The sequence below is a fragment of the Arthrobacter tumbae genome, assembly GCF_016907495.1.
Classification (GTDB): domain Bacteria; phylum Actinomycetota; class Actinomycetes; order Actinomycetales; family Micrococcaceae; genus Arthrobacter_D; species Arthrobacter_D tumbae.
The window spans coordinates 2,280,178-3,202,923 of sequence record NZ_JAFBCC010000001.1 but is presented as its reverse complement, the minus strand read 5'-3'; the positions used below and the strand labels follow the sequence as shown (position 1 = coordinate 3,202,923).

General features: G+C 64.2%; 824 protein-coding genes, 7 tRNA genes, 6 rRNA genes, 5 pseudogenes and 3 riboswitches (2 of these 845 cut by a window edge). Of the genes and pseudogenes, 305 read left to right on the top strand and 537 right to left on the bottom strand.

All coding sequences use genetic code 11. The features are described 5' to 3' along the window. From JOD47_RS15140 to dinB, 22 genes are all read right to left on the bottom strand, one after another. Positions 1–254, bottom strand: the beginning of a protein-coding gene (locus JOD47_RS15140) for an RluA family pseudouridine synthase (RefSeq protein WP_204535513.1). 682 nt of this gene lie to the left of the window's left edge; the window shows 254 of its 936 coding nt (coding positions 1–254); the start codon lies at positions 252–254; the stop codon falls past the left edge of the window. Continuing rightward, entirely contained in the window at positions 238–840 is a 603-nt protein-coding gene (gene lspA / locus JOD47_RS15135; protein WP_204535511.1) for a signal peptidase II, read from the bottom strand. Before lspA ends, JOD47_RS15140 begins: the two co-directional genes overlap by 17 nt. Before the next feature lie 121 nt (positions 841–961). Beyond that, positions 962–1,618: a DivIVA domain-containing protein gene (locus tag JOD47_RS15130; protein ID WP_204535509.1), complete on the bottom strand. Its 657-nt coding sequence runs from the start codon at positions 1,616–1,618 to the stop codon at positions 962–964. Between the two features lie 151 nt (positions 1,619–1,769). After that, positions 1,770–2,063: a YggT family protein gene (locus tag JOD47_RS15125; protein WP_204535507.1), complete on the bottom strand. Its 294-nt coding sequence runs from the start codon at positions 2,061–2,063 to the stop codon at positions 1,770–1,772. Between the two features lie 57 nt (positions 2,064–2,120). Next, positions 2,121–2,636: a cell division protein SepF gene (locus tag JOD47_RS15120; protein WP_204535505.1), complete on the bottom strand. Its 516-nt coding sequence runs from the start codon at positions 2,634–2,636 to the stop codon at positions 2,121–2,123. A gap of 112 nt (positions 2,637–2,748) precedes the next feature. Beyond that, positions 2,749–3,498: a YggS family pyridoxal phosphate-dependent enzyme gene (locus tag JOD47_RS15115; RefSeq protein WP_204535503.1), complete on the bottom strand. Its 750-nt coding sequence runs from the start codon at positions 3,496–3,498 to the stop codon at positions 2,749–2,751. Next, positions 3,491–4,219, bottom strand: a complete 729-nt coding sequence (locus tag JOD47_RS15110; protein WP_204535501.1) for a purine nucleoside phosphorylase YfiH/LACC1 family protein — start codon at positions 4,217–4,219, stop codon at positions 3,491–3,493. Before JOD47_RS15110 ends, JOD47_RS15115 begins: the two co-directional genes overlap by 8 nt. Before the next feature lie 3 nt (positions 4,220–4,222). Beyond that, the gene (gene ftsZ / locus JOD47_RS15105) at positions 4,223–5,422 is read right to left on the bottom strand and encodes a cell division protein FtsZ (RefSeq protein ID WP_204535499.1); all 1,200 of its coding nucleotides are present in this window, start codon (positions 5,420–5,422) and stop codon (positions 4,223–4,225) included. Between the two features lie 180 nt (positions 5,423–5,602). Then, the gene (locus JOD47_RS17595; protein ID WP_204535497.1) at positions 5,603–6,505 is read right to left on the bottom strand and encodes a cell division protein FtsQ/DivIB; all 903 of its coding nucleotides are present in this window, start codon (positions 6,503–6,505) and stop codon (positions 5,603–5,605) included. Further along, positions 6,502–7,905 carry a UDP-N-acetylmuramate--L-alanine ligase gene (murC, locus tag JOD47_RS15095; protein ID WP_204535495.1) on the bottom strand — a complete coding sequence of 468 codons (1,404 nt, stop codon included), beginning with the start codon at positions 7,903–7,905 and terminating at the stop codon, positions 6,502–6,504. Before murC ends, JOD47_RS17595 begins: the two co-directional genes overlap by 4 nt. Then, entirely contained in the window at positions 7,902–9,017 is a 1,116-nt protein-coding gene (murG, locus tag JOD47_RS15090) for an undecaprenyldiphospho-muramoylpentapeptide beta-N-acetylglucosaminyltransferase (protein WP_204535493.1), read from the bottom strand. Before murG ends, murC begins: the two co-directional genes overlap by 4 nt. Positions 9,018–9,034: 17 nt before the next feature. Next, positions 9,035–10,408, bottom strand: coding sequence for a putative lipid II flippase FtsW (ftsW, locus tag JOD47_RS15085; RefSeq protein ID WP_204535491.1), 1,374 nt, complete (start codon positions 10,406–10,408; stop codon positions 9,035–9,037). Beyond that, entirely contained in the window at positions 10,408–11,988 is a 1,581-nt protein-coding gene (gene murD, locus JOD47_RS15080; RefSeq protein ID WP_204535490.1) for a UDP-N-acetylmuramoyl-L-alanine--D-glutamate ligase, read from the bottom strand. Before murD ends, ftsW begins: the two co-directional genes overlap by 1 nt. Beyond that, the gene (gene mraY, locus JOD47_RS15075; protein WP_204535488.1) at positions 11,970–13,073 is read right to left on the bottom strand and encodes a phospho-N-acetylmuramoyl-pentapeptide-transferase; all 1,104 of its coding nucleotides are present in this window, start codon (positions 13,071–13,073) and stop codon (positions 11,970–11,972) included. Before mraY ends, murD begins: the two co-directional genes overlap by 19 nt. Next, on the bottom strand, positions 13,070–14,593 hold the full coding sequence (locus tag JOD47_RS15070) for a UDP-N-acetylmuramoyl-tripeptide--D-alanyl-D-alanine ligase (RefSeq protein WP_204535486.1): 1,524 nt from the start codon (positions 14,591–14,593) through the stop codon (positions 13,070–13,072). Before JOD47_RS15070 ends, mraY begins: the two co-directional genes overlap by 4 nt. Before the next feature lie 6 nt (positions 14,594–14,599). Next, positions 14,600–16,201: a UDP-N-acetylmuramoyl-L-alanyl-D-glutamate--2,6-diaminopimelate ligase gene (locus JOD47_RS15065; protein ID WP_204536787.1), complete on the bottom strand. Its 1,602-nt coding sequence runs from the start codon at positions 16,199–16,201 to the stop codon at positions 14,600–14,602. A gap of 50 nt (positions 16,202–16,251) precedes the next feature. Continuing rightward, positions 16,252–18,042 carry a peptidoglycan D,D-transpeptidase FtsI family protein gene (locus JOD47_RS15060; RefSeq protein WP_307836327.1) on the bottom strand — a complete coding sequence of 597 codons (1,791 nt, stop codon included), beginning with the start codon at positions 18,040–18,042 and terminating at the stop codon, positions 16,252–16,254. 35 nt (positions 18,043–18,077) lie between these two features. After that, entirely contained in the window at positions 18,078–18,725 is a 648-nt protein-coding gene (gene ftsL, locus JOD47_RS15055) for a cell division protein FtsL (protein ID WP_239548126.1), read from the bottom strand. Next, positions 18,722–19,714: a 16S rRNA (cytosine(1402)-N(4))-methyltransferase RsmH gene (gene rsmH / locus JOD47_RS15050; RefSeq protein ID WP_204535483.1), complete on the bottom strand. Its 993-nt coding sequence runs from the start codon at positions 19,712–19,714 to the stop codon at positions 18,722–18,724. Before rsmH ends, ftsL begins: the two co-directional genes overlap by 4 nt. A gap of 221 nt (positions 19,715–19,935) precedes the next feature. Next, a complete protein-coding gene (gene mraZ / locus JOD47_RS15045) occupies positions 19,936–20,367 on the bottom strand; it encodes a division/cell wall cluster transcriptional repressor MraZ (RefSeq protein WP_204535481.1) in 432 nt (143 codons plus the stop codon). Positions 20,368–20,648: 281 nt separating this feature from the next. Next, on the bottom strand, positions 20,649–21,026 hold the full coding sequence (locus tag JOD47_RS15040) for an SCO2097 family morphological protein (protein WP_204535479.1): 378 nt from the start codon (positions 21,024–21,026) through the stop codon (positions 20,649–20,651). Positions 21,027–21,242: 216 nt separating this feature from the next. Then, entirely contained in the window at positions 21,243–22,481 is a 1,239-nt protein-coding gene (gene dinB, locus JOD47_RS15035) for a DNA polymerase IV (protein ID WP_204535477.1), read from the bottom strand. Between the two features lie 92 nt (positions 22,482–22,573). Here dinB and JOD47_RS15030 point away from each other — a divergent pair, with 92 nt between their 5' ends. After that, positions 22,574–23,683: a polyprenyl synthetase family protein gene (locus JOD47_RS15030; protein ID WP_204535475.1), complete on the top strand. Its 1,110-nt coding sequence runs from the start codon at positions 22,574–22,576 to the stop codon at positions 23,681–23,683. A 9-nt stretch (positions 23,684–23,692) separates the two neighbouring features. On the opposite strand, the gene JOD47_RS15025 is transcribed toward JOD47_RS15030, so the two are convergent. After that, complete coding sequence (locus JOD47_RS15025) at positions 23,693–24,046, bottom strand: Rv2175c family DNA-binding protein (protein WP_204535473.1); 354 nt, start codon at positions 24,044–24,046, stop codon at positions 23,693–23,695. A gap of 270 nt (positions 24,047–24,316) precedes the next feature. Between JOD47_RS15025 and JOD47_RS15020 the strand changes: the two genes are divergently transcribed. Together JOD47_RS15020 and pknB are read left to right on the top strand one after the other, a co-directional pair. Then, entirely contained in the window at positions 24,317–25,894 is a 1,578-nt protein-coding gene (locus JOD47_RS15020; protein WP_204535471.1) for a lytic transglycosylase domain-containing protein, read from the top strand. Between the two features lie 92 nt (positions 25,895–25,986). After that, positions 25,987–28,092 carry a Stk1 family PASTA domain-containing Ser/Thr kinase gene (gene pknB / locus JOD47_RS15015; protein WP_204535469.1) on the top strand — a complete coding sequence of 702 codons (2,106 nt, stop codon included), beginning with the start codon at positions 25,987–25,989 and terminating at the stop codon, positions 28,090–28,092. A gap of 32 nt (positions 28,093–28,124) precedes the next feature. On the opposite strand, the gene JOD47_RS15010 is transcribed toward pknB, so the two are convergent. Together JOD47_RS15010 and JOD47_RS15005 are read right to left on the bottom strand one after the other, a co-directional pair. After that, positions 28,125–29,495 carry a class II 3-deoxy-7-phosphoheptulonate synthase gene (locus JOD47_RS15010; protein WP_204535467.1) on the bottom strand — a complete coding sequence of 457 codons (1,371 nt, stop codon included), beginning with the start codon at positions 29,493–29,495 and terminating at the stop codon, positions 28,125–28,127. Positions 29,496–29,561: 66 nt separating this feature from the next. Next, positions 29,562–30,518 (bottom strand): lysophospholipid acyltransferase family protein, encoded by a 957-nt coding sequence (locus JOD47_RS15005; protein WP_204535465.1) that lies wholly within the window; start codon positions 30,516–30,518, stop codon positions 29,562–29,564. A gap of 151 nt (positions 30,519–30,669) precedes the next feature. Between JOD47_RS15005 and JOD47_RS15000 the strand changes: the two genes are divergently transcribed. Next, on the top strand, positions 30,670–31,434 hold the full coding sequence (locus tag JOD47_RS15000) for an alpha/beta hydrolase (protein ID WP_204535464.1): 765 nt from the start codon (positions 30,670–30,672) through the stop codon (positions 31,432–31,434). Further along, positions 31,431–31,889, top strand: coding sequence for a hypothetical protein (locus JOD47_RS14995; RefSeq protein WP_204535462.1), 459 nt, complete (start codon positions 31,431–31,433; stop codon positions 31,887–31,889). Before JOD47_RS15000 ends, JOD47_RS14995 begins: the two co-directional genes overlap by 4 nt. A gap of 15 nt (positions 31,890–31,904) precedes the next feature. Here the strand turns inward: JOD47_RS14995 and JOD47_RS14990 are convergent, their stop codons facing one another. Next, positions 31,905–33,035, bottom strand: coding sequence for an ROK family glucokinase (locus JOD47_RS14990; protein WP_204536782.1), 1,131 nt, complete (start codon positions 33,033–33,035; stop codon positions 31,905–31,907). A 156-nt stretch (positions 33,036–33,191) separates the two neighbouring features. Between JOD47_RS14990 and JOD47_RS14985 the strand changes: the two genes are divergently transcribed. After that, on the top strand, positions 33,192–35,009 hold the full coding sequence (locus tag JOD47_RS14985; RefSeq protein WP_204535460.1) for an AMP-dependent synthetase/ligase: 1,818 nt from the start codon (positions 33,192–33,194) through the stop codon (positions 35,007–35,009). 6 nt (positions 35,010–35,015) lie between these two features. On the opposite strand, the gene JOD47_RS14980 is transcribed toward JOD47_RS14985, so the two are convergent. From JOD47_RS14980 to JOD47_RS14970, 3 genes are all read right to left on the bottom strand, one after another. Further along, complete coding sequence (locus tag JOD47_RS14980; RefSeq protein ID WP_204535458.1) at positions 35,016–36,428, bottom strand: mycothione reductase; 1,413 nt, start codon at positions 36,426–36,428, stop codon at positions 35,016–35,018. Positions 36,429–36,431: 3 nt separating this feature from the next. Then, the gene (locus JOD47_RS14975) at positions 36,432–37,880 is read right to left on the bottom strand and encodes a MinD/ParA family ATP-binding protein (RefSeq protein WP_239548124.1); all 1,449 of its coding nucleotides are present in this window, start codon (positions 37,878–37,880) and stop codon (positions 36,432–36,434) included. A gap of 75 nt (positions 37,881–37,955) precedes the next feature. Further along, positions 37,956–41,369 carry a pyruvate carboxylase gene (locus JOD47_RS14970; RefSeq protein ID WP_204535456.1) on the bottom strand — a complete coding sequence of 1,138 codons (3,414 nt, stop codon included), beginning with the start codon at positions 41,367–41,369 and terminating at the stop codon, positions 37,956–37,958. Positions 41,370–41,597: 228 nt separating this feature from the next. Between JOD47_RS14970 and JOD47_RS14965 the strand changes: the two genes are divergently transcribed. Then, complete coding sequence (locus tag JOD47_RS14965; protein WP_204535454.1) at positions 41,598–42,425, top strand: ParA family protein; 828 nt, start codon at positions 41,598–41,600, stop codon at positions 42,423–42,425. 230 nt (positions 42,426–42,655) lie between these two features. Here JOD47_RS14965 and JOD47_RS14960 read toward each other — a convergent pair whose 3' ends face one another. The 5 genes from JOD47_RS14960 to gcvH all read right to left on the bottom strand — a co-directional run bounded on the left by JOD47_RS14960 (position 42,656) and on the right by gcvH (position 45,646). Continuing rightward, positions 42,656–43,249, bottom strand: coding sequence for a MerR family transcriptional regulator (locus JOD47_RS14960; protein WP_204535452.1), 594 nt, complete (start codon positions 43,247–43,249; stop codon positions 42,656–42,658). Positions 43,250–43,430: 181 nt separating this feature from the next. Further along, the gene (locus JOD47_RS14955; RefSeq protein ID WP_204535450.1) at positions 43,431–43,940 is read right to left on the bottom strand and encodes a bifunctional nuclease family protein; all 510 of its coding nucleotides are present in this window, start codon (positions 43,938–43,940) and stop codon (positions 43,431–43,433) included. A gap of 9 nt (positions 43,941–43,949) precedes the next feature. Continuing rightward, positions 43,950–44,699: a transcriptional regulator FtsR gene (gene ftsR / locus JOD47_RS14950; RefSeq protein WP_204535448.1), complete on the bottom strand. Its 750-nt coding sequence runs from the start codon at positions 44,697–44,699 to the stop codon at positions 43,950–43,952. Positions 44,700–44,707: 8 nt separating this feature from the next. After that, on the bottom strand, positions 44,708–45,184 hold the full coding sequence (locus tag JOD47_RS14945) for an FHA domain-containing protein (RefSeq protein WP_204535446.1): 477 nt from the start codon (positions 45,182–45,184) through the stop codon (positions 44,708–44,710). Between the two features lie 75 nt (positions 45,185–45,259). Then, positions 45,260–45,646 carry a glycine cleavage system protein GcvH gene (gene gcvH / locus JOD47_RS14940; RefSeq protein WP_204535444.1) on the bottom strand — a complete coding sequence of 129 codons (387 nt, stop codon included), beginning with the start codon at positions 45,644–45,646 and terminating at the stop codon, positions 45,260–45,262. Between the two features lie 214 nt (positions 45,647–45,860). On the opposite strand from gcvH, the gene JOD47_RS14935 reads away from it, so the two are divergent. Further along, positions 45,861–46,910 (top strand): ATP-dependent DNA ligase, encoded by a 1,050-nt coding sequence (locus JOD47_RS14935; RefSeq protein WP_204535442.1) that lies wholly within the window; start codon positions 45,861–45,863, stop codon positions 46,908–46,910. A gap of 186 nt (positions 46,911–47,096) precedes the next feature. Here the strand turns inward: JOD47_RS14935 and JOD47_RS17720 are convergent, their stop codons facing one another. After that, positions 47,097–47,219 carry a hypothetical protein gene (locus JOD47_RS17720; RefSeq protein ID WP_275577886.1) on the bottom strand — a complete coding sequence of 41 codons (123 nt, stop codon included), beginning with the start codon at positions 47,217–47,219 and terminating at the stop codon, positions 47,097–47,099. Between JOD47_RS17720 and JOD47_RS14930 the strand changes: the two genes are divergently transcribed. After that, positions 47,212–47,658, top strand: a complete 447-nt coding sequence (locus JOD47_RS14930; RefSeq protein ID WP_204535440.1) for a DUF6318 family protein — start codon at positions 47,212–47,214, stop codon at positions 47,656–47,658. The two genes, JOD47_RS17720 and JOD47_RS14930, sit on opposite strands and share 8 nt — an antisense overlap. Before the next feature lie 242 nt (positions 47,659–47,900). Next, complete coding sequence (locus tag JOD47_RS14925; RefSeq protein WP_204535438.1) at positions 47,901–48,641, top strand: hypothetical protein; 741 nt, start codon at positions 47,901–47,903, stop codon at positions 48,639–48,641. Between the two features lie 6 nt (positions 48,642–48,647). Here the strand turns inward: JOD47_RS14925 and ligD are convergent, their stop codons facing one another. Both ligD and JOD47_RS14915 read right to left on the bottom strand, forming a co-directional pair. Next, positions 48,648–49,670 (bottom strand): non-homologous end-joining DNA ligase, encoded by a 1,023-nt coding sequence (gene ligD, locus JOD47_RS14920; RefSeq protein WP_204535436.1) that lies wholly within the window; start codon positions 49,668–49,670, stop codon positions 48,648–48,650. 57 nt (positions 49,671–49,727) lie between these two features. After that, entirely contained in the window at positions 49,728–50,567 is an 840-nt protein-coding gene (locus JOD47_RS14915; protein ID WP_204535434.1) for a siderophore-interacting protein, read from the bottom strand. Positions 50,568–50,684: 117 nt separating this feature from the next. Between JOD47_RS14915 and JOD47_RS14910 the strand changes: the two genes are divergently transcribed. Further along, positions 50,685–51,713: an ion channel gene (locus JOD47_RS14910; protein ID WP_204535432.1), complete on the top strand. Its 1,029-nt coding sequence runs from the start codon at positions 50,685–50,687 to the stop codon at positions 51,711–51,713. 79 nt (positions 51,714–51,792) lie between these two features. Here JOD47_RS14910 and JOD47_RS14905 read toward each other — a convergent pair. The 9 genes from JOD47_RS14905 to JOD47_RS14865 all read right to left on the bottom strand — a co-directional run bounded on the left by JOD47_RS14905 (position 51,793) and on the right by JOD47_RS14865 (position 60,666). Beyond that, positions 51,793–51,866: transfer RNA gene (locus JOD47_RS14905), tRNA-Pro, on the bottom strand. 87 nt (positions 51,867–51,953) lie between these two features. Then, positions 51,954–53,486 (bottom strand): ribosome biogenesis GTPase Der, encoded by a 1,533-nt coding sequence (der, locus tag JOD47_RS14900; RefSeq protein ID WP_204535430.1) that lies wholly within the window; start codon positions 53,484–53,486, stop codon positions 51,954–51,956. A gap of 18 nt (positions 53,487–53,504) precedes the next feature. Then, positions 53,505–54,203: a (d)CMP kinase gene (gene cmk / locus JOD47_RS14895; RefSeq protein WP_307836323.1), complete on the bottom strand. Its 699-nt coding sequence runs from the start codon at positions 54,201–54,203 to the stop codon at positions 53,505–53,507. A gap of 44 nt (positions 54,204–54,247) precedes the next feature. Continuing rightward, positions 54,248–55,360, bottom strand: coding sequence for a prephenate dehydrogenase (locus JOD47_RS14890; protein WP_204535426.1), 1,113 nt, complete (start codon positions 55,358–55,360; stop codon positions 54,248–54,250). Positions 55,361–55,363: 3 nt separating this feature from the next. Next, positions 55,364–56,506, bottom strand: coding sequence for a pseudouridine synthase (locus JOD47_RS14885; protein ID WP_204535424.1), 1,143 nt, complete (start codon positions 56,504–56,506; stop codon positions 55,364–55,366). Between the two features lie 23 nt (positions 56,507–56,529). After that, positions 56,530–57,189, bottom strand: coding sequence for an SMC-Scp complex subunit ScpB (gene scpB / locus JOD47_RS14880; protein WP_307836322.1), 660 nt, complete (start codon positions 57,187–57,189; stop codon positions 56,530–56,532). Then, positions 57,173–58,090, bottom strand: a complete 918-nt coding sequence (locus JOD47_RS14875; RefSeq protein ID WP_204535420.1) for a segregation and condensation protein A — start codon at positions 58,088–58,090, stop codon at positions 57,173–57,175. The genes scpB and JOD47_RS14875 overlap by 17 nt, the downstream gene beginning before the upstream one ends. Positions 58,091–58,105: 15 nt before the next feature. After that, the gene (locus tag JOD47_RS14870) at positions 58,106–58,993 is read right to left on the bottom strand and encodes a ParA family protein (RefSeq protein ID WP_204535418.1); all 888 of its coding nucleotides are present in this window, start codon (positions 58,991–58,993) and stop codon (positions 58,106–58,108) included. Positions 58,994–59,235: 242 nt separating this feature from the next. Then, entirely contained in the window at positions 59,236–60,666 is a 1,431-nt protein-coding gene (locus JOD47_RS14865) for a cation:dicarboxylate symporter family transporter (protein ID WP_204535416.1), read from the bottom strand. 172 nt (positions 60,667–60,838) lie between these two features. On the opposite strand from JOD47_RS14865, the gene JOD47_RS14860 reads away from it, so the two are divergent. The 7 genes from JOD47_RS14860 to JOD47_RS14830 all read left to right on the top strand — a co-directional run bounded on the left by JOD47_RS14860 (position 60,839) and on the right by JOD47_RS14830 (position 68,402). Then, positions 60,839–62,482 carry a sensor histidine kinase gene (locus tag JOD47_RS14860; protein WP_204535414.1) on the top strand — a complete coding sequence of 548 codons (1,644 nt, stop codon included), beginning with the start codon at positions 60,839–60,841 and terminating at the stop codon, positions 62,480–62,482. After that, the gene (locus JOD47_RS14855) at positions 62,475–63,191 is read left to right on the top strand and encodes a response regulator (protein ID WP_307836321.1); all 717 of its coding nucleotides are present in this window, start codon (positions 62,475–62,477) and stop codon (positions 63,189–63,191) included. The genes JOD47_RS14860 and JOD47_RS14855 overlap by 8 nt, the downstream gene beginning before the upstream one ends. A gap of 139 nt (positions 63,192–63,330) precedes the next feature. Further along, positions 63,331–64,008 (top strand): GntR family transcriptional regulator, encoded by a 678-nt coding sequence (locus JOD47_RS14850; protein WP_204535412.1) that lies wholly within the window; start codon positions 63,331–63,333, stop codon positions 64,006–64,008. Next, entirely contained in the window at positions 64,001–65,518 is a 1,518-nt protein-coding gene (locus JOD47_RS14845; protein ID WP_204535410.1) for an MmgE/PrpD family protein, read from the top strand. Before JOD47_RS14850 ends, JOD47_RS14845 begins: the two co-directional genes overlap by 8 nt. Then, positions 65,519–66,424: a methylisocitrate lyase gene (prpB, locus tag JOD47_RS14840; protein ID WP_204535408.1), complete on the top strand. Its 906-nt coding sequence runs from the start codon at positions 65,519–65,521 to the stop codon at positions 66,422–66,424. Between the two features lie 46 nt (positions 66,425–66,470). Further along, positions 66,471–67,610, top strand: coding sequence for a bifunctional 2-methylcitrate synthase/citrate synthase (locus JOD47_RS14835; RefSeq protein ID WP_204535406.1), 1,140 nt, complete (start codon positions 66,471–66,473; stop codon positions 67,608–67,610). Between the two features lie 75 nt (positions 67,611–67,685). After that, a complete protein-coding gene (locus JOD47_RS14830) occupies positions 67,686–68,402 on the top strand; it encodes an alpha/beta fold hydrolase (protein ID WP_204535404.1) in 717 nt (238 codons plus the stop codon). Here JOD47_RS14830 and JOD47_RS14825 read toward each other — a convergent pair. Continuing rightward, positions 68,399–68,875 carry an NUDIX domain-containing protein gene (locus tag JOD47_RS14825; protein ID WP_204535402.1) on the bottom strand — a complete coding sequence of 159 codons (477 nt, stop codon included), beginning with the start codon at positions 68,873–68,875 and terminating at the stop codon, positions 68,399–68,401. The two genes, JOD47_RS14830 and JOD47_RS14825, sit on opposite strands and share 4 nt — an antisense overlap. Before the next feature lie 11 nt (positions 68,876–68,886). After that, positions 68,887–69,618 (bottom strand): ion transporter, encoded by a 732-nt coding sequence (locus JOD47_RS14820; RefSeq protein WP_307836319.1) that lies wholly within the window; start codon positions 69,616–69,618, stop codon positions 68,887–68,889. Positions 69,619–69,698: 80 nt separating this feature from the next. Between JOD47_RS14820 and JOD47_RS14815 the strand changes: the two genes are divergently transcribed. Continuing rightward, on the top strand, positions 69,699–70,580 hold the full coding sequence (locus JOD47_RS14815) for a potassium channel family protein (RefSeq protein WP_204535400.1): 882 nt from the start codon (positions 69,699–69,701) through the stop codon (positions 70,578–70,580). A gap of 73 nt (positions 70,581–70,653) precedes the next feature. On the opposite strand, the gene JOD47_RS14810 is transcribed toward JOD47_RS14815, so the two are convergent. The 17 genes from JOD47_RS14810 to JOD47_RS14730 all read right to left on the bottom strand — a co-directional run bounded on the left by JOD47_RS14810 (position 70,654) and on the right by JOD47_RS14730 (position 92,816). Then, on the bottom strand, positions 70,654–72,051 hold the full coding sequence (locus tag JOD47_RS14810; RefSeq protein WP_204535398.1) for a hypothetical protein: 1,398 nt from the start codon (positions 72,049–72,051) through the stop codon (positions 70,654–70,656). Between the two features lies 1 nt (position 72,052). Then, positions 72,053–72,559: an RNA polymerase sigma factor gene (locus tag JOD47_RS14805; protein WP_307836317.1), complete on the bottom strand. Its 507-nt coding sequence runs from the start codon at positions 72,557–72,559 to the stop codon at positions 72,053–72,055. A gap of 88 nt (positions 72,560–72,647) precedes the next feature. Further along, the gene (gene xerD, locus JOD47_RS14800; protein WP_204535394.1) at positions 72,648–73,631 is read right to left on the bottom strand and encodes a site-specific tyrosine recombinase XerD; all 984 of its coding nucleotides are present in this window, start codon (positions 73,629–73,631) and stop codon (positions 72,648–72,650) included. Between the two features lie 2 nt (positions 73,632–73,633). Further along, positions 73,634–74,317: an NUDIX domain-containing protein gene (locus JOD47_RS14795; protein WP_204535392.1), complete on the bottom strand. Its 684-nt coding sequence runs from the start codon at positions 74,315–74,317 to the stop codon at positions 73,634–73,636. A gap of 2 nt (positions 74,318–74,319) precedes the next feature. Then, positions 74,320–76,023, bottom strand: a complete 1,704-nt coding sequence (pyrG, locus tag JOD47_RS14790; RefSeq protein WP_307836316.1) for a CTP synthase — start codon at positions 76,021–76,023, stop codon at positions 74,320–74,322. Next, complete coding sequence (gene recN, locus JOD47_RS14785; protein WP_204535388.1) at positions 76,020–77,741, bottom strand: DNA repair protein RecN; 1,722 nt, start codon at positions 77,739–77,741, stop codon at positions 76,020–76,022. The genes pyrG and recN overlap by 4 nt, the downstream gene beginning before the upstream one ends. Next, positions 77,738–78,664, bottom strand: a complete 927-nt coding sequence (locus JOD47_RS14780; protein ID WP_204535386.1) for an NAD kinase — start codon at positions 78,662–78,664, stop codon at positions 77,738–77,740. The genes recN and JOD47_RS14780 overlap by 4 nt, the downstream gene beginning before the upstream one ends. Positions 78,665–78,694: 30 nt before the next feature. Then, positions 78,695–79,525, bottom strand: a complete 831-nt coding sequence (locus tag JOD47_RS14775; RefSeq protein WP_204535384.1) for a TlyA family RNA methyltransferase — start codon at positions 79,523–79,525, stop codon at positions 78,695–78,697. Between the two features lie 2 nt (positions 79,526–79,527). Next, positions 79,528–79,743: a hypothetical protein gene (locus JOD47_RS14770; protein WP_204535382.1), complete on the bottom strand. Its 216-nt coding sequence runs from the start codon at positions 79,741–79,743 to the stop codon at positions 79,528–79,530. Between the two features lie 9 nt (positions 79,744–79,752). After that, positions 79,753–80,766, bottom strand: a complete 1,014-nt coding sequence (locus JOD47_RS14765) for an HAD-IIA family hydrolase (protein WP_307836315.1) — start codon at positions 80,764–80,766, stop codon at positions 79,753–79,755. Beyond that, entirely contained in the window at positions 80,753–82,363 is a 1,611-nt protein-coding gene (locus JOD47_RS17590) for a hypothetical protein (protein WP_239548121.1), read from the bottom strand. The genes JOD47_RS14765 and JOD47_RS17590 overlap by 14 nt, the downstream gene beginning before the upstream one ends. 189 nt (positions 82,364–82,552) lie before the next feature. Beyond that, positions 82,553–82,669: ribosomal RNA gene (gene rrf / locus JOD47_RS14755) — 5S ribosomal RNA — on the bottom strand. A 155-nt stretch (positions 82,670–82,824) separates the two neighbouring features. Then, a 23S ribosomal RNA gene (locus JOD47_RS14750) occupies positions 82,825–85,974 on the bottom strand. A gap of 507 nt (positions 85,975–86,481) precedes the next feature. Continuing rightward, positions 86,482–88,004, bottom strand: a 16S ribosomal RNA gene (locus JOD47_RS14745). Together the 16S, 23S and 5S rRNA genes form the textbook arrangement of a ribosomal RNA operon. Before the next feature lie 471 nt (positions 88,005–88,475). Continuing rightward, entirely contained in the window at positions 88,476–89,798 is a 1,323-nt protein-coding gene (tyrS, locus tag JOD47_RS14740) for a tyrosine--tRNA ligase (RefSeq protein WP_307836314.1), read from the bottom strand. A 12-nt stretch (positions 89,799–89,810) separates the two neighbouring features. Next, complete coding sequence (locus JOD47_RS14735; RefSeq protein ID WP_204535378.1) at positions 89,811–92,063, bottom strand: HelD family protein; 2,253 nt, start codon at positions 92,061–92,063, stop codon at positions 89,811–89,813. A gap of 36 nt (positions 92,064–92,099) precedes the next feature. Then, the gene (locus JOD47_RS14730) at positions 92,100–92,816 is read right to left on the bottom strand and encodes a DNA-3-methyladenine glycosylase (RefSeq protein WP_204535376.1); all 717 of its coding nucleotides are present in this window, start codon (positions 92,814–92,816) and stop codon (positions 92,100–92,102) included. 93 nt (positions 92,817–92,909) lie between these two features. Between JOD47_RS14730 and JOD47_RS14725 the strand changes: the two genes are divergently transcribed. Both JOD47_RS14725 and JOD47_RS14720 read left to right on the top strand, forming a co-directional pair. Further along, positions 92,910–94,415, top strand: coding sequence for an AlkA N-terminal domain-containing protein (locus tag JOD47_RS14725; protein ID WP_204535374.1), 1,506 nt, complete (start codon positions 92,910–92,912; stop codon positions 94,413–94,415). Continuing rightward, on the top strand, positions 94,412–94,942 hold the full coding sequence (locus JOD47_RS14720; protein WP_204535372.1) for a methylated-DNA--[protein]-cysteine S-methyltransferase: 531 nt from the start codon (positions 94,412–94,414) through the stop codon (positions 94,940–94,942). Before JOD47_RS14725 ends, JOD47_RS14720 begins: the two co-directional genes overlap by 4 nt. Here the strand turns inward: JOD47_RS14720 and JOD47_RS14715 are convergent. From JOD47_RS14715 to argC, 10 genes are all read right to left on the bottom strand, one after another. Further along, entirely contained in the window at positions 94,909–95,775 is an 867-nt protein-coding gene (locus JOD47_RS14715) for an SRPBCC domain-containing protein (protein ID WP_204535370.1), read from the bottom strand. The genes JOD47_RS14720 and JOD47_RS14715 overlap by 34 nt on opposite strands. A 138-nt stretch (positions 95,776–95,913) precedes the next feature. Further along, positions 95,914–96,681: a maleylpyruvate isomerase family mycothiol-dependent enzyme gene (locus JOD47_RS14710; RefSeq protein ID WP_307836313.1), complete on the bottom strand. Its 768-nt coding sequence runs from the start codon at positions 96,679–96,681 to the stop codon at positions 95,914–95,916. A 93-nt stretch (positions 96,682–96,774) separates the two neighbouring features. Then, positions 96,775–98,211, bottom strand: coding sequence for an argininosuccinate lyase (argH, locus tag JOD47_RS14705; protein ID WP_204535365.1), 1,437 nt, complete (start codon positions 98,209–98,211; stop codon positions 96,775–96,777). A gap of 3 nt (positions 98,212–98,214) precedes the next feature. Then, positions 98,215–99,417, bottom strand: a complete 1,203-nt coding sequence (locus tag JOD47_RS14700) for an argininosuccinate synthase (protein ID WP_204535363.1) — start codon at positions 99,415–99,417, stop codon at positions 98,215–98,217. 59 nt (positions 99,418–99,476) lie between these two features. Beyond that, complete coding sequence (locus tag JOD47_RS14695) at positions 99,477–100,025, bottom strand: arginine repressor (protein WP_204536776.1); 549 nt, start codon at positions 100,023–100,025, stop codon at positions 99,477–99,479. A 5-nt stretch (positions 100,026–100,030) separates the two neighbouring features. Continuing rightward, on the bottom strand, positions 100,031–100,978 hold the full coding sequence (argF, locus tag JOD47_RS14690) for an ornithine carbamoyltransferase (RefSeq protein WP_204535361.1): 948 nt from the start codon (positions 100,976–100,978) through the stop codon (positions 100,031–100,033). Then, positions 100,975–102,252, bottom strand: a complete 1,278-nt coding sequence (locus JOD47_RS14685; protein ID WP_204535359.1) for an acetylornithine transaminase — start codon at positions 102,250–102,252, stop codon at positions 100,975–100,977. Before JOD47_RS14685 ends, argF begins: the two co-directional genes overlap by 4 nt. Then, complete coding sequence (gene argB / locus JOD47_RS14680) at positions 102,249–103,160, bottom strand: acetylglutamate kinase (protein ID WP_204535357.1); 912 nt, start codon at positions 103,158–103,160, stop codon at positions 102,249–102,251. Before argB ends, JOD47_RS14685 begins: the two co-directional genes overlap by 4 nt. 38 nt (positions 103,161–103,198) lie before the next feature. After that, positions 103,199–104,368 (bottom strand): bifunctional glutamate N-acetyltransferase/amino-acid acetyltransferase ArgJ, encoded by a 1,170-nt coding sequence (gene argJ / locus JOD47_RS14675; RefSeq protein WP_204535355.1) that lies wholly within the window; start codon positions 104,366–104,368, stop codon positions 103,199–103,201. Then, the gene (gene argC / locus JOD47_RS14670; protein WP_204535353.1) at positions 104,365–105,396 is read right to left on the bottom strand and encodes an N-acetyl-gamma-glutamyl-phosphate reductase; all 1,032 of its coding nucleotides are present in this window, start codon (positions 105,394–105,396) and stop codon (positions 104,365–104,367) included. The genes argJ and argC overlap by 4 nt, the downstream gene beginning before the upstream one ends. Positions 105,397–105,528: 132 nt before the next feature. On the opposite strand from argC, the gene JOD47_RS14665 reads away from it, so the two are divergent. Further along, positions 105,529–106,494: a quinone oxidoreductase family protein gene (locus JOD47_RS14665; protein WP_204535351.1), complete on the top strand. Its 966-nt coding sequence runs from the start codon at positions 105,529–105,531 to the stop codon at positions 106,492–106,494. A gap of 73 nt (positions 106,495–106,567) precedes the next feature. On the opposite strand, the gene pheT is transcribed toward JOD47_RS14665, so the two are convergent. Beyond that, positions 106,568–109,105, bottom strand: a complete 2,538-nt coding sequence (gene pheT / locus JOD47_RS14660; protein WP_204535349.1) for a phenylalanine--tRNA ligase subunit beta — start codon at positions 109,103–109,105, stop codon at positions 106,568–106,570. Positions 109,106–109,107: 2 nt separating this feature from the next. Beyond that, positions 109,108–110,208: a phenylalanine--tRNA ligase subunit alpha gene (gene pheS, locus JOD47_RS14655; protein WP_239548120.1), complete on the bottom strand. Its 1,101-nt coding sequence runs from the start codon at positions 110,206–110,208 to the stop codon at positions 109,108–109,110. Positions 110,209–110,315: 107 nt separating this feature from the next. On the opposite strand from pheS, the pseudogene JOD47_RS17825 reads away from it, so the two are divergent. Then, positions 110,316–110,618, top strand: a pseudogene (locus JOD47_RS17825) (hypothetical protein); the annotation flags it as partial. 178 nt (positions 110,619–110,796) lie between these two features. Here JOD47_RS17825 and pcp read toward each other — a convergent pair. Further along, positions 110,797–111,438 carry a pyroglutamyl-peptidase I gene (gene pcp / locus JOD47_RS14645; RefSeq protein WP_204535347.1) on the bottom strand — a complete coding sequence of 214 codons (642 nt, stop codon included), beginning with the start codon at positions 111,436–111,438 and terminating at the stop codon, positions 110,797–110,799. Positions 111,439–111,499: 61 nt separating this feature from the next. On the opposite strand from pcp, the gene JOD47_RS14640 reads away from it, so the two are divergent. Beyond that, the gene (locus JOD47_RS14640) at positions 111,500–112,558 is read left to right on the top strand and encodes an Rv2578c family radical SAM protein (RefSeq protein WP_204535345.1); all 1,059 of its coding nucleotides are present in this window, start codon (positions 111,500–111,502) and stop codon (positions 112,556–112,558) included. Positions 112,559–112,579: 21 nt separating this feature from the next. On the opposite strand, the gene JOD47_RS14635 is transcribed toward JOD47_RS14640, so the two are convergent. Together JOD47_RS14635 and JOD47_RS14630 are read right to left on the bottom strand one after the other, a co-directional pair. Then, complete coding sequence (locus tag JOD47_RS14635) at positions 112,580–113,029, bottom strand: (deoxy)nucleoside triphosphate pyrophosphohydrolase (protein WP_204535343.1); 450 nt, start codon at positions 113,027–113,029, stop codon at positions 112,580–112,582. Between the two features lie 30 nt (positions 113,030–113,059). Continuing rightward, positions 113,060–114,622, bottom strand: a complete 1,563-nt coding sequence (locus tag JOD47_RS14630; RefSeq protein ID WP_239548119.1) for an FG-GAP-like repeat-containing protein — start codon at positions 114,620–114,622, stop codon at positions 113,060–113,062. Positions 114,623–114,915: 293 nt separating this feature from the next. On the opposite strand from JOD47_RS14630, the gene JOD47_RS14625 reads away from it, so the two are divergent. Next, on the top strand, positions 114,916–116,145 hold the full coding sequence (locus JOD47_RS14625) for an MFS transporter (protein ID WP_204536773.1): 1,230 nt from the start codon (positions 114,916–114,918) through the stop codon (positions 116,143–116,145). Positions 116,146–116,184: 39 nt separating this feature from the next. Here JOD47_RS14625 and JOD47_RS14620 read toward each other — a convergent pair whose 3' ends face one another. From JOD47_RS14620 to infC, 4 genes are all read right to left on the bottom strand, one after another. Further along, positions 116,185–117,087, bottom strand: a complete 903-nt coding sequence (locus JOD47_RS14620) for a TrmH family RNA methyltransferase (RefSeq protein WP_204535339.1) — start codon at positions 117,085–117,087, stop codon at positions 116,185–116,187. A gap of 41 nt (positions 117,088–117,128) precedes the next feature. Next, positions 117,129–117,512 (bottom strand): 50S ribosomal protein L20, encoded by a 384-nt coding sequence (gene rplT, locus JOD47_RS14615; protein WP_204535337.1) that lies wholly within the window; start codon positions 117,510–117,512, stop codon positions 117,129–117,131. 91 nt (positions 117,513–117,603) lie between these two features. After that, on the bottom strand, positions 117,604–117,798 hold the full coding sequence (gene rpmI / locus JOD47_RS14610; RefSeq protein ID WP_026545492.1) for a 50S ribosomal protein L35: 195 nt from the start codon (positions 117,796–117,798) through the stop codon (positions 117,604–117,606). Between the two features lie 111 nt (positions 117,799–117,909). Beyond that, complete coding sequence (gene infC / locus JOD47_RS14605; RefSeq protein ID WP_239548118.1) at positions 117,910–119,106, bottom strand: translation initiation factor IF-3; 1,197 nt, start codon at positions 119,104–119,106, stop codon at positions 117,910–117,912. A gap of 171 nt (positions 119,107–119,277) precedes the next feature. Between infC and JOD47_RS14600 the strand changes: the two genes are divergently transcribed. Next, positions 119,278–119,688 (top strand): DUF1844 domain-containing protein, encoded by a 411-nt coding sequence (locus tag JOD47_RS14600; RefSeq protein WP_204535335.1) that lies wholly within the window; start codon positions 119,278–119,280, stop codon positions 119,686–119,688. A 29-nt stretch (positions 119,689–119,717) separates the two neighbouring features. Here JOD47_RS14600 and JOD47_RS14595 read toward each other — a convergent pair whose 3' ends face one another. From JOD47_RS14595 to JOD47_RS14560, 8 genes are all read right to left on the bottom strand, one after another. Beyond that, on the bottom strand, positions 119,718–121,025 hold the full coding sequence (locus tag JOD47_RS14595; protein ID WP_204535333.1) for an MFS transporter: 1,308 nt from the start codon (positions 121,023–121,025) through the stop codon (positions 119,718–119,720). 39 nt (positions 121,026–121,064) lie between these two features. Further along, positions 121,065–121,931 carry an SseB family protein gene (locus tag JOD47_RS14590; RefSeq protein WP_204535331.1) on the bottom strand — a complete coding sequence of 289 codons (867 nt, stop codon included), beginning with the start codon at positions 121,929–121,931 and terminating at the stop codon, positions 121,065–121,067. Positions 121,932–121,933: 2 nt separating this feature from the next. Further along, the gene (gene priA, locus JOD47_RS14585; protein WP_204535329.1) at positions 121,934–122,686 is read right to left on the bottom strand and encodes a bifunctional 1-(5-phosphoribosyl)-5-((5-phosphoribosylamino)methylideneamino)imidazole-4-carboxamide isomerase/phosphoribosylanthranilate isomerase PriA; all 753 of its coding nucleotides are present in this window, start codon (positions 122,684–122,686) and stop codon (positions 121,934–121,936) included. Between the two features lie 43 nt (positions 122,687–122,729). Further along, positions 122,730–122,885 carry a CG2302 family histidine operon protein gene (locus JOD47_RS14580; protein ID WP_504739224.1) on the bottom strand — a complete coding sequence of 52 codons (156 nt, stop codon included), beginning with the start codon at positions 122,883–122,885 and terminating at the stop codon, positions 122,730–122,732. 3 nt (positions 122,886–122,888) lie between these two features. Continuing rightward, positions 122,889–123,527, bottom strand: coding sequence for an imidazole glycerol phosphate synthase subunit HisH (gene hisH, locus JOD47_RS14575; RefSeq protein ID WP_204535327.1), 639 nt, complete (start codon positions 123,525–123,527; stop codon positions 122,889–122,891). Further along, a complete protein-coding gene (gene hisB, locus JOD47_RS14570; protein ID WP_204535325.1) occupies positions 123,524–124,141 on the bottom strand; it encodes an imidazoleglycerol-phosphate dehydratase HisB in 618 nt (205 codons plus the stop codon). The genes hisH and hisB overlap by 4 nt, the downstream gene beginning before the upstream one ends. Before the next feature lie 67 nt (positions 124,142–124,208). Continuing rightward, positions 124,209–125,318, bottom strand: coding sequence for a histidinol-phosphate transaminase (locus tag JOD47_RS14565; RefSeq protein WP_204535323.1), 1,110 nt, complete (start codon positions 125,316–125,318; stop codon positions 124,209–124,211). A gap of 106 nt (positions 125,319–125,424) precedes the next feature. Next, positions 125,425–125,814 (bottom strand): LysM peptidoglycan-binding domain-containing protein, encoded by a 390-nt coding sequence (locus JOD47_RS14560; RefSeq protein WP_204535321.1) that lies wholly within the window; start codon positions 125,812–125,814, stop codon positions 125,425–125,427. Between the two features lie 289 nt (positions 125,815–126,103). Between JOD47_RS14560 and lexA the strand changes: the two genes are divergently transcribed. Next, complete coding sequence (gene lexA, locus JOD47_RS14555; protein ID WP_204536770.1) at positions 126,104–126,829, top strand: transcriptional repressor LexA; 726 nt, start codon at positions 126,104–126,106, stop codon at positions 126,827–126,829. Between the two features lie 19 nt (positions 126,830–126,848). Here the strand turns inward: lexA and JOD47_RS14550 are convergent, their stop codons facing one another. Together JOD47_RS14550 and hflX are read right to left on the bottom strand one after the other, a co-directional pair. Further along, the gene (locus JOD47_RS14550) at positions 126,849–128,870 is read right to left on the bottom strand and encodes an ATP-dependent DNA helicase (RefSeq protein WP_204535319.1); all 2,022 of its coding nucleotides are present in this window, start codon (positions 128,868–128,870) and stop codon (positions 126,849–126,851) included. Beyond that, positions 128,863–130,428 (bottom strand): GTPase HflX, encoded by a 1,566-nt coding sequence (gene hflX / locus JOD47_RS14545; RefSeq protein WP_204535317.1) that lies wholly within the window; start codon positions 130,426–130,428, stop codon positions 128,863–128,865. The genes JOD47_RS14550 and hflX overlap by 8 nt, the downstream gene beginning before the upstream one ends. Before the next feature lie 139 nt (positions 130,429–130,567). Here hflX and JOD47_RS14540 point away from each other — a divergent pair, with 139 nt between their 5' ends. Continuing rightward, positions 130,568–131,188 (top strand): class I SAM-dependent methyltransferase, encoded by a 621-nt coding sequence (locus JOD47_RS14540; RefSeq protein WP_204535315.1) that lies wholly within the window; start codon positions 130,568–130,570, stop codon positions 131,186–131,188. Positions 131,189–131,192: 4 nt separating this feature from the next. Here JOD47_RS14540 and dapF read toward each other — a convergent pair whose 3' ends face one another. The 6 genes from dapF to JOD47_RS14510 form a co-directional block, all read right to left on the bottom strand. Continuing rightward, the gene (gene dapF / locus JOD47_RS14535; RefSeq protein ID WP_204535313.1) at positions 131,193–132,134 is read right to left on the bottom strand and encodes a diaminopimelate epimerase; all 942 of its coding nucleotides are present in this window, start codon (positions 132,132–132,134) and stop codon (positions 131,193–131,195) included. A 5-nt stretch (positions 132,135–132,139) separates the two neighbouring features. After that, the gene (gene miaA, locus JOD47_RS14530) at positions 132,140–133,072 is read right to left on the bottom strand and encodes a tRNA (adenosine(37)-N6)-dimethylallyltransferase MiaA (RefSeq protein WP_204535311.1); all 933 of its coding nucleotides are present in this window, start codon (positions 133,070–133,072) and stop codon (positions 132,140–132,142) included. Position 133,073: 1 nt separating this feature from the next. After that, positions 133,074–134,615, bottom strand: a complete 1,542-nt coding sequence (gene miaB / locus JOD47_RS14525; RefSeq protein ID WP_204535309.1) for a tRNA (N6-isopentenyl adenosine(37)-C2)-methylthiotransferase MiaB — start codon at positions 134,613–134,615, stop codon at positions 133,074–133,076. 74 nt (positions 134,616–134,689) lie between these two features. Beyond that, positions 134,690–135,286, bottom strand: a complete 597-nt coding sequence (locus JOD47_RS14520) for a regulatory protein RecX (RefSeq protein WP_239548116.1) — start codon at positions 135,284–135,286, stop codon at positions 134,690–134,692. Between the two features lie 6 nt (positions 135,287–135,292). Next, on the bottom strand, positions 135,293–136,354 hold the full coding sequence (gene recA, locus JOD47_RS14515) for a recombinase RecA (RefSeq protein ID WP_204536766.1): 1,062 nt from the start codon (positions 136,352–136,354) through the stop codon (positions 135,293–135,295). A gap of 219 nt (positions 136,355–136,573) precedes the next feature. Then, complete coding sequence (locus JOD47_RS14510) at positions 136,574–136,792, bottom strand: DUF3046 domain-containing protein (RefSeq protein WP_204535307.1); 219 nt, start codon at positions 136,790–136,792, stop codon at positions 136,574–136,576. 41 nt (positions 136,793–136,833) lie between these two features. Here JOD47_RS14510 and JOD47_RS14505 point away from each other — a divergent pair, with 41 nt between their 5' ends. After that, a complete protein-coding gene (locus tag JOD47_RS14505) occupies positions 136,834–137,307 on the top strand; it encodes a MarR family winged helix-turn-helix transcriptional regulator (RefSeq protein WP_204535305.1) in 474 nt (157 codons plus the stop codon). 63 nt (positions 137,308–137,370) lie between these two features. On the opposite strand, the gene JOD47_RS14500 is transcribed toward JOD47_RS14505, so the two are convergent. The 6 genes from JOD47_RS14500 to dapA form a co-directional block, all read right to left on the bottom strand. Next, complete coding sequence (locus JOD47_RS14500) at positions 137,371–137,811, bottom strand: helix-turn-helix domain-containing protein (protein WP_239548115.1); 441 nt, start codon at positions 137,809–137,811, stop codon at positions 137,371–137,373. A 95-nt stretch (positions 137,812–137,906) separates the two neighbouring features. Further along, entirely contained in the window at positions 137,907–138,440 is a 534-nt protein-coding gene (locus JOD47_RS14495; protein ID WP_204535303.1) for a CinA family protein, read from the bottom strand. Continuing rightward, positions 138,437–139,027: a CDP-diacylglycerol--glycerol-3-phosphate 3-phosphatidyltransferase gene (gene pgsA, locus JOD47_RS14490; protein WP_204535301.1), complete on the bottom strand. Its 591-nt coding sequence runs from the start codon at positions 139,025–139,027 to the stop codon at positions 138,437–138,439. Before pgsA ends, JOD47_RS14495 begins: the two co-directional genes overlap by 4 nt. A 9-nt stretch (positions 139,028–139,036) precedes the next feature. Further along, the gene (locus JOD47_RS14485; protein WP_204535298.1) at positions 139,037–141,862 is read right to left on the bottom strand and encodes an FtsK/SpoIIIE family DNA translocase; all 2,826 of its coding nucleotides are present in this window, start codon (positions 141,860–141,862) and stop codon (positions 139,037–139,039) included. A 51-nt stretch (positions 141,863–141,913) separates the two neighbouring features. Then, entirely contained in the window at positions 141,914–143,605 is a 1,692-nt protein-coding gene (locus JOD47_RS14480) for a ribonuclease J (protein WP_204535296.1), read from the bottom strand. Between the two features lie 18 nt (positions 143,606–143,623). Continuing rightward, positions 143,624–144,547 carry a 4-hydroxy-tetrahydrodipicolinate synthase gene (gene dapA, locus JOD47_RS14475; protein WP_204535294.1) on the bottom strand — a complete coding sequence of 308 codons (924 nt, stop codon included), beginning with the start codon at positions 144,545–144,547 and terminating at the stop codon, positions 143,624–143,626. A gap of 43 nt (positions 144,548–144,590) precedes the next feature. Between dapA and JOD47_RS14470 the strand changes: the two genes are divergently transcribed. After that, on the top strand, positions 144,591–145,772 hold the full coding sequence (locus JOD47_RS14470) for a heparan-alpha-glucosaminide N-acetyltransferase domain-containing protein (RefSeq protein WP_204535292.1): 1,182 nt from the start codon (positions 144,591–144,593) through the stop codon (positions 145,770–145,772). Here the strand turns inward: JOD47_RS14470 and JOD47_RS14465 are convergent, their stop codons facing one another. Genes JOD47_RS14465 through JOD47_RS14440 form a run of 6 tightly spaced genes read right to left on the bottom strand, consistent with a single transcriptional unit; the run spans position 145,773 to position 149,710 of the window. Then, positions 145,773–146,237 carry a hypothetical protein gene (locus tag JOD47_RS14465; RefSeq protein WP_307836309.1) on the bottom strand — a complete coding sequence of 155 codons (465 nt, stop codon included), beginning with the start codon at positions 146,235–146,237 and terminating at the stop codon, positions 145,773–145,775. Between the two features lie 8 nt (positions 146,238–146,245). Then, entirely contained in the window at positions 146,246–147,004 is a 759-nt protein-coding gene (gene dapB / locus JOD47_RS14460; RefSeq protein ID WP_204535288.1) for a 4-hydroxy-tetrahydrodipicolinate reductase, read from the bottom strand. A 16-nt stretch (positions 147,005–147,020) separates the two neighbouring features. Next, complete coding sequence (locus JOD47_RS14455; RefSeq protein ID WP_204535286.1) at positions 147,021–147,452, bottom strand: molybdenum cofactor biosynthesis protein MoaE; 432 nt, start codon at positions 147,450–147,452, stop codon at positions 147,021–147,023. After that, positions 147,442–147,924: a MogA/MoaB family molybdenum cofactor biosynthesis protein gene (locus tag JOD47_RS14450; RefSeq protein ID WP_204535284.1), complete on the bottom strand. Its 483-nt coding sequence runs from the start codon at positions 147,922–147,924 to the stop codon at positions 147,442–147,444. Before JOD47_RS14450 ends, JOD47_RS14455 begins: the two co-directional genes overlap by 11 nt. After that, positions 147,921–148,400, bottom strand: coding sequence for a cyclic pyranopterin monophosphate synthase MoaC (moaC, locus tag JOD47_RS14445; RefSeq protein WP_204535281.1), 480 nt, complete (start codon positions 148,398–148,400; stop codon positions 147,921–147,923). The genes JOD47_RS14450 and moaC overlap by 4 nt, the downstream gene beginning before the upstream one ends. Next, entirely contained in the window at positions 148,397–149,710 is a 1,314-nt protein-coding gene (locus JOD47_RS14440; RefSeq protein WP_204535280.1) for a molybdopterin molybdotransferase MoeA, read from the bottom strand. Before JOD47_RS14440 ends, moaC begins: the two co-directional genes overlap by 4 nt. Positions 149,711–149,856: 146 nt before the next feature. On the opposite strand from JOD47_RS14440, the gene moaA reads away from it, so the two are divergent. Beyond that, positions 149,857–150,927, top strand: coding sequence for a GTP 3',8-cyclase MoaA (gene moaA, locus JOD47_RS14435; protein WP_204535278.1), 1,071 nt, complete (start codon positions 149,857–149,859; stop codon positions 150,925–150,927). Between the two features lies 1 nt (position 150,928). Further along, complete coding sequence (locus JOD47_RS14430; protein ID WP_204535276.1) at positions 150,929–151,180, top strand: MoaD/ThiS family protein; 252 nt, start codon at positions 150,929–150,931, stop codon at positions 151,178–151,180. Between the two features lie 23 nt (positions 151,181–151,203). Here the strand turns inward: JOD47_RS14430 and JOD47_RS14425 are convergent, their stop codons facing one another. From JOD47_RS14425 to JOD47_RS14410, 4 genes are all read right to left on the bottom strand, one after another. Next, positions 151,204–152,571, bottom strand: coding sequence for a M16 family metallopeptidase (locus JOD47_RS14425; protein WP_372432825.1), 1,368 nt, complete (start codon positions 152,569–152,571; stop codon positions 151,204–151,206). Positions 152,572–152,673: 102 nt separating this feature from the next. Beyond that, entirely contained in the window at positions 152,674–154,947 is a 2,274-nt protein-coding gene (locus tag JOD47_RS14420; RefSeq protein ID WP_204536762.1) for a polyribonucleotide nucleotidyltransferase, read from the bottom strand. Between the two features lie 294 nt (positions 154,948–155,241). After that, positions 155,242–155,511 carry a 30S ribosomal protein S15 gene (gene rpsO / locus JOD47_RS14415; RefSeq protein WP_056548475.1) on the bottom strand — a complete coding sequence of 90 codons (270 nt, stop codon included), beginning with the start codon at positions 155,509–155,511 and terminating at the stop codon, positions 155,242–155,244. A 115-nt stretch (positions 155,512–155,626) separates the two neighbouring features. Continuing rightward, positions 155,627–156,619: a bifunctional riboflavin kinase/FAD synthetase gene (locus JOD47_RS14410; protein ID WP_204535274.1), complete on the bottom strand. Its 993-nt coding sequence runs from the start codon at positions 156,617–156,619 to the stop codon at positions 155,627–155,629. Positions 156,620–156,877: 258 nt separating this feature from the next. Between JOD47_RS14410 and JOD47_RS14405 the strand changes: the two genes are divergently transcribed. Further along, positions 156,878–158,791, top strand: coding sequence for a hypothetical protein (locus tag JOD47_RS14405; protein ID WP_204535272.1), 1,914 nt, complete (start codon positions 156,878–156,880; stop codon positions 158,789–158,791). On the opposite strand, the gene JOD47_RS14400 is transcribed toward JOD47_RS14405, so the two are convergent. The 4 genes from JOD47_RS14400 to truB form a co-directional block, all read right to left on the bottom strand. Next, a complete protein-coding gene (locus JOD47_RS14400; protein ID WP_204535270.1) occupies positions 158,788–159,411 on the bottom strand; it encodes a DUF4345 domain-containing protein in 624 nt (207 codons plus the stop codon). The genes JOD47_RS14405 and JOD47_RS14400 overlap by 4 nt on opposite strands. 111 nt (positions 159,412–159,522) lie before the next feature. Next, on the bottom strand, positions 159,523–159,948 hold the full coding sequence (locus tag JOD47_RS14395; RefSeq protein ID WP_204535268.1) for a hypothetical protein: 426 nt from the start codon (positions 159,946–159,948) through the stop codon (positions 159,523–159,525). Further along, positions 159,945–160,319: a hypothetical protein gene (locus tag JOD47_RS14390; protein ID WP_204535266.1), complete on the bottom strand. Its 375-nt coding sequence runs from the start codon at positions 160,317–160,319 to the stop codon at positions 159,945–159,947. Before JOD47_RS14390 ends, JOD47_RS14395 begins: the two co-directional genes overlap by 4 nt. Next, positions 160,319–161,260, bottom strand: coding sequence for a tRNA pseudouridine(55) synthase TruB (truB, locus tag JOD47_RS14385; protein WP_204535264.1), 942 nt, complete (start codon positions 161,258–161,260; stop codon positions 160,319–160,321). The genes JOD47_RS14390 and truB overlap by 1 nt, the downstream gene beginning before the upstream one ends. Before the next feature lie 54 nt (positions 161,261–161,314). Between truB and JOD47_RS14380 the strand changes: the two genes are divergently transcribed. Continuing rightward, on the top strand, positions 161,315–162,451 hold the full coding sequence (locus tag JOD47_RS14380) for a pyridoxal phosphate-dependent aminotransferase (RefSeq protein WP_204535262.1): 1,137 nt from the start codon (positions 161,315–161,317) through the stop codon (positions 162,449–162,451). A gap of 19 nt (positions 162,452–162,470) precedes the next feature. Here JOD47_RS14380 and rbfA read toward each other — a convergent pair whose 3' ends face one another. From rbfA to rimP, 5 genes are all read right to left on the bottom strand, one after another. Further along, positions 162,471–162,920 carry a 30S ribosome-binding factor RbfA gene (gene rbfA / locus JOD47_RS14375; RefSeq protein ID WP_204535260.1) on the bottom strand — a complete coding sequence of 150 codons (450 nt, stop codon included), beginning with the start codon at positions 162,918–162,920 and terminating at the stop codon, positions 162,471–162,473. Between the two features lie 118 nt (positions 162,921–163,038). After that, a complete protein-coding gene (gene infB, locus JOD47_RS14370) occupies positions 163,039–165,930 on the bottom strand; it encodes a translation initiation factor IF-2 (RefSeq protein ID WP_204535258.1) in 2,892 nt (963 codons plus the stop codon). A 205-nt stretch (positions 165,931–166,135) separates the two neighbouring features. Next, positions 166,136–166,414, bottom strand: coding sequence for a YlxR family protein (locus JOD47_RS14365; RefSeq protein WP_204535256.1), 279 nt, complete (start codon positions 166,412–166,414; stop codon positions 166,136–166,138). A gap of 73 nt (positions 166,415–166,487) precedes the next feature. Next, positions 166,488–167,459: a transcription termination factor NusA gene (nusA, locus tag JOD47_RS14360; RefSeq protein WP_204535254.1), complete on the bottom strand. Its 972-nt coding sequence runs from the start codon at positions 167,457–167,459 to the stop codon at positions 166,488–166,490. Between the two features lie 30 nt (positions 167,460–167,489). Further along, positions 167,490–168,107, bottom strand: a complete 618-nt coding sequence (rimP, locus tag JOD47_RS14355; protein ID WP_204535252.1) for a ribosome maturation factor RimP — start codon at positions 168,105–168,107, stop codon at positions 167,490–167,492. A 104-nt stretch (positions 168,108–168,211) separates the two neighbouring features. Between rimP and JOD47_RS17820 the strand changes: the two genes are divergently transcribed. Together JOD47_RS17820 and JOD47_RS14345 are read left to right on the top strand one after the other, a co-directional pair. Continuing rightward, positions 168,212–169,288, top strand: coding sequence for a DUF4439 domain-containing protein (locus tag JOD47_RS17820; RefSeq protein WP_204535250.1), 1,077 nt, complete (start codon positions 168,212–168,214; stop codon positions 169,286–169,288). Between the two features lie 9 nt (positions 169,289–169,297). Next, positions 169,298–170,302, top strand: a complete 1,005-nt coding sequence (locus tag JOD47_RS14345) for an aminoglycoside phosphotransferase family protein (RefSeq protein WP_204535248.1) — start codon at positions 169,298–169,300, stop codon at positions 170,300–170,302. Positions 170,303–170,365: 63 nt separating this feature from the next. Here JOD47_RS14345 and JOD47_RS14340 read toward each other — a convergent pair whose 3' ends face one another. From JOD47_RS14340 to JOD47_RS14265, 16 genes are all read right to left on the bottom strand, one after another. After that, positions 170,366–172,165 carry a proline--tRNA ligase gene (locus JOD47_RS14340; protein WP_204535246.1) on the bottom strand — a complete coding sequence of 600 codons (1,800 nt, stop codon included), beginning with the start codon at positions 172,163–172,165 and terminating at the stop codon, positions 170,366–170,368. A gap of 110 nt (positions 172,166–172,275) precedes the next feature. Next, a complete protein-coding gene (locus JOD47_RS14335) occupies positions 172,276–173,058 on the bottom strand; it encodes a hypothetical protein (RefSeq protein ID WP_204535244.1) in 783 nt (260 codons plus the stop codon). A 53-nt stretch (positions 173,059–173,111) separates the two neighbouring features. Further along, positions 173,112–173,891: a GNAT family N-acetyltransferase gene (locus tag JOD47_RS14330; RefSeq protein ID WP_307836307.1), complete on the bottom strand. Its 780-nt coding sequence runs from the start codon at positions 173,889–173,891 to the stop codon at positions 173,112–173,114. Between the two features lie 67 nt (positions 173,892–173,958). Then, the gene (gene ispG / locus JOD47_RS14325; protein WP_204535240.1) at positions 173,959–175,125 is read right to left on the bottom strand and encodes a flavodoxin-dependent (E)-4-hydroxy-3-methylbut-2-enyl-diphosphate synthase; all 1,167 of its coding nucleotides are present in this window, start codon (positions 175,123–175,125) and stop codon (positions 173,959–173,961) included. Between the two features lie 66 nt (positions 175,126–175,191). Next, positions 175,192–175,488, bottom strand: coding sequence for a YciI family protein (locus JOD47_RS14320; RefSeq protein WP_204535238.1), 297 nt, complete (start codon positions 175,486–175,488; stop codon positions 175,192–175,194). 17 nt (positions 175,489–175,505) lie between these two features. Next, positions 175,506–175,937, bottom strand: a complete 432-nt coding sequence (locus JOD47_RS14315; protein ID WP_204535236.1) for a hypothetical protein — start codon at positions 175,935–175,937, stop codon at positions 175,506–175,508. Continuing rightward, entirely contained in the window at positions 175,937–176,557 is a 621-nt protein-coding gene (locus JOD47_RS14310; protein WP_204535235.1) for a MarR family transcriptional regulator, read from the bottom strand. The genes JOD47_RS14315 and JOD47_RS14310 overlap by 1 nt, the downstream gene beginning before the upstream one ends. A gap of 64 nt (positions 176,558–176,621) precedes the next feature. After that, entirely contained in the window at positions 176,622–177,971 is a 1,350-nt protein-coding gene (locus JOD47_RS14305) for a M50 family metallopeptidase (protein WP_204535233.1), read from the bottom strand. Between the two features lie 27 nt (positions 177,972–177,998). Then, entirely contained in the window at positions 177,999–179,219 is a 1,221-nt protein-coding gene (gene dxr, locus JOD47_RS14300; protein WP_204535231.1) for a 1-deoxy-D-xylulose-5-phosphate reductoisomerase, read from the bottom strand. A 124-nt stretch (positions 179,220–179,343) separates the two neighbouring features. After that, positions 179,344–180,159 carry an HpcH/HpaI aldolase/citrate lyase family protein gene (locus JOD47_RS14295; RefSeq protein ID WP_204535229.1) on the bottom strand — a complete coding sequence of 272 codons (816 nt, stop codon included), beginning with the start codon at positions 180,157–180,159 and terminating at the stop codon, positions 179,344–179,346. Continuing rightward, a complete protein-coding gene (locus JOD47_RS14290; RefSeq protein ID WP_204535227.1) occupies positions 180,152–180,667 on the bottom strand; it encodes a MaoC family dehydratase in 516 nt (171 codons plus the stop codon). Before JOD47_RS14290 ends, JOD47_RS14295 begins: the two co-directional genes overlap by 8 nt. Continuing rightward, positions 180,657–181,313, bottom strand: coding sequence for a CoA transferase subunit B (locus JOD47_RS14285; protein ID WP_204535225.1), 657 nt, complete (start codon positions 181,311–181,313; stop codon positions 180,657–180,659). Before JOD47_RS14285 ends, JOD47_RS14290 begins: the two co-directional genes overlap by 11 nt. Positions 181,314–181,315: 2 nt before the next feature. Further along, positions 181,316–182,110, bottom strand: a complete 795-nt coding sequence (locus tag JOD47_RS14280; protein ID WP_204535223.1) for a CoA transferase subunit A — start codon at positions 182,108–182,110, stop codon at positions 181,316–181,318. Between the two features lie 49 nt (positions 182,111–182,159). Further along, complete coding sequence (locus JOD47_RS14275; protein WP_204536760.1) at positions 182,160–183,323, bottom strand: acyl-CoA dehydrogenase family protein; 1,164 nt, start codon at positions 183,321–183,323, stop codon at positions 182,160–182,162. Further along, positions 183,317–185,398, bottom strand: a complete 2,082-nt coding sequence (locus tag JOD47_RS14270) for an acetyl/propionyl/methylcrotonyl-CoA carboxylase subunit alpha (RefSeq protein WP_204535221.1) — start codon at positions 185,396–185,398, stop codon at positions 183,317–183,319. The genes JOD47_RS14275 and JOD47_RS14270 overlap by 7 nt, the downstream gene beginning before the upstream one ends. A 5-nt stretch (positions 185,399–185,403) precedes the next feature. Continuing rightward, on the bottom strand, positions 185,404–187,008 hold the full coding sequence (locus tag JOD47_RS14265) for a carboxyl transferase domain-containing protein (protein ID WP_204535219.1): 1,605 nt from the start codon (positions 187,006–187,008) through the stop codon (positions 185,404–185,406). A 177-nt stretch (positions 187,009–187,185) separates the two neighbouring features. Between JOD47_RS14265 and JOD47_RS14260 the strand changes: the two genes are divergently transcribed. Both JOD47_RS14260 and JOD47_RS14255 read left to right on the top strand, forming a co-directional pair. Next, entirely contained in the window at positions 187,186–187,800 is a 615-nt protein-coding gene (locus JOD47_RS14260) for an SACE_7040 family transcriptional regulator (RefSeq protein WP_204535217.1), read from the top strand. Between the two features lie 109 nt (positions 187,801–187,909). Continuing rightward, on the top strand, positions 187,910–188,377 hold the full coding sequence (locus JOD47_RS14255; protein ID WP_204535215.1) for a GNAT family N-acetyltransferase: 468 nt from the start codon (positions 187,910–187,912) through the stop codon (positions 188,375–188,377). Positions 188,378–188,414: 37 nt separating this feature from the next. Here JOD47_RS14255 and JOD47_RS14250 read toward each other — a convergent pair whose 3' ends face one another. The 3 genes from JOD47_RS14250 to pdhA are packed head-to-tail and all read right to left on the bottom strand — an operon-like array spanning position 188,415 to position 192,015. Continuing rightward, entirely contained in the window at positions 188,415–189,845 is a 1,431-nt protein-coding gene (locus JOD47_RS14250) for a dihydrolipoamide acetyltransferase family protein (RefSeq protein ID WP_204535213.1), read from the bottom strand. An 8-nt stretch (positions 189,846–189,853) separates the two neighbouring features. Further along, positions 189,854–190,870 (bottom strand): alpha-ketoacid dehydrogenase subunit beta, encoded by a 1,017-nt coding sequence (locus tag JOD47_RS14245; protein WP_204535211.1) that lies wholly within the window; start codon positions 190,868–190,870, stop codon positions 189,854–189,856. Continuing rightward, complete coding sequence (gene pdhA / locus JOD47_RS14240) at positions 190,870–192,015, bottom strand: pyruvate dehydrogenase (acetyl-transferring) E1 component subunit alpha (protein WP_204535209.1); 1,146 nt, start codon at positions 192,013–192,015, stop codon at positions 190,870–190,872. The genes JOD47_RS14245 and pdhA overlap by 1 nt, the downstream gene beginning before the upstream one ends. A 214-nt stretch (positions 192,016–192,229) precedes the next feature. Here pdhA and JOD47_RS14235 point away from each other — a divergent pair, with 214 nt between their 5' ends. The 3 genes from JOD47_RS14235 (at position 192,230) to JOD47_RS14225 (ending at position 193,886) form a co-directional block, all read left to right on the top strand. Beyond that, on the top strand, positions 192,230–192,700 hold the full coding sequence (locus JOD47_RS14235; protein ID WP_204535207.1) for an Lrp/AsnC family transcriptional regulator: 471 nt from the start codon (positions 192,230–192,232) through the stop codon (positions 192,698–192,700). A gap of 108 nt (positions 192,701–192,808) precedes the next feature. Beyond that, positions 192,809–193,228 carry a DUF4383 domain-containing protein gene (locus tag JOD47_RS14230; protein WP_204535205.1) on the top strand — a complete coding sequence of 140 codons (420 nt, stop codon included), beginning with the start codon at positions 192,809–192,811 and terminating at the stop codon, positions 193,226–193,228. A gap of 46 nt (positions 193,229–193,274) precedes the next feature. Beyond that, on the top strand, positions 193,275–193,886 hold the full coding sequence (locus JOD47_RS14225) for a hypothetical protein (RefSeq protein ID WP_204535203.1): 612 nt from the start codon (positions 193,275–193,277) through the stop codon (positions 193,884–193,886). A gap of 91 nt (positions 193,887–193,977) precedes the next feature. Here the strand turns inward: JOD47_RS14225 and JOD47_RS14220 are convergent, their stop codons facing one another. Both JOD47_RS14220 and JOD47_RS14215 read right to left on the bottom strand, forming a co-directional pair. Continuing rightward, the gene (locus tag JOD47_RS14220) at positions 193,978–195,597 is read right to left on the bottom strand and encodes a monocarboxylic acid transporter (RefSeq protein WP_204535201.1); all 1,620 of its coding nucleotides are present in this window, start codon (positions 195,595–195,597) and stop codon (positions 193,978–193,980) included. After that, the gene (locus tag JOD47_RS14215) at positions 195,594–195,977 is read right to left on the bottom strand and encodes a DUF485 domain-containing protein (protein ID WP_204535199.1); all 384 of its coding nucleotides are present in this window, start codon (positions 195,975–195,977) and stop codon (positions 195,594–195,596) included. Before JOD47_RS14215 ends, JOD47_RS14220 begins: the two co-directional genes overlap by 4 nt. A gap of 239 nt (positions 195,978–196,216) precedes the next feature. On the opposite strand from JOD47_RS14215, the gene JOD47_RS14210 reads away from it, so the two are divergent. Genes JOD47_RS14210 through JOD47_RS14195 form a run of 4 tightly spaced genes read left to right on the top strand, consistent with a single transcriptional unit; the run spans position 196,217 to position 200,046 of the window. Further along, positions 196,217–197,410 (top strand): sensor histidine kinase, encoded by a 1,194-nt coding sequence (locus JOD47_RS14210; RefSeq protein WP_204535197.1) that lies wholly within the window; start codon positions 196,217–196,219, stop codon positions 197,408–197,410. 59 nt (positions 197,411–197,469) lie between these two features. Continuing rightward, positions 197,470–198,189 carry a LytR/AlgR family response regulator transcription factor gene (locus tag JOD47_RS14205; protein WP_204535195.1) on the top strand — a complete coding sequence of 240 codons (720 nt, stop codon included), beginning with the start codon at positions 197,470–197,472 and terminating at the stop codon, positions 198,187–198,189. A gap of 4 nt (positions 198,190–198,193) precedes the next feature. After that, positions 198,194–198,574, top strand: a complete 381-nt coding sequence (locus tag JOD47_RS14200) for a DUF485 domain-containing protein (protein ID WP_204535192.1) — start codon at positions 198,194–198,196, stop codon at positions 198,572–198,574. A gap of 11 nt (positions 198,575–198,585) precedes the next feature. Next, positions 198,586–200,046, top strand: coding sequence for a sodium/solute symporter (locus JOD47_RS14195; protein WP_204536758.1), 1,461 nt, complete (start codon positions 198,586–198,588; stop codon positions 200,044–200,046). 21 nt (positions 200,047–200,067) lie between these two features. On the opposite strand, the gene JOD47_RS14190 is transcribed toward JOD47_RS14195, so the two are convergent. The 6 genes from JOD47_RS14190 to rpsB form a co-directional block, all read right to left on the bottom strand. Beyond that, complete coding sequence (locus JOD47_RS14190) at positions 200,068–200,670, bottom strand: DivIVA domain-containing protein (protein WP_372432824.1); 603 nt, start codon at positions 200,668–200,670, stop codon at positions 200,068–200,070. Between the two features lie 48 nt (positions 200,671–200,718). Beyond that, positions 200,719–201,573 (bottom strand): phosphatidate cytidylyltransferase, encoded by an 855-nt coding sequence (locus tag JOD47_RS14185; RefSeq protein WP_239548645.1) that lies wholly within the window; start codon positions 201,571–201,573, stop codon positions 200,719–200,721. A gap of 155 nt (positions 201,574–201,728) precedes the next feature. Then, complete coding sequence (gene frr / locus JOD47_RS14180; RefSeq protein ID WP_204535188.1) at positions 201,729–202,286, bottom strand: ribosome recycling factor; 558 nt, start codon at positions 202,284–202,286, stop codon at positions 201,729–201,731. 108 nt (positions 202,287–202,394) lie between these two features. After that, positions 202,395–203,132, bottom strand: a complete 738-nt coding sequence (pyrH, locus tag JOD47_RS14175) for a UMP kinase (RefSeq protein WP_204535186.1) — start codon at positions 203,130–203,132, stop codon at positions 202,395–202,397. Positions 203,133–203,328: 196 nt separating this feature from the next. Beyond that, entirely contained in the window at positions 203,329–204,165 is an 837-nt protein-coding gene (tsf, locus tag JOD47_RS14170; protein ID WP_204535184.1) for a translation elongation factor Ts, read from the bottom strand. 114 nt (positions 204,166–204,279) lie between these two features. Continuing rightward, on the bottom strand, positions 204,280–205,227 hold the full coding sequence (gene rpsB, locus JOD47_RS14165; RefSeq protein WP_204535182.1) for a 30S ribosomal protein S2: 948 nt from the start codon (positions 205,225–205,227) through the stop codon (positions 204,280–204,282). A 439-nt stretch (positions 205,228–205,666) separates the two neighbouring features. Between rpsB and JOD47_RS14160 the strand changes: the two genes are divergently transcribed. Then, positions 205,667–206,179 (top strand): murein hydrolase activator EnvC family protein, encoded by a 513-nt coding sequence (locus JOD47_RS14160; protein ID WP_372432823.1) that lies wholly within the window; start codon positions 205,667–205,669, stop codon positions 206,177–206,179. 14 nt (positions 206,180–206,193) lie between these two features. On the opposite strand, the gene JOD47_RS14155 is transcribed toward JOD47_RS14160, so the two are convergent. From JOD47_RS14155 to JOD47_RS14125, 7 genes are all read right to left on the bottom strand, one after another. Next, positions 206,194–207,384, bottom strand: a complete 1,191-nt coding sequence (locus tag JOD47_RS14155; protein WP_204535180.1) for an acyl-CoA dehydrogenase family protein — start codon at positions 207,382–207,384, stop codon at positions 206,194–206,196. A 168-nt stretch (positions 207,385–207,552) separates the two neighbouring features. Beyond that, positions 207,553–207,626 (bottom strand) — tRNA-Ile (locus JOD47_RS14150). A 63-nt stretch (positions 207,627–207,689) separates the two neighbouring features. After that, a complete protein-coding gene (locus tag JOD47_RS14145; protein ID WP_307836305.1) occupies positions 207,690–208,886 on the bottom strand; it encodes a glycosyltransferase in 1,197 nt (398 codons plus the stop codon). A gap of 43 nt (positions 208,887–208,929) precedes the next feature. Beyond that, positions 208,930–209,820, bottom strand: a complete 891-nt coding sequence (locus JOD47_RS14140) for a DMT family transporter (RefSeq protein ID WP_204535176.1) — start codon at positions 209,818–209,820, stop codon at positions 208,930–208,932. A gap of 13 nt (positions 209,821–209,833) precedes the next feature. Further along, positions 209,834–210,442: a CDP-alcohol phosphatidyltransferase family protein gene (locus tag JOD47_RS14135; RefSeq protein WP_307836304.1), complete on the bottom strand. Its 609-nt coding sequence runs from the start codon at positions 210,440–210,442 to the stop codon at positions 209,834–209,836. A gap of 72 nt (positions 210,443–210,514) precedes the next feature. Then, positions 210,515–211,354: a phage holin family protein gene (locus JOD47_RS14130; RefSeq protein ID WP_204535174.1), complete on the bottom strand. Its 840-nt coding sequence runs from the start codon at positions 211,352–211,354 to the stop codon at positions 210,515–210,517. Positions 211,355–211,444: 90 nt separating this feature from the next. Beyond that, positions 211,445–212,884 carry a sugar porter family MFS transporter gene (locus JOD47_RS14125; RefSeq protein WP_307836303.1) on the bottom strand — a complete coding sequence of 480 codons (1,440 nt, stop codon included), beginning with the start codon at positions 212,882–212,884 and terminating at the stop codon, positions 211,445–211,447. A 253-nt stretch (positions 212,885–213,137) separates the two neighbouring features. Between JOD47_RS14125 and JOD47_RS14120 the strand changes: the two genes are divergently transcribed. Continuing rightward, positions 213,138–214,361: a multidrug effflux MFS transporter gene (locus JOD47_RS14120; RefSeq protein WP_204535170.1), complete on the top strand. Its 1,224-nt coding sequence runs from the start codon at positions 213,138–213,140 to the stop codon at positions 214,359–214,361. Positions 214,362–214,396: 35 nt separating this feature from the next. Here JOD47_RS14120 and JOD47_RS14115 read toward each other — a convergent pair whose 3' ends face one another. The 6 genes from JOD47_RS14115 to JOD47_RS14090 form a co-directional block, all read right to left on the bottom strand. Then, positions 214,397–215,875, bottom strand: a complete 1,479-nt coding sequence (locus JOD47_RS14115) for an SDR family oxidoreductase (RefSeq protein WP_204535168.1) — start codon at positions 215,873–215,875, stop codon at positions 214,397–214,399. Positions 215,876–215,967: 92 nt separating this feature from the next. Then, positions 215,968–216,040: transfer RNA gene (locus JOD47_RS14110), tRNA-Asn, on the bottom strand. 55 nt (positions 216,041–216,095) lie between these two features. Beyond that, entirely contained in the window at positions 216,096–218,042 is a 1,947-nt protein-coding gene (gene dnaG / locus JOD47_RS14105; RefSeq protein ID WP_204535166.1) for a DNA primase, read from the bottom strand. Positions 218,043–218,127: 85 nt separating this feature from the next. After that, positions 218,128–219,408: a deoxyguanosinetriphosphate triphosphohydrolase gene (locus JOD47_RS14100; protein ID WP_204535164.1), complete on the bottom strand. Its 1,281-nt coding sequence runs from the start codon at positions 219,406–219,408 to the stop codon at positions 218,128–218,130. 28 nt (positions 219,409–219,436) lie between these two features. After that, positions 219,437–220,615, bottom strand: a complete 1,179-nt coding sequence (gene dusB, locus JOD47_RS14095; protein ID WP_204535162.1) for a tRNA dihydrouridine synthase DusB — start codon at positions 220,613–220,615, stop codon at positions 219,437–219,439. 37 nt (positions 220,616–220,652) lie between these two features. Continuing rightward, positions 220,653–222,056, bottom strand: coding sequence for a YibE/F family protein (locus tag JOD47_RS14090; RefSeq protein WP_372432822.1), 1,404 nt, complete (start codon positions 222,054–222,056; stop codon positions 220,653–220,655). Between the two features lie 153 nt (positions 222,057–222,209). Between JOD47_RS14090 and JOD47_RS14085 the strand changes: the two genes are divergently transcribed. After that, entirely contained in the window at positions 222,210–222,965 is a 756-nt protein-coding gene (locus tag JOD47_RS14085) for an alpha/beta hydrolase (RefSeq protein WP_204535160.1), read from the top strand. An 89-nt stretch (positions 222,966–223,054) separates the two neighbouring features. After that, complete coding sequence (locus JOD47_RS14080; RefSeq protein ID WP_307836302.1) at positions 223,055–223,825, top strand: lysophospholipid acyltransferase family protein; 771 nt, start codon at positions 223,055–223,057, stop codon at positions 223,823–223,825. Positions 223,826–223,855: 30 nt separating this feature from the next. Here JOD47_RS14080 and JOD47_RS14075 read toward each other — a convergent pair whose 3' ends face one another. Both JOD47_RS14075 and JOD47_RS14070 read right to left on the bottom strand, forming a co-directional pair. Beyond that, on the bottom strand, positions 223,856–224,773 hold the full coding sequence (locus JOD47_RS14075; protein ID WP_204535156.1) for a GNAT family N-acetyltransferase: 918 nt from the start codon (positions 224,771–224,773) through the stop codon (positions 223,856–223,858). After that, positions 224,774–226,165, bottom strand: coding sequence for a glycine--tRNA ligase (locus JOD47_RS14070; protein ID WP_204536750.1), 1,392 nt, complete (start codon positions 226,163–226,165; stop codon positions 224,774–224,776). It lies immediately after the preceding gene. 227 nt (positions 226,166–226,392) lie between these two features. Between JOD47_RS14070 and JOD47_RS14065 the strand changes: the two genes are divergently transcribed. Then, positions 226,393–226,824, top strand: coding sequence for a universal stress protein (locus JOD47_RS14065; protein WP_204535154.1), 432 nt, complete (start codon positions 226,393–226,395; stop codon positions 226,822–226,824). Here the strand turns inward: JOD47_RS14065 and JOD47_RS14060 are convergent, their stop codons facing one another. Then, positions 226,825–227,001, bottom strand: coding sequence for a hypothetical protein (locus JOD47_RS14060; protein WP_204535152.1), 177 nt, complete (start codon positions 226,999–227,001; stop codon positions 226,825–226,827). A 218-nt stretch (positions 227,002–227,219) separates the two neighbouring features. On the opposite strand from JOD47_RS14060, the gene JOD47_RS14055 reads away from it, so the two are divergent. Continuing rightward, the gene (locus tag JOD47_RS14055) at positions 227,220–228,845 is read left to right on the top strand and encodes a M28 family peptidase (RefSeq protein WP_204535150.1); all 1,626 of its coding nucleotides are present in this window, start codon (positions 227,220–227,222) and stop codon (positions 228,843–228,845) included. A gap of 75 nt (positions 228,846–228,920) precedes the next feature. Here the strand turns inward: JOD47_RS14055 and JOD47_RS14050 are convergent, their stop codons facing one another. After that, complete coding sequence (locus JOD47_RS14050; protein WP_204535148.1) at positions 228,921–229,886, bottom strand: DMT family transporter; 966 nt, start codon at positions 229,884–229,886, stop codon at positions 228,921–228,923. Between the two features lie 77 nt (positions 229,887–229,963). Between JOD47_RS14050 and JOD47_RS14045 the strand changes: the two genes are divergently transcribed. After that, positions 229,964–230,203, top strand: coding sequence for an RNA-binding S4 domain-containing protein (locus tag JOD47_RS14045; RefSeq protein WP_204535145.1), 240 nt, complete (start codon positions 229,964–229,966; stop codon positions 230,201–230,203). Between the two features lie 376 nt (positions 230,204–230,579). Here JOD47_RS14045 and JOD47_RS14040 read toward each other — a convergent pair whose 3' ends face one another. From JOD47_RS14040 to metX, 4 genes are all read right to left on the bottom strand, one after another. Continuing rightward, positions 230,580–231,332: an alpha/beta hydrolase gene (locus JOD47_RS14040; RefSeq protein WP_204535143.1), complete on the bottom strand. Its 753-nt coding sequence runs from the start codon at positions 231,330–231,332 to the stop codon at positions 230,580–230,582. Positions 231,333–231,423: 91 nt separating this feature from the next. Further along, positions 231,424–233,118 carry an HNH endonuclease signature motif containing protein gene (locus tag JOD47_RS14035; RefSeq protein ID WP_204535141.1) on the bottom strand — a complete coding sequence of 565 codons (1,695 nt, stop codon included), beginning with the start codon at positions 233,116–233,118 and terminating at the stop codon, positions 231,424–231,426. A gap of 147 nt (positions 233,119–233,265) precedes the next feature. Beyond that, positions 233,266–233,982 carry a VOC family protein gene (locus JOD47_RS14030; protein ID WP_204535139.1) on the bottom strand — a complete coding sequence of 239 codons (717 nt, stop codon included), beginning with the start codon at positions 233,980–233,982 and terminating at the stop codon, positions 233,266–233,268. Between the two features lie 87 nt (positions 233,983–234,069). After that, positions 234,070–235,269, bottom strand: coding sequence for a homoserine O-acetyltransferase MetX (gene metX, locus JOD47_RS14025; protein ID WP_204535137.1), 1,200 nt, complete (start codon positions 235,267–235,269; stop codon positions 234,070–234,072). A gap of 17 nt (positions 235,270–235,286) precedes the next feature. Beyond that, a riboswitch (SAM riboswitch) is annotated at positions 235,287–235,419 on the bottom strand. 371 nt (positions 235,420–235,790) lie between these two features. Here metX and JOD47_RS14020 point away from each other — a divergent pair. Continuing rightward, positions 235,791–236,432, top strand: coding sequence for a VOC family protein (locus JOD47_RS14020; RefSeq protein ID WP_204535135.1), 642 nt, complete (start codon positions 235,791–235,793; stop codon positions 236,430–236,432). Between the two features lie 92 nt (positions 236,433–236,524). Here JOD47_RS14020 and JOD47_RS14015 read toward each other — a convergent pair whose 3' ends face one another. The 4 genes from JOD47_RS14015 to JOD47_RS14000 form a co-directional block, all read right to left on the bottom strand. Further along, positions 236,525–237,313 carry a CPBP family intramembrane glutamic endopeptidase gene (locus JOD47_RS14015; protein WP_204535133.1) on the bottom strand — a complete coding sequence of 263 codons (789 nt, stop codon included), beginning with the start codon at positions 237,311–237,313 and terminating at the stop codon, positions 236,525–236,527. Positions 237,314–237,433: 120 nt separating this feature from the next. Beyond that, positions 237,434–238,648 (bottom strand): imidazolonepropionase, encoded by a 1,215-nt coding sequence (gene hutI, locus JOD47_RS14010; RefSeq protein WP_204535131.1) that lies wholly within the window; start codon positions 238,646–238,648, stop codon positions 237,434–237,436. After that, positions 238,645–240,138: an amidohydrolase family protein gene (locus tag JOD47_RS14005; RefSeq protein WP_204535129.1), complete on the bottom strand. Its 1,494-nt coding sequence runs from the start codon at positions 240,136–240,138 to the stop codon at positions 238,645–238,647. Before JOD47_RS14005 ends, hutI begins: the two co-directional genes overlap by 4 nt. Continuing rightward, positions 240,135–241,361, bottom strand: coding sequence for an allantoate amidohydrolase (locus JOD47_RS14000; protein ID WP_204535127.1), 1,227 nt, complete (start codon positions 241,359–241,361; stop codon positions 240,135–240,137). The genes JOD47_RS14005 and JOD47_RS14000 overlap by 4 nt, the downstream gene beginning before the upstream one ends. Positions 241,362–241,482: 121 nt before the next feature. On the opposite strand from JOD47_RS14000, the gene JOD47_RS13995 reads away from it, so the two are divergent. Continuing rightward, positions 241,483–241,860, top strand: coding sequence for a VOC family protein (locus JOD47_RS13995; protein ID WP_204535125.1), 378 nt, complete (start codon positions 241,483–241,485; stop codon positions 241,858–241,860). A 22-nt stretch (positions 241,861–241,882) separates the two neighbouring features. On the opposite strand, the gene hutU is transcribed toward JOD47_RS13995, so the two are convergent. Both hutU and JOD47_RS13985 read right to left on the bottom strand, forming a co-directional pair. Next, positions 241,883–243,562 (bottom strand): urocanate hydratase, encoded by a 1,680-nt coding sequence (gene hutU / locus JOD47_RS13990; RefSeq protein ID WP_204535123.1) that lies wholly within the window; start codon positions 243,560–243,562, stop codon positions 241,883–241,885. Next, positions 243,559–244,260, bottom strand: coding sequence for an IclR family transcriptional regulator (locus JOD47_RS13985; RefSeq protein ID WP_204535121.1), 702 nt, complete (start codon positions 244,258–244,260; stop codon positions 243,559–243,561). The genes hutU and JOD47_RS13985 overlap by 4 nt, the downstream gene beginning before the upstream one ends. 104 nt (positions 244,261–244,364) lie before the next feature. Between JOD47_RS13985 and hutH the strand changes: the two genes are divergently transcribed. Further along, a complete protein-coding gene (gene hutH / locus JOD47_RS13980; protein WP_204535119.1) occupies positions 244,365–245,951 on the top strand; it encodes a histidine ammonia-lyase in 1,587 nt (528 codons plus the stop codon). Positions 245,952–246,055: 104 nt separating this feature from the next. Here the strand turns inward: hutH and JOD47_RS13975 are convergent, their stop codons facing one another. The 11 genes from JOD47_RS13975 to JOD47_RS13925 all read right to left on the bottom strand — a co-directional run bounded on the left by JOD47_RS13975 (position 246,056) and on the right by JOD47_RS13925 (position 256,150). After that, a complete protein-coding gene (locus JOD47_RS13975; RefSeq protein WP_204535117.1) occupies positions 246,056–246,598 on the bottom strand; it encodes an AMIN-like domain-containing (lipo)protein in 543 nt (180 codons plus the stop codon). Between the two features lie 229 nt (positions 246,599–246,827). Next, positions 246,828–248,006 (bottom strand): cation:proton antiporter, encoded by a 1,179-nt coding sequence (locus tag JOD47_RS13970; RefSeq protein ID WP_204535115.1) that lies wholly within the window; start codon positions 248,004–248,006, stop codon positions 246,828–246,830. A gap of 7 nt (positions 248,007–248,013) precedes the next feature. Next, a complete protein-coding gene (locus JOD47_RS13965) occupies positions 248,014–248,496 on the bottom strand; it encodes a cation:proton antiporter regulatory subunit (protein WP_204535113.1) in 483 nt (160 codons plus the stop codon). A 50-nt stretch (positions 248,497–248,546) separates the two neighbouring features. Next, entirely contained in the window at positions 248,547–249,653 is a 1,107-nt protein-coding gene (locus JOD47_RS13960) for an NAD(P)/FAD-dependent oxidoreductase (RefSeq protein WP_204535112.1), read from the bottom strand. A gap of 25 nt (positions 249,654–249,678) precedes the next feature. Then, entirely contained in the window at positions 249,679–250,416 is a 738-nt protein-coding gene (locus JOD47_RS13955) for a protein phosphatase 2C domain-containing protein (protein ID WP_204535110.1), read from the bottom strand. Next, positions 250,413–251,339, bottom strand: a complete 927-nt coding sequence (locus JOD47_RS13950; RefSeq protein WP_204535108.1) for an aminoglycoside phosphotransferase family protein — start codon at positions 251,337–251,339, stop codon at positions 250,413–250,415. The genes JOD47_RS13955 and JOD47_RS13950 overlap by 4 nt, the downstream gene beginning before the upstream one ends. A 194-nt stretch (positions 251,340–251,533) precedes the next feature. Continuing rightward, the gene (gatB, locus tag JOD47_RS13945; RefSeq protein WP_204535106.1) at positions 251,534–253,048 is read right to left on the bottom strand and encodes an Asp-tRNA(Asn)/Glu-tRNA(Gln) amidotransferase subunit GatB; all 1,515 of its coding nucleotides are present in this window, start codon (positions 253,046–253,048) and stop codon (positions 251,534–251,536) included. Beyond that, positions 253,049–254,548 (bottom strand): Asp-tRNA(Asn)/Glu-tRNA(Gln) amidotransferase subunit GatA, encoded by a 1,500-nt coding sequence (gene gatA, locus JOD47_RS13940; protein ID WP_204535103.1) that lies wholly within the window; start codon positions 254,546–254,548, stop codon positions 253,049–253,051. Positions 254,549–254,550: 2 nt separating this feature from the next. Then, entirely contained in the window at positions 254,551–254,847 is a 297-nt protein-coding gene (gene gatC / locus JOD47_RS13935; protein ID WP_056548619.1) for an Asp-tRNA(Asn)/Glu-tRNA(Gln) amidotransferase subunit GatC, read from the bottom strand. 51 nt (positions 254,848–254,898) lie between these two features. After that, complete coding sequence (locus tag JOD47_RS13930; protein WP_204535101.1) at positions 254,899–255,426, bottom strand: GNAT family N-acetyltransferase; 528 nt, start codon at positions 255,424–255,426, stop codon at positions 254,899–254,901. 91 nt (positions 255,427–255,517) lie between these two features. After that, a complete protein-coding gene (locus JOD47_RS13925) occupies positions 255,518–256,150 on the bottom strand; it encodes a maleylpyruvate isomerase family mycothiol-dependent enzyme (RefSeq protein ID WP_204535099.1) in 633 nt (210 codons plus the stop codon). A gap of 105 nt (positions 256,151–256,255) precedes the next feature. On the opposite strand from JOD47_RS13925, the gene JOD47_RS13920 reads away from it, so the two are divergent. Together JOD47_RS13920 and JOD47_RS13915 are read left to right on the top strand one after the other, a co-directional pair. Then, positions 256,256–257,923, top strand: a complete 1,668-nt coding sequence (locus JOD47_RS13920; RefSeq protein WP_204535097.1) for an HNH endonuclease signature motif containing protein — start codon at positions 256,256–256,258, stop codon at positions 257,921–257,923. Between the two features lie 177 nt (positions 257,924–258,100). After that, positions 258,101–258,556 carry an ASCH domain-containing protein gene (locus JOD47_RS13915; protein WP_204536748.1) on the top strand — a complete coding sequence of 152 codons (456 nt, stop codon included), beginning with the start codon at positions 258,101–258,103 and terminating at the stop codon, positions 258,554–258,556. Between the two features lie 81 nt (positions 258,557–258,637). Here the strand turns inward: JOD47_RS13915 and JOD47_RS13910 are convergent, their stop codons facing one another. From JOD47_RS13910 to JOD47_RS13815, 20 genes are all read right to left on the bottom strand, one after another. Then, on the bottom strand, positions 258,638–259,129 hold the full coding sequence (locus tag JOD47_RS13910; RefSeq protein ID WP_204535095.1) for a GNAT family N-acetyltransferase: 492 nt from the start codon (positions 259,127–259,129) through the stop codon (positions 258,638–258,640). 91 nt (positions 259,130–259,220) lie between these two features. Further along, the gene (locus JOD47_RS17815; RefSeq protein WP_204535092.1) at positions 259,221–259,682 is read right to left on the bottom strand and encodes a DUF2087 domain-containing protein; all 462 of its coding nucleotides are present in this window, start codon (positions 259,680–259,682) and stop codon (positions 259,221–259,223) included. Further along, positions 259,679–260,515, bottom strand: coding sequence for an inositol monophosphatase family protein (locus tag JOD47_RS13900; RefSeq protein WP_204535090.1), 837 nt, complete (start codon positions 260,513–260,515; stop codon positions 259,679–259,681). The genes JOD47_RS17815 and JOD47_RS13900 overlap by 4 nt, the downstream gene beginning before the upstream one ends. Further along, positions 260,512–262,668 (bottom strand): NAD-dependent DNA ligase LigA, encoded by a 2,157-nt coding sequence (gene ligA, locus JOD47_RS13895; protein ID WP_239548619.1) that lies wholly within the window; start codon positions 262,666–262,668, stop codon positions 260,512–260,514. Before ligA ends, JOD47_RS13900 begins: the two co-directional genes overlap by 4 nt. Before the next feature lie 229 nt (positions 262,669–262,897). Beyond that, positions 262,898–263,167, bottom strand: a complete 270-nt coding sequence (locus JOD47_RS13890) for a WXG100 family type VII secretion target (protein ID WP_026544706.1) — start codon at positions 263,165–263,167, stop codon at positions 262,898–262,900. A gap of 206 nt (positions 263,168–263,373) precedes the next feature. Then, on the bottom strand, positions 263,374–267,813 hold the full coding sequence (locus JOD47_RS13885) for a type VII secretion EssC family protein (protein ID WP_204535088.1): 4,440 nt from the start codon (positions 267,811–267,813) through the stop codon (positions 263,374–263,376). Between the two features lie 56 nt (positions 267,814–267,869). Then, positions 267,870–268,577 carry a flagellar basal body rod protein FlgC gene (locus JOD47_RS13880; RefSeq protein WP_056548635.1) on the bottom strand — a complete coding sequence of 236 codons (708 nt, stop codon included), beginning with the start codon at positions 268,575–268,577 and terminating at the stop codon, positions 267,870–267,872. 16 nt (positions 268,578–268,593) lie between these two features. Beyond that, positions 268,594–270,246, bottom strand: coding sequence for a serine/threonine-protein kinase (locus JOD47_RS13875; RefSeq protein WP_204535086.1), 1,653 nt, complete (start codon positions 270,244–270,246; stop codon positions 268,594–268,596). Next, positions 270,243–271,982, bottom strand: coding sequence for a hypothetical protein (locus JOD47_RS13870; RefSeq protein ID WP_204535084.1), 1,740 nt, complete (start codon positions 271,980–271,982; stop codon positions 270,243–270,245). The genes JOD47_RS13875 and JOD47_RS13870 overlap by 4 nt, the downstream gene beginning before the upstream one ends. Further along, on the bottom strand, positions 271,979–272,860 hold the full coding sequence (locus JOD47_RS13865; RefSeq protein WP_204535082.1) for a PP2C family protein-serine/threonine phosphatase: 882 nt from the start codon (positions 272,858–272,860) through the stop codon (positions 271,979–271,981). Before JOD47_RS13865 ends, JOD47_RS13870 begins: the two co-directional genes overlap by 4 nt. Continuing rightward, positions 272,857–273,939 carry an RDD family protein gene (locus JOD47_RS13860; protein ID WP_204535080.1) on the bottom strand — a complete coding sequence of 361 codons (1,083 nt, stop codon included), beginning with the start codon at positions 273,937–273,939 and terminating at the stop codon, positions 272,857–272,859. The genes JOD47_RS13865 and JOD47_RS13860 overlap by 4 nt, the downstream gene beginning before the upstream one ends. 182 nt (positions 273,940–274,121) lie before the next feature. Further along, a complete protein-coding gene (locus JOD47_RS13855; protein WP_204535078.1) occupies positions 274,122–276,557 on the bottom strand; it encodes a transglutaminase TgpA family protein in 2,436 nt (811 codons plus the stop codon). Further along, positions 276,554–277,942 carry a DUF58 domain-containing protein gene (locus tag JOD47_RS13850; protein ID WP_204535076.1) on the bottom strand — a complete coding sequence of 463 codons (1,389 nt, stop codon included), beginning with the start codon at positions 277,940–277,942 and terminating at the stop codon, positions 276,554–276,556. Before JOD47_RS13850 ends, JOD47_RS13855 begins: the two co-directional genes overlap by 4 nt. Before the next feature lie 6 nt (positions 277,943–277,948). After that, positions 277,949–278,920 carry an AAA family ATPase gene (locus JOD47_RS13845; RefSeq protein WP_204535074.1) on the bottom strand — a complete coding sequence of 324 codons (972 nt, stop codon included), beginning with the start codon at positions 278,918–278,920 and terminating at the stop codon, positions 277,949–277,951. A 73-nt stretch (positions 278,921–278,993) separates the two neighbouring features. Next, a complete protein-coding gene (locus JOD47_RS13840) occupies positions 278,994–285,110 on the bottom strand; it encodes an Ig-like domain-containing protein (RefSeq protein ID WP_204535072.1) in 6,117 nt (2,038 codons plus the stop codon). Positions 285,111–285,244: 134 nt separating this feature from the next. Beyond that, positions 285,245–291,373: an Ig-like domain-containing protein gene (locus JOD47_RS13835; RefSeq protein ID WP_204535070.1), complete on the bottom strand. Its 6,129-nt coding sequence runs from the start codon at positions 291,371–291,373 to the stop codon at positions 285,245–285,247. Between the two features lie 158 nt (positions 291,374–291,531). Further along, positions 291,532–292,614, bottom strand: coding sequence for an adenylate/guanylate cyclase domain-containing protein (locus JOD47_RS13830; protein ID WP_239548613.1), 1,083 nt, complete (start codon positions 292,612–292,614; stop codon positions 291,532–291,534). A 55-nt stretch (positions 292,615–292,669) separates the two neighbouring features. Then, positions 292,670–293,278: a PH domain-containing protein gene (locus JOD47_RS13825; RefSeq protein WP_204535066.1), complete on the bottom strand. Its 609-nt coding sequence runs from the start codon at positions 293,276–293,278 to the stop codon at positions 292,670–292,672. A gap of 41 nt (positions 293,279–293,319) precedes the next feature. Further along, the gene (locus JOD47_RS13820) at positions 293,320–294,204 is read right to left on the bottom strand and encodes a biotin--[acetyl-CoA-carboxylase] ligase (protein ID WP_204535063.1); all 885 of its coding nucleotides are present in this window, start codon (positions 294,202–294,204) and stop codon (positions 293,320–293,322) included. A 22-nt stretch (positions 294,205–294,226) separates the two neighbouring features. Continuing rightward, complete coding sequence (locus JOD47_RS13815; RefSeq protein WP_239548111.1) at positions 294,227–295,075, bottom strand: SDR family oxidoreductase; 849 nt, start codon at positions 295,073–295,075, stop codon at positions 294,227–294,229. 231 nt (positions 295,076–295,306) lie between these two features. On the opposite strand from JOD47_RS13815, the gene JOD47_RS13810 reads away from it, so the two are divergent. The 4 genes from JOD47_RS13810 (at position 295,307) to JOD47_RS13795 (ending at position 298,080) form a co-directional block, all read left to right on the top strand. Continuing rightward, positions 295,307–296,950, top strand: a complete 1,644-nt coding sequence (locus JOD47_RS13810) for an acyl-CoA carboxylase subunit beta (RefSeq protein ID WP_204535059.1) — start codon at positions 295,307–295,309, stop codon at positions 296,948–296,950. Then, positions 296,947–297,177: an acyl-CoA carboxylase subunit epsilon gene (locus JOD47_RS13805; RefSeq protein WP_307836295.1), complete on the top strand. Its 231-nt coding sequence runs from the start codon at positions 296,947–296,949 to the stop codon at positions 297,175–297,177. Before JOD47_RS13810 ends, JOD47_RS13805 begins: the two co-directional genes overlap by 4 nt. Positions 297,178–297,290: 113 nt before the next feature. Continuing rightward, entirely contained in the window at positions 297,291–297,734 is a 444-nt protein-coding gene (locus JOD47_RS13800; RefSeq protein WP_204535057.1) for a pyridoxamine 5'-phosphate oxidase family protein, read from the top strand. A 13-nt stretch (positions 297,735–297,747) separates the two neighbouring features. Then, positions 297,748–298,080 carry a cupin domain-containing protein gene (locus tag JOD47_RS13795; RefSeq protein WP_204535055.1) on the top strand — a complete coding sequence of 111 codons (333 nt, stop codon included), beginning with the start codon at positions 297,748–297,750 and terminating at the stop codon, positions 298,078–298,080. Between the two features lie 21 nt (positions 298,081–298,101). On the opposite strand, the gene JOD47_RS13790 is transcribed toward JOD47_RS13795, so the two are convergent. Further along, positions 298,102–299,367 (bottom strand): serpin family protein, encoded by a 1,266-nt coding sequence (locus JOD47_RS13790; RefSeq protein ID WP_204535053.1) that lies wholly within the window; start codon positions 299,365–299,367, stop codon positions 298,102–298,104. A gap of 246 nt (positions 299,368–299,613) precedes the next feature. Here JOD47_RS13790 and JOD47_RS13785 point away from each other — a divergent pair, with 246 nt between their 5' ends. After that, complete coding sequence (locus JOD47_RS13785; protein WP_204536742.1) at positions 299,614–301,236, top strand: DUF885 domain-containing protein; 1,623 nt, start codon at positions 299,614–299,616, stop codon at positions 301,234–301,236. An 89-nt stretch (positions 301,237–301,325) separates the two neighbouring features. Here JOD47_RS13785 and JOD47_RS13780 read toward each other — a convergent pair whose 3' ends face one another. Next, positions 301,326–302,093, bottom strand: a complete 768-nt coding sequence (locus JOD47_RS13780) for a hypothetical protein (RefSeq protein WP_204535051.1) — start codon at positions 302,091–302,093, stop codon at positions 301,326–301,328. Continuing rightward, on the bottom strand, positions 302,090–302,623 hold the full coding sequence (locus tag JOD47_RS13775; protein WP_204535049.1) for a sigma-70 family RNA polymerase sigma factor: 534 nt from the start codon (positions 302,621–302,623) through the stop codon (positions 302,090–302,092). Before JOD47_RS13775 ends, JOD47_RS13780 begins: the two co-directional genes overlap by 4 nt. A 171-nt stretch (positions 302,624–302,794) precedes the next feature. On the opposite strand from JOD47_RS13775, the gene JOD47_RS13770 reads away from it, so the two are divergent. The 3 genes from JOD47_RS13770 to JOD47_RS13760 all read left to right on the top strand — a co-directional run bounded on the left by JOD47_RS13770 (position 302,795) and on the right by JOD47_RS13760 (position 306,172). Further along, positions 302,795–303,505, top strand: coding sequence for a CHRD domain-containing protein (locus JOD47_RS13770; protein WP_204535047.1), 711 nt, complete (start codon positions 302,795–302,797; stop codon positions 303,503–303,505). A gap of 109 nt (positions 303,506–303,614) precedes the next feature. Continuing rightward, positions 303,615–304,244: a Maf family protein gene (locus JOD47_RS13765; RefSeq protein ID WP_204535045.1), complete on the top strand. Its 630-nt coding sequence runs from the start codon at positions 303,615–303,617 to the stop codon at positions 304,242–304,244. A 116-nt stretch (positions 304,245–304,360) separates the two neighbouring features. Next, a complete protein-coding gene (locus JOD47_RS13760) occupies positions 304,361–306,172 on the top strand; it encodes an acetyl/propionyl/methylcrotonyl-CoA carboxylase subunit alpha (RefSeq protein ID WP_204535043.1) in 1,812 nt (603 codons plus the stop codon). Positions 306,173–306,249: 77 nt separating this feature from the next. On the opposite strand, the gene JOD47_RS13755 is transcribed toward JOD47_RS13760, so the two are convergent. Continuing rightward, the gene (locus JOD47_RS13755; protein WP_204535041.1) at positions 306,250–306,981 is read right to left on the bottom strand and encodes an NADPH-dependent F420 reductase; all 732 of its coding nucleotides are present in this window, start codon (positions 306,979–306,981) and stop codon (positions 306,250–306,252) included. Between the two features lie 281 nt (positions 306,982–307,262). Between JOD47_RS13755 and JOD47_RS13750 the strand changes: the two genes are divergently transcribed. After that, positions 307,263–308,816 (top strand): DHA2 family efflux MFS transporter permease subunit, encoded by a 1,554-nt coding sequence (locus JOD47_RS13750; RefSeq protein WP_307836293.1) that lies wholly within the window; start codon positions 307,263–307,265, stop codon positions 308,814–308,816. A gap of 76 nt (positions 308,817–308,892) precedes the next feature. On the opposite strand, the gene JOD47_RS13745 is transcribed toward JOD47_RS13750, so the two are convergent. Further along, positions 308,893–309,282: a MerR family transcriptional regulator gene (locus tag JOD47_RS13745; RefSeq protein ID WP_204535038.1), complete on the bottom strand. Its 390-nt coding sequence runs from the start codon at positions 309,280–309,282 to the stop codon at positions 308,893–308,895. A gap of 159 nt (positions 309,283–309,441) precedes the next feature. Here JOD47_RS13745 and JOD47_RS13740 point away from each other — a divergent pair, with 159 nt between their 5' ends. Next, positions 309,442–310,776, top strand: coding sequence for an NtaA/DmoA family FMN-dependent monooxygenase (locus tag JOD47_RS13740; protein WP_204535036.1), 1,335 nt, complete (start codon positions 309,442–309,444; stop codon positions 310,774–310,776). Further along, positions 310,773–311,336, top strand: coding sequence for a flavin reductase family protein (locus JOD47_RS13735; protein WP_204535034.1), 564 nt, complete (start codon positions 310,773–310,775; stop codon positions 311,334–311,336). Before JOD47_RS13740 ends, JOD47_RS13735 begins: the two co-directional genes overlap by 4 nt. 93 nt (positions 311,337–311,429) lie before the next feature. On the opposite strand, the gene JOD47_RS13730 is transcribed toward JOD47_RS13735, so the two are convergent. The 3 genes from JOD47_RS13730 to JOD47_RS13720 all read right to left on the bottom strand — a co-directional run bounded on the left by JOD47_RS13730 (position 311,430) and on the right by JOD47_RS13720 (position 315,080). Next, positions 311,430–312,176: a hypothetical protein gene (locus JOD47_RS13730; RefSeq protein ID WP_204535032.1), complete on the bottom strand. Its 747-nt coding sequence runs from the start codon at positions 312,174–312,176 to the stop codon at positions 311,430–311,432. Further along, positions 312,173–313,522, bottom strand: a complete 1,350-nt coding sequence (locus JOD47_RS13725) for a serine/threonine-protein kinase (RefSeq protein WP_204535030.1) — start codon at positions 313,520–313,522, stop codon at positions 312,173–312,175. The genes JOD47_RS13730 and JOD47_RS13725 overlap by 4 nt, the downstream gene beginning before the upstream one ends. Before the next feature lie 145 nt (positions 313,523–313,667). Continuing rightward, positions 313,668–315,080: an MFS transporter gene (locus tag JOD47_RS13720; protein ID WP_204535028.1), complete on the bottom strand. Its 1,413-nt coding sequence runs from the start codon at positions 315,078–315,080 to the stop codon at positions 313,668–313,670. Positions 315,081–315,319: 239 nt separating this feature from the next. On the opposite strand from JOD47_RS13720, the gene JOD47_RS13715 reads away from it, so the two are divergent. The 3 genes from JOD47_RS13715 (at position 315,320) to JOD47_RS13705 (ending at position 320,473) form a co-directional block, all read left to right on the top strand. Next, positions 315,320–316,714 carry an MFS transporter gene (locus tag JOD47_RS13715; protein WP_204535026.1) on the top strand — a complete coding sequence of 465 codons (1,395 nt, stop codon included), beginning with the start codon at positions 315,320–315,322 and terminating at the stop codon, positions 316,712–316,714. Positions 316,715–316,775: 61 nt separating this feature from the next. Further along, complete coding sequence (locus JOD47_RS13710; RefSeq protein WP_372432820.1) at positions 316,776–318,884, top strand: molybdopterin oxidoreductase family protein; 2,109 nt, start codon at positions 316,776–316,778, stop codon at positions 318,882–318,884. Beyond that, positions 318,881–320,473 carry an FAD-dependent oxidoreductase gene (locus tag JOD47_RS13705; protein ID WP_204535022.1) on the top strand — a complete coding sequence of 531 codons (1,593 nt, stop codon included), beginning with the start codon at positions 318,881–318,883 and terminating at the stop codon, positions 320,471–320,473. The genes JOD47_RS13710 and JOD47_RS13705 overlap by 4 nt, the downstream gene beginning before the upstream one ends. Before the next feature lie 122 nt (positions 320,474–320,595). On the opposite strand, the gene JOD47_RS17810 is transcribed toward JOD47_RS13705, so the two are convergent. Beyond that, positions 320,596–321,420, bottom strand: a complete 825-nt coding sequence (locus JOD47_RS17810; protein WP_204535020.1) for a DUF559 domain-containing protein — start codon at positions 321,418–321,420, stop codon at positions 320,596–320,598. A gap of 233 nt (positions 321,421–321,653) precedes the next feature. Further along, a complete protein-coding gene (locus tag JOD47_RS13695) occupies positions 321,654–323,051 on the bottom strand; it encodes an NAD(P)H-quinone dehydrogenase (RefSeq protein WP_204535018.1) in 1,398 nt (465 codons plus the stop codon). A gap of 161 nt (positions 323,052–323,212) precedes the next feature. Here JOD47_RS13695 and JOD47_RS13690 point away from each other — a divergent pair, with 161 nt between their 5' ends. Both JOD47_RS13690 and JOD47_RS13685 read left to right on the top strand, forming a co-directional pair. Next, on the top strand, positions 323,213–324,025 hold the full coding sequence (locus tag JOD47_RS13690) for a purine-nucleoside phosphorylase (RefSeq protein WP_204535016.1): 813 nt from the start codon (positions 323,213–323,215) through the stop codon (positions 324,023–324,025). A 1-nt stretch (position 324,026) separates the two neighbouring features. Beyond that, positions 324,027–325,742, top strand: a complete 1,716-nt coding sequence (locus JOD47_RS13685) for a phospho-sugar mutase (protein WP_204535014.1) — start codon at positions 324,027–324,029, stop codon at positions 325,740–325,742. An 85-nt stretch (positions 325,743–325,827) separates the two neighbouring features. Here the strand turns inward: JOD47_RS13685 and nirD are convergent, their stop codons facing one another. Beyond that, positions 325,828–326,196, bottom strand: coding sequence for a nitrite reductase small subunit NirD (gene nirD / locus JOD47_RS13680; RefSeq protein WP_204535012.1), 369 nt, complete (start codon positions 326,194–326,196; stop codon positions 325,828–325,830). A gap of 283 nt (positions 326,197–326,479) precedes the next feature. On the opposite strand from nirD, the gene nirB reads away from it, so the two are divergent. From nirB to JOD47_RS13665, 3 genes are read left to right on the top strand one after another with little or no spacing between them, the layout of a single operon-like run. Then, positions 326,480–329,137 (top strand): nitrite reductase large subunit NirB, encoded by a 2,658-nt coding sequence (gene nirB / locus JOD47_RS13675; protein WP_204535010.1) that lies wholly within the window; start codon positions 326,480–326,482, stop codon positions 329,135–329,137. Then, the gene (gene cobA / locus JOD47_RS13670) at positions 329,134–330,195 is read left to right on the top strand and encodes a uroporphyrinogen-III C-methyltransferase (protein WP_204535008.1); all 1,062 of its coding nucleotides are present in this window, start codon (positions 329,134–329,136) and stop codon (positions 330,193–330,195) included. Before nirB ends, cobA begins: the two co-directional genes overlap by 4 nt. Beyond that, positions 330,192–331,334 carry a uroporphyrinogen-III synthase gene (locus JOD47_RS13665; RefSeq protein WP_204535006.1) on the top strand — a complete coding sequence of 381 codons (1,143 nt, stop codon included), beginning with the start codon at positions 330,192–330,194 and terminating at the stop codon, positions 331,332–331,334. Before cobA ends, JOD47_RS13665 begins: the two co-directional genes overlap by 4 nt. A gap of 68 nt (positions 331,335–331,402) precedes the next feature. On the opposite strand, the gene JOD47_RS13660 is transcribed toward JOD47_RS13665, so the two are convergent. Beyond that, positions 331,403–332,278, bottom strand: a complete 876-nt coding sequence (locus tag JOD47_RS13660; RefSeq protein WP_204535004.1) for a LysR family transcriptional regulator ArgP — start codon at positions 332,276–332,278, stop codon at positions 331,403–331,405. Between the two features lie 70 nt (positions 332,279–332,348). Between JOD47_RS13660 and JOD47_RS13655 the strand changes: the two genes are divergently transcribed. The 5 genes from JOD47_RS13655 (at position 332,349) to JOD47_RS13635 (ending at position 335,955) form a co-directional block, all read left to right on the top strand. Further along, a complete protein-coding gene (locus JOD47_RS13655) occupies positions 332,349–332,945 on the top strand; it encodes a LysE/ArgO family amino acid transporter (protein WP_204536738.1) in 597 nt (198 codons plus the stop codon). A 115-nt stretch (positions 332,946–333,060) separates the two neighbouring features. Beyond that, a complete protein-coding gene (locus JOD47_RS13650) occupies positions 333,061–333,333 on the top strand; it encodes a hypothetical protein (RefSeq protein WP_204535003.1) in 273 nt (90 codons plus the stop codon). Positions 333,334–333,520: 187 nt separating this feature from the next. Then, a complete protein-coding gene (locus JOD47_RS13645) occupies positions 333,521–334,351 on the top strand; it encodes an amino acid ABC transporter substrate-binding protein (RefSeq protein ID WP_204535001.1) in 831 nt (276 codons plus the stop codon). A gap of 163 nt (positions 334,352–334,514) precedes the next feature. Further along, the gene (locus tag JOD47_RS13640; protein ID WP_204534999.1) at positions 334,515–335,180 is read left to right on the top strand and encodes an amino acid ABC transporter permease; all 666 of its coding nucleotides are present in this window, start codon (positions 334,515–334,517) and stop codon (positions 335,178–335,180) included. Then, entirely contained in the window at positions 335,167–335,955 is a 789-nt protein-coding gene (locus JOD47_RS13635; protein WP_239548109.1) for an amino acid ABC transporter ATP-binding protein, read from the top strand. The genes JOD47_RS13640 and JOD47_RS13635 overlap by 14 nt, the downstream gene beginning before the upstream one ends. Before the next feature lie 16 nt (positions 335,956–335,971). On the opposite strand, the gene JOD47_RS13630 is transcribed toward JOD47_RS13635, so the two are convergent. The 3 genes from JOD47_RS13630 to JOD47_RS13620 all read right to left on the bottom strand — a co-directional run bounded on the left by JOD47_RS13630 (position 335,972) and on the right by JOD47_RS13620 (position 338,645). Continuing rightward, positions 335,972–336,907 (bottom strand): DUF4389 domain-containing protein, encoded by a 936-nt coding sequence (locus JOD47_RS13630; protein ID WP_204534997.1) that lies wholly within the window; start codon positions 336,905–336,907, stop codon positions 335,972–335,974. A gap of 97 nt (positions 336,908–337,004) precedes the next feature. After that, the gene (locus JOD47_RS13625; RefSeq protein ID WP_204534995.1) at positions 337,005–337,493 is read right to left on the bottom strand and encodes a DUF6326 family protein; all 489 of its coding nucleotides are present in this window, start codon (positions 337,491–337,493) and stop codon (positions 337,005–337,007) included. 96 nt (positions 337,494–337,589) lie between these two features. Further along, complete coding sequence (locus tag JOD47_RS13620) at positions 337,590–338,645, bottom strand: NAD(P)-dependent alcohol dehydrogenase (protein WP_204534993.1); 1,056 nt, start codon at positions 338,643–338,645, stop codon at positions 337,590–337,592. A gap of 124 nt (positions 338,646–338,769) precedes the next feature. On the opposite strand from JOD47_RS13620, the gene JOD47_RS13615 reads away from it, so the two are divergent. Next, on the top strand, positions 338,770–339,444 hold the full coding sequence (locus JOD47_RS13615; RefSeq protein WP_204534991.1) for a TetR/AcrR family transcriptional regulator: 675 nt from the start codon (positions 338,770–338,772) through the stop codon (positions 339,442–339,444). On the opposite strand, the gene JOD47_RS13610 is transcribed toward JOD47_RS13615, so the two are convergent. The 8 genes from JOD47_RS13610 to mfd form a co-directional block, all read right to left on the bottom strand. Further along, positions 339,441–339,794, bottom strand: a complete 354-nt coding sequence (locus tag JOD47_RS13610; RefSeq protein WP_204534975.1) for a YciI family protein — start codon at positions 339,792–339,794, stop codon at positions 339,441–339,443. The genes JOD47_RS13615 and JOD47_RS13610 overlap by 4 nt on opposite strands. Positions 339,795–340,003: 209 nt before the next feature. Continuing rightward, a complete protein-coding gene (locus JOD47_RS13605; RefSeq protein WP_204534973.1) occupies positions 340,004–340,885 on the bottom strand; it encodes an aldehyde dehydrogenase family protein in 882 nt (293 codons plus the stop codon). After that, positions 340,882–342,339, bottom strand: a complete 1,458-nt coding sequence (locus JOD47_RS13600) for an aldehyde dehydrogenase family protein (protein ID WP_204534972.1) — start codon at positions 342,337–342,339, stop codon at positions 340,882–340,884. The genes JOD47_RS13605 and JOD47_RS13600 overlap by 4 nt, the downstream gene beginning before the upstream one ends. 10 nt (positions 342,340–342,349) lie before the next feature. Next, complete coding sequence (gene deoC, locus JOD47_RS13595; RefSeq protein WP_204534970.1) at positions 342,350–343,366, bottom strand: deoxyribose-phosphate aldolase; 1,017 nt, start codon at positions 343,364–343,366, stop codon at positions 342,350–342,352. Positions 343,367–343,562: 196 nt separating this feature from the next. Next, positions 343,563–344,153, bottom strand: coding sequence for a hypothetical protein (locus tag JOD47_RS13590; protein WP_204534969.1), 591 nt, complete (start codon positions 344,151–344,153; stop codon positions 343,563–343,565). 51 nt (positions 344,154–344,204) lie between these two features. Next, positions 344,205–346,256, bottom strand: a complete 2,052-nt coding sequence (locus JOD47_RS13585) for a beta strand repeat-containing protein (RefSeq protein WP_204534968.1) — start codon at positions 346,254–346,256, stop codon at positions 344,205–344,207. A gap of 150 nt (positions 346,257–346,406) precedes the next feature. Then, positions 346,407–346,880: a hypothetical protein gene (locus JOD47_RS13580; RefSeq protein WP_204534967.1), complete on the bottom strand. Its 474-nt coding sequence runs from the start codon at positions 346,878–346,880 to the stop codon at positions 346,407–346,409. Between the two features lie 252 nt (positions 346,881–347,132). Beyond that, positions 347,133–350,750 (bottom strand): transcription-repair coupling factor, encoded by a 3,618-nt coding sequence (mfd, locus tag JOD47_RS13575; protein ID WP_204534966.1) that lies wholly within the window; start codon positions 350,748–350,750, stop codon positions 347,133–347,135. 169 nt (positions 350,751–350,919) lie between these two features. Here mfd and JOD47_RS13570 point away from each other — a divergent pair, with 169 nt between their 5' ends. The 3 genes from JOD47_RS13570 to JOD47_RS13560 are packed head-to-tail and all read left to right on the top strand — an operon-like array spanning position 350,920 to position 352,551. Next, positions 350,920–351,774, top strand: coding sequence for a hypothetical protein (locus tag JOD47_RS13570; protein WP_204534965.1), 855 nt, complete (start codon positions 350,920–350,922; stop codon positions 351,772–351,774). A 58-nt stretch (positions 351,775–351,832) separates the two neighbouring features. Further along, positions 351,833–352,330, top strand: a complete 498-nt coding sequence (locus tag JOD47_RS13565) for a DUF2505 domain-containing protein (protein ID WP_204534964.1) — start codon at positions 351,833–351,835, stop codon at positions 352,328–352,330. After that, positions 352,330–352,551: an SCO4848 family membrane protein gene (locus JOD47_RS13560; RefSeq protein ID WP_204534963.1), complete on the top strand. Its 222-nt coding sequence runs from the start codon at positions 352,330–352,332 to the stop codon at positions 352,549–352,551. The genes JOD47_RS13565 and JOD47_RS13560 overlap by 1 nt, the downstream gene beginning before the upstream one ends. Before the next feature lie 175 nt (positions 352,552–352,726). Here JOD47_RS13560 and JOD47_RS13555 read toward each other — a convergent pair whose 3' ends face one another. Continuing rightward, complete coding sequence (locus JOD47_RS13555) at positions 352,727–354,076, bottom strand: APC family permease (protein WP_204534961.1); 1,350 nt, start codon at positions 354,074–354,076, stop codon at positions 352,727–352,729. Positions 354,077–354,323: 247 nt separating this feature from the next. On the opposite strand from JOD47_RS13555, the gene nhaA (JOD47_RS13550) reads away from it, so the two are divergent. Beyond that, positions 354,324–355,670 carry a Na+/H+ antiporter NhaA gene (nhaA, locus tag JOD47_RS13550; protein WP_204534959.1) on the top strand — a complete coding sequence of 449 codons (1,347 nt, stop codon included), beginning with the start codon at positions 354,324–354,326 and terminating at the stop codon, positions 355,668–355,670. 49 nt (positions 355,671–355,719) lie between these two features. On the opposite strand, the gene sufU is transcribed toward nhaA (JOD47_RS13550), so the two are convergent. The 11 genes from sufU to JOD47_RS13495 all read right to left on the bottom strand — a co-directional run bounded on the left by sufU (position 355,720) and on the right by JOD47_RS13495 (position 369,173). Beyond that, positions 355,720–356,196 carry a Fe-S cluster assembly sulfur transfer protein SufU gene (gene sufU / locus JOD47_RS13545; protein WP_204534957.1) on the bottom strand — a complete coding sequence of 159 codons (477 nt, stop codon included), beginning with the start codon at positions 356,194–356,196 and terminating at the stop codon, positions 355,720–355,722. Further along, positions 356,193–357,494: a cysteine desulfurase gene (locus JOD47_RS13540; RefSeq protein WP_204534956.1), complete on the bottom strand. Its 1,302-nt coding sequence runs from the start codon at positions 357,492–357,494 to the stop codon at positions 356,193–356,195. The genes sufU and JOD47_RS13540 overlap by 4 nt, the downstream gene beginning before the upstream one ends. Positions 357,495–357,572: 78 nt before the next feature. After that, on the bottom strand, positions 357,573–358,271 hold the full coding sequence (locus JOD47_RS13535) for a cation efflux transmembrane domain-containing protein (protein ID WP_204534955.1): 699 nt from the start codon (positions 358,269–358,271) through the stop codon (positions 357,573–357,575). Further along, a complete protein-coding gene (locus JOD47_RS13530) occupies positions 358,271–359,167 on the bottom strand; it encodes a F510_1955 family glycosylhydrolase (RefSeq protein ID WP_307836291.1) in 897 nt (298 codons plus the stop codon). Before JOD47_RS13530 ends, JOD47_RS13535 begins: the two co-directional genes overlap by 1 nt. A gap of 290 nt (positions 359,168–359,457) precedes the next feature. Beyond that, positions 359,458–362,157 carry a LuxR C-terminal-related transcriptional regulator gene (locus JOD47_RS13525; RefSeq protein ID WP_204534954.1) on the bottom strand — a complete coding sequence of 900 codons (2,700 nt, stop codon included), beginning with the start codon at positions 362,155–362,157 and terminating at the stop codon, positions 359,458–359,460. A gap of 7 nt (positions 362,158–362,164) precedes the next feature. Next, positions 362,165–364,792: a helix-turn-helix transcriptional regulator gene (locus tag JOD47_RS13520; protein ID WP_204534953.1), complete on the bottom strand. Its 2,628-nt coding sequence runs from the start codon at positions 364,790–364,792 to the stop codon at positions 362,165–362,167. A gap of 349 nt (positions 364,793–365,141) precedes the next feature. Continuing rightward, positions 365,142–365,729, bottom strand: coding sequence for an aminoacyl-tRNA hydrolase (gene pth, locus JOD47_RS13515; RefSeq protein WP_372432819.1), 588 nt, complete (start codon positions 365,727–365,729; stop codon positions 365,142–365,144). A gap of 10 nt (positions 365,730–365,739) precedes the next feature. Next, positions 365,740–366,384 (bottom strand): 50S ribosomal protein L25/general stress protein Ctc, encoded by a 645-nt coding sequence (locus JOD47_RS13510; protein ID WP_204534950.1) that lies wholly within the window; start codon positions 366,382–366,384, stop codon positions 365,740–365,742. 212 nt (positions 366,385–366,596) lie between these two features. Further along, positions 366,597–367,577, bottom strand: a complete 981-nt coding sequence (locus JOD47_RS13505; protein ID WP_204534948.1) for a ribose-phosphate diphosphokinase — start codon at positions 367,575–367,577, stop codon at positions 366,597–366,599. Next, on the bottom strand, positions 367,574–369,055 hold the full coding sequence (gene glmU, locus JOD47_RS13500; protein WP_307836290.1) for a bifunctional UDP-N-acetylglucosamine diphosphorylase/glucosamine-1-phosphate N-acetyltransferase GlmU: 1,482 nt from the start codon (positions 369,053–369,055) through the stop codon (positions 367,574–367,576). Before glmU ends, JOD47_RS13505 begins: the two co-directional genes overlap by 4 nt. A gap of 46 nt (positions 369,056–369,101) precedes the next feature. After that, positions 369,102–369,173 (bottom strand) — tRNA-Gln (locus tag JOD47_RS13495). A 440-nt stretch (positions 369,174–369,613) separates the two neighbouring features. On the opposite strand from JOD47_RS13495, the gene JOD47_RS13490 reads away from it, so the two are divergent. The 6 genes from JOD47_RS13490 to JOD47_RS13465 all read left to right on the top strand — a co-directional run bounded on the left by JOD47_RS13490 (position 369,614) and on the right by JOD47_RS13465 (position 380,956). Further along, on the top strand, positions 369,614–374,698 hold the full coding sequence (locus JOD47_RS13490; protein ID WP_204534946.1) for a peroxidase family protein: 5,085 nt from the start codon (positions 369,614–369,616) through the stop codon (positions 374,696–374,698). A gap of 218 nt (positions 374,699–374,916) precedes the next feature. Continuing rightward, positions 374,917–375,570: a CatB-related O-acetyltransferase gene (locus JOD47_RS17930; RefSeq protein WP_307836289.1), complete on the top strand. Its 654-nt coding sequence runs from the start codon at positions 374,917–374,919 to the stop codon at positions 375,568–375,570. Continuing rightward, positions 375,567–377,081, top strand: coding sequence for a hypothetical protein (locus JOD47_RS13480; protein WP_204534944.1), 1,515 nt, complete (start codon positions 375,567–375,569; stop codon positions 377,079–377,081). Before JOD47_RS17930 ends, JOD47_RS13480 begins: the two co-directional genes overlap by 4 nt. A gap of 41 nt (positions 377,082–377,122) precedes the next feature. Further along, on the top strand, positions 377,123–378,241 hold the full coding sequence (gene wecB, locus JOD47_RS13475) for a non-hydrolyzing UDP-N-acetylglucosamine 2-epimerase (RefSeq protein ID WP_204534942.1): 1,119 nt from the start codon (positions 377,123–377,125) through the stop codon (positions 378,239–378,241). Between the two features lie 13 nt (positions 378,242–378,254). Further along, entirely contained in the window at positions 378,255–379,511 is a 1,257-nt protein-coding gene (locus tag JOD47_RS13470) for a nucleotide sugar dehydrogenase (RefSeq protein WP_204534941.1), read from the top strand. A 455-nt stretch (positions 379,512–379,966) separates the two neighbouring features. Beyond that, on the top strand, positions 379,967–380,956 hold the full coding sequence (locus tag JOD47_RS13465; RefSeq protein ID WP_204534940.1) for a glycosyltransferase family protein: 990 nt from the start codon (positions 379,967–379,969) through the stop codon (positions 380,954–380,956). A gap of 37 nt (positions 380,957–380,993) precedes the next feature. On the opposite strand, the gene JOD47_RS13460 is transcribed toward JOD47_RS13465, so the two are convergent. After that, positions 380,994–383,873 carry an FkbM family methyltransferase gene (locus JOD47_RS13460; protein WP_204534939.1) on the bottom strand — a complete coding sequence of 960 codons (2,880 nt, stop codon included), beginning with the start codon at positions 383,871–383,873 and terminating at the stop codon, positions 380,994–380,996. Between the two features lie 167 nt (positions 383,874–384,040). On the opposite strand from JOD47_RS13460, the gene JOD47_RS13455 reads away from it, so the two are divergent. Beyond that, positions 384,041–384,490 carry a hypothetical protein gene (locus JOD47_RS13455; protein ID WP_204534938.1) on the top strand — a complete coding sequence of 150 codons (450 nt, stop codon included), beginning with the start codon at positions 384,041–384,043 and terminating at the stop codon, positions 384,488–384,490. 10 nt (positions 384,491–384,500) lie between these two features. Here the strand turns inward: JOD47_RS13455 and wecC are convergent, their stop codons facing one another. The 18 genes from wecC to JOD47_RS17715 all read right to left on the bottom strand — a co-directional run bounded on the left by wecC (position 384,501) and on the right by JOD47_RS17715 (position 403,180). Further along, on the bottom strand, positions 384,501–385,775 hold the full coding sequence (gene wecC / locus JOD47_RS13450) for a UDP-N-acetyl-D-mannosamine dehydrogenase (RefSeq protein WP_204534937.1): 1,275 nt from the start codon (positions 385,773–385,775) through the stop codon (positions 384,501–384,503). An 8-nt stretch (positions 385,776–385,783) separates the two neighbouring features. Continuing rightward, positions 385,784–387,703, bottom strand: coding sequence for a glycosyltransferase family protein (locus JOD47_RS13445; protein ID WP_204534936.1), 1,920 nt, complete (start codon positions 387,701–387,703; stop codon positions 385,784–385,786). Beyond that, positions 387,700–388,587, bottom strand: coding sequence for an ABC transporter ATP-binding protein (locus tag JOD47_RS13440; protein ID WP_239548107.1), 888 nt, complete (start codon positions 388,585–388,587; stop codon positions 387,700–387,702). Before JOD47_RS13440 ends, JOD47_RS13445 begins: the two co-directional genes overlap by 4 nt. Continuing rightward, positions 388,574–389,467 (bottom strand): ABC transporter permease, encoded by an 894-nt coding sequence (locus JOD47_RS13435; RefSeq protein WP_239548106.1) that lies wholly within the window; start codon positions 389,465–389,467, stop codon positions 388,574–388,576. The genes JOD47_RS13440 and JOD47_RS13435 overlap by 14 nt, the downstream gene beginning before the upstream one ends. Then, a complete protein-coding gene (locus JOD47_RS13430) occupies positions 389,467–391,191 on the bottom strand; it encodes a glycosyltransferase family 4 protein (RefSeq protein ID WP_204534934.1) in 1,725 nt (574 codons plus the stop codon). The genes JOD47_RS13435 and JOD47_RS13430 overlap by 1 nt, the downstream gene beginning before the upstream one ends. A 2-nt stretch (positions 391,192–391,193) precedes the next feature. Beyond that, positions 391,194–392,396 (bottom strand): glycosyltransferase family 4 protein, encoded by a 1,203-nt coding sequence (locus JOD47_RS13425; RefSeq protein WP_204534932.1) that lies wholly within the window; start codon positions 392,394–392,396, stop codon positions 391,194–391,196. A 148-nt stretch (positions 392,397–392,544) separates the two neighbouring features. Further along, positions 392,545–393,264 (bottom strand): hypothetical protein, encoded by a 720-nt coding sequence (locus tag JOD47_RS13420; RefSeq protein WP_204534930.1) that lies wholly within the window; start codon positions 393,262–393,264, stop codon positions 392,545–392,547. Between the two features lie 320 nt (positions 393,265–393,584). Further along, positions 393,585–393,818 (bottom strand): hypothetical protein, encoded by a 234-nt coding sequence (locus JOD47_RS13415; RefSeq protein WP_204534928.1) that lies wholly within the window; start codon positions 393,816–393,818, stop codon positions 393,585–393,587. A gap of 11 nt (positions 393,819–393,829) precedes the next feature. Continuing rightward, on the bottom strand, positions 393,830–395,659 hold the full coding sequence (locus JOD47_RS13410; protein ID WP_204534927.1) for an ABC-F family ATP-binding cassette domain-containing protein: 1,830 nt from the start codon (positions 395,657–395,659) through the stop codon (positions 393,830–393,832). A gap of 55 nt (positions 395,660–395,714) precedes the next feature. Then, on the bottom strand, positions 395,715–396,662 hold the full coding sequence (locus JOD47_RS13405) for a 4-(cytidine 5'-diphospho)-2-C-methyl-D-erythritol kinase (protein WP_239548105.1): 948 nt from the start codon (positions 396,660–396,662) through the stop codon (positions 395,715–395,717). 103 nt (positions 396,663–396,765) lie between these two features. Further along, entirely contained in the window at positions 396,766–396,921 is a 156-nt protein-coding gene (locus tag JOD47_RS13400) for a hypothetical protein (RefSeq protein ID WP_204534925.1), read from the bottom strand. 142 nt (positions 396,922–397,063) lie between these two features. Continuing rightward, complete coding sequence (locus JOD47_RS13395; protein WP_204534924.1) at positions 397,064–399,961, bottom strand: putative bifunctional diguanylate cyclase/phosphodiesterase; 2,898 nt, start codon at positions 399,959–399,961, stop codon at positions 397,064–397,066. Between the two features lie 182 nt (positions 399,962–400,143). After that, on the bottom strand, positions 400,144–400,524 hold the full coding sequence (locus JOD47_RS13390) for a type II toxin-antitoxin system Phd/YefM family antitoxin (RefSeq protein ID WP_307836286.1): 381 nt from the start codon (positions 400,522–400,524) through the stop codon (positions 400,144–400,146). A 142-nt stretch (positions 400,525–400,666) separates the two neighbouring features. Then, positions 400,667–401,386, bottom strand: coding sequence for a hypothetical protein (locus JOD47_RS13385; protein ID WP_204534922.1), 720 nt, complete (start codon positions 401,384–401,386; stop codon positions 400,667–400,669). 169 nt (positions 401,387–401,555) lie between these two features. After that, positions 401,556–402,008 carry a hypothetical protein gene (locus JOD47_RS13380; protein WP_204534921.1) on the bottom strand — a complete coding sequence of 151 codons (453 nt, stop codon included), beginning with the start codon at positions 402,006–402,008 and terminating at the stop codon, positions 401,556–401,558. A gap of 90 nt (positions 402,009–402,098) precedes the next feature. Further along, positions 402,099–402,566, bottom strand: a complete 468-nt coding sequence (locus JOD47_RS13375; protein ID WP_204534919.1) for a hypothetical protein — start codon at positions 402,564–402,566, stop codon at positions 402,099–402,101. 257 nt (positions 402,567–402,823) lie between these two features. Next, the gene (locus JOD47_RS13370; protein WP_204534917.1) at positions 402,824–402,994 is read right to left on the bottom strand and encodes a hypothetical protein; all 171 of its coding nucleotides are present in this window, start codon (positions 402,992–402,994) and stop codon (positions 402,824–402,826) included. Between the two features lie 57 nt (positions 402,995–403,051). Next, complete coding sequence (locus JOD47_RS17715) at positions 403,052–403,180, bottom strand: hypothetical protein (protein WP_275577885.1); 129 nt, start codon at positions 403,178–403,180, stop codon at positions 403,052–403,054. Positions 403,181–403,262: 82 nt separating this feature from the next. Here JOD47_RS17715 and JOD47_RS13365 point away from each other — a divergent pair, with 82 nt between their 5' ends. Next, complete coding sequence (locus JOD47_RS13365) at positions 403,263–404,162, top strand: SRPBCC family protein (protein ID WP_204534915.1); 900 nt, start codon at positions 403,263–403,265, stop codon at positions 404,160–404,162. Between the two features lie 61 nt (positions 404,163–404,223). Here the strand turns inward: JOD47_RS13365 and JOD47_RS13360 are convergent, their stop codons facing one another. From JOD47_RS13360 to JOD47_RS13345, 4 genes are all read right to left on the bottom strand, one after another. After that, the gene (locus JOD47_RS13360) at positions 404,224–404,691 is read right to left on the bottom strand and encodes a DUF2975 domain-containing protein (protein WP_204534913.1); all 468 of its coding nucleotides are present in this window, start codon (positions 404,689–404,691) and stop codon (positions 404,224–404,226) included. A gap of 161 nt (positions 404,692–404,852) precedes the next feature. Next, positions 404,853–405,731, bottom strand: coding sequence for a 16S rRNA (adenine(1518)-N(6)/adenine(1519)-N(6))-dimethyltransferase RsmA (rsmA, locus tag JOD47_RS13355; RefSeq protein ID WP_204534911.1), 879 nt, complete (start codon positions 405,729–405,731; stop codon positions 404,853–404,855). Between the two features lie 124 nt (positions 405,732–405,855). After that, positions 405,856–407,100, bottom strand: coding sequence for a resuscitation-promoting factor (locus tag JOD47_RS17710; protein ID WP_307836283.1), 1,245 nt, complete (start codon positions 407,098–407,100; stop codon positions 405,856–405,858). 340 nt (positions 407,101–407,440) lie between these two features. Beyond that, entirely contained in the window at positions 407,441–409,048 is a 1,608-nt protein-coding gene (locus JOD47_RS13345) for a peptide chain release factor 3 (RefSeq protein WP_204534909.1), read from the bottom strand. A 176-nt stretch (positions 409,049–409,224) separates the two neighbouring features. On the opposite strand from JOD47_RS13345, the gene JOD47_RS13340 reads away from it, so the two are divergent. Beyond that, on the top strand, positions 409,225–410,736 hold the full coding sequence (locus JOD47_RS13340; protein ID WP_204534907.1) for a SulP family inorganic anion transporter: 1,512 nt from the start codon (positions 409,225–409,227) through the stop codon (positions 410,734–410,736). A 121-nt stretch (positions 410,737–410,857) separates the two neighbouring features. Next, positions 410,858–412,270, top strand: a complete 1,413-nt coding sequence (nhaA, locus tag JOD47_RS13335; protein WP_204534905.1) for a Na+/H+ antiporter NhaA — start codon at positions 410,858–410,860, stop codon at positions 412,268–412,270. Positions 412,271–412,279: 9 nt separating this feature from the next. Here nhaA (JOD47_RS13335) and JOD47_RS13330 read toward each other — a convergent pair whose 3' ends face one another. Further along, positions 412,280–413,215 (bottom strand): TatD family hydrolase, encoded by a 936-nt coding sequence (locus JOD47_RS13330; RefSeq protein ID WP_204534903.1) that lies wholly within the window; start codon positions 413,213–413,215, stop codon positions 412,280–412,282. A gap of 188 nt (positions 413,216–413,403) precedes the next feature. Between JOD47_RS13330 and JOD47_RS13325 the strand changes: the two genes are divergently transcribed. The 3 genes from JOD47_RS13325 to JOD47_RS13315 are packed head-to-tail and all read left to right on the top strand — an operon-like array spanning position 413,404 to position 418,350. Further along, a complete protein-coding gene (locus tag JOD47_RS13325) occupies positions 413,404–414,465 on the top strand; it encodes an AAA family ATPase (protein ID WP_204534901.1) in 1,062 nt (353 codons plus the stop codon). A gap of 4 nt (positions 414,466–414,469) precedes the next feature. Further along, on the top strand, positions 414,470–415,975 hold the full coding sequence (locus tag JOD47_RS13320) for a DUF58 domain-containing protein (RefSeq protein WP_204534899.1): 1,506 nt from the start codon (positions 414,470–414,472) through the stop codon (positions 415,973–415,975). Beyond that, a complete protein-coding gene (locus JOD47_RS13315; RefSeq protein ID WP_204534897.1) occupies positions 415,972–418,350 on the top strand; it encodes a transglutaminase TgpA family protein in 2,379 nt (792 codons plus the stop codon). Before JOD47_RS13320 ends, JOD47_RS13315 begins: the two co-directional genes overlap by 4 nt. A gap of 125 nt (positions 418,351–418,475) precedes the next feature. On the opposite strand, the gene JOD47_RS13310 is transcribed toward JOD47_RS13315, so the two are convergent. Together JOD47_RS13310 and rsmI are read right to left on the bottom strand one after the other, a co-directional pair. Continuing rightward, a complete protein-coding gene (locus JOD47_RS13310) occupies positions 418,476–419,957 on the bottom strand; it encodes an NAD-dependent succinate-semialdehyde dehydrogenase (RefSeq protein WP_204534895.1) in 1,482 nt (493 codons plus the stop codon). A gap of 158 nt (positions 419,958–420,115) precedes the next feature. Continuing rightward, on the bottom strand, positions 420,116–420,997 hold the full coding sequence (gene rsmI, locus JOD47_RS13305; protein ID WP_275577938.1) for a 16S rRNA (cytidine(1402)-2'-O)-methyltransferase: 882 nt from the start codon (positions 420,995–420,997) through the stop codon (positions 420,116–420,118). Positions 420,998–421,245: 248 nt separating this feature from the next. Here rsmI and JOD47_RS13300 point away from each other — a divergent pair, with 248 nt between their 5' ends. Both JOD47_RS13300 and JOD47_RS13295 read left to right on the top strand, forming a co-directional pair. Then, positions 421,246–422,718, top strand: a complete 1,473-nt coding sequence (locus JOD47_RS13300; protein WP_204536725.1) for a dolichyl-phosphate-mannose--protein mannosyltransferase — start codon at positions 421,246–421,248, stop codon at positions 422,716–422,718. A gap of 86 nt (positions 422,719–422,804) precedes the next feature. Next, positions 422,805–424,685 (top strand): AMP-dependent synthetase/ligase, encoded by a 1,881-nt coding sequence (locus tag JOD47_RS13295; protein WP_204534891.1) that lies wholly within the window; start codon positions 422,805–422,807, stop codon positions 424,683–424,685. Between the two features lie 131 nt (positions 424,686–424,816). Here the strand turns inward: JOD47_RS13295 and JOD47_RS13290 are convergent, their stop codons facing one another. Further along, a complete protein-coding gene (locus tag JOD47_RS13290; RefSeq protein ID WP_307836282.1) occupies positions 424,817–426,391 on the bottom strand; it encodes a lipoprotein intramolecular transacylase Lit in 1,575 nt (524 codons plus the stop codon). 536 nt (positions 426,392–426,927) lie between these two features. Between JOD47_RS13290 and JOD47_RS13285 the strand changes: the two genes are divergently transcribed. Further along, entirely contained in the window at positions 426,928–428,391 is a 1,464-nt protein-coding gene (locus JOD47_RS13285; protein WP_204534889.1) for an HNH endonuclease signature motif containing protein, read from the top strand. 262 nt (positions 428,392–428,653) lie between these two features. Here the strand turns inward: JOD47_RS13285 and JOD47_RS13280 are convergent, their stop codons facing one another. Continuing rightward, positions 428,654–429,646, bottom strand: a complete 993-nt coding sequence (locus tag JOD47_RS13280) for a stage II sporulation protein M (RefSeq protein ID WP_204534887.1) — start codon at positions 429,644–429,646, stop codon at positions 428,654–428,656. Between the two features lie 73 nt (positions 429,647–429,719). On the opposite strand from JOD47_RS13280, the gene JOD47_RS13275 reads away from it, so the two are divergent. Continuing rightward, complete coding sequence (locus JOD47_RS13275) at positions 429,720–430,523, top strand: RDD family protein (RefSeq protein ID WP_204534886.1); 804 nt, start codon at positions 429,720–429,722, stop codon at positions 430,521–430,523. A gap of 48 nt (positions 430,524–430,571) precedes the next feature. Here JOD47_RS13275 and JOD47_RS13270 read toward each other — a convergent pair whose 3' ends face one another. The 3 genes from JOD47_RS13270 to JOD47_RS13260 all read right to left on the bottom strand — a co-directional run bounded on the left by JOD47_RS13270 (position 430,572) and on the right by JOD47_RS13260 (position 434,241). Next, the gene (locus tag JOD47_RS13270) at positions 430,572–431,840 is read right to left on the bottom strand and encodes a L,D-transpeptidase (protein WP_204534884.1); all 1,269 of its coding nucleotides are present in this window, start codon (positions 431,838–431,840) and stop codon (positions 430,572–430,574) included. 148 nt (positions 431,841–431,988) lie between these two features. Beyond that, on the bottom strand, positions 431,989–433,467 hold the full coding sequence (ahcY, locus tag JOD47_RS13265; RefSeq protein WP_204534883.1) for an adenosylhomocysteinase: 1,479 nt from the start codon (positions 433,465–433,467) through the stop codon (positions 431,989–431,991). A 390-nt stretch (positions 433,468–433,857) separates the two neighbouring features. Continuing rightward, the gene (locus tag JOD47_RS13260; RefSeq protein WP_204534881.1) at positions 433,858–434,241 is read right to left on the bottom strand and encodes a DUF3499 domain-containing protein; all 384 of its coding nucleotides are present in this window, start codon (positions 434,239–434,241) and stop codon (positions 433,858–433,860) included. A gap of 67 nt (positions 434,242–434,308) precedes the next feature. On the opposite strand from JOD47_RS13260, the gene JOD47_RS13255 reads away from it, so the two are divergent. Continuing rightward, complete coding sequence (locus tag JOD47_RS13255; RefSeq protein ID WP_204534879.1) at positions 434,309–434,797, top strand: metallopeptidase family protein; 489 nt, start codon at positions 434,309–434,311, stop codon at positions 434,795–434,797. 30 nt (positions 434,798–434,827) lie between these two features. Here JOD47_RS13255 and JOD47_RS13250 read toward each other — a convergent pair whose 3' ends face one another. From JOD47_RS13250 to JOD47_RS17705, 3 genes are read right to left on the bottom strand one after another with little or no spacing between them, the layout of a single operon-like run. After that, positions 434,828–436,468, bottom strand: a complete 1,641-nt coding sequence (locus tag JOD47_RS13250; protein WP_204534878.1) for a DUF5719 family protein — start codon at positions 436,466–436,468, stop codon at positions 434,828–434,830. 2 nt (positions 436,469–436,470) lie between these two features. Beyond that, positions 436,471–439,977, bottom strand: coding sequence for a glycosyltransferase family 2 protein (locus JOD47_RS13245; RefSeq protein ID WP_204536721.1), 3,507 nt, complete (start codon positions 439,975–439,977; stop codon positions 436,471–436,473). Further along, positions 439,977–440,525 carry a WhiB family transcriptional regulator gene (locus JOD47_RS17705; protein ID WP_275577884.1) on the bottom strand — a complete coding sequence of 183 codons (549 nt, stop codon included), beginning with the start codon at positions 440,523–440,525 and terminating at the stop codon, positions 439,977–439,979. Before JOD47_RS17705 ends, JOD47_RS13245 begins: the two co-directional genes overlap by 1 nt. A 266-nt stretch (positions 440,526–440,791) precedes the next feature. Here JOD47_RS17705 and JOD47_RS13235 point away from each other — a divergent pair, with 266 nt between their 5' ends. Continuing rightward, positions 440,792–441,559, top strand: a complete 768-nt coding sequence (locus JOD47_RS13235; protein WP_204534876.1) for a TIGR03089 family protein — start codon at positions 440,792–440,794, stop codon at positions 441,557–441,559. Here JOD47_RS13235 and JOD47_RS13230 read toward each other — a convergent pair. After that, positions 441,537–442,208 carry a GtrA family protein gene (locus JOD47_RS13230; RefSeq protein WP_204534875.1) on the bottom strand — a complete coding sequence of 224 codons (672 nt, stop codon included), beginning with the start codon at positions 442,206–442,208 and terminating at the stop codon, positions 441,537–441,539. The two genes, JOD47_RS13235 and JOD47_RS13230, sit on opposite strands and share 23 nt — an antisense overlap. A 274-nt stretch (positions 442,209–442,482) precedes the next feature. Between JOD47_RS13230 and JOD47_RS13225 the strand changes: the two genes are divergently transcribed. Genes JOD47_RS13225 through manA form a run of 4 tightly spaced genes read left to right on the top strand, consistent with a single transcriptional unit; the run spans position 442,483 to position 447,183 of the window. After that, a complete protein-coding gene (locus tag JOD47_RS13225; protein WP_204534873.1) occupies positions 442,483–443,655 on the top strand; it encodes a 5-(carboxyamino)imidazole ribonucleotide synthase in 1,173 nt (390 codons plus the stop codon). Positions 443,656–443,690: 35 nt separating this feature from the next. Further along, entirely contained in the window at positions 443,691–444,203 is a 513-nt protein-coding gene (gene purE / locus JOD47_RS13220) for a 5-(carboxyamino)imidazole ribonucleotide mutase (protein WP_204536719.1), read from the top strand. Continuing rightward, entirely contained in the window at positions 444,200–445,807 is a 1,608-nt protein-coding gene (locus tag JOD47_RS13215; protein WP_204534871.1) for an LCP family protein, read from the top strand. The genes purE and JOD47_RS13215 overlap by 4 nt, the downstream gene beginning before the upstream one ends. Positions 445,808–445,824: 17 nt before the next feature. Continuing rightward, a complete protein-coding gene (gene manA, locus JOD47_RS13210; RefSeq protein WP_204534869.1) occupies positions 445,825–447,183 on the top strand; it encodes a mannose-6-phosphate isomerase, class I in 1,359 nt (452 codons plus the stop codon). Here the strand turns inward: manA and JOD47_RS13205 are convergent. The 3 genes from JOD47_RS13205 to glpX form a co-directional block, all read right to left on the bottom strand. Beyond that, positions 447,128–448,264: a lipid II:glycine glycyltransferase FemX gene (locus tag JOD47_RS13205; RefSeq protein ID WP_204534868.1), complete on the bottom strand. Its 1,137-nt coding sequence runs from the start codon at positions 448,262–448,264 to the stop codon at positions 447,128–447,130. The two genes, manA and JOD47_RS13205, sit on opposite strands and share 56 nt — an antisense overlap. 200 nt (positions 448,265–448,464) lie before the next feature. Next, the gene (locus tag JOD47_RS13200) at positions 448,465–449,421 is read right to left on the bottom strand and encodes a hypothetical protein (RefSeq protein ID WP_204534866.1); all 957 of its coding nucleotides are present in this window, start codon (positions 449,419–449,421) and stop codon (positions 448,465–448,467) included. Positions 449,422–449,691: 270 nt separating this feature from the next. Continuing rightward, entirely contained in the window at positions 449,692–450,729 is a 1,038-nt protein-coding gene (gene glpX / locus JOD47_RS13195; RefSeq protein ID WP_204534864.1) for a class II fructose-bisphosphatase, read from the bottom strand. 104 nt (positions 450,730–450,833) lie between these two features. Here glpX and JOD47_RS13190 point away from each other — a divergent pair, with 104 nt between their 5' ends. Genes JOD47_RS13190 through JOD47_RS13180 form a run of 3 tightly spaced genes read left to right on the top strand, consistent with a single transcriptional unit; the run spans position 450,834 to position 453,560 of the window. After that, positions 450,834–451,421 carry a DUF4245 domain-containing protein gene (locus JOD47_RS13190; protein WP_204534863.1) on the top strand — a complete coding sequence of 196 codons (588 nt, stop codon included), beginning with the start codon at positions 450,834–450,836 and terminating at the stop codon, positions 451,419–451,421. 60 nt (positions 451,422–451,481) lie between these two features. Further along, the gene (locus JOD47_RS13185; RefSeq protein ID WP_204534862.1) at positions 451,482–452,096 is read left to right on the top strand and encodes a carbonic anhydrase; all 615 of its coding nucleotides are present in this window, start codon (positions 451,482–451,484) and stop codon (positions 452,094–452,096) included. Between the two features lie 36 nt (positions 452,097–452,132). Further along, complete coding sequence (locus JOD47_RS13180; RefSeq protein ID WP_204534861.1) at positions 452,133–453,560, top strand: class II fumarate hydratase; 1,428 nt, start codon at positions 452,133–452,135, stop codon at positions 453,558–453,560. A 159-nt stretch (positions 453,561–453,719) separates the two neighbouring features. Here the strand turns inward: JOD47_RS13180 and JOD47_RS17700 are convergent, their stop codons facing one another. Further along, the gene (locus JOD47_RS17700; protein ID WP_275577883.1) at positions 453,720–459,200 is read right to left on the bottom strand and encodes a rhamnogalacturonan lyase family protein; all 5,481 of its coding nucleotides are present in this window, start codon (positions 459,198–459,200) and stop codon (positions 453,720–453,722) included. 235 nt (positions 459,201–459,435) lie between these two features. On the opposite strand from JOD47_RS17700, the gene JOD47_RS13170 reads away from it, so the two are divergent. Together JOD47_RS13170 and JOD47_RS13165 are read left to right on the top strand one after the other, a co-directional pair. After that, entirely contained in the window at positions 459,436–460,047 is a 612-nt protein-coding gene (locus tag JOD47_RS13170; RefSeq protein ID WP_204534860.1) for a TetR/AcrR family transcriptional regulator, read from the top strand. A gap of 61 nt (positions 460,048–460,108) precedes the next feature. Then, the gene (locus tag JOD47_RS13165; protein ID WP_204534859.1) at positions 460,109–461,752 is read left to right on the top strand and encodes an MDR family MFS transporter; all 1,644 of its coding nucleotides are present in this window, start codon (positions 460,109–460,111) and stop codon (positions 461,750–461,752) included. Here the strand turns inward: JOD47_RS13165 and JOD47_RS13160 are convergent. Together JOD47_RS13160 and JOD47_RS13155 are read right to left on the bottom strand one after the other, a co-directional pair. Beyond that, positions 461,719–462,189 (bottom strand): NUDIX hydrolase, encoded by a 471-nt coding sequence (locus JOD47_RS13160; RefSeq protein ID WP_204534858.1) that lies wholly within the window; start codon positions 462,187–462,189, stop codon positions 461,719–461,721. The genes JOD47_RS13165 and JOD47_RS13160 overlap by 34 nt on opposite strands. 5 nt (positions 462,190–462,194) lie before the next feature. Continuing rightward, the gene (locus tag JOD47_RS13155) at positions 462,195–462,698 is read right to left on the bottom strand and encodes a prepilin peptidase (protein WP_204536716.1); all 504 of its coding nucleotides are present in this window, start codon (positions 462,696–462,698) and stop codon (positions 462,195–462,197) included. Between the two features lie 59 nt (positions 462,699–462,757). Between JOD47_RS13155 and JOD47_RS13150 the strand changes: the two genes are divergently transcribed. Continuing rightward, positions 462,758–463,501, top strand: coding sequence for a hypothetical protein (locus JOD47_RS13150; RefSeq protein WP_204534857.1), 744 nt, complete (start codon positions 462,758–462,760; stop codon positions 463,499–463,501). 19 nt (positions 463,502–463,520) lie between these two features. Here JOD47_RS13150 and phoH2 read toward each other — a convergent pair whose 3' ends face one another. Both phoH2 and JOD47_RS13140 read right to left on the bottom strand, forming a co-directional pair. Then, positions 463,521–464,792, bottom strand: coding sequence for an RNA 5'-3' helicase PhoH2 (phoH2, locus tag JOD47_RS13145; protein WP_204536714.1), 1,272 nt, complete (start codon positions 464,790–464,792; stop codon positions 463,521–463,523). Positions 464,793–465,188: 396 nt separating this feature from the next. Beyond that, the gene (locus JOD47_RS13140; RefSeq protein WP_307836406.1) at positions 465,189–465,950 is read right to left on the bottom strand and encodes an isoprenyl transferase; all 762 of its coding nucleotides are present in this window, start codon (positions 465,948–465,950) and stop codon (positions 465,189–465,191) included. Between the two features lie 134 nt (positions 465,951–466,084). Here JOD47_RS13140 and trhA point away from each other — a divergent pair, with 134 nt between their 5' ends. Beyond that, on the top strand, positions 466,085–466,834 hold the full coding sequence (gene trhA / locus JOD47_RS13135) for a PAQR family membrane homeostasis protein TrhA (protein ID WP_204534856.1): 750 nt from the start codon (positions 466,085–466,087) through the stop codon (positions 466,832–466,834). Between the two features lie 41 nt (positions 466,835–466,875). Here trhA and JOD47_RS13130 read toward each other — a convergent pair whose 3' ends face one another. Together JOD47_RS13130 and mca are read right to left on the bottom strand one after the other, a co-directional pair. Beyond that, complete coding sequence (locus tag JOD47_RS13130; RefSeq protein WP_204534854.1) at positions 466,876–467,217, bottom strand: hypothetical protein; 342 nt, start codon at positions 467,215–467,217, stop codon at positions 466,876–466,878. Positions 467,218–467,280: 63 nt separating this feature from the next. After that, a complete protein-coding gene (gene mca, locus JOD47_RS13125; protein WP_204536711.1) occupies positions 467,281–468,198 on the bottom strand; it encodes a mycothiol conjugate amidase Mca in 918 nt (305 codons plus the stop codon). A 127-nt stretch (positions 468,199–468,325) separates the two neighbouring features. On the opposite strand from mca, the gene JOD47_RS13120 reads away from it, so the two are divergent. Both JOD47_RS13120 and greA read left to right on the top strand, forming a co-directional pair. After that, positions 468,326–468,772: a DUF4307 domain-containing protein gene (locus JOD47_RS13120; protein WP_204534853.1), complete on the top strand. Its 447-nt coding sequence runs from the start codon at positions 468,326–468,328 to the stop codon at positions 468,770–468,772. Between the two features lie 217 nt (positions 468,773–468,989). Continuing rightward, positions 468,990–469,484, top strand: a complete 495-nt coding sequence (gene greA / locus JOD47_RS13115) for a transcription elongation factor GreA (RefSeq protein WP_204536710.1) — start codon at positions 468,990–468,992, stop codon at positions 469,482–469,484. An 18-nt stretch (positions 469,485–469,502) separates the two neighbouring features. Here greA and JOD47_RS13110 read toward each other — a convergent pair whose 3' ends face one another. The 3 genes from JOD47_RS13110 to JOD47_RS13100 are packed head-to-tail and all read right to left on the bottom strand — an operon-like array spanning position 469,503 to position 472,595. Next, on the bottom strand, positions 469,503–470,108 hold the full coding sequence (locus JOD47_RS13110) for a rhomboid family intramembrane serine protease (protein WP_204534852.1): 606 nt from the start codon (positions 470,106–470,108) through the stop codon (positions 469,503–469,505). A 1-nt stretch (position 470,109) separates the two neighbouring features. Then, positions 470,110–471,306: a threonine ammonia-lyase gene (gene ilvA / locus JOD47_RS13105; RefSeq protein WP_239548570.1), complete on the bottom strand. Its 1,197-nt coding sequence runs from the start codon at positions 471,304–471,306 to the stop codon at positions 470,110–470,112. Between the two features lie 56 nt (positions 471,307–471,362). Further along, a complete protein-coding gene (locus tag JOD47_RS13100; RefSeq protein WP_204534850.1) occupies positions 471,363–472,595 on the bottom strand; it encodes an AI-2E family transporter in 1,233 nt (410 codons plus the stop codon). A gap of 111 nt (positions 472,596–472,706) precedes the next feature. On the opposite strand from JOD47_RS13100, the gene JOD47_RS13095 reads away from it, so the two are divergent. From JOD47_RS13095 to galK, 3 genes are read left to right on the top strand one after another with little or no spacing between them, the layout of a single operon-like run. After that, positions 472,707–473,492 carry a DeoR/GlpR family DNA-binding transcription regulator gene (locus JOD47_RS13095; RefSeq protein ID WP_204534849.1) on the top strand — a complete coding sequence of 262 codons (786 nt, stop codon included), beginning with the start codon at positions 472,707–472,709 and terminating at the stop codon, positions 473,490–473,492. After that, positions 473,489–474,625 carry a galactose-1-phosphate uridylyltransferase gene (gene galT / locus JOD47_RS13090; protein ID WP_204534848.1) on the top strand — a complete coding sequence of 379 codons (1,137 nt, stop codon included), beginning with the start codon at positions 473,489–473,491 and terminating at the stop codon, positions 474,623–474,625. Before JOD47_RS13095 ends, galT begins: the two co-directional genes overlap by 4 nt. Continuing rightward, positions 474,622–475,764, top strand: a complete 1,143-nt coding sequence (gene galK, locus JOD47_RS13085; RefSeq protein ID WP_204534846.1) for a galactokinase — start codon at positions 474,622–474,624, stop codon at positions 475,762–475,764. Before galT ends, galK begins: the two co-directional genes overlap by 4 nt. A gap of 98 nt (positions 475,765–475,862) precedes the next feature. Here galK and JOD47_RS13080 read toward each other — a convergent pair whose 3' ends face one another. Beyond that, on the bottom strand, positions 475,863–476,741 hold the full coding sequence (locus JOD47_RS13080) for a Bax inhibitor-1/YccA family protein (RefSeq protein WP_204536708.1): 879 nt from the start codon (positions 476,739–476,741) through the stop codon (positions 475,863–475,865). 153 nt (positions 476,742–476,894) lie between these two features. Here JOD47_RS13080 and JOD47_RS13075 point away from each other — a divergent pair, with 153 nt between their 5' ends. The 5 genes from JOD47_RS13075 to JOD47_RS13055 all read left to right on the top strand — a co-directional run bounded on the left by JOD47_RS13075 (position 476,895) and on the right by JOD47_RS13055 (position 481,645). Beyond that, a complete protein-coding gene (locus tag JOD47_RS13075) occupies positions 476,895–477,227 on the top strand; it encodes a GroES family chaperonin (protein ID WP_204536706.1) in 333 nt (110 codons plus the stop codon). Positions 477,228–477,511: 284 nt separating this feature from the next. Continuing rightward, a complete protein-coding gene (locus JOD47_RS13070; protein ID WP_204536704.1) occupies positions 477,512–478,789 on the top strand; it encodes a branched-chain amino acid ABC transporter permease in 1,278 nt (425 codons plus the stop codon). An 11-nt stretch (positions 478,790–478,800) separates the two neighbouring features. After that, positions 478,801–479,784, top strand: coding sequence for a branched-chain amino acid ABC transporter permease (locus tag JOD47_RS13065; protein WP_204534844.1), 984 nt, complete (start codon positions 478,801–478,803; stop codon positions 479,782–479,784). A gap of 98 nt (positions 479,785–479,882) precedes the next feature. Beyond that, positions 479,883–480,863: an ABC transporter ATP-binding protein gene (locus JOD47_RS13060; RefSeq protein ID WP_239548568.1), complete on the top strand. Its 981-nt coding sequence runs from the start codon at positions 479,883–479,885 to the stop codon at positions 480,861–480,863. 50 nt (positions 480,864–480,913) lie between these two features. Further along, positions 480,914–481,645 (top strand): ABC transporter ATP-binding protein, encoded by a 732-nt coding sequence (locus tag JOD47_RS13055; RefSeq protein ID WP_204536702.1) that lies wholly within the window; start codon positions 480,914–480,916, stop codon positions 481,643–481,645. Positions 481,646–481,857: 212 nt separating this feature from the next. Here JOD47_RS13055 and JOD47_RS13050 read toward each other — a convergent pair whose 3' ends face one another. Next, positions 481,858–483,255, bottom strand: a complete 1,398-nt coding sequence (locus JOD47_RS13050; RefSeq protein WP_204534841.1) for an ABC transporter substrate-binding protein — start codon at positions 483,253–483,255, stop codon at positions 481,858–481,860. Positions 483,256–483,500: 245 nt separating this feature from the next. Between JOD47_RS13050 and JOD47_RS13045 the strand changes: the two genes are divergently transcribed. Next, positions 483,501–483,573 (top strand) — tRNA-Leu (locus JOD47_RS13045). A gap of 20 nt (positions 483,574–483,593) precedes the next feature. Here the strand turns inward: JOD47_RS13045 and JOD47_RS13040 are convergent. The 20 genes from JOD47_RS13040 to JOD47_RS12945 form a co-directional block, all read right to left on the bottom strand. Then, positions 483,594–483,872: a CHY zinc finger protein gene (locus tag JOD47_RS13040; protein ID WP_204534839.1), complete on the bottom strand. Its 279-nt coding sequence runs from the start codon at positions 483,870–483,872 to the stop codon at positions 483,594–483,596. 38 nt (positions 483,873–483,910) lie between these two features. Beyond that, a complete protein-coding gene (locus JOD47_RS13035; protein ID WP_204534838.1) occupies positions 483,911–484,426 on the bottom strand; it encodes a GNAT family N-acetyltransferase in 516 nt (171 codons plus the stop codon). Between the two features lie 73 nt (positions 484,427–484,499). Continuing rightward, entirely contained in the window at positions 484,500–485,936 is a 1,437-nt protein-coding gene (locus tag JOD47_RS13030; protein ID WP_204534837.1) for an NAD(P)/FAD-dependent oxidoreductase, read from the bottom strand. A 34-nt stretch (positions 485,937–485,970) separates the two neighbouring features. Then, a complete protein-coding gene (locus tag JOD47_RS13025) occupies positions 485,971–487,506 on the bottom strand; it encodes a S8 family serine peptidase (protein WP_204534836.1) in 1,536 nt (511 codons plus the stop codon). Next, on the bottom strand, positions 487,503–488,456 hold the full coding sequence (locus JOD47_RS13020) for a Ppx/GppA phosphatase family protein (RefSeq protein WP_204534835.1): 954 nt from the start codon (positions 488,454–488,456) through the stop codon (positions 487,503–487,505). Before JOD47_RS13020 ends, JOD47_RS13025 begins: the two co-directional genes overlap by 4 nt. 1 nt (position 488,457) lies before the next feature. After that, positions 488,458–489,108 (bottom strand): DUF501 domain-containing protein, encoded by a 651-nt coding sequence (locus JOD47_RS13015; RefSeq protein WP_307836281.1) that lies wholly within the window; start codon positions 489,106–489,108, stop codon positions 488,458–488,460. Between the two features lie 55 nt (positions 489,109–489,163). Beyond that, positions 489,164–489,868: an FtsB family cell division protein gene (locus JOD47_RS13010; protein WP_204534833.1), complete on the bottom strand. Its 705-nt coding sequence runs from the start codon at positions 489,866–489,868 to the stop codon at positions 489,164–489,166. A gap of 99 nt (positions 489,869–489,967) precedes the next feature. Then, positions 489,968–491,248 carry a phosphopyruvate hydratase gene (eno, locus tag JOD47_RS13005; RefSeq protein WP_204534831.1) on the bottom strand — a complete coding sequence of 427 codons (1,281 nt, stop codon included), beginning with the start codon at positions 491,246–491,248 and terminating at the stop codon, positions 489,968–489,970. A gap of 146 nt (positions 491,249–491,394) precedes the next feature. Then, a complete protein-coding gene (locus JOD47_RS13000; RefSeq protein ID WP_239548103.1) occupies positions 491,395–492,099 on the bottom strand; it encodes a MazG nucleotide pyrophosphohydrolase domain-containing protein in 705 nt (234 codons plus the stop codon). Then, positions 492,096–493,238 carry an adenosine deaminase gene (locus JOD47_RS12995; protein ID WP_204534830.1) on the bottom strand — a complete coding sequence of 381 codons (1,143 nt, stop codon included), beginning with the start codon at positions 493,236–493,238 and terminating at the stop codon, positions 492,096–492,098. Before JOD47_RS12995 ends, JOD47_RS13000 begins: the two co-directional genes overlap by 4 nt. After that, a complete protein-coding gene (locus JOD47_RS12990) occupies positions 493,235–493,954 on the bottom strand; it encodes a DedA family protein (RefSeq protein ID WP_204534829.1) in 720 nt (239 codons plus the stop codon). Before JOD47_RS12990 ends, JOD47_RS12995 begins: the two co-directional genes overlap by 4 nt. Before the next feature lie 280 nt (positions 493,955–494,234). After that, positions 494,235–495,521 carry a thymidine phosphorylase gene (locus JOD47_RS12985; protein ID WP_204534828.1) on the bottom strand — a complete coding sequence of 429 codons (1,287 nt, stop codon included), beginning with the start codon at positions 495,519–495,521 and terminating at the stop codon, positions 494,235–494,237. Beyond that, positions 495,518–496,027 carry a cytidine deaminase gene (locus tag JOD47_RS12980; RefSeq protein ID WP_204536698.1) on the bottom strand — a complete coding sequence of 170 codons (510 nt, stop codon included), beginning with the start codon at positions 496,025–496,027 and terminating at the stop codon, positions 495,518–495,520. The genes JOD47_RS12985 and JOD47_RS12980 overlap by 4 nt, the downstream gene beginning before the upstream one ends. A gap of 13 nt (positions 496,028–496,040) precedes the next feature. Beyond that, positions 496,041–497,324 carry an ABC transporter permease gene (locus tag JOD47_RS12975; RefSeq protein ID WP_204534827.1) on the bottom strand — a complete coding sequence of 428 codons (1,284 nt, stop codon included), beginning with the start codon at positions 497,322–497,324 and terminating at the stop codon, positions 496,041–496,043. Next, positions 497,321–498,631, bottom strand: a complete 1,311-nt coding sequence (locus JOD47_RS12970) for an ABC transporter permease (RefSeq protein ID WP_204534826.1) — start codon at positions 498,629–498,631, stop codon at positions 497,321–497,323. The genes JOD47_RS12975 and JOD47_RS12970 overlap by 4 nt, the downstream gene beginning before the upstream one ends. Beyond that, on the bottom strand, positions 498,628–500,178 hold the full coding sequence (locus JOD47_RS12965; RefSeq protein WP_204534825.1) for an ABC transporter ATP-binding protein: 1,551 nt from the start codon (positions 500,176–500,178) through the stop codon (positions 498,628–498,630). Before JOD47_RS12965 ends, JOD47_RS12970 begins: the two co-directional genes overlap by 4 nt. A 169-nt stretch (positions 500,179–500,347) precedes the next feature. After that, on the bottom strand, positions 500,348–501,421 hold the full coding sequence (locus tag JOD47_RS12960) for a BMP family lipoprotein (RefSeq protein WP_204536697.1): 1,074 nt from the start codon (positions 501,419–501,421) through the stop codon (positions 500,348–500,350). A 271-nt stretch (positions 501,422–501,692) separates the two neighbouring features. Continuing rightward, on the bottom strand, positions 501,693–502,739 hold the full coding sequence (locus JOD47_RS12955; protein ID WP_307836280.1) for an LLM class flavin-dependent oxidoreductase: 1,047 nt from the start codon (positions 502,737–502,739) through the stop codon (positions 501,693–501,695). A gap of 63 nt (positions 502,740–502,802) precedes the next feature. Next, a complete protein-coding gene (locus JOD47_RS12950; RefSeq protein WP_204536695.1) occupies positions 502,803–503,948 on the bottom strand; it encodes an amidohydrolase in 1,146 nt (381 codons plus the stop codon). 153 nt (positions 503,949–504,101) lie between these two features. Beyond that, on the bottom strand, positions 504,102–505,223 hold the full coding sequence (locus JOD47_RS12945; RefSeq protein WP_204534822.1) for a mannose-1-phosphate guanylyltransferase: 1,122 nt from the start codon (positions 505,221–505,223) through the stop codon (positions 504,102–504,104). A 203-nt stretch (positions 505,224–505,426) separates the two neighbouring features. Here JOD47_RS12945 and sdhC point away from each other — a divergent pair, with 203 nt between their 5' ends. From sdhC to JOD47_RS12925, 4 genes are all read left to right on the top strand, one after another. Beyond that, a complete protein-coding gene (gene sdhC, locus JOD47_RS12940; RefSeq protein ID WP_204534820.1) occupies positions 505,427–505,807 on the top strand; it encodes a succinate dehydrogenase, cytochrome b556 subunit in 381 nt (126 codons plus the stop codon). A gap of 3 nt (positions 505,808–505,810) precedes the next feature. After that, positions 505,811–506,278 (top strand): succinate dehydrogenase hydrophobic membrane anchor subunit, encoded by a 468-nt coding sequence (locus JOD47_RS12935; protein ID WP_204534818.1) that lies wholly within the window; start codon positions 505,811–505,813, stop codon positions 506,276–506,278. A gap of 74 nt (positions 506,279–506,352) precedes the next feature. Then, positions 506,353–508,131, top strand: coding sequence for a succinate dehydrogenase flavoprotein subunit (sdhA, locus tag JOD47_RS12930; RefSeq protein WP_204534816.1), 1,779 nt, complete (start codon positions 506,353–506,355; stop codon positions 508,129–508,131). Next, positions 508,131–508,919, top strand: a complete 789-nt coding sequence (locus JOD47_RS12925) for a succinate dehydrogenase iron-sulfur subunit (protein WP_204534814.1) — start codon at positions 508,131–508,133, stop codon at positions 508,917–508,919. The genes sdhA and JOD47_RS12925 overlap by 1 nt, the downstream gene beginning before the upstream one ends. Before the next feature lie 139 nt (positions 508,920–509,058). Here the strand turns inward: JOD47_RS12925 and JOD47_RS12920 are convergent, their stop codons facing one another. Genes JOD47_RS12920 through JOD47_RS12900 form a run of 5 tightly spaced genes read right to left on the bottom strand, consistent with a single transcriptional unit; the run spans position 509,059 to position 513,132 of the window. Further along, on the bottom strand, positions 509,059–510,093 hold the full coding sequence (locus tag JOD47_RS12920; RefSeq protein WP_204534812.1) for a YihY/virulence factor BrkB family protein: 1,035 nt from the start codon (positions 510,091–510,093) through the stop codon (positions 509,059–509,061). Positions 510,094–510,115: 22 nt separating this feature from the next. Beyond that, on the bottom strand, positions 510,116–510,721 hold the full coding sequence (locus JOD47_RS12915) for a 2'-5' RNA ligase family protein (RefSeq protein ID WP_204534811.1): 606 nt from the start codon (positions 510,719–510,721) through the stop codon (positions 510,116–510,118). A gap of 4 nt (positions 510,722–510,725) precedes the next feature. Next, the gene (trpS, locus tag JOD47_RS12910; RefSeq protein ID WP_204534809.1) at positions 510,726–511,766 is read right to left on the bottom strand and encodes a tryptophan--tRNA ligase; all 1,041 of its coding nucleotides are present in this window, start codon (positions 511,764–511,766) and stop codon (positions 510,726–510,728) included. Between the two features lies 1 nt (position 511,767). Next, positions 511,768–512,619, bottom strand: coding sequence for an exodeoxyribonuclease III (locus tag JOD47_RS12905; protein WP_307836279.1), 852 nt, complete (start codon positions 512,617–512,619; stop codon positions 511,768–511,770). Positions 512,620–512,640: 21 nt separating this feature from the next. Further along, positions 512,641–513,132: a hypothetical protein gene (locus tag JOD47_RS12900; RefSeq protein WP_204536694.1), complete on the bottom strand. Its 492-nt coding sequence runs from the start codon at positions 513,130–513,132 to the stop codon at positions 512,641–512,643. Positions 513,133–513,321: 189 nt separating this feature from the next. Here JOD47_RS12900 and JOD47_RS12895 point away from each other — a divergent pair, with 189 nt between their 5' ends. Then, entirely contained in the window at positions 513,322–514,095 is a 774-nt protein-coding gene (locus tag JOD47_RS12895; protein ID WP_204534808.1) for a hypothetical protein, read from the top strand. Between the two features lie 17 nt (positions 514,096–514,112). Further along, complete coding sequence (locus JOD47_RS12890) at positions 514,113–514,793, top strand: class F sortase (protein ID WP_204534807.1); 681 nt, start codon at positions 514,113–514,115, stop codon at positions 514,791–514,793. A 29-nt stretch (positions 514,794–514,822) separates the two neighbouring features. Here the strand turns inward: JOD47_RS12890 and JOD47_RS12885 are convergent, their stop codons facing one another. The 7 genes from JOD47_RS12885 to glyA form a co-directional block, all read right to left on the bottom strand. Continuing rightward, complete coding sequence (locus JOD47_RS12885) at positions 514,823–515,182, bottom strand: VOC family protein (protein ID WP_204534806.1); 360 nt, start codon at positions 515,180–515,182, stop codon at positions 514,823–514,825. Between the two features lie 69 nt (positions 515,183–515,251). Next, on the bottom strand, positions 515,252–516,076 hold the full coding sequence (locus JOD47_RS12880) for an ABC transporter permease (protein WP_307836405.1): 825 nt from the start codon (positions 516,074–516,076) through the stop codon (positions 515,252–515,254). Between the two features lie 5 nt (positions 516,077–516,081). After that, positions 516,082–516,885: an ABC transporter permease gene (locus tag JOD47_RS12875; RefSeq protein ID WP_204536690.1), complete on the bottom strand. Its 804-nt coding sequence runs from the start codon at positions 516,883–516,885 to the stop codon at positions 516,082–516,084. A gap of 37 nt (positions 516,886–516,922) precedes the next feature. Continuing rightward, complete coding sequence (locus JOD47_RS12870; RefSeq protein ID WP_307836278.1) at positions 516,923–517,864, bottom strand: ABC transporter ATP-binding protein; 942 nt, start codon at positions 517,862–517,864, stop codon at positions 516,923–516,925. 72 nt (positions 517,865–517,936) lie between these two features. Beyond that, positions 517,937–518,818, bottom strand: a complete 882-nt coding sequence (locus JOD47_RS12865; protein WP_204534804.1) for a bifunctional methylenetetrahydrofolate dehydrogenase/methenyltetrahydrofolate cyclohydrolase — start codon at positions 518,816–518,818, stop codon at positions 517,937–517,939. Beyond that, the gene (locus JOD47_RS12860) at positions 518,819–518,983 is read right to left on the bottom strand and encodes a hypothetical protein (RefSeq protein ID WP_204534803.1); all 165 of its coding nucleotides are present in this window, start codon (positions 518,981–518,983) and stop codon (positions 518,819–518,821) included. It abuts the gene before it with no gap. Further along, positions 518,977–520,284 carry a serine hydroxymethyltransferase gene (gene glyA / locus JOD47_RS12855; RefSeq protein ID WP_307836277.1) on the bottom strand — a complete coding sequence of 436 codons (1,308 nt, stop codon included), beginning with the start codon at positions 520,282–520,284 and terminating at the stop codon, positions 518,977–518,979. The genes JOD47_RS12860 and glyA overlap by 7 nt, the downstream gene beginning before the upstream one ends. A 203-nt stretch (positions 520,285–520,487) precedes the next feature. On the opposite strand from glyA, the gene purU reads away from it, so the two are divergent. Further along, positions 520,488–521,369 carry a formyltetrahydrofolate deformylase gene (gene purU / locus JOD47_RS12850; protein ID WP_204534801.1) on the top strand — a complete coding sequence of 294 codons (882 nt, stop codon included), beginning with the start codon at positions 520,488–520,490 and terminating at the stop codon, positions 521,367–521,369. A gap of 18 nt (positions 521,370–521,387) precedes the next feature. Beyond that, positions 521,388–521,552, top strand: a pseudogene (locus JOD47_RS12845) (DUF1737 domain-containing protein); the annotation flags it as partial. A gap of 193 nt (positions 521,553–521,745) precedes the next feature. Here JOD47_RS12845 and JOD47_RS12840 read toward each other — a convergent pair. After that, positions 521,746–522,708, bottom strand: a complete 963-nt coding sequence (locus JOD47_RS12840) for a type IV toxin-antitoxin system AbiEi family antitoxin domain-containing protein (protein ID WP_204534798.1) — start codon at positions 522,706–522,708, stop codon at positions 521,746–521,748. 454 nt (positions 522,709–523,162) lie between these two features. Between JOD47_RS12840 and JOD47_RS12835 the strand changes: the two genes are divergently transcribed. The 8 genes from JOD47_RS12835 to JOD47_RS12800 all read left to right on the top strand — a co-directional run bounded on the left by JOD47_RS12835 (position 523,163) and on the right by JOD47_RS12800 (position 532,132). Continuing rightward, positions 523,163–523,684 carry a gamma carbonic anhydrase family protein gene (locus tag JOD47_RS12835; protein WP_204534796.1) on the top strand — a complete coding sequence of 174 codons (522 nt, stop codon included), beginning with the start codon at positions 523,163–523,165 and terminating at the stop codon, positions 523,682–523,684. A gap of 32 nt (positions 523,685–523,716) precedes the next feature. Beyond that, on the top strand, positions 523,717–524,925 hold the full coding sequence (locus tag JOD47_RS12830) for an ROK family transcriptional regulator (RefSeq protein WP_204534795.1): 1,209 nt from the start codon (positions 523,717–523,719) through the stop codon (positions 524,923–524,925). Between the two features lie 154 nt (positions 524,926–525,079). Then, on the top strand, positions 525,080–526,594 hold the full coding sequence (gene mmsA / locus JOD47_RS12825) for a multiple monosaccharide ABC transporter ATP-binding protein (RefSeq protein ID WP_204534794.1): 1,515 nt from the start codon (positions 525,080–525,082) through the stop codon (positions 526,592–526,594). A gap of 19 nt (positions 526,595–526,613) precedes the next feature. Further along, on the top strand, positions 526,614–527,885 hold the full coding sequence (gene mmsB / locus JOD47_RS12820; protein ID WP_204534793.1) for a multiple monosaccharide ABC transporter permease: 1,272 nt from the start codon (positions 526,614–526,616) through the stop codon (positions 527,883–527,885). A gap of 42 nt (positions 527,886–527,927) precedes the next feature. Further along, positions 527,928–529,010: a substrate-binding domain-containing protein gene (locus JOD47_RS12815; RefSeq protein WP_204534792.1), complete on the top strand. Its 1,083-nt coding sequence runs from the start codon at positions 527,928–527,930 to the stop codon at positions 529,008–529,010. A 102-nt stretch (positions 529,011–529,112) separates the two neighbouring features. After that, on the top strand, positions 529,113–529,784 hold the full coding sequence (locus JOD47_RS12810) for a winged helix-turn-helix domain-containing protein (protein WP_204534791.1): 672 nt from the start codon (positions 529,113–529,115) through the stop codon (positions 529,782–529,784). After that, a complete protein-coding gene (locus JOD47_RS12805; RefSeq protein ID WP_204534790.1) occupies positions 529,781–531,016 on the top strand; it encodes an MFS transporter in 1,236 nt (411 codons plus the stop codon). The genes JOD47_RS12810 and JOD47_RS12805 overlap by 4 nt, the downstream gene beginning before the upstream one ends. Positions 531,017–531,055: 39 nt before the next feature. Beyond that, positions 531,056–532,132, top strand: coding sequence for a Gfo/Idh/MocA family protein (locus JOD47_RS12800; protein WP_204534788.1), 1,077 nt, complete (start codon positions 531,056–531,058; stop codon positions 532,130–532,132). A gap of 83 nt (positions 532,133–532,215) precedes the next feature. Here JOD47_RS12800 and JOD47_RS12795 read toward each other — a convergent pair whose 3' ends face one another. The 5 genes from JOD47_RS12795 to purH form a co-directional block, all read right to left on the bottom strand. After that, positions 532,216–533,208 carry a bile acid:sodium symporter family protein gene (locus JOD47_RS12795; RefSeq protein WP_204534787.1) on the bottom strand — a complete coding sequence of 331 codons (993 nt, stop codon included), beginning with the start codon at positions 533,206–533,208 and terminating at the stop codon, positions 532,216–532,218. A gap of 126 nt (positions 533,209–533,334) precedes the next feature. Further along, positions 533,335–536,571 carry a beta strand repeat-containing protein gene (locus JOD47_RS17545; protein WP_239548100.1) on the bottom strand — a complete coding sequence of 1,079 codons (3,237 nt, stop codon included), beginning with the start codon at positions 536,569–536,571 and terminating at the stop codon, positions 533,335–533,337. 89 nt (positions 536,572–536,660) lie between these two features. Beyond that, on the bottom strand, positions 536,661–537,875 hold the full coding sequence (locus tag JOD47_RS12785) for a hypothetical protein (RefSeq protein WP_204534786.1): 1,215 nt from the start codon (positions 537,873–537,875) through the stop codon (positions 536,661–536,663). A gap of 171 nt (positions 537,876–538,046) precedes the next feature. Further along, positions 538,047–540,266: an NADP-dependent isocitrate dehydrogenase gene (locus JOD47_RS12780; RefSeq protein WP_204534785.1), complete on the bottom strand. Its 2,220-nt coding sequence runs from the start codon at positions 540,264–540,266 to the stop codon at positions 538,047–538,049. 71 nt (positions 540,267–540,337) lie between these two features. Continuing rightward, positions 540,338–541,954 (bottom strand): bifunctional phosphoribosylaminoimidazolecarboxamide formyltransferase/IMP cyclohydrolase, encoded by a 1,617-nt coding sequence (gene purH, locus JOD47_RS12775; protein ID WP_204534784.1) that lies wholly within the window; start codon positions 541,952–541,954, stop codon positions 540,338–540,340. A gap of 335 nt (positions 541,955–542,289) precedes the next feature. On the opposite strand from purH, the gene JOD47_RS12770 reads away from it, so the two are divergent. The 5 genes from JOD47_RS12770 to JOD47_RS12750 all read left to right on the top strand — a co-directional run bounded on the left by JOD47_RS12770 (position 542,290) and on the right by JOD47_RS12750 (position 549,383). Beyond that, positions 542,290–542,901, top strand: a complete 612-nt coding sequence (locus JOD47_RS12770; protein WP_204534783.1) for a DUF2238 domain-containing protein — start codon at positions 542,290–542,292, stop codon at positions 542,899–542,901. A 12-nt stretch (positions 542,902–542,913) separates the two neighbouring features. Continuing rightward, positions 542,914–544,125: a phosphatase PAP2 family protein gene (locus JOD47_RS17800; protein WP_204534782.1), complete on the top strand. Its 1,212-nt coding sequence runs from the start codon at positions 542,914–542,916 to the stop codon at positions 544,123–544,125. Then, positions 544,122–545,165: an alpha/beta fold hydrolase gene (locus JOD47_RS12760; protein ID WP_204534781.1), complete on the top strand. Its 1,044-nt coding sequence runs from the start codon at positions 544,122–544,124 to the stop codon at positions 545,163–545,165. Before JOD47_RS17800 ends, JOD47_RS12760 begins: the two co-directional genes overlap by 4 nt. An 88-nt stretch (positions 545,166–545,253) precedes the next feature. Beyond that, positions 545,254–546,603, top strand: a complete 1,350-nt coding sequence (locus tag JOD47_RS12755; protein WP_204534780.1) for an MFS transporter — start codon at positions 545,254–545,256, stop codon at positions 546,601–546,603. 62 nt (positions 546,604–546,665) lie between these two features. Further along, positions 546,666–549,383, top strand: coding sequence for an alpha-amylase family glycosyl hydrolase (locus JOD47_RS12750; RefSeq protein WP_204534779.1), 2,718 nt, complete (start codon positions 546,666–546,668; stop codon positions 549,381–549,383). Between the two features lie 112 nt (positions 549,384–549,495). Here the strand turns inward: JOD47_RS12750 and purN are convergent, their stop codons facing one another. Next, positions 549,496–550,068 carry a phosphoribosylglycinamide formyltransferase gene (gene purN, locus JOD47_RS12745; protein WP_204534778.1) on the bottom strand — a complete coding sequence of 191 codons (573 nt, stop codon included), beginning with the start codon at positions 550,066–550,068 and terminating at the stop codon, positions 549,496–549,498. Positions 550,069–550,129: 61 nt separating this feature from the next. Between purN and JOD47_RS12740 the strand changes: the two genes are divergently transcribed. Together JOD47_RS12740 and JOD47_RS12735 are read left to right on the top strand one after the other, a co-directional pair. Beyond that, positions 550,130–550,612: a hypothetical protein gene (locus JOD47_RS12740; RefSeq protein WP_204534777.1), complete on the top strand. Its 483-nt coding sequence runs from the start codon at positions 550,130–550,132 to the stop codon at positions 550,610–550,612. Beyond that, a complete protein-coding gene (locus JOD47_RS12735) occupies positions 550,597–551,034 on the top strand; it encodes an SRPBCC family protein (RefSeq protein WP_204534776.1) in 438 nt (145 codons plus the stop codon). Before JOD47_RS12740 ends, JOD47_RS12735 begins: the two co-directional genes overlap by 16 nt. 25 nt (positions 551,035–551,059) lie before the next feature. Here the strand turns inward: JOD47_RS12735 and JOD47_RS12730 are convergent, their stop codons facing one another. Together JOD47_RS12730 and JOD47_RS12725 are read right to left on the bottom strand one after the other, a co-directional pair. After that, entirely contained in the window at positions 551,060–552,316 is a 1,257-nt protein-coding gene (locus JOD47_RS12730; RefSeq protein ID WP_204534775.1) for a cell division protein PerM, read from the bottom strand. Between the two features lie 89 nt (positions 552,317–552,405). After that, a complete protein-coding gene (locus JOD47_RS12725) occupies positions 552,406–553,158 on the bottom strand; it encodes a sulfite exporter TauE/SafE family protein (RefSeq protein WP_204534774.1) in 753 nt (250 codons plus the stop codon). Between the two features lie 40 nt (positions 553,159–553,198). Here JOD47_RS12725 and JOD47_RS12720 point away from each other — a divergent pair, with 40 nt between their 5' ends. The 3 genes from JOD47_RS12720 (at position 553,199) to JOD47_RS12710 (ending at position 556,015) form a co-directional block, all read left to right on the top strand. Beyond that, a complete protein-coding gene (locus JOD47_RS12720; protein ID WP_204534773.1) occupies positions 553,199–553,843 on the top strand; it encodes a DUF1684 domain-containing protein in 645 nt (214 codons plus the stop codon). Positions 553,844–553,930: 87 nt separating this feature from the next. Next, positions 553,931–555,112, top strand: a complete 1,182-nt coding sequence (locus JOD47_RS12715) for a glycosyltransferase family 4 protein (RefSeq protein ID WP_204534771.1) — start codon at positions 553,931–553,933, stop codon at positions 555,110–555,112. A 72-nt stretch (positions 555,113–555,184) separates the two neighbouring features. Next, on the top strand, positions 555,185–556,015 hold the full coding sequence (locus JOD47_RS12710; RefSeq protein ID WP_204534769.1) for an MSMEG_6728 family protein: 831 nt from the start codon (positions 555,185–555,187) through the stop codon (positions 556,013–556,015). Here the strand turns inward: JOD47_RS12710 and JOD47_RS12705 are convergent. Both JOD47_RS12705 and JOD47_RS12700 read right to left on the bottom strand, forming a co-directional pair. Then, complete coding sequence (locus JOD47_RS12705; RefSeq protein ID WP_307836276.1) at positions 556,012–556,722, bottom strand: PIG-L deacetylase family protein; 711 nt, start codon at positions 556,720–556,722, stop codon at positions 556,012–556,014. The two genes, JOD47_RS12710 and JOD47_RS12705, sit on opposite strands and share 4 nt — an antisense overlap. After that, a complete protein-coding gene (locus tag JOD47_RS12700) occupies positions 556,719–557,249 on the bottom strand; it encodes a ferritin (RefSeq protein WP_204534767.1) in 531 nt (176 codons plus the stop codon). Before JOD47_RS12700 ends, JOD47_RS12705 begins: the two co-directional genes overlap by 4 nt. Before the next feature lie 352 nt (positions 557,250–557,601). Here JOD47_RS12700 and JOD47_RS12695 point away from each other — a divergent pair, with 352 nt between their 5' ends. Then, entirely contained in the window at positions 557,602–559,017 is a 1,416-nt protein-coding gene (locus JOD47_RS12695) for a stealth family protein (RefSeq protein WP_372432849.1), read from the top strand. Between the two features lie 33 nt (positions 559,018–559,050). Here JOD47_RS12695 and JOD47_RS12690 read toward each other — a convergent pair whose 3' ends face one another. The 7 genes from JOD47_RS12690 to JOD47_RS12660 form a co-directional block, all read right to left on the bottom strand. Next, positions 559,051–559,962, bottom strand: coding sequence for a phosphodiesterase (locus JOD47_RS12690; protein WP_239548099.1), 912 nt, complete (start codon positions 559,960–559,962; stop codon positions 559,051–559,053). Between the two features lie 234 nt (positions 559,963–560,196). Further along, positions 560,197–562,320 carry a hypothetical protein gene (locus JOD47_RS12685; protein ID WP_204534763.1) on the bottom strand — a complete coding sequence of 708 codons (2,124 nt, stop codon included), beginning with the start codon at positions 562,318–562,320 and terminating at the stop codon, positions 560,197–560,199. Beyond that, positions 562,317–563,420: a glycoside hydrolase family 130 protein gene (locus tag JOD47_RS12680; protein ID WP_204534761.1), complete on the bottom strand. Its 1,104-nt coding sequence runs from the start codon at positions 563,418–563,420 to the stop codon at positions 562,317–562,319. Before JOD47_RS12680 ends, JOD47_RS12685 begins: the two co-directional genes overlap by 4 nt. A 5-nt stretch (positions 563,421–563,425) precedes the next feature. Next, complete coding sequence (locus tag JOD47_RS12675) at positions 563,426–564,181, bottom strand: carbohydrate ABC transporter permease (RefSeq protein ID WP_372432848.1); 756 nt, start codon at positions 564,179–564,181, stop codon at positions 563,426–563,428. A gap of 175 nt (positions 564,182–564,356) precedes the next feature. Next, positions 564,357–565,307, bottom strand: a complete 951-nt coding sequence (locus JOD47_RS12670) for a carbohydrate ABC transporter permease (RefSeq protein ID WP_204534759.1) — start codon at positions 565,305–565,307, stop codon at positions 564,357–564,359. A 13-nt stretch (positions 565,308–565,320) separates the two neighbouring features. Beyond that, positions 565,321–566,616 carry an extracellular solute-binding protein gene (locus JOD47_RS12665; RefSeq protein WP_204534757.1) on the bottom strand — a complete coding sequence of 432 codons (1,296 nt, stop codon included), beginning with the start codon at positions 566,614–566,616 and terminating at the stop codon, positions 565,321–565,323. Positions 566,617–566,656: 40 nt separating this feature from the next. Beyond that, on the bottom strand, positions 566,657–567,673 hold the full coding sequence (locus JOD47_RS12660; protein ID WP_204534755.1) for a LacI family DNA-binding transcriptional regulator: 1,017 nt from the start codon (positions 567,671–567,673) through the stop codon (positions 566,657–566,659). Between the two features lie 248 nt (positions 567,674–567,921). Between JOD47_RS12660 and JOD47_RS12655 the strand changes: the two genes are divergently transcribed. Then, positions 567,922–568,668: a M50 family metallopeptidase gene (locus JOD47_RS12655; RefSeq protein WP_204534753.1), complete on the top strand. Its 747-nt coding sequence runs from the start codon at positions 567,922–567,924 to the stop codon at positions 568,666–568,668. On the opposite strand, the gene JOD47_RS12650 is transcribed toward JOD47_RS12655, so the two are convergent. The 4 genes from JOD47_RS12650 to JOD47_RS12635 are packed head-to-tail and all read right to left on the bottom strand — an operon-like array spanning position 568,665 to position 572,357. Then, complete coding sequence (locus JOD47_RS12650; protein ID WP_204534751.1) at positions 568,665–569,690, bottom strand: glycine betaine ABC transporter substrate-binding protein; 1,026 nt, start codon at positions 569,688–569,690, stop codon at positions 568,665–568,667. The genes JOD47_RS12655 and JOD47_RS12650 overlap by 4 nt on opposite strands. Further along, entirely contained in the window at positions 569,691–570,452 is a 762-nt protein-coding gene (locus tag JOD47_RS12645) for an ABC transporter permease (protein WP_372432847.1), read from the bottom strand. It abuts the gene before it with no gap. 38 nt (positions 570,453–570,490) lie between these two features. Beyond that, positions 570,491–571,780: an ATP-binding cassette domain-containing protein gene (locus JOD47_RS12640; RefSeq protein WP_204534749.1), complete on the bottom strand. Its 1,290-nt coding sequence runs from the start codon at positions 571,778–571,780 to the stop codon at positions 570,491–570,493. Further along, positions 571,773–572,357: an ABC transporter permease gene (locus JOD47_RS12635; RefSeq protein WP_239548097.1), complete on the bottom strand. Its 585-nt coding sequence runs from the start codon at positions 572,355–572,357 to the stop codon at positions 571,773–571,775. Before JOD47_RS12635 ends, JOD47_RS12640 begins: the two co-directional genes overlap by 8 nt. A gap of 260 nt (positions 572,358–572,617) precedes the next feature. Between JOD47_RS12635 and JOD47_RS12630 the strand changes: the two genes are divergently transcribed. Then, complete coding sequence (locus JOD47_RS12630; protein ID WP_204534745.1) at positions 572,618–573,025, top strand: DoxX family membrane protein; 408 nt, start codon at positions 572,618–572,620, stop codon at positions 573,023–573,025. Positions 573,026–573,076: 51 nt separating this feature from the next. Continuing rightward, positions 573,077–574,891, top strand: a complete 1,815-nt coding sequence (gene glsA / locus JOD47_RS12625) for a glutaminase A (RefSeq protein ID WP_204534743.1) — start codon at positions 573,077–573,079, stop codon at positions 574,889–574,891. Between the two features lie 71 nt (positions 574,892–574,962). Here the strand turns inward: glsA and JOD47_RS12620 are convergent, their stop codons facing one another. After that, positions 574,963–576,786, bottom strand: a complete 1,824-nt coding sequence (locus tag JOD47_RS12620) for an HNH endonuclease signature motif containing protein (RefSeq protein ID WP_204534741.1) — start codon at positions 576,784–576,786, stop codon at positions 574,963–574,965. Between the two features lie 145 nt (positions 576,787–576,931). Here JOD47_RS12620 and JOD47_RS12615 point away from each other — a divergent pair, with 145 nt between their 5' ends. Continuing rightward, complete coding sequence (locus tag JOD47_RS12615) at positions 576,932–577,441, top strand: ATP-binding protein (RefSeq protein WP_204534739.1); 510 nt, start codon at positions 576,932–576,934, stop codon at positions 577,439–577,441. Between the two features lie 92 nt (positions 577,442–577,533). Here the strand turns inward: JOD47_RS12615 and JOD47_RS12610 are convergent, their stop codons facing one another. The 3 genes from JOD47_RS12610 to JOD47_RS12600 are packed head-to-tail and all read right to left on the bottom strand — an operon-like array spanning position 577,534 to position 580,054. Then, the gene (locus JOD47_RS12610) at positions 577,534–577,959 is read right to left on the bottom strand and encodes a VOC family protein (protein ID WP_204534738.1); all 426 of its coding nucleotides are present in this window, start codon (positions 577,957–577,959) and stop codon (positions 577,534–577,536) included. A 41-nt stretch (positions 577,960–578,000) separates the two neighbouring features. After that, positions 578,001–578,549 carry a GNAT family N-acetyltransferase gene (locus JOD47_RS12605; RefSeq protein WP_204534737.1) on the bottom strand — a complete coding sequence of 183 codons (549 nt, stop codon included), beginning with the start codon at positions 578,547–578,549 and terminating at the stop codon, positions 578,001–578,003. A gap of 26 nt (positions 578,550–578,575) precedes the next feature. Beyond that, positions 578,576–580,054 carry an MDR family MFS transporter gene (locus JOD47_RS12600; RefSeq protein WP_307836403.1) on the bottom strand — a complete coding sequence of 493 codons (1,479 nt, stop codon included), beginning with the start codon at positions 580,052–580,054 and terminating at the stop codon, positions 578,576–578,578. Between the two features lie 500 nt (positions 580,055–580,554). Here JOD47_RS12600 and JOD47_RS12595 point away from each other — a divergent pair, with 500 nt between their 5' ends. The 4 genes from JOD47_RS12595 to JOD47_RS12580 all read left to right on the top strand — a co-directional run bounded on the left by JOD47_RS12595 (position 580,555) and on the right by JOD47_RS12580 (position 583,231). Next, on the top strand, positions 580,555–580,782 hold the full coding sequence (locus tag JOD47_RS12595) for a hypothetical protein (RefSeq protein WP_204534736.1): 228 nt from the start codon (positions 580,555–580,557) through the stop codon (positions 580,780–580,782). A gap of 121 nt (positions 580,783–580,903) precedes the next feature. Next, a complete protein-coding gene (locus JOD47_RS12590) occupies positions 580,904–581,791 on the top strand; it encodes a transposase (RefSeq protein ID WP_204534735.1) in 888 nt (295 codons plus the stop codon). Positions 581,792–582,078: 287 nt separating this feature from the next. Then, positions 582,079–582,579, top strand: a complete 501-nt coding sequence (locus tag JOD47_RS12585) for a hypothetical protein (RefSeq protein ID WP_204534734.1) — start codon at positions 582,079–582,081, stop codon at positions 582,577–582,579. 70 nt (positions 582,580–582,649) lie between these two features. Beyond that, entirely contained in the window at positions 582,650–583,231 is a 582-nt protein-coding gene (locus JOD47_RS12580; RefSeq protein WP_204534733.1) for a hypothetical protein, read from the top strand. Between the two features lie 2 nt (positions 583,232–583,233). Here JOD47_RS12580 and JOD47_RS12575 read toward each other — a convergent pair whose 3' ends face one another. Both JOD47_RS12575 and JOD47_RS12570 read right to left on the bottom strand, forming a co-directional pair. Further along, complete coding sequence (locus tag JOD47_RS12575) at positions 583,234–584,337, bottom strand: S1C family serine protease (protein ID WP_307836275.1); 1,104 nt, start codon at positions 584,335–584,337, stop codon at positions 583,234–583,236. A 77-nt stretch (positions 584,338–584,414) separates the two neighbouring features. Next, positions 584,415–584,936, bottom strand: a complete 522-nt coding sequence (locus JOD47_RS12570) for a metallophosphoesterase family protein (RefSeq protein WP_204534730.1) — start codon at positions 584,934–584,936, stop codon at positions 584,415–584,417. A 55-nt stretch (positions 584,937–584,991) separates the two neighbouring features. Between JOD47_RS12570 and JOD47_RS12565 the strand changes: the two genes are divergently transcribed. The 7 genes from JOD47_RS12565 (at position 584,992) to JOD47_RS12535 (ending at position 591,252) form a co-directional block, all read left to right on the top strand. Next, on the top strand, positions 584,992–585,837 hold the full coding sequence (locus tag JOD47_RS12565) for an SDR family oxidoreductase (RefSeq protein ID WP_204534729.1): 846 nt from the start codon (positions 584,992–584,994) through the stop codon (positions 585,835–585,837). A 161-nt stretch (positions 585,838–585,998) separates the two neighbouring features. Further along, entirely contained in the window at positions 585,999–586,799 is an 801-nt protein-coding gene (locus JOD47_RS12560; protein WP_204534728.1) for a mechanosensitive ion channel family protein, read from the top strand. A 45-nt stretch (positions 586,800–586,844) separates the two neighbouring features. Then, on the top strand, positions 586,845–587,045 hold the full coding sequence (locus JOD47_RS12555) for a hypothetical protein (RefSeq protein ID WP_204534727.1): 201 nt from the start codon (positions 586,845–586,847) through the stop codon (positions 587,043–587,045). Positions 587,046–587,263: 218 nt separating this feature from the next. Continuing rightward, positions 587,264–588,556 (top strand): serine/threonine-protein kinase, encoded by a 1,293-nt coding sequence (locus tag JOD47_RS12550; RefSeq protein WP_204534726.1) that lies wholly within the window; start codon positions 587,264–587,266, stop codon positions 588,554–588,556. Beyond that, on the top strand, positions 588,553–589,074 hold the full coding sequence (locus JOD47_RS12545) for a hypothetical protein (protein ID WP_204534725.1): 522 nt from the start codon (positions 588,553–588,555) through the stop codon (positions 589,072–589,074). Before JOD47_RS12550 ends, JOD47_RS12545 begins: the two co-directional genes overlap by 4 nt. A gap of 1 nt (position 589,075) precedes the next feature. Continuing rightward, positions 589,076–589,714, top strand: coding sequence for an MBL fold metallo-hydrolase (locus tag JOD47_RS12540; RefSeq protein ID WP_204534723.1), 639 nt, complete (start codon positions 589,076–589,078; stop codon positions 589,712–589,714). 98 nt (positions 589,715–589,812) lie between these two features. Then, on the top strand, positions 589,813–591,252 hold the full coding sequence (locus tag JOD47_RS12535) for an APC family permease (RefSeq protein WP_204534721.1): 1,440 nt from the start codon (positions 589,813–589,815) through the stop codon (positions 591,250–591,252). A gap of 60 nt (positions 591,253–591,312) precedes the next feature. Here the strand turns inward: JOD47_RS12535 and JOD47_RS12530 are convergent, their stop codons facing one another. The 4 genes from JOD47_RS12530 to JOD47_RS12515 are packed head-to-tail and all read right to left on the bottom strand — an operon-like array spanning position 591,313 to position 596,159. After that, a complete protein-coding gene (locus JOD47_RS12530) occupies positions 591,313–592,953 on the bottom strand; it encodes a glycoside hydrolase family 13 protein (RefSeq protein WP_204534719.1) in 1,641 nt (546 codons plus the stop codon). 59 nt (positions 592,954–593,012) lie between these two features. Then, the gene (locus JOD47_RS12525; RefSeq protein WP_204534717.1) at positions 593,013–593,837 is read right to left on the bottom strand and encodes a carbohydrate ABC transporter permease; all 825 of its coding nucleotides are present in this window, start codon (positions 593,835–593,837) and stop codon (positions 593,013–593,015) included. Positions 593,838–593,841: 4 nt separating this feature from the next. Further along, positions 593,842–594,789, bottom strand: coding sequence for a carbohydrate ABC transporter permease (locus JOD47_RS12520; RefSeq protein WP_204534715.1), 948 nt, complete (start codon positions 594,787–594,789; stop codon positions 593,842–593,844). Further along, positions 594,786–596,159, bottom strand: coding sequence for an ABC transporter substrate-binding protein (locus JOD47_RS12515; RefSeq protein ID WP_204534713.1), 1,374 nt, complete (start codon positions 596,157–596,159; stop codon positions 594,786–594,788). Before JOD47_RS12515 ends, JOD47_RS12520 begins: the two co-directional genes overlap by 4 nt. Positions 596,160–596,378: 219 nt before the next feature. On the opposite strand from JOD47_RS12515, the gene JOD47_RS12510 reads away from it, so the two are divergent. The 3 genes from JOD47_RS12510 (at position 596,379) to JOD47_RS12500 (ending at position 599,673) form a co-directional block, all read left to right on the top strand. After that, on the top strand, positions 596,379–597,416 hold the full coding sequence (locus tag JOD47_RS12510; RefSeq protein WP_204534711.1) for a LacI family DNA-binding transcriptional regulator: 1,038 nt from the start codon (positions 596,379–596,381) through the stop codon (positions 597,414–597,416). Between the two features lie 121 nt (positions 597,417–597,537). Continuing rightward, complete coding sequence (locus tag JOD47_RS12505) at positions 597,538–598,797, top strand: phospholipase D-like domain-containing protein (RefSeq protein WP_239548096.1); 1,260 nt, start codon at positions 597,538–597,540, stop codon at positions 598,795–598,797. 33 nt (positions 598,798–598,830) lie between these two features. Continuing rightward, positions 598,831–599,673 (top strand): sigma-70 family RNA polymerase sigma factor, encoded by an 843-nt coding sequence (locus tag JOD47_RS12500; protein ID WP_204534709.1) that lies wholly within the window; start codon positions 598,831–598,833, stop codon positions 599,671–599,673. A 16-nt stretch (positions 599,674–599,689) separates the two neighbouring features. Here JOD47_RS12500 and JOD47_RS12495 read toward each other — a convergent pair whose 3' ends face one another. After that, complete coding sequence (locus JOD47_RS12495; RefSeq protein WP_204534707.1) at positions 599,690–599,926, bottom strand: DUF1059 domain-containing protein; 237 nt, start codon at positions 599,924–599,926, stop codon at positions 599,690–599,692. A gap of 200 nt (positions 599,927–600,126) precedes the next feature. Here JOD47_RS12495 and JOD47_RS12490 point away from each other — a divergent pair, with 200 nt between their 5' ends. Next, positions 600,127–601,506, top strand: coding sequence for a short-chain fatty acid transporter (locus JOD47_RS12490; RefSeq protein WP_204534705.1), 1,380 nt, complete (start codon positions 600,127–600,129; stop codon positions 601,504–601,506). Positions 601,507–601,520: 14 nt separating this feature from the next. On the opposite strand, the gene JOD47_RS12485 is transcribed toward JOD47_RS12490, so the two are convergent. From JOD47_RS12485 to JOD47_RS12460, 6 genes are read right to left on the bottom strand one after another with little or no spacing between them, the layout of a single operon-like run. Beyond that, a complete protein-coding gene (locus tag JOD47_RS12485) occupies positions 601,521–602,261 on the bottom strand; it encodes a GntR family transcriptional regulator (protein ID WP_239548095.1) in 741 nt (246 codons plus the stop codon). After that, a complete protein-coding gene (locus JOD47_RS12480; protein ID WP_204534703.1) occupies positions 602,227–603,867 on the bottom strand; it encodes a dipeptide ABC transporter ATP-binding protein in 1,641 nt (546 codons plus the stop codon). The genes JOD47_RS12485 and JOD47_RS12480 overlap by 35 nt, the downstream gene beginning before the upstream one ends. Then, a complete protein-coding gene (locus JOD47_RS12475; protein WP_204534701.1) occupies positions 603,851–605,662 on the bottom strand; it encodes a gamma-glutamyltransferase family protein in 1,812 nt (603 codons plus the stop codon). Before JOD47_RS12475 ends, JOD47_RS12480 begins: the two co-directional genes overlap by 17 nt. Before the next feature lie 10 nt (positions 605,663–605,672). Beyond that, on the bottom strand, positions 605,673–606,572 hold the full coding sequence (locus JOD47_RS12470) for an ABC transporter permease (protein ID WP_239548094.1): 900 nt from the start codon (positions 606,570–606,572) through the stop codon (positions 605,673–605,675). Then, positions 606,572–607,525 carry an ABC transporter permease gene (locus JOD47_RS12465; RefSeq protein WP_204534699.1) on the bottom strand — a complete coding sequence of 318 codons (954 nt, stop codon included), beginning with the start codon at positions 607,523–607,525 and terminating at the stop codon, positions 606,572–606,574. Before JOD47_RS12465 ends, JOD47_RS12470 begins: the two co-directional genes overlap by 1 nt. Before the next feature lie 3 nt (positions 607,526–607,528). Further along, positions 607,529–609,187 (bottom strand): ABC transporter substrate-binding protein, encoded by a 1,659-nt coding sequence (locus JOD47_RS12460; protein ID WP_204534697.1) that lies wholly within the window; start codon positions 609,185–609,187, stop codon positions 607,529–607,531. Positions 609,188–609,346: 159 nt separating this feature from the next. Between JOD47_RS12460 and JOD47_RS12455 the strand changes: the two genes are divergently transcribed. Continuing rightward, a complete protein-coding gene (locus JOD47_RS12455; RefSeq protein WP_204534695.1) occupies positions 609,347–610,066 on the top strand; it encodes a YoaK family protein in 720 nt (239 codons plus the stop codon). On the opposite strand, the gene JOD47_RS12450 is transcribed toward JOD47_RS12455, so the two are convergent. Further along, positions 610,063–610,800 carry a GAF and ANTAR domain-containing protein gene (locus tag JOD47_RS12450; protein ID WP_307836274.1) on the bottom strand — a complete coding sequence of 246 codons (738 nt, stop codon included), beginning with the start codon at positions 610,798–610,800 and terminating at the stop codon, positions 610,063–610,065. The genes JOD47_RS12455 and JOD47_RS12450 overlap by 4 nt on opposite strands. Before the next feature lie 129 nt (positions 610,801–610,929). Between JOD47_RS12450 and JOD47_RS12445 the strand changes: the two genes are divergently transcribed. Both JOD47_RS12445 and JOD47_RS12440 read left to right on the top strand, forming a co-directional pair. Beyond that, positions 610,930–611,169: a hypothetical protein gene (locus tag JOD47_RS12445; RefSeq protein WP_204534690.1), complete on the top strand. Its 240-nt coding sequence runs from the start codon at positions 610,930–610,932 to the stop codon at positions 611,167–611,169. A gap of 3 nt (positions 611,170–611,172) precedes the next feature. After that, positions 611,173–611,460 (top strand): GNAT family N-acetyltransferase, encoded by a 288-nt coding sequence (locus JOD47_RS12440; protein WP_307836273.1) that lies wholly within the window; start codon positions 611,173–611,175, stop codon positions 611,458–611,460. Positions 611,461–611,464: 4 nt separating this feature from the next. Here JOD47_RS12440 and JOD47_RS12435 read toward each other — a convergent pair whose 3' ends face one another. From JOD47_RS12435 to JOD47_RS12420, 4 genes are all read right to left on the bottom strand, one after another. Then, positions 611,465–612,040, bottom strand: coding sequence for a DnaJ family domain-containing protein (locus tag JOD47_RS12435; RefSeq protein ID WP_204536668.1), 576 nt, complete (start codon positions 612,038–612,040; stop codon positions 611,465–611,467). 124 nt (positions 612,041–612,164) lie between these two features. Further along, positions 612,165–613,178, bottom strand: a complete 1,014-nt coding sequence (locus tag JOD47_RS12430) for a GTP pyrophosphokinase (protein WP_204534688.1) — start codon at positions 613,176–613,178, stop codon at positions 612,165–612,167. 60 nt (positions 613,179–613,238) lie between these two features. Further along, positions 613,239–614,483, bottom strand: coding sequence for a plasmid pRiA4b ORF-3 family protein (locus JOD47_RS12425; RefSeq protein ID WP_204534686.1), 1,245 nt, complete (start codon positions 614,481–614,483; stop codon positions 613,239–613,241). A 221-nt stretch (positions 614,484–614,704) separates the two neighbouring features. Beyond that, positions 614,705–616,003, bottom strand: a complete 1,299-nt coding sequence (locus JOD47_RS12420; RefSeq protein ID WP_204534684.1) for a GmrSD restriction endonuclease domain-containing protein — start codon at positions 616,001–616,003, stop codon at positions 614,705–614,707. Positions 616,004–616,244: 241 nt separating this feature from the next. On the opposite strand from JOD47_RS12420, the gene JOD47_RS12415 reads away from it, so the two are divergent. The 4 genes from JOD47_RS12415 (at position 616,245) to JOD47_RS12400 (ending at position 619,149) form a co-directional block, all read left to right on the top strand. Next, positions 616,245–616,682: an excalibur calcium-binding domain-containing protein gene (locus tag JOD47_RS12415; protein ID WP_204534682.1), complete on the top strand. Its 438-nt coding sequence runs from the start codon at positions 616,245–616,247 to the stop codon at positions 616,680–616,682. Between the two features lie 49 nt (positions 616,683–616,731). Further along, positions 616,732–617,487: a class F sortase gene (locus tag JOD47_RS12410; protein ID WP_204534681.1), complete on the top strand. Its 756-nt coding sequence runs from the start codon at positions 616,732–616,734 to the stop codon at positions 617,485–617,487. 311 nt (positions 617,488–617,798) lie between these two features. Next, positions 617,799–618,449, top strand: coding sequence for an NADPH-dependent F420 reductase (locus JOD47_RS12405; RefSeq protein ID WP_204536666.1), 651 nt, complete (start codon positions 617,799–617,801; stop codon positions 618,447–618,449). A gap of 43 nt (positions 618,450–618,492) precedes the next feature. Continuing rightward, positions 618,493–619,149 carry an NAD(P)H-binding protein gene (locus tag JOD47_RS12400; protein ID WP_204534680.1) on the top strand — a complete coding sequence of 219 codons (657 nt, stop codon included), beginning with the start codon at positions 618,493–618,495 and terminating at the stop codon, positions 619,147–619,149. 17 nt (positions 619,150–619,166) lie between these two features. On the opposite strand, the gene JOD47_RS12395 is transcribed toward JOD47_RS12400, so the two are convergent. Then, the gene (locus JOD47_RS12395) at positions 619,167–620,423 is read right to left on the bottom strand and encodes an MFS transporter (protein ID WP_204534679.1); all 1,257 of its coding nucleotides are present in this window, start codon (positions 620,421–620,423) and stop codon (positions 619,167–619,169) included. An 88-nt stretch (positions 620,424–620,511) separates the two neighbouring features. Here JOD47_RS12395 and JOD47_RS12390 point away from each other — a divergent pair, with 88 nt between their 5' ends. The 4 genes from JOD47_RS12390 to JOD47_RS12375 all read left to right on the top strand — a co-directional run bounded on the left by JOD47_RS12390 (position 620,512) and on the right by JOD47_RS12375 (position 622,870). Continuing rightward, positions 620,512–620,979 carry a hypothetical protein gene (locus JOD47_RS12390; RefSeq protein ID WP_204534678.1) on the top strand — a complete coding sequence of 156 codons (468 nt, stop codon included), beginning with the start codon at positions 620,512–620,514 and terminating at the stop codon, positions 620,977–620,979. Positions 620,980–620,989: 10 nt separating this feature from the next. Further along, on the top strand, positions 620,990–621,244 hold the full coding sequence (locus JOD47_RS12385) for a DUF3072 domain-containing protein (RefSeq protein WP_204534677.1): 255 nt from the start codon (positions 620,990–620,992) through the stop codon (positions 621,242–621,244). 36 nt (positions 621,245–621,280) lie between these two features. Further along, on the top strand, positions 621,281–621,559 hold the full coding sequence (locus tag JOD47_RS12380) for a putative quinol monooxygenase (protein ID WP_204534676.1): 279 nt from the start codon (positions 621,281–621,283) through the stop codon (positions 621,557–621,559). 246 nt (positions 621,560–621,805) lie between these two features. Beyond that, positions 621,806–622,870, top strand: a complete 1,065-nt coding sequence (locus JOD47_RS12375; RefSeq protein ID WP_204534674.1) for a TerC family protein — start codon at positions 621,806–621,808, stop codon at positions 622,868–622,870. Between the two features lie 118 nt (positions 622,871–622,988). On the opposite strand, the gene JOD47_RS12370 is transcribed toward JOD47_RS12375, so the two are convergent. The 9 genes from JOD47_RS12370 to JOD47_RS12330 form a co-directional block, all read right to left on the bottom strand. Next, positions 622,989–623,735: a triose-phosphate isomerase family protein gene (locus JOD47_RS12370; protein ID WP_239548093.1), complete on the bottom strand. Its 747-nt coding sequence runs from the start codon at positions 623,733–623,735 to the stop codon at positions 622,989–622,991. Next, positions 623,728–624,738, bottom strand: a complete 1,011-nt coding sequence (locus JOD47_RS12365; RefSeq protein WP_204534672.1) for a 4-hydroxythreonine-4-phosphate dehydrogenase PdxA — start codon at positions 624,736–624,738, stop codon at positions 623,728–623,730. Before JOD47_RS12365 ends, JOD47_RS12370 begins: the two co-directional genes overlap by 8 nt. A gap of 5 nt (positions 624,739–624,743) precedes the next feature. Beyond that, positions 624,744–625,205: a ribose-5-phosphate isomerase gene (locus JOD47_RS12360; protein WP_204534670.1), complete on the bottom strand. Its 462-nt coding sequence runs from the start codon at positions 625,203–625,205 to the stop codon at positions 624,744–624,746. Beyond that, complete coding sequence (locus tag JOD47_RS12355) at positions 625,202–626,935, bottom strand: dihydroxyacetone kinase family protein (protein WP_204534668.1); 1,734 nt, start codon at positions 626,933–626,935, stop codon at positions 625,202–625,204. Before JOD47_RS12355 ends, JOD47_RS12360 begins: the two co-directional genes overlap by 4 nt. Further along, positions 626,932–627,924 carry a sugar phosphate isomerase/epimerase family protein gene (locus JOD47_RS12350; RefSeq protein ID WP_204534666.1) on the bottom strand — a complete coding sequence of 331 codons (993 nt, stop codon included), beginning with the start codon at positions 627,922–627,924 and terminating at the stop codon, positions 626,932–626,934. The genes JOD47_RS12355 and JOD47_RS12350 overlap by 4 nt, the downstream gene beginning before the upstream one ends. After that, positions 627,917–629,422, bottom strand: coding sequence for a tripartite tricarboxylate transporter permease (locus JOD47_RS12345; protein WP_204534664.1), 1,506 nt, complete (start codon positions 629,420–629,422; stop codon positions 627,917–627,919). Before JOD47_RS12345 ends, JOD47_RS12350 begins: the two co-directional genes overlap by 8 nt. A 10-nt stretch (positions 629,423–629,432) precedes the next feature. After that, complete coding sequence (locus tag JOD47_RS12340) at positions 629,433–629,984, bottom strand: tripartite tricarboxylate transporter TctB family protein (protein ID WP_204534662.1); 552 nt, start codon at positions 629,982–629,984, stop codon at positions 629,433–629,435. Continuing rightward, positions 629,984–630,958: a tripartite tricarboxylate transporter substrate binding protein gene (locus tag JOD47_RS12335; RefSeq protein WP_204534660.1), complete on the bottom strand. Its 975-nt coding sequence runs from the start codon at positions 630,956–630,958 to the stop codon at positions 629,984–629,986. The genes JOD47_RS12340 and JOD47_RS12335 overlap by 1 nt, the downstream gene beginning before the upstream one ends. 190 nt (positions 630,959–631,148) lie before the next feature. Further along, positions 631,149–631,853 (bottom strand): GntR family transcriptional regulator, encoded by a 705-nt coding sequence (locus JOD47_RS12330; RefSeq protein ID WP_204534657.1) that lies wholly within the window; start codon positions 631,851–631,853, stop codon positions 631,149–631,151. Positions 631,854–631,942: 89 nt separating this feature from the next. Here JOD47_RS12330 and JOD47_RS12325 point away from each other — a divergent pair, with 89 nt between their 5' ends. Beyond that, positions 631,943–633,127 (top strand): MFS transporter, encoded by a 1,185-nt coding sequence (locus JOD47_RS12325; RefSeq protein WP_204534655.1) that lies wholly within the window; start codon positions 631,943–631,945, stop codon positions 633,125–633,127. Positions 633,128–633,202: 75 nt separating this feature from the next. Here JOD47_RS12325 and JOD47_RS12320 read toward each other — a convergent pair. The 6 genes and pseudogenes from JOD47_RS12320 to JOD47_RS12295 all read right to left on the bottom strand — a co-directional run bounded on the left by JOD47_RS12320 (position 633,203) and on the right by JOD47_RS12295 (position 641,841). Beyond that, a pseudogene (locus JOD47_RS12320) lies at positions 633,203–634,638 on the bottom strand (GH1 family beta-glucosidase). A gap of 32 nt (positions 634,639–634,670) precedes the next feature. Continuing rightward, positions 634,671–637,070 carry a glycosyl hydrolase family 95 catalytic domain-containing protein gene (locus tag JOD47_RS12315; RefSeq protein WP_204534653.1) on the bottom strand — a complete coding sequence of 800 codons (2,400 nt, stop codon included), beginning with the start codon at positions 637,068–637,070 and terminating at the stop codon, positions 634,671–634,673. Positions 637,071–637,075: 5 nt separating this feature from the next. Then, positions 637,076–639,094: a beta-galactosidase gene (locus JOD47_RS12310; protein WP_204534651.1), complete on the bottom strand. Its 2,019-nt coding sequence runs from the start codon at positions 639,092–639,094 to the stop codon at positions 637,076–637,078. 231 nt (positions 639,095–639,325) lie between these two features. Then, positions 639,326–640,333 (bottom strand): threonine ammonia-lyase, encoded by a 1,008-nt coding sequence (locus tag JOD47_RS12305; protein ID WP_204534649.1) that lies wholly within the window; start codon positions 640,331–640,333, stop codon positions 639,326–639,328. A 44-nt stretch (positions 640,334–640,377) separates the two neighbouring features. Next, positions 640,378–641,226, bottom strand: coding sequence for an AEC family transporter (locus JOD47_RS12300; RefSeq protein ID WP_204534647.1), 849 nt, complete (start codon positions 641,224–641,226; stop codon positions 640,378–640,380). A gap of 162 nt (positions 641,227–641,388) precedes the next feature. Further along, positions 641,389–641,841: a DoxX family protein gene (locus JOD47_RS12295; protein WP_204534645.1), complete on the bottom strand. Its 453-nt coding sequence runs from the start codon at positions 641,839–641,841 to the stop codon at positions 641,389–641,391. 121 nt (positions 641,842–641,962) lie between these two features. Between JOD47_RS12295 and JOD47_RS12290 the strand changes: the two genes are divergently transcribed. Next, positions 641,963–643,111 (top strand): hypothetical protein, encoded by a 1,149-nt coding sequence (locus JOD47_RS12290; protein WP_204534643.1) that lies wholly within the window; start codon positions 641,963–641,965, stop codon positions 643,109–643,111. 107 nt (positions 643,112–643,218) lie between these two features. On the opposite strand, the gene JOD47_RS12285 is transcribed toward JOD47_RS12290, so the two are convergent. Then, on the bottom strand, positions 643,219–644,736 hold the full coding sequence (locus tag JOD47_RS12285) for a GntP family permease (protein WP_204534642.1): 1,518 nt from the start codon (positions 644,734–644,736) through the stop codon (positions 643,219–643,221). A 202-nt stretch (positions 644,737–644,938) separates the two neighbouring features. On the opposite strand from JOD47_RS12285, the gene JOD47_RS12280 reads away from it, so the two are divergent. Together JOD47_RS12280 and JOD47_RS12275 are read left to right on the top strand one after the other, a co-directional pair. Next, positions 644,939–645,661, top strand: a complete 723-nt coding sequence (locus JOD47_RS12280) for a FadR/GntR family transcriptional regulator (RefSeq protein ID WP_204534640.1) — start codon at positions 644,939–644,941, stop codon at positions 645,659–645,661. Continuing rightward, positions 645,658–646,434 carry an SDR family NAD(P)-dependent oxidoreductase gene (locus JOD47_RS12275; RefSeq protein ID WP_204534638.1) on the top strand — a complete coding sequence of 259 codons (777 nt, stop codon included), beginning with the start codon at positions 645,658–645,660 and terminating at the stop codon, positions 646,432–646,434. The genes JOD47_RS12280 and JOD47_RS12275 overlap by 4 nt, the downstream gene beginning before the upstream one ends. Before the next feature lie 157 nt (positions 646,435–646,591). Here the strand turns inward: JOD47_RS12275 and JOD47_RS12270 are convergent, their stop codons facing one another. Next, positions 646,592–647,071, bottom strand: a complete 480-nt coding sequence (locus JOD47_RS12270; RefSeq protein ID WP_204534636.1) for a MarR family winged helix-turn-helix transcriptional regulator — start codon at positions 647,069–647,071, stop codon at positions 646,592–646,594. Positions 647,072–647,161: 90 nt separating this feature from the next. On the opposite strand from JOD47_RS12270, the gene JOD47_RS12265 reads away from it, so the two are divergent. Both JOD47_RS12265 and JOD47_RS12260 read left to right on the top strand, forming a co-directional pair. Further along, positions 647,162–647,737 (top strand): NADPH-dependent F420 reductase, encoded by a 576-nt coding sequence (locus JOD47_RS12265; RefSeq protein ID WP_204534634.1) that lies wholly within the window; start codon positions 647,162–647,164, stop codon positions 647,735–647,737. A 92-nt stretch (positions 647,738–647,829) separates the two neighbouring features. After that, positions 647,830–648,264, top strand: a complete 435-nt coding sequence (locus tag JOD47_RS12260; protein ID WP_204534632.1) for a DoxX family protein — start codon at positions 647,830–647,832, stop codon at positions 648,262–648,264. An 88-nt stretch (positions 648,265–648,352) separates the two neighbouring features. On the opposite strand, the gene JOD47_RS12255 is transcribed toward JOD47_RS12260, so the two are convergent. Together JOD47_RS12255 and JOD47_RS12250 are read right to left on the bottom strand one after the other, a co-directional pair. Further along, a complete protein-coding gene (locus JOD47_RS12255; RefSeq protein ID WP_204534630.1) occupies positions 648,353–649,051 on the bottom strand; it encodes an LmeA family phospholipid-binding protein in 699 nt (232 codons plus the stop codon). A 47-nt stretch (positions 649,052–649,098) separates the two neighbouring features. Then, entirely contained in the window at positions 649,099–649,467 is a 369-nt protein-coding gene (locus JOD47_RS12250; RefSeq protein ID WP_204534629.1) for a serine/threonine protein phosphatase, read from the bottom strand. Between the two features lie 116 nt (positions 649,468–649,583). On the opposite strand from JOD47_RS12250, the gene JOD47_RS12245 reads away from it, so the two are divergent. From JOD47_RS12245 to JOD47_RS12230, 4 genes are read left to right on the top strand one after another with little or no spacing between them, the layout of a single operon-like run. Next, complete coding sequence (locus JOD47_RS12245; RefSeq protein ID WP_204534628.1) at positions 649,584–650,342, top strand: LamB/YcsF family protein; 759 nt, start codon at positions 649,584–649,586, stop codon at positions 650,340–650,342. 23 nt (positions 650,343–650,365) lie between these two features. Beyond that, complete coding sequence (locus JOD47_RS12240) at positions 650,366–652,135, top strand: 5-oxoprolinase subunit B/C family protein (RefSeq protein ID WP_204534627.1); 1,770 nt, start codon at positions 650,366–650,368, stop codon at positions 652,133–652,135. Then, positions 652,132–653,871, top strand: a complete 1,740-nt coding sequence (locus JOD47_RS12235) for an acetyl/propionyl/methylcrotonyl-CoA carboxylase subunit alpha (protein ID WP_204534626.1) — start codon at positions 652,132–652,134, stop codon at positions 653,869–653,871. The genes JOD47_RS12240 and JOD47_RS12235 overlap by 4 nt, the downstream gene beginning before the upstream one ends. A 2-nt stretch (positions 653,872–653,873) precedes the next feature. Next, positions 653,874–654,542, top strand: coding sequence for a GntR family transcriptional regulator (locus JOD47_RS12230; RefSeq protein ID WP_204534625.1), 669 nt, complete (start codon positions 653,874–653,876; stop codon positions 654,540–654,542). 83 nt (positions 654,543–654,625) lie between these two features. Here the strand turns inward: JOD47_RS12230 and JOD47_RS12225 are convergent, their stop codons facing one another. Next, positions 654,626–655,411 carry a putative hydro-lyase gene (locus JOD47_RS12225; protein ID WP_204534624.1) on the bottom strand — a complete coding sequence of 262 codons (786 nt, stop codon included), beginning with the start codon at positions 655,409–655,411 and terminating at the stop codon, positions 654,626–654,628. Next, complete coding sequence (locus JOD47_RS12220; RefSeq protein WP_204534623.1) at positions 655,408–656,628, bottom strand: NRAMP family divalent metal transporter; 1,221 nt, start codon at positions 656,626–656,628, stop codon at positions 655,408–655,410. Before JOD47_RS12220 ends, JOD47_RS12225 begins: the two co-directional genes overlap by 4 nt. Positions 656,629–656,876: 248 nt before the next feature. Here JOD47_RS12220 and JOD47_RS12215 point away from each other — a divergent pair, with 248 nt between their 5' ends. The 10 genes from JOD47_RS12215 to JOD47_RS12170 all read left to right on the top strand — a co-directional run bounded on the left by JOD47_RS12215 (position 656,877) and on the right by JOD47_RS12170 (position 669,561). Next, the gene (locus JOD47_RS12215; protein ID WP_204534621.1) at positions 656,877–657,311 is read left to right on the top strand and encodes a DoxX family protein; all 435 of its coding nucleotides are present in this window, start codon (positions 656,877–656,879) and stop codon (positions 657,309–657,311) included. 45 nt (positions 657,312–657,356) lie between these two features. Then, a complete protein-coding gene (locus JOD47_RS12210) occupies positions 657,357–658,994 on the top strand; it encodes an ABC-F family ATP-binding cassette domain-containing protein (protein ID WP_204534620.1) in 1,638 nt (545 codons plus the stop codon). 140 nt (positions 658,995–659,134) lie between these two features. Continuing rightward, positions 659,135–660,412 carry an SAM-dependent methyltransferase gene (locus tag JOD47_RS12205; RefSeq protein WP_204534619.1) on the top strand — a complete coding sequence of 426 codons (1,278 nt, stop codon included), beginning with the start codon at positions 659,135–659,137 and terminating at the stop codon, positions 660,410–660,412. A 23-nt stretch (positions 660,413–660,435) separates the two neighbouring features. Next, positions 660,436–661,680 (top strand): metal-dependent hydrolase family protein, encoded by a 1,245-nt coding sequence (locus tag JOD47_RS12200; protein WP_204534617.1) that lies wholly within the window; start codon positions 660,436–660,438, stop codon positions 661,678–661,680. Positions 661,681–661,777: 97 nt separating this feature from the next. Further along, entirely contained in the window at positions 661,778–663,229 is a 1,452-nt protein-coding gene (locus JOD47_RS12195; RefSeq protein ID WP_204534616.1) for a DUF3375 domain-containing protein, read from the top strand. Beyond that, on the top strand, positions 663,226–664,005 hold the full coding sequence (locus JOD47_RS12190) for a DUF4194 domain-containing protein (protein WP_204534615.1): 780 nt from the start codon (positions 663,226–663,228) through the stop codon (positions 664,003–664,005). The genes JOD47_RS12195 and JOD47_RS12190 overlap by 4 nt, the downstream gene beginning before the upstream one ends. Continuing rightward, a complete protein-coding gene (locus JOD47_RS12185) occupies positions 664,002–667,403 on the top strand; it encodes an ATP-binding protein (RefSeq protein ID WP_204534614.1) in 3,402 nt (1,133 codons plus the stop codon). The genes JOD47_RS12190 and JOD47_RS12185 overlap by 4 nt, the downstream gene beginning before the upstream one ends. Positions 667,404–667,425: 22 nt before the next feature. Further along, complete coding sequence (locus tag JOD47_RS12180) at positions 667,426–668,610, top strand: Wadjet anti-phage system protein JetD domain-containing protein (RefSeq protein ID WP_204534613.1); 1,185 nt, start codon at positions 667,426–667,428, stop codon at positions 668,608–668,610. A 388-nt stretch (positions 668,611–668,998) separates the two neighbouring features. After that, the gene (locus tag JOD47_RS12175) at positions 668,999–669,295 is read left to right on the top strand and encodes a type II toxin-antitoxin system Phd/YefM family antitoxin (protein ID WP_204534612.1); all 297 of its coding nucleotides are present in this window, start codon (positions 668,999–669,001) and stop codon (positions 669,293–669,295) included. A gap of 17 nt (positions 669,296–669,312) precedes the next feature. Continuing rightward, complete coding sequence (locus tag JOD47_RS12170; RefSeq protein ID WP_204534611.1) at positions 669,313–669,561, top strand: antitoxin MazE family protein; 249 nt, start codon at positions 669,313–669,315, stop codon at positions 669,559–669,561. Positions 669,562–669,671: 110 nt separating this feature from the next. On the opposite strand, the gene JOD47_RS12165 is transcribed toward JOD47_RS12170, so the two are convergent. After that, positions 669,672–671,474, bottom strand: coding sequence for a bifunctional metallophosphatase/5'-nucleotidase (locus JOD47_RS12165; protein WP_204534609.1), 1,803 nt, complete (start codon positions 671,472–671,474; stop codon positions 669,672–669,674). Positions 671,475–671,633: 159 nt separating this feature from the next. Between JOD47_RS12165 and JOD47_RS12160 the strand changes: the two genes are divergently transcribed. Next, positions 671,634–671,936 carry a hypothetical protein gene (locus JOD47_RS12160; protein WP_204534607.1) on the top strand — a complete coding sequence of 101 codons (303 nt, stop codon included), beginning with the start codon at positions 671,634–671,636 and terminating at the stop codon, positions 671,934–671,936. Between the two features lie 12 nt (positions 671,937–671,948). Here the strand turns inward: JOD47_RS12160 and JOD47_RS12155 are convergent, their stop codons facing one another. From JOD47_RS12155 to JOD47_RS12145, 3 genes are all read right to left on the bottom strand, one after another. Further along, on the bottom strand, positions 671,949–673,691 hold the full coding sequence (locus tag JOD47_RS12155) for a hypothetical protein (RefSeq protein ID WP_204534605.1): 1,743 nt from the start codon (positions 673,689–673,691) through the stop codon (positions 671,949–671,951). Next, positions 673,688–673,948 carry an AbrB/MazE/SpoVT family DNA-binding domain-containing protein gene (locus JOD47_RS12150; RefSeq protein WP_204534603.1) on the bottom strand — a complete coding sequence of 87 codons (261 nt, stop codon included), beginning with the start codon at positions 673,946–673,948 and terminating at the stop codon, positions 673,688–673,690. The genes JOD47_RS12155 and JOD47_RS12150 overlap by 4 nt, the downstream gene beginning before the upstream one ends. A 65-nt stretch (positions 673,949–674,013) precedes the next feature. After that, positions 674,014–675,708 carry a ribonuclease J gene (locus JOD47_RS12145; RefSeq protein WP_372432813.1) on the bottom strand — a complete coding sequence of 565 codons (1,695 nt, stop codon included), beginning with the start codon at positions 675,706–675,708 and terminating at the stop codon, positions 674,014–674,016. 238 nt (positions 675,709–675,946) lie between these two features. On the opposite strand from JOD47_RS12145, the gene JOD47_RS12140 reads away from it, so the two are divergent. From JOD47_RS12140 to JOD47_RS12125, 4 genes are all read left to right on the top strand, one after another. After that, positions 675,947–677,122 carry an MFS transporter gene (locus tag JOD47_RS12140; protein ID WP_204534602.1) on the top strand — a complete coding sequence of 392 codons (1,176 nt, stop codon included), beginning with the start codon at positions 675,947–675,949 and terminating at the stop codon, positions 677,120–677,122. A 144-nt stretch (positions 677,123–677,266) separates the two neighbouring features. Continuing rightward, positions 677,267–678,295 carry a Bug family tripartite tricarboxylate transporter substrate binding protein gene (locus JOD47_RS12135; RefSeq protein WP_204534601.1) on the top strand — a complete coding sequence of 343 codons (1,029 nt, stop codon included), beginning with the start codon at positions 677,267–677,269 and terminating at the stop codon, positions 678,293–678,295. After that, positions 678,295–678,867: a tripartite tricarboxylate transporter TctB family protein gene (locus JOD47_RS12130; protein WP_204534600.1), complete on the top strand. Its 573-nt coding sequence runs from the start codon at positions 678,295–678,297 to the stop codon at positions 678,865–678,867. Before JOD47_RS12135 ends, JOD47_RS12130 begins: the two co-directional genes overlap by 1 nt. Positions 678,868–678,870: 3 nt before the next feature. Then, on the top strand, positions 678,871–680,382 hold the full coding sequence (locus tag JOD47_RS12125) for a tripartite tricarboxylate transporter permease (RefSeq protein WP_204534599.1): 1,512 nt from the start codon (positions 678,871–678,873) through the stop codon (positions 680,380–680,382). A 35-nt stretch (positions 680,383–680,417) separates the two neighbouring features. Here JOD47_RS12125 and JOD47_RS12120 read toward each other — a convergent pair whose 3' ends face one another. The 4 genes from JOD47_RS12120 to JOD47_RS12105 form a co-directional block, all read right to left on the bottom strand. Continuing rightward, a complete protein-coding gene (locus tag JOD47_RS12120) occupies positions 680,418–680,786 on the bottom strand; it encodes a DoxX family protein (protein WP_204534598.1) in 369 nt (122 codons plus the stop codon). Positions 680,787–680,869: 83 nt separating this feature from the next. Next, entirely contained in the window at positions 680,870–682,024 is a 1,155-nt protein-coding gene (locus JOD47_RS12115; protein WP_204534597.1) for a Fic family protein, read from the bottom strand. Between the two features lie 126 nt (positions 682,025–682,150). Continuing rightward, positions 682,151–683,173 (bottom strand): 1-aminocyclopropane-1-carboxylate deaminase, encoded by a 1,023-nt coding sequence (locus JOD47_RS12110; protein ID WP_204534596.1) that lies wholly within the window; start codon positions 683,171–683,173, stop codon positions 682,151–682,153. A 153-nt stretch (positions 683,174–683,326) separates the two neighbouring features. After that, the gene (locus JOD47_RS12105) at positions 683,327–684,796 is read right to left on the bottom strand and encodes a DHA2 family efflux MFS transporter permease subunit (protein WP_204534594.1); all 1,470 of its coding nucleotides are present in this window, start codon (positions 684,794–684,796) and stop codon (positions 683,327–683,329) included. 102 nt (positions 684,797–684,898) lie between these two features. Here JOD47_RS12105 and JOD47_RS12100 point away from each other — a divergent pair, with 102 nt between their 5' ends. The 3 genes from JOD47_RS12100 (at position 684,899) to JOD47_RS12090 (ending at position 688,313) form a co-directional block, all read left to right on the top strand. Beyond that, entirely contained in the window at positions 684,899–685,507 is a 609-nt protein-coding gene (locus JOD47_RS12100; protein ID WP_204534593.1) for a TetR family transcriptional regulator, read from the top strand. A 146-nt stretch (positions 685,508–685,653) separates the two neighbouring features. Beyond that, positions 685,654–686,892, top strand: coding sequence for an AGE family epimerase/isomerase (locus JOD47_RS12095; RefSeq protein ID WP_204534592.1), 1,239 nt, complete (start codon positions 685,654–685,656; stop codon positions 686,890–686,892). After that, complete coding sequence (locus JOD47_RS12090; RefSeq protein ID WP_239548092.1) at positions 686,892–688,313, top strand: phosphomannomutase/phosphoglucomutase; 1,422 nt, start codon at positions 686,892–686,894, stop codon at positions 688,311–688,313. Before JOD47_RS12095 ends, JOD47_RS12090 begins: the two co-directional genes overlap by 1 nt. 39 nt (positions 688,314–688,352) lie before the next feature. On the opposite strand, the gene JOD47_RS12085 is transcribed toward JOD47_RS12090, so the two are convergent. The 7 genes from JOD47_RS12085 to JOD47_RS12055 form a co-directional block, all read right to left on the bottom strand. Continuing rightward, the gene (locus tag JOD47_RS12085) at positions 688,353–689,096 is read right to left on the bottom strand and encodes a sulfite exporter TauE/SafE family protein (RefSeq protein WP_204534590.1); all 744 of its coding nucleotides are present in this window, start codon (positions 689,094–689,096) and stop codon (positions 688,353–688,355) included. Then, positions 689,096–690,535 carry an NAD-dependent succinate-semialdehyde dehydrogenase gene (locus JOD47_RS12080; RefSeq protein ID WP_204534589.1) on the bottom strand — a complete coding sequence of 480 codons (1,440 nt, stop codon included), beginning with the start codon at positions 690,533–690,535 and terminating at the stop codon, positions 689,096–689,098. The genes JOD47_RS12085 and JOD47_RS12080 overlap by 1 nt, the downstream gene beginning before the upstream one ends. Positions 690,536–690,594: 59 nt before the next feature. Beyond that, on the bottom strand, positions 690,595–691,410 hold the full coding sequence (locus tag JOD47_RS12075; protein WP_204534588.1) for a carbohydrate ABC transporter permease: 816 nt from the start codon (positions 691,408–691,410) through the stop codon (positions 690,595–690,597). A gap of 4 nt (positions 691,411–691,414) precedes the next feature. After that, positions 691,415–692,380 carry a carbohydrate ABC transporter permease gene (locus JOD47_RS12070; RefSeq protein WP_204534585.1) on the bottom strand — a complete coding sequence of 322 codons (966 nt, stop codon included), beginning with the start codon at positions 692,378–692,380 and terminating at the stop codon, positions 691,415–691,417. Continuing rightward, a complete protein-coding gene (locus JOD47_RS12065; protein WP_204534583.1) occupies positions 692,377–693,663 on the bottom strand; it encodes an ABC transporter substrate-binding protein in 1,287 nt (428 codons plus the stop codon). Before JOD47_RS12065 ends, JOD47_RS12070 begins: the two co-directional genes overlap by 4 nt. A 66-nt stretch (positions 693,664–693,729) precedes the next feature. Beyond that, positions 693,730–694,614: an aldolase gene (locus JOD47_RS12060; RefSeq protein ID WP_204534582.1), complete on the bottom strand. Its 885-nt coding sequence runs from the start codon at positions 694,612–694,614 to the stop codon at positions 693,730–693,732. 16 nt (positions 694,615–694,630) lie between these two features. Beyond that, positions 694,631–695,530, bottom strand: a complete 900-nt coding sequence (locus JOD47_RS12055) for a carbohydrate kinase family protein (RefSeq protein ID WP_204534580.1) — start codon at positions 695,528–695,530, stop codon at positions 694,631–694,633. A 133-nt stretch (positions 695,531–695,663) separates the two neighbouring features. Here JOD47_RS12055 and JOD47_RS12050 point away from each other — a divergent pair, with 133 nt between their 5' ends. From JOD47_RS12050 to JOD47_RS12040, 3 genes are all read left to right on the top strand, one after another. Beyond that, positions 695,664–696,803, top strand: a complete 1,140-nt coding sequence (locus JOD47_RS12050; RefSeq protein ID WP_204534578.1) for a Gfo/Idh/MocA family protein — start codon at positions 695,664–695,666, stop codon at positions 696,801–696,803. A 71-nt stretch (positions 696,804–696,874) separates the two neighbouring features. After that, positions 696,875–697,657 carry a DeoR/GlpR family DNA-binding transcription regulator gene (locus JOD47_RS12045; RefSeq protein ID WP_204534576.1) on the top strand — a complete coding sequence of 261 codons (783 nt, stop codon included), beginning with the start codon at positions 696,875–696,877 and terminating at the stop codon, positions 697,655–697,657. After that, a complete protein-coding gene (locus JOD47_RS12040; protein ID WP_204534574.1) occupies positions 697,654–698,592 on the top strand; it encodes a 2-hydroxyacid dehydrogenase in 939 nt (312 codons plus the stop codon). Before JOD47_RS12045 ends, JOD47_RS12040 begins: the two co-directional genes overlap by 4 nt. Here JOD47_RS12040 and JOD47_RS12035 read toward each other — a convergent pair. The 6 genes and pseudogenes from JOD47_RS12035 to JOD47_RS12010 all read right to left on the bottom strand — a co-directional run. Next, positions 698,582–698,938, bottom strand: a pseudogene (locus tag JOD47_RS12035) (PALP domain-containing protein); the annotation flags it as partial. The gene JOD47_RS12040 and the pseudogene JOD47_RS12035 overlap by 11 nt on opposite strands. 99 nt (positions 698,939–699,037) lie before the next feature. Further along, positions 699,038–700,210 carry a hypothetical protein gene (locus tag JOD47_RS12030; protein WP_204534572.1) on the bottom strand — a complete coding sequence of 391 codons (1,173 nt, stop codon included), beginning with the start codon at positions 700,208–700,210 and terminating at the stop codon, positions 699,038–699,040. Then, entirely contained in the window at positions 700,207–700,728 is a 522-nt protein-coding gene (locus JOD47_RS12025) for a DUF4365 domain-containing protein (RefSeq protein WP_204534570.1), read from the bottom strand. The genes JOD47_RS12030 and JOD47_RS12025 overlap by 4 nt, the downstream gene beginning before the upstream one ends. Before the next feature lie 143 nt (positions 700,729–700,871). Continuing rightward, the gene (locus JOD47_RS12020) at positions 700,872–702,278 is read right to left on the bottom strand and encodes a hypothetical protein (RefSeq protein ID WP_204534568.1); all 1,407 of its coding nucleotides are present in this window, start codon (positions 702,276–702,278) and stop codon (positions 700,872–700,874) included. Continuing rightward, a complete protein-coding gene (locus JOD47_RS12015; RefSeq protein ID WP_239548090.1) occupies positions 702,275–703,444 on the bottom strand; it encodes a hypothetical protein in 1,170 nt (389 codons plus the stop codon). The genes JOD47_RS12020 and JOD47_RS12015 overlap by 4 nt, the downstream gene beginning before the upstream one ends. 415 nt (positions 703,445–703,859) lie before the next feature. Beyond that, positions 703,860–705,380: an SNIPE associated domain-containing protein gene (locus JOD47_RS12010; RefSeq protein ID WP_204534566.1), complete on the bottom strand. Its 1,521-nt coding sequence runs from the start codon at positions 705,378–705,380 to the stop codon at positions 703,860–703,862. Between the two features lie 212 nt (positions 705,381–705,592). Here JOD47_RS12010 and JOD47_RS12005 point away from each other — a divergent pair, with 212 nt between their 5' ends. Next, the gene (locus JOD47_RS12005; RefSeq protein WP_204534565.1) at positions 705,593–706,504 is read left to right on the top strand and encodes an HNH endonuclease signature motif containing protein; all 912 of its coding nucleotides are present in this window, start codon (positions 705,593–705,595) and stop codon (positions 706,502–706,504) included. Positions 706,505–706,653: 149 nt separating this feature from the next. Further along, positions 706,654–707,145 carry an SRPBCC family protein gene (locus JOD47_RS12000; protein WP_204534564.1) on the top strand — a complete coding sequence of 164 codons (492 nt, stop codon included), beginning with the start codon at positions 706,654–706,656 and terminating at the stop codon, positions 707,143–707,145. A 117-nt stretch (positions 707,146–707,262) separates the two neighbouring features. On the opposite strand, the gene JOD47_RS11995 is transcribed toward JOD47_RS12000, so the two are convergent. Continuing rightward, on the bottom strand, positions 707,263–708,084 hold the full coding sequence (locus JOD47_RS11995; RefSeq protein WP_204536882.1) for a hypothetical protein: 822 nt from the start codon (positions 708,082–708,084) through the stop codon (positions 707,263–707,265). 568 nt (positions 708,085–708,652) lie between these two features. Here JOD47_RS11995 and JOD47_RS11990 point away from each other — a divergent pair. Both JOD47_RS11990 and JOD47_RS11985 read left to right on the top strand, forming a co-directional pair. After that, positions 708,653–709,033, top strand: a complete 381-nt coding sequence (locus JOD47_RS11990; RefSeq protein WP_204536661.1) for a LexA family protein — start codon at positions 708,653–708,655, stop codon at positions 709,031–709,033. Between the two features lie 50 nt (positions 709,034–709,083). Beyond that, positions 709,084–710,382: a Y-family DNA polymerase gene (locus tag JOD47_RS11985; RefSeq protein WP_204534563.1), complete on the top strand. Its 1,299-nt coding sequence runs from the start codon at positions 709,084–709,086 to the stop codon at positions 710,380–710,382. A gap of 345 nt (positions 710,383–710,727) precedes the next feature. Here the strand turns inward: JOD47_RS11985 and JOD47_RS11980 are convergent, their stop codons facing one another. From JOD47_RS11980 to JOD47_RS11965, 4 genes are all read right to left on the bottom strand, one after another. Then, positions 710,728–710,970: a helix-turn-helix domain-containing protein gene (locus JOD47_RS11980; RefSeq protein ID WP_204534562.1), complete on the bottom strand. Its 243-nt coding sequence runs from the start codon at positions 710,968–710,970 to the stop codon at positions 710,728–710,730. A gap of 36 nt (positions 710,971–711,006) precedes the next feature. Further along, on the bottom strand, positions 711,007–711,225 hold the full coding sequence (locus tag JOD47_RS17795; RefSeq protein WP_307836271.1) for a ParB family protein: 219 nt from the start codon (positions 711,223–711,225) through the stop codon (positions 711,007–711,009). A 170-nt stretch (positions 711,226–711,395) separates the two neighbouring features. Then, positions 711,396–712,055 carry a helicase associated domain-containing protein gene (locus JOD47_RS17690; protein ID WP_275577932.1) on the bottom strand — a complete coding sequence of 220 codons (660 nt, stop codon included), beginning with the start codon at positions 712,053–712,055 and terminating at the stop codon, positions 711,396–711,398. 200 nt (positions 712,056–712,255) lie between these two features. Further along, positions 712,256–715,369, bottom strand: coding sequence for a DEAD/DEAH box helicase (locus JOD47_RS11965; RefSeq protein WP_204536659.1), 3,114 nt, complete (start codon positions 715,367–715,369; stop codon positions 712,256–712,258). 128 nt (positions 715,370–715,497) lie between these two features. On the opposite strand from JOD47_RS11965, the gene JOD47_RS11960 reads away from it, so the two are divergent. After that, positions 715,498–715,968 (top strand): hypothetical protein, encoded by a 471-nt coding sequence (locus tag JOD47_RS11960; protein WP_204534558.1) that lies wholly within the window; start codon positions 715,498–715,500, stop codon positions 715,966–715,968. Between the two features lie 412 nt (positions 715,969–716,380). On the opposite strand, the gene JOD47_RS11955 is transcribed toward JOD47_RS11960, so the two are convergent. Further along, positions 716,381–717,322 carry a Gfo/Idh/MocA family protein gene (locus tag JOD47_RS11955; protein WP_307836270.1) on the bottom strand — a complete coding sequence of 314 codons (942 nt, stop codon included), beginning with the start codon at positions 717,320–717,322 and terminating at the stop codon, positions 716,381–716,383. Further along, positions 717,319–718,098 (bottom strand): ThuA domain-containing protein, encoded by a 780-nt coding sequence (locus JOD47_RS11950; RefSeq protein WP_204534556.1) that lies wholly within the window; start codon positions 718,096–718,098, stop codon positions 717,319–717,321. The genes JOD47_RS11955 and JOD47_RS11950 overlap by 4 nt, the downstream gene beginning before the upstream one ends. A 255-nt stretch (positions 718,099–718,353) precedes the next feature. On the opposite strand from JOD47_RS11950, the gene JOD47_RS11945 reads away from it, so the two are divergent. From JOD47_RS11945 to JOD47_RS11925, 5 genes are read left to right on the top strand one after another with little or no spacing between them, the layout of a single operon-like run. Beyond that, positions 718,354–719,982, top strand: a complete 1,629-nt coding sequence (locus JOD47_RS11945) for a Ycf46 family AAA ATPase (RefSeq protein ID WP_204534555.1) — start codon at positions 718,354–718,356, stop codon at positions 719,980–719,982. Between the two features lie 12 nt (positions 719,983–719,994). Beyond that, a complete protein-coding gene (locus tag JOD47_RS11940; protein ID WP_204534554.1) occupies positions 719,995–720,420 on the top strand; it encodes a hypothetical protein in 426 nt (141 codons plus the stop codon). Beyond that, positions 720,417–720,641, top strand: coding sequence for a DUF2997 domain-containing protein (locus tag JOD47_RS17910; protein WP_204534553.1), 225 nt, complete (start codon positions 720,417–720,419; stop codon positions 720,639–720,641). Before JOD47_RS11940 ends, JOD47_RS17910 begins: the two co-directional genes overlap by 4 nt. Then, positions 720,638–721,381, top strand: coding sequence for a ComEA family DNA-binding protein (locus tag JOD47_RS11930; RefSeq protein WP_204534552.1), 744 nt, complete (start codon positions 720,638–720,640; stop codon positions 721,379–721,381). Before JOD47_RS17910 ends, JOD47_RS11930 begins: the two co-directional genes overlap by 4 nt. Further along, complete coding sequence (locus JOD47_RS11925; RefSeq protein WP_204534551.1) at positions 721,378–721,986, top strand: 4Fe-4S single cluster domain-containing protein; 609 nt, start codon at positions 721,378–721,380, stop codon at positions 721,984–721,986. Before JOD47_RS11930 ends, JOD47_RS11925 begins: the two co-directional genes overlap by 4 nt. A gap of 121 nt (positions 721,987–722,107) precedes the next feature. Here JOD47_RS11925 and ulaA read toward each other — a convergent pair whose 3' ends face one another. From ulaA to JOD47_RS11905, 4 genes are all read right to left on the bottom strand, one after another. After that, positions 722,108–723,661, bottom strand: a complete 1,554-nt coding sequence (gene ulaA / locus JOD47_RS11920) for a PTS ascorbate transporter subunit IIC (protein WP_204534550.1) — start codon at positions 723,659–723,661, stop codon at positions 722,108–722,110. Between the two features lie 38 nt (positions 723,662–723,699). Beyond that, positions 723,700–723,972, bottom strand: a complete 273-nt coding sequence (locus JOD47_RS11915; RefSeq protein WP_204534549.1) for a PTS sugar transporter subunit IIB — start codon at positions 723,970–723,972, stop codon at positions 723,700–723,702. 34 nt (positions 723,973–724,006) lie between these two features. Next, on the bottom strand, positions 724,007–724,462 hold the full coding sequence (locus tag JOD47_RS11910; RefSeq protein ID WP_204534547.1) for a PTS sugar transporter subunit IIA: 456 nt from the start codon (positions 724,460–724,462) through the stop codon (positions 724,007–724,009). A 121-nt stretch (positions 724,463–724,583) separates the two neighbouring features. Further along, positions 724,584–725,714: an ROK family protein gene (locus JOD47_RS11905; RefSeq protein ID WP_307836401.1), complete on the bottom strand. Its 1,131-nt coding sequence runs from the start codon at positions 725,712–725,714 to the stop codon at positions 724,584–724,586. A gap of 112 nt (positions 725,715–725,826) precedes the next feature. On the opposite strand from JOD47_RS11905, the gene JOD47_RS11900 reads away from it, so the two are divergent. Then, positions 725,827–727,848, top strand: coding sequence for a transketolase family protein (locus JOD47_RS11900; RefSeq protein WP_204534545.1), 2,022 nt, complete (start codon positions 725,827–725,829; stop codon positions 727,846–727,848). Positions 727,849–727,917: 69 nt separating this feature from the next. Here the strand turns inward: JOD47_RS11900 and JOD47_RS11895 are convergent, their stop codons facing one another. Further along, entirely contained in the window at positions 727,918–729,186 is a 1,269-nt protein-coding gene (locus JOD47_RS11895; protein WP_204534544.1) for a metal-dependent hydrolase family protein, read from the bottom strand. A gap of 96 nt (positions 729,187–729,282) precedes the next feature. Between JOD47_RS11895 and JOD47_RS11890 the strand changes: the two genes are divergently transcribed. After that, the gene (locus JOD47_RS11890) at positions 729,283–730,131 is read left to right on the top strand and encodes a MurR/RpiR family transcriptional regulator (protein WP_204534543.1); all 849 of its coding nucleotides are present in this window, start codon (positions 729,283–729,285) and stop codon (positions 730,129–730,131) included. A gap of 152 nt (positions 730,132–730,283) precedes the next feature. Beyond that, positions 730,284–731,729 (top strand): sodium:solute symporter family protein, encoded by a 1,446-nt coding sequence (locus tag JOD47_RS11885; protein WP_204534542.1) that lies wholly within the window; start codon positions 730,284–730,286, stop codon positions 731,727–731,729. Positions 731,730–731,963: 234 nt separating this feature from the next. Here JOD47_RS11885 and JOD47_RS11880 read toward each other — a convergent pair whose 3' ends face one another. Next, a complete protein-coding gene (locus tag JOD47_RS11880; RefSeq protein WP_204534541.1) occupies positions 731,964–732,887 on the bottom strand; it encodes an acetamidase/formamidase family protein in 924 nt (307 codons plus the stop codon). A 156-nt stretch (positions 732,888–733,043) separates the two neighbouring features. On the opposite strand from JOD47_RS11880, the gene JOD47_RS11875 reads away from it, so the two are divergent. Next, complete coding sequence (locus JOD47_RS11875; RefSeq protein ID WP_204534540.1) at positions 733,044–733,199, top strand: type II toxin-antitoxin system Phd/YefM family antitoxin; 156 nt, start codon at positions 733,044–733,046, stop codon at positions 733,197–733,199. A 5-nt stretch (positions 733,200–733,204) separates the two neighbouring features. Here the strand turns inward: JOD47_RS11875 and JOD47_RS11870 are convergent, their stop codons facing one another. Then, on the bottom strand, positions 733,205–733,843 hold the full coding sequence (locus tag JOD47_RS11870) for a TetR/AcrR family transcriptional regulator (RefSeq protein WP_204534539.1): 639 nt from the start codon (positions 733,841–733,843) through the stop codon (positions 733,205–733,207). 54 nt (positions 733,844–733,897) lie between these two features. On the opposite strand from JOD47_RS11870, the gene JOD47_RS11865 reads away from it, so the two are divergent. Next, positions 733,898–734,344, top strand: coding sequence for a nuclear transport factor 2 family protein (locus JOD47_RS11865; RefSeq protein ID WP_204534537.1), 447 nt, complete (start codon positions 733,898–733,900; stop codon positions 734,342–734,344). A gap of 15 nt (positions 734,345–734,359) precedes the next feature. Continuing rightward, positions 734,360–735,223 carry an SDR family oxidoreductase gene (locus JOD47_RS11860; protein WP_204534535.1) on the top strand — a complete coding sequence of 288 codons (864 nt, stop codon included), beginning with the start codon at positions 734,360–734,362 and terminating at the stop codon, positions 735,221–735,223. A gap of 17 nt (positions 735,224–735,240) precedes the next feature. Here the strand turns inward: JOD47_RS11860 and JOD47_RS11855 are convergent, their stop codons facing one another. The 4 genes from JOD47_RS11855 to JOD47_RS11840 all read right to left on the bottom strand — a co-directional run bounded on the left by JOD47_RS11855 (position 735,241) and on the right by JOD47_RS11840 (position 740,679). Next, a complete protein-coding gene (locus JOD47_RS11855; protein ID WP_204534533.1) occupies positions 735,241–735,795 on the bottom strand; it encodes a hypothetical protein in 555 nt (184 codons plus the stop codon). A gap of 60 nt (positions 735,796–735,855) precedes the next feature. Further along, entirely contained in the window at positions 735,856–737,064 is a 1,209-nt protein-coding gene (locus JOD47_RS11850; protein WP_204534531.1) for a type II toxin-antitoxin system HipA family toxin, read from the bottom strand. Beyond that, on the bottom strand, positions 737,061–737,327 hold the full coding sequence (locus tag JOD47_RS11845) for a type II toxin-antitoxin system Y4mF family antitoxin (RefSeq protein WP_204534529.1): 267 nt from the start codon (positions 737,325–737,327) through the stop codon (positions 737,061–737,063). Before JOD47_RS11845 ends, JOD47_RS11850 begins: the two co-directional genes overlap by 4 nt. Before the next feature lie 226 nt (positions 737,328–737,553). After that, positions 737,554–740,679, bottom strand: coding sequence for a DEAD/DEAH box helicase (locus tag JOD47_RS11840; protein ID WP_204534527.1), 3,126 nt, complete (start codon positions 740,677–740,679; stop codon positions 737,554–737,556). A 184-nt stretch (positions 740,680–740,863) separates the two neighbouring features. Here JOD47_RS11840 and JOD47_RS11835 point away from each other — a divergent pair, with 184 nt between their 5' ends. From JOD47_RS11835 to JOD47_RS11825, 3 genes are all read left to right on the top strand, one after another. After that, a complete protein-coding gene (locus JOD47_RS11835) occupies positions 740,864–741,220 on the top strand; it encodes a hypothetical protein (RefSeq protein WP_204534525.1) in 357 nt (118 codons plus the stop codon). 80 nt (positions 741,221–741,300) lie between these two features. Beyond that, positions 741,301–742,083, top strand: a complete 783-nt coding sequence (locus JOD47_RS11830) for an alpha/beta fold hydrolase (protein WP_204534523.1) — start codon at positions 741,301–741,303, stop codon at positions 742,081–742,083. A gap of 484 nt (positions 742,084–742,567) precedes the next feature. Further along, a complete protein-coding gene (locus tag JOD47_RS11825) occupies positions 742,568–744,142 on the top strand; it encodes an HNH endonuclease signature motif containing protein (protein ID WP_204534522.1) in 1,575 nt (524 codons plus the stop codon). A 110-nt stretch (positions 744,143–744,252) separates the two neighbouring features. On the opposite strand, the gene JOD47_RS11820 is transcribed toward JOD47_RS11825, so the two are convergent. Together JOD47_RS11820 and JOD47_RS11815 are read right to left on the bottom strand one after the other, a co-directional pair. Continuing rightward, positions 744,253–744,480 (bottom strand): TetR/AcrR family transcriptional regulator C-terminal domain-containing protein, encoded by a 228-nt coding sequence (locus JOD47_RS11820; protein ID WP_204534521.1) that lies wholly within the window; start codon positions 744,478–744,480, stop codon positions 744,253–744,255. A 45-nt stretch (positions 744,481–744,525) separates the two neighbouring features. Next, positions 744,526–745,875, bottom strand: a complete 1,350-nt coding sequence (locus JOD47_RS11815) for an MFS transporter (protein ID WP_239548087.1) — start codon at positions 745,873–745,875, stop codon at positions 744,526–744,528. Between the two features lie 288 nt (positions 745,876–746,163). Between JOD47_RS11815 and JOD47_RS11810 the strand changes: the two genes are divergently transcribed. Beyond that, positions 746,164–747,429, top strand: a complete 1,266-nt coding sequence (locus tag JOD47_RS11810) for a multidrug effflux MFS transporter (protein WP_204534520.1) — start codon at positions 746,164–746,166, stop codon at positions 747,427–747,429. A 30-nt stretch (positions 747,430–747,459) separates the two neighbouring features. On the opposite strand, the gene JOD47_RS11805 is transcribed toward JOD47_RS11810, so the two are convergent. After that, complete coding sequence (locus tag JOD47_RS11805; RefSeq protein ID WP_204534519.1) at positions 747,460–747,822, bottom strand: hypothetical protein; 363 nt, start codon at positions 747,820–747,822, stop codon at positions 747,460–747,462. A gap of 112 nt (positions 747,823–747,934) precedes the next feature. Between JOD47_RS11805 and JOD47_RS11800 the strand changes: the two genes are divergently transcribed. From JOD47_RS11800 to JOD47_RS11765, 8 genes are all read left to right on the top strand, one after another. After that, positions 747,935–748,636 carry an HAD family hydrolase gene (locus JOD47_RS11800; RefSeq protein ID WP_204534518.1) on the top strand — a complete coding sequence of 234 codons (702 nt, stop codon included), beginning with the start codon at positions 747,935–747,937 and terminating at the stop codon, positions 748,634–748,636. Next, positions 748,633–749,394, top strand: a complete 762-nt coding sequence (locus JOD47_RS11795) for a maleylpyruvate isomerase family mycothiol-dependent enzyme (RefSeq protein ID WP_204534516.1) — start codon at positions 748,633–748,635, stop codon at positions 749,392–749,394. Before JOD47_RS11800 ends, JOD47_RS11795 begins: the two co-directional genes overlap by 4 nt. Positions 749,395–749,414: 20 nt before the next feature. Then, the gene (locus JOD47_RS11790; RefSeq protein WP_204534514.1) at positions 749,415–750,527 is read left to right on the top strand and encodes an alcohol dehydrogenase catalytic domain-containing protein; all 1,113 of its coding nucleotides are present in this window, start codon (positions 749,415–749,417) and stop codon (positions 750,525–750,527) included. Positions 750,528–750,582: 55 nt separating this feature from the next. Then, positions 750,583–751,296, top strand: a complete 714-nt coding sequence (locus JOD47_RS11785; RefSeq protein WP_204536656.1) for an endonuclease/exonuclease/phosphatase family protein — start codon at positions 750,583–750,585, stop codon at positions 751,294–751,296. A 51-nt stretch (positions 751,297–751,347) separates the two neighbouring features. After that, positions 751,348–754,890 carry a TM0106 family RecB-like putative nuclease gene (locus tag JOD47_RS11780; RefSeq protein WP_204534512.1) on the top strand — a complete coding sequence of 1,181 codons (3,543 nt, stop codon included), beginning with the start codon at positions 751,348–751,350 and terminating at the stop codon, positions 754,888–754,890. Positions 754,891–754,893: 3 nt separating this feature from the next. Beyond that, on the top strand, positions 754,894–756,597 hold the full coding sequence (locus JOD47_RS11775) for a nuclease-related domain-containing DEAD/DEAH box helicase (RefSeq protein WP_204534510.1): 1,704 nt from the start codon (positions 754,894–754,896) through the stop codon (positions 756,595–756,597). Positions 756,598–756,752: 155 nt separating this feature from the next. Further along, positions 756,753–758,297: a polysaccharide pyruvyl transferase family protein gene (locus JOD47_RS11770; RefSeq protein ID WP_204534509.1), complete on the top strand. Its 1,545-nt coding sequence runs from the start codon at positions 756,753–756,755 to the stop codon at positions 758,295–758,297. 6 nt (positions 758,298–758,303) lie between these two features. After that, the gene (locus JOD47_RS11765) at positions 758,304–759,269 is read left to right on the top strand and encodes a glycosyltransferase family 2 protein (RefSeq protein ID WP_204534507.1); all 966 of its coding nucleotides are present in this window, start codon (positions 758,304–758,306) and stop codon (positions 759,267–759,269) included. A gap of 121 nt (positions 759,270–759,390) precedes the next feature. On the opposite strand, the gene JOD47_RS11760 is transcribed toward JOD47_RS11765, so the two are convergent. Beyond that, on the bottom strand, positions 759,391–760,041 hold the full coding sequence (locus JOD47_RS11760; RefSeq protein WP_204534505.1) for an SDR family oxidoreductase: 651 nt from the start codon (positions 760,039–760,041) through the stop codon (positions 759,391–759,393). A 200-nt stretch (positions 760,042–760,241) separates the two neighbouring features. Between JOD47_RS11760 and JOD47_RS11755 the strand changes: the two genes are divergently transcribed. Both JOD47_RS11755 and JOD47_RS11750 read left to right on the top strand, forming a co-directional pair. Next, positions 760,242–761,285 (top strand): matrixin family metalloprotease, encoded by a 1,044-nt coding sequence (locus tag JOD47_RS11755; RefSeq protein WP_204534503.1) that lies wholly within the window; start codon positions 760,242–760,244, stop codon positions 761,283–761,285. A 131-nt stretch (positions 761,286–761,416) separates the two neighbouring features. Next, positions 761,417–762,073 carry a class I SAM-dependent methyltransferase gene (locus JOD47_RS11750; RefSeq protein ID WP_204534500.1) on the top strand — a complete coding sequence of 219 codons (657 nt, stop codon included), beginning with the start codon at positions 761,417–761,419 and terminating at the stop codon, positions 762,071–762,073. 41 nt (positions 762,074–762,114) lie between these two features. On the opposite strand, the gene JOD47_RS11745 is transcribed toward JOD47_RS11750, so the two are convergent. The 5 genes from JOD47_RS11745 to aztB all read right to left on the bottom strand — a co-directional run bounded on the left by JOD47_RS11745 (position 762,115) and on the right by aztB (position 767,676). Next, positions 762,115–763,089, bottom strand: coding sequence for a CopD family protein (locus JOD47_RS11745; RefSeq protein ID WP_307836399.1), 975 nt, complete (start codon positions 763,087–763,089; stop codon positions 762,115–762,117). 249 nt (positions 763,090–763,338) lie between these two features. Beyond that, complete coding sequence (gene aztD, locus JOD47_RS11740; protein WP_204534496.1) at positions 763,339–764,580, bottom strand: zinc metallochaperone AztD; 1,242 nt, start codon at positions 764,578–764,580, stop codon at positions 763,339–763,341. Between the two features lie 87 nt (positions 764,581–764,667). Then, positions 764,668–765,609, bottom strand: coding sequence for a zinc ABC transporter substrate-binding protein AztC (gene aztC, locus JOD47_RS11735; RefSeq protein ID WP_204534494.1), 942 nt, complete (start codon positions 765,607–765,609; stop codon positions 764,668–764,670). Then, complete coding sequence (locus tag JOD47_RS11730) at positions 765,606–766,823, bottom strand: PQQ-binding-like beta-propeller repeat protein (RefSeq protein ID WP_204534493.1); 1,218 nt, start codon at positions 766,821–766,823, stop codon at positions 765,606–765,608. Before JOD47_RS11730 ends, aztC begins: the two co-directional genes overlap by 4 nt. Beyond that, the gene (aztB, locus tag JOD47_RS11725; RefSeq protein WP_204534492.1) at positions 766,810–767,676 is read right to left on the bottom strand and encodes a zinc ABC transporter permease AztB; all 867 of its coding nucleotides are present in this window, start codon (positions 767,674–767,676) and stop codon (positions 766,810–766,812) included. The genes JOD47_RS11730 and aztB overlap by 14 nt, the downstream gene beginning before the upstream one ends. Positions 767,677–767,728: 52 nt before the next feature. On the opposite strand from aztB, the gene aztA reads away from it, so the two are divergent. The 3 genes from aztA (at position 767,729) to JOD47_RS11710 (ending at position 770,564) form a co-directional block, all read left to right on the top strand. Beyond that, positions 767,729–768,400, top strand: coding sequence for a zinc ABC transporter ATP-binding protein AztA (gene aztA / locus JOD47_RS11720; protein ID WP_204534491.1), 672 nt, complete (start codon positions 767,729–767,731; stop codon positions 768,398–768,400). Next, complete coding sequence (locus tag JOD47_RS11715; RefSeq protein WP_204534490.1) at positions 768,397–768,933, top strand: GNAT family N-acetyltransferase; 537 nt, start codon at positions 768,397–768,399, stop codon at positions 768,931–768,933. Before aztA ends, JOD47_RS11715 begins: the two co-directional genes overlap by 4 nt. Before the next feature lie 98 nt (positions 768,934–769,031). After that, entirely contained in the window at positions 769,032–770,564 is a 1,533-nt protein-coding gene (locus JOD47_RS11710; RefSeq protein WP_239548086.1) for an HNH endonuclease signature motif containing protein, read from the top strand. A gap of 163 nt (positions 770,565–770,727) precedes the next feature. Here JOD47_RS11710 and JOD47_RS11705 read toward each other — a convergent pair whose 3' ends face one another. Both JOD47_RS11705 and JOD47_RS11700 read right to left on the bottom strand, forming a co-directional pair. Further along, on the bottom strand, positions 770,728–771,978 hold the full coding sequence (locus JOD47_RS11705; protein WP_239548085.1) for an NAD(P)/FAD-dependent oxidoreductase: 1,251 nt from the start codon (positions 771,976–771,978) through the stop codon (positions 770,728–770,730). Positions 771,979–772,430: 452 nt separating this feature from the next. Further along, on the bottom strand, positions 772,431–773,009 hold the full coding sequence (locus tag JOD47_RS11700) for a helix-turn-helix domain-containing protein (protein WP_204534488.1): 579 nt from the start codon (positions 773,007–773,009) through the stop codon (positions 772,431–772,433). A gap of 66 nt (positions 773,010–773,075) precedes the next feature. Here JOD47_RS11700 and JOD47_RS11695 point away from each other — a divergent pair, with 66 nt between their 5' ends. After that, positions 773,076–774,158 carry an NAD(P)/FAD-dependent oxidoreductase gene (locus JOD47_RS11695; RefSeq protein WP_204534486.1) on the top strand — a complete coding sequence of 361 codons (1,083 nt, stop codon included), beginning with the start codon at positions 773,076–773,078 and terminating at the stop codon, positions 774,156–774,158. After that, entirely contained in the window at positions 774,158–774,880 is a 723-nt protein-coding gene (locus JOD47_RS11690; RefSeq protein WP_204534484.1) for a class I SAM-dependent methyltransferase, read from the top strand. The genes JOD47_RS11695 and JOD47_RS11690 overlap by 1 nt, the downstream gene beginning before the upstream one ends. A 102-nt stretch (positions 774,881–774,982) precedes the next feature. Here JOD47_RS11690 and JOD47_RS11685 read toward each other — a convergent pair whose 3' ends face one another. From JOD47_RS11685 to JOD47_RS11655, 7 genes are all read right to left on the bottom strand, one after another. After that, on the bottom strand, positions 774,983–775,417 hold the full coding sequence (locus JOD47_RS11685) for an SRPBCC family protein (RefSeq protein WP_204534482.1): 435 nt from the start codon (positions 775,415–775,417) through the stop codon (positions 774,983–774,985). A 32-nt stretch (positions 775,418–775,449) separates the two neighbouring features. Continuing rightward, positions 775,450–776,667: an NAD(P)/FAD-dependent oxidoreductase gene (locus JOD47_RS11680; RefSeq protein WP_204534480.1), complete on the bottom strand. Its 1,218-nt coding sequence runs from the start codon at positions 776,665–776,667 to the stop codon at positions 775,450–775,452. Further along, positions 776,651–776,995: a putative quinol monooxygenase gene (locus tag JOD47_RS11675; protein WP_204534478.1), complete on the bottom strand. Its 345-nt coding sequence runs from the start codon at positions 776,993–776,995 to the stop codon at positions 776,651–776,653. Before JOD47_RS11675 ends, JOD47_RS11680 begins: the two co-directional genes overlap by 17 nt. Positions 776,996–777,073: 78 nt before the next feature. Further along, complete coding sequence (locus JOD47_RS11670; RefSeq protein WP_204534476.1) at positions 777,074–777,979, bottom strand: nuclease-related domain-containing protein; 906 nt, start codon at positions 777,977–777,979, stop codon at positions 777,074–777,076. Positions 777,980–778,153: 174 nt separating this feature from the next. Then, complete coding sequence (locus JOD47_RS11665) at positions 778,154–778,828, bottom strand: haloacid dehalogenase type II (RefSeq protein ID WP_204534474.1); 675 nt, start codon at positions 778,826–778,828, stop codon at positions 778,154–778,156. A 135-nt stretch (positions 778,829–778,963) separates the two neighbouring features. Then, positions 778,964–780,172: a glycerophosphodiester phosphodiesterase family protein gene (locus JOD47_RS11660; protein WP_204534472.1), complete on the bottom strand. Its 1,209-nt coding sequence runs from the start codon at positions 780,170–780,172 to the stop codon at positions 778,964–778,966. A gap of 120 nt (positions 780,173–780,292) precedes the next feature. Next, positions 780,293–781,027, bottom strand: a complete 735-nt coding sequence (locus JOD47_RS11655; RefSeq protein WP_204534470.1) for a glutamine amidotransferase — start codon at positions 781,025–781,027, stop codon at positions 780,293–780,295. A gap of 135 nt (positions 781,028–781,162) precedes the next feature. On the opposite strand from JOD47_RS11655, the gene JOD47_RS11650 reads away from it, so the two are divergent. From JOD47_RS11650 to JOD47_RS17790, 4 genes are all read left to right on the top strand, one after another. Further along, positions 781,163–781,702, top strand: a complete 540-nt coding sequence (locus tag JOD47_RS11650) for a hypothetical protein (protein ID WP_204534469.1) — start codon at positions 781,163–781,165, stop codon at positions 781,700–781,702. Positions 781,703–781,879: 177 nt separating this feature from the next. Further along, the gene (locus tag JOD47_RS11645) at positions 781,880–782,719 is read left to right on the top strand and encodes a glucose 1-dehydrogenase (RefSeq protein ID WP_204534468.1); all 840 of its coding nucleotides are present in this window, start codon (positions 781,880–781,882) and stop codon (positions 782,717–782,719) included. Between the two features lie 90 nt (positions 782,720–782,809). After that, entirely contained in the window at positions 782,810–783,874 is a 1,065-nt protein-coding gene (locus JOD47_RS11640; protein ID WP_204534467.1) for a spore photoproduct lyase family protein, read from the top strand. 89 nt (positions 783,875–783,963) lie between these two features. After that, positions 783,964–784,107 (top strand): hypothetical protein, encoded by a 144-nt coding sequence (locus JOD47_RS17790; RefSeq protein WP_204534466.1) that lies wholly within the window; start codon positions 783,964–783,966, stop codon positions 784,105–784,107. A 65-nt stretch (positions 784,108–784,172) separates the two neighbouring features. Here the strand turns inward: JOD47_RS17790 and JOD47_RS11630 are convergent, their stop codons facing one another. Beyond that, positions 784,173–784,424 carry a hypothetical protein gene (locus tag JOD47_RS11630; protein WP_204534465.1) on the bottom strand — a complete coding sequence of 84 codons (252 nt, stop codon included), beginning with the start codon at positions 784,422–784,424 and terminating at the stop codon, positions 784,173–784,175. Positions 784,425–784,693: 269 nt separating this feature from the next. Here JOD47_RS11630 and JOD47_RS11625 point away from each other — a divergent pair, with 269 nt between their 5' ends. The 3 genes from JOD47_RS11625 (at position 784,694) to JOD47_RS11615 (ending at position 787,636) form a co-directional block, all read left to right on the top strand. Continuing rightward, the gene (locus JOD47_RS11625) at positions 784,694–785,203 is read left to right on the top strand and encodes a MarR family winged helix-turn-helix transcriptional regulator (RefSeq protein ID WP_239548084.1); all 510 of its coding nucleotides are present in this window, start codon (positions 784,694–784,696) and stop codon (positions 785,201–785,203) included. Positions 785,204–785,303: 100 nt separating this feature from the next. Continuing rightward, positions 785,304–785,819 carry a MarR family winged helix-turn-helix transcriptional regulator gene (locus JOD47_RS11620; RefSeq protein WP_204534463.1) on the top strand — a complete coding sequence of 172 codons (516 nt, stop codon included), beginning with the start codon at positions 785,304–785,306 and terminating at the stop codon, positions 785,817–785,819. Positions 785,820–786,301: 482 nt separating this feature from the next. Continuing rightward, positions 786,302–787,636, top strand: a complete 1,335-nt coding sequence (locus JOD47_RS11615; RefSeq protein WP_204534461.1) for a DUF2254 domain-containing protein — start codon at positions 786,302–786,304, stop codon at positions 787,634–787,636. Between the two features lie 47 nt (positions 787,637–787,683). On the opposite strand, the gene JOD47_RS11610 is transcribed toward JOD47_RS11615, so the two are convergent. Together JOD47_RS11610 and JOD47_RS17785 are read right to left on the bottom strand one after the other, a co-directional pair. Further along, a complete protein-coding gene (locus JOD47_RS11610; protein ID WP_204534459.1) occupies positions 787,684–788,142 on the bottom strand; it encodes a DUF3817 domain-containing protein in 459 nt (152 codons plus the stop codon). A gap of 37 nt (positions 788,143–788,179) precedes the next feature. After that, on the bottom strand, positions 788,180–789,106 hold the full coding sequence (locus JOD47_RS17785) for an EamA family transporter (protein WP_204534457.1): 927 nt from the start codon (positions 789,104–789,106) through the stop codon (positions 788,180–788,182). A 46-nt stretch (positions 789,107–789,152) separates the two neighbouring features. Between JOD47_RS17785 and JOD47_RS11600 the strand changes: the two genes are divergently transcribed. Further along, positions 789,153–789,641 (top strand): MarR family winged helix-turn-helix transcriptional regulator, encoded by a 489-nt coding sequence (locus JOD47_RS11600; protein ID WP_204534456.1) that lies wholly within the window; start codon positions 789,153–789,155, stop codon positions 789,639–789,641. Here the strand turns inward: JOD47_RS11600 and JOD47_RS11595 are convergent. After that, the gene (locus JOD47_RS11595; protein ID WP_204534454.1) at positions 789,638–790,165 is read right to left on the bottom strand and encodes a DUF488 domain-containing protein; all 528 of its coding nucleotides are present in this window, start codon (positions 790,163–790,165) and stop codon (positions 789,638–789,640) included. The genes JOD47_RS11600 and JOD47_RS11595 overlap by 4 nt on opposite strands. A gap of 38 nt (positions 790,166–790,203) precedes the next feature. Between JOD47_RS11595 and JOD47_RS11590 the strand changes: the two genes are divergently transcribed. Beyond that, positions 790,204–793,452 (top strand): DEAD/DEAH box helicase, encoded by a 3,249-nt coding sequence (locus tag JOD47_RS11590; protein WP_204534452.1) that lies wholly within the window; start codon positions 790,204–790,206, stop codon positions 793,450–793,452. Positions 793,453–793,493: 41 nt separating this feature from the next. Here JOD47_RS11590 and JOD47_RS11585 read toward each other — a convergent pair whose 3' ends face one another. Further along, positions 793,494–796,109 (bottom strand): excinuclease ABC subunit UvrA, encoded by a 2,616-nt coding sequence (locus JOD47_RS11585; protein WP_239548516.1) that lies wholly within the window; start codon positions 796,107–796,109, stop codon positions 793,494–793,496. 142 nt (positions 796,110–796,251) lie between these two features. Between JOD47_RS11585 and JOD47_RS11580 the strand changes: the two genes are divergently transcribed. Beyond that, a complete protein-coding gene (locus tag JOD47_RS11580; protein WP_204534448.1) occupies positions 796,252–796,554 on the top strand; it encodes a DUF4193 domain-containing protein in 303 nt (100 codons plus the stop codon). A gap of 80 nt (positions 796,555–796,634) precedes the next feature. Here JOD47_RS11580 and JOD47_RS11575 read toward each other — a convergent pair whose 3' ends face one another. From JOD47_RS11575 to JOD47_RS11545, 7 genes are all read right to left on the bottom strand, one after another. Next, a complete protein-coding gene (locus JOD47_RS11575) occupies positions 796,635–798,083 on the bottom strand; it encodes an ABC transporter ATP-binding protein (RefSeq protein WP_204534446.1) in 1,449 nt (482 codons plus the stop codon). Then, positions 798,080–798,835, bottom strand: a complete 756-nt coding sequence (locus tag JOD47_RS11570; protein WP_204534444.1) for an energy-coupling factor transporter transmembrane component T — start codon at positions 798,833–798,835, stop codon at positions 798,080–798,082. The genes JOD47_RS11575 and JOD47_RS11570 overlap by 4 nt, the downstream gene beginning before the upstream one ends. A 3-nt stretch (positions 798,836–798,838) precedes the next feature. Beyond that, positions 798,839–799,696, bottom strand: coding sequence for an ECF transporter S component (locus JOD47_RS11565; protein ID WP_239548083.1), 858 nt, complete (start codon positions 799,694–799,696; stop codon positions 798,839–798,841). A 186-nt stretch (positions 799,697–799,882) separates the two neighbouring features. After that, on the bottom strand, positions 799,883–800,944 hold the full coding sequence (locus JOD47_RS11560; RefSeq protein ID WP_204534443.1) for a nucleoside hydrolase: 1,062 nt from the start codon (positions 800,942–800,944) through the stop codon (positions 799,883–799,885). A gap of 94 nt (positions 800,945–801,038) precedes the next feature. Beyond that, on the bottom strand, positions 801,039–801,296 hold the full coding sequence (locus JOD47_RS11555; protein WP_204534441.1) for a YegP family protein: 258 nt from the start codon (positions 801,294–801,296) through the stop codon (positions 801,039–801,041). Between the two features lie 63 nt (positions 801,297–801,359). Continuing rightward, positions 801,360–801,653 carry a DUF503 domain-containing protein gene (locus JOD47_RS11550; RefSeq protein ID WP_204534439.1) on the bottom strand — a complete coding sequence of 98 codons (294 nt, stop codon included), beginning with the start codon at positions 801,651–801,653 and terminating at the stop codon, positions 801,360–801,362. A gap of 6 nt (positions 801,654–801,659) precedes the next feature. Next, positions 801,660–802,418, bottom strand: a complete 759-nt coding sequence (locus JOD47_RS11545) for an SDR family NAD(P)-dependent oxidoreductase (protein ID WP_204534437.1) — start codon at positions 802,416–802,418, stop codon at positions 801,660–801,662. Between the two features lie 150 nt (positions 802,419–802,568). Here JOD47_RS11545 and JOD47_RS11540 point away from each other — a divergent pair, with 150 nt between their 5' ends. Together JOD47_RS11540 and fdhA are read left to right on the top strand one after the other, a co-directional pair. Next, the gene (locus JOD47_RS11540; RefSeq protein ID WP_204534435.1) at positions 802,569–803,027 is read left to right on the top strand and encodes a DUF4383 domain-containing protein; all 459 of its coding nucleotides are present in this window, start codon (positions 802,569–802,571) and stop codon (positions 803,025–803,027) included. Positions 803,028–803,231: 204 nt separating this feature from the next. Next, positions 803,232–804,449 (top strand): formaldehyde dehydrogenase, glutathione-independent, encoded by a 1,218-nt coding sequence (gene fdhA, locus JOD47_RS11535; protein WP_204534433.1) that lies wholly within the window; start codon positions 803,232–803,234, stop codon positions 804,447–804,449. A 77-nt stretch (positions 804,450–804,526) separates the two neighbouring features. Here the strand turns inward: fdhA and JOD47_RS11530 are convergent, their stop codons facing one another. Next, a complete protein-coding gene (locus JOD47_RS11530) occupies positions 804,527–804,994 on the bottom strand; it encodes an acyl-CoA thioesterase (RefSeq protein ID WP_204534431.1) in 468 nt (155 codons plus the stop codon). A 323-nt stretch (positions 804,995–805,317) separates the two neighbouring features. Between JOD47_RS11530 and JOD47_RS11525 the strand changes: the two genes are divergently transcribed. Then, positions 805,318–806,025 (top strand): LysM peptidoglycan-binding domain-containing protein, encoded by a 708-nt coding sequence (locus tag JOD47_RS11525; protein ID WP_204534429.1) that lies wholly within the window; start codon positions 805,318–805,320, stop codon positions 806,023–806,025. A gap of 362 nt (positions 806,026–806,387) precedes the next feature. Here the strand turns inward: JOD47_RS11525 and JOD47_RS11520 are convergent, their stop codons facing one another. The 3 genes from JOD47_RS11520 to JOD47_RS11510 form a co-directional block, all read right to left on the bottom strand. Further along, positions 806,388–808,862: a Tex family protein gene (locus tag JOD47_RS11520; protein WP_204534427.1), complete on the bottom strand. Its 2,475-nt coding sequence runs from the start codon at positions 808,860–808,862 to the stop codon at positions 806,388–806,390. A gap of 54 nt (positions 808,863–808,916) precedes the next feature. After that, on the bottom strand, positions 808,917–809,561 hold the full coding sequence (locus JOD47_RS11515; RefSeq protein ID WP_204534425.1) for a hypothetical protein: 645 nt from the start codon (positions 809,559–809,561) through the stop codon (positions 808,917–808,919). A gap of 64 nt (positions 809,562–809,625) precedes the next feature. After that, positions 809,626–810,699, bottom strand: coding sequence for a hypothetical protein (locus tag JOD47_RS11510; RefSeq protein WP_204534423.1), 1,074 nt, complete (start codon positions 810,697–810,699; stop codon positions 809,626–809,628). Positions 810,700–810,816: 117 nt separating this feature from the next. Here JOD47_RS11510 and JOD47_RS11505 point away from each other — a divergent pair, with 117 nt between their 5' ends. From JOD47_RS11505 to JOD47_RS11495, 3 genes are read left to right on the top strand one after another with little or no spacing between them, the layout of a single operon-like run. Beyond that, entirely contained in the window at positions 810,817–811,959 is a 1,143-nt protein-coding gene (locus JOD47_RS11505; RefSeq protein WP_204534421.1) for a type III polyketide synthase, read from the top strand. Continuing rightward, positions 811,960–812,646 (top strand): class I SAM-dependent methyltransferase, encoded by a 687-nt coding sequence (locus tag JOD47_RS11500; protein ID WP_204534419.1) that lies wholly within the window; start codon positions 811,960–811,962, stop codon positions 812,644–812,646. Then, positions 812,639–813,760 (top strand): FAD-dependent oxidoreductase, encoded by a 1,122-nt coding sequence (locus JOD47_RS11495; RefSeq protein ID WP_204534417.1) that lies wholly within the window; start codon positions 812,639–812,641, stop codon positions 813,758–813,760. The genes JOD47_RS11500 and JOD47_RS11495 overlap by 8 nt, the downstream gene beginning before the upstream one ends. A 17-nt stretch (positions 813,761–813,777) precedes the next feature. Here the strand turns inward: JOD47_RS11495 and JOD47_RS11490 are convergent, their stop codons facing one another. The 6 genes from JOD47_RS11490 to arfA form a co-directional block, all read right to left on the bottom strand. Further along, the gene (locus JOD47_RS11490) at positions 813,778–814,866 is read right to left on the bottom strand and encodes an NAD(P)/FAD-dependent oxidoreductase (protein ID WP_204534415.1); all 1,089 of its coding nucleotides are present in this window, start codon (positions 814,864–814,866) and stop codon (positions 813,778–813,780) included. A gap of 151 nt (positions 814,867–815,017) precedes the next feature. Continuing rightward, the gene (locus tag JOD47_RS11485; protein ID WP_204534413.1) at positions 815,018–815,644 is read right to left on the bottom strand and encodes an FMN reductase; all 627 of its coding nucleotides are present in this window, start codon (positions 815,642–815,644) and stop codon (positions 815,018–815,020) included. Positions 815,645–815,718: 74 nt separating this feature from the next. After that, the gene (locus tag JOD47_RS11480) at positions 815,719–815,922 is read right to left on the bottom strand and encodes a hypervirulence associated TUDOR domain-containing protein (RefSeq protein ID WP_056550188.1); all 204 of its coding nucleotides are present in this window, start codon (positions 815,920–815,922) and stop codon (positions 815,719–815,721) included. Positions 815,923–816,030: 108 nt separating this feature from the next. Further along, positions 816,031–816,924 (bottom strand): hypothetical protein, encoded by an 894-nt coding sequence (locus JOD47_RS11475; RefSeq protein WP_204534411.1) that lies wholly within the window; start codon positions 816,922–816,924, stop codon positions 816,031–816,033. Between the two features lie 132 nt (positions 816,925–817,056). After that, positions 817,057–817,131 (bottom strand): hypothetical protein, encoded by a 75-nt coding sequence (locus JOD47_RS17905; RefSeq protein WP_372432846.1) that lies wholly within the window; start codon positions 817,129–817,131, stop codon positions 817,057–817,059. A gap of 45 nt (positions 817,132–817,176) precedes the next feature. After that, entirely contained in the window at positions 817,177–818,679 is a 1,503-nt protein-coding gene (arfA, locus tag JOD47_RS11470) for an arabinosylfuranosidase ArfA (RefSeq protein WP_204536649.1), read from the bottom strand. Positions 818,680–819,045: 366 nt separating this feature from the next. Between arfA and JOD47_RS11465 the strand changes: the two genes are divergently transcribed. Beyond that, a complete protein-coding gene (locus JOD47_RS11465) occupies positions 819,046–820,053 on the top strand; it encodes a LacI family DNA-binding transcriptional regulator (protein ID WP_204534409.1) in 1,008 nt (335 codons plus the stop codon). Positions 820,054–820,080: 27 nt separating this feature from the next. Here the strand turns inward: JOD47_RS11465 and JOD47_RS11460 are convergent, their stop codons facing one another. From JOD47_RS11460 to speB, 3 genes are read right to left on the bottom strand one after another with little or no spacing between them, the layout of a single operon-like run. After that, complete coding sequence (locus JOD47_RS11460) at positions 820,081–821,088, bottom strand: nitronate monooxygenase (RefSeq protein ID WP_307836268.1); 1,008 nt, start codon at positions 821,086–821,088, stop codon at positions 820,081–820,083. Between the two features lie 39 nt (positions 821,089–821,127). Then, the gene (locus tag JOD47_RS11455) at positions 821,128–822,810 is read right to left on the bottom strand and encodes a thiamine pyrophosphate-binding protein (RefSeq protein WP_204534407.1); all 1,683 of its coding nucleotides are present in this window, start codon (positions 822,808–822,810) and stop codon (positions 821,128–821,130) included. Further along, positions 822,810–823,793, bottom strand: a complete 984-nt coding sequence (speB, locus tag JOD47_RS11450; RefSeq protein ID WP_204534405.1) for an agmatinase — start codon at positions 823,791–823,793, stop codon at positions 822,810–822,812. Before speB ends, JOD47_RS11455 begins: the two co-directional genes overlap by 1 nt. A gap of 146 nt (positions 823,794–823,939) precedes the next feature. On the opposite strand from speB, the gene JOD47_RS11445 reads away from it, so the two are divergent. Next, positions 823,940–824,344, top strand: coding sequence for a DUF1801 domain-containing protein (locus JOD47_RS11445; protein WP_204534404.1), 405 nt, complete (start codon positions 823,940–823,942; stop codon positions 824,342–824,344). On the opposite strand, the gene JOD47_RS11440 is transcribed toward JOD47_RS11445, so the two are convergent. Then, positions 824,341–824,748: a VOC family protein gene (locus tag JOD47_RS11440; RefSeq protein ID WP_204534402.1), complete on the bottom strand. Its 408-nt coding sequence runs from the start codon at positions 824,746–824,748 to the stop codon at positions 824,341–824,343. The two genes, JOD47_RS11445 and JOD47_RS11440, sit on opposite strands and share 4 nt — an antisense overlap. A 160-nt stretch (positions 824,749–824,908) precedes the next feature. Here JOD47_RS11440 and JOD47_RS11435 point away from each other — a divergent pair, with 160 nt between their 5' ends. Next, a complete protein-coding gene (locus tag JOD47_RS11435) occupies positions 824,909–825,865 on the top strand; it encodes a carbohydrate ABC transporter permease (protein ID WP_204534400.1) in 957 nt (318 codons plus the stop codon). 11 nt (positions 825,866–825,876) lie between these two features. Further along, positions 825,877–826,809: a carbohydrate ABC transporter permease gene (locus tag JOD47_RS11430; protein ID WP_307836267.1), complete on the top strand. Its 933-nt coding sequence runs from the start codon at positions 825,877–825,879 to the stop codon at positions 826,807–826,809. A 70-nt stretch (positions 826,810–826,879) separates the two neighbouring features. Here JOD47_RS11430 and JOD47_RS11425 read toward each other — a convergent pair whose 3' ends face one another. Together JOD47_RS11425 and JOD47_RS11420 are read right to left on the bottom strand one after the other, a co-directional pair. Then, positions 826,880–828,259, bottom strand: a complete 1,380-nt coding sequence (locus tag JOD47_RS11425) for an extracellular solute-binding protein (RefSeq protein ID WP_204534396.1) — start codon at positions 828,257–828,259, stop codon at positions 826,880–826,882. A gap of 87 nt (positions 828,260–828,346) precedes the next feature. Beyond that, on the bottom strand, positions 828,347–828,925 hold the full coding sequence (locus JOD47_RS11420) for a helix-turn-helix domain-containing protein (RefSeq protein WP_204534394.1): 579 nt from the start codon (positions 828,923–828,925) through the stop codon (positions 828,347–828,349). 142 nt (positions 828,926–829,067) lie between these two features. On the opposite strand from JOD47_RS11420, the gene JOD47_RS11415 reads away from it, so the two are divergent. Further along, positions 829,068–830,600 (top strand): sodium:solute symporter family protein, encoded by a 1,533-nt coding sequence (locus tag JOD47_RS11415; protein WP_204534392.1) that lies wholly within the window; start codon positions 829,068–829,070, stop codon positions 830,598–830,600. A 90-nt stretch (positions 830,601–830,690) separates the two neighbouring features. Here the strand turns inward: JOD47_RS11415 and JOD47_RS11410 are convergent, their stop codons facing one another. Continuing rightward, entirely contained in the window at positions 830,691–831,842 is a 1,152-nt protein-coding gene (locus tag JOD47_RS11410; RefSeq protein ID WP_204534391.1) for an AI-2E family transporter, read from the bottom strand. A 276-nt stretch (positions 831,843–832,118) separates the two neighbouring features. Between JOD47_RS11410 and JOD47_RS11405 the strand changes: the two genes are divergently transcribed. Then, positions 832,119–833,213 (top strand): VIT1/CCC1 transporter family protein, encoded by a 1,095-nt coding sequence (locus JOD47_RS11405; RefSeq protein WP_204534390.1) that lies wholly within the window; start codon positions 832,119–832,121, stop codon positions 833,211–833,213. On the opposite strand, the gene JOD47_RS11400 is transcribed toward JOD47_RS11405, so the two are convergent. After that, a complete protein-coding gene (locus JOD47_RS11400) occupies positions 833,174–833,857 on the bottom strand; it encodes a Pr6Pr family membrane protein (RefSeq protein WP_204534389.1) in 684 nt (227 codons plus the stop codon). The two genes, JOD47_RS11405 and JOD47_RS11400, sit on opposite strands and share 40 nt — an antisense overlap. Positions 833,858–833,882: 25 nt before the next feature. Next, positions 833,883–834,905, bottom strand: coding sequence for a DUF808 domain-containing protein (locus tag JOD47_RS11395; RefSeq protein ID WP_204534388.1), 1,023 nt, complete (start codon positions 834,903–834,905; stop codon positions 833,883–833,885). Positions 834,906–835,066: 161 nt separating this feature from the next. Here JOD47_RS11395 and JOD47_RS11390 point away from each other — a divergent pair, with 161 nt between their 5' ends. Both JOD47_RS11390 and JOD47_RS11385 read left to right on the top strand, forming a co-directional pair. Beyond that, positions 835,067–835,804, top strand: coding sequence for a class I SAM-dependent methyltransferase (locus JOD47_RS11390; protein ID WP_204534387.1), 738 nt, complete (start codon positions 835,067–835,069; stop codon positions 835,802–835,804). Between the two features lie 155 nt (positions 835,805–835,959). After that, complete coding sequence (locus JOD47_RS11385) at positions 835,960–837,489, top strand: LTA synthase family protein (protein WP_204534385.1); 1,530 nt, start codon at positions 835,960–835,962, stop codon at positions 837,487–837,489. Between the two features lie 7 nt (positions 837,490–837,496). On the opposite strand, the pseudogene JOD47_RS11380 reads toward JOD47_RS11385, so the two are convergent. From JOD47_RS11380 to JOD47_RS11325, 12 genes and pseudogenes are all read right to left on the bottom strand, one after another. After that, positions 837,497–837,688: pseudogene (locus tag JOD47_RS11380) on the bottom strand (VOC family protein); the annotation flags it as partial. A gap of 35 nt (positions 837,689–837,723) precedes the next feature. Then, entirely contained in the window at positions 837,724–838,272 is a 549-nt protein-coding gene (locus JOD47_RS11375) for a GNAT family N-acetyltransferase (RefSeq protein WP_239548082.1), read from the bottom strand. Between the two features lie 7 nt (positions 838,273–838,279). Beyond that, positions 838,280–839,332 (bottom strand): S66 family peptidase, encoded by a 1,053-nt coding sequence (locus JOD47_RS11370; protein ID WP_239548081.1) that lies wholly within the window; start codon positions 839,330–839,332, stop codon positions 838,280–838,282. Positions 839,333–839,377: 45 nt separating this feature from the next. Beyond that, positions 839,378–840,244 (bottom strand): glycosyltransferase family A protein, encoded by an 867-nt coding sequence (locus JOD47_RS11365; protein ID WP_204534383.1) that lies wholly within the window; start codon positions 840,242–840,244, stop codon positions 839,378–839,380. Continuing rightward, the gene (rfaE2, locus tag JOD47_RS11360; RefSeq protein WP_204534381.1) at positions 840,241–841,734 is read right to left on the bottom strand and encodes a D-glycero-beta-D-manno-heptose 1-phosphate adenylyltransferase; all 1,494 of its coding nucleotides are present in this window, start codon (positions 841,732–841,734) and stop codon (positions 840,241–840,243) included. Before rfaE2 ends, JOD47_RS11365 begins: the two co-directional genes overlap by 4 nt. Beyond that, a complete protein-coding gene (locus tag JOD47_RS11355; protein ID WP_204534379.1) occupies positions 841,731–843,149 on the bottom strand; it encodes an aldehyde dehydrogenase family protein in 1,419 nt (472 codons plus the stop codon). Before JOD47_RS11355 ends, rfaE2 begins: the two co-directional genes overlap by 4 nt. A 143-nt stretch (positions 843,150–843,292) precedes the next feature. Further along, entirely contained in the window at positions 843,293–844,306 is a 1,014-nt protein-coding gene (locus JOD47_RS11350) for an ArsA family ATPase (RefSeq protein ID WP_204534377.1), read from the bottom strand. Then, positions 844,297–844,581, bottom strand: a complete 285-nt coding sequence (locus tag JOD47_RS11345; protein WP_307836266.1) for a cory-CC-star protein — start codon at positions 844,579–844,581, stop codon at positions 844,297–844,299. Before JOD47_RS11345 ends, JOD47_RS11350 begins: the two co-directional genes overlap by 10 nt. A 2-nt stretch (positions 844,582–844,583) precedes the next feature. Beyond that, entirely contained in the window at positions 844,584–846,287 is a 1,704-nt protein-coding gene (locus tag JOD47_RS11340; RefSeq protein ID WP_204534375.1) for a carbon starvation CstA family protein, read from the bottom strand. Between the two features lie 119 nt (positions 846,288–846,406). Continuing rightward, positions 846,407–846,634: a hypothetical protein gene (locus JOD47_RS11335; RefSeq protein WP_204534373.1), complete on the bottom strand. Its 228-nt coding sequence runs from the start codon at positions 846,632–846,634 to the stop codon at positions 846,407–846,409. 18 nt (positions 846,635–846,652) lie between these two features. After that, positions 846,653–846,997 (bottom strand): DUF8129 domain-containing protein, encoded by a 345-nt coding sequence (locus tag JOD47_RS11330; RefSeq protein ID WP_204534371.1) that lies wholly within the window; start codon positions 846,995–846,997, stop codon positions 846,653–846,655. 6 nt (positions 846,998–847,003) lie between these two features. Beyond that, entirely contained in the window at positions 847,004–847,213 is a 210-nt protein-coding gene (locus JOD47_RS11325; protein ID WP_204534369.1) for a hypothetical protein, read from the bottom strand. Between the two features lie 166 nt (positions 847,214–847,379). On the opposite strand from JOD47_RS11325, the gene JOD47_RS11320 reads away from it, so the two are divergent. Next, a complete protein-coding gene (locus JOD47_RS11320) occupies positions 847,380–847,580 on the top strand; it encodes a YegP family protein (RefSeq protein WP_204534367.1) in 201 nt (66 codons plus the stop codon). A gap of 21 nt (positions 847,581–847,601) precedes the next feature. Next, positions 847,602–848,771, top strand: a complete 1,170-nt coding sequence (locus JOD47_RS11315) for a glycosyltransferase family 9 protein (RefSeq protein ID WP_204534365.1) — start codon at positions 847,602–847,604, stop codon at positions 848,769–848,771. Here JOD47_RS11315 and JOD47_RS11310 read toward each other — a convergent pair. From JOD47_RS11310 to JOD47_RS11280, 7 genes are all read right to left on the bottom strand, one after another. Continuing rightward, positions 848,737–849,450, bottom strand: coding sequence for an SDR family oxidoreductase (locus tag JOD47_RS11310; protein WP_204534363.1), 714 nt, complete (start codon positions 849,448–849,450; stop codon positions 848,737–848,739). The genes JOD47_RS11315 and JOD47_RS11310 overlap by 35 nt on opposite strands. A 27-nt stretch (positions 849,451–849,477) precedes the next feature. After that, positions 849,478–850,878, bottom strand: a complete 1,401-nt coding sequence (locus JOD47_RS11305) for a PfkB family carbohydrate kinase (protein ID WP_204534361.1) — start codon at positions 850,876–850,878, stop codon at positions 849,478–849,480. After that, entirely contained in the window at positions 850,875–851,447 is a 573-nt protein-coding gene (locus JOD47_RS11300) for a D-sedoheptulose-7-phosphate isomerase (protein ID WP_204536640.1), read from the bottom strand. Before JOD47_RS11300 ends, JOD47_RS11305 begins: the two co-directional genes overlap by 4 nt. 110 nt (positions 851,448–851,557) lie before the next feature. Beyond that, positions 851,558–852,874 carry a glycosyltransferase gene (locus JOD47_RS11295; protein WP_204534359.1) on the bottom strand — a complete coding sequence of 439 codons (1,317 nt, stop codon included), beginning with the start codon at positions 852,872–852,874 and terminating at the stop codon, positions 851,558–851,560. Further along, the gene (locus JOD47_RS11290) at positions 852,871–853,872 is read right to left on the bottom strand and encodes a glycosyltransferase (RefSeq protein WP_204534357.1); all 1,002 of its coding nucleotides are present in this window, start codon (positions 853,870–853,872) and stop codon (positions 852,871–852,873) included. Before JOD47_RS11290 ends, JOD47_RS11295 begins: the two co-directional genes overlap by 4 nt. Beyond that, on the bottom strand, positions 853,869–854,930 hold the full coding sequence (locus JOD47_RS11285; protein WP_204534355.1) for a glycosyltransferase family 9 protein: 1,062 nt from the start codon (positions 854,928–854,930) through the stop codon (positions 853,869–853,871). Before JOD47_RS11285 ends, JOD47_RS11290 begins: the two co-directional genes overlap by 4 nt. After that, the gene (locus tag JOD47_RS11280; RefSeq protein WP_204534353.1) at positions 854,927–855,451 is read right to left on the bottom strand and encodes a D-glycero-alpha-D-manno-heptose-1,7-bisphosphate 7-phosphatase; all 525 of its coding nucleotides are present in this window, start codon (positions 855,449–855,451) and stop codon (positions 854,927–854,929) included. The genes JOD47_RS11285 and JOD47_RS11280 overlap by 4 nt, the downstream gene beginning before the upstream one ends. A 119-nt stretch (positions 855,452–855,570) precedes the next feature. Here JOD47_RS11280 and JOD47_RS11275 point away from each other — a divergent pair, with 119 nt between their 5' ends. After that, positions 855,571–856,536, top strand: coding sequence for a glycosyltransferase family 9 protein (locus JOD47_RS11275; protein WP_204534351.1), 966 nt, complete (start codon positions 855,571–855,573; stop codon positions 856,534–856,536). A 6-nt stretch (positions 856,537–856,542) separates the two neighbouring features. Here JOD47_RS11275 and JOD47_RS11270 read toward each other — a convergent pair whose 3' ends face one another. The 9 genes from JOD47_RS11270 to JOD47_RS11230 form a co-directional block, all read right to left on the bottom strand. Further along, entirely contained in the window at positions 856,543–857,364 is an 822-nt protein-coding gene (locus JOD47_RS11270) for a sigma-70 family RNA polymerase sigma factor (RefSeq protein WP_204534349.1), read from the bottom strand. A gap of 147 nt (positions 857,365–857,511) precedes the next feature. Next, on the bottom strand, positions 857,512–857,961 hold the full coding sequence (locus JOD47_RS11265; RefSeq protein ID WP_204534348.1) for an SRPBCC family protein: 450 nt from the start codon (positions 857,959–857,961) through the stop codon (positions 857,512–857,514). Between the two features lie 49 nt (positions 857,962–858,010). Then, positions 858,011–859,579 (bottom strand): MDR family MFS transporter, encoded by a 1,569-nt coding sequence (locus JOD47_RS11260; protein ID WP_204534346.1) that lies wholly within the window; start codon positions 859,577–859,579, stop codon positions 858,011–858,013. Next, the gene (locus tag JOD47_RS11255; RefSeq protein ID WP_204534344.1) at positions 859,576–860,199 is read right to left on the bottom strand and encodes a TetR/AcrR family transcriptional regulator; all 624 of its coding nucleotides are present in this window, start codon (positions 860,197–860,199) and stop codon (positions 859,576–859,578) included. Before JOD47_RS11255 ends, JOD47_RS11260 begins: the two co-directional genes overlap by 4 nt. Positions 860,200–860,371: 172 nt before the next feature. Continuing rightward, the gene (gene sucD, locus JOD47_RS11250; RefSeq protein ID WP_204534342.1) at positions 860,372–861,274 is read right to left on the bottom strand and encodes a succinate--CoA ligase subunit alpha; all 903 of its coding nucleotides are present in this window, start codon (positions 861,272–861,274) and stop codon (positions 860,372–860,374) included. A 32-nt stretch (positions 861,275–861,306) separates the two neighbouring features. Next, positions 861,307–862,476, bottom strand: a complete 1,170-nt coding sequence (gene sucC / locus JOD47_RS11245) for an ADP-forming succinate--CoA ligase subunit beta (protein ID WP_204534340.1) — start codon at positions 862,474–862,476, stop codon at positions 861,307–861,309. A 154-nt stretch (positions 862,477–862,630) separates the two neighbouring features. Further along, positions 862,631–863,299, bottom strand: coding sequence for a hypothetical protein (locus JOD47_RS11240; RefSeq protein WP_204534338.1), 669 nt, complete (start codon positions 863,297–863,299; stop codon positions 862,631–862,633). A 29-nt stretch (positions 863,300–863,328) separates the two neighbouring features. Then, entirely contained in the window at positions 863,329–865,773 is a 2,445-nt protein-coding gene (pcrA, locus tag JOD47_RS11235) for a DNA helicase PcrA (RefSeq protein ID WP_204534336.1), read from the bottom strand. Positions 865,774–865,951: 178 nt separating this feature from the next. After that, a complete protein-coding gene (locus JOD47_RS11230) occupies positions 865,952–867,496 on the bottom strand; it encodes an alanine/glycine:cation symporter family protein (protein WP_239548079.1) in 1,545 nt (514 codons plus the stop codon). Positions 867,497–867,656: 160 nt separating this feature from the next. Here JOD47_RS11230 and JOD47_RS11225 point away from each other — a divergent pair, with 160 nt between their 5' ends. The 6 genes from JOD47_RS11225 to yczE all read left to right on the top strand — a co-directional run bounded on the left by JOD47_RS11225 (position 867,657) and on the right by yczE (position 871,776). Further along, complete coding sequence (locus tag JOD47_RS11225) at positions 867,657–868,253, top strand: hypothetical protein (protein WP_204534332.1); 597 nt, start codon at positions 867,657–867,659, stop codon at positions 868,251–868,253. Between the two features lie 52 nt (positions 868,254–868,305). After that, a tRNA-Arg gene (locus tag JOD47_RS11220) sits at positions 868,306–868,379 on the top strand. An 84-nt stretch (positions 868,380–868,463) separates the two neighbouring features. After that, positions 868,464–869,213 (top strand): hypothetical protein, encoded by a 750-nt coding sequence (locus JOD47_RS11215; protein WP_204534330.1) that lies wholly within the window; start codon positions 868,464–868,466, stop codon positions 869,211–869,213. Beyond that, positions 869,210–870,682, top strand: coding sequence for a PGAP1-like alpha/beta domain-containing protein (locus JOD47_RS11210; RefSeq protein WP_204534328.1), 1,473 nt, complete (start codon positions 869,210–869,212; stop codon positions 870,680–870,682). Before JOD47_RS11215 ends, JOD47_RS11210 begins: the two co-directional genes overlap by 4 nt. Continuing rightward, positions 870,679–871,059 carry a hypothetical protein gene (locus tag JOD47_RS11205; RefSeq protein ID WP_204534326.1) on the top strand — a complete coding sequence of 127 codons (381 nt, stop codon included), beginning with the start codon at positions 870,679–870,681 and terminating at the stop codon, positions 871,057–871,059. The genes JOD47_RS11210 and JOD47_RS11205 overlap by 4 nt, the downstream gene beginning before the upstream one ends. 75 nt (positions 871,060–871,134) lie before the next feature. Next, complete coding sequence (gene yczE, locus JOD47_RS11200) at positions 871,135–871,776, top strand: membrane protein YczE (RefSeq protein WP_204534324.1); 642 nt, start codon at positions 871,135–871,137, stop codon at positions 871,774–871,776. 48 nt (positions 871,777–871,824) lie between these two features. Here the strand turns inward: yczE and JOD47_RS11195 are convergent, their stop codons facing one another. From JOD47_RS11195 to fdhD, 3 genes are read right to left on the bottom strand one after another with little or no spacing between them, the layout of a single operon-like run. Next, positions 871,825–873,744 (bottom strand): ABC transporter ATP-binding protein, encoded by a 1,920-nt coding sequence (locus JOD47_RS11195; protein ID WP_204534322.1) that lies wholly within the window; start codon positions 873,742–873,744, stop codon positions 871,825–871,827. A gap of 28 nt (positions 873,745–873,772) precedes the next feature. Next, a complete protein-coding gene (locus JOD47_RS11190) occupies positions 873,773–874,858 on the bottom strand; it encodes an LLM class flavin-dependent oxidoreductase (protein WP_239548078.1) in 1,086 nt (361 codons plus the stop codon). A gap of 17 nt (positions 874,859–874,875) precedes the next feature. Then, the gene (fdhD, locus tag JOD47_RS11185) at positions 874,876–875,718 is read right to left on the bottom strand and encodes a formate dehydrogenase accessory sulfurtransferase FdhD (protein WP_204534320.1); all 843 of its coding nucleotides are present in this window, start codon (positions 875,716–875,718) and stop codon (positions 874,876–874,878) included. 153 nt (positions 875,719–875,871) lie between these two features. Between fdhD and JOD47_RS11180 the strand changes: the two genes are divergently transcribed. Continuing rightward, positions 875,872–878,235, top strand: coding sequence for an FdhF/YdeP family oxidoreductase (locus tag JOD47_RS11180; protein ID WP_204534318.1), 2,364 nt, complete (start codon positions 875,872–875,874; stop codon positions 878,233–878,235). A 41-nt stretch (positions 878,236–878,276) separates the two neighbouring features. Here JOD47_RS11180 and JOD47_RS11175 read toward each other — a convergent pair whose 3' ends face one another. From JOD47_RS11175 to JOD47_RS11145, 8 genes are all read right to left on the bottom strand, one after another. After that, complete coding sequence (locus JOD47_RS11175) at positions 878,277–879,530, bottom strand: molybdopterin molybdotransferase MoeA (RefSeq protein ID WP_204534316.1); 1,254 nt, start codon at positions 879,528–879,530, stop codon at positions 878,277–878,279. Next, positions 879,527–879,811 (bottom strand): DUF6457 domain-containing protein, encoded by a 285-nt coding sequence (locus tag JOD47_RS17525; RefSeq protein WP_239548077.1) that lies wholly within the window; start codon positions 879,809–879,811, stop codon positions 879,527–879,529. The genes JOD47_RS11175 and JOD47_RS17525 overlap by 4 nt, the downstream gene beginning before the upstream one ends. Before the next feature lie 13 nt (positions 879,812–879,824). Further along, positions 879,825–880,448 carry a molybdenum cofactor guanylyltransferase gene (gene mobA, locus JOD47_RS11170; RefSeq protein ID WP_307836265.1) on the bottom strand — a complete coding sequence of 208 codons (624 nt, stop codon included), beginning with the start codon at positions 880,446–880,448 and terminating at the stop codon, positions 879,825–879,827. Then, positions 880,445–880,945, bottom strand: coding sequence for an HNH endonuclease (locus JOD47_RS11165; protein WP_204534314.1), 501 nt, complete (start codon positions 880,943–880,945; stop codon positions 880,445–880,447). The genes mobA and JOD47_RS11165 overlap by 4 nt, the downstream gene beginning before the upstream one ends. A 183-nt stretch (positions 880,946–881,128) precedes the next feature. Then, entirely contained in the window at positions 881,129–881,995 is an 867-nt protein-coding gene (locus tag JOD47_RS11160; RefSeq protein WP_204534312.1) for an NlpC/P60 family protein, read from the bottom strand. 27 nt (positions 881,996–882,022) lie between these two features. After that, a complete protein-coding gene (locus JOD47_RS11155; RefSeq protein ID WP_204534310.1) occupies positions 882,023–882,835 on the bottom strand; it encodes an NlpC/P60 family protein in 813 nt (270 codons plus the stop codon). A 5-nt stretch (positions 882,836–882,840) separates the two neighbouring features. Continuing rightward, a riboswitch (cyclic di-AMP (ydaO/yuaA leader) is annotated at positions 882,841–883,000 on the bottom strand. Positions 883,001–883,146: 146 nt separating this feature from the next. After that, entirely contained in the window at positions 883,147–884,019 is an 873-nt protein-coding gene (locus tag JOD47_RS11150; RefSeq protein WP_204534308.1) for a M23 family metallopeptidase, read from the bottom strand. 4 nt (positions 884,020–884,023) lie between these two features. Continuing rightward, positions 884,024–884,216: riboswitch (cyclic di-AMP (ydaO/yuaA leader) on the bottom strand. Between the two features lie 117 nt (positions 884,217–884,333). After that, complete coding sequence (locus JOD47_RS11145; protein ID WP_204534306.1) at positions 884,334–885,038, bottom strand: iron-dependent transcriptional repressor DtxR; 705 nt, start codon at positions 885,036–885,038, stop codon at positions 884,334–884,336. A 236-nt stretch (positions 885,039–885,274) separates the two neighbouring features. Between JOD47_RS11145 and serC the strand changes: the two genes are divergently transcribed. Then, positions 885,275–886,402, top strand: a complete 1,128-nt coding sequence (gene serC, locus JOD47_RS11140; RefSeq protein ID WP_204534304.1) for a phosphoserine transaminase — start codon at positions 885,275–885,277, stop codon at positions 886,400–886,402. On the opposite strand, the gene JOD47_RS11135 is transcribed toward serC, so the two are convergent. Genes JOD47_RS11135 through JOD47_RS11125 form a run of 3 tightly spaced genes read right to left on the bottom strand, consistent with a single transcriptional unit; the run spans position 886,399 to position 888,671 of the window. After that, positions 886,399–887,685, bottom strand: coding sequence for an MFS transporter (locus JOD47_RS11135; protein WP_204534302.1), 1,287 nt, complete (start codon positions 887,683–887,685; stop codon positions 886,399–886,401). The genes serC and JOD47_RS11135 overlap by 4 nt on opposite strands. A 33-nt stretch (positions 887,686–887,718) precedes the next feature. Continuing rightward, entirely contained in the window at positions 887,719–888,282 is a 564-nt protein-coding gene (locus JOD47_RS11130) for a DUF3027 domain-containing protein (RefSeq protein ID WP_204534300.1), read from the bottom strand. A 5-nt stretch (positions 888,283–888,287) separates the two neighbouring features. Next, complete coding sequence (locus JOD47_RS11125; RefSeq protein WP_204534298.1) at positions 888,288–888,671, bottom strand: cold-shock protein; 384 nt, start codon at positions 888,669–888,671, stop codon at positions 888,288–888,290. Positions 888,672–888,852: 181 nt separating this feature from the next. Between JOD47_RS11125 and JOD47_RS11120 the strand changes: the two genes are divergently transcribed. The 6 genes from JOD47_RS11120 (at position 888,853) to JOD47_RS11095 (ending at position 895,900) form a co-directional block, all read left to right on the top strand. Then, a complete protein-coding gene (locus JOD47_RS11120; protein WP_204534296.1) occupies positions 888,853–889,119 on the top strand; it encodes a hypothetical protein in 267 nt (88 codons plus the stop codon). Positions 889,120–889,200: 81 nt separating this feature from the next. Next, the gene (locus JOD47_RS11115) at positions 889,201–891,585 is read left to right on the top strand and encodes a helicase-associated domain-containing protein (protein WP_204534294.1); all 2,385 of its coding nucleotides are present in this window, start codon (positions 889,201–889,203) and stop codon (positions 891,583–891,585) included. Then, positions 891,578–893,221 (top strand): DNA repair helicase XPB, encoded by a 1,644-nt coding sequence (locus tag JOD47_RS11110; protein WP_204534292.1) that lies wholly within the window; start codon positions 891,578–891,580, stop codon positions 893,219–893,221. The genes JOD47_RS11115 and JOD47_RS11110 overlap by 8 nt, the downstream gene beginning before the upstream one ends. A gap of 63 nt (positions 893,222–893,284) precedes the next feature. Next, complete coding sequence (locus JOD47_RS11105; RefSeq protein WP_204534290.1) at positions 893,285–893,995, top strand: response regulator transcription factor; 711 nt, start codon at positions 893,285–893,287, stop codon at positions 893,993–893,995. A 20-nt stretch (positions 893,996–894,015) separates the two neighbouring features. Beyond that, the gene (locus JOD47_RS11100) at positions 894,016–895,461 is read left to right on the top strand and encodes a sensor histidine kinase (RefSeq protein ID WP_307836264.1); all 1,446 of its coding nucleotides are present in this window, start codon (positions 894,016–894,018) and stop codon (positions 895,459–895,461) included. A gap of 148 nt (positions 895,462–895,609) precedes the next feature. Continuing rightward, complete coding sequence (locus JOD47_RS11095) at positions 895,610–895,900, top strand: WXG100 family type VII secretion target (RefSeq protein WP_056549995.1); 291 nt, start codon at positions 895,610–895,612, stop codon at positions 895,898–895,900. Positions 895,901–896,072: 172 nt separating this feature from the next. On the opposite strand, the gene groL is transcribed toward JOD47_RS11095, so the two are convergent. The 4 genes from groL to JOD47_RS11075 form a co-directional block, all read right to left on the bottom strand. Continuing rightward, a complete protein-coding gene (gene groL, locus JOD47_RS11090; protein WP_204534288.1) occupies positions 896,073–897,707 on the bottom strand; it encodes a chaperonin GroEL in 1,635 nt (544 codons plus the stop codon). Between the two features lie 297 nt (positions 897,708–898,004). Then, positions 898,005–898,211 (bottom strand): cold-shock protein, encoded by a 207-nt coding sequence (locus JOD47_RS11085; RefSeq protein WP_204534286.1) that lies wholly within the window; start codon positions 898,209–898,211, stop codon positions 898,005–898,007. 126 nt (positions 898,212–898,337) lie between these two features. Next, complete coding sequence (locus JOD47_RS11080) at positions 898,338–899,033, bottom strand: LytR C-terminal domain-containing protein (protein WP_204534284.1); 696 nt, start codon at positions 899,031–899,033, stop codon at positions 898,338–898,340. Between the two features lie 36 nt (positions 899,034–899,069). Continuing rightward, a complete protein-coding gene (locus JOD47_RS11075) occupies positions 899,070–899,330 on the bottom strand; it encodes a DUF3263 domain-containing protein (RefSeq protein WP_372432845.1) in 261 nt (86 codons plus the stop codon). 174 nt (positions 899,331–899,504) lie between these two features. Here JOD47_RS11075 and JOD47_RS11070 point away from each other — a divergent pair, with 174 nt between their 5' ends. After that, on the top strand, positions 899,505–900,245 hold the full coding sequence (locus JOD47_RS11070; protein ID WP_204534280.1) for a uracil-DNA glycosylase: 741 nt from the start codon (positions 899,505–899,507) through the stop codon (positions 900,243–900,245). Positions 900,246–900,255: 10 nt separating this feature from the next. Here the strand turns inward: JOD47_RS11070 and JOD47_RS11065 are convergent, their stop codons facing one another. Continuing rightward, entirely contained in the window at positions 900,256–901,869 is a 1,614-nt protein-coding gene (locus tag JOD47_RS11065) for a threonine/serine exporter family protein (protein WP_307836263.1), read from the bottom strand. A gap of 53 nt (positions 901,870–901,922) precedes the next feature. Next, complete coding sequence (locus JOD47_RS11060) at positions 901,923–902,996, bottom strand: lipid II:glycine glycyltransferase FemX (RefSeq protein WP_204534278.1); 1,074 nt, start codon at positions 902,994–902,996, stop codon at positions 901,923–901,925. Between the two features lie 121 nt (positions 902,997–903,117). Here JOD47_RS11060 and JOD47_RS11055 point away from each other — a divergent pair, with 121 nt between their 5' ends. From JOD47_RS11055 to JOD47_RS11015, 9 genes are all read left to right on the top strand, one after another. Then, positions 903,118–904,122 (top strand): aldo/keto reductase family protein, encoded by a 1,005-nt coding sequence (locus tag JOD47_RS11055; protein ID WP_204534276.1) that lies wholly within the window; start codon positions 903,118–903,120, stop codon positions 904,120–904,122. Next, entirely contained in the window at positions 904,119–904,967 is an 849-nt protein-coding gene (locus JOD47_RS11050) for an NAD-dependent epimerase/dehydratase family protein (RefSeq protein WP_204534274.1), read from the top strand. The genes JOD47_RS11055 and JOD47_RS11050 overlap by 4 nt, the downstream gene beginning before the upstream one ends. Before the next feature lie 124 nt (positions 904,968–905,091). Continuing rightward, positions 905,092–905,511 (top strand): hypothetical protein, encoded by a 420-nt coding sequence (locus tag JOD47_RS11045; protein ID WP_204534272.1) that lies wholly within the window; start codon positions 905,092–905,094, stop codon positions 905,509–905,511. Between the two features lie 41 nt (positions 905,512–905,552). Continuing rightward, positions 905,553–905,894: a hypothetical protein gene (locus JOD47_RS11040; protein ID WP_204534270.1), complete on the top strand. Its 342-nt coding sequence runs from the start codon at positions 905,553–905,555 to the stop codon at positions 905,892–905,894. 76 nt (positions 905,895–905,970) lie between these two features. After that, complete coding sequence (locus tag JOD47_RS11035; protein WP_204534268.1) at positions 905,971–906,417, top strand: hypothetical protein; 447 nt, start codon at positions 905,971–905,973, stop codon at positions 906,415–906,417. Further along, the gene (locus JOD47_RS11030; protein WP_204534266.1) at positions 906,414–907,019 is read left to right on the top strand and encodes a hypothetical protein; all 606 of its coding nucleotides are present in this window, start codon (positions 906,414–906,416) and stop codon (positions 907,017–907,019) included. The genes JOD47_RS11035 and JOD47_RS11030 overlap by 4 nt, the downstream gene beginning before the upstream one ends. A gap of 63 nt (positions 907,020–907,082) precedes the next feature. Next, complete coding sequence (locus tag JOD47_RS11025) at positions 907,083–907,394, top strand: hypothetical protein (RefSeq protein ID WP_204534264.1); 312 nt, start codon at positions 907,083–907,085, stop codon at positions 907,392–907,394. Between the two features lie 116 nt (positions 907,395–907,510). After that, positions 907,511–908,110 carry a uracil-DNA glycosylase family protein gene (locus tag JOD47_RS11020; protein WP_204534262.1) on the top strand — a complete coding sequence of 200 codons (600 nt, stop codon included), beginning with the start codon at positions 907,511–907,513 and terminating at the stop codon, positions 908,108–908,110. A gap of 402 nt (positions 908,111–908,512) precedes the next feature. After that, positions 908,513–909,463, top strand: a complete 951-nt coding sequence (locus JOD47_RS11015) for an HNH endonuclease (protein WP_204534260.1) — start codon at positions 908,513–908,515, stop codon at positions 909,461–909,463. A 43-nt stretch (positions 909,464–909,506) separates the two neighbouring features. Here the strand turns inward: JOD47_RS11015 and JOD47_RS11010 are convergent. Together JOD47_RS11010 and JOD47_RS11005 are read right to left on the bottom strand one after the other, a co-directional pair. Next, positions 909,507–909,583: transfer RNA gene (locus tag JOD47_RS11010), tRNA-Thr, on the bottom strand. A gap of 109 nt (positions 909,584–909,692) precedes the next feature. Then, positions 909,693–910,553, bottom strand: coding sequence for a DsbA family protein (locus JOD47_RS11005; protein WP_204534258.1), 861 nt, complete (start codon positions 910,551–910,553; stop codon positions 909,693–909,695). 122 nt (positions 910,554–910,675) lie between these two features. Between JOD47_RS11005 and otsA the strand changes: the two genes are divergently transcribed. From otsA to JOD47_RS10985, 4 genes are all read left to right on the top strand, one after another. Continuing rightward, on the top strand, positions 910,676–912,121 hold the full coding sequence (gene otsA / locus JOD47_RS11000) for an alpha,alpha-trehalose-phosphate synthase (UDP-forming) (protein ID WP_204534256.1): 1,446 nt from the start codon (positions 910,676–910,678) through the stop codon (positions 912,119–912,121). Further along, complete coding sequence (otsB, locus tag JOD47_RS10995; RefSeq protein ID WP_239548076.1) at positions 912,114–912,896, top strand: trehalose-phosphatase; 783 nt, start codon at positions 912,114–912,116, stop codon at positions 912,894–912,896. The genes otsA and otsB overlap by 8 nt, the downstream gene beginning before the upstream one ends. 138 nt (positions 912,897–913,034) lie before the next feature. Next, on the top strand, positions 913,035–914,123 hold the full coding sequence (locus JOD47_RS10990; protein WP_204534247.1) for an ABC transporter ATP-binding protein: 1,089 nt from the start codon (positions 913,035–913,037) through the stop codon (positions 914,121–914,123). A gap of 110 nt (positions 914,124–914,233) precedes the next feature. Beyond that, on the top strand, positions 914,234–915,592 hold the full coding sequence (locus JOD47_RS10985) for a DUF4032 domain-containing protein (RefSeq protein WP_204534245.1): 1,359 nt from the start codon (positions 914,234–914,236) through the stop codon (positions 915,590–915,592). 104 nt (positions 915,593–915,696) lie between these two features. Here JOD47_RS10985 and JOD47_RS10980 read toward each other — a convergent pair whose 3' ends face one another. The 6 genes from JOD47_RS10980 to JOD47_RS10955 all read right to left on the bottom strand — a co-directional run. After that, on the bottom strand, positions 915,697–916,248 hold the full coding sequence (locus JOD47_RS10980) for a DUF4190 domain-containing protein (protein WP_204534244.1): 552 nt from the start codon (positions 916,246–916,248) through the stop codon (positions 915,697–915,699). A gap of 124 nt (positions 916,249–916,372) precedes the next feature. After that, positions 916,373–917,773: an FAD-binding oxidoreductase gene (locus JOD47_RS10975; RefSeq protein ID WP_372432804.1), complete on the bottom strand. Its 1,401-nt coding sequence runs from the start codon at positions 917,771–917,773 to the stop codon at positions 916,373–916,375. Beyond that, on the bottom strand, positions 917,770–918,252 hold the full coding sequence (locus JOD47_RS10970) for an SRPBCC family protein (protein ID WP_204534242.1): 483 nt from the start codon (positions 918,250–918,252) through the stop codon (positions 917,770–917,772). Before JOD47_RS10970 ends, JOD47_RS10975 begins: the two co-directional genes overlap by 4 nt. An 82-nt stretch (positions 918,253–918,334) precedes the next feature. Further along, positions 918,335–918,451, bottom strand: a 5S ribosomal RNA gene (gene rrf / locus JOD47_RS10965). Between the two features lie 156 nt (positions 918,452–918,607). Further along, positions 918,608–921,757, bottom strand: a 23S ribosomal RNA gene (locus JOD47_RS10960). A gap of 507 nt (positions 921,758–922,264) precedes the next feature. After that, a 16S ribosomal RNA gene (locus tag JOD47_RS10955) occupies positions 922,265–922,746 on the bottom strand (it continues 1,041 nt past the right edge of the window).

The window sequence follows — 922,746 nt, the reverse complement described above, 5'->3', positions numbered from 1 at the left end:
ATGCCCATCCCGTCAACCGGCTCGGCCACAATCCGCAGCGGATCGGTCTTTTCCGGAACGACGACGGTGAGCAGCCCACCAGGGACGGCGCGGGTCGACTTCTGCACGGTTGTACCATCCATGGTGACGTATCCGCCGCTGCACCATCCCGCTGCAATCGAACGGGAGGCTCCGGTCAAAGCGGCCAACACGGCATCGATCCGCTGGCCTTCAGCCGACTGCGGAATGTCAAAAGTACTACTGGCGTTCGTCATCGGCCACCCCGGTATTGTCCGCATCCTCCCGCTCTTCGTTGCTGCGCAGTCCGTCCATACCGATACCGCGCAGTGTCAGCAGGCAAATGAGAATGACTCCGCTGACCACGGCGATGTCGGCGATGTTGAAGATCGCGAAATTCGGCAGGGCGATGAAGTCGACGACATGCCCCTGCCCGAAGGTGGGTTCGCGGACCAGGCGGTCTGTGAGGTTCCCGACGGCACCGCCCAGCACCAGTCCCAGCGCAACAGCCCAGCCTTTTGAGGCTACCTTGCCGATCTGTGTGATGATCGCGATGGAAACGAGGGCCTGGATGATGGTGAATACCCAGGTGATCTCCGTTCCGATGGAGAAAGCCGCCCCGGAATTGCGAATGAAATGCCAACTCAGCACGGGCGGCAGTACCTCAGTGATCTGACCCTCCACCATGGTGGACACCACCCAGATCTTGGTGAGCTGATCGATGATATAGGCGACCAGTGCAAATGCAACCAGAAGCAGCGCGTAGCGTGCTCCGATGCGTTTGCCGTGCTTGCGATGCGACCGGCCGGAATCGGGGCCTGAGGCGGAAGGATGCTCGGTCATGGTGCTTTCAGTTGTACGCGCCGAAAGGGCGGCAATGGACGCTTAGCTCTCCATCCAGAGTACGGCAGAGGCCAGCCGCCGGATAAACCTGCGACTGGCCTCGTGAGCTTTGATTTCAGCTTTAGGCGTCTGCCGTTTCCGATGCAACGGAACCGCGGGAATCAAGGTCGCGGAGCTGACCTTCAATATATGCCTTGAGGCGGGAGCGGTAGTCACGCTCGAAGCTGCGGAGCTGCTCGACCTTGCGCTCGAGGACTGCCTTCTGCTGTTCGAGTGCGCCGAGCACCTTACGGCTCTTCTCCTGGGCGTCATTGACGAGTCCGCTGGCTTCGATCTGGGCTTCGGCGATGATCTTGTCGCGCTGCTCAACGCCGGCGTTGACGTACTCGTCGTGAAGCTTCTGCGCCATGGCAAGGACGCCCGCGGCGGACTCTGCAGTGCCGCCCTGCTGGACGGGCGCTGCCGCGGCGACCGGCTGAGGCGCCGGGCGCTCCTCGGCCTTTGGCGCTTCCACCTTGGGCTCCTCGGGCTTCTCTTCCTCGCGGACCTCTTCGGTAGTGGTGCTGGCGGCCACTGGAGCGGGGACAGCGGAGTTCTGTGCCGTGCCCGTGGGAACTTCCGAAAGCTGGCGGCGAAGGTCGTCGTTTTCCTGGTTCAGGCGACGCAGTTCGACGACGATCTCGTCGAGGAAGTCATCCACCTCGTCCTGGTCATAGCCTTCCCGGAATTTGGTGGGCTGGAACCGCTTGTTGACAACATCTTCTGGCGTCAGGGCCATCTGGTCACCTCATATGGATTTAGTCGAAGCCGCCTGTCGAGCAGACCTGACAACATTACCGAATTGTGGACGTGCTTGTGGAGGTAAATCTCCTGCTTCACACCAATATGTGATTCAGCGTATATCTTTTAGGTCTCGAAAACTAACCGGATCAGGCCATTGCCAAAGAACCCGCGACGGCCTTGAGGATAGTAGCCCCCAGGAACACCACGATGAACGCCAGGTCAAGCGACACGCCACCCAACCGGAGCGGCGGGATGAGCCGGCGGAATAACCGGATAGGCGGATCTGTCACTGCATACACCATGGATGCGAGAACCAACGCCAGCCTTCTGGGTCGCCAATTGCGGGCAAACATTTGAACGGCGTCATAAACAATACGAATGATTAGCGCGAGCTGGAACAGCATCAGCACCAGGTAGATCAGGGCGAAGACCAAGCTCACGTGTCAGTCACAGTCCTCTGGCATGAACGGAATAGTTACGAGTACCAGTAAACAGTGTCAGCTTTGATTGAAGAAACTCGCCTGACCGTCGCTGGTCTTCTGGTCTTCGCCGAGGACCTCGATGTAGGAGGGCGACAGGAGGAATACCTTGTTGGTGACGCGTTCGATCGAGCCATGGAGGCCGAAGACGAGGCCGGCCGAGAAATCAACCAGCCGTTTGGCGTCACCTTCGCCCATGTCCGTGACGTTCATGATGACAGGAATGCCGTCGCGGAAGCTTTCTCCGATGATCTTCGCGTCATTGTAGGAGCGCGGGTGCACCGTGGTGATCTGACGAAGCGATGAAGCGTCCTCGCGTGCCGACTGTGCTCGCTTGATGGGCGTGACCGGGGCGCGGTACTCCTCCGGAGCCGCCTTCGCTACCGGCGCGGCTTCGACATGGCGCTCGTCACGGTCGTAGTCCACGGAGTAGTCCTCGTTCCTGCTGTGAGATGTCTTTGGCTCGGGCTCGTAGTGCTCGTCACCGTCGGCGAGCCCAAGGTAAATCATTGTCTTGCGCAGTGCGCCAGCCATGGTTGCTCCTGTCAGTCCTTCGTCCTGCATCCGTCATGCAGGAGGTAAAGCAAGGTGTGATTCAACACCGCCCAGGCACCTCCTGAGATTCCCCGCGGTTACAGCGTTGACGCTACCCCACAGGAGGGCGGGCACCGAGGACATCTGAACCGACGCGCAGGTGTGTCGCACCGGCCGCGATCGCATGCTCAAGGTCGCCGCTCATCCCCGCGGAGATGCTGTTTGCCGCAGGGTAGCGGGATACGAGCTCGGAAGAAATGTCAGCCAGCCGGTTGAAGGCGTCGCGCGGGTCCCCGCCAAGCGGCGCAACGGCCATCACTCCCGCCAGATGCAGATGGCCGGCGTCGTGGATTCTCGCGGCGACCTCAAGCGCGTGGGAAGGCTGCGCTCCCCCGCGACCGGCGTCTTCGGCTGACAGGTTGACCTGGACGAAACAGTCCAGCAGCGCAGGACGGTTGCCCGTACTTTCTTCCTTGACCAGATCGGAATGTTCGGAGTGTCGTGCCATCGCCTTTTCCAGCGCAATCGCCAGTGAATTGCGGTCGACAGAGTGTACGGAGTGTGCGTAGCTGACAACTGATCGCACCTTATTGCTCTGCAGTTGGCCGATAAAGTGCCAGCGCAGTTCCGAGTCCGGGATTTCCCGCGCTTTGGCAGCAGCTTCCTGATCGCGGTTCTCGCCGACGTCCCGAACCCCGAGCTTAGAAAGCAGCACCACGTCCCCCGGTGGGAAGAACTTGGTCACCACAATGAGGTTCGGCCGGTCCGTGCGGCCGCATGCCGCCATCGCGTCATCAATACGTTTGTTGACGCGCCGAAGATTGGCCTCCAGTTCAGCGTGCCTTCCCATCGAATCAGGCATCCGGCCACACCAATCCGGCCAGTCGCCCCGCCGGCCGGCCCTGCCCAACGGCGCGATGGGAGAAGAGGCGTTCGTTCTCGAGCGTGCATGGATTGCCGTCCGCGCCAAGATCCTGCACGGAGACGGCAAGCGTCTCGAGTTGGCCCCGAACGCCCGCGGGGAGGTTGAGCGCAGGAGTCCCCCAGCGTGTAGTGCCATGGGTCAGCGGCACGGTCCCGGCGACCTCCTCACGCATGGCCTCCGGCACCTCGTAGCACTGGCCGCACACGGATGGCCCGATCCACGCTGAAATGGATTCAGCCCCGCGCCGACGCATTGCGCCGACCGTTCGCCCAGCAATGTTCCCTTCGACGCCTTTTCGGCCGGCGTGGATGACCGCCGTCATGGGCTCATTCCGAGCAGTGGATCCGACGAGCACGACAGGAACGCAGTCCGCCACCAGGACGGCGAGTGTGTCCGTACCGGTCAAGCTCAAAAGGGCATCAGCGTCGGGTACGGTGCGTGTGCCTGTGCCTGTCCCTGCCTCTGCCAGGACGGTCGAGTGGGTCTGGTTCATGAAATGGAGTGAATCCGGACCAATTCCCAACTCAACCTCCAGCGCGTGCCTGGAACGAACGGCGGCATCCGGGTTGCCCCCGACGTGCGGAGCGAGGTTCCCCGCGCCACGATCAGTGAAGGCAACCCGGATGCCGGGCGCTACAAGCGATGTCCAGAAGAACACCGGCTACTTCAGGAAATCGGGAACGTCCAGGTCATCGGAGCGTCCGGTCGAGTAGCCAGGCTCGACGACTGCGGGCAGGTCGACATCGAACCCGGCGTCGCCCGGGACATCGTTGCCGCGTCCGTTGGATGAGTGCTGCGACCACGAACCGTAGCCCGCTCCTGCGGCAACGGTCTGCGGTGCCGGCGCGGACTCGCGTCCGATAGCGGGAGCTGATGCCGGCTTTGCAGCGGGGGCCGCTGGTTGCGAGGTGGCATCCACCTGATCGAAACCTGCGGCAATGACCGTAACCCGTGCCTCGTCACCGAGTGCGTCGTCGATCACGGCACCGAAGATGATGTTCGCCTCCGGGTGCGCAACTTCCTGCACCAGGCGCGCAGCCTCGTTGATCTCGAACAGTCCGAGGTCCGAACCGCCCTGAATGGATAGCAGAACGCCGTGGGCACCGTCGATGGAAGCTTCCAGGAGCGGCGAGGCGATGGCCAGTTCTGCTGCCTTGACCGCGCGATCCTCGCCGCGGGCGGAGCCGATACCCATGAGAGCCGAACCCGCGCCCTGCATGACCGACTTCACGTCCGCGAAGTCGAGGTTGATCAGGCCAGGTGTGGTGATGAGATCCGTAATGCCCTGGACACCCGAGAGCAGCACCTGATCCGCCGAGCGGAACGCGTCCAGCATGGACACATTGCGGTCGCTGATGGACAGGAGGCGGTCGTTGGGAATAACGATCAGGGTGTCGACCTCATCCCGGAGCGTGTCGATACCGGTCTCCGCCTGGTTGGAACGGCGGCGGCCCTCGAATGTGAACGGCCGAGTCACCACGCCGATAGTCAGCGCACCAAGGGAACGGGCGATCCTTGCGACGACAGGTGCGCCACCGGTACCAGTACCGCCGCCTTCACCTGCTGTCACGAACACCATGTCCGCTCCGCGGATGACTTCCTCGATCTCCTCAGCGTGATCCTCGGCCGCTTTACGACCCACTTCCGGATCAGCTCCGGCGCCCAGCCCACGGGTGAGTTCGCGTCCGACGTCGAGCTTCACATCGGCATCGCTCATGAGTAGTGCCTGCGCGTCGGTGTTGATGGCGATGAATTCCACGCCGCGCAAGCCCACCTCGATCATTCGGTTGACGGCGTTCACGCCACCGCCGCCGATGCCGACGACCTTGATGACGGCCAAGTAATTCTGCGGTGCTGCCACGTCCTGTGTCCCTTGTTCGATCTGTGCGCTGGTTGGGTTTGTGGGCTGGAGGTTCCAACCTTCAACTTGGCTAACATTCACCTTCAGGTTGAAAGTTAATGTTATGTCAAGTAGTTTCTTATTGAGACGCTAGGTGCCCGGACACCGGCATGCAATGACCACTCCCGCGTGTCGGAAAACTCATCGGGTTACTGGCCGCGACGGGGTGCTCACGTCGTAGACGCTGACCGGTGGATCCTGCTCCGGAAGAGTCAGCAGCGTCGCGATGACCCGGGCCTTCGCCGCGTTCTCTTCGGCACTCCCCCAGAAGATCGTCTTCCCGTCCGTCAGCTTCAGTTCGACGGAGTCGATTGACTTTGCAGACGCGTGGACAAGGCGCTCCCGGATGGCTGTCGGCAGGGCGGCCAGGACATCGGCGATCGACGAGAAGACAGCGCTGTTGACAGCGTTCGTACCCCCGTCGATGAGCGGCAAGGCAACGGATTGCCTGTCCGCGACTGTGGTGAGCTGCCGGCCCTCGGAGTCAATGAGGATGTACTCACCGCCGCTTTCCAGGATGGCGACAGGCGTGCGCTCCATGACAGTCACGCTCAGGGTGTAAGGCGGTGCCGCGGCCACGGCGATGTCCTCGATCGGAGCGAACCCGTCGAGCAGTGCACGGACGTCGTCGTCGCCGATCTGCGTCAGCGACGTTCCCACGAGGGGTTCCAGCGCCGCAGCGATCGCGTCCTCCGGTACCAAGCGGTTCCCCTGCACTTCGAGCGTGCGCACGGCAAGCGCCGGTGAGAACACCAGGTAGGCGATCACACCGGCGACGATCAGCACGGCTGAGATGATGCCCGCCAGCCACCACCTTCTGCGCCGGCGGCCGGGAGGTTCCGGGAAGGCAATGACCGTGCCGTCGTCGTCCTCGCGGTTCAGCAGGGCAACGGGCGCTTCAAGCGATGCGGATATTGTGCCTGCCCGCGTACTGCCGGACTGCGGAGGGTGCACCTGCTTCTCGGCGGTGATGGTCTCATTTCCCGGCGCACGCGCGCCCTGCTTCGCTGACCTGCCCGGTTTGCGCGGAGGACGTGTTGTCACTGCGGACGCCCCTTCCCTGCGAGGAGGTCGACCAGCAGCGGACCAAAGCGGGTAACGTCACCCGCCCCGACAGTCAGGATGATGTCACCGCTCTGCGCCGAAAGGACGAGCTCCCGCAGGGCTTCGTCCGCGTCGGGCGCGTACCCTCCAGTAACGGTGAGCCGGTCGCTGATGAGCCGGCTCGTCACGCCCTCCATCGGGTCTTCCCGTGCGGCATAGATGTCAAGCACGCGCACCGTATCAGCCAGTGAGAGGGCACCGGCGAACTCCTCGGCAAACTCCTGCGTACGGGAAAACAGGTGCGGCTGGAACAGGACGTGCACGCGATGGCCTCCCGCGACGGTCCGGGCAGCGCCCAGCGCTGCCGCCACTTCCGTGGGGTGATGGGCGTAGTCATCGAAGACGCGCACGCCGTCTGCTTCACCCTTCGCTTCGAAACGCCTGGCAGCACCGGAGAAGGAGGCAAGGCCCGCGGCGGCAGCAGCCGGATCCACGCCGAGCTCCAGTCCCACGCTGAACGCCGCTGCTGCGTTCAGGACGTTGTGCCGCCCGGGCACCCCGAGCTGGAGTTCCTGTTGGCTGTCGAGTCCGTCGATCGAGAAAGAGAGGACACTGTTCGACGTGCTGCCCAACGCACGGGTGTTGCTGATCCGAACGTCTGCGCCCGGGTTGTAGCCATAAGTCCGGACCCGGCGTGAACCGGTGGTTCGCGCAGCTAGGGCGGCAGCGCCGTCGTCGTCGTGGCAGGCCACCAACACGCCGTCGTCCGCGGGCAGCAGCGCAGCGAACCGGTCGAAGGACTCGTACACCGCCGCGGCGGATCCATAGTGGTCCAGGTGGTCAGCCTCGACGTTGGTGACAACGCCGAGGTGAGGGCGATAGTTGAGGAACGAGCCGTCCGACTCGTCCGCCTCGGCCACGAAGACTTCTCCGTCAGCCCACTCAGCGTTGACGCCGAGCGCCGCAACGTCCCCGCCGATGGCAAACGATGGACTGGTGCCGGCCGCCTGCAGCATGACGGTGATCATTGCGGTGGTCGTGGTCTTGCCATGGGTTCCTGCTACAGCAACCACTTTCCGTCCGTCCATCGCGGCGGCAAGTGCCTCCGAGCGGTGCAGCACGCGCAGTCCGCGTGCTGTCGCCTCCATGAGCTCAGGGTTGGTGCTTCGGATGGCGCTGGACACCACCACGGTGTCCGCGCCGCTCACATGTGCTCCATCGTGGCCTACATGCACCGTCGCGCCCAGGGCAGCGAGGGCCTGCAGACCGCGTGAGTCAGCGGCATCAGACCCGGACACCGCTACGGACCGGCCGAGGAGGACACGCGCCACAGCAGACATGCCCGCTCCGCCGAGTCCGATGAAATGGACCCGGCCCAGATCTTCGACAACCGTGCTCATGAGCGGCCTCCCGCGGCTTCGATAATCAGCTTCGCCATGCGCGTGTCGGCGTCGCGCACGCCGAGCGGCGCGGCGGCAGCGGACATGTTTTCGAGACGCTCACGGTCCTGCACGAGCGGCAGGGCTTCGGTGAGCAGCCAGTCCGCCGTGAGCCGCGCGTCATCAATCATGAGCGCACCGCCAACCCCGACAAGCTCGGCCGCATTGCGCCGCTGCTCCCCGTTGCCGTGCGGCAGAGGGACAAAGACAGCCGGGAGGCCGACCGCCGCAACCTCGCTGACGGTTGCCGCGCCGGCACGCGCCAGCAGCAGGTCTGCCGCCGCATAGACGTTCTCCATGCCGTCGACATACTCGACCTGCCGGTAGCCCCCGGCGGCAAGAAGCGCGCCGTCGGGGCCGGTAACCTGCTTGCCGCGTCCGGTGATGTGAAGCACCTGCACCGGCACCGAGCCGTCGGCTAGAGTCGGCGCTGCTTCAGCTACCGCCCGGTTGATGCTCGCGGCGCCGGAGGATCCGCCGGTCACGATGAGCGTTGCACGATCCGGATCCAGCCCAAGGCCGGCCCGCGCATCCCGTCGGGCGGCCGCCCGGTCCAGAGTGGAAATCTCCCGTCGCATCGGCATGCCCACCCATTCCTCGCCCGGCAGTCCGGTGCCGCGGAATGCCACCGCCACGCTCCGTGCACTACGGGCTCCCAGCCGATTGGCCAGCCCGGGGCGGGCGTTCGCCTCATGGATAACCACGGGGATGCGTCGAATCCACGCCGCCACATAAAGCGGAGTGGACACATACCCGCCAACCCCGACGACGACGTCGGCCTGTGCCGCGTCGATAATCTTCAGTGCCTGCCGCACGGCGCGGACCAGCCGGACCGGCAGCTTCAGCAGGTCGACAGACGGGCGGCGGGGCATAGGAACCCGTTCGATGGTTTCCAGCCGGAAACCGGCTGCAGGAACCAGCCGGGTCTCCATTCCGGCAGCCGTTCCGACGGCCACCACACGGGCGTCCGGGCGGGCCTCGATCAGAGCACGCGCAATGGCGAGCAGCGGGCTGATGTGCCCGGCAGTTCCCCCGCCGGCGAGTACGACCGACAGGGCAGCGGATTCAGTCAATGGGTTCTCTTGATCTTTCACTTGGCGCTTGCAGAAGTCTGGTCGGAGCCGACGGCCGGTCCGGCGGTGCGAGGCACGGCGGGCGGCATCCGCCGCGCAAAGGCGAGGAGCACCCCGACGGCGGCAAGCGTGAACGTCAGGGCCGAACCGCCGTAGGAGATGAACGGCAGCGGCACACCGATCACCGGAAGAACCCCCGTCACCATGCCGATGTTCACAAAGGCCTGGCCGATCAGCCAGACGAGAATGGAGCCCATGAGGATACGCACGAAGGGGTCGGTGTAGCGGCGGGCCACACGAAGGGTCGCCACGGCGAGGATTCCGAACAGCGCGATCACCACGAGGGTACCGATCAACCCGAATTCTTCACCGATGATGGCGAAGATGAAGTCATTGTGCGCTTCAGGGATCCAGTTCCACTTTTGCCGACTCTGGCCTATTCCCACCCCCCACCAGCCCCCGGACGCCAGTGCAAAGAGTCCCTGGTTTGTTTGGAAGCAGGGGTCGGTCGCGCTCTCGCAGTTCAATCTGAGCCAGGCCTGTATGCGGGTACTTCGGGTGCTGTTGAGGAGAATGGCACCAAAAGCGCCGGCAATTCCTAGGAGGCCGACCAGAGTGAACAGCTTGATCGGCGCGCCTGCGAAGAACAGAGCGGCGGCCATGATCATGCCGAGGATGATGGCCGTACCCAGGTCGCCGCCCAGCATGACGAGCAGGAGGATGACTCCGCCGAGCGGCGCCACTGGTATCAGCGCGTGCTTCCAGTCCCGGATGAGGCCGCGTTTGCGTTCCAGGACAGTGGCACACCACAGCGCGAGTGCGAGCTTCGCGGGTTCGGAAGGCTGCAGGGACTGATTACCGATCCGGATCCAGTTCTGGTTCCCGTTGATGTTCTCGCCGATGAGGAGCACCAGCACGAGCAGGACAATGGCCACGCCGAGCCCCGGCCAGGCAAGGAACTTGAAGATCCGTGGTCCCAGCCTGGACAGGATGAGCATCAGCACCACACCCAGCACCGCGTACATGCTCTGCTTGAAAAAGAAGTCGAAGACGATCGCGCCCTCATCAGTGGGCTCGACCGTCGATGCTGCGTTGGCAATCGACTCAACGGACGACGCCGACAGCACCATCATGAGCCCGATAGCCGTCAGCGCCAGTGTGGCGCCAAGAATCATGTAGTAGCTGGAGCCGCTCGTCTGCCGGTCCGACCCCTCGAGGAAGCGCCACAGGCGCACGAATGCTCCGAGGACGCCCTTGCGGTCCGGACGCTCTGCCCCGGCATCGACCGGAGGGCTTTGAGGGCCTTTCACCCGTGACGAGCCTGTGCTGCCGCTGGAGGGTTGCCGCGCCGCCGGCTTCCGGCGCGGATGCCGGGTGGGCGTGCTGACCATTACAACTCCTTAGCGGTGAATCCCTGCCCCTCCACAATCCCGCGAACCGCCTCGATAAAGGCGGCGCCACGGTGGGCGTAGGAAGGGAACTGGTCCATCGACGCTGCTGCCGGCGCCATGAGAACAGTGTCGCCGTCCACGGCGATACGCAGCGCTTCGGCGACTGCCGCGCGCATGGCCTGGACGCCGTCTGAACTCGAGTGCTGGGACGGCAACTCGTCCCTACCAGTGTGACCCGCGGCCAGGTCGATCACCGGAACATCCGGCGCGTGTCGGCTGAGAGCGGCAGCAAGGTCCGAGCTGTCGCGGCCGATAAGGACAGCCGCTTTGAAGCGTGCCGAATTCTCCCGGACCAGGTCGTTGTAGTCCACGCCCTTGGAAAGTCCACCTGCAATCCAGACGACGCTGGAGAAGGAGGACAGGGCCGCGTGCGCCGCGTGCGGATTGGTTGCCTTGGAATCGTTGATCCAGAGCACGCCGTCCCGTGCCGTAACCAGCTCTATCCGGTGCCCGGAAGGCTGGTAGTTACGGACGCCTTCCCGCACCGCGGCCGTCGGGACCCCCGCTGCCCGCACCAGGGCGGCCGCCGCCAGGGCGTTGGCGACGAGGTGACGGGGAACCACTTCCCCGAGGTCCGTCACGGACGCCAGTTCCGCGGCTGAGTCCTTTCGCTGTTCGATATATGCACGGTCCACCAGCAGACCATCCACAACCCCCAGCATGCTGATGGCAGGAGTGTTGGTGGTGAAGCCGATCGCACGGCAGCCTTCCTGGACGTCGGCTTCTTCCACCATCCGCTCGGTGGCCAGGTCTTCGGCGTTGTAGACGCAGGCAACGCGTGTGTTCTCGTAGATCCTTGCCTTGGCCGCGCGGTAGGCCTCGAACCCTCCGTGCCAGTCCACGTGGTCTTCGGCGAGATTGAGGCAGACACTCGCGAGCGGAGCGAGGCTGGTACTCCAGTGCAGCTGAAAACTGGAGAGCTCGACAGCGACGACATCATAGCCCTGGGGATCCCGGATGGCGTCGAGCAACGGGATGCCGACATTTCCGGCGGCGATGGCGCGAAGACCCGCCGCACGGAGCATCGACTCCGCCAACATGACCGTGGTTGTCTTGCCATTGGTTCCGGTGATGGCCAGCCATTCGGCCGTGGGTCTGCCCTCACGGACGCGCACGCGCCAGGCGAGTTCGACATCGCCCCATACCGGGACGCCGGCAGCGGCGGCAGCGGCAAGCAGCGGCTGGTCCGGACGCCAACCGGGAGAAGTCACCACCAGCTCGGGCAATTCGCCATCCACGGGCGGGAGTGCAGCAGCGGCCTCGGGCCCGAGCTGGACATCCACTGCCCCGACGATACGGAGAGTGTCTGCCTTCGCCCGGTTCTCTTCCGAATCCGTGGCGTCGCACACCACAACCCGCGCACCGAGTTCGATCAGAGTGTCGGCGGCAGAGAAGCCGGACAGGCCGATCCCCGTCACCACTACCCGTAGTCCTGTCCAGTCGGCGTCCCATGACGTCAGGTCTTCGAGGCGTCCAGGGTTCTCTTTTGCACCCGCACTGATCACAGAAGTACAACCCATTCCGCATAGAAGATACCAAGCGCAACAGCCACGAACAGCCCGGCAAGGATCCAGAAGCGCACGACCACCGTAACCTCCTGCCACCCCTTCAGCTCGAAGTGATGCTGGAGTGGTGCCATTTTGAAGACCCGCTTGCCTCCGGACAGTTTGAAGAAGCCCACCTGGATGATCACCGACAGCGTGATCATGACGAACAGACCCGCCATGATCACCAGGAGAAGCTGTGTACGGGAGAGAATAGCGAAGCCGGCAATTGCTCCGCCGATGGCCAGCGAACCGGTGTCACCCATGAAGATTTTGGCCGGTGAGGTGTTCCACCAGAGGAATCCAACCAGAGCCCCGCACATAGCACCGGCGATCAGCGCGAGGTCCAGGGGATCGCGTACCTCATAACAGATGTTGGTCGGAACATCTGGTGATGCGCACCTCTGGTTGAACTGCCAGATACCCATCAGCATGTAGGCGCCGAAGACAAAGACCGACGCACCGGTGGCCAGGCCGTCCAGGCCGTCCGCCAAATTTACACCGTTCGTGGCGGCCGTGATGATGAGATTGGACCACAGGACAAAAAGGATTGCACCAAGAATCGATCCGGCGAAGGTCAGGTCGAAGGCCGTATCCCTGACGAAAGAAATTGCAGTCGACGCCGGGGTGCGGCCGTTTCCATCCGGGAAATTCAGGGCCAGCACGGCGAACAGGACGCCCACCAGGGTTTGCCCGATGATCTTCGCCGGTGCGCTGAGCCCCAGGCTGCGCTGCTTCGAAATCTTTATGTAGTCGTCGAAGAAGCCGACCACTCCCATGCCGACGGTGACCATGAGCAGCAGAAGACCGGACACGGTCGGACCGTCCGACCCACCCGCCGCCATCATGATCAGGTGCGTGGCGAAGTAGGCAAGGACAACAGATCCGACGATGACAGCGCCGCCCATGGTAGGCGTGCCGCGCTTTGTGTGGTGGGCAGTTGGACCATCGTCGCGGATGAACTGGCCGTAGCTCTTGCGTACAAGAAGCCTGATGAAAAGAGGCGTTCCCACCAGCGCGAGGAGGAGCGCAGACGCGGAGGCAATCAACAGCGCAATCACAGCGAGGGCCCCCCTTGGTTCTTTGGACCGGGTCCATTCGATTCAGCCCGTGATCCCGGGGCTGCTTCGGGCACTGCCGACGACTCGTCTGACGCTAATGCTAGCCGATCGCCCAGATGGCGGAGCCCGGCGCCATTCGAGGATTTAACGAGGACGAGGTCACCCGGCTGCAGCTCTCGATCGAGAACTTCCTCAGCCTGGGCGACATCTTCTACGAAGATCGCTTCATCTCCCCATGATCCTTCCAGCACTGCTCCGGTGTGGAGCGCCTTGGCGCCGGTTCCGACAACCAGCAATTTGGAAATATTGAGTCGGACAACCACCCTGCCGAGTGCATCATGGGCAGTGATGGAATCCTCGCCCAGCTCGAGCATCTCCCCGAGCACGGCCCAGGTGCGCCGGCCGCGTCCCAGCTCGGCGAGCGTTGCAAGCGCCGCGCGCATTGATTCCGGGTTGGCGTTGTAGGCGTCATTGATCACCGTCACGCCGTCCGGCCTGTCGGTGCGCTCCATGCGCCACCGGCTGACCGCCCGCGCAGTGCAGAGTCCGGATGCGATCCGCTCCCCCGGAATTCCGAGGACGCAGGCAACGGAGGCCGCCGCCAGAAGGTTTGCGACATGATGCCGCCCGATCAGCAGCGGCCGCACCTCTCGGCGAGAGCCGTCCGGGAGGAGCAGCGTGAAACATGGATTGCCTTCGACGGAGAGCGTTACGTTCTCAGCCCGGACGACGCTGCCGCCCGCGCGGTCGAAGGTGGAGTCCTCGGTGAAGAGAACGGTTTGCGCCTGTGTCTGATCGGCCATCGCCAGTACCCGCCGGTCATCACCGTTGAGGATGGCCACACCACCTGACCCGAGAGACCGTGGAAGTTCCCCCTTGGCCGTCGCAATCATGTCGACGCCGCCGAACTCGCCGGCGTGCGCGGATCCGACGCACAGGACTATCCCGATGTCAGGCTGCACCATGGACGCTAGGTACTCGATGTGCCCGACGCCCGTCGCGCCCATCTCGATCACCAGGTAGCGGGTGCCGTACTCGGCGGAGAAAACGGTCAGCGGAACCCCGATCTCGCCGTTGTACGAGCCGATGGGGGAAACGGTGGTGCCCTCCTCGCGGAGCAGCTGCGCCAGTACGTCCTTTGTGGTGGTTTTGCCGGCGGAACCAGTGATGCCGATGACGGTCAGCGGCGAGTGCGCGCGGAGGCGGCGTACCACCTCCCCGGCGAGCCGGCCCATTGCTTCCACAGCATCAGGCACCACAACAGCGGGGAAATCGGTGCCGTCGTCGTCAGTAATCACCCGCTCGACAAGGGCAAGGACTGCGCCGTTGGCGAAGGCACTGGAGACGAAGTGATGACCGTCTGTGGCCTCGCCCGGCTTGGCGATGAAGAGGCCACCCGGGCGGCTCTCGCGAGAGTCCGTGGTAGCTGAGTGGGCCACCAGGGAGGGTGTCTCCTGAGCCGACGGGGAGAGCGTTCCGCCGGTGACTGCCGCGATGTCGGCTGCGCTGAGTTCAATCATGACGATCTAGGACTCTATCCTGTTGCCGGAAGGCGCAGAGAATCCGTGCCGTGTCAATGCGGCCCTCAGCTCGACCCGGTCATCGAGCGGAAGGTTCACCCCCTTGACCTCCTGCCAGACCTCGTGGCCGCGCCCGGCGACGAGGACCACATCGCCTTCCCGGGCGAGGGCCACCGCCCGGTCAATAGCCTGGGCACGCGGGGAAATCTCGATGATCTCGCATGCAAGGTTCTCGCTGTCCCGTGCAGCACGGGCACCCTTCAGCACGTCCGACCGGATGCCTGCCGCATCCTCGTCATGGGGATCATCATCGGTGACGATCACGACGTCGGCCCGCCGGGCTGCCGTGGCGCCCATGATCGGGCGCTTGGACACGTCCCTCTGCCCGGTCGCGCCGAAGATGACGATGACACGGGAGCCGGCGTCCGGCACGCGCACCGAGTCGAGCGTCAGGGCCAGCGCGTCGGGGTTATGGGCGAAGTCGACGATGGCGGCGGGACGCTCACCGACCAGCTGCATGCGGCCGGGAACCTGGGTCGTGAACGGATCGTGCGCGTCCGCGGCACGCTGCAGGGCGTCGACCTCGACACCCGTTGCCAGGACCATCACCGCAGCCAGTGCGGCGTTGGCTACGTTGAAGGTACCGGGAAGGCCACAGTGAAGCCGCAACTGCTCGCCCTGCGGACCAGTGAGGGTGAAGGTGTGCCCAAGGCCGGTGCGCTGCACCTGTGAGACGCTCCAGTCCGCCTGCGACGTACCCGTCACGGACACAGTGAGCGTAGTGACGCCGGCTTCGTCGGCGATGCGGCGACCCCAGGAATCGTCAACCAGGACAACAGCGCGCTGTGTTCGATGTGGCCGGAACAGGGCGGCCTTCGCGGCGAAGTACTCCTCCATGCTTCCGTGGAGATCCAAATGGTCCTGGGTCAGATTGGTGAAGCCGGCCACGTCGAACCTCACTCCATCGACACGACGGTACTCGATGGAGTGCGAGGAGACCTCCATGGCGGCAGCTTCGATCCCCCGCTCCCTCATCAGCGCCAGGATGCCGTGCACCTGGGGTGACTCAGGGGTGGTCAAAATAGACGGAATGACCGTCTCGCCGGCCCGGATCTCGATCGTTCCGATCAGCCCGGTACTCCTGCCCAGCGCCGACTCCAGTGCAGTGAGGAAGTAGGTCGTGGTGGTCTTCCCGTTGGTGCCGGTCACCCCATAGAGAACGGGACGGCTGCCGGGAGGCTGGCTATCAAATACGACGGCGGCAAGGGGCCCCACGTAATCCCGCACCGGCGTTGCCCGGTACAGCGGAACAGATGAGTCTCCCAGCGCCGACAGAGCGACAACCACACCCGGATCGTCCGTGAGCACCGCCGCGGCTCCGGCGGCGACCGCCTGTGCTGCGAAATCCGCCCCGTGGCGGCCGGTGCCCGGAAGTGCAATGTACAGGTCGCCGGCGCGGACATCTCGCGAGTCAATCGTGACGCCCGTAATGGAGGCGGGGACACCGCCGTCGTTATCTGTGGCTACCCGCTGCACAGGGGCCAGCTCCGCTGGGAGCCCGGCGAGCACCTCATCCATGGTGCGCGCAACGACCATGTCCGGCCGCATGCGCGCGGTGGACTCTTCATTTGTGGACACGTGGGGCCTGCTTACGAGGTTCAGTACACGACCGGGTAAGTCTCGGGCTTACCGGTCGAGGGCGGGACGTTGTTCGAATTCAGAACATACTTCATGACCTTCTGGAAGGACTCCCCCGGAACCAGATAGTACAGGTCCCCCTGCGGCCGCTGGAGGGTCACGACGACGATGTACTGCGGGTCCTCCATGGGAGCCATCCCGGCGTAGGAGAGAGTGTAGCCGTCATAGCCGCCCTGCGGACTGGGCGCTTCAGCGGTACCCGTTTTGGAACCCACCCGGTACTCCTCGAGTGCTCCCGAAGCGCCGGACCCTTCCACCGTGACGGTTTCCAGCATGGTGTGAAGCTCATCCGCCGTGTCTTCCGACACCACCCTGGTTCCCTCTGCCTGAGGAACAGCGTGCTCCGTGCCGTCGGCATCGATGTAAGCGTCGATGAGGCGCGGCTGCAGGCGGACGCCGTCATTGGCGACGGCCTGGTACACCATGGCGGTATGCAGAGCAGTCTGTGCGAGTCCCTGACCGAAGAGGACGGTGTACTGCTGGCGTTCATCCCAGGTGTCGGGGGTCGGCAGGATGCCTGACGTCTCACCGTTGAGGCCCACGTTGAGCGGTTCGCCGATGCCGAACTTCCGCAGCCAGTCATAACGCTGCTGGTTGCTCAGCTGCTCACCGATCATGACCGTCCCGGTATTCATCGACTTGGCGAAGATGCCCGCCGCTGTGCGCTTCTCCGTCCCGTGCTCGAACGCGTCCTTGAAGGTCTGGCCGTCTACCGTATAGGTGGGCGGTGTTTCGAACCTGCTGGTCGGTTCGATGATACCCTCCTCAAGCGCCGCGGCCATGGTGATCAGCTTGGTCGTAGAGCCCGGCTCAAACGACGCGGTGACGGACAGGGGCTTCCAGAACTCGGGATCAGTCGCCGCATAGTCATTGGGGTCCGGAGTGGTTGACTCGGCCATCGCCTTGATGGCACCCGTCTTGGCCTCCACGACAACGATGTTGCCCCATTCGGCGTTGTAGTCCTCGACCTGCGCGGCGATGGTCTGCTGCGCAAAGTACTGGAGGTCCTGGTCGATGGTCAGGCGCACGGATTGACCGTCCTGTGCGGGTACGTCCTCGTTGGTTGCGTACGGTATGCGGATGCCGTCGCCCCCGATTTCGAAGGTGCGGCTGCCCGGTGTCCCGGTCAGCTGTTCTTCCTGCGTGAGTTCGATTCCGCTCAGGGCCCGTCCGTCGCCGCTCATGAACCCAAGGATTGAGCCTGCAACTGCTCCCGACGGGTAGGTACGCAGTGTCGTGGGATCGGCATAGACTCCCGGCATTCCGACGGCGAGCACCTGGTTTCTGACCTCGGGCGTCACCGAACGCGCTACGAAGGCGAACGAGGCGTCTCCCAGGATGGAAGATTTGAGCGTCCCCGCGTCCTGCCCGAGGATTGCGGAGAGCTCCTCGAAACCCTGCTCCATGGGAATGTCTTCAATGCGCTCATCCGTCTCCGGGTTGTACCGGTCAAACGTTTCACCACCGCTGAGCCTCTGGTCAACCACGATGTCGAAGCGCTGCACGGTGTGCGCCAGCTCGTTGCCCTCGTCGTCCAGGACGCTGCCCCTGAGCGCAGGCACCTGCTGGGTGACGAGCCGCTTGTTCAACCCGACCTGTGCCATTCCGCCGAGGTCGAGGCCCTGGACCTGGAAGAGGCGGACACCAAGGACCAGCAGCAGAATCAGGACGAACGCTAGCCCGACCCGGAGCCTCGCGGCTCCGAGCGCTACCCGTAATGTTTCATGCTTGGGATTGTCGGCTGGTGCCACCGTGGTTCCTCGCTGCGTTGGTGTACTGCGGTCTCTTACTGTCCGGGCGCGGCCTGGGCCGGTGCGGGTATTGTCCCGTCGCCGGCGGGCGCAACCGGAGCGTCGGCCGGGGCGGCGGGCTCCACCGGCTCACTCGGAGCGGCAGGCGCTTCGACCTGGCTGGGCACGTTCACAGCGGGTGCGGGTACAAGAACTGGCGGTGCATCCGACTCCTTGGCTGGCTCCGGGCTTCCGGTAACTGCCACCGAATTTACATCAATGGTTCCGAATGTCGGGGAGGCAACCATGTCGAGTTCGTGCGCCGCTGTTGCGAGATTCTGGGGTGCCCTGAGGTTCTCCAACTGCTGCGTGAGTGCCTGGTTCCGCTCGGCCAGTGCTACTTCCTCGCCGCGCAGCGAGACCAGCTTGTACTGGCTGCTCGAGACGGAGATGTTCAGCATGAGAACCACTACCAGGGCTGCAATCAGCGCGACCATGGAAAACACAGCGAAGGGGACCCGCCCCCGTGTGGGTGCGGCGGGGACCACCGAAAGGGGGGTCCGGCGTCGTTCCCTTCCCGGTTGCGTGCCGGGACTGGACACTGCCGGGTGCTGCAGCGCGCGGGCGGTGTTTCCGGCTACTGCGCCGGCCGTCGCGTGAGCGCTGTGACGCACAGACGGCCTTTGCTGCACTGATTGGCTCATCTCGCGTTCCTGTCTGTTGTGCTGGATCTGGTGCGTTCCACTGCCCTGAGTTTCGCCGAAGCGGCTCGCGGGTTGTCGGCGATCTCCTGGTCGGTAGGAGCCTCCGTACCCTTTGTGAGTGTCCTGAGGTAGGGCTTGTGCTCCTCGAGCTCCACGGGGAATCCGACGGGCGCGGACGAGCGTGTTCCCGCGGTGAACGCAGCTTTCACGATCTTGTCCTCGAGGGAGTGGTAGGACATCACGACCACCCTTCCCTGCACGCCCGTCGATCCGAGCGCGGCCGGAATTGCGCGTGTCAGTACTGAGAGCTCTTCATTGACCTCGATACGCAGTGCCTGAAAGGTACGTTTCGCGGGATGGCCGCCGGTCCTGGCAGCTCCGGCGGGTACAACCGCGCGGATTGCGTCAACCAGCTCACCGGTCGTGGCGAATGGCCTGGCTTGCCGTGTCGAGACGATTCCTGACGCTATCCGTCCTGCAAACTTCTCCTCGCCCCAGGTACGGATGATTCGGCGCAGTTCATCCTCGGAGTAGGTGTTGACGACGTCCGCGGCGCTCTGCCCGGCGCTCGTATCCATCCTCATGTCGAGGGGGGCGTCGTAGGAGTAGGCGAATCCGCGGTCGCGCTCGTCCAGTTGAAGGGACGAGACGCCGAGGTCGAAGAGCACGCCGTGAACCTGGCCGATACCGAGGTCCTCGAGGACAGAAGGGATTTGGTCGTAGACCGCATGCACGAGGTCAGTACGGTTCTGATGCGGTGCCAGCCGCTCTCCGGCAAGCCGCAGTGCCTGACGATCGCGGTCTATTCCCACGAGATGAAGCCCACTGAACCGCTGGAGCAGCGCCTCGGAGTGACCCCCCATGCCGAGGGTCGCATCAACGACGACGGCTCCCTCACCGGCAGCTTCGATTGCGGGAGCGAGGAGGTTGATGCATCGATCCAGCAGAACGGGGGTATGCCGTTCCTGGGTGGGACGCTCCTCCCCCATACGCCCGCTCCTTCCTGCTGTTTCGTTCCGGCTGCCGCCTGCGTGAATCGGTTGCCGTGGTTCTTCAATCAGATCCCCATCCGCTCCGGGCTTCCGTCTGCCTGGCTCCGGGGAAGGTGATCCAGGTAGTCGGCCGCTGGGCGGCTGGAGGTCTCATCGAAGATCCTCGGGCAACTCCGTCTTGCTGTACTGCTCTGTTTCTCGTAGCTTTGCAGCGACCGTCAGATGATTCCCGGCAGTGCATCTTCGTCAGTTTCAGAGAAGGCGGTTTCCTTCTCTTCGAGATAGTCGTTCCAGGCGGTTGCATCCCAGATCTCGGCGCGGTTTCCTGCGCCAATCACTGCAAGCTCCCGGTCCAGCCCGGCATAGGTACGCAGTATTGACGGGATGGTGACCCTGCCCTGCTTGTCCGGCACCTCATCCGAGGCGCCCGATAGAAATACCCGGATGTAGTCCCTTGACTGACGTGATGAGATCGGCGCCTCACGCATCTGCTCATGGACCTTCCCGAACTCCCGCTGGCTGAAAACGTAAATGCAGCGCTCCTGCCCTCGAGTCAAAACCAAGCCGTCGCTCAGCTCATCGCGGAACTTCGCCGGAAGGATCAACCGACCCTTCTCGTCCAACCGCGGCGAGTGTGTTCCGAGGAACATTCGTCACCGCCGATCCGCCCCGAGAGCCAAGCGCTACCACTACGCTCCTATGACCTCCACTTTACTCCACAATCCTCCCCCGTCAATCATCCGACGCGTGTTTCGCGACTCGCTGGTCGGAAAAACCCCCCCAATAAGGCGGTGTTGGCGTGTGGTGCAGAGTGGAGGGAAATCGCGGCCAACAGGACTTGTGGATCTGACGCACCGCACCACGTCACGTTTAAATGCCACAGGGCCAGCCTTTCGGCTGACCCTGTGGGGGAAAGTGGAGGAAGTGGGGCTTACGGTTGATCCCGTTTGCGCTCGTCCCACTTTTCTTCGAGACTGCTCAGGAAACTGCCGCGCGGAGAACTGGAGGCCTTTGCTGACCTGCCCGCACCGGGCGCCGCGCCGTCCAGCTTGGACCTCGTGGTGGCGTAGTAGACGCCGGCACCCATGATGAGGAAACCCGCCACTCCTACCGGAATGAACTGATTCCAAATGCCCAGAAGCAGGACCGCCAGGCCGGCGACGGTCACAAGCGATCCAAGCACGATGCGGCGAGTGGACATCGAGCGACCGGTGTTCGACGCCATGGAGTGGGCAAACTTGGGATCGTCGGCATGAAGCTGTTGTTCCAACTGGTCAAGCAGCCGCTGCTCGTGTTCCGAGAGTGCCATCACTGCCTCCTTGCTACTTATACCGAATCCCTCAAACCCAACAACGAGTTCAGCCGTGAACTGGTTCCCGGCCGCTGCGGCCGCGATGCGCGGCAGCATGCTGATCTGAGTGGGTCAACGCCTAATTGATCCCTACTGCTAAGGATAGTTTGCATTCACGCGAAGGGAAAGCCACGGTCAGCGGCCGGCCGGCCACCGCTCGCCGGTTTCCCAGCGTCACGGCTGCCCATTCGGAGGGCGCCCGTTCCTTGTATCGGACGGAGACTTCAGCAGCCGCGCGGGGAGGACCATCGAAGCTCCGAATTTACCGTTCACTTTGTCGAGGGCCTGCTCTGCGAGGCGCCAATTGTCATCCTGGCGGTCAATGGTCAGCTGGTGGGAACTGCCTGCGGCACCTTCGAGCCGCTCCGCCCGGATCCCGATGAGCCGAACGCTCAGCGGACGCGCACCCAACGATTCGAGGAGCTGACACGCCGCCGAATACAGCGCGTGAGCGCTGTCAGCCGGTTCGGGGAGGCGTCGTGACCGGGTCAGGGTGGAGAAGTCGGCGTAGCGAAGCTTCAGCGACACCCCTCCCGTCTGCAGCCCTGCGGAACGAAGACGGGTGGCCGTGCGATGCGCAAGGCGAAGCAGTTCCGCTCGAAGGAGGTCGTCGTCGTCGACATCTGTTGCAAAGGTTTCCTCGGCACCGATGCTCTTTTCCTGCCTGCTCACGGTCACCGGACGGGGGTCCTTCCCCCAGGCGAGCCGGTGGACGTGAGCACCGGTGGCCCCGAGAGTCCGCTGCAGAACCGATACGGGAGTACGGGCGACATCCTCGACGGTCCGGATCCCCAACCGCGCAAGCACCTCCTGGGTTTTCGCACCCACGCCCCAGAGTGCCGAAACCGGAAGGGTGTGGAGATACTCCACTGTTCGTGCTGCCGGAATCAAAAGCAGACCGTCTGGCTTTGCGCGCGTGGAAGCGATCTTTGCAACAAACTTGGTGGAGGCGATACCCACGCTGGCAGTTATTCCAAGCTCCCGGTGGATCGTTGTCCGGATCAACTCGCCGATCGTCCTGGGCGACCCCAGTCTGCGGATGGATCCGGCAATGTCGAGGAAAGCCTCATCGACACTCAACTGTTCGACCATCGGCGTGACGGCACCGAAAATTTCCATGATGGACGCCGACACCTCGGCATAGAGGTGGTGATGCGGTTCGAGGACAACGGCGTGAGGACAGAGCCGCATGGCGTTGGCCATGGGCATAGCGGACCGCACCCCGAACCTCCGTGCTTCATAGGAGGCCGACAGCACTACCGACCGGCCTGACGGGGATCCGGCAATGACGGCCTTCCCCTGCAGCTCAGGGCGTGAAAGCAACTCCACCGAGACATAAAAGGCGTCCATGTCAACGTGGAGGATTGTGCAATCCGCGTCCTCGATTCCCGCGAGGTCGGAACGGACGGGCATGCAATCCATCCTACTGCCGTGTGCTCCCGGAGCCGTTGGGCGGACGCGCCGGGAGCCAGCTTCCTCCCACAGCCAGCACCTAGACTTGGCCTATGACTGACGGTATCCCTGCTCTTTCCACGCCCATGCAGGACGAGCAGCATCGCTTCAGGAAGTCGCTTACCGAAGCTACCTCCCGCTTCCTCTCAGCGCAGCGATCCATCCTTGAGACGGTGTCGACCGACAGCACAGTCCTTGTCGATGCGATAGAGCGGCTGGCGGCCGGCGGCAAAAAGATGCGTCCGCTGCTGTGCTACTGGGGCTGGCGAGGCGCGGGCGGGGCAGCGGATGACGCCGGCGTCGTCATTGCGGGTATGTCGCTGGAACTGTTTCAGGCCGCCGCCCTCGTCCATGACGACATCATCGACCGATCGGACCTCAGGCGCGGAGCCCCCAGCGTGCACAAGCAATTCGAGCGCCGTCATGACGACGGCGGCTGGCACCTGGATGGGGAACATTTCGGAACCGGAGCCGCGATTCTTGCGGGTGACCTGTGCCTGTCCCTCAGCGAGGAAGCATTCGCTTCGATCGCCGCGGCGCCGGACCGGGTCGCGTCTGCCCGCGCGATCTTCAACAGAATGCGCACGGAAGTCATGGCCGGCCAGTATCTGGACCTCCTGGAGGAAGCGATCGGGCCGGATCGGCAGCCGGAAGTTGCGGCTCAGCGGGCGCTCAGCATCGTGCGCTTCAAGTCCGCCAAATACTCCACGGAGCACCCGCTGTGCATTGGCGGCGCTCTCGCGGGAGCACCGCCGTCGTTGCTTGCCGGCTACTCCGACTTCGCACTCCCCCTCGGAGAGGCGTTCCAGCTCCGAGACGACCTCCTGGGGGTCTATGGGGACCCCGCGCTTACCGGCAAGCCCGCCGGTGATGACCTGCGGGAGGGAAAGCGAACGGTACTGATTGCCAAGGCGCTGCATGCCGGCACTGCAGATCAAGCCCTGGCCCTCAACTCCGGTCTTGGCCGCGAGGGCCTGGGGCAGGACGAAATTTTGCACCTGCAGCGCATTATCGATGCAACAGGTGCCCGTGATGAGGTCGAAGCGCTGATAGCTGAACGCGCCCACACGAGCCACAAAGCACTGGAGGCGCTCCCCCTGGATCCGTTATGCAGGGACGCGCTCTCCGTTCTTGCGGAAGCCGCTATTACCCGGGTTGCCTGAAGACGGCGGCTACCACGCCATGGATTGCGCACGTCGACGGATCTCGGTCTTGCGCCCCGCCTTCAGCGCGTCCACGGGCCTGCCGGGCAGGGACTCGTCTTCCGTGAAGAGCCAACGAATGATCTCTTCATCCGAGAACCCCGAGTCGCCAAGGACAACGACTGTTCCCTTGAGGCTGTCGAGGACGTGCCCGTCAGCGATGAATTCTGCGGGCACCGACCGGATTCCGCGATCAGTGACGCGTATCGATACCAGCGCCCGTTCGTTGATGAGTCCATGGACCTTGGTAATGGACAGATCGAGCGCTTCCGCGACATCGGGAAGGGTGAGCCAGTTGCCCACGAGGTTCTCCAGTGTATTCACGCCCTTAAGCGTGCCATGCCCTGCTGCCTCAACTCCACTCGGCAGCCGTCCTTCCGGTCAAGTCACCGACACGCCAAAACTGCGCAAATACTGAGACTTTATGAACTGTTGTGGTAAGTGGCTCATGGTGTAGATTCACATAAGTCACACGAGTAACAGTAACAACTTGTGTATCAACTGCACCATGGGGTTCGGGGATCACGGCGGCATCGGCTGGCGCTCCTTGCCCTGCCACGCGGGCCAGCCCGCCATCACAGATGAGGACAGACCATGACCGCCCAGCGCCCGTCATCGCCGCTGAACGTGCCAGCCGCCTGCACCACGCCTTTCAGGAACCGCGGAATAGGGATCGCAGTATCCTCTGCGGCGATACCCGCCGTCGTTCTTTCCTCGCTTGCACTTGCGGCACCCGCGGCCGCCGCACCGGCGCCGGGCCATACCGCCTACCAGCCGTTGAAGACCATGCCGGCTGCTGCAGGTCCGGTTTCCGCGATGATCCCCGCAGCCCTGGTGGCAACGCAGGTACCGCGGATCGCTCCCATGCAGAGCAGCCCCACAACCTACGTAGTCCGTGCGGGAGACACCATCAGCGGCATCGCAATCCGCCACGGGTTGAGCATGCACACAGTCCTCAAGGCGAACGGGCTGAAGGTCAACTCCATCATCCACCCGGGCCAGAAGATCAAGCTGTCGGGTTCATCGGGATCTGCTGCTCCCGCAAAGCAGGCTGCTCCCGCCAAACAGCAATCCTCCGCAACGTACACCGTGAAGTCCGGAGATACGCTGGGCGCAATTGCAGCCCGCCACGGCATCAGCCTCCCGTCCGTCCTGAAGGCAAACGGGTTGTCGATGACCTCAATCATCCATCCCGGCCAGAAGATCAAGCTCTCAGGCTCATCGACAGCTTCCGCGCCGGCGCCAGAAGCTGCAGCGCCCAAGCCGGCAGCCTCGGCTTCCGGAGCAGCGTATGTCGTGAAGCCAGGCGACACCCTGGGCGCAATCGCTGCGCGCCACAATGTGAGTCTGGGTTCTGTGCTCTCGGCAAACGGGCTCTCCATGAACTCGGTCATCCACCCGGGCCAGAAGATCAAGCTGGGCGGCGGATCAAGCGTGGCTGTACAGACGAGCCCGAAGCCCGCGGCGCCAAAGCCCGCCGCACCGAAGCCGTCCGGCCCAACGACCAGCGGTACTTACTCCATCAAGGCGGGCGATACACTCGGTGCCATCGCCGCCAGGCATGGAGTCAGCCTCAGCGCGCTGCTGTCCGCCAACAAGCTGAGCGCGACCACCATCATCCACCCGGGCAAGAAGCTCACGATCCCCGGCGGCTCGAAGGCTGCGCCGGAGCAGAAGCCCGCCGACCTCGTTCCGTCGACCTTCCTCCACTACACCTACCCGGATGCAGTGGTGGCGGAAGCCAACAAGAACAAGCACACACTGAACGGCCTGCCGGTTCCCTCGCAGGCCCAGATGAAAGCGATCGTCGCGGACACTGCACGGAAGATGGGCGTGGATCCGAGTCTGGCGCTCGCCTTCTCCTACCAGGAGTCGGGGTTCAATCAGCGGGCTGTCTCACCGGCAAACGCCATCGGTGCCATGCAGGTCATCCCGATGTCCGGCGGGTGGGCCTCCGACCTCGTCGGCCGGAAGCTGAATCTGCTGGATCCCTACGACAATGCGACTGCAGGCGTGGCGATCATCAAGGCGCTTATCCGTACCAGCCCGAACCTGGATACGGCTATCGCGTCCTACTACCAGGGCCAGTATTCAGTGAAAACCCACGGCATGTTCGCTGACACCAAGAACTACGTGGCTGCGATCAAGGCGCACCAGAAGAACTTCCGGTAGACCTTCCCACCGGCTGTGCTCCTACAGCGGCCGACACCCCACCGACCTGTGTTGGTGCGGGCGTCGGCCGCTGTTTCACTTAGTATCGAAGGGTGCGGGAGCGGCCGAAGGACTCACTGGTGGACACCGTTGTGGACGGGCGCTACCACGTCCGTTCGCGGCTTGCGAGCGGCGGGATGTCGACGGTCTATCTTGCCACCGACGAACGCCTGGAACGCGACGTTGCACTGAAGGTTCTCTACCCGCACCTCGCCGAGGACGAGCGCTTCCTTGAACGGTTCGAGCGCGAGGCCAAGTCCGCGGCCAGGCTTTCGCACCCACATGTAGTGGGGGTGCTGGATCAGGGTGTGGAGGACGGACCGGAGCGCAGCATCGCCTACCTGGTGATGGAGTACGTTCCGGGAAAAACTCTCCGGGACCTCCTCATCGAACGCGGACGACTCACACCCCGCCAGGCCCTCGCGGTCCTTGACCCGGTAGTTGAGGGGCTGGGTGCGGCACATGATGCCGGGCTCATCCACCGGGATGTCAAGCCGGAGAACGTACTGCTGGCCGAACGCGGCGGCATCAAGATTGCAGATTTCGGGCTTGCCCGCGCGGTCTCGGCAGCAACCCACACCGGAACGCTTGTGGGTACCGCGGCCTACTTCCCACCGGAGCTGGTAACAGGCGGCGCCGCGGACGCTCGCAGCGACATCTATTCAGCCGGCATCGTGCTGTTCGAACTCCTCACGGGCAGGCAGCCGTATTCCGGTGAAGCGCCTATCCAGGTCGCATTTCAGCACGTTAACTCTCGGGTTCCCGCACCCTCCACGATCGTGCCCGGACTGGCTGAGGACCTCGACGAACTGGTGCTGTGGTGCACCGCGGTCGATCCGGAGGAACGCCCTATCGACGGCAATGCCCTCCTCGGCGAACTGCGACACATCCGCACCACCCTGAGGGACGAAGAGCTTGATCTCGGCAGCGACCACCGACCCGTCTCCGCGCCGCGAGGGGAAGACGCAGGAGCATCTGACCGTGCCGAACGCACGGAAGTCATCGGCGCAGCCTACTCCCCCACGGAGGTAGTGGGATCGCATCCGCACCCCACAGAAGTCTTCGGCGCTACGGACTCTCCGACAACAGTGCTGGGGAATGGCTCCCACCCGACCACCGTTCTTGGCTCCACCCCGGTTGCGCGATCAGCGCCGGAGCGGCAACCCGACCCAGCCACTCGCGAGAAGATTGCCGCCAGGGACTTCAAGGCCTACCGGAAAGAGCAGGCAAGAGCTGTACAGCGCCCGGCAAAGTCCCTCCGGCCGGGCAATGCCCGCCGCAGGAACGCCTTACTGATCCTCCTGCTCGCAGTCCTCGCAGCGCTGGCCGCAGTGGCCGGCTGGTTCTTCGGTGTGGGCCCGGGTGCGCTGGTGGCCGTTCCGGATGTGTCCAGCCGATCCGTGAGCGCTGCACAGGCCTTGCTCACTCAAGCCGGACTGTCATCGAGCGCAGAGCAGTCTTATTCCGATTCAGTCGCGGAGGGCCTTGTGATCACCAGTGATCCGCAGGCCTCCACCACGGTCAGGCCCTGGGAAGAGATTCAACTCCTGGTGTCGCTGGGGCCCGAACTTTTCGCGATTCCCGAGGTTGCCGGTCTCGCCGAGGCAACAGCGGCGGCTACGCTGGTAGCCGCCGGTTTTGAGGTCGGAGAAGTGACACCCCAGTTCAGCGACACCGTCAGCGATGGTGTGGTGATTGCGACCACTCCGGCAGCAGGCGAAGACGTTCCCGCGGCTACGCCCGTGAGCCTGACGGTCTCGCAGGGACCGGAGCCGGTCGCAGTTCCTTCCGTTGTAGGTCTGCCGGAGGAAGAGGCGCTCAACATCCTGGAGGACGCCGGCCTGAGTCCGGTGATCGCAGCTGCGCCGGTCAACGACCTCGACGTACCGGCGGGCTCCGTCCTTGCCCAGAGCCCGGCTGAAGGGCAGCTGCGTCCCGGCGAAACAGTCACGCTGACCCTCTCCGACGGACCGCGGATCATTCCCGTCCCAGATGTATTTTCCGACCCTGAGGCAGAAGCCATCGCCACCCTGGAAGAGGCTGGATTCACCGTTGAAGTGAACTACGCCTTCGGCCGCTCTGTGCTCGGCCTCGTAGCCGGGCAGGACCTCACGGGCGAGCATCCGGAAGGATCAACGGTCACCATCACCGTGACGTGAGAACGAAGCGCCGGCGGAGGTAGCTGCCGCGGTCAGCGTCGGGACAACGCCCCAGCGACGAGGAAAGCCATCTCAAGGGACTGCATGTGGTTCAGGCGTGGATCACACACGGACTCATAACGGTCGAGGAACGCTTCCTGATCGATCGGGTCCGCTCCTCCGAGGCACTCAGCGACGTCGTCACCGGTCATTTCAACGTGAAGGCCGCCGGGGAAGGTGCCGAGTTCGTTGTGCACCTCGAAGAATCCGCGCACCTCATCCATGACATCATCGAAATTGCGGGTCTTGTACCCGTTGGGGGAAGTGACGGTGTTGCCGTGCATCGGATCAGTGACCCAGAGGACCTTGGCGCCGGAATCAGTCACCTTCGACACAAGGTTGGGCAGCTTCTCGCGGATATTCGTCGCGCCCATGCGGGTGATGAACGTGAGGCGGCCCGGTTCCCTGTTGGGATCCAGCTTGTCGATGAGTGCCAAAGCATCATCAGGCGACGTACCGGGGCCGAGCTTCACCCCGATGGGGTTGCGGACGCGTGACAGGAAATCAATGTGAGCGCCGTCGATATCCCTCGTTCGCTCGCCGATCCACAGGAAGTGCGCCGATGTGTCATAGGGCAGCCCTGTGCGCGAGTCGGTGCGGGTCAACGCGCGCTCGTACTCGAGCAGCAGCGCCTCGTGGCTGGCGAAGAATTCGACGCGGGTCAAGGCATCGAAGTCGGCGCCGCAGGCTTCCATGAAGCGGACGGCGCGGTCAATCTCGCGCGCCAGCGATTCGTAGCGCGAGTGGGCCGGGTTGGCTGTGAAGCCCTTGTTCCAGTGATGGACGAGACGCAGGTCAGCGAAGCCACCCTGGGTGAAGGCGCGGATCAGATTGAGCGTCGATGCGGAGGTGTGGTACGCCCTCACCATTCGGGACGCGTCATGTCCCCGGCTCTCCGGCGTGAAGTCATACCCGTTCACCATGTCCCCGCGGTATGCGGGCAGTGTCACGCCTTCGCGGGTTTCATCATTCGATGAACGCGGCTTTGCGAACTGTCCGGCCATGCGCCCCATCTTGATGACAGGGAGCGAGGCGCCGTAGGTGAGAACTACGGCCATCTGGAGGATGGTCTTCACACGGGCGCTGATTCTGTCCGCGGTGGCACCCTCAAATGTTTCCGCGCAATCGCCTCCCTGCAGGAGGAACGCCTTGCCCTGGGCAGCGGCAGCGAGCCGCTCGCGCAGCACATCCACCTCGCCCGCGAACACAAGCGGCGGCAGCGTGGAAAGCTCTTCAAGGGAAGACCGGTGAACCGTGGAGTCCTGCCAGCTGGGCTGCTGGGAAATCGCCAGCTCCCGCCATGAATCCAGCCCATGGTCGGGTACTGCTGAATGGGATGCGGAGGTCACGGTTGTTTCGGTCACCGCTTAAGCCTAATGGCTATACCGGACGACGGCGGACTCCCTTGTCATGCGGCGGCGCACGTCCCGTCACATAGCCCGACTGCTGGAATCGCCCTCGTGCCTGGTCCTGGATCGCCGCGGGGCGGCAGGAGGATCCGGCGTCTCATCGGCGGCCTCGCCGGGCTCACGTCCGATCGTCCGCACTTCACCGGGCAGTGGGCCTTCAGTGCTCGGCGGCAAGGCGGTGTCCGACGACGGCTGAACCGCGTCTGCCGGAGCGGAGCCTTCCAGCCGAACGGCGGCCTGGCGGGACGGATCCGCAACCCGCTCGGCTTTTTTGCCGGTCTTCTTGCCCGCCGTCTTCGCGCCGGCAAGGCGCTCCTTGACGCTGCTGGCGTAGACGTCGACATACTCCTGGCCGGAAAGCCGCATGAGCGCATACATGATTTCATCGGTCACCGAGCGTTGGATGAAGCGGTCCTCGCCCATCCCTGCGTAGCGCCGGAAGTCCATCGGCTCCCCCACGATGATGCCCACGCGGCGAATATTCGGGATCCGCCTTCCGATGGGCTGCACCTTGTCCGTACCGATCATGGCGACCGGTATGACCGGTACCCCGGTGGCGAGGATAAGCTTCGCGACGCCGGTCTTTCCGCGGTACAGCCTGCCGTCCGGGCTACGCGTCCCCTCAGGATAGATTCCCAGTAACGCACCGGAGTTGAGTATTTCTTCCCCAGCCGACAGCGACGTAGCGGAAGCAGCGCCCCCGGACCGGTCCATCGGCAGCTGGTTCGTCAGCCGGAAAAAAGCAGCGGTCAGCTTTCCTTTCAAACCCCTACCCGTGAAGTACTCGGATTTGGCGAGAAACACCACCGGTCGCGGCACCGCAAGTGGGAGGAAGATCGAATCCGAAAAGGACAGGTGGTTACTCACAATGACAGCTGCACCGGTTGCCGGAATGTTGTCCAGGCCCTTGACCCATGGCCTGAACAGGAGATTCACAAGTGGACCAATAAAGATCCTCTTCATGATCCAGTAGAACACTCTGCCAGCCTTCCTGCGTGGATGTTCCGATTATCTGGAAACAGGCAAAACCATGCCTTCCGCAAACGGGTTCTTGGAACACTACTCTACGGGCGGACGGTGTGCGGGACGTCACTGGCAGTCCACGGAACGCGGTGACACCATTGGAATCATGACGGCCGACCCCACTCTCGCAGCATTCTCCTCGAACGGTTCAGGCAGTAAGGCGCGCATCGGGGTTCTCCTCAGCCACGGCTTCACCGGCTCGCCGGCGAGCATGGTCGAATGGGCCCGGTACCTGGCTGATCAGGGCTTTGCGGTGCGGCTCCCGTTGCTTGCAGGTCACGGCACCACCTGGCAGGAGCTCGCGAGGACGCCCTGGCAGCGCTGGTACGAGGGAATCGATACCGCATACCGGGATCTGGTTCGCACTACGGACGCGGTGGTTGTGGCAGGGCTGTCGATGGGTGGTGCCCTCGCTCTCCGGCTGGCGGCACTGGAACCTGTGGCCGGCGTCGTCGTCGTCAATCCCGGTCTCACCATCGGTGATCCGCGCGCCCGCTACGCCGGCGTACTGAAGTATCTGCTCCGGTCGGTCCCCTCGATCGGCAATGACATCCGAAAGGAGGGCATGGACGAGCGGGCGTATCCCCGCACGCCGGTCGCTGCAGTCCACCAGCTCGCGCAGCTCTTCCGTGATACCACCGACCGGCTCCCCCAGATCACCGCGCCCACGCTGGTCTTCCGGTCCAACGTGGACAGGATTGTCCCGGAAAGCAGTCTGGAAGTTCTGCAGCGGCGCATTGGGAGCGCACACTTGGAGGTAATACGGTTGGAGAACAGCTACCACGTGGCCACCATGGACCACGACCAGGAGCTCATCTTCGAGCGCTCCGCAGCATTCATCGAGCACGTGACGGCAGGTACCACCGCATGAGTCCCCGAGCACAGGACCCTAACGAGTCCACTGACGACGCCGTCTGGCAGGACCTCGTCGCACGGTTGGAAGAATCCCCCGGCAGTGAACTTCCCGAGCGGCAGGCATCAGGACCTGCACCTACCGCCGAGGAGCGCGTTCGAGCGATCTTCGACAACCAACCTGCGCCGGCCCCGCCCGGTCCGCGGGATTACGCGGCGGTCGAAGACGAGGATGACGGCACGTACCAGCCGCCCGAACCTCCGGCCCTGGGCGTGGGAGAACCCCTCGTGGTGCTGGCCTGGCTGTGCGCGGTCGGCGGTCCGATCACGCTCATGCTGATCGCGATGTTCTGGCGGTCGGCCCCCACCACCCTGATGCTGGGAATCGTCGCGATCTTCATTGCGAGCGTGACGTTCCTGATTTTCCGCCTTCCGAAGACCCGCGATTACGACGACGACGGCGCGGAGGTCTAGCCCGCCACCGGCCGCTCAGCGCCGCTCACTGAAACGGCCCGACGGCGCGGTTCCGTAGGCCCTGCCCAGCAGTGGGCGGTATCTGATCCGCGAGAGGTCCGCGGCTCCGACGAGCCCGGCATCCGGGCCGAGCGCCGCTGAGGTGATTGTCGCCGCCGGCCGGAATCCGCGCCCGGTCAGGTTGCGTTCGAAGGCGCGCCGCGCGGGATCAATGAGGAGTTGCCCCGCAGCACCGAGTCCGCCACCGATGACAAACGTCCCCGGGTCCAGGGCGGCACCGAGGTTCGCGAGGCCCAGACCAAGCCACTGGCCGACGTCGTCAATCAACTCCCGGCACACCGGATCGCCCCGAAGCGCCAGGTGGGTGACCACTGCGCCGGTGATCGCGTCGATGTCGCCGTTCACCTCCTGCAGCAGCGTTTGCGCCACGGGCGAATTGGCGTACGCAAGCTCGCGGGCTTCCCTGCCCAGCGCATTACCCGAGGCGTACTGCTCCCAGCAGCCACGGTTCCCGCACTCGCAGCGATGCCCGTTGGGCACGATGATCTGGTGGCCGAACTCCCCCGCCACGCCGTGGCGTCCGCGCTCAAGCACACCGCCCATGATCATAGCGCCGCCTATGCCGGTGCCCAGCGTGATGAGAACGAGCCGTGGTTCCCCGCGACCGGCACCGAAACGCCACTCGGCCCAGGCCGCGGCGTCGGCGTCATTCAGCACGGTGACGCGCCGCCGCAGCGCTTTCTCCAGGTTGGCCCTCAACGGTTCGTTGCGCCAGGCAAGGTGGGGACTGAACAGGACCGTCCCGTTGTCGAGGTCCATCCACCCTGCGGCGCCGATCCCGACCGACCGGATGCGGCGACCACGTCCCAGCTCCTGCACCAGGTCCACGATGACCCTTTCCACGGCGCGCGGGTCCTGGCCGGGTGTTTCCCTGCGTGCGGAGGCAACGATGGTGCCGTAGGGATCGACGACGCCGGCTGCGACCTTGGTCCCGCCGATGTCAATGCCGATGGCAAGTCCGCGTGCACGCAGCGGCCGCGCCGCGTAACGGGAATCCGCGGCCAGCGGCGATCTCGGGGATTGGCGGCTGCCGCTACCGAAGCGGTTTCCGCCTGCCGCGGGGCGCTCTTCTGGTTCCGCCTGCATGGGTACCGGCCTCTCGCCGTCGTTCTGGGACTGCGCCACGTTGATGACTGCGGCTCACCGTTACCGTTTTGTACATTACTGGAGAGTAAGAGCTCCCGGGAAAAGCTATAGGCTAGGGCCACTCACAGGATGTGATGAAGATCAAAGGAGATTCCCGTGCGCGAATTCAGCGTTCCGGTCAAGGTGAAGGTCCCTCGGGACAACAACACTACGCACCTCGTGGTGAAGCAGGCGGAAAAACCCAGCAATCCTGCCCTTTTTGCCACCAAGGATGCCGCAGGGCAATGGTCCGATATCCGCGCAACGGACTTCCTTTCCGACGTTCGCAGAATTGCCAAGGGCCTGATGGCGTCCGGGGTGGAAGCGGGCGACCGCGTCGCGATCATGGCGCGCACCCGGTATGAGTGGGCTTTGGTCGATTTCTCCGTCTGGTTCGCGGGCGCTGTTTCCGTACCTGTGTACGAGACTTCCTCTCCGTCGCAGGTTGCGTGGATCCTAGGTGATTCCGGTGCTGTCGCTGCCTTCGTTGAGTCGGGCCGCCACGAGAATGTGGTGCGTCAGGCAGTCGCTTCGGAGAGCCTGGAGGGGTTCCGCGACGTCTGGCAGTTCGACGGCGGCGGGCTCGACACCCTGCGGACGGCCGGCACGGGCATTGACGATGCGGCGCTTGAGGAACGGCGCCTGATCGCAGGCCTGGACGATATAGCGACCATCATTTACACGTCCGGGACAACCGGAAAGCCCAAGGGGTGCGAACTGACGCACGGCAACTTTGTCGAGCTGTCCGAGAACGCGGCGGCGGCCCTGCCCGAGGTTGCACATGAGGGCGCACAGACCATCATGTTCCTGCCCCTCGCGCACGTCTTCGCCCGGTTCATCTCCGTGCTTTGCGTCGCCGCCGGCGCCACTGTTGCGCATACGCCGGACATCAAGAACCTGCTTCCGGACCTGCAGAGCTATAAGCCGACCTTCATCCTGGCCGTCCCGCGCGTGTTCGAGAAGGTCTACAACAACTCCATGCTGAAGGCAGAGGACAACGGCAAGGGCAAGATCTTCCATGCCGGCGTCGACGTCGCAATCGCCTGGTCGAAAGCCGATCAGGCAGGCAAGGTGGGCCTCGGCCTGAAGGTCAAGCACGCCATCTTCGACAAGCTGCTCTACGGCAAAATCCGGACCGCGATGGGCGGCAGGGTCCAGCACGCTGTGTCCGGCGGCGCGCCCCTGGGTGACCGGCTCGGCCACTTCTTCCACGGCATCGGGCTGATGGTGCTTGAAGGGTACGGGCTGACCGAAACCACGGCACCCATCTCGGTCAGCACGCCGCAGAAGATCAAGATAGGGACGGTGGGTGCGCCGCTGCCGGGCAACGCGGTCAGGATCGCGGACGACGGCGAAATCCTCGCCAAGGGCGTCTGCGTCCTGAAAGGCTACTTCAAGCGTCCCGATCTCACGGAGGAAGCCTTCACCGACGGCTGGTTCCACACTGGCGACATCGGGCAGCTCGACGAGGACGGCTTCCTGAGTATCACAGGACGCAAGAAGGAAATCATCGTGACGGCCAGCGGCAAGAACGTCGTCCCGGCGCAGCTGGAGGACACTATCCGCGCCAACGCGCTCGTGTCCCAGTGTGTGGTCGTGGGAGACCAGCGGCCGTTCATCTCAGCTCTGATCACCCTCGACGAAGAGGCTCTGCCCGGATGGCTTGAGCGTCATGACCTTCCCGCGGGCACCACCATGGCTGAAGCGGCGCATCATTCCGCGGTCCGGGCGGAGATCCAGGCGCTGGTCGATTCGGCAAATGAGTCGGTCAGCCAGGCGGAAGCCATCAAGGTGTTCCGCATTGTTGAGCAGGACTTCACGGAGGCAAGCGGTCATCTCACGCCGTCGATGAAGATCAAGCGCGCACAGGTGCTCAAGGACTACTCCACGGTGGTTGAGGAGATCTACGTACAGCAGCGCATGCAGCAGGCCTAGGTGCTCTCAGGTGGAGGGCGCCTTGAGCGAAAGCAGGGCGTTCTCCACCACCTCGGTAAGCGCAGGATGAATCCAGTACTGGCCGCGGGCCACGGTGAACGCATCCATGCCGAAGTGCATTGCCTGAATGATCGGCTGGATCAGGTTCGAGGCTTCATGACCCATGATGTGTGCGCCGAGGATGATGCCGCTGTCTTCCTCCGCGATCACCTTCACGATTCCTGTGGTGTCCTCCATTGCCCAGCCGTAGGCGGTCGATCCGTACTGCTGAACCGCCACCGCAACGCGTGAACCCGTTCGTTCCGCGCGTTCCAGAGCCTGCTCTTCGGTAAGCCCCACCGTCGCAATCTGTGGCCTGGTGAACACGGCCGCCGGCACATAACGGTGATCGCTGGCATGCAGGGCCTCCGGGTGAAGCAGATTGTGGGAGACCACCCGCGCTTCATGGTTGGCCACGTGCTTCAGCTGGAAGGGGCTTGAGATGTCCCCGAGAGCCCAGACTCCGTAGACGGGCGCGCCGTCCCTGAGCACCCGCTGGAACGCGTCAACCGCGACCCTGCCGTCTTCGGTCACGTCGAAACCAACTCCCGATGCACCCACCCGGTCACTGTTCGGCGTGCGTCCGGTCGCGACAAGCACGACGTCGGCCTCCACGCTGAGCCCGGTTCCATCCGGACCCGTCAGCGCAGCGGTGACCGATCCGTCTGCGTTGCTGTCCACCCCGATCACCTGGCGTTCGGTAAGGACCTTCCACTGAACCAGTGCATTTTCGGTGAAGCGTTCGGAGACGGTGTCGTCGAGGGACCGCAGCATCTGTCCTGACCGCACCGCGAGGGTGACTTCGGTGCCGAGGGAGGAGAAGATGTGCGCGAACTCCGCTGCAATGTACCCGCCGCCGATGATCAGCATGCGCCGTGGCTGTTCTTCCAGCCGCATGACAGTGTCAGAGGTGTGGACCTGCGGCAGGTCCAGTCCGGGGATATCCGGAATCACTGCCCGGGAGCCCGCTGCAATGACCACCTGGTCGGCTGTGATTTCCGCGCCGGCCTGTGTCGTCAGAGTGCGGTCGCCAGTGAAACGGACGTCTTCCTCGTATAGGTCCACATGCTGCAGTTCATCCGCGCGGTACACACGCCCCGCCTCGGAGAAACTGTCGATGCGGGTGAAGATCCGGTCCCGCAGGTCTGCCCAGCGTGTACCGGTGTGCTGCAGGTCGACGCCGAGGCGGCCGGCGTCGTCGGCTGCGCGGGCAAGCTCCGCCGGGTAGACAAGCATCTTGGTGGGGATGCAGCCCACATTCAGGCAGGTTCCGCCGAACGTGCCGCCCTCGATAATCGCGATCTTTTTGTCATCCCACTCGGGCGTGATGATGGTGTTGCCGGAGCCGGAACCGATGATCGCGAGGTCGTAGTGGGTCACGGATCAGTGCAGCTGATCTACGACAAGAGCGGCGAGCTCAACCACTGCGTCCCTGGTGCGGGGCTGCAGTTTGGAGAGCTCAACGCGGGAGCCCTCCGCGAGATGACGGTCATACGGGATGCGTACCACAGTGCTGACACGGGAACGGAAGTGTTCCTCGATCTCGTTGACGTTGACCTCGGTGCGGTTTCCGGAGGACAGGTTGACCACGACAATAGCCTTGGCCACCAGGTCATGGCGGCCGTGCGCTTCCAGCCAGGAGAGCGTCTCCGACGCAAGGCGCGCCTCGTCGACACTGCCGCCCGAAACGAGCACGACGGCATCGGCCTTCTCCAGGGTGCCCTTCATGACCGAGTGCACCATACCGGTGCCGGAGTCGGTCAGGACGATCGAGTAGTAGCGCCCGAGGATGTCCGTCACGGCGCGGTAATCAGCGTCATCGAAAGCTTGGGCGACGGCCGGATCGGTGTCCGAGGCGAGGACGTGCAGGCGTGAACCGTCGCGTGCGACGTAGCTGGACAGCTGTGCGAAGGAATCCACCATGAACCGGTTCTGCACCAGCTGGCGGGCGGTGAACTCCGCTTTGCCCGGCGACCGGTCGGAGAGAGTGCCGCGGTCCGGGTTGGCGTCCATGGCGATGATCCGGTCCTCACGGATGTCTGCCAGAGCCATTCCAAGCAGGGTGGTCACTGTTGTCTTCCCGACGCCGCCCTTGCGGGAGAGCACGGGGACATACCGGGTCCGCTCCCCCAACCGGACGCTCACCCGGTGCTCAAGCGCACGCCGGATGCGCACGGCATCGGAATCGCCGAGGTTCAGGTAGCCGAAGGTCGCCCTGTACAGCCAGTGCCGCCACCCGCTGACCGGAGCGCGCTGCTGCGACGTCAACAGCCTGTCCGCCGTCAACGACGACGCCGGCTCCGGGCCCTGTTCCTTGTTCCGCCGGGCGCTCCGGTCAGGAACCGCAGGGGCGGCTGCCTGAGGCGCTTCCGATACTTCGCCGCTCAGACCAGCCGACGGCATCCAGCCTGTCGACTCCTCATCGTCGGCGAGCCGGATGTCGCTGTCGGCCAGGGTGAGATCAGCAGAATCGGTGGGGTGCTGTCCCGGGCGCTGCCCGGGACTGGCGGGCGTCGTTAAGATGTGCGGGAGGCGATCCGGCAACGGTGCCTGGACCACTGCAGGACCGGCCGGGTCAGAGCCGCCTGACACTGCGGCGTCGCCTTCGGAGCTCAGCGTGTACTCCCCGGTAGCGTCCGGCGCTGTGTCCTCCGCCTCAGCGGCCTCCGCCTGCTCATCCGGTTCTGCCTGCGCATCCGGCTCTGCCTGGCGGACGTTATCAGCGAACGCCTCAACGGAGGCTTGGTCCTCGGTGATGACCGCCTCTCCCGGCTGCTGCGGCACCCCGCCCTGGTTCGTGGACCGCTCTGCCGGCTTCTTCTCGTTCGCCATGATTCCTCACGCTCGCATAACGCCCACAGCAGGAGGCTGCAGGTGGATTCTGCATCACCTTAGCGCAGGCGGGCCTCAGGAGGGGTCGATGACCAGGAGGAGGTCGCCGCCCTGTACCTGTTCGATGGCGCTGATGGCCAGTCGTTTGACGGTTCCGCCGACGGTGGTGGTGATGCCTGCTTCCATCTTCATTGCTTCAATGGTTGCGATGGTGTCTCCGGCCTGGACGGTGTCTCCCTCGGCGACGCTGAGGGTCACTGCTCCGGCGAACGGGGCGGCGACGTGCCCGGGCTGGGCAGGGTCGGCTTTCTCCGCGGCCTTGACGTCGCTGTGCACGCTCCGGTCACGTACGACAACGGGCCGCATCTGCCCGTTGAGCGTGCACATGACGGTGCGCATACCCTTCTCATCGGCGTCGGAGACCGCCTCGAGGGTAGCGATGAGCCGCACACCCTTCTCGAGTTCGATGACGTGCTCGCCGCCCTGCTGCAGCCCGTAGAGGTAATCGCGGGTGTCCAGGACGGACACGTCACCGAAAGTTTCGCGAGTGCTCTGGAAGTCCTTGGTGGGACCGGCGAACAGCAACCGGTTCAGCGTGGTCCGGCGGGTCGCCGAGTCCCCCTCCAGGGCTTGCTGGTCTTCGGCGGCCAGGTCGGCGTCGCGTACCTTGACGGTGCGCCCCTGTAGGGCCTTGGTGCGGAACGGTTCAGGCCAGCCTCCGGGCGGGTCGCCGAGTTCACCGCTGAGGAACCCGATCACAGAATCCGGGATGTCATAGCTTTGCGGGTTTTCCTCGAACGCTGCAGGGTCCACGTTGGAGCCGACGAGTTGCAGGGCAAGATCGCCCACGACCTTCGAGGACGGGGTGACCTTCACCAGCCGGCCGAGCATCCGGTCCGCTGCCGTGTACATGTCCTCGACGGCCTCGAAGCGTTCGCCGAGCCCGAGTGCGATGGCCTGCTGGCGGAGGTTGGAGAGCTGACCGCCCGGGATCTCGTGGCGGTAGACCCGGCCTGTAGGCCCGGGCAGCCCGGACTCGAACGGTGCGTACACCCGCCGCACTGCTTCCCAGTACGGTTCGAGGGAGCTTACTGCCTCCAGCGACATGCCGGTGTCCCGTTCGGTGTGCGCGAGGGCTGCGACCAGCGCGGAGGCCGAGGGCTGGCTGGTGGTGCCTGCCAGCGACGCACTGGCAACGTCCACGGCGTCGACACCGGCGTTGGAAGCCGCCAGCAGGGTGGCGAGCTGGCCTCCCGCGGTGTCATGGGTGTGCAGGTGGACCGGCAGGTCGAACCGCTCCCGCAGCGCGGTGACGAGCTTCGCCGCCGCGGCCGGGCGCAGCAGCCCGGCCATGTCCTTGATTGCGAGGATGTGCGCTCCGGCGTCCACGATGCGCTGCGCGAGGTCGAGGTAGTAGTCCAGGGTGTAAAGCTTTTCCTCCGGATCGAGCATGTCCGAGGTGTAGCACAGGGCTACCTCGGCGACGGCGGTTCCGGTATCCCGGACCGCGCGGATCGCAGGTTCCATCTGCGAAACATCGTTCAGGGCGTCGAAGATCCGGAAGATATCGATACCCGTCGCAGCGGCTTCCTGCACAAACGCTTCGGTGACCGCTTCCGGGTACGGGGTATAACCAACGGTGTTGCGGCCGCGCAGAAGCATCTGCAGACACACGTTGGGCATCTCGGCGCGCAGGGTTGCGAGCCGCTCCCACGGGTCCTCGCCCAGGAACCGCAGCGCGACATCGTAGGTAGCTCCGCCCCACGCCTCGACCGAGAACAGTTCCGGCATTTTCGCTGACACGGCCTTACCAGCAGCGGCCAGGTCACGGGTACGAACACGGGTTGCCAGCAGAGACTGGTGCGCATCGCGGAAGGTGGTGTCGGTGACAGCCAACGCCGTCTGGGCGCGCAGCTCCGCCGCGAAACCCTCCGGACCCAGCTCCTGGAGCCGCTGACGGCTTCCCGGACGCTGCGCCGTGTCCTGCTCCGACTCGCTGAGTTCGGGTAGTTTCTCGGCTGGGTCAAGCTCCACGGTGAGTTCCCCGTTGGGCTTGTTCACCGTGACATCAGCCAACCAGTTCAGCAGCTTCGTGCCACGGTCAGCGGACACCCGTGCCGTCAACAGCTCCGGACGCTCATCAATGAACGAGGTGGCGATGTTACCGGCAATGAAGTCCGGATCCTCCAGCACCGCCTGCAGGAACGAAATGTTCGTCGACACCCCGCGCACCCGGAACTCCGCCAACGCGCGGCGTGCCCGGCGGACCGCGGATTCATAATCCCGGCCGCGGCAGGTGAGCTTGACCAGCATCGAGTCGAAGTGCGGGCTGATCTCAGCACCCGCATACACGGTGCCGCCGTCCAGGCGCACGCCCGCTCCGCCGGCGGACCGGTACGCGGTGATCTTCCCGACGTCGGGGCGGAACCCGTTCGCCGGATCCTCAGTGGTAATCCGGGACTGCAGGGCAGCGCCCCGCAACCGCACGGAATCCTGCGACAGGCCAAGATCAGCGAGCGTCTCCCCCGCAGCAATCCGCAGCTGGGACTGGACCAGGTCCACGTCGGTGACTTCCTCCGTCACCGTGTGCTCCACCTGGATCCGCGGATTCATCTCGATGAAGACGTGCTGCCCGGCGCGTTCACCGACAGTGTCCACGAGGAATTCCACCGTGCCCGCGTTCACGTAATTCAAGGCCTTCGCGAAGGCAACCGCGTCACGGTACAGCGCCTGCCGGATGTTCTCATCCAGATTCGGTGCCGGTGCGATCTCGATGACCTTCTGATGCCGGCGCTGCAGCGAACAATCCCGCTCGAACAGGTGCATCACGTTGCCTTCAGCGTCAGCGAGGATCTGAACCTCGATATGCCGTGGACGCAGCACAGCCTGCTCAAGGAACATCGTGGGATCGCCGAACGCGGAATCCGCCTCACGCATCGCCGCCTCAAGTGCTTCGCGCAGATCCTCGCGCTTATCCACCCGGCGCATACCCCGGCCACCGCCGCCGGCAACCGCCTTGGCGAAGATCGGGAAACCGATCTCATCCGCCGCCGCGACCAGCTCCTCAAGATCAGCCGAAGGTTGGGAGGACTTCAGGACCGGGATACCAGCCTGACGTGCCGCTTCCAGCGCACGGACCTTGTTTCCAGCCAGTTCCAGCACGTCCGCGGGCGGACCGACAAAGGTGATACCAGCCTCGGCCGCTGCCCGTGCGAGGTTCGGGTTCTCGGACAGGAAGCCATAACCCGGATAAATAGCATCGCAGCCAGCTTCCTTTGCTACCCGGACAATTTCATCCACATCCAGATATGCGCGGACCGGGTGGCCTTCCTCACCGATCAGGTACGCCTCGTCCGCCTTCTGCCGGTGAATCGAATTCCGGTCCTCCTGCGGGAAAACCGCCACCGTCTTCGCGCCGGTTTCAAAACCCGCCCTCATCGCACGAATGGCGATCTCGCCACGATTAGCTACCAGAATCTTCGAGAACATTGCTCTCCTGCGCTCTTGCGGGTTCGATGGAACGACAACTTAGCGTCCCCAGCCTACATTTGGTCTTTCTGGTCACAGTAATTTGCGTTCATGAGCCGGTAACTTCTTGTCGCGCCCCACCGTGGAGCCGGGTTCGTTCGATCTATCGGTCCACCTATGATGAATAGGTGTGCGGGGACGATAAACCCTGCCATCTGGGCATCTCAACGTTAGGTATTGGTTCAACAAGTGCAAGTAGTGAGCATCAGCAGCCTCAAAGGTGGGGTCGGCAAGACCTCGGTCACCCTGGGACTGGCATCCGCGGCGATGTCCGCCGGGATTCCCACACTTGTTGTTGATCTCGATCCGCATGCGGACGCCACCACAGGACTGGGTGTGCAGGCCAATGACCAGATTGATATCGGCCGCCTGCTGAAAAATGCACGGCGGGGAGATCTCGCGGCGAATGTGGTACCAAGCGGCTGGGTGAATAACGCGGTGAAGCGCGGCTCCAGCACGACGGCTCCCGTCCTCGATGTCGCGATCGGTTCTGCATATTCCGGCATCTACGACCGCCCCGACCTCGGCAAGCGTGACCTGCGCCGGTTGTCGATGCTGCTGGAACGGGTTGAGGGTTACCGCCTTGTCCTGATTGACTGCCCACCGTCACTGAACGGACTGACGCGCATGGCCTGGACCGCGAGCAACCGGGTTCTGCTTGTTGCCGAGCCCGGTCTGTTCTCGGTCGCCGGCACTGAACGGACCATGCGCGCGATCGAACTTTTCAAGAACGAGTTTGCGCCGAACCTCGCACCCGCAGGGATTGTGGCCAACCGGGTGCGCACCGGTTCCAATGAGCACACGTTCCGGTTGAACGAGATGAAGCAGATGTTCGGTGACCTGCTGCTCAGCCCCACCATTGCAGAGCAGGCGAACTGGCAGCAGATTCAGGGCGCTGCGCATGCGGTGCACCACTGGCCGGGTGAATCGGCCAAGCAGGCCGCCGGATACTTTGATGATTTGCTGCGCGCCCTGCTCGATTCCGGCCGTATGCGCAATCGGGTGGCGCGCCGCTAAGGCTCGTCATTCGGGCGAGGGCTGCACACCGGACCACGGCGTGAGCAGACCGGACCACGGCGTGAGCAAACCGGTCGAGTGAGAGCGGAATACTGCTCACCGATCTCCAGTTTGGTCCCAGCCTTGTCCAGATTGCTCCAACAGACGGCGGGCGCATCCAGCGCTCGGCCCGATCCTGACGCATGGCACAAAACGCCCCGCTCGAGGCGGGGCATAATGCTTGCTCCTGGTCAGCTGATCTTGCGGGCTTCCCGTCGCTTGCTCAATTCGTCATCCGGGAAATTCCGATCGGAGGCGTGCTCGCTGGGTAGCGCTGCGAGGCTGCCTTCCACTTCCCTCCATACACGCCCGACGGCGATGCCGAAGACTCCCTGCCCGCCCTGGACAAGGTCAATCACCTCGTCAGCAGACGTGCATTCATACACGCTGGCGCCGTCACTCATCAAAGTGATCTGCGCAAGATCTTCGACTCCGCGCTCCCGCAGGTGCTCAACGGCGCTGCGAATCTGCTGCAGCGAGACGCCAGTGTCCAGCAGGCGTTTGACGACCTTGAGCACGAGGATGTCGCGGAAACCGTAGAGACGCTGGGACCCGGAGCCCTTGGCGCCCCGAACGGCCGGTTCAACAAGTCCGGTGCGTGCCCAGTAATCGAGTTGGCGGTAGGTGATGCCTGCGGCTTTGCAGGCTGTAGGTCCGCGGTAACCCGCGTCCTCATCAAGCACAGGAAGGTCTTCGGTGAAGAGTAGGCCCTGTGCGCTGGCAGGTATCGCAGTACCTGTAGCGGCCGCGTTGGCACCCGTACCGGCGTCGCCTTTCGGACTCACGTGTTGCCTCCTCGTTCTGGTTCCCGGGGGGAAGTGGCGCAAGCCGAGGTCCACAGGGGTCTATTGAGTGTCTGCCCTGAGTTTACAGCTAGTGCAATGGGAACTGTATGCTTCGACGTTAGATCCCCGGGTGGCCGAGGTCAAAGATGCCGCTCATACAATCCAAGCGTGTCGTTTTGGGTTACTTCTCAAAGTCTTCAGGCTCGACGTCGGCCAGGAACTCGCGGAACTGCTTCAACTCACGCTCAGCGTTAGCCTGACCTTCCGGGGAGGCGGCCTCGGCGTCGTCGTCATCTGCTTCTGCAATCTCCACCCCGGTGTCCTCCATGACCTGTGGAGCGCAGTAGATGGGGCACGGTACGCGCAGTGCGATAGCGATGGCGTCCGAGGCGCGGGAACTCACTGTAATGCCGTCCGTGAACACCACCTCAGCGTGGAAAACCGTGTCCTCCACCCGAACTATCCGAACCTCGGTGACCGTGTGATTGAGGGCGGCGACGATGCTGACCAGGAGGTCGTGGGTCATGGGACGCGGCGGGATGATGCCCTGCTGGACGAAGGCGATTGCACTGGCCTCCGGCGCCCCGATCCAAATGGGGATGTGGCGGGTGCCTGCCGCTTCCTTGAGCAGGACCAGGGGCTGATTGGACGGTAGCTCGATGCGAACGCCCACAACATCCATCTCGATCATGTCTGCCTCCTAGTTTTCCATCCGTGCAATCTGGCCCTGGACGAGGGCGCTATGGAGGTTGAGGCAAAGCTCGCTGATCTCACGAGCTGTTTCTGCCGCCCTGGCCTTGGAAGCGACGTCACGGCGGGAGGCGACCGGGGCGACGACGCGCTCAACAAGACCCAGTTCACGGTCTGCTGCTGCACGAAAGGGACGAAGGTGGCGTGGTTCGATCCCGTGTGACTCCAGCTGCACACAAGCACGGGTGATCTTCAGTGCGTGTTCATCGAAGCGGCCCTCAACCTCGGCGATGAGGCCGAACGCCATGAGGTCCCGAACCAGTTCGGGGCGTGCGCCGGCCTCCGCGGCGAGGGTTTCCCGCGTAAGACGCCGGGCGTGTGATCCGAGCTCGCGGGCGAGCTGCTCCGACACCATCCGCGGCGCGAGGGTGAGGCCGCCGGGCAGGTTGTCGGGACGTTCTCCCCGGTCCACTGCGTCGAGGTAGTCCTTGATGACCTTGAGCGGCAGGTACTGATCGCGTTGGAGGGCCAGGACAAAACGCAGGCGCTCGACGTCGACAGGCGTGTATTTCCGGTAGCCCGCCCGGGTGCGCTGGGGGGTGATCAGCCCTTTTTCCTCAAGGAACCGGATCTTGGATGCGCTGATCTGCGGGAAGTCCCCGGCCAGCTCGGTGAGGACCTCCCCGATATTCAGTACGTTCCCGCTGACGCGCTCCGGGGCTACACCCACGGGTCGCCGGGACGGCTGGGAGGAGGGCATCGAGGTCCCTAGACCTGACCCTGCGGCTGCGACACGCTCCCGGCAGCATAGAAGGTGAGACGGAACTTGCCGATTTGCACTTCGTGACCATTGCGCAGCACAACGGTGTCCACGCGGTCATTGTTGACATAGGTGCCGTTGAGGCTGCGGGAGTCGACAACCCGGAAGCCCCCGGATTCACGGTGGAATTCAGCATGCTTGCGGGAAACCGTTACGTCATCCAGGAAGATGTCGGCGTTGGGGTGGCGCCCAACTGTGGTGACGTCTTCATCCAGCAGGAAACGCGCACCGGCATTTGGCCCGGTATGTGCGATCAACAGCGCTGATCCGGCCGGGAGTGCTGCAACGGCCGCGAGTTCCTCGTGGGTCAGCCGCGGCTCCACGGACGCGGAGGTCTGCGGCGGCAGTCCGATGGTGGTGGTTTCAGGCGAAGGCACATGCGATCCCGAAGCGTCCTGCGCGGCTGCGTTGTTCTCGCCTACCATTGAAAATTCCTTCCCCAAAACACATGGCCAACCGGTTACCCGGCTGGCCACCATCTGTTTGCCTAGCCGGTGACTCTAGCCTACCTGCTGTGAGTATTCCGACGAACTGAGAAGCTCCTTGACCACTGAGTTGTCCTCAACCTTGATCTCAAGCAGCCAGCCATCGCCGTACGGATCGGTGTTGATCAGGGCAGGATCGCCGTCGAGCGCTTCGTTGCGGTTGACGACCTCGCCCGTGAGCGGCGCGTAGATGTCGCTGACGCTCTTGGTGGATTCGACTTCACCGATGACGTCGGACGAGCCCACTTTCGAGCCGGCCTCCGGCATCTGAACATAGACGACGTCGCCGAGCGCATCCTGGGCGAAGTCGGTGATGCCTACACGGACAACGCCATCGTTGTCGGGGGCTGTAACCCACTCGTGTTCGGCGGTGTAGTAAAGGTCTTCGGGAATGTTGCTCATTGTCGGCCTTTCGTGGGCACCGGACGGAAGATTCCTGGCATGCGGTGAATAAGCGGCGGCCCCTTATCTTCCGATCCGGGGCCTTAGGAACGAGTATAGGCACAGTGGCCCTGCCCAGTGTGACCCCTTTCAAAAGGTTCAGTTCCAGCCGCGCCCGAGCTGTATGTACGCAGCGTCCATGGAAATTCAAGTCTCGATGAGACAGGATCAACCCATGACTGACCTGCCCTTTCCGATTCAGCCGATGCTCGCCAAAGCCGTGGACGCCGTGCCGGAACCCGACAGCGTTTCCGGCGGCTTGAGCTATGAACCGAAGTGGGACGGCTTCCGAGCGGTTATCCGCATCGAAGACGGAGAGTGTGAAATCGGCAGCCGTGGGTCCAAGACTCTCACCCGGTACTTTCCCGAACTCGTGGAGGCACTGCTTGAGAACCTTCCCGAGCGGTGCGTGGTCGATGGAGAAATTGTTGTCCGCCGCGGTGAACCGGGAGCTGAACGCCTCGACTGGGAAGCTCTGTCGCAGCGCATCCACCCGGCCGACAGCAGGGTGCGCCTGCTCGCGAAGGAGACACCAGCGTCGTTCATTGCCTTCGATCTGCTCGGTCTCGACGAACATAACCTGCTGGAAGTTCCGTTTGCCGAGCGCCGGAAAGCGCTGGAGGGAATCGCTGAGACGTTCTCGGAGCCGGTGCACCTTTCACAGGTGACCGGCGACGTCGAACTCGCGCGACGCTGGCTCGTAGAGTTCGAGGGCGCAGGCCTGGACGGCGTGGTCGCCAAGCCGCTGACCGCCGGCTACGAGCCGAATAAACGCCGCATGCTCAAGGTCAAGCACAAGCGCACTGCCGATGCCGTCGTGCTCGGTTACCGCGTACACAAGAGCGGTCAGGGTGTTGGTTCGCTTCTTTTGGGACTGTACGACGACGGCGGTGAGTTGCGTAATGTGGGCGGCGCCTCCGCATTCTCCGACAAGCGGCGGTTGGAACTGATCGACGAGCTTGAGCCCGATGTCCTACGTGACGAGGACGGCGAGGTTGTTCGCGGGGAGACGGACCGGAGCCGGTTCGCCTCCGCGAAGGACGTCTCATACGTCCGCTTACACCCGCGGCGGGTAATGGAGGTGCGGTACGACCAGATGGAAGGCGACAGGTTCCGGCACACGGTGCAGTTTGAGCGGTGGCGCCCGGACCGGGAGGCGCGGTCCTGTACGTTCGAGCAGCTCGAAATTCCGGCGGCCTACGACCTGAGCGAGGTACTCGCCTAGCTTCGTTACCCCGGATTGTGGATAACTACAGGGTTGCCAACCGACTCTGGTTAGGATGGTTGGCGGCCCACAAAATCACATGTTCGGGGAATTCATGGCTCAGTCTCGCGTGGCGAACGCCCTTGCCGGCGCCACCCTTTCAGTACTTGTTCTCACCGGGTGCACCGGCGGTGACCCCGGCGCGGCTCAAACGCCGTCCGAGGCTCCGTCGGCGTCAGCTGCTGCTACGGCGTCAGAATCGCCTTCAGCGACGCCGACTCCGACGCCTACACCGTCCCCTGCTTCCGCAGCTGGGCCCGCCGTGAACATTCCGGTTCCCGAGAAGCCGGCTCTAGCCGACGAAAATTCAGTGGAGGGGCTGGAGGCGTTCACGACGTGGTGGTTTGAGCTGCTGAACTATGCATACGCGACAAACGATCTCGAGCCGTTGAAAGCGGTAACGGATCCGGAGTGTGGAACCTGTAGCAACATAACGGGTTCCATCGGCGAAGCATTCGCAAAAGACGGCTGGGTCGTCGGTAACGAGATTCAAGTCGAAAATTTCGACAGCGAGTTTGAGCAGAACGTTCACGGGTCTGTGTCCTCCTTCATCACAATCACTCAACAGTCCGCTACGTACTATGCGTCCGACGGAACGTTGCTCAACGAAACACCCGGCTTCACCGATCCAGACCTGAATGAACTCATTGCTTTTTACGAGAACCGTGCTTGGCGCCTTCTCGATGTCGGCGCCGTGAACGTGGATTGAAACTGATGTTGAGCTGCGTTGAGACAGTGTCCTCTGCGAGGTTTCGAGGAGTCGGAATATCAGCGTTGATAGCCTTCCTTGCCGTTGCACCCGGACCGGGTCTGACCCCGCCTGAGGAACCTGTCGACGCAGGGTGGGGGCCCGGCAAGGTGGTCGTTGAAAACGGTGATCCGGCGCCAGCGCAGAGTCCCCCCGGACCTTCGGCAGGCGAAGCGGACGGCTCCAACGGTGGATCGAACGCTTTGGCTGAATCGGCTGGCATCACCTACACCTACGAGCGGGTTTGTCTTCAAAACGTGGGCAATAATCTTGACCCCGCGGTCTGCGTGGACCTCAACGCGCAGTGTGATGCTGAGCCGGACGGCGCATTAGTCGAGTGGATTGCCATCGACAGCTCCACTACCCCGCCTACGGAAACCCCCACAGGCGACAGGTCCTGCCTCTACCCCGGCTCCCCTGCGCCGGAACCGCCAAATGGCGGCGAGGTGGCGGAACCTGCGGTCGTCATTACTCTCGAGGACTTCCAGAGTCAGCCGATCATCGCCGCTGCCGTGGTTTCAGAGCCGAACAACTTTGGCCTACTGGGCGGACACAACAACTTCTGGGCGGACGTTGAGGAACAGGAGTTCACCTTCGAAACCCTCGGCGACCAGGTGCGCATCCGTGCGTGGCCAGTGGCTTACGACTGGAACTACGGCGACGGCACTACCCGGACCACTCAAACGGCAGGGAACGCCGTTACGGAGTCAGACTGGCTCCTGGTGGAAACGCCCACCAGCCATGTCTACAGCGCGACCGGCGACTACAATCTCGTCCTCAGCACCCGCTTCAACGGTGACTATTCGGTCAATGACGGGCCCTGGATTCCTATCGCGGGACAAGCTGCAGTCCAATCGGAGCCGCATCTCATCAGTGTCTGGCGCTCGGATAACCGGCTGGTGGACGGCACCTGCGCAGAGAACCCGTCAGCGTGGGGATGCTAGAGGGACCTACTTGTCCTTCTTCGCCCGGCTCGGCTGAACCCTGGGTGGCTCCCCCGGCATCTTCGGGTAGTCGGGAGGAAACGGCAGCTCCCCGAGACCGGAATCCAAATCGCGCTGCCACCACTCGAGCAGCGTATCGATGGTGCCGGGTTTCTCATGGAAGTCGGCCCACGGATCACCGACCGTACGCAACCGATCCGGCACGGTCAGAATCGTGAAGTCTTTCGGATGAACCTTCTCAAGTTCGTCCCACGTGATGGGGCAGGAAACAGGCGCATGTGAAAGCGCACGAGGACTGTACGCGCCTGCGATAGTGCGATCCCGGTTCGCCTGATTGAAGTCGACGAACACCCGTTCTCCACGCTCTTCCTTCCACCAGGACGTGGTCACCTGCTCAGGCATACGCCGCTCAAGCTCACGCGCAGCAGCAATCACCGCATGCCGTACGTCGAGGAACTCCCGGACCGGCTCGATCGGCGCGTACACGTGAATTCCCCTATTACCGGACGTTTTCAGGAAGGCGTTGAGTCCGGCCTCCTGAAGCACCTTCCGCAGCTCAATTGCAGCAGGTACGGCGTCGTCGAAATCAGTACCGGGTTGAGGATCCAGGTCGATGCGCAACTGGTCAGGGTTGTCCGAATTATCGGCGCGGGACGGCCAGGGGTGAAACACAACGGTGTTCATCTGGGCTGCCCACACCGCTGCCGCCGGCTCGTCAATCACCAGCTGCGGGTGAGACCGCGCACTCGGATACTCGACCTTCACGGACCGGATGTAGTCCGGTGCACCCTTCGGCGGATTTTTCGAAAAGAATTGGTCGCCGTCGATGTTGTCACCAAAACGCTGCAGCGCAAGCGGCCGGTCGCCGTTGGCCGTAATAAAAGCCTCACCCACGTCAATGAGGTACTTGGCCAGGTCAAGCTTCGTCAACCCGAGTGCCGGCCACATGACGCGGCTGGGACTCGAAATACGAACCTCGCGGGTGCCGTGCGGCCCATCAACGGATAAGACTGTCGCCTCGGATGCCATGCGTCCAACATACTCTGCGGGACCACGGACATCCCCGGTGCGGCACGCCGCCCAGGGTCAAGCCGGGAGAATCACGCCGATCGGCTCACGCTTCTCAGCCTGGAACCTGTCTTCGGTACGCCCGGCAGCCCAGTATCCGGACAGGGAGAGCTGGTTCTTGGACAGTCCGCGCTCTTTCAAGAACACGTCCCGCAGCGCCTTCATGGATTCCCGCTCGCCGTGCGCAAAGACCTGCACTCGGCCGGCCGGCCACTCATAACCCGCTACCGCAGCGGCAAGTAACGATGCCGTCGTGTCATCGCGCGCCTCACGGTGAACCCAAACGACCTCTACACCCGACGGTTTGGTGAGCTCGATGACGTCGTCGTGTCCGCGGCACTCGAGGAAAGCTACTCCGGCCGCCTCCGCCGGCAGGTACTCAAGAGCAGCAGCAATGGCGGGCAGCGCCGATGCATCACCCACGAAAAGGTGCCAATCGGCGGTCGCGTCAGGAGCGTAGGCTCCATTGGGCCCCATCAATGCAATCCGGTCTCCCTGCTTTGCGCGGGCAGCCCAGGGCCCGGCCAGGCCCTCGTCGCCATGTACGACGAAATCTATGTCGATGGTTCGGTCCACCGAATCGACCCGCCGGACAGTGTACGTGCGAGTGACCGGCACATCGTCAGGCGGAAGCTGTTCACGAAGCGCAACGAGATCGTACGGCGGTTCGAGACCGAGTTCCGGCTTGGCAAACAGCATCTTGACGTAGCTGTCGGTGACGTCCTTGGGTCGAAACTGTTCGAAGGCAGGTCCGCCGAGCGTCACCCGCACCATGTGCGGGGTCACCCACGAAGTCCCTAAGACATCGAAGACAAGTTGAGGACGGGCAGGCTTGGCTCTCGGCGAAGGTGCATCCATACCCCCAATTTCTCACGCCCGGACAATTTCCATGGAATCTTCATGGCCTCAAGGCCCGCCGGGCCCAAGGGCGTAGGGTCAGAGAGTGATTCTCCATCCCCAGGAAGGAACGCCGGGTTGCCGTTTGTACTCTCCCGCTTGATCCGCCGACTCGGCCGCTCCCGCATCTGGGTGGCGCCGACGCTCATTATCCTTACAGTGTTCCTGACCAGTTGGCCGCTCATGGCATGGGCAGAGCCGACCAGCAACACCATCACCTCACCCGAGAATTACTGGTGGTGGTTCATGGTCACGGCTTCCACTGTCGGCTACGGCGATTTCTTTCCCACCACAATCGGCGGCCACCTCGTCGGCGTGTACGTCATCATCGGCGGCATTGTCACGCTGACCACGCTCTTCACCCGCATCGCAACCGCGATCGAAAACGCGAAAGGACGGCGCATGAAGGGTCAGCTGGACCTCGATATGTCGGACCACCTGGTGATTGTCGGCTACACGCCCGGCCGCACCGAACGGCTGGTGCAGGAAATACTGTCAGACAGCGCTGACCCCGTGGCGCTATGCACGTGGGATGACGTGCTTGAGAACCCCATGGCGGAGCACTCGAATCTCGGCTTCGTCCGAGGCGACCTCGCCGAAGAAGGCGTGCTGAAGCGTGCAGGGATCCACCGCGCCAGGCGCATTCTCATCGACGCCCGGGACGATAACGAAGCGCTGGCTGTCACCGTGGCCGTCACGCACGTGAATCCCGACGCGCATATCGTCGTCACCTTGCGGGATATGAGCCGCGCGAGCAATTTCTCCTATGTCGACGACGATGTCCGCTGCGTTCAGTGGCACTCACCGCGTCTTGCTATTGAAGAGCTTCAGGATCCGGGCATAGCGGTTGTCTACGCGGACCTGATGTCCCATGGAGGAAGGAATACCTACAGCACCGCACTGCCTGACACGCTGTCGACTATGAGATTCGGCGAAGTACAGGAAGCGTTGGGGCGAACATTCACCACCACGGTACTTGCAGTCCAGCACGAAGGAACCGTCATCAACCCGGAGTGGCACGCGCCGCTGCCTGCAGGCGCAGTTCTCTACTACGTGGGAGAACGAAGGCTTTCGGTGCAGGAAATCACGGGAGCTTTGGCCACGTAGCGCTAAGCGACAGCTACGCCAGCGGCACGTTCCGGACACAAAAAGGCCCCGGAAACGACGAGTTTCCGGGGCTGATCTGTCGGGATGACAGGATTTGAACCTGCGACCCCCTGACCCCCAGTCAGGTGCGCTACCAAGCTGCGCCACATCCCGATCGGCGCGGACATACCGTCCGAACCACCTGAAGAATCCTATCCTATCGACGCCCTGACCGGCGAACCGGTACAGGGCCTGCGGTGGCTACTTCTTGCGCCCGCGCTTCTCGCGAACCCTCATCGAAACCTCGATCGGGGTCCCCTCGAAGCCGAACGTCTCACGCAGCCGGCGTGTGATGAACCGGCGGTACCCAGGATCGAGGAACCCGGTCGTGAAGAGAACAAAACGCGGTGGACGCGATGACGCCTGCGTACCGAACAGGATGCGCGGCTGCTTTCCGCCGCGCACCGGGTGCGGGTGGGCTGCAACGAGCTCGCCGAGGAACGCGTTCAGCTTGCCGGTGGGAATGCGCTTGTCCCAGGACTCCAGCGCAAGATCAAGCGCGGGTACGAGACGGTCCTTGTGCCAACCGGTCATCGCGGAAAGGTTGACGCGCGGCGCCCATTCGACGTGCGCCAGGTCCTGCTCGATCTCGCGCTCCAGGTAGCGGCGGCGTTCGTCGTCGAGCAGGTCCCATTTGTTGAACGCGAGAACCAGCGCACGGCCGGATTCAATCGTCAGATTCAGGATGCGCACATCCTGCTCGCTCAGTACTTCATCAACGGCGAGGAGGACGACGGCGACCTCCGCCTTCTCCAGCGCGGACTGCGTCCGCAGCGAGGCATAGAAATCGGCGCCCTGCGCCATGTGCTGGCGCCGGCGGATGCCTGCGGTATCGACAAACCGCCACACGCGGCCGCCGAGTTCGATCATCTCGTCCACCGGGTCACGGGTGGTACCGGCCAACGGGTCAACGACAACCCGCTCGGTACCCGCCAATTTGTTCAGCAGCGAGGACTTACCGACGTTCGGGCGCCCGATCAGCGCAACGCGCCGCGGGCCGCCGGACCGCTCAAGTCCCCCGTGCTCGGAAAACTCCGGCATGATCTTGACGGCCTTGTCCAGCATGTCCGCCGTACCGCGCCCGTGCAGCGCCGACACGGGCATCGGCTCGCCGAAACCGAGCGACCACAGAGCTGCGGCGTCGGCCTCGTTCTGGATGTCGTCGACCTTGTTCGCGACCAGGATGACCGGCCTCTTCTTGCGCCGCAGCATCTTCACGATTGCCTCGTCGGTCGCGGTCGCGCCGACCGTTGCATCGACAACGAGCAGCACGGCATCGGCGAGGTCGACGGCGGCCTCAGCCTGGTCGGCGACGCGAGCGTGGATACCGCGCGCATCGTGTTCCCAGCCACCGGTGTCCACCAGTGTGAAGCCGGTGCCGTTCCAGGTGGCCGAGTACATGACGCGGTCACGAGTGACGCCCGGGGTGTCTTCCACGACAGCCTCACGGCGCCCGAGAATGCGATTGACCAGAGTGGACTTGCCCACGTTGGGACGGCCGACGATCGCGAGGACAGGATCCAGTCGGACTGGGGCGTCGTCGTCGTAATCGCCCAACTCCTGCGCGAGGAGGGCTGCGTCCTCCTCATCCAGCTCATAATCCTCCAGACCGGCGCGCAGGGATTCTGCACGACGCTCAGCCTCCGCGTCATCCAGGGCATGGATGTGTTCGGTCACGGAGTCCTCGCCTGTGGGCTCGTACTCTTCCTCAAGTCCGGTCTGGTTCTCGCTCATATTTCGCGATCCTTCGTTTTATTGGTGGGCGACGGTGCGAACGACGTCGAGCACCGCTGTCACTGTCTGCTCAAAGTCCAGGTCCGATGAGTCAACGGTAACCACACCGTTTGCGGCCTGCTGAAAATTCACCACTGAGGAATCCTTTGCGTCACGCGCCAGGACCTGCTGCTTCAGCTGCTCCGCGGTCTGGGTGCCGCCGAGCTGGTCCCCGCGCCGCCGCAGCCGCGCCTCTTCGCTTGCGGTCAGGAGGATACGGACCTCCGCGTCAGGGGCGACGACGGTGGTGATGTCCCTGCCTTCCGCCACGATGCGGTGGTGGGAGTCGGCGATGATCTGGCGCTGCCGGCGAATCAGTTCACTGCGCGCACCGAGCGTGGTGGCAACGGCGCTGACGGCCTGGGAAACCCGCGGTTCCCGGATGGCGTCCGTGACGTCGATTCCGCTGATCATGACGAACTCGGTGTCCGGCTGGGTACTGATGGACAGGTCGAGTTCGCGGGAGGCTCGTTCCACTGCACCGGCATCGGAGAAATCCACGCCTTTTTCCAGGCAGTTGAGCGTGACCGCGCGGTACATGGCGCCCGTGTCGAGGTACGCCGCGTGAAGCCGCCGGGCAGCTTCCCGGCTGACGCTGGACTTGCCCGATCCGGACGGACCATCGATGGCCACCACGAGTGACTTGCCCAATCGGAAGTGCGCCAAAGTCGAAGACACTACGGGAGAGACTAAGGAAGAATCTGGGGAAGACACTGAGCCGGTCACTGGACCACCTTCCATCCGCGGTTCGTAAGAAAATCGGTCAGCTCGTGCCGTTTGCCGGGCAGCACCGAGACCTCGGCCATGCCCACCTGCCGCTCCGGTGAGTGCTCCAGCCGGAGGTCCTCAAGGTTGATTCCGGTCTCCCCGATGTCGGTGAGCAACCGGGCAATCTGCCCCGGAACGTCATCCACCAGCACGGTAAGCCGGGCGAAGGCTTCCGGCGGGGTGCCGTGCTTGCCTGGAATGCGGGCCTGACCGATGTTTCCCTCGGCCATCAGCTGTGCCATATCCAGGCGGGCGCCCTCTGCCACCGGATTCTCGAGCGTACCGATGAGCCGGTTCAGGTCCTCGCGAACCCCGTAGAGAATCTCCACCAGCCGGCCGGCATTCGCCGACAGGATCTGAACCCACAGTCGGGGGTCACTCGCGGCGATTCGCGTCACGTCCCGCAGCCCGTTTCCGGCGAGGGACAGCGCGTGGGCCGGGGTATCCTGCAGCCTGCTCGCGAGCAGGGACGACAAGACCTGCGGCAGGTGGGAAATAACCGCAACTGACTGGTCGTGTTCCTCGGCGGACATCCGCGACACGACTGCCCCCAGGTCGATTGCCAGCGCCTCGGCCGTGCGTACCGCTTCCGGGGCACTGCGTTGCGACGCGCAGATCACCCACGGCATGGAAGTGAACAGCTCAGCGCGGGCCGCCACAGGCCCGGATTTCTCACGCCCCGCCATCGGGTGGGTGCCCACATAGCGCAGGAGGGCGTCGTCGTCGGCTGCTTCCGTTACCGACTTCAGCACCGCGTCCTTGACGCTTGCAATGTCGACGACGACGGCGGCCGGATACGCTGCCAGCGCATCAGTCACGAGCGCACCGGTGACGTCCGGCGGGGCGGCAACAACCACGAGTTCCGGCGCGAACGCTGCATCAGCCGGCTCAAGCGGCCGGCCGGCTCCAATGTCCTGCGCCACGGCTTGGGTGGACGGGGAGATGTCCGACAGCACGACGTCGATCCCCCGCGCCCGCAGACCGAGCCCGATGCTGGTGCCGAGCAAACCCGTGCCGACGATCAGCACCGGCCCCGACAGGTGTGTGCCGCCGTTTGTTACGGTCATCGGCTACATCTCCACAGCGGCCAGGAGGTGCCCAACTTCCTGACGGCCGAGAACGCGGATGCTGCCCTGGCGCTGGTCGCCGACGCGGATGGGACCGAACTGGGTTCGGACCAGGCGCTCGACGGGGTGCCCGATGGCATCGAACAAGCGGCGCACCACGCGGTTGCGGCCGGAGTGGATAACGACCTCCACGAGCACATGCCCGGGAGTGGAATCGACGAGCCTGAAGGAATCGACCCGGGCGATGCCGTCCTCCAGCTCAATGCCCTCCTTCATCTGGGCGCCGATCCCGTGGGCCATCGGTCCGCGGACCTGCACCAGGTAGGTCTTGGGCACCTCAAAGGACGGATGCGTCAGGCGGTTGGTGAGTTCGCCGTCGTTGGTCAGCAGCAGCAGGCCTTCGGTTGCGACATCGAGGCGGCCGATATGGAAGAGACGCTCACCCTTGCGGTTCTTCAGGAAATCGCTGATGCAGGGGCGGCCTTCCGGGTCTTCCATGGTGGAGACGACACCCTTGGGCTTGTTGAAGGCGTAGTACATCATGGTCTCGTTGAGCTGAAGACGGAGGCCATCGACGTGGATCGCTGCGGTCGATGCATCGACGCGCACACCGAGGTCGGTCACGATGGTGCCGTCCACCTCAACGCGGCCGTCGCGGATCATGTCCTCGCACACCCGGCGGGAGGCGACGCCTGCGGATGCCATGATCTTCTGCAGGCGGACGCCGTCGGGATTGTGCACGTCGAGCCGGTCGACCGGCGGAGCCTTCGGGCGGCGGGGGCGGTGTACTGCGCCGAGGTTGCGGCCGAACCGCTCCTTGCCGAATGGCGCTGACCCGGCAGACGCACCGCGCTGACCGCTGCGCGCTGCTTTCGGAGCGCCCTTGCCTGCGCCTGCACTCTTGGACGCGCCGGCACCCTTGTAGCCGTCCGCGCTCTTGGACGCGCCGGCACCCTTGGGTGCGCGGGCTCCCTTGTAACCGCCTGCACTCTTGGAAGCGCCGGTGCTTTTGGGGCCGTCGTATCCCCTGCCTGCGCGCGCGGGCTTCGCGTCACCGGCGTCCCTGGCGGGCTTACCCGCGGAATCGGAGGCAGGGTTACGGCCGTCGCGGTTCCTTCCGGATCCGGAGCGGGGCGCCTGTGTCATTGAAAGTCCTTAGCTGTTGTACGTCAGTACGTGGTGTGATCGAAGTCCTGCAGGTTTTCCAGTCCGGGCAGGTGCGGAGAGAGCTTGGGCAGGTCGGCGACGGTGCCGATGCCCAATCTTTCCAGAAAAAGCGGCGTTGTTCCGTAGAGCACCGCGCCGGTCTCCGGATCGGTAGCCACATCGGCGGCAAGTCCACGCTGAACAAGGGTGCGGACCACCGAGTCCACATTCACCCCGCGGATTGCCGACACCCGCGAGCGTGATACCGGCTGCCGGTAAGCGATGACGGCGAGGGTTTCCAGAGCTGCCTGCGAAAGCCGCGCGCTCTGTCCGTCGAGAACAAACCGTCCGACGACGGCAGCGAACTCGCTGCGCGTGTAGAACCGCCACCCGCCGGCGACATTTCGGAGCTCGATACCCCGACGCCGCGCTGGTCCGGGTTCCGGGCCCTGACCAGTATAGCCGTCATACTCGGTCATCAATTCCGCAAGTGCTTCCTGCACCTGGTGCACGGGAACTTCGAGCGCTGTGGCCAATTGCAGCTCGGTCACGGGTTCCTCAACGACAAGGAGCACGGCCTCGACGGCGGCCGGCACTCCCCCGGGCAAGGACGCGACGTCGGTCACAGGCTCTCCTTCCGGCTCTGCACGAGCGCCTTCAGGGATTTCAGTTCGCTCGCTCACGGACTCCTCCTCCTGCTGCGTTCTCATCCGCAACCGACGGAACGTCCTGATCGTATTCCTCACTGATGCGCTCCGCCGACCAGTCCCGCTCCCCCGCCGACCACCGGACGGTCAGCTCCCCCAGCGGCACAGCCTGATCCATGGTGATGACCATGTCCCGGAACATTTCCAGCAGGGCCAGAAAACGGGCGACGACGACGACCAGTGAGTCCGCGTCTGCGGTGAGCTGCCGGAAGGACAGGACTCCCTGCTCCCGCAGGCGGTGCCCGATGATGTCGGCCTGCTCGCGGACGCTGACGGCCGGAGCGTGCAGGTGGCCGATTCCAACCTCCGTGGGCGCCGGCTCGCGGGGCTCCAGCGCTTTCGCGGCTATCGCTGCAAAGTCCGACGGCGACATCCGCCAGGTGAGCTCCGGCATCATCGCTGCGATCTGTGGTTCAAGCGCTACCTCACGAGGGAACCGTCCGGCCTCTTCAACGAGGCGCGTTCCCAATTGCCTCGCGATTTCCTTGAATGCCTTGTACTGCAACAGTCGAGCGAAGAGAAGGTCGCGGGCCTCGAGCAGAGCGATATCTTCCTCGTCCTCGACCTCCCCCGATGGCAACAAGCGGGCCGCCTTGAGGTCCAGGAGGGTAGCGGCGATGACAAGGAACTCGCTCGCTTCGTCCAGTGAAAAGCTGTCGCCGGCGGCGCTGAAAGCCCGGATGTAGCCGATGAACTCGTCCGTGACCTTTGCGAGGGCAATCTCTGTGATGTTCAGCTCATGCTTGGAAATGAGGCTCAGCAACAGGTCAAACGGCCCATTGAAGTTCTCGAGCCGGACTTCGAACCGCCCAGCCTTCTCCGGCTCCGGCAGTGCGAGGGGGGCGCCGTCGTCGTCGTCGTTAGCGTCCTGCGCCATCAGGCGGGGTGCCTGCTAGGGCGCTCCGCCGCGGGAGATGAGCTCCCGGGCGAGGTTGCGGTAGGCATCCGCTCCGGAGTGGTTGCCGGCGTACGTGGTGATCGGCTCAGCGGCGACGGTGGCGTCCGCGAACTTGATGGTGCGCTTGATGACTGTCTCGAAGACCTTGTCTCCGAAGGCTTCCACGAGACGCGCGATGACTTCGCGGCTGTGGAGGGTCCGCGCGTCATACATGGTTGCGAGGACGCCATCCACCTGCAGGCGCGGATTGAGGCGGTCCTGGACCTTCTCGATGGTTTCGACCAGCAGCGCAACGGCGCGCAGCGCGAAGAATTCGCAGATCAGCGGAATGATGACGCCGTGCGCCGCGGTCAGCGCGTTGACCGTCAGGAGACCGAGCGAGGGCTGGCAGTCGATGAGGATGACGTCATAGTTGTCTTCGACCTTGCGGAGGGCGCGGTCCAGGACCTGCTCGCGGGCGACCTCGTTGACCAGCTGCACTTCTGCGGCGGAGAGGTCGATGTTTGCCGGCAGGAGGTCGATGTTCTCGACGCCGGTGTGCTGGATGGCGTCCTCGATGTTGACCTTGCGGTCCATGAGGACGTTGTAGACGGTGACGTCGAGCTCATGCGGATTGGTTCCGAGGCCCGCCGACAGCGCACCCTGCGGATCGAAGTCGACGAGGAGGACGCGGCGGCCTGCCTCGGCGAGCGCGGCGCCCAGGTTGATGGTGGACGTTGTCTTGCCGACACCACCCTTCTGGTTCACCATGGCGATGACGCGGGCGGGGCCGTGGGAGGCCAGCACCGGCGGCTCGGGAAATTCGGTGACCGGACGTCCGGTGGGGCCAATCTCTGAGTCGGTTGCGTCCTTCAGAGTTGTGGAACCCTGTTCGCTACTCACGTATCTATCCACGCTTCCGTCTAGTGCTTGTCCAGTAACAAGTTACTGCTCGCTTGCTTCCCCACGTTACAACCGCTCCCCCTTGGAGCCGTGGAAATGCGACACACGCCGTGCGCGAGCCTTGAGTCTCAAGTTGAGGTTCAAGCTTGAGGGTTCCGGTTGGCGTTCGGCGCACTGAAACAGCAGGACACGCCCCTTATGAGTCTGCCAAAGGGGCGTGTCCTGCGAATTCAACGAGGGGATCAGCGGTTGGCGCCGACCCTGTCCTCTTCGCGACGGTCGGAGATGTGAGACTCCGCGATGTCGGTCTTGGTCTCTGCTCCGTCCTCGGCGGTGTCCGCTTTGGCATCTTCGAAGTGACCGGCAGTCATGGTCGCCTCGTCGAAGGGCAGGCGGCCGGCGAGCACTTCGTCCACCTGGTCGCGCTCAATCTCCCTGGTCCAGGTGCCGATCAGAACGGTGGCAACGGCGTTGCCGGTGAAGTTGGTCAGCGCGCGTGCCTCGGACATGAAGCGGTCGATGCCGACGATCAGGCCGACGCCGTCCACGAGGTCGGGGCGGTGCGACTGGAGACCGCCTGCCAGGGTGGCCAGGCCGGCGCCGGTGACGCCTGCAGCACCCTTCGAAGCAATGATCATGAAGACCAGCAGGGAGATCTGTTCGCCGAGCGCAAGCGGGGTACCGAGGGCGGACGCAACGAACAGCGACGCCATGGTCAGGTAGATTGCGGTGCCGTCAAGGTTGAAGGAGTAGCCGGTGGGGACCGTGACGCCGACAACCGGCTTGGAGACACCCAGGTGCTCCATCTTCGCGATCAGGCGGGGCAGCGCTGCTTCCGAGGATGAAGTCGAGAAGATGAGCAGGTACTCGCGCCCCAGGTACTTCATCAGCTTGAAGATGTTGATGCCGGTGACGATCTTGAGGAGGCCGCCGAGGACAACAACGATGAAGATGATGCAGGTGACGTAGAACGCGGCCATCAGGGTGAACATGCTCACGATGGCCTGGACACCGGTTTCACCGACGACGGCGGCGATGGCACCGAATGCGCCGATCGGCGCGAGCCACATGATCATGATGAGGATGCGGAAGACCAGCGCCTGGATGTGGCCGATGCCGCGCAGGATCGGTTTGCCGGCCGTTCCCATCTTCTGGAGGGCGAAACCGACCAGCAGGGCGACGAACAGCGTCTGGAGGATGCTGGTGCCGGTCAGCGAGGACAGCAGGGTGTCCGGAATGATGCCGAGCAGGAAGTCAGCGGTTCCTTCAGCTTCCGTGCTCTCCGTCTCATAGGTAGCGCCGGAAATGTCCAGGCCCTCACCGGGCTGGACGATATTTCCGACCACCAGGCCGATGCCCAGCGCGAACGTGGACATCAGCATGAAGTACCCGAGGGCCAGACCGCCGACTTTGCCGACAGTTGCCGCCTTCGCGATGGACCCGATGCCCAGCACGATCGTGCAGAAGATGATCGGGGCGATCATCATCTTGATCAGACCGATGAAGGCGGTGCCGATGGGCTTGAGGGATTTGGCCACCTCGGGTGCAGCGAGGCCAAGGATTGCGCCGGCAATCACGGCGACGATGACGGCAATGTAGAGAAAGTGGGTCTTGTCCACTCTCTTGCGGGGCTTGTCGACCGAAGCGGCAGACTGTGCAGGCATCTTCGCCATGTACGTTTACTCCTTATGCTGGTAGGCGGCCCAATGGCCGGTTCATTACCATCGTGGGCGCTAGAGTGATGCCGGTCACCATTGCGTTCATACTGTTCGCCGGTCCGTGAACCACAAGGGGCAGCTGCCCGAAGATCGGGGCGTCGTCGCAGGTGAGAGGAGCGTGAACCGAGTGAGGAACTGGAGCCTGGCACGTCAGTTTTTCATCGGCCAACTCGTCTTCGTCCTCGCGCTGACCACCACCATTTCCTGGGTCCTTTATCTTGATGCGGAGGACAACACCTTCGACTCCGCATCTGCGCGCATGCTCGCAGTCGCCACGACGTTCGCCAATGACCCCTTCGTGCTTGAAGCAGTGCAGTCACCGGATCCCCCGGAGCTCCTGCAGCCCTACGCGGCAGAGGTGATGGATGAGCTCGGCGTCGATTTTGTGACCATCATGGACACCGACCGCACCCGCTACACCCACCGCAACACCAGTGAAATCGGTGGCCAGTACATCGGATCGATCGACCAGGCGCTTGGCGGAGACCCTCACGTCGAGTTGTTCACCGGGACACTGGGTCCATCAGTCCGTGCGATTGTCCCGGTCACTACTCCGGACGACGCCGTCACCGCCCTGGTCTCGGCCGGCGTCACCGTGGACACCGTGTCCATTGCGCGCAATGCGCAGTTGCCGCTCGTCTGGCTTATCGCGACGGGTGCGCTCACTGCCGGAACGATCGTGTCCCTGGTGTTGAGCCGCCACCTCCGCCGGGCAACACTCGGCCTAGGCACCGAACAGCTCGCCCGCATGTTTGTTTTCTACGATTCAGTACTGCACTCGGTGCGCGACGGGGTGGTGCTGACCAATCTCTCCGGCGATCTGGTGCTCTACAACGACCAGGCCGCAGCGCTGCTCAACCTGGAGCCATCGGCTCCGGGCGAGCCCAGGCCGGCATCCGGCGTCGGCCTCTCTCCCTCCATCCGCGAGCTGCTGGCCAGCGGTCGCCGCGCGGTCGACGAAATCCATGTCACCGATGACCGCGTCCTGGTGGTCAACCAGGAGCCGGCCGTCCCGGCGTCTGGGACGAAGCCCCTGGGAACGGTGACCACCATCCGGGACCACACCGAGCTCGAGGCCCTCTCGGATGAAGTCCAGACCATGCGGACGCTGACCGAAGCGCTCCGGGCGCAAACCCATGAGCACGCCAACCGGCTGCACACCATCGTGTCCCTGATCGAACTTGACCGCCGCACCGAGGCCCTTGAGTTCGCGACCCGGGATCTTCAGCAGTCGCAACAGCTCACCGATGAGGTGGTGGCGGCCATCGACGAACCATTCATCACCGCGCTGCTGGTCGGCAAGGCGGCGCAGGCCAATGAGCGCGGGCTGCGCCTGGACATCGATGTTGCAGGCACCCTCGAAACCTGCGGCATGGATCCAAGGGACCTCGTCACGATCATCGGCAACCTGCTGGACAACGCGTTCGACGCCGCGGCCTCCTCCGCGGACCGGTCCGTCTCGCTGTCGATTTACACAGCGGGCGACGACGCAGGTTTTGTCGGCATCGAGGTCGGCGACAGCGGACCCGGACTGAGTGACGCGCAGCTCGGCACGATCTTCACGCTGGGCTCCAGCTCAAAGGGCGCGGCAGGAACACGGGGTCTCGGGTTGGCACTGGTTCGGCAGGCTGTGCACCGGCTCGGCGGCACCATTGAGGTCACCAACGACGGCGGCGCCCTCTTCACGGTCCACCTCCCGGCCGGACCGTCCGCACTGGAAGGCGCAGACCCGGCCGGCCTGCGAGCGCACGGGGAGGGTCCCCGTGGCTGACCGGCCTGGCACTCAGCCCATCCGGGTACTGGTGGTGGAGGACGATCCCATCGCGGCGGAGGCTCACGCGCTGTATGTGAAGCGCCTCGAAGGGTTTGACCTTGCCGGTATCGCCGGCACCGGATCCGAGGCGCTCTCGATGCTGCGCCGGCAATCCGGGGCGGGAGGCGCCGTCGTCGATCTGGTGCTGCTCGATATGAACCTGCCCGACCTCCATGGTCTCGACATCATCCGCAGGATCCGCGGTTCGGGCAGCGGCGTGGACGTTATCGCCATCACCGCGGTACGGGAGCTGGGCGTAGTGCGCTCGGCCATCTCAGCTGGAATCGTGCAGTATCTCATCAAGCCCTTCACCTACTCGGCGTTCAGCGAGAAGCTCGGCAACTACCGGCTGTTCCGCGAAAATCTGCACGCGCAGGCCTCCTCCACCACACAATCTGAAGTGGACAACGCGTTCGCAGCGCTGCGTCCGCCGTCGCAGGGTGCCCTGCCGAAGGGGCTGTCCGAGGAGACACTGCGCGCCGTCGTTTCCTTCCTGTCGGCTGCGCCCGCGCCGGTGTCTGCAGTGGAAGTCGCGTCCTCGCTGGAACTGTCCCGGGTGACCGCGCGGCGCTACCTGGAGCATCTCGCCGACAGCGGCTCGGCCCGCCGGATGCCCCGGTACGGCACGCGTGGCCGGCCTGAACTCGAGTACACCTGGAACCGCTGAATACCCAGGTCCGTCAACCTCGGCCGAGTACCGCCGTCGTCGTTTGTGTATACAAAGCACGCCTTAAAGAAGCGATACGTTGCCCCGTTCGTCTTTCCTGTATACATTGGAGCGGTGGGACGAGCGGTGGAGCAGGCAGATGCGGGCCAGTGACCGCGCCTATCAGGCTTTGCGCGCTGACATCATCGAATGGCGGCTGGGGCCGGGCACCGTACTCGGGGAAGTCGAACAGTCAGCCCGGCTCGGTGTCTCCCGCACACCACTGCGTGAGGCACTTTCGCGGCTGACCGCCGAAGGACTGACGGCTCCGCATCCGGGACGCGGCGTCATCGTCAGCGAGGTGTCGCTGGAGAAGATCACCGGGCTGTTCGACGTCCGCATCTCCCTGGACTGCACGGCTGCCGCCCTCGCTGCAACGCATGCGGACCAACGGACCTTCCGCGAACTGACCCGCCGGTTCGAATCGGCGTCTTCGCTGATACAGGAGTCCGACGGCGGACGCCAGGAGTACTACGGGCTGGTCGCCGAACTCGACGCAGCAATCGACGCAGCCGCCGCGAATCCGTACCTCCTTCAGGCTCAGCGGCAATTGCGCACCCACCTGAGCCGCGTTCGCCGGCTGGCCCAGGACGACGTTGCACGCCTGACGGCGTCGGCCTCCGAACATGCGCAGATCGCCCGGTCCATTGCCCAGGCCAACGCTGACCTGGCCGTGGCCTCGACCAAAGTCCATCTTCACAACAGCCTGCAGTACCTGCTGGCCGCCCGAACAGACAGCACCGCGAAAACCGTCCGAGAGGAAATACCCCATGGTTGAGCTACACCCCGTCCGAGTGCACCGCAGCGAGGAAAACCTGCCCCGAAGCGGCCAATTGGCCTGGAAGATCGCCGAAGTGGCCGTCGATCCTGTCGGAGTCGACGACGACGTGACCGACATGGTGATCAACCGCATCATCGACAACGCCTCCGTGGCCGTCGCGTCCCTCTCCCGCGCGCCGATCGAAGCCGCCCGGGCACAGGCACTGAGCCATCCGGTCTCCGTCAACGGACGCGGAGCAACGGTCTTCGGGATCGACGGTAAGTCCTCGCCTGAGTGGGCTGCCTGGGCCAACGGGGTCGCCGTACGCGAACTCGACTATCACGACACCTTCCTCGCCGCGGATTACTCGCACCCGGGAGATAACATCCCGCCGATCCTCGCGGTCGCGCAGCACACAGGGGCAACCGGTGCCGACCTCCTGCGTGGCATCGCCACCGGCTACGAGATCCAGGTGGACCTGGTGAAGGCGATCTGCCTGCACAAGCACAAGATCGACCACGTTGCGCATCTCGGTCCGTCCGCGGCGGCCGGGATCGGCACCCTCCTCGGCCTCGACGTCGAGACGATCTTCCAGTCGGTCGGGCAGGCGCTGCATACAACGACGGCAACCCGCCAGTCACGCAAGGGAGAGATTTCGACGTGGAAGGCCCACGCACCGGCCTTCGCCGGCAAGATGGCCGTGGAAGCCGTGGACCGGGCCATGCGCGGGCAGACCTCCCCCACACCAATTTACGAGGGCGAGGACGGCGTGATCGCGTGGATGCTCGACGGCCCCGACGCCCGCTATGAGGTTCCGCTGCCCGTCCCCGGTGAATCGAAGCGCGCCATCCTGGACACGTACACCAAGGAGCACTCGGCCGAGTACCAGGCACAGGCATGGATTGACCTGGCGCGCCGGCTTCACGCCGCACACCCCGACGTCACCGATCCTGAAAAGGTCGAGTCCGTCCGGATTCACACCTCGCACCACACCCATTACGTGATCGGCTCGGGTGCCAATGACCCGCAGAAGTACGATCCCACGGCTTCCCGTGAGACCCTCGATCACTCGATCCCGTACATCTTCACGGTCGCACTGCAGGACGGACGCTGGCACCACATCGACTCCTACACGCCGGAACGCGCTTCGCGCCCCGACACCGTCGAGCTCTGGCACAAAGTCACCACGGTGGAGGATGCCGAATGGACCCGGCGCTATCACTCCCTGGACATCAGCGAGAAGGCGTTCGGCGGCAGGGTGGGAATCACTCTCACTGACGGAACCGTCATCACGGACGAGATTGCCGTCGCTGATGCCCACCCGCTGGGTGCCCGCCCCTTCGCACGCGAGCAGTACATCGCCAAACTACGCACCCTCGCCGACGGAGTTGTGGAGGACTCGGAAGTTGAACGTTTCCTCGAAGCGGTCCAGCGGCTCCCCCTCCTCGCGTCCGGCGAGCTTGACCAGCTGAACCTGACTGCCGCCGTCGGCGTCCTTCCGACAGAAGCACCGAAAGGACTGTTCTAAATGCTGTATTCCTCCATCACACCGGAGAAGAAGCGCGAGGCGCTGCGCGCCGGTTTGGCCTCAGGCCGCATCCAGCAGTTCCCCGGAGCCTTCAACCCGCTTTCCGCACGCCTGATAGAGGACAAGGGGTTCGACGGCGTCTATATCTCCGGAGCCGTCCTCGCCAACGACCTCGGCTTGCCCGATATCGGACTCACCACCCTGACCGAAGTTGCCACACGCGCCGGCCAGATGGCCCGCATGACTGACCTCCCTGCGCTGGTGGACGCGGACACCGGTTTTGGCGAACCGATGAACGTCGCGAGGACGGTGCAGGAGCTGGAGAACGCCGGCCTGGCCGGCTGCCACATCGAGGATCAGTTCAATCCGAAGCGGTGCGGCCATCTGGACGGCAAGAACGTTGTGGACACTGACACTGCCGCCAAGCGCATCCGCGCTGCTGCCGACGGTCGCCGCGATCCCAACTTCCTCGTGATGGCGAGGACTGATATCCGCGGCACCGACACGCTGCAGGCAGCCCAGGATCGGGCAAAGGCCCTCGTTGACGCCGGCGCGGACGCCATCTTCCCGGAGGCAATGCGCGACTTGTCCGAGTTTGAGGCCATCCGTCACGCCGTCGATGTGCCGATCCTGGCGAATATGACCGAGTTCGGAAAGAGCGAGCTCTTCTCGATCGCAGACCTCGAATCCGTGGGCGTCAACATGGTGATCTACCCAGTGACACTGCTGCGTAGTGCGATTGGGGCGGCGGAGCGTACGCTGGAAACGATCAAAGCCGACGGCACCCAGCAGGGCGCTGTTACTTCCATGCAGACCCGCACCAGACTCTACGAGCTCGTCGACTACGAAGCGTATAACCAGTTCGACACCTCGGTGTTCAACTTCCAGGTTCCCGGCGGACGCTGAGCCGAACCCGGCACACCCACATTTCCACAGACGAAGGAGTCAAGGCATGACCGAACCCCAGATCTACAAGGGCCTCGCCGGCGTCACCGCGGACACCACGGCAATCTCGAAGGTGAACCCGGAAACCAATTCGCTGCTTTACCAGGGGTACCCGGTTCAGGAGCTCGCGGCCGCAGTGAACTTCGAGGACGTCGCCTGGCTGCTGTGGCACGGTGAGCTTCCGACCGAATCGGAAGCCCGTGACTTCCGGACGGCGGAACGCTCATCCCGTGCGCTGGCGGACAACGTGAAGGCCGCCATCGATCTGCTGCCGCTCAGCTGCCACCCGATGGACGTCAGCCGCACCGCTGTGTCGGTCATTGGAGCGAACCACCCGAAGGCGGAGGATTCGTCGCGCGAGGCTGAACTGGAGAAAGCGGTGGAGCTGTTCGCTGCCTTTCCCGCCGTCGTCGCCTATGACCAGCGGCGCCGCCACGGGCTCGAGCCGCTAGAACCCCGCGATGATCTGGACTACTCCGCCAACTTCCTGTGGATGACCTTCGGTGAAGAGGCGGCGCCGGAAGTCGTCGAGGCCTTTAACACCTCGATGATCCTGTACGCAGAGCACTCCTTCAATGCATCGACCTTCACCGCCCGTGTCATCACCTCCACCTTGGCCGACCTTCACTCCGCGGTCACCGGAGCTATCGGGGCGCTCAAGGGATCATTGCACGGCGGCGCCAACGAGGCCGTTATGCATACCTTCGAGGAGATCGGTATCCGCGAGGAGGAGACCGCCGAGGAGGCGGCAACTCGTGCCAGGGCGTGGATGGACGATGCCCTCGCCCAGAAGAAAAAGATCATGGGCTTCGGACACCGCGTGTACAAGAACGGTGATTCCCGGGTGCCCACCATGAAAGCGGCCCTCGATGGCATGATCAAGCACTATGGGCGACCGGAGATCCTCGGTTTGTACGAGGGCCTCGAAACGGCCATGCAGGAGGCCAAGGGCATCAAGCCGAACCTCGACTACCCGGGCGGTCCGGTCTACCACCTCATGGGATTCGACACCGAGATGTTCACCCCGCTCTTCATCGCCGCCCGGATCACCGGGTGGACTGCGCACGTCATGGAGCAGCGCGCGGCGAATTCGCTGATCCGGCCGCTGGCCGCGTACAACGGGCCGGAGGAACGCCACCTCTCCTAACCCGCGGACCGAATCTGTCCGCAATTGCGGTCCCATCCATTCACCGCACAGTGCTGGACGGGTAGGGTTCCGGACATGGATATCATCCTGGTTCCCGGTTTTTGGTTGGACGCGTCTTCGTGGTCTGACGTTACGCCGCCGCTCACCGCGGCGGGTCATCGTATTCATCCGCTGACGCTTCCAGGATTGGAAGCTGTGGATGCACCGCGCGCGGGCATCGGCCTGCGAACCCATATCGACGCCGTCGTCTCCGTTGTGGATGCTGTGGAAGGTCCGGTTGTCCTTGTGGGACACTCCGGCGGTGGGGCGATCATCCACGGCGTCGCAGACGCTCGCCCGGAACGCACAGCACGGGCCATTTTTGTGGACAGCGGCCCGCTCGGAGAGGGCGGTGTCATCAACGACGAACTGCCGGTGGAGGGTGACGGGATTCCGCTGCCGCCCTGGGAGCTTTTTGATGAGGAAGACCTCGTGGATCTGGACGAGGACCTGCGGGCCGATTTCCGCCGCCGGGCAATTCCCCAGCCTCAGGGTGTCGCCTCAGAACCGCAGGAGTTGGGCAATGAGCGGCGCTACAACGTGCCGGCCACGATCATTGCGTGCGAGTTCCCCTCTGCCCAGCTGCAGGAGTGGGTTGCGCAGGGCCATCCCTACGTGGCGGAGCTCAGCCGGATGAAGGACGTGGAGTACGTCGACCTGCCAACCGGACACTGGCCGCAGTTCACGCGGCCACAAGAGCTCGCGGAAGTGATTCTGGCTGCGGTGGACGGCCCGCGGCCTGCCGGGGGCTAAGCGAAGTCCGCCGCCCGCACCGTTTCGTTGTCGGTGTTGAGAGTAACGGTGACGTTCAGCGGCTGGCTACGCAGTACGTGACCGATCCAGTGCCTGGCGTCCTCCCACATGCCTTCCCAGGGCACCTGCGCAACCGGGTACCAGCAGGGGTCGATCTCATCTGTGAGGGCCGGCTCACCGATGAAGCGGTCGGCTGTGAAGACCACTGCATCCATGTCGAGTGCGGGGTTGGCCGGAAAACGCCATCGGACCGGGCCGAGCTCAAGGAGATCCGCCACCTCAACCACGATGCCGGATTCTTCCTGAACCTCCCGGGCGGCGGCTTCTGCCGCAGTTTCTCCGTGTTCAAGGCCGCCGCCAAGGGCGACGATCCGGCCGGTTCCGAATCCGGAGCGCTTCAGTCCGAGGAGCACTTCGCGGCCGGCATCCGTGTGCCGGAACAGGAAACAGAGCGCAACTCGGCGGGGGGTCATGCGAGCCAAGTTTAGTCGTGGCCGCTCGCTGGGTTGATCTCGCCGTCCGGTGTGGTCTGCCGCCGGTCGTCCTCGCGAAGGAAGAATGCGCCCAGCGAGCCGGCGAGCGTAGCGAAGACACCAATGGAATAGACAGCGAGCACAACCTGCATGACGCGGGCAAAGCCGGTGTGCGGCGTGATTCCGCTGCCGGTGATGGTGGCCATTGCGGTTTCGAAGAGCGCCTCGCCGTAATTCGTGTGGGTTCCGGTCGCATAGAACAGTTGGCTCGTCGCCAGAATGACGACGGCGGTCACGGCTGCCATCCAGCCGATCCGGCTGGAGAGCAGCTTTCCAGCCGAGCGCGAACCCCGGATGCCTGCGGAGAGGATTCCGCCGACCCGTGCCACCCGCGTCAGCCGCAGCAGGCGCACCGCCTGCAGCGCACGGAAGAACCGGAGGAATGGCACCAGCAGGAAGATCACCTGCCACCAGTTCTTCTTCCAGAACGCCTTGCTGAACCCGGCGATGTACGCACGCAGAATGAATTCGGCGACGAACACTGCCCAGAAGACCCAGCCCGCGATGCTGAGTGCGAACACCAGTGTCGGGTTGGTTGCGAGGAGCTGGCCCAGGACCACGAAGAGGAAGACCAGCCCGAGCACGCCCATCGGACGATCGAGGCGGCGGGCGAGCATTTCGGCGGCGGTCAGGCTGTCCCCTGGAGTGGGCGATTCGGAGGAGGGAAGCTGAGAGTCGTTCACCTCGCCCATCTTTCCACGCGATCATGCTGAACCGGTTAGACTGCTCCGACCCGACGAACCCGACGAGTCAGGAGACCGTAGTGCTGTGGCTGCTGTCTGTCCTCGGCGTTCTGGTGATCCTGCTTGGACTGGTCGAGGTGTTTCATACGCTTCTTCACCCCAGCGGTCGTGGACGCCTCAGCAGATTGTGTGTGGCGGCCGTCTGGAGGATCATGCGGCGTCTGGGAGACCGGGGCGCCTCGATTGCCGGGCCGCTCGCGCTCGTCTGTGTGATCCTCTTTTGGGCTGCCCTGCAGGCAATCGGCTGGGCACTGCTGCTGTATCCGCATGTGCCGCACGGGTTTGCCTACTCTCCGGGCCTTGATCCAGCCCGTTACGGCGACGCCGCTGAGGCCCTATACATTTCCATGGTTACCCTGACGACGTTGGGATACGGAGATGTCATCGCAACAGATCCCCTGATTCGACTGTTGGCTCCCCTGGAGGCGCTGACCGGCTTCGCCCTGCTGACGGCCGCGGTTTCCTGGTTCATGCAGATCTACCCGGCGCTGGGCAAGCGCCGTGCGCTGGCGATCCGGCTCTCGCTGCTCCAGAAAGCGGATTATGCTACCCGGCTGGAGCAGTTGGATGCTGCCGCAGTCACCAACACGCTGGAGACACTCGTTGCCGATCTCGTGCAGATTCGGGTTGACCTCACCCAGACCTCGGAGTCCTACTACTTCTGGGAAGCTAACGGAGATCTTTCGCTCCCGGCCTCGCTGTCCTACGCGGTGGACCTCGCTGACCAGGCGAGCCGTTCTGCTCAGCCGACACTGCAGACGGCCGGCGCCCTCCTGAATGATGCGCTCGATTCGCTTGCGGCTTTCCTCAAGGACGAGTTCAAGCACGACGGCGAATCCACACAGGACATCTTCCGTTCGTATGCCGGTGACCACCGGTATCCGTACCGCGGGAGTTCATGAAACGGATGAAACCTCGTGTGCTGTATCCGGCATACAGCACACGAGGCCTCAAGGGCTGCAGGGTAGACAGCCGCTAGCCGGTGATTTCCAGTGACTGTGCGATCGCGAGCATCTCCTCGAACTCAGCCGATTCCACATACGCCTGTGCCTGTTCGAGGTTCGCGTGGTTATGAAGCGAACCAAGGCTATCCGGCCCGATCATGAGGGCTGACGCCATCGAGAATAATCCCATTTCGGGGGTGCTGATGACGTTGTACAGCATGCAGTAGTTGCCACTTGCCGGCTCGGTCGCAAGGACCAGCGCTGCAGAGCCATACACTCCATCTGCTGTCTCGATGACCCGGTAGACGAACTTGGTGTCGAGTGCCGTCCCGCTGGGGAGCTGCAGGGTTACGGGTGTCGACGAGATCTCTGTGATCGGCACCGGATCCCCGCTGCACGCTCCTCCGATGCCGCTCTCAAAGGTCCGCGTGATCGTCATCACGGGATCGCCGTCCGCATTGGTGACGCCTACTTCCCTGACCGGGCTCACAGCCGCGCCCATGGTTGACCAGCCCTCAGGGAGCTCGAACTTCACGGCCATGTCAGACTGCACGATCTCACGAAGGGCTCCTGCCTGGGATGCACCGGGCCCATCCCCCACCAGCTCCGGGCGAAGCTCCACCGGGATGCCCGCGTCGATAAACTGCTGGTCCATCACCTCTTGAGGGGTACTGCCTTCTACGACGGGGAGGAATTCCCACTTCGTGAGCGCGCTGTAGCCCGCAGTTTCGACCCGCCACTGGCCGTCGGCCCGTCGGGCGACGTAGTACCAGACGTTGCCGCCGTCCTGTGGGTTGGCTTCAAAGCCCGCGTCCGTCAACTCCATGGTCATCCAGTCATCGGTGCACCCGACGACTTCGTAGGAGCCCGGATCAGCCGCGAAGGGGGTCAGACTCATGAAGTCGCTGCCCTGTTCCACGATCCGGTCGACATCCTGCACCCGACAGCCCTCGTCCGCCGGAGGACCTGTCGGCACCGCGCTGGGCTCGGCACTCGGCTCGACACTTGGTTCGGCGGTTGGTTCCGCTGACGGCGACGGATCAGCGGTTGCTTCCTGGGTCGGTTCGACCGATGGTGCGGGGTCGGTGGTTCCCGCCGGCAGCGGTGAATCGGCACCCAGTGAACCGCCGACGACGACGGCGCCCGCCACCACTGCCGCGGCGGCGGCACCGGCGAGAATCATTGCCGTCCTGCGACGGCGACGCAACGGGACGACGACCGGCCGGTCATCGTTGAAGGCGTCGCTCCCGTCGTTCTCAGTCTCACGGGCGGCGCTTTCGCTGTCTATGCGTTCGGTGTTCATGGTGGCTCCGGATTCCTGCTGGCCACTCTCGGTCGGGAAAGCGATGACTTCAGTGGGTGAATCGGAGGATTCCCGTTCGGCGCGCACGGGGTCGAGGCCCCGGATCAGGTTCTCTATGCGGTCCATTTCAGGCTCCTTCTTCTGCCATGAGGGCGGCAGGCATCATCTGTGCGAATGCGGCGCGGGCGCGGTGCAGGCGCACCTTGGCGGCGGAGGGACTACAGCCCAGCACCTCGCTGATCTCTGTGGTGGACAGATCATCCCAATAGGCGAGAAGGAGGATTTCGCGTTCCTTCTCCCTGAGCCGCAGCAATGAGTCGGCAACCGCCTGCTGCCCGGCTCCGTGTCCGGCACGGGCGGCAATGACAATCGACTCCCGTACCCGCTCCATGAGGTGCTCGGCCCGTTCCCGGCGGCGGTATTCGTTGCCTATGACGTTGCGGGCGACGGTAAGAAGCCACGCCGGCGTGACGTCTGAGGCTTGCGGGTTCCGCTGCCAGGCAATCCGGAACACGTCGTTGGTCAGTTCCTCTGATGCTTCCCGGCTGCTGACCCGACGGTGAATGAAGGAAAACACGCGGTCGCGGTGTTCCCTGTGTAGCGCCGCGTACACGTCGTCGTATCGCTGCAACACTGTCCCCCCTGGTGTATGTGTCCTGTCCATACCCCTTTAGTTTCCGGCATGGGGGAAGGAGTTACAGGCACTGCGCATCAAGTGTCTTTTAAAGAGCGCGGGGGTGGGCTGCAGCATAAATTTCGCGCAGTGTGTCAGCGGTGACAAGCGTGTACACCTGGGTTGTGGTGACGGAGGCATGTCCCAAAAGTTCCTGGACCACCCGAACGTCGGCGCCGCCCTGAAGCAGGTGGGTAGCAAAGGAGTGCCGAAGGGTGTGGGGTGACACATCTCCGGCCACTTTGGCGCGCTCTGCAGCGGCTCTGAGGATGGTCCACGCGCTTTGCCTGCTCAGCCGCCCGCCGCGCAGATTGAGGAAGAGTGCAGGAGCACTGTTCCGCTCGGATGCGTTGGCGGACAGTGCCGGACGTGCGCGCACCAGATAGGACTCGATAGCCCGCGCAGCGTAGGAACCGAGAGGAACGAGCCGCTCCTTGGACCCTTTGCCGAACAGGCGGACGACGGCGGGACCGTCCAGGCCGGCATCGACCGACACGTCATCGACGTCCAGGCCCACGGCCTCGCTGATGCGTGCCCCTGTGGAGTACAGGAATTCCAGCAGCGCCCGGTCACGCAGGCCCCCCGGAGTGGAAGTGTCCACGGATTCGAGGATCCGGGTGACGTCGTCGACTGAAATTGCCTTCGGAAGCCGCTGGCCGGCGGTGGGCGGGTGTACATCCTCGGCGGGATCCGCCGTCGTCGTTCCTTCGAGTGCGAGGAAACGGTGAAGGCCGCGGACGGCGACCACGGTGCGGGCTGCGGAGCGGGGGCTCAACGCCGCCTGTCCGTCCTCCCCGGTGGCCAGCCCCTGCGCGAACGCGGAGACCTGCTGCCGCGTGACGGTGTCCATCGACTCGATGCCCGCCGCTGTGAGGAACCGGTGGTATCTCAGCAGGTCGCGGCGATAGGCCGCAAGGGTGTTGGTGGAAAGGCCCCGCTCCACCAGCATGTGCTGGAGGTACTCACTCATGAGCCGGCCGGGTCCGGTGGCCTGGAGCTCGTCCTGTACGGTTGCCTGCCTACCCTCGACCATGGTCAGTCCTGCAGGACAGGGCCCAGGGGCCACGTTCCGTGCTGGCTATGGTGCTCCGGCCAGGGAGCGTCTGCGGGGCGAAGGGACCGGTACCCCGACGTTTTCGCGGCCGCTGCTGCAAGCACGGCTGCCGCGGCGGAAGGGCTGTGGATCCGCCCCTCGAGTACTGCCTGTACTGCGTCCGGCAGAGGTACCCAGGCGAGCTCGATCTCGGCTTCCTCGTGGGTACGGGTGTGCCGTTCATCACGCGGCACTTCTTTGATGCCCTGGGCAAGATAGATGCGCAGGGCTTCGCTCGAGGATCCGGGGGAAAGGAACAGATCGGACAGGACGTGCCAGGTGCTCGCCGTGACGTCCGCTTCCTCAGCCAGTTCCCGTGCTGCGGCGACGGCGAAGTCCTCACCGTCGATGTCGAGGAGACCGGCAGGAATTTCCCACAGGTCCATCCGGACCGGGTGACGGTACTGGCGAAGCAGCAGGACCCGATCGGCGTCATCCATGGCGAGGATGGCCACCGCGCCCGGGTGCTGGATGTACTCGCGGGTGATCGGCTCGCCGTCGTCGTCCAGGCGGAAGGTCTCGCTGACCACGTCCCAGATTTTGCCGGAAAAAGCCGTGGTGGAGTTCAGCAACCGGCGCGGACTCTGCCGGTCAGCTACCGCTCCGTCCTGCGGCTCGGCTCCCATGGCTAGGCCTTGACGCCCCGGCGTGCGAGGGCGGCCTTGACCAGCCCTGCGAACAGCGGATGCGGGCGGGTGGGGCGAGAACTCAATTCAGGGTGGGCCTGGGTGGAGACGTAGTACGGATGCGTCGAAGCGGGCAGTTCCACGAACTCGACCAGCTTGCCGTCCGTGGTGGTACCGGACACAACCAGGCCGGCGGCTTCGAGCTTCTCCCGGTACTCGTTGTTCACTTCGTAGCGGTGGCGGTGGCGCTCGCTCACCTCGGTGCGGCCGTACGTCTTTGCGATCACGGACCCCTCCTTGAGAGACGCGTCCCACAGGCCGAGCCGCATGGTGCCGCCCATGTCGCCCTCACCGGCAACGATTTCAAGCTGCTCGGCCATGGTGGCGATGACCGGGAAGTCGGTGTCGGGTTCAAACTCGGTGGATGAAGCACCCAACAGGCCCACAACGTTGCGGGCATATTCGATCACCATGCACTGGAGGCCGAGGCAGAGACCCAGCGTGGGCACCTTGTTCTCACGGGCGTAGCGCAGGGCACCGAGCTTGCCCTCGAGTCCCCGGATTCCGAAGCCGCCGGGCACGCAGATGGCGTCAGCACCCTCCAGAGCCTTTGCCGCACCGTCCGGGGTAGCGCAATCGTCCGAGGGAACCCAGCGGATCTGCACCTTGGCCTTGTTCGCGAAGCCGCCGGCACGCAGCGCTTCAGTCACGGAGAGGTAGGCATCCGGAAGGTCGATGTACTTTCCGACCAGCGCGATCTCCACATGGTGCTTCGGGTGGTGAACGGCGTCGAGCAACTTGTTCCACTTGGTCCAGTTGACATCCTTGAACTTCAGGTCGAGCGCCTGGACGATGTAGGCGTCGAGTCCCTGGGCGTGAAGCGTCTTGGGGATGTCGTAGATGCTCGGCGCATCCGCTGCGTTGATCACTGCATCGACATCTACGTCGCACATGCGGCCGATCTTCTCGCGCATGGCATCCGGGACCTCGCGGTCGGAACGGATGACGATGGCGTCCGGTTGGATACCGATTGAGCGCAGCATGGCCACTGAGTGCTGGGTGGGCTTGGTCTTCAGCTCCTGGGAGGGGCCGATGTAGGGCACAAGCGACACGTGGACGAAGAACACGTTGTTGCGGCCGATGTCCTGGCGCACCTGGCGCGCTGACTCAAGGAAAGGCTGGGACTCGATGTCACCGACCGTGCCGCCGATCTCGGTGATGATGACGTCGGGTGCCTTGCGGGATCCTGTGGGCTCAGCGGGCAGGCGCATGCGGCGCTTGATTTCATCGGTGATGTGCGGAATGACCTGCACGGTGTCACCGAGGTATTCGCCGCGGCGTTCCTTGGCGATGACCTCGGAGTACACCTGCCCGGTGGTGACGTTGGCTGACCCGTCGAGGCTCTCATCGAGGAAGCGCTCATAGTGGCCGATGTCGAGGTCCGTCTCCGCGCCGTCGTCGGTCACGAAGACCTCGCCATGCTGGAACGGATTCATGGTGCCGGGATCAACGTTGAGGTACGGATCCAGCTTCTGCATGGTTACTGACAGGCCACGTGCCCGCAGCAGGTGCCCGAGGCTGGAAGCCGTCAGTCCCTTGCCGAGAGAAGACGCCACACCACCTGTGACGAAGATGTGCTTGGTAGTCTTAGCGGACTTCTGGAACCGGGAGATTGTTTGCTGCACCACGGAGTTCGACCCTATCACCTGGCGGCTGTCCGCGCTGCATCAAGGAGGAGTTCCTCGGCGTGTGCCTGGGCACTGGCCGACTCCTCCTGACCCGCCAGCATTCGCGCGAGTTCCCGCACCCGTTCCGACTCCGGAAGGACCTCGACGTCGCTGGCGGTGAAACCGCCGTCTGCTGCCCTGCTCTTCGTTACGCGGATATGGTGCGACGCGAACGCTGCCACCTGCGGCAGGTGGGTGACCACCACTACCTGCACGTGCTGGGCCAGCATGGCGAGGCGGCGTCCGATTTCGACGGCGGCCTTGCCGCCGACTCCCGCGTCGACCTCATCGAAGACGAAGGTCGGTACGGGGTCCACGGCAGCGAGAACCACCTCGATCGCCAGCATGACCCGCGACAGCTCACCGCCCGAGGCGCCCTTGCCCAGCGGGCGTGGGGCCGACCCGGCGTGCGGCTGGAGGGAGAAGGAAACCTCGTCGGAGCCCAGCGGTCCAGGTGTTCCGCCCGAGGAAACATCGATGATGAGCAGGGCATCAGGCATGGCAAGGGCGGAGAGTTCGTTACTCACCCGTGCTGACAGGTCTTCGGCAGCCACCCGGCGCAGCCGGCCAAGGACCTCCGCCTCAGCGGCCAGGCTGTTCTCCAGCGCGGCGGCTTCCTGGTGCAGGCCCTCGATCCGGTCTGAGTCGCCGCTGATCTCATCGAGCCGGTCCCGGCTGGTGGCCGCCCAGTCAAGCACCTCGCTGATGGACGGGGCGTACTTGCGAATGAGGACGTTGAGGTCTGCACGGCGCGCTTCAACCTCGGCCAGCCGCTCGGGCCCTTCCGAGTCAAGGGATGCCGCGTAACCGGCCAGCTCCGTGGAGATGTCCGACAGGATGTAGCCGACCTCGGCGAGCCGTTCAGCCAGTGATGCGAGATCAGCGTCATGCGCTCCGACCGCTTCCAGCTGGCGCTTCGCCGCATCGACCAGGGTGGTGGCGTCGCCTGATTCGGGAAACTCGCCCGACACCAGCGCCTGGTGCGCGGCGGCGGCCGCGGTGCGAAGCTCCTCGACGTTGCCGAGCTTCATTGCTTCCGCTTTCAGCGCCTCGTCCTCATGGGCCTGCGGGTCAACGGCGTCGATCTCCTCAAGTGCCGCCTGGAGCGACTCCGCCTCCCGCAGCCGGTCGCGCTCCGCGCTGCGCAACGCCTCGAGGCTCGCGCTCACCTCGCGCCAGCGCCGGTATGTCGCCTGGTAGGCAGTCAGGGCGGCAGCCAGCTCCGGGCCGCCGAACTTGTCCAGCGCTTCGCGTTGAGCCGCCGGGCTGCGCAACCGGAGCTGGTCCGACTGTCCATGGACGACGACCAGCTTCTCCCCCACCTCGGCCAGGACGCCGGCGGGAGCTGATCTTCCACCGACGTAAGCACGGCTGCGGCCGTCACTGTTGACCGTGCGGGCGAGGATCAGGCCGGCGCCGCCGTCGTCGTCTGTCTCCAGCTCGCCTCCCGCTTCCACAGCGCGCTGCGCGGCAGCGCCCGCCGGGTCCACGCGAAGCACTGCCTCAGCGGACGCGTTCTTCGCGCCAAGGCGCACAGCGCCGGCATCGGACCGCGCGCCCATCAGCAGGTTCAGCGCAGACAGAACCATCGTCTTGCCCGCGCCGGTTTCGCCTGTGACAACACTGAACCCGGCACCGAGGGAGAGCGTCGCGTCGGCGATCACTCCCAGGTCGCGGATCCGGATTTCCTCGATCATCGGGCGGGCCCTGCGTCGTGGGTGACCGGGCCGCGCCAACCCTGCGTGGGCAGCTCGAACTTGCGGACGAGCCGTTCGGAGAAGGGTGTTTGATGCGTGCGCGCAAGCCGGACCGGGATGTCCGACCGGGTTGCCTCGACCCGGGCGCCGGGCGGCAGATCGACTGTCCGGCGGCCGTCGCACCAGAGCACGCCGGACGCGTCCGTCCGGGTCAGGAGTTCCACCGCGAGCAGCGACGTCGGAGCGACCACGAGTGGCTTGGCGAAGAGCGCGTGCGCACTGATGGGAGCCACCAGGAGGGCCTCCACCTCCGGCCAGACAACCGGTCCGCCAGAGGAGAAAGCGTAAGCGGTGGAGCCGGTGGGGGTAGCCAGGACGACGCCGTCGCAGCCGAAGGAACTGACCGGGCGGCCATCGACTTCGAGCACCACCTCGATCATGCGTTCACGGTTTGCCTTCTCGATCGCTGCCTCATTGAGCGCCCAGGTCTGCGCGGTCAGCTGGTCACCGCGCCATACCTGCACATCGATGGCCATGCGTTCCTCGACGGTGTAATCCTTGTCAACGACCCAGCGGACCGCTTCAGCGAGATCCGCCCGCTCACTTTCGGCGAGGAAACCGACATGGCCGAGATTGACGCCGAGCAGCGGAACGTCTGTCCCGCGGACCAGTTCAGCGGCGCGAAGGATGGTTCCGTCTCCGCCGAGCACCATGCCGAGCTCGATATCCTCGAGACCCACATCAGCCCCGAGCGCCTCGGTGGGCGCGGCCAGCGTGCCGTACTCCGCCTGGATGTCGCGCAGCTCCTCGGCGCGCATAACGGGAGTCAGCCCGGACGCATGGAGGCGCGTACAGGCCTCCTGGGCAGCCGCCATTGCATCATGCCGGCCGGTGTGGGCGAGTACCAGTATGCGTCTAGTCATCACGCTCCGTTGTATCAGGTGGGGACGGCTTCACGCATCGCCTCTGGTGCCGAAGGCAGCGCTGCCGCGCACAATGTCTTGCGCCAGCAGATCTGCGTCCCTATCGATCCTAGGCACCATCGTGCCCGAAGGCACCTTCATCCACAGGAAGAACTCGACATTTCCGTTCTGACCCGCAAGTGGGCTACGCGCGACGCCCTCAACATCAAGGCCCACCTTGAGTGCGGAACGAACCACACCGACGACGGCGCCGCGCCGCTGCTCCTCATCCGTCACCACTCCGGTACGGCTGAGTGCGCTCCTGCCGACTTCGAACTGCGGTTTGACCATGAGCACCAGGTCCCCGCCGCTCCGGGTCGCGTGCGCGAGCGGTGCCATCACGAGGGTCAGCGAGATGAAGGAAAGGTCCGCAACTGTCAGGTCCACCAGACCGCCGATCTGCTCCGCGTCGAGGAACCGGACATTGAGCCCCTCGTGAACGAGCACCCGCGGATCGTTCCGCAGCTGATCGACCAGCTGCCCGTGACCGACGTCCACTGCCACCACTGTGGCGGCGCCACGGCGAAGCAGCACGTCGGTGAAGCCGCCGGTGGACGCTCCCGCGTCGAGGCAGCGCGCGCCCTGAACCCCGACGCTGGTGAAGGCATTCAGCGCGCCGTCGAGCTTGTGTGCGGCACGGCTCGGATAATCAGGGACGCCGCTGTCGGTGACGAACAACTCATCATCCTCCGAGACAGACGACGAGGCCTTCGCCAGGACCGACCCGGAGCGAAGTACTCTGCCTTCCGCAATGAGTTGTGCCGCATGGGACCGTGAGCGCGCCAGTCCGCGGGCCACCAGCACCTGGTCCAGCCGGGCCACGCTCAGCCGTGCTCCGTGTTGAGCTCAGCGAGCAGCTCGTCGTGCAGCTGTTCGTAAGCCGTGTGCTGGTCAGTCTCGGCCAGCTCCGGTATGGAGGTGAGCGTGTGCAGGACACCGTCTACCGAGGCATCGCCCGTGGCTGAAACCGCTGGAAATTCTGACGGATCGCTGTCGGGCGGTGTGCGTTGCCCAGCGGGATGCGGTTCAGTGGCTCCCACGATGGCTCCTCACCCCTGCGTGTCCTCTTCTCTGAATTCCAGTCCGGGCAGTGTGGCGGTGTCCTGCAGCGGGCAGGCGGCCCACCATGCAGCGCACGCTGCGCGCCAGGCGTCGAGATCCTCGCGCCCACCGCCCATTATGACGACGCCGTCCCCAACCGTCGCTGACGACTCACCGCAGGTGAAGATACCGTCCTGCTCGGTGATGTCAGGATAGGGGTGGTGGAGCTGGTCGAGATCCGCAAAAAGGTACGTTGGGCGCTGCCCGGTGACGGCGGCCAACGCGTTCGCTGCCGTGTCCACTCCGGTAAGCACCAGCGCCGTGGCCATACCGGCACGGTTTCCGCCGAGAATGTCCGTGTCAAGGCGATCCCCGACGACAAGCGCTTCCTCGACACCGAGATGAGCCGCCGCCGTCGTGAACAGTTGGGCTTCAGGCTTACCCGCAACGATCGGGCTTCTTCCGGTGGCCGCGCTCACCGCGGCGACGAGCGTGCCGTTGCCGGGTGCTATCCCGCGTGCCTGCGGGATGGACATGTCCGTGTTCGTGGCGACCCACAGCGCACCGCCGGCAACGGCGAACGAAGCCTCGGCGAGGTCTTTCCATCCGAGCGAAGGCTCGAAGCCCTGAATGACTGCGTCGGGAACCGGGTCTGCCGTAGTGACCGGGACAAGGCCCTGATCCGCTACATGCTGTGCAAGGACCGCGCTACCGGTGACCAGTACTGTTGCTCCCTGCGGAACCTGTCCGGCCAAAAGTTCGGCACCCGCCAACGCTGACCCGAAGACCTGCTCAGCGGTGGCAGGGGCGCCCAGCTCGCGAAGATGTGCTGCCACCTCCGCCGAGGATCGGGAAGCGTTATTGGTGATGTAGGCGAGGGCGACACCAAGGTCTCCAAGCTTCTCCAACGCTTCGGTGGCACCGGGAATCGCCGCCGGACCGGCGTAGACGACGCCGTCCAGATCAGCGAGCACGGCACCGTATCGGCGTGCCAGGGGCGCACCGGCCTCACTCACTGTCACGCTGCTCCTCACCGTTATTAAGCTCTTCGCTGTCCGATGCATCCTCTGTGGGCGCTGAACTGACGCTCTGGACTGTTCCCCTTGCTGCCGAGTAGTCCAGGTCGGCACCCTCTTCGTCACCGACGAGGTCGATGATGTCGGGATCCTCGAAGGCTCCGACGCCGAGAGCGTTTTCCGCGATCTCCGCCTGACGGTGCCAGGACGCCGCCTCTTCCCTCCGGCCGACGGCCGCGAGAGCGTCCGCATAGGCGCGGAACAGGCGCGGGCTGTAGCTGAAGGCGCGGTTCTTGGTCAACTGCGGGATTTCGAGCGCGGCAACGGCGGCGTCGAGCTGGCCGAGGTCAGTCCGCGCGCCGGATACCACCATGGCCAACTCAACTTTGCCTGCTGCGTCAAGGGAGGAAGCATCCTCGGACCGGGCAAGATCGAGGGCGCGGTCCGGGCGGCCGAGTCCCCGTTCGCAGTCGGCCATTACCGGAAGGTGGACGTTCGATCCGTTGATTCGACGGTAGGTCCGGAATTCGCGCAGAGCTTCCCCGTAGTGACCGGCAGCGTATGCGGTGAGACCGACCGCTTCACGGACAACCGCGAGACGGCCGCCACGGCGGCTCGCCGCGAGAGCATGTTGGAACGCAAGCTCCGGCTCGTCGTCGATAAGGCGTCCGGCCATGACGAGATGCTTTGCTACCCAGAGCGCGCTTCGCTCCTCCAGGTTGCGGATTTCCGCGCGGGTGATCTTGTCCAGTTCACTTCCGGTGACGTCTTCATCGATCTCCGGGGAACGTTCACGATCCGGCCGGTTGGCGCTGCGGAGATCCCGGGCGTTATGCGGGCGCTCGAACGGAGCGTCGTCCGGTCCTGTTTCCCTGGGCGTCCGCTCGGGACGCCGCCCGTACTCTGCTTCCCGGCGATCCCCTCCCCGCGGTGCATCACCGTAGGTACGGCTCGGACGACGGTCGTCGCCGAAGCTGCGGCGTTGTCCGCGGTCACCGCCGCGGGAAGATCCATCCCGGCCGGAAGAGCTTCCCGGACGTGACTCCTTCCCACCCGAGTAGCCGCCGCTTCCGCCCTCACGATAGGAGCGGCGTTCGGTGCCCGCTTCACGCGACCTGTTGTCCCCGCCGGTAGGCCGGTCCCAACGCCGTGGCCCGTCGCCGGTGTTCCGGGAGTCCTGATCGCGGCTGGGTCGGCGCTCACCGCGCTGTCCGTCGCGGTCCTGCCAGTTGGTACGGCGGCCGGAGTCCGCTCCGCGGCCTGCACCGCCGGTGTCCTTGCGGGGGCCGCGCTCGTTGCGATCGTCGCGTCCACGCTGGCCACCACCCTCACGAGAGAAACCGCCCTCACGACGCTGGCCACCACCTTCACGGGTTGGCCGGCCGGACCCACCATCGGAGCGGTTCTGGACATAGCGCGGACCGTCGCCGGATTCAGGCTTGCGGCGATCTCCGCTACCGGCGCCCCGAGGCGCGGAGAAACCCCGCCGAGGCCCTTCACCCGAATCATTGCTGCGGCGGTCTGCACCGCGACGCTCTTCGCCAGTCTTACTATCCTCGCGACGGTTTTCTTCGCGGTCGCGGAAAGGTTCCCGGTCAGCCATGGCAGCACAATTCCTCTCGTCATGAGCTGACCTGACCCTGCGCCGGACGCTCTCGCTGTTGATCTATGTGTGAAGTGTCGGATTCTCAGCCTCCGATCCTCCCATTGTAGGCAAGAGCCGGCAGGCGCAAACGAATCGTTAAATGACTGAGGCTCCGACAATATTGTCGGAGCCTCAGTGCTAAGTGTTGTCCGGCGGTGTCCTACTCTCCCACACTCTCTCGGGTGCAGTACCATCGGCGCTGTGGGTCTTAGCTTCCGGGTTCGGAATGGGACCGGGCGTTTCCCCCACGCTATGACCGCCGTAACCCTGTGACCCGACCCCGCGCACCTGGTGTTGCTGTGGTGTGTGGGTGGGAAAACTTGTGTGGTTACAACTGTGGTATGTAGTTGTGTTGTGTTCCCTGGTGGGTTGTTGGTTGGGAACCGCATAGTGGACGCGTAGCATAAAAGTGTTTTGTGTGTATCAAGTTATCGGCGTATTAGTACCGGTCAGCTTCACGAGTCGTTAGTCCTCGCTTCCACATCCGGCCTATCAACCCAGTGGTCTGGCTGGGGGCCTCTCACACCAAATGGTGTATGGAAATCTCATCTTGAAGCAGGCTTCCCGCTTAGATGCTTTCAGCGGTTATCCCATCCGAACGTAGCTAATCAGCGGTGCACTTGGCAGTACAACTGACACACCAGAGGTTCGTCCGTCCCGGTCCTCTCGTACTAAGGACAGCCCTTCTCAAATTTCCTACGCGCGCAGCGGATAGGGACCGAACTGTCTCACGACGTTCTAAACCCAGCTCGCGTACCGCTTTAATGGGCGAACAGCCCAACCCTTGGGACCTACTCCAGCCCCAGGATGCGACGAGCCGACATCGAGGTGCCAAACCATGCCGTCGATATGGACTCTTGGGCAAGATCAGCCTGTTATCCCCGAGGTACCTTTTATCCGTTGAGCGACGGCCATTCCACAATGTACCGCCGGATCACTAGTCCCGACTTTCGTCCCTGCTTGAGATGTCTCTCTCACAGTCAAGCTCCCTTGTGCACTTACACTCGACACCTGATTGCCAACCAGGCTGAGGGAACCTTTGGGCGCCTCCGTTACTTTTTAGGAGGCAACCGCCCCAGTTAAACTACCCATCAGGCACTGTCCCTGACCCGGATTACGGGCCGAAGTTAGATATCCAGAGTGACCAGAGTGGTATTTCAACGATGACTCCACCTGAACTGGCGTCCAAGCTTCACAGTCTCCCACCTATCCTACACAAGCCACACCGAACACCAATACCAAACTATAGTGAAGGTCTCGGGGTCTTTCCGTCCTGCTGCGCGTAACGAGCATCTTTACTCGTAGTGCAATTTCGCCGAGTTTATGGTTGAGACAGCGGGGAAGTCGTTACTCCATTCGTGCAGGTCGGAACTTACCCGACAAGGAATTTCGCTACCTTAGGATGGTTATAGTTACCACCGCCGTTTACTGGGGCTTAAATTCCCAGCTTCGCCCGTAAGGGCTAACCGGTCCTCTTAACCTTCCAGCACCGGGCAGGAGTCAGTCCGTATACATCGTCTTGCGACTTCGCACGGACCTGTGTTTTTAGTAAACAGTCGCTTCCCCCTGGTCTCTGCGGCCCCGATCCGCCTCCCCACAGCAAGTGTGGTTCACGGTTGGGGCCCCCCTTCTCCCGAAGTTACGGGGGCATTTTGCCGAGTTCCTTAACCATAATTCTCTCGATCGCCTTAGTATTCTCTACCTGATCACCTGTGTCGGTTTGGGGTACGGGCAGTTGGAACCTCACGCCGATGCTTTTCTAGGCAGCATAGGATCATCGGATCCCCACCAAAAAGCGGGGCCCATCGGGTCTCAGAGACGGTATCCAAACCAGGACCACGGATTTGCCTATGGTCCCTCCTACATCCTTAGACCGGGACAACCATCGCCCGGCCCGACTACCTTCCTGCGTCACACCTGTTAATACGCTTACCTCCCAAGATCAGGTCCCACGCTCCCCACCAACACTGGGTCCGAAGACCACGGGAAGGTGGTTTGGGTGGTTAGTATCCCTTGTTCAGTATGGGCGGTTCTTCACCGGTACGGGAATATCAACCCGTTGTCCATCGACTACGCCTGTCGGCCTCGCCTTAGGTCCCGACTTACCCAGGGCAGATTAGCTTGACCCTGGAACCCTTGATCATTCGGCGGACGGGTTTCTCACCCGTCTTTCGCTACTCATGCCTGCATTCTCACTCGTGTAGGCTCCACCGCTGGTTTACACCGCGACTTCACTGCCCACACGACGCTCCCCTACCACTCCAAACGCCTGAACTCAGGAGAACAAGTCTCCGGCTTGGCTAACATTTGAAATCCACAACTTCGGCGGTGTACTTGAGCCCCGCTACATTGTCGGCGCGGAATCACTTGACCAGTGAGCTATTACGCACTCTTTCAAGGATGGCTGCTTCTAAGCCAACCTCCTGGTTGTCTGAGCAACTCCACATCCTTTCCCACTTAGCACACGCTTAGGGGCCTTAGTTGGTGGTCTGGGCTGTTTCCCTCTCGACTATGAAGCTTATCCCCCACAGTCTCACTGCTGCGCTCTCACTTACCGGCATTCGGAGTTTGGCTGACGTCAGTAACCTTGTAGGGCCCATCGGCCATCCAGTAGCTCTACCTCCGGCAAGAAACACGCAACGCTGCACCTAAATGCATTTCGGGGAGAACCAGCTATCACGAAGTTTGATTGGCCTTTCACCCCTACCCACAGCTCATCCCCTCCATTTTCAACTGAAGTGGGTTCGGTCCTCCACGACGTCTTACCGTCGCTTCAACCTGGCCATGGGTAGATCACTTCGCTTCGGGTCTAGATCACGCCACTCACTCGCCCTATTCAGACTCGCTTTCGCTACGGCTACCCCACACGGGTTAACCTCGCGACGTAACACTAACTCGCAGGCTCATTCTTCAAAAGGCACGCTGTCACCAAAACAAGTCTGGCTCCAACGGATTGTAGGCACACGGTTTCAGGTACTATTTCACTCCCCTCCCGGGGTACTTTTCACCTTTCCCTCACGGTACTGGTCCGCTATCGGTCATCAGGGAGTATTTAGGCTTACCAGGTGGTCCTGGCAGATTCGCACGGGATTTCTCGGGCCCCGTACTACTTGGGATACTCTCCAAGCGGCAGCACGCATTACAGCTACGGGACTCTCACCCACTCCGGTCGGGCCTTCAAACCCGTTCACCTATACGCCTGCACTCACTTCACCAGTCCGGCAGAACTGATACGGAAAGTCCCGCAACCCCAGAGATGCAACGCCCGCCGGCTATCACACACCACTGGTTTAGCCTCATCCGCGTTCGCTCGCCACTACTAACGGAATCACTATTGTTTTCTCTTCCTGTGGGTACTGAGATGTTTCACTTCCCCACGTTCCCCCCACGCACCCTATGTGTTCAGGTACGGGTCACCCAGTCACTCGCGCGCTGAGCGGGGTTTCCCCATTCGGACATCCTGGGATCAAAGTTCGGTTATCAACTCCCCCAGGCTTATCGCAGATTCCCACGTCCTTCTTCGGCTCCTGATGCCAAGGCATCCACCGTGTGCCCTTAAAAACTTGACGATCACACACAACCACCACACCACCCCCCAAAGGAAGCAGTACGACAAACGATTGCGTGCATACACAAAATTTAAGATGCTCGCGTCCACTATGCAGTTCTCAAACAACAACCCCAGTCAACACACCACCCACACCCCACAACCCCAAACAAACAGGATCAAGACGTGAGCAGACATGCCCAGGAAAACCAGAAACCCCAACAACCCACACCCCCAAAAGGATGCAGACTCCTGTTGCCTCAGGACCCAACAGTGTGCCACACAATGAAACCACCACCACCAACCACGCCTTTCCCAAACCCACACCCCCCACACCAACCCCCACACAGGGGACCAGCAGAAGGACACAAGCCCGTACTCAACACGACCAGCACCAGCAGCCATCAATTCGTTGATATTCCACCCATGAGCACCCACCGCAGAACAAACGCCTGCGCAATGGGCATACTCCTGACAACCCCCACACCCCACACAACGTGGAACACGGACAGTTGTAGGCGCTCCTTAGAAAGGAGGTGATCCAGCCGCACCTTCCGGTACGGCTACCTTGTTACGACTTAGTCCCAATCGCCGGTCCCACCTTCGACGGCTCCCCCCCAAAAGGGTTAGGCCACCGGCTTCGGGTGTTACCAACTTTCGTGACTTGACGGGCGGTGTGTACAAGGCCCGGGAACGTATTCACCGCAGCGTTGCTGATCTGCGATTACTAGCGACTCCGACTTCATGAGGTCGAGTTGCAGACCTCAATCCGAACTGAGACCGGCTTTTTGGGATTAGCTCCACCTCACAGCATCGCAACCCTTTGTACCGGCCATTGTAGCATGCGTGAAGCCCAAGACATAAGGGGCATGATGATTTGACGTCGTCCCCACCTTCCTCCGAGTTGACCCCGGCAGTCTCCCATGAGTCCCCGGCATAACCCGCTGGCAACATGGAACGAGGGTTGCGCTCGTTGCGGGACTTAACCCAACATCTCACGACACGAGCTGACGACAACCATGCACCACCTGTAAACCGGCCACAAGTGGCCGACACATCTCTGCGCCGTTCCGGTTCATGTCAAGCCTTGGTAAGGTTCTTCGCGTTGCATCGAATTAATCCGCATGCTCCGCCGCTTGTGCGGGCCCCCGTCAATTCCTTTGAGTTTTAGCCTTGCGGCCGTACTCCCCAGGCGGGGCACTTAATGCGTTAGCTACGGCGCGGAAAACGTGGAATGTCCCCCACACCTAGTGCCCAACGTTTACGGCATGGACTACCAGGGTATCTAATCCTGTTCGCTCCCCATGCTTTCGCTCCTCAGCGTCAGTTAATGCCCAGAGACCTGCCTTCGCCATCGGTGTTCCTCCTGATATCTGCGCATTTCACCGCTACACCAGGAATTCCAGTCTCCCCTACATCACTCAAGTCTGCCCGTACCCACCGCAGATCCGGGGTTAAGCCCCGGACTTTCACGGCAGACGCGACAAACCGCCTACGAGCTCTTTACGCCCAATAATTCCGGATAACGCTTGCGCCCTACGTATTACCGCGGCTGCTGGCACGTAGTTAGCCGGCGCTTCTTCTGCAGGTACCGTCACTTTCGCTTCTTCCCTACTGAAAGAGGTTTACAACCCGAAGGCCTTCATCCCTCACGCGGCGTCGCTGCATCAGGCTTGCGCCCATTGTGCAATATTCCCCACTGCTGCCTCCCGTAGGAGTCTGGGCCGTGTCTCAGTCCCAGTGTGGCCGTCCACCCTCTCAGGCCGGCTACCCGTCGTCGCCTTGGTAGGCCATTACCCCACCAACAAGCTGATAGGCCGCGAGTCCATCCAAAACCACAAAAGCTTTCCACCAACCACCATGCGATGGAAGGTCGTATCCAGTATTAGACCCAGTTTCCCAGGCTTATCCCAGAGTCAAGGGCAGGTTACTCACGTGTTACTCACCCGTTCGCCACTAATCCCCCCAGCAAGCTAGGGATCATCGTTCGACTTGCATGTGTTAAGCACGCCGCCAGCGTTCATCCTGAGCCAGGATCAAACTCTCCGTAAAAAACTACGAACACAACACGAACCCCCCGGAAAAAGAGAAACCCATGCTGCACAAAATTCGAAACCAGCCAAAAAACCAGCCACCCCACGAGGTGAGATGACCAGCAAATCAACCAATCAAAAAACAATCGGTATCAACAAACATGGCACACTATTGAGTTCTCAAACAACAGAAGCAATTCACATACTCTGCAAAGTTTTTATTTACATTTCCGTGCTGCTGTGTTCCTAAATCTATTTCATCCGAATTGTTTCTGTCAAATCGGCTTATTTGCCGGAATTCGACCAAACAATTCGAATCCGCCCACCACAAACTAACTGGTTTTGAGCTTGTGCGCTCAGCGCACGCCCGAACCATTTCGTTTTAGGAGGGGGTTTGTCACCACTCAGCGGCGGCGACTCAGAAAACATTACACGGGCTTCCGATCCCGTGCAAATCGCCCCCGGGCCGGCCGTGCCGCTACCTGAAAATCTAGCCGACTTCGACCGTCGCCAGCGTGCGCTTGCCTCGTCGGAGCAGAAGGAAGCGACCGTGCAGGAGCTGGTGCGCCCCCACGGTTGTGTCGGGATCGGACACCTTTTCGTTGTTCACATAGGCGCCGCCTTCAGCCACAGTGCGGCGGGCAGCAGAGTTGCTCGGCGCCAGGCCGCTCGCAACCAGGAGGTCAATGATGCCCAAACCGCCGCCGTCGACCTTTGCGGACGGCAGCTCGGCGGTGGCAGCGCGCAGGGTAGTTTCATCCAGCTCGGTCAGGTCACCCTGTCCGAACAGCGCGGCGGAGGCAGCAATCACCTTGTTCGTTGCCTCAACGCTGTGAACCAGTGAAGTGACGTCGAAGGCAAGCGCGCGCTGCGCCTCACGCAGGTGCGGCCGGTCGGCCACGGATTCCGCCAGGTGGTCGATGTCCGCACGGCTGCGGAAGGTGAAAATCTTCAAGCGGTCCAAGACATCCGCATCCGAAGTGTTCAACCAGAACTGGTACATCGCGTACGGAGTTGTCATGTTCGCATCCAGCCAGACGGCATTGCCCTCGCTCTTGCCGAACTTGGTGCCATCCGAGTTCGTGATCAGGGGTGTCCCGATTGCGTGGACGCTTTTACCCTCAACCTTTCGGATGAGTTCCGTGCCACTGGTCAGGTTGCCCCACTGATCGGACCCGCCGGTCTGCAGCACGCACTGGTGGTCGCGGAAAAGATGCAGGTAATCCATGCCCTGCAGCACCTGGTAGCTGAACTCGGCGTAACTGATGCCTTCCTCGGAGTGAAGGCGCTTGGCAACTGTTTCCTTCTTGATCATGGTGCCGACCCGGAAGTGCTTGCCGACCTCGCGCAGGAAATCGATGGCGCTCATGGGCGCGGTCCAGTCAAGGTTATTGACCATCCGGGCGGCGTTGTCGCCGTCGAAACTCAGGAACCGCTGCACCTGGCCCTGAAGGTAACCGACCCACTCGGCAACGGTCTCCTTGGTGTTCATGGTGCGCTCCGCCGAGGGCCGCGGGTCCCCCACCAATCCCGTGGAACCGCCGACCAGCCCGATCGGTCGATGCCCGGCGAGCTGGAGCCTGCGCATGGTCAGCAACTGGACGAGGTTGCCCAGGTGCAGGCTTGGTGCCGTCGGATCGAAGCCGCAGTAGTACGTGATCGGTGCCCCGGCGAGAAGTTTCTCAAGCTCCGCCTCATCGGTGGAGACATGGATCAGCCCGCGCCACTTCAACTCCTGCCAGAGGTTCTCGAAGGAGCCGTCGTTTTGCTGCTGGTTCACGGTCGCGTGCGCCGCTTCGCTGGATTGTTGCACTGCTTCAAAATATCAGCCCTCAATGCCCTCAGGAATTTCTCCCGTCGAGATGAGGCGGAGACGCTGCGTCGGCCTGGTCATTGCGACATACAGATCCCCGACCCGGACCGCTTCCTGCCGCAGCATCTCGGCCGGTTCCAGGACCACCACGCCGTCGAATTCCAGGCCTTTTGCCTCCCGCGGGGTGGTGACCACGATGTCCTGGCCAAGCCCGCCCGCACCCCTGCCGACCCGGTTGCCGTACACCCCCCTGACGGCGGCCCGCATCTGCTCAACGATCCGCGCCGGTGCAATGACGGCAAGGAGACCTTCGGCGATGGCATCAAGTTCCTCCGGCAAGGCAGACAGGAGCGCCGGTTCGAGCTTCGGAACCCGGTCAATCACCGGATCCCACCGCCCCTCGCGGACCGCCTTCGGGGCAGACACCACGAGGCCCGCCGCGTTAGCCATCCGTACTGCGGCTTCGGCAATCTGCGCCGGCGTGCGGTAGTTGACCGTCAGCTCCTCAAGCTGCCACCGCTCCCCCGCGAACGGCTCGAGCGCCTGCTGCCAGGAGTGGGAACCGGCGATGGAGCTGGTTTGCGCGATGTCACCGACGATCGTAAAGGACTTGAGGGGGCATTTGCGCATGAGCAGCCTCCACTGCATCGGAGAAAGCTCCTGCGCTTCATCGACCACGATGTGCCCGTACGCCCACGTGCGGTCACCGGACGCGCGCTCGGCAGCCGTCAGCCTCGATTCGGCAACCGTATTGTGCTCCGCGAGTTCCTCTGCACTGAGCATCCCGTCAATGCCGGCATCCTCCAGTGTGCCGCTGACGTTCTCCAGGGCACGTTCGGCGTTGGCGAGGTCCCGGCGCCGCTCCTGTTCCCGCTCCGCCGCGTTGCGTCCGGCGGACGGGTCAAGCTCGCCGAGCAGTTCCGCGGCCTCATCGAGCAGCGGGACGTCCGCCTCCGTCCACGGCGCGTCTTCGGTGCGGTAGAGCAGTTGCCGCTCGGCGTCGCTCAGGTGGGGTGCGGCCGCTTCAAGCTGGGCCGGTTTGGCGAAAAGGTCCCGCAGGAGCTTCTCCGGCGTCATGGGCATCCAGGCGAGATTGAGCGCGATCCGCACATCGCGCGACGTCCGCACGTCCTCGGTGAGATAGGAGCGGTCTGCAGTGTTACCAGCCCCCGACGATTCCTCGAGCTGCTCAGTCAGCTGCTCTGTGAGCTCACGCAACATGATCTTCACGAACGTCGTACGTGCCTCATTGTGCGGTTTCCCTGTAGCGCGGGCGCGGTCCCGGGCGCGGCGGACCTGCCGTGGGGTGAGGATCAGGATGGTGCCCTCGACGTTGAGCCTCCGGTTCTCGGCCGGTAGCCGCTGCCGGTTGGCGACCGCCTGCTTCATCACGCCGGCCATGTCCAGCCTGCCCTTGAGCTCTGCCGTCTCTTCCGACGGCTCCTGGACGGCCTGAATGCCCGGCATCAGGCTGCCGATACTTGCCATCACGACGCCGGTTTCACCCAGCGAGGGCAGCACCCGCTCGATGTACTTCATGAACGCGCTTGTGGGCCCGACCAGCAGTACCCCGGCCGACTTCAACCGCTCCCGGTGCGTGTAGAGCAGGTAGGCGGCCCGGTGCAGCGCGACGGCTGTCTTGCCGGTGCCGGGACCGCCCTGTACGACGACGACGCCGGGCAGCGGCGCGCGGATCACGCGGTCCTGCTCGGACTGAATGGTGCCCACGATGTCCGACATCTGGCCGGTGCGCCGGGAATTGAGCGCTGCCAGCAGCGCCCCCTCCCCCTGTAGCGAGTCAGCGTCGGTGAGCATCGACGCGTCGAGGACATCATCCTCCACAGCAACGACGTCCCGTTTGGAAAGGATCAGGTGGCGACGGCGGCGGACGCCCATCCGTTCGAAAGCCGTGGCCTGGTAGAAGGTGCCCGCTTCCGGAGCCCGCCAGTCAACCATGAGCTGCTGCAGGTCCTCGGTGGACAGACCGATGCGGCCGATGTAGCGTTCCTCGCCGCTGTCCAGATCGAGACGCCCGAACACCAACCGGTCATCCACCGCGTTCAGTTGGGCGAGGCGGTCCTCGTACATGGTGGCGAACGCATCGCGCTCGGACCGGTTCTGATGCGAGCCGGCGGATATTGTCCGGCGCACCTGATCGAGCTGGCGCTGCTTTTCGGCGCGCAGTTCATCAAGCCGTTGATACAGGCCGGCCACATAGCCTCGCTCGTGGTCCAGCTCGTTCCGGGCTACTGACATTTCATGCATTGCGCGTTTCCCTCTCGCCAAGGCGGACCGTCAATTCTATCCCCCTTCGGTGCGAATTTCCGTTCCGCCGCTGCGCACGCTGCCGGATGTTTCGCGGGAAGCGGTTCCACGTGCGGGATCTGCCGCTCTCCGTGCGCCGCGGGGTTTGGCGGCCGGCCGGTACACGGAGACACTTGTTTCACCGGCCAGCCAGTAGCGCCAGGGGTAGGCAGGTGATCCGCCGGGTCCACTCACGCCGACGCGCGGGCCCGTCTGCAGGCGCAGGGGATCTGCAGGATGGTCCGGCAAAGCGAGCCGGAGCCGGTCAGAGAAAACATCCGTGCCGTCCAGCTCCCGGTCGATGCCGAGAGCCTGCGCCAGGCGCGCCGGACCGCGCGCAAGGTCCCGGTCCAGGCGGGGATTGCCCCGGCGGCGCCGGGCCGTGTGCACTCCCCCGACGATCTCCCCTGCCCGCAGCAGCAGTCCGGTGGCATTGCCTGGCCACCCGCAGACCACGTTGGCGCAATAGTGCATGCCATAGGTGAAGTACACATACAGGTGCCCCGCCGCACCGAACATTGTCGCGTTACGGGCCGTCTGTCCGCGATAGGCATGGGAGCCCGGGTCCTCCGACCCCATATAGACTTCCACCTCGGTGATGCGCACCGTGACCGGCTCCGCGCCGTCGTCGTGCGTCAGGTGTGCTCCAAGCAGGAGCGGTGCAACCTCGATGGCCGGATGCGCAAGCCGGGTGCGCTGGAGTGCTGGATCCACGAAAAGACCGTATCAAGACGCGGCGGGCGCACTGTGCACGGTCGTGTCCGATTTCCGCCAGCAGCACACCGGTCCGCCTGCGAGGATAGACTCATGGACTTCTGGCAGCGGTACCGGGCGATCGAATCGCGGGACACCCGGTTTGACGGGCAGTTCGTCACCGCCGTGGCGACGACGAAGATTTACTGCCGCCCGTCCTGCCCGGCGCGAACCCCGAAACCTGCCAATGTCAGCTTCTACCCCACCTCCGCGGCGGCACACGAGGCCGGATACCGCGCCTGCAAGCGGTGCCTGCCGGAAGCGGTACCCGGTACGCCGGCGTGGAACCTGCGCTCGGATACCGCTGCGCGGGCGATGAGGCTGATTTCCGACGGCGAGATCGACCGCGTCGGCGTTCCGGGTCTGGCGCTGCGGCTCGGCTACTCAACCCGCCAGCTTGGCCGGATCCTCCACCACGAACTGGGTGCCGGCCCACTCGCGCTGGCCCGCGCCTCCCGGGCACAAACAGCGCGGACGTTGCTCACCGCCACCGACCTGGCGCTCTCCGACGTTGCCTTCGCCTCCGGGTTCAACAGCATCCGCCAGTTCAACGAGACGGTGCAGGAGGTCTACGACCTCTCCCCCTCACAGCTGCGGCACCGCAGCCGTACCCTTTCCCATGCATCGACGGCGGCCGACTCCCCGACGTCCCTCAGCCTGACGCTGCCCGCGCGCATGCCGTACGACGACGGCACCTTTTCCTTCCTGCGCGCCCGCGCCATCGACGGGATCGAGCAGGGCGACGCGGCGAGCTATGCCCGCCTGCTCCGCCTTCCCGGAGGTGAGGGCTGGTTCAGGGCCGAACCTGGGCAACGCGGACTTGACGTCTCCGTCACGGTGGAGCAATTGAAGGACCTGCCCGTCCTGCTGTCCCGCATCCGCCGGCTGTTCGATCTGGACGCTGATCCCGCAGCCATCGACGCTGTCCTCTCGGCGGATCCGGCCATGGAAGCCCGGGTGCAGCACTACCCGGGGATCCGCCTGCCAGGTGCCGTGGATTCGCAGGAGATCCTGATTCGCGCCATGATCGGGCAACAGATCACCGTAGCGGCCGCCACCGGCATCCTGAACACTCTCAGCGTGCTGGGCGAGCCGTCAAGGCTCGGCCGTCCCGGTCATACCCGGCTGTTCCCCACCGCCGCTGCCTTGGCGGATGGGGCCGGCCCGCTGCTGAAGGGACCGGCGCGCCGTCGGTCGAGTCTGCTGGCGGTCTCAGCGGCCCTTGCCGACGGTAGCCTCAACATCGGTGTGGCGGACACACCCGGTGAACTGGCGGAGAAGCTCCTGCCGCTGCCGGGAATCGGGCCGTGGACCGTCCGCTACGCCGCCATGCGGGTACTGGGCGCAACGGATATCCACCTCGACAACGACGCCGCTGTCCGCGCCGGCTTCGCCCGGCTTTCCGGACGCCCCGCCGACGCCCGGGAAACAGCAGCCTGGTCCGAGCAGTTCAGTCCCTGGCGTTCCTACGCCACCATGCACCTCTGGCGTCTGGCTTCCAGTAAACCGCTCCAGAGGCGTGCATCAACCGGCACTCCGAGAAAGGCCCTGGCATCATGACGACCCAGACCACCACTGTCTCCACTCCGGACGGGCCGTTCACGGTCGTGGAACGGGACGGTGCAGTCCTTGCCTCCGGCTGGACCGCTGAGCTATCCGACGTGACCGGCCAGATCCACCCGACGCTGAGGGTGGAACCTGTTCACTTTGTACGCAGTCTCCCGTTCATCACGGACGCCGTGTCTGCCTATTACGACGGCGATCTCGCCGCCATCGAAGCGGTCCCCGTGCAGCAGTTGTCAGGACCGTTCCGTAACCATGCCTGGGACGTGCTGCGCACTGTCGCCCCCGGCAGGCCGGTGACCTATTCGGAGTATGCTCGCCTGGTCGGCCGGCCCGCCGCCATCCGCGCCGCAGCCGGAGCCTGTGCCTACAACGCTGCTGCGCTTTTTGTTCCGTGCCACCGCGTAATCCGGACGGACGGAAGCCTTGGAGGGTTCCGATGGGGTGTTGCCGTCAAGACAAGCCTGCTGGCCCGCGAGAAGGCGGCCGCTCAGTCCGCTGACCCGGTGAGCGTCGCGCGGTAGAAATCTTCAAGCGCGTGCATCTTGCGCATGCTCGTATGCGGCTGGTCGCCGCCCACCGAGACCGCAACAGCATCCAGATGGGCGTGCCACTGCGCCAGCAGGGAGGGTGCCTCGTCCGGGTCTTCCAGGACGTGCCGAACGGCCACCCGGGTAACGCCGCCGTCGGCGGTGAAATCGACTTCAGCCTGCTCGACCCTCGGCTGTTGTTCGGGATCCGCAGTGATTGCATCCTTCACGAGCGGCAAGGTGGAAGGGAGGCGACGGTCGAAATGGACCATGGTGACGCCGTCGTACGTTTCCAGCCAGCCCATCGTGTTGGAGAGGTTGAACTCTTCGGCATAGGCGTCCCGCAGTGCCGCCCAATCAACACCTGGTGCCGGCTCCCGGCCGGCGGCGACGTCCTCCAGCGCGGCAAGGATCTGTTGCCAGCCCGCGGCTCCCTCGGTCAGGAAGTCCGGTGTTTCCGAACGCGCCCGCAATTGCAGCAGGGCGCCGCCGTCGCACTCCAGCACGCGCCATTCAAGAATCGATTCGAGACCCAGCGCATCATCCCAGGTGATCTGGAGACTCGTGGGCGGATTGAGCTGAAGCACAGTGCCCGTGGTGGCTCCGCCGCCCATGTCCAGCGAGTATTCCTTGCCCAGTTCCCAGTTGCCGGCCAGCTCTCCCAGCCACAGGCGCACCTTGTCCGGGTTCGTCAGCAGGTTCCAGATGTACGAGCGCGGATAGTCGAACTGCCGGTCGAAGGCCAGCACGTAGCCGTCGCTGAGCCGCTCGATGCGCCCACGCGGCACCACGGGATGGGCCGCTGATCGATCAACATCCGACGTCATGGCGTCTGCCTTTGCTCGTCCTGCACCTGCGGTATTCCTGTTCGGGTGGTTCCCAACTTAGCGCAGTGCAGGGCGGCTGATAAGGGCTGCCCGGCACGGATCAGGATCTTTCAGAAGCCGCGGCGAGCAGCGCGGCGGTCAGCCTCGCGGCGCCATGGCCGACGGCCAGGGCAGGAGCTCGGGGAGGTCGACGCCGTCCGCCGCGGCGGTCGCGTTCAACCCGCCCAACGGCTGCCGCCCGGCCAGCCAGGCGGCGATGTCCTGGAGGAGGCCGGTGACGACGACGGTGCGCGCCGGAGTTCCCGAACCGCTGAGGAGGGTGCGCGGCTGCTCGCCCAGCGGCTGGAGCTTGATTGCCGTCCCTGCGGGAATGCGTGCTTCAAGGAATTCGAAGAGGTAGTGGCAGAAGGCGTTGTCCCAGTCGAGGGAGGTGCGCCGGAGGCCGAGGTCGGAGGCGTGAATGACCAGTTCCCGCCAGAGCGCGAGCGCACCGTCGCGAACGGTGCCGTCCCGGTAGGAGATGCGGGTGGTCCACTCGCTGCCGGTCACTCCGGCGAAGACCGCCACGGCGGTGCTGACGGCGTCGGTCAGGCTGTGAAGCTGCTCTTCTGTGGCGCGCTGTGCCCGCCGCTCGATGTCCCGGTTGCGACCGTCAGACCCGTCGTCATAGAAGTCGACGGTTTCACCGCGGGCGGCGTATTCGAGCTGACGCGTCATGGCCCGGCACACGCCCTCGACGTGTGCCAGGACGAAGCCGCGGCTCCAGCCGGGAAGGACCGACGGCGCCGCGAGGGCATCGTCGTCGAGCCCGGCTGCTGTTGCCAGCAGCTCCCGGCCGGCGTCGGCAAGCCGTTCCGGAAGATTCCGGGGATCGTTCTGGAGTGCTTCCTGCTGCGACGTGTTCACGGGCATCCTCGGGATTGGGATCGGGCGGCTTGTCCCGAGAATACCCGCAACCCCTCGCGTGCTGTTGCTGTTCTGTTCTGTTCTGTTCCTGGACTACGCCAGCGCCGACCGTGCGTCCGCCACCTGCGCCGCCAGTGCCTCCAGCTGGCGGCGCACCGCGGCCGGGGCGGTTCCACCCTGTGCGTCGCGGCTGTTCAGCGACCCTTCGACGGTCAGCACGTCGCGGACGCCCGGGGTGAGGTGAGCGGAAATACCGGCGTAGTCCCCGTCGGTCAGGTCCCACAGTTCAACGCCGCGGCTTTCAGCCAGTCTGACCGCTTCACCGGAAAGCTCGTGCGCTTCCCGGAACGGCACACCCTGGCGGACCAGCCATTCAGCCACGTCTGTGGCGAGGGCGAATCCGAGCGGAGCAAGCGAGGCCATCCGCCCGGTGTGGAACGTGAGCGTCGCGATCATGCCCGAGACTGCGGGGAGGAGGACCTCAAGGGTATCGACGGCGTCGAATACCGGCTCCTTGTCCTCCTGTAGATCCCGGTTGTACGCAAGCGGCAGTCCCTTCAGTGTGGCGAGCAGACCGGTCAGTTTGCCGATGAGCCGGCCGGCCTTGCCTCGGGCAAGTTCTGCGACATCGGGATTCTTTTTCTGCGGCATGATCGAAGAGCCGGTGGAGAAGGAGTCATGCAGCGTGACGAAGGAGAACTCCTTGGTTGCCCAGATGATGACCTCTTCACTGATGCGTGAGAGGTCCACGCCGATCATTGAGGCCACCCAGGCGAACTCCGCGTACACGTCCCGCGCGGCAGTGCCGTCGATCGAATTGTGCGTCGCCGAATCGAACCCCAGCTCGGCAGCGACCGCCTCGGGGTCGAGGCCCAGCGAGGATCCGGCGAGCGCACCCGAGCCGTAGGGCGAGACCGCTGCCCGGCGGTCCCAGTCCTGGAGCCGCTGCACGTCGCGCAAGAGCGCCCAGGCGTGGGCGAGCAGATGATGGCTCAGGAGCACGGGCTGTGCGTGCTGCAGGTGGGTCCGGCCGGGCATCGGCACCTCGAGGTGCTCCTGCGCCTGCCCCACCAGCGCGTCAATGGTGGCAAGGACGCCGCCGGCGATGATGCGGGCATGCTCGCGCAGGTACATCCGTCCGAGTGTTGCTACCTGGTCGTTCCGGGAGCGGCCGGCACGGAGCTTGCCGCCAAGGGCCGGGCCCGCCCGCTCGATCAGGCCCCGCTCCAACGAGCCGTGCACGTCCTCGTCGGAATCCGCCGGCATGTAGGCGCCGGTGCGGACGTCGTCGTCGAGCGTGTCCAGGGCGGCCAGCATGCCGGTCAGCTCCCCGTCATCGAGCAGGCCGGCACGGTGCAGCACACGGGCGTGCGCGCGTGAACCGGCGATGTCATGGCGGGCAAGCCGCCAATCGAAATGCGTTGACTTGCTCAGTGCCGCGAGGGCGTCCGCAGGGCCGCCGGAAAACCGGCCGCCCCACAGGGAGCCCTCATTGGTGCCGTGGGTATTCGTGCCGTGAACGTCGGCCATGAATCAGCTTCCTGCGCGCTGATCGCGGCCGGAGGCCACCTTGGAGGACAGGCCGAAGATTTCGATGAAGCCTCGGGCCATCGACTGGTCGAAGGTGTCTCCCGTGTCGTAGGTGGCCAGGTTGAAGTCGTAGAGACCGACGTCGGAGCGGCGCCCGGTGACGGTTGCGCGCCCGCCGTGCAGCTCCATCCGGACATCCCCGGAGACGTAGCGCTGGGTGTCATCGATGAAGGTTTCGAGCGAGCGCTTCAGCGGGGAGAACCACTGGCCGTCATACACCAGCTCGGTCCAGCGCTGGTCGACGGTCTTCTTGAACCGCGCCTGCTCGCGCTCAACGGTGACGTTCTCGAGTTCCCGGTGGGCGGTGATGAGTGCCATGGCTCCGGGCGCCTCGTAGATTTCGCGGCTCTTGATACCCACCAGGCGGTCCTCGACGATGTCGATCCGGCCTACGCCCTGGGCGCCGGCGCGGCGGTTCAGTTCCTCGATGGCCTGCAGCGGGGTGACGGCGTGCCCGTCGATCGCCACCGGGATGCCTTCGCGGAAGGAGATGACCACTTCATCGGCCGCCGGTGAGAACTCGGGGGAATCGGTGTAGTCGTAGACGTCCTTGGTGGGCCCGTTCCAGATGTCTTCGAGGAAGCCTGTCTCGACGGCACGTCCCCAGACGTTCTGGTCGATCGAGAACGGGTTCTTCTTGGTGGTCTCGATCGGCAGCCCCTTCTCTTCGGCGAAGGCGATGGCCTTGTCGCGGGTCAGGGCGAGGTCGCGGACGGGCGCGATGCACTTCAGATCCGGGCCCAGGGTCTGGATGCCGACCTCGAAGCGGACCTGGTCGTTGCCCTTGCCGGTGCAGCCGTGGGCAACGGTGGAGGCACCGAACTCACGCGCCGCGGCGACGAGGTGCTTCACGATCACCGGCCGGGAAATGGCCGAGACCAGCGGATACGAGTCCATGTAGAGCGCGTTAGCTCGCAGGGTGGGCATGCAGTACTCGTTCGCGAACTCATCACGTGCGTCCGCCACGTAGGCTTCGACAGCGCCGCAACCCAGTGCACGCTGGCGGATGGTCTCGAGCGATTCACCGCCCTGTCCGACGTCGACGGCGACAGCCACCACTTCCGCTCCGGTTGCTTCGGCGATCCAGCCGATGGCCACGGACGTATCCAGTCCGCCTGAGTAGGCGAGGACAATGCGTTCAGTCACTTGGGTAGCTCCTCTTGTGTGTTGTGGGTTGGTTCGGTGGTGTTCAGAAAATCGGGTATTCAGGACGCTTCGTGTGCGAACTGCAGGAACCGGGCGGCCACCTCGGCGCCGCCGGCAGGATCACGAGTGACCAGCAGGATGGTGTCGTCTCCGGCGATCGTACCGAGCACGGACGGCATGACCGAATGGTCGATGGCCAGCGCCAGGAAGTTCGCGGCTCCCGGCGGCGTACGCAGGACCACCAGGTTCCCCGACGCCTCAGCCGTCACCAAAAGCTCTCCACACAGCCGGGATAACCTGCTGTCCAGGATTTCCTGCGTGACGCCGCTCTGCGGGGCACGCCCGCCGCCCTCGCCGGGAACGGCATAAACCAACGCGCCGTCCTTGCCGCGGACGCGCACGGCTCCCAGCTCGACAAGGTCACGCGACAGCGTCGCCTGGGCCACCTGGAGACCGTCATCCGCCAGCAATTCCGCCAGTTCAGACTGGGACCTTACCGACTGCGCGGTCAGCAGGGCGGTGATCCGGGCCTGGCGGGCGATCTTCGTGGTTGGCTGAACAGGAGGCTGACCAGTCGGTTGGGCAACGGCTTGCCGCGGTGCCGGCACGGTGGTCACGAGCGCTCCATGAGCCAGACCATCAGCGCCTTCTGCGCGTGCAGCCGGTTCTCCGCCTCGTCCCAGACAACGGACCGCGGCCCGTCGATGACGCCGGCGGAAATCTCGTAGCCGCGGTAGGCAGGCAGGCAGTGGAGGACGACGGCGTCGGCCGCCGCCTGCGCCAGCAGCGCCTCATCGACGGCGTACGGACGGAACAGCTCGAACCTCGCGGTCTTGGCGGCGTCGTCCTCGATCTCCTGGCCCATCGACACCCAGGTGTCCGTCGCAAGGACGTCAGCTCCCGCTGCTGCCTCCGCGGCGTTCGTGGTGATGAGCACCGAGCCGCCGGTCTCCGCGGCGCGCTTGTTCGCGGCGTCGACAATGCGCTGTTCCGGCAGGTAGCCCTCGGGACCCGCGATGCGCACATGCATGCCGGCGGTGACTCCGGCGAGCAGGTAGGAGTTCGCCATGTTGTTGGCCGCATCACCGAAGTACGCGAGCGTCAGGCCCGCCAGCGCACCCTTGTGTTCACGGACGGTCAGCAGGTCGGCGAGCAACTGGCAGGGGTGGTAGTCATCGGAGAGGGCGTTGATGACGGGCACGGACGAGGACGCCGCCATCTCCTCGAGCCCGGCCTGCGCATAGGTGCGCCAGACGATGGTGGAAACCATCCGCTCCAGGACCCTGGCCGTGTCGGAAATCGATTCCTTGTGACCGAGCTGCGATTCGCCCGCGCCGATGATGAGCGGCACCCCGCCGAGGTCCGCGATACCGGTGGCGAAGGACACGCGGGTCCGGGTGGAGGTCTTGTCGAAGATCACCGCGACGGTCTTGCGTCCCGAGCCGTCACCCGCATAGGTGGAGTTCGAGTAACGGGCCTTCTTCAGTTCAAGCGCGAGATCGAGAACCTCATTTTGTTCAGCCTGGGTGAGGTCGGTGTCGAGCAGGAAGTGGCGGGTCATTCGGAAGCCTCCGTTGTCTTGGCTGCGTTGTTGCTGTTGCGTGCCGTCTCGAGGACCGACGGCAGCGCATCGAGAAAACTCTGCGCCTGCGTGCGGGTCAGTATCAGCGGCGGCGCGAGCCGGAGTGTGTGCGGCGTGGGCGCGTTGATGATGAATCCCTGGCCAAGGGCCTCCGTCACGGCGTCGGAGGCGTAGTCGCCGTCGAGGTCGAAGCCGATCAGCAGGCCCTCCCCACGGACCTCTCCGACCCCGCTCACACCGGCAAGGTTGCTGCGAAGGTAGCTGCCGACGTCGTCCGCGTTCTGCAGCACCGCGCCTGCTTCGAGTGCGTGCAGCGTGGCCAGCGCAGCGGCCGTCGCGACCGGATTGCCGCCGAACGTCGTCCCGTGCTGGCCCGGCGTGAGCAGAGCGGACACCTCGCTGCCGAACGACACCAGGGCACCGATGGGGAAACCGCCGCCCAATCCCTTGGCCAGGGTCATGGCGTCGGGCGTGATGCCGCTGGCCTGGTGCGCAAACCAGCGCCCAGTGCGGCCAACGCCGGTCTGCACCTCGTCCAGGATCAGGAGAGCTCCGACCTTCGTGGTCAGCTCGCGTGCCCTGCGCAGGTAGTCGATACTGAGCGGGCGCACGCCCGCTTCACCCTGGATGGGCTCAAGGACGACGGCGGCAACTGACTCATCGAGCGCTGCCTCCAGCGCAGCAATGTCATTGAACGGCAGATGCTCGACGCCGCCGGGCAGCGGTTCGAACGGCTCACGGTAGGCCCGCTTCGCGGTCAACGCGAGGGCGCCCATGGTGCGGCCGTGGAAGCCGCCTTCAAGCGCAAGAATGCGCTTACGTCCACCGTCGCTATTGCGGCGGGCAAGCTTGAACGCCGCCTCGACGGCCTCTGTGCCGGAGTTAGCGAAGAACACCTTCGACCCCTCGCCGGCACCGGCCAGGGACAGAAGCTTCTCGGCCAGCGCCACCTGGGTGGGGCTGGTGAAGAAGTTCGACACGTGACCGAGTGTGGCCAGCTGGGAGGAGATCACCGATGTGACGAAGGGGTGGGCGTGCCCCAGCGCGTTCACGGCGATTCCGCCGAGGAGGTCGAGGTACTGCTTGCCGTCGGCGTCCCAGACATGGCAGCCCGCTCCACGCACCAGGACGCGCTGCGGCGTGCCGAAAACCCCGAGAACGGCGTTCGAATAACGCTGCAGCCACTCTTTCCCCTGTGCAGGACCGACGAGCGCCGCTGCCGATGCGGGTTCCAGGGCGGCTTCCTCTGTCACAGTGCTCCCTCCTCGTCCGGCACTACCTGTGTTCCTATTCCGGCGGCCGTGAAAATTTCAAGCAGCATCGAGTGCGGCAGCCGTCCGTCGACGATGTGCGCCCGCTCCACTCCCCCGTCGACGGCCTTGAGGCAGGCGGTCATCTTGGGAATCATTCCCGACTCGAGTTCGGGCAGGAGACCGCGCAGATCGGCAGCCGTCAGTGAGGAAATGAGGCTGGTGCGGTCCGGCCAGTTGGAGTAGAGACCTTCGACGTCGGTAAGGATGACGAGCTTCGACGCACCGAGCGCTTCGGCGAGTGCTGCGGCGGCGGTGTCGGCATTGACGTTGAGGACCTGTCCCGTTCCGCTGCCCGTGGAGTCGATCTCCGGTGCCACCGTGGAGATGACCGGGATGCGGCCTGCTTCGAGGATGTCGAGGATTGCGGCCGGGTTGACTCCGACCACTTCACCGACCAGCCCGAGGTCCACTTCCTCGCCGTCAACCACGGTGCCGGTGCGGACGGCCCGGAGCAGGCCCCCATCCTCACCGGAGAGACCAACGGCATAGGGTCCGTGGGAGTTGATGAGGCCGACCAGTTCCCGGCTCACCTGGCCGGTCAGCACCATGCGGACAACGTCCATGGCTTCCGGGGTGGTGACGCGCAGGCCGCCCTTGAACTCGGAAGTGATTCCAAGCCGGTCCAGCATCCCGTTGATCTGCGGGCCCCCGCCGTGCACCACGACGGGGCGCACCCCGGCGTGGTGAAGGAACACGATGTCCTCGGCGAAGGCGCGGCGCAATTCATCATTGACCATGGCGTTGCCGCCGTACTTGATGACCATGGTGGTGCCGGCGAACCGCTGGATCCAGGGCAGCGCCTCGATCAGGGTTGCGGCCTTGTCCTGGGCGGCGTTGAGAGTATTCAAGAGTGTTTCAGTGTCCTTCGACTCAGCGTCTTTGGGATTCAGCTCGAGTAGGCCGAGTTCTCGTGCACGTAGTCGTGCGTGAGGTCATTGGTCCAGATGGTCGCCGATTCGGAGCCGGCATTGAGGTTGATCTCGACGGTGACCAGGCGCGCGCTCAGGTCGACCAGTTCCCGCGGTTCGCCGATACCGCCGTCGCGGCAGATCTGTACCCCGTTGATCGCCACATCGAGGCGATCGGGCTCGAAGGCGGCGTCGGTGGTGCCGACGGCCGCCAGGACCCTGCCCCAGTTCGGGTCGTTGCCGAAAATGGCGGTCTTGAAGAGGTTGGACCGGGCGACGGCCCGCCCGGCGGTCTCGGCGTCTTCCTCAGTGGCAGCGTTGATGGTCCGGATCGCGATGGTGTGGCTCGCGCCCTCGGCGTCCTCAATGAGCTGGTGAGCCAGTGAAGAGCAGACTCCGGTGAGGGCTTCGGCGAACTGGGCCGGATCCGGCCGGACGCCGCTCGCGCCAGAGGCAAGCAGCACCACGGTGTCGTTGGTCGACATGCAGCCGTCCGAGTCAGCGCGGTCGAAGGTCACGCGGGTGGCGGCACGCAGCGCGGTGTCGAGGACCGCAGCGTCCAGGACGGCGTCAGTGGTGAGGACAACCAGCATGGTGGCCAGGCCCGGCGCCAGCATTCCCGCACCCTTCGCCATGCCGCCGATGGAGTAGCCCTCACTCGGCTCGTCCTGTGTGGCGGGGTAGGTTGCGGTCTTGGGCACCGAGTCAGTGGTCATGATTGCCTCGGCGGCAGCCCGTCCGCCGCCGTCGGACAGCAGCGCGGCCGCCTCGCTGACGCCGGGCAGCAGCTTCTCCATGGGCAGCTGTTCTCCGATGAGCCCGGTGGAACAGACGAAGACGTCGGTGGCCGAGACGCCGAGTGCCTCCGCCGCGAACTCCGCGGTGCGGTGCGTGTTCTGGAAGCCCTGCGGCCCGGTGCAGGCGTTGGCGCCGCCGGAATTGAGCACGACGGCATCCACCCGCCCGTCCGAGACCACCTGGCGTGACCAGTGAACGGGCGCAGCCGCGACCCGGTTGGAGGTAAAGACCGCCGCTGCGTGGTGGTGCGGACCATCATTGAGAACGACGGCGACATCCCGTGCGCCGGTCGACTTCAGTCCTGCCGCCACGCCTGCTGCGCGGAATCCCTGCGGTTCGGTAATGCTCACGGTGCAACTCCTGATCCGGTGAGGCCCGTGGTCTCCGGCAGGCCGAGGGCGATGTTCATGGACTGCACCGCGCCGCCGGCAGTCCCCTTGGTCAGGTTGTCGATGGCACAGCTGATGATGACCCGGCCGGCGTGCTCGTCGAAAGCCAGCTGGAGCTGTGCAAAGTTGGACCCGAGAACGGATTTGGTGGCGGGCCACTGACCGGTTGGCAACAGCGTGACGAAGGGTTCGTCGTCGTACGCGGTTTCCCACGCCTCACGCAGCTGCTCTGCGGTGGTACCGGGCGTGACACGCGCCGTCGCCGTCGTCAGGATGCCGCGTGACATCGGAGCGAGGGTCGGTGTGAAGGAGACCGTGACCGGAGTGCCGGCAGCCCAGGCCAGCCCCTGCTCTACCTCCGGGGTGTGCCGGTGGCTGCCGCCGACTCCGTAGGGGCTCATCCCGCCCATCATTTCCGAGCCGAGCAGGTGCGGTTTCAGCGCCTTGCCGGCGCCGGAGGCACCGGAAGCAGACACGATGACGACGTCGTCCGGCTGCAGTAGTCCCGCAGCGAATCCCGGCGTGAGCGCAAGGAGTGCACTGGTCGGGTAGCAACCGGGGACGGCGATGCGGCGGGCGTTCCGCAGCGCGTCGCGGGCACCGGGCAGCTCCGGAAGTCCATAGGGCCAGGTGCCGGCATGCTCGGAGCCGTAGAAGCGGTGCCAGGCATCGGCGTCTTCGAGCCGGTGGTCAGCTCCGGCGTCGATGACCAGCACCTCCGACGGCAGTTGTGCGGCCACCTCGGCGCTGGCGCCGTGGGGCAGGGCGAGGAAGACGACGTCATGTCCGGTGAGGTTGTCGGCATTCGTTTCCTCGATGATGCGGTCAGCGAGGGAGTGCAGGTGCGGCTGCACTTCGCCCAGCCTGCTGCCGGCGCTGCTGTGCGCCGTGATCGCGCCTATCCTCACCCCGGGATGCGCGGAGAGTAGGCGCAGAACTTCGCCTCCGGCATAGCCGCTTGCTCCGGATACCGCCACGGAAATACTCATGCACGCCATCGTACAGCAAAGCTATTCACTGTGGCACATAGTTATGCAACGGAATTTCTTACAACTGGAATGCTCTGATGTTGAGACCAGTTGCATCGAAGTGAGAGCACACCGACGAGAGGGAGAACTGACATGCCGATTGCCATTTCCGCTGAGCGCGCCGGAGGACCCGAGGTCCTCAAACCTGTGTCCATCGAGCGGCCTGCGCCGTCCGGTTCCCAACTGCTGGTCAGGGTCGCGGCGGTCGGAGTGAACTTCATTGAAACGTACCAGCGTGCCGGGATCTATGCGGTTGAGTATCCGTTCATTCCGGGCGGCGAAGCGGCCGGTGAGGTCATCGGGATGGGGCCGGACGCTCACGGGTTCGCGGTCGGCGACCGGGTGGCGTTTGCCGAGGGTTCCCGGTCCTACGCCGAGTACACCCTCGTTGACGCGGACAGGGCGCTGCCGGTGCCCGACGGCGTTGACCTCGAGACCGCCGCGGCGCTTCCGCTTCAGGGAATGACGGCACACTACCTGGTCAACTCCACGTATCCGGTGCAGGCCGGGGAAACCGTGCTGACCCACGCTGGGGCCGGCGGAACGGGCCTCCTGCTGACCCAATTGCTCAAGGCCAAGGGCGCCCGGGTCATCACAACCGTCTCGACCGAGGAGAAGGAAGCGCTGGCGCGGGGGGCGGGAGCCGACGTCGTACTTCGCTACGAAGGCTTCCAGGAGCAGGTACGGGAGCTGACAGACGGCGTGGGCGTGGACGTGGTCTATGACGGAGTGGGCAAGGCGACCTTCGACGGATCGCTGGAGTCACTGCGCGTACGCGGGATGCTGGTGCTGTTCGGCGCGGCGTCCGGGCCGGTCCCCGACTTCAACCTGCAGCGGCTGAACGGCTCCGGTTCGCTGTATGTCACGCGGCCGAGCCTCGCGTTCTACCTGCGGTCCGCCCAGGAGCGGCGCTGGCGCTCGGGTGAGGTCTTCGGCGCGGTTGCTGACGGTTCGCTGACCGTTCGGGTCGGCGCACGGTATCCCCTGGCTGACGCTGCGCAGGCGCACGAGGACCTCCAGGCGCGCAGGACGACCGGCAAGATTCTCCTCGTGCCCTGACCCGCGTTGATTTGTCAGGACACACCCCTTTTGGCGGTTCAGAAGGGGTGTCCTGCACACTCAACGCGGGGGTTCAGCGCTGGACGGCCCCGTGTCGCTCTGCTGCAAGGTGGACCGCCTGATCGCGGGCGGCGCTCGCTTCATCGGCGGTCAGAGTGCGGTCGATCGCGCGGAAGCGAAGACCGAAGGCGAGTGACTTCTTGCCTTCCCCGATCCCCTGTCCTGAGTACACGTCGAACAGGTGGACTTCCTCCAGCAGTTCCCCGGCCCCTTCGCGCAACGTGGCAAGCAGATCATCGGCCGGCAGATCGGCGTCCACCACAAGGGCCACGTCCTGCGTGGTGGCTGGGAAGGTGGAGAGATGCCGGGCCACAATGACGTCCGGGGCGGCGTCGAACAGCAGGTCCGCGTTGATCTCCAGTGCAACCGTGCGCGGCGGCAGGTCCTGTGCGGCGACCAGCTTCGGGTGCAGTTCTCCCGCGTAGCCGAGCACCTCACCGCTGCGCAGGCTGATGCGTGCGGTGCGTCCGGGGTGGAAGGCCCGGTGCTCACCCTGTTCGACGACGAGGTCGACGCCGACAACGTCTGCCATCAACCGGACGGTGTCCAGGGCGTCTGCCCAGTCCCAGGCACGCGGAGTGTGGCCGGCTGCGGCCGGTGAGTCCTTGCCCAGGAACACGGCTGCGATGGTCAGCGGCTGCAGCGGAAGGCCGTTGTACAGCGTCTCCAGAGTCCCGTCGTCGGGCAGGGCGCCGAGCGGCGGGATGGTTGCGGAGCCGAGGGTCTCCTGCGGAAGGAACACCAGCCCCGCCTCGAAGAGCGCAAGGTCGCGGAAGCCGCGGGAGGAGTTCCGCTTGGCCACCTCGATCAATCCGGGCAGGATGGAACGCCGCAGGTAGCCGAATTCGGCACTCAACGGGTTGGCCAGCTTGACGGCGGGCCCTGTTCCCTCCGCTGCACCAAACGTGTCGTTGGCCTCCGTTGAAACGAAGGGGTAGGACAGCACTTCGGTCAGCCCCGCACCGGCGAGCGCAGCCAGAACGCGGCGCCGCTGCTGCTGCGTGCGTGTGAGGCCGCGCCCGGGAGGAGCGACCGGCAGTCGCGACGGAATCTGGTCGTAGCCGACCAGCCGGGCGATTTCCTCGGCGAGGTCGTCCTTGATGGCCAGGTCCTGACGCCAGCTGGGGGCGGTAACCTGCCAGCCGCCGTCGTGATCTGTGACGTCCGCGCCGAGGTCGGTAAGTGCACCGACCACCTGTTCCGGCGCGAAGTCCATGCCGATCCGTTCCGAGGCATAGCCGGCCGGCAGGTCGATCAGGATGGGCTGCGGCGCGGTTCCGACGTCGGTGATCGACGCGTCCGCGGTGCCGCCGGCTAGCCTCACGAGCAGATCCACGACGCGCTGGGCCGCGACATCGGCAACGTGCCAATCAACACCCCGCTCGAAGCGCTTGGATGCCTCGGAGGGCAGCCTGTGACGGCGGCGTGCCCGTGCGATCGACACCTCGTCGAAGTGTGCGGACTCCACCAGGACGTCCGTGGTGGTGTCCGAGACCTCCGTGGCCGCTCCGCCCATGACGCCGGCGATGCCGATGGCGCCGGACGCATCAGTGATGAGGAGGTCCTCAGGGTGCAGCTCGCGCTTGCGGTCATCGAGGGTCACGATGGTTTCGCCGGCGTTTGCCCGGCGCACCACGATGTCACCGGTGAGCCTGGCGACGTCGTAACAGTGCGTGGGCTGGCCGAGCTCCAGCATCACGTAGTTGGAGATGTCGACCGGCAGCGAGATGGAACGGATTCCGGCCAGACGCAGCCGTGAGACCATCCACTGAGGCGTGGGCCGGGTGGCATCCACGCCGCGGACGACCCTTGCGACGAAACGGTCGCAGCCGGCGTCCCCATAGATGGGCGCCCGATCCTCCAGCCGCACCGGGTAACCTGCGCCGTCCGCCGGATCGACGACGACGGCGGCAGCCGGGTCGGTGAACGCCGACCCTGTGGCGTGGGCGTACTCCCGCGCAATCCCCCGGATCGAGAAGCAGTAGCTGCGGTCGGGGGTCACATTGATCTCGGCCGCCTGGTCGTACAGACCGAGCAGTTCCATGGCATCCGATCCCACCTCCGGATCCAGCCCGAGAGTGGACAGCACGAGGATGCCGTCGTGGTCCTCGCCGATACCGAGTTCGCGGACTGAGGCGATCATCCCGGCGGACACGTGGCCGTAGGTCTTGCGCGCGGCGATGCGGAAATCGCCGGGAAGCACCGCGCCGGGAAGGGTGACCACCACCTTGTCGCCCTCGACGAAGTTATGCGCCCCGCAGACGATTCCCTGCAGGCCGGACGGATCGATGCCGTCCGCGGTCAGGGTCTGCTCAGCACCCTCCGGCACGACGCGGACCTGGCACCAGTTGATGGTCTTGCCGTTGGTCTGCGGCTCTTTCACGACGGAGAGCACCTGGCCCACGACGATCGGTCCGGAAAGGGTGTCGGTGGGACGGTGGACGGCCTCTTCCTCCAGGCCGACCTTGACCAGTTCGGCCATGACGTCTTCGGCGGTTGCCTCGCCGGGAACCTGGGCGTACTCACGCAGCCAGGACAGTGGAATTCGCACGGTTAGATCTCCATCCCGAAGTGCTCGCTGAAACGTACGTCGCCCTCAATCATGTCCCGCATATCGCCGACCTCGTTGCGGAACATGAGGGTGCGCTCGATGCCCATGCCGAACGCGAACCCCGAGTACACCTCAGGGTCGATCCCGGCTGCACGGAGCACGTTGGGGTGCACCATGCCGCAGCCGCCCCACTCGATCCACTGGGGGCCGCCCTTGGCACCCGGGTGCCAGATATCCAGCTCGGCCGAGGGCTCGGTGAAAGGAAAGTAATTGGGACGCAGGCGGATGCCGGCGTCGTCGCCGAACATGAGCCGGGCGAAGTGTTCCAGCGTTCCGCGCAGGTCTGCCATGCTCAGGCCCTTGTCGATGGCCAGGCCCTCGAACTGGTGGAACACGGGGGTGTGGGTGGCGTCCAGTTCATCCGTGCGGAACACCTTCCCGGGGCACAGTACGTAAATCGGGACGTCGCGCTCGAGCATGGCACGCACCTGCACCGGCGAGGTGTGGGTGCGCATCACCAGGTGCGCCTCAGGCGGCTCGACGAAGAAGGTGTCCTGCATTTCACGCGCGGGATGATCGGGCTTGAAATTCAACGCGTCGAAGTTGAACCACTCGGATTCAACCTCGGGCCCCTCGGCTATTTCCCAGCCCATGCCGACAAAAATGTCGCTGACCCGCTCCTGCAGGATGGACAGCGGATGCCTGGCACCTGCACGACGACGGCGCGGAGCAGCGGTCACGTCGACGGCCTCCTCCACGAGAATGCGGGCGTCGCGCTCCGCTTCCAGCTCGGTTGCCCGGGCGGCGAGCGCCTGGTTGATGCGTCCGCGGGCGGGACCGATGTTCTTTCCGGCGGCGGCCTTCTGGTCCTTGGCGAGCGAACCGATCTGCCGGTTCGCGAGGCTCATCGGCGATTTCTCGCCCGTATGGGCGAGCCTTACCGATTTAAGCTCGTCGAGGTTCCCTGCGGCGGCGATCTCGCTGAGCGCGCGGTCAACCGCGGCTGCGATCGCTTCAGCGTCCAGGGGATCCGGGGCGGCGACGGCGGTGGGCACAGCCGCGTGCCCCGCTTGGAGGTCCGCGGGTGGAGTGGGTTCAGACATGAGTGTGCTTTACCTTGGTGTCGTGATCGCGATGGGTGCCGGCGGCGCTGTCGATCCAGCATTCCAGCGGCCCTGCCAGTCTAGAGGACCATTGGCGGGTGGCCCGAATGCCCCCGGCCATGGCCGGGCACCAACTGCAACATATCCATAGACTTGAGCACATGGATCGCCGCGACCGCCTGCGCTCGGCACTCAACTGGATGAACGGTTCGACGCTGCTCGGCCTGGCCGCCGCGAAGTTGGTGGGCTGCGAGCTTCGGTCCGCTCCCCGCGGCCTCATCTTCGCTCACCGCTACTCTCCCAGTCTGCCGAAAGCGTCGGCGTTCACCCTGGGCAACGTGGTTCTGTTCCGGGCAGGCCCGGAAGAGGTGGACAGAAGACCGCGGCTCGTGGCACATGAAGCTCGCCACTGCACGCAGTACGCGCTGTGCCTCGGGCTGCCGTTCCTGCCGGCCTACTTCGTTGCCGCGGGGGTGTCGTGGCTCCTCACGGGTGATCCGGCGTCGCGCAATGTCTTCGAACGCGGGGCAGGTCTCCAGGAGGGCGGCTACGTGGAGCGGCCGCTGCGCGCGGCGCTGAGTCGGTATGTCAATGCTCAGCGCCGGCCGCAATCCTCAGGTCCGCCCCGGCGTCGGCGCTTGTCCGCGCGATCACCACAAGCGCACGCGCCATCTCCCCGATCGACATTCCGGAAGCGCCGTGGGCCCGGGCCTGGCCGGTCGAAAAGGGCACATGGATGAAGCCGCCGCGTGCGTCACCGTTCCCATCGGCCAGCAAGTCCATCAGCCCGTAAAACACGTGGTTGCAGACATACGTCCCGGCCGTCTGGGAGACGGCTGCCGGCAGGTCCGCCTCCGTCAACGCCTGCAGGCTCCGCTTGAGCGGAAGGGTGCTGAAGTACGCCGCCGGTCCGCCGTCGCGCACAGGATCATCCACCGGCTGGTTGCCGGCGTTGTCCGGAATACGGGCATCATCGACGTTGATCGCGACGCGTTCGAGCGAGACTTCCGCTCGCCCTCCTGCCTGTCCCACGCACAGCACCAGCTGCGGCTGATGAGCACTGACGGCATCAGCCAGCACATCGATGCTCGCGCCGAAGACGCAGGGCAACTCGACCGCAACCGCGGCCACGCCCTCGTCCGCCAGGATGGCTGCAGCCTGCCGCGCCGCCTCCCAGGAGGGATTGACGGTCTCGCCGCCGAAGGGCTCAAAGCCGGTAAGCAGGATCATCCCACCAGACTAGCCGCATGGCCGTCCTCAATTTGATGGGAAGATGTGTTCTAATCGGAGCATGCGATGGGATGCGCAAAAAATGACGACGACGACGGCCTCCTCCGGCGAGCCGGAGCCGCTGGTGCCGCTCGCCGGGCTCGTGAGGTCCGTTCGAACCCCCGAGTTCGCGGGCATCACCTTCCACGAGGTGCTGGCCAAGTCCGCCCTCAACCGCGTTCCGGAAAGCTCTGGGATGCCCTTCTCGTGGACCGTCAATCCCTACCGTGGGTGTTCGCATGCGTGCGTGTACTGCTTCGCCCGCAAGACCCACAGCTACCTCAACCTGGACACGGGGCTCGATTTCGACTCGCAGGTGGTGGTCAAGACCAACGTCGGCGACGTGCTCCGGCGCGAGGTGAACAAAGCCTCCTGGAATCGGGACCACGTGGCGATGGGCACCAATACCGACCCCTATCAGCGGGCCGAAGGACGGTACCGGTTGATGCCGGGCATCATCCGCGCGCTCGCCGACAGCGGCACGCCCTTCTCCATCCTCACCAAGGGGACACTGCTCAGTCGGGACATTCCGCTGCTCAAGGAAGCAGGCACGCAGGTCAGCCTCGGCATGGGGATCTCGCTTGCGGTGCTCGATCCTGAGCTTGCCCACGCAGTGGAACCGGGAACTCCAACCCCGCGCGCACGCCTTGATCTCATCACCCGGTTGCGGGACGCAGGGTTGCCCTGCGGCGTCATGGCCATGCCCATCCTGCCGTGGCTGACCGACAGCGACGATGCGCTGGACGCGTTGTTCGCAGCCCTAGCAGCAGCAGGTGCCACGGGCGTGTCGGCCGGAGCACTGCACCTGCGCCCGGGCGCCCGTGAGTGGTACATGGAGTGGCTGGCCTCAACGCACCCCTCGCTGGTCGGGCGCTACCGGCGGCTCTATGGAGGCGGCACCTATGCCTCCGCTGAGTACCGCTCCTGGCTCTCGAAACGCGTGCAGGTGCACCGGCGTCGTCATGGGTTGTCTGCCGGAGCACGCTTCTTCCGGGAGGAAGCGGGAGCAGGTGGGCACGCGCCGTCGTCGTCGGGTCTGCCGGCGAAAGGGGTGCCGGTAGCCGAGCCCACGCTCTTCTGAGCCCGGCTTCCTGTTCTGCTGCTAGGTCAGGTCCTCCACCGGAACCACCGTGTCCAGCAGCGCATCGACGATGGGACGGTCCGCCGGAATCCACGGAAGATCCTTGAGCTCGGCGGTGTCCCGGAGGTTGACCCAGCGAAGTTCGTCGTGGTCCTGCAGCGCGGCCGGTACGCCTGCGGTGATGACCGCCAGCCACACCCTCATGACTGCTGAGTCGTTCAGGGGCCAGCCGTCGGGATCAGGGCCGATGAGTTCAGCCCCGACCTGCACGTCCACGCCCAACTCCTCGCGCACTTCACGCTGAACCGCCTCCAGATCGTCCTCGTCCGGTTCAACCTTGCCGCCCGGGAACTCCCACTGGCCGGCGAACTGCTCGGGAGCGCTCCTGCGGGCTGTGAGCAGCTTGGACGGCGCAGTGAGCGAATCCACAATGGCGGCGCCGACAACGTGTGTGCGCTGGGTATCGGTCATCCAGCCAGTCTAGGGGCGAAAAACAACGGCTCAGAAGATCACGTTGATTCCGTTCCAGCCGGAGCCCAGCGGACTCCTGGGAAGCCATCCGGACCGGCCGTTACCTGGGTACAGCCAAAGAGCGCCACTCCGGTCGCGGGCGGCGACGTCGACTGTGCGGTCACCGTTGAGGTCGCCCGAGCCCACGATCGCGGTCATGGAGTTCCAGCCGCTCCCCACACGGACGCGCGGCAGCCAGCCACCGGAACCGTTCCCCGGGTACAGCCACAGGATGCCCGTGGCGTCGCGTGCGAGGACGTCACTGGTCCGGTCACCGTTGAAATCGCCCGGCGTGATGATTGCGGTCATGGAGTTCCACCCGCTCCCCACACGGACCCGCGGCAGCCAGCCGCCGGAACCGTTCCCCGGGTACAGCCATAACGCGCCCGTCGCCCGTTCCCGTGCCAGCAGGTCCACGCGCTGATCGCCGTTGAAATCCCCGGGTGCGGAGATGCTGTTGAATGCGTTCCAGCCGCTCCCCACACGGATGCGCGGCAACCACCCGCCGGCGCCGTTCCCGCGGTAAAGCCACAGCGCTCCCGTAGCTGTCTCTCGTGCGATGACATCTGCGGGACCGTCGCCATTGAAGTCGCCGAGCGTTTCCAGTGCGTTGAAGATGCCCCAGCCCGTACCGATCCGGACTCCCGGATTGAGGCGCCCAGCGCCGTTTCCCGCATACAGTCTCAGCTCGCCGGTCGCACCGACGCGCGCCACGATGTCATTGCGCCAGTCCCCGTTGAATTCGGCCGTGGAGCCGGTCAGCGTGGAGGCCGGAATGCGCAGCGCGGTGAAGTTGTACGGTTCACACGTGCGGTCATAATCGCGGACATCGTCATACCACTGGGAGATGTAGACACGGCCGGCTGAGAAGCTGGGCTGGAAGCACCGGTCGAGTGCTTCGGTTGGATAGTCCAGTCTGCCCGCAGTGGCCCAGACCGGCACGCCCGTCAATCGCCACGGGCCCACGATCTCCTGCCAGCCGGCGCTGTAGGAGTAGAAACCATACGCAAAGCCTGCATCACGCAATCCGCGCATGAGCCCTTCAATGACATACCTGTTGTTCTGCCGTTGTGCGGTGGTGGCAGCCGGCCAGGGTTGGGCCGGGCGGGGTTCGACGTCGATCCACACCACCGGCGGCCGGAATCCGATCCGGTTGAGGCTCTGGACAGCTACGCGGGCCTCGGAGTAGCCGACGTTGGAGAGACGGCCGGCGTGGGTAGTGGACGACCACGGCCCCTGCCCGCCGTAGGTGGTGAGCTGGGCCGCCGTCGGGTAGGTGGCCATGGCGTAGCCGTGGGCCGGCTTGGCGTTGGTGCGCGCCCAGGCTACCTGGTCCGCGAGGCAGGGGTTCTCGGTGAAGGCGAGCCCGCGGGTCAGGCCGATAATCACGAACTGGGACGCCGGCGGCGGAAGAGGCAGCCCGAAGCCGCCCTGCGCCGTCGGGCACTGTGGCCAGGAAACATCATGGCCGAACAGGGGCGCCGCGTGCGCCGCGGGAAGAGTGGCTCCCAGCATGCCCAGGATGAGACTGAACGTCAGGAGGCAGGTGGTCATGATCCGGTGGACAGCGGAGGGCGGCGCAGGCGACCTGCCGTTATGCGCTCTCCGAGACGAATGTCGAGACGTATCGGGAGAAATTACTGGTTCGGGGGATGATCCATCCATGGCTCCGCGCTCCTCGTGCCGGTCCAATCTTAGAGCTGTTGCCGGCAGCAAGCACCGCCCGGTACGGGATCGTTTTGGTATCGAAACGGTCTCGGACCCGTAAAGTGGATAGTGAAAGAAAATCCTGCTCAACGATGCGCGGCCAGGAAACCGGCGCCCGACAGGCGCTTCCCGTCGTCGAAATGAGTCCCGTGTCTGCACCGTCCACCCAGCGACCAACGCACACCCTTGTCCTGGCGATTCTCGCCCTGGCCGTGGGCGGTTTCGGGATCGGCACCACCGAGTTCGCCATCATGGGGCTGCTGCCCGATATGGCGGCCGATCTCGGAGTCGATATCCCAGCCGGCGGGCACGTCATCTCTGCCTACGCGCTCGGCGTCGTCGTCGGTGCTCCCCTGCTCTCGACGCTCGGTGCGCGGCTTCCGCACAAGCGGGTGGCTCTGGCACTGATGGCGCTGTTCACGGTAGGGAACCTTTCCTCCTACATTGCCGACGACTACGGGTGGCTCCTGGTTTCCCGGTTCATCTCCGGGCTGCCCCACGGCGCCTTCTTCGGAGTAGCGGCAGTCATCGCCGCATCACTGTCCTCACCGACTCGGCGTGCCCACGCTGTTGCCATGGTGATGATGGGACTGAGTGTGGCCAACGTTGTGGGAGTTCCCTTTGCCACCTGGCTCGGGCAGCAGTTCGGGTGGCGGACCATGTTCATCCTCGTGGGGTTCATCGGCATCCTCACGCTGGCCCTGATCACCCGCTTCGTGCCCCATCAGGACGTGCGCGAAGGCGCGAGCATCACCCGGGAGCTGGGGGCCCTGAAACGGGGACAGGTCTGGATGACGCTGCTCATCGGTACGGTCGGTTTCGGTGGATTCTTCGCGGTCTACACCTATATTGCGCCCACGATGACCGAGGTCGCCGGTGTCCCTGAAACTGTGCTGCCGATCGTCGTCGCGCTCTATGGACTGGGCATGGTCGCCGGGAACATCGTGGGCGGCCGGCTCGCCGATATCTCCGTCCTGGGAACCATCTACTGGGTCATGGGCAGCATCTCGGTTTGCCTGCTCCTTTTCGCCCTGGCGGTGCAGTGGGCGCCGACGGCCCTGCTGTTCGTCTTCCTCGTCGGAGCCATCGGATCGTCGCTGATCCCCTCACTGCAGGTACGCCTGATGGATGTTTCCCCCGACGCGCCGTCGCTGGCATCATCCATGAACCATGCCGCGCTCAACACGGCCAACGCGTTGGGCGCGTTCCTTGGTGGTGCGGTGATTGCCCTGGGGTGGGGCTACACGGCACCGGCACTCGTCGGTGCCGTACTTGCGGCCTTCGGGCTGGGCGTCGCGTTGATCAGCGGCCGGATGGACCGCGCCGCCTCGGCTCCGGCGACACCGGCTCTGACCGCTGCATCCCGCTGAGCGGGTGCATCCCGCTGAGCAGGCTGGGAGGCACCCAGCCTAGCCGCGCTGCGCCCTGGCGGACGCATACAGGCAGACAGTAGCTGCGGTACCGACATTCAGGCTCTCTGCGCTGCCGTAGATCGGCACAGACACCCGGTAGCCGGCGAGATCCAGCACTTCCGGTGCCAGCCCCTGCGCCTCGTTGCCGAAGAGCCAGGCTGTGGGAGCTTCCAGTAGCGGCTTCCGTGCGTCCTGACTAGTCTCACCCAGGAGCGACGGCGCCAGCCGCCTGGCCGCACTCGCGTCCTGAAGCTCGTCCAGGTTCCAGTCGCCGTAACCGTCAGCCGCCAACACGCTGACGGAACGGTCGGCGAGCGCCGTCAGCACATCCCGGGTATCCACGCCGACCACCACGGGCAGATGAAAGAGCGAACCTACAGTCGACCGGACGGTCTTAGGGTTGTAAACGTCAACGCTTCCGCTGGTGAAGATCACAGCGTCAGCGCCGGCGGAGTCGGCGGCGCGGAGGATAGTTCCTGCGTTTCCGGGATCCCTGACCTCGACCAGGACGGCGATCAGCTGCGGACTGCGCTCGAGCACTGCCGACAGCGACGAGTCGATGAACCGGCAGACTGCTACGGCACCCTGCGGCGTGACGGTTGAGCTCATCGCTGCAAGCACCTCGGCCGTCACCATCCGCGGGCGCACCCCTGCTCCGAACTCCGGGTAGCGCTCAAGCGTCTCAGCGGTCAGATAGACATCCTCGACCACGCCGGTCTCCCCGGCCACGCGGCGCGCCTCATGGAGACGCAACGCTTCGCGAACCGCCTGCGGCCCCTCAGCGAGGAAGGATTCCTGCCGTAGACGCGCCGAACGCCCCGCAAGCTTCGCTACGTCCCGGACCCGATCTGCTCGGGGGTTGGTCAGTAGCTGCGCCTGGGGGCGTTCGGATGTGTTCATGGATTGCTCAACCGGCTCACGGAACCGGCTGGGTGTGCTGCCTAGGCCCGGACCGGCGCAGAGGTGTCGGACGGCAGTGCGTCCTTCGCGATCTTCACGAGCGCCGCGAACGCGTTGGCGTCAGTCACGGCAAGGTCTGCGAGCATACGGCGGTCAACCTCGATACCGGCGGCCTTCAGGCCCTGGATGAGGCGGTTGTACGTGAGGCCGTTGGCGCGGGATGCGGCGTTGATGCGCTGGATCCAGAGCCGGCGGAAGTCGCCCTTGCGCTTGCGGCGATCGCCGTAGCTGTAGACGAACGAGTGGAGCAGCTGCTCCTTTGCCTTGCGGTACAGGCGCGAGCGCTGACCACGGTAGCCTTTGGCGCGCTCAAGAATAACCCGACGCTTCTTGTGGGCATTGACTGCCCGCTTCACACGTGCCACGTGCGTACTCCTTAGATAGATCGTCCGAACTCGATGTCCCTTGCCGGCATACAGCCGTCCTCAAGGGTGTCCGGAAGTGATAGGGGGTGTGTTAGACGCCGAGCATTTTCTTGATGACCTTGGTGTCAGCCTTGGACACGATCTGGTCGCTGGCCAGACGGCGCGTCAGCGTGGAGGGCTTGTGCTCCAGGTAGTGACGGCGGTTGGCCTGCTGGCGCTTGAGCTTTCCGCTGCCGGTCAGCTTGAAGCGCTTTTTGGCGCCACTGTGGGTCTTCATCTTCGGCATGGAAACCGATCTCCTTTGGTTTCCGCCGGCACTTTGCCGGCGGCTCTTGCGATCTCCGCAGCGAACTGCGGTGCTTATGTGTTGCCTCGCTGCCTGGTGGGCAGCCGACTCCTAGTTGGAGCCGGAGGGCTTCGATCGGCTTGGCGTCCCCTTGGCCGGGGAAGCCTTGCCGGTTGGTTTTGGTGTAGCCGCCGCAGGCCGGGGCTTCGGCGCTGCCGCAGGTTTGGGTGCTGCAGCGGGCTTCGGCGTCACAGCAGCAGCGGCAGGCTTCGGCGCTGCTGCCTTCGGTGCAGCCTGCTTCGGTGCAGCTTCCTTCGGAGCGGCAGCCTTCGGGGCAGCTTCCTTCGGAGCGGCCTGCTTCGGAGCGGCAGCCTTCGGAGCGGCTTCCTTCGGGGCAGCAGCTTCCGGCTTGGCCTCGGCTGCCGGCTTCTCATCGGCCGCCTTCGGCGCTGCCGCGACAGGCGCATCAGTAGCAGGCGCTGCTGCGGCCGCAGGTGCTGGACTCTCAGCAACAGGAGCCTCAGATGCTGTGGCTGATCCGGCCGAACGCAGTTCCTCGGGAAGCAGGTCTCCGATGCTCTGCGTCATCGGTGCCTGGCCCGAGGTGTCGATTTTGTCCTTCGGCGAGTCATTCGCAGCCTTTGACTCGGCGCGCTGGGCAGCACGACGTGCTTCAGCCTTTGCCTCGGCCTTGTTCTTCACCGGACCGATGACCATCACCATGTTGCGGCCATCGATGCGCGGTGTGGACTCAACCACTCCGACCTCGGCGACGTCCTCGGCGAAGCGCTGCAGAAGGCGAATTCCCATCTCCGGGCGCTGCTGTTCACGGCCGCGGAACTGGATCATGGCCTTGACCTTGTCTCCCGCACCGAGGAAGCGGATGGCGTGGCCTCGCTTGGTCTCGTAGTCGTGGGTATCGATCTTCAGGCGGAAACGAATTTCCTTCAGCACGGTGTTGGTCTGGTTCTTGCGCGCTTCACGTGCCTTCACCGCGGCTTCATACTTGTACTTACCAAAATCCATGAGCTTGGCAACGGGAGGCTTTGCCTGAGGTGCCACCTCAACAAGATCAAGGTCGGACTCAGCGGCGAGTCGGAGGGCGTCTTCGATGCGGACGATTCCAACCTGTTCGCCGGCAGGGCCTACCAACCGCACCTCTGGGACGCGGATACGATCATTGATTCTTGGCTCGCTAATGTGCTGCTCCTGATGTCCGTTGGAAAACTGAACCGCCTGCAAATAGAGAAGGCCCCCAATTGCATGCGCAATCGAAGGCCTCGGCATCAGTGCATCAACGGCACTCATCAAGAGAAGCCTGCGCACCGACCTGAACCCGGCTGCCTGTGGCTACCTGTTGGGCAACGGCGGCAATCGCGGGTGGGAGAGGACTCCGCTTGCATACTGGTGATCTTTTTCATGCCGTTCCCGGTCACAAAAAATAACGACCCCCAGTTGGTCTATGACAAGCTTACCAGCATGAGCACAGCAGACAGTAATTCCGACGCCGCACGCCACACCTTCCAGACGCCGGAGGAAACGCGGGCCGCGTCCGGCAGCGCACACAGTCCCGTTCGGGACATCGCGGAAGTCGCCGCCGTCGAGGTAATCACGACGTCGGCAGTCCACCTGATGAGCGCAGCTGCCGTCAAGTGCGGACTGGCTGAGGGCTCTGACGCCGAGACATACAAGGACCTCGACGAGGCACGGAAGCTGATCACTGCACTTGCAGGCTTCATCACCGCCGCAGCTCCGGAAATCGGGAGCCAACATGCCGGTCCGTTGCGCGACGGGCTGAGGTCGCTGCAGCTCGCTTTCCGGGAGGCCTCGCTCATCCCTGACGCTCCAGGCCAGGGACCGGGCGAGAAGTTCACCGGCCCCGTCAACTGACCTGCCGTTCGCCCACCCGATCTGACAGATCAGGTGGAGCGCCGCCGTCGTCGTACCTGTTGTGCTCCCAGGCACGCCAGGCTGAGGGCGGCGGCAGCTGCGCCAACCGCAAAGAACCCGCCCCACGGGCCCACCGAGTCGATCATCACCCCTGCCAGTGGCGCGCCCAGTGCCACGCCGCACGTGAGCGCTGAGCCGTACCAGCCCATGGCTTCTCCCCTGCGTTCCTCGGCGACCAGGTGGGCAATCCGCTCGGATGCCGCTGAAAGGACCGGAGCGCACAGCAGCCCCGGCGCAATCGAGAACAGTGCGAGCACCACCGTGCTGTCCGCGAAGCCCATCGGGATGGTGAGCACGCTCATCAGCAGCAGCAGCACCAGGGGCGAGAGCGGTCGGTGCATGGCACCGTACACGAGCCCGCCCACAACTGACGCCGAGCACCAGGCGAGAAAGACCCAGCCCAGCTCGAACGCCCGCTGGTCGTCTTCGAGTACGGCGATGATGCCGACATCGGTGCCGGCAAGGACAAGGCCTGCCCCCGCAGCCACGATCATGACCACTGCCACCGGAAGGGTGAGCCACGCGAAACTGTGGGCCACCCGCGCCCGGGCCATCGCCGTACGAGCCGGTCGTGCTCCAGGAACGAGTTCCGCCGACGCTTCAGTGACGTGGGCCGGCGCAGATGCCACCAGCACTTCCACGGCCGCTGCATCGTCCTGAGCTGCGGACAGCCTAGCGGCGACGGCTCCCGGCTGGGTGCTGCGTGTCGGCGGGTTGAACCACATGAGGAACAGCCCGGCTACAGCGGTGGAGAATCCCACGACAGTCAGTCCCAGCACGGTGGACACCTGCGTTGCGAGCACCGCACCCAGCGCCGGTCCACCCATGAAGATCACCTCGGTAGCCACTGCGTCGAGGGTGAAAGCTGTTCGGCGCGAATCCCCGCTCACCAGCACCCCGAGGGACTGCCGGACCACGGAGAACACGGGAAGGGTGAACAGGCCCCCGATGAGGGCGGCGAGCAGCAGCCACTCATACGACAGGTGGGGCGCAACCGACCAAATGACGGCCTCGGCGATCACCGACGGAATCAGCGCAGCCCGCAGGCCCGCTGTATCGACGCGCCGGCCGCGCCATGGTGCACCGACAGCGATACCGATGGTCAGCACCGCAGCTACCGCGCCTGCCTCGGCATACCCCCGCTCCAGCGTTTGCACCACGTGCAGGGTGAGCAGCACTCCTGCGGCGGAGTGGGGAAAGCGGGCGATCATGCCCACGATCAGCAATCGGCGGACCGGGACAATCCTGAGCAGCTCCCGGTAAACGGCAAAGTTCAACGTTCTTCATCTTTCACGCGGGCCCAACCGCGTGAAGGATCAGCGCGTGAGCCGGATTTCGAGCGAGTCCACCCGCTCGACAAACTCCTGCAGGTTCTGGAGGCGGTCCTGGAACGCCGCCGTCGTGGAGCGGACGTCCTCCGGTGAGAGACCACCCTCAAGTACGAGGGTCAGGCGCAGCTCTGGACCGGCGCCGCCGCCGCCCACCACTTTACCGTCAGCGGTGCGGCTTGAAATTCCTCCCCCGGGAGTGATGTCGACCCTGCGAATGCTTCCGCCGGGAGCGAGTGCCTTCTGCACGAGGCGGGCCAGGTCCGGATCAGCGTACGACGGCGACCACTGCCCTTGTTGCGCCAGCGCCCAGAGAGCGGGGCGGCGTACGACGAACGTCACTTCAGCGCCCGGATCGACGACCATGAGTTCGGCCTGCTCTGACACCGCGGCCAGGGCCGCGCGGGCGGCAAAAACCGCAACGGGCCTGGCCTCCGGATGCCATCCCCGGAGGTGTGCCGTAGACGTGAAGACCGGGAGCGCACTCCGCCCGTCCGGCGCCTTGATGGTGACAAGCGCCATGTCGGCCTCCTTGTCACCTTCATGGTGCCGGTGCCCCTGACCTGCGGTCCCGTCAGCAACAGCATCCGGGCCCCCGAGTTGGGCGATGATGGGCACGAAAACGCGGGTGTCCGCCAGCACCCGCATCACTGCGGCCTCATCGGCGGCGCCGTTCACCAGGGCCTGCAGGGCAGCGGCGTAAGCCGACGGGACTGCGCCGTCGTCCTTGTCGAAGGCATGCAGCGGGTTCCCGTCACCGGAGAGATCCCTCCCCTCCCAGGCGCGGCCGGCCGAGTCAGCGACGTTGCCGCTGAGCGCCGCCTGGATGTGGGCGGGAAGCCTTCGCTCCGCCATGCCTAGCGCTCCGGGAGCCCCGCGACGTCGAGCGCCTGCGGCAGTGTGAATGCGCCCGCGTAGAGGGCCTTCCCGACGATGGCGCCTTCCAGTCCATCGGGAACCAGTTGCCGGAGCGCGGCAAGGTCGTCCAGGCTCGAAATGCCGCCCGACGCCACCACCGGTCGCTCGGTCTTCTCAAGCACTTCGCGCAGGAGTTGCAGGTTGGGCCCCCGAAGCGTCCCGTCCTTGGTCACGTCAGTCACCACGTAACGTGCACAGCCTGCATCATCGAGGCGGGCAAGCACCTCCCAGAGGTCACCGCCCTCCTCTGTCCAGCCACGGGCTGCCAGCGTAGTTCCACGAACGTCAAGGCCGACGGCGACGGCGTCGCCGTAGCGGGCGATCGCACTGGCGGTCCAGACGGGATTCTCCAGGGCCGCGGTACCCAGATTCACCCGTTCCGCGCCGAGCTCGAGCGCCTGATCCAGGGAGGCGTCATCTCTGATCCCGCCGGAGAGCTCCACCTTGATACTGAGTTCCTTGACGACGCGGGCGAGCAGGTCGCGGTTCGATCCCCGGCCAAAGGCCGCGTCCAGGTCAACGAGGTGGACCCATTCGGCGCCGTCGTTCTGCCACTGAAGGGCGGCATCCAGCGGGTCGCCGTAACTGGTTTCGCTGCCGGCGGCTCCCTGAACCAGCCGGACGGCCTGGCCGTCGGCCACGTCAACCGCGGGGAGCAGTTCGAGGATGGGCGATTCGGTGAAGGGGCTCATTCGCTTCCTTTGTTCAGGTAGGGGTGCCGGCACAGCTGGACGGCTAGGGGGTCAGGGTGAGCAGGTACGCGGCGAGCAGCGCCAGGACGGCGAGAACGCCGAAGCTGACGGTAAGCGTGCGGGGCATCTGCTGTCGGTGGAACGAAACGACGCCGCCGATCAGCAGTCCCGCCAGTCCCATGAGAATCAGGCTCCACATGGATCAGCTGAGACTGCTGGTCCAGTTACGCAGCAGCCGCGCTCCCGCGTCGCCGGATTTTTCGGGGTGGAACTGCGTGGCGGAGAGCGGGCCGTTCTCCACCGCGGCAATGAAGGGGCCGCCGTGGGTGGACCAGGTGACGAGCGGTGGCCGCATGGCGGGCTGGGTGACGTCGAAATTCCACTCCTGCACTCCATACGAGTGGACGAAGTAGAAACGCTCATCCGTAATGCCCTCGAAAAGAACCGACCCTGCCGGGGCGTCGACGGTGTTCCAGCCCATGTGCGGCACAACGTCCGCCTTGAGCCGCTCAACTGTGCCGGGCCACTCCCCCATGCCCTGGGTGCGTACGCCGTGTTCGACGCCCTCCTCAAACAGGATCTGCAGCCCGACGCAGATTCCGAGGACCGGACGGCCGCCGGCAACACGACGGCCGATCATGCGCAGCGCATCAACGTCCTTCAAGCCCTGCATGACGGCAGCAAAAGCCCCAACCCCGGGCACCACGAGCCCGTCGGCGTTGAGGACATCATCAGCTGCCGAACTCAATGTGACAACAGCGCCGACGTGTTCCAGCGCCCGGACCGCCGAACGGATGTTCCCGGAACCATAATCGAGCACCGTCACTTTCGGCGCGCTCATAGTGCTCCCTTGGTGGACGGGATGCCGGTGACCCGCGGGTCCGGCTCCACTGCGGCGCGCAGGGCGCGGGCGAAAGCCTTGAACTGGGCCTCGACGATGTGGTGCGGGTCTCGACCGCCGAGGACCGTCATGTGCAGGCAGATCTGGGCGTGCAGGGTGATCGCCTCGAAGACGTGGCGCGTCAGGGACCCCGTGAAGTGTCCGCCGATGAGGTGGTACTCCTGACCCGCGGGTTCACCTGAGTGGACCAGATAGGGACGCCCGGAAATATCCACGACGGCGTTTGCGAGAGCTTCGTCCAGCGGCACGGTCGCCTCACCGAACCTGCGGATGCCTGCCTTGTCGCCAAGAGCTTCGCGCAGTACCTCGCCGAGGGTGATTGCGACGTCCTCCACCGTGTGGTGGACATCGATGTGGGTGTCTCCCGTGGCTCTGACGGTGAGATCGATCAACGAGTGTTTTGCCAGGGCCGTCAGCATGTGGTCGTAGAACGGCACGGACGTGCTGATCTCTGAGCGGCCGGCGCCGTCCAGATCGACTTCGACGAACACCGACGACTCACTCGTGGTCCGCTCCCGTCGGGCAGCGCGATTGGCGGTAGCTTCCGCGGTCATGGATGGTCCTTACGGTTGTTTCGGCAACGAGACGGGCGGCGGGCCCGCATGTGCATCCCGGTCCAGTTTAGGAGACGCGTGGCCGGATCAGAGATTCCAGGGTTTCGAGGAAGGTAGTGGTCTCGTCCTGTGTACCGGCGGTGACCCGGAGGTGCCCCGGTATCCCGACGTCCCGAATGAGCACGCCGGCATCAAGGAGACCCTGCCAGACGGCGTGCGGATTCTCGAGTCCCCCGAACAGCACGAAGTTGGAGTCCGAAGGTGCCACCGGGCAGCCCATCTCCGTCAGTCCGGACACAATGCGGTCTCGCTGCCGCTTGATCTCATCCACGTTGGCGAGCAGCTTCGCTGAGTGGGTCAGCGCCGCTATGGCCGTGGCTTGCGTGATTGCCGACAGATGGTAAGGGAGACGCACGAGCCGGAGGGCGTCGGCGACTTCCGGCGCTGCGGCGAGGTACCCGATGCGGGCGCCGGCCAGCGCGAAGGCTTTGCTCATAGTGCGCGAGACAATGAGCCGCTCCCTTCCAGGGAGGAGCTCCAGCGCACTGGGAGTACCCGCGTGGGAGAACTCCCCATACGCCTCATCCACGATCACGATTGCCTGCGCCGCTTCGCCTGCTTCGTAGACTTCGGCGACGATTTCCAGGGAGAGCGCTGTTCCCGTCGGGTTGTTCGGGCTGCACAGGAACACGATGTTTGCGCCCGTGGCGGCCACCTCACCGGCGGTGATCCGGGCGTCGAGGTCGAAGTCGCCCTGCCTCGAGCCCGTCAGGTATTCAGTACCGGTGGCCCCTGCGAGCAGCGGATACATCGAGTAGGTAGGCGGAAAACCGAGAGCAGTCCGGCCTGGCCCGCCGAAGGCGAGGAGGATGTGCTGCAATACCTCGTTTGATCCATTCGCCGCCCAGATGTTGTCCGCCGTGAGTCCGTGTCCCAGATACGTGGCGAGATGTTCGCGAAGCACGGTGAACTCACGGTCCGGATACCGATTCAGCCCGGCCACTGCTCCCTGCACGGCTTCAACGATTGCGCTGCGGACGTCTTCCGGAACACCATGGGTGTTTTCGTTGACGTTCAGCAGAATGGGGACGTCAATCTGAGGCGCACCGTATGGTCGGAGACCGCGCAAATTGTCGCGGATCGGCAGTCGGTCGAGGCGTTCCAGCGGATCGGTCACCATCAGAGTTTAACGCCGCCCGATCCCCTACAAAGAATTCCACTGGCACTGGGCGAACTATTACAGCCAGTCAAGCCAAGCGTTGCGCGGCGCGAGCGCAGCGCGCTTAGGGGTTGCCCACAGGAATATGGAGCGTCTGCCCGGCCTGTACAGTCGACGAGCCCAGGGCATTCAGTTCCACGATGTCCTCAACAACGGCACGCGGGTCCCGTTCCGGGGCGTACTCCGCGGCGAGAGCCCAGAGCGTCTCCCCAGACGTGACGCTGACCCGGATGGTGTCCGTGACGCCACTTACGGTTTCCGCTGCCTGCGCCTGGGAGGTGAAGAACGAAGCGATGATCAGCAGTGCGGCGGCGAGCACCGCGAGCGGCAACGCCAACAGAACAACCCACCCGCGGCGCGTGAGGTGAATGCGGGATACCGTGCCTCGCGTGGAATCTGTGCGGTCCTCCGGGAGGAGTTTGGTAGCTGATCCTGCAGTATGGAGCGTCGACATGGCGTCCACCTTTCTCGTTGTTGGATCTCCCACGGCTTTTTTCGAAGCTGTGTTCTATTCCTCTGCCTTTATTATTAGCACCTGTAAACTAATATTGTCGAGACTCGCTCGAACAAATGTTTGAAAAGACGTTCCGTCTCCCTTAGCGTTGCTGGCAAGGGTGACGGTCCGGCCGCTTCGAAAACCAGCTCATCACCCACCACTGACAAAAATGGTTGGCGAGCCGGCAGTCCGGGTCCCGCCGGAGGAAGGGATGCATCTCGTGGCAGAACTCAGTGCGGCACAGGACATGGCAGCGGTGCCTTCGTCAGACGTGAAGCGTGGACGCGGACGGCCGCGCGGCAGGGCCATACCAAAGGGAATGACAGCGCGGCAGACAAAGATCCTTGAGACGATCCAGCGCAGCGTGGCAGCACATGGCTACCCGCCGTCGATGCGTGAGATCGGTGACACCGTGGGGCTTGCGAGCCTGTCCAGCGTTACTCATCAGCTCTCGCAGCTGGAACGCATGGGTTACATCCGCCGCGATCCAAAGCGTCCCAGGGCCATGGAAATCCTGCTTCCACTCACACTTGGAGACAACGCGCCGCGCGTGATGCCGTCTTCTGCCGACGAGGAACCGACTCGGGCTTCGGCCGTCGACGCGGCAATGGTTCCCCTGGTCGGACGCATTGCGGCCGGAGGTCCCATCCTGGCGGATCAGGTTGTTGAGGACGTCATGCCACTGCCTCGGCAGCTCGTCGGACACGGTGAGCTCTTCATGTTGCGCGTCTCCGGCGACTCCATGATTGATGCCGCGATCTGCGACGGGGACTGGGTAGTGGTCCGTAAGCAGAGCAACGCCGAGAACGGCGATGTGGTGGCAGCACTCCTGGATGATGAGGCCACGGTGAAGACCTTCCGCCAGCGTGACGGTCACACCTGGCTCCTGCCGCAGAACACCAATTATGAGCCGATACTTGGCGACCACGCCACCATCATGGGCAAGGTTGTCTCTGTGATGCGCGCCCTCTGAACGGGCTTACGGCGTGGTGCTAGGCAGGCTGAGTCGCCGCAAGCCGGGAGAGGACTCCGAGCGCCGTTGAACGGTCCGTTGTGGACCAAAAGGGCGGCAGCGCAGCCCTGAGGAACCCGCCGTAGCCGGCGGTTGCCAGCCGGGAGTCCAGGACGGCCACCATACCCCTATCATCGTGGGCGCGAATGAGGCGGCCCGCTCCCTGCGCAAGACGGACGGCAGCGTGAGTAGCGGACACACTCATGAATCCGTTGCCCCCGGCCTTCGCCACAGCTCGGGTTCGCGCGGTCATCAGCGGATCGTCCGGCCGGGGAAACGGTATGCGGTCAATGGTGACCAGCCGGCAGGCGATGCCCGGCACATCAACACCCTGCCACAGCGACATCGTGCCGAACAGGCAGGTGTCCGGTTCCTCCGAGAACTGTTTCACCAGCGCAGACATGGAGGACTCGCCCTGGCAGAGAATCTCGACGTCGACCCGCTCCCGCAGTGCGTCAGCAGTATCCTCCGCCGCACGCCGCGAGGAGAACAGCCCCAACGCTCCTCCGCGTGAGGCCTTGATGAGCGCTTCCAACTCATCCATTTGTTCCTCGGACGTTCCGCGGCCTGGTTTCGGCAGGTTTTTGGCGACGTACAGGACACCCTGGCGGGGATAGTCAAACGGACTGCCAACGTCGACGCCCGTCCATGACGGCGCTCCTTCGCCGGTCAAACCGAGGGAGCCGGCAACCGGCCCGAACTCCGAGCCGATTGCGAGCGTAGCGGACGTCAGCACAACCGTGTGGTCCTCGAACAACCCGCGCCTCAGGCGCCCAGCCACCGACAGCGGCGCAATGCTGATTGTGGCAGGCGAGGAGTCATCAGCCGCGGAATACCCGGATCCTGGTGTGAAGGTACTTGGCCGGCTCGCCCAGAGCACTTCCCCCGCACCCCCTGCTGAAACCATGCGTTCGGACATTTCCAGCAGCACCAACAATCGCGAGCGGGCCATCTGCCGCCCGCCGTCTGCTGGCTGCGAGGACCCGTCGGAACTCGATTCAGACAGAGCCAGGCGGCACGATTCCCTCAGTTGCACCAGCGCGAGCTCCTGCAGCTCGTCGAGTCCACCAGCCATCAGACCGGTGGGCTGGGCGTCGAATGCGTTTTCAAAGGCGTCCTGCGCGGCCGCCAGCGTGTCGGTGTTGGATCCGAGATGGCGTCTCGCAGCCGAGGCCGCAGCGCCGATCAGTGCTCCCGAAAGTTGCCCGGACACCGCAGACGTCACGCGGTCGTGCAGCTCGTGTGCCTCGTCGATGACCACTACATCGTGCTCCGGAAGCACCGCCAGCCCCTCGAAAGCGTTGATCGCCAGCAGCGCATGGTTGGTAATGACGATGTCCGCCTTCCCTGCCCTCTCCCGTGCACGCTCGCTGAAGCATTCCTCAGCGACGGGACACTTTTGCGCACCGAGACACTCCATACTGGAAACCGACACCTGACGCCAGGCCCGATCGCTGACACCGGGAAGGAGCTCATCCCGATCCCCGGTCTCCGTTTCTTCCGCCCACTCCCGCAACCGCACGATCTCCCGTCCAAGCGGGGTGGACGGCCCTGCCATAGGATGCGGCGCGGCGGTGTCGCCGTCAAGGGCAAAGAGGGCTCCCGAATCGTCCTCGTCGGGGAAACCGCCTGCGGTCTTGTGCCGGCAGACATAATTCCCCCGGCCTTTCAGCAGAGCGACATTGACCGGCCGGGGCAGTGAGCCGCGCAGCGTCTCGAGGAGCCGCGGCAGGTCACGATTGACGATCTGCGCCTGAAGGGCAAGAGTGGCCGTCGAAACAATCGAGGTCGTGTCACCCTTCACAGCATGCGCGATGAGCGGAAGCAGATATGCCAGTGACTTCCCGGTTCCGGTGCCCGCCTGGACAAGAAGGTGCGTTCCGCTGTCGATCGCCTCGTCGACCTGGCGAACCATTTCATGCTGCCCGCTGCGCTGCTGTCCACCCATCGCCTCGACGACATCGTCAAGCAAACGAAGGGGGCTGATGCTTCCTTCAGCCATGCGTGACGAACGGCTCCAGTTCTGCCGCCAGACCTTCCCGGACCATCACATCGACCTGCGTGCCGTCCTCCACATGCTCCAGACGAAGGATCTCCGCATCCGGCTGATGCAGGCGGCTCACGACGTCGCCCCGCTGGTAGGGCACAAGCAGCGTCAGTTTCACGCTTGGACGCGGGATGGACTGGCTGATCAGCTCCATCAACTCCTCCATCCCCTGACCGGTGCGGGCTGACACGATCGCATGACGGGGTTCCCGCTGCCTGAGGCGCTCAAGCACAAATGGATCCGCTGCATCCGCCTTGTTCAGGACGACGATCTCCGGCACCTTGCGCGCGTCGACCTCCGTCAGGACGTCGCGAACCGCTGCGATCTGCCCCTCGGGATCCGGGTGGGACGCGTCAACGACATGGAGAATGAGGTCCGCATCAGCAACTTCCTCAAGCGTCGAACGGAACGCCTCGACGAGCTGGGTGGGGAGGGACCGGACAAACCCGACGGTGTCGGCGAGCGTGAACTCGAGTCCGTCAGGCGTCTGTGCCCGACGGATGGTTGGGTCCAGGGTGGCGAAGAGCGCGTTCTCCACCAGCACACCGGCATCAGTCAGTCGATTGAGGAGAGAGGACTTTCCAGCGTTCGTGTACCCGGCGATTGCAACTGATGGAACCTCATGACGACGACGGTTGGCCCGTTTGGTCTCGCGTGCGGGCTTCATGCCGGCAATTTCACGGCGCAGCTTGGCCATCCGCGTGCGGATCTTCCGCCTGTCCAGTTCGATCTTGGTTTCACCTGGCCCGCGTGAACCCATGCCTGCACCGGCGCCGCCAACCTGGCCACCAGCCTGCCGGGACATCGAATCGCCCCAGCCACGCAGGCGCGGAAGGAGGTACTCAAGCTGCGCGAGCTCGACTTGTGCCTTGCCTTCGCGGGACTTCGCGTGTTGGGCGAAGATGTCCAGGATGAGCGCCGTCCGGTCGATGACCTTGACCTTGACGATGTCCTCAAGCCCGCGGCGCTGGGACGGGGCCAGTTCGCTGTCAACGACAACGGTGTCCGCACCCGTTGCCATCACGATATTCTTGAGCTCCTCCGCTTTACCTGCCCCAAGGAACGTTCCCGGATCCGGCTTCAGACGCCGCTGGATGATTCCGTCAAGCACTTCCGATCCCGCTGTCTCAGCGAGGGCCGCAAGTTCGCGCAGCGAGTTCTCAGCCTCATCCACCGTGCCTTCGCCCCAGATGCCGGCCAGCACGACCCGCTCCAGACGAAGTTGCCGATACTCGACTTCCGTGACGTCTTCGAGTTCGGTGGACAGCCCGGCCACCCGCCGGAGTGCGCGCCGCTCCTCACGATCCTGTTGTTCGCCGTCGTAGCCTGTGTGCTCTTCGTCGAGATCAGACAGCGCCTGTGCGCGGTCACCAGGACCGCTGCCGAAACGCCGTGGGGATCCGTTTGATGAGGAGGCAGGGTCTTTGGCAAGTATCCGGTCAATGACAGCCTGAATATCATCCGGACCCATTTCCGGCTCGGGCGTTGCCGACGCTCCGTTACGTGTGGTCATACTCTCCCTTGGTAATAGTCTTCCCATGGTAGTCCGTTGCCCCCGCGGCGTGGGGAAGATTCTCTCAGCGCGAAGAGCTGCATGAAGGAGCGCCTCCGCGGCCGCGCGGGCGCCGCCGGGACCACTAGGCTGGAACATTATGGATTCGCAGCACTACTTCAGCGGCGCCCCGTCCGGCCCCGACCGCCGCCGGCAGCTCCGCACAATCCTCGCGGGTCAGGAGCGGGAACTTGTCACTTCGGGCGGCATCTTCAGTCCCGACGGCATCGACAAAGGCACAGCGATCCTGCTGTCCGCGGTGCCTCCCGCCACCGGCTCCAATCTGCTCGATATCGGATCCGGCTGGGGGCCGCTTGCCCTGACCATGGCCCTTCAGGCACCGCAAGCGCGGGTCGTCGCGATCGATGTGAACGAGCGCTCACTGGAGCTGACGAGGGAAAACGCCCGCAGGCTGGACCTGGCCAACGTAGCGGCCATGCTGCCCGACGACGTCAACCCTGACGTGTCCTTCGACACGATCTGGTCCAATCCACCCATTCGGATCGGTAAGGAGGCGCTCCACGAACTCCTCCTGCGCTGGCTCCCGCGCCTCGCTCACGGCGGAACCGCTTGGCTGGTGGTGCAGAAGAACCTTGGTGCTGATTCGCTGCAGCGCTGGCTTGCCGCGGAGCTGCCTCCAGACTACGACGTCGGCCGCACGACGACGGCGAAGTCATTCCGCATCCTGCGGATTGCGCGACAGCACCCGAAAGCGCTCTGAAAACTCAGCTGAACGTACCGCGCGCCACGAGCACAGCGGGACCGCTGAGATGCACATGCTCGGCCCCCTCTGCACTGATAGCGAAGCGGACGCCGACGATGCCCCCGGGCACTGTGACGCTCCAGACGTCGGGTGCGTCCGCTCCCGCCCAGTAGCGGGTGGCGACTGCGGCGGCGCAGGCGCCGGTGCCGCAGGAGAGGGTTTCTCCTACCCCCCGTTCGTGGACGCGCATGCTCAGCTGTCCAACGCCGTCATGCATGAGTGGATCGTGCGGGACGACGAATTCCACGTTGGTTCCGTGTGGCGGCACCGGATCCACAGAAGGGGCGTCGAACAGCCGCGTGGCCCGAAGTTCTGCGATTTCGGCGAGGGCAACGACTGTGTGAGGGTTGCCCATGCTGATCGACAGGCCCGGCCTCGCGACCTGCAGCCCGTCGGCCTCCACCAGCGAGTCAGTTGCACGCGCGGCGGCGGCTTTCGGGTAGATGAACTCCCAGGGCCCCATGTCCACCGAGTACCCGTCGGCCGACCTCTCCACCCACTTGACGCCGCCGCGGCTACCGATGGCGATCGAGGTGCCCTCTCCCAACTCAATCAGACCGGATTCGATGAGGAAGTGAACGAAGACGCGGACGCCGTTGCCGCACATTTCCGATACCGAGCCGTCGCCATTGCGGTAATCCATGAACCACTGGGCTTCAGGGGTGTGTTCGAGCAGCGCCCGCCCTTCGGGAAGGAACGACGACGGCACGGCACGGATCATTCCGTCGGCGCCGATACCCCGGTGGCGGTCGCAGGCGGCAACGACATCCGCTGCGGTAAGGTCCACCGAGCCGTTCGGGTCTGCCAGCAGGATGAAGTCGTTGCCGGTACCGTGCCCCTTGGTGAAAGAGAGTCCCGAAAGTCCCGGGCGGGCGGCCGATGCTGAATGAGTGTGTGATGTCACGCTACCTAGGATAGGGGGCGCGCACTGCAGACGACGCCCAGTGCCTTTGCGAGGAGCTGCGGATCGTGCCACTGGAGCCCGTGAATTCGCTCATCGGCACGGAACCACGTCAGCTGCCGACGCGCGAATCGGCGTGTAGCGGCAATGGTGTCCTCAGCTGCCTCTGCTGTCGGCCAGATACCGTCGAGCACCCGCAGGAACTGGTTGTATCCCAGGGCGCGTGATGCCGTCCGACCGCTTCGCAGCCCGTGGTCATCAAGCCTGCGAACCTCGTCCAGCAGCCCCCGCTCCACCATGGCGTGCACCCGATCGGCCAGCCTGTCCTTGAGGACGTCCCGATCGACCTGTAGCCCGATCTGGACGGCAGGCTGGTGATAGACGCGGTGCGGCATAAATGAACTGAATGGCCGGCCCGTGATCCGGTGCACCTCAAGGGCACGGATAACCCGGCGCTCATCCCCAAGCCGTTCCGCTGACGCAGGGTCGACAGCGGCAAGCCGCTCACGCAGTGCCGGGAGCCCGAACTTCGATTTCTCAGCCTCGAGACCGGCTCGCACAGCGGCGTCCGTCGGCGGAAATTCAAGTTCATCGAGAGCGGCGCGGATGTATAGGCCGGAACCTCCGACGAGAATGGGTACATTGCCCCGCGCACGCACCTGTGCCATCACCTCGCGGCTGTGCTGCTGATAACGGGCGACGCTCGCTTCCTCACGTACATCGAGGATGTCCAGCAGGTGGTGGGGAATACCTCTGCGCTCATCGACGGATAGCTTCGCTGTGCCGATGTCCATCCCGCGGTAGAACTGCATGGCGTCGGCGTTGATGATCTCGCCGCCGAGCGCCTCGGCCAACGCGATGCCCAACTCGGACTTACCTGATCCGGTGGGCCCGACGACGGCGATGACCGGCGTTGTTGGCCCAGCATCAGTCCGGCTCACCTCAGCTGCGGCGGACAGGAAGCGAGGGCATGCCGAGCGCGACGCCCTTGCCTGCGGCACCGGTGGCGCCGGGCGCGGGCACTCCGCACGATTCAGCCTGCGATCGGTCCCAGGCATCGCCCGCGCGTGAGCGCCGGAGGTGGTAGTCCGAGGCCGACGGATCGGCGACCAGGTGAAACGCGGCAGCTCCGGTGATGGTCACCGTGACGAGGTCTCCGGGCCGCGGCGTGTCTGCGCCTTCCGGTACGGAGAAATGCACGAGCCGCTGGTCGCGCGCCCGGCCGCTCAGTCGATGGGTCTCGTGGTCCTTGCGGCCCTGATGTGCGGTGACGAGCACTTCCACCTGCCGTCCGACCTGCGCCGCGTTCTCTTCGCGGCAGATGCGGTCCTGCAGTGCAGTGAGACGCTCATACCGCTCCTGCACCACGGCCTTGGGAAGCTGGTCGGGCAGGTCCGCGGCTGGTGTGCCTGGCCGTTTGGAGTACTGGAACGTGAATGCTGTGGCGAATCGTGCCTGCTCCACGACCCGAAGCGTCTCCTGGAAGTCCTCTTCGGTTTCTCCGGGGAAGCCGACGATGATGTCGGTGGAAATCGACGCATGCGGCATCCGCGAGCGAACCCGGTCGAGAATACCGAGGAACTTTTCGGACCGGTAGGACCGCCGCATGGCCTTCAGGATGCGGTCCGAGCCGGACTGCAGCGGCATGTGCAGCTGCGGAGCAACGTTCGGGGTCTCTGCCATCGCATCAATGACATCGTCAGTGAAGGCCGCCGGGTGGGGGCTCGTGAACCGGACCCTTTCCAGACCGTCGATGCTTCCGCAGGAGCGCAGGAGTTTCGCGAACGCGCCGCGGTCTCCGAACTCGACGCCGTAGGAGTTGACGTTCTGGCCGAGCAGTGTGACTTCAATTGCTCCGTCCGCCACGAGTACCTCGATCTCGGCGAGGATGTCGCCGGGGCGCCTGTCCTTTTCCTTGCCGCGCAGCGCAGGAACGATGCAGAAGGTACAGGTGTTGTTGCAGCCCACGGAGATCGATACCCAGCCCGAGTACACGGCATCACGCTTGGTCGGCAGCGTGGACGGGAACACGTCCAGGGATTCGAGGATCTCAAGCTGCGCTTCCTCGTTGTGACGTGCCCGCTCAAGCAGCGCGGGCAAGGCTCCAATGTTGTGTGTGCCGAAGACAGCGTCCACCCATGGCGCCTTGCGGAGGATGGTCTCACGGTCCTTCTGGGCGAGGCATCCCCCGACCGCGATCTGCATTCCCGGCCGCGACTGCTTGACGGACGCTAGTTGACCAAGATTTCCGTACAGCTTGTTGTCCGCGTTCTCACGAACAGCGCAGGTATTGAAGACGACGACGTCGGCCTCCTCTCCACCGGCGGTCACGTATCCGGCGGCCTCGAGAAGCCCCGAGATCCGTTCGGAATCGTGGACGTTCATCTGGCAGCCGAACGTGCGCACCTCATAGCTACGCTGCGGGGCGGAGGCATACTCTGACGGCTGTGCTGACGGGGAGGGGTAGGCAACTGTGGAACTCACCCGTTAAGGGTACGGCCCGCCGCGCTCAGCCCCAATCCGACCGGCTACCGCCGCGCAGGAGCGGGCGGTTGCCTCTACTCCTGGCGGTCCAGAACGTCCTTGACTATGGAAAATGCGAGGGACGGCGCGTAGCCCTTGCGTCCGAGCATCGCCACAAGCCGGCGCACCTGCTTGTCACGGGATGCGCGGTCAGCAGGATCGGCAAGGGGCCTCACCTTCCGTTGCACAAGGTCCTCCGCTGCAGAGCGCTCATCCTCATCTGTGCGCTGAAGCAGCGCGTCCTCGGCCAGCTCTCCGGTGATGCCTTTGTCAGCAAGCTCGCGTTTGATGGCCGACCGCGCGAGCGATCTGGTTTGTGCCCGACTCCGCACATACATGCGGGCAAACTCGGCGTCATCGATCAGTTGAACTTCTTCGTAGCGATCCAGGATGTCAGCCGCCACCTCCTCTGAGACACCCCGCTCACGAAGCTTGGTGTTGAGCTGGTGCCGGCTGCGCGGGGCCATGGAGAGCTGGCGCAGAACGATGGAGCGTGCCACCTCATGGGGATCGGCCTCGGGCGTGAGGTCAGCGGGCGATCCTGGCGTGGGAGCCCGAGGACTGCTCTTCCGTGCTGAACGCCGGGCGCCGCGCTGCGGTGCTGCACCCGGCATTCCGGAGAATCCGTTCATGGACCGCTAGCGGCCCTCGCCGCCGACTGCCTTCAGCTTGGGACCATCCTGCTCCGGCTCCGCTTCCACCGCACCTCCGACGCCCAGCTTCAGCCGAATTTTCTGCTCGAGCTCATCCGCCAGGTCCGGGTTATCGAGCAGGAACTTGCGGGCGTTCTCCTTGCCCTGTCCCAACTGGTCTCCGTCATAGGTGAACCATGCTCCGGATTTCTTCACGAGACCGTTCTCCACTCCAACATCGATCAGCCCGCCCTCGCGGGAGATCCCGAAGCCGTAGAGAATGTCGAACTCCGCCTGCTTGAACGGCGGAGCCATCTTGTTCTTGACGATCTTGGCCCTGGTACGGTTACCGACCGGGTTGGTGCCTTCCTTGAGCGTTTCAATGCGACGCACGTCGATACGCACCGATGCGTAGAACTTCAGCGCCTTGCCGCCTGTGGTGGTTTCAGGGCTGCCGAAGAATACACCGATCTTCTCGCGAAGCTGGTTGATGAAGATGGCGGTTGTCTTGGTCTGGCTCAGACGGCCGGTGATCTTGCGCAGCGCCTGGCTCATCAACCGAGCCTGCAGCCCCACATGGCTGTCACCCATTTCACCCTCGATCTCGGCGCGAGGAACGAGGGCGGCAACGGAGTCGATCACGACGATGTCAATGGAACCCGAGCCCACAAGCATGTCCATGATCTCCAGCGCCTGCTCACCCGTGTCCGGCTGGGAGACCAGTAGAGCGTCAGTGTCCACGCCAAGCCTCTTGGCGTACTCGGGATCCAGCGCGTGCTCGGCGTCGATGAACGCAGCGATGCCGCCGTTGCGCTGGGCATTGGCCACAGCGTGCAGGGCGACGGTGGTTTTACCCGACGATTCCGGCCCATAGATTTCCACTACCCGGCCTCGCGGCAGACCACCTATGCCGAGCGCTGCGTCGAGCGCGATCGAACTGGTGGAAATGGTCTCAATAGGAGCGCGGACCTCGTCCCCAAGGCGCATGACGGAGCCCTTGCCGTATTGCTTGTCAATCTGTGCCAGTGCGGCTTCGAGAGCCTTTTCACGATCGGCTGGTACGGCCATCATTCACCTCGGTTTACTCATGGCCCCCAGGGCCTGTTTTTCTCTTCCCCTTGACCGTAGCGTCCCCCTCCGACAATTTGCCCGGCAGGGCATCCGATGTGGACATCACACCTGATCCGGCGGAACTGTGGAGGACGAGTGGCGTGGGAATGTTCTGGGTCCAGCATAGTCCCGGTCCGAACACATATTCGATTGATTCACCCGGCGTGTTCGAGCCGGCTATCGGGGTTTCACGTCGCGTCCGAGCCTTCGGTGCTCGGGCACGTCCTGCATGTCGCAGACCGCCAGCCAGACGGCCCTCGGGTCAGCGCCCGCCTGCAGGGCCGCGGCCGGGGTGCGGTCGCCGAGTCCGGACAGATGCAGTGTTTGGGCCAGCGTCCTTGAGTAGGCCGGCCCGAATTCATCGTCCATGAACCGCCAGAAATCACTCGTGCGCATGCTGCATCCTCCTTCTTCAGATAAACCCTAGAATGAAACGCATGACTGTTGACCGCCAGGAACCCGAAGCTTCCGTCGATGCTGCCGTTCAGGCGTTGGAACAACAACTCAGTATGCTGTGGCGGCGTGCTCGGTCAAACTCCTACAAGGTGGCGCGGCGGGTCCACCCGGACATGGAGCCGGCCGCCTACGGACTGCTGGTCATCCTACAGCGGGAGGGCTCCATGCGCCTGACCGACCTGGCCGCCAGCATCGGTGTCGGCAAGCCCTCCGTCAGCCGCCAGATCGCCATGCTCGAACACCTGGGCCTGGTGCAGAAAACCGCAGATCCGCTGGATGGCCGCGCCCAGTCGATCAGCCTCACCGCGGACGGATTGACGCAGCTGTCCACAGCACAGGAAGCCCGCAAGGAGGCCTTCCATCAGCTGATGGAGGATTGGAGCCTTTCGGACCTCACGACGCTCGGGGATCTCATTTCCCAGCTGAACCAGACTTACACAAGAGACAACTGGTAGTAGACATGAAAGAGGCCCGCCGCATTGGGCGAGCCTCCCTGTACAAGGTGAGTTGAACCGTTGTCAGTTCTTGGTGACTGCCAGTCCCCTGCTGAAACCGCCGGTGAAATCTTCCGGCATGTCCCCGCCGAACTGCTGGGCGAACTCCTGCGGAACGGTGTCTGGAACAGCAACCCCTTCGGCTTCTGCCAGCCGGTCGCTGACCTCCCGGAGCATGATCGACAGCGGTACATCGAGTGCAGAGCAGATAGAGGACAGCAGCTCCGAGGACGCTTCCTTCTGGCCCCGTTCCACCTCGCTGAGGTAACCGAGGGAGACCCTTGCGCTGTGGGAAACTTCCCTGAGCGTGCGGCCCTGGCGCTGGCGGACGTCACGGAGGACGTCTCCGATCTCGTGGCGTAAAACGACCATCTTGCGCTCCTTCGGCTTACGTTGCGGGTCTTCTGCCAACCCCACATCCCGCCAACGGATAACACCGTTCACGGATACGGGTTGCTTTACCATGTGTATCGCCTAACTCCCTTGTGCTGGCCGCTCTCGCCGCCGTCTGCTTTTAAGCCTAGCCCGTCTTGCTTCTCCGCGCTGGACACTATTGATAACTATTGCGGAACTCCGTTTGTTCCCGCGGGCTCGAGCTCAAGCGCCTCCGTGAGCAGCATCACCGCAGCCGCACATGTTGCCTCCCGGATCTGGCCCCTGCTTCCGTGGAAGCGATATTCCCGGACCGTGCTGATGAATGCCGACACCACGCCGATGAAGACAGTGCCCACCTCTTTCCCTTCATGCGCTTCCGGTCCTGCCACACCGGTGGTGGACACGCCGATATCGGCGCCACAGCCGTTCCTGGCACCCATGGCCATCTGCCTCGCTACCTCCGCGTCGACGGCGCCCACACGCTCCAGAAGTTCTGGTTCAACACCGAGCAGGGCTGCCTTCACGTCCCGGTGATAGGACACGACGCCGCCGCGCAGCACGGTCGAAGCCCCCGGAACCGAGGCGAGGGCGGCTGCAACCATCCCGGCGGTCAATGATTCTCCCGTGGCGATGGTGAGCCCGCGCGCCTGCGCGAGGAGCACAGCCCGCTCGGGCGCGGACCCGCCGAACCCGCCTGACGTCCCAGCGCCGGAAGTCACAGTGCGGAGTTACGCGCCGAGCGCCGCAGACGGACAGCCTGCATCACATAGTCCGCCCCGGTCACCACGGTGATGGCCAGGGCAGCCATCATGACGACGACGGCGGGCCACCACGCCCAGTCGCCGAGCGCCGGCACCAGCAGGTAGAGGAAGATAGCCAGCGTTTGAACGACGGTCTTCAGCTTGCCACCACGAGAGGCGGGCATGACTCCATAACGGATGACTGCGAACCTGAGCAGGGTGATCCCGAGCTCGCGGACAAGGATGACGATGGTCACCCACCACCAAAGCTCCCCCAGCGCGGACAGGAGAATCAGAGCGGAACCGATGAGCAGCTTGTCCGCGATCGGGTCCGCAATCTTCCCGAAGTTTGTGATGAGGCCGCGGCTGCGTGCGAGGTCGCCGTCGAGCTTGTCCGTGTAGATTGCCACCGCGAACGTGGCTACCGCGAGCCAGCGGTAAAGCCCGCCGTCGCCGGAATCGGCCAGCAGGAACCAGACGAAGAACGGTACCAGCAGGATTCTCACGACCGTCAGCACATTCGCGACGTTCAGGACTGGTACCGCTCCAGCGTCAGAATTACTCACGGCTCAAGGCTACCTGCCTGTCAGCTCCCAGGCGTCTTCGGTGCCGTCTTCGTCGTTGTCGTTGTAATCCACGGCTTGCGGACGCGTTTCCAGGTCCTCCGCGACCAGGTCCGCGGGACCGCCCGGCTGGTAGCGCGGCTGATCCGTGTCCGGCGCTGCGGCCGGCGCAGGTGCGTCATCGCCCCGCATCGCGGCGAGAACCGGACCGAGGTCATCGGGCTTTACGAGGACGTCGCGCGCCTTGGATCCTTCGGATGGGCCGACCACTCCCCTGGACTCCAGCAGGTCCATCAGGCGTCCGGCCTTCGCGAAACCCACGCGGAGCTTGCGCTGAAGCATCGACGTCGAACCGAACTGCGTCGTCACAACAAGCTCCGTCGCCTGCAGCAGGACCTCGAGATCATCCCCGATGTCGTCGTCGATCTGCTTCTTCGGTGCTTCCACCGCCACGTCATCGCGATAGACGGCTTTCAACTGTTCCTTGACGTGTTCCACCACGCGGTGGATCTCCGACTCGGTCACCCAGGCACCCTGGACACGCATGGGCTTCGACGCACCCATGGGCAGGAAGAGTGCGTCGCCCTGCCCGATCAGTTTCTCGGCGCCCGGCTGGTCGAGGACCACCCGGGAGTCAGTCACGGACGACGTCGCGAATGCCATGCGGGACGGCACGTTGGCTTTGATCAGGCCGGTCACGACGTCCACCGACGGCCGCTGGGTAGCGAGCACCAGGTGGATGCCCGCTGCCCGGGCCAGCTGGGTGATCCGGACGATTGAGTCCTCGACGTCACGCGGGGCGACCATCATCAGGTCCGCCAGCTCGTCGACCATCACCAGCAGGTACGGGTACGGCCGCACCACGCGCTTGGAGTCCGGCGGCGGCACAACCTTGCCGTTACGGACCGCCTTATTGAAGTCGTCGATGTGCTTGTAGCCGTAGTTGGCGAGGTCGTCGTAGCGGGTGTCCATCTCACGGACTACCCATTGCAGCGCTTCCGCTGCCTTTTTGGCGTTGGTGATGATCGGCGTGATCAGGTGCGGGACGCCCTCGTAGGCGGTGAGTTCCACCCGCTTGGGGTCGATCATGATCATGCGGACCTCATCCGGGGTGGCCCGCATGAGGATGGACGTGATCATCGAGTTCACGAAGGAGGACTTACCAGCACCGGTGGCACCCGCGACGAGCAGGTGAGGCATCTTGGCGAGATTCGCGACCACGAATCCGCCCTCGACGTCCTTGCCGACGCCCATGACCATCGGGTGGTCCGTCTTGCGGGCATTGCCGGACCGGAGGACGTCACCCAGTGAGACAGTCTCGCGGTCTGTGTTCGGAATCTCGATGCCGATGGCGGACTTGCCCGGAATCGGCGACAGGATGCGCACGTCCGAGCTGGCGACTGCGTAGGAGATGTTCTTGGACAGCGCCGTCACACGCTCCACCTTGGTGCCCGACGCCAGTTCGATCTCGTAGCGCGTCACCGTCGGTCCGCGTGAGAACCCGGTGACCTTTGCATCCACGTTGAACTGCTCAAGGGTGTGGGTGAGGGCGGCAACGACCGCGTCGTTGGCCTCCGATCGTTCCTTGGGCGGAGTCCCTGGCGGCAGGTAATCCGAGGGCGGCAGCGTGTACGTCACGTCGCCGGCGAGGGAAAGCTGCTCGGTGCGCTGCGGGATCGGTGTGGTGGGAGCCTGGGGCTGAACCGGATTGGACGGGACCGGGGCGGGCTGGGCGGCCGGCGCGCTCGCCGCCGGAAGTACGGACATGGCTTCGGTTGCAGGTTCTGCCTCCCCCAGCCCGTGATTGCGCTTGATCTTCTCGGTGGCGAGCTCCTGCTGGGTGGGTCGGCGCACACCCGGGGGAACGGACGGCGATGAGGCAGTGTCGCCGTCGTCGTCGAGCACTGCGCGTTCGAAGGCTTCATCGCCCACGTAGCCGTCCAGGTCATCATCCTGGTCCGAGTTCTTCTTCCCGAACAGGCGGGACTTCTTCCTGGGTTTGGTCGCCGCGCGTTCGCGGTCGGACAGGTAGCTCTGATCGTGATCGTCGCCGTCCGCGCTGCCCTCATGCAGGTCCTGTCCCATGAGGTGTTCGTAGAGCTGGCGCAGCCGTGACGGAATGTGGCGGAACGGAGTGGCCGTGACGATGAGGATGCTCACGAACACCAGGAAGGTGAGTACCGCGGCAACAGGCCAGACAGAGAGGATCGCAGCGGCGGGTCCGGCAACCAGGCAACCGATGACACCGCCGGCCTGCCACAGCGCGTTCAGTCCCGCGGCGAGCTCGGGCTGCCCGCCCACCAGGTGGGCGATGCCCGCGCCCGCGAACGTCAGAACGGTGAGCCCGATGCCGATCCGGTTGTTGGCACGCGGGTTCTCCGGGTACCGGAAGAGCCGTACTGCGCCAATCAGCAGGACAAAGGGCAGCAGCAGCGCCATCCAGCCCACTGAGCCTCCCGCAACGGCATGCACGACGCCGGCAACCGGCCCGGGCAGCGCCCACCACTCAACGGTGGCAATGGCCGCCGCGCACAGGAAGAGAAAAAAACCCGTGCCGTCCCTTCGAAGGTCCTTCTGCGGCTGCACATCGTGACCGAACTTCCGGATGGCGCCCGCGACAAGATGGGCCAGGCCCATCCAGAAACCACGGACGGCCCGCAACGGCAGTGGCAGCTTCTCTTCCGCTGCCGGCAGCGGTTGGGTCTTGCTTGTGCCTCGCGCAGTTGAGCCGCGCGCGGCCGCCGAGGTGCTGCCGGAGCGCGGCTGCTGGGAACCTCGCGGCTTCGGAGCCCGCGGCTGTGAACCTCGCGGCGCTGTGGGGGAAGTACGAGTCGCCATACCCGCTACGGTACCGGACCGCACCCGGAGTTCCCGGGATTAGCGCGCCCGTCAGGCTTCAAGCACAACCGGAATGATCATCGGGCGGCGCCGGTAGCGACGGTTGACCCAGGTCCCCACAACCCGGCGAACGACCTGCTGCAGCTGATGCGCCGTATGATCCTTGTTGCTCATGACCGCTTCTGCCAGTGCGCTGCTGATCTTCGGCTTGATGTCATCGAACACAGAGTCATCTTCGGCGAAGCCGCGCGCGTGGATGTCCGGGCCGGAAACGATCGTCCCCGTGCTGCGGTTGACCACCGTGATGATCGAGATGAAGCCTTCCTCACCGAGGATGCGCCGGTCCTTCAGATCGGCGTCGGTGATCTCGCCGATGCTGGAGCCGTCCACATAGACGTAACCGCACTCGACTGCGCCGACGATCCGGGCGACGCCGCCCGAGAGGTCCACCACGGAGCCGTCGTCGGTCTGGAGGACGTTTTCCACCGGGACACCGGTCTGGATGGCGAGCTTCCCGTTGGCGATAAGGTGCCGGGTTTCACCGTGGACGGGCATGACGTTCTTCGGCTTGAGGATGTTGTAGCAGTAGAGCAGTTCACCGGCAGCCGCGTGACCGGACACGTGCACCCGGGCATTGCCCTTGTGGATGACATCGGCACCCAGCTTGAGGAGCCCGTTGATGACCCGGAAGACGGCATTCTCGTTGCCGGGGATGAGCGAGGAGGCAAGGATGACCGTGTCCCCCTTGCCGACGGTGATCTGATGGTCCCCGTTGGCCATGCGTGAAAGCGCAGCCATCGGCTCGCCCTGTGATCCCGTGGACATCAGGACCACCCGGTCGTCGGGAAGGTTGTCCACGTTCTTGACGTCGACCAGGATTCCGTCAGGTACGCGCAGGTATCCCAGCTTGGCGGCGATCGTCATGTTGCGCACCATGGAGCGGCCTGCGAAGCAGACGAACCGGCCGTGGGCCGCCGCGGCGTCGAGCACCTGCTGCACGCGGTGGATGTGTGAGGAGAAGGATGCGACGATGACACGCTTGCTCACCTGGCCGAAGAGCCGGTCCAGCTCCGGACCGATCTCACGCTCAGCGGTGGTGAAACCGGGAACATCGGCGTTGGTGGAGTCAACCATGAACAGGTCGACGCCCTCTTCTCCCAGCCGTGAGAAGGCGCGCAGGTCGGTGATACGGCCGTCAAGCGGCAACTGGTCCATCTTGAAATCGCCCGTGTGCAGCACAGTGCCGGCCTCGGTGCGGATGAAGACGGCAAGCGCGTCAGGGATGGAGTGGTTGACCGCGATGAACTCGCATTCAAAGGGCCCGAACTGCTCGATCTGGCCTTCGGCGACGGTGAGCGTGAACGGCTTGATCCGGTGTTCCTGGAGCTTCGCCTCAATCAACGCAAGCGTCAGCTGGGAACCGATCAGCGGAATGTCGTTCTTGAGGCGCAGGAGGTACGGCACTGCACCGATGTGATCCTCGTGTCCGTGAGTGAGCACCAGGCCCACGATGTCATCCAGGCGATCCTCGATGTAGGAGAAATCGGGCAAGATCAGGTCGACGCCGGGCTGGGTCTCCTCGGGGAACAGAACTCCGCAGTCCACGATCAGCAGCTTCCCGCTGATTTCGAAGACGGCCATGTTACGGCCGATCTCACCGAGGCCGCCCAGCGGAACCACCCTGAGCGTTCCCTCGGCGAGCGGTGGAGGCGGAACGAGTGCGCTTCCTGCGACTTCTGTCATGGGTCGGCCTTCCGGATGCTAGCGGGTTGAGCCCGCGGAAAAGTCCCAACCCGCCTCGGCGAGGTGAGTGAGTACCGGTTCCATCTCGACGGCGGTGGGCTCGACCAGCGGCAGCCTCACCACGGAGTTGGCCAGCACACCTTGCATCCGCAGGATCTGCTTGGCGGAGACCGCGCCCGGGATATGCGTCATGACGGCGCGCACAACGGGGTCCAGGTCGAAATGGATCTTCCGTGCCGTGGCTAGGTCACCAGCGGCCAGTGCGTCCACGAGGGACCGGAACTGCACCGTGGCAACGTGGGCGCTGACGCTGACGACGCCGACGGCGCCGGCTGCCATCCACGGCAGCGTCAGTCCGTCGTCGCCGGCGTAGACGTCCAGGGCAGTGTTGGCAAGCACGCGGGTCACCGCTGCGTAGTCTGCCTTCGCATCTTTCAGCGCGAGGATCTTCGGATTGTCGGCCAGACGGATCATGGTCTCCGTGCTGATGGGGATTCCAGCCCGGCCCGGAATGTCGTAAATCATGATCGGCAGGTCCGACGCGCCGGCAACGGCATCGAAATGCGCCAGTACGCCCGCCTGGGTGGGCTTGTTGTAGTACGGGGTCACAACCAGCTGCGCGTCTGCGCCGGCGCGCTGCGCGCGCTGAGCCATCTCGACGGAGTGCGAGGTGTGGTTGGTACCGGTACCGGCAATCACTTTCGCGCGGCCACCGACAGCCTCCGCGACCACCCGAAACAGGTCTTCCTTTTCCTGATCCTCCAGGGTGGAGGTTTCACCCGTAGTCCCCGATACGACGAGGCCGTCGCACCCATCCTCGACCAGGCGGACAGCCAGCGCCGCCGTAGCATCAAAGTCCACTGCGCCGTCAGCGGTGAACGGTGTCACCATCGCGGTGACGAGGGAGCCGAATGGGAGCGGGCGAATGTCGGAGGCAGCCATGGATCAAACTTACCCGCTGCGGCAGGCGTGAGAACATTCCATCATGGCCATCACACAAACCCCGGGCCGGCTCAGCGGCATTGACGCGGCCAGGGGCATCGCCCTCTTCGGCATGATGTCCACCCACGTTTTTCCGCTCTATGTGGAGGGGACCTCGGAGGCATCGTGGATAGGTGCAACTTTCTCCGGGCGATCCTCGGCCCTGTTCGCGCTCGTCGCAGGAATCGGGCTGGCGTTGCTCAGCGGCGGCAGCAGGATGCACGACCGCGCCGGTATCTCCCGAGACCGGCGCGGGATTGCGGCCCGAGCGGTCGTGATCTCGATGGTGGGACTGATGCTGGGGGGGCTCGAAACCAATATCGCAGTGATCCTCTTCCATTACGGCATCCTGTTCCTGATGGCGCTGCCGTTCATCGGGATGCCGTTGCGCAGGCTCTGCTGGTGGGCGGCCGGGTGGACGCTATTGTCCCCGGTCGCGGCTTTTCTCCTGCGTCCCTGGGTTGGAACCAACATCAATCCCTCCGACCTCGACGGCAACCCTGCGCTTGAGCATTTCGTCCAGCCCGTGACCCTGCTCGCGGACATCCTCGTGACCGGCTACTACCCGGCGCTCCAGTGGCTGAGCTACCTGCTACTGGGCATGCTGATCGGTCGGCTGAACCTGAGGTCATTCGGTGTGCAGGCCGGACTGCTTGTTGCGGGCGTCGGGCTCGCGGGACTGTCAAAGTTCGTCAGCGCTTCCCTGCTGGGACCGCTGGGCGGGCTGGCCGTGCTGCTCGAAACTCCCCAGGGCCGGCGTTACGACATTGAAGCCATGCTGCCGGTGAGCCTCACCGGCATCGACCAGACCGGAACCTGGTGGTGGTTGGCGGTCAGCGCCCCGCATTCCGGGACGCCGCTCGATCTGATGCATACCGCCGGAACGGCCGCAGCCGTCGTCGGGCTGTGCCTTCTGGTAACCAGGCGGCTGCAGTGGCTGCTTCTGCCGCTCTCGGCTCCCGGCGCCATGACACTGACCCTGTATTCACTGCATATCTGGATCATGAGCATTGTCGACCAGCAGGAGGTCCCGCTGGATCCGGCGCCGGTGTACTGGGCCCAGGCCGCTGTATTCATCGCGGTCGGGCTGTTGCTGCGGAAACTGGGCGCTCGCGGTCCGCTGGAGTATGTGGCAGCCGGAGCCAGCGACGTGGCCCGGTCGGCGGGCGCTGTCCGGAACCGTTAGTCAGTCCGGCCTGCCGCGAAACAGCTTCGCCGCATGCCGCATGCTGCGGCGCGCACGGGTGCGGTCCCCGGCGGCGTCGTACGCGCAAGACAGCCGAAACCAGGAACGCCAGTCGCCCGGATTTGTCTCCGCGTCCGCCTGGTAGGCCGGGAACTGGGCGTCCGCTGCCTCACGGACAATCCGGCCGGCCGGTGTCCGGGGGAGGTCATCAACGGGCAATCCTCCCTCTGTGTGCAGCGCAGATGCCATCCGCTCGGTCTGGGCGCCGAACGAAAGTTCACGAATCAGCGCCCACGCTCCGATCAGCGGAAGCAGGAGGTACGCAACCCCGAGGGCTTTGGCCACCGGTTCCGGGTCTGTCAACAGAATGACGCTCCGCTGCAGCGCCACAATCAGCCAAAACGCAAGCAGTACAGTGACGAAAACCACGCCTGTTTTGACGCGGTGTTGCTTCAGGAAGTTCACGGCACGCCTCACGCCTGCAGGTCCAGGTAGCCGTCCAGTCCAACCGTCAAGCCGGGATGGGAACCCACTTCCCGGACTCCGAGGAGAACGCCGGGCATGAAGGACTCACGGTGGAACGAGTCATGACGGATTGTCAGCTGCTCTCCGATCCCGCCGAACAGTACCTCCTGGTGCGCCACCAGACCTCGGAGCCGTACGGAGTGAACCCGGACGCCATCAATATTGCAGCCACGCGCGCCGTCCCTGGACGAACGGGTGGCGTCAGGGCTGGCAGCAAGTCCGGCTTCGGCGCGGGCTTTGGCGATGAGCGCCGCTGTTCGCTCAGCGGTGCCGGACGGGGCGTCCACCTTGTCCGGGTGATGCAGTTCGATCACCTCGACCGACTCGAAATACTTCGCTGCCCGTGCGGCGAAAGCTGTCGCCAGCACGGATCCGAGGGCAAAGTTGGGCGCGATGAGCACACCCACCTGCGGGTTGTGCCCCAGCAGATCCTGAAGCCGGCCGAGCCGCTCCGGGTCCCAGCCGGTAGTGCCCACAACCGCGTGGATTCCATGTTCGACGGCGAAGGCAACGTTCTGCTCGGTGCTGTCCGGAACGGTGAGGTCAACCACAACCCGGGCTCCGGCCGCCACCAGCTCCTCAAGCCGGTCATTCCTGCCAAGCGCCGCTACAAGCTGCAGATCACCGGCGGCATCGATGACCTTCACGGCCTCGGATCCCATCCGTCCGGACGCGCCGAGCACGGCAACAGGAACAGGTTGTGTCATGAATTCAAGAATAGTGTCAGCCATCCGCTCCGACCCATTCGACGTCGCCGTCCGCGAAGAACTGCTCCTTCCAGATCGGCGCTCGTTCCTTGACGGTATCGACCAGCTCGGTGCAGGCGGCAAAGGCTTCTCCGCGGTGGCCGGAGGCAACGGCAGCGACCAGGGCCGGATCCCCGATCTCCAGCGGACCGGTGCGGTGCGCCACCCAGATGCGTACGCCGTCGTACTTCCCGGCGACCTCCGTGGCGATCTCGGCAATCACGCTGCCTGCGGAAGGGTGGGCACTGTAGCCCAGCCGGTCAACCTGCCGCCCGCCGTCGTGATTGCGCACCACGCCGCCGAAACCGACGACGGCACCGCAGTCAGCGGAACCGACGACGGCCAGGGCATGGTTCAGGTCGAGCGGCTGGTCGGAGACTCCTGCGTGGAGAACGGTGCTAGTGCTCATGACTTCCCTCCAGTTGTGCACAGATGTGATCGAGGATGGGTTCCAGAACGTCCAGGCCGTCCTGCACGGCTTTCGGTGAACCCGGAAGGTTGATCAGGAATGTGCTCTCCGCGACGCCCGCGTGACCGCGGCTCAACGCCGCCATGGGTGTCTTCGCAGCGCCGGCCCGGCGTACTGCTTCCATGATCCCGGGCAGGGACCGGGTAAGGAAGGGATCGGTGAGCTCGGGGGTGACATCATCGGCGCTGAGTCCGGTGCCTCCGCTGGTGATGAGCACCGAAGGTTTCCCGGCGAGGCACGTCGTCAGCGCGTCGCGTACGGCATCACCGTCCGGAACCACTTCGGCCCGCTGCACGGCATAGCCTTTCGCGACCAGCCACCGCTGGATCAGGGGCCCGCACTCGTCCTGGTAGACGCCCGCCGCCGCGCGGGTCGACGCGATGATCAGCGCCGCGGTCCGTTGCTTGCTCATGCGACCCAGTCCCCGCTCTTGCCGCCTGATTTCGCCAGCACCTTGATATCCGTGACGACTGCGTGCTTGTCCACGGCCTTGATCATGTCGTACAGCGTGAGGGCAGCAACTGATGCCGCGGTCAGCGCCTCCATCTCCACGCCGGTCACCGAGGTGGTCTTCACCGTTGCCTGAATGACGACGGCGCCACCCTCCGGCGTGAAATCAATCGTCACCTTGCTCAACGGCAGCGGATGGCACAACGGGATCAGTGCCGACGTCTGTTTTGCCGCCATAATCCCCGCTACCCGGGCTACAGCGAGTGCATCGCCCTTCGGAAGATCGCCGTCGGCAATGAGCGCAAGCACGCGCGGCGTTGTCCGCAGGATGCTCTGCGCGGTCGCCTGGCGGGCGGTTACCGCCTTCTCGGAAACATCGACCATGTGCGCCGAACCGTCCTCACGGACGTGGGTGAGCCGGGAGTCAGGTGTGGTCATGTCAGCGCCTCTCTATTGGGGTTGCTGGGATGAAGCGGTTGGGTGCCTCCGCGGAGTTCGCCCAGCAGCCACACGGCGACCGGCGTTCCCGCCTCCACCGTTCCCGTACCGGCCGGCAGGTGTACAAGCGCGTTCGATGCCGCGAGGGCGTGCAGCAGGTGGGAGCCCGGCCCGCCAAGCAGCGTGACGTCGCCGATCCCCTCCCCCTGACCTGACCGGTCCGTGTAGATGCCGCGACGGACCTGGTGCTTGGCTTCGGGTGACTGGACGTCCTCGGTGAGCCGTGCCGGCAGGCAGACACGGTTCCCGGGGATCCCCGTCACCGTGCCTAGCGCCGGGCGGAGAAACATTTCGAAGGAGACCAGGGCGCTCACCGGGTTGCCGGGGAATCCAAGGAACGGCACCCCGTTGATGGTGCCGATCGCCTGCGGTCCGCCCGGCTGCATCGCCACCGAAAGGAACTCCACGCTGCTGTCAGCCAGGGCCTGCTTCACGACCTCATAGGCGCCCTGGCTGATTCCTCCGGTGCTCAGGATGAGATTGACCGGCCGGCCGATGTTCTCGAGAGCGCCCCGCAGCTCCTCCGGGTTGTCAGCCACCACGCTGTGCCGCTGCACCTGCGCGCCCGCTTCCTCCAGCGCCGTCGTCAGCAGTGTGGTGTTGGCATCGAAGATGCGGCCGGGCGCCAGCTCCGTTCCGGGTTCCTGAACCTCGTCTCCGGTGCTGAGCAGAAGGACAAGGAAACGCGGGCGCACCGGCACCGTCGCCAGCCCACAGGCCGCGGCCAGTCCGAGCTGGGAGGGCCCCAGCAGGGTGCCGGCTTCGAGGGCAACGCTCCCCGCTTCCAGGTCACTGCCGGCACGACGGATGAATGAGCCTTCCTGGGCCACCGGCAACTCGACGGTGAGGGCCGGCTCCCCGCGGTACTGTCCGGCAGTGGGAAACTGCGGGGGCACCGCCTTCTCTATGGGCACGACGGCGGCTGCACCTTCCGGAATCATGGCTCCCGTCATGATGGGAGCCGCGTGACCCGGCTCCAGGGCAGCGGGCTCGGCACCAGCCGGCACCGGGGGCGCGACCGCGAGATGAAGCGGCCCGATGCCGGCGAGATCATCGCCGTGAACCGCGTAGCCGTCCATCTGGGAGTTGTCGAACGTAGGCAGGTTCACCGGGGACAGGACGTCCCCGGCGAGCACCCGGCCACGCGCAGCTTCCAGCGACAGTGTTTCCGGCGCCCCCTCGGCGAAGGCGCTGCTATAGCGCAGCAGCCCGAGTACGGCCTGCTGGTGTTCTTCTACTGATCGTGTCATTACGCCCCGTTGTATCAACCCGCCCTGACATTTGTGGTGCGGCATCAAGAGCCGCAGCTATCAGCCTAGCCGCGTGAGCGTGCAGGATGCGCCCGGAATGTGGACCGCTGATGGAGGCACCGGAACGAAGGGCGTAACCTCGGACTATGGGAATCCCACTCGGCACACCGCGCATAGGCGCGCCGGCACCTGTTGACGGGCTGCTCGACTCCTACGGCCGCCGGGCCACGGACATGCGGCTCTCGCTGACGGACAAGTGCAATCTTCGCTGTACCTACTGCATGCCCGCCGAAGGGCTTGAATGGCTGCAGAAGGATCAGGTGCTCTCCCGCGGGGAGATCGTTCGGCTCGTAGGCATCGGCGTGAATCTCCTGGGAATACGCGAACTGCGTCTGACAGGGGGCGAGCCGCTTGTGCGGGCTGACCTGCTCGACATCATCACGGAAATCCGGGCCAATCACCCGGACCTACCCATATCGCTGACCACCAACGCACTCGGCCTGGACAAAAAGGCCCAGCGGCTGAAGGACGCAGGCCTGACCCGCATCAATGTCTCCATGGACTCGCTCCACCCTGACACCTTCGCGCAGCTGACGCGGCGCCCCTTCCTTGACCGGGTCCTCCGGGGCATTGAAGCGGCAGCCGCCGTCGGGCTTGGCCTCGTGAAGATCAATGCCGTGCTGATGCGGGGCATCAACGATCATGAGGCGCCGGATCTGCTGGAATGGGCCGTGTCCCGCGGCTTCGAGCTGCGGTTCATCGAGCAGATGCCCCTCGATGCAGATCACGGCTGGACCCGCGAGGGGATGATTACCGCATCGGAAATGCGTGAGCGGCTCAGCGAGCGGTTCCTGCTCACTCCCGATCCGCGCAACCGTGACGGTGCCCCGGCTGAACGGTGGGAGGTTCGCAGGCCGGATGAGCCCGACGTCGTCCTTGGCACCGTCGGCATCATTGCCTCCGTCACGGAGCCGTTCTGCGCCGATTGCAGGCGTACCCGCGTTACTGCCGAGGGCAAGATCATGAGCTGCCTCTTCTCCCGGGAGGAGACGGACCTGAGGGACCTGCTCCGGTCAGACGCCGACGACGCCGCGATTGCACTGCGCTGGCAGGAGGCTATGTGGGCCAAGCCCAAGGCGCACGGCATGGACCATACGGGACTCGGCGCTGCGGATTTCGTACAGCCTGACCGCTCCATGAGCGCGATCGGCGGCTGAGGTGCTGGTTCGATACTTCGGCGCGGCACAGGCTGCCGCGGGCGTCCCTGAAGAGCGCCTCGAGCTGGACGGCGTCGCGCTGGAAGAGGTTCTCGGAAAGATTCGGGCGCTCCACCCGGACGGCCAACCGTCCATGGCGCGTGTGCTCGATCGAAGCAGCTTCCTGCTCAATGAGGTGGCCCTGCGCGACCGGAGCGGGCCCATCCGGCACAGTGATGTGCTCGATATCCTGCCGCCGTTCGCCGGCGGCTAGGGCGGCAGGATATCGGGCCGGAATTACAGTCCCAGCTCGGCTTCGCTGTCGAACGGCCCGACGACCGTGATGGTGCGCGGCGCCTCCGCCAGCTCACGGGCAAGGTGCTGCACCTGCGCGGCAGTCACGGCCCTCACCCGCTCAAGCGTCAAATCCAGCCCAAGGAACTCGCCGCTGACCAGCTCTGCGCGGCCGAGCCTGGACATCCGTGAACCGCTGTCCTCGAGGGACAGGACCATTCCGCCGGAGAGCTGTCCCACGGCGCGCCGCAGTTCCTCATCGCTCACCGGCTCGGCAGCCAGGCGCTCCAGCTCTGCACTGAGCAGGCCGATGACCTGGCCTGTTTTGGCCGGGCTGCATCCTGCGTACATGGCGAAGTAGCCGGCGTCCGCATACGACGCCGCGAAGGAGTAGGTCGAATAGGCGAGCCCACGCCTCTCGCGGATCTCCTGGAACAGCCGGGAGGACATGCCTCCGCCGAGCACCGCGTTGAGTACGCTCATCACAAACCGCCGGTCATCAGTGGCAGTCAGCGCCGGGCAACCGACCAGGACGTTGGCCTGTTCGACGGCGCGGCGGATGACCTGCACTCCCCCGGATTCGTTGAGGACGGCCCGAACCGGCGCACGCCTCGGCACCGGTGCCGCGTCGTCCGCAAGTTCCCACCCGGCCCGCTGCAGGGCCTGAACGACGAGCGAGCAGACGACTTCGTGGTCAAGCCCTCCCGCGGCGGTGACCACGAGCTCCTCCGGGCGGTAGTAGCGGCGATAGTGCTGCAGCACTGATTCCCGCGCGATCGCCTTGATAGCTTCCGGCGTGCCGCCGATGGGGCGGCCGAGGGGATGAGAGCCAAGGACGGCTTCCACGAACTTCTCGTGTGCGACGTCGGAGGGATCATCGCTGTCCATTGCAATCTCTTCCAGGATGACGTGCCGCTCCTGCTCGAGTTCCTCGGGGTCGATGACGGCCGAGGTCACCATGTCGGCGATGACGTCGATCGCCATGGGCAGGTCGGTGTCAAGGACCCTCGCGTAGTAGCAGGTGTTTTCCTTCGCCGTCGCAGCGTTGGATTCTCCGCCGACCTCGTCGAAGGCCGCTGCGATATCGAGCGCTGTCCGGCGCTCGGTCCCCTTGAAGAGCAGGTGCTCAAGGAAGTGCGTGGACCCGTGCTCGCCCTCCGCCTCGTCCCGGGATCCCACTCCCACCCAGAAACCGATGCTTGCCGAGCGCTGGCCCGGCATAGCCTCGGTGAGCACGCGCACGCCTCCCGGCAGGACGGAGCGACGGACCACTGCTCCTCCGGATGTCCCCGCAACGAGCATGGACCTGCTGTCCGGTCCGCTCGGCGTCAGCGGCAGCAGCACGCCGGTGCCCTGTCCTGTTTCAGTCATTCATTCTCCTCAACGCCAGCGGCTCCGCGGCGAACATCAGTTTCGCCGCGGAGCCGCCGGTTTGTTCATTCGAGCGTGAGCCCAACAGTTGGTTGTTGGCGCCTAGTTGTCGTCGTCGCCCTCAGCGGCATCCTGCGCATGCGCGCGGGGAGCGTCGTCTGAAGCGGCTTCGCCGGCTTCCTCTGCAACAACGGGCGAGAGGGAGAGCTTTCCGCGGTCATCGATCTTGGTGATCTCGACCTGGACTTTCTGGCCCACGGAAACCACGTCGTCGACGTTGTCCACCCGCTTGCCGCCGGCCAGCTTGCGCAGCTCCGAGATATGGAGCAGGCCGTCCTTGCCCGGTGTCAGCGAGACGAATGCACCGAAGGTGGTGGTCTTGACGACCGTGCCCACGTAGCGCTCGCCGATTTCCGGAACCTGCGGGTTGGCAATGGCATTCACGGCTGCCCGTGCTGCCTCGGCCGACTCGCCGTTCGTGGCGCCAATCAGCACCGTGCCGTCATCTTCGATCGAGATGTCAGCGCCGGTGTCTTCCTGGATCTGGTTGATCATCTTCCCCTTGGGGCCGATGACCTCGCCGATCTTGTCGACAGGAATCTTCACCGAGATGATGCGGGGAGCGAACTCGGAGAGCTCATCCGGCGTGTCGATTGCTGCCTCAAGCACACCGAGGATGTGCAGGCGGGCTTCGCGTGCCTGCTTCAGCGCTGCGGCGAGCACCGATGCGGGGATCCCGTCCAGCTTGGTGTCCAGCTGGATGGCAGTGACGAATTCCGAAGTGCCGGCAACCTTGAAGTCCATGTCGCCGAAAGCATCTTCAGCACCCAGGATGTCGGTCAGCGCAGCGTAGCGGGTCTGACCGTCAACCTCATCGGACACCAGGCCCATGGCGATGCCGGCAACCGGAGCCTTCAGCGGCACACCGGCATTGAGCAGGGAAAGCGTCGAAGCGCAGACCGAACCCATCGAGGTGGAGCCGTTGGAGCTGAGGGCCTCGGAGACCTGGCGGATGGCGTACGGGAATTCCTCGCGGCTGGGAAGCACCGGGACGAGTGCACGCTCGGCAAGTGCGCCGTGGCCGATTTCGCGGCGCTTCGGCGATCCGACGCGTCCGGTCTCACCCGTGGAATACGGCGGGAAGTTGTAGTTGTGCATGTAGCGCTTGCGCGTTACCGGCGACAGCGAGTCGATCTGCTGTTCCATCTTGAGCATGTTCAGCGTGGTGACACCCATGATCTGGGTCTCGCCGCGCTCGAAAATGGCCGAACCGTGAACACGCGGGAGGACCTCGACCTCGGCGGTGAGCTTGCGGATGTCGCTCAGGCCACGGCCGTCGATACGCACCTGGTCGCGAAGGATCCGCTGGCGCACAACCTTCTTGGTGAGGGAGTTGAAGGCACCGGCGATTTCCTTCTCGCGGCCTTCGAACTGGCCGGCGAGGGACTCGATGGTCTCCGTACGGTAGCTGTTCGCTGCGGTTTCGCGCTCCTGCTTGTCAGCGATCGTGAAGATCTCGGCCAGGCGTGAGCCTGCCGAGCTTTCGACGGCTGCGAAGACGTCGTCCTCGTAGTCCTTGAACACGGGGAACTCGACGGTTGGCTTTGCAGCCCGGCCCGCGAGGTCTGCCTGGGCTTCGCACAGTGCGCGGATGAAGGGCTTCGCGGCCTCGAGACCGTCGGCGACAACCTCCTCGGTGGGTGCGGTAGCGCCGTCGTCCTTGATGAGTGACCACGAATTGTCGGTGGCTTCAGCCTCGACCATCATGATGGCGACGTCATCGCCGACAACCCGGCCTGCTACGACCATGTCGAAGACGGAGTTCTGGAGCTCGGAGTGCTTCGGGAAGGCGATCCACTGGTCTTCACCGGAACCGTCGGACACGAGCGCAACGCGCACGCCGCCGATCGGCCCGGAGAACGGCAGACCCGAAAGCTGCGTGGACATGGAAGCCGCGTTGATTGCGACGACGTCATAGCGCACGTCCGGGTTGATGGCCAGCACGGTGACGACGATCTGGACCTCGTTGCGCAGACCCTTGACGAAAGCGGGACGCAGCGGGCGGTCCATCAGGCGGCAGGCGAGGATCGCTTCGGTGGACGGGCGGCCTTCACGGCGGAAGAACGAGCCCGGGATGCGGCCGGCAGCGTACATACGCTCCTCGACGTCCACGGTCAGCGGGAAGAAATCGAAACCTTCACGCGGGGACTTTCCGGCAGTAGTGGCCGAGAGGAGCGCAGTTTCTTCGTCAATGTAGACCATGGCAGCGCCTGCGGCCTGCTGGGCGACGCGCCCGGTTTCGAAGCGAACAGTGCGCTGGCCAAACCGCCCATTGTCAATGACGGCTTCGGCGAACTGGATTTCGGGACCCTCCAAGAGAGTCACCTCCGTTTCTTTGGTGGCGGAGGCAGGCGGCGTTTTGCTGGTCAACGCCGTTAGGACGGGTTGTGGCACCCGGTCTTCGATCGAGGTCCACGGGAAGACCACCACACGATGGTTTCCCGGAGACCACTACCGAGGACCGCGAATGCCTGCGTGTCCGCCTGACTCCTGGTTATGAACTTGGTACTGCTGTGCACCCTTTGTGAGTGCGGCACTTCGTGGGCGCTGTAAGGCCCGCAAAGTTGAAGGCGGCCCCTTCCCGAAGGAAGGCGCCGCCTCACAGTCTAACTAACGGCGCAGGCCGAGGCGCTCGATGAGCGTACGGTAGCGCGTGATGTCGGTGTCGCGCAGGTAATCCAGCAGACGACGACGGCGACCCACCAGCAGCAGCAGGCCACGACGGGTGTGGTGGTCATGCTTGTGCATCTTGAGGTGTTCGGTCAGGTCGAGAATGCGGCGGGAAAGCATTGCAATCTGCACCTCGGGCGAACCGGTGTCACCCTCGGAAGTTGCGTACTGCTTGATGATTTCCTGCTTCAGAGCGGCGTCAAGTGCCACAAATAACTCCTATGAGTTGTACCGTGAACAAAGTAGATGCCGGTTCCCCTCGCAAGCGAGCGGAGCTCCGGCGGTGGCCCAGCAACCACGGACTGCAGCAGGACCGCACTCAACTTTACCCGTACGTGCGCTGTTCTGTCGAAAGCACGGTGCGGGTCTGGTTGACGTCCAGCCGCATCTGTTCGATCAGCGCTTCCGGCCCGCGGTAGGCGACCATTCCGCGCAGGCGTCGGACAAATTCCACGATGACGGTCTGCCCGTACAGATCGAAGACATCGATGTCCTCCTGCGGGCGGTCGATGACGTGGGCCTCGACCTGCCTGCTGACTCCCTTGAACGTCGGATTGGAGCCGACGGAGATCGCGGCGGGCCAGCGGACCTGACTGCTGTCAATGAGCCAGCCGGCGTAGATGCCGTCTGCCGGAATGAAGCCGGTTGAGTCCGGCGACAGGTTTGCCGTCGGAAACCCCAGCGCCCGCCCGCGTGCCGCGCCGTGAACAACAACGCCGCGCATGCGGTGGGGCCTGCCCAGGATGCGGGCGGCAGTGGTGACATTGCCGTCTACCAGCGCCTCACGCACCCAGGTCGATGAGCAGCGGCGCTCCCCGGCTGCCGCCGTCGTGCTCTGCAGGCTCGAGCCATAGTCATCGATGACAAGGACATCAAAACCCAGTTGCCCGCCCAGTGTCCGCATGGTGGAGAGGTCACCGGAATTACCGCGTCCGAACCGCACATCGTGACCAATGACGACCGCCTTGGCACGCAGTCCGTCAACCAGGACGGATTGGACGAACTCCTCGGGGGTGAGCGCGGCAAGCTCGAGGGTGTAGTGCATCATCAGCAGGCCATCGATGCCGGTGTCAGCGAGGGTTTCCACCCTGTCCTGCAGTCCCATGATGAGCTCCGGAGCACTTTCCGGGCGGTGGACCTGTGCGGGATGCGGCTCGAAGGAAATGACGACGGCAGCGGCATCCCGTTCCCGGGCGGCGGAAACAAGCTGCCCAAGCACGCTCTGGTGGCCACGGTGCACTCCGTCGAAGTTGCCGATGGTGATGACTGCGGGACCGAAACCTTCCGGCACGTCGGCCAGGTCTCTCCAGTAGAACACGCATCTCCCTCTAGCGGTTGGACGGGCAGCAGGAGCCCTTCGTCGTTCCTTTCATTATGGCCGATGGTTGCGGCCGGTTCCGACGTCGGACCAGAGCGACTGTCGCTGTTCCTCCACATCACCCTCCCGTCGGGCGACTTACTCACATTTTGGGCCTCCGCCGGTTTCCCGCCGTCGGTAGACACCAGTGTTGGTTCCTGTGGGCTGGTCCCGCCGACTTCGGCGCCGCCCCTGAACCCTGCGACCTGGAGGACTTCAATGCAACTCTTCTACACTCTTTTTCGGCGCCCGCGCTTCTTGCGTACGGGTGGTTTCGGACTACTCGTCGCGGTGCTGCTGCTGGTTCCGCAGGTGCAGCCTTCGCAGGCTGCGCCGGTCGGGTCGGGCTGGTCGCGTGCTGCCGGCATACATGCGGCCGAGCATTTCGTGGGGCAGTACAAGGATGCCCGCGGTCAGGTGGCTTACTGCACCGACTTCGAACGGCTCTCCCCGGAAAACTCCGGCACGTACGGCGACGGCCAATCGGGTGGCTTCGTGCGCAGCGACGGGAGCGCCCTCAGCACGGCCGAGAATGCGGCGCTGTCCTACTTGCTGCACCGGTGGGGCGCCACGGCCGATGATGCCACGGCGGCCTCCGTGCAGTTGGCTGTCTGGGCGCTCACCTCGCCCGGGATGTCCTGGGACTCTCCGGGCATGAACGACATTCTGCAGGCCGAACAACTTCCGGCTGGGGTCGTCGAACAGGCGCGCTCGATGACCCGTGCTGCCTTCAGTGAAAACGGGCCCTACACAGTGAAGATCCAGCTCGAGCCGGCGGACGCGGAAGGGAATGTTTCTACGGTCGTCAGTGTGGTGGGAGCCAATGGGGAGCCCGCCGCGGGATTGGCCGCCGCCGCGGAGCTGACAGGACCGTTCGCGGTGGTGGACGGGGCGCCGTCCACCTGGACAAGCAGCGACGAACCTCAGCGACTCAGCCTGCGCAGGACCGGGCTGGGGAGCGGATCCATCACGGTAACCGTCCCCCGGACTCCCGCGGCCGGAGTGCAGTGGCTGGTGCCTTCCAGCAACAAGGTCCAGCGGCTGCTGCTTGCCGCCGTCGTTGAGCCGCGCGATGCCGCCGCGGCGATCGCCGACCTCCCCTCCTTCCAGCCGGCCGTCGAGACGAGGACCTCCGCCGCACGCACGGAGGCGGGCAGTGCCGTTCACGATGTCCTGACGGTCAGCAGCGCACCAATCGCGCAGGACGATTCGGATGTACCGGGTCCCTGGCTGGCAGTGCCCGGCGGCGGCACGCCGGTATCGGTCGAGGTGGTCTCTACGCTGTGGGGACCACTGGATGCCGAACCCGTCCTTCAGGAGGACGTACCGGCGGAAACTCCGAATGTCGGCACCGTTACCACGCGGGTGGCCGGACCGGGAACCTACACCACCGCCGAGCTCGTCGTTCCCTCGCCCGGGTGGTATGTCTGGACGGAGTCAATCGCCGCTGAAAGCACGCTTCCGGTGGAGGCAGCCCCCTATGTCCTCGGCTGGCAGGGACAGTTCGGGATAGCGGCGGAGACAACCTTTGTTCCCTTCACGCCGGGTATCCGGACGCAGCTGTCGGCCAACCATGCGCTCGTGGGCGATCAGGTCACCGATGCAGTGATTGGAGAGGGATTCGGCCCACCTGCAGCGGAGTCAGGCGGCACGGTCAGGTTGGCGATGTACGGTCCCCTTACCGAGCTGCCCTCACCTACCGCTGAGATTCCTGCAGATGTACCGTTGCACTCGGAGACCACCGTGCCCGCGGTGAACGGCCGCCAGTCCAGTGAACCGTTTGCTGCCTTCACGCGGCCGGGCTGCTATACCGTCGTGGCGACCTATGCCGGCGACGGGCACACGAATCCATTCACCTCCGCTTTTGGCGAGCCATCTGAAACGGTGTGCGTTGATGCGCCTGCGCCCACGAACTCTCCTGAACCTGAGGCGAGACAAGCCCCGGCCCCTCCGGCTGCTGACGACGGTCCCGCTGCGCGGGCTGTTCCGCCGCACCGTCCGGAACTGGCTCAAACAGGGGTTCGCGCCGAGGTTGCGGCCGGAGCGGCACTGGTATTGCTTGGAGTGGGCCTTGCCTGCCTGCACCAGGGCGGAGCGTCCGGGCGCAGGCTCAGGCGCGGCACCCTGCCCTAGGGGCGGGCAGCGTACTCGCGCCGCAGCTCGCTGGTCTTCGCGATGTATCCGTGCCAGACCAGCAGCGCGGCGGGGAAGGCCAGCTCGACAACCATAAGGATGATCAGGAGAAAGTGCGGAGTTCCGGAAAATGCCCAGGAGAGGACCCGTCCAATGCCGCCGATGAACACCATGAGGCAAACCAGCCACAGCATATTCGCCCACTGGAATTTGATGGCAATGGTCACGAATGCGGCCCCCACGCCGACCATCATTGCGGCGAAGAACCGGAACTGGTTTTCGAGCGTCGGGTTCACTGCACCGTCGCCGGTTTCCGGTAGTCCGGCCGTACCGGTAATCAGGTAGTACCCTCCAAAGCCGGCAATAACGAGTCCAACGAGCACCACTACCGTCCGGAAGACACTCCAGTCGCTCCCGGTCTTGGCCGATTTCGCTGCGTCCTTCTTCGACGTCTTCGCCGTGGTCCCACCCGAAGCGGACTGCTTCGCGGCGGGTCGGCCGGAAGCGGACGCCGGTTCTGCCGAGCTGCTCGTGCCGGCCGCGCCCGCTGTGCCCCGTCCTGCGTCTGCGGAAGAACTGCGACGATCCGGCTGCGGGTTATCAGGGGTGTTGCTGTTCATGGTTTTCCCTCTATGGTCGATGGTTCGGCCGGGCAAGATGGTTGATGGTTCGGCCGGGCAAGGCCTGCAGAATTCATCCTCTCACTACGGACACTCCGCGCCCTGCAGGCCTCAGGTGGTTGCCGTTCGGTGGCGGTACAGCCACCATAGGCCCAGCACAGGCAGAATCAGCGGAACGAATCCGTAACCCTTGCCATAGCCCGACCACACCGTGTCCGCAGGAAAGAGGACCGGGTCAACGATGCTGAGCGTTCCTACAGTGAGTACCCCAACCAGTTCGAGTCCCACGGCAGCGACGGACAGGCGGTACCAGCGCCGCCCCGAGCGGCTCAGGGACACCGTCGCAAAGACATAGACGAGGGCAGCAAGTGCCGTCAATGCATAGGCCAGCGGAGCCTCGGAGAACTTGGTTGCGATCTGGAAGGCCGCGCGCGCCGTGGCCGCCAGTGCGAAAACCCCGTACACGGCGATCAGCAGCCGGCCGGGCCCCCGGCTTAGCGTCCCTGCAGATGCAGCCGGCTTACCGTGCAGATTCATGCCGGCACCGCTCCATCCCATATCTGTTCCATCCGGTACAACATCACAAAAATGGTGAGGCCCACCGCACCGAGGACCAGGTTGCTCCAGCGGGAGCGCTCAAGAATCGCCCACCAGAAGGCGCCCACCGGAACCAGCAGCGCCGTGAGCAGATAACCCCAGAACTCCCACACCTCACCGGTGACAGGCTCCCCGCCTGCCTGCCGCACGATCCCCACTCCCGCGTACACCAGAAGGAATAATTCCACGGCCGCCACAGCGAGGATGGTCACGTCGTTGGGCGGTTGTCTGATGACGGCAGCACCAACGCAGATCAAGGTTGAGACCAGGCACACCACGGTGCCGGCAATAAAAACACCGTCGACGATCATCAGCTGCCGGCCCCTCCCGGCGCGAAAACCAGAGCTGGTTTTGCCTCACGACCGCGATCCTCGAGGAGCGCGATCAGCGCTCCATCAGGGGCAAAGGCAGCTACGGGGCGCTGGGCGTGGGCGTCAACGCCGTGCGAACCGGCAGCATCACCGCCCGCACTTGCGCTGATGCGCCGTCCATGCGATAGGTCCAGCGCCTCGGCGAAGCTCAACTCGCGCACGGGAAACAGCGCACGGGCGGCTTCGTCAATGCCGAGGAGCCGGAAATCCCGTGCCAGTTCCTCCAGCGTGGACGCCTGGGCCAGCGTATAAGGGCCCACTTCAGTGCGGCGCAGGACTGTCAGATGGCCCCCTACGCCGAGGGCTGCGCCCAGGTCCCTCGCCAGCGCACGGATGTAGGTTCCGGAACTGCAGCTGACCGTCACAGCGAGGTCCTGAACCGCTCCGCCGTTTTCGGGGCGGATGTCGGCGACGTCGAAGCTGTGCACGGTGACTGGCCGTGGCTGCAGCACGACGTCCTCACCCGACCGTACCCGTTTGTAGGCACGTTCCCCGTTCACCTTGATGGCGCTGACGCTGCTGGGCACCTGGCTGATGGAACCGGTCAGATCTTCAACCGCCGCACGAATAGCGGCGGCTGGGACTGCACCGGCGGGAGATTCGGCTGTCACGTCTCCCTCGGCGTCGTCAGTGACAGTCGACTGCCCCAGACGGATGGTGGCGGTATAGGTCTTCGAGGTGCCGACGATATAGGTCAGAAGGCGGGTGGCCCGATTGATCCCTACTACAAGCACGCCGGTGGCCATCGGGTCGAGGGTACCTGCGTGTCCCACTTTGCGGGTGCCGGCAAGCCGACGCATCCTGCCCACCACGTCATGGCTGGTCCAGCCCTGCGGCTTGTCCACTATCACTAGTCCTGAGTGGACCTGCCCCGAATTCACGCCTCCCAGTATAGGTGTCAGTCGCGAGCCGACCCTCACCGCTACGATTCCCCTATGCCGTCCATCGCAGCGCACATCGAGCAACTCCCGTCCAACCAGATCCGGGAGATCACACAGGCCGCGTGGGCTACGCCCAACGCGATTGTGCTCAGCATCGGCGAACCGGCGTTTCCCGTTCCGCGCCACATCCTGGACGCAGGGATTGCTGCGCTGGATCGCGACGAGACCAATTACACACCGAACGAAGGCATCGCGCCTTTGCGGCGGAGCTTCGCAGAGTGGTTCGGCGACCGGAACCGCATCGAGGTCGATCCCGCCCGGGTCTACGTGACTGCAGGCGCGCAGCAGGGCCTGCACCTGGCCATGAGCATGCTGCTTGACGCGGGCGACGAGGTGCTGATGCCCAATCCGGGATACCCGACCTTCACCATGACCGCGCAACTGGTTCATGCCCGTCCGGTCAGCTACCCGCTCCACCCAGAGAATAAGTTCCAGCCGAGAATCAGCGACCTTGAGGAGCTTGTGGGGTCGCGCACCCGCCTCCTGGTGCTGAACTCGCCGTCGAACCCGCTCGGAGCAGTCTTCAGCGAGGAACTCACCAGCGACCTCGTGGACTTCGCCGAACGCCACGATCTCTGGATTCTCTCGGATGAATGCTATGAAGCGTTCACCTACGGTGTACCCCACGTGAGCCCTGCACGCTTCGACGCGACGCGGGTGCTGACTTCGCTCACCCTCTCAAAGACATTCGGGCTTACCGGTCTGCGCATCGGTGCACTTGTGCTGCCGGCGGGGCTCGGTTCTGAATTCAATGCTGTGATGGAGTCGATCGTGTCCTGTGTCGGAGCCTCGCCACAGTACGCGGCAGTTGCCGCGCTCACAGGTCCCACGGACTACGTCGAAACTGCAGCGCACCACTACCGTTCAAACAGGGATGCAGCAACCGCAGTTCTGTCTTCGCTCAACATCCCGTACCTCGAAGCACAGGGAGCCTTCTACCTATGGGCTGATGTCTCTCACGCCACAGGCGGCGATGTGCGGACCTGGGTCCGCTCATTCCTCGCGGAGCAGGGGGTCGCCGTCGCGCCCGGAACGGCCTTCGGCTCCCAGGGCGAGGGCTGGATCCGGATTGCGCTCTGCACAGACAGGGAAAGCCTGCTCACCGGAGTGAACAGGCTTCCCAAACGCTGAAGCGGGCGGCAGGCGAAGATTAGCGGGAGACTTCGTCCCCTTCTTCGTCCTCTTCCGGCTTGCGGTAAGGATCGGCATCGCCCGCGAAAGCGGCCTTCCTTGCGAGTTCGGCCACCTCGGCGTCCCGTTCCTTGGCAGTCCGGAGCAGTTCCTCCAAATGGCTTGCGTTGACCGGAATCTCGTCCGGCACGAACTCCAGCGTGGGTGTCAGTCGTGCGGTGATATTCCGGCCCACCTCGGAACGGAGCACGCCCCTTGCCGACTCGAGCGCCTTGTGAACTGCTGCCTGCTCTTCGGACTCACCGAACACTGTGTAGTAAATGGTGGCATGCTGCAGATCATTGGTGACACGGGCGTCAGTAACGGTGACCGATTCCAGCCGCGGGTCCTTGACCCGGCGGCGAAGGGCCTCGGCAACAATGACCTTGATGCGCTGTGCCAGCCGTGCAGCGCGTGCGGCGTCTGCCATGACTTCTCCTTACTTCCTCCCCCAGGGGAGCTGCAACGACGCTCGACGGCTCATGCGTCGAGCGCCGGTATGGGCGCAGGTGGGGCCGCTGCAGGCAGCGGCCCCACCTGATACGGGACTAGACCCGCGGCTTCTCACGCATCTCGTAGGTCTCGATGGTGTCGCCTTCCCTGATGTCGTTGAACGACCCAAGGCCGATGCCGCACTCGAAGTCCGTGCGGACCTCGGTTGCGTCGTCCTTGAAGCGGCGGAGCGTGTCGACGCTGAGGTTGTCGCCAACCACTACTCCGTCGCGGATCAGACGTGCCTTCGAGTTCCTGCGGATAATACCGGAACGGACAATCGAACCGGCGATGTTGCCGAACTTGGAAGACCGGAAGACCTCGCGGATTTCCGCGGTACCGAGCTGTGCTTCCTCGTACTCCGGCTTGAGCATGCCCTTGAGTGCAAGCTCGATGTCATCGATTGCTGCGTAGATGACGGAGTAGAAGCGCAGGTCCACGCCTTCGCGGTCGGCCAGATCGGCGACACGTTCGGCCGGCTTGACGTTGAACCCGATGATGATCGCGTTGTCCACCGTTGCCAGGTTGACGTCGTTCTGCGTGATCGCACCGACACCGCGGTGGATGACGCGCAGTGCGACTCCCTCGCCGACGTCGATCTTGAGCAGCGAGTCCTCGAGCGCCTCGACGGCACCGGAGACGTCGCCCTTGAGGATGAGGTTGAGGGTATCAACCTTGCCCTCGGCCACGGCCTGGTCGAAGTCTTCCAGGCTGACGCGCTTGCGACGCTTGGCCAGCGCCGCGTTGCGGTCCGCTGCCTCACGCTTTTCGGCGATTTGGCGACCTGTGCGCTCGTCGGGGGTGACGAGGAAGGTATCGCCTGCACGGGGAACCGTGGACAGACCCAGCACCTGCACCGGACGGGACGGACCCGCCTCGGTGACGTTGTCTCCGTCTTCGTTGAACATCGCGCGGACACGGCCGTGGGCAATACCCGCGACGATGGTGTCTCCGACCGTCAGCGTTCCGGACTGGACCAGCACGGTGGCAACCGCACCGCGGCCCTTGTCGAGGTTGGCTTCAATCGCGATTCCGCGGGCGTCCTTGTTCGGGTTTGCACGCATGTCGAGTGCGGCGTCAGCGGTGAGCAGAACCGCTTCGAGCAGCTCCTCGATCCCTTCGCCGCGCAGCGCCGAGACGTGTACAAACATGGTGTCGCCGCCGTACTCTTCGGGAACCAGTCCGTACTCGGTGAGCTGACCCTTGACCTTGTCCGGGTTGGCGCCCTCCTTGTCGATCTTGTTCACCGCCACGACTACCGGCACACCGGCCGCCTGGGCGTGGTTCAGCGCCTCAACGGTCTGCGGCATGACGCCGTCATCCGCGGCCACCACAAGTACAGCGATGTCGGTGACCTTCGCACCGCGGGCACGCATGGCCGTGAACGCCTCGTGGCCCGGGGTGTCGATGAAGGTGATGGGACGGTTGTCGCCCTCGTGCTCGTGGTCAATCTGGTATGCACCGATGTGCTGGGTGATGCCGCCGTGTTCGCCTGCAACGACGTTCGACTTGCGGATCGCATCCAGCAGACGGGTTTTACCGTGGTCGACGTGGCCCATGACGGTCACGACCGGAGGACGTGCCTCAAGCTGCTCGTCACCCTCGGCGTCGAGTTCGGCATCCAGGTCGATGTCGAAGTTCTCGAGCAGCTCCCGCTCCTCGTCCTCCGGTGAGACAACCTGGATCTTGTAGCCGAGCTCGCCACCCAGTACCTCGAAGGTCGCTTCATCCAGTGACTGTGTTGCCGTAGCCATCTCTCCGAGGTGGAACAGCACGGTGACCAGCGCTGCGGCGTTCGCATCAATCTTCTCGGCGAAGTCGGTGATCGATGATCCGCGACGCAGCCGGACAACAGTGTTGCCGTCGCCGCGGGGAACGCTGACGCCGCCAAGCGAGGGAGCTGACATCTGCTCAAGCTCTTGCCGCTTTGCCCGCTTCGACTTGCGCTGCTTGCCGCGACCGGCTCCACCCTTGCCGAAGGCACCGGCAGTGCCGCCGCGACCGCGGCCGCCCTTGCCGAAACCGCCGCCGGCCGGAGCTCCACCACCGGCACCGGGGGCTCCCCCGGGGCCGCGCCGAGGTCCAGCGCCTGCACCGGCAGCTCCGCCGCGACCGGGCGCGGCAGGACGCTCGGTACGGTTGGGCATCATGCCCGGAGTCGGACGGGCACCACCGGCACCGCCGGGACGCGGGGCACCCGGGCGAGGTGCACCCGGACGGGGTGCGCCGGGGCGCGGACCACCTGCACCAGCGGCAGGACGGGGCCCGCCCGCACCAGCTGCGGGACGGGGGCTGCGCTCATCATCGCGGCGCCCTCCCGGACGGGGCATGCCCTGGGAAGGCGCGAACGGGTTGTTGCCCGGACGCGGACCACCCGCACGGTCGCCGTCTCCACGGCCGGACCGCGGCATGCCCTGGGATGTCGCAAAGGGGTTGTTGCCCGGACGCGGACCACCGGCACGGTCGCTGCCTGGACGGGCAGCTCCCGGGCGTGCTGAGGTCGGTCGTGCGGCTGCAGGCTTCGGCCCCGGCTTGCTGTCGGTGCCGGAGTCGCTGCTGGGAGCAGCGTCCGTGCCTGCAGGGGTCTCTGTCTCTGCTTTGGGTGTCTCCGGCGCCTGGAATGCGGGCGCTGCCGGAGCCTGCTCGCGGGGAGCGGCCGGGGCCGGGGCTGCCGGCTTTTCCGGGGCAGGGGCCGGCTTCTCCGGGGCCGCGGGAGCTGGACCTGGCGTTGCCGCCTTGGGGGTGGGTTGGGACCCACGTGCCGACGCCGGAGCCTTGGCTGCCGCCGGGGCATCGGGGAAAGCGCCGCGAAGTTTCTTCACGACGGGCGCTTCAATGGTTGAGGATGCCGACCGGACGAATTCGCCCAGTTCCTGCAGCTTTGCTACTGCATCCTTCGAAGTAATTCCGAGCTCTTTGGCGAGCTCGTGTACGCGGACCTTGGCCACATTTCTCCTGTCTCGGTCCGCACCGAGTCAGGAGCGAACCGTCTAATTCCTACTGCAGACCCCAGCCACCGGAGCAGCTGACGCGCTGATTGCAGAGCTCAACAGATTGTTCATCGTTGGGCACTCATCGCTGGGTACTCATCGGGTTTCCATCAGTTTTCTGACCCGCTTTCAGGGAGGACGGTGTACGTGCAGGGAACCTCCATCAGGAGATGCCCTGGAGTGTGCGCAGCCATTGCTCAACACCTCGCGTGTCAACTATGCCCCGAAAGGCGCGATTGAACGCTTTGCGTTTGAGCGCAAGCTCCACACAGGACGGTCGGGGGTGCAACCAGGCACCCCTGCCCACTAGCTGACGGCGGTGATCCACCTCGGCGGCGTTGACGCCGCCGCGGTTGACCGCTGACCATCGAACCAGATTGGCTTGGTCATCACGGCTTCGGCAACCGATACAGGTTCGTACCGGTTGGTGGCGTAACGACATAAGCCCTGTCCATTCTAGCGCCAAGCGCGTCGATATGACGCATCGGCGGTTTGCTGAGGCGAGCCCCGGTGCTTCAGGCGCCGGCCGCGTCGGAAGCGATATCGATCCGCCATCCTGTCAGCTTCGCCGCAAGCCGCGCGTTCTGGCCTTCCTTGCCGATGGCGAGTGACAGCTGGTAGTCCGGCACAACCACCCGGGCGCTGCGGGTCTTTTCGTCGGTGATGGTCACAGATGACACCCTCGACGGCGAAAGCGAACTGGCAATGAAGGTGGCCGGATCTTCGCTGAAGTCAACGATGTCGATCTTTTCGTCGTTGAGCTCGTTCATCACGGCGCGCACGCGTGATCCCATCTCTCCAATACAGGCGCCCTTTGCGTTCACTCCGGGAACATGCGCTTTCACCGCGATCTTGGTGCGGTGGCCGGCTTCCCGCGCCAAAGCCACAATCTCAACGCTCTTGTCTGCGATTTCCGGTACTTCGAGCTCGAACAGTTTCCGAACGAGGCCGGGGTGCGACCGGGAGAGCGTGATGGACGGCCCCTTCATCCCGCGATGGACATCAATGACGAATGCCCGCAGGCGGGTACCGTGAAGGTATTTCTCACCGGGTACCTGCTCCGGCGGCGGAAGCAAGGCCTCCACCGAGCCCAGGTTCACCTGGATCATGTGGGGATTGTTGCCCTGCTGGATGAGACCGGCCACCAGCTCGCCTTCCTTGCCGCGGAACTCACCGAGGATGTTGTCGTCCTCGGCATCACGCAGCCGCTGCAGGATGATCTGGCGCGCTGTGCTCGCCGCGATCCGGCCGAACCCGGTAGGTGTGTCGTCATACTCACCCATGGCCACGCCGTCGTCGTCGACCTCGGTAGCCCAGATGGTCACATGGCCTGTCCGCCGATCCACTTCTGCCCGGGCAATCTCCTGCGCTCCGGGCGTCTTGTGATAGGCGACGAGGAGTGCCTGCTCGATCGTGGGGATCAGCAGTTCCAGGGGGATCTCGCGTTCCCGTTCCAGTAGCCGCAGAGCGCTCATATCTATATCCATTGGGGCCTCCTCAGCAACCAGCGGTCGTAATCAGTCATTGTCGCCGCCGGATTCCTCGGCATCAGCGTGGGCGAATTCGACCTGGACAGTACCCTTGCGGATTTTGTCGTAGGGAATTGCCCGGTCTTCCCTGAACTTCGGTTTGGTGCCCTTTTTGACCGCCATCAGCGGTTTCAGGGTCACCGACGTCTCATCAGCATCAATCAGACGGCCTTCCAGCACCTCGCCGTCAGCCAGCTTTACATCAACCAGCCTGCCGATGTTCCTCCGCCAGTGGCGCGGCTGGGTAAGCGGCCTGGATACCCCGGGCGAGGAAACCTCCAGGTTGTAGGGCCGTCCGTCATCTCCCGGATCATCGTCGAGGGCGCTTGAGACGCTCTGCGACACCTCGGAGACAGTGTCAAGACTCACACCATCGAGGCCGTCATCCGGCAGGTCCACAACCACATGGAGCGTCCGGTGGCTTCCCACGATGCGCACTTCCACGTCTTCCAGGAGGAGATTATGCTTCTCCACTGTGGGGCGCAGGAACTCAATGAGCCGTGCGGCCTCAGCCGCCGCATCCAGGTGCGCAGCAGCCGTGTTCCGGCGGGGTGCGGAGGTGTTTTGCTTTGCAGCAGTGTTCTGCTTGCCGGATTTACCCGCCATTGCCGCCTCCCGCTCGATGATCTTGTAGCTACTACCCTAACGACTTTATGACAGGTCAGTGAATGGCACACGGAACGGTCTTCCGCATGGCATGATGATCGGTTGTGACGCACTCGAAGGACCGTTCCGCCTCCACCGGCAGCGGCTTCAAGGCAGCACTGAGGCGCGTTGTCCGTACGGTAGTCCTGCTGTTGGTCCTTCTCCTCGTGGCTACCATCGGGCTCGTGATCGGCACAGGATCGCCGGAGGCTGAGCCGAGCGCTGCCGAACTGGCTCTCAGCGAGGGGTCCGATGCGGCTCAGATCCTCGCGGAAACCGCCGCGTTCCTCGAAGATACCGCAGCGCCTGCCGGGCCGGACTACGCGGCGCTGGCCAGGACGCTCCGGCTGCACTCGATTGCCCTCCGGCCCGTGGGCACCGCCACCGGGACCTCCCCTCCCGCCTTCCCGGCGGCTGCATCATCTCCGCCTGCATCGCCGTCCGCATCGCCTGCTGCCCCAACGCCGACCGACCTTCTGGTTGGCCTCACAGACTCCTACACTCATGCCTTCGAAGCAGCAGCGGTGGTCGATGCCGGGCCGGCACGGGTACTGGCGTCGGCTGCGACTGCCCAGTGGCTGCAGAGCCGTGTGCTGGCTGAGAGCCTGGGGAAGGAGTTGCCCCCGATTCCAGTTGCGGAGGTAGCGTACGACGACGGCGGCACCTCCAACTGCCCTCCGGAGACAACACTCAAGGCAGACATCGGCCTGGACGGTGCCAGGACAGCCGTGCTCGCTGAACAGCGCGCCGCCTACGCCTATGAAGTGGTGGCAGCGCGTTCCCCCGACCCCGTGGATCTCCTGGAGCAGATGGCGCAACACGAGGGTGCAGCCGCCGTGGGATCGGCCATCCTCGCCCGCTACTGCGTCGCTGAACCACTGCCCGCTGCAGCGTATGCGCTCGATGAGAGCTTCCTGTCTGATCCGGCTGCCGCACTGCAGGAGCTGGAGGAGTCGCTGGCTGGCCTTTATGCCGATCTGGTGGGCGTCAGCGCGCCGGGCCCGGCGCGGGAGTGGGCAATGCGGCAGCTGGCTGCAACCGCCCAGCACCTCAGCAGTTCAGGAGGCTCCGACTCCGGCAGCAGCGCGTTCCCGGGCATCGACCCAGGCGAGTACCCGCGGCTCCGGGATGCCGGCAGCTAGCCTTGTCGGATGGACGCACGCAACATTGAGCTCCCGCGCACCCTGGCGCGCAAAGCGCTGAACTTGCCGGGAGGCAGGGCCTGGGTGGACGGCTGGGCCGGCATCGCGAACCGCTACCTCGAGCAGTGGGACCTGGTTCTGGAGCTGGAACCGGGGGCAGAGCCGTGGAGCGGGCACTGCGCCGTCGTGCTTCCGGTGGCCTGCGCCGACGGACGGCCGGCCGTCCTCAAGATCACCGTGCCACATTCCGAAGCGGTTCCTGAACCGGATGCGCTTGCCCTGTGGGGCGGAAGCGGCGCCGTCGAACTCCTGGACAGTGCGCCCCACGATTTCGTCCTGCTCCTTGAGCGGCTGGACGGGGACTCTTCCCTGGCTGAGCTGCCGCTGGCCGAAACCACCGATATCTGGGGGGCGATCATGCGCCGGCTATCGATCGCTCCGGCTGGTGCGGCCGATTCGGACCCCCGTTGGTTCGCCCTTCCCTCCGTTGCGGAGCAGGCCGAACAGTGGACGGACACGCTGCCGCTGGAGTGGGAGACCCTCGGGCGTCCCTTCGACCGCTGGCTGTTGGAGTATGCGCTTGAGGTGTGCCAGCTGCACGGCGCAGTCGGCCGACGCCGTGATCACGATGTGCTGGTTCATTCCGACCTCCACTACCTGAACGTCCTGCCGGTCCATGAACTCCCCCGGCGGTTCCTGGCGATTGACCCGAAACCGCTCCTGGGAGATGCGGAGTTTGCTGTGGCGCCGATGCTCTGGAACCGGATCAGCGAGCTCAGTGCGGCTGATCCTGCAAGCCATCTGCGCGACCGCTGCACGGATTTGGCACTCGCGGCGGGTCTGGATCCAATGCTGGCCCGCGACTGGTCGGTGGTCCGGGAGGTCGAGAACGCGCTGGGTTACCTGAGGGAAGGCCAGTCCGACGACGCCGACCGCTCGCTCTGGGTGGCGAGCAACCTGCTGCGCAAACCGCTGGCGAACCTGCCGCCCGCTGCCCGGCTGGCTGCGCCCTGACCGGCGTCAGCGGATACTCTTCGTCCCGAAATTATCGACGGGCAGATATAGTCGACGAGCGCCTCAGGCGCTGATCACCGCATGCAGATGATCGACGACGTCGGCAACAGCCACGTTCTCGCTTGTGCCGGAGCGGCGGTCCTTCACCTCGATGTGGCCTTCGGCCAGTCCGCGTCCCACGACGACGATGGTTGGAACACCGATCAGCTCTGCATCGCCGAACTTCACGCCCGGCGAGACCTTCGGCCGATCATCGAATAGGACGCTCAGTCCCCTGGCTTCGAGCTCGCCGGCAAGCTGCTCTGCCGCCGCGAACACCTCATCGCCCTTACCCGTTGCGACCAGGTGGACGTCGGCGGGCGCCACGTTCCGCGGCCAGATGATGCCCTTGTCATCGCGGTTTGATTCCACCAGCGCGGCCACTGCCCGGGTGACCCCGACCCCATAGGAACCCATGGTGACCGTGGTCAGTTTGCCGTTCTGGTCCAGGACCTTGAGATGGAGCGCCTCAGCATACTTCCGCCCGAGCTGGAAGATGTGGCCCATCTCGATACCGCGCTGGGTTCGGAGCGGGCCGGAGCCGTCGGGAGCTTCATCCCCGACGCGCACTTCGACGGACTCAATCACTCCGTCCCAGGTGAAGTCCCTGCCGGCAACGAGCCCGAAGACGTGCTTCCCGCGGACGTTGGCACCGGTAACCCAGGTGGTGCCGGATACAACGCGCGGGTCTACCAGGAATGTCAGGCCGGTGGAGCTCTTCGACCCAAGCACCGCCGCGTCAAGGCTCAGGCCCGGGCCTATGTAGCCCTTGACGAGCCCCGGATGCTTCTTGAGGTCCTCATCGGTTGCCGCCTCGACCGTCACCTCTCCGCTGGCGGACAGGTGCAGACCGATATTGGCTTCGATCCGCTTGAGGTCCACGCTGCGGTCGCCCGGCACACCAACCACAACGAGCCGGCGCTCACCGGTAGGCAGGACTACCGCCAGCACTACATTCTTCAGCGTGTCCGCGGCAGACCATGGACGTTCCTGCCGCGGCAGTGCGGCGTTGGCGTGGTCCACCAGCGTGTCGATCGTCGGAGTGTCAGGTGTATCCCGCACTTCCGCCGGTTGCGCGTTCGAGTAGTCCACCTCGGAGGGCACGACGGTGGTGACGGCCTCGACGTTCGCCGCGTACCCGCCGTCGGACACTACAAAGGTGTCCTCACCGATCTCGGAAGGGTGCAGGAACTCCTCGCTCCTGGAGCCCCCCATGGCGCCGGCCGTGGCGGCGACCGGGATCACGTCGAGTCCAAGCCGGGAGAAGATACGAAGGTAGGCTTCCCGGTGCAGCTCGTAGCTGTGTTCGAGACCGGCGTCGTCGATGTCGAAGGAGTAGGAGTCCTTCATGATGAATTCGCGGCCACGCAGAAGCCCTGCCCGCGGACGTGCTTCATCGCGGTATTTTGTCTGGATCTGGTACAGGCTGAGCGGAAGGTCCTTGTAGGAGTTGTACAGGTCCTTGACCAGCAGGGTGAACATCTCCTCGTGGGTGGGCGCCAGGAGGTAGTCCGCATCCTTGCGGTCCTTCAGGCGGAAGATGCCTTCGCCGTACTCGGTCCAGCGGTTGGTGGCCTCGTACGGCTCCTTGGGGAGTAGCGCCGGGAAGTGGACCTCCTGCGCACCGATCGCGTCCATCTCCTCGCGGATGACGGACTCCACCCTCGCGAGTACTTTCAGGCCGAGCGGCAGCCAGCTGTATATGCCGGGAGCGGCGCGGCGGATATAGCCTGCACGCAGCAGCAGACGATGACTTGCCACCTCAGCTTCGGCGGGATCTTCGCGCAGCGTGCGCAGGAAAAGAGTGGAGAGTCGAAGGACCACGCTTGGAATCCGTTTCTTTGGCACTTTCTGCCGCGGTTCGAGCGAACGTGGCGGCAGCAACAACACCTACCAATCTAACCGGTCCGGCGGGTTCCGGGTGACACGGTGTTTCAGGGTGCGCGGAGCTCAGCCACCACGAGATTCGTCAGGCGTTCGGCGCGGGCCACATCAGCTGCCGGATCAGTTGAGCCGCCCACCAGGACGTCGACGACGGTGCCGCCCACAGCGGCGCGCACCGTCAGAGATTCCTGGATAGTTCCGGGAACCTGCGCGGTGGTGCGAAGGGCCAGGTCCTGATCCGCAGCGGTCTCAACCTCGATTTCCGCGACGGTGGTTCTGATCTCCTGGCTGGATACCTCCATGGTGAATTCCGAGCATGCGTTCAACTGGTTCCGGCTGGCCCGAATCTGCGCGCCGGCTGCCCCCTCCGAGGTCAGGCCGGAGAGACTGACAGTGTCGGGCTGCAGCGAAGATTCCCCCGCGAACGTCATCGCTGCGCGGCTGGCCTCGGCGGAGAGGCCTTCCGGGCTGGACTCCGCATACACGTTGCATTCCTCGGGAGTCACCGCGATGTCTTCTGCCCGACGGGCGCCCTCCTCCTCAAGGGCACGAAGCTCGCCGTCAGCAATGATCTGCGCATTGAGTGACTCCGCCTCGTTGACCGCCGCAAGCACCGCCTCGAGTTGTTCTGCGCTCAACCGGGAGCCGCTGCCGGGAGTGGAAGAAGGGGTTGCCGCCGGCTCGGATGTGGCCGGAGTCTGCGTCCCGGCTGCCGAGGGTTCTGCAGGCGCCGCAGTCTGGGTCTGCCGTTCCGGCGGATGTTCATCCGGCGGATCGGCGCTGCAGCCCGCCAACGCGAGAACACAGGCGAATCCGCCGGCAATGCGGGCCACTCGCCTCATTGTTGACCTTTCACGACGTCGGGAAGAGACGGACACGAGACGGCTCAGAAGAGCACCGTCGCAAACTCACCCGTCCGGGTAAAACCGACGGTCCGGTAGAGCGCCAGGGCTCGTGTGTTGAACGAGTTCACGTAGAGACTGACAACGGGCGCAAGCTTCAGCGCTTCGTTCACAACCGCCGACATATAGCCTGCGCTCAGCCCCTCCCCGCGGTAGGCGGGATTGATCCAGACACCCTGAACCTGGGCAGTGGCGGCCGAAACCGTGCCCAGTTCCGCCTTGAAGATCACCTGACCGTCGTCGTCGAAATCCACCAGGGAGTGCCGCCGTCGAATGAGGCTGGCCACGCGCCGCCGATAGTGCTCCTCGCCCCCGACATATGGGGAATAACCAACTTCTTCTTCGAACATGGCGGCGCACGCGGGCAGGATCTTTTCCAACTCCGACGGTTTGGTATACCGGAGGGTGGATGTCGGAGGCACCGTCGACGGCTCCCGGATTTCAAGCAGAGGCTGCTCGGACCGGACGTCGAACGGCTCGGCGCTGTAGGCACTCAAGGTGGACCAGAGGCCCATGACGGAAGCCGCGGGGCCAAAAATGGAGGAAAACCGGCGCCCGCTCTCGCCGAGGACGGTCCCCAGGGCGGCGGCGTCGCTTCCCGCCATCCCGATCGGAACAAGATTCACTCCGGTCCAGCACGCGGAAATCAGGCGTGCGTTGGAGAAAGTGCCGATCACTTCTCCCCCGGACGACGACGGCGCGGCCGTTCCTGCTGCCTCCAGATGCGCGGCCATGAAGACATTGGCCGTGCTGTCCGCGTTCACGAGTTGCCAGAGATCGCAGGTATCTTTCCCGCCCAGGGTGCGAAAGGCAACTCCGCTTGGGGCGGACTTACCGGACGGAAACCACGGGGCTACCCGAGCCAGCAGTTTCGCCATCGGTTTCGCCCATCTCTTCTGCAATCCTCATCGCTTCTTCAATGAGTGTCTCAACAATCTGGTCCTCAGGAACAGTCTTGATAACTTCTCCCTTGACGAATATCTGTCCCTTACCGTTTCCGGAGGCAACGCCGAGGTCAGCTTCACGTGCTTCGCCTGGACCGTTCACCACGCAACCCATGACCGCGACCCGCAAGGGGACCTCCATACCCTCGAGGCCGGCGGTCACCTCCTCTGCGAGGGAGTAGACATCCACCTGGGCGCGTCCACAGGACGGGCAGGAGACAATATCCAGCTTGCGCGGGCGCAGGTTCAGCGACTGCAGGATCTGGTTGCCGACCTTGATTTCTTCAACCGGAGGCGCTGAGAGCGAGACCCGGATCGTGTCACCGATTCCCTTGGAGAGCAGCGCTCCGAACGCTGTAGCCGACTTGATGGTGCCCTGGAAGGCAGGCCCGGCTTCAGTTACGCCAAGGTGCAGCGGCCAGTCGCCGCGCTCGGCGAGCAACTCATAGGCGCGCACCATCACCACAGGATCATTGTGCTTGACCGAGATCTTGAAATCGTGGAAATCGTGTTCCTCGAACAGGGAGGCTTCCCAGACGGCCGATTCCACGAGCGCTTCAGGAGTTGCCTTGCCGTACTTCTCCAACAGGCGAGGGTCAAGCGAGCCGGCATTCACTCCGATCCGGATGGACGTTCCGGCAGCCTTGGCGGCTCTCGCGATTTCCTTTACCTGGTCATCGAACTTCCGGATATTGCCGGGATTGACACGGACAGCTGCACACCCGGCGTCGATAGCCGCAAAAACGTACTTCGGCTGGAAGTGAATATCCGCGATAACCGGGATCTGCGACTTCCTGGCGATGATGGGCAGCGCTTCGGCGTCATCCGCAGTAGGGCAGGCCACCCGGACGATGTCGCAGCCGGACGCCGTCAGCTCAGCGATCTGCTGAAGGGTGGCGTTGATGTCCGTGGTGGGGGTTGTGGTCATGGACTGCACGCTGACAGGCGAGTCCGAGCCCACCCCCACGGAACCCACCTTGATCTGGCGGGTCTTCCGCCGCGATGCCAGTGTTGGCGGCGGTGCGGCAGGCATTCCGAGGTTGACCGAGGTCAAAGTATCCTCCAGGGATAGATTCGTGGCTGGATGTCGATGAATTTATTACTGATCGCTACCGACCAGTCAGCGATCCGCATGCTCGGCGAGAACGCCGATCACTGGGTTCCACTGCGTTGTCTTGACGGCGGAGATGACACCTGCAGCGGCAAAGGGATCCTGCTTCAGCAGATCGTTGAGCTGGGCTTCGCCGTCCGCGACGAAGAGCAGCAGCGCTCCCGCGTTGTCTACGAAGGGTCCGGATGCAAGGACGTTTCCCTGGCTGACCAGCTGGTTCAGCCACTCCCGGTGCGCGGGCCGGTACTCATCCCGGCTGGCTGCGGATTCGGCGCCATACACGTACTCGACTGCGAAAACACTCATGGCTCCACCCTACGTGATCAGAGCAGGTAGGCAGCTGTGAGTCCCGCGACAGCGCAGGCCCACAACAGCGACGTCAGCGTCCCGATGATGAACCGTTCGGCGGCCGCGGGGGTTTCCTTCAGCTCCGCGTAACGCCCCAGTCCCTTGATGGCGACGACGTAGGCAATGGCAACCGGTTCGTTCAGCAGAATTGCGAGCGCCACCGACGTGCGCTCCAGGATGCCGATCACCAGCCCGCCGCGGAGCACACCCGGTGTGTCCGGAGCGGCCTCCTCGATCGGGGCTTCCTGTTCCCCGTCGGCAACCGGTACCGCCTCTGCATCGGAAATCGGAGCATGAAGGGTTTTCTGGTCATCAACCGCGCGCGCCAGGCGCAGGACAGCGAGCGTGATTGGCGATCCCAGAGCGCCTGCGACGAGCAGGGCCAATGAGCCCCAAAGAATCTCCATCAGTGTCTGTCCCCGTCTGCCGGTTTTCCAGCATTGTCATCCGCCAGCTGCAACAATACTGCGGCGGCGGGACGGGCAGCCCACTCTTCGATCCAGGCTGACCGGAAGACTGCCTTGCTGACCGCCTGCGGACTGATGTCCAGCGTGCGGGCCACCGCCGACTGGCTTCCTCGCTGCTGCGGTTCGAGGAGGTCCAGGATGCGCCACTCCGCATCGGTCCGGTGCATGACGAACCGTCCAATGAGTGAGAGCACTCCTTCGGCGTCAGCGGCGCCGTCTGTACCCTCCACGGCAAGGGGTGCGCGGTCCCCTGTCTTTTTTGCCCGCTCGACGGCGGCTCTCGCAGCCACGAAGGCACTCCCCCTTCCCTCGCGCGGGGTCACGGGCAGCGGAAGCTCCACTGTGCCGATGCCGATGCCGACATACCACCCACCGGCCCGCAGGCAGCGCAGCGCCGCTTCAATCACGTCTTCGCCGGTTGCCAGGACGCCCTGGATCTCATCTCCTACCGACCGCTCGAACGGGACCGCGGTCGGGACGCCACCCAGGTGGCGGAGCAGGGTAGGAACGCGATCGGGCTCGTTGGTGCTGTTCCGCTGATCGATCGTCAGAACGTACATGTTTCGACTCTAAGAGGTTGACTTACAAAATTCAACCTATTTGAGATGAATTCTCAAATTCAACCTACCCGAAGAGATCGACGGGCTTCACGATATCGGCGTATATGAGAAGCGCACCCATCCCCATGAGGAGAATCGCGACCGCGTAGGTGACCGGCAGCAGCTTCGCCATATCGAACGGTCCCGGGTCCGGATGTTTGAAGAGTTTCGCCACGCCGCGCCGCAGCCCCTCCCACAGGGCGCCGGCTACGTGGCCGCCGTCGAGCGGCAGGAGGGGGATCAGGTTGAACACGAACAGTGCGAGGTTGACGCCCCCCACCAGGCCGACCAGGGTCGCTGCACGGGCTTCGAACGGAATTTCCTCCATTGCGGAGACCTCCCCCGCAATCCGTCCTACGCCCACCACACTGATGGGGCCCTCGGGGTCGCGCGGCGCATCGGAGAACGCGGCTTCGGCCACCTGCGCCACCCGTTGAGGCAGATTGAGCACGACGCCGGTCACGCGGACCAGGCTGTCGCCCACCGCGGGCAGAACCTCCGTGGCCGGTTGCGGCACGAGTTCCTGCTGGGACCCGACGCCGATGAAACCGACTTCCTGCATGACCGGCGTGCCGTCGTCGTTCAGCATCGCCCTGCCGTCGACGTCGGGGACGGGACGCTCGGTGAGCAGCGGTTCAATGGCTGCGTTGATGGTCTCGCCATCGCGTACATAGGTGATCGGGACTTCCTGACCGGCGGCATCCCGGATCCAGGAGGAGAGTTCACTCCAACTCGTCACGTCCCGTCCGTCGAAGGCAACGATGCGGTCCCCCGGCTGGAGTCCGGCCTCAAACGCGGGAGCTGCCGGATCCGCAGGGCCGCAATCCGTCTGCCCTGTCTCCTGCTGCTGATCGGCCGCAACCACACACTGGTAGACCTCAGAGACCGTGGTGGTTGCCTGCGCGGATCCGAACCCCATGATGAGGACGGCGAACATGACGATGCCGATCAGCAGGTTCATCAGCGGCCCGCCGAGCATGATCACGATGCGCTTCCAGATGGGGAGCTTGTAGAACACTCTCTTCTCGTCACCCGGCTGAAGCTGTTCGGCCGCCGCCTGGCGGGCATCTGCAGCCAACTGCTGAAACATGCCGGTGCTGGACTGGCGGACTGTTGCACCGCCGTCGGCCTTGTTCGCCGGAGGAAACATGCCGACCATCGAGACATACCCGCCCAGCGGGAGGGCCTTGACGCCGTATTCGGTTTCGCCCTTGCGGCGGGAGAAGATGGTGGGACCGAAGCCGATCATGTACTGCGTGACCCGCACCCGGAATAGTTTCGCGGGCACCAGGTGGCCCACCTCGTGCAGCGCAATGGAGACCGCGATACCGACGGCCACAAAAAGCACGCCGGCTATGAACAGCACAATGGTCACTCGTCAGTTCCTTCTCGGTGGTAAATCTCAGTCCTGGAAGCCACAACGAATCCGCGCGCTGCGTCGTGCCCAGGTTTCGGCGTCGAGCACTGACTGGAGGGTGAGATGCGCTTCGCTGGTGTGGTCTTCGACGACGGCGCGCACGGTGTCAACGATATCCGTAAAGCCGATCCGGCCGCTATGGAACGCCGTGACTGCCTCTTCGTTCGCTGCGTTGTAGACCGCCATGAACGTTCCGCCGCGTGCCGCTGCGTCCTTCGCGAGCGCGACGGCGGGGAACGCCTCCTCATCCAGCGGTTCAAACGTCCAGGAGGTGGCCGTGGTCCAGTCGCACGCCGAGGCAGCACCGCGTACTCGGCGCGGCCACCCGATACCGAGGGCGATGGGGAGACGCATATCGGGCGGGGAAGCCTGGGCGATGGTGGAGCCGTCGATGAACTCCACCATTGAATGCACCACGGACTGGGGATGCACGACGACGTCGATCCGGTCCAGCGGTACATCGAACAGCAGGTGCGCCTCGATCACTTCGAGTGCCTTGTTCACCATCGTGGCCGAGTTGGTGGTGACCATCAAGCCCATGTCCCAGGTGGGGTGGGCGAGTGCTTCCGCAGGGGTGACCGATTCCATCTCAGACCGGGACCGACCACGAAACGGGCCGCCGGATGCAGTGAGGACCAGACGCTGGACCTCGTCGGCGGTTCCCGAGCGCAGTGCCTGGGCAATGGCGGAGTGCTCTGAATCGACCGGAACGATCTGCCCCGGACGTGCGGCGTCACGCACCAGTTGACCGCCGGCGATGAGCGATTCCTTGTTGGCGAGCGCCAGCAGATGACCCTGCTTCAGCGCCGCGAGCGTGGGTGCCAGGCCTATCGAACCGGTGATGGCATTGAGAACGACGTCGGCGTCCGGCCGGGCGGCGAGGCCGGCGGATGCGTCGGGACCAGTGAGCAGTTCCGGCCGGTACCCGGCCTTGCCGGCCCTGCGCGCGGCGTCCGAGATTGCGGCGTCCAGTTCCTCCTCGGATCCGGCTGCCACGGCCACCGCCGGAGCATCGGCCTTCACCGCCTGTTCAGCGAGCAGCGCCAGATTCGATCCGCCGGCGGAGAGACCCGCGACCGCGAACAGGTGCGGAGACTGCGCGATGACGTCGAGTGCCTGGGTGCCGATCGAACCGGTGGATCCAAGAATGATGATGCGGCGCGGCGAAGACTGCGAGGGGTCGGACCGGGAAGGGAGGAACTCCATGTCCCCAGTATCCCGCACTGCTCCTGGCTCAGTTGGCGCGCCCTACTTCAATGCGTTGAGATGGCACGACACACCCCTTTTGGCGGGCTATTCGGGGCGTGTCCTGCGAATTCAACGCGAAGGTTCAGCTTGTGTGCCCCGCGCGCCGCAGGGTCTGCTCGGCATGCCGCAGGATGGGTCCGTCAACCATGGTGCCGCGGAAGGTGAACACTCCACCCTCGTGCTGCGCCGCTGCGAGCACGTCGCGCGCGAACTGTTCCTCGTCAGCCGAGGGCCGATAGGCCTCCCGAATAATGTTCACCTGGCTCGGGTGGATGCAGGCCTTCATACCGAAACCCGAGGCGACGGCGTCGCGCGCCTCCGCGGCAAGCCCGTCCGCGTCCGGGATGTTGACATAGACCGAATCCACTGCCTGCTTTCCAGCGGCGGCCGCCGCCAGGAGCACAAAGGAGCGGGCATGCATCGCGATGTCGCGGTAACCGCCGTCGTCCTTGCGGCTCCCGGTCCCGCCCAATGAGGCAACCAGATCCTCAGCTCCCCACATGAGGGCGACGACGTTCGGTTCCTCGGCAAGCTCAGTTGCCTTCAGCACTCCGCACGCCGTCTCGCAGAGCGCGACAACACTGAAGCCGTTCAGCGACCACAGATCCTCAGCACCTTCAGCCTTGGCCAGCATGACCGTGCGGTACTGGGTGCCGCGAAGCGCCTGCAGGTCCAGCGCGAACTCGTGACTTTGGGCGGGATTCACCCGCACGATGGTCCTCGCCGGATCAAGTGCGCTTGAGATCAGGGCTTCGCGGGCTGCTGCCTTGCTCTCGGGAGCAACCGCGTCTTCGAGATCAAGAATGACGGCGTCGGCGCGCTCAGCGGCCTTGCTGTACCGCTCGGGACGGTCGGCCGGGCAAAAGAGCAGTGCCGGCCCCATGCTGAAATCAGTCATGAACGCGCTCCCCCACTCCATGCGCGACCGCTGTCCACATGAGTACAGTGCGGGTAGCGAGCGCCACGACCTCGCCGTCCTGGTTGCGTCCGGTGTGCTTCATGGTCACCAATCCCTGGCCGGGACGTGACTTCGAAGGCCGTTTCTCGATTATTTCCGTCTCGGTGTACAGGGTGTCGCCATGGAAAACAGGCTTGGGAAAGGAGATGTCCGTCAGTCCCAACTGCGCCACGATTGTCCCCTGGGTGAGCTGGGTGACTGACTGCCCGACGACGGTAGCCAGAGTCAGCATTGAATTCACCAGGCGCTGGCCGAAGGGCTGATCCCCGCTCCACGCGGCATCAAGATGCAGCGCCTGCGTGTTCATGGTCATGGTGGTGAACAGGATGTTGTCCGCTTCGGTGAGCGTCCTGCCCGGGCGGTGCGCGTACACGACCCTCGTCTGCAGTTCGTCATAGTAGAGGCCGCGCTGCACGATGGTGGCCGACGTATGTTCCTTACCGCTCATCAAGCACAACCTCCAGCGGAGCACCGGTGGCCGCGATCACGTCATCCACGCTGACCCCGGGAGCGGTCTCGCGAAGGATCAGGGTGCCTCCGTTACGCCCGGAATCCACATCAATCACCGCGAGGTCGGTGATAATACGGTCCACGCATCCCTTGCCGGTCAGCGGCAGCGAGCACCGCTCGACGATTTTCGGGTTGGAGTTGCGGTCAACGTGCTCCATCATGACGATCAGCCGCTTCGCACCGAACACCAGGTCCATGGCACCGCCCATGCCCTTGACCATCTTGCCCGGGATCATCCAGTTGGCCAGGTCACCGTTGGCGGCGACTTCCATGGCTCCGAGGACGGCGACGTCGACATGTCCGCCGCGCACCATGCCGAAGGAGGAAGCGGAGTCGAAGAAGGCCGCGCCATCGTTGACAGTTGCAGTTTCTTTGCCGGCGTTGATCAGGTCCGGGTCCAGCTGGTCTTCCGTGGGGTACGGACCGACGCCGAGGATTCCGTTTTCCGAGTGGAGTACCACTTCCACGCCTGCAGGAATGTAGTTGGGAATGAGCGTGGGCATGCCGATGCCCAGGTTCACGTACTGCCCGTTCTCCAGCTCCTGCGCTACCCGTGCGGCCAGTTCGTTTCGTGTCAGGGCCATGGTTAGAGCTCCTTCGCCTGGCTGGAGGTCATTTCCGGACTGGAGGTACTCAGGGAAACTGTCCGCTTCTCGATGCGCTTCTCGGGGTCCGGCGCATGTACCACCCGCTGCACGAAGATGCCGGGAATGTGTACGTGCTCCGGATCGAGCTCGCCCGGCTCAACCAGTTCCTCCACCTCGGCGATGGTGATACGGCCCGCCTGCGCGCAGAGCGGGTTGAAATTCATGGCCGTCGCGTGGAACACAAGATTTCCGTGACGGTCGCCTTTCCACGCATGCACGAGGGCGAAGTCAGGATTTACCGACTCCTCGAGCACGTAGTCCTGACCGGCGAACTCCCGCACTTCCTTGGGGGACGATGCAATGGCGATGTTGCCGGCGTCGTCGTATTTCTGCGGCAGTCCACCCTCACTCACCTGTGTGCCCACCCCGGCCGTGGTGTAGAAAGCGGGGATGCCGGCCCCGCCGGCCCGCAGCTTTTCCGCCAGCGTTCCCTGCGGCGTCAGTTCAACCTCAAGCTCGCCGGAAAGGTACTGGCGGGCGAACTCCTTGTTCTCGCCGACATAGGAGCTGATCGTGCGCCGGATCCGGTGGTCATCGAGGAGCCGTCCGAGGCCCCAGCCGTCAACACCGCAGTTATTGCTGATGGTTTCGAGTTCCCTGGTTCCCTGCTGGTGCAGCGCATCGATCAGCGCTACGGGAATGCCGCAGAGTCCGAAACCGCCCACGGCCAGGGACGCGCCGTCAGGAATGTCGGCTACGGCCTCGGCTGCTGAGGCGACGACTTTGTCTATCACTGCTTCTCCCTTACTCGTTTCAACCGGCGCGGGTGGCCGATTGCTTGGCTCAGAGCCCCAGTTCGCGGGCGATGAGCATCAACTGCACCTCGGTGGTTCCCTCTCCGACCTCGAGGATCTTTGAGTCACGATAGTGGCGGGACACCGTGAACTCGTTCATGAACCCGTAGCCGCCGAAGATCTGGGTGGCGTCGCGGGCGTTGTCCATCGCGGCCTCGCCTGCGACCAGCTTAGCGATGGACGCCTGGGTCTTGAACGGCTTGCCGGCGAGCATGCGTGCCGCGGCGTCGTAGTACGCGAGCCGGGCGGTGTGGGCGCGTGCCTGCATCCGCGCGATCTTGAACTGGATCGACTGATAGCTGCCGATGTTGGCGCCGAAGGCCTGGCGTTCCTTGGCGTAGCGGATGGATTCCTCTACACAGCCCTGGGCGGCCCCCGTCGCGAGCGCAGCGATGGCGATGCGGCCCTCGTCGAGGATCTGGAGGAAGTTGGCGTAACCGCGTCCCCGCGTTCCGAGCAGGTTCGTTTCCGGGACGCGGACGTCCTTCAGGGTCAGCGGGTGGGTGTCCGACGCGTTCCAGCCCACCTTGTTGTACGCCTTCTCCGCCGTGAAGCCGGGCGTGTCGGTCGGCACGAGGATGGTGGAGATCTCCTTTTTCACGGAGCCGTCCTCCCGTGTGGTGGTATCCGTGACGGCGGTGACCGTAACCAGCCGGGTGATATCGGTTCCGGAGTTGGTGATGAACTCCTTGCTGCCGTTGATGACCCACTCGCCGTCAACCAGCTTCGCGTTGGTCTTGGTGCCGGAAGCGTCAGAGCCGGCCTCGGACTCGGTCAGGCCGAATCCGGCGAGCGCTTCACCGCTGATGAGCTGGGGCAGCCACTGCTGCTTCTGTTCCTCGGTGCCGAACCGGTAGATCGGCATGGCGCCCAGCGATACGCCCGCCTCAAGGGTGATCGCCACCGACTGGTCGACCCGCGCCAGCTGCTCGAGGGCCAGGCACAACGCGAAGTAGTCGCCGTCCATGCCGCCGTACTGCTCCGGGAACGGGAGCCCAAACAGTCCCATCTCGCCCATCTGGGCGATGACCGCATAGGGGAAGCTGTGCTCTTCATCGTGCTTCGCGGATACCGGCGCTACGACCTGGTCGGCGAACTCCCGGACGGTATCTACCAGGTCCTGGTATTCCTCGCTCAGTTCAAAGTTCATGATGGGGACTCTTCCTGTTCGGTGGGGACTGTTTCGGCGGCAGGATCTTCTGGCTCGCCGGACGGTAGGGGGTGGATGCGGGCAACGACCTGGTTGGCTGTTACCAGGTCACCGGGGCTGAGGGTGATGGCGACGGTGCCGGCGACGGTGGCGGTGAGCTGGTGTTCCATCTTCATTGCTTCGACGCTCGCGAGCACCTGCCCTTCCTCAACGGAATCGCCGTCGGCGACATTCACTGTGATCACGGTGCCGGGCATCGGCGAGCGCACTTCCGGGTCAGCTGCACCCTCGGTTCGAGCGATCGAAGCCAGCTGCGTCTGGAGGACCTCCTCGCGGCTCAGCATCCGGACGGGCTGGGACCAACCGGTATCCGTCAGCCAGAGTGTGGAGCCGTTCGGAGCGAATCGGGTGTCCAGCGTGACACCGTCGACGACGGCGCGGCCCGTCCCGCGGCCCTCCGCGGCTGGAAGCCAGTCAACCTGGTGGGGGTTGTCATCGATCGTGATCACGCTCCGCGCACCATCGCGAGTCATGAACACGGTCCGCGGCGAAGTGTTCCCGATCTGGAGCTGAACGGGCGTTGCCGCATGTACCCCGCCGATACGCCAACCGTCCCTTGAGTGCCACGGCGAGGCTGGGTCGGCACCCGTGGAAAGCCCGGCCAGGACGACGGCGGCCGCAGCGATCTCTGCGTCGCTCGCCGTCCGGAAGGCGAGAGTCGGAAGCTTCCGCTCGATCATGGTGGTGTCGAGCCTGCCGGCGCGGACGTCGTCGTCGTTGATGAGCAGGCGGAGGTACTCCACGTTGGTGCGCAGGCCGGCTACCCGCGTCTGCGCGAGCGCCTGGTCCAGCCGGTCCAGCGCCTCTGAGCGGGACGGCGCCCACGCAATGACCTTCGAGAGCATCGGGTCGTAGGTGGGAGAGATTTCCAGTCCCGGCAGCAGCGCGCTGTCAACACGGATACCCTCTCCGTGCGGCTCGGACAGGTCGACGACGGTTCCCGCCGAGGGCAGGAAGCCGGCCTCCGCGTCTTCCGCATACACGCGCGCTTCCACTGCGTGGCCGGTGAGGACGACGTCGCTTTGGGCCAGCGTCAGCTTCTCACCGGCGGCGATACGCACCTGCCACTCAACGAGGTCCACGCCTGTCACCATCTCGGTGACCGGATGCTCAACCTGGAGCCGGGTATTCATCTCCATGAAGAAGAACTCATCCGGCGCGTCGTCGGACACCAGGAACTCAACGGTCCCTGCCCCGACGTAGTCGACGCTGCGGGCCGCATTGCACGCGGCCTCACCGATCCGCGCGCGGGTCGCTTCGTCAAGGAGCGCCGAGGGAGCTTCCTCGATGACCTTCTGGTGCCGCCGCTGCAGGGAGCATTCCCGCTCCCCCAGGTGAATGACGTTGCCGTAGGAATCCGCGAGCACCTGCACCTCGATGTGCCGCGGTGTGCGGATGAGTCGCTCAAGGAACAGCGTGTCATCACCGAAAGCGGACGCGGCAACGCGCCGTGCCGTCTTGAGGCTCTCCGCGAGATCCTCAGCGCGTTCCACGGCGTGCATGCCTTTGCCGCCGCCGCCAGCCGAGGGCTTGATGAGCAGCGGGTAGCCCACCTCGCCGGCGGCTTCGATGAGGTCCTCATCGCTCAGCCCCGACTCCGCGATGCCGGGGACCACGGGCACATCGAATCCGCTGACATGGTTCTTGGACCGGATCTTGTCGCCCATGACATTGAGGGCATGCACCCGCGGGCCGATGAACACGATGCCGGCGTCCTCAAGCGCGCGGGCAAAGGCCTGGTTCTCGCTCAGGAACCCGTACCCGGGATGCACGGCCTCCGCGCCGGTCGCCCGGCAAGCCGCGATGATCGCGTCGCTGTTGAGGTAGCTCAAGGAAGCGGCAGCCGGGCCGATCCGCACTGCCTGGTCAGCCTCGAGCACGTGGCGGGCACCGGCGTCGGCATCGCTGTAGACGGCGACTGACCGGATACCGAGCGCGCGCAGCGTCCGGATGACCCGGCAGGCGATCTCACCGCGGTTGGCTACGAGAACGGCGGGGAAGAGGGCTCTGTTTTTCATCGAACTCACATCCTGAAGAGGCCGAAGGAGGTCTCCGGCAGCGGCGCGTTGGCGCAGACATCGAGGGCGAGACCCAGGACCCGGCGGGTATCGGCTGGATCGATGATCCCGTCGTCCCAGAGCCGCGCGGTGGAGTAGTAGGGACTCCCCTGTGCCTCATACTGCTCACGGATCGGAGCCTTGAACGCCTCCTCATCCTCGGCGCTCCACTCTTCACCGCGTGCCTCAAGCTGGTCCCGCTTCACCGTGCTCAGCACGGAAGACGCCTGGTTGCCGCCCATCACGGAGATGCGGCTGGCCGGCCACATCCAGAGAAAACGGGGCGAGTAGGCGCGCCCGCACATCGAATAGTTACCTGCACCGAAGGAACCGCCGACGACGACGGTCAGCTTGGGCACGCGGCACGTCGCCACCGCGGTGACCATCTTCGCGCCGTGCTTGGCGATGCCGCCGGCTTCATAGTCGAGGCCCACCATGAAACCCGAGAGGTTCTGCAGGAAGATCAACGGGATGCCGCGCTGGTCGCACAGTTCGATGAAGTGGGCGCCTTTGAGCGCCGATTCGCCGAAGAGCACGCCGTTGTTGGCAACGATGCCCACCCGGTGGCCGTGGAGTGTGGCGAAACCCGTGATGAGGGTAGTGCCGTAGTCCTTCTTGAACTCGTGGAACCGGCTGCCGTCCACGATGCGCGCGATGATCTCCCTTGCGTCATAGGACGCATTCACATCAACCGGCACGGCCCCGTACAGGCTCTCCAGATCCACGGCGGGTTCTTCTGGAGCGTTGGTACTCCAGGCCTGCTCCGGCACGGGCAGGGTCGAGACGATATCCCGAACGATCTCCAGGGCGTGCTGGTCGTTCTCCGCGAGATGGTCGACGACGCCGGACGTCTTTGCGTGCACGTCGCCGCCGCCGAGCTCTTCGGCCGTGACAATCTCACCAATGGCGGCCTTCACCAGCGGCGGGCCTCCAAGGAAGATGGTCCCCTGGTTCCGGACGATGACTGTCTCGTCGCTCATCGCAGGCACATAGGCGCCGCCCGCTGTGCACGAGCCCATCACCGCCGCGATCTGTGGAATCTTCCGGGCGGACATGGTGGCCTGGTTGTAGAAGATCCTGCCGAAGTGCTCCCGGTCGGGGAATACCTCATCCTGTCGGGGCAGAAACGCTCCGCCGGAGTCCACCAGGTACACGCAGGGCAGGTTGTTCTCCAGCGCGATTTCCTGGGCGCGAAGGTGCTTCTTGACCGTCATCGGGTAGTAGGTGCCGCCCTTGACGGTCGCGTCATTGGAAATGACGAGCACGTGACGGCCGTGCACCAGACCGACGCCCGCGATGACGCCCGCTCCGGGGCTCTCGTCGTTGTACATTCCATTGGCTGCCAGCGGCGCGATCTCCAGGAAAGGACTGCCCGGATCCAGCAGGTGGTCGATGCGGTCCCGTGGCAGCAGCTTCCCGCGGCTGACGTGGCGTTCGCGGGAGCGCTCGGGGCCGCCGAGGGCAGAGTCAGCGAGCCGGTCCCGCAGCTCGGCAGCGAGTGCGCGCTGGCCGGCATCGTTCTGCCGGAACGCTTCAGCGTTCGGGTCCAGTCGCGAGGCCAGGGTCTCCATTGACGTCCTTTCGGCCGGCGCGCGATGATTCAGGCTTCGCACGAAACGACCACTCAGTTAGCAGGGATTAACTCAAATTTAGGTTAGTAGCTATTAACCGAACTGTCCACCAGAATGGAAGAATCCCCTCCGCAGTAATCCTCCACTGAAGTATTCCTCCACTGATGAAAGACAGGCATGGACGCCCCAGCTCCCACCCGGATGACCGGCCGCAGCCTCGCCAAGGCTTCCCGGCGCGCGGCGCTGCTCGACGCGGCCGCGCAGCTTTTCGCCGAGCGCGGCTACAACGGAGTGTCCATCGAGGATCTGGGTGCAGCAGCCGGCGTCAGCGGACCGGCGGTTTACCGGCACTTCAGCGGAAAGCCCGCAGTCCTCGCGGCTCTCCTGGCCGGCGTGAGCCAGGACCTGCTGGAGGGCAGCCGTGCCGTTGTTGCTGAATCCCCCGGCCCGGACCAGGCGCTCCGGGGACTGATCGAGTTTCAGGTGGACTTTGCACTCCGTAATGCGAACGTCATCCGGGTCCAGGACAGGGACCTCAGCTCGCTGGCTGACGAGGACCAGGAAACCGTGCGTTCCCTGCAGCGCACCTATGTAGAGGTATGGGTGGATGCCCTTGCCGCTCTCGCCCGGGAAACGGACAGGACCCACCTGCGCCGCAAGGCCCATGCCGCCTTCGGGCTCATCAACTCCACCCCGCACTCCACCCACCGTCGCCGAAGCAGCAAGGACACCGCGGATCTGCGCCAGCTGCTTGAGGAGATGGCATGGGCAGCGCTCAGCGTGGAGGCGTGAGTGCACACACGGCACCACGCTCCGCGTCCTAGTACGCTGATGAATAGAGCACCTCGTGTGCACCCGAACTTCGCAAAACCATCCCGTTCCGCCTACCGGAAAGTCTCCAGTGATCACGCTACGCGCCGTTGAATCCACCGACCTGGACGAGTTCTTCTCACACCAGCTCGACCCCAGCGCCAACCACATGGCCGCCTTCAGTGCCAAGAACCCCTCGGACAGGGGAGTCTTCGACCTCCACTGGCAAAACATTCTCAATGACCCCACCGTGACGGTCCGCACCATCGTGGCTGACGACGCCGTGGTGGGAAGCATCCTCGCCTACCGCGACGCCGACATCCCCGAGATCAGTTACTGGATCGACAAGGCGCGCTGGGGCCAGGGAATTACGACGGCGGCAGTCGGCCTCTTCCTCGAAGAGTTCAGTGAGCGCCCGCTCCGGGCACGAGCGGTCGCGGACAACACCAACTCGATCCGCATCCTCGAGCGTTACGGCTTCACCCAGGTCGGCGAGACCCAGGGCTTCGCCAACGCTCGCGGCGCAGTGGTCAGGGAGCTCGTCCTCGAGCTTCGCTAACGACCCCAAAGACGGAAGGGTGGACAGGCGAGGCCCGTCAGACCATCGTGAGCACCATGCCCGGGTCGGACAGGATGGTGCCGATATCCGCGAGGAAGCGTGAGCCCTGTTCGCCGTCCACCAGGCGGTGGTCGAAGGACAGGCTGAGGGTCATAACCTGCCGCAGGGCAATCTCATCCTGGTACTCCCACGGCATCTTCCGCACCGACCCCATGGCAAGGATCGCGGCTTCCCCCGGGTTGAGGATCGGCGTCCCCGCATCGATGCCGAACACCCCGACATTGGTGATGGAAATCGTTCCGCCGGAGAGATCCGCGGGACTGGTCTTGCCTGCGCGGGCCGTTTCCGTCAGCCCCTTGAGCGCATCAGCCAACTCGCGGAGTCCCAGGGTGTGAGCATCCCTGATATTCGGGACCATCAGACCCCGCGGAGTCGCCGCTGCAATGCCCAGATTCACGTAGTGGTGCTGCACAATCTCCTGCGCGGCCTCATCCCACCGGGAATTGAGCGTGGGATTACGGTCCAGCGCAATGCACAGCGCCTTGGCCACCAGCACCAGCGGCGTGATGCGAACATCCGCGAACGCCCTGCTCGACTTCAACCGTGCCAGCAGGTCCATGGAGGCCGTGACGTCCACGGTCAGGAACTCGGTGACGTGCGGCGCGGTGAAGGCGCTGGCAACCATGGCCGCGGCGGTGTGCTTCCGCACGCCCTTGATCGGTGTGCGCGTCTCCCGCTCACCATTCATGGGCGACGCCGGCGCCCCGCCTGCCGCTGCTGGCTGCACTTCACGATTCAGTCCCTGCTGCCCGGATCCACCCTGCGCGGATTTCTGCTGTACAGCGAGCACGTCCTCGCGGGTGATAAGGCCCTGTGGGCCGCTGCCGTTCAGCGCAGTGAGGTCGACGCCGAGATCACGTGCAAGCTTGCGTACCGGCGGCGTTGACCGCGGACGCTCCAGCTGCGCCTCCGCCGGAACGGAAGGCTGCGATGCCTCGGGCACTGCAGGAGGAGCAACGGGTTCCTCGGCGCGGACAGGCGCAGCAGGCTCGACGGTTGCGGCAGGCTCTGCCGTCCCGCCGCTGCGCCGGGCCCGCCGCGCGGGCCGCCCCGTCTTCTCGACAGCCGCGCCGTACCCCACGAGGTTGGGCTCCCGCTTGGCCGGCGGCGCGTCGTCGTCGGCTTTGTCCGCTGAGGTGTCCGGAGAATCGCTGGAAGGTCCGCCGGAACCCGGCACGTCGAAGGACACGATCGGCGAGCCGACCTCCACCACCGTTCCGGGCTGCTCGTGCAGCTTCGCCACAACGCCGGCATACGGCGAGGGCAGTTCCACGACCGCTTTGGCGGTTTCTACGTCGGCGATGACCTGGTTCAACTCCACCGTGTCGCCGACTGCTACATGCCAGGCGACGATCTCCGATTCAGTCAGGCCTTCGCCGAGGTCAGGCAGTCGGAATTCCTTAATCACCGGTGACACTATCCTTCCAGTCCGCTGCGGGAGCTAAGGGAGTTGGACCGGCCCAGCGCACGGTCAACCCCATCGAGTATCCGGTCCAGATCCGGCAGATGATGGAACTCAAGCTTGGAGTAGGGATACGGGATGTCGAACCCCGTCACGCGGACCGGTGCGTGCTCCAAATGGTAGAAGCAGCGCTCGGTGATGCTGGCCGCGATCTCGGCGCCGAGGCCGCCCGACTGGGCAGCTTCATGCGTGATGACCAGGCGGCCGGTCTTCCGCACCGACTTCTCCACGGTGGCGAAATCAATCGGGGCAAGGGACCGCAGGTCAATCACCTCAACGGAGACGCCGTCGTCGGACGCTGCAATGGCGGCATCGCGCGCCGTCGGCACCAGCGGCCCGTAGGTGACCAACGTGACGTCGCTGCCCTCGGTGACCACGCGCGCATCACTCATGCTCGTGGCGTTCAGGTCCACGGCCTCGTCCACCTCACCCTTCACGTGGTAGCGGCGCTTCGGTTCGAAGTACAGGACAGGATCATCGCTGGCAATGGCCTGCTGGATCATCACAAAAGCATCCTGCGGGTTGGAGACGCTCACAACCCGCAGCCCGGACGTATGGGTGAAATACGCTTCCGGAGACTCCGAGTGGTGTTCCGGGGACCCGATACCGCCGCCGAACGGCACACGGATGGTCAGCGGCACCTTGACCGCACCCTGGGTCCGGTAGTGGAGCTTGGCAACCTGGCACACGATCTGGTCGAACGCCGGATAGATGAAGCCGTCGAACTGGATCTCGACGACGGGACGGTAGCCGCGGTACGCCAGGCCGACTGCCGTGCCCAGGATGCCGGACTCGGCGAGCGGCGTATCGAGGACGCGGTGGGACCCGAAGTCCTTCTGCAGACCGTCGGTGATGCGGAAGACGCCGCCCAGCTTCCCGATGTCCTCGCCCATGAGGACAACCTTCGGATCGTCTTCCATCGCCCTGCGAAGGCCTGCATTGATGGCACGGCCGAATGTCATGGTGGACATCAGCGGTTCGCCTCCTTGGAGAGGTTGGACGCAGCACTGTCAGCGTCAGCGGAATCAAAGTAGGTCAGATACTGCTCGTAGTGGTCCTGCTGGCGATCGAGCCACGAGTTCGGCTCGCTGTAGACGTGTTTGAAGACATCGAGGATCTGCGGCTCCGGCATGGAGATGCAGCCCTCGCGCAGCCGGGCAGCGACGTCGTCGGCTGTGGCCTTGACCGCGTCGCTTACCTCCGCAGACAGCAGGCCGCGTGCATCCAGGAGGGCTGCCAGGCGGGCGATCGGATCCTTGGCGGCCCAGTCCTCGAGCTCGTTTGCGTCACGGTAGCGGGTGGGGTCATCGGCAGTGGTGTGGGGGCCCATCCGGTAGGTCACTGCCTCGATGAAGGTGGGGCCGCCGCCGGTCCGGGCGCGATCGAGCGCCTCACGGGTAACGGCGAGGCACGCGAGCACATCGTTGCCGTCAACACGGACGGAGGGGATACCGAATCCGGGTGCGCGGTGCGCGATGGGCACGTGTGCCTGCAGCCGGACCGGTTCGGAGATGGCCCACTGGTTGTTCTGGCAGAAGAAGATGACGGGAGCCTGGTAGCTGGCGGCAAAGACCATGGCCTCGTTTACATCGCCCTGGCTCGTGGCGCCGTCTCCAAAATAGGTGACTGCAACGGAGTCCGCACCGTCCGCCAGAACGCCCATGGCGTATCCGGTGGCGTGCAGGGTCTGCGCTCCAATGATGACCTGCGGCGGAGCCATGTTGATGGCGTAAGGATCCCAGCCGGAAGAGGCGTTGCCCCGCCAGACCCGCAGGAGGTCAGTGAGGTCCACGCCGCGGCAGTAGGCAACGCCGTTCTCGCGGTAACTGGAGAAGACGAAGTCATCCTCGCGCAGGGCGCGGCCGGAGCCGATCTGCGCCGCTTCCTGCCCCAGCAACGGCGGCCAGAGCGCAAGCTCACCCTGACGCTGGAGAGCCGTTGCTTCGGCGTCGATCCGGCGAATGACGATCATGTCCTCGTACAGGGCCTGCAGACCGGCGTCGTCGACGTCGGAAACCCAGCGGTCATACGCGGCGTTGCTTCGGCGTTCGCCGTTGGGCGCGATGAGCTGGACCAGCTCATCCTGCGTGGCGTCCGCATCGTTGTTCAGAGGCACGTTCACTCATCCTTCTCTTACCGGCTTCGGCGTTTTGTACACCGGCCAACCGCAGCCTCCGGCACCGGGCCGTGGGTGTTCGGCGGGCCGAGGGCACCGTTGCCCGAGGTTTAGTGTGACGATACTCACGCAAGCCACTGAGCACAACCGAACACGGAATTCCTGAGCATTGTGCTCGATTTGCCGCCCCCGGCTCGTGCTACCGTTGCGCACTATGCAGCCCCTTGATGCCACCGACACGCGGCTCCTTCTCGCGCTGGCGCGGGACTCCCGGCGGACCGTCGTCGCCCTCGCCCAGAAGCTGGGGCTCTCGCGTAACACCGTCCAGGCCCGGATGACCCGGCTGGAGAAGAATGCGACGTTCCTGTCCTTCGAACGGCGCATCAATCCGGCTGCCCTCGGCTACCCGCTCACCGCGTTCATCAATGTCCATGTGGACCAGCGGAAACTCGGCTCCATCACCGGCCAACTGGCCGGTATCCCCGAAGTACTCGAGGCCCATGGGCTGACGGGACAGGCGGACATTCTGGTCCGCGTGGTGTCAGTGGATGCCGAAGACCTCTTCCGGATCAACGGGAAGATCCTGGCCTGCGACGGAGTGGAACGCTGTGACACCTCCCTCGCCATGCACGAGTTGATCCCCTACCGCATGGAGCCCCTGCTGGAGCGCGGTTCCGGGGAGTAGCCGCTGCTGTTCCTTCCAGAAAACATCGGAACCATCCAAAGCAGGAACGGATCCGAATGGTGTGCAGAGCTCCACCAGGGAGCGCACATCACACGAAAGGCAACACCCATGGGAACCTCCCCCAACCGGCTACTCGCAACCGTCTTCGGAGCCGTCTACCTGCTCGTCGGAATCCTCGGCTTCTTCGTCACCGCCGGAGTCGGCTTCTTCGCGACCGAGGGCAACACGCTCATCATTTTTGAAGTCAACCCGCTCCACAACATCATTCACCTGGCCATCGGCGCAGCACTGCTGCTTGGCGGCCTCAACTCGGTGAGCGCCGCCAAGGGCGTCAACACCACTGTGGGTGCGGTCTACCTCCTGGTGGGCATCCTCGGGCTCTTCCTGGTCGGCAGCTCGCTGAACATCATCGCCCTCAACGGTGCCGACAACGTTCTGCACCTCGCGAGCGCCGTCCTCCTGCTGGGCGTAGGCCTGTCACAGGACAAGAACGTGCGCACCTCCAGCACCCACGCGCGCACCGCGTAGTCCGGACGTCGTTTCCATGAACAGTGCTGCGGTTGAAGAGCGGGTCATGCCTGCTCTTCAATCCCGCGCCGGCGCGGAGCAGGGCACCACGGGTGAACTGCTCCGCCTGCTGGCCGGATTCACTGCCCTCGGTTCCGGCCTGACGTTCTTCGCCCTCGCGGCCGACGCCCTGCTGGCATCCGGCGGCATTCTGAACGTTGTGCTCGGAGTGCTCACCGGGCTGTGGGCGGCTGCACTGACCTTGTGGGGAATCCTTGCGCTGCGTGGTTTGTCCGGCCGGAGCCGCGGTTCTGCATTGCTGGCAGCAGCGGTGCCTGCCGTTCTTCCCGGTGCCGCCGCCGTCGTGCTGGGGGTTCTTGCGTGGGGAGCGCTGCTGGCGCCGGCCGGGAGCAGGAGTTTCAACCTCACGCTTGCCTCCGCGCTGGTGCTCGTTCTCCTGCAGCTCGGTTGCCATGGCGCCCTGCGCAGGCGGGCGGGCCGTTCAGAGGCCGGCACACGCCTCTCCCCCGGCAGGCTCCTCACCGGACTTTTCCTCTCTGCCGTGCTGGTCGCCGGAATTACGACGCCGGGACTCGCCGCATCGACGGCCGGTGACAATGCAGTGCCGCACGGGGAGCACGGCGTGGCCCCCTTACCGGCGGAGCATCCCGATCACTGAATGGGTGCGACACTGAACGTACGAGGTTCTCGAACACGACAGAAGGGGCCGGAATCAACTTGATTCCGGCCCCTTCTGTCTGTAGTTGGGACTAGTGGTTGGTCGCCTTCTCCGCGCCTACACCCGTGAGCGAGCGGACCTCCATCTCCGCCTGCTTCTGCGCATCCTCCGTCCGCCTGGCCAGCACTGTACCGAGCCAGCCGAGGAAGAACGCCAGCGGAATCGAGACGATCCCGGGGTTACTGAGCGGGAACCAGGAGAAATCAGCCGTCTGGATCATCGACTTCTCCCCACCGGAGACCACCGGCGAGAACGCGATCAGGATGATCGCGGTCAGCAGGCCGCCGTACATGCTCCACAGCGCGCCCTGGGTGTTGAACTTCTTCCAGAACAGCGAGTAGATGATGGTCGGCAGGTTGGCGCTCGCTGCCACAGCGAAGGCCAGCGCAACGAGGAACGCAACATTCTGCCCCTGCGCGCCGATGCCGCCGACAATCGACAGCACACCGATGACGACGACGGTGCGGCGCGCTACCTTCACCTCACCATCCGGGTCCACCTTGCCGCGGCGCACAACGTTCGCGTAGATGTCATGGGCGAAGGAAGCAGCGGCCGTGATGGTCAGTCCCGCAACCACCGCGAGGATGGTGGCGAACGCCACCGCGGAGATGATTCCCAGCAGGAACGGGCCGCCGAGTTCGAACGCCAGAAGCGGTGCGGCAGAGTTGACGCCGCCGGGTGCATTGTTGATGCGGTCGGCGCCGATGAGGGCTCCAGCGCCGTAGCCGAGAATCAGGGTGAACAGGTAGAACGCTCCGATGAGCCAGATGGCCCACACCACCGAGCGGCGCGCTTCCTTGGCCGTGGGCACGGTGTAGAAGCGCATGAGGACGTGCGGCAGGGCAGCGGTTCCCAGGACGAGCGCCAGGGCCAGGGACACGAAGTCCAGGCGGGTGGTGCCGGACGCGCCGTACTGCAGTCCCGGGCCGGTGATGTCAGGGTTTCCGGACGTCTCGATCGCGGCGCCGAGCAGCGTCGAAAGGTTGAAGTCGTGGAGGGCGAGCACCCAGATGGTCATCACGAAGGCGCCGGCGATGAGCAGGCAGGCCTTGATGATCTGGACCCAGGTGGTGCCCTTCATGCCGCCGATCAATACGTACAGGATCATGAGCGCGCCGACAACAGTGATGACGAGGGACTGCCCCAGCCGGTCGTCGATGCCCAGGAGCAGGGACACCAGGGCACCCGCTCCGGCCATCTGGGCCAGGAGGTAGAAGAAGCAGACAGCGAGTGTGGTGATGGCCGCTGCGATGCGCACCGGCCGCTGCTGCAGCCGGAAGGACAGAACGTCCGCCATGGTGAACTTGCCGGTGTTGCGGAGCAGTTCCGCCACGAGAAGGAGCGCAACGAGCCAGGCGACCAGGAAGCCGATCGAGTACAGGAAGCCGTCATACCCGTTGATCGCGATAGCCCCGACGATACCGAGGAAGGACGCGGCGGACAGGTAGTCGCCGGCTATCGCCGTACCGTTCTGCGGGCCGGTGAAGGAGCGTCCGGCAGCATAGTAGTCCGCGGCCGTCTTGTTGTTGCGGCTGGCGCGCAGCACGATCACCAGGGTGATTGCCACGAAAATGCCGAAAATGGTGATGTTCAGCCAGGGCTCGCCGACCTGCGTCGTCTCAACGGTCTGCAGCGGCAGGTACTGCCTCATTTGGTTCCTCCCTCTGGGGCGTTGAATACCTCAGGTGCGGCGTCTTCGAGATCGTTGCGCAGTTCCTCGGCGATGGGGTCGAGTCTCCTGTTGGCGTAGCTGACGTACCACATGGTGATGCCGAAGGTGCTGACGAACTGCAGCAACCCGAGGATCAGGCCGATGTTGATGTTCCCCCAGACGGGTGTGGACATGAACTCGTGCGCGTAATCGGCAAGCAGCACGTACAGGAAGTACCACAGCAGGAATGCTGCTGCCATGGGAAAGACGAAGCTGCGGTGGCGCTTCCTCAGTTCCTGGAACTCCGGCCGCTGCTGGACTTCCGTGAAGTCCACGGACGCCGACGGCGGTGCGCCGGGTGTGGATGGGTCGTGACCCATTGATACCTCCTCGTTAGGTGCTCCCACGCAGGCTCGGTACCGCACTGGACGGCAGGGAACGAGGGAGTGTGACTCCCATCACTGTTGGCCACAAGGCGTGCGGATGCCAGCACCCTGCGGGGGCACATCGCCCAACGGGCATCGGCCTGCGATAAACGGCGCCCTACTGCGCCGAGCGGTTCAGGAACACTGCGCCGGGCGGTTCAGGTCCTGGCCGGGTTCGCGGCTACTGTTGATCCATGCTGAGCCCCGCCGTCGACGCCGCGCTGGTCGGCGCCGTCGTCATCATCACCCTTGCGGTGGTGGCGGTCCTGGGATTCAGGTTCTCCCGTTCTTACCGCGACCTCGGTTCCGACGCCGACCGCGCCACCTACGCGACGCTGCACACCGTAGCCCTGGCCTCTGAACACCTGCGTACCGGCCTGACGCCCGGCGGCGCATCGAAAGCTGCACGGCACCTGCGCGGCCTGCTGCGCAGCCAGGCCCTGCTGGTGACGGACCTGAACGGCGTCCTGGCCTGGGATGGCACCTCAGCCGAGCCGGCTGAGGTGATGACCGTTGCACAGGAGGTCCTCGCCAGTGGGCGGACGCAGATCTTCAAGAGGTTCCGGCTGGAGCCGGTGACCGGAGGAGAGGAAGACCTTGCCGAGGCCGTTCTGGCACCGATCCGGGTCAATGGCCGCGTGGTCGGAACGGTGGGAGCCTTCGCACCCGCTGTCAGCGCAGGGCTGGTCCGTGCAACAAACGAGGTCGGAGCCTGGGTGGCCACCCAGGTGGAGCTGGCCGAGCTGGACTCCTCGCGCACCCAGCTCATGGAAGCCGAAGTCCGCGCGCTGCGGGCACAGATCAGCCCGCACTTCATCTACAACTCGCTGAACGCCATCGCCTCCTTCATCAACACGGACCCGGAGCGGGCGCGGGAGCTCGTGGTCGAGTTCGCCGACTTCACCCGCTACTCGTTCCGCCGCCACGGCGACTTCACCACCGTGGCGGAGGAGCTCCGGTCCATCGACCGCTACCTATTGCTGGAGCGGGCACGTTTCGGTGACCGGCTCAGGGTCAGCCTCCAGATCGGGCCGGAGGTGCTCAGCACCGTCATCCCCTTCCTCAGCCTGCAGCCGCTGGTGGAGAACGCCGTCCGCCACGGCCTCGACTCGAAGGACGGGACAGGCAACATCACCATCACAGCGCACGACGCCGGCGCCTACGCGGTGGTCACGGTCGAGGACGACGGTGTGGGGATGGATCCCGATCGCCTGCGCGCCGTGCTTGCCGGGCACGTGGACGGGGTCCACGTGGGGCTGCGGAACGTCGATTCGAGGCTGCGGCAGGTGTACGGCGACGCCCATGGGCTCATCATCGACACCGCACCGGGCGCCGGAACCCTGATCACGTTGCGGGTTCCTAAATCCCAGCCTGCTCACCAGACCTGAGCAATGCCCTGCGCCCGGTTGCGGACGCGGGGGCCGGATCGACCGCGTAATCTGGGAGCATGGTCAACGCGGTCATCGTGGACGATGAACTCCCGGCACTCGCCGAACTCGGCTTCCTGCTCGCCAAGGACGCCCGCATCGACGCTATCCATCAGGCATCCAGCGGTGCCGAGGCTCTTCGAATCCTGCAAAGCCACCCGATAGATGCACTCTTCCTCGACATCCACATGCCATCCCTCTCCGGCCTGGACATCGCACGGGTTATTTCGCGCTTCAGCCGGCCTCCCGCCGTCGTCTTCGTCACGGCGGACGAGGACCGGGCGCTGGAGGCGTTTGAACTGCGCGCGGTGGACTACCTGCTCAAGCCGGTCCGCACCGAAAGGCTCACCGAGTCCGTCCGGCGGATCTGCGAGCTGATGGAGGACGGCGCCGCCGCACCGGACGTCATCACGGTGGATCAGGGCGGCATCAGCAGGATGATCCGGCGCGACGAGATCCGCTATGTACAGGCCCAGGGCGACTACGCCCGGCTGCACACGGCGGAGGCGAGCTACCTCATCCGCATTCCGCTCAATGACCTTGAACGGCAGTGGGCGGACGCCGGTTTCCTGCGCACGCACCGCTCCTACCTCGTGGCCATGGACCAGGTGACCCAGGTCAAGCTCGGGGCGGGCAAGGCCAGCGTGCTCGTAGGCGACGCGGAACTACCCGTCAGCCGGCGGCACCTGTCCCAGATCCGCGGCAAGCTTGAAGCCACCCGCCTGAGGCCGGGACAGTAACCGCGTGCCAGAGCCCGAAGAGCGCCCGCTCCGGGTGAGGGTCACCGCGCCGCACTCTGCTGCCGGGCCCGCCGGAACCTATCCCGTCTCGCGGGAGATGGCTGAACAGTCCGACGTCGGCGAGCTGTTTGTGCGCTCCCTCATTCGATCCCAGCTGCGCCTCGCCGTGGTGGTCGCCGCCGGCTTCCTCGTCATCCTGGTGGGCATCCCCATCCTGTTCAGCATCTTTCCGGCCGTCACTACGTGGACCATCGCGACAGTCCCCGCCCCCTGGCTCCTGCTCGGTCTGGGCATCTACCCGCTGGTTATCGGGTGTGCCGTCCTCTATGTGCGGAGCGCCGGGCGCATTGAGCAGCGCTTCCGGGACCTGGTGGACGACCGGTGACCTTCCCTGAGCTGAATCCAGTGGTCGGCTACGTGTCGCTGGTGATCGTGGCGGTCTCCACCGTCCTGATCGGTATCTACGGACTTCGGATCTCCCGGACCACCGGTGACTTCTACGTGGCCTCGCGCACGGTCCGCCCCTGGTGGAACGCCTCGGCGATCGGCGGCGAATACCTCTCGGCGGCCAGCTTCCTCGGTGTCGCCGGCCTGATCCTGCTCTCGGGCGTGGACGCTCTGTGGTTCCCCATCGGCTATACGGCCGGCTACCTCATGCTCCTATTGTTCGTGGCCGCTCCCCTGCGGCGCTCCGGTGCGTACACCATCCCTGACTTCGCCGAAGCCCGCCTTGAGTCCCGGAATGTCCGCCGGGTGACGAGCCTCCTCGTCATCGCGGTCGGCTGGCTCTACATCGTGCCGCAGCTGCACGGCGCCGCCCTCACCGTGCGGATCACCACGGGACTGCCGTCGTGGGTGGGCTCGGTCGCCGTCGTCGTGGTTGTCTGCCTGAGTGTGGTCACCGGCGGGATGCGCTCCATCACGTTTGTCCAGGCCTTCCAGTACTGGCTGAAGCTGACTGCGCTGGCCGTCCCTATTGTCTTCATCCTGGTTCACCTGACCGGCTCCGGTGAATCGATCACCAACGACGGTGCCGTCTTTGCACCGGAACTGAACACCACCGCCGATGCAACCCTGTACCAGAACATCTCCCTGGTCATCGCCCTGCTGTTCGGCACCCTCGGACTGCCCCATGTGCTGGTGCGCTTCTACACGAACCCGGACGGCGCCTCCGCGCGCCGGACAACCCTCCTGGTGCTCGGGCTGCTCTCAGTGTTCTACCTGTTTCCCACGCTGTACGGACTGCTGGGCAGGATCCACACCCCGGACCTGGCTGTCCGGGGAGCGGCCGATGCCACCGTCCTGCTGCTCCCGAGCCGCATTTTCGACGGCGTCGGCGGAGACATCCTCTCGGCCTTCGTCACGGCCGGAGCGTTCGCGGCGTTCCTGTCCACCACCAGCGGTCTCGTGGTCTCGCTGGCCGGCGTGGTGAGCCAGGACTTCTTCCGGGCCAGCGTGTCCGGGTTCCGGTGGGCGGCGATTGTCTCGGCGCTCATACCGCTGGGGTTTGCCCTGTTGACGGACACCCTTGCCCTGGCCGGCAGCGTGAGCATGGTCTTTGCCTTCACGGCTTCCACCATCTGCCCGCTGCTGGTGCTCGGCATCTGGTGGCGGGGGCTCACGGACGCGGGAGCAATAGCGGGCATGGTCTCAGGCGCCGTTCTGTGCGGCGGATCGATCCTGGTGGCTGCCGGCCTGGGGATAGACCAGGCGCCGCAGTGGCTTCAGTGGCCCGCGCTCTGGACGGTGCCTGCCGCGTTCACGGTCACCATCTCGGTGTCGCGGCTGACAGCCGGCCGGCGGCCGTTGAACACATCACGAGTCCTCGCGCGGCTGCATACGCCTGAGGCTTTGTGAAGGTGTGGGCAGGTCCCGCAGCTAGTCGATAGCCGCCATGAGTTCAACCACGCGGTCGAGGAATGCGTCCACCTGGGTCTCCTCGTAGCCGTCCTGGCCGAGAGCTTCACGGAATACCGCCCTGCGGACCACGTCTACGCTGAGCGGCATGTCTTTCTCGAAGTACCCGAGCAGCTCGTTGCAGAGGGCATCCACGTCATCGATGTCGTAGCTGGTTGTGCCCTTCCGGGAGGGACGCCGGAACCGCTCCCCCGGCGGCCGGTGCAGCCTGCTCCGAAGGACGGCGGACGTGCGCCCGATCCGCATGAGCCAGGCCTGTTCGCCGTTCGACGCGATCAGGGTGTCCCGCTCCCGCTGCGCGAAGACGTCTTCAAGCCGGTCGAGGGCGGCATCGACCGCCCGCGGCTCATACCCGCCCCGGGCAGGATCGAAGGCTGTGGTGCGCACCTCGGAACTGGTCACGGGTTCTCCGTCTGTGCCGTCGGAGTTGTAGAAGGTGCGTGCACGGGTCAGGAACCTGTCGACCTGCTTTGCCTTATAGCCGAATTCGCGGCGGCCGACACGGGCGAACGGCGAACTGCCGTTGCGTGCTCCATCCATAGTTGTGCGTTTCTCTTTCATCATCGAAACTTCTCCACCGCGTCGCGCCTCGCAACGCGCCGTCGTCAGGTTCTATAGGGTCCCGGGTACCAATGTAACGGACAGCAGGAACGCCACCGGCGAAGCAAAAACAATCGAGTCGAGCCGGTCCATCACACCACCGTGTCCGGGGAGGATGCTACTCATGTCCTTGACTCCGAGCTCGCGCTTGATCATCGACTCGGCGAGGTCTCCGGCGGTAGCTGCGGCAACCACTGCAACCGCGAGGCAGATACCGACCCACCAGGGCCTGTCCAGCAGGAAAACCACCGCGAGGACGCCGACCACCATTGCTCCGCCGATGGACCCGCCGAAGCCTTCCCAGGATTTCTTCGGGCTGATCCGGGGTGCCATTGCATGCTTGCCGAAGAAAGCGCCGACCAGGTAGCCGAAGGTGTCATTGGCAACCACGAGCAGCAGCAGCGTTGCCACCTTGATCGGACCCGAGGGCTCCTGCAGCAGCAGCATCGCGAAACTGAGGAGGAACGGCACCCAGAGGAGGACGAACGTTCCTGCCATGATGCTTCGCGCGGCGTCGGGTGCAGGGTCCAGGCAGCGCCACAGCGCCACCGCGGTCACTGAGACCACCGTCGCAAACGCCAGCGCTTCAGGACCACCGAGGTAAGCGGCGAATGGCAGCGCCACGCCGGCAGCCAATACCGGTACGGTGGGGACCTTGATCTGGCGGACCTCCAGCGCCCTGCCGACTTCCCAGACGCCGACGACGCCGATCATCGTGGTGAGTGCCACGAAGGCCAGGGGCAGGAACAGCATTCCCACCAACAGCGAAACCAGAAGCGCCAGGCCGACCCCGATAGCCGCAGGGAGGTTCCGCCCCGCACGTGAGGGCTCGCCGGACTTGGCACGCGGCGGGCGGCGCTTGAACATGCCTCCGGTCTGGGGTGCACCCTCGCGCAGTGCACGTCTGCCGGGCACCACACCGGGGGCCGGCGGACCGGCCGGCGCCTGTGGTGCAGCATCAGCGGGTGCGGCATCAGCGTCAGGCGTGCGGCCAGCCTCTCTGGAAGGCTGGGAGTCGCTCATCAGACTTCGAGCAGCTCGGTTTCCTTGCGCTTGAGCATGTCGTCGATCGTGTCGGTGTGGGACTTCGTCCGTGCGTCGAGGTCCTTCTCGGCGCGGGCGCCGTCGTCCTCGCCGGCGTCGCCGTCCTTCACGGCCTTGTCGATGCCGTCCTTGGCTTTGCGGCGGATGTTCCGGATCTGGATCTTGGCGTCTTCCGCTTTGCCGCGCACCAGCTTGACGTATTCTTTGCGCCGTTCCTCGGTCAGTTCGGGAAGGACCACGCGGATGACGTTGCCGTCATTGGACGGGTTGGCGCCAAGGTCCGAGTCACGCAGGGCCTTCTCGATCTCGGAGAGAGCGGAGCGGTCGAACGGCGTGATGAGCAGCGTGCGCGCTTCCGGATTCTGAAAGGACGCCAACTGCTGCAGCGGTGTCGGCGAGCCGTAGTAGTTCACGATGACCTTCGAAAACAGGGACGGGTTGGCACGGCCGGTGCGTATGGTCGCGAAGTCTTCTTTCGCGGCCTCGACTGCCTTGTCCATGCGGTCGGTTGCCTCTGACATGGTCTCTTCGATCACGATTGCTCCTTTGGTTCGAAATCCGCTGCTTCTAAGCGTCCGATTCAGTTGATAATCCTAGTTCACAGCCGGGCTCCTGCTGGGACTTCTCCGACCGCTGCGCGGCGCTCAGGCTGTGACGACCGTGCCTATCCGCTCACCCATGATCGCGCTGGTGACGTTGCCCTCGCCCTCCATGCCGAAGACCACCATGGAAAGGTTGTTGTCCTTGCACATGGTCATGGCCGTCTGGTCCATCACGCGGATGTCCTGCCGCAGCGCGTCATCATAAGACAGGGCATCAAGCTTCTGCGCGCTCGGGTCCTTGCGCGGGTCAGCTGTGTAGACACCGTCCACGCCGCTCTTGGCCATCAGGACGACGTCGGCTCGGACTTCCAGCGCACGCTGGGCGGCCACTGTATCGGTGGAGAAATAGGGCAGGCCCGCGCCTGCGCCGAAGATGACGACCCTGCTCTTCTCCAGGTGGCGGATCGCCCGGCGGGGAATGTAGGCCTCAGCGACCTGGCCCATGGTTATTGCACTCTGCACCCGGGTTTCAACGCCGGCCTGCTCCAGGAAATCCTGCAGCGCAAGGCAGTTCATGACGGTTCCGAGCATGCCCATGTAGTCTGCACGCGAGCGGTCCATCCCGCTCTGCGAGAGCTCGGCACCACGGAAGAAGTTGCCTCCGCCCACCACAATGGCGACTTCTACTTCGCCGATTGTCGCGGCAATCTGCTTGGCTATACCGCGCACCATGTCAGGGTCCACACCGAGCTTGCCGCCGCCGAAGACCTCTCCGGAGAGCTTCAACAGCACGCGCCGCCTCGGTGATCCGCTGTGACCGGCCTTGTCGTATTTCTCCATGATGCCTCCCGGGCAGTCGTACGTGCGTGTCAGGGTGTGAGTTCCATGTGGGTGTCAGCGCGTCAGCAGTGGAACTGATGTCCGGCTTGGTAAGTCTTACAGGTTTCCGGCGCCTCTACTCACCGGACATGACGGAGGGGCGGCCACCGTGGCGACCGCCCCTCCATCATCTCAAACTAAAACCGGCCCGGAAGGGTCAGGCACCCACCCGGAAACGAGCGAACTTCTTCGGCTCCACTCCGGCTTCCTTCAGTACCTGTGCCACTGACTTCTTGGCATCCTTGGCGAACGCCTGGTCAACCAGCACGCCCTCCTTGAAGAAGCCGGTCAGGCGACCTTCGACGATCTTGGTGAGGGCGGCCTCGGGCTTGCCTTCGGCACGTGCGGTCTCATCCGCGATACGACGTTCGGTCTCGACCAGCTCTGCCGGTACGTCCTCACGGGTGAGGTACGTCGGCGAGTAGGCGGCAATGTGGACGGCGACGTCATGCGCAGCCTCAGCCGCGCCGTCTCCGCTGCCTTCAACGGCGAAGAGCACGCCCACCTGTGCAGGGAGGTCCTTGGACGTCTTGTGCAGGTAGGCATCGACGATGGCGCCCTCGACGCGTGCAACGCGACGGATGTCGACCTTCTCACCGAGCAGCGCGCCGGCTTCAATGACATGCTCGGATACGGGCTTGCCGTCAAGCGTATGGGCAAGCAGCGACTCAACGTCGGACGCGCCGGATTCGAAGGCCGCAGCGAGCACCTTGTCGGCGAACCCGATGAAGGGGCCGGCCTTGGCGACGAAGTCGGTTTCGCAGTTGACCTCGACCATGACGCCGACGTTGCCTTCGACTCTTGCGGCCACCAGGCCTTCAGCTGTCGAACGGCCTTCGCGCTTGGTGGCGCCCTTCAGGCCCTTGATGCGGATGAGCTCCATGGCCTTGTCGGCATCGCCGTTGGCCTCGTCGAGAGCCTTCTTCACGTCCATCATTCCGGCGCCGGTCCGCTCGCGGAGAGCCTTGATGTCAGCGGCAGTGTAGTTTGCCATTTGAACTCCTCAGATGTGGTTTTCTCGTCAAGTTTTGAGTGAAAGTTCTCCGGATCCTTCTCCGGCACAAGCGAAAGGGTGCGGGCTTTGACGTCCCGCACCCTGTCGATGAAACTACTTGCTTTCGCCGTTCGCGGCTTCCTCAGCAGGAACGTCGGCTGCGGGGGCTTCCTCAGCGGGAGCTTCTGCTACGGGAGCCTCAGCTACGGGCGCTTCCTCAGCGGGAGCCTCAGCTGCTGCCGGTGCTTCCTCAGCCGGTGCTTCTGCGGCGGGGGCACTCTCTGCAGGTGCGGCGCTACCCTCAAGCAGCTCACGCTCCCACTCGGCGAGCGGCTCTTCTGCTGCGGCAGTGTCATTGCCGGAGGCCCTGTTGTTGCGGGCGATGAGACCCTCGGCAACGGCGTCCGCGACGACGCGGGTCAGCAGGTTGACTGCGCGGATGGCGTCGTCGTTACCCGGAATCGGGAAGTCGACTTCATCAGGATCGCAGTTGGTGTCGAGGATGGCGACAACCGGGATGTTGAGCTTCTTCGCCTCGTCGATTGCGAGGTGTTCCTTCTTGGTGTCGACAACCCACACGATGGACGGAGCCTTCGTGAGGTTGCGGATGCCGCCCAGGTTGGTTTCAAGCTTGGTCAGCTCGCGGCGCAGCAGGAGAAGTTCCTTCTTGGTGTGGCCGGAACCGGCGACATCCTCGAAGTTGATCTCCTCGAGTTCCTTCATGCGCTGGATGCGCTTGGATACCGTCTGGAAGTTGGTGAGCATGCCGCCGAGCCAACGCTGGTTGACGTACGGCTGACCAACACGGGTTGCCTGCTCGGCAATTGCTTCCTGTGCCTGCTTCTTGGTTCCGACGAACAGTACGGTGCCGCCGTGGGCGACGGTGGCCTTGATGAACTCGTAGGCGCGGTCGATGTAGGACAGCGACTGCTGGAGGTCAATGATGTAGATTCCGTTGCGCTCCGTGAAGATAAAGCGCTTCATCTTCGGGTTCCAGCGACGGGTCTGGTGGCCGAAGTGGACGCCGCTGTCGAGCAGCTGGCGCATGGTAACGACTGGCATGCCGTTCCTTTCGTTGGGCAGCACAGGCGTTGCTGTGTTCTGCCGGTTTTGACGGTTGATATCCCGCGGACGATGCGGGGTCCTGGTGCCCGTCAGCTGTGTGGCTCACTTCTCCAACCGGATTTCTCCGGACCGCTGGAGCAGTGTTCCCAGGCATACGCTCACCGATGAAATCTGACAGTGAGCTGGCCTGCGAATCAGGGACACGCGTAGTCAGTTCCCGACACCCAACGAACCACAACAGCTTTTATGGCACGACGGGATACGGAGAACTGCTTCGTCAAGTGTACTACAGCTGCCGGTTGCCAGGGACTGACCTGGACCGGCGTTCCTTCACCAGCGCGCTACTTCACCTGCACAGCGCATCGGTTTCGCTGAACCTGTCCACATAAGGATCACGACGCCGGGTCTGCACTGCCTACCAGTTCACAGTGGGTGGGTGGCTACCTTCGCGAATCCGCTCCGGTCCCTGACGGGCATCGCCGTCACCATCGGGCTGCTGCTCTCCCCCGGGACGGCACCTGGTCTCTCAAACCCGGAAACTCCCTGGGACTGGCCGCTCAGCGGGGCGCCTTCAGTACTACGGCACTTCGACCGGCCGCCGGAACCCTGGATGGCGGGGCACCGCGGCGTTGACCTCAGTGCGTCTGACGGTGCAGTGCTCAGCCCGGCGGAGGGCATGGTGGTGTTCGTCGGCACCGTGGTGGACCGGCCGGTGCTGACCATCGACCATGGCGGAGGGCTACTGTCCAGCTTCGAACCGGTCACAGCCTCGGTTGCGGAGGGAGATAGGGTAACGGCAGGGCAGGAGGTAGGCCGTATCAGCTCTGAACCCCACTGCCCTTCCCTGTGCGTGCACTGGGGTGTGCGGGAGGGCGGGGAGTACGTCAATCCGCTTCCGTTCGTCTCGGACCGGCGGCCGTCCGTCCTGTTGCCGCTGGCCGATCCTTAGGGTGATGAGGTGGCTTAGACGAACGCAGCGATTCCCGTGATCGCCCGACCGGTGACCAGCGAGTTGATCTCGTACGTGCCCTCATAGGAATAGACGGCTTCGGCATCGGCAAAGATTTTGGCCATCTCGTAGTCGGTGACTATGCCGTTTCCGCCGAAAATGCTGCGGCCCAGGGCGACCGTTTCCCGCATTCGGGCAGTAGTGAACGCCTTGGCGAGGGCGGACTGCTCATCCCGCGCGCCGCCGTCGTCGGCCAATTGCGCAAGGCGCACCATCATGCCCAGGGAACTGACGGTATTTCCCAGCATCTCGACCAGCTGCTGCTGAATGAGCTGGAAGGATGCCAGCGGGCGGCCAAACTGCTGGCGTTCCACGGCATACCGCCGGGCAACATCGAAGGCTGCCAGCTGTTGCCCTACAGCCTGCCATGCCACCGACAAGCGCGTGATGCGCAGGACCTTGTTGGTGTCCTTGAAACTGTTGGCACCGGCGAGCCGGTAGTCGTCGCTGATCTGGAGGCCGTCGAGCACAATGTCGGCGTTCTCGACGGTGCGCAGGGCGGTCTTGTTTTCGATCTTGGTGGCCTTGTAACCGGGCAGCGAGGTGTCAACCATGAACCCCTTGACCTGGTTGTCCGCGACATCGCGGGCAAAGATGACCACCCAGTCGGAGAAGGTCGCGTTCCCGATCCAGCGTTTTGCGCCGTTGAGGACCCATCCGTCGCCGTTGCGCTCAGCGGTTGTACGCGTGCCGCCGGCGACATCGGAACCGCCGAGCGGCTCCGTGAGGCCGAAGGCCCCGATCTTCTTCATGGCATAGATGTCGGGAAGCCATTCCGCCTGCTGGTCCGGCGAGGCGAGCGTCTCGATGGAGCCGGTGAACAGGCCGTCGTGGACACCCATGAACGTTGCAATGGAGGTGTCGGCCCTGGTGAATTCAGCATGCAGCAGGCCAGCGAAGAGATTGGAGTACCCCAACCGTTTCACCGGAGACACAATGTCCAGCTCAGCGATCCGCGGGATCAGTTCGGTGGGAAAAGCTCCGACGTTCCACCAGTGCGCTGCGTGCGGCCGGATTTCCGCGGCCAACCATTCCCTGACTTCAAGGAGCCGGGTACGCTCTTTCGGGTCGAGCAGCTGCTCGAAGAAGTAGAAGTCGCCGTCGGCGTACGGCAGGTTATCAGCGTCGATTGCGGGTGCACCCATGAAACGTTCCTCACCATCAGTTCCACCGGCGTTTACCTGCGCCGGCGCTGTCCACACCCTTGCGGCGCGGATCACCTCGGCCTATGTTACCCGCGAGTAACTTCTCGTGCCACCCAGGCAGCAGATGCAAAAACCCCGGCCCTTCCGGACCGGGGTTCTTTGCATGTGTAGGGCTGCTGGGGCTTGAACCCAGGACAAACGGATTATGAGTCCGCTGCTCTAACCAGCTGAGCTACAGCCCCGCAACGCCGACGACGCGTCGGCGCAGTCCATTGTAGCCACGACGGTGGCGGTGTATCTGGCAGCTAGACAGTTTCGGTGTCGTGAAACCTGCCGAAATAAAGATCCTCGAACGTGGACAGCGTCGCTTCGATGCTGTGTTTTTCAACCAGGGAGCGGCTCATCTTCCCCATCCGCTCCCGCTCAGCCTCCGGCATGGAGATGATTTCCGTGAGCCGGCGGCCCAGTTCAGCGCTGTCATGGGGAGTGAACAAATAGCCGTTCGCGCCGTCTTCCACCAGGTGCGGCAGAGCCATGGCGTTGGCCAGCAGCACCGGGGTGGAGGCGGACATCGCCTCGAGCGTAACCAGTGACTGCAGTTCGGCCGTACCCGGCTGGCAGAAAACAGTGGCCCGCAGGTACGCCTGGCGGAGTTCCTCATCATCGATGAGCCCGTGGAACGTGACGCGCTCCTGAAGCCCCAGTTTCTTGACTTGAGCCTGCAGGGCGGGCTTCACTTCTCCCCCGCCAACGATCTCCAAGTGCAGGTCCAGTTCGCTGGGGGTCTTCGCGACTGCATCAATGAGCACGTCCACGTGCTTCTCCTCGGCAAGGCGCCCCACGAACAGGACGACCGGGTAACCGGGACGCTCCACCTGCTCGCCGGGCCTGGCTTCATACGCTGCGGCGTCGATGCCGTTCGACAGCGGGAGCACCTTGCGCAGGAACGCATGCTGGTGCATTGCCTTGGCCGCAAGGGGGGTCGGCGTGGTGACAACGTCAGCCTTCCCCATGACCTTGCCCATGTCGCGCCAGGAATTCTTCGCAACGATGTTCTTGAACCACTGTGGGAAGGGCAGGAAGGGGTTCAGGTTCTCCGGCATGAAGTGGTTGGTCGCGACCACGCGGATACCGCGTTTCACAGCTTCATACAGGGCGTATTCGCCCACCATGTAGTGGCACTGGATGTGGACGACGTCGGGCTTCACCCGGTCGAAGAGCATCCTGATCTCGCGCTTGATTTCCCACGGCAGGCAGATGCGCCAGTATTCGTGGGTGGGAACCGCGTGTGAGCGGAGGCGGTGCACCGTCCAATCCCCGTCCGGCTCGGTGAAGCTTCTGCCGTTGATCGTATTCGGAGCCAGCACATGAACGTTGTGGCCGCGGGCCTTCATCCCCTTGGCCAGGCGGTAGCCGAACATGGAGGCACCGTTGACGTGCGGCGGGTAGGTGTCCGCAGCGATAAGGATGGTCAGCGGCGCATCTGCTGCCGTATCGGTCACGAAGTAGTCCTCGGGTTGGCAACGGTGGAAGAAGTTACGGGCGTTACCGCCGTCGTGCTTCTTTCTGGCGCTTGACCACATCCGGGTGGTGGCGCGACAGTGCTATCACTCCAACAATAGCAACGATGGCGGCCGCTCCCATGGCAATTGCTATCACCGATTCAACGTTCGGCTGGAGTTCACCCAGCACCGCTATTCCGACGGCAATTCCCACTATGGGGTCAATCACGGTAAGGCCGGCAATCACGAGGTCGGGCGGGCCGGTGGCATAAGCGCTCTGGACGAACCACGAGCCCAGTCCCGCGGCCGCGATGATCGCAATCACGCTGTAGACCGGGACGTTGAGGAAGAACCGGCCGTTTGGATCGAGCAGGTGCGTCGCGATGATCTTGGTCAGCACGGCAACGAAGCCGAAGAGGACGCCTGCGCCGAGGATGTAGGCGAAGGCGCTGAGCCTGCGCTTGAAGACGACGGCGAGCGTGCCGAACAGTGCGACGGCGATGCTCAGCAGCAGGACAGCGGTCAGTTCCTGGTCCGGAAGAACAACGTTGTCCTTCCGCGTGACATTGAGGGCCAGCAGCACGAACAGCGCGCTGCCCGCCACGCAGGCGGAGATTGCGACGACGGTGGGACGGTTGATGCGCACGCCCTGGTCCCTGGAGTTCACGATGGTGGTGATGACCAGCGCGATGGCGCCGATCGGCTGCACAACGGTGAGGCTGGCCAGGCTGAGGGCGATGACGTTGCACACAATCCCGGCCCCGAGCAGGATCAGGCCGAGGATCCAGCGCGGGTTGCGCAACAAACGAACGAACCCCGTCGAATTGAGGGACAGTCCGCCGGTGTTCGAACGTACTGCACTGCCCTGGCGCTGGGCGCCGACAGCAAGGAAGCAGGCGCCGAGCAGCGCCAGGAGTACTGCTACCCAGGCCATGCGCCCGCTTTCGTCATGCGGAGCGCTCCAGGCGGTACACACGGTGGGACGCGGTGAAGTAGCCGTAGAACGCAATGAGATGGCCGATGCAGCCGAGGATCAGCAGCACATTGGCGGTGACCTCAAGCCACATCTGGTCGAAGCCATCCACACGCTGCAGGAGCAGGAGGGGGGACCCCACCAACAGCAGTGCGGTCCTGATCTTGCCGATGGTCGAAACGGGCAGACGTAACCGTCCGCGAAAGAGAATCAGGACGTTGGTGATCAGGACTGCATCCGGAATCACGATGGCCCACACGAGCCAGATGGGCGCGACTCCATCCACCACGAAGGTCACGGCAACCACAATCAGCGCGGTCCGGTCCGCCACGGGATCGAGCCACTTACCGACCGAGGAGACCTGGCCGAACCTGCGGGCGATGTAGCCGTCGATCCAGTCAGTTGATCCGAGCAGCACGAGGGTGATGACAGCGGCGGCATACTCCTGCCGGACAATGAACATCACGAACAGCGGGACCCCCAGGAACCGGACAACGGTGATGATGTTCGGTACGGTCCAGAACGTGTCCAATTCGGCAGCGGCCTGCCCAGGCTTTCCCCCGGCGCCAATAAGTCTGATCACTGTTCCTCCGCTCCCATTATGCAGGCAGCGGCGCTCGAAGCGGCTGACGCAGCGTCCGAGCGACGTGCAACGCTACTTGGCGACGAGGCGTCGCACCATGACAGCGATTGCAGCGGCAGAAGCAGCAACGACGCTGAGCGGCTTCCAGCGGTCAGCGAGCGTCTGGTTGTGGCGTGCAGGCGTATGCGACGCCGAAGCATGGTCCACCCCCGTTGATCCGCTGCGGGTGCGCTGCGCCTCCCGGGCATGGACTGCCGAGGACTTGGCCTGGGCGGCGGCGGTGCGCGCCCGTGACGTGGTGCGGTTGACCTGGGACTTGAAGTCCAGGCCGCGGCCGAGATCATCCCTGGTCTCTGCAATGTGGTCGCGGCGGCGCCCCGAGCGGCTGCGGAGCTCAGCGTACGACGGCGCAGGCGGCTTGGACTCTCCGGTTTCCTTGTGCTTGGGCTTCTTTTCTTCCTTGGGCTTCTTGACGTCGAGCGTCGCCGGGTTGAACCTGCGCCCTTCCTTGAGCACACCGATGTCATACTTGACGCCGCGGATGGCGTCTTCGGGCAGGAGCGGCAGCGCCTTCTTGAAGCGGGTGAGGCCCATCAGCCCTGCAATGGCGGCGATGATGAGGAACAGTGCAGCAAAGCAGAGCGCGGCCAGCCAGGGCGGCATGACCGTAGCGAGGCCCATGATCGCCGCAACGATAAGGGCTACGACAAGGAAAGCCACGAACAATAACGCCACGACGAAGAACGCCGCAGCGATGCCGGCCGTGATGCCCTTCTGTTTGAGCTGTTCGCGGGCAAGCGAGACTTCGTCGCCCAACTGGCGCGGGGTCAGCCGCAGCAGCAATCTGATCAAGCCGATCACCGACGGCGTGCCGCCGGCCCGGTTCACCCTCGTGCTGGTCGAGCTGTCCATATGCCCTGCTCCCATCCATTCAATCCTGCATCTGTTCCCAAAATTACCACCGACGCATACTTCTCGCCCGTGCGCGTGCCGAACACCGCCTCAGCGGGCGGGCAATTCGTCCCGGTCCTCGAGTTCGCGGCCTGCATACTCCTCAAGCTGGGTCTTCACGAACCAGAAGGAAACAACGGCAAAAGCCGTGAACACCGCGTACATGATCCAGACGCCGAGGTTCTCGCTGACCCAGGGGAACGCGAGGGTGACGATGAAGTTGAAGATCCAGTTCACCATCGTGGCCACGCCCAGGGCGATCGAGCGCACCTTGTTCGGGAACATCTCGCCCAGCGTTACCCACATGACCGGCCCCCAGGTCGCCGCGAAGAAAATGACGAACAGGTTTGCGCCGACCAGGGCCGCTGGTCCCCACAAACCGGGCAGGGAGACGTCTGCTCCGCTGCCTGTTGCCTGCGCAAAGGACACCGTTGCGGCGAGGAGGCCCACGAACATGCCTGCGGAACCCACGAGCAGCAGCTTGCGGCGGCCGATCCTGTCGACGAAAAAGATGGCCACGAAGGTCATCGCAACGTTGATGATCGACGTGATCACCGACGTCGTGAATGAATCGCTCTCACTGAACCCGACCGACTGCCACAGCGTGGTGGAGTAGTAGAAGATGGCGTTGATGCCGACCAGCTGCTGCAGGGCGGCGATGGTCATTCCCACCCAGAGGATGGGCTGCAGGCCAAGCATCGATCCGCGGAGGTCACGCAGCGTCGTCTTGTCCTCCATCCGGAGGGTCGAACGGATCTGGGTCAGTTTGGCGGCGGTGTCACGAATGCCCGTCACGCGGGAAAGCACGTGTGCCGCTTCTGCATCGCGGCCGCCGCGAATCAGGTAGTGGGGCGATTCCGGAATGGTCAGCGCCAGCACTCCGTAGATGATTGCCGGTACGACGCCGACCAGCAGCATCCAGCGCCAGGCCGGCAGTCCCCACCACAGTTCACCGGTGGCTCCGCCTGCCAGGTCGGCGAGCCATGCGTCGGACAGAAGGGCGGCGAAGATACCGACGGTGATGGCCAGCTGCTGGATGGACGCGAGACCGCCACGCCACTTCGCGGGAGCGATTTCGGCGATGTAGCCGGGCGCGATGACGGAAGCGACTCCGATAGCGACGCCGCCGATGAGTCGCCAGAGCATCAGATCCCACTCGCTGAATGCGAAACCGGAACCTACCGAGTTGACCAGGAAGAGGATCGCTGCGCCGAACATCACCCGTTTGCGGCCGAGCCGGTCCGCCAGTTCACCGGCAAACCAGGCGCCGGCGGCACAGCCGAGGAGGGTGATCGCGACAGTGAACCCCAGGACGGCTTCTCCCAGGCTGAAATCCTCCTGGATGGCTTCGACCGCGCCGTTGATTACTGCAGTGTCGAAGCCGAACAGGAGGCCGCCGACAGCGGCAGCGACACTGACGCCGATGACCTTCCCCATGTGCGGCTGTGGCGCATCTGTCGGCGTACTTCTGTCGCTATCGCTGGCGTTCACGTCTTCTCTCCTGACCTCTCGGCTACCCTGTGGACCTCTGAGCTGCATTTCACCCTACGACAATCCAAAGCCTACTGAGCAATGGCCGGCACCCTTGATGTCGGGGCGTCTTCCGCAGGGCTACCCGGGGCCCTAAGATGGTTGTTGATTCGTTCCGGCAACCACCTCGCTGCCTCGGCCGGCTCTTCCCACCTTTCGTCTGCAGCGCCGCAGTGCGACTCCCCCGCATCCGCAAACGCCAGATAGGTATCTGTTGAGCACCATCACGCACCCCGGCGACGCCCTCACCCGACGCCAGAAGCTGATCTACGTTTTCATTCTTGGCACCCTGACCGCCCTCGGCCCGTTCACCATCGACCTTTACTTGCCCGCGTTTCCGGCCCTGCAGGATGATCTCGGCGTCACTGAAGCGGCGGTACAGCTCACCCTGACCGGTACGATCGTGGGATTCGCCGCGGGCCAGCTGATCGTGGGCCCGCTGAGTGACAAGGTGGGCCGGCGGCTTCCGCTGATCCTGGCCACCAGCCTGCACGTCATCGCCTCGCTCGGCGCCGCGCTGTCCACGGAGATCGGCATGCTCATGGTCTTCCGTGTGCTGCAGGGCATGGGAGCTGCAGGAGGTGGTGTGGTGGCCATGGCGATGATCCGGGACCTCTTCAGCGGCTATCCGCTGGTTCGCATGCTTTCCTACATGGCGCTGGTGAACGGCATGGCCCCAATTTTTGCGCCGGTCATCGGGTCCCAGCTGCTAGTGGTGATGCCCTGGCCCGGAATCTTCTGGTTCCTCGCCGCCTACGGATTCCTGGTGATCCTTGCCGTCTCATTCTTCATCATCGAAACCCTGCCTGCGGAGCGGCGGAAGGCATCGTCTTCCACGGCGCTTCAGCGATACCGCGCGGTACTGACCGACCGGGTCTTCATCGGCATCCTCCTGGTGGGCGGCATGAACTTCTCGGGCCTGTTCTCCTACCTGTCGGCCTCGCCGTTCCTGTTTCAGGACGTGTACGGGCTCGATCCCCAGCAGTACGGATTGCTCTTCGCCGTGAACTCGCTCGGTATTGTGGCGGCTGTCCAGATCAGCGCACGCGTTGTCCGGAGGGTAGGTCCGCAGTGGATCATCGCCTGCTCCACCGCAGCAATGCTTGCGATGGCGATCCTGATGATCCTCTTCGACTATCTGGGCTTCGGATTCTGGGGTACAGCGGTTCCGCTCTGGTTCTACATCTCCGCTGCCGGTTTCACTTTCCCCTGCGTCCAGGTGCTCGCGCTGGCCAACCATGGCGCGCAGGCGGGAACCGCAGCGTCGCTGCTCGGAGCCACGACCTTCGGCCTGGCAGGGATCATCTCGCCGATCGTGGGGGTCCTCGGGATCGCTTCGGCCACACCCATGGCAGTGGTGATGGCCTGCTGTATTGCCCTCGGGATTGTGTTCCTCTGGACGATTGTCCGGCCGAGGACCGTACCCTCGATCAACTAGTCCCTCCGCTTCAGCGACGGCACCGGCAGCAGGCTCTACGCGTCCTGCCCTGCCCGTTCGGCAGTGCGTGTGATGTTGCGCGCCATGGCAGCGAACACCACGCCGTGGAACGGCAGCACGCCGAGCCAGTAGAGCCGGCCGGCCAGGCCGCGGGGAAAGAAAATGGCGCGCTGGCGGTATTCGCTCACGCCGCCGTCGGGCACTACTGTCAGCTCCAGCCAGGCGCGTCCGGGAAGTTTCATCTCCGCGCGTAGGCGGAGCTTCTCTCCGCGCACCAGCTCTTCGACCCGCCAGAAGTCCAGTGCCTCTCCTGCCATCAGCTCCGACGAGTGCCGGCGACCGCGGCGCAGGCCGACGCCGCCGGCAACCTTGTCCAGCCAGCCGCGGGCAGCCCAGGCGACCGGCCAGGAATACCAGCCGTTCTCCCCGCCGATGCCTTCGATCACCTTCCAGACCGCGGGGGCCGGTGCGCTGGAGCGGAAGGTGCGCTCGTCCTTATAGACCGTGTGACCGGCCCACTGAGGGTCGGAGGGAAGCGGGTCCGCAACCGCGTCGCGCTGTGACGCTCCGGCCCAACTCGTTTCCACCTCACCGGCGCTCATTTTGTTCAAGGCGAGGTCGACGGCGGCGCGATAGTCGGTAAGCCCACCTTCCGGCTGCGGCACATACTCGTGGATGTCCGCTTCGGCGGTGACGGCGTCGTGCTGGAGGGATTCAATCAGCGGCATCGCCATGGCCCGCGGGATGGGGGTGACGAGATTCACCCAGTGGCCCGCAAGACGCGGAGTGAGAACCGGCAGCGCGAGGACCGTTCGACCAGGCAGACCGGCGGCTTCCGCATAGCGTTTCATCATGTCCGCATAGGTCAGTACGTCGCCCGAACCGATGTCGAAGGTTCGATTGAGCCCTTCCGGGAGGTCCAGTGCGCCGAGGAGATAGTGGATGACGTCGCGCACGGAAATGGGCTCGATGCGGTTCAGTACCCACTTTGGCGCAGGCATGACCGGCAGCACATCGGCCAGATGCCTGATCATCTCGAATGACGCGGAGCCGGATCCGATGACGACGCCGGCCTGGAAAGCGACGGTGGGAACACCTGAGGCCAGGAGCGCTTCACCCACAGCCACGCGCGAGCGCATATGGGTTGAGAGCTTCACACCCTGCGGGTGGAGGCCGCCGAGGTAGACGATGCGTTTGACGGAAGCCTGTGCGGCAGCCTTGGCGACGGTCGATGCGATCTGCGCTTCCCGCTCCTCGAACCCGCGGCCGGATCCCATGGAGTGCACGAGGTAGTAAAGCGTTGATACGCCCTCGCTTGCACGGTTCATGGTTTCGGCGTCCTGGAGATCACCTTCGACCACCTCGACCTGCGCCGCCCACGGCACGTCCCGCAGCTTCTGGGGCGACCGCACGACCACGCGGACCCGCCGTCCGTCTTCCACCAGCCGGGAGACGAGACGGCCTCCGATATATCCGGTGGCGCCCGTTACAAGAACAAGATCATCATTCTGCATGGGCTCAGACTACGCGGCGAATCTGAATGGTAACCCGACGGTGAACGAGAAAGGCTCCTGACCAGCGAAACTGCAGGTCAGGAGCCTATTTGCTCCCCCGACTGGACTTGAACCAGTAACCCTTCGATTAACAGTCGAATGCTCTGCCAATTGAGCTACGGGGGAAAGCAGCAGAAACAACTTTACATAGGAAATGCGGCTAAGTGAAATTGGCCCATTGCTAGTCCGAGCGCAGGGCGCGACGCTCCATTTCGAGCTCCATCAGCTCCCGGTTCAGCTGCTGGAAGAGGGATGGATCGGCCGCCGGATCGAGCCTCTGCAGCGCGCTCAGCTTCTCTGCCTTCAGGCGGGTGATGCGCAGCTCCGAGAGCCTGTTGAGGATGTCCCGGCAGTACGCGGCCACCCCCTCTCCATCCGTAGCCGGCAGCGGCGTCACAGCGAGTTCGCTCACATAACCGCGCAGCATGTCGGGAACCTCCTGGCGCACCCGTTCCACCCAGTTCGACGCCGAGCCCGCCCCGTCCCGTCCAACGGTTCCCGCAGCACGCACGGCATCGTGCAGCGCGGCGTAGGCGGGCACAGAAAACCGGGAATCAGAAAAACGCTCCCACTGGTTTTCATCAACCAGCTGCGGATACTGGAGGACCACCTCGAGCGCCTCGCGCTCCATGCGCGCGACAGGATCGCGCGGATCGGGACGTCGGAACTGCGGCGCCTCTTCAGCCGGTTCAGGTCCGCTGCCACCCTGCCCGCCCTGTCGGCTCTGCGGGTTCTGTGCACCCTGCTGCCCATTTTGCGCCGGGCTGGTTGCCGGCTGCGTTCCCCGCTTCGCCGCGGCAGTCACCGCGCGCGCAACCTGATCCTCCCCGACAAACTGCATGCCGAGCCACCGGGACAGCTCCCGGGTGTAGACGGACCTCAGGGACACATCGCGGATGTTCGCCACGATGGGCGCCGCGTGCCGGAGCGCTTTTGTCTGGCCCTCGCCGGTGGAGAGATCGAACTGGTCGAAGGACGCCTTGATGGCGAATTCGAACAGCGGGCGCCGGGTGCTGATGAGGTCCTGAACCGCCTGGTCCCCTGCGGTTTGCCGGAGCTCGCAGGGGTCGGCGCCGTCAGCACCGACCGCCACGTAAGTCTGCGCATTGAACCGCTGGTCTTCCTCGAAGGCGCGCAGCGCCGCCTTCTGCCCGGCTGCGTCGCCATCAAAGGTGAAGATGACCTCCCCGCCTGTGCCGTCGTCGGACAGGAGCCGCCGTGCGATCTTGATGTGGTCCGCTCCGAAGGCCGTGCCGCAGGTGGCCACGGCGGTGCCCACTCCGGCCAGATGGCACGCCATGACGTCGGTGTAGCCCTCCACAACCACAAGCTGGCGGGACTTCGCGATGTCCCGTTTGGCGAGATCGATTCCGTAGAGCACCTGCGACTTCTTGTACAGGGTGGTCTCCGGGGTGTTCAGATACTTCGGCCCGGGGTCGTCCTCATACAGCTTGCGTGCTCCGAATCCCACGGTGTGCCCGGTAATATCCCGGATGGGCCACATCAGCCTGCCCCGGAAGCGGTCGTAGAGCCTTCCCGAGTTGTTCGACGAGACACTGAACATGCCCGTCAGCTTCAGCTCGTCCAGAGTAAACCCGCGGCCCGTCAGGGAACTGAGCAGCCCGTCCCACCCCTGGGGTGCGTACCCGACGCCGAAGTGCTCAGCGGCGGCACGGTCGAAGCCACGCTCCTGCAGGAACGCGCGGCCTGTCGCCGCCTCGGGAGTCAGCAGCTGGTCACGGTAAAACTCCGCAGCAATCTTGTGGGCATCGAGGAGGCGCTGACGCTTCCCTGAGTCCTCGCGCCGGGGGCCCGTTCCGCCGTCCTCGTAGCGCAGCTCGAATGAGATCCGCGCGGCCAGCTTCTCCACCGTCTCCGCGAAGGACGTGTGATCCATCTTCTGCACGAAGGAGATGACATCGCCGCCTTCACCGCACCCGAAACAGTGATAGGAGCCCATATGCGGCCGGACGTGGAACGACGGCGACCGCTCATCATGGAAGGGACAGAGCCCTTTCCAGGAGCCCACGCCGGCGGACTTCAGGGTGACGTAACCGTCCACCACTTCCTTGATGTCGGTGCGCTGGCGAACCTCATCGATGTCTTCACGCTTGATGAGTCCGGCCATGCCATCCAGTCTAGTGTCGGGTCTTCGGTCTACGCCGTCCGGTAGCCCGGCCCTGTGAATACCGCTATCCGGCCTGTGAATACCGCTACCAGAGCGCGGGAACCGGGCCGACAACCCTCTCGTGCAGGGTGAGGGCGGAAGCGTCCGTGAGGGAGGCCACCTGGTCGATCACCACGCGGAGGCGGGCGTCGTCGTCGTCGGCCTGGCGCCAATCGGAGGCGAACATCGGCTCCAGGTAGCGGTCTCCTGCTGCAGCCATCTGCTGCACCAGGGAGGACAGCACCTCGCGCTGCCGCTCATAGATGGGCTGGCGGTGGACGCTCGTCATCACGTAAGTGGTTGCAAGTCCCTTCATCACCGCGATCTCGGTGACGGTGTCTTCAGGAACCACCATCTCGGCGGCGTACCGGGTAAGCGGGTCGTTGCCGTAAATGCCGCGGGTGGTTTCCAGGGCGCTGAAGCAGAAGCGCCCGATGAGCTGGCTGGTCATGTCCTTCAGCGCCGCCATCGCTTTGCGGCTGCCGTCAGCCTCCCGGACCCAGACGTCGGTCGCCTCCAGTCGCGCGAGCGCGGCGTCGACGGCGGCCGGATCGGAGTGCGGCAGGTACCACTGCTGCGTGTATCCGACAACGCGGGCGCGGTGGTCGGGGTTGTCCATCCACTTGAGCTGGAAGTGCCCGGCCACGATGGCGTCTTCAACGTCGTGGACCGAGTAGGAGATGTCATCGGCCAGGTCCATCACCTGCGCTTCAAGGCAGGACCGGCCGGCCGGTGCTCCCTGCCGCAGCCAGGTGAAGACGGGGAGATCATCCTCATAGGCGCCGAACTTCGAGGTGCGGTGTCCATGGATGACCGGGGCGTCCACAGCAGTCCACGGATACTTGCAGGCGGCGTCGAGGCTGGCGCGGGTGAGGTTGAGCCCGGCCGGCTCGCCGTCGGCGCGGATGACTTTCGGCTCAAGCCGGGTCAGCAGCCGGAGTGTCTGCGCGTTGCCCTCGAACCCGCCGATGGAGTGCGCCAGGTCATTGAGGGTGGCTTCACCGTTGTGTCCGAACGGCGGATGTCCGAGGTCGTGGGAGAGGCAGGCCGCGTCGACGATGTCCGGGTCGCAGCCGAGGGAGCGTCCCAGCTCCCGCCCGACCTGCGCAACTTCGAGGCTGTGAGTCAACCGGGTCCGTACGAAGTCGTCCGTGTCGGGGGCGACAACCTGCGTCTTCGCGCCGAGCCGTCTCAGCGCCGAGGAGTGGAGCACGCGTGCGCGGTCACGCTCGAAGTGCGTACGGTGGAGGCTCTTGGGCGCTTCATCCACCCAACGCTGCATGTCAGCATCCGTGTAGCCCGGCGTAACCGGTGCCGCGTTGCCCATGGGGTGATTCTGCACGTGCTCCCCTGCCCTATCCACCGGATATATCGACTTCCGCTGCGGCGATGTCCGCCTGCTGTTCGGGGTTCAGTTGGCGGGCATCGAGCCACTTGTCCGGCAGCGCTGTGCGCTTGGGTGACCCGGCACGCCCGCGGGGGCCTTCGGCGTCGGTACCGGGATACGGGGACGTGCGGTCCAGCTGGTCGAGCAGGCCGCGCAGAACCTCGAGCGTGGGTACAGCAGCGAGCGCCGCGCGCAGCTCTCCGCCCACCACATAGCCCTTGAAGTACCAGGCCATGTGCTTGCGGATGTCGCGCAGCGCCATCATCTCGTTGCCGAAGGTGTCCACCAGCAGTTCCGCATGCCGGTACACCGTGTCCGCAACCTCTCCGAGACCGGGCTGGTGCCGCTCGTCCTTGCCCTCGAAAGCGTTCATGAGGTCACCGAACAGCCATGGCCTGCCCTGGCAGCCGCGGCCTATGACGACGCCGTCAACACCGGTCTGCTGAACCATGCGGATGGCGTCCTCCGCACTCCAGATATCACCGTTGCCCAGTACTGGAATATCAGGGAGGGCCTCGCGCAGCTCGGCGATGGCGTTCCAGTCGGCCTTGCCGGAGTAGAACTGCGAGGCAGTGCGTCCGTGCAGCGCGACGGCGGCCACACCGGCGTCGCGGGCAATCTTCCCTGCTTCGCGGAAGGTCAGGTGATCCTCGTCGATGCCTTTGCGCATTTTGATGGTCAGCGGGATGTTTCCCCGCCCAGCTTCCCGGACGGCCGTCTGGACGATACCGGTAAAGAGGTCGAGCTTCCACGGAAGCGCCGCTCCACCGCCCTTACGGGTGACCTTCGGGACCGGGCAGCCGAAGTTCAGGTCGATGTGGTCCGCACGGTCTTCCTCCACGAGGATGCGGACGGCGGCGCCGACGGTCTTGGGATCCACACCGTACAGCTGGACGGAGCGCACCAATTCATCCTCGTCGTGGGAGATGATGCGCAGGGATTCCGGATTGCGTTCGACGAGGGCGCGGGACGTCACCATCTCAGACACGTAGAGGCCGCCGCCGTACTCGCGGCACAGCCGACGGAATGCCGTATTGGTGATGCCGGCCATGGGAGCGAGAACCACGGGGGTAGGAACGGTTATCCCGCCCAGGCGCAGCGGCGGAAGGTCGAGTCGCGTGGGGGTGGTTGTTGGTGCAATGCTCACCCAACCATTGTCGCAAGACAGGGCAAATCGAGGGGCATCAGCCCTGCCTCTGCCCGCGCAACTCCCGGCGGCTCGGCAGCGTGCCCGCCGGAACCTGCCCGGCGTGTGCTTCCGCGGCTTGTGAGTCCCGCACCTCCTCGGCGGCGAGCGCGGCAGGGGTGAGTGCGTCGTCGTGCTGGGTTGTGGAACTGGCTGGTCCGGTCCCCTGACCGACCGCCTTGACCACCAGCACGGCAACCAGCGTGGTGACCGGAATGGCGAGAACCAGCCCGATCGAGCCGACCAGGGTACGAACCACCTCCTCGACAAGCTCACCACTTGTCAGGGCGGTGACCAGCGAACTGTCCTGCAGCGACACCAGGATCAGCAGCGGAAGGGCCGCACCGGCGTACGCAAAAGCAATGGTGTAGACCGTGGAAGCAATATGGTCCCGGCCAATCCGCATGGCGCCTGCAAACAGCCGCCGGGTGGACGTTCCAGGCGCCAGCTCGTAGAGCTCCCAGACCGCCGAGGACTGCGTGATGGTCACATCGTTGAGCACACCGAGCCCCGAGATGATCAGTCCGCAGAGGATGATTCCGGAGAGCGAGACCTCCGGCGCTGCAGTGATCAGGGTAGTTGAACTGTCATTGCCTACTCCGGTGAGATTCGCGGTGCCCGTGGCCCATGCTGCCAGCAGCACGGTGATCGCGAGCCCGAAGATCGTCCCGAGCAGCGCCGTCGAGGTTCGGGCCGAGAATCCGTGCGCAAAGTAGAGGACGCCGAACATGATGACCACCGAGCCCACCAACCCGAGCAGCAGCGGCGGCTTGCCCTCGACCAGCCCCGGCAGCATGAACTGTGCCAGAACAAAGAGCGCGCCGACCAGCCCGATGATCGCCCGCAGCCCGCGCCACCGGGCAACAGAGACAACGACGACGGCGTACAGCACCGCGAGCGCTGCCACCGGGAGGGTGCGCACGAAATCCACGAAAATGTACGGAGTGCCTGCGCCGCTGATGACTCCCTCGAGATTGAGGTAACGGATGGAATCGCCCGGTTCCAGCTGTCCGGAACGGGCGATTTCGGGGTTGAGCTCCACCGGAACGGCGGAGCCGCCGGCGTCAGGCTGCGTGTAGGCGACCAGGCACTGCTGCGCCTCACCGCCGGCGTCGACGGTTGGCTGGGAGGACGGGCAGTCCTCCAGGACAACACGCTGGACCGTGCCCACATCCATCGAGGTGCCGGGCGCGGTGGCGAGCGGATCGGCAACCGTGATGCCGGACCGGTCGGCGCTTGGCCACAGCATCATCAGTGCCACGAGCGTGATGACGCCAAGCGGAACGAGAATCGCTGCGAGGAGAAAATTTGCCCGTCGGCGCGTTCTTGCCAGGGCAGCGTCCTGCTCAGGGTTGAGTTCAGGAGCGGCCCCGTCCGAAGGATGGATATGGCTGTGGCCCACTCATCGTCCCTTGCTGTCGGTGTACTACTGGCAGGATGGAAACCGGCGTTCTCCTGCGTGATCCCCCGAGGATTCTACGCAGAGGGCGGGCCGGGGGCCGGGAGGCAGCGCACGGCCTGAGTAAAATCCGGATCAGAACTGAATGGAAGGTGCATGGTGAAGGAACGGTTCAGTGAAGCCGAGCAGGATCCGGCCGGTTCGATGGCGCACGCGCCGGAAGTGACGGTCCGGCCGGCGGCCGGCGCTGTCCGCGGCGTTGTGCTGGTGCTGCACGGTGGGCGCTCGAACAGCTTCGAGCCGGTGCGGTCACGGCACCTGAGTCCGGCACGGATGATCCCATTTGCCCGTCTGCTGCATTCCTGGGGGTCTCCAGCCGGCCTTGAGACCTGGAGCCTGCGAAACCGGGTGCGCGGCTGGAACGGCGAGCATATGTCTGCGCTGCACGATGCAAGGTGGGCGCTGAAGCAGATCCGCGAACGTCACCCCGGCAAGCCTGTCTACCTGTTGGGCCACTCGATGGGCGGCCTGACAGCCCTGTGCGCGGCGGATGATCCGCAGGTCCGGGCCGTCGTGGCGCTGGCACCGTGGCTGGACAGCACAACGCCGCTGCAGCAGGTGGCGGGGCGGAGTGTGCTCATTATCCATGGCGCCGCCGACCGCTGGACGTCGCCGCGGCAGTCGCTGAGATATGCGCAGCGGATTCAGCACATTGCCGACGACGTCCGGTACGTCACCCTGGCCGGTGCAGGACACTTCATGTTCACCAAGCTTCCGGTGTGGCACGAACTCAGTGCGTCCTACCTGCTGACAAGCTTTTCCCGCGACACCGGCGCACCGGTGGACGCGAAGTACCTCCGACGCGCTGCGGATCTGCTCGCCGAAACCTCGCCGCTCGGCGTCACGCTGTGAACCTGTTATCCCCTTACCCCCGTTCGAGGCGGGGCGCCTGAGCGATGGCGTGGGTTCCGAGGCAAAGTGTCAGGTTCTACCGTCTCCTGGTGCACAGCGGGCTGCTGCTCCGGTGGATCTTCCGGATGCGCGTTGTGGTCAGCGGTGCATTCAATCTGCCTCCCGGACACGCAGGCACGGGGGTGTCACGAGCACCCGCGCCCGGAGAGGGAGCGGTGTTCGCCGTCACCCATTTCGGATACCTTGACTTTGCGTTTGCCGAGCTTGTGCTGTGGAAGCACACCCGCGCCCAACTGAAGTTCCTGATCACCAAGGCTGCGGCGTCGCACTGGTTTGCAGGGCCGGCCATTGCCGCCTGCGGGCACGTGATCGTCGACCGCAGCGCAGGCGCCGCCGCCTACGAGGGTGCGCTTGAGAAGCTCCGCGCCGGCGAGTACATCGCCATCCTTCCCGAGGCCGGTGTGAGCCGAAGCTTCACGGTGCGCGAGCTCAAGACGGGCGCGGTACGGCTTGCCGCCGAAGCCGACGTGCCACTCATTCCCGTTTCGGTCTGGGGAGCGCACCGGCTGATGACCCGGGGGCACGCGTTCTCTCTCCGGCGGGCCTGGCGTGCACCGATCCGCGTGCACATCAGCGAACCGATCAGGCATACCCAGGACGCTGACATAGCCCTCGAAACGGAACAGCTGCAGGCCGAGCTGCAGGACGGCATTGATCGCGGGATCGTCGATTTTCCGCTGGTGCCGCCACCGGGCGCATGGTGGCAGCCTGCCCATCTCGGCGGGGGCGCGCTGACCGAGGCCGAGCGTGCTGCAGCGGATGCCCGGGACGCCGCTGCCGGTCGCTACCGCCGCGGGTGACCTTGGGGCGGGCGCAGGCTGGGCTCGAAGTCAGTCGCTGACAACCCGCGTTTCCGCCACGACCCTTGCGGCACCGGTGGCAAGCAGCGGATCCAGCACCTCAACCAGTGCGGTCATGGAGTCATCGACCTCCACCTGCACCGGGTACTGATACACCAGCATCGCGAGCAGCGACGCGACGGCAGCGCTCTGCTCGCTGGGCCGCAGCGTGGTGTCATACCCGATGAGCACGTCAGCCGGGGCATCCGTCCGACTCTGTGTGTAGCTCAATGCGAAGGCCGCAATGACACCGCCGGCGCTCTTGGGCTTGTCCCGCAGGACCACCGCGCCGCCGGCACCCGCCGTGTCAGCGAGCAGGAACTGCTGCGCCTGGCCCAGCGTCATGTCCGCCGGGTCCCACGCATGAACCGCGTTGTACCAATCGGTCACCGCCCTGGTGAGCTCAACTGAGCCGGTGGCCGCTTCCTCGAGCTGGGGGCCGTCGTCGTCGTCGAAATTCGGTACGGCAAGCGCGCCGGGAGCAACTTCAATAATTCGCGAGCGCTGGATCTCCCGAAAGCCTGCCGCCGCTGCGAAGGCAGCGCCGTCAGATCCGGGCACCACCTTTGCACGCAGTCTGGAGACGCCCGACGGCGATGAGCCGGCTTCGTGGCGGAGCATCCCCAGGAGCGTGGCGGCAATACCCGATCCCCGGTGGGCCTGGCTGACTTCAACGTAGGCCCACAGCCGCTGATCGTGCAGCTTCGGCTCAAAGACATAAGCGGCCGCGACCGGCACGGCCACACCGTCCATCGAATCTTCTGCGACGATGCAGCGCAGCCACGGGGAATCCGACGACGGCCGGAACAGTGCCCGGGACTGCTCCGCCTGCGGATTCGGCGGGCCTCCCCACACCTGCAGGAGTTCGAGGTCGTCGCCGTCGTGCCAGGGGCGGTACTGAATTGCCACTTACGCGCCCACCAACCGCTGCGCCAGATAGCCCTCTACCTTGTCGAAGGAAACCCGTTCCTGTGCCATGGTGTCGCGTTCACGGATGGTGACCGCCTGGTCTTCGAGCGTGTCGAAGTCCACGGTGATGCAGAACGGCGTGCCGATCTCATCCTGGCGGCGGTAGCGGCGGCCAATCGCGCCGGCGTCGTCGAAGTCGATGTTCCAGCTCTTCCGCAGCTGAGCACCCAGATCCTTCGCCTTCGGCGAGAGGTCCTCGTTGCGGCTGAGCGGAAGCACGGCTGCCTTCACCGGGGCCAACCGCGGATCGAGCTTGAGGACGGTGCGCTTGTCCACGCCGCCCTTCGCGTTGGGTGCTTCGTCCTCTGCGTAGGAGTCCACGAGGAACGCCATGAAGGAGCGGGTCAGCCCGGCGGCAGGCTCGATGACGTAGGGGGTGAACCGCTCGTTGGTGGCCTGGTTGAAGTAGCTCAGCTCGGTGCCGGAGTGCTTCGAGTGCGTGGAGAGATCAAAGTCGGTGCGGTTGGCGACGCCCTCAAGCTCACCCCACTCGGAGCCGGAGAATCCGAAGCGGTACTCGATGTCCGTGGTGCCCTTGGAGTAATGGCTCAGCTTCTCCTGCGGGTGGACGAAGAGGCGCAGGTTGTCCGGGTTGATGCCCAGGCCCGTGTACCAGTCGAACCGTTCCTTGATCCAGTATTCGTGCCACTTCTCATCGGTACCCGGCTCGACGAAGAACTCCATCTCCATCTGCTCGAACTCGCGGGTGCGGAAGATGAAGTTTCCGGGCGTGATCTCGTTGCGGAAGCTCTTGCCGATCTGGCCGATGCCGAACGGCGGTTTCTTCCGGGACGTGGTCAGCACATTGTTGAAGTTCACGAAGATGCCCTGCGCGGTCTCGGGCCGCAGGTAGTGCATGCCTTCCTCGTTGGCAACAGGTCCGAGGAAGGTTTTCAGCAGGCCGGAGAACTCCTGTGGTTCCGTCCACTGGCCGCGGGTACCGCAGTTGGCGCAGGCGATGTCCGCCAGGCCGTTTTCCGCGGGCCGGCCCTTCTTCTCCTCGTACTCTTCCTCAAGGTGGTCAGCCCGGTAGCGTTTGTGGCAGGAGAGGCACTCGACCAGGGGGTCTGAGAACACCTCGACATGGCCGGATGCTTCCCATACCTGGCGGGGAAGGATGACCGAGGAGTCCAGGCCGACGACGTCCTCGCGTCCACGGACCATGGACTGCCACCACTGGCGCTTGATGTTTTCCTTCAGCTCGGCGCCGAGGGGACCGTAGTCCCACGCGGACCGGGAACCGCCGTAGATTTCACCGGCCTGGAAGACGAAGCCACGCCGCTTGGCGAGGGAAATGATTGGGTCCAGGGCGGAAACCTGCTTGGCCACGATGAATGCCATCCTCTACATGTTTGGACAGGCCGCTGGGTGCGGTCGTCGATGTGCCGTGCGGAACGGGCCAGCAGACGGAATCAAACGCGAACTGCGGTGCCGCACCGGGCGGGCGAAGGTACCACCTTAGCCTACCGAAACGCGCCTGCCCGCTTGCTGGCGCTAAGGTCATTGCTGAAGGTCCGGCGCGGGAACCGCCCGGGATTCACCGTTCAAGGAGGAACAGCATGGCAGGGAATGTAGTTGTCGGAGTCGATGGCAGCGAAACCGCTTACAAGGCGGCATCACGGGCGGCGGCGCTCGCACAGGGGCTGGGAACCGAACTGGTCGTATTGAGCGCGCATATCACCGGCAACACGGAGATCGTCAAGATCGGCAGTGAAACCTGGGTGTTGGACGACGCCGAGCGTGCGCTGGAGATGGCAGAAAAGGTTGCAGCCAAATTGCGCGGAGAGCACCCGGGGCTGACGGTCCGCACTGCGGCAGGTCGGGGCAAACCCCAGGATGTCCTGATGGAGGAGGCTGAGCGTTCCGGCGCTCAGCTGCTTGTGGTCGGCAATGTGGGGATCAAAGGTTTGGGCAGGGTGCTGGGAAGCGTCGCCTGGAGCGTTGTACACAACGCACCCTGCGACGTCCTCGTAGTGAAAACTGCTTCCTGACTACCGCCGGTTGAGGATGCTGCGGATCATTCCGCCGACTCCGCCTGAGCCGGTTCTGCCGGTTCCGCCCCTGCCCGTCGCCATTCCCCCGGTCCGCGGGGTACGCCTGGTTGTTCCGGCGCCTCCCCTGCCACCAGACCGGCCGGCAATACTTCTGATGATGTTGCTCAGTCCCATGAGAATCTCCTCTGCGTAGAACTATTCACCCGTTCCGGGATCTCCGACCCTACGCGCCTCGACAGCGGTTTTCTACCGGCGATCCACCTGCCGGTCAGGCCCCTTGACGCGGTGGGAGAACTGTCCATAGATTGAACGCACCCCTGTGGCGTGATCCGCGTCACAGGGGTTTGAGTGTCTGCAATCGTAGGCACGCCTTTGCGACAGAAGGAACAACGGTGATCCCAAACGCTCTACTTAAGCGCGCCCATTTTGGGCGAGCATCACTTGCATTCGCTGGTGGACTTGCACTCGTTGCCTCGGGAGGACTGGCGGCCACCGCCGGACCAACCCACGAGAACAGCAACAACAACACGTCAGAAAAACTCCGCTCCGCCGTTTCGGTTGATCGGGTGGTCGGTCATCTCGACGCCCTGGACGCGATAGCCGATGCCAATGGCGGCACCAGGGCATCCGGAACCCAGGGGTATGACGACTCGGTGGCGTACGTGGTCGGGAAGCTCCAGGCTGCCGGGTACTCCCCCGTTGTGCAGGAATTCACCTTTCCGTACTTCCAGCAGCTGAGCCCCTCGGTTCTCACCCAGACCAGCCCTGATTCACAGGTCTACGCCGCGGATTCCTTCGCGACCATGACCTACTCGGGAGCGGGAAACGCAGTGGGCACGATCACCACTGTCGACACCACGGGCACTGTCAGCGCTACCAATACCAGCGGGTGTGAAGCCGCGGACTTCGACGGTTTCGCAGCCGGATCGATTGCGCTGGTTCAGCGGGGCAGTTGTCCTTTCGCGCAGAAGGCCAGCAACGCAGAAGCAGCCGGGGCCACCGCCGTCGTCATCTTCAACACCGGACTGGCCGGCAGCACCGGTCCCATCAACGGGACCCTCGGGGCTCCGGGGATCGGAATTCCGGTCCTGGGAGCGAGCTACGACGTGGGCGTCGGCCTGATCGGCGAGAACGTCACGGGCACGGTGGTGGTGGACACGATCTCCGAGAACCGGCCGACCTACAACGTGCTTGCGGAAACCGCGTCCGGCGACGCCGACAATGTGGTGATGGTGGGCGCCCACCTCGACAGTGTGGTGGCCGGTGCGGGCATCAATGACAACGGCACAGGTAGCGCTGCAATCCTCGCAGTCGCAGAGTCGATGCAGAAGGTCAAGACTGCCAATAAGGTCCGCTTTGCCTGGTGGGGTGCAGAGGAACAGGGACTCCTCGGCGCGGAGCACTACGTCGCAGACCTCGCGGCATCGGGCGAACTGGACAGGGTCGGGCTGTACCTGAACTTCGACATGATCGGCTCCTCGAACTTTGGCCGTTTCGTGTACGACGGTGACAACTCGGCTTTCCCGGTGGGTCCTGGCGCAGCTGAGGGGCCTGAGGGGTCCGGCCAGATCGAGCAGGACTTCCACGACTACTTCGCAGCAGAGGGACTGCCCTCAGGCGAAACAGCGTTCAGTGGCCGTAGTGATTACGGACCCTTCATTGCAGAGGGCATTCCCGCAGGCGGGCTCTTCACCGGGGCCGAAGGCATCAAGACCGAGGAGCAGGCAGCGCTGTTCGGTGGCGTCGCAGGCGCACCCTACGATGCCTGCTACCACGCGGAATGTGATGACCTGAGCAACGTCAGCGTTGAGTCGCTGGACCAGATGAGCGACGCGATTGCGCACCTGACCCTCACCTACGCCATGAACACAACGGCGGTGAACGGCGTTGGAGACAACGTGAAGGGCAACTTCAAGCAGAAGGGCGGCTTCGAAGGCAACCCGCTGGGCGGCGGCACCGAAAGCGGCGGCGGTCTCCACCCGGAGCACGACCACGATCACGAGCTGGCCGACCGGTAACATCCGAGGCTAGCCAAGGGCGGGTCGGGACCACTTCATTCAGGTGGTTCCGGCCCGCCTCTTCTTTGCGCGCGATCAGCGTCGCATCAGACGCCGGTCCCACGGCAGCGTGGTCAGGATGATGGCGCCCAGGGCCAGAATCGGCCCTGCCACGGTGGCGAAGACGACGACGGTGCCCGGCGTTGGAAGGGCAAGGTCCAGTGCCAGCGAACCCAGCAGTTGGCCGGCGATCATTCCAAGGCCGGTGAGCAGCACGCCGAGGGATCGCACCAGGAGGGCGCCGATACCGATGAAGATGCACCCCATCGGTCCGCCCAGGTAATACCACCACTCGTCCGGCAGCGCTTCGGGCGGTCCAGCGACGATCAGCTTCACCAGCCAGGCGACGAGGAGCACAACCGATCCGGCGATGAAGTTCATCAGCGTCGCGGTGATGGGTGTGCCGTACTGGACGGCGGCGGTTCCGTTCATGGCCTGCTGGAAGCTCACCAGGATACCGGCCGTGATGGGAAGCAGGAGCGGCAGGATGAGTGCCGCCGTCGTCCCTGTTCCGCCGAGGCGCGGCGAGACGGCCCAGATGACTGCTGCCACCGTGAGCAGCACGCCGATCACCCGCATGCCTGTGATCGCGCGCCGCCCGCCGGGTCCGATCCCCAGCCTGTCCACGGCCAGTCCGCTCAGCGTCTGGCCCATGACGGCGGCAACTGTGAAGAGTGCAACTCCCAGGACTGAGATGGTGAGTGCCTGCGAGAAGACGAATAACGCGCCGATGGTCCCTGCGGCCAGATAGATGCGGGGGAACCGCCGTTCGCGCACCGCCGGGATCAGTTGCCCGAGCCCTGCCCGTCCACGTGGCAGCAGCAGCGAAATCAGGATCATCAGGACCAGGCCGGTACCGAAGCTGATGAGCGCGGCTGCAAGTCCGTCGTCGAGCGTTTGTCCCAGCGCGCCGTTGATCCTGCTCTGAAGTGGAATGGCTACGCCGGAGGCTATTGCCAATGGAAGGCCGACGACGGCGGGAAGATGGCGGGCGTGAGACACCCGTTAAACCCTAGGGCACTGCTGTGAACGTAGCGCTCATCTCCGGCGGACATGATGTGACCGGGCATGATGTAACTATGAGCAGAAACGATGAGACCGGCGCCGACACTGAAGTGCCTATCCGCGATTCGATGATCCGGCTGGGCCAGTTGATCAAGCTTGCCAACCTCGCCGAGGACGGTGTGGAGGCCAAGGAAATGATCGAAAATGGCTTGGTGAAAGTCAACGGTGAGATCGAGGATCGCCGGGGACGCCAGCTTCACCCCGGCGATTCCGTAACGGTGAACGGCGTCACCGTGACAGTGGTGCAGGGGTAAGCCCGGCGGCTCGTGCCTCTGGCGATAGCGGTCCTGCCAATTGACAGCGGTTAACCTCTATCATTCGGCGCAGCTGATATCTCGGGCTTCCGGCTTCCGCCAACCCGGCCCGGCCCGCAACCGGCGTCGAGAATGCGTGCATTTCGGGGAGCCATTGCGTCAATGCACCGTGCTTCCCCGTGCATGTCCGCGCCCTCGGAAATGAGCTGCTCGAAACGCCGGATGTAGGCTGCTGACCTGTTGGGGTCCGCACGTTTTCCCGCGTCCCAGAGCGTTTCTTTATTCACACGCGGGAGTCTGACCCGCGGACGTGCGGCTGCATCGGGCAGACCGCCGATGTGGTCCCGCCCCAGAGATTCCGTCACGGTGAACGGCGTTACCGTGACAGTGGTTTCCGGCTGACACCAGGAACGACCATCTGCAGAAATTCCCGGACGTGTCCCAGTTCCTGTGCGTTGATGCTGTGGTACATGCCCGCGTAGAGCACCTTCGTCATCTTGGTGTGCCGGTTCAGCCAGCCGTGGGTGAACTCGATCCGGTCGGCAGGGATGACCGGGTCTTCCTGGTCACGGCCCCAGAAGAACGGCACGGGGTTCGTCTCGAGTGCGCTGTCGTGGAAGAACGTGCTGCCGTCGGTCGGCACAACAAAGCCGGAAAGCCCGACGACGGCCGCATAGTCCGTGGGGCGGGCACGCAGCATGGAGCTCGCGACCGCCATCCCCATCGAGAAGCCGAGCAGGGTGACGCTCGAGTGGGGCTGCTTGATTGAGTCGACCCAGTCAAGAACGTCCTGGACGGCAGCAGTCACCTTGTCGACCGAGTAGGCGGCATCCTGCATCAAGGGGAACCAGGTGAAACCTGCTCCCATGGCTACCGGAGCACGGACAGATGCCACGGTGAACTCGTCGGGCAGAAAGTCGAGAATGCCCATGAGGTCTTCCTCGTTGGCCATGTGCCCGTGCAGCAGTACCAGAAGAGGCGAGCCTTGGCGCTCGCCCTCAGGCTTCGACCAGACAACAGTCGGTGCAGTGCTGGGCTGGGTTGTGCCTGTACCTGTTCCTGGGCCGGACTGGGAGCCGGAGGCAGGGGAAGGCGCAGCAGAGCCGTCAGTCGAGGAGAAATTTGTCATTGCTCCATAGTGGCACGGCGGAACCCGCTCCTGTTGTCCCCCTTCCCGGAGGGGACCTACGTCCTTCCCCTCCCTTTCCTTTCCCTCCTGGCTAAAAGGGTGGTGGTGGTTCGGGTGGGATGGTGTAGGTTTTCCCGCCGGGTGAGGTGACGTGGTGGTTTCCGTTGTCGTCTGTGCCGGCGGGCCAGATGCCTTCGGTTTTGAGCATGTGGTGGAGTTCGCACCGGGGCCCGAGGTTTTCCAGCGACGTTTGTCCGCCGTGTGCCCACGGGGTGATGTGGTCGATTTCGCAGGACCACGACGACCGGTTACACCCCGGATGAATACACGTCGGATTGGTGATCCGCACCCAGTCCTGCAAGTGCTTCGGCGGCCGGTATCTGTCCCTGCCGACACTGAGCACCGCCCCCGTCTCGGGGTGGACGAGGATCCGGGTGAAACTCGGTGCGTGTCCGGCGAGGTTCCGGGCCGTTTCCGGATCGATGGGACCATATCCTTCCAACAGGCCGCTCTCACAACCCGCAACGTCCGGGACGGCGACATTCGGGGCGGTGACCGGTCCGGCAGCGGCTCCAGCGGCGGTGCTGGTTGCCGTGGTGTCTTCGGGTTTCTTCTGCCAGTCGGTGCGTGAGTGGCCCAGGAGAGTCATCACCGGCACGGTGACAAACACCGTGGCTCCAATCCCACGGAAACCGGTACCCCGTTTCGGGTCCCCAGTGCAGGTGTGGGTCAGCACGTCAGCGAACACATCTGCACGCAACTGCGCCAAAGTACGGGACTCGTCCGGGCCCTGCAACGACCGGGCCGCGGCGTCCACCCGGTTGAAAATACCGTGCGCCTGCTCCGCGGGAAGATACGCGTTCAACCAGGCCATACCGTCCTGCTCCGCCTGCACCAGAACCTCCCGATCCCTCACCGCCCGGACCTTACGCACAGTGATCGATTCCGGGTGCAGTTCCTCCCGCAACCGCCGACACCGCCGAGTCAACTTCGGACGGGTCAACCCGCCAGCGCTTCCCAACACCGTCTCCTCGAACCCGGCAACCGCCCCCGCCGGGATACACCCCGACTCATCCACAATCACCTGCGCCTGCACAGCACTGATCCGGCCCGTATCAAGGGCCTCCCACGTCGCCGGGAGATCCTCCGTCAGCCGTAACGCATCACCGAGTAACCGCGACGCCGTCCTCCCCGGCACCCGCAACAACGGCGCGATCTCCTGCACCGCCACCATAAACGAAAACCCTGCATCCACCCGACCCGCCACCGCCGCACGAGCGGCAACACCCGCAGCATGGCCAAGAACATCAGCACCCGGCGCCCCGGAAGCACCAGCACCAGCTTCGGCGGCTTCGGCGGCAGCTGCTTCCGTGCGCCGGATCTCAGCGGCACGGACCCCAGTGTCATAAATCTCCGAAAGGTGGACCTGATGAAACACCTCAGCGGTCAGCGACGCCTGCCGGGCAGCGACCCACGCCCCCAACCGGTCAGCCACCCGCAACAAATCCAACGTCTCAGCCAAACCACGGCCCTGCCCACCCAACGCCGCCTCCCGGGCGTGCGGCGACGTCCCCTCCTCCAACCGGTACACCAACCCCACCGGGGAAGCATCCTCAATACGCGCCCGGGCATGATCATCAACACCGGAATCATCCAACTCCGACGCCTCACCAAAAACGGCCTGCTCCAACAGGTCGTCAGGCCACGTCGCATCCGCCTGAGCATAGCCATCCTCAAGACTCACCCGAAAGGTGTCCTCAAGCGACTCACCAACCCCAATTCCCATACAAAACAGTCAATCACCCACCACCGACATTCTCGGATTGAACCTACTGCCGGGACCAAAGTGTGCCATCGGCGCCCACTCTCAAAGGATCGGCGGTAATCGCAATAGAACGCCTCCGTCCTGAACCTGCATTACTGCACCGGTCCATCACGAACCCGCCGGCAGCACGCACAGCTCGTTGCCCGACGGGTCGCTGAAGATCCTCCACGGCAGTTCACCCCAGTCCGGCCGGATCTCGCTACCGCCGCGCTCGGCGATGCCCGTCGCAATTTCATCGAAAGAATCTCCAGCCTCAAGCCGGACGTCGAGATGCATCCGGTTCTTCTCCTGACCTTTCGGCTCCGGTTCAGGACACAGCTCAAAAAGGGGGCCACGCATTGATGGATGGCGCAGGATTCGTGGCGCCCCGTCCACCTGTGTCCACCCCGTCAGCCAGGACCAGAACGCCGCATCCCTGTCCGGGTCGGAGGAATCGAGAGGCAGCGACGCGATAGGTCCGGATTCCGAATACACCGCCCTGTCATCCATCACGCAACATGGATTGCCCTCCGGATCAGCAAGCACCACCCAGGGAACAGTTCCCTGTCCTATGTCGAGGTGTCGTGCCCCCAGCCCGATTAACCGGTCGACCTCCTCTTTTTGGCGGCTGCCGCCCGGAAGGTCAAGGTGAAGCCGCGGGGGAAGATGTGACGCATCCGGCACGCGCTGGAAGCACAGATCCAGCACCGGTCCACCCTCGATGGTGAGCCGGGTTTCGAAGCCGTCTAATTCGTCTGTGAGCCGCTCACCGCCGACGACAGCCTCCCAGAACCGGCCGAGCCGCTGTGGGTCAACTGCATCGAAGACAAGGTTCTCCAGGTACATGGTCCTCACCGTAGGCCAGCCGATAGCGACCGCTCAAGGAAGCGCCCCGCCTGGCGCGGGAGAAAGCCCGCCGGGCTCCAAGCCGCGCTAGCCGGCGCGCAACCGCGACTCTGAGGCGGTCTCCTGGACACCGCCGTCGTCGGTGTTGCTTGGAACGTTGCTATAAAACGCTGCCACCAGCGCGGGCTCGAGCTGCGCGATCTCCGTGAGGAACGCATCATGGCCGATGGGTGAGGCAATGGTGTGGACGGCAACGTTCCCGGGTAGCGCGGACGCCAGTTCAGCGGACTGACGCGGCCAGTAGAGGCGGTCGGAATCCACAGCGGCGATAAAGAACTCGGCCGTGGTGTCAGCGAGCGCAGAGCTGAGACTGCCACGGTCACGGGCAACGTCGTGGCTCATCAACGCTTCGGTGAGGATGACGTAGCTGTTGGCATCGAACCGGCGGACCAGCTTTTCCGCCTGATGATCCAGGTAGCTCTCCACCTGGTACCGGCCGCGCCCGCCCGGCACCGCAGAACCGAATGGCTCCTCCACACCTTGCGCTGCCCGGCCGAACCGGTGCACGAGTTCAGCCTCCGAACGGTACGTGATGTGCGCGATGCGCCGGGCAAGGCCCAGCCCATCCTCGGGACCGGCGCTTCCGTAGTAGTCGCCCCCGGTGAACCGCGGATCGAGGCGGATGGCCTGCACCTGCGTCTGCGCGAAGGCGATCTGCTCCGCCGTGCTCGCCGCCCCGCACGCAATGACAGCGCACCGCTGCACCCGCCGGGGATAAGTGACGGCCCACTCCAGCGCCCGCGCGCCTCCCATCGACCCGCCCAGCACCGAGTGCCAGGAGGAAATGCCGAGCAGGTCTGCGAGCAGGGCCTCGGCGCGGACGGAATCGCGGATGGTGACAAAGGGGAACCGTGAACCCCACGGCAGCCCATTTGGGTCAAGCGATGCCGGCCCCGTGGACCCGTAACAGCCGCCCAGCATATTGATGGACACCACAAAGTAGCGGTCCGTGTCGATTGTCCTGCCCGGACCCACCAGCCCGTCCCACCAACCATCCTCGGCGGACTCACCGCGCGCTACATGCGAACTGCCGGTGAGCGCGTGCTCGATGAGCACCGCGTTGGAGGCATCGGCATTGAGCGTGCCCCATGTCTCGTAGGCAAGGACGACGTCAGGCAGATTCCCGCCCGTTTCCAGCGCCAGCGGGCCGATCCGGAGCCGCTGCACGACGACGCCGTCAACAATCTCCGCTTCCGGCTGCGGAACCGCTGTGGTGATGCCTGTCAAAACCCTGCCGCCTTACTGAATCGCGCTTGCTCCTGCACACTGCGTGCAGGGCCTGGTCGTCACCCGGGGCACCCCGCCGCGAGGGAGGGTTGCCGGACAGCAAGCCGGGGCTGATGGCGGGCAGAACCCGCCGCACTGTCACTCGTTACCTCGTTCAAGCAAACCCGACCAGCCCGGGTGAGAGCAACTATTGTGACGTGCGGTGAAAGTCGGCCGGCGCTCACGAGGGCGGGCGGCGAAACGATGACCCGGCGCCCGAAGGCCGGCGCTCACGATGGCCGGCACCGCCAAAGATGCTTGAGTGGGGCCGCTCTCGTCTATGGGAAAACGGTCGGCCCCACTCAAGGGGGAGGCCCAGTGGGCGTCCCGGGCAGGAAGCTCCGGCGGTCTCGGAACCGGGCTACCTGTCAGAAGCAACTATCCGGCTCTGACCTTGGGTTTTGCTTGTGGCACCCGCCACCTGAATGTGACTTAGGTAACCCTTAGTCGAGGCGTCCATCACAAAGTGCCAAAATGGGGCCATGCGCCTGGATCATGTGTCTTATGCCTGCGAACCCGACGGTCTGACTGCTACTGCGGAACGGATTGCCGACGCCCTCGGTGTTGAATTCGTCAAGGGTGGAGTACACCCGCGGTTTGGTACCCGCAACATGATTGTCCCGTTGGTCAATGGCCAGTACCTCGAGGTCGTCGAAGTCCTCGACCATCCCGCATCGGACAAGGCTCCGTTCGGCCAGGCTGTGCGGGCACGGTCCGAGGCAGGCGGCGGCTGGATGGGCTGGTGTGTTGCCGTTGATGACCTCGCACCGTTCGAGGATCGCCTTGGCCGCAGTGCCGTTCCCGGGAACCGCAAGTTCCCCGACGGGCAGGAGCTGACCTGGCAGCAGATCGGCATCAAGGGCCTCATCGCTGACCCCCAGGTCCCCTACATGATTCGCTGGGACGACGGCACGGAATCCCTTCACCCGTCCCACGCTCGGGCCGCGTCAGCGCGCCTCAGCGCACTGACCATCGCCGGGTCCGCTGAACGCGTCACGGAATGGCTCGGCACTCCCGTCAGCCACCCCCTGGATGACGTCGACGTCGAGTGGATCGCTCCCAACGGCACGCCCGGCATCATGTCAGTAGCGTTCGAAACGCCGAAGGGTGCAGTCCGGATCTAGTGCGGGACTTTCGCGGGACTGGTTCGCAGGCTCCCGAAACCGGTCGCAGCGCTAGGTCCCGATGCGGCTAGCTCACGACGCCGATCGCGGCGCTAGTTCCCAATGCCGATGGCCGGGCCGAAGATCGCGAAGCCCACAAAGCCGGCAATATCGAGCAGCGCGTGGGCTATGACCAGCGGCATCACCCGCTTGGTACGCGTGTAGGCGTAGCCGAAGATAAGGCCCATGATTACGTTGCCGATGAACGGGCCGATCCCCTGGTACAGGTGGTAGCTCCCGCGCAGGAGCGCCGAAACCACAATGATCACCGGAACCGACCAGCCCAGTTCCCGGAGCCGCTCAAAAAGGTAGCCCACCACAATCACCTCTTCGAGCACCGCATGGCGGACGGCCGAAAGCACCAGTACCGGCAGCGTCCACCAGTAGGTGTCAAGCGCCGTCGGGATGATCGCAGTGGTGAGTCCCAACGCCCGGCCTGCGGCGTACACCCCTAGTGTTCCCACACCGATCACCGCGGCGAGCCCCACACCCAGGCCAAAGTCGACCTTCGGCTTGCTGAAGGTGAAGCCGATGCGGCGGAACGCCGACTTACCCGGCTCGGTGAGCAGGAAGAGCACAAGCACCACGGGAACCAGCGCAAAAAAGATGTTCAGCAATTGGTAGGTGAGGTCGAAGTACTGCCGGTCGTCCAGAACCGGATTGAGCCGGGTGGTCTGGGCGGACAGGGGCGCGCGGGTCAGCTTGTCGATCAGCTCCACCACGGCGTAGACCCCAGCCTGGCCCAGGGACAGGCCAAGGACAATCAGGATCTCCGCTTTGAGGCGTTTCCTGCCGGCGGTTGACGACAACGACGACGGCTGGCTGGTTTTGGCGGTTGGCATGCCTTCATGGTGCCGTACGCTTCGGTGCTTGCCAAAGCGTACAAAAACGGTTCCCCGGGTAGTTTTTGTCGCCTACTTGCTGTTCCGAGCATCGTAAAACAGCAGCTAGGCGACAAAAACTCAACGGACCCGCTGGCCGTCGCGCCACACGGCATGCGTCAGGTGCATCCCCGGACGGTAGGCGAGATGGGTCGCTGACGGTGCGTCCAGCAGCTGCAGGTCAGCCCGGTGTCCGACTGCGAGCGAACCCACGGCCAGCCGGCCACCGTCGTCGGTTGTCTGCTCGCGGTGGAGGGCAAGCGCACCGCCGTAGGTTGCCGCACGGACGGCTTCGGCAACCGTCAGTCCCATCTGCAGCACGGCCGTGGCCACGCAGAACGCCATGGACGTGGTGTAGGACGTTCCGGGGTTGCAGTTCGAGGCAAGCGCGATGGGTACACCGGCATCGAGAAGCTGACGGGCGGGCGCGAGGGGTTGCCGTGTGGACAGATCGCACGCGGGCAGGCATGTTGCCACCGTCCCCCGACTACCGGAATCACCCTCCCAGCCGGACCACGAACCGGCAAGCGCATCAAGGTCCGACGACGTCAGGTAGTTCACGTGATCGACGCTGGCCGCTGCCTCCTCCACAGCAAGCCGCACACCCTCCCCCGGTCCCAGCTGGTTGCCGTGGACCCGGAGTCCCAGACCCGCATCCCGGCACGCGCGGAGCACTTCCCGGCTCTGGTCGGGTGTGAACGCGCCGGTTTCACAGAACACATCAGCCCACTGCACGTGGGGCCGGACGGCGCTGAGCATGGGGCCGGTGACGGTTCGAACGTAGTCGTCGGCACTCCACCCCTGCGGAACCAGGTGCGCACCAAGGAAAGTCACCTCGTCAGCTGTTGCGGCAGCGATCCGTGCGCTGCGGGCTTCTTCCTCGACATCGAGGCCGTAGCCGGTCTTCGTCTCGAGGTAGGTGGTTCCGCCGGCTGCGGCAACGGCCACCCGCTGCGCGACGAGCGCGCCGAGTTCCTCGTCCGACGCGCGCCGAGTTGCATCCACCGTCACGGAGATTCCACCCGCCGCGTAGGACTGCCCCGCCATGCGAGCTTCGAATTCGGCGGTCCGATCGCCGGCGAAAACCAGGTGCGTGTGGCTGTCCACCCAACCGGGCAGGCAGGCGCGTCCACCGGCGTCGTACCGGGTATCAGCGGCAGGAGCGTTCCCGGCGGGCCCGAGCCAGGCGATCCGCTCACCCTCGAACACAATCGCCGCATCCTTCAGCACCCGCTGCTCGGCGTCCTGCGTCATGAGCTCGCCGATGCCGGTGATGACCGTAGTAGCGCCCGTCATGAGTCTGCCTTCTCCCTTGTTGCGTTCCCCGGTGGTGCGTTGCTCGGTGGTGCGTTGCTCGGTGCTGCCGCCGCATCCATCCGTGCGATCGCCGCGGCGAGCAGCGTGCCCGGATCCCCCAGCCGCGTGTGGTGCCCGTTCCGGGCAACCACTTCCCCACCGACGACGACGGCGGTGACATCCTGCGCTGTGGCCGTCAGGACGAGCTGGGCGGGGGAAGATCCGGCCGTCCGTGCAGTTCGAGGGTCGAGTGCGACCAGGTCGCAGACCCGTCCCGGCGCCAGGCCGGCTGCCGGCCGTCCCTGCGAACGTGCCCCGCCGCTGGCAGCCGCGCGCACCAGTTCAGCGGGCGAGAACCGTCCACGTCGCCCGCTGGCCAGCCGCTCGCCGTGTTCCAGGGCCCGCATTTCAAGCCAGGGGTCGACGACGGCATGCTGGTCGGTGCCCAGAGCCACCACCGCACCGGCATCCTGCAGAGCGTGTGCGGGGCCGATACCGTCGGCGAGATCCGCCTCCGTGGTGGGACACATCGCTACGGTAACCCGCGCCTGGCCGAGGAGCTCGACGTCCTGGGCGGTCAGGTGCGTGGCATGGACCACCGTCAACCGTTCCGAGAGCAGGTGATGCTTCGCCAGCAGCCCTGCCGGTGTGGTTCCGGTCCTCTCGACGCAGTCGCGGTTCTCGGCGGGCTGCTCGGAAAGGTGGATGTGCAGGGGCACATCTGCGGGAAGGTGTTGTGCGATGTGCGCGAGTGCAGGTTCATCGACCGCGCGCACGGAGTGCAGGGCTGCGCCGACGGATACCTGGGAGGCATCGAAACTGCCCGTGATGGCGGTGCGGAGGGAGTGCCACCGGGTGAGCCACGCTTCGGCACTGCCGTCAGTGAAGCGTGCCTGTTCGGGCAGCACCGGCGCACCGAAGCCGGAGGAAAGATAGCAGGTGTCCAGCAGCGTAAGCCGGATGCCGGCTGTGACCGCGGCGCGGGCGAGCGCCAGCTCCATGGCGTGCGGGCCGTCGTCGTGCAATCGCGCTGGTTCTGTTGGCAGTTCAAATCTTTTTTGCGGCCGGGAACTTGTTGGCGGCTCGGTACGCGGCTTGCCGTACCCCGTTCCATCCTGCCTGTGGTGCACGTAGTGGAATTCGGCGACGCTGGTCCAGCCGGCGGTGACCATTTCGGTGTAGACGGCAGTGGCGAGTTCCTCGTACAGCTCCGGGGTGAGAACACCGGCCGCCCGGTACATTGCTTCGCGCCACGTCCAGAATGTGCCCGTACCGGTGTGGGTCCGCCCCCGGAGAACCCGGTGGAAAGCATGCGAGTGTGCATTCGCCGCAGCCGGGAAGACGACGCCGTCCAGCCGCAGGTCGTCAGGTCCGGGTTCCGTGCCTGTGATGACGTTGCGGACGACGCCGCGCTCATCGAACTCTGCCCGCACGCCCGCCGCAATCTCCCCGGACTCCAGCCAGGCCTGCTCGCACCAGAGTGCTTTCACAGCAGCCGCTCCAGCGCGTCGGCGAGCGCAACTGCGCCATGGTCGGCGTCGTCGTCTTCGACGTGTTCCTCCGGAGAATGGCTGATGCCGGTCGGATTGCGCACGTACAGCATGGCTGAGGGAACGTGTGCTGCCAGGATGCCGGCGTCGTGCCCGGCACCGGTCGGCAGGCCGGGAGCACCGGGTACGGCGAGCTGCAGCTGGCGCTGGAGTTCGCCGTCGAAGGTCACGGTGCCGCTGACGGACTCCCGGGTCAGTGCGGCGGTGCACCCTTCGAATGCGGCCGCCTTTTGCGCCTGACCGTGAATCGATTCCACCAGCGCGGCCGTGGTGGCGTCGTCCGGGTGCCGGATGTCGATCCAGAGGTCAACGCGGGAGGCGATCACATTGGTACCGCCCGGGATCGGCTGGAGCCTGCCCACCGTCGCGCGGGCCTCCGGGGTGGCCGCGGCCGTCTTCCGGATGGCGAGAACTACCTGCGCGGCCGCAACCATGGGGTCCGCGCGGTCCTCCATGAGAGTGGTTCCGGCGTGGTTGCCCTGCCCGCTGATAGTCAGTTTCCAGCGGCCGTGGCCGATGATCGAGGTGCCGACGGCAATGGGGGAATCGAGGTCGATGAGTCCGCGGCCCTGTTCGACGTGGAGTTCCACGAAGTCGCCGATCCGGCGCAGTGCGCCGTCGTCCCTGCCGAGCTGCGCGGGGTCCAGCCCGTTGGCGCGTGCGGCCTCGGCGAAAGTGACGCCGTCGGGATCCTTGAGGTTCCGCGCAGTATCAGCGTCGATGGCACCGGTCAGCAGCCGTGAGCCGAGGCAGGCCACACCGAAACGGGAGCCTTCCTCCTCGGGAAAGACTGCGACGGCGAGCGCACGCTGCGGTTGGACGCCCCGCTTCTTCAGGAGGTCCACCGCGGCAAGGGCCGAGGCGACGCCGAGCGGACCGTCGAATGCACCTCCCCCGGGCACCGAGTCGAGGTGGCTGCCGGTGACGAGCGCGCCGTCCCGGGTGCCGCCGTCGTTCGTGTCAGCGCCGGCGACGTCCCACCAGGCCCAGAGGATGCCGTTTCGGTCGGTTTCGACATCCAGGCCGCGTCGGTGGGCCTCCTGCTGAAACCAGGACCGCAGATCCAGTTCAGCCGGGGAGAAAACATGGCGGGAGTAGCCGCCGCGGACGGAATCCCGCCCGACATCCTCGATTGATTCCAGCAGGCTGCTTACGCTGTCCATCGGTTTCCCTTCCCGTCTTCGAATGTTTTCCACATGCACCACGTGCGCCCCTGTGCAGGCTCATGGATCGGGCCTAGACTCACCAGCATCCTGCAATCCGATCAAACCAGAGGAGTTCATCGTGGGCGGACGTGTTGTACATTTCGAAATCCCTTTTGACGACGGCGATCGCGCCCGGGAGTTCTACCGCGAAGCGTTCGGTTGGGAGGTGTCGCAGATGCCCGAGTTCGACTACACCGCTGCGGGCACCGGACCTGCCGGAGAACAGGGTCCCACGGAACCGGGCTATATCAACGGCGGCATGTTCAAGCGTGACGACGGCCCGCTCTCCGGTCCGATCATCACTCTTGACGTCGAGAACATCGAGGAGGCGCTGGCGAAGGTTGAATCCCTCGGTGGGTCCGCCGTCGGCGAGAAAATGACGGTCGGCGACATGGGCTTCGCCGCCTACTTCCGCGATCCCGAGGGCAATGTGATGGGCCTCTGGCAGAACCCCTGACCTTCCGGGCCCGGAACCCTGGTTAGCCCTCCATGGGTACACGGACTCCACGCTCACGGGCCACCTCCCGGGCTCGCTCGTAGCCCGCGTCCACATGGCGGATGACGCCGGTTCCCGGGTCATTGGTCAGGAGCCGTTCCAGCTTCTCCGCTGCCAACGCCGTTCCATCCGCTACCGACACCTGCCCGGCGTGGATGGAACGGCCGATGCCGACACCCCCGCCGTGGTGGATCGACACCCACGTTGCACCCGACGCGGTGTTGAGCATCGCGTTCAGCAGTGGCCAGTCCGCTATCGCGTCTGAGCCGTCAGCCATGGATTCGGTCTCCCGGTAGGGCGAGGCAACCGACCCCGAGTCGAGGTGGTCCCGGCCGATCACCAGCGGCGCGGAGACTTTGCCCTCGGCGACGAGCCGGTTGAAGAGCAGGCCCGCCTTCGCGCGGTCGCCGTAGCCGAGCCAGCAGATGCGTGCCGGCAGGCCTTCGAACTCGACGAGCTCCCCGGCGGCGTCCAGCCAGCGGTGCAGGTGCCTATTGTCCGGAAACAGTTCCTTGAGCGCGGCATCGGTGACCGCGATGTCGGCCGGGTCTCCGGAGAGCGCCACCCAGCGGAAGGGGCCCATCCCCTCGCAGAAAAGCGGTCGGATGTAGGCCGGAACAAAGCCGGGGAACTCGAAGGCCCGCTCAAAGCCGCCCTTGCGTGCCTCATCGCGGATGGAGTTGCCGTAGTCGAAGACCGTGGCGCCGGCGTCCTGGAACCCGACCATCGCCTCCACATGCCGGGCCATGGAGGTCTGCGCCTTCTTTGTGAAGCCGTCCGGATCACCGGAGGCCTCGCGCTCCCATTCGTCGACGCCGAGGCCCTCGGGCAGGTAGCTCAGCGGGTCGTGCGCGGAGGTCTGGTCGGTCACGATGTCGATGGCGAATTCACCGTTCCGCTGGCGCTCCAGCAGCGCCGGCAGCATCTCGGCAGCATTTCCGACGACGCCGACAGACAGCGCCCGCTTCTCGCGCTTGGCGTCAAGCACCTGCCGCAGTCCATCCTCGAGATCGGCGGCGACAACGTCGAGGTAGCGTTTGGCAGCCCGCCGGCGCAGGCGGGTTTCGCTGACGTCGATGATCAGCACCGCGCCGCCGTTCAGCGTGACGGCCAGCGGTTGTGCGCCGCCCATGCCGCCGCAGCCCGCGGTGAGCGTGAGCGTTCCCGCGAGGGTCCCGCCGAACCGCGCTTCGGCCACCGCTGCGAAGGTTTCATAGGTTCCCTGCAGGATCCCCTGCGTGCCGATGTAGATCCAGGATCCGGCGGTCATTTGCCCGTACATCATGAGCCCCTCGGCCTCCAGCCGCCGGAACTCGGGCCAGCTGGCCCAGTCCCCCACGAGGTTGGAGTTGGCGAGGAGGACCCGCGGCGCCCACGGGTTGGTGCGGAAAACGCCCACCGGTTTGCCCGACTGCACCAGGAGGGTTTCGTCGTCCTCAAGATCCTTCAGGGTGGCCACAATGGCGTCATACGCTTCCCAGCTGCGTGCCGCCCGGCCGGTGCCGCCGTAGACGACGAGGTCTTCGGGCCGCTCTGCCACCTCCGGGTCGAGGTTGTTCATCAGCATCCGCAGGGGTGCTTCCGTCTGCCAGCTTTTCGCCGTGAGTTTGGTGCCGCGCGGTGCGCGGATGGTGCGTGACGGGTCGTGCTGGGTGAAGATCATGACTGTGCTCCTGAAGGCTCGTTCGGAAGGGAGGATTCGGTGCCGTCCGTGGCAGTGTCCGTTCGGGCGGTGAGGATGCCCGCAGCTTCGCCGGCGACCTGGCGTCCGATCCGGCGCGCGCCGTCGTCGGTAATCCGGTAGGTGGGCACAACGACGCTCAGCGCTGCCACCACCTGCCCGCCGGATAGTACAGGTGCGGCGATTGCGGTGACATCGGGCTCGATTCCGTTGCTGACCACCACGAAGCCGTCCCCGGGAGTGTCACCGCTCAGGACAGCGCCGGCGGCGGATCCATCCAGCGGAATGCTCCGGCCCACCCAGCTGGTGTGGCGGACGGAGTGGGTTCCCTCCCGGACGGACAGGTAGATGCCATGGCCGTCGTGGGAGGGCACATTGAGGTAGGCGGACTCCCCTGTTGAGTCGACCAGCCGTTCCAGTGCTCCCTCCGCCAGCGACACGAGCGATTCGTGCGAGAGCGCCTGCGCGCCGAGCTGGACCACGCGCATGCCGGGCCGGTAGCCGTCGTCGTCCCGGCGGACAAAGCCGGTGCCCTCAAGGGTGCGCAGCAGCCGCAGCGCGGTCGACGCGGAGAGCCCGGCATCGCGGGCGGCATCGGCGAGGGTTACCGATCCGCGGTCGCATACCGTGCCGAGCAGCAGCAGTGCCCGTTCAACGGTGCGGGTGGAGGTATCCGCCACGAGTTCTTCCTTGCGTTCGGTGGGAATATGTATTTCACTTATTGAAACGCTCATTTCATCTGTTGGCAAGAGCAGGCGATTGCGGGACGAGAAAAGGACAGGTCATGCCAGACGAAAAGATCGGCACAATCGTCAGCATCGGTTTAGGCGCACTGGCGCCGGCAGAGGTTGTTGCCGTAGCGCGGCACGGTGCGCGGGTGGAGCTCGGCAGGGACTCACTGTCCGCCATGCAGGCCAGCCGCTCGGTGATCGATGCCCTCATCGACGATCCGACACCGCACTACGGCGTGTCCACAGGCTTCGGCGCGCTGGCGACCAAGCACATTCCCGTCCAGGAGCGCACGCATCTGCAGCGCAGCCTCATCCGCAGCCACGCGGCGTCGTCGGGCGCGGAGGTGGACCGTGAGATAGTGCGCGGGCTGATGCTGGGCCGGTTATCCACCATGGCCACCGGCCGGACGGGCGTGCGGCCGGTCGTCGCGCAGACCTACGCGGACCTGCTGAACGCGGGCATCACTCCCGTGATCGGCGAATATGGTTCGCTGGGCTGCTCCGGCGATCTCGCTCCCCTGTCCCACGTGGCGCTGGCCCTCATGGGCGAGGGCGAAGTAAGGAACGACGACGGCGCGCTGCTGCCCGCCGCTGAGGCGCTCAGTGCCGCCGGCATCGCCCCCGTCGAACTGCGCGAGAAGGAGGGCCTCGCCCTCATCAACGGCACCGACGGCATGCTGGGTATGCTCGTTCTCGCCTCCGCGGATCTGCACCGGCTGCTGCGTACCGTTGACCTCGCCGCGGCGATGAGCGTGGAGGGCCTGCTGGGAACCGACAGCGTCTTCGCCGAGGACCTGCACCAGCTTCGGCCGCACCCGGGACAGGTTACTTCCGCGGCGAACATCCGTCGCGTGCTTTCCGGGTCACGCCTCATCGGCGAACACGCCTCGGACGAGCGCAAGGCGCACCGGTTCACGCGGGTGCAGGACGCGTACTCGCTGCGGTGCGCACCGCAGGTTCATGGTGCCGCTCGGGCAACGCTGGCGCATGTCGAGTCTGTCGCGGCGATCGAGCTTGGGTCAGCAATCGACAATCCGGTGGTGACGGTTGACGGGCGGGTTGAGTCGAACGGCAACTTCCACGGCGCACCGATCGGTTACGCGCTGGACTTCCTCGCGATCGCCGTCGCAGACCTTGCGTCCATGAGCGAACGCCGCACCGACCGGTTTCTCGACAAGAGCCGCAACCACGGCCTGAACCCCTTTCTGGCTCACGATCCGGGTGTTGACTCCGGCCACATGATCGCCCAGTACACCCAGGCCGGTATCGTGTCCGAACTCAAGCGCCTGGCGGTCCCGGCCTCCGTCGACTCCATCCCGTCCTCCGCAATGCAGGAAGACCACGTGTCGATGGGGTGGTCTGCCGGACTGAAGCTGCGGCGTGCGCTGGACGGACTGACGCGGGTGGTGGCGATCGAGCTGCTGACCGCGGCCCGCGCGCTGGACATGCGCGACGGCGGCGTCGGCACCTCGTGCAGTTCTCCCGCCATTCACGCGGCGCGCGCTGCTCTCCGGGAGGTGGTGGAGGGTCCGGGGACGGACCGGTATCTCGCGCCTGAAATCGAGGCGGTGCGGAAGCTGGTTGAGGCTGGGTCCGTACTTGCCGCCGTCGACCGCGTACTGGGCGAGCCGCTCGCCTAACTTTCAGCCCACCATCGGCCGGGGGCGTAGGTAATGGCGCTTTGAGTAACTCAAAGCGCCATTATGTGACTCCTTACACCGGTTGGGGTTGGGGGCGGATTCCCCTACCAGCGATGGGCCACATCGATGACCAGCCGGGATGAGGCTCCCGGCCCGTCGAGTGTGAAGACCCGGAATGGAAGGCGGGCGCGAACGCCGAGGCCAAAGGTCGTGCGGCTCTCGAAGCTGTCCACGTAGGCGACCTGCCGGAAGGTCGTGAACCCGGCAACATTGACCGCTTCCGACCGGACGGCGGGGCGGTAGGTTGCGTTGTAGCGCGAGTCATGTGCTGGTGCGTTGACGGTTACCTGGATATCCGCCCCACCGCGCAGCGGAGTGGTCAGGCCGGAGGTTCCGACGACGGCGCTGGTGTACCTGATCAGGTAGCCGGCACCCTTGCCGCGAACATCGATGACGAGCCGGTCGAAGCAGGCATGGCGCCCGGCCCTTGCGTTGACCATTGGCGAACCCGTATAGGCCGTGCTGGTCTTCGCCAGTGAGCCCCAGGTGATTCCGCAGTAGGGAGCCGCAGAGGCTGGGGATGGCGCTACCAGTCCGAACCCGACAATAAGGAGCAGGCTGGCCAATAGCGCACGGAGTGTGTGCATGATGCACCACCTTTCAAAGGAGTAGGTGCGATCATCGTAGGGCCGCGCTTCCGCAGAAGATCCGGCCTGCAACCCATCGGCGCGCAACCGTTACGGGCGGGAGAATTGCCGGTTGCTCGCCTGCTGTTTTGGGACGTAAAACGCAATCATTCGGACACCGCAATGACACCGTGTGTTTTTCGGGTCTCACCACGGGGTCTCACACGGGCTGCGGCGATTTACCGGGGTTTTATGCGGACTGCGGCGCCATGCGCAGGACCAGCCGCATGGCTGGTTCCGCCAGCCGGGCGGCAATGGGCCCGAGGATGGCCATCAGCAGCACATAGGCCGTGGCCAGTGCAGCCAGCTCGTCCGTGATGGCTCCGGACGCCACGGCAAGACCGGCGATCACAATGGAAAACTCGCCGCGTGCGATCAGTGCCGCGCCCGCACGGGCACGGCCCAGCCGGCCGACACCCTGCCGTTTGGCCGCCCACCAGCCGGTGGCCACTTTTGTCACCGCCGTGATGGCTGCGAGGAGCAACGCGTAGCCCAGCACCGGCGGGATGGTCGAGGGATCGGTATTCAGCCCGAACACCACAAAGAAGATGGCTGCAAACAGATCGCGCAGCGGTTCCAGGAGGCGGGTGGCGTTCGTGGCAGTCGCTCCGGAGATCGCAATGCCGAGCAGGAAGGCCCCGACGGCGGCTGACACCTGCATCGCCGCCGCCAGGCCCGCGACTAGCAGCGCTCCGCCGATCAGTGTCAGCAGGAACACCTCGCGGTCCTTCGAGTCAACGATGGCCGAGACGGTTCTGCCGAAGCGGAGAGCTATCACGAGCACTATGGTGACCACCACCAGCGAGATGCCGACTGCCTGAAGCCCGCCGGCGAAGCTGACTCCCGCAAGCACCGTGGTGAGGATGGGAAGGTAAATGGCCATCGCGAGGTCCTCGAAAACCAGCAGCGACAGTATGACCGGGGTCTCCCGGTTTCCGAGCCGCCCAAGATCCGTGAGTACCTTGGCGACGATGCCCGACGACGAAATGTAGGTCACTCCCCCGAGGACCAGCGCTCCGACACCGCCCCATCCAAGCACCAGCGCAATGATTGCGCCGGGCAGGAAGTTCAGCAGGATATCCAGGACTCCCGCCATCCAGGACTGTTTGAGGCCGGTCACCAGTTCGCCGGCCGTATATTCGAGGCCGAGCAGCAGCAGCAGGAGAATGACGCCGATCTCGCTTGCGATCTGGCTGAACTCTTCCAGCCCGTCGAGCTCGACGAAACCGCCCTGCCCGAAGAACAGCCCTCCGATCAGGTAGAGCGGGATCGGCGAGAGACCGATCCGTCCGGCGAGCCTTCCGAGGATACCGAGGCCAAGGAAAACCGCTCCGAGCTCAATGAGGACCAGCGCGCTGTGATTCTCCACGGGCGGCTCAGCCGCCGCTAAGAATCTCGGCCGCGGCGTCGAGCCCTTCGGAGGTTCCTACGGCCACCAGCAAGTCGCCCGCAGCCAACATGAAATCCGGTGTGGGCGAAGCCTGCACCTGGCCCCGCCTCAGGACCGCAACCAGCGAGACGCTGGTGCGTGTGCGCATTTTCGTGTCGCCGAGCTTGCGCCCGTCATACGGGGAGTCCACGTCGATGAGGAACTGCCGCGTATTCACGCCGGGCAGATCCCTGTGGTCTTCCGTCAACTGCGCCACGATCTCATGCGATCCGAGCAGGTTGCCCAGCGCGGAAGCCTCCTCGGCGGTCAACGGGATGGATGCCAGACATGCATCGGGATCATCGGCGCGGGACACGATCAGCTCCGTCTCGCCGTCGCGCTGGGTGACGGTGCCGATCCGGCGGCCTGACGCCGTCACAATGTCCTTGCGCACGCCGATTCCGGGGAGCGGCGTTTCTTCAACCTTCATGCTTTTACTTTAGACCCGCCGGTCTCACCGGGGTGCTCAGGGTTCCTGATTCATCTTCCGGCTGCAAGCGATGTTGCGAAGGACTGGCCGGCGGCGGAACCGGCTCCAGTCCCCGTAATGAGCCCGGCTGACAGTTCAGCAATGGCCGACGACGTCTGGAACCCGTAGCCGCCCTGGCCCGCCAGCCAGAAGAACCCCTCAGCCTCCGGATCGAACCCGACGACCGGTAGACCGTCGGCTACCTGGGTACGTAAGCCTGTCCAGGCCCGCCTCACGCTGCCGATTCCGAGAGTGGTCAGGGAACCAAGCCGGGAAATCAGCGCCTCGAGGTCCTCGGGACGCGGTTGTGCATCCTCCGGCACGCTCGGGACTGTTTCGGCAGGCGAGATGAGGAGACCGTCGTCGTCCCTCCGGAAGTAGAAGGTGTCATCCGCGGCAGCAACCATCGGCGAATCGGGAGCGGGAATATTGTCCGCGGCGACAACCGCTGCCGTCCGTCGGTAGGGCCGCACGCCCTGCGTAGCCACACCGGAGAGGACAGCCAGTTCATCGGCCCAGGCGCCTGCCGCATTGACGACGACGGCGGCGTGCACCGCCTGCGAACCGGCACCGACTTCCCAGGCCGTCCGGAGCCGCTGGACCGAGTGGACGCGCGCGCCGGTCACGATGCTGATACCGCCGGACTCCGCTGCTGACCGGTGGTGTTCCAGCAGGACGTCGGTGTTGCAGCCGACCGCTGTGGTGTCGAGTCCGGCGGAACTGTAACCCTGCTCCTGGGCGGCCGGCGCGATCTGCGGACAGAGCCGCACCGCCTCCTCCCATGGCAGGCGTTGCATTGAGCCGCTGGCTCTGGAAACGACGTCGTCCTCCGAGCCGATCAGCATGAAACTGCGCGGAGTGAGCACCGGCGCGGGAAGGTCATCCTCCGCTTCCCGGATGAGGTGAAGCGTACGTGCGGTCAGCTGCTGGATTACTTCGGGCCCGTAACTGGGGATGAGCTGCCGGGCCGACCGCGAGGAGGTGTGATAGGCGAGGGAATGTTCCGCCTCGACGAGGATGACCCTCAAGTGGGCCCGCTGGTCCGATGTCAGCGCAGCAGCGAGCGAAAGTCCCGCGATACCACCGCCAATGATCACAACGTCTGCTGTCTCAGTCATTGCGCTCCCTTCCGCTTCATTGACGCTACGCCAGTGCGACGCACAGGACTGAGGCGTCATCGGCCGATTCGCCGATCTCATCCTGTGTGGTCCGCAGCATCAGCATAAGCTCCTGCGCGCCCATCGGAGTCTGTACCGCCTCAAGGAAATCCGCCGGCCCGCTGACCAGACCGAGATCCACGGCCCGCCACGCGCCGTCGGACGCCAGCACCACCTTATGCGCCGGCTCCAGCGTGACCAGCCGGGCGTGCTGGGCTGCTGCCGGTTCGCGGCGCGCAACCCAGACCCCCTCCGGTGTGTTTCGCGCCAGCCGCGCCCTGCGCAACTCATCAAGCGACGACGATCCGTCCAACGCTTGCCCCACGTGCCTTACTTCCCCGTCGTTGAGCGCCGCGACCACGTGGCAGTCGGCGAGGCTGAGGACCGACAGGGCGCCGTCGTCGTCGGCTGTGACGAGCGAGACCGCGGCGCTGGGGAAACGCTGGGACTCCGGTCCCACCAACCGGTGGCCGAGCTCGTCCACCGTCGCCAGCGCGGCGGCCAGCACGGCACGGGGATCCCGCGGCCCGGCGCTTTCCGCCAGCGCCAGCCCGAGTACCTGCGCATACCAGGACGGGTTCGAGGCACCCGGCAGGTCAAGTTCGTCCAGCAGGGATGTTGCGCCGTCGATCATCCAGACGGCGTTGGCGCGGAAGCCGCAGGCGTCTTCCATGACGTGGTTGTCACCCTCGGTCTGGACCCGGGAGACGTGTGTCCAGTTCATCCGGTGTGCCCTTCGTCGGTCAGTACGTCGTCAGTCAATACGTCGTCGGTCAATACGTCGTCCAGGATGCGCGTGCCCATGGTGTGGAAGACGGGATTGTCATCGGAGGTGGCGGCCATGGCTGTGGCGATGCAGAGCGCCCAGCCCCGTGCGCGCTGCCAGGTGGCGGCGTCTACTGGCCGTTCCCTGGTGACCGTTCCGATGAACGTACGCCTGCCGGTGCGGTTGAAGACGAGCCAGGCGGCGGCGAGGTCCGTGGCTGGATCTCCAGAAGTGAGGTCGCCGAAGTCGAGGACGCCGGCGAGTCTGCCCTGCGGGTTCAGGACGAGGTTTGCTGCGTGCAGGTCGCCGTGCAGCCACAGCGGCGGTCCGGTCCACCCGGGTTGGTCCCGCAGGATCCGCCAGAGGTCGAGCAGTTCCCGGGATAGTCCGGCTGCGGCAATACGCTCCTCCACAGCCGCGCTCCGTGTGGACAGTGGAACTCCGCGGACCCTGTTTTGTGGGGCGTCAGCCGGTGCCGCGCGGTGGAAAGCTAGTACAAACTGTGCCAGGTCGGTGGCCGCGGCGGACCTGCGCGCTGGTTCGACGTCCGCCGCCAGCGTTCCGTCCAGCCAGCGCGTGATGGTCCAGTACCAGGGAAAGTACGACGACGGCGTGCCCGTTCGCACCGGAACCGGCATGACCGTTGCGAGGCCCGGGCTCAGTTCCGGCAGCCAATGCTGTTCGTTGCGGATGAGTTCGGCTGCCGCCTGCCGCCGTGGGAGGCGGACGGCGAGGTCGTCACCGAGCCGGAAGATCACGTTATCCCAGCCGTGAGCGACCTCTACGAGCGGCAGGTGGGCGAGATCGGGGTGCTGGTCAGCGAGCAGGCGCATGACCAGCGCCGAGGTGACGTCCACCTCTGCTGCCGGCATTGTGGCCATGGCTTCCTCACTCGTGAACGGAGCAACCTGGACGCTCCGGGACGCTCCGGGACGAGCAACCCGGACGAAAGTGAGCGGAATACCGCGCACCTCCGTCCGGGTTGCTCCCGATCATGTCCGGTTAGCTCACTCTGCGCTGCCTAGCCTTCGACTGGCTAGCGTCGACCCCGCCGGCCAACCCTCGACCCCGCCGGCTAACCCTCAACCCCGAGGCGTTCGAGGATGAGCTGGCGGACCCGGCCGGCGTCTGCCTGGCCGCGGGTGGCCTTCATGACCCCGCCCACAATTGCTCCGACTGCCTGCAGTTTTCCGCCGCGGATCTTTTCGGCGACGTCAGGCTGTGCAGCGAGGGCGCCGTCGATCGCTTCCAGGAGGGCGCCGTCGTCGGACACGACCTCCAGCCCACGCTGCGCAACCACTTCGGTGGGTGTGCCTTCACCGGCGAGGACACCGTCGAGCACCTCGCGGGACAGCTTGTCGTTGATCTTGCCGGCATCGATGAGGCCCTGCAGTTCAACGATCAGGCCTGGCGTGACCCCCAACTCAGCGGGTTCGACATCCGAGACCTTGGCACGGCGGGAAATTTCGCCCATCCACCACTTGCGCGCTGTGGCCGGCTTGACGCCCGCAGCGATGGTCTCCTCGATCGCGTCCATGACACCGGCGTTCACCACGTCGCGGAATTCCGCATCCGAGTAGCCCCAGTCAGCCTGCAGGCGCTTGCGGCGCGCGGCGGGAGGTTCGGGAAGTTCACTGCGGAGCTTTTCGATCCAGGCGTCGTCGGTAACTACCGGGACCAGGTCCGGTTCGGGGAAGTAGCGGTAGTCGTCGGCGTCGGATTTGGGGCGTCCAGCCGTCGTCGACCGTGTGTCCTCGTGCCAGTGGCGGGTTTCCTGCGTGATGGTGCCGCCGCCGTCGAGCACTGCGGCATGACGCTGGATCTCGTACCGGACGGCGTGCTCAACGGCACGCAGCGAGTTCACGTTCTTTGTCTCGGTGCGGGTGCCGAACTTCTCCTGGCCCTTGGGCTTGAGGGAGACGTTGGCATCGCAGCGGACATTGCCGCGTTCCATTTTTGCGTCTGAAACGCCGAGGTTCTTCACGATTTCGCGGATGGCTGCCACGTAGGCCTTGGCCAGTTCCGGCGCGCGCTCGCCAACGCCGACGATCGGCTTGGTGACGATTTCCACGAGGGGAACGCCCGCACGGTTGTAGTCGACGAGCGAGAACTCCGCGCCCTGGATGCGTCCGGTGGCGCCGCCCATGTGGGTCAGCTTGCCGGCGTCCTCCTCCATGTGGGCGCGTTCGATCTCGATGGTGAACACGGTGCCGTCAGCAAGCTCGATGTCGATGGAGCCGTCGTAGGCGATCGGCTCGTCATACTGCGAGGTCTGGAAGTTCTTCGGGGTGTCCGGGTAGAAATAGTTCTTCCGCGCGAAGTGGCATTTTTCGGCGATCTTGCAGCCCAGTGCCAGGCCAATCTTGATGGATGACTCCACCGCCACCCGGTTGATGACGGGCAGAACCCCGGGGAGGCCGAGGTCCACCGGTGTGACGTTGGTGTTGGGTGTATCTCCGAAGGCGTTCGGCGCTGAAGAGAACATCTTGGTTCGGGTATTCAGTTCAACGTGAACCTCGAATCCGAGGACAGGATCGAACTTCTCCATGGCCTCGTCGAAGGACAGGATTTCGGCGGTTGCAGCAGTCATTTACTTCACTCCAGCGATCTCGGGTGCCTGTGCCAGCAAGGGTCCGCCCCAGGTGTCTTCGAGCAGCGCTTCCAGTGCAGCGCCTGCCCGGTAAAGCCGTGCATCCTGGCGCGCAGGGGCGAGGAACTGGATGCCCACCGGCAGTCCGTCGGCAAGGCCGCCGGGGACCGAGATGCCCGGAACGCCGGCCATGTTCGCAGGGATGGTGGCGACGTCGTTCAGGTACATGGCGAGCGGATCGTCCAGCTTCTCCCCCAGCTTGAAGGCTGTGGTCGGGGCGGTGGGCGAGATGAGAACGTCTGCCTGGGTGAACGCGGCGTCGAAGTCCCGCTGGATCAGGGTGCGGACTTTCTGTGCCGAGCCGTAGTAGGCGTCGTAGTAGCCGGCGCTCAGCGCGTAGGTGCCGAGGATGATGCGGCGCTTTACTTCGTCTCCGAAGCCGGCTGCGCGGGTGGCGCCCATGACGCGTTCAATGGTGGGAGCGCCGTCGGGCACTACACGCAGACCGAAGCGCACGCCGTCGTACTTGGCAAGGTTGCTCGATGCCTCAGAAGGCATGATCAGGTAGTAGGCGCCCAGCGCGTACTTGAAGTTGGGGCAGGACACCTCGACGACGTCGGCACCCGCCTGGCGCAGCAGGTCCAGTGCGTCGGTGAAGCGTGCCTGGACGCCGTCCTGGTAGCCCTCGCCCTGCAGTTCCTTGATGACGCCGATGCGCATGCCCTTGACGTCAGCGTTGCTTGCAGCCTCGACGAGCGCGCCGACCGGGTCTGTCAGTGAGGTGGAGTCGTGTGGATCATGGCCGCCGATGACCTCGTGGAGAAGTGCGGCGTCGAGCACTGTTCGCGTGACCGGGCCGATCTGGTCCAGGGAAGAAGCCATGGCGATGGCGCCATAACGGGACACGCCGCCGTAGGTCGGCTTGACGCCGACGGTTCCGGTGACTGCGCCGGGCTGGCGGATGGAACCGCCGGTATCGGTTCCAAGCGCGAGCGGCGCTTCGAAGGCGGCGACAGCTGCAGCTGATCCACCGCCGGAGCCGCCGGGGATGCGGTCGAGGTCCCAGGGGTTACGGGTGGGCCCGTAAGCCGAGTGCTCGGTGGAGGAGCCCATGGCGAATTCGTCAAGGTTGGTCTTGCCGAGGATCGGCATCTTCGCATCGCGGAGCCTGCGGACAACGGTGGCGTCATACGGGCTGTGCCAGCCCTCGAGGATTTTGGAGCCGGCCGTGGTGGGCTGGCCCTTGGTGACGATGAGGTCCTTGACGGCGATGGGGACGCCCGCGAGCGGGTGCATAGCGTCGCCAAGAGACCGCTCCTTGTCCACCTCGGATGCCACGCGGAGTGCTTCATCAGTGTTGACGTGAAGGAACGCGTTGATCGCCGGATCGACTTCGCCGATGCGGTCGAGGTGAGCCTGGACAGCTTCCACTGCCGACACCTCACGGGAGGAAAGCTTGGCGGCGAGCTGGGCAGCGCTGAGCCTGGTGAGATCGGTCATTTCTACTCCTCGTCCAGGATTGCGGGGACCTTGAAGCGGCCGGCTGCGTTGTCGGGAGCGCCACTGAGGGCTTCCTCGTTGGTGAGCGTTTCACCGATGACGTCATCGCGGTAGACGTTGCTCAGCGGGATGGGATGGCTGGTTGCGGGAACGTCCTCACCGGCAACTTCGCTGACCGTCTTGATGGAGTCGACAATGACGGAGAGCTCACCGGTCATGCGGTCAAGCTCCTCGCCGGTCATGTCGATGTGGGCAAGCCGTGCCAGATGCGCGACGTCCTCACGGGTGATCTCGGGCATGTTTCTCCACGATCGTTCGTATTTCAGAATGGCTGGGTTTCGGGTTCTAGTCTACGGGCGGGAGGTGACAGTCCTGTCCGGTTGCAGCGCAAGCCTGAAGACCCAGAGCTGGATGTTTTCGTCGCGTACCCACCAGTCACGGCCTGGCACACGCTCGAACCCGAGGGATTCGTACAACCGATGTGCCCGCACCATGTCCGAGCCACTGGTCAGGCTCACGGCATCGATGTCGTCCAGGGCTCGGGCATAATCGATGATCCACTCGACCATCCGTCGCCCGATACCGCCGCGCTGAACTGACGGATCCACTGCGAGCATGCGGAACTCCAACTCCCCCGCCAGCGCGATGTCCGTGTAGCGCTGGCCCTCGAACGTGATGGCAAAGGAACCGACGACGACGCCGCCCTCCTCCCCTACCCATACCTCTGCGTGTTCGGCCCGGTGCTCGATATCGGAGAGAATCTGCACGTAGGGGTGGTCCGGGTCGCTGAAGTAGCCCGCGTGAAGATAGGCGTCCCGGGTGATCCGGCGGACGTCGTCGTAATCGGCGGCAGTGACGCGACGGATGGTCAAAGGCATGGTGCGAACCTTGTCGTGGGAGTGGGCGGTTCTGAAAGAGGGCGGAAGATCCGCCTATCCATTGTGACGCACCCGGTTCTTATTACCGGGCTTACTGGATGAAAGCCGCGGCGCCCTCGCCACTGAACTCGGCACGGTCAACCGGACGGCCCGACACAGCAAGGAGGAGTGAGAGTGTTGATCCTCGCACCTCAGCTCCGGTACCGAAGTCGACGTCGGAGTCAGTCGCCACGATTCTTGATGCTGCCGCCCGCTGTTTGCCGCCTCCCATTGAGACGGTGGTCCGCAATTGATACATCAGGGCTGTGGCAACGTGCTCGATGGGATACTCACGTTTGAGCCCAAGCGGGCGTCTGATGTCCTCACCATGAATGATGGCCTCAACCAAGCGGGTCGCCGGTGCTGCGGGTGGCGTTTTGGTTTCATTGAGTACGCGGCGAAACTCGGCGAGAGTGTCGGTCGGCGTCGCCCTCCGCTCGCGGGCGACCCCAGCAGCGTTATCACGGTCGAAGTCGAACCGCGCTGACACCAGGCGGCGGACGAAACTGACACGCGTGGTCTTCGCGGAATCCACGAGATGAGCCACGACGTCGTTCACATCCCAACCGGGACACCAGGAGGGCATGGCCCACTGCTCTTCACTCATTCCAGCGAGATCTTCGATCAGGGCTCGACGTTCCTCATGCACGGCCGGCCACACTCCGGTCCATTTCCTGGAAGACATGCTGCTACTCAAACATGGATGACTGCAGACTGCCTGGAGAATGACGGCTTCATCTGTTTACTCACAACCCCTTTCTTTCGAATGTGTCTTCTAATAGAATGAGGTATGAGCCTGACAGCCGCACTCGACGCCCTTCCAGGCGAACGATTGCGTGCTCTCCCATCCTTCGAATTCGATGATCCGGCCGATTTGTCCGCGCCGTCGATCGGGGACCTGTTGCAGATCCTGGCCGCCTACGCCTCGCGTTTCGTGGCCGCGTTCCCGGGAATGGGACAGGATCAACTCGCCGAGCAGGCAACCGGAATCGAAGACCTCTCCCGGACGGTGGAGTACCTTCAGGTCGTCGCCGCCACCGCGGTGGATCGCAGCAGCGCCGCAGACGGCGGTAGGCCAGCCCACATCAACAAAACCATCACCGACGACGACGGCGGTAGTGGTGCCGATTCCGCCACTGGTGGTGTCGGTTTCGCGTTCGGTCTGTCCGGTCCTTCCGGTGGGCGCTCCGCTTACCGGTGCACCGCCGAGTACCTGCGGGACCGGCTACGCATCAGCAGAAGCGAAGCCAACCGCCGGCTCCGCCTCGGCTCCAAACTGATCCCCCGCATCACCCTCACCGGAGAACCGTTGCCCGCCACCTGTGAGCACCTCGCAGCCGAAGTCTCCGCCGGGGTAGTGTCCGGCAAAGCCGCCACCATGATCAACAGCGCCCTGGACCGGGCACAGTTCACCACCAACCCGGCCACCCTCGACACGATGGAAGCCCAACTCACCGCCAGCGCCACCCGCTTCGACCCCGACTTCCTCGCCAAACTCATCCACCGCTTCGAAGCCCACCTGGACCCCGACGGGCCCGAACCCACAGACAAGGAACTCACCAACCGCCAAGGCGTGTTCCTCCGCGGCAAAAAACGCGGCCTCCACCTGCTCGACATCGCAGCCACCGACGAACAATACGAATACCTCACAACCATCATGAACACCGCCACCGCCCCCCGCACCGGACGCCCCACCAGCGGCGACGGAGGCCAGAGCGGCAGCGAAGGGAGCGACGGCGACGGTACCAGCGGTGGCGGAGCAGGACCTGATGACGCGCCCGGACTCAACGACCACGAGGCGCCCGTCGAGACCAGGACCCGGGCACAACTGCTCCTGGACGGACTCGTCGGAGCCTGCCAAGTAGCCCTGGCCACCGACAAACTCCCCGCAACCGGCGGACAGCGGCCCCAAGTCCTCGTCACCGTCGACTACCAGACACTGCTCGGCGACATCGAAACCCGCACCGGCACCTCCTTACCAGCCACCGGTACGTCCACCGGCACTTCCAATACCGGCGCCTCCTTCTCCCCCGCCGCCGGGGCATCACTGGCATACACCGGGCCCATCAACGCACGCACAGCCCGTCAAATCGCCTGCGACGCCGACATCATCCCCGTCGTCCTCGGCGGACAGGGCGAAATCCTCGACCTCGGACGCGCACAACGGCTCTTCACAACCAAGCAACGCAAAGCCCTCATAGCCCGAGACAAGGGCTGCGCCTTCCCCGCCTGCACCATGCCGGTGCACTGGACCGAAGCCCACCACATCCAACCCTGGTCACACGGCGGAACCACCAGCACCGACAACGGCGTACTTCTCTGCGCCCATCACCACCATCTGATCCACCAAAACGAATGGACCATCCACATCAAGGACCGCCTCCCCTGGTTCATCCCACCCCCACACATCGACCCCGGACAGCAACCACGACGGAACCACTACTGGACACTCTGCTGAACAACCCACGCGGCCGAACAACTGCGGACGCGGCCGAATAATCACGCGCCAGTAGCAGTGGGGTAGTCGCCCATAGGTGATGTCTGCCGCTCTTTGCCACCGGCTGATGCTGCCTGCAACGATGACGAGGTGCACACCGAACCTGTGGCTTCACCCGACCTGTCAGCAGCCCGCCTCATGTGGAACGCATACGCCAAGGCACGTCCGGAAGCAGTGGCCGCCTCTCCCGAGTACACGGTTGAACACTTCGGCGATTCGAAGCGGCTGGCCAATGAACTCCTGAGCCTGGTCATGGACGGCAGGAAACGGGCGACCGCTGAACTCGTCGCTGAATTTCTGGCACGCGGTGACGAGGTACCGCGCATCGGTTCGCACTGGATCGCCTGCGACGGCGGCGGAGCGCCCCGCATCATCATCCGCAGTACAGAGCTTCGTATCGGCCCCTTCGCCAGTTCGGACGCGGCATTCGCCGCCGACGAAGGCGAAGACGACGGAACCCTCGAAAGCTGGCAGCGCGAACACCGTCGCTACTTCACACGGGTCAGCGCCGCTCGCGGCAGCCAATGGTCAGAAAATGACGAGATTGTCTTCGAGCGCTTCGCTGTCACCTGGCCGCCGGAACACGCCGACTGACTCCCGGCAGGACACGCTCGCTGACTCCCAGTAGGACACGCAGACTCCCAGCCGACTCCCTCCAAGCAGACCGGACCGCTCCTAGAGAGTGAGCTTGTAGACGTGGAGCGCGAAAGTGTCGGATAGCAGGAAGTTCCGGGCCGGCACCCTGACGAAGTCCATTGACTCGTAAAGCTTGTGCTGTCCATCCATGTTCGGTGCGATTGTCAGGACAACCGCCGACACATCGGGATCTATCCGTGCCCGCTCGATCACGGCTGCCACCAGCCCGTGCGCAATCCCCTTGTGCTGTTCGCCGGGCTCGACAGCAAGCATCCGGAACTCAAGTTCACCGTCGTGGGCAACATCGCTGAAGTCACCGCCGGCCCTGGTAACAAAAACCGATCCCACAATCCTTCCGGCCGATTCCGCAACCAGTAAAGATGACCCGGAGTATCCCTCCTCGATTGCCGCCAGGATGTGGTTATACGCGTACTCATCGTCGATGTATCCGGCATCCGAATACGCAGCCACAGTAATCCGCCGGATCTCTCCGAAATCGTTCCTGTCCGCCGACCTGATGTTAATGTCCATGAACGCCTCCTCTTGCGTTGGACGAGCGATGATCTGAGTGTGGCAGACCAACGAACCGCGAGCACGGGGCGAATGCAACGATCAGGTTAATTTAGCCGCCCGACACCCGCCGGTACCGTGTACCGTCCGGATTGCGCAACAGGAATCCGGAGTCGACAAACGCCCTCCGAAGGGTTGGGATGTCCCGCGTGAGAGTCGCAACCAACAAATTCACCACAGGCTCATCCAGCTCCTGACCAGCAGGAAATAAGCGGTCAGCAAGGTGTTCCAGCACCGCCAGCCGGTCCGCCTGACCTGCCGGCAATCCATCGAGCCTGCCTTCGCGGAAGAAGCGATCGACACCCTGCGGCCGTGCATGCGCAGCAGCACCCAGTACGTCCTTGAACATCGCGTCATTGACGGATCCATCGCTCAGCAACAATTCCGACTCGACAAGCTTTGAGAACTCCCTTGACCCCGCCTCGACGTCCTCACCAAGAACAGCCCGCGCATACGCCTCACGCAGACGTTCCGACGCTAACGTCGAAAAGACCTTCTGCCAGCTGACCGTCACGCGCGGGACTCCAGACGTTGCGCTACATCGATAACTGACTGCGGACCAGCCACCGTGAAAGCTGAAAAGCGCTCGGCTTCATCCGGCCCGCCGTCGAGCACTGCAGTGATGCCGGGCCGGTGCACAGGTACTCCCGCTTCCTCGGCGATCAGCGCACCGGCTGCCCAGTCGTGCTCATTCAGCCCGCGCTCGACATAGGCATCCAGCGTGCCGTCGGCCACCATGCACAGATCCAGCGCAGCCGACCCGATTCGCCGCAGATCGCCGTGCCCGGCCAGCAGCTCGCCCAGTTCACCCAATTGCTGCGAACGCTGACCCGGGTTGTAGGTGAATCCGCTGCCGACCAGCGTGCCGGGCCTGCCTGCAGCGGGACCGTGCAGCTGCCGCACGGTACCCCGAACACGCACCCACGCACCCTGGCCCCGCGAAGCCCAATAGACGCGGTCCAGCGCGGGCGCATGAACGACGCCGGCCAGCCAGACGCCGTCGTTGTCCACCGCTGCCACGGACGTACCGTAATAGACGATGTTGCGGATGAAATTGGTGGTTCCGTCGAGTGGATCGATAGACCAGCGGATGCCGGAAGGAGTCCCTTCAGGCACCGTGGTTCCGTACTCCTCGCCGGTGATCGCATCGTGTGGACGGGACCGCCAGATCACATCACGGACAGCCCGCTCGGCAGCCGTATCGAAGGCCGTCACCCAATCGCTGTCCGAACTCTTGTTCTCCGCCTGCAGCTCGCCCTCACCGCGCTTGCGCAACACCGCCGCGCCCGCTTCGGCGGCCTGTAACGCAACATGCAGCAGTTCTGCCGGACTGGCGCTCGTGTTCATACGCTTCCTTCCTCTAGCAACTTGCGGAAACCGTCTTCGTCCAGCACCGGCAATCCAAGCTGCTCAGCCTTGTCGAGCTTGGTTCCCGCGTTCTCCCCCGCCACCACGTAACTGGTGTTCTTCGACACCGAACCCGATGCCTTGCCGCCCCGCTGGATAATGGCTTCCTTCGCTTCGTCACGGCTGAAGCCCTCAAGAGAACCGGTGACGACGACGGTGAGCCCCTCCAGCGTGCGTGGCATGGACGCATCAACCTCGTCTGCCATTCGAACTCCGTCTTCTGCCCACCGGTCGACGATCTCGCAGTGCCAGTCCTCCGCGAACCACTCCTTCAGAGCCGCCGCGATGGTTGGGCCCACGCCGTCGACGTTGGCCAATTCCTCCTCGCTGGCGCTGCGGATCCGCTCCATTGAACCGAAGGCCGTGGCCAGCGCCCGCGACGCCGTGGGTCCGACATGGCGGACGGACAACGCGACCAATACCCGCCACAAAGGCTGCGACTTCGCTTTCTCAAGTTCGGCGAACAGTTTCCGCGTGTTCGCCGTCGGCTCCGAAGGCTTCTTGGCGGTACCGCGGGTATAGAAGTACGGAACCAGTTCCTGGCCGCTGACCACGCCCTTGACCTTCTTGTCGCGAAGAATCCGCACGTCGGCGAGCTTCTCCGGGGTCAGCCTGAACAGGTTTGCTTCGGTGGTCAACGGCGGATCCTGAGGTTCTGCCGGCTGGGTGAGTGCGATCGCCGCTTCCCAGCCCAGCGCTTCGATGTCGAAGGCTCCCCTCCCGGCTACGTGGAATACCCTCTCCCTCAGTTGGGACGGGCACGACTTCGCGTTGGGACACCGGATGTCGACGTCGCCCTCTTTCGCAGGTGCCAACGGCGTCCCGCAGGAGGGACATTCTGTTGGCATCACGAACTCGTGCGGCGGCGGGTCCTGCTGCGGGCGCAGCGCCACCACCGGACCGACAATTTCTGGGATGACGTCACCGGCCTTGCGGAGCACCACGATATCGCCGATCAGCACTCCCTTGGCCTTGACGACCTCCTGATTGTGCAGTGTGGCCATCTCCACCGTGGAGCCGGCAACCTTCACCGGGACCATCATGCCGTAAGGCGTCACACGCCCCGTGCGGCCCACATTGACACGGATGTCCAGGAGCTTGGTATTCACTTCCTCCGGCGGATACTTGTACGCGACAGCCCACCGCGGCACACGTGAGGTGTGTCCGAGCGCCCGCTGCAGGGCGAAGCTGTCCACCTTGACGACGATGCCGTCGATTTCGTGGAGCAGGCCATGACGGTGCGCGCCATAGTGCTGAATGAAGTCGCAGACCTCCTGGTAGGAACCAAACACCTTGAAGTACGGCGAAACGGGCAGCCCCCACTGCTCAAGCAGACCGTAGGTCTCCGACTGGCTTCCGGCATCCAGCCCCTCCCGCGCACCGATACCGTGCACATACATATCCAGCGGCCGCTGCGCAGTGAGCGCCGGGTCCTTCTGCCGGAGTGAGCCCGCCGCAGCATTGCGGGGATTGGCGAAGGGCGCCTTGCCCGCTTCAACCATCGACTCGTTGAGCTGGGCGAATTCCTTCGAGGGAAAGAACACCTCCCCCCGGATTTCCACCTCCACCGGATGGCCGGAGCCCTTCAGCCTGCGCGGGATGGTCTTGATGGTGAGGACATTGTGCGTGATGTCCTCACCGGTCGCTCCGTCACCACGGGTTGCTGCCCGGACCAGTTCGCCGTTGCGGTACAGGAGATTGACCGCGAGGCCGTCGATCTTCAGCTCGGTCAGCCACGACACGCCGCTTCCCGGGCGCTGCGACTCGATGCTGGCCTCGGCACGCCGGACCCACGCCTCGAGCTCATCCGTGGAAAACACGTCTTCCAGGCTGTACATCCGTTGCAGATGCTGCACCGGCGAGAAGGCGGCCGACACATCCCCGCCGACTTCCTGCGTAGGGGAATCGTTGGAAATCAGCTCCGGGTGCTCTGCCTCGATCTGCTCCAACCGGCGAAACAGTTCATCGAACTCCGCATCCGAGACGAGCGGCGCATTCTCGTTGTAGTAGGCGAAGCGGTGCCGCCGAACCTCCTCGACAAGCGCGCCGTATTCCTCCTTCAGGGAGTCAGCCGGCACTTCATCGGCGGGCAGCTCGACGTCGGAACGTGCTTCGGACTGCCCATCGGCGTGTTGGTTCACTGTGGCCACGGTTCCTATCTTGCCCCAGACCTCCGACACTTGCCCGCGTTGAAGTTTTTGTCGCCTAGTTGCTGCCTTCGAGCGGCCCAGACAGCAACTAGGCGACAAAAACTTCCGGATGGGGTTAACGCAAACGGCCCGCCGCCGAAGCCGCGGGCCGTTCAGCCGTTCGTGGAAGAACCTACGCGTTCGAGGTTGCTTCCTGATCCTGGCGGTTGCGCTGTACGGTTGCGCTGACTTCCTGCAGCTGGGCTGCAATCTGGGTCAGCTGCGCGCGGTGGGTTTCCCACTCCCCGCGGAACCGCTCGGAGTCCGGGCCAACCCAGGCTGTGTTGCCAAGCTGCTGCGTCAGCTGGTTGGCGGTCTGGTTCAGTTCTTCGGACTTCTGGGTAAGCAGCTGTGCCAGCTGTCCCATCTGCTCCGGATTGTTACCGTGCGTAACGTTGCTCATTGTCCCCACCTTTCGTCTGTGGCGGTCCGGCATTTCCGGAACCGCCTGCCCAAGCCGGGACATCCCTCGCGGGCTCCCCATCTGAGCGACCAACTACAACTTATCCAAGCCCGCTCGCTGGTGTCGATGGGGACCGCTCCCCAAGCAGCACTCCCCACCCAGCACTGCCCACACAGTACTCCCCACGCACGGGCCGGATCGGCGCGTCAGTCCAGGCCGCCCATGGTTGTAGCGACCTGTAGCTTGTAGGCCTTTCCGCGGCCGATGACGTATCCGCGGCCCGGTATGAAGCGGTTTCCGGCCGTCCGTCCGAGCGACGTGTTCAGGAGTGTGTCGCCGTCGAGCTCGTTCGGGTTGAGCAGAAGCCCCCGCCTCCCCGACTTGAACGGACCGGACAGGTTCCAGGCGCTGGACCAGGTCGAGGTCTCTGCCTCCCCGACCACCCACTGCCCGGCTTTCACTGCAGCCTTCACCAGCGACGACAGCTCGAGTTCCGCCAGCGAATCGCTGAACTCCGTCAGTCCCTCGATGAAGAACGCCACCGACCCCTCGGCACCGTCCGCCAACGTTGCGAGCCGCGATAGCTCCGGCTGCACCAGTGCTGCCGTTACATACGCCTCGTCCCACAGACCAAGCGACGCCACCGTCGATCGCCGCGCACCGAGGTAGATCCTCCTGACATTCGGCGACGACTTCTGCAGCGCCGCCGCCAGCGTCACCAGCGCAACGGTCCGCCCGGACCCGGGCGGTCCGGACACCATGAAGGCCCCTGTTGCAGCGACGGCTGCGGGCTCAAGGTTGAAGTCGTCGACGCCGATCACCGCCGTTCCCGCCTGCGCCGCCGGCAGCACGTCCAGGTCAATTGACTCGGGCAGGCTGAGCACGCCTGGCGCCTGCGGAACGCCCTGGCGCAGCATGGCGTCACGCATGCGCTCGACCTCGCGGGCCTGCAGTTCCAGGTTGGCGTTGCCGCCGAAGACGGCGAGCTGCACTTCCAGCCCGTCCAGCAGTCCGCGCCCGGGCGGTGACGAGCTCGAAAGTACGTCGCGCGGCACCCCGAGAGTCGAGTAGTCGTCCTTGGCTGCCATCCGCAGGACGATCCGGCGGCTGATGGAGGAAGCCAACGACGGCGGCAGGGAGTTTGTGCGTTCACCGGTCACGACAATGTGCACACCCATGGGACGGCCATCGGTCGCGATCTGCTGGAACAGTTCGAAGTGTCGCTCCCGCCCCTTGAACTCGTAGGTCTCCCGGAAGGTTGTGATGCCGTCGACCAGGAGCAGGATTCTCGGTTCGTCAGGCCGACCCGCGAGCCTCCGGTACTCGGAGATACTCCCGGCCCGAACGTCGGCGAACCGGTCAGCGCGCTCGGTGATGATGCCCCGCAGGTACCGGAGCAGCCTGCCGATCCGTTCGGAATCATCCCCGTCAAGAATCGCGCCCACGTGCGGCAACTGACCGAGCATCTGCAGCCCGTTGGAGGCGCAGTCGATGCCGTACACCTGCACCGGACCGCCGCGCACCGTCACGGCACACCCGATGGCAAGCGTCCGCAGGGCCGTGGACTTGCCGGACCCACCGGAACCAAGGATTGCCAGGTTCCCGTCGACGTCCGGCTGGTAGAACACGGTGGGCTGCTCCTGGTGCTCAGGATCATCAGTGACACCAAGCAGCAGCGATTCATCCGTACGCGGGTTGGGCAGCTTGGAGAAGTCGTAGGCGTCGGCCAGTTCGGCCAGCCAGGGCTTGCGCGGCGGTTTGATACCAAGCTCCAGCGCCGCCTGGGAAACGTTGCCCACGATCCGCGCGATGTCATTAGGTCCGCCCGGCTCGGAGACAACCTCATCGGCTGCGGATTCCCACCGCGTGCCTGAGCCGAAATTCATCTCCACCACATCGATGCGCGGACGCGCCGGCGCACGCGTGGTCCAGCCTCCCGCATAGCCGGTCTGAAAGCTCTGGATGCGACCCGGCCCGGTTTTGGCAGCCCCTCGTCCCGGAATGGTGGGGCTGAAGTACGCAGCCATCGGCGTCCCGAGGATGTCCTGCGAATCATCCGTGTCGGCCATCCGCAGCGCTATCCGAAGGTTGGTATTGGCCCGGAGGTTGTCCTTGATGACCCCCGACGGCCGCTGCGTTGCCAGGATCAGGTGCAGGCCGAGTGACCGGCCGCGCGCCGCGATGTCCACCACCCCGTCCACGAACTCCGGCACTTCCCGGGCGAGCGCCGCGAACTCGTCCACAACGATGACGAGGGAGGGAGGCGTCTCCGGGTCCGCGTCCCGCTCCATAGCCAGGAGGTCCTTGGCCTTCTTGCGGTTGAACAGGTGCTCCCGGTAGTGCAGCTCGGCCCGCAGCGAGGTCAGCGCGCGCCGCACCAGGTGCGGCGACAGGTCAGTGACCAGCCCCACCGTATGCGGCAGCTTCACGCAGTCGGCAAACGCCGCTCCACCCTTGTAGTCGACGAACAGGAACGTGAGCCGGTCAGGGCTGTAAGCAGCAGCCATGCCGAGCACCCAGGACTGCAGGAACTCGGATTTTCCGGCGCCGGTGGTGCCACCAACCAGGGCGTGGGGGCCCTCGGCCTTGAGGTCCAGGTACATCGGCTCAACGCCCTTGGAACCCACCAGCGCACGAAGCGACCCCTGATGCTTCCGGTTCGGCACCGCACGGGATGCCACCGAGTTGTTCTCCGTCCAGCGGTCGGCGACCGCCGTCGTCGCCTCCACCAGTTCATGGCCCGCCAGGGTCACGTAGGAGACGGCGCGCGGCAGGTCCGAGTCATCCTCCACAGGCTTGCCGACGTCGACGACGGGAGTCAGCATCCGCGCCAGCTGCCCTGCCAGCTCAAGGTCGACGCTCTCGCAGCTGACCGGCGTCGACAATTCACCCAACCGCACCTGGCCGCTGACATTCGCTGCGTCGCCGTCGACAAAGAGGAAGTCGCGGCAGGCCGCGGGCAGCGCCGCGACCGTCCCGGCGACCCACAGGACATGGACGCCGACGTCAGCGCCGGCCTCGGCTACGCGGGTCAGGCGGGCTCGGTCAACCGTGACATCATCCTCCACGACCACGAGGACCGATGGCGTGACCGGCACGGGCTGTTCCACTTCCTTCGTGGGGTCCAGGCGCCCGCGAAGGGCAATACCCGAGCGTTCGGCAGCGCGGACCGACACCAGATCCTCCAGCCGGGACAGCAGCAGTCCCGCCGCGGCCGGTCCGGCCGCCAGATGGTCACCGGTCAAAGGACTGTGGACCGAGCCGGTGTGCGGAAGCCACTGCAGCCAGCCCCACCGTTCCTTCGACTGCACCGAGGTCAGCGCCACCACGGTCAGTTCGGCCGGCGAATGTAGCCCGATGGCCTGGATGACCAGTCCGCGCGCGACGTCGTCCACAACCCCGCGTGCTCCAGCCACACCGAGTGCGCCGGACAGCCGAAGGCTCGCGACGATGGGGACGTCGTCGATGTAGGCGTACTCCTCGGCGGCGTCGCGGATTTCCTCCGAGAACTCGGGCAGTGTGTCGGAACCGGCAGGTTCGGCCAGCTCGATCCGCGACGGTGCACGCCCGGTTCCGAACCGCAGGCTCAGGAAGAAGTCATGCTCCGGGCGGTGCGTCCACAGCAGCGGTCCCAGCTTGTACACGGCGTCGACCGTGTCCGCTACCGAGGGCGCCTCGGCGTGCCGGACGGCCCGCTCCACCTTCCGCGTCCGTTCGATGTCGCTTCGGAAGAACGCCATCGAGTCGCGGAATTGTGCCACAGCCTCCCGGAAGGTCCGCTTGGCGTTGATCCGCTGGTCCAGGTAGCTGCCCACCAGGATCATCGGCATCATGAGGATGAAAATCAGGCTGAACGGGCTGCGCGTAATGGAGAACATGATGGCGCCCAGCAGGATCGGCGCGATGAGCAGCAGGTACGGAAAGCGCATGGGGTTCGGCCTGCGGGGGCCCGCTGGAATCTGCTTGGGCTTCTCGATAAATGCCGGGACCACCCGCGGCGAGCGGTTGAATTCGACCACAGGGCTGGTGGGGTCCGAGGAGTAGGCGCGGGTCAGCGGCACCACGGCGAGGGTGGTGTCGCCCAGCGTGATCTCATCCGCGCTGGTCAGGGTTGTCCGTTCCACCCTCGTGCCGCCCATGAGGAGGCCGTTGGCAGAGTTTGTATCGATGATCTCAATTCCGTCCGCGACGTTGATCCGCGCATGACGTTTGGACATCATCGGATCGGAAAAACGGATATCGCAGTTGCGGTCCCGGCCCAGGTAGCTGGCGCCGGCCGGCAGCGAAAATTCCTTGCCGGCGTCGGGCCCTGACAGAACCCGGAGCGTGGCGACGGCCGGCCCCCGGTCCTGGCCGGGCACGTTGAACTGGTCGCTGACCCGGCTGATGGTCACGGCGGACCCCGGCCGCAGACCCGACTCGAAGAGGCTGACGTCGGGATTGAGCGTCCTGCCGCGCATGCCGCCGGCAACGTAGGACTCCTCGACTGTCAGGGACAACTCACCGGGAGGTTCAGCCCCCGCGCGCGCCGGATCAGCCACATACAGCTCGCGGGCAACATCGCTGACGGTAGCGAGCCCGTCCACGGTGACAGCGAGATCCTTCGCGGGGTCGGGATCTCGCCGCAGGGTGAGGCGCAGCAACATGTCAGGAACACTCCGGGTGGTTGAGGTGGACGTCAGGACGGAACAGCGCGGACAGCTCAGTCCTCATCCGCCTTGCCCTTCATGGTTTCGAGCAGGTCGAGGTCCTCGGGCGTGACCAGGTGCGAGGTCACCGCATGTTCCACCAGCCGGGCACGCCGGTTGGTGGCGAGCTTCCCACCCCCGCCGCGCAGGCCCACGACACCCACCCGGTCCAGCTTGTCGCACACGTTGTCCAGCTTGCGGTTGAACTTGGTCAGCGCCCAACCCAGGCGTTGCGCAGCCGCCGCGGAGGAAGGAATGGAACTGAATCCGGTGCCTTCACGGCGCAGCATGGGTTCAGCAAGCGCGACGATCAGCGCCCGCTGTGAATCGGTGAAGCGCACGGGTCCGATCGTCGTCGTTCCGGAGCCGTCGTCGACCTGGCGCTCCTGGCGGAAGGCCGGGGTCTTGAGGTGCACGTCGAACTCGTAGGTGGTGGGGCCTGCTGTGAACACCACGCGGGTCTGCCCGAAAACCAGCGGAATCCTGGCACCCGGCGCAACCCAGGCCTGCATCCCGCCCGTGGTATCCGCGACGGTGGCCGAGAGCATGGTGCCGACGTTATTGAGCCACCAGATCCCGTTCTGGTGGGCAATCTGGAGGAACTTGCGGTGAAGGTACGGGTTGTCGTCCACCTCAAGATCGCCTTCGCGACCGATGTTGAACGGCTCTCCGTCCTTCGGCTCATGCCACTCGCCGCAATAATCTATTGCCAGTTCCCCCACGGGTATTCCCTTCAACTCATTCAGGCCAGCAGGCGCGTTCGGGCTCGGAAGCAGTTCCGTTTGCCCGCACTATCTGTATATCAGCGCAGGTGGGTCCGTCCGGATTGGCCACGACGGGCGCTTCGGTCTGCACGGTTCGGTCCCAGTCGCCCTCGTCGGTGACGGTCACCGTCCGAAAGCGGTACACGTCACCTTCCTGCGGATCGGGATTGGTCCAGGTGAAGACGACATCGTTGCCGGACTCCCCTGCGGTGATCTCCGTGGGCGCCGGAACGACTCCCTCAACACCGGCCAGCGCGTCGGGCGCTGGCTGGGTGGGCGGTGCCACGGTCGGTTGGTCTTCCGGTTGCCCGTTCACGACGGCGAACCCTCCGATTACGACGCCGGCAAGCACCACCAGCCCGAGCAGGATGCCCACCAGTGGGCTGCGCCTGCGGCGGTCAGGTACGACGTCGGCTGGACCGGCTTCCAGCCCGGTAGCCGCTGGCCTGCTGAGCGTCGTGTCCAGCCGGACGGAATCGCCGTGCGGCTCCCCGCCACGGAGGACGGTGCGGTCCCGCCACGCGTGGTCCTCGGTTGCGTCGCTGTCGGCAGCATCCTGCTCGTCCGCCCTGGAAGGCATGGACGACGACGGCGCGGAGTAGGTGGGCACGGAACCGTGCGGAGGGCGGGCAGGAGCGGTGGGTGCCGCCGTCGGGAAGGTGGGTGAATAGGTGGAAGACTCCGGGTCGATGGAGACGACCTTGCGCACGCGAGTGGCTTCGGCGCCGTCGTCGTTCTGGTACACCTGTTCGGTGTCATCGAGAACTTCGAACGGGGTGACCGAGATACCCAGCTCCGTCTGGATCCGCTGCAGCGAGAGCGCAAATGAGTGTGCAGAGCTGTAACGGGCAGCCGGATTCTTCGCCATCGCTGTTGCCAGGGCAAGCTCCAGCGACTGCGGCACGTCCTCCCTGCCGATCGAGGCAAGCGGCATTGACCCGATGCGGTCCATCAACTGGCTCTGGGCGTTGTCCAGACCCGGGAAAACGAAGGGCGATCGACCCGCGAGGAGGGTGTAGAGGGTGGCTCCGAGGGACCATACGTCCATCCGGACGCCGTCCACGACGCCGCCCGCAAATGCTTCCGGCGGCGACCAGGGGATGGACATGCCTAGGTCCTCATCGATTCCGCCGTCCGTGGTGCCGGAAATGCCGAAGTCCGTGAGCGCCGGCCGGTTGTATTCGGTGACGAGGATGTTTGCCGGTTTGATGTCGCGGTGCACGATGCCGGCGCGGTGGGCAGACTCGACCGCAGAAGCGACCTGGATGCCGATCGTCAATGTTTCGGCTAGCGACAGCCGTGCCTTCCGATACCGAACGTCCAGGCTCGGGCGCGAGCAGTACTCCATTGCAAGGTAGGAGTGGCCGTCATCGGTGATGTTCGCTTCGTAGATCGTGACGATGTACGGATGTGTGGAGAGCTGGGCCATGAGGTTGGCCTCGGACTCGAACGCCTTGCGGGCGCCCTCGGTCAGCAGCCCGGACACCAGGACCTTGACGGCCACGCGGCGGCGCGGACGGTCCTGCTCGTACAGGTAGACGTCGGAGAAACCGCCCGATCCGAGCAGGCTGACGTAGCGGTAGCCCGGGATATGCGGTGGTGGTGCGGCGGCGCGCCGTGAATTCATCGCAGGCCCTCGAAGCGCAGGAAGATGTCGTCACCGAGCTGGGCCACATCGCCGTCAAGGAGGAACGCGGTCTCTGACTCGCCCAGGCGGCGCGGCGGCTGGCCTGAGCGGATCAGCACCGTGCCGTTGGTGGCCTTGAGGTCGCAGAGCAGGACATGCCAGCCGTCAAGCCGCACCTCTACATGTGAGCGCGAGATATCTCCGCCGGCACTGGTGACCTGCACCAGTTTGGGCATGCCGCGGCCCTGAACCCGTGAGACGGAAGGCTGCCGGCCGATGATCAGCGACTGGTCAAGCTCCACCACTTCACCCGATGAGATCCGCATGGTACCGAGGCTGGGTCGCCGGACCTCCCGCGGTTCGCCGTCCAGTGATTGGGAACAGACTCCGCAGTCCGATGCTTCGGGCGGGTTCGCGTGGCCCTGCCCGCACAGCCGCGCCAGCACCAGCGGTCCGGTCCCGGGGCGCGGCTCAGCTGCCGGCTGGACGGGCTGCTGGGGCGTGCTCTGCAGGTCGCTGCGCATGATCGTCTGGCCGTCGTGGTCTGCTGACTCGGGGAAATCGCGAGTCTCACCCGGTGCTGAGGTGTTGGGGCTGGGTGGGGCGGATGCCAGCGGCGCGTCTGCTGGGCCTGCTTCCTGCTCACCGGTCCCGGCACTCTTCCGTGCCCAGGGTACGGAGTCGATCAGCTGGCCGGGGGCAGTCAGCGGTATCGGCGCCGCTTCGGTTGGCGGAGTCGATGTCTCAGGCTCCGACTGCTGTGACCGCCCCGGCTCAGGCTCCGACTGCGCAGCCCGCCCCGGCTCCGGTTGTTCCGGGGTCTGAGCAGCCCGCTCCTGAACAGCCCGCTCCTGGGCGTCGACCCCGTCCGACGGGTCATCCTCTTCGGGCGGACGCACCGCGGCGTCCTCCACACGCCTCATGACGGTCTGGTCCCACAGGTGGTCATAGCCGGTGGTCTGGAGCTCGGGGTCCGGCTCGGCCTGCTGGTTCTGGTCCTCACCGACGCTGTCAGCACCGTCCCCCGCACGCTGACCGTCCTCATCGACACTGTCGGTGGAGGTCAGGTACAGGCTCGGGCTGATGGTGGCGAGTTCCTCGGCCTCAGCAGCCCCGGTCACGGCGCGTTCGGGATCAGCCACTTCGAGACCGTCGCGTTCGGGATCAGCCACTTCGAGATCGGCGCGTTCGGGATCAGCCACTTCGAGACCGTCGCGTTCCGTAATTCCCGGTGATTCGGCGGACCCGAACGATCCCACGCTCACAACCGACGCGCGGACAATCCCCGCCTCGAGCGGCAGGGTCACAGCGTTTTTACCTGCGCCAGCGAAGCCTGCATCCGCAGAACCGACAGCGCCAACTGCACCGCCGCTCAGCGTGAATCCGCTTCCACCGCCGTCGACGATCCGCTCCATCCATGTGGTGACCTGCTGCCCGGACAGCTCAACCGGCGCACCGCTGTCGCCGGTGTCCACGCTCAGGTGGACGTCGCCTCGAAGCAATACGTGCAGCCGGTCCGTGTAGGACACCACGCCGAACGGAGGCATGGATTCAATCCCCAGACCAAATCCGCCGGCAACGATCGGCAGCACGGCCTGCAGGTTGGGGTTTGTCCCCAGCTGGTTCCAGAGCCGGTCGGTCAGGTCGGACGCGGTCGTGGCAGGCACGAGCACGACGACGCCGGAACGCACCACACTCAGCCAGCCCTCCCCCGGAAGGTAACGAACTCCGCTCACGGACGCTCGGCCTCGGCTGAGGGAACCTCGGCGGCGGGAGCCTCGGCAGCGGAAACCTCCGCGGCAGCTGCAGCAGTGTCCGCCCCGATCGTCCGTGGCGCGGTGACGTGGAGGTCGGCATCGCCGTCGACCCCACGGGCATCGACCACCACAACGGTCACGTTGTCGCGGGCACCGTTGCGCAGGGTTTCCTGCACCAACGCGTCAGCAGTCTGCTGTGGATCAGCCGTGGAACTGAGGAGTGTGTAGATGCGGTCATCGGAGACCTCTGTGCTCAGTCCGTCCGAACAGATGAGGATCCTGTCGTCCACTTCCACGGGCATGAGCCAGTAGTCGGCCTCGGAATCGTCACCGGTCCCCAACGCCCGGGTGATGACATGCCGTCGGGGGTGGCCAACAGCCTGCTCCTGGGTGATGTGGCCGCGGTCCACCAGCTCCTGCACCTCGGAATGGTCTACGGAGATCTGCCCGAACCGGCCCTGACTCAACCGATAGGTCCGTGAATCGCCCACATTGAAGAAGAGCCAGTAGGGCATCCCCGACTCTTCGACGAGGACGACGCCGGACAGCGTCGTGCCTGCCCGGCCTCCCGTCTCCGAACGGATGTGCTCATCCGCAGTGTGCAGCAGTTCCTCGAGATCCGCCGCTGAGAAGTGCGGAGCATGCTCGCCGATGATGCTGCTTTCCGCCAGGGTCCGCACGCAGATTCCTGAAGCGACCTCCCCGGCCTCGTGCCCGCCCATGCCGTCCGCCACCGCGAAGATCGGCTCCGACGCGATCAGGGAGTCTTCATTCAATTGGCGCTTGAGGCCGCGGTCGGTCGCGTACCCGACGGTGAGTTCGATGTTCGAGTCCTTCATCTGTTCGGAATTGTTCATGCCTGTTCCACCCTGAAGCTGCGGTCGCCGAAGTGCACGGTGGAACCGGGCGGTACCCAATAGGGCTGCCCTCCCGGCAGCGGCGTGCGCTCACCGTCCGCACCCGCTACAGCACTGCCGTTGGTTGAATTCCGGTCGGTCACCCAGAGCCTGCCCGCCTCGACGCGCAGCTGAAGGTGGGTCTTGGACACGGAGCGCCCCTCGTCCTGCACAGGAATCAGCTGTGCAGGCTGGTTGTCCTTCGCTGCCGGATTGCGGCCGATCAGCGCCAGTGACTGCAGCACCAGGTCGCGCCCGTCGTCGAGCAGGATCCGCACCGGTGCGCTCCCCGACGGATCGGCATACGTCTTCACCGGCGCAGAATTCCGGGACATGACCGTCTCTCCGGATTCCTCATCGGGGTGCAAAGTACCGAAGTCGGGAAGCGGGGCAGTCCTGCCCGTCGGAACCCTCTCTGACTGGTTGACTACCGGTTCCACAGTGCGCGCCACCAGTTCAGGCCGGGAAACAACCGGCGACTGGATGGGCTTCACCGCAGGCGGCGGTGGCTGCGGAGCGAACGACGACGGCCCGTGAATTCCTCCGGTAGGCAGCGGATTGCGCCCGCGCCGGACATCGAAAACGAACGTCCGCGCTGCTTTGTCATACCAGCCCTGACGCTTCCCGTGGGAGTCGAACAGGTTGGAGATCATGACGATCACGAAGCCGACCACCGGAATGATCCCCGAGAGCCCGATGATGAGGTTGCGCAGAAAGACAGCCAGCCACCCGGGCGCGAAGCCCTCTTCATTGGTGGTCCGCAGGCCGAACATCAGGTTGCCTGGGGTCTTGCCGGTTTTCGCTTCCCAGCCCCAGAGGAAGATCCAGTAGCCGAGCGCCAGCAGACTACCGGCGCCCGTCACAACGAAGAACATGCTCAAATCGACGACGGCGGAGCTCGCCGACACCTGCTCGTAGCCGATCAGGGGCATACCAACGACGGCGGCCAGTCCGGTGATCAGCGCAGGCGGAATGCCGTCAACCAGTTTTGCTCCGAGCCGCTTGCCTGCCGAACCGTTCTCAAGGTTGAGCTGAGCCATGGTGCCCTGCGTTCCTCCCTCACCGTTCATCCGGGCATCAGAATGCGTCAATGCACTGCCCGGTGGGTCCACTGTACGGACATGCGGGGCACGATTGGGAATGGAAGCGCCGCAGCGCACGCAATACGCGGTGCCGGCGGCCACGCGTGATGAACAGCGCGGGCACTGGGCCCCCTCCGCATTCACGAGTCCCGCCTTCGCACCGAACCGCGGCGTGTTCCCCGGGCAGCACTGCGCGGACCCATCCTCGAGCGCGCCTCCCGGATAAGGGACCGCGGCGAGAAGCGGGCACGCTGCCGCCGGAACCAGCCGACTGAGCCCCGCATGTCCTGCAGTGATGACTCGACGGCGCTCCAGTACTCCTCGACCTCGCGTTCGGTCGGTTCACCGTACGCGAAGATGTTGGCGTCGGCTCGCTCCGCAAGGACAGTGGTGGATCCTGAACTGGCAGGAAAGGCCTGTCCGAGCTCGTGCGCGCTCTCGCGCCGGGTTGCCCTGGTGTTGGTCTCCGCTCCGAGGTCCGTCGCAAGGCTCAACACCTCGCTCCAGCCTCCGCCGACCCGCTGGGAAGGCGCGCCGACGTTTGCACGCCGCTTCCGCCGTCGTACCTTCAGCAGAACGATGAGCAGCAGCGGCAGCAGCAGCACACCCAACGGAATCAGGGCGAGCGCTATGGCGCGGATCAGCTGACCCCAGTCGTCCCAGAAGTCCTTGGTACGGTCTTCGGCGTCCTGGGGCTCGGGAGCAGAGTCCGGCGGCAGTTCAGCCGGCTCCTGCGGCGGCGGCGGAGGCTGCAGGACCTGCGGCTTCGGCGAGGACTTGGGCTGCTGCTGCGGCGGCACCGGTTCGTTGTCCTCAGGAGGCGTGGGGTCGAACGGCACCCAGCCGGCATTGTCGAACGCGATCTCCACCCAGGCGTGCACGTCTTCACCCGTGAGCGCGATCGGCGCTGACGGGTCCTCGACCTCGTCCCAGTCCGGGTAGAGGCCCATCACTACGCGGGCGGGGATGTTGAGTTTGCGCGCCATCAGGGCCATGGAAACGGCGTACTGCTCGTCGTCGCCGACCATCTGCTCGGCGTCCAGGAGGCCCAACATGCGTGCGGCGCCGTGGCCCGGCAGTGAGGGAGCTTCGCCGTCCTTGCCGTTGCTGAAGAACCCCTGCGAACTCAGGACCTGCTCAAGGCGGCGCACCCGCTCGATCGGGTCCGACACCTCGCCCACGTACTCACTGGCCCGGGAGGCGATGATGGGCGGCTCGTTCTGGACGCGCGGGAGGCTGAGGTCCGCGAAGTCATACTGCGTGAGCACCTCATCAGCCGGAATCTCCGGGAAGACCACGTTGATGCTGTAGGTGTCGCCCGACTGCACCCCGATGGTGGACAGTGCGGTCAACGCGTCATTGTTGTAGTACAGCGACCGGTTCAGGTCCTGCGACCGTGGCCCGTTCAGATCCACGCCGAGCAGTTCGCCGCCCGAAGGCAGCCATACCCCGTTGTACGCCTCGATGCTGATGTCGAGCGTGGCGACAGTGCCCTCATCCTCCGCGATGTCCGCGTTGCCGAGCTGCTGCGCATCCCCTACCCGGGCGAAGTTGCCGGCAGCCTGCGGATTCACGTTGTACACCACGCCGTCGTAGGCATCCATCGCGGCGAGCCGGATCCGCTGGCCCTCCGGCAGCCCGTCGACGGTCAGGAGGGTTTCCTCAGCCTGGTCCTTCACGTACTTGCGGAAACTGGTCAGCGGGCTCGGGTAATCGAACAGGTCAACGGGAGGCTCAACGACGTCGCGCAGGACGTCGCGGTCCGTGTTCCCTGCCAGTACCGGGCTCACCACCAGGGTGAGGATGGTGCCGACGGAGAGGACCGCTGCGCCCAGTCCCAGCCGGCGTGCCCTGTTGGACAGGAAGATCCCTCCGGCTCTTGCTCCCGATCCTCCGACGGCGGTGGAATCCGGCTGCTGCGCGGGTGCATTCGCCGTCAGCGCCCCTGTCTGGTCAGTGCGTGCAATATCCCGGCGGTAGGCCAGCCAGGCGGTCGCTGCAACGATCAGCAGGATCCCCCGGAGTTCGGGCAGCGCTGCCCGGTTGGTGCCAAAGGCAATGCTGACCATAAAGAGTCCGAGGACCGGCAGAAGCACCCAGTACGGCGTGCGCACGCGCCAGGCGAGCAGCCCGGCGACTGCCGCGAGCAGGAGGGCTGAGAGGAAGGGCACCACGAGCATGCCGCGGCTGATTCCCACGGGGTCCGCGACCGTCAGGAGATCCTTCCAGGAGAAGACGACGCCGACGATCAGGACCCGCAAGGATTCGAGCGTGGGCAGGAACCCGAGGAAGGATTCGACCGGCGCGGCCAGCGCGTGTCCCAGCACGAGGTAGGCGCCCAGCAGAACCCCGGCGATCGGCCAGAAGCCCCAGCGTTGGCGGACGCTCAGCCAGGCCGTGAGAAGACCGATCGCGAGCCCGCCGAATCCCGCGGCGAGGTAGCGCAGGTCCCCGCCGAAGGTGGGGCCGAATCCGAGGACGCCCAGACCGAGCAGGAGGACCAAAGCTCCGATATCGATGCCGGTCTGCAACTGTCCCGGCAACGCGCGGGTAGCGCGTCCTGCGCGGCGGCTCATGCTGCTGCCTTTCGGAGGATGAGGGCGAGGTCGGACAGCGTGCCGAGCGTGAGCACGGTGAGATCCCCGATGGTCGCCCTTCCCGGATCCTGATCACTCACGCAGCGGATGGCGATGCACCGGATGCCGGGCGGAACCGAGGCTGCTGCCGAGCGGAGCTGGGACGGGGTGACGTGCGGGCCCACCACAAAGAACACGACGGAGGCATTCGGCACCGAATCCGCCGTCGTCCTCGCCAGATCCACTGCGGTGAGGCGCCTGTTGCGGCCCTCGATCCGAGTCATGTCATCGAGCAGGTTGCGGCCGGTTTCGGAGCGCACTGGGCCGTCCTGGGTGAGCACGCTCAGGTTCCGCTGCTCGCGGATGGCCTGGAGTCCGATGGAGCCGGCGACAGATACTCCGAGCTCGAACTCGGCGTCGGACGCGTATTCGGAGGTGTTGGTTGAGAGGGCGACTGCGAGGTGGGAGCGGCGGGTCTCCTCGAACTGGCGGACCATGAGCTGGCCGGTCCGTGCCGTCGTCTTCCAGTGGATGTGGCGGCGGTCATCGCCGGGTACGTAATCGCGCAGCGCGTGGAAGGAGACGTCCGCGCTGGAGAGGTCCTTGGTGGGCAGCCCCTCCAGATCCTTGATGAAACCGGCGGCCGAGCCGACCAGCGCCACCGTCCGCGGGTGCACGTACAGGTCGGTGGGTTCGGTCCAGAAGACCTGGCGGCGCAGCAGGCTCAGCGGATCAGCGCGAACGGAGCGGACCGGCCCAACAACGATGACGGCGCGCCGCTGCGTGGGAATGGTGAATAGGTCCTCATGCAGCTGGTTCGGCTTGAGCCGCGGCAGGTCAAAGATCGCCGTCGCCGCACCTACCGGCAGTTCAAGCGAGGCCGGAAGCAGCGCCTTGGCTGAGGTATTGGAAACGGCGACGCTTCCGACGGCGCGGTCCCCCACTGCCACGCGCGTGCGCGTCAGGTCCAGGTCGACGGCGTAGGAGGAGCGTCCGAGGATGAAGCCGATGGCCAGGAGGAACAGGACCGTGCCCAGCAGGGCGCCGATGAGGGCTTCCCGCCAGTCGAACACAGAGCCGAGCACCCAGAGCGCGGCGACGGTTGCGGCAATGATCCACCCGAGCGGACTGACCACTCCCGCCACGGGCCCGCAGTACCTGCGAAGTACAGCAAGGACGCGCCCGGCCACAGGAGATCCTGCGGCCCGTGCCAGCTGCCAGGCTTCCCGCGTCAGCGACCGCGGATGGAGACGGGACGACGGCGGCGCCGTGCGTTTCTGCCGCTTGGTCCGTTCCGGGGACGGCTGGGACTCCCGACGGCGCGCGGGATCGGCCGCGCGCCGTCGTGAGGCGCTCTTTTCTGCGGTATCGGTGTTCGTTGCCATAAGGGGTCAGGCAGTGGCGCGCTGCTGGGGAGCCGATACATCGGCGAGCACCCGGCGCAGGACCGCCTCGGGGGTTGCGCCGGCAAACTCCGCTTCCGGGTCCATGACAAAGCGGTGGGTCCACACGTACGGGGCCAGTTCCTTGACGTCGTCGGGCAGGACGTAGTGCCTGCCCTGTCCGGCAGCCCAGACCTTCGCCGTGCGGACCATTGCCAGTGCTCCGCGCACGCTCACTCCCAGGCGGGACTCGGGTGCGGAGCGGGTCTCCTCCGTCAACCGGGAAATGTACTCGAGTACCGCGTTATCCACATGGGTTTCCGTAGCCAGATCCGCCATGTCCTTGATGGCCTGAGTGGTGATGATCGGGGTCAGCGCCGCCGATCGGTCACGGGTTGCCGAGCCGCTGAGCAGTTGGACGGTGGAGGCATGGTCCGGGTAACCGATCATGGTTTTGATCAGGAAGCGGTCAAGCTGCGCTTCCGGAAGCCGGTATGTTCCGGCCTGCTCAATCGGGTTCTGGGTTGCGATCACCATGAACGGGCGGTCGTTGGTGTAGCTCACCCCGTCCACGGTCACCCGCGACTCTTCCATGACTTCCAGCAGCGCCGACTGGGTCTTCGGCGAGGCGCGGTTGATCTCGTCCGCGAGCACGATGTTGGCGAAGATGGGGCCCTTGTGGAACTCGAACTCCTGGGTCTTCTGGTCATAGATGGTGATGCCCGTGACGTCCGAGGGCAGGAGGTCCGGCGTGAACTGGATGCGGGAGTGCGTTCCCTGCACCGTGGCCGCGAGCGACCGGGCAAGCATGGTCTTTCCGGTTCCGGGAGCATCCTCAAGCAGCACGTGGCCCTCGGCGAGCATCGCGGTCAGGACAAGCCGAACCACGTGGGATTTGCCGAGGACGGCCTGACCCACGTTGCCGACCAGCTTGTCGAACGTCCCGGCGAACCACGCGGCCTGTTCAGCGGTCATTGTCATGATGATCTGTTCCTTTTTCTCTTGCGGAATCCGTGCTTGCCCACGGGAAAGAATACGTGCAGGCCGCCGGGGGTCAGCACTGCGGCAGCTTGCTCTGTGCCGGCCCACCAACGGTCACATGGCCGGCGTCGATGTAGCGGCCGACGTTGCGCGGCCCTCCAACGATCCGGTACCACTGGCCGGTCCGGCCGTAGCCATCCGTGTGGGAGATCCAGCAACCGACAGTGAACTGGTGCATTGCATAGAACCACGGTGGGTTGTTCCCGCCCACGCCTTCACAAGTGAATTCCTCGGGATCGTAGGTAGCCCTGTTCGCCGGGTCCGTGCAGCTTCGTTCCATGTGTCCCAGGAGCCGTGTGTCGAGCCGGCTCGGTTGTTCCTTGCCGGCACGGGCTGTGGCGCTTGCAATCGCCCCCGCCTGTTCCCTGGAGTTCAGCGATCGCACCCGAATCTCGTGTTGCTGTTCGAAGTTCCCGCTGACCCGCCTCGAACCGGAATTGGCAACGTTCTGCCAACCACCGCCGTCGATACTGATCTGAATCTGCTTGACATCGTGGGCGCCGGCGTTGGGGGGTCCCCAGTTGAAGGTGACGCTGTTCTCGTTTTGTGCACCGTTCTGTCCGCCCGCCGAGGGCTTCCCCGGGCTGCCGTGCGGGCTCACCTGATTGGAGGCGGCGGGTGAACTGGAGTAGCTGGCGCCGTCGCTGTTGACGATGGCTGTCACCGTGGCAGTCACGGCAGATCCGTTGGCGAACCCACCGATCTCCTGACCCGGCCTGACCGTCATCTGACGGTTGTTGAACGTCGCCTGGTAGCTCACTTCGGACGCCCGTGCGCCGTTGCGCTGCTGTGCGTTGAGCTCACTGAAGTTGATCTGGACGTGACGGCCTTCCGCGTTGGTTCGGGTTTCCTTCAGGCTCACGTTGCTTGGCGCCGCAGGAGAACCAACAGCACGACGGGGCGTGGACTGGGCGCCATATTCGGTCCAGCCGGCCTTGTTGTAGGCACGGACGGAGTAGCTGTAGTCAGCTTCGGCGTTGGGCACCACGAGTGTCTGCTCGGACGCCTGGATCTCCGGCAGGGTGCGCACCAGCGCTCCCCCGCGGAACTCCTGCACATGGTATTTGGTTACCGGTGCGCCGTTCGGGATCACGTCAGCCCAATCGACCACCAGCTGGCTCTCACCGCCCAGATCCTGGGCGCGCGTCGTCGTCGGCGCCGCAGGGACCCCCGGCAGGCCGGCGGGAGTCTCCGCTGCGGAGTAATCACTCCACTCCGAGGGCTCGGGAGCGGCGTTGCGGGCCTGCACCCGAACCTTGTAGGCGGTGCCGTTCTCCAGGCCTTCCCAGGTCAGCGGGCTGCCGGTGGCGCTGCGCTGGACCGCCCCGTTGGGCGGCGCAGGCGAAATCTGCAGGTCATAGCCCTCGATGGGCGAGCCCTCGTTGGCCGGCGGGGTCCAGCTCACCGTCAGGGAACCGTCGCCGAACACCAGCGTCGGCGGCGCGGGCTGAGCCGGTTGTGTGTCAGGACGCGCGACCGCCGATTCCGGCGACGGGTCGGACGTACCGATGTCGTTGGTTGCGGTCACGGTGAAGACGTACTCGACGTTGTTGGTCAAACCGGTCAGCGTGCACGTGGTCGCCGGGCACTCCTGGGTGAACCCGTTGTTACTGGTGACCGTGTAACCGGTGATCGGTGAACCGTTGTCAGCCGGCGGATCCCAGGACAGGACCACCGACTTGTTCCGGGTGCTCTCGACCACAGGCGTCGACGGCGCCCCCGGCTTACCCTTCACCGTCAACACGATCTGCCCCGTCGCCAGGCGCGACTGGTCAGCCGTCTTGTCCTCCACCGTGTACTGCACCGTCATCGTCCCAACAAAGGACTCACCCGGCGTCACCAGAACCTGGTCGCCCTGCTGCGACACGCTCCCGTTGCCGTCCGCCACCACATCGACGATCCGCAGCGGCTCGTCCTGGAACGGGTTCACATCGTTGGCCAGCACATCCACTGGGACGGGCTCACCCTGAACGGCGTCAGGCACCTCATCGTCATTGGCCACCGGCAACGGCCGGTTCGACGCCAATACCGCCAGCGCGACTGAACTCGATGCCGTCTCCTCACCGTCCGATACCGAAACTCCCACAACGCCGGTGAGCCCTGCCTCAGAATTCTCACCGGGCGCGACGCTCAGAACCGAGCCGTTGAGGGCCACTTCGAAACCGGCGGGTTGATCACCGGTCAGGGAGAACTCCAGGGTGTCTTCGGGGTTCGGATCGGTGGCAAGGCCGGCCAGATCCAGGGAGACCGCCGGCTCAGCAACTGCAACTTCCAGCGAGCCCGAGTCCAGGCTGGGCGGGATGTTGGGGCTTTCGGCAGCGGGGATCACGTTGGTGAGGACGGTGAGGGTTGAGCTCAAGCCCTCCGGGTCGTCCGGGCCGGTGCCGTCGGTGACCTCAAAGGTGATGGAGCCCTTGCCGGCGTAACCGGCGTCCGCGGCGTAGCGGAGGTTGTTCGGATCAACCACCCAGTCGTTGGAGTTGCTGGTCCCGATCGCCGAAACCTTCTCTGTAACGGTCAGGCGCGGCGTGCGGCCCTCACGGACCTCCACCAGCTCCCGCAGATCGAGGGCGAGTTCCTCCCCCGCCTGCACATCGATCGGGGCGTCGCTGATCAGCGTCGGATACTGCTCACTCAAGCCAGGCACCCAGATCACCGCGGTGGCAACACCGCCGTCAATGTCTTCCACCGTGTACGGGATGATCTGAGCCTGCTCGGTGAGCTCAACGCGGACTGCGTTCTCCGCTCCCACTGAGGCGGTGAGGGCTGCCGGATCGACCCGAACAACGAGGTCCTCGGCCACACCGTCAGGGTCCTCGTCGTTTTTCAGGACCGGCACGTCCACAGCCGTCTGGCCGCGGGTCTCTTCCGACTCCACCCGATCATCACGGGCGATCGGCAACAACAGCGGAGCGTTCTGATCGACGGTGACACTGATGTTGCCTGCGGCAATGCCACCCCGGCTGTCCTGGATGCCGTAGCGGACGCTGAAATCACCTTCTGTTTGGGGCGCACTGAACAGCACGCGGCCCTCGACCACCTCCGGAGCCATCTCCTCCGGCGTGCCCGCCAGAGCCTCCGGATCAAGGGCGATCGGGTCACCGTCCGGGTCCGAGTCATTCCGCAGCGCATCGACGGCGATCGCGCGGCCGGGCCGCAGAATCACGCCATCGTTCACGGCAATGGGTTTCTGGTTCGCTTCCGCTGCAGGAGCTATGCCCACCTGGATGGTGCCGGTGTTCTCCAGGCCGAGCCGGTCACGGACCGTGTAAGTGAAAGTATCCGTACCCGCACCGGCGGCCGACGCGGTGAAGTCGATGTAGTTGGGGCCGGGAACCGCCGCGCCCATCGTCGGAGCGACGTCGATTCCTGCCAGGAAAGCGGAGTCACCGTCGGCGTCAATGCCGTCTAACGGAACCGGGATGCGCACTGTCGATCCGGCGATCACGCGGGCATCGAGGTTCTTCGGCACGGGTGGGGTATTCGGTGCATCCAACGGTCGGATATTGATCCGTACCTCTGCGGAATCGGTCTGCCCGGTGCTGTCCAGCACCTCGTAGATGGCGTAGACAGTCTTCGCCGTGGGTCCGGCGACGAAACGCAGTGAGTTCTCCGAGGCGAAGATCCGGCCGTCCGCGAGGTCGATCCCCTGGGCAAGGACAGGACTCAGCGTGAGTTCGTCGCCGTTGGGGTGGGTGTCATTGTCGAGCACCGGTATGTTGACGACGTCCCCTGCACGCACTGTGACCTCGTCGGAGTTGGCCTGCGGCGGCAACAGCGTCTCAGGGCCCTCCACGGGCAGCACGCTCACCTCACCGGTTGCCGAGGCCGTGCCGTTCGACATCGTGTACGTGATAGTGGTCTGCTCGCTGAGGTTCCGTACGTCATGGATGCGCAACACATTATGATTCAGAATCGCTACGTCCACCGGCGAGTCTGCCGGCACTTCGACGGACTGCACCACTAGGACGCCGCCGCCCGGGTCGCTGTCATTGCCAAGTACGTCGACCAGAACGTCCCCGTTGCGGGGCAACAGGGCAACATCACGGACGGCGACCGGAGCGCCCTCCGCACCGTCGGCTTTCGCATCGACGCGAATGAGACCGCTGGCGCTCTGCGGGCCGTTGGTCACCAGGTATTCGACGTAATAGGTTCCCGCCGAATTCGGAGTGAAGGCGATGGTGCCGGTGTCATAGTCCGGCGTCACCACTGCATCCCCACCGGTCAGCTCCGCCTTCGCGAGGCTCAGTTGGCCGCCTGCCGGATCGAGGTCGTTCTGCAGCGGGCTCAGTTGGGATTCCTGCCCGACGACGGCGGTGAAGTGGTCAAAATTGACCACCGGCGGCAGTGTCCCCGACGCACGCACATCGAAACTGATAACACCGGACACCTCTTCACGGCCGTCCGAGACGACGATGTTGACTTCCTTCACCCCCTGGCCCTTGCCGACATCGCGGAACGTCAACAATCCGTCCGAGCGCGTGCGCACCTGATCCCCATCCGGCGTCGGCTCCGCACTCACCAGGAACAGGTCATCGCCGTCGGGATCAGTCCAGCTGGAGAGAATGTTCTGGCTGACCGACTTCCCCTCCTCCACAAGGATCTTCGTGGGACGCAGAGGATTTGGCGGCTCATTCGTGTCAGCCCCGCGAACCTCGACGTCGACCTGCGCGGCATCGGTGCCGCCACGTCCGTCCTCGACCTCGTAAGCGAATGTAGAAATACCCACCGGAGCATCTGCCGGCACCACAACCTGCAGGCCGGCGCCGTTATAGATGGGCTGCACACTGCCGGCGGCCGGCTGGTCCCCGCTCAATCGCGCCGTGAGCAGGTCACCATCCGGGTCGGTGTCATTGGCGACGACGTTGAGGATGCTGGTCTTGCCTTCACGTGCACCGTAGGAGTCGTCTTCGGCAACCGGAGGACGGTTCTCACCCGTGCGGTCCGGGAGTGTGTTGACCGGGTTCTCACTCGCCGATTCCTGGTCCTCGTCGTCCGACTCATCCTTCGGCGGGATGATGTCACCCCAGTTGTCCACCAGCTGCATGTTCTGCAGAACCAGCCACACGTCGCCCGCGTTCACGTCGTTGAGGACCACAACGCTGCGGTTCACCCGGAACACCAGTTCCGATTCCGCACCAAGTTCCGGGATGTCCTGCCGCTGGTCACTGGCGTCATCCGCGCAGTCACGGACATAAACGGAAACCCCGGCCCAAGCCGCGTGGACACAGCCGTCCAACTGCACCGGCGAGGCAGGAACCCCTGTCGCATCCAGCGGGGTGATGACCGGATCGCCGCCGGCCAGCGGCTGCTTGATCAGCGACGTCGGCGTCGCCACCACCGCAAAGCTGCCCGCCGGTCCGCTGTGCTGCAGGCGCCCGCCCACAGCATCGGGAAGGGTCACAGGTTCGCCGTCAGGCAGGATCAGCTGACCGGATTCGCCATCGAAAACCACCGGCTGGTCTCCCACGGCGGCGATCTGCGCGTCACCGAAGGTTCCCAGCGCTTCCGCCTCAACAACCACCGGCTCCTCATAGGTGCCATCCGCCGCAACTACGTAGGTTGAGACTGTTGCAGGGCCCGGATCCGCGACCACCACACGGTTGTTCGAGGACACCGCCGCGACCGCACCGGAAGAACCGGTCACCACCGGTTCGGTCTCCTGATCGCTGAAGGCGGCGAGGTTCTGCACCGTTGTAATCCAGACCGCACCACCGGCACGGTCCGTCACCGCCGCCGTCGTACCGCCCATCGCCACAGCCGCTGAACCGGGCAGCTGCACCTCAGTCCCACGCACAACGTTGGCCACATCGACGGGGCTGACCTTCGACTGGTCGGAGTTGATATTGAAGACCGTGGCCTGGTCCTGAATGATGTCGAAGCTGTCGCTATTCGCTGCATAGCCGCCGTCCAGCAACCACGACTGGTAATTCAGGTGACCCACCATGCCGGTGTTCCGGTTGGTCACCCATACACCGCCGTCGTTCAGATCGACCTCGGCAGTGGCAAAACCGGGATAAAGGAGCGCACCGCCCACCACGGCGATGCTCACTGCGGAAGCGGTCGATACCGACAATGCCCGCTTGTGCCTGGTGCTGAAACGACGCAGGCGATCGAGACCACGATTCATGAGCTGAAATCCCCCCGAAGAATGTACGCCTTGCCCCTCAGGCGTCAAGGACGAGTCTATAGGCTGGCCTGCCATCCTCCCATCGGCACCGGTACCCATGGGAGGAACGATCGAAGCCTTTGGTACGCGGGAAATCAGCAGCCGCCGTCCCTGCGCGGCATTCCGGCGGGAGGGTTGGCGCCGTGCCCCTGCGCGTGAATCCCCTTCATGATGAGTCCCTGGTTCTTTCCACCGGAGTTCTGGAAGTACCAGACGTTGCCGCCATAGATTACATAGCACCTTGACTTGAAGGACTCGCCGGCATTGATCCAGTGACCGCCGGTGCAGTCTCCCGGCCCGCCGTAGTTCGTAGGTCCACTGGGAGGATCCATGCAGCTGCGAGAGCTCAACTCCGGTCCGCCGGCCGTGATGGTCCACTCTGTCGGCTTGGGAGGTGGCGGCGGTGGAGCCTCACCGCTTCTGGCTGTTGCTTCAGCAACCGGCCCGAATTCGCCCCGTGAATTCATTGACCGCACCCGGATGATGACACGCTCGTTATAGCCGTCGGTTTTGATGGTGCGGCTATTGGAATTACGGACGTTCTCCCACCCGCCGCCGTTGATCCTGATCTGGATTTGCTTCACATCGTGGGCACCCAGGTTCGGTGGATCCCAGCTCACGGTAACTTCTTTCTGTTCCTTGGCCCCGTCCCGGGCGCCCGCTCTCGCCGCACCGGGGCTGCCGAACGGATTAACCCGGTTGGAGCCTGCAGGTTGGCTACTGTAGTTGGCGCCGTCGCTGTTGACGATGGCGGTGACCGTCGCGGTCACTGCCGTGCCGTTCGGGAACCCGCCGACTTCCTGTCCCGGTCTGATGCCCATCTGGCGGCCGTCGCTGAAGTTCGCCTGGTAGCTCACCTCGGAGGCTCGGGCACCGTTGCGCTGATCAGCGCTGAGTTCGCTGAAGTTGATCACAACGTGACGGCCTTCCGCGTTGGTTCGGGTTTCCTTCAGGCTCACGTTGCTTGGCGCCGCAGGAGAACCAACAGCACGACGCGGCGTGGACTGGGCGCCATATTCGGTCCAGCCGGCCTTGTTGTAGGCGCGGACCGCGTAGCTGTAGTCCGCCTCAGCGTTAGGCACGACGATGGTCTGCTCGGACGCCTGCACCTCGGGCAACGTGCGCACCAGGGCGCCCCCGCGGAATTCCTGCACCTGGTACTTCGTCACGGCGTCGCCGTTCGGCGCCACGTCTGCCCAGTCGACCACCAGCTGACTTTCCGTGCCCACTGAGTCGGCGCGCGTCGTCGTCGGCGCCGCCGGTGTTCCCGGCAGGCCGGCCGGAATCTCGGCAGCGGAGTAATCACTCCACTCCGACGGATCCGGAGCGGCATTGCGTGCCTGCACCCGAACCTTGTAGGCGGTGCCGTTCTCCAGGCCTTCCCAGGTCAGCGGGCTGCCGGTTGCGCTGCGCTGGACCGCCCCGTTGGGTGGTGCGGGAGAGATCTGGAGGTCATAGCCTTCGATCGGGGAACCCTCGTTGGCTGGAGGTGTCCAGCTCACCGTCAGCGATCCGTCACCGAACACCAGCGCCGGAGGAGCAGGCTGAGCCGGTTGTGTGTCAGGACGCGCGACCGCCGATTCCGGCGACGGGTCGGACGTACCGATGTCGTTGGTTGCGGTGACGGTGAACACGTACTCGACGTTATTGGTGAGCCCGGTCAGCGTACACGTGGTCGCCGGGCACTCCTGGGTGAACCCGTTGTTACTGGTGACCGTGTAACCGGTGATCGGTGAACCGTTGTCAGCCGGCGGATCCCAGGACAGGACCACCGATTTATTTCGCGTGCTTTCGACCACCGGTGTAGAGGGAACGCCCGGCTTGCCCTTGACCGTGAGGAGAATCTGGGCCGTTGCGACGCGGGACAGTTCCCCGGTCTTGTCCTCAATCGTGTACTGCACGGTCATGTTTCCCACAAAGGACTCACCCGGCGTCACGAGGACTGAGTCTCCCTGCTGGGAAACGCTGCCGTTGCCGTCCGCGATGACGTCGACGATCCGCAGCGGCTCTTCCGGGAACGGGTTCACGTCGTTGGTGAGCACGTCCACCGTCACCGGCTCGCCCTGAACGGCGTCAGGCACTTCGTCGTCGTTAGCGACCGGAACCGGCCGGCTGGACGCCAACACCGTCAGGGCCACCAAACTGTTCGCCGTGTCTTCCCCGTCCGTCACGGAGATTCCGATGGTTCCGGTGGTGCCGACCTCGGCGCCGTCCTGGGCTGAGACGGTCAGCACCGAACCGGCGAAGGAGATATCGAAGCCGGCAGGTTGCTCACCGGTGAGCGAGAACTCGAGGGTGTCCTCAGGATTCTGGTCAGCGGCAAGACCGGCCAGATCGAGCGTGACTGCCGGCTCGGCGATGGCAACTTCGAGGGACCCGGAATCCAGGGTCGGCGGGAAGTTGGGGCTTTCCTCAGCGGCGATCACGTTGGTGAGGACGGTGAGGGTTGAGCTCAAACCCTCCGGGTCATCGGGTCCGGTGCCGTCGGTGACCTCGAAGGTGATGGAGCCCTTGCCGGCGTAATCCGCGTCCGCGGCGTAGCGGAGGTTGTTCGGATCAACCACCCAGTCGTTGGAGTTGCTGGTCCCGATCGCCGAAACCTTCTCAGTGACGGTCAGGCGCGGAGTGCGGCCCTCACGGACCTCCACCAGCTCCCGCAGGTCCAGGGCGAGTTCCTCCCCCGCCTGCACATCAATGGGAGCGTCGCTGATCAGCGTCGGATACTGCTCACTCAGCCCGGGTACCCAGATGACGGCGGTCGCGACACCACCGTCGATGTCCTCGACGGTGTAGGGAATGGACTGCGGCTCCGGTGTCAGCTCGACGCGGACCACGTTCTCCGCACCGACGGCAGCCGTTGTATTGGCGGGGTCTACGCTGACTTCGAGGTCCTCTGCGACGCCGTCAGGGTCCTCGTCGTTTTTCAGGACCGGCACGTCCACGGCGGTCTGCCCGCGGGTTTCGGTCACCTCGACCCTGTCATCGCGCGCGATGGGCAGGAGCAGCGGAGCGTTCTGGTCGACCGTCACGTTGATGTTGCCGTTGGCGGAGGCGCCGCGGTCGTCAGCCACTGAGTAGCGGACGCTGAAGTCTCCCTCGGCCTGGGGTGCGCTGAACAGCACGCGGCCCTCGACCACCTCCGGAGCCATCTCCTCCGGGGTGGCAGTGACCCCCTTGGGATCAAGCGCGATGGGGTCGCCGTCGGGGTCTGAATCGTTGCGCAGCGCGTCGACGGCGATGGCGCGGCCGGGCCGCAGGATCACGCCATCGTTCACGGCAATGGGTTTCTGGTTCGCTTCCGCTGCAGGAGCTATGCCCACCTGAATGGTGCCGGTGTTCTCCAGGCCAAGCCGATCACGGACGGTGTAGGTGAAGGTGTCGGTCCCCGCTCCGGTGGCCGAAGCCGTGAAATCGATGTAGTTCGGTCCCGGGATCGCTGCGCCCATCGTCGGAGCGGCGTCGATGCCGGTGAGGAAGGACGAGTCGCCATCCGCGTCGATACCGTCCAGCGGGACCGGGATCCGGACCGTCGATCCGGCGATGACGCGCGCGTCGAGGTTCTTCGGTACCGGAGGCGTGTTGCGCTCATCGAGCGGCCGGATGTTGATCCGTACCTCCGCCGAGTCCGTCTGCCCGGTGCTGTCCAGCACCTCGTAGATGGCGTACACCGTTTTGGCTGTGGTGCCGGCGACGAAACGCAGCGAGTTCTCCGACGCGAAGATCCGCCCGTCCGCGAGGTCGATCCCCTGAGCGAGGACGGGATTCAAGGTCAGCTCATCGCCGTTGGGGTGAGTGTCGTTGTCGAGCACCGGTATGTTGACGACGTCACCGGCGCGTACTGTGACCTCGTCGGAGTTGGCCTGCGGCGGCAAGGGCGTCTCCGGGCCCTCCACCGAGAGCACGCTTACTTCCCCGGTTGCCGAGGCCGTGCCGTTTGAAATCGTGTAGGTGATGGTGGTCTGCTCGCTCAGGTTCCGCACATCGTGGATGCGCAACACGTTGTGGTCGAGTACCGCGACCTCCAGGGGTGACCCCGCGGGTACATCCACTGACTGCACCACAAGCACCCCACCCGAGGGGTCGCTGTCGTTGCCCAGAACGTCAACCAGCACATCGCCGTTGCGCGGCAGCAGAGCAACGTCGCGGACGGCGATCGGCGCGCCCTCCGCACCCTCGGCCTTTGCATCAACCCGGATCAGTCCGCTCGCGCTCTGCGGTCCGTTGGTCACCAGGTACTCGACGTAGTACGTGCCGGCGGCGCTCGGAGTGAAGGCGATCGTGCCGGTGTCGTAGTCGGGCGTCACCACGGCATCGCCCCCGGTCAGTTCCGCCTTCGCGAGGCTCAACTGGCCGCCTGCCGGATCGAGGTCGTTCTGCAGCGGGCTCAGTTGGGATTCCTGCCCGACGACGGCGGTGAAGTGGTCAAAATTGACCACCGGCGCCAGCGTCCCCGACGCACGCACATCGAAACTGATGACGCCGGAAACCTGCTCCCTGCCATCGGAGACGACGATGTTCACTTCCTTGACGCCCTGGCCCTTGCCGACGTCGCGGAAGGTCAGCAGTCCGTCCGAGCGCGTGCGCACCTGATCCCCATCCGGCGTCGGCTCCGCACTCACCAGGAACAGGTCATCGCCGTCGGGGTCCGTCCAGCTGGAGAGGATGTTCTGGCTGACGGATTTGCCCTCCTCCACGAGAATTTTCGTGGAGCGGAGCGCGTTGGGGGGCTCATTCGAATCTGCGCCGCGAACCTCAAGAGTGACCTGCGCGGAATCGCTGCCTCCGCGTCCGTCGGACACTTCGTAACTGAAGGTTGAGTTTCCCAGCGGGGCATCCGGCGGAACCACAACCTGCAGGCCGGCGCCGTTATAGATGGGCTGCACACTGCCGGCGGCGGGCGGTTCCCCCGTGAGGGAGCTGGTCAGGAGATCGCCGTCCGGATCGGTGTCGTTGACCACCACGTTGAGGATGGTGGTGCGGCCGGCGCGTGCGCCGTAGGAGTCGTCTTCGGCGACCGGAGGACGGTTCTCACCTGTGCGGTCCGGGAGTGTGTTGACCGGGTTCTCACTCGCCGATTCCTGGTCCTCTTCGTCGGACTCATCCTTCGGCGGGATGATGTCACCCCAGTTGTCCACAAGCTGCATGTTCTGCAGGACCAGCCAGACGTCGCCGGCGTTGACGTCGTTGAGGACCACAACGCTGCGATTGACCCGGAACACCAGTTCCGATTCCGCACCGAGTTCCGGGATGTCCTGCCGCTGGTCGCTGGCGTCATCCGCGCAGTCGCGGACGTAGACGGCAGCCCCGGCCCAGGCTGCATGGACGCAGCCGTCCAACTGCACCGGCGAGGCAGGAACACCGGTGGTCCCCATCGGGGTGATGATCGGATCGCCGCCGGCCAGCGGCTGCTTGATCAGCGACGTCGGCGTCGCCACCACCGCAAAGCTGCCCGCCGGTCCGCTGTGCTGCAGGCGCCCGCCCACAGCATCGGGAAGGGTCACAGGTTCGCCGTCAGGCAGGATCAGCTGACCGGATTCGCCATCAAAAACCACCGCCTGGTCTCCCACGGCGGCGATCTGCGCGTCACCGAACGTTCCCAGCGCCTCCGCCTCAACAACCACCGGCTCCTCATACGTACCATCCGCCGCAACTACGTAGGTAGACACCGTCGTCGCGTCCGGATCCGCGACCACCACACGATTATTCGACGACACCGCCGCGACCACACCGGAAGAACCGGTCACCACCGGTTCGGTCTCCTGGTCACTGAAAGCAGCGAGGTTCTGCACCGTTGTAATCCAGACCGCACCACCGGCACGGTCCGTCACCGCCGCCGTCGCACCGCCCATCGCCACCGCCGCCGACCCCGGAAGCTGCACCTCAGTCCCACGCACAACGTTGGCCACATCGACAGGGCTGACCTTCGACTGGTCGGAGTTGATATTGAAAACCGTGGCCTGGTCCTGAATGATGTCGAAACTGTCGCTATTCGCCGCGTAACCACCGTCCAACAACCGCGACTGGTAATTGAGGTGGCCCACCATGCCGGTATTCCGGTTGGTCACCCACACACCGCCGTCGTTCAAGTCAACTTCGGCAGTAGCAAAACCGGGATAAAGGAGCGCACCACTGATGACGCCCACGCTGACTGCAGAGGCAGTAGACACCGACAGTGCGCGTTTGTGCCTGGTGCTGAAACGACGCAGGCGGTTCAGTAGCTTCACAATGTTCCCCGGGTGAGACGCTGGACGGCCGCTTCCTCAGTGAACGGGAGGGCAGCCGGAATACTTGACCGATTAAAGTGTTGCATGGCTTCGCAAACCGGCCTGCTCAAGCGGATGGGTACTTGTGCCCATGAGGGTGTGACGCGGTGGGCGGGACGTCAGTCGAGAACCAGGCCGGTACCTGTTCCGCGGGCGAGCGTCACGGGGTGCACTTCCCCGAAACCGCGCACCGTCCGCGCCTTGTGGGGCATCAGGACAAAGCGTTCATTGTCCCGCAGCGTTGCGGCGGTGGAGGCATCAATCAGTACCGTTCCGGGTTCCGCCAGCGAGGTCAGGCGCGAGGCCAGGTTCACCGTGGGCCCGTAGATGTCGCCCAGCCGGGACAGGATCCGGCCCCAGACCATGGAGACGCGGGCAGATGGAAGCAGGTCATCCTCGGTGAACGCCTTGGCGAGCGCCAGCGAGATTTCCGCGCCGGCCTCGGGCGTCTCGGCAATGTAAAGCACTTCATCCCCGATGGTCTTGACCAGGCGGCCACCGCCGACGGAGATGATCTCGGCGCACTTGTTCTCGAACCGCTGCACCAGCTGGGCGAGGGTGCGTTCGTTCATCTGCCGGGACAGGCTCGTGTAGGAGACCAGGTCCGCGAATCCGACGGCGCGGGCCAGCGGCAGCGGCGCGTCGTCCTCGGTTCCTTCCGGCCCGCCGGCGCTGGAGGCGAGCCCGGACTCCGAGCGGACGGCCAGCCGCTGGACCGCTGCGTTCATCTGGCGGCGCCAGGCGTAAACCAGCGTCTTCTCGAGCGGCTCAAGCAGGTGTGGAAGTTCGGCCACGAGGTTCCGGCGCGCGGCGGAGTCGGAGATCTCGCGCTGAACCACCATTTCCTCAACGAGCGCCTCAATCTGCCACACCACCATGCGGTCGGTCATCTGGCCGATCGCCCGGGTGATCGAGATCGCCGCCGATTCGGTGAGCTGTTCCTTGCGCACCAGTTCGATGATGGTGGTCAGTGCTTCCATGTCCTTCTCGGTGAACGCGACGTCGTCGTCCCCGATATTGGGAAAGCCCATCGCGCGCCAGAGCTTACGCGCGGAGAGCAGGGACACCCCTGCGCCTGTTGCCACGTCGCGGCGGCGCAGCGTTCGTTCGGCGCCGAGCAACTCGACCTCAAGCCGCCGGATGGCGTCGCGGTCTAGCTTGTCAGGCGGCGGCGGCAGGTCCGCCCGGTTGAACGCCGGCATGGAAAGCGTCAGGGGGTTGTCGGGGTCATCCGCAAAGGAGCCGGTGCCGCCGGCTTCAGTTCCATCCGTGCCGCTGCTGGCGCTCATCACCGCTCCTGTTCCATACGTCGTCTTCTGCCCCTTCGACCGGCTCAGCTTCCATATTTACACCATCGAACATGGCGGTCAGCGGGAGGTCGCTGATCGCCGCCACCATGTACTCCTTGAACGTGTGCACCTGGGGAACCTCGCTGAACGCAAGGATCCGGTCGCGGCCCAGATCGACAACCAGCGTGCCGCCGCCGGTGAGCCGCTCCACGAGGCCCTGCTCGATGATGATCTGGAAAATTCCCGTGAGCCGCACTTCCCGCTCACTGCGCCTGGTGATACCTGCCCGCCGGATCAGCCGCCGGCTGGTCAGTACGTACCGGGTCCCCGACCACTGCAGCAGCGGCCGGAGGAAAATGCGGAACAGGAAAAGCAGCACCAGGACCAGGAAACCGGTGAGGATCGCCGGCCCCCACTGCTCCCACCCGAGCGGCAGCTGCGACCGGCTGAACCAACCGAGCCCGTAGCCGGCACCGGCCAGGATCAGCAGCGCCACGCAGAACGGAACCAGCAGCCTCCGCGGATGCGGCCGGGTACGGACCACCACGTGCTCCCCCGGCTCGAGTCTTATCCGCATGATCGTCTATCCGGTGCGTGCTGCATTGGTCGAGCGCCCACTTACAGCGTCAGCGGCCGCAGATGTACGACGTCGCCTGCCGAGACCGTGTGCCTCTCGCCCTCCTCATCGCGCACCACCAGGGCACCGTGGGAGTCGAGGTTCATGGCACGCCCGGTGATGACGGTGCCGTTGGGCAGGTCCGCCTGGACCTCCTGACCCAGGGTCACCATGCGTTCACTCACCCGTGCGAGCAGCGAGGTGCCGTCCTTCCAGGGGCGGGTGGCGTCGCCGTCCACGGCGGTGAACTCACCGTAGTGCGCCGAAAGGCGGCGCAGATAGGCCTTCAGGAGGATGTTCCGGTCCGTCGTGGTGGCGTATTCAAGCAGCAGGCTGGTGGCGGAGGGGACCGGCAGTTCCTGGTCGGTGAGACTCACGTTCACACCGGCACCGACGACGACGGCGGGCGGCTCCGCGTTGGCGCCCGGCACCAGCTGGGCCAGGACACCGGCCAGCTTGCGGCCGTCGACGTGGACATCGTTGGGCCACTTCAGTTGGGGAGAGATTTCCGTGCGTTCCTCGATGCTCTCCGACAGTGCGAGCGCCGCCAGCAGTGACATCCACGCGTAGCTCTGTGTGGGCAGCGGCCGGCCCTCCGGATTGTGTGGGCGCAGCAGAACGCTCACGAATAGCGAGGACCGCTCAGGCGCCGTCCAGATCCGGTCCAGCCTGCCGCGCCCGGCCGTCTGCTCCTCGGCCGTGAGCACGCTGAGGTCCGGCCATTCCCGCGGTTCCTCGACGGAATGGTGGGCGAGGTCCGTGTTGGTTGAGCCCGTTGCCTCCACCAGGTCCAGCCTGCCGTAGGGGCCGTGCGGGTGGCACAGCGCCTCGCGCAGGCCGTTTCCGTCCAGGCCCGGACGTTCAAGGTTGGAGTAGCGGGATGTCATGCTCCCAGCCTACTGGGCGGGGTCAGAGGAAGATGTCCGGCACCAGGCGGTCTTCGGGGGCGCCGAGGCTGTAGCGGCTGAAGTCGGTGACGCCAACGGAGCGCAGGACCTCCTCGTCCGTGAAGAAATTTCCGGTGCATTCCCGGGACTTCCGGAGCAGCACGGCGTGCGCGGCGTCAGCGACGATGTCCGGTGTCCGGGCCGCCTTGATCAGCTCGCTGCCGCCGGGCATGTTGCGGATCGCCGCAGTGTCGATCAGCGTCCGCGGCCACAGCGAGTTGACGGCGATGCCCTCGTTCCGGAGTTCCTCTGCGAGCCCCAGTGTTGTGAGGCTCATGCCGTACTTGGCCATGGTGTAGGCGAGGTGCTTGCCGGCCCAGACGGGGTCCAGGTTCAGCGGCGGGGAGAGCGTCAGAATGTGCGGGTTCGCCCCCTCGCGCAGCGCCGGCAGCGCGAACTTGCTCAGCATGAACGTTCCGCGCACGTTGATGTCCGCCATGAGGTCATAGCGCTTCATGGACACGTCGGGCGTTTTCGAGAGGTCTATCGCCGACGCATTGTTGATGACGACGTCGATACCCCCGAATTCGGCGACCGTCGCCTTCACAGCCGAGGCGACGTCGTCGTCGTTCCTGACATCCCCGACGAGAGCCAGCGCACCGCCGCCGGCCGTGCGGATCTGTTCCGCAGCGGTATGGACAGTGCCTTCGAGGCTGGGATGGGGCTCGCCCGTTTTGGCGAGGATGGCGACGTTGGCGCCGTCGCGGGCCGCCCGGAGCGCGATCGCGAGGCCGATGCCCCTGCTGCCGCCGGACATGAGGATGGTGCGCCCTGAAAGGGTGCCGGACACAGGTGCGCCATTGCGGGTCATAGGGGACACCATAAGGCGAGGAAGGGGGAGAAAGCCTAATTGTTACTCGCGGGTAACTTCCGGGCGCACGCTAAGTCTTTTGAGGAGTTGTTGTAGGTGTTCTACAGCCATAGGGGCCGATTGGCTTACTAGACTGGGCGGGAAGCCCGGTTCTTTGGAGGAAACCTACTTAAGGCCCCAACGGAACCGGCTACCCGCCCGCCAGCCAGGACATCAATCGGAAGAGACTCGATGCAACCCGAAACGCTTCCCCTCGAGCAGGACGCCGGATTCACAAAGGACACAGGTGACGCCGGCCCCGACCTCAAGACCACCGCGGGCAAGCTCGCCGACTTCCGGCAACGCCAGGAACGCACCCTCTCGCCGTCGGGCCCGGAGGCCATCGAGAAGCAGCACGCCCGGGGCAAGGGAACGGCACGTGAGCGCATCGATCTGCTCGTGGACCCGGGATCCTTCGTGGAGTTCGACGCCCTCGCCGTCCACCGGTCCACGGCATTCGGGATGGAGAAGAAGAAGCCGCTCGGCGACGGCGTGGTATCCGGTTACGCCACGGTGGACGGCCGGCAGATCGCGATCTACAGCCAGGACTTCACGGTCTACGGCGGTTCGCTCAGCCAGGTCAACGGCGAAAAAATCGTCAAGGTGCAGGAGTTCGCCCTCCGCAACGGCTGCCCGCTGGTGGGCATCAACGACGGCGGCGGCGCACGCATCCAGGAGGGCGTCGCGTCGCTCGCGATGTTCGCTGACATCTTCCGCAACAACGTCCATGCCTCCGGCGTGGTCCCGCAGATCTCGCTCATCATGGGCCCGTGTGCCGGCGGCGCCGCGTACTCCCCCGCCCTGACCGACTACGTGGTCATGGTGGACAAGAGCTCACACATGTTCATCACCGGCCCGGACGTCATCAAGACCGTCACCGGCGAGGACGTGGACATGGAAACCCTCGGAGGCGCGCGCCAGCACAACTCCACCACGGGTACCTCCACCTATCTGGCGACCGATGAGCAGGACGCCATCGACTTTGTCCGGGAGCTGCTCGACTTCCTGCCGTCCAACAACCTTGCCGAGGCACCGCTGACCGAGTTCACCGAGGAGCTCGAACTCAACGAGGTTGACGCCCAGTTGGATACGCTCATCCCCGACTCCGCCAACCAGCCCTATGACATGCACACCGTCATCTCGACGGTCGTCGACGACGGCCACTTCCTGGAAATGCAGTCGCTCTACGCGCCGAACGTGGTGATCGGCTACGCCCGCGTGGAGGGCCACACCATCGGCATCGTCGCCAACCAGCCGATGCAGTTCGCGGGCACCCTGGACATCGCTGCTTCCGAGAAGGCCGCACGGTTTGTCCGCCACTGCGATGCGTTCAACATCCCAATCCTCACGCTGGTGGACGTCCCGGGCTTCCTGCCGGGCAAGGACCAGGAGTTCAACGGAATCATCCGGCGCGGCGCCAAACTCCTGTACGCCTACGCGGAGGCCACGGTTCCCAAAATCACGGTCATCACGCGCAAGGCCTACGGCGGCGCCTACATCGTCATGGGCTCCAAGAAGCTCGGCGCGGACCTCAACCTCGCGTGGCCCACGGCGCAGATCGGCGTGATGGGCGCACAGGGCGCGGTGAACATCCTCTACCGCGGTCACCTGAAATCAGTAGCCGACGCCGGCGGCAACGTTGAAGCTGCCCGCACCGAGGTGATCAACCAGTATGAAGAGGAACTGCTCAATCCGTACCAGGCCGCGCAGCTGGGTTACGTGGACGCGGTAATTGCGCCGTCAGACACCCGCGTCCAGGTTGTCCGCGGCCTGCGTGCCCTGCGCGACAAGCGCGCCTCACTGCCCGCCAAGAAGCACGGGAACATCCCGCTGTGAGCGCGGACCTCTTGCCTCCAGAAGAAGCCGCGCCGCTGTTCCAGGTGGTGGCAGGGAACCCGACGCCGGAGGAGCTGGCGGCTCTCGCCGTCGTCGTGCTTGGACTGCAGGCGAACGACGACGGCGCACGCGGGCACGCACCGCACCGCACCTGGATCCGGCGCGATCAGTTGCGCCTCGGCCCCCGGCCTGGGCCGGGATCGTGGCGGCGCAGCGCCCTGCGGTAACTCACGCAGCCACAATACGCGGGATCCTTCCACTTCCGGCGGCTTCCACCCTAGGGTGGGGGTTATCAGACCGAGCACGGCGATTGCTGAATGGTTCCGGCGGAAGGAAACTGATGGATCCCAGGGAAGACGAGTGGCGAGGACAGCCCGGCACGCTTCATATGTCGGAGGATCTCTCGGAGACCAGGTGCTGGGCCCTGCTCAGCACGCACCAGACGGGCCGGATCGGTTTCCTGCGGGACGGCGCCGTGCAGATCTACCCGGTCAACTACCTGGTGCACGACGGCGCAATCTACTTCCGCACCCGGGAAGACGGGGATATCGTCAACCTGCTTCCCCTCGACGGCTGCGCCTTTCAGGTGGATGAGGTCCGGTCCGAGGCGATGGCCGGCTGGTCTGTCCTGGCCAACGGAAAAGCGGATGCAATCCGCGACGAGGCGCTGCTGACCGAGCTGTGGGGACGGTCCACCGAGGAACCGTGGGCGGGCGGATCGCGGACAACGTCCGTGGGAATCCAGCCCACACAGATCAGCGGCCGCAGTGTCCAGGCAGTCTGAGGCGGAGGAGCCCGTGCAGAAATCGTCGCTGACCGCGCTGATGCGGCACCAGCTGGAGATCGCGCGCAGCGCCTCAAGCGGGCGCAGCGCCCGGACCGTGTTCGGCGGGCACGAGCAGACCCTGCGCCAGACCATGATCGCCCTCGCAGCAGGCTCATCCCTGGCCGAGCATGAGAATCCCGGTGAGGCCACGGTTCAGGTGCTGCAGGGTCGCGTGACGCTGCGTGCCGGTGACGTGTCCTGGGAAGGGTCTCCCGGGGACCTGCTGATTGTCCCGCGGGCCCGGCATTCGCTGGAAGCCATCGAGGAGTCGGTCGTGCTCCTGACTGTGGCGAAGCTGTCCTGACTCAGGTCCGGCTCGGGTCCATCACTGTGTTCCTGGGTCCATGACCGTTCCGAGGAACAGTGGCATGCCGGTGTCCTCGTGGAGGATCTGGTAAAGGAAGGGCCGGTCGAAGGTGATCTCGACGTCCGGCTCCGCGAACCCGCTCTCAGCCATGCTGATCTGGGTCACCGCAGCGGCGATGGTGCCCTTCTCGGCAACGGTGATGTTCGCCGATTGGGCGGCCCCTTCCACGTAGAGTCCGTCGGCGCTGATGCCGCTGAAATCAGGCGTCTCACCCATGGCCTCCTCCAGCCCCATGGTGGTGAGCACCTCCTTGAGGTCCAGATCATAGCTGTGGTCCCACGAGGGCAGGGTCAGCGCAACCAGCCCTTCGCCGGCGTCGTCCATTTCCTTGTTGGCCTGCGCGAGGGCAGCCTCGTCCAGGACCGGGCTTGTGCCTTCCTCCGGCAGGATCAATCGCATCACGAACCCGTTGTTATAAGGCAGGTCGACGCCCTGCCAGCCGTCGCCGTCTGCGTACTTCAGCGGCATGACCGTGTACATCAGGGGCGTCTGGACCAAGCTGCTGCTCGTCCTGAAGGGTCCGGTTTCCGTGCTTTGAGGGTCAAACGGGTCAGCCCAGGCCGCTGCGAAGTACACGGTGTTGATGATGTTGAGGCGGGTGCGTTCCGAGGGTTCGATCGGCACTTCCTCGATGCGACCGCCGGTGTGGTGGTTCACCCAGGCGTTCATTCCGTCGAGGGCTCCGCCCGTTCGGTAGTCCACCGGGTACACACCGGTGCCGTAGTGCTGAGCCAACGGTTCCAGGAATGCAGCCTCAAGCGGCAGGTCCTCCGCCGGAAACAGCCCGTTGGCGAGGTGCAGCAGCGGTTCCTCCGGTGGTTCCTCGCCATCGACCGTGGCCGGATCGCCGTCGTGCGCGGCCCAGGCGGCCAGCAGCGCGTTCATTGCCTCGTCGCGGTGCTCGGCAGGCAAACCGAGAACGGAATCCATCTCCGCCGCCGTCGTCGTCCGCGCGCCAACGCGCAGCATGGCGAGCGCTGCAAGCGCGCTGACCGGGCTGGTGACCTGGTTGCCCTCTGGATCGGCGGCCAGCATCGCTGCGCCGATCCGGTACGAGGAATCGCGCAGGGCAGCGACGGCGTCGGGATGGTCTGTGAGCAGCACGGACTGGCGCTCAGCATCGGCGATGCGCTGTTCCGGAAGGGCTGCTGTTCCGCAGCCGGTCAGTGTCAGTACCCCGATGGCAAGGACGGCGGTGAAAAATCTTCCCGGGATACTGCCCATGGTTCCCCCATCGATGAAAACAGGCTGACATATAAACCTAGGCCTGGCGGATACCCGGCCTCCAGCACGGCCGCAACACAATCAGGTCACGATCCCGCTGAACCGTAGACAGCTCTGTGGCCGTGGGCAACAACGTGCCGTTAGGCTCTACGGGTGAGCAACGAGACTTCCACCACTAACCTGACCGCTGAGGCACCCACCCGCGCCCAGACGGCCATCGACGCCGTTGCCGAGGCCTATACGGAGATGCTGCTGCAACTCGATCCGGGATTTGCCACGCAGCTTGGCCTGCCGGGACACGAGACCGAATACCGCGACTACTCCCCCGCCGGGCTGGAGGCGTTCGCCGAAGCCACGCGGGAAACCCTCGGCCGCCTGATTGACCTCGAACCAACCGACGACGTCGACGCCGTCACCCTGGATGCGATGCATGAGCGCCTCGGGCTGGAACTTGAGATCCACGAGACCGGCCTGCGCCTGGCAGACCTGAACAACCTCGCCTGCCCTGCCCAGGAAATCCGCATGATCTTTGACCTCATGCCCACCGACACCGCCGAACAGTGGCACCACATTGCCGGCAGGCTCTGCAACGTGCCGGACGCCGTCGGCGGTTACATCACCTCCCTTCGCGAAGGCAAGAACCGCGGCATTCTGCCCGCAGCACGCCAGATCCGCATTGTGATCGAACAGACCAGTGCCTACGCTGCCGACGGCGGCTACTTCGATGAGTACGTGAGCGGCGCAACCATCGATGACGACGGCGGTCTTCCGGACTCCGTGCTAACGGAACTCGCCGCCGGCTGCGAAGCCGCACGCAACGCCTACCGTCACCTCAGCACCTTCCTCGAGGAGGAGCTGTTGCCGGAGGCTCCCGAGAAGGACGCGGTGGGCCGTGAACGCTACTCGCTAATGTCACGCCAGTTCCTGGGTGCTGCTGTGGACCTCGAGGAGACCTACCAGTGGGGCGTTGATGAACTGGACCGGCTGATTGCCGAGCAGGAGTCCGTCGCCAACGAGATCAAGGAAGGCGCATCCATCGAGGAAGCAATGCGCATCCTCGATGAATCGCCCGAGCGCCAACTGCAGGGCACCGACGCGCTGCAGGCCTGGATGCAGGGTCTGTCGGACCGCGCCGTCCGTGAACTTGCCGGTGTGCACTTCGACATCCCGGACATCATGCGCACCATCGAGTGCATGATTGCGCCCACCAAGGAAGGTGGCATCTACTACACGGGGCCCAGCGATGACTTCGCCCGCCCGGGCCGCATGTGGTGGTCGGTGCCGGAAGGTGAAGACACCTTCACCACGTGGAAGGAAACCACCACGGTTTACCACGAGGGCGTTCCGGGACATCACCTGCAGATCGCCACGGCAACCTTCCAGCGCGGGCTCCTGAACTCCTGGCGCCGCAACGCCGTCTGGGTCTCCGGGCACGGTGAAGGCTGGGCGCTGTATGCGGAGCGGCTCATGGAGTCCCTCGGTTACCTGAATGATCCGGGAGACCGGCTCGGCATGCTGGATGCCCAGCGGATGCGCGCGGCCCGGGTGGTCTTCGATATCGGCGTCCACCTCGAACTCGACATCCCTGAGCGTTGGGGCTCCGGTACCTGGACCCCGGACAAGGGGTACGAGTTCCTGAAGAAGAACATTGCCATCAGCGAAGGGCAGCTGAACTTCGAGTTCACCCGCTACCTCGGCTGGCCCGGGCAGGCGCCCGCCTACAAGATCGGCCAGCGTCTCTGGGAGCAGATCCGCGACGAGGTGAAGCAGCGGGAAGGTGAGTCCTTCAACCTGCGGGACTTCCACACCCGCGCGCTCAACCTCGGTTCGGTCGGCCTCGACACGCTCCGCCGGGCGCTGCTCAGCTAGTTCCCTCGCCCTTTCGCGTTGATTTGGCAGGACACGCCCCTTATGGACCCTCAAAAGGGGCGTGTCCTGCCAACTCAACTGGTTAGGGATCAGACCTCCGGAAGGATCGAGGAGGCCACCACTTCACCGGAGTCCCTGCGAATCTGCAGTTCCGAGACGTCCTCGCGCATCAGAGCGGCGTTCAGGCTGCAGGTGACGGTCTGCTCGGACCCCAGGAAGGTGCCCGACGTAAGCTCACGGCCGTCCTCACTCACAAGGACAACTTCGAAGCTTTCACCAACGGTCAACCCGTCCACTTCGAGAACCGTTTCGGTACCCCAGGTGTGTGCGACTACCGCGGCGTCAAAAGAGACGCCTTCCGGAACCTCAGGGAAGACTACGTTCTCGGTTACCCCGAGAGCCCCGGGAGGACCGTCAGGCGGTGATTGCAGCACGTTGTCAATGACTGCTCCCCCCAGCGCCCCAATAAGAAGCAGACCCGCCGCTGCCAGTCCGATCACGGCTTTTCGGGAGCCGTACGTACGGCGATGATGCGATGCGCCAATCTGCTTCAGACCGGCGTCGTTCGCTTGCGGGAACGGGGCAGCGCCCGGGTAGCGAGCGGCAACGCCTTCTTCCGGATCACCCGTTGTGGCCGCAATCACCCTGTCGGCCAGTCCCGGCGGCAGGTCCTGTTCAACCCAGCGAAGATTCGACCGCTCAAGCCGCTCAGCTGTGTCCTTCACGGCAAGGTATTCACTCAGCAGATCGGGATCAGCGGCACAAACACGTTCGAATTCACGCCGTTCTTCGACATCGAGCTCACCGGCAAGGGCGGCGGCGATCAGATTGTCGCGGCGCGCCTGTTCGTCGGTCATCGTGGCTCCTCTCCGAGTGTTTCACGCAGGGCCTTCAGGCCGTAGTACATGCGTGTTCGTAACGTTGCGACCGGTACGCCGCTTCGTTCATGTAGTTGCTGATACGTCCTGCCTTCCAGCTGCACCGCGACGATTACGTCCCGGTGCTCCTGGCTCAGCTGAGCAAGACCGCTATACAACGTGATCCTGTCGTCAATTGCATCGGCCTCCGCCACGGCGGCCGAGGCGACCTCGATCCGATCGTCCGTCATCGGTGCCGGCCGACGTGCGCGTGCCCTGATCTCGTCAACGACGACGTTCCGGGCGATGGCGAACAACCAGGACCGTTCCGACCCCCGCGAGGAACTGTAGCTGCCACGCGAGCGCCATGCCCGCACGAATGTCTCCTGCACGCAATCCTCTGCCATAGCTGCATCGCGAACACTGTTAAGGGCAAAACCGTAGATGGCCCGCGCATGTTCGGCGAACGCCTGATGCACATCGAAGCCCTCGGTCTGCCGGAGCAAGCCGACCACCCTCTTCTCGCTCATCGTCCCAAGCATAGCTACCGTCCGTCCTCGGACCTGATCGTCGTAAGTAACTACTGCTCGGGGAGGCTGTACGTTCATTTTTCAGAACTTGCGGTGAACGAACGCGCACAGTCGGAGGTATACCTTCCACGGCGGCTCCGAATCCCGGCGCCGCAAAAGCAAAGGAATATCATGCGAACGAGGAACAGTTCACGTATCGCCGCGTTGACCGGTACCGCCGGAGCTGTGGCGCTGCTGGCCACGATGGGAGCTGCGCCGGCGTCGGCTGAGACGACGGTTGAGCGCCCGGACACCTTCACCAGCTACCACACGGTCTATGCCACTCCGGATCAGGTTGTGGGCCAGGATGGCAATCCTGCTCCCGGTGAACCAGGAGCAACCGGCGGCTTCGACTTCATGATCAACTCGGACCTGGAAATCATCTGCTACGACATCACCCTGAACGGGGTCACGCCGCCCTATCAGAGCGCGGCGAAAACAGCGACACACATTCACGAGACCGTCGCAGGCGAGAACGGACCGCCGCGGTTGGCGTTCCCCAACCCTGAGGGCGACGGCGTCCTCACCAGTTCCGGCTGCATTCAGGGGCCCTTCACAACCGGCATTGAGGGCGATGACGGCGCGGACACTGGGGAAGGTTTCTCTTTGAAGGAGATTGAAGCCAACCCTGCGGGTTTCTCTGCGGATACCCATACGTCAGCGTACGTTCCCGGTGCGGTGCGCGGGCAGCTGACACCCATGCCGGTCGGCGGTGCGGACACGGGTGTTGCCGTCATCCCGGACGAGGGTTCGAACGCCGCGCTTCCGTTGGCTCTGGGCATCCTCGGCGCTGCCACGCTTGGGGCAGTCGTGGTGACGCGGTCCCGTACCAAGCTGGGCTGACCGAACCCGAGAATCCATCCATTTGGCAGGACACGCCCCTTATGAACCTTCAAAAGGGGTGTGTCCTGCCAACTCGTTTGTGTTCAGTCCTAACACTAGGCTGGTTCGCATGACCCCCCGGCTGATCCTCGCTTCCGCATCCCCCGCACGCACCAAACTCCTCACCGAGGCGGGCATCGCACACTCCGTCACGGTGTCCGATGTCGACGAGGACGCCGTCACCGCCGCACACGGCACGCCGAGCCCGTACGACACCGCCCAGCTGCTGGCGCGTGCGAAGGCGGAGGCCGTCGCGGCACTTCCCGAAGCCCGCGGCGCCCTGGTCATCGGCTGCGATTCGGTGTTCGAGTTCGAGGGCGAGGCGCACGGCAAACCCTACGAGGCGCACGTCGCCAGGGAGCGTATCAAGCGCATGTCCGGCTCTTCCGGAACACTCCACACGGGCCACTGGCTCGTGGATACCCGGGAAACGAACGACGGCGGTTCCGGCGCCGCGCTGGGCGCAGTCGCTTCCGCGGAGGTCCACTTCATGCCGTTGGACGAAGCCGAGATCGAGGCCTACATCGCCACCGGTGAGCCGCTGAACTGTGCCGGCTCCTTCACGATCGACGGGCGCGGCGGAGCCTTCATCCGCAAGGTCGACGGCGATCCCCACGCCGTCGTCGGGCTCAGTGTCTCCACGCTGCGCGAGCTGCTCCGCTCTGCAGGAGTGAGCATCACCGACGTCTGGCAGCAGTAGCGCTTTGTAGCTTCCCTACAAATAATGCCTGCCCAACACGGGGAATCGGCATGGTTTATGGGCAGTAGCAACAAAACCGCGCTAGGCTCCCAACAGATCAAAGGAGCCCCTGACCCATGAGCGAGTCGATGTCCGCACCTGCGGCACCCGTCACCAAAGTCCTGATTGCCAACCGCGGCGAGATCGCAGTTCGTGTGATCCGGGCAGCCCGTGATGAGGGCATCGCGTCGGTCGCTGTCTACGCCGAACCGGACCGGGACGCCCTGCACGTACGCCTGGCCGATGAGGCATTCGCTTTGGGCGGCAACACTGCCGCCGAGTCCTACCTCGTCATGGACAAGATCCTCGATGCTGCCGCACGCAGCGGCGCGGACGCCATCCATCCCGGCTACGGATTCCTCTCCGAGAACTCGCAGTTCGCGCAGCAAGTGATCGACGCCGGTCTCACCTGGATCGGGCCCTCCCCCTCGTCCATCGCGCAGCTCGGTGACAAGGTGCAGGCCCGCCACATTGCCGAGAAAGTCGGCGCCCCCCTGGTTCCCGGCACCAAGAACCCCGTCGAATCGACGCAGGAAGTGCTCGATTTCGCCGATGAGTTCGGCCTTCCGCTGGCGATCAAGGCCGCCTACGGTGGTGGCGGGCGCGGCATCAAGGTGGTTCGCGACCGCGACGAGATCCCCGAGGCCTACGAATCGGCGGTACGTGAAGCGACCGCCGCGTTCGGCCGCGGGGAATGCTTCGTGGAACGCTTCCTGGACGCCCCCCGCCATGTCGAGACGCAGTGTCTGGCCGATGCGCACGGCAACGTCGTTGTCATTTCCACCCGCGACTGCTCCCTCCAGCGCCGCAACCAGAAACTGGTGGAGGAGGCCCCTGCGCCGTTCCTGTCCGAAGACCAGAACCGCCGGCTGTATGAGGCCTCGAAGGCCATCCTGAAGGAAGCCGGCTACCAGGGCGCGGGTACGTGCGAATTTTTGGTTGGTCAAGACGGCACTATCTCGTTCCTCGAGGTCAACACGCGCCTGCAGGTTGAGCACCCCGTCTCCGAAGAGGTCACCGGTATCGACCTGGTGCGCGAGCAGTTCCGCCTCGCCCGCGGCGAACAGCTCGGCTACAGCGACCCTGAGGTCCGGGGCCACTCCTTCGAATTCCGCATCAACGGCGAGGACGCCGGCCGGAACTTCATGCCCGCGCCCGGCACCGTCCAGACACTTAAGCTGCCCACGGGCCCCGGTATCCGCGTGGACTCCGGCATCGAGGCGGGCGAAACCATCGGCGGCAACTTCGATTCGATGCTCGTCAAGCTCATCGTCACCGGAGCCACCCGCAGGCAGGCGCTCGAGAGGTCCCGGCGTGCGCTGGCGGAAATGCAGATCGACGGCATGCCGACCGTCCTGCCGTTCCACGCCGCCGTGGTCAGCGACCCGGCTTTTGCGCCCGAGTCCGGAAGCTTCTCGGTGCACACCCGCTGGATCGAGACGGAGTTCGCCAACACGATTGCGCCGTGGACTCCTGACGGCGATGCTGCGGCGCCGACTGACGACGACGACACCCGCCAACGCGTGACCGTCGAGGTGGGCGGCAAGCGACTGGAGGTTGTGCTTCCCGCTTCGCTTGGCGTAGCCAACGGCAGAGCTCCCGGCAAAGGCACAGGCAAGCCCGGGAAACCGAAGAAGGTTGCCCGCTCACGAGCTGGTGCGGCCTCCGGTGCGAGCGGCGACGACCTCACGTCGCCCATGCAGGGCACGATTGTGAAGGTGGCTGTTCAGGACGGGGACGTAGTGGCTGAGGGAGACCTCATTGTGGTGCTCGAAGCCATGAAAATGGAGCAGCCGCTTACAGCCCACAAGGCGGGCACGCTGTCCGGGCTGACGGCGGTGCCCGGCGATACCGTGTCCGCCGGCGCGATCATCGCGGCGATCAACTAGCTTCACCAACAAACCCACCCACTTAGGGCACAAGCGTTCGACGGCGCTGCGTACGCAATGACGCCCCGGCCCCGCTCCTAGGCGTAGGCGGCTCGGTTCAGGGCGGCAATGTCGTCCGTCGTGAGGGAACCGAACTTCTCACCGATGGTCGCCATGACCTGGTCCCGTCGACCGGGTAGGAGGTCCTTCTCCGCGCGCGCCAGGGCGGCCGGCACTTCATTCCGGGTCAGTTCGGTGCAGTACGTGGGGGCGCCGGGTTGCTGCCTCCAGGAATCGGCGAGGGTACCGGCGTCGACGGCGTCGAATCCAGTGTCTTCCACCAGACTCATCGCGATGCGCTTGGCAGCCTCGTCGCCTGCGACAGGGATGGCAAGACGACCTGCCTGTCCTGCTGCGCTTCCCTTGGCTTCAAGGGTTCCCGAGAGGATCGCGTTCCATGCTTTTACGACGGGGCGGCCGATCTGTTCGCTGACCCATAGGCTCTCGACTCGCCCATCATCGAGGGCTTTTACATGCCCGTCCCGGAGCGGGTAGTAGTTCGACGTGTCGACCACAACCGCGCCCGCGGGCAATCCGTCGATCAGGGGCCGGATGCCCGGCATCCCGCTGAGCGGGATCGAGGTGATGAGCACCTCGACATCCCGAACGACATCAGACGCTTCAACGGCAGTCGCTCCTGTCGCAAGGACGACGGCGTCGATGGTTCCCGGGCCACGCGAGTTGGCAACCTTCACCTGATGCCCGGTTTCCGCGAGCTTCTGTGCCAGCGTCGAACCGATGAATCCTGCACCGAGAATGCCGATCTTCATGAATGTCCCTTCATCGAACACGTTGTGAAGTCCCAGCCTGCAACCTTCCAACAGTGTGAAGGTCAAATCCCGAGCACAAATACGTCTCGCGCAGGCATGGTGTGACGACCATCTCGCCTCACCGATTTGACCTTGCCATTAGTGAGAAGGTTGCACGATAGGACGTGAGGTTCTGCCGCACCGCCCTGTGAGCGGTACGGGTGCCTGCTGCTACACCGTCTACCGCGGTTAAGAGCGCAGGCACGCACACCTCTGACCCTTTTGATAACCAGGAGAGCCCCGTGCCGGGATCGATAACGAATGAAACAACCCTGAACAGTGCGCAACCGCTCCCCGACGCGGCATTCGCCTACACAGTCGACGAAGCGTCAGGTGCAACCACGCCTACTGACCGTGCTACCGGTGATGCCGCCGTTGCTGGCGATCGAATGGCGCCGGGTAGCGCGATGATCATCGGGTTGCTGATGATCTCGGCGTTTGTGGTCCTGTTGAACGAGATGATGCTCGGTGTTGCCCTGCCGACGTTGATCACCGACCTGGCCATCACGCCGACGACGGGTCAGTGGCTGACCACGGGGTACCTGCTGACGCTGGCGGTGCTGATCCCGGCAATCGGGTTCGTGATGCGCCGATTCACCACGCGGAGCATCTTCCTGGGCTCGATGTCGCTGTTCCTTCTTGGCACGGTCATCGCCGCTATCGCTCCGGGCTTCGGTGTGCTCTTCGCAGGACGGATCATCCAGGCAGTCGGTACGGCGGTGTTCGTTCCCTTGCTGATCACCACGACCATGCGCCTGGTACCTGCGTCCCGTCGGGGCAGGATGATGGCCCTTGTCACGGCAGTCCCGGCCGTCGCGCCGGCGGTCGGACCTGCAGTCTCCGGGTTGGTGCTCTCCCAGTTGAGCTGGCGGTGGCTGTTCATCCTGATGCTGCCGATCGTCGTGGTGACACTCATCCTGGGAGCGATGAGGCTGCGGAACGTGACCGTTCCCGAGCGGGTGAGCCTGGACGCGGTGTCCCTGCTGCTGTCCGTCGTCGGATTCGGCGGGTTGGTCTTCGGCCTGGCGTCCATCGGCGAATCGGTCTCCGGGCACGCACCCGTCGCACCCTTCATTCCGATCCTGATCGGACTAGCCGGTGTGGGCGCGTTCGTCTACCGGCAGGTCCGACTGCAAAAGCACGGGGACGCGTTCCTGGACATGCGGATCTTTTCCTCTCGCCAATACGTCCTGCCGACGGTCGTGATGACGTTCGTCGCCATGAACGGTTTCGGCGTCGTCCTGGTCCTGCCGCTCATCCTGACCGCCGTCCTCGGACTGGACACCCTGCAGATGGGCCTGTTCCTCTTCCCCGGGGGAGCGATGATCGCGATCGTCTCCGCGCTCGGCGGACGCATCTACGACAAGGTCGGACCCAAACCCCTGGCCATCCCCGGCTCCATCGTCTGGGTGGCGACTATCTGGTTCCTGACCACCATCGATGAGAAAACCAGTGTCTGGCTGGCCTTGGCCGTCTACCTGGTCATGACCGGAACCCAAGCCCTGATGTGGGCGCCCATGACAACTTCCGCTCTAAGCTCACTGCCGGCCGAGCTTTACTCCCACGGCACCGCCGCGTTCTCCACCGTCCAGCAACTCGCCGGTGCCGCAGGAGGCGCGATCCTCATTTCCGCCTTCACCATCGGAGCCAACGCCACCTACGCCGGCACCCTGGACCTGGCGCAAAGCATCGACGCCGGCCGCGCTGCGTTCACCGTCGCCGGGATCCTCGCCTTCGGCGCGGTCATCGGCACCCTCTTCGTCGGCAAACCCCGCCGCCCCACCCACAACGGATAAATCCGTTCCAACACGCTGCCGGCTGACGAACCAGACCCTTCGCCTTAGGGTTCGTCAGCCCGTCCGGGGAGCCGGGTCAGCCCGCTTTGAGCGACTGACCCTGGGAGGCGGCAACATCGATGGCCTCGATGTACCGGGTGATCGAGTCCCGGTTGTGGATGAGGAAATCAATCTTTTCCGTCATGCGGTCCCGCTCCGTCACCAGCAGCTCCCGCAACCCGGGCTCGGCGTTTTTCACGACGATGGTCTGCGGCTGATCCAGACACGGCAGGATGCTCGAGATGATTCGCGTCGGGATCCCGGAATCAACCAGCCCACGGATCTTCTTCACCCGATCCACCAGATAGTCGTCATACGTCCGGTACCCGTTCTCCAAACGTCGCGGTGAAATCAGGTCTTGTTCCTCGTAATACCGCAGCATTCGGGCAGGAACGCCCGTCTTCTTCGCCAACTCACCAATACGCATACGACCTCCCGGGCCTCGATCGATCACTCACTTGACCTTCACACTAATGGCAATGTTCGAACTAACCAAGCGACCAGAAACAGTAGTGCCTGCCTGCACCACGATCAGCACCGCAAACAAAACCGCCGCATACGAACGACAGCAGTACGAGGAGAACCGATGACCAAGCGACAGATGATCCTGGGCATGCACCTGGGCAACGGATACGGATCACAGACCTCAGCCTGGCGCGCCCCTAACGTTGATCCGGCGAATTACGCGAGCTTCGATGCGCAGGTCCGCTACGCGCAAGCCGCTGAGCGCGGGAAGTTTGCCTTCCTGTTCCTCCCGGACTTCCCCGGCCTGGAGGCCGACGTAGACCACGAAGCACCATCGATGACCCTGGAGCCGATGATGACGCTTGCGGCGATCGCCCGGGCCACCGAGCGCATCGGTCTGGTCGCAACCGGTTCCACGAGCTTCAATGAGCCCTTCAACATCGCCCGCCAGTTCAAGGCCCTGGATGTGATGAGTCACGGACGCGCCGGATGGAACGCGGTCACCAGCAGCGACCCCGCCGCCGCAGCGAACTTCGGCCAAACCCTGGCGTCCCGCCCGCACCGCTACCAGCGAGCCCACGAAACCATCCAGATCGCCCAAGCCCTCTGGGGAAGCTGGCAGCAGGACGCCTGGATCAAGGACCAGAAGTCCGGCCACTTCGCCGACCCCGGCAAGATCCAGCCCATCAATATGCAGGGCGAGCACGTCGCCTCCCGCGGGCCTCTACCCATCCCACCATCCGAGCAGGGCCAGCCCGTCATCTTCTCCGCCGGCGGAGGCGGCAACGGACTCGAGCTCGCCGGACGCTACGCCAACGGCGTCATCGGCGCCACCTTCACCATCGACGACGCCCGCAAGCAACGCCAGGCCTACCGCGATGCCGCCCGCCGGGCAGGGCGCAACCCGGACGAGATCAAGTTCTTCGCCGGAGTCATGCCCGCCATCGGCAAGTCCAAACGCGCCGCTCTGGACCGACGGGTGCAGTTGGGCGAGCTCACAGCCGCTTCGCGGGTCGCCTACCTTGGGTCGATGTTGAACCTGCACCTCGACGCCCATCAGCTCGATGACCCCCTCACCGCCCAGCAACTCGTCGCCGCGTCCCCGAGCCCGTTCGACCCCCGCTCCCCACGCGCATTGGAAGTTGCCCGGGAAGGATGGACCATCCGCGACATCCTCGCTCACGGCGTCATCGACTACCACCCCACCCCCGTCGGCGAAGCATCAGTCACCGCGGACCACATGCAGGAATGGTTCGAAGCCAGCGCCTGCGACGGATTCTGGGTCTCCATCGACGTCAACGAAGACGGTGTCGACACCTTCGTCGACGAAGTCGTCCCCCTCCTCCAGGACCGCGGCATCTACCACCACGACTACGACGGCACCACACTCCGCGACCATCTCGACGCACCCGCCCAATACGGACTCGACCCACGCCTCACGGACCCCACCACATGACGAGCACCACCAATACATCGACCAGCACGACCACCACTGGGGCCACAGCTGACATCACCGACAGCTTCGATCAGCTGCGGTTCCGGGACGCCGTCGGTCACTACGCCTCCGGGATCACCATCATCACCGGCCAGGACGGTGAAGGTCCGCTCGGCTTCACCTGCCAGTCGTTCTATAGCGTCTCCGTCTACCCGCCCCTGGTCTCCTTCAGCGTTATGAGGACCAGCGCCACCTACCCCCGCATCCGCGACACCGGAACCTTCGCCGTCAACATCCTCGCCGCCGGCCAGGAAACCGTCTCCAGCCAGTTCGCCCGCCGAGGCACCGACAGATGGGCCGGAATCACCCGGCGTACGACGAGGCAAGGCAACCCCGTGCTTCACGGCAACCTGGCACGGCTCGACTGCACTATTCACGCTGAACACGACGCCGGCGACCACATCATCGTCATCGGTCGCGTCCTACAACTGGGCACAACCGACGACGAGAAGCCAGACCCGCTGCTGTACTACCAAGGGAAGTACCGGACCCTCCTCCCACCAGCCGCAGCGTTCCAGTGACATGTTCCGCTGCTGCGGTAAGGCGCAGCGATGACCGGCGTGGTGAACAGGCTACCCCCCCCCATGCAGCCGGCGTCGCTGACCGGATCCTGGCTAGTCGTCACTGCTGCGGCCGCGGCCGCGGCCCTTGCCGCCGTCGTCATCATCGTCATCATCATCGTCGTCGTTCGCGGCGTCGAGGATGACGGGAACCGGGACGGTCCCCGCATCGCCGTCTGAGGACCCGCCGTCTGAAGATCCGCTGTTCGAGAATCCGCTGCCGGAGTTGCTGCCGGAACGCCCCGAGTTGCCGGAACCGCTGCCCGAAGAATCAAGGTCCTGATCGTCACCCTCCGGGTCAGCCGTTTCGGGGTCGTCTGCTTCCGGAGTATCGGTGTTCGGGCTCGGGACCGGCTCGGGCGGTTCCAGCGGAGCGGGCGCCTGCGGAGGCTCCGGGTCCGCTGACGGAGCAGGCTCGACGGTTTCGACGGGCTCAGGTTCAACCGACGGTGGGGCTTCCGGCACGACCGGACCGGCCACTGGCTGTGGCATGTCCGCCGCTGCGGGAGCCGCACCCGAGCTCACCAGCCGGTCGATGAGCTGCTCAAGCCGCTGCAGGATCATCACCGCCCGCTCACCGGAAATCTCCCCGTTGATCTGCGCGGTCCGCACCCTTGAGGCGAGCCCCTGGGCGGCCGATACGGCATCTGCGGTGTCCCCGCGGGCGGTGAGGACGGCAATCTCCTGCACGTCCGACTGCAGTTCCCGAGCAACCTCAGCCGCGATCGGCGGCGCAGAACACCCGCTGAACGTCAGGAACGCAGAGACGATCAGAGCGCTGAGGCCGGCACGCAGGTTCACGGCTGGACGCTCTCATACAGGCTGTCGAGCATGGCACCCGTAACTCCGGGGACGGTAGGTAGCGGAGTCGGCCCCGGTCCGGCATTCAGGTCGAAAACAATGAGCAGGACGGCGAACGTCAACCCCACCAGCACGACGACGGCGGCCAGGGCACGGGCGCGCAGCCTCACCTTCGCTGCGGCCCGGCGGCGCGGAGGCTCAGGGTGGGACGCCGTTTCCATATCGAGGGCCTCGAGCGTGAGCTGGCCGGACGGCCGTTCCGCGGGAATCCGGGGTGTACTCCACGGCGCGGTGGCTGCGGATGGGTCCGAAGCTGGTGACGCAGCGGCGGCTGGTGCTCCAACGGCGGTGGACGCCGCAGTGGCAACGGGCGCCGCAGCGGCCGGAGCAACGGCCGGGGACGTATCAGCGGCCGCAGCTACGACGGTTGCGGGCCCCGCCACAGCGCCGGCGAGGGTTGCCGTGGAAGGTTGCGCCGTCGTCGTCGTTTGTTCTGTGCCGGGTCCGGCAGGAATTCCGGCCTCAGTGGAAGGGACGTCGATGGCATCGAGGAGGCGCACCACCTCCGCGGCGGTGGGACGCTCAAGCGGGTTGTCCAGTGTCATTTTCGTGAGCAGTTGGTGCCAGCCCGCGCCGAAGGACTCCGGGATGGCAGGCGGGCGGCTCAACCGGGCGAGCACGCTCTCGAGGCCGGTGCCCGGGAAGGCAGGCTCGCCGATCAGACACTCGATCAGCAGGAGGCCCAGTGCGTAGACGTCGGTCGGCGTGCCCACCCGGTCTCCGCGCGCCTGCTCCGGGCTGAAGTAGGTTGCCGTGCCGATGAGGCTTCCCGTTGCGGTGACCCGGCTGCTCTCGAAGAACCGGGCGATGCCGAAGTCGGTGAGCAGGAAGCTGAACAATCCGGAGGTTGCCGCGCCGTAGCGGGTGAGGACGTTCGAGGGCTTGATATCGCGATGCACAATGCCCTGGCCGTGGATGTACTCAAGGGTGCGGGCGATGTCCCGTGCCGCCGTCGTCGTGCTTTCGATCGACAGTGCGCCGTCCCTCAGGACCGCGCCGAGGTCCGGACCCTTGACGTACTCCATGACGAGGTAGGACGGTTCCAGCCGGCCGCTCTCCGCGTCCATGTCCAGCACGCGGACCAGGCCGGGGTGGTGAAGGGCGGCCAGCATGCGCGCTTCGCCGGATCCCCGTGCCACGCCCTCGGCGGAACCGGGGCGGAACATCTTCACGGCAACGTCCCTGTGCAGGCGGGTATCCCGTGCGCGGTAGACGTCGGCCATACCGCCGGCGCCGATCACGCGGTCGAGGACGTACCGTCCGCTCGCGAGCGTTTCCTGATTCATGCCCATTCGCTCCCGCTAGAAAAGGTAAGCCTGTGGACTATTTTGGCTGAACATCCCTGCGGAAAACTTGGGAAGTCGTCCACGCAAAAAGGCTCCCGCCCAGCCCCTTGCGGGGTGGACGGGAGCCGGGAAATTGCGGTGCCGGTCAGGCGATGTTGTTCTCGTAGTCGTTGTCCCGGGTTTCGCGGGAGAGCCACAGCGCAATGAAGGTGAGAACCGCGGCAGCGCTCAGGTAGAGACCCACCAGGAACGTGCTGCCGTCCGCCGCCTGCCACAGGGCAATGGCCACGAACGACGCCGGTGCCGCCCCGATCACGCTGGACAGGTTATACGCCACGGCTGACCCGGTGTAGCGGACGTTGGCGGGGAACAGTTCGGGCAGGATCGCGGCCATGGGCCCGAAGGTGAGGCCCATGAGGATGAAGCCGAGGATCAGCAGCGCCATGGCACCGGTGGTTCCGGCACCGAAGAGCGGGACCCACAACAGGCCGAACACGGCGATGCCCGCGGTGACCAGGAGGAGCATCTTCCGGCGGCCGAACTTCTCCGCCAGCGGACCGGACACGATGGTGAAGATTCCGAAGAAGACGACGCCGACGATCAGCATCCAGAGGAAGTCGCCGCGGCTGATTCCCAGACCCGGAACGAAGGCCGCGGCAGCGTCGGCGGAGAACTCCCTGCCGGCTGCTTCAGCAGCGGTCCGTGCCTGGTCAACGGTTGCCGGTGCGGTTCCGAAGGTCAGCGTGAAGGAGGTCATCAGGTAGAAGAGCACGTACGTGGCGAACATGATGAACGTGCCGAGGATCAGCGGGCGCCAGTGCTTCGTGAACACTGCTGCCAGCGGCAGCTTGACGACCTTGCCCTTGTCGATCACCTGCTGGAAGGAGTGGCTTTCGATCAGCTTCAGCCGGACATAGAGTCCGATGATCACCAGGACGGCGCTGGCGATGAACGGTACGCGCCAGCCCCAGGCGAGGAAGGCTTCCGAGGGCAGTACGGCGTTCAGGAAAACGAACAGCAGGTTGGCGATGATGAAGCCGATCGGCGCACCGAGCTGGGGGAACGTGCCGTAGACGGCCCGCTTGCCCTTGGGCGCATTCTCCGTTGCCAGGAGGGCAGCACCGCTCCATTCCCCACCGAGCGCGAGCCCTTGGAGGAAACGCAGCAGCACCAGGATCGCGGGAGCGAAGAAGGTCCAGCCGGGAACCTGCGCTGTTGGCAGGACGCCGATCAGGAAGGTCGCGATTCCCATCGTCAACAGCGACGCAACCAGGGTTCCCTTGCGCCCGATCCGGTCACCGAAGTGGCCGAACACGATCGATCCGAGCGGACGCGCTACGAAGGCAACGCCGAAGACGGCGAAGGATTGCAGCAGAGCTGTGGCCGGGTCCGAGTTCGGGAAGAACAGCGCCGGGAACACCAGCACCGACGCCGTGGCGTAGATGTAGAAGTCGTAGAACTCGATGGTGGTGCCGATAAGGCTGGCGAAGATAACGCGGCCCCTGGAGTTCAGCGGCTTTGTTGCCTCCGGCTCCACGGTCGATGATGACGATGACATGGTTGCTTGCTTTCTCGAAGACGGCCATCGGGGAAACCGAAAGCCGGGGTATTTAGTGCCTGTCAATCTCATCACCGTAACCGAAGCGTGAGATAACCCGTCCACATAGTGGACACCCGGTTCACTGGCTCGAGCTCCGGCGGATAGCCGGATGTCACACCCCGTTTACAAACGGGCACCGGAGTCGAAATGCGCTGTTCCTATTGTGGCGGTACTGCCCCTTGAACGAAAGGTTCGCCATGAGCGTTGACCGCGCAGTATCCCAGGACAAAACATCAGCATCAGCGCCGGTAGCGTCCGCCCCGCTTGCACACCGCCCGGGCCGCTGGATCGACAACTGGAACCCCGAGGACTCCGAGCAGTGGCAGTCCGGTGGAAAGGCAATTGCCCGCCGCAATCTCCAGTGGTCCATCGCGTGCGAATTCCTCGGATTTGTGGTGTGGCAGCTCTGGTCCATCGTGGTGGTGTATCTGCCGGCTGCAGGCTTCAACTTCTCCACGGCCCAGATTTTCTGGTTGATCTCGATGCCCAGCCTCGTCGGCGCTACCCTGCGCATTCCCTATACCTTCATGGTGCCGCGATTCGGTGGCAGGAACTGGACGATCGTCTCGGCGCTCCTGCTGTTGATCCCGTCGGTTGGCCTGGCAATTGCGGTGAGCAACCCGGACACGCCATTCGGAGTACTCCTCGGAATTGCGGCCCTTGCCGGTTTCGGTGGCGGCAACTTCGCCAGCTCGATGGCGAACATCACCTTCTTCTACCCGGTCCGCGAAAAGGGGTGGGCGCTGGGACTGAACGCCGCGGGCGGGAACCTTGGCGCCGCCGTCGCGCAGTTGGTGGTTCCGCTGGTGATTGCAGCGGGCGCCGCCGCGACGCTCAACCTGCCGCTGGCCGGCTGGATCTGGGTGCCGCTGATTCTCGTCGCCGCGTTCGGCGCCTGGAAGTACATGGACAACCTGTCCAGCGCGAAGTCCGACCTCGCCGGCTCCATCGCCGCCCTGCGCGAACCGCACCTGTGGATCATGGCGTTCCTGTATATCGGCACGTTCGGTTCGTTCATCGGGTTCTCCGGCGTCTTCCCGAAGCTGATCCTCGACTCCTTCCCGGAGTTCTCCACCTTTGCGCTCGGGCCGGCCGCGCTGTCGCTCGCGTTCCTCGGTCCGCTGGTCGGCTCCCTCGCGCGGCCCTACGGCGGCCGTCTGGCTGACCGGTGGGGCGGCGCGCGGATCACGGTCTGCGCGTTTGCTGTCATGGCGCTGGCCGCCCTGGCCGTGGTGTGGACCCTGCCGCTCGCGAACTTCTGGCTCTTCCTCGGCCTGTTCCTGGTGCTCTTCGCCGCCGCCGGCTCAGGCAACGGCTCCACCTACCGCATGATCCCGGTGATCTTCGCCCTCCGCGGACGGTCCGACGGCGCCATGAGCACCGGGCGGAAAGCGGCAGCCGCGCTAGGCCTCATCTCGGCCATCGGCGCCTACGGCGGCTTCGTGATTCCGCAGGTCCTTAACGCTTCCAAGGGCGCAACCGGCACCTACGACGCCGCGTTCTACGGCTTCGTTTCCGCCTATGTACTGATGCTCGCTGTGACGTGGTTCTTCTACCTGCGCCGCAGCACTTCGAGCGTGGGGCACGTCTAGCATGTGCGGTTCGACTGCAGCTACTGCCACCCACTGCCCCTACTGCGCGCTGCAGTGCGCCATGACGCTGACTGTTGCCGGGCCGGGTTTGTGCTCAGTGGAAGTGAGCGGCCGCGACTTCCCCACCAACCAGGGCGGCCTGTGCCGCAAGGGCTGGAGCTCCGCCGAGCTGCTGAAGCACCCGGACCGCGTCCGCGAACCCCTGCTGAAGAACGACGACGGCGAGCACCGCCCCATCTCCTGGGACCGCGCGTTGGGGCTCATCCGCGACCGCGTCGTGTCCACCCGCGCCCGCTATGGCGCCGATGCAGTGGGCGTCTTCGGCGGCGGCGGACTCACCAACGAGAAGGCCTACCTACTCGGGAAGTTTGCACGCCTGGCCCTTGGAACGTCACGGATCGACTACAACGGTCGGTTCTGTATGTCCTCGGCGGCCGCCGCCGGGAACCGGGCGTTCGGACTGGACCGGGGACTGCCGTTCCCGGTGACGGATCTCGGGTCAGCGCGAACCATCCTGATGCTCGGCTCCAACACCGCAGACACCATGCCGCCGTTCGTGCAGCACCTTCAGGGCGCCCGGGACGCCGGCGGACTCATCGTCGTCGATCCGCGCCGGTCCGCCACGGCTGAGCTCACGTCGGAAGGCCGCGGCCGGCATCTGCAGCCCGCGCCGAAAACGGACCTGGCCCTGTTGCTCGGGATCACCCACGTGGTCGTCATGGAGGGGCTCGTGGACCAGTCTTATGTGCGGCGGCGGACCAGTGGTTACGACGACATCGTGCGCGGCGTGGCCCCGTGGTGGCCGGAACGCGTTGCCTCGGTGACGGGCGTTCCGGCCCGGCTCATCCGGGAGACGGCCCATCGGCTGGCTGAACCTGGCGGCACCTATATCCTGACCGGCCGCGGGGTTGAGCAGCACGCCAACGGCACGGACACGGCAACGGCCGCCATCAACCTCGCGCTGCTCCTTGGCCTGCCCGGGACAACCGGCAGCGGATACGGCACGCTCACCGGGCAGGGCAACGGGCAGGGCGGACGCGAACACGGGCAGAAAGCGGACCAACTTCCGGGATACCGGAAGATCACCGATCCCGCGGCCCGGAAGCACGTCGCCGGAGTGTGGGGAGTGCCGGAGTCCCTGATCCCCGGACCGGGACTTCCCGCCGTCGAACTTCTGGGCTCTCTTGGCCAGCATGGCGGGGTGCGCTGCCTGTTTGTGCACGGGGCGAACGTGGCGGTGTCGGCTCCGAATGCGTCGACCGTGCTGGAAGGGCTCCGCAGCCTGGACTTCCTGGTGGTGTGCGACTTCTTCCTCTCCGAAACCGCAGCGGAGGCGGACCTGGTGCTGCCGGTGCTGCAGTGGGCCGAGGAGGAAGGCACCATGACCAACCTCGAGGGGCGCATCCTCCGCCGCCGTGCAGCGGTGAGCCCTCCCCCGGGCGCGCGCAGTGAACTGTGGATCATGGCGCGGCTGGCGGAACTGCTGGAGGCGCCGTCGTCGTTTTCTGATGACCCGGAGACGGTGTTCACCGAGCTGCGGGCGGCGAGCGCCGGGGGCCTCGCGGACTACTCCGGCGTGGACTACGCGATGCTCGATGCGGAACTTCTCGACGGCGGCGCTGGGGCCTACTGGCCCTACCCGGCCGGTTCCGCCGGCACTCCCCGACTCTTCCTCGACAGCTTCGCCCACGCGGACGGGAGGGCCGTGCTGCATCCAGTGGCGCCGTCGTCGTCGTCGGGTTCTGTCTCTGTTCCTGGCTCTGTCTCTGCCGCTGGCTTTACCGCGGGTGGGACGCTTACGCTGACGACCGGGCGGCTGCTGGAGCATTACCAGTCCGGCGCGCAGACCCGGCGGGTGGGCGACCTCGTCGCCACGAGCAGCGAGCAGGCGCTGCAGATCCACCCCGGAACGGCGGCCGGCCTCGGCATCCTGGACGGCGCGGAGGTTGAGGTCAGCAACGAGCGGGGAACTGTGCGTGCTGTTGCGCGGCTCTCCGCAGCGGTGCGCCCCGATACCGTCTTTCTCTCCTTCCACTTTCCGGGGGCGGGCAACGCGAATGTGCTGACGTCGTCGGAGACGGATCCGGTGTCCGGGATGCCCGAGTTCAAGACCACGCGGGTCTCGGTGCGCGTGCACCGGCCTGCATCAAGTGAGGTGGTGGGGGTATGAGTGTGCGTTCTTCCGAGCGGGTTGTGGTGGTCGGGTTCGGGCCCGTGGCGGCGCGTTTCATCGACGTCCTGGAGCCTTTCGTGGTTTCGGGTTCGGTGCAGCTGACCGTGATCGGGTCCGAGGCCGACGCCGCGTATAACCGCGTGCTGGTCGCTGACGTCGGGGTGGGGCGGACCTCACCCTCGGCAATCGGGCTGAGCGATGCGTCCCGTCTCGCCTCGCTGGGGGCGGAGGTGCTGCTCGGTACCGGAGTCCGTCGGATCGACCGGGCGCGGCAGCAGGTACAACTCGACGATGGCACCGTCCGCCCGTACGACCGCCTGGTCCTCGCGACCGGAGCACGGCCGGTCATCCCGTACCTCGCCGGGTTGAACCCCGATCCGCTGCACCCCTCGCTACCTGCCGGGGTCACCACGCTGCGGGATCTGGCGGACGCCCGTGCGCTGCGCGCCGTCGTCGAACGCCGGGGTGACGTGGTGATTCTGGGCGGCGGAATCCTCGGGCTTGAGGCCGCCCTCGCTGCTGACGAGCAAGGCGCCCGGGTGACGGTGGTGCACCACGGTGACTACCCGCTTGCGCGGAACATTGACGACGGCGGCGGGATGGTTCTGGCGGCCGCGCTCCGTTCGCAGGGCGTGCGGCTGGTGTCCGGAGCGAAGGCCATGGGTCTTGAGCATTCCGACGGCGGTGCCTTCACTGCCCTGCGCCTGGATGATGGCCGGCTGGTGTCCGGTGACCTGCTGGTGCTGTCCTGCGGCGTGCGGCCGCGGGTTGAACTGGCCGAGGGTGCGGGGCTGCCGGTGGGTACCGGAATCCTGGTGGGGCACTCGCTGCAGGCGCACCACGACGAGCACATCTACGCCATCGGCGACTGCGCCGAGGTCAGCTGCGCTTCTTCCGGGTGTGGGGACTGCTCGGGCAACACTGCGCCGTCCGGCCTGATCGGTCCGGGGTGGAAGCAGGCCGAGTGGCTGGCGGAGTCGTTTGCGGCGTCGCTCGCCGCGTCTGGCGCTGGCGCGGCGGCTGCTGCTGGTTCCGGTGCTGATTTTGTCCCCGCGCGTTACGTGGAGGCCACCCTGCCGCCGGTGGTCATGCTGAAGGCCCGAGGACTGGACGCTGTGGTGGCTGGCGAGGTGTCCGCCGACCCGTGGGCAGCGCATGAGGATGGCACCGCCGTCGCGCTCTGGGCCGATCCGCAGCAGGGCAGCTACGCGAAGATGGTCACGCGGGACGGGGTGCTGCAGGGTCTGGTGTGTGTGGGGATGCCGCGGGCGGGAGCGGAACTGGTGCTGCAGTTCGAGAGCGGCGCGGTGCTGCCGTCGGACCGGTCGAGCCTGCTGCGGCTGGACGGAGCGGAAGCGGCTGCATCATCGTCATCGTCGCTGTCGGCTTCGGCCTCCGACCCATCGGCCGTTGTCTGCCGGTGCGCAGGGGTGAGCCGGGGCAGTATCGAGCAGGCCGCCGTCGTCGGCTGTTCGAGTGTGGCTGAGGTGTCGGCGTCGACGCGTGCGGGTACAGGCTGCGGCGGCTGCCACAACGACATCAAGTCGATCATCGAGCAGCATTTCCAAACCCCCGCAGCCGTGTGAGAGCCTGCACCGCCTTGGTGAGCCACTTTCCCCATGTACCAAGCCTCGAACGGCGTGTCCCGCCACGACACGCGGCAAAACAACGACGACGGCGCCAGGACCTGGGGAATTCGGCGCACCTTTCACCGGATCACCCTGCCGGAAAGCACGCCGCGCACCTGCTCGAGAACGGCGTCCTGGTTGAACATGATGTCCTCGTAGCTGTAGCGCAGTACGAGGTAACCGCCGGCGATTGTCGTGTTGTTGCGCTGCAGGTCGCGGCGCAGCGCCCTGCGGTCCGAATGGTAGGCAGCGCCGTCGACTTCCACCACGAGGAAGCCCTCCAGCAGGAAGTCAACGCGCCCCACACCGTCGATGAACACCTGGGTCTCGACATGGAACCCAGCATTTCGAAACAGGATCCGGGCAACGACCTCGATCGCCGAGTCGGCGCAGCCTGTGACCATGTCGAGTGCAGCACGAGCCTTTCCGTTCCGGTCTCCCTGCAGGCGCTTAAGCAGGAAGGACCTCACGGTGTCGCTCCGCCGAAGGGAACACTCCACCATGACGGCAGCTTCCACCGGCGGAAGACAATGCAATGCATGAACCAGTACGTCCACGACTCCTACAAGCGGCAGGTACTCGTGCGGCGGGACGGTACGTTCACGATGGTTCGTGTAACCCTGTCCATGGCCGTGCAGACAGCTGAGGTGGAGGCGACTATGCGGGTTTAGTAGCCAGAGACCGTAGTGCCGCGCGGCTGATGCACAGGTCAGCAGCCCGTTGTTGATGAGCGCGGCCTTGAAGTCGTCAGGGGCTTCGGGCAAGGCCAGCACCCCTGTGCGCAGCCGCATCATCTCCCCGCGGGTTACAGCGTTGGCGATCTGCCTCTTGCTGATCCCGTGGTCCCGAAGCACCTGCGTGCGGGCTACAGAACCCACGCTGCGCAGCACCTCAATAGCATTCACTGTGCAAGTTCAGCCGCAGTGCGCTGATGATCCGCCGTGCTGTGGGTCAATGTGCATAACCCGCCCGCATTTCGCGGCGTGTGGAGCAATGATCAAGCCCGGCTGGCCGGGACGAATCCCCCAGCTATCAAGACCCAAATCGCGTGTCGCGGCACGACACGCCGCCACAACAACGACGACGTCGAAAGGACCTGGGGGATCCGGGCCGGCAGGGGGACACCCGGCCAGAGGTGTTAGTGGATGTGCAGGCGCCGCGCCGCCTCGGAGATGGACCCGGTCAGCGACGGGTAGACGGTGAACGTGTTGGCGACGTCGTCCACGTGCAGCTTCTTGGTGACGGCGAGCGCCAGCGGGAAGATCAGCTCGGACGCACGCGGAGCAACCACGACGCCGCCGATCACCGTCCCCGACCCCTTCCGCGCGATGATCTTCACGAACCCGTCCTTGACGTTCATCATCTTGGCCCGCGCGTTGGTGCTGAGCGAGAGCTTGAAGATGTCGCCCTGGTACTGGCCGGATTCGACGTCGGCTTCCGAAACGCCCACCGAGGCGATCTCCGGAGCCGTGAAGATGTTCGAGGCAACCGTCTTGAGCTTGAGCGGCGTCACGGTGTCCCCCATCAGGTGCGCCATGGCGATGCGCCCCTGCATCGCCGCCACGGAAGCAAGCGCCAGGACGCCGGTGCAGTCCCCCGACGCGTACACGTTCGGCGCGGTGGTGCGGGAAACGCCGTCGACCTTGATGTGCCCGGTCTCGGTCAGGGCAACGCCCGCCTCTTCCAGACCGATCCCGTCGGTGTTCGGGATGGCACCGACGGCGACGAGGCAGTGGCTTCCGTCAACCGTGCGCCCGTCGGACAGCGTCACCCGGACGCCGTCACCCACCCGCTCGACGCCCTCGGCACGGGACTTCGACAGCACGTTCATCCCGCTCGAGCGGAACACGTTCTCCAGGACCTCGGCGGCGTCGGCATCCTCGCCGGGCAGCACGCGGTCGCGGCTCGAAACCAGGGTCACGTCAGCGCCGAGCCCGTGGTAGGCGGAAGCGAACTCCGCGCCGGTGACGCCGGAGCCGATCACAATGAGGTGTTCGGGAACCTCGGTGAGGTTGTAGACCTGCTTCCAGTTGAAGATCCGCTCACCGTCCGGGACGGCGGTGGGGAGCTCGCGCGGGTGGGCGCCGACGGCCAGGAGGATCGCGTCCGCCTCCACGATGCTGGTGCCCGCGTCCGTGGAAACTTCGAGCCGGTGGTTGTCCAGCAGCTTCCCGGTTCCGATGATGATGGTGACGCCGGCCCGCTCCAGCGCCGCCGAGATGTCCTTGGACTGGTCCACCGCCAGGTCCAGCAGCCGCTGGTTCACCTGCGTGAAGTCGGCGTACGCGGCGGAGGCATCGGCAAACTTCACGCCCAGGTTGTGGGCATTCGCCACGCGCGCCATGGTGTCCGCCGTGGCGATCAGGGTCTTTGAAGGAACGACGTCGGTGAGCACCGCAGAGCCGCCGAGCCCGTTCTGCTCGACAATGGTGACCTTCGCACCCAGCGAGGCAGCGACCATGGCCGCCTCATAGCCGCCCGGACCACCCCCGAGTATTGCGATACGGAGGGCGCTGAAATCCAGTTGACTCGTCACACCTGCCATTCTGTCCTATCGCGCACCAGCCCTCAAACATCCGGGCGGCGGCTACAACAGCCGAGCGCACACAGCCCGACGGCGCCACGCAGTCCCCGAATCACCGCGCCGAAGCCTCGGACAAGGTGGAACAACGCGCGCTCGGACGGTAGGTTGGACCGGTGATTGACCAATCCTCGACGGACCCGTTTGCCCTTGCCCGCGACGCTGCGGACTACATCGCACAGCAGACGTCGGTAGCGTCCCATGATATTGCCCTGGTGCTGGGCTCCGGCTGGGGTGAAGCCGCCGAGCTGATCGGCGAAACCACGCACACCCTGCAAGCCACGGACATCCCCGGCTTCGCCGCCCCCGCGGTTGAGGGCCACGTCGGCACCATCCGCTCCATCGTGACCCCGGCCGGCAAGCGCGCACTCGTGCTCGGTGCCCGCACCCACTACTACGAGGGGCGCGGCGTCCGCGCAGTGGTTCACGGGGTCCGCACCGCCGCCGCCGCAGGAGCCAAGACACTGGTCCTCACCAACGGCTGCGGCGGGCTGCAGGAACAGTGGGCGCCCGGCACACCGGTACTCATCAGCGACCACCTCAACCTCACTGCCGCCTCGCCGCTGGAGGGCGCCACGTTCGTGGACCTCACCGACCTCTACTCCACACGCCTCCGCGACCTCGCCCGCGAAGTCGATCCAACCCTGGACGAGGGCGTCTACGCGCAGTTCACCGGCCCGCATTACGAGACCCCCGCGGAAGTCCAGTACGCCAAGCGGATCGGCGCGGACCTCGTCGGCATGTCCACGGCGCTGGAGGCCATCGCCGCCCGCCACGCCGGCATGGAGGTCTTCGGCATGTCCCTGGTCACCAATCTCGCCGCCGGCATCAGCCCCATCCCGCTCAGTCACGCCGAGGTTCTCGAAGCCGGGCAGGCTGCCGGCCCGCGTATCTCCCGGCTCCTCGCCGACATCATCGGCAGGCTCTGACATGCAGCTATCCTCCGCTGACCTCTTCACCGCCGCCCGCGAATGGGCTGCCCAGGACCCGGATCCGGAAACCCGCGCGGAGCTGGAAGATCTGCTCGCCCGCGCCCAGAACGACGACGACGCCGGCCAGGCCGCTGCCCTGCAGCAGCTTGAGGACGCCTTCAGCGGCCCGCTGCTCTTCGGAACGGCCGGCCTGCGTGCCGCACTGGGCTCCGGCCCCAACCGGATGAACCGCGTCGTCGTCCGCAGTGCCGCGGCCGGAGTCGCCGCCCACGCGCTCAATCTGGCGAAGGGCGGCTACGCGCCGCGCGCCGTCGTCGGCTTTGATGCGCGCCGCAACTCACGTATCTTCGCGGAGGAAACCGCGGCGATCTTCACCGCGGCGGGCCTCGAAACTTTCCTCATGCCTTCGGAACTGCCGACGCCGGTGCTCGCCTACGCGGTCCGTGCACTTGAGTGCGAGGTCGGTGTGATGGTGACGGCGAGTCACAATCCGCCGCAGGACAACGGGTACAAGGTGTACCTCGGCGGCCGTGCGGTGGAGGACACTGCGCGCGGCGTCCAGATTGTCGCACCGCATGATGCGCAGATCGCCGAGCAGATCGCGGCGGCTGACAACATTCAGCTGACGCCGGGGTGGAATGTCCTCCCCGAGAGCATTGAAACCGACTATGTGGCCTCCGTCGTCGCCCTCGCGGACCGTGAGGCGTACCCGGCTCGCGACCTGTCGATCGTGCTCACACCCCTGCACGGGGTCGGCGGCCGTACCGCGCAGAATGTCCTCGCCTCCGCCGGGTTCGACACCGTTCACGTCGTCGAGGAACAGGCCGAACCAGACCCCGCGTTTCCCACAGTCGACTTCCCCAACCCGGAGGAGCCCGGCGCGCTCGACCTGGCGCTGGCGGCCGCCGCTCACCAGGACGCCGACCTGGTCCTGGCCAATGACCCCGACGCCGACCGCGTCGCCGCCGCTGCCAAGGACCCGGCGACGGGCGAATGGCGCATGCTGCGCGGGGATGAAACGGGCGCGCTCCTCGGCCTTCACCTCGCAGCCCGGCTCGCGGACGACGCAAGATCCGGCGCTGTCTTCGCCAATTCGATCGTCTCCTCGCGCCTGCTCGGCAGGATCGCCGAAGCCTCCGGGATCAGTCACGCCCAGACGCTCACCGGGTTCAAGTGGATCTCCCGCGTCCCGGACATCAGCTACGGCTACGAGGAAGCACTGGGTTACTGCGTTGCACCGGAACTGGTGCGGGACAAGGACGGCTTGTCCGCGGCCCTGCTGCTGGCCGAATTTGCCGCAGCCTGCAAAGCCGACGGTAAAACCCTCTTCGACATCCTCGACGAGCTGGCACTCGTCCACGGCCTGCATGCCAGCGACCAACTGTCAGTGCGGGTAGGCAGCCTGGGGCTGCTGGGAGCCATGATGAACCGCCTGCGTGAGGCGCCGCCGTCGTCGTTTGCGGGTTCTGATGTGGTGGTCGCGGAGGACCTGGCCGAAGGCGTCCACCTGCCGCCCACCGACGGACTGCTCTATGTCACCCGGGATGACACGCGCGTGATCATCCGACCCAGCGGCACCGAACCCAAGCTCAAGTGCTACCTCGAGGTCATCGAGCCGGTGGATTCCGCGGCCGAAGTAGCGGACGCGAAAACAACTGCGCGGACCAGGCTCGATGCCGTGATCCGCGATGTTGAGGAAGCGCTCGGGCTGTAGATAGTGCGTTGAGTTGGCAGGACACGCCGTGAATGTTCCCCCAAACGGGGTGTGTCCTGCCAACTCAACGAGGGAGCGCTCGGGCTCAAACGAGCACTTCCACCATTCCGTCGGTCACCCGCGTCGGGAAGCTCCGCAGAGCCGTCCCGGGTCCCGCTGCGGGATCGCCGGAATCCAGGTAGTAGACCTCCTTGTGCAGCGGCGAGGTGATGGTGAACCGCTGCCCCCGGGAGCCTACAATTCCGCGTGCCATCACCTGTGAACCGCTGACCGGGTCGCGGTGCGAGACGGCAAACACCGTCGCCGAATCCACGCGGAACAGCGCCACCTGGCGGCCGTGAATCAGCGCAGCCTCTCCCCAGCACAGCTCGAGGTCCTCCAGCCGGCAGATCGGGTACCAGGTGCCGTCGCTGACAGCAGCGAGCGCCGGTGTGTGGTCGAGTTGCAGAGTCATGAGTCTCCCCGTTCGGATTGCCTGATCAGTTGCGATTGCCTGGTCAGTTCGGACTGCCTGGTCTGAGCCTGAATCCGACGCTACGAACCCCGCGTTACGCGCCCCCACCCGAAGTGTTGCGGCTGCGTAAAACGCACCTCACCGGGACCCCGACCGCCGGTGAGCGTGAAGTTAATCTTCGTTTACATAAGCGAAATCACGGGGCAATTGGGCGTCCGTACGCTCGGTACCTAAGTGCGGAGACTGGCTGTGCCGGAATCTGCAAAACGGTGAAAGGTGCCTCATGAACACGCAACACGTCCTCGTCGTCGGCGGCGGCCCCGCTGCCCACCGCTTCGTTGAAGCCATGGTGTCCCGCGGGCTGGACGGCTTCACCGTCACCGCCCTCACCGAGGAGACCTGGCTGCCGTATGACAGGGTCGCGCTCAGCCAGGCACTGCTCGACGACGTCGACCTCACCCTGGGCGAGGCCACCATGTGGGAGCACCCAGCGGTCACGCTGGCCACCGGATCCCGCGCCGTTACGTTGGACCGCGAAGCCCGGACGGTCACCACCGAGGCCGGCGACGTCTACCCCTATGACCAGCTGGTCCTGGCCACTGGATCCAATGCCGCGCGGCTTCCGCTTCCCGGCATGGAGTCGGCGCATGTGTACCGAACGGTCGACGACGTCCGTACCCTCCGCGCGGAGGTCACCCGCCTCACGGAGGAGTATGGGCGGACGATCGACGCCGTCGTCATCGGCGGCGGCCTGCTGGGTCTTGAGGCCGCGGGCGGTATGCAGTCCCTCGGCGCCAATGCCGCCGTCATCAACGGAGCCCCTTGGCTGATGAACACCCAGCTGGACCAGGGCGCCGGGCAGGCCCTCGACCGGCTGATCACCGCGAAGGGACTGACCGTCCACGGCGGCGTTTTCCCTTCCGCGTTTGTCCTCGAGGACGGGCGGATGACCGGCGTCGATATGGCCGACGAACGCCGGATCCCCGCTGATCTGGTGGTCGTTGCAGTTGGCGTCCGGGCACGCGATGAACTTCCCCGCGACGCCGGCATGACCATGGGCCCGCGCGGCGGCGTGGTGATCGACGACGCCTGCGCCACCGAGGATCCGAGCATCTGGGCCATCGGCGAGGTGGCCTGCTTCGAGGGCATGTGCCTCGGCCTCGTGGCTCCGGCGAACACCATGGCGGAGATCGTCGCCGACCGGCTGCACGGCGGCACCGCCACCTTCCCCGGCTTCGACACGGCCACCAAGCTCAAGCTCTCCGGCGTGGAGGTTGCCAGCTTCGGCGACGCCTTCGCGAAGACCGAGCACAGCCTCGAGATCGTCTACGCTGACCCGGCCCGCGGCCTCTACCAGAAGCTCGTGGTCACCGATGATGCCAAGACCCTCCTCGGCGGCATCTTCGTGGGCGACGCCTCCCCCTACACCGCACTCCGCCCGCTGCTGGGACGCGAACTCAATGCGGAGCCGGGCGCCTACCTCTCGTCCGCCGGCGCGGACGCTGCCCCCGACACTGAACTGCCCGACGACGCCATCCTCTGCTCCTGCAACAACGTCTCCGCCGGTTCCATCCGCGACGCCGTCAACGGTTGCGGCACCTGCGAGGGCTCCGAGCCCGTCCGCGAACTCGCCCCGCTCAAGGGCTGCACCAAGGCCGGCACGGGCTGTGGATCCTGCGTTCCGATGCTCAAGAAACTCCTCGAGGGCGAGCTGAAGAAAAGCGGCATCGAAGTCTCCAAAGCGCTCTGTGAGCACTTCACCATGTCCCGCCCTGAGCTCTTCGAAGCCGTCCGCGTGCTGGAACTCGACAGCTTCGAAGGCATCATCGAACGCTTCGGCGTCCCAGAAACAGGGCTCCTCGGCTGCGACATCTGCAAGCCCGTCATCGGCTCGATCCTCGCCTCGCAGCGCGCCGAGTACGTGCTCGACGGCGGCCGCGGGATCCTGCAGGACACCAACGACCGCGCACTCGCCAACATGCAGAAAAACGGCACCTACTCGGTGGTGCCGCGCATCCCGGGCGGCGAAATCACGCCGCAGAAGCTCGGCGTCATAGCGAAGGTCGCCCAGGACTTCAACCTGTACACGAAGATCACCGGCGGCCAGCGCATCGACCTGTTCGGCGCCCGGCTCGAGGAACTCCCCGAAATCTGGAAGATCCTCGTCGAGGCCGGGTTCGAATCCGGCCAGGCGTACGGCAAGAGCCTGCGGACCGTGAAGTCCTGCGTCGGGTCGACGTGGTGCCGCTTCGGCGTCCAGGATTCGGTGGCCATGGCGATCCAGCTGGAGCTGCGCTACCGAGGCCTGCGCAGCCCGCACAAGCTGAAGTTCGGCGTTTCCGGCTGCGCCCGCGAGTGTGCGGAGGCACGCGGCAAGGACGTCGGCATCATCGCCACCTCGGACGGCTGGAACCTGTACGTCGGCGGCAACGGCGGCGCGACGCCTGCCCACGCGCAGCTCCTCGCCAAGGACCTCGACGACGACACCCTCATCCGCTACATCGACCGCTACCTCATGTACTACATCCGCACCGCCGACCGGCTCCAGCGCACGGCGGCCTGGCAGGCAGAGCTCGACGGCGGCCTGAAGCACGTCGAGGACGTCATCATCTCCGATTCCCTCGGCATCGCCGACGACCTCGAATCCGCCATGGCCCGGCACATCGACAACTATGAGGACGAGTGGGCCGCCACCCTGAAGGACCCCGAGCGCCTGCGCCGGTTCCGCTCCTTCGTCAACGCACCGCATGAGAAGGACGACTGGATCGCCAACGTCCCCGAACGCGGCCAGATCCGGCCCGCAACGGACGAGGAGCGCACCGCCGCACAGGCCGGTACCGGCCCGGTGCTGCTCGGCACAGGGATCCCGGTCCGCTCAGCCCTGCCGGAAGCCATGCCAGAGACACTGCAAACAGTGGAGACGCTGGAGGCAGCAGAATGAGCACCGAACTCAGCCTCGACTGCACCGGACTAATCGTCCTCATCGCAGGCACGACGACGGCGGCACGCTCCACCGTGCGCCGGTACACCGCCGGTGGCGCTACAGTCCGCCGCATCGCCACGCCGGTCCAGTTCCACCCGCGGCTGCTGGACGCAGTGAGCCTGGCTGTGGTGGTGGAAGACCCTGTGACGGCGCACGACGACGGCGGTCCCCTGGGTGGGCAGGGTTGGGAACCGCTGCGCGAGGCCTGCCGCGAGCGCAGGATTCTCACCGCTTCCGAGGCGCCCGCCGTGCCAGGCGGACGGGTCACGCTGATCGGCGGCGGACCGGGTGTGGAGGACCTCCTCACGGTGCGTGCGCAGGTGGCGCTGCGGGAGGCCGACGTCGTACTCTTTGACCGGTTGGGGCCGTACCGCACACTGCCGCAGCTGGCGCCGGGTGCTGAGTTGATCGACGTCGGGAAGACACCGGGTCATCACCCGGTCAGCCAGGCCGACATCGAGAAACTGATGGTTGCCAAGGCCCGGCAGGGACTCTCCGTGGTGCGGCTCAAGGGCGGCGATCCGTTTGTCTTCGGTCGGGGCGGTGAAGAGGTCAACACCTGCCTGGCCGAGGGTATCCCCGTGACTACTGTGCCGGGGATCAGCAGCTCCATCGCCGTCCCGGCAGCCGCGGGCATTCCGGTTACCTATCGCGGTGTGGCTCATGCGTTCACCGTCATCTCAGGTCATCAACCGCTCACGGAGCAGGAGCTCGAGGCGTTGGCAAAGCTCGGTGGCACTATCGTGGTGCTGATGGGAATCGGGACGCTTCCGCAGCTGACGTCCGGTCTGCGCCGGGCCGGACTGGCTTCAACTGTGCCCGTGGCGATCGTCGAAAAAGGGTATAGCCCCGAACAGCGCACCACCGTCACCGACCTCGGTGAGGCCGTGACTGCGGCTGGTCTGGCGCGCTGCACGTCTCCCGCCGTCGTCGTCATTGGTGAGGTGGTGCGGCAGCACCGTGACTTTTCCGCCACCCTTGAGCACGTTCTGGCGCAGCCGCTGGGAGCGTCGTGACGGTGACCGCGCCAGTGGCGTTGCCAGGAGCTCCGGATCTTCCGGCTGACGGATCCCTGGCCGGTTTCCGCATCGGAGTGACCTCGGACCGGCGGTCGGGCGACCTCATCGACGCTCTCGAGCGGCGCGGTGCAACGGTGATGCACGCGCCGGCGCTCAAGATCGCTCCCGTGGCGGCTGACCTGCCGCTGATCGAGGACACGCAGCAGATCATTGCGGCGCGTCCGGACTACGCCGTGATCACCACGGCGTACGGGCTGCGTCGCTGGTCGGAGGCTGCCGACGCGGCCGGTGTCGGGGACGCGTTGCTGGCCGTGCTCGGCGAGTCGAAGATCTATGTCCGCGGGCCCAAAGCGCGGGGTGCCGTGCGTGCGGCTGGGTTGACGGACGTCGGCATCAGCTCGGATGAGACCACGGCTTCGCTGGTGAACATGATGCTCGGGCTCGAACTGCGCGGAAAGACCGTCGCCGTTCAGCTCCACGGTTACACCGATTTCCGGCAGCTGGACCGGTTGCGGCAGGCCGGCGCCGCCGTTCTCACTGCAACGCCGTACCGCTGGGTCAAGCCGGCCGGCGCCGATGAACTGCCGCGGCTGATTGAGGCCGTCTGCAGCGGCGGGCTGGATGTGGTGACGTTCACCAGCGCTCCGGCCGTCGACGCCGTGTTGAGCACGGCGTCGGAGATGGGCTGCCGGGATGCATTCGTGCAGGCGTTGCGTGGGCCGGTGGCGGCCGCCGTCGTCGGGCCGGTGACCGCGCAGCCGCTGGTGGAGGCGGGAGTTTCGCCGCTGATTCCGGATCGGTACCGGACGGGGGCGCTGATACGCCTGGTGGGTGAGTACTTGGGCCAGCACCGCGTGCTGCAGTACCCGAGCCGTTTCGGGCTGATCGAGCTGCGCGGGAAGAACCTGCGGATTGACGGGAACCCCGTCGAGCTGGCGCCCGCGCCGATGAGCCTCTTCCGCGCGCTGGTCGAGGCCAATGGCGCGGTGCTGTCGCGGGAGCAGCTTGCCGGAGTGCTCGCGGGCGGTGCAGGCGAACACGCGCTGGACATGACGATCAGCCGGCTCCGGAAGTCACTGCCCGAGGCGTCCCTGGTGGCGACGGTCATCAAGCGCGGGTATCGGCTGCACGTGTAGTAACCCCCCGCGTTGAGTTGGCAGGACACACCCCTTTTGGCTGGCTATTCGGGGCGTGTCCTGCCAACTCAACGCGGGGGGCGTAGGTATCGGCCCGCTTCTCGGACTGCCCCCGTCATGCGGTTCAGTCGCTCCGAGTTCAGCGTCCACGTCTGCCAATGGAGTGGCACATCGACGTGCGCGTCCTTCTCCAGCAGCACCAGGGTTCCGTCGTCGAGATCCGATTCGAGTTGCAGTTCCGGAATCATGCCCCAGCCCAGGCCTGCGCGGAGTGCCGCGATGAACGCTTCCGAGGACGGGATGAGGTGCCGGGGCGGAGGCTGACTGACGCCGTGCGTCTGTAGGAAGCGCTGCTGCAGGTCATCCTTCGCGTTGAACTGGAGCACCGGCATGCGGGTGAAGTCGGCGCCGTCGTCGTTCCGGAAGCGGCGCTGCAGCGCAGGAGTGGCCACGGGCAGGTAACGCATGAAGCCGAGAAGCTCCGAGCGGCACCCGTTCACCGGGGCTGGATCCGAGGTGATGGCGCCGATGACGTCGCCCTGCCGGAGGAGCCTGCTGCTGTGGTCCTGGTCCTCCACGCGCAGGTCCAGCGTGGTGTCCACCCAGCCGGCGGCCTCGCTCAGGATGGGGACAAACCAGGTGGCCAGCGAATCGGCGTTGACTGCAATCTGGGTGACGGTCCTGACGGCTTCACCGTGACCCAGCGCTGACCGGGTCTCGGCCTCGATGATCTGCAGCTGGCGGGCCATACGGAGCAGCACGGAGCCTGCGTCGGTCGCTGTGCAGGGCGTACCTCTGCGCACCACGATCTGGCCGACCGACGCTTCCAAGGCCTTGATGCGCTGGCTGACCGCGGAGGGAGTAATGCGGAGGAGGTCGGCGGCGGCCTCGAAGGACTCCTCGTCGATGATCGCCGCGAGCGCGCGCAACTGTTCGAACTGCATGAAGCAAATCTAATGCATCTGCAGAATCTATCGTTTGTCTACACTGTCCCCAGTGAATAGCGTTGACGCCATGTTGAGTATCTGGGGCACAGGCCTGCTGACGGGGCTTGCCCTCATCATTGCCATCGGGGCCCAGAATGCGTTTGTGCTGCGGCAGGGCATCCGACGCGAACACGTGGGAGCTGTGGTGGCGCTATGCATCGTCAGCGACGCGGCCCTGATCCTCGGCGGCACAGCCGGGATCGGCGCGCTGGTCTCGCAGTTCCCCGCCGTCCTCGACATCCTGCGGTACGGCGGAGCGGCGTATCTGACCTGGTTTGCCGTCCGCTCCTTCCGCTCGGCGCTGAAGCCGGCTGCCCTGACCGCAGAGGCGCCGCGGAGCCGCGGCTCGGTGGTCGCCACTACCCTTGCGCTGACCTACCTCAACCCGCACGTCTACCTGGACACCGTCGTCCTGCTGGGAAGCCTGGCTAACCAGCAGGGAGAGGGAAGCCGGTGGGTGTTCGCGGCGGGCGCCGTCGTCGGCAGCACTATCTGGTTCTGCGCCCTCGGTTACGGGGCCCGCGCGCTCTCCGGCGTGCTGAAAAGTCCGCGGACCTGGCGGGTGGTGGACGTGGTGATCGGCGTGGTGATGCTGGCTCTTGCGGTGAAGCTGATCGTGGGTTGAGGGCGGCCCAACGCCCGGCAGACGCTAGGCCAGCGCGGCGCGACGCCGCCCGCACAACCCCGCCGGTAACGCTAGAATCGACGGAGATACGCCACGCATCAGATCGAGGAGACTCATGGCACACCCGGTAAGCAAGACCCGCGACCAAGGCAACAGACGCCCCGAGCACTCCGGTGAGGGCCATGGCCTTCAGAACGCTCTCGCTTTCGTTGTGATGTTCATCCTCTTCGCCGGATCCATCTACTCGCTCACCTTTTTCGAGCGCACCAACGTATGGCCGTTTGCGGTGTGCCTCACACTTTTCTTCCTGGCGTTCTGGATTCCGCAGACCATCATGGGCCGTTCCGACTCCGGCCCCCGGATGGCAAAGGGCGACCGCAAGGCCTAACGCCGCGCTTTTCGTCGTGAGGGGTCCGCTGCGGCGGGCCCCTTTTTGCGTGTCCGGGCTGCCGTCACCGTATGTTACGTAATGTGACGCGGGGGAATAAGCACGCGCCGTCGACTGCTGGAATGGATAGCTCCCTCACCCGGGCATTTCATTCAAGCTTTCCGTTCAAGCGTCAAAGGATACCTCCATGATTTCTCGCCGTCTTCCGCTGCTCGGCGCCGCTACCGCCATCGTCCTTGCGGTTGCCGGTTGCGGTTCCTCCGCCTCCACCGAATCCGCTTCCGGCGGCGCCAGCGAGTCCGCCGGCGGCACCACCCTCGCTGAGATCCAGGAGTCGGGCGTGCTGACCGTCGGCACCGAGGGCACCTACAAGCCGTTCACCTACCACGAGGGCGGCGCGGGCGAGCTGACCGGGTATGACGTCGAGGTCATCAGCGCCGTCGCGGAGAAGCTCGGCGTTGAGGCTGAGTTCGAAGAGACCCAGTGGGACGCCATCTTCGCCGGCCTGGAGGCCGGGCGCTTCGACGTCATCGCCAACCAGGTCTCCATCACCCCGGAGCGCGAGGAAGCCTACGCCTTCTCGGAGCCGTACACCTACAGCAACGGCGTCATCGTGACCTCCGCTGACAACAGCGAAATTGCCTCCTTCGAGGACCTCGAGGGTAAGACGACCGCGCAGTCGCTGACCAGCAACTGGTACGAACTGGCGCAGGAAAGCGGCGCGCAGGTCGAGGCCGTTGAAGGCTGGGCGCAGTCGGTCACCCTCCTTGAGCAGGGCCGTGTTGACGCCACCATCAACGACGAGCTGACCTTCCTCGACTACCAGAAGTCCACCCCGAACGAGGCCATCAAGGTCGTCGCGGAGACCGAAGATCAGTCCCGCAGCGCGCTGACTTTCCGCCAGGGCAGCGATGACCTGGTCGAAGCCGTCAACACAGCTCTCGAGGAGCTCAGCACCGACGGCACGCTGGCCGAAATCTCCGAGAAGTACTTCGGCGAAGACGTCAGCGCAGAGTAACCAGTACGACGACGGCGGGCACCGGTCGGGAGGCACGCAGCCTCCGCGGTGCTCGCCGTTTGCGTGTGCGGACTGCTCTGCCGCGAACGGCACCTTCTCGCCGGGAACGGCCGCCGTGAACGGCACCGACTCATAATCAGCCTCTGGGATAGCGTAGGAACTTATGGACATTGACTGGGATCTGGCCCTGACCTCGCTCTGGCCACTCATCCAGGGCGGCCTGACCGGCACCATTCCCCTGTCACTGGCGTCCATGGCCCTGGGGCTCGTGCTGGCGCTGCTGGTCGCGCTCATGCGGCTCAGCAGCAACAGGATCGCTTCCGGGATCGGCCGGGCGTACGTCTCCGTGATCCGCGGTACTCCCCTGCTGGTGCAGCTGTTCGTGATCTTCTACGGCCTGCCGTCGATCGGACTCACCATTCCGCCGTGGCCGAGCGCCATCATCGCGTTCTCCCTCAACGTGGGCGGCTACGCTGCCGAGATCATCCGGGCTGCGATCCTCTCCGTTCCGCGCGGCCAGTGGGAGGCCGGGCACACCATCGGCATGTCCCGCACCCTCACCCTGCGGCGCATCATCCTGCCGCAAGCGGCCCGGGTGTCGGTGCCGCCGCTGTCGAATACGTTCATTTCGCTGGTGAAGGACAGCTCGCTGGCGTCACTCATTCTGGTGACCGAGCTGTTCCGCCAGGCCCAGGAAATCGCCGCATTCAGCCAGCAATTCATGCTGCTCTACATTGAGGCCGCGGCCGTGTACTGGGTTTTCTGTCTGGTCCTTTCGGCCGGACAGTCCCGAATCGAGAAGAGGCTGGACCGCTATGTCGCGCACTGATCTGCCACCCACGGGTTCATCCGGGCCGGTGTTGACCGTCGAGGGGCTCCGGAAGTCCTTCGGGAAGAACGAGGTGCTGCGCTCGATTGACCTGTCCGTCGCCTCAGGCGGCGTGGTGGCGCTCGTCGGTCCGTCCGGATCCGGCAAGACCACGGTGCTGCGTTCCCTGAACGGCCTGGAAATTCCCGACGCCGGACGCATCACCTTTGACGGTGGCCCCGTGGTCAACTTCGGTGCAGGCGCGCCCAAGCGGGAGCTCGCGGCGCTGCGGGACCGGAGCGCCATGGTGTTCCAGCACTACAATCTCTTCCCGCACAAGACGGTGCTCGAGAACGTGATCGAGGGCCCGGTGCAGGTCCAGCGCCGGCCGAAGGCGGAGGCAGTCCGCGACGCCGAGGAGCTGCTGGGCCGCGTAGGTCTCGCGGAGAAGAAGGACCAGTACCCGCACGAGTTGTCCGGCGGCCAGCAGCAGCGTGTGGGCATTGTCCGTGCGTTGGCGCTGCGGCCCACGCTGCTGCTGTTCGACGAGCCAACCTCCGCCCTTGATCCCGAGTTGGTGGGCGAGGTGCTCTCGGTGATCAAGGAGCTCGCCGACGAGGGCTGGACCATGGTTCTCGTCACGCATGAGCTTGCCTTCGCCCGCGAGGTGGCCACCGAAGTGGTGTTCATGGACGGCGGCGTGGTGGTTGAGCACGGCCCGCCCGAGACTGTGCTGCGCAACCCCAGGGAGGAACGGACCCGGCGGTTCGTGCACCGGCTGCTGCACCCGTTCTAGAGGTTCCCTTCTCGGCCTACAGTGCGACGGCCGTGCGAATAGGTGGCTCCTGCGGGCCCTGGTCCAGCCGGAACGGCGGGTAGTCGTCGGACATGAGGGCTGTGTAGGAGATGGTCCTGTACATCCAGCGGTTGATGCCCATGATCAGGTTGAACAGTCCCATCCGGTACACGCCCGTGAACAGCAGGATCACCGCGGTGATGAAAACCAGAAGTCCCAGCAGGGACATTCCGTTAGTGCCGCCGTCGGCCGTGGAACTCCAGACGCTGCCGGTAAGCAGGCCGACGATGATCAGGTGCGGCAGTGCGAAAAGCCAGGACTTCACCAGCACCTGCCACCGGGAGAGTTTGGCCGGCTGCTCCACGTCGAAGGTGGCCGGATAGCCCGTGCGGGCGAGGGTGAAGGGTGGGTAGTTATCCGTACCCATGACCCCGGTCGCGTAGAACGCCACCCGCCAGTGCCAACGCATAACACCAACGTTGAAGCGGAACAGTGACGGCGGATAGTGGCTCGTAAACAGAATGGTGATTCCGGCAGCGACGGTCACCACGATGAAGGCAACCCACAGGAAAGCCAGCACGATGTAGTGCGGGATGGCCAGCAGCCACTTGAAGAGCCACATCCACCGGGTCAGGTTGGGGTCCAACTGACCCTCGAGCCGTGCGGGATAACTTGCGTTCGAGTCTGTGTCTGGACGGATCCCTGCATTGAGACTCGCCATGGCGGGAACCGCGCTCATTCTGCTGCCCAGCCCGGCCGCCCCGAGGATGATGAGTGCCAGCCCGGCCACCAGCATCAAGAGGCCGGCCAGCACGGGCCCGGAGTTGGCGAAGACAATAAGGGAGCCCGCGCCGAGCAGGTCTCCAACGATGATTGAGAGCATGTGCGCCGGACTCATTTTGTCGATGGGCGCATGGGGTTGCGGAGTGGATCCGCCGGGTTGAGTACTCATGATGTGTTGGTCCTCGTATCTCGAGACCGCTGATCAGTACGTTGTACTGGAAAGAGTATCGTACAACGTACTAATCAACCAGAGCCCCGAAGGGTATCTACTGTCGAAGTTCTTGGCGAAGGTCGGTCGTCGTGGGACCGGACGGGACGGCGGGAATGCGTGACCAGGTCCAGGCGGAGCGCAGGATGAAGGCCACGATCAACAACTCGATTCCGATGGTGAGGGCGTAGTAGAAGGCGTAGTCCCAGGTCGCCCCAGCCGCGTTGAACACCAGCAAGGGGGTGTACAGCGATGCCACGACGAGGTTCGTGGCGCGGTTCACCCGGGCGGGCAGCGTGGTGGAGAGCATGATCATCGAGCCCGGGATCAGGATGATCACGAAGAAGATGGACATCAATCCCCCGCTGATGTCGAGTATAAAGATTTCGCCACCCCGGATTTGGTCGATGGCGCCGGGCTGGTAGAGGTGGAAGTAGTCGATGTAGAGGATGAGGAAGGCAAGGGTGCCCCAAGCCGCCGCGAGCTTGGCCTGCACCGGGACCGGCGGGTTGTCGAGCAGTTTCGGGGTGTGCGTTCGGATGGTCATCGGTTTTTCTTTCGGGAGGAGCGGTCCGTCCGCCGGAGTGGCGGCAGGTCTGGGCGCGCATACGCACGGGGTGGGTCGTTCTCGTCGGTCCGGTCGTCAGACGGTGATCACGACCTTCCCTCGGGTATGGCCGGCCCCGACATAGCGGAGGGCGTCGGCGGCTTCCTCGAGGGGGTGGGTGCGGTCGATGACGGGCGTGACCTGGCCGGTCGTGATCAAATCGGCCAGGGTGAGCAGGTCCTGGCGCTTGCCGAGCGATGTGAAAGGCCTCAGGCGCTGACGGGTAAACCCGGACAGCACGCGGGCTTTGACGATCCGACCGAGGGGGCCGATCCAACGGCCGCCGCGTCCGCTGTTGGGGATGAGAGTGCCGGTGGGCGTCAGCGCTCGGCGCACAGCCGCCAGGGGTTGGGCTTCCAAGTTGTCGAGGATGACGTCGTAGCGCGTCCCGGTGCGGGTCAAATCGGCGCTCGTGAAGTCGGTCCTCGTGTAGTCGATGACGTGGTGGGCACCAAGCGACCGGACCAGGTCGACGTTGCGGGCGCTGCACACCCCCGCCACCTCGGCGCCAAACGCCTTGGCGATTTGTACGGCGAAGGAGCCCACGCCGCCCGACGCGCCCGTGACCAGCACGGTCTGGCCCGGCTGGACGTGCGCGATGTCGCGCAATGCCTGCAACGCCGTCATGGCCGAGGTGGGTACCGCAGCCGCCTCCACCACCGACAGGTTTGCAGGCATGGGAACGAGGTTCTTCGCCGGGACGCAGGCGTACTCAGCGAGCGCCCCAGCCGTGCTCCAGCCGAACACCTTGTCGCCGGGACAAAGATCGCTCACATCCTTCCCGACCGCTGCCACCACGCCGGCGAGGTCCATGCCCGGGATGCCGTGGCGCGGCCGACGGAGCCCGAAGACCAGGCGCACCATGTATGGTTCACCGGTCAGGACGAAGTAGTCGCCGGGATGTACCGAGGCTGCGCCCACCTGGACGAGCACATCGCCTCCGCCGGGCAGCGGCACCCCGGCCTCGGACACGTCGAGCACTGAGGGCGGGCCGTAGCGGCGCTGGACGGCGGCCCGCATCATCGCCGCCCCGGCCGGATGCGCCCCCGGCACCAAAGGTGCACCGGCCTTCGATTGCTGTTCGATTCCCACAGAAGCCTCCTCGCGTCCGAACTGCGACTCTCGCTGCCCGACACCGTACGTCGTACGCTGTACGCTGTACGGTATAGAGTGATCGTACGATGTACTATTGTCAAGCTTCTTGGAAAGGAGACCTGTGTCCACGAAGGAACAACGTCAGGTCGCGTCAGGCGCGGGGCTCAGCAAGCAGCGGGTGGTGGTCGAGGCGGTCCGGCTTGCCGACAGCGAGGGGGTCGACGGACTGAGCATGCGCCGGCTGGCTGGTGCGCTGGGCGCGGGGGCGATGTCGCTCTACCACTACGTGGCGAGCAAGGATGAGTTGCTGGATGCCATGATCGACATTGTGTTCGAGGAGATCGAGCTCCCACCCGAGCAGACCGACTGGCAGTCGGCGATGCGACGGCGGGCGGTATCCGCCCGAGAGGTTCTCGCACGCCACCCGTGGGCGATCGGCCTGATGGAGTCCCGGACATCGCCGGGGCCCGCGAACCTCCGCCACCACGAAGCGGTCACCGCCTGCCTGCGGGGTGCTGGCTTCCCGGTCTTGATGGCGACGCACGCCAACTGGTTGATCGACAGCCTTGTTTACGGTTACGCACTGCAGGAAGCCAGCCTGCCGTTCGACACCGCCGATGAGTTCGCGGACATGGGCGAGGACGTCTACCTGCCCCAACTTCCTCCCGGCGAGTTCCCCTACCTCAACGAGTCCGCCGCGGCGCTCCTCGCTGCCGGCTACGACCCGGCGGAGGAGTTCATCTTCGGCCTCGACCTCATCCTGTCCGCCCTCGAGCCGCTCAGAGCCTCCACCTAGCTATTCGCGGTGATGCCCCCGCTGTGTACGGGGCGGACTTCGACGCCGCCGGTGGCAGTGCGGACCGCTGGATTCAAGCGGGCGATTGCCACAGCAGCATCGAGATCGGGAGCCTCTATGACATAGAAGCCTGCTACGAGCTGTTCGGCTTCGACAAACGGTCCACCGCTTGTGCTGTCCCGTCGGATGGACACCGCATCAGCTCGGGGAGTCAGGGCATAAGCGAGCGCCATGGTGCCTGACGCTGAAAGATCCTCCGCGTGCCGGTCGTTCTCTTCGAGTTCGGCCTCTGCTGCGTCGACAGCATGGAGGGACTCGTCTGCATAGATGAGGATGGCGAACTGCGGCATTGTGGTGGTCCTTTCGTGAAGGCTGCGAAGAAGCTCTCCGTACTTCGTCCTGGAGGCGATCCCGGCAAACTCGCGCGTTCAGCGGGACAGTCCGCACCGTCCCACTGAATCCGCCCATTCGGTGGGAATGTCTAGACATTCCCACCGGATACCGCGATTCAGTGGGACAGAGTAACGGAATGGAGGAACCGCGCAAAGGCCCAAAAGGGTTAGAGCAGACCCTTCGTGTGCCACACCGTCTTGGTCTCCGTGAAGAATTTGATGCGCTCAAGGGAGGGGGCACCGGCGTCGGGCCCTTGTTCCGGAGGAAGCACGCGCTTCAGGGTGTCCGCGGCAGCAATCTGCAGGTCCACCCATTCCAGCTCGCCGGCGCCGAGCAGGTCCAGTGCGTTGACGTCGGCGTGCGCGGCCAGCCACGGAGCAATCTCCGCCGGCGATCCGCTCAGGATATTGACGACGCCGGCCGGCACGTCACTGGTCGCGAAGACCTCGCCGAGGCTCAGCGCGGCAAGCGGCGCTTTCTCACTGGAAATGACGACGACGGTGTTCCCGCTCACGAGGATCGGCGCCACCGCGCGGACAAAGCCGAGCAACGAGCCGGGAACCCCGGCGCCCTGCGGTGCGATGACCGCCACCACGCCCGTGGGTTCCGGCACCGACAGGTTGAAGAACGGACCGGAGACGGCGTTACCGTTGCCAGCGACCTGCACATACTTATCGGCCCAGCCGGCGTACCAGACCCACAGGTCAATCGCTTCGTCCACCTGCGCGGTCGCTGTGGAGAGCGAGACGCCCTCGAACGCTGCGATCTCCTCGGCGAACTGCGCACGGCGCCCGTCCAGGATCTCCGCGATCCGGTACAGCACCTGCCCACGGTTGTAGACGGTGGTCCCGGACCAGCCGCTGACGGCGCCGCGGGCGGCCACGACGGCGTCGCGGGCGTCCTTCCGGGAAGCCTTCGCGGCGTTGACTGAACTCACCGAAAAGCTCCCCTTCGTGGTGGCAACCTCGTACACGCGCCCGGATTCACTCCGGATGAATTTCCCGCCGACATACAGCTTGTAGGTCTTGGGAACGGCCAGACGGCTCATCGGTTAACTCCCTTGGAAGCAGTCGGCGCCAGGTACGCGTGCAGCCCTTGCTTGCCACCCTCACGCCCATAGCCCGATTCCTTGTACCCGCCAAAGGGCGAGGCCGGATCGAACTTATTGAAGGTATTGGCCCAGACGACGCCGGCACGCAGCTTGTCCGCGACCGCCAGAATGCGGCTGCCCTTGTCCGTCCAGATACCCGCGGACAAGCCGTACGGGGTGTTGTTCGCTTTCGCGATCGCCTCGGCAGGCGTGCGGAATGTCAGCACCGACAGCACGGGGCCGAAGATCTCATCCCGGGCGATCCGGGAGCTGGTGGACACGTTGGTGAAGATGGTCGGCGGGAACCAGAAGCCCTCCGACGGCAGGTTGCACGCGGGGCTCCAGCGCTCGGCGCCCTCCTGCTCACCGATGTCGGACAGCTCGCGCATCCGGCCCAGCTGGGACGCGGAGTTGATGGCTCCGACGTCGGTGTTCTTGTCCAGCGGGTCTCCGACGCGCAGGGTGGACAGGCGCGCCTTCAGCCGTTCCACAACGTCGTCATGAATGGACTCCTGCACCAACAGGCGCGAGCCCGCGCAGCAGACCTGGCCCTGGTTGAAAAAGATGCCGTTGACGATGCCCTCGACGGCCTGGTCAATCGGGGCGTCGTCGAACACGATGTTGGCGCCCTTGCCGCCCAGCTCGAGCGTGAGCTTCTTGGACGTGCCGGCGGTTGAGCGGGCAATCTGCCGGCCCACCGCCGTCGAACCGGTGAAGGCGACCTTGTTCACGTCCGCGTGGTTGACCAGCGCTGAGCCTGTAGCACCTGCGCCGGTGACAATGTTGACGACGCCGGCCGGCAGGTCAGCCTGCTGCAGGATCTCAGCGAACAGCAGCGCGGTCAGCGGAGTGGTTTCGGCGGGCTTGAGCACCACGGTGTTCCCGGCGGCGAGCGCGGGCGCGATCTTCCATGCCAGCATCAGCAGCGGGAAGTTCCACGGGATCACCTGTGCGGCGACGCCGAGCGAACGCGGATTGGGGCCCATGCCTGCGTAGTCGAGCTTGTCCGCCCAGCCTGCGTAGTAGAAGAACCAGGCTGCGACCAGCGGAATGTCGACGTCGCGGCTTTCTTTGATGGGCTTGCCGTTGTCGAGGCTCTCGGCGACGGCCAGTTCACGCGAGCGTTCCTGGACCAGCCGGGCAATACGGAAGAGGTATTTCCCGCGGTCGGCACCGGACATCCGCGACCACGTCTTCTCATACGCACGGCGGGCGGCGACGACGGCGGTGTCCACGTCCTGCTCGTTGGCGCAGGACACGGTGGCAATGTGTTTCTCGGTGGCCGGGGAGATGGTGGTGAAGGACTCGCCGTTGCCGGGCACGAACTCACCGTTGATGAAGAGACCGTAGTCGTCCTTCAGGTTCAGGATCGCTGCCGACTCGGGCGCGGGAGCGTAGTCGAGGAAATTCATGGCAGGTCCTTTAGTCGATCGTGACGTAGGCCGGGCCGGAGTAGCGGCCGCTGGTGAGCTTCTGGCGTTGCAGGAGCACGTCGTTGAGGAGGCTGGAGGCACCGAAGCGGAACAGGTCCGGCTGCAGCCACTCCTCCCCCACAGTTTCGGCGACCGTGACCAGGTACTTGATGGCGTCCTTGGAGGCACGGATTCCGCCCGCGGGCTTCACGCCGATCTTCTCGCCGGTGAGCCGGTGCCAGTCGCGGACGACCTCGAGCATGGACAGCGTCACGGGCAGCGTGGCCGCCGGGGTGACCTTGCCGGTTGAGGTCTTGATGAAGTCGCCGCCGGCGAGGATGCCCAGCCAGGAGGCGCGGCGCACGTTGTCATACGTGTTCAGTTCACCGGTTTCGAGGATGACCTTCAGGTGCGCGTAGGTACCGTCCGGGCGCTTGCATGCTTCCTTGACGGCGACGATCTCGTCGAACACCTGCCCGTACCGGCCGGAGAGGAACGCGCCGCGGTCGATGACCATGTCGATCTCATCGGCTCCGGCGGCAACGGCGTCGGACGTGTCGGAAAGTTTGACTGACCGGGACGCGCGGCCGCTCGGGAAGGCGGTTGCCACGGCGGCGACGTTGATGCGGCCGGGAGCGCCGTCGTCGTGGGCTGAGCCGAGGGCTTCGACAGCGGCGGGCACCATGTCGCCGTACACGCACACCGCGGCAACGCGCGGGGTAGACATGTCATCGGGATCCGGCACCATAGCCTTGGCGACCAGCGAGCGAACCTTGCCCGGTGTATCGGCGCCCTCAAGCGTAGTGAGGTCGGTGAGCCGGATGATGGTGTCCAGCGCCCAGGCCTTCGAGGTGGTCTTGATCGAGCGCGTTCCAAGGGCGGCGGCGCGGGCTTCCAGGCCGACGGCATCGACGCCCGGAATTCCCTCCAGGTAGCGGCGCAGGCTGCGTTCGGTGAGATCGCCACCGATCACGTCCAGGGCCCTCGACGCCGGTGCAACGGTGGTTCCGGCGCGCGTGGTTTCCATGGTCACATGTTCTCCATACTTCTACTCGCTGCCATGCGCTGAACGGTTCCCGCCGCACCCGTGTAGCCGTTCCGGCGTTGGGTATCGATAGCGTCGGGACAGGTGGTCGGACCCGCATGGACGCTACGACTTTACCACCGGGTAACGACGACGGCGCGTGCTGTCCACAGCGCTCGGCGCGGGGCACCTATCCGAGTCAGCTCGGATCGTAGCGGAGGTTGACCAAGGCTTTCTTGCATGCGTCCTGATTGACGGATTTGTTGCTGAAGCCGATTGATGCACCGGAGAACTCTGCGGCTTCAGCCGGCCGGAGGACGCGATCGACTGGCATCGCCACGTCAAACAGGTTGTAGTCCGTCACATCACACGTTCCCGCTGCAGCGCCGACCGCTTTGGTGACCGAGATGATGCTGACGGTAACGGCCTCGATGTATCTGGTGCTGGAGCTTTCATTGACCACGACGCCCTCAATCGGCGCGGGGGCCACCCCTGGTGCGAGACCGGTGATGGTCACGATCTGGGTTGCCCGAACTTCCTCGTTGGGCCCCGGCATTGAACCTGCGCAATCCGACGGTGCTGCGTGCGCCGTCGGCAACCCACCCACGCCTGCCAAGCCGCTGCAGAGGATCAGCAGCGTCAGCGCAATCGCAGCGTGGGATACGCGCGCAGATCGGCGACGTGCACGCGCATAGAAGAGCAGAAGGAATCCTGCCCCCACGGTGATGAGTGCAAAGAGTACGACCACCCCTGCGCCGAACCCGGTGGCAGCGAGGTCATCGCAATTCATCCCGCACGCTCCTTCCCATTCGTTCCCTGAGTGTCCTGTTCCGGCGGGTCATCAACTGATCCTGAAAGGGTTACTGAGTGGCGAGGCAGTAAGGCCAGGTGATGTCAGTTCCAGCGTGTACTGCTGAGACGGACCGCTGATGGAAATGTTGAAGGTCGCGACACCGTTGATCGCGTTCTCGATCACATTCCCGCCCACAGAGCCCTGGTTGGACGTCTTGCTGATGGTGACCTGCGCGGTACTGACGGTCTGGTTCCCGAAATCATCAACGACCAGAGCGGTGATTGCGGGCGCGATAATCACGCCTTTCGGTGCGTCGGTCGGCTGCTGTCCGAAGATCAGCCGCTTCGGCGCCGCCGCCGTGATGGTGGCGGTTTGGGTTGCGCCCGAGAGACCCGGGCCGGCTGTCGTGATCGTAGGGATACCCGCCTTTGTGTCCCCATAGTAAAAGGAAACCGTCGACGAGCCCGCCGGGATGGTGACCGATGTTACGGAGGCGCCATTGGAAGTGCCGGAAAAGACCCGGACCCCAGTGGAATTAGAGGAAAGACTGATCACGGTCCCGCCTGCCGGTGCAGAAACGGGATTGCCGAACGAGTCCTGGCGCTGCACGGTGAACGGGCCCAGATTCGCTGTGCCGGACGCCGTACCCGAGACCGGGGAGGTGGTGTAGGCAACTTTGCTTGCTGCCGCAGCGGTGACGGTAGCGGTTTGGGTTGCGCCCGAGAGACCCGGGCCGGCTGCCGTGATCGTAGGGATACCCGCCTTTGTGTCCCCGTAGTAGAAGGAGACCGTCGACGAGCCCGCCGGGATGGTGACCGTTGTTACGGAGGCGCCATTGGAAGTGCCGGAGAAAACCCGGACCCCAGTGGAATTAGAGGAAAGACTGATCACGGTCCCGCCTGCCGGTGCAGAAACGGGATTGCCGAACGAGTCCTGGCGCTGCACGGTGAACGGGCCCAGATTCGCTGTGCCGGACGCCGTACCCGAGACCGGGGAGGTGGTGTAGGCAACTTTGCTTGCTGCCGCAGCGGTGACGGTAGCGGTTTGGGTTGCGCCCGAGAGACCCGGGCCGGCTGCCGTGATCGTAGGGATACCCGCCTTTGTGTCCCCGTAGTAGAAGGAGACCGTCGACGAGCCCGCCGGGATGGTGACCGTTGTTGCGGAGGCGCCATTGGAAGTGCCGGAGAAAACCCGGACCCCAGTGGAATTAGAGGAAAGACTGATCACGGTCCCGCCTGCCGGTGCAGAAACGGGATTGCCGAACGAGTCCTGGCGCTGCACGGTGAAGGGTCCCAGATTGGCTGTGCCGGACGCCGTACCCGAGACCGGGGAGGAAACGAAACCGATCTTTGATGCCACAACGCGCGGTGCAATGTCGAATGGGTTGCTTGTCGCAGAGGTCAACTGCGGACTGGCTGCGAGCAGGGTATAACCGGTGCCTGCCTTATCGATGGAAAGGTTCGCGAAAGTAGCTATCCCTTGAGCATCGGTGAACGCACTCAACGTTCCGGCAAGGGTTCCGCCACCGGGATTAGCCCCGAGAGCGAGGGTGACCGGAACGCCGGACTGCGCCACCGCCGTTCCGGTCGATGTTCGTAGGCTGACCCTCACGGGCGGGGCGATCACGGTGTCGGCCGTGGTGTTGGACGGCGCGACAGCGAAGGCGAGCCTGCTCGCGGTGGCCACGGTGACGGTGCCGCTAGGGGCGCTGCCGGCCGTCCAGGACCGGAAGACCGCCGTGACCATGTAGGTGTGTGTGCCATCCGGTACAGCGATGTCGGTGCAGGACGTGCCGGAAATTAAGACCGTCGGGCTGCTGCCGCAGGCCGGCACACTGGTTCCAGTCGTGCTGCGGGTGACATAGTATCCCTGCGGCGCAGGGGTGCCGACGGACGCGGTCCAGCTGACTGGAACGCTTCCATGAGAGGTTGCCGGGACCGCGACGCCGGTCGCCGCCATCAGCGTTCCCGTGGTCGCAAGAGCGGCGCCGGATCCACTCGCCTGCCAGTAGGCACCGGCCGGAACCGCGCCTAAGACGATGGCGGTGAACCAGAGAGTCACAACGACGATACCGCCGCCCGCCCACCGTGCCGAAGCCAACAGAAGTGACCGAATCCCCCTACGGGATCCGGTCACTGCGCACTGGCATGAACTCGGCATCGGACTCTCTCAACGCGAACTGGACTGTACAAGAACGGCTCCCGACAGACAGCGAGAACTGACCGGCGGGAGCCGCAAACACCATGGAAACTAGCTGGCGGAGAAGTACAGTGGAACGTCTGCGTCCTTGCAGCCGTTTTGGTTGGTTTCGAGGTTGTTCATTTTGATCGTCACGGTGCCGGACTTGGTGGCACCGGGCTCCATGTCACCACCAGTGATGGCGACGGTGCCGACTGTGTAGTCCGCTGCCGAGCAGCCTGCGACCGAGGTCCAGGCGCTGCCGTCGGCATTCGCAACCGTCACAACGACGTTGTTCAGTTGCTGTACGCCGGTTCCGGGGTTAGCGACCACGAAGGCGACTTCCTGGCTCGGACCGCCCGGGCTCAGCGGCCCGCCGGTTGCTGCGGTGCTGGTGATGGTGAACGGCTCCGTCGTTCCCGTCTGAGCAGCACCGGTGCCGGTTCCTGTGGAGGTCCAGTAGGCGAAGGCTGCACCGCCGCCAACGGCGACCAGTGCCGCGGTGGTGATGGCGATGCGCTTCTTGGAAGTCTTGACCTTGTTCATGATGTGATCCCCTTTGATGTGAGTTGCTTGTTCCTGCTCTGACGCAACTCTCGCAGGCTGATCTCAAGAGAGTCCTGCACGGGGGACATGCTCAGTTCGAAGATTTCCTCAAGTTTTCAATCCTGAATTCTCCAAGTAGCTCAAGGACAACAAGAATCCGCAAACAAGGCCCATCCCGGAAGATTTGCGCACGTCCGGCGGCTTCAACCCCCTCGGAACCCACCGGAGGTGCGCAAAAGTTCCAGAAGGGGTTTAGGGCGCGAACACCGCATCCACCACGTTCTGCGCCCACTCGAGGATCGCCGCATCCGCGAGGTCGCGGCCCCCAAAAGCAGCAGTCTTCGGCTTCGGAATCAACGCCGCATTCATCGCGGGCTTCACCGACGCACCCGGGTACATCCGCTTCAGACGCATCTCCTTGGACTCAGGCAGGTTGGCCGGCGCAAACTTGATGAAGTTCCCCTGCAGCGCCACGTCCGTCAGGCCAACCGAACGCGCCCGTACCCGGAACCGCGCCACAGCGACAAGGTTCACCACCGGCGCCGGCAGGTCACCGTAGCGGTCCTGAAGCTCCTCGACCACCTCGTCAATCGACGCATCGGTCAGACACGACGCGAGCTTCCGGTACGCCTCCAGCCGCAGCCGCTCCCCCGGCACGTAATCGTGCGGCAGATGCGCGTTGACCGGCAGCTCGATCTTCATCTCGGCGGCCTTCTCCTCAGCCTCGCCGCGGAAGTTAGCCACGGCCTCACCGACCAACCGGATATACAGGTCGAAGCCCACCCCGGCAATGTGCCCGGACTGCTCCCCGCCCAGCATGTTGCCCGCGCCGCGGATCTCGAGGTCCTTCAGCGCCAACTGCATACCGGCACCGAGCTCGTTGTGTGACGCCACGGCCTTCAGCCGCTCCAGCGCCACCTCCCCCAGCGGCTTCTCCGACGGGTACAGGAAGTACGCGTACGCCCGCTCCCGCCCACGCCCAACGCGCCCGCGCAACTGGTGCAGCTGCGACAGCCCGTAGTTGTCCGCCCGGTCAACGATCAGCGTGTTCGCGTTCGAAATATCCAACCCGGTCTCGATGATCGTTGTACACACCAGCACGTCGAACTTCTTCTCCCAGAAGTCCACGATGATCTGCTCCAGCCGCGACTCGCTCATCTGCCCATGCGCGACGGCGACCCGCGCCTCCGGAATCAGCTGCTGAATATGCGACGCCGTCCGGTCGATCGACGACACCCGGTTATGCACGAAGAACACCTGCCCCTCGCGCATCAGCTCGCGGCGAATCGCCGCCGACGTTTGCTTATCCGTATACGGACCCACGTACGTCAGCACGGGGTGCCGCTCCTCCGGCGGAGTCGCCAGCGTGGACGTCTCACGGATCCCGGTCAGCGACATTTCCAGCGTTCGCGGAATCGGCGTGGCGCTCATCGCCAGCACGTCCACGTTGGTCCGCATCTTCTTCAGCGCTTCCTTGTGCTCAACGCCGAACCGCTGCTCCTCGTCCACTATCACGAGCCCAAGATCCTTGAACTGTACCTCGGTGGAGAGCAGCCGGTGCGTGCCGATCACGACGTCGACAGAACCGTTCTTCAGCCCCTCCACCGATTCCTTGGACTCCTTGGACGTCTGGAACCGGGACAGTGGACGAATCCGCACCGGGAACCCGGAGAACCGCTCCGAGAACGTCTCGAAGTGCTGCTGCACCAGGAGCGTGGTGGGCACCAGCACCGCCACCTGCTTCCCGTCCTGCACAGCCTTGAACGCCGCCCGCACCGCGATCTCCGTCTTGCCGTAGCCCACGTCACCGGAGACCAGACGGTCCATCGGGACCTCGCGCTCCATGTCCGCCTTGACCTCGTTGATCGTGGTCAGCTGGTCCGGCGTCTCGATGTACGGGAAGGCCTCCTCAAGCTCGCGCTGCCACGGCGTGTCCGGCGCGAACGCATGCCCGCGCGACGCCATCCGCGCCGAGTACAGCCGGATCAGCTCACCGGCAATCTCCTTGACGGCCTTGCGCGCCTGGCTCTTGGTCTTCGACCAGTCGGAGCCGCCCATCTTCGACAGCGCCGGCGTATCGCCACCCACGTAGCGCGTCACCTGGTCCAGCTGATCCGTCGGCACAAACAGCCTGTCACCCGGCGCGCCGCGCTTGGACGGCGCGTACTCCAGCACCAGGTATTCGCGGATGGTCTTGGTGGGCCCGGCGCCTGTGGACCGCTGGATCAGCTCGATGAACCGCGCCACACCGTGCTGCTCGTGCACCACGAAGTCGCCCTCGCGCAACTGCAAAGGGTCGACGGCGTTGCGCCGCTTCGAGGGCATCTTCCGCATGTCGCGGGTGCCGGAGGCACTCGTCCTCCCCAGCAGGTCCGCTTCGGTCAGCAGCCCCAGTTTCAACCCGTCAAGCACGAACCCGCGGCCCGCCGAGGACGTCGTGATTTCGATGATTCCCGGCTGCGGCGAGCGCTCAAGCGAATCAACGCGCGACGCCGGAATGTCCGCGTCGTGGAACAGCTCAGCGAGGCGCTGGGCCGGTCCAGGGCCCTCGGTCGCGACCACCACCCGCCACTGGTCACGAACCCGACCGCCGAGAAACTCCATCATCTCGGCGACGTCGCCCTGGTACCCGCGCGGCTCACGCGCCGCAACGGTGAAACTGTCGACGTCGGTCAGCAGCTCATCGGACCCGAAGGACGTCACCGACCACCACGCAACATCATTGGCGAGCGCCGAAGACCGCGTATCAACCAGTGAACGGAAGCTCGCCGCCTCCAGATCGGCACCCAGTTGGCCGCTCAGATCGACCGGCGCCGCCCCGCCGTCGGACGCTGTTGCCCACGCCGCTTGGAGGAATTCCTCGTTGGTCGTCTCAAGGTCGTGGGCGCGCGCGCGCACTTTCTCCGGCTCGACGACGACGGCAATCGACCCGGCCGGCAGCTCACCGACAAACGGCACCATCGCGTCAACCAGCACCGGCGCCAGCGACTCCATGCCCTCGACGGCGATCCCGCCAGCAATCTTCTCCAGCATCCCCGCCGCAGCCGGCAGCTGATCCTTCAGGTGCGCGGCACGGGACATGACCGACGGCGTGATGAGCAGCTCACGGCATGGCGGCGCATACAGCTCGGTGGGTGCACCACGGTCACCGTCGGTGGGCAGCGAGCGCTGGTCGGCCACTGCGAACCAGCGCATCTGGTCCACCTCGTCACCGAAGAACTCGACGCGGATGGGGTGGTCCTCGGTGGGCGGGAACACGTCGATGATCCCGCCGCGCACGGCGAACTCGCCGCGGTGGGTGACCATGTCCACGCGGGCGTACGCGGCGTCGGCGAGCGCGCGGACCACCTCGTCGAACCCGCGCTCCTGACCCACCTTCAGCGTGACCGGCTCCAGCTCACCCAGCCCGGCAACGAGCGGCTGTACGACGGCGCGGATGGGCGCCGTGATGACCCGTATCGGGTCGGCGCCCGGGTGCGCCAGCCGCCGCAGGACCGACAGCCGCCGGCCCACCGTGTCGGAGCGGGGTGAGAGCCGCTCGTGCGGCAGCGTCTCCCAGCTTGGAAACTCTTCAATGCCCGACGCCGGCAGGTAGCTTCGCAGCGCAGCTGCCAGATCTTCTGCCTCCCGCCCTGTGGCGGTGACGGCTACGACCACGGACGCGCCGCCGTCGTCGTCGTTTGAGGCCGACGCCAGCCCATCCACCATTTCCGCGAGCAGCGCCGCGCGCAGCCCCGTGGGGGCGCCGATCTCCAGGTCGGTACTGCGGTCGGCAATCCGGCGGGAGGCGTTGGTGCGCACCCGCGCGAAGGAGGCGTCTTCCTGCAGGGCAGCGCGGAGACCGTTGAGGGTGGGTCCGGAGGGGGCCATGGCGTTCCTTCAGGGGTAACTTGAAATGAAGCTGAGCACGAAAAAGACAACACGAAAGCCCGAAATTCACGAAGAATCCCGGGAGTCGGCGTTAACACTACCGCGCAGCACAGACCGGCGCCCTTTCGAGAAGCGGCGACCGGGTGATCCCTGCTCTAGCGTGAACTCCGTGACCCACTACCTGAAACAGACAAAGACGCAAGCGGCCGCTGCCTTCCAGGAGTTCCTCGATGAGCGCGGTCCCGCGCTGGTCCGTCTGCGCGAGATGCTCGCAGCGGACGGACAGAATCCGGATGCGTTGCTGGACGGGACGGTCGAAAGCCTCGTACCGCTCTGGCAATGGACGCTCAAGCACCTGACCGGTCCGCAGGCGCCCAGTGCAACAGATCCAGCCAGCGTGCCTCGGGATGAGTGGCCGTCCTGGGAGCGTTACACCTGGGAGGAGGAACTAGTTCTCTCCATGGAATCCGTGCGACATATCGACGGGCTGGTGTCCTACCTGGCTCAGGTGGTTCAGCATCACGCGCCTGCGGCTCGCTGGGCCGTGGCCCGGCACAAGGTCAAGCGTTACGCCTTCAACAATCACCCGGTCCTCGTCAGCGAGCACACCGAGAGCAACATTTTCCTTCCGTCGGTTCCTGTGGCGGATGCCCGGGCGGGTCTGAAGGGCATGCGCGAGTTACGCGCGTCCAGGATTGCCGACTACGCACGCGCCGTGATCGCTGATTTGAGTGAAAAGAATGAAGCCGCCGGCGGGCCCATCGATGAGCCGCTCGTCGAGGTTGAGGACCTCGGAAACCATCCCCTCCGCGGGCGTGAGCTCGAGCTGTCAGTACGCGAGGACACCGCCGGCGAGCGTTCCTCCGTAGTGGACCAGCTGGCGGTGGACCTTGGCGCAACGGACGGAATCACCGGCGTCGTCCGCGAGGATCGGGAGGTTCTCCTCATCGCCACGAGCACCTGGACTCCAACGCAACTCCGCGAATGGGCCAGCCGGTACCTCGAGGGCAAGCTCGACGGCTGAACGCCGGTGCTCACATAGGATGTACGGGAAACCCCAACAGACCTACCCCGGAGGATTAGTGGCACTCAGCGCCTCAACCACCCTGCCCTACGACGTCCAGTCGGTAACGGACGTGTTCACCGATGAAGCGTTCCTCAAGCACACCAGTGAGCACGTCGGAGGGGAGCTGCAGTCCCTGACGGTCGACGGCGACACCTCCGCCGCCTTCACCCTCACCGCTGTGCGCACGCTGCCCACCACGCGTCTGCCGGACTTCGCCCGCAAGTTTGTCGGCGAGACCATCACCGTGACGCAGACCGAGGACTGGGCCGCACCGCTGCCCGACGGCTCACGCGAGGCGAAGGTGACCATGAAGATCTCCGGAGCGCCCGTCACGGTCGACGCCGTCCAGCGCCTGGTCGCGGAGGGCACCTCCACCCGCGTGGACGTCGAGGGCAATGTCACCTCCTCCATCCCGTTCATGGGCGCCAAGATTGCCGACGCCGCGGAGCCGTTCATCGGCAAGGCACTGAACGTCCAGGCCACCCAGGCGAAGAGCTGGCTGGAGAACCGCTGATGCAACTCCCCCTCGCGCTGTCGATCGTCCTCGTGGTTGCCGGGCTGTGGACGCTCATCGTCTGGCCGCCGTTCCTTCGCCGGGTGTTCAAAGACCCACGGTCCAAGGACGAGAACGGTGCACCCACGCGGTTCCTGAAGGTTCACTTCATGCTGGTGACCACCTCGATGATCCTTGGCGCTGCAACCCTGGTGATCGGAATCCGCACGCTGGCCGCCTGAGCAACTCGCATGGCACGGGACTGATTTTCTTGCCGTCGACGTCCTCCTCCAGCTCGCCGGCGTGGTGGCCGTCGCATTGGTCACCGGGCTCGGATGGGGACTGAACGTGGCCTTCGGTACTAAACCGAGCTCATCCTGACTGGCGGGTTGCCGGGCTTGGGCGCGGCAAAGCCCGTTATTCGGAGTGGTGTTGGGCGGGGGTTTCCCGCGAAGGTTCACCATCGCGGTTCCTACGGCGGACCACCAGCCACTGTGTCAGGACGATGATCGAAGCCACCACCACGGTGGTGATTCCGGTGAACGGGTCCGACTGTGCTTTGAGGATCGTGAAGGGCACGAGGACGGCGATGTCGAGCACGATCGCAGTCCAGGGGATCCAGGTTTTTGCTTCGACGTCGCTTCTAACGTGCCGGATGATGCCCCAGTGGATGGCGATATCCATGACCAGATAGAGGATGGCGCCGAGGGCAGCGATTTGGGACAGGTCGAAGAAGGCGGCCATGACAATGGCCAACCCCGCAGTGATGAACAGTGATTGGTGCCCCTCCTTCCCCGGTAGGCCAGGGGCCTGGCCCATGTTTCGGAGCATGTCGTAGAGCTTGGAGACCGAGAATAGGCTGGCCACCAGCCCGGAGAGTGTGGCGACGACGGCGATCACCACGGTCAACGTCACACCCCAGGACCCGAACGTCGGCTGGGCCGCCTCGGCGAGGGCGTAATCCCGGGCCTCCACAATCTGCGCGACGGTGAGGCTGCCTGTCACCGCGACGGTGATCAGCAGGTAGAGAACGGTGCATAGCCCGATGGCGATCATGATGGACCGGCCGATGTTGCGTTTGGGGTCGCGCAGATCCGCCCCCTGATTGGTGATGGTGGTGAAGCCTTTATACGCCAGGATGCACAAAGCTACTCCAGCCAGAAAACCAAGCCACCCTGCCTCCGGCGGGGTCCGCTCCGCGGCGGTGAACAACCGTCCCAGGGAGGAGGCCCCGGCGGCTAGGATTCCGGCGACGGCCAGGACTGCGATTCCGATGATCTTGATCGCCGCTGTCACCGTGGCGGAGCGCTCCACCCACCGGTTGCCGACGAGGTTCACCAGCGCTGCGGCCGCAATGGCTACAACGGCCAGTACCGGCACCCACAGCGCGGAGTCCTGCATCCCGAAAGGCCGCAACAGGTAGGTACCGAAGGTGCGGCCCAGCAGGCTTTCGGCCAGAATCATCGACACGTACATGAACAGGGAGAACGAGCCTGCAACCACGCCGGGGCCGTAAGCGGCTTTGAGCAGCATGGCGATCCCGCCGGCGGAGGGGTTGGTAGCGGAGTAGCGGATGTAGGAGTAGGAGCTGAATGCCACGACCACGGCACCGGCGAAGAACGCCCAGGGAACCCAACCACCGGTCAGTTCAGCGACCTGGCCCACGAGGGCGAAGATGCCGGCACCGATCATCACACCGGTGCCCAGCGCTACGGACCCTGTCAGGGATAATTTCTGTTCACTCCTGGATGGGGAATCACCTTCCATGCTCGGTTCCTTTCGTGAAGTCTCGGCCCAGGTCAAGCGTGAGGTCGTTGGTTCCGTGGAGATGGCCACACGTGAATTTGTCACGAACCAACTTACCGGCCCGGACGCTGTCGTCGCATGCAGCGGCTCTGGTCACCGCCTGAGTAACGCGCGTCACCCGCGGAGGGCTCCCCTGCTAGGGTTTTAAAAAATGGTGCGCCGGGAAGTCTGGTCGGCAGTAATTTTTCCTGCCCTGAAGGAGCCGCTCATGTCGAGTTCTCAGCCTCGGAACGTCCTTGGACGGTCCAGTTACCCCGAACATCTCCGGATCGGCGAAATCCTCCGGAAAGAGACCGTCGGCGGCATCCTGCTGATCATCGCGGCGGCACTGGCACTCGTCTGGGCCAACTCGCCCTTCGCGGACAGCTACTTTGCCCTCCGCGACTTCGAGTTCGGCTACGAGCCCTGGCACCTGAAGCTCTCGGTTGGACACTGGGCGGCTGACGGCCTGCTGGCCATCTTCTTCTTCCTGGTGGGCCTTGAGCTCAAGCGCGAATTCGTCGCCGGCGACCTCCGGAACCCTGCGCGCGCCATCGTCCCCGTGGCTGCCGCTGCGGGCGGCGTCATTGTTCCCGCTCTGATCTATGTGGCGGTCAATCTGACTTCGCCGGAAACCATACGGGGCTGGGCCATTCCCACTGCCACGGACATCGCTTTTGCGGTGGCCGTGCTCGCCGTCATCAGCTCACACCTGCCGAGCGCCCTACGCATCTTCCTGCTGACGCTCGCCGTGGTGGATGACCTGATTGCCATCGCCATCATCGCCTTTTTCTACACAGAAGAGGTGGAGTTCACGTTCCTGCTGCTGACGCTGATCCCACTAGCCCTGTTCGCGTTCCTCGCGCAGAAGAACCCCAAGTTTTTCGGGAAGAACACGTCGGCGGCCTGGTTCATCCTCCTGCCGATCGGGTTTGCCACCTGGGCGCTTATGCACGCTTCGGGCGTCCATGCCACAGTGGCCGGCGTGCTGCTCGGCTTCATGGTTCCGGTACTGCGCATCGGCAAGGGCGGCAAGTCCGTGTTGCCCCGGCCAAACAAGCCTGGACTCGCGGAGACCTTCGAGCACCGCTTCCGCCCGCTCTCCGCAGGCATCGCCGTGCCGGTTTTTGCGTTCTTCTCCGCGGGAGTGGCAATCGGCGGAGTCGAGGGACTCATCTCGGCATTTTCGGATCCGGTGACCGTAGGCATTGTGCTGGGCCTGGTGCTCGGCAAGCCCATTGGCATCCTGCTGACCACGTGGACGATCACCAAGACCACCAAGGCAACCCTGGACCCCGATTTGAAATGGGTCGACCTGCTCGGCGTCGGCCTCCTGGCGGGTGTCGGCTTCACGGTCTCCCTGCTCGTCAATGACCTGAGCTTCGAACAGGGCAGCGAACACAACGACCATGCCAAGGTGGCTATCCTCGTCGCGTCGCTGCTCGCCGCGCTGCTCGCTACCGTTCTCCTGCGCTCCCGCAACAAGCGCTACCGCAGGATCGAAGAGGCGGAAAAGGTGGACGCCGACGACGACGGGATCCCCGATCTCTTCGAAGACAACCCTCCGCGCCGCTAACGCGATACCGCCGCTGACGTCGGTGCGCCGCTGACCCGCTGCAGGGCGGTCAGGAGTTGGCGGCGAGCACCGCTTCCTCCAGCGCCACCCACGCGAGCATGGCGCACTTCACGCGCGCCGGAAAGCGGGAGACGCCGGCAAACGCGGCCGCATCCCCCAGCACCTCCTCGTCCGGCACGATGGTCCCGCGCGAGCGCATGAGCTCACGGAAGCGGTCGAGCTGCTCCATCATGTCGTCCCGGGTTTCTCCGCTGACCAGTTCGGTGAGGACCGACGCGGAGGCCATGGAGATGGCGCAGCCCGCTCCCTCCCACGCCACCCGCTCGATGCGGGAGTCGGCAACCCACACCCGGAGCGTCAGCTCGTCACCACAGACGGGGTTGAGCTGGTGCGATGCGGCGGTTGCCAGGGAGCCGGTTGCGGAGGAGGCAGCGCCCGACGCCGGATCCGTTGTTCCCTGCCCCACCCGCCGTTTGGCGTGGTCAAGGATGATCTGCTGGTAGAGGCTCTCGAGCTCGCTGCTCATGCTGATGCTCCGAAGAACGAACGGACCTCGGCGACGGCTGTGAGGAACGCGTCCACCTCGTCCGTGGTGTTGTACAGGTAGGTGCTGGCCCGGGTCGACGCCGTCAGCCCCAGCCGCCGGTGCAGCGGCTGCGCGCAGTGATGACCAACCCGCACCGCGATGCCGCGGGAATCGAGGTACTGGCCCACGTCGTGGGCGTGGACGCCGTCGACGTCGAACGCCGCCAGCCCGATCCGCGGCTGACCCGACCGCGGACCGAGCACCCGGATTCCGTCGATCGCCTCGAGGCCCACCACCAGCCGCTCCCCCAGCAGGCGTTCCCATTCCTCGATCCGGTCCATGCCCGTCTCGGCAAGGTAGTTCACCGCCGAGCCCAGTGCCACGGCCTGCGAGATCCGCTGGGTACCGGCTTCGAACCGGGTCGGCGGCGGAAGGTACTCGGCGCGCTCCATGGTGACGGTGGTGATCATCGAGCCGCCCGTGAGGAACGGCGGCATCGCGTGCAGGTGTTTCGCCCTGCCGTACAGCGCGCCGATCCCCGTGGGACCGAGCATCTTGTGGCCCGAAAACGCAACGAAGTCCACATCGAGTGCGGCAACGTCGAGCGGCAGGTGCGGCACCGACTGGCACGCATCAAGGACCGTCAGGGCACCGACGCCGCGGGCAAGGGAGACCAGCTCCGCTACCGGGTTGATGGTGCCCAGCACGTTGGACACATGCGTGAACGCGAGCAGCTTGGTGCTGCCGTCGATCACCGAGGCGGCCTCCTCCAGGCGGAGGGCGCCGTCGTCGTCGACTGGAATGTAGCGCAGGGTAGCGCCGGTGCGCGCGGCAAGTTCCTGCCACGGGATCAGGTTCGCGTGGTGTTCCATCTCGGTGACCACGATGGAGTCGCCCGGACCGAGCGCGTATGGGCGTGCGGCGTCGCCGCCGAGTCCCAGCGAGGCGTTGGACAGGCTATAGGCAACGAGGTTCAGGGCTTCCGTGGCGTTGGAGGTGAAGACGATCTCGTCGGGTGAGGCACCGATGAAGGACGCGACGGTGGTGCGGGCGAACTCGTAGGCGTCGGTCGCCTCCACCGCGAGGGAGTGGGCGCCGCGGTGCACGGCTGCGTTGCGCTGTTCGTAGTACTCCTGCTCGGCCTCCATCACGCTGATCGGATTCTGGGAGGTTGCTCCGGAATCGAGGTAGATCAGCGGCCGGCCGTTCAGCTCGTTGGCCAGCAGCGGGAAGTCATTGCGGATGCGGCCCACTTCCTCATCCGAGAGTGGATGGGATGGAGCTGACAGGATGGGCATGGAACTCCCTCGACGGCGAATGTGCGCTATCCAGTCTACTGCCGTCGCCGCGTTTGGAACCGGCGGGAAGTTGAACCGTCAGGAGGAGCAGCAGGAGCAGTCGGAGCCATCACAGGCGGCACCGGCGGCGTCGTCACGGTGATCCGCGAGCGGGTTCGCGCAGCACGCGTCGCCCTTCCACGCTTCGCGCCCTTCCTTGATTGCCCAGCCGGCGATCACCAGTGCGGCAATCGGGTCAGCCCACGCCCAGCCGAAGAGGCTGTTGAGCAGCAGCCCTGCCAGCAGGACCCCGGAGAGGTAGGAACAGAGCAGGGTCTGCTTCGAGTCGGCCACGGCGGACCGCGAGCCCAGCTCGCGCCCGGCACGCCGCTGCAGGTAGGACAACAGCGGCATGACCGCCAAGCTCACCGCGGCCAGCACGATGCCCACGGTCGAATGCTCGGCCTCGGCGCCGATGACGAGCGCGCGGACCGCGTCGATCCCGACAAACAGGGCCAGACCAAAGAAGGAGAATGCGATGAACCGCAGCGCCGTCTTCTCGCGCCGCTCAGGATCAGGGGCGGAGAACTGCCAGGCCACGGCCGCCGCGGACGTCACCTCGATGATCGAGTCAAGACCGAACGCGATCAGCGCGCTTGAGGACGCGACAGTGCCGGCGGTGATCGCCACGACGGCTTCGATGATGTTGTAGCTGATCGTCGCAGCGACGAAAAACCGGATGCGCCGCGAAAGCACAGCCCGCCGGTCCGCGGACGGCGAAGTCCTGTTGAGGCTCATCAGCGGCTCGACCTGAGGGACGTGAAGGTCTGTCCGTTGTCATTGGACACCTGCACGCTATCGTGGGTTGCTACCCAGATGCGCTGGGTCGAGTCGTCGATGACCTGCGTGGCAATGGCTGACGCCTCGCCGTCAACGCTCCCCTGCACAACCCAGCTCACCCCGCCGTCGCTACTGGTGTAAATCACACCGTCGGGCGAGATTCCGGCCGCCTTCTCCTCGGACAGGGCCGTGAACACCAGCAGAGGGGCATCACCAACAGTGACCCACGTTGCGCCGCCGTCTGCGGAACGCTGCAGGCCGTCCTCCGTGGTGGCGAGGACAATACTGTCCCTCGGCGATCCCGCGAGGTGGTGAACGGGGAACTGGTCCACCGCGGCTTGCCAGTCAGTGCCGTCGCCGGTGACCTGGAGTTCGCCATCAAACCCGACGATTCCGCCGTCGGTAGCGGCGAGCGCATGGAAGTCGGATTCACCCTGCAGGGACAACGGCTGCCACGTGCGGCCACCATCAGTCGATCGGATCAAACCCACAGGGTCCGGCAGGCCAGAGCCCGGGCCGGGATGTCCGGACGCATAGAACTCATCTGGAGCCGCAGCGGTAAAACCCATCAGGTCAATAGTGGGCCCAATCTGAGCCGCTGGCGATGCGGAGACATCGAACAATCCGTCGTGAGTGGCCAGGAGCACCCGGTTGGTGCCCGGATCCACGCTCATCCCGTGGATGTGCGCGGACGGATAGTCCGGCGCACCGGCAGGCGCACTCTCAGCCGGGCCGGCAGAAGCACAGCCGGTCAGTGCAAGCAGTACGACGGCGATGGCAGCCGATCCCGATGCCCGCCGCGAGCGCGGCGCGGGTGAGTGGGAGAAACGCGAGGAAAAGAAGGGGCGAGACACTGGAACATTCCTTGGAACGGGAGATGCTGATGAGGTAGCCCGGCACGAAACCCGGCCCTATCGATGCTACCCACCGCCCCGCCCTGCGAGGAAACCCGCACGGCCGGTGAAACACTCACGCGCTGCCGGCCCCCAAACCGCGTAGAAGGAGCCGACGACGGCTGGGGACGAGCCTTAGTCTGGGGAAGGCTACGACGTCGCCGGCTCCACTCATAACTCTAGGAAAACTACCCACTCCAGACACGAGTAGTAGGTACCCGCTTTTCCCCTCCGCGTAGTGCGTAGGGTACTCAGCCGGTACTCGCTGGATCCGCTCCCGGCAGCTCGTCGCGGCGGGTGATGCCGAGCTTCGCGAAGATGCGGTAGAGGTGGCCTTCAACGGTGCGGACGGACACGCCCTGGGCTTCGGCAATGTCCCGGTTGGAGTAGCCCTGGCCGGCCAGCCGTGCGATGTCCAGTTCACGCTGGGTGAGCTTCGAGGTGGAGCGCACGGCCTCGAACTGCGGGCTCTGCAGCCCTTCGAGCTGTCCGATGATCGTATTGAGCTTCTGCTGCACTGTCCGCGACTTGTGCTCTTCCCCGCGCAGCGAGAGGTACCGCACGGCCTTGCCCAGGCACTCGGCGGCCACCAGCAGGTAGCCGGAGGACTGGGCGAGGTCCGCGGCGTCGATGAGCGCGTTCGGATCCTTCTGGACTGCCGCTTTCGCCATCGCCGTCATCACGGCGCCTTCCGGCCCCTCGAAGGACTCCGTGAGCTGGGCCATCGGCTCGAAGCAGCGCTCATCCCCCAGCCGGCCGGCCAGTTCATAGCCGACGACGGCCAGTACGGTCATGCCGTCAGCGGCCGCCCGCTTCGCCAGCACGAGCAGTTCCTCGATGCTCCGGGCGGCGCCCTGAAACAGTGCGTTGGCCGCGACCACGTGCACTTTGCCGAGGAGCTGCGCCTGCCGAGTGCCGATGATCGCACCCGATTCAAACTCCGCGGCATACACCTTGGCGCGGGTGGTGTCCCCCACCATGGTGCACGCGAATGCCGCGAGCCCCAGCGCCATCGGCATGAGCTGGTTGGAGTCGGACTCGCGCAGGCCTTCCACACCGAGGATCAGTGCGGTACGGGCGCTTCCCATCAGGCCTTTGCGGAGCGCAATGAGTCCCTCGGACAGCTCCGTGATGCCGGTGAAGGAAGAGGGCCCGCTGGCTTTGCTGCGCACCAGGGTGTCCAACAGCTCCTCAATCTCATCCCAGAGCCCGGCATGGGCCATCGACACAAAATGGCGGGTGATCACAAATTCCGAGTGACCCATGAACTTGGTTCCGTGTGCCGCGATGATCTGCAGCGCCTCATTCGTAGCCTGGGTGCCCTCGATCGCCCTGCCGATGGAGCCGAGAGCCTCCCCGAGCAGGCTGAGCGCGGCAAGCCGAACCTCGTCCGTGCAGTACTGGTCCGAGAGGACCTCCCGGAGGATCTGCTCGGACTCCCGGAACTTGCCCTCGTAATTCAGGGCGAAGCTCTCTAGAATCCGGTGGCCGTTGGCCGATACACCCAGACCGACTCTCACCAGCGGATCATCCGGCGTCCCCGTTGCGGACGTGATCCGGTCAGTGATGCGTTTCCAGCGCGCACCATCATCCCGGATTTTCTCCGGTGCGTTGGGACTATGCACCCGAAGCGCCACGGACAGCAGCGACGCCTCCTTGGCCAGGGTGAAGCTCTCGCACTGGTCGAGCACCTCGTCGACAATCTCGCGCGCGTATGGAAGGTTCCCCCGGGTGATCTGCGCGCGTGCGATCTCGACGAGCGCGTTGCCGCGAAGCTTCGGTTCATGCACAGCCCGGGCGGCGCGCAGGGCAAACTCGGCGTTATGGAGACGGTTGGCCACCACCGCCGCCCGCAGCAGCGTCGTGTCATCAGGCGGCAGCCCGCAGTCCAGTCCCCACGCCACGAAGCGCAGGAAGCCCTCAGCCGTACTCGAGTCCTGGTCCAGGATGTCCAGCACCTTCCGGCGGATGGTCAGACTCCGCCCCGCGGGCACGTCCTGGCGGATGACCTCACCGTAGAGCGGGTGGCTGAGGCTGACGAGCCGGTCCCTGCCCCCTTCCACGGCAATGAGTCCGTCCTCCTGCAGCGCACCCACAGCCGGCCGGTCCGTGCAGTGAACCAGGGCCTCCAGCGGCATGGGTTCTGCGAGCGCCAGCGTCTCCAGCACGGACATCTCTTCCGGCGTCCGCCGCCGGAAGCGGACCTTGATGAGGTCCACGAGGCTGACGTCCAGCGGCGGCGCCGCACCAACCAGCCGCCACACCTTGTTGCGCACACCCAGATAGCCGGAACGTTTGCCCTGGCGCAGCAGTGCCAGCAGGAACATGGGGTTCCCGCCGGACGATTGCGCGAGGGTGGAGCTGACACTGGTCAGCACATCACCGCCGAGTTCACGGCGGCAGAGCTCGTGCACCTCCGAGGCACCGAGCGGCCTCACCTCGTATCGGCGCAGCAGTCCGTCCTGATGCAGGGAGCCAAATTCCGACGATGGATTGGGCGCCGTCCGTGCCAGTGCCAGCACGCGTGCCCGCCTGCCCGCAATGAGCTGGGAGAGCAGCACGCTGGTGTTGTCGTCTAGTTCGTGGGAATCGTCCACGAGGAACAGGGGCATCTTCTTCGTCTGGCCGGTACTGCTGGATTCCAGGTGTGCCATGATGCTGCGGTACACGGCCACGGAGGAGCCGACGTCGTTGATGGACAGCGAGTGCAGGTACGGCGAGAGCGCTCCGAACGGCACTTTCCGCAGCGAGGGGCTGGCGGAGATGGGAAGCACGGCCACGTTGCCGTTCAGCTCCCTTGCAACAGTCCGGGCCAGCGCGGTCTTTCCCACACCGGCCTCACCGATGAGGAGGGCTCCGAGGTACTGGGATCCGGACAGTACCCCCGTGATTTCTTCAATCAGGTCGTCGCGGCCGATCAGATCCCGGCCGCCGTCAGCGTGTTCCCCCATAGGCCGGCTATTCCAGGAGCAGAGCCAGCTGGCTACGCGATGACACCCCGAGTTTCGAGTAGAGCCGATAGACGTGGCCTTCAATGGTCCGCACGGAAACGCACATGACTTGAGCTATATCACGGTTGGTGCGCCCCTGCGCCACCAGCACGGCAATACTACGTTCGCGGTCAGTGAGGGATTCCAGTGCACCGCGCCGTCCGGCGACCCCCGGGGCGCCGACGTCGCGCAGCACTTTGCCGGCTCCGGCCACGGTGACCTGGTCGCCGCTCTCCTGGGCGAGCTCGGCTGCCAGCCGAGCTGCATCCGCGGCCAGGCGGCAGTTCCCGAGCTCCGATGCCTTCTGTGCTGCAAGCAGCAGCTGGTGGGTGTCCTTCGAGGCGATCCCCTTCCCATATAGTGCGCAGACTTCCGCGAACGGTCCCTGCGAGGCCAGTGCGGAGGACACCAGCCTGTCGGCTACCGAGTCGAGGCCCAGCTGGATGCTCTGGCACAGGAACAGGAGCTCGTGGCCATGATTACCCAGTGCGCGGTCTTCATCGGCGAGCTGCAGCATCCGCTCGGCCACCTCGTCCGGCGCCCGCGTTGCGGTTGTGGCCAGCGTCGCGAAGTAGTCGGCGGCGCGTGAGGTGTGCCAGGACAACCGCTCCGGCCGGTGATCCGCCCGTTCCAGGTGTTCCAGGGAGGCACGGGCCTCGCCCACCAGCGCGTACGCGTAGGCGGTGATCGCCTCCGCCACCGGAAGTGTGTGCTGCCTGTCGTGGACCCGCATCTGGCTGAGTGCGGGAAGCAGCTTGTCGAGGGCTTCGGAACCACGGCCCGCGTACGCGAGCAGGCAGCCTTCGGCGAACTCTGAAGCGGACCCGTCATAGGCGCTTTCCTTGCCGTGGTGAGCAGGCGAGGCGGCCATCTCGATGCACTCGCTCCAGCGTCCGGAGATCACGAAGAGCTTGAAGACGCGCCCCATGGCGGCTTCCTGCAGCAGTGAGTCCGTGCTGGTGTCCATCAGCCGGGCCATGATCGTGGAGGCGAGCCGGACGGCGTCGTCCTGGCGTCCGGTCATGGCCAACGCCTCAGCCAGCCATCCCAGCAGGGCGGGGTTATGCTGTTCGGCCGAGTGGTCGGTGAGCATGTAACCGAAGCTCTCCAGCAGTTCCGCATAACGGCCGCTGTAGCCGGCGAGCTCGGCTGCCAGTTCGTCGGTTTCCCAGACGAGGTCATTCAGATCCGTGGTGGCCGCCTCCACGGCGAGCCGCTGCCGGACCTCCTCGAGGAGTGGTTCGGCCTCCGCGTACCGGATGGGGCTTTTCATGAGCAGGCGGCACTGGAGCAGCTTGATGTCCAGCCAGTCTTCGAACTCGGGCTCGGCGTGCGTCTGCAGGAACTGGTCGAGGATGGAGAGACCGCCGGCAATGTCAGCTTCCACCCCCATCGCCTTCGCTTCCTCAATCACCGCCTGCGGCAGTGCCGAGTAGTTGGGGATAGCGTGGATGAAGCGCAGGGCGCGTTCACCCTGGCGGTGCCGGTTTGCGAGACCAGCGGCGTTGATGAGGTTTTCGGCGGGGATGTCTGCGCCGGATTCGATACACCACGAGGCAAAGGTCATGCGGGCGAGGGCGGGAATGTCCCACTCCCGGGCTTCGACCGCCAGGGCACGCATCAGCTCGCGGCCGCGGCCCAGCGGGACTTGGGTTCGAACCACCTCGCTGACGAGCCCGTTGGCAATCCGCGCCAGCGGGACCTCCCGCTGCTCGATGTGGATGATCCGTTTGGTCTGCAACTCGTCCACGGCTGACGAGGGAACAAAGCGGAGCAGCAGGTCCAGCGGGATCGCTCCCACCACGGAGACCAGTTCAAGCGCCTCGCGTTCCTCCGGCGGCAAGCGGCGCAGGCGGACCATGATCCAGTCCGTCATTGACCGCCGCGTCTTGGGTGCGGAGAGCGGCTTGGCCACCCACACGCCGTCGCGCTCCAGCATTTCGCCGGAGTCCACCTGCTCGCGGGTGAGCGCCTGGAGGAAGAGCGGGTTTCCGCCGGTGATGTGCCACATGCTCGCGGCAGCGGACCGGGACACCGGTGCGTCGAGGGCGGCTGAGAGCAGCCGGGTGGTGGACGCCAGATCCAGCGGCGCGATGTCGATCCGCCGCAGCGCCCCGTCCTTCCAGAGGTCGCAGAACTCATCCGGCGAGGCGTCAATGGACTGGCAGATGGCAATGAGTTTGACCGCGTCCACGCGCACCAGGTGCGCCAACGCCATGGCGGAGGATGAGTCGAGTTCCTCTAGGTTGTCAGCGAGGATGAGGGTCTGGCGGCCGTCGTCGCGCCGTGCGTAGAGTTCCTGCAGTCCGCGCAGCAGCATCAGGGGATTGTCCACGATCGCGTCGTCGAGATCGCTGAGGACAAAGCTGAGGGCCCCGTAGGGCATTTTGGATGCGAGTGCTGAGCCACGGACGTATACGAGTTCAAACGAGTCATCGAGCTGGCGTGCCATGCGCTGCGCCAGCGCGGTCTTGCCCACTCCGGATGGGCCGGTGATGATCACTCCACGGCAGCTGTTGTCCAGGAGGGCGTCGCGGACGTCCTCCAGTTCCGCATCACGCCCAACCAGGGGCCACTCGCCGTGGACGTTCAGCATCGCCGGGTCCCGGCGCTCCGGATCGTCCGGCCTGGTGGCCGCACGGGATCGCTCTGCGATGCCGACAGATCTTTGTCAGCATCGGGCATTTCTAGTTCATTCATTAAGTCCGCCCCAACACGTCATGCGCTAGGCCAATAGACTACGCCCGATCACCGGAAGCCGCACCCACTATTTCCTTGATAATTCAACTTGCGTGATAAACGGTCAGATAGTTCAAGCGGGCACAAAAAAGGGACCGACGTTGGGATGGGGGTGGCCCAGTCTCAGAGGCCGCCCAACGTCGGCCCCCGATTTTGGGGCCATCAGGCCGTGCAGTCCTGTTCGGAACTGCTGATCCAGTTTACCGCTACTTACCGGCAGAATGAAATTTTTGCTGGGCCGGCATGAGCCCGTCCAGTACAACGCTTTCGACGGCGTCAGCCGCCTCCTCCAGCAGGATCGGAAGGTCCTTTTTTTCGGTGGAGCTGAAGTCGCGGAGCACGTAGTCCGCGGCTTCCTGCCGGCCCGGAGGACGGCCCACGCCCACGCGGATCCGCAGGTAGTCCTTGGTGCCGAGGGCCTTGCTCATGTCCCGCAGGCCGTTGTGGCCGCCCTCTCCCCCACCGATCTTGAGCTTGATCGTGTTGAAGGGGATGTCGATCTCATCATGGACCGCCACCACGTGGTCCGGCTCGATCCCGTAGAACTTCGCCAGCTGCGAAACCGGCCCGCCGGTGAGGTTCATGTAGGTGAGCGGCTTGGCAAGGACCAGCTTCGGCCCGCCAATTCCCAGCCGGCCCTCGAGTACGACGGCGCGTGCCTTGGAGGTGCCGAACTTGCCACCCAGCCGCGCACCCAGCACGTCGAGGACCATCTGGCCCACATTGTGCCGGTTGCCGGAATAGCCGGGCCCGGGATTCCCGAGCCCGGCTATCAGCCAGGTGTTGTCAGACACTGTTGAGTGCTTAGGACTCTTCGGTGGCCTGAACCACATCGCCGGTGGCCTCGCCTGCGGTGGCTGCGCCGCCGTCGGAGTCAACGCCGGTCTCGGTTGCGGTCTCGCCCAGGTCTTCAACAACCGGCGAGGAAACGTTGATGATCAGCGTCTCTCCATCGGTCAGGAGGGTTACACCCTTGGGGAGGCGGATGTCCGAGCCGTAGACGTGGTCGCCCACGCCGTGGCCGTCGAGGTTCACGGTCAGGGACTCGGGCAGGTGGGTTGCCTCGGCCTCGACGGTGACGGTGGTCTGCTCGAGGTTGGTGACGACGCCCGGCTTGGGCTCGCCCTCAACGTGGATGTTGACCTCAACCTGGACCTTTTCGCCGCGGCGGACGGTCAGCAGGTCGAGGTGCTCGACGATGCGCTTGAGGGTGTTGCGCTGAACGTCCTTGGCGAGGGCCAGGTGCGATTCGCCGTCAACGTCGATGCTGAGCAGGGCGTTGGCGTGGCGGACTGCCAGGGTGGTTGCCTTGGCGGGCAGCAGCACGTGGATGGGGTCTGCGCCGTGGCCGTAGATGACGGCGGGAATCTTGTTGGCGCGGCGTGCCTGGCGGGCAGCGCCCTTACCGAAATCGGTGCGCAGTTCTGCGACGAGCTTCTGCTCGGACATGATGTCTCCTGAGTGTTTATGGTCTTCTGGGCGTACCGTGCGATGAGTTGACGAAAGCCCAGGACCATCCGTGCGCAACGAACGCGCATTCAGGAAAGCCGCTAGCCACCGTCGATCACGGAGAGGATTCTGGAATTACCAGCCTCTCCCTCGCCTAGGCATCGCAGACCAGCTTACCGCATGCAGGGTTCGCTTAGGACGCGAGCCGCGGCTCAGGTATTGCCGTCGAAGAGGCTCGTCACGGAACCATCATCGAAAACCTCGCGGATAGCCCGCGCAATAAGTGGCGCAATCGACAACACTGTCAGCTGCGGGAAGCGCTTCTCCGGGCCGATCGGAAGGGTGTTGGTCACGACTACTTCCCGTGCACCGGATTCTGCAAGGCGACGTGCGGCCGGGTCTGAAAAGACCGCGTGCGTCGCCGCAATGATGACGTCTTTTGCGCCAGCATTCTTCAGCACCGCAACGGCTCCGGAGATGGTTCCGCCGGTGTCTATCATGTCGTCGATGAGCACGCAGGTGCGGCCTTCAACCTGACCCACCACGGTTTTTGATATCGCCTGGTTAGGGACAGTCAGATCGCGGCTCTTGTGAACGAATGCAAGCGGTGCTCCCCCAAGCCGTTCAGCCCATTGCTCGGCTACGCGCACGCGTCCGGTGTCCGGGGATACGACAGTTATGTTATCGGCATCAACGCGGCCTCTGATGTAGTCCGCCAGCAGCGGGATCGCCATGAGATGGTCGACTGGACCGTCGAAGAAACCCTGAATCTGAGCGGTGTGCAGGTCTACCGACATCAGCCGGTCTGCGCCGGCTGTCCGGTACAGATCAGCGACCAGGCGTGCCGAGATGGGTTCGCGCCCGCGGCCTTTTTTGTCCTGGCGGGCGTAGGGGTAGAACGGGGAGACCACCGTGATGCGCTTGGCCGAGGCGCGCTTGAGCGAGTCCACCATAATCAGCTGCTCCATGAGCCAGTTGTTCAGCGGCGCAGGGTGAGCCTGGATGACGAAAACGTCTGTGCCGCGAACGCTCTCCCCCGACCGCACATAGATCTCGCCGTTCGCGAAATCATAGGCGGAGATGGGCAGGAGTTCCGTGTCCAGAACCCGCGCGATCTCCTCGGCCAGTTCCGGGTGCGCCCTGCCCGATGCGAGGACCAGCTTCTTTTCGCCGCGTGCCGTGATCTCGCTCATGAAGGATCGCTTTCTTCCGTTGATGTAGTCGTTGATGAGGAAGCTATGGCGGCAGCGGTGCCGGCGCGATTTGTTTCGACCCAACCGCCCAGATTCCGCTGGGCAGCGGCGACGATGGCCAAGGCGCCGGCGGGGACATCCTTGCGCACGACGGCGCCCGCGCCCGTGTAGGCGCCGTCACCAATGGATACGGGGGCGACAAAAACGGTGTTGGATCCAGTTCGCACTTCGCTGCCAATAACCGTTCTGTGCTTGTTTACACCGTCATAGTTAGCGGTGATGTTTCCGCAGCCAATGTTGGTGTTTTCGCCAATCTCCGCATCGCCGGCATAGCCAAGGTGGGAGAGCTTGGAACCGCGGCCGATCGTAACGTTCTTGGTCTCGTAGAAGGCGCCGATCTTGCCTGACTCCCCCAGCACAGTGCCTGGACGCAGGTAGGTGAAGGGTCCCACCGATGCTCCGGGGCCGATGCGTGCACCGCTGCCGTGCGTGCGAATGACCTTTGCGCCCTCTTCGATTACGACGTCAGTGAGGGTGCAATCCGGGCCAACGACGGCGTCGCGAGCGACCTGAGTTGCTCCGTGAAGCTGCGTTCCCGGGAGGATGGTGACGTCCTCGTCGAGCTGGACATCGACATCGATCCAGGTGCTGGTCGGGTCCACGATGGTCACGCCTGCTCGCATCCACCGCTCGAGCGTGCGCCGGTTGAGTTCAGCACCGAGTGCTGAGAGCTGCACGCGATCGTTTGCCCCCTCAACCTGCCAGCGGTCAACTGAGACGACTGCGGCTACACGACCGCCTGCCTTCCGCGCGATCGACGGCACATCCGTCAGATACATCTCACCCTGAGCGTTGTTCGAGTCAACGCTAGTGAGGCTCTTCCGGAGCACTGAGGCGTCAAATGCGTAGATCCCGGAGTTGATTTCCCTGATGGTGCGCTGCTCTTCGGTGGCGTCCTTATGTTCCACGATGCCGGTGACGGTGCCGTCTTCAGCCCGAACAACGCGTCCGTACCCGGCGGCGTCGTCGAGGACTGCCGTAAGGATGGTTACTGCGTTGGCTTCCTTTTCGTGTGTTCGCACGAGCTCCTGCAGTGTTGCGGTGTCGAGCAAAGGGACGTCGCCGTAGGTGACAACGACGGTCCCCTCGACGTTCGAATGGCCATCCAGCGCGTCAAGTGCCACCTGCACGGCACGTCCCGTTCCAGGAGTGTCGTCCTGGTCCACAATAAGGGCGCCTGCATCGAGCTCGGCGATGTGCGCGGCAACCCGGTCTCGCTCGTGGCGCACGACCACCGCCATCTCCCGAGGTGAGAGACCACGGGCCGCGGCGAGAGCGTGTCCAACCATTGAAGTGCCACCGATGCGGTGGAGGATTTTGGGGGTCCGGGACTTCATTCGGGTCCCGGCTCCGGCTGCCAGAACTATCACTGCTGCAGGCGCTACATCCACCTGGTTGGACTGGTTCTCGTGGCTCACGAAAGGGGCCGCTCCTTGCCTGTTTCTGACGCCTGCTGGCCTGCCGTTCCGCCCATAGGATTCGAACCTATACTCCACAGCTCCAAAGGCTGGGGTGCTGCCATTACACCAGGGCGGACCGCGTGTGACCGGGCCGAAACCCATGAGCGCACGCGACTACCTAGTTTGCCATGTCCGAATGCCATCCTGCGACTTGGCGCTCAGACAAGGAATCCCCAAGGTGGTTAGCCGAATCTGAGAGCGGCAGCCAGAATCGCCGGTCCGAGACCGCTAGCCCCCTCGCTGCCTCGGCGGCCGGCTGTGCTGCCCACCCTGGGTGGGGCTGTCTACCCCAAGACGACAACCCCACCCAGGACTTCCCACCTCGCGACATTCCGCGCATCTCGCCGGCCCATACGGCTCGCCTACCCGCCGTTGTCCCTTATGCGGGAACCCAAGTTATTTGCAGGGTCGTACTGAGAACCTCCTCCTAACGGCAAGCCTGCGCCATTGGACTTCTGCCGTTGGTTTGGGGGTCTCCAGCGACTAAGAGCCGGACCCAGAATAAGGGAGTTCGCAATGAGTATTGAGGCGCGGCGCCGTTCGGCGGGCCGCAGAACCAGTGAGAAGCTCACAGCACTTGCCGTAGGCAGTGCAGTGGTCCTGTCCGGGATAGTGCTTCCCGGACAAATGGCCTTGGCGGCGCCGCCACCCGGCCAGGACTTCAACGTCACCACCGGTGACCTGGAGTTCATTCTGAAGCAGATCGCAATCTCCGAGGCCCACGCCGAAGACGTCGTGGTGGACAACCTTCCGGATTCGTCCCCTCTGTGTGGTCCCAACCCTGTGTTCAACGCAGCGGAACAGACCCACTACGATGCCGACGGCGACCCCTGCGTGGGCAACGTCCTCTCGCCGTTTGGCCTGAGGACCGTGGACGGGCGTTGGAACAATCTGCTGCCCGACCAGGACACTTTGGGATCCGGCGGACAGATCTTCCCCCGTCTGCTTGATCCCGTGTTCCGCGCTGCGGAGCCGATACCTCCAGGCGCTCCGGGTGGCCCTCCGGGGACGCCCACCACCTACGAGCAGACCCAGGGATTTGTCTACGACTCCTCGCCCCGCAATATCAGCAACCTGATCGTTGATCAGACGACCAACAACCCTGCCGCTGTTGCAGTGGCGGAACGTGTTGAGGGAGCCGGCGTTGTTCCCGTAACCGTTGCAAACCGTCTTGAAGGATCAAACCGGTTCGCGACCGCTGCAGCCGTGAGCGCCGATACATTCGGTCCCAATGTTCCGGTTGTTTTCATCGCCAGAGGGGAAAACTTTCCCGATGCGTTGACCGGCGGTCCTGCTGCCAAAGCTGGCAACGGGCCCATTCTGCTCACCAATCCGGCTGCTCTCCCCGATGCCACAGTGGCTGAACTGCAGCGACTGGCACCACAACGCATCGTCATACTGGGTGGCCCAGCCGCCGTCACTGAAGGGGTTGCAACCGCGCTCGAGGGTTACACCGCCGGCACGGTGACACGGCTGGCGGGAAGCAGCCGTTATTCAACCGCGGCAGCGATCAGCGCCGCCACTTTCGCGACGGACATCGGCAAAGTTTACATCGCCTCTGGCGAAGACTTCCCTGATGCTCTGATTGCATCCGCTCCGGCTGCCCGCGATGGACATCCAGTACTGCTCACCACCGGCACCTCCATACCTACGGCCACCATTGCCGAACTCCAGCGGCTAGCGCCCCGGGAGATTGTTGTGGTGGGAACCACCGCACGCGTCAGCGACGCCGTCGTCACCCAATTGGCGGACTACACGGCCGGAGCTGTCACCCGATTTAGCGGTGTTGACCGCTACGAGACGGCAGTTGCCCTCTCCCAGGCCAACTACGCTCCAGGGGTAACCCACGCGTTCATTGCCCGTGGCACGGACTACCCCGATGCACTCGCCGGCTCCTATCTTGCCGGCCTGCGCGGAGGCCCGCTGCTGCTTGTACCGGACGTTGGCGTGATGCCGGCCTCGGTGTCCGCCGAGCTGCAGCGACTGTCCCCGCAGACCGTCACCGTCCTCGGTGGCCCAGCCGCTGTTCCTGTTGAGACAGAAGCAGCGATTACCGAATTACTGCCAGGCACGCAGCTCTTCATCCCCGATATCGCAACCGATGAGGGATTGTCAGCATCGGCAAGTTCGCTGTTCACCATCTTCGGGCAGTTCTTTGACCACGGACTGGATCTGATTTCAAAGGGCGGAAACGGAACCGTTGTTGTTCCCCTGCGGCCGGACGACCCGTTGTATGTGGAAGGTTCACAAACCAACTTCTTCATGCTGAGCCGGGCAACCATCGACACGGGAGATAGCGGAACGGAGCGGAACCATACCAACCGCACCACACCGTTCGTGGACCAGAACCAGACCTACACCTCGCATCCTTCACACCAGGTCTTCCTGCGGCAGTATGTAGCGAGCGCTGGAGGTCCTGTGCCTACCGGACGCCTGCTCAACGGAGCGGACGGTGAAGGACTGGCTACCTGGGCTGACACCAAGGCGCAGGCCCGCGACCTGCTTGGAATTGAGCTCAGGGACATGGACGTGCTCGACGTTCCCCTTCTGAAGACCGACCCGTATGGCCGCTTTGTACCCGGCGCGAATGGCTTCCCGCAGGTTGCATTCGCGGACGGCTTCCGGGAAGGAAACCCGGCAGCTCCCATCTCGACGGTGGGCGCCTTGCGTGCCAACAACGCCTTCCTCGACGACATTGCACACGGTGCGGTGCCGAACGAGCTGGCCGGCTACGACAACGCGGCACTGGACGCTCACTTCGTTACCGGTGACGGACGCGGCAACGAGAACATTGCACTCTCTGCCATTCACCAGGTGTTCCACTCGGAGCACAACCGGGTCATGGCGCAGGTGGACGCGTTCCTCAACGAGCCGGCACAGGCAGAGCTGTTGGCCAAGTACCAGGTCGATGGGTTCTGGGACTATGGCGAGCGGCTGTTCCAGGCAGCGCGGTTCTTCACCGAGATGCAGTATCAGCACCTCGTTTTCGAGGAGTTTGCCCGCCGTGTCCAGCCGACGATCGACCCCGGCGTCTTCAACGAGGTCTTCTACATGCCGGACGTGGATCCTGCGATCTCTTCTGAGTTCGCAAACGTGGTGTACCGGTTTGGGCACTCAATGTTGACGGACACGGTAGACCGCGACTTCGGCGGAGGCGCCGTCGAGAAGAAACCGCTTCTGGATGCCTTCCTGAATCCCGTGGCGTACCACCAGGGTCCGAACGGCGAACAGTTGTCGTCCAAGGCTGCCGCAGGCGCAGTGCTGAAGGGCATGGCCGGCCAGACCGCTGCAGGTATTGACGAGTTTGTGGCCGATACCCTCCGCAATCAATTGCTCGGCCTCCCGCTGGACCTCGCATCGATCAACATGTTGCGTGCCCGCGAAACCGGGGTACCGGGGCTCCAAGCCGCACGTACGCAGTTCTTCGACCAGACACAAATGCCACAGCTGGCTCCCTACACCAGTTGGGAGGACTTCCGGCTGGGGATGAAGAATCCAGAGTCCATCGTGAACTTCGTGGCGGCTTACGGAATACACCCGTCTCTGCAGGCGGCAACCACCATGGTTGAACAGCGTGCAGCTGCAACAACGCTCATAGCGGACATTGCGTTCATGAACGCGCCGGCCGCTGACACAGGACTCAATAACGTTGATTTCTGGATGGGTGGACTGGCTGAGAAGCCGTTCGTCTTTGGCGGAATGATGGGATCCACCTTCAACTTCGTCTTCGAGACTCAGCTCGAGAATCTGCAGAACGGTGACCGTTTCTACTACCTGAACCGGAACTTGGGAAACACTCTGTTCCACACCTTGGAGGCTAACTCGCTCTCGCAGATCATCGAACGCAATACGGAGATCGAAAACCTTCAGCACGATCCATTCGCCACACCGCAGCTTACGTTCGATCTGAACAACGAGACGGCGGCGCTTGCCGGAGGAATGACCTTCCTCAACGGACAGTGGAGATTTGCTGGCGGCGACCATACATCCATCCATGGGACCGACGCGAATGACAACATCCGGGCGGGCATCGGTGACGACTCCGTGTGGGGCGGTGCCGGCAATGACCGGCTGGAAGGCGACGACGGCGTTGACGCCATCATGGGCGGCGACGGTGACGACATCCTGACGGACTCCAACGGTGATGACAGGATCCAGGGCGAGGCCGGCAACGACGTCATCAATGGCGGTCCCGGCTTGGACCTCCTGTTCGGCGGATCCGGCAAGGATGTCATCTACGGCGGCCAGGATCACGCCACCACCTTTGCAGGGCTGGGCGATGACTTCCTGTTCGGATCGAGCGGTGCCGACATCCTGATCGGCAACGAGGGTAATGACTGGATTGAAGGTGCTGAAGGTGGAGCTGACCTCCTGGTCGGCGACAACAGCAACACCATGGAAAACGATCCGAACCTTTCCCACGGTGGCCATGACATCCTCAACGGCGGGCAGGGCAACACGGACTTCGACTCCGAAGGCGGCGACGACATCATGGTCGCCGGCGCATCGGCCGAGAGATTCGCGGGAATGCTCGGCTTCGACTGGGTAACTCACAAGGACTACCCGTTCCCGGTCAATGTGGATATGGCAATCAACGCGCTGCTTCCTGACACCGTCAGCCAGATCTCGGACCGTTTCCTACATACGGAAGCGACCTCGGGCTGGAAGAATAATGACGTCATCCGCGGCTCAGCTGCAGAGGACGACATTGCAGACCCGACTACTCGAACTCTGGGTTACGGCCACCGCCTCACCCAGGAGCAGCTGGACCGGGTCGACGGACTCCGTGACCTGCTGGGCGGTGGAGCAATACCCGAGTACGCACGCCCGTTCCTGTCAGAAGAAGCAAGCACCGAAGAGGATTTCAACAACAACATCCTCCTTGGTGGTCAAGGCAGCGACTTGGTCGAGCCCCGTGTGGGACGCAACTTCGTCGATGCCGATGCCTGGCTGGACGTAAACGTGGTCTGGCGACCGAATGGCGGCGAGATCACCGAACGGGCGGCCTCCATGAGGACCTTCCAGTCGCGGGTCTTCTCGGGAGCAATCAACCCGGCTGACCTGCATGCAGAACGCAGGATCATGAATGCGGACACCAACCAGGCCGATGCAACAGACACAGTGCTGTATGCAGAGACGCGGGCCGAGTTCACGATCGAAGAGCTGCCGGACGGCGCCATCCGGGTCACCAACATCCTCGAGCCGACGCTGCGGACTGACGTTCTCAAGAACGTCGAGATCCTTCAGTTCAGCGATACCTCGGTAGATGTTTCCAACGGCGTCGCAACTCCGGTTGCACTGTCCGCGGATACTGTGGCGCTGGACGGCACAGCCGCAGCGGTTGGCGACACGCTCACCGCGACTGCAGACGTTGACCCCGCAGCAGAAGGTGTCGCCTTCGAACTGCAGGCAATCGCTGTCGATCAGGACGGCAACACCGTCGCAGTCACAACCCAGGACAACACCACCGGCGAATTCGTTATCACTGAGGCGGAGGAAGGCTCCCAACTCCAGGTAGTCGCTACCTTCACCGACGGAGACGGAGTTCCTGTGCAGGTAACGTCCGAGGTTACGGACACGGAGGTGGCACCGGCACAGTAAACCCTCACAATACGAACAACTGAACAAACAGAAGACCCGCAGTTGCTAACTGCGGGTCTTCTATTTAAGCGCGGCGCCTCCGCGAAGTGGGCACGGAGCGGCCGAAGCATTCCCATCTGCAGCACTATAGTGTTGAAGAATCCGTTGGTCACAAGAGTAGGAGTGCGTGAATTGGCCCAACCTCCGTGTGCACCGCTGAGCCCGAAGTGGTTCTCACTGTGACTACATCTTTCAACCCGGCTCGAGTCATCGCGGCGAAGAACACCTCTTGGTGCGTCTTCGCCGAAGACGAAGTCAGAATTCTCAACTGTGAAATCCTCGGAACCGTCTACTTCGGTTTCGGCAGCTACATCAATTCCGGCGCTGTGCGGTCATATTCGGAAGTCGGACGCTACTGCAGCCTCGGACGCGAAGTCGCAATTGGACTGGGCAATCATAATCTGGACGGCTTCTCGACTTCGCCGTACTTTGAACAACACCTTCCTCGCTCAGAGATGAAGCTCGCCTCCCACGAACCTACGCGACGCGTGATTATCGGAAACGACTGCTGGATCGGCGACGGCGTGAAGATCGTTTCGGGCGTTCGAGTCGGAGATGGCGCCATTGTGGCGGCCGGCGCTGTGGTTACACGAGATGTTGAACCCTACGAAATAGTCGGGGGTATACCCGCCAAACACATCCGCTACCGGTTCGATTCGAAGCTCAGAGAACAAATGGTCAGGCTTGCGTGGTGGGAATACGAACCGGAGCAGGTGAAAAATTTGGTCCGCGGCTCGGCGGCAGAAACAGCAGACAGAATTGAATCATCACTGCCTCAATTACAGAAATTCGAACGGCGTCACCGTCGGCTGACAGCAACATCGGCACCATGAACACCGCCGGGCCCTCGGCCGACCAAGTGCCGGCCTTTCGTCGGATTCTGAACCTCGACCCACCTGGCGGTCTCATTGACCAATACCTCGAGACGTTCCAGCAAAAGCACCTGCAAATTAACCTCGACTCAGCGCACGAGAAAGGCCCGTCAGAACGTCTGCGGACCTTGCATGAGCTTGTTGAGGGAAAGGCAGCACATGGGCCAATACTCATATTCGCGACCAAGCCCGAGGGTGCGGTCGAACTCGAAGAGCTAGCCTCCGCGATGCCACCCCAGGCGGTGCTCTACGTCTTCGCCCGGGAGCACCGCAAATCCGGCAACCCTCGGGTAAGGGTACAAGGAGTTCCCGCGAAGTCCTCCGACGAAGAATTCGCCAGAAAAGTCGGAGGTCACATATTCCGGATTCTGGGCCAACAACCGCAGGGCTCCCCCATAAATCCCGGGTCGGCCCCCTTTCCGAGTGAACACTATGAGTCAGAAGAGGTTCCAACGAACCTGCTGGCACCCTACCGAGGAACTGTGCGCACCGTCCGTGACGGCGTGCCATTTGACTACTTCTGCGACTTCAAACCCGAAGCGCACCATCTGGTGGTATTTGGACAGAGCACAGTACAGCGACCAAGCGTGACGCTGCCCGCATTTCACCGCTGGGAGTGGTCCGGCGATGTGAACGCCTCCGTGATGGTTGTGAATGACCCGACTCTCTACTTGGGCGAATCGCTCGAAGCAGGATGGTGGATCGGAACGCCGGAACGCGACTACGCTCGCGAAATGGCTGAGATTGTAAGTGCACTGGCTAAACGTCTCGGCTTTTCCGCTGAGAACGTTATCTTCTACGGAGATTCCGTCGGCGGGTATTCGTCACTCCACATGGCTGCCTGCCTCCCTGGATCAAAAGCTGTTGTGGACTCGCCGCAGATTGACTTGCGGCAATGCCAGCAACACCGATCGGCCGATGCTGCGACTATGATCGCACTGCATTCCAGTTCGGTCGCCGAAACTCCCACATCACTTGTTCACCGTGTAGACGTCATCGAACGATTCCGCCATGAGGAACGTGTCCCAGACTTCTTGTACCTGCAGAACTTGAGGGATGTTTTTCACGTAGAGAAGCACTACACGGACTTCAAATCACGGACTCTGATGCTGGCTGAGCAGCACGAGTGGGCACGAAGCAACGCCGAATACTTCGAGTACTCGGCGTGGAGCGTGATCTCGGGTTCCCGCTTCTTCATGAGCCGCCACGACACCGTCCAGCACATCAACCGCATCATCCGCTCGAGTGATTATTCCTCCCCGGAAGCGCGCCACCTCAAGCCGACCAACAAACCTACATTTCAACTGAAGCGTCGGCCAGGGGCCACATCCGGTTACGGCACCCCGCTGCCGTCCGAAGGAGCTCAGCGCAACGCAAGTTACAGGAAAAAACGCGCAATCGCCCTGGCTCTCGTGATCGCGGCGCTCGTGACAATACCCGCATTGATCCTTACTCTCGTGCTTCTGGGATAAGCTGGTTTCCAGTCATTCTCCAGCCAAGCGAGGAATCTTTGTTGCCCACGATCATGCCGATATATGGCACGCGGCCTGAAGCAATCAAGATGGCTCCTATCGTAAAAGCCCTCCATAATTCGAAGGAATTCAACTGCGTCGTCACGGTGACCGGCCAGCACCGTGAAATGCTCGATCAGGTGAACGAATTATTCGGCATCGCACCTGATTACGATTTGAACATCATCCAGGATCGCCAATCTCTCACTTCGATCATGACCCGAACAATGCAAGGCCTAGATGGGTTATTCCTAGCCTGCAAACCTGATGCTGTCATCGTTCAAGGGGATACAACCACATCAACCGCCGCCGCTATAGCGTCCTTCTATCACGGCATACCGGTAGTGCACGTCGAAGCGGGCCTTCGGTCAGGGGACCTGTTCTCACCGTTTCCTGAAGAGGCAAATCGGAGGATCACCACACAAATCACGAGTCTGCATCTGGCCCCTACACAGCTGAGCAGGGCAAACCTGATCGCCGAAAATGTGTCCGACGAGGCCATCGTAGTGACCGGTAATACAGTCATCGACGCTTTGCTTTCGGCTGTGCAAACAATGGTTCCGTTTTCCGACGAAAGACTTGAGAAACTGGCGGCCTCCGGGCGTCGAATACTCCTGGTCACCACTCATCGTCGGGAGAATCAGGGCGATGCTATGCGAGCAGTGGCGCGGGCGCTGGTACAGATCGCAGATTCAGAGCAAGACCTGACGGTTGTACTTCCGGCTCATAAGAGCCCCGTAGTTCGAGAAGCAGTGCTACCAATCCTTCAAGGAACGTCGAACATACTGGTCACTGAACCCTTGGTATACGGCGAGTTCACGCGCTTACTGTCACTTGCGGAGATCGTGCTAACCGACTCGGGAGGACTGCAGGAGGAAGCTCCCAGCCTCGGCAAACCCGTCCTGGTGATGCGGGAAAATACTGAACGTCCCGAGGCAGTGGAGGCGGGAACCGTCAAGCTCATCGGAACCGACGAGACCAGGATCATTCTCGAGGTGAGCCGACTCCTGAATGATCGCTCGTATTTCGATTCAATGGCCAACGCAGTAAACCCGTATGGCGACGGTCACGCAGCAGAACGAGCATTAGCTGCAATCAAGAAACTGTTCCGTCAGATTTGAGGAAGGCTAGAAAATGGAATCATTAGTCGTTATCGGTCAGGGATACGTAGGGCTCCCGTTGGCCCAGGGTGCCACGCACTCCGGCTTGAAAGTGACCGGACTCGATACCAATCCGCAAACCGTTCATAACTTGAACCTCGGTATTTCCCACGTCGATGACATCAGCGACGCCGAACTGAAAATCATGCTCGACGCGGGTTACAGTGCTACAACGGACCCGGACACCATTGCAACAGCCGACGCTGTTGTCATTTGCGTACCGACTCCGCTGGGAGAGGCAGGTTCTCCCGATCTGGGCGCAGTAGAAGGCGCAGTGAGGACAGTTGCGAAGCACATCACACCTGGCACTTTGGTCGTTCTGGAATCGACCACCTATCCGGGCACCACAGACGACTTCGTCCGCCCCATGCTTGAGGAATCCGGACTGGATCTTGATACCCAATTCCATTTGGCCTTCTCCCCGGAAAGAATCGACCCGGGAAATGCTCATTATGGTTTGACCAACACACCCAAAGTGGTCGGCGGTGTTTCTGAAGCATCGACACTTCGCGCATCGGAATTTTATTCAAAATTCGTCGAAACCGTAGTTCCCACGAGGGGAGCAAAGGAAGCAGAAACAGCGAAGCTGCTCGAGAATACCTACCGCCATATCAATATCGCGCTAGTGAACGAGATGGCGAAGTTCTGCCATGACCTGGACATCGACTTGTGGGATGTCATCGACGCTGCCCGAACCAAGCCCTTCGGCTTTCAAGCGTTCTACCCCGGCCCTGGCGTAGGGGGACACTGCATCCCAATCGACCCAAACTACCTCAGTTACCAAGTGAGGAAGGCTCTGGGTTATCCATTCCGCTTCGTGGAGTTGGCGGAGGAGATCAATAACAGCATGCCGCAGTACGTGGTTCGGCGCGTACAGGATCTTCTCAATCAGAACGCCAAACCCTTGATGAACGCCCACGTTCTACTCCTGGGGATCACATACAAAGCCGATATCGCTGATCAGAGGGAGTCCCCAGCGACGCCGATCGCTGAACTGTTCCAGGGAAGTGGGACCAAAGTTTCGTTTCATGATCCCAGGGTCAAGTCTTGGCATGTCAACGGAGAAGAACTGCAATCACAGGAAGACCTCGCTCACGCTGTAGCTCAAGCGGACGTCACGATCCTCCTGCAGATGCACAGCGAGTACGATACGGAGCACTTGGCAGCCGTCTCGAATCTCTTTTTTGATACGCGTGGAGTGACTAAAGGACGAGACGCCCACCGGTTGTAGGCACGGTCTGAACACTCCTGTTGAAATGGGTCACGTACTTGAACATTAGTCGCCTTCTTGTGGGCAGCGTCATCCTCGCTCCTCTCGGCATCGTAGTGGTTGCCTTGGCTCTGACGGGCGTTTCTGATGACCCGTCCGTCTTAATCTCTGTCTTGGTCGCCGCTCTGGCACTTCATATCTCCCTCTGCGCCATCTTCATGGCTCGGCTCGTGAGGAGAACCAGATCAGAGCTTGTTGAGCTGGTCAATAGGAACCGCAAAGAGGCTTCCCGCTTTGACTATCGTGTTCGGCAGCGAGTTGATTCTGTCGATATGGCTTTGGCACAACTTCGGCTGGACAGTGAGTACCGCGCTGAGCCATCGGGGGAACTAGGGCTCACTTTTAGGGGGAAAGCGGGTTCTCGCGTACTTTTCGTCACGAGCAATGGTGCCGGTATGGGACATCTAACCAGGTGCTTGGCCGTCGCACTAGCCGGCGAGCGTTTCTACTCCTCGAGCTTTGTTTCGCTCTCAGGTGCTGCGCACATCGTGGAAAGGTTCGGCTACTCGGTCATACCTTTTGTCAGTCAGGCTCAGAGCGGCCTGCCCAGTGCCGAATGGCACCGAAGATTCGCGATCTTCATGCATGGGGTACTCCGACAGAATCGGCCCGACATGGTGGTCTTTGATGGATCATACGTGTACCGCGGTGTGATTGAGGCTACGCGTCGGGCGGACGTGCCGCTCATCTGGCTTCGCCGCGGATTGTGGAAGGAAGGCACCAACACAACTCAGGCGGCAGACGAGACCATCGCATGGCGCGTGATTGAGCCCGGCGACATCGCAACCAATGACGACAAGGGCCCACTGCGAACAGTCCAGCCCAACTACGCTACCGAACCGATCACCCTTTACAGCCCACAAAAGTCGCTCTCCCGAGAGCTGGCGTGTAGTGAGCTGGGGCTGGACGCCAGGAAGCATCACATACTTATCCAGCTCGGCGCCGGAAACATCAACAACATCGAGGATGTGCGAGCTCGCGCGGTAGAAATTGTCAATTCTTTGGGCGCGCCGTGGAACCCAGTCGTCGCGACCTCGCCGCTTGCAGACAAGACTCCAAGCGATCTCGAGGCCACTGGCATCCAGGAGTATCCGCTTGCGCCGGTACTCGCCGCATTCCATTTCGGCGTTATCGCCGGTGGGTACAATTCGATACACGAGGCAGCGTCGGCAGGCCTGCCATGCGTGGTGATACCGAACGATTCGACAGCGACAGACAATCAGCGGCTCCGAGCCGAGATTTTTGCTCGCGATTGCGATGGCATCGTTGCCAGTTCCGCAGAAGACGTTGAAGAAGCCATTCGGGTACTGACCGTTAGGTCATTGCAGCCCTCGACCGGTGGCCGGCGCTTCGAAGGCGCTGATCAGACCTCAACGATTATTGCCGATGTGATCCGTCGAGGGTGACTCTGAGCGCAGAGCGAAGGGTTCCGACGGGTTCTCTTTACCGATTCTTCGCTCTACGCTCCAGAGCGGCGATCCTCATATACATTTGCCCCGCTGCTCCATAGATGTCAGAGCTTTCTGCTCTTCTACGGCCGCTGATGCTCTGGCTCCTCCACACCAGCGGATCTCGGTATAGCGATGGAAGGACACTCGCAAGTTCCGCTGGCGAGGAGACCTGCACTCCGCCCATACCCAGGTATTCGGACAACGATTGAGGCATTTCGGGGTAAATGACCGGCAGCCCCATTGCCGCCGCTTCGACAGGAACCATCTCGAAGGTTGCGTACTTGATCGGTGTGAACATCAACCGGCAGCTGGAGATCCTGCGTGAGTAGTCCTCCGTTAGATGAGGCCAAACCTCGTCGATGTCGAGTTGCACCGCATACCGCGGCTTGTACTGTTCCACTGCGAACAGGGGTGCCTCCGGTACAGCCTCTCTTATTGCAGAGATCCATTCCTGCGCGGTGTAATCCATAAGTGAGGAGTCGCTGAGTTTGGCGAAGTCACCCAGGAAGATCCCCCGACTTCCGTGGAACGTTGCTCTCGGCGGCGCAGGCATCGTGATCGTCTTCGGCAAGGCAATCATCAAATGTCTTATCGGCTGAAACTCGCGTTGAGCCACCATCGCCTCAGTGAAGACCATAAGAATGATCCGGTCGCTGTACACCTTCTCCCACGACAACATCTTGGATGTGATGTACTCGTTGCGCTTCGCGTGGCCGTTCACCGACATATTGACGATGACTACTCGTCCCAAGTCCGCATGATGCTCAATCAACCGCTCGACGGTCGCGAAATCTGGGCGTTCGGGATCGCCGACGTACAGCATCACGATCGACGGGTTCGCACCGCCCAATTGAAAAGGGTCTCCCGTTTCTATGTCCTCAAGCACACAGTCCACTCCGAACTGCCGAAGCATGGACGCAGTGAGGTGGCAGGATTTTAGGATGCCTCCCTTTCGCCAACGATTGCGATCGGTTCGTCCGATCACGGCGACCCGCGGGAGGGGTCGGGTGATTGGCTTCGGTGCCTCGTGGATGGTCCAAGGACCATGACCCTTCACCAGAGAAGTGACGTGCGCGCGCACGTCAAAGTTTCCAGAGGTCCCTGGCTTCTTGAGGGAGGAATTGGAGATGGAGTCAGCGTCGGGCTCTATGGGCTCCGCCCATCCTTCCTCATGCGCGAGCACTATCATCGGAACTTCCAGGTGCTGAGCTTTCAGAGCCAAAAAGACATCAGCCATATTCGGGGCTTCGAACTCTTCAAACGAGATGCTGATCGTGTCAGTGTGAAAACCGGCGATTCCCGTTCCCAGAAGGTGCACTGGGGTGTCGGCTCCCCTCTTCTTGGAGAAAGAGAGCACGCGTCGCGACCGGCTATCGTAATAATCTTCGAACTCGTCTTTGAATATCGACCCGTGCCAGCCAACAACCGCTCTGCGCCCATACCTTTCAATGGCATTTACCATGAAGGGGACGTAAAAGTCTGGGTACTGAATGTCGTCATCACACGTGAGGTAATATCCTTCAAAGTCCTTGATGAACAGGAACTTCGCCCGATCACCATAGTCCGGGCCGGTAAAGAACTTCACTCGATTGTCGTACAGCAAATTTCCCGGAATTTCGTTCATGCCATTGAGGTACACATAAATTTCACTTACCTGTGGCAGCAACGCGTCGATTACGCGCCTCAACCCGACTTCGCGTCCAGGCATCGTAGCAATTCCTACTCGGACTCCTTCCGACGAGCTGCGCGCTGAATCGCGCAGCTCGCGAATGGAGCCGCCCACAGAAGCTTGAGAAACTTCGGCGCCACCCGCCTCGGCCACGATCTCTGACACCGTGCGTATAGCCGCATCGGTGGACCATGCACCAGGCTTCTCTGTTGCAATTTCGTCTGAGAGCAGTCGATAAGCTTGAGCCCAAACCTCCGCAGTCTTGCGGTACCGCGCAGATTCGTCCTGTGCGACCTGGATCGCCGAATCTCGAGTCTCACTTCGTTCCGGGCTGCCCACATCCTTGGCGCCCAGAAGAAGTACGGTGCTATTGGGGTCTTCAACATCTTCCACGATGCCGCTGATCCAGGTGCGCATCTGCTTCAGCGCCTCTGAAGCTCCTTTGGCATCGGTGCGATTCTGGGCGAGCGAGAAGCGAGCCCGGAGTTGCTCGGGGGTCGCTCCCAGTGGGCCGTTCGCGTTCGCCCAAACATAGTTGAAACTCCGACCCGCGATCCCTACTACTTCATAACCCAATGGCTCCAAGAGTGCTGCTATCTCCCGCAGCGCCTCGGGAGAGTGTGCCTCCGTGACCACGAGGGGTTTGTCCCGACGAAGTATTCTCTTCGACCCGAGAAGTACTTTTGCCTCGCTACCTTCAGCATCGATTTTTATCAGTGCTACTTTTTCGCGCCGTACGATCGCGTCCAACGTCCTGGCCGGGATACTGCCTAGTTCTGTTGCCTTCACGCGGAAAGTCCCGCTGTTATTTGGGTCGGCGTTTTCGAGATCGAATTGGTCTGTCTGGTTCCAGGCTATTACCTGCCTCGCACGAACCTTAGTCGCCAACCCATTGTCATGTATGTTCTGCAGGAGGACGTTGAAATTATCCCGCTGCGGCTCAAGCGCAATCACCTTGTGCGGCATATGAGTGCCGAAGTAGATCGTATGATTGCCGATATTCGCCCCGACATCAACGACGAGATGGTCCGTTGGAAACCGGACGGATGACAAAAGATCCAGCAGGTCCCACTCATAGAAGTTCTCATCATCTCTGATGAGCTCGAATATGTACTCACCAGCTACGCCCTTGAGGTACACATCTCCGACCCGAGATCGAATGGTGACCGATTCGAGGGGAGCCGAATACGAGGTGTGCTTCAAACTTAAGTCCTGCCCAGGTGATGTGATGCTGCGGCGATGCCTGCCTCCATCTTATGCAGTACGTTCTTAGGGCGCACGTTCACGACGCCGGCCCGTCGGGTCCTGGCCAACACGCTAGGATGAGTACCGGAATTCGAGTCCATATACGACCTGAGGCGCCACTCATCATGCTTAGCCACAAAAGGAAACTCGCAGCCGCCTGCCTGTTCGCGGTATTGGCTCCTGTATCTACGTCGGTCTTGTTCCTCGTTGCGCCACCGCCCGTTGCTTTCGGCTTCCTGACTTTCATCTATGTCGGGGCGCTCATGGGAGCGGTATGGGTTGTCACCAGAAATCAGCGATATGCGCATAAGCGATTGGTTAGGATCCAGCGCCTCGTCGCAACGATCGAGACGGGCCTGCGCGAGAATGCGCCTCTCAGGAGAGAGGTGGCAGCAAGTAGGAAGAATCTGGCGGGAATTTCGGTTGCGCTGTCAAAGATTGATCTTGCGTCATCAGAAAGTGATGGTTTGATGCGCGAGAACTCCGAGCGGCTCGCGAATGTAACTTCCGCGTTGACGGCGTCCACCATCAGGAACCAGTTCGTTCTTGACTCTCGGTCGCGGCGCAAACTCTAGGTCAAACACCCTATGCACGTCTGCTGGTATTGACGTCGGATCTATCTCCGTCTATCGGCTCGGGTCCTCGCGTGTTGATGAAAAGCCGCCCATCCAGGTCTCGCCCTGTCATAGCGCGGAAATCGTCATGGTCCACTAGCTGAACCACAACGTCTGCAGCCTCGATTGCTGCCCGAAGCCCCTCGAGGCGTACGTTCCGGTACTCAGCAAGAGACTTGGGAAGCTGCTCGATATGCGGTTCCACAACCAGGAACTCTGCACCCTCCAACCTTCGAACAAGGTCCGTCAAGATTTGCACCGCTGGAGACTCACGGAGATCGTCGATGTTGGCTTTGAACGTCAACCCCAGCACCACGATGGTCGGATGCTCGATTGCCGATGCTGTAGCGATGACCTTCTCCACCACCCATGACGGTTTAGAATCATTCACCTCCCGCGCCATTCGTATGATGCGGGCCGATTCCGGCACGGCATCGACGATGAACCAGGGATCAACGGCGATGCAGTGACCTCCCACACCGGGCCCAGGTTGCAGGATGTGCACGCGAGGATGGTGATTGGCGAGGGAAATCAGTTCCCATACGTCGATTCCAAGTCGATCACTGATCATTGAAAGCTCATTCGCGAACGCGATGTTCACGTCCCGATAGGAATTTTCAACCAGTTTCGCCATTTCGGCCGTTACGGCATCCGTCAGGTGAATGTCACCCTGACAGAACACCTCGTACAGTTCCTTCGCCTTCTGAGCAGCTTCCGGTGTGACTCCACCCACGATCCGGTCATTGGTAACAAGTTCAATCATGACTCGACCAGGCAACACCCGTTCCGGACAATGAGCGAAGAGCGGTTGACGCGGCCCTCCCAAATCCGGACGTAGCTCGCCGAGGTAGTCAGCAAGATACTGCGTTGCTCCCGGTGGTGAAGTCGATTCCAGAATGACGAGTTCGCCGCCCCGCAGGTTCGGTGCGATGCTGCGCGCTGCTGCCTCTATAAAGGTCAGATCCGCGCTCTTGTCGGCCTTGAACGGCGTGGGCACAGCCACGATGAAGGCGTCGGCAACCGGCGTCTCGGTGGAGGCAGAGAGGCGGCCCTGCCCGACGGCCCCGGTGACATGGACGCTCAGATCCGGCTCAACGAATGGAACTTCCCCCCGGTTCACAGCATCGACCGTTTTCGGGTTGATATCCACCCCGGTGACCTTAAGGCCGTTCGTAGCGAGAATCGCTGCTGTGGGCAGCCCGATATAGCCGAGACCAATTACCGCGACCGTTTCAATGGAGTTCATCAATGCCCTCAGATGGTGATGTGGTCGTGTGGCGTGCCAAAAAACTGCACTTGGCCAGACGCGAGCAGTTCGTCGATCCCCACAGCCCACGTATGTCCGACGCCATGCCGGTGCTGGAAATAGTTGAATCGGTCGGCGGAGTAAACCGAACCGCCGCTCGTTGTCACGGAGTTAAGGAACGCAGTGTCCTCCCCCCGTTGCACGTTCTCGAAAGGATGTGCGCGAAATACGCTTCTGCGTGCAAGAATCGTCGGACCCATGACCAGCCTAGTGAAACGGTGCTCCTGCTGTGGAAAGCGCAGCAGAGTCGCGTTTCGGTTGGCCAGGTACATGTAATGAGCCTGTTTCCCCACCACGTCAGCAGCGGAGTAATTCAGCGCATTCAACTGGTCACCGAGATAGTGCGGAGCATAATAGTCATCGTCGTCCATCTTGGTTGCTACCTCACCGGCAGCTGCCTCAACGCATCGGTTCAGGCAAGCACCCAGGCTAATATCTGCTGTCGCTGAAAGTAGAGTGAGGTTCTCCACGCTGTATCGCTCGCTCAACGCCTGAACCTCGAGCGCATCAAGCTCGAACCCGTGTGTCAGCAGAACCAGCTCACAGTTCACACCGATCTGAGAGCCGATCGTCCTGAAGATGTGCTCGACCTGATGGGGTCGAACGGTTGATACCAACGCAGAGATGCTTGAGCTACTTACCGCAACTCCCCGCTCCGGCAGAATTGCCCCAACTACGGACTCGGCGCGATGTGCGTATGTGTGTGCCGACCAAATCTTGCGTTGCGCCTTATGAATCATGCGGTCGGCCAGCTCATGACTCCTAACCAACGCCCGAGACATCGAGGCAGCGGACTCTCGTGACTCGACCGTCGCCAGCTCATCCTCCGTGAAAAACGAAGAGATTGCGGCGCTTGGCGTGCTGATAACTGAAGTCCCGGCCGCCGTGATCTCGAATATCCGTCTGGCGCACATGCTCGGCGAGTCGACTACGGAGTTCACGTTGAGGAACACTTTGTAGGCCTTATAGGCGGTGAGGACTTGCGCGTAAGAAAGGCTGCCGACCACATGCTCCTTCAAACCAGGAGGAAACTGGTACCGCTCATCACCGCCGAGTTGCCGAGAGAAAATCTCGAGGCCGATTTGCATTCCTTCCCCGGCCTCAGCTGCGCCGCCGAGCAACAAATCCATTTGCTCGCGGCGCTCCGGATACTTATGCGCGAAGTACATTCCAGCGAAAGCGACATCCCTGTCGCGCCACCCGAAACGAGGGCGGATTGGATTGTGCACGGCGGGCTGCGCCGCAAACGGCAAAACTCCGACGCGATCGTGCTCCAGATCCTCCAGGTAGCGGGGGATTTTGTTGGAATCACTTGTGAAGACGACGTCAAATTCGCGCGCTGCGGCTAAGAAGTCGTCGTAGTGCGGAGGGTCTTCCTTGTTCCAAAAAACTGATGGGAGTGAGTTCTGCCGGCACCAGGCCATTAATTCGATGAACTCCGGCTTGGGCCCGGAAGCGCCCGTGAGCTGGTACTTCCACTGACCGTTGTTGCCCGACCACGCAGACTCCACAAACAGGAAATCCACGTCAACTTCCGACAGCTGCGTGCGCCAGGAATCTCTCTTGAGCACTACGGTGTTCCACTCATAAGCAAAAGCCAGAGCCGAGAAGTCGTCCAAAATAACGGCAACGGTCAAGTCGCTTCGGCGTGGCGGGCGCACCGGCGGTGCCGAGGGTGCAAATTTCAGTGCTCGGTTCTTACCGCGACCGGCCCAGCCACCCTGCGCTCCGAGGATGTTCCCCAACGGTATGAAGCCCGTTTCAACCTTCTGCCGCGCACTGAATACTCGCAGTTGACGCAAGCCTCCCTGACGAAAATGCCATACGCTTCTACGCGCATCAGAGAGGATAGAAGTAGTCGCCTTCATGCGCTTCGCCGCCCAGGAGAACGCTCAAGCACCTGCGTCGCGATCAAATTTCTGCGGGATTCGTCCCTGATGGCAGCGGCCGACGCACCATTTCCCTTGGAAAGGTGTCCAGCAAAAGTCGCGTACATCTTCGTGACCTCCGCAGGTTTTCCGTCCATCAGCAAATCTCCCTTGTCGATCCAGATCGCTCGCGAACACATGTCGGTAATCGTCTCCAGGCTATGGCTGACTAGGAATACGGTTCCGGCTTGTGATCGCAGTTCATCCATGCGCCGCTTACTGCGGTCGCGAAACTGTGCGTCACCCGTATTCAAAGCCTCGTCGATGAGCAGAATTTCCGGGTTGACACTTGCCGCGATCGCAAACCGCAAACGGGATCCCATGCCAGCGGAGTACGACTTCATCGGAAGGTGAATCGAATCGTCCAATCCGGACAGTTCAACGATGGAGTCAAATTTCTGCCCAACTTCTTTCTTGGTCATACCCATCGCTAAGCATCCAAGCACGATGTTGTGATCCCCTGACAATTCCGGAACCAGTGCCGCGTTCACCCCTAGCATCACGGGAACACTAGAGGCGTAGACGGCGCCGGTAGTCGGAGCACTGTGTCCGCTGATGAGACGCATCAGCGTACTTTTGCCCGAACCATTTCGTCCTACTATGCCCACCGACTCACCGCGCTCGACGACCAGGGACATTTCGTTGAGTGCCCGAACTGAAACCAAGGGCGTTTGCCCGAGCATCTTCTTGAGAATCCTGGTACTGTCGCGCTTCTCTCTCGGCTGCGCCTTGGTCGAAGGCACCCGATACTTCATGCTTACACGATCGATCACGACGGTGGCTTGCTGCTTACCCTCGGGCCGATCGGAGCTACTCCCGGCCATAGGATTCCTCCGCTTTCCAGAAATAGATGAACCCGACGACGACCGCCGCGAGACCCCACACCGTAAGAATTGCCCACGATTGCCATTCCGGAACCGTCGCATACAGCACACAATCGCGAATTATATTCAGAACTACATAGAGCGGATTGAGTTCAACAATGGCCAAGAGAGTCTTGTCTTCAATGTAAGAGTCAAATGAGAAAAACACCCCAGATCCATACATCCATACCCGCATCGCGAAGTTGAGCAGGTGAGTTACGTCGTTGACTGTCGAGATTATCCGCGCCAGGATCATTCCAACACCAAGATTGAACAATGTCTGCAAAAGCAGAGCTGGGATGATCAAAAGCCACAGGAACGTGATGCCTTCCGTCGGGGGAAGCAAGAGAACCAGCACCAGCATCGACAGGATCACAGGAATTCCGGCGAGAAGTTCCCGCAGGTTGACTGCCACCGGGAGTGTAGCGCGTGGAAAGTTGAATGCCTGTATGACGGCACGATTACCCTGTATTGACCGCGCGCCGTTGGTAATCGCCCTGGAGCTCATTTGGAAGATGAACACGCCGATGATCAGATAACCGACGAAATTCTCTATGCCGCGTCCAGTGCCGAGGAGTAGCCCGAAAATCAGAAAAAAGGTCAGCCCGTTGAATACTGGGTTGAGCACGAGCCAAGCACTGCCGAGGCGATCTCGCCGGTTACCACTTTGAACGCGCGCCTTCGCGTCGTAAAAGACAAACTGTCTGTGGTCCCACAACTGGATGAGGTAGTCCAGGAAACCGGGGCGGGCACCGACGCGGATAAGTCCTCGCGTATCGATCGGCATCGACTGAATCGCCGCCGGTCCCGGTAGCGGAAGACGTGAATCTGACTGCGACATCAGCCTGCGGTTCCGAGCTCTTGATATGCGCGCAGTAGGGTTGAAGTGGTTCCGGTCCATGTACGCTCCTTGAGCACGCGCACTCGACTGGTCGCGCCCATAGCTCGGGCTTCGTCGGTGACTACAGCGCCATCCTCCCTGATGAGATCCTTTAAAGCAGCAGCAAGTTCTTCTGCGCTGTCAGGCACAACCAACGTTCCCGTCACTGAATCCTCTACTATCTCGTTCAGGGCAGGCAGGTTGCTCGCCACTACGGGCCGGGCTGAGGCCATAGCCTCCACCGGCTTCAACGGGGTAACCGCCCTCGTCACCGCGAGGTCCCGACGCGGAACCACAAAAATATCCAGGGCCTGATGGTACAAGTGCGCGTGCTTGCGCGGCACCCGGCCAGTGAACGTCACGCGGGATGTGATTCCTAGTTCCCCCGCCAATTGCCGTAGCGCGGAAGCAGCCACTCCATCGCCGACGATCAGGCACTGTAGGCCGGGGTGCTCCCCCGCCAGCATCGCAATTGCGCGGAGAAGCACGTCCAGCCCCTCATACTCCACAAGGCTGCTGACCGTTCCGACGAACACCCCGTCGTGGGGCAGTCCAAGCAAGGCCCGGGCGGACTGCGAGTCCAGCGGCTCGTCCAGAAAAGCTTCACCCACCGCGTTAGGACATAGCAGCACGCCGCCACGGAGGTCTCCCGCGGTGAGGATCTGCTGTCTCATGGCTTCGCCCAACGTAACCACCAGCGCTGCGCTTCGCGTCATGGCCGCCTCACGTTCAGTGAAGAAATTGTAGCGTTCGCTGGACTTCGCCGCCTCACCGCGGACCGAGGCCCAGGTATCGGCCAATTGACCGCGGACCTCGTACACCCACGGGACTCCGAGCGCTTCGGCCACCGCGCGCGTGACCAAACCATTCACAAAATGGGTAGTGGTATGGAGCACGGCAGGTCGGATCTTCAGCGCCAAGTCCAGAAGCACCTCGGCCTGAACCTGCAGCCGCTGGTCAAAGCCGGTCGGCATGCGAGCAGGAATCAGACGGTGGTACGTCACACCGTTCAATACATCGGTGTCCTGGGCGAACAGCTTCCCCACCTGCACCGGGTAACCAAGACGAGTTGCCGCATGAACGTTCCAGCCAAGCGCTTCCTGAGCCGTCAGAATTGAGTGCGACCGTTGGGCATAGCCGCTGCCGGTGTGCGGAAGCGAGTTGGTGAGCACGTGCAGCACTGTCTGCGGTTGCGGTTCGTATCCCTGTACCGGCTCGAGCGTTGGGATCCAGCCGCGGAAAACCCTCAGCTCGCTCTCGAGCCTTTGCGCCTTGCGGTGAAGGCCCGCCGAGGTGAGTTCCGCGACCGCTCCGGTCATGTCGCCGTCGTACCACCGGCGGCGGGCGCGTGTTCCGGGAGCGGCGCCGGCTCGTTCGAGCAGCATGTCGGCACGCTGGGGCTCATTGGCGGCGAGGGCCACGTCGGCGAGACGCGCTGCCGCGGCTCCAGTGACGCCGTCGCGGTGTGCCTCGTCGAGGATGACCGACCGTCGGGCCTCGTCCCCACGGAGATGAGCGCTCAGCGCACTGAGCAGGGGTCCGCGCCCCACTTTCCGCACGATACCGGCAACAGGTTGGACGATGCGCGAGGGAAGCCGACGGGAAATCTGCAGCAATAGCAGAACAGGGTCATCGTCAAGGTGCTGAACCGCCGTGGCAGCGGTCAGCCGGATGTTGCGGAGCACATTCACCTGTGCGGACCGCCGCCTGCTACCTCAGCAAGAAGGTTGATGTAGGACTGTCCCAACGTACGTGCGTCAGCGTTGTGCTGTACCCAGAGTCGCCCGTGCCCGTTCACCTGCAGCTGCATGCGATCGTCAGCGAGCACCCGCCAGAGGTTAGCCAGCGCCTCCGGATCGGCCTGGACAACATGGCCGGCATCCGCATCCTCAAGGATCTTTTTCGCTTCGCCACGCACCATCCCGGTTATGTGCCGTCCGACTGACAAGACCTCGTAGGTCTTGGACGGAACAGTCGTCTCGAACGACTTCCAGTCGTCCCGAAGTGCCACAATGCAACTGTCAGCACTGCGGTAGTACTCCATCACCTCGGGGCCGTAGGCAGGATCATGGAATTCGACGGGTGCATCAAGCGATGCCGCCAACGCCTTGAGTTCGTTGCGCTTCACACCGTGACCCACCATCGTCAAGCGCACCCTGTCCCCCATCAGAGCTGCTGCCCGAATGGGAATGTCCAGGTGCTGACTCTCGCCGTGATTTCCCAGGTACAGAACATCCAGCCGGTTCTTCTCGAGTGGCACGGGGTCGAGCTTCTGCAGACGATCAATGTCAACACCGTTCGTGACCGTTGCAACGTTTCTGAGCCCACGATCACGGAGGGTCCGAGCGAATCCGTACGTCACCGTCACCACAAGATCCGCGCGGTCCTGAATTGCAATAATGACCCGTTCGGTGAGACTCTTCGCACTGCCCTGGATGAGACGTGCATCGCGTGCTATATCGGGCCAGGCGTCCCGCATGTCCACCACGAGCGGGCGCCTCAGCATCCGGGAAACCACATAGCCCGCACCAAGGATGGGCAGACTGGGCACTGTGACAATGACGACGTCGGGCCTGCGGCACATGGCGGCAGTAGGAATACTCATGCCGGCTGAGAACAGGTGGTCAATCAGCCGGCCGATGCGAGTGGTCTTGTGCCAGAGGTAGGGAACGCGGCGCACGACCTCACCGTTGACGCCCTTGTCCGATCGGAAGGGACGGCCTGCCTCCCGCTTCGGAAGGATGCGGCGGCCGTGGGGAGCGTGCGCTACTGGGGCGACGACGTCGACGTCCCATCCTGCCGTGCGGAAGGAATGGATGAGCTGGGTCCACCGCCGCTGCGGTGGACTATGTTCCGGCGCGTAGGAGTGCGTCAACAGCAGAACGCGCAAGAACTATCCCCTAACTGTGCCCGATTCCGATTCCGTCGAATCTATTCAAGATACTTGACATTCTAACGATTGCTGAGTCAGCGCAAGAAATGAGTGCCCAATCGAACAAATTTCCATCCAATCGTTACCTGTTGTCCGCTGGCTCCACTCACAAGCGACTGCCGCCACGGAGTTTGGCGTAGTAGAGCGCCCCCAGCCCTATAAGCATCAGAATGACGAGGATTCGTGTGGCCGGGTGTTCCCCTATCGACGACACCGCACCCCGCTCGACTGATGGATTCGCTTCGATTGCAGCGGCGGTCGGGCTTGCGCTCGGGACCGTCGGAGATGGGGACGGTGTAGCGCTGCGGGTGTTGGGCGTGGGCGACGGCTCGGGTTCCTCAGAGGAAGGTTCCTCCGTTGGCTCCTCGACCTCCGGTTCGATCTCCACTACCTCCCCGGTCACAAAATCCAGACGGAAATCCGTGTAGAAGCGGGTGCCCGGATCAATGAGGTTGCCTGTCCCTGGCTCGATCAGAAAACCGGTCTGCGGTTCGATCAGGTACCCGGTGGCAGGGTCGATGGTGAAGCCCGTGGCGGGGTCAATAGCCGGATCAGGTTGCTGCGCTGGTTGAGGGGGTGCCGGAGCAGGCGCGGGTGCCGGAGCGGGTGCGGGCACGGGGGCCGGCGGAGGTGTCGGCGTCGGTGCTGGAACGGGCTCTTCCGGCGGAGGCTCTGGACTCGGGCTCGGCGCCGGCCCCGGTTGCTGAGGAGGGACAGTCACCACGGGGAGCATTAGACCGGGTTCGCCCTCCTGCGCGACGGCGGGAAAGGGAAACCCGATCAGTAGCAGGAGCGCGCCGGCAATCGCCACTCGGATCGCTTTCATAGAATCTTCCTAAACTCCGGCTGCGGGAAGATCGGCGGCCGGGCACAGATGCGAGGCCTCGTGATGGTTCTGCGTGCTCAAGCGGAAGGCTCCCCTGTTTTCCAAGACTGACCCTCAATGGTATCTGCACAGCGGGGTTGGCGCCGCCTCCACCATTCTCCAAGGTTCGACGGATACGCTCGCTAAGCACCCTTATCAAAGGGTCACTGAGAGGCGGTGAAGAGCGTGAAGTTACTGAGGATCAGAATTGCTGTCCGCCATTTCCTGCGGCGCCTACGGAAAAATCTCGTGGTGCTTGCCGGCCCTGACGAGTTCACTTACTAACGTTGGCGGCGCTTACGTAGTCTGCTGCGCAGCTTGTTCCAGTTCAGTGACCTAAAGCCGATATAGAGGCTGATGACGCCAGCGACGAGCATGACGACTACAGCGACGCTTGCCACCGTGCCTGCTGTGCCTTGCTCGTCGACGAAGAACGCGAAGAGGCGCCCCGCTACTACAATCGCTCCAAAACCGGCGACCAGTGCGATCTTCGCTCGACGTGGCCGGACCTTCATAAACATGAATCTCACTCGCCCAGCACCTCGGCCGCCGCGAGCCACTGTTCCTCCAGTGACTCCTGTTCGGCCTGAAGCTCCCGCAGTTTCGCGTCGAGGCCGGACATCTTCTCGAAGTCGACCGTTGCCTTGCTGCCGGCGTCGCTCATCTGCTGGTTGATCTTCTCGATCTGCGAGCTCGTCTTGGTCATCTGCCGCTCGATGCGGGTGAGGTCCTTCTTCGCCTGGCGCGCTTCCTCCGGTGCCGGGCCAGCGGAAGCGGCTGCCGCCGTCGTCGTGCCGTTGCCGCTGTCCGATCCCATCGGCGTGCCGGCAAGTTTGTCGCCGGATACTGCCGCTCCGCGGCGCAGTTGCAGGTACTGATCCACTCCGCCGGGCAGGTCGCGGATCTTCCCATCGCCGAGCAGCGCCAGCTGGGTATCGGTGACGCGTTCGAGCAGGTACCTGTCGTGCGAGACCACGATCAGCGTGCCCGGCCACCCGTCCAGCACGTCCTCGACCGCCGCGAGGGTGTCGGTATCCAGGTCATTGGTGGGCTCATCGAGCATCAGCACGTTCGGTTCCCCGACCAGCAGACGCAGCAATTGCAGACGCCGCCGCTCCCCACCCGAGAGGTCACCGACAGGCGTCCACTGCCGCTCATTGGTGAAGCCAAGCTGCTCCACGAGTTGGCTCGCCGACACTTCCTTCCCGCCGACCGACAGAACCCGCTTCTCCTGCTCAATCACTTCGGTGACACGGAGGTGATTGGCGTCGTCGAGCTCGCGCACGTCCTGCGACAGGATCGCCGTCTGCACCGTCTTGCCGCGCTTCAACCGGCCCGATGTCGGGGTCACCTCTCCGTTGAGCATCTGCAGCAAACTGGTCTTGCCGGCACCGTTGACCCCGACAATCCCGAGCCGCTGACCCGGCGCCAGCCGCAGGGTGATCCCCTTGAACAGCGACTTGTCCCCCAGCTCCAGCGAGACGTTCTCGAGGTCCAGGACGTCCTTGCCCAACCGGGCGGTGGCGAGCTGGCTGAGCGCGAGCGAGTCGCGCGGTTCCGGAACATCGGCGATGAGCGCGTTGGCGGCCTCGATGCGGAACTTCGGCTTGGCGGTGCGGGCGGGTGCACCGCGGCGCAGCCAGGCTAACTCCTTCTTCACGAGCTGCTGGCGCTTGCCCTCAATGACATTGGCCATTCGGTCACGCTCGGCACGTGCCAGGACGTAGGCGGCATATCCGCCGTCGAACCCGTCCACGATGCCGTCATGGACTTCCCACGTGCGGGTGGAGATTTCGTCGAGGAACCAGCGGTCGTGGGTGACCACCAGGAGCCCGCCCTCGGTGGGACGCCAGCGCTGCTTGAGGTGCTCCGCGAGCCAGGCCACTCCTTCCACGTCGAGGTGGTTGGTGGGCTCGTCGAGCATGATGACGTCGTCGTCCCCTATTAACAGCTTCGCCAGCGCCACACGGCGCTTCTGCCCGCCGGAGAGGGAGTCCACGCGGGCGTGCCAGTCCACCTCGGCCACGAGGCCGCCCATGACGTCGCGGATCTTTGGGTTGGACGCCCACTCGTGGTCGGCCTGGTCGCCGACGATGGCGGCGCCGACGTCGAGGTCGCCGTCGAGCACGTCGTTCTGGTTGAGGTAGCCCACGGTGACGTCGCGCCGTTTGGTGACGCGGCCGTCGTCGGGCGTGGTGCGCTGGGCGAGCAGGCGCATCAGGGTCGACTTGCCGTCACCGTTGCGGCCGACCATGCCGATGCGGTCGCCCTCCTCCAGCCCGAGGGTGACGCCGTCCAGGATAGTCCGGGTGGCAAAGGTGACGCTGATGTTTTCAGCACCGAGCAGGTGGGCCAACGTGAATACTGCTTTCGTTTATGGGTGTTCTTGAGAAGGTACGGAGTGCGCGCGGCTAAATGTAGTCGCTGACAATCCTGGCACCATGGGCCGGCCCGTGCACCAGTTCGGTGGTGAGCCCGGCGGTGGCCAGCAGGGCGTCGACGGTTGCGGCGTGGTCCTCGGACTCGGCGAGGAAGGCGACCGTCGGGCCGGATCCGGAGACGATGCCGGCGAGCGCTCCCGCTTCCCGGCCGGCGGCGAGGACGTCTTTCAACTCCGGCGCCAGTTCGAGGGCTGCTGCCTGCAGGTCGTTGTGGAGCAGGTCGGCGAGGGTGTGCGCGTCGCCCGAGCGCATGGCGCTGAGGATCTGCGGGTCGATCTCGGGGATCTCCGGTGGCTGCTCGCTGCTGGCGAGGCGGAGGTCATCGAGCGTCCGGTACACCTCCGGCGTGGACAGCCCGAACGATGAGGGCACGAGGACCCAGTGCAGCGGCGTCTTGGAGATGGCGGGCGTGAGCTGCTCCCCCACCCCGACTCCGACGGCTGTGCCGCCGATGAGCGCGAAGGGTACGTCGGCGCCGAGGTCGATGGCGATCTTGGCGAGTTCGTCGCGGGAGAAGCCGCTGCTCCAGAGGGCGTCGCAGGCGAGGAGGGCTGCTGCGGCGTCGGCGGAGCCACCGCCCATACCGCCGGCGATCGGGACGCGTTTGGTGATGTTGAGGTGGACGCCGGTGGACTTCTCGCTCAGCTCCGCCAGCAGGGTGGCCGCGCGGGCGGCGAGGTTGCTGGCATCGAGAGGGATCTCCTCCATCGGGAGGTTGAGACTGCCCTGGCCATCCACCGTGACGGTGATGGCGTCGTCGTCGGTGGCTGTAGCGGTGATCTCTTCATACAGGGAAACGGCGAGGTAGACGCTGGCGACGCTGTGGTAGCCGTCCTCGCGGGGAGGACCCACCCGGAGGGAGACGTTGATTTTGCCCGGCGCCTTAACCCGTACGGCGCGGGGACCCGTTGCGCGCATCCCTGCCGTTCTCCCAGCCACCATGGTGTCCAACTTAGATCACGTCAGGGCTGAGGAGAAACTGCCCGATTCTGTTGCTTGTGCGACTCAGGAGCGCTGCGTCTCAGGAGCGCTGGTTGTCGACCGTTGCTTCGACGGGAAGGGGCTGCAGGCGCTGCGCGCTGGCCCGGCGGTCAAGGATGACCTTGGCGGCCACTGCGAAGAACAGGACGGGGGCAGTGAGAATAGCCATGCCGATTAACAGGTCGATGAGTTCCACGCCGATTGCACCAAGCTTTCGTTTTCTACGGACGCCTCATCCAGTAATAACGTATGTGTTTGTATGCCGGTTCCCAAATCGTGGCCCGGCGAGTCGTGAACGGAGTGTGGCGCTTGTGCTTGCGGGTTTGCCCGCGGGCCGCTTAGGTTCCGCTGGTCAGGAGGCGCTGCAGGCTGCTGGCGTCGCCCGGCTGGCCGAGGAAGTACCCCTGCGCGCGTTCGCATCCCAGTGATTGGAGGGCGGCGAGCTGTTGAGCGTTTTCCACCCCTTCGGCGATCACCCGGAGGCCGAGGCCGCAGGCCAGCCCGACAATGCCTGCGACGAAGGCATCGGATCCGTTGGGGCCCAGTGTGCTGATGAAGGACTTGTCGATCTTGATCTCGCTCACAGGGAGCCGGTGCAGTTGCGTCATCGATGAGTACCCGGTGCCGAAGTCATCGATCGAGATGCCGACCCCCAGTTCCTTCAGGTCCCAGAGGCTGCTGACATCCGCGTTCTCCGAGATCACCTGGGTTTCGGTGATCTCGAGGATGAGAGCTGTGGCGGGGAATCCTGACTTGCGCAGGATCTGCGTGATCAAGGCAGAGAAGCATGCTGTGTTGAGTTGCGCTGCGGAGATGTTGACCGCCACCTCGATGGGATAGCCGAGGCTGTGCCATGCCGCTCCCGCCCGGCAGGCTTCGTCGAGGACATACGCGCCGATCTCACCCATCAGGTTGCTCTCCTCGGCAAGCGGGATGAACTCGGTGGGCGGAATCATGCCCAGCTCGGGGTGACGCCAGCGCAGCAGGGCCTCGGCTGCCACCACTTTGCGGGTCTGCAGATCCACCTGCGGCTGGAACAGTACCTGCAACTCACCCCTGGCGGCTGCCCCGCGGAGGTCTGTCTCGAGTTGGAGCCGGTACGGGGAATGCGTCCTCGCGGGTGCCTGACCGCGGGTCCGGGCCTTCGACCGGTACATGGCGAGGTCCGCGCATTCAACCAGTCTCCTGGCTGCCTCGGAAACGTTCTCCGGTGTGCCGTCTGTCAGGGCGTCGCTGAGCGCGGTGCCGATGGCGGCGTCGAGGAACAACTTCTTTCCGTTCACCTCGAACGGCTCGCTGAGGATGAGCCGGATCCTGGCAGCAATGCCCTCCATCTCCGCCTGCACTTCCGCTTCAGTCTCCGCGTGGAGGCTTTCCAGGAGGACGATGAACTCGTCTCCGCTGTAGCGGGACACCATGTCCCCCTCGCGGATGGCGCTGGTGATGCGGGCCGCGACCTGCTGGAGGACGTAATCCCCGGCGCTGTGCCCGAGGCTGTCATTGATGCGTTTGAACCGGTTGAGGTCGCAGAACAGCAGCCCCACCCGGCCTTCGGTCCAGGCAGCCCTGATTAATGCGGCTTCGATCCTGCTCTCCAGCTTTGCCCGGTTGGGCAGCCCGGTAAGCGGGTCGTGAAGCGCCTGCCGCCGGGTCTCTTCCAGCAGCTTCGCATTGTCCAGCGCGACGCCGGCCAGACCGGCGAGCCCCGCCAGCCGCTCGGTCATCACTTCAGTGAGGCTGTGTGGGGCTGGTTTGTCAGCCCAGTGGGCCAAAATAATTCCCACCAGTTTTCCGTCGGTGGTGATGGGCGTGCCGGCGAATGCCTGGACTTCGAAGTCCTCTACGGTTCGCTGCGCCCACTGGGAGCCGTTGCGGTTCACCAGCTGCGGGAGATTGTTGGCGAGCAATGCGGCAAGTTCCGGGCTCTCTGCCGCGGTGGTGATGTAATTGGCCAGCTTCTCTGCCAGAGCGCCCTCCCAACCCATCATGGCGCCGATTCGCACCTCACCGGCGTCGTCGTCCCACAGGGCCACGGCGGAACGGTCCGCGCCGGATAAGGCGGGAACGGCGTCGGCGACTGTCTGGGCGATCGACTCGACGGTGGACCGCTGGTTCAGGGAGCGCGCCACGTCCAGGAGCAGCTGGGCTGTTTCGCCCTGTTCCCTGGTTTCGATGAACAGGCGTGCGATGTCCAGGCCCAGGGCTGCGTGGTGAGCATAGGCTCCCAGGGTTTCCCTGTCCTCCGGGAAGAATTCCTGGCCCGGGTAGGCGACGGCGGCCAGTACGCCGTAGGAGTGATCGGCGGAGGTGACCGGGGACGTGACGACAGGCATGCCGACAAGGCTGGGATGGGCTAGGTTCAGCTCGGTACCGGAGCCCAGTGCCTCGGTCAGGATGGCGCCGGTGCCGCGGCAGCTGATGTGCCGGGTGCCGTCAGGAAGCGTTACTGCCAGGAGATGGCCTGGCGCGTGCACAGCGACATTGGCCCTGCTCGCAATGCGTTCCAGGACGTCCGCCAGTGACTCTCCGCTGGTCAGATCAGTTGCTGCGCCCTGCAGTGCATAGAGCCGGCGCTCGGCTGATTCGAGCTCCTGCGGTGCGCGTTTCTTCCGGCCATTGAGTCTGCGCAACCGCTGGAACGGCTTTTCTTTCCACGTCACGTCATAGCGGCATTCGGGGGCGCCATTCAGCTGGCAGACGTCGTGGGATACCTGGGCCGGTGGCAGCCCGAACAGCACCGGTGCCTGGTGGAGCAAACCGAAGGTGTAATCGCAGTCCACCCGGTGGGGACGGTGTGGAGGCAACGCCCGCCAGGCGAGCACCGCTTTCCCGTCCGTCACCTCATCGGTGCGGATGACAGAGGCGGTGTCCAGGCGGGTGGAGAGCCGGGACGCGCTGTTCAGCAGAGCTGCGGTGGAGCCGTGTGCCCGTGCCAGTGCGCGCAGCGGCGCCAACCCCCGGTCCTTCAGGGCAGCGGCTCCGAGCAGCAGACCGATGCGGGAATTGGAGGTTTCGGCTGCGGCGGCGTCGAACATCAACAGTTTCGCTGTGTGGGGGATTCTTCCGGTCAGACCGCGCAGCTTTGCCTTCTGAGTCTGCATCCCAGCGTGCTGTATGACGCGCTCCGCGCCCGTTAGTCCACGCTGGTCCGCGACGACCTGCAACAACAGCCGGATTGTTACTGTCGAGGTTTCACCTGCGGCGACGACGCCGTCCTCATCCTTCAAAGCAACCATTTCCTGCCGATAGCGGAACTCCCCGGGCACAACAGTGTGCCCATCGAACGGTACCAAGGCGCTTCATCCGTCCGGCCAGGGTTAGGGGAATCCTGTGGCAAACCCGCTTGGAGCGGTGCGAATCTTGCGCTAGGTCGGGTGGGAGGCGGCGCCGTCGTCGTCTTTTTTGCTGCGTGTCTAGCTCACCCATCTACCCTTGGATCATTGATGGTTTCGGTTTCATCCAGCCAGTCGAGCTGCTCGTCGAGTGTGTAGCCGGCAGCAAGCGCCTCCGCTGTGGACCGCCATTCCGCGAGCACGACAAAGAGACGGTCGAATTTCGAGATGGAGGCGCACGCGCCGGCTACTTCGACGATCTCAGTGGCGAACCGGTCTCGCTGGGGCTTTGGCAGGAAACCGAGCCACGGGAAGGGAGCGACAAGCCGCTCGGCAAATGTGGTTTCACTCGGTGATAGCGACGCGGCGACCAAGGTTGCCGCAAGGCGAAGGGCCTCGTGTTCCTGCTCGATGGTGCTCGACTTGACCAGCGTCAACGGTTCACCATCACGTCGCGTAATAGTCACTGGGCCATGGTCTGTCGCGCGAGAGACCTGACCCGGGTTTCGAGACAGATCCGACGAAGAGGCGGTGCGGGCATGGACGGCTGCGGTCATACTTACCATTGTTCTGAATATATTCAGAACAATGGTAAGTGTTCCGACCGAACTACGGTGTGACGACCTCGATGGTGGCCCAGCGCCGGGTCGCGTCGATCGCCGGTCCGCTGGACAGTCCGTCCGGGGTGGCCGTCAGCACACCGTAGGTTCCGGGCGCGATGTCCGGTGACAGGGTGATGGTGAAGCTGTAGTTTCCGGAGGGGCCTGCGTACGCGGACTGCTCGCCGATGATTGAGTAGTCAGTTTGCGAGGGCCCGAAAAACACTGTGATCCGTTGACCGGGCTGGTAGCCGCTCCCGGTGAGGGTGAACGCTGCTCCCGCCTGGACGACGGTTTCCACAGAGCCCCAGACGGGTCCGGGCGTCACCGTGCTCGGGGTGCCCGCGGAGGGATCCGGCTCGCCGTGCGGCGGTGGGACGAACGGCGTCCCCGGGTTTGGCTCACCGTGCGGCGGTGGAACAAACGGATCGCCCGGCGCGGTGGGGAGCGGCTCGAGTGTCGGAGCAGGTTCCGCTGGAGCTTCCGTGGCGGGTTGGACGCTGGGTTCGTCGCTGGGTTCGTCGCTGGCCGGGGACGGCTCGACACTGGGTTCCGGGGTTTCTTCGGGCTCCTCGGTGGCAGTCTCCGCCTGGGTAGGAGTTGCGGACGGCGACGGAGAGTCGGAAGCAGTTGTGGTGCGGGCTTCGGGCTCATCGGTTGTGCTTGCGCAGCCAACGAGAAGGAGGGCGGTGGTTACCGTGAGCGCGAGAACTGATGGAAGCTTGAACAAGGGCGTACTTTCGGAACGAAGTAAACGGAGGTGGCGCGGAATCGCCAGGCAAGAACCCTGCAGTGCTGCATCCCCACTTACGGATGCTACCGCCCGGGACGCCCGCTCAACAGCACGGAACCATCACGGGAGCAAACTGTTATGCAGAATTTTCGGTACGTGGCTGGCGCTACTGGCTGGAGGCGTTCAGATGCAGCCGCAGGATACTGGGAGCACCGGCGTCTGGGCTGTCGACGCTCAGCTGGATCCGGTGGCCGTCGTAGGTCGCAAGCGCGGAACACACACTGCTCAGGCCGATTGAGCCGGGGCCTCGCTCGCAGGTTCCGTTGAGCTCGAATTCCCATCCCGAGGCCTCGGCCAACAGCAGAACGTCCTCGGCGCCCAGCACTCGGTCAGCCTGCCACGTGCGGCTGAAGGTTGGGCACGGCTTGTTGTTGAAACAGATGAACCGTTCCCGCTCAACGTGCTCCGACACCACGGTCCAAGCTTCGGGAATCTCCAGCTGATCCGCGACAGACCCCAACTGTGTGGCAACGGAATCGTGGTGTGTCTTGACGAAGAAAAAGGCGCCGGCCCAGAAGATCACCATGATGAGACAAAGCCGCATGGCCAGTTTCCGCATGAACGCCCCCGAGACTCATCGAAGTTTTGTCGAGCATATAGAGGACGCGGACGAGGCGGGAAGCGTCGTGACCGAAACGATAGGTTCGGTTCACCGTGCGTCGAGGGCTACACGCGCAGGCTGCACGTTCAATATGAGGGTGCTGTCCGCGCCTGGTTCCGGGCTATTGATTCTGAAGATGTAGTCGTAGCCGTCCCGCGAGCCGGTAGCTGAACAGAGGGTTGTGCTACCGAAGACATTCTCATGGCGGACGCAGTCGCGATCCAGGCTGAAATCCCATCCTGCTGTGGCCGCAAGCAGGTGGAGGTGAATCTCGGCAAGCTGTTCATTTGCCTGCCACCTGCGGTGAAGGCTGGGGCAGGGATTCCCGTTCAGGCAAATGAGCTTTTCGGTCTCGATGTTCTCGGCGATAAGCGTCCAATCGGACGGCACAACAAATTCATCCGCCACGGAGACCAGATTCTGCGTGACGCGATCATGGACGGTCTTCATTACCAGAAAGGCACCCGCCCAGGCAAGGATGATGCCGATGCACAGCCAACCCGCTACTTTTCTCACGCGCTCCCCCAAGGACGTCCCCTATGGTCCTGAGCCTATCGGCGAAGCCCTCAGACTGTTCCACCGGCTCTGCGCAGTATTTGCCCAGTTCTCCGCAAGCCGCAATCGGGCATGAGGCCGCGCATTTGGCTGACGACGACCATTCAGAGTACGCGTGGGGTCTGCGTTGGTCGTTGGGGTTCCTATTCATGGGCATGGGCGTTAGCGTGGGGGACGCCAGAGCTAGCTGGGCGCGATGGCACTGTCGGCGGTCCGGATCAACCAGTGATTGCGTTCTGCGCTAGAGCACGGTCCGCCGACTTGCCGCACAGGTTCACGCTGACGGACTTGCCACCGAGGAGCGTTTGCGTGCGGCGAATGATGGGCAGCAGTGCCGCCCAGTTCTCGGTGGTGAAGCAGCCGGTAATGCTCAGTGTGGCCTCAGCCAACTCCACCTCTGGCCGGGCAAGGACGCGTAGCCTACAGCTCACCACTCACTCACTTACTTACTGTCGATAGTTTGCTGTGCCCCGCAGGGCATCGCGGGCAAACTCGTGGTTGATCCGCACCACGATCGAACAGTGCCAGGCAGCGTGCGCCATTCCACCGCCGTCGTCGTTCTTGTGCCCGACCATGGTCAGATGTACGGTCGATAGGTATGGTAAGCATACTGATGAATTATCAGTTCATCGGACGTTCCCATCCAAAGGAGACGCTGTGAGCACGAGGATCGAAAAGCACATCATGGTCAACGTTCCAGTGAGCGTGGCCTACAACCAATGGACACAGTTCGAGGAATTCCCCCACTTCATGAGTGGGGTCCAGAAGGTAGAGCAGCTCAGCGACGACCGGCTCCAGTGGGTGGCCGAGATCGGCGGAGTGAAGCGCGAGTGGGAGGCCAAGATCCTCGCACAGGAGCCTGACCGCCGCGTTGCCTGGGCAGCCACCGAGGGCGCCACCAACGCCGGAGCCGTCACCTTTGAGGACGTCGGCGGGGGCCAGACCTCCGTTCACCTCGAACTCGAGTACGAGCCAGAAGGCATGATCGAGAAGATCGGCGACAAGCTGCACGTCGTCGAGAAGGAAGCCGAGGGCGACCTCAAGCGCTTCAAGGAATTCATCGAGGACGAGGGCTACGCATCGGGCGCCTGGCGCGGGTCCGTCGCCGGCGGTACTGCCGGCTCCCCCACCGTCACTGACGCCGCCGCCTCACGCGGTGACAGCGGTAAGGCCGGCATCTCGGGCAAGGCAGCAGCTGCAGGCGTAGGCGTTGCCGCAGCAGCCGCCGCGGGTGTAGCCGCAGCAGCGGGCAGCAAGAAGACCACCGACACGGAGGCGACCACCACCGATATTCCGGTCACTCCGGTTGTGCCCGTTGAGGACACCACCCCGCCGGACGTCACTCCTGTTGCGGGCGCTCCGGTTGACGTGGCGCCGGAGACCGCTTCCGAGCGGCCCCTGGGTGAGCCGTTCGACCAGACCAACGGGCTCACCGACACCAGTGGCGAGTCCGACGGTCTCGCGGGGAGCGACACCCGCAGCGCGGCAGATCGCGGCGAGGACGATCCGACGGCCGACGGTTACGTGCCTCCGGGCAGCCGGCCGGGCGCACCGTAAGCGCTCACTTCCGTTAACAACACAGCGCGGCGGCTTCCTTTGGGAGGCCGCCGTGTGGTGTTTAAGGTGCTGGTATTTGAGGTGCTGACACTTTGCTCCTCAGGACAACCACTGCCACTGTCAGGGACAGGGAGGCCAGCAGTCCGAACAACATTGCAGGGCCGCCGATGTTCTCGACGGACCCGGCGTGCACGCAGATACCGGCGAAGATCAATGCCGTCGAACAAAGCGACGCTGTCATCACATCGATCCACCGCTTCGAGCCGCCGGTCAAACCCAGTCTCTCTTTTCCGGCCACCGCACTATTGGTCACCGCAAGCAGTCGCCATGCTGCCAGCAATGCAACCTCAAAGAACCCGAGTGCGGCCACGACAGCGGTGAGGTACGGAATCTCCAGGTGCGCAACCTCGGGGTAGCGCTCAGCAGCGTCAGACGCGACCTGCGGAACGAGCACAAACTGAGCCAGCAATGAACCCGCAGCAAGTGCTCCGATGAGGACGCGGCCGAATGCAACCTGCTGTCCTGTCATGCTGCAACCAGTCCCTTCAAGAGTGAGCGCGTGAGGCGAACACAATCCTGCAGCTTCTCACCATCGCTGTCTCGAGTAAAGGGTGAGTTGTCGCGGTTCGAGGTCGCCGCCGTCGTCGTGCTGGGCTAGAAGTTGCAGGATTGTGAGCGGACGGACCGTCGCTAGGCGAGCGGAGGTTGCTTGGCTTCCGCGATACGGGCAAACGCGTGGATGTCGAGCACTTCGCCGCGGGCTGAGGGGTCCACGCCTGCCCGTGCCAACGCCTCACCCGCAAGAACGCCGCTGCCGGCCCAGCCTGCCAGTGCCGCCCGGAGCGTCTTGCGTCGCTGCGCGAAGGCGGCGTCGATGACGGCGAACACTTCCTCGCGGGACGCCGTGGTTTCGGGCTGCTCATGCCGCTCGAAAGCCACCAGGCCGGACGCGATCTTCGGCGCCGGCCAGAAAACGTTCATGCCGATCACTCCGGCCTTGCGCATCCTGCCGTACCACTGGGCCTTCACCGACGGCACGCCGTAGATCTTGGAGCCGGGCGGCGCTGCCAGGCGGTCGGCGACCTCGTCCTGCACCATCACCAGTCCGTGACGTAGCGACGGGAAGTGTGCCAGCAGATGCAGCACCACGGGCACGGCCACGTTGTACGGGAGATTGGCCACCAGGGCGGTCGGTTCGGCGGGAAGTTCAGTGATGCGCATGGCGTCACCCTCCACCACGTCACAGAACGCAGCCTGCTCGGGACGCCACCGCGCAATGGTCTGCGGCAGGCGTGCGGCCAGGACCGGATCGATCTCCACGGCAACCACACGCTGTGCCGCATCCAGCAGGCCAAGGGTCAGTGATCCAAGCCCAGGGCCCACCTCGAGCACCGTTTCGGCGGGGTCAACCGCGGCAGCCGCGACGATTCTGCGGATGGTGTTGCCGTCAATGACGAAGTTCTGGCCGAGCGTCTTGGTGGGACGGATCCCCAGCTCCTCGGCCAACCGGCGGATTTCACTCGCGCCGAGCAGTGCCGGTGCCGGGGATGAGCTCGCCTTGTCTGTCACCTAGACATCGTAACGGGACCCGGCCGGCAGACCGGGACGGACAGTGCTGGACGGACACGGCCGGAAGACAGCAGCGCCCCCGCCGGTACCGGCAGGGGCGCTGGGACAGCTGCTTCAGAGTCGCTTACCGCAGGCCGAGCTTTGCGGAGCAGGAAGGCCAGTGTCCCCAGCCGCCGTTCTGCTTGAGCACCTCGGCGGTAGCGATCTGCTCGGCGCGCGATGCCTGATGCGGCAGCGGCGCGTACTTACCGCCGCCGGCACCGATCCAACTGGATTGGCTGAACTGCAGGCCGCCGTAGTACCCGTTGCCGGTGTTGATGGACCAGTTTCCGCCGGACTCGCACTCGGCGAGGGCGTCCCACGCGGCACCGCCGGATACCACGGCCTCCGGAGCATGCGCTGGTGTCTCGATCTCCACCGGGGCTGCGGCCTCGGCTGCAGCTTCAACCTCGGGTGCCTCTTCCTCTACCTCTGCCTTGTCCTCTTTCGGCTCGGGCTCCGACTCCGGCTCTTCCTCGCGGGTGCCGATGGCGACGATCTGCTCGACGGGCTCGCGGTTGACCTTGTCGCTGACGTTCTCCCGCTTGATCTCCTTGCCGTCGATGACCGTCACGGCGAAGACGCGCGTGCGCTCGCCAGCAACACCGGCCTGGACCACTTCGCTTTCACCGACGAGCAGCTCGTCGGTTTCCTTCTCGGTGGAGGTGAAGTCGATCGTCTCGGTCTCGGTGATCTTCTTGCCGGACTCGACGCGGGTGACCTTGAGTCCCATGCCGGTGACCAGCGAGCTGCCCACCGGAACCGAGACACGGTCTTCCTTGCCGAGAGTGACCTTCGCTTCGGCGAGAAGGTCAGTCACGGTGATTCCAGTGGTTTCGATGCGGTGGTCCTTGCCGTCAACGGCGAGGGTGACGTTCTTCGGCGTCGAAATACTGAGAGTGGAACTGAGGGTCCCCAGCCGGGTTTCAGCCGGTGCGGAAATGTCCGATTCGCTGGCCACCCCGATGTCGCTCACCAGCTCGCCCACGGTCTCACCCGTCGTGTGAACGACGGTTTCGGCTCCGTTGAGCCGGACGTCAACGGCGGTGGCCTTGTTGACCTGGATGGCAGCGCCGTCGTCAACGGGGCTCGCAAGAGCCGGGGACACGTCGTCGTTCTCGGTGACTGTCACGTCAGCGGTCCGCAGGACCTCGGCCACGGTGCCGCCGAAAGTCTGGACGGTCTGCGGCTGTCCGTCGACCACTACCTGCACGCTCTTGCCGTTGCCCACGAAGGCCAGAAGTCCCACCACCAGAGACAGCATGACCACGCCCTGTCCGGTCAGGACAGCCCAGCCCTTCGCATCCCGCTTGGCCACTCGCTTTGCCACTCTTTTTGCCACAACGTCCCACATTCAGCGTCGTATCCGGGCACGGGGAAAGGGCGCTCTGGAATAGCTGGCCCATCAGTGGGCGCAGCAGAGAGTGCACAGGCAAAATGAACGACGGCGGAGGGCGCCTTGAGCGCACCGCTTGAGTTGAGCTGAGCACACCTGACATGCCTCATTCAGGCGCGGCTCAACACCAGCGGTAATGCACATGGAAACCCGTCCGCAGCGGACGGCATCAGTCCGAAAGCCTTCCCCGACCCCGGCTAATAAGAGTTCACCGTAATCGAACCGTGATAATAGGGCAAGCTTGGGAGCTGGGGCCGGCTCAGACCGCTCAGGTTCAGCCGGCCCCGATCAGCTCCAGCGACAGATCCGGATAGGCGTCGACGAAGTGTCCCAGCTTCCACCGGTCACCGAAGATGGCGATGCATTCGCCATCGGAGCGCCGCAGGATTTCCCCACCCCGGAAAGAGTCGGGAAGAGCGCTTGGTGCAGCCGGGATGCGGCGGGCAAGGGTGTACGGCAGCTGCTCCAGGGAAACGGGCGCATTGAACTCGGTTCGCATGCGCTGCTCTGCCACCTCGAACTGCAGCTGCCCGACCGCGGCCAGCACCGGTGCCTGGTCACCGCGCAGCTCAGAGCGCAGTACCTGAATGACACCCTCATGATCGAGCTGCTCAATGCCACGCCGGAACTGCTTGTACCGCCCGGGGTCTTTGGCACGCACGGTGACGAACAGTTCGGGTGAGAAGTGCGGGATCTCCGGGAAGGTCACCGGCTCATCCTGGTAGAGGCTGTCACCCACCCGGAGGCTTGTTGCGTTCACCAGTCCGACGACGTCTCCCGGCCAGGCCTGCTCCACTGCTTCCCGCTCCCGCCCGAGAACGCGGTGTGCATACTTGGTGGCGAATGGCCTGCCGGTCCGGGAATTGGTGATGACCATCCCCCGCTCGAACACGCCGGAGCAGATTCTGAGATAGGCGATGTGGTCGCGGTGGGCGGTGTTCGCGCCGGCCTGGACTTTGAACACAAAGCCGGAAAACCCCGCTTCCAGGGGGCGCTGGGCGCCATCCGCAGTAATCCGTGGCGTGGGCGCTGACCCCACGTCCACCAGCAGGTCCACCAACTGACGCACGCCGAAGTTCCGGGCGGCAGCAGCGAACAGAACTGGAGTCTGCTGAGCTGAGGCGAACGCTTCAACGTCGAAGTCTCCGTTGGAGGAAGCCACCAGGCCCAACTCCTCACTCGCGGTATCCCACACCAGCGCGGAATGCTGGTCAAGGACGGTGGGATCGATGGGTGTCTCGAGCGCCGGCTGCGCGCCTCCCTCGACCGCTTCCAGCGCGATCGAACTCCCGGTGCGCGCATCGAGCAGTCCCTCAAACTCGCCCGCAATGCCAGCGGGCCAAGTCAGTGGAACCGGCACCATGTCGGTGCGCTCACCGATCTGGTCGATCAGCCCCAGCGCATCCAGCCCGGGCCTGTCCCACTTGTTGACCACCGTCACGATGGGCAGCCCACGCTGCTTACAGACCTCGAGCAACTTCACTGTCTGCGGCTCGAAGCCTTTTGCAGCGTCAATCAGCATCACCGCGCAATCGACCGCCGCAAGCACCCGGTACGTGTCCTCGGAGAAATCGGCGTGGCCGGGGGTGTCCACCAGGTTCAGCACGGTGTCGCGATACTCCAGCTGCAGTGCGGCCGAGCTGATGGAGATGCCGCGCTCGCGTTCCATGCCCATCCAGTCCGATACCGTGCCATGGCGACTGGACTTGCCGTGGGTGACCCCGGCGTCCTGGATGGCGCTCGCGTACAGGGCCAGCCCTTCAGTCAGCGTTGATTTGCCCGCATCCGGATGGGAGATGACAGCGAACGTGCGCCGTCTACGCGCCTGCTCACCAATCGTGGCCGGGCGTATCGCCTCGGCGGTGTTTGTTGCGCTCGTCATGGATTTCCCTCAGTACTTCTTGAATCTTCTCGAGCGTTTAGAATTGATGCCGGCGTACCTGCGACGGCGCACCGCCGCCCCGCTTTCATCGGCGTACAACCTCCCGACCTTACCGGAAACCCCGGAAAGACGGCGCATCGTACTGCTTCGCTCCCCCGCTTTGAAGGAATAACCGTATGCCCAGGTCCACCACTGCCCTTACGCCGATTGAACGCCAGTCGGTTCTTCGAACGCTGAAGAACCCCAGGCTGCTGAAGGTCGAGGTGCTGGGCGGGCTGGTGGTTGCGCTTGCCCTGATCCCTGAAGCGATTGCTTTCTCCATCATCGCCGGAGTGGACCCCCGGCTGGGACTCTTCGCGTCCTTCACCATGGCCGTCTCGATTGCGTTCCTCGGCGGGCGGCCGGCGATGATTTCAGCGGCGACAGGCGCCGTCGCCCTCGTGATCGCGCCGCTGGTGGCGAGCCACGGCGTCGACTATTTCATTGCCGCAGTGATCCTGGGCGGTATCTTCCAGGTAGCGCTGGGGTTGCTTGGAGTGGCGAAGCTCATGCGCTTCATCCCGCGTTCGGTCATGGTCGGGTTCGTCAACGCCCTTGCCATTCTCATCTTTATGTCGCAGGTTCCTGAGCTGATTGGTGTGCCGTGGCTGGTGTACCCCATGGTTGCGGTGGGCCTGCTGATCGTGTTCGGTCTGCCCCGGCTGACCAAGGTTGTTCCGGCGCCGCTGGTCGCGATTGTTGCGCTGACCCTCTTCGCTGTCCTTGCCTCGGTCCGGGTCCCTAACGTCGGCGACAAGGGTGAATTGCCGGACAGTTTCCCCAGCCTGTTCTTCCCGAACGTTCCGCTGAACCTGGAGACGCTCGAGATCATCGCGCCGTTCGCGTTGGCGCTGGCACTGGTCGGTCTCCTGGAATCCCTGATGACCGCGAAGCTGGTCGACGACATCACCGACACCCGGTCCAACAAGACGCGGGAAAGCTGGGGCCAGGGCGGAGCAAACATCATCACCGGCTTCTTCGGCGGTATGGGCGGCTGCGCCATGATCGGGCAGACCATGATCAACGTGAAGGCATCCGGTGCCCGCACCCGCATTTCGACCTTCCTTGCCGGCGTCTTCCTGCTGATCCTCGTGGTATCCCTCGGGGACATTGTGGCGATCATTCCGATGGCAGCGCTGGTGGCCGTGATGATCTTCGTGTCGATCGCGACCTTCGACTGGCACAGTATCCAGCCCTCAACACTGAAGCGGATGCCCAAGAGCGAGACCGCGGTGATGGTGAGCACCGTCGTCGTTGTGGTGTGGACGCACAACCTCGCGATCGGCGTCGGCGTGGGTGTGCTGGTGGCGATGATTGCATTCGCCCGGCGGGTGGCGCACTTCGTCACTGTGGAACGGACGGTGATCGAGCCGAACGGCGAAGAGGTGGCGAGGTACGTGGTGGACGGCGAGCTGTTTTTCGCATCGTCCAACGACCTCTACACGCAGTTCGAGTATGCGATGGACCCGGACAGGGTGATCATCGACATGCACGCCTCGCACCTCTGGGATGCCTCGACCATTGCGGCGCTGGACGCCATCACGGAGAAGTACCATTCCCACGGCAAGGACGTGGAGGTCATCGGACTCAACGACGCCTCAGTGCTCATGCGCGAACGGCTCGCCGGGAAGCTCGGAGCCGGGCACTAGTCATGAGTTCCGCCAAAAAGATGGAGAACCAGGTCTTCACTCACCCGTAGACTGGGTAGCGGTGAGCCGGGAAGCCTGGTCGGCAGTGTCTACTGTCGAGCGCAATCCAGGAGCTTTCCCCATGCAGAAGCCGTCGTCCCAACCCACTTCCACCTCCGGCGTCCTCGGCCGCGGCACCTACTCCGAATCACTGCGCATCGGAGCCATCCTCCGCAAAGAGACCGTCGGCGGAATCCTTCTCGTCATCACCGCTGCTGCCGCCATTATCTGGGCCAACTCCCCCGCAGCTGACAGCTACTTCGCGCTACGGGATTTCACGTTCGGCTACGAACCGTGGCATCTGGAACTCAGCCTGGGCGCGTGGGCGGCTGACGGGCTGCTTGCCATTTTCTTCTTCCTCGTCGGGCTCGAGCTCAAACGAGAATTTGTTGCAGGTGACCTGCGAAGCCCAGCCAAAGCGATTGTTCCGGTGGCTGCGGCTGTCGGCGGCGTTATTGTCCCGGCCCTGGTCTACGTCGCTATCAACCTCGCCAGCCCTGACACGCTGCGCGGCTGGGCCATCCCCACTGCCACGGACATAGCGTTCGCCGTAGCCGTTCTGGCTATTGTGGGATCCCATCTGCCTGCCGCGCTTCGGATCTTCCTGCTGACGCTCGCCGTGGTCGATGACCTGCTCGCCATCACCATCATTGCCGTCTTCTATTCCGACGACCTTTCAGTCACTCCGCTGCTCTTGGCCCTGATCCCCTTGGCTCTCTACACCGTGCTGGCCCAGAAGTATCGCCAGTTTTTCCACTTGAAGCCTGCGGCGGCCTGGTTCATTCTGCTGCCCATCGGCTTTGTCGTCTGGGCACTTGTCCACGCCGGAGGAATTCATGCCACCGTGGCCGGGGTCCTCCTCGGATTCGCCGTCCCCGTCCTGCACCGGAAGGGCACCGCCGGGCCTGACGCCGGGCCCGGACTCGCCGAGCTCTTTGAACATCGGGTCCGGCCGCTCTCGGCGGGTTTCGCCGTCCCCGTCTTCGCTTTCTTCTCCGCCGGCGTTACAGTCGGCGGCTGGACCGGGTTCGTCTCGGCCATCACCGACCCGGTGACGTTGGGCATCGTCCTCGGACTGGTGGCGGGAAAGCCGATCGGCATCGTCGGAACCACCTGGCTCCTCACCAAGCTCACCAGGGTGAACCTGGATCCGGCATTGCGCTGGATGGACCTGGTCGGTGTGGCGTTGCTGGCAGGAATCGGGTTTACCGTGTCACTCCTCATCGCCGACCTGAGCTTCACTCCTGACGGATCCACCAATGATCACGCGAAGGTCGGCGTGCTCACGGCCTCCCTGCTGGCAGCCCTGATCGCCTCAATTCTCCTCCGGGCACGCAACAGGCGTTACCGGGCCATCGAGGCCGAAGAACGTGTCGACGCCGACCACGACGGGATTCCCGACGTCTACCAGGAGCCTGGCCGCGAATCAGCTGAAACGGTGACGGCCCCCGACCCGGACGCAGATACCCCGGGGAACCGGCCAGGCACCCGCTAGACCGGCTGGTCAGTCCCACTCGCCATACGCACGGCGGGTGTTCGCGTTGATTCTCCGGCAGAGTTCCTCGAGGTCGGTGCCCAGATGTTCCGCCATGAACCGCACCGTATAGGGAACCGCGTAGCTGGCGTTCGGCTGGCCCCGGAACGGGTGAGGGGTAAGGAACGGCGCATCGGTTTCGGTGAGGATCAGCGAGGGATCGGCCACCGCCAGCGCTTCCCGCAGATCGCGTGCGTTCTTGAACGTGACGGTGCCGGAGAAGGACATGAACCAGCCGTTCTCGTTGCAGATACGAGCCAGGTCGGCGTCGCCGGAGAAGCAGTGGAAGACGATCCGCGCGGGAGGTTCTTCCGAGCGCAGGACCTTCACGACGTCGTCGTGCGCGTCCCGGTCATGGATCTGCAGTGCAAGATCAAGCCGGCGGGCAATGTCCAGGTGCCGGCGGAAGGAGTACTCCTGCCGTTCGCGGCCATCCTCACCGGTGCGGAAGTAGTCCAGTCCGGTCTCGCCGATCGCCCGGATGCGGGGATGCTGCGCGAGGTTTTCGATCTCGGCGAGCGCAGCCTCAAGGGTACCGGCCTGGGCAAGGACGGGCGCTTCGTTGGGGTGGATCGCCACGGCGCCCAGCAGGCGGGAGTCTCGATCAACGGCGTCGACGGTGAAGCGGGAGGACTCCACGTCCGTGCCCACCTGCACCGCGAAACCGACCCCGACGGCCTCCGCTGCATCCATGGCGTCCGTGGCGCTGACGGCAACCTGTCCGTCGCGGAAATCGAGGTGCGTGTGGTTGTCCATCACCGGGAACGGAAGCGGCTCCGGTGCCGGCGGATAATCGAGTTTCCGGCTGCGGCCGCCCGCCTCGGGAGCACGCGACCGACTGGTGGGTGAGTCTTCCTCCCCAATCTCGACAGGGCGGTACTGAACGGGGATCGAACTGGTGCACATGGTCCAACCCTAGACTTTCCTTGCAGCCCGCTCGCGTGGGCAGGCAGTCCATGGAACTTTCCGCCACGAACCCCAGTTGTCCTAGTAGTCTTGAGCTAGTTAGCAACCGTTGCCCCGCACGTGTTCCACTGACGTATTCCACACTGAGGTGGTGCCTACGTTCCCGGCAGCGTCTTCGGAAGGTATCGATGGACGCCCACAACCAGTACGCCACCCCCAACGGCAGCACGGCGCCCAGCGCTTCCGTGGGGACAAGCACGGAGGCCGCCCGCCCACCGATGACAGGCGAGACGTTCCACGACACCAGCACGCGCATCCTGCAGTCCATCAACACCGTGATTGACGGCAAGCCCGACGCCGCCCGGTTGGCTCTGACGGTGCTGCTCGCCGAGGGGCACCTGCTGTTGGAAGACGTGCCGGGCGTCGGCAAGACCATGCTGGCCAAGACCCTGGCACGGACCATCGACTGCAGCGTCAACCGGATCCAGTTCACCCCGGACCTGCTGCCCTCGGATGTCACGGGCGTATCCATCTATAACCAGGATTCCCACCGGTTCGAGTTCCGGCGCGGTCCGGTGTTCGCGAACATCGTGATCGGTGACGAGATCAACCGCGCGTCCGCGAAGACGCAGTCCTCGTTGCTCGAGTGCATGGAGGAACACCAGGTCACGGTGGACGGCTCCACCCACCGGTTGGCTGAGCCGTTCATGGTCATCGCCACCCAGAACCCGATCGAGATGGAGGGCACCTACCCGCTTCCCGAAGCCCAGCGCGACCGCTTCATGGCCCGCATCTCCATGGGCTACCCGGACATGAGCTCGGAAATGGAGATGCTGGAGACCCACCAGTCGGTTTCGCCGCTGCGCTCCATCCAGCCGGTTGCCGGTGTGGAGGACGTTGCGGCGATGATCCGCCAGGTGCGGCAGGTGTACGTGTCCCCCGCGGTGAAGGAATACACGGTCGGGATCGGGCATGCCACCCGCCAGCACGCCCAGCTCCGGCTCGGCGCCAGTCCGCGCGGCCTGCTGCAGCTGCTGCGGGCGGCGAAGGCCGGTGCAGCGCTTGAGGGCCGCGACTTCGTCCTGCCCGATGACGTCAGTGCCGTCGCCGAAGCCGTTCTGGCACACCGGCTCATCCTGGACCGGAAGGCACTCAGCTCCGGTGAGACGCCGTCGTCGGTCATTTCCGGCATCCTCGCCCGGGTGCCGGTGGCACGCGACGCGGCGAGCGCCTCCTCCCGAAACGGCTAGCACCATGTCCCTGACCGAGCGGCTGCCGCGGATCCTGACTGCCCGTGGGTGGGGACTGGCTGCGGCCGGCGTCCTCTCGCTCCTGTTCGCGCAGTTCCTGGGCCGGCGGGACCTCCTGTATCTGGGCATCCTGCTGATCCTCCTGCCGCTGGTGTCCGTGCTGGTGCTCCGCCTGGTCAAACCGCGGTTCACCGTGCACCGCACCTTCGCGCCGCAGAGCATGGAAACCGGGTTCACCACCACGGTGACGCTGTCGGTTGCCTCCGACGGGCCGTTGGGCGGCTCGGTGGCGATGCGCGAGCAGCTGCCGCAGCGTTTCGGTGACGCCCCCGAGTTCCACTTCCCTGCCCGCCACCCCACTCCCAGCGGGGTGAGCCTGTATGAATACCGGCTGCGGTCTGCAGCGCGTGGAGTGTACGACGTCGGCCCTGTCACCGCCGGCTTCACCGACCCTTTTGGTTTGGGCATCTCCCGCCACACCCTCGGCGGGACCGACCGGCTGGTGGTCACGCCGAGCCCGCTCGATCTGCCTTACTCGCCGCTGACCGGTGTCCGTGGGACGGACGGCAATGCCGTGACCCGGCGGAACGCCAACCCCAGCGACGACGACGTCATGACCCGCGAGTACCGCCACGGGGACCCGATGCGCCGGGTGCACTGGGCGGCGACCGCCCGGCACAACGAGCTCATGGTGCGGCAGGAGGAATCCGTGACCACCCCCGAGGCCACCCTGATCCTCGATCAGCGGCAGGCCAGCTACGGGTCCGGTTTCCTGTCCGCGTTCGGTGGGGATCCTGACACCGATTCCAGCATGCTGTCTTCGCCCACGTTCGAGTGGGCCGTGGTCGCTGCTGTCTCCATTTCGGCGCATCTGCTGGAACGCAGCTACTCGCTGCGGTTCGTTGATGAGACGGGTGCGCCCGCGTTGCAGCGGTCGGTGTCCGCGCCGTGGCCTGGGGATGAGGAGTTCCTGGGCCAGACCGGGCTGCATGGCATTGCGCAGGGACTGGCAGCGCTCGAGTTGCTGCCGGATCCTGCAAAGCGGACCGCGTCGTCCTCCGCTAAACGGACCTCGTCGTCGTCTTCGTCTTCGTCAGCGAAGCGGCGGCCTGCTACTGACCGGGCTGTCGCAGTGCCGTTCGGCGATCCGATGCTGGACAAGCTCGCGGGACTGAAGAACCGGGGACCGCTGATCGCCCTGCTCGGTGCGATCAGCGCGGACGAAGCCCGCGATCTGGGGCAGGCGGCCGACTACGGATCGCAGTCCGTCGCCATCCTGGTCAGCGAGCGCCCACGCGACCTCCACTCCGTGATGGACATCCTCCGCGGTGCCGGCTGGCACGTGGTGGCGGTGACTCCGAACGCGTCCGTCGCTACCGCCTGGGCGCACCTGGACACTCCGCCGGCCACGGTCACGTCCTCCACGGCGAAGACCACTCTCAGACCGGGCACCGGCAGTTCGACAGACGGCAGTTCTGCAGACACCGTCGGCTCAGGAGTTCACTCATGACCGCGACACTCTTCCGGCCTCCAGCCGACGGGCAGGCGCAACGGGTTCTGCCCAGCAAACCGGGCACTCCCCGTCGGAGCCATTGGCACCTGCTGGTCAGTGCGGCGTCGTTCGGTGCCGTGATGCTGACGTCCATGAGCCTGTCCGGGGTGATCTTCGGCTGGACCTGGCTCACCCCCGTCCTGGTGACGGTGGGAACCGTGCTGTTCTTCATGGCCCTGACGCGTGCTTCGCGGCTCCCCTCCTACTTTGCTCCCCTTGCCGGCATTCTTGCGCTGGCGGGCTCGCTGATCTGGCAGTTCTTCCCGTCGCAGAGCACCCTCGGGTTTTTCCCGGGCGACGGCTTCATTGGTCGGCTGACCATCCTGCTCGGTCACGCAGAAAACACCGTGGTGTCGCAGGTGGCGCCGGTTCTGCCGACTGCCGGGCTGTTCCTGGTGGTCTGTGCCGGCATGGGGCTCATTGCAGTCCTCGTGGATACCCTTGCCAACACGTTGCGCATGCCGGCCACCGCCGGGCTGGCGCTGCTGGCAGTGCTGGTGGTTCCCGCCGTCGTACGTATCAACAGTGTCGGCGTGCCGGCGTTCATTGCTGCGGTGGCAGGATTCCTGCTGCTGCTGGGCTGTGCGCACTGGCGTGAATCGCGGTGGGAATCGGCGTCGTCAGGCGAGCTGTCCGGTGCGCACCTGTCGCGGGGGTTGACTATCGGGGCGCTGGCTCTGGGCATCGCCGTCGTCCTTCCGCTGGCCATTCCGGGCTTCAACTCGGGGGCGTTCCCGCAGGGTGCGCGGGTGAACCTGTGGGGTGCGGCGACGGGGCTGAATCCGATTGTCACGCTCGGCAATGACCTGCGCAATCCCAACGGGTTCGGTCGGATCGAGTACTCCACCACGTCTGATGATCCGCTGTATCTGAGGTCTGTCACGCTCGAGGATTTCAGCGGTCAGCGGTGGGAGCCGGATCAGCGCCTGGGCCAGCGGGTGGCCGGTGTGGAGGAGATGTCCTCGGACGCCCAGCCGTTTGCGGCAACCACCGTCACGCGGGTCAGCACGGACAGCTTCACCAGTCCGTGGCTGCTGGCGCCGTACGCTCCGGTGTCCGTTGAGGGCCTGAACGGGCGGTGGGCTTATGATCCGGGGAACCTCAGTATCCTTGCAATCGACGGCGGCTCAACGGCGCAGCAGGAATACCTGGTCCGCAGCGCCGAGCCGGTGCTGACCCGGGAGCGGCTGCAGGCCATCCCGCCGGCGAATCCCGAGTCCGTGCCCGAGCAGTTCCTCGCCCTTCCCGATTCGGTGCCCGGCATCATCGGTGAGACCACGGCAGCGGTAGTGGACGGAATCAGCAACCCGTACGATCAGGCAATTGCCATCCAGCAGTTCCTGCGCGGGCCGTCCTTTGTGTACTCCGTGGACGCTCCGGTGGACGGCGGGTATGACGGCAACAGCCTCGACGTGATGGCGCGTTTTCTCGAATCGAAGTCCGGATACTGCGTGCACTACGCCGGAACCATGGCGGTCATGGCCCGGCAGGCAGGAATTCCGAGCCGGGTGGCCGTGGGCTACTCCCCCGGAACGCCGACGGGGGATGTTTCGCGTGGCCCCAACGATGAACGGTTCGTCGAGTTTTCGGTGAACTCCAAGGACGCGCATGCCTGGCCGGAGCTGTACTTCGAGGGCGTTGGCTGGGTTCGGTTCGAGCCCACGCCGTCCCGGGGTTCGGTTCCCGAGTATGCGTTCTCGACCGTGGTGCCCACCGGTCCCGTGCCGAACGAAGGCAATCTGAACCCGAACGCCCTGCCGGTGCCGCCGTCCACCGGGACGCCATCCCCGCAGGCTGTGGAGGAGGAGTCGCCGCAGGCAGTGCGGGAGAGTGCTGAGCGGAGTTCCGCCCTCGGGCTGATCCTCGGTGGAGTGCTCGTCCTGCTGGCTTTGACGCCGATGGCGATGCGGCGGATGCGGACCAGGCGCCGTCGTCGTTCTGTCACGGCCAACACCGAAGGGGTTGGTTCAGCCACGGTGGCGTGGGCGGAGACCGTTGAACTGGCCGCCGACTACGGTGTCCCTCCCCTACCCACCGACACGCCGCGGACGTTCGAGCAGCGGTTGCGGGCCGGATTCGATGAAGGTCCGGCGGCAGCACTGTTCCGGCTGCGGCGTTCCTACGAGGAAGAGGAGTACGCCGAATTTGCGGTCTCCGGTGCTCAACCCCGGACGGCGAACAGCTGGGAAGATGTCCAGGCCGTCGCCGACGCGCTGCATGAATCGGCGACGCTTCCGGCACGGCTTCGCGCCCGGTTCTGGCCCCGCTCGCTGTGGCAGCCGTTCGGTGCGCAGCGGAGCGAAGAGGTTGTTGCTGCTTCCGCCTCGCGGTGAGGCGGGCCGGTTTTCCCCACCTTGTGAGAGCAACGACGGCGTGTCGGGAGGGACACGCCGTCGTTATAGGGCTTCGCGGCCGGAAGGTGGGGAATGGGGACCGGTTAGACGTGCATTCTGCGGTGCTAGCCCGCCGTCGGGTCCGCGATGCCCACGTACTGGGTGTAGAGGTATTCCTCGATGCCCTCGTAGCCGCCTTCACGTCCCAGGCCCGACTGCTTCACGCCGCCGAACGGAGCCGCAGCGTTGGAGATGACGCCCGCGTTGAGGCCGAGCATGCCGGTGTCGATCCGTTCGCCCATCCGCAGTCCGCGGTTGAGGTCGCGGGTGAAAACGTACGCCACGAGTCCATACTCGGTGTTGTTGGCCAGCCGCACGGCGTCGTCCTCGGTGGAGAAGGTGACAATCGGCGCTACCGGGCCGAAGATCTCCTCCTGGAGGATGCGGGAGCCGGACTGCACACCCGTGAGCACTGTCGCCGGGTAGAAGTAGCCGGGACCATCCATCGGTGAGCCGCCGGAGAGGACCTTTGCGCCGTCGTCGACCGCGTCCTGCACCAGGGAGTGCACGTTGTCGCGGCTCTTGCCGTCGATCAGCGGGCCCAGCTTCGAGCTGTCCTCGGTGCCGCGGCCCGGGGTGACGTCCTTCATCCGGGCGGCGAGCCTGTCAGCGAACTCGGCGGCGACGGACTCCTGCACGATGAACCGGTTGGCTGCGGTGCAGGCCTCGCCCATGTTGCGCAGCTTGGCGGCCATGGCGCCTTCCACTGCCTTGTCCAGGTCAGCGTCCTCGAAGACCAGGAACGGTGCGTTTCCGCCGAGCTCCATCGAGGTGCGCAGGACGTTCTCGGAGGCGTCCGCGAGCAGGCGGCGACCCACCGGCGTCGAACCTGTGAAGGAGAGCTTGCGGAGGCGGCTGTCCTTGATGAGGGGTCCGGTGACGCCGCCGGCGTCGGAGGTGTGGACGATGTTGAGCACGCCGGCGGGCAGGCCGGCCTCTTCGAGGACCTTGGCAAACAACGACGACGTCAGCGGGGTCAGGTTGGCGGGCTTCAGCACCATCGTGCAGCCGGCGGCAACTGCGGGGGCGATCTTGCGCGTTGCCATGGCCAGCGGGAAGTTCCACGGGGTGATGAGCAGGCAGGGGCCCACGGGCTTCTTGTTGACCAGGATGCGGGATTTGCCGTCCGGGGCTGTGGAGTAGCGGCCCGACATGCGGACGGCTTCCTCGGAGAACCAGCGGAGGAACTCGGCGCCGTACGTCACTTCACCGCGGGCTTCGGCGAGGGGCTTGCCCATTTCCAGGGTCATGAGAAGTGCGAAGTCGTCGGCGCGTTCGGTGACGAGTTCGAAGGCGCGGCGCAGGATCTCGCCGCGCTCGCGGGGTGCCGTTTTGGCCCAGCTGTCCTGTGCTGCGACGGCGGCGTCCAGTGCGGCCTTGCCGTCCTCGGGGCTGGCGTCGGCGATGGTCAGGAGTGTCTTGCCGGTCGCGGGATCCTCGACGTCGAAGGTCTTGCCGTTCGAGGCGTCGCGCCACTCGCCGCCGATCAGCAGGCCGGTGGGGACCGAGGACAGAAGTTCTTGTTCGCGCTGGGCAGTGATAGTCATCCGGAAGCCTTTACGATCGACGATGGGCAGTGCAGGAGCCGTTCTTGCATCTTGGCCTTCACGCTAGCCCTGCATTTTGGCCCCTGTCCATACAAAGCTGCACCACGTGGTGCCGGATCTGCTGTTGTAGTGCACAGCTACTCGCCTCCCATTGTCGGTTACGTCCTCGCGGCCACCACCGCGGCGTACAGCTCCCGCTTGCTGACCCGTCGGTCTTCAGCCACGGCTGCGACGGCCTCCTTGAGCCGGAGCCCCTGGCTCATCAGCTCGTTGACCGCGTGGACATGGTCTTCCGGTTCGGTGGGCGCATCTGCCGGTGCACCGCCGACGACGACGGCGATCTCCCCCCTGATCTCGTTGCCTTCCACCCACTCGAGCAGGTGCTGCAGCGACCCGCGGATCACCTCTTCATAGCGCTTGGTGAGTTCGCGGGTGACGCAGGCCTGCCGGTCCGGGCCGAATTCGGAGTGCAGTGCGCGGATCATCGCTTCGAGCCGGTGGGGCGCTTCGAAGAACACCATGGTGCGGCGTTCGGTGCGCAGCTCGGCCAACCGGGCTGCACGTTCGCCGGTCTTGCGGGGCAGGAAGCCCTCGAAGCAGAAACGATCGGTGGGCAGGCCGGAGAGGGCGAGCGCTGTGAGGACCGCGGAGGGTCCGGGTGCGACGGTGACCGTAATGTCCCGTTCGGCTGCGGCTTCGACGAGGCGGAAGCCGGGGTCGGACACGGAGGGCATACCGGCGTCGGTCACAAGCAGCAGGGTTGCACCGGCGTCGACGAGGTCCAGCAGTTCGGGGGTGCGTGAGGCTTCGTTGTGCTCGTGGTAGCTGAGGGTCCTTCCTCGCGGAGTCACCTCGAGGGAACGGATGAGCCGCTGCAGGCGCCGGGTGTCTTCGGCGGCGATGACGTCAGCCGATTCGAGGAGCGACACCAGCCGGAACGTTGCGTCGCCCATGTTTCCGATGGGGGTGGCGGCCAGGACGATGCTGCCGTTCCCGGGGATGAGCGTCCCGGCATCTCCGGAGGTGAGGGTTTCCGGCAGGAGCGGGGCGTCGTCGTCGTTGTGTTCCCTAGGTTCCGTCACTGGTTCAGCCTAGCTGTCCAGGAACTGTCACTGCCGCTCGGTACGATGATTCCGTGAGCCAAACCACCACTGCCGCAGCCCTCCGCGAGGGGTCCGGGCCGCAGTGGGTCGTTTCGGCGCGAACCGCGTTCTCCGAGCGCGTACTGCGGCGCCGTTTGCTCGGTGAGCAGCTTCCATTCGGGGTGTGGGGTTGGCTGATTCCCGTGATGGTGGCGCTGATCGGCGGGGTGCTGCGGTTTGTCCGGTTGGGTGAACCGGACACGCTGGTGTTTGACGAGACCTACTACGTCAAGGACGCCTACTCCTTCCTGCAGTCCGGGTATGAGCGTGAGTGGCCGGAGGAGGCGGATGAGTCCTTCAACGCCGGCAACCCCGGGGTGATCCTGGAGACGGCGGACTATGTGGTGCATCCGCCGGTCGGCAAGTGGATGATCGCATTCGGGATGCTGCTGTTCGGGCCGTCCAATCCGTTCGGCTGGCGGTTCACGGCGGCGGTGGTCGGTACGCTGTCCATCCTCATCCTGGCTCTGGTGGCGCAGCGGTTATTCGGGTCGGTGGTGCTGGGCGGTATTGCGGGGTTGCTACTGGCGGTCGACGGGCATCATCTGGTCCATTCGCGGACGTCGCTGCTGGACGTTTTCCTCATGTTCTGGGTGCTGGTTGCGTTTGCGCTGCTGGTGCTGGACCGGAACTGGGCGAGGCGCCGGTTGGCCGTGCTGATGGCCGGTTTCGCTCGGGAGCGTGGCCAGCCCACGCGTGAGCAGTTGCTGTACGGGCCGTGGCTGGGGTTGCGTCCGTGGCGGATCGCCGCGGGGGTGGCGCTCGGCTTGGCGCTGGGCACCAAGTGGTCGGCACTGCCCTACATTGCGGTGTTCGGCCTGATGACCGTGCTGTGGGATATGTCAGCCCGGCGCACGGTGGGCGTTCGGCGCTGGGTGCGTGGCGCCGTCGTGCGTGATGGTCTGCAGGCGTTCGTGTCGGTTGTGCCGGTGGCACTGCTGACGTACGTGGCGTCGTGGACCGGCTGGTTCCTCTCTTCCGATGCGTATGACCGGCAGTGGGCGGCGGACAATCCCGATCCGCTGTGGGACTGGGTCCCCGCTCCCCTGCGCTCGCTGGCTGAGTACCACCGCAGTGCGTATACGTTTCATGAGGGGCTCAGTTCCGAGCATCCGTATGAGGCAACGGCGTGGTCCTGGCTGGTGATGGGGCGGCCGACGTCCTTCCACTATCAGTCGGACGGGCTGACGTGTGGGGCTTCGGACTGCTCCCAGGCGGTGAGTGTGGTGGGCAACCCGCTGATCTGGTGGGGCGCTGCGCTGTCGCTGCTGGTGGTGATTCTGTTCTGGGTTGGCCGGCGCGACTGGCGCGCAGGTGCCATCCTCGCCGGAGTCGCTGCCGGCTACCTGCCGTGGTTCCTGTTCCCGGACCGCACCATGTTCTTCTTCTATGCGATCGTGTTCGAGCCGTTTCTCGTCCTGGCGCTGGTCTATGTGCTGGGGCTGATTCTGGGACGTGCACACGACCCCCCGTGGCGGCGCCGGAGCGGTATTGTGCTCGTGGGGGGATTCGTTGTGCTCGCAGTGTTGGTATCCGCGTTCTTCCTGCCCGTCTGGACGGCTGAAACCATCCCCTACAACCAGTGGCGTCTACGCATGTGGATGCCGAGCTGGATCTGACCTAGGCGTGCGTCGCCAGCCGTACGTCGCCAGTCCAGACGTCAGTCCAGACGCCAGTCACCACCGAGGGAAAGCGAGTTGCACCGATGCGAGAATCCTCCACCGAACTCATGGTCGATCTACCGGCCGAGTCCAACGTCACCGACCTCCTCCTCACCCAGCACAGGCGCGCTCCGAAGGCCCCGCTGTATGCGGTGAAGACGGACGGCGTCTGGAAGGACGTCAGTGCCGACTCCTTCCTGGAGCAGGTGCGCGCGCTGGCCAAGGGGCTTCTCGCGCGCGGCGTGCAACCCGGTGACTCGGTGGCGGTCATGTCGAAGACCCGCTACGAGTGGACCCTCGCTGACCTTGCCATCTGGTTTGCCGGAGCCGTCACTGTTCCCATTTACGAGACCTCCTCGGCACACCAGGTGAGCTTCATCCTGGAGGACTCTGCCGCCGTCGTCGTGCTCGTTGAGAACGAGGAAAAAGCGGCAGTGGTGCGCCAGGCTGCGCCGGACGCGCAGCTTGTACTGATGAATTACGACGACGGTGCTGCCTCCTTTGCATCGTTGGCGTCTGACGGGGAGTCGGTCAGCGACGACGTGCTCGAGGCCGCGCGGAGCAGCCGGGTGCTGGAGGATGTGGCGTCGCTGGTGTACACGTCGGGCACTACGGGGCAACCCAAGGGGTGCGAGATCACGCACGGCAACTTTGCGCTGTTTGCCGTGAACACCATCGAGTTCCTGCCGGAGCTGCTCAAACAGGAAAATGCACGGACCCTGATGTTCCTGCCGCTTGCGCATGTGCTGGCGCGTGCGGTGCAGCTGGTCTGCCTGGGTGCCGGGGTGAAGCTTGGCCACACGTCCAATGCCACCGAGCTGCTTGACGATCTCGCTGCGTACAAGCCCACGTTCCTGCTGGTGGTGCCACGCATCTTCGAGAAGATCTACAGCACCGCTTCGCAGAAGGCTGAGGCTGCCGGCAAGGGCAAAATTTTCCGTGCGGCGGACGCCACGGCGGTTGCCTACTCGAAGGCTTTGGATGCTGCGGCGCGGGGTGGAAGTGGTCCGTCGCTGCTGTTGCGGGCACGTCACGCACTGTTTGACCGTGTGCTGTATCCGAAGCTGCGGGGAGTTTTTGGTGGTGAGGTGGTGCATACGGTGTCGGGCGCTTCGCCGCTCAGCGAGCACCTGACGCACTTCTTCCGTGGTGCCGGGATCAATGTGCTGGAAGGTTACGGGCTGACTGAGAGTACTGCGCCCTGTACGGCGAATACGGTGTCGCTGACGCGGGTCGGTTCGGTGGGTATTCCGATGCCCGGAACCACCATTCGGGTCGATGAGGATGGCGAAATCCAGGTCAACGGCGTCGGTGTCTTCAAGGGGTACCACCACAACAGTGCTGCCAATGCAGAGTCATTCACGGAGGACGGTTTCTTCCGTACCGGTGACCTTGGAACGCTGGACGAGGACGGCTTCCTGCACATCACCGGCCGGAAGAAGGACCTTCTGGTGACGGCTGGCGGCAAGAACGTTGCCCCGGCGCCGCTGGAGGAGAAACTGCGGGAACATCCTCTCGTGGCGCACGCGCTCGTTGTGGGCGACAACCGGCCGTTTGTTGCTGCTTTGGTGACGCTCGATCCTGACGCTGTGAGCAACTGGGTGAAAGCGAACGGGCATGGCGCTTCGGGGTCGTCTGGGGTGCTGTCGTCTGGGGAGGTGCCGTCTGAGGTGGCGTGGTCTGAGGTGCTGTCGTCTGAGGTGGCGTCGTCTGAGGTGTTGTCGTCTGCTGCGTTGCGTGCGGAACTGCAGACGGCTGTCGATGCTGCGAACACGCTGGTGTCGCGTGCCGAGCAGATCCGGAAGTTCGATGTTCTCGATGCCGAGTTCACCGTCGATTCCGGATACCTCACACCCACCCTGAAGCTGAAGAAGGCGGCGGTGCTGGCCGATCACGGTGCGGCTGTGGAGAAGCTTTACACCTGACGGGTTGTTGCTCTCTCTGCCTGCCGCGGTCGTCCCCTCGCAGTCGCGCTCTGCCTGCTGCCGCCGTCGTCGTGCTCCCTGCCTGCCGCCGCCGTCGTCGTGCTCCCTGCCTGCCGCCGCCGTCGTCGTGCTTAGATGCCGTTGTTGGCGCGGCGGGCTGCGTAAGCGTGGGCGGACTTTTCGCGGCGGGCTTTGGTGGGCCAGGTGAGGACGAGGGTCAGTACAGCACCAATCAGCACGATGGCGCCGACGGATGCGGCGGCGTCGATCCAGAACTGGGCTGGGAAGAGTCGGATGAGGGTGTCGTCGAGACGGAAGGTCCAGGTGCCGTCGGCGAACAAGAGTGCGTGGACCTGTGTGAAGAAGGTTTCCCAGGCCAGGATCCCGGCTACGGCGAGCGCAATCGCGAGGACGAGCGTTGCAACCGCACCTGCGAACAGGCCGCGGCGGATGCCTCCGGGGTAGCGGCGTGCCAGGTAAATGCAGGCAACGATTGTGAGGATGGCGAGGACGGTTGCGACGACAAACCCGGTAGACAGCACGCCCTTCACGTCAGCCATGTGGCCGACTTCGCTGTCGAGGAACAGTTGGTCGCCGTCCGTGTTGACGAGGTCGCCTAGAAAGCGGGCGGGCGCCCAGTTGAGGATGTAATCCATGGCGTACGAGCCATAGGTCATCCGGTCCTCGGTGCTGAATCCGTAGCTGTCGGCAGGGAAACCCGGGCGATGGTATTCGACCCAGAGGAACAGCGGGGTGGTGACAGCACGAACCGCTGCGGCGAGAAGGATGATCGGGAAGAACACTGCGACTGCCGCCTGTAGGACGCGCGGAAGTAACGGCTTGGCAGCGGCGGCCTCGTCACGCTGGTTTGCCCGCCGGTTGACCTCCTCTTCGGGAGGGCGGATGGCGAGCGAGGAGGTGTCGGGGGTGGCGTCGTCGTCGGTCTTTGTGCGGCTCGGCCGGGATGGTGAGGAAGAGGAGCGGGCTAGAGTCGAGCCCGCGGGTGTTGCGTGTACGGGCGTTGCGTCCTCGGGGGCTGCGTCCTCGTGAGCCGCGGCCTCGGCAGTTGCGTGCTCGCGGGCTGCATCCTCGTGAACCGCGTCATCGGGCGTCGCGTCCTCGCCAGTTGCTGCGGCGGGTCGGGTCGCGTCATCGGGCGTCGCGTCCACGGGGGCTGCGTCGCCGGCAGTTGCTGAGTCGGGGCGGGCTGCGTCGCCGGCAGTTGCGTGCTCGTAGGCTGCGTGCTCGGCAGTTGCTGCGGCGGGGCCCTCGTCAGAGGTTGCTTTGACCGGAATTGCGGCGATTTGTTGTGTCGCCGGCGACGACGGATCTGTTGTGGGGTGATCCGGTGGCGAGTAAACCGCTCGCCCGTAGCCGGACCCCATGGTGATGGGGTCTTTTTGTCCGGTCGACGTGTTTTCGGGCTCCGGAACGGCAGGAGAATCACCGCTTCCAGGCGACGTTGCAGCGGAATCTCCAACAGGCGTCGGGGCAGCAGCAATTTCGGCCTCGGTGTCGTTATCGGTCTCGTTCTCGTATGCCGGTGTGTAGGCCGATACGTCAGGAAGGGTGCTGGCCTTCCTCATGGGGAAGCCACTCTCACGAAGGCGGGTTGAACCGCCGCCGGACTGGTCCGAGCGCAGTGCTGCGCGGCGTTCGCTGCCTTCGGGCCCGCTCTGATTTTCGTTCTCAGCTTTGTCAGCCACGACTGTCTCCTTGCATGGAATTCCTATCTACGACAGTACCCGGGAGGACTGACCCGACCGATGTCGGCCACGCCGCTGAGCTTCTTCTCGGCGTGCCTGTCCGCAGTCCGTCGGTGTTCGCAGTGGGCATAATCCGGTGGCTGCTCGGACGGTCCAGTTTTGTCAGAGGTGGGTGATGGAGTGTGTTTATGGAGTTTTCCGAGGAGTTCACGCCAAGTGCTGAGGGTGGTGCTGCCGGTGCCTTTGGTGTTGCCGGTGCCTCCAGCGCGGGCTCCGCTGGCGAGAGCTCTTACAGGTCAGGATCGCCTCATCCGGGTTCTACAGGTGCAGACTCCGCTGGGGAGAGCACCTCCCGGTCAGGACCGTCTGACCCAGGTTTCACCCGTCCTGGCACTCAGAGGAACTCTTCCTGGACAGAATCTGAAGCTCCGGATTGGACCGAGGTCCCGTTCAGCGGGGTGTTCGAAGGCCAAATTTGGGAAGGCACAGACGAACCAGCACCATCCGGTCCGTGGGGTGTTGTTGAGCTGTCCCCTATGAGGGCGTTGGAAACGCTGACCGACGCGGTGGACACGCTGGAACGGTTGAACGAGCTACAGTGCTGGGCCGATGCGCAAAAGGCACGGCTGGTGGACCGTATCCGTGAGCTGTATCGACGCGATGTGCAGCCGGCCAACGAGGTCCAGTCCAGCGCTCAGGCACAAGCCGATCAGGACGAGTTTGTGTTGTCGCTGGCAGCCGAAGAAGTCGGCGCACTGCTGCGGATGCCGTCCGGGTCTGCCAAGAATCTTGTCGCGCAGAGCCGGTCGCTGGTCAATCACCACGAGCGCACGCTGACCAGCATGGAAGCGGGCAAGCTGTCGTGGCGGCATGCCGCCACCATCGTGGAGGAATGCGTCGGTGTGCCCGCTGATTCGGTGGTCCGGTTTGAACAGGACCTTGTCGAGGTGGCTGAGCAGTCCACGGTCGCGAAACTGACCCGGCGAGCCCGCGGACTGCGGGAGATCCTGCACCCGGAAGCTGCTCCGGTCCGCAAAACCCGTGCCGCTGCCGAACGCCGGGTCATCGTCGAGCCGGGTACTGACGGGATGGCCTGGCTGAGCGCCTACTTGCCGGCGGAACAGGCGTGTGGGATTTACAACCGGATCGACGCCGGAGCCCGCGGACTCCAGGCACCGGACGAGGGGCGCACTCTCGGCCAGCTCCCTGCCGATGTCTTCACCGACCTGCTCACCCACACCTGCGCCGGAGACATCAGCAACGGAACCGGGTTCCGTGGAATCGGAGCAACCGTCCACATCACCGTGCCCGCCCTCACCCTGCTGGACCAAATGCCAGGCGACGGCGGTGAACGAGGAGCAGGTGAACGAGGAGCAGGCGGACGAGGAGCAGGCGGACGAGGAGCAGATCGGGGAACGACCGGCTTCATGGCTGGCGCCCGAGCCGGGAATGCTGAAAAAGACCGCGTCACGGGCGAAAGCTGGAACCCAATGCACGACGACGCAGACAAACACTGCGTCGCAGACGGGTACGGTCCCGCGAACGGTGACAGCAACGCTGATTCCAGTGCAAGGCTAGGCCGGCCCGGCTACGCGGTGTTGGAAGGCTACGGCCCGATCGACCCGGAAACGGCAGCACGTCTGGCCGGACACGCACCCTCATTCACCCGGATTCTGACACACCCCGAAACCGGTGCGGCGCTCTCCATCGGCCGGGCCTCCTACCGGCCACCGAAACACCTCCAGGACTGGGTCCGAGCCCGGGACAAAACCTGCAGACATCCCGGCTGCAACCGGACAGCAAAAGCAACGGAAATCGACCATACCATCCCCTGGCACAAAGGCGGACGCACCGACCACCACAACCTTTCCTGCCTCTGCGCCAAGCACCACATGCTCAAAACAAACGAGCACTGGGACTACAAGCAGCCCGAACCCGGCACCATCATCGCCATCTCACCAGCGGGCAAAACCTACACCACCAGACCGCCGCCCTTCTAAACACCCGCACGGGGTGCGGGGAAACGAAATGGCACCAGGACCGCACAGCACAGCACCATTGACGCGCAAACGAACGGTTTGCGTGGGCTAGCGAAGATTCCTCTCTCCTGGCGTCGTGCGCGGTTCGCTTCAGCACGATCACAGAATGGTGGCGTGTCCCCCACCCTAGGCAGCCCCGCCTCTATGCAGCCCGGGTTCAGGCAGCCCGAGTTAAGGCAGCCCAAGACAGCACCGAAGCCCCGAACCCAAGCCAGCCCAAAGGTCAGGCAGTCAGCACCGAAGCCCCACGGTCCTCATCCGCAAGATCGCCGGTATATCCGGCCCGGACCGCACGCCGGCCAAGAACCAGCGTGTACACCCAGTAGAGCGCAAACACAAGGAAACCGATTCCGATCCGCAACCACACAGGAAGCGGACTCGGCGTCACGAAGCCCTCCACAAGCCCGGACACAAAGAGCACCAGCACCAATCCCAGCGCAACCGTAATGAGCGACCGCCCCTCTTCGGCAAGGGCCTGCGACCGCGTTCGCGCTCCAGGAGAAACCCATGCCCAAAAGATCCGCAACCCGGCAGCCGTCGCAACGAAGATCGCCGTCAACTCCATGAAACCGTGTGGAAGGATGTAGATGAAGAACACATCGAGCTTGTCGTACGAGGCCATCATTCCCCCGGCCATTCCCACACCCTGTGCGTTCTGGTAGAGAATGAACGGCCCCCAAAGACCGGTAATCCCAAACGCCACCGCCTGAACCGCAATCCACGCATTGTTGGTCCACACCAGACCCGCAAAGGACGCAGCCGGATTCTCCGAGTAGTAGTTGACGAAATCCTCCTCAACGTACCGCCGAATCTCCTCGTCACTACCAAGAGCCGCAATCACCCCGGGCGTATTCACAACCCACGCACCGAAAAGCCAGGCAACGGCCACAAACACCACACCGACCACCACAGTGAGCCAACGGATCCGGTAGAAAGCAGCAGGCAGCGAGATCACAAAGAATCGCGCAACATCTTCGAGCACATTCGATCGCGCACCCGTGAACTTGGTCCGAGCCCGTGACAACCGCATGGACAGCTCGTTGGACAGCGCACTCTCCGGAGCAACAGACCGAATCATCGACAGGTGGGTGGAAGTGCGCTGGTACAGGCTGAGCAGCTCATCGGCCTCACGACCACGCAACCGGCGCTGCCGCGTCAACGAATCCAGCCGGTTCCAGTCTGCGCGGTTAACTTCCTCGAATGCGTCCAGATCCACCCGATCAGCTTAGCCGCCGAAACCCACCGTCCAACGGCAGCTAAGCTGATCTCATCCAAGGGGAGGACATCCAATGAGCTCGGTCATCACAGGCGAAGCAGTCGTTCTTGAACTGCGCCCGGCATCCTTCGGTGCACGTGCCGTCAGCCTGATGATCGACGTGCTCGCTCAGATCCTGGTGATCATCGGCGTTATCGTCGCCGTCGGAAACACCTTCGGTGGGTCCTTCGACCCGGCACTGACCCAGGCACTCGTTCTGGTGCTCGTGGTTCTTGTCCTCGTGGTCATTCCGGTGACGATCGAAACGGTCACCAGAGGCAAGTCGCTGGGCCGCCTGGCCATGGGACTGCGCATCGTGCGTGACGACGGCGGGTCCATCCGTTTCCGGCACGCCTTTATCCGCGGAATGCTCGCGGTCCTGGAGATTTACCTTCTGGTCGGCTCCCTCGCTTTCCTCGTCGCCGTGTTCAACGAACGCTCCAAACGGCTGGGCGATCTGCTCGCAGGCACCTATTCGATGCATGAGCGCGTCGTGGTCAAATCCCGCACGCGGGCGGTGTTGCCGCCGTCGTTACAGGAGTGGAGTGCAACCGCCGACGTCGCCCAGTTACCTGACGCACTGACCCGCCGGATCTCGCAGTTCATCGGCCAGGCAAGTCGGCTCACACCGCCCGCACGCACCACGCTGGCCATCGAACTGGCCACCGAAGCATCAGCTTTCGTGTTCCCGACACCGCCTGCAGGAACACCGCCCGAAGACTTCCTGAACGCAGTCGTGTCCGAACGCCGAGATCGCGACTATGCCCGGCTCATGAGACAGCGCGAACGGACGTCGCACACAGCCGAACAGCTACACAAGCTGCCGTTCAGCTCCTGAGTGAAAGTCTAGTTCCTGACCAAGAAGAAGTTGCAGAAACCCAGGTAATCAGGCCTGCGAGGTCCACTCTGCCCAGGTCAGGTTCCAGTCGCCAAAGCCGTCCCAAACCTGCACCGGACCGGTGTCGGTATTGCGGATCTCAAGCATGTCGCCCGGACCGAACGTGTCATAGAAGTACTTGGCACCCTCAGGGCTCATGCCGACACAACCGTGCGAAACGTTCAACTCACCCAGAATGGGCTGCGCCGCAGGAAGGGCCTCGTGAACAAAAGCGCCACCATTGGAGATACGGCTCGCGAAATTCACTTCGGTTGGCTCGTAGTAGGCAGGATCGCCCGGTTTCAGGCCGATGGACTCCGCCGTGAACTTGGTCCGCTCGTACTGCTCCATGACGGTATACAGCCCGAAGAAGGACGGCCATTCCTCCGTACCGAGCGTCACCGGAAAGGTCCGCTCGAGCTTGCCGTCAATGAAGACCTGCATCTCCTTGGTAGCATTGTCCACCACAGCCAGGCGGTCATTGTGGGTGGTGAAGGACCAGGTGTCGTTGAAGTTGCCGACCATCCCGTTACCGAATTCAACACCGAACAGCTGAACGTCAACGGTAATGGTGCTGTTCGGATCCCAGTACTCCTGCGCCCGGTAGCGCACCTCCGAATCATTCAGCCAGTAGAACGCACCCTTCTGGCCGGACGTGCTGGTGATCGTGATGGCGTTTTCGACCTCGTCCTTGTTGATCACCGGCTCGCTGAACGTGATCTCAATCGTCTGGCCCGTTCCAACGGTTGACCCGGGAGCCGGATACATCCAGGCGTTGGCCTCATTCTCCGGCTGGACCGTGGTGAAGGTCTGCTTCTGCCGGTGTTCCACGCCCGTTGTATCAACGAGCACAAACTCGAACGCATACTCCGTAGCAAATGCGAGCGGCCCGTCGGCCTTCCAGGAAGATCCGTCCTCCGACACCGTTCCCGCAACCGGCTCGCCGCCGGCAACAGGTGCGAGCGACACGTCCTGAATGGTCGCCTTCTCCACCCGGATCTCCGGCAGCGTGGCCGGGTTCACCGCTACCGCACCGTCAGTAGGCGTGATCCCGAAGGTGAACTCCTCAGCAGCGGGCGTTTCCTCAGCTGCCGGTTCCTCCGAGGATGAAGCCGACGACGACGGCGCTGCCGCCGGCTCATTGCCGAAGTTGGCCCAGCTCGGTGCAGTAATGGCACCGATTGCACCGCCGCCGACAACCAGCAATCCAGCGACAATGAGCGCGCCGACCTTCCAGCCGCGCCGCCGCGACTGATTGCCGTCGGAGAAATTCGACATGCTCTTTACCCTGCCTGCTAGGTGCTGTCCGGTTGCAATTTTACGCGCGCGTGCCGGGCGGTCCCGCCTGGACACACTTCGGTCCGGTTACGATTCCTGGTTGCACGTCGCTGCGACTGCCAGCCGTAGCGACAGTCAGAGACAGCGCTCAGTAGCGGTAGTGATCCGACTTGTACGGCCCGGCTGCATCAATATCGAGGTACTCCGCCTGGCTCTTCGACAGCTCAGTCAGCTCAACACCCAACGCGTCAAGGTGCAGCCTGGCTACCTTCTCATCAAGGATCTTGGGCAGCACGTACACCTGCTTCGCGTACTCCGGAGAGCCGTCTTCGCGTGCCTGACCGTGCTTGGTGAAGAGTTCGATCTGCGCAATGGTCTGATTCGCAAACGAGTTGCTCATGACAAACGACGGATGCCCGGTGGCATTGCCCAGATTGAGCAGGCGCCCCTCCGACAGCATGATGATGCTGCGCTGCCGGTCGGTTCCCTGATCGAAAACCCACTCGTGAACCTGCGGCTTGATTTCAACCTTGGCAACGCCCGGCACGCGAGCCAGGCCGGCAATGTCGATTTCGTTGTCGAAGTGACCGATGTTCCCGACGATCGCCTGGTGCCTCATGGCCTGCATGTGGAGCGCCATGATGACGTCCTTGTTGCCCGTGGTGGTGATGAAGATGTCACCCACCGCAAGCACAGACTCCAGCTTGGCCACCTGGTAGCCGTCCATGACTGCCTGCAGCGCACAGATCGGATCGATCTCGGTCACAATCACACGCGCACCCTGGCCGCGAAGTGCCTCTGCCGCACCCTTGCCGACATCGCCATAACCGCAGACGACGGCGACCTTGCCCCCGATGAGGACATCGGTTGCACGGTTCAGGCCGTCCGGCAGCGAGTGGCGGATGCCGTACTTGTTGTCGAACTTCGACTTCGTCACCGAGTCATTGACGTTGATCGCCGGGAACAGCAGCTTGCCCTGCTCGGCCAACTGGTACAGGCGGTGCACACCGGTCGTGGTTTCCTCGGTGACACCCTGGATTGACGCACCAATGCGCGTCCAGCGCTCGGGATCTTCCGCCAGGGAGGAACGCAAAACATCGAGGAAGACGGTGTACTCGTGCGAGTAGTCGACGTCATCTTCCGTGGGCGCAGCGGGCACCGCTCCGGCTGCTTCGAACTCCACACCCTTGTGCACGAGCATGGTGGCGTCTCCGCCGTCGTCGAGAATCATGTTGGGCTCGGTATCCGGCCACTGCAGGATCTGCGTGGTTGCCCACCAGTACTCCTTCAGAGACTCGTTCTTCCAGGCGAAGACCGGCACGCCGGCCGGCTCCTCGACCGTTCCATACCCGACAACGATAGCCGCCGCCGCTTCATCCTGCGTTGAGAAGATGTTGCAGGAGGCCCACCGGACTTCGGCACCGAGAGCCGTCAGGGTCTCAATCAGGACCGCCGTCTGGACCGTCATATGGAGGGACCCGGCAATACGGGCACCCTTGAGCGGCTGGCTCTCGCCGAACTCGCGCCGCAGTGCCATCAGGCCGGGCATCTCATGCTCGGCAAGCCGGATCTGGTGACGACCGGCTTCGGCCAGGGAGAGGTCGGCTACCTTGAAGTCAAACGTCATAGTGATGGGGATTCCTCTGCGGTGGAAGCGGGCGTCGGAGTAGGAGCGGGAACGGTTTCCGCTGTCCTGAGTTCGGGGCGAAGCAGCACGGGGATTGACTCATCGATGGGGTATTCCACGAAGTTGCCCGATGCGTCCGGAGCGGACGAGCGAAGCACCTCGCCCTCCTGCAGAAGTGCGGATCCGGTTACGGGGCATCGAAGAATGGCCAACAGATCAGAAGAGATATTGGGCAACGGCATGCCGCCTTTCGAGGATTCCGGATGGCGTGCGGTGCAGCGACAGCTGAGACACGTGGTGCGGTACTCCAAGGGTATCGCGCAGCGCATCAGCACCGGGAATCTGTGTGGACAGCGCGGTAACAGCCGCTCAAAAACTCAGTCCAAAACCCTAACGGTCCCGCAACGCCCTCAAGTGGCCGCGACGGGCACCTGGCTCACCCGGCGGCGGCGTCAGCGGAGCCTTTGATCCGTGGGAAGCAGTCGGTTCCGGAGCGCTACGGTCGACCGCTGCTTCACGGACAGCATTGACCAGAGCCAGCAGGTCATCCGGGCTGGGTTCCGGCGGTCCGGACGGAAGCGCAAGCCGAAGCACTTCCCACCCGCGGGGAACCGTCAGGTTCTCGGCATGGGGGGCGCACAGATCATAGGAGTGTGGTTCCGCATACGTGGCCAGCGGCCCAAGCACAGCGGTGGAATCGGCATACACGTAAGTGAGCGTTGCCACAGCAGCACGCTGGCACGCTGAACGCGAACATTGCCGGATCGATCCCACGACTGATCAGCCTACCGTGTCCCACACGGGTGATGCAGCAGGAACGGGTTCGGACTAGAGTTTCAGCATGCGGGATAGCTCCTTTTCCATTCGCCTGGCTGTACCGGAAGGGCCTGTCGATGCACAGTCCCGGTACGCCGGCCGGCGGCGTGACCGCCACGGCAGGGGCCTGCGTGGTGAGCTCATCCCGTCACATCTGCCGGGATCCCGCACCCGTTCCGAACGGTTCGAGGACTGGGTGATGGAATCCGCACAGCGCCTGGAACGGTTGTGGGGCGACAAGATTCAGGACGTCCAGATCCTCGTCCTGGAAATCCCGGACGGACTGGAGCAGATGGCACCGGAGACCGTACGCGGACTGCTGGGTACCTCCACTCCCGCTGCCGACAGGAAGCCTGCCACCATCACGGTGTACCGGCATCCCATCGAAATGACCGCCAAGGGCTACGTTCCCGCCAACGAACTGGTGCATGACGTGGTTGTCGAACAGATGGCAGAGCTCTTGGGGATGGCCCCCGAAGCGGTAGACCCCGCCTACGGCCGCTCCCGGGCCTGAACAAGCCCAGCTACACAAAACCAGCCTCAGCTAGAACCCGATATTCACCGAAACGCTCTGCTGCCCTGCACTGCCCGCCGGTATGGGGGCTACGGAGATCCCGGAAGTGTCGCCGTCGAGCGTTGCCACCTGCGCACCATAGGCGGGATCACCGGAGACGCCGATCAGCACCGAAACCGTCCCGTCACCGAGGTCAGCAGCAGGCACCGTCACCGTGGTGCCGCCGGCGACGTCGAACACTTGCTCTTCGCCCAGCGCGCCCTCTGCGGTGACCGGCAGAAGACGGACCTCCGCCCGGCCCGTGGGCGCACTGAAGACAAAGGCTGCGTCCGCTCCGGTCGGTAATGCCGATACGTGCTGGCTTCCCAGCCGCACAGCCGACGGGACCTGCGCCAGGTCCAACGGCTCTTCCGGTTCGGTGCCGCGAACAACCCTGGCCGATGCGGAAATCAGCACGTCGGAACTGATGACAGCCGAATAGTTCCCCTCAGGCAGCGACTCCAGCGGAATCGACGTGACCGAACCAGCCGCCGCCGTAACGACTCCCCCGCCCGGCAACTCCACCTCACCGTTGGGACCGAACACACGCACATCCAGCACAGCATCCGTGCCGCCCGGCACCGCAACCTGCAGTGACGGCCCGGCACCGGCGTAGCCTTCCTGCGCGAGGATCGGATCCACAATGTCCGGTGCCTGAATCTGGATGCCCGGAAGAACCTGCGATGAAGCACTCGGCGCCGAAGCCTGAATCAGTTCCACCCCACCCGGAGTCAGTCCGCGCAACATGCTCTGCTGGATGAACCCGCTGACCCGTCCGCCGTCACTGCGCACCCGAATAGCAACGTTTTCCTCGTTCGCTGCAAGCCCGGCAACCACAATCGACTCCGACTCGCCGGGAGCAATGAGAATCCCTTGGCCGCCCGGAGCGTCGATTTCACCCTCGGACCCGTACAGGTCCAGATTGACCGTTGCAGGCGACTGCGATGGATTATGCAGGTTCAGCACCGCCGTTGCACCCACCGTGGTAACAGCACCGACCAGCCAGAAATCGTTCGACGGAACCTGACAGTGCGCCACCGCAAGGCCCGCAAGGTCGCCATCCGTCGCGGTATAGGTGAAGCCTGCACCCGCGGTGGCACGCTGCTCTCCAAAAGGCTGGGCACGCAGTACGGCCACACCCTCAACTGCCTGCCCGGAAACAACACCCGCTACCCGATTGGTCAGGCCGTCCTCATTGCTGACCTGCGGGTCCTCCTGCTCGGACTCGGGCACCTGCTCGGCAAGAACCGCCAACGGATCGCCGCCGCCCAGCGGCGTGATCGACGAGCCCGGAACGGTACCGCCCAGATCGCTCAGGGTCATGGCGCTGACGCGGTTGCGGGCCGTCTCTGACACCGGACTGAACTCCGGATCGCCACCGTCCACAGTGCCCTCGAGCAACCGCAGCGGCTCCGGACACACCGCCGAATACTCGCCCGCCGGCACCGCCGCCGTCGGCACCGGGAACGTTACTGCCGCACCCTCGATATTCTGCACAATGCTCGCTCCCGCGAGCACGCCCGTTGCAGACACCAGTACGACGCCGGCAGCAACCCCTGCTGCACCGCGCACCCAGGTGCCGCTTCGTTTGGCAGGCACAGCCGTCCCACGGACCTTCTTCGTTGCGCTCATTGTCAGGTACCAGCCCTTCCGCTGCTCAGGGCTGATTCACGTTCAGGATCTTCATCGCGTTCGGGGCCTTCAGGCGATGGGAGCTGTTGCTCAGCAGACTCGTCCGGCGACGCAGCCGCTGGAGCTAAAGGAACCTCAGGTCCCGCTGCCCGACGGCCATTCGACACAGATACCGCCGCCGTTCGGTTCCGACCCTGCGGCACATGGACAAAGCGGGGCCGTGCAGGAATTGGAACGCCCAACAGGATGGTCAGGCTGAATACGATCGCCTGCGCAATACCGGACCACGGTTCCCATACCGTGACGTAGTGGACCTCAAGATCGCCACCCGCTGCCGGCAGCGCAAAGGCCTGATTCCAGCCGGTGGACGCCGGTTCCAGCCGTTCACCATTGAGTGTTGCTTCCCAGCCGGGTTCGGACCGCTCGGTCAGTATCAGGCTCCTACCCTCGGGACCCGCCGGAATTGTGCCCGATGCGTTGGTGGCACCGGAGTCAAGCACACTCAGCGTTGCACCCGCTTCATCAACGATCCGGAGCCTGCCCACCTGAGCCTCGGCCGCCGAATTCCCGGAAGCGGACATCTCCACCCGCCACAGCCAGCCGGCCTCTGTGTTGCCCACCGACACCAGACCGGGAACTGAGTCAAGCTGGCTGGCCAGTACCTCGGCAGCCGAATCCGACTGCTGCAGCACGATGAACCCGACTCCAAGCCGCTCCAACTCCTCGCGCGGATCAACACCGGTGCCGGCCACGAGGGTGGCGACGGTCCGGCGCACGTCGGCCACGGCGTCGTCATCCTCACGCAGTTGAGCATTCAGCAGCGATCCGTGCAGCTGGCGGGCAGAGTAGATCTGGGAGAGCGCATCGAGCGTGGTGCCGCCGCCTCTCATGAGGGCGGCACTGACGTTACTGTCGCCGTCAACATTCATCACCAGGGTGGTGCTGCGCTGCCCACTGGTACCGCGGTCAGCGGCGGTCGCCGGAAGCGTCCGGTCGGCGCTCGGCACCACCGCCCGCTCGGTTCCGAAACTGGTCGCCGCCACCGCGGGATCCGGGGTGCGCAACTGCGGAACCAGCCAGACGGTGAGGCTGGTTGCCGGGCCCAGCGCCAGCACCAGCGCTGCGGCAGTCAACCAGGCCCGCGCACCTCGAGCAGACCTGCCTGCACGCCCGGAGCGGCCGGCACGGAGCCGCTGCAGCAGCCAGTCGCCGCCCAGCAGCGCAGCTGCCAGAAGTGCCAGGGCGACAACCGAAACCCACGGCCCGGTGAACGGTGTAATGAGTGCTGATGATCCGACGCCGGTCACCACCAGCGAACTCGCTACGCTTCCGAGCAGTGCCAGCACCGCCAGCGACCACAGCACACGCGCAATCGCCCTGCCTTTGCCTGGCAGGAACAGCGCCGTAGCGGCTAACAGCAGCACCGGCAGCCCAACGATCAGCGAAACAACAAGCGGCCAGGGCCCTTGAAACAGATCCGGAAACGCAGCAAGCCGGCCGAACGACGGAAACGCCACCGGATAGCCCAACAGCTGCTGCCACAAGGGCGCAGCGCTGAACGGCTGTGGCAGACCCGGGTCGCCGAAGGCCGCCCACGGACGGTCAAGGGTGGACGCCGCAAACGGAATGAACAGCGCCAGCGGCGGCAGCAGCGCCCACCAGACGGTCTTGGCACGGCGCCGCGCAACCAGGGTGATCAGCACAACGGTGACCACAAAGAAGAGCAGCAGCGACGGAGCGGAAGAGATGACCACCGCAAGCAACAGGCCCGCGGCAGCCGCCGCCGTCCAGCTGGGAACACCGTTGATGCCCGGCTTGAGCATCAGCTGAAGCGAGCGCTGGCGCCTGGAAGAGTCAACGGCGTCGTGAGTTTGTGATCCGGGCCGACCGGGAGCCTGCCCGACTGCGCGGATGAGCGCCAGCGCAACGAGGGGCAACAAGAGGTGCACCAGGAGCGCGCCGAGCCTGCCGCTGCCGGTCGCAACCTGAAGGACCGGCAGCGATCCCCAGAAGAACGCAGCCCACAGCCGAAGCGAGCGGCTGCGCACAAACGCACCCGATCCGAACCAGCCGGTCAATCCCGCCAGCGGGGCCGCACACAGCATCAGCACGACGACGGCCACGTTGCCGTTGCCGAATCCCAGTACCGACACAAGCCACAAAACATAGCTGAACGGATCTCCGTGCCCGGCGAAGCCTGCGCCGAGGTCGATCCACCAGCGCGATCCGTTGGCCCAGATCTCCGCGAGGTCCGTTGACAGCGGAAGGAGGGAGCCGCCCGCCAGGGCTGAGGCACCAATGAACCGGTGCAGCGCCACCAGGGAGACACCGAGCAGCACAAGAGCCGCGACGATGGCCCCCCACCCCGCCCAGATCCGGGAGGGGCCTTCCAGTGCTGCGAAGTCGTCATTCGCGTCGCCCGACGGGACGTCCGCAGCGGTGCTTTGGGCGTACGACTCGTCGTCGAGTCCCCGCGCTGAAAAAGCCTCCACCACTGACTTCCGGTGCGACCATACATCCCGGCGCCCGGTCCGCAGGGCGCGCACCACAGATCGCGGGAGGCGTTTGGTCCGGGCTGCTGTTCGACGGGACCGGTACAGGTCGAAGGGTTTAAGGACGGCCGCAATACTGGCAGTGAGCTGCCCGACGCCGTATCCGGGGTCCTTTGCCAGCAGGCCGAGAATCAGCCGGGCAAAACCGCCGAGGACGGCCCCGACCGCAAGGAACGGCACCTTCCAGAGCGTCGCGTGCTTGAGGCGCAGATACACTTCGGCACGCCGCGCGGCACCGAGGGTGGCTGCGTGATTGTCCCGTGAGCCGGCGTGGCGCAGAACCGCACCCGGAGCCACCACCACACGGTGGCCGGCCAGCCGGTTGCGCCAGCAGAAGTCGACGTCGTCTCCCGTGCCTGGAAGGGCGGGGTCAAAACCGCCCAGCTTGTCCCAGACGTCACGGCGCACCAGCATGCCTGCCGAGTTGACCGCGAACATGTCACTGCGGACGTCATACTGGCCCTGGTCCAGTTCGTCGACGTCGATCAGGGTGAGCCGCTCTGCCCACCTGCTGATGGACAATCCAACGTCCACCAGCTTGCGCCGGTGCTCCCACTCGACCTGTTTTGCGCCGGCAACTGTTACCGACGGAGCGAGCTCGACGGCTCGAAGGAGCTGCTCAAGCGCGGTCGGCTCGGGGGCGGAATCATCATGCAGGAGCCAGATCCAGTCGTGGATTCCGCTGTCAGGTTCCGACCGTCGGCTGGCAGGGATTTCGGCAAGGCCTGTGCGGACGGCTGCGCCGAAACCGCCGCGGCCGGATGCGCCCACTACGGGCGAACCCACCGGAAGCTGCAGTTGCAGAAGAGACGCCGATTCATCAGATGAACCGGCGTCGACTCCTACCTGGAAGTCCGGGGGTCGGGTCTGCTGACCGAGTGCCTTGAGAGTGTCCGGAAGATACTCGGCGCCGTTGTGGGCTACGACAACGGCTGTGACCCTTTGTTGCGGATGAATCAGACCGCTCGCTTTCGCAAACGGCGGCGCTCACGCTCAGAGAGTCCGCCCCAGATGCCGAACCGTTCATCATTCTCCAGCGCATACTCCAGGCACTGCGACTTGACGTTGCAGGAGCCGCACACCTTCTTAGCGTCCCGCGTGGAACCGCCCTTTTCGGGGAAGAATGCCTCGGGATCCGTCTGAGCGCACAGTGCGTCTGCCTGCCAGCCCAACTCGCCTTCATCGTCGAAGTCAGAGCCGATGCCCGGAAGACCGATCCATACCGCCTGGTCAACCCGCTCCGGGACAGCCTGACGACGTGGTGCTGCTGTGGGCTCGACATCGAGGAAATTCTCGACGCCGGCACCCTCAGTCAGTGCCTCATGTGCCGCCAGGAAGGCGGTTGCCTCATTTTCCAGCGACTGGGTCTGCTGCCTGTACCTCTCAGCAGCGTCCGGGTCTGCCGGATCGACATACCAGTCCTGCGGTACGCCGCGCGATCCGTAGCGCGCAGACGCCTGGGCCGCGATGGACGTGCGGTCCTGAATGTGCTCTGCTTGCCCCATACCAGCCTCCCGGTGTAGCAGCTTCGGACAGAAACTAGTGTGGGAGATGCGCCTTCAGCAAGTCGCTGAGAAACCCCGAAATCCCGTCTGCCGAAGCAAATCCGATGACCTAATTACACGCGTGTAAGTAGCATCGAGTCAAGCGGCGAAGGGAATCTTATAGAGTGAATTTCCTTGATGGCGTGCACGCCACGCGCAGTGAACCTCACAATTGTGCAACTGAACCCGCAGGTCAGCACGCTTACCCCCTGAAAGGCAGGCACCCGGTGGCACCCCTGAAGTCCGTTGAAGAATTATTTGAGTCCTTCCGATCAGCGTCCGGAGCGCCCCGGCTCATCTGGTATGGGCCGGGCTCTGAACGCGTGGAGCTGTCCGGCAGGGTGCTCGAAAACTGGGTCGCCAAGACATCCAACATGCTGGTGGAGGAGCTCGACGCGGAGGCGGGCACCGTCGTCGCCGTCGGTATGCCGCCGCACTGGAAGAGCCTGGTCTGGGCACTGGCGAGCTGGCAGGTCGGCGCGGTGATAGTGCTCGACGATCAGACAGTGCCCGAGGATCAGACAGTGTCCGACGATGAGACAGTGCCCGACGGCGATGCCCCGGTAGACGTTCGGCTCACCATGGATGGTGCCCCGGAAACACCGCCCGTTGGGCGGGAAGATGAGCTGCTGGTGCTCGTGGCGCCCGGCGCGCTGGACATGCGCTGGCCCGGGACTCTTCCCGTCGGGGCGGTGGACTACGCTGCGACCGTCCGCGCATTCGGCGACGTCTACCTGGAGGATCCTGCGGACGGAAGTGCGGAACTGATGCGCGCAGGCGGCAGGAGTTTGACCTACAGCGACCTGCTGAGCGGAACCGACCAGCCGGCAGAGGGCATCTGGCTGGTCCCGGCGTCCCTGCCCCTGCTGACCATCCTGCCCGCTGCCGTCCGTATCTGGGCTGCCGGCGGAACGGTGGTGCTGGTGCACCCGGAGGTCGAGGTCACCGACCGCCTGGTGGAGGGTGAACGCGTTACTGCTCGGTTGGCTGCTTAGCTGACGGCTGCATTGACGGCTGCCCGGAAGCCTGCCCCGAAGATTGCACAGACGGCTGAGGTGGTGCGGCTGCGTCGGCCGGAACCGCGCCCGTTGCCACCGGCACGGATGAACCGGCACCGGCACTTGCACGGGCACTTCTACCTGTACCTGTCCGGGCGTGGGGGTGGATGAGTTCGTGGTCATGCGCGAATGCGGGCTCCTCGTCGAGTTCCTCGTTGAAGACCCAGAAGCGGTAGGCAACAAAACGAACGGCCGTTGCCAGCACCGTACCCAGAATTCCGGCAACGAACAGCCCCGTACGGTCGGAGATGTCCAGCGGGTACTTGGCGAACCAGACAAAGCCGGCTGCGATGCCCAGGCCAACCGCGTTGATCAGCAGGAACATCATCAGCTCGCGGAGGACGTTGGCCTGACGCCGGTGACGGAAGGTCCAGTACCGGTTGGCGATCCAGGCGAACACCGTGGCAATAGCGGCGGAAACCACCTGCGCCTTGACCTCGCTGTCCTCCATCGGACCGTGGATCAGGACCCAGAACAGTCCCTTGTCAATGACAAACGCCACACCGCCCACGGCACCGAACTTCGCCAGTTCCCTCCAGAAGAGGGACGCGATCGCCCGGATCCGGTCGGCAATTGTGGTGATCATGACCCTCCGGTCTCTAGGACACTTCGCGTAGCAGGACCGCGCCGGAGCGAAGTCATTCAGCAAGGTAGTGCGGGAGCAGCACCTAAGCGGCCCGCGTAAGGCGTTCCGCAGAACCCTACGCCTGCATGGCGGACAAACTGAAAATCAGCAGCTGAGATTCAGCACAACAACTGAGCGTCCATTTTACCGGTCAAGTTTGTGTCTTTCCTAGGAAGCGAGGGTTGCGAACAGGTCACATCCATGGGACCCCATCGTCAATAGGTACCCTGAAGGGGTGACTTTTCCCGTAATCGGCGTAGTGGGCGGTGGCCAGCTGGCGCGAATGATGGCTCCTCCCGCCGTCGAACTTGGCCTTGAACTCCGAGTGCTGGCGGAGGGTCCAAGCGTTTCAGCGGTGGCCGCCGTGGCACATTCAGCAGTAGGCGACTACACCGATCTTGAGGACCTGACCGCCTTTGCCAAGGGCGTGGACGTTCTCACTTTCGACCATGAGCACGTCCCCGAACAGCACCTCCGCACCCTGGTGGACGCTGGAGTGAATGTTCAGCCGCACCCGGACGCGCTGAGCCATGCCCAGGACAAGCTGGTCATGCGGGCGGCCGTGGACCGGCTGGGACTGCCCAATCCCCGCTGGAGCGCCGTCGCCTCGGTGGAAGAGCTGCGAAACTTCGGTGAGGACACGGGCTGGCCTGTTGTCCTGAAGACTCCGCGTGGCGGCTACGACGGCAAGGGCGTCCGGATCATCGATTCGCTTCACGACGCCGCACAGGCCGCCGACTGGTTCACCGGCTCGGCACTGCTCGCCGAAGAGAAGGTGCCCTTCACCCGCGAGCTCTCCGCGCTGGTCGCCCGCTCCCCCCGGGGTGAGGCACGCGCGTGGCCGGTGGTCCATTCGATCCAGGTCAACGGCGTCTGCGATGAAGTCATTGCTCCTGCACAGGACCTGCCGGCAAGTCTGGCCCGCGCCGCCGCCGAAGCTGCCCTGCGCATCGCCGAGGAGCTCGGCGTGACCGGCGTCATGGCGGTGGAGATGTTCGAAGTCCCCGGCAGCAGCGCCGGATTCCTCATCAACGAGCTGGCCATGCGGCCCCACAACTCCGGCCACTGGACCATGGACGGCGCGGTGACCGGCCAGTTTGAGCAGCATCTGCGCGCCGTTTGCGACCTGCCCCTCGGGGACACATCCCTCACCTCGGGCGTTGTGGTGATGAAGAACATCCTCGGCGGAGACAACACAGAGCTGTATAGTGCCTATCCGATGGCGTTGCAGGCAGAGCCGGCCGCCAAGATCCACACCTACGGCAAAAGCGTGCGGCCGGGCCGGAAGATCGGCCATGTCAACGCCATTGCCCTACCCGGTGACACAACGGCACAGGTCAGGGAGCGCGCCGAGCGCGCCGCGGCAATCCTGCGGGACGGCCGCGATCCCCGGAAGGAAACATCGTGAACAACTCCCCCGCCGGCGCCCTCGTGGGCCTGGTTATGGGCTCCGACTCGGACTGGCCGGTCATGGAAGCCGCAGCCCAGGCGCTTGAGGAATTCGGCATCCCGTATGAGGCTGACGTCGTTTCAGCCCACCGCATGCCCGAGGACATGGTCGCGTACGGTCGTGCGGCCGCAGGTCGCGGACTGCGGGTCATCATCGCCGGCGCCGGCGGCGCCGCACATCTGCCCGGAATGCTGGCATCGCTCACATCGCTGCCAGTCATCGGCGTTCCCGTGCCCCTCAAACACCTCGACGGGATGGACTCGCTTCTCTCCATCGTGCAGATGCCCGCCGGCATCCCGGTGGCCACCGTCTCCGTCGGCGGCGCGCGCAACGCGGGACTCCTCGCGGTCCGCGTCCTGGCCTCAGGTGAGGGACAGCTTGCGCAGGAACTCTCCGACAGGCTCACGGAGTTCGCAGAAGAACTTCGGCAGACGGCCCTCGACAAGGGCGCAAAACTCCGTGAACGCGCGGGTGCGCGGAACGCCGTCAGTGAAGGCGGCGCATGAGCCGGGCGGTTCACACCGGCCGGCCTTCCGAACGGACCATGCTCACAGACCCGGTGCGCTACCCGGAGTCGGCTCCGTCCGGCACCCGTACCAAACGCGCGTTCCTGCTCCTGGCGCTCACCCTGCTGATTCCCGGGGCTGCTCAGGTGGTCGCCGGAGACCGCAGGCTCGGCCGACGGGCGCTTCGCGTCACTTTCGCCGTGTGGCTCCTGGTGATTGCCGCCGTCGTTATTGCACTGGTGAACCGGCAGCTGGTGGTGAGCCTGCTCGCCAACGAGGTGTTCTCGCTTCTGCTGATTGCGGTGCTCGTGGCGCTGGCGGTCGGTTGGGCGCTGCTGTTCATCAATACCCTGCGGATCATCCGCCCGCCGCTGCTGGACCGCGGGATGCGTCCGGCCGTCGCAGCAACGCTTGCCGTACTGATGATCGTGACCAGCGGCGGGCTGGGCTACGGCGCGTACCTGCTCAACGTCGGACGCAACACCTTCGGGAACATCTTCCAGGCCGGCCCTGCCTTTGACCCCGTGGATGGGCGCTACAACTTCCTCCTCATGGGCGGCGATGCCGGTGAGGACAGGCTGGGACGCCGCCCCGACAGCATCTCAGTGGTCAGCGTCGATGCTGACACCGGGGCCACCGTCACCTTCAGCATCCCCCGCGACTTTCAGAACGCTCCGTTCTCCGAGGGCTCCCCGCTCTGGGGAGTCTGGCCGGACGGCTACAACTGCGGCAACGAGTGCATCATCAACAGCCTCTACCCGGTGGTTGCCCAGGACTACGCCGACCTGTACCCGGAGTCCCAGGACCCGGGCGCGGAGGCGATGATGGATGCGGCGAGCGGCATCCTCGGCATCGAGGTTCAGGCCTACATCCTCGTGGACATGGCCGGCTTCGAGCAGCTCATCGACGCGATGGGCGGCATCACGATCGACGCCGGCGGCTGGGTTCCCATCACGTCCGAGGAGATTCCGGGCACCAGCCCCAAGCGGTACTACCCGCCGTCGGCATGGATCGAGCCAGGCGTACAGACGCTCAACGGCTACGAGGCACTCTGGTATGCCCGTTCGCGGGAGTACGCCACCGACTACTCCCGGATCCTGCGCCAGCAGTGCGTCCAGGCGGCGATGATCGCCCAGCTCGACCCCGCCACGGTGCTGACCCGTTTCCAGGACATCGCCGCTGCGGGTACGCAGATCGTGGAGACCGACCTTCCACGTGACCAACTGGGCAGCTTCGTTGACCTGGCGATCAAGGCGAAGAATCACGACGTCGGCCGCCTCACCATCGGCGCGCCGGACTTCGGTGAGCCCGGTGACCTGTTCTCGACCTACCCGGACATCCCGCTGGTCCATGAGCGGGTGCAGGAGACCCTCGACGCTGCTTCCGGTGAGGCGTCCGCCGCCGCTCCCGGTGAAGCGGGCGCACTGGAACTTGACCGGGCCGGCCTGGTTGAAGCTCTGCCTGTGAACCTGCCTGCGAATCTCCCTGCGCAGAACGTCACCGACGAAATCACCGTGGACTACCTGCACCAGCTCGCGGTGAACCAGGACTGGGCCACGCTTGAAGCACTATTGGCCGATAACGGGGAATGTACCCCCGCCTAAGGAACGGATACCTCCCGATGTACCAGCTGGACAACCCGTTGCGCCCCTACACCTGGGGATCCACCACGGCCATAGCGGAACTGCTGGGACGCACCCCGTCCGGCGGACCCGAGGCCGAACTGTGGATCGGCGCCCATCCTGACTCGCCCTCCACAGTGCTGGGCCATGGGGACACGGGCACGTCGCTGGACGCGCTGATCGCTTCCGATGGTGACCGCGCCCTCGGCGCTCCGACCCGTGAGGCATTCGGCGACCGGCTGCCGTTCCTGATGAAGGTGCTCGCTGCAGCGGCGCCGCTTTCGCTGCAGGTTCACCCCAGTCCGGAACAGGCGCGCGAGGGATTCGACCGGGAGAACGCTGCATCGGTCCCACAGGATGCTGCGCACCGGAACTACCGCGATGCGTTCTCCAAGCCCGAACTGATCTTCGCGCTCACCGATTTCGATGCGCTGTGCGGATTCCGTGCGCCGACCGAAGCGGCACGGATCTTCACGGGTCTTATGGACCTGCTCGAGAAGCAGCAGGGCCCGATACCTGCCCTCCTGAGCTCCGTCGTCGCCGACCTCGGCATCCCCGATGAAGCGGCAGCACTGCGCGAAGCCTTCACCCGGCTGCTGAGCGGAGGAGCCGACACACGGGCTGCCGTTGAAGGGGTGGTCGAGGCGCTGGACAAGGGGCTTCCCGACTCCGCTGACCCGCTTCTGCGTGCGGCAGCGGAGACGGTCCTGCAGCTCAACGGACACCACCAGGGCGATCCGGGCGTGCTGGTGGCACTCCTCCTCAACAGGGTCACCCTGCACCCCGGTCAGGCGCTGTACCTGCCCGCAGGCAACGTGCACGCGTACCTTGAGGGCCTGGGCATTGAGGTGATGGCGTCTTCTGACAATGTATTGCGCGGCGGCTTGACCACCAAGCACGTTGATACCGGCGAACTGCTGAAGACGGTGGAGTTTGCGCCGCTGGCCCTTCCGCTGCTCGACCCGGAATCCACGCCGCTGGGACAGGAGCTGTACTGCCCGCCGTTCGACGAGTTCCAGCTGCAGCGCCTTGAGCTTCCTGTTTCCTTCGGGGACGACGCCGCCTCAGCCGACATTCCGATCGCCCAGAACGGACCCACAGTGGTGCTGGTGGTATCCGGAACCGTGGTGCTGGACTCACCCAAGGGCGACCTCATCCTGCACCGCGGACAGAGCGCCTTCATCCCTGCCAACGAGTCCCCGGTGATGGCACGCCTGGCGTCGGACACTACGGACACCACAGACGACGACGGCGACAGCACCGCCGTCGCCTTCGCCGTCACCGTGGGTGCCGCCGGAGATTCTAATCCTGGCGGGTTGGGGCCTGTCCGCGGCCGCCACGAAGAGACGCAACCTTAGACTTGAGGGCCGGCAGGGCTTTGTCCCTGAGTGCTGGCAGCGCCTTGTTTCTGAGCGCCGGCATAGCTTTTGTCCTCAGTGTGCCCACAGCGCCGCGTGCTGCGGAGATTCCCCTGCGCGCCAGTGGCATCGCCGTGGCGTACACCGGGTAGAGCGGTGACAGCGGCTTGTCCCAGGTACCCATCAGCAGGTTCTCGTGCTTGGCCCAGCCCATTTTGAACTTGGACACGCCGTCATTCAGGAGTCCGTTGAAGTCATAACGCTCGACGCCGCGCTCCTTCATCTCGCGGATGGCAAGCCATTTGAGGGCGTAGTTGGCCCGGAGCCGTTCGCCCTCCTCCGTCATGCCGCCGTACAGTTCGAAGGCGGTGTGATCGCTAGCAGACAGCCAAAGGAACGCCACCATGGTGCGCCCCTGGAAGGCTGCGTACACGGGTGAAGCAGCCCCGAGGTTCTGGTGGATGTCGAGGTAGTAGCCGTCCTCGTGGATGCCGAAGCCGGCACGCTCCGCCGTTTCCCGGTAGACCGTGAGGCAGTCAGGGATCTCCTCCCGGGTGACCTCACGGAATTCGAGTTCTTCCCGAGCGGACTTGCGGATGTACTGGCGGTGCTTCTTCGACATCCCGGCGAGCAGCTCGTCCTCGGTGCACGACAGGTCGAGGATGAGCGTCCGCGGAATGAGGATGGTGTTCTCGGTGGCACGGAAGCCTGCAGAACGCACTGCTCCGGAGAAGTCCGAGTCCGCGTCCCAATCCGGCTCAATGCTGAGCACGGTGCCTGCGTAAGCGTCGCGGGCGTAGTTGCCGAGTGCTTCGAGGACTTCCTGGGCGTCCCCCGCGTTGCATACAGGACCGCGCGGGATATAGACGAGGGCGCGGAACGGCAGGGGCAGCCGCCGGATCAGGATCTGGGCACACGCAATGGTTTCGCCGTCCCTGTTCAGGAGGAGCCGGTCAGTCCGCCAGCCGTGGTCGGCCTTCGTCTGCCCCCACCCCCACAGCTGCTGCGGGTGACCATTCAGGCGGTTGACCGCTGCGTCCCATTCGGGCGCGTTCCAACACGGAGCAATGACGAGGTTCATGGTGCCAAGCCTATCGGCAGGGTTCCGCTGCGAGCGCCAGCGAGGTGTGGGAGGCCAGCAGGCGCTATCGGCAGGGTTCGGCTGCGAGCGCAGCGAGCGTTGGGGGGCCAGCGATCTTGACTCGCGATAGCGCTCTCGCCACGGGATAGCGTTTCAGCCATCGGGTAGGGGCTAACCCCTCTCGCATGGCAAGTTTGCTATCAAAAGACGAGCGGCGTCGCGTTTTGCGGTACGCCCGCCGCCCGCAGGCACCTTTCCAACGCCGCCGGGGAGACCGCAGTCTTCCAAAGCCAGCGCACCACGTGCCGGCCTGTGCTGCGAATGCGGTCTTCCCGGATCTTCTCATCGATGACCACCTGAGACGCAGTTCGGCCTCGGAGATACTCGGGTTTGAGGTACTTGGTAAGACCGTCGTACTCGCCGACGATACCGGCTGCCTTCCAATAGAAGTCCACGGTTGCGGCATGGCCCTCGGAATCATAGACCTCGTACTGCAGTTCAGGTGCCTCGAAACCGCAGGCCGCCATGTGGACCCGGCTCAGTGACTCACCGGGCAGCATCCCGAGTCCGTCGGCAAAATCGAGCACCCGTGTGGCTTTTCGTCGGGCGCGGGCAGTAGGCAGGGTCTCTATGTACGCTGCGACTTCCGGCTTGCTGACTGGGTCGGCGCGGCGTTCGACCGGAAGCCGCGCCGCATTCAGCGCCCTGTCCATCACTGCGACGCCCCAGGGAAAGTCGTAACGCAAGGCCAGCTCAACCGCCGTCTGAATCTTTCCGGTAACCATAAAGCTGCCAATCGGCACGGACGGACCAACAGCAGGCCGGACGATACGGCGGACACCGTTGCCGGTCCTCCTGCCGGAGCCCCGCGGCACCAGTGTGTCCACCATCGTCGGTGTTTCGGGCAGCGGCAGGCCCCACAGGAAAGCCGCTGATTCCTCGGCGAAGAGCGGTGGCGTGTTCGACGTCCGAAGCACCGCCCGAAGGGTCAACCGGTATTGCTGGTTGGCGTCCAAGGCTTTCCACTTGATGGCATCGACGTAGCAGCCCTGGCGGATGCGGACCAGGCTTCCGCGCCGTGCGCCCCTGGCCAGCCGGCGCGGCCATTCCTCATCGAGGGGACGGTCTGCTGCGCTCTGGATTGCCGGAAGGTTCACACCTCTTACCCTGCCGGGTGGGACATGAGATGCGCCACGACAGAGGCGGCACCTGTGGATAACTGGCAAGCACCGAACAAGTCCGGCGACGAGCCAAAGCCGGCCCGGCGCCGTCGTACTTTATAGTCGACCGCGACCGAACGGCGGGGCTGCGGCGATAGCGTTCTTGCCATTCGATAGCAGTGCGGCCAAGCGATAGGGATTAACCGCTATCGCCTGGCCGAATCGCTAGCGCCAGCGAGCGCCAGCCGGCACGGGCGTCACCGAAACCTAGCTCAAGCGCGCGTAGCTCTCCCACTTGTGGGCCTGGTGCTCGCCGTCAACTACACGGATGGTGCCCGACTTCGAGCGCATCACGATCGACTGGGTGAGCACCTTGCCGCCGGAATAGCGGACGCCCCGCAGCAGGTCGCCGTCGGTGATGCCGGTTGCAGCGAAGTAGCAGTTGTCACTGGTGACCAGGTCATTGGTGGAGAGGACGCGCTCAAGGTCATGGCCGGCGTCGAGCGCTTTCTGCTTCTCCTCGTCGCTGGTGGGCCAGAGCCGGCCCTGGATCACGCCTCCCAGCGACTTGATCGCACACGCAGCAACGATGCCCTCCGGTGTTCCACCGATACCCATCAGGGCATCGATGTCGGTGCCTTCACGGGCGGCCGCGATGGCACCTGCGACGTCGCCGTCCATGAGGAACCGGGTGCGGGCACCGGCGTCGCGGATCTCCTGGACAAGCGGGCGGTGGCGGTCGCGGTCGAGGATCATGACGTTGATCTGGTTGACCTTCTTGCCCTTGGCCTTGGCGATCAGGTGCAGGTTCTGCTTCACGGGAAGGCGGAGGTCCACCATGTCCGCGGCTTCCGGACCGGTGACCAGCTTCTCCATATAGAAGACGGCCGAGGGGTCGAACATGGTCCCGCGCTCGGCCACAGCCAGAACCGCGAGCGCGTTGTTGATGCCCAGCGCCGTCAGGCGGGTGCCGTCGATCGGGTCCACCGCGACGTCGCACTCGGGACCGCTGCCATCCCCTACATGCTCACCGTTGTAGAGCATGGGCGCTTCGTCTTTCTCGCCCTCGCCGATGACCACAACGCCGTTGAAGTGGACGGTTGAGAGGAGGGAACGCATGGCGTCAACGGCGGCGCCGTCGGCCTTGTTCTTGTCGCCGAAGCCTACCCAGTGCCCGCCGGCAATGGCTGCGGCTTCGGTGACGCGCACCAGCTCCAGGGCCAGGTTGCGGTCCGGCTCGTCATCCCCCACTGCGAGGGCGGGTGAAAGGGTGGAATACTGCGCGTTTTTTGCGGTGTCGGACACGTTTACCTCATCGTTGAATTAGCGGTTCCTCTTCCGCAATCATAGTGCGGCGCCGCTCTCCGGCCATTTTTCGTGACGCATGCGGCGTGAGGGACAATGGAGGGGTGAGCAATACCCAGGAGAACCAGCAGGAGGCACCGGCAACCCCGGTGCTCACGGCCAAGCAGGCAAAGCGCGCCAACGCCTCATCCATCGGCATGTTCATCGCCACTGCCGTCACCCTGGCGCTCGTGCTCTTCGTGGTACTGCTCAATCCCACGCACACCGCCGAAACCTACACGCGGGACATCGACGTCGCCACCATCGCCTCCCAGGCGGAGGACGCCGCCGGTTACGAGCCTGCCGCGGCTGTTCTTCCGGACGGCTGGACCTCCAACTACGCACGCTGGACGGGAACCGCATCAGACGGCGTTGCCTTCTGGGAAGTGGGTTATCTCACACCCGAACGCGAGTTCATTCAGGTCACACAGACCAACAACTCCAACCCCACCTGGCTGTCGCAGCGCCTTGAAGGCGCAGAACCCGCCGGACAACGCGTGATCGACGGCGTTACCTGGGAACTGCTCGACAGCACCTCCGGCGATGCATTCCTCACCACCGAACAGGGCGGCTTCACGCTCATCCTGAACGGGACGGCGGACCTCGCCCAGTTCGATGTCCTCGGCAGCGCCGTGCTCAACGATCTGGGCTAGCCCTCAACGTACGGTCACCAACCGGGCGTTGAAAAGGGCAGTAGCAGTAGAGTGAAATCCGTGAACGAGCAACTGACTCCCGCTGAAGCCTGGCAGAAACTGAGTGATGGAAATGCACGGTTCATTTCCTCCTCGTCGTCCCACCCCAATCAGGACGCCTCCCGTCGCGCGTCGCTGGTGAATACCCAGGATCCTTTCGCTGTCATTTTCGGCTGCTCGGATTCCCGTCTGGCTGCCGAGATCATTTTCGACGTCGGACTCGGCGACATTTTCGTCGTCCGTACGGCCGGGCAAGTGATTGATGACGCGGTGCTCGGGTCGCTTGAATACAGCGTGAGCGTCCTCAACGTGCCGCTCATCGTCATCCTCGGACATGATTCCTGTGGTGCAGTCACGGCCACTGCCAACGCCATCGACTCCGGAACCATGCCTGTGGGCTTCATCCGCGACCTGGTTGAACGCATCACCTCCTCCGTGCTGACCGCACGCCGCAATGGTGACACCGACATCAACGCCGCAGTGGAGGAACACATCCGGCAGACCGCACAGCGGCTGGTGGACTCGTCCCGCGTCATCGCCGACGCCGTCGAAAACGGGTCCACCGCCGTCGTCGGCGTTACCTACCATCTGGATGAAGGCAAGGCCGACCTCGTTTCGCAACTGGGCAGTCTGTGATTTGTGGCGCCCCGCGCCACAGGCGAGAATTGGCGCATGACAATTGATTCCCAGGACAACGTCGACTACCGCATCGAACACGACACCATGGGCGAGGTTCGGGTTCCCGCAAACGCCCTCTACCGAGCACAGACACAGCGTGCCGTAGAAAACTTTCCGATCTCCGGCAAGACGCTGGAGCGGACGCACATCGAAGCGCTGGCACGAATCAAGAAGGCGGCGGCCACCGCCAATGCCGAGCTGGGAGTGCTCGACGACGAGCTCGCACGCGCCATCGAAGCCGCTGCAGACCAGGTTGCGTCCGGAAAGTACGACGGCGACTTCCCCATTGACGTGTTCCAGACCGGGTCCGGAACCTCCTCGAACATGAACACCAACGAGGTTCTCGCCGAGCTCGCAACACGTGCGCTGAAGGAGGGCGGCAGCGACAAGGTGGTCCATCCCAATGACCACGTCAACGCGTCGCAGTCCTCCAATGACGTGTTCCCGACGTCCGTTCATGTCGCCGCAACCTCCGCGCTGATCACTGACCTGATCCCGGCACTTGAATACCTGGCGGAGTCGCTTGAGCGAAAGGCAGAGGAGTTCAAGGGCGTCGTGAAGTCCGGCCGCACGCACCTCATGGATGCCACCCCCGTCACGCTCGGACAGGAATTCGGAGGCTACGCTGCCCAGGTCCGCTACGGCGTCGAGCGCATCAACGCGTCCCTCCCCCGTGTTGCCGAGGTTCCCCTGGGAGGCACCGCCGTCGGAACGGGCATCAATACCCCCGCCGGCTTCTCCGCACGCGTGATCGAACTGCTCGCTGGAGACACCGGGCTGCCGCTCACCGAAGCACGCAACCACTTCGAGGCGCAGGCGAACCGCGACGGACTGGTTGAGGCATCGGGTCAGCTGCGGAACATTGCGTACTCGTTCATGAAGATCAACAATGACCTGCGCTGGATGGGTTCCGGTCCCAATACCGGTCTCGGTGAGATCGCCATTCCCGACCTGCAGCCGGGATCCTCGATTATGCCGGGCAAGGTCAATCCCGTGATTTGCGAGGCCGCCATCATGGTTGCCGCCCAGGTCATCGGCAATGACACCACCATTGCGCTGTCCTCGACCAACGGTGCATTCGAACTCAATGTCGGCATTCCGGTGATGGCCGCCAACCTGCTCGAGTCCATCCGCCTGCTCGCCAACACCAGCCGGGTGATGGCGGACAAGATGATCGACGGACTCACGGCCAATGAGGAGCGTGCGCGCTTCCTTGCCGAGGCGTCGCCGTCGATCGTGACGCCGCTGAACAAGTACATCGGCTACGAGAACGCCGCGAAAATTGCCAAGAAGGCTGTCGCCGAGGGGCTCACGGTCCGGGAGGCCGTCGTCGCGCTCGGATATGTGGAGCGCGGGGAACTCACGGAAGCGCAGCTGGATGAGGCGCTCGACGTGCTCTCGATGACACGCCCGCCGCAGTAAGCGCGAGCGCACAAAGTAGCGAGCTCACAGAGCGAGGGTCCCCATGGATGCATCCATGGGGACCCTCGCTTCTCATGTGCCCAAACCCCGTGAGTTGGCAGGACACACCCCTTATAGCGGGCTATTCAGGGCGTGTGCTGCCAAACCAACGTGGGTTGGTTAGCGGGTCGGTGGGCCCACCACTTTCAGTCGGTCCCAGCCCAGCAGCTCGGAATCAGCCGTATGGACCACCAGACGGTTGTCTCCCGGCCGGGTGTCTTCCGGCGTCGTGAGGGTGATGGCGCCGTCGTCGTTCACCAGGAACCAGCCCAGGGCGGTTTCGCTGAGGTAGACATGCACCCACTCACCTGCCGGCAGGTTGGAGACTGTGACGTCCGAAGCGCCACGCGGGAACTTCTGCTTCGCCAGACCGAGATCCAGCTGGTTCCCGTCCGTCAGGTCATCCTTCACCGGTGCGTCCGGTGTAACGGATGGCTTGACGAGTTCGCCCGGCGCCGGTTCCTCGCCGGTGTAGGCGATGCTCGGTGCCTTCGGCTGCTCCATACCCTCACCCAGGAAGTACGAGGTATGCGGAGGCTGGTTGTAGGAGGTGTTCTGCCAGGCAACCCCGAGGCGGTAGACCGGATCGGACTGCAGGGTGCGCAGCTTGTGCTCTGTCACGTTCACCGTGGTGGCGATGCGCAGGGCGGTTGAATCGTCGGTGCGCGTGACGATCTCCTCGCGCCAGTCTCCGAACAGGTCAGCCTGAAGGGCCGGTGTGCCCTTGGTGTCGTTGTTCGTCAGTGTGCCGTCCGCACGGTAGAGAACATCCTCCGAACTGGTTTCCGGGTTCCACTTCGAGATGGTCGGCACGCCAGTGCGGGTTTCTTCCGTCCACTCGTGGTCCGTGATCTCCCGAAGCAGGTCACCGTCCCACCAGGTCAGGAAGTTCGCCGCAGGGATCTGCTCCGCGATCAGGTCGCCGTTGCTTGCGCGCAGCTGACCAACCGGGGAGTTCCATGCCGCGTCACCGCCGACCGCCCAACCCTCTGCACCGGGGTGCCGCGGGTCAATGTCACCCATGGCAGCCCTACCTGTGTCCCGGGTTGCCGGGATGGACCAGATCACTTCGCCGGTGGCTGCATCACGGAAGGTTGCGCCCGTGTTGCCCGATGCGCCCATATCCTCGTGAGCCGCGAACACCTCGAGCCCAGCACGGGTCGGATCGAAGTCCGACACGTGCAGGGAGTCACCATGGCCGAGGCCGGTGTTGTAGAGCGCGGTGCCGTCGTCGTCGATGGTCATCGACCCGAAGATGATTTCGTCCTTCTGGTCACCGTCGACATCGGCAACCGAGAACTGGTGGTTGCCCTGTCCGCGGTACTGGTCCCCTGACTCGTCCGAGTCGAAGGTCCAGCGTGATGTCAGCGTGGTGCCGTCGAAGTCGTAGGCGGCGATCACAGCCCGCGTGTAGTAACCGCGGCTGAATACAACGCTCGGCTTCTCGCCGTCGAGGTAGGCCACTCCGGCGAGGAACCGGTCGACCCGGTTTCCGTAGGTGTCGCCCCAGGCGCCGACGTCTCCGCGTGCCGGGATGTAGTCGGTCGTGTCGACCGCCGCACCCGTGGCACCGTTGAACACCGTCACAAACTCGGGACCCGTGAGGACGTATCCGCCGGAGTTCCGGTAGTCGGCCCGGGCGTCGCCGATAACGGCGCCCGCTCCGTCCACGGTTCCGTCAGCGGTCTTCATGGTGACTTCGGCGGTGCCGTTGCCGTCCAGATCGAAGACCTGGAACTGCGTGTAGTGTGCGCCGGCCCGGATGTTCTTCCCGAGGTCGATGCGCCAGAGGCGGGTGCCGTCCAGCTCATACGCGTCCACATAGACGTTGCCCGTGTAGCCGCCCTTCGAGTTGTCCTGCGAATTGGTCGGGTCCCACTTGAGCACGATCTCGTACTGGCCGTCCCCGTCCAGGTCGCCGATGGAGGCATCGTTGGCACGGTAGCTGTACGGCTGGCCGTCCTTCGTGACGCCGTCGGCAGGCTTGTCCAGCGGGATGTCGAGGGCCTGTGAATCCCAGACCGTGAAGTCGCCGGTTGCCCAGCGCTCGGTCCCGTTCACCACGGTGCTGATGCGGTACGTGGAATCCGCAGCGCCGTCGGCGTCGAGCAGGTTGGTGCTCGAGGTCACCGGTTCAGTGGTGATCCGGTCCCCGTCGCGGTAGACGTGGAACCCGATTTCCTCGGGATCCAGGCCCAGCATGCGCCAGCCGAGGTACACCCCGTCATCAGACGCTACTGCCACCGGCGAACGGTCAAGCCGTTCGGCCTGCCGCACGAGCGTGGTGGCGGCCGGCGAGGTGACGGTCTCGGACTGCGCCGAAACACCGCCCGCGTTCACTGCGGCCACCGCATACACATACTCGACGGTGGTGAGCACACCGGTGTCCTTGAACGTGGTTCCGTCAGCACGCCCGACGAGCTTCATCTCTCCGACGGACCCATCAGCCTGCGGGTCGGCACGGAAGACGTGATAGAACAGCGCGCCGTCGGAGGCAGTCCAGTTGAGCGTGACATCGTTCTTGTTGACCTCGCCCAGAGTCAGCCCGGTGGGAACCGGTGCCTTCTCTGCGTCCGGATCTACGGTGGTCAGCTCGATCGCGTTCGACGGCACCGACTCTGACCCGGCGGGATCAAGCCCGACGACGGTGTAGGTGTACTCCAGACCGATGTCGGCTGTCGTGTCCACGAAGGAGGTGCCGTCGACGTCGCCGAGTGCCTCAGCTTCAGACGCGGCGGCTGACTTGCGGTACACACGGTAGCCGGCGGCGTCGTCGGTGCCCGTCCAGCTCAGCGACACTGCTACGTCGCTGCCCTCGATTGTGACATCGTCAGCAGCCAGGTTGGTCGGCGCCAGCAGCAGCGGGGTGACCTCGATGCCGTTCAGGCGGGATGAGGACCCGGTCATCACCAGGTTGATCTGGCCGTCGGTGACGAGCACCGGCTGGCTGATCTTCTGGGATACCGAACCACGGCCGGCGTTGGAGGATCCGAAATCCTTGCCCTCGATCTGGACGTTGGAACGGCTGGTGCCGATCCAGTCGCCGTTGTAGGTCTTGACCGCGTAGCTGCCGTTGGGAACGTCGATCGCGAACTCGTGGCCAGGGGTCGGCAGGAGGAAGTCCCGCTCCAGGTTGTTCGGCGCGGGGTCGAAGTTGGTCCCACGGTCACGACCGGCCATGCCCTCACTGGAGATCCAGCCCCAGCCGAGCTCGTCGGTGTAGACGGAAGCCGTGCTCGCCTCGGTGTAGCCCTCCATCAGCGGGTTGCCGGGCAGCTGGACGTCGAACTTGAACAGCGGCGCCTTCGTGGTGATGCGGACAGCGTCCGACGGCGCGGAGTCGCCTCGTCCGTTCACGGCCACGACACGCAGGTCGTAGGAGACGCCCTCCTCGAGGCCGCCGACTGCTGCCAGCGGCAGCGTGGAGGTGGTGACGAGCGCGTAGGCGTCCTCACCGGCGTCGGCCTTCTTGCTGAAGACCTTGTAGATGTCGGCGCCGTCGACTGCGTTCCAGGTCAGCTGTGCGCCGGCGTTGGAGACGCTGCCTGCAACCACACCGGTGGGCGCTGCGGGCACTGCTGCGGGCGGCTCGGCTGACTCAACCTCGGCAGCCAGCGGGATGTCCAGCTTGGCCACGTCAGTAGCTACAAGCCGGGCCATCTGAATGGCGCCGTACTCCTGGAAGTGCGTGTCGTCCACCGTCCCGTTCGGACGGTTCGCGTAGACGCCGGCCGGAACGTGCAGGAAGACTGACTTCGCTGCCTCGGGTCCAATCTCGGTGAGGTAGGCCCGGCTGGAGGCGGAGAGATCGACCAGCGGCGTACCTGTTTCGGTGGCGAGTCTGGTCGCTGCGTCAACGTAACCGGGGAAGGACACGTTGGCTTCGCCGGTGTCCTCGTTGTAGGACCGGCGGGATACCGGAGTGACGATCACAGGAGTGGCGCCGCGCTGCTTGGCGCCGTCCACGAAAGTGCGCAGGTACTCGTAGTAGTCCTCCGGAGCAGCCCAACGATCGTCAACGCCGTAACTGTTGTCGTTGTGGCCGAACTGGGCGAACAGGTAGTCCCCCGGCTTGATGTTCATCAGCACCTCGTCCAGGCGGCCCTGGCTGATGAAGTTCTTGGCGCTGCGCCCGCCGATGGCCTTGTTCTCAACGGCGACATCGTCGGACAGGTAGCGCTCGATCATCTGGCCCCAGCCGGCCTGCGGCACGTAGTCGGCCGTGTAGGTCTGGACGGTCGAGTCACCGGTGATCCACGCGGTCGGCTGGGATCCGGCTTCCTGCGGGGTCTGCTGCGTGATGACCAGTGAGTTAAGGTTGGCGGCTGCCCCTGCGAAGTCGAGGTTCAGCTGACCGTCCACGACGGCGATGTTGAACGCCATCTCAAGGTACTCGCCTGCCGCCTTCTCGGTACGCTGGACCTTCGCCATCTGCTCGGCGGTGATCGCGATATCCGTTGCGCCCTCGGTGTCACCCGCGATCAGATCTACGGTGTAGTTGCCGTTGGGCAGGTCGACCACAAGCTCGGTGTCGCCCACGGTCACGAAGTCCGAGCGGGCGGCGTTCTCACCGCCGCGATCGGTTGCGCCAACCTGCGACACGTCGACGAAGCCGGCACGATTCTCCGCCGAGTACGCCGTTGTTTCGTCGATGCGCACGGCGCCCGCGGCGGTTTCACCGTTGCCGAGGTCGAGTGAGAGTACGCCCGTCTCGGGAAGTGCCGGGGCGTCGGTGCTGAGGCTGGAAACACCTGCAACCGACGACGGCGACAGCCCGTCTGCGCCGCGCGCCTGCACCTTGTAGTAGTGGACCTTTGTCGTGTCGACCGCATCGGTGTGGTGCACGACGCGCTCGGCAGTCTCCGCGACCTTGGTGTACGGTCCGTCGACGGTTTCGGCACGGCTCAGGACGTAACCCGTGGCACCGCTGACCTCGTTCCAGCGCAGGGTGGCAGCTTCGCTCGTAACGTGCGACATCCGCACGTTCTGTGGAGCGGCCAACGTGGAGACAGGTTCCTCCGGCTCGGGTGCCGGTTCCTCGGCAGCATCCGCCGTCGTGACGACGATGCCGTTCACATACGCGCCGGCGCCCTCGCCGGTGAGGTCGACGGTGAGTTGGCCGTCTTCCACAGTGGTGGAGAATGTCTGCTCGGAGACGGCCTGGCGCGACTTGATGGTGCCTGCAGGTGCACCTTCCAGGCTGACGTTCGTCGTCGTCGTGCTGGTTCCGGCGAGCTGGTCGCCGGACAGGACGCGGACGTCGTACGCGCCGTTCGGAATGTCTACGGCGAAGCCCCACGCCGTCCCGAGGACGAAGTCGTTCTTGAGCGGATCAACCGGATCGGACGCCCGGTTGCGGGAGATCGGCTGCACACCGTCCGCCGGCACAACGCCGAAACCGGCCTCCGCCGAGTAGAACGTACCTTCCGAGACACCGGTCCAGCCGTCAGCAACCGGGCTGCTGGCGGTACCGAAATCGAAGGATCTGGTCAGCGGCTCCTCCGCCGCCAGGGCCGGCGTCGTCGCCGTACAGAGACCGACAATGGCCGTCCCTGCTATCAGGGCGCGCGCTGAATGCGGGCGCAGAAATCCGGGGGACATGGCATCACACCTTTTAGTTCGACAGTGAAATATCGGTGGCATTTGGGCTGACCGGGACACACTCGTGCTGAAAACTCAACGAGTGGAATGAAACGATTCACGGAGACCAACGACACCAGCCTAACCGTGAGACCGGTCACATTCAAGAGGATATGGATTATTTCGGAAAGCGATTACCCAATGGGACGCTCCGAGTTTTTTGCACTAGTAGCTGAATAGTGCAAACATACACTCCGTGGATAAAAGTGCAGAAAACGACGACGGCGGGCTCCGCGAGCGCAAACGGCGTGCCACCCGCGCGTCCATCTGCACCATCGCCCGCGAGCTGACCGCCTCCAGCGGGCTCTCCGGCTTCACCATCGAAGAACTGTGCGAGCGGGTGGGGATCTCCCGCCGCACGTTCTTCAACTACTTCCCCTCAAAGGAAGACGCTGTGCTCGGCCACGCCGAAGACGCACACCTGCCCGAAGACCTGGTTGCGGATTTCCTGGCCGGTGCCGGCGAGGTCCCGCTGCTTGAGGCGCTGCGGACGTTCGCACAGCACTCGGGCGAGCGGCTGGCCCTCACCCGCGAGGAACTCGCACAACTCCACGCCGTCATGCAGCGCGAGCCCGAGATTCTGGCGAGGTTCTTCGGCGAGTCCATCGAGCGGGAACGCGAGTTCGCCGCCCTGATCGCCCGGCGGGAAAGAATGGAACCAACCGATCCGCGGGCGCTTCTCGCAGCCCACGTGATGCGCCACATCGCCTGGGTCTCAACGCACGAGTTCCTCTCCATCGACGCCCCGCAGAACTACCGGGACATCCTCAACACGAATATCGACGCCGCAGGCTACCTCTTCCGGTAAACGCAGCGCTTCAATGAGCCAGCACCAGCACCAGCCCTTCACGACGCCATAAAGGACAACCATGAGTTCGGCAACCGCCACCACCGGGCCCCTGCTGCTGACGCAGCGGCGGATCTGGATCATCTTCTCCGCCCTCATCGCGGGCATGCTCCTTTCGAGCCTCGACCAGACAATCGTCTCCACCGCCATGCCGACCATCGTCGGCGAGCTCGGCGGCGTCGAGCACCAGACCTGGATCACCACGGCGTACCTGCTCGCCACCACCATCGTGATGCCCATCTACGGCAAATTCGGTGACGTCCTCGGGCGCCGCAACCTCTTCCTCTTCGCAATCGCCCTGTTCACAATCGCCTCCATCGGCTGCGCCTTCGCCACCGATTTCTGGGGATTCGTCATCTTCCGCGCCATCCAGGGCCTGGGCGGCGGCGGCCTCATGATCCTCTCGCAGGCGATCATCGCCGATATCGTTCCGGCCAACCAACGCGGCAAGTACATGGGTCCGCTCGGCGGCATCTTCGGCCTCTCCGCGGTGGCAGGACCGCTCCTCGGCGGCTACTTCGTTGACCACCTGACGTGGCAGTGGGCGTTCTACATCAACATCCCGATCGGGATCGCCGCGTTCCTCGTCGCGTGGTTCACCCTCACACTGCCCAGCAAGAAGTCCACCCGGAAGATCGACCTCCCCGGTGTGCTCCTGCTCTCCATCGCCACCACCTGCCTCATCTTCTTCACCGACTTCGGCGCCGATTCAGAACACGGCTGGGGTTCCAGCCTCACCTGGGCCTTCGGCACCGGCATGGTGCTCGCAGCAGTCGGCTTCATCATGGCTGAACGGCGCGCCGAAGATCCGATCATCCCGCTCGGACTCTTCCGCAACCGGGTCTTCGTCAACAGCACCGCCATCGGCCTCACCCTCGGCTTGGGCATGTTCGCGGCTCTGGCCTTCGTGCCGACGTTCCTGCAGATGTCTTCCGGCACCTCCGCCGCGGCGTCGGGCCTGCTGATGCTGCCCATGATGGTGGGCCTGATGGGCACCTCCATCTACTCCGGCATCGCCATCTCCCGAACAGGCAAGTACAAGCTGTACCCGATCCTCGGAACGTCACTGACCATCGCCGCGCTGGTCTGGATGACCACCCTCACCGCCGCCACACCGGTCTGGGTCATCTGCGTGCAACTGTTCTTCTTCGGCGCAGGGCTGGGCCTGATCATGCAGGTGATCGTCCTCGTCGTCCAGAACGCGGTGCCGGCCACCATGATCGGTACCGCCACGAGCACCAACAACTATTTCCGCGAAGTGGGTGCCTCCCTCGGTGTGGCGGTCTTCGGTGCGATCTTCACCAGTCGGCTCACAGAATCACTGACGACGGCGTTTGCCGGCTTTGGTGCCTCGTCCGAGCAGGCCGACCAGTCGGCCGCGACCCTCAGCCCGGCAGCGCTGGCGCAGCTGCCCGAGCCGCTGCAGGACGCCGTCGTCGAGGCGTACGCCCAGTCGCTGGCTCCGGTGTTCTGGTACCTCGTACCATTCCTGGTGATCGCCCTGATCCTCGCGATCACCCTGAAGGAGATTCCGCTCTCGGATACCTCCGGCATGGTGGCCCGCGGCGAAGCCGTCGGCGGCGAGGAGGCCGAGCGGCTGGAACGCGAACTCGCCGCAACGCGTGCGGAGGGTCAGCGCACGAAGTCGGGGACGCCGGTCGAGTAGCGCGCGTTCTCCGCGTGCTTGCGGTGCAGCGGGTTCAGCTCCGGCAGATCGTCCAGGGTGAACCAGCGCACGTCCATGGACTCGTCGTCATTCACCCGCGCCTCACCCGAGACGTACCGGCACCGGAACACCAGGCTCAGGAACCTGCACACGTCGGAATTCGGAAAGATCACCGGTCCGACGACGTCGACACTCACCAGATGCTCAACCTCGACCGACACTCCGGTCTCCTCCTGCACCTCACGGACAATCGCTTGCGCAGGCTCTTCCCCCGGATCGATCATCCCGGTGATGAGGGTCCATTGGCCGGTGTCGGCGCGGCGTCCGAGCAGGACGCGACCGGCGTCGTCATACACCACCGCCGCCGCTCCCGGTAGCCACAGCGGATCGTGGCCGATTTTCGAACGCAGGTCCTGGACGAAGTCGGGGATAGGCATATTCCTCAGCCTAGTGCGAGGACCAGGCCCGCCCCGACGATCATGAAGGGCCCGAACGGAATGGCCGTCTTTGCGTTACCCCTGCGGCTGATGATGAGAATGACACCCCACAGCCCACCGAGGAGAAACGCCGCGAAGGTGCCCCACAGGAGGAAGGACCAGCCCACAAAGCCGAGATACAGGCCCAGCACTCCGGCAAGCTTCACGTCTCCGAAGCCCATACCGGCCGGGTAGATCAGGCGCAGGATGAAGTAGAACACCCACAGCACAATTGCCCCGCCGGCGAGGGAGACCAGCCGCCCCCAGTCCTGCGCTGCGAGCGCCGCTGCGACCAGCAGCACACCGGCCGCCGGATAGGACGGAAAAATGATCCGGTTGGGCAGGCGGTGGGTCAGGATGTCGATGACGCTCAGCCAGATCCCGATCACTCCGAGCAGCGCCAGCGCAAGGGTGCACAGCCAGAACGCAACGGGAGCTGAGCCCCAGTACTCCCCCATCAGCGCCAGCATGTGCCAACCGTAGCCGAATCCGGCGCCGGCAACCCACATGCCGGGCTTAGACTGTGGATATGTCCGCCTCAAGCGGTTTGAACCCGGCGAGCCTCTTCCGATCCCTCTGCCGTTCCTCGCCATGGCGCTGGGAAACGGTACGGTTTTCCGTGTCCTGGATCAGTACCGACGGAGAATCGGATCCGCTGCGTGCGTGGGTGCGCCGGCCGCAGGCTCTGAGGGTAGAGACCGCTGAGGGAACCCTCCTCCACAGCAGTACGGGCAATGAGCACTCCCGTGATTCGTTCTACGTCAGTGCGAGCAAGAGCTCCTGGCTTGTCGCCCCGAACCTCGTCAGTCCTGTCTACAACGAGACCGGGTACGTTCACCGCCGCCCCAAAGCCGCTTACGGAGAGCCGGCGTTCGGCGACCCCCGGTGGTCCGCCATGCTCGACCCCGTGGAACTCGCGGGAGATGCGCCGGTGTCGTACGAGTCGCCGTTCGCCAACCGGGTTGAGCTCGAGGACATCGCCGAAGACGTCCACGAGGGCCGCCGGGTCCTGGGAGCCACCGCCACCCCGAACATCTCCTACCAGCCGTTCACGCCGGGACGGCCGCTCATCGGATCGGGCCGCACGCGGGTGATGGTCGACGTCGCCACGGCCATCTGCGTTTCAACAACGGCGCTCGACGGTGAACTCGCTGGGTGCGGCCACCGGCTGGCCATCAGCGGCGTGGATGAGTACATGACCGATGACCTGTTCACCGACGCCCCGCCCACACTCACTGATGTGCGTGACCATATTCCGTGGCAGGTCGGCTGACCCGCCACGGAATACAGCCTTAGATCTCCGCACCCTCCAGCAGGTCCGTCACCAATGCGGCGATCGGCGAGCGCTCGGAACGGGTGAGCGTGATGTGGCCGAACAACGGGTGCCCCTTGAGCGTCTCGACGACGGCGGCAATGCCGTCATGCCGGCCCACCCGCAGGTTGTCCCGCTGCGCCACGTCATGGGTGAGCACAATCTTGGAGTTCTGCCCGATCCGGCTCATCACCGTGAGGAGCACGTTCTTCTCGAGCGACTGCGCCTCGTCCACAATCACGAAGGAATCATGCAGGGACCGTCCGCGGATATGGGTGAGCGGCAGCACCTCCAGCATGCCGCGGTCCATCACCTCCTCCACGACCTCCTGCGAGACCAGCGCGCCGAGGGTGTCGAAGACAGCCTGCGCCCAGGGGTTCATCTTCTCGCTCTCGCTGCCCGGCAGGTAGCCCAGCTCCTGGCCGCCCACAGCATACAGCGGCCGGAACACCACGACCTTGCGGTGCTCCCGCCGCTCAAGGACGGCCTCGAGCCCGGCGCACAGCGCCAACGCGGACTTTCCGGTGCCGGCCCGCCCGCCGAGGGACACGATCCCCACCTCCGGGTCCATGAGCAGGTCGATCGCGAGCCGCTGTTCCGCAGACCGGCCATGCAGCCCGAACACGTCGCGGTCCCCGCGCACCAGCCGCACCTGCTTGTCGGCGCCTACCCGGCCCAGCGCTGAGCCCTTCCCGGAGTGGAGGATGACCCCGGTGTTCGCGGGCAGTTCCGCGGCGGCCGGCAGGAAGACGGGCTCGTGCGTATAGAGGGTGTCGACGTCGTCGTCCAGGGTGTCCAGTTCCGCCACCCCGGTCCAGCCGGAATCCTTGACGAGTTCGTTGCGGTACTCGTCCGCCTGCAGCCCCATTGCGGACGCCTTGACGCGCATCGGCAGGTCCTTGGACACCACCGTGACGTTGCGGCCCTCGTCGGAGAGGTTCTTGGCCACGGCAAGGATCCGGGAGTCATTGTCGCCGCTGCGGAAACCGACGGGCAGCACCTCGGTGGACACGTGATTGAGTTCCACCCGGAGCGTTCCGCCCTCGGTCCCCAGCGGAATGGCCCGGTTCAGCCCGTTGTGTTCCACTCTCAGTTCATCGAGGAGCCGCAGGGCCTTGCGTGCGAAGAAGCCCAGCTCGGGATCGTGGCGCTTGCCTTCGAGTTCGGTGATCACCACGATCGGCAGGATCACCTCATGCTCCGCGAAACGCGTGATGGCCCGCGGATCCGACAGCAGCACTGAGGTATCCAGGACATAGCTGCGGCTGCCGAGGCTTTCGACAGCAGAAAGGCCCGCCGCTGCGAGGACTTGTTCGTCCTGCGCCGCCGGGCGGGCCTTGGTGTTGCTAAGCGTGTCGGTTGCGGATCGCTGGGTTGTGCGAGATGTGGCCACTTCAACTCCACTTCCCCGGGCGAGGAACGCCCGAGAATAATCTAGGGCTTGGGTGAGGCGGGCCGGCCAGGAGGCCGCGCGCGGCCTCCCCTTTTCGAAGCATGTGCTGGTGGGCACGGTGCCTGCATTGGTGGCCTCCCCGTTCGGCCGGCGGGTGCTGACCGATGCAACAGACATTACGCCCGGACGACGACGGCGGCAGCGGCGCTGGGTGCGTGTCGCGTGAATTCTGGGTGACCAAATGCGGAAGGAATGCTACCCGCCGAAGCGACGTTGCCTGCGTCCGTAATCGCGCAGCGCGCGAAGGAAATCGACCCTTCGGAAGTCCGGCCAGAGCGCCTCGCAAAAGTAGAACTCGCTATACGCGCTCTGCCACATGAGGAAACCGGAGAGCCGCAATTCACCCGAGGTGCGGATCACGAGGTCCGGGTCCGGCTGGCCGCGCGTGTACAGGTACTCGGAAATCTGCCCGGCGGACAGGTTCCCGGCGACATCGGCCAGCGATGCCCCCTCGGAGTCCGCATGCATCAGCAGTTCCTTGACGGCGTCGACAATCTCGCGGCGCCCGCCGTAACCCACGGCAACGTTGACGTGGAGCCCTTCAATGCAGGCGGTGCGTTCGGCGAGCTCGGTGACCTTGGCTGCGAGGTGTTCCGGAAGCAGATCGAGGGCGCCGACCGGCTGGACGCGCACTGTCCGCGTTTCACCCAGGCGGTCGAGGGTGTTCCCGATGATGTCCAGAAGCTGCTCGATCTCCTCCGCCGAGCGGCTCATGTTGTCGGTGGAGAGCATATAGAGCGTGACCACTTCAACGCCGAGTTCGCGGCACCAGCCGAGGAACTCGAGGATCTTGTCCGCGCCGGCCTGATGGCCGTGCTGCGTCGGCGCACCGGCGAGCTTCGCCCAGCGGCGGTTGCCGTCAACCATGACGCCGATATGGTGCGGGATGCGGTCGGCTGCCAGTGACCGCTGGAGTTTGCGCTCGTAGAAGTTGTAGGCAAACGAGGGAAACATCACGGCAGCGCCCACCTGTCCTTCCGATCAGCTAGTGAGGATTCAGTTCCTACCGTACCGGCACGTGCCCCGTGGCGCTGGCTGCAGCGCTTGTTACTCGTTAGTAACTTACGTACCCGTCGGCTAGAATTCCGGTCATGAGCCGACGCGTTTCCCCTTCACCCGGTGCGCCGAATTCCCGCCGGAACCCGGACGAATCGGCCCCCGTTGACGGCCCGGTGGAATCCGCCGTCGAGCGGGCTGCAGACGCGCTGAGCATCAAACCGAAGTGGCGGGGATGGATCCACCTCGGTGCCACTCCCCTCGCCATCGCCGCCGGAATCGTGCTCGTTGCCCTCGCTCCCACCGCGGCCGGGAAAGTCACCTCCGCGATCTACGCCTTCACCGGCGTCCTGCTCTTCGGTGTGAGTGCCATCTACCACCGCGGCAACTGGCAGCCCCGCACGAAGGCGGTACTGAAGCGCCTGGACCACACCAACATCATGCTGGTCATCGCGGGAAGCTACACCCCGCTCTCCTGGGCGCTGCTGCCCCAGGACAAGGCCACCTTCCTGCTCTGGCTGATCTGGTGCGGAGCCATAGCGGGCGTCCTCTTCCGCGTTCTGTGGGTCAACGCGCCACGCTGGCTCTACGTCCCCATCTACATTGCCCTCGGCCTCGCGGCGTTGCTGTTCCTGCCGGACTTCCTCGCGGCCAGCGTCCCGGCCACCGTCCTCATCCTGGTCGGCGGCGTGTTCTACATCGCCGGCGCGGTCATCTACGGGCTGAAGCGGCCCAACCCCAGTCCGCAGTGGTTCGGCTTCCACGAACTGTTCCATGCGTTCACCGTCGCAGCGTTCGCCGCCCACTTCATCGCCATCCTGATCGCGGTCCTCAACCCGCTCTGATGGCTCCCCGGCATCCCGGCCGGCGCCAGGTCACATCTGATCTATGGTGCTTCCGGTCCGTGTTTGCCGCCGGCGCCAGGCCGTTTCTCCGGCTCCACCGGAGGAGCTTGGTCAGACTCCACAACTACACCCTCCCGTTCCCCGGCACTTTCCCTGGTCCGCGCTTCCTCCGCCTCGAGGTTCGCCATTTCGCGGTAGCGAACGCGGCGGATCCTGCGGGTCATGTCACGGATCAGGAAGATCACGGCGATCACCAGGAAGAGGGTTGCCAGGAACCCAAGCAGCCCAGGCGTGACATCGGCCGGATCAAGCCCGGGGCGCAGCGAGGGGTCATCACCGGGCGCCGGGGTCACGGTTGCGGCCAGGTTCAGCAGGGAGAACACTCCAGAGCACCACTTTCACGAGGAGACATGGCATCGATGCCATAGGCAGAGACGGCCAGGAGATTATTCTATGCCCGCGAAGAAGTCCGTTTCGGGCAGCTCCTGCGGCACACGGGAGGAGATCAGCGAGTAGTCCTCCCACGGCCAGACCTTGCGCTGCAGCTCCGAGGAGACGGCAAAGAAGAATCCTGCCGGGTCCACCTGCGTGCGGTGGGCCAGCAGTGCGCGCTCCCGGTGTTCGAAGAAGTCGCCGCAGTCGATCTGCGTCGTGGTGGGGTGCGTTGGCCGCGCTGGCTGGTGGCCTTCGGCATCCGCCTCCAGCCAGGCAGCAATCCGTTCGGCGTAGGGCGACTGCAGGCCGGCCTCCTCCAGTGCGAAGTGCAGGGCACGGAACCGCTCCGGATTGAACGCACGGTCATAGTAGAGCTTCAGCGGATTCCACGGCTCGCCCAGACCGGCATAGCGGGACGGATCTCCCGCGGCCTCGTAGGCCTCAACCGCCACCCGGTGCGCCATGATGTGGTCCGGGTGCGGGTACCCGCCGTTCTCGTCGTAGCTCAGGATCACGTGCGGCCGGTATTCCCGGACAAGCTTCACCAGCGGCGCTGCGGCACGCTCGATCGGCTGCACTGCGAAGCACCCGGCCGGCAGCGGCGGAAGCGGATCGCCCTCAGGCAGTCCCGAGTCAACGAATCCAAGCCAGCGGTGTTCCACGCCGAGCGCCGCTGCCGCCTCGGCCATCTCCAGGCGGCGCAGACCCGCGAGGTCGCGGGCCGCATGCGGCACGTCAGCCATCTGCGCATTGAGGATGTCACCGCGCTCGCCTCCCGTGCAGGTTGCCACCATCACGGACACTCCGGCCGCGACGTAGCTGGCCATGGTGGCCGCACCCTTGCTCGACTCATCATCCGGGTGCGCATGCACCGCGAGGAGGCGATAGCCGCCGTCGTTCTCTGGGTTTCCTGAAGGAGTAGCGGGAATTTGCTCCGGGCTGGGCACTGAATGCTCCTGAATCTTTCCTGGTGTGACGAGGCAAGCGGCCCCGGTCAGGGCGCCGGCTGGAAACGACGTGAATTTACCAACGTACCGGTTGGTAAACTTGGAACCGATGAGCACCGACCACGCGCCAGTACCAAGAGTAGCCAATCGCTACGGCGCCCCCAAGCCACAGCGGCCCGCCTCCGGGTCGGCCAGCCGGCGCAAGCGCTGGGTGATCTGGGCCGCCCTGGCCGTCGCGGTGGTCGCCACCGGCATCTTCAGTCTCTTCGCCGGGACTCCGGAGGTTTCGTCCAAGGACGTCGGCTTCAGCATCGAAGGCCCTGCCGTGGCCCGCGTGGACTATGAAGTCACCAAGGATCCGGCCGCCACCGCACAGTGCGCGGTGCAGGTCCTGAATCAGTCCTATGCCATCGTCGGCTGGATGGTGGTGACCATTCCGCCCACCAATTCCGGTTCCGTCGACGGCGGCACCTCGTCCCACAGCACCACGGTCCGGACCGAGTCCCAGGGAGTCAGCGGCGGCGTCAACGCCTGCTGGATCCTCGGGCAATCCTGACTGTCACCGATCCAGAATCCGCCCGGTTATTGGGTAATTGAAGCTTGCTGTCTATAATGGACTGATACGTTCCGCCCCGCCTGCGCGGTTGGTTCTCGCTGGAGTACTCCAGGAGAAGAGGCCATCACGCAGGCGGGGTCTTTGCTTGTAGATGCGTGCATCACGGCGAAGACCGCAGCCGAATCCCGTGTGAGGGCTTCGACGTACCTAAGGAGATATCGTGTCCACCAACAGCGCATCCGTCGCCTGGCTCACCAAGGAGTCCTACGACCGCCTCAAGGCTGAGCTGGACCACCTGTCCGGCCCCGGCCGCACCGAGATCGTTTCCCGCATCGAGCAGGCCCGCTCTGAGGGTGACCTCAAGGAGAACGGCGGCTACCACGCGGCCAAGGAAGAGCAGGGCAAGGCCGAGGCCCGCATCCGGCAGCTCACCGAACTGCTGAACAACGCACACGTGGGCGAGTCCCCGGCAGATGACGGCATTGTTGAGCCCGGCATGCTCGTCGAGGCGAACATCGCCGGAGACAAGGAGACCTTCCTCCTCGGCAGCCGGGAAGTAGCAGGGGACACCGATCTCAATGTCTACAGCGAGAGGTCCCCGCTGGGCGCAGCGATCCAGGGCCACAAGGCCGGAGACACCGTGAAGTACACCGCGCCCAACGGCAAGGAAATCACCGTCGAGGTCCTGTCGGCGAAGCCCTACGTCGGTTAGGGCCTGCGCTCGAAAAGCTCAGTCGCCCCGGCGGGGCGCATACGGTAGACGGCGGTCGGTCCCAGTTGGGGCCGGCCGCCGTTTCAGCAGCAGCGCGGCCAGCACTCCACCGAGCGCACCGAAGAGGTGCGCCTGCCAGGAGATGTTCGATCCGAACTGCGGCAGCACCCCCCAGAGCAGCGAGCCGTACATCAGGAAGAGCAGCACAGCGAGCAGGATCTGCTTCCAGTCCCGGTTGTAGAAACCGCGGACCAGCAGGTAGGCAAACAGCCCGAAGACCAGCCCGGACGCGCCGATCGTCACACCGCCGCCGAAGATCCAGACGCCAAGCCCGGAGGCCAGCCAGCTCGCCCCGACTGCTACGGCAAAGCGCCTGGCACCCTCCAGGAGCGCCAGGAACCCCAACACCAGCAGCGGCAGCGTGTTGCTGAACAGATGCCCCGCATCCGCATGCAGCAGCGGCGCGAACACGACGCCGTCGAGCCCTTCCACTTCCCGCGGCACAATGCCGAGCAGCCGGATCAGGAAGAAGCCGGTGGCCGAGTTCACCAGGTGCACGATCCACAGCAGGGCAGCGAAGCCGACGACCGTCGTCAGCGCGCCCCGTGCCCTTTTCGCCAGCATGTCAGCCCTGGATGACAACGGGTTGGAAGCCCTCGGCGCGCAGGTTGTTCAGCACCTGCTCGCAGTGTTCCTCGCCCTTCGTCTCCATGTTGATGGTGATCGCCACGTCGCCCATGCTGATTGAGCCGCCCACCCGGGTGTGGTCTACTCCGGTCACGTTGGCATCGGACTCGGCGATGATGCGGGAGATGGTGGCCAGCGAACCCGGCCGGTCATCGAGCAGCATGCGCACCACGAGGTACCTGCCGGCGGCGGCAAGGCCGCGCTGGATGACCTTGAGCATCAGCATGGGGTCGATGTTGCCGCCGGACAGCACGACGACGGTGTTCCCCGGGTTGGCGCCGTTCTCCGTCAGTTTTCCGTCCAGCAGTGCGGCGACGCCCACCGCGCCGGCCGGCTCCACCACCATTTTGGACCGCTCCAGCAGGAAGATCAGCGCACGGGCGAGGGAGTCTTCGCTGACGGTGACGACGTCGTCGACCAGTTCACGGATGATGGAGAACGGAAGCTGCCCCGGCCGGCCCACGGCAATGCCGTCCGCGATCGTGGAAACCTTCTGCAGCGGCACCAGCGCGTCAGCAGCCAGCGACGGCGGATAGGCCGCTGCGTTCTCGGCCTGCACCCCGATCACCCGGATCTCCCGTCCCAGCTCCCGTGCCCGTGCCTTGACGGCGACCGAGACACCGGCCAGCAGCCCTCCGCCGCCAACCCCCATCAGGATGGTGTCGACGTCCGGAACCTGCTCGAGGATTTCCAGGCCGATTGTCCCCTGTCCGGCCACGACGTCCACGTTGTCGAACGGGTGGACGAAGACCGCGCCATGCTCATCGGCGTATCGTTTCGCCTCGGCCAGGGCCTCATCCACGTTGTGACCGTGCAGCACCACTTCGGCACCGTGCCCACGGGTTGCCGCGAGCTTCGGCAGCGCCACTCCGAGCGGCATGTAGATACGTGCCTTGATGCCAAGCCGGGCGGCCGCTACTGCGACGCCCTGCGCGTGGTTTCCTGCCGAGGCAGCGACGACGCCGCGGGCCCGCTCTTCCGCGGACAGCCTGGCCATCCGGGTGTAGGCGCCACGCACCTTGAAGGAGCCTGCGCGCTGCAGGTTCTCGCACTTCAGCGACACCCTGGCGCCCGTCAGCCTGCCGAGCGCGCGGGAGTCCTCGATGGGCGTGTACGCAATGACGCCGTCGAGCATTTTCTGTGCTGCGAGGACGTCCTCGAGGGTCACTGCCAGCTGGGCGAGATCCGTGGTCACGTTGACGCTTCTTTCGTGGAGGGTTCCGGTCCAAATGGTTCACCGGAGGGGCGCGGCGCGGGGACAGCGCCGTCATCGGGATGTTCCGGGGGCGCGCCAAGGGCAGGATCCGTCTCCCAGGTGCGGCCCGCTATGTAACGAACGACCGTGTTGAGGATCGCCAACAGCGGTACGGAAAACAAGGCGCCGGCAACACCGGCGATGAGGGAGCCGCCCGCAACCGCCAGCACCACGGCAAGTGGGTGCAGGGACACGGCGCGGCCCATGACGAACGGCTGCAGGATGTGCCCTTCCACCTGCTGCACCAGCAGGACGATGCCCAGCATCACCAGCGCATTGACCCACCCGTTGGCCACCAGCGCCAGCAGGACGGCCACCATGCCGGTGAAAAGCGCGCCGAGGATGGGTATGAACGAGCCCAGGAAAACCAGCACCGTCAGCGGAAGAACGAGCGGCACCCCGATGATGGCGGCTCCCAGCCCGATGCCGACGGCGTCGATGAACGCGACGAGGATCTGCACCCGGACGTAGTTGGCCATCGAGGTCCAGCCCTGGCGTCCGGCACCGGTGATCGCCGCGCGTGCCCGCCGTGGCGCAAGGCCGGCGATAAAGCGCCAGATGGTGTCGCCGTCGTGCAGGAAAAAGATCAGCGCGAACACCGTGAGAAGCAGCCCCGCCAGGAAGTAGCCGGCGCCCGATCCAAAGGACAGCGCACCGCTGACGATCACCCCGGAGTTGTTGTCCACGGCGTTGGCGACCTCGTCGATGAAGCCGTCGATCTGCGATGAGGTGAGGTGCAGGGGGCCCTCGGAAAGCCAGTCCTGGACCTGTTGGATTCCCGCCAGTGCCTCGCCCCAGAGCGAAGCGAATCCGACGGCCAGCTGCTGCCCGACCAGTGAGAGGGTGGCTGCCACGGCAAGCAGGAATCCGAGGACGGTGACCGTCACCGCGATCCCACCCGGCACTTTGCGTTTGCGCAGGAATGCCACCGCCGGCGTCAGGAGGCTGGAGAGGAGGCCAGCGATCATCAGCGGAATGACCAGCAGGGAGATCCGGCTCATCAGCCAGAGCACCGCAGCGGACACCACGAGGATCAGGCCGACGCGCCACGCCCAGGCGGCTCCGATCCTCAGCGCGTAGGGAACGTCCTCGCCGGCGGACCGGCCCGGGGGCACAACAAAGCCACCGGAGAAGGGCTGCTGCGTTTTTCGCCGCGAGGGACGCGTCATGGACCAATCTTTTCACAACAGTCTGACAGAACTGCTTTCGCTCATCTGTTTGAAAATGTTTGAAACCGTTGTATTTTGTTAAGCGTACTTGCCAACGAACGGAGTCCGCTCATGCTCGCTGCCGACCGGCATGCCGCCATTCTGGCGAAGCTTGGCGTGCAGCGAACGGTCCGCGTCAGCGAACTCGCGGAGGCTTTGGGCGTTTCGGATATGACCATCCGGCGCGACATCGACGTTCTCGACGCCGCCGGCGCACTCCGCAAGGTCCACGGCGGCGCGGCATCCCGGACTGCGCTCAGTGCGCTCGAGCCCGGCTTCGGAGCCAACGCAGACCAGCGCCCGGAGGCCAAGGAGTCCATCGCGGCAGCGGCGGCAGCCCTCATCCAACCGGGCATGACCGTGGCACTCACCGGCGGCACCACCACGTACCGCCTTGTCGACCACCTCTCCGGGCCGTTGACCATCCTCACCAATTCCCTGCCGGCCGCCGAAAAGCTGCACCGGAGCGCCCCTCCCGGCGTGACCGTCCTGCTCACCGGCGGCGAGCGCTCCCCCTCCGAGGCGCTGGTGGGACCCATCGCCGCCTCCACCGTCCGGTCCTTCAACGTGGATCTCTGCTTCATGGGTGCCCATGGTGTGGACGCCCAGGCCGGGATTACCACCCCCAACCTCGCCGAGGCAGACACCAACCGTGCCTTCGCCGAACAGTGCGGCCGGCTGGTCGTTCTGGCTGACTCCACGAAGTTCGGCACGGTGAGCCTGGCGCGCATCGCCGGGATCGAGCGAGTGCACTGCATCGTGACCGATTCCCCGCCGGATGACCCACGCTATGCCCGGACTACCAGCATCCTCACTCCCCCAACCCGTACATCCTCCAATCCCCAGGACACACCATGACCCAGGTAACCCCCACCCGCTTATCCGACGGGCGCGAGCTGATTTACTTCGACTCCAGCGAAAAGGCGGCGGCGCTGCACCGCGATCCTGCCTCCGTCGTCGATTCGCGTGGCCTCCCGCCGCGCGGCGGCACGGGAGACGTGCGCTACGACCCGCTGACCGGCGAATGGACGGCCGTGGCCGCACACCGGCAGACACGCACCCACCTGCCCCCCGCGGACCAGTGCCCGCTGTGCCCCTCCACAGCCGGCAACCTGTCCGAAGTTCCGGCCGCCGACTACGAGGTAGTGGTGTTCGAAAACCGCTTCTCCTCCTTCGGACCCGACCTCGGTGAACTGCCGGAGCTCCAGCCCGCCAGCACAGGCTGGGGCACGACGACGACGGCCTTCGGACGGTGCGAAGTGGTCGCCTTCGATTCCTCCCACGAAGGCTCCTTCGGGTCCCTGCCGCCGGAGCGGGCGCGCACGGTCATCGAAGCATGGGCCCACCGGACTGAAGCGCTCTCCGCCATGGACGGCATCCGGCAGGTTTTCCCGTTCGAGAACCGCGGCGCTGACATCGGCGTGACGCTACTGCACCCACACGGGCAGATCTACGCCTACCCGTTCGTTCCGCCGCGTGCGGCACTGATGGGCCAGGCTGCCCGGCGCTATTTCGACGCCGTCAACGGGCGCGGAACCCTCATGGGCTCGGTCCTGAAGTCCGAGCGTGAGTCCGGCGAGCGCATGGTGCTCGAAGGCGAACACTTCAGCGCGTACGTGCCGTTCGCAGCGCGCTGGCCGCTCGAGGTCCACCTCGTGCCTCACCGTCACGTTCCTGATATCGCCGCACTGACCGGCGAGGAAAAGGACGAGCTGACCACGCTGTACCTCGACCTGCTCGCCCGCGTGGACGGCATCTACAGCACACCCACCCCGTACATTGCCGCGTGGCATCAGGCGCCGCTGGTTCCTGAGCTGCGCGAGGCCGGCTACCTTCACCTGCAGCTGACCTCTCCGCGCAGAGCCGAGGATAAGCTGAAGTTCCTCGCCGGTTCGGAAGCAGCAATGGGCGCTTTCATCAACGACACCACTCCGGAGCAGGTTGCCGCCACCCTGCGCGCCGCAACACCCACAGGGAAGGTCACAGCATGACTCTCGTCCAGCATTTTGAGGATCGCTTCGGGCACGCACCCCTCGGGGTGTGGGCTGCCCCCGGCCGGGTCAACGTGATCGGTGAGCACACCGACTACAACGACGGGTTTGTGCTGCCGTTCGCGATCGACCGGGCCACGCAGGTTGCAGCTTCCGTCCGGGAAGATTCCACCGTCCGGGTCAGCTCGACGTTCTCCAGCTCCGGCGAGGTCATCATCAGTGACCTGGATGAACTGGCCGCCGGCGACGTCGAAGGCTGGGCCGCCTACCCGGTGGGAGTCCTGTGGGCCCTGCGTCAGGCGGGCCATTCGATCAGGGGCATGGACCTGCTGATTGACTCGCAGGTTCCCGTCGGAGCCGGCCTGTCCTCGTCCGCCGCCATCGAGTGCGCTGTCGCTGTCGCAGCCAATGAGCTGTTCGGGCTTGGTCTCAACGGCTCGGAACTCGCGCTCATCGGCCAGCGCGCCGAGAACGAGATGGTCGGCGCACCCACGGGGCTCATGGACCAGTCCGCGTCGCTGCTCGGCAAAGTCGGACACGCGGTGTTCCTGGACTGCCGCACGCAGGACGCCGAGCTTGTCCCCCTGCCGCTGCAGGAGAACGGCCTGGCTCTGCTTGTCATCGACACCCGGGTGAGCCATTCCCATGCCACCGGCGGTTACGCGTCACGCCGTCGTGCGTGCGAGGTCGGCGCCGACGTCATGGGCGTTCCGGCGCTGCGCGACCTCAGCGAGGAGGACCTCGAGGAGGCATCCGGCCTGCTGGACGAGGAAACATTCCGCCGGGTACGGCACGTCGTCACGGAGAACGCACGGGTGCAAGCCACCGTCGAGCTCCTCCGTAGCGAAGGACCACGGGCCATTGCGCCCCTGCTGGATGCCAGCCACGTGTCCATGCGGGATGATTTCGAGATTTCCTGCGCCGAACTCGACCTCGCCGTTGAATCGTCCCGGGAAGCCGGCGCACTGGGTTCCCGCATGACGGGCGGGGGCTTCGGCGGCTCGGCCATCGCGCTGGTTCAGCTGGAGGATCTGGACCGCGTGGGTTCAGCGGTGACGGCGGCCTTCGCCGCAGCGGGCTTCACCGAGCCGGCCATCTTCGCGGTGTCCCCGGCGGACGGCGCCGCCCGGGTTTCCTGACCCCCACTCCCCCCACCACCCACCGGACCTGCGCAAAAGTTCCCCTTAACGAGGAAGGCCCCCGACAGAGTCGGGGGCCTTCCTCGTTATTCAGGTGATTACTCGCTGCCACGCAGGATCGCGATGAGGCGGAGGAATTCGATGTACAGCCACACGAGGGTGACCGTCAGGCCGAATGCTGCGGTCCAGGAGTATTTGCGCGGTGCGCCGTTGCGGACGCCCTCGCTGATCATCGTGAAGTCGATGACCAGGGAGAAAGCGGCGAGGCCGATGGCGAAAAGACCGATGACGATGCCGAACGGGATTCCGTTCTCGAATCCGAACATTCCCTGCGTTCCCGGGATTCCGGCGCTGCGAACGCCGAACATTCCATCAGTCGCGCCGAAGATCATCAGGCCGAGGTTTACGAGGCTGAACAGCGCGTACCCGATGATCATGATCATGAAGATCTTCATGGCCTTGGGAGTCGCGCGTACCTTGCCGCTCCTGAAAAGCAGAAGCGTCACCGCGAACACCGAGAGCGTGCCGATCAGTGCCTGCATGGCGATGTTCGGGAACATCGCCTCAAGGAACATGGTGATGCCACCGAGGAACAGGCCCTCAAGGAACCCGTAGCCGAGGATCAGCGCGGGCACCGGCTCGCGCTTGAAGGAGTTGACCAGGCCCAGCACGAAGCCGCCGATCAGGCCCACGATCATCAGCAGCGGCGCCAGTGAGGGGAACAGGAACACGGGAACAGCGGCGCCGACCAACACCATGCCGATGGTGGCGATGGTCTTGACGATGACGTCGTCGAACGTCATGCGCCCCGTGTCCGCAGGACCTGCCGAAGGCTGGTTGTAGAGGTGCTCCAGCTGCTGCTGGTTCATGGCCGTTTGACCGGCCAAAGCTGTGGAACCGTGCGCTGCCGGATTGTTGCCGCGGGCAGCGGTACGGAAGTTCTTACCGTTGAAAACCGGGTTACCGCCGATTGCCATTGTGATGTAGTCCTCCATCTGGGGGCTGAGATGGTTCAACCCTACCAATATCAACGGATCTGACGCTGATTTGTTCCTGCCGTCCCGCAGCAACGGACCTCCAGGCGGCTGCGGCTCCGACGGTAGACTGTCGGCGTGCCGAACTCCCCAGCCATGAAAGCTCCCCTGCCCGACGCGCTACCGCTGAAAATGCTGCACGACCGCCTCCTGGTCATCCTGGACAAGGACAGCAGCGAGCGGCGTTCGTCGTCGGGCATTGTCATTCCCGCCACCGCAGTCATGGGCAAGCGGCTCGCCTGGGCAGATGTGGCCGCGGCCGGGCCCGTCGTCCGGCAGGTCTCACGCGGTGACCGCGTGCTGTTCGACCCGGAAGAAAAGTCCGAAGTCGACGTCGGCGGCACCGGTTACATCCTCCTGCGCGAGCGGGACGTCCACGCGGTGGCGCAACCCGAGACCGACGACGCCGGCACCGGCCTCTACCTCTGAGCCCGCCTCAGCGCCGGCCCAGTTTCCTCGCTTGAAGGCGTTCGCGCTACCCGCGGGTAACCCCTGCCGAACAGTTGTTATCCAATCGCTATCTCGCAGACTCTATATGGCAAAAAGTGGTAACACAGCGCAGGTAACATAATCTCCACACTGAGTGACTTCGATCACAGGCTGTAAGGCCGTCGTACCTCGACGGACAAGCCACCATCGTGGAGGTTCATAACTTGATAACCAAGCCGACGCCGGCATGGCGCAGGAGGCTACTGCTCCTGATTGCCGGCCTCATGGCCGCGCTGTTCATGAGCGCACCCGCCGCAGGAGCATCAGCACACGCTGCGGCCCCCGTCATGAACATGCAGACCCCCGCCTCCGTCCAGGCCGGGGAATTCCAGAATCGGATCAGCGGCGTGCTGCGCAACGCCGAGGGTCCGCTCGCAGACGTTCGGATCACGGTCACCGGTGAGGGTTTCGAAGGCGAAACCACCTCCGATGAGAATGGCCGTTGGGTTGTCGAGGTCGAGGAGCAGGGGGCCTACGAGGTTGAACTCGACGAGTCCACCCTCCCCGAGGGCGCCGCCCTGGCAGAAGGCCAGGAGAACCCCCGCACCGTCACGTTCGCCGGAACGACCAACATCACCACGCTCTTCCTGTTCGGCGAGGGCATCGTGGAGAGCAGCAGCAATTTCCTCGACACCCTCGTCGACAGGGCAGTCGCCGGACTGAGCTTCGGCCTGCTCCTCGCGCTGAGCGCCGTCGGCTTGTCCCTCATCTTCGGTACCACCGGCCTGACCAACTTCGCCCACGGCGAGATGGTCACAGCTGGCGCCGTCTTCGCGTTTGGATTTGCCGCTCTGGGCCTTCCCGCGATCGTCGCCATCATCCTCGCCGTTATCGGCGGGGCCGCTCTGGGCTATGTGCAGGACGCGGGCCTCTGGAAGCCGCTGCGCAAGCGCGGCTCCGGGCTCATACCGATGATGATCGTGAGCATCGGTCTTGCCCTTGCGCTGCGCTACATCATCCAGTTCAACTTCGGTGGTGCGACCCAGCAACTGCCCGGTGCGCAGGGACAGATGCTGAACTTCGGGCTGGTGTCCATCACCCGGAACAACCTGACCTCCCTCATCACAAGCCTCATCGTCATCCTCGTGATCGCGTTCCTTCTCCTGCGTACCCGTGTGGGAAAGGCAACGCGCGCAGTTGCTGACAACCCGGCACTGGCCGCAGCGTCCGGTATCGACGTCGACCGAGTCATCCGGCTTGTCTGGGTGGTCGGCGGTGCACTGGCAGCACTGGGAGGCATCCTCTGGGCCTACTACCGCCCGGGCGTTTCCTTCAACATGGGTCAGCAGATCCTGCTCCTCATCTTCGCCGGTGTGGTGCTCGGCGGACTGGGAACGGTCTTCGGCGCACTGCTCGGCTCGGTTCTCGTGGGCCTCTTCGTCGAAGTGTCCACCATCTGGCTCGAGGCCGACCTCAAGTACGTCGGCGCTCTGCTCATCATGATCGTTGTTCTTCTCTTCAGGCCCGAGGGCATCCTCGGCCGTCGAGAGCGCGTAGGTTAGGGGCCACTGAAATGGACTTTGTTAACATCTTCTCCCTCGCCTTAGGCGAAATGATCAGCCCGACGACGGCGGCCTATGCGCTGGCAGCGCTCGGCCTCGCAGTGCACTTCGGCTATACCGGCCTGCTCAATTTCGGCCAGGCGGGTTTCATGGCGGTCGGGGCCTACGGCTTTGCTATCCCAACGCTTAGTTTCGGAGCGCCGCTTCCGGTCGCAGTGCTTATCGCGCTGCTTGCCTCGGTGGTCTTTGCGATCCTGCTCGGCATTCCCACACTGCGCCTGCGGGCTGACTACCTGGCGATCGTGACCATCGCGGCCGCGGAAATCATCCGCTATGTGGTGACCACCAACAGCCTCACGAATGTCACCGGCTCCGCCAACGGCCTGGCCGGCGGCTTCGAGAACGGGTTCTTCGCCCTGAACCCGTTCCCCGACGGTGCCTACAACATCGGTCCCGTCGGCATGAACGCGGACGGTCTCTTCATCCGCGTGGTGGGCTGGACGATCGTTGCCCTGGCCTGCCTTTCCGTGTGGCTGCTCATGCGCAGCCCATGGGGACGCGTACTGAAGGGCATCCGCGAAGACGAGAACGCTGTCCGTTCACTCGGCAAGAACGTCTACGCATACAAGATGCAGGCGCTGATCATCGGTGGCCTGATGGGCACGGTTGCGGGCATGATCTTCACGATCCCCCGCGGCGCCGTGCAGCCGGCGAACTACGCAACAGAGCTCACGTTCTTCCTCTACACCGTCCTGCTGCTCGGTGGCATGGCCACGGTGCTTGGTCCGGTGCTCGGAGCGATGATTTTCTGGGTGGTTCTGTCGCTTACCCAGAGCCTGCTCTTTGGCGCCATCGAGATCGGGGCCATCACATTCCTCACCAACGTCCAGGCCGGTCAGCTCCGGTACATCCTGGTGGGTGTTGCGCTCATGCTGCTCATGATCTTCAGGCCGCAGGGCGTACTCGGTAACAAGAAGGAGTTGGCGTTCGCATGAGTGAACCCACGGCACAACCCAGCGGACGGCGCGCAGCACGAGCCGTTACTCGTTCATCGGAACCATCCACCGGTTCCCCGACTGACGAGATCGACTACATGACCGACTCACGGCCCATCACTGAGGACACCCCCGGCCCGGGCTGCACCAAGCGCGACCCGATCCTGACGGCCAAGAACGTCACCCGGAGCTTCGGAGGCGTCAACGCCGTCGATGTGGACTACCTCGAGATCCCGCGGAACAAGATCACCGCGCTCATCGGGCCCAATGGGGCGGGCAAGACCACCCTGTTCAACCTGCTCACCGGGTTCGATTCCCCGCAGAGCGGGGAGTGGACCTTCGACGGCCAGTCGCTGGCCGGCGTCGCGCCCTACAAGGTGGCGCGACTCGGCATGGTCCGCACGTTTCAGCTGACCAAGATCATGGGCAAGCTCACCGTCATGGAGAACATGCGCCTCGGCGCTACGGACCAGCCGGGTGAGAGCCTCGCACGTGCCCTCTTCAAGGGCCTGTGGGGCGGCCGTGAAAAGGAGATCACCGGCCAGGCCGAGGTCCTGCTGAAAAAGTTCAAGCTCGACACGAAGACCGACGACTACGCCGCCTCGCTCTCCGGCGGGCAGCGCAAGCTGCTGGAGATGGCACGGGCGCTGATGGTCAAGCCCCGCCTGGTGATGCTTGACGAGCCGATGGCAGGCGTGAACCCCGCACTCACCCAGTCCCTGCTCGACCATGTCAAAAACCTCAAGGCAGACGGCATGACCGTCCTGTTCGTCGAACACGACATGCACATGGTCCGGCACGTCGCCGACTGGGTGGTGGTCATGGCGGAAGGCCGCGTCGTCGCGGAGGGAACTCCCGACGTCGTCATGAAGGATCCGGCGGTCATCGACGCCTACCTCGGGGCACACCACGATGTTGACCTGGGCGACTCCCACGGTGTGGAGAAGCTCGAAGCCGAGCTCTCCCACGACACGGAGTCTGTGGTGGGAACCGAGGACGCGGGCCTCCTGGACCACACCCGGATCACCGAGCTTGAGGGCACCGCCCGAGACACAGGAACAGAGGAGAAGCGGCCATGAGCGAAAACGCGGGAACCGCAGGATCACAGCGGCCCACAGGCGCAGAGGCGATGCCCGGCAAGTCCGTCGTGAAGGTCACCGACCTGGTGGCGGGTTATCTCCCCGGCGTCAACATCCTGAACGGTTGCTCAATCGAGGCGCGGTCGGGTGAACTGATCGGAATCATCGGTCCCAACGGCGCAGGGAAGTCGACCCTGCTGAAGGCAATGTTCGGCCTGGTGAAAGTGCACTCCGGCACCGTCGTGGTGCGGGACCAGGACATCACCGGGCTGAAAGCCAACAAGCTGGTCAGCAAGGGCGTGGGATTCGTCCCGCAGAACAACAACGTCTTCGCCACCCTGACCATCGAAGAGAACCTTCAGATGGGCATGTACCAGCGGCCCAAGGACTTCAAGGAACGCTTCGACTTCGTCACGGGCCTTTTCCCGGAGCTCGGCAAGCGGCGGGCCCAGCGCGCCGGCTCGCTCTCGGGTGGTGAGCGGCAGATGGTGGCGATGGGCCGGGCGCTCATGATGGAACCGGCAGTGCTGCTCCTTGACGAGCCGTCCGCCGGCCTGTCCCCGGTCAAGCAGGATGAGACCTTCCTCCGCGTCCATGAGATCAACCGGGCCGGCGTCTCGGTCATCATGGTGGAGCAGAACGCCCGGCGGTGCCTGCAGATCTGCGACCGCGCGTATGTCCTCGACCAGGGCAAGGACGCCTACACCGGCACCGGACGCGAGCTCATGAAGGACCCGAAGGTCATCCAGCTCTACCTCGGAACGCTCGCCGACACGGCGTAGTCCTTAGTCCGGCGTAGTCCCGAGCTTGTAGAGGCCCTCTCCGCCAGGAGGGGGCCTCTACTGCGTCCTGGGGCCTCTACTGCCTCCTGGGGTGTCCTGGAGGGTCGGGGCCATCCCATCTGCGGTGGGGCTCCGCTCACGCAGAAGAACCCCTCCCAGGCTGGGAGGGGTTCTTCTGTACTGTGCGAGTGAATCAGATGGTGCTGGTGGTTCTAGAGCTGTCCTGCCTCGGAGCGGTAAGGCTGCGGGGTATTGTTCTCATCGAACTCGTAGATTCCGATGAAGGCTTCGGTCGGATCACCGTTCTCGTCGAAGGTGATCGGGCCGGAGATGCCCTGGTAGTCGATATCTTCACCGTTGCGCTGCAGGGTGACGCAGCCTGCGTAGTCGAAGCACTCCGTACCCTCCTTGGAAGCGGCCTCAAGCTCGGCTGCGATCGCTGCGCCGTCAATGCTTCCCGCTGCATCTGCGGCGAGGGCAATGAGGTTTACGGCGTCGTAGCTTTCACCTGCGTAGTTCCAGACGTTCAGGCTGTCGTCGATCCCAGCCAGGGCTTCCTTGAACTGGTCACCTGCGAAGGAACCGGGCTGGGTGCCCTGCGCGCCTGCGAGTGTCCCCGGATCGAGGTCTTCGCTGTAGTCGGCCGTGTTGCCGTCAACGAAGAACATCGCGTTGGGGTCAACGCCCTGACCGGTCATCAGCGGAACGATGCTGTTGGCCTGGTCGAAGCTGATCACCACGTACGCGTCAGGCTCGGCCGCGACGAGCGCGTCAACCTGGCTGCTGAACTGCGAGTCACCCTCATTGAAGAGTTCCTCTGCGACAATCTGGCCGCCGGCGCTTTCGACGGCTTCCTTGATGCTGGCCTGGAGGCCCGTGCCGTACGCATCGTTGAGTACGATCATGCCCACGGTCTGTGCACCACAGGCCATGATGTAGTTGCCGAGCACGCGGCCCTGCAGGACGTCGGACGGAGCGGTGCGCCAGTAGAGGCCGTTGTCATCCCAGTCGGTGAAGTCCGGCGAGGTGTTGGCAGGCGACATCTGAATGACGCCGTCACCGGTGATCTGGTTGATCACCGTCTGCGATACGCCCGACGACGCCGCACCAACAATCGCGCTGACATCCTGGGACAGGAGGTCGGTTACAGACTGCGTTGCGATGTCAGTGGTTGTGTCACCGGAATCGCGGTGGATGATCTCGATGTCCTGGCCGAGCACGCCGCCGGCCTCGTTGATCTCCTGTGCGGCGAGGTTTACGCCTGCAATTTCGGGAGGACCGAGGAATGCGAGGGCGCCTGTTGTCGGCAGGAGGGATCCGAGCACCAGGGGAGATTCGGACGTAGTTTCCGCCTCAGGTACTGCACTCGGGTCGCCCTTCTCGCCGGGCTCGGGGGCTGCGCCGCCCTGACTCTCGGGACAGGTCAGTCCCGACGCTGCCGCTGCCGAAGATGCGCCGTCCGCTGGTGAGGCGCCGTCTCCTTCGGGGGTGGGATTTCCACCGCAGGCAGATGCGAAAAGTGCGACTCCCAGACTCAGGGCCGCAATCTTCGCTGCGCGCGGAGCATTCTCCCCGATGCTGAACCGCGCGGAGTTACGTGTTGCTGTCATGAAATTTATCTCCTCGACCGAAAGACTCGATCAGCCTTTGATGCGATCACCAGGTGTTCCTGGTATGTGAAAAAGCTAGTGCAAAAACGTGTCCAAGATAAGCAAATCTGGTTACATCCTTGTAACGCTCGTCACAGGGGTCTTGACTAGCCCACGATCGGAATCGGCTGGACGTGCGCTTGGTTCGCGTATTCTTGATGGGATGCTCTGGTGGAATCCCCGCAGGACGGTCCACCGGAAGTTACGCCCCAGTAGCCCAATGGCAGAGGCAGGAGACTTAAAATCTTCACAGTGTGGGTTCGAGTCCCACCTGGGGCACTGTCTCCGACCCCGCGCAGTCAGCGCTCTTCGGGCCCAAAATACAGGTGCTTGTGCAGCCGGCAACCCGGATTGAACGGCGCTGTGCACGAGGAACATCCGTCAGCCTCCAGGTAGTCCCGGATGGACATGGTGTGCCCGCAGACACCGCACAGAATCGCCTGCGTGCCGTACTCCGCAGGGGGCCATACGGCGGCGTCGTGGCAGGTCGTCTCCGCATGGCACAGGTGGCAGGGATAGAACTCGCCGCAGCACCTGAACCGGATCGCGACGACGTCCAGCTCCGTCCGGTAGTGCACACAGCGTGTTTGATCATCGACCGTACGTCCCAGAACCCTCACAGCGCGTCGAAGGGAGGGGCGTACCGGAAGTTACCGGTCGGTAGCGGAGCACCGGTGAGTGCCCGGACCATGAAGTCCGCTCCCCAGGCCGGCTCCGGAGGAAGCACTCCGCGCTCATCTGCCCGAACGAAGCCGAACCGTCCGTAGATCAGTGGGCTGCCCAGCAGCACCAGGCAGGGCTCGTCCAGGGCCGTTGCACGCGCAATGGACTCCTCCAGCAGCAACCTGCCGATGCCCTGCCCCTGACGCTCCGGCAGCACGCCGATCGGTCCGAGACCAAGGGATGGAACCTGACCGATGTGTGCGCGGGTGGTGATGACGTAACCGCAGATGGCGCCGTCGTCGTCCTCTGCCACCAGGGACAGCGCAGGGAGGTACGCAGGGCTCTCCCAGAGCCGTTCCAGCAGGACCGCTTCGACGGTCCGTCCGCCGCTTGCACGGGAGGCGAAAGCGGCCTCCGTGACGGCAAGCGCGGCGGGGCGGTCAGTCGGTGTCTCAGGGCGGATTCTCACGATCCAGAACTCTAGCCGGTTAAACAACGACGGCGGCACCTGCGAAAGGTGCCGCCGTCGCCTGAAACAGATGCTAGGCCTTGGCCTTGGTCTTCTCTGTGTCTTCCGAGCGGTTCTTGTCCAGTGACGGAGTCTCCTGCTTCTTCGGCGGAGGAGTAGCGGCCTCGCGGAACTGGCGGCGCGGGGTCTGCAGGTCCATCAGCTGGGTGGTGTCACGGCCGAAGACGAAACCAAGCACCCAGTTGCCCACAACGCGCGCCTTGCGCTCGAACATGGGCATTGCCATGCCGTGGTAGCCGCGGTGCGCAAGCCACGCGGGCAGTCCGCGCATGCCGAAGCCCATGATGTTGGCGACGCCCTTGTACTGGCCGAACCCGGCGACTGCGCCGAGGTTCTTGTGCCTGTATTCCCGGACGCGGCCAACGCCGTAGCGCTCGGCGTAGATGTTGTCGGCGAGGAGCCTGGCCTGCCGCACAGCGTGCTGCGCGTTGGGGACGCAGAAGCCGCCCACGCCGCCGCCGGAGAGGTCAGGCACTGCGGAGACGTCACCGGCTGCCCAGGCGCCGTCCAGGGGGCCGTCGTCGCCGGTGATGCGCAGCTCAGCGCTGGCACGGACGCGGCCGCGCTCGTCGATCGGGAAGTCGGTGTTCCGGACCACGGGGTTGGCCTGCACGCCGGCAGTCCACACCAGGGTGTCTGTCTCGAACTCGTCCGCCGGGGATTTGTCCGGCATATTGATGAGCTTGAGCCGGCCGTCCTTGGCGCTGGCCAGCGAGGTGTTCAGCTTGACCTGTACACCGCGGGCCTGCAAGTGCTGCACAACCCACTTGGCTTGATCTTCGGTGACCTCGGGCATGATGCGGCCCATGGCCTCCACCAGCACGAAGCGGATGTCCGAACGGTCAAGACGCTTGTTCTTCTTGACGGCCGCGCGGGCGAGATCTTCCATCTCTGCAAGCGCCTCGATGCCTGCGAACCCGCCGCCGACGACGACGAAGGTCAGCGCACGGTCACGCTCGGCGCCCGGTTCCATCAGGGAGCCGGTCTCGATGCGCTCGAGGAGCTGGTTGCGCAGGGCGACGGCTTCCTCGATGGTCTTGAGGCCGATGCCCTCCTCAGCGAGACCCTCGATTGGGAAGGTGCGCGTAATGGCACCGGCCGCAATGACGATGTCCCGGTAGTTCAGCTCGAACGGCTCACTGCCGTCAGCTGGTTCAACGGTTGCGGACCGCGAGGAGTGGTTGACGCCTGTGACCTTGCCCGAGATGAGCTCGGTGTCAGTCAGATGCATGCGGTGGGAGACGACGGCGTGACGCGCCTCGATGTTGCCACCGGCTACCTCGGGGAGGAACGGCTGGTAGGTCATGTAGGGCAAAGGATCAACGAGCGTGACAATTCCGCCGTGATCCTTCACCTTCTTCTGCAGCTTGTGGGCTACGTACAGACCGACGTAGCCGCCGCCGACAACAAGGATCCGGGGACGATCAGAAAACTTGGAGGTTTGAGCCATGAAACCAGCGTACCGGACTTTGTGAAAATCTTCACTAGCTGCTGTTGCCGTCGGTTTCCGCTCCGCCGCCCCGGTACACCCGGATCACCTGATACGTCCCGCCGAGCACAATACAGAGGATCAGCCCGCCGAATCCGAACACGATGAAGGCCGGCAGCGACGTGGTAGCTGACGCACGTTCCGCGGCTGCCGGGACGGTCGGTTCAGGGATGTCGGGCAGCGGTTCCTCGGAGGGGGTCGGTTCCGGCGGTGGAGGCGGAGGCACGTCGCCGCGCCGGTACGTCTCGATGTACTGGGCCATGCTCACCACGCCGCCGGCACCGAGCAACCGTTCTTCGGGAACGGTGAGGTCGGCATTGACGGCGGCGGCGGCGTCGAGGATCCCGTGACCGTAGATGGTGTCCTGGCCGGGGATGCCGGCATCGCGTGCGGTCATGATGATCCGGTTGATGACCTGCGGAGCGGTCAGGTCCGGATACTTGGCACGGATGAGCGCCGCGACGCCGGAGACCAGGGGCGCAGCACCGGAGGTTCCGGACCATTTGCTTGCGTACAGGCCGCCCGGCAGCGCGCCGACGAGGTTCTCAGCCGGCGCCGCAATACCGATGCTGATGCCCTCGGATGACGACTCCCGGCTCGCCGCACCCTCCGCGTCCAGGCCGCCCACAGCCAGCACGCCGGGCATCGTGGCCGGCGCACCCACCTGCACAGAACCTCCCGCCCGGTTCCCGGCAGCGGCGACAATGACGACGTCGTTCTGTTCCGCATAGAGGAACGCCTCGTCCCAGCTCTCCGGCCAGGTGGGAGAGGTGCTGCCCAGCGACATGTTGATCACGGAAGCCCCGTTATCCACAGCCCAGCGCACGGCGTCGGGAATCTGGTCGTCAATGCTCACCCCTGCGGGGTTGGCGCCGGTGTTCTCGCCGCCGATCCAGAGCGAGACGGCCAGCAACTCGGATTCGGGAGCAACGCCGACGACACCGTCCGACCCCCGCCCCGCAGCCTTGACTGCAGACTCTTCCGGTTTTTCCGAATCTTCAGCCTCCCCAGACTCCGCCGGCGACGGCGATGGCGACGGCGGGGCGGACGCCTCAGCCTCAGCAGACGATGGCGGCGGGGCGGAGCCCGAGGGTGTAGCCGACGGCGAAGCAGTGCCGGACGGCGACACGGATGGGCTTGGTGCCGGCTCTTCGGGTTCGTGACCGCGGCCGGCAATCAAACTCGCCACCAGTGTGCCGTGTTCGGGCACTTCGCCGATTCCACGTTGCCCGTCCGGCGCTCCTGCTCCGGACACATCTGTTCCGCCGGTGACCACGCCTTGCAGATCAGGGTGGCTTCCGTCCACCCCGCTGTCGATCACCGCGACCGTCACCCCGGCACCCTTGGTGTCTTCCCACGCCTCGGTGATTCCGTAATCCTCAAGCCAGTACTCACGCTCACGAAGCTCCCCGCCGTGGGCCGCCGCGCTTCCCACCGGGATGACGACGCCGGACGCAAGACCCACTGCAAGCACGACGGCGGCAATCGACCGGGGAATGAGGACGCGGGAAGGCGCTGGGGCGACCGTCATCCGCGTTCCCCCCGGGAGGCGGCGCTGAGGGCGATGCCGTCCAGGATGTCGTGCTCACTCGCCGCGGCGCTCTGCACGCGGCCCTGAGTGGCGTCAGCAACCCGCCGGACAATAGTCCGCCAGATCAGGGCGCCCGCTCCGATGACATCCACCCGCCCGGGGTGCATATAGGGCAACGCTGCGCGTTCGGAACGGGGCAGGTGGAGCAGGGAGGTGGTGGCGGCGTCGATTTCTTCGACGGTCAGGGACGTGCCGTGGATCCGCTCCGGCTGATACTCCGGAAGCCTCAGCGCGTGCGCAGTAACGGTGGTGATGCTCCCGGCCACGCCGATGACGCCGTGTACCGAGGCAAGGTTGACCTCGGCGTTCGCCTCGTCGATCATCCGGCCGATCTCTTCCTCGGCAGCGGCGATCTCCTGCTCCGTCGGTGGGTCCGAGCGCAGGAAGCGCTCCGTGAAACGTACGCACCCCATGTCCATGCTGCGCGCAGCAATCACCTGATTGCCGGTGCCGACGACGAACTCGGTGCTTCCGCCGCCCAGATCCACCACCAGCACCGCGGCATCGCTCTCCCCCGCCAGCACGCTCGCCGCGCCGGAGAACGACAGCTCTGCCTCCTCGTCGCCGCTGACAACCTCCGGCTCAACGCCGAGGCGGTCCCGCACGCCGGCGACAAAGACGTCCCGGTTGCTCGCATCCCGCGTTGCTGACGTCGCCACGAAGCGGATCCGCCCGGCGTCGTGCTCCTTGATCAGTGCCGCGTACTCATCCACGGCCTTGAATGTCCGGTCCAGCGCTGCTTCGGAAAGCGTTCCGGTGGCGTCCACCCCTTCGCCGAGGCGCACCACCCGCATCAGGCGGACGACGTCGGTCAGTCCTGCCCCGCCGTCGACATCCGCGATCAGCAAGCGGATCGAATTGGTTCCGCAGTCAATGGCTGCAGTGCGCATGTCAGCCCTTCCCTTCGCTCGTTCGACGTTCGGCACGTTTGGCATCCAGTTCCTCAGGACTGAGCCCCTGGGTCTTCACATGCCGGCTGAGGTCGCGGTTCGGTGCGTTCCCACTGGTGTCCCACGCGCCGACACAGCGGCACTCCTCCACAGTCCACCACTCCGAGATGCCGGCCAGCGCCTCGTCTCCCAGCGGATTCACGCCGGGGCCCGCGGCGAGGGAATGACCCACCAGAACATGGAGGCATTTGACGCGCGAGGGCATCCCTCCGGCTGATACGCCATCGATCTCCGGCACGGGACCGATGCCGCTGCGCTCCCCGATCTCAGACCGGGCACGCAGGTAAGCCTCATGGGCCTGCCGGTAGCGGGCCGCGAGCTCGCTGTCCTGTTCGAGCCGCTCCGTCATTTCGGTCATGGTCCCGCCGGCTTCCAGGCGGGACACGGCAGCAGTGATGACCGGATGGGTGAGGTAGTACGTGGTGGGAAAGGGAATGCCGTTGCTGAGCCGCGGCGCGGTGGTCGCCACCAGCGGATTGCCGCAGACGCACCGGGCACCGATCTCGACGACGTCGCGGACCGGACGCCCCAACTGCCGGCTGAGGGTCTCGAGATCAGCCGGTGTGGGGGCAAGCGAAATCGATTCCGTCACTGCGGTCCTTCCTGAACCTGCTCTACCTGTCGGTTCTACCTGTCGGGAACCAAGGTTAGTCGGTGGCAGCCCGCTCCACAGATTCCCAGAGGGCATCCGCCCACGGCAGATCCGCCGGCGCCGCGGCGGACTGCTGCTCCTCCGCGGTTTCCACGGCCGTTCCGCCCTTGACCAGATAGCGGGTTTCCCCGGGCATGACCAGGAAGAGCCGGTCGCGGGCCTGCTGCTTGATGTACGCGGGATCTTCCCACCGGGCGATCTGCGTTTCAAGGACGCCCTGCTCCTGCTGCAGAGCCGCGATGCGATCCTGCAGGGCTTCGGTTTCCGCCTGCTGCTGCAGATAGGTACGGACCGAGGGTGCCAGCAGCACGATGATTGTCACCAGTACGACGGCGAGCGCCAGCAGCCGGCCGGAGAAGGCTTTCGCTGGGATCGGCTCGGCGTCCTCCGCCGGAACGATTACGCGGTCAGCCGGCCGGCGGAACGATGCACTCGCGGTTCGAATGGCCCCAGCCAGGTGGGACCGTTCCGCAGCACGGGCTTCGGACGGGGAAGTTTTTTTGCGCGGTGCCGGCGACGCGGCAGAACGGGCGGCGCCCTGCGGTGCCGGCGGCGTCCCCGTCTTGCGGCCTGAACCCGACGGTGTTGAACGCAGTGAAGCGCCCTGGGTGCCAGGGCGCTTCACCTGCGGCGTCTGCTGCCTCTGCCCGTCAGTGCGCGCCCGTGTTGTGCGGGGCACGCTGGGGCGTCGGGTGGACATCGGACTCCTTGTTCACGCTGTGTACGGCCGTCAGCTTGCGGAAATGCCCGACGACGGCGGTTACCTTCTTAACGAGGGTAACCGCCGATGAGGGGCCAATCAGGCAGTGAAACGCGGGAAGGCCGAACGTCCCGCGTAGCGGGCGGCGTCGTCCAGTTCTTCCTCGATACGCAGCAGCTGGTTGTACTTGGCTACGCGCTCCGAACGGGCCGGTGCGCCCGTCTTGATCTGCCCGGCGTTGGTTGCCACGCAGATGTCCGCGATGGTGGTGTCTTCGGTTTCACCGGAGCGGTGCGAGGTGATCGTGGTGTACCCGGAGCGCTGGGCCAGTGAGATGGCGTCGAGCGTTTCGGTGAGCGTTCCGATCTGGTTCACCTTCACGAGCAGCGAGTTGGCGGTGTGAGCCTTGATGCCGCGCTCGAGGCGGACCGGGTTGGTCACGAAGAGGTCGTCACCGACGAGCTGGACCTTTTCGCCGATGGACTCGGTGAGTGCCTTCCAGCCGTCCCAGTCTTCCTCGTCCAGCGGGTCTTCGATGGAAACCAGCGGGTAGTCGCGCACCAGGTCCTCGTAGTAGGAGCGCATGGCAGCGGAATCGAGCGTCTTGCCCTCGAAGGTGTAGGCGCCGTCCTTGTAGAACTCCGAGGCGGCGACGTCCAGGGCGAACGCGATGTCGGTGCCCGGTGTGTAGCCGGCGCGCTCGACGGCGGTGGTGATGAGGTCAAGGGCATCCCGGTTGGAGGGAAGGTTGGGAGCGAAGCCGCCCTCGTCGCCCAGGCCCGTTGCCAGGCCCTTCTCGTTCAGGACCTTCTTGAGCTCGTGGTAGACCTCGACGCCCCAGCGGAGGCCCTCGGAGTAAGACTCGGCGCCCAGGGGAACGATCATGAATTCCTGGATGTCGACGTCGGAATCGGCATGCGATCCGCCGTTCAGGATGTTCATCAGGGGAACGGGCAGCACATGTGCGTTGGGTCCGCCCAGGTAGCGGTAGAGCGGCAGCGCGGAGGACTCAGCTGCTGCGCGGGCGATGGCGAGGGAGACGCCCAGCATGGCGTTGGCGCCCAGGTTCGACTTGTTCTCGGTGCCGTCCAGGTCGATCATGGCCTGGTCGATGGCGCGCTGGTCCCCTGCGTCGAAACCGAGGAGTGCGGGCTGGATCTGCTCGATGACCGCTTCAACAGCCTGGAGGACGCCCTTGCCGAGGTAGCGGTCCTTGTCCCCGTCGCGGCGCTCGTTCGCCTCGAAGGCGCCGGTGGAGGCACCGGAGGGAACAGCCGCGCGGCCGAAGGTGTCGTCGTCGAGCAGTACCTCGACCTCAACCGTGGGGTTGCCGCGGGAGTCAAGGATTTCACGTGCGTGGATGGCATCAATGATTGCCATGGAAATGCTCCTGTTCATGTCTGTGGAGTTTCTTCGGACGGACAGCGAATCGCAACTCAACTCTGGTGAGCTGATGCGTCTGCGCGGGGATTCGTACTCAGCCTAATTGAAAGCGGCGGTCAATGACCGACCGTGACGGGGTCTTTTCACTCGGAGACGGCGGGCTCGGCCGAGCCAGACCGCGCGAGGTGTTCGTCCTGGTACCTGCGCACGGCGACGCGCAGCGCCCGTTCCGGATCCAGACCTGCGTCGACCGCACGCCCGACGACGGCGAGCAGCACCTCGCCGAGCTCTTCCTCCGATGCGGGGCCTGACTCAGCGGACGCCACGACGCTGCCCTCCTCCTGTGCGGAGGTTCCGCTCCGTCGTGCCCGCTTGAGGGTCTTCGCCGCCGATGCGAGCGCCGGGAGCCCCGACGGGATGCTGGCAAACGGCGTCGAGTCCGGCTGCTCCTGCCGCTTGATGCTGTGCCACGACGCTTCGATTTCCGCGATCGAGGAGGCAGGAACGTCGCGGAGACCGCCGTCGGGAGTGAACACGTGGGCGTTCCGCCGGATCATCTTCGCTGTGAGTCCGTCAATGACCTCCGCCAGGGCAAAGGAACCGCGTTCCTCCTGCAGGCGTGCGTGGAGCACCACCTGCAGGAGAACGTCACCGAGTTCGGAGCGCAGTTCATCAGCGTTGGCCGGCCCCTCGAGCACCTCCAGGAGCTCGTAGCACTCCTCAACCAGGTACTCGGCGAGCGATTCGTGGGTCAGCGTACCCATCCAGGGGCAGCGCTCCCGGAGTTGCCGGATGACGTCGACCAGCCGCTCGAGGGCGGCTCCCGCCTGCTGTGCGCTGTCCGTCATGCTCCGTTGGCGCCGTCGTACCCCTGCGCGATGAGCTCCGCGAGGGCGGTGCGGCTGTCGAGGGGCAGGAACGCGGCCTCGACGGCGTTGAGGGTCAGGTCAAGGAGGTCGTCGAGATCATAGTCGAAGGTTTCGACGAGGAGCTCGAACTCCTCGGTGAGCGTGACACCGCTCATCAGGCGGTTGTCCGTGTTGACGGTGACGTTGAAGCCGAGCTGGTACAGGAGGTCGATCGGGTGGCTCGTGATGTCCTTGCCGAAGGCCTCGATCGCGCCGGTCTGCAGGTTCGACGAAGGGCAGACCTCCAGGGGAATCCCGCGATCGCGGACCCACGCGGCCACCTGTCCCAGGCTGGCCATGCCGACCGGGGCGTCCGAACCGCCGTCGTCGCCGAATTCCACCGTGATGTCCTCCGCGATACGCACGCCGTGGCCCAGCCGCTGCGCGCGTCCGCTGACCAGCGCGTCGACGATGCTGTCCACTCCGGCAGCCTCACCGGCGTGCACCGTTGCGGGGAACTGGTGCTGCGCAAGGTAGGTGAAGGCGTCCGCAAAGCGTGCGGCGGGGAAGCCGTCCTCGGCGCCGGCGATGTCGAAGCCCACAGCCCCGCGCTCACGGTGGCGGACCGCGAGCTCGGCGATCTCCTGACCGCGGTCGGCATGCCGCATGGCGGTGATCAGCTGTCCCACCTGGATGGTGCCGCCGCGTGCGGCGACCGCCTCCACGCCGGCGTCGAGACCTTCCTGGACCGCCTCGACAACCTCGTCGAGGGACAATCCACCGGTGAGGTGCTGCTCGGGTGCCCAGCGCACTTCACCGTAGACCACGCCGTCGTCCGCCAGGTCTTCCACGAATTCCTGCGCCACGCGCGAGAGGCCCTCGCGGGTCTGCATGACCGCGATGGTGTGGTCGAAAGTCTCCAGATAGCGCACCAGGGAACCGGAGTCCGCGGAGTCGCGGAACCACTGGCCCAGCGCAACCGGATCAGTCGAAGGAAGCTGGTGGCCTACCGCTTCGGCGAGTTCGATGATGGTCGCGGGCCGGAGGCCGCCATCCAGGTGATCGTGCAGCGACACTTTCGGCAGGGCGCGGATGTCGAAGGTGAGGTCAGGAGCAAGGGAAGTCATTGGTTCAGTCACAGGCCAAGACTACGCGAGGCCAGCGGCTCCGCAGCAGGTTCCACGACGCTGTCCGGTTCGGGGGTTCGCGGGTGCAGCGGCTCGGGGCGCGGCCTCGTGGGGGTCGAGCCGCGTACGGCGCTGATGATGCGGTCGACAATGAAGCCGAGGACCACGGCGATCGCGATCGCAACCGTGACGCCCAGGAGGTGGTTGTCTTCAAACCACGCTCCGGCAAGCGCGCCGATGCCCACCGAGTAGCTGCCCCAGGCAATAGCGGAAATACCTGTCAGAGCAACGAAACGCCGTCGTGAGTAGCCGGTTGCGCCGGCGGTGAGGTTGACCGCCACGCGTCCGAAGGGGATGAAGCGTGCAACCAGGATCAGGGACGCCGCCCGCTTCTCGAGTTCGTAGCCCGCCCACTCAACAGCCTTCTGTGAGCGTGGGCGGCGCATCCACCGGAAGCGCTGAGTACCGACGCCCCGGCCCATCAGATAGGCGATGTTGTCACCGGCGAACGCTCCGAGGGCAGAGACGAGGATCAGCAGCCAGGCGTTCGGGACGCCCTCGGTGATAATCAGCGATGCGAGCCCCACCACCACTGACTCGCTGGGAAAAGGCGGAAAAAACCCGTCAACCGTGCAGCAGATAAACACCAGCAGGTAGACCCACGGCTGCTCGGCGGTACTGAGGATGAAATCACTCAGTCCATTCGTGACAGCATAAATCGCGTCCACTACCTGCGCTCCTTGGATTGTGCGGATCGGCTCCGGTTGCCGCCGCCCCAGGTGGGTCAGTGACCTTCTATAAGAACCATGCCAGCCGCGGATCAGGGGGGTCCATGGGGTATGTCCCTGTAGAACCCCTGATCCAGCCTTTTTCCAAGGTTATGGTTTGACCCGGCCTCGCCGCGTCGCCCAATGGGGTGATGTTCCCGCTACGGAACTCGTCCCCAGGTAGTAGGTGACCACCCTGACAGGGCCCCTGACTGGGACCCTGATGCTTGGGTGGCGCGGGTCAGGCGATGCGGTCGATGATGAGCTGCTGCGCCGGACGCGCACCGTCCGGCGCGATGACGACGGCGGTCTCCAGCGCCTCACGCGCGCGGTCGAACTTCTCGGGGGTGTCAGTCAGCAGGGTCATCAGCGGCTCACCCGCGCGGACCATGGCCCCGGGCTTGGCATGCAGCCGGACACCCGCTCCGGCCTGGACTGCATCTTCCTTGCGTGCGCGTCCGGCGCCCAGACGCCAGGCGGCAACACCGACGGCGAGGGCATCGAGCCCGACGAGGACTCCATCGGCCGGGGCGTAGATGGTCTCGGACTCCCTGGCCACGGGAAGCGCCGCACGCGGGTCCCCGCCCTGCGCTTCGATCATGCGGTTCCAGACGTCCATCGCACGGCCGTCCCTGAGCGCCTGAGCGGGATCAGCATCGCGCACACCGGCCGCACCCAGCATTTCCTCTGCCAGCCGGACCGTCAGTTCGACGACGTCCTGCGGCCCGCCGCCAGCAAGGACCTCGACGGATTCCTCGACCTCGATGGCGTTGCCCGCCGTCAACCCGAGCGGGGTGGACATGTTGGTCAGGAGGGCAACGGTCTTCACACCGGCGTCCGTTCCGAGTGCCACCATGGTTTCGGCAAGCTCGCGGGCCTGGGCTTCGTCCTTCATGAACGCACCGCTGCCCACCTTCACATCGAGGACCAGCGAACCCGTTCCCTCAGCGATCTTCTTGCTCATGATCGACGACGCGATTAACGGAATGGCCTCCACCGTTCCGGTGACGTCGCGCAGCGCGTACAGCTTCTTGTCGGCAGGAGCGAGCCCGGCGCCGGCTGCACAGATGACAGCTCCGACGTCGGCCAACTGGGCCATCATCTCGTCGTTCGAGAGCTGGGCGCGCCAACCCGGAATGGACTCGAGCTTGTCCAGCGTGCCTCCGGTGTGGCCGAGGCCGCGTCCGGAAAGCTGCGGCACGGCGACACCGAAGACGGCGACCAGCGGCGCGAGCGGAAGGGTGATCTTGTCCCCCACTCCGCCGGTGGAATGCTTGTCGCTGGTCGGCTTGCCCAGGGCGGAGAAATCCATTCGCTCGCCGCTGGCGATCATCGCGGCCGTCCAGCGGGAGATCTCCGTGCGGTCCATGCCGTTGAGCAGGATCGCCATGTTGAGGGCGGCCATCTGCTCGTCCGCGATCGCACCGCGGGTGTAGGCGTCAATGGTCCAGTCGATCTGGGCCGGGCTCAGGGTGCCCCTGTCACGCTTGATGCGGATGATGTCAACGGCGTCGAACTGTTCACTCATGTGGTGCTTCCTGTCTCTGTGGTGCCGGGCCCTGACCTGCCCGCGTCCGCGAGGTGCTGCGGACCGAACGCGTCGGGCAGCACCTCGTCCATGGTTCGAATCCCGCTGACCGTCATCAACTGCATGCCCGGTGCCCGGAATTCATAGAGCAACTGGCGGCAACGGCCGCACGGCATCAGTGCGTTGCCGTCCCCGTCCACGCAGCTGAAGGCGACGAGCCTGCCGCCGCCGGTCATCTGCAGCTGGCTGACCAGCGAACACTCCGCGCAGAGAGTGAGCCCGTACGACGCGTTCTCCACGTTGCAGCCGGAAACGATCCGCCCGTCATCCGTCAGGGCAGCAGCCCCGACCGGGAAGTTGGAGTACGGGACGTACGCCTTCCGCATTGCCGCGGTTGCAGCTTCGGCGAGTTCCGCCCAGGGAAGGTCCGCAGCAGGCGAGCCGGCCGGCGCAGCACCGCCCGCCGTCGTCGTCGTTGTTGTCGTTGCCGGGATGGCTTCATCCATGGTGCCCATGGCTCTACTCCTTGACGTACGGGATGCCGCCGGCTGCCGGCGGCCGGGACCGCCCAACAAGGCCTGCGACCGCCAGGATGGTCACGATGTACGGCAGCATGGCCAGGAACTGGCTCGGAACGTCCGTGCCGATGATGGACAGGACAAAGCGCAGGTTCGTCGCAAAACCGAACAGGAGCGCCGCGAAGAACGCACCGATCGGGTTCCAGCGTCCGAAGATGAGCGCAGCGAGGGCAATGTAGCCCTGGCCTGCCGTCATGTCCCGTGTGAACGTACTTACCGAGACCAAAGTGAAGAACGCACCGCCGAACCCGGCGACAGCGCCGCCCAGGAGGACATTCCAGAACCGGGTGGCGTTGACCTTGATGCCCATGGTGTCCGCGGCCTGCGGATGCTCACCGACGGCGCGCACGCGCAGCCCCCACTTGGTCCGGTACAGCCCGAGCCAGATGACAATGACGGCGACGTACATGAAGTAGCCGACGATGGTCTGCTGGAACAGGATGGGCCCGATCACCGGGATGTCCGCAAGGAGCGGGATGCGGATATCCGGCAGGCTCGGCGGCGAGTTGAACGTCGCCGAGTCGCGGCTCAGGAGCGTTGACGCGAGGAACCCGGTCAGCCCGGAGACCAGCACATTCAGGACCACGCCGACGATGATCTGGTTCACCAGGTACTTGATGCTGAAGATCGCGAGGACCAGAGACACGAGCACGCCGGCGAAGGCCGCGGCGATCAGTCCCACGTAGACGCTGCCCGACACTGAGGCGGCAACGGCGGCGGCAAACGCTCCGGAAAGCAGCTGGCCCTCGATCGCGATGTTGACGACGCCGACGCGCTCGCACAGTACGCCGGACAGTGATCCGAAGATCAGCGGGATGGCCAGCGTCACCGATCCGGCGACCAGGCCCGCGAGCGAGATGGTTGGCCGATCAGCGATCCCCACCACCCAGGTGAGGAATCCGACAACAAAGAGGAAAGCGTAGGCAATGCCCGCCCAGCGGTTGATGCTCTCGCCGCGGCGGACCTGCAGGTAAGCGTAGACCGTGATCGCTATGAGGACGACTGCTACAACCCACCCCACCACGTTGGCGGGCAGCGCGATGTCAGCGAGCCGGAAGCGGTCGGAATCATCCGACACCCGGAAGACGGCGGTGGTTGCCGGCCCGCCGAGTGCGAAGACGATCAGTGCCAGAAGGGCTCCGAAGCCGAACCCGATCGGGGCCTTCCAGCTCCTGGTTGATGATCCTGTGACCCGTGAATCAGTCACCGATGATGCGATGCTCATGCTGCACCTCCGGACGTCATCTGATTCTGGTTACCCTTCTGTTTCCTTGGGGACTTCTTCTTCCGGTCGATCCGGAAGATCGCCTTGACCAGGGGCGGCGCGGCGATGAAGAGGACTATGAGCGACTGGACCACGAGGACGATGTCGATAGGGGTGCCGGTGAGGGTCTGCATCTGCACGCCTCCCGCACGGAACGCCCCGAACAGCACGCCCGCGAAGAACACGCCCCACGGATGGGATCTGCCCAGCAGCGCAACGGTGATCGCGTCGAACCCGAAGCTCGCGGCGATACCGCTGGTCAGCACCTGCTCGGTTCCTGCCACCTGGGCAACGCCCGCCAGGCCGGCGAGACCGCCGGCAAGCATCATGACGACGACGTAACCCTTGGTCACGCTGATGCCCGCGGTGCGTGCGGCGAATGGATTAGCGCCGACAGCGCGGAGCTCGAAGCCGACCGTCGACCGGTTCAACAGCCACCACACGCCGTAGGTCGCAGCAATCGCGACGATGAAGCCGAGGTGCAGGCGGAACTGCGGACCGAGGATCTGCGGGAACAGCGCAGTCTCATCCAACCGCGGACTGATCGGGTTGGCCGATCCCGGATTCTGGAACGACGGGGTGGTGAGCAGGTACCCGACCAGGTAGATGGCGATGTAGTTCAGCATGATCGTGACGATGACCTCGTGCGCGCCGGTGCGTGCCTTGAGGATGCCGGGGATGAACCCCCACAGCGCGCCGCCCACAAAGCCTGCCAGCACCACAAAGATCAGGTGCAGGCCGAAGGGCAGCTGCCAGGTGAAACCGATCCAGCCGGCAAACATGGCGCCAAGAATGATCTGCCCCTGTGCGCCGATGTTGAACAGTCCGGCGCGGAAGGCGACCGCTACGCCCAGGCCCGCGAGGATGAGCGGCGTGGCTACGGTGAAGGTCTCGGTCAGCGGGCGGAACATCAGGGCGAGGGAGTCGGCGCGCGGGTTGAACACTGCACCCTGGAAGAGCGCGACGTAGGCGCTGCTTGCCGCCTCCCAGGCCGCGGCGAGGGTGTCGGTCGGACGGGTGAAGAAATACGACGCGGCTGCGGCGACGTCTTCATCGGTCAGCGCGATGAGGATCCCGCCGAGGATGATCGAAAGCACGACGGCGAGAATCGCCACGAGGGAGGAGCCGGTGACAATGCTCTTCAGGATGCCGCGGCCGCGGTCCTCGGAGTCCTCGGGTGCCGGCGTTGTATCACCTGTCCCCGGAGCCGGCGACGGCGCGGCAGTGTCCTCGGCCCCGGTGCCAGTGCCCCTGTTGGCGGCGCTCATCGGTTTCCCTCCCCGGTCTCCCGGTGCTGGCCCTGTCCCAGGGCTTCCTCGGCCGTCATCCCGGCCATCATGAGTCCGAGCACGTCGCGTGACGTGTCGCCGGGCACCACGCCCATAATTTCTCCTCCATGCAAGACCGCAATGCGGTCTGCAAGTTCACTGATTTCATCAAGTTCGGTGGATACGATCATCACCGGTGTGCCGCCGTCGCGCTCGGTCACGATGCGTTTGTGCAGGAATTCGATCGAGCCGACATCCACACCGCGCGTGGGCTGCGAGGCAATGAAGAGGTTCAACGGCCGCGAGAGTTCACGGGCCAGGACCACCTTCTGCTGGTTGCCGCCGGACAGCGTGCTCACGGGTGCTTCGGCACTCTGGGTCCGCACGTCGAACTCGGCGACCTTCTCACGGGCGTTCTTGAGCACCACTGCAGGTTTCATGGCCAGTCCCTTGGCGAAGGGGGGCTCGTTGTACCAGTTCAGGATCATGTTCTCGGCGATCGAGAAACTGCCCACCAGACCGTCCACCTTGCGGTCTTCGGGAACAAAACCCACGCCTTCGCGGATGATGTCCTTGACCTTCATCCCGAGCAGTTCCCTGCCGTTGAGCTGGACGGATCCGGAGGCGTGGGGGTGCAGTCCGAGGATGGCTTCCGTGAGCTCGGTCTGGCCGTTGCCCTGCACGCCAGCGATTGCCAGGATCTCCCCCTTCGAGATCTCGAAGCTGATGTTGTCCACCAGATTCTGCCCACCGGGCCCGGGGACCGTGAGGTTGCGTACCGTGAAGGTGGTTTCGCCGGGCGTGGCCGGCGCCTTGTTGAGGCTGAGGCTGACCTGCCTGCCCACCATCATGGAGGCGAGTTCTCCGGTGCTGGCGGTGGGTTCAACCGTTCCGACGACGGCGCCCCTCCGGATCACCGTAATGACATCGGACACGGCCTTCACTTCGCGCAGCTTGTGCGAGATGAACACGATGGCGGTGCCGCCTGCCTTCAGCTCCTCGATGATCTGGATCAGCTCGTCGGTTTCCTGGGGGGTGAGCACGGCGGTGGGCTCGTCCAGGATCAGCACCTCCGCCTTGCGGACCAGTGCCTTGATGATCTCCACCCGCTGCTGCACGCCGACGGGAAGATCTTCAACGAGGGCATCGGGATCAACGTCGAAACCGTAGCGGTCGGAGATCTCACGGATGCGGGCACGGGTCTTGTCGAGATCGAGGATGCCCCCGACCTTGGTGTGCTCGTCGCCCAGGGCCACATTTTCCGCGACGGTGAAGACCGGGATGAGCATGAAGTGCTGGTGCACCATGCCGATTCCGGCGGCCATGGCGTCACCGGGACCGCGGAAGGTGACCGGCTTTCCGTCAACCAGGATGCGTCCGTCGCTCGGCTCATACAGTCCGTAGAGGACGTTCATGAGGGTCGACTTGCCGGCACCGTTCTCACCGAGGAGGCAGTGCACCTGGCCGGGGTTCACCACCAGATCGATATTGTCATTGGCAACAAGGGAGCCAAACCGTTTGGTGATTCCCTGTAGTTCGAGCTTCACAACCCCAACCAACCTGTCCTTTGTGGGAGCTGGGCGGGTAGCGTCGGGCAGGTTTCACCTGTCCCGTCCACCAGCGCCAGCCTGCAGAATCAATTCAACCGTAACGCGAACACGCCGCCCGCTCCGTGCAGGACCTCCTGGGAGCGGGCGGCGCGTTTTTTCAGCGGTGTTACTGGGGGCTTGCCTCAGACTCGACGGTGATCTCGCCGGAGATGATGCCCGCCTTGATTTCCTCAAGCTCGGCCTGCATCTCGTCAGAGACTGCTTCCTCCTGATCGTGGAACGGGGCAAGTGCGACGCCGCCGTTCTCCAGGGTTCCGACGTACGGCTCGTTGCTGAAGTTACCTTCGACGTCTTCGGTGATGACCTGCTCCACTGCTTCGCCCATGAGTTTCATGACGGAGCTGAGGATGTACTCGGTACCGCTTTCAACAGTCTGGAAGCCGTCCGAGTCAACCCAGATCACCTTGTTGCTGCCGCCGTCCGTGTTGGCTTCCTCAACAGCCTCGATGGTGCCGAGGCCCACCGGTCCGGCCACCGGCATGATGATGTCGGCGCCCTCGTTGATGAAGTTCTCGGTGTTGGTCTTGCCTGCAGCCTGGTTGGAGAAGTCACCGATGAACGTACCGGTCTGTGCTTCCTTGTCCCAGCCGAGGAGCTGGACGTCGGCGTCCTTCTGCTCGTTGTAGTAGGCAACACCGTCAGCAAAACCGTCCATGAAGATGGTCACGGTGGGGATCTGGATGCCGCCGTAAGTGGCGACCCGTCCGGTCTCGGACGTTCCAGCGGCGAGGTAGCCGGCCATGAACGCTGCCTGCGCCGTGTCGTAGATGATCGGCTTGACGTTCGGCAGGTCGATCTGGTTGTCGTCAACGATCGCGAAGTTGGTCTCCGGGTTGGCTTCTGCTGCCTCCGCGGTGGTGGCTGAAAGCAGGAAGCCGACGGTGACGATCAGGTCGCAACCCGAGGTGACCATGGAGTTCACGTTGGGCGTGAAGTCGGTCTCAGCCTGCGACTCTGCCTGCTGAACCTCGATGCCGAGCGATTCCTCGGCTGCCTGGATGCCCTCGTAGCTGGACTGGTTGAACGACTGATCGTCGAATCCGCCCGAGTCGGAAACGATGCAGCCGGTGTAGTCGGTTGCCTCGGCAGCGGGATCGGATCCGCCGCCGTCGGTCTCGGCCGGCGGCGCGCCGCAGCCGGCCAGGAGAAGGGCCGCAGCCCCCAGTGCTGCAACGGACATGCCGGTGCGGCGCTGAATCAAGCTCCGTGAATTCTTCAATGTTCCTCCGATAAGAAGTAAGCCCACGAACAAGAGATCAATGAGTGTCCGCCTGCACTGCCCTGAAAGGGGACACAAGCTCTGTTTTCATTGATGATCGTGGCGCCGGTCCCGCCTCAAATTCGGGACTCGATGATGAAGCTTACTCTAACGCCGGAGTGACCGGGCACACTACCAAAGCGGCGCCCGGTTCTTACATTGTTCAAGTTTTGTTACCAACCGGTAGGCGGCCCTAGCCGACGGCAGGAGCATGAGCCGGCACCTGCCCCCACACCTCCGCGATGGAAGTGAGGGAATCGATGCGGGAGCCGACGTCGTAGGTTGTGCCCGTGATCATGAGTTCCTGCACTCCGGTGCGCTCCACCAGCTCCTTCAGGCGCGCGGTCACCTGCTGGACAGTCCCCACCGCCTTGATCGCGGGCAGGTGATCGAGCATCAGCTGCTCCTGGTCGGTGAAGGTGCGCTCGGCGGCCTCCTGGGGCGGCACGATCGGGGCCGGCCGGCCGGACCGCAGCGAAAGGGCCATCACCCGCGCCGGGCCGGCAAGGTATTCGGCTTCCTCCTCGGTGGCCGCCGTCAGCGCCGAAGTGGCCAGCATCGCATACGGCTCTGCGAGGGCAGGTGACGGTTGGAAGTTGGAGCGGTAGAGGCGCATGATCGCCGCCGGATCCTCGTTGCCGAAGTGGTGGGCGTAGCTGTACCGCAGGCCCAGCATCCCGGCCAGCTGGGCGGAGTAGCCGCTTGAGCCGAGCAGCCACACATCAGGGAATGACGACGGCGCCGGCGTGGCTGCCAGCCGCATCACGCGGTCCGGGGTCCGGTTGTCGCCCAGGAGCGCAAGGACTTCCAGGACGTGCTGCGGGAACTCTTCGACGCCGAGCCCGTCGGTCTGCCGGCGCAGGGCCATTGCGGTCATCTGGTCCGTACCGGGCGCACGGCCGATGCCGAGGTCGATCCGGTCCGGGTGCAGTGCCTCGAGCAGCGCGAACTGCTCTGCGACGACGAAGGGCGCATGGTTCGGTAGCATCACACCGCCTGAGCCCAGCCGGATCTGCGACGTCATCGCGGCGAGGTGCGCAATCAGCACCGAGGGGCTGGTGGAGGCGACGGAGGGCATGTTGTGGTGCTCAGCGACCCAGAAACGGGTCAGTCCCAGCCGGTCCGCGGCCTGCGCAAGCCTCGTGCTGTCTGCGAGGGCATCGGAACTGGATCGACCGGAGCCGACCGTGGCGAGGTCGAGGACGGACAGGGGCACACGGGGACTGTTGGAGCTGCTCACACCAGGTGGCAACCGCAGCGGGTCCGCGTGCATTCCCAGGCCGGGCTCCGGGTCCTTCCGGAACTAGTGCCGCAGACCCAAAACTGCCCGCATTGCGGCAGCTGCCATCACGCGCACGCCGCATCCGATCGCCTGCTCATCGGGGCGGTAATCCCCGCGGTGCAGATCATAGGTTTCGCCGCCGGGCGTGCGGGTGCCGAGGCGCATCATTGCTCCGGGCACCTTCTGCGTCATCCAGGCGAAGTCCTCGCCGCCCATGGACTGCGGGGTGAGCACCACTGAGTCAGGTCCGAGCTCCGCGCGGGCGGCGGCCTCGATCAGGCCGGTTTCCGCCTCGGTGTTCACCACGGGCGGCACTCCCCTGGTGTGCTCGATCTTGACGTCCACGCCGAACGGAGCCGCGAGTTGCCGCACGGTCTCATCCATGAGGTCACCCGCCGCTTCCCAGGCCTCGCCGTCGAGGCACCGCATGGTGCCGGACATAAAACCGTGCGCCGGGATGGCGTTGGGTGCGGAGCCGGCGTGCATCTGGCCCCACACCACTGAGACGGCGCTGCGCACGTCGATGCGCCGTGACAGGACGGCCGGAACGTTGGCCGCGATATGGGCGAGGGCAAAGACGAGATCCTCGGTGAGGTGCGGCCGGGAAGTGTGCCCGCCGCGTCCGCTCAGCTCGACACGGACCGTATCCGATGCCGAGGTGATGGCGCCGATACGCGTTCCCACCAGGCCGACGTCGATACGCGGATCGCAGTGCAGAGCGAGAATCCGGGGAACCTCGGAGAGGACTCCCTGAGCGATCACATCCAGCGCTCCGCCAGGCATGGTCTCTTCAGCGGGCTGGAAGATCACCCGGACCCGGCCGCCCAGCGGAGTTTCCGCGTCGATCTTCGCCAGCACCAGCGCCACCCCGAGCATCACGGTGGTGTGGATGTCATGACCGCAGGCGTGGGCGATGCCCGTCGAGGATGAGGCGTAGGACAGACCCGTCTCCTCGAGAATGGGCAGGGCGTCGATGTCTGCCCGCAGGCCGATCCTGATGTCACCTTCGCCGATGTCCACGAACAAACCGGTGTCCTCGAGCCGTTGCGGCTTCAGCCCGGCCGCCTCCAGCCGCTCAGCAAGCCGGTCCGTGGTGCGGTGCTCCTTGTGGGACAGTTCCGGATGGGTGTGGAGATCGCGCCGAAACCTCGTCAGCTCATCCAGCATCGGAGCGGCCCACACACCGATGCGTGGGACGACGGGAGCCTCAGTGGAAGTTTTCTGCACTGCACCAGCGTAACGAACCTGCAGACAGCAGCTTCAACCTGACGTCATTGAGCGACTCGCAGCTCCTTGGCCGCGACCATCCGAAGCGCGCGATCAGAGGACGTCGACATCGCCGCTGGCGCGCAGGGACTCCACTGCCTTCTTCACTTCCTGGGCATGTTCCTTGGTGGTCACCAGAAGTGCGTCAGGAGTGTCCACAATAACGACGTCGTCGATTCCGATCAGCGCGATCACACGCTTGGTATCCGACACCACGATGCCCGAGGCGTTTTCAGAGAAGACGCGGGCTCCCTCCCCCATCACAGTGAGTTCGCTGTTCTCCATAGCCGGGTTGAGGCGGCCGATCGCGGCGAAATCGCCGACGTCATCCCAGCTGAAGTTGCCGGGAATCATGGCTACATCGCCGGCAGCGGCGGCAGGTTCGGCAACGGCGTAGTCGATCGCGATCTTCGGCAGGGTGGGCCAGACGCGGGCGGCAACCTCGTTGCGGGATCGGGTGTCCCACGCCGCGGCGATTTCCATGAGGCCTGCGTAGAGCACGGGCTCATTCGCTTCGAGGTGCTTGAGCATGAGCGCCACCGGCGCGACGAACATGCCCGCGTTCCAGCTGTACTTGCCGCTGTCGATGTACTCGCGCGCAACCGCTACCGAAGGCTTCTCCACGAACTCGATCACCGAATGGGCGCTGGGCGCGCCGTCGATGTCCAGCGGCTCGCCGGCCCGGATGTACCCGAACCCCGTGGACGGATGGGTGGGCAGAATGCCGATTGTCACGATGTAGCCCTCGGCCGCAGTGTGAACGGCTTCACGGACCGCCGCCTGGAAATCTTCCGCCGGCGCGATCACCGCGTCCGCTGCGAAGGAGCCCATGATGATGTCCGGATCCCGGTGATAGAGGATCGCCGCAGCCAGGCCGATCGCCGCACCCGAATCCTTCGGTTCGCTCTCCAGGACGAGGTCCGGGTCCTTGAGCTCCGGCAGTTGCGCGCGCACAGCCCGGCGGTGCGCCTTGCCCGTGACCACCATGATCCGCTTGCCGCTGAGCGGCTGCAGCCGCTCGTACGTTGCGCGGATCAGGGTGCTGCCCGAGCCCGTCAGGTCATGCAGGAACTTCGGTGCGGCGGCACGGGACAGCGGCCAAAGCCGGGTGCCGGTTCCGCCTGCCGGGATCACGCCGTGGAAGCGGTCCAGGGGGCTAGGCTCTTGAGTACTCATCGCTCCCACATTAACCCAGCGGGAACGCCGGGCGACAATGCCCCGCGCCGGCCCTGTGTTAACAAGGTCACAACGTAGGGCGGCCTAAATTGAACACCCCACCGGCCGGGCCTAGATTAGGCTTGTGGAAAGAGTGCTCTCGCGGGGCGACATTCCAGCGTTGAAGACGCGCTAACGCTCCTGCGACACAGGGAGGTTTTTCAGTGTCGAAGACACCAGCAGGCACCCTCTACCGCGGCCGCGAAGGCCAGTGGTCCTGGGTTGCGCATCGTATTACCGGCGTCGTGATCTTTTTCTTCCTACTCGTGCATGTGCTCGACACCTCGTTGGTGCGGGTTTCCCCCGAGGCCTATGACGCCGTGATCGAGTCCTACAAGAACCCCATCATGGGTCTCGGAGAGCTCGGACTGGTCGGCGCCATTGTCTTCCACGCCTTCAACGGCCTCCGCGTTGTCCTCGTGGACTTCTGGAAGAAGGGCCCCAGGTACCAGCGTCAGATGCTGTGGGCCGTCATCGGGCTCTGGGCGGTCACCATGATCGCCTTCTCCATCCGCCATCTCGCCGTTGTCTTCGGAGGTCACTAAGCCATGGCTGCTCCCATCGTTGAATCCCCCCGTGCCGGCCGCATCTCACCGCAGTATCGGCGCAGCGGCAGTTCCAAGGGCAACTTCGAAATGTTCGCGTGGCTGTTCATGCGGCTCTCGGGCGTGGTTCTCGTGGTGCTCATCTTCGTTCACCTCTGGACCAGCCTCATCGCCGGTGACGGCATCGAGGGCGTTGACTTCGGATTCGTCGCGGGCAAGTGGGCGGACCCGCTGTGGCAGGTCTGGGACCTCGTCATGCTTTGGCTTGCCATGCTGCACGGAACCAACGGTGTCCGCGTCATCATCAATGACTACGCAGAAAAGGACTCCACCCGGTTCTGGCTGAAGAACGTGCTCTACGTTTCCACAGTCGTCATCGTTGTACTCGGCACCCTGGTGATTTTCACCTTCGATCCGTGCCCCGTGGTCAACGGAGTACCGCACGTCGCCGACTACTGCCCGGCGCCCTAACTTCCTAAGGCGGCTGGTCGCGCACGCACCAGATCGGCCAGGTACATCGCCAGTTTCAACAGAAAGAGCACAGTATGCAGGTCCATAAGTACGACGTCGTTATTGTGGGCGCAGGTGGCGCCGGCATGCGCGCCGCGATTGAATCCGGCCAGCGCGCACGGACGGCTGTACTGACCAAGCTCTACCCCACCCGTTCGCACACGGGTGCGGCGCAGGGCGGCATGTGCGCCGCACTCGCCAACGTCGAGGAAGACAACTGGGAATGGCACACCTTCGACACCGTGAAGGGCGGCGACTACCTGGTGGACCAGGACGCCGCCGAGGTGATGGCGAAGGAAGCGATCGACGCGGTGCTGGACCTCGAGAAGATGGGCCTGCCGTTCAACCGCACGCCGGAGGGCCGCATCGACCAGCGCCGCTTCGGAGGCCACACCCGGGACCACGGCAAGGCCCCGGTACGGCGCTCCTGTTACGCCGCTGACCGCACCGGTCACATGATTTTGCAGACGCTGTACCAAAACTGCGTAAAGCACAATGTCGAGTTCTTCAATGAGTACTACGTGCTGGACATGCTGACGGTGGACGAGGAGTTCACCGTAGACGGCGTAACGCGCATCCGGAAGCGGGTTGCCGGCGTAGTGTCCTATGACCTCGCCACCGGTGAGCTGCACGTCTTCCAGGCCAAGTCCGTTGTGTTCGCCACCGGCGGCGTCGGGAAGGTCTACAAGACCACCTCGAACGCGCACACGCTGACCGGCGACGGCATGGGCATCGCCTTCCGCCGCGGTATCCCCCTGGAAGACATGGAGTTCTTCCAGTTCCATCCCACCGGCCTGGCCGGTCTCGGGATTCTGCTCTCTGAAGCAGCCCGCGGTGAGGGCGCGATCCTTCGCAACTCCGAGGGCGAGCGCTTCATGGAGCGGTACGCTCCGACCATTAAGGACCTCGCACCCAGGGACATCGTGGCGCGTTCCATGGCCAACGAGGTGCGGGAGGGCCGCGGTGCCGGGCCCAACAAGGACTACGTCCTCCTGGACCTGACGCACCTGGAACCGGCGCACATCGACGCGAAGCTTCCGGACATCACGGAGTTCGCCCGCACCTACCTGGGCGTGGAACCGTACACCGAACCGGTGCCGGTGTTCCCCACCGCGCACTATGCAATGGGCGGTATCCCCACCAACATCAGGGCTGAGGTTCTGCAGGACAATGACACCGTTGTCCCGGGTCTTTACGCTGCCGGTGAGGTTGCCTGCGTTTCCGTTCACGGCTCCAACCGTCTGGGAACCAACTCGCTGCTGGACATCAACGTCTTCGGCAAGCGTGCCGGTATCGCCGCGGCGGAGTACGCCGTCACCGCCGAGTACGTCGAAATCCCGGACAACCCGCTGGTCGAGACCGAGCGTCTGCTGGACACGATGCGGAGCTCAGAGGGCGGCGAGCGTGTTGCGCAGATCCGCCAGGAACTGCAGGACATCATGGACGCCAACGTCCAGGTGTTCCGGACCGAGCAGACCCTCAAGGAAGCCCTCGAGGTCATTGACAAGCTCGAGGAGCGCTACACCCGCGTCACTGTCCAGGACAAGGGCAAGCGGTTCAACCTTGACCTGCTGGAAGCCGTTGAGCTCGGATTCCTGCTGGACATGGCCAAGGTCATGACGGCAGCTGCCCTGCATCGTCAGGAATCCCGCGGCGGCCACTTCCGCGAGGACTACCCCGAGCGTGATGATGAGAACTTCATGACCCATTCCATGGCCTACAAGGATCCCTCCGCCGCTGAAACCAGCGGGGTGCGCCTTGAGACCAAACCGGTAGTCTTCACCCGTTACCAGCCCATGGAGCGTAAGTACTGATGAGCACACCAACAGTCGAAAAAGAACCGGCCTCGAAGGTCGACCTGGCACCCGGAGTAGGCGGGGGCGGCGAGATTCCCACCTTCGACATCACCCTGAAGGTGCGGCGCTACAACCCCGAGGTCTCCGATGAGGCGCACTGGGACGAGTGGAAGCTCACCATGTACGGCACGGACCGTGTGCTGGACGCCCTGCATAAGGTGAAGTGGGAGCATGACGGCACCGTCTCGTTCCGCCGCTCCTGCGCGCACGGCGTCTGCGGCTCTGATGCCATGCGGATCAACGGCCGGAACCGGCTGGCCTGCAAGACCCTGCTGAAGGACCTCGACACCTCCAAGCCCATCCTGGTCGAGCCGATCAAGGGCCTGCCGGTTGAAAAGGACCTCATTGTCGACATGGAGCCGTTCTTCCAGTCGTACCGCGAGATCATGCCGTTCCTCATCAACCGCGGCCACGAGCCGACCCAGGAGCGCCTGCAGTCGGCAGAGGAGCGCGAGCGGTTCGATGACACCACCAAGTGCATCCTGTGCGCTGCGTGCACCTCATCCTGTCCCGTCTTCTGGACTGACGGCCAGTACTTCGGGCCGGCCGCGATCGTCAACGCGCACCGCTTCATCTTCGACTCACGCGATGACGCCGGTGACATGCGCCTGGAGATCCTCAACGACAAGGAAGGCGTGTGGCGCTGCCGCACCACCTTCAACTGCACCGAGGCGTGCCCACGCGGCATCCAGGTAACGCAGGCGATCGCCGAGGTCAAGCAGGCCATTTTGTCCCGCAAGGTCTAGAACCTCCTCGACGACGAGCGAAACGGCGCGCGGCTACCGAAAGGTGGCCGCGCGCCGTCGTCGTTCCCGGACGTTTCACCCGGATCACAATCCGGAAGTTTTGCGCAGATCGGGCGACTTTCCGGCCTTGGAAGCCGCGTTAGGTGCGCGAAATTTCCGGGGTTTTGGCCGCAGCGGCCCTGCTGCGCTGCCGCAGGGACCGTGCGCGGCCGCCTCGTGCCCGGGAGCGCGCTGACCGGGCATCGGCCGCACCGATGGCACCCCAGGCCGTTGCCAGCAGGTAGACCTGGCTTAGCAGGAAGAACCAGACGAACAGGCCGAGGATGACCGCGAAGGGCGCAAGCAACGGGTTTCGGTCGACGCCACCCAACAGCAGGGTGCTGAAGGTTCGCAGGACGGTGCTGCCCACACCGGCGATGACGGCTGACTGAAACAGCACCGCACGCGGCATCTCAATCGACGAAGCCGCGCGGAACAGAATGACTGCAACGAGCGTATCCAGCAGGAGGGTGACGAAGGTACCGGCGATCTGCGTCAGGGGCCGGGCTGCGCTGTCAAAGCCGAGCCACTGCAGGACCAGGTCGATGACCGTGTTCACGGTAAGGCCGACCGCGGTCGTCACGGCCAGCGCTACAGCGAGGACAAGCAGGATTCCGAGATCCTTCAGCTTCATCAGGATGGGATTGGTTTCGATTGGCGGCACGTCAAAGATCCCGCGCATACCCTCGCGCATTCCGCCGATCCAACGGAGGGACGTGAATAAAGCGATGGCGGTCGAGATGACCAAGGCCAAGCTCAGCTCGGATTGGAGCGCGAATAGCTCCCTGGGCCTCGCTAGACCGCCCTCGCCGATCAGACCGGGCGTTGTGGAATCCACAGCCTGCACGATGAGACCCTGTAACTCCTCGTTGCCGGAGACAATCAACCCGGTGATGGAAAATCCAGCGACGAGCAGCGCGGCGATGGCGAAGAACATGTTGTACGCGATGCCGGCCGCCATCAACGGGCCGTGGCGGCTGGTGTAGAGCTGGAAGGCCCGCATGGGACGGAAAGCGTTCAGCCTGGCCAGCAGGTACTGGAAGGTGGCCAGGAGCACGGGCACTCCCCCGCCCTTTTCCCGTCGGGTCCGGCCGAGGTCGCGGCGGGCCTGCAGAACTTTCAGTTTGAGCTTCATCCGCTCCGTGGGAAGCGGTGTATCAGGCGCCTGGTTCTTCGCCGGCGGTAGCGTTCTGGCCAAAAGCGAGCTCTTCCCGTAGTTTCCACACACCCGTGACATCGTGCTCGTACAGTCCCATGGTACGTACGGTGAAGGATGCCTCGAAGTCGTCGAGCTGCACCTCCGCCGAATCCATGTTGGCTTCGCTGACGTCGTGGGCCACGGTGACGTGCGGGTGGAAGGGGTATTCGAGGTCGCGGGCGAGGGGCCCCGCCTGCAATCGCCGGTGCAGGTGAACGCAGGAATCGAAACCTTCAGTGACGTTGACAAAGACCACGGGGGTGAGCGGACGAAAGGTGCCGGTGCTTTTGAGGGTAACCGTGAAGGAACTTTGCGCGGAAGCGACCTCACGCACGTGGGCGATGGTCGACGGCCAGTCGGCAGCCGGGGTGGTGGTGATCAGCGTGATGTGCGGTGGGACGAGAGCAGCCATGGGGTCGCCGAAGGAGGCACGCCAGCGCTCAAGTTCGCCGGCAATGGGCTCCGGGATGGCGATGACCACTCCCACGAGCTTGCCCTCCACAGCACGCCGACCCACTACATAGGTCGGTTGGCGCTGCTCGGTATCGCTGACGGGGTGGCTCATGATTCTAGAAAGCACCCGCCGGACCGCGGCCGCGCGCAGGGAGAAAACCTACCTTGGAGAACACATCTGCCAGCGTAACCGACGCGATTTCACGCGCCTTTTCCGCACCTACCGAGAGCAGCCGGTCAAGCTCACCCGGATCACCGAGCAGCTCCAGCGTCCGTGTGCGCACAGGCTCAAGGCGATCAACCACCACGTCCGCCAACTCCACTTTCAGATGCCCGTACATCCGGCCCTCGAAGTGACCGACGACGTCTTCCATGCTCTTCCCGGTCATGAGTGAGTAGATGGACAGCAGATTGGAAACGCCCGGTTTCTCCTCGCGGTCGAAGCGGATCTCGGTGCCGTCATCCGTCACGGCAGACTTGATGCGCTTGGCAGTGACTTTCGGTTCATCCATGATGTTGATCAGGCCCGCCGCAGAGCTTGCCGACTTGGACATTTTGGCGGTGGGGTTCTGAAGATCGTAGATTTTGGCCGATTCCTTCTGGATGAACGGCCTGGGCACTACGAACGTCTCACCGAAGCGCGTATTGAACCGCTGTGCCAGGTCCCGGCTCAACTCAATGTGCTGGCGCTGGTCCTCTCCGACGGGAACGCCTTCCGGCTGGTACAGCAGGATGTCCGCGGCCTGCAGCACGGGATAGGTGAACAGCCCCACCGAGGTGGAGTCGGTGCCCTGCTTGAGCGACTTGTCCTTGAACTGGGTCATGCGGGAAGCCTCGCCGAACCCGGTGATGCAATTGAGCACCCACGCGAGCTGCGCGTGTTCCGGCACGTGTGACTGCACGAAGAGCGTGCACTTGTCCACGTCCACGCCGCCCGCGATGTACTGCGCGGCGGTCAGCCGGGTGCGCTCTGCGAGCTCCGCCGGGTCCTGGGGCACCGTGATGGCGTGGAGGTCCGGAATGAAGTAGATCGCGTCATAGGAGTCCTGCATCTGCACCCATTGCACGAGGGCTCCGAGATAGTTCCCCAGGTGAAGGGAGCTGCCTGAGGGCTGCATACCGGACAGTACCCGCTGGCGTGTTGCGGTGGAGGTCATATCAATCCCGGGGTTGTAAGAGCTTGTAGTCGACGACGAGCGGAGCGTGATCCGAGAATCGCGCTTCCCAGGAGTGGGCGCGGTCGACGACGGCGGTGGTGGCGGCTGTTGCCAGCTCAGGGGTAGCGAGGTGGTAGTCGATGCGCCAACCGGCGTCGTTGTCGAAGGCCTTGCCGCGCCAGGACCACCAGGTGTAGGGGCCGTCCATGTCCCCGGCGAGATCGCGGTGAACATCAACCCAGCCCACGGCATCGCTGAAGAAGTGGTCGAAGTAGGCCCGTTCCTCCGGAAGGAACCCCGCCTTCTTCAGGTTGCCCTTCCAGTTACGGATGTCACGGGTGGTGTGCCCGACGTTGAGGTCTCCAACCACCAGGGCGTGGTCCCGGGTGCGGCGCAGTTCGCCAAGGCGCTCAGACATCAGGTCGAGGAACCGGTACTTGTCCTGCTGCTGCGGTGAATCCGCCTCCCCCGAGTGCACGTAGGCGCTGACAACGCTGAGCGTGCTGCCGTTCAGCTGGAAGTCTGCTTCCACCCAGCGGCCCGCGGTGGCGAAGTACTCATCACCAATGTGCTCGCGGGTTTCGGTGGGCTCCAGTCGGGACGCTACGGCGACGCCGGCACGGCCCTTGGCCGCGGCCTCAGCGTGCAGGATGTGCCATGAATCGCCCAGGAGATCCCGTACCACCTTGTCCGGCGCACGCACCTCCTGCAGGCACAGGATGTCGATGTCCCTGTCCTCGAGCCACTCCTGCATTCCCCGCCGGTATGCTGCACGGATTCCGTTCACGTTCACGGTGGCGATACGGAGGACGTCGGGGTGCTTGCTGCTTATCAGGGAATGTGCCGAACTCACCCGATCAACCTTACCGTGCCGCTAGTCGACGACAGTGCCCTCGACCGGGCCGTCGTCGTCGTTTTTCATCATGCTGCGGGCATTGTGGGAGGTGATCTCGATGGTTTCCAGCGCACGGTCAACCATGCCCTGGTCCTTGCCGAGATGATCACGGATCACGCGTGCCTGGACCTGGACGATCTTGAAGCTGTGATCCAGCTTCTGGTCCCGCATGGCGGAGCTGGTTCCGGTTGGGCCCCTGCCGCCCATGCCGCCGCCGGCGGCCCTGTTGAACTCGTCGATCCGGGCGCTTGCCTTCCGTGCGGCAGAGCGCACCGTGAAGACCACGAAGCTGAAAACCAGCAGCCACCCAAGGGAGATGATCACCACAAGCCAGCCGACGACGTCGTTCTCGTTAGCCGCGAAGACCACCGCCACCAGGAACACCACCAACATGATGGCCATCCCCACGCCGCCCATGCGCAGACTCAATCCCTTGCCCGCGGTTTTTCCAGAAGTTCCCAGTGGTTGCATGCCTCCATTGTCGCAAACCGTCGTCATGGTCATGGCTGCTTCCACCACCGGCGAAAAGGCGGTCCTCATGCCTTGACCATCCGGGCAGAAAAATAATTCAGATCACACCCATCCGTGATGCAACCCACGCCGAACTAGGGATGTGCGTGCCCCAAAAGGTGCGCGTCCCATTCGCTCCATGGAGGAATCATGAACAAGAAAGCTCTTTTCGCAGTCCCCACCCTCGCTATGGGTTTGCTGGCAATGGGCGGCACACCCGCCATGGCTGCCCACGCCGATGGAACCTACACGTCCCAGCTGACCCAGCTCAACGGCACGACCGGCACCGGCAACATCTCGGTGACCATCGATGACAAGCAGGCAACGGTCAGCCTGCAGGTGTCCGGTCTCGCCGAGACCTTCATGGACGCTCCGTACCCGCACGTTCAGCACATCCACGGTGGCGCACAGGGCACTTGCCCCACCCCTGATGGTGACGAAAACGGCGACGGCATCCTCTCCACCACCGATGGCGCTCCCTTCTACGGCGGCATCCTGACCACGCTGAGCACCAGTGGTGACACCAGCCCGGCTGCAGGTCTTGACCTGACGCTGGGTGGCCAGGGTGGCACCTACACGATCGAGCGCACCTTCGAGATGAACCAGGAAACCCTGGACGCTCTTGATGCCGGAACCGCAGTTGTTGTGGTTCACGGTCTGGATCCGGCGACGGCCACGGGCAGCGAGGAAGCTTTCAACGCTCCGAGCGACCTCGAGCCTTCGCTTCCCTTGGGCGCAACCTCGCCTGCTCTGTGTGGAACCCTGGTTGCTTCCCAGATGGGCGCAATGCCTGAAGGTGGCGCTGACACCGGTGTTGCACAGGAGTCCGGCTCCAACCTGGGCATGATCGCCCTCGGCGGCGGCCTGGTTCTGGCAGCAGCAGCCGGCGGCACCTACGCCGTCCGTCGCTCAACCACCAAGTAAAGGACTGATCTGATCTCATGATCAGCTCCAACTCCGGCCGCCGCAGAAGCTTTGCAGTTTCTGCGGCGGCCGCCCTTTTGATCCTCACCGGCTGCGGCACAGGCACCGGCAGCGAGGGTGCTCAGGTCCCAACGACGACGACGGCGCCTGCTACCTCAGCGCCGGCGGCACCATCTGCTTCCGCCAGCGCCGAAGCCTCCCCCTCAGCGGAACCGTCCCAGGCACCCGCTCTTCCGCCAACGCTTGAAGCTTCTGCACCCGTCTCCTTCTCGATCCCCACCATCGAAGCAGGTTCCGATTTGCTCTCGCTTGGGCTGCGGGAGAACGGCTCCCTGGAGGTACCACCGGACGGACCGGGCGCACCGGCCAGCTGGTACAACCAGTCCCCCACTCCCGGCGAACGCGGACCCTCCGTACTGCTGGGACACGTGAACGCCACCGGCGGCGGACCTGGCGTCTTTGCCGACCTCAGGGCACTGAAGGCCGGCGACCTCATCGAGGTCACGCGCGAAGATGGGTCCACCGCGACCTTTGCCGTTACCAAAGGCGAACAGTACCCAAAGGACGAGTTCCCCACCCAGAAGGTGTACGGGAACACCGAGGGCGCCGAGCTACGGCTCATCACCTGCGACGGCTATGACCCGGCCACCGGCGAATTCGACGACAACTACGTCGTGTACGCCGAACTGGTCACCTAAGGGTTCCTGCCGGCCGACCGGTAACGTTTTCACCAGCTGACAAGGCAGAACGGGTGCCCTGCCGGGTCCAGATAGACCCGGTAGGTCCCCGTCCCCGACTCCAGACTGGTAGCACCCAGTGCGAGCACCTTCTGCTCCGCCACGTCGAGGTCTTCCACCCGGATATCGAGATGCACCTGCTGCGGGATCTCCTGACCCGGCCACCTCGGCGGCATATACCCCTCGACCTGCTGGAAAGCCAGAGCCGGACGATCCGGGGCATCACCGATGGTGATCCACCCGTTGTCATCATGCTGGACGCGGATCATGCCCAGCAGGTCCTCATAGAAGGACGCCAGCTGGTCCGTGTTTGAGCAGTCGAAGACGGTTGCGTGCCATTTCCCAATCATGGTTCCAGTATCTGCCGTCCCCAGCCCCGACGGTAGGCAATTGCGGACATCTTCTGTCCTTGCCCGTTCCTACTTCAGGAACAGCTTCCGGAGGCGCGTGGTGGTCAGGACCATCCCGACCAGGATCATCACCAGGTAGTAGGTGACGTGAATCGCCGTTGCAGTTGTGAAGATCCCGATGCTGAGTTGTCGGAGCAGTTCAACGCCGTGCCAGAGCGGAAGAGCCTGGATGAACCACTGTATGCCCTGGGGGTACACGCTCAACGGGTAGAACGTCGCCGAAAACAGGAACATGGGCAGCATCACGAAGTTGATCCAGTCCATCTGCTGGAAGGTCTTCATGTAGCTGGTGATACCCATGCCGAACGAGGCGAAGCCAAAAGCAATCAGCACCGAAGCAGGAACCATCAGCAGGGCCCACGGCGTGGTGATCAGACCCATCAGGCCCATGACCGCCGTGAAGCCCGTGGCGTACAGGGCGCCCCGCAAAAGCGCGAGGAAGATCTCGCCGATGGCAACATCCAGCGGCCCCAGCGAGGTGTACAGCATGCCCTGGTACAGCTTCGCGAAATTCATTTTGAAGAACACGTTCCAGGTGGAGTCATACACCGCGCCGTTCATTGCCGACACCGCGAGGAGCGCCGGCGCTATATAGGCTGCGTAACTGATCTCCTCGCCACCCGGTCCGACGACGGTGCCCACCAGTGCGCCCAGGCCCACTCCCATGGAGATGAGGTAGAGCACCGGCTCGAAGAACCCGGACACCATGATCAGCCAGTTGCTGCTCTTCGTTGCCATCAGGCCGCGGGCAATCACCGCTTTGGCATTGCGTGCATAGAGCGCGCTGAAAGGGCGGTCCCTGACCTGCACCCGGTAGTCCTGTTCGGTCAGCACCCTGCTCACTTGCCCAGCCTCCGTTCGTACATACGGCGGGCAAGGACCCAGCCGAGCAGTGCCAGCCCCACCAGGTAGAGGATGTGGATGGCCGAGAGCCAGAGCGGCTCGTCATACCCGTAGGTCAGCACCCGTCCCAGTTCCGTACCGTGCCACAGCGGGGAGATCCAGCCGATCCAGCGCAGGAAGATGGGCAGCGTCTCGAGCGGGAAGAATGTTCCGGAGAACAGGAACAGCGGCGTCACGATGAAGCGCATGACCAGGGCGAACTGCCCCTTGTCCTCGGTGACGCTTGCGGAGTACGCCATGAGCGGGAGCCCGAACGAAAGCCCGCACACCACCGCGACAACGATTGACACCGAACCCCACGCAGATGGCGATGCCCCGAAGGCGGCAACGATCGCGAAGTAGATGGCCGACATCAGGAAGAGTCGCAGGGAGATCGCGATGATGTAGCCGTTGACGATCTGATGCACGGCCAGCGGCGAGGCATGCGGACCGTAGTAGACGCGCCGCCATTTGAAGCCGTCCATGACGGGGTAGGTGAACTCCGTGGCGGCCGTCATGATCGTTGCCGAGGAGAGGAGCGCCGGCGCAATGAAGGCGAGGTAGTTGACACCGCCGAAAGCGCTCTCGGCGCTGTTGCTGTCCACCAGCGTGGCGAGCCCGACCCCCATGGCGAAGAGGTACATCACAGGGTTGCCGACGCTGTAGGCGAGCAGGGTCCAGCGGTAGCCGTTCATCACCTTGAGGGCGTGCTCGGCGTAATACCAGGAGCCGAACTTCCGGGCCCGCTGCGCTGCGACCATCGGGGAATGGGCGGCGAGGGCACTGCCGGTCTGCTGGCTAGTCAACGAGGCTCCTCCCGGTCAGGCGCAGGAAGACGTCCTCCAAAGATGACCGGCGCACAAGGGAGGTGATGGGGTGGAGACCGCGGGCGGTGACCTGTTCAAGGGCGGACTCGCCGTCGTGCGTGTAGATCAGAACGCGGTCCGGCAGGGACTCGAGCCGGTCACCGATGCCGGCCAGATCCGCGGCCACCGTTGTGTTCCTTTCGGACCCGAAGCGGAGCTCGAGCACCTCGCGGGTGGAGTGCTCGCGGATGAGCGTGGCGGGAGAACCCTCAGCCATGATCTGCCCCTTGTCGACGACGACCAGACGGTCACAGAGCTGTTCCGCCTCATCCATGTAGTGGGTCGTGAGGATCAGGGTAACGCCGGACTCCTTCAGACGGAACAGCCGGTCCCAGAGGATGTGCCGGGCCTGCGGATCGAGTCCGGTAGTGGGCTCGTCGAGAAGGAGGATCTTCGGCTCGTTGATGAGCGAGCGCGCGATGGTCAGGCGCCGCTTCATACCGCCGGACAGCGAGTCAACCTTTGCCTTCGCCTTGTCGGTGAGCTGGGCGAATTCGAGCAGCTCGTCCGCTTTCGGCTTGAGGTAGCTCATCGGCAGCCCGAAGTAGCGCCCGTAGACCAAAAGGTTGTCCCGTACGCGCAGCTCCTCGTCCAGGTTGTCCTGCTGCGGCACGACGCCGAGGTGTGCCCGAACCTCCGGACCATGCTGCTCAGGGTCCAGCCCCATGATGGTCAGTTTCCCGGAGGTGCGCTGCGAGACACCGCCGATCATCTTCATGGTGGTCGACTTGCCGGCGCCGTTGGGACCGAGCAGGCCGAAGGACTCGCCCGCCGGCACGTCAAAGGAGATGCCGTCGACAGCGGCGAAATCACCGTAGTGCTTGGTCAGCCGGTCAGCAGAGATGACGTAGTTCGGGATAGTTTGCTCGGGCACCAGAACAGCCTAGAGGAACTGTCTGATTGGTAAAAGACAATCAGTGCGTGTCGAGGACACTTCCCGTCCTCATCAACCTGTCTGGCGCTCCGCGGCCTCAACCACGTTGGCCAGGAGCATGGCCCGCGTCATGGGCCCTACTCCCCCGGGATTGGGCGAAAGCCAACCGGCGACGTCGGCCGCCTCCTTCGCGACATCGCCCCGCAGGGTGGCCTTGCCGGTTTCAGGATCTGTCACCCGGGTGACCCCGACGTCCAGGACGATGGCGCCCGGCAACAGATGCTCAGCGGTGATCATGCCGGGCAGACCTGCAGCCGCTACGACGACGTCGGCCTCGCCGAGGTGCCTCGGCAGGTCCACCGTGCCGGTGTGCGCCAGCGTGACGGTCGCGTTAATTGCCCGCCGCGTGAGCAGCAGGCCAAGCGGCCTGCCCACCGTCACGCCACGTCCCACGACGAGCACGTTCTTGCCCTTGAGCTCGATGCCATGGCGCAGCAGCAGCTCGACGATGCCATGCGGAGTACAGGGCAGCGGCGAGTCCATGGGGCCGTTGACATTGAGGACGAGCTTTCCGAGGTTGGTCGGGTGCAGCCCGTCGGCGTCCTTGCCCGGCGCCATCCGCTCAAGGATGGCGTGCGCGTCGATGTGGGCGGGGAGAGGCAACTGGACGATGTAGCCGGTGGTGGCGTCGTCGTCGTTCAGTTCATCGATGACCTTTTCGAGGTCCTCCTGACTGATGTCCCCCGGAAGGTCACGGCGGATCGAGTTAATGCCCACCTGCTCGCAGTCGCGGTGCTTCCCGGCCACGTAGGACCGACTCCCGGGGTCATCGCCGACCAGCACCGTACCCAGTCCGGGCGTGATGCCCTGGCGCTTCAGAGCGGCGACCCGTTCTGTGAGTTCGCTGCGGATTGCGGCCGCTGTTGCCTTACCGTCAAGAATCTGTGCGCTCATCTACGCCGCTCCTTTGTTGAGCTGTTCCCTGTCCAACTCCTCGAGCAGGTACGCCTTCCCACGCTCACAGCACCCTGTGAAACAGCATTCCTCAGTGGGAATCTCGAACTCGCCCGAGCGGGCCGCTGCCGACTCCAACGCACCCGGCGGGAGGTCTTCTACCATTCCTCGTGTCCGGGGTAGAGCGGGAAATCGGCAGCAAGGCGGGATACGCGTGCGCGCAGCGCCTCTATGTCCGCACCGGGCTTCAGCACTGCGGCGATGATCTCGCCCACCTCGGTGAACTCGGTCGAGCCGAATCCGCGGGTGGCCAGCGCCGGAGTGCCGATGCGGAGGCCGGAGGTAACCATCGGCGGACGCGGGTCGTTGGGGACCGCGTTGCGGTTGACCGTGATGCCAACTGAGTGAAGGAGGTCCTCCGCCTGCTGACCGTCCAGCTCGGAGTTGCGGAGGTCGACCAGGACCAGGTGCACGTCGGTTCCGCCGGTGAGGACCGACACTCCGTGCTCGGTGACATCTCTGCCCATGAGCCGCTCGGCGATGATGCGGGCGCCCTCGAGGACGCGCTCCTGGCGCTCCTTGAATTCCTCCGTGCCTGCGATCTTGAAAGCCGTAGCCTTGGCTGCGATGACGTGCATGAGCGGACCGCCCTGCTGGCCAGGGAAGACGTTGGAGTTCAGCTTCTTTGCCCACTCCTGCTTGGCCAGGATCACGCCTGAACGCGGCCCGGAGAGGGTCTTGTGCACGGTGGAGGTGACCACGTCCGAGTGGGGAACGGGGCTCGGGTGCAGGCCGGCCGCCACGAGACCTGCGAAGTGGGCCATGTCGGTCCAGAGCAGGGCGCCGACCTCATCGGCGATGGACCGGAATGCCGCGAAATCGAGGTGGCGGGGATACGCTGACCAGCCGGCAATGATGACCTGGGGCTTCTCAGCCAGGGCCTGCTCACGGACGCGCTCCATATCGAGGCGGTGCGTGTCGCTCTCGACGCCGTACGCTGCGACCTCATAGAGCTTGCCGGAGAAGTTCAGCTTCATGCCGTGGGTCAGGTGACCGCCGTGCGCCAGTGAGAGGCCCATGATTTTCTCACCCGGCTTGATCATTGCAGCGAGGGCGGCGGCGTTGGCCTGGGCTCCCGAGTGGGGCTGGACGTTGGCGAACTCCGCGCCGAAGAGTGCCTTGACTCGCTCAATAGCGAGGCTCTCTGCGACGTCAACATGCTCACAGCCGCCGTAGTAGCGGCGGCCCGGGTAGCCCTCCGCGTACTTGTTGGTCAGGACCGAGCCCTGGGCTTCGAGCACCGATCGAGGCGCGAAGTTCTCGGAGGCGATCATCTCAAGAGTGTCGCGCTGGCGTGCCAGCTCATCGTTGAGGACCGCGGCGATTTCCGGGTCAACCTCGGACAGCGGTGCGTTGGTCACGGACTGGGTCTGGGACTGGGTCGCAGAGGGAGAGGATGAAGTCACGGGAGGCTCCTGGTGAGGTGAGGGTTCTACAGGTCAGGCTACCTGTTGACCGGGGCGCCGGCGCATGCCGCTTCCTGGTGGTTGCCCACGTTACGCCAGTCGCGACTCAGCCATTCTAGACGGCGGGGCACGCTGGCTCGAACTGTTGCGGACGGTGACCCGCAGCGCGACTTTGCCGCCGTGCTGCCCGGTAACCTTGGAGCGTGACTGAAGCTGTACAGGCCGGTGTTCCCGGCAGCGCGCCGTCGTCGTTCATTCTGACCCTCTCCTGTGATGACCGGCCGGGAATTGTCCACGCCGTTTCCGGGGCGCTGGTGGCTGCTGACTGCAACATCACCGAATCTCAGCAGTACGGCAGCCCCGACTCGGGGACGTTTTTCATGCGGGTTGCGATCACCACGCGGTCGGAACGGGGTGCCGTGGAAGCGCACCTGGCGCCGGTAGCCCAGGCGTTCGGAATGACCTGGGGACTGTACGCCGAAGGCACACCGGCGCGCACTCTCATCATGGCGTCCAAGTCCGCTCACTGCCTCAACGACCTGCTCTTCCAGCAGCGCGCGGGAATCCTGCCGATCGAGATTCCCGTGATTGTCTCCAACCACACGGACCTGGCCGGGCTTGCCGCGTTCTATGGAGTGCCTTTCCATCATGTTCCCGTGAGTGCTGACGGTAAGGCTTCGGCGGAGGAACGGCTTCTGGAGCTCGTGGCGGAACACCGGATCGAGCTTGTGGTTCTCGCGCGGTACATGCAGGTGCTCAGCGACACCCTGTGCTCGCAGCTGGTGGGGCGTGCAATCAATATCCACCACTCGTTCCTGCCGTCGTTCAAGGGTGCGCGTCCGTACCACCAGGCTCACGCCCGCGGCGTCAAGCTGATCGGCGCGACGGCCCACTACGTGACGCCGGCGCTGGATGAGGGACCCATCATCGAGCAGGAAGTCATCCGCGTGGACCACGCCCGGACTGCGCCCCAGCTGGCGGCCATGGGCGCGGACGTTGAAAGCCGGACCCTGGCGCAGGCCGTGAAGTGGCATGCCGAGCACCGCGTGCTGCTCGACGGCACGCGGACAGTCGTCTTCAATTAGGTCCTTTCAGGAGTAAACATGAGTGAAGAAGCACCCCTGCGCTACCGTGTGTTGACCGGGCCCGATGACCGAGCGTTCTGTGCGCGCGTCAGCGAGGCGCTGGAGAGCGGGTACCGGCTGCATGGCTCCCCTACCGTGACGTTCAACGGCGAGCGCGTGATCGTTGCGCAGGCGGTAGTGCTGGAGGACTGAGGCTGTTCCGGGAGTGGAAGCGGGGCGGCCGGCGGACCCGGTCGGGGAGCAACCTGGACAAAGGTGGCCGAAATACCGCTCACGTCCGACCACGTTGCTCCAATTCAGGTCCGGATCGCTCGCCGGCTCGTCCGGGTTCCTCCACTTCAGGTCCGTACCGCTCCTCGCGGCTTCACCCCGCGCCTCAAGGACGCCGGTTGATGCGTGGCAATCCCGCCTTGGTGAGTTCTTGTAGCAGGAGCTGAGGATTCGTCGCTTCCTTCCACTCCCACCGCACCACGTTTTTGCCTGTGGCTCGTATGCGGTTCTCCCGGTTCTTCTCATCGATCACCACTTGGGCAGCCGTTTTCCCTTGCATGTACTCGGGTTTCTGATACTTACCCCGACCGTCGAACTCTCCGACCAGCGCGTGATCCTTCCACCAGAAGTCAACGACAGCAGCCAGTCCCAGCTCATCCATCACTCTGTACTGCAGTTCAGGCGCCGGAAATCCGAGCTCGGCGATATAGACCCGGCTCAGAGACTCGCCCGGATACATCGCCGAGCCATCGGCGAAGTCGAGGACCCTGCGTACTTTTCGTCGTTTGGCTCCGGATGGAAGCAGCGCAATAACGTCTTCGACGTCCGCCTTGGTCACCGGACACTTCCGACTTTCTGCCGGGAGGGGCTTCGTGTTGAGCAGCCTGTCCATCACAGCGACTGCCCATGGAAAGTCATAGATCAGACAAAGATCGACGGCCGTCTGGATCTTGTCCGTCACACGTAGCCCGCAATCCATCGCTTCGGCGGAGACCTCGCCTGCAGGAGACGTCATCCGGCGCACGCCATTGCTACTCTTGCGCCCGCTACCCACCGGCACGATCACCTGGATGTCCGGCGGCAGGTCCGGGCGGGGGAACCCCCAGAGCACTCCCGCTGTCTCCGCGCCGAACAGTGGGGGACGACGTGCAGTGCGGGTCATCGCCTCGAGCATCCCGCGATAACGCTGCTCGTCCTCGAGTTGTCCCCAGCTTTGGGCGTCCACGTAACAGCCGTGCCTGATTCTTATCAGTTCGCCGCTCTTGGCACGCCGCGAAAGCTCCCGCGGCCAGGCCTCCTCGTACGGTTTGTCGGCGCTGGTGCGGATTCGCAGTGGAAAGTCAGCCATGGTTCCCAGCAAATCCCATCGTCCGCCTGCGCGCGGAAGGCGAACCGGCTATGTGGATAACGCCCGCAATGCTGAGTCCTGCCAGAGGGGGAACGGCGGGACGAAGTGGGAGGCGAAGGGGAGGGACGAGGTGGGACGCGGAGGGCGGGACGAGGTGCAAGGCGGAGGGGAGGCGAAGGGGCGGGACGATGTGGGACGCAGACGGCGGGGTTGCGATCGCGGCTGGAGCAACATGGACAGGGGTGAGCGACATTTCCCTCACCTCGTTCCGGGCTTCTCACCCGCCCGTCCAGGTTGCTCACATGCCGGTCCGAATTGCCCCTGGCCCGGTCCACACTGCTCTTCGGCCCGGTCGGGCTGCCCCTGGCCCGGTCCAGGTTGCTCACCCGCCCGTCCAGGTTGCTTCACGCGGAGAAAGCTCGGCCGAAAAACACGGCGGCGATAGGCTGGGTGGATGGGACACATCATCGAATTCGGCGGCAATACTCCCTCAATCCCCGAGACGGTGTTCGTCGCACCGACTGCGTCAATCATCGGCAACGCAACCTTCGGGGATAACTCCAGCGCGTTCTACGGAGTCAGCGTGCGCGCAGATACGGAAACGATCACCATCGGCGCGGGTACCAACCTGCAGGACAACGTCGTCGTGCATGCCGATCCGGGCTTCCCCGCCAGTGTGGGAGACCGCGTCAGCGTGGGGCACAGCGCCGTCGTGCACGGATGCACGATCGGGAACGACTGCCTCATCGGCATGAGCGCCACCATCATGAACGGCGCAACCATCGGCGAGGGATCCCTGGTCGCGGCCGGCGCCGTGGTCCTCGAAGGCATGCAGGTGCCGCCGCATTCGCTGGTGGCCGGCGTCCCGGCGAAGGTCCGCCGGGAGTTGAACGAGGATGAGCTTCAGGGTGTTCGGGACAACGCTTCCCGCTATCAGGAGTTGGCTGCGCTGCACCGAGTTGCGTTTACTTCTTGACGGCAACAACCTGCATGTAGGAATGTGTAGGCATGTCCGTCGAGTCCCCCGCGCCATCGCGGCCTGTCCCCAACCCGAGCCGCCACAAGCCCGGCTCCCAGTCCGCTCTCCGGCAGCTCAACGAGCAAAGGATTGTCCAGGCGCTTGCTACCGGCGGTCCGCAGACGCAGGCTGAACTAGCCCGCCAGACCGGGCTTTCCACAGCGACGGTCTCCAACATCGTCCGTGGCATGGCGGACTCGGGAACAGTCACAACCAGTCCCACCACGAGCTCCGGGCGCAGGGCCCTGTCCGTCGCGCTCAATGACAACGGTTCAGTTGCTGTGGGGATCGACATCGGCCGCAGGCATGTGCGGGTAGTCCTTGCCGGACCCGATTACCGAGTCCTCTCCGAGGAGGCCATCCCACTGACCGCGGGCCACACAGCAGAGGAAGGGCTCGACGCCGCCGCGGAGCTCCTCGACCGGCTGCTCACCGAGTCAGGCACTTCCCGAAGCGCAGTGCTCGGGGCCGGCATTGGCATCCCGGGCCCCATCGACCGGCGCACCGGAACCGTTGTGCAGGGTGCCATCCTGCCTGAATGGGTGGGAATCAACATCCTCGAGACGTTCAGCGAGCGGCTCAGAATCCCAGTCTTCATTGACAACGACGCCAATCTCGGCGCGCTGGCGCAGGTCACGTGGGGCCCGCACAGCTCTGTGGAGAACCTGATTTTCGTGAAGATCGGGTCAGGCATCGGTGCCGGACTGATTCTCAACGGTGCGCTGTACTACGGCAACGTAGGGATCACCGGGGAACTGGGCCACACCACCATCGACGAGCACGGCCTCATCTGTCGCTGCGGCAACCGCGGCTGCCTCGAAACCGTCGCCTCGACGGCAACCATGATCAGCCTGCTGGAGCGCACCAGCCACCGTCCGCTTACAGCACCCGACATCGTGCAACTGGCCCTGGGCGGAGACACCGCAACCCTTCGGGTCATCGACGACGCCGGCCTCGCCATCGGACGCGCGATCGCCCATGTCGCAAACCTGATCAACCCCGAACTGATTGTTCTCGGCGGATCCCTGACCGGACTGGGCGACATTCTGCTGGACCCCGTCCGGCGTGGGCTGCTGCGGCATGCTGTGCCAGTGGTTGGCGAGTCGACCACAGTCAGCATGGGCTCGCTCGGGGACCGCGCTGAGGCACTGGGAGGGGTCGCCGTCGTGCTGTCCCAGCCCAGCCTGAGCTCAAGCTAGCTTCTGGATTTCCAATAGTTGGGATCAATTTTGCGTTCAAGACTTGACGACAACACCCTACTAAGAGTTTACTTTTTTGGCGGGCCTTTCTCGGCCTGAAGACAGCGCAGTCAGTTGCGGGAAGGCCTTCAGGGATAACCACACCATCCTCGAGATGCAGTCGATCACCAAGGAATTCCCGGGCGTGAAAGCTCTGGACGATGTTTCCCTCGCCGTGACTGCCGGGGAAATTCACGCCATCTGCGGCGAGAACGGCGCCGGCAAGTCCACTCTGATGAAGGTGCTGTCCGGTGTCTATCCGCACGGAACCTACGGCGGACAGATCATCTTCCAGGGCCAGGAAGTCCAGTTCAGGGACATCCGCTCAAGCGAGGCCGCCGGGATTGTCATCATTCATCAGGAACTGGCTCTGATTCCCGAGCTTTCCATCGCCGAGAACATCTTCCTGGGCAACGAGCCCACCCGCTTCGGAGTCATCGACTGGGACAAGGTCAATGCCAGCACCCAGGAACTTCTGGCGCGCGTAGGCCTGAGCGAGGACCCAATCACCAAAATCAAGGACATCGGCGTCGGCAAGCAGCAGCTGGTCGAGATCGCCAAAGCGCTCAGCAAGTCGGTGAAGCTGCTCATCCTCGACGAGCCCACCGCGGCGCTGAACGAGTCCGACTCCCAGCACCTGCTGGATCTGATGTCCGGGCTGCGTGCCAAGGGGATTTCCTGCATCATGATCTCCCACAAGCTCAACGAGATCGAGCAGATCGCTGACTCGATCACCATCATCCGTGACGGCAAGGCAATCGAGACCCTGCACGTGAAGAACGACGGCGTCGATGAAGACCGCATCATCCGCGGCATGGTGGGGCGCTCCCTGGAATCCCGGTTCCCGGACCACACTCCCGATATCGGCGAAGTGTTCTTCGAAGTGCGGAATTGGACCGTAGCTCACCCCCGCGTCGCTGACCGGCTGGTCTGCAAGAATGCGAGCTTCACCGTCAAGCGCGGCGAAGTCGTAGGCTTCGCAGGCCTGATGGGTGCCGGCAGAACTGAACTGGCGCGGTCGATCTTTGGCCGCTCCTACGGCAACTTCAAGTCCGGCCAAATTTTCAAGGACGGCAAAGAGCTGCATCTGCGCACCGTCCCGCAGGCGATCAATCACGGTCTGGCGTACGTCACCGAGGACCGCAAGTCCCTCGGCCTCAATCTCCTCGACGACATCAAGTCCACTACCGTGGCGGCGAACTTGAAGAAGATCACCAACGGCATGGTGGTCGACGAAGATCAGGAGTTCCTCGTTGCGGACGAGTACCGCCGGACCCTGCGCACCAAGACTCCTTCGGTCAACGAGGGCGTATCGAAGCTGTCCGGCGGAAACCAGCAGAAGGTTGTCCTGGCCAAGTGGATGTTCACCGACCCGGACCTGCTCATTCTCGACGAGCCAACCCGCGGTATCGACGTCGGAGCCAAGTTTGAGATCTACGGCATCATTCAGCGGCTGGCCAACCAGGGCAAGGGCGTCATCGTCATCTCATCAGAGTTGCCGGAACTGCTTGGCCTGTCCGACCGCATCTACACCATCTTCGAAGGCGCCATCACGGGAGAGCTGAAACGCGGAGACGCGGATCAGGAAAACCTGATGAAACTCATGACAGCCAGCAGGAAAACTGCTTAACCCGGATCCAAGGAAAACCATGACCTCCCTTAAACAGCTCTTCGGCGGAGATACCCGCCAATTCGGGATGATCTTTGCGTTGATTGCACTGGTTGTCTTTTTCCAGATCATGACCGGCGGCAAGACACTGACGCCCACCAACATGATCAATCTCTTCAACGGCAACTCCTACATCCTGATCCTCGCGATCGGCATGGTGCTGGTGATCATCGCCGGGCACATCGACCTCTCGGTGGGTTCCGTCGCCGCCTTCGCCGGCATCGTGGTCGCTGTGGTGATGCGCGACTGGGGCTTGCCCTGGTACATGGGCGTCGTCGTCGGCCTGCTGCTCGGAGCGCTGATCGGTGCGTGGCAGGGTTTCTGGGTTGCCTATGTGGGCATACCCGCCTTCATTGTCACCCTCGCCGGCATGCTGCTGTTCCGCGGCTTCAACCAGTACGTGGGCCAGTCGACCACCGTTCCAGTGCCGCAGGAGTTCCGTTACCTCGGCGCGGGCTATCTTCCTGAGGTAGGTCCGGTAAGCGGGTACAACAACCTGACCGTCCTGCTGGGCCTCGCCCTCTGCGGTGCAGTGATCTACCTCGAAATGCGCAAGCGCCGCCGCTTCGAGAAAGTCGGCGCCCAGCCCCCCGCGCAGTGGGTGTCCATCCTGAAGATGGCTCTGCTGTGTGCCGCTATCCTCTACGCCACCTACCTCTTCGCCACCGGTAACCGCGGCACCTCCTTCCCTGTACCGGGCCTGATCCTGGGCGTGCTTGTGATCATCTACGCGTTCGTCTCGAGCAAGACCATCGTCGGCCGCCACGTCTACGCTGTCGGCGGCAACCGCCACGCAGCGGAACTCACGGGCGTGCAGAGCAAGAAGGTCGACTTCCTGGTGCTGATGAACATGTCCATCCTGGCCTCGCTCGCCGGAATGATCTTCGTCGGGCGCTCCACAGCTTCCGGGCCCTTCGACGGCGTCGGCTGGGAACTCGACGCGATCGCAGCGGTCTTCATCGGAGGTGCTGCCGTCACCGGTGGCGTTGGCACCGTGGTCGGCTCCATCATCGGCGGCCTGGTCATGGCAGTGCTGAACAACGGCCTGCAACTGCTCGGCATCGGCGCGGACATGACCCAGATCATCAAGGGGCTGGTGCTCCTGGTCGCCGTTGCATTCGACGTCTACAACAAGAGCCAGGGCAAGCGGTCGATCACCGGTCTGCTGATGAAGAACTTCGGCGGCCAGGGCAGACCCGAAGTTCCGACGGACACCAAGAAGGTCGTCTCCCACGACGCAACCGTGTCCTGATCAAGCAACACACAACCCCCTCATAGAGAAAGAGAAAACAGAATGCGCAAGTTATCCACCACCTTTGCGGCGGTTGCAGCTATCTCGGCGCTGGCGCTGAGCGGTTGCGGCAGGGCCGAGGAAACGCCCGGCGGCGAAGCAGCGGCGGGCTTCGAGGAAGGCTCGGCCATCGGCGTCGCCCTGCCCCAGAAGACCTCCGAGAACTGGGTACTGGCAGAAGGCCTGTTCAATGACGGCCTGACCGAAGCAGGCTACGATCCGGACGTCCAGTTCGCCAACGGCGGCGTTTCCGAGCAGCAGAACCAGATCAGCTCCATGATCACCAACGGTGTTGAGGTCCTGATCGTCGGAGCGATCGACGGCGCCCAGCTCGGCACCCAGCTGCAGCAGGCCAAGGACGCCGGCATCACCGTCATCGCCTATGACCGCCTCCTGACCAACACAGAGAACGTCGACTACTACGTGGCGTATGACAACTTCCGGGTCGGCGAACTGCAGGGCCAGGCGCTGCTTGACGGCATGGCAGAGCAAGGCGAGGGCCCCTACAACATCGAGCTCTTCGCAGGCTCCCCCGATGATGCCAACGCCCAGGTATTTTTCGACGGTGCCATGAGCGTTCTCCAGCCGGAGATCGACGCGGGTAACCTCAACGTCGTGTCCGGGCAGGTCGAGTTCAACCAGACCGTGACCCAGGGTTGGGAAGCCGGCAACGCGCAGACCCGCATGGACACCTTGCTCAGCGGCAACTACTCCGACACCGAACTGCACGGCGTTCTCTCCCCCAACGACAACCTGGCCCGCGCGATCCTGACCTCGGTCACGGCTGCGGGCAAGGACCTGCCGGTTGTCACCGGACAGGATTCCGAGGTTGAGTCCGTCAAGTCCATCATGGCCGGCGAGCAGTACTCCACCATCAACAAGGACACCCGCGCCCTGGTGGATCACTCCATTGGAATGGTGGAAGGCCTCGCTGCAGGTGAAGAACTCGAAATCAACGATCCCGATTCCTACGACAACGGCGTGAAGGTTGTTCCCGCCTACCTGCTGGAGCCCCAGATCGTCACCCAGGAAAACGCGGCGGAGGCCTACGCCAACGACCCGACATTGTCCGAACTGACCAAGTAACACCCGAAAAATCCCCGGCCGCACTCCCGCGGCCGGGGATTTCTTTCTCCCGTTTCTAAAGACTTGTTGCTAAAGCTTTCTTTAGGATGCAACACTGTTGTCATGACCAACGACGACGGCGCTGCCCCTTTCTCCCCCGGCGTCACCTATCGTGGCCCCGCAGATGAGCAGGTCGTCAGCGACCCGGTCCGCATCCGTGCGTTGGCGCACCCCGTCCGGCTTGAGTTGCTCGACGTCCTGGATGACCAGGGAGAGGCAACAGCAACCGAGTGCGCAGCGGCGACCGGTGAATCCGTTGCCAGCTGTTCCTACCACCTGCGGATACTCGCCAAGCACGGTTACATAGAGAAGGTCGATCGGCCCGGCCGCGAGAAGCCCTGGAAGACCGTGTCTTCCAGCCGTTCACAGGTGATCGACCGGAATGCCGCGGGTTCGGTTCACGCAGTATCAGCGATGGCCGGCATTCACGTTCACCGCCAGTCCGACCGCATCCAGTCCTGGCTGCAGCGGGCGCCGCAGCTGCCGGTGGAGGACATCGACGTTTCGTCCGTCATGGGCTCAAGCTTCTATGCCACCCACGAGGAACTCCGGCAGTTCCGGGATGACCTCCTGGAACTCAGTCGCCGTTTCGACGGACGCTGGCAGCACGCCGGGAATCGCCCTGAAGGGTCGGTTCCGGTTCAGCTCTTCGCCGTCCTCAACATCGATCCTGACCGCGGCGGAGTCGCGAAAGCCCGAGAGACAGGCGGATCCGCCGTCGGGGACGATCAGTGAGCGCCGGGGTCGAAGAACCACATGCCCAAGCCGTCGGCACCAACCGGGACGTGCTGCGGATTCCCGCCTTCCGCCGCCTCGGGCTCGCCTGGGTCTTTTCCAACTTCGGCGACTCCGCGCTCTATCTCACGGCCGCCATCTGGGTGAAGCAGCTCACCGGTAGCGACGCGGCTGCGGGACTGGTCTTCGCCGCCCTCGGCCTGCCCGCGTTGCTGGCACCTCTGACCGGGCAGCTTGCCGACCGGTTCCGACGCATTCCTGTACTGACCGCGACCAACGTGGCTGCCGCCGTCGTCGTACTGGCTCTGCTGCTGGTGCGCTCCGCGGACCAGGTGTGGCTGATCTATCTGGTGATCTTCATCTACGCCAACGCGTCCTACGTGACATCAGCGGCGCAGTCCGGGGTTCTCCGCGACTTGCTCGAGGACCGGCTGCTTGCTCCCGCCAACGGCCTGCTGAGCAGTGTGGACCAGGGGCTGCGCATTGTGTCGCCCCTGATCGGCGCCGGGATTCTGGGGCTGTGGGGAATGAACTGGGTCGTGGCGATGACCTGCCTGTCCTTCCTCATCGCTGCGCTCGTTCTGAGCCGCCTCCGCCTGCGCGAAGCGGTGCACTCCCATGAGCCGGATTCGTTCTGGGCAACCAGTACGGCGGGCTTCCGCTTCCTGCTCGGCCACGCGCTGCTGCGCCCGGCGCTGCTCACGCTGGTGATCGCGGTAGGCGCCACGGGCGTCCTCAACGTCACCATCTTTGCGACGGTTGATCAGGGCCTCGGCCTGCCGCCGGAGTTCCTCAGTGTTCTGATCAGCTGCCAGGGCGTCATGTCGGTGGTTGGCGGATTGACTGCCAGCGCGGTGATCAGGCGCGTCGGCATTCCGCGCACCATCGTCGTCGGCATCCTGCTGCTTGGCGTCTCGGTTCTTGGCTCAGGGTCCACTCTTTTGTCGGTGGTTCTCGGCTCCACCGTGCTGCTGGGACTCGGGGTTCCATGGGCAATCATCGCGTTCGTGACGCTGCGTCAGCAGGAAACTCCGCCGTCGATGCAGGGACGGACGTCTGCGGCAACCAACATGATGATCAATGTCCCCCAGGTCGGGGCATCGATGCTGGCAGCTGCGCTGCTGGGCCTGGTCGACTACCGGACGCTGGTCCTCGCTATGACCGCGCTGTGCCTGGCGAGCGTGGGCCCGTTGGTCCTCCGAAGGCGCGCCGCGGACGTACCGGCGGCGTAACGGGTGGACTGGCCCTCCCGCATTGGGAAGTATGAGGGGATGACGACAAACCTCCGTTTCCCTGTGCCCCCGTGCGTCGCGCCGGACGCGCCCTCGCCTTTCGCCGCAACCGGCGCACCGCTGCGCTGGGGCGTGGTTGCCACCGGCGGCATCGCACGCAAAGTGACCGAGGATATTGCCCGCCTTGAGGACGCGGTGCTGCAGGCGGTGAGTTCGCGGCTGGAAGAACGGGCGCGCACCTTCGCGGACACGCACGGCTTTGCAACCGTGCATTACGACGACGGCGGCTCCCGCGGTTTCGAGCGGCTGGCTGAGGATCCGGACGTTGACGTCGTGTATGTAGCGACCCCGCATGGCCAGCACTACGAGGTGTGCAAGGCCCTGCTTTCGGCAGGCAAGCACGTCCTGTGCGAGAAGGCGTTCACCGTCAACGCACGGGAAGCGGAGGAGCTCATCAACCTGGCCCGGGAGAAGCGGGTGTTCCTCATGGAGGCAGTGTGGACGCGTTTCCTCCCGAGTGTGAACAGGGCCTGGGACATCATCCATTCGGGTGAGCTCGGCGACATCCGCTGGGTGCAGGCGGATCTTGGCTTTCCAGCCGCCTACAATCCGGAGGCCCGCCTCTGGGATCCTCTTGCAGGCGGAGGCGCACTGCTGGACCTCACCGTCTACCCGTCCACGTGGGCACTTGGTTCGCTGGGCTTCCCCACCTCGGTTGCAGCCGAAGGCACACTGAACGACGACGGCGTGGACGCGCAGAACGCGCTGACCCTCACCTACGCGAGCGGCGCGCAGGCCCAGCTATCGTCGTCGTTATTGGCATCCGGGCCCAGCCAGGCCACTGTCGCCGGCAGCAAGGGCTGGCTGCGCACGTCCGCACCGCTCCACAATCCGCGGGAACTGTACGTGCATCCGCACGGCGGTGAAGCGCGGGTTGAGAAATTCGAGCAGGCAGGGAACGGGTACGCCTACGAACTGCGCGAAACGACGCGGTGCATTCAGGAGGGACTCCTCGAAAGCCCCACCATGCCGCTTCAGCACACGCTCGACACCATGCGGATGTTCGACGGCGTTCGGGCCCAGCTGGGCCTCCGGTACGCCAACGACGACCGGTAGCGGCTCGGAAGCTCCGTGAGTTCGCAGGACACACCCCTTATCCCGCGGGAAAAGGGGTGTGTCCTGCCGAATCAACGTGGGGATTAGCTCGCGAGGTTCGTTTCCGGTGCTGGGCGCTGCGTCTCCCCGGCTGCACCGCGGCGTCGCCAGTAGGCTGCCAGGAGCGCGCCCGAGACGTTGTGCCAGACCGAGAAGATCGCTGCCGGAAGAGCTGACTCCGGAGTCATGTGAGTCCGGGCCAGACCCGCCGCGAGGCCTGAGTTCTGCATTCCGACCTCGACTGCCGTGGTGCGCCGCGCCGGAACAGGCAGCTTGAAGAGCCGTGCCGCTGTGTAGCCGAGCGCGTAGCCAAATCCGTTGTGGAGGACTACTGCCAGCAGTACGAGCAGGCCCGCGGAGAAGATCGCCTCGGCGCTCAAACCGACTACTGCCATGACCACCAGCGTGATCGCGGCGACAGAGATCCAGGGCAGCACGGGGAGCGCTGCTGCCACGAGACGAGGCAGGAGCAGGCGTGCTGCCAGTCCGAGTGCCACGGGAATCAGCACGATCTGGACGATGGACCATGCCATGGCGCCGGCGTCGACCGGTAGGTATTGTCCGGCCAGCCAGAGGGTCAGCAGCGGGGTCAGGAGCGGAGCAAGCAGCGTCGACACAGTGGTCATGGCGACCGACAGCGCTACATCCCCCTTGGCAAGGTAGGACACAACATTTGATGCCGTTCCGCCGGGGCAGCATCCAACGAGGATCACACCGGCTGCCAGCGCGGGCGGCAGTCCGAGCACGGAAACCACCAGCAGTCCCAGCAGCGGCATCACCACGAACTGCGCAATGACGCCGATGACCACCGGAATCGGTCGCCGGGCGATCATTGCGAAATCCGGCGGGGTCAGCGTCAGGCCCATTCCAAACATGATCACGCCGAGAAGAGGGTTGATAGCCGGCGCGAGGCCGGTGAACGCCGTCGGCATCATCAGCGCGATGGCGCCGCCGCCCAGGACGAGCAACGGAAAGATGGTGACGGCGATGCGGGCGTTGCGCTCCTCAGCGGACGCAGCGGGGTGTTGCGATTTCATGTTTCAAGAAGTAACACGAGCGTTTCACCGCCGTCGCATCCGGCCCGGGATTGTTACGAGAGGCACCTAATGCAGGCGTGGCGAATGGCCGGAGCCACGTGGACTCCGGCCATCGCCTCGTTCAACCTAGATGCGCGCGGTACTAGTCCGACGCGATACCAGGGCGACACCGCATCCCAGCAGCAGGCCTCCCATCAGAAGTAGCACCGATGAATCGACGCCGGTCTGCGCGAGGCTGCCACGGGCGGGGTTGCCCGATACGGCGTTCATGTCAGCGGCCGGGCTTGAACCAGCACTGGCCATGACGCCGGTGCTCGCCAGAACCACCGTGGACTCAGCGATCATGCCGCTGTCCGCAGCAGTGTTGCCACCCTGAGCCCCGTTACCGGGAGTACCACTCTCATTACCTGGAACAGCAGGGCCACCGGTCGTGGGAGAGTTCTCCTCACCGGGGGTCACCTCGTCACCGGGTGTCATCTCATCACCGGGCGTCGTTGGGAAGCCAGGTTCAGCGGGCGAGCCCGGGTTCTCAGGATTTACCGGAGTCACAGGATCGGTCGGGTCCTCAGGGTTCACCGGAGTCACCGGATCGGTCGGATCCTCAGGATTTACCGGAACAGAAGGACCATCTGCGGCAGATCCGCAATCGGACGAGTTGCTGTCGCCAATGACCGAGATTGAGTTGCAGCCAACGTTGATAGGAACGATGACACCGAGGTCAACTCCGATGTCACCGAGGAGACCGTCGTCATTGGTTCCCTCGGAACCACCGTTGCCGGTATCACCCGAGGTCGCGCCGCCAGCAGCAGACTCAGATCCGTCAGTCGACGAATCACCGATCACCGAAACCGCGTTACCGCCAACATTCACCGGAACAACCGCATCAACGTCACCAACAACGTTCCCGAGCAGACCATCATCGTTCATGCCTTCGGTGCCACCAGCGGCAGCATCACCCGACGTCGCGCCGCCAGCAGCAGACTCAGAACCGCTGGTCGAGGAGTCACCGATCACCGACACCGCGTTCCCGCCGACATTCACAGGCACAACCGCATCAACGTCACCGACCACGTCACCGAGCAGACCACCGTCGTTGGCACCTTCGGAACCACCAGCAGCAGCATCACCACTGGTCTCACCGCCGGCAACAGACTCAGATCCCGTCGACGAGGAGTCACCGATCACGGAGACCGCGTTCCCGCCAACATTCACCGGCACAACCGCATCAACGTCACCAACAACATCGCCAAGCAGACCATCGTCGTTCGTACCTTCGGAACCACCAGCAGCAGCATCACCACTGGTCTCACCCCCGGCAACAGACTTGGTTCCCTCAGTGGACGAATCACCAATCACCGAAACCGCGTTCCCACCGACATTCACCGGCACAACCGCATCAACGTCACCGACCACGTCACCAAGCAGACCGTCATTGTTGGTTCCCTCGGAACCACCGTCAGCAGCATCACCACTTGTCTCACCGCCGGCAGCAGACTCAGAACCACTGGTCGACGAATCACCGATCACCGACACCGCGTTCCCACCGACATTCACCGGCACAACCGCATCAGCGTCACCAACAACGTCGCCAAGCAGACCATCATCATTGGTTCCCTCGGAACCACCGTTGCCGGTATCACCCGAGGTAGAACCTTGGGCACCCGAATCAGCGCCACCGGTCGAGGAGTCACCGATCACCGACACCGCGTTACCGCCTACATTCACCGGCACAACCGCATCAACGTCACCAACAACGTCGCCAAGCAGACCATCATCATTGGTTCCCTCGGAACCACCGTTGCCGGTATCACCCGACACCGAACCCTGGGCTCCTGAATCGGAACCCGTCGACGAGGAGTCACCAATCACCGACACCGCGTTCCCACCGACATTCACCGGCACAACCGCATCAGCGTCACCAACAACGTCGCCAAGCAGACCGTCGTCGTTGGCGCCTTCGGCTCCACCAGCAGCAACATCACCCGACGTCGAACCGTCAGCCCCTGAATCGGAACCCGTCGACGAGGAGTCACCGATCACAGAGACCGCGTTACCGCCCACATTCACCGGCACAACCGCATCAACGTCACCAAGCAGACCATCATCATTGGTTCCCTCGGAACCACCGTTGCCGGTATCACCCGACACCGAACCCTGGGCACCTGAATCGGAACCCGTCGACGAGGAGTCACCGATCACAGAGACCGCGTTACCGCCCACATTCACCGGCACAACCGCATCAGCGTCACCAACAACGTTCCCGAGCAGACCATCATCGTTCATGCCTTCGGTGCCACCAGCAGCAACATCACCCGAGGTTTCACCGCCAGCAGCGGACTCGGAACCCGTCGACGAGGAGTCACCGATCACCGACACCGCGTTCCCACCGACATTCACCGGCACAACCGCATCAGCGTCACTAACAACGTTCCCCAACAGACCATCATCGTTGGCACCTTCGGCTCCACCAGCAGCAACATCACCCGAGGTTTCACCGCCAGCAGCAGACTCGGAACCCGTCGACGAGGAGTCACCGATCACCGACACCGCGTTCCCACCGACATTCACCGGCACAACCGCGTCAACGTCACCAACAACGTTCCCCAACAGACCATCATCGTTGGCGCCCTCGGAACCACCAGCGGCAACATCACCCGAGGTTCCACCGCCAGCAGCGGAGCCAGAGCCAACTGTCGACGAATCACCAATCACCGACACCGCGTTACCGCCAACATTCACCGGAACAATCGCATCAACATCAGCAACAACGTCACCGAGCAAACCGTCATCGTTGGTTCCCTCAGCACCGCCGGTCGCGACATCACCCGAGGTAGAACCCTGGGCAGCAGAGTCAGCACCACCGGTCGAGGAGTCACCAATCACCGAAACAGAATTCCCGCTGACATTTATGGGAGCGACAGCGGCGACGCCTGCAGCGATATCGCCGACCAGACTTTCACTCGAAGAGGTCACCGCTCCACCGCCGGTGGATGTGCCAGTGGCCGAGGGGTCCGAGCTGGTCGAGGAAGTATCCCCCACTACGGCGATCGAGTTTCCACTCACATTCACCGGAACGACTGCCTCTACGGCTGCGGTCACGTCACCCACGAGGGTGCCTTCCGAACCGGTGATTCCAGCAGGATCGCTGCTGTTAGCGGCGACTCCATCCGATGACGAAGTCGACCCCTCAGAGGAGGCGTCCCCGATCACCGAGACGGCGTTGCCGCTCACGTTGACGGGCGCTGCGACATCGCCCAGTACCGTTATGCCGGTCTCATCGGCTGACGCCGCCCCGGCGCCAAGGACGAGAATGCCCCCGGCGAGGAGGAATACTTTGATTCCTCGTTGTATGCAGGTATGCATGATTCATTTCTCCTGAATTGATGTTTTGATGACGCATACACGCGCCACATTGACCGTTCGCCGCCCGTCAAAGGGCAGCCGACGGCTCATCAATCAGGAGTTGAACCAGGGTCGAAGGTTGGGCCGGAAGGCAGCGCAGCAAGATAGCCGGACTGCGGTGAGCCCGCAGAGGAAAGTACAAAATCGAAGGAGAACTGCGCGTTAGTCGCGTAGGGGCTTCCCGACCCTACGGAGCCTGAGCCGATCACCCCGGTGTTGGCGCTACCTGGACTAACACCCAGGGGGCCTGCTGGCTGCTGGTGGTCTACCGACGCGAAAGATGGGAATCCCTGAAGCTCGTGCACCGCACCCTGCGACAGCCGGGCGCCGCTTGGTGTGGCAACAGTTCCCTCCTCGACCGCGACAGCTGGCGGAGCTTGCGGGAGGGGCGCATTCTGGGTCGTTACATCGACGCTCAGCTCGACCGGAGCCTTCAGGGCGGCCGCGCGAAGCTCGTCACTTGAACTGTCACTGTCAACCACCGACGGCTCGGCAGCAACTTCGGTCGGCACCACTTCGACGACGTCCGCCGGTTCGACGACGTCGGTCGGTGCGATTACGTCGGCCGGTTCGGGAAGCGCCACGACAGGAACAACGGGCTTCACCACGGGATCAACTACGTCGATGACCGGATCGATGACCGGACTCACCACCGGCTCGACGACGTCGACAACCGGATCAACTACCTTGACAACCGGACTAACAACCGGCTCAACTACGTCAATCACTGGGTCAACTGTCCGGACAACGGGCTCGATCACCTCAACGACCGGGGTCACCACCTGCTGGACAGGCTGCAGAACCGGCGCAACCGTGGAATCCACGACCTCCAGCACAGGTTGGGTAACAGCGGTTGTTGTTCCCTGAGGAACAACAACATTCACGATCGGTGTTTGCGATAACCCGGCATCGATCAGCTGGGTGGCCGGTGCAACCACTTCGACGACGTTCAGGTTTCCGACGTTCTCGGGCACGCTGCTGACAACGTCTGAGACGGCGGGAAGTTCGATGGTCTGGTTCGACGACGTCGATGCTGTTGCAGCCGGCTTGGGAGTGAGCGGCGCGGCGACATCTTGAACAATGGCTTCCACGGGAGTCGTAACCGACTCGACCACAGAAGTGACAGATCCGAGGGAGGTGAGCTTGCCGTCGTCGTCAGCTATTGCGGTTCCTGCTGAAAGAGCGAGCCAGCCCAGCGCGCCACCGGCGCTAATAAGAGAAATCCGCACGGCGGCAGCAGCAGAACGGCGAATGCGCCTATTCATCTGTCACCACCCCCTGTGGATCGCTACCTCGTCGTTAAGGTAAGCATGCCTTCCATTCGAAGTAAATGCCTCTCCGGATGGGCGCGGTCCGAAATTCGGCGAGAAATTAACGGCGAAGGCCCCGTACTCGTGCTGATCAAGCGCGAATACGAGGCCTTCCCTGAACCGGCCTTAGCCGAGAGTCGAGAGGACTTCAGTGAACTTTTGTGACGGGCGCATCGCGGCAACCACCTTGGTGATATCCGGGTGGTAGTAGCCGCCGATGTCCACAGGTGTTCCCTGCACTGCGAGCAGTTCCGACAGGATGGTGTCTTCGTTGGACGTCAGCTGCTCCGCCACTGCGGAGAATGCCGATGCCAGTTCAGCATCCTCACTCTGCCCGGCCAACTCCTTGGCCCAGAACTGTGCCAGGTAGAAGTGGCTTCCGCGGTTGTCGATTTCGCCGACCTTGCGGCTCGGTGACTTGTTCTCCAGCAGGAAGGTAGCGGTGGCGCGGTCCAGCGTGTCCGCCAGGATCTGGGCACGCGCATTTCCTGCGGTGGTGGCCAGGTGCTCGAAGCTGACCGCAAGCGCAAGGAACTCGCCGAGGCTGTCCCAGCGCAAATGGTTCTCACGGACGAGCTGCTGCACGTGTTTCGGAGCGGAACCACCCGCACCTGTCTCGAACAGACCGCCGCCGTTGATCAACGGGACGATGGAAAGCATCTTGGCGCTGGTACCCAGCTCGAGGATCGGGAACAGGTCGGTGAGGTAGTCACGCAGGACGTTTCCTGTGACGGAAATGGTGTCTTCGCCCCTGCGGATCCGTTCGAGGGAGAATGCGGTTGCCTTCACCGGCGAGAGGATCTCCAGCTGGAGGCCCTCGGTGTCGTGTTCCTTGAGGTACTCGTTCACCTTGGCGATCAGGTTGGCGTCATGCGCGCGCTCCGCATCAAGCCAGAACACGGCCGGTGTTGCTGATGCACGGGCCCGCGTGACCGCGAGCTTGACCCAGTCCCGGATGGCGACGTCCTTGGTCTGGCACGCACGCCAGATGTCCCCCGGCTGGACCTCATGCTCGATCAGGACGTTGCCGGAATTGTCGACGATCTGGACCTTGCCTGGCGTTTCGATCTCGAAGGTCTTGTTGTGGCTGCCGTATTCCTCAGCTGCCTGAGCCATGAGGCCGACGTTCGGCACGGTGCCCATGGTGGTGGGATCGAAGGCCCCGTTGGCGCGGCAGTCGTCAAGCACTACCTGATAGATGCCCGCGTAGGAGCTGTCCGGCAGCACCGCGAGGGTGTCTGCCTCTTCTCCGTCCGGACCCCACATGTGGCCGGAGGTCCGGATCATTGCGGGCATGGAAGCGTCGACGATGACGTCGCTCGGAACATGCAGGTTGGTGATCCCCTTGTCGGAATCCACCATCGCCAGCTTCGGTCCGTTTTCGATGCCCTTGCGGACGGCGGCTTCCACTTCCTCACGCGTGCCGGACGGCAGCTTCTCGAGGCCGCTCAGGATGGAGCCAAGCCCGTTGTTGGGGCTGAGTCCTGCTGCATGGAGCTGATCGCCGTAGGCCGCAAAAACCTCGGGCAGAAATGCGCGGACAATGTGGCCGAAGATGATCGGGTCTGACACCTTCATCATGGTGGCCTTCAGGTGTGCAGAGAAAAGCACGCCGTCGTTCTTCGCCCGCTCAACCTGCGCAGCGAGGAACTCGTCCAGCGCGGCGGCACGCATGACGGTTCCATCGATGACCTCACCGGCGAGGACCGGGAAGGCCTTCTTCAGCACGTTCACGGTGCCGTCCTGCGCAACGTGCTGAATGGTCAGCGAGTCATCGGACTGCATGACGACTGACTTCTCGTTGGACCGGAAGTCGCCGTCGCTCATGGTCGCCACGTTGGTCTTCGAATCAGCTGACCAGGCGCCCATGGTGTGCGGATTCTTGCGGGCATAGTTCTTCACCGACTGCGGCGCGCGGCGGTCCGAGTTGCCTTCACGAAGCACCGGATTGACCGCTGAGCCCTTGATCTTGTCATACCGGGCACGGACGTCGGATTCCTCGTCGCTGGAGGGGCTGTCCGGGTAGTCCGGCAGCGCGTAGCCCTGCCCCTGAAGCTCTGTGATGGCGGCTTTCAGCTGCGGTACCGAAGCGCTGATGTTGGGCAGCTTGATGATGTTGGCTTCGGGCTTGGTGGCCAACTCCCCCAGCTCCGCCAGCGCGTCACCGATGCGCTGTTCCTCGGTCAGGTGATCGCTGAACGTCGCAATGATGCGCCCGGCCAGCGAAATGTCGCGGGTCTCCACCTCCACACCGGCCGTCGACGCGAAAGCCTCAATGATCGGCAGGAAAGAATACGTGGCCAGCATGGGCGCTTCGTCGGTGTGGGTATAGATGATTTTAGCCATGGTGAGGCGTCTCCTGAGGGCTCTTCTTGTGCTGAGTCTGTTGGTGCTTCAACTTTGTCTAACGTACCGGTTTAGTGGAAGAAGTGGCGTGCGCCGGTGAAGTACATGGTGATGCCCGCGGCATTCGCCGCGTCGATGACTTCCTGATCGCGCACCGATCCTCCCGGCTGGACAACGGCGCGCACACCGGCGTCGATCAGGATCTGCAGGCCATCCGCGAACGGGAAGAACGCGTCCGACGCCGCCACCGCACCACGTGCGCGCTCGTTCCCCTCACCCGCGAGCGAGTTAGCCCGCTCCACCGCCAGCTTGCAGGAATCCAGCCGGTTCACCTGTCCCATTCCGACGCCGACGGCGGCACCGTCGCGGGCGAGCAGGATTGCGTTGGATTTCGCGGCCCGGCAGGCGGTCCAGGCGAAAGCGAGGTCCGCGAAGGTTTCAGAATCCGCTGCCTCGCCTGCGGCAAGGGTCCAGTTTCCGGGGGTATCGCCGTCGGCGTCCACCGCATCGGTGACCTGGATGAGGACGCCGCCGGAGACCTGCCGGATCTCGGTCGGGTAGCGGTCATAACCCTCGGGCAGTGCGAGCAGGCGGATGTTCTTCTTCTGCGAAAGGATTTCCACTGCTTCGGGCTCAAATCCGGGAGCGATGACAACCTCGGTGAAAATGTCCTTCACCGTCCGGGACATTGCTGCCGTTACCGTGCGGTTGGCTGCGATGACCCCGCCGAACGCGGACACAGGATCGCACGCGTGCGCCTTGGCATGGGCGTCGGCAATGGGATCTGCAGCGGCTGAGGAACCGACCGCAACACCACAGGGGTTGGCGTGCTTGATGATGGCGACGGCAGGTTCGCTGAAGTCATACGCGGCACGCAGCGCGGCATCGGCGTCCACGAAGTTGTTGTAACTCATCGCCTTGCCGTGCAGCTGATCCGTCTGTGCGATTCCAACGGGTGCCGCCCGGTCGACATACAGCGCTGCCTGCTGATGCGGGTTCTCGCCGTAACGCAGCACCTCAGAGCGCTCCAGCGCCAGGCCGGCATAGGCAGGCCAGTCGATCAGGCCGTCGTCGTCCTCATCCTGGAACTGGGTTGCCGTCCAGATAGCGACCGCGTTGTCATAGGTGGCTGTGTGAGCAAAGGCGCGGGCGGCCAGCTGCCTGCGAGTCTTCAGGTCAAAGCCGCCCTCGCCGGCGGCACGGACAACACTGCCGTAGAACGACGGATCCACCACGATGCTGACGGCGGCATGGTTCTTGGCTGCCGAGCGCACCATCGCCGGGCCGCCGATGTCGATCTGCTCGACGACGTCGTCCGCTGAGGCGCCCGACTTCACCGTCTCAACGAACGGGTAAAGGTTGACCACTACCAGTTCGAACGCTTCGATCTCCATCTCGGCGAGGGTGTCCATGTGGGCCGGGACGCGGCGGTCCGCAAGGATCCCGCCATGCACGCGCGGGTGGAGCGTCTTCACACGGCCATCCAGCATCTCGGGAGATCCGGTGACCTCCTCGACCTGCTGCACGGGGATGCCCGCGGCCGCGATGGTCTTGGCCGTGGACCCGGTGGAAACAATGCGGACTCCGGCGCTGTGCAGACCCTGAGCGAGTTCCTCCAGCCCGGTCTTGTCATAGACGGAAATCAGCGCGCGGCGGATCGGAACACGGTCAAGGTTGGGCAAAGTCACGCAGGTCTCCAGGGGAACGAGTGCTGTGGGATCTTTCCCAGTCTAAAACACCGGTGCCCTCAGCCTCCCGGCCGCGCAGCTCGGTTACACGGCGGGTGAATAACACAGGCATAACGATCGCGGGTCATTCCAGACGCGCTGAGCAGCGGGCTCTTCCCTGCAGAACCGGCTGCAGACCGGCAGGAAAGGCGATCAAGCGCAGACCGGCAGCCGAAGCTGCCCTGAAAGAGGATCACCAACCGGTCAAGGACTTTGAATTAGATACGTCAGCATGCTTACCGTCGAATGTAGCGCCTGTCCTCAACGGGACACCTGATCACGATTGAGGAGGACAAATGACAGTGGCCAACCAACCGCACGACGACGCCGCCCGCAGCCATGCACGCGGGCGGCACATCGCTGACGCATTCAGGCTTGCCACGCTGGTCAGCATCGGAGTAGCCGCGATGTGGTTCGGTATCCCCTCAACACTCGGTTTCGCGGTTGTCTTCGCCGGGCTGCTGATCCCCCGTTTGCTCCAGCTCGCCGGCCCGTTCGACGCAGCCTTCTCGGCGACGATCCTGCTCGCCACCTGGAGCGGAGTGGCAGGCCTGTATGCCGCGATTTCCTGGTGGGACCTCGTTGTACATTTCGTGACGGCGGGATCTTCGGCGGGCGTGCTCTACCTCCTGCTGGCACAACTGGACGTCACGCCCGGAACGTCCATGGGCAAAGCCCTGCCCTCCAGGTCGATCATTGTCCTCACGGTCTCATTCGGCGTTACGCTCGCGGTCGCCTGGGAATTCCTGGAGTGGTTCGGTAACGCTTTTATCTCCGACGGCATCCACGTGGGATACATCGACACCCTGACGGACATCGCGGTGGGTGGAGCGGGAGCGCTGCTGACAGGATTGTTGCTCGCGATGTGGAAGAACCAGGCCGCGGATATCCAGACGTCTGCGCACTAAGGAGGGCGGCCGGTGGATGTATTCAGCATGATCATCGACATCCTGGGCGGTGGAGCCGCATTCGTCGCCGAGGTCGCAGCCCATGTGGGATGGCTTGTCCTGCCTTCGGCTGCCCTGTTTCTCGCAATCAGGAAACTGTGGCACCACGTCCTGCTGGTGGCCGGAACAGCGCTCGGGCTGGCTACGCTCACCGTACCGGGCACCCTGCCAACGTTCTTCAACGGGACCCTGGAATTCGTGGCGACCGCCGTTATCCTGCTGTTCATATTCCTTCCCGCCGTGCCGCCGCGCGCACGGCGGTGGACAATTCCCGGCACCCTGGCGGCAGTGACCGTCTTCGAGGTTGTCCGCGTCGCAGCGGGGCAGCAGTCTGCCCTGTCGACCGTTGGCGGTGCCGTCGCCGGTGCCGCCTGGGCGGTTGTGGCCAGCATCCTGTTCCGGCGTTGGAGGCAACCCGAGCCGCCACGTCGCCGTCTCACCTATGGCCTTCCGGTTAGCAGCGTTGCGGCACTCCATCCTGCACCGCTGGCCCTCAAAGGCCAGTTCAGCTTCAGCCGGTGGATTCGCCTGGTTGCCGTCGGAGTAATGCTCTGCGCCGCCCTCACCGCGGTGGGCCTCCTCATCACCGGACCGCTCGGCGGCGTCGCCCGGTTCGATCGAACCGTGGTTCAGTGGCTGGCAAGCCACCGGTCTGAACCGTTGAGTGCCCTGGCGACCGTCGCCGGCGCCTTCGGAACCACAGCCGGCGTCGTTGCAGTCCTGCTCGTCGGTATTCCGCTCCTCCTCGCCCTGACGAGGAGATGGGTACCGGTCGTGTTCCTGCTGGCTGCCGCCGTGGGCGAGACGTCCATCTACCTGGTCACCGGCCTGATTGTCGGACGCGGGCGGCCTGCCGTGGACCACCTCTCCGAGGGACTTCCGCCCACCTCGTCATTTCCGTCGGGCCATGTTGCGGCCGCCGTCGTCGTCTATGGGGGGCTGGCCCTGCTTCTGTATTCCACCGGCCGCTTTCATCTGCGCTGGGCGGGCTTCCTGCTGGCCGGTGCGATCGTGCTCGGGGTGGCGGCCTCCCGGCTCTACTGGGGAGTTCACTTTCCAACAGATGTCCTAGCGAGCATGGCGTATGCGCCAGTCTGGCTGGCGGCTTGCTGGACGTATTTGGTGCGTGACCCCCGGAGCCGCATGCAAGCTGAACGGCAGACTGCGGAACGGGACAAGGCATGACGCCGCGAAAGGGACCCTCCCTCGGTCCCAGCTGGCCGCTTCGGTCCGTCCGCTACCTGCTGGTCGCCGTCGCGGTGGCCGGTTGCGCGCTGGGAGCGAGGACTGGCTACGCCAGATCGCTTGCCCGGCACACCAAGGCTGAGAACCCGAGCGTCCGAACGAGCGACGGCGTGCTCCTGTTCACCGAAGAAGAGGACCGGCATTCCGCACCGGTGACCGTGCTGTTCGCTCATGGTTTTGCTGCTACCTCGCAGGAGTTCACGCATCAACGCCGCGCGCTCAGCGAGCGGGCGCGAGTGGTCCTCTTCGATCAGCGTGGGCACGGATCGAGCGGCTGGGGAGATCCCACAACGGCGACCATCGAACAGTTGGGGAACGACCTCGGCTGCGTGATCGACCAACAGCCGCAACAGAGCAGAATACTGCTCGTGGCGCACTCCATGGGCGGAATGGGTGCCCTCGCACTCGCGGCGCAGCGGCCGGAGCTGTTCGGGAGTCGCATCGCCGGTGTAGCCCTGCTTTCAACCGCCGCCGGACGCCTGCCGAGCATGGAGGTTCCGGCCCGGGTGGGGAGACTGGCCGTGCGAACCGGCGCTGCCGGCCTCGCGACCCGCCTGCTTTGGCTCGTGGCGCCAGTGCTTGACTGGGTGGTACCATTCCGCAGGCGTTGGGGGCGTCGCTGGCTGCTTCACCGGTTGTTCGGCGGGGACGGCCCGACCGAGGAGGCGGCAGACACCATGCTGACCATGTGGAACGCCACTCCCCTGTCCATGGTGACCGCCTTCTACCCGGCGCTGGTCCGTTACAACAAGATGGACGGCTTCGATGCCCTTCGATCGGTTCCCGTCCTCGTCCTCAGCGGAACGGACGACCATGCCATTGACTGCGAGCGCAGCTGCACCCTCGCCAGCGAGATCGGCGACAACGCGCGTCTTGTCACGGTGGAAGGTGCCGGCCACATGGTGAACCTCACCCACCCGGACGAGGTCAACGATGCACTGCTTGATCTGCTCGCGAAGATGACGCTCCCGCCAGGGTAAAGGCCGGGGCCGCCCGCTGCGGCGGTATGGTGTTTCAGTCATTCGCAACGAGCGAGCTAGCCCCAGGTGGCACTGTCAGGACGGAACCGTGAGCACTTCTACCGAGCTTCCCACCGGTGACCAGGTGGTCCAGGACCTGCCGTGGCGCTGGCGCGTACAGGGCAAAATCTTCCTCATCGGCGGCCTCGGGTTCATGTTCGATGCCTGGGACGTCACGCTGAACGGGTACCTCATCCCGCTGTTGTCTGAAGAATGGGGACTGACGCCCGGCGAGGCTGCCTGGGTTGGTACCTCCAACCTCATCGGGATGGCAGTAGGAGCATTCGCCTGGGGTTCGATTGCCGACATCATCGGACGGAAGAAGGCGTTCACGGCAACCCTGCTGATCTTCTCGCTCTTCACCGTCTTCGGAGCGCTGTCCGGTGACCTGGTCTGGTTCTGCATCTTCCGGTTCCTCGCCGGCTTCGGTCTGGGCGGCTGCATCCCGGTGGACTACGCGCTGGTCGGCGAATTCACCCCTAGAAAGCACCGCGGCCGGGTGCTCACCGCGATGGACGGGTGGTGGCCGATCGGCGCGGCACTGTGCGGTGTGGTGTCCGCGATCCTGATTGCCGCGTTCGGGGACTGGCGCTACCTGATGCTGGTCATGGTGCTGCCCGCGCTCCTGGTGTTCTGGGTGCGCCGTTCAGTTCCCGAGTCGCCGCTCTTCCTCGTGCAGCGGGGACGCACCAGCGAGGCCAAAGCCGTCATCGACCAACTGGTCAGGAGCACCGGCGGCGCTGTCCGCGAATGGCGCCTGCCGCCGGCCGGAGACGATCCGCGCCTCACGCTCGGCGGCCTGACCGGCCAGTTCACCGCGCTCTGGCGTTTCAACTGGCGCATCACCCTCGCTGCCTGGGGTCTCTTCCTGTCGATCCTCCTGGTGTACTACGGAGCCCTGACGTGGATGCCACAGATCCTCATCGCTTCCGGGTACCGCCAGTCAGTGGCATTCCTGACCACGGCGGGCATGACCGGTATCGGGTTCCTGGGAGTGGTTGCGGCCGCGCTGTTGGTAGAGCGGGTGGGCAGGAAGTGGATCCTCGCGGTATCAGGCCCGCTGTCCGCCGTCGTGCTGGTGATTTTCGCCCTGAACCTGGAGCTGCCGGCTGCGGCGACCGCCTGGCTGCTCGCATTCGGTTTCACCATTCAGGTGGCCATCCCCGTCCTCTACACCTACGTGTCCGAGCTGTACCCGACCGAGCTTCGCGGGTCAGGGTTCGGCTGGGCGTCGACGGTCTCGCGCGTGGGTGCGGGATTGGTTCCGCTGATCTTCGGATCCCTGCTGTGGCCCTACCTCGGACTGCCGCTGACCTTCGCGGTGACAGGACTGCTTGTCCTGCTCGCTGTGCTGTGGATGGCCTTCAACGCACCGGAGACCCGCGGCACCCGCATTTGATTTGACACCTAAATGTGATCTGGGACACGCTATGGGGGTTCTTTCCCTTTCCTGGAGGTCTCATGATTGCCCGCAACGCCACTGTTGTCGTGCTTGCATCCCTGCTCGTAGCGACCGGCACCACCCTACCCGCGCAGGCCAAACCGGCCGGCCCCGGCAGCACCACCTCCACCGCTGAAGCGCAGCATTCGCTGCGCGCGCCGGTGACGGACGAGAACTTCTACTTCGTCATGGCTGACCGTTTTGCGAACGGCACTACAGCAAACGACGACGGCGGCCTCGGTCCGGACCCGATGGTGTCCGGTTTCGATCCCACCCGGAAGGGCTTCTACAACGGCGGCGACCTCAAAGGGCTGCTGGACAAGCTCGACTACATCGAGGGCCTGGGCACCACGTCGATCTGGTTGACCCCGAGCTTCAAGAACAAGGCGGTGCAGCCGGCAGACAACTCGGCGGGCTACCACGGGTACTGGATCACCGACTTCACGCAGATCGATCCGCACCTCGGCTCCAACGACGATCTGAAGGCGCTCATCGACGAGGCGCACGCCCGGGGCATGAAGGTCTACTTCGACATCATCACCAACCACACAGCGGACGTCATCGGGTACGAGGACGCTGACCGGATGCCCTACGTTTCCAAGGACGAGGTGCCGTACCGGACCGCTGACGGCGAACCCTTCGATGACCGGGACGTCGCGGGCAGCGAGGACTTCCCCGAGCTCGATGCGGAGACCTCCTTCCCCTACGCGCCCATCCTGGAAGCGGGAGAGGAAAATCTCAAGGTTCCCGCCTGGCTCAACGACCCGACCCTCTACCACAACCGCGGCGACACGACCTTCGCCGGAGAGGACTCCTATTACGGTGACTTCTTCGGGCTGGATGACCTCTTCACGGAGCACCCGACAGTGGTTGACGGCATGAAGGATATCTACCAGACCTGGATTGCCGACTTCGGTGTGGACGGGTTCCGCATCGACACCATGAAGCACGTCGATGACGGATTCTGGCAGGAGTTCGGCCCCGACGTCCTCCAGTTCGCCCACGACCAGGGCAAAGACGAGTTCTTCATGTTCGGCGAGGTCTTCGACACCACAAAGGACTTCACCTCGCAGTACACCACCCGCAACTCCATGCAGGCCGTCCTGGACTTCCCGTTCCAGGAGGCAGCCCGCAGCTTCGCTTCCCGCGGCGCGGACGCGCAGCAACTCGAGCAGTTCTTCGTCGGGGACGACTGGTACACCGACGCCGATTCCAACGCGTACAGCCTGCCCACGTTCCTCGGCAACCACGACATGGGCCGCATCGGCGGGTTCGTTGCCGCTGACAACCCGGGCGCCGGCGAGGGCGAGCTGCTTGCCCGCGATGAACTGGCACACGAGCTGATGTACTTCTCGCGCGGCAACCCCGTCATCTACTACGGCGATGAGCAGGGGTTCACCGGCCCGGGCGGCGATCAGGATGCCCGCCAAACCCTCTTCGCGAGCCAGGTGGCCGACTACCTCGATGACGATCTCCTCGGTACCGAGGCAACCCACGCTCAGGACAACTTCAACACCGACCACCCGCTGTACAAGTCCATCGGTTCGCTTGCGGAGGTGACCGAAGAGCACCCGGCGCTGCGCAACGGGGCCCACCAGCACCGTTATGCCTCGGAGGGCGCCGGGATCTACGCCTTCTCGCGAATCGACACCGAGCGTCAGCGCGAGTACGTCGTGGCGCTGAACAACAGCGAGGAAGCGCAGAGCGCCGAGGTGCCGACCTACATGCCTGCGCGGACCTTCAAGTCCGTGTACGGCGAGGGAGAAGACCGTGTGAAGTCCGCACGCAACGGCACCATCACCGTCACGGTGCCGCCGCTTTCCGCCGTCGTCTACGAAGCGTCCGGACGCATTCCCGCCTCCAAGACGGCTCCGGCAATCGCTCTCGCCCAGCCGGCCCCGGCGGAAGGCGACAACGGGCGCATGCTCGTAGCGGCCGACGTCGACGGTTCCTCCTTCTACGAGGTGTCCTTCGAAGCGCGCACGGCCGGTGGTGACTGGACGTCGATCGGGACGGATGACAATGCGCCGTACCGCGTCTTCCACGACGTTGCAGCGCTGGATCCCGGTACCCCGCTCGAGTACCGTGCGGTGGTCCTTGACAATAAGGGACACACTGCGGGCAGCGGTGTGGTGAGCGCCGAGGCTCCTGCGCCGATCGTGACGCTGCAGTCGCCCGAGGACAACGCCTGGGTACGTGACGCCGTCGAGCTGAGCGCTGTGGCGGACCCGGAGAAGGCAACCAACGTGGTGTCCTTCGAACGCAGCGTGGACGGAGGCGAGTGGGAGGAGATCGGCAGCGACAGCTCCTCACCGGCGTACACCCTCACGGACGACATCGCCGCGCTCGAGCTGCCTGACGACACGCAACTGCAGTACCGGGCGGTTCTTGGAGAATCGGTCAGCAACGTACGGACGGTCACCCTCGGTGATCCCGTGGTGACCCAGCCGGGGGCTGTGTCTGTGCCCGGAAGCCTCAACTCCGAGATGGGTTGCCCGGGCGACTGGGACCCGGCCTGCGACCAGGCGCAGATGACGCTTGGCGAGGACGGCCTCTGGCGGCTCACGGTGGACCTTCCGGCCGGAACCTACATGTACAAGGCCGCCATCAACAGGAGCTGGGATGAGAACTATGGTGCCGGCGGCGGACCCAACGGCAGCGACATCAGCCTGGAGCACGACGGCGGATCGGTGACCTTCACGTACGACCACCGGACGCACATCGTCACCGCAGAGTAACCGCGAAGTGAAGGCTGAGTAGAGCCACTCGAATCGAGCGGGCTGAAATAACGGGGTTTGGAACAGTGACCCGCGATTTCCGCCCGCTCGATTCGGGTTAACCCCGGCGGGGCTAACCCAACGGGGTCAGAGAAAGCTCGCGCAGAGTCTCGATGAGCAGGGCCCGCTCCTGGACCTTGATGCGCTCGTGGAGGGTTTCCTGGGTGTCACCCTCCAGAACCGGCACCGCGGCCTGGGCGAGGATGGGGCCGGTGTCAATCCCCGCGTCGGCAATCATGACCGTGCAGCCGGTGACCTTGACCCCGTAAGCGAGTGCGTCGCGGACTCCGTGCGCGCCGGGGAAGCTGGGCAGCAGGGCGGGGTGGGTGTTGAGGTACCGGTTGGGAAACGCGTCGAGGAAGCGCTGGTCGACGATGCGCATGAAGCCGGAGGAGATGACATAGTCCGGCTCGTAGGAGGCAGTCCGGGCGGTCAGTTCCGCGTTCCAGTCGGCACGGTTGCCGTACTGCTTGAAGTCCGCAACGAACGTGGGGATGCCGACGGCCGCGGCGCGCTCAACTCCGAATGTGCCGGGCCGGTCCGCGCCGACGGCCGCGATCTCCACCGGCAGTTCGCCGGCCTGCACCGCGTCGATCACCGCCTGCAGATTGGAGCCGGTACCGGACACGAGGACAACGATGCGCATGCGTTCAAGCGTAGTAGGTGGCGGGCCGCGCTGTTGTGCCGAGGTGTCCTAGTGTTGAAGCATGAACAAACCCGCACCCTCCGACCCGGCAGCCCGGCCTGCGAAGCCGTCCGGCCAGCCTTCACCGCCGTCGGACAAGGACATCGCATCGACCCGCGCCCTCCTGCGCGTCTTCATGCTGCTCCTGCTCGGGACACTTCTCGGCACCAGCTTCCCGCTTCCGTGGAAAGTCCTGGGCCTCGTCTTCGGATTGGCCGCGGTGACCGTAGGCATCATCGCCCTGGTCGGCCTCGTCCGGCAGAAGGCCCCGACGCTGCTGCGGATTTCGACGACGGTGGGTCTGGTCGCCTCGCTCTTCCTCACCCTGGGCGCCGGTGCCACCATTCTGCTGTGGCCGGTCACCGAGCAGTACGAGGAATGCACGGCAACCGCGCTCACGTCCAAGGCCCAACGGGAGTGCGACGAGGATCTGCGCAACCTGGGCGGCCTGCTAGGAGTGCACTCACCGAGCGTCGAGCGGGTAAGCCCATGGTCAACGTCGTAACGGCAATCACCATTGACCGGCCGCGCGGGCAGGTGGCCGCCTACGCTGCCGATCCGGCGAACGCGCCGGAGTGGTACGTCAACATCGACTCCGCCCGGTGGTTGTCCGCGCCTCCCCTCGAGGTTGGTTCGCGAGTAGCTTTCTCAGCGAGATTCCTCGGCCGGACGCTGTCCTATGTCTACGAGACCACCCGGTTTCAGCCGTCGGAACAGCTCACCATGCGGACTGCCGAGGGGCCCTCCCCCATGGCGACCACCTACACCTGGGCAGACGCCGGGCCGGGCGCCACCCGCATGGAGCTGCGCAACGCCGGCCAGCCGAAGGGGTTCTTCCGCGTGCTCGGACCGCTCCTCGCCCGGTCCATGCACAAGGCCAACACAAAGGACCTGCGGAACCTGAAGCGCCTGCTCGAATCCCGCTGATGAGCCTGCTCGAATCCCGCTGACGCTACCGCGATTCCCGCTCCAGCAGCGGGCTGACTGCGTAGCCGACGACGACGCCGACGCCCACTTCCGCTGCCACAAACAGTGCGGTCCACAAGGGATCGGGGCCGATTTCGACGAACCGGCCGACCCCGACCGACGCACGGGAGAGGAACGCGACGACCGCCGTGCCCGCTCCCGCCAGCGCGCCGACGAACAGCCCGAGCGTGATGGTTGATGCCGTGGCGGTGAACCAGCGGGCTTCCACTTTCAGCTGCAGCCACTCGTCGAAGTGGTTCTCCCCCTCACGGAAAAGCCACCAGCCGGCCAGAATGCCCGCGACGACCGGCAGTGTGAGGGCGGCCATCCCGTACTCGAGCTGTCCAGAGGGCACCGCGCCGAGGATGGGCAGCGCCGGCAGCGGCCCTGCTGTGGTTGCCAGCGGGCTGATGGAGCTCCCGGTTCCGAGGGCGAACCCGGCGCCCGAGGACCAGGCGAGGGTCCAGACCGCGAGGTTGGGGATGAAGCCGAGCTGGCTGATGGTGACGACGGCGCCGCCCACTATCCCGGCGTCGAGCCGCTCGTAGATGGTGGCGATGGCTGCCCAGTGAATTGCGAGCGTCACGGCGAGCAGCAGCGCCGACAGCCCGAGCGCAGAAAGAACCGACAGGAACGCAGCGCGTATTGCGGACCACACGTAGGATCCCGCCCATCGGGAGTGTTGGCTGGTGGCGGCGATCCACTCCACGAGGTCCACACCGATCAGGCGCCCCCAGGACCCGGCCTCGCGGAACGCGCCGATAATCATGCCCGCACCGGCTGCGATGAGCGGTACGCAGGCACCGGCCACAAGAGGAGCGGAGGTGGCGCCGTCGTCGGCCAGGTAGGAGGCCCCAAAACCGACCAGGGCATACACCGCGAGCGCACCGAGCAGCGCCTGCCACAGTTGGTCGGTGTAGGAGGCGCGCGCCAGCCGCCGCCCTGCGCTCCAGGCGAGCAGGAACGGGATGAGCGTCAACGCAAGGGGAACTGCCCAGAGCAGGCCTGTCCCGCCGTCGGGTAGTGCAAGCTCAAGGGGGGCGCCATGCAACACCAGCCAGGCCTGCGCGCCGAGTTGAAGTGTTCCGAGCGCGTCGCGACCGCCAAAACCGCCCGTCAGCCACACCGCGCCGAGGGGAATTAGGACGATCAGCGCGGAGATCACCGCAGCCTGTCCCAGTTCAAAGGCGCCCTGCAGCCACAGGGGCATCGGCAGCGCTCGGGGCTTGGTGGGAAGTTTCATCCCCTCAATGGTGCCACCGGCGGGTGCATCAGCCCCTGAACGACTCGGCGAGGTAGCTCACCCCTGCGCGCGAACACTGGGCAGGGCTCTCAGGCGAGCAGGTCCGCGATGCCCGTGATGAGGGCTGTTGCCGCACCGAGGAAGGCGATGACGATGACGGCGAAGCGGGCGTGGCGGTCGTGGATGTACCGGGAGAGCCGCTCCCCCGCGAAAATGCCGAGGATGATCGAGATTGGGATGAGGACCCACATCCACGTCTCCAGCGGCGGCACCTGTCCGGGGTCGATGAGGAGCTTGACGATCACCGTGACGGATCCGATGACGGCGAAGAACGGTTGCAGCGTGGCGGCGAACGGGCGCTGCGGCCACCGGGAGAGCAACGCGTACGCACTGACCGCCGGCCCTCCGACACCTGCCATGGAGTTGGTCAGGCCGGCTGCGAGCCCTGCCACCGCTTTGGAGCGGTTCCCTGTGACCACCACGGACGAGCGCTGCAGCAGCAGTGAGGCAGTCAGTCCTGCCAGTACGACGGCGCCTACTGTCACCGCCAGCGGTGCACTGGGCAACCCCACTGCAGCGAAGGAGCCGGCAACCGAGCCGAACACCGCGGGAATGGCCAGCCACCGGAACATTTGCCAGTCGATGTCCTTCCACACCCGGGGAACGATGAGTGTGGAGGACACCACGCCGCAGATGTTGACCAGGAGCACACCTTCGTGCGGACCGAGGATCAGCACCAGGAACGGTGAAACGAGCAGCGCGAACCCCAGTCCGGCAATCCGCTGGGCAACGGCGCCCATCACAATGAGGCCGAGGACGAGGATGGATAGCGCGATTGTCACGCTGAATACAGTACGCGCAGGCAACAGTTAAGCTGGCACTATGACCCTTGCAGCGACGGCACTGAACACCGCGGACTGGCGTCGGGAGGTCTTCGCGCTGTATGCCGAAGTCCGCGAGGCGGCGGCCGCCGGCTCCCCCGCGCTGGCCCATGCCCACTGGCGAACTGGGCGCGACAGGCTCTTTGCCGGTCATCCGGCGTCGCCCCTTCCGCCGTCGGCGCGGCAGAACTTCGCCGGCCTGAACATCGCACCGTATAACTCCGCCTTCCGTTTCGAAGCTGAAATCGACGACGACGGCGCCGGCCAGCTGATGGAGGTTCCCACCGGCACGGACGGGGTGGTCCCGTTCGAGCGGCTGGGCACTGTTGCGCTTGACGGCGGGGCGTCCGACGGCGTCGGCCGCCTCGCGCTGTGGCGGCTGAAGTCCTATGGCGGCGGGCTCTTCCTCCCGTTGAGGGACGGATCGTCCGGCGTGGATGGCGGGAGCTACGGCGGAGGACGGTACGTGCTGGACACCATCAAGGGTGCGCACCTCGGCGAGCGCGACGGCCGGCTGATCGTTGACCTGAACTTCGCCTACAACCCCTCCTGCGCGTATGACGAGGAATGGGCGTGCCCGCTGCCGGGACCGGACAACCGGCTGGACGTCGCGCTGCCGGTCGGCGAGTTGTACACCGCCTACTGAGTTGTACACCGCCTACTGAGGCAGAGTTCATGCAGGCGCAACCTCCCGCTCGCCGGGTGCTCAGAACGCGCTGCCAGTATCGGTGGCGTGAGAGTCGCAGTGGTCGCCGAGTCGTTCCTTCCGCACATGAACGGGGTGACCCACTCGCTGCTGAAGGTGCTCGCCCACCTTCGAAGCCGGGGTGACGATGCAGTGGTGATCGCGCCGTCGTCGTCGTGGTTGGACAGGCCGTCCTGGGTCAATTCAGAGGCGCCGGCCTCAGTGGAGGGCTATCCGGTGGTCACGTTGCCGTCGGTGCCACTCACCGGATACGCCAACGTGCGGCTGGCCGCAGGGACGGTCTCCAGGGTGCGGCGGATCCTCGCCGCCTTTGCACCGGACGTGGTCCACGTGGCCTCGCCCTTTGTGCTGGGGTGGCGCGCGGTTCAGGCCGCCGAGCAGCTCGGTCTCCCCACCGTTTCCGTCTACCAGACCGAAATTCCCGCCTACGCTGCCCGGTACGGCGTTCCCTGGGCCGAGAACCTGCTGTGGCAGCGGGTCGAGAACATCCATCACGCGTCGACGCTCACGCTTGCGCCGTCGTCGTTCGCGCTGAATCAGCTGGACTTCCGCGGTATTCCCAGGCTGCGGCTGTGGCGCCGCGGCGTCGATACAGCTCGCTTCCACCCCGCGAAGCGCGACGGCGGCTGGCGGCATTCCGTGGCGCCAGCCGGTTCCAGGATTATCGGCTACGTCGGTCGCCTCGCCGCCGAGAAGCAGGTTGAGGACCTCGCGGGTCTCGACGCTGTCCCGGCGACCAAACTGGTGATCGTGGGGTCCGGACCGGCGAAGGAGTCCCTCCAACAGAAGCTTCCCGGCGCGCATTTCGCGGGATTCGAGTCCGGGGATGCACTCGCGCGGATGATGGCGTCGTTCGACCTCTTTGTGCATCCGGGCGAATCGGAGACGTTCTGCCAGACCATTCAGGAGGCTATGGCGTCGGGAGTTCCGGTGGTTGCGGTAGCCCGCGGCGGTCCGCTGGACCTGGTTGATTCCTCCCGGACCGGGTGGCTGTACCCGCCGGGTGAGCTGGACCAGCTCCACGCCGGCGTGATGGACCTCCTTGGGGATGACACGAAACGCCGGGCTTTCGGGCGTGCGGCGTATTCCGCGGTGCAGGGCCGCACCTGGCCAGTGTTGTGTGAGCAGCTCATGTCCTACTACGCAGAGGCGATCGAGGTTCAGCGCCGGGTACCGGTCAATCGCAGGGGCTTCACCCCGGTGCGCTGAGTGGGACGCGGGGCCCGCTGATGCGCCCCAGGCATCAGTCAGCAGGCTGAGTGAATGTGGCACACTGGCCGCATGCAGACGTTCCTGCCCTATCCCGACTTCGCAGCCAGCGCCGCGGTGCTGGACCAGGCTCGGCTCGGCAAGCAGCGGGTCGAGACCCTGCAGATCCTGCGCGCCCTGGTTCTACCTGACTACGGCTGGCGCAGCCACCCGGTCACGCGGATGTGGATGGGTTACGTGCCGGCACTCACCGTGTACGGCCTGGCGATGGTCCGCGAATGGGTTTCGCGCGGGCACGCGGACAGCACTGCGCCGCTGATCAGCGAGTTCGCCCCTGATTCCGCCGCAGCATTCGAAGCCGGCACCGGGCCGGAACCCGCAATGCCGCCGTGGCTGGGCAAGCCGGTAATCCACGTCAGCCACCAGTCCAACCTCATCCAGAAGGCGCCCGAGTTCTACCGTGAGCGCTTCCCGGGCGCGCCGGAGGAGCTGCCGTACTCCTGGCCGGAGCCGGAACTGGAACTCATACCGGTCGAGCCGATCGGCGAGCGCCTCTGGATCTGGCACGGTCCGCTCGACACCGTGGACGGCGACGCGCTCCTCCTTCCCGGTCACCCGCCGGCCGGGCGGGCTGTGCCCAAGTGGTCCCGTCAGTACGCCGCTTTCACTGAGCTCGCGCGCGAAGGTGATGCCGCCGCCGTCGTGATGGAGGGTGGTGCGCGGCTGCAGCGGGGCACGCTGGGCCCCTTGACGATTGACCAGGAAGACAACGACGACGGTGCGCCGGCCACCGCGCGGCGCCCCATCTCCCTGACGGGCTGGCTGAGGCGCAGCGACTTCGAGTATCCGGCGCTGCTGCAGGACCCGCGGCGGTTCTACGCGGTGGAAGCGGCGCAGGTCTAGAGCCCGTACAGCTCGAACCCGACCGCAGACCTGCCATCGTCACCGGAGTTCCGGCTGGTGGCCCAGCGGACCTGTTCGGTTGCCTGCTCCTCCACCGGCCTGCTGTCCAGGGCCTGCAGGTATCGCGAGTGCGCCGCGAGGGACAGAATCGCCTTTTCGACGCTCTCCTCGCTGACCTGCATGGCGTGCGTCGGATTCATGCTCAGGATCGCCGTCCACGTGACCTGATGGCGCGGGCCTCCAAGGTCGGGGAAGATCCATTCGTTGGCGGCGTCAGCGACCGCATTGAGTACTGACCGGCCGAGTGCCCGATGATCCTCGGAGTTCCACCTTCCCGGACCCCAGGTGTCACCGTGATTGAGGGTGACGATGCCGTCGGGCCGGTGTGTGCGGATTGCTGCCGCCAGGTTGCGGCGAAGGTCGAGCGACTCGGTCAGGCGGCCGTCCGGGTAATCGAGGAATTCCAGCACGTCGACGCCGACCCGGTCGCATGCCGCGCGCTGTTCACCCTCGCGCAGCGGGCCGCTCTCTTGCGGCGGAAGACCGGCGATCCCGGCTTCACCGCGCGTTGCCAGCACGTAGCGGACCTCCTTGCCCTGTGCGATCCATTCGGCCACCGCAGCGGAGGTGCCGTACTCAGGGTCATCCGGGTGCGCCATCAGTACCAGCGCACGCTGCCAGTCGGTCGGGAACGGTTCCAGCGTCACAGTGCGCCGCCTGCCGTGGGCGGCATGTTGGGATCGTGGCCGGAATCACCGACGGTTTCGCGCGCCAGGAAGTTCTCGACGTCAAACAGGTTATCTGCGCGTTCCACGATGGCCAGGAGCGTGGACATGGATGCGACCTCCTCCACCTGCTCCTTGAGGAACCAGAGCATGAACTGCTCTCCGAGCGCGTCGGTCTGCGCCCGGGCCTGGGCAAACATCGCCTCGATATCGGCGGTGACCTGCTTCTCCTGCGACAGCGCCAGGGCAATCGGCTCGACGACGGACGTGAAGTCATTCCGCACCGGATCAACGCCGGGAATCTGCACGTCGTGACCACGATCGAGCATGTACTGAACCATCATCAGAGCGTGGTTCCGCTCTTCCAGCGACTGCCTGTAGAAGTGGGCCGCGAGGCGCGGCAGATCCTGGCCGTCGAACCACACAGCCGTGGCCAGATACTGCTGCGAGGCCGCGAACTCGTTTCCGATCTGCCGACTCAACAGGCCCATAAAGCTTTTGTCCGCCATAGTGTCCTTCCGTTGCACGCCCTCCGGTGTGGAATGCCTGGAGCTGGCCGGGCTTCTTGTAGGCAGGCTTATCATTGGAGCAGCAGCCGTGCAAGCAATCTGCTGATGCACCGGCGAACGCGCGCATGTTGAACCGTTGTTGAACCCACTGTTGAAACCGTTGGAGGATCCCATTACAGACACCGCCGCCCAGCATGATGTGTACTTTGGCGCCCCCGAGGTCGAGAACGACACCGAGCTGCTCGAGTCCGCCTCCAGCGCCGCCGTTGCCAGGCTGAACGACCGCGATGACATCACCACGGTCAAGCGACGGTTCGCGCTCATCAACACGGATACAACGCCGCACCAGGCAATGGTGGAGGACCTGTTGTTCATCCGCGAGGCGCTCGAGCGCACCGGCATCGAATATCTGCTGGTGCGCGGCAATGATGAGCGACCCGTCGTCGCCGTCGACCTGAAGCACCGCGAACGGCTGCGGGCGGTGCTCGTCGAGGCCTGCCGTAACGAACCGTTCTACTCGCGCACAGTGGACACCAAGCGGCGTACCACCCTGCTGGTAGCGGACGGCGCCCTCTCCCCCAGCGAGAAGGCGCGAATCTTCCGGTTGTTCCGTCCCCGCATCGAGCCGATCGGCGGGCTGACGTTCGGGCCCTCGGCCGGTGTGCAGATCGAGCTGTGGTCCCTGGACGGGGACGGCATCGAGCTCCCGATGGAGAACTCACTCACTAGGCGCACCCTGCCGTCGAATGAAGTGGTGCGCGGCTCGGTCACCCGCCATGGCCTGGTCTGGCCGACCATCGACAACATGTTCGCGGACCACGCTACGGACATCGACTTCGAGATCGACCTCGTCTTCACCTGGGTCGACGGCAGCTCGCCCGAGTACCTCGCGGCCCGCGCCGCCCGGATGAAGAACGTCGTTGTGGGTGAGGGAGATGACCACGAGGCCCGCTATCGCCAGATCGATGAGCTGAAGTACGCGCTGCGCTCGGTTTACATGTTCGCTCCGTGGATCCGCCGCATCTTCATCGCCACGGATTCAGCGCGTCCCGAGTGGCTCGCGGACCACCCGTCGGTCACTCTGGTCCCTTCCGTGGAGCACTTCAAGGATCCGTCCGTGCTGCCGACCTACAATTCGCAGGCCGTCGAGTGTCAACTGCACCATATTCCGGATCTGTCCGAGCACTTTCTCTACTCGAATGACGACATGTTCTTTGGCCGCCCGGTGGGGCCGGACATGTTCTTCTCCCCCGGAGGAGTCACCAAGTTCATCCAGGCGGACACGCGCATCGGCCTGGGTGAGAATGATGCCGAACGCAGCGGCTTCGAGAACGCGGCACGCGTGAACCGACGGCTCCTTCACAAGCGCTTCGGCCGCATCACCACCCGGCATCTGGAGCACACCGCGGCGCCGCTGCGCAAGAGCGTCATGGAGGAGATGGAGAACGAGTTCGTGGAGGAGTTTGCGGCCACCGCCGCCTCGAAGTTCCGTGCGAAGGACAACATTTCGGTCACCAACTCGCTGTACCACTACTACGCGCTGCTGACGGGCCGTGCGGTGACGCAGGAATCAGCGAGGGTGAAGTACATCGACACCACCATGCGCTCCGGACTGCGCAAGCTCCACAAGCTGCTGGACAAGCGCAACATGGACCTGTTCTGCCTCAATGACGGCAGCTTCCCCGAGATTCCGGCGGAAGAACGCGCCCGCGCAGTGACTGACTTCCTCGAGAAGTACTTCCCGGTCAAGGCTCCCTGGGAAAAGTAGAACGGAAGCTGGGAGAAGTAGACCAGAGGCTGGTCACACGCCGGTGAGCGTTCTGGCAGGTGTCGCCTCGGCGATCTGGACTCCGGCTGCCTCCAGGCGCCTGCGGGTCTCCTCGCGCGGAACGGTCTCGCCCACCGCGGTATGGGTGCCGATAGGCACTACCGAGTGCACCACCGTGTCCTCGTACACGTGGACCAGGTTGTAAGCCTGAGCTCCGTCGCGGCCGCGCGTGCCGCCGTCGTCGTAAGTGAGGTCCTGGGTGTAGCAGGTGGCGGACGCGACCGACACCGGGATGCCCGCGAACAGCGCGTTGGTTGAGTAGTGCAGGTGCCCGGCCAGGATGGCGCGGACGTCCGTGCCGCGCACGATGTCGGCAAGCCGGCTCTGGTCGCGGAGTTCCACGAGGACCGAAAGGTCCTGAATGGAGGGAACCGGGGGGTGGTGAAGGGCGAGGATGGTGCCATAGGGAGCCGGGGTGAGGAGTTCGTTGGCCAGCCAGACGAGCTGCTCGTGGCTGATCTCGCCGTAGTGGTGGCCCGGCACCGTGGAGTCCAGGGTGATGATCCGCAGTCCGTTGATCAGATAGCTGCGGTCAAGCGGGGCGGTGTCGGCGGGCTCGCTGAGCAGTTCGCTGCGCAGGGTGGCGCGGTCGTCGTGGTTGCCCATGGCCCAAATGACCTCGGCGCCCAGCTTGTGGGCAGCGGGTTCGACGATATTGCGCAGCTTCACGTAGGCCTCTGCCTCGCCCTTGTCGGCGAGGTCTCCAGTGAAGACGATCGCCTCCGGCCGGGATCCGGACGCCTCCAGATCGGCGAAGATCTGGCGTAGCCGCGCCTCGCTGTCCACCGAACCGTAAAGGGGTTCCGGGCCACCCACCAGGTGGGTGTCGCTCATGTGCAGGATGAAATGTTGCGGCCGTGGGTGCTCGGCCGTCCGGAAGTTCATGATCGCCTTCTCGATAGAGCTCGACTAGCTTTCACTTCATTTAACCTTCATCAAAGCAGAGGCATTCCTACCTTGGGATGAACGTCACACGGCGAGTCCGTTAATACTTTCCCGTCCTGTGGTGAGAGGAATTCGGACCCGGTGCTTCGAAGGATTGCTGCTCCCCCACCGTCGAGTTGGCAGGACACGCCCCTTATGCACTCTCAAAAGGGGCGTGTCCTGCCAATTCACTGGTTATCTCGTGGTGAAGGTTACTTCCGTGAACCCACCCGGCACCACCATGACCCTGCCCGCGCGGGAAAGCCCTTCGGACTGAGGCACCACAACCGCCTGGCCATTGGCATCGAAGGCCTGCTGCACGAGGGTTGCGCCCGCCGGCACCTCCACAGCGAACTGCTGCTTCATTTCAGCCGCACTCACGTACACGGTTGACTGGCCGGCCGAGCCGTCGACCGTCACCGAGGAGACCAGCGGTTGAACCAGCAGCGCGTCGATTGAGGCGGCGCCGCTGACCTGCGCTTTGACGAAGCCGTCCTTCGGCTTCAGCGCCGTCTTGAGCGTGAACGGCTGCAGCAGGCCGGGAGCATCGGTGATGCCCTGCTCACCTGCGCCACCGTTCGGTGTCACTCCGAGGCTCCGCTTGGCCGACCACACGGTGTCCCCGGACGGTTCGATGACGCGGTTCACGATGGGATAGACATTCCGCTCCGCGCCCACGCCGGGCACCTGCACGCGGAGGCTGGCACCGTCGTCGAGCTGCACGTAGGAGCCGCCCGACCAGTTGGCTTCACCGGTCCAGGCGGACGACGGCGTCACCACAGTTCCACTGCCGTTGACCAGGCCGGTTTCCGCCTCGACGACGGTCAACCCGTCGGTCGCAACAGTCTCGTTGATGCCGAGCGCCTCGGCCTTCAGCTCCGGGTTCGCGTCCAGTACGAGCATCGACAGCAACGCGTGAATGGTTGACTCCGCACCGGAGTTCAGGTTCACCGACCCGTCCGCCTGGATGCCGTCGATCGTTGTGCCCGTTACCGGGTTGTAGGCGGGCTCACCGCTGCGGTTGGCACCGAAATACCAACCACCGACGACGGCCGCCAACTCATAGAGCCCCTCGGCACCGGTCGCTTCGGCGGTGGACACCAGGCTCTGCAGCCGCGAGTCGACGCCGTAGGCGATCTGCACCTTCTCGGACGGCGTAGGGGTCCAGGCATTGTCCGGACCACCCGCTGCCAACTGCTGCGGGGTGAACCGCGCGGAATCCTTCACCGCGGCGTCGGCCAGGTCCTCGCGTCCGAGCACCAAGGACGCCTCAGCCACCGCAGCGGGTGCCATACCGCCCCACGCGTGCCAGAAAGTCCGGGACTTCGTCCAGGGCAGGATCGCACCGAACGGCCAGGCCCGGGTGTCTCCGGAGGACATCTCGGCGATGCCCTCGCTGAGCCGGGTCAGGGCGGTGCGCGCGACGTCGTCGGCGGGCTCCGATTCGACGTAAGCGGAGAGGCCAAGAACAGCTTCCGCCGAGGAGTCCGCGCCATAGGCGTTGAGCCAGGCGGGCACGCGCACACCGTCCGCCACTTCATACTCGCCATAGCGGCCCAGCGACTGCCTGTTCATCGCTTCAAGTGAAAGGTGCAGCCGGTCCTGCAGGAACTGGGCGAACTTGGGGTCAGCCTCTTCAAATGCGGCGTACCCCTCCCCCAGCGCCCACACGGTCCGTGCCAGCCAGTACGATTCCGCTGAGTCGCTGGGATCCGGCAGCTCGATGGGGGTGGCGCTCGGGTTCAGCTTCCCGTCAGGTTGCTGCCACAGCACCACGTTGCCGGCGTTGGGACCCGTTGTGGTCTGCAGGTAGGCCAGCGAGCGCAGCGTCTGGAAGGCATGTTCGCGGCTCGTTTCGTCGCCGGTCTGCTGCCAGTGCCGCAGATAGACGACGGCGGCACGCGAGATGTCGTCCGCGTTGTACGCTCCCTGGCTCCAGTGTCCGGTCTCAGGATCAAGGCTGCCGCCGCCCACGCGGTCGTAGCTGCCGTCGTCGTTCCTGTCCGCGTACGTCCACGGTGCGAGCGCCGGCGCCTCGCCGCCGTAGGTGCTGTGCCCTTCGATCTCAGGAACTGCCACCTCTTCCAGCAGGAAGTTCAGGTGTTCAAGGTTGGTGAGCGGCTGCTCGGCACTCACTACAGTCGGCACAGCAGCCGGTACGACGACGGCGGGCGCCAGGCTCGGCGCTGGTGCCGCCTGTGCCGGTGCCAGCGACGTTCCGACGAACGCGAGTGCCACCCCTGCCACCACCATCGATTTGGCAGGACACACCCCTTTAGTGCGGCCATTAGCGGCGTGTCCTGACAACTCAACGCTCATGCTGCATCACCTGTCCGGTCGAGGCGGGCGACGCCGATCTTTGAGTCCGCCATGCCGTAGAACACGAACAACTGCCCGTCGATCTCCTCGATCGCGGTCGGGAAGACGACGTTGGGCACGATGCCCGACTTCTCGTCCTCGGTCTCCGGTGCGAGGAGCGGTTCGCTGCTTCGGGCGATAACTTTGGACGGGTCATCGGCGTCGAGGATCATTGCGGCGGCCGTGTAGTGGACCTTCTGCTGGTGATCGAACGCCGACTTCTCCAGCGCCCCCGCCACACCGTGGTGGATGAGCAGCCAGCCCTCTTCGACACGGATGGGTGCGGGCCCTCCGCCGATCTTGAGTTCCTCGAAGTCGAACTCACTGAGCGCGATGAGCCGGTGCTTGCCCATGTGCACGAGGTTGCGGAGGTCCCGCTGAACTTCCTCGACAGGAACGTAGGAGATCCAGATGCCCGGGCGGTTGTCGGTCACGCCGGCGGGCAGGTGCTCGCCCTCGCCCTCACGGATCCAGCCGAGGTCCCACATGGGCCGGTGAAGCATGGCGTAGGAGGGGACGCCGTCGGGATCATTCACCGGTTCGGGGAAGAACACGGCGTCCTTGTTGGGGAAAAGGTTGAGGTCCATCGAGAGGGAGGCCTCGTACTCGAAGAAGCACGGGCCGAGCCGCTCCCAGGTCCGCAGGTCCGCCGAGTGGGCGAACGCCAGCCGTGGGCCCATGGGTCCGTAGGCGACATAGGTCATGAGGTGCTTGCCGAGTGAGGGCACCCAGGTGGTGCGCGGGTCCTCGGTGCCGGCGTTGTTGGTGCCGCGTTCCCAGCCCTCGTCGGGGCCGAGGACAACACCCATGCGCTCGACGCCGGTGGGAACCCCGTTCTCGATAACCACCTTGGCGAGTCCCACGCGGGAGACGTTCCCCGTGGCAACGAGGCGGGGCAGGAGGTACAGCTCGCCGTCGGGACCGCGTCCGCTGGCCGGGTTGAGTACGCCTTCGGCTTCGTAGTCGTTGCCCTCTTCCGGAGTCATGATGACGCCGGCGCGGGTCAGAGTGTAGGGCACGGTCGGTAGGAGTGTTCTCTGAGAAGAAGTTTGGGGAGTCATAAGCCTTAGCCCTTTGCGCTAGATCCGATATTGGTCGAGATGAATTGGCGTTGGAAGAGAATGAACAGTCCGACGGCGGGAGCTGCCAGCACGCAGGCACCGGCAAGGATCGCGCCGAACGGGTTGGCGGCGGTTGCCGCAACGTTGGAGATGTAGTTGGCCAGGGACACAGCGAGCGGTTGGAAGGAAGCGTCCTTCGTCACGAGGAAGGGCCAAAGGAATTCATTCCAGGGTCCGATGAAGGTCAGCAGGATCGCGGTAACGATCGCGGGCCGCACCAACGGGATGGCGATCTGCGTAAGGATCCGCATTTCGCTGGCGCCGTCGATCCGCGCCGCCTCGAATAGGGATGCGGGCAATTGCAGGAAGTACTGCCGGAACACGAAGACCGCTGTCGAGTTGATGGCGAACGGCAGGATCATTCCGAGGTACGAGTCCGCGAGTCCGTAGTCCCGGACAATCAGCACGTAGAGCGGGATGAGCAGCAGTTGGAACGGCACCATCTGAACCAGGAGCATCAGCGCGAACACCATGCCCCGGCCGCGGAAGTGCATCTGCGCCAGCGCGTAGCCCACGGGTATTCCGAAGATCACGGTGCACAGGATCACGCCGCCGGTGAAGATCCCGGAGTTGATCAGTCCACGGAACAGGTTGATCGATTCGTTGATCAGCACGTAGTTCTGCCCGGTGATGTTGCCGAAGTTCGGGAAGGCACCGGCCACCGAGGTATCCGGCTCGGTCTGCAGTGAGCCGATCAGCATGTAGTAGAAGGGAAACAGGAAGATGAAGGCGCCCACTGCGAGCAGGATGAAACTGAGCGGCTTGAGACCGCCCTTCCCCTTTTTCCTCCCTGATATGCGCGGTGGGGGCGCCGGCGAGCCGGGCGTCGTCGTCGTCGTCGTTTTGGTCATGGTGGGCTGGAAGTCCTTGGCCATGTCAGTCTTCCTTCCCGCCGACGAGGCGTCGTTGGATGAGCGCAATCACAAGCACGCCGAGCACCAGGATGACGCCGAGAGCCGCTGCCGTGTCCGGGTTTCCCTGGAGGATTCCCTCCTGGTACATGAGGAAGACAGGCGACGTCGATGCGCCGTCCGGCCCTCCGCCGCCCGTAAGCAGGTAGGGCTCGGTGAACAGGTTTGCGCCGGTGATGGTGGCCAGCAGCGTCACCAGGACGCTGGCGGACCGCACACCCGGAACCGTGATGTTCCAGAACTGGCGCACCTTTCCCGCTCCGTCCACCGACGCTGACTCGTACAGCTCCTCCGGGATGTTCTGCAGCGCTGCGAGGTAAAGCAGGATGAAAAATCCCAGCTGCTTCCATGTCACATACAGAGCGACGGTCGGCATGGCGAGCGTGGAGTTGACCAACCAGGACGGATCCGGAGCCAGCGGCCCAAGGAGCGAGTTGATCAGCCCGTTCTGTGAGAAGAGAAAAAGCCAGACGCCGACGACGGCGACACTCGCCGTTACGTACGGCACGTAATAGCTGACGCGGAAGAAGGTCCTCAACCGAGTCACCCTGTTCAGCGCATTGGCCAGTATCAGGGACAACGCCACGGTGAGCGGAACGTTGATGATGAGGAAGACGCCGATGTTGAGGAAGGAACGGCCCACGTCGGGATCGCTGAGCACCTGGATGTAGTTCTGCAACCCAACGAACGGACGCTCGACCGCAACGCCGGGAGCGGTGAAGAAGAAATCGTGGAATGAAATGTAGACGGCGTAGCCGAGTGGGTACGCGAGCACCGCGAGGATGAAAATGACATACGGTGCGCTGAACGCCAGGCCAAGCGGCTGCCGTCCCAGTAGCTTTGAGCGCCGGCGGGGAGCGGGATCCGGGGTGGGGCCCGGATCCCGCCGCTTGCCGACGGTGGAGTCGGTGGTCACCGTCTACACCTTCTTACTCTGAGACCAGAGTGTTGATCTCTTCGGCAGCGCCGCTGAAGGCGTCCTCGATGGACTCGTTGCCGAAGATCACTGATGAGCCCCACGCATCACGGAAGGTCTGCCAGACCTCAACCGAGTTGGGGACGTTGGGCACCTCGACGGCCCTGCTTGCCTGGTCCGCGAACTCGACGTAGGCGGGATTGGCCTCGAAGTAGTCCGGGTAAGTACCGGTCAGGTCCTGTCGGATGGGCATCTGGCCGGTGGCCTCCAGCAAGGCGCGGTCCTGATCCTCGCTGGTGGCGAACTTCATGACCTCCCAGGCGGTCTGCTTGTTGTCGCAGGCGGAGTAGATGGCCATGTTCTTGGCGTCGGAGAAGGTGGATGTCTCCGTTCCTTCCTCAAGGCCCGGCACAGGAGCCGTGCCCCAGTTGACCTGGTCACCGTAGACGGGGATGGCCCACGGACCGGAGATGGCAATTGCGGCCTTCTTGTCCACGAAGGAGTCACCGGTGTAGGCCTCCTGGGAGGAGAGGCCTTCCTCATACATGGTGCGCCACATCTCCGCGACGGCCGTGCCCTCCTCGGAATTGAAGGTTGCTTCGCCCTCTTCGACCAACTGGGTGCCGCCGGATGCTGCTGCGTAGAACGGGTAGAAGTCGAACCACGACTGGAAGAACTCACCCGCGGGTGAGGGCCACATGGCGTATTCAGCGGCGCCGGACTCCACGAGGGTCCGGGAGGTTTCCAGCAGCTCATCCTGGGTGCCCAGCGGCGGGTCCTCCGGATCCAGCCCGGCTTCGGTGAACATGTCCTTGTTGTAGTAGAGGACTACCGGATTGGACTTCCAGGGAAGCTGGTAATACTGCCCATCGGCGGACTTGTACTGCTCGGCCACGTCGCCGCTGCGGGACTCGATGTACTCAACGCCGTCCTCGAAGGTATCCAGCGGAACCAGCCCGCCCATCTGCTGGAACTGGGGTACGGCGACGGGTGCTGTGTTCATGACGATGCAGGGAGCGTTGCCTGCCGTGATGGCTGCGGCAATTACTTCCTCGGAACTGGTGCCCGCCGGAATCTCCTGCGCGGTGATCTCTTGGTCGGGATTCGCTTCATTCCACGCTGCAACCATGTCCTCGCCCCAGGCGACTTCCTGCTGGTTGTTGGAATACCAGATGGTGATGGGGCCGCTGGTCAGTTCACCGGCGTCGGGGGTACCGGTGTCACCTGAGCCTCCACATGCTGCCAGGCCCAGGCCCATCAGCGCGGTGGCCGTCAGAGCCAGCGTCCGTTTGGTAGTTGTTCGCCTCATTGCGTTCTCCTCGATTGATACTTCGGTTGTGATGTTGGTTTCAGGCGGGCGGTTCCGCTGTGGAACCGCGGACGATGAGCTGGGGTTCGGGAAGGATGATGTCCTGTCCGTCGTGTTTCCCCTCCAGCTGGTTGAGCAGCACCTGTGCAGCGGTACTGCCCCACAGCAGCGGATCACTGCCGATGCTGGTGAGCGCCGGGTTGAGGTACTGCGCATATTCGGTGTTGTCGTATCCGGTGATCGAGACATCGGCCGGCACCCGTAGTCCCTGCTGGTGCAGGTAGGACAGCCCGGCCGTTGCCATGATGTCGTTTGCGTACACGATTGCGGTGGGCTTCCGGTCCAGCTGCAGGAGCCGGGCGGTCGCTTCGGTTCCCTGCTGCGCACCAAAATCTGCCTCGATGAAGAGGTCGGGTTCCAGCCCATTGCGCTCAAGCGTGTTGGCCCAGGCCCTTCTCCTGCTGAGCCCGTGGATATAGTGCTGGGCCCCACCGACATGGGCAATCCGTGTGTGACCGAGGTCCACCAGATGCTGGACGGCACTGCTGATTCCCTCTGTGTCATCCATGCAGACCGCGGGGAAAGGCGATGCGGCCGTTGGGCGGTTGAGCGTGACGGCCGGCAGTCCCAGCTCGAGCAGCAACGCGATCCGTGGGTCATCCGTACGAACGTCACTGAGGATGACGCCGTCGACCCTGCCCTCGTGGACCAGGCGGCGGTAACTCGCTTCCTCCGCCCCCTGCTTCGCGGCGACCGTGAGAACGAGCGAGTACCCGCGATCAGCCAGGGTGGTCTCGATGCCGGCGATGAAGGACGGAAAGAACGGGTCGGTGCCCAGCAAACGGGGGTTGCGGGCGACAACCAGGCCCAGCGCGTAGGCCTTGGACGAGGACAGCGACCTGGCGCGCAGACTTGGACGCCACCCCAGCTCTTTCGCAGCTCCGAGGATCCGCTGCCGGGTTTCCTCGCTCACACCGGCCTGGCCATTGAGCGCATAGGACACTGCACCCTTGCTCACTCCTGCGGCACGGGCGACATCGCTGATGGTTACCGCCATGGTGCCTCCTGGTGATGTTCCTCACTGAACCGGTTCAGTAACACCTACTTAACCGGTTCAGCTGGAAGGTGTCAAGGGTTAGCCGGGTGTGTGCGGCGCCGTGCGAAAACTCGCAGGTCTCAACGCTCGACGCCCGCGAATCACGGTGTGGCGGGGAGGACACGCGGATCAGCCCGTCCAAACCTGCACTTTTCGTCGCGGCGCAGGACGGAATCGGTCTCCCAGTGCCGTCACGTAGCATCACGCAGGTGGAATTCTTGGTGCAGTGGTGGGATCGGATCGTCGCAGGCTTCAGCAGGAGTCAGCCGCCGGAGCTGACGCTGACCGAACTCCTGATCATCCTGCTGGCCGCCGCGGCCCTCTCCATTCCCAAAGCGACGTGGCGCTACTTCGGACTCTTCAGCACTGTGGTGCATGAACTGGGCCATGCGTTCGCTGCCCTGATGACCGGAAGCCGCGTGACCGGAATCCGGCTCAATCTCGACCATTCCGGACTCACCACATCGCTCGGCCGTCCTGGCTGGCGCACATCGTGGGCAACCTTTTGGGGGTACCCGGTTCCCGCCGTCGTCGGCGCTGTACTGGTCTGGGCGGGATTCGAGGGGTGGGCTCCTGCGGCGCTCTCGGTGGGAGCGTTGGTGCTGCTGCTCTCACTGCTGTTCATCCGCAATGCCGGCGGCGTTCTCATCCTGCTGGGATCGGTGGCCGTGTCAACCGTGCTGGTGGTTGCCGTGCCCGTCGAATTCAGCGGCCACGCTGTCGTTGCCCTCGGGGTGGCGCTGCTGGTCGGCTCGGTCCGCGACCTCGGCAAGGTGGTTTCAGTCCATGCACGACGACGGCGGGACCGCGGACAGTCCGACGCCTACCTCTTGTACCGCTCAACCGGAATCCCCAGCGCAGTCTGGCTCGTCCTGTTCGCCGCGGTCATCGCGGGATCACTTGCGTGGGCGTGGCTGGTCGTGAGCGCGACCGGCAGGTTGGCGGTTTCGGTCTAACCCTCGCCGAGCGGGCCCTCGGCCTCGGTGATGAAACCCTGCTCCACCATGAAGTCGAAGGCAACGTCGGCGGGCTCTTCACCCTCAACATCCACGCGCAGATTCATGGTCCGTAGGGCTTCATCGGTAAGTGTGGGAGCAACCTGCGCAAACACCTTGTCGAGCTCTGAATACTCCTCAAGCGTTTCCGTGTAGTAGACCGGAGCCGCGTTGTACGCGGGGAAGAAGCCGAGGTCGTCTTCGAGGATGGTCAGGTCGAGAGCATCGATCCGGCCGTCCGTGGAGAACACCTCGCCGAAGTTGCACTCCCCGTTATCGGTGGCCGAGTAGATGGCTCCGGTGTCGTAGATGTCGATGTTGTCCTCCGGCACGCCGGTCGGGGTGCCGCGGGCCATCCCATAGTGGGCAAGCATCGGCGTGAGCCCGTCCGGACGGGAGTTGAACTCGGCCTCAACGCAGAAGGTGCGCTCTTCAGGAGGGAGTTCAGCGATCTCCGAGATTGTGTTGATGCCGCCGAGGTCCTCGACTGCTTCGGAGCGGATAGCCATGGCGTAGGTGTTGTTCAACGGCGCGGGCTCGCCCCAGGTGAGTCCGTTCTCGAGGTCCGCCTCATATACGGCCTGCCACTGTTCCTGCTGGTCGGGAATACCTTCGTCCTTGCCCAGATACGTCAGCCACGCGGTGCCGGTGTACTCCCACGTGACATCGGCTTGACCGGACAGCATAAGTTCGCGGACCGGCTGGCTCCCCGGCACGTTGGTCAGGTCCGTGACGTCGAAGCCGGCGGCCTGTGCGGCGAGAACGCCGATTTTGCCGAGGATAAGCTGCTCGGTGAAGTTCTTGGAGGTGACAGTGAGCGGAGCCCCGTCAACTACTTCGCTAATACTGCCCGGTCCGGCCGCGGGTACGTAGGACGTGGCCGGTTGCAGACCGCACCCTGTTGCCAGCAGCCCGGCAGAAAGCACGACGGCGGTCGCCACGCTCTTGCGCGCAGCGGCGGAGAGTGAAGAAGATTCAAACATCTAGAGTCCCTTCGGACGGGCGACATGTTCCACAACACGCCCGATCCAGTCGACAAGAAGTGCAAGCAGCGCCACCAGGATCGACCCGGCGATCAGCACGTTGGTAAGGCTCAGGTTTACGCCGGTGACGATGAGGATGCCCATTCCTCCTCCATTGATGAAGGCTGCGAGCGCTGCGCTGCCGACCAGCAGTACAAGCGCCGTCCGGATGCCCGCGAGCATCACCGGTACGGCCAACGGGAGCTCTACCTTGAACAGCACAGCCACCGCGCTCATCCCCATCCCCTTACCGGCTTCCACCAGTCGGGCGTCCACCTGCGAGATGCCCACCATGGTGTTCCGCAGGACCGGAAGGATCGCGTAGAGCACCAGTGCGATCACTGCTGCCGTGAAGCCGAAGCCTACGGCGATCGCCAGCAGCACAACGAGACCGATGGCCGGCGCCGCCTGCCCGATGTTGGCGACGGCAAGGACCGGTCCCGTGAACTTCTTCAGCGGCGCACGTGTGAGCAGGATGCCGAGCGGGATGGCGATCAGGAGTGTGATGACTGCAGCCACGGCAGTCAGCGCCAGATGGTCGATCGCGTATCCGAAGAGTGCTGACGGGGCGAGGGTGATCAGCTCGGTTTCTGACAGGTCCGCTGTCAGCAGCCAGACGACTACCGCAACAAACACTGCGGCGATGCCTGCAAGCTGCAGGATCAGCGGCCGCCAGGATGGGCGCTTCACCTCGGAATGAACGTTGGCGGCTTCCTCCGATATGGGTTCCTGCGGCGCCACCGGCTGTGCTGTTGCGCTACTCAACGGGACGCTCCCCCGTTGTGGATGACGCCGCACTGGATGACGCCGGCAACACTCACGGTTTCCAATGTCCCGGTGTTGATTCCGACGGGCCGGCCATCCGAGTGTGCAGTCATCGCGTGCTTGTGTGCACGGGTAATGGCGTCCATCACCGTCTCGACGTCGATGACGCCGAGGAACGTATCCCGCCTCCCGGTCACCAGTGCCGCTCCGGCGCTGGAGACCAGCATGGTGTCCAGCGCGTCATTGAGCGTGGCACGGTCACCGACCACCGGAAGCTTCGCATCGACGTCGTCACTCACGGTTTCCAGCCGCGAAAGCTGGCGGCGCGTGAGCCACTGGATGGGCCGGCGTCGTTCGTCAACCACGACAGCGTGGTTGTGGCCGGCCTCATCCAGCCGCGACAGGACGTCGCTGCCGAGATCGCCGATCGTGGCGACGACGGCGTCAGCCAGTTCCACTTCGTTTACCCGGGTCAGTGTGAGCTGCTTCAAACCGGCTCCTGAACCGATGAAGTTTTCGACGAAATCGTTAGCCGGGTCGGCGAGGATCCGCTCGGGGGTGTCGTACTGGACCAGCTGGGCTCCCTCGGTGAAGATGGCGATCCAGTCGCCGAGCTTCACTGCCTCATCGAAGTCGTGGGTGACGCAGACAATCGTCTTCTGCAGTTCTTCCTGGATGTTCAGGAGTTCGTCCTGGAGCCGTTGGCGGGTGATGGGATCCACGGCGCCGAAGGGCTCGTCCATGAGGAGGACCGGCGGGTCGGCGGCGAGGGCGCGGGCCACCCCCACACGCTGCTGCTGCCCGCCGGACAGCTCTTTGGGGAACCGGTTGCGGTAGGTTGCAGGATCGAGGGACACCAGCTCGAGGAGTTCGTCGACGCGGGCGGCGATCTTTTCCTTGCTCCAGCCGAGCATTTTCGGAACAATCCCGATATTCGTCGCAACTGTCATATGCGGGAAGAGTCCGCCGGCCTGGATGACATAGCCGATCCGCCGCCTGAGTGCGTCGCCGTCGATGTCAGTGACGTCGTCGTCGTCCAGGACGATCCGGCCCTCTGTCGGCTCGATGAGCCTGTTGATCATTTTGAGGGTGGTGGTCTTGCCGCAGCCCGATGGGCCAACCAGCATGACGATTTTGCCCGCCGGAATCTCCATGGTGAGGCCGTCGACGGCAGCCTTGGCCTGCCCCGGGTATCGCTTGGTTACCTTGTCGAGCAGGATGCTTGCACCGGTAACTGCATTTGCTTTGCCGGCAGTGTTGTCGGGCTCTTGAATGGTCTCAGACACGGATACCTCGCGGGGTTGTGATGCGGCCGAGGCCGACGAGTAGAAGGTCAAGGATGAGGGCAAGGATGATGACGGCTACGACGCCGGTGATGACCGACTCGAGCGAGTTGGCGCCGCCGAGACGGGACAGGCCGGAGAAGATGAATCCGCCGAGCCCTGGCCCGAGCGCGTATGCGGTGATGGCAGCGATGCCCATCACCATCTGGGCGGACACGCGGATGCCGGCAAGGATCACCGGCCAGGCCATGGGCAACTCCACCTGAACCAGGGTCCGGAACCGACTCATCCCGATGCCGCGGGCGGATTCGATCACGGCTTTGTCGATGCCCGTCAGTCCCACAACCGCGTTGCGCAGGATGGGCAGGGCGGCGAAGAAGGTGACGACGATGACGGCCGGCGTCACGCCGAAGCCGAACGGCGCAATCAACAGGCCGATCAGCGCGAATGACGGGATAGTGAGTCCGATGGCGGAAACGCTGTTTGCCAGCGAAGTGAGCGCACCGCTGCGGTACACCAGCGCGGCGATGACCACGGACAATACTGTTGCCAGGATGAGGCACTGAACCACAAGACTCATGTGTTGCCATCCCGAGAACAGGATCTGGTTGAACCTGTCTCCTAGAAATTCCAACACATCAAGACCTTCTTCACCGTAGTTTCGTAGCTTTCATCCGCTGTTCGCAAGGGAACCGTCGTCAACCATAAGCACGCGAAGGTCAAGAAAACGTCACGCTGGGATCACGGAGCCATCACTATTGAATGTGAAAGCACTGGCGGCAGGTCCTGCCCGGACGTAGGCTCGAAGGCAGTCAATCCAGTTTCTTCAAAGGAGTTCCGATGAATCTCAGCCACCTTCCCCTGCGACTCAGCACGGGAGCATTCATCCTCAATTCCGGCATCACCAAGCGGGAACTCGACAGGGACACCGCGGCCTATCTTCAGGGTATGGCCGCCAACGCTTTTCCTCAGGTCAAGCAGTTGGATCCGGAAAAATTCGGCAAGGTGATCTCCGCCGTCGAAATCGGTCTCGGCGCCGCACTCCTGGTGCCGTTCGTTCCCAGCCGCCTCGTGGGACTGGGCCTCGCCGCGTTCTCCGGCGGACTGCTCGCAATGTACTTCCGCACCCCGGGGATGACCCAGGACGACGCAGTTCGTCCCAGCCAGGAGGGCACACCCGTCGCGAAGGACGTATGGATGTTCGGCATTGCGCTCTCACTCATCATTGACGGCGGGAAGACGCGCTAGTCCCTATGTGACCATTGGGCGTCGCTGACGCAGCACCATAGTCTTGCAGCTATGGAATCTCCGATTGAAGGCTATCTTGCACGGATCCACCGGGAGATTGCGGACCTGAAGGACGGCAAGCCTTACAGCACCATTCCGGCGATGGCCAACGTCAATCCGGACAACTTCGGGATCTGCCTAACCACTGTGGACGGGTACATCTACGAGGTAGGCGATACACGGGATGAGTTCAGCATCCAGTCGATCTCGAAACCCTTCACCTATGGTTTGGCGCTGGCTGATCTGGGGCTGGAAGTGGTCGACGCGAAGGTCGATGTGGAACCTTCAGGGGATTCCTTCAACGAGATATCACTTGCCGAGGGCACGGGACGTCCGGCAAACGCGATGATCAATGCTGGAGCTCTGACTGCTACCTCGCTGGTCAAGGGATCGGGCGGCAACACCCGTATCAAGCGCATCCTCAACACCTATTCGGCCTTCGCGGGGAGGCAGCTTTCCATCGACGAGGAAATTTTTGCCTCCGAGCTTGAGCATGGTCACCGCAACCGTGCCCTGGCGTACCTGCTGAGGTCCTTCAACATCATCGAAGATGATCCGACACCGGTGATCGAGGACTACTTCCGTCAGTGTTCCGTGCTGGTGAACTGCCTGGATCTCTCACTCATGGCGGCGACGCTGGCCAACAGCGGGCGTAACCCCATGACGGAGAAGCAGGTGATGGACATCGTGCCGGTGGAGCGCGTTCTGTCCGTCATGACCACCTGCGGAATGTATGACGACGCCGGCTCCTGGATCAGTACTGTCGGCATGCCTGCCAAGAGCGGTGTCGGCGGCGGAACAATTTCTGTCCTGCCGGGACAGGTGGGGCTGGCGGTTTATTCTCCGCCGCTCGACGAGCACGGCAGCAGTGTGCGTGGCATGGCAACCAGCCAGCGGCTCTCGCAGGACATGGAGCTTCACTTTGTCCGGGCAGCGCGTGTGGGCAAATCTGCTATTCGATCGACCTACGACATCACTGCGGCTCCATCTGGGATTCGCCGCGACGATGAGGCGATGGATCTCATCCGCGACCATGGGCACCGTGCCCGCCTTGTTGAGCTGAATGGTGACCTGCTGTTTGCCGGCACGGAGTCGATGGTCCGCGAATTGAGTAATCTCCCCGACGAGGTGGAGCTCATCATTCTGGATCTGCGTCGCGTCGATGAAGTTGCTGACGTTTCGCTGCGGCTTCTTGCGGAGGTCCGGGAGAACCTGGTCGAGGAGGGCCGGGAGCTGGTGCTGATCGATGCGGAGGGGACGCTCGCCCATGCTTTCCGCGACGTAGACCGAGCGGTGCCGACGTTTGACACCCGGACCGCAGCGGTTGAGTGGTGTGAAAACCGGCTGATTGGAACGTACGGGAGTGATCTCGATCTGCCGAGCAAAGTCGACATTTCCCAGTGTCCGGCTCTTGGTCCGCTCAGCGCCGAGGACGTGCAGAAGCTCGCCGACCGGATGGAAGATCGGAGTTACGACGACGGCGCTGTCATCCGGCGTATCGGTCAGTCGTTCGGCGGCGTGTTTTTCATTCTGTCCGGAGCGGTCACCACGAGCGTGGTCGGTCCCACCGGCGATCGGGTGAAACTGACCACGCTCAGTGCCGGGATGACCTTCGGGGAACTTGCGCTCGGCAGTGACGACCGGCAGGAAACCACCGTCAAGGCGTCCGGGAATGTTGTCATCAAGCTCCTCACTGCGGACGCCATATCGCTTTTGGAGTCGGAGGACGAACGGCTCGCTCTTGAGTTGTGGAAAGCACTGACCCGGGATGCATATACCAGGGTGGATCTCTATCTCAGGGAGACCGCCGTCCGGATCCGCGACTGACCGGGCGCGCGCGCTCGAGTAGCCTGCCGCCCGAACACGCGCGCTCGAGTAGCCTGCCGCCTCGCATTCCCTTAGAAGGGTGGTGGTGGTTCGGGTGGGATGGTGTAGGTTTTCCCGCCCGGCGAAGTGACGTGGTGATTCCCGTCATCGTCTGTGCCGGCGGGCCAGATGCCTTCGGTTTTGAGCATGTGGTGCAGCCCGCACCGGGGCCCGAGGTTTTCCAACGACGTTTGTCCGCCGTGTGCCCACGGGGTGATGTGGTCGATGTCGCAGGACCACGACGACCGGTTACACCCCGGATGAAGACACGTCGGATTGGTGATCCGCACCCAGTCCTGCAAATGCTTCGGCGGCCGGTATCTGTCCCTGCCGACACTGAGCACCGCCCCCGTCTCCGGGTGAACGAGGATCCGGGTGAAACTCGGTGCGTGTCCGGCAAGGTTGCGGGCCGTTTCCGGATCAATCGGGCCATATCCATCCAACAGGCCACTCTCACAACCCGCAACGTCCGGGACGGCGACGCCAACCTTGTCCGGCCGAGCGGAGCCCTCCACATCGGGGGCGAAAGCGCCGGAAGTGGCTCCGCTTCCCTTGCCGTCGGCGTTGCTGCCCGGACCGCCAGTTGAGCCATCAAGGGATCCAGCGGCGGTGCTGGTTGCCGTGGCTGGACCGCCCGCTGTGGCTGGACCGGCTGTGGTGTCTTCGGGTTTCTTCTGCCAGTCGGTGCGTGAGTGGCCCAGGAGAGTCATCACCGGCACGGTGACAAACACCGTGGCTCCGATCCCACGGAAGCCGGTGCCCCGTTTCGGGTCCCCAGTGCAGGTGTGGGTCAGCACGTCAGCGAACACATCCGCACGCAACTGCGCCAACGTACGCGCCTCGTCCGGGCCCTGCAACGACCGGGCAGCGGCGTCCACCCGGTTGAAAATACCGTGCGCCTGCTCCGCGGGCAGGTACGCGTTTAACCAGGCCATACCGTCCTGTTCCGCCTGCACCAGAACCTCCCGATCCTTCGCCGCACGAGCTTTACGCACAGTGATCGATTCGGGGTGCAGTTCCTCCCGCAACCGCCGACACCGCCGAGTCAACTTCGGACGGGTCAACCCGGCAGCGCTTCCCAGCACCGTCTCCTCGAACCCGGGAACCGCCTCCGCCGGGATACACCCGGACTCATCCACAAGCACCTGCGCCTGCACGGCACTGATCCGGCCCTCATCAAGGGCCTCCCACGTCGCCGGGAGATCCTCCGTGAGCCGTAACGCATCACCGAGTAACCGCGACGCCGTCTTCCCCGGCACCCGCAACAACGGTGCGATCTCTTGGACCGCCAACATAAACGAAAACCCGGCATCCACCCGACCCGCCACCGCCGCACGAGCGGCAACACCCGCAGCATGGCCAGGAACATCAGCACCCGGCGCCCCGGAAGCACCAGCACCAGCTTCGGCGGCTTCGGCGGCTTCGGCGGCAGCTGCTTCCGTGCGGCGGATTTCAGCGGCACGGACCCCAGTGTCATGGATCTCCGAGCGGTGGACCTGATGGAACACCTCAGCAGTCAGCGAGGCTTGCCGGGCAGCGACCCACGCCCCCAACCGGTCAGCCACCCGCAACAAATCCAACGTCTCAGCCAGACCACGGCCCTGCCCACCCAACGCCGCCTGGCGGGCGTGCGGCGACGTTCCCTCCTCCAACCGGTACACCAACCCGACCGGGGATGCGTCCTCTATACGGGCGCGGGCATGATCGTCAACACCGGAATCATCCAGGTCCGACGCCTCACCAAAAACGGCCTGCTCCAACAGTTCGTCAGGCCACGTCGCATCCGCCTGAGCATAACCATCCTCAAGACTCACCCAAAAGGTGTCCTCAAGCGACTCACCAACCCCAATTCCCATACAAAACAGTCAATCACCCACCACCGACAATTTCGGATCGAGGCCGAATGAGACTGAGAATCTGGCTCATTTGTTCAATGAGCAGCTCTGGTTTCACTTCAGCAGCGCCTGCTGCCGATGAAGTCCGAGCCGTAGACTGACCGCCATGTCTCGTATCCTCTTGACTGGCATGTCCGGTGCAGGCAAGTCAACATTGCTCGAAGCGCTTGCCTTACGCGGCCACCGGACGGTTGATACGGACTACGGCGGCTGGATTCTTCTCGACGGTAAGTGGGACGAATCTCGAATGTCTGCCCTCCTTGCAGAAAACTCAGCGCTGGTGATAGCCGGCACCGTCGAGAACCAGGGTCGCTTCTACGACCGGTTCGAGCACATTGTGTTGCTCACCGCACCTCTTGAAGTTCTGATCGAACGAGTCTCTGCCCGCACCAACAACCCCTACGGGAGATCTCCTGAAGATCAAGCGGAGCTACGACGTAACGTCGTGGCGGTCGAACCACTGCTTCGCGCGAGATCAAGCCTTGAACTCGATGGTCGCAGGCCGGTATCCGAACTGGCGGACGAAGTCGAGGATCTACTCTCAGCTTCGACGCCGACGGAGCGCCCTCCTACCAAGCGGGCTCCTTGGCACGCCCCTGCCACCCGCGAGCGATGAGAATCCCGAATGCAGTACCAACCTCACTTATGGCTCCCTCGTTGAGTCATAGGCCCGCCGTTATCGATTCGTTCATCAGCAACATGAAATACTCAGGGACCAGCGCTGACCGGGTCTGAGAGTTCGACGGTCTGGCCCATGGGGCCTTTGACCACGTAACTCCAGTAGCCCACCCAGAAGGGTTCCGGCCGGAGAGCAGCGATCCCAGCCTTCTGCAATCGGCCAACAGCGCTCGAAAACGATCCAGGCGAAAGCGGGATACTCCACGACGCAACTGTAAGCCTGGGGGCCGGTTCGAGGCCCAACCCGAAAACCCACCCGGGCTGGAATGACCACTCAGTGTGTACCGCAGCGTCCGGGTCGTGACCGATAGAGAGCTGGACGGCGTCTTCGATCAGATAGGCGATGTCGCCAACCTCGTCCCAAATCTGGTCGAGCCCCACAAGGTCGTTGTAAAACCGGCGCGACGCAGCGATGTCATTACTACTGGTATAGAGAAAGAACGCACGGCTCGACATCCGGACAGGTTACGTGTCAGCGATCACGCGGGCCCGCAATCTCAGGGCCGCGGATCAGTGGCGAGCATCCCCATCACCACGGCATCAATCCGCTCGCCATTCCACAGCAGCGCGTCCCGCAGCCGTCCCTCAACCCGGAATCCGCACTTCTCGTAAGCCCGTTGGGCCCGCGGATTGAACGCGTACACCTCGAGACCGATGCGGTGCACTCCGATAACATCAAAAGCATGCCTGACGACGGCGCGCGTCGCCTCGGTGCCATAACCCTGGCCGAATCTGGAGTCGGCATTGAGCGCAATCCGGAACCCGAGCGATGAGTTCTCTGCATCGTAATCATTGAGCACCACTTCACCGATGTGGGAACCATCCGAGACGAGGATGATCGCCCAGTCCGCCCGGCCTTCGGTCGCTGCAAGCCCCGCGAGCCACGACTCGACCTGTGGCCGCGTGAACTCCGCGTGGGTTCCGGTCAGGCGCATCGACTCCGGGTTCTCCAGCCCCGTCCAGGTTCCCTCTATGTGCTCCGGCCCCAGTGGTTCGAGGCGCAGCCTCGCTGTGGTCAGGACCGGCGGCGGAGTGAAGTGCACCATCAGTCGAGTTTAATGTGCAGGCGGGCCTAATGTGCCAGCGGAGCGGCAGGTGCCTCCTCGCCGTCGTGCGACGACGACGACGACGGCGGGCCGGCCGGCGCCGCCGGCTTACGGACGAAGAGCGCGGCCACCACCGCGAACAGGAAGATGATCGCTCCACACAGGAAGGCCATGCGGATTCCGCCTGCCAGAGCAGGCACCTCGGCGGTGCCGGCGGCCATGAGCGCACCCGTCTGCAGCGTCATGACTGAGACGAAGAGCGCGATGCCGGTGGCTCCTGCAAGTTGCTGGATGGTTCCGACGACGGCACTTGCGTGTGAGTACAGCTGCGGCCGGACTGAACCGAGCGCCGAAGTGAACAACGGCGTGAACATTCCGGCAAGTCCGATGCTCAGAGTCACGTGGCAGGCCAGCACCAGCGGAATCGGAGTGGAAGCATCGATCAGGGTGAGCACCCAGAACGCCGACGCGACAAGCAGCGCGCCCGGAACCACCAGAACGCGGGGTCCGTGTTTGTCGAAGACGCGTCCGACCACCGGACCAAGAAGGCCCATGGCGAGCCCGCCGGGCAGCAGCATCAGGCCGGCAGCCGCTGGTTCGAGTCCGAGCACGTCCTGCAGGTAGATGGGGAGCAGGATGATCGTTCCGAACAGCGCCATCATGCTGATGGCGAGCACGAGGATCGACACGGTGAACGTGCGCGAACGGAAGGTCCGCAGGTCAAGCAGCGCCCGGTCGCTGCGCTGCAGCACCAGCTGGCGCGCGATGAAGCACGCCAACCCGACAAACCCGACGGCGAGCGGTACCCAACCCGGAATACCTGATCCGCCTGCAGCCTCACCAAACTGGCTCAGCCCATAGACGATCCCGCCGAACGCGAAAGCGGAAAGGATGACGGAGAGCACGTCGATCGGGGTGCGGCGCGGCGTAGTCACGTTCTGGATGCGGATGCCTCCCAGCACCAGCGAACCGATAGCGATGGGAAGCACCAGCCAGAACATCCAGCGCCAGTCCAACACACTGAGGATGACTCCGGAAATAGTGGGACCGATGGCAGGCGCCACGGAAATGACAATCGAGATGTTGCCCATTGTCTTGCCACGCGACGACGGCGGCACAAGAGTCATCACGGTGGTCATCAGCAGCGGCATCATGATCGCGGTTCCGCCTGCCTGAATCACGCGGCCGACCAGCAGCATCTCGAAGCCCGGAGCCATGGCAGACACCAGGGTGCCGAGACTGAACAGCGTCATCGCCGCCAGGAAAACCGGCCGCGTATTGAACCGCTGGATAAGGAAGCCCGTGATGGGAATGACCACTGCCATGGTGAGCATGAACGCCGTCGTCAGCCATTGTCCGGCCGAGGCAGTAATCCCCAGGTCATCCATGAGGCGCGGCAACGCCACCCCCATGATGGTCTCGTTGAGGATGACAACGAAGGCCGACACCAGGAGCAGGGAGATGACCAGCCGATCGCGGGGAGAAATCTCGCTGACCTCGTCGATCTGGGTAGTGCCGCCGTCGGCCTGAGTGCGTTTGTTGGTCGATTGCGACACGAAAAGGTCCCCCTGAAGCTACTGAACGGCGCGCAGGAGTGTGCGCAACCAGAAGTAACAAGCGTGGCCGGCCGGCGCTTATTCCCCACCCACAGTCTCCGGCGTACTGTTACTCGTGAGCGCCCCGCTGACGGAGAGAAGGTACCTTCGGATGTCCATTCCACCGCCCCATGAGCCGCATCCGGATCCGTCTCAGCCCCGGCCTCCAGGGGAACCTGCGCCCGAGCCGCAACCCGCTCCGACCCCTTATCCGTTTCCTGGTCCGGCACCCGACAATCCCGGTGTGCCACCGGAGCCCGGTCCCGGACCCTCACCCGACCGGCCGATTCCGGAACCGGGGCCGTCGATACCCCCGCTGCCTTGACTACCGATTGATGAGCTTCCTGATTGTTGCTACGATCACCTCAGCTTGAGCAGTGGGCGCAGTGACAACTCCTGTGGAGACCCCCGTGGAACACAAGCTTCACTTTTTGGCCCTGCCAGCCGAGGACCTTCCATTGGTCCGATTCGATGCGTCCTCGCTGAGCACCGAGGAGCTGAAAGTCAAATGCAACGAGTATTTTGCGCTGCTCGACGAGCTGAACCCTCCGGAGTGCCTGCTGGCCGACTACGAAGCGGCCTGCGACGAACTACGGCAACGGCTCACTGCACCATCAACGTCGCTGAAGACCGTCTGACCGGCGCAGGACCTGGGTGCGTTGAATCTGCAGGACACGCCGTCAATGGTGTGTGTAAAGGGGTGTGTCCCGCACACTCAACGGAAGCACATACAGCCAACCAGACGGAGGCCGTTCCGCAGTGACTGACCTCGCCGACATCGCGTCCGGGCTTTACGCTCAGCCACAGGATGAATTCACTGCTGCCCGGAACGCCCGCGCAAAAGCCACTGACGACTTGGCCCTCGCCAAGGAAATCCGCGCGCTTCGCAAGCCGTCGGCTTCGGCCTGGCTGCTGAACATGATGGCCGTCCACCGCGAAGACCAGTTGCGACAGGCGCTGACACTCGGGGCGGCGATGCGCGAGGCACAGGCACAGCTGGACCGGAGTGAGTTGAAGAAACTCGGAACCCAGCGTCAACAACTCATTGCTGCGCTGGTCAGGGACGGCGTCGCCCTGGCTGAGGAACTGGGGCATCCGGCAAGCTCAGCTGCTGCCCTCGAAGTGGAGCAGACCCTGCGGGCAGCAATGGCCGACGCCGGTGCTGCCGCCGCCGTTGCTACCGGCCGCCTGACCCGGCCGCTGGAGGCAAGCGGCTGGGAAGCGGTTGATCTCACCGGAGCGGTGGGTGGCCCCTTCGATGCGGGCGGCTCGTTCAACAGCGACGGCTCGTTGCAGAGCGGAGGCACTGGAACCGGGGCGGCTGACACGAAAACCGAGGCTGAGGACGACCGCGTTGCCGGTGCACGCGCTGACCTTGAAGACGCCGAAGACCGTTCCGAGGAAGCCGAGTCGGCACTCAAGCGGGCACGTGAGCGTGTGGATCAACTCGACCGCGACCGAGAAGCGCTCGTAGCCCAGGTAAAGGAACTGAGAAAGCGGATCCGCGCCCTGGAACAGGACATCGACGTGATTGATGATGACGCGGACGACGCGGTCCGCGAGCGCACGGAAGCTGAACGTGCGGTGAAGGAGTCAGCCCGCGAGATGGAGCGCGCACGCAAAGCGCTCGAGAAGCTCACCCGGTAGGAAGCTGACCTGTAAGTAGCTCACCCGATAACGCCGCAATAACGATCACCGCGGCCTCCGTAGTGACGTTCTCCACCTCTTCAGCTTCCGCCGTCGTACCCGTTCCCCGCGCCCGCGCCGTTCGAGCGAAAGTTCTGTCTGAGCACCATCCGGTCACGCCTCGAACCGTGCGGTCACAAACAGATCAAGACCGGTTGAATGCATTAGCAAGCGTACTTAGTGTCGAAGGTGGCGCTGGCAGCTACGGTTGCCAGCCGCCGCCACCCCACCAGAAGAAGGAGAACGATATGAACACGCGCAAGCACATGTCACGGACCCGAACTCTGGCTCTCGCCGGCATCATCCCGCTGGCCGCGCTCGGCCTGACGGGATGCACCGGCACCTCCGGTTCGGAAGAGGGCGCCGACGTCGAAGACGTGGTGGAGCAAGACAGCGAAGCCGCGCCCTACAACGGCGCCCTCGATTCTGAGTTCTACGATGCCTACCAGAGCTACGTGGGCGAAGAGGTGACCGTCTCTGCCGACGTCAACGAGATCGTGTCCGACGCCTCGTTCACGATTGCCGGCACGGATGACACCACGGTCGAGGCGCTTCTGGTAGTTGCCGAGGGAGATGGGGTGGAGGTTGAGCCGGGCGCCGCAGTGTCCGTGACCGGGACCGTCATGGAGTCCTTCGACCTGCCGACCGTCGAGGATGACACCGGCTTGGACCTTGAAGAGGACGCCTACGCCGACTACGACGGTGAAAATTACATCGTTGCCAGCGAAGTGGATGTTGAGGACAGCTGATCCGCGGTCCGGGGTGCAGTAACCGGATCGAGAGGTCAGCCAACAGACTCATCAACTGAAAATGGGAGACATGGCCGAAATGAGAGCAGACAAGCGCAGGTACGCACAGGCAACAGATCACGACGACGCCCCTTCCCGGCGCCGCACCGGCTGGCTGATCATCGCCGCCGGCGTGGTGTCGGTGGCGTCGCTCGCGCTGGGTTGGCTGCAGTTGCAATCTGTGCAGCGCGCCATCGGCATTCCGCTCCCCGACATGATGGTCGGCGGGTACGACGCCGGCTACGTCCAGTCAGTGCGTGACCTCCTGGACGCTGCGGTGATCGAGCGCTACCAGAGCGTGCACTACCTCTGGTTCCTGCTCTTTCCTGTGGCGTTCGCCGGGCTGATCATCCTGCTGGTCCGGCGGTTCAGCGGCCGCTCACCTCTCCGCTGGCTCTTCTACGCGATCGCCGTGCTCTATGCCGCCGTGCACATCGCCGAGAACTTCGTGCTGGAAGCCACCCTCGCCTCCGTGGAGGTCACGGCCTCCGAAGTGGCTTTTGCCAGTTTCCTGACAACGGCGAAGTTCGTGCTCTTCGCCGCCGCCGTCCTCGCCTTTGCGCTGTCCTTCGCCCTGAACCGGACCACCAGCCGGCGCGATACCGCCCGCTAGCGTCAGCCGTTCTCGACGGGCCGCTCGCCAAGGATAATTTCCGTCTCCGTGGTGTCGCCGTCGCGCATCAGCTCCGCTGTCACCGCCTCTCCGGGATTCAACGCCCGCAGCGCCGCCAGCAGCTGTTCCGAGCTGGCGAGCGGCTCACCATTGAGGGACACCATGATGTCTCCCGCCTGGATTCCGGCTTCGCTGGCCGGGCCGCCTTCTTCCACCGCCAGCACCGCGACTCCCTCTTCAACACTCACACCGAGCTGCTGGGCAATCTGCGGCGTAATGGTGCGCGGAGCCAGGCCCAGGAAGGCGTGCTCCGCCGAACCGTCCTCCAGGAGTTCCTCGACCACCTCGACGGCTGTGCCGGCCGGAATTGCGAAGCCCAATGAGACCGCACCGGCCTGCGGCGGGATATAGGCTTCGCTGATGCCCACCACCTGCCCCTGGCCGTTGACAAGCGCTCCACCGGAATTACCCGGGCTGATGGCCGCATCTGTCTGCACCAGGTCCACGAGTGACTGGCTGTTGGTCGCCGAACCCGGAATTTCACGGTGCAATCCGGAGATGATTCCCGCGGTTGCCGTGTTCTCAAAACCCAGCGGACTGCCGATGACAATCGCCAGCTCGCCCACCTCCGGCAGCTCCGGCTGGAACTCGGCGGCCGGAAGCCCTGTACGGTCAGCCTGCACAAGTGCCAGGTCAGTGACAACATCGGTGGCGACCACGGTGCCCGTTACTCGCTGCCCGTCAGCAAACGCAACCTGCACTTCCTCCGCGCCACGCACCACGTGTTCATTGGTGAGGATCAGCCCGTCCTCGGTGTAGATCACACCGCTCCCCAGTCCTCCGCTTTCGAGGAAAATGGTCACCACGGATGGCTGAACGTCATCAATGATGCCCGGGATGTCGGCCACCGTGGCCGCCGGAGAGCCGGCGCCGTCATCGCTCTCCCCAGCCGTCCCACCCGCCGTCTCGCCCGTGGTTTCAGCGGCCGTCCCGGAGTCCTGCGCCGGTTCATCCGCGGCTGTGCAGCCCGCCAGCGCAAGGCAAACAACGACGGCGACGGCTGCCAGGCGCTTAGCTTTCGGCGGGTGATTCTCAGGATCGTTCACGGCGAACTCCTTGCACATTGGCGAATGTCCTCCCTCATTCCTACCAACTAAGCGAACTCACCAAAAGGGACAGTCAGTCAGCGCTGACCGGGCGACCGGGCTGGAACGGAACGCAGGCACACGTCCGTGAGGGCGCCGTCGTCGGCCTGGGCAGTAAGGAAAGTGCAGCTGGGCTGCCTCCGCCGGTCCGTCGGCGAGCCGGGATTAAGCAGCCGCATCCCGTTCGGCGTGGTGGTGTCCCACGGGATATGACTGTGGCCGAAGACCAGCACGTCGACGTCGCTGAACACGGCGTCCATGCGCTTCTCCCGGCCGGTCGCAGCACCGGTTTCGTGAATCACTGCGAACCGGATGCCCCCTATGTCCGTCCGGGCAATTTCGGGCAAGCGGCCGCGAAGATCGGCGCCGTCGTTGTTCCCGTACACGCCGATGAGGCGCCGTGCACGGTGCTGCAGTTCGTCGAGCAGCTCCACATTCACCCAGTCACCGGCATGGACGACGACGTCGGCAGCCTCCGCCTCCTCCCACACCTCCGGCGGGAGGCGGCGGGCGCGCTTCGGCACATGGGTATCGGCGATGATGAGCAACCGGGTGGCCATGAACCCAGTCTGGCACGCGCATCCGGCAGTCCAGCCCGTGTGGGAAGCTCAGTGGATGACTGTATTGATTGCCGGATGCGGCGACCTCGGCACGCAGGCAGGACTCTATTTTGCGGCTGCAGGACGGAGAGTTGTCGGATGGCGGCGGTCCGCGGGCAAGCTGCCGCCGCAGATCGAGGGAACCTCCGTTGACCTCACAGGCGAGCTGCCGGCCATCCCTGCGGACACCGACGTCGTGGTGATCGCGCTGACAGCGGACGGGCGAACCGAAGCCGCCTACCGCGCTACCTACTATGACGGCACGGCCAACCTGCTCGCCGCGCTCGCCCGCGACGGGATCGTGCCGCGACGGATCGTTTTCGTCTCCTCGACCGCTGTCTACGGGAACGACGACGGCGGCTGGATCGATGAGAACACGCCGCCTTCGCCGTCAACCGCCACTGGCGCGGTACTGCGGGAAACTGAGGAACTGCTCACTGAGCGCGCACCCCAGTCGGTGCTGCTGCGGCTTTCGGGTATCTACGGACCGGGACGCACGCGGCTGATCGACCAGGTGCGGAACGGCAAGACGCAATCGGGCGGCGCTCCGCACTGGACCAACCGGATCCACCGCGACGACGCCGCGGCGGCCATCACACACCTCGCCGGGCTTGAAACACCCGCCCGGAGTTACCTCGGCACGGACCATGAACCGGCGCTGCTGGGTGAGGTGCAGACGTTCATTGCGGCGGAGCTGGATGTGCCGCTTCCGCCCGATGATGCTGCGGGCAGCGCTCACCCGACCAGCGGCAAGCGCTGCACGAATGCACAGCTCTCCGCAACCGGATTCACCTTCACGTACCCGACGTATCGGGAGGGTTACCGGGCGGTTCTGCAGGGTTCGGGCATTCGACACCCCTGATCGGCCTCCCCTCCTCCCCGAAAAATTCCTCCCCGAAAAAATAATACTAAGCAACCTTTCTATTTCGCCTGAGTGTGCCTACTGTTGGAAACGTGTACACCGGTGGGGCAGCCCGTCCCGCCGATCTGTCAGCTTCATGAAGCCAAACAGAAGAGGTTCCGATGGAAGAAACACTGAGAAACGGTCTCGCGACAGTGGTCGAGTTCGTACCAAAGCTGTTGCTGTTCCTCGTCATCCTGATCGTCGGGCTGCTGATAGCCAAAGCGATCTCCAAGGCGCTGGACAAACTGCTCGAACGCGTGGGCTTTGACCGTGTCGTAGAACGCGGCGGCGTCAAGAAGGCGCTCGCCAAGTCGTCACTGGATGCCAGCGACATTATCGCCAAGATTGTCTACTACGCGCTGGTGCTGTTCGTACTCCAATTCGCTTTTGGAGTCTTCGGGCCAAACCCGGTCAGCGACCTGCTTGAAGGCATCATTGCGTTCCTGCCGAAGATCATCGTTGCGATCATCATCGTCATCGTCGCAGCCGCCATTGCAGCGGCAGTCAAGAGCCTCATCCAGGGCACTCTCGGCGGCCTCTCCTACGGGAAGGTCCTTGCGAATATCGCGAGCATCTTCATCCTCGGCATCGGCATCATCGCGGCGCTGAACCAGGTAGAGATAGCCACCACGGTGACCACACCCATTCTCATCGCCGTACTGGCCGCGATTGTCGGCGTGATTGTGGTCGGCGTTGGCGGCGGGCTCATCAAGCCCATGTCCCAGCGCTGGGAGCACTACCTCAACCGGGCTGAGGAGGAAGCACCGCGGGTAAAGGCTGAAGCCCAGTCCTCGCCGTCGGCCTCCCAGCAGCTCAAGGGCAAGGCACAGGAAGCCAAGGCAAACACCCGGACCACTGACACCTCCGGAAGCCACCAGGTGAACCGTCCGGATGACCCGGACGCTCCCCGGTTCCGTTAGATTCCCGCCACTGGGCAGAAACACCAGAGAGATAAGGAAGCACTCATGAACATCGACAAGCAGCAGATCATCGACCTCCTGAAGAACCAGGGCGACCAGGACAAGGCGCAGCAGGCTGACCAGGAACTGCCCGACCAGGTGGACACCGAGCGTGACTCCGGCATGCTCGAGAAGCTCGGCATCAATCCGCAGGACCTTCTCGGCAAGCTCGGCGGCGGCGGCGGGATCGGCGGCCTGCTCGGCTAGGAGTAGTCAGAGAAATAGTCTTTGAAATAGACAAGGAAGAGGAGGATACGCACTGCGTATCCTCCTCTTCCTTGTCGTTTCTTCTGTCCGCTTACCTTCCGCGTTCCTGCCGCCCCACATGAGAGTGTCGTGAGAACCCGGGCAAGAGCCTTGAGGTCCTCCTTACTCTGCGCTTTCATGGAAGGACGACGACGGCGGACAATGAGGAGGTGCCTGACATGCAGCTTCCACCTCCGCCCGGCAGAATGCCCGCTCCGGCCACGCCTTCCGAACGTGCCGGGGCTGTGAGGCGCATCGGCGACCCGGCAGGCGAAGTGCTGGATGACCGCTATACGGTTGGCGCCCTGCTTGGCAGCGGCGGTATGGCCGAGGTTCGCAGGGGCCACGATCGGGTGCTGGACAGGGATATCGCCATCAAACTTTTCCGTGGCCAGCCGGACGCACGGCTCACTGATCGCGAGCGCGCCGAGGCGCAGCTGCTGGCAGGCCTGGACCATCCCGGACTGGTCAAGGTTCACGACGTCGGCTACTCACCGGTTGCCGGTTGGGTGGTCATGGATCTGGTCGATGGACCGGACCTTCACCGGCTCCTGCGCAACGGGCCGCTCGGAGTGGAACAGACGTGGGCGATCGGCCACGATGTTGCGCGGGCTCTCGCGTATGTGCACGCAAAGGGCATTACGCACCGCGACGTCAAACCGTCCAATGTGCTGACCCGCGACGCCGAACCTTCCTCCGGGCGCTTTGGGTACGTCCTGACTGACTTCGGCATAGCCCGCAGGGTGGACAGCGACCGGCTCACTGCGACCGGTGAGACCATCGGCACCGCAGCATACTTCAGCCCCGAACAAGCCCGCGGTGAGGCGGTTGGCGCTTCCACGGACATTTACGCCCTGGGCCTTGTGCTGCTCGAATGCCTTACCGGGGAACCTGCCTTCGAGGGGCGCGGGCTTGAGACAGCGCTTGCCCGTCTGCACCGCTCTCCCGAAATCCCGGCAGCGGTGAATCCCGCGTGGCGGGACCTCATCTCACGCATGACGGCGGGAACCGGCGGTGAACGGCCGACAGCGGCAGAGGTTGCGACCATCCTGGCCACTCAGCGGAACGCTTTCCATGCTGATGCGCATGCTGCTACTGAGGTTCGTGCTGCTCCTGATGGGCGTGTTGCTACTGATGAGCGTGCTGCTACTGATGAGCGTGCTGCCGAGGATTCACCGTCCACGCAGGCATTCAACCCCACCCGCAGGGCCTTCGTCCTTGGAGTGAACGAGCAGTCAACACAGCGGCCGGTGCCCAGCGAACACCACCAAGCCCCGGCTAACCGGAAGCCGGCGCAGCGGAACCGGCGCTGGTGGGTGGCGGGCGCCGTCGTCGTTGTTTTGGTTCTGGTGGTGCTGGGGACAGTACTGACAGGGCTGTTCAATCAAGCTCCCGGCCCGGAGCCATTGCCGTCCGTGCCCGGTATTCCGGGCGAGAGACTGTCCGAACTCTACGAAAGTGTGCAGCCATGAGGTCGAAGCGATGCATGATTGTCCTCGCGCTGGCGTTTCCGGCACTCGCAGGTTGCGGAGGTGCCGAAGCACTTGACCCGGGTGCAGCGCAGTCGCTCCAGCAGCAGGTCAGGGAACTGGCGGTCGTCACCCAGGAGGGCAACCTCGAACTTGCGGTGGACCGGGCAGAGGCCCTCAAAACCGAGGTTCAGCAGGCGGAGGATTCCGGCGCCGTGACCTCGGGACGGGCAGGACGGATCCAGCAGAACATCGATGCCTTCATCGACTCGGTCCAACCAGCCGAGGCCCCTGCGCCAACCACACCGGCCACGCCTTCCGCACCCTCTGCTGAACCTGCACCCGCCGATACCGTCCCGCCGACCACGCCCAACCGTCGCCGTGATATTGAGGACAGCGGAACACCAGCTGAACGCCAGCAGGAGGCCTCGGAGGAAGCTGCCGAGGAAGCCCAGGAGTTCGCCGAGAAGCAGGAGAAGGAAAGACAGAAGCAGGAGGAAGAGAACCGCGGGGACGACTAGCATGCGCACCATTGCGGGTAACTGCTATCAGCTGCAGCGTTCAAAGGGAGCCAACGGTTACCTGGTGCGCACGCCAGGCCACACCGCCGTCGTGGACCCAGGTATGGCCGGCGGGTATGACGCCCTGCTTGGTGAGTTGCGCGATGCTGCACCTGTTGTCGGGCAGGTGACCGACATCCTGCTCACCCACTACGACGCCGACCATGCGCAGATCGCCCGTCGCCTTCAACGTGAACTGGACGCGGCCGTATGGCTCGGTGCGGCGGACGCCGCCATCCTGCGGCGCGATGTTTCACCTCCCACGCGCGTGCGCCGGGCGCTCTTTCGCCTGGCTCAGGTCGAAGTGCCTGAGACGGTGACCGAGCTCGACGGCGAACGCGAACTTTTCGAGGGACTCAGCACCTTCCCCATTCCCGGCCACACCCCCGGGCAAATGGCTTTCCAACTCGACGACGTCCTGTTCACCGGCGACGCCGTCCGGGTTGAGCGCGGCGGAACAATCAAACGCTTCTATGGCGCCCTGAACAGTGACAACCCGCTCGCTGCACGCACGACCGCAGACCTGCAGCGCCGGATCACCGCCGGCGTCGGCTGGGTGTGCCCCGGCCACAACCCGCCGGCACGTGTGAACATTTCCTAGCGCGGAAGACCCGTATCGGTCCGGTACCGGGAGGACTAAGCTCATCTCACACTGACGTTTGGGACTTACATCCCGGGCTAGCGAGAAGGGCGGCACCCATGGCAGAGCGAAGGACAGCCGAGCGTTCAGAGGACGCCTCACTTTTGAAGGTCTTGGGTAACTGGGACGCCCTCGCGCTGGGGTTCGGGGCGATGATCGGATTCGGCTGGGTGGTGCTCACCGGCGGCTGGATCGGTTCCGCCGGAACCCTCGGTGCGGTCTTGGCCATGGTGGCCGGCGGCGTCATCATGGGCGTCGTAGGGCTCACCTACGCGGAACTGACCGCCGCCATGCCCAAAGCAGGTGGGGAACACAACTTCCTGCTGCGCGGCATGGGTCCCCGCTGGTCATTCATCGGATCCTGGGCGATCACCGGCGGCTACGTCACCATTGTGGCGTTCGAGGCTGTGGCGCTTCCCCGCACGGCGCTGTATCTTTTTCCCGGTCTGAACCAGGTCCCGCTGTGGGAGATCGCGGGAAGCCAGGTACACCTCACCTGGGCGCTTGTCGGTGCGCTTGCCGCCGTCGTCATCACCTTCATCAACATCCGCGGTGTGAAGCTTGCCGGCGTGGCACAAACCTTTGTGGTGCTCTTCCTGCTGATCATCGGTGCTGTCCTTGTGCTCGGAACCTTCACGGGCGGCTCCACGGAGAACATGCAGCCACTCTTCACCGGCGGATCTGCGGGCTTCTTCGCTGTCCTCGTGGTAGTCCCGTTCCTCTTCGTCGGGTTCGACGTGATTCCGCAATCGGCGGAGGAAGTGAAGATTCCCGCCCGCCAGATCGGCCGGCTGGTTGTCATCGCCGTAATACTCGCGACCATCTGGTACGTCATGACCATCCTGACGACGTCGTCCGCCATGCCTGCTGAGGAGATCGCGCAGGCAGACATCGCCACCGCGGATGCGATGGGCGCACTTTTCGGGAGTGACCTGATGGCCAAAGTGCTCATCGCCGGTGGAATCGCCGGAATCCTGACCTCCTGGAACTCGCTGCTGCTGGGAGCCTCCCGGCTGATGTACTCCATGGCGCGTTCGGGGATGCTGCCGGGTTGGTTTGGAAAGCTGCACCCGACCTACCGCACGCCGGCGAACGCCCTGATGTTCATCGGCGCCCTGTCCTTCCTGGCTCCCTTCTTCGGAGAGGCGATGCTTGTCTGGCTGGTCGACTCAGGCGCCCCCAGCATCGTGATCGCCTACATCCTGGTCGCCGTGGTCTTTGTGATCCTGCGCCGGAAGGAACCGTCGATGGAACGGCCGCTCCGGATCGGCGGAGCGGGAAACGGTGGCCAGGCGATCGGGATCGCGGCGGTAGTCCTGTGCCTTGCCCTTCTCAGCCTGTACCTGCCGGGGATGCCTGCTGCTCTCACGCCCCCGCCGTGGATCCTGTTCGGCCTGTGGTGGGTGCTGGGCCTGTTCTTCCTCCTCCGGATCCCGCGTGGCATCAAACCGGGTGAGGACGCGGAACACCGGCTGCTGGCGGCGCTGAACAAGCGCTAGCCTGCCACGCCTCGCTGGGACGATGCGAGCACAGCCGACTGGCTGGGCAGCCGGGACGGACTAAACGGAAAGCCAGACGGTAGAGTCGGCCGGGATGCCCTCGGAAGTGACCGGGATGCTCGCAGAGAGTACCTTCGCTCCTGAAGGCAAGGGATGGGATTCTGATCCGGCATTCATGAGACAACGAAACCCGTCACCGCGATTGAATCCGATAATCCCAGTCGGCAGATCATCGCTCCAGGCGAAATCCGCGGAAGCGAGGGCTGGAATCTCCCGGCGCCGCCGCAAAGCCTCCCGGTACATTTCCAATGTTGACCCGTCGACGCCCTGCTGGGCTTCCACGGAGTACTTCCCGAACTCCGATGGCTGCGGCAACCATGCTGTTCCGGCTCCAAATCCGCAGGACGGTCCGGCGATGGTCCACGGCAGCGGGACCCGACATCCGTCGCGGCCCTTGAGCTTGCCTCCCGTTCGGAACCATACCGGGTCCTGCAATGCGTGTTCGGGAAGGTCGGGGACTTCTGGAAGCCCGAGCTCTTCCCCTTGATATAGATAAGCGGACCCCGGCAGCGCAAGCATCATTAGCGTCGCTGCACGTGCCCGCCTCAGCCCAAGGTTCTGATCAACGATAGGACTGGTTCCGTTGCTGATCAGCCATTGATCCGGATGGATGTCGTCGGGAAGTGCGTATCTGGAGGCGTGGCGGGGAACATCATGATTCGAAAGCACCCAGGTCAGTCCGCCGCCGACGCCGTGGTGGTCGTCAAGGGATCGTTGTATGACGGCTCGGAAGTCTGCGGCTCCCCATGATGCTTTGAGCAAAGAGAAGTCGAAGACCTGGCCCAGTTCTGTTGGGCGCGCGTAAAGGTATGTCCTTTTGCTTGTGGGATGCCAGGTTTCAGCGACGGCCATCCGGGGCGGGTCATACTCGTTGAAGACCTGCCTCCAAGTCTCGTAGATTGCGTGAACCTCATCGCGGTCGTAGAGGGGGTCGGTTCCGTCTACTGGGATCCGGGTGTCGAGGTAGGGCTGGCTCCGAAGGGGTTCGGAGAGGTCTTTGGCCAGAGAGTGCGCAACATCGACTCTGAATCCGTCGACTCCGCGGTCCGACCAGAAACGCAATGTGTCCAAAAAGTATTGTCTTACTTCCTGGTTGCCCCAGTTAAGGTCGGGCTGCTCCTTCGCGAAAAGGTGGCAATACCATTGGCCGTCGTTGGTGCGTTCCCAGGCGCTGCCTCCGAAGTGTGATTGCCAGTCCGCGGGTGGTTCCTCACCATTGGCGCCCTTGCCGTCATGGAAGATGTACCGGTCACGCTCGGGTGATCCGGGACCGGCATTGAGGGCTTGCTGGAACCAGGGGTGTTCTTCTGAGGTGTGGTTGGGCACAATATCGACGATGATCCTGATTCCCAGTGCATGGGCTGCCCGGGTCAGTTGATCAAAGTCTTCGAGTGTGCCGAGGCGCGGGTCGACGTCGCGGTAGTTCGAGATGTCATAGCCGCCATCGGCAAGTGGGGACGGGTAGAAGGGGCTGAGCCAGATCGCGTCGATGCCAAGGTCGGCGAGATATTCCAGACGACTGGTGACGCCGGCAAGATCCCCGATGCCGTCAGCGTTCGAATCGGCGAAACTACGTGGGTACACCTGATAAATGACTGCATTCTTCCACCAGTTAGCGGTGTCATTATTCGGCTGTTTCATGGATCCTTCGAAGAGTTTGCGGGTGGGTGTTGGTGAAATAGCGCGGGGCAACGTGGGGCTCAACCTTTGGTGGCGCCCTGAAGCAGGGCTTTGACGAAATGTCGCTGGAGCAGGAGGAAGACGACGATGACCGGTGCCATGATCAGCAGTGCTCCGGCGTTCAACAAGACGACGTCGGTGCTGTATTGGCCGACGAAAGCTTGCAGGGCCCCGGCCATTGTCCGCTTCTCGGCGTCCTGAATCAGCACGATAGTGAGAAGGAACTGGTTCCACGTCGATAGGAACGTCAGGAGCGCCAGCGATGCCAATGCGGGTCCGGCTAGAGGAATGTGGATGTGCCTGAGCGCATTCCAGCTGCCTGCTCCATCCACGCCGGCGGCCTCACTGAGTTCTTGCGGAACCGTTAGGAAGTGCGCCCGCATCCAGAACACTGCGAACGGAAGGTTCAGAGCGATCAGCGGGAGGATCAAGCCCACCCGGTTGTTCAATAGGCCCATGTCCTGTATCTGCTGGTAGAGCGGGATGATTGTGAGCTCGAACGGAAGGGTTAGGCCGGCCAGGAGCAGGAGGAAGAGAATCCGGCCGAGTGGGATGTTCAGTATCGTGATGGCATACGCGGCCATCGTGGAGATGATCACGAGTGCGGGCACGACTCCCAGTACGATCAAACTGCTTGATCCGAGCAGGGTCGTGATGTTCGCGGCATTCCAGGCGTCGACGAAGTTGTGCCATTGGGGGTCGGCGGGCCAGGAGATGCCCACCGGCACGGTGCCTTGCGGCTGCAGCGCGGCAGAAAACATGCTAAGCAGGGGAATGATTGAGAACAGCATCGCAGCGATCATCAGGACAATGCCGGGCAGTTGCTGACGGGTTGTGGTTTGCATTTCCTCAACGCTCCTTGAAGACGCGCTGGAGTGGCCCAACGACGAGTAGAACCAGAATCGCCAGGACGACAGCGAGTGCGCTGGCGAGCCCGAGTTGGTTTTCGACGAAACCAAGCCGGTAGATTTCCACCCCAGGAACCATCGTTGACCGGCCGGGACCGCCCTGAGTGGACAGGAACACGACGTCGAACGCTGCGAGGGCGGCGATGATCGTGATGGTTACGCAGACCCCAAGTTCCTGTTTCAGCCCGGGGAGTGTGACGGAGCGCGTTTGCTGCAGGAAGTTCGCGCCGTCCAGCCGGGCCGCTTCGTACAGGCTTCCATCGATTTTCCCAATCCCTGCCATAAGCAGGAGAGTGCAGAGACCCGTTGAGAGCCAGGTGCCGATGAATCCCACGGCGGGCAGAGCCCAGTCGAAGTCACCCAGCCATGCGCGGGTGAAGCTTTCGAGTCCTATTGAGGATAGAAACTGGTTCACGACACCGTCGCGGGAATACATCCATGTCCAGGCGATGGCCGCGGCTGCACCGGGAATGATCTGGGGTAGGAAGAGCAGCGTTCGGGCTGTTGCACCGAAGACCCTCCCTTTGATCTCCCGCATGAGGGCCGCGATGATCAGGCCCATAACTACCGGCACCGCAGTGAAGAAGATGATGAGAAAGAAGGCGTTACCAATGGTTGCGAGCAGTTCGGGATCAGTGAAGACGCGGCGATAGTTATCCAGTCCGACCCACGTGGACGGTCCAAAGCCATCCCAGTCGTAAAAGGAAATCTGCACGGAACTGGCAACGGGACGGATGACGAAAACCGCGTACATGACAAGCGCAGGAACCGCGAACCACCATCCGGTCCAGCGGGCGCCCTGCGACCGGCTGAAGCCTGCCCGCCGCTTTCTGGACCGAGGAAGGCGTGCTCCGGCCCCGGACGTAACGGCTGTGTTGGTGGACGTCATCGTCCGATTTCTTCCTCATAGACGGCTTGGATATTGCTGACGAACTCCTCTGCCGTGATTTCCCCGGCGAACAGTCCCTGCCCCTCCGGTGTCCATGCGTTGCTTTGCAATCCAGGGGTGGCGTTCTGGACGAAGTCGACCACACCGTCATCTTCTGCGAGTTGCGTGAAGGCGGCCTGCACATCGGCGAGAACGCCCTCGGTTGTCGGCTGAGCGGAGGCTTCGCTGGCTTCACCGAGGGGCAGATAGCCGTTGTCGAGGGCTGATTGCCGGGCTTCGTCGCTGCGGAGGAAGTTCAGGTAGGCGGCTGCTTCGTTCTTGTTTTTGCAGTTGGCCGGAATTCCGAACGGTGATGCAGCATTCGATTGTGCGACGTGCGCTGCTTCTGCTTCCACGGGAGGAGCAAGGAAGAATCCGGCATTGTCTGCCATATTTTGTTGGATGGGGCCTGCGTTCCAGTTCCCGGAGGGAAGGAATACCGATTCTCCCGCCATGAACCGTCCAAGGGCCTGCTGGCCGTCGACGGCGTTTGCGTCCTCGTTGAAGTATCCCGCATCAATCCAGTCGGTGAGAGTCTGAGCCGCCTGGATTCCCTCTGGCGAGTCTATGGTGGCTCCGGGTGTGCGGAAGATCCACTCATTGGTGGCTTCGGCACCCATGTAGTAGTTCAGCAGGAACTGGTAGACGTGTCCTAAGCCACCGTCCGCGTTATTGACCATGATCGGTGTTTGGCCCGCTTCCTTTGCTGCGGCGAGCACCGTCTCGAGTTCGGCCAGGGTAGCGGGGGGTTCGCTCATGCCAAGGTCTGCCGCCGTGGACTTATTGACGTACCAGCTCTCGAGCACGAATCCCGACGGCATGGCATACAAGTCACCGTCACCCCGTACGCCACCTTCATTCACCCTGTACTGAACGAGCTGAGAGGCAGGGATTGCACCCCACCCATAGGCCTCCGCGTATGGCTCGAGGCTGGTCAGCAAGGAGTCCTCAACGTGGCTTTCCAGCGTTCCCACCCGGTGAATACACGCGGGGTCTTCTGAAGCGAGAACCCGAGGGAGTGTTGTGCTCATTACCTCATCAGGCTCCGTCGTCAGTTCGATGGTGATGTTAGGGTTCTGTTCCTCGAAAGCGGCGATCTGAGCCTCATCGAGCGCGGTCAGACCTGCCCCGTCGAACATTCTCAGCGTGACTTCGCTGCTCGCAACATCGGTGCTGACATCAGTGGGTGCCGTTCCCGAAGAATCAATCTCAGATCCTGGACCGGAACAGCCGGTGAGGACGAGCGTGCCGGTCAGCACAGATAGGGACAGGACCTGCGGGCGGGAAAAGCGGACAGTGTGGGCGAGTGAAGATGGGTGGCGACGCGACATTGGGTTCCTCCGGAGCGGTTTATCGATAGCAGAGTTAGCGCTGAACTTTTTTCGGAAGCGCTTCCGATAACTACTATCGGGGAGTGACCTGCGTTACGTCAAGCCCCTGGCACCTCTCGGTTTGTGCCTTCATATCAAAGCACTGGAAAGTCGAGACGTTTTTCGGCAACGCTTCCGAATATCGGAGAGATAATGGGAAGTGAACGGTAGGATCAGGTTGTGTACAACGTCTCAGAGAAGGTAAACCTCGTCGATATAGCCAACCGTGCGGGCGTGTCGCTGTCCACCGCCTCACGGGCACTGAACAACGCATATGGCGTGTCTGCGGCTACGCGCACCCGTGTGCTCGCCGTCGCTGAAGAACTTTCTTATGTCGTCTCCCCGGAAGCTTCCCGCTTGGCGGCGGGCAATACTGGGCGGGTTGCGGTGGTCGTTCCGCACATTTCACGCTGGTTCTTCGGGGAGATGCTCGCAGGCTTGGAAGAAGTGCTGCGCAGTGCCGACCTCGACCTGCTTCTTTACAACATCGACACGCTCAACCACAGACAGCACTTTTTTGAGCGACTACCGGCAAGGCGGAAAGTTGACGCGGTGGTAGTGCTGGCTTTTCCGGTGGATGAACAGGAACGCAAACGCCTGGAACTGATGGGCGTGGCAATCGTCGCTGCCGGCGGTCAGAGTGCCTCCTACCCGTTCGTGTGCATCGATGACCACCGTGCCGGGCGACAGGCAGTTGATCACCTCTTGTTCCTTGGTCATAAACGAATCGCCATGATCGCAGCCGAGACCCCTCTTGCGCCGGGATGGCCAAAAACCAATCAACGTTCGGCTGGCTACTACTCCGCCCTTGAGGAAGCAGGAATAGTTTCAGACGAGAGTCTGGTAAGGACCGTCGACTGGGGAGGGGAAGAAGGCGCAAAAGCCATGGGCGCCCTGCTCAGTCTGAAGGATCCACCCACCGCTGTTTACGCGCACTCGGATGAGGTGGCCCTCGGCGCGATTCGAACGATCCGAAGGGCAGGCCTACGAATACCGGAGGACATCTCAGTCGTAGGAATTGATGATCACCCGGCGGGCGCCCTGGCCGACCTCACCACCGTGCATCAGAGCGTGCGGGAACAAGGTGCAATCGCGGGTCGTTCCGTACTCGCCGCGTTGAGGCAAGAAGAATTTGATCCGGGCATCATCGTCCCGACGGAACTCATCATCCGGAGCACAACGGCACCTCCGCGTCGGCCAGGGGGCCTTCGACCCTAGGCCATTACTTCCCGGGTCGTGCTGCCTTGCAAGCGCAACCCGAAAGGTGCCTTTTGAAAGATGTCCTCAGACCCTGTAGGAACATCTTTGCGCGGCTCCCCCGGCCACTAGGCTTGAGCCCATGCGCACTTTCCGCCGCCTTCAACTGTTTACACTGACCCGTTCGCTGCTGGCGCGGGCGGCCATGGCGTTCGCCGCCGTGCAGGCGCTGGTCATTGCCTCCATCGTGCTGATTGACGCAGTAGAGAAGAAGCTGCGCAGCAAGCGTCCGGGCTTTCCGCACCCGGGCACCTTCGAATCGGAGGTCGCGGGATCGGATACCGCCGTGTTCACCTACGGTCACGATCTGTACGAGGACATGCTGGCCTCCATCCGGAACGCCCGGCACACCATCATGCTGGAGACCTACATCTGGAAGGGCGACGCGATTGGACGCCAGTTCAAGGACGCGCTCAACGAGGCGGCGGCCCGTGGGGTGAAGGTGTACGTGATCTATGACGGGTTCGCGAACCTCGTTGTTCCGTTCACGTTCTACCGCTTCCACCCGGACGTGCAGGTCTTCCGCTTTCCGGTGCTGCGCCCGTCGGTCGTCTTCACCAACATCCGGGGTACAGGCTTCGATCACCGCAAGATCATGGTGGTGGATGACTCAGTCGGGTACGTCGGCGGTTACAACATCGGTTCGCTGTATGCGTCGAAGTGGCGTGACACGCACCTGCGGATCGAAGGAAAGTCCGTCTGGGAGCTGCGCCAGGCGTTCGTTTCCTTCTGGAACCTGGCACCGGCTCCACAGCGCCGTCGTCCTCTTGAGGAAACCAGCGCCGAGTTCTGGGAACCGCGGCTGCGCGCCGTCAACAACATTCCGGCCAACCTCGTCTTCCCGATCCGCGGCGTCTACCTGGACGCCATCAATCGCGCCCACAGCCACATCTACATGACCACGGCCTACTTCATCCCTGATCAGCAGATTCTTGAGGCGCTCCTGCGTGCCAGCAAACGCGGGGTCGATGTCCGGGTCATTCTGCCGGAGGACTCCAACCATGTGGTCTCCGACTGGCTGTCCCGCGGGTTCTACTCGGCCCTGCTGCGCGACGGCGTGAAGATTCTCCTGTACCAAAACGCGATGATCCACGCGAAGACCGCAACCGTGGACGGCGAATGGTCCACGGTCGGAACGGCGAACATCGACCGGTTGAGCCTGACCGGGAACTACGAGATCAATATCGAGCTGTTCGATGAGAAGATCGCCACCACTATGGAGCGCATCTTCGAGATTGACAGCAGCAATTGCCGGGAACTCTCACTCGAGGAATGGGAAAGCCGCCACATCGTGGCACGCGTCAGCGAAGCGATCCTCGCGCCCCTGCGGCCGTTCCTCTAGCCGAACCATGGAGCAGACGGCGGCGAGCCCGGGATGACGGAGACGGAATCGGTCGTTGCCTTCGAGGGCGAACGCCCACGGCTGCTGCGCCTGGCTACCCGCTTGCTCGGTGACCACGCCGAGGCTGAGGATATGGTCCAGCAGGCCTGGCTCAGGCTCGACCGCACAGACCAGGTTGTGAACAACCTGCCCGGCTGGCTGACGACGGCGACCACCCGGCTCTGTCTCGATCGGATCCGCGCCAGGGTGCCCGCCCCCGAAAACGACCTGGAACCAGCGGAGCTGCATCCCGACCCGGCAGACGAGGTTGAACTGGCCGATAGCGTCGGAATCGCTCTGGCCGTCGTGCTGGACCGGCTCACGCCCGCTGAGCGCGTTGCCTTCGTGCTGCACGACACTTTCGGTTTCGAATTCACCACCATCGCTGCGATCCTCGAAAGTACTCCCACTGCGGTGCGCAAACTTGCCTCGCGGGCGCGCACAAAACTGGCGCAGCCCGCTCACCGGGACGTTCGAACCGATTGGCAGGTGGTTGACGCTTTCCTGGCCGCTGCCAGAGGCGGCCACTTCAGCCAACTTCTTGAGCTGCTGGCGCCTGAATCCGTCATCGAAGCGGACGCCATGGCCGTGGCCCTCGGGACGCCCCGGCACATCACCGGCCGTCACGAGGTTGCCAGCTTCTTCAACGGTGCGGCCAAGACCGCGTTCCCGGTCTTCATCGGCGATCGCCCCGGCGCTGCGTGGGTTCACCGGGGCGAGGCGAAGGTCGCGTTCGACTTCACTGTGGCCGACGGCGTCGTGAGCCGGATCAGCTTTCGTGCCGACTCCCACATTCTGCGAAGTATCCGTACCAGGAAGGGCGACGCGTCGCCCTGAGCGGAACCGGATGGGCTCACTGCTCCGGAAGTTGCGCGAAGGCCTTCCTGGTGTCGCGGTACCACCCCATCGCGGCGATGGGCCGCCTCCAACGGCCCTTCATCTCCTCGTGGGCAGGTTGATGGGCGGCGTCTCCGGACCTGGCCGCTTCCCGCAGGTGCCTGTCCTGAGCCTTGATGATGTCATCGGCGGTCTTGCCCTGCAGTTCCATACTGCACGGTCCGCCCAATTCGCGGCAGGTCATCGTTTTCATCAGTGCCATCCTTCTTCGTGTGTCGATCCGGCCCTTCCTGCAAGGGCCAACACCCAGATGACGAATCAGGAACGGAAAGTGTGACCAGCGGGAGATGCAGCCCGGCTTGGTTGCCTTTGCGCAGTAACGTGGGAGGCGGCGGCTGCTCACCGGGCGCCCAGCGGCAGCTGACAACGACGTCATTCGAGGAGATTCCACCGATGCCCACCGTGAAGCCCGATCCTGCACCGCGGTCGTCCGCCGTCTCCACCGTCATGCGGCCCATCAACTCCGTTGTTGAGCGGTTCATACCGAGCGCCCTGGTCTTTGCCGTCGTCCTGACCTTCGTCGTCGGGATCGCGGCACTGATCCTGACCGATGCTGGGCCGGTGGGCGTCCTCACCGGATGGGGTGACGGGCTGGCGGGGCTGCTTGCGTTCATGACGCAAATGGCGCTCATTCTCCTGCTCGGCCACGCACTGGCTCACACAGGGCCGGTCCGGAAACTGCTGGTACGGCTCGCCGCCCTGCCCCGCACACCCGTCCAGGCCTACGTGTTCGTCTTTCTGGTTGCTGCCGTCGCATCACTCATTACGTGGGGGCTCGGCCTGGTGATCGGCGGACTCCTTGCAAAGGAGGTCGCGGCGCAGGGTCGCGAAAAGGGTATGCCGCTCCATTTCCCCATGCTCGTTGCCGCCGGGTTCTCCGGCTTTGTGGTGTGGCATATGGGCTACTCGGGTTCCGGCCCGCTGACCGCCGCCACTGAAGGCTCATTCATCGCTGAACAGTTGGGCCGCACCATCCCGGTGAGTGAAACCACCTTCTCCTGGTGGAACATCACCGCCGCCATCGCCACGATCATTCTGGTGGCCGGTGCACTGGCGCTGGTAGCCCCGAAAGCTGGAGACCGCGTCAAGGAGTTGTCCGTGGACGCCCGGCATACGGACGAGGTGGATCTCGACGACGAGGTGGTGACCCCCGCAGACCGGTTGGATGCCAGCCGGATCCTCACCACGCTCGTGGGTATCGCTCTGGTGGCGTACCTCGTGATCCACTATGTGCAGGGCGGTACCGCGACACTGGACATCGTGAACTGGACCTTCCTTGCACTGCTGTTCCTGCTGGTTCGCAGTCCGTTCGAGCTCATTGCGCTGACCAAGAATGCCGCCGCCAACGTCGGTGAGATCCTCCTCCAGTTCCCGCTGTATGCCGGGATCATGGGCATCATGGGCACGACCGGGTTGATCGATATTGTGTCCGATGCCATTGTCAGCATTGCCAACCCAACGACCTTCGGCCTCCTCGCGCTCCTGTCCGCCGGTCTGGTCAACTTCTTCGTACCCTCCGGCGGCGGGCAATTCGCTGTGCAGGCTCCGATCATGCTCGACGCCGCCGAACGCCTGGGCGTTGACCCGACCGTCGCGATCATGGCGGTCTCCTACGGCGACCAGTGGACCAATATGATCCAGCCGTTCTGGGCGCTGCCGCTCCTTGCGATTGCCGGGCTGAAGATGCGTGACATCCTCGGTTACACCACCGTTACGCTGGTGGCGTCCGGCATCGTCTTCGCGGCGATCCTGTTGATCGTGGGCGCCGGCTAAACGTCGCCGCCCGGCTAGGCCTCTTCGGCGGAGAACCGGTCCAGGTACCCTTCCTTGGACTGATGCACGTGATTGGCCATCAGCTTCTCCGCATCGGCAAAGTTGCCCGAGTCGATCGCCGCAATGATGCTCCGGTGCTCGCTCCAGGACTCCTTGCCGCGGTTATCGACGTCCGTCGCATAGAGCCACTCGATCTTGCCTGCAATCTGGCGCAGCAGCGCCGTCAGCGAGGCGCTGCCGCTCAACTCCGCTACACCCAGGTGGAACCGGATGTTGAGTTCGGGCAGCAGTTCGAGCCGGTTCTGCGCGACGGCGGCGTCTCCCTCATCCAGCACTCCCGCCAGTACTTTCCGGGCCTGCCACCACTCAACGCTGGGCGCTCCTGAATCGAACTGCGCAGCAGCCCGGTGCGCAGCGCGCCTGGCTGTCGCCGATTCCAGGGCTTCGCGGACAAAGAACAGGTCCTCCGCGTCGTCGACCGGGATCTTCGACACCGTGGACCCGGCGTAGGGCTTGGACTCGACGAAGCCCTCAGCCTCCAGGGCACGGAGAGCCTCCCGGACCGGCACACGGGAGATTCCGTACTTGGTGGCGAGCGCAGTCTCGGTCACGCGGGTGCCCGGCGGCAGCGCGCCGAAGATGATGTCCCTGCGGATCTCATCCTGGACGCGCTGCTTCGGCGGGGCGTCCTCATCGGCGCGCCGCTGCTTCGGCTGGTTCTCAGGCTGCAAAGGCTGCCCCGGGAATGGCTCCAAGTAGCTCCTCGGTGTACTGGGCTTCGGGATGAAGGAAAACTTTGTCCACGCTGCCCTCCTCGACCACGGAACCGGACTTCATCACGAGCACGTTGTGGGCGATCTGCCGGACCACCGCGAGGTCGTGTGTGATGAACAGGTAAGTCAGACCCAGCCTATCCTGCAGGTCGGCCAGCAGGTTGAGGATCTGGTCCTGCACCAGCACGTCCAGGGCTGACACCGCTTCGTCGCAGATGATGAGTTCGGGCTCCAGCGCGAGCGCACGCGCGATGGCCACCCGCTGGCGCTGCCCGCCCGAGAGCTCGTTCGGCCGCCGCTGCGCAATGGAGTGCGGCAGCGCCACCTGATCGAGCAGCTCAGCCACGCGCCGTCGTCGGCTGCCCTTGTCTCCGACGTTGAAGATGCGCAGCGGCTCATCGATCAGGCGCTCAATACTGTGCGTCGGGTCCAGCGAACCGTACGGATCCTGGAAAACCGGCTGCACCATCCGACGGAGCGCCCGCCGTTCGGTACCGCGGCTGGCCGTGATGCTCCTGCCGTCCACGAGCGCCTGCCCGGCAGTTGCCGTCTCGAGGCCCAGAATGATCCGCGCAATCGTGGTCTTTCCGGAACCCGATTCACCGACGACGGCGGTGGTGGTGCCCCGGTTGACGGTGAAGGACACGTTGTCCACCGCCCGCACGGTGCCGCCGCGCTGGCCGCGCAGGGTGAACTCCTTGCACAAGTCCTGCACAACCAGGATTGGTGCCGGACCGGCAGTTGATGCCGCACCGGAGCCGGGTGCCTCCATCTGCAGCGCAGCCGTCACCGACGGGGCCGCTGCGACGAGCTTCCGCGTGTACTCTTCCTGCGGGTTGAGGAGGATCTCGCGCGGCGTCCCGACCTCAACGATGCGGCCGTCCGCCATCACGATGATCCGGTCGGTCCGGTCGGCTGCGAGCCCCAGATCATGGGTGACGAACAATAGCGACGTTCCGCGCGCGTCGACGAGGGTCTGCAGGTGGTTGAGGATCTGCCGTTGCACCGTCACATCGAGCGCCGACGTCGGCTCGTCCGCGATGAGCAGGTCGGGTTCTCCGGCGAGCGCAACCGCAATCAGTACACGCTGGCGCATGCCGCCCGAGAACTCGTGCGGATACTGGCCGTAGCGGCGTTCCGCGTCAGGGATCCCCGCCTCCGTCATGAGTTCAACGGCCCGGCGCTTCACGTCCGCGCGGCCGCGCAGGCCGTTGCTCATCAGCGCATCGGCGATCTGCGCCCCGACCTTCATGGCAGGGTTCAGGTTCGACATCGGGTCCTGCGGTACGAGGCCGAGGCGCTTGCCGCGGATGGACCGCATGTGCGCCTCTGATGCGTCGGCCAATTCCACCGGCTCGCCCATCGCATCCCCGAGCCGGATGGAACCGCCGGTGATGCTGCCGTCGCCGGGCAGCAACCGAAGCACGGCACCGATGGTGGTCGACTTCCCGGAGCCGGACTGCCCCACGATCGCCACCCGCTCGCCCTTCTTCAGGTCGAAGCTGACGTTGTGCAGCACCGGGACGCCGCCGAAGCTGACCTCAAGGTCCCGGATGCTGAGGATGAGCTCGTTAACGTCCTGCTGCATAGCCCTGCGCTCCTCGCGGGTTGGCGGCGGCCGAGAGGACACCGGTGGTTGGGTCGCTGACAACGGAGGACAGGCGTCCAAGCGCCCAATCCCCCGCCCGGGTGATGATGTGTCCACGCTGTTCGAGGTTCGCGATGACGTCCTCGCCCAGCCGATCCTCGACGACCGATCCCCCCGGCTCCCAGGTGCGCGGGAAGAATGAGCCCGGTATCGACGTCGTGTGCAGGGACGGTGCGTCGATGGCCTGCTGCGGCGAGTAGCCGCCGACGATCGTGCGCAGGATATAGAGCAGCTGCCACTGGTCCTGCTGGTCGCCGCCGGGCGATCCGAGCGCCACCACCGGCTTGCCGTCCTTCAGGATCAGGGTCGGTGTCAGTGTGGTGCGCGGCCGCTTGCCGGGCTCCAATGACGACGGCGCGCCCTCCTCGAGCCAGGTCATCTGCAGGCGGGAGCCCAGGCAGAAACCCAGTTCGGGGATGGTCGGGGATGACTGCAGCCAGCCGCCCGACGGCGTCGCGGAAACCATGTTCCCCCACTGGTCGACGACGTCGATGTGGCAGGTGTCGCCGCGGGTCTCGCCGTCGCGGGAGACGGTCGGCTCCCCTACTCCTGCGAAACCGTCCTTGCCTGCCAGTGCCGGCGGGGTGTACTCGATGCGCAGCGGCGGGGTGAAGGGAGTGTGTCCGGGAACGTTGCCCGGCCGAAACTCGGCGGACGCCTGATCGGTGATCAAGGCCCGGCGCTCTGCCGCGTATTCCTCGGACAAGAGGTGGTCCATGGGTACGGCGGCGTCGCCGTAATAGGCTTCCCGGTCCGCGACGGCCAGCTTCTGCGCTTCCAGGATGGTGTGCGCGCCGATGGCCGTGGATGGGTCCAGGCGGTCGTCGTCGAACCCGTCGAGGATGGCGAGGGTCTGCAGCAGGGCAGGGCCCTGTCCCCAGGGGCCGGTTTTGGCGATGGTGTAGCCACGGAACTCAAGGGTGGTTGCCTGCTCGTAGCCCGCCTGGAAGTTCGCGAAATCCTCTGACCTCAGGACGCCGGCGTGGTCCTGTCCTGAGGAGTGCCGGTGAGGGGTTTTGATGAAATTGACGGCTGCCTGGGCAACGAAGCCTTCACGCCACTCGCGCCTGGCGGCGTCGATGCGATCCTGCCTTGTCGAAGCCGACGAACCTGCCGTGACAAGCCGGTCCAGCACCGACGCATACGCCTCGTTCTTCACCATGTCGCCTTCAGCGGGAATCTTGCCGTCCGGCATCCAGAGCGCTGCAGAGGTGGGCCAGTGGTCGGTGAAGAGGTCCTTGACCGCGTTGATGGTTGCTCCGACGCGGCCGACGATGGGGTGCCCGTGACGGGCATACCCGACGGCGAAGGCGAGGACATCCTCCAGTTCCCACGTGCCGTGGTCGCGGAGCAGCAGGAGCCAGGCGTCGACGGCGGCGGGCACGGCGGCAGCAAGGGCACCAGCACCCGGAACCAGTTCAAGGCCTTCGGACAGGTAGTGTTCCCGCGTTGCGGCAGCGGGTGCCGGGCCCTGGCCCATCAGGACAACGGGCTCGGACGGGTTCTCCGCCGTAGCGAACACGCCCGTCATGTCACCGCCGGGCCCATTCAGGTGAGGCTCGACGATGTGAAGCACGAACGCTCCGGCAACGGCGGCATCGAAGGCGTTGCCGCCGCGCTCCAGGACAGCCTGGGCTGACGCCGTTGCCAGCCAGTGCGTCGAGGCGGTCATGCCGAACGAGCCCTGGAGTGTGGGGCGCGTGGTGAAGGTGTCGGGTGTTGTGTAGGAGGTCATAGAGGTAAATCTACTTTCGACGGGTGTTGGTCGGGTCAAGGGCATCACGCAGTGCGTCCCCGAAGAGGTTGAAGGCCAGGCAGATCACCGCGATACCGACGCCGGGGAAGATGGCCGCTGTCGGGGAGCGGAAGATGTACTGCTGCGCGTCCGAGAGCATGATGCCCAGGCTCGGGGTGGGCGGCTGAATGCCGAGGCCGAGGAACGACAGCAGTGCTTCGCCGATCACTGCAACCGGCATGATGACCGTGGCCTGCACGATGATGGCCGAGGTCGCATTCGGCAGCACGTGCTGGGCCATGATCCGCAGGCCCGATGCATCCATCGTCTTCGCGCCCAGCACGAAGTCGCTCTCCTTGATCCGGAGCGTCTCACCGCGGACAACCCGGATCATGGTCGGAATCTGGGCGATACCCAGTGCGATTGCGGCGTTCCCGAGGCTCGGTCCGCTGATCGCGGCAAGCCCGACGGCGATTATCAGGAAAGGGAAGGCCAGGGTGACGTCCGTGAGGCGGGAGATGACGGCGTCGAAACCTTTCCAATACCCGGCCAGAAGACCGAGCGGAGTGCCGATCAGCACCGCGAGGAGGACCGACAGCACGCCCACCTGAAGCGAGGCCTGGATGCCGAACAGCATGCGGGAGAAGATGTCGCGGCCAAGATCGTCGGTGCCCAGGAGGTAGCCGACGGTGAATGGCTGCTGGAACGGGGTGTCGAAGTGCACTTCCGCCGGGTCGTACGGTGCGATCACCGGCGCCAGGATCGCGGCGAGAACGACGACGGCGAGCAGCACCGCACCCGTCATGCCGAGCGGATTGGTGCGCATCCTCCGCCAGAGCCGGCCCCGGCCGGTGCCAAGCGTGGGCTCTGAGGGTTGTGCCGTCGTCGTGACGGTTTCGGTCATGGCCATCAGTTACTTCCTCCGACTCGGATTTTCGGGTTGACCGCGGAGTAGAGGATGTCCACGGCCAGGTTGATGACGATGTAGCTCAGGGTGATGATGAGGACCACCGCCTGGATGACGGGGTAGTCGCGGGTGAAGACGGCGTCGAGGGTGAGCTTGCCGAAGCCGGGGAGCGCGAAGATCCGCTCGGTGACCACTGCGCCGGAGATCAGTCCGCCGAGTTGGAGGCCCACGATCGTCACCACCACTATCAGGGAGTTTCGCAGCCCGTACCGGACGAGTACACGGCCGCGGCCCAGACCCTTGGCGCGGGCTGTTCGGACGTAGTCGGTGCTCATGGTTTCGATCATCGACGCCCGCGTTTGTCTCATGATCACCGCGGCCAGTCCCGTGCCGAGGATGATCGCCGGGAGGGTCAGGTAATACAGGCCCCGCAGCGGTTCCGCGATGACGTTGACGTATCCGGAGGCGGGAAACCAGCCGAGGAACACTGCGAGGTACAGGATTGCGAGGATGCCGAGCCAGAAGTTCGGCACCGAGAGTCCGATCAGCGCGAAGCCGTTCGCCATCCACTCCGGCCAGCGGCCGCGGTAGCGTTCTGCGATCACCCCGAAGAGGATGCCGACGACGACGGCCACCACGATCGCGTAGGCCGACAGCCAGAGGGTGACGGGCAGCGTCGTCGCAATCAATTCGGTGACCGGCGTGCCGGTGCGGGTGGATTCGCCCAGGTCACCCCGGAAGAGGTTGCTGAGGAAGGTGAAGTACTGGACCACCAGCGGCTGGTCCAGCCCCAGATCGGCGCGGATGGCGGCGAGCTGCTCCGGTGTCGCTTCCTCACCCGCCATTGCGAGCGCAGGGTCACCGGGAAGCTGCCGGACGCCGATGAACACGACAATCGATGCGAGCACCAGGGTGAGCGCGGATTGCCACAGCCGGGTGAGCAGGTAACGGGCCATGAATCAGTCCTCTTCTTCCGGGTTCGCAAGGAACGCCGCATTGCTCAGGTGAACCACGCCGTCGGCGAAGGTCTCGATGCCGGCAACGTCGGTGCTGTACGCGGTCAGGCTGCGCTGCCGGTACAGGTAGATCAGCGGGTTGTCTTCCTGCAGCTGTTCGACTACCTGGCCGTAGAGTTCGGCGCGCTCACCGTCGTCGTTGACCTGGGCTGCGCTCTTCAGAAGCTGGTCCACCTCCGGGTTGTTGTAACCGGAGTAGTTGTTGCCGCCTCCGGTGGCAAGGAAGTTGAACATGTTGCCGTGCGGGTCCACGCGGCCGGACCAGCCGAGCTGCAGCATCTCGAAGTCGCCGCGGGACTGCACGTCGAGGAGCGTTGAGTATTCAACGGGGAGGATGGTGAGCTTGAATCCGCCGTCGGCCACGGCCGCCTGCAGGGCCTGCGCAAACCTCAGCGTGTCCGGCGTGTTGCTGACCTGCATCTCGATCGCGTACGGCGTCTCGATGCCGGCTTCCTCGAGGAGTGCCTTGGCGCCTTCGGGATCGAAGGGCGGGCAGTCCTTGCTGAGCTCGGAACTGAACGGGCTGGTCGGTGAGATGGGCGAGCACGCGGGCTGGAACCAGCTGTTGAAGACGGTGTTCACCAGCGCCTCACGGTCGATCGACATGGACAGCGCCAGCCGTACCGCCGCCTCCTGGGCCAGCGGTGTATCGATGTCCCCGACCGGCTCGCCCACTCCTTCAGTGTTCCCGACGTTGATTGTCAGGCCCTGGTAGCCGAGCGACCCGACCTGCAGCACACCCACGCCGTCTTCCTGCATGAGGGCGTCGACGTCCTGCGGCGAGATGGTGTCGGCTACCTGAACGTCACCGGAGCGCAGGTTGGCCGCCCGGATGTTCGCATCGGTGATGATGCGGTAGGTGATGGTGTCGAGGTGCACGTTCGCGGCGTCGTAGTACAGCGGATCGCGCTCGACCTTGATCGACGTCTGCGGCACCCGCTCGACGAACTTGAACGGTCCCACGCACACGGGGTTGTCGCCGAAGTTGTCACCGGTTTCCTCGAGCGCCTTGGGTGAGAGCATCATTCCTGCACGGTCAGCGAGTGCTGCGGCTAGCGGCGCGAACGGTGTTTCGTACGTGATGCGGACGTGGGTTTCATCGACCGCCTCGATGCTGCTGATGGGGCCGAGCTCACTCTTCCGCGACGACTCCTCGTGTGTGAGGTGGCGTTCGAGCGTTGTCCGCACTGCTTCGGCGTTGAACTCCGCGCCGTCAGCGAAGACAGCGTCATCTCGGAGCGGGATGGTGACGGTCAGGCCGTCGTCGGAAACCTCGGGCAGTTCCGTGGCCAGCTGCGGGACAAGTTCGCCTTCGGCATCGATGTCATAAAGCTTCTGGCACATCGTCTGCATCACGTAGCGCGTGTAGAGCGAGGATGAGGTGGTGGGATCCAGCCGGTCAGGTTCCGCCGAGAGTGCCATCACCAGATCACCGCCCTCGCGCACCTCACGGTCACCGATCGGGATCGAGGTGACCTCTTCCCGCTCCGGTGCCGGTTCGAGCGCCTGGATAGGTTGGCAGGCGGTGGCAGCAAGCACGACGACGGCGCCGGCCGCTGCTGTGTGGAGCAACCTGATGCCCAATTGGCTGCTGGTTCTCATGCGAATCCTCTGGTCGAGTCACGTCTCTGTGCGTCGGTGAACTGTCTTCGATCGATCATCTTGAGTGATGATTGAATACAATTTCCTCAACGAGCCTAAGCTTCGTATACATTCATTACAAGATTGTTTCCGAACTTTCTCATCTGAAGGGGAACCCGCATGACCGCCGCCCGGCTTTCGACAGACCGCCTGCATCTGACGCTGATGCTGATCCTCACGTTTTCTACCGGAGTGATTGATGCCGTCGGCTACCTGGGCCTTGATCGGGTGTTCACCGGCAACATGACCGGAAACGTTGTGCTGCTCGGCATGGCGGTTGCTGGCGGGAATGATCTTCCGGTCCTGCGTCCGGCGCTCGCGCTGGTGTTCTTCATGGTGGGTGCGCTTCTCGCCGGGCGACTGCTGCGGAAGGCACCCGAGGGGTGGTCCGGACGGACGTCGATTGCCTTCGGCGCAGTGGCATTGGGCGCTACGGCGATCGCCGTCGTCGTCGGCTTGGTGGATGTAGCTGCGGACGAGATCCTGGGCAGCGTCGTGACTTCAGGCCTTGCAACGGTGATGGGTATTCAGGCGGCCACGGCCAAGCGACTGAAGGTCGCCGAGGTGACCACCGTCGTCGTCACCTCCACTATCACCGGGCTTGCCTCCGATTCACGGCTTGCTGGAGGCAAGGGAAAGTTTTGGGGCCGCAGGGCGCTGGCGATCCTGCTGATCGGCCTCGGTGCGGTCGCCGGTGGATTCGCGCTGCTGATCGACCTGTGGGTGGGCGTAGCGATATCCGCCGTGCTGTCAGCCGCGGTGGCAGTCACCGGACACGTGCGGTACCGGCGTGACCGGGCGGCGTCCCATGACGGGGAACTGGCTGAGGTTTCCGCCTAGGCGTCGAAGTGGGTGGCTGCGCTCGCGTTGTTCACCGATTCCACCACTGCCGCCGCCACAGCCTGAAGCTTCACGTTCCGTGCACTGGAGGCAGCCTTGAGGATGTTGACCGCTTCATCCTGGCTGCAGCGGTTCTGGCCCATGATGATTCCCACCGCAAGGTCTATGGTGGTGCGGTTTTCCATCGCGGCACTCATGTGCTGGCTGTTCTCCATCAGCGTCGCCACGCGTACGGCAATCTGCAGCGAGTGAGAGGCCCTGCGCGCGAACTGCTCGGCGGCGTCGATGCTCTCAGCACTGAACGCATCCGGTTCGAGACAGTAGAGATCGAGACCCGCGTTGGCTTCTCCCTCCAGCAGTATCGGCACACCGAGCGCCGAACGGAGGCCATGCCCCGCCACCGCCGCAGTGTATTCACCGAACCGCTGTTCTGCATGGAAATCCTGCACCACAACCGTGTAGTGCTCACGCGCCGCGCGCAGGCAGGGGCCGTCATCGAACGCAAACTGTACTTCGTCCATGTTCCGGGCTTCCGGGCTGCTGCTGGCAACCGTTGCCGCACGCTTCGGGCGTAGAAGGGTCACAGCGGCATACATCGTTCTGCCGGAAATCTCACCGAGTTCCCGGGCTGCGATCTTCACCATCCCATCGAGGAACTCCTCGATCTGAGCGCTCTCCAGCACCAGGTCCTGTAGCTCGCTGCGTATCGAGTTTTCCTCAACTTCATCCGTCACGTTCAGACCTGCCTCTAGTCGGTCGCGATGCTCCTGCACATTAGCAGTCCTACTCGGGGGTTGTGGGGCTGAGCCGACACCCGTAGCCTTGATGCCAATAGACAGTCTACTTACTATTGGAGGCCGGTTGTGAAGATCAGCGACGTCACATGGAATGAACAGGCCCGGGAGAAGATTCTTGTCGATGCTGACAAGGCGCTGCAGGAAGCGGTGAAGGAAGCTGCGGCTTCGCATTCCGGCGGTGACCGGGACCAGGTGTACAAGTTCCTGTTCGAGAAGCTGCAGCCGCAGTTCGTGGATTTCGAGCCGGGGCCTGATCTGAGCGAGTACGCGGACGCGGTTGCCAACGGCGAATTCTCCGGGGAGTAGCCCGTGGCAGTGGAGGCGCAGGTGGTCAACAACGCCGACGCCGGTCGGTACGAGGTCACCCTCGATGGGAAGCCGGCCGGATTTGCGCAATATCGGCTCAAGGACCGCCGCGTGATCTTCACCCACACCGAGGTGGATTCCGCGTTCGAGGGCCACGGCGTGGGCAGCACGCTGGCGCGTTACGCCCTGGACGATGTCCGCGAACGCGGCTTGCAGGCAGTACCTCTGTGCCCGTTCATCGCCGCCTACATTGAGCAGCATCCCGAGTACCAGGATATGGTAGCCGGCTGAAAAGCTAACGACGACGGCGCCACCACGGTGAGCGCTTCACTTCCCCCTGCTGGGCTGCTTCCCGCTCAGCCGCCTCGTCCTGCTCAACCTGGGAGCGGCGTGCCGCCCGGCGTTCACGCCAGCGCTCGATTTCCTGCTCCACGTCCCGCGTCTTTGTCACGACGGGCGGTCCGCCCAGGAGTTGCCTGCGGGCATCGACGACCTGCCGGTTGAAATCCTCGAGCAGTTCCCGGACCCTGCTCTCCATGTACTGCTGATCCAGCTTGCCGTCGAGTTCAGCGTCTTCGGTGCGGAGGCGAAATGGCGCGGGCGCAAGACCGGACAGCTGCTCCCGTTCGATCAGGCCTTTGACCCACCAGTCCGGATCAAGGGTTGTGCCGAGACCCGGGATGGGCTTGCCTGCGTACTTCAGGTTGTCGAAATCACCGCGGGCGGTCGCCTGGCGGATCTCGAAGTCTGCCTTGGCAGCGAAGTCTGTGATCTGCGCTTGCTCTTGTTCGTCGTCGTCGACCTGCTCGATGGCCTCTGCGCCGCTGCTTCCCGAACGGCGCGCGGAGCGGTACTCCGAGACGCGCTGCATTCGTCTGGCGCGTTCGCTTTTGTCGTTCACCGGTACCCACTTCCGCTGCTTCACTCTCAAGTATTCCGAACGTGCGAAGCGCAGGGCAAGCGACCGGGGCCGACGGAGATCAGGTGCCCGCCGCTCAGTCCCGTAGTCTCCGCAGGCGGTAGGTCAGCTTGGCGCGTCTGTTGCGGTCGTGGCCCAATGCCTGGGTCTTGTCGATGTGCTCCTGTCCATAGCGGACAAGCAGCAGATCATCGGCGGCGCGGACATGACCGGGGGCGAACTTGTACTGGACCTTGCGGGATATTGCGTCCCAATCGGCGGATGCAGCCAGTTCGGCGGCCTGCGCGACCGTGGTGATTCCATGGATGTCGAGCAGTTCGCGCAGCCACTCGTACTGTTCGACGCGGCTGCGCGGGTTGTTCGGTAGAGCCTGTTCGAGGATGCTTTCGAGGGCCTCGCCCGTGAGTGCAACCGGAAGAAGCCTGACCGATTCGCCGGGATTGGCTTTCTCGGCGGCGACCACGCTGCTGATGGTGCTGAACTGGTTGTCGGCCAGCTCGATCAGACCCGACGCCAGGGTGAACGCGCGGTTGACCTCGGGCGGCACCGGGCCAGCGCTCTTGTAGCGGATGTCGTGCTCGAACTCGGCCCAGGCGTGCTGCAGGATGGTTCGGAACTGCACCTCGAAGCGCTCGCCGATGTGGTTGCGGCAGCCGTTCGGTGCGGTCTCCTCACTGATTCTCAGGACAAGGTGCTGGCCTGAGTAGCCGAACTCCCCCTTTTCCCGCTGTTCGGCGGTCTTGTCCACATGGGCCAGAACGTCGAAGGAGTTGCGAAGCGCAGTCATTGCCCGCTCCACGTCGAGCTGAAGAAAGGTGATAACCCGGACGCCGATGATGTCATCGATGCCGCACAACCCGTCCGCGTATTTGAGGGATCCGTCCGGATTGCAGCGCCGAAGTTTCTGCTCCAGCGACTGGTGGTCTTTCACCCGGTATTCGATCGCGTGATAGTTGAGCCCGTCGTCGTCGAGACGCGCGGCGATCGCGTCCTGAATCGCGTTCGCGGCTGCGCGCTTCTCATGCTGGAATGCAGCGTATTCCGCGAGCCACTGATCGATGAGCCGATCATGGATGAGATCCGAATCCATACGCTCCCTCTGCTGCGCCGGGTGAACCCAAGCTACTCCCTTTGCCTGCTCACCATCAGATCAGTCGAGACGTCCATGCTGCTTTCGCTGGATCTCGATCAGGAACTCCCGGCCGGCGTCGGTCGCTTTCCTCGCTCCTGACATGAGGTCGATCTTGACCAGAACGTTCAGGCACTCCAGCATCCGAAAGACGTCGCGCACAAGAGTCCGCCCTTCCCTCTCTGTGACGGGACCGTCGTCGTACGCGAAGCCGTTGACTGTCAGAATTTCGGCGATTGTCCTGGCGCGCAGGTCGTAGGACGGTAGGACATCCTTGACCAACCATCCGACGACGACGGCGTGCACCAGCTCGATCGCGGCGGCGGGCGGGTGCGCAAGTCGGTCGGCGAGATAACCCCACAGCGCGGCATCGTTGTTCACGAGCCGCCTGCCGCCCGGGGTGAGCACGAGTTTTCCCTTGTACTTGCGCAGCAGCTTCCACTCCTGCGCCTGGTGGCGGAGATCCAGGATGGGGAGCGTCTGCGCCTCGCGGTTGAACTTGCCGTACCAGCGGTCAGTCCATCCCAGTTCCTGCATGGCTTCCTGCACCACGGTCGGCTTCAGGTACCCGTCCTTGGTGAGCTCAAGGCCATCAGCACCGACCCGCTGCAACAGCCACTGCACCGGACGGACGACGTCGGCGATCACTTCCGGGGGCAACGCCGGGCGCCAGAAGAACCGCGAAAGCTCCGTAAGCCGCTCACTGATCGCCTTCAGGTCGGCGTGTGCCGGGTCAAACGCGGCTGCGGACTCCCCCGACACTGACTCGAACCATTCGACGGCCTCGGCGGAGTCCTGCCGTTGACCCTTCAGCGCCTCGATCAGGTTGTAGTAGCCGTGGATGCCGCCGCAATCCTCCACCGGGCCTCTCCTGCGCCCTGCCGTGCACTCAAGGCGGGCAGGTGGCACCGGATCGTCGCCGACTATGGTGATGAGATGGTCCCACGAATCACCGAAGTCGTACTCGTATCCCAGCTTTGCGCCCGTCCAGCCTGCAACGGCAGCGAGCTCTGTACGGGATGCGTCTTCTGTGTCGAGCTCAGCAGCTGATTCCGGCGGAGTGAAGTGTCGTTGGCCCCGAAAGGTGTCACTCACAGAGAACTGGTAGAGGTGACGATCCTGCCAGCCGAAAGCTGCCTGAATGACTTGGTGCAGGTCGCTCAGGAGGATGCTGGCGGGGACGGACAGGGTTCGTTCGATCGGCGGCGACGATCCATCAATCACAACGTGCAGTTGCAGGCCGGGCACACGATCGGTCATGGCCATGATCATCTCATCCTCGCCGGGCGTATTCCTGCTTTGGGCGACGCGCGGCCTCATTCCTCACAAACGACGACGGCGGCAATCACCCCGGCGTTCCGCACTGAGCGGCGGCGGGGTGCTTCCAAAAACGTGCATGCGTTGCATCTTTTGCATGCGATGCATGCACGTTTTCGGAGACACCCACCTCTCCGACAGTTGGTACGAGCGAAACGGTCTTGCGCCGCTTATTCGCAGCCGACGCCGTCGCCATCGCGGTCCAGGTGCCCTCCATAACCGGGCTGCCCAACAAAAACCGGAGCCGCGCCGGCCGTTCGGGCAGCTGTGCAGTTGGCATAGTACACAGGGGCAGGAGCCGGTGCGGGCGCCGGTGCGGGTGCCGGTGCTGGTGCGGGAGCCGGGGCAGGTGCGGGTGCGGGTGCGGGTGTGGTCTGCTCGACAGCCGGTTCCGGCTCAGGGGTAGGTGTGGGCGAAGGCTCGTTGGTGGGCGCCATCGTGTCTGCACAATCCGACAGAACCCGCGCCATTGCGTCATGCTCGGCCTGCGTCACCCACAGGTTGTAGGTTGCCTTCACGGAGATCTGACGAGCAACGTATTCGCAGCGGTATCCGCGGTTCGGCGGAAGCCAGGTTGCAGCGTCGCCCGCGCCCTTCTGGGCGTTGGTCGGACCGTCAGTGGACTGCAGGTTCAGCGGGTCATTCGCGAAGGCAACCCGCTGTTCGTAGGTAAGTTGCTGGGCACCCTTCTGCCAGGCGTCAGCGAGCGCAACCATGTGATCGATCTGCACCTCAATGCTGGTCTCCTGCCCGCGGAGGAAGGGGATTGTGGTGCCCGTGTAGGGGTCGTCGAGGGTGCCGGACTGCACCTTGCACGGAACGGAGTTCGCGTGCACGATGTCGCGAAGGTCGCGGTTCAGCATGTCATTGCGGGTGTCGCAGCCGTTGCGGTCGACGTCGAGCCAGGCCTGACCGAACTCATCCCGGTCATAACCCGTCTTCGGTGCGCGCCCCTTGATCGGCAGCGTCTCAAGCAGCGCGAGTGCCCTGATGCCATATTCGGGCTGATCGCTCGGGGCGTTCGGGTCGCCTTCAGCAACGGCGACAGTATCCCCGTCTATCGGCGCAACATCGGGACTCGGGGTGGGTGATGGCTCCGGGGTGGGAGGTTTGGTTGGCTCCGGCGTCGGGCTCTGTGACGGGGCAACAGTGGCGGTCTCGGTTTGCTCGGCCGTGGCCGCGGGGACGGTTTCCTCCACCGAGGGCGTGATGGAACCGCCGACCAAGAGTGCAACCACGCTTGCCGCAGCGACGATGGATCCTGCCTTGCGACCAGCGAGCCGTGCCCAGGAGCCGCGCCCCGTGAGCACCGTGTAGAGCCCGGTGAGGAGCGCGAGGAGACCCGCCATGACAAGAGCTCCCCCAATTCCGCCCGAGATCAGACCGATAGCCAGAAGGAACAGACCAAACCCCGCAACGATGAGCGTCGATGCCCTTGCTTTGCTCCTGGTCCGAGTCTGTGTCTGCATCCGGTCAGGATTTTGGGCGGGAGGTAGCGACGGAAGATTCAAGAGTGCCCCAAAAGTACGAGTGAAGGTTGAAACCATGAGTGACGGTTCACTTATCGTATCGGGCGTCGAATAGCACAGCCGAGCAAATTAGTGCAGTCCTTGGATAAAAATGTGGATAACCTTGACGGTTCATAAACTGGCTGTCTAGTGTCGTGTGATCCGCGTCTCATCACTCGCGGCATCAACATGAGGGGAAATCATGAAGAAATCAAGAGCAGGACTCGCAGTAGCAGCGGCCGCCGGGTTCGTTGCCCTGTCGGCGACGCCGGCGTCGGCGGTATCTCTGCCGTTCCAGAATTGCACGGAAGCTGCTTCGGTCGGCGTCTACAACATTCCGATCGGCACTCCCGGCTACGCTCCGCGGTTGGACGCTGACAGCGACGGATTCGGTTGTGACGCAGCGGGTACGCCAGCCTACGACGCCAGCATCGTTGTCGGGTTGATGGGCACCGCGCAGCCCACACCGGTCCCCGCACCTCCGATGGGAGATCAGGTCACACAAATGCCCACAGGCGGCGCCGCCACCGGTGTCGAGGTGACGCAGACCGACAACACCGCAGCACTCGCACTCGGGGGCGGGCTTGTCCTGGCTCTGGCTGCGGGCGGAACGTACGTCGTCCGTCGTCGCGCGGCATAGAGCGAGGCGAGTCATCGAAAGCGTCGAGTGATCGGATACTTTCATATACATGACTAGCCGTTTCCGGGACCGTTGCGGGAGCCTTCTGGCTGCTGCAACGGTCCCACTGCTGCTCCTCACCGGCTGTGCTGCACCGAGCCAGTCCGACGCCGCCGGCACCCAGCCCACTTTCACGGTTGCGGCACCGTCTTCACTTCCGGCGGAAGGCCCGACGACCCCACCCGCGCCTTCCCCAACAAACTCGAAGCCGCCCGCAGAACCGGCGCCGGCACATCCCGATGGATCGGGTGCGGCCGCAGAAGAAGCATCACCCGCCGCACCCGCGCCCGTCGAGGCCACTCCACAGGTATTCGGCCGTTCGTTGCCGGTGTCTCTGTCAATGCCGTCCCACGGCGTCAAGTCAGGACTGCTGTACCTGGGGCTCCAACCGAACGGGTCTCTCGAGGTACCTCCGGGCCATCCCGGAGCGCCCGCATCGTGGTATCGGAATTCCCCCACTCCGGGCGAACCCGGACCTTCAATCTTTCTCGGACATGTGAACGCCAGTGATGGTGGGCCCGGCGTCTTCGCCTGGATCAAGCAGCTGAATCCGGGCGACACCATTGAAATCTCACGCGAGGACGGCACTGTGGCGACATTCGCCGTCGAACGCGGTGAGCAGTATTCAAAGGATGCTTTCCCAACGCAGGCCGTCTACGGAAACACCGAAGGTCCCGAGCTGCGCCTGATCACGTGTGACGGCTACGATCCCGCTACCGGCACGTTCAATGACAACTACGTCGTGTACGCGAAACTCGTTCCCTAGGTCTGACGGGCAGCTCCTCGGCAGTGCCGTGAGTCTCGCCCTGTAGCCGCCCGTAGTACGGTCGCGGAATGACCCAAGCAATAGTTGTGGGCGCCGGAGTCGCAGCTGGGACTGGGACCGCGTATCGCTGCACTGGCGACTCCACTCACGCAGCGAACAACGCCAGTCGCAGATGGAGGAGATACTCACTGTGGCGGAGGACTCCGGCCGGCCAGCCGTGTCGACCTCAGGATCAGCCAGACATTTAACGGTTTGAACCGCTAAGGGAATACCCGCCTCACAGATCGGTTGTACTCGCCATGGAAAATAACCTGACAACCATCGGCTTCATCGGCAGTGGCAACATCGGTTCGCAGCTTGCACGGCTAGCTATCCAGAACGGATACGGCGTCGTGATGAGCAACTCGCGCGGGCCGGAAACGCTGATCGACCTCATCGACGAACTGGGTGACCGCGCCCGGGCGGCAACGCCGGAAGAGGCAGCGGAAGCGGGGGACGTCGTCGTCGTAAGCGTTCCGCTCAAGGCGATTGATGCGGTGCCGGCTGCCCCGCTCAAGGGCAAGACGGTAATCGACACCAACAACTACTACCCCGAGCGGGACGGAAACATTCCGGAGCTCGACGACGAATCGACCACCACCAGCGAACTCCTTGCACAACGGCTGCCGGCCGCAAACGTGGTCAAGGCGTTCAACAATATCTATGCCGATCACCTGACCAGCAAAGCGACCGAGCCCGGCACGCCAGGCCGCCGGGCGCTGCCTATCGCTGGAGACGACGACGGCGCCAAGCAGGCAGTTGCGTCGCTGATCGACCAGTTCGGGTTCGACGTGGTCGATGCCGGTCCACTCGCTGAGGGCTGGCGGTTCCAGCGGGATACGCCGGTGTACGGGCCGGAATTCGACGCCGATCAGGTGCGCGAAGGGCTCCCCCAGGCGAAGCGCTACGCAGACATGGCGTAGCCAAGGGGCTTGGAATATTCCGGTTACAAAGAAGGTGATGCAGATGCGGGTATTCGTGATCGGCGTGACTGGGGCTATCGGGAAGCTGCTCGCTGCGAAGCTGTCGGCTCATGGCGATGAGGTAACCGGCCTCGTCCGCGAACCTGAGCAGCAGCGTTGGACCGAGTCGGAGCTAGGAATCCGAGCGGTTATCGGTGACCTCTCGACTCTGACCGTCGACGAACTTTCCGATGCGTTCGCGGGTCACGATGTCATCGTTTATAGCGCAGGCTCTAACGGAGGAAGCCGAGATGTGACCGCCGCTATCGATGGTGACGGAGTGGAGCGGGCAGCGGAAGCTGCCCGTCTGGCAAATGTGCGGCGTTTCGTGCTCGTTTCGGTGCTTCCCGAGTCGTGGCGTGAGCGCAACCTCGAGGACGACGTCGAGTTCTACTTTACTGTCAAGAAACGCGCGGAGGTATCGCTCACGCGCTCGGGCCTGGAATGGGTCATTCTCCGGCCCTCTCTCCTCACCGACGAGCCCGGCCTCGGAAGTGTGTCCATGGGCCCAGCCGAACTCCACGATGAGATCAGCCGCGATGATGTAGCCGCGACGTTGAACGAGATCGTTCACGAGCCCCGCATCCGCCGCCAGATCCTCGAACTCAACTCGGGCGACACAGCAATCCCGGAGGCTGTGCTCAATAACGTCCGCGTCTAGCTACTCGTTGCGAGCGCTCAGGCGGAGAGCGGGCGGGCGGTTCGCATCGTCGTCGCGCCGGCAACGATGAGCAGCACCAGGATGCCTGCTGACCAAGCGAGTCCGGAGTAGCCCACCATCGCCAGCACAAGTCCGGACGCCGCTCCCCCGAATGCGCCGGCAAGGTTCATGGAGAGATCAGTGCGGCCCTGGATGCGTGCGCGGGCCGCGCCGGTGACGAGGTCTGCAACCAGCGCTGAGCCGGAAACCGTGGACGCACTCCAGCCGAGGCCTAGGACAATCAAGCCGATGGTCACCATCACGGGGTCATCTTCGCCGAAGGCCACGGTGATCAGCGCAACCGCGAACAGCGCCTGGCCCATCAGGATGGTGCCCACGCGCCCAACCCGGTCGCTCAGCCAGCCGAACACCGGTGACAACGCGTACATACCGGCAATGTGGAGGCTGATGGTGAGCCCGACGATCGTGAGCGTCACGCCGTGGTTGACCAGGTGGACCGGGGTCATGGACATGACTGAAACCATGACCGCGTGGCTGGCCGCGATGGATCCGATGGCGAAGATCAGCGCTCCCCTGCCGCGGACCATACCCGGGGCGTCGTCTTTCGGGTCCGACGGCGATGCCCGGCTGATGAGGTAAGGATCCGGCCGCAGGGCGATCAGATAGACGGCCGCTGCTGCGACCTGCGCGCCGACGGCAATGAGGAATGGTCCGGTCAGGTCCGGCATCCCGAGCGTTTCAGCGACCACCTCACCAGGTCCGATCAGGTTCGGTCCGAGCACTGCTCCGACAGTGGTGAACCAGACGACCAGTGACAGGTCCCGTCCGCGGTGCTCAGGGCTGGCGACGTCGGTGGCAGCGAAGCGGGACTGCAGATTGACGGCGGTGCCGACGCCGAGCAGTGCGAACGCGAGGAGCAGCAGCGGAAACGACCCGAGGGCGGCCGCGCCGATAACGGTGAGCGATCCGGAGGCAGCGATGAACGCACCGGTGGTCAGGGCTGCCCGTCGGCCGAGCCGCTGGGCCAGGCGCGCCAGCGGGATGGCGCTGGCTGCTGCGCCGAGCGTGCTGAGGGTGGCAGCCGTGCCCGAGAGCGCTTCGGAGCCGGAAATTTCGGCGGCCATGACGGCACCGATCGAGAGGACCGATCCCATGCCGATTCCACCGAGGATCTGCGCCGCAATGAGGACCCGGACAGTGTGGCGCTGGATGGCAGGGAGGTCTGGCGCCGTCGTCGTACGGTTTCCGGCGGGAGTCCTGCTGGAGGTGGGCATGGAATCAGGGTATTCGGGTGCCGGCCGTCGGCATAGTGCGGGGCCGGGATCCGCCCAATCGGGGCGACTGCTGTATATGGTAAGCAGTATGACTATCTCAGGATCGGACGGGCCGGACAGCAACCACCAGCGGCCCGGATCGGCAACGGATCAGACGGTGGAGGCGCTCGGGAAACTCTCGGAAGCGCTTGAAGTAGTGGAACATGCGCGTGGGCTTCTTTATGGCTTCCACCGGTTGACGGGGATGGCGGACCTTGCTTTGGGTGAGGCCGTTGACCTGCTGCGGGAGGCAGGACATGAGAGTCTCGCGGAGGAAGTCAACCGCGATGTCCTGGGCCGAAACGTTATTGAGGGGCGGTGGACGTTCCAGATCGTCGAGGACTATGACGACAACTACTACGCAGAGTTCAAGGCGCTCGAGAAGCGTGCGCGCGATGAGCTTGTGGAGGGGAAGCGGCACCTGTTCGAAGCGGAGATGAAGGAAGACCGCCGGACGCATGGCCGCTCTCACCATGAGGCGCTGCCCCCGGAAGCCAGCCAGAAGAACCAACACTGAAGGAGCAATTATGTCTGATGAAACTTTGGGAAGCCCGACGCCGGAGCCGCAGGGCGGTTTCGCCCGTGACCCTGAGGAGTGGGTCACCGGAGATGAACCGATGACCGATGCCCAGCGCAGCTACCTGGATACGCTCGCCCGGGAAGCCGGCGAGGAGATTCCCGCCGACATAACCAAGGCGGAGGCCTCCGAGCACATCGACCGGCTGCAGAAGTCCAGCGGTCGGGTGTCCGGTGGGACTGATGAGGCGCAAACCGGCGGGTAGTGCCCGCCTCAACTTGAGCGGTGCAATGATGGCTTTGTGAGCAACATCTTCCTGAGCGGCCAACTCGTCTGCAGCGACCAAAACCAGGCGGCGATTGTTGCTCGGTTTCTTCCTTTGCACGTCGAGCTAACGCGCGCTGAGCAAGGCTGCCTATCCTTCGAGGTGAAGGTCACTGAGAACCCGCTGGTGTGGCAGGTTGACGAACAGTTTCAAGACGCCGCCTCATTTCGCCTGCACCAGCAGAGAGTCAGCGGGAGCGCATGGGGCAGGGCAACCGCGGATATCGCTCGACGGTACGAGGTTGAAGGTATCTAGCCCAGTACGACTTGCCCGGTCACTGATCTTCCGCCATCCCGGCAGGTTTGCTGCGAGAGATGCACCACGAGAAAAAGGACAGTCGCGCATACGTTAGGCTTTATAGATCAAGGGGAGTACTCCCGTCTGTGATCGGCCCGTCAATACGAATGCATTGAAGCATTTCGGGCCAGTCGGTTCCGGTTGTTACCGGGCGGAGGAGACCTTGGCGCCTACATCCGACGCCTACCCCTTGGAGCAACCCTCATGCAGGTCACACCCCTGATCTGGTTGATCACCATCGCCGTGACAATCATCTTCTTCGTCTACGAGTTCTTCGCCCACGTGCGTAAGCCCCATGAACCGTCCATCGCAGAATCGGCGCGATGGTCGGCGTTCTACATCGGTCTCGCGCTGCTGTTCGGTGTCGGTATTGGTGTCACTTCCGGCTGGTCGTTCGGCGGAGAGTACTTTGCCGGTTACCTCACCGAGAAGGCGCTCTCGATCGATAACCTGTTCGTCTTCCTCATTGTGATGGCCGGCTTCGCGGTACCGAAAAAGTACCAGCAGAAGGTGCTGATGATCGGGATCATTATCGCCCTCATCCTGCGTGGTGGTTTCATCGCCATCGGAGCGGCGCTGATCGAGAACTTTTCCTGGGTCTTCTACATCTTCGGTGCCCTGTTGCTCGTCCTCGCCTACAAGCAAGCGTTCACCAGCCACGAGTCCAATCCGGCTGACGGTAAGTTCATGACACTTGTGCGCCGAATCCTTCCGGTCACCGATGAGTATCACCGGGACAAGCTAACGGTGAAGCGCGGCGGGAAGCGCTTCGTGACCCCGATGCTGCTCACCATCGTCGCAATCGGCTTTGTGGACCTCATCTTCGCCGTCGATTCAATCCCGGCGATTTACGGACTGACCAACGAGGCCTACATAGTCTTCACCGCCAACGCGTTCGCGCTGATGGGATTGCGCCAGTTGTTCTTCCTCATCGGAGGACTGCTCGAGCGTCTGGTTTACCTCGCCCAGGGACTGGCTGTCATCCTCGGGTTCATAGGCGTGAAGCTCGTGTTCCACGCCCTACATGTCAACGAGCTTCCCTTCATCAACGGTGGGGAACCACTCCTTTGGGTGCCCGAGATCCCCATCTGGCTCTCATTGCTCTTCATCGCCGCCACCATCGTCGTAGCGACCATCGCGAGTCTGCTCAAGACCCGCAGCAACGACGATAAAAAGGATCGCTCCCAGGTCGAAGGGCAGCCCGTGCTCACGGCCGACGGTAACACCGTCGACGAACCCGAAAGCTCGACGACGGGGTCTGCCAAGTAGACGCCTTGGAGGCCTGTGCGCACTTTCATCAAATTCCCCACGACCCGATCCACGGCTAAGCGCTTGGATACTGACATGCAATGGCTAACGCAATCCATGGCCGACTGCTGAACGACCCTTAGCGGGCCGCCTCGGCAAGGATGAGCTCGATGTTCCGCGGGTCGTGCGCGAACCGACCAAGGAAGAGCCCGTCCACGTCAGGCTGCAGCGTCGGCAACAGCCCGGGACCGGCGCTTCCGCCGTAAATGACGGTGACGCCTTCGGGCAGCTCAGCCTTCATTCGTGCCACCACGCCCCGAACATGCTGGGCACCGGCCGGTTCAGCAGCACCAATGGCCCATACCGGCTCGTATGCGAGGATCGGCGCCGGGCCGGTTGCGCGGACGCCGGCGGTCGCCACCTGTTCGAGGCAGAACTGTGCAGCGTCCTCCACTGACGTTCGCTCGATCTCCCCGACGCACAGCAGGGGTGTGAGCCCGTTCCGTTGCGCAGCCGCCACCTTCGCGGCGGTCACGCCGTCGTCCTCGCCGAAGTGCCGCCGTCTTTCTGCATGTCCTAGCTCAACGAGCTCCACGCCCATCTCTGCGAGGAAGGCCGGACTGACCTCACCGGTCAGAGCGCCGGCGTCCCGGTCGCTGGCGTTCTGCGCTCCGACTTTCACGGGAGTGCCCCGTGTCAGCCGGAGCGCTGTCTCAAGTACCGGGAACGACGGCGCCACGAACAGTTCGACGTGTCCGTCCTGTACCGCCGGGCTCGCCTGCGCTATGCGCACCACCTCTTCGAGCCAGCTGCAGGAGGCCGCGTAGCCCAGATACATCTTGGTGCTGATGCCGATCGTGACCGGCCCGTGGGACTGCTCAGACAAGGGTCTTCGACGCCCGGAGACGCGCACCGATCGCTGCAGCGAGCTCAAACGCGTGCTCGGTGGCACCGAGGTTTGCGATGTTCTGGCCCACGATGTCGAAAGCGGTGCCGTGCGCCGGCGTCGCGATCACAATGGGCAAGCCGCCCTGGATAGTGACACCGCGGTCGAAACCGATGAGCTTCATCGCGATCTGGCCCTGGTCGTGGTACATCGTGACGACGCCGTCGAAGTCGCCTCGTTTGGCGGCCAGGAATACGGTGTCGGAGGGGAAGGGGCCTTGCGCATTGATGCCGTCGGCTACGGCGTCGGCGATTCCGGGAGCGATCTGGTCGATCTCCTCACGCCCGAAGTTACCGTTCTCCCCGGCGTGCGGATTCAGCGCACAGACGGCAACGCGCGGTGACTCCAACCCGGAATCGGACAACACGCCGTGCAGCAGGCGGATGGCGGCGGTGACGTTCTCCGGCCTGATGCGCTCGGCTACCTCGCTGATCGGGATGTGCGAGGTGACGCGGGCGGTCCACAGTCCAGGAAGTACGTTGAGCTCGCTGGTGGTGCCCGTGTAGTTGAGCTCCTTGGCGAACCAGCGCAGCTCGTCTTCCTCGTTCATTCCGCCCAGCTTCAGGCTGGTCTTGTTTAGCGGGGTGAAGAGGATGGCCTCCACCTTGCCCTCATTCGCCAGTGCGACGGCGCGGCGCAGCTGGTGCATGGTGCGCTCCCCTGCCGCCTTCGATACCTCGCGGACGACGATGGGCTCGGAAGGTGCGGAGTTGTCGTCGAGCAGTACAGCGAACCCGGGAACTGGCTCATCGGCAAGGGGAACCGTGACGCCGGCCGCTGCGGCTGCCGCCTCAACCTCCGCACGGTCTGCGAGCACGTAAACCTCGGCAACCTGCGTGGTCTCCGGCTTGGCGAGCAGCTTGACGGCCAGTTCGGGACCGACGCCGGCAGGATCGCCCAGAGTCAGAGCGATACGAGGCCTGTGTTCAACTTCTGCAGTCATGGTGATCAGTCTTTCTCGTAGGAGCAGATAGCGTCGACTTTTCCGGCGGATGCCGACTCGGGATCAAAGGTGTAGCCGACCCATTCCCGGGCCAGCCTGCGGGCGAGTTCGAGGCCGATGACTCGTTGGCCCATGGTCAGGATCTGCGCGTTGTTGCTGAGCACCAGCCGCTCGACGGAGAAGCTGTCGTGGGCGGTGCCGGCGCGCACCCCCTTGACCTTGTTCGCGGCGATGGCCACGCCGAGACCGGTGCCGCAGATCAGCAGGGCGCGGTCAGCGTCGCCGGCCTGGATCTTGCGGGCGGCGTCAACGGCGATGTGCGGGTAGTCGGTGTTCTCGGTGCCGGTGATACCGACATCGATCACCTGGGCCACTCGGTCGTCCGCCTCCAGGTCCGCTTTGAGGGCGTCCTTGTATTCGAGGCCGGCGCTGTCGCATCCGACGACGATCCGTAGTTTCTCGCTCATGAGAGTGCGTTTTCCTTCCGTGACTGGGATGTCCAGGCGTTTCCGAGGGTGTTTGCCACCATCGCGAGGGACACGGCGCCGGCGTCAGGGTGGCCGACGCTCTTTTCGGCGAGCGGGCGTGCCCTTCCTACCTGCGGGCGCAGGGTCGCGGTTTCGGCTGCCGCTCCTTCGGCCCGGGTGGCAGCTGCGGTCCAGGCGTCGCCGAGGTTTTTCCCGGCGTCGACCCCGTTGCGGAGGGTCTCCGCGAACGGGATCAGGGCGTCGAGCATTGTCTTGTCACCCAGCTGTGCCTTCCCGAGGGAAACCATCGCCTCCAGGCCTGCGTCCACCGCGGCTGTGACGGACTGGGGGGTCAGGGACTCCGCGTCCTGCAGCACCCGGCCGACCGCGGTGATCGCTGCGCCCCACAGGGCGCCGGACGTGCCGCCGGCCTTCTCGGCCCACGCGGCACCGGCTTCGCGGAGCAACCTGCCGACACCGTGACCGGCGTCGCGCGACGATTCTGCCGCCGCCGCTGCGCCCTCGGCACCGCGTGCCATGCCGATGCCGTGGTCACCGTCACCGGCGATCGCGTCCAGCCGTCCGAGATCATGCTCCGCGTCGGTGAGCATGGCGCTGACCAGCGAGAGCAGCCGGGCCGCCTCCGGAGCCGTTGCGTGCTGCCACTGGCCTTCGTCCGCGAAGAGCTCATCCTCATCAAGGTTCGCCACGTCGTCGGTATCGAGGTCCGCGGTGATGGCGCCCTTCCGGTACGCCGGTGTGTTGGCCGGTGCTGCCCACCAGCGCTCAAGTTCATCGTCCAGCCAGAAGAGGGTCAGCGACAGGCCGGACATGTCCAGGCTCGTCACCAGCTCTCCGCACTCGGGTTCGACGACGGTGAGTCCCTCGCGCTCCAGGAGGCCATGGACCTTTCCGAAGAGGACGAACAGTTCTTCGTATTTGACCGTCCCCAGACCGTTGAGGATGATGCTCAGCCGGGTGCCGGCGTCGTCGGGCTTGTCCGCCAGGAGGCGGGTCACCAGCGTTTCGGCGAGTTCGTCCGCCGTCGGAAGCGGTGCCTCGGAGATTCCCGGTTCACCGTGGATTCCCAGGCCGATGGACATGACACCCTCGGGCACCGTGAACAGCGGCTCGTCCGCACCGGGCAGTGTGCACCCCGCGAACGCGACGCCCAGCGACCGGGTCCGGGCGTTAGCGCGCTGGGCTAGCTCCTCGACCTCATCGAGGCTGAGCCCGGCTTCGGCTGCAGCGCCTGCAACCTTGAAGACTGTCAGGTCACCTGCGATACCGCGCCGTTTGGTGATTTCCTCCGGTGAGCCGCTGGCGATGTCATCGGTGACGACGACGGTGCGTACGTCGATTCCCTCCGAGCGGAGCTGCTCCTGGGCGAGTCCGAAATGCAGCACGTCGCCGGCGTAGTTGCCGTAGCTGAGCAGGACGCCCCCGCCGCGGTGCGTGGCGCGGGCAATCCGGCGGATCTGCGAGGCGGACGGGGAGGCGAAAATGTTTCCGCATGCCGAGCCGCTTGCCAGCCCCGGGCCCACCAGTCCGGCAAATGCGGGGTAGTGTCCGGACCCGCCGCCGACAACCAGCGACACCTGTCCGTCCTTCATCGCGGTTGCGCGGACCACTCCACCGTCGACCCTGCGCACGTACTGCCGGTTGGCGGCGGCGAAGCCGGTCAGCACGTCCTCTGCGAAGGTTGCTGCGTCTGAACGTAGCGCGGTCATGATGCGATCTCCTGTTTGGTGCGTGCGGTAACAGCTGTTCGGGACTCAGTGCGCACCTCGGGGAGCAGGCTCTGGAGGTAGCGCCTGTTGCCGGCGCTTATGCCGAGTCCGTCACCGCCGTAGTGTTCGCAGCAGAAGACGCCGTTGAAGCCGAGTGACAGTGCCTCGCGGATCGCGGTGCGGTAGTTGATGAACCCAAGTTCCAGCGGAGCGGGGGCCGAGGTGACCAGGCCGGTCTCGGGGTTTTCGTCGCGGAAGTAGTTCTTCACCTGCCAGTAATTGGTGTACGGCAGGGTTTTGCGCAGCATGTCCTGCCAGTCCTCGATCGGCCGGTGCAGCCTCACGAGGTTTCCGATGTCCGGGTTCAGGCCGACGTTGTCCAATCCGATGTCCTCGATCAGATTGACCGCGCTGTCGGCTGTTCCGAGGAACGTATCCTCGTACAGTTCCAGCGAGACCACCATTTCGTACTCCGCGGCGTGCCGTCCGATCTCCCGGAAGCGCTCGACTGCAAGGTTCCACGCCTCGCGGTCATCCAGCGGATCCGTTGCGCCCTTCGCCGTCCAGAACCAGAGCCGCTTTCGCTGCTCCTCAGTGAGGGCCTGGTGCAGCCCCAGCGACAGCGTGCTGGTTCCAAGTGCGGCGGCGGCCTCAATGCTCCGGTGCACGTACTCCAGATTGGTGGCTCCGGACTGCGGATCGATGACACTGGTCCGCACGATGGACAGGGCAGGCGCGCTGAGGCCGGCTTCGGTGAGCGTGTCGCGGAACTCGGTCAGTCGTCCTGTGCTGAGGTTCGCGGGCTTGAGCCAGCTATCGGTGAGGTCCACGCAGTCGAATCCGACGTCGCGTACCTGGAGCAGCGTGTCCAGCCAGTTGTCCGCGGATGCGTCCTGAACGGAGGTGCCGTCGGCAAGGGTGCCGGGGAACTGAAGCAGCGCGGCTGCGATCGGCCAGTCCGAGCGCGTGTAGCGGTTACTTTCATACATGGGTGAGCCCTTTGCTCTTGTTGCCCTGCGTACGCCGCAGCTTGCCGATCACGGTGGGACCGACGGCGAGCAGCAGCGCCAGGATGAGGATGGTGACGGAGATCGGGCTCTGGAAGAGAATGCCGAAGTTGCCCTGGCCGAGGGCGGAGGTCTGTACGAGCGACTTCTCGAACAGCGGACCAAGCACGAGGCCCAGTACCAGCGGTGCGATCGGCAGGTCCAGTTCCTTCATGAAGAATCCGACGATCCCGAAGATCACCACGAGCCACACGCTGAACATGTTGTTGCTCACCGAGTAGGCGCCGATGAGGCTGGTCAGAACGATGATCGGGTACAGGTAGGCGTACGGGATGCGCAGCATCTGTGCGAAAACCGGGGCCAGCGGCAGGTTCAGGACCAGCAGCATGACGTTTCCGATGAAGAAGGAGACCAGGAGGCCCCAGACCAGCGTGGGCTGCTGTTCGAAGAGCAGCGGCCCCGGCTGGAGACCATAGATCGTGAACGCTCCGAGCAGGACGGCGGTGGTGCCGCCGCCGGGAATGCCGAGGGCAAGCGTGGGCACGAAGTTGGCGTTGGCGGCAGCGTTATTCGCGCTCTCGGGAGAGGCGACACCTTCAATCGCGCCCTTGCCGAAATTGTCCTTGTTCTTCGATACGCGCTTTTCGATGCCGTAGGACATGAAGGAGGCCAGCGTTGACCCTGCGCCAGGCAGGCACCCGAGCAGGAACCCGATGAAGCTGCCACGGATGATCGACGGACCGGATTTGAACAGCTCCTTGCGACTGATGACCATGTCCTTGAACCGGGCCTTGATGGGCGCGGCTGCTCCGACGCGGATCTGGTGCAGCACCTCGCCGAGCGCGAACAGCCCGATCATCACCTCTACGAAGGGAATCCCGCCGAGCAGGTTGACGTTGCCGAAGGTGAAGCGGGCGTCGCTGAAGCCGGACGCTACGCCGACCGTCGAGATCAAGAGGCCTGCGGCAGCCATCATCAGGCCCTTCCGCATGGAGCCGCCGGCAAAACTGACCACTGTGACGAGGCCGAGGATGATGATCGCGAGGTTCTCGACAGGACCGAAGTTGAGCGCAAATTTGGCAAACGGCGGAGCAAGGGCCATCAGCAGGGCCAGCGAAATGATCGCCGCTATGAAGGAGCCGATTGCGGCGATTGCAAGCGCTGCGCCAGCCCGCCCGTTGCGGGCCATCTGATAGCCGTCGAGCGTTGTGACAACGCTCGCGGCTTCACCCGGCGTCGATATAAGGACGGAGGTGATGGTACCGCCATACTGCGCCCCGTAATAGATACCCGCCAGCATGATCAGCGCCGTCACCGGCTCCATTCCGAGCGTGAGCGGGATGAGGATGGCCACGCCGGTGGTGGAGCCGAGGCCGGGCATGAGCCCGATCACGGTGCCGACAAGGACACCCACAAAGCACCAGAGGAGGTTTTCGAAAGTGAGGGCTGTTGAGAAGCCCAGCATGAGGTTTTCCCACATAGCGTTCCTCCTAGATTCCGAGGATGCCGGTTGGGAGCGGCACGCGCAGGAACAAGACGAAGATCCCGTACGCCGCAGCCAGGGCTATGGCGCTCACGAGGATGGATGGCAGAAGGCGTCGCCGCTCAACGACCACCGCGATGACGATCAGCATGAGGGCGAAGGCGACGATGAACCCAAGAACCGGAACCAGCAGGACGGTGGCCAGCATGATCCCGATGACCATGAGCAGCATGCGGTCGCGTTGCTTGGATGAGCGGCCGTAGATGTCGAGGTCGCTCTCACGCTCTGGGGCCGGCTCAAGGGTGTCGACCGCCTCAACCTGTGCGGTCTCCAGGAGTGTGGATTCCTTCTCCGAGGTCCGGAAGGAGCCGACGACGTCGAGCAGTGCGAAGAGGGCCATGGCACCTCCAACGAGGACGGGCAGGAAGCCCGCGGCGATCCGCCCGTCCTCGATGAAGCCGTAGCCGAAGCCGCCGATGACGGCGGCGATGCCGATAACTGCAATGATCAGGCTCGCCACCGCCTTGCGGAGGTTGGCGCCGGTAATGGAGCGTGTCATTACTCGCCCAGCACAGCCGTCAGGTCGGCGTTGTTGCCCTCAAGATAGGCAACGAACTCATCACCGTAGGAGGCGTTGGCCTGCATGAGGTTTTCCTCGATGTAGGTGGTGTACGCCTCGGACTTCTCGAACTCCTTGGCAGCGTCGATCCAGTACTGCTTGGCTTCTTCGGAGATTCCGCCGGGTGCAATGAAGCCGCGGAACTGGGCGAACGCTACATCGATGCCCTGCTCGGCAGCAGTCTCGATGTCGGCGAGCGCCTCGTACTCGTAGCGCTCCTCGGCAACTGCGCACAGCGGCTTCAAGGAGCCGGCCTCAAGCTGGCCGAGCACCTCGCCGGGGTTGACCGAAATGACGTCGACCTGCCCGCCGAGAAGCCCGGCAACAACTTCACTGCCGGATTCGAACGGAACGCGGTCGAACTCCACGCCGGCTTCCTGCTCAATGAGCGTGAAGACAATTTCGTCGAGGCTTGTTGAGCCGGAGACTGCGGCGACCACGCGGTCATTCTTGGCTGCGTCCACGAGGTCGGCGCAGGTTTCGAACGGTGAATCCGGAGCAGCCGTGACGATCGTGTAGTCATCACCAAGCTTCATGATGGGGGTGAAGCTCTCGTAGGTGAACTCGACGTCCTGGGTGATCGGAAGGGCAAGCATCGCGGTCTCGGTCGCCAGCAGGTGGTTGCCGTTGCCCTCCTCAGCGAGGAACTGTGAGTACCCAACTGCACCGGAGCCGCCTTCGCGGTTGACGGTATTGATGTTGACGCCGGTGATTCCTTCCAGGCCGCCTGCGATTGCGCGGCCGGAGAGGTCGCTTCCGCCACCGGCTCCAAATGGAACCGTCATGGTGACGTCGCCCGACGGCTCGAAACTGCCGTCTGCGGATTCGCCGGCCTCGCTGGCTGAGCCACAGGCGGAAAGCGCAAGCGCTCCGGTAGCGAGAAGGCCCGTGAACTGGAGCTTCCTGTTGAACATCCGTTATCTCCCTTGATAAATGTGCGCCTCGGACGGCGTGTGAATCGTTCCGTTTAGCGTGGAGCCGAATCGTAGATAAAAAATCCTATTGGATCTACGAAGAGTGTGACATAAGAAACATTTGAGTGCAACGGATAGCCGCTCATGACGACATCCAGCACTTTGCGTGCGTTGGGTGTGCGCCGGGCTGTTAGCTTTCTTCAGCGAGGGCACGCCGTTCGGCGCCGTGAATGTGGCGCCGCATCGCCTCAGCTGCGGCGTCGCGGTTACCCTGCTCGAACGCTCCAAGGACCTCGGCATGCTCAGCTATGGCCAGGCTCATGTCGTCTGACCCATGGCGCGCAGACTGCCTCAACCTATGCGTGTGGGTGCTAGCCATCTGGGCCATCTGCTGAAGGAAGCGATTCCCACAATGGCGCAGGATGGTCTCGTGAAAGTTCCAGTCCGCTTCGAAATAGCGGCGATACTCCCCCAGCTTGGATTGGTGATCGGCGTTACGGAAGCCTTCCGCAGCACTTTTGTGCCGCTCATGCGCCTCTCGAAGTTCTGCGACAAGCTCACCGTCGGCCGATGCGGCCCGGCTGGCCGCAGCAACCTCGACCACGAGGCGAGCATCGAAGAGTTCTTTCATCTGCTCAACATTGAGCGGCGGCGCCACACGGTACCCCTTCAGTGCGGCACGGTTCACCAAGCCAGTGTGCTCCAGTTGCACCAGCGCTTCGCGAATGGGTGTGGGGGAGACTTCCAACTGCCGCGACAGGGAGTCGATCCCGAGCGGGGCACCCGGCTCAAATTCACCGGCCAACAGCATTTCCAGGAGAATGTCATATACCCCATCCCGGAGTGCCCTACGCGATAACGGCGATGGTGATGAGAAACTGCCCTGTGCCTTCATAGAGGTAGTCTACCCGAGCGTGACAAGATCCTACATCATGTAGGATCTTGTTCCATGGCGATTTCAGCGGTGCACACTCGCGGACAGCCATGAATAGCAGTCGTCCTGGGCGGCGCGCTACGGGCATCGCTGCCCTCACAACCGTTGTCGCTGTCCTCCCCGCCTTCCTGGTCGGGGGGCTGGCCGTCCAGCTCGAAGGCGACCTCGGAATGAGTGCCGCAGCACTCGGAATCTGCGTTGCGTCCTTCTGGGGAATGTCGGCATTACTCTCCGCGCCGGCGGGATTCGTGGCGACATCTTTGGGCTTTCGTAACGGCATGCTTATTACTGTCGGGCTTGGATTGACAGCCATGCTCGGCATCGCGGCATTCACCCCCCATTGGCCGCTTCTCATCCTTTGGCTTAGCATTGCCGGCGCTGCGAACGCGCTCAGCCACCCGCTCTCCAACGGGCTGATCGTCAGCCAGGTGGGAACTCACAACAGGGCGTTCGCCTTCGGACTGAAGCAGGCGGCCATCCCGAGCGCGACGCTAGCCGCTGGAGTCTCAGTACCACTCTTCGCGCTGACCATCGGGTGGCAGTGGACCTTCGTTGCTACAGCGCTGCTCGCCGCAGCGATGGTCCCGGTACTTCTTCGGGTTTTGCCGCGCAAGGCGCCATCGACGCCCAAAGCAGCTCGCACACCCCGTAAACCGCTACCCAAACGCCTTCGACCATTCCTCCTCGCCACCGCCGTCGCCGGAGCGCTGGGCTCCGGTCAGGCGAACGTCGTCGGCGCTTTCACGGTCGCATCGGCCGTCGAAACCGGTTTCAACCCCGCCGCCGCCGGGCTACTCCTCGGTGCCGCGAGTGCAGCGGGAGTGCTGGCCCGCCCCCTCGTCGGGATGCTCGCCGATCGCGGCATCGGCGGTTCCATGGCCACCGTCGCCATGATGATTGGAGGGGGCTGTCTTGGGCTTGTCGGCATGGCATCCGGGCACCCGGTTGCATACGGGGTTGGCGCCGGCGTCGCCTTTGGCCTGGGATGGGGCTGGAACGGGCTGGTGCACTATGTGGTCTCCCACACCGCGCACCCCTTCACGGCCCAGGCCACCGGCGTTATACAGACCGGAACCTACGTCGGCGGCACGGTGGCACCCCTGGTCTTCGGACTTCTCTTCGCAACTTACGACGACAGCATCGGATGGAGTATCGCAGCCGTTGTCGCGGCGGCCGGCGCAATCGCAGCAGCGGTCGCCTTCAGACTGGAGCGAGGGCTGCGAGCCGGACCATAGACGAAGCAGTAACGCTCGCCTGATATCCCGAGCCGCGCGTCCAGGTTCGCCGGAACCTGCCCTCTTCTTCGTGGATCAGCCCACCGGCGGGATACGTCGCTCCCGGATCAGCTGCGCGTACCACTGCGAACTGTCTTTCGGCGTCCGCTCAAGCGTGTCGTAGTCAACGTGCACAATCCCGAACCGCTTGGAGTAGCCGTAGCCCCACTCGAAGTTGTCCATCAGTGACCACACCTGGTAACCGCGCAGATCCACGCCGCGGGCGATGGCCCGGTGGGCGGCGGTGAAGTGGCGGCGCAGGTAGTCGGTACGGTCGACGTCGTGAATCCGCCTGGCTCCGTCGGCATCCACTTCCACCGTGTCCGGGAAAGCGGCACCGTTCTCGGTGATCATCAGCGGCAGCTCCGGGAACTGTTCGTGGAGTGAGACGAGCAAGTCTTCAAGCCCGGAAGGGTCGATGTTCCAGCCCATCTCGGTGTACGGTCCGGGCTGCTGAAGAAACTCCACATTCTCCGCGCCCGGCCAGGCCGTTCCGGTGGCGGCACCATGGCCGTCGGAGGATTCCTTCTGGCCCTCGCCGTTCCACATCCGCACCCGGTTGGTCGAGTAGTAATTGACTCCGAGGACGTCCAGCGGCTGTTGGATGAGTTCAAGGTCCCCGTCCTGAATGAAGGACCAGTCGGTGATCGCCTCCGTGTCCTTAAGAACATCCTCGGGGTAAGTGCCGTTCAGCACCGGGTCGAGGAAGAGCCGGTTCGCCAGGCCGTCCACGCGGCGCACAGCCTCGGGGCCGGTTTCGCCGTCCGGATGAAACACGTGCAGATTGAGGGTAATGGCGAAGTCGGGGTTATTGGTCACCACCTCGCGGAGTGCCGAGACGGCCAGACCGTGGGCCAGGTTGAGGTGGTGCACGGCGGCAAGCGCTGCGGCGGGTTCGGTGCGACCCGTGCGTGGGCGCCGGAGCCGTAGCCGAGGTAGGCGCTGCACCACGGCTCATTCAGGGTGGTCCACAGGGCCACCCTGTCGCCGAGCCGTTCGCCCACGATGCGGGCGTAGTCGCCGAAAGCGAGCGCCGTCGCGCGGTTGGTCCAGCCACCGTCGTCCTCGAGTGCCTGCGGCAGGTCCCAGTGGTAGAGCGTGACGATGGGCTTGATGTTGCGGGCCAGCAGGCCGTCCACCAGCCGCTCGTAGAAGGCGAGACCGGCCTCGTTGGCGGGGCCGCGGCCGGTGGGCTGGATCCGCGGCCAGGCGATGGAGAAGCGGTAGGACTCCAGGCCGAGGTCCTGCATGAGGTCGAGGTCCTCGTCCAACCGGTTGTAGTGGTCGCAGGCGACGTCACCCGTGTCACCATTCCAGACCTTGCCCTCGGTGTGACTGAAGGTGTCCCAGATGGAGGAGCCGCGGCCGTCGGCGTCGTGCGCGCCTTCGATCTGGTAGGACGCGGTAGCTGAACCAAAGACGAACCCGGGCGGAAATTCGAGGCCGGTGTCGCGGTAGTCGGGATCTCCCATGGTGTGGGTGTCTCTTTCTTCGAGGTGTTGGGTCATGGCGTCAGCGATGCCTTTCCGTTGGTTGGAATGCTAGTCGTGTTGGGTGAATCGAGGTCAGTGAGCACAGTTCGGCGGCCGAACGTCAACGTCACGGGTTCGGTGCGGTCTCCGACTTCGATGAGGTACTCCCCCGCGGCTTCGGCTCGCCGCGGGGTCAGCGCGGCTTCGCGGATCACACCGTTCTCCCAGCTCAGGTCGACGGTGATCCCAGGCCTCGCGATCAGTCCGCGGACACTGCCGCTGACAAGCTCGGCCGGCAGAGCCGGGAGCAGGTTGATGATTCCTGCGTGGCTCTGCACGAGGACCTCGGCGAGCGCCGCAACGAAACCGAGATTGCCGTCAATCTGGAACGGCGGATGGGCGGCGAACAGGTTGGCGTAGAGGCCGCCGGCGTGTGGACCGTGTGCTTCGGTTGCCGGGCGGAACATCAGGCGGAGCAGGTCCGCCACCTTCTCACTCTGTCTCAAACGTGCCCGGAGACAGGTCTTCCAGATGAGGGACCAACCAGTGGAATCGTCGCCGCGGCGATCCAGCGAGAGGGTGAGCGCATCGGTGAGCTCCGGCGTCGGACCGTTTCCGGGGTAGGCGAAGAACAGGTGGGAGAGGTGCCGGTGCGTGGGTTCAATCTCGCCCTCCTGCGCGCCCCACTCAAGGATTCTGCCCTCCCCACCCACGGCCGGCGGTGCGATGCGCGGCAATGCCCCCTTCACTTCCGCCACGATCGGGTGGTGCGGCCGGCCAACCGCCGACGCCAGAGCCAGCACCGTGTAGAAGAGTTCGGTGATGAGCGTTCGGTCCATCGCGCTGGAGGTTGCAACGGCCGCCCTGCCCTGAGCGCTGAGATAGCAGTTTTCGGGTGAAGTGGACGGTCGGGTGTCCAGGTGGGCGCCGCCCTCGTCAATCAACCAGTCGCAGGCGAACTCGGCGGCACCGACCGCCAGGTTCCAGAGCCGCTCGAGATGCTCCAGGCTGGCGGACCCGAAACGGCGTTTCTCATCGAGGTGGCGGACCAGCCATGCACCGGCCATGGGCCACTGGGACCAGCTCGCGTGCCCGGTGGTCGGCGAGCTGAACGCCCAGGCATCGGAATTGTGGTGTGCCATCCAACCGCGCGCTCCGTACAAGGTTGCGGCGGTGTCCCGCCCTCGTTCGGCCAAGGCTTCGGTCAGGTCCAGGAGCGGCTCGTGGCACTCGGGCAGGGCCGCCGCTTCTGCACCCCAGTAGTTCATCTGGGCATTGATGTTGAGCGTGTAGTTGGAGGACCACGGTGGGCGCATCTCCTCGTTCCAGATCCCCTGCAGGGTGGCCGGAAGCGTACCCGGCCGCGACGATGCGATCAGCAGGTACCGTCCGTAATCGAAGAGCAGGGCTACCAGTGCAGGATCGGCAGTCAGCACGCCGGCGGGATGTGCGTTCGCCTCTTGCAGGCGCACATCGGTGGGAATATTGTCGCGCTGGAGCAGTGCGTCCGGGCCGGGATCGAGCGTGATTGATACCCGGTCGAACAGCTCCCGGTGAGCGCGTACGTGGTCGGCATGCAGCGCGTCCCAGCCCTTCTCGAGGGCCGCAAACGCACGACGGCGTGCCGCTTCTGCGCACGTCGTAGCCGAGCCTTCTGGCTCCCGGCCGAAGCCCGTGAAGGTTGTTTCGGTAGCGGCCACGAGGAGCAGCTCGGTGACGTCCGTGAATACTGTCGCTCCGTCGTCGTTATGGGCGGTAGAACCATCGTGGCGCGCCGCAAGGCACAGCGCTCCCTGCAGCGGGACGATCCCGTCGATCTCCTCCTGCAGTGCCGGTTCGTCCGGTTCGTGGCCGGGTGCCACATCAGCGGGCAGCTTCAGTTCCAGTACGACGCCGTTGCTCCGGTTGGTGCGGCCGGTTTCCTTGAGCGGGGTGGAGATGACGATGGTGACAGTCACGGGGCTCGTGGAGCGCAACCGGTGCACGAGTACGCCGTCCACCGGGCTGATGAAGGTGTCCTGGGTGATGCTGCCGCCGGCTCCGTCCGCGACGGTCCGGTGAGTGGCTTCAGCGAGGGACAGTCTGCGCTCCTGCAACCGCGCGCCGTCGTCCAACTGGAGGGTGATGTCAGCGAACGGCAGGTACGACTGGGAGTAGCCGGACTGCAACTGCTCGAGGGCTTGCTCAGCGTCAACCGGCCGCCCATCCGCAATGGCGGTCCGGGCGTCGGCGAGCGCGGTGGCGGCCGTCTCTGCGGAGATGCGGCCACGCCGGTGTTCGCTCGCAGGGCTGCCTGACCATGCGGTGCTGTCATTGATCTGCAGGCGCATGGTCGAATCGCCGGCAAGCACCATTGCGCCAAGCCGACCGCTGCCCAGGGGCAGGCCGTCCAACCAGGTCATGGCGGGGCTGGTGTAGAAGAGGCTGGCCACCGTGGTCAGCCCACTTCCCGCACGATCAGCGCGGCTCCCGGAGGAAGGGTGGTGGGCCCATCCACCGGAGCGTCGCTGAGGAGGTCGTGCCCGTGCACGTCAACCTCGACTGTCTCCGCTGAGTGGTTGAGGAGGAACAGGTAGCTGGAGTTGCCGGCGTGGCGGCGGACTGCCTCAATACCGTAACCGGCGGCCGGGTGATCAGGCTGGATGCCGGCGTCGTTCAGGATGCGGTGAAGGTGCTCGCGCAGCGCGTCTTCGCCCAGCCGCGTGGCGATGTAGTGCGCGGTGCCTGAACCATACGTGTGCTGCGTGACGGCGGGGCGTGCAGCCAGCGGGTACTCCGTGAAGTTCGCGATGCTGGTGGCGCCCGCGAGCTCGACGGCTTCCGCCCAACAGTCTGCGGTGGATCCGTCGCTGAGTTTCAGGGCCGTGGCGGCGAGCTGGGGGAAGTGCTCCTCAACGCGGATGCCGAGGAGGTCGGCAAACGCTCCCGAGAATCCGCCGGGCCGGACGTTGAGGTTCTCATCCGTGCTGCCCGAGAAGTACCAGATGGCGGTGTGTCCGCCGTCCGCGACGTAACGCCGGAGTGCTTCCGCTTCAGCGTCCGAGGCAGCCAGCTTGCTGGGCAACAGGACGAGTCCGTAGGCGCTGAGGTCCTGATCGAGCCGGACGAAATCAACGTTGATTCCGAGCAGCCAGAGCGCACGGTGAACCGACTTTACGGCGGGCAGGAAAGCGATATCAGTGGACGGCAGCGCGCTCGTGTCCGTCGACCACCACGCGGCGGAGTCCCAGACGATGGCCACCCTGTTTTGGTTCACGCGTCGGCCGGCAGCTGGCGGCTGTGCAAGTTCGTGAAGATTAGAGAGCGTCGTGCCGAGTTCGACGATTTCGCGGAACGTCCGGGAGTTCTCGCCAACGTGCGGAACCATGGGCGAGTGGAAGAACTCGGCTCCGGCACGCGGCGACCGCCACTGGAAGAACAGGGATCCGGTGGAGCCGCGTGCAAGGTATTGGAGGGTGCTGAACAGCAGCGTGCCCGGGTCCCGTGCGAGGATCCGCCCCTGCGCGTAGTTGTAGACCATGGTGGTGGCCTGTTCCATGAGCACCCACGGGCGACCGCCGTTGAAGGAGCGGGCGAGGTCGCTGCCGAAGGCAACCTGGACATTCCCCTCAATGCCCGGGGTGTCCGGATAGTGGTCAACGGAGACATCGTCGATCTCGGCTGCGAGGTCCCACTGGTCATAGTGGTTCCAACTGGGGAGCATGAAGTTGGTGGTGACGGGAACGTCGGGGCGGACGCCTCGGACTGACTCCACCTGGTCGCGCAGGCAATCCCTCAGCAGGTCGGCCGAGAAGCGCTTGAAGTCGAGCAGGTGGGAAGGATTGGGCAGGTATTGGGTGGCCCGGGGAGCGAAGATCTCTTCCCACTCGCCGTAGCCCTGTGACCAGAACGCGGTGTTCCAGGTGGTGTTCAGCTGCGTCAGGGTCCCGTACCTGGCGCGCAGCCACCCGCGGAAAGCCCTATCGGTTTCAGGCCCGTAGGAAACCGTTCCGTACTCATTGTGAAGGTGCCACATGGTCAGCGCCGGGTGGGAAGAGTACCGCTCTGCGAGGGCTGCCGTGACGCGCTTGGCTGCGGCGCGGTAGGCCGGAGCCGCGGGATTGTAGGTGTCCCGGCTTCCGTGGATCAGCCTCACTCCGTTCGCAGTGACCGGCAGGGCTTCCGGGTGTGCCAAGGAGAACCAGGGCGGCGGCGAGGCCGTGGGTGTGGCAAGGACAACGCCGATACCGTTTTCCGCCATCAGATTCATCACTTTGTCGAGCCAGCCGAACTCGTAGTGACCTTCCCGCGGTTCGATGGAAGACCACGAGAACACGCCGACGGTCACCCGGTTGACATGAGCTTCCCTCATCAGGCGAACATCTTCCTCCCACACCGATTCGGGCCACTGCTCAGGGTTGTAGTCGCCGCCGAAGACGAGCTCGTCGGCTTTCGGGAAGGGCGGGTCAATGGGCATGGAGACAGTCCTTGATCGGGGTGGAAACGGCATTGTCGAAGCGCTTCGACAACTCTAAGGTTCCCTTCCGTGACGCGCAACACCTTCTGGAAGGTTTTGCGATATCAGCCCAACCGATTCCGTGCAGGTTCGAAGAGGTCCTCCGGCGTGTTAGTCGAGACGCGCCGTACTTTAGGAGCGATCCGCAGCCAAACCTGCACGGAACCGTTGGGCTCCCGAAGACGAACGGCTCTAGCCCGTCTGCAGCAGCACCTTGGCCAGGAGGGCGGGATCCACTGATCCGCCGGAGACCACGGCAGCCGTTGTGCCGCCGTCGTTCTGGGCGTTTGCAGCTGGCACGAGGTCGTGCATCCAGGCAGCGGTGGCCACGGCACCGGACGGTTCAACCACGAGCCTGCCGGCGAGGGTGAGGTGGCGCATCGCGGCAAGGATCTGCTCTTCGGTGACGGTGATGACGTCGTCGACGTAGCGCTTCACGTGCTCCCACGGATGGACACCGAGCGCGGGAGTGCGGAGGCCGTCGGCAACGGTGCGGTACGTGAGTTCCTGTTCCCAGGTGATGCGGCGTCCTTCGCGGAAGCTTTGGGCGGCGTCGGCGGCGAGTTCCGGTTCCACTCCGATCACGCGGGTTCCGGGATTGATGGCCTTGACCGCCGTCGCAATGCCGGAGATGAGCCCGCCGCCGGAAATGGGGACCAGGACGGTGTCGACCTTGGGCAGCTGCTGCATGATTTCCAGGCCGACCGTTCCCTGCCCGGCGATGATGCGGGGGTCGTCGTAGGGCGGTACGTGGACGTAACCGTGTTCGGCGACGAGTTCGTGGGCGCGGACGTCGCGCAGCGCAGAGGGCACTATCTCCACCTCGGCACCGAGTGCGCGGACGGCCTCGATCTTGGGCAGCGGCGCGGCGTCCGGCATGACGATCACGGCGCGCAGGTTGAGCCGATGTGCCAGCCAGGCAACGGCGCGGGCGTGGTTGCCGGAGGATTGGGCGACGATGCCGTGTTCGCGGGCCTGATCCAGCACCTGGGCGATGGTGTTGTAGGCGCCGCGCAGCTTGAAGGCGCTGGTGGGCTGGAGGGACTCGGCTTTGCAGTGGAGCACCTCATCCGGGCGCTGCGGGTGCGGAAGTTGGATGATCGGTGTGCGTAGAACCAGGTCACTGATGCGTTCGGCAGCGGCTTCGATGTCGCTGAGGGTGACGAGCGTGGTCTCGGCGGCGGCTTCGCGGGTTTCCATGGAATGATCCTAGCCATTTCACCGGGCACCGTGCCTACCGGCAGCTACAGCAGCACCGTCAGTGCGATGAGGATCCAGGCCGGTAGCACCACGCCGGAGAGGACGGTCTGAGCGGCGGTGATCTGGGCCATGAGTGAGGCATCGCCGCCCAGGCGCCTGGCGAAGACGTAGGAACTCGTTGCCGTCGGCAGCGACTGGAATACCACGCAGACGACGGCGGCCGGTCCAGTGAATCCCAGCAGGATGCACAGCCCCAGGGTGGCTGCCGGCACCGGCACGAAGCGGAGCAGCAGAGCGGCCGTCACTGGCCGCAGGGATTCGCGGGTGAAAACGCGTCCGCGTAGCCCGGCCCCTACGCAGAAAAGGCCGATCGGAAGTGCCGCTCCCCCAAGCAGTCCAAGCACTGCAGCCACCAACTGCACGACGACGGCCGGCACCGGCGCGCTGAGAAAGTCGCCTACCCCCGGTGCGGATCCGATCAGGTTGGCGGCGAGTCCGGCGGCGCACGCGAGAATCAACGGGTTGCCGAACACCGCCAGGACCAGCGCGGAGCCGCGGAGTCTGTGATGTCCGTAGTGTGCGAGCGCGATGGTTGAGGCGAGGTTTCCGAACGGTATGAGGACCGCGTTGGCGAGTGCCGCGATGGCGATGCCGTTGGATCCAAAGAGGGCAGCGGCCGTCGTCACCCCGATATAGGTGTTGAAGCGGACGGTGCCCTGGAAGACCGAGGTGAAGGCCGGGCCGTCCCGGCCGGTGGCGGGGCGGCGGGCAGCATAGGCGAGCAGGGCCGAGAAGGTGGCGGACGCCGTCAGGACGAGCACCATGGGACCGGGTTCGATCGATGCGAAGTCAGCTCCGGCAAGGCCGGTTGCCAGCAGGGCCGGAAGCAGCACGAAGTAGACGAGCTTTTCCAGTCCGGACCAGAACTCCGGGCTGGGGATGAAGGAGTGTCGGAAGGTCGAGCCCAGGCCGATGAGAATGACGGCCCCGATGAGCGCGATGACTACGTCTATGTCGATGACGCCACGTCCGCTCGTGGTCTCATGCCGGTGCCCTTAGTGGCGTTGATGCTCACGTGAGGAGCGTAGCAATCGGCGGTGGCGCCATGCGCCGGTGGACCACAGCGCCCACAGAATGAGGACCGGTTGGAAGAAGAGGCGGATGAGCCGTGCCCGGTCGGTGTCCAGACCGAACGCGTCCACACCTTCAATGTATTGGGCGATGTTGCCAGGAAAGACTGCAACGAAGAAGGCAGCGACGATCCAGCCGACGAGGATCCTGTACCGCGGAAGGACAATCAGTGCAGCTCCGAGGAGTATCTCGACGATGCCGGACCCCACCACGACGACGTCGGTGGGCAGGGGAAACCAGGACGGCACCTGGGCGGCGAACTCGGAGCGGGCGACGGTGAGGTGGGCGGTGCCGGCAGCGAGAAGGAACGCGCCGAGCAGTATGCGCGCAATGGTCCTGGGGAGGGATGTGCGCAGTGGAGCTGGGGTTGCGGCCATTCGGTCCAGCGTAACGGGACCGGCACCGGGTTCTCCTCGATTAGGATGAGCGCAGCGCATTTGCGCGGCTGGTGGGGGTTGGGGTTCCTTCGCCATCCCCGGCACCCATGAAGGCCCGACGTTGCTGTACTTTCCTTCCACCAATTCGGCGGCGCATCGTCCTGCCGACCGTGATGTCACCCGGTTGCATTCCCTGCTTGACGACGACGTCTGGGCCTTTGCCAATTGCCGGGTGGAGGCGCCGGGGCTTCCTGTCGCCGAGATCGACTGGTTCTTCTACAACACCCGAACCGGCTGCCTGATGGTGAGCGAATGGAAGAAGTTCCCGAAGTCCGTGGCGGTAGCGGCGGACGTTGGGGAGCCGTGGGTACTCGCAGACGGCTCCGCCGTGCCCAATGCAATCGAACAGGTTACCAAACAACAACGGGCGCTCCGCAGGGCAATCGAGAGATCGATCCTTCCTCAGCACTTCCCTGCGCATAACCACGCCAAAATTGCTCAGTGCGTTTACTCGCCGCAGATAAGCGAAGCCACTGACATAGAGCGGCTGCAATTCGGTCGCGTTCACGGAGCGCTTTCTGCACTTGCCTCCGTTGTGCAGACTCTGCCGAGCCCTTCACCCCTGCTACTGAACGACGACGACGGCGCGCGGCTTTCCCTCGCACGGGCACTATGCGCGCTCTTCCGCTGCAGCATGTCGCCGGGGGTGGAGGCAAAGTTGCGCGCGGCTCCGGCGAAGGCAACCACCTCTCGCGCCGCCGTCGTAAAGCGGATCAGTGAAATCCACCGTGAGATGGCGAAGCTTCACCGCGAGTTGGCGGAACTTGCGATGGCTGGGCAGCCGGCCGAGCCCCGGCCGATCATGGTGAAGCCCGCGTTGATCAAGCCCGCTGCAACCAAACCTGCCGGCACTCCAGTTTCCGCCGGAGGAATGATTGCTGGGCCTGCAGCCGGGTTGAGCGATCAGGAGCGCATGAGAAAACATCTCTCTCACGCCTTCCATAACGTGAATGGCAGTGCTGATGCAGCGAGGGCTGCGCTGGGCAAGGCCTGGGTTGCGGTGCTTCGCGACCCCGCACTGAATGGGAAACAGGGCATCAGCCTTGCAGTTTTCGGTTCGGCAGCCGCTCCTATGGTCAAAGCGAAGCATGAGTCCGTGCGAAAGCTTGTGGGTATGCAACTGATCAAGTGGTGCCTCATCCAGGCTGAGCAGACGGGCTTGAAGGCGATCGCCGCGCCTGGTAACCCGTCAAACGTCCAACTCCGGTAGGAGGCCAGCACAACGACCGCCAGAGAAGGTCGCCCTCAAACAGAACCGCTCCCCGGAAACGATTCCCGGGGAGCGGTTCTGTGCTCTAGTCAGGCAGACTTACGCGGTCAGCCAAGGATGACGTTCGCGATGAACAGGAGCGGGATCGAGCCGGCCCACACCGCCGTCGTAATTCCCGACCAGCCCTTCAATGCTGCGGTGCCGTCCAGGCCTGCGAAGCGGGTGACCACCCAGAAATAGGAATCGTTGAAGTAGCTGAACACCATTGACCCGGCCGTGCAGGCAAGCGCGGCGACGACCGGATCGATGCCGAGCGAACTGACAAGTGGTGCCGTGACGGATGCCGCGGTGATCATGGCAACGGTGCCTGAGCCCTGCGCGATCCGCACGAGCGTCGCAATCAGGAACGGAACAAGGAAGGCGGGCAGAGGCGTCGCAGCAATCGCTTCGGCGAGGGCATCGCCGACTCCGGAGCTACGCAGGACCTGTCCGAGCGCACCACCGGCACCGGTGATGAGCAGGATGAGACCGGCTGACGCGGCAGCTTCTGCGAACCAGCCCTGCACCTTCGAGCGCGGAGTCCAGCGTGGCAGCAGAACATAGACAGCCAGGAGGACGCCGATGACGAGCGCCACTACCGGGTTACCGATGAATGCCAGCGGAACCACCCATGCGGAGGGCTCGTACTCATCGGTACCGACAACGCCTTGGTTATTCTGGTCGATCGCACCACTCACCGTGTTGAGAATGATGAGCACCAGCGGCACGAGCAGCGGGAGGGACGCCATGAACGCGCCGACTTTGTGAGGCTTGGCTCCTGCGGGAGGCGTACCGAGGGTGTTGTTGTCCACCTCGATAGAGGATCCCTGCAAGCTGTCCGAATCTTCCAGCGTGGGCATGGAGTCGTCAGAGTGACCGTCGGAATGGTCTGCAAGCGCAGTGCCGGTCCGGCCGCCCGATCGTGCCGCTGTGGATCCATAGACCATTTCACGGACGGTCTCATTCATCCCGGGTTCGATTTTGGGCCCAATCCACCTCGCGTAGAAAACCACGACAGGCAGCAGGATGACTGTGAAGACGAGGCCTGCGAGAATCAGGGCGCCAAGGTCAGCGCCAAGGATGCCCGCGACGGCGAGCGGCCCGGGGGTAGGCGGCACAAGGTGGTGGGTGAGGGTCATGCCGCAGCCCAACGCCAGTGCCAGTGTGATGTAACCGGCGCGCTTCACTCTGGCGATGGAGCGGGCCAGCGGATTCATGATTACGTAGCCGGAGTCGCAGAACACGGGAATGGAGACGAGCGCTCCGACGCTTCCCATTGCCCAGGGCTCGCGTCCCTTGCCGAACAGTTTCAGGAATGCAAGAGCCAGGGAGTTGGCGGCACCTGACACCTCAAGAATCTTTCCAATGCCCACGCCCAGACCGATCACGATTCCGATGGACGCAAGGGTGTTGCCGAATCCGGTGGTGATGGCCGAAACAATCTCCAGCGGCGCCTGCCCGGCCACAAGACCGGTCACCAGGGCGGCGATAAGCAGTGCCACGAACGCATCAAGGCGCGTTCTCAGCACAAGGATGATGATGGTCGCGATTCCAAGAACCAGCGCCAGAAGTAGTTGTATGTCCACTTGGTAAGTACTCCTCGTCAGCTAAGCAAGCCTCGTTGCCGTCTTAGGGTCTGCACGTGCCCGAAGTACATTGACGAGCGGTGTGCTGACTGTCACACTAGCACTGGACATATGACGTCTGACAAGTAGCCTGGGAGGAAATGTATCGTGCGGGTGTGCGTAGCAGTGTTGCTTCCCCGTGGACAGGCCAGGGGGTGGACGCGTGGCGCGCACTTCGCTGGCTGAGTCGGTCTTCGAGGAGATCCTTGAGCGCATCATCAGCGGTGCCTATCCACCCGGGGACTTCCTGCCGTCTGAGGCTGAACTCGCGGCATCCACCGACGTGAGCCGGTTGACGGTGCGGGAGGCACTGAAGAAACTCCAGGCCCAGAATGTGGTGCAGGTGCGGCGCGGACTCGGCACTTACGTCAACCCGAGTGCCCAGTGGACGGATCTTCAGGCCATCCTGCGCTCCGCAACCGCGGCGTCTGCTTCCCCCGACGTCTCACTCCGGCTTCTGGAAATTCGGGGCATGGTGGAGATCGGGGCCGCCGAGCTTGCTGCCCTGCACGCCACTGAAGAGGACCTGTCCCGCATGGATGCGGCAAACGCTGCACTGCAGGTTGCGCATGAGGCGGGCGACCTCGACGCCGTGACCACCGCAGATTTAGCTTTCCACGAAGCAGTCTTCCGGGCCTCGGCAAACCCCTTCATTCCGGTCATTCTTGGCCCCCTCGGCAAGCTGCTGTACAGCATGCGGCGAGAGACGTCGTCGTTTCTTGAAGTGCAGAAGCACGCCCTTGAGCACCACGCGCTGGTGCTTGACGCGATCCGGACCGGCGATGCCGACGTTGCGGGAAAAGCGATGCAGGCCCACATCAATCAGACCTATGACGACTACGAACACTTCATTCATCACAACGATCAGCATCAGGAGCAACGGTGACCGAATCAGCAGCATTCCCCTCAACCCGCACAGCGGTACTCACAGGCGCGGCTTCCGCGCGCGGAATCGGTCGTGCGACGGCCAACCGGCTGGCGGGCGAGGGCTGGAACATTGGGATCCTTGACATCGACGGAGCCGCTGCGGAAGAGGCAGCGGCGGATATCGCTCAGCGGCACGGCGTACAGGCAATCGGTGTTGCTACTGACGTTTCCGATGAGGCTTCCGTTGACGCAGCGATCAGCCGGATCGAAGCCGAGTTGCCGCCCATCGTGGCGCTGGCGAACCTTGCGGGGATCAGCTCCCCCACCGAGTTCATGCAGGAAACGAAGGAGGCCTGGGAGAGGGTCTTCGCGGTCAATATGACGGGCACGTTCCTCGTGACGCAGCGGGTGCTGCACGGGATGATTGAGCGGAAGCTCGGGCGTGTGGTGAGCATTTCGTCGATCTCCGCCCAGCGTGGAGGGGGCACCTATTCCAAGGTGGCCTACAGTGCGTCGAAGGCCGGGATCATCGGATTCACCCGCGCGCTTGCACGGGAAATGGGCGAGCACGGCATCACGGTCAATAGTATTGCGCCGGGACCGGTTGACACCGACATCATGGGCGGAACCCTGAGCGAAGATCGGAAGCGGGACATGTCGAAGGACATCCTGGTTGGCCGGGTGGGCACCGTGGATGAGATGGCTGCCCTCATCTCCTTCCTGGTGGGCCCTGATGCCGGCTTCATCACCGCCGCTACTTACGATATCAACGGCGGCCTGCAGGTTTCCTGACGCTCCAGCTTGGGTGCCCGCCTCATTGACGCTGGCTAGCTGACTTGCTCCGATAACGATTCAGCCATCGGATAGCGGCTTACCGCTATCCGATGGCTGGAACCCTATCCGAAAGCGAAAGTGCTATCAGCGCCGGCCGTTCGAGGGCGGCCAGAAACTACTTCCCCAACGAAGCGAACATCCGCCCCTCGGGATCGAGCGTCTTCAACAGCTGGGTGGTGATCTCCGACAGCTGCGCAACTTGCTCGGGCGTGAGCTGATCGAAAACCATCCCGCGCACGTACTCAACGTGGCCGGGAGCAGCGTCCACCAGCTTGTCCCACCCCGTTTCGGTCAGCGTCACGTTCTTGGCCCGTCGGTCTTCGCTGCACTCGCTCCGCTCCACAAACGCCTTCTTTTCCAGACCCGTCAACACCCTGGAAAGCCGCGGAAGCGTGGCATTGGTCTGAGACGCCAGCGCCGTAATACGCAACGTCCGCCCGGGCACCTCGGACAGTGACGCCAAAACAAAGTATTCGAAGTGCGTCAGATCCTCATCACGTGTCAGCTGCCCATCGAGCGCCGCCGGCAGCAACTCGAGCACAGCCGCCATGCGCTTCCATACGTCCTGTTCATCCTTGCTGAGCCATCGCGTCATACTTTCATTCTACGTAATGCTTGCATCTACAACTAATCGGTGCTAACTTATTAGTTGTACCCACAAGCAATTCTCTTCAAGGAGCTTCACATGACTTCGTTCACCATCTTCGGCAAGGGCAACATGGGCAGCGCCATCGCAAGCGTTGTCGCAGCAGGCGGCTCATCCGTCGAGCACATCGACTCATCCAGCACCGGCGCTACCGTCACCGGCGACGTCGTCGTTCTGGCAGTCCCCTACCCCGCCCTCAAGGACATCGTGGCGCAGTACGGTGACCAGCTGTCCGGCAAGATCGTCGTCGACATCACCAACCCGCTGAACTTCGAAACCTTCGATTCACTCGTGGTTGCTGCTGACAGCTCCGCCGCCGCTGAGCTTGCGTCCGCACTTCCATCCTCGAAGGTCGTCAAGGCCTTCAACACCAACTTCGCGGCGACCCTCGGTTCCAAGACCGTCGGTCAGAACCAGACCACCGTGCTCATCGCCGGGAACGACACCGACGCCAAGAACACCCTCGCCGACGCCGTCAAGGCCGGCGGAGTGGACGCCGTCGACGCCGGTTCCCTCACCCGCGCACGCGAGCTCGAAGCTATCGGATTCCTGCAGCTGACCCTCGCTGCCGGCGAGAAGATCCAGTGGACCAGCGGATTCGCTCTCGTTCGCTAGTCAGCCACAATCACCGGTACGACGCCGGTACTCACCCGCTGCGCACCGGCGTCGCTCGTTTTCCCCAGAACCAAACCCCGAAACGGACTTCTATGAACAACGCCACCCTGACCACCACTGCCCGTACCGTGCTTCGCGTCGTCGTCGGCTTCCTTTTCGCCGCACACGGCTGGCAGAAGTTCAACGAGTGGACCATTGCCGGCACCACCGCCGCCTTCGGTGACATGGGCATCCCCATGGCCGAGATCGCCGCCCCCGTGATTGCCACGCTCGAACTTGTTGGAGGAATCGCCCTGATCCTGGGCCTCCTCACCCGCCCCGTCGCGGTGCTGCTGGCCCTCGACATGCTGGGCGCACTGGTCCTGGTGCACATCTCCGCCGGAGTCTTCGTTGCGAACAACGGCTACGAGCTGGTGCTGCTGCTCGGTGCCGCCGCCCTGGCCCTCGCACTGGTTGGACCGGGCCGCGCCTCAGCTGACTACGCGCTGTTCGGCCGCCGGAACTCACGCGTGAGTGCGCTCGCGTAAGCACTCGAAACCTGAAAAAGGGGAGGAAGCCTGCACAGGCTTCCTCCCCTTTTTCGTGGCTGAACCGCTTCGCCACCCGGCGGTGGCATTACGAAGCCAATCGAACGTCTTCGCCCTGCAGATTGGCTCGGAAACCATCGTCCTGAACGGTGACGTCCTGCAGCTCAAGCCCCTCGGGCAGTCCTTCGATCTCGTGCTCGATGGTGACAAGGCTGCGCACGACGGCACCGATGGCGTCAGAGAAAAAGTCAGGGCCGCCGATGTCGATCGAGCGGGGCTCAACAACGAGACTGCCGCCCTCGACCTCGACCGTGCCGGTGGCTACGACCCGGAGTTCGCGTCCCAGTGCCTCGACCGTGCGAACGACGGCGGCCTGGCCGTCGTCGGCGGCGCGCACCACGGTCCCGCTTCCAAGTTCTTCGGCGACCACCTCGAACGGCACAGTGGCGTCTACCGAGAGCCGTGCCGCGACCAGCCCGTCCGGACCCGTGACCACGTCCTGCCCGACAGCCTGTATGTCGCGAAGCGTCGAGCCGGCGGTCACCACTGTTCCGGCGTCCAGCTCGAGGTCAGCGAGCCACGTCTCGTCGTCGCGCAGGCCGTCCGGTGGAGCTGCGTCCGGAGGCACGTCGTCGGGCGTACCCACGGTCGGTGGCCGCACGGACTCTGCCTCGGACCCATCCGCCGGGTCGCTCACTACCCACCAGAGGATCGCAATCGTGATGCCCAGGACGAGAATCATCCCAACGGCGCCAATCAGCCAGTCCTTCGCACGCGTCAACTCCATAGGAACAGTCTGGCGGTTCACAAAGCGGAATGAGTGAACTCTGCGAGTTAGGCGCTCTGGCTCAGTCGATCGGTTGGAAGAGGAAGTTCGATCACTGCCAGGAGGTCGACCGACTTGGCAATCGGTCCATCCACCGCTCTAGCAACCGAAATCTTGTCCCGCCGAACCTCCTGAATCAGCACCTTGACGCGCCGCCCATCAAGATCCAGCCACCAATCCTCGACGAACATTCGAAGACCGAGTTCGTCCAGGCGGTTCTCCGCATCCTCGAGTTCCGTCGCTTCGCCGACCGATCGATGCAGGAGGTCGAACGGCGCAAACAGTCCGTCATCGGTGAGGTGAATGTAGCCGACATGTTCGCCATCGGATGACCGCCGGTGGTCGAAGATGTTCTCGTCTGGAAGCGCACTGGTCATAGCGCCACTATATGGCGGCCCTTTAGTGGAGCCGACACCAAAGTGAGCAGATATTGTTGAACAATCTGTAAATCTCGTGCATGCTGGGTGAACCACAAAACGAGACGAGGATCACTATGGCTTTCATCGACCTCAACAGCGACGTCGGCGAGTCCTTCGGCAACTGGACCATGGGCGACGACGCCGCCATCTTCCGCTCCGTCTCCAGCGCCAACGTGGCGTGCGGCTTCCACGCAGGCGATCCCTCCACCATCGCGCAGACCTGCCGAGACGCCGTGGCCGCCGGCGTGACCATCGGAGCCCATGTGGGGTACCGCGATCTCGCCGGCTTCGGACGCCGATTCCTCGACTGCTCCCCCACAGAACTGGCCGACGACGTCCTCTACCAAATCGGCGCCCTCGACGCGATTGCCCGCGCAGCCGGCGGCACCATCCGCTACGTCAAGCCGCACGGCGCGCTCTACAACACGATCGTCACCCACGAGGTCCAGGCCAAGGCAGTGGTCGACGCCGTCAAAGCCTTCGGCGGCGACCTCCCGATGCTGCTCCTGCCGGGCTCGGTCGCGCTCAAGGAAGCCGAAGCCGCCGGACTCCGCGGCGTCTCCGAAGCCTTCGCCGACCGCGCCTACAACCCCGACGGCACGCTCGTCTCCCGCCGTGAACCGGATGCAGTTCTCCACGATGAAGAGGCCGTCGCCGCCAACATGGTCCGTCTCGCCACCGAAGGCACGATCATCGCCCGCGACGGCTCTGCCATCCGAACCAGCGCCGAAAGCATCTGCCTCCACGGCGACACGGATGGCGCAGTAGCGATGTCCGCCGCTGTCCGCCGCGAACTGGAGGCTGCCGGCGTCGGTATCCGGAGTTTCGTTTGAGTGCTGGTAGCCTCCGAAGCGGCATGCTTGCGGAGATTCATTGGGCCGGCCCGCGCGCCCTGCTCATCGAACTCGAATCGCTCGACGCCGTTCTGGCCCTCCATGCGCAGCTGGTCGACCATCCTCTGCCTGGCCAGGTCGACGTCCTCGCTGCAGCCCGCACGGTTCTCGCGGTCTTCGATTCGAGCCGGAACGCCCGCGCTGCCCGCACCGCCGTTGCAGCGCTGGACGTCGCACAGACACAGGACGCGCATGCCTCCGCTGAACCAGTCCGTATCGAAGTGGTGTACGACGGCGATGACCTCACCGAGGTGGGCCGCCTCACCGGCCTCGGCGCCGCCGGGGTCATCGAAGCCCACACCGGACAGCTCTGGACGGCAGCTTTCGGCGGCTTCGCGCCTGGGTTCGCCTATCTGGTGGGCGAGAACGAATCGCTCAACGTCCCCCGCCGCACCAGCCCCCGCACTGCCGTACCCGCCGGATCGGTGGGCCTGGCCGGCAACTTCTCCGCCGTCTACCCGCGCCGCTCCCCCGGCGGCTGGCAACTGATCGGCCGCACCTCCACCCGCATGTGGGACCTCGACCGCGACCAGCCCGCCCTCCTACGCCCGGGCACTACAGTCCAGTACGTCGCGGTGCGTGATGCGATCGAGCTTGCGGACACCGAGGCCACGAACGACGACGACGGCGCCACCCGGACCGCCGCAGCCGGCCCCTCGCTCGAGGTACTCATCCCCGGCCCGCAGTCGCTGATCCAGGACCTCGGCCGGCCCGGACTCGGCGACCTCGGCGTCTCCGCGTCCGGTGCTGCCGATACTGCGAGCGCCCGCCAGGCCAACCGTCTGGTCGGCAACAAGCCGGGCGACGCCGTCGTCGAATGCGTCCTCGGCGGCCTGGCGGTCCGCGCCCAGGGGGAACTGACCCTCGCCCTCGCCGGTGCACCGGTGCCCGCCCGCATCGAGAGGCAGCACGGCGACGGACAGCACGGCGACCGCACTGCGCCGATGTACACGCCCTTCGCCCTGCATGACGGCGAAAGCCTCCACCTCGACCTGCCCGATGCCGGACTCCGCACCTACCTCGGCGTCCGTGGCGGAATCGACGTCGCCCCGGTGCTCGGCAGCCGCTCGACTGACCTGATGTCCGGGATCGGCCCGGCGATCCTTGCTCAAGGCACAGTGTTGCCGGTTGGCGACGTCGAGCACGAGAATCCCCCCGTTGAGTTGGCAGGACACACCCCGAATGCTCAAGCATTCGGGGTGTGTCCTACCAACTCAACGCGACGGATTGTGGGCGCACCCGAGACGTCGACCCTGCCGCCGGACATCCTCGAGCGCCGGGAAACGGTCACGCTGCGCATCACCACCGGCCCCCGCCAGGACTGGTTCACGCCCGAATCGCAAGCGGCCCTCACCGAACACTCCTGGACCGTCACCGCGGAGTCCAACCGCATCGGCGTCCGCCTTGGACTTCCCATCGAGTGGGCGCCCACAACCGCCCAATCCCCCGAGAACCCGTCCTCAGCGCCCACTCGATCCGGTGAGACCGGCGGCGGTGAAACCGGCACTCAGCCTCTCGAACGCGCACGCACCGAGGAGCTCCCCAGCGAAGGTGTGGTGGCAGGATCACTGCAGGTGCCGCCGTCGGGCCTTCCCGTCCTTTTCCTCGCCGACCATCCGGTCACCGGCGGGTATCCGGTGATCGGCGTCGTCGCACCCGCTGATCTGCCCGCCGCCGCCCAACTGCCGCCGGGCACCACCGTGCGTTTCATCGAAATGGAGCCCCAGCCATGAAGAAGGTCCTGATCGCCAACCGCGGCGAGATCGCCGTCCGGATTGCCCGCGCGTGTGCCGATGCGGAGCTGGGTTCCGTTGCGGTGTACGCCGATCCCGATGCCGACGCCCTGCACGTCCGCCTCAGTGATGAGGCCTATGCGCTGGGCGGTTCGGCCAGCGCCGACACCTACCTGAACATCCCGAAACTCCTCGACGTCGCAGCCCGGGCCGGTGCCGACGCTGTCCACCCCGGCTATGGTTTCCTCTCGGAGAACGCGGACTTCGCGCAGGCAGTGCTCGACGCCGGACTGACGTGGGTCGGCCCCTCACCTGACGCGATCCGCAGTTTGGGGAACAAGGTCACCGCCCGCGAGATCGCGGTGAGGGCAGGCGCACCGCTGGTCCCCGGCTCCGACGGCCCGGTTGCCAACGCCGACGAGGTCCGCGCGTTCGCCGAGCAGCACGGCGTACCGGTGGCGATCAAGGCGGCGTTCGGCGGTGGCGGACGCGGACTCAAGATCGCCCACCGGCTCGAGGACATCGACGACGCCTTCGATTCAGCCGTCCGCGAGGCCACCGTCGCCTTCGGCCGCGGCGAGTGCTTCGTCGAGCGCTTCCTCGACAAGCCACGCCACGTCGAGGCGCAGGTGCTGGCGGATACGCACGGGAACGTCGTCGTTGTCGGTACGCGCGACTGTTCGCTGCAGCGGCGCAACCAGAAGCTCGTTGAGGAAGCGCCCGCGCCGTTCCTCACGGACGACCAGCGCAACCGTATCCACGAATCCGCCCGCGCCATCTGCCGCGAAGCCGGCTACACCGGTGCAGGGACAGTCGAGTACCTGGTGGCGCCCGACGGCGTAATCTCCTTCCTCGAAGTGAATACCCGCCTGCAGGTGGAGCACCCGGTGACCGAGGAGACCTCCGGCATCGACCTCGTACGCGAGCAGTTCCGCATCGCCGCAGGCTTGCCCGTGTCCATCACCCAGGACCCCGTTCCGCACGGCCACGCCATCGAATTCCGGCTCAACGCCGAGGACGCCGGCCGCGGGTTCCTGCCCTCCCCCGGACCGGTCGACGTCTTCGAGGCGCCCACCGGTGCCGGCATCCGCGTGGACACCGGCGTCCGGTCCGGCTCGACCGTCCCAGCCGAATACGACTCCCTCATGGCCAAGCTGATCGTCCACGGCGCCGACCGCGCACAGGCCCTGCGCCGCGCACGGACGGCCCTGGATGAGCTCCGCATCGAGGGCCTACCGACGGTGGTCCCGTTCCACCGCGCAGTCGTTCGCGACCCGGACTTCACCCAGCCGGACCGGCTCGGCGTGTACACCACGTGGATCGAGTCGGAGTTCACCGAGCGTCTCGCCGCGTCGCTCGACAGCGGGCTCACCGGTCCGGTCGCCCGCCGCGAAACGCTCACTGTGGAGATTGACGGCAAGGCCGTCCAGCTCGGTCTGCCGGCGCAGGTCTTCGCTGCGTTGATGACCGGAGGGAGCACCGCCGTCGTGCCTCCTTCCGCTGTGGAGGGGAAGACAGCGGACGACGGCGCCATCACGGCCCCGATGGGCGGCAACCTCGTGAAATGGCTGGCCGAGGACGGCGCCCAGGTGGGCGCGGACCAGCCCGTCGTGGTGGTGGAGGCAATGAAGATGGAGACCGTGGTGTCCGCATCGTCCGCCGGCACTTTCCGGCGCGGCGGGCAGGAGCCGGGTGCCGCCGTCGTACGCGGTGAGGTGTTGGGTACGGTTGAGTAGCCATGAATACTGCAACGGACACGACAACCGCAGCTGAGCACGCTCATACGACGGCGTGGATTGCCTCAACGCTGCGGGCGCGGATTGCGGCGGGGCAGCTGACGCCGGGATCGAAGCTGTCGGAGCAGTCACTGTCGGAGTCGCTCGGGGTTTCGCGGAACACGTTGCGGCAGGCGTTCGCCACGCTCGCCGGTGAATCAATCGTGACGCGCATACCGAACCGGGGCGTTTTCGTGGCCGCCCCCGGGGTGGAGGAAGTGCGTGAGATCTACCGGGTCCGGCGGACCATCGAGCCCGCGGCCGTGCTGTGGGGCCGGCCGACACCCGCGCAGCTGGATGCGATGGAAGCCATCATCCGGAAGGCCAAGGCGGCACGCGACGCCGGCTCCGTTCCCGAGATGGCCAACGCGAACCAGGCGTTCCACGAGGCGGTCGTCAGCCTGACCGGAAGCGAATCGCTGCAGGAACTGATGGATAAGGTGCTGGCGGAGATGCGGCTGGTGTTCCACGCCATGGCGTCGGCGCCGGACTTCCACACGCACTACGTGGACCGCAACGCTCGGTTGGTGACGCAGTTGCGCGAGGGCGAGAATGAGCAGGCGGCCGCTGAGTTACGCGCCTACCTCGACGCCGCCGAAGCGGAGCTGCTGGGGCACCTCGAAGGCGCTTAAACCCCGGAAGTTTTGCGCAGGTTCGGTGGCTTCGAGGGGGTCGGAAGCCACCGAACCTGCGCAAAAGTTCCGGGAAAGGGCGCTCAGGGCACCAGGTAGTCGCTGTCCCGCGCGTCGGTGATGAGCATGTGGCCGGGTGCATGGCCGATGGCCAGCGGCGGCCGCGAATGCATCACTGCCGCCTGCGGAGTCACGCCGCAGGCCCAAAACACGGGCAAGTGTCCGTCAGGGATCTGAACGGCTTCACCAAAATCCGGGTTGCCCAAGTCGGCGATGCCGAGCTCCTCCGGATTGCCCACATGCACCGGAGCACCGTGCACGGCCGGATAGCGGGACGTGATGCGGACGGCGTCGGCCACCTGTGCGGCGAGTACCGGACGCATGGACACCACCAGCGGGCCGGACATGGCGCCGGCGGGAGCACACTCACGGTTGGTCCGGTACATCGGCACGTTGACGCCCTGGTCGATGTGCGCAATCCGGACGCCGCCGTCCTGCAGGGCAGCCTCGAAGGTGAAGGAGCAACCGATCAGGAAGGTCACCAGGTCATCGCGCCAGTAGCCGGTGATGTCGGTCGGCTCGTCGATCTTTTCGCCGTTCCGGTACACGGTGTATTTCGGGACGTCCGTTCGGATGTCCCCGCCCGCGAGCAACGGTCCTGCGGTCTCCCCCGGCTCCAGCACGCCCAGAACGGGGCAGGACTTCGGATTGCGCTGGGCGAACAGGAGCAGGTCGAAGGCCTGCTCACGCGGGATTGCGAGCACGTTGGCCTGCGCGTAGCCGCGGGACCAGCCCGACGTCGGTTCCACCAGACCGCCGCGGAAAGCAGCCCGCGCTTCGGCGGGAGTCACAGAGCCGCGATCGGTCATGCTGACCACAGCTGCGCGAGCCCCATGATCGAGGTCCAGCCGAGGAAGAGCGTGAGCAGCCAGGTGACAACGCCGACGATCAGCAGCCACTTCGGGTAGTCGTAGCCGTTCATCAGGTCACGCCGGCGCCAGGCAACCCAGAGCAGTACGCCGAAGCCGACAGGAAGGATCAGGCCGTTGAACGCCCCGGCGAAGATCAGCAGCTGCTGCGGTGCCTGGCCGAGGAAGAGATACACGGTACCGCAGACCACGATGAAGACGACGGTGATGAGGTTCCGCTTACGCTCGGGGGTTTTCGAGGAGGTGATGAAGGAGACCGAGGTGAACGAGGCGCCGATCACGGACGTGATGGCAGCGGCCCAGAGCACAATGCCGAACACCCGCATACCGATCTCGCCGGCCGCGGCGCCGAAGGCTTCGGCCGCCATGTTGTCGCTGCTCAGGACCGTTCCACCGGCAACCACCCCGAGGATTGCCAGGAACAGCAGCACCCTCATGACGCCGGTGACGATGATGCCGATCACCGAGCTGCGCGTGATCTGGCGGACGTGCTCCACGCCGGTGGCCCCGGAGTCGAGCATCCGGTGTGCGCCGGCGTAGGTGATGTATCCGCCGACAGTGCCGCCCACCAGCGTGGTAATGATGAGGAAATCCACCTGTTCCGGCAGGAACGTGTTCTTAAGCGCGTCACCAAGCGGCGGAGCGGCGACGATGGCCACGTAGATCATCAGCAGGATCATGATGGCACCGAGGAGCACCACAATGCGGTCCAGCGCCATGCCGGCGCGCTTGCTGACGAAGATCAGGATCGCGATGACGGCGGAAATGGCGCCGCCGATCTTCGGATCGACACCGAGCATCGCGTTGGCGCCCAGGCCGGTGCCCGCGATGTTGCCGATGTTGAAGACCACTCCGCCGAGGAAGACCAGACCGGCAAGAAACCAGCCGACGCCGGGAATCACCCGGTTGCCCAGCTCCTGCGCCCGCAGCCCGGAGACTCCGATGACCCGCCAGACGTTCATCTGCACCGCAATGTCGATGAGGATGGATGCCAGAATCGCGAAGGCGAAAGCCGCACCGAGCTGTGCGGTGAAGACCGTTGTCTGGGTGATGAAGCCTGGGCCGATGGCGCTGGTGGCCATCAGGAACATCGCGCCCAGCAGGGCTGAGCGCCGAGCCGAGGAGCTCAGATTGAGTTTGGTGCTGCCTTCTGCCATGGGGTCCGTCCGTTACGTCGGGGTGACTGGCGTCACAATTATCGTCCCGAGGAACGATACAGGTTGTTGAACAATATTGGCAAGGGATTGTTCAACAACTTCTCATTCAAACCTCGCACGGTCGCCGGTGTGACGCTGGATTGGGCGACAGGGCCCCAGCCTTTCCCCAAGCTCGCACTTCGACAATGTCGCTATCCGACGAACCGCCGGATAGCAATCCCAGCACGCGAAAATACGGGAGTGGGGACATGAGAAATCCAACGCTGTCGACTGCGGGACTAACAATCCTGCGAGTCGTCACAGGCTTCATCTTTGCCGCGCACGGCTGGCAAAAGTACACCGAATTCACGATCGCGGGCACCCAGGCATCATTCGCCGACATGGGCGTGCCACTGGCCGACATCGCTGCGCCGGTCATCTCGACACTCGAACTGGTTGGCGGCATAGCGCTGATCTTCGGCCTGCTGGCACGCCCTTTCGCGGCCCTGCTGGTGCTCGACATGCTGGGCGCGCTGATCATCGTGCACGCGCCTAACGGAATCTTTGTGACCAACAACGGCTATGAACTGGTGCTGATTCTCGGCGCTGCTGCACTGACCATTGCGCTCCTCGGTCCCGGCCGGCTCTCAGTCGATCACGCACTGTTCGGGAGGCGGCACTCGCGAATGAGTGCGCTGGCGTGATGCCCTCACCCGTTGCTGCGCAGCCGGGGCTCCTACACTGAATCAATGACTGCAACCCTCGTGGCCAAGGCGCTTTCCGGCGGCCACGCTCACCGCACCCTCTTCTCCAACCTTGACCTGACCGTCACCGAGGGCGACGTGGTGGGAGTCGTGGGAGCCAACGGCGCCGGCAAGTCGACGCTGCTGCGCCTGCTCGCAGGCGTCGACGAGCCGCTCGCGGGCACCGTGATGGCCTCGCCGAAGGACGCCTTTGTGGGCTGGCTGCCGCAGGAGCATGAGCGCACTCCCGGCGAGACTGTGGAGCAGTACATCGCGCGCCGGACCGGTGCGACCGCCGCAACCCAGGCGATGGAAGCCGCAGCCGACGAACTCGGCACCGCCGTCAAAGGCGCCGATGATCGCTACGCCGCCGCCCTGGAACACTGGCTCGCCTCGGGAGCAGCGGATCTGGAGGACCGGCTTCCAGCGGTTCTGGCCGACGTCGCGCCCGGTGTTGGACAGGATGCGCTCGTCACCGGGCTCTCCGGCGGTCAGCTCGCCCGGGTTGCATTGGCAGCGCTGCTGCTGAGCCGGTTCGACGTCGTGCTCCTCGATGAGCCCACCAATGACCTGGACCTGGACGGGCTCGCCCGCCTCGAAGCGTTCATGCGCAACCTGCGCGGCGGCGCTGTGCTGGTTTCCCACGACCGCGAATTTCTCGCCCGCTGCGTTACTACCGTGGTGGAGCTGGACCTGGCGCAGAACCAGGTGGCCGTGTACGACGGCGGTTACGACGCCTATCTCGAAGAACGCGCCGTCGCGAAACGGCACGCCCGCGAGGCGTACGAGGAGTTCGCCGACAAGAAGCAGGACCTCGTCTCACGCGCCCGCACCCAGCGCGAGTGGAGCTCGCAGGGCGTACGGAACGCCATGAAGAAGAGCCCGGACAATGACAAGATCCGCCGCCGCGCCAGCATGGAGTCCTCGGAGAAGCAGGCGCAGAAGGTCCGCCAGATGGAGTCGCGGATTGCCCGCCTGGATGAGGTGCAGGAGCCGCGCAAGGAATGGCAGCTGCAGTTCAGTATCGGCTCCGCGCCGCGTTCCAGTTCGGTGGTCGCGACGCTGAACGGCGCCGTCGCCCGGCAAGGGAACTTCACGCTGGGCCCGGTGTCGGTGCAGATCAACGCCGGTGAACGTATTGGCATCACCGGCCCCAACGGAGCGGGAAAGTCAACACTGCTTCGCCTGCTGCTGGGGCATCAATCCCCCGACGACGGCGCCGCCTCGCTGGGTGCCAATGTCGCCGTCGGCGAGATCGACCAGGCACGCGGCCAACTGGCCGAGGACCAGACGCTCGCGGCCGCGTTCGAGGCGGCCGTTCCGGACCTGGCGCAGGCGGAGGTGCGCACCCTGCTGGCCAAGTTCGGCCTCAAGGCGGATCAGACTGGCGCCCTCGTCGGCAAGCTTTCCCCCGGCGAGCGCACCCGGGCCGGGCTTGCGCTGCTGCAGGCCCGCGGGGTGAACCTGCTGGTGCTCGACGAGCCCACCAACCACCTCGATCTTCCGGCCATTGAGCAACTCGAGGAAGCGTTGGAGGACTACACCGGAGCGCTCTTGCTGGTGACCCATGACCGGAGGATGCTTGAGAACATCCGGCTGGACGAGCGGTGGGAGGTCAGCAGCGGTCAGGTCCAGGTCAGCTGAAACTCTAAACTCCAAAACCCCCGGAAGATTTGCGCACCTCCGGCGGCTTCAACTGGCCGCTGAGTCACCGGACCTGCGCAAAAGTTCCGGGGTGTTGTGTGCTCTGGCCCTCCTAAGCGATTCGGAGTACACAAGGAACCATGGCGAAGAACAAGGGAGTAGCACCGCGGCTGGCAGAAGCGCTGGGGATCATCCTCGGCGTTGATGAAATCCCGCTGCGGCTTCATGCGTGGGACGGCTCGGAGGCTGGGCCGGCGGGTGGCCCGGTGATCGAGTTCCGGTCCCGGCGGTGGTTGCGCCGCATGCTGTGGTGCCCCAATCAGCTGGGGTTGAGCCGGGCGTATGTGGCCGGGGATATCGACGGTCCCGGCGACCTCTTCGAGAGCTTCTCGGCGCTGAGTTCCGTGGGCAAGTTCGCCGAGCTGAAGGCCTTCCGCCCACCCACCCCAGGCGAGCGCTGGAAGCTGCTCCGGACCGCCGTCCGGGTCGGCGCGCTCGGACTTCCGCCCGCACCGCCGCCGGAGGAAATGAACGTCAGCAAAAAAGGAAGGCTGCATTCGAAGAAGCGGGACGCTGCCGCGGTCTCCCACCATTACGACGTCGGCAACGACTTTTATGCGCTCGTCCTTGGTCCATCGATGGTCTACTCCTGTGCGGTTTGGGAGGACGAGAGAACCGGTTTGGACGCGGCCCAGGAAGCGAAGCTCGACCTGGTCTGCCGCAAGCTGGGACTCCGCGAGGGCATGCGCGTACTGGACGTGGGCTGTGGGTGGGGCAGCTTCGCGCTGCACGCGGCGCAAAACTACGGAGTCGACGTCGTCGGCGTCACCCTTTCGAAGGAGCAGGCGGCGTCCGCGCGGGAGCGGGCGGACGCCGTCGGGCTTTCCGACCGGATTGAGATCCGGGTCCAGGACTACCGCGATATCGACGACAGCCCGTTCGACGCGATCAGTTCCATCGGCATGGCTGAGCATGTGGGTCGGGAGCAGATCGGGCACTATGCATTGAAGCTGCACGGCCTGCTGCGGCCCGGTGGGCGGCTGCTCAACCACGCAATCTCCTGGAACGCCGGCGAGATGCCGCCGGATCCCGACTCCTTCATCCCCCGCTACGTCTTTCCGGACGGCGAGATGCTGAGCCTGACGATCATGATGGGCGCGCTGGAATCCGCGGGCCTGGAAGTGCTCGACGTCGAAGCGCTGCGCCGACACTACGGACTCACCCTTCGCGCCTGGGTGCGCAACCTTGAGGAGAACTGGGACGAGGCGGTGCGGCTCACCAGCGAGGGACGGGCGCGGGTGTGGCGGTTGTATATGGCGTCGAGCGCACTCGGGTTTGAGCGCGGGCTGAACGGCGTGACCCAGGTGCTGGTGCAGCGTCCGGGCGGTGAGGAGCCGCCACTGCGCCGCGACTATTGAGGCGCAATTACTAGAGTGGGTGCATGACACCCACTCTCACAGTTTTCCGGAACGGCCACGTGTTCGACGGCGAACGATTCCTTCCCGAGCCCGCTGACGTTGTTGTCCGGGGCACCACTATTGAGGCGGTGGGTCCGGGCGCTTCGGACGCGCCCCAGTATGCCGACGCTGCGGTAGTGGACTGCACAGGGCGCACGGTGCTTCCCGGGATGATTGACCTGCACATCCACGCGACCACCTCCAACCCCGGTTCCATCCAGGCAGTGGCTGAGCCGTTCTCGCTGCAGTTCTACGAATCCGTGCGCAACCTCCAAGCCACCCTGCGGGCCGGCATCACCACGGCGCGCGACGCCGGCGGCGCTGACCTCGGTGCCAAGCTGGCGATCGAAACGGGCCTCGTGAAGGGTCCCCGGCTTCGGCTCGCGATCAGCATCATGTCCCAGACCGGTGGTCACGGTGACTTCTGGCTGCCATCCGGCGTGGACTCCCCTGCGCTGGGACCTCACCCCGGGCGGCCGAGCGGAATTGCCGACGGCGTCGAGGAGGTTCGGCAGGTCACCCGCCAACTGCTGCGGGCAGGGGCGGACCAGATCAAGATCTGCTCCACCGGAGGAGTCCTCTCCCCCACCACCGACCCACGGCATTCGCAATTCACTCCGGCGGAGATCGCCGTCAGCGTTGAGGAAGCCGAACTGCAGGGCAAGTACGTCATGGCGCATGCGCAGGGCACGGCGGGCATTGTCAACGCGCTGCGGGCCGGGGTACGGACTATTGAACACGGCATCTACCTCAACGATGAGGCGATCCAGCTGTTCCTGGACACTAACGCATACCTGGTGCCTACCCTCGCTGCGCCCAGGGCCGTCATCCGCAAGGGCGAGTCCGGGACCAGCGGCCTTCCGCCGCAGGTCATCGACAAGGCCAAGCGGGTGGCCGAGGATCACCGTGCCTCCGTCGCCCGTGCTGTTGAGGCGGGCGTCCGGATTGCCATGGGTACTGACTCCGGTGTGGGAGTCCACGGCGAGAACCTCGAAGAACTCGCCCTGATGGCGGACGCGGGCATGAGCCTGGAGCAGGTGCTGGCTGCCACTACGTCGGTTGCGGGTGAACTGATCACTCCGGAGCATTCGGTGGGCCGCCTTGCTCCGGACTATCTGGCCGACGTCGTCGTTCTGAATGGCCGGCTGGAATCCGCTGAGCAGCTTCCGCGTCTGCGGGAGATGATCGGGCAGGTCTATAAGGAGGGTGAACTGCAGTTTCCTGCGTAAGCAGTCCTCCGACCTCATCTCGGCTCACCTCATCGCAACGCCACGGCCCTGACACGCGAACTGCGTTTTGTGGGCGCCGGGTTGTACCTTTGACGACGTGAGCACGCTCAGCACTGCATACGCAACCGACCGCCTGGCCAAGGAAAGCCCCGCCTGGTCCCTGTTGCGCGGGCGGAACGCGGGCGCCGCCGTCGCACTTTTGGGAACGCATCTCGGTGGTGAGGACAGACGGCGTCCTGCGCCGGAGCTTTTCGAACTGATCGACGCGGATCTGCAGGAGCTGCGTGACCACGGCTTCGAGCTCCCGCAGACCGCACAGGCGTACTGCTCGGAGTGGCGCAACGAAGGCATCCTTATCCGCCGCGTCGCGGAAGAAGCGCGTGGTGAGACCTTCGAACTTTCCCCCGGTGCGCTCATGGCCATCCAGTTTGTCACCCAGCTTGCCGAGCCCCGCCAGGCCGTGACGGAATCACGTCTGTCCAGCATCTTCGCGTCGCTGCGGCAGCTCGCCCGGGACACGGATCCCAGTTCCGCCTCTCGGCTGGAGGCTCTGCGCGCGGAGCAGGACCGCCTCGCCGCGGAAATCGAACGGGTTCAGGCCGGTGACTTCGAGGTCCTGAGCGCGGACCGCGCGCTGGAACGGGCCACCGAGCTGCTGCTGCTCGCGGATGAGCTGCCCAGCGACTTCGCCCGGGTACGCGGTGACCTGGAAACCATCAACCGGCAACTTCGGGAGCGGCTGATCAGCCAGGAAGGTTCGCGGGGCACGGTTCTCGAGGACATCTTCCGCGGTGTGGACCACCTCTCCGAGTCCGACGCCGGCCGCAGCTTTAATGGCTTCTTCTCCCTGATCCTGGACCCGGAGCAGAGCACCGAGTTCGAGGAATCGGTCGGCCGCGTACTGGACCGGGACTTCGCAGGCCAGCTGACTCCCCGCCAGACACGCTTCCTACGCCGCATGCTCCCCACGCTGCAGGATCTCAGCGGCGAGGTCCATGACGTCATAACCCACCTCTCCCGCAGCCTCCGCCGCTTCGTTCAAAGCCAGGAACTGGAACAGGACAGGAAAATCAACTCCCTGCTGCGGGCCACCCTGAAGGAGGGCGTCGAGGTCAGCAGCAGTGTTCGGGTTTGGCAACAGACGGGCCTGGGCCTGGATCTCACCTCCGTCCCGCTGGGCACAGTCGCAGCCTTCGCTCTGCACAATCCGGCGGATTCAGAGACCGTGGCCAGCCTCCAGACCCAGGATGCGGCACCGGTGGATCTGCGGGTGCTGCGCGAGCTGGCCCGGGCTTCGGAAATCGATATGAAGGAACTCATCTCCAACGTCAATGACGTTCTGGAGCGACGCGGCGCCGTCACCATCTCTGAAATACTGGACGCACACCCGGCCACGCAGGGAGTGGCAAGCGTCGTCGGACTTCTGGTTCTGGCAGAGAATCAGGGGCGGGAACTCGGCGGCGAGGAGCCGGTGAGCTGGAAGTCGTCCCAGGGAGTCGCCCGGCACGGTGTGGTTCCCTCCTACCTCTTCACACGGAAGGTGTCATGACCACGTCCACCGAACCCAGCCTGGACAACAGCGCGGACGCGGGCTCTGAACGCCGCCCGGACAACAATGCGCTGTGGGACGGCGACACCGGCACCCTGCGGGATCCGTCCCGCCGCGCGCTGGTGCAACTGCTGCGCGGGCCGTTCCTGTCTGCTGAACGTCACGGCCACCTCTGGGCGGCCCTGCTCAATGACGAACAGGAGATCCGGTCGCGCCTTGCGGATGCGTACCTGGAGCTGGTGGTCGACGTCGAAAGCCAGCTTGCGTTCGCCCGCAACGTCCGCGTACCGGACACGGATGCACCGAAGGTCATGCGAAGCCATCCGTTGACCTTTATGGATACGGCGATGCTGCTGCACCTCCGCCAGCAACTCCTCCACAGCGACGGCCGCGAACGCGTGATCGTCGGTAAGGACGAGGTGTCAGACCAGCTGCAGGTCTACCGCGGTGCCACGGACTCGGACCCTGCAGGATTCGCCAAGCGGATCAACTCCTCCTGGCAGAAAATGGTCACGTACGGCATCCTGGCGACCACCAGCACCGAGGACCGCTTCGAGGTCTCGCCCGTGCTGCGCCTGATCTTCGGAGCCGATGAGATTGCTGCGGTCCAGGCCGAGTACCGGAGGCTCGCAGCACGGGGCACCGGTCAGTTCGACGACGCAACGAAGCCCGAGGATGCAGCGGATGCCACTGACACCAGCGAGAACATTGAGACCAGCGTGAACATTGAGACCAGCGTGAACACCGAGTTGAGCGCGGAGGAAAGCACAGCATGAGCACCGACACCCTGCCGGGCCTCGAGTTCGACGATGAATCCCTGCCCGAGGCTGCCCCCGTAGCAGCCGGCACCCTTCCCGGGCAGTGGCGCCTGGACGGCGTGGAACTGGTGAACTGGGGAACGTTCCAGGGCCACCACACGGTGAACGTGGCGCGCGATGGCTTCCTCATTACGGGCCACTCCGGGTCCGGCAAGTCCTCCCTGCTGGACGGGATCGCCGCCGTGCTGACGCCGCGTAAGTGGCTGCGGTTCAACGCCGCGGCCCAGGATGCCTCCAGCCGGGGCGAAGACCGCTCGATTGTCAGCTACATCCGTGGCGCCTGGCGCCGGCAGGCTGATGAAGTTACCGGGGAGGTGGCCAGCGACCACTTGCGCCCGGGCGCCACCTGGAGCGGCATCCTTCTCCGCTATCGCGATGGCCGCACCCAACACCCGGTGGTCCTGGTGAAGCTCTACCACCTCAAACGCGGCAGCAACTCCCCCTCCGAGGTGAGCGAGCTGCACATCGTGCTGCAGGAAGACGTCTCACTTCCTGACTTCGAGGGCTACGCCCGCAACGGCTTGGAGCCACGACGGATCAAGGCGAGCTGGCCCGACGCCGCCACGGTCACCGATCAGCACTCGAGCTTCTCCCGCAAGTTCCGCAGCCTGCTCGGCATCGCCAGCGACAACGCGCTGCTGCTCCTGCACAAGACCCAGTCCGCCAAGAGCCTGGGCAACCTCGATGAGCTCTTCCGCAACTTCATGCTCGACGAGCCTTCCACGTTCCGTCTCGCCAAGACGGCCGTCGAGCAATTCTCCGAACTCGCCGAAGCACACCACCTGGTAGTGGATGCCCGGCGGCAGGTCGAACACCTTGAGCCCCTCATTCCGCTGTGCCGCCAATACGAGGAAGGAACAGCGGTCATTGAGCACGCGGCCCGGCTGCGGCACTCCCTTGAGCCTTTCAAGGACGCGTGGAAACTTCGTCTGGCTGAGCAGGAGCAGGAAACAGCGCAGCACCGGCTGAAAATCGCCGAGGCGGAGCTCACCACGGCGGCCTCCGCCGTCGAAGAAGCAGACCAGGCCCACGGGCTGGCCCGCGCGCAGGTTGAGAATAGCGGCGGCCAGGCGCTCGCACAACAGCGCGAATGGCTCAGTCTCACTGAAGCAAAAGAACAGGAAGTACGACGACGGCGGGCTGACCTGGAGCAGGAACTCGGCTCGGTGGGCATCACCTTTCCGGCTTCCTTGGAGGAGTTCGAAGAACTCCGTGCCACCGCGGAGAAAGAGCGCATCGAGCTGGAGGCTGCGAGGTTGAAGGGCGACCAGCAGTTGGATGAGCTCCGGGGCAAACGCACCGACCTTACCCGTCGCCGGGACGCCCTGACCGGGGACATCCGTGCCCTGCGCCAGCAGTCCTCCAACATGGACCGGCGCAATCTTCAGGCGCGGCAGCGCATTTCGGAAGCCACCGGCCTGCCGTCATCGAGCCTGCCCTTCGTTGCCGAGCTGGTGCAGGTCAAATCAGGGGAAGCAGCGTGGACCGGTGCCCTGGAACGGGTTCTCCGACCGCTGGCAACTATCATGCTGGTGCCGGCTGTTCATGAAACTGCCGTTTCCAAAGCCATGAACGGCGTGGATCTTGGCACCCGGCTGGTCGTGGAAGTAGTGGGCACGCGGGTGGAAGAGCCGCGTACCACGCGGTCGGGCCGTTCCCTCGTCCACAAGCTCGAGGTTCGTGAGGGACCCATGGCGGCGTGGGTGCATAGCCAGCTCTCCCGCCTCTATGACTACGAGTGCGTTGAGGACCCGGCGGAGCTCAAGCCGCTGGAGAAGGGCGTCACCCTGGCGGGGCAGGTAAAGCGCTCCCGCAGCCGGTATGAGAAGGACGACCGTCACCGGCTCGACGACCGCGAATTCTGGATCCTCGGCTTCAACAACGAGGCAAAGGTCGAGCATCTTCTCGACCTGCTCAAGCAGGCAACCCGAGGTCTTGAAACGGCGGCCGCCGAGGTGGCGAGGGCAGAGCGGATGCGAGAGGCCGCCGTCGAACGCGTCCGGGCGCTGGAATCCCTGCAGCACCGCAGCTGGGAAGATCTCGATGTGCCGGCCGCTGAGAGTTCCCGGCGCATGCAGCTGCAACGCCTGGACAGCCTGCGCGCGGCGAGTAGCGATATCCGGCTTGCAGAGAAGGCGCAGCAGGATGCCCGCGAGCGGTTGGCGGCGGCAAAGGAACGCGAGACGGTCAAGCGGACGGTTGTCGCCGATGAGCACAGCCGCCTGAAGGAACTGAACCGGATCATCACCGAGCTCACATCGGAGGCGCGAACACCAGTAGAGGACGCGGACGCAACCGAGCTCGAACAGCGCTTCCACAGCATCCGCCGGAGTATTACGCATGCTGAAATCGACGGCGTCGCATTGAAGGTCAGTGGCGCGCTCACCGAGGAGGAGAACGCTGCCCGCGGTTCGGTGCAGGCGGCAGAGCAGGCGATCGTGGCTCGCGAGTTTTCCTTCATTTCCTCGTGGCGGGCTGTTGCGGGCGACCTCACCGCAGAGATCGCCGATCGTGGCGGCTTCCTCGACATCCTGGGAAAGCTTCGTGCGGACCGGTTACCGGACTTCGAGCAGAAATTCTTCGACCTGCTGGAGAGTCAGGCACAGCGGAACGTCGGTCAACTGGCCAACGAGATCCGGCGCGCGCCCGGGCAGATCCGGGAGCGGATCGACCCGGTGAACCGCTCGCTGCGCCGTTCACCGTTCGACGAGGGCCGGTATCTCAAGATCATGGTCAAGGACAACAATTCCGAGGCGAAGACCAGGTTCATGCAGGATCTCCAGACGATCTCCGCAGGGTCCTGGGCAGAGGAAAGCCGCGAGGCCGCGGAGCAGAAGTTCGATGTGATGAACCGCCTCATGACGCGGCTGTCTTCCAGCGAAGCCGGGGACCGCAGCTGGCAGCGGCAGGTTTTGGACACCCGGCAGCATGTCCGTTTCACTGGGGTTGAGCTGGATGAGGCCGGCACCACGGTCAATATCCACGATTCCAGCGCCGGGCTCTCCGGTGGCCAGCGGCAGAAACTGGTGATCTTCTGTCTGGCCGCTGCCTTGCGGTACCAACTGGCTGAGGACGAGGACGACATCCCCGGCTACGGCACCGTCATCCTCGACGAGGCTTTCGACAAGGCAGACAGCGCGTTCACCCGGATGGCCATGAACGTGTTTCTCGAATTCGGCTTCCACATGGTTCTGGCGACACCGCTGAAGCTGCTGCAGACTCTCGAGGACTACGTGGGCGGTATCGCGCTGGTGGTGTGTCGGGACTTCAAGGATTCCCGGATCGGGGTGGTTTCTGTTGGTGACGGCGAGCTTCAGGCCGCCGCGGATGAGTCGACGCCGGAGACAGACGCTTGATGCCGCGAGGACGTCTAAGTTCGTGGACACGGGGTATCGCCTGATGCCGGGCGCCGCGAAGCCGTGGATCGGCGTCGAACAGGCACGCACTACCGCGGCCGGCAAGTATGAGCGGAATTTCGGTGAGTGGGCGGCAGCTGGTGGTGCCGGCGTCGTCGTCGTCGAATTTCCGCTGCATCCGCCCACTGAGCAGGCTGCCCTCGCGAACCAAGGTGAGGCGATCGCCTGGGTGAAATCCTGGCGCGAGGCCGGGCTGGGGGACGCGGTGGTGTGGGCGCCGCGCCGCTGGGCTAGCCTCGGAACGCAGCAGGTTCCGGAGCGGCTGCGCATCACCGGTGCCGTCGAGGTGGCACGGTTCGCGCGGAAGGCGCAGCACTGGTCACGCCTGAGCGCGCGGGTCCAGGCGCTGCTGTCAACCTTCGACCGCGGCACCCTGGCTGAAGCGGTGAGGCGGAGCGCACGCCGGATTGCGGAGCTTGATGATGTGGATTTCGACCGGTTGGTCCTGGTGCTTCAATGGCTCGAAGCGAATCCGCAGTCGGGACTGTATATCCGGCAGCTTCCTGTGCGCGGCGTGGACACTAAGTGGGTCTCGACGCACCGCGGCCTGGTGGAGAAGCTGTTCGCCGCGTTGACGGGCCGGGAGTCTCTGGGATTGGGCGCTCCGCCGGCGCTGGTGCGGATGCGGTTCCTGGATCCGGAGCTGAGTCCCGGCGGTCTGGTGGATGTGTCGGTACCGGTGTCAGAGTTGGCTTCCTTGGATATACAGCCGCGAACCGTTTTCGTGTTCGAGAACCTTGAGTCTGTGATCGCGATGCCGCCGGTTCCCGGTGCGGTGGTTCTGCATGGTGCTGGATACGCGGTGGACCGGTTGGAGCGTATTCCGTGGGTTCGGGATGGCCGGGTTGTGTACTGGGGCGATCTGGATTCCCACGGCTTCGGAATTCTGAACCGGATCCGATCAGCTTGCTCCGACGTGTCTCCAGTCTTGATGGACGTTGAGACGCTTGAGGCTTACCGCGATCTCTGGGTGAAGGAGCCTGTTCCATCCACTGGAACGTTCAGCCATCTCCTGCCTGCCGAGCAACATGTCATGGCGGAGCTGAAGCGCCACGGCAACGTCCGCCTTGAGCAGGAGCGCATCGAATGGCGGTATGCGTTGGAACGGCTGCTGGCCATGAGCGCGCGGGCTGCATCAACCTGCTGATATAACTGTTGTGCGGTACTACAGTTGCTACGCGATCCTCATCCCGCCGTCGTTGTCACCCCTGGAACAACTATTGCTTTCCGACAACGTCCGGCCAGCGGGTTCTGGGCCAGTTGACTTCCGTCGGATCCCTCGTAGGCGCCAAAGGTAGGACTCAAAGGACACACTCGCTGATCTCCGTGGCGACCGATAGCCGGCTCGGTCAACCTTGTCGATATCGCGCGCGCCGCCCTCATGTATGCGGTCGCGGGACTCACCACGCTTGCTCCTGACCGCAGGGAAGAGTCGTTCACTCGAACGGGATCGCCGTACGCATCAGCCCTCTCCCCGCCCTCGAGCTCCTTCGTGGCCTATAGCTGTTCGTAGCGCACATAGCTACATTTGATTAATGAGGACCATCGCACAGCGAGAACTACGCAATGACAGCGCGAAAGTGCTTGATGCAGTGCAGGCGGGGGAAACGTTCATCATCACGCGCAATGATGAGCCGGTCGCTGAGTTACGGCCCGCCCAGATCAGTCGAAGTACGTTCGTCTCCCGTGAGAAGCTGGCCACATTGGCGGTAGCCGGTGTGCGCATCGATCGGCATCAGTTTCGAGCCGATCTTGACCAGCAGATCGATCAGGACCAATCGCGCCAGCTCAGGCCGCACACGCCGGATTCGATCCATAAGCGTCACAAGTAACATGACCAGATAATCAGATGACCCATAGAACCCGCGTTTTGAAGGACCGCAAGCGCCTGCGTGAGCAGGGGTTGAGGCCCATCCAGATTTGGGTACCGGACGTGCGATCTCCTGAATTCGCTGCAGCGGCGCACTGTCAATCGGTTCTCGTCGCCGCCAGCGGTTCCGAAGTGGACGACCAGGCATTCGTTGACGCCATAGCGGTCGAGTGGGATGCCGGGCCGGGAGAATGTCCGCGAAACCCTGGGGCGGCTGACCGACGCTGACATGGTCCGGCTCGATCGCGCGCTGCTCGTCTTTCTCGGCCTCGCCGGGTAGCAATAACAGCAGGGCACGGACCAGGCGGCCCGTGCCCTGCTGTCTCATACTGGTATCGCTAGTTGAAGACCGGCTCGCCCTCGCGTGTGAGCTGCCAGTTCTCCTCGAAGAAGTTCGCCGGGTCGATGGTGCCCTGGGCGATCAGGTAGTCGATAAGCAGCTGGCGGATCTCAGTCTGCTGGTTCACGAGCACCGGAGCCGTGGCGATATGCGGGAAGTTGCCGCCGCCGGACTGCCGGTAGTTGTTCGTGGCCACAGCGAAGCGCTGCGCAGGGTCGATCGGTGCGCCGTTGTAGCTCAGGTCCACGATGCGCTCCCCCACCGGCTTGCTGATGTCGATGCTGTAGGAGACACCGGACATCATGTCGTAGTTGTAGTCCGGAGTGCCGCCCGCGTTGGTCAGCGTCGCCGGATCAACCGGAGCACCGGGTGCGGTCTGGTTGAAGTACTTCGCCGAGTACTCGAGGTAGTCCTTGATCTGAGCACCGGTCATCTCGACACCGAAAAGCGTATTCGGAAAGACGTACAGCCCGGCCATGTCCCGGATGGTCACGGGACCTTCGGGAATGACGGCCGCCCGGTTGAAGGGCGCCACGATCGACAGCACCGGCAGTTCCGCGTTGGCGGTACCCTCCAGCGCCCGGTCCACGGCGTCCGCCTGCACCTTGTTCACGAAGTCCATGACGGCGGTGTCCTTATACCGGGACTCGGCGGCGGACATGGTCTCGGTGGCGGTGCCGATTGCCGTATTCACGTAGTCGATGACCTGCTGGTGTTGGTCGGCAACCAGCGCCGAGATCTCCGGATCGGCGGGAACGGTGTTGGCGTTCAGCAGCTCCGAGTTCGCGGAAACGACATCCCACTGCCCGCGGACCTTGACCAGCTCGAAGTCCATGACGGACAGCCGCTGTCCCCACTGCTTGGGCTCGGTGAGGAGCACCTGCTCGCCGGTCTCCTTGTTGGTGATGAAGCGCTCGGCAATCTCGCGGTGCTCGTGGCCCGCGAGGATGGCGTCGATGCCGGGGACTTCCTCCGCCAGCAGCGTCGACGCGTTCTCGACCGGCAGGTCTTCCCCGTAGGACGACGTGCCCGAAGGCCCGGAGTGCGAACTGACAACGACGACGTCGGCGCCGGCTGCCTTCATCTCGGGAACGTACTTCTCGGCCTGCTCAACCATGTCCAGGAACCGGAGTTCGCCCTCGACGTTGTTCTTGTCCCAGATGGCGCTGCCCGGCGTGGTGAGCCCAAGAATGCCGACCTTGATGGGCTTCTGCCCCTTCAGTTTGACCGTCTCGATGACGTAGGGAGTGAAGGCGTCCCCGCCGGTCACCCAGTCCTTCACATTGCCGCCGAGGAGCGGAAAGCCGAGCTGCTCCTCGTAGGCGCGCAGCAGCGGCAGCCCGTAGTTGAACTCGTGGTTGCCCAGCGTGGAAGCGTCGTAACCCATAGCGTTCATGGCGGCAGCCATCGGGTGCAGCTCACCGGTCTCATCGATCGGCTCAACGTTGGCGTAGTAATCGGTCAGCGCGGTGCCCTGGATGGTGTCGCCGTTGTCGATGAGGAGGGTGGACTCCTCACCGCGGTCCGCACGGACCTGCTTGACCAGGCTGGAAATCTTGGCAAGGCCGACATCGTTGGAGGCGGCGTCGTCGTACTCTGCATTGGTGAAGTAATCCCAGTTCTCAATGTAACCGTGGAGATCACTGGTACCCATCACCGTGATGGTGGCCGTTTTGCCGTTGGAACCTGTATTTTCGCCGGGTGCGGCGGTAGCCGCCGGCGCGAGCGTCAATGCTGCGGCGCAGCTGAGCGCGACGGCCGTGACGGCACGGCGAGGCCCTCTGTTGAAAGTGTGGAACACGTGAAACCAACTCCCTGTCTAAATGCGGTGACAGCAGGTTATCCGTGACCGGTGACACTTTGGGAACGCCATGCCCTGATTCGGGTGAACAGGGCGTTGACATGGCCAATGAAACGAGGACGATCAGAGGTACACACCGGTTCAGCGACGGAGGACACCATGGCAGTCAAGAACCTGGCAACCAACGACGACGGCGCACACGTCCCGTTCCAGGTTGAGTTGGTGCCCGATTCCGAAGACCCGGCTCTGCGCATTCCCGGCGCGGTCGCTGCAGCCGCGATCGCCCCCAGCGCGGTGCTTGCGTTCATGTCAGCCGACGACGACGCCTCCCCCTACAGCGATCCAGCCGCCTTGCGCGCGGGAGACTCCGGCCAGACCTATACGGGTGTTGCGGAACCCGGACCGGAGGCGGACTTCGCCGGATCCTTCGACGGCGGCTTCGCGGACGGCGGCGGCGAGTAAAACCGGATTGAATCACACGGGACGGAGGTGGCCGCCCCGTCCCTCGTGCGCGCCGAGCGCTGACAGCGACGCGACGTAACCCAGGGCATGCACGGCGTCGGAACCCGCTCCGGCGGTCAGCGGCCGGAGCCTGGCGGCGTCGACATGCCCGGACAGTGCTCCCTGAAGCTGGGCGAGGATCTCCAACCGGTCCAGGCCCTTCGACTGCAAACGTGCGGCGGCTTCCCAGACCTGCGGCGGGTCGTTGTGCCACAACTGCGAAATCACCAGCTCGCGCAGGGCGGCGTCCCAGACGGGCGAGCCATCCGGTTCACCGCTCGGGGGATACTCCTTCTTCCCCACACCATGGAGTTCCTTCAACTCGCCGAGCACCAGCAGCCGCAGCTCGTCCGCCCTGTTGGCGTTCAGCTGCGGGTAATCTTCCGCACCGATCCTCGCACCGAAGTAGGGCATGGCAAGCTGCCGGCGCCCGATGGCATCCTGCGCTTCCTCCATCGTGTCCATATCCAAACCTTCGACGAAGGCCATGCTCGGTGACGTGAGCTCCTCGCCGTCCTCCACCAGATCGGCCACCGAATCAAGGGAGGTCGCTGCTGCATGCTGCACCAGTTCAATCGCCAACTCCGGAAGCTGCTGACGCTTCCCACACCAGGCAATCCACAACTCAAGGAACAGTGGAAGCGCCTCCTTCTCCGCGTCATCGAGCATCACCTTGCGCGGCAGGAACCAGCCGGCGAAGCTGCTGATTTTCGGAGGGCTGACGCGGAGGAGGCGGCCGTCGTCGTAATTGCGTCCGTACATGATGGCAAGCTCGGCGAGCCGGGCGAACTGCTCATCCACGTCCCGGAGCGCGTGGTTGGCCGGGTCCTTCTGCAGATCCGCCAGGAACTCGGCGGCCAGCCGTTCGCTCTCCGCTTCGTCCCTTTCGAACTGGGCCAGTTCGTCGGCTTCAGTGGGGATGCGGCGGTCGGCCAGCTCGACGACGTCGCTACCCGGCAGCGCACGCAGCCGGCTCAGTGCCAGCGAACGGCTCGCTGCAGACTCTGGCGCGAGGTCAGGATCGCTGGTGATATCGGTGGCGTCGATTGCCGCGATGCCCACCGTCCGCACCTCAGTCAGCGATGCAGTCTCAATCTGCATCAGGCCGTCCATATGCCCTGCGAACCGTTCCCGGTCCTTGACGAGCTTGCGCGCGCTTTCATCGAACGTCAGGCTGGTGGCGTATCCGCCCATGTGGTTGGTGTCGATCGTCATGGCCATGCCGTGCTTGCGCCGTCCGGTGCGGAACTCGATCACCAGCTCGATGGAGTCACCGAAAACGTCCGTCAGCATCCACGCTTCCGTGGCCTCAAGCTTCCGCAGGGGCGCAAGCCACGCCGGCGGCGGTACGCCTGCATCCATCAGGCGCTGGGCGGCCGCGGCGGCTTCCGCGTCAGCTGGCGGGTCAGCGATCTGCGCAAGCGCCCATAGCATCGCGGCAGCTGCGGCATCCCGCTGGCGTTCGACGTGCCGCACCCAGTCGCCGAACATTTCGGCGTCGATTCCGGGACCAAGATTGGTGGTTTCATGCATGACGGAGTACAGCTCCGACGCAATCAGCTCACTGTGCAGGGAAGACGTATGATCCGCTTCCGCTGCAAATACCGGAACGACCGTGCGGTAGATGTCCGCGATGGGGTTGCTGGGCGGGCCGGTCCTGCGGTTCTTGTTTCTGGCCGCGGACTTCGGCTTGCGTGTACGGCTTTTCGGGCTCATCTTTCGATGATGCCATCTTTGCTCACGGCCGCGGATTCGATGGCGCTCTGCATGTCGTCCAAGGAATGCGGCTCTTGATCGGGTCGATGAAACACGCCTTCAAGCGACTTGAGCGAGGCGCCGACCAGTTCCATCACGCATCGACCGTCCGGCGCGAACCGGAAATTGATCGTGGAACCTGGCCCGATAGCGAGCCGCTGACGCACCTCAAGCGGTATTGTCACCCGCCCACTACTGGAGACTCGTGCGATTGTCATGGCTCGAACTTACTGCCGATTCCCCGACTAAGGAACCGGCAGTAAGAACGAGGATCAGACAGGAATCAGGCGTCGACGATGATTACCGTCACCACGGGCTTGCGACGCAGCGACCGGTCCGACCAACGGACCAGGCCCTCCGCGATGGCACGCTCTGCGTCGGGCCCGGTTTTCTCGCCCTTGAGCTGGGCGAGCGTCTTCTCCACGATGTCGGTTGCCTTGTCCAGCTCGCCGTCTTTCGGAGCCCAGCCGACCGGGAAGAACTCGGGGTCCTCCTCCAGCTTCCCGGTGTCCGGGTTGACGATGGCCAGCACCGTGAGCGCGCCGTCCTCGGCGAGGCGGATGCGGTCCTGCAGCGACTCCTCGGTGGCCGCCCCGGCCACCATGTTCTCCACGTACACGTAGTCGGCGGTGACCTTGCCGGTCACCCGCGCCACGCCGTCCTTGAGGTCGATCGTGGTGCCGTCCTCGACCACCAGGGCCTTCTTCGGGTCCACGCCGGTCCGGATGGCCAGCTCTGCGTTTGCCTTCAGGTGGCGGTGCTCGCCGTGTACCGGCATGACGTTGCGGGGGCGCACGAGGTTATAGCAGTAGACCAGCTCGCCAGCGCTGGCGTGCCCGGAGACGTGGACCTTCGCGTTGCCCTTGTGCACCACGTTGGCGCCGAGCTTGGTCAGGTCGTTGATGAGCCGGTAGATGGACGTCTCGTTGCCCGGAATGAGCGAGCTGGCCAGCAGCACGGTGTCGCCCTGGGTCAGGTCGATCATGTGGTCCTGGCTCGCCATGCGCGCCAGCGCGGCCATGGGCTCCCCCTGCGAACCGGTGCAGATGATGACGGCCTTCTTCGGGTCCATCTTGTCGAGTTCCTTGAAGTCCACCAGCGTGCCTCGCGGGATGTTCAGATAACCGAGCTCCCGTGCGGTCTTCATGTTGCGCACCATGGAGCGGCCCACGAAGGCCACCTTCCGCCCGTACAAGTGTGCGGCGTCGATGACCTGCTGGATGCGGTGGATGTGGCTCGCGAAGCTGGAGACGATGATGCGGCGCGGAGCGGTACGCATCACCTCGTCGATGGCCGGTGCTAGGTCCTGCTCGGAGATCTGGAAGCCGGGGACGTCGGCGTTGGTGGAGTCGGGCAGGAAAAGGTCCACGCCTTCCTCGCCAAGGCGTGCGAAACCGGCGAGGTCGGTGATGCGGCCGTCCAGCGGGAACTGGTCCATCTTGAAGTCACCCGTGGCCAGCACGAGGCCGGCGCTGGTGCGGATGGCAACGGCCAGCCCGTCCGGGATGGAGTGGTTGACGGCCAGGAACTCGAGGTCGAACGGCCCGAACTTCTTCCGGTCGCCCTCCTTGACCTGCACGGTCTTGGCGGTGATGCGGTGTTCCTGCAGCTTGGTCTTGATGAACGCCAGCGTCAGCTTCGCGGAGATGATGGGGATGTCCGCGCGTTCGCGAAGCAGGTAGGGAACGGCGCCGATGTGGTCCTCGTGCCCGTGGGTCAGCACCAGGCCGACGATGTCATCCAGGCGGTCCCGCAGGTAGGAGAAGTCGGGCAAGATCAGGTCCACGCCCGGGTGGTGTTCCTCGGGGAAGAGGACGCCGCAGTCGACGATCAGCAGCTTGCCGCCGAACTCGAACACGGTCATGTTGCGGCCGATCTCCTCCAGACCGCCCAGCGCGACGATGCGCATGGCGCCCCGGTCGAGCTTGGGTGGTATCTGGGCTACTCGTGGTGAGGAGTGGCGTGAAGTCCTGGTCATGGGATCCGATCTCTGTGACGGGCGGCAACCCGGAGCTCAAATACCGGCGGTAAGGTGCTTCGTGGCGGGAACGCCCTGCTGGGCCGTGAACCCGCGCTGCATCAGCGACGGGGACGGCATTACTTTGTACCGACTTTATCACCGTGCTGTCTAAAGCCGACGACGGCGGCAGTCCAGTCCCGCCGCCGGACCGCTGCGGGGAAATGACCCCCGACCCGCGTCGCTGTAAATTACACGCATGCGCAGATGGCCGTGGGTGCTCCTGTTTCACGCGCTCTTTCTGCAGCTCGCCGCCTACATTGTGCGACCTGCTGCCGCGTACCGTGCCCTGGAACTGGGGCTCGAGCCGGCGTTTCTGGGTCTCATCGCGGCGAGCTTCGCCGTTGTGCCGCTCCTGGTAGCCGCACTGGTGGGCAGGGCAACCGACCGTGGCGGAGAAGCACCGGTTCTGGCCATCGGCGCCGTCATGATGGTGATCGCCGCACTGGGCCTCTTCCTCTGGTCGTCGTCGCTGGCTTTGCTGCTCTTCTGGAACGTGATCCTCGGCCTCGGCCACCTGCTGGGCGTGATCGGCCAGCAGAGCAGGGTGGCACGGGGCGATCCAGCCAAACTCGATTCCGCCTTTGGCCTCTACACCTTTGCCGGTTCAGCCGGACAGGTAGCAGGACCGTTGTTCATCATTGCGTTCGGCGGCGGCCGGATTGTTCCGGACACGCAGGCTCTCTTCGGCGCATGTGCAGTTTCCAGCATTCTGATGCTGGTGCTGACAGCCGGCTTGATCCGCCGGGGTCCGGCTGCTGCCCCTGTGGGCGTTCCCGCCCCCGCGAGCTTCAGGCAGGCCATCTCAGGCACCGGTCCGGACGCGCGCCGCCAATTGCTGGGTGCCATGTTGGTGAGCATGATGGTGCTTGGAGCGGTTGACCTTATCGCCGTCTACCTTCCCGCCCTGGGGGTGGAGCGCGGGATCCCCGCCGCCGCCGTCGGGCTCCTGCTTGCCGTGCGCGCCGTCGCCACGATGGCATCCCGGCTCTTTCTGGGAGCAATGGTCGCAAGGATCGGGCGTGCGGAGCTGATCGTCGCCTCAACAGCGCTGTCCGCGCTGACCGTGGGGATGCTTGCCGTACCGCTGCCCGTGCCGGCCATGGCTGCGGTACTGGCGCTGGCCGGCGTCGCGCTCGGCATTGGACAACCGCTCACCATGACCGTGATTACGCTGGCATCGCCTCCGGGCACGCGCGGGACGTGGCTGGCTTTGCGGCTCAGCGCCAACCGGTTCGGGCAATCTGCCATCCCTGCCGCTGTGGGTCTGGTGGCCGCCGCGACCGGTGTGGGCGGAGTCTTCGGAGCGGTGGCGGGCGGGCTCGCCCTGGTTGCCGGCGGATCCTGGTGGCAATTACGACGACGGCGCGGTTGAAGCGCGCACTTGCCGGGTGTTACGAGGACGTTATGGGAATCGCTCCTGAATCGATGCCTGCCGCTGTGTACACATATTTGCCTGACTGGTAGAACTGAAACACCCGTGGAGTCAGGCATATCGCAAAGAACAGGGATGATTTCAATGACGATTTCAGAATCCAAATGGTCCAGGCAAGCCCGGTCAACCCGATGGGGAGTGCCTTTGGCCGTTTCGCTGCTGGTACTGACCGGCTGCGGCGGCGACTCCGGGGGAGGCGACGCCTCAGCCGAGGAGTACCCCACCCAGGCGATTGAAGTTATGGCTCCGGCCGATCCCGGCGGCGGATATGACCAGACTGCCCGTTCCATCGGGCGCGCCCTCGATGAGGGCGGAGTCATCGACACCGGCGCCGAGGTCTACAACGTGCCCGGCGCATCGGGAACAGCGGGACTCACCCAGTTTGTCGGCGAGAACGCCGGTAATCCGCACCAGCTCATGGTGATCGGAAAGATCCTCGTCGGTGCCATCGAACAGACCGATTCGCAGGTCAGCCTGGAAGACATCACCCCTATCGCGCGGCTGACAGCCGAGTATGACGCCATTGTGGTGCCCGCCGATTCCGAGTACGAAACCCTGGAACAGCTCATGGACGCCTTTGAGGCAGACCCGGGCGCCGTTGCCTGGGGCGGCGGTTCAGTGGGTGGCGTGGACCAGATCCTCGTTGCGCAGTTGGCGGACGCTGTGGGGATAGCCCCGGGCGAGATCAACTACATTCCCTACTCCGGCGGCGGCGAATTGACGCCGGCCATCCTGTCCGGCGACGTGACGGCGGCGGCATCGGGACTCGCGGAATTCCAGGATCAGATCGACGCCGGTGAAATGCGCCTCCTGGCAGTGTCCAGTGAGGAACCCATTGAGGGCGTTGATGCCCCCACCATTATCGATGCCGGGTATGAGGTGTCGATCGCCAACTGGCGCGGCATCGTCGCTCCCCCGGAGATCTCCGAGGAACAGCGGGATGCGGCGGTGACCATGATCGAGGAGATGCATGACACGCCCGAATGGCAGGAAACCCTGGAGACAAACAACTGGGACGACTTCCTGCTGACCGGCGAGGAGTTCACCGAGTACATCGGCTCCGAGACAGAGAACATCACCCAGACGCTGACGGACCTCGGAATCGTCGGGTGATGTCGGATCCCGAGACCGGGCCTTCCGGGTCTTCGCCGCGGGCCGGGTCGCATGCTGTCTCAAATGCTGGGTCGCATGCAGTAGCCAAGCCCGGGGCGGGGAAACTCGGAATCCGCATCGCCGCCGTCGTCATTCTTTTAGGCGCAGCGGTGGTCCTCTTCGATGCCATCCGGGTCTCGATCAACGGCGGCTTCGGTCCCCAGCAGCCCGGTTTCTTCCCAATGATCGTGGGTATCGGATTGGTGGGCTTCGGCTTGGCCTTCCTGATCCGGGCCACACTGAAGCCCGACCACGCATTGGAGGAACAGGCGGCCGCAGAGCATAAGGACACCCACTGGCGCACGCTGTGGGTCGTAGTCGTTGCACTGGTGATTTATGCGGCGCTGCTGGATCCGGTGGGCTACATCATCGCCACGTCCGTCTTCTTCGTGGGGATCGCCTGGTTGGCGGGAAGCCGCAAGATCATCCGGGATGTGATCATCGCGGTGCTGTTCTCTGCCGCCGTCTACTTCGGCTTCACTGAACTGCTGGGCGTGCGGCTGCCCGGCGGGCTACTCGAAACGGTGCTGTGAGTCATGGACGTCTTCGCTGACCTGCTGGGCGGCTTTGCCAACGCTCTCGAACCGCAGTATCTGCTGTTTGCGGCGATCGGCGTCACTATCGGCACTCTGGTGGGCGTACTCCCCGGGATCGGACCGGCGCTGGCGCTGGCACTTCTTTTGCCCCTGACCTACGGATTTGATCCCACCGGCGCGCTGATCATCTTCGCCGGCATCTACTATGGCTCCCTGTACGGCGGGGCGATCACGTCAATCCTGCTCAATACGCCGGGCGAAGCCGGGTCCGTGGCGACAGCTATCGATGGCTACCCGATGGCGAAGGCCGGCCGGGCCGGGCCCGCGCTTGCCACCGCGGTCATGGGATCGTTCACCGCGGGCATCATCTCCACGCTGGGACTCACCTTCCTGGCGCCATTGGTGGCGAATCTGGCCAAGAGTTTCCAGGCCACGGACTACTTCGCGCTGATGGTGTTGGCGTTCGTGAGTGTCACGGCACTGGTGGGCACCTCGATTATCCGCGGCATGATCAGCCTCTTCGCAGGCCTGTTTGTGGGCCTGGTGGGACTCGACTTCCTGACCGGGCAGCAACGCTTCACGTTCGGCTCAACGGCGTTGCTCGGTGGGATTGACATCATCATCGTGGTGATCGGCCTGTTTGCGATCGGCGAGGCGCTGTATGGGTTGGCGCGCCTGCAGTACGCCAGGGAAGACCCGGTGGAGTTCTCCGGCCGGATCTGGCTGAACAAGTCGGAACGCAAGCGTGTCTGGAAACCATGGATCCGCGGTGGGTTCCTCGGGTTCTTCTTCGGTTCCATGCCGACCGGAGGTTCCGAGGTCCCCACGTTCCTGAGCTACAACCTGGAAAAGCGGCTGTCCAAACACAAAGAAGAGTTCGGGAAAGGTGCCATCGAGGGCGTGGCCGGTCCGGAATCCGCAAACAACGCCTCCTTCTCCGGAGTGCTGGTGCCGCTGCTCACCCTCGGCATTCCGACGTCGGCCACTGCCGCGATCATTCTGACCGCCTTCCAGATCTACAACATCCAGCCCGGTCCACAGCTGTTCGAGAATTCACCAGATCTGGTGTGGACGCTGATTGCGAGCCTGTTCATCGGCAACATCATGCTGCTGGTGATCAACCTTCCGCTGGTGAAGGTATGGATCAAGATTCTTAGCATCCCCAAGACGCTCCTGTATACGGGCATCCTGGTGTTCGGCATCCTGGGGGTCTACAGCCTCTCCGGCAGCCTGACGGACATGATGATCGTGTGCGCGATCGGCGTTGCCGGCTTCTTCATGCGGGTGTATGACTTCCCGGTTGCCCCCGCAGTCCTCGGTGCCATCCTTGGGCCGATGATGGAAACCCAACTGCGCCGTGCACTCTCGATCAGCCAGAACGATTTTTCGGTCTTCTTCACGCGTCCACTGACCGTGGGGCTGCTGATTGCGGCGCTCGCGGTGCTGGTGCTTCCAACTGTGCTGCCGAAGGTGCTGGGCCGGGCGAAGCGGGCGGAATCGGCGGGGCAGTAGAGGGCGCTGGCTTGCCTGCACCGCCGGCCGGTGCCTTACAGGGCCCACTCCGTGGAGCGTCCCCAGGCCACGAATAACGCGAGCAGCAGAGCCACGATGTTGATGGTGAAGCCCTTCTCGCCGCGCGAGATGTGGAACGCGATCGACAGGGCCATGATCAGCGCCAGTCCGATGGCCGCCGCCGGGATCAGAAACGTTGCTATCCGGAAGATGCCGGGAAGGATCAGCCCGAGGGCGCCGAGAATTTCAAACGTGCCGGCGGTGCGCGCATAGCCGGGTTTTTCCTCCGCCCAGGTGAGTCCCTGCGCAACGATTTTTTCGATCGGTTGGAAGGTTTTAGTGACACCGGCAGCGAGGAAGAAGATTGCCAGCGCACCGGCCACGATCCAAAGCGCAATATTCATGACTTCTCCTCGTGAAGCCCCGACAGGGTAAGCATGCGCTCATCCGGCGGCTTTGGCTATGGGTTTGAAGGCGAGAGACGGCCCTACCCGAAGTTCTCCCGAAGGATCGTTGGCAGGAAGCCGAGCTGATCGAGTTGACGGATAATGAAAGGAGTCAGATCGCCCGGAGCCATCACGAGTTGGTACGTCCGTTTGCCCTCGGCGACCGGTGAAAGCATGTGACGATCGAGGAGCCTTCGGATCTGCTGGCTACGTACGGCGGCCGAACCTGGGAATGCGGGCTCAAGATCAGCAGCCTTCACTTCTGTCTTCTCTGCGACGATCACCAGGGCCTTAGCTTCGCGGACAGAGAGATGCCCGGAATCCATCGCACGTCGAATCGCGGGACGCAACAGACTTTCAACTACAAAGTCGTTGTCGCTCAAGCGCTTCAGCCGCTCAAGATCGTTTCGCATTCCTTCCAGCAAATAGGTGCACCAGCGGACGATCGCACCCGGTTCCAAAGAATCCGCGTCTTCAAGATGCTGGTAGTACGACGACCTGTCAGCACCAAAGACCGCGGTCGGATTCAGCGTGCGGTAGCCGGCGGCTGCGGTGAAACCGAGACTTACCAGCATGGCGTAGGTGAAGAGCCGGCAGACGCGGCCATTACCGTTTCCGAACGGATGAATCCAGACAAAGCGATGGTGGGCAATGGCCGTCTTCAATAGGTCATAGCTCTGATCAACAGGACCATTAACGAAGTCAAGGAGTTCACTCATATCTCCCTGAATGGCGATATGAGACGGCGGGACGTGTTGCGATCCGCCGATCGTCACCCCACTGGTTCTGTAGGAGCCAGGCGTCTTGTCTCCTTCACGATCGAGTCCCGCAACTGCAATCTTGTGCAGTTCCCGAACCAGACCGTGGGTAATAGGAGTGCCGGGCTCAACAACGCGGTCAATGAAGGACGCTGCGTCTTGAAGTTGCACGATCTCCTTGACCCCCTCGGCATCTGAACTGCCGTGACGGTGTCCTTGTAAGGCAACGCCTTGGATTGCGTCGACTATTGACGTTCGGTTGCCCTCGATTCGTGCACTCATAATGCTCGTCATGAGCTGAAACAGCGCATTGAGCTGAATGAACACCGTAGGGTTGGTTGTTCCTGACCCGAGGTCGCCGCGCAAGCGCTCCAGATCGACAATCACTTTGGCGAGCGGGGAGCTAAACGTGAACTCCGGAAATTCAATGGGGCGCATGTCTGAAATTTATCAGGCTTCGGCCAACAATTAAGTTACCTTCGCTACTTCCCTTCTATTTGCCGGCACTGTGCACCCGGAAACTCCAACAACAATTAAGATCGTAGGCCGTGCGACTTTATTTTTTTAGCTTCGGAACAAGCCGCTGTAGGCGTTGAGTGCTGGCTGGCCGCCGAGGTGGGCGTAGAGCACATTACTGTCGGCCGGGATGTCCTTGCTGGCGACGAGATCGATCATGCCGGCCATGGACTTGCCCTCGTAGACGGGGTCGGTGATCATCGCTTCGAATGAGGCGCTGAGGCGCATGGCTTCGAGCGTGGAGTCCACGGGGACGCCGTAGAGGTCGCCGGCCCAGCCTTCGAGGACGGTAATCTCATCATCGCGCAGGTCGCGTTCGACGCCAATGAGGGTGGCGGTATTGCGGGCGATGCGCGCCACCTGGTCGCGGGTCTTGTCCAGGGTGGCGGAGGCGTCGATGCCGAGGACGCGGCGGGGACGTCCGCCGGCGTCCTCGAGAGCGGCGAAACCGGCGATCATGCCGGCGTGGGTGGAGCCGGTGACCGTGCACACCACGATGGTGTCGAAGAAGACGCCGAATTCCTTCTCCTGCTGCTGCACCTCGTGGGCCCAGTTGGCGAAGCCCAGTCCACCGAACTTGTGCTCCGAAGCGCCGGCCGGAATGGCGTACGGCTTGCCACCGGCTGCTTCCACCTCGGAGACGGCGTCTTTCCAGGAGTCGCGGATGCCGATGTCGAAACCGGCCGCATCGAGGCGCACGTCCGCGCCCATGAGCCGGGAGAGCAGGATGTTGCCCACGCGGTCGGTGAGCGGATCCGGCCAGTCGACCCAGTTTTCTTGAACCAGCAGCGCCTTCAGACCGAGCTTCGCGGCGACTGCAGCGACCTGCCGGGTGTGGTTGGACTGGTAGCCGCCGATGGAGACGATGGTGTCCGCGCCCTCCGCGAGGATGTCGGGGACGATGTACTCGAGCTTGCGGGTCTTGTTGCCACCGAACGCGAGGCCCGAATTCACGTCCTCCCGCTTCGCCCACAGCTGCGCGCCGCCGAGGTGCTTGCTGAGCCGCGGCAAGTGGTGCACCGGGCTGGGGCCGAAGGTGAGCGGATAGCGTTCGAAGTCCGTGATGGCCATGGGTCCTCGTTTTCTCGGTAGTGAGCCCCAGTCAATCACTACTCCCGGCCCCTGCGGGATGTCCCGGTTTGCTCACCTTTGGCACACAACAGCTCCGCTTCGAAGGCCCATCCACCTTTGCGGCAACGGATAGATGAGCAAACCGGAACGGGATCAGCCGCGAGCCCCGTTGTCCTTTACCCGCCGCACGAAGGGCGACATCACAACACCCACCAGCGCCAACACACCGCCGACGACGAACGCCGCCTGCGCGCCGGACGCCTGGGCCGCTCCTTCCGCCGCTCCCCCGGCTGAGGCAGTCGCGGCGCCCACCGTGAGGGCCGCAACGAGGATCGCGGTTCCCGCCGCGCCGGCGAGCTGCTGCAGCGTGTTCAGGCTGGCGCTGCCGTGGCCGTAGAGGTTGCGGGGCAGGGCGCTGAGCGCCGCCGTCATGAGCGGAGTCATGAGCATCGCCAGGCCAACGGAGAACATCACGTACATACCGCCGACCAGCGGCAGCGGTGTCTCGGCGTTCAGGGTGGAGAGCCACCACTGGCCGCCGGCGACCAGCAGCGCACCGGGGATCACCAGCGGGCGGGGGCCAACGGCGTCGTACAACCGGCCGATGATCGGTGAGACGATGCCCTGGATCAGGCCGCCCGGAAGCAGCAGCAGGCCGGTGGTCAACACGCTCGCGCCGAGGCCGGTCTGCAGATAGATCGGGAGGACGGTGACGGTGCCGATCATGGCCGCGAAGACCACCATCAGAATGGCCACGGAGACCCGGAAGTTATGCACGGCGAACGGGCGGAGGTCCAGCAGGGCGGAGTCGGAGGTGCGCTGCAGTCGAAGCTGGCGGCGCACAAACGCAGCAAGGGCTAGGACGCCGAGCACCAGCGCAGCGACCGGAAGCCACGCACCGTCGAGTACTGCGTCGATCGAGGCGAGCGCGTAGACGAGGCCGCCGAAGCCCATTGCGGACAGCACCACGGAGAGCGCGTCGAGCGGAGCCTTGCGCGTCTCGCCTCCCTTTCTCAGGAGCACCAGCCCGAGAACGAAGACGACGGCGATCACCGGCAGCATGAGCCCGAAGATCCAGCGCCAGCCGAGCGCGGAGACCACGACGCCGGACAGCGCTGGCCCGATGGCCGGCGCCACCGAGATGACCACAGAGTTCAGGCCCATGACCGTGCCGCGGTGGGCGGGTGCAACCGAGGTGAGCGTGGTGGTCATCAGTAGCGGCAGGATGATCGCGGTGCCGCCGGCCTGGATCACGCGGGCGATGAGGATGATACCGAAGGTCGGCGCGAGGGCGGCGAGCAGGGTGCCGGCGATGAACAGCAGGAGCGCCGTGGTGAAGAGGGTGCGCGTGGTGAAGCGCTGCAGCATGAACCCGGTGGTGGGGATGACCACGGCCATGGTGAGGAGGAACCCGGTAGTGAGCCACTGCACGGTGGTGGCGGTGACGGAGTACTCCTGCATGAGGTTCGGCAGGGCGACGCCCACCACGGTCTCGTTCAGGATCATCACGAACGCGGACAGCGCGAGCACCGCGATGATCGGCGCGACGCGGGTAGGTGCTTGAGGTTCGACGGCGGTGGCCAGGTGAACGGACTGGTCCTCGCGGACGGGAGATGGCGGCATGAACTACCTGTTTCTTATCGAAGGGTCGCTCGATAGTGTCACAATGTGCCATCTCGGCATAAGCTGACAATCCGGATTGTGTGCAGTTTCATAGGAGGACAAATGAACGACGACGGCGTCCCCTCCTTACGTGCACGACGGCGCCTCGACACTGAGCGGGAAATCCACCGGGCGGCGCTGGAGCTATTTGAGGAGCAGGGCATCCAGACGACGACGGTTCAGCAGATCGCCGACCGGGCCGGCGTCTCGTCGAGGACGTTCTTTCGATACTTCACGCGGAAGGAGCACGCGGCGTTGCCCGGGCAGCATCGGATGCTGGCGGGTGTGCGGGGGTTCGAAACGTCGGCTGCCAACCCTGCGGAGCTGTTGCGGGACATCGAAGCGATGGCCGAGTCCGTGATGGCGTTGGAGACCAGCGGGGACTACGGCGACCATGCGCGCGTAATGCGTCTCTTGGCAAAGGAACCGGAGCTTCTCGCGTTGGCAGCGGCGCAGGACCAGGTGCTGGCCGGCGAGTTGCGCGCCCGGATCGCATCTCAGGTTGAGGCCAAGGTCGATTCGCTGACCGTGTTGCTGCTGACCGAGGTGGCGGTTGCGGTGTGGCGTGCGTCGTGGGCGCGGTGGGGCGAACTCGCAGCGGGCGAGAAGGCGTATGACCCGGTGGAGGTGTATCGGGAGACCCGGGCTGAGTTGCGGCGGGTGGTCGGGTAGCGATGCGAATCCGCGGTGATGCTCCGTCTCTGCGCCACCATTCCGTGTCCGAATTCCAACTTTATCTGGTGGATTTCTGTCATCTGACGTTAAGATAGAAACGGGTCGCTGTTCAGTGGCTGCAAAAGCATCAGAGAGGACACACAATGACGTGGCTGAACAGTGCCGCCCACGCACGATGGCTCGAGGCGGAAACCGACCGGCTTTTCACATTCGCCGCGGGGTCCAAGGTGCCGACGGGGTTTGGTTGGCTCGACAACTACGGTGCCGTATCTCCTGACAAACCGACTCACCTCTGGATTACTGCCCGGATGATTCACAGCTTCTCGGTCGCCGCCCTGATGGGTCGTCCGGGTACTGCATTACTCGTCGACCACGGCATCGCCGCCCTCAACGGGGTCTTCCATGACGATGAATTCGGTGGTTGGTTTGCTGAAGTCGACGACAACGGACCGGTGAACGACATAAAGTCCGGTTACCAACACTCTTTCGTGCTTCTTGCAGCTGCCAGCGCTGTTGCTGCAGGGCGACCCGGAGCCCAAGACCTGCTCGACGAGGCTCTGCGTATCGCTGATACCAAGTTCTGGGACCACGAATCTGACATGTGTTTCGACTCATGGAACCGCGAATTCACGGAAACGGAGGATTACCGCGGCGGCAACGCGAGTATGCATTCCGTGGAGGCCTACCTCATCGTGGCGGATGTGACCGGGGAGAACCGATGGATCGAACGTGCCCTCCGAATCGCCGAGGTGCTCATCCACAACTTCGCGCGCAACAACAACTACCGGGTGTTCGAGCACTTCGACGCCGGGTGGAACCCGCTGCCTGAATACAACACCGATGACCGGGCCAGCCAGTTCCGAGCCTATGGCGGAACTCCGGGACACTGGATTGAATGGTCGCGGCTGCTCCTTCACCTCCGCGCCGGACTCGAGGCTCGCGGAATGGATGCGCCAACGTGGCTTCTTGAAGACTCGAAAGGTTTGTTCGACGCCACCATCCGCGATGCCTGGGAGCCGGACGGCCATCCTGGCTTTGTTTACTCGGTCGACTGGGACGGTAACCCCGTGGTGACTACCCGCATACGATGGGTTCCCGCAGAGGCAATCGGTGGTGCAGCAGCTCTATACAGTGTCACCGGAGATAAGAAGTATGCCGACTGGTATGAGCGCATTTGGGATCACGCCCGGGACTGGTTCATCGACTACGAGCACGGGTCCTGGAAGCAGGAGCTCGATGAGAACGGCGACGTCACCTCGACTGTGTGGTCGGGCAAGGCTGATGTCTATCACCTCTGGCACTGCCTCGTGATTCCGCGCCTTCCGTTGGCGCCTGGGCTTGCTCCGGCCCTCGCAGCAGGCCTTCTGGACGCCCACCTCTGATGCGAGTGACTAGCGACCCAACGACCGTTGACCTTTCGACGTCCTTCAAGGCGTACGACGTCCGCGGCATCGTGGGCGAATCCATCACTGCCGAGATCGTCGAAGCAGTGGGGGCCGCATACGTCGACGTTCTACAGCTTGAGGGCCAGACCATCCTGGTGGGCGGGGACATGCGTCCCTCCTCTCCCGAATACAGCAAGGCATTCGCTCAGGGAGCCGCGGTTCGTGGCGCCAACGTTGAACTGCTCGGTTTGATCTCCACGGATGAGCTGTATTTCGCTAGCGGCTTCCTGAATCTTGCGGGTGCTGTCTTCACCGCCAGCCATAATCCTGCGGGGTACAACGGCATCAAGATGACCAAGGCCGGCGCGGTGCCGATCTCTTCCGAGACTGGCCTTCGGGACATTCAACGGCTCGCAGAGCAGTACCTAAACACCGGTACGATCCCCGCCGCCGGCCGCCGCGGTGAGGTCGGTACGCGGGACGTGCTCAAGGATTACGCTGAGTACCTTCGGGGATTGGTAGACCTGTCCGGCTCACGGCCCCTGAAAGTAGTGGTCGACGCCGGAAACGGCATGGCCGGCCTTACCACCCCGGCAGTCCTGGGCGACGCACTGCTGCCCAAGCTTCCGTTCACGATCATTCCTTTGTACTTCGAGTTGGACGGCTCCTTCCCCAACCATCCAGCCAACCCGTTGGAGCCGGAGAATTTGAGAGATCTGCAGGCTGCGGTGGTCAAGCACGGTGCCGACATCGGTCTGGCGTTCGACGGCGACGCGGACCGCTGCTTCGTGGTGGACGAGAAGGGACAGCCAGTTTCACCGTCGGCCATCACCGGAATGGTGGCGCGGCGGGAGATCGCGCATGCGCAGGCGCAGGGAGAGAAAGTTCCGGCTGTCGTCCACAATCTTCTCTGCTCCCGCGCCGTCCTTGAGCTGGTGGAGCGCGACGGCGGGCGTGCCGTCCGCACGCGCGTGGGGCATTCCTTCATCAAGACGGTCATGGCAGAGGAAGGTGCGGTGTTCGGCGGCGAGCACTCAGCTCACTTCTACTTCCGTGACTTCTGGAACGCGGACACCGGCATGCTGGCCGCGATGCACGTCCTGGCTGCTCTCAGCGAGCAGGAAGCGCCCCTGTCCGAGCTTGGGCACGACTATGAGCCGTACGTCAGTTCGGGGGAACTCAACTCAGAGGTAGCGGACAAGGTGGCCTCCATTGAGCGTGTGCGGACGGACTTCGCTTACGACGACGTAGCCATCGATACCCTGGACGGCAGCACGTTCACTGCCAACGACGGCAGCTACTGGTTCAACCTGCGCCCGTCCAACACCGAGCCGTTCCTCCGCCTCAATGTTGAAGCCACGGACCGCAGGACAATGGAGAGTATCCGGGACCGGGTCCTGTCCATCGTGCGGGGCTAACCGGATGTCCGCCTCTTCCGGCGGACAACTACCCGCTCATCAGGAAAGTGCATCCAAGACTCCACGGCCTATGGTTGCCACCGCGCCGAGGTAGGCGAGGACGATGAGAACTATCTGTGCGGCTCGGGGTGAAACGCGTTTGGCGAAGATTTCTCCTATGGCGAGGCCAACAAGGCAGGCGAGGGAGATCGCCAGCCACATCTGCCAGGAAATGTCGGGGAATTCTGCGGGTGTCGTGGCTGCTTTCGCTGCCAGCGACAGGGATCCGATGGTAAAGAAGTAGGGCTGCATTGTTGCTGCGAACGAATGGTGTTCCCATCGGGTGGCCATGGAGTAGATGCTGACGGCGGGCCCTCCCACACCTGCGGAGGTGTTCATGAACCCACTGAGCGCGCCGGCGGTCCAGAGGTAACGCCTCTTGGGTTGGAGACGTGCCGAGCGCAGAGCCAGCAGGACCGTCAGCCCGGCTGCAAGGAGTACACCGATCCCTATTTGAAGCACAGCCGCCGGCACTACCCGCACAGCGAGGGAAGCAGGCACGATGCCGATGAGGGCGGCCATCGTCAGGATGGCGTAGGTACGCCAGTTGACCATGCGGAAAACCCTGAAGAAGATAGCCCCAGCCGTCACGGCGCCGCACAGGTTCACCAGGATGACGCCCTCAACCGGTCCAAGGAGAAGGACAAGGAATGGGGCTGCGACCAGCGCAAACCCCATTCCCGTGAAGCGCTGCATGCCGGCACCAACGACGACGGATGCCAGCACCAGAGCGCTTGTGGTCATTACGGTTTCCAGGCCACGTACTGGACTTCCTCGAATTCCTCCATTCCCAGATCGGCGCCTTCGCGTCCGAGCCCGGACTGCTTCATGCCGCCCATGGGTGCGAAAGCGACGGAGGGAAGGGGGTCATTCACTCCGACAATGCCGGCTTCGATTCGCCCTGGTAGTTCCCAGCCGCGTCGCGCGGATTTCGTCCACACGTAGGCTGCGAGTCCCATCTCGGTGGCATTCGCCTTCCGGACGGCGTCCTCTTCATCCGAGAAGGTGACGATCCCGGCGGCCGGCCCAAAGACCTCCTCCGTGACCAGCGGTGCATCATCGGGTACATCCGTGAGAAGTGTGGGGGCGAGGAATGAGCCGCCGGCTGGGATCTCGGTTCTCTGGGTGACGCGCCGGGCGCCGCGGTTCAGGGCGTCGTCGACCAGTGCCTGCACCGCCGACACCCGCTCGTCATCGATGAGGGGGCCCAGATCCGGCACGGGCGAGCCGTCGCCCGGAGCGCCGTGACCGATGGTGAGCGCGTCGAAGCGCTCCCCCAGGCGCTTGGCAAACTCCTCCGCGACTCCTTGCTGCACGAGGAAGCGGTTGGCGGCCACGCAGGATTGGCCGCTGTTGCGAAGCCGTCCGAGAACTGCGCCTTCTACCGCCAGGTCCAGGTCGGCGTCGTCGAACACAATGAATGGTGCGTTTCCTCCCAACTCCAACAGTGGACGGATGATGCGCCCGGCAGCCTGGCCCATGATCTGGCTGCCGACTCCCGTCGATCCGGTGAAGCTGACGGCTCTCACTGCCGGGTGCTGAAGGAGGGCAGCGGTGGTGGCCCGTGACGGGCCGTGGACGAGGTTGACCACACCGGCCGGGAAGCCCGCGTCGGTGAGCACTTCGAACAAGCCGGTTGCTGCTAGGGGAGCTTTTTCGGACACCCGACCGACAACCGTGCACCCGGCGGCCAATATGGCCGCGAGCTTGCGCGCCTGGATGGAGACCGGGAAGTTCCAGGGAGTCAGGCTCAGGACGACGCCGATCGGCCTACGGACAGACATGTGCCTCCGCCCGTGCAGTTCAGGAGGGCGGATGGTGCCGGTCGCGCGACGGGCTTCCTCTGCGAACCAGCGGAAGTACTCGACGGAGAAGTCAACTTCTCCCTGGGCTTCAGGCAACCTTTTCCCGGCCTCCATCGCCAGGACGGAAGCCAGTTCGTCCCTGCGCTCCGCCAGGAGGTCGGCTGCTTTGCGGAGGAGATCTCCTCTTTCCCGTGCTGTGGTTCTGGACCAGGCGGGGAAAGCCTCTGCGGCCGCGTCAGCGGCGGCTTCGGCGTCCTGCGCCGAACCCCAGGCGACTTGTCCGATGACAGCGCCGTTACCGGGATCGATGACGTCCCTGGTCTCGTCGCTGCCGTACCAGGTGCCGTTGACCAGGTGCTGGGCTTCTTTCAGGTTCACGTGTCATTCCCTTTCCTACAGGTGAGTTTTTGGCGCTTTTGGCGGTTAGTCCGCCGTCGTCATCCCTTGTTTGCCCCGGCAGTGATTCCGGCGACGAAGTAGCGCTGCAGGAAGATGTAGGCAACGACAACGGGCAGCGAAGCCATGATGACGCCGGCGAACAGGAGCGGGTAGTCGGTCTGGAACTCACCTTGGAAGCTCAGCAGCGCCAAGGGAAGGGTGCGGTTCTCGGGCGATTGGATGAACAGCAGCGGATACAGCAGTTCGTTCCAGTGGATGACGAACAGGAAGATACCGGCAGCTGCCAGGGACGGGGCCGAGAGCGGCATGGCTATGGACGCATAGGTACGCCAGGGGCTCGTTCCGTCGATGGCGGACGCTTCGTACAGCTCGCGCGGAAGAGTCCGCATGAAGCCGCCCAGAATGAACACCGCGATCGGGAGCGTTGAGACGACGTTGGCCAGAACCAGGCCGAGCAGGGTGTCCAGCAGCCCCATCCGCTGGAACAACACGTACAGCGGCACCATGTTTGCCTGCGCTGGGATCGCCATGCCGAGCACGAGGAAGCCGAAGATTGCCCAGGACCAGAATCCCCTCATCCTGGCGACTGCGTACCCGGCCAGGCTCGCGAGAAAGAGTGTGATGGGTACCGAACAGGCTGAGACGATGACGCTGTTCATGAAGGACCGGCCAAGGTTCTGGCCGCCAAGAACTTCCACGTAGGCATCGGGTGCCAACGACTGGGGGAAGCTGAACGGTCCGTCGAACAGTTCCTGTGTCGACTTGAAGCTGCCGAAGATCACCACGGTGAGCGGGACGATGATGATGATGGCGTAGACCGCGAGGAAGCCGCGGCGGGTGAGTGAGGTGAGCATGCCGTTACTCCTGTTTCTGGGTGAGCCGGAGCACTCGCCGCTGCAGCCAGGTCACGAGCGCGATCAACGCCATGAAGATGATGGATTGTGCTGCCGCGTATCCAAACTCAGCGTTGGCGAACGAGCTGTAGATACGGGTGGAAAGGATGTCCAGTGAGGCCTTCGGCGGATTCCCGGCAATACCCAGAATCAAATCGAATGCCTTGAAGGACTGGATCGTCGTGTAAGCCACCACGATCGCAGTTGCCGGGGCAACCAGCGGCCACGTTATCGAGGTGAATTGCTGCCACTTCCCTGCGCCGTCGATCTCGGCGGCTTCATACAGTTCGCGGGGTATTCCCTGCAGACCGGCGACAAACACGACCATCATCTGGCCGGCGTGGAACCACACCTGGGTCGCTGCAACCCAGTAGAGGGCCTGTGCGTCGTCACCGAGGTAGGAACCCTGCAAGCTGTCCAGGCCGACGGCGCCAAGCGTTGAGTTCGCGAGACCGAAATTCGGGTCGTAGATGAACTTCCAGATGAACGCTACGGACACCGAGGAGAGGATGGTCGGGAAGAAGAACAAAGCCCGGAGCAGGATGCTTCCCCGGCTGTTCTTGGTGAGCATCATCGCGAGGACCAATGAGACGACCGTCTGGAAGATCACCACCACGAGCATGAACTTCAGGTTGTTCGCCAGAGCATTGGTGAACAACGAGTCACCCGTGAAGGCGCGGACGAAGTTATCCAGGCCGACGTAATTGAAGGCGGCCGAGAATCCATTCCAGTCAGTAAGGGCATACTGGAAGGCCTGCAGGGTCGGCATGACCAGGAACACCAGGGTGACGGCGATGGCCGGCAGCGGGAACAGGTAGAGCGCGGGACTGACGCGTGTCGGCGACTTCCGTTTCTTCTGATCGTGTGGGGGCGAGGCCTTGCTCCGGCGCGATTCGCTGGCCGGCTTGGCGCCTCCGATGCTGACGCTCATACTCGTTCATCCACAATCTGTTGTGCTTCAGCTGCCGCCTGTTCCGGGTCCGTACCGGCGATAACGGCTGTGGCGCTCGCCTCGACTGCGTTGCGGACATCGAGGTTCTGGAACTGGAAGCGGGGCGCCAGCGCCGTCTTCTTCTCGAGCCACGGGCTGAGCTTCTGCAGATCCTCGTTGGTGTACTCGACGCCGGCTACCGCGACGTGCTGTGCGGTTTCGTTCGCGTAATAGCCCGCATTTTCCGGATCTGACAGGAAGTTGACCCATTCCATCGCTGCAGGCTGATTGTCGCTGTCGGCGTTGACGCCGAGGATGAAGGTTGCGTTGTACACACCTTCATACTTCGACGTACCGCCAGTGGAGGTGTTGGGGAAGATCAGCTCCATCGGGAACTCGGCTCCCAGGTCGCGGACTGCTGCCAGGTGGTACGAGCCGGTCGCCAGCATGGCGGCATCGCCCCGGGAAAAGAGGCTCTGGGCCGGTTCCACCGCAGTTCCCGTTGAGTTGGGCTGCAGGTAAGGAATGAGCTGTTGGTACTGCCTGAGCATTCCGATGTACCAGTCATCGGTGAGCTTTAGCGTGCCCTGCTCGATCTGGGTGCCCATGTCATCTGCCGGGGCAACGTTGATAATCATGCAGTTGAACAGCTGGCCGCCATTGCCGACGTCGCCGCCGGGCCAGGAGATGGGGACAACTCCGGCTGACTTGAGTGCCTCACAGGTACCGAGGAAGCCGTCCCAGTCCTTGGGTGCGATATCAGCACCCGCCCGGTCGAAGATGTCCAGGTTGATCAGCGGCATGGGGAACACCACCTGATAGGGAAGACCGAACTGCGCGTCTTCCGACTTTCCGGCGGCCAGGAGGTCGGGCTCGTACTGCGCTGCGGCAGGGCTGTCGGTGAGGTTGGTATACAGACCGGCTTCCACGAAATTCGAGAACTGGGATCCACGGAAGGAAGCGAAGGCGTCACCGATGGAGGCGCCGCGAAGTTTCTGCAGTCCCTGGGCGTTGTAGTCGTTCGAGGTTGAGATGTTCTGGGTGAGGGAGACACCAGAGTTGGCGGAAGTGAACCGCTTGATCAGCTCGTCGAATACCTCCTTGTCCTCTCCACGCCAGTGCGCGAATGAAACTTCGCCGGTAATTTCCCCTGTTGCGGGTGCTGCGACGCTATTGGGTGCGGCCGGCGCCGTTCCGCCGGGCCCGGCGCAGGAGGCCACTGCCGCCCCCATGCCCAAGGCTCCGAATAGTCCGAGTGCCTGCCGGCGCGAAATGTGATCCACGGTGTTCTCCTCTTTGAGTTCGGCTGGTTGTGCTGATGTGAATGGGGTCGAAGTGTTGCCGGGTGACTACGCTGTCGTTTTCTGGGCTGAGACAACCTCGTCAACCACATCGCAGAGGCGCTGCAGCCGGCGGACGGCGTCCGTGGAGAGTGACTCCACCAGGTCAGGGGAACCGATGCAGGACGCCCACACGGCGCGTCCGGACAGGAATCCGCTGGCACCTTCCAGGCAGGCCCACCGCACGGCGTCGGGGAAGACCTCCTCCGGCACTCCGGAGGAGAGGACCACCCATGGTCCGTCGATAGCCTGTGTGAGTTCGGCGCACGCTGCACGAACCTCAGCTTCGGAAGCCAGACCCTTGAACGGGACCTCGGCCTTGTACAGGTCGGCACCCAGGCTGCCCAACTCCTTCGCGGCGGCCAGGATTCCGGCGTTCCAGTCGAAATCGCCGCCGGCGAGGGGCTTACGCGAGACCGGTTCGATGATGCTGATCAGTCCAGCTGAATGGCAAGCCTCAACGAACTCGCGCACCATCGCGACCCTGCCTTCGGCGGGCTCGTCCGGACGGTAAAGCACCAGCAGTTTGAGTGCCTTTGCGCCGAGGGCAGCGTACTTGGAGGGATCCACCAGCCGGTCGATGGTAACTTCGCCGACGAGTTCGCCGTGTGCGGGCTCGAAGTGGTCGGCGGAGGCGATCAGCCCGCAGTTGAAATCCACCACGCCGGCCTCGATGGCCTGGTCCAGGGCGAACTGCCGATCGATGAGGACGCCGGAGGCGTAGGGCGTGAGGATGCGCGCGGCTTCAAGTTTGAAGTCGCGGAGGTCATCGTCCGTCACGGGCTGATCGGTGTGCTCGGCGAACATGTTTCGCATGGCTTCCCGCTGGTCTACGGCGAGCATGGCGAAGGCACCTGACGGGCGCTGAAGGGGAGAAAGATCGGTTGTGCTCATGGGCTGCTTCTTTCAGCTAGGCGGTGGTGTGTGCGGATAGAAATTCGGGGAGGGCCTGGCGCGGTATCTTTGAGCGCCCGTCCAGGCCGGCGCAGGATGCGGAGGCAGTGCGGCCTGCAAAGCGGGCTGCTTCCACGAGGGACAGTCCGCCCGCGACGGCGGCGAGGATGGCTCCGTGGTAGACGTCGCCTGCACCAAGGGTGGAAACGATGTCCGCGGGAGTAGCGGGGACGTGGACCGGGTCACCGCCGCGTTCCATGACCCAGGCGCCCTCCGAGCCGGCGGTCGCCACAACGGCCGTAGCGCCGTCGTCGATGGCCTTTTGCAGGAGCGCTTGGGGAGCAAGGTCGTCCCCGTACTCGGCGCGGAGGCGTTCGAGCGTGGGAACGTAGAGTGCAACGCCCTTGGGGCTGAAGGAGGAAATGGGGTTTCCGGCGTCCACACTGATACGCAGATTGGGAACGTTCGCGATGCTGTTCCAGCCCAGGTGGTCAACGTGGACCCAAGCGGCAGTGCTCAACAAGTCGTGAAAGCGACTGCCTGCGGGAAAGCTGACCGGGGGTACGGGCCGGGTGACGATTGCCCGGCTTTCGGTGGCCCGGCTCACCACGATCACGCTGGCACCGGTTTTGACGTTGGCGTCCCGGATAACGGCTGACGTGTCGACGCCTTCAGATTCGAGTCCGCTGATGATGCGGTCTCCTTCTTCGTCTGTACCGACAACACCGGCGAAAGCAGTCTGGGCGCCAGCGCGGGCTGCGGCTACTGCTGCCGTGGCTGCCGGACCGCCGCCGGCAGTCGAGAAGTCTGAAGCAATGGTGCGGCTGTCAGCGGTCGGGTATTCCTGCACCAGGGCGATGGAGTCAAAAGTGGCGCATCCTACGAAGAGCAGGGTTCCGGATGACGATGGGGGCACGTTCCACCTCGTTGTAGGTTCGGCTGATATTGAGAAAATATACACACGCTATGTGTGAAAAACAACACATTCGGTATAGTGATGTTGGGGATGCAACGATTCCCCTACTCAACGTAGAGAAATGGAGCAGCACATGTCTTTGCCTGCGGAAACGGTCCGAACAATTCGTTACGGCCTTATCGGAGCCGGTCACATGGCCCGCGAGCATGTCCGGAACCTCGCCCTGATCCCGGGAAGCCGGATCACTGCCGTCTCCGATCCCACGCCGTCTTCCCTGGAAGAGACTGCAGCTGAGATCGGCTACGACGTCCACACCTTCCCCACGCATCAGGAACTGCTGGCTTCTGGACTGGTGGACGCCCTTGTCATTGCCAGCCCCAATGACACGCACCTGCCCATCCTGAAAGACATCTTCAGCAGCGGCACCGACTTGCCCGTACTGGTGGAGAAGCCGGTATGCACCACCGCGGAGCAAGCTGATGAACTGGAAAAGTTGGCCGCGAATTACCCGGCGCCTGTGTGGGTTGCCATGGAGTACCGCTACATGCCGCCGGTCCAGGAAATTATCCAGGCTGCGCACGAGGGGAAGCTCGGCAACATTCACATGCTGTCCATCGTCGAGCACCGGTTCCCATTCCTGCATAAAGTGGACGCCTGGAACCGCTTCGCCGAACGCACCGGCGGCACGCTGGTGGAAAAGTGCTGCCACTTTTTCGATTTGATGCGCCTGATCCTGCAGGACGAGCCCACCCGCGTCTATGCCAGCGGCGGCCACGATGTTAACCATATGGACGAGGTGTATGACGGCCGCGTCTCGGACATGATCGACAACGCCTACGTGATTGTCGATTTCAAGGGCGGCAAGCGTGCGATGTTGGAGCTTTCCATGTTCGCTGAAGGGTCGAAGTTCCAGGAACGTATCTCGATCGTCGGTGATGCGGCCAAGATCGAAACACTCATTCCGGTGGCGGGCAGCCACTGGATCGAGGGCGATGAAGCCGAGGCCACCGTGGAGTTCAGCCCGCGCTCACCGCTGGGACCTGAGAAGCACGAAGTGCCGGTTGATGAAGCGGTGTTGGCAGCGGGCGCCCACCATGGCTCCACTTACTATGAGCACCTCGGCTACCGTAAGGCGATCCTGGGAGAGGGCCCGGTAGATGTGACCGTCGCTGACGGCCTGCAGTCTATGCGTATGGGTCTTGCTGCAGAACAGTCCATTGTCGAGGGACGCCCCATTGAGCTGCTGAGCGCGACTGTTGGTGCTCGAAAGTAAGTAGTCTTGTGTTGGAAATACAACACTCCGCCAAGTCGATGGTCGGCTCAGACGGCAGGAAAGAGGGGGCCATGAGCATCGCACGAGAAGAGGTGCCGCTGACACCTCGTCAGCGAACCATCCTGGATGAGTTGGGCCGAAAAGGATTCATTTCCACCGCAGACCTGGCGGGCACTTTTGCGGTGTCGGACATGACAATCCGCCGTGACACCCGGGCACTGTCCAATCTGGGGCTGGTCAGGGTGGTTCACGGCGGAGTCAGTGCCGTTCAGGGCCACGGCCAGAACGCTGACTTCGCGGCGAGGATCCAGGAGGACGCCGCCGCAAAGCAGCGTGTGGCCAGAGCCTGTGTAGACCTCATCGGGGAACGTGACGCGGTCATCCTGGATGCCGGAACAACTGTTTACCAGATTGCACAGGAGCTACCCGTGTCCTTCATGGGTACCGTGATTACCCATTCTGCGCCGGCTATTCAAAGGTGTTTGCAGCTGACTTCTGCACGCACTATCTGCCTGGGCGGTGAACTGTTGCTGGACAGCCAGGCGTTCAATGGGCCCATGACGGTCAGCGCCGCCGAAGGACTCCGGGCAAGGACGGCGTTCATCGGGGTCAGCGGCATCCATGATGAGGCGTTCTATATCGAACGCGATGTGGAGCGAGCAACCAAGCTTGCGCTGATGGCTTCCGCCGAGCAGGTCGTGGTGGTTGCCACACATCAAAAAATGCTGCGGTACGCACTGGCTAAGTTGGCGGCCTTTGATGCGGTAGACGTCCTTGTGACCGATTCTCCGCCTCCGCCGGAAATCGAGGCAGCGCTGAGGGCAGCCGACGTGCGGTTGATAGTGGCGGCATGACGGCCCTCTTGCGGGTGTGCCTTCCGGACAAGAGGTTACTGGAAGCGCTGGAGCCCATGGACGGCGTCGAATTCATCCTGTGGGACCTGAGCGGCCCCGCGCCCGAGGGACGGCTGGACCTGTTGGTCCCCGTCTACATGAGTAAGCCGCAGACGCTCGCCGCACTGGCGGGAATAGACGTAGGGCTGGTGCAGAGTCAGTCGATCGGGTACGACGGCGTCGGGCCATATCTTCCCGAAGGTAGCGTTTTCGCCAATGCGGCCGGGGTTCATGAGCCTTCAACGGCGGAGCTTGCCTTGGGCATGATGATCGCCAGCCAGCGTGGAATTCCTGACTTCGTCCGCAGTCAGGCCGCGGAAACGTGGGATAACAGCCAACGCCCGAGCCTGGCCGATCGCCGCGTGTTGCTGGTGGGATACGGAGGGGTGGGCAAGGCCATCGAGGCCCGCCTGCTGCCATTCGAAGCGGAGATCACCCGGATGGCAAGCCGTGCCCGTGAAGACGAAGCGGGGATCATTCACGGTATCGATGCCCTTCATGAACAGTTACCGCTACACGAGATCGTTGTAGTTAGCGTTCCACTGAGCGAGCAGACTGAACGGCTGATAGACGCCGAGTTCCTGGCCGCGATGCCCGACGGCGCCCTACTGGTGAATGTAGCGCGAGGCGCCGTCGCCGACACCGACGCCCTGGTAGCCGAGACGTCTTCCGGACGACTTCGTGTAGCCCTGGACGTCACGGACCCGGAGCCCCTGCCACCTGACCACCCGTTGTGGAGTACACCCGGAGTGTTGATTACCCCGCACGTCGGCGGAGCCAGCTCTGCGATGTTCCCGAGGGTTGTTCGGCTGATCAAGAAGCAGATCGGCCTGCTGCGTGAAGGCGAGGAGCCCGCGAACGTGGTGCTCGAGGGGCCGTCGTCTCTTAGCTCCTGAAGAGGCCGCTGTAGGCGTTGAGCGCGGGCTGACCGCCGAGGTGGGCGTAGAGCACGTTACTGTCGGCCGGGATGTCCTTGCTGGTGACGAGATCGATCATGCCGGCCATGGACTTGCCCTCGTAGACGGGGTCGGTGATCATCGCTTCGAGTGAGGCGCTGAGCCGCATGGCTTCCAGCGTGGACTCGACCGGGATGCCGTAGAGGTCGCCGGCCCAGCCTTCGAGGACGGTGATTTCGTCGTCGCGCAGGTCGCGTTCCAGGCCGATGAGGTTGGCGGTATTGCGGGCGATGCGAGCCACCTAGTGGCGGGTCTTGTCCAGGGTGGCGGAGGCGTCGATCCCGAGCCGCGGAGCTGTTTAAGGTTGCCCGGAGCACGGTGAACCGCATCGTTCAACGGACACCCTAGCCCCCATCCCCTGAGAACCTCGAGCGTCCGCGGTGTGTCAGAACAGTAACGATTGTCCCAAGGGACGTAACTGCGAGGGCCGATCGATCTTGAGTCCGTCCGCGGTTGATCTAACAGCACCTTCAACCAGGAGCGTTTCATGGCCGCGGAACCATCGATGTGCATTGTCTAATTCTTCAGCGCCCCTGAGCGCGACCGTGATACGACGAATCCTGCCTCGATGCGCTGCCTCGATAGTCGCTTCGCCAGAATCGAGTCCTTTTGGATGGTAGAGCGCAAAGATTGGGCCACTGACAAGTGCACTAGCGGGTTCCCTGGCAATCTTCATCTGTTTTGCGGCACGTTCCAGCAAGACAGCAGATTCCTTCGGTACTTCCACAGACGAGCTAACTCCAGAAATCTTGCCTGCTTTCGGTGCCCAGCTGAACGTCACGTCGAGAGCTGAAACGGTTTCTTCATTGATGATGTCGTAAAGTGCCACCACCATCTCCCGACTTGCACCAGCGACGACTGTTTCATTTATTGCGCGCATCGTCGGGTCAACGGCTGGTTCAATAATCTTTTGATAAATCGCGGTCAACGCTTGTGCCATCGTGCGAGTTGCTCTTCTCTGTTCAGTCTCCTCCGAAATAGTCTGAAAGAAATCCTCAGGTGATCCTTCGTCTATATGATCTGCCTTTCTGAGACTAGCTTCAGCGATGGAGCGATCAATCGGCACCAACAAAGGAAGAATATAAGATCCAGGCTCAGTTTGAGCAAACATAGCACCATCAATAGATCGATCACCCAGGGACGAGTATTTTCCACCGATTGCAATCTTGGTGCCTCGAGATGTCGTCGCAGATGAGCGAAGAATCTTCCAAGCTCCACTAAACAAAGATGACCCCGCCTCAGCAGCAATGTAGTTGCCACGCACCACCGAGCTTTGAGCGCGGAAATCGGACACATCCATCCAGAAGCGACGAACTGTCTTATCAACCTCATACCCGCTGGAGTTTTCCCACTGAGCGATCATAGAAATCGTTCCATCCCACATCCCTGTGCCCGAACGGATACCCCTTGGAACTCCGACCTCGCCGCCATGCAATGGATGATTCCAGAGAACGCCGAACGATCCTTCGGATAAATGATTCCAGCCTTTATAAGCCAGATAATCTGCTAGGTTCTTTTCAGCATTGATAGTGATTAAGTCTGATGGAAAAAGTTTCATGGACGACCAATGCCCCGCTCGTAAATGACTTGCCATTCCTGAATGGTGTCTTTCGTGAAGCGTTGACTACGAGCCAAGTCAATAGAGGTTGGCACCGAATCAGAAGTTTTGTCGACTTCAACCCAATACGCTGCCGTGTGGTGGGTCGTTAGATCATCCGAACCAAAGTCGATCCAAGTTGTCTCGTCTTCAGGAACGTGCACTAAAAGAATAAAAACTGGAGCCGTATTCTCACACCACTTATCCCACCAAGGTTTCTCTATAGGCCAATTGATGTGTTTAGGATCTCTGACGGTAAACTTTTTCGTAGTGCACTTCACTTGCACGGGCACCAACCCAATTGGAAGCACTACGTAAGCGTCAATTGCATAATGATCCTCGCCTGGTCGCGTCTCCACAACTCCGACACCGGCATCAGCACAGACGTCCGATAAATAGGCGAGACCGTACCGTTCCTGGCGCGCAGTTTGCGGCAACCTCGCAGGGCCTCTTGACGCTACGGTGACTGTCATCTCCATGTCCCCCTCATCATTCCTTCGAGAAGCTTATGTCAACGGCTGCATCGCGACCGTTGACCTGCTGCAGTCTCGAATGCCCACATCGTCCGTGTCTTGCACTAATGACGCGGGGGCGCTTGCGGCACGAACGGGGTTGACCTCTGCTAGCCATTCGGTGGTTTCGGTTCGGAAATCCTGAGATCTAGTTGATGCTGATCGGCAAGAATCACACGCTCATCTAAGAGCGTCGTTTCGTCCTTCGTGGAACCAGGTGCAGTACTAGAGTTAGGACTCTTCGATGGACGGTCGTCAGTTGTTCCGTCTCCGACATCATCCTTAGTTTTGGGTTCCGATTGATCATGCTGTTCCTCCCGATGTAATTGCTTTGACACAGGGGAAGCAGGTGCCTGACCTACTATCGATTTCTCCTGTCGATTCACCCCTGGCAACGGTTCTCCTAGGAGGTATGCCCGTGCTTGAGCACGGAAACTCGGAGATAGTCCTGCAGAAGCGACCAAAAATCCGCAAACATCCGCGACCAGCTTCGCTGCCACAGGATCAAAGTTTCTCCCGAAAACGTCACCTAGCGGGATGCGCTTCTTTGCTGCCATCAAAGCTGAGGCTACTTCTGCGTATCGAAGGCCCTCTTGGATCTCATTAGGTCGGCGCAGCAATCGCGCGACAAGTTCTCGCATGTTGCTGTAGTAAGCAGGTAAATGGTCTAGATCTGGACTACCTGTCGGCGCAACGGTGCGGAGCAACGCCGCCGTTTCCTCCTTTTCCCGCAACTGCGTCGCTCCACCAAACAAGTACTCTTGGAGCCCGCGGTCTGGGTCCCTCAAAAAGGCGCCACGAAGATGCTCTGTGACTCGGACTAGAGCTAGTAGGTATAGCCAAGCAAGGTCCAAGAAGAGTGCGAGATGGATAGGGTTACGGGGGTCAAGATGTTTACCTGCCTCCTTAAGATGAGCGACCAGCTGGATCGGGTTGCGATGATGCTCATATATCCAATAGTCGAACTGCCGATATTCCATCAAGCTGTTGAGCCTGCTATCAAGCGAATGGAAAGCCGCAAGATTTTCGGAAGCGGCTTCACGATCGAACAGTAAACCGAGTGGGTCACTCGGATCAGGCTGTGCGCTTCCATGTAGTTGTTGCATAAGAGCCAGGTCGGCTGAAGGTAGGACGGTAATCCCGAGGCGGCTTGAGAGCTGTCTCGTCGCGTCATTCACATCATGTTCACGAACCAACATGATCTGATCAGCTCCAAAAAGGTCGGCCACTCCCCGTGCCCAAAACATCCTCGCGGTGGGCTTATCCCGTCGCCCGGATTTACAATCGGCAATCGCTGTAGTCAGCCGGTAATTGGGAGTAAGAAGAACTCCAAGGACATCAAGATCCGTGAAGGTTTCCGGGCCTGCCCATTCCCGTCCCGCGCCTCGAGCATTTTTTGAGCCGCTTTGGGCGGGTTTCGGGTCTCCTCGAAGTTCCACATCGAGCCGGGTACTGAATCCCATGCTCCAGAGCAGACGTCTTGCTCCGACCTTCAATCCGAGATCCAGCTCACTCATAGAGCACTCAACCCCATCGCTTTCTCAAAGATCTTTTCGAACTGCTTAGGAGACGGTTGTGCATACTCTCTAAGGCGGTGGCTGGTTTGCATGGGCGCCTTGTATCCCTTTCCCGATGCCAGGGCTGTGCGGGCGACTGAATCGTCGACCCGGTGTTCGACTAGCTCACCGTGAACAATAAGGTCGCGGGCAAGTAGTAAAGCCTCACGGTTATCTTCTGTATCGACAAAACGAGGTGTGACCCAGTTACCGCCAGCCCGTAAGTCAGGAGCAAAAACCAGCAACCCCGCGTTTCGCATCAGTTCGTATTGCCGGCGATGGGCGCTATTCGGCGCCAAAAATCCCCGGTTTGGATCAAGAAGTTTGTTAATCACGCTGATTAGGGCCTCCGGAGACAACGTATTGTACTCACCATAATTCTCGGCACAACGCAAGCACGCTAGTACCGCAAGGGCCTTCTCTAGCACTGGTTTTCGTGCCACGAGCAGATTGGGATCCGAGACATAGGGGAGGGCCGCAAATGCTTGCATACTCCCATCGGGTAGCCGAACAGCGGGTGCCATCACAAGGCCCCCAGCAACAGCCCCAGTCAGCAACGGATACTTTTCCACACTCAGTTCTAGGCCTTGCCTGCTACGTACGGCAGCGAATTCAGATATGAGCTGGTCGCTTCCGTGTTCCATCACGAGAGTCTGGAGCAGCTGAGGATTCTCAAATCCAAAGAAGGGTGAGTAGGCGATGTCACCATCAATCGTTCTCAGTGTTTGAATAAGCCCAGCGCCCGAACCAACTTCTAAGAGATCAGACATGGCTCCATGGTCAAGCCCATACTGACTTTCGATGGACTCTAACGGAACTGGCGCTTGAGCCAGCCCATCGACCACGACCAGCAACTGTTGTTCCAGTTCGGTTGGGGTTCGACTTCTCCAAGCGTCACCAAGCGTTCTGTAAAGATCGTCGTAGAAGGGGACATTCTCAGTAAAGGTGACAATTTTTCCGCCTTGGCGCTGCACACCCTGCACGAAACCGGAATCCTCAAGGACGGCGATGACTTCCCCGAAAGACAACATTTGGACATCAAGTTGATGAGCTGCAACTTGCATTAGAGCTTGAGCATCCTCGATAACATCACGGCCACGGATCAAACCTGCAAGGGTAGCCGCCATACCAACCATCCTGGTATCGCTGAGCGGTCCGAGCAGGGGTGAGTTTGGGTCCACATTGCGAAGCCCAGAATGTATATCTTGGCAGCGGAGGCCTTCGTCGAACGTCTCCATCACTCCCCCAGTCACTTGCTAAAGCATTGAACTACTGTCTGCATGTAACCCTAAAGCTTGGTCGGCATGCTTTGGCCCAAGCCAATCAATAGGTCCTATTAACGTCTTTTGACACCTTCTTGTGATCGTGCGGCTACCGATAAAACCGTTCACTTCGACTTTCCCGTGGTGTGAAGCCGCAAGCTTTCATTGGTTTACCCCCGCGACGAACCTTGGTCCAGAACGTGCGGCCTTCGGCGTTACAGAGACCTAGGCAGCGATTCAGGCATGCTGGCGACTCGATCACTAGCTTTCTCTAACACGCCTATGCAGCACCTGCGAATGGGATTGCTTGCCGCAGGTCTTTTGAGGTGATGAACTCTTCGGCTGGTGCTTCTTCCCGGTATTCGACGAGTTCGACGCTGTGTTCGACGAGGGCTTCCTTGACCTGGGCTGGGGTGGCGTAGAAGTACTCACGCCGGAGGTTCACCAGGTTGACCCGTTCGGCAGCGAAGTGACGATGCAACATACTTTCGATGCCGACGGCGTCTTTGGAGAAAAACAAGGCATGGACATCGAACAGGAACGGCACGGAGGCATCTCCGAGTTCGCGCACACGTTCCATGGGGTTCAGCCGTCGCGTCATACCGACCTTGACCACACCTTCGCCGAAGGCTCCGAGGTTCGAGATGACATAGACGTAGCCGGCACGGGTGTTGAGGGCGTTGTCTTCCGAGTCGGCCAGTTTGGCTTCAGCTTCCTCCAGCTGGTCCTGAACGCGCTGAACACCTTCGAGGTCGCCTGCTTCCTGCAGTTGCAAGAGCACGGTCATGTAATGGCTGACCTCCTTCTGCTGCTTGGCCTTCAGTGCTTCCCACTCGCGCTGGGCTTTGGCGGTCTCGCGAGCTTCGGCCCGCGCTTCAGCCTCGAGCTGCTTTTGGATTGCCAGGGCCTGCAGATGCCGAGCGGCAAGTTCGAGTTCGTGTTCACGTAGGGAGTGAAAGGAGTCGGTAACGCTGAGGCCGATCATGGTGCCGCGCTTGGCTATCTGTTCCCGTGACTTCTGCAGGCGGGCCTGAGCGGTGTGCAGGTTTCCGGCCTTCACCGTCTTCACACAGTTCTCGGCTTCGGCGTTGTATGCACGTAGGAGCAATGCAGAAAGGTCCCGAACGAACTTGTCGCCTTCCTTCGTCGACCCATTGAACGTAAATCCCGAGACAGCAGAGACAGCATGTTTTTGCTTTAGGGCATCTTTGATCCGTGCCCGAACCGTGGCCAACTCGTCAGCGAGTTTGATGGAGGTTTCAGCTGGGTGCTCGTAGTCGTAGAACCCGACGTTGTGCCGTTCTGCCACCTCTCGGACATCCAGCACCTCACCCCGGACCGACCCAAGCTCCTCGCGCGCTGTGCTGAGGTTCCGCTCCATGGCGGCAACCTCAGTGTTCAAGTCCGCGACCCGCTGTTCACGGGCCAGAAGGTCCATGGCTCCGATGCGGTGTAGATCGGTCATCATCTGGGTGTTGGCCATGTAGACCTCGTCCGCATAGAGCTTCAACCCGGCAGCTGGCACCGGCGGGGCACCCATACTGGTCCGGTAGGTGTTCTGTGCACTGATCCCAAGTCCTTCGGCTGAGGCTCCGAACGCCTTCTTATACTGCTTGACCATGTCCAACAGCACCCACAAGATGCCGCCCGCCACCAGGAGACTGACAACGAACGCTTCTGTTGGGAGGATCGCGATGAATACCAAGCCCACACCGGCGAGCCATACACGCGATGCGAAGCCTCGCGGCTTCTTCTTTGGTTTCCCGGGTTCAGGCAATGCACCGGACGATAAATTAGACATGGATCCCCCAAGGCTCAAGTGATGATGGTGGAACGGTAGCAGGCGCCCTCAATAAACAGCGATTGCCGGACTTACGCCACGCCTGAGTACTCATTCCAGGCCTCACCGGTTTACGCTCCAATGTCTTTACGCCGATAACGGAATGCTACGTCGGGCGAGTGCATGACTGTCCGATAGTTTGTTAGAGCGAAGCGACTCGTCTGGGAGGCGACATGATCAATTACTGGTGGGCGAGCCAAGGCGTCAATTACCGCACAGTGATCCCCCTTGGAACTCTGTGGACTTGTCCGCGCGCCAATGGCCGAGTTGATATTGCCCGTGGACTAATCAAGTCTCTGGAGCCAGGGGACATCGTGTTTCACCATGCGGAGAGCTTCCTCCGCGCGGTCAGCCGGGTGTCGGAGCCATGGAGGCCGTGGCCTCGTCCGGAGGGCTACCCGCTGATATTCGAAGGGGAAGGCGACGACGGCTGGCTAGTCAAGGTTGATCCCATTCGAACCGATCTACAACTGCACTACAAGCGCGTTGCCCAGCTGATCCGCGTAGGAGGCAGCGCACCGCTCGACAGAAATGGTCGACCGCAGGAAAAGTACCTGTCAGCGCTGTCCGAGGAGGACGGCCTTGCACTCTTGGCAGAGCTCGATTTGCCTGCTCCTGGCACCACCGACGGTGGAAGCCTCTTCGGACGGCCGGACGAATTCTGGGAAGGTGAAAGTACAGATGCAGTGTCTCTTGGTGAGGTTCGCCAAGAACAAGCAGATCTGCGTCGGCATCTACTGCGGGGCCGGGTTACAGCACCGTGCTCAATCTGTGGTGAGGAACGCCCGTCCCGACTCCTGATCGCCGGCCACATCAAGCCTCGAAGCGAGTGCACCGAGCAGGAGCGCAAAGACTTTCGGTCCGTGGCAATGCTTGTCTGCAGCCTGGGCTGCGACGCGTTGTTCGGATGGGGATACATCATCGTGAACGCAGAAAGCCGAGTCCGCCGAGGCATCCCGGCAGAAACCAAGGACGTCGAAGCCGCCGTGGACCTCCTTATCGGCAAGGTGTGCAGCGCCTACAGCGCACACACCGCCCCTAATTTTGCTGCGCACTCCGATCTGCATCTTTCGCACGCTGGATAACAAGAACCGCATGCTGCCCTGGTAGCTTGGGGCGTCAGAATTCTCATCTGAACCTAGCTTGTCAGTGCGGTGAGCTACCTTTCTGTGTAGGTGTCGTTTCGCTGATCCTGTGAGGCGTCCGCGGTCTCAAGCCGTAGGGGGGCGGTTCGATGGAATTTGAACGTTTGCGTGATGAAGTGATCGATGTCGCCGCAGGCATCGACTTAGCTGCCACCCCCGGCGAGGTTTGGGCTCTCATCAAACCGGCGGAAACCGCTACGCTCCTTGATCCACATGTAGTGAAAGCGTTCCGTGTACCGGGCACCCCCGATGATGTCGGCGAGATGCAGGGCTATATTAGCCACCGAGATGGACGCGAGCAGGTACACCTCGTCGAGGTTGTAGAAGAAGTACCGAAGCGTTGGGCCCTCATTCGAATTGTCGGGGATCCCGATGAGGCAGCACGTACCGGGTACAGACTGACAGAAATACCGGGCGGCACTCGGCTTGAGCAGTTACTCAGCGTCACTGTCCCAGGGACCCAGGTAAGAGCAATCAATCAAGTCCGCCAGCAGTACTTGGCCGCGGCCCAAGCGTTCCTCGAACGGATAAAAGTGCTGGTCGAACCACCCGAACAGGGTTCATCAGGCAGGCATACCTGAAGCAGGAAAACCGGAGTACGGTCGATGAACCCTAGAAGCAACCAGCGTCAGTCAATTGCCAATGCAGAGTAGGGCACCGGTTTGTAGGCGGCATGATTTTCCCACCGGCGCCCGTTGTTATCTGGATTGTTCGGCCAATCTGCGCAGTTCATTGGTCATGGCTGTGGAAGGTGCGTATCCGTTCGACTGCTCGGTAAGAAATTTCCGCGCTACAGCTGTGCGGTCTCTGACTGTGTGAATCTCCTGCCAGGGCAGGCTGGCGCGCAATTCTCTAGCTAATTCGTCTATGCGCCCCATCAGCTTCGAGTATTCGGCTTGTGCGTTATCGCGAACGAGGCGGCTTGCCTCTCGCAGAATGAGGGTGGTGATGTAGCCACCTTCGTTAGATTGCAGCAACGGCTCCAGAAAAGTTTTGCCAATGGAGACGCGTGTGTGGGTCGTTCCGCCCCGGTACTGAGGATCACGCTCGAGCTGTTCGGCTAGGTGTGTTATTCGGATCCGGGATGCCCTATACAGGTTTGTGCTCTGAGCGTCCTGCTCCTCGGACCAGCTTTCTTGGATCTCCTCCAACTCCTGCTTCCAGGACGGCACAGCGTGGTAGAGGAATACGGCACCACTGGCGATCCATTGGAGGAAAACCCCATCAATCTGTCCGGAACGCTCCTGCCACTGGTTCAAAAGCTGTGGGGGCGGCTCCGGTTTCGCATCGTCATCCGGATGCCATGTTTCTATGAGTTCTGATGGGTCAAGGCGCGAAACCGTGAGGGACAAAAATGGCGCGAACGCGTGCTGGGCCAGGTCAAGGATTTCGTCAACGGAAGTCGTCTCATACTGAAGAACTACAGCCGGCTGCCCCGGGAATACCGCTTCCATGAGGCGCAGGCCTCGCCTCTCTACACCCTGACGGATTTCCAAAACCATGTCCTCGAAATCTTCCACCTCCGCACCATACCGAATTATGAGTTGACTGCTCTTTCTGCCCGACTATGACGCGACACCGCGCGCTTTTTCTGATGCCGTCTTCGTCTTCGCGACGTTGCTCCTGTGCCCAAAAGGGTTATTGGGGCGCCGCACCATCGTGCACGAGTGGATCGTTTATTGCTCGCACTATCTAACACAATGGTGAGCATCGCGTTGAGGGCCTTCTGCCCATATGTGCACGGCACAAGCCCCCCTCGCTTCGCTGCTTGTCCCGCACACAAATGGACAGCAGGGGCCATAGGCCCGCCTGCACACATCCACCACGTCACCGACACCGGAGAGCTCGCCCTGAGTGAGCGGTGGGATATGCACAGCCTCTTCTAGCTCGTGGCACTGCACAGCAAAAGCTGATCTAGGTCATCCATCTGTGGGCGGGTGGAGCCCGAAGGGGTGACGCTCAAAGGTCGTCCACCTGTGGTTGAGCTCGTGAGGGTGTATTTTAATCGAATACTTCTTCGATAGGTGGTGCGGTGTGACAGTGCCGGTGACTCTTGTGCAGGAGGTCAGGGTTCGGGCACCGGACGCCATGATTCTGGTTTCTCCGATGTCCATTCCTGCCGGCTTTCCTTCTCCCTCTCAGGACTATTACGAGAAAGGCATTGACCTCAACAAGCACCTCATCGCCGATACGACGAGCACGTTCATCGTGCGCGTCTCCAGGGACAGTATGACCGGCGCGGGAATCAGCGACGGCGACGAGCTCATTGTTGACCGCTCTCTCACGCCCGAGGACGGATCGGTGGTGGTCGCCGTGCTCGACGGGGAATTATCCATTAAGAGGCTGCGCATCACAGCCCGCGGGGTCGTTCTGGCTGCTGAGAATCCGGCGTTTCCGGACATCGTGGTTGCCGAACTGTCGGACCTGAGCATTTGGGGTGTGGTCACCCGGTGTCTACACTATGTCTGAGGCGGCACCAAAGGTGAGCGCGAGAGTGCACATACCCTAGGACCGCACTGATGACCCAGAAAGGTCTTGGCCATGACCACCGCCGTTTCGCCCTCGTGGACGCGAACAGCTTCTATGTCAGCTGTGAACGCGTTTTCGACCCCGCACTGGAGGGTGTTCCGACGGTGGTGCTGTCCAACAATGGCTGCGTGGTGGCCCGCTCGAACGAGGCCAAAGCGCTGGGCATCGAGATGGGAGAGCCGTGGTTCAAGCTGGCGGCCCGTGCGAAAGGGTGGGGCCTGATCCAGCGGTTGAGCAATTACGAGCTCTATGGTGATTTATCCGCTCGCTTCATGACGATCCTGGGGCGGTACTCGCCTGCCCTTGAGGTGTCCTCCGTCGACGAGTCGTTCCTGCTTCTCAAGGGCGCTCCCGAGGAGCTCGTCGTTACCGGCAGGAACATCAGATCGACTGTTGCCCGGAACACCGGGCTGCCCGTGTGCGTCGGCATCGGGCCCACGAAAACCCTGGCGAAGTTCGCCAACCGGGTCGCGAAGCAGAACCCCTGGATGGGTGGGGTCTGCAATCTGGACACCATGCCGGCCGCGCACGTAGAAACCATCATGAGCCGCGTCCCGGTCACCGGCATCTGGGTAATCGCCGGCCGTCTCGGTAAACGCCTGAACGTCATGGGCATTCACACCATCAAGGACCTACGGGACGCCGATCCGGTGCTGATCCGCAAGAGGTTCAATGTCGTCGTCCAGCGGAAGGTATTGGAGCTGCGCGGCGTCCCGTGCATCGAACTGGAAACCACCCGCGCAGACAAGAAGCAGACGATCTTTTCCCGGTCGTTCTCCACCCCGGTCATCACCATCAAGGACATGCATGAAGTCCTGTCCCTGTACGCCCAGTCTGCTGCAGTCAGGCTGGCCCGGGACAAACAGGTTGCGAAGGTGATGACCGTGTTCGCCGGGACGTCGCATTTCAACGAGAGGGCCTCCTCCTTCCCGTCCGTGACAGTGAAACTGTCGACACCGACCGCTGACCCGGTCATCCTTACCAAGGCTGCCGTGAACGCCCTGGACGGCGAATTGATCGAAGGAGTCCCCTATGCGCGGGCCAGAGTCATGCTGACCGGTCTCTCCCCCGCCGGAGCCGAACCGACCTTCGACGAGTTCGTGACGGTGCACGAGCGCCGTGAGATCGGCAGCCTCATGGGTAAGGTCAAGGATAAGTACGGTTCCACCAGCATTGGCCTTGGTGCAGCCGGCATGCTCAAACCACCGGACTGGACCATGAGCCGCAAACACCAATCCCCCCGCTACACCACCGGATGGGACGAACTACCTGTCGTGAAAGCCAGCTGACTGCTCACGGAAGACTGGTTCGACGAGACCCTAATCCACTGCAGTCTTCTGGAAGAACGCAATCTCTGCGGGCGAAGTCATCAGTTGAATGAGTGGTGCCGGCGGCCGTACGAATGGGGGAAACGTACGGGAGCCGGCACTGGGTGAGGATCGAGTCTCATCGTCCGAATCCTCACTAAGCATCACCGATGGGGGAATCGATGTGCTGATAGCGATCCTACCGACTGACCTTGGGAGGAGGCTGGGTGGTTCGCCGACGGCGTGGAGCGGGAACGCGGAAGCTTCAGGAATGAGCGCGAACAGAGAGCCACCCGTTGCCCGCCTGAGAAGAAGTAAAGGTCAGGCCTAGTCTTCGTCTTCGGTGCTGACGTCCATGCCTCGTTTGAGTGCTTCGACTGTGCGGGTGTAGGCGTCGGCGATGTAATCCTCGAATTTTGCCCGTTCGATGCGCCATTGCCCGCGGCCGCCAATCTGGATCGCGGGCAGATCCCCGGAGCTGAGGAGTGCACGTATCTGGGATTCGCTGGTTGCCAGTTCGGCCGCGACGTCCTTGATGGTCAGGAAGCGGGGCTGGTCCTGTACGGCCATGTAGCGGTGTACTCCTCTGCTCAATCTTCTGGCGTCCTAGACGTGAAGGTGGGGCCGGGAGCTGCACCACAGCTCCCGGCCCCGGGTTCGCTGCGCGAAGGGAAATCTATTCGGTCCGGTGCTTCTCCTCGTCGAGATTCCGCCTGCCCGTACGGAAAGCACTCGGCGGGACCGGCCCCGGGGTTCGCCGCCGTTGTACTTGCGGTGCAGCCGGCGCACTTCCTTCAGGACCGCTTTCTCGATCAAGTCTGACACAGACGCATACCCCTCGGCCGCACCTGCGGCGAGGAACGCAGTACGGACCCCGCCCGCGTCCTTCTAGGTGAAGCACGAGGTGAAAGGCTGGCTTCCGCTTACCAATCAACTTCGACAAAGCCTGGCGCTTCACACCGTCTGGGCTGGTCGCTTCGTGGTCTCACCGCCCGCTAGCGAGCCGAAATTGTCTGCAAAAGGGCGGAACGTGCACCTGAGCGCAACGAGGTCCGCGTGTTGTTCCAGTCCGGGACGGATCGGTCGAGGGTATGCCGCCTGATGTGTTTGAGTTTCCCGGCGCGGGCTTTGGCCCGTTGGGTTTGAATCCAGACGTCGAGGGTCGCCTCGAGCGCGGTGGCGCCTTCGTTTTCGCGGTGCGGCATGCGCCCGGTGTCCTGGATGAACTGCAGCAGTTGGGTGTGGACGGCCCGCCAGTGGGTTTCCCGGTCACCGAGCATGGTGCCGCGCCAGGGTCCGAGAGTGTCGAGCTGCTTCACCTGGTCCTTGCTCATGCGTCCTTCGGTGTAGCGGGTGCGCTGGTGCCGGAGCCAACGGTGCAAGTTCTTCTCCTCCATGTTCGGCGAGAGCTGCTGAGGGAACCGCCGTTGGCGTTGGACAAATTTCCGCAGTTTGACGAACCTGTCTTCCCAGGGCACCCGATATGGGGCACTCCGCTGCGGTGGTGCCGGCGCCGGCTGGTCATGGAGGATCAGCCGGCGCCCGGGGAGGGTCGGGTCGCGACGCTCTTGGGAGCGGATGTGGAGCCGTACTTTTTCGTAATCGACACGGCACAGGGTGGCAATCTGTCTGACGGTGAGCCCACGAAGGTACATGAGGGTCCATTCCCCACGGGACGTCGCCGGCCCCCACTCGCCGTCATCATTGGTGCTCTGTTCGCTAAGACGGGCGTCACTCCAACTTCGAGTAGCGGGTGGAGCCAATCCACAGGATGACCCGTGGTGCGACTGGCGCACTCGGTGCATGCCTGACGCGTCAAGTTCCATCTCCAGGTTCGAGTTTTTAAGGGTCCGGCTCATCGGGCTACTGCTGATGCCGATGCAAACGCGTCCGCCGGCATTGGACGGTGCAGCTTCCAGGTAATCGCTATGGGCTTCTCCCCGGAATGCTGGACGTAATCAACCTGGCCCAGGCACGTGTACGGCACAGTCAGCCCGCTCTCGTCTTCCGCAGTGTCGCGGGTGAAGAGCAATACCTGAGACCCCCGTGACATGTGGTTGAGATAGCGCTGCCCAACGGGACTAGTCGGTGTCGTCGTGTTCTGTGACTCCCAGTGGAAGAGGTCTGGGCCAATCGCATAGTCCTTGTACATGGTGGTTGCTGAGTGATTCTGCTCATCCTTGTTGAGCGTGACGAAGAAGACGTCGGTCGACGTGGTGGGACACCAGGCAACGCCCTCACGATGCTGCACGTTCTTGCCGAGCTCAAGGGAGCCATATTCCAGTGCTGCTAGAACTTCTTCGCGCCGATAGGTCGCATGGGATAGCAGAGGAACATGCTGCAGCCCGGCGCCGAGCCCCTTCGCGGCGTGCTTTGAATCAGCGACACCCAGTTCTACAAGCTGCCGTATCTCGTCACAAACGAAACGGAACCGCCTGAGGTGGTTCAGGCCGTCCTCGTACGTTTGGAAACCACCTCCGTCGCTCCATAGCGTGTAGAAAAGCATCCTGGCGAACGTCTTTTCGCGTGGCCCGAGGTCTTCATAACTTGGAGCGCTATCGCTGACAAGCATCGCGTATGCCTCAGCTCGTTCTGGGTCGTCGACGTGAAGCAGCCGCACCATGCGCAGCAGGAGTTGCTTCTCCTGTTCAAGTTCTGCCAGCCCTCCCGTTATGGCGGCCTCCCCTGGAGAAAACCCCTCGATCAGGCCAGCTTGGCGTAGGTATCCGGTCCAGGAGTCCCGCGTCGATCGGTAAATAATTCTCAAATCATTGCCAGATCGCTCGAGGTACTCAGGTAGTACCGTTTCGCCGTAGGAGGCAATGTCACGCACAAGCTGCGCACGGTTGAACCGCAGTTGAGCCCGGATGTTCTCCAGCACGGCTCGCTGCGCCACACGGTCGAGAACGATTTGGGAACCAGACGGCAGGAACGGGAACTCGTCGTCGACCGCTTTCTCGAGCTGCCTTCGGCCGAACCCCGTGAGCGCTCGATACCTCAGGTCGAAGCGGAATTCCCGACGCTGCTGCCCGATGAAGTCCAACACCGTGAGGACCGATTTCTCCTCAGCGCGCCGCAGCCCGCGGCCAAGCTGCTGAAGGAAAATCGTCGCGCTCTGGGTTGGGCGAAGCATGAGAATCGTGTCTACTTCGGGGAGGTCAAGACCTTCGTTGAAGAGGTCGACGGTGAAGATGCAGTTGATTTGGCGGTCGCGTAGCTGTGTGAGCGCAAGCGCGCGTTCGTCGTCGTCCGTTCCACCATGCAGGGCTATCGACGTGATGCCTGCACGGTTAAAGACCTCCGCCATGTAGTGGGCGTGCTGAACGGAGACGCAGAAGCCGAGGGCACGCATCTGGTCGGTTCCGGTGATTTTGTCACGGACTTCGCGGATGACTTTTGCTGCGCGGGCGTCGTTCCCGGTGTAGAGGCGGTCGAGCTGGGCGAGATCGTAGTTGCCTCGCTTCCACTCCACCAGCCTGAGGTCGACATCGTCGGACACACCGAAGTAGTGGAAGGGCACCAGAAGGTCGGCATCGAGGGCGTCCCAGAGTCGCAGTTCGCTCGCCGTACGACCATCGAAGAACTGGTCGGCGACGTTGATGCCGTCACCTCGCTCAGGTGTTGCGGTGAGGCCGAGTAGCTCCTGCGGTGTGAGGTGGTCGATCAGGCTTCGATAGGTAGGCGCCATGGCGTGGTGGAACTCGTCGATGACGACGATGTCGAACATGTCCGGTTCGAGCTGCTGGATTCCCCCTGCATTGAGTGACTGGACCGATGCGAAGACCTGCTTCCACTGTGTCGGCTTGTTGTCGCCGACGTAGAGCTCGCCGAAAGCGCCGTCTTGCATGACGTTGCGGTAGGTGCTCATGGATTGGCGCAGGATTTCCTGGCGGTGCGCAACAAAGAGGAGCGTGAGGTTTCGGCCTGCGGCTTCACTGAGGCGTTTGTAGTCGAGTGCGGCGATGACGGTCTTGCCAGTTCCGGTGGCGGCAACGAGGAGATTGCGAGTGTGACCTTTGAGCCGTTCAGCCTCAAGTGCCTCGAGCATCTCCTCCTGGTGCAAGTACGGCTGGACTTCCAGTCCGGTTACACCATCCGGGGCGACGGTGCGTTTGCCACCGTTTCGTTCGAGAGCTGCGTCGAGTTTGTCGCCATCGCGCTCGGGATCATAGCTCTGAAAGGCTCGCTGCTCCCAGTAGCTGTCGAAGGTGACCTCGAACTTCTTCAGCAGGGTGGGCGTGGCGATGTTGGAGAGTCGGACGTTCCACTCGAGTCCGTCAAGGAGCGCGGCCTTGCTGAGGTTGGAGCTTCCGACGTAGGCGGTGTCGAACCCCGTTTCCCGGCGAAAGAGCCACGCTTTGGCGTGGAGGCGGGTGGCCTGGGTTTCATAGCTGATCTTGACCTCGGCGCCATAGCGGGTGACGAGGTCGTCGATGGCACGGCGTTCAGTGGCACCCATGTAGGTGGTGGTGATAACTCGGAGCCTTGCCCCACGTTCGTGGAGCCTTTCGAGGGAGGGGTGCAGCAGGCGCAGCCCGGTCCAGCGGACGAAGGCACAGAGGAGGTCGACGGTGTTCGCTGAATCCATCTCGGCACGGAGTTCTGCTGCGAGGTTCGGATCGTCCTTGCTATTGGTAAGGAGTGCCGACTCGCTGAGGCGTGTGGTGGGTCTTTTGACGCTACGGCGTCGTAGGTTCTCAGGTCGGTGAAGTCCGTGGAGTTCCTGAGGACCGGCGGCGATGGTGGCCGGATGGCTGACGTGCTCCAGGATTCTGTTGGCAATCTGGACGCGCGCTTCCGGGGCGGCTTCCGCCAGGGCACGTCTTACGGCGTCGGCTACGTGACGCGAGAGGATGTCAGGCGCGTTGCTCTCATCGATCTGCTCAAACGACGCGTGCAATTCGGGTGTCGCCGCCAGTTGCTCGGCAATCACGTCAGTCTTCAGGAGCTCATACAGCCCCTCGGGCAGCTGCGGCACTGCCCCTCCCCCATTGGTTTGGCTCACCTGACCAGGGTATTCGCTTCAGCCAACGATACGGAGTACACACTCGTGGTTCTGCACTGCTACGCAACTATAAAAGGGGGGGACCTCGCCAGATGTGGGATACATTTCCGGCTGATTTGCTGATCGCTTTCATTGGCGCCTTACTCACTGTCGCCATCGCATACGGCACTTACCTGCTACAGCAGCGGAGGCTGGAGATTCAAGCCGTCCGCGGACTGATAAATGATTTCCACCACCGACGTTCGGTCTCCATAACCGCTCCACGTACCGTTCGCGGCGCGAGAGATCTCGCCGACTTCCAGAGAGCAACGGCCAGCGTCATCGATATGCGGGATCATGTGAAGCGAGTTCGTGATCAAGTGCGTCATGACTCAGACGCACAAATCTGGCTTTCCCGGATCATTCGTGCTTGCAACCGATACCTGGAAGAAGGCGAGATAGCTCCAGACGATTACCTATTCCTCCTCAGTCAACTCCGGCAAGAATTGCTGGAAGAGGTAAGAGAGCTGTGCAGTGGACCGCGCGGGCTTGATGCACTGGAACCTGGCGCCGCCGCGTTCTAGCACCAGGCATCAACGTCCGGATGCACTATCCGAGGACCATCCCAAACCGGGAGGTCTGAGTTGGGATTGAGGAAAATGAGGCGATAGGTCATCCCACAACTGTGCTCGAAGTGACTCCTACAGCCCGCGCTGCTCTAATATCGCTACCCAGTCCAGGAAAGGGCTAGGCGCATGCGTGGTCTCCACTTCAGAATCGACCTCTCACGGACAGCGATCTACTCTACTTGCCCTCGGTCGAACCCTCGGGTTCTCCACGCCCCTCTCCCTGAATCCCACGCCTCCAGCGCCGCCCGCACATCCCCACGTCGCTCCTCCGCCACAGCGACCCGATACGCTTCCTCCACAACATCGTCGATCAGCACCCGCTGACCCGTCGACGCCGACTGCACCGCAGCCTCCACCATCGCAAGACTCAACACGTTCGAGTGCACCTCCCCCGACGGCACCTCACCGGACCGCAACGCTGACACAAACTCAGCCAGCGCCCCGGCGATCTCCTCCTCGTGCGACCCAGGTGGAACCGCAGCGGCACCGGACACCAACTCCGCAACAGGCGTTCCCGCACCATCCCAGACAGCCGTACCCCCGCACCGTTCACCCGCCACGACCCGTTCCACGACGTCTCCAACCCATCCGCACACCAGCTCCCCGTGTACACGTATCGGGTGCCACCGGTCATCTGGAACACCGCGGTGGCGGCAGCAGCGCCGTCGTACCAGCTCCACGACGGATTGAACTCCTCGCAATACACCGACACCGGATCCTGAGCCAACAGGAACCGCACCGCATCGAACTGGTGGATCGCCATGTCCACCAGCAGCACATGCGCCATCCCCTCCCGGAACCCGCCGAAGTGCGGGGCCTTGAAGAACTCGGTCGTCACCACACCGATGTCGCCCAGCTGAGCAGTCAAGGCTTTCAACTGCGTCAGCCCCTGGAAGTACCGGCGCGACTGGCTGATCATCAGCAGCTGTCCGCTAACCTCCGCCGCAGCCGCCAACGACATACCCTCCGCCACCGTCGGCGCCACCGGCTTTTCACACAGCACCGGCAACCCGGCGAACATCGCCTCCACATTCACCGGATGATGGGCCGCCGGCACCGTCACGTTCACGACGGCGTGCGCACCGGTCGCCGCCGCCACCTCCGACACCGAGGTGCCCAAGGCAACATCCCGTAGCCCGAACTCCTCGACCGCAGTCTGCGCGGCACCCAGGTTGAGGTCCACGAGACCGACCAGCTCGACGTCGTCGTTCGCTTGAAGTGTCTTGATCCAGGCCTTGCCCATGCCACCGGCACCCACCTGCGCCACCCGCAGCGGGCCGGCGGTCTCAACGGTCTTGAAGATGATCAATTGCTCATCGCTCCCTGGTAGCCGTGGCCGGTGTAGAAGTCCTCGGTCTCGTAGCGCAGCAGTACCGGGTCGGTGCGCTCGGGCCGGAGGGTCTTGGCCCACTCGACACCGTTGGCAATCACCCGGCGCACGTCCTTGTGGTGGTAGACCGGGTAATCCTGATCACCCGGGCTGAAGAAGAAGATCTTCCCGAAGCCGCGCTTGAATGTGCAGCCGCTGCGGAACACCTCTCCCCCGCTGAAGGTGCTGAGGAAGATCAGCTCATCCGGCGCAGGGATGTCGAAGAACTCCCCGTACATCTCCTGCTCCGGAATGATGAACGGGTGCGGTACGCCCTGCGCGATCGGGTGCGCCGGGTTCACTGTCCACACGATCTCGCGGTCGCGCTCGGACCGCCACCGCAGCGTGCACGAGGTGCCCATCAGCTTCCCGAAGATCTTCGACCAGTGGCCCGAGTGCAGCACCAGCAGCCCCATCCCCGCCAGCACGTGGCGGTGGACGCGCTCAACGACGTCGTCCGCCACCTCCCCATGCGCGGCATGCCCCCACCACACGAGCACGTCGGTGTTCTCGAGGACCTCCTCGGTGAGGCCGTGCTCGGGATCGTCGAGGGTGGCGGTCCGAACGACAGCCCGCGCGCCGAGGTTCTCCTCGACGCCCTCGCGGATGGTGTTGTGCATGCCGTCGGGGTAGATGGCGCGGACTTCGGGCTGGACCTGCTCGTGGCGGTTCTCTCCCCAGACGAGGACGCGCACGGTGTCAGAACTGGTGGTCATGGTTTTCTCACTTTCGGTTAGCAACGTTTACTTGACGGCCCCGCCGGTGGCACCGGCCGGTCGGATATGCGCATACGTTCGTTCACAAACGGCGCTGACCCTTCGCCTCACCACATGTTTGGTCTGTCCGCCGACGAGCCGCTGTCTTACTGGCACTGCCAATATCGACTGTCGATCCCGTATCCTCTTGAGATAACGGTCGGATGCAGGACAGCACGAACAACAACGGTCCGATGACGGACATGGGGGCAATTGGTGACAGCTCGACGAAAGGCAACGTTCCGCGAGGATCTGGTCGATCTAATTCGCGCTCGCCACCCGGTTCTTCTTGTCGAAACTCATGAAGCTCAGCGCGTCCTTCAAACTGTGGAAGACATCTCAGCTCATTCCGCTTTGAAGCGACCGCGGAAGGTAGTCTCCTACTCCTTGAGTCAGGGGCTACACCTACCCGGTGAACAAGGAAAACCTCAGTCGCCGGTCGAAGCACTTTCGGCCGCCAAGCGAGCCCCAGACCCGACAATCTTCGTTTTCAACGACTTGCATCATTCACTGGGCGGCGGCAATGCGCGGGCTGTCGAACCGACAGTCGTGCGGGCCATATTGGATGCTGCGCACGATTTCCGGAGTGGAGTCGTGCCCCACACGTTGATCATCGTCGCCCCAGCTCTCCAACTGCCAATAGACCTTGAGAAAGAAGTCACAGTTCTTGACCTTCCGCTACCGGGGAGGAAGGAAATCGAGTCCGTACTTGACGACATCGTCACAGCTAACGCGAGCAGAATAGTCGTGAATCTGTCGGGCGATGACCGAGAACGTTTGCTTCAGGCAGCACAGGGCCTAACTCTGGGGGAAGCCGAGAATGCTTTCGCACGAGCCATAGCATCCGATGGTCGCCTTGATGCGAGCGACGTAGCCCTTGTCCTCGACGAGAAAAGACAAGCGATAAAGAAATCGGGTCTACTCGAATTTATTGATTCTTCCGGGTCAATCGACGACATCGGCGGTCTGGAAAATCTGAAGACTTGGCTAACCAAGCGTAATGGATCGTGGCTCGCGAGTGCACAGGAATGGTCAATACCCGCACCGAAGGGTGTACTGATTACCGGTGTCCCAGGATGCGGGAAGAGCCTGACTGCCAAGTGCATGGCGTCCTTGTGGGAACTTCCGCTAGTACGCATGGACGTCGGTCGCGTTTTCTCCGGCATAGTCGGCTCTAGCGAACAGAATATGCGAGCCTCCCTGAAACTCGCCGAAGCTGTCGCACCGTCCATTCTTTGGATCGATGAGATAGAGAAGGGATTCGGTGGCGGGAGTGGTGGCGACTCCGGCACAAGTCAGCGAGTTTTCGGCACATTCCTGACATGGCTGCAAGAGAAATCAGAACCTGTGTTTGTCATCGCTACGGCGAACAAAATCGACGGCCTTCCTCCGGAGCTGCTCCGCAAGGGGCGTTTCGACGAAATCTTCTTTGTGGACTTGCCAACCGTCAGCGAACTCAAAGTGATCTGGAAGATCCAGCTCCAACAACGTCTGACTCCTGAATCAAAAGCATCGGGTGAACTGGATATCGAGGACGACCTTTTGCTCCGTCTCGCTGAGGAAAGTAACGGGTTTTCCGGTGCGGAAGTTGCAGAAGCTGTTGTCAGCGCTTGCTTTGATGCCTTTTCAGAGCGACGAGCTCTACGGGAATCGGACCTCATGAGAACCATACGCAACACCGTCCCGTTGTCCACTACGCAGGCTGAGCAGATCAAGCTCATCCGTGATTGGGCCTCCCAGCGAGCAGTTGCTGCGACTTCCGCTGATGATCAGGGGGCGCTCGTTCCTTCGTCCGCGGACGGTGACGTGGCGTCATGGCGCGGCGGACGCCGCATCGAGTTTTAGGGAGCGCCTTTCATGAGTTTGGAAGTCCTACTCATCCCGCTGGGGATTGCAGCTGTGGCGGCGATCAAGCAAGCACGCAGCTCAGACCTCTGCGAAAAGTGCAAAGCAACCCGTATCACTGATCAGAAGCTGCTTGAGGAGTCCCTCCTTGCTTTGGGTGCCACGAAGGTGCAGGCATCAAATGGGAGAATTACCGCAAGGACTGTCCACGGGCCAGTGACCTTCCAGCGGGTCGGCGAGATCTTCCTTGGCCGCGTGGACAAAGCGCCTCATAAGACTGACGCGATGCTGCAGGATCTTAACGCCGCGACCGGCACCATCCTGCAATACCGGACTGTCCAGGCGGTGCGTGAACAAGCAACAGCCATGGGAATGACGCTGATTGAGGAGCGCGCGGATGACGGAACCGTTCAACTCGTCTTTGAGCAGGGCAGATGAGTAAACGAATCAGGGTCACAGTCAGCCCGGACGGTCAGATTTCGGCGACAATTGAAGGCCATGAAGGACCAAGCTGCATGGACGAGTTGGGTACCGTTTCCGCGTTGTTCCCTGGCGCAACGATTGTCGATTCGCGTCTCACCCCGGAGTACTACCATCGAAGCGCCAGCACGACGACACAGGTTCAGCCGCTCGAAGCGATAGTTGAGGATGAAAGATGACTCCTGAGGAAAAATTGTGTTCACGAACTTGGAGATTGAGAAATAGCTTAGGCGTTCTCTGGAGCATTCTTTCGTTCGGTCTGTTAACTTGCGTGAACTTCCTCAGCCGAGGTGGCCGATCGAAGAACAAGCGCTGGATTGGCTACGGCATCGGTTTCGGTGTCATTGCCATTGGACTTCTCGCCACAACGGGCACTTTCGAATCAGGCACAAAAGAAGCACCCGTCGAGTCAACGGCAGGCACCGTTTGGGGCTGGATTATGATCGCGAACTGGATCGCGGGGACTTGGATGTCCATCGCCACCAATCGCAAATGGCTTCTTTGGAAGGCTCACCATGCCGACCAAAAATGGTACAGCCAGGCCACAGGGGTCAGACAAGACGTTCAGTCATCGTCAGCTGCATTTCCCACACCCGCGCCAACGTTCTCAACGCCAGCAGCAACCACACCGATCTTCCATCAAGCGAACCACGGTCCCACGGCCACATCAGATATCAACCTGATGCAACTTCCCGATTTCGAACGCGTTGGCTTCGAATATGGTGCGGCGCAACGCATTCTCGAGGTTCGTCAACAGCGCGGGCCGTATCAGTCATTTGATCAGTTGGTAGCGGTAACCGGCATACCGCCGCACCTACTGATCCCCCACCGGAATGTCGTTTCTTTTGCTGGGACACCAGAACCCTTGAAGGATGCCGAGGGCGGACGTAGCCGCGGTAGTCGCAGACTCGACCTATGAATGAACTCCTTCGTGTGGCTCGCGTATTGCATCGCACCACGGCTGAGGGACCCGGCCAACGAACCGCGATCTGGGTGCAGGGGTGCAGCATCCGCTGTCGTGGATGCATAAATCCGCATCTGTTCGATGCGAATGGCGGGGACGTGATCGACCTGGAGGAGCTAGTCTCCGGAGCGCTTCACTCTGGCTCAGAGGGAATTACCCTGCTTGGCGGTGAACCATTCGATCAAGCAGGCCCTTGCGCCGCGCTAGCGCGGGCGGCTCAAGATGCCGGATTAGGTGTCATCACGTTCACCGGATATGGCTACCAGGAACTAATGACACGGGATGATGAAGCACGATCCCTGCTCAGCGCCACCGATCTTCTCGTCGACGGCCCCTACGTCGCTGGTCTGCCAGAGAGCAGAAGAGCGCTGGTTGGATCAAGCAACCAGCAGTTTATTCATCTCACCCCAAGATACGAGTCGTATCGACCCGAGACAGTACCGAATCGTTTGGATCTTCGCGTTCTTTCCGACGGGAATATTGAACTGGCTGGTTTTCTCAAATCTAAGGAGTTGAGCTCTCTCGCCCGCGGAGCGAACACTCGCCGTTCTAAAGGTTGAACGCGACGGCTGCGCATTCTCGCGCTCGCTACTGCAACGCGACTGACCGTTCCTGATTGCGCTAGGCGCCTACAGGAAGGGCGGCACCGCTTCCGGTGCCGCCCTTCCTGCCTCTAACCCCCTACTCTGACTTCTGCGGCACGCTTTCAGCGCTCGCCGCCGTAGCGGCCTTCCGCTCCTCAGCCTTTCGGGCCTTCTCCGCATCGGCCCGGGCCTTCTCCTCGGCCTTCAGGCCATCCAGCCACTCCTGGCGGTTTGATCCTGGAATCCAACCGGTATCCACGAACTTGCGCTGGAAGACGATAGCCACGCTCACCAGCGCCATGGCAATCACGATGGTCAACACGACACCGAGTGTGGTGCCGCCCAGCAGACTCACACCGATCAGGGTGCCGAACCAGCCGAAGTCCGCGTCACCGAAGGTGCTGTTGGCAAAGCCAAGCTCGCCGAGCACCAGCAGGAGGATCGCCGGCAGGATGGTGATGATCACGCCGTTCACAAACCCACCGATCACAGCACCCTTACGTCCCCCCGTCGCATTGCCGTAGACGCCGGCACCGCCGCCGGTGAAGAAGTGCGGAACCATGCCGGGCAGAATCAACGCCAGTCCGAACATCGGGTTGAGCCAGATGGCAAGGATGCCCAGGCTGATCAGGCCGCCGGCAAACGAGCTGAGGAAGCCGATCAGCACGGCATTGGCACCGAACGGAAACACAATCGGGATATCCAGCGCGGGCTTGGCTCCGGGAACAACCTTCTCGGCGATGCCTTGGAACGCGGGAACCAGTTCACCCAATACCGTCCGCACACCGTAGAGAATGACCGCCACGCCGACACCGAACTGAAGCGCCAGCCCAAAGCCCGCCATGATGAAGGCACCGGCGTCTGCCGCACCGAAGATTGCCAGGGCTTCCTCGAGCGGAAGGGCGATCAGGCCCCAGATCGCGAACACCATATAGATGAGGACCATGGAAAGCGACGTGGCAACCATCGAGTCGCGGAGGAACTTGAGCCCCTGCGGGAAGTTGATGTCCTCGGTCGACTTGCTCCGCCGGCCCACAGCCTGGCCGGCTGCGCCGGCTGCAATGTAGCCGAGGGTGCCGAAGTGGCCGATAGCGATGGTGTCATTACCCGTGATCTTCTTCGTCCAAGGGTGGGCGAACGCCGGCATGACCACCATGATCACACCGAGCAGAAGTGCACCGATGAGCACAACGAGCCAGCTCAGGCCGTCACCGAATCCAACCGACAGCACCACGGTGAGCATGGTCGCCATGAACACCATGTGGTGACCGGTCAGGAACACGTACTTCAGCGGCGTGAAGCGAGCCAGGATCAGCATCACGATGAATCCGAGAGTCAGCACGTACGCGCTCTGCGCACCGAACTCTTCCTGGGCAAGTGCGGTAATAACCTCGTTGGTGGGGATCACCCCCTGGGCGCCGGTCACGGCCAGAATCAGCGCGCCGAGCGGATCAAGAGAACCGACGACGACGCCGGCACCGGCACCGAGGATGAGGAAGCCCAACGCTGCCTTCAGTGCGCCTCCGATCACCTGCCCGGAGTTGCGACGCATGGCCATCAACCCAATGGCGGTGATGATGCCGATCAGGTAGGCCGGCACATTCAAAACCTGTTGACCAATGAAATTCAGTACTACAACGAGCCACTCCATCGTGGAGCTCCTTTTCTACTGTTCTGGACGGAAGAGTTCTACTGGACGGCCGGCGTGAGTTTCGCGGTGATCTCATCGAGATCGAAGAAGTTGTCAATGATGATGACTTCCGCCGGAACGTCACCGATCTCGGGTGCGAGTTCGTCGGAGGTGAGGACGATGTCCGCGGTCTGGGCTGCACCTCGCGCCACACCGATATCCGCGGCTTCGACCTCCGCGTCGATGCCCAGCGAGGCGAGAACCTTCTCTGCATTCATCTTGAGGAGCACTGAGGTTCCAATGCCCATTCCACATACGGCGACGATTTTCATGAGATGCCTTTCAGTCCAGGGTGATGAGGTCGGTTTACTTGGTGGCCAGGCTGCTGAGGAGCTCACGGACCTGATCCGGGGTTTCCGCTGCTTCAAGCCGTGCACGGACCTCCTTGTTGGAGAGCACGCCGGCAACTGCTTTGAGCACTTCGATATGCGCGGTGTGGTCCAGTGCAGCCAGCCCGATGACCAGGGACACCGGATCATTCGATGCATGGCCGAATTCGACGGGGGTTTCCAGGCTGACCCAGCTCAAGCCACCCTTGAGGACCGACTCCGCCGGCCGGGAGTGTGCCAGCGCGATTCCGGGGGCAATCACGATGTACGGTCCGTGTTCCTCCACAGCCGTGATCATTTCCTCGGTGTAGGCCTCGGTGGTGACGCCACCGGCCACCAGCCCGTCACCAGCGAGACGGATTGCTGCCCTCCAGTCGGAGGCCGTCGCTTTCGTGGTGATCGACGACAGCTCTTCGGCAAGATTCAGGGTCACAGCAAATCCTTTGCTTGGTGGGGGCAGGGGGTGTCGCACGTCACACGCTACCGCCGCAAAGGATCTTTTGTCTACAAGTAACCCAAAGTGGCAATCATTTTGTTATCGTCAACCGGCTTACCTATGTGGCTGTCCCGGTTCGGGTCATCCGACTGATCCGGCCGGGTTCGAACAGCGCGTCCTGGGCCAGCAGCGACGCGCCGGTTACCCCTGCCGCGTGACCCAGCCGGCTTGGTTCAACCACCAGGCCACGCGTGGCAAAGTCCCTCGCGCCGTCGAAAATCGCCTGCCGGATCGGTAGCAAAAATGGATCTCCGGACTGGGCCAGATTGCCCCCGACAATCACCGCTTCCGGATTCAACAAACCGACGACGTCGGCGAGCGTCTGCCCGATGATCGCCGCCGTTTCTTCAATTAGGGAGAGCGTTGTCTGGTCACCCTGGCGGGCCAGCTCGACGATGTCCGCACTGGTGCGAACCTTGTAGCCGCGCTCCAGCAACCTGGCTCTCAGCACGGCGCCGCTCGCGACCTCCTCCAACCGCTGCAGGCGGTCCCCGCCGAGCGTCGGGCAGCTCACGTCACCGGCACCCCCGCGCGCTCCGCGGTAGACCCGGCCATCCAGGACGAAACCCAACCCCAGCCCGATCCCGGCCTTCACCACCACCAGGTTCGGCTCCTCGTTCGGTGCCCGCCGCGCCTCGGCGAGCGCCATGACGTTCACGTCCCGGTCGACGGCGAAAACCGCGTGGTCATAGCGGGTCTTGAAATACTCGCGGACCAGCACGCCGTCCCATTCCGGATAGACCTGCGGGCTGGCCAGGCGTCCGGTTGCCACATCGACAGGGCCCGGCACGCCGACACCGATCCCAACGACGTCCCTGCGTTCCTTGCCCATGCTGCGGAGCATGTAATCGAAGACCTGCCCTGCCCATTCGAAAATCTCGGTAGGGCCTTCATTGAGACCGATATCGGCCTCATCTTCGGCCAGCAGCGTCGATGTGAGATCGGTGATGGCCAGGCGGGTATGTGAGCCGCCGATATCGACGGCGAGGAGCAGCCCGGCGCCGGCATTGACGGCGAAGGTTTCCGGCGGCCTTCCGCCCCGGGAGTCCAGCTGGCCAACGCTGACGATGATGGATGCGGCGAGCAGCTCGTCGAGCCGCCGGGCAAGGGTGATCCGCGACCAGCCGAGCACCTCGATGAGTTCATTGCGCGTCGTTGCGCGCCCCGATCGAATCAAACTCAATGCCACACCTGAGCCCGTTGCCATCCCCTTGACCATTGCGTCCCCTTCTCCCGGCCGACTGCGGCCGCACAAAATCCAACCATTGACTTAAGTACAGGTGTATACCAAAGTGGCGTCCGTGACTAGAGAAGATTCTTCCATCGTCGGCTTTCCTTCCCCGCTGGACGCCCGTGCGGTCGCCGCTGCCCAGGCGATTCCAGCCGTCCTCGTCCAGCAAAAAGGCCACGGACACGCCGGTACGGCGATGGCATTGGCGCCGTTGTCGCACGTGCTTTTCTCGCGGGTACTCAGGCATTCACCACAGCATCCGCACTGGCCGGCTCGGGATCGGTTCGTACTGTCCGCTGGTCACGCGAGCCTCCTGCTCTACCTTCAGCTGTATTTCACCGGGTACGGGCTCACCCTCGAGGACCTAGCGGCAAGCCGCTCACTCAAGTCACGAACTCCCGGCCACCCGGAGGTCCACCACACCGTTGGCGTGGAAATGAGCACCGGGCCGCTGGGGCAGGGAGTTGCTTCCGCCGTCGGGATGGCCATTGCGGCTCGGCACGAGGCGGCACTTTTCACCGCGGGCTCGGATCACCTGGACCACACCGTCTGGGCAGTGGCCGGCGATGGGTGCCTGCAGGAAGGTGTGTCGTCAGAGGCCTCGAGCCTGGCCGGCAGTGTGGGCCTCGACAACCTGGTGCTCATTTGGGATGACAATGGCATCACCATCGACGCGGACACGTCCGGCACCTTCTCGGAGGATGTCCGCGCCCGCTACCGCGCCTATGGGTGGCGCGTCCTCGAGATTGACGATGCCACCGATCTGACCGCCATCGAATCAGTCCTCCGCACCGCCTCGGAACGGACCGGTCAGCCGACACTCGTGGCCGTGAAAACGGTCATCGGTACCCCCTCAACCAAGTTCGGAGGGACGCCCGCCGCGCACTCAGGCGGGTTCGGAGCGGAGGAGGTTGCCGCCGTCCTGGAGTCGCTCGGCTACTCCCCCACCGCTGAGCTGGACGACCTGGTGGACGACGAAGTCCTCGCCCACACCCGTGCTGCCTCTGAGCGGGGAGCCGAACTGCACGCTGACTGGGAACGCGAGCACAGCGAGTGGGAAGCTGACCAGCCCGAAGCCGCTGCCCGCTGGAACGCCTTCCGTGCCGGCACCACCGACGCTTCGCCGCTGGATGGAATCGCCGCGGGTTCTCCGGGAGACCCGATGGCTACCCGCAAGACCAACGGCACGGTGATCAAGGCGCTGCAGGAATCGCTTCGGCTTTGGGGCGGCTCGGCCGACCTGAGCGGCTCGACCAATGTCGCCGTCGACGGCAAACCGTTCTCGGCGGGCAACCCGGGCGGCGAGTTCATCCGCTTCGGCATCCGTGAACATGCCATGGCCGCAATTCTGAGCGGCATCGCCCTGCACGGGCCGTGGCGTCCCTTCGGATCCACCTACCTGGTCTTCAGCGACTACATGCGCCCAAGCATCCGACTGGCCGCCCTCATGGGACTCGGCGTGATCTACGTCTTCACCCACGATTCAGTGGCAGTCGGCGAAGACGGCCCGACCCATCAGCCGGTGGAGCAGATTGCTTCCCTGCGCACGGTGCCCGGCCTCGACGTCGTCCGGCCCGCCGACGCCGTGGAGGTCACCGCCGTCTGGCATCGCATCCTCGCCTCCCCGCAGCGGCCGGTCGCGCTGGTGCTGAGCAGGCAGGATGTGCCGGTCCTGGAGTCCGACGGCGACACAGCGGACGGTGCCAGAGCCGGCGGTTTTATCCGGTGGCAGAGCGGCAACGGAAATGACCTTGCGTTGATCGCCACCGGCAGCGAAGTGTCGCTCGCGATCGAGGCTGCCCGCCAACTTGAAGCAGAAGGAGTCGCCGCGCGGGTCGTGTCCATGCCCTGTGTTGAATGGTTCAGTGAAGCGGACCGCGACTACCGGGAATCGGTGCTTCCGGCGTCGTTGACTGCACGTGTGGTGATCGAGGCTGGAAGGGGTGACGCCTGGTATCGGTGGGCCGGCTCTGCCGGCGAGGTGGTGTCAATCGAGGAGTTCGGCGAGTCAGGATCCGGTGCGGAAGTCATGGCTCTCCGCGGCATCCATCTGGACGCGGTAGTGGACGCGGCCCGGCGGGTGCTGCGCTAGTCCAGGCCGGCAAAGCGGTGCCCCTACGAGCGCTCAGCACATCGAACCGGCCACGTCTCGCCGTGTTGCTCAGACGGCCAGCGCACTCTCGACAGACGCCCGCTCGCGGATTATGCGCCCGCCCTGAATCACGGCGTCGATCGCTGTTTCAGGATCGGCCAGCACAGTAACGTCGTCGAGCGGATTCTGGTTCACAATCAGCAGGTCCGCAAAGGCACCAGGAGCGACGACGCCCAGCTTGCCCTCTAGTCCAATCAGTTCGGCCGCGGTGAGCGTCGCTGAGCGCAGCACCTCCTGTGCCGTCTGCACCTGTGCCCGGATACGGAACTCCTGGCTCTGGTGCACCTGCATCGCGCCGAGCAAGTCGGACCCGAAGACGATCTTCACGCCGCCCTTGTTGGCCCGGTCCAGTGCCTCCAGACCTGCGTAGAGAACGCTGTCGACTTTCTCGCGGCTCGCAGCCGGCAGACCCGCTTCCTCGCCGTCAGCCTTGAGGCGCTCGTATGTGATGAGGGTGGGCACGAGGTAGGCGCCCTTTTCGACGAAGAGGCGCACGCTCTCGTCGTCAATCAAATTGCCATGCTCGATGCAGCGGACGCCCAGCCGGAGCCCACGGTTCACCGCACGAGCCGTGTAGGCGTGACCGCAGACGTACCGGTTGGATCCCTCGGCCTCCTCGACGATTGCGAGGATCTCACTTTCGGAGAACTGAGTGGAGTCCACCCGGTCCGTCGGTGAGGCAACTCCGCCGGAGAGCATTACTTTGATGTGGTGGGCGCCGGTGCGCAGCTGGTCCCTGGCCGCCTTGCGGACCGCATCCACGCCGTCGCAGACGATGCCGATGGATGGGCAGCACTGGTGCGGATCGACGAGGCTCCCGCCCATCGAGCGCATGTCCCCGTGGCCACCCGACTGTGACAGCGCCTTTCCGCCGAAGATTACACGCGGGCCCTCGAAAAGCCCCTCCTCCACGGCCATGGCAACGCCGTAGTCAGCGCCGGCTACATCCCGCACGGTGGTGAACCCGCGGTGCAGCATGGCCTTCATGTTGCGGGCGGTGTGGGCCGCGACGTAGGTGGGCGACCATTCCGCCATCGCTCCGAGGTCCGCCGTCGCTGCCGTCACGTGCACATGGCCGTCGATGAGCCCGGGCATGAGGTACTTCCCGCCCGCGTCGATAGTTTCCCTGCTGTCAGAGTCGGCAGGGGCCTCAGCGCTAGGGCCGACCCAGGTGATCACACCTTCTTCGACGAGGATGGTCTGGTCCCGCGTCGCAGTGCCTTCCGCAATATCGACGATGGTGGCATTCCGGATGTGCAAAGGTTGTGCGGCAAGCATGGTGCTCCTCAAAGAGTGTGATGCGGGATACGTCTTATTCGATACTGACAAGAAACAACTGATGGTGCAACACTTGTTGCAAGACGAGGATGTGGGATGACACAGATTGCGGAGTGGTTGGACGGGCTGACGCTCGGACGGAAGGTAAGCCCAGGCATCGACGCCGTCCTCACAATCCTTCGCACGGATGCCGGCCGGGCGTCCTTCATGTCGACGCAGGATCTTGCCGCCCGAGCGAACGTGAACGTTGCCACCGTGGTCCGTGCAGCCCAATTTCTCGGTTTCTCCGGCTGGTCTGCCCTGAAGTCAGAACTCCGGCACCGCTACCTCGCCTCCCTGACCGCCGAAAAGCTGCTCAGCGAGCGCAGCAACTCCTCCGCCGGACTCGCGGGGTCGTCGTTCACCAACGACGTACGGAACGTGACGCGGCTGGCCGACAGCATCAATCCGGAGCAGCTCACCCGTGCCGCCGCCGTCCTTGCTGCAGCTGACCGCATCATTGTTCTGGCGACAGGCAGCTATGCCGGCGCGGGCTTCCAGCTGGCGCACATCGGCCAGTGGATGGGCAGAGACATCGAGCTGCACACCGCCTCAGGTACTGCCCTGGTGAACCGGCTCCGCATGCTCAAGCCCGGCGACGCCCTGGTGAGCTGCAACCTGTGGCGATCGAGCAAATTCGTCCTCGAAGTTGTCCGCATTGCCGAGGCCCGAGGCATCCGAATCGTCGCGATTGCGGATCGCCAGACTGCGGTCACCGACCTCGCCGAAGAGGCCCTGCTGGTACCCAGTGAGGGCGTGACATTCATGCCCTCCACGGTGGCCGCCGTGGCCACAGTGCAGGCACTATTGGCCGAGCTCTCCGCCGTCGACCCGGACCGCACAATGCGAGCCCTGCGCGACACAGAAGGGCTCTGGGGGGAACTCGACCTCGTCGATCCGGCCTGACCCTAGTCTTCGCTGCCAGCCGTCCGACGCGTTTCTGATTCGTTAATTTTCACAACGAGTTATGCAATAACTATTGCAAAGCGAGCTGGATCACACCAGAATGCATTGAAGCCCCGGCACTCCGGCCGGGAATCGATGAAAAGGTATCTCCGATGCAACCCGTGCACATACTCATCCTCGTGGGCTACATCCTGCTCATGGTCCTCGTGGGCGCATGGTTCAGCCGCAGGAAGACTGTCGCCGACGGCGAAGATTTCATGCTGGCCGGACGCTCCCTGCCCGCGCCCGTCCTCGCCGGTACGTTGCTGGCGACTTTTGTCGGCTCCGGCTCGATCATCGGCGGGGCAAGCTTCGTCTACACCTACGGCCCCGTCGCCGGTATCTTTTTCTTCGCGGGTACCGTCGTGGGCATCGTATGCCTGTACTTTATGGCCACGAAAGTCAGGCGACTTTCACACCACACCATCCCCGAGATGCTTGAAGCGCGCTTCGGCAAGGTGGTCCGGGTTATCGCGACCGTCATCATCCTTGTTGCTTTCGTGGGTATCACTGCCTACCAATTCACCGGTGCCGGCTCGATCCTCAGCATCATCACGCCTCTCAGCGCAGCGCAGGGAACGATCGTCGCGGCGGTCCTCATTACCTTCCTCGCCCTTGGCGGCGGCCTCAAGTCGGTGGCGTGGACGGACTTTATCTCCGTCATCGTGATCGTGTTTGCCCTGGTGGGCACCCTTGCTGTCGTCTTCATCGCCGACGTCGGCGGCATCGGCGGCTACGTGGACCGCCTCGATCCCGCGTTGACGTCCCTGACCGGAACCCTGACTCCTGTGCAGCTGCTGGGCTACTTCCTGCCACTGTTCCTTCTCATCCTCGGCGACCAGAACATGCACCAGCGCCTGGCCGCCGGACGGAACGAGGGCGCCGCCCGCAAGGCGACGATCGGCTTCTTCGTCGGCGCCGTGCTGCTGCTGGGCACAATTATCCTGCTCGCGTCGTCGTCATCCTTTCTCCTACCTGACATCGAGCCCGGGCAGGCAATCCTCGGGCTCGCCGGCACCGACCTGGTGCCGCTCGGTATCGGCGGACTCCTGCTCGCCGGTGCGCTCGCGCTGATTGTCACCACCGGCTCGTCGTACCTGCTCACCTGCTCCGGTAACATCGTCTACGACCTCGTCTTCCAGCGCCGCGGAAGCTCGCGCGATCCGCAGAAGGCCCTGAAGCTCGGCCGCTGGGCCGTGCTCGCCGTCGCTGTCTTTGCCTACGTTATGGGTCAGTTCTTCCCGAGCGTGCTCGCACTTCAGATGTACGCGTACACCATGTACGGTGTCGCCATCACGCCCGTGGTGCTTGCCGCCCTGTTCTGGAAGCGTGCCACCTCGTGGGGAGCGATTGCTGGAATGGTGGTCGGCGGCATTGCGACGGTCGTGTGGCAGTCCTCCGGCCGCGCCGCCGAGATCAACGCCGTCGTCATCGCCCTTCCCCTGGCGGTCACGGCCCTGGTGATCGTCAGCCTGGCCACTCGGAGGCCTGCCGAGGACAACGGCGATGCAGCAGGTACGCCGTCATCGCCCCGTCCCCAGGAGACGGAGGCACGCTAAGAACGGCAGGTAACTGCCGTCGAGCCAACGTAACCAGTGCTCCCGCACCATCACTGAAGGCCCCCGGGGCACTAGGAGCCGGGGACTTCCGCTCGTTCCGGGGTAGCGCCGGACCAACTTGACCCCGGTATCGTGGCCGCCCACCGCTCCCTGGCAGCGTGCCCGGTTTAAATGTCCTCTATCTCGTTACGCAGCACTGGCGGCACAGGCGCCACACCACGAGCGCCAGCAAAGTTACCCCACGGCGTCGTGCTTCAGTACTGCGTGGACGCCCCAGGTGTCGTTCGCTATCTGGGTGACCCGCAGGTCTACCACCGTGCTTGCCAACGCCAGAGCCCGGGTGCGGTCCATGCCGAACAGGCTCTGCATCCACGTCAGCATGGCTTTCAGTGCCTCCGCCGTGGCCAGGTTCAGATCTGCATTGAAACCGAAGGTGATTCTCGACGTCGGCGTCACGGCATGGATTGAGGTCAGCGGCGGATCGGGAATCAGGTCAAGCACTAGTTCCGAGGTCATACCGCACTCAATCGCGGTTCCACCCACCTCGCCGTCGCCCTGTGCCGCATGCCCATCCCCCACACACAACAGCGCATCGGGAACGGTGACTGGCAGGTAAAGGGTGGACCCGGCAGTCAGCTCCCGGCAATCGATGTTCCCGCCGCCGTCCGCCCGAGGCGGGGTCGTAGTTACCTCACCATGGGCTGCGGGCGGAACGCCGACGACGCCGAGGAACGGACCCAGCCGAACCTTCTGTCCGAGATCATTGACCGCAATACCCCGCCCGGCATCCACCTCCCACAGCAGCCACTGCGGAGTACCGCCTTCAACAGCGAGCAACCGGGTGAAAGCATCGTCCTTGCGTCCGGCGTTGGTGAACCCCCAGGAATCCGGGGTCAGCGACGCAAAGGTGACTGCCAGCATGTCACCCGGCCGCGCTCCGGCGACAGCGATCGGTCCGGTGAGGCAATGACCCTTCCGATCGGCGAACAGCTGAGGCTGCTCCTCGCCTGGGAAGGCCTGGCGCTGCAGGTGACCCCACGCGTCGAGGGATCGGACGCGCACCGTATCGCCGGGTTCCACGGTGAGCGCCGCCGGAAGGTCCCGGGAGAACACCTGGACCGTCGTGTCAGGGCCGGGCTCCAGCTGATGAGTTGTCACGGGTACCCCTCGGTAGTCGAAGGATTCAGCCTATCGAGGGGTATCCGTCCCGGGGTAGTTTGAGCCGGGCACGCGATTACCGCAGCGCACCCACGCGAAGGCGGCAGATCTGCTGTCCTGATGGCTCCATCTTCTCCGGTGCGTACACTAACTTGCATGCAAGGAGGCCTTCGTGAAGAAGTGGTGATCACCCGTGCCGGCAAGGATCCCGTCGTCATCGTGGCGCTGGACGACTATCAATGCTTGCCGAATGACGCTGGTCTGGGCGAGTCAGCGTGGGAAGACGCATTCAGAGACGAGGTCTCAAGCTAGGTTCGCTACGGCAGCAGCGCCGCACCCATGGTGTCCGCGACGAAGGTCGCGAACTGCGCTGGCGTCCATCGTCGCTCGAGCACAAGCAGTTCATACAGCTCCGGGGAGCTGACCGTCCACATCATGTCCGTCACCTCGGACAGGCTGACCCCTTTCTTGAGAAAGCCACGGTCGGCGAGGAATTCGGCGTTATGCCTCATCCGCTCCAGCCGATGGGCGTTACTCGCCTCCAATAGTCCGGCCATCGACGAGTCCGTCGCGGCTGCGGAGCGGATCAGCAGGAGGATCGGAGTGACCGTTGAGGCCACTTCAGCTGTAAGGGTTCCCCACTGGCGCATCAGCTCGCGGGGATCGTCGATACGCTCTCGGACGTCATCCGAGCGTTGATAGGCGGCGACCTCACCCGTGCCGGTCAAACCCCGCTCGTAGATGGCCCGGACGATGCCCGCCTTATTCTCGAAAGATTTGTAGATGCTCTCGGGTGAGACTCCTGCCTGTTCCGCAATGCTGGCCACGGTGGTCCCGGCGAAACCGTCCCGCAGAAACCGCTGTTCTGCGACATCAAGCACCAGCGAGCGCGTCTGTTCTGCGACTGCCTTGCGGCGGCTTGAATCATACCGGCGACGGCCATTGACCGGAGGCATTCTCAGCTCCATACTGGATATTGGGTACAAAGTACTGTAATGAAAGGTTAGCCGATGAACGGCAACCAGGAACACCCTCGTGCAGTTGACCCGCAGCGCAACCCGCTACGGGTGATCGACCAGCTCGCCAGCGCGATCAACGACCACGATCTCGATGCCCTCACGGTCTGCTTCGCGGACGACTACGTCAACATCACGCCGGCCCACCCCGCACCCAGCTTCACCGGGGTTGATCAGGTGCGGCAGAACTGGCACACCATCTTCGAATCCCTCCCTGATATCCAGACGAGCGTTATCAGCTCGGCCGTCGACGGTCAGGTGGTCTGGACCGAATGGGAGCATCGCGGCACCGGCCGCGACGGCAATGCCCACCTGCTGCGCGGCGTCGTTATTTTCACTGTCGGGACCGAGACGATCACGGGCGCCCGGTTCTTTCTGGAGCCAGTCGACGACGACGCTCAGGACGTCACTGCTGCTCTCACTTACCTATTGGATCGCTAGCTCAAAGGAAGCATCATGATTCTCATAGCCGGAGCCACCGGCAAGCTCGGCGGGCTCATTGCGCAGCAACTCAGTCGACAGGGCGAACCTGTCCGTGTCCTTGTCCGGGCAGATCCTGCGGGCAGCTTCGGGCCGACCGTGGAGGTTGCCTTCGGAGATCTCAAAGATCCCTCCTCACTCCGGGAAGCCTGCAAGGGCGTCGACGCAGTCATCACCACGGCGAACTCGACGGCGCGGGGCGGGGCCGACACCATCGAGTCAGTGGATCTGATCGGAAACCGCAATCTGGTCGATGCAGCCGTTTCCGAGCGGGTCCGGCGGTTCATCTTCATCTCTTCGCTTGGCGCGCACCCCACCAGCACCATGCCGCTGCTTCGTGCGAAGGGAGAGACGGAGAAACACCTCGCCGAATCCGGCATGGTGTGGACGTCGATCCAGCCGAATGTGTATATCGACCTCCTGCTGATGGGCGTCGTCGGGGGTCCGGCCTTGTCGGGCGCCCCGGTCACGCTGGTAGGCTCCGGCGAGCGCAAGCACTCCTTCGTGACGATGTCCGACGTCGCCGCCTACACGCTGGCGGCGCTCCACTCCCCGGCAGCCGAGAACCAAACGCTTCGGTTGGGCGGTCCGGAACCGCTTTCCTGGCGGGACGTCGTCGCAGTGTTCGAGCAGTTCCTGCGGCATGCAGTCGAGGTCCGCACCGTTCCGATCGGTGAACCGGTGCCCGGGATGCCGGATTTCATTGTGCAGCTCCTCACCGCACTGGAGACCTACGACTCACCCATGGACATGGCCGGCATGGCGGAGACCTACGGTGTGAAAGGTACATCGCTCAGGGAATTCCTCAGCAGCACCCTCCCGGTCCAACACGTGGCCTGACGCTGTTTGCTCAGCGGCTACTGAAGCTTCGCTTCAGCGACCGTGTGCACCCAGTCAGGTGTAGCCCGGTGCAGGCGACGATCGAGAGCAACGCGGAGTCTGGCGGCTTCCGCCTTGACGCGTCGGCCTGACGCGTTCTCCGTTGCGCGGACACCACGCGGCTGAGATTCTTCGGGCTCCAGCCCTTCCCGCCAAGCGGCGTCGAGAAGCAGGAGCTCCTCGGCCGTGAGCCACTCCGGTTCGCTGAGCACCCGGACCATAGCGATCCCCGCCGCTTTCCGGTTCGGGTCGCCGGAAAAGGCAGCGTTGAGCGCCCACTGGACGCGTTCCCACCACTGGGTTTTTTGGTCGGCGAGTGATCGTTGCGCTAGGTCTCGCCGGTCAGCGTCTATCTCCTGTTCCAGCGCTTTCTGCGACTGTCGAACGCTCTTCCACGCGACGGCGCCGGTAATGACAGCTGCCAGGAGGACTGCCAGTGGGCCGAGAGCTCCGACAACTTCCCACCACTCCGCTCCACCGGTCGGCTCGACGATCACCCGTAACGGTTGAGGAGGCAGTTGGGTCAGGATCATGCGCTAATCCTAGGGAGCATTCGCGTCCCAAGCTCTGGAGCCACGGACCCGCCGCGAGCCTTACTCCTCGACCAGCCGCCTGCGGTTCTTCAGTTCCTTTACCCAACTCCTGATCTCAGCGTCAGAGAATGGCGCCGCTCCCCCACGAAGGTCGTCAATCAGAGCCCCGTTCGCATTCAAAGCAATGCCGAGGACCCGATCGGCCACCCGCTGCGGCAGGCCCACATCCTCCATCCAGCCCAAAAGATGCTTGCGCGAGATACCTGTCCGCTTCCCCGCTATGGGCAGAGCAAGTGATCTGTCTCCGTAGACCACGGTCGACGGGATGTCATAGATCGGCGCGATTGCGGTACCGCCGAGCGCATCCTGCAGGAGAGAGACGTTCTTCGCATGAAGGTCGCCGTTTCCCGTCAGCCAAGCGAAGACTAGTTGCAGCGCCAGGTTGCGTAGCGCCGGAAGCGGAGCATCGCAGAGCGCAATGAGTTCCCGGCACACCTGTTCATAGGGCACGTCGTATTTAGCGGCCGGATGCAGCCCCAAGATCTGAGTTGCATCCTCCACGGCCAGCCGGCGAAGTTCCCCCTGGGGGGCCGTATCCCTATCGAACCGCTCGACCAATAGCCCAGGCCGCCCCGCCACATCACGCACTACACGCACCGCGCTCGTGGGTATTTTCAGTCGACGCGCATACGAGTACATCAGGAACTCGTTCTCGACCACATGCCGATACTCGGGCGGATCCAGCTTGAGAATAAAGCGCTTTCCCCCCGCTTCCACTGGAAGCGAGATCATTCCTGCCGAAAGCTTGTCCTGAACGCCGGCCAACGCGCTCGGGTCGACCCCGGTCTGCTCCATCACCTCGTCGAAATCAACCGGCACCTTTGGATCCAGTACGACGGCGGCAGGAACCTCCGCCACGACGCTGCCCCTGGGTACGATCCGCACATCGCCCACCGTGTCACCTCCCACCGCGAGCAGAAGAGATAGTTCATCGTCCATCGACGTTTTTACGGCCCTGCGCAGCAATGACAGGCGGCGCCCCTCAGGCAGCAAACCAGCAAAAAAAGGGGGCACAGCGCCGCTGGTCCTGATCACGTCTTCGGATGAGAGCGGTAGCGATGCCGCCACAGCTGGACCGCCCACCACAAGGTATTCCGGCAAATAGCTGAACCGTGTCCCACTCTCATACCGTTCGAGTCGTGCGGCGAGGACACCCCGTTTGTATACGTCAGCCTGCCGCTGACCCTTGACATCCTCGAATGATTTCACCGTGTGCCACGACTCTGCGATTCCGCCCCTTCAGCGCGCTGCGCCTCGCGGCGCCAGCCCGTGACAGCAAGATCGAGTCCCAGAGTGCGAAGGACCACCAGCAGCGACTCCAACCTGACCGTCGGCTTCCCGTGTTCAACGGATCGGACGAATCGTTCCGAGACGCCGGCAAGGTCAGCGAGATCAGCTTGGGTAAGGTGCTCGGCGACGCGTCGGGCACGCACGGATTCCGCAAGAGTCTGCTCGAAAGCCACTACTATCATCCACTCCTCGTCCGGCACGATCGTACCGATTCTTCAAGTATGTCGGTGATCGAGGAGCTTTTCAACGGCAATCGAGCAATAAACGGTACGAACGTTCCGATTTCCGTCTATTTGCACTGGGGACAGCCGGGTGTTGAGGTCAAAACCGACAAACCGGCACGATCATGCCGGTCGCTCTACTGGGTTAGACGGCGTGCCCCTCTGTGGCGCAGTATCACCAGCGCTCTCACTCAAACAGGCCGCGCACATCGCCGGCGGTGAGAGCGGAAGAGAACATCGCGTCGTCGTCCATTACTGCAGTGAAAAGCTTGGCCTTCTTCTCCTTCAGGGCCATCACTTTTTCCTCGATGGTGTCTTTGGCTACCAGCCGGTACACCATCACATTGCGCTGCTGCCCGATCCGGTGCGCCCGGTCCACCGCCTGGTTTTCACTCGCCGGGTTCCACCACGGGTCCAGCAGGAAAACGTAGTCCGCCTCCGCCAGATTGAGACCGAACCCGCCCGCCTTGAGGCTGATCAAGAAGACGGGGGCTTCCCCGGACTTGAACTTCTCGATCACCTCTGCACGGCGGCGGGTCTTTCCGTCCAGATAGGCATACTCCATTCCGGCTGCCTCCAGCCGTTCAACCGCTTTGGCCAGGAACCCGGTGAACTGGCTGAACACCAGCGCCCGGTGGCCCTCCGCGACAAGGTCCTCGAGCTGCTCGAACAGCGCGTCCAACTTGCTCGATGGAACTGTTGCGTACTTCTCATCCACCAGCGACGCGTCCAGGCTCAACCGGCGCAGCATCGTGAGCGACCGGAAAATCTCGAACCGGTTCTTGTTCATGTCATCAAGCAGGCCAAGCACCTTCTGGCGCTCGCGCTGCAGGTGCCGCTGGTAGATCGTGCGGTGCCGGGGAGCAAGCTCGAGTTCGAGCACCTGCTCCTGCTTGGGCGGAAGGTCCCTGGCGACCAGCTCCTTGGTGCGGCGGGTGATGAGCGGACGAATCCTGCGCCGCAGCTGAGCCAGCCTCTCGCCGTCGGACTCCTTCTCGATGGGCCGCTGATAGTAGTCCGCGAACTTCCTGGAGCTGGGGAACAGGCCCGGGGCTGTGATTGCGAACAGCGACCACAGCTCCATCAGGTTGTTCTCCATCGGCGTGCCGGTGATCGCCAGCTTGAACGGTGCCGGGAACTCCCGCGCATTCTGGCTGGCCCGGGTCACCGGATTCTTCACGAACTGCGCCTCGTCCAGGATCAGCCCTGCCCACTCCTGCGCGGCGTACGCCTCGTAATCCAGCCGGAACAGCGTATAGGACACAATAACGACGTCGTTGCTGCCCGCCAGCGCGGCAGGATCGGCACCGCTGCGGCGCAGTGTGTCCAGGACTGCTTCCGCACGAAGCTGCGGTGCGAACCGGTGAGCCTCGGCTGCCCAGTTCGGCACCACGGATGTGGGTGCGACGACGAGGAATGGCCGCTTTTCCTGCCCCGCCTGCCGGGTGTGCGCGATCAGCGCCAACGCCTGCAGTGTCTTTCCCAGCCCCATGTCGTCGGCCAGGATGCCGCCGAGTCCGTGTTCCCAGAGAAAGGCCAACCAGCTGAATCCTTCCTGCTGATAGGGCCGCAGCGTTGCCTGAATTCCGGCGGGCACGTCCCTCGCGGGCACCTCGGACAGCTCGAGCAGCGCGAACACCGAGTTACGCCAGGACTCCGCCTGTTCGGCCGTGGCCGCAAGGTCCGCCAGTTCCTCCCATAGCCCAGCCTGGAAGCGGCTGATCCGCAGCTCATCGGTGTCCTTGTCCTGGAGCGACCGGGCTTCTTCGATCAGGCGGCGGAGCTGGGAGAATTCGGGTTGGTCCAGCGAGAAATAGCCGCCGCCGGGCAGCAGCAGGTGCTGCTCGTCGAGGGCGAGCGCGCGGAACAACTCGCCGAACGGAACTTCCGTGCCGCCCAGGGAGACGCTGACGCCGAGGCCGAACCAGTCGCGGTCGTCCGTCTCGCTGGTACTCACGGAAACGGTTGGCTGCTCGGTCAGCTCCGTGTAGTCCGGGACATCCTCGCTCTGCACGACGCGCACGTGCTCCAGGGCTTCGAGCTCAGGCACCAGTTCCGCGACAAACCGAGCGGCGGCCACGCCGTGCAGTTCCCGCGGTTCCGGCCGGCCCGCGAAGCCTTCCGCCGGCCGCGGGAAGGCGTCATACCAGGCGGCGCGGAAGCCGTCGAGCAGACCGGCAACGGTGGCCAGGGTGCCGGATTCCGCCGGCCGGTCTCGGTGGCTGGTGCCGTCCTCGGGAAGCGGGTGCACCGTCGTCGTTCCTCCATGGGTGTATTCCCAGGACCAATGCAATCTCACCGCCTCGGTGTGCGCGGGCGCATCGGAGGAACGACGGCGCGAGCCTGTTGCTGCGGTGGGAGCGTAATTGATTCGAAGGACGAGGGAGGGCGGCGGGATCTCCGGCAGCTCCACCGAGCCGTCCCTTGAGGTGAGGTTCACCTGCTGGTGCAGCTGCGGATAGTAGTCCCGGAGGAACGCCTCGCGGCCCGTTCCCGGAATCTGCAGCGGACTTCGCGCAGTCACCAGGGAACGGAGTGCCTCCGGAACCGGAGCGGACGTGGGTGCGAGCGCGATATTCCGGTCGGACAGCGGTGTGTGTGCGTCGTCGGGGCCCCACCAGAAAATACCGTGGGCCGGGGAACCGACAAGGCCGATCGACGTCGGATCCAGTGCACCGCCGTCGACTTCCACCTGCGGCGCGAGGATCAGTCCGCGGCCGTCGGCCTTTACGTCCAGGCTGACGTCCGCGTTGTTGTGGAGCGTCACCTTCCCGCTCCCGGCGGTGAGGAACTGCACTCCGGCCTCGCGGCCGCGCACCAACAGGTCCCACAGCAGAGGGCTTCGGAAATCGTCCACCCTCATGAACTCACCCGGGCCGTGGCCCGAGCCTGCGCTCCGTGCGCGGACTGCCGCGAAGGTGGACATCCAGTCCCAGTGCGCGTCCTCGAAACCCGCCCTGTTGTACCCGGCGAAGAAGCTCTGCCACCGCAGCTGACCGGCGACCCAATTGCCGCTGGCGCTTCGGTGGACCGGCCGGATATAGAGATGCACGCCCGGGTCCTGCCGTCTGAAGCGGCTGGACGAGGAACGCGGTGCACCTTCGCGCAGCTCGAAGGAAAGCGCCAGGGGAACCGCCGGCCCCGGCGGGCGGGCGGAGTAGCCGCTGGCGGAGTACGCACTGACCGGCGCAGCAGGCTTCGGGTTCAGGAGCGAGTCCAGGCTGCGCTGCCAGGCGGGAGGTTCGGACGTGTTGGGTGTCTGTTGCGCCAGGGGTTTCGCTGGTACTTTCGGCCTGCCGTATGCGGAGCTCATTGTGCCGCCCCACGCCGGAAGCTGGAGATATCGACAAGCCCGCTGATCTGGTCAGGAGTTACCGAGGGTGGAGCGTCGAATGGCATCACATCAAGGATACCGGCGCTTTCCGTGGAGTGGCAGCGCGCCGCAGCGGACGGCCCCCGCCCCAACAGGTGAGGAGACCACGACCTAAGCTGGTGCCATGGAATTCCTGCGCAATCTGCTCCTCGTTCTGCACTTCGTTGGTCTTGCTGCCATCCTCGGCGGCGTCATCGCGCAGATCCGCAGCATGCGCACCGGCGGGGCCGTGATCACGCCGGGCATCATGCACGGCGGCTGGCTCCAGCTGGTCTCCGGGCTGGGACTGGTAGGGGTCATCGAAGCGGGTGATCTTGCGGAAGTCGACAACATCAAAATTGGAGTGAAGCTCCTGGTGATGGTCGCCGTCGTCGTACTGGCTTTCATCAACCGGAAGAAAGACGCGGTGCCGTCCGCCATTCTGGGCGTGATCGGTGGGCTGACGCTGCTCAACATCATCATTGCGGTGTTCTGGCGGTAGCGGCTTTCATTTCGGTGCGCGAGGCATCCACAGGTACCGGTTGCGACGAACAGCCCTGAAACGGAAGGAACACGATTCACATGCTGAACACCGAACAAACCGGCTCCGGCACACCGCTTGTCCTCGTCCACGGACTCGGATCCAGCATCCGAAACTGGGATCCGATCCTTCCGATGCTGCAGGAACAGCGCGAAGTCATCGCTATCGATCTCCCTGGGTTCGGCAAGAGCGAGCCGCTTACGGGTGCGGTGAGCATCGATACTCTGACCGCCGCCGTCGAACAGTTCCTTCGCGAGAAGGGGCTCGAGGGGGCTGACATTGTGGGCAGTTCGATGGGTGCGCGCATGGTGGTCGAGATGGCCCGCCGCGGGCACACCGGCAACGTCGTGGCGCTCGATCCCGGCGGATTCTGGAATGACACCCAGGTGCGCATCTTCAACAGCACCATCACAGCCTCCATCGCGCTGGTGCGCCGCATCCAGTCCGTTCTGCCGTCACTCGTCAAACAGGCTGCCGGCCGGACCGCACTGCTGGCGCAGTTCTCGGCAGCTCCGTGGAAACTCGATCCGGACCTGGTGCTCACGGAGCTTCGCGGATTCAGTACTTCCCGCAGCCTTGATGAGGCGCGCAGGTCACTTGCACACGGACCGCGGCAGCAGGGTGCGCCGCAGGGCACCCTCAAGGGGAACCTCGCGTTTGGCTGGGGCCGACAGGACAAGGTGACCCCGCTCAGCGAAGCCGCCGTCGCCATGTCGCTCTACCCGGACGCCACCCTCCACGTCTTCGAGAACTGCGGGCACTTCCCACACTGGGACCAGCCGCAGGAAACCGCGCGCTTCATTCTCGATTCGACGGGTTGGTAAACCCGGTAGCTGTGACCGGGCCGGCCCGCTGCCGAAGGCTGAGCAAGCGGACCCTGCCCGGCGGGAACTCTCGTCAGGTCGTGGCGACTGTTCCCGGCCCAAGCATCACCTGAGGGGCTTGCTGATTCCTTGGGGAGGAAGGAGTGAGGCGGCGGGGCCACGATTGGGGGAAACGGGCCCCGCCTCGCGGGAGGTCTCCGTCCAGATCACATCCCGCTGCCGCTCATTCTCGTCTGCCTTTGCCCCTACGCGATAGCTTTGGGGATTGTTACTGCAGACGAAGAACACATGACGCGCATAACGGTTCCCACCGCCGATCATGAGCGTACGCATCCTGGCCACGCTGGTAGTCCGCCTCTTCACGCTGAGGAGCTGAAACACCGCTGAAGATCCCGTCCACACTGTGGATAAGCAGTGGGTCACTATTCCTCCACATTGGCCTTCAGCCATCGCTATTAGTACTGGTGTTCGATAAATTTTATTCATGGCGCTCGCACTTCATGACCATCAGCTGCAGGAGAACTCCCTGCTGCAGTCGGTGCGTTCTGACCTTGAAGCGTTCGGGCGAGTGCTCAGGGAAGGCTACCTCGCGCGGACTCGTGTGAAGACCGCCGCAACCCTCGTGGAAGTCGAGGAACTATCGAGGCTGGTCGATTCTCTGCAGGTGCTCGCCGCCCATACCGTGGTCGCCCACGACATCGCGGCCTTAGGTGAAGTAGAGCACCAATCCGGCGGCCCTGAGCAGGACTGGAATGGCGCGTCCTCCGCACCGGCTCAGAGTAAGCGACCGCTGCCTGTCCACCGCGATACTGCGGAGTATCTGCGTGCGAAGATCGGCATTAGTCGCAGTGAGGCGAACCGTCGCCTTCGTCTCGCCGCGAATCTCCTGCCGGATGCCTCCGGACCGGGAGCGGTCACTGAACCGACGCTGCCTGTGCTGGCTGCCGCTTCGAGCGCAGGTTTGGTGAGCGGACGAGCCATCACTGTCATTTGTGATGCGGTTCAACGTGTACGTCCTGTCGCCAGTTCACAGCAGCTGGACGCGATGGAGCGCCACCTCACCAGGCACGCTATCGAATCGGACGAGGACACCCTCCGGGTGCTCGCCCAGCGTGGGGACAGCACGCTTGATCAGGATGGTCAGGAACCCACGGAGAAGGTAGTGAAAGCCCGGCAGGGTGTATTTCTACGTGGCCGGCGTAACGGATTGCACTTCTTGGAGATCGGCGCCACGGATGAACAGTTTGAGTACTTGTCCACGGTGATGAACACTGCCACCAATCCCCGGTGCGTGTCGGGTGCCACCCAGAACAACGATGACGGCACTCGGGACTGCAGCAGCACCTCCGCCAGCAGCGTAGGCGGTAAAGGAGCCAACGGCACTGGCTTCTCCACGAGCGGCGAAAGCGGAAACGTCAGCGAACAAGACATCGCAGACCAGTGGGACACGGATCAGCTGACACGGCCGCAAAGCCTTCTGATTGGCCTAATCTCAGCCTGCCGTCTTGCCTTGGCCAGTGATGGGTTGCCAGCCACGGGTGGCCACCGGGCGCAGGTGATGGTCACCATCAACTATCAGGACCTCGAAGCTGACATGGGGAATGCCGGTCACGCCGTCTTTTCACAACAAATGAGCGCTCGCAGCATCCGGAAACTGGCCTGCGATGCGGACATCATTCCCATGGTTCTCGGCGGTGATGGTCAACTCCTCGACATCGGACGTGCCAAACGCCTTTTTCCTCCCTACATGCGTCGGGGACTTGTCGCCAGGGACAAGGGATGCGCGTTCCCTGACTGCACCATCCCGGCAACCTGGTGCGAAGCCCACCACATCGTCCCCTGGGCCACCGGAGGCAACACTTCCCTCAGTGATGGAGTGCTGGTGTGTTCACGGCACCACCACGTGCTTCATGAGGGAAAGTGGACCGTCGAGTCCATCAACGGAATTCCATGGTTCAGGCCACCCAAATACTTGGATCCGAGCCGTGCTGCACGGAGGAACACTTACTGGCAGGTTGAGCAGTTGGTTCAGCAGCAGCTGAACAATCTGCCCACCTGAGCTGCGGACGGTCGTTCAGCCGCTACGGGCAGGCGGTGCCGCCTGTCCCGTTGAGTGCTCAGATCACGGCTCTTTCCCGCACTGTAGTGCTGCTAGAACGGCCGATTGCGCTAGCTGAGGGCTTGTTCCAGCCCGTCCAGGATCACGTCGAGGCCGTACTCGAATTCCTCTGCGAAGTCATAGCCCGGCTGCAGAACGTGGTCCGTCACGAACGCCGCCAGGTTCGGGTATTCATTGGCAGGGAACGGCTCGAACATGTCCTGCGCCATCGCTTCGATTTCCGTTGTGGCATCGATGGGCATATTCATCTTTGTCAGTGCCCGCTTAGTGGCAGGCATGCATCGAAGAAGCGGCACCCGACGGGTACCGCTTCTTCGCGCCTGTCAGGAGACTTCGAGGTCTTCGAGCGACTTGCTCCTGGTGTCAGGGGACAAAAGTGTTGCCACCGCTGCAACCACGCAGATGCCGAACGTAGTCATGCCGATAACCATCGGAACGTTCGATGAACCGGGCGGAGCAATAGCGGTGAAGACGCTCGGGAAGAATGACGCGATCATGAGCCCGACATTCTGTGACACCGCAAACCCGGTCACGCGGATCCTCATGGGGAACTGCTCCTGGAAGAACGTGGCGAAGGTGGCGTTCCACATCTGGAAGAAGAGCCCCTGCACGATCACGACGCACACAAAGACCAGCAGCAGGCTCCGCTGGTCGATGGCCCACAAGTATCCTCCTGCCAACAGGCCACCACCGAGCCCGCCAACCACCATGAGCGTTCGTCGGCCGATTTTGTCCGACAACGCGCCGAAGACCGGGATGGTCAACACAGCGACAACGTTTGCCACGAGGGTTACCCAGAGGAAGTCGTCACTCGAGTATCCAATGCCGTACCCATCCTGCGTCGCGTAGGCAACGCCAAAGATGAGCGTCGCCATACCGATGACGTTGGTGAAGGTCATGATGATGCAGCGAACCACCACCCATGGGTAGGTGCGCAGCAGTTCGATCAGCGGGAACCGGCGCTTTGTCTCGCCGCTTTCGGACTGGGCCTGGTATGCCGGAGGCTCCTCCACCCGACGACGGATGTAGTAACCGGCGAGGATCACCAGGGCGCTGAGCAGGAACGGGATGCGCCAGCCCCAGGCCTCAAAGTCGGCATCCGGGAGGATGGCGGCGAGTGAGAGCAGCACACCGGTAGCCAGAATGGACCCTACCTGGGTGCCCTGAAGGCTGAAGCTCGCAAAGAATCCTCGCCTGGCATCCGGGGAATGCTCGACGATCATGGCGCTGGCTCCGCCGAGCTCGCCTGCAACTGCGAATCCCTGGATCAGGCGGAGGACCACCAGCAAGACCGGCGCGAGGAGGCCCACCTGACCGAATGTGGGCAGCAGTCCGACGGCGAAGGTCGCGAAGCCCATCAACAGCATCGCAAAGACAAGGACCTGCTTGCGGCCGTGCCGGTCACCGTACGCGCCGAGGACAACCGCACCGACCGGACGGGCGACATACCCGACGGCATAGGTAGCGAGGGAGGCGATGATCCCGACAGTTGGATTCTCGGACGGGAAGAAAATGGCGGGAAAGATCAGGGTCGCGGCGAGCCCGTACAACGCGAAGTCGTAGTACTCGAGGGCACTTCCGATCCAACCGCTCATCGCGGCTCTTTTGGGATCCCTTTGACCGATACTGGCTTCGCGGACCGGACTGATGTCATCGGTGGGCGTTCTACTCATTGCTGATATTCCTTCGTCGCCATTGGCAAGGAGCCGGAGATTCCTTCCCGGCGTAGCTTCGTGGTCTGTGACTGGTAGAGGCGCCTCGAACCGCAGGAACATAACCCGCTGCGTGCCGACCCTCACATTGAATCGATTCACAAAAGCATAGAGGGCGGGTGGGTGGTGCGTCAAAGTTTCTATAGGAGCACAAGGAGTGCGAAGGCGAAAACGAGAAGGATGCTAAGTGCCGGGAGCGGCTCACCGCGTAGAGTAGTCGGAAAGCGCTATCCGACCGGGAGGTCCTTCGTGAACCAGGCACAGTCCTCACCGGCAATCACCGAGGCCGATAGCTCTCCGCCGCAGGCGCGTCCGCGCGTCCTCATCCTCGTGGCCGCCCTTGCCATGCTGCAGGTGATCTGGCCTCTGACCATGGATCTGTACCTGCCTGCTTTCCCAGCTATCCGCCGGGAGTTCGGGGTGCCTGAGTCTGCCGTGCAGCTGACATTGACCGCCGCTTTCATCGGTATGGGCATCGGACAGCTGACCTCGGGACCGGTGTCCGACGCCGTCGGACGCGCCCGGCCGCTCGCCGTGATGATCGTTGTCTACTGCCTCGCAACTGTGTCCTGCGCCCTGGCGCCCTCGATGGAATGGCTCATCGCCAGCAGGGCATTCCAGGGCATGGGCTCAGCGGCGTGCGCCGTCATTGCCTTGGCCATTGTTCGCGACCTCTACACCGGCAAGCAGCTGATGATCATCCTCGCGCGTCTGGCCATCGTGTCGGGTGTCTTCGTGGTCGCCTCGCCCGCGCTCGGCGCCCAACTGATGCAGGTTGTGGGCTGGCGCGGACTGTTCTGGATTCTGCTCGCCTACGGCCTTGTACTGCTCTGCGTGGCAGGCGCCATCCTGCTGCGTAATGAGACCAATCCACTCGAGCGCCGACTGCAGCGAAAGGGCGTGCGCCTCACCGACGACTACCGAAGCCTCATCGCTGACGGGCGTTTCCGCTCCGTCGCTCTGGCCGGCGGGCTGCTGTTCTCCGCCATGATGTCCTTCATGGCCGGAAGCGCCTTCCTGATACAGGAGGTCTACGGACTGAGCCCCACCGGCTACGCCCTTCTGTTCGGTGCACAGGGCGCCCTGATGGTCATCGGTGCGCAGATAGGCGGCTTCATTGCCCGGCGAACGTCTCCGGTACTGGTGGTGCGGATCGGTGCCGTTGCCCTCGTAGTCGCTGCGAGCGTGCTGTTGCTGAGCGTCAGCCTTGCTCCGCAGTTGGGCGTCTGGGGTCTGATGGCACCGATCATGGGATTCACAACGGCGTTCGGGCTCGCAACTCCCGCCCTCCAGGCGACGGCACTCGAGCACCATGGTCTTCGCGCCGGAACCGCTGCCTCGCTCCTGGGCGCATCGAACATGACTGGTGCGGCCATCATCGCTCCGGTCACCGGAGCCTTCGGGCTGTCCTCCCCGGTGCCCACCGCCGTCGTCATGCTCTGCTGTGCAGCCGGAGCGGCGGTGCTGCTCCTGCCCGGGGTCAGGGAAAGGGCCCACATGCCCTCCCAACGGTGAGCGGGCGTCAGACTTACTGCCCCAGTGGGGTCAGACGCTCATCCCGCTCGGGAACGCGCTGGAGAAAGCGGCAGCGAAAAACAGGACCCACCCGATGATGAGCAGGATGCTCAGCGCGCCGAGGATGATCGCGACCCATCCCAGCAGTCGCCCGCCGGCAGCCGGCTCGCCCATCCGCTCGGCCTTGTTCGCAGAGCTGATCGCAAGCGGACCGAAGACGAACCAGAACAGGAACATCCCGAGCACGCCGTAGGCGAGTGAGAGCTGAGCAGCGCGCTTTCCCTCGTAGTCTGAACCTGCGTGGCTCATGCCCGGAGACCTGCGGGTGCTGGCGGTCGCGAAGGGCTGTTCGCTCGGGTACGGAGCACGATTCTGGGTGGAGTAACTCGACATCTGTATTCCTTCTGAGACAAGGTTGGTAGACCGGGATCCTGTTGGTGAGTTACCGCCGATACACCCGTATTGGAGCACATCTTATTGCACGGCGACGATGCTAGGCGGAATCATGACAGAACAGCACGACGACGGCGCCCGCGGCGTCCTCTTCGACGTGGACGGCACGCTCGTGGACACCAATTACCTGCATACCCTCGCCTGGTGGCAAGCGTTCCGCCGCTTCGGCCACGATGTGCCCATGGCCAGCATCCACCGCACCATCGGGATGGGCGGCACCACCCTCATCGAGCACCTCATCAGCGAGGACCGGAACACCGACCAGGACGAGGCACTCAAGGACACACACGGCGCCCTGTTCTCAGCGCAGTGGCCGGCTATCCGCTCGTTCGACGGCACCCGCGACCTGCTGAAGCATTGCGCGGAGGCGGGCCTCGCCGTCGTGCTTGCCACGTCCGCAAACAACGAGGAACTGGCCGTCCTGAAGAAGGTGATCGATGCCGATGATTCGATCACCGGCGCCACCACCGCAACCGATACCGGCATCAGCAAACCCTCCCCCGACATCCTTGAGGCGGCGCTGAAGGTTGCAGATCTCAAGGCCGAAGAGGCGGTGTTCATCGGCGATGCCGTCTGGGATGTGCTTGCCGCCAACAGGCTCGGCATGCGCACCATTGCCGTCACCACCGGCGGCACCAGCGAGGCTGAACTGCGCGACGCCGGTGCGGCCTACGTCTTCGAGAACGTCCGGGAGCTGCTGAACGCGATCCTCGCCGGCGGGATCCCTGAACTGGCGAAAGGAACCGGCCGATGAATCCCGACTACCCGTATACCCTCACCTTTGACCGCTACCGGGAGCGGATGGAGAAGGACTTCTCGCGGTTGCTGGAGCTCACTCGCTCCGCCGACCTCACCGCCCGTGTTCCTGCCTGTCCTGACTGGGACATCGAGCAACTGGTCCGCCACACTGCCCTCGTCTACCTGCAGAAGGCCGAGACCATCCGCACCGGTACCAAACCGCAGGGCCGTTGGGTTCCCGAGGAGATTCTGCAGCTGGGCCCGGTCGAAATCCTGGAAGCCTGCTACGAGCGGATCACCGCTGAATTCGATGCGCACAATCCGTCGGATCCAGCCGAATCGTGGGTCGCGGAGGATCAGACCGTCGGCTTCTGGATCCGCCGGCTGGCGCACGAGACATCGATCCACCGCTACGACCTCGAAGCAGCCCTGGGCGATCCTCAGCCGATCGGGACGGACCTCGCAATCGACGGTATTGACGAGGTATTGACCGTCATGTTCGAGCGCGGGCGGTCCACTCAGGTTGCTGACGACGCCCCGGCAGAGGTCACCGGAAATCTGGTGCTCGAAAGCGGCGGTGGATCCTGGTCGGTTCGCCTGCTGCCTCACGACGTCGAGATCTCCTCCGCGGCAGGCTCCTCCCCCGACGCCATCATTGAGGGGGAACCCAACGACGTCCTGTTGTGGCTCTGGGGCCGCGAACCGTTGCCCATGCAAGTGGACAGCGGCGGTCTGGCAGCAGAATTACGACGGCGCCTGGCCGCCGCTACCTGATCCACCGGATAAAGGCACCCATGAAAATCACTGGAGCAATTCTCGAAGAAGTCGGACGGGGCCGGCCCTATGCCGACTCCCGCCCCATCAGCATCGGTGAGGTCGAGCTTGATCCGCCGGGGCCGGGCGAGATTCTGGTGCGCATCGAGGCCGCAGGGCTGTGCCATTCGGATCTGTCCGTCGTCGACGGGAACCGCGTCCGGCCCGTGCCGATGCTGCTCGGCCACGAAGCGGCTGGGCGGGTGGAAGAACTGGGCGAAGGGGTCACCGGTCTCGCGGTTGGCGACCGCGTGGTGATGGCCTTCCTGCCGCGCTGCGGCGAGTGCAGGAACTGCCGGACCGATGGCAAGCTTCCCTGCTCCACCGGCTCCGCCGCCAACAACGCGGGAGTGCTGCTCGGCGACGGGCAGCGCCTGCACCGCGATGGGAAGGAGGTCAAGCACCATCTCGGTGTCTCCGCTTTCGCGACGCACGCCGTCGTCAATCAGAAGTCAGTGGTGAGAATCGACGACGACGTCCCACCGGAAATCGCTGCCGTCCTGGGTTGCGCTGTGCTCACCGGAGGCGGTGCGGTGATCAACACCGGCAGGCCGCAGGACGGTGACACGGTGATCGTTGTGGGGCTGGGCGGCGTCGGTATGGCTGCACTGATCACGGCGATTTCACTGGGTAAAGGCGACGTCATCGGCGTCGACGCGGTGCCTGCGAAGCTGGACGCGGCCAGGGAACTCCGCGCCGCCGGCGTCTATACACCCCAGGAGGCCCTCGAGCTGGGAATCAAGGCGCCGGTGGTGATCGAGGCAGCCGGCAATGCCCGGGCGTTCGAGACTGCGGTGCAGCTCACGGACGTCGGCGGGACCACAGTGACCGTTGGCCTGCCGTCGCCGGACGCGCGGGCGTCGATTGCACCGCTTGGCCTCACGGCGGAAGCGCGCACGATTGTGGGGAGCTACCTCGGCTCAGCCGTCCCTCAGCGGGATATCCCGACGTATGCGCAGCTGTGGCGGGAGGGGAAGCTGCCTGTCGAGGCGCTCATTTCCTCGCATATTGCGTTGGAGGACATCAATGAGGCAATGGACCAACTCGCTGATGGGAAGGCAATCCGGCAAGTCATCATCTTCGACGAAGCCTGAGAGTGTTTAGACTGAACCTGCTTCTGCCGTCCATCGCCAAAGGAGTGCGGCCCTGATACGCACGATCAGCTACAACCTCCGTGAGCACAAGGCCAGCGGTGAGCTCGAAGCCCTCGCCGAGGACTACGAGGTGGATCTGCTGTGCCTGCAGGAGTGCGATGCCTCGGACCTGCCCGACGTCGTCGGTGGGCTGCAGATGGCAACCGCCACCAAGGAAAACCGCCTGGGACTCGCCATGTACTACCGGCGGGACCGCTTCGATATGGTCCGTGCCGACTCGTTCTCGCTGAAAAAGTCCCTGCATGACCGGGTGCTCACGCCTGCCCACGAGCGGCTGATCGGCGTCAAGCTCCTCGACCTGCAGACCGACAACACGCTGGTTGCCGGGTCCTTCCACGCGGCTCCCCTGACGGCCTCGAATTCGCTGCGCAGGCACCAGATCAACGCAGCGCACGCCGAGCTCCTGAGCATGGGAGACGGTTTTGCCACCCTGATGGTCGGCGACTTCAACTACCCGTTCTTCACGCAGAAGCTCACCGAGCGCATGAATGAATCCGGCTACGACCTCTCGCTGAGCGACCGGCGAACCTACACCCGCGGCATGGTGTTCCGGGGGCACTTCGACTTTGCGACGTCGCGCGGACTGGAGATCGACAAGGTGGAGACCCTGCCGCGCGGGGCGTCGGACCACCTGCCGATCCTGGTGTTGGCCGACTATCGGGAGAATATCGAGGAGCCGGCAGCGGAGGACGAGATTCAGCCCGCTTAGAATTGTCAGGGGTGCGTGTTTCCATGGGAATAACAAACCCATGGAGGTGCAATGTTCCTACTCGAGCCCGTCAGTGGCCAGAACACGCCCGATCTTGTCTTCTCCGCGACGGACCTCGTCAACGCATCGGTCTGTGAATACCGCACGCTCCGGGTGCTCGACGAGAAACTGGGCCGCGCGCAGAAGCCCGAATTCGACGTCGACGAGATGCTTGAGCGCACCGCCCAACTCGGCGACGTCCATGAACAGAGAATCCTCGAACAGTTCGTTACCGAGCACGGTGAATGGGATCCAGAGCGGGGAACTGGCGTGTACGACGTCGTTCCCGCCGCCGGTATGGAGCGTTCACTCCTGCTCGCGAAGCACACAGAATCTGTCGAAGCTTTGCGCAGCGGAGCTGACGTTGTCTTTCAGGCCGCTTTCTTCGACGGACAGTTTCACGGGCGGTCGGACTTTCTGGTGAAGGTCGACGGCGCGTACGCCGTCTGGGACACCAAGCTTGCCCGCCATGCCAAGGTTGGCGCGCTCCTGCAGCTGGCGGCCTACGGCGATCAGCTGCTGAAAGCCGGGATAGAGCTTGCGCCGCTGGTAACGCTGGTGCTCGGCGATGAACAGCACAGCAATCACCGGGTAGCGGACCTGCTGCCCGTGTACCGGGAGCGAAGAGATCGTTTTCTCAACCTGATCGGTGCACATCGCAGCCAGCCGGAACCGGTGATCTGGGGTAGCGAGTCGCACAGTGCATGCGGACGGTGCGAATATTGCCAGCTGATGGTCGAAGAGACGAGGGATCTGCTGCTGGTTGGACGGATGAGCACCACCCGCCGGGCGAAGCTGCAGCAGGACGGCATTCACACGATTGACGATCTGGCGGCGATGGACGTTCTCCCGGATAATGAGAGCCTCCTCGCGCTCCAAGACCAGGCTCGGATGCAAACCGGAGACGCAGATATCGACGGGAGCGTCGAGTACACGGACAAGCACAACGAGAAGCAGACGCTGAGCTACCGGGTACTGGAGAACAACAGCTTCGGCAACCTTCCCGAGCCAGATGGCGGTGATATCTTCTTTGACTTCGAAGGCGATCCGCTCTGGCAGGATCCGCTTTCCGGCCGCTGGGGCATTGAGTACCTTTTCGGCGTTGTGGAAAATCCGCCGGCGCAGGGCGATGAACCGCCGTTCGTGCCCTTCTGGGCGCACGATCGTGTCGAGGAGCGCACTGCGTTTGCGAACTTCCTCGACTACGTGGCCGAACGACGCCGTCGTTATCCCAACATGCACATCTACCATTACGCAGCCTACGAAAAAAGTGCTCTGCGAAATCTCTCGCTGATCCATCTGATCGGCGAGGAAGCGGTAGACACTCTCCTTCGTGACGGTGTGCTGGTTGACCTGTATGAGACTGTGCGCACGAGCCTGCGGATTTCAGACCGCTCGTACAGCATCAAGAAGCTCGAACCTTTATACATGGGAAGCAACCTGCGCTCGGGAGACGTGACCGACGCCGGCGCCTCAGTGGTTGCCTACGCTCAGTTCTGCGAGGCACGGGACAGCGGGAATACCGAGCGGGCATCGGAGATCCTCGCCGGGATCAGCCACTACAACCAGTACGACTGTCTGTCCACCCTTGAGTTGCGGAACTGGCTGCTGGGACTGGCCGCCGAGCGCGGCATCGGGTTGGCGCAGCCTCAGGAGCCGAAGGTCGACAGGTCCGAACCTCCCACGCCCGAGGAGCAGGTGCTGCTCGATCACGTGTTCTCCCTGCCAACAACCCGTGTGCTGACCGACGACGAACAGGCCATTGCCATGGTCGCTGCAGCCGTCGGTTACCACCGGCGGGAAGCAAAGCAGTTCTGGTGGGAGCACTTTGACCGGCTCGGCTCTCCCGTCGACGACTGGTCCAATACGCGGGATGTCTTCATCGTGCGCCATGCGACCGTCGTTCATGACTGGAAGAAGCCCAATGCACGAAGCAATCACGTACGGGAACTCGACCTGTGCGGAATCTCGTCCGAGGGTTCGGACTTCAAGCCGGGAAGCACCTGGTTCCGCATGTACGGCGAACCGCTTCCGGAAGGGCTGGAGCCATTCGACGGCAAAGTCGGCGGCCGAGAGGGCTGGTTCGGCACGGAGGTCGTGAAAACCTACGCCGATCGCGACGGCGAGCACCTCGTCGTCCGGGAGAAGCTCAAGCGCGGAGGGGAGCAATACGGGCAAACGCCGATGGCCCTGACCGCGGATCAGCCGGTCGCTACGAAGTCCATCCGCGCTGCCCTCTCCGACTTGGCGAGGGAGGTTGGAGCGAGCCTTCCCGAGCTTCCCCGCACCCCCGGGCTCGAGATCCTCCGTAAGGCACGTCCTCGCCTGACCGGCGGAGCCGCACTTCCGGAGGTCGTCGATCATGAGTACATCCCAGCCATCACCGCAGCTGTCGAAGCTCTGGACCGTTCCTACCTCGCTGTCCAGGGTCCGCCGGGCACCGGCAAGACCTACATCGGGTCCCATGTGATCTGCGGTTTGGTGGCGCGTGGCTGGAAGGTCGGTGTGGTGGCACAGTCCCATGCCGTCATCGAGCACATGCTCGGAGCAGCCCTCGCAGCCGGTGTGCCGGCTGATCGAGTCGCCAAGAAGACGAGCAATCCTGAGGCGCCGTGGCTTCACAGAACCGACGACGACGTCTCCGCCCTGCTTAACGGGTTGAACGGCGCGCTGGTCGGCGGTACAGCCTGGACGATGACCGGCAGCAAGGTGCCGCCGGGATCGCTCGACCTGCTGGTGATCGACGAGGCCGGCCAGTTTTCCCTCGCTAATACCCTTGCGGTTTCGCGTGCAGCCAAGCGCCTGCTTCTGCTCGGCGACCCTCAACAGTTGCCGCAGGTGACGCAGGCAAATCATCCCGAGCCGGTTGACGAGTCGGCACTTGGTTGGCTCTCGCAGGGCAGCGCAACGCTTCGACCCGAGTTCGGATACTTCCTCGCCGACAGCTGGAGGATGCATCCGGACCTGTGTTCGGCGGTGTCGCGGCTGGCGTACGACGGCAAACTCGAAAGTGCGGTCATCGCGACGAAGCGGGTGTTGGAAGGCGTGCCTGCCGGCGTGGAATGCGTTCTGGTTGAACACAGCGGAAATGCAAGCGCCTCCTCAGAGGAAGCCGAGGAAGTCGTTCGGCAGGTGCAGAAGCACATCGGTCTTGCCTGGGACGACGCGGCTGTACGGCGTCCCCTCACGAATGCCGACGTACTGGTGGTCGCTGCCTACAACGCACAGGTTCAGATGATCCGTCGGAAGCTCAAGGATGCTGGGCTGGAAGGAACCCGCGTCGGCACCGTCGACAAGTTTCAAGGTCAAGAAGCTCCCGTGGTCATTGTCTCGATGGCGTGTTCCGCGGCGTCAGATGCGCCACGAGGCATCCAGTTCCTGCTGAATCGCAACCGGATCAACGTGGCCATCTCCCGCGGTCAGTGGAGGGCCATCATCATCCGCTCCCCCGAGCTGACACATCATCTTCCGTCCCGACCGGAGCACTTCGAAGAACTTGGCGCATTCATCGGTTTATGTGGAGAAAGCTACAGTGCGGATTCGGTGGAGGCTTAGGACATGTTCGCCGTACACTGCATCCCCGAGAAGCCCGTCTTCGATGACGGCCAGTCGGCGGAGCGTGCCGTTTGGCAGGTGCTGAAAGCAGCGTTGCCGGATGGCGTGGTGTTGGCGCATTCGGTTCAGGTACGGCACGGAAGCTCCGAACACGAGACCGATCTGCTCGTCCTGTGGCCCGGCGTCGGCATGGCAGCCATCGAAGTCAAGGGTGGCCTGGTGAGTGTGGATAAGGGTCAGTGGTACCAATCGGACCGCTCCGGAAAGCATCCGGTTCAGAGTCCACTGGTGCAATCCCAGGGCTCCAAGCACGCGTTCCAGGAGTGGATCGGTGAGCAGCTGGGCAGTGTGCTCACCAGCCGCTTCGCCTACATGGCGTGCCTTCCCTATACGTCCGTACCCCGGGACTGGACACTCAGCGGATCTCCCCGGGCACTGGTTCTGGATCGAGAAGACCTGCCCGGAGCGGCCGAGAAAATCCGTCACGCCATCGAGACGGAAGCCAGCGGCGCAACTCCGCTGGCGGCGTCGTACCTGGCACGGATTGCGCGGAAGCTGGAAGGAACCTTCGATTCCCTGCCCAGTGACACGTCCAATACAGCCGAAAGCGAGGACCTGCAGGACCAGTTGACCGAGCGGCAGGACACTCTGCTGGCCGCTACCCGGGATATCACGCGCATCCGCTTCACCGGCGGCGCCGGCAGCGGCAAGACGTGGCTTGCCCTCGCCAAAGCGCAGGAGCTCTGCAAGTCAGGCAAACGGGTTGGGGTCTTCTGCTACAACAAGGGCCTGGGAATGCACCTGCAGAACAAGGTGGGTTCCTGGCGGCAGAGGCAACCGGCGTTCACCGGCGAGTTTCACGAGTACGTGCGGTCCCTCGGGGTGCCGGACGGAGAAGGGCAGTCCTACTTTGACGAGGAGATGCCGCGACTCCTCAAGGACAAAGCCGCTCACCTCCCGATGGATCAGAAGTTCGACGCCGTGGTGGTGGATGAAGCGCAGGACTTCGCTCCGCTCTGGTGGGAAGCGCTGTTCCAGTGCCTGAAGGATCCGGATTCCAGCGAGATCTACGCCTTCATGGACGACCGGCAGGATGTCTACCACCGCAGCGGCGGCACCGCGGACTTCACCAACGGACCGCTCGCTGACCTGGTCCCCATTCATGTGGACGACAATCTCCGCAACACACGCCGCATCGCCCTGACCTTCAAACCCCTGGCCGGCAAGCACTTCACGCCGCGGGGGAACACCGGGATGCCGGTGCGGCGGGTGGACTGCACTACCGAGGATGCCTTGGACCGCGCTTCAGACTGCGTGGACGCGCTGATCGACGAGGGCTGGCCGGCCAACCAGATCGCCCTGCTCACCACCAACCACCGCCACCCCATTCACCTGCAGCACCATGAAGCCGGCACCACCCTTGAATACTGGAACGAGTTCCATGCGAAGGAGTCTGAGTTCTATGGCCATGTACTCGGTTTCAAGGGACTCGAACGATCAGTGGTCATTCTCTGCGTGGACGGTTTCAAGAAGCTGGAGCGGGCAGCCGAGCAGCTGTATGTGGGGATGTCGCGGGCTCGTAGTCTGCTGATTATCGTGGGCGACCCGGAATTGATCGCGCAGGGTGGCGGCAGAGAACTGGCGCAGGCCCTGCGAGCGTGCGAGGTGTGGGATTCAACTCTCGCCGATCAGCAACCGCAGAAGTGAGCGTCCCTGAAAGGCCTCCCGCTCAGCGATGCGGCGTTCAATTGCGACTGATACTTTGTTCCAGTGCCGGGAGTCGGGCACACTGAGTCGGTCACACTGAATCGGGGCGGCCAGCCTCCTGGCGCTTCGCTTGCTGAACGAGAATGAGGAATTCCATGAGAGTTGCTGTCCTGGGAGACATCGGCCAGCCTGTCTACCATGTCGGCGACGAAGCTATGACTCACGCTGCTGTCGAGGAGTTGGCAGCCCGGGATATCGACAGCATCCTCCTCTTCAGCCGAGACGTGGAAGACACACTCGCCCGCTATTCCGGAGTCGAAGCCGCTCCCACGCTGCAGTTTCCCTGGCCTCCGAATGACAGGCGCGACTACCTCCGGCGCATCCGGGACGTCGTCGCAGGCGACCATTCCCAGCTGCCACCCTCGGACCAGGTATGGGGCTTCATTGAAGCGCTCAGGTCCTGCGATGCCCTGCTCATCGCAGGTGGCGGCAACATGAACTCAATCTATGGCTGGCTGCTGTACGAGCGCGCCGCCGCAGTCAGCATCGCCCATTCCCTCGGCAAGCCCGTGGTTCTTGGCGGCCAAACCCTCGGCCCCACCCTGTACGGCGAGGATGGCGCGACGGCCGAGCGCATGGTGCGGAAAGCCAGCCTCGTTGGAGGGCGGGAGGCTTTCACCGTTCAACTACTCAGGGAATTCGACGGGTCAGCGCGCATTGGCGAGTGTCTCGACGACGCCGCCTTCTTCGCAGCCTCCGCCGGGGATTGGCCTGCAACGGAAGCCAGCTTGAACGCGCAACGTCCAAGCACTGAACCAGCCCTTGACCTGCCGACGCAGTATGCAGCGGTCACCTTCTCGGCTCCGAGCGGCATTCCCAGCGGATCTGCCGCCTACCTCGACTTTATTGAATCAGTGGCAGCGTTCCTCAACCACGCCCAGCAGATCAGTAGGCTGCCACTGGTCTTCCTTCCCCATATGGCGTCGCCGGGTGCCGGTGATGGCGACGAAGCCACTCATCGCGATATCGTCGCGGCCATGGGTCTCGCGGCCATGGGCGAATCACCACAGTTTGTGTTGCCCATCCAGACAGCTCACCGCACCGCCAGCCTCACGTCCGGCGCTGCACTGGTGCTCACTTCCCGCTACCACCCGGTGATTTTTGCCATGGAAACGGGTGCCCCAGTGGTGGCTGTGGCGTCCGACAACTACAGCGGTACCCGACTCAGCGGGGCATTGGCGCACTGGGGCCTCGAAGACTTCGCCCTTTCATCGCTGTCGCTCCTGGATGGCACAGCGAGGCTGGCAGTGGAGGAAGCCTGGTCCAGGCGAGGCGAAATCAGGGCCCATTGCGCAACTGCGGGGCCTCAGCGGCGCCAGGAGTTCACCGCGTGGTGGAACGACGTCGTATCCGCCCTGAGAGGCGAAACGTTCTCCACCCCGACCTTGAGCCGGACCACACAATTGCCGGCAGCGGGACCATGGGGCAAGCAGGCAGCGGCGGTGAAGTCCGCCTTCCTTCGCCTCAGCGCAGAGGTGGAGGAACTTCGCGTAGTGCGGGAACAGCTCACCGGAGACCTGGACCTTGCGCGCCGGGATACGGATGCCGCAAGGAGTGAGTTGCAGGGCTGGTTCGCGTCACGAAGCTTCCGAGCGGTGCGCGGGGTAGCGTCGCTTCGAGCCCGGATCGAGGGGAAATAACACACCATGACAATTGAGCCTGCTGCAGCGGTCGCCATCATCATGCGGACGAAGAACCGCCCTTTGCTTCTGGAACGGGCACTTCAGGATGTGCTCCGACAGACGTTCCAAGGCTGGATCCTCGTCATCGTGAACGATGGTGGGGACGCGCACAAGGTTGATCTGCTCCTCGAACGACATGCGTCGGCCCTGGGAGGTCGCGCCAGCGCTCTGCACCATGCGCATTCCAAAGGCATGGAAGTCGCTTCCAATGCCGGAATCCGTGCCACTGCATCGGAGTTCATTGCGATCCATGATGACGATGACGAATGGCACCCCGAGTTTCTTGAGCAAACCGTCCGCCATCTGAGTAACGGTGAAGACGCCGGCGTCGCGGTCCGGACCGAGATTGTCTGGGAACGCATTCAAGGCCAGCGGATCGAAGATCTGGAGCGCGAGATCTTCTGGCCCGAGATGAGGTCGGTGACGCTCTTCGACATGTTCCGAAGTAATCGCTGCGTACCCATCTCGGTGCTCTACCGACGCTCCGTGCATGAGGACATCGGCTATTACGACGAATCACTGTCAGTGGTGGGCGACTGGGAGTTCTATCTGCGTTTGCTGCAGCGCCATCGCCTGGGATTCATCGACGGAACACCTCTCGCATACTGGAACCGCCGCCGCGAAACCTCCGGTGATCTGGCAAACAGCGTAGCTCAGCGGGAAGAGCACATCCGCCTCGACCTCGAGGTGCGCGAGCGCCACCTGCGGGAATACGTTGCATCGCAGGGAATGGGCGCGTTGCTTTACCTCACCTCCTACAACCAGCACGAATTTGACCACCTCCACCAGCGAAAGAACTACATGGAGGACCAGGTCGGAGAGCTGAACCGACGCATCGATTTGTTGGAGGAAGCCATCAGTGACGCCAGTCTGGTGAGCCTGATCCGACGCCGTTACCGGCGGTTCAAGGACCGCTTCGTAGGTCGCTGAGTGGGCGCTGCGCCCGCACCTGAGGGCGGGGGCAGCATGCACACGACGGCGACGGCGCCACGACCGGCGGAGGTGTCGTCACCACCTCAACGGGCTTCTCGGTGTCCGGGCAAGGGCGGCGTCACACCACCTCGAGCGCCTCCGCGATGGGCGTCTCGCCGGTGTTGAACTGGACGAACTTCCCGACAGTCCCCGGGTTGTTCAGCACGGATGCAGCCACCTGCGCCACGTCCTCACGGGCCACTGAATCCTGCTGTGGATCGGCCGACACCTCGATGGTTCCCTTACCGGGATCCGTGGTCAGCGCGCCTGGGCCGAGGATTGTCCACTCGAGATCCGTGCCGCGCAGGTATTCGTCTGCCGCAGCCTTCGCCTCGGCGTAGTGGAAGAACCCGTTGTCCTCGGGTACGCCGTGATCCTTGCGCGCGCCGATGTAGGAAACCATTACGTACCGGTTGACGCCGGCCTCTTTCGCGGCATCCATGGAGCGGATTGCGGCGTCCCGGTCGATCGCATAGGTCGCCTCAGGGCTGCTGCCACCCGAACCCGCCGACCACACCACCGCGTCATGTCCACGTACGACGTCGGCCAGCTCACCGACCCCCAGTTGAGTCACGTCCGCGATAACAGGCTTCGCTCCGGCCTCCTCGACGTCAGCCGACTGATCCGGATTGCGGATGATCGAACTCACCTCATGACCGGCTCCGGACAGAACCCTGGACAGGTGCAACGCCACTTTCCCGTGGCCTCCAATGATGGCAATGCGTGACATAACCGCTCCTTTTCGTTGGGTGTCTTGTCCTTCGCAACACCACGAAACCGCTGAGCATTCCAACGAGGTGTCCGCCATTAGGGATTCGGCCGTTGCCGCCGCGCAGCTTTTCAGCAGGATTGGCCCAAAACAAGAGAGTAACCACAGTCCGCAAGGGAAACTGATTCTGGGAAGGTCTGCCCTAAAAGGAAGGGACACACATGGGGGTATTGGATCGCGAGTGGTCCCGAAAAGACGATGTGCCGCCGTCGCCCTTCGGGCCGCCGTCGTCGCCATTTAGTCCGCCGTCGTCAGTGCCGCCGTCGTCGGGCGGGCTGCGGCAATCCGGCTCGGGACGCGTCCCGCAATGGGCGCTTGAAGAAGCGCTCAACGAACAGCTCCGTGCCTACGCGGCTGAAAACGGCGGGATGCGTGCGCCAAAGACGCGCCGCCGCCGTCGTCCGCGGTCTTCGAGCTTCAAGTTGCGGGTCCGCACTGCAGCGCTCATCGCATTTGTCGTTGCGCTCTACCTGACTCCCACGGTCTTCGAACGTGACATCTTCCCCGATGTACTTCCGCACCTCCCCTGGTCCAATGTGCCGCCGCGTGGGGTTGAAGCATCGGCCATGCCCTTGGGCACCCCGCCGCCGTCGACCGGTTCAGCTCAGTACAAGCTCTTTGACTACCCGGGCCTCCTGCAGGAATTCGTCGCCTATGATCCGTGTCGGCCCGTGCATTACGTAGTCCGTCCCGATTTTGCGCCGGCCGGAACCGAGGGGATCGTTCAGGAGGCCGTTGCCGAGGTGGCTGCCGCGACCGGGTTTACCTTCGTCTTCGACGGACCAACAACCGAAGCTCCAAGCCCTGAGAGCCGCAACTCGTATCAGCCCGAGCTGTACGGCAAGCGTTGGGCACCGATCCTCATAACGTGGACCAGCCCGGCCGAGGTGCCGGATCTTGCGGGTCCCACAGCGGGGCTTGGCGGTAGTGAGGTGGCTCAGCGTCCGGACAAACCCATTGTCCTCGTGGCCGGTCAGGTAATGCTCGATGCGCCTGCCATGACCGAGATCCTGGGTTACCAGAGCGGGCGCGACCACGTTCGGGCCATCGTCATCCATGAGCTGGCGCACGTGCTCGGCCTCGACCACGTGGATGACCCGAACCAGTTGATGTACGAGGAAAATGACGGCCGAACCACCCTTGCTGATGGAGACCTCGCCGGTCTCGCGAAGCTCGGAGCGGGGCCGTGCGTACCGGAGCTCTGATTGTCGTCTGGCCGTGCGACCCAACAGCCCGACGACGGTGACCCTCGCGGTCCTTGACGGCGGAGCGGTGCACCCCCAGAGTTGGGAACGATGCCGGCGTTCCGGCCGGCTGAACACGGTGGAGGACCGCGATGACCGTTCCGGATTCACAGCCAGGACCCGCCGAACTGCAGCATCCCCGATTTGCCCGCGCCTATGCACGGGCGGTCGAGGGGATGAACCGCAGGGGCGCCGACGAACACCGCCGCGCACTCCTGGCGGGCCTGACCGGCAGGATTGTGGAAATCGGAGCCGGTGACGGATCGAATTTCGCACACTATCCGCGCACGGTCACCGAGGTTCTGGCGGTGGAACCCGACGATTACCTCAGGGCACTCGCCAGGCGCCGGGCGTCCGCTGTTTCCGTTCCCATTCGGGTGGTCACCGGCACGGCGGAGAGTATTCCGGCGGTGGATGGCAGTGCGGACGCAGTGGTCGCGAGCCTCGTATTGTGCAGCGTTTCGGACCAGGGTGTGGCACTGGCGGAGGCGCGCAGGGTTCTGCGCCCGGGCGGGATTCTGGCCTTCTACGAGCACGTCCGCTCCGACCGGAAAGTCCTCGCTGCCGTCGAGGACGTGATGACGCCCCTGTGGCAACGGGCTGCCGGCGGCTGCCACCCCAACCGGGACACGTTGAAATCGATCATCGCCGCCGGGTTCGACGTCAGCGACAACAAGCGCTTCGGGTTCTCAGTTCAGCCGCTGGCGCCGCGCGTCGCGCACATCCTCGGCCACGCGGTTGCACCCTGAGCGCTGGCCTTCCGGACGTGCGAGCCCCGAATGGACCAGGTTTACAGCGGCGGCTCAAGCCCCACCAGCGCAACGGCCAAACCATAAGCGACACCCATCACCACCAGTTCACCGGCGGCCAGCTTTCCGAAGTCGCCCCTGCTGAAGGAGGTTCCGGCAAGCAGACGACGACGGTGCAACGCCCCGATCCCGATCAACCCTCCCAGCACGACCACCTTCAACAACAGCACCAAGCCGTACAGGGAACCGGGCAGTGCAGCAAGGTCCGGCACCCGCACGACCGCACTGACCACGCCGCTGACAGTGACCACCGCCGCGCAGATCAGCGCGAGGCGGCTGAACCGCTTCACCGCGGTGTGCAGCTCGTCGTTCCGGTGAAGCGCTAGCCATCCGAGGCCCGCGAGCCCGCCGACCCACACTGACGCTGCCGCAATGTGCCCGGTCATGCTGAACATCGCGAGGCCGTGCCCGGACTCAGAAGCGGCGTGACCGCCGAGGGCCAGCGTAGTGGTACCCGCAACGGCCAGGAACAGTGCCATCTTCAGCGCAGTGGAAGTCCGTGCAACCCATGCCGTGACCGCACTGGCCAGCAGGAATCCGATCTGCGCGATCAGCGCACGCCCTGACGCGAGCTGGTCCAGAAAGACCCCGAAGTCAGCGAATCCTGCCCCCTGCAGCGGCCCCTCTCCCAATACCTCAAAATAGGTCCACAGCAGGAACACCCCACAAACGACGACGGCGGCCAGCGCCGCCACACTCCCCCGCCTGCCGAGCCGCACGGCCAATGGCGAAAGATTTTCCGAACCGGCGTTGTCGGCGGGTGAGTCCTCGGCGGGTGAGCCGTCGGCGGGTAAGTCGCCCGCAGGCAAGAGTACGCCGACGCAGAGCAGTGCGATCGCTGTCAGGCTCGTGAGGTGCACCAGCACGCGCACCAGCGGCAGAGTCCAGCCGACAAGGTTGGCGGTGCCGCCGTCGTCGGACAGTCCGAAAAGTGCCAGCGGAATCAGTGCCGCCACCAAGACGGCACCGAAACGACGGTGAGGAAACGCCGGGAGGGCGCACCGACAGCGTGCGCGGTTCGAGGGAACACGTGCATCCCAGCCTTCCGGACGGTCAGTACGCGTGAGCATCGGCACAGCTCAGAGGCGGTCCTTCGATCCTAAGCCAGCGTGCGGCCGTGGGTCAGCGACAGGACCGGGCCGTGGGACCGCGAAAGACCCCGCCGCTGATCAATCACAGCGATGGGGTCCTTCAGCTTGCTCAGCTCATCCGGTGACGGCGGTCAGCTCGTTCGGAGTGTGCTCCACTTCACCGGTTCCGGTGGTTTCCCCGGATTCCACGTCAACTGCATGGATGGTGTTGGTTGACGGGTCGGTGATGTAGGCGGTGTGGTCTTCGACAAAGAGCGTGGGCCGCGGCTGCTGCCATTCGAGCGGTTCCTCCCACTCGCCGATCACCGGGAAACTGTTGGTCACTTCGGCGGTGTCGGGGTCGATCACGTGCAGCGAGCCGTCTGTTCCCAGGACCAGCCCTTCACCGTGCGGACCGCGGGCCAGCGACCGGAAGCTGTAGCTGGTACCGATGTCAACCAGGGTGAGGTCACTGGTCTCGGTGTTGATCAGCGAGACCGTTTCGGGGCGCTCAAGTTCGGCGTCGGGATCCTGCTTGTAGTCGCCGAGCGTGATGACCGATTCCTCGGAGCCGGCCTGATTGCCGATCCGGCCGTACTCGGTGGGGCTGTCCAGTTTGGTGATCTCGCCGTCCGCGTAGATGAGGACGCCGGTCTCGCAGCCGATCACTACGGCCTCGCCTGCGGCCGTCGCTTCACCGTGTACACCCGGGCAATCCTCGTTGCGGGCGATTTCCTCGCCATTTTCGTCGAACACCACGATGCCCGGGCGCTCTTCCTCGTTGCCGAGCGTGAGCACCAGTTCACCACTGGAAAGCTCGACGGCGACACCATGGTGCGCTTCCTCCGCCGAGTAGGTCTCGACCTCCGGCTGGCCTTCGGCGAGGTCGCTGGATTCGAAGACCATCACTTCGCCGGTTCCGTCACTGAAGAGGATGGTCTTGCCGTCGTGGCGGACCACGTGGCCGGGTTTGCTCGTGGGGAAGGCGATGTCCGTCATCATCGGTTCCTCAGCGTAGGAAATGCCGCCGTCGGTCCAGGCGCCGGTATCGACCACCTCGAAGCCTTCGGCGGTCGAGATGATGACGTGTCGTCCATCGCCGGCCGGATTGATCCGGTTGAAGCCATCCAGCGGGAAGTCGCCGAGCACCTCGAACGTTTCACCGTCGAGCACCTGGATGCCGCCGTCGTACGTGGTGACTAGGCGCGGTGTGGGTTCAGCGACGGTTACTGCGGCGTCGGCGGCACCCGTTGCTGCCGGTTCGGGGTTGGTTCCGCAGCCGGTGAGTACAAGGCCCGTGACCGCGAGCGCCGTGGCAAAGTGGGCGGGTCTGGATTGGGCGAAGGTGAAGCGGGCGGGTTTGGAGCGGTGATGCATGGGTATTCCTTTCGGTGGGTGATTCATGACAGTGCTGATTCATGACAGTGCTGATTCATGACAGTGCTGATTCATGACAGTGCTGATTCATGACAGTGCTGCAGCGATGCGTTCGGTGTTGGCGCGCATCATGTCGAGATAGGTGTCGGCGCCCGAACCTTCAACGCCGAGGGATTCTGTGAACAGCGGGACCACGTCGATATCAGTGCCCACCTCTGCGGCAAGCACTTCGGCAAGCCGTTGCGACTGGGAGGAGTCCGCGAAAATCGCGACGACGCCCGCGTTCCGGATTTTCCCGGTTAGGTCATCAAGGTCCGACGAGCTCGGCGAGGCCAGCGTGGTTCCGCTCGGAATCACTGCGCCGATGACGTCGAACCCGAACCGCTGGGCGAGGTAACCGAACACATGGTGGTTTGTGATGAGCTTGCGCCTGTCCCCGGGAATCGTGGCGAAGCTGTCCTCCATGGAGGTTTCAAGCACGCTGAGTTTCGTACGGTATGCGGCGGTTTGCTTGCGGACGAGGCCTTCGTCCACACCGTCCACGTGCTCGATAATTCCGTCGGCAAGCGCCTGGGACGCCCGGGCCACCCGGCCGGGGTCGGTCCAGAAGTGGGGATCGTCGGTAGTGCCGCCGTCGCCGTCAGTGGCGCTGTGGGAGGTAGTGCCGTCGTCGTCGTGGGTGAAAGTGATCGGCTCGATGGCGTCCATGGCCTCAATAGCAGGCACGCCCTGCGCGGCGGCTGCTTCGACATGGTTGAGCACGCCCTCCTCGAGCCCTGCGCCGTTGGAGATGATGAGGTCGGCGTTCTCGATCTGGGCCGCCTGCTGGGCCGAAATCCCGAAGGAGTGCGGGTCTGCGTTCGATTCCATGAGAACGACGACCTCGGCCTGGTTCCCGATGAGGTTGCGGGTGATATCGCCCAGAATGTTGGTGGTGACGACGACGGTGGGCCGGTCCGCGGCGGCGGCGGAGCATCCGCTCAATCCGGTTGCGAGGACAAGCGCTGCGGCGGTGAGCGCGCGCCTCACAGTCCGGTCTCCAGCAGAAAGTCGGCGGACGGAACGTCGAAGCTTCGGGCAACGCGGAGGCCGTCGGCGTAGTCGATCTCGTACACCGTCGAGCCGTTCGGATCACTCACGTAGGCACGGGACGTGTCGATGCGGAGCTGGGGCACCGAATCCTCGACGTGTTCCAGCAGCGGAACCTGGTTGAGGACTGCGCCGGATTCAGGATTGAGGGACAGCAGGGAGCCGTCGGTACTCACGGCGAGAACGCGCTGTGTGTCTCCTCCTACTGCCGACGCGGCGACCACCGGAACGGGTGTCTCAAGGAACGTCCATACCCGCTCCGAGACGTCGAGATGCCAGACCCCGGTGTCGCCAGCGGGACCCGCAAGCTCGTTGGAACCGGGGCGGTGGTTCAGCGTGTCTGCGGGCTCGGCTGAAGCGTCCGCGGGGTACGGGATATGCTCGGCTGCAAACGCGCCGTCGTCCTCCGTTATCAACAGCGCGCCGTCTGTGCAGGAGAAGACGACGCCGGCACGCGTCTGCGCATGCGCACTTAGCCCGGGGCAACGTGCCTTGGGGAGCACTGTCTGGTCGTCGAGATTCCGCACTTCGACGCCGTCGGGAATTCCGTCCGCCCCTGCCACGCTGACGAGGAAGAAGTCCTCGAAGGGAACCGCGACTCCGCGGTGCGGGCTGGTGGTGATGCGTCCGGTCTCGACGATCCTGCCGGCGTCCAGATCCTCCCTCAGGTAGAGGGAGGCGTACCCCTCCGAATCGGAGAACACGGCAATCACCGAGCCGTTGCCGGCAACGGCTCCCGGGTCTTCGAGTTCCAGTGTGCCGACGACGCCGGGCTCGGCGCTGTAGTAATGGTCGTGGTCTCCGTGGGCGACGGTCCAGGCACCGGTGTCGAACACATCCATGCCATCGTCGGTGGTGATGAAGGTGTAGCGGCCGTCCTGGTGGACCGTACTGACGGGGCCGAAGGTGCCGGCGTCGACGGTTTCTTCCGTCAGGAGTGAGAGCAGCTGGGCTTCGCCGGTTTCGCGGTCAAGGGTGAGCAGCCCGGTCTGCGGCTCAGAGTTTTCCTGCGCTCCGGCGATGTAGCCGTGAGGTGCCGTTTCAGCAGGAGTCTGGCTGCCGGCGTCGGGCTGGGTACCGGCGTCGGGCGTTGCGCATGCTGCGAGCAGCGGGAGCAGGCCAAGCAGGAGGAGAGGGGTCTTAGTTCGATGCACTGGGCTGAAGTTCCGTTTCTAAGGAGGGAGCGGTTCGTGCCTGGTTGAGGAGTCCGTGGGCGAGCGCGGAGACGAAGTAGGACAGGGCGGCGACGAGTGCGATGGTGGCTCCGGCCGCGGTGGAGGCGTACCAGGAGATCCACAAGCCGACCACGACGCTGCCGGCGCCGAGAACGGACCCGAGGACCATCGCTGTGCGGATGGATTTCGCCCAGACCAGCGCTGCGGCCGGCGGAGCGATAAGGAGGCCGAAGACGAGAAGCGTGCCGACCACCTGAAACGATGCCGCTACCGCCAAGGTGATCAGGCACAGCAGGACGAAGTGCGTGCGGCGAGGGTGCAGGCCGAGGCTCGCGGCTTTCTGCTGATTGAACGCGGCGGCGGTGAACGCGCGGTGATGGACGGCAGCAGTGGCCAGGACTACGGCGCCGACGATCGAGAGCACCAGGATGTCGTCTATTGCGACGGCGAGGACGTCTCCGAACAGCGTGCCGGTCAGGTCCACGGCAAAGGTGCCGGCCGAAGACACGAGGATCACCCCGAGTGAGAGCATCACGACGAACAGCAGCCCGATCGCCGTATCCTGCGAGACCCTCCGGTTCCTGGTGATCACCGAGACGCCCGCAGCGGTCGCCGCAGCACTGACCGCTGCGCCGACGATCAGGTTGCCGCCCAGCAGCGACGCGATCGCGATTCCCGGCAGCAGCCCGTGCGCCATCGCGTCTCCGAGGAACGCCATACCCCGCACCACCACCCAGATGCCGACCACCGCGCAGAACACAGCGACCAGCACGCCGCCGATCACGGCACGCTGCACGAAGGACGCGCTCAGGGGCTCAAGTAACCATTCCATCGCGACTCATCCTATATTGATAATGAGAATGATTCGCACATAAGGAGAAATCATGGTGATTGTGAGCGGTGTTCGATACGCCTATCCGGGCAGGCAGGCGCTTGGCGGCCTCACTCTCACGTTCGAGCGCGGGGTGCATACGGTGGTTACGGGCACCAACGGGTCCGGGAAGTCGACGCTGCTGGCGCTGGCTGCCGGCGTACTGAGGCCGCAGTCCGGCTCGGTGCTCCTCACCACCAGCAGCCGGCCGGCCTTTGTCATCCAGCACACGCGGATCCCGGAGACGCTTCCCAGCACCGTGCGCCAGGCGGTCGAGATGGGACGGTGGCCTCACCGGCCCTGGCTGCTGCCGCTTGGTCCGCGTGATCGCCGGATTGCGCGGGACGCCATGGAACGCCTGGGAATTTCGGACCTCGCAGATCGGCAGCTCACTGGACTTTCCGGAGGGCAGCGGCAGCGGGCGCTCATTGCGCAAGGACTCGCACAGGAAGCGGACATCCTCATCCTTGACGAGCCCACCGCCGGCCTGGACACAGCGGCACACCAGCTCATCCGAGTGGCGGTCGACGAGGAACTGCAGCGTGGCGTCACGATCATCGAATCGAGCCACTCACCCGAGGACATCGAACGAGCAGAACGGGTAGTCACACTTGAGGGCGGCCGCGTCATTTCCGATACGGGATCGATGTCCCGGCCGGCAATCAGCGCTACCCTGACTCCGTGACCGTTGTTATTGACCATGCCACCGCGAACGACGCCGGCCCCCTCGCCACCCTCGCCGCCGTCACCTTCCCGCTCGCTTGTCCGCCGACATCGCATCCCGACGACATCGCACATTTCATCGCAACGGAGCTTTCCGAGGAGCGGTTCACCCAGCACATCGCGGACCCGGACAAAATCCTGTTATGTCTGCGGGAGGACGGGCACCTTCTTGCCTGGAGCACGCTGGTCAAGGGGCTGCCCAAGGACGAGCAGGTGAGGTCTTCGCTCTCGATTTTCCCCACCGTGGAGCTGAGCAAGTTTTATGTGCATCCGTCGCACCACGGGCAGGGATCGTCGTCGCGCCTCATGGAAGCGTCGCTGGAGATTGCTGCGAAGGGAACCGGTGCCGAAGGAATCTGGCTCGGCACCAATGACCGCAATGCCCGTGCCGTCCGCTTCTACGAGAAGCACGGATTCACGCGTGTAGGGGCAAAGACGTTTCAGCTTGGACGGAATGTCGAGACGGACTTCGTACTGGAGCGTGCGCTGGGCTGAGTGCGGGTTGGCTGGGCTGTGGATAAGTTTGTTTCACTTGTCCTCCACATTGGCGGTATTCGATCGCGGTTAGAACGCGTGTTCGATAAAATTTGGGTATGGCCGTCGCAGTGCTCGAACCCACCATGGAAGATGCTTCTCTTCTGGGTGGCCTGCGGTCCGGCCTATTGAGCTTCGCCCAGCAGTTTGAGTCGTCGTACCTGACGCTGAGTCCGCAGGAGGCCGCGGCAACCCTGGTCGAGGTCGAGCAACTCTCCAAACTGGTCGATCATCTGCAGACCGTGGCTGCCCGTGCCGCCGAAGACCACCAGCTCGCCACCACGGACGCCCGGGACCCCTACAAGAACACCGCGGACTACCTGCGGGCGAAAATCGGTATCAGCCGCACCGAAGCGAACCGCCGGCTACGGCTCGGACACGACGTCCTACCCGAGCTTCCCGGACCAGGAGCCGCCGTAGAGCCTGCCCTGGCTGTTCTGGCTGAAGCAACCAGTGCCGGCGCGCTCAGCAGCCGTGCCGCCACCATCATCCGCAACGCCATGCACCGCGTGTCACCCGCCGCGACCCGCCCCGAGCTCGATGCCATGGAAGAGCACCTGGTCCACCAGGCCGTCGAATCCGATGAGGACGTCCTGCGGGCCCTGGCCCAACGCTGGGAAGACATCATCGACCAGGACGGCACCGAACCCACCGACAAAATCCTCCGCGCACGCCAGGGCGTGTTCCTGCGCGGCAGACGCCACGGCCTGCACTTCATGGAAATCGGCGCCACCGACGAACAATACGAACACCTCATCACCGTCATGAACACCGCCACCAACCCCCGAAACCAGGGCACCGTTCACCAGGACGACGCAAACCACAGCGATACCCCACCTGCCGCGGCCGACAACGGCAACCTCACCGACGGCGGCGCCAACGACGCCGGCTCCAGCCCCGATCAGCCGACCCGTGAACAGAGCCTTCTCGACGGTCTCGTCTCAGCCTGCCGGATCGCACTCGCAGGTGACGGCCTCCCCGCAACCGGAGGCCACCGCCCCCAAGTAATGGTCACCATCAACTACCGCGACCTCCTCAACGACATGAGCGACCTGGCAGACAACGGGCATGACGGGCACTCGGTGTTCGCCCAACAGTTGAGCGCCCGCAGCATCCGTAAACTCGCGTGCGACGCCGACATCCTCCCACTGGTACTCGGCGGCAAAGGCCAGGTCCTGGACATCGGCCGCACCCAACGCCTCTTCCCACCCCACCTGCGACGGGCACTGGTCGCACGCGACAAAGGCTGCGCCTTCCCCGACTGCACCACGCCCGCAACCTGGTGCGAAGCCCACCACACCATCCCCTGGGCAACAGGCGGAACCACCAACCTCAACCACGGCGTCCTGCTGTGCTCCTGGCATCACCACCAAATCCACCAAGGAAACTGGACCGTCGAATCAATCAACGGAATCCCCTGGTTCACACCACCCAAATACCTCGACCCCCACCAAACCCCCAAACGCAACCGCTACTGGCAAGTAGAACAAGCCATCCACAACCACCTCGCGCGCTCTAACATCGGCACAGACTCCAACACCCACGCGAGCACCCACACCCACACGGGCACCCAACGCGCGGCACCACCCTGACCAACGGCAGAACCCTGACCAGCGGCGAAGCCCTGGCCAAAGGCACCGGACGCCGGTTGTGGGTCGGTTGTGGGCCGGTGCGAGTGCTACATCAGAGACCTGACCGGGCTTGAGCGCGCAGCCCGTGTCGATTCCAGCTCAGGCTCTCAGGTCCGATCCCCCATCAGGCAGTTTTCAGGTCCGAGTCCGGATCAGCGAGCACGCTGCGGTCCACAGCTTTGCCGCTCCGAATGAGGTCTTGGATCCCGTCCTGCACGTCCCACACATTGACGTTCATACCGCCTACCACCCGGTCGTCGCGGAGCCAGAAGGCGACAAACTCACGATCCTCGAGGCTACCGCGGACCACCATGTCCGCATCTTTCGTCAGGGCACCGTAGCCGGAATACTCCATGCCCAGATCGAACTGGTCGGTATAAAAGTACGGAATGTCGTCCAGCACAGCGTCTCGGCCGAGCATCGACTGTGCTGCCACCTTTCCGCCACTGATGGCGTTTGCCCAATGCTCACTCCTCGCATGCTGACCCGTGACAGGATGCAGCGCGCTGGCCACATCTCCAGCTGCAAAGATGCCCTCGGCACTGGTCCGTAGCCCCGAATCGACCTGAATTCCATTCTCGATGGTGAGTCCGGCTCCTTCTGCAAGCGCCGTCTGCGGCACCACCCCAATGGCGATCACAACGAGATCCGCGGACAGGGTTTCACCCGCATCGGTTACTACTGCAGTGACACGGCCGGCATCGTCACCCCTGATTTCTTTCGCCGAAGCCGGCAGCCTGAACTGGACACCAGCTTCCCGATGGCGATCCATGAAAACTGTGCCGAGCCTGGGACCGATCGCCGCACTCAACGGAACTTCTTCCAACCCGAGCAGGGTGACCTCATTGCCAAGTTCACGTGCAGTTGCGGCAACCTCCATACCTATCCAGCCGGATCCGATAAGCACAAGGTGGCGGCCACCGCCTGTCAACTCTGAATGAAGACGCTGACTATCCGTTTTCGTGCGGAAGTAGTACACCCCCTGGAGGTCGGTACCCTGCAGGTTCAGTTGACGGGGAACAGCGCCCGTAGCGAGCAGCAGCCGACCGTAGGAGAGTGAACGGCCACTCGACAAAGTAACCGCACGGGCGGTGGAATCGACGCTGACCGCCTCGTCTGAGGTGAGGAGTTCGACGTCGTTCTCTGCGTACCACTGCTCGGGGTACGGCAGGAGTGATTCCTCGTTCTCTTTGCCGGCAAGAAATCCCTTCGACAGCGGCGGACGCAGGTAAGGTATCTGGCCTTCCGCCCCCACGAGGACCACAGGACCAGTGAAGCCTTCCTCACGCAAGGTTGCGGCCGCCGTCGCGCCCGTCAGGCCTGCCCCGATGATCACCATTGCGTCATTGCGTTCCTGGGAACTGGTGCTGTCCATTGAAAGTCCTTCGTCCGGTGAGGTGGCCCGCAAAGGCGCATTGCCACGAACAGTTAGTTTAGAAATTTGGTCGCGCAGGGGCCTCCGACTGCGAGCTCGCCATAAAACGTCGCTGCGGGTAGTGGTACCAGCACTCTGCACACCGCGCACTGAGGAAGTCAATGGTGCAAGCACAGGAGAAAGGCTCGACAGATGTCCGACTTCACAGGCAATCCGGAGCCCACAACAGGATCCGGCAACCGGGGGCGACGCAAGCCACACACGCGGTCACTCCGGATCCCGAAGGGCCCTACTGCTGCGCACGCATCACCCGGCGCACCGAGGCCAAGTAGTCCGCGCCGACTGCGCCCGAGCAGCGCAGCAACCCAGCCCACCCGAGTAGCACCGACTGCACACGAGCAGCCCAGCCCGCCCGAGCCGCGCCGACTGCGCCCACCACCGCTGCCTGCCGCTTACGTCGTCTTCGCCCGCAGGTGCAGCCGCTCCCCCTGACGCCCGAACAGACTCAGAAACTCCACCGCATGCCTGTCAGCCTTCCCAAACCAGTGCGGCACCCGGGTGTCGAACTCCACCGCTTCACCGGCAGGCAGCACCAGGTCGAGCTCACCAAGAACCATCCGCAGGTTTCCGTTCAGTACGTACAGCCACTCATAACCCTCATGTACCTTCAGGTCCGGTTCCTCAAGCGCCATTTCAGCGTGCAGTACGTGTTTGTAGGCCTGAATGCCTCCCGGCCTGCGTGTAAGCGGAACCACCGTTCCGCGACCCATGTCGATCGGACGCAGGTGAACGCGCGGATCACCGGTGGTCGGTGCGCCAACGAGCTCATCCAACGGCACCTGATGCGCCTGAGCCAGCGGAAGCAGCAACTCCAGGTTGGGTTTACGCTGGCCCGATTCCAACCGCGACAAGGTACTCACCGAAATCCCGGTCGACTCGGACAACGACTGGAGTGTCACGTCCCGCTTTACCCGCAGCGCCCTCAACCGAGGACCTACTGCCGCAAGTGCTTCACCAATTTCATCCGTCATGGACTCTAGTTTGCCATATCAGCAAGCTTACTTGCTGATCGAAGTTCCGCCATCCACGATGAGTACATGACATCTGAACTGAACTCATATGACGTCGTCGTTATCGGTGGCGGTGGTGCCGGCCTCAGTGCTGCGCTGATGCTCGGGCGTACCCGCCGAAGTGTCGCGGTCGTCGATGCCGGCGAACCACGCAACTCCCCGGCCAGCGGCGTACACGGTTTCCTCACCCGTGAGGGTATGAACCCGCTGGACCTCGTGACCGCAGGCAGGGCTGACGTACAGGTTTACGGCGGCGTGATTGTTCCCGGCACCGCCGTCGACGTTGCTTCCACCGACAATCCTCACGATCGCTTCCGCACCACGCTCGACGACGGGACTGTCCTCCTCTCCCGCCGCCTGCTCCTGACCACCGGCCTCACGGACGTACTGCCGGACATCCCCGGACTCCACGAACGGTGGGGCCAGGAAGTGCTGCACTGTCCCTTCTGCCACGGCTGGGAGGTACGCGACCAGCACATCGGCATCCTCGGCACCGGTGCCATGTCAGTGCATCAGGCACTGTTGTTCCGCCAATGGAGCAGCAGCATCACTCTCTTGCTCAACGACACCGTCGAACCCACCGAGGAGGAGTGGGAGCACCTGGCTGCGCGTGGCGTCACGGTTGTCGACGGCTCGGTTTCCCGCGTACTGAACCAGAACGACGGCGGCACCCTCAGCGGCGTGGAACTCACCGGCGGTCGTGTGGTTCCGTTGCAAGCTCTCGTCGTTGCGCCACGGTTCGTGGCCAATTCCGGAATTTTCGCTGGCCTCGGTCTTGCTCCGGTCCAGCATCCGATGGGCGTCGGAGAGCACCTCGCCGTGGACGACATGGGCGCAACCGGCGTGGACGGCGTGTGGGCAGCAGGAAACGTGGCCAACCTGATGCTGCAGGTACTGCCGTCCGCTGCATCGGGATCGATGGCTGCGATGGCGATCAACAATGACCTGATGGCCGAAGAACTGCAGCAGGATCTTGCAGCCCACCGGGAATCTTCGACGGCTACTCCCTCTTCCGGGGCTGCTCACTCTTCCGCCGCAGTTATCTCTTCCGCAGATTCCTCTTCCGCAGCCGCCCCGCGGGATAGCAGGATGGGAGCGGAGGTTTCCTGATGCAATCACAGCACTCACAGCAAGACCAGCATGACCAGCACTCACAGCACCAGCACCAGCACCACGAGCATGGACCCCGCGAGTTCGACGAAGCCTTCTGGGACGCCCGCTATGGCGAAAAGAAGCGCATCTGGAGTGGTCGCCCGAATCCGCAACTGGTCACTGAAGCAGACGGACTGCCGTCCGGCACAGCTCTCGACGTCGGCTGCGGAGAAGGCGCCGACGCACTCTGGCTGGCCGAACGCGGCTGGGAAGTCATCGGCGTCGACATCTCAGCGGTTGCCCTTGCCCGCGCAGCCGAACACGAGCAGGACCATCACGAGAATCAACCCGAGAACCGGGGCTCCACCACCCCGCCTGTGCGCTGGGAACATCAGGATCTGACCGTCTGGGAACCTCAGGCCGGTGCATTCGACCTCGTCACCGCGCAGTACATGCACCTGCCCACCACGCAACGTGATTCGCTGTTCAGGAACCTGGCACGCGCCGTCGCACCGGGCGGGACATTGCTCATTGTCGGGCATCATCCTTCGGACATGCAGAGCGGTGTGTCGCGTCCCGATGTCCCGGACCTCTACTTCACGGCGGAGGACATTGTGGGCCTGCTCGACGACGGTTGGGAACACCAGACAGTCGAATCGCGTCCACGGGAAGCCAGCGGTCCCGACGGCGCCACGCTGGCTGTCGCGGATGCGGTCTACCGGGGTCGCCGACGCGGCTGACGATCCAACCGGCCGCATCAAACCAGAAGACGCCGGCATCACAAACCGCGGCCACCAGGTGCTGCGGCCACCAGGAGCTTATGACATCAGAAGATCAAGCCATCAGGTGACGACCAGCCCCTCCATGTCGTCGAAGAACGCCTGGTAGCCCGCTGCGGTCTGGTCGCGTTGGTCCTCTGAAAAGTCCGGAGCGTCCTGCACCAGGGTCATCTGTGTACCGCCGTCTACGTCCGCAAAGGTGACTTCGATAGGAGCTCCCGGATCAGTGCCGGGCCGGTCGGTCATGGTCAGGCAGAGCCGTTCGGGCGGAGTCACCTCCGTGTACTCGCCCTCCCAGTTGATGGTGTTGCCGTCCGGCAGTTCCATCACGGCGCTCCAGGTACCTCCGGGACGCACGTCGAGCACGAGGGAGTCGAGCGGCACGTTGACCTGTGAGCTTTCGAACCACACTGCAAAGTCAGCAGGATCGGTCCACGCGGCAAATACGCGTTCCCTTGGTGCTGCGAAGGTGCGGGTGACGGTGATCTGGTTGGACATGCGAATCCTCTCTGTAGAACCAGAACGCGGGCTCAGGCCCGGCCCTTCAAGATGGCGTACCAGTACAGCCTGATGAATCCGTACCGCTCCACCAGCCAGGTGAGTCGCTTCTCCTTCGCGAGACCCTTCCAGCCGGGAACGGTGGGTTTGGGCGTGAGAGTGTCATCAAACTCGGCAAGCACCACTGTAGAACGGCTCACAGTGAAAGGGCAGGCGCCATACCCGTTGTACTTCTGGCCCGGCTGATTGCCCTTGAGCACCGACTCCAGGTTCTTCGCGAGGACCTTGGTCTGCTGACGGAGCGCTGCACCGGACTTCGAGTTGGGTGTTCCCGCCGCGTCGCCCAATGACCAGACCGTTGGGTGGGTGATGTGTCGGAGAGTGTGCTTGTCCACGGCGACAAAACCGTCGTCGTCGGCCAGCCCGGTAGCGCGGATCCATTCCGGAGCAGATTGCGGCGGTGCTGCGTGCAGAACGTCGTACCGTACCTGTTCCTCCGTACTGCGCGCGGTGTCGCGGAGGGTTGCGAGGCGGTCCTCGGCGTCAACCGAGGTGAGCTCCGTGGTGCAGCGCAGTTCAATGCCGTACTCGGTGATCTTGCGGTTCAGCTCCTCGTCCACAACATCGACGCCGTACACGGTCCTCGTGGGAACGGCGAGGATCACGCGGATGTTGTCGAGGACGCCCTGCGAGCGCCAGTAATCGCACGCGAGGTACATGGGCTTCTGCGCTGCGCCGCCGCAGGTGATGGGCCCGTCGGGCATGGTGAAGACCACGGTTCCGGAACGCAGGCTGCTGAGCAGGCGCCAGGCTTTCACCGCGAGGTCGAGGCTGTAGTTCGTTGCGCCGTAGGGGGAATCGTAGGCATCCTGCAGACCGGGAATCCCGTTCCAGTTCTTCTGGATTCCGGGACACACCACGAGGTGCTCATACGTGAGGGTCTGCCCGGATCCAAGCGTCACAGTTTTCGCCGCCGGATCGATGGCTGTCGCGGAGTCCCGGTGCCAGGTGACACCCTTCGGCATCACGGATTCCTGCGGGCGGACCGCTACTTCCGCTTTGGCTGTACCACCGGCGATGTGGGAAAAGAACGGCTGGTACAGGTGCTGTTCTGTGGGGTCGACGACGGCGATCCCCTTGACCCGGTAGCGCTTGAGTCGTGCCGCGAGGGAAATACCCGCATTCCCGCCGCCGATGATCAGCACCGGGTGATGGGAGTTTCCTCCTCCGGCTTCACTGCCCTGAGACATCGGCGCTCCCGTCGATGGTGAGTTCGCCCATGCGGTTCCATCCGGTGGCCGAGATCTGTTCGCTGATGATCCGCGGGGTTTCCACCAGTGCCTGCGGCATATCTTTCATGGCCTGCGCGAAGTGGCTGCTGGTCACATGGTCGCCGGCGGCGTCGTCTTCGAATGCCTCGACCAAGACAAACTCGTTGGGATTGTCAACGCTGCGCGACCAGTCGAACCAGAGGTTGCCGGGTTCAGCCCGGGTGGCTTCGGTGAACTCGCGCGTCAGATCGATCCAGCGATCACTCCAGTCTGGTTTCACGTTGAACTTGACGACGATAAAAATCATGCCGGTGCCTTCCGCTCGGGGATGTCCTGCTCCATGCTAGGCGCCTCCATCCAACTGCCGCAGCGTTCCGAAGGACAGTCAACTTCCATCCGGTGGCAGAACGGTCGTTATTGGGATTGGCGCCGGAGCCGGTTGTGATCGTTCTGCGACACCGTCCAGGATGTTCAGCAGCGTCATGATGCCGATGACGAGCAAGGACAACTTGATCACCGCTCCTGCAAGTCCGGATCGCTTCTTCCTTCGGCGCTGTGAACTTTGACGGGACTCTCGCTGCCGGGACGACGGCGGCGCCATAGCCACCCGGTCCCGAACCCCACCACGGCGACGCTGAAATGAATGCGAAGCAGCGTCGCTGCTTTCCTCGAGTTCCCGGGTCGTCCACAAGCCCGGACTGCGATCACCGGCCAGTAGCCCCCTAAGGTGCAGGGCGATCGCGTCGATCGCGACGATATCCAGCACCGTCGGCAGTGAGCGCAATGCCGGTATGAAGGTTTCTGCGCCTTCAACGCGGACCCCACTGTTGGAGCGACCAGCGACACCCGGTTGACCGATCAGGCAGATCCATCCGGCGGCGAGATGCCGATGCTGTGGTTCAAGCAGTGCTGCGACGGCGCTCGCCTGGTCCAGCACAGTGTCAATTCGCCGTGCCCGGTGCCCGTTTTGGTGCAGCTCCCCTCGCCGTAGTTCGACCGTGCCGGTCCAGTTTTTCGTGTCGAGAACGACGACGCCTCCCGGGCCAACGAGCACATGGTCCAGATTCGCTTTTGGCCGCCCCGGCCAGTGCACATCGTGAAGGACACGCCAGCCCTCACCTTCGAGCTCGGCCAGCCGCTCGGCGACGATGCGTTCGCCCAACGCACCGGCCTGCCAGGCGTGCAATTGCTGCTCGGCGCGCGCCAACTCCTGCTTCAGCTTTTCAACCCGTTCCCGGGCCCGGTGCGCCTGTTCGGTGGCGCCTCCCCCTGGTGTCACTCCCGCTGACATGCATCCCCCATCCGACTCTTCTCAGACTAGAACCGCATTCCAAGGCTTGAGTGAGGAAAACCGCAGAACTGAATCAGTTCTGCGGTTGCGTACGACGGAGCGCCAAGGGTGTTCGTTCAGAGAGGTGCATGCACTGCTTTCATTGCATGCAGTAAAAGCACCTTTTTGGAGCGACTATCCCGCCGGCAGCTTCTCGACGAGCTCCGGGAGGCTGCCTGCTTCGAGGTCCGGCGCATCGAAGTACGTGGGATAGGCGCCACCCGTCCTGTTGATCCACGCCGTACGCAGCCCCGCGCGATGCGCTCCGTGGATGTCCCAGGGATGCACAGCGACCAGGAGCATCTCTGCCGGTTGCCTGCCACGTTCCATGGCGGCGTACCCGTACGCACTCGTCCCGGGCTTCCATGCAGCAGCATCCGCAACGCTGAGCAGCTCCGCAAAGTGGGAGCGGATGCCTGCCCGCGCGAGGAGCCCCTCGGCAACAGAGGCCGCACCGTTGCTCAGGGTGACCAGCTCTGCGAGTTCGGCGAGCGCTGCGACGCCGGGAACGACGTCGTCGTGCACTGGCAGTGATGTCAGTGTGCCCAAAATGTTGTCCACTGCGGCAGTATGGTTTCCCGACCCCAGCATGTCAGCACACAAACGTTGAAGGCTGTCCTTGGCGACGTCGGAGAACGCACGATTGTCGCCGGTCACGGTCAGCGCAAAACCGTCCCGCAAAATGCCTCCGAACCAGACCCGCGCTGTCAGCGGAGGGAGTCCTTCAGCGTCGAAGGCGTCCGCGAGTGAACTCATGTCGGACAGCGTTTCATTGACGTCGAAGACGATGGTTTTAGGCTGATCGGTCATGGGCTAACCCTGTCAGGAGATAGACGTGCGCGACAGCCCCCGGGCCACGAATCGAAGCGACGCAACTGCGCCCGCCCGCCGAGGTGAAGCCGGCGAACGGGCGCAGTTCGACGAAGGAACTGGCTCCGCGAAACGTTAGTTCGCGAAGACGTCCTGCAGACGCGGGCCGACCCACAGGGCAACCGAGTCACCGCCGTTGTTCAACACGGAAGCGCTGCCGCCGTTGTAATACGCCTCAGCTGAGTTGGTGCCGGGACCCGTGTAGACACGCAGTTCGGCGCCCGGAGCCAGGACGTAGTTCTCACCGACAGTGAGAATGTTGTTCGCTGCATCGCGGAGTATCGCGCCACTCACATCAACGCTCGCTGCCGAGGTGTTGCGGAGTACAACGTGCTCGCCGTTCCCGGGCTGAACGTCGTCGCCGGCTGGGTTGTTCATGGAGTCCGCAATTTCGACGCCGGCTCCCGGGAATACAGGCTGACCCTGAAGGAAGCGCTGGTTCTGGATCGGGAAGTCAGTAGTCACCGCATCGACGCCAAGATCCAGCGAGTACTGCACAGCCTCCGGCGAATTCACCGTGTACACACCGAGGATCAGACCGGCACCCTTGACGTCGGCGGCGTTCTGCGGCGTCAGCGCGCGGTAGTTGGTGCCCACCGAATCCGCGAACGTCGCCCATGAGTCTACGACCGCACGCGCAGGAACCACGCCGGTGAGCTGCTGCAGCTCAATTTCCGGCGCGATCGCTGCGAAGCGGCGGTTCGAAGCCTCGTCGAAACCGAGAACCTGAATCTTGTCCGCGGCGACCAGCTTGGTCCACTTCGGGTCATTGCGGAGTTCGTCGGCGACAACCTGCTCAACACCGGGTGAGTTCACGGGAGCCTTGATCTCGATGTACACCCCGGTCTTCGCGGTTGCGACCTGAGCAGCGTCATCCAGGTGCGGGATGCGCTCCCCCTCGTACCTGCCGCTGAAGTAGGAGCCGGCATCGAGCTGCTGAAGTTCCGCCCAGGTGAAGGAGGTGATCGGGTCGTTCTCGCGGCCCGGGAACACGTCTGCAACGTTGGTGGTGCGCGCGGGCGTGTTGTCGTGGAAGAGGAATGGAACGCCGTCGGCGCTCAACTGCACATCGATTTCGAAAAAGTCTGCACTGGACGCACGTCCGTCCTTAAACGCCGCAACGGTGTTCTCCGGTGCAGTCCCGGCTGCTCCGCGGTGCCCGATGAGGATCGGGGCATCGCTCGACTTTTCCGCGGGCGCAGCGTGTGCGATGGCGGCGGGCGCGGTCGCGAGCATCAGCCCGGCAGCACTGGTCGCAATAGTCCTGGTCAGGCGATAAGCCATAAGGTTCAGTCCCTTTCGGATGAGTGTGGGTGGTCCCCTCATCCGATGCAACAGGCCGCCGAAGTCCTCCCGGTCAACGCGGAATGAACTACGGGTGAAAGCAATGCTCAACTCAGCGGGTTAGTCGCGCGCGTAACGCCGCACGAAGTTGTTGAGGATCTTCGACGGCCAAGTCACCGACGCGCCTTCGGCACGCTCGATCACGGTCTCTGCCTGGTCGGGCGGAAAGTAGCCCGCGTGACGGTAGATCCGGATACGTTCAACGAGTCCGGCCACATCGAGCTCGGGATGGAACTGCGTTGCGTACAGGTTCTGCTTCACCCGGAACATCTGAACCGGACAGGACGACGACGACGCCAGCAGCACCGCGCCCGCCGGAAGCGTGGTGCACGCCTCCTTATGCCCCGCGAACGCATCGAAGCGAAGCGGAAGGCCGGCCAGCAGCGGGTCCGCTGCGCCGTCGTCGTTCACTGTTATTTCGGTGGGACCAATGGGCTCCGCGAAGGTGCGGTCAATGACGGCGCCCCGGTGCCGCCCCAGTGTCCCCACGCCGTAGCAGGCACCGAAAAACGGAAAATCAGCGTCAACTATGCGATCGAGCAGCTCACCGAGTTCCCGTTCCACCCGGTGCTGGGTCGGAGACTTGCTGTCCTCCGCGTCCGACGAATTGAAGGGACTTCCACCGAGGAAGATCCCGGAATAGTCCTCAAGCCGGAGGGCGGGCAGCGGCTCCTGCTCCACCCGGAAGCGGTGAAGGGCCGACGGCGCCAGACCAGTGAAGCGCAGAAAGCTGCGGTACTCGCCTTCGGCAGCGGCATTCTCGGCACGGGTGGCCAGAAGCAGGAACGGTAGCACCCGTCGATCGTACTGCCGGGTGAAATTTTCCACCCGATCACTCGCAAAATGCTAAGCATGCTGATAAACATGAAGGGAGCCGTTTTCCAAACATCCCTATCGGACTACGGCACACCCAAGTCTAAGGAGAGCATCATGGCAGGAAACACGCTTGTACGGTCCCTACACGATCTCAGCGCTGCGGCTTGGTTCGGCGGATCGCTCATGGGCGCCGTCGGCCTGAACGGCGCGGCGGCCGAAGCCAAGGACCCGACGGAACGCACCCGCCTTTCCACGGTGGGCTGGGCACGCTGGACGCCCGTGCAGATTGCTGCGTTCGGCGCACACGCAGTCGGCGGCATCGGCCTCATTGCAGCCAACAAAGGCCGCCTGGCGGGACAGCCCGGCGCTGTTGCCAATACCGTGGTGAAGTCAGCGATCACGGTGGTCGGCATGGCAGCGTCCCTTTACTCCGGCATCCTCGGCAAGAAGGTCGGCGAACTGAGCCAGCATGGCGGGCAGGGTGCAACCGAGCCCAAGCCCGGAGCGCCGGAGGAGCTGAAGAAAGCCCAGTCGCAGCTGAAGACGCTCCAGTGGATCCTGCCCGCCCTCAGCGGCGCAGTGATCGTGCTCGGAGCCAACCAGGGTGAGCAGCAGCGCCCCAAGAACGTACTCGGCGGCATCTTCAACCGCTAAGTATCCAGAAGCCGGCCCGTCGTTTCCCCCAAACGGCGGGCCTCTTCGGTTAACACCCCCAACTTCTGCGTAACACCCGTGGAACTTTTGCGCAGCTACGGCGGGTTCCGGCGCTGGGAAGCCACCGGAGCTGCGCAAGAGTTCCCATAGACAGACAACGAACCGTGGAGGAAAATCATGGGCCAGCCAGCACAGCAACAGGATGTACCCGGCGTTCAGTCGGCCATGGATCCAACGCCCGACTGCGGTGAGGAAAGCTACCGCGGCAGCGGCAAACTCACCGGTAAGGCAGCGGTCATCACCGGTGGCGACAGCGGGATCGGCCGTGCCGTGGCCATCGCCTTCGCTCGTGAAGGCGCCGACGTCCTGATCTCCTATCTCAATGAGGATGAGGACGCCAGGGAAACAGCACGCTACATCGAGGAAGCGGGCCGGAAGGCGGTCCTCGTTTCGGGCGACCTCTCGGATTCGAAGCATTGCCGCGGCATCATCGACATGGCCGTGCAGGAGTTCGGCAAGGTGGACATCCTCGTCAGCAACGCCGCCTATCAGATGAGCCACCAAACCCTCGATGAGATCAGCGAGGAGGAGTGGGAGTACACCTTCAGGGTGAACGTCTCGGCGATGTTCCACCTGGTGAAGGCCGCCCTGCCGCACATGGCTCCGGGTTCCTCGATCATCGGCAGCTCGTCGGTGAACTCGGACATGCCGAGCCCAGCCCTGGCACCCTACGCCGCAACCAAGGCAGCCATCGCCAACTTTTCCGCGAGCCTTGCGCAGATGCTCGGCGAGAAGGGCATCCGCGTCAACAGCGTGGCACCGGGCCCCATCTGGACCCCGCTCATTCCCTCGACCATGCCCGAAGAGAAGGTCAAGCAGTTCGGCGACGACACTCCCCTGGGCCGCGCCGGCCAGCCCGCCGAACTCGCCCCTGCATACGTTCTCCTGGCGTCCGACGACGGTAGCTACATGTCAGGCGCCCGGATCGCCGTTACGGGCGGCCGCCCAATCCTGTAATCACCCCGTTGAGTGAGCAGGACACGCCCCGTATGACTCTTCACAAGGGGTGTGTCCTGCCAATTCGGCAGGAGGAGGGAGGATTAACGCATGGAATTCAACCGGCTGCTGCAGATCAAGCGCATCTACGCCCAGCCTGCTGCCCTGGAGTTGCCCCGCGGCAAGGAAATTGTCGAGCGATGGCCGGATGCCGACGTCGTGCTGGTGGACAACCACTGGAACATCCCGGAAGTCCACGGTGATGAAACCAACGTGCCCCGCTGGTCCCGGATCAAGACCGAGGCACTGGTTCTCGGCGTCAAGAAAGCGCTCACGGTCAAGCCGAACGGCAGGTCAGCGGACTTCATCGCCCCCTCGACCGCCAACGGATGCGCGATGGCTTGCGCCTACTGCTACGTCCCCAGGCACAAGGGGTACAGCAACCCCGTGACGGTGTTCGCTAACATCGACCAGATAGCCGGCACCCTTGAGCGGCACGCAACGCGGCAGGGCATGAAACTGGAGCCCAACCAGTGCGATCCTGAGCTGTGGGTCTACGACATCGGCGAAAACAGCGACTGCTCCGTGGACGCCCTGATCAGCGACAACGTCGAGGATCTGGTCGAGCTCTTCCGCGATCTGCCCACGGCCAAGCTGTCGTTTGCCACCAAGTATGTCAATCCGGCAATGCTGACCTGGAACCACGGCGGCCACACCCGCATCCGCTTCTCCCTCATGCCGGCGGACCTCGCCAAGTCGATCGACGTCCGCACCTCACCCGTGGCAGAGCGGATGGCTGCGATCAACGACTTCGTCGACGCCGGTTACGAGGTCCACGTGAACTTCTCCCCCGTCATTGTCACGGACACCTGGCTCCGCGACTGGGAGCAGCTCCTCCGCGAGCTCGATGCGACGCTCACGCCTGCGGCCAAGGCCCAGCTCGCAGCGGAAGTCATCTTCCTGACCCACAACGAACGCCTTCACGAGGTCAACCTCGGGTGGCATCCGCAGGCCGAGGACGTGCTGTGGCGGCCGGACCTGCAGGAGTCCAAGGTCTCCTCCAACGGCTTCACCAACGTCCGCTACCGCTCCGGCGCCAAGGGGCGCTACGTCCGGCAGCTGACCGAGCTCATCGAGGAGATCGCGCCGTACTGCCGGATCCGCTACGCGTTTTGAACACGGTCCCTACGGTGAGGGCACTCGCTGGAAGGAAACGCGCACCATGATGGGTAGGTCCGAAACCGTGGAAATGGAGGTGGCCCACCATGACTTTCGCCGCCACGATGGTCAATCCATCCCGGATGAACACGTTGGTACAGGCACTTTCCGGGAAATGGGGGATGCGCATCGCCCGCAAGGCGCTTGCCAGGGATCTTCGAGACATCGCGATCAAGGCCGAATCGCTGTAGAAGCTCGCACTGAGCTGACTCCGGCCCCTCAGGCGACAGCTGCGCCGATTTCAGCTACTGAGCCTTCAGCTTCGGCTCTCAGGCAGGTCCATACCCGGCGCCCAGAGTAGAGCGGCAACCTGCTTAGGGGTCATTCCCGCAGCCGTGGCAATCGCGTCTACCGGGCTTCCCTCGGACGCGGCCCGCTCAATCGCCACGGCCAGCGCGGTGCGAGCGCGATCCAGTTCCCACTCCAGCGACTCGACCGCTCCAGCCGCCGCAATGATGCGCTCCGTGCCCGAGGCGCCGTCGTCGACCCCCACATCGATTCCGGACATCCATAGCTGATCCCCGGAATCCAAGGAGCTACCAGCAGAAACAGGGATGATTTCCTCGGATGACCCATTCGCGCTGGTTATCATCGACTGCTCCCTTCAATAGGCCGAATAGTAACTAGCCAGACTAGTTATATACGACCTTGGCTTGACCTGTCCATCACCAAAACCCGAACGAAAAAAGACCAATTGCTGAGGTAGCTTCAAAACCTGATCAGCCCTTGAGCTTCGCTAGGTGGCCTAGCATGTAGCTGGGCGATAAAATGATGGATATGGGAACAGCGATGAACACCGACGGCGCCGGTTACTGGTACGTCGACCAGGACAACCCTGGCAGCGTGGATGTCCTCAACGCGCTGCGCGCCTACCGTGCAGCAGAAGCCGAGATGCGCCGTCGGACGCGTGATTCCATGAAGATGAACGAAACAGATCTCCTGGCCATCAGGTATGCCATGCGGGCCCACAAGGCCGGGCACTGCATCAGCCCGAAGGATCTCTCGCGCATGCTGAAGATATCGACGGCGTCCACCACCGGACTAGTTGACCGTCTCGTTGCGAGCGGACACCTGGTCCGACGGCCGCATCCCACTGACCGGCGTTCCGTCGAGATCATCCCCACAGGCAGCGCTGACACTGAAGTACGGGAAACGCTCGGCGGCATGCACAAGCGGATGCTCGAAGTTGCTGAATCACTGAGTTCCGAAGAGGCACTGCACGTCACCCGTTTCCTTGAACGCATGACGTGGGCTGTGGAGCAGCAGGACACACCGCATCACCCCTGAGGGCAACCACCGGGCAGGGAAACCCGGTTCCACCACCATCAACAGGAGCACAACCAACCGCAAGGAATCGTTGCACGGCGACCGGAAGAGACAACACATTATGGATATCGCGCAGTGGCCAACAGACCGACTTCTCAACACCGCCGCCCGGCTCAGCGCCAATCGCGAGAATGAACGGCTGCGCCAGCTGGGAACCACCCACGCCGGGCTCCTGACTCTTCGCGTTCTCGGCAGAAAAAGCGCCATTACGCAGGTGGAGTTGGCCCGGGAACTTCGGGTTCAGGCGCAGACCACCGGCAAACTCCTCGAAAGGCTTGAGATCCGGGGCCTGATTCTGAGAACCAGGAGCGACGACGACCGTCGTGTCTTCATCGTCAGCCTCACCCGGGAGGGCGAGGCCATTCTGCAGCGGGCCAAGGCCATGGAAGACGATGAGGCACAGGCATCCTTCGGTTCGGACTCCGCACTCCGGGAAGAACTGATCGCCCACATCCGGGATCTCGGCGGGTTCCCCCGCCTCACTGCAGAACAACCGGACCAGCGTGTCGCCTCAAGCCGCTTGGCACAGGATGAATTCACTGATGAGTTCGCCGAGAAGGACCTGACGGCAGGTTAGGCGCCGACCCGGGGAGGCCAGGCGTCAGCTCGCGAGAAGTGCTTCACAGCTCTCAGTCGTGGAGTGCAGCGTCCGCGCCTCGAACAAGCTAGCGTCAAGCTCCTCGAGATCGCGTACCGCGGCAGAAATCAAGCGCTGCGCATGGTCAGGATCCCTGGAAGTCTCGCACGCCTGTTGAACATCCAGCAGCGTCCGCGCGAGCTGGGTCCGAACCCGTTCCAGATCCCGAATCCGGCGAGCCGATTCCCTCAGTTCCCCGGCAATTCCCGGCCGGCCATCGTCGGCTGAACCGCGCCGACCGTCCTCGACGATGCCCCGCCGATCATCGTTTCGGGCTGAGGGCAATGGAGTCATTGAAGATTGAAGCACTCGAGAATGATAAGCAGGCTTTCTATCCGCGTGCAAGTTTGCGTGCAAGTCCCCGCGCGCGTGACAGCAGACAGCTGACAGCTAGCAGCGCCAGGCATTGCTAGTGTTCTCAAATGGGACGCAGCAGGTCATTCCGAAAAAGCGCAACGAACCTGAGTCCGCGCATGGTCCGCGACTACGTGCGCACTCAGCTCTGGCCCGTCCCGCTGATCGCCATCGTTGCCTCCGTGGTGTTTGCACAGTGGGTCACCTGGCTCGACCACCAGCTCGACGACGACATGCCGCCCGCGCTGTCAGCCCTGCTCTTCGGTGGCGGCGCAGCAGCCGCACGTTCCCTCATGGAGGCCATCGCGGCGTCAACCGTCACCGTGACCTCCCTGACTTTCTCGCTGACGGTGGTCACGCTGCAGCTTGCCAGCAGCCAGTATTCACCACGCCTGCTGCGCACCTTTACCAGCGACAGGTTTGTCCACAATACGCTTGCACTTTTCCTCGCAACGTTCGCCTTTTCGCTGACGGTCCTGCGTACCATCCGGGATAACGACGAGGAATCCACCGGCTTTGTGCCGGAGATCGCGGTGACGCTGTCCTTCCTTCTGTCGCTGACAACGGTCATCGGACTGGTGCTGTTCCTCGGCCACCTCTCCCGCCAACTTCGTGTCGAACGGATGTTGGAGGATGTTCACGACGACTTTACGGCCACAATCGGCGGTGTCACAGGAGGCTCCAAAACACCACACATCGAACTGGACGCACCGGCCGGAGCGCTGGATCTTCCTGCCGGATCATCCGGCTTCCTCGTGCAGGTCAATGAAGAGGCGTTGCTTCAGGTTGCCGAGCAGTTCGATGCAGTGATCGTCCTCAGGCGCCCACCGGGAGACTTCCTCGTCGAAGGTGTGCCCTATGCGCATGCAACACAACGGGACGGCGGCCACTGGACCAGCGATGTTGCGGAACAACTCCGGCAGGCGGTCGAGGATTCGACCACCATCGGATTCGAACGCAACTCGGTCCAGGACATCGGGTTCCCCGTGCAGCAGATCCTTGACGTCGCCGTCCGCGCCATCTCCCCCAGCGTCAATGACCCAACGACCTGCGTGCACGCTCTGGGACATCTCTCGGCAGGTCTGTCCTCGCTCGCCAGGGAAGACCAGGGACACCGGATGATGACCGACAGCCAGGGCACCCTGCGGGTTACCATCCGCCGACGGACTTTCGCCATGCTGCTTGAGCTGGTCGTTTCCCAGGTCTGCACCTACGGCATGGATGATCCGCGCGTTGCTCGCCGCCTGGTCGACCTGATCGCGGAGACCGAGCACAACGACTCAGGCCGGCATGGCGAGGTTTCTCGCCAACAGCGGCAGCGGATTGCGCGCGCTCTCTCCGGCAGCCAGCTCGACCCGGTGGATCAGCAGGAACTCCTTGAGAGATGCGCGGCGGGCATGTGATCGGGTAAAGCGCGAAATCAGGTAAAACCGCCAGCGCACAAACCAGCTCAGCCCACAGGAACGGGCGGACCGGCGATCAGGAGGGCAGCGAAGACCACGCTGACGCCGACGATCCCAACCAGCGCGGCGGTGAGCGGGTTGCGCAGCACCCACGCCTGAAGGTTTTCAACTGCACCGGACGGGGAGTCTTGTCCAGCCGCCAGGCGCCATCCGCCGTCGAGCTTTCCCCGGCGCTCAAGCTGCCAGTCAAAAAGAACAGTCGCAAACGGAATGATCCCGGCGAGCAGGCCCAGCGCCCCGGTGCCCTTGCTCCACCGCTGGTTGACCCAGACAAAGGTGGTGCTCACCAGGTACGTGAGAAAGACGAAACCGTGCAGTGCACCGCCCACCGAAACCAGCACCTCGGTAGTCTCAGTGACGTACTTCAGATACATGCCGGCCAGAAGCAGTGCCCAGGTGATCGCCTCCGCAACGGCGACACTACGGAAGAGGGTACGAGGGGTCATGGGTGTCTCCTGGTCAAACGGGTGCGGTCCAACAAATCTAGCGCAGCGGCGTCGGGATACGGATTTCAGGCGACTCACCAACGGCAGGCACAGCGACCGCCGGCTGCCTACCGGACCGCCTGCGCACAGTGACCGCCAGGATGGAACCGAGAACCAGCAACCCACCGACTCCCTGCAAAAGCGCTAGCTGCTCCCCCATCACCAGCCACCCCAGGAGCGCGGCGACCACCGGGCTGAGCAGTCCGAGGAAGGATGGCGCCGTGACGGGCAGCCGCTGAATTCCGCGGAACCACAACACGTACGCCACGGCTGTTCCGACGAGCGAGAGATACAGGTAACCACTGACGTTGCCCGCCGACAGCTCCGGCGGCACACCCTCGACAATGAACATCAGCGGGACCAGCAGGAGCCCGCCTGCCACCAGCTGCCAGGCGGTCATGGTGAGCGGCTTTTCAGCCTTGCCCCACTTCTTCGCAAGCACGACGCCGGTAGCCATGGACACTGCGCCGCCAAGCGCGGCGAGCACGCCCACCGTGTCGAGGCGCGCCTGCGACGATAGGACCAGAAGCGCGACGCCGGCCGCACCGGTGATACCGGCAAACACCACTTTCAGCGACAGCCGGTCCTTGAGGACCCACGTTGCGAGCCCTGCCACGATGAGCGGCTGCACCGCACCTACCGTCGCGGCCACACCGCCGGGCAACCGGTACGCCGCCACGAAGAGCAGCGCGAAGAAGACCCCGATATTGAGCCCACCGAGTACTAGAGCCTTCCACCACCAGGAGCCGCGGGGAAGCCGCCGCACCACCAGGAGCAGCAGCAGACCCGCCGGGAGTGCCCGGAGCACCGCGGCGGTCAGCGGCAGCCCCGGCGGCAGCAGGGTCACGGTCACCAGATAGGTGCTGCCCCAGACCATGGGAGCGAGCGCGGTAACGAGGAGGGTCCGACCGGTTTTGCTAAGCACTTAGCAATAGTAGCTAAGTGCTTAGCGAATTGTCTAGACTGAATTCATGAGTGACCACGTGGACGGGATTGTGCAGCAGTGGCATCGCGAGCGGCCGCATCTCGACGTCTCCCCCATGCATGTCATGGGCCGGCTTTCCCGGGTAGCACAGCAGGTGGAACGCCGGCTTGAGGAGAACTTCGTGCGTCACGGACTCGATTCCGGGTCCTTCGACGTGCTCGCCACGCTGCGCCGGAACGGATCCCCCTATACGCTCAGCCCGAAGGACCTTGCCGCGAGCGCCATGATCACCTCGAGCGCCGTCGCTCAGCGCCTGAACAGGCTCGAGGACCGCGGACTGATCACCCGGGTGAAGAGCAGCGTCGACGGACGGGGAACCGAGGTGACGCTGACGCAACAGGGCAGGGACCTGGTGGATGCCACCCTCCCCACCCATTTGGCCACCGAAGAGGAACTACTCGCCGGCCTCTCCCCGGCCGAACGCCACGCGCTTGCAGACCTGCTCAGGAAGTTCGGAACCGGACTGACCGGTTAGTCCGGCACATCCCAGTACACCGCGCCGTCGGACTTGCGTGCGCCAGCGGAGGGCTCATGCAGCGTCAACCGGCCATCAGGCATGAGGTGTCGCACCTCAAAGCCATGCAGCAGCACCAGCACGTCCGCAACAATGCGCCGATGGCAGCGCCACCAGACGCTCTCGCTGCACATGATCGCAGTGGAGCGCTGTGCCGCGACGGTCCGCAGCTCCGCGAGTGCTGCCTCAAATTCAGGGGTCCGCGTGTACGCGGCATATGCGCGAAACTGCGCCACCCGCCACCAGGTGTCCGTCTCCGGCTCCCCGGCAGCACCACGGCGGCGCCCGCCCAGATCCTCGAACCACCGGTAACCGATGCCCATCGACGGCAACCAATCCTCGAGCGCTTCCTTGCGCGTATCGAGGTTGCGGCGGCTCCCCGGAAACCGCCGCACATCCGCGAGGGTCTGCACCTCCGCTCCCTGAAGCAGCGCCCCGAACTGTTCCCGGTCCGCTGTTCCGTGCCCCACAGTGAGTAGCCGCATGGCACCAGTCTGTCAGGGGCACATGAGAGCATAAATTCATGCCCGACACCCTGTATCCCATGATCGATGTCGCAGACATCATCCGCATGGTCGGTGGCGCCGCGTTCCAGCGCGGGCAGGGGTACGCCAAGGAATCCCTCGTGCAGGGGCTGACCTTCGAACAGGACTCCACAGTGGTCCACGCACGCGTCATGGGAAGCTCGCCTTCGCCGTACCGCACGCAGCTGTATCTGGCGCAGAAGGGTGACGGCCGGTACCACCTCCGCGACAGCGTGTGCTCCTGTCCGGTGGGATTGGACTGCAAGCACGTTGCCGCCGTAGCGCTTCGGTCCAACATGGAGAACCTCCGCGCCAATCAGGAGCTGACGGCGCCGTCGTCGTCGGTTCGCCCGGCAGGGTGGCAGGAATCCCTGTCCGGTCTCCTCTCAACCCACCAGAACGACGACGGCGCGCTGGCCACCATCCAGCCCACCGTTCTGGGCCTGCAGTTCGAACTGCGCCCCACCACGGTGTCCAAGTGGGAGAAGCGGCGTACCTACCGGGGTTTCAAGCTCGGCGTCCGCCCGGTGATCCGGAATGCCAAGGGAAACTGGGTGAAGAACAACCTCGCCTGGGGAAACATCAGTTACCAGACGTACGGCCTGAAGCTGGATCCCGATCAGCACCGCTGGTTTGCCCAGTTTCCGGCGCTGCACCGCGGGACCGGCGTCACGTACTTCGGCAACAACGATTCCTGGCTGTACCTGGATGACTTCAGCAACCCCCTCCTGTGGCAGCTGCTGCAGGAGGCGCAGCGGTTGGGGATCGCCTTCGTCGGTTCAAAGAAGAGCGTCACGGTCCAGCTCGCTTCCGAAGCGGTGCTGCTCCTCGACGCGACCACCACGGACAACGCCATCCAGCTCTGCCCGGCCATCAATATCGACGGCGAGAATCACGCGCCGGAATCAGCGCACGTCATTGCCAATCACGGCGTCTACACGGCTTCCGAGGGCGGCGTCATCACCCTGGCGCCCACCACGCGCAAGCTCACCGACCACAATCGGGAACTCCTCGAGCGCACCAAACCGGTTCGCATTCCGGAGAGCGAGAAGCAGGAGTTCCTGTCGGGTTTCTATCCACGGCTCATCCAGTCCATCGACGTGGTCAGCAGCGACGGCTCGGTCATCTTCCCGGAAATCATCCCGCCAGTCCTCGTCCTTACCGCCGCCTACAGCGAGGATGAGCTGCAGCTTTCCTGGGACTGGGCTTACCAGAGCGGGGATACAGAGTCCCGCAAACCCTTGAAAGACAAGGACGACGACGGCGGCTACCGTGACCCTGCAAGCGAATCGGCCGCGCTCGTGGCGGCACGGGACGCCCTCGGTGGGCGCATGGTGAAGGACCGGATTTTCACGGGGATGGAGGTGGTGGACTTCACCGAGACAGTTCTGCCCCGACTGGAGCGGCTGGACTCCGTTCGCGTGGACATCATGGGAAGCAAGCCGACGTTCGAGGAACTCACGGACACCCCGCAGCTTCTCATCACCACCGTGGATACCGAGGACCGCGACTGGTTTGATCTGGGCGTCCTGGTCACCGTTCAGGGCCGGAAGATTCCGTTTGACCACATCTTCACCGCCCTCGCAAAGGGCAGCAACCGGATCAAGCTGGTGGACAACAGCTACCTGTCCCTGAACCAGCCCATCTTCGACCAGCTCCGCGAACTCATCGATGAGGCGCGCATGCTCAACGAGTGGGAGACCGGGCTGCGGATCAGCCGCTACCAGGCTGGCCTGTGGGCTGAATTCGAGGACCTCGCTGAGGAAACGGAACAGGCGCAGTCGTGGCGTGCAGCGGTCAATGGCTTGCTCGAGCTGACTGAGGTGGCACAGACGCCGCTCCCCGAGGGATTGCACGCGACCCTGCGCCCCTACCAGGTGGACGGTTTCAACTGGCTCGCCTTCCTATGGTCACACGGACTGGGAGGCGTGCTGGCGGATGACATGGGTCTCGGCAAGACCCTCCAGACGCTGGCGTTGCTGGTTCATGCAAAGGATCAGGGCGAGAAGCGGCCCTTCCTCGTTGTGGCGCCCACATCGGTGGTGCCGAACTGGATTGCGGAAGCGCAGCGCTTCGCGCCCGGGCTCACGGTGCGCGGTATCGCTGACACGCAGGCCAAGAGCGGAACGCCGGTGTCCGAGCAGGTGGAGGGCGCCGACGTCGTCATCACCTCCTATGCGCTGTTCCGGCTGGACAATGACGCCTACGGGAAGCAGGAGTGGGCCGGCCTCATCCTGGATGAGGCGCAGTTCGTGAAGAATCATGCGGCCAAGGTGCACCGCTGCGCCAAGGAACTCGCTGCGCCCTTCAAGCTCGCCATCACGGGCACTCCCATGGAGAACAACCTGATGGAGTTGTGGGCGATGTTCAACATCACCGCTCCGGGGTTGTTCCCGTCGTCGCGTGCTTTCACGGAGGAGTACCGCACGCCGATCGAGAAGCAGGGCAGTACGGAGCGTCTGCAGCGGCTGCGGCGCCGGATCCGGCCGCTGATGATGCGGCGCACCAAGGAGGCTGTCGCGTCGGACCTGCCGCCCAAGCAGGAGCAGGTGCTCGCGGTGGAACTGCATCCGCGGCACCGGAAGATCTACCAGACGCACCTGCAGCGGGAGCGGCAAAAGCTGCTCGGCCTGATCGAGGACCTTGACCGGAACCGGATGATCGTGTTCCGCTCGCTCACCCTGCTGCGGATGCTCAGTCTCGATGCCTCACTGGTGGAACCGGAGTATGAGGGTGTGCCGTCGGCGAAGCTGGACGTCCTGTTCGAGCAGTTGGAGGACGTCCTCGCGGAAGGGCACCGCGCCCTGGTGTTCAGCCAGTTCACGTCCTACCTCAAACTCGCGGCCGCGCGCCTGGAAGCCCAGGGAGTCGAGTTCGCGTACCTCGACGGGTCCACCCGGAAACGCGGCGAGGTCATCGACTCCTTCAAGAACGGCACCGCACCGGTGTTCCTCATCAGCCTCAAGGCCGGCGGCTTCGGGTTGAACCTGACCGAGGCGGACTACTGCTTCCTGCTGGATCCGTGGTGGAACCCGGCCAGCGAGGCCCAGGCGGTGGACCGGACGCACCGCATCGGGCAGACGAAGAACGTGATGGTTTACCGGATGGTCTCCACGGACACCATCGAGGAGAAGGTCATGAAACTGAAGGAGCAGAAGGCCAAGCTGTTCAGTTCGGTCATGGATGATGACGCAGTCTTCAGTTCAGCGCTGACGGCGGATGACATCAGGGAACTGCTGGCCGGGTAAGGGCTGGGCTAGATGAGGGCTCGCCCTGAACGGGTCGCCCTTCACCGGACGTTTCCGCCGACCCGGAGGGCGGCGGCGCCGACCCGGAGGGCCGCAGAGAGATAGGGTGCGGTCCGGCTCTCCTGTGATGCCGCCACCGCAGCCGGAGTGCCGACGGCAGTGATCTTTCCGCCCCCGTCGCCGCCGGCGGGCCCGAGATCGATCACCCAGTCAGCGGACGCGACAACGTCCATGGTGTGCTCGACCAGAATCACTGTATTGCCGGCGTCGACCAGTCCGTGCAGTTGCGCCATCAACAGGCGGACGTCCGCGGGGTGCAATCCGGTGGTCGGCTCATCCAGCAGATAAAGCGTGTGACCGCGCTGGGCACGCTGCATTTCGGTCGCCAACTTGATGCGCTGGGCCTCTCCCCCGGACAGCTCGGTGGCGGGTTGGCCCAGCCGAAGGTAACCCAATCCCACCTCCAGCAGGGTTGTGAGGCTACGGGCCGCCGAGGGTATGTCGGCCAGAAATTCTGCGGCAGCGGTGACCGTCATCCCCAGAACCTCGGCGACGTTCCGGCCACGGTAGGTGACCTCGAGGGTTTCGGGGTTGAACCGGGAGCCGTCGCACTCAGGGCACGGCCCATAACTGCCGGGCAGGAACAACAGCTCCACTGCCACGAACCCTTCCCCCTGGCAGACCTCGCACCGGCCGCCGGCCACGTTGAAGGAAAACCGTCCGGCGCCGTAGCCTCGGGACCGAGCCTCGTCGGTGGCTGCGAATTCCTTCCGCACGGCGTCGAAGAGCCCGGTGTAGGTTGCGAGGTTGGAACGCGGAGTCCTGCCGATCGGCTTTTGATCGACCTTGACCAGCCGGTCAAGGTGGTTTTGCCCTCCGGGTGACTCGACTGTCAGCGACCCTGTGTCTGCGGCATCCAGGCCGTTTTCACCCGTGTCCGAGTCGCCCGTGTCCGGGGCGTCCGGTCCCCTGACCTGCTGGTGCAGCCGATCGCTCATGAGCTCGGCGAGCACCTGGCTGACCAGAGTCGACTTGCCTGAGCCGGATACACCGGTGACCGCCGTCAACACTCCGAGTGGGAAGTCCACATCGAGGTTGCGCAGGTTGTGCCGGGTGATGGCTCTCAACTCAAGCCGGCCGGTGGCTTCCCTGGCTGCATCAGAAGGCGTCGCTGTGCTGTCTTGATGGCCGGCAGGTTCAGCGCTGCCGTCCGCCCCGGCTGATTGCGCGGGAAAGAGGAACGGTCTGGTCACCGACGCGGCAACTTCGCGGAGCCCTGCGACCGGTCCACTGTAGATCACCTCACCGCCGCCCTCTCCGGCGTGCGGTCCCACGTCCACCACCCAGTCAGCGCGACGCACCACGTCCATGTTGTGCTCCACGACGAACACTGAGTTGCCGGAGGCCCTGAGCTGGTCCAGCACCGTCAGGAGGGGTTCGGCGTCCGCAGGGTGCAGCCCCGCCGAGGGCTCGTCGAGCACGTAGATCACCCCGAACAGTCCGGACCGAAGTTGGGTGGCGATCCGGAGTCTCTGCATCTCGCCCGGGGAAAGCGTAGGAGTGGATCGGCCGAGTGCAAGGTAGCCCAGCCCCAGATCCAGCAGGACGGTGACCCGCTGCAGCAAATCCCTGGTCAGGGCGACCGCCACCTCGTTGCTTTCGCCTGAGGACCGCCTGCGCGAGGCCGTTCCGGCTGATGTGAGCTCCGCGGTGGGACGGATGATGTCGGCCAGTTCGCTCAACGGAACTGCGTTGAGGTCGGCGATGGTCTGTCCGGCAAACGTCACGGCGAGGGCATCGGGCCTGAGGCCGCTGCCGCCGCAACGCGGGCACGGCCCGGTGTGCATGAATTGCAGCACCCGGTTTCGCATGGCGGTGCTCTGCGAATCGGCCAAGGTATGCAGGACGTAGCTGCGGGCACTCCAGAACTTTCCCCTGTACGGCTTTGCTACGCGGTCCCGCTCCGGTGTCACTTCGACCACGGGCTGCTCTTCCGTGAAAAGGATCCAGTCACGGTCCTTCTTCGGCAGCTTCCGCCAGGGCGTTTCGACGTCGTAGCCGAGATGGGTGACGATATCGCGCAGATTCTTGCCCTGCCAGGCACCCGGCCAGGCAGCAATGGCTCCGTCGCGGATGCTGAGCGAGGGATCCGGCACCAGCGAATCCTCGGTGACGGTGTGCGCGATGCCCAGACCATGACATTCAGGGCAGGCACCTGGAGCGGTGTTCGCAGAGAACGCGTCCGAATCAAGTTGCCCTGCGCCGTCCGGGTAGCTGCCGGCCCGGGAAAAGAGCATACGCAGGGAGTTGGACAGCGTCGTCACTGTGCCGACGGAGGAGCGGCTGCTCTGTGCGCCGCGTCGCTGCTGAAGCGCCACCGCGGGAGGCAGACCTGTGATTTGCTCAACTTTGGGGTTGTGGCCCTGCTGAATGAGCCGGCGCGCATACGGCGCCACCGATTCAAAGTAACGTCTCTGGGCTTCGGCGTATATAGTACCGAAGGCCAGGGAAGACTTGCCCGAGCCGGACACCCCGGTGAAAGCCACGATCGCATCGCGGGGAACGTCCACATCCACGTTGCGCAGGTTGTTTTCGCGGGCGCCGCGCACCCGGACGAAGCCATCCGTGGGATGGGTAGGGTCCGGCGTCGGCAGCATCTGGTCGGGAATTTTGGAGGCGTGCTGTTCATGTTGCATTGCTCCGACCCTATCGCCGGATCGCGGGAACAAAGGCGCCCAATCCTGTGTTGCAAGATTGCTCTAGTAGAAACCGTTAACGCCAGAAAGAAGAACATCTAAAGTGGCAACCGATTACGACGAAGTCCGTTCAGACGTCAAGGAATCCCAGGATCGCTCCCTGGAGGCACTGCAAGCCGCAAACGCCCCGGATGCAAGGAGGGTCGTCACTGAGCTGGACGAATCCGATGTCCTTGATGAGGGGCATACGCCCGGAGGAGAAATAGTCTCCGAAGAGCTGACCGTCCAGGTGGTTCCCCAGGGCGAGGACGAGTTCACGTGCTATTCCTGTTTCCTGGTCCGGCATCGCTCTCAGAAAGCGCGGGAAAGCAACGGGCATGCCTACTGTGTCGAGTGCGAAGGCTAGCAAGCTGAGCGCTGAGTTTGGGGCTGCGTGCCCTCGACCACGCCCGCGTGGGGTGATGCGGACGGGTTGAACGGGTTGGGTCACCCAACACGAGCTCCAGCATTGAGCCTGATTGCACGGGAACAGACCGCTTCTGCAAAAGTCTCGTCGTGCGTCGCCATGACCAGAGTCCCGCCGCCCGCCGCATGGCGCCGGATCAGCCTCCCCAGAAGCTCCCGTCCGCGCAGGTCCAACCCAACCGTCGGTTCATCGAGCACCCAAATGCGCGGACCAGTTGCCATCAGCGACGCCAAGGCCAGAAGTCGCCGATCCCGAAAACACAGGTCATATGGATGGGCGTCCACCAAGTCCGACATCCCGACCTCGCCCAGCGCCTGCAGCGCAAGGCGCGCCGCTTCCTTCGTTGAGTAACCTGCAGCCCGCGGCCCGTAGGAGGCCTCCCGCAGCACCGTCAGCTCGAAAAGCTGCTGGTCGCTGTCTTGGAAGAGGAAGCCGACAGTTGCGGCCAGAGCCCCGGTTGAGTGTCCGCGAATGTCCCGCCCCTCCACGTGCACCGCACCGGCAGTCGGCCGCAGCAGCCCGTTGAAGTGCTGAAGAAGCGTCGACTTCCCGGCGCCGTTCGGGCCAAGCACAGCGACGGCTTCACCGCGCCCGATGACGAGGTCCGCTATCGACAGGACCGGATCATCGCCGTAGCCGAACGTCAGGTCGCGGAGCTGGATGACCGGCGCTTCGTCCGTCACAGTAAACCCGCTTCTCGGTTCAGCATCCGGAGCCGCACCTTCAAGGCCCACCCCGTACCGCCGCAGATCCTCGCCACCCTCAGCGCGCAGACCCTCAACCACAGTCCCGTCAGCCAGCACAATCACCCGGCTCCGGGAGTCGAGATCGCACGGCAGCATCGGCTCGAACTGCAGGATGGCCGTACCTTCCCGCATCAACTCGTTCAGCAGCACGTCAATCTCCCCGCGACCGACGGCGTCCAGCCCCTTGAACGGCTCGTCGAGCACCAGCAGCCCGGGATTGCCGACGACGGCGGCCGCGATACACACGCGCTGAAGCTCGCCGCCGGACAACCGCCGGGGATCCCTCTCGATCAGCTCGCTCAATCCCACCCTGGCGGCAGTGCCAATCACCAGCTCACGCATCCGCTCGGTGGGGACACCGCGGTTGGCCAGCCCAAAGGCGATCTCCTCCGCAACGGTCTCACAGACCATCGACAACTGCCCGTGCGCACGCTGCCCGACATACCCCACCTGCGCAGCCCACGCCGCAGGGTCGATGCGCGGATCGGACCCGGAACCCTCGAACACCAGGCGCTCACCGGCCACCGAAAGTGATCCGACGAACCGGTGTCCCCGACCGGCGTCAAAGTGCCCCGCAACCACGCCCGCCAAAGTGCTCTTCCCGGAACCGGAGGCTCCGACAACCAGCGTCCGCTCCCCCGCGCCAAGGGTGAGAGAAACATCAGCCAGCACCGCGCCGTCGTCGTCGTCGTACGCGAAGCTACGCAGATCAAGGGAGATCACGCAGGCCTCCCCACGTACCACCAGGCAGTGAAGACCACGACGGCGGCACTCATTCCCCAGCGCACAGTCCGCTGGGCAGCGGTGTCGGTGTCCGCACGGTAACTGGTGCGTAGCGCCGTGCCGGCGAAGCCGCGGGCAACAAGTGTGCGGGAACGGTCTGCGGCATCGATCAACAACCCCGCGATGAGCGGCCGCCCGACCATCACGAGCGCCCTCAGCTTCGACAGCGGGTTGCCTGTGACAACGAGACCGCGTGCCTGCTGGGCCCTGGTGATCTGAGTTGCCCGGTCGGACACGTGTGGCGCCAGCCCGACAGCTGCGCCGAGCACGAACACGAGCTTTCGGTTCCAGCGGCGATGGGTGAGGGTGGCCAACAGTTCTGAGACGTCCATACAGAGCGCCGCTGTGAGGAGCAGCCCCGTGAACGCCGCGACCCGGGCGCCCATGGACAGCGCGAAATGCAGCCCCTCCGCGGTGACGGCGGCTATGCCCAGCTTGAGCAGAACTGTGTTCCCCTCGGGATAAAACAGCCCGTGCAGGAGCAGTAGAAAGACGAGCATCGGCCCTACCAGCACCCCGAACACGACGACGATGCGCTGTGCCCGCCCGGAGGTCGCCGCCGCAGGAAGCACGACACACAGGAGCACGGCGAGCGAGAAGCGCCAGTCATTGATGACCAGCACCAGCACAACCAGCAACGCGGCGACGGCCAGCTCAGTGAGCGGGTTGAAGATCCGGCGGCGGAACCGCACTTCTTACTTCCTTCCGGCAGTGCTCTCGTCCGGAACATCCACGCCGCCGGATGACGCAGTCGAGGAAGGCTTTCCCAGCAGCACCCGGTGACGCCGTACGAACCCGAACGCGTTCCGGGTACGACGCGGCAGCGCGTACACAATCAGCGCAACCACCGTGAAGACGAGAAGCTTGTCGATGGTGTCGGATGTCAGCCCCTGCTTGGTCGCGGCGACAAGCAACGTGTCACCCATCGCACGGAAGGCGGCCACAAGGGCGTTCGTGCCCATCGTGCCGGCCGCACCGAACATGAACGCAGCAACGGGAGCAGCCAACAAACCGCCGACGACGCCGGTCAGCAAGCCCGCGATCGGCACCAGATAGAGGCGGCGGAACATACCCCAGCGCGCGGCCAGGCCTGCCAGCAGGCCAATGGCCGCGGATCCCGCCGCGAACGGTAGCGCGAAGGGATTGAACAGACCCCAGATCGCGTTGCTCAGCACGCCGGTCGCTGCACCCGCCGCAGGTCCCGCAAGGACAGCGACCAGCACCGTGCCGAGTGCATCAAGGTAGATCGGCAGCCCGAGACTTCCCGCGAGTTGCCCGAACGAGATGTTGAGCGCGATACCCAGGGGCATCAGCACCACGGCCTGCGTGCTCAGCCCGGGCAGAATGCCGGCCACCAGGAGCGCGCCGCCCCCGAGGAAACCCAGGAGGGTGATGAGACCTGCGGGTGATCCCGTTCCGCCGGCAATCTCAGCGGGCTGCACCAGAACCAAATACAGGTAGGTCGCGGCAATGACTGCGGCGCCGGTGATGAGAAATATCCGGCGCGACGACGGCGCGGCGGTGTGGGCGGGCAGCGTCAGGGAAGAATTCATGGCGGTCCTTACGCAGGGAGGAACATTGACTCAAGGAGCGCACCTCATGTCACCTCGGCGCAGGCCTGCGGGATCCGCCGGCAGCTTCCCAGTGTACCGGGATCGGCGCAGAGGATCCTTTTGTAGCGGTGCTTTCACTGCAGGCAATGCATGCAATGAAAGCACTGCATGCACGTTCTGACAGGACTAACCCTGCCCGGGAACTCCGGACGTTCCAGGCACCTTCCGTGCCAGCGTGGCTATCCGCTCGATCATCAGCTCGAAGACCTCGTCAGGATGGTTGCCGCTCACCACCAGCGCGTTCGGCGGGAGCTTCCGGAACCCGGCGAAGTCGCCCACTGTCTGGGCGAAGGTCAGCGCAGACTCGGTCTCGACGTCGACATGCGCCTCCCGCGCGGTATAGCGTGCCTCACCGGTTGCGACCATCGCCGCGAAGAGGTCGTGAAGGTGGGCGATGTAGCCCTGGTTGTAGAGCCGGTGGAACTCCATGTAGAAGTGCAGGGCATCGGAAAGGAACGCGATCACCGGATTGGTCGAGGTGCTCCGCAACCCGTCGGCGTCGTCGGTGGACAGCAGCTCAGACTGCACACCGGCGGCTGCAGACAGCCGCTCAACGTGTTCGGGCCGGCACTCGATCCGCTCGGTGGTTTCAAGCGCGCAGATGATGGGCAGCTTCTCCGCCGGCACTCCCTCGTACGCCGCATAGACCTCGCGGGCGGCATGAGGGTCGACGTGGGTGTTCCATTCAGCCACCGGCGTGGTGTTGCCCTGGTAGTTGAACGAACCTCCCATGATCACCAGCCCCTTGAGCAAGTGCGGCAGGTTCGGTTCCTGGCGGATAGCCAGCGCCAGGTTGGTGAGAGGTCCCGTCACGAGTCCCGTGATTTCGCCCGGGTTCGCCCGCGCAGCCTCCACCCACAGGTCAACGCCCGTCCTGCTGGACACCGCTTGCCTGGCCGGCGGCAGCACCGCATAGCCAAGGCCCTGGTCTCCGTGGGTCTCCTCCGTGGTGACCAGGGGGATGTCCAGCGGGATTTCCCGCCCCGTAGCAACCTCGATGCCGGAGACGCCGGCCAGTTCCAACAACGCCAGGGTGTTCGCGGCAACCTGCTGCGCGGACACATTGCCGGCGGTGCAGGTAATTCCTTCGATGTGAACATCAGGCACGCCCAGCAGATAAAGGAGGGCGACGGCGTCGTCAATTCCGGTGTCAACGTCGAGGAGAAGCCGGACGGGTTGGGCAGTCATCCGTTCACGGTAGCAAGCAGGCCACTACCGCCGTGGGCACGGAAACGCCGCCCTGGGCATTTAGCCCAGGCATTTACAGGCGGTCAGCCAACGTTCAGGCCGAAAGGCGAGGCTTCGCTGCGCCATGAATGGATTGCTCCCTGGCAGCGTGACCGTGGGAAGTCTGGTTCTTGCGGGTGTGGTCCATGACAGGACCGGTACCGGCAATCTCACGGATGACGTCAATGCCCTCAATGGCAGCCTGTTTGGTGGGGAAGTACGCGGAAACGGCAATCAGCGTGCCGTCACCGGCCATGAGTTTGAGCCGGTACCCGTGATCATGGGCGTCAACCAGCTTGAAATATCCGGACACGCTCTTACCTCCTCGTAAGTACGCCTCAACGTTCCCATAGTAGTAAGCGCGCTGACCAACACGTTAGTCATCACTGGTTACAATTCGGCGTCGAGCACTTAAGAGTTCAAGTTCCGGCCGCGCAGCGACGAACCGCTCAACCTCATCGAGCACCTCAACAGCGTGCTTGCGCTCCCCCGACACCAGCCCCACGCCGACAGTTGCGCGGCGGTGGAGGTCCTGCGCACCGACCTCGGCCACTGACACCTCGAAACGCCGCCGCACCTCTGCCACAAGAGGCCGCACCAGCGATCGCTTTCCCTTCAGGGAATGCACGTCCCCCAGCAGGAGGTCGAACTCAATGAATCCCACCCACATGGCCTCTCACCTTCCTCGCGCTGCGAGCCTGGCAACCAACGACAACGGCGCGTTCCTTGCAATGAAGGCAAGCACCTTGTAGCGCAGGCTGGGAATGGACACCGCCTTACCGGCGGCAAGATCCTTCAGTGCAGCGCTGACGACGTCCCCCGCGTTGAGCCACATCCAGCGTGGAACGGAACCCTTGTCCATGCCCATGCGCTGATGGAATTCGGTGTGGACAAAGCCGGGACACAACGCCATCACGGTCACTCCGCGGGACGTGTAGGCGAAGTTCGCCCAGGTGCTGAAGTTGATCATGGCTGCCTTCAGTGCGCCGTAGGTCCCGCGCGGAGTGAACCCGGCAACGCTGGCTACGTTTACGATGTGCCCGGAACCACGGGCCAGCATGCCCTGCAGCGCAGCATGACTGAGGGCGAGCGGGACGGTGAGATGAATCGCCGCGTGGTTCAGCTCATCCTCGAGCGGGTTGGCCTCGAAAGATTTGGGCAGGCCGTAGCCCGCGTTGTTGACCAGGGTAGAAACCGGCTCTGCGCTGTCCCGCAGCCTGTCGAGAACGCGACGGACGCCGTCGTCGTCGTGCAGATCTGCAGCCAGCACCTCCACTGCCACGTTGAAACGGGAGCGGAGTGCAGCGGCTTTTTCCTCCAACCGGGCTGAGTCCCGGGCGACCAGGACAAGCCCGTTCCCACGCTGAGCAAGCTGCTCCGCGAACTCCGCGCCAAGACCTGCAGTTGCGCCGGTGATCAGTGCCCAGTTGGCCATCATTTTCCCTTATCAGGTGGGTGTTTCAGCAGTAAAATGAGAATGCTGGTTGGGCGCGGTTTGCGCTCCTCCGACAGCGGTGCAAGCGGTGCGCCTCTCCTGACGCTTCGCGGCACAGCGAAGAGTCATATTCACACATTAGGAGGGGTGATGACTACCGCATCACACCACGCGCATGATTTCCATGTGACGCGCGATCACGTTCGCAGCGCCTCGATGGGGATGGGAGTAGTTTTCCTGCTCGTGGGGATTCTCGGGTTCATCCCGGGCATCACCACACAATACGGTTCCATGGCGTTTGCAGCCGGTTCCGAAGCCATGCTTCTGGGCGCGTTCCAGGTATCCATGCTCCTCAACCTGGTGTACCTGGCGATGGGTGCTGCCGGAGTCTGGATGAGCCGCGGAGTTCTGTCAGCTCGAAACTTCCTGATCGGAAGCGGTGCGGTCCTGCTGGTCATGTGGCTCTACGGATTGATTGTCGGCACCTCAGCGGCCAACATTCTTTCCACGAACGCATCCACTAACTGGCTCAACCTGATCCTCGGCGTCGTCGCCGTCGGACTGGGCGTCGCGTATGCCATGCGGCACCGTGGGAGCCGCGCCATCTAGCGATCCACATGCCGAGAAGCACGCCCCGCCCGGAAGCCCGGCGGGACGTGCTTTTGCACGACTGGAATGTTTATGGGAACTGATGCTTTCCGAAGGTTCACGCGCCTAGACTGACGGCGAGGCCTCCTGCTGACGGACGGGTCGGCCATGGCCTTGCGGAAGGGACGTTCGATGACGAACGCCCACCAACTCGGAAGGATCACCATGTCAGGAAACAAGGCTGTGGCCTACAAGGGCCCCGGCAAGGTCGAGGTTATTGACACCGATTACCCCACGTTCGAGCTCCAGGACGGCCCAGGCGTCAATCCTGCGAATATCGGCAGAAAGGTCAATCACGGCGTCATCCTCAAGACTGTCGCAACCAACATCTGCGGCTCGGATCAACACATGGTCCGCGGGCGGACCACCGCCCCGTCGGATCTGGTGCTCGGCCACGAGATCACCGGTGAAGTGGTCGAGGTCGGAAGCGACGTCGAATTCATCAAGAAAGGTGACATCTGTTCGGTTCCGTTCAACATCTCCTGCGGCCGGTGCCGGAACTGCAAGGAGCGCAAGACCGGTATCTGCCTCAACGTCAACCCCGACCGCCCCGGAAGCGCTTACGGATACGTTGACATGGGCGGCTGGGTCGGTGGGCAGGCAGAGTATGTCCTGGTTCCGTATGCGGACTGGAACCTGTTGAAGTTTCCTGACCGGGACCAGGCGCTGGAGAAGATCCTGGACCTGACGATGCTCTCCGACATCTTCCCCACCGGCTTCCACGGTGCGTACACGGCCGGCGTCGCCGTCGGCAGCACCGTCTATATCGCGGGGGCGGGTCCGGTGGGCCTCGCTGCGGCGGTGTCCGCGCAGCTGCTGGGTGCCGCCGTCGTCATCGTGGGTGATCTGAATGCAGAGCGCCTGGCGCAGGCACGCAGCTTCGGTTGCGAGACGGTCGACGTTTCGAAGGGCGATCCCAAGGATCAGATCGAGCAGATCCTCGGTGTGCCGGAAGTCGACTGCGGCGTCGATGCCGTGGGCTTCGAAGCGCGCGGCCACGGAAGCGATGCCTCACACGAGGCTCCTGCGACGGTGCTGAACTCGCTGATGTCCATTACGGCGGCGGGCGGAGCGCTCGGCATCCCCGGTCTCTACGTCACGGGTGATCCGGGCGGTATCGACGAAGCTGCGCAGGTCGGATCGCTGTCCATCTCCCTGGGAACCGGCTGGGCCAAGTCCCTGTCCTTCACCACGGGCCAGTGCCCGGTCATGAAGTACAACCGTCAGCTCATGACCGCGATCCTGCACGACAAGGTGCAGATCGCCAAGGCAGTGAACGCGAAAGCGATCCCGTTGGAGGATGCACCGCGCGGCTATGAGGAGTTCGACAAGGGTGCTGCGACGAAGTATGTGCTGAACCCGAACGGCTACATCGCCGCGTAACCCCCGTTGAGTTGGCAGGACACGCCCCTTATGACCAACCAATGGGGTGTGTCCTGCCAACTCACGTGCTCAGATGCTCAGGTGAAGTGGGCCGGGCCCACATAGGGCGCGAGTTGCTGCTTCTGCCCCGCAGTGATGCGAAGCAGCGACTCCGATTCACCGTCCACGAAGGCCAGGGTGGTCTGCGCCAACACGCATGCGCGATGAGTCGCCGGGTCGTTGATGCGGTATGCGATGCCGAGGCTCGCGGCTCGCAGGTCTGAAATCCAGATCTCTATTTTCAGCGGCACGTTCCGGTAATCGAGGGTGGCCGTGTACCTGATGCGGTGTTCAACCACCAGGGCCTGCACGCCTGCAGCAATGGAGCTGAAGAGAGGCACCGGCGGGTCCTGTCCTGCGGCGCCAGTACCTCCGGGAGGACCGAAGGCCTGAATGCGTGCCTCCTCAAGGAGCCGCACAACCTGAACGTTGTTGATGTGCCCGTAGGCGTCCATGTCTGACCATCTCAGAGGAATTTCACAGGTGATTGTCCGGTGCGCGTCCATTCCTCTGTTTTACAGTGGTCTTCGGGGTTTCACTACTCTGAAGTAGCAGCCTTCCGGACGCTTTTCGTCAAGAACCGCCGCGTCTCGATTTGGCAACGATTACAAAACCCTCTACGGTGGACAAGAACCCGCTTCGGGTAATCACAAAGCAGACGGCGTTACTCACGGCTGCCACATAATGCCCTGGTGCTGTCCCTCCACCGTACGTTGCTCGTCCGGCAGACACCACAGACAAGACCAATGATCAGTCAAGGGTGAGCAACGTCGCAAAGACGTCCGGGGACGGAACGAGTGCAGGTGGCCTTTTGGAGCATCGTACCCACATGAAGAATCAGAAACTTACTCTTAACGCGCGCCGTGGATTTGCAGCAGCAGCTCTTGTCGGTGTCGGAATCACCGCTTCGGCCGGTGCAGCCACCGCTGCTCCCGCCAGCACCTGGGACGCACTTGCACAGTGCGAAAGCGGCGGCAACTGGGGCATCAACACCGGCAACGGCTTCTCCGGTGGCCTGCAGTTCACCCCGTCTACCTGGGCCGGCTTCGGCGGCCAGGGTCTTCCCCAGGACGCCAGCCGCGCAGAGCAGATCGCTGTTGCTGAGCGGGTACTCGACGGACAGGGCTGGGGCGCATGGCCCGCATGCTCGGCCAAGCTCGGCCTGACCGCCGGCGCCAACCCGACCCCGATCCCCGCCGCTCCGGCTCCCGCCCCTGTGCAGGTCCAGTCGCAGCAGGTCCAGGTTCAGGCACCGGCTGTTCAGGCACCGGCTGTTCAGGCTCCTGTTGTTGAGGCACCTGTTGTTCAGGCTCCTGTTGTTCAGGCACCTGTTGTTGAGGCACCTGCAGCTCCCGCGGCCCCTGCCGTTGCGCTGTCCGGTGACACCTACACCATCCAGTCCGGCGACACCCTCAGCATCATTGCTGAGAAGCTGGGTGTCGAAGGTGGATGGCAGGCACTCTACGAGGCCAACGCCGACACCCTCATCCACGCCGACCTCATCTTCACCGGCGACGTCCTGCAGCTGCCTGCCTAAGGTTCAGCTACAACGTAAAGAGCCCCGCAACGTTCGCGTTGCGGGGCTCTTTCGTGTCCGGAAGCCGCCACTGGGTGCCGCCAGCCGGGCCAGTGGTCAGCGTCGGGCGCAACCCGGACCTCAGCGGGAGCAACGCAAACCCGCTCGAGAGCAATCCGGACCTCAGCGGGAGCAACGCAAACCCGCTCGAGAGCAAACCGGACGACGCCGCGAGCAAACCGGACACGGCCTGGAGGAAAACAGACGGGGGTGAGGGAAATGTTGCTCACCCTCGTCTGTTCTGCTCCCCGGTCTGCCGCGCCGCCAACCGCCGCCACCGCACTACTCCACCGCCGCGGTTTGCCGCACAGGTAACCGCTGCGCTAGTCCCGCGGCACCAACCCGGCAGCCCGAAGCGCCTCCGCCATTGCGCTGTTCGCCGGGGCCTGTGAGCCCTTGCCGCCCCGCCTCGAATCGGGTTTCGAAGAGCCCGGCTTTGCAGAGTCCGGTTTCGAAGAACCGTGCTTTGGGCCAGCCTTCTTCGACCCACCCTGCTGGACGCCACCCGGAGACGAAGTGCCACCCTGAGACGAAGTGCCACCCGGCCCTCCACCGGGCACACGACGACGGCGGTCATCGCCTCCCCCGCCCCGCGCCTCACGGTCGAGCCGGGCACCACGTGGTGCGGCGTCGTCGTTGAGTCGCAGGCTGAGTGAGATCCGTTTGCGGTCAGGATCGGCCTCCATCACCCTGACTTTGACCACCTGACCGGACTTCACAACTTCATGGGGATCACTGATGAAGCGGTCAGCCATCGCGGAGACGTGAACCAGTCCGTCCTGGTGCACTCCGACATCCACGAAAGCACCAAAGGCAGCAACGTTGGTGACCACACCGTCGATAATCATGCCCGGACGCAGGTCGGAAATCTTCTCGACGTCGGCAAAGGATGCCGTGACAAACGCGGGCCGGGGATCCCGCCCCGGCTTCTCGAGTTCAGTGAGGATGTCCTGCAGGGTGGGCAGCCCGATCGACTCATCAACGTACTCGGCCAGGTTCAGCGACCGAAATGAGCCACCGGCGTCGTTCACCATCCGCCGGGCCACGGAATAGGCTTCAGGGTGCACGCTGGACGAATCCAGCGGCTCGTCCCCGCCTGCAATGCGGAGGAAACCCGCACACTGCTCGAAGGCCTTGGCTCCGAGCCTGGGAACCTTCAGCAGGTCGCGTCGACGCGTAAAGGGGCCATTCGCATCGCGGTGCGCAACGATGTTCCCGCTCAGCAGGGACCCCACGCCCGCCACCCGGGTCAGGAGCGACGGCGATGCAGTATTCACATCGACTCCCACCGCATTCACGCAATCCTCGATCACGGCATCAAGCGAACGCTCCAGCTTCGCAGGGCTTACGTCGTGCTGGTACTGACCCACCCCGATGGACTTCGGGTCGATCTTCACCAGCTCGGCCAGCGGATCCTGAAGCCGCCGGGCAATGGACACCGCACCGCGCAGCGACACATCGAGCTCCGGCAGCTCCGCCGATGCCAGCGCTGATGCGGAGTACACCGACGCACCCGCTTCGGACACAACGAGCTTCTGCACCGTACGCCCGGCCATCAGCGAGATCAGTTCGGTCGCAAGCTTGTCCGTCTCCCGCGATGCCGTGCCATTGCCGATTGCAATGAGTTCGACGTCGTGACTGGTCACCATCCGCGACAGTGCAGCCAGCGCGTCATCCCACTTCCTTGCCGGAGCGTGAGGGTAGATGGTCGCCGTTTCGAGGACCTTGCCTGTTCCGTCCACCACGGCCACCTTCACGCCGGTCCGCAGCCCGGGATCGAGCCCGATGGTGGTGCGGCCACCCGCGGGCGCCGCAAGCAGCACGTCACGCAGGTTTGCGGCGAAGACCCGCACGGCTTCCGTCTCCGCCTCCACAAAGAGCCGCACCCGCAGGTCGATCGAGAGCTTCGCGAGCAACCGACGCCAGGCCTGCTGGACCGTCGCCATCAGCCACGCATCCGCCGGCCGGCCCTGGTCCGCGACGCCCAGGAATGCGGCGACGGAGTTTTCGAAGCGGCGCTTGGCACGGAGGGCGGCTTCGGCATCAGTGGAGTCCGCCTCGGTGAGCGTCAGCTGCAGCACGCCTTCCTTCTCGCCGCGCAGCAACGCCAGGACACGGTGCGACGGCATGGCCGACGGCGCCTGCACAAAGTCGAAGTAGTCGGAGAACTTCTGGCCCTCGGCCTCCTTTCCGGAGACCACCTGCGAGCGCAACCTGCCCTGCTTCCAGAGCCGTTCCCGCAGGTCAGCGAGCAGGTCGGCGTCCTGGCCGGCCCGCTCCACGAGCAGCGCCCGGGCACCGGCCAGCGCATCCTCGGCCGTGGTAACGCTGTCGTTCAGAAAGAGGCCAGCTTCAACGGCAGGATCGAGAGACGGATTGCCGAGCAGCGCGTCCGCGAGCGGCTCAAGCCCGGCTTCCCGCGCGATCTGCGCCTTCGTGCGGCGCTTGGTTTTGAAGGGCAGGTAGATGTCCTCCAGCCGCGCCTTGGTGGTGGCACCGACGACGGCGGCACGAAGCTCCGCGGTGAGCTTGCCCTGCGCTTCAATCGCCTCGAGCACGGCCGCCCGCCGGTCCTCGAGTTCGCGCAGGTAGCGCAGCCGCTCCTCCAGCTCACGCAACTGGGCATCGTCAAGGGTTCCGGTGACTTCCTTGCGGTAGCGCGCAATGAAGGGAACGGTCGATCCGCCGTCCAACAGGTCCACCGCGGCCTTGATTTGCCATTGCTGGACGCCGAGTTCCTCAGCGAGTTGCTGGAAGACGGAAGGAGGGGCAGTAACTGGTGCACTCACGCCTGCCATTGTGACACCGACGCGGTCAGCAATCTAAAAAGCTGCTGCGGTGTGGAGGAAGGGTCAGGCGCAGCTCTCGCGGTTCAGCTCGATCGCAAGCGGGTGCGTGCCCGTGAATTCCTGGCCGCCGGCCGAGTAGGCAACCGAGACGCCCTGCGACGTGCCGCCGTCAACGCCGTCGGCAATCGAGACTGCGACCACCAGGTTGATGTACTCGTGGGTCGTGATGTTGTATCCCTCAGCGGGGACGGGCTCCACCGGGCCTGCGGGTGCCGCCGTCTCGGAGGGAGTTGCCGGTGCAGGTTCCGCGCTGTGCTCGCTGTGAGCACCGCCGTCGTCCTCGCCGTGCGCCTTGTGATGACCATCCCGGTTGGCGGTTGAAACCTCGGCGCTCAGCAGGGTGAGACCTTCAGGATCCTGGAGAGTGACGTCGTCCAGCGTGAAGGTTTCGAGAGCTTCGTTGTGGATGAGAACAGTGAACTCCCTGAAGCCGGCATCAGGCTGGGTGGAACACAGGTTGGCCCCGTTTTCGGCGAGGTTCAGGGGATCATCACCGAAGTCAGCCACCGTCGGCTCGACCGCACTGACGTTCTCCTGCGAGCGTGGGGAGTTCACGTCGAGCGGGTTCTCCTCGACAGCCATACATCCGCTGGTGAAGAGCGCAGCGAGCAGGGCGCCACCAACCAGTGCAGCCGATCGAACCGCCATATCCACCATCCCTCGAATGAAGTCTCTCCCTGTGTTCGGCAACACAGGGCCAACGGATGGGTCCCTACTCGTACAGAACGTACTCCGGCGGCGGCGTGAGCGCCAGAACCTCGGCGGGCGTCATCAGCGGGCCCAGTACGACGTCCTCCTCGAAGAACAGCTTGAAGCCGGCGTGAACGGTCGGCGGCAGGTCTTTCATCAGCAGGTTGTAGGTCTCGATCTTCATCCCCGCAGACCCGATTCCGTCCACGCTCCGAATCACCTCCACGCCCGCATACTCCTGGATCGCCGCCACATTACTGACGACGCCGGGAGCCACCTGATGGAACACGAGCGGCTTTTGCGGAAGGTTCTGCTCCGTCACCAGACCATCGAGATAAGACGCAATCTCGTTGATCTCCTCCCCGGTGGTGTGCCCGTAGGAGAGCCCCGGAAGCTGCTCCGCCGTGATGTCCCACTCGGGGTCAAGGGCAACACCCACGTCCGGCTCCACCAGCCACTTCTCAAGCGCACGTACTTCTTCCGCCATGCTCGCGCGGCCGGGCTGGACGTTCAGGAGCAGCATCCCGTCATGCCTGCGGGCGGCCTCAAGGTACTCGCCGATAATCTCGTCGGACGTCCGTGTCCGGTAGGCACCGTCGGAGCCCGGGTCGGCCTGCACGACGACGGCAATCAGTTCCAGCACCGGCATCACCTTCCGCTCGCCGGCCAGTTCCTTCCCGAGTTCCTCGATCTCGTCCACCCGCTCGTCGATTGCACCGATGCCGAGCCGCCCCAGTCCGGCCGAGTAGGGGTGCCCGCTGAACCCGACAAGGCGGTAGTCCGGGAACAGTTCCACCCCGCCGCGGGGAAGCTCGACACGCTCCGGAGTGGGCTCGACGGAGGGCGTCGGTGTCGCAGACGGAGTTGAGGAGGCGCTTGAAGCCGGCGTCCCGGAAGAAGTCGAGGAGGCGCTTGGACCCGGCGTCCCAGAAGAAGATGGCGACGATCCGGGAGATGCCGGAGACACCGGAGCGCCGTCCGGAGAGGGCGCGCTGCACCCGGCCAGCAGCGCGACCGCTACCGCCCACACCGAGCCGTAGCGCAGCGTGCGCACAGGGCTGAAGCGTCGTCGTCGTACGTTCCGATGCAGTGCCATAGCAACACGTTACCGCCACGGGCGGCGAGCGCTTCAGAGGCACAGCGCAGAGGCGGCGGGCTCACCGTCAGCCTGCTTCGTATTGTGTTCGGTTACTCGGTCCCCTAACAATGAACTATGACAGTCCTGATGAGGTCCCTCGAAACCGCCGTACCGACCACCGTCATGGTGCAGTCGCAGGTACGGGATGTCTTTGCCGCGCAGCCGGGGCTGAACAGGTTGGGCCAGCGGCTGGTGACTGCCGCGTTCGATTCCTCCGGCATCGACACGCGCTACACGGCTGTGGAGGAGCTCACGCTCGAACGCCACAGCGAGACGCCCGTGTTCTTCGATTCGGAGACCATGACCATCCTCAGCCCGGGCACCAAGGCCCGCAACGAGGTCTACGCCGAGGCGGGCACCAAGCTCTTCGTCGACGCTGCGCAGAAAGCGCTGGATGCGGCAGAGGGTGTCGAGGCCGGCGACATCACGCACGTGGTGACGGTCTCCTGCACCGGTTTCTTCAACCCCGGCCCGGACTACAAGATCGTCCGCGCTCTGGGCCTCAATCCGTCCGCACAGCGCTACCACCTCGGCTTCATGGGCTGTTACGCAGCGTTCCCTGCCCTGCGCGCGGCGAAGTCCTTCTGCGACGCCGATCCCAAGGCAGTGGTCCTCGTGGTCAGCGCCGAGCTGTGCTCGCTGCACGTCCGGTCCTCCAACAATCCCGACACCATCGTGGGTACGTCCCTCTTTGCTGACGGTGCTGCGGCCGCCGTCATCTCCGCGCGGCCGGACCTGGCGCCGCCGTCGAAACCTGCCCTGTCCCTCGACTTCTTCGAAACCACACTCACGCCGGTCGGTGAGGAATCGATGGCCTGGAACATCGGCGACGAGGGGTTCGAGATGGTCCTCGGAACCTACGTGCCGCACATCATCGACGAGCACATCGTCGGCGCCCTCGCTCCCCTGCTGGAACGCGATGAGTCCCTGATCGGGCTTGAGTACCGGGACATCGAGCACTGGGCCATCCACCCGGGCGGCCGCAGCATCCTGGACAAGGTGCAGGCCAAGCTGAAGCTCAGCGACGACCAGCTGGTTCCTGCCCGGGAAACGCTTCGGAACTACGGAAACATGAGCAGCGCAACGGTGATGTTTGTCCTCAAGCACATCCTGGACCAGCCCGCCTCGGACTCCGACTCGGGTGAGCGCATCTGCTCGATGGCGTTCGGGCCCGGGCTGACGGTGGAAACGGCCCTCCTGACCAAGACCTCCGCCTGAATGGCGTTCCTCGCCCACCGGAACGTCACTGCGATCGAGGAAATGGACAAGCCCGGCTGCGATCCGTTCAAACTCGACCGCACCTACGCCCAGTTCCCGCTCGTCAACCGCACGGTCACCGGCTGGCACCGCACCTGGGCGCGCCATATCCGGCCCGTCCTGTCGACGTCGCGGACCAACACCCTCCTCGATGTCGGCTCCGGCGGCGGCGACATCGCGCGTGCGTTCTGCCGCTGGGCTGCCCGCGACGGCTTCGAGCTGGAAATCACAGCGATTGACCCTGACGAACGCGCCAATACCTTTGCAAGCAGCCAACCGACGACGCCGGGACTCACTTTCCGGCGCGCGTTCAGTTCAGAGCTGCTCGCCGAGGGTGCCCGGTTCGACGTCGTCACCTCCAACCACGTGCTCCACCACCTTTCGCCGGATGAGCTCAGCGGACTGCTCAGCGACTCCGAGAAGCTGGCCACCCGGCTCGCCCTGCACAGCGACCTTAAGCGGACCCTGGTCGGGTTTTCCCTGTTCTCCGTAGCTACCCTGCCGTTGCGCGGCTCCTACATCCGCGAGGACGGGCTGACATCGATCCGGCGAAGCTACCTGGCGGAGGAACTGCGCGCCGTCGTGCCTCCAGGCTGGCGCGTGGAGCGGCAGGTACCGTTCCGGAATCTGCTGGTGCACCGTGCCTGATGTCCTGATAGTCGGAGGCGGCCCGGTGGGGCTGTTCACCGCGATCCTGCTGGCGCAGTCGGGTGTTGGGGTTGAGGTTTTGGAGCGCCGCACCGAGCGCAGTTCGCACTCGCGGGCGATCGGCATTCACCCCCCGGCGCTTGCCGCACTGGAGCAGGCCGGAGTCGCAGAGAATCTGATTGCCGCGGGGGTGCAGATTCCCGGCGGTGTTGCACGCAGCCGCGGACAGACGGTCGCGGAGCTGTCCTTCGCCTCCCTTCCCGGCAGACACCGCTACGTGCTCGCAATCCCGCAGGAACAAACTGAGCGCATCCTCTCGGAGCGGCTCGCTGAGCTGGCCCCGGACGCCCTGCGCAGGGGCGAAACCGTGGAGGCGGTCCACGACGTCGGGAGCGAGGTTCTGACCCTTACCGGCAGCGGTACGCATCGGTCCGCGCTGCTCATCGGCGCGGACGGGGCACGGAGCACGGTGCGCGATGCGGCGGGTATCGGCGCACGCATCCGGCCGTATCCCGATGCCTACGTCATGGGCGATTTCCCCGACACCACCGGTGACGGCAGCACCGCTGCCCTGTATCTCGAGCGTGACGGAATTGTTGAGTCTTTCCCGCTGCCCGGCTCGGTGCGGCGGTGGGTGGTGCGCATGCCGTCACTGGTGGAAGACCCCACGGCCGAGGCAGTCGCGGGGCTGGTGGCGGGCCGGACGGGTGTGGGTGTCGATACCCGAAACAACACGATGTTGAGCTCCTTTACGGTTCGTCGGCGCATAGCGGACCGGTTTGTGCAGGGGCGTATCGCTTTGATCGGCGATGCGGCGCACGAGGTGTCGCCCATCGGCGGACAGGGCATGAACCTGGGGTGGCTCGACGCCGTCCAGCTCGTGCCGCTGGTGACCGCTTCGCTGGCGGGCACCGACGTCGGACTGGGACTTCGGCGCTTCAACCAGGAGCGGCGCCGGGCAGCGCTGGCGGCCTCGCGTCAAGCGCACATCAACATGATTCTCGGGCGTCCGCTGCCGCCCGGCGTGCTGGCCGTCCGCAACCGGGTAATGGGCAGAATGGCCGGAGTGCCACGCGTGCACGACGCCGTGGCCCGCACCTTCACCATGCACTGAGGCTCACGCTCCGCTGATCAGCCCTTCCCCAGCTGCGCTTCCGGACGCAGCAAGGCCGGAACGACGCCGGATAGTGCAGTTTCTGCCAGCGCCTCCCCCAGAGCCGGCGCCTGTTTGAAGAGGTTATGGCCGGCAATGGCGCTGATCTTGCCTGTAGACCAGACCCCGACACCGTCCTCGCCCCAGGGCAGACGGGTCACCCAGCAGTGCACGTAGCCGGACGGCTCAGGGTCCAGGCCCGGCAGAGCGTGGCGGACATAGGCCGCTGCACGGGCGGCAAGGGATTCGAGCGCGGTCGGGTCCGCGAGGCTTCCGTCCTGACGTACCCCGGTTGTCTCGCTGAGGCCCACCGAGTAGGAACGGTTGTCGGCTGAAGGCGCCGCGTAGATTCCGGTCTCTCCGAAAATTCCGCTGCCGTCCTGAAAAGTCGGCAGCGGAGTTTCGGCGTCTCCCCGTACCCGGAACGTCACGCGGGCATGAGCGGCAAGTTCAACCGGGATATCCAGTCCCACCCCACGTGCCAGCGGAGCCGTGCCGCGGCCGGCGCACAGAACAGCGTGGTCGAAACGGTCAACGCGGGTCCCGGTACGGACCTCGACATCGCCGTCACTGGTGTGCTGGACAGTCAGCACGTGGTCGGTCACAGGAGCTTCTGCGAGGCTTCCGGTCAGGGCCCGGAAAGCGGCGAGGGTACGGATAGCGCCGCCATCCACATCCAGCATGGCCTTGCCCTCGAAGTCCGCGAGGATCGGCAAAGAGGATGCGAGTTGACCCGGAGCCAGAAGTGCAACGCGGATGTGTGGAAGGTCCTTGAGAACGCGCAACTTGTCCTCGACGCTGTCGCCGATGGCAACCGCTCCGGCGTCGGACACCAGTTCCACGCCGAACTCGGCCTCCCATTCCCGCCAGAGGGTGCGGCTGTGATTGACGAATTCGGCCAGCCGGACGTCCTTGTGGGCATGCCGGAAAATCCGCCCGTCGCCGGCGGACTGTCCGCCGCCGGGCGTTCCGGACTCGTAGACGGTGACCTCCGCGCCCGCCGTGCGAAGGGCATGGGCTGTAGCCAGTCCGACAATTCCTGCTCCCACCACTGCAATCCGAGTCATGGGTCCAGCAAAACACGGTTGGGTGGACCGGCACAGCCTTGACGCCGTGTGAAACCCAACTCCGGCTATCCCAGCGAACGGGCGCGTTCAGTGGGAATGTCTAGACATTCCCACTGAAACCCGCGATGGGGTGGGATATCCCGGTGGCGGATCAGCGGCCCTGTACCTGGGCCAAAAGCTGCTCGAACGGAAGGGAGGCCTGCGCGCTGTTGGGGCGGCGCGCCGTCGTCGTCCCCGCAATCATGCCCGCGAGTTCGCCGGCCGCGCGGGTGACGCGCTGGTCGAGGGCGGGTGCACCGTCGGATCCGGTTCCCCAGTCCTCGGGACCGGCGTAGACCCCGGTCGAGACGACGCGGGCACGGAGGTAGGTGAAGAGCGGGCGCATGGCGTGGTCGAGCATGAGGGAGTGCCGGACGCTGCCGCCGGTTGCGGCGATGAGCACGGGCACCGAGTCCAGTGCCGTGTTGTCGAGCACGTCGAAGAACGACTTCAGCAGGCCGCTGTAGGAGCCGGAGAAGACCGGGCTGACAACGATGAGCGCGTCGGCATCGGCAACTGACTGCAGCGCGTCCGCGAGCGCGGGCGGGGCGAAACCTGTGACCATGTTATTTGCGATGTCGACGGCCAGTTCGCGGAGTTCGATGGTGGTGATGTCGGTGTGGACGTCGGCGCGCTGAAGCTCGCGGCGGGCCGCCTCTCCGAGCTGATCCGCGAGCATCCGGCTCGACGACGGCGTTCCCATTCCGCCTGACACCACTACTACTCGGCGTGTTTCCATTGCCGGTCCTTCCGTTCGCTGCGCTTCATGCATTTGCATCTAGTTGAACCAGCGAAGACCGGGAAACATTCCCGCTACTGCTTGTCGAGCGCGCTCTCCTTGTGGGCGGCCTGCTTTCCCGACTTCTCGCTTTCGACGATGTAGTACGGCTCATCCTTCGACGCGTTGAACTTCTGGCCGTCGAAGGTGAACTCCTTGTCCTTCTTCTCCACGACCGTGCCGTGCGTCTTGCCCTGCGACGTGTTCCAGCTGACCTTGGTTCCCTTGCTGTATGACATTGCACCAGCTTTCCATCCGCGGCGGGTGTGCACCACCCCTCGGCCACCCATGGGAAGGCTCGAACCGAGCACGAGCCAGACCGGGAGTAGCGCGAGGCGAACCGGAAGCTACGTAACGAAGACGCCGAGGAACCGCTTGGATGCCTCTGCCGCGTCACCACCCCGGTTCGGCGCCCACGTCATGACGACGTAGTCTCCCGACGCCAACTCCGGGGCAACCTGAATGTCGTAGGTGTAGGAGCCGTTGGAGTCGGCATACACGACGACAGGCTCGGACCTGGCGCCCGGACCATGGTTCAGGAAATTGTCGTCCGAATTCGGAACCGAGAAAATCACGCTGATCATCTCGCCGGCCGCGTAGCCGGAACCACCGATGCGCAGGAGGCCCGGCGATACAACAATGGAAGGACCTGGGTAGCCGGGCTCCGGATGAGCGACGCTGATGTCTTCACCGGTTGCCGGGTTCGGCCCTGTTGGCGTTGGTCCCGGCGACGCACCGGGGCGCGGGTTGTCGGCCAGCGGGTTCGGTTCACCGTGCGGCGGTGGCACAAAGGGGTCGTTGGGACCTGCAGGCAGCGGCTCGACCGGTTCCGCGGGCCCCTCGGGCGCCACGGGGGCCTCGGACGCCTCGGGTGCAGGTGTCTGCCCCGCGGCGGGTTCCGGTGCGGAAGTGGGGTGTTCCACACGCGGAGCCGCCTCCACTGTGGGCACATGTTCCACAGTCGGGGCAGGTTCCACAGGCGGCGCAGCTTCCTCCGTAGGAGGAGCAGGTTCTTCGACCAGGATGCGCCCTTCAGGCGGCGCAGCGCCGTCCGACTTGACCGGCGCGGGCTCTTGGGCAGGCTCAGCGGTGGGCCGCTGGGTCAGAGACTCAGGAGGAGGTGCGGCTGACGCGGATCTGGGTTCGCCGGCGCTTCCTACTTCGGCGTCTGCGTTGGCCGCGCAAGCAGACAGGAGGAGCGATGTGATGGCAAGGGCTACAACAGCTGAGCGCTTGGACACGTGAATGCTTTCCAGGAGACTTGCGGCAAACGCCGCAGGGGAATTTCCTCCCCTTGCGCTCAGACGCTACGGGCGGAACCGGGCACGCGGAAGCACGGAACGGTCACGTGAGCCACCCATTTGGTAACGGATTCACATCGCCGGGATCCAGCCGCGCATGCCACCGGGCCCCCGGTTGCCCCAGCGGAAGTACGGGACGAGGTCCACTGTGAAAGTGCTCCCCCCGCCCGCCTCTGGCGCGCCGTTGGTTCACTAACCGAGGGCGATCGCTGACCAGGAAACCGGAGGCAGCGACACGCTGAGCGCACCGCCGTCGAGCACTGCACCCGACAGCTGCTTCAGGCCCACCCGGAGCTGGTCCTCACGGGTGTTCTTGGCGTAGGCGTCTTCATCATGCAGGGTGAGAGCCTCGGTGATGATTTCGGCGCCGAGATCCTTCACATCGACGGACACGTCAATGGTGTCGGTCTGGCTGCGGTTGACGAGGAACAGTGCCGACTTTCCGCCGTCGACCGTGGCCACGGCATCGACCAGCGGAGCGTCGCCGTAGACCTTCGTGGAGTAGGTGCCGGCGTCGATCTGCGGCCGCAGCACCTCACCCTTCGCGAGCCGCGAGGTGACGGAGAACGGGAAGAAGGTGGTCTGGCGCCAGGTGTCGCCGCCCGGCTCCGTCATGATCGGCGCAATGACATTGACCAGCTGCGCCAGCGACGCCGAGGCCACGCGGTCATGGTTCTTCAGCAGCGTAATCAGCAGGTTGCCGAAAACAACGGCGTCAGCGACCGAGTACGTGTCCTCGAGCTGGCGGGGGGCTACGCGCCATTCATCGTTGACCTCATCCGATGCCTGGTGTTCCTCGAGGTACCAGATGTTCCACTCGTCGAAGGAGAGCTTGATGGTCTTCTTGCTCTTGAGCTTGTGCTTGACGTGGTCCGCGGTGGCCACCACGGTCTCGATGAAGTACTGCATGTCCAGCGAGGAGGCGAGGTAGGAACCGAGATCCCCGTTGCGCTCCTGGTAGTACGCGTGGCAGGAAATGTAGTCCACGTAGTCATAGCTCTGCTCGAGGACCACGCGCTCCCACTCGCCGAAGGTCGGCATCGAGGAACCGGAGGAACCGCACACCACCAGCTCAAGGTCCTTGTCCGCCGTCTTCATGGCTGAGGCGGTGCGGGCCGCGATCTTGCCGTAATCCTCGGCGGACATATGCCCGATCTGCCAGGGCCCGTCCATCTCGTTGCCCAGGCACCACATGCGGATGTCGTAGGGTTCCTTGGCGCCGTTGGCGATGCGCTGGTCGCTCAGCGCGGTGCCGGAGGGATGGTTGGCGTATTCGAGGAGGTCGAGCGCTGTTTCGATACCGCGGGTGCCCAGGTTGACGGCCATCATCAGCTCGGAGCCGGTCAACTTGCACCAGCGCGCAAATTCGTCGAGGCCCACCTGGTTGGTCTCGATGGAATGCCAGGCGAGGTCGCGGCGGACGGGGCGCTGGTCCCGGGGGCCGACGCCGTCTTCCCAACGGTAGCCGGACACGAAGTTGCCACCGGGGTAGCGAATGGTAGTAGAACCAAGTTCGCGGACAAGCTCGACGACGTCCATGCGGAAGCCGTCCTCGTTGGCGGTCGGGTGGCCGGGTTCGTAGATGCCGTCATACACGCAGCGGCCGAGGTGCTCAACGAAGGAGCCGAAAATTCTCCGGCTGACCGGCGCGACTACAGCTGACCGGTCAATGCGGATGGTCGTCGGCGCTTCCACAGGGACGTCGCAGCCGGCGGGTGTCGTGGCCGCCGTCGAATCGGGCGTGGTGGTGGTCACGGATATGTTCCTGCCTGTCGGAATGCACGGGCGCCCGTGCCTTTACAACGTAAATTACAACGTTAGAAATACTTTCATGCAGCACGTGAGTCGTCAACCTTCCTGACCAAGGCGCCCCACGATAACCTTCTGGCAATCGGATACCGGTTAACCGCTCACGTTTGGCTAATCCGCTATCCGAATCGGCCGAACCGCTCACCCTCAGGCCTGTCTCCCCCCTGCCCCCGGAAGCACACCGACGCGATATTCTGCCGGTGGGACACAAAATGTGTCCCACCGGCTCCTCCACCACAAAGGACACTCCACATGGCGACGACCCTGCACGACGTGGCCCAGGTGGCCGGGGTGTCGTTCAAGACGGTGTCCAACGTCATCAACGACCACCCCAACGTTCGCCCGGCAACACGGGAGCGCGTGAACAAAGCCATCGCCGAATTGGGCTACCGCCCCAACCTCACCGCGCGCAGCCTTCGGTCCGGGCACACCGGCGCGATCACCCTCGCCGTTCCCCAACTGCGCCTCCCCTACTTCGCTGAACTGGCCGACGCCGTCATCCGCGCCGCCGAAGCCCGCGGCCTTGTGGTGCTCATCGAGCAGACCAGCGGCGAGCGCGACCGCGAACTCGAAGTCCTCAAAAGCCCCCGCCTGCGCATGTCGGACGGGTTGATCTTCAGCCCGCTCGGCCTCGGTGAAGAGGATGCCGCGCTGGTCACCGCCGAGGTGCCGATGGTGCTGCTCGGCGAACGGATCTTCTCCGGCGGCTGCGACCACGTGACCATGCAGAACGTCGAGGGCGCCCGCGCCGCCACTGAGCACCTGCTGGACACCGGGAGGCGGCGCATCGCCGTCGTCGGTGCGCATGAAGGCGAAGTCATCGGCTCGGCAGGGCTCCGACTCAAGGGCTACCGTGAGGCGCTCGAGTCGCGTGGAATAGCGTACGACGACGGATTGGTCGCCTACGTCGGTACGTGGCACCGCGCGAACGGTGCCGAAGCGATGCATGAGCTGCTTGATCGCGGCGTGGATTTCGATGCGGTGTTCGGCTTCAACGACACCCTGGCACAGGGCGCCATGCGCGTACTGCAGGAGGCCGGCCGGCGCATCCCCTCCGACGTGGCCGTGATCGGGTTCGACGATCTCGACGAGACCCGCTACTCCATCCCCACACTCAGCAGCGTCAACCCGGGCCGCGAAGAGATCGCCGAGACTGCGATCAAAGTACTGATGGAGCGCATCAAGAATCCAGCGGGCCCGGCGCCGCGCGAGATTCTGACACAGTTCGAGGTCATCGCGCGGGAATCAACGGCCTCCTGAATTCAGGCCTGACATCCAGCCCAGTAGTCAGGCCAAGGACTGGATGATTTCCACCGCAGGCCCCGGCCGCGCCGAGGCGAACCCGGTCCCGGCCCACAGGTGGGCCACGTCGGCATTCCTCTGGTCCACCGCGGCCCTGCGAAGCGGCGCAGTCACGTGGTGCAGCTGCGGATATCCGGCTGGCGCGTCCTGATGCTCACGGATGAACCGGTTCGTCAGGCCGCGCGCGTACCGTCCGGTGTAGCCACGGGTGAGTGACGTCCCATCAAACCGACCCTCACTCAGCGCTGCCCGGTGCAGCGGATTGGTGCCCGCTTCATCCGAGAGCAGCAGCGCGGTGCCCACCTGCACCGCATCGGCGCCCGCTTCACGCAAGCGCACGACGTCGACTGGCCCCGACACTCCCCCGCCCGCCGCGAGCGGGACTTCAGTCCTGGACCGGATAGCGGCAACCAGCTCACCGAGCGGATTCGCGGAAGGTACCTGCCCTTGATCAAAAGTCCCCCGGTGACCGCCCGCATCCGGGCCCTGAACGGCGAGCGCCCGGGCGCCTGCCGCAACTGCACGCTCCGCCTCATCGAGGGTTGTCACGGTCACCATCGGGAGGATCCCGGCGCCCGCCATCCTCCGCAGAACCGCAGGGTCCGGGCAGCCGAAAGTGAAGGACACCACGGCGGGGCGGAAGTCCAGAACGAGAGTGAGCTTTGCGTCCCAGCCGTCGTCGTCGTTCCGGGGTTCACCCAACTCGACTTCAAGCGCGGCAGCCTCCGGACGCAGAAACTCTCGGTAGGCATCGAGGAGCACCGCCTCCGGCTGGAAGGAATCGGGCACAAACAGGTTCACGCCAACGGGACCACCGGTCAGCGTGGAAACGCTGCGCAGTTGCTCCTCGAGATCCTCCGGCGTGCGATAGCCCGCGGCGAGGAAACCCAGGCCGCCGGCGTTGCTCACTGCAGCGGCAAGCTCCGGCGTCGAGGGGCCGCCGGCCATCGGCGCTCCGACAATGGACCTATCCAGTTCGCGCAGATCAAACACGGCGGGCCTTCCGGGGGTCAGCGGGCTTCGCCCTTCAACCTACAGGTGCGTGGGAGCAAAAAGCCTCAGCAGCGTCTCAACAACGACGACGTTGGGACCCTCCGCAGCGAAGCTCGCCTCAAGTGCCTCCCGCACGTCTTCGGGCGCCACGCGGACTGCGGGGACCCCGAAGGATTCCGCCAGCTTCACGAAGTCCGGCCGGGTGAGTTCGGTGGCCGTTGCCTTGCCGAACGCGCCCTCCATGTATTCGCGGAGGATGCCGTAGCCGCCGTCGTCGACAATGAGCCAGGTGACCGGCAGATTGTGCTGGCGGGCGGTGGCAAGCTCGGCGATCGAGTACATGGCCGAACCGTCGCCGGACACGGCAAGCACCCGGTCAGACAGACCCTTCGACGCGAGGCCAACCGAACCGCCGATAGCACTGGGGAACCCGTAGCCGAGGCCACCGGCACCCTGCGCCGAATGGAACTCACCATCCCGGGAGTCCCAGCAGCTCCAGGCCCAGTACGCCGCGATGGTCATGTCCCAGAAGGTCTGCATATCATCCGGCGCAGCCGCCCGGATGTCGTCCATGAAGGTCCGCTCCTTGCCCAGGTCCTGCTCATCGAGACGCGCCCGAACCTTGGCGAGCGTGTCGGCGACGAGCCTGCGGGGATCGTAGTCGCCGGTGCGGCGCCCGGCCGGTTCGAGGGCTTCATCCAGTGCGGTGAGCGCCTGGCCGGCGTCCGCCCGGATGCCGAGCGCAGGACGGTTGGATTCGAGGACGCGGGGTTCGGCATCGATCTGGATGATGCGGCCGCGCGGCTCGAGGCTGAAGTAGTTGGACGTCACCTCACCGAGTGAGGAACCGATGATCAGCAGGACGTCGGCGTCTTCAAGCACCTCGGTGACGTAGCGGTCCTCAACCCAGGATTGCAGCGACAGCTCGTGGTTCCAGGGGAAGGCGCCGTTGCCGCCGGGCGAGCACAGCACCGGCGCGTCCAGCTTCTCCGCGAGCGAGAGGAGCTCCTTCTCGGCCTTGCCGCGGCGGGTGCCGCCGCCGGCCACTATCGCCGGACGCTTTGCCTCAGAGAGCCACTTGACCGCCTCGCGGACCAGCTCCACCCGTGGCGGGTTGTCGAACGGTTCTGCCAGCGCATCCTCAACCTGGGGCACGACGACGGCGTCCAGCAGCACATTCTGCGGAACCTCCACCCAGACGGGCCCCTGCGGTGAGGAGACGGCTTCGGTCCATGCGTCCTGAATAGCGGACGGGATACCGGAGGCGTGCTGGATCAGCCGCTGGCTCTTGGTGACGTTGGCAGCCGATGCCTTCTGGTCGTCGAGCTGGTGCAGCATGCCCTTCCGGCGGGCACCGAGACCCTCAAGCGGAATCTGGCTCGCGACGACAACCATCGGAACACCGGTCGCGTAGGCCTCCTGCAGTCCGGCGAGCGACGTCAGCGCGCCGGGGCCCGTGGAGAGGAAGAGCACCCCCACTTCACCGGTGGCACGGGAGAACCCGTCGGCGGCGAATGCGGAGTTGTTCTCCACCCGCGAGGAGACGAACTGCAGGTCGGAGCGGGACAGCGCATCGAACAGGCCCAGCGCGTGCTGGCCCGGGATGCCGAAGACGGTGGTGGCACCCAGAGCGCTCAGCGTCTCGACAACCAGGTCACCGCCGTTGCGCTGGCCCGTGACCGGCTGCGGGGGAACTGTTGCGTCACTTTCAACGGACTGCATCAGCCGTCCTTTCGCGTGGAGATTTCGTCGGCCATCAGACTCACCAGATCGTAGGCGACGTGCGACGCCGCCACACCGGTGATCTCTGCGTGATCGTACGCGGGGGCAACTTCGACGACGTCGGCGCCCACCAGATTCATCCCGCGCAGACCGCGCAGGATCTCAAGCAGCTCACGGCTGGTGATGCCGCCTGCCTCGGGCGTTCCGGTGCCCGGGGCATGAGCCGGGTCCAGCACGTCGATGTCGATCGAAACGTACAGGGGCCGGTTGCCGATCCGGTCGCGCAGCTTGGCGACGGTCTCGTCAACGCCCTGGCGGAAGACATCGGAGGAGGTCACGATGCCGAAGCCGAACCGCCGGTCATCCTCCAGGTCCTTCACCCCGTACAGGGGCCCGCGGGTACCGACGTGGGAGATGGCCTCGGTGTCCAGGATCCCTTCCTCCACAGCGCGGCGGAAAGGTGTTCCGTGCGTGTACTCGGCACCGAAATAGGTGTCCCAGGTATCGAGGTGCGCATCGAAGTGCAGCAGCGCTATCGGCTCACCGGCGCGCTCGGAGGCAGCGCGCAGCAAAGGCAGTGCGATGGTGTGGTCACCACCGAGCGTGACCAGGCGGGCGCCGTCGTGCGTGAGATCCAGCGCGTTCTGCTGGATGGTCTCAATGGCCTCGTTGATGTTGAAGGGGTTGACGGCCATGTCACCGGCGTCAGCGACCTGCACGCGTTCGAAGGGCGAGATGTCCATTGCCGGGTTGTAGGGGCGCAGCAGCCGCGAAGCCTCACGGACATGGTTGGCGCCGAAGCGCGCGCCAGGCCGGTAGGAGACACCTGAGTCGAAGGGCACCCCGACGACGGCTATATCGGTCTTCTCCACCTGGTCGATCCGCGGAAGCCGCGCGAACGTGGCCGCTCCGGCGTACCGCGGAATGCGGGCCGAATCGATCGGCCCCAGACGGCCGCCTGCCGTAACGCGCAACTCTTCCATGCATCTCTCCTTGGTCCCCGTGATGTCCGTTCGAATCCCGAACGCGTAGTTGCCCTATAGGCATCAACTGTTTCTCGCAAGGCTAATTGTGGCACGCGTCTCAGTCAAGGTCGCTACGCTGAGAGTGCCAGCGCCAAGGAGAAACCATGAAGTACATTCCCGATCCACGCGTCGACTCCTACATCGACGCGCTTCCCGGATGGCAGCAATCCGTCTGCCGCGAAGTACGGGACCTGGTGCACTCAGCGGACCCCGAGGTCGAGGAAACCATCAAGAGGACGGTCCAGCCGTACTTCGTACTGCAGGGCAATATCTGCGCGTTCCTCACCACCAGGGATCACCTGAACGTCTTCCTGTACGACGGCGCGATGGTGCCGGATCCCGAAGGAATCATCACTGCCGGTCATGAGAACAAAACCGCGCGGACGGTCGCCTTCCATGAAGGAGACCCCGTCAACGCGCCCGCGCTGCTCGCAATGTTCAGGCAGATCATTGCGAACAACCGCGCCGGTGGGTGGCGAAGGCTGAAACAGGACGGCACAAACCGCTAGGAGCGCGGAATCAGCGGCTTGTCGGCGCGGGCCTTGATCTGCTGCACAGCCCAGGAATTGCCGTCCGGGTCGTCGAATCCAAAGAAAGTGCCGCCGTCGCGCTCGTCAAAGACGGTGATGTCACCCACCGAGACACCACGGCCCAGTAACTCCTCGCGCGCCGCATTGGCGTCGGAGACCACCAGCTGAAGGCCTTTCAAGGTGCCCGGCTGCATGGATCCCATGCCCGGTCCGTTGCCGAAGACGATGGAACAGCCGGAGCCCGGCGGGGTGAACTGGGTGAAATGCATGCCGCCGGTGTCGGTCTCGAAATCCTGCACGAATCCAAGTTTGTCGCGGTAAAACTCGATCGAGCGCGCGATGTCGCTCACCGGCACCACAACGACTTCCAGCGTCCAGTCCATTGACTGCTCCTGACCTTGAGAGGGATGGCTCACGTTATCGGACCACCCCTTGGGCGTATAGCCCATCGCTTCCTGAATGGGAAGATTTTCGCCGTAAACAAAGCATGCTGATGGCTTACTCTGTTCAGAAGCGACTCTGCCGACAGCAAGGAGGTGCAGCATGGCCACAGCGGTTGACTCCCCCCGGAAGAGACGGCTTCGGCGTCCCCGCTGGATTAAGGAGCCCTTCAACCGGGAGGCGAGGGCAGGGTATCTGTTCATCCTTCCCTGGGTCATCGGGTTTCTCGTGTTCACGCTCGGAGCCATGGTGTACAGCCTCGTTATCTCCTTCACGAATTACGACCTCTCCACGGACACCGCCACGCCTGTCGGCTTCAGCAACTACGAGCTGCTGCTCAAGGACCCGAAGGTTCTGACGTCGCTGGGCAACACGCTGTACTACGCCGTGCTGTCCGTGCCGCTCGAAATCTGCTTCGCCCTGCTGCTGGCCTATTTGCTGCACCGGATCCCCGAACGCGGAGCCGGCGTCTTCCGCATCATCTACTACCTGCCGAAGATGACGCCGTCCGTCGCCGCAGCGTCCATCTTCCTGCTGCTGCTCAACGGTAATTCCGGTGCGATCAATGGCTTCCTCGGCATCTTCGGGATCGATGGACCGCAGTGGTTGATTGACCCCGACTGGATGAAGCCGTCCATCATCATCATTGGCCTGTGGAGCGTCAGCGGCACCATGCTGATCCTCCTTGCCGCGCTGAAGAACGTTCCGCAGGACCTGTATGAGGCAGCAGCACTCGACGGCGCCGGAGCACTCCGGCAGTTCTTTTCCGTCACCCTGCCGATGATCTCGAATGCACTGTTCTTCTGCACCATCGTGCTGACGATCGCCGCACTCCAGGTCTTCGACCAGGCGTTCCTGCTCTTCTACCGGGACACGGCGAGCGGCTCCCCTGATGCGGCACTCTTTGTCGGCGTCTACCTGTTCCAGCAGGCCTTCCAGCAGTTCAACATGGGCTTTGCCGCCGCCATCGCCTGGCTGTTGTTCGTCATCATCCTCCTGATCACGGTCTTCCAGGTCCGTTTCGGGAACAAGTTCGTCTACTACGAGGGGGGCCGGTAGCAGTGGCGTCAGTGATCAACTCACAACCGCAGGCGGCCGCAGAATCAGATCCACGGAGGAAGTCCGCCGCATCGCCTACCCAGCGTTTCCCCTGGTACAAGCCCCGCAGCATTCTTGGCCGGATTGCCCTCTGGGCGCTTCTCCTGGGGTTCTCGGTGCTGTTCCTGTATCCGTTCGTGTGGCTGCTGGCTGCAACGTTCAAACCACGCCAGGACGTCTTCGATAACCGCCTCATCCCGGAGACCTGGGTTTTCACCAACTACGTCGAGGTGTGGCAGCAGTTGCCCCTGCTGTCCTGGATGTCCAACAGCATCATCATCGCGCTGCTGGCCGCCGGACTCGTCACCATCTCAAGCTCACTCGTTGCCTTCGGTTTCGCCTACTTCCGGTTCCCCTTCCGAAACCTGCTCTTCGGCCTGGTGCTCGGCACCATGATGCTGCCCGGCGCAGTGACGATGATCCCGGTGTACCTGATCTGGAAGGAGCTCGGCTTCCTCGGGACCACCGTGCCGCTGTGGGGCGCCAATCTCTTCGGATCGGCGTTCTATATCTTCCTGCAGCGCCAGTTCTTCCTCGGACTCCCCCGCGACATCTTCGAAGCGGCACGCATTGACGGGTGCAGCTACTTCGGGCTGTTCCGGCGGATAGCCCTACCGCTATCCATCCCGTCCTTCATCATCGTGTTCATCTTCGAGTTCCAGGCGAGCTGGAACAACCTGCAGGCTCCGCTGATTTACTTGAACACGGGCAGCCCGGAGGAGTACACCGTGCCGCTCGGTATCTCCTACGCGATGTCACTGTTCAGCCCCACCTCGGGCGGCGAGGCCGACTACCAGTACGTCATGACAGCGGCGCTGCTCGTGACGCTGCCCATGCTGATCCTGTTCGCGTTCGGTCAGCGGTATTTCATCGAGGGCCTGGCCGGTCAGGGCCGCAAAGGCTGACCCCCTTCCGTTGAGTTGGCAGCGCCGCCCGGACGCTGCCAACTCAACGGGCAGATGACGACGACGGCGCCTACTGCGCGCCGGCCGTCGCCTGTTCGTACACCAGCATCGCGGCGGCCTGTGCATCGCCCAGTGCTTCATCGATGGTCTTGTCCCCGGACATGGCCGGAGCCATGGCGTTCTGCAGTTCGGTCTGAATCTCAAGGCCCGCAGGCGACGACCCGAGGGGCACACCGTTTTCAAGTGCCTGGTAATAGGAATCGATCAGCTGATCGAAGCCTTCGTTGCCCGTCGACTCCAGGTACTCATCCTTGATCAGCTGGTCGGCTGTCTGAGAACCCGTGAAGATGCCGGTGAACATGCCGCCCTCTTCCATACCCGAGACCCGCGCCTCGGCAGCTGCCATCCACGCCTCATCGGAGGTGTTGGTGACGGCCCACTTGCAGGCGGCTGCCTTGTTCTCGGCGCCTGTCGGAATCACGTAGGACTGCCCGCCGGCAACGGCGATGGCGTCGCCGTCCTGGTTGCGCAGCGGGACACCGGAAATCTCCAGCTGATCGGCGTAGTCGGCGAGGACGTTGGGATACCACTGGGCGTACAGCCCTGCGCCTACCTGATCAGCGACAAACTGGTTGTTTTCGCCGAAGAAGTCCCAGGTCTGGCCAAAACTGTAGGCGGTCTCATAGCCACCCTGGGCGTCGTAAATTTCCTTCAGCCACGTCAGTGCTTCAATATTGGCGGGGTCATCGAGGGTCGGTTTCCCGGTCTCGTCCATGATCTTTCCGCCGAAGGCCGTAAACCAAATGGGAGCCTGCGAGGGCATCTGCGGATCGAACCCAAGGCGCGTGGGGTTTTCGCCGTCAGACTCGTACATTGCTTCCGCAGCAGCGAGCACGGCGTCAGGGTTGGAGGTGTCCAGATCGTCGGCCGTGACACCGGCTTCCTCCATGACGCGGGTATTGGCGATGATCGACCACGGCTGCCAGAACTGAGGTATGCCGTAGACCTGCCCGTCGTAGGTGACATCCTGCAACACGGCAGGGTAGTAGTGCTCCTCAGCGTTGACGTCGTGGGTAGTGAAGCAGTCGTCAACCGGCTCGATCAGTCCCTTGGCCGCGTACGTCGCCACATACTGGCGGTCCATCACGACCAGGTCCGGCAGGGTTCCGCTCGCGGCCTGGGCAGCGAACCGCTGGGGATCGAAGTTGCTTTCGTTGATCTCGACGGTCACACCGTCCTCTTCCAGGGCGGCGGTAGCGAGGTCCGCACGGGACGTCGCCACCTCATCGCCCAGGGTGAAGCCACCGGTGGTCAGGGTGCCGGAGAGTTCAGCTCCGTAATCTGCGGCCTCCCCGCCATCGGCGGTCCCGCCACCTCCGCCGCCACACGCGGTGGCGGTCAACGCGATGGCCGCAACCACCGCAAACCCTGCTGTCCGAGAAGTCTTCATTGCTCCAGTCCCTTCACAAGCCGGCGTCGTTCGCTCAGTATTCCATAAGCCCGCTTGGTATCCCGGTAACGATTGGAACAGGAAAAATCAGCTCCTGGACGCCGCCGGAACCAGTGTCCACAGCACCACCGCTTCCTCGTCCGAGGGGTTGACCCAGGTGTGCGGTTCCCTGCCCGGGAAAGTGATGGTGTCACCCGCTTCCATCGCGTACCGGGCGTTTGAGAAGATCAGCTCAAACCGACCGGCCACGATATGCAGGGTCTCCACTTCGCAGTCCACCGAGTACAGGTCCGACTCGCCCTTTCCGTTGGGCGCGACGACGGCACGGATCATCTGCAGGCGCCGCTCCGAGCGCGCTGTCATGAGCCGTTCGTTGATCCCCTCGCCGCCGAGACTGATTTTCGGTGCTTCGCGGAGTCGGGTGAGATGCGTTTCCGGAACGGTGAAGAGGTCACCGATGGAAATGGACAGGACCTGGCACAGCGTCACGAGGGAAGCCACCGACGGCGACGTCAGGTCCCGCTCCACTCTGCTGAGGAAGCCCTTGGTCAAACCGGTGGACCCGGCCACCTGTTCGATCGTCATGCGCTGGGCCTGCCGCGCCGACCTGATCCGCGAACCAATCGCCACCGGCGCGTTGCTCGGTTCTACTGGGAGAGCCTTCACTGTGGTTCCTTCCGGGACGGCTGATTCACGAGCATACAGACGCTGTCCGCTCCGTCACACTTGACGTGTTACTTCGGTCACAACTAGCCTACTAGACAACATCTGTTGCCTATAGGTGAAATCGCCCGTTCTCAGGAGAGTCATGGAATTCGTCAACGTCGCCATCGTGGTGGTCTACCTGGCCGCGATGCTTGCCTTCGGCTGGTGGGGCAAATCGCGCACCAAAAATACCAGTGACTACCTCGTTGCCGGCCGGCGCCTGGGGCCGGTGCTGTACACCGGCACCATGGCGGCGGTCGTCCTGGGGGGAGCGTCCACCGTGGGCGGTGTGGGGCTGGGCTACCAGTTCGGCATTTCCGGCATGTGGCTCGTCGTCGCCATCGGCACCGGCGTCCTGGTGCTCAGCCTCTTCTTCGCGCCCACCATCCAGAAGCTGAAGATCTACACGGTCTCCCAGATGCTCACCCTCCGGTACGGGCACGAGGCCACCAAGATCGCAGGCTTCGTCATGCTCGCGTACACCGTGGTGCTGTGCGCCACGTCGACCGGCGCTTACGCCACGATCTTCGTCGTACTGTTCGGTCTCGACCGCTGGCTCGCCATCGCACTCGGCGGAATCATCGTGCTGATCTACTCGACCGTAGGCGGCATGTGGTCCATCACGCTGGCAGACATGGCGCAGTTCGTCATCAAGACCATCGGCGTCTTCGCGCTCATGCTTCCCTTTGCGCTCTCCGCGGCCGGTGGGTTCGATGGCATCCGGGAGCGGGCCGGGGAAGAGTTCTTCAGCATCACCGGAATCGGCGCGCAGTCCATCATCACCTACTTCGTGGTGTACACACTGGGGCTCCTCATCGGTCAGGACATCTGGCAGCGCGTCTTCACCTCGAGGACGCCGGGCGTCGCCCGATGGGGAGGCACAACCGCTGGAATCTACTGCATCCTCTACGGCGTCGCCGGCGCCATGATCGGCATGGCAGCCAGCGTGCTGCTGCCCGTCCTCGAAAACACCGACGACGTCTATGCCCAGGTTGCCATCGATGTACTTCCCATCGGCGTCGGCGGGCTGGTCCTTGCCGCCGCAGTTGCGGCGATGATGTCCACCGCGTCCGGCGCACTGATCGCCGCGGCAACCGTGGCGAGCTCCGACGTCGTACCTTTTGTCCGCAGCTGGCGCCGCCACGGGCTGCGCGGCGGCGCTACGGTTGCGGCAGAGGGTCACCGGGATTCCGATCCGGAGCACGACGTCGCGGGCAACCGCATGTGGGTACTGGGGCTGGGCATCCTGGCAGTACTGGTTGCGATCGTCCTGAACGACGTCGTCGTCGCCCTCACCATTGCCTACGACATCCTGGTGGGCGGCCTGCTGGTCGCCATCCTCGGCGGCCTGGTGTGGAAGCGCGGCACCGGTCCGGGGGCAGCGGTTTCGATGATCGCTGGGTCCGTCGTCACGCTCGGCACGCTGGCCGTCTACGCGGGCCTGGCAATCGGTGACGGACTGTACGCGAACGAGCCGATCTACTTCGGCCTCATTGCCTCAGCCGTCAGCTACATCGCGGTCTCACTTGCCACCAAGCCGACGGACCCGGCGGTCATGGCGGCGTGGAACAAGCGGGTGGCTGGCGAAATCCAGGAGGAAGTCCCCCGCGAAGGACCGGCGACCCCGGTCCGCTGACAGGTTCATCACTCACCGCAAGAAACTGCCCGCAGGTGCAGGGCTGCCGCTTCGAACCGGCAGCCCTGCACCTGCGGGCAGTTTATGGGCCTAGGATTCCTGTGCGGGCGCCGAATCCCGGTCACTGTCCGCCTCCGGGCCGGACGTTGCAGGCGCTGTAACCGGCTCCGGCTCATCATCCTCAGTCCACGCCTTGATCGCCGCCCACGTGACCGCCGCCACCGGTACGGCAAGGATCGCGCCGATGATTCCGGCGAGAATGGTGCCGGCGGTCAGCGCCAGCAGGATCACGAGCGCGTGAATGTTCAGCGAGCGTCCCATCACAACCGGCTGGAGGAAGTTTCCTTCCAGCTGGTTCACAACGACGACTGCGAGAATCACCATCAGCGCAACGAACGGCCCGTTGGCCACCAGTGCCACCAGCGCGGCGAGTACCCCGGCGACGGTGGCTCCGACGAGCGGGACGAACGAGCCGATGAAGACGATCACAGCCAGCGGGATGGCCAGCGGCACACCCAGGATCAGCAGGGCGATACCGATGAACACGGAATCCACTGTGGCGATGATGGCCGTTCCACGCACGTAGCCGCCCAGTACGTCAAGGCTCCTGTGGCCCACCCGCTGTGCGCGGTGCAACCGCTCCCCACGGAAGGGCCGCAGCATGAAAGCCCAGATCTTGTCGCCGTCCTTGAGGAAGAAGAAGAGGATCACCAGCATCAGCAGCGCGCCGGTGAGGAATTCGCCGGCGGCGGTCAATCCGGTCAGCGCGGTGTTTCCGACGGTCGAGCTGGTGGCGAAGTCAATGACCGATTGCCGGGCGTTCTCGATCTGTTCCTGGTCAATCGGGATGGGACCGGTCTGGATGAAGTCGTAGACCTGTTGGAACCCCTGGTTGGCCTGCTGGATCAACTCGTCCAGCTGACTGCGCACGGCAAACACGATGCCCGTGATCACGCCGCCGAGCACTACCAGCAACAGCAGAAACGAAAAGGCGGTTGCGAGGGCGCTCGGCCACCCATGGCGCCGCAGCATGTTGACGAGTGGACTGATTGCGGCCGCAAGGATCAGTGCCAGCAGCAGCGGAATGACCGCCAGCCGGACCTGGATCAGTCCGTAAATAGAGACGACCGCCACGGTGATGAGCAGCAGCAACTGGGCACCACGGATACTGGTCCTGCCCAGCCCGTCCTGCCACGGACTCGGTTTCTTGCGTGCTGCACTGGTGTCGTGTCTGTACTCCACGGGCGCTTCTTCCTTGAGTGTGGGAGGGCATGCGGAACGCACGCGGTTTCGCTACTACCCTACGTGCAGCCCTGAGGCACCATTGCGGGTACCATTGATGTTTGCGAAGGGGAGTAGTTCCGGAGTGCAATGCGCTCCGCGGCCTGTCGACATACTGGCACTCAGTGATGATGCCCGGCAATCCACCGCATCAGCGGCGAACGAGACCTTCGGCCATGCATTCGTTAATGGCCGGAGCTCCCCAACAGCCCTGGCCGGAAAAATCAGGAGCCGGCTGTGACGCCCGAGGCAACCCGAACACCCGCCGAGATCAAGCGTTGGCGGCAGTATCTCGCCGACGAACGGGCGGAAGCCGCAACCTACCGCTATCTGGCGCGCAAGCGCGGCGGCGAGGAGAAGGAAATCCTCCTGGCTCTCGCCCAGGCGGAGGGCCGGCACGAACAGCACTGGCTCACCCTTCTGGGGAACGACGCCGGCAAGCCCCTGCGTCCGTCGCTGCGGAACAGGATTCTCGGCTTTCTTGCCCGCCGCTTCGGCTCAGTCTTCGTGCTCGCGCTCGCGCAGCGTGCCGAAAGCCGCTCCCCCTATGCGGCGGATCCTTCCGCGACCAGTGCGATGGCCGCCGATGAGCAAATCCACGAAGAGGTTGTGCGGGGGCTCGCGACGCGCGGACGCAACCGGCTTTCCGGCAACTTCCGGGCCGCGGTCTTCGGAGCGAATGACGGCCTGGTGAGCAACCTTGCGCTTGTCATGGGCATTGGAGCAACGGGTGTTTCCAGCGCGTTCGTGTTGTTCAGCGGGCTTGCGGGCCTGCTCGCCGGAGCATTGTCGATGGGTGCCGGCGAATACGTGTCGGTGCGGTCGCAGCGGGAGCTGCTGACGGCGTCGCGCCCCACGCAGGTCACCCTGACGGCGGCCAAAGAGCTCGATATCGACGCCAATGAACTGGTGCTGGTTTACCGTGCACGCGGCATGTCTCCTGAGGCAGCCGAACATCGCGCCGCCGAACGCCTGGGGCAGTTCAGCTGCGACTGCGACCCGAGCTTCTCCCTTCAGCCTGAGCGGCAGGAACGGCAGGACGACCACGAGAGCGTGGGAACCGCAATGGGCGCAGCCGCTGCGAGTTTCTGCTTCTTTGCCTCCGGCGCAGTGATCCCCGTCCTTCCGTACATTTTTGGGCTGACGGATATCGCGGCTGTGATCGTTGCCTGCGTACTGGTGGGGCTGGCGCTATTGGCGACCGGCGCCGTCGTCGGCTTGCTTTCCGGCGCATCTCCGCTCAAGCGGGCTCTGCGTCAGCTCGCCATCGGACTGGGAGCGGCTGCGGCAACCTACGTGTTGGGGCTGGTGTTCGGCGTCTCGGTCGCCTGACCGATTCTGAGCCGGCTGGTCCAGATGATCAATGCACCGAAGGTAGCGAACGCCACCGCTATGGCCAGCACATACAGCGCGATTGACGCATACCCGGTGCCTGGGTCAAGGAATGGGTAGGGCACCCAACCATCGGTGGCACCGCGGAGGAGCACCACCGCACACCAGGTGAGCGGATAGATCAGAATCAGTCCGATCGTCCTGAACGGCAGCCTGTAGCGATCCGTGATGAGTGCCCAGTCAAGGACCGCATAGATGGGGAAAGCGACGTGCAGAACCCAGTTCGCCCAAGCGAGCTCCACTCCCCCAGCCAAGCCGGACAACAGCAGGTTGTAGACGACCCCGACGACGGCCATGTACGTGGTGGTGGCAGCTCTGGCCGGCATGAGCCACCTGGGATTCGGGCGTTTCCTCAGTTGGAGGATCGCCGCAACGAAGAGCACAGCGGCTGTCATGATGTTGCTCTGCATGGTGAAGAAGCCGAAGAAATTGAACGGGTTGATTTGCGTTCTTGACGCGGTGTCCAGGAATGTGGCGATCACCGCGCAGCCCACGATGAATGCTGCTGTGAGCCGGACGATCGGGCGCACCAGGGATCGGGACACCGGGTCGGACGGACTATCGGCGTTCGCTGTTGCGCTCATCTGTCCATCATCGCTGGGATGGTGACTACGACGCGTGATCGGCGTCGTGTTTCTTCGGCCGGTAGCCCGCGACCGCTGCGCGTAGATCGCCCTCTTCATGCCCACCCTTGTCCTTGCCGAACGGCAATGCCTTCAGCAGCGGGTGCACGATGGCCATGATGGCGAGGCCCCAGGCAAGTCCGACGACTGCCGACAACAAAGTGTTCACGAGCCACGCCAGCAGGCCTCCAACCACAGCAATTCCGGCGAATGGTTCTTCGAGGGAATGGATCAGGTCGTAGGGCATGTGCCACCCCAGGTCATGAGCGCCCTGCACCATGATGTGACCGCCTACCCACAGCATGGCGATGGTCCCGATGAAGGTGATCGCGGCCAGCACCGAGGGCATGCCCTTGACGAGCAGTTCACCGAACCGCTTGGATCCCGTGGAATCTTTGGTTGTCAGGTGCAGACCGATATCGTCCATCTTGACGATGAGACCGACGGCTCCATACACGAGCACGGTGATTGCGATAGCTACGACAACCAGGATGAGCGCACGGGACCAGATCGATTCGGCGGCCACCTCGTTCATCGAGATGACCATGATTTCGCAGGACAGGATGAAGTCGGTGGTGATCGCACCCTTGATGACCTTGGCCTCTGCCTCCGGCCCCCGCTCCACTGCTGGCGTCTTCTTCGCATCGTGCTGGCCGCGAAGCTTGTGCCAAACCTTCTCGGCGCCCTCAAAGCAGAGGTAGGTACCGCCCAGCATGAGGATGTAGGGGATGATGCCCGGAACGAACGCACTGATGAGCAGCAGCGCCGGCAGGATAATCAACAGTTTGTTGCGCAGTGAACCCCAAAAGATCCGTTTGATCATCGGTAATTCACGGGAGGGGTCCGCCCCGGACACGTACTGCGGGGTGACGGCGGCGTCGTCGATCACCACGCCTGCGGCCTTCACCCCCGCCCTTGCGGCCCCTGCCGCCACGTCATCCACTGAGGCGGCAGCTATGCGAGCAAGAGCTGCGACATCGTCCAGCAGTGCTACCAGCCCGCCGCTCACGGATTGCTCCTGTGATTCTCGAGGGCGGACGGCTGACCGTGGAGGCCTCGGTCGAGGCGCGTTATTGGCATGGTCCGAGTATATTCTGATGTCCCCGTCACCGCCCCGGATAGAACGCGAGCTGATTGTTTATCAGGGCAATGTCACCATAGGGTGGGCCGGTGCCTGACGCCATTTTCTCTCACCCCCGACTCGCCCGCGTCTACGACCCCCTGGATCCGGATCGGAGTGATCTTGACACGTATGTGGACCTGATCGACGAGTTTGGAGCCACGTCTGTTCTGGACGTGGGTTGCGGGACCGGCACTTTCGCCGGCCGCCTTGCGGCGCGCGGCATCCGCGTGCTGGGCGTCGATCCTGCGGATGCATCCATCGAGGTCGCCCGGTCGAAGGTGAACTCGGATAACGCGGAATGGGTTGTTGGGACGGCGCCGGTTGTCGCGGCTGTTCCCGCCCGGCAGAAGCACTATGACTTGGCGACGATGACCGCGAACGTCGCCCAGGTCTTTCTCGACGACAAGGAGTGGCTCTCCACGTTGCTGGCTGTCCACTCCTGCCTCCGTGAGGGCGGACAACTGGCCTTCGAGTCGAGAAGGCCATCGGATCGTGCCTGGGAACGGTGGACCAAAGAGCTGTCCCGGCAGCTCGTGGAAGTCGCTGGTGAAGGCCCGGTGGAGGACTGGGTGCAGGTGACGGCCGTCGACGGCGAGTTGGTGACGTTCGATTCACCGACCATATTTCATGCCGATGGTGAGCGCATCGACTCAACAACGACCCTGCGCTTCAGAACAGCAGAGGCCCTACGGCAATCTTTGGAGGAGGCCGGCTTCCTCAGCGTCGAGGTACGCGACCTGCCCTATGCGCCCGGTCGCGGGTGGCTGTTCATCGCGCGCGCATGAATTCCTCCTTGCTGACGGATGAACCACTGTTGAACGGCTAACGTAATCGGTACTAGGCTTTATGGGCCCGACAATGAGTTGGATGGTAAGGGTGATCGGCGGACATTCGAGCATCTGGAACGCGAGGTAGTGCAATGTTCGGCGCAGTTCTTCCCATGACACGAAGAGTCGGCGTCGTCATGGGACGCATCCTTGTCCTTGTCCTGATCTGGGCGGGGCTCGCGCTGCTGATCGCCGCCGTCGGCATCCGTTTCTACTGGGGCGAGATCTCGGTGGGTCAGATGCTCCTGAACCTCGTCTCTGTGGAAACCGACGGCGGCGGCGGAGTCATCGTCTGGATGGGCATCCTGGGAATCGGCATAGTGCCACTGCTGATCACCGTCGGCATCGCCCTTTGGCAATACTTGCGGCGCCGGAAGCGCCGCCGCAACGGCGTCATCATTCCGCGTCGGTCGCAGTGGATCATGCACACCGTCTCCACCGCACTGGTGGCCGCGGTGGTCGTCGGCGGTGCCACGTCCTTCGCCACCACGGTAAGCATGTGGGACTACATCAAGGCGGCGAACTCCTCGTATGACCTCGGCGACTACTACGTGGAGCCGACCGTCACCGGCGACGAGCACAAGCGCAACCTGGTCTTGATCTACCTCGAGTCCGGAGAGGGCACCCTCGCGGATGACCAGCTCTTCGAGAAGGACGCGTTTGCTCCTCTCAAGGAGGCCACCGATGCCTCGGACGGCTGGCAAAGCGTGGAGGATTTCCAGCAGACCAAGGGTGGCGACTGGACAATGGCCGGACTGGTTTCGACCCAGTGCGGCATCCCGCTGAAGGGCACGGGCTCCGCCCTGGGAAGCGGCGCGCTCAACAGCCTGGGCGGCGAAGTCGGCACATACCTGGGCGGGTCCATCTGTCTGGGCGATATTCTTGACGAGCACGGCTACAAAAGTGTCTTCCTGGGCGGCGCCAATGCCTCATTCGCTGCGAAAAACGTCTTCCTGAGCGGTCATGGCTACTCAGAGGTGAAGGATCTCTCCGACTGGCGCGCTGCCGGCGAACCGGAAGCGAATTTCCGCAGCGACTGGGGCCTGAGCGACGAACGTCTCATGGCCCACGCAAAGGACGAGATCGACGCTCTGCACGCAGAGGCGGAGGAAACCGGTCAGCCGTTCAACCTCACGATGCTGACGCTGGACACACACGCGCCGCTGCATATTTACGACTACTGCAACGTGGACACGGAGAACGAAACCATCTCCGTGTTTGCCTGCTCCATGACCCAGGTGGCCGGGTTCGTGGACCATATGAAAGAGAAAGGCTATCTGGACGACACTGCCGTGGTGATCATGGGTGACCACCTCAAGCAGCTGAGCGCCGGCGACCCCACCAACGAGCACTTGGAAGGCATCGACAACCGCACCATCTTCAATCGGATCTGGATTCCGGGCGAGGACGGCAGCAAGCTGCGCCCCGGCCTGGACCAGCTGAGCATGTACCCCACGATCCTGGAGGCCGCCGGGCTGACGGTGAAGGATCGTGCAGCCGGGCTGGGAGTGTCTGCCTTCGCCTCAGTGCTCCCACCTGATTCAGCGCAGGCAATGGAGCCAGACCTTTATACCGAACTGATCGACTCGAGTTCCCCAGAATTCTACTCGGAGGCCTGGGCGGGCGAGAACGCCCTGCAGTAGGGCTTGGTCAGCTCCTCTGCAGTTCCTCGGCGAGCATCACAATGGTGCCGCTGGGGCCGCGGACGTAGGCGAGCATGTAGACATCGGCGTATGCTGCCACGCCGCGCAGTGTGCGGCAACCATGCCTGGCAGCGATTTCGAGGGCCTCGTCGATGTCATTAACGGAAAAGGCAACGCGATGCGATCCGGCATCCACCGGATGACCACATCACTTCTGCCAACGCACCCATGCGCTCAGTTGAGATCGATCCAATAGCGACGCTTGGGTGCCGAACCCTCGACGGTCACTGCGCCCTCCAGAACGCCACCACATCGCTCGATTGTGCCGATCGATCCTGAATTGTCGTCATCGCATGTAACCAGTGCCCGCACGATGCCGAGGTTGCGAGCCGCCTCCAGCCCTTGGCGCAGCATCTCGGTGGCATAGCCACGGCGGCGGTTTCCCGGCCGCACACAGTAGCCGATATGGCCACCCTCCTCGAGCAGCGCCGGGGTCAGCTCGTGCCGAATGTGGACTCGTCCCACAATCTGGTTGCCGACCGCCGCAAATAGCATCGTCGCGGGCACCCGGCCCGGGGAGAGGTCAACGCCGGCCCGGTCACGCTCAACCTTGTCAAGATACTGCTCCCACGTATGGTCCGGATAGCTGAGTGCGAAATTGAAGCCGTCCTTCGCCAGCTCTGACTGAGCAGCGAGCACCTGCTCCTCGTCTGTCAGGAGCGGGTTCCGCAGCATCAACCGCGCAGGGGCATCCAGACTCGATGGGCCGGAGGGCTGCGGCATCTTCAACCTATCGATAGAGGGCGCTGATTGTGCGGGTGGTCCCGTTCATCGTGATTCGTCCGCCGTACGGCAGGATCCACTGTGGTCGCGTATGCCCGAAGGGAACACCGGCGCAGACCACCGCACGAGGGTTGTATGAATTCACCTGCTCGATGACGGCGTCATACTGTGCTGCCCGTAGACCGGCGCGTTCCTCCCGCTCAGGGCGATCGCCGAAGTCGCTCGTGGGAGGCCTGGCAAGCAGAACCCCTTCAACTGCTTCGAGGATGCCGCGTTCCCCAAGTGCCCGAACCCATCGTTTCACCCAATCAGCAGGAGGGATCAGTTCGCTGGTCTCCAGCAACAGTATCGACCCGCGAAGAGCCGCGGCCCGCGGTAGACGATCAGCCAAGGCGAGCTGATCGATGACCTCCAGGCAACCACCCCATGTCCGCCCCGATACCAAGCGTTCGGACCCAGCCCATGTCCAAGATTCGGTGGGCTCCCGCTCTCCGAACTCCACAAGGGCATCAGGGTCTCGCCAATCAAGTCCAAAGTCCTCGGATTCACCGGGCTCGACGATCTCCAGCTCCTCGCCCGTCATCAGGGCAGCCTTCAAAGAGGCAAGGTGGGCTCCGTCAATGTAAGGTCCCGGCCCAAGGTGTACCTGAGTTGACCCGCCGTAGAAACCGGCCACGCCCTGATGCCATAACCAATTGAGCAGGTTCGTATTGTCGCTGTACCCAAGGAAAATCTTCGGATCAGCACGCACAACAGCTGGATCCAGCAGTGGGATGACGGTGATCTGGTCGTCACCACCGATCGTCGACAGAACGGCACGAATGCTGGTATCGGCGAATGCCGCGTTGAGGTCTGCAGCACGAGCTTCAGCTGTCGCCCCAAGCAAACGAGTTGTGGGGAACTCCACGGGAATGAGCCCAGTCGCAGCGGCTAAGCGGCTCATTGCCTGCTCATGAATGGCCGGCGCGAAGCCGGGTGCCGCAAACGAGGGCGACAAGACCGCCACACGGTCACCCCTGGCCAGCTTCGGCGCTGACACCATTTCCCCCGTAGCAACCATCCCGCAATTCAAACACAGCAGCGATCGGTCAGAGGTAGGCGAGAACTAAACCCCATCAACACCGAGTACGACGTCGGCGGCATCAGTTTCGCGGTCCGGCACCGTTGTGGGCGACTCCAGATGCACTGCTCCCGACGGCAGGATTCCTGCGCCGCCGTACCGTTCCATGACTCGCCACTGCGCGGCAACATCCTCGCCTGCGTGGTCAGCCGGCAGCTGGTCCCAAAACTCGAATCCGCCGCAATCCAACAGTGCTTTCCGGTTGAAGAGGACACATCCTCCTACCCAGGCCACCTTGTACAGCCGCCAGTCCTCCGGTGCGAGGTTCAGCTCCGCTGCAGCGTGGGTGAGATTGGCGGCATTGTGCAGCGCCCACCGGCTGAAGGACGGGTCATCCCGCCGCACCCGCTCCGGGCGGACACCGCGCTCCCACAGCTCAAGCGGTTCACGCTCGTGTTCCCGATAGTCGTCCAGGAAGGACAGCCCCTGCACCGCGGCGCCCACAAAGCCGCAGTTCGCTTCCTTCAGCGCGGCGTGCATACGGGCAATCATCCCGGGTTCGAGCCAGACGTCGTTATCGAGAAACAGGACCTGCGGCGCACTCGAACGCTCCAGCAGGATATGCCGCTGCTGCGCCACCCCGCGTCGAGGCAGATTCCGATCGAGTGCGACCGACCGCCCCTGCGCGCGAAGAACCCGCACCATCGCGGCCACCGTGGGATCCTCCCACACCGGTTCGCCGTCGCTCTGGTCGCTCAGGATCACCGAGAAAACGGGGCCATCCTGTGCCGCCAGCCCCGAAAGCGTGGCGGCCAGCTCGGGCGCCCGCCCGTAGGACGGAATCAACACGTCCAGCTCGGGATCCACGGAAGGAGCCGGCCGCCCCCACTCCCCCGACCAGCGGCGGCTCATGGTGCAGCAGTAGGAGTGGTGCGGATCTTCTCAACCATCGCCGTCGTCGAACGCTCGGGAACGTAGTCGAGAATGCGCACCACGCCTCCGCAGCGCTCCACCACCGGCGCCTCCTCCAGCATCTGGGACGAATAGTCCCCGCCCTTCGCATAGATGTCCGGCCGCAGCACCTCAATGAGCGGCACCGGGGTGTCGGTATCGAAAGCGGTCACATAGTCGACACAGCTGAGCGCCGCAATGACCCCCGCGCGGTCAGCCAGGGAATTGATGGGCCGGTCCGGTCCCTTCAGACGTCGCACCGAGTCGTCATCGTTGAGGGCCACCACCAGCACGTCCCCCAACTGCTTGGCCTGCGTCAGATAACGCGTGTGGCCACGGTGCAGCACGTCGAAACATCCATTCGTCAACACAATCCGCCGGCCCTGTTCCCGCTCTGCCTCCGCCCGCCGCAGCAGTTCATCAAGCGGCAGGGTTGCCGAGGACAGACCGCCCAGGTACTGCGCAAGATCGGCGGTTGAGCACACCGATGTGCCGGCCCTTCCCACCACAACGTCTGCCGCAGCCTGCGCCAAATCCAGCGCTGCGGTCATCGGCATTCCCGCTGCCCGCGCCGCCGTCAGGCAGGCAACGAACGTATCTCCCGCACCGGAGGCCTGTTTCTCCGAGGCTGGCCGCGCCCACGTCCGGTGCGCCTGACCTTCCGCAGACAGCAGCACCGTGCCGTCCCGGTCCAGCGTTACAACGACGGCGCCCGCCCCCGTCGCCGCGAACAACTCTTCCCGGCGTTCGGTGACCAGTGCCACCCGTTCTTCCGCAGCGGTGGACGGGAAGGTGGTGCCCAGCAGCCGCGCCGCCTCCTGTGCGTTCGGCGTTACGATGGCCGGCGACAGGTCCGCCCAGGGCCGCGGGTCATGCGCATCCACCACGGCGAGCGCGCCGCCGATGTGCTCCCGCAGCGCCCCCTGCACAGCTGCGCCCAGCGCTCCGGAGCCATAATCACAGACGACGACGGCGGCACTCCCCTGCAGCGCGGTGGGAACCGCCGCTGCCAGCGCTGCCACGGAATCCCCGGGCGGTTCGCCGTCCTGTTCGTCAAGCCGCAGCATCACCTGGTCACCACCGATAATGCGGTTCTTGGTGGTCGTGTGAACGCCGGGCACTGCGATCAGTCCGGAGGTGTCCACCCCCGCGTCCTCCAGCAGCGCGCGCAGGCGGGCTCCGGCGTCGTCGGTTCCCACCAGGCCGACCAGACGCACACTGGCGCCGAGAGCAGCAAGGTTCATGGCTGTGTTGGCTGCGCCGCCAGGAGCGTAGTCGCGGCGCTGCACGTCGACCACGGGTGCGGGAGCCTCACGGCAAAACCGCTCAATGGTGCCCGTCCACCAGCCGTCCAGGATCACGTCACCGACCACGGTCACGACAGGTGCCACACGGGCAAGCTCGAGAGGCACCCACTCGGTAAGGCCGCGGGTCTCCGGCAGTGCCGTCATGATCGGGCTGACTTTCCGGGCGCCTCGATGTGCACTACCTTCACCGTGGAGAACTCGTCGAGCAGTTCCGGCCCATAGCCGAAGCCCTGGCCGCTCTCACCGCGCGGCTGTGCCGAACCGCCCGGAGCGCCGCCGAAGACTGCATTGACCTTGACCGTTCCGACTGGAAACGCAGCAACGGCCTTCTGCGCGTGGGCGATACGGGCGGTCAGGACATTCGCCGCCAGGCCATACCTCCCGGCAGCGGCGAGATTAAGTCCCTCGTCGAAGCTTCCCACGCGCACAACGGGAGCCACGGGACCGAAGGTCTCCTCCGTCATGACGTCCATCCGGTCACTGCAGTTCAGCAGGACCGTCGCCGGGTAGTGGGTTCCGGGTCCATCCGGGATCGCGCCGCCTTCCGCCGTTTCGGCTCCTTCATCGACTGCTGCCTGCACCTGTGTGTGAACAGCATCGCGCAGGCGGCGGTCAACGAGCGGTGCAATGGTTCCGGACTCGTTGCGCCTTCGTGCTTCAGTGATCAGCGCGGCACAGAAATCGTCTGCGATCGCGTCCACAACGTAGATGCGCTCGACGGCCGTGCAGATCTGTCCGCTGTTACTGAACGCGCCGATAGCGGCTTGCTCCGCTGCCCAGGCCGGATCCACGTCGTCGTCAATCAGCAGCGGGTCATTGCCGCCGTTTTCACGGAGCACGTGTGCGCCGGTGAGCACCGCAGCACGCGCAATCCGGGCGCCGGTAGCGCTGGAGCCAACGTGGGCGTAGACGTCAACGCCGTCCTCCGAGGTAAGCATCGATCCGACGTCCGGCCCTCCGGTCAGGGTGGTCAGTACGCCAGCGGGAAAGCAGGGTGACAGAAGCTCACCGAGCAGTTGGCCCAGATGCGGGCAACGTTCGCTGGGCTTGTGGAGGACGGTGTTCCCGGTGACCAGGGCTGCACCGAGCAGTCCGGCAGCAACGGCAACCGGATCATTCCAGGGAGTGAGCAGCACCGCCACGCCGCGAGGCTCGGTGACGGTGTAATCAGAGGCGAGTGCTGACCCGCGCAGGCTGTGTCCTCGATGCAGCGGCCCCAGCTCGGCGTACTGCTCAAGGGTCGATGCTCCCGCCTCGATGCCCGCATGTGCTTCCCCGCGCGGCCGTCCGGTTTCCCTGCTGTTCAGGTCTGCCAACCGATCCGCCCCCGCACGCAGCGCACCTGCTGCGGCCCGGACCATGGTTGCCCGCTCGGCGGGCGCCGTCGCGGCCCACTCCGGAGACACGGCCCTGGCGAGCTGGACGGCGAGCGCAACCTGTTCACGCCCGGCGCTTTCGAGGGTTCCCACTTCGCTGCCGTCGCGTGGGTCACAGATGGTCAGGATGGAATCCTGGGCGGCGGCGCTGCCGCGCATCATGGTCTGGGGATCGCTCGTCATTGCGCTCCTTCGTCTCGCAGCCGTTGCTTGGTGCCAGGGAAGTACCCATCCCGACGCCGGTTCACACGGCCCCGGACAAAACGCTTTTGAATCATGCCGGGACGAAGAAGAAGGCTGACGCCCACGATCCCAGGGAAGCAGGATCAGGATGGGGTGGTGCCCACATCCGCGCGGGCAAGCGCCGCACCGAACCGACCGAGCGCATCCTCTCCCACAACGTCACCGGGTAACAGCGGCACCTGCAGCAGCGGGACGTCCGGCAATGACCCGCGCAGGGTGCTCAGGTGCACATCTTCGAGCCTGCGCCGCTCGGCAAGGAAGCCGCCGGCGTTGGCGGGCGATCGCTTGTTGACCACCAGCGCGCCAACATGAACGCCCGCGCTGATCAGTTGCTCGTGCAACTCCACAGTCTCAAGGACGGGCAGCCGTTCGGCGGCGAGGACAATCACGAACGCGCAGCGCTGCTCGTCGACGAGTACCGACCGCAGGGACTCGAAACGCTCGCGGCGGCGCAACAGAACGCGGCGGATCTCCAGATCGCGCTCCTCGGCCGGATCCCGGGAGCGCTCGGTGCCCACGATGTCCTCGGCTGTACCCTCGTCCTTGAGGCCGCGGAGGGCAGCACCGAAGCTCTCGGACCGCCCACGGCGACGCAATAATCCTTCGGTCCAGGCGGACATGATTTCGGGCAGCGCCATCAGGCGGGCAGTGTGTCCTGACGGTGCTGTGTCAAACACGACGAGGTCATACTCGCGCAGCCCCAGCTCCACCAGCTCCGCGATGCGCTCCAGTACCGCTGACTCGTGGGCACCCGGGGAGTCCCGCGCGAGCCGCATGTGCTTGTCAACCTCCCCGGCCAGATGCTCGGGCATGAGCCGGCGAATGGTTGCACCGACGGCCGCGAGGTGAGCCTCCGTGGTGGCGAGCGGGTCCACCTCGATCCCGTCCAGGCCCTGGGCGAGCGGAGTGATACGGTCCCCTACGGTGCGCTCCCACACGTGGCCGAGATTGTGCGCGGGATCCGTGGAGACCACCAGCACCCGCTGCCCCGCCCGCGCCTGCGCCAGGGCAGTAGCTGAGGCCACGGCCGTCTTGCCGACTCCGCCCTTCCCTCCCACGAAGAGCACCCTGCGGGCAGCAGCTAGGTCTAACAGCACGAGATGTTGTCCAAGGGCGAACGTTCGAGACCCATCCTTCGATGCCAGTCGTGGAACCGGTCATAGACCACGGGCAGCAGCTCCACTGTGTAGTAGCTCGCCGGGTTGGGAACACCCAGCGCCTCCGAGAGGACCAGCATCATGAAGAGGTCCTCCTCGTCCCGCTGCGCGCGGGCAAAGGTGCGCCGGTATGGCGCCGAATAGAACTCAAGCAGTCCTGCGCCCACCTGACCCCACGTGTTGTGCAGGCGGCGCAGGAGCGTGCGGGGGGCCACTGTCAGGAGCGCGTACGGGCGCTGGTACGCCGGCGCTCGTCATCCTCGAGCTCCGGCGGGTTCTTCTTTGCCCGCGACATCGCGATCGCAGACTCGAAAATCACCCAGACCGCCGCAACCAGAATGATGACGTCAAGGCCGAGGAGCAGCCAATTCTCCGCCGCGTAGAACTGTCCCATTTGTACGATGAGCGCGTAGACGGACATCACCAGCAGGAACACAAGCGGCACGAGGATGGGGGTTACAGGGCGGCCCTTGCGCAGGAGAATAACAGCAACCATGGACAACGTGAGACCGGCCAGCAACTGGTTGGTGGTGCCGAACAGCGGCCAGATCAGCATGCCGCCTGCACCGTCCGCGCCGGCACCGAAGGTCAGGCCCATCGCAATGGCAAGGACGATCACCGTGGCCACCATCTTATTGAGGTTGACGCCGATGATGCTCGCCGCTTCCTGAACCACGAAGCGCTGCAATCGAATACCGGTGTCCATGGTGGTGGCCGCGAAGAGGACGGCCATGGTTGCAAGTATGGTGGCGCTGAGACCGGCGGGGATGCCGAGGCCGCTGTTGACGATCGCTCCGCCGCCCTCGACGAAAGCGCCCACGCCGCCCTGACCGAAGGCACTGTAGACCTGTTCCCACTCGGCGATGGTACGGAAACCCGCCGTCGTTGCAATGATCGCACCCAGTGCCAGCAGGCCTTCGCCCACCGCACCGAAGTAGCCCACGAAGCGTGCGTCAGTCTCCTTGTCCAGCTGCTTGGAGGACGTACCCGAGGAGACAATTCCGTGGAATCCGGAAATCGCACCACAGGCAATAGTGACGAACAAGAGCGGGACGATACCCGGCGTGCCCTCAGGCACAGCATCGTTGAACGCGGGAGCCACCAGTGACGGGGAGGAGATGATGACTGCCCCGTAGAGGATGCCCAGAGCGATGAACAGTTGAAGACCGTTGATGTAATCACGCGGCTGCAGGAGCATCCATACGGGAAGGACCGAGGCCACTCCGGCGTAAAGGAACAGGACCACAATCCAGAAGGAGTTGGCGGAGAGTCCAAGGATTGTCTCCGGCAGGATAACCGGGAACCGGTCCCCGACCAGGATCAGCGCGTAGAGGGCGACGACGCCGATCACGGAGACCGTCGGAAGGTTCCACTTGTAGCGGTAGATGGCCTGGCCGATGAAGAGGGCCACGACGATCGCGCCCCAGGTGGGTATGACAGCGGTAGGGGTGCTGGTGAGCAGGCCGGAGATCACCACAGCGAACGCGGCGTTGACCATGAGCAGAACCAGGAAGATGATCACGAGGAACAGGTTGCGCCCGCGCGGTCCGATGTACTGTCCGGAGAGCGAACCGATGGACTTGCCCTTGTGTCGCGCGGAGGCCCACAGCGAACCGAGATCATGGGCGCCGGCGAAGAAGACCGTGCCTATAGTCACCCAGAGGAAGGCGGGCAGCCACCCCCAGATCACGGCGATGGCGGGGCCTACGATGGGCGCCGCTCCGGCCACCGAGGTGAAGTGGTGACCCCAGAGAACGAATTTGTTCGTGGGTACGTAATCAACCCCGTCGTTCAGCTCATGGGCAGGAGTCACGAAAGACTCCTGCAGCTTATAAATGCGGCGGCCTAGGAACCGCGAGTACAGGAAGTACCCGAGGATCATCATGGTGACGCCAACCAGCGCAAGCACGACGGAATTCATAACGCTCCGATCTGAGGGTCCCCCAGCGGTTGTGACCTAACATACATACACGTTGGATCATAGCCGCTGGTGAGGCACCCATCGATCAACCGCCGTCATTGAGCTCTTCAGTCGTGCAGCTACGTGGAGGCATCATTCTCGATGTCTTCGGCGAGATCATCGACCTTCTCCGGCCGCAGGTGCACTCCGGCCTCGTCCAGCCTTTCCTCCAGCACATGGGTCACGTCATCCTCCACATGACCGAGCCGGATTTCGGAGCGGACGTCCTCTGCAACCGCTTCGACGGTCTCTTCCTGCGTCTCGGCAGGATCGGACCTTATCGGTTCGGAGCTGGCGTCAGCGGTCATGGAATCAACTCCTTGAAATCAGCGCGGCTGGGCCGGGTTGGTGGGCACTCCCTGCGACGGCGGGTTCACCGGCGGGCCTGAGGTTTCCGGACTCACGGGCGAACCGCTCCTGCTGCTGGTCCTCTCCGGAGTGTCAGGATTCTCCGGTCCGCTTGGTACAGCGCCGTTGCGCAGTGCGTCCAGCCTGTGCTCAAGGACCTGCACAACGGCAAGCCTGTCCCCATGCGCACGTTCATACGCCAGAAGCTGGGATAGAGCTTCCTCATCGAGTCCGTTGATACGTGTGGGCAGGGTGCCCAGCGGGAGATGGTCATAGTCCGGCAGGGGAAGATCTTCATGCCGTGGCGAATTGCTGTGCGTCATGGGTTATCACTCCGAAGGTTCTGTAGCTACGCCTGATGGGCCTTCGTCTCCGTCCGCGCCATCCTCAAGGTCATCGTCAATACCGTTGTTGTCGTCGAACTCGGTTTCTTCAACTTCTTCCGGCGAATCTCCGCCGCCCGGATCGTCACATCCGGTGAGCAGTACGGCGCTGATTCCCGCCGCAGCCGCCATTGCCCAGAGCTTGTGCTTTGCCATGACCAGTCTCTTTCCGCTCGAGATTCGGGGCGGATCACCCGCCGTCAATCAACAGTATGCTTAGCACTTTCGCCTTGTCGATGCTTGTCAGCATCCGTCTTGCTAAGCAGGCTGATAATCTACGATGAGTACACGCCCAGATACCGCAAAACGAAGGAGTCTTGAAATGGCAGGCAAGTTCGAGCTCTACTTCGATGATGCACAGCGTTACCGGTTCCGGCTGACCGGAGACGACGGCGCAACCCTGATGACCAGCGAGCCGTACAACGACAAACCCACAGCGGTGTCCGGGATCAACGGCATCCGTGACTGCGCCTCCACAGCGCTGATCGCAGACCTGACCGACGGTGACGACGAGATCGAGTAAAGCTCCTACTCCGAGGTGACAATGTCCAACAGCCTGGCAGCGAAACGGCAATCCGCCGCAATGGGCTCCGGTGTCGGCCCTCTTCTGGACACGTTCCCCGACGTTGAGCGGATTGCCGTCCTTCGGGGCGGGGGCCTGGGCGACCTGATGTTCGCCTACCCTGCTCTCAGCGCCCTGTCCGCAGCGTACCCGGAAGCCTCCATCACCCTGCTCGGCGTTCCGCTGCACGCCGAGCTCCTTCGGAACAGGCCTGGTCCGGTATCCGAGGTGGAAGTCCTTCCCTACGCCTCCGGAGTCCGCCCCGGGCCTGAAAACGGGAAGGCGACCGCCGATTTCTTCGCATCCATGCGCTCCCGCAGTTTTGATCTTGCCGTCCAGATTCACGGCGGCGGCCGCAACTCCAACCCGTTCCTCCTGAAACTGGGTGCACGGCATACCGTCGGAACCCGGACGCCGGACGCCGTCCAGCTGGAGCGCAACTCGCCCTACATCTACTACCAGAACGAGTTCCTGCGTTCGCTTGAAGTGGTGGGCCTGGCAGGAGCTGCGCCGGTCTGCCTCGAACCGCAGCTGACAGTCACCGAGGAAGAAACGGCTGCCGGACGCCGGATCACGGGCGCCGGAACCCGGCCGCGCCTGGTGATGCATCCCGGTGCCACCGATCCGCGGAGGCGGTGGCCGGCGTCGTCATTTGCCACGGTTGCAGCGTGGGCGGCACGGGACGGCAGTGACGTGCTGATCGTGGGCGACGACGGCGATGCTCCCCTGGCAGCGGAAATCGTCCGGATGGCGAAGGAAAAGTCCGCAACAGGGACGGATACAGCCCGTATCCGGTCCCTTGCAGGCGACCTTTCCCTCAGCGAACTGACGGGCGTGCTGTCGGTGGCGACCGTCGTCGTCGGTAATGACAGCGGACCGCGGCACCTGGCCCAGGCGGTGGGGACGCCGACCGTCGGGATCTTTTGGGTTGGCAATGTCATCAGCGCCGGAGCCATGGGTCGCATACTGCATCGCGTCCACCCGGCGTGGACCACACGGTGCGCTGTGTGCGGCGTTGACGTCACGCAGGTGGGCTGGACCGCTGAACGGTGCGAGCATGATGACTCGTTCGTCCGGCAGATCCAGCCCGAAGCCGTTTACGACGACGTCTGCGACCTCACGGCCACGACCCCTCTTCTTCGTGGCAGATAAGCATCTGCCGGACTTCGCAGCCCCGCGGCTGTGACAGCGCGAACAGGATTGCGTCCGCCACCCGCGCCGGGTTGTTGAGCCGCGAGTTGTCCTGCGGCTTGTACTTCTCATCGCGGTCATCGAAGAACTTGGTCTCCATGCCACCCGGGATCATGGTGGTGACTCCCACCTCGCCTGCCATTTCGGCAGCCAGTGCATGACTGAAACCCACCACACCGAACTTCGAGGCACAGTAGGCGGTTGCGTCCGCGACGGCGCGGATGCCCAGCGTCGAGGCGATGGTGACCACGCGCCCGTGGCTCGTCTTCAGGTAGGGCAGCGCCGCACGGACGGTGGACACCGTCCCGGTGAGATTGACCGCCAGCACCTTTTCCCATTCCGCGGCCGCCACGTCCTCCAGGCGGCCGCAGCGGTCTATGCCCGCTGCGGTGACGACGGCGTCCAGGCCACCGAGCGTATCGGCCGCCTGCCGCACGGCGCCGGTCACCGCCTCACGGTCTGCGACATCGACCTCCAGCGCTTTCACAGCGGAGACATTGCTGATGTCACGGTCCAGCACGATGGGAGTGCCGCCGGAGTCGAGCACGCGGGCAACAACCGCCGCTCCGAGTCCGGATGCTCCACCGGTGACCAGTACGCGGCCCGGGTTGAAGGTGCTGTTGCTTTCAGGAACAGACATGGTGTCCTCTCTGTGGTCTTTCCAGTGCTATCCAACCTCGGCGAGCGCCGCGGCCAGTGACGTGGTTGATCGTGCAGGTATATAGGGGACGGTGACGGTTTGCCCGCCCCACGAGCGCAGGAGCGCAGATTCGGGCAGCTCCGCAGCGGAGTAGTCGCCGCCCTTCACCCAGATGTCAGGGCGCAGCACAGCGAGCGCCTCTTCCGGTGTGTCCTCACCGAAAACGAAGACTGCGTCAACGCACTCGAGGGCGCCCAGCAGTTCCGCGCGGTCGTCCTCGCCCATGATCGGTCGTTGCGCGCCCTTGAGCCGGCGGACGGACTCATCCGAATTCAGGCAGACGATCAGGCAGTCCCCCAGGCGGCGCGCCGCGGACAGCGTACGGGCATGTCCTGCGTGCAGCAGGTCGAAGCATCCGCCCGTCGCCACCACCGTGCCGCTGGCTTCCCGGGTTTCGCGGGCCACGCGGAGTGCGTCGACAGCGGGACCGTGGAGCTGCGTCGGCTCCGGCTCCTGCCCGAGGGCGGAGACCCCGCCGCGGCTGAGGAACCCGGCGGCGCGCTGGACTGCCGTCTGTGTTGCCTCCTCGATTCCCGCTCCTGCACCGAGTGCCAACGCCAGCGTGGCGCAGAACCGGTCGCCGGCTCCGCATGGGTCCGCAGCGCCGATAGCGGGTGCCGGCACCAGGTGCGGCAATTCTGCGCCCTCGCCACGCCGGTGCAGGAGGGCGCCGCGCTCACCCAGCGTCACGATGACCGCTTTGCTCTGCCAGCGCCGTTCCAGGACCGCTGCGGCGTCAGCTGCCTCGCGCACCGTATCGGCCCGGCCGCCTTGAGCTGCTCCCGCAGCCTTGAGCGCCTCACTGAGGTTCGGCGTCACGGCGGCAACTCCCGGAACGGGATCCGGCCCCGAAGGGTGCGGATCCCACACCACCGGGATGCGGCCCGCAATCCGCTCAAGCAGCTCCCGTAGCTCAGGATTGGCGGCCAGCCCGCGCCCGTAATCGGACACCAGTACGACGTCGGCACTTTCCACTGCGCGCAGCATCGCACCGGTCACGGGTGGCACCGGCGCCTCAGCGCACCCTTCATCGAACCTTACGATCGCGTGGCCGCCCGCCCGGATCCTCGTCTTCACCGGCGTGGGCGCCCCGGAGGGTCCGGTGACGAGCGGAATGTCGGCGAGCTCCGCGCGCAGGGTCGCGGCGGCGTCGTCGTCGGACAGGACCGTGACCAGTTCAACCGTGGTTCCCTGCCGGCCCTCCTGCGCATCCTGCTGGAGCATGCGGGCCACCAGGCCTGCGCCGCCGGCGCGGCGGCGGGCGGCGGCAACGTCGACCACGGGCACCGGAGCATCCGGGCTCAGCCGGCTGGCGTCCCCGGACAGGTCGACATCGAGGAGCACATCCCCCACGACAACGATCCTCATGGTGTCCCCTTCCCTGCCCGGCAGCGTGCTACTTCCGAATCGAACGCCCTGCAGATGGCGTGGAGTGCTATGAGGTGGCCCTCCTGCGCGTTCGCCGACCGCGCCTCCACCGCCACGTGGTCATCACAGAGAGCGGTGAGCGGGTTCGGGCCGGGACCTGTGAGCGCCCAGCTCGTGACGCCGATCTTCCGCGCGGCTTCGGCGGCGCGCAGCAGGTTAGGACTGTTTCCGCTGGTGCTCAGGAGCATCAGCACGTCGCCCTCCCGCCCGTGGCCCTGCACCTGACGCGCGAACATATTCTCGTAGCCGTAGTCATTGGCAATCGCGGTGACTGCGGAGGACTCCGCGTGCAGGGAGATCGCGGAGAACGGCTCACGGTCACCGTCGAACCTGCCCACCAGCTCCGCGGTGAGGTGCTGCGCTTCCGCCGCCGATCCGCCGTTGCCCGCCGCGAGCAGGCGCTGGCCGGCCATGAGCCGCCCGGCAAGGTCAACGCCCCAGTCGGCGAGGTGGGCGGCCGAAGCCATTAGCGACTCCACCGCGGGGAGGACCTGCTGCAGGTGTCCCATCACCGCGTCGAAGGCTCCGGATGCGGGAGCCGGCGCCGGAACGGCGCGCGGCGGAACGGCGATCAGCGGCTGCCTGCGTCCGGGACGGACGGTGGCCAGGTATTCAGCGCTCACTGTGCGCTCCTTCCTGTGCTCTGTAGACGTGAAGGATGAGGAAGCGCTGCCGCGGTGCCCTGCTGCGCTCCGCGGCGACCGGACCGAGAGCGCCCGCTCGCCTGGTTGAGGGTGAGCTGGTAGGCCTTCTCGGTGTCGGCGGCGATACGGTCCCAGGAGTAGCGGGCATGAACCCGCGCGAGCCCTGCCCGCCCAAGCTCCCGGGCTGCCTCCGGATTCTCGATCACCTGGCGGATGGCCTCGGTGAGCGCGTTCACGTCCCGCGGCGGCACGTGCAGCCCGGTCTGGCCGTCCACCACGGTGTCGATCAGCCCTCCGACGGCGGCCGCGATCACCGGAACGCCGCAGGCCATCGCTTCGAGCGGGACAATGCCGAACGGCTCATACCAGGGTGCGCAGATCACTGCCTCGGCGCTGCGCAGCAGCTCCGGCATACGTTCGCGGGGCACCTGGCCCTCCAGTACCACCTGGTCCGCAACGCCAAGTTGGACTGCCAGGGCAAGCAGCCGCTGGGCTTCCGGGTCTTCTTCCAGGCGCTTGGCGTCGCCTCCACCGCCGACAATGACCAGTTCGACGTCGTCGAACCCGCTGTCCGCAAGCCGCCTCAGGGCGCGGATCGCCAGGTCGACGCCCTTGCGCGGAACCAGCCGCCCGACGCTCATGATGCGATGCGTTCGCCGGCGCGGTGCGGCGGGGCCGTCAGCACCGAACAGCGTCAGGTCCACCCCGCACGGCGCCACCGACACCCGGGTGCCGTCGACGCCCATCGCTTTCAGTTCGAAAACCTCATCCGAGCAGGTGGCGATGACCCTGTCGGCCCGGCGGCCCACCGAGGGTTCCAGCCATGCCCGTTCCATCGGGCTGGTGTCTTCCGTGCCCTGGTGCCGCCGTTTGACCGTTCCGAGTGCGTGGAAGGTCTGCACTACGGGGACGGCATAGCCTATGCCCTCGCGCCGCGCCGCATCCAGAGCCGCAAGACCGGACATCCAGAAGTGCCCATGTACGAGGTCCGGTGGACGTGTTCCCCAGTCCGCTGCAATGCCGTCGGCAAGCGCTCCCATGTAGGGCAGCAGCGCATCCTTGGAGATGGCGGTGGGCGGCCCGGCGTCGACATGAACCACCTCGAGCCCCGGACCGGCGTTGACCCTTCCGGGCAGCTCCTCACTGTCCCTCCGGGTGTACACGGTGATGGTATGACCGCGCCGTGCCAGCGCCAGGGACAGCGCGGCAACGTGCACGTTCTGCCCGCCGGCGTCCACTCCGCCGAGTGCTGCGAGCGGGCTCGCGTGCTCCGACACCATGGAAATCCTCATTTCGGTCTCCTTTCAGAAGCTGCCGGAATGCGCGTGCGTTCCGTTGTCTCGCCCAGAATCTCGTCCCATGCGCGGAGGAACGCCGGCAGTCCGTAGCGTTCGAGCGCCACCTCGCGGGCAACCCGTCCGCGGGCCCGGGCCTCGGATGGGTCTTCCAGGAGCAGCCGGACCGCCGCACACAGCTCATCGATGTCGGTGGAGATTGCGCCTGCCTCCGGAGGAACTGCGCGGGCAGCCTCCGTGGTGGCGAGCGCAATGACGGGCATCCCGAGGTGCATGGCCTCAAGCAACGCCAGGCCGAGCGAGGTCCACCGCAACGGGTGGAGGTACAGCCGGCGGCGTGCGAGCTCTGCGTGCAGCGACGCCGTCGGCAGGTCCCCGCAGACAGTGAGCTCATCGGCTCCGAGACCGAGTACGCCCGGCAGTTCGGCGGTCCCCATGCCGAAGACGTCGAGGGGCGCTGCGCGGCTGAACTGCGGAAGGAGGTCTGTACCGGTGACCCGACCGCGCCGCACTGGCTCGTTCACGACGACGGCGGCTCGGCCCAGTTCTCCGGTATAGAGCGGTCCCGGGTCCACGATGCCGTGTTCCACCACCAGCGCGGGGGCCATCCCGCTATCCCAGAAGAGCCGGTTGAAATGGGTGACGTGGACAATCGGGATCTCGCTCTGCCCCGCCAGCGGATGCAGCGTCGTCGGGATGTCACCCTTGGGAGTGTTGTGTTCGAGGAAGACCGCAGGAATGTCGATGCCGGGCCGGCGTCCGAGCAGCCGCTCGACTGCTTCGAGCTCCTCGAGCCGCTGCAGGATCACCATGTCGGGCTCAGCCTCCCGCAGGTCCTCCGGCGCCACTTCCCGCGCCGACCCGGGCCAGTCCCGGCCGGCGCGCCCGAGTCCCCACCCACCACCCTCCGGCGTGGTGGGCAGCAGGTACTCGTGGGAGCCGCGCACAAAGGCGTCGGTCCAACCGCCGTGAACGTGCCAGAGCAGTATTCTCATGCGTTCCTCGTTTCCCTTCTGCTGGCCAGCGACGGCACGCCGGCGAGCAGCCGCATCAGCGCAGCGAAGGCTTCCTCGGGACTGACGTTGGCGAGGCAGGGGTGGCCGGGGACGGGACAGTCGCGGGCCCGGGTCAGTCTGCAGGGTGCGTTCTGCTCCCCGAGCAGTTCAACCGGCACCCGGTACGGAGCCCACCGGATGGCCGGAACAACCGGGGAGAACAGGCTCACCACGGGAGTGCCCACGGCCGCAGCCAGGTGGGCCGGGCCGGTATTTCCGACGACGACGGCACCGGCTCCTGCAAGCACGCCCGCCATGGTCTGAAGATCCGTTTGCCCTCCAAGGTCGATTCCATCGGAGCCGGCAACCGTGGCCGTCAGTTCGCGCTCGCTGTTTCCACCGGTAACCACCACGCGGTAACCGGCGCCGGTCAGCAGCTCGGCGAGCGCTGCGTGGTGCAGCGGAGGCCAGGCGCGGGCGGGAACAGCTGCACCCGGGTGCAGCACAATATACGGTTCGTCTCCCACCAGGTGGGTCACATCGGGGACATCGCGCACATGAAGCCCGCCGTCGTCGTCGTCGGGCAGGTGATGGCCGGCGGCAGCGGCAATCTGCAGCGCCCGCTCAGCCTCCGGCTGGTCCTCGGGAAAATCCTCACCGGGCTTGAGCCGGACGTCCAGAAGGCTGCCCGCGTAGTCGACGGACGCGCCGGTGATCCGCTGCACACCGGCCAGGCGCAGCAGCAGCGCCAGCGGCAGCGGCGACTGGTGGAACGAGGTCAGGAGGACGGCCTCCGTGATGCCCGCCGCGGTCACCGCTTCCTGCAGGAGGTCCAGGTGTTCCTGCCTGACCTCCGGCGCCGGCGCAGCGATCCAGGGGCAGTCCCAGACAAGAACGTCGGAAACTCCCGGGAGCAGCCTTGCGCCCGCTGCGCCCTGCGGACCACACAACATGACGACGCCGGCAGGCTGGCTTGCCGCGACCGCCCGGACCGCCGGCCCAGCCAGGAGAACGTCGCCCACGCTGTCCAGCCGGGCCACAAGAATGCGCCGGCTCATGCGGTGCCCCGCAGGAGAGTGATCGCTTCGGCGAGGGTGCCCGCAACCAGCGGTGCGGCGTCAATTTCGTCCTGCCGGGTGACCGGTGTGGGAACCAGCACCCCGGTGGCTCCGGCGGCGGCTGCGGCCTCGACATCGGAGCCGATGTCTCCGATGAAGGCGACCTCTGAGGGGTGCAGTCCCAGCCTTTCGCAGGCGCGCAGGATCATGCCGGGAGCCGGCTTGCGGCAGGTGCAGCCGTCGCCTGGTCCGTGAGGGCACAGTTCCCAGACGTCGAACGGACCCAGGACGGTTTCGACACGTTGGTTGACCGCGTCCACCTCGGCCGCCGTCAGCAGGCCGCGGGCAATGCCGGACTGGTTGGTGAGCACGCCCAGTGGTACTCCGGCAGCGCGAAGGCCGTCCAGCGCTTCCTGCGCTCCGGGCATCGCGACAACCCGCTCGGGATCACCGTTGTACGGCACATCAACCACGATGGTGCCGTCCCTGTCGAGGAGAACGGCTTTGGGCTCGCTTCTCATACAGGCACTGTTCCCTCCGGAGAGTGAACCTAAACACTTCTCACCGGAGAAGTTCTGCCCGGATTCTCCGATGCCCCTCCCACGCCTGGCCAACCGCGCTTTCTGGCAGGATGACTTTCATGCTGCCTGACACCGCTGTGCAAGCACTGGAGCCGGATGGACGCCCGGAGGTGCTGGTGCTTCGTGCACTGAAACTCGGAGACCTGCTGGTGGCGGTACCTGCGCTGCGCGGGCTGCGCCGCGCCTTACCGGATCACCGCATCCTGTACGCGGCGCAGTCTTGGCTTGAACCAATCGTCGGGCTGACCGGCGCCGTGGACGCGCTGCTGCCCACCCACGGGCTCGACGAGCCGCTGGCGTTGCGTCCGGGAAGGGTGGACGTCGCGGTGAACCTCCACGGGAACGGTGCGGAAAGCCGCGGGAGGCTCGAGGCTCTGGAGGCAGCACGCCGAATCGGGCATCAAGCACCCGGCTGGCCCGGTCCCGAATGGGAGGACGGTGTTCACGAGAGATACCGCTGGGCGCACCTGGTGAGTGCGCACGGCATCGAGGCGGATCCGCTGGACTACCTCCTCCTGCGGCCACCGGTCGAAAGTCCGGCACCGGGCGCCGTCGTCATCCACGTCGGCGCGGCCTATGGGAGCCGGCTCTGGCCGGTCAAGCGGTTTGCCGACGTCGCCCGTTCCCTGTCGGATGCAGGGCATCTGGTGCTCCTGACCGGCAGCACGGGTGAGCGTCCCCGGGCGGAAGCCGTGGCGCAGGCGGCCGGGCTCCCTGACGAGCAGGTAGTGGCCGGCCGGCTGGGGTTGCTCGAGTTCGCCGCATTGATCTCTTCGGCTGCGCTGGTCATATCGGCGGACACGGGAGCGGCGCACCTCGCCTCTGCGTACGCGCGGCCCTCGGTGGTGCTGTTCGGTCCCGCACCGGTGGCGGAATGGGGCCCGCCGCCCGGCCCGCACCGTGTGCTCACGGATGAGTCCGTGCGCCGCGGCGACACGTTCGCCGCCTACCCCGATCCTGCGATCCTGGCCGTCGGTCCGGACGACGTTCTGCGTGCCGCAGCGGAGCTGGGCATCCGGAACTAGGTCGGCTCAGGCAATGCGTGCCGCCCTGTCCGGTCCCGTCATTTGCAGGACCGGCGCAGGGTCTGTGCCCCGGACGGATGGTTCGTCGAGGAGCCGCTTCTGCAGCTTCACGAGCGTCCGGGCGAGAAGCCGTGAGACCTGCATCTGGGTCATCCCCAGCCGCCGGGCTATCCGGTCCTGGGTCTCCTCGTGGAAATACCGCCGGTAGAGCAGCTCCTTCTCGCGCGCAGACAGTTCGTGCACTGCGGCCCGCAGGGCAAGAACGTCATCGGCATGCGCAAACGGGTCGTCATCGGCAGGCAGGATCTCGGCCCAGCCCAACCCCTCCGTGGATGCGTCAAGGGATTCCGGCCGCTGGCTGCCGCCGCAGCTCAGCGCTTCGGCAACCGTCGCCGGGTCCTTCCCGAGATGCTCGGACAGTTCGGAGAGGGAGGGCTCCCGGCCCAGGCGCTGGGCAAGCTCCGAATCCGCCTTGACGGCCGTCGACTTCAGGTCCTGGAGTTCGCGGGGCGGGCGGATCATCCAGCAGCAATCGCGCAGATACCGCTTGACCTCGCCCCGGATGGTCGGCACCGCATAAGCGGCGAAGTCGATGCCCAGCTCCGGATCGAATCGCCTTGCCGCCTTCATCAGGCCGAGGTAAGCGACCTGACGGACGTCAGCGGCGTCATTGGCGAACGGGGAAAACCCGCGTGCAATGGCTTCAGCAAGATGGAGGTGATCCAGCGCGATCTCCTCCTGCATGGCGGCCTGCAGCCTGCCGCGGCGTCGCGGCTGCGCCTGAACATAGCGGGCGTTGACACTCTGGGAGCGGACGGCTGTGCGCATGCTTTCACCTCTTGTAGAAGAGCTGGGGCAGTTCTTCTACAGAAGAACATAAGCATGCTGACTAACGCAATGTATTTATTGAATTGTTATCTGAAAAATCTTCTCATCGTTTCTCCGCTGCGGTATTGACTACTTCTCCTTCAAGCCTTATGGGCGAGGCTCTGCAGTGACGTACTTCTCGAGGTTTTCCAGTGTGCGCTCGATCGATTCGGGGTGCGCTCGCGTGAAGCCAAGCAATTTCAGGACGGGTTTGCCGGGAACAGCGCGGGCGTCCCATTCCTCTGCGACCAGCGTGCCGCCGTCGTGCTCCTGCAGGGTGTAGCGCCAGATATGGCGGGCGAAGTGCCGCCAGGCAATCCGCCTGCCCTCTTCGAACTCGACGACCGTGTTGAGGATTTTGTAGGGCGCACCGATCTTCATGTCCATGCCGAAGCGGGCACCCGCGGAGAGCCGTTCCGGGCCATTGGGCTGCTCACCCGTGACGGTGCCTGAACCGTCGATCACGCTGTGCAGCGCCGGTGTGGCGAGCACGTCGAAGATAGCGGAGGCGGGGGCGGGGATGAACCGCTCGCGGCGGATCAGGTAAGGGGTAGCCATGGGTTCATTCTGCCCGACGCCGCGTCGCGGGAACGCCAGGCCGCAGCGGTCACCGCGAAAGCTGCTCCGCCGGCTCAGGAAGGAGACCGGCATCGCGCTCCACCTTGGTGTCCCGCTCGATGACGGTGGACAGCGCCTTCTCGTGGACAAACGCGAGCAGGATTGCGGCGATCACACCGAGCGGCGCCATGTAGAGGAACAGCGGGGTGAGTGCGTCGTTGTAGGACTGGATGATCGGGGACTGCAGCGCCGCGGGCAGGGAGCTGACCAGCTCGGGAGTGAGCGAGTTCGCCCCTCCTTCCAGCGCAGCCCCACCCGCTGGGAGCCGTTCAAGCAGCAACTCCCCCACCCGTGCGGTGAACAGGCTACCCACCACCGCCGACCCCAGGGTTGCACCGATCTGGCGGAAGTAGTTGTTTGAGGCCGTCGCGGTGCCGACCACGCGGTTCGGGAACGTGTTCTGGACGATCAGGACCAGGATCTGCATACTCAGGCCCAGCCCGGCGCCCATGATGGCGATGTAGACGCAGATCATCCAGACCGGCGTCGTCGGGGTGATGGTTGAGAGCAGCAGCAGTGCCACGGCAACGCCGACCGATCCCACAATCGGCATCCATTTGTAGCGGCCGGTCTTGCTGACAAGAATTCCGGAGCCTGTAGAGGTCAGGATCAGCGCACCCATCATCGGAATCATGAGCAGCCCGGCGTTGGTGGCACTGGCGCCGGTCACCATCTGCAGATAGGTGGGTAGGTATCCGATGGCGCCGAACATCGTGACGCCGATCAGCAGTCCGCCCGAGGTGGTGAGGACAAAATTCCGCTCCCGGAACAGGCTCATCGGCAGGATGGGTTCCTTCGCCCGCCGCTCGACCGCGACGAACATCAGTCCCGCAATCACAGCGAGGGCAAACAGGCCGAGGATCGGCGCCGACAACCACGGGTACTCGGTGCCGCCCCAGGTACCGACCAGCACCAGCGACGTCGTTGCAATAGCGAGCAGCACCATGCCCGCGATATCCACGGAGGGATGCACGCGCTCGCGCGCAGGCAGATGTAGGAAGAACAGCACCACAGCGATCGCGAGGACACCCAGCGGCATGTTGATCCAGAACATCCACCGCCAGCCTGGACCTTCCGTGAACCAGCCGCCCAGCAGCGGACCGGCCACCGATGCGAAGGCGAACACTCCGCCCATGGCACCCATATACTTGCCGCGCTCCCGAGCAGGAACGACGTCGGCAATGATGGCTTGCGAAAGAATCATCAGGCCACCGCCGCCCAGGCCCTGCACTGCGCGTCCGGCGATGAGCCACTCCATATTCGGCGCAAGCCCGCCGACAATGGATCCCGCCATGAAGATCGCGATGGCAAAGAGCAGCAGACTCTTGCGGCCGATGAGGTCACCGAGCTTGCCGTAAATGGGCATCACTATGGTCGCCGCGAGAATGTAGGCGGTAATGACCCAGAGCATCTGGTCAACACCGTTGAGCTCACCGACAATCGTGGGCAACGCCGTGCTGAGGATCATCTGGTTCAGGGCGGCCAGCAGCATGGAGAGCATCAGGCCGACAAAGAGCAGGAGCAGGCCTGATTCCTTGCGTGGAACGGTATTGGTCATCGAATGTCCTCAAGAACTTCCCGAAGCAGCGCGGTGGCGCCGTCCAGTGCGGAAAACTGGTTGTCAATCGTGGGTGAGTCTGCTGCCTGCTGGAAGGCATACCGCATGGGAGCACCCGCCACGAGGACGATCATGCGCGCCACGTCCTCGGCGGAATTGCGGCTCAGGGCGGCCTGCCAGCGGCCGGAATCGGTCAGCGCGGCCGCCACGACGTCGCGCACCAGCTGCTCCACGCGTACAAAGTAGGCGTACCGGCGCTGGCGAAGGAACGGGTACGCAGTGAGCACGTCGATTCGAAGGCTGACGTCCCGTTCGCCTCCCTCGGTGGAGTGCACCACGGCCATCAGCAGCCGAGACACCTGCTCCAGCAGGTTCTGCTCGGGCGAGAAATCCGCCAGCAGGTGCTTGTCGATACTCGGTTCCTGCAGCCCCAGGATCGCGTCTTCCTTGGTGCTGAAGTAGTTGAAAAACGTCCGTGGCGAGACCCTGGCGCTGGCGGCGATCTGCTCGACGGTGACCGCCTCCGGCCCGCGTTCGAGCGTGAGGCGCGCCGCGGCGTCGTGCAGTGCGGCCCAGGTCTCGGTGCGCTTGCGTTCACGAAGCGAAATTAGTTGACTCACCGAACTAGTGTGGCACGGAAGCCAATTCTGCACAACTGCAACGTTGCAGTCCTGCAACTCCCTTCCCGCTGGAAGGCGTCCATCTCAGTACTGGAGCGGGAGTTAAACAACGACGGCGGCCGTCACCTTCCGGAAGGAAGGCAACGGCCGCCGTCGTGCTGGTGTCTGCGCTTTAGAGCGCCGCGTAGACCTCACGCAGCAGGCGGGCGGTCTCGGACGGGGTCTTCCCCACCTTGACGCCGGCGGCCTCGAGGGCCTCCTTCTTCGCCTGGGCAGTACCGGCTGAACCGGACACGATTGCACCTGCGTGGCCCATGGTCTTACCCTCTGGCGCAGTGAAGCCTGCAACGTAACCCACAACCGGCTTGGTCACGTTGGCCTTGATGAACTCGGCCGCGCGCTCTTCGGCGTCGCCGCCGATTTCACCGATCATGACGATCGCCTTGGTCTCGGGATCCGCCTCGAACGCCTCAAGGGCATCGATGTGCGTGGTCCCGATGACCGGGTCGCCGCCGATGCCGATCGCGGTGGAGAAACCGAGATCCCGCAGCTCGAACATCATCTGGTAGGTCAGAGTGCCGGACTTGGAAACCAGGCCAACACCGCCCTTGCCGGTGATGTTCGCCGGGGTGATGCCGACCAGCGCTTCACCGGGCGTGATGATGCCGGGGCAGTTCGGGCCGATGATCCGGGTGATCTGCTTGCCGTTCTCATCCACGCGGGACTGCGCCAGCGCCCAGAACTCCGCGGAGTCCTGCACGGGAACACCCTCGGTGATGATGACGACCAGGCCGATACCGGCGTCGATCGCTTCAACGACTGCGTCCTTGGTGAATGCCGGCGGTACGAAGATGATGGAGACGTCAGCGCCGGTCTCGGCGATGGCTTCCTTCACGGTGCCGAAAACGGGCAGGGTGGTCTCACCGTGAGAGACGGTGGTTCCGGCCTTGCGCGCGTTGACACCGCCCACAACCTGCGTGCCGGCCTTCAGCATCAAAGCGGTGTGCTTGGTGCCTTCGCCGCCGGTGATGCCCTGGACGATCACCTTGGAGTCTTTGTTCAGAAAGATAGACATGTGAAGTTCCTTAGTCCTGGAGTTGCAACCGGTCAGCGAGCGGCGTAAGCCAGCTCGGCGGCCTTGTCTGCGCCTTCGTCCATGGTGTCGGCGAGCGTGACCATCGGATGGTTGGCCTCGGCAAGGATGCGGCGGCCTTCTTCGACGTTATTGCCGTCGAGGCGCACCACGAGGGGCTTGTTCTCCTTGTCACCGAGGATCTCCAGCGCCTTGACGATGCCGTTTGCTACGGCGTCGCAGGCGGTGATTCCGCCGAAGACGTTCACGAAGACGCTCTTGACCTGACTGTCATTGAGGATGACGTCGAGACCGGCAGCCATGACCTCGGCAGAGGCTCCACCGCCGATGTCCAGGAAGTTGGCGGGCTTTACATTGCCATGCGCTTCGCCGGCGTAGGCGACGACGTCGAGCGTGGACATGACGAGACCGGCACCGTTACCGATGATGCCCACTTCGCCGTCGAGCTTGACGTAGTTGAGGTCGCTTTCCTTGGCCTTGGCCTCCAGCGGATCAGTGGAGTCCTTGTCCTCGAGCTCGGCGTGGCCCTTCTGGCGGAAGTCAGCGTTCTCATCCAGGGTGACCTTGCCGTCAAGGGCGAGAATCTCACCAGTTCCGGTCTTGACCAGCGGGTTCACCTCAACCAGGGTGGCGTCTTCCTTGGTGAAGACGTCCCACAGCTTGAGGATGGTGTTGGCCACGCCTTCGCGGAGCTCGGGTGCAAACCCGGCTGCGCCGATGATCTCATCGGCCTTCGCGCGGTCAATGCCGGTGCCGGGATCAATGGCGATCCGCGCCAGCGCTTCGGGCCGCTCAACGGCGAGCTGCTCGATTTCCACGCCGCCCTCAACGGAGCACATGGCAAGGTAGTTGCGGTTTGCCCGGTCCAGCAGCACCGAGAAGTAATACTCCTCAGCGATGTCCGCGCCCTGCGCGATCATCACCTTGTGGACTGTGTGGCCCTTGATATCCATGCCAAGGATGGCGGATGCGTGCTCGTAAGCCTCATCCGGCGTCTTGGCAACCTTGACGCCGCCGGCCTTGCCGCGGCCGCCAACCTTGACCTGCGCCTTGACGACAACAATGCCGCCAATCTTCTCGGCTGCTGCTTTTGCTTCTTCCGGGGTCTGCGCCACGATGCCGGCCAGCACGGGAACGCCGTGAGCCTCAAATAGATCGCGCGCCTGATATTCAAACAGGTCCACTTATCTAGTGTCCTTCTACGTCGAAGTAGGTTTACACAGGGAACTCTAGTCCCTTGGCTCGGAACGCCTTTCACAGACTAGCGGTTTCGTGAGTAAGCACACAGTTCTATGAGTTGTAGAAAAGTAACCCGGTCGGTTACCGTTCAGCTCGCTCTTACGGTGCGATGATTTCGAAGGCATCTGCTGACACAACGAAGCCCTGACCGGTGTCGGATTGAACGCAGATGAGCCCGTTATCACCGCTGCCGCAGCGGAACCCGGACAGGTCGACGGCCATCCCGTCATCCAGGATGGGCAGCCGGGTGAGTGCGCCCTCCCCGCCCGCTGCGCCGTGGCCCAGCTCGCCTTCCGTGAGGGTCATGCCCACGCGGCATCCACCGTAGACGACGCCGTCGCCGCGTAGCAGAACCTTCCCGCCCTTGAATCCGAGGTTGGTGCCATGGCAGTCGTCGGTCACCTCGGCGGGTTCCGGATACCGCGCCAGTTCGCAGTACACGGCGGGCACCTCCAGCACCGCGTCATCCCGCTGGCCCCCGGAAAGGCGGGGATCCACCGGCGAGTTGATGATGCCGCCCTGCTCCGTGGTGATGGCGCAGTAAATATTCCGGTTCTCGGTGAGGAACGCAGCAACGTCCCCACCGAAGGTCTGGACTTCGGGCGCCGGCAGCTCCGGCATGGCCGCAAGCTCCTGCTGCGGGGACATCTCCGGTACGGTATCCGGCGCCGGGCCGCTGACCGGCACTTCCACGCACGCCGTCAGAACCGCACCGCAGAGGAGCACCAAGCCGACGACGGCGGCACGCTTCCGGGCGCGCCGCTGCACTTCCCCTCCGTCAGGCTGCACCGCTTGCGCTACCCGACCTTAGTCAGCGGGGCGTACCGGAGCAGCAGCCGCTTCTCCCCGATATCGAACCGCACCTTGGCCACCATCTTGTCTCCGCCGCCCTCAACCGCAAGGACGGTGCCGTTGCCAAAGGTGGTGTGATTGACCTTGTCTCCCGCAGAGACGGCGACAACCTCCTTCTGGGGTTGCACCCTGCCGGCCGCCTTCCCGGGCAGCCCGCGCCCGGACTCGTTGCCCGAGGCCGCTCCCGCACCCCAGTAGGAGCCGCTGAACCGCGGGCCGTTGATGCTCTGGCCGCCGGTCCAGGCCGGCTTTGCCGTTCCCTCCCGCTTCCAGTGGATCAGTTCATCCGGAACCTCGCCGACGAACTGGCTTGCCGGGTTGTACTGGCTCTGCCCCCACAGGCTCCGGACCTCCGAGCGCGTGATGTACAGCCGCTTCCTCGCCCGGGTGAGACCTACGTAAGCGAGCCGACGCTCTTCCGCAAGTTCCTTGGGGTCTGTCGCGGAACGCTGGTGCGGAAAGATTCCCTGTTCCATTCCGGTCAGGAAGACCACAGGAAATTCGAGTCCTTTAGCGGTGTGCAGTGTCATGAGCGTCACGACGCCCTGCCGCCGGGCTTCCTCCACCGCCTTCTCCACGTCCTCGCCGGACCCGGCCGGTGCATCGGGGATCTGGTCCGCGTCAGCCACCAGCGACACCTGTTCGAGGAAGTCGCCCAGCGTTCCCTCCGGATTGCCGATCTCGTATTCACGCACCACCGCAACGAGCTCGGCGAGGTTCTCCACCCGCGACTCGTCCTGTGGATCCGTGCTGGTTCGCAGCTGCGCGAGGTACCCCGTTTGTTCGAGGACCGCTTCAAGGGCCGCCGAAGCACCCGATCCCGAGGCCACCTCTGCGAGGTCATCAATAAGCTTCACGAACGACGCAACGGCATTCACGGAGCGCGTTGCCATGCCCGGCGCCTCATCCGCCCGCCGGAGGGCTTCCATGAAGCTCACGCGGTCGCGTTCGGCGAGCGCAGCGATGGCATACTCCGCCCGGTCTCCGATGCCCCGCTTCGGTTCGTTGAGGATGCGGCGGAGGTTGACGACGTCATCCTGGTTGGCAAGCACGCGCAGGTAGGCCAGCGCGTCCTTGATTTCCTTGCGCTCATAGAAGCGGGTGCCGCCGACCACCTTGTAGGGCAGGCCGACCCGCATCAGGATCTCCTCGATGGAGCGGGACTGCGCGTTGGTCCGGTAGAAGACGGCGACGTCCCCGGGGCGCAGGTTTTCCTCGTCCTGCAGCCGGTCAATTTCATCCGCGATGAAGCGTGCTTCCTCGTGTTCATTCTCACCGACGTAGCCGATGATCTTCTCGCCGTTGCCCTCGGCGGTCCACAGCCGTTTTGCCGGCCGGTTCGGGTTTCGGGAGATGACTGCGTTGGCCGCAGTGAGGATGTTCTGGGTGGAGCGGTAGTTCTGCTCCAGCAGAATGGTGCGCGCGGTCGGGTAGTCCTTCTCGAACTCCACGATGTTCCGCACGTCGGCGCCGCGGAACGCGTAAATGGACTGGTCGGAATCACCCACCACCGTCAGCTCTGCAGGTTCCTCGACGTTCTCTCCCGCAACTCCCACGATCTCGCGGACCAGCGCGTACTGTGCGTGGTTGGTGTCCTGGTACTCATCCACGAGCACGTGCCGGAACCGCCTGCGGTAGTAATCAGCCACCCCGGGGAAGGCCCGGAACATGTACACCGTCTGCGCGATCAGGTCATCGAAGTCCATCGCGTTCGCCTGGCGAAGCCGCTGTGCGTAGCCCTTGTAGACCTCCGCGACCGCCTGCTCAAACGGATCGGAGTAATTGGCGGTGGAGGCGTACTCTTCCTCGTCGATCAGCTCGTTCTTCAAAGCAGAGATCTTGTGCTGAATCGCCTTCGGTGCGAAACGCTTGGGATCGAGGTCCAGTCCCTTGGCCACCAGCGTGATGAGGCGGAGGGTGTCCGCCGAATCATAGATGGAGAAGTTTGAGTTCAAGCCGATGGAGGCCGCCTCGCGGCGCAGGATGCGCACGCATGAGGAGTGAAAGGTTGAGATCCACATGCGCTTGGCAACCTCGCCCACCAGGCCCTCGATGCGCTCTCGCATCTCCGCAGCAGCCTTGTTGGTGAACGTGATGGCGAGGATCTGGCCGGCATGGGACCTGCCGGTGGCCATCAGGAAAGCGATCCGGTGGCTGAGTACGCGGGTCTTTCCGGAGCCCGCTCCGGCCACAATCAGCAGAGGTGAGCCACTGTGCTTGACCGCCTCCTCCTGCTGGGGATTCATCCCCTCAAGCAGTTCGCGGGCGCGCGCTTCATCGACGTGTCCGCCGCGCCGCGGATGCTCCGCCAGATCAGGGGAGGACGACGACGGCGCGCCGCGCCTTCCTGCGGCAGGTGTGCTGAGGTGCGGGTCAAAAAGCAAGTCCATGGTGCCTTTAAGTCTAGGCGCTGGCACGGACAGAACCTGTCCGCCGTCGTCGTACCGGCCTTTTCCAGCCCTTTCCGGCGGAGTATCCCAGCGGGAGATGGCACGTTCACCCGGGCCCGGCATGGCTGTGCCCGCCGGGTGCATGACCCGGCGGGCACAGTGTGGACGGATAGGTGGGTTACTTCGCGGCGGCTTCGCGGTCCTCGGGCTCAACGCCGAGATCCAGCAGCTTGCCGCTCTTGCGGTCCGCGAGGTATTCCTTCATCTCGCGCTTGATCACCGGCAGGAGCATGTACACGCCAAGAAGGTTCACGAAGGCACAGACGAACAGTGCGGAGTCCGCGAAGCTGAGGACCTGGCCAAAGGTGAGAACCGTACCGGTCACCGTGAAGAACAGGAAGATGACCTTGTACAGGACTTCCGAGGTCTTGCCACGGCCGAAGAGGTATTCCCAGGCCTTCAGACCGTAGTAGGACCAAGTGATCAGGGTGGAGAACGCGAACAGCGCCACGGCAACGGCCAGGACAATCGGGAACCAGTCAATGACGGTGGCGAAAGCGTCCGATGTGAGGATGACGCCGTCGGGTGTGTCTCCGCCTGCCTGGACCTGGTCGATTCCTGCCTGCAGGCTGGGCGCTCCGGCGATGACGATGGTCAGTGCGGTCATGGTGCAGATGATCACTGTGTCGACGAGCGGCTCGAACATCGCCACGAAACCTTCGCTGACAGGGCGGCGGGTCTTGACCGCGGAGTGAGCGATAGCGGCGGAACCCAGACCAGCCTCGTTGGAGAAGGCTGCACGCTGGAAGCCGACGATCATAACGCCGACGATGCCGCCTGCCATTCCTGCCGGTGCAAAAGCGCCCTCGATGATGGAACCGAATGCGGCGGGAACCTGACCGATGTTCACGATGATGACGAACAGGCAGGCCAGGACGTAGACGATGCCCATTGCCGGTACAAGCCTGCTGGTGGTGGCACCGATGGACTTGATGCCGCCGAGGATAACCGCACCGACGAGTGCGGCAAGAATGATGCCGAAGATCAGGGCTGCACCCGGGCTGCCGAGGAAGCCGTCAGCACCGCCGGTGACTTCCTGCGCCTGTGCGAACGTCTGGTTGGCCTGGAACATGTTGCCGCCTGCAACACCGAAGATCAGGATCGCAACAGCGAAGATACCGGTGAGGATCTTGGCTGGCCACTTGCCGAACTTCTTGAAGGCGACCGGCAGGTATTTGAACGGGCCGCCGGAGACGGTGCCGTCCGCATGGACCTCGCGGTACTTCACACCCAGGGTGCACTCCGCGAACTTGGTGCACATGCCGAGGAGGCCGGCGAGGATCATCCAGAAGGTTGCACCGGGTCCGCCCAGCGCCATTGCTGCGCCGACACCGGCAATGTTTCCAAGCCCGACCGTCCCGGACAACGCCGAGGTCAGGGCCTGGAAGTGTGGGACCTCGCCCGGGTCATCCTTGGACGAGTAGCGTCCGCGGATCACCTCGTAGGAAACCTTCAACCCGCGGAACTGGATGAAGCCGAAGTAGACGGTGAAGATGACGGCCGCAGCGATGAGCCACGCGACCACCACCGGAAAGCTGACTTCGCCGATGGTGATCGGGACGAAGACAATCGCGGCGAACCACGTTGCCACAGGTTCGAAGACGGCATCAATGGCGTCCTCGATGGCTGCGAGCCATCCCACCTGATCCGCAACGTTAGACATGGGTAATGCTTGGTTTATAGCCATCCGTTAAACAAACCCCAACAGGCGCTGTGATTGCAATCACAGGCAGCTGTCGGCGGTTATCTTTATCAAAATGAGATCAAATAGAGGGTGGCTTTTCAGGAACTGTTGCTGCATGGTAACGGTCTAGCATTGGGCCATGGGTAAAACGAGGGCACAGATCGCACGCAAGCATGGGCCGGCTGCAGCCGGGATGCCGGCAACGCCGGGCGAGCAGGCTCCCCCACCCCGCCACAACGGCAACCTCATTCTCATTCCGGCAGTCGCTGCGGCGCTCTTCCTCTTCTGGTACTTCCACCTCCTCACGCTGTCCCAGATGACCCAGCTCTCCGGGGGGTTGAGCATGCCGGACCTGCTCATCGGCGGATACGACGCCCCGTACATCGACCAGCTGCGTGCTGCCATGGACGCCTCGGCGCTCGGTCAGCTGAGTTACGTTCACAAGACAGCCGGCACGCTCTTTCCGCTGCTCTTCGGACTGGCCTGGCTCCTGTTGGTTCAGCTCAACGTTTCCCGGCGCTGGCTTCGCTGGCTGCTGTGGAGTCCGGTGCTTCTCTTTGTGGTGGTGGACCTCTGGGAGAACGTCGCAATCGACTCCGTTCTTTCCGGGCCCGACGCCGGTTCGGTCGCCCTTGCATCCACACTCACCATCACCCGGTGGGTGCTTTTCGCACTGAGCTGCGCGGCCGGTTTGATTGCGGTGCTGCTGCCCCGGCGGATGCGGTCGCGAAGTTGAGAAGAATGTAAGCTGGTACCGCCCGCGCACCGCCTGGTGCTGCGGAGCACCCGCCTCTGTAGCTCAGTAGGATAGAGCGTCCCTCTCCTAAAGGGAAGGTCGTCGGTTCGATTCCGGCCAGGGGCACAACCGTTGTCCACATGGGTACACCTCCCCATGGCAGGGTTCGCATGGCTGCGTTAAATTGACAGGATGGGGAATCCTTCAGCTGTGCCACCACCGTCTCACGTCGTCCGTGTCTCACCGGCCGCCTGGTCGCTCGCACTGAGCTCGGTTTCGACCGCACAATCCAGCCATCCCGATCATCCGGGCGCACCGGTGCCGGAAGACGGCTGGGCGGAGCTGAACACCCTGGGAGTGGCATCGGGCACGGCACTGACACCTCGGTGGCATGCGGCCCTGCAGGAATTCCTCTCGCCTGTCATCCTTCTCCGGCTGTCCGCTGCCTACAACGGCGTGGGCGCCAACAGCGACCTCACGCTCACAGCGGACCGCGGTGTGTGCGTTCACCGCCGCAGCACCATAGAAACCGACGACGCCGGCAGCATCCGGGCAGGGGACCACGAACCGTCGCTGGAGGTAGCTCTTTTCGACGCGGAGTACATCTGGGGTGCAATCAGTCGTGTCCTTCCGCCGCTCACCGAACTTCGAGCCGATGCGGTACATGCCCGCACCGGTTCCGGAGACACCGTGGTCCACATGCCGCTCACGCCGCCGGAAGCGGCCGCCGTCGTTCCGGAAGAGGCGATCCTGAGCGCTGCCATGACCACGCGGGCCGGGCAAAGCCGGCAGGTGTGGGCGGGCCGATGGTCAGTCAGCGAGGGCACCCTCTACTCGGTGCGCACCACAGACGGCGCTTTGTTGCTGACTCCGCAGCGGCCCGGGTACGTGGCCCGCGAGATCACTTTCGCCCTCGCCGGTGCCTATGAGTTCGTCGCGGGAGCAACGGCAAGCGCATGAGTCGGCTACTCGGGATGGACCCGGGCCAGGTTCGTCAGCTTGCCCGATCCCTCGAGAAAGCAGCAGCGGGTTTTGAGTTGGTCGGACTGCAGGTCTCCGGAAAGATCTCCGTTATCGGGTGGCAGGGCGCAGACGCGGACTCCTTCCGCGCAGACTGGGCCGACAGGCACCGCCCCACGCTGTTGAGTATTGCTGAGCAGTTGAGGCAGTCCGCTCTCGCGGCTGCGGATCATGCGGATGCTCAGGACGGTACGAGCGCAACTGACCCAGCTTCGCCTTTCACCGCGATACCGCCGGCAAACTTCAGCACCCCAGTGGCGAGTGAGAACGACGACGGCAGTTGGCTCACCGACGGACTGGGTTGGGTTGCCGGCGGCGCGGACTGGGTTATCGACACCACCGAAGACGGAGCCGAATGGTTCGGGAACCGGTCGGAACTGGGGTACGGCAATATCGCGGAATCGTTCCGCGGCCTTGTCGATGACGGCACCCACGCAACCGGCCTGCTCGACGAGATGCTGGCCGGAAGTCCACCATCGATCATGGAACTGTCAGCGTCGGTTGCGTTGGCGGGTGGTGGCCTGGTCGATCTCGCGGTCACTGCCGGAACGTTCGGCCAGTGGGCTCCCCTGCTGCTCGACGACGGAACACCGTGGGCGGGCGAACCCATTCCTGTCAGCGTCTCACGTGACGGCCAGAACCGTGGGCCCTCAGAACATCTGGAGAGCGTGTTGCCAACAGATCTCGCTGCCCTGGCGTTCCTCACGGCTCAGGCCTACGGCGACGCGGGCAATTCATCCACCTCCGACGGTGCTGTCCGAATCACCCGGGTAGAGAATGCCGAGGGTCCCGCCTATATCCTGAGCATTCCGGGAACCCAGTCGTGGAATCCCGTTACTTCTGCGATCCCGGCTGACTTCACAGGCAATCTGGTGAGCGCTTCGGGCCGGTTGTCGACTGCGGCTGCGACCGTTGCGCTGGCCATGGAACGGGCGGGTATCGAACCAGGTGCGCCGGTGATGCTGTCAGGACATTCGCAGGGCGGGATGATCGCGGCTTCGCTGGCCTCCGACCCTGCGTTCATGGAGCGGTACAACGTCACCAACGTGATGACATTCGGCTCACCGGTTGATGCGGCGGCTATGCCCTCGAACGTCGACGTCATATCCTTCCAGCACCAGAACGACGTTGTCCCGCGCCTCGATCTCGGAGGTACGAGCGTCAATGGTGCGGTGGCGGAGCAGTCCGGTGTTCAGCTCACCCTGCCGAACCCACCCGGTAGCGGCTGGAGCGATGTGACCGCCAACCACGACTACAACAACTACGCGAGCTCCATCGGCGAGGCCGAAGAAGATCCTGCCGGGCGTGCTTCGCAGTACGCTCAGTCGCCCTCCACTCAACGGTTCCTCACCGGGGATACCTCAACGGTAGAGTCTTTCGTGATTCCAGTAGGAAGGCAGCATCCTTGAGACACAACTGGCTTGTTCCTGCCGTGCTGTCCGTCCTGCTCCTCTCCGCCTGCGGCGCTTCCTCTCCGGCCGCGACCTATGAGCAGGCAATCTCCGCAGTCGATGGCGTTGAGAGCGTCACGGTTCAGTGGGAACGGGCAGGCGCAGGGGACTTGACCTTCGTTGATGTAAGCACCGCGACAAACGACCCCACGGAGCTGCACCGAATACTCGATGGAAGCATGCGGGCCTTCATCGGGAGTGCCGATCCACATGAGGAAACGACCCTGAGCTATCTGGTCTATTCGCAGGACCGTTCAACCTACCTCACTCCGAGTGACCTCGGCCCTGTGATGCGTTCGCTCAGCGACATCCGCGAGCACTACGGCATCGACTAGCAATCCCGGGTCGGGCCACACTTCCCTCCGGCTGAGCGGCTCATGAGAGCCGGGAACGTAGCCGATACTGGAATCATGTCCCTACTCCTTGTGCGTCGCATCGTGCAGCTTCTGGTCGGCCTCTTTCTATACGGGTTCTCGATCGGCATGATGATCCGGGCAGGGATCGGAGTGTCCCCGTGGGATGTGCTGGGGCAGGGTGTGTCTGTTCAGAGCGGCATACCTTTCGGACTGACCACCAACCTCATTGGTCTCGCCGTACTGCTGCTCTGGATTCCCATCCGCCAAAAGCCTGGCGTGGGAACAGTACTGAACGTCCTGTTAGTAGGACCGAGCGCTGAAGTGGGCCTCGCCGTCATCCCGCAGCAGACGGTCCTGTGGGTGCAGATTCTCCTCTTCACCGGCGGCCTGGTCCTGCTCGCGGTGGCAACTGGTCTCTATATCGGGGCGCGTATGGGGCCCGGCCCCCGTGACGGATTGATGACCGGTATGCACAAGCGCTGGGGCTGGCCCATCTGGGCAGTGCGGACCGGAATAGAGGTGTCAGTCCTCGCGATCGGCTGGGCTCTGGGCGGAACGGTCGGCGTGGGAACCGTCGCGTTTGCCCTCTTCGTGGGTCCGCTGGTCAACCTCACACTTCCTCGGCTCCGCATTCCGGAGAAGCCCGGTGAGCCACGGCTGGACGGCCAGACTGCGCCATCCGGAGCCGTTCCCTAGGAAAGTCGCCCCCCCTAGGAAACCAGCGTCCCTACCGTGATGGACGCATCAGGCTCCGGGACCGGAAGCCGTCAGCGCTTCCGCCGACTCGTCCGGCGCAACGGACTTCTGAACCGCGAACTGCGTTCGGTGCAGCTCGTCATACCGCCCGCCCGCCGCAAGCAGTTCATCATGCGTACCGCGCTCGGCGATGCGCCCGTCCTCGATGACCAGGATCTGGTCCGCGCTCCGGATGGTGGACAACCGGTGCGCGATCACCAGAGCCGTACGCCCCGCGAGCGCCTCCGTGAGCGCAGCCTGGACGGCAGCTTCCGACGTTGAATCCAGGGCGGCGGTGGCTTCATCGAGGATGACGACGCGCGGCTGGGCGAGCAACAGCCGCGCAATGGTCATGCGCTGCCTCTCCCCACCGGACAGCCGGTACCCGCGTTCACCCACCATGGTGTCCAGCTGATCGGGAAGCGACTGGATCAGTGTCTCCAGCCGGGCCCGGCGAACCGCGTCCCATAGCTCCTCATCACTTGCCCCAGGGCGAGCAAGCCTCAGGTTTGAGGCGATTGTCTCGTGGAACAGGTGGCCGTCCTGGGTCACCATGCCAAGGGTATGCCGCAGCGACTCGAACGTGGTCTCCCGGACATCCTGCCCGCCGATACGGACAGCGCCGGAATCGACGTCATACAGCCTGGCCAGCAACTGGGCAATGGTGGACTTACCGGCACCGGAGGTGCCCACGAGCGCAACCGTCTGCCCTGGCTCGATGCGGAAGCTGACGCCGTGCAGCACCTCCTCACCGCCACGGGTGTCCAGCGTCGAGACCTCCTCCAGCGAAGCGAGGGACACCTTGTCAGCTGACGGGTAGGCGAAGCGGACGTCGTCGAACTCGACGGCAACCGGGCCGCTCGAGATACTCTGCGCGTCCGGCTTCTCCTTGATGAGTGGGTCGAGGTCGAGCACCTCGAAGACCCGCTCGAAGCTCACCAGAGCGCTCATGATTTCAACCCGTGCGTTGGCCAGCGACGTCAGGGGCGCGTAGAGGCGCGTGAGCAGCAGCGCCAGCGTCACTACTTCACCGGTATCCAGCGCGCCTCCCAGCGCCAAACTGCCACCCAATCCATACACCAGGGCAAGGGCGAGGGCAGAGACAAGCATGAGCGCGGAGAAGAACACGAATTGCAGCATCGCCGTCCGGACTCCGATATCCCGGACGCGGGCAGCGCGGACACGAAACTCCTCGGACTCCTCATCAGGGCGTCCAAAGAGCTTGACCAGGGTGGCGCCGGGAGCAGAGAACCGCTCAGTCATCTGCGTACTCATGGTCGAGTTGTAGTCAGCGGCCTCGCGTCGGAGGGAAGCCAGCCTGCTACCCATCCGGCGGGCCGGCAGCAGGAAGATGGGCAGCATGATGATTGCGAGCACGGTGACCAGCACGGACGTGCTCAGCATGACGATCAGGGTCAGAATCAGCGCCACAAGATTACTCACCACGCCGGACAGGGTGCCGCTGAATGCCTGTTGGGCGCCGATCACGTCATTGTTGAGCCTGCTCACCAGCGCGCCCGTGCGGGTACGGGTGAAGAACGCGATCGGCATCTTCTGGACGTGGTCAAAGACCGCTGTCCGCAGATCGAGGATCACGCCCTCGCCGATCCGTGACGAGTACCAGCGCGTCAGCAGCCCCACCCCGGTGTCAGCTACGGCCACAATAGCGATCACGACGGCGAGCCACACGATGGTTTCCACCGCCGCTTCGGCGATGATCTCGTTGACAACCTGCCCGGCAAGGACCGGCGTGGCGACCGCCAGGAACGCGGAGACCACCGACAGCGCGATGAAGAGCACCAGCTTGACCCGGTACGGCACGGCAAAAGACAGGATCCGCCTCAGCGTCTCCTTCGAGAATTTATTGCTGCCGTTCTTGGCGGAGGAGATCCGGTACAGGGAACTCCAGGCCGCGCCTTCCATACTCATGGATGCCTCCAGCTAGTGAACTTCAAGCTTAGGACCCGCCGCGGACACTTTCGGTCCGGGAAGCGGCGTCCTCGCGATGGTGTATGCCGAGGGCGTCATTGACGAGCGGCAGCACGTGGGTGCCCAGCAACTCGATTGACTCCAGGACCTGTGTCTGGGGCACGGATGAGAAGTCAAGCTGGAGGATGTGCCGGTCATGACCCATGGCAGCATGCGTGAGAACAATCTTCTCCGCCACTTCCTCGGGGGTACCGACATAGAGCGCGCCAGTGCGCGCCGTCTGCATGTTGTAGGTGACTCCGCTGGGCTTGGGGAAGCCACGCTCCGCGGAGATACGCGTCATGCTGTCGAGCCAGTGCGGGCGGAAAACTTCCCTGGCTCCGTTGCGGAGGACCAGCCCGACGCCGCTGACGCCGACCCGCGGAGCAGCTCCCCCGTCCGCCTTGAACTGTTCCCGGTACAGCGCAGCGTGCTGCGCGAAATTGTCGACGGCGCCGCCCAGCAGCGCGTAAATGACCGATGTGCCAAGCCGTGCAGCACGCACCGACGACGACGGCGTCCCACCGGTCGCGATCCAGATGTCCAGATGATCCCGCACCGGCCGCGGCAGGATCAGCGCGTCCTGAAGCGGCGGCCGGAACCGACCGGACCAGGTTATCCGCTCCTCAGCGTTGAGGCGCAGCAGCAGGTCGATCTTCTCCTCGTAGAGTGCGTCGTAGTCTTCGAGGGCAGCACCGAACAGCGGGTAGGACTCGATGAAGGAGCCTCGGCCGGCGGTCAGTTCCGCCCGTCCGCCGGAGAGCAGGTCGAGCGTGGCGAACTGCTGGAAGACGCGCACCGGGTCCTCGGTACTGAGCACCGTCACAGCTGATCCCACGTGGATCTTCCGGGTCTGCGCGGCGGCCGCAGCCAGCACCGGTACCACCGAGGACACCGCGTAATCGGGCCGGTGATGCTCTCCGATACCGAAATAGTGCAGGCCCACCTCATCGGCAAGCCGCGCACGCTCCAGCAGGTCGGCCATCCGTTGTTGGGGCGAGACCCGCTCACCGGTCACAGGGTTCGGGTGGATGTCGCCGAAGCTGAAGATGCCAAGTTCCATACTGGTGTGCAACTCCGGCTCCAGTGCCCCTATTCCGGGGTTGATCCCGCGATAATACGCTGCGGGTGCGTGTAGCAGTTCAGTGTCTGCCCTCGACTGAAGCCGACAAGCGTAATCCCGGATTCCTCCGCCAGGTCCGCAGCCAATGACGACGGCGCGCTCACCGCCGCGAGGGTCGGTATCCCGGCGAGGTGTGCCTTCTGCACCAGCTCGAACGATGCACGCCCCGAGACCTGCAGGATCATTCCCCGCAGCGGCAGCAAATCCGAACGCAGCGCCCAGCCGACCACCTTGTCCACGGCATTGTGCCTGCCGACGTCCTCCCGCAGGCACAGGAGCTCACCGTCCCGGGAAAACAATCCCGCAGCGTGGACACCGCCAGTGCGGTCGAAGAGCTTCTGGCTGGTCCGCAGCCGGTCCGGCAGGGAGGCGAGAACCGGGAGGTCCACCGTGCCGTCGTCGTCGTGCACGTCGAAGCGGCCCGACTTCCGGACCGCATCAATTGAGGCCGTTCCGCAGATACCGCAGGAACTGGAGGTATAGACATGGCGTTCCATGGAGGTGTCCGGCAGTGCGACGTCCGGCCGGAGCTGGGCCTCGACCACGTTGAAGGTCTGCCGGCCCTCCTCATCGACGCCGGCGCAATAGCGGAGCGCGAGGATCTCACCGGGTTCGGCGACCACGCCTTCGGAAACGAGAAAGCCCGCGACCAGATCGAAATCGTCACCGGGGGTGCGCATGGTGACGCTGAAGGCGCGTCCGCCCAGCCGGATCTCCAGCGGCTCCTCACCGGCCAGACGGTCCTCCCGCCGGCTGACCGTGCCGTCCAGCCCATAGCGCGTAATCCGGCGCCTGTCCATCACCCGCGTCATCGATCCGCCTTCCGATTGGGTCTGGATTGAGCCTAATGGACGCTCCAACCTCCAGCTACCGGCGCTGCCTGTGTCCCACATTCGCGGCTCCTGAGCGACAATGGGTCAGGTAGGACCACTCAGCGCTGAGAAGCGGCCTAGAAAGGATGTGCGATGACTCGCTCAAACCCTCCCGTCGAAGAAGCAGACGAGAACGACCTCGATGTCGGTACGCCGAAGGAATGGGCGGCCGGATTGCCCGGCGTCTACCATTCCATGCAGCCTGCTCTGAAGCACATGGGTGTTGAACGAAGCATGCGCACGCTGCTTCGGATGAACCAGAAGCAGGGCTTCGACTGCATGAGTTGCGCCTGGCCGGACCCATCGGATCACCGCAGCACCTTCGAGTACTGCGAGAACGGCGCGAAGGCAGTCACCTGGGAGGCCACCCCGGTCACGGTGTCCTCCGAGTTCTGGGCTGAGCACTCCATCACCGAACTGCGCGGACGGTCGGAGTACTGGCTCGGCATGCAGGGCAGGCTGACGGAACCCGTCTACAAGGCTCCCGGAGAGGATCACTACCGGCCCGTCAGCTGGGACAAGGCGATCACCATCATCTCCGACAAGCTGAAGAGCCTCGCCTCCCCCGACGAAGCTGCGTTCTACACGAGCGGACGGGCGTCCAACGAGGCAGCATTCATCTACCAACTGTTCATCCGCGCGCTTGGCACCAACAACATGCCCGACTGCTCGAACATGTGCCACGAATCTTCCGGCGTTGCCATGGGCCAGACCATCGGGATCGGCAAAGCCACCGTGGCGTACAACGACTACCTCAACTCTGATCTGATGATCGTCATCGGGCAGAACCCCGGGACCAACCACCCCCGCATGCTGAGCGCCATGGAGAAGCAAAAGGAGAACGGCGGTCAGATTGTGGCGGTCAACCCGCTGCCCGAGGCCGGCCTGCGCCGGTTCAAGAATCCCCAGAAGCCAAAGGGCGTAGTGGGTCGCGGCACCGATCTTGCCGATCAGTTCCTGCAGATCCGAAGCGGCGGTGACATGGCGCTGCTCCAGGCAGTTTCCAAGCGGGTGCTCGAAGCCGAAGACAGGAACCCCGGCACGGTGCTGGATCATGAATTCATCGCTGAGTACTGCGAGGGACTGGACGAACTACGGGAACACCTGTCGGGTCTTGATGAGCAGACCGTGCTGGAAGCGACCGGCCTGCGCTCCGAAGAGATCGACGAACTGGCAGACCGCTACATCGCCTCCAAAAAGACCATCATCACCTGGGCCATGGGCGTCACGCAGCAGAAGAACGGCGTAGGCACCATCAAGGAAATGATCAACCTGCTCCTGCTGCGCGGCAACATCGGCCGGCCCGGTGCAGGCGCCTCTCCCATCCGTGGGCACTCCAATGTGCAGGGCGACCGCACCATGGGAATCTGGGAGCAGATGCCGGACTCCTTCCTGGATTCGCTCGGAAAGGAATTCCGGTTCGAACCTCCCCGCAAGCACGGCGTCGACTCGGTCGCCGCGGTCAGGGGTATGCGCGACGGCCAGATCAAGTTCTTCCTCGCCCTGGGCGGCAACTTCGTTGCTGCGATGTCCGACACCGCAGCAACCGAAGCAGCCATGCTGAACCTCGAGATAAACGCGCAGATCTCCACCAAACTCAATCGATCCCACACCGTCGTCAGCCCGGAGGCAGAAGCACTCATCCTCCCCACGCTCGGCCGTACCGAGATCGATATCCAGGCAACCGGCCCGCAGTTCGTCTCCGTCGAGGACACCGTCAGTGCCGTCCACTCCTCCGAAGGCAGGGTCGAACCGGTGGCGCCGGGGCTGCTGTCGGAGGTTGCCATAGTCAGCCGGCTGGCACGGGCCACCATCGGTGACCGCATTGCCGCTGACTGGCAGGGGTTCGAGGACGACTATGACCGCATCCGGGACCATATTGCACATGTGGTTCCCGGGTGTGAGAACTACAACCGACGGATCCGGGAGAAGGACGGCTTCCTGCTGGCGAACGGACCGCGCGATTCACGGAAGTTCAATACTCCCAGCGGGAGGGCTCTGATCACCATCAACGAACTGGACGCCATTGATTGCCCTCCCGGGCGCCTGATCCTCCAGACCATGCGCTCGCATGACCAGTTCAATACCACCATCTACGGTTACAACGACCGCTACCGCGGAATCAAGAAGGGCCGTCATGTGGTGTTTGTGAACCCTGAGGATCTTGCGGAGCTCGGTTTCAAGGACGGCGACCTCGTGGACGTTCACGGCGAATATATGGACGGCAAGGACCGCGCTCTGCGCAAGTTCCGTGCAGTTTCCTATCCCACCGCCCGCGGCTGTGCGGCGGTCTACTATCCGGAGGGCAACGTCCTGGTGCCGCTCGACGACACCGTCCAGGGCAGCAACACGCCGGTCTCCAAGGGAGTCATCATCCGGCTCGAGCCTGCCGCGGACGGCCCGGCCGGCGGCACCAGCGAGGAGAACGCGCAGGAGAACATGCCGGCTACCGTCTGACCTGTACCGCCCTGCCGCGCTTCAGTTGGACGAGCGTGCTGCTAGCTGAACCACGGCAGGGGCAGGGCAGGTACCTTTTCGTCCGGCTCGCAACCCTGCTCGGGTATGACAAGGACGCCGTCGGCATCGGCCAGTCCGCGCAGCATTCCTGAACGGTGGTGGACCGTGGGCATGGCGCGCCCCTTTTCCAGGCGATATGGCACCAGCCGGGTGCGCCCTTCCAGCGGCTTGAACGCCTCTCCTGCCAGAACTGCGCGGGACTCCGGGAAAGCCGCCCCGCGCAGACCGGCCAGCAGCGGTGCTCCCACGGTGAAGAGCGCCATCATCGCGGCCAGCGGGTTTCCGGGCAGGCCCACGAAGAAGCGCCCATCCGGCAGCCGCGCCAGGAGCGTAGGGTGCCCTGGCCGCATTGCGATGCCATCGATGAGAAGTTCAGCTTCAAGCACCGTCAGCGCGCGGCGGATGTGGTCGGCGTCGGACGAACCGGTGCCGCCGGTGCTGATCAATACATCTCCGGACGCCCGTGCCAGCGAGACTTCATCTGTTGCTTCAGCGCTGATGGCGGCGACGACGTCGTCCAGATCATCACGCGCGCGGGCCACAGTATCGACATGCCCGCCCAGCATGGTGAGCAGGCCCGGGAGTTGCGGACCGAAGGTATCGCGAACCTGCCCGGCCTCAGGCAGCCCCGCCTCGATCACCTCGTCGCCGGTGAGCAGCAAGGACACGCGGGGGGCCCGGAGAACGGGAAGGGTGTCATACCCGCAGACTGCGGCCAGCGCGATCTGGGCGGGATTGAGCACTGCGCCGGGGGCGATGGCCTGCGCTCCCTCTGCCGCTTCCTCACCTGCCGGGCGGATATGTTCGTTCTCCCGCGGCTCGTCGAGGCGGGCACGGTCATTGCGGGTCAGCTCGCCATCGCGGATGGCTCCGTGCTCGGAACGAAGAATCCCGGTGGCACCCGGCGGCACCACGCCGCCGGTGAGGATGAACGTTGCCTGGCCGGGCTCCAGCGTGGCGTATCCGGACTTCTTGTGCTCGTGAGCACGGTGCCAGGGGCTCTCATCCTCCTGGACCGGTGTGATCAGCGTCCAGGGCGGCTCGCCGCTGAGCGCCCAGCCGTCCATTGCCGACGACGCGTAGTGCGGAATGGGCTGCAGCGCCACGACCGGCTCGGCAAGGGTCTGGCCGAGGGCATCCGCAAGGTTCACAGTCTGCGCAGGCTTGGGGGTTGCCGAGTCGTACGCCAGCCGCCGAGCCTCCTGCCAGCTCAAGGCGTGCCCTGCACTGCTCATCGGCGGTCTTCCGATTCGGGAACGGGCGGGCACGCCTCATGGGCGGCCTGCAGCGCCGACCGCATGGCCGTGCCGCTGTCCGCCTGCCCGGTCCCTACGGCCATTCCGGCGGCATAACCGGCAATGAAGGTGGTGAGGGGCGCTGCGGGTCGAACAATCGAGTGCGCCGCCTGACCGGCCAACGCCAGCACTGCGTCGACGTCCACCTCGGTGCCGTCGAGTTCGAACATTTCCAGAAGCTTCTCGCTCCACTGCCTGAGCAGGCGTTCCCGATCTTCCATGGTGAACCTTCCGCTATCTGCCCGCGCCTGGCTCCTCCACCCCGAACTGCCGGGCGTCGGCCCACGTGTCAATGTCAGTGGTCGAGCCCGCGGGAACTTCGACTGGACTCCATGTCACCCTAGCAAGGAGCGAACGCATAGACAGATTCCTTACTTCCTGCTTTTCGACCGTTGCCAGATCAGCCCAGCGGTACAGTGCGGCAAGCGGTTGGTCCCTGCCGCCGTCGTGGGCCAGGACCGAGGCGCCTGTTGCAAGGGCGCCCGACATGAGCGCCGGCAAGGCGTCGCTGATCCGGGGCATGTCGCACGCCAGCACCAGGACCCACGGCGCGGGATCGGTCATCAAATGCACGACGGCGGCACTCACCGCCGCTGCCGGCCCGCCGAACGGTGGGTCCTCGCGGACCAGCTCCGCCCTGGACGGCAGATCGGACGAGGGACCGCCGACGACAACGAGCCGCCGGGCTCCATCGAGTGCCCTACAGGTGCGCTCCAGAAGGGACGAGCCGCCAACGATCAGGGTTGACTTCGGAACCCCGCCGAGCCTTGAGGACCGGCCGCCACTGAGCACAACGGCGTCGAACAGGCACTCCCCGGGGCCACTGGGCCCCCCGGAGCCGTAGTGCGTGGTGCTCACGCGGCGTTGTCAGCGGGCAGGAACTCACTCCACTGCGGCAGAGGCTTTTCCAGTTCCCGGATCTGCCAGAACGTCCCCCGGGGCGGTGTAGGTACGATTCGCAGCGACCAGCCCAGCGAGGCCAGCATCTTGTCGCCTTTGGCGTTGTTACAGCGCAGGCAGCATGCCACCAGGTTCTCCCAGCTGGCTTCACCGCCACGGGAGCGCGGGACAACGTGATCGATGGTCGAAGCCGCTTTGCCGCAGTAGGCGCACAAGTGGTTGTCGCGACGCAGCACTCCGCGGCGGGTCGCGACGGCACCGCTGCGATAGGGAATCTTCACATATCTGTTGAGGAGGATGACCGAGGGACGCGACAGCACTTCATTCGGGCCGACCACAGGATCCTCCCCTTCTGCAACCACGCTGGCCTTACCCGTGAGAACAAGGACGAGCGCCCGGCGGAAGGTCACGACCGCCAGTGGTTCATATCCAGCATTCAGAACGAGAGTGCGCATGCACATTCCTCTTTGCCGTCCATAGCCGCAGGGGTCTGATCCCTCAGGTTCCTGCAGCTACAGCGAAGGTACTCGGATTGTCAGTGCAAGAGTAAGCCGTTGCCGGGAGGATTCGTCAATCGCCGCGCACGACAAAGCCCTCCGCCGAACAGGCAGAGGGCTTTGTCGTGCATTATGGCGAAATCAGCCGCCGACGCGGATGTAGACTCCACCGGAACCGAGTTCGGCCGGTGCTACGACGGTCTGATTCCCGTTGAAGCCGCCGTGCACGGCCTGTCCTCCGCCGATGTACACAGCGATGTGGGCTGCGCCCATGCCGCCGTCAGCGTAGTAGATGAGGTCACCGGGAATAGCTTCTCCGGCGCTGACCGTGCGGCCGAGGGAGAGGTAGCCGGCCGGCCATCCGTGGAAGTTGATGCCTGCAGCGGCAAGGGCATTGCTGGCGAGGCGGGTGCAGTCCTGGATTACTCCCAGCTGGCCCTGTGCCGCGGCTGCAATGGTAGCCGCTACACCCGAAGACACCTGGGGTGCTGCGGGAGCGGGTGTCTCGGCGACTGCGGGCTGCGCAGCAGCAGGAGCCGTTGCCTGCACGGCTACGGCGGCCTGCACGGCTACGGCGGTTTCTGCAACAACAGCGGGCTCTGCTTCGGCGACCGGAACCGTCTCTGCAACCGGAACCATCTGGACGACCGGAGCGGCTTCGACAGTCTCGGCCTGTGGCTTCACAACAGGGGCAGCCACAGTGGGCGCAGCAACTGCCTTGACTGCAGTCTTGTTGAAGGAGACCTCGGCGTCGGCAGGGGCCTGGATCGGAGCCTTGGCGGCCTGGACCTCAAGCGCGGTGGTGACGGTGTTGCGCTCCGAGGGCAGTTCCACCGCGTTGGCGGCGACCCCGCTGGTCAGAACGAGGCCGGAAGCCGCCGCGATGACGGCTGCCTGGCGTCCTACGCCGCCCGCGTTGTCACTGACTGCGCGTGCAATGGAGGAGAGGTGGGCTGAACGCTGCACTTCGGCGCGGTGGCGCGCGATGGCACGGGTGTGAGAGGTCATATGTGTGTGTGCTCCAGGTATCTGGTCTTAGCTAACGCGGACGAAGCTGGAACCAGCGAGATCGGACAGGCTGTGAAGGCCGGTATTCATACCGTTCAGGCCACCGCTGATGACCTGGCCGTTGCCGACGTAGATAGCAACGTGGCCTGCGGAGACAACGAGGTCACCGGGTGCAGGAGTGGAAACGACGGATCCGAAAGCGAAGAAGTCGCCCGGAGCGATGTCGCCGACGGACTTGCCGATCGAGCGCAGTGCCTTCTCAACCATGGCGGTGCAGTCCTGGGCAACGCCGATCTGCGAGTAGGCCGAGCCGACCAGAGCTGCGCCGATCCCGCTGGAGGTGGGCGCCTCGGCAGGAGCCGGAGCCTCAGCTGTTGCGGCCTTTACCTCAACTTCGGCCTGGGGTGCCGCTGCGACCTCGGCGGCGGGCTCAGCGGCAGGGGCCGGGGCGGCCACAACTGCTTCAGCCTGGACTACTGCTTCAGCCTGCACTGCAACGGCGGGAGCGGGAGCGGGCTCAACTGCTTCGACTACCGGAGCCGCAACGGTTTCAACGGCTGCACGCTCGAAGGTGACGGTCGCGTCAGCAGCAGCGCTGACGGTGACGGGCTGGGCGGCAACTGCGCTGAGGGTCTTGACCGCCTGTGCCGAGCGCTGGGCGTCGGAAGCGCCGTGAGCCGGAAGACCTGCGGTGAGGACGAGGCCGGAAGCAGCGACGATGACTGCTGCCTGGCGTCCTACGGAACCTGCGTTCGAAGATACAGCCTTGGAAATGGCTGCGAGCGAGTTTGTATGAGCCGGAACCGCACGGTGGCGCCCCAGCGCAGAGCTGTTTGACACGTTAAATTGCCTCTCCCTACGCCTGCGAGGTGAGCTGTCGGATTCGGATGGGAGTCACCCGGCCGCGGATCGTCTCAGATCCAGCGACTTAACCCCAAGGACTTCAATGAGAAGCCCACAATTGGTTCCCCCGCCCCTGCCATGCGATTGTTGCGAACGGAACTCGTACAGTGGCAGAGCTAGGCGATCTGCACGAGTGTGCCGAACCCCCTGCGATTCGGCACGAGTTGTACGGTACAACAGATTTTGGGCTAAGTCACATTACGGTCACGGAACGGTGTGTTCATGGTTACGACGCCGGCTGAGACCGGTCAGAGCCAGCCCAGTGGATCGACGTTTTTACCGTCGACAAGGACCTCGAAATGCAGATGGCACCCCGTTGAGGCACCCGTGGAACCCACGCGGGCTATAGCTTCGCCACGCTCAACAACCTGGCCGACTGCCACGTCCATTGCCGACAAATGGTTGTAGGTGGTTTCCAGGCCGTTGGCATGCTTGACCACCACTCGGTTGCCGCCTCCATAGGCATGCCATCCGGCAAAGGTGACGGTGCCGGCCGCGGCTGCCAGGACGCCGGTCCCGCAGGCTTCGCTCATGTCCTGTCCGGTGTGGAGCTCACCCGCGCCGGTAATCGGGCTGATCCTGGCCCCGAAAGCCGAGCTCATCACGACGCGGTCCAGCGGCGCCGAGAGGGAACCCCTGGACTCCGAGGTGACGATGTCCCCACCCGATGCAGAAACGATCTCGGCGAGCTTTGCATCGGGGTCGAAGGTACCGTGCAGCGCAGCGCGATCAAATGAGACGTCCGCACCTGCGGCAGCCTGCACCGGCGGAAGTTCTTCCTGCTCGACCGCAGCAGCCGCCGTCTGGGCTTCAGCGGGCACAACTGCGGCGGTGGTTGGCAGCGCAACGGTGAGGATCATGCCGGAGGCGGCGGCCGCGATGGCAACTTTCTGGCTGAGTCCGGTGAAGGATACGTCGCGGCGCGTGATGACTGCGCGGCGTCGTCGTTCGGTGCGCTGGGCATCACGGGGACGGATGGAAGCTATGGGAGCTACCGTCCCGGTGCCGGCCGCAGCCTGGCTTGCAATGCGCTCAGCCCGTTCCCGCCTGTGGGCGTCGCGTGGCCGCGCTTCAGCGACCGGGGTGCTCGCACGGCGGCGCCCCGAAGCAGTATTCGACAAGGAGACCCTCTCTCATTTTTGCCTGCGAAGTTAGCTGTCGGATTCGAGTATGAGAAAACTCGGTTCGAATACGTGCGCTGTGGCAGCATCCGAACTTCACCCCAAGGCCATGGCGAGCCATGACCGGTTGTGGGTCCTCCGCCCCTGTCCATCTGTGTAACACTGCGTTCGCTGACAGGGTTAGGCATGCGAACCAGGTAACGCTGGTGTATCAGCGCCAGGAATCAACTATAGCCGGGAGCGGTTAAAAGTAATCATTTCGTAACCATGCTGTGGATATCCTTCGGGAATCCACAGCCTTCCGATCCGGCTCCTCAGAACTGCGGTTGAACCGCCACGAAAACGTGGGAAGCAACTTCAGGCGGCAGTTCCAGTGCACCCTCCACTCCGGGTACCCGAACGGATACGTAGTCCCCCACCGCCTGCAGGGTCATCTGCGCTCCAGGACGCAGCCCGCCCTCGTCCAGTTGGGTCAGCAGCTCGGGATCCACCTGAATGGGTTCGGCCAGCCGGACGAGGGTCACGACCGAGCCCGCAGTATAGGTTGCCATCGTGTCGGTGAGAGTGCTCACGCCCAGGGTGAAGGCTTCCGACGGCGTCCCGCCCAGCGCCTCGAGACCAGGTATGGGATTTCCGTATGGCGATTCAGTCGGCTGGCCCAGCAACTCGTATAGACGCCGCTCCACCCGCTCGCTCATCACGTGTTCCCACCTGCACGCCTCATCGTGGACGTAGGCCCAGTCCAACCCGATGACATCGGAGAGCAGCCGCTCGGCCAGCCGATGCTTGCGCATCACCTCGGTGGCCCTCCGGCGTCCGAGTTCGGTCAGTTCAAGGTGACGGTCGCCTGTCACCACCACGAGCCCATCGCGTTCCATCCGGCCGACAGTCTGCGAGACCGTCGGGCCGGAGTGACGAAGGCGCTCGGCGATCCGGGCCCGCAGCGCAACAATGTTTTCTTCCTCAAGCTCAAGGATTGTCCGCAGGTACATCTCGGTGGTGTCGATGAGGTCCGTCATTTGCGGGGTTCAGCTCCTTGGCACTGGTGCGGTTTGAGCGTTGATGCAGCGGCTGCCTGCAGTTCCCAACAGATGGGCCGCCGTCGTCATCCCTACGCCCCACAAGGTTAACCCATTTACGTCGGGCGACCTTCCCCGCTGAGCTGCGTGCATCCCGCCGGTCACAATGCGCCCGCGCTGTGCGTGCTGGGGCAGAATGGGCTGCGACCCTTCGCAAGCAACGTCCTGGAGTAACCATGAGCGATTCCGCCGACATCCGCATCCCCGCCGAGCTGCTGCCGCAGGATGGCCGGTTCGGCGCGGGCCCCTCCAAAACACGTCCGGAGCAGCTCGAAGCGCTGAATCAGGCGGCAACGGCACTGCTTGGAACCTCGCACCGGCAGGCACCGGTCAAGAATCTGGTCGGTTCGGTGCGGTCGGGACTGATGGATTTCTTCGGCGCCCCCGAAGGCTACGAGGTGGTCCTCGGCGTCGGAGGGTCTACGGCTTTCTGGGACATTGCCTCCTTCGGCCTGGTTGAAGCGCGCGCACAGCACCTCTCCTTCGGCGAATTCGGATCCAAGTTCGCCGCAGCGACCTCCAAGGCACCCTTCCTGGGAGAGTCGACGGTCATCACCTCTGACCCTGGATCCCGGCCGGTGCCCGCGGCGGAGCCGGGCATCGACTTCTATGCCTGGCCGCAGAACGAAACCTCCACCGGTGTGGCGGCGCCGGTTGAGCGGGTGGCGGGCGCGGACGACGGCGCGCTCATCAGTATTGACGCGACCTCCGCTGCCGGCGGATTGTCGGTGGACATCTCACAAGCTGACGTCTACTACTTCGCTCCGCAGAAGAACTTTGCGTCCGACGGCGGACTCTGGCTTGGTCTGTTCTCTCCCGCTGCCCTGGACAGGGCGGCTGCGATCAAGGCATCGAAGCGGTGGATCCCCGACTTCCTCGACCTGCAGACGGCGATCGACAACTCGCGCCTGAATCAGACCTACAACACCCCTGCGCTGTCCACGCTTGTGACGCTCAACGCGCAGATCGAGTGGCTCAACGGTAACGGCGGCCTTGATTTCGCGGCCGCCCGCACCGCTGATTCCGCCGGCCGAATCTACAGCTGGGCCGAGGCCTCCACGGTGGCCACACCCTTCGTGCAGAATCCGGACCACCGCTCCAACGTCATCGCCACGATCGACTTCGCGGAGACGGTGGACGCCGCCGCTGTTGCCGGTACCCTGCGCGCGAACGGGATTGTCGACGTCGAACCGTACCGGAAGCTGGGCCGGAACCAGTTGCGCATCGCTACCTTCGTGGCGATCGAGCCCGCCGACGTGTCGGCGCTCCTGCAGTGCATCGACTACGTGGTGGAGCGTTCCTAACCGTTCCGCTCCGCTGTGTTCCGCGCGGTGGCGGCAAGGGTCAGTTTGAGCCGCCGCGGCGAGGAATGAACGAGACGGACTCTCACGTGGTGTGACCGCCCCACCCAGGCCAGTCCGGCCACGGCGGCCACGAAGCCGGAGGCGGCAGCGACTACAAGTCCCCATCGTGGCCCATAGGCGTTGGTCACCCAACCGACAATCGGCGCTCCAATAGGAGTTCCGCCGAGGAAGATCGCAAAGTACAGTGCCATGACCCGGCCGCGCATCTCCTGCACGGTTGTGGTCTGCACGTAGGCATTGGCGCTGGTCATCAGCGTCAGCGCGAAGAGCCCGACCGGAACCAGTGCCAGCCCGAAGAGCCAGACGGACGGTGCCAGCGCCGCCAGCATGCAGGCCAGGCCGAAGGCTCCGGCCGCTCCGAAGACGAACCTGAGGCGGGGCCTGTCCCGCCTCGCGGAAAGCAGCGCCCCCGCTACGGAACCCACCGCCATGATCGAGGACAGCGTACCGAAGACCCCCGCACCGGTTCCGAACTCCGTGCGTGCCATTGCCGCGATATAGATCGCAAAGTTCAGGCCGAAGGTTCCGACGACGAAGATTGCGAACATCACCATCATGAGGTCAGGCCGTTGCCGCACGTAGCGGAACCCTGCGCGGATCCTGCCGCGGCCAGGCGCCGAGCGGTTGAGTACGCGCAGTTCGCTTCGACGGATGGTGACGAGGACAAAGATCATCGCCCCGAATGTCACTGCGTTGATCAGGAAAACCCAGCCTGGCCCTACCGCAACCGTGAGCAGGCCCGCAATGGCGGGGCCGAACATCCGCGCGCCGTTGAAGGAAGCGCTGTTCAGGGCCACGGCGTTGGGAAGGTAATCATCGCGCACCAGTTCGGAGACGAAGGTCTGGCGGGCGGGCGCGTCAATGGCGGAAACGATGCCCAGGGCAAGGGCGAACGCGTAGACATGCCACAGCTCCGCCAGGCCGAGCACCACGAGGAGGCCCAACCCGACACCAAGCGCCGCCATGGCGGCCTGGGTTCCCATCAACAGCTTGCGGCGATCAACGGAGTCGGCAATCAGGCCGGCCCACGGCGCCATGAAGAGTTGCGGCCCCAACTGCAAAGCCATGACGATGCCCATGGCCGCGGCGTCCTGCTCGGTGAGGATGTCATAGACAAGCCAGTCCTGGGCAGTGCGCTGCATCCAGGTGCCCACGTTGGAGATCAGGGCGCCGATGAACCAGAGCCGGTAGTTATGGAGGTGCAGGGATCGGAACATGCCCATCAGGCAGCCTTCCTTCCTGCGCTTCTCCACACCTCAGGCAACTGGGGATTCGCCTCCAGGGGCTGCCTCGGCGTTCGTTTCAGCACCGTCAGCTTCCGGCGCGGGGCCGGCATTTTCCTGCGCTACCGTGCCCTCCGAAGCCGCACCCTCCGGCACTGCCGCTACTTCGTCCGCCGTGTCTTCCGGGCGAACCCGTTCGGACCACGGCACCCAGTCCGGTGCCAAGAGCGCGCTTTCAGAAGGCAGCAGCCCTACTTCGCAGATGGTCGCGTCCTTGCCGCGGGGAACCCGCGCCAGGGTTGCGAACCAGTGCCAGCCGTCGTAACCGGGGACGTGTGCGGCGAAGCGATGCGTCACAAGGCGCTCGGCATCGGGGAAAGCGCCGACGTGCTCCCCCACCTCGTGTTCCCCGGCGACCTCCAGCAGGCCGTTCCGCGCGGTATCCACCGCCGCAGCCAGCACGGCGTCCGGCTTGGACGGCTTGCGCGCCGGCCTCCGCCTGACTGCAGGCGTTTCCGGAACCGCCGTTTCGGCAGGCTCCGCCTCAGCTGTTTCAGTCGACTCAGTTGTTTCCGTCGACGCCGGCGTTTCAGTCATAACGGTCAGGCGTCCAGGTCATCGGCGACCGCGCGCAACACTGCGGCGACCTTCGAGGAGTGTGACTTGTCAGGGTACCGTCCGCGCCGCAAACCATTGGACACGTCATCCAGCAGCCGGATCAGATCCTCGGTGATCACTGCCATGTCATCGGCGTTCTTGCGGGTCGCCTTGGCAACGGATGGCGGCACGTCGAGAATGCGAGCGGACAGCGCCTGGAGCCCCTTGCGGCCGTCCGCGACTCCGAACTCGAGCCGCGCGCCAACCTTGACCTCAGTCACCCCGGCCGGGAGCGCAGAGGCATGCAGGAACACTTCCTTGCCGTCATCCGTCGCCAGAAAGCCGAAACCCTTCTCGGAGTCGAACCATTTGACCTTGCCGATAGGCACGTAATTACCTCGTTCTCGAACTACTTGCGCGCAAGCCGTGTGCGCCTCACCGACGGTTACCTATGCGATCGCCGAAGGTGTCAGTCAGCCGGGGCTGCGCAGGGAAAAAGTCTGCCTTAACAGGATACCCGGCACCGGCGGGCGAAATGGGCGATCTGCGTCCTTGTACGCTAGGAGCATCATGTCGCAGAACCCCTCCCCTGTCCCTGGCGCGAATGACGACGCCGGCCGCTCCCGCACCAGGCATGCCCGGCTCGCCCTGCTGATTGCGGCGGTCGGCTTCGCAGTCATCGGACTGCTGTCCCTGGTGGTTGTGCTCGTGTCCGCTTGGGCCGGCGCAGAGGCATGGCCGGGCTTCGTGACGGCCGCCTACTTCTTTCTGCCGCTCGGGTTTCTGCTGATGGCTGCCGGCGTAGTAGTCAGCGTCCTTAGGCGCGGCCGCGGCTGAGTTCTCCCTTCAACAGGAGCGTCCACAGCCCGCCCCCGGCCGTTACCCGCACGGCCACGCGGTGCGAGTAACGTTAATACGGTGTCCGCCATCCGCGCTCTCGCCGAGGATCTAGCATCCCGCAGCGACGCCGAACTCCGAAGGCTGCTGTCCGCGCGCCCGGATGTCGTCCTGCCACCGGTGCCGGACTTCGCCGCCCTCGCGGCTCGTGCCTCGACCCGGGTCAGCGTACAGCGCGCCCTTGAGGGTCTGAACACTCCGCAGCTGATGGTGCTCGAGGCAGTAGTGCTCACCACCAACCTCGACGCCGCTACCGGTGCAACAGCCACAAGCCTCAAGACGTCAATAGCGCCGATGACCGCCAGGACGCTTGAGCCCTATCTCACGCAGCTTCACGACGTGGCGCTCCTGCGAACCGGCCCCGCGCCCAGGGGCCGCCGCTCCTACTTCCCCCTTGAATCCCTTCACGACGCGCTTGGTCCCTACCCTGCAGGCCTTGGACGTCCGCTGGCATTGCTGGCCCGGCAGTACCCGGAGTACGCCGAGCGCATGCGGGCCGGGCTGGCGCTCCTGCGGGTTGCCGGGCTTCCGAATGCATCGCTTCCGTCCGGATCAGATCCCGCAACCGCCCTCGCCGAGGTCCTCGAAGAATCGTGGGACGCTGTGCTGGAATCGGCTCCCGGGAAAACGGATGACATGCTGCAGAAACTCGCGGCCTCTCCGGTGGGCTCAGCCAAAACGGCTGTATCCGGCGCGGCGACGCCCCTTGAGTGGCTGCTGGAGCGCGGGCTTCTCATCCGCCTCGACGCCAACCATGTCGAGCTCCCGCGCGAAGTGGGAATTGCGACGCGCGGGGGCATGGTCATTCCCTCCCTGCCGGTCTCACCGCCGGTCCCGCACCTCGCCTCCGTCCGCGCCGGCCTTCGGGACAATGCCGCCTTCGGAGCGATCGCTGAAACGCTTCGCCTCGTCACCGAACTCCTCACGAGCGTCCAGACGGACCCGATCGCGACCCTACGCACCGGAGGCGTGGGCATCCGTGAGATCCGACGCCTCGCCGACGCTCTCCGAATAGACCGCGAACAGGTGGCCTGGCTGCTTGAGCTGGCCGCACTGGGCCGCCTGGTCGTGCTGGATCCGGACAGCTCACGCTGGATTCCCGCCGCCGGCGGATCCTGGCACCTGGCCGAGCGTCATGAGCAGTGGATCCGGTTGGTGCGCGCGTGGCTCGATGCTGAGCGCGCTCCTTCGTTGGTGGGTGGGCAACTGCCCTCCGGCAGTACGGTGAATGTCCTGTCCTCGGAGGCGACGCGCACTGATGCGCCGGCCGTCCGCCGTCGTATGTTGTCAGCCGCGGAGGCGCTTTCAACCGAGGCAGAGCACGACGACGGCCGCGCGTGCGTCCTTGACGCGCCTTCCCTCATCGAACGCCTCACCTGGCACCAGCCGCGGCTGCGCCGCCGGTTCTCACGGCTGGTGCCGGGCATGGTTGAGGAATTGGGCCACCTCGGCCTGCTGGGATCCGGCGCGCTGACCGGGCTGGGCGCGGCAATCGCCCAGGACCGGTTCGACGACGCCGCGGCCGCCCTTCGGAACGCGCTTCCCGAGCCGCTCACGCACTTCATGCTGCAGGCGGACCTGACCGCGGTTGCGCCGGGCTACCTTGAGCCGGGCGTGGCCCGCGAGCTGGCGCTGCTGGCTTCCGCGGAGGGGCAGGGCCCGGCAACCGTGTACAGGTTCTCCGCGCAGTCCGTGCGCCGGGCGCTCGACGACGGGCAGGACGCCACCGCCATCCTCACCTTTCTCGAGAAGCACTCGGCCACGAACGTTCCCCAACCGCTGCGCTACCTGGTGGAGGACACTGCGTCCCGTTACGGCTCCCTGCGTGTGGGTCCCGCCTTCAGTTACGTGCGAAGCGACGACGACGCCGCTCTCACCGCCCTGCTCTCGGACCCCGCGGCGGCGGCGCTCGGGCTCGTCCGGCTCGCTCCTACGGTCGTCACGGCGCAGGCCACGCCGGCTGAATTGTCCGCTGCTCTGCGTGACCTCGGTTACTCACCCGCACTGGAGGGCGGGGCGACACCGCGGTCCGTCCCGCGCGCTGCTGCCGGCTCCGCGCCGTCGTCGTCGGCGGTACGGACCAACCCGTGGGTACTCGCGGAGGCAGACCTCGAAGCGCAAATGAAGGTACTGCGGGGCAGTGGCCGGCCGGGCACGGGCACTGGAGCCGAAAGCGAAGCGATGATCGGCCTTGAAACGCTGCGGACAGCGATCAGGACAAAGCGGGAAGTCCGGATGGGCTTTGCAGACAGCGCGGGGAATTCCACCCGCCAGGTGTTTGTTCCACTGTCGGTTCACGCCGGTCGTGTGCGGGTCTTCGACCCGGAGAAGGAAACCGAGCGCGTGATCTCCGTGCATCGGATCATGGATGTCGAAACAGTGGAAGGGGCTTCAACGGATGCCTGACGGGCCGCTTATTGTCCAGAGCGACAAGACCATCCTGCTGGAGGTCGATCACGAGCAGGCCACCGAAGCCCGGCATGCCATTGCCGCTTTCGCTGAGCTGGAGCGCGCACCGGAACACGTGCACAGCTACCGCCTCACGCCGCTTGGCCTGTGGAACGCCCGCGCTGCGGGGCTCGACGCCGAGCAGGTCCTGGATACGCTGTTGAAGTACTCCCGCTTTCCGGTTCCGCACGCACTCCTCGTCGACATCGAGGAGACTATGTCCCGCTACGGCCGGCTGCGGTTGGAGAAGGACGATCAACACGGCCTCGTGCTCCGGACCAACGACTACCCCGTGCTCGAGGAAGTGCTGCATGCGAAGAAGATCGAGCCGCTTCTTGGTCCGCGCATCGATGGCGAGACGGTGGTGGTGCACTCCTCCCAGCGCGGGCAGCTGAAGCAGCTTCTGCTCAAACTCGGGTGGCCGGCTGAGGACCTGGCGGGCTACGTTGACGGGACACCCCACCCCATCGTGCTCAACGAGGACGGCTGGGCGCTGCGTCCCTATCAGAAAGTGGCGATGGAGAACTTCTGGGCGGGTGGGTCCGGCGTCGTCGTGCTCCCCTGCGGGGCAGGTAAAACCCTGGTGGGCGCCGCAGCGATGGCAACGAGCTCAACGACCACCCTCATCCTCGTGACCAACACCGTCTCCGCCCGGCAGTGGAAGGACGAGCTGCTCAAGCGGACCTCCCTGACGGAGGACGAGATCGGGGAGTACTCCGGCTCCGTCAAGGAGGTCCGGCCGGTCACTATCGCCACCTACCAGGTGCTGACCCTGCGCCGCGGCGGGCTCTATCCCCATCTCGAGCTGCTCGACGCCAATGACTGGGGCCTCATCGTCTATGACGAGGTGCATCTGCTCCCGGCGCCGATCTTCCGCATGACCGCCGATTTGCAGGCCCGGCGGCGACTAGGGCTTACCGCCACTCTGGTGCGTGAGGACGGCCGCGAGGGCGAGGTTTTCTCCCTCATCGGGCCAAAGCGCTATGACGCACCCTGGAAGGACATCGAGGCGCAGGGTTACATCGCGCCCGCGGACTGCGTCGAAGTCCGCGTTGACCTTCCCCGGGATGAGCGGGTTGCGTATGCCATGGCGGACGACGGCGACAAGTACCGCCTGTGCGCAACCTCCGAGACGAAGACAACAGTCGTGGAGAAGCTGGTTGCCTCGCACAAGGGCGAACAGCTGCTCGTGATCGGGCAGTACATCGACCAGCTGGATGAGCTGGGTGAGCGGCTGGATGCTCCCATCATCAAGGGTGAGACATCCGTGAAGGAACGCCAGCGCCTCTTCAACGCCTTCCGCGCCGGGGACCTGCACACCCTTGTGGTTTCCAAGGTGGCCAACTTCTCGATCGACCTTCCGGAAGCCTCGGTGGCAATCCAGGTGTCAGGGTCCTTCGGTTCCCGCCAGGAGGAGGCACAGCGGCTGGGCAGGTTGCTGCGTCCCAAGGCGGACGGGCGGGCAGCGCGGTTCTACACCGTCGTCGCGCGCGACACCATCGACCAGGATTTCGCCGCCAAGCGTCAGCGGTTTCTCGCCGAACAGGGTTACGCCTACACGATTCTGGACGCCGCGGACATCCCGCAGGCCTGAGATTCGCCGCGCGTTCAGCAAACCTCCAGACAACTCCCAGCTGCTGGGAGCATACTGGGAATCGTGAATAAATCGGTGCCTGAAGCCAAACTGCTCGTAGTCGATGACGAGCCGAACATCCGGGAACTGCTCTCCACTTCGCTGCGGTTCGCGGGATTCGACGTCGTCGCCGCCGCCAACGGGCGCGAGGCACTCGCCGCAGCGGAAACCCATAACCCGGATCTCGCCGTCCTCGACGTGATGCTCCCGGACATGGACGGTTTCACCGTGACACGCCGGCTCCGCGCCGCCGGCCGGCACTTCCCCGTGGTCTTCCTGACCGCCCGCGATGACACCGATGACAAGGTCACCGGCCTCACCGTGGGCGGTGACGATTACGTGACCAAGCCCTTCAGCCTCGACGAGGTGGTTGCCCGCATCCGCGCCGTGCTGCGCCGCACACAACCACACGACGACGACGGCGCCGTCATCCGTGTCGATGACCTCGAACTGGACGACGACGCACACGAGGTGCGCCGCGGCGGAGAAGTCATCGATCTCTCCCCCACAGAGTTCAAGCTCCTCCGCTACCTGATGATGAACCCGAACCGGGTGCTGTCGAAAGCGCAGATCCTCGATCACGTCTGGGAGTACGACTTCAACGGAGATGCCTCCATCGTGGAGTCCTACATCTCCTACCTGCGCCGCAAGATAGACAAGAACCCTGATGCCCCGGCGCTTATTCAAACCAAACGCGGGGTCGGTTACCTGCTGCGCACCGCTGACAAGCGGTAACAAACATTTCCGTACCCGCTGTGATACGTCGCTGGAAGTCTGCCTCCCTCCGCACGCAACTCATCGCCATCATGACCCTGCTCATGGTGTTCACTGTTGCCATCACGGGGATCGTGACAATTTCCCTGCTCCGGAACAGTCTCATAGCGCAAATGGACCAGGACATCGCAGCCAACGCGCAGTCGGTGACCAACAGCATCGGCACCACGGGCAACGACACAAGCCAGAACCTCATCCGCTTCTACGGCACCTGGCTCGATGAGGACGGTGAGGCGATTCGTTCCACGTATTCCTCCACGCTCTTCGAGGTTCCCAACCTTCCGCCGCTTGACCGCGCGGAGATAGAGGAATTGGACCACGAAGGCTTCACCGTTCCTGGGAGCAGGGGTGAGAGCGAGTGGCGCGTCATCGTCTTCCCGCTGCAGGCGGACAACACCTCCGTCGCCGTTGCCACCCGGATGTCAACAGTGCATGAGACCGTGTCTGATGCCGGTCGGATCATTTTCACCGTCGGACTCTTTTCGATCGCCGCAGCCTCGATCGTCGCCTACCTCGCAGTCACCCGGCAGTTCCGCCCGCTCAGCCGGGTAGAGCGGACGGCCGCGGCAATCGCCGCCGGGGACCTCTCACGGCGCGTGGACGTCGAACGTCCCGCCACAGAGGTAGGCCGGCTCTCCCGCTCCCTGAACGCCATGCTTGCGCACATCGAATCGGCGTTCGCAGCCCGGATGGATTCAGAGCGGAAGATGCGCCGCTTCGTCGCGGACGCCTCCCATGAACTGCGCACGCCACTGGTCACCATCCGCGGATTCTCCGAGTTGTACCGTCACGGTGCCCTCCAGAACGACGACGACGTCAAGGCTGCCATGGGCCGTATCGAGAGCGAGGCAAAGCGGATGGGCCAGTTGGTCGAGGATCTGCTGACCCTGGCGCGCATCGACGAGCAGCGGCCCCTCGAGTCCCAGCCGCTTGACCTGCTGGTGCTCGGAAACGACGCCGCCATGGATGCGCGGGCCATCGCGCCGGAACGCGCCATCCGCGTTATCGGTCTCGACGGTGGACCGGCACGGCACGCCCCGACCGTCGGCGACGAGGCGCGTCTCCGCCAGGTCGTCGCAAACCTGATGACCAACGCCCTGCGGTACACGCCCGAGGGGTCACCGATCGAGGTTGCCGTAGGCGTTGCTCCGGTTATCCATGGCAGGAGCGATTCCGTGATCGAGGTGCGTGACCACGGTCCGGGCATTTCCGAAGAAGACGCTGCGAGGGTTTTCGAGCGCTTCTACCGGGCTGACTCCTCACGCTACCGGGAAACCGGCGGCACAGGTCTTGGCCTGGCGATCGTCGCGGCACTGGTTGCCCAGCATGATGGAAGCGTGCGGCTTGAGGACACACCGGGCGGCGGCGCCACCCTGTCCATCAGGCTGCCGCACGATACGGAAAGCACCCCGCCGGCAGACGAGTGACCGGTCGATCGTCTGCCGCCGACTCTTCCTCCCCAGCCCGACGCGTGCGCGCAGCTTACGCACATTCCTCAGCTGAGCGCATCACCCGCGTCTGGAGCCCTCTAACGTCGAAGGCGCAGTGCACCCGCAGCAGAATCCAGGAGGAACCATGACCTACTTCAACGTCAATACAGACTCGCTCGCCGCCAAGAGCGCAGACGTGCAAAATACCATTGCCCGGCTGCAGGCAGAGGTCAATGCCATGCAGTCAGGGCTGCGGTCCCTTGAGTCCGAGTGGCAGGGACAGGCCTCGCAGAACTTCCAGCAGCTGGTGACGGACTGGCGTGCCACCCAGCTCAAGGTCGAGGAATCGCTGACCAGCATCAACCAGGCTCTCGGCGTCGCAACAGAGCAGTACAGTCAGGCCGAGCTGAGCAACGCGCGCATGTTCATGCACTAGCCTCGCTCGGCTCACCTGCGGACTTTTGTGCAGCTGCGGCGGCTTCCAGGCCGGAGATCCCGCCATAGCTGCACGAATCTTCCGGCTCGCACAGCCAAAAGGCCGGCCCCTGTGAGGGGCCGGCCTTTGGTGTAACCGTTCGCAGGGTGTACCTGCTGGTGAGGCTGGGAGTTTAGAAGCCGCCCATACCGCCCATGCCGCCCATCTCGTCGCCGCCGCCTGCGGGAGCAGCCTTCTCAGGCTTGTCCGCAACAACAGCTTCGGTGGTGAGGAACAGGCCCGCAATGGAGGCAGCGTTCTGCAGGGCAGAGCGCGTCACCTTCACGGGGTCGTTCACACCGGCAGCCAGGAGGTCCTCGTAATCGCCGGTTGCGGCGTTGAGGCCGTGGCCGGCGGGCAGTCCGCGAACCTTCTCGATGACAACACCGGGCTCAAGGCCAGCGTTGAAAGCGATCTGCTTGAGCGGAGCGTCGATGGCGATGCGAACGATGTTTGCACCGGTTGCCTCGTCGCCTTCCAGGTTGAGGTTGGCGAATGCCTTGGCGCCGGCCTGAATCAGGGCCACGCCGCCACCGGCGACAATGCCCTCTTCAACCGCTGCCTTCGCGTTGCGGACGGCGTCCTCAATGCGGTGCTTGCGCTCCTTGAGCTCAACCTCGGTTGCGGCTCCGGCCTTGATGACTGCAACGCCGCCGGCCAGCTTGGCCAGACGTTCCTGCAGCTTCTCGCGGTCGTAATCGGAGTCCGAGTTCTCGATCTCGGCACGGATCTGTGCAACCCGACCGGCGATTTCCTCGGCGTTGCCGGCACCCTCAACGATGGTGGTTTCGTCCTTGGTGACAACAACCTTGCGTGCCTGGCCCAGAAGGTCCAGGGTAGCGTTCTCCAGCTTGAGGCCGACTTCCTCGGCGATGACCTGGCCACCGGTGAGGATGGCGATGTCAGCCAGCTGGGCCTTGCGGCGGTCGCCGAAGCCCGGAGCCTTGACGGCGACGGACTTGAAGGTGCCGCGGATCTTGTTGACCACGAGGGTGGCGAGTGCTTCGCCTTCGATGTCTTCGGCGATGATCAGCAGCGGCTTGCCGGACTGCATGACCTTCTCGAGAACAGCGACGAGGTCCTTGACGTTGGAGATCTTCGAGTTGACGATCAGGATGTAGGGGTCCTCAAGGACCGTTTCCTGGCGCTCTGCGTCGGTGACGAAGTAACCGGAGATGTAACCCTTGTCGAAGCGCATACCCTCGGTGAGCTCGAGCTCGAGGCCAAAGGTATTGGACTCCTCGACGGTGATGACGCCTTCCTTGCCCACCTTGTCGAGGGCTTCAGCAATGAGGTCACCGATCTGCTGGTCACCGGCAGAGATCGACGCCGTGGCTGCGATCTCTTCCTTGGTCTCAATCTCCTTGGCGGAGGCGAGGAGCTCGGCGGTGACTGCGTCAACGGCCTTCTCGATGCCGCGCTTGAGGCTCAGCGGATCAGCACCGGCGGCCACGTTGCGCAGGCCTTCCTTGACGAGTGCCTGGGCGAGAACGGTGGCGGTGGTGGTTCCGTCACCGGCGACGTCGTCGGTCTTCTTCGCAACTTCCTTGACCAGCTCGGCGCCGATCTTCTCGAACGGGTCGTCGAGTTCGATCTCCTTGGCGATGGAAACGCCATCATTGGTGATCGTGGGAGCGCCCCACTTCTTCTCAAGGACAACGTTGCGACCGCGGGGGCCGAGCGTAACCTTGACTGCATCAGCGAGGATGTTCAATCCGCGCTCGAGGCCGCGGCGTGCCTCTTCATCAAAAGAAATGATCTTGGCCATAACGGCGTAGGTCCTTTCGGGACGGTCGTGCGTATGCTGCTACCGGCCTGTGATGCCCGCGACGGATGGGCTGATCCGGGAGGATCTCTGTACCTCCCCAACCAGCCCTCACCACAGAGGTTGCCTGGTTCACTCCCGGTGTGGCGTCTTAGCAGTCGTCACACGTGAGTGCTAAGTCAATAATTAGCACTCACACACTGCGAGTGCAAGCTGTTTCGCCTTGAGGAAAACAACGACGACGGCGCGCCACCCCCACAGGGGAAGCGCGCCGTCGTTGTTTGTTATTGCGTGGGTCGCTCAGGATGCGAGGCGCACGGCCTCAGCCTGCGGCCCCTTCTGACCTTCTCCGATTTCGAACTGAACCCGCTGGCCCTCGTCGAGCGCACGGTAGCCCTCCATGTCTATTGCGGACCAGTGCACAAAAACATCCACCCCGCCCTCATCGACAGTGATGAAGCCGTATCCCTTTTCAGCGTTGAACCATTTAACGGTTCCCTGCGCCATGTTGTTCTCCCACTATGTAGATCCCCCGCTTAGCTGTTGACGGCGGGGCTGAGATACATCTAATCCCAGAACTCCGGAGCAGTGACGGAGAACACAGTGAATGTTATTGATCCTTAACCGAGACGCTCACTGGAAGCCCGGGCCGACCACCACGGTGATATTGCCGAAACCCGCGTCGCCCTGGACAACGCCGATACCAAGGGCGCCGGCGAGCGCCTCAGCGGTGGGGCGCTGCTCCTCACCGTTATAGAGCACGATGGATCCCTGCAGCTGCTGGCCGGACCAGTTGCCGATCTGGGTGACGGTCCAGCCGTCGGCCTGCAGCCTGCCCGCAGCAGTGCTTGCCAGCCCGCTGACTGCCGTGGCATTCAACACGGCAACCGGCTGCGCGCGGTCGATGACTGCTGCCGCTTCTGTTGCCTCGGGGGAAGGCTCCTCGGAAGACAGTTCCTCACCGGCAGTCGGCTCTTCCGCGGAAGTCGATTCCTCACCGGGCGTGGGGGCCGCGCCGGGCGACAAGGACTCCGTGGGCTCCGCGGAAGCACTGGGGTCCTTGCCGGGTTCGGCCGCCGCACCCTCGGCCGTGATGGACGGCATCGGTGCAGATCTGGTGCCCTCCGGCGTGACTTCGCTGGCCTGCCCGAGGCCGAGACGCGGAAAGAGGAAATAGGCGGCCAGGCCAACCGCAAGGACCAGAATCCCGGCGACGACCTTCAGCGCGAGACCGCTTGACCGGGGAGGCACAATGCGCTCACGGTGGACTCCCTGCCGGGCGGCGGATTCGGGAACCTGGTCGAATTCGTCGCGGGGGTACTGGGTCATGTGGCGGTAAATCCTTGGATTGAGTGGGCGTAAATTCTAGACATCGACGCCAAGACGGCGCGCTGATCGGGCGCGCTGGCGGGTTGTACGTAGTCTACGCAATCTCTTCACGAGCATCGGGTCATGGGCAAGCGCGGCTTCGGTGTCGATGAGCGCGTTGAGGATCTGGTAGTAATGCGTGGCGGAGAGGTCAAACATCTCCCGGACGGCCTGTTCCTTGGCGCCCGAGTATTTCCACCACTGTCGCTCAAGCTCGAGCATTTGCTGTTCGCGCTCACCCAGGCCCGTCTCCCGCACCTCCGCAGCGGAGCCGTTCCGACCTGCCTGCGCCGCCGATCCCTGCCTACTCACGACACACCGCCCAATCCACCGTTTCCGCGTAATCTAATTCCTCCATGGTAAGTGCGAATCACACGGTTGTCATTTACCCGTCGGTGGAGCCTGACGCTCCAGACGGGCAAAGATGGAACCATGAACGACGACGACGGCGCGGCCACCCTGCCCATTCCTCCTGTCACCGGCTCAGCCCTCCCGTTCGCCGCCCCGGCGACCCTCGACGAGGTGATGGCACCCGACTGGGCGGCTGCGCTTCGGCCCGTCCAGCCGCAGATCCATCGACTGGCGCAGGACCTGGCCCTCGAACAGGAGGCCGGCGTCCACGTGCTGCCGGGCCCACACAACATACTGCGAACCTTCACCTACCCCCTCAGCCAGGTGAAGGTGATCATCGTGGGGCAGGACCCCTACCCCACTGAAGGCCATTCCGTCGGCCTGGCATTCTCCGTCACCCGGCAGACCAGGCTGCCGCGCAGCCTCGTCAACATCTATAGGGAGCTCGCGGCGGATCTCGGGGCTCCGGCACCCACGCACGGCGACCTCTCCGGCTGGGCTGATGAGGGAGTTTTCCTGCTCAACCGGGTCCTCACGGTGCGCGCCGGTGAGACGGGTTCCCACCGGAAGCTGGGTTGGAACGCCGTCACTGATGCCGCCGTCCGGGCCCTGGTTGCCCGCAACCAACCGCTCGTGGCCATCCTGTGGGGACGCGAAGCCCAGCAGCTCAAGCCTCTGCTGGACTCCACGCCGCTCGTTGAGTCCGCCCACCCGAGTCCGTTATCCGCCTCCCGTGGCTTTTTCGGCTCCCGGCCCTTCAGCAGGGCCAACGCGCTCCTGGCGCAGCAGGGCGCCGAGCCGGTGAACTGGCTTCGCAGCTGAAGTACGCTGCTTAGCGGCGGCGGTTACGACGCCGTTCGTTGCTGCTCAGCTTCTTCGTGAAGGGCCGGGCCAGGTTGTCGCCGAGGACCACGCCGCCGGCGATGGCCAGGATGATGGTGAGCGCATTGAACAGTCCGATGGCGCCCGCACCGGTGACATCCGTCTCGATCGTGAGGTCATACATCGACCGGAAGATCGTGAGCCCCGGGTAAAGGAACATCACGGCAGGAACTGCGACCACAAGTTGCGGTGCGCCCATGCGGAGGGCAACCACCCGCGCGAGCATACCGATCAGGACGGCCGCAATGGCGGGCGCAAGCCGGTAGCCGACGCCGAGGTTCACCACCAGCGAGTAGAGCAGGAATCCGGCAGTTCCGATGAGGGACGTAGGTACAACCAGGGCCATGTCCGTCTGCTCGGCAATACAGATCATTGCAACCGCAATGAAGATGAGCACCGCAACCACCGGCAGCGGGTATAGGGAGCCGACCGACGACGTCACGTCCAGCTCAGGAACACCGAGAAGGTTGCCGAGCACCAGCGCAACGGCGATGCCGGACACAATTCCTGCGAAGACGAGGAAGGCAGACAGGAACCTCCCTGCTGCAGTCACCGGGAATCCGTTGATCGCGTCCTGGGTTGCCGAAACGAGCCTGCCGGTGGGCAGGAGCAGCAGAATCCCTCCGACCACAACCAGGGCGGGCGCGATCGGTACGTTCAGCGACCACAACAGCACCGCGGTCAAGGTGACGAGGGCGGCCGAGGTGGCCGTCGCGAAAAATTCAGGCACGCGCCAACGCCCCAGCTGACGCGAGAGCAGGTCAACACCGATACAGCTTGCAAACGAGATCAGGGAGCCAAGCGGACCGCCGCCGATGAACGCCACGATGGCCGCAGCGAAGACACCGAACGCGGCCGTAACCATCCAGCGCGGGAACGGCTTGGGCCGGTGGGTTATCTCGTCAAGGCGCCGGATGGCTTCGGAGCGGTCTACCCCACCGTCAACGACGTCGGTCACCAACTGGTGGACGCGGGTCAGCCCCGCATAATTGTTGGTCCAGGACCGCACCACGCGCAGAACGGTCGTGGGGGTCTGGTCCTTCGCTGAGTAGTTGAGCACCACCGACTGGTTGGTAATGTCCACCTCGATGTTGTCGAGCCCGAACGCTGCGGTCACGGCAATGATGCTCGTCTCGACTTCCAGCGCTCCGGCACCGTACCGGAACATCGTCTCAGCGAGGCTAAGGGCGAAATCGAGCGTCCGGCGGGCGCCGACGTCGGGACCTCCCACCTGGATAGTGGGGTTGGCATAGGGACTGCCGGCGAGCCGCTCCACCAGATTCATTGCCTGCGTGGGCGGGGACTCTCCCTGAACAAGGCGCCGCAGCATCTTCCGGGCCGCCAGCTGTGAACGGTCAGGACGGGCGGACTGCGGCGTGATCGGCAGGGCGTCGGTCGGGTTGGACTGCGGCCGGGCGGCGGCTTTCCTTGCAATTTTCGACTTGGCCTTGCCAGGAGACGGCTTCGTGCCCGGAGGCGGCGTAACGAGGGGCAGCTGTTCAGCCACCGGGGAGGGGTTGGTATCCGGGCTCCGGCGCTTGCCCGCACCGGTCTTGTCTGCCACTGCTGTGCCCCTTTCCTGGCCTCATGATCGTTCGTCGTGCCCGGGCCTGTTGGTCAGTAGAACGGTTGGTGCGTGCGCCGCCAGTACACCTGGCGCATGATTCGTTCGCCCAGCTTCTGCCATGCACGGTACTTCAGGGGGCTGAGCACCAGGTCATAACAACCCACGAAGTCGGTGACCGTTTTGGTGAAGCTCGTTTTGAACAGGCCGAGGCCATGGTGTTGGTGGCTCTTGTCCTTTAGCTGATCGCTTGGGGGAGTTCCGCAGAAGTCGTACTCCACAATATTGTGTTCGGCCTTGAGATCGTTGATCGCCCTCCACTGAAGGAGATGCGAATCACCGTACTGAGAGCGGCCCGGCTTGGATCCGCCGTCCTTGTAGGTGCCCTTGCGGCCGTAATTGATCACGAAGGCGCCGACCGAAGGCTCACCGTTCTCATGCACAAAGTAAAGCCGACCCTGGCCGGCGGAGACAAAGTTCGCCCAGAACCGCCGGTAGTACTCGAACGAGCGGAGACGTGCGGCTGACCGGTCCTCAATGTGCGCCATAAGACGGTACATCGTGCGGAAGTTCTCGTCCGTGGGTTCCACCTGCTGCACGGTGACGCCCTCCCGCTCTGCCCGCCGGACGGCGTTGCGCCCCCGGGAGTGGAGATTGCGCAGCAGCTGGTTGGGTTCCGGGGTGGTGTCGAGGATCGCCGTGTGGTCGTTGGGCTGCAGATTGAAGGACTTGACCAGGCCCGCGCGCCGGAAGAGGGTCCGGACGCCGCCGTCGTCCTCGATATCCGGCTCGATTTTGACCGCGAAGACTGCGAGCTTTGACTCCTGGATGAAGGTTTTGCAGGCGTCCAAAACCGCCGGAACGTCCTCGGCGGCAGCAACATCCGGGCCCTTGATCAGATACCAGAGGCTCCCGAGAAGCGGGACCTTTTTCTCGAGGACGATGTTGTAGGTGGCGTACTCGGCAGATTCAAACACGAGGAACAGCGGCTTCCAGCCATGATGGGACTTGACCTCCGCGAAAGCCGCCGACTGCAACAGGTTGCCGCCGTTCGGATTGGCGGTGACCAGGGAATCCCAGTTCCCGCGTTCTTCCGCAGTGGCAAATCGAGCAGTAAACGTACCCATGGTCCTCAATCACAACTGGTCGGAAGGCGTCGATTCAGTGTAGCCGTTGGCACTCCGGGAGCCTGCGTCGCCTGGGGGGTTGCCTGTACCGCTGGGCCAGGGCATGGATAGCATCGAGACCATGGAATTCAGATATCTCGGAAACAGCGGACTCAAGATCTCGGAGATCACCTACGGAAACTGGCTCACGCACGGCTCCCAGGTGGAAAACGACGTCGCCACCCAGTGCGTCCGCGCAGCCCTCGACGCCGGCATCAGCACTTTCGACACAGCGGATGTGTACGCCAACACCGCAGCCGAGACGGTCCTCGGGGAAGCCCTCAAGGGTGAGCGCCGGCAATCGCTCGAAGTCTTCACCAAGGTCTGGGGTCCCACCGGCCCCAAAGGTCACAACGACGCCGGTCTATCCCGCAAGCACATCATGGAGTCGATCGACGGCTCCCTGAGCCGCCTCCAAACTGACTATGTGGACCTTTACCAGGCCCACCGATACGACCACGAGACTCCCCTCGAAGAGACCATGCAGGCGTTCGCCGACGTCGTCAGGCAGGGCAAGGCCCTCTACATCGGTGTCAGCGAGTGGACGTCGGAGCAGCTGCACGCCGGGCACAAGCTCGCGAAGGAGCTGGGCTTCCAGCTCATCTCCAACCAGCCGCAGTACTCGATGCTGTGGCGGGTCATCGAGGAGAAGGTGGTGCCGGCATCGGAAGAGCTCGGCATTTCCCAAATCGTGTGGTCGCCCGTCGCCCAGGGCGTCCTCACCGGCAAGTACAAGCCCGGCCAGGCACCGGAACAGGGTTCGCGTGCTGCCGATGACAAGGGCGGCGCGGACATGATCAAGCGCTGGATGTCAGATGAGGTCCTCACTGGAGTACAGAAACTTGAGCCCCTCGCCAAGGAGGCCGGCCTGAGCATGGCGCAGCTCTCCATCGCGTGGGTACTGCAGAACCCCAACGTTGCCTCGGCAATCATCGGCGCATCCCGCCCCGAGCAGGTCGAGTCCAACGTTGCGGCCGCGGGCGTCACGCTGGAGCCCGCCCTCATGAAGCAGATCGATGAAGCGATCGGCCACCTGGCGGAAACCGACGCGGCCAAGACCACCTCCCCTGACAAGCGGCCCGCGTGAGGCTCGCGGTAACGGGATCCAACGGCAAGCTGGGACACAGTGTTGTAGCGGGCTTGAAAGAGGCCGGACACGAGGTCCATGGATTCGACGTGCACGGCGAGCGCGGGCCGGGCTTCCTATCGATCGACCTGACCAACTACGGTCACGTGCTCGACGCGTTATTGGGTGTGGATGACCGGCACTCAGGTTTCGACGCCGTCGTCCATCTCGCTGCGATCCCCGCACCGGGGCTGCAGCCTGATTCCGCCACTTTCCACAACAACATGTTGGCAACCTACAACGTGTTCCAGGCCTGCAGGCGAGCCGGAATCCAACGGATCGTCTACGCCTCCAGCGAGACAGTCCTGGGGCTTCCATTCGATGAGGACCCTCCGTACATTCCGGTCGATGAGAAGTATGACGCACGCCCGGAGAGTACCTATTCGCTGGTGAAACACCTCGAAGAGCAGATGGCTATCCAGTTGACCCGCTGGGATCCCACGCTGAGCATCACGGCGCTGCGGTTCTCCAACGTGATGGACCCGGCGGACTACGCGGAATTTCCATCATTCAATTCGGATCCACTGCTGCGGAAATGGAATCTGTGGGGATACATTGACGGCCGGGACGGCGCCCAGGCTGTGCTGCGGGCTCTTGAGAACGCGCAGAACGGCTTTGACCGGTTCATCATCGCGGCCTCGGACACCGTGATGAGCCGATCGAGCGCCTCTTTGGCGGCGGAGGTGTTTCCCGGCGTCGACGTGGTGAAGGATGTCAGCGAACATGAAACGCTGCTGTCGATTGAAAAGGCGCGGCGCCTGCTGGGGTTCGAACCACAACACAGCTGGCGGGATCACGCAGGCTGACGGCACGGGTGGAGGCTAGCCGAACCTGGGGAGCCTCCACCCGGCTAGCCTCGACCTTGAATGATCAGTAAGCTTACATTTCCGGGACGAAATCCCCGGAACGCAATCGTCGAAAGGATCGGTCATGACTGAGAATCTCCCCGATGAGGAACTGCACGTGGTCGGCGAAGAGCCGGACGCCGTGAACGAGTCGATCGCGCCCGAGGCCCTGGACCCCGTGCAGGACGGGCAACCGGACGGCTATCCCACGGCTGCCGAGAATGACCCGGAGAACTGGCAGCAGGATCCTCTGCTGCAGGACGAGCCAGGGGCAGGCGCGGCTGCTGAGGAAAGCGATCAGAGCCTGCGCGACGAGACTGAGGAAACGCGCTTCCGCGAGGGAGAGGAGCAGGTGCCGCCGGAAGAACCCACCATCGGCGAAGCCGCATCCGACGTCGATTTCGGTGATCCGATGAGCGGTGAGGAAGTGGACGCGAGTGATGACGAGGCGAATTTCGGTGGGTCGCCCTTGAGTCAGTTCGAGCCGGAGGATCTGGACCGCTAGCAGCCGCAGCCCGTCGGGCACTGCGCCCGTAGACTGGAACCGTGAAGAAAATCGCCGCACTGTCCCTGCTCATCCCTCTGGCCGCCCTGCTCGTAGGCTGCAATCAAATTGAGGAAACCGCAGGCGACATAGCAAGCGACGCGGCGTCCCAGGTGGCCGGAGCCGCCGCGGAGGAAGTCCAGTCCCAGGTGTGTTCACTGGTCAACGACGGGAATGTCAGTGCCGGAGATCGGCAACTGCTCGGCGGACTGGTTGACGCCGCGGAGACCGCCGGCGTTCCGGCTGAGATCACCGACCCGCTCCGTGACATCGCGGCAGCCGGCGACGAGGTGCCGGCAGAGTCTGTGGAGGCATTGAATGACGCGTGTGCGCCGTCGTCGTAAACGCATGATGTCGCGTTTATGCGTCGATTGTCCATCAACTGTTCTATTGCCCGCCTAATAGCAGTACCTTTGCCCTATGAGAGGCGGCTCAGCCCGGGTCGTACGTGAGGCGACTGCATACCAGGACGCGGTTTCGCGTTCCGTGAGGGCGGCCTGCGCCAGGTGGGTTGCCATCGAGTTGGAATTCGGGCTACTGAGCGGCGCAGAGGTTGACGCGTTGCTGGGCTCCCACTGGCCACCGGCAGGCTGCCTCGCCGCCGAACGCAGAATTCTCGGTGTCGCAACGAAGGCCGGGCGCGTCCTGTACCCGGGTTTCCAGTTCGACTCAACGACGCACACTGTGCGTCCCATCCTCGCGGAAGTGGCCCAAATCGGTCTGGACGCCGGCTGGAAGGACCGCCACATCCTGCAGTGGTTCGTTGCACCCAATGGGTCGCTTCATGGCGATCGGCCGGTGGATCTGCTCGATGACCGGGAGCGCCTCCTCGCAGCGGTCCACGCCGATCTGGAGACGGTCTGGTGAGAAGCCTCGCGATCTGCACTGCGGCTGCACTCCTCCTGTCCGGGTGCGGCGCGGTGTCGGTACCCGGCAGCGACCCGCTCGACGACTTCACGGCCTCCTCCCCGGAAGAACTGGTCGGTCAGGGCACTGTACTGTCCGCCGGTGACGGCCCGGCCATGTTTTGCCTGGGCGGCGTGATGGAGTCCTATCCCCCACAGTGTTCCGGCCCGGAAATCGTCGGATGGGACTGGAGCGCCGCCGAGCACTCCGAGAGTGCCGGTGGTGTCACCTGGGGCACCTATGCCGTCCGGGGGACCTGGGACGGCGAAGCTTTCACCGTCACGGAGCAGCCGGTTCCGCTTGCCCTGTATGACCCACCTGCGACCATCGATCCCCGCACCGATCCGTCCAACCCCGGCGCCGGTGCGGCCGGCGAACTGGAGTCGCTGCAGCAGGAACTTCATCAGGTGGAGGGTTCCCCTGTGCTCACTTCGTGGATTGAGAACGGCTACCTGTTTGTCACGGTGGTGTACGACGACGGGACTCTCCAGAATGCCTATGACGCCACCTACGGCACCAGCATCGTGGCTGTTCAGTCGGCGCTACGGCCGGCGGATTCATAACCGATTCAGGACTCACTGATTCCTTCCCGCAAGAATGTCAGAGCCGCGCAGTACCTTGATCGCATGACTACTTCAGCCTCCCCGTCCAGCACCACTGCAGCCCCCATTCGCCATCCGCAGCGAGGTCATCGCTACACCATTGAGGAACTCCGCAATCTTGCCGATCAGGGTAATGCGTGGGCACTCTGCCAGGTCGATCAGTGGGAGCTCGAGTTCGCCAATGAGTACGCCGGCACCCTTTCCGAGCGGTGCACGGACCGCAGTTGTGAGGGTTTCGGTGAACCCGTCGACTTATGCTCCGGCCAGAACGGCGAGCCGATCGACGTAGACCATGGCGGTTGGGGACACACTGTCACCTGGCTTCGCGCCGCCTGATCTTTCGGTGGAGGACTGTGCGCATCATCCGGGCACCTACTGATGGATGCCGGGTCAACGTGCTGGATCTCCAACCCGACGCATACGAAGTGGCTGCGCGCGGATACAGTGGAGATATGTACCTCGATCATCCGCAAGCCCTGGCCGACGATGCGGTTCTCGAGAACCGCAAATCCATGCTGGCGACCGCCCCGCACATTCAGAGCCTGGAGCTGTGGCGCGCCGGCTACACAGCCACCAAGTCAGCCCCTGTCCCCCACTTCGATCCTGCAGACGCGGGAGATCAGGCCCGCGTTCTTTTCGTACTGGACCGCCCGCAGGAGGAAGTACTCTCCGAAAGCGGCACCGGCATCATGTCCGTCGACAACCCAGACAGCGCCGCAGAACGCTGCTGGATAGAACGCGATTCAGCAGGCCTGCATGAAGGCGTCCTGATGTGGAATATGGTCCCGTTCCTTGTGTCGAATCCCAATGCCGACAACCGGACGGCCGGCGCCAAGGCGTTGGGCTCAGTCCTGCGCCTCCTGCCGCGACTTGAGGTGGTGCTGCTTTGCAGCGACGCCGTGCAGCAGACCTGGGACAAGCACCTGCAGGATCGGGTTCCCCGGGTCACCGTTATCAAGGCGCCCGGCGTTGGCCCTCAATCCTTGTCCCGCAAGACCAAACAGGATGAGCTGCGCAAGGCCGTCGAGCGCGCAAAGCGCCTGGTGGGCTGACGGACGGGCCCCCTGGTTCCAGCGCGCTGGCGGTCTGGGTAAATTGCGCACAGCCCGGTAGAGAGCGCTAGGAAGGATTGTCCTCTTCGTGCTGTTCCTTCCACACAGTCGCCGTCCGGTGGCCCGGATTCAGATAGACGTGATTCCGTGCGATCACGGTTTCAGCCTTGGCTGTCGTCACTGTCCACGTTCCTGGACACGTCTTGCACTTGATGGTTCCCATATCCGCCCCCGGTAAGTCCTGCTGTACTGCGTAATCCCAGCATCTGTCTCTGACGCTTCGAGCGTCAAGGGTTTCATCAAGTCATGAGAGTAACTTGCACGGGTCTTGAGATTACCTTTCAGTAACCATGAGTTCAGATACCGGCGGGAGTCCGGCGCCTAAGGTGACACACTGAAGCAATGGCAGCGGTACTTTTGGGTTGGAACCCGGGCACCAGACATTGGAATGGGCTCTATGCGTCGGCTGTTGCCGAGGTGCAGAACTCCGGAGGGTATCTGGAACAGTGGTCATTCGACAACGGGATGAATCTTCCCGCCGGCACCGAGGTTTGGCTGCTCGTGCAGGACGCCAGACCAAAGAGGCAAGGCCTGATCGGGCATGGTGTCGCGGTGGGTGAAATGTCCGCTGTGCAACCTGCCAATCCGGACATTTCCGCCAGTTCAACGTACGTCAACATTCAATTCGACTTCCTGCTGCCCGACGGGGAGCAGCTGCGCATCAATGAGCTCGTGGTTCATATCCCGGAGATTGACTGGAATGCAGAGTTCAGCTCCTTTTGGCGCATTCCGCCGGACACCGAGACTGCAATAAGAGAGGTCTGGGCTGCCCATCTACTGGACGGCGCCTTTCGAAACACAGACACTGTGGATCCGGTCCCGGGCTCCTACCCGGAGCCCGCACTGCAGCGGGTGCCCGTCAACCGGTACGAACGCATCCCAGAGGCAAAAGCGGTAGCGATCGCTCATCTCGGGTCCAGCTGTCACGCATGCGGCTTCGACTTCGAGGCTACGTACGGGACGCCGGGAGCCGATTTCAGCCATGTCCACCACACAGTGCCTGCTGCACGCCTTGGGCCCGGTTACGAGATCGATCCGATCGTCGACCTCGTTCCCCTCTGTCCGAACTGCCACTACATGGCGCACCGCAGGGCCCCCACCCCGTACACCGTCGCTGAGCTGCGCACAATGATCGCAGCGGCCGGGCACCTGCCTGGCATCGTGGTCACCGCGGAGCAACAGCAAGCGCAGAATGATGCACGAACGATTAGCGGCGCCAGCTCCACGGTCTGGGCCGAACGAGAGCAAACCGGACAGCAAATCGATCAGTCCGGACAAAATGGAGCAGAATAATGCGCCGTTCTGACCGGGTTGCTCTACATCGCGGAGCCGTAAGTGGAGCCCCCTGTCGGATTCGAACCGACGACCCCCGCTTTACAAGAGCGGTGCTCTGGCCAACTGAGCTAAGGAGGCGGACTGGCTGAGCCAGCGGGCGCCGTCGTCGTCATCCAAGTTCAACAGCGCTAGACAAGGTTAGCCCAGCGCCGCCGCTGGCGGGAAATCAGCAGGACCCGGGGGATCCTCAGTTCTTCGCTTCGATCTTCTCCTGGGTGACCGTGGCGAAGTCGGATACGGCGTCCGGCACTTCCTCACCGTCCACGAAAACCGTCGGAGTCCCGCTGATGCCATGGGTCTCGGCCGCTTGGGTGCCGAACTTCACCCACGGCCGGAAGGTGTCTTCCTCCAGGCAGGTGGAGATGTCCCCGGCCCCGGCAGTCGCCGCCATTTCGGCGAGTTCACCGTCGGAGAGTTCGCCGTTTTCGAAGTTTCCGAACAATGCTGCCGAGAAATCCCAGTAGGCCCGCGGTGCGGTGTCCGCGACACAGGCCAGGGCCGCAGCACCGCGCGACGAGTACTCCGTCTGCGAATTGGGGTCGAGGTACGCGACGTTCCGGTACTCGAAAGTGATGGCACCATCATCCAGCCAGGTCTGAATCTGCTCAGCGTGTGTCTGCTCGAAGTTGGCGCAGTGCACGCAGTTCACGTCGACGTACGCCACAACCGCGACGGGCTGATCAGCGGCAGACGCCTCGACGCCAGGCGGGGGATCCGCCGGATTCGGAGCTTCATCCGGAAGAGAGGCGACGTCGACACTCTCGACAGAGGTGGTTGCAAGCTCGGTTGTGGAGGTCAGCATGATGCCGCCGTACTCATTGCCATGCGCAGGAGCGGGGCCGGCATCGGGAACCTGGTTCCGGATGTTCCCGGCAACGATCAGCCCTATGATCACCAGAATCGCAACGACAGCGGCAACGACGCCCCACTTGATGAGGAAGGATGCACGCTTCTCCCGGCGCTGCCGCTCCTCAACCACCAGCCGAGCCTGCTCCCGCGACTCTGACTTCCGTTGTGCCTTGCTCGGTCTGGGGTTGCTGGAAGTCATCAGTCCTCGTTGCTCACTCGGTTACGTCGTCCCACCATTTTAGGTGACGCAGCTGCCCGCTCCCCCTTCCCACCCAACCGGCTAAAGTCGTAAGTGAGCCTACGATCGTCAGAGGAGACAGTATGCAATCAGGGGACACACCGTACGGTGAGTTCGAATTCATAGTGGTGTCCAACCGGCTTCCGGTTGACCGCGTGAACGACGACGACGGCAACGGCTCCTGGCGGCGCTCACCGGGCGGTCTGGTCACCGCTCTGGCTCCCGTGATGGAGAAGGCCGACGGCGCGTGGGTGGGATGGCATGGCGCCGCGGACGAGGCACTCGAGTCCTTTGACCACAGTGAGATCCGGCTGGTTCCCGTTCCGCTGAGCGCTGAGGAAGTCGAATTCTACTATGAAGGCTTCTCCAACGCGACGCTCTGGCCGCTCTACCACGACGTCATCGCCCCACCTGAGTTCCACCGCCACTGGTGGGATTCGTACCGGAAGGTCAACGAGCGCTTCGCCGCGGAGACGGCGGCCGTCGCGGCCGAAGGCGCCACCATCTGGGTGCAGGATTACCAGCTCCAGCTTGTCCCAAAGCTGCTCCGCGAGGCCCGTCCGGATCTCAAGATCGGTTTCTTCAACCACATTCCGTTCCCTCCGCTGGAGATCTACGCGCAGCTTCCGTGGCGCCGCCAGGTCATCGAGGGCCTGCTCGGCGCTGACCTGATCGGGTTCCAGCGGCCGAGCGACGCCAGCAACTTCCTGCGTTGCGTACGCCGTTTCCTGGGGCTGGCGGTCCGCCAGCAGCAGGTACAGGTGAAGGGCGCGGACGGGTCACCGGACTACGTCTCACGGGCAGAGGCGTTCCCCATTTCCATCGACGTCCAGCGCATCGTGGACCTGGCCAACCGCCCCGACATCATTGAACGTTCGCAGGAGATCCGACGGGAACTCGGGAATCCCAGACACATCCTGCTCGGGGTTGACCGCCTCGACTACACCAAGGGCATCGGCCACCGCTTGAAGGCCTACGAGGAACTACTTGCCGACGGACTGATCCAGGTCGAGGACGCCGCCCTCATCCAGGTTGCGAGTCCCAGCCGCGAGCGGGTGGAACAGTACAGGCTCCTGCGGGAAGAGGTGGAGGGTGCCGTCGGACGCATCAACGGCACCTACGACACCATCAAGAACACTGCCATCCGCTACCTCCACCACAGCTACCCGGTGGAGGAAATGGTCGCGCTCTACCTGGCCGCCGACGTCATGCTCGTGACAGCGCTCCGCGACGGCATGAACCTCGTGGCGAAGGAGTACGTCGCGGCCCGTACCGGAAACCGCGGTGCACTGGTCCTGAGCGAGTTCGCCGGAGCAGCGGACACTCTCCGGCAGGCAATCCTCGTCAATCCGCATGACATCGACGGTCTGAAAAGCGCCATCCGCGGCGCCCTCGACATGAGTGCCTCCGAGGCAACCCGCCGTATGCGCACCATGCGGCGTCAGGTCCTGCAGAATGACGTGGAACGCTGGTCTAAAGCCTTCCTGTCCGAACTGCAGAAGGGCGCACGGGAGGACCTCCTTGTCTAAGCTCAGCCCCGAACTGCTTGCAGCCCTGGCGACGGCGGCCGCTACGGAGACGCTGCTGGTAGCGCTGGATTTCGACGGCACCATGTCGCCGCTCGTGGACCGCGCCGAAGACGCCCGTGCGCTGCCCGGATCCGCGGTGGCGCTGCGTGAACTTGCGCAACTACCGAGAACGACGACGGCGCTCATCTCCGGACGCGCACTGGACAGCCTCCGTCTGGTCGCCTCCCCGGAACCGGAAACGCTCCTCATCGGCAGCCATGGCGCCGAGACGTGGACCGGTCCCGGTGGCGCACCCCTTGAACTGACGCCCTCGCAGGTCGAGATCCTCCGCCATGCGACCGATGCCGTCCAGCAGGTGGTCGATGCCCACCCCGGCACGCTGCTGGAACTGAAACCGGCCGGCGTCGTACTGCATACACGGACGGCTGACACCGAGACGGCGCAGTCAGCCGCAACAGCGGCGCGTACCGCGCTGTCGTCACTGGACGGCGTCCACCTGAGCAACGGCAAGAATGTCGTGGAGCTTTCTGTGGTGCAGGCGGACAAGGGCAGGGGTCTGCAATCGCTTCGTGAACTGACGGCGGCAACGGCAGTGGTGTTTGCCGGTGATGACGTTACCGACGAACACGCCCTGAAAACCCTTGAGGCACCCGACGTCGGGCTCAAGGTCGGTGACGGAGAGAGCGCTGCGACGTACCGCATCACCTCGCCGGAGCAGCTCGTTGAGGTCCTTCAGGAGTTGGTGACATTACGTCGTGCTGGCGTGTCTGCCTGACTTCGTGCCATACTTTCTTCTTGTGACGCAGTTCACGGTGGGTCCACTTCGGCCTCCGTCCTGATCACTCCAACTGAATACTTCCATTCACAACGGATCGTCGGGCACGTACCTGCCCGTGAAAAGGATAAGAAAAAAATGGCAACGGTAACGTTTGACCAGGCTACGCGCCTGTACCCGGGCACTGATAAGCCCGCAGTAGACGGTCTCAACATCGAGATCGCAGACGGCGAATTCCTCGTTCTCGTCGGACCCTCCGGTTGCGGAAAGTCCACCTCGCTCCGCATGCTGGCCGGCCTGGAAGATGTCAACTCCGGCCGCATCCTCATCGGTGACCGCGATGTCACCGATGTTCCGCCGAAAGACCGCGACATCGCGATGGTTTTCCAGAACTACGCGCTGTACCCGCACATGTCCGTCGCCGACAACATGGGCTTCGCACTGAAGATCGCCGGCATCTCCAAGGAAGAGCGCGCCCAGCGTGTCCGGGAAGCCGCAAAGCTCCTCGACCTCGAGGACTACCTCGACCGCAAGCCGAAGGCTCTTTCCGGTGGTCAGCGCCAGCGTGTTGCCATGGGTCGCGCAATCGTCCGTAACCCGCAGGTCTTCCTCATGGATGAGCCACTGTCCAACCTTGATGCGAAGCTCCGCGTACAGACCCGTACACAGATCGCCTCGCTCACCCGCCGTCTCGGTGTCACCACCGTGTACGTGACCCACGACCAGGTCGAGGCCATGACCATGGGCGATCGCGTCGCAGTCCTGAAGGACGGCATCCTTCAGCAGGTGGACACCCCCCGCAACCTCTACGAGCGCCCGAAGAACGTCTTCGTTGCCGGCTTCATCGGCTCCCCCGCCATGAACCTGCTGGAGCTGCCCACCTCGGAGGACGGCGTGAAGTTCGGTGACACCACGTACCCGGTTGCCCGCGAGGTCCTGAGCTCGGCCCACGGCGGCACCGTACATCTGGGTGTCCGTCCCGAAGATCTCGGTCTCGTCGGTGCGGGCGAAGGCCTGCAGGTTGAGGTAGATGTCGTCGAGGAACTCGGCGCTGACGCGTACCTCTACGGGCACACCACGCTCAACGGCCAGGACCACGACATCGTGGCACGCGTTGACGGACGCCGCCCACCGATGAAGGGCGACACCGTGTACGTGCGGCCTGTGAAGGGCCACGTGCACCTGTTCGACACCAAAGACGGCCTTCGCCTGGCCGACCACGTGTAATAACCTGACCCGCTAGCGGTTCGATACACATCCCGCGTAAAGCCCCTGTTGGTTGACGGTAAACTCAACCAACAGGGGCTTTCCGTCGTTGTTAGGACACACAGATCACCATGACTGATTCGACCCAAGCCAATTGGCATCACGAGCCAACGGATTATGATCAGGCCGGCAAGCTCCCACGGACCCGGAGTGCGTTCAACGAAGGCTCACTGGGATCACTCAGCATCACGGCAGCTGCCACCGACCCGGAGTTGCTCGACCTCCCGTGGCATCTGGCGCTGGAGGAATGGCCGGCCGAGTATCTTGCCGCGCTTCCCCGAGGAATCTCCCGGCATATCGTGCGCTTCGCCCACCTCGGCGGATCCGTGATTGCCGTGAAGGAAACCAGCGAGCACATTGCTCGCCACGAGTATCACATGCTCCGCAAGCTTCAGCGTTTGGACGTTCCGTGCGTGGAGCCCGTTGCCGTCATTTCAGGCCGCAAGACGCTTGAGGGCGAGGACCTGAACCCGGTCCTGGTCACCCGCCACCTGAAATTCTCCATGCCATACCGCGCGCTGTTCTCCCAGATGCTGCGCAAGGACACTCTTACCCGCCTCATCGATGCCCAGGCACTGCTCCTTGTCCGTCTCCACCTCATCGGTTTCTACTGGGGAGATGTGTCCCTCTCCAATACCCTGTTCAGGCGCGATGCCGGAGCCTTCGCCGCCTACCTCGTGGACGCCGAGACCGGTGAACTCTATCCGGAACTGTCCACCGGCCAGCGCGAGTATGATCTCGAGATCGCCCGGGTTAACATCGCCGGTGAGCTGATGGACCTTGCCGAGGGTGGCCTCATCGAGGAGAAGGTGGACCCGCTGGCTACCAGCGAGCTCATCATGGACAGCTACCGGCGCCTGTGGGCGGAACTCACCGACAAGGAGTCGTTCGAGCTCGGTGAACGCTGGCGGGTGAACGCGAGAATCCGTCGCCTCAACGAGCTGGGATTCGACGTCGAGGAGTACGCCATCAGGACAGTCTCCGAGACTTCCCAGATCCAGCTGCAGCCCAAAGTGGTCGACGCCGGGCACCACAGCCGCCGCCTCATCCGGCTCACCGGCATCGACGCCCAGGAGAACCAGGCCCGGCGGCTGCTCAACGACATGGACGCCTACCGGGCAGACAACACGCCCGGCCTTGACGAAGAGATCAGCGCGCATCAGTGGTTCAGCCACGTCTTCTCGCCGATCGTTCGGGCAGTCCCCGGGGAGCTTGGCGGAAAGCTTGAGCCTGCCGAGGTGGTCCATGAGGTGTTGGAGCACCGTTGGTACATGTCAGAGAAGCAGGACCGGAACGTTCCGCTTGCCGAAGCAGTGCAGTCCTACCTCGACTCCGTGCTGCGGCACCGCCGCGACGAAGCCGCCATCATGCTGACGGCTGACACCAAGACGTTGGACATCATCAGTGGTGGAGCGCAGGAAGGCAGCTGAGCCGTCCTTCCGGAGTCAGTCACGAGAAAGCGTCCGCGGTCCCCAGCCTGTGCCGGGAACCGCGGACGCTTTGGCGTTGATGCCTTGCCGTTTCCGCAGATTCGTTACGGGTTGATCTGGAACTGGCTGCAGTCGATCTCCTGGCCCTGGAACTCCTGGATACCCGGCCCGGCGTTCTGGCAGAACTCGAACGCCTGTCCGGTGAAAACCACGCCGGCGATGATCACAATGATGAGAATGATGCCGATCACCGTGAAAAGTGCACCGATGATGATCCCGGCGAGGGCAAAGCCATTGCTCATTCCTGCCTTTTTCGATTTCACCATGGCGACAATCGAGAGGATCAGTCCGATCAGTGAGATCGGCATAATGATAGAGCAGATGAGACCGACGATACCGAGCGTCTTTCCGGGATTCTCCGCCGGCTGACCGTAACCGCCGCCGTAGCCGCCTGGCGTGCCATACGGTGAGGACTGTTGTGCCTGCCCATAGCCCGACGCCGGCTGCTGGCCATAAGACTGGCCGTAACCGGACGGCTGCTGCCCGGAAGGCTGGCTGGACGACGTCGGCTGCTGCCATTGCTGGCCCGCCGGGTACCGGCTGGAGTCGTCCTGGCCGCCATTGTTGCCGGGTTGACCGGTGGTGTTGTCTGACACGGTTTTTTCCCCATTCTTCAGGTGTGATGCCACTGGCCTCTTCCGCGGCGTTGGCGTGATTCAGTCTATCTGCCGGAAAGGTCCGGCAACGGTAGCGGCGACTGACGGCTCCCTCGGGTTCGATCTAGGTAATCGCCTTGCCCGGATTGAGTATTCCCAGAGGATCAAACACCTCCTTGATCCGTCGCTGCAGGCTCAGCACCTCTGCACTCTGTTCCCACGCGAGCCACCGCAGCTTGTACTGCCCCACCCCATGCTCACCGGTGATCGTTCCGCCGAGCGCAAGCGCAACCCGCACGGACTCATCGAGCGCCGCATGCAGCCTGAGCATTCCTGCCTGGCCCTCGTCCCGGTGGACCCAGAACGTTGGGTGAAGGTTCCCGTCTCCCGCGTGTGCAACAAGGCGAAGCCTCACCTCGTGTTCGCCGGCCATCCGTTCGAGCTCGGCAGCATAGTGCACCAACTGAGAACGCGGAACAGCGACGTCCTCCCCGACGCGGAAATCGTCGTCGACGCCGTCACCTCTCGCATTTCGCCGCAAGTCGAGGAGCATAGTGGCTTCCGAGCCGTCCTCAGCCTCGACAGTTGCGCCTGCCCGAGTGAGGACTTCACGCACGACGGCGGATTCCGCTTCCGCTCCGAAACCGTCCGTCTGGACGAGCAGCAGAGCTCCGCCCCTGGCCGCGAGATTTGATTCGAACGCGGCATCGAGAATGCCCAGTGTACTGCCGTCGAGAAGTTCGAGAATGGCCGGCTGGACGCGCGCAGCGCCGATGGCGAGAACGCCTGCGGCGGCTGCCGGAAAGCTGGGAAAGAACGCAGCGAGAGTCCTAATCTCGACGGGAAGATACTTCAGGCGCACCGTGATCCCGACAACGATGCCGAGCGTACCTTCGGATCCAACGAACAGCGCCGTCAGGTCATACCCGGCGACGCCCTTGAATGTTGTGTGCCCCGTATGGATAAGCGCGCCGTCGGCAAGAACTACGTCGAGGGCCAGGACCGAATCACGAGTCACACCATACTTTGCGCACCGCAGACCGCCCGCGTTGGTGGCGACGTTGCCGCCGAGTGTGGAAATGGTGTGGCTCGCCGGATCGGGTGCATACATCAGGCCGTGCGGTGCAACCGCAAGATTGAGGTCCGCGTTGATTACGCCCGGCTCAACAACGGCGAGCTCATCCTCCGGCCGCACCTCGAGGATACGGTTCATCCGTTCGAGACTGAGGACGATACACCCGGGAACCGCATGGGCGCCGCCCGACAAGCTCGTGCCGGAGCCGCGTGCTACTACCGCCACGCCCAGCCGGTGGGCACACCGGACAACGTGCTGGACCTCCTCGACACTCTCCGCCAGTACGACGACGGCGGGCTCCGCCGGCTGCGCGACAGGGCCCTGATCCCGCGAATAATGTACGAGCGCGCTGCCGTCCGTCAGGATTCGGGAGCTGTCCATTCCGAGGCGCAGCTCCGTTACGAGGGTTGAGATATGAGCCTGACTCGCGCGCGAAACGTCGTCCGTCATGATGCCCCACCCATGAAGCGCCGATAGGATGCCAATACGGTAGCCCAATCGGGCGCTGCTGCACGTTGCTCGCGACCCAGCTCACCTTCGGTCCATCCATCGTGAACAACGCTCACGTGGGTGCTTCCGCCAGCCGGGGTGAAGGTCACCAGGACACGGCTCGAGAAGTTTGGATTGCCCTGGTGATGCCACGTGAGCTCCAGTATTCCGCCGGATGTCTTTCCTGCCACGGCTGCCCATGATGCCGAGTTACCGGCGGCATCCTCCTCAAAGAGCTCCCCGTCGGTGAATTCAGGGTGGGTGCCCTCACCGAACCGGGTCTGATCAACGGGCCACCACAAATGGATGCCGTCGGTGAAGCCGGCGAATGATTCGTTCGGGCTCCGGGGAACGGACACTTCGGTAGCGAGTGACGTCAGGTGGGTGTCTGGTTGCGGATGTGTGGGGTCGGCGTCGCTGTGGGAGAAGAGGCTGTCCATAGTGGAACTGTAGTGGGTGTTGATCGGGGTGGTTAAAGCAGGAAAGGCCTCACCGTCACGGTGAGGCCTTTCCTTAAGTGTTGTCCGGCGGTGTCCTACTCTCCCACACTCTCTCGGGTGCAGTACCATCGGCGCTGTGGGTCTTAGCTTCCGGGTTCGGAATGGGACCGGGCGTTTCCCCCACGCTATGACCGCCGTAACCCTGTGACCCGACCCCGCGCACCTGGTGTTGCTGTGGTGTGTGGGTGGGAAAACTTTGTGTGGTTACAACTGTGGTATGTAGTTGTGTTGTGTTCCCTGGTGGGTTGTTGGTTGGGAACCGCATAGTGGACGCGTAGCATAAAAGTGTTTTGTGTGTATCAAGTTATCGGCGTATTAGTACCGGTCAGCTTCACGAGTCGTTAGTCCTCGCTTCCACATCCGGCCTATCAACCCAGTGGTCTGGCTGGGGGCCTCTCACACCAAATGGTGTATGGAAATCTCATCTTGAAGCAGGCTTCCCGCTTAGATGCTTTCAGCGGTTATCCCATCCGAACGTAGCTAATCAGCGGTGCACTTGGCAGTACAACTGACACACCAGAGGTTCGTCCGTCCCGGTCCTCTCGTACTAAGGACAGCCCTTCTCAAATTTCCTACGCGCGCAGCGGATAGGGACCGAACTGTCTCACGACGTTCTAAACCCAGCTCGCGTACCGCTTTAATGGGCGAACAGCCCAACCCTTGGGACCTACTCCAGCCCCAGGATGCGACGAGCCGACATCGAGGTGCCAAACCATGCCGTCGATATGGACTCTTGGGCAAGATCAGCCTGTTATCCCCGAGGTACCTTTTATCCGTTGAGCGACGGCCATTCCACAATGTACCGCCGGATCACTAGTCCCGACTTTCGTCCCTGCTTGAGATGTCTCTCTCACAGTCAAGCTCCCTTGTGCACTTACACTCGACACCTGATTGCCAACCAGGCTGAGGGAACCTTTGGGCGCCTCCGTTACTTTTTAGGAGGCAACCGCCCCAGTTAAACTACCCATCAGGCACTGTCCCTGACCCGGATTACGGGCCGAAGTTAGATATCCAGAGTGACCAGAGTGGTATTTCAACGATGACTCCACCTGAACTGGCGTCCAAGCTTCACAGTCTCCCACCTATCCTACACAAGCCACACCGAACACCAATACCAAACTATAGTGAAGGTCTCGGGGTCTTTCCGTCCTGCTGCGCGTAACGAGCATCTTTACTCGTAGTGCAATTTCGCCGAGTTTATGGTTGAGACAGCGGGGAAGTCGTTACTCCATTCGTGCAGGTCGGAACTTACCCGACAAGGAATTTCGCTACCTTAGGATGGTTATAGTTACCACCGCCGTTTACTGGGGCTTAAATTCCCAGCTTCGCCCGTAAGGGCTAACCGGTCCTCTTAACCTTCCAGCACCGGGCAGGAGTCAGTCCGTATACATCGTCTTGCGACTTCGCACGGACCTGTGTTTTTAGTAAACAGTCGCTTCCCCCTGGTCTCTGCGGCCCCGATCCGCCTCCCCACAGCAAGTGTGGTTCACGGTTGGGGCCCCCCTTCTCCCGAAGTTACGGGGGCATTTTGCCGAGTTCCTTAACCATAATTCTCTCGATCGCCTTAGTATTCTCTACCTGATCACCTGTGTCGGTTTGGGGTACGGGCAGTTGGAACCTCACGCCGATGCTTTTCTAGGCAGCATAGGATCATCGGATCCCCACCAAAAAGCGGGGCCCATCGGGTCTCAGAGACGGTATCCAAACCAGGACCACGGATTTGCCTATGGTCCCTCCTACATCCTTAGACCGGGACAACCATCGCCCGGCCCGACTACCTTCCTGCGTCACACCTGTTAATACGCTTACCTCCCAAGATCAGGTCCCACGCTCCCCACCAACACTGGGTCCGAAGACCACGGGAAGGTGGTTTGGGTGGTTAGTATCCCTTGTTCAGTATGGGCGGTTCTTCACCGGTACGGGAATATCAACCCGTTGTCCATCGACTACGCCTGTCGGCCTCGCCTTAGGTCCCGACTTACCCAGGGCAGATTAGCTTGACCCTGGAACCCTTGATCATTCGGCGGACGGGTTTCTCACCCGTCTTTCGCTACTCATGCCTGCATTCTCACTCGTGTAGGCTCCACCGCTGGTTTACACCGCGACTTCACTGCCCACACGACGCTCCCCTACCACTCCAAACGCCTGAACTCAGGAGAACAAGTCTCCGGCTTGGCTAACATTTGAAATCCACAACTTCGGCGGTGTACTTGAGCCCCGCTACATTGTCGGCGCGGAATCACTTGACCAGTGAGCTATTACGCACTCTTTCAAGGATGGCTGCTTCTAAGCCAACCTCCTGGTTGTCTGAGCAACTCCACATCCTTTCCCACTTAGCACACGCTTAGGGGCCTTAGTTGGTGGTCTGGGCTGTTTCCCTCTCGACTATGAAGCTTATCCCCCACAGTCTCACTGCTGCGCTCTCACTTACCGGCATTCGGAGTTTGGCTGACGTCAGTAACCTTGTAGGGCCCATCGGCCATCCAGTAGCTCTACCTCCGGCAAGAAACACGCAACGCTGCACCTAAATGCATTTCGGGGAGAACCAGCTATCACGAAGTTTGATTGGCCTTTCACCCCTACCCACAGCTCATCCCCTCCATTTTCAACTGAAGTGGGTTCGGTCCTCCACGACGTCTTACCGTCGCTTCAACCTGGCCATGGGTAGATCACTTCGCTTCGGGTCTAGATCACGCCACTCACTCGCCCTATTCAGACTCGCTTTCGCTACGGCTACCCCACACGGGTTAACCTCGCGACGTAACACTAACTCGCAGGCTCATTCTTCAAAAGGCACGCTGTCACCAAAACAAGTCTGGCTCCAACGGATTGTAGGCACACGGTTTCAGGTACTATTTCACTCCCCTCCCGGGGTACTTTTCACCTTTCCCTCACGGTACTGGTCCGCTATCGGTCATCAGGGAGTATTTAGGCTTACCAGGTGGTCCTGGCAGATTCGCACGGGATTTCTCGGGCCCCGTACTACTTGGGATACTCTCCAAGCGGCAGCACGCATTACAGCTACGGGACTCTCACCCACTCCGGTCGGGCCTTCAAACCCGTTCACCTATACGCCTGCACTCACTTCACCAGTCCGGCAGAACTGATACGGAAAGTCCCGCAACCCCAGAGATGCAACGCCCGCCGGCTATCACACACCACTGGTTTAGCCTCATCCGCGTTCGCTCGCCACTACTAACGGAATCACTATTGTTTTCTCTTCCTGTGGGTACTGAGATGTTTCACTTCCCCACGTTCCCCCCACGCACCCTATGTGTTCAGGTACGGGTCACCCAGTCACTCGCGCGCTGAGCGGGGTTTCCCCATTCGGACATCCTGGGATCAAAGTTCGGTTATCAACTCCCCCAGGCTTATCGCAGATTCCCACGTCCTTCTTCGGCTCCTGATGCCAAGGCATCCACCGTGTGCCCTTAAAAACTTGACGATCACACACAACCACCACACCACCCCCCAAAGGAAGCAGTACGACAAACGATTGCGTGCATACACAAAATTTAAGATGCTCGCGTCCACTATGCAGTTCTCAAACAACAACCCCAGTCAACACACCACCCACACCCCACAACCCCAAACAAACAGGATCAAGACGTGAGCAGACATGCCCAGGAAAACCAGAAACCCCAACAACCCACACCCCCAAAAGGATGCAGACTCCTGTTGCCTCAGGACCCAACAGTGTGCCACACAATGAAACCACCACCACCAACCACGCCTTTCCCAAACCCACACCCCCCACACCAACCCCCACACAGGGGACCAGCAGAAGGACACAAGCCCGTACTCAACACGACCAGCACCAGCAGCCATCAATTCGTTGATATTCCACCCATGAGCACCCACCGCAGAACAAACGCCTGCGCAATGGGCATACTCCTGACAACCCCCACACCCCACACAACGTGGAACACGGACAGTTGTAGGCGCTCCTTAGAAAGGAGGTGATCCAGCCGCACCTTCCGGTACGGCTACCTTGTTACGACTTAGTCCCAATCGCCGGTCCCACCTTCGACGGCTCCCCCCCAAAAGGGTTAGGCCACCGGCTTCGGGTGTTACCAACTTTCGTGACTTGACGGGCGGTGTGTACAAGGCCCGGGAACGTATTCACCGCAGCGTTGCTGATCTGCGATTACTAGCGACTCCGACTTCATGAGGTCGAGTTGCAGACCTCAATCCGAACTGAGACCGGCTTTTTGGGATTAGCTCCACCTCACAGCATCGCAACCCTTTGTACCGGCCATTGTAGCATGCGTGAAGCCCAAGACATAAGGGGCATGATGATTTGACGTCGTCCCCACCTTCCTCCGAGTTGACCCCGGCAGTCTCCCATGAGTCCCCGGCATAACCCGCTGGCAACATGGAACGAGGGTTGCGCTCGTTGCGGGACTTAACCCAACATCTCACGACACGAGCTGA

What these genes read in the sequence shown, in the direction of transcription:
- recN (WP_204535388.1), bottom strand. Translation starts at nt 77,741, where the DNA reads ATGATCGAGGAAATCCGGATCCGCGACCTGGGAGTGATCGCCGACGCG.
- JOD47_RS14345 (WP_204535248.1), top strand. Translation starts at nt 169,298, where the DNA reads ATGGACGCACGCAACATTGAGCTCCCGCGCACCCTGGCGCGCAAAGCG.
- JOD47_RS13525 (WP_204534954.1), bottom strand. Translation starts at nt 362,157, where the DNA reads ATGGGGGAACACGCTGACGGCGGCCGGGATCTGATCGGCCGCGACGAC.
- glsA (WP_204534743.1), top strand. Translation starts at nt 573,077, where the DNA reads ATGGAATCTCCGATTGAAGGCTATCTTGCACGGATCCACCGGGAGATT.
- JOD47_RS12785 (WP_204534786.1), bottom strand. Translation starts at nt 537,875, where the DNA reads ATGAATAGGCGCATTCGCCGTTCTGCTGCTGCCGCCGTGCGGATTTCT.
- hisH (WP_204535327.1), bottom strand. Translation starts at nt 123,527, where the DNA reads ATGAGCGCGCCGAAAGTGACGGTGCTCGATTATGGTTCCGGGAACATC.
- JOD47_RS12530 (WP_204534719.1), bottom strand. Translation starts at nt 592,953, where the DNA reads ATGAAACAGCCGAATAATGACACCGCTAACTGGTGGAAGAATGCAGTC.
- JOD47_RS17590 (WP_239548121.1), bottom strand. Translation starts at nt 82,363, where the DNA reads ATGGCTGACCGGGAACCTTTCCGCGACCGCGAAGAAAACCGTCGCGAG.
- JOD47_RS14130 (WP_204535174.1), bottom strand. Translation starts at nt 211,354, where the DNA reads ATGGACAGCTCGACCAGCACGAGGGTGAACCGGGCCGGCGGCACGCCG.
- JOD47_RS13055 (WP_204536702.1), top strand. Translation starts at nt 480,914, where the DNA reads ATGCCCGGCAAGTCCGTCGTGAAGGTCACCGACCTGGTGGCGGGTTAT.
- JOD47_RS11645 (WP_204534468.1), top strand. Translation starts at nt 781,880, where the DNA reads ATGGGCCAGCCAGCACAGCAACAGGATGTACCCGGCGTTCAGTCGGCC.
- JOD47_RS14885 (WP_204535424.1), bottom strand. Translation starts at nt 56,506, where the DNA reads ATGACACAGGCGCCCCGCTCCGGATCCGGAAGGAACCGCGACGGCCGT.
- JOD47_RS13910 (WP_204535095.1), bottom strand. Translation starts at nt 259,129, where the DNA reads ATGGACATTAACATCAGGTCGGCGGACAGGAACGATTTCGGAGAGATC.
- JOD47_RS14260 (WP_204535217.1), top strand. Translation starts at nt 187,186, where the DNA reads ATGGACGCCCCAGCTCCCACCCGGATGACCGGCCGCAGCCTCGCCAAG.
- JOD47_RS12920 (WP_204534812.1), bottom strand. Translation starts at nt 510,093, where the DNA reads ATGAAGCTCAAACTGAAAGTTCTGCAGGCCCGCCGCGACCTCGGCCGG.
- JOD47_RS12520 (WP_204534715.1), bottom strand. Translation starts at nt 594,789, where the DNA reads ATGACGTCCACCAACACAGCCGTTACGTCCGGGGCCGGAGCACGCCTT.
- JOD47_RS13295 (WP_204534891.1), top strand. Translation starts at nt 422,805, where the DNA reads ATGCGAGAATCCTCCACCGAACTCATGGTCGATCTACCGGCCGAGTCC.
- JOD47_RS12335 (WP_204534660.1), bottom strand. Translation starts at nt 630,958, where the DNA reads ATGTTCAACAGGAAGCTCCAGTTCACGGGCCTTCTCGCTACCGGAGCG.
- JOD47_RS14715 (WP_204535370.1), bottom strand. Translation starts at nt 95,775, where the DNA reads ATGACGTCGGATGTTGATCGATCAGCGGCCCATCCCGTGGTGCCGCGT.
- JOD47_RS12490 (WP_204534705.1), top strand. Translation starts at nt 600,127, where the DNA reads ATGCCCACCGTGAAGCCCGATCCTGCACCGCGGTCGTCCGCCGTCTCC.
- JOD47_RS12540 (WP_204534723.1), top strand. Translation starts at nt 589,076, where the DNA reads ATGCGCACCATTGCGGGTAACTGCTATCAGCTGCAGCGTTCAAAGGGA.
- JOD47_RS12760 (WP_204534781.1), top strand. Translation starts at nt 544,122, where the DNA reads ATGACGCCGCGAAAGGGACCCTCCCTCGGTCCCAGCTGGCCGCTTCGG.
- JOD47_RS11160 (WP_204534312.1), bottom strand. Translation starts at nt 881,995, where the DNA reads ATGACCTCTCACACCCGTGCCATCGCGCGCCACCGCGCCGAAGTGCAG.
- JOD47_RS12710 (WP_204534769.1), top strand. Translation starts at nt 555,185, where the DNA reads ATGCAGACGTTCCTGCCCTATCCCGACTTCGCAGCCAGCGCCGCGGTG.
- JOD47_RS12085 (WP_204534590.1), bottom strand. Translation starts at nt 689,096, where the DNA reads ATGACCACAAGCGCTCTGGTGCTGGCATCCGTCGTCGTTGGTGCCGGC.
- lexA (WP_204536770.1), top strand. Translation starts at nt 126,104, where the DNA reads ATGGCAGCGGTGCCTTCGTCAGACGTGAAGCGTGGACGCGGACGGCCG.
- JOD47_RS12270 (WP_204534636.1), bottom strand. Translation starts at nt 647,071, where the DNA reads ATGACGCGATGGCTCAGCAAGGATGAACAGGACGTATGGAAGCGCATG.
- JOD47_RS11660 (WP_204534472.1), bottom strand. Translation starts at nt 780,172, where the DNA reads ATGGCTTATCGCCTGACCAGGACTATTGCGACCAGTGCTGCCGGGCTG.
- JOD47_RS13075 (WP_204536706.1), top strand. Translation starts at nt 476,895, where the DNA reads ATGAAAGCTCCCCTGCCCGACGCGCTACCGCTGAAAATGCTGCACGAC.
- dnaG (WP_204535166.1), bottom strand. Translation starts at nt 218,042, where the DNA reads ATGGCCGGACTCATCAAGCGTGAAGACATCGATGAGGTTCGCCAGCGC.
- JOD47_RS11085 (WP_204534286.1), bottom strand. Translation starts at nt 898,211, where the DNA reads ATGGCGCAGGGAACCGTTAAATGGTTCAACGCTGAAAAGGGATACGGC.
- JOD47_RS11210 (WP_204534328.1), top strand. Translation starts at nt 869,210, where the DNA reads ATGAGTCGGCTACTCGGGATGGACCCGGGCCAGGTTCGTCAGCTTGCC.
- JOD47_RS14955 (WP_204535450.1), bottom strand. Translation starts at nt 43,940, where the DNA reads ATGATCGAGATGGATGTTGTGGGCGTTCGCATCGAGCTACCGTCCAAT.
- JOD47_RS11680 (WP_204534480.1), bottom strand. Translation starts at nt 776,667, where the DNA reads ATGTCTCAGGGCAGTGAAGCCGGAGGAGGAAACTCCCATCACCCGGTG.
- JOD47_RS13510 (WP_204534950.1), bottom strand. Translation starts at nt 366,384, where the DNA reads ATGTCCGAGCAGAAGCTCGTCGCAGAACTGCGCACCGATTTCGGTAAG.
- JOD47_RS11270 (WP_204534349.1), bottom strand. Translation starts at nt 857,364, where the DNA reads ATGCGCACAGCCGTCCGCTCCCAGAGTGTCAACGCCCGCTATGTTCAG.
- JOD47_RS11630 (WP_204534465.1), bottom strand. Translation starts at nt 784,424, where the DNA reads ATGTCCGGAATCGATGTGGGGGTCGACGACGGCGCCTCGGGCACGGAG.
- JOD47_RS10985 (WP_204534245.1), top strand. Translation starts at nt 914,234, where the DNA reads ATGACTGATTCGACCCAAGCCAATTGGCATCACGAGCCAACGGATTAT.
- JOD47_RS11665 (WP_204534474.1), bottom strand. Translation starts at nt 778,828, where the DNA reads ATGACCGATCAGCCTAAAACCATCGTCTTCGACGTCAATGAAACGCTG.
- nhaA (WP_204534959.1), top strand. Translation starts at nt 354,324, where the DNA reads ATGTCGAGTTCTCAGCCTCGGAACGTCCTTGGACGGTCCAGTTACCCC.
- der (WP_204535430.1), bottom strand. Translation starts at nt 53,486, where the DNA reads ATGAGCGAGAACCAGACCGGACTTGAGGAAGAGTACGAGCCCACAGGC.
- JOD47_RS11145 (WP_204534306.1), bottom strand. Translation starts at nt 885,038, where the DNA reads ATGACGGACCTCATCGACACCACCGAGATGTACCTGCGGACAATCCTT.
- JOD47_RS11510 (WP_204534423.1), bottom strand. Translation starts at nt 810,699, where the DNA reads ATGGCACTGCATCGGAACGTACGACGACGACGCTTCAGCCCTGTGCGC.
- JOD47_RS15000 (WP_204535464.1), top strand. Translation starts at nt 30,670, where the DNA reads ATGACGGCCGACCCCACTCTCGCAGCATTCTCCTCGAACGGTTCAGGC.
- JOD47_RS14935 (WP_204535442.1), top strand. Translation starts at nt 45,861, where the DNA reads ATGACTGACCTGCCCTTTCCGATTCAGCCGATGCTCGCCAAAGCCGTG.
- JOD47_RS13710 (WP_372432820.1), top strand. Translation starts at nt 316,776, where the DNA reads ATGACGCTGACTGTTGCCGGGCCGGGTTTGTGCTCAGTGGAAGTGAGC.
- JOD47_RS12325 (WP_204534655.1), top strand. Translation starts at nt 631,943, where the DNA reads ATGAATAGCAGTCGTCCTGGGCGGCGCGCTACGGGCATCGCTGCCCTC.
- JOD47_RS12215 (WP_204534621.1), top strand. Translation starts at nt 656,877, where the DNA reads ATGAGAAATCCAACGCTGTCGACTGCGGGACTAACAATCCTGCGAGTC.
- JOD47_RS12570 (WP_204534730.1), bottom strand. Translation starts at nt 584,936, where the DNA reads ATGGCCACCCGGTTGCTCATCATCGCCGATACCCATGTGCCGAAGCGC.
- JOD47_RS12010 (WP_204534566.1), bottom strand. Translation starts at nt 705,380, where the DNA reads ATGTCTAATTTATCGTCCGGTGCATTGCCTGAACCCGGGAAACCAAAG.
- JOD47_RS12415 (WP_204534682.1), top strand. Translation starts at nt 616,245, where the DNA reads ATGAAGAAATCAAGAGCAGGACTCGCAGTAGCAGCGGCCGCCGGGTTC.
- JOD47_RS17705 (WP_275577884.1), bottom strand. Translation starts at nt 440,525, where the DNA reads ATGGGGCAAGCAGAGCACATTCAGGACCGCACGTCCATCGCGGCCCAG.
- JOD47_RS14590 (WP_204535331.1), bottom strand. Translation starts at nt 121,931, where the DNA reads ATGGCGGAGCGAAGGCTTCCCGCCCACATCCAGGCGGCGCTCAGCGGC.
- JOD47_RS14045 (WP_204535145.1), top strand. Translation starts at nt 229,964, where the DNA reads ATGAGCAGAAACGATGAGACCGGCGCCGACACTGAAGTGCCTATCCGC.
- JOD47_RS11865 (WP_204534537.1), top strand. Translation starts at nt 733,898, where the DNA reads ATGAACGGCAACCAGGAACACCCTCGTGCAGTTGACCCGCAGCGCAAC.
- galT (WP_204534848.1), top strand. Translation starts at nt 473,489, where the DNA reads ATGACCCAGGTAACCCCCACCCGCTTATCCGACGGGCGCGAGCTGATT.
- JOD47_RS14115 (WP_204535168.1), bottom strand. Translation starts at nt 215,875, where the DNA reads ATGCAGAATGATGATCTTGTTCTTGTAACGGGCGCCACCGGATATATC.
- JOD47_RS12690 (WP_239548099.1), bottom strand. Translation starts at nt 559,962, where the DNA reads ATGAACTTCCGGACGGCCGAGCACCCACGGCCGCAACATTTCATCCTG.
- JOD47_RS11480 (WP_056550188.1), bottom strand. Translation starts at nt 815,922, where the DNA reads ATGTCATACAGCAAGGGAACCAAGGTCAGCTGGAACACGTCGCAGGGC.
- JOD47_RS14795 (WP_204535392.1), bottom strand. Translation starts at nt 74,317, where the DNA reads ATGGGAGCCGAGCCGCAGGACGGAGCGGTAGCTGACCGGCAGAGTCCG.
- JOD47_RS14505 (WP_204535305.1), top strand. Translation starts at nt 136,834, where the DNA reads ATGACTGTTGACCGCCAGGAACCCGAAGCTTCCGTCGATGCTGCCGTT.
- murC (WP_204535495.1), bottom strand. Translation starts at nt 7,905, where the DNA reads ATGAGCACGGTTGTCGAAGATCTGGGCCGGGTCCATTTCATCGGACTC.
- pcp (WP_204535347.1), bottom strand. Translation starts at nt 111,438, where the DNA reads ATGATCCTGCTTACCGGCTTTGAGCCCTTCGGCGGCGAGACCGTCAAT.
- ilvA (WP_239548570.1), bottom strand. Translation starts at nt 471,306, where the DNA reads ATGCTCGACGGCGTCATTGCGTACACGCCCATCGAGGACTCCCGCGCG.
- JOD47_RS11445 (WP_204534404.1), top strand. Translation starts at nt 823,940, where the DNA reads ATGAAGTACATTCCCGATCCACGCGTCGACTCCTACATCGACGCGCTT.
- JOD47_RS12900 (WP_204536694.1), bottom strand. Translation starts at nt 513,132, where the DNA reads ATGCAACCACTGGGAACTTCTGGAAAAACCGCGGGCAAGGGATTGAGT.
- JOD47_RS13315 (WP_204534897.1), top strand. Translation starts at nt 415,972, where the DNA reads ATGACCGCGACACTCTTCCGGCCTCCAGCCGACGGGCAGGCGCAACGG.
- JOD47_RS11335 (WP_204534373.1), bottom strand. Translation starts at nt 846,634, where the DNA reads ATGACCGCTGACGCCAGCTCCGAACCGATAAGGTCCGATCCTGCCGAG.
- JOD47_RS12100 (WP_204534593.1), top strand. Translation starts at nt 684,899, where the DNA reads ATGAACGACGACGGCGTCCCCTCCTTACGTGCACGACGGCGCCTCGAC.
- JOD47_RS11525 (WP_204534429.1), top strand. Translation starts at nt 805,318, where the DNA reads ATGAAGAATCAGAAACTTACTCTTAACGCGCGCCGTGGATTTGCAGCA.
- JOD47_RS11275 (WP_204534351.1), top strand. Translation starts at nt 855,571, where the DNA reads ATGCTGCCTGACACCGCTGTGCAAGCACTGGAGCCGGATGGACGCCCG.
- JOD47_RS13765 (WP_204535045.1), top strand. Translation starts at nt 303,615, where the DNA reads ATGACCCCCCGGCTGATCCTCGCTTCCGCATCCCCCGCACGCACCAAA.
- JOD47_RS14395 (WP_204535268.1), bottom strand. Translation starts at nt 159,948, where the DNA reads ATGAATCTGCACGGTAAGCCGGCTGCATCTGCAGGGACGCTAAGCCGG.
- nhaA (WP_204534905.1), top strand. Translation starts at nt 410,858, where the DNA reads ATGCAGAAGCCGTCGTCCCAACCCACTTCCACCTCCGGCGTCCTCGGC.
- JOD47_RS13725 (WP_204535030.1), bottom strand. Translation starts at nt 313,522, where the DNA reads ATGAATCAGGAAACGCTCGCGAGCGGACGGTACGTCCTCGACCGCGTG.
- JOD47_RS14065 (WP_204535154.1), top strand. Translation starts at nt 226,393, where the DNA reads ATGGCAGGGAATGTAGTTGTCGGAGTCGATGGCAGCGAAACCGCTTAC.
- JOD47_RS11800 (WP_204534518.1), top strand. Translation starts at nt 747,935, where the DNA reads ATGACAGAACAGCACGACGACGGCGCCCGCGGCGTCCTCTTCGACGTG.
- serC (WP_204534304.1), top strand. Translation starts at nt 885,275, where the DNA reads ATGAGCGATTCCGCCGACATCCGCATCCCCGCCGAGCTGCTGCCGCAG.
- JOD47_RS13890 (WP_026544706.1), bottom strand. Translation starts at nt 263,167, where the DNA reads ATGAGCAACGTTACGCACGGTAACAATCCGGAGCAGATGGGACAGCTG.
- ligD (WP_204535436.1), bottom strand. Translation starts at nt 49,670, where the DNA reads ATGGCATCCGAGGCGACAGTCTTATCCGTTGATGGGCCGCACGGCACC.
- JOD47_RS11425 (WP_204534396.1), bottom strand. Translation starts at nt 828,259, where the DNA reads ATGAAGACTTCTCGGACAGCAGGGTTTGCGGTGGTTGCGGCCATCGCG.
- JOD47_RS12005 (WP_204534565.1), top strand. Translation starts at nt 705,593, where the DNA reads ATGATCAATTACTGGTGGGCGAGCCAAGGCGTCAATTACCGCACAGTG.
- JOD47_RS14155 (WP_204535180.1), bottom strand. Translation starts at nt 207,384, where the DNA reads ATGGGTGCACCCGCAATCGACGCTGATAACCTGCCGTACGCCGACGGC.
- JOD47_RS12465 (WP_204534699.1), bottom strand. Translation starts at nt 607,525, where the DNA reads ATGGCCCGTTACCTGCTCACCCGGCTGTGGCAATCCGCGCTCACCCTG.
- JOD47_RS12130 (WP_204534600.1), top strand. Translation starts at nt 678,295, where the DNA reads ATGTCGGATCCCGAGACCGGGCCTTCCGGGTCTTCGCCGCGGGCCGGG.
- JOD47_RS12020 (WP_204534568.1), bottom strand. Translation starts at nt 702,278, where the DNA reads ATGAGTGAGCTGGATCTCGGATTGAAGGTCGGAGCAAGACGTCTGCTC.
- JOD47_RS12070 (WP_204534585.1), bottom strand. Translation starts at nt 692,380, where the DNA reads ATGAGCGTCAGCATCGGAGGCGCCAAGCCGGCCAGCGAATCGCGCCGG.
- JOD47_RS12875 (WP_204536690.1), bottom strand. Translation starts at nt 516,885, where the DNA reads ATGGTCGCAGCGCAGCGGGCCCGGAAGTTCGGCTCCTGGTATTACGCC.
- JOD47_RS13605 (WP_204534973.1), bottom strand. Translation starts at nt 340,885, where the DNA reads ATGAGCCGTCTGGCCGTTCCCAAGACCTACAAGCTGTATGTCGGCGGG.
- JOD47_RS12045 (WP_204534576.1), top strand. Translation starts at nt 696,875, where the DNA reads ATGAGCATCGCACGAGAAGAGGTGCCGCTGACACCTCGTCAGCGAACC.
- aztD (WP_204534496.1), bottom strand. Translation starts at nt 764,580, where the DNA reads ATGCATCACCGCTCCAAACCCGCCCGCTTCACCTTCGCCCAATCCAGA.
- JOD47_RS11325 (WP_204534369.1), bottom strand. Translation starts at nt 847,213, where the DNA reads ATGGCAAAGCACAAGCTCTGGGCAATGGCGGCTGCGGCGGGAATCAGC.
- JOD47_RS12360 (WP_204534670.1), bottom strand. Translation starts at nt 625,205, where the DNA reads ATGAGCGAGAAACTACGGATCGTCGTCGGATGCGACAGCGCCGGCCTC.
- JOD47_RS11650 (WP_204534469.1), top strand. Translation starts at nt 781,163, where the DNA reads ATGGCAGGAAACACGCTTGTACGGTCCCTACACGATCTCAGCGCTGCG.
- JOD47_RS12030 (WP_204534572.1), bottom strand. Translation starts at nt 700,210, where the DNA reads ATGAAACTTTTTCCATCAGACTTAATCACTATCAATGCTGAAAAGAAC.
- JOD47_RS13455 (WP_204534938.1), top strand. Translation starts at nt 384,041, where the DNA reads ATGCTTAGCCACAAAAGGAAACTCGCAGCCGCCTGCCTGTTCGCGGTA.
- JOD47_RS11260 (WP_204534346.1), bottom strand. Translation starts at nt 859,579, where the DNA reads ATGACCAATACCGTTCCACGCAAGGAATCAGGCCTGCTCCTGCTCTTT.
- JOD47_RS12535 (WP_204534721.1), top strand. Translation starts at nt 589,813, where the DNA reads ATGGCAGAGCGAAGGACAGCCGAGCGTTCAGAGGACGCCTCACTTTTG.
- JOD47_RS13010 (WP_204534833.1), bottom strand. Translation starts at nt 489,868, where the DNA reads ATGTCCACCCGACGCCCCAGCGTGCCCCGCACAACACGGGCGCGCACT.
- JOD47_RS14060 (WP_204535152.1), bottom strand. Translation starts at nt 227,001, where the DNA reads ATGGGACTGAGCAACATCATCAGAAGTATTGCCGGCCGGTCTGGTGGC.
- JOD47_RS13840 (WP_204535072.1), bottom strand. Translation starts at nt 285,110, where the DNA reads ATGAATCGTGGTCTCGATCGCCTGCGTCGTTTCAGCACCAGGCACAAG.
- JOD47_RS11685 (WP_204534482.1), bottom strand. Translation starts at nt 775,417, where the DNA reads ATGTCCAACCAGATCACCGTCACCCGCACCTTCGCAGCACCAAGGGAA.
- JOD47_RS11015 (WP_204534260.1), top strand. Translation starts at nt 908,513, where the DNA reads ATGGCAGCGGTACTTTTGGGTTGGAACCCGGGCACCAGACATTGGAAT.
- JOD47_RS12365 (WP_204534672.1), bottom strand. Translation starts at nt 624,738, where the DNA reads ATGACTGCAGAAGTTGAACACAGGCCTCGTATCGCTCTGACTCTGGGC.
- recA (WP_204536766.1), bottom strand. Translation starts at nt 136,354, where the DNA reads ATGGCCGTACCAGCCGATCGTGAAAAGGCTCTCGAAGCCGCACTGGCA.
- pheS (WP_239548120.1), bottom strand. Translation starts at nt 110,208, where the DNA reads ATGTCTGAACCCACTCCACCCGCGGACCTCCAAGCGGGGCACGCGGCT.
- JOD47_RS14265 (WP_204535219.1), bottom strand. Translation starts at nt 187,008, where the DNA reads ATGGAGACCCTGGCCTCGCGACTGGACCCGAACGCTGAAGCGTTCCGG.
- JOD47_RS11025 (WP_204534264.1), top strand. Translation starts at nt 907,083, where the DNA reads ATGACTACTTCAGCCTCCCCGTCCAGCACCACTGCAGCCCCCATTCGC.
- JOD47_RS11870 (WP_204534539.1), bottom strand. Translation starts at nt 733,843, where the DNA reads ATGCCTCCGGTCAATGGCCGTCGCCGGTATGATTCAAGCCGCCGCAAG.
- JOD47_RS11765 (WP_204534507.1), top strand. Translation starts at nt 758,304, where the DNA reads ATGACAATTGAGCCTGCTGCAGCGGTCGCCATCATCATGCGGACGAAG.
- trhA (WP_204534856.1), top strand. Translation starts at nt 466,085, where the DNA reads ATGAGCCGACGCGTTTCCCCTTCACCCGGTGCGCCGAATTCCCGCCGG.
- JOD47_RS12350 (WP_204534666.1), bottom strand. Translation starts at nt 627,924, where the DNA reads ATGTATGAAAGTAACCGCTACACGCGCTCGGACTGGCCGATCGCAGCC.
- JOD47_RS13655 (WP_204536738.1), top strand. Translation starts at nt 332,349, where the DNA reads ATGTTGAGTATCTGGGGCACAGGCCTGCTGACGGGGCTTGCCCTCATC.
- JOD47_RS13735 (WP_204535034.1), top strand. Translation starts at nt 310,773, where the DNA reads ATGACGAGCACCACCAATACATCGACCAGCACGACCACCACTGGGGCC.
- JOD47_RS12505 (WP_239548096.1), top strand. Translation starts at nt 597,538, where the DNA reads ATGCGCACTTTCCGCCGCCTTCAACTGTTTACACTGACCCGTTCGCTG.
- JOD47_RS13915 (WP_204536748.1), top strand. Translation starts at nt 258,101, where the DNA reads ATGTGGAACGCATACGCCAAGGCACGTCCGGAAGCAGTGGCCGCCTCT.
- JOD47_RS13520 (WP_204534953.1), bottom strand. Translation starts at nt 364,792, where the DNA reads ATGCTGAACGTCCACGGCGAGTGGCCCCTGGTTGGGCGTGATGCGGAA.
- JOD47_RS11705 (WP_239548085.1), bottom strand. Translation starts at nt 771,978, where the DNA reads ATGGACAGCACCAGTTCCCAGGAACGCAATGACGCAATGGTGATCATC.
- JOD47_RS12125 (WP_204534599.1), top strand. Translation starts at nt 678,871, where the DNA reads ATGGACGTCTTCGCTGACCTGCTGGGCGGCTTTGCCAACGCTCTCGAA.
- JOD47_RS13975 (WP_204535117.1), bottom strand. Translation starts at nt 246,598, where the DNA reads ATGCACACACTCCGTGCGCTATTGGCCAGCCTGCTCCTTATTGTCGGG.
- JOD47_RS11365 (WP_204534383.1), bottom strand. Translation starts at nt 840,244, where the DNA reads ATGAGCCGCCGCTGGTCGGGGGAGTGGGGGCGGCCGGCTCCTTCCGTG.
- JOD47_RS11055 (WP_204534276.1), top strand. Translation starts at nt 903,118, where the DNA reads ATGGAATTCAGATATCTCGGAAACAGCGGACTCAAGATCTCGGAGATC.
- JOD47_RS11565 (WP_239548083.1), bottom strand. Translation starts at nt 799,696, where the DNA reads ATGAATTCTTCCCTGACGCTGCCCGCCCACACCGCCGCGCCGTCGTCG.
- JOD47_RS11355 (WP_204534379.1), bottom strand. Translation starts at nt 843,149, where the DNA reads ATGACGAGCGATCCCCAGACCATGATGCGCGGCAGCGCCGCCGCCCAG.
- xerD (WP_204535394.1), bottom strand. Translation starts at nt 73,631, where the DNA reads ATGGTCGAGGGTAGGCAGGCAACCGTACAGGACGAGCTCCAGGCCACC.
- JOD47_RS14810 (WP_204535398.1), bottom strand. Translation starts at nt 72,051, where the DNA reads ATGGACCGCATAGAGAACCTGATCCGGGGCCTCGACCCCGTGCGCGCC.
- JOD47_RS14630 (WP_239548119.1), bottom strand. Translation starts at nt 114,622, where the DNA reads ATGACCACCTGCCTCCTGACGTTCAGTCTCATCCTGGGCATGCTGGGA.
- JOD47_RS12960 (WP_204536697.1), bottom strand. Translation starts at nt 501,421, where the DNA reads ATGTCCGTTGCAGCACTGGGGGCTGCGGCCCTTCTCCTGGCCGGCTGC.
- JOD47_RS11545 (WP_204534437.1), bottom strand. Translation starts at nt 802,418, where the DNA reads ATGGCCAACTGGGCACTGATCACCGGCGCAACTGCAGGTCTTGGCGCG.
- JOD47_RS12720 (WP_204534773.1), top strand. Translation starts at nt 553,199, where the DNA reads ATGACCCTTGCAGCGACGGCACTGAACACCGCGGACTGGCGTCGGGAG.
- moaA (WP_204535278.1), top strand. Translation starts at nt 149,857, where the DNA reads ATGGGAATCCCACTCGGCACACCGCGCATAGGCGCGCCGGCACCTGTT.
- JOD47_RS13790 (WP_204535053.1), bottom strand. Translation starts at nt 299,367, where the DNA reads ATGGGCAGTATCCCGGGAAGATTTTTCACCGCCGTCCTTGCCATCGGG.
- aztB (WP_204534492.1), bottom strand. Translation starts at nt 767,676, where the DNA reads ATGGAATGGTTACTTGAGCCCCTGAGCGCGTCCTTCGTGCAGCGTGCC.
- JOD47_RS12345 (WP_204534664.1), bottom strand. Translation starts at nt 629,422, where the DNA reads ATGTGGGAAAACCTCATGCTGGGCTTCTCAACAGCCCTCACTTTCGAA.
- JOD47_RS15130 (WP_204535509.1), bottom strand. Translation starts at nt 1,618, where the DNA reads ATGGCCCTGACGCCAGAAGATGTTGTCAACAAGCGGTTCCAGCCCACC.
- JOD47_RS13065 (WP_204534844.1), top strand. Translation starts at nt 478,801, where the DNA reads ATGGACTTTGTTAACATCTTCTCCCTCGCCTTAGGCGAAATGATCAGC.
- JOD47_RS11610 (WP_204534459.1), bottom strand. Translation starts at nt 788,142, where the DNA reads ATGACCCCTCGTACCCTCTTCCGTAGTGTCGCCGTTGCGGAGGCGATC.
- JOD47_RS13745 (WP_204535038.1), bottom strand. Translation starts at nt 309,282, where the DNA reads ATGCGTATTGGTGAGTTGGCGAAGAAGACGGGCGTTCCTGCCCGAATG.
- JOD47_RS13960 (WP_204535112.1), bottom strand. Translation starts at nt 249,653, where the DNA reads ATGACTGAGACAGCAGACGTTGTGATCATTGGCGGTGGTATCGCGGGA.
- JOD47_RS11520 (WP_204534427.1), bottom strand. Translation starts at nt 808,862, where the DNA reads ATGGCAGGCGTGAGTGCACCAGTTACTGCCCCTCCTTCCGTCTTCCAG.
- dapB (WP_204535288.1), bottom strand. Translation starts at nt 147,004, where the DNA reads ATGACACAACCTGTTCCTGTTGCCGTGCTCGGCGCGTCCGGACGGATG.
- JOD47_RS11095 (WP_056549995.1), top strand. Translation starts at nt 895,610, where the DNA reads ATGACCTACTTCAACGTCAATACAGACTCGCTCGCCGCCAAGAGCGCA.
- JOD47_RS11835 (WP_204534525.1), top strand. Translation starts at nt 740,864, where the DNA reads ATGGAATTCCTGCGCAATCTGCTCCTCGTTCTGCACTTCGTTGGTCTT.
- JOD47_RS11840 (WP_204534527.1), bottom strand. Translation starts at nt 740,679, where the DNA reads ATGAGCTCCGCATACGGCAGGCCGAAAGTACCAGCGAAACCCCTGGCG.
- sufU (WP_204534957.1), bottom strand. Translation starts at nt 356,196, where the DNA reads ATGAGCAGCGAGCTCGAGAGCCTCTACCAGCAGATCATCCTTGACCAC.
- JOD47_RS12040 (WP_204534574.1), top strand. Translation starts at nt 697,654, where the DNA reads ATGACGGCCCTCTTGCGGGTGTGCCTTCCGGACAAGAGGTTACTGGAA.
- JOD47_RS17790 (WP_204534466.1), top strand. Translation starts at nt 783,964, where the DNA reads ATGACTTTCGCCGCCACGATGGTCAATCCATCCCGGATGAACACGTTG.
- prpB (WP_204535408.1), top strand. Translation starts at nt 65,519, where the DNA reads ATGCTGTATTCCTCCATCACACCGGAGAAGAAGCGCGAGGCGCTGCGC.
- JOD47_RS14825 (WP_204535402.1), bottom strand. Translation starts at nt 68,875, where the DNA reads ATGACCCCCCGCCGAGTTGCGCTCTGTTTCCTGTTCCGGCACACGGAT.
- JOD47_RS12120 (WP_204534598.1), bottom strand. Translation starts at nt 680,786, where the DNA reads ATGAATATTGCGCTTTGGATCGTGGCCGGTGCGCTGGCAATCTTCTTC.
- JOD47_RS13625 (WP_204534995.1), bottom strand. Translation starts at nt 337,493, where the DNA reads ATGACCATCCGAACGCACACCCCGAAACTGCTCGACAACCCGCCGGTC.
- JOD47_RS13310 (WP_204534895.1), bottom strand. Translation starts at nt 419,957, where the DNA reads ATGACTATCACTGCCCAGCGCGAACAAGAACTTCTGTCCTCGGTCCCC.
- JOD47_RS11620 (WP_204534463.1), top strand. Translation starts at nt 785,304, where the DNA reads ATGGATATCGCGCAGTGGCCAACAGACCGACTTCTCAACACCGCCGCC.
- ftsR (WP_204535448.1), bottom strand. Translation starts at nt 44,699, where the DNA reads ATGCCCTCCTCCCAGCCGTCCCGGCGACCCGTGGGTGTAGCCCCGGAG.
- JOD47_RS11120 (WP_204534296.1), top strand. Translation starts at nt 888,853, where the DNA reads ATGTCGCAGAACCCCTCCCCTGTCCCTGGCGCGAATGACGACGCCGGC.
- lspA (WP_204535511.1), bottom strand. Translation starts at nt 840, where the DNA reads ATGACCGAGCATCCTTCCGCCTCAGGCCCCGATTCCGGCCGGTCGCAT.
- JOD47_RS12515 (WP_204534713.1), bottom strand. Translation starts at nt 596,159, where the DNA reads ATGTCGCGTCGCCACCCATCTTCACTCGCCCACACTGTCCGCTTTTCC.
- JOD47_RS11895 (WP_204534544.1), bottom strand. Translation starts at nt 729,186, where the DNA reads ATGCTTGCCGCACAACCTTTGCACATCCGGAATGCCACCATCGTCGAT.
- JOD47_RS12410 (WP_204534681.1), top strand. Translation starts at nt 616,732, where the DNA reads ATGACTAGCCGTTTCCGGGACCGTTGCGGGAGCCTTCTGGCTGCTGCA.
- JOD47_RS12680 (WP_204534761.1), bottom strand. Translation starts at nt 563,420, where the DNA reads ATGACTCCCCAAACTTCTTCTCAGAGAACACTCCTACCGACCGTGCCC.
- JOD47_RS12390 (WP_204534678.1), top strand. Translation starts at nt 620,512, where the DNA reads ATGACTATCTCAGGATCGGACGGGCCGGACAGCAACCACCAGCGGCCC.
- JOD47_RS14915 (WP_204535434.1), bottom strand. Translation starts at nt 50,567, where the DNA reads ATGGATGCACCTTCGCCGAGAGCCAAGCCTGCCCGTCCTCAACTTGTC.
- JOD47_RS14030 (WP_204535139.1), bottom strand. Translation starts at nt 233,982, where the DNA reads ATGTACCTGGAGAACCTTGTCTTCGATGCAGTTGACCCACAGCGGCTC.
- JOD47_RS12630 (WP_204534745.1), top strand. Translation starts at nt 572,618, where the DNA reads ATGAATCTCAGCCACCTTCCCCTGCGACTCAGCACGGGAGCATTCATC.
- JOD47_RS11790 (WP_204534514.1), top strand. Translation starts at nt 749,415, where the DNA reads ATGAAAATCACTGGAGCAATTCTCGAAGAAGTCGGACGGGGCCGGCCC.
- hutI (WP_204535131.1), bottom strand. Translation starts at nt 238,648, where the DNA reads ATGACGGGCGCTACTACGGTCATCACCGGCATCGGCGAGCTCATGACG.
- JOD47_RS11825 (WP_204534522.1), top strand. Translation starts at nt 742,568, where the DNA reads ATGGCGCTCGCACTTCATGACCATCAGCTGCAGGAGAACTCCCTGCTG.
- JOD47_RS11830 (WP_204534523.1), top strand. Translation starts at nt 741,301, where the DNA reads ATGCTGAACACCGAACAAACCGGCTCCGGCACACCGCTTGTCCTCGTC.
- JOD47_RS12050 (WP_204534578.1), top strand. Translation starts at nt 695,664, where the DNA reads ATGTCTTTGCCTGCGGAAACGGTCCGAACAATTCGTTACGGCCTTATC.
- JOD47_RS15030 (WP_204535475.1), top strand. Translation starts at nt 22,574, where the DNA reads ATGACTGACGGTATCCCTGCTCTTTCCACGCCCATGCAGGACGAGCAG.
- JOD47_RS12170 (WP_204534611.1), top strand. Translation starts at nt 669,313, where the DNA reads ATGACCCATAGAACCCGCGTTTTGAAGGACCGCAAGCGCCTGCGTGAG.
- JOD47_RS13865 (WP_204535082.1), bottom strand. Translation starts at nt 272,860, where the DNA reads ATGAACAATTCCGAACAGATGAAGGACTCGAACATCGAACTCACCGTC.
- ftsW (WP_204535491.1), bottom strand. Translation starts at nt 10,408, where the DNA reads ATGGTCAGCACGCCCACCCGGCATCCGCGCCGGAAGCCGGCGGCGCGG.
- JOD47_RS13560 (WP_204534963.1), top strand. Translation starts at nt 352,330, where the DNA reads ATGCAACTCCCCCTCGCGCTGTCGATCGTCCTCGTGGTTGCCGGGCTG.
- JOD47_RS17715 (WP_275577885.1), bottom strand. Translation starts at nt 403,180, where the DNA reads ATGGTCGGGCACAAGAACGACGACGGCGGTGGAATGGCGCACGCTGCC.
- JOD47_RS12615 (WP_204534739.1), top strand. Translation starts at nt 576,932, where the DNA reads ATGTCTCGTATCCTCTTGACTGGCATGTCCGGTGCAGGCAAGTCAACA.
- galK (WP_204534846.1), top strand. Translation starts at nt 474,622, where the DNA reads ATGACTCTCGTCCAGCATTTTGAGGATCGCTTCGGGCACGCACCCCTC.
- JOD47_RS11760 (WP_204534505.1), bottom strand. Translation starts at nt 760,041, where the DNA reads ATGTCACGCATTGCCATCATTGGAGGCCACGGGAAAGTGGCGTTGCAC.
- JOD47_RS11180 (WP_204534318.1), top strand. Translation starts at nt 875,872, where the DNA reads ATGACTCGCTCAAACCCTCCCGTCGAAGAAGCAGACGAGAACGACCTC.
- JOD47_RS11540 (WP_204534435.1), top strand. Translation starts at nt 802,569, where the DNA reads ATGACTACCGCATCACACCACGCGCATGATTTCCATGTGACGCGCGAT.
- JOD47_RS11875 (WP_204534540.1), top strand. Translation starts at nt 733,044, where the DNA reads ATGCAAGGAGGCCTTCGTGAAGAAGTGGTGATCACCCGTGCCGGCAAG.
- argF (WP_204535361.1), bottom strand. Translation starts at nt 100,978, where the DNA reads ATGACCCGCCACTTCCTGCTCGACACCGACCTCACCCAGGCTGAACAA.
- JOD47_RS11225 (WP_204534332.1), top strand. Translation starts at nt 867,657, where the DNA reads ATGGGTAAAACGAGGGCACAGATCGCACGCAAGCATGGGCCGGCTGCA.
- JOD47_RS12545 (WP_204534725.1), top strand. Translation starts at nt 588,553, where the DNA reads ATGAGGTCGAAGCGATGCATGATTGTCCTCGCGCTGGCGTTTCCGGCA.
- JOD47_RS12210 (WP_204534620.1), top strand. Translation starts at nt 657,357, where the DNA reads ATGACTGCAACCCTCGTGGCCAAGGCGCTTTCCGGCGGCCACGCTCAC.
- JOD47_RS12740 (WP_204534777.1), top strand. Translation starts at nt 550,130, where the DNA reads ATGAACAAACCCGCACCCTCCGACCCGGCAGCCCGGCCTGCGAAGCCG.
- JOD47_RS12460 (WP_204534697.1), bottom strand. Translation starts at nt 609,187, where the DNA reads ATGAGAACCAGCAGCCAATTGGGCATCAGGTTGCTCCACACAGCAGCG.
- JOD47_RS12770 (WP_204534783.1), top strand. Translation starts at nt 542,290, where the DNA reads ATGACAGTGGCCAACCAACCGCACGACGACGCCGCCCGCAGCCATGCA.
- JOD47_RS12675 (WP_372432848.1), bottom strand. Translation starts at nt 564,181, where the DNA reads ATGCTGATCGGCTCACTGCAGACCGAGCCGGATACCTCGGTGGCCGGT.
- JOD47_RS11020 (WP_204534262.1), top strand. Translation starts at nt 907,511, where the DNA reads ATGTACCTCGATCATCCGCAAGCCCTGGCCGACGATGCGGTTCTCGAG.
- JOD47_RS12495 (WP_204534707.1), bottom strand. Translation starts at nt 599,926, where the DNA reads ATGAAAACGATGACCTGCCGCGAATTGGGCGGACCGTGCAGTATGGAA.
- JOD47_RS11440 (WP_204534402.1), bottom strand. Translation starts at nt 824,748, where the DNA reads ATGGACTGGACGCTGGAAGTCGTTGTGGTGCCGGTGAGCGACATCGCG.
- JOD47_RS15020 (WP_204535471.1), top strand. Translation starts at nt 24,317, where the DNA reads ATGACCGCCCAGCGCCCGTCATCGCCGCTGAACGTGCCAGCCGCCTGC.
- JOD47_RS15065 (WP_204536787.1), bottom strand. Translation starts at nt 16,201, where the DNA reads ATGCGGCCGGACATGGTCGTTGCGCGCACCATGGATGAGGTGCTCGCC.
- JOD47_RS12095 (WP_204534592.1), top strand. Translation starts at nt 685,654, where the DNA reads ATGACGTGGCTGAACAGTGCCGCCCACGCACGATGGCTCGAGGCGGAA.
- JOD47_RS11280 (WP_204534353.1), bottom strand. Translation starts at nt 855,451, where the DNA reads ATGAGAAGCGAGCCCAAAGCCGTTCTCCTCGACAGGGACGGCACCATC.
- JOD47_RS13640 (WP_204534999.1), top strand. Translation starts at nt 334,515, where the DNA reads ATGGACATTGACTGGGATCTGGCCCTGACCTCGCTCTGGCCACTCATC.
- JOD47_RS13780 (WP_204535051.1), bottom strand. Translation starts at nt 302,093, where the DNA reads ATGACCGACGAACAGGCGCGCCGCGACAATCTGATCGCCGCCGCCCTT.
- JOD47_RS11110 (WP_204534292.1), top strand. Translation starts at nt 891,578, where the DNA reads ATGCCTGACGGGCCGCTTATTGTCCAGAGCGACAAGACCATCCTGCTG.
- JOD47_RS11550 (WP_204534439.1), bottom strand. Translation starts at nt 801,653, where the DNA reads ATGTGGGTGGGATTCATTGAGTTCGACCTCCTGCTGGGGGACGTGCAT.
- JOD47_RS12060 (WP_204534582.1), bottom strand. Translation starts at nt 694,614, where the DNA reads ATGAGCACAACCGATCTTTCTCCCCTTCAGCGCCCGTCAGGTGCCTTC.
- JOD47_RS11530 (WP_204534431.1), bottom strand. Translation starts at nt 804,994, where the DNA reads ATGGACGCGCACCGGACAATCACCTGTGAAATTCCTCTGAGATGGTCA.
- JOD47_RS13445 (WP_204534936.1), bottom strand. Translation starts at nt 387,703, where the DNA reads ATGAAGGCGACTACTTCTATCCTCTCTGATGCGCGTAGAAGCGTATGG.
- JOD47_RS13845 (WP_204535074.1), bottom strand. Translation starts at nt 278,920, where the DNA reads ATGACAATGACCGCTGAACAGGCCGCGTGGTTCGCCGGGACGTTCGAC.
- JOD47_RS11590 (WP_204534452.1), top strand. Translation starts at nt 790,204, where the DNA reads ATGCCCGACACCCTGTATCCCATGATCGATGTCGCAGACATCATCCGC.
- JOD47_RS13205 (WP_204534868.1), bottom strand. Translation starts at nt 448,264, where the DNA reads ATGAACCTCGTCATTGCTCCGTGTTGGAACGCGCCCGAATGGGACGCA.
- JOD47_RS14580 (WP_504739224.1), bottom strand. Translation starts at nt 122,885, where the DNA reads ATGTGGAGCCTGATTCTCATGGGACTGGCGGGACTGCTGATCGGCGGC.
- JOD47_RS12950 (WP_204536695.1), bottom strand. Translation starts at nt 503,948, where the DNA reads ATGCTGGATGAGCTGACGAGGTTTCGGCGCGATCTCCACACCCATCCG.
- JOD47_RS14850 (WP_204535412.1), top strand. Translation starts at nt 63,331, where the DNA reads ATGCGGGCCAGTGACCGCGCCTATCAGGCTTTGCGCGCTGACATCATC.
- JOD47_RS11415 (WP_204534392.1), top strand. Translation starts at nt 829,068, where the DNA reads ATGGAATTCGTCAACGTCGCCATCGTGGTGGTCTACCTGGCCGCGATG.
- JOD47_RS11375 (WP_239548082.1), bottom strand. Translation starts at nt 838,272, where the DNA reads ATGCCGCAGCCCTCCGGCCCATCGAGTCTGGATGCCCCTGCGCGGTTG.
- JOD47_RS11330 (WP_204534371.1), bottom strand. Translation starts at nt 846,997, where the DNA reads ATGACGCACAGCAATTCGCCACGGCATGAAGATCTTCCCCTGCCGGAC.
- JOD47_RS14480 (WP_204535296.1), bottom strand. Translation starts at nt 143,605, where the DNA reads ATGACAGAAGTCGCAGGAAGCGCACTCGTTCCGCCTCCACCGCTCGCC.
- JOD47_RS12835 (WP_204534796.1), top strand. Translation starts at nt 523,163, where the DNA reads ATGGGACACATCATCGAATTCGGCGGCAATACTCCCTCAATCCCCGAG.
- eno (WP_204534831.1), bottom strand. Translation starts at nt 491,248, where the DNA reads ATGGCAATCATTGATGCCATCCACGCACGTGAAATCCTTGACTCCCGC.
- JOD47_RS14205 (WP_204535195.1), top strand. Translation starts at nt 197,470, where the DNA reads ATGGTCAACGCGGTCATCGTGGACGATGAACTCCCGGCACTCGCCGAA.
- JOD47_RS14235 (WP_204535207.1), top strand. Translation starts at nt 192,230, where the DNA reads ATGCAGCCCCTTGATGCCACCGACACGCGGCTCCTTCTCGCGCTGGCG.
- JOD47_RS13340 (WP_204534907.1), top strand. Translation starts at nt 409,225, where the DNA reads ATGCCCAGGTCCACCACTGCCCTTACGCCGATTGAACGCCAGTCGGTT.
- yczE (WP_204534324.1), top strand. Translation starts at nt 871,135, where the DNA reads ATGTCCCTACTCCTTGTGCGTCGCATCGTGCAGCTTCTGGTCGGCCTC.
- JOD47_RS12265 (WP_204534634.1), top strand. Translation starts at nt 647,162, where the DNA reads ATGACTTCGTTCACCATCTTCGGCAAGGGCAACATGGGCAGCGCCATC.
- JOD47_RS14560 (WP_204535321.1), bottom strand. Translation starts at nt 125,814, where the DNA reads ATGTCGACGCTCCATACTGCAGGATCAGCTACCAAACTCCTCCCGGAG.
- JOD47_RS14365 (WP_204535256.1), bottom strand. Translation starts at nt 166,414, where the DNA reads ATGTCGTTACGCCACCAACCGGTACGAACCTGTATCGGTTGCCGAAGC.
- fdhA (WP_204534433.1), top strand. Translation starts at nt 803,232, where the DNA reads ATGTCAGGAAACAAGGCTGTGGCCTACAAGGGCCCCGGCAAGGTCGAG.
- JOD47_RS13650 (WP_204535003.1), top strand. Translation starts at nt 333,061, where the DNA reads ATGGCACACCCGGTAAGCAAGACCCGCGACCAAGGCAACAGACGCCCC.
- dinB (WP_204535477.1), bottom strand. Translation starts at nt 22,481, where the DNA reads ATGCCCGTCCGTTCCGACCTCGCGGGAATCGAGGACGCGGATTGCACA.
- purE (WP_204536719.1), top strand. Translation starts at nt 443,691, where the DNA reads ATGGGCTCCGACTCGGACTGGCCGGTCATGGAAGCCGCAGCCCAGGCG.
- JOD47_RS11700 (WP_204534488.1), bottom strand. Translation starts at nt 773,009, where the DNA reads ATGACGGATGAAATTGGTGAAGCACTTGCGGCAGTAGGTCCTCGGTTG.
- JOD47_RS13740 (WP_204535036.1), top strand. Translation starts at nt 309,442, where the DNA reads ATGACCAAGCGACAGATGATCCTGGGCATGCACCTGGGCAACGGATAC.
- trpS (WP_204534809.1), bottom strand. Translation starts at nt 511,766, where the DNA reads ATGACCTCCACCGCAACACGCCAGCGGGTACTGTCCGGTATGCAGCCC.
- JOD47_RS13830 (WP_239548613.1), bottom strand. Translation starts at nt 292,614, where the DNA reads ATGCCGGCGTTCAACCGGGCGGACCTGCCGCCGCCGCCTGACAAGCTA.
- gcvH (WP_204535444.1), bottom strand. Translation starts at nt 45,646, where the DNA reads ATGAGCAACATTCCCGAAGACCTTTACTACACCGCCGAACACGAGTGG.
- JOD47_RS14380 (WP_204535262.1), top strand. Translation starts at nt 161,315, where the DNA reads ATGCCGTCCATCGCAGCGCACATCGAGCAACTCCCGTCCAACCAGATC.
- JOD47_RS11560 (WP_204534443.1), bottom strand. Translation starts at nt 800,944, where the DNA reads ATGACTGCCCAACCCGTCCGGCTTCTCCTCGACGTTGACACCGGAATT.
- JOD47_RS14725 (WP_204535374.1), top strand. Translation starts at nt 92,910, where the DNA reads ATGGACTTCTGGCAGCGGTACCGGGCGATCGAATCGCGGGACACCCGG.
- JOD47_RS11775 (WP_204534510.1), top strand. Translation starts at nt 754,894, where the DNA reads ATGTTCGCCGTACACTGCATCCCCGAGAAGCCCGTCTTCGATGACGGC.
- JOD47_RS12800 (WP_204534788.1), top strand. Translation starts at nt 531,056, where the DNA reads ATGACGACAAACCTCCGTTTCCCTGTGCCCCCGTGCGTCGCGCCGGAC.
- JOD47_RS17525 (WP_239548077.1), bottom strand. Translation starts at nt 879,811, where the DNA reads ATGGAAGATCGGGAACGCCTGCTCAGGCAGTGGAGCGAGAAGCTTCTG.
- JOD47_RS13165 (WP_204534859.1), top strand. Translation starts at nt 460,109, where the DNA reads ATGAGTTCGGCAACCGCCACCACCGGGCCCCTGCTGCTGACGCAGCGG.
- JOD47_RS13345 (WP_204534909.1), bottom strand. Translation starts at nt 409,048, where the DNA reads ATGACGAGCGCAACAAACACCGCCGAGGCGATACGCCCGGCCACGATT.
- JOD47_RS13900 (WP_204535090.1), bottom strand. Translation starts at nt 260,515, where the DNA reads ATGAACACGAGCGCCAGTCCGGCAGAACTGCTGCATGTTGCGTTACAG.
- JOD47_RS11305 (WP_204534361.1), bottom strand. Translation starts at nt 850,878, where the DNA reads ATGAGGATCGTTGTCGTGGGGGATGTGCTCCTCGATGTCGACCTGTCC.
- JOD47_RS14665 (WP_204535351.1), top strand. Translation starts at nt 105,529, where the DNA reads ATGCCGATTGCCATTTCCGCTGAGCGCGCCGGAGGACCCGAGGTCCTC.
- JOD47_RS11960 (WP_204534558.1), top strand. Translation starts at nt 715,498, where the DNA reads ATGTGGGATACATTTCCGGCTGATTTGCTGATCGCTTTCATTGGCGCC.
- JOD47_RS12605 (WP_204534737.1), bottom strand. Translation starts at nt 578,549, where the DNA reads ATGGTGCACTTCACTCCGCCGCCGGTCCTGACCACAGCGAGGCTGCGC.
- purN (WP_204534778.1), bottom strand. Translation starts at nt 550,068, where the DNA reads ATGCGCATCGTTGTCCTCGTGTCCGGTACCGGCTCCAATCTGCAGGCG.
- hutU (WP_204535123.1), bottom strand. Translation starts at nt 243,562, where the DNA reads ATGATCTTCACCCAGCACGACCCGTCACGCACCATCCGCGCACCGCGC.
- JOD47_RS12355 (WP_204534668.1), bottom strand. Translation starts at nt 626,935, where the DNA reads ATGACCGCGCTACGTTCAGACGCAGCAACCTTCGCAGAGGACGTGCTG.
- JOD47_RS17545 (WP_239548100.1), bottom strand. Translation starts at nt 536,571, where the DNA reads ATGCATACCTGCATACAACGAGGAATCAAAGTATTCCTCCTCGCCGGG.
- JOD47_RS12090 (WP_239548092.1), top strand. Translation starts at nt 686,892, where the DNA reads ATGCGAGTGACTAGCGACCCAACGACCGTTGACCTTTCGACGTCCTTC.
- JOD47_RS11515 (WP_204534425.1), bottom strand. Translation starts at nt 809,561, where the DNA reads ATGGCGGTTCGATCGGCTGCACTGGTTGGTGGCGCCCTGCTCGCTGCG.
- JOD47_RS14270 (WP_204535221.1), bottom strand. Translation starts at nt 185,398, where the DNA reads ATGAAAAACAGAGCCCTCTTCCCCGCCGTTCTCGTAGCCAACCGCGGT.
- JOD47_RS11455 (WP_204534407.1), bottom strand. Translation starts at nt 822,810, where the DNA reads ATGCAGTCCGTTGAAAGTGACGCAACAGTTCCCCCGCAGCCGGTCACG.
- JOD47_RS11890 (WP_204534543.1), top strand. Translation starts at nt 729,283, where the DNA reads ATGACACAGATTGCGGAGTGGTTGGACGGGCTGACGCTCGGACGGAAG.
- JOD47_RS13855 (WP_204535078.1), bottom strand. Translation starts at nt 276,557, where the DNA reads ATGAGCCGCCGCGCAGGACGCGCTACCCGCGCGTTGCCGGGACAGTTG.
- JOD47_RS13755 (WP_204535041.1), bottom strand. Translation starts at nt 306,981, where the DNA reads ATGAAGATCGGCATTCTCGGTGCAGGATTCATCGGTTCGACGCTGGCA.
- JOD47_RS11750 (WP_204534500.1), top strand. Translation starts at nt 761,417, where the DNA reads ATGACCGTTCCGGATTCACAGCCAGGACCCGCCGAACTGCAGCATCCC.
- JOD47_RS11195 (WP_204534322.1), bottom strand. Translation starts at nt 873,744, where the DNA reads ATGAGTATGGAAGGCGCGGCCTGGAGTTCCCTGTACCGGATCTCCTCC.
- JOD47_RS14100 (WP_204535164.1), bottom strand. Translation starts at nt 219,408, where the DNA reads ATGGGCAACGCGGCACCGGTTACGCCGGGCTACACGGATGCTGACATG.
- JOD47_RS11950 (WP_204534556.1), bottom strand. Translation starts at nt 718,098, where the DNA reads ATGACCACCAGTTCTGACACCGTGCGCGTCCTCGTCTGGGGAGAGAAC.
- JOD47_RS14995 (WP_204535462.1), top strand. Translation starts at nt 31,431, where the DNA reads ATGAGTCCCCGAGCACAGGACCCTAACGAGTCCACTGACGACGCCGTC.
- JOD47_RS14540 (WP_204535315.1), top strand. Translation starts at nt 130,568, where the DNA reads ATGGATTCGCAGCACTACTTCAGCGGCGCCCCGTCCGGCCCCGACCGC.
- JOD47_RS14020 (WP_204535135.1), top strand. Translation starts at nt 235,791, where the DNA reads ATGCGCCTGGATCATGTGTCTTATGCCTGCGAACCCGACGGTCTGACT.
- JOD47_RS14640 (WP_204535345.1), top strand. Translation starts at nt 111,500, where the DNA reads ATGCGATGGGATGCGCAAAAAATGACGACGACGACGGCCTCCTCCGGC.
- JOD47_RS12075 (WP_204534588.1), bottom strand. Translation starts at nt 691,410, where the DNA reads ATGCTCACCTCACTCACCCGCCGCGGCTTCCTCGCGGTCTACGCCATC.
- JOD47_RS15070 (WP_204535486.1), bottom strand. Translation starts at nt 14,593, where the DNA reads ATGATTGAACTCAGCGCAGCCGACATCGCGGCAGTCACCGGCGGAACG.
- JOD47_RS17700 (WP_275577883.1), bottom strand. Translation starts at nt 459,200, where the DNA reads ATGTCCCCCGGATTTCTGCGCCCGCATTCAGCGCGCGCCCTGATAGCA.
- JOD47_RS11860 (WP_204534535.1), top strand. Translation starts at nt 734,360, where the DNA reads ATGATTCTCATAGCCGGAGCCACCGGCAAGCTCGGCGGGCTCATTGCG.
- JOD47_RS11505 (WP_204534421.1), top strand. Translation starts at nt 810,817, where the DNA reads ATGACAGTCCTGATGAGGTCCCTCGAAACCGCCGTACCGACCACCGTC.
- JOD47_RS13395 (WP_204534924.1), bottom strand. Translation starts at nt 399,961, where the DNA reads ATGGTTGCTTTGAAGGATGAGGACGGCGTCGTCGCCGCAGGTGAAACC.
- JOD47_RS12985 (WP_204534828.1), bottom strand. Translation starts at nt 495,521, where the DNA reads ATGAGTGAACAGTTCGACGCCGTTGACATCATCCGCATCAAGCGTGAC.
- JOD47_RS12420 (WP_204534684.1), bottom strand. Translation starts at nt 616,003, where the DNA reads ATGCAGACACAGACTCGGACCAGGAGCAAAGCAAGGGCATCGACGCTC.
- JOD47_RS14865 (WP_204535416.1), bottom strand. Translation starts at nt 60,666, where the DNA reads ATGGCGAAGATGCCTGCACAGTCTGCCGCTTCGGTCGACAAGCCCCGC.
- JOD47_RS13255 (WP_204534879.1), top strand. Translation starts at nt 434,309, where the DNA reads ATGCGGGATAGCTCCTTTTCCATTCGCCTGGCTGTACCGGAAGGGCCT.
- rbfA (WP_204535260.1), bottom strand. Translation starts at nt 162,920, where the DNA reads ATGGCAGACGCCGCACGCGCTGCACGGCTGGCACAGCGCATCAAGGTC.
- JOD47_RS11585 (WP_239548516.1), bottom strand. Translation starts at nt 796,109, where the DNA reads ATGCTGCCGACGCCGGACCCTACCCATCCCACGGATGGCTTCGTCCGG.
- JOD47_RS14970 (WP_204535456.1), bottom strand. Translation starts at nt 41,369, where the DNA reads ATGTTCTCGAAGATTCTGGTAGCTAATCGTGGCGAGATCGCCATTCGT.
- JOD47_RS12250 (WP_204534629.1), bottom strand. Translation starts at nt 649,467, where the DNA reads ATGACCAGTGCGCTTCCAGACGAGAACATCTTCGACCACCGGCGGTCA.
- JOD47_RS14320 (WP_204535238.1), bottom strand. Translation starts at nt 175,488, where the DNA reads ATGAGTGTTTTCGCAGTCGAGTACGTGTATGGCGCCGAATCCGCAGCC.
- JOD47_RS14875 (WP_204535420.1), bottom strand. Translation starts at nt 58,090, where the DNA reads ATGGCGCAGGACGCTAACGACGACGACGACGGCGCCCCCCTCGCACTG.
- JOD47_RS13800 (WP_204535057.1), top strand. Translation starts at nt 297,291, where the DNA reads ATGGATCCCAGGGAAGACGAGTGGCGAGGACAGCCCGGCACGCTTCAT.
- JOD47_RS13535 (WP_204534955.1), bottom strand. Translation starts at nt 358,271, where the DNA reads ATGAGCCTCAACAGGACTTCGCCGTCCGCGGACCGGCGGGCTGTGCTT.
- JOD47_RS12110 (WP_204534596.1), bottom strand. Translation starts at nt 683,173, where the DNA reads ATGGCCATCACGGACTTCGAACGCTATCCGCTCACCTTCGGCCCCAGC.
- manA (WP_204534869.1), top strand. Translation starts at nt 445,825, where the DNA reads ATGTACCAGCTGGACAACCCGTTGCGCCCCTACACCTGGGGATCCACC.
- JOD47_RS13285 (WP_204534889.1), top strand. Translation starts at nt 426,928, where the DNA reads ATGAGGGCGTTGGAAACGCTGACCGACGCGGTGGACACGCTGGAACGG.
- JOD47_RS13600 (WP_204534972.1), bottom strand. Translation starts at nt 342,339, where the DNA reads ATGAATTTCCTCGACTACGCTCCCGCGCCCGAGTCGGCAGCGATCCTG.
- JOD47_RS13120 (WP_204534853.1), top strand. Translation starts at nt 468,326, where the DNA reads ATGAGCACCGACCACGCGCCAGTACCAAGAGTAGCCAATCGCTACGGC.
- JOD47_RS13050 (WP_204534841.1), bottom strand. Translation starts at nt 483,255, where the DNA reads ATGACAGCAACACGTAACTCCGCGCGGTTCAGCATCGGGGAGAATGCT.
- JOD47_RS11625 (WP_239548084.1), top strand. Translation starts at nt 784,694, where the DNA reads ATGGGAACAGCGATGAACACCGACGGCGCCGGTTACTGGTACGTCGAC.
- JOD47_RS11695 (WP_204534486.1), top strand. Translation starts at nt 773,076, where the DNA reads ATGACATCTGAACTGAACTCATATGACGTCGTCGTTATCGGTGGCGGT.
- JOD47_RS11435 (WP_204534400.1), top strand. Translation starts at nt 824,909, where the DNA reads ATGGCCACAGCGGTTGACTCCCCCCGGAAGAGACGGCTTCGGCGTCCC.
- JOD47_RS12435 (WP_204536668.1), bottom strand. Translation starts at nt 612,040, where the DNA reads ATGCAGCGCGTCTCGGAGTACCGCTCCGCGCGCCGTTCGGGAAGCAGC.
- JOD47_RS13230 (WP_204534875.1), bottom strand. Translation starts at nt 442,208, where the DNA reads ATGATCACCACAATTGCCGACCGGATCCGGGCGATCGCGTCCCTCTTC.
- JOD47_RS12840 (WP_204534798.1), bottom strand. Translation starts at nt 522,708, where the DNA reads ATGGCTGACTTTCCACTGCGAATCCGCACCAGCGCCGACAAACCGTAC.
- JOD47_RS12555 (WP_204534727.1), top strand. Translation starts at nt 586,845, where the DNA reads ATGAACATCGACAAGCAGCAGATCATCGACCTCCTGAAGAACCAGGGC.
- JOD47_RS11845 (WP_204534529.1), bottom strand. Translation starts at nt 737,327, where the DNA reads ATGATAGTAGTGGCTTTCGAGCAGACTCTTGCGGAATCCGTGCGTGCC.
- JOD47_RS12220 (WP_204534623.1), bottom strand. Translation starts at nt 656,628, where the DNA reads ATGGCAGAAGGCAGCACCAAACTCAATCTGAGCTCCTCGGCTCGGCGC.
- rfaE2 (WP_204534381.1), bottom strand. Translation starts at nt 841,734, where the DNA reads ATGACGGCACTGCCGGAGACCCGCGGCCTTACCGAGTGGGTGCCTCTC.
- JOD47_RS11165 (WP_204534314.1), bottom strand. Translation starts at nt 880,945, where the DNA reads ATGCGCACTCTCGTTCTGAATGCTGGATATGAACCACTGGCGGTCGTG.
- JOD47_RS12455 (WP_204534695.1), top strand. Translation starts at nt 609,347, where the DNA reads ATGACCGCCGCCCGGCTTTCGACAGACCGCCTGCATCTGACGCTGATG.
- JOD47_RS13705 (WP_204535022.1), top strand. Translation starts at nt 318,881, where the DNA reads ATGAGTGTGCGTTCTTCCGAGCGGGTTGTGGTGGTCGGGTTCGGGCCC.
- JOD47_RS11925 (WP_204534551.1), top strand. Translation starts at nt 721,378, where the DNA reads ATGAATGAACTCCTTCGTGTGGCTCGCGTATTGCATCGCACCACGGCT.
- priA (WP_204535329.1), bottom strand. Translation starts at nt 122,686, where the DNA reads ATGAGCCCCTTCACCGAATCGCCCATCCTCGAACTGCTCCCCGCGGTT.
- JOD47_RS11710 (WP_239548086.1), top strand. Translation starts at nt 769,032, where the DNA reads ATGGCCGTCGCAGTGCTCGAACCCACCATGGAAGATGCTTCTCTTCTG.
- JOD47_RS12340 (WP_204534662.1), bottom strand. Translation starts at nt 629,984, where the DNA reads ATGACACGCTCCATTACCGGCGCCAACCTCCGCAAGGCGGTGGCGAGC.
- JOD47_RS14890 (WP_204535426.1), bottom strand. Translation starts at nt 55,360, where the DNA reads ATGACCGTAACAAACGGCGGCACACACCTGTCGGGGCCGGTGCTGATC.
- JOD47_RS13720 (WP_204535028.1), bottom strand. Translation starts at nt 315,080, where the DNA reads ATGTCATCGTCATCATCGACCGTGGAGCCGGAGGCAACAAAGCCGCTG.
- JOD47_RS13825 (WP_204535066.1), bottom strand. Translation starts at nt 293,278, where the DNA reads ATGCGGATAAGACTCGAGCCGGGGGAGCACGTGGTGGTCCGTACCCGG.
- JOD47_RS11820 (WP_204534521.1), bottom strand. Translation starts at nt 744,480, where the DNA reads ATGCCTGCCACTAAGCGGGCACTGACAAAGATGAATATGCCCATCGAT.
- JOD47_RS12385 (WP_204534677.1), top strand. Translation starts at nt 620,990, where the DNA reads ATGTCTGATGAAACTTTGGGAAGCCCGACGCCGGAGCCGCAGGGCGGT.
- JOD47_RS13955 (WP_204535110.1), bottom strand. Translation starts at nt 250,416, where the DNA reads ATGAACTGGACACACGTCTCCCGGGTCCAGACCGAGGGTGACAACCAC.
- JOD47_RS13000 (WP_239548103.1), bottom strand. Translation starts at nt 492,099, where the DNA reads ATGACGGACAGCGCACAGCAGGCGGGAGCCGCCCTCGAGCGGCTGGTC.
- JOD47_RS11045 (WP_204534272.1), top strand. Translation starts at nt 905,092, where the DNA reads ATGACTGAGAATCTCCCCGATGAGGAACTGCACGTGGTCGGCGAAGAG.
- JOD47_RS12915 (WP_204534811.1), bottom strand. Translation starts at nt 510,721, where the DNA reads ATGAGCCACCCCGTCAGCGATACCGAGCAGCGCCAACCGACCTATGTA.
- dapA (WP_204535294.1), bottom strand. Translation starts at nt 144,547, where the DNA reads ATGGCTGCCTCCGACATTCGCCCGCTCCCATTCGGCTCCCTCGTCACC.
- JOD47_RS12780 (WP_204534785.1), bottom strand. Translation starts at nt 540,266, where the DNA reads ATGGCTAAAATCATCTATACCCACACCGACGAAGCGCCCATGCTGGCC.
- fdhD (WP_204534320.1), bottom strand. Translation starts at nt 875,718, where the DNA reads ATGACGCGGGTGATGGACAGGCGCCGGATTACGCGCTATGGGCTGGAC.
- JOD47_RS12560 (WP_204534728.1), top strand. Translation starts at nt 585,999, where the DNA reads ATGGAAGAAACACTGAGAAACGGTCTCGCGACAGTGGTCGAGTTCGTA.
- JOD47_RS13360 (WP_204534913.1), bottom strand. Translation starts at nt 404,691, where the DNA reads ATGACAGGACAGCAGGTTGCATTCGGCCGCGTCCTCATCGGAGCACTT.
- rsmH (WP_204535483.1), bottom strand. Translation starts at nt 19,714, where the DNA reads ATGGGGGAGGAGCGTCCCACCCAGGAACGGCATACCCCCGTTCTGCTG.
- JOD47_RS12620 (WP_204534741.1), bottom strand. Translation starts at nt 576,786, where the DNA reads ATGGGAATTGGGGTTGGTGAGTCGCTTGAGGACACCTTTTGGGTGAGT.
- JOD47_RS14845 (WP_204535410.1), top strand. Translation starts at nt 64,001, where the DNA reads ATGGTTGAGCTACACCCCGTCCGAGTGCACCGCAGCGAGGAAAACCTG.
- JOD47_RS11885 (WP_204534542.1), top strand. Translation starts at nt 730,284, where the DNA reads ATGCAACCCGTGCACATACTCATCCTCGTGGGCTACATCCTGCTCATG.
- JOD47_RS11265 (WP_204534348.1), bottom strand. Translation starts at nt 857,961, where the DNA reads ATGGCTACCCCTTACCTGATCCGCCGCGAGCGGTTCATCCCCGCCCCC.
- JOD47_RS12865 (WP_204534804.1), bottom strand. Translation starts at nt 518,818, where the DNA reads ATGAGCGCACAGATTCTTGACGGTAAGGCAACAGCGGCCGCAATCCGC.
- JOD47_RS13250 (WP_204534878.1), bottom strand. Translation starts at nt 436,468, where the DNA reads ATGAGCGCAACGAAGAAGGTCCGTGGGACGGCTGTGCCTGCCAAACGA.
- mmsA (WP_204534794.1), top strand. Translation starts at nt 525,080, where the DNA reads ATGCAGTCGATCACCAAGGAATTCCCGGGCGTGAAAGCTCTGGACGAT.
- JOD47_RS14735 (WP_204535378.1), bottom strand. Translation starts at nt 92,063, where the DNA reads ATGCATGAAATGTCAGTAGCCCGGAACGAGCTGGACCACGAGCGAGGC.
- JOD47_RS14440 (WP_204535280.1), bottom strand. Translation starts at nt 149,710, where the DNA reads ATGACACGATCAGTAGAAGAACACCAGCAGGCCGTACTCGGGCTGCTG.
- sdhA (WP_204534816.1), top strand. Translation starts at nt 506,353, where the DNA reads ATGCAGGTCCATAAGTACGACGTCGTTATTGTGGGCGCAGGTGGCGCC.
- JOD47_RS10990 (WP_204534247.1), top strand. Translation starts at nt 913,035, where the DNA reads ATGGCAACGGTAACGTTTGACCAGGCTACGCGCCTGTACCCGGGCACT.
- dxr (WP_204535231.1), bottom strand. Translation starts at nt 179,219, where the DNA reads ATGGAGTTCCTCCCTTCCCGGTCCGACCCCTCGCAGTCTTCGCCGCGC.
- JOD47_RS12635 (WP_239548097.1), bottom strand. Translation starts at nt 572,357, where the DNA reads ATGAGTCTTGTGGTTCAGTGCCTCATCCTGGCAACAGTATTGTCCGTG.
- aztA (WP_204534491.1), top strand. Translation starts at nt 767,729, where the DNA reads ATGGTGATTGTGAGCGGTGTTCGATACGCCTATCCGGGCAGGCAGGCG.
- JOD47_RS11320 (WP_204534367.1), top strand. Translation starts at nt 847,380, where the DNA reads ATGGCAGGCAAGTTCGAGCTCTACTTCGATGATGCACAGCGTTACCGG.
- JOD47_RS14510 (WP_204535307.1), bottom strand. Translation starts at nt 136,792, where the DNA reads ATGCGCACGAGTGATTTCTGGCGGTTCATGGACGATGAATTCGGGCCG.
- mmsB (WP_204534793.1), top strand. Translation starts at nt 526,614, where the DNA reads ATGACCTCCCTTAAACAGCTCTTCGGCGGAGATACCCGCCAATTCGGG.
- JOD47_RS14210 (WP_204535197.1), top strand. Translation starts at nt 196,217, where the DNA reads ATGCTGAGCCCCGCCGTCGACGCCGCGCTGGTCGGCGCCGTCGTCATC.
- JOD47_RS11385 (WP_204534385.1), top strand. Translation starts at nt 835,960, where the DNA reads ATGACACGAAGAGTCGGCGTCGTCATGGGACGCATCCTTGTCCTTGTC.
- cobA (WP_204535008.1), top strand. Translation starts at nt 329,134, where the DNA reads ATGAGCACCGAACTCAGCCTCGACTGCACCGGACTAATCGTCCTCATC.
- JOD47_RS12730 (WP_204534775.1), bottom strand. Translation starts at nt 552,316, where the DNA reads ATGAAACTTCCCACCAAGCCCCGAGCGCTGCCGATGCCCCTGTGGCTG.
- JOD47_RS12425 (WP_204534686.1), bottom strand. Translation starts at nt 614,483, where the DNA reads ATGGCCATGACCGATCGTGTGCCCGGCCTGCAACTGCACGTTGTGATT.
- JOD47_RS12330 (WP_204534657.1), bottom strand. Translation starts at nt 631,853, where the DNA reads ATGAAGGCACAGGGCAGTTTCTCATCACCATCGCCGTTATCGCGTAGG.
- JOD47_RS12185 (WP_204534614.1), top strand. Translation starts at nt 664,002, where the DNA reads ATGAGCACCGACACCCTGCCGGGCCTCGAGTTCGACGATGAATCCCTG.
- JOD47_RS10975 (WP_372432804.1), bottom strand. Translation starts at nt 917,773, where the DNA reads ATGACGGACGACGTTTCGCGCGCGAGTCAGGCTCATATCTCAACCCTC.
- JOD47_RS14215 (WP_204535199.1), bottom strand. Translation starts at nt 195,977, where the DNA reads ATGGGTCACGACCCATCCACACCCGGCGCACCGCCGTCGGCGTCCGTG.
- JOD47_RS13095 (WP_204534849.1), top strand. Translation starts at nt 472,707, where the DNA reads ATGCTCGCTGCCGACCGGCATGCCGCCATTCTGGCGAAGCTTGGCGTG.
- JOD47_RS11615 (WP_204534461.1), top strand. Translation starts at nt 786,302, where the DNA reads ATGGGACGCAGCAGGTCATTCCGAAAAAGCGCAACGAACCTGAGTCCG.
- JOD47_RS12000 (WP_204534564.1), top strand. Translation starts at nt 706,654, where the DNA reads ATGGAATTTGAACGTTTGCGTGATGAAGTGATCGATGTCGCCGCAGGC.
- JOD47_RS12025 (WP_204534570.1), bottom strand. Translation starts at nt 700,728, where the DNA reads ATGGAGATGACAGTCACCGTAGCGTCAAGAGGCCCTGCGAGGTTGCCG.
- JOD47_RS11990 (WP_204536661.1), top strand. Translation starts at nt 708,653, where the DNA reads ATGATTCTGGTTTCTCCGATGTCCATTCCTGCCGGCTTTCCTTCTCCC.
- ftsL (WP_239548126.1), bottom strand. Translation starts at nt 18,725, where the DNA reads ATGAGCCAATCAGTGCAGCAAAGGCCGTCTGTGCGTCACAGCGCTCAC.
- JOD47_RS12135 (WP_204534601.1), top strand. Translation starts at nt 677,267, where the DNA reads ATGACGATTTCAGAATCCAAATGGTCCAGGCAAGCCCGGTCAACCCGA.
- JOD47_RS11135 (WP_204534302.1), bottom strand. Translation starts at nt 887,685, where the DNA reads ATGGGCATGTTCCGATCCCTGCACCTCCATAACTACCGGCTCTGGTTC.
- JOD47_RS12015 (WP_239548090.1), bottom strand. Translation starts at nt 703,444, where the DNA reads ATGGCGGCTACCCTTGCAGGTTTGATCCGTGGCCGTGATGTTATCGAG.
- JOD47_RS11940 (WP_204534554.1), top strand. Translation starts at nt 719,995, where the DNA reads ATGAGTTTGGAAGTCCTACTCATCCCGCTGGGGATTGCAGCTGTGGCG.
- JOD47_RS11300 (WP_204536640.1), bottom strand. Translation starts at nt 851,447, where the DNA reads ATGGGACACCTGCAGCAGGTCCTCCCCGCGGTGGAGTCGCTAATGGCT.
- JOD47_RS12470 (WP_239548094.1), bottom strand. Translation starts at nt 606,572, where the DNA reads ATGGCCATGACCGAAACCGTCACGACGACGGCACAACCCTCAGAGCCC.
- JOD47_RS14185 (WP_239548645.1), bottom strand. Translation starts at nt 201,573, where the DNA reads ATGTTCAAGCGCCGCCCGCCGCGTGCCAAGTCCGGCGAGCCCTCACGT.
- JOD47_RS11815 (WP_239548087.1), bottom strand. Translation starts at nt 745,875, where the DNA reads ATGAGTAGAACGCCCACCGATGACATCAGTCCGGTCCGCGAAGCCAGT.
- JOD47_RS17910 (WP_204534553.1), top strand. Translation starts at nt 720,417, where the DNA reads ATGAGTAAACGAATCAGGGTCACAGTCAGCCCGGACGGTCAGATTTCG.
- JOD47_RS14035 (WP_204535141.1), bottom strand. Translation starts at nt 233,118, where the DNA reads ATGGGAATTGGGGTTGGTGAGTCGCTTGAGGACACCTTTCGGGTGAGT.
- JOD47_RS14455 (WP_204535286.1), bottom strand. Translation starts at nt 147,452, where the DNA reads ATGAGCACTAGCACCGTTCTCCACGCAGGAGTCTCCGACCAGCCGCTC.
- JOD47_RS13685 (WP_204535014.1), top strand. Translation starts at nt 324,027, where the DNA reads ATGCAGCTATCCTCCGCTGACCTCTTCACCGCCGCCCGCGAATGGGCT.
- JOD47_RS12150 (WP_204534603.1), bottom strand. Translation starts at nt 673,948, where the DNA reads ATGACAATCGCACGAGTCTCCAGTAGTGGGCGGGTGACAATACCGCTT.
- JOD47_RS13760 (WP_204535043.1), top strand. Translation starts at nt 304,361, where the DNA reads ATGAGCGAGTCGATGTCCGCACCTGCGGCACCCGTCACCAAAGTCCTG.
- JOD47_RS12945 (WP_204534822.1), bottom strand. Translation starts at nt 505,223, where the DNA reads ATGAGTACTCAAGAGCCTAGCCCCCTGGACCGCTTCCACGGCGTGATC.
- JOD47_RS12480 (WP_204534703.1), bottom strand. Translation starts at nt 603,867, where the DNA reads ATGCAGCAGGACGTTAACGAGCTCATCCTCAGCATCCGGGACCTTGAG.
- JOD47_RS13540 (WP_204534956.1), bottom strand. Translation starts at nt 357,494, where the DNA reads ATGCCCATCCTGTCAGCTCCATCCCATCCACTCTCGGATGAGGAAGTG.
- JOD47_RS12260 (WP_204534632.1), top strand. Translation starts at nt 647,830, where the DNA reads ATGAACAACGCCACCCTGACCACCACTGCCCGTACCGTGCTTCGCGTC.
- JOD47_RS11070 (WP_204534280.1), top strand. Translation starts at nt 899,505, where the DNA reads ATGAACGACGACGACGGCGCGGCCACCCTGCCCATTCCTCCTGTCACC.
- JOD47_RS12610 (WP_204534738.1), bottom strand. Translation starts at nt 577,959, where the DNA reads ATGTCGAGCCGTGCGTTCTTTCTCTATACCAGTAGTAATGACATCGCT.
- JOD47_RS13070 (WP_204536704.1), top strand. Translation starts at nt 477,512, where the DNA reads ATGGCCGCGCTGTTCATGAGCGCACCCGCCGCAGGAGCATCAGCACAC.
- JOD47_RS12295 (WP_204534645.1), bottom strand. Translation starts at nt 641,841, where the DNA reads ATGGCCGCAACCCCAGCTCCACTGCGCACATCCCTCCCCAGGACCATT.
- argH (WP_204535365.1), bottom strand. Translation starts at nt 98,211, where the DNA reads ATGGCCGACGTTCACGGCACGAATACCCACGGCACCAATGAGGGCTCC.
- JOD47_RS15115 (WP_204535503.1), bottom strand. Translation starts at nt 3,498, where the DNA reads ATGCCTGATTCGATGGGAAGGCACGCTGAACTGGAGGCCAATCTTCGG.
- JOD47_RS13925 (WP_204535099.1), bottom strand. Translation starts at nt 256,150, where the DNA reads ATGTCTTCCAGGAAATGGACCGGAGTGTGGCCGGCCGTGCATGAGGAA.
- JOD47_RS14225 (WP_204535203.1), top strand. Translation starts at nt 193,275, where the DNA reads ATGCCTGCTCTTCAATCCCGCGCCGGCGCGGAGCAGGGCACCACGGGT.
- JOD47_RS14830 (WP_204535404.1), top strand. Translation starts at nt 67,686, where the DNA reads ATGGATATCATCCTGGTTCCCGGTTTTTGGTTGGACGCGTCTTCGTGG.
- JOD47_RS11855 (WP_204534533.1), bottom strand. Translation starts at nt 735,795, where the DNA reads ATGATCCTGACCCAACTGCCTCCTCAACCGTTACGGGTGATCGTCGAG.
- JOD47_RS11985 (WP_204534563.1), top strand. Translation starts at nt 709,084, where the DNA reads ATGACCCAGAAAGGTCTTGGCCATGACCACCGCCGTTTCGCCCTCGTG.
- otsA (WP_204534256.1), top strand. Translation starts at nt 910,676, where the DNA reads ATGCAATCAGGGGACACACCGTACGGTGAGTTCGAATTCATAGTGGTG.
- JOD47_RS13815 (WP_239548111.1), bottom strand. Translation starts at nt 295,075, where the DNA reads ATGACCCGCAATGGCGCACCTGTGTCCGGCACCCTTTCAGGGCGCACC.
- JOD47_RS12830 (WP_204534795.1), top strand. Translation starts at nt 523,717, where the DNA reads ATGTCCGTCGAGTCCCCCGCGCCATCGCGGCCTGTCCCCAACCCGAGC.
- JOD47_RS13785 (WP_204536742.1), top strand. Translation starts at nt 299,614, where the DNA reads ATGCTGCTGCAACTCGATCCGGGATTTGCCACGCAGCTTGGCCTGCCG.
- JOD47_RS12240 (WP_204534627.1), top strand. Translation starts at nt 650,366, where the DNA reads ATGCTTGCGGAGATTCATTGGGCCGGCCCGCGCGCCCTGCTCATCGAA.
- JOD47_RS11290 (WP_204534357.1), bottom strand. Translation starts at nt 853,872, where the DNA reads ATGAGAATACTGCTCTGGCACGTTCACGGCGGTTGGACCGACGCCTTT.
- JOD47_RS12695 (WP_372432849.1), top strand. Translation starts at nt 557,602, where the DNA reads ATGGTGGAGGACCTGTTGTTCATCCGCGAGGCGCTCGAGCGCACCGGC.
- JOD47_RS17720 (WP_275577886.1), bottom strand. Translation starts at nt 47,219, where the DNA reads ATGTTCACGGCGGGCCCAGCTGCGGAAGCAGGGGACGGTGTAGGCGTC.
- JOD47_RS14550 (WP_204535319.1), bottom strand. Translation starts at nt 128,870, where the DNA reads ATGGCTGAAGGAAGCATCAGCCCCCTTCGTTTGCTTGACGATGTCGTC.
- JOD47_RS11915 (WP_204534549.1), bottom strand. Translation starts at nt 723,972, where the DNA reads ATGAAAATCGTCGCCGTATGTGGAATGGGCATTGGAACCTCAGTGCTC.
- JOD47_RS13930 (WP_204535101.1), bottom strand. Translation starts at nt 255,426, where the DNA reads ATGCCTTTGACCATCCGTCGCGTCACTGCCGCCGATTACGACGACGTC.
- JOD47_RS14450 (WP_204535284.1), bottom strand. Translation starts at nt 147,924, where the DNA reads ATGAGCAAGCAACGGACCGCGGCGCTGATCATCGCGTCGACCCGCGCG.
- JOD47_RS14425 (WP_372432825.1), bottom strand. Translation starts at nt 152,571, where the DNA reads ATGACTGAAACAGGACAGGGCACCGGCGTGCTGCTGCCGCTGACGCCG.
- JOD47_RS12970 (WP_204534826.1), bottom strand. Translation starts at nt 498,631, where the DNA reads ATGAGCGCCGCCAACAGGGGCACTGGCACCGGGGCCGAGGACACTGCC.
- JOD47_RS11005 (WP_204534258.1), bottom strand. Translation starts at nt 910,553, where the DNA reads ATGACTTCCAGCAACCCCAGACCGAGCAAGGCACAACGGAAGTCAGAG.
- JOD47_RS13215 (WP_204534871.1), top strand. Translation starts at nt 444,200, where the DNA reads ATGAGCCGGGCGGTTCACACCGGCCGGCCTTCCGAACGGACCATGCTC.
- pyrH (WP_204535186.1), bottom strand. Translation starts at nt 203,132, where the DNA reads ATGGAGAAATACGACAAGGCCGGTCACAGCGGATCACCGAGGCGGCGC.
- JOD47_RS12310 (WP_204534651.1), bottom strand. Translation starts at nt 639,094, where the DNA reads ATGCCCATTGACCCGCCCTTCCCGAAAGCCGACGAGCTCGTCTTCGGC.
- JOD47_RS11400 (WP_204534389.1), bottom strand. Translation starts at nt 833,857, where the DNA reads ATGAGCGCAACAGCGAACGCCGATAGTCCGTCCGACCCGGTGTCCCGA.
- JOD47_RS11930 (WP_204534552.1), top strand. Translation starts at nt 720,638, where the DNA reads ATGACTCCTGAGGAAAAATTGTGTTCACGAACTTGGAGATTGAGAAAT.
- JOD47_RS12750 (WP_204534779.1), top strand. Translation starts at nt 546,666, where the DNA reads ATGATTGCCCGCAACGCCACTGTTGTCGTGCTTGCATCCCTGCTCGTA.
- JOD47_RS14520 (WP_239548116.1), bottom strand. Translation starts at nt 135,286, where the DNA reads ATGAACGGATTCTCCGGAATGCCGGGTGCAGCACCGCAGCGCGGCGCC.
- JOD47_RS12700 (WP_204534767.1), bottom strand. Translation starts at nt 557,249, where the DNA reads ATGGCGGACAAAAGCTTTATGGGCCTGTTGAGTCGGCAGATCGGAAAC.
- JOD47_RS11490 (WP_204534415.1), bottom strand. Translation starts at nt 814,866, where the DNA reads ATGACTCGGATTGCAGTGGTGGGAGCAGGAATTGTCGGACTGGCTACA.
- JOD47_RS12585 (WP_204534734.1), top strand. Translation starts at nt 582,079, where the DNA reads ATGAACACGCGCAAGCACATGTCACGGACCCGAACTCTGGCTCTCGCC.
- JOD47_RS13415 (WP_204534928.1), bottom strand. Translation starts at nt 393,818, where the DNA reads ATGAAGGTCCGGCCACGTCGAGCGAAGATCGCACTGGTCGCCGGTTTT.
- JOD47_RS13060 (WP_239548568.1), top strand. Translation starts at nt 479,883, where the DNA reads ATGACCGACTCACGGCCCATCACTGAGGACACCCCCGGCCCGGGCTGC.
- JOD47_RS12305 (WP_204534649.1), bottom strand. Translation starts at nt 640,333, where the DNA reads ATGGAAACCCGCGAAGCCGCCGCCGAGACCACGCTCGTCACCCTCAGC.
- JOD47_RS12175 (WP_204534612.1), top strand. Translation starts at nt 668,999, where the DNA reads ATGAGGACCATCGCACAGCGAGAACTACGCAATGACAGCGCGAAAGTG.
- pcrA (WP_204534336.1), bottom strand. Translation starts at nt 865,773, where the DNA reads ATGGACTTGCTTTTTGACCCGCACCTCAGCACACCTGCCGCAGGAAGG.
- JOD47_RS13810 (WP_204535059.1), top strand. Translation starts at nt 295,307, where the DNA reads ATGCAACCCGAAACGCTTCCCCTCGAGCAGGACGCCGGATTCACAAAG.
- JOD47_RS14085 (WP_204535160.1), top strand. Translation starts at nt 222,210, where the DNA reads ATGGTGAAGGAACGGTTCAGTGAAGCCGAGCAGGATCCGGCCGGTTCG.
- JOD47_RS13860 (WP_204535080.1), bottom strand. Translation starts at nt 273,939, where the DNA reads ATGGCTCAGCTCAACCTTGAGAACGGTTCGGCAGGCAAGCGGCTCGGA.
- JOD47_RS14635 (WP_204535343.1), bottom strand. Translation starts at nt 113,029, where the DNA reads ATGACCGATACCCAGCGCACACACGTTGTCGGCGCCGCCATTGTGGAT.
- mraZ (WP_204535481.1), bottom strand. Translation starts at nt 20,367, where the DNA reads ATGTTCCTCGGAACACACTCGCCGCGGTTGGACGAGAAGGGTCGGTTG.
- infC (WP_239548118.1), bottom strand. Translation starts at nt 119,106, where the DNA reads ATGAGTGCCGTTGATGCACTGATGCCGAGGCCTTCGATTGCGCATGCA.
- gatC (WP_056548619.1), bottom strand. Translation starts at nt 254,847, where the DNA reads ATGCCCGAGATCACCCGTGAGGACGTCGCGCATCTGGCACGGCTTGCC.
- JOD47_RS12815 (WP_204534792.1), top strand. Translation starts at nt 527,928, where the DNA reads ATGCGCAAGTTATCCACCACCTTTGCGGCGGTTGCAGCTATCTCGGCG.
- JOD47_RS14220 (WP_204535201.1), bottom strand. Translation starts at nt 195,597, where the DNA reads ATGAGGCAGTACCTGCCGCTGCAGACCGTTGAGACGACGCAGGTCGGC.
- JOD47_RS11175 (WP_204534316.1), bottom strand. Translation starts at nt 879,530, where the DNA reads ATGAGCAGTGCAGGGCACGCCTTGAGCTGGCAGGAGGCTCGGCGGCTG.
- JOD47_RS12205 (WP_204534619.1), top strand. Translation starts at nt 659,135, where the DNA reads ATGGCGAAGAACAAGGGAGTAGCACCGCGGCTGGCAGAAGCGCTGGGG.
- JOD47_RS12580 (WP_204534733.1), top strand. Translation starts at nt 582,650, where the DNA reads ATGGCCGAAATGAGAGCAGACAAGCGCAGGTACGCACAGGCAACAGAT.
- JOD47_RS11805 (WP_204534519.1), bottom strand. Translation starts at nt 747,822, where the DNA reads ATGTCGAGTTACTCCACCCAGAATCGTGCTCCGTACCCGAGCGAACAG.
- JOD47_RS13505 (WP_204534948.1), bottom strand. Translation starts at nt 367,577, where the DNA reads ATGAGCGAGATCACGGCACGCGGCGAAAAGAAGCTGGTCCTCGCATCG.
- JOD47_RS14975 (WP_239548124.1), bottom strand. Translation starts at nt 37,880, where the DNA reads ATGGCGAACGAGAAGAAGCCGGCAGAGCGGTCCACGAACCAGGGCGGG.
- JOD47_RS13645 (WP_204535001.1), top strand. Translation starts at nt 333,521, where the DNA reads ATGATTTCTCGCCGTCTTCCGCTGCTCGGCGCCGCTACCGCCATCGTC.
- JOD47_RS15040 (WP_204535479.1), bottom strand. Translation starts at nt 21,026, where the DNA reads ATGGCACTCTCGGAACACGAGCAGCGGCTGCTTGACCAGTTGGAACAA.
- JOD47_RS12665 (WP_204534757.1), bottom strand. Translation starts at nt 566,616, where the DNA reads ATGAGGCGAACAACTACCAAACGGACGCTGGCTCTGACGGCCACCGCG.
- JOD47_RS14780 (WP_204535386.1), bottom strand. Translation starts at nt 78,664, where the DNA reads ATGACTAGACGCATACTGGTACTCGCCCACACCGGCCGGCATGATGCA.
- JOD47_RS11295 (WP_204534359.1), bottom strand. Translation starts at nt 852,874, where the DNA reads ATGAGGATTTCCATGGTGTCGGAGCACGCGAGCCCGCTCGCAGCACTC.
- JOD47_RS11080 (WP_204534284.1), bottom strand. Translation starts at nt 899,033, where the DNA reads ATGACCCAGTACCCCCGCGACGAATTCGACCAGGTTCCCGAATCCGCC.
- JOD47_RS13775 (WP_204535049.1), bottom strand. Translation starts at nt 302,623, where the DNA reads ATGAGCGAGAAGAGGGTGGTCGGCTTGCTCCGGCAGACCGAGGGCTTC.
- JOD47_RS14945 (WP_204535446.1), bottom strand. Translation starts at nt 45,184, where the DNA reads ATGGTAGGCGAGAACAACGCAGCCGCGCAGGACGCTTCGGGATCGCAT.
- JOD47_RS10970 (WP_204534242.1), bottom strand. Translation starts at nt 918,252, where the DNA reads ATGGACAGCCTCTTCTCCCACAGCGACGCCGACCCCACACATCCGCAA.
- speB (WP_204534405.1), bottom strand. Translation starts at nt 823,793, where the DNA reads ATGGAAGAGTTGCGCGTTACGGCAGGCGGCCGTCTGGGGCCGATCGAT.
- JOD47_RS14245 (WP_204535211.1), bottom strand. Translation starts at nt 190,870, where the DNA reads ATGTCCACCATGACATTCGGCCGTGCCATCAATGCAGGCCTTCGCAGG.
- JOD47_RS12200 (WP_204534617.1), top strand. Translation starts at nt 660,436, where the DNA reads ATGACACCCACTCTCACAGTTTTCCGGAACGGCCACGTGTTCGACGGC.
- JOD47_RS12685 (WP_204534763.1), bottom strand. Translation starts at nt 562,320, where the DNA reads ATGAGCGTTGAGTTGTCAGGACACGCCGCTAATGGCCGCACTAAAGGG.
- JOD47_RS14290 (WP_204535227.1), bottom strand. Translation starts at nt 180,667, where the DNA reads ATGAGCGGTAAGGAACATACGTCGGCCACCATCGTGCAGCGCGGCCTC.
- JOD47_RS11600 (WP_204534456.1), top strand. Translation starts at nt 789,153, where the DNA reads ATGAGTGACCACGTGGACGGGATTGTGCAGCAGTGGCATCGCGAGCGG.
- JOD47_RS13160 (WP_204534858.1), bottom strand. Translation starts at nt 462,189, where the DNA reads ATGCCTATCCCCGACTTCGTCCAGGACCTGCGTTCGAAAATCGGCCAC.
- JOD47_RS12395 (WP_204534679.1), bottom strand. Translation starts at nt 620,423, where the DNA reads ATGCCCACCTCCAGCAGGACTCCCGCCGGAAACCGTACGACGACGGCG.
- JOD47_RS12375 (WP_204534674.1), top strand. Translation starts at nt 621,806, where the DNA reads ATGCAGGTCACACCCCTGATCTGGTTGATCACCATCGCCGTGACAATC.
- JOD47_RS13820 (WP_204535063.1), bottom strand. Translation starts at nt 294,204, where the DNA reads ATGACATCCCGCTACTCCAACCTTGAACGTCCGGGCCTGGACGGAAAC.
- JOD47_RS11465 (WP_204534409.1), top strand. Translation starts at nt 819,046, where the DNA reads ATGGCGACGACCCTGCACGACGTGGCCCAGGTGGCCGGGGTGTCGTTC.
- JOD47_RS11060 (WP_204534278.1), bottom strand. Translation starts at nt 902,996, where the DNA reads ATGGGTACGTTTACTGCTCGATTTGCCACTGCGGAAGAACGCGGGAAC.
- JOD47_RS11315 (WP_204534365.1), top strand. Translation starts at nt 847,602, where the DNA reads ATGTCCAACAGCCTGGCAGCGAAACGGCAATCCGCCGCAATGGGCTCC.
- JOD47_RS12860 (WP_204534803.1), bottom strand. Translation starts at nt 518,983, where the DNA reads ATGGTAGAAGACCTCCCGCCGGGTGCGTTGGAGTCGGCAGCGGCCCGC.
- JOD47_RS12925 (WP_204534814.1), top strand. Translation starts at nt 508,131, where the DNA reads ATGAGCACACCAACAGTCGAAAAAGAACCGGCCTCGAAGGTCGACCTG.
- rpmI (WP_026545492.1), bottom strand. Translation starts at nt 117,798, where the DNA reads ATGCCGAAGATGAAGACCCACAGTGGCGCCAAAAAGCGCTTCAAGCTG.
- JOD47_RS13660 (WP_204535004.1), bottom strand. Translation starts at nt 332,278, where the DNA reads ATGCAGTTCGAACAGTTGCGCGCGCTCGCGGCGATCATCGACGAGGAG.
- JOD47_RS14485 (WP_204535298.1), bottom strand. Translation starts at nt 141,862, where the DNA reads ATGGCGACTCGTACTTCCCCCACAGCGCCGCGAGGTTCACAGCCGCGG.
- JOD47_RS12255 (WP_204534630.1), bottom strand. Translation starts at nt 649,051, where the DNA reads ATGGAGTTGACGCGTGCGAAGGACTGGCTGATTGGCGCCGTTGGGATG.
- JOD47_RS13320 (WP_204534899.1), top strand. Translation starts at nt 414,470, where the DNA reads ATGTCCCTGACCGAGCGGCTGCCGCGGATCCTGACTGCCCGTGGGTGG.
- JOD47_RS12475 (WP_204534701.1), bottom strand. Translation starts at nt 605,662, where the DNA reads ATGACCTCCTACACAACACCCGACACCTTCACCACGCGCCCCACACTC.
- moaC (WP_204535281.1), bottom strand. Translation starts at nt 148,400, where the DNA reads ATGACCACACCTGACTCCCGGCTCACCCACGTCCGTGAGGACGGTTCG.
- ahcY (WP_204534883.1), bottom strand. Translation starts at nt 433,467, where the DNA reads ATGACGTTTGACTTCAAGGTAGCCGACCTCTCCCTGGCCGAAGCCGGT.
- JOD47_RS13110 (WP_204534852.1), bottom strand. Translation starts at nt 470,108, where the DNA reads ATGCTGGCGAAAAGGGCACGGGGCGCGCTGACGACGGTCGTCGGCTTC.
- nirB (WP_204535010.1), top strand. Translation starts at nt 326,480, where the DNA reads ATGAACACGCAACACGTCCTCGTCGTCGGCGGCGGCCCCGCTGCCCAC.
- JOD47_RS14230 (WP_204535205.1), top strand. Translation starts at nt 192,809, where the DNA reads ATGGGAACCTCCCCCAACCGGCTACTCGCAACCGTCTTCGGAGCCGTC.
- JOD47_RS12565 (WP_204534729.1), top strand. Translation starts at nt 584,992, where the DNA reads ATGACTGTATTGATTGCCGGATGCGGCGACCTCGGCACGCAGGCAGGA.
- murD (WP_204535490.1), bottom strand. Translation starts at nt 11,988, where the DNA reads ATGGGTTGTACTTCTGTGATCAGTGCGGGTGCAAAAGAGAACCCTGGA.
- JOD47_RS13100 (WP_204534850.1), bottom strand. Translation starts at nt 472,595, where the DNA reads ATGACGCGTCCCTCGCGGCGAAAAACGCAGCAGCCCTTCTCCGGTGGC.
- JOD47_RS11675 (WP_204534478.1), bottom strand. Translation starts at nt 776,995, where the DNA reads ATGATTTTTATCGTCGTCAAGTTCAACGTGAAACCAGACTGGAGTGAT.
- JOD47_RS12795 (WP_204534787.1), bottom strand. Translation starts at nt 533,208, where the DNA reads ATGAAATCGCAACACCCCGCTGCGTCCGCTGAGGAGCGCAACGCCCGC.
- JOD47_RS13490 (WP_204534946.1), top strand. Translation starts at nt 369,614, where the DNA reads ATGAGTATTGAGGCGCGGCGCCGTTCGGCGGGCCGCAGAACCAGTGAG.
- JOD47_RS14835 (WP_204535406.1), top strand. Translation starts at nt 66,471, where the DNA reads ATGACCGAACCCCAGATCTACAAGGGCCTCGCCGGCGTCACCGCGGAC.
- JOD47_RS13635 (WP_239548109.1), top strand. Translation starts at nt 335,167, where the DNA reads ATGTCGCGCACTGATCTGCCACCCACGGGTTCATCCGGGCCGGTGTTG.
- JOD47_RS13630 (WP_204534997.1), bottom strand. Translation starts at nt 336,907, where the DNA reads ATGAGTACTCAACCCGGCGGATCCACTCCGCAACCCCATGCGCCCATC.
- gatB (WP_204535106.1), bottom strand. Translation starts at nt 253,048, where the DNA reads ATGACTGCTGCAACCGCCGAAATCCTGTCCTTCGACGAGGCCATGGAG.
- JOD47_RS12895 (WP_204534808.1), top strand. Translation starts at nt 513,322, where the DNA reads ATGAACAAGAAAGCTCTTTTCGCAGTCCCCACCCTCGCTATGGGTTTG.
- JOD47_RS11755 (WP_204534503.1), top strand. Translation starts at nt 760,242, where the DNA reads ATGGGGGTATTGGATCGCGAGTGGTCCCGAAAAGACGATGTGCCGCCG.
- JOD47_RS13610 (WP_204534975.1), bottom strand. Translation starts at nt 339,794, where the DNA reads ATGCCGCAGTTCGCCATCCTCATCTATGCAGACGAGTCCCTCCATGCT.
- JOD47_RS13435 (WP_239548106.1), bottom strand. Translation starts at nt 389,467, where the DNA reads ATGTCGCAGTCAGATTCACGTCTTCCGCTACCGGGACCGGCGGCGATT.
- JOD47_RS13405 (WP_239548105.1), bottom strand. Translation starts at nt 396,662, where the DNA reads ATGCGCGCAACGGGTCCCCGCGCCGTACGGGTTAAGGCGCCGGGCAAA.
- JOD47_RS12230 (WP_204534625.1), top strand. Translation starts at nt 653,874, where the DNA reads ATGAATACTGCAACGGACACGACAACCGCAGCTGAGCACGCTCATACG.
- JOD47_RS12980 (WP_204536698.1), bottom strand. Translation starts at nt 496,027, where the DNA reads ATGGATGAAGCCATCCCGGCAACGACAACAACGACGACGACGGCGGGC.
- JOD47_RS14295 (WP_204535229.1), bottom strand. Translation starts at nt 180,159, where the DNA reads ATGACTGATTTCAGCATGGGGCCGGCACTGCTCTTTTGCCCGGCCGAC.
- JOD47_RS13555 (WP_204534961.1), bottom strand. Translation starts at nt 354,076, where the DNA reads ATGGAAGGTGATTCCCCATCCAGGAGTGAACAGAAATTATCCCTGACA.
- JOD47_RS11770 (WP_204534509.1), top strand. Translation starts at nt 756,753, where the DNA reads ATGAGAGTTGCTGTCCTGGGAGACATCGGCCAGCCTGTCTACCATGTC.
- JOD47_RS13590 (WP_204534969.1), bottom strand. Translation starts at nt 344,153, where the DNA reads ATGAATTGCGATGACCTCGCTGCCACCGGGTTCGGCGCAGGGGTGGTC.
- JOD47_RS12430 (WP_204534688.1), bottom strand. Translation starts at nt 613,178, where the DNA reads ATGGATTCGGATCTCATCCATGATCGGCTCATCGATCAGTGGCTCGCG.
- JOD47_RS12140 (WP_204534602.1), top strand. Translation starts at nt 675,947, where the DNA reads ATGCGCAGATGGCCGTGGGTGCTCCTGTTTCACGCGCTCTTTCTGCAG.
- JOD47_RS14600 (WP_204535335.1), top strand. Translation starts at nt 119,278, where the DNA reads ATGAGCACAGCAGACAGTAATTCCGACGCCGCACGCCACACCTTCCAG.
- JOD47_RS14990 (WP_204536782.1), bottom strand. Translation starts at nt 33,035, where the DNA reads ATGCAGGCGGAACCAGAAGAGCGCCCCGCGGCAGGCGGAAACCGCTTC.
- JOD47_RS12935 (WP_204534818.1), top strand. Translation starts at nt 505,811, where the DNA reads ATGGCTGCTCCCATCGTTGAATCCCCCCGTGCCGGCCGCATCTCACCG.
- tsf (WP_204535184.1), bottom strand. Translation starts at nt 204,165, where the DNA reads ATGGCAAACTACACTGCCGCTGACATCAAGGCTCTCCGCGAGCGGACC.
- JOD47_RS15120 (WP_204535505.1), bottom strand. Translation starts at nt 2,636, where the DNA reads ATGGCTGGCGCACTGCGCAAGACAATGATTTACCTTGGGCTCGCCGAC.
- JOD47_RS12735 (WP_204534776.1), top strand. Translation starts at nt 550,597, where the DNA reads ATGGTCAACGTCGTAACGGCAATCACCATTGACCGGCCGCGCGGGCAG.
- ulaA (WP_204534550.1), bottom strand. Translation starts at nt 723,661, where the DNA reads ATGGAGTGGCTCGTTGTAGTACTGAATTTCATTGGTCAACAGGTTTTG.
- JOD47_RS11980 (WP_204534562.1), bottom strand. Translation starts at nt 710,970, where the DNA reads ATGGCCGTACAGGACCAGCCCCGCTTCCTGACCATCAAGGACGTCGCG.
- JOD47_RS14040 (WP_204535143.1), bottom strand. Translation starts at nt 231,332, where the DNA reads ATGACAAATTTCTCCTCGACTGACGGCTCTGCTGCGCCTTCCCCTGCC.
- JOD47_RS13020 (WP_204534835.1), bottom strand. Translation starts at nt 488,456, where the DNA reads ATGCGCACTGCAGCCATTGACTGCGGAACCAATTCGATCCGCTTGCTG.
- JOD47_RS14470 (WP_204535292.1), top strand. Translation starts at nt 144,591, where the DNA reads ATGGCCATCACACAAACCCCGGGCCGGCTCAGCGGCATTGACGCGGCC.
- JOD47_RS13885 (WP_204535088.1), bottom strand. Translation starts at nt 267,813, where the DNA reads ATGTTGCTGCGCCTCACCCTGCGGCGAGATCCCGACCCCGCGAAGGAT.
- JOD47_RS12650 (WP_204534751.1), bottom strand. Translation starts at nt 569,690, where the DNA reads ATGTTTGAATCTTCTTCACTCTCCGCCGCTGCGCGCAAGAGCGTGGCG.
- JOD47_RS13420 (WP_204534930.1), bottom strand. Translation starts at nt 393,264, where the DNA reads ATGAAAGCGATCCGAGTGGCGATTGCCGGCGCGCTCCTGCTACTGATC.
- sucD (WP_204534342.1), bottom strand. Translation starts at nt 861,274, where the DNA reads ATGTCTATCTTTCTGAACAAAGACTCCAAGGTGATCGTCCAGGGCATC.
- JOD47_RS11500 (WP_204534419.1), top strand. Translation starts at nt 811,960, where the DNA reads ATGGCGTTCCTCGCCCACCGGAACGTCACTGCGATCGAGGAAATGGAC.
- wecC (WP_204534937.1), bottom strand. Translation starts at nt 385,775, where the DNA reads ATGAACTCCATTGAAACGGTCGCGGTAATTGGTCTCGGCTATATCGGG.
- nusA (WP_204535254.1), bottom strand. Translation starts at nt 167,459, where the DNA reads ATGGATATAGATATGAGCGCTCTGCGGCTACTGGAACGGGAACGCGAG.
- groL (WP_204534288.1), bottom strand. Translation starts at nt 897,707, where the DNA reads ATGGCCAAGATCATTTCTTTTGATGAAGAGGCACGCCGCGGCCTCGAG.
- JOD47_RS12885 (WP_204534806.1), bottom strand. Translation starts at nt 515,182, where the DNA reads ATGATTGGGAAATGGCACGCAACCGTCTTCGACTGCTCAAACACGGAC.
- JOD47_RS14015 (WP_204535133.1), bottom strand. Translation starts at nt 237,313, where the DNA reads ATGCCAACCGCCAAAACCAGCCAGCCGTCGTCGTTGTCGTCAACCGCC.
- nirD (WP_204535012.1), bottom strand. Translation starts at nt 326,196, where the DNA reads ATGACTCTGCAACTCGACCACACACCGGCGCTCGCTGCTGTCAGCGAC.
- JOD47_RS13470 (WP_204534941.1), top strand. Translation starts at nt 378,255, where the DNA reads ATGGAATCATTAGTCGTTATCGGTCAGGGATACGTAGGGCTCCCGTTG.
- JOD47_RS13150 (WP_204534857.1), top strand. Translation starts at nt 462,758, where the DNA reads ATGTCCGCCTCAAGCGGTTTGAACCCGGCGAGCCTCTTCCGATCCCTC.
- hutH (WP_204535119.1), top strand. Translation starts at nt 244,365, where the DNA reads ATGCCAGACGAAAAGATCGGCACAATCGTCAGCATCGGTTTAGGCGCA.
- JOD47_RS14620 (WP_204535339.1), bottom strand. Translation starts at nt 117,087, where the DNA reads ATGAACACATCCGAACGCCCCCAGGCGCAGCTACTGACCAACCCCCGA.
- JOD47_RS11130 (WP_204534300.1), bottom strand. Translation starts at nt 888,282, where the DNA reads ATGACTGAAACGCCGGCGTCGACGGAAACAACTGAGTCGACTGAAACA.
- JOD47_RS13480 (WP_204534944.1), top strand. Translation starts at nt 375,567, where the DNA reads ATGAACACCGCCGGGCCCTCGGCCGACCAAGTGCCGGCCTTTCGTCGG.
- JOD47_RS14405 (WP_204535272.1), top strand. Translation starts at nt 156,878, where the DNA reads ATGCAACTCTTCTACACTCTTTTTCGGCGCCCGCGCTTCTTGCGTACG.
- JOD47_RS12525 (WP_204534717.1), bottom strand. Translation starts at nt 593,837, where the DNA reads ATGCAAACCACAACCCGTCAGCAACTGCCCGGCATTGTCCTGATGATC.
- JOD47_RS11670 (WP_204534476.1), bottom strand. Translation starts at nt 777,979, where the DNA reads ATGTCAGCGGGAGTGACACCAGGGGGAGGCGCCACCGAACAGGCGCAC.
- JOD47_RS11595 (WP_204534454.1), bottom strand. Translation starts at nt 790,165, where the DNA reads ATGCGGCTACTCACTGTGGGGCACGGAACAGCGGACCGGGAACAGTTC.
- JOD47_RS13300 (WP_204536725.1), top strand. Translation starts at nt 421,246, where the DNA reads ATGGTGGCGCTGATCGGCGGGGTGCTGCGGTTTGTCCGGTTGGGTGAA.
- JOD47_RS12115 (WP_204534597.1), bottom strand. Translation starts at nt 682,024, where the DNA reads ATGCGCCCCATTGAATTTCCGGAGTTCACGTTTAGCTCCCCGCTCGCC.
- JOD47_RS14315 (WP_204535236.1), bottom strand. Translation starts at nt 175,937, where the DNA reads ATGGAGATTCTTTGGGGCTCATTGGCCCTGCTCGTCGCAGGCGCTCTG.
- JOD47_RS12145 (WP_372432813.1), bottom strand. Translation starts at nt 675,708, where the DNA reads ATGACCAGGACTTCACGCCACTCCTCACCACGAGTAGCCCAGATACCA.
- JOD47_RS13920 (WP_204535097.1), top strand. Translation starts at nt 256,256, where the DNA reads ATGAGCCTGACAGCCGCACTCGACGCCCTTCCAGGCGAACGATTGCGT.
- JOD47_RS13440 (WP_239548107.1), bottom strand. Translation starts at nt 388,587, where the DNA reads ATGGCCGGGAGTAGCTCCGATCGGCCCGAGGGTAAGCAGCAAGCCACC.
- JOD47_RS12105 (WP_204534594.1), bottom strand. Translation starts at nt 684,796, where the DNA reads ATGCCGCCATCTCCCGTCCGCGAGGACCAGTCCGTTCACCTGGCCACC.
- JOD47_RS11780 (WP_204534512.1), top strand. Translation starts at nt 751,348, where the DNA reads ATGTTCCTACTCGAGCCCGTCAGTGGCCAGAACACGCCCGATCTTGTC.
- JOD47_RS14000 (WP_204535127.1), bottom strand. Translation starts at nt 241,361, where the DNA reads ATGGACAGCGTAAGCAGCCTGCTGGAATCAATCGAGGATGTCGGGCGG.
- JOD47_RS12400 (WP_204534680.1), top strand. Translation starts at nt 618,493, where the DNA reads ATGCGGGTATTCGTGATCGGCGTGACTGGGGCTATCGGGAAGCTGCTC.
- JOD47_RS11485 (WP_204534413.1), bottom strand. Translation starts at nt 815,644, where the DNA reads ATGGAAACACGCCGAGTAGTAGTGGTGTCAGGCGGAATGGGAACGCCG.
- JOD47_RS11035 (WP_204534268.1), top strand. Translation starts at nt 905,971, where the DNA reads ATGAGAGGCGGCTCAGCCCGGGTCGTACGTGAGGCGACTGCATACCAG.
- JOD47_RS13180 (WP_204534861.1), top strand. Translation starts at nt 452,133, where the DNA reads ATGACAATTGATTCCCAGGACAACGTCGACTACCGCATCGAACACGAC.
- JOD47_RS14140 (WP_204535176.1), bottom strand. Translation starts at nt 209,820, where the DNA reads ATGGCCTGGGTAGCAGTACTCCTGGCGCTGCTCGGCGCCTGCTTCCTT.
- JOD47_RS13850 (WP_204535076.1), bottom strand. Translation starts at nt 277,942, where the DNA reads ATGGCAACGAACACCGATACCGCAGAAAAGAGCGCCTCACGACGGCGC.
- JOD47_RS12550 (WP_204534726.1), top strand. Translation starts at nt 587,264, where the DNA reads ATGCAGCTTCCACCTCCGCCCGGCAGAATGCCCGCTCCGGCCACGCCT.
- JOD47_RS12500 (WP_204534709.1), top strand. Translation starts at nt 598,831, where the DNA reads ATGACGGAGACGGAATCGGTCGTTGCCTTCGAGGGCGAACGCCCACGG.
- JOD47_RS14285 (WP_204535225.1), bottom strand. Translation starts at nt 181,313, where the DNA reads ATGGCCCTGACACGAAACGAACTGGCCGCACGGGTAGCGCAGGAGCTG.
- JOD47_RS12810 (WP_204534791.1), top strand. Translation starts at nt 529,113, where the DNA reads ATGACCAACGACGACGGCGCTGCCCCTTTCTCCCCCGGCGTCACCTAT.
- JOD47_RS12235 (WP_204534626.1), top strand. Translation starts at nt 652,132, where the DNA reads ATGAAGAAGGTCCTGATCGCCAACCGCGGCGAGATCGCCGTCCGGATT.
- JOD47_RS11310 (WP_204534363.1), bottom strand. Translation starts at nt 849,450, where the DNA reads ATGTCTGTTCCTGAAAGCAACAGCACCTTCAACCCGGGCCGCGTACTG.
- JOD47_RS13875 (WP_204535086.1), bottom strand. Translation starts at nt 270,246, where the DNA reads ATGAATTCACGGCGCGCCGCCGCACCACCACCGCATATCCCGGGCTAC.
- JOD47_RS13580 (WP_204534967.1), bottom strand. Translation starts at nt 346,880, where the DNA reads ATGAACAAGGTCAAGACTTCCAAGAAGCGCATCGCCATCACCACCGCG.
- rpsB (WP_204535182.1), bottom strand. Translation starts at nt 205,227, where the DNA reads ATGCCAGTCGTTACCATGCGCCAGCTGCTCGACAGCGGCGTCCACTTC.
- JOD47_RS12225 (WP_204534624.1), bottom strand. Translation starts at nt 655,411, where the DNA reads ATGACCGATCGCGGCTCTGTGACTCCCGCCGAAGCGCGGGCTGCTTTC.
- gatA (WP_204535103.1), bottom strand. Translation starts at nt 254,548, where the DNA reads ATGACCGATCTCACCAGGCTCAGCGCTGCCCAGCTCGCCGCCAAGCTT.
- JOD47_RS13380 (WP_204534921.1), bottom strand. Translation starts at nt 402,008, where the DNA reads ATGCGGAAACTGGCCATGCGGCTTTGTCTCATCATGGTGATCTTCTGG.
- deoC (WP_204534970.1), bottom strand. Translation starts at nt 343,366, where the DNA reads ATGGAAACCACGCGCGCCGGAACCACCGTTGCACCGGCGTCGAGGGCC.
- JOD47_RS14400 (WP_204535270.1), bottom strand. Translation starts at nt 159,411, where the DNA reads ATGAACAGCAACACCCCTGATAACCCGCAGCCGGATCGTCGCAGTTCT.
- mfd (WP_204534966.1), bottom strand. Translation starts at nt 350,750, where the DNA reads ATGGCCCCCTCCGGACCCACCCTCAACGGTCTCCGCGCTGCCCTGCAG.
- JOD47_RS11640 (WP_204534467.1), top strand. Translation starts at nt 782,810, where the DNA reads ATGGAATTCAACCGGCTGCTGCAGATCAAGCGCATCTACGCCCAGCCT.
- JOD47_RS12155 (WP_204534605.1), bottom strand. Translation starts at nt 673,691, where the DNA reads ATGAGCCCGAAAAGCCGTACACGCAAGCCGAAGTCCGCGGCCAGAAAC.
- JOD47_RS13715 (WP_204535026.1), top strand. Translation starts at nt 315,320, where the DNA reads ATGAGCGTTGACCGCGCAGTATCCCAGGACAAAACATCAGCATCAGCG.
- JOD47_RS13275 (WP_204534886.1), top strand. Translation starts at nt 429,720, where the DNA reads ATGAGCTCGGTCATCACAGGCGAAGCAGTCGTTCTTGAACTGCGCCCG.
- JOD47_RS12245 (WP_204534628.1), top strand. Translation starts at nt 649,584, where the DNA reads ATGGCTTTCATCGACCTCAACAGCGACGTCGGCGAGTCCTTCGGCAAC.
- JOD47_RS11370 (WP_239548081.1), bottom strand. Translation starts at nt 839,332, where the DNA reads ATGGTTGCTACGGGGGAAATGGTGTCAGCGCCGAAGCTGGCCAGGGGT.
- JOD47_RS14720 (WP_204535372.1), top strand. Translation starts at nt 94,412, where the DNA reads ATGACGACCCAGACCACCACTGTCTCCACTCCGGACGGGCCGTTCACG.
- JOD47_RS12190 (WP_204534615.1), top strand. Translation starts at nt 663,226, where the DNA reads ATGACCACGTCCACCGAACCCAGCCTGGACAACAGCGCGGACGCGGGC.
- JOD47_RS13270 (WP_204534884.1), bottom strand. Translation starts at nt 431,840, where the DNA reads ATGTCGAATTTCTCCGACGGCAATCAGTCGCGGCGGCGCGGCTGGAAG.
- JOD47_RS13030 (WP_204534837.1), bottom strand. Translation starts at nt 485,936, where the DNA reads ATGGCTCAAACCTCCAAGTTTTCTGATCGTCCCCGGATCCTTGTTGTC.
- JOD47_RS12975 (WP_204534827.1), bottom strand. Translation starts at nt 497,324, where the DNA reads ATGAGCATCGCATCATCGGTGACTGATTCACGGGTCACAGGATCATCA.
- JOD47_RS12160 (WP_204534607.1), top strand. Translation starts at nt 671,634, where the DNA reads ATGGCAGTCAAGAACCTGGCAACCAACGACGACGGCGCACACGTCCCG.
- JOD47_RS13025 (WP_204534836.1), bottom strand. Translation starts at nt 487,506, where the DNA reads ATGACGGTCGCCCCAGCGCCTTCCCGCGTCCTCATTCCCCGGTCGATT.
- JOD47_RS11285 (WP_204534355.1), bottom strand. Translation starts at nt 854,930, where the DNA reads ATGAGCCGGCGCATTCTTGTGGCCCGGCTGGACAGCGTGGGCGACGTT.
- hisB (WP_204535325.1), bottom strand. Translation starts at nt 124,141, where the DNA reads ATGACCGCGGAAGCTACCGCCAATCGCGCTGCCCGACGGGAGCGGACC.
- JOD47_RS13330 (WP_204534903.1), bottom strand. Translation starts at nt 413,215, where the DNA reads ATGTGCACCAGTTCGATCCCCGTTCAGTACCGCCCTGTCGAGATTGGG.
- JOD47_RS11340 (WP_204534375.1), bottom strand. Translation starts at nt 846,287, where the DNA reads ATGAATTCCGTCGTGCTTGCGCTGGTTGGCGTCACCATGATGATCCTC.
- JOD47_RS14500 (WP_239548115.1), bottom strand. Translation starts at nt 137,811, where the DNA reads ATGGTAAAGCAACCCGTATCCGTGAACGGTGTTATCCGTTGGCGGGAT.
- JOD47_RS14190 (WP_372432824.1), bottom strand. Translation starts at nt 200,670, where the DNA reads ATGATGAAAGAGAAACGCACAACTATGGATGGAGCACGCAACGGCAGT.
- hflX (WP_204535317.1), bottom strand. Translation starts at nt 130,428, where the DNA reads ATGACCACACGTAACGGAGCGTCGGCAACGCCCGAGCCGGAAATGGGT.
- JOD47_RS14625 (WP_204536773.1), top strand. Translation starts at nt 114,916, where the DNA reads ATGAGTCCCGTGTCTGCACCGTCCACCCAGCGACCAACGCACACCCTT.
- argC (WP_204535353.1), bottom strand. Translation starts at nt 105,396, where the DNA reads ATGAGTATTTCCGTGGCGGTATCCGGAGCAAGCGGCTATGCCGGAGGC.
- JOD47_RS11795 (WP_204534516.1), top strand. Translation starts at nt 748,633, where the DNA reads ATGAATCCCGACTACCCGTATACCCTCACCTTTGACCGCTACCGGGAG.
- JOD47_RS13325 (WP_204534901.1), top strand. Translation starts at nt 413,404, where the DNA reads ATGGACGCCCACAACCAGTACGCCACCCCCAACGGCAGCACGGCGCCC.
- JOD47_RS13770 (WP_204535047.1), top strand. Translation starts at nt 302,795, where the DNA reads ATGCGAACGAGGAACAGTTCACGTATCGCCGCGTTGACCGGTACCGCC.
- JOD47_RS17690 (WP_275577932.1), bottom strand. Translation starts at nt 712,055, where the DNA reads ATGTACCTTCGTGGGCTCACCGTCAGACAGATTGCCACCCTGTGCCGT.
- JOD47_RS11690 (WP_204534484.1), top strand. Translation starts at nt 774,158, where the DNA reads ATGCAATCACAGCACTCACAGCAAGACCAGCATGACCAGCACTCACAG.
- JOD47_RS13950 (WP_204535108.1), bottom strand. Translation starts at nt 251,339, where the DNA reads ATGGCCACAATGCCGGCAGCAGAGGTGGACGTCACCTCGGCGCTGGTC.
- JOD47_RS14310 (WP_204535235.1), bottom strand. Translation starts at nt 176,557, where the DNA reads ATGTACGTTCTGACGATCGATCAGCGGAACAGCACCAACGAGCCCGAT.
- JOD47_RS12660 (WP_204534755.1), bottom strand. Translation starts at nt 567,673, where the DNA reads ATGGCGGTAACCATCAGCGATGTCGCCCGTGCCGCAGGAGTGAGCAAG.
- JOD47_RS13080 (WP_204536708.1), bottom strand. Translation starts at nt 476,741, where the DNA reads ATGGCAATCGGCGGTAACCCGGTTTTCAACGGTAAGAACTTCCGTACC.
- JOD47_RS14390 (WP_204535266.1), bottom strand. Translation starts at nt 160,319, where the DNA reads ATGATCGTCGACGGTGTTTTTATTGCCGGCACCGTGGTGTGCCTGGTC.
- JOD47_RS13965 (WP_204535113.1), bottom strand. Translation starts at nt 248,496, where the DNA reads ATGAAGGTTGAAGAAACGCCGCTCCCCGGAATCGGCGTGCGCAAGGAC.
- JOD47_RS12890 (WP_204534807.1), top strand. Translation starts at nt 514,113, where the DNA reads ATGATCAGCTCCAACTCCGGCCGCCGCAGAAGCTTTGCAGTTTCTGCG.
- JOD47_RS11230 (WP_239548079.1), bottom strand. Translation starts at nt 867,496, where the DNA reads ATGTCTAACGTTGCGGATCAGGTGGGATGGCTCGCAGCCATCGAGGAC.
- JOD47_RS13155 (WP_204536716.1), bottom strand. Translation starts at nt 462,698, where the DNA reads ATGCTGGCGCTGATGGGGGAGTACTGGGGCTCAGCTCCCGTTGCGTTC.
- rimP (WP_204535252.1), bottom strand. Translation starts at nt 168,107, where the DNA reads ATGGCGGGTAAATCCGGCAAGCAGAACACTGCTGCAAAGCAAAACACC.